776 protein-coding genes, 3 tRNA genes, 2 other RNA genes and 11 pseudogenes (1 of these 792 cut by a window edge) are annotated in these 881,876 nt (G+C 62.7%); 443 read left to right on the top strand and 349 right to left on the bottom strand.

Annotation, left to right across the window (positions count from 1 at the left end):
• Positions 1-421: 421 nt before the first annotated feature.
• The 10 genes from BGK68_RS27105 to araD1 all read right to left on the bottom strand — a co-directional run bounded on the left by BGK68_RS27105 (position 422) and on the right by araD1 (position 10,017).
• The gene (locus BGK68_RS27105) at positions 422-976 is read right to left on the bottom strand and encodes an acyloxyacyl hydrolase (RefSeq protein WP_075259626.1); all 555 of its coding nucleotides are present in this window, start codon (positions 974-976) and stop codon (positions 422-424) included.
• Between the two features lie 169 nt (positions 977-1,145).
• Entirely contained in the window at positions 1,146-2,054 is a 909-nt protein-coding gene (locus tag BGK68_RS27100) for an SMP-30/gluconolactonase/LRE family protein (protein WP_198937270.1), read from the bottom strand.
• A 141-nt stretch (positions 2,055-2,195) separates the two neighbouring features.
• Positions 2,196-2,960 carry an SDR family oxidoreductase gene (locus BGK68_RS27095; protein ID WP_013235816.1) on the bottom strand — a complete coding sequence of 255 codons (765 nt, stop codon included), beginning with the start codon at positions 2,958-2,960 and terminating at the stop codon, positions 2,196-2,198.
• A gap of 16 nt (positions 2,961-2,976) precedes the next feature.
• Positions 2,977-4,152: a fumarylacetoacetate hydrolase family protein gene (locus tag BGK68_RS27090; protein ID WP_075259625.1), complete on the bottom strand. Its 1,176-nt coding sequence runs from the start codon at positions 4,150-4,152 to the stop codon at positions 2,977-2,979.
• Positions 4,153-4,309: 157 nt separating this feature from the next.
• Complete coding sequence (locus BGK68_RS27085; protein ID WP_075259624.1) at positions 4,310-5,845, bottom strand: UxaA family hydrolase; 1,536 nt, start codon at positions 5,843-5,845, stop codon at positions 4,310-4,312.
• An 89-nt stretch (positions 5,846-5,934) separates the two neighbouring features.
• Entirely contained in the window at positions 5,935-6,741 is an 807-nt protein-coding gene (locus tag BGK68_RS27080; protein WP_075259623.1) for a transporter substrate-binding domain-containing protein, read from the bottom strand.
• 55 nt (positions 6,742-6,796) lie between these two features.
• Positions 6,797-7,531, bottom strand: coding sequence for an amino acid ABC transporter ATP-binding protein (locus BGK68_RS27075; protein WP_075259622.1), 735 nt, complete (start codon positions 7,529-7,531; stop codon positions 6,797-6,799).
• Entirely contained in the window at positions 7,515-8,165 is a 651-nt protein-coding gene (locus tag BGK68_RS27070) for an amino acid ABC transporter permease (RefSeq protein ID WP_075259621.1), read from the bottom strand. The genes BGK68_RS27075 and BGK68_RS27070 overlap by 17 nt, the downstream gene beginning before the upstream one ends.
• 9 nt (positions 8,166-8,174) lie before the next feature.
• The gene (locus BGK68_RS27065) at positions 8,175-8,858 is read right to left on the bottom strand and encodes an amino acid ABC transporter permease (RefSeq protein ID WP_075259620.1); all 684 of its coding nucleotides are present in this window, start codon (positions 8,856-8,858) and stop codon (positions 8,175-8,177) included.
• Positions 8,859-9,021: 163 nt separating this feature from the next.
• Positions 9,022-10,017 (bottom strand): AraD1 family protein, encoded by a 996-nt coding sequence (araD1, locus tag BGK68_RS27060; RefSeq protein ID WP_075259619.1) that lies wholly within the window; start codon positions 10,015-10,017, stop codon positions 9,022-9,024.
• A gap of 213 nt (positions 10,018-10,230) precedes the next feature.
• Here araD1 and BGK68_RS27055 point away from each other — a divergent pair, with 213 nt between their 5' ends.
• Together BGK68_RS27055 and BGK68_RS27050 are read left to right on the top strand one after the other, a co-directional pair.
• Entirely contained in the window at positions 10,231-11,205 is a 975-nt protein-coding gene (locus BGK68_RS27055) for a LysR family transcriptional regulator (protein WP_013235808.1), read from the top strand.
• 149 nt (positions 11,206-11,354) lie between these two features.
• Entirely contained in the window at positions 11,355-12,218 is an 864-nt protein-coding gene (locus BGK68_RS27050) for a DUF3047 domain-containing protein (protein WP_233149432.1), read from the top strand.
• A gap of 113 nt (positions 12,219-12,331) precedes the next feature.
• On the opposite strand, the gene BGK68_RS27045 is transcribed toward BGK68_RS27050, so the two are convergent.
• Positions 12,332-13,051, bottom strand: a complete 720-nt coding sequence (locus BGK68_RS27045; protein WP_075259618.1) for a DUF4088 domain-containing protein — start codon at positions 13,049-13,051, stop codon at positions 12,332-12,334.
• A 132-nt stretch (positions 13,052-13,183) separates the two neighbouring features.
• Positions 13,184-13,534 (bottom strand): DUF1304 domain-containing protein, encoded by a 351-nt coding sequence (locus tag BGK68_RS27040; protein ID WP_075259617.1) that lies wholly within the window; start codon positions 13,532-13,534, stop codon positions 13,184-13,186.
• 222 nt (positions 13,535-13,756) lie between these two features.
• Here BGK68_RS27040 and BGK68_RS27035 point away from each other — a divergent pair, with 222 nt between their 5' ends.
• Complete coding sequence (locus BGK68_RS27035) at positions 13,757-14,380, top strand: LysE family translocator (protein WP_075259616.1); 624 nt, start codon at positions 13,757-13,759, stop codon at positions 14,378-14,380.
• Positions 14,381-14,384: 4 nt separating this feature from the next.
• Here BGK68_RS27035 and BGK68_RS27030 read toward each other — a convergent pair whose 3' ends face one another.
• Positions 14,385-15,194 carry a helix-turn-helix transcriptional regulator gene (locus BGK68_RS27030; RefSeq protein ID WP_075259615.1) on the bottom strand — a complete coding sequence of 270 codons (810 nt, stop codon included), beginning with the start codon at positions 15,192-15,194 and terminating at the stop codon, positions 14,385-14,387.
• A 179-nt stretch (positions 15,195-15,373) separates the two neighbouring features.
• Here BGK68_RS27030 and BGK68_RS27025 point away from each other — a divergent pair, with 179 nt between their 5' ends.
• The 3 genes from BGK68_RS27025 to BGK68_RS27015 all read left to right on the top strand — a co-directional run bounded on the left by BGK68_RS27025 (position 15,374) and on the right by BGK68_RS27015 (position 20,577).
• Positions 15,374-17,476 carry a molybdopterin-containing oxidoreductase family protein gene (locus tag BGK68_RS27025; RefSeq protein ID WP_075259614.1) on the top strand — a complete coding sequence of 701 codons (2,103 nt, stop codon included), beginning with the start codon at positions 15,374-15,376 and terminating at the stop codon, positions 17,474-17,476.
• A 9-nt stretch (positions 17,477-17,485) separates the two neighbouring features.
• Positions 17,486-18,628, top strand: a complete 1,143-nt coding sequence (locus BGK68_RS27020; protein WP_075259613.1) for an aminopeptidase — start codon at positions 17,486-17,488, stop codon at positions 18,626-18,628.
• Positions 18,629-18,876: 248 nt separating this feature from the next.
• A complete protein-coding gene (locus tag BGK68_RS27015; protein WP_075259612.1) occupies positions 18,877-20,577 on the top strand; it encodes a long-chain-fatty-acid--CoA ligase in 1,701 nt (566 codons plus the stop codon).
• Between the two features lie 90 nt (positions 20,578-20,667).
• Here the strand turns inward: BGK68_RS27015 and BGK68_RS27010 are convergent, their stop codons facing one another.
• Positions 20,668-21,618 (bottom strand): 2-hydroxyacid dehydrogenase, encoded by a 951-nt coding sequence (locus tag BGK68_RS27010; protein WP_075259611.1) that lies wholly within the window; start codon positions 21,616-21,618, stop codon positions 20,668-20,670.
• A gap of 122 nt (positions 21,619-21,740) precedes the next feature.
• Positions 21,741-22,175 carry an acyl-CoA thioesterase gene (locus BGK68_RS27005; protein WP_075259610.1) on the bottom strand — a complete coding sequence of 145 codons (435 nt, stop codon included), beginning with the start codon at positions 22,173-22,175 and terminating at the stop codon, positions 21,741-21,743.
• Positions 22,176-22,327: 152 nt separating this feature from the next.
• Between BGK68_RS27005 and BGK68_RS27000 the strand changes: the two genes are divergently transcribed.
• The 9 genes from BGK68_RS27000 to coq7 all read left to right on the top strand — a co-directional run bounded on the left by BGK68_RS27000 (position 22,328) and on the right by coq7 (position 33,158).
• Positions 22,328-24,232, top strand: coding sequence for an ABCB family ABC transporter ATP-binding protein/permease (locus BGK68_RS27000; RefSeq protein WP_075259609.1), 1,905 nt, complete (start codon positions 22,328-22,330; stop codon positions 24,230-24,232).
• 75 nt (positions 24,233-24,307) lie between these two features.
• A complete protein-coding gene (locus BGK68_RS26995) occupies positions 24,308-25,303 on the top strand; it encodes a LysR family transcriptional regulator (protein WP_075259608.1) in 996 nt (331 codons plus the stop codon).
• 335 nt (positions 25,304-25,638) lie between these two features.
• Positions 25,639-26,931: a Glu/Leu/Phe/Val family dehydrogenase gene (locus BGK68_RS26990; RefSeq protein WP_075259607.1), complete on the top strand. Its 1,293-nt coding sequence runs from the start codon at positions 25,639-25,641 to the stop codon at positions 26,929-26,931.
• Between the two features lie 858 nt (positions 26,932-27,789).
• Positions 27,790-28,737, top strand: coding sequence for an amino acid ABC transporter substrate-binding protein (locus BGK68_RS26985; protein WP_075259606.1), 948 nt, complete (start codon positions 27,790-27,792; stop codon positions 28,735-28,737).
• Between the two features lie 193 nt (positions 28,738-28,930).
• A complete protein-coding gene (locus tag BGK68_RS26980; protein WP_075259605.1) occupies positions 28,931-29,680 on the top strand; it encodes an amino acid ABC transporter permease in 750 nt (249 codons plus the stop codon).
• 3 nt (positions 29,681-29,683) lie between these two features.
• Entirely contained in the window at positions 29,684-30,379 is a 696-nt protein-coding gene (locus BGK68_RS26975) for an amino acid ABC transporter permease (protein ID WP_075259604.1), read from the top strand.
• 72 nt (positions 30,380-30,451) lie between these two features.
• Positions 30,452-31,180 carry an amino acid ABC transporter ATP-binding protein gene (locus BGK68_RS26970; RefSeq protein ID WP_017452427.1) on the top strand — a complete coding sequence of 243 codons (729 nt, stop codon included), beginning with the start codon at positions 30,452-30,454 and terminating at the stop codon, positions 31,178-31,180.
• Positions 31,181-31,411: 231 nt separating this feature from the next.
• Positions 31,412-32,446, top strand: a complete 1,035-nt coding sequence (gene pyrC / locus BGK68_RS26965) for a dihydroorotase (RefSeq protein WP_075259603.1) — start codon at positions 31,412-31,414, stop codon at positions 32,444-32,446.
• Positions 32,447-32,531: 85 nt separating this feature from the next.
• Positions 32,532-33,158 (top strand): 2-polyprenyl-3-methyl-6-methoxy-1,4-benzoquinone monooxygenase, encoded by a 627-nt coding sequence (gene coq7 / locus BGK68_RS26960; protein WP_013235790.1) that lies wholly within the window; start codon positions 32,532-32,534, stop codon positions 33,156-33,158.
• Positions 33,159-33,222: 64 nt separating this feature from the next.
• On the opposite strand, the gene BGK68_RS26955 is transcribed toward coq7, so the two are convergent.
• Positions 33,223-33,681, bottom strand: coding sequence for an OsmC family protein (locus BGK68_RS26955; RefSeq protein ID WP_075259602.1), 459 nt, complete (start codon positions 33,679-33,681; stop codon positions 33,223-33,225).
• A gap of 309 nt (positions 33,682-33,990) precedes the next feature.
• Positions 33,991-34,314, bottom strand: a complete 324-nt coding sequence (locus BGK68_RS27760) for a hypothetical protein (RefSeq protein ID WP_143433180.1) — start codon at positions 34,312-34,314, stop codon at positions 33,991-33,993.
• On the opposite strand from BGK68_RS27760, the gene rplM reads away from it, so the two are divergent.
• From rplM to erpA, 6 genes are all read left to right on the top strand, one after another.
• Complete coding sequence (gene rplM / locus BGK68_RS26950) at positions 34,313-34,741, top strand: 50S ribosomal protein L13 (RefSeq protein WP_013235788.1); 429 nt, start codon at positions 34,313-34,315, stop codon at positions 34,739-34,741. The genes BGK68_RS27760 and rplM overlap by 2 nt on opposite strands.
• 9 nt (positions 34,742-34,750) lie before the next feature.
• Positions 34,751-35,143, top strand: a complete 393-nt coding sequence (gene rpsI, locus BGK68_RS26945) for a 30S ribosomal protein S9 (protein ID WP_006461968.1) — start codon at positions 34,751-34,753, stop codon at positions 35,141-35,143.
• Between the two features lie 257 nt (positions 35,144-35,400).
• Positions 35,401-36,438, top strand: coding sequence for an N-acetyl-gamma-glutamyl-phosphate reductase (gene argC, locus BGK68_RS26940; protein ID WP_075259601.1), 1,038 nt, complete (start codon positions 35,401-35,403; stop codon positions 36,436-36,438).
• A gap of 23 nt (positions 36,439-36,461) precedes the next feature.
• A complete protein-coding gene (locus tag BGK68_RS26935) occupies positions 36,462-37,172 on the top strand; it encodes a DUF6776 family protein (protein ID WP_075259600.1) in 711 nt (236 codons plus the stop codon).
• Positions 37,173-37,181: 9 nt separating this feature from the next.
• On the top strand, positions 37,182-37,577 hold the full coding sequence (locus BGK68_RS26930; RefSeq protein WP_013235785.1) for a bactofilin family protein: 396 nt from the start codon (positions 37,182-37,184) through the stop codon (positions 37,575-37,577).
• A 71-nt stretch (positions 37,578-37,648) separates the two neighbouring features.
• Positions 37,649-38,014: an iron-sulfur cluster insertion protein ErpA gene (gene erpA, locus BGK68_RS26925; protein WP_008331898.1), complete on the top strand. Its 366-nt coding sequence runs from the start codon at positions 37,649-37,651 to the stop codon at positions 38,012-38,014.
• A 128-nt stretch (positions 38,015-38,142) separates the two neighbouring features.
• Here the strand turns inward: erpA and hemL are convergent, their stop codons facing one another.
• Together hemL and thiD are read right to left on the bottom strand one after the other, a co-directional pair.
• Complete coding sequence (gene hemL / locus BGK68_RS26920) at positions 38,143-39,426, bottom strand: glutamate-1-semialdehyde 2,1-aminomutase (RefSeq protein WP_075259599.1); 1,284 nt, start codon at positions 39,424-39,426, stop codon at positions 38,143-38,145.
• Positions 39,427-39,456: 30 nt separating this feature from the next.
• Positions 39,457-40,305, bottom strand: a complete 849-nt coding sequence (gene thiD, locus BGK68_RS26915; protein WP_075259598.1) for a bifunctional hydroxymethylpyrimidine kinase/phosphomethylpyrimidine kinase — start codon at positions 40,303-40,305, stop codon at positions 39,457-39,459.
• Positions 40,306-40,400: 95 nt separating this feature from the next.
• Between thiD and BGK68_RS26910 the strand changes: the two genes are divergently transcribed.
• The 6 genes from BGK68_RS26910 to BGK68_RS26885 all read left to right on the top strand — a co-directional run bounded on the left by BGK68_RS26910 (position 40,401) and on the right by BGK68_RS26885 (position 48,205).
• The gene (locus tag BGK68_RS26910) at positions 40,401-40,553 is read left to right on the top strand and encodes a rubredoxin (RefSeq protein WP_034311797.1); all 153 of its coding nucleotides are present in this window, start codon (positions 40,401-40,403) and stop codon (positions 40,551-40,553) included.
• A gap of 481 nt (positions 40,554-41,034) precedes the next feature.
• Entirely contained in the window at positions 41,035-41,619 is a 585-nt protein-coding gene (locus BGK68_RS26905; protein WP_075259597.1) for a chemotaxis protein CheW, read from the top strand.
• 86 nt (positions 41,620-41,705) lie between these two features.
• A complete protein-coding gene (locus BGK68_RS26900) occupies positions 41,706-43,913 on the top strand; it encodes a methyl-accepting chemotaxis protein (RefSeq protein ID WP_075259596.1) in 2,208 nt (735 codons plus the stop codon).
• 28 nt (positions 43,914-43,941) lie between these two features.
• Positions 43,942-46,173 carry a chemotaxis protein CheA gene (locus BGK68_RS26895; protein WP_233149431.1) on the top strand — a complete coding sequence of 744 codons (2,232 nt, stop codon included), beginning with the start codon at positions 43,942-43,944 and terminating at the stop codon, positions 46,171-46,173.
• 33 nt (positions 46,174-46,206) lie between these two features.
• Positions 46,207-47,007 (top strand): ZIP family metal transporter, encoded by an 801-nt coding sequence (locus BGK68_RS26890; RefSeq protein WP_083657967.1) that lies wholly within the window; start codon positions 46,207-46,209, stop codon positions 47,005-47,007.
• Positions 47,008-47,281: 274 nt separating this feature from the next.
• Positions 47,282-48,205, top strand: coding sequence for a LysR family transcriptional regulator (locus BGK68_RS26885; protein WP_075259594.1), 924 nt, complete (start codon positions 47,282-47,284; stop codon positions 48,203-48,205).
• A 16-nt stretch (positions 48,206-48,221) separates the two neighbouring features.
• Here the strand turns inward: BGK68_RS26885 and BGK68_RS26880 are convergent, their stop codons facing one another.
• From BGK68_RS26880 to BGK68_RS26870, 3 genes are all read right to left on the bottom strand, one after another.
• Entirely contained in the window at positions 48,222-49,079 is an 858-nt protein-coding gene (locus BGK68_RS26880; protein ID WP_075259593.1) for a sulfurtransferase, read from the bottom strand.
• A 51-nt stretch (positions 49,080-49,130) separates the two neighbouring features.
• The gene (locus tag BGK68_RS26875) at positions 49,131-50,048 is read right to left on the bottom strand and encodes a DMT family transporter (RefSeq protein WP_075259592.1); all 918 of its coding nucleotides are present in this window, start codon (positions 50,046-50,048) and stop codon (positions 49,131-49,133) included.
• Positions 50,049-50,264: 216 nt separating this feature from the next.
• On the bottom strand, positions 50,265-51,389 hold the full coding sequence (locus tag BGK68_RS26870; RefSeq protein WP_075259591.1) for an aromatic ring-hydroxylating oxygenase subunit alpha: 1,125 nt from the start codon (positions 51,387-51,389) through the stop codon (positions 50,265-50,267).
• Positions 51,390-51,668: 279 nt separating this feature from the next.
• On the opposite strand from BGK68_RS26870, the gene BGK68_RS26865 reads away from it, so the two are divergent.
• The 5 genes from BGK68_RS26865 (at position 51,669) to BGK68_RS26845 (ending at position 59,776) form a co-directional block, all read left to right on the top strand.
• The gene (locus BGK68_RS26865; protein ID WP_075259590.1) at positions 51,669-51,947 is read left to right on the top strand and encodes an exodeoxyribonuclease VII small subunit; all 279 of its coding nucleotides are present in this window, start codon (positions 51,669-51,671) and stop codon (positions 51,945-51,947) included.
• Positions 51,944-52,891, top strand: a complete 948-nt coding sequence (locus BGK68_RS26860) for a polyprenyl synthetase family protein (RefSeq protein ID WP_075259589.1) — start codon at positions 51,944-51,946, stop codon at positions 52,889-52,891. Before BGK68_RS26865 ends, BGK68_RS26860 begins: the two co-directional genes overlap by 4 nt.
• 87 nt (positions 52,892-52,978) lie before the next feature.
• Positions 52,979-54,844, top strand: a complete 1,866-nt coding sequence (gene dxs, locus BGK68_RS26855; RefSeq protein ID WP_075259588.1) for a 1-deoxy-D-xylulose-5-phosphate synthase — start codon at positions 52,979-52,981, stop codon at positions 54,842-54,844.
• Positions 54,845-55,100: 256 nt separating this feature from the next.
• Positions 55,101-58,430 (top strand): DUF2339 domain-containing protein, encoded by a 3,330-nt coding sequence (locus tag BGK68_RS26850; RefSeq protein WP_075259587.1) that lies wholly within the window; start codon positions 55,101-55,103, stop codon positions 58,428-58,430.
• Positions 58,427-59,776, top strand: coding sequence for a DUF3999 domain-containing protein (locus tag BGK68_RS26845; protein ID WP_075259586.1), 1,350 nt, complete (start codon positions 58,427-58,429; stop codon positions 59,774-59,776). The genes BGK68_RS26850 and BGK68_RS26845 overlap by 4 nt, the downstream gene beginning before the upstream one ends.
• Here the strand turns inward: BGK68_RS26845 and BGK68_RS26840 are convergent.
• Positions 59,773-60,327 carry a cob(I)yrinic acid a,c-diamide adenosyltransferase gene (locus BGK68_RS26840; protein WP_075259585.1) on the bottom strand — a complete coding sequence of 185 codons (555 nt, stop codon included), beginning with the start codon at positions 60,325-60,327 and terminating at the stop codon, positions 59,773-59,775. The genes BGK68_RS26845 and BGK68_RS26840 overlap by 4 nt on opposite strands.
• Positions 60,328-60,630: 303 nt before the next feature.
• On the opposite strand from BGK68_RS26840, the gene BGK68_RS26835 reads away from it, so the two are divergent.
• The 6 genes from BGK68_RS26835 (at position 60,631) to BGK68_RS26810 (ending at position 68,914) form a co-directional block, all read left to right on the top strand.
• Complete coding sequence (locus BGK68_RS26835) at positions 60,631-62,046, top strand: FAD-binding oxidoreductase (RefSeq protein ID WP_075259584.1); 1,416 nt, start codon at positions 60,631-60,633, stop codon at positions 62,044-62,046.
• Between the two features lie 241 nt (positions 62,047-62,287).
• Positions 62,288-63,178, top strand: coding sequence for a LysR substrate-binding domain-containing protein (locus BGK68_RS26830; protein WP_075259583.1), 891 nt, complete (start codon positions 62,288-62,290; stop codon positions 63,176-63,178).
• A 245-nt stretch (positions 63,179-63,423) separates the two neighbouring features.
• Positions 63,424-64,911: an FAD-linked oxidase C-terminal domain-containing protein gene (locus BGK68_RS26825; RefSeq protein ID WP_075259582.1), complete on the top strand. Its 1,488-nt coding sequence runs from the start codon at positions 63,424-63,426 to the stop codon at positions 64,909-64,911.
• A gap of 2 nt (positions 64,912-64,913) precedes the next feature.
• The gene (glcE, locus tag BGK68_RS26820; RefSeq protein WP_075259581.1) at positions 64,914-65,987 is read left to right on the top strand and encodes a glycolate oxidase subunit GlcE; all 1,074 of its coding nucleotides are present in this window, start codon (positions 64,914-64,916) and stop codon (positions 65,985-65,987) included.
• A 25-nt stretch (positions 65,988-66,012) separates the two neighbouring features.
• Entirely contained in the window at positions 66,013-67,257 is a 1,245-nt protein-coding gene (gene glcF, locus BGK68_RS26815; RefSeq protein ID WP_075259580.1) for a glycolate oxidase subunit GlcF, read from the top strand.
• Between the two features lie 361 nt (positions 67,258-67,618).
• Positions 67,619-68,914 (top strand): dicarboxylate/amino acid:cation symporter, encoded by a 1,296-nt coding sequence (locus BGK68_RS26810; RefSeq protein ID WP_075259579.1) that lies wholly within the window; start codon positions 67,619-67,621, stop codon positions 68,912-68,914.
• An 82-nt stretch (positions 68,915-68,996) separates the two neighbouring features.
• On the opposite strand, the gene BGK68_RS26805 is transcribed toward BGK68_RS26810, so the two are convergent.
• From BGK68_RS26805 to BGK68_RS26790, 4 genes are all read right to left on the bottom strand, one after another.
• On the bottom strand, positions 68,997-69,449 hold the full coding sequence (locus tag BGK68_RS26805; RefSeq protein ID WP_233149430.1) for a PPC domain-containing DNA-binding protein: 453 nt from the start codon (positions 69,447-69,449) through the stop codon (positions 68,997-68,999).
• A 2-nt stretch (positions 69,450-69,451) separates the two neighbouring features.
• Positions 69,452-70,021, bottom strand: a complete 570-nt coding sequence (locus BGK68_RS26800) for a PPC domain-containing DNA-binding protein (RefSeq protein WP_075259577.1) — start codon at positions 70,019-70,021, stop codon at positions 69,452-69,454.
• Positions 70,018-71,634, bottom strand: coding sequence for an acyl-CoA synthetase (locus BGK68_RS26795; RefSeq protein ID WP_267889745.1), 1,617 nt, complete (start codon positions 71,632-71,634; stop codon positions 70,018-70,020). The genes BGK68_RS26800 and BGK68_RS26795 overlap by 4 nt, the downstream gene beginning before the upstream one ends.
• A gap of 138 nt (positions 71,635-71,772) precedes the next feature.
• Positions 71,773-72,954 (bottom strand): acetyl-CoA acetyltransferase, encoded by a 1,182-nt coding sequence (locus BGK68_RS26790; RefSeq protein ID WP_013235760.1) that lies wholly within the window; start codon positions 72,952-72,954, stop codon positions 71,773-71,775.
• Between the two features lie 753 nt (positions 72,955-73,707).
• Between BGK68_RS26790 and BGK68_RS26785 the strand changes: the two genes are divergently transcribed.
• The 4 genes from BGK68_RS26785 to BGK68_RS26770 all read left to right on the top strand — a co-directional run bounded on the left by BGK68_RS26785 (position 73,708) and on the right by BGK68_RS26770 (position 78,469).
• Entirely contained in the window at positions 73,708-74,742 is a 1,035-nt protein-coding gene (locus BGK68_RS26785) for a TRAP transporter substrate-binding protein (protein ID WP_075259576.1), read from the top strand.
• Positions 74,743-74,890: 148 nt separating this feature from the next.
• Complete coding sequence (locus tag BGK68_RS26780) at positions 74,891-76,774, top strand: TRAP transporter large permease (protein ID WP_075259575.1); 1,884 nt, start codon at positions 74,891-74,893, stop codon at positions 76,772-76,774.
• A gap of 113 nt (positions 76,775-76,887) precedes the next feature.
• Positions 76,888-77,658 carry an SDR family NAD(P)-dependent oxidoreductase gene (locus tag BGK68_RS26775; RefSeq protein ID WP_075259574.1) on the top strand — a complete coding sequence of 257 codons (771 nt, stop codon included), beginning with the start codon at positions 76,888-76,890 and terminating at the stop codon, positions 77,656-77,658.
• A 10-nt stretch (positions 77,659-77,668) separates the two neighbouring features.
• A complete protein-coding gene (locus BGK68_RS26770; protein ID WP_075259573.1) occupies positions 77,669-78,469 on the top strand; it encodes an SDR family NAD(P)-dependent oxidoreductase in 801 nt (266 codons plus the stop codon).
• Positions 78,470-78,578: 109 nt separating this feature from the next.
• Here the strand turns inward: BGK68_RS26770 and BGK68_RS26765 are convergent, their stop codons facing one another.
• Positions 78,579-79,487: a LysR family transcriptional regulator gene (locus BGK68_RS26765; protein WP_075259572.1), complete on the bottom strand. Its 909-nt coding sequence runs from the start codon at positions 79,485-79,487 to the stop codon at positions 78,579-78,581.
• 190 nt (positions 79,488-79,677) lie between these two features.
• Between BGK68_RS26765 and BGK68_RS26760 the strand changes: the two genes are divergently transcribed.
• The 4 genes from BGK68_RS26760 to BGK68_RS26745 all read left to right on the top strand — a co-directional run bounded on the left by BGK68_RS26760 (position 79,678) and on the right by BGK68_RS26745 (position 85,346).
• Positions 79,678-80,835 carry a sigma-54-dependent Fis family transcriptional regulator gene (locus BGK68_RS26760; protein WP_198937268.1) on the top strand — a complete coding sequence of 386 codons (1,158 nt, stop codon included), beginning with the start codon at positions 79,678-79,680 and terminating at the stop codon, positions 80,833-80,835.
• A 49-nt stretch (positions 80,836-80,884) separates the two neighbouring features.
• Positions 80,885-81,901, top strand: coding sequence for a ketol-acid reductoisomerase (gene ilvC / locus BGK68_RS26755; RefSeq protein WP_075259571.1), 1,017 nt, complete (start codon positions 80,885-80,887; stop codon positions 81,899-81,901).
• Positions 81,902-82,098: 197 nt separating this feature from the next.
• Positions 82,099-84,462 (top strand): bifunctional diguanylate cyclase/phosphodiesterase, encoded by a 2,364-nt coding sequence (locus BGK68_RS26750; RefSeq protein WP_233149429.1) that lies wholly within the window; start codon positions 82,099-82,101, stop codon positions 84,460-84,462.
• Complete coding sequence (locus BGK68_RS26745; protein WP_075259570.1) at positions 84,459-85,346, top strand: phosphate/phosphite/phosphonate ABC transporter substrate-binding protein; 888 nt, start codon at positions 84,459-84,461, stop codon at positions 85,344-85,346. Before BGK68_RS26750 ends, BGK68_RS26745 begins: the two co-directional genes overlap by 4 nt.
• Before the next feature lie 28 nt (positions 85,347-85,374).
• On the opposite strand, the gene BGK68_RS26740 is transcribed toward BGK68_RS26745, so the two are convergent.
• Both BGK68_RS26740 and BGK68_RS26735 read right to left on the bottom strand, forming a co-directional pair.
• Complete coding sequence (locus BGK68_RS26740; RefSeq protein WP_075259569.1) at positions 85,375-85,860, bottom strand: glutathione peroxidase; 486 nt, start codon at positions 85,858-85,860, stop codon at positions 85,375-85,377.
• Between the two features lie 48 nt (positions 85,861-85,908).
• A complete protein-coding gene (locus BGK68_RS26735; RefSeq protein ID WP_075259568.1) occupies positions 85,909-86,964 on the bottom strand; it encodes a type IV pilus twitching motility protein PilT in 1,056 nt (351 codons plus the stop codon).
• Between the two features lie 82 nt (positions 86,965-87,046).
• On the opposite strand from BGK68_RS26735, the gene BGK68_RS26730 reads away from it, so the two are divergent.
• The 6 genes from BGK68_RS26730 (at position 87,047) to BGK68_RS26705 (ending at position 90,621) form a co-directional block, all read left to right on the top strand.
• Positions 87,047-87,748 carry a YggS family pyridoxal phosphate-dependent enzyme gene (locus BGK68_RS26730; RefSeq protein WP_075259567.1) on the top strand — a complete coding sequence of 234 codons (702 nt, stop codon included), beginning with the start codon at positions 87,047-87,049 and terminating at the stop codon, positions 87,746-87,748.
• A gap of 47 nt (positions 87,749-87,795) precedes the next feature.
• Positions 87,796-88,608, top strand: coding sequence for a pyrroline-5-carboxylate reductase (gene proC / locus BGK68_RS26725; RefSeq protein ID WP_075259566.1), 813 nt, complete (start codon positions 87,796-87,798; stop codon positions 88,606-88,608).
• Positions 88,608-89,375, top strand: a complete 768-nt coding sequence (locus BGK68_RS26720; RefSeq protein WP_075259565.1) for a peptidoglycan DD-metalloendopeptidase family protein — start codon at positions 88,608-88,610, stop codon at positions 89,373-89,375. The genes proC and BGK68_RS26720 overlap by 1 nt, the downstream gene beginning before the upstream one ends.
• 44 nt (positions 89,376-89,419) lie before the next feature.
• A complete protein-coding gene (locus BGK68_RS26715) occupies positions 89,420-89,647 on the top strand; it encodes a hypothetical protein (protein WP_013235740.1) in 228 nt (75 codons plus the stop codon).
• A 283-nt stretch (positions 89,648-89,930) separates the two neighbouring features.
• On the top strand, positions 89,931-90,221 hold the full coding sequence (locus BGK68_RS26710; protein ID WP_013235739.1) for a BrnT family toxin: 291 nt from the start codon (positions 89,931-89,933) through the stop codon (positions 90,219-90,221).
• A gap of 37 nt (positions 90,222-90,258) precedes the next feature.
• Positions 90,259-90,621, top strand: a complete 363-nt coding sequence (locus tag BGK68_RS26705; protein ID WP_075259564.1) for a BrnA antitoxin family protein — start codon at positions 90,259-90,261, stop codon at positions 90,619-90,621.
• Between the two features lie 48 nt (positions 90,622-90,669).
• Here BGK68_RS26705 and BGK68_RS26700 read toward each other — a convergent pair whose 3' ends face one another.
• Complete coding sequence (locus BGK68_RS26700) at positions 90,670-91,329, bottom strand: thiopurine S-methyltransferase (RefSeq protein WP_075259563.1); 660 nt, start codon at positions 91,327-91,329, stop codon at positions 90,670-90,672.
• A 37-nt stretch (positions 91,330-91,366) separates the two neighbouring features.
• Positions 91,367-92,221 carry a 4-hydroxybenzoate octaprenyltransferase gene (ubiA, locus tag BGK68_RS26695; protein ID WP_075259562.1) on the bottom strand — a complete coding sequence of 285 codons (855 nt, stop codon included), beginning with the start codon at positions 92,219-92,221 and terminating at the stop codon, positions 91,367-91,369.
• Between the two features lie 273 nt (positions 92,222-92,494).
• Between ubiA and ugpB the strand changes: the two genes are divergently transcribed.
• The 6 genes from ugpB (at position 92,495) to BGK68_RS26665 (ending at position 97,656) form a co-directional block, all read left to right on the top strand.
• Positions 92,495-93,808 (top strand): sn-glycerol-3-phosphate ABC transporter substrate-binding protein UgpB, encoded by a 1,314-nt coding sequence (ugpB, locus tag BGK68_RS26690; RefSeq protein ID WP_075259561.1) that lies wholly within the window; start codon positions 92,495-92,497, stop codon positions 93,806-93,808.
• Between the two features lie 175 nt (positions 93,809-93,983).
• Positions 93,984-94,868, top strand: a complete 885-nt coding sequence (gene ugpA / locus BGK68_RS26685; protein ID WP_013235734.1) for a sn-glycerol-3-phosphate ABC transporter permease UgpA — start codon at positions 93,984-93,986, stop codon at positions 94,866-94,868.
• Between the two features lie 52 nt (positions 94,869-94,920).
• Positions 94,921-95,772 (top strand): sn-glycerol-3-phosphate ABC transporter permease UgpE, encoded by an 852-nt coding sequence (gene ugpE / locus BGK68_RS26680; RefSeq protein WP_075259560.1) that lies wholly within the window; start codon positions 94,921-94,923, stop codon positions 95,770-95,772.
• A gap of 34 nt (positions 95,773-95,806) precedes the next feature.
• The gene (locus BGK68_RS26675; RefSeq protein WP_075259559.1) at positions 95,807-96,901 is read left to right on the top strand and encodes a sn-glycerol-3-phosphate import ATP-binding protein UgpC; all 1,095 of its coding nucleotides are present in this window, start codon (positions 95,807-95,809) and stop codon (positions 96,899-96,901) included.
• A 93-nt stretch (positions 96,902-96,994) separates the two neighbouring features.
• Positions 96,995-97,285: a nucleotidyltransferase family protein gene (locus BGK68_RS26670; RefSeq protein WP_075259558.1), complete on the top strand. Its 291-nt coding sequence runs from the start codon at positions 96,995-96,997 to the stop codon at positions 97,283-97,285.
• Positions 97,282-97,656 carry a HepT-like ribonuclease domain-containing protein gene (locus BGK68_RS26665; RefSeq protein WP_075259557.1) on the top strand — a complete coding sequence of 125 codons (375 nt, stop codon included), beginning with the start codon at positions 97,282-97,284 and terminating at the stop codon, positions 97,654-97,656. Before BGK68_RS26670 ends, BGK68_RS26665 begins: the two co-directional genes overlap by 4 nt.
• A gap of 40 nt (positions 97,657-97,696) precedes the next feature.
• Here the strand turns inward: BGK68_RS26665 and BGK68_RS26660 are convergent, their stop codons facing one another.
• A complete protein-coding gene (locus BGK68_RS26660; RefSeq protein ID WP_075259556.1) occupies positions 97,697-98,644 on the bottom strand; it encodes a LysR substrate-binding domain-containing protein in 948 nt (315 codons plus the stop codon).
• A 243-nt stretch (positions 98,645-98,887) separates the two neighbouring features.
• On the opposite strand from BGK68_RS26660, the gene ppk2 reads away from it, so the two are divergent.
• Positions 98,888-99,799 carry a polyphosphate kinase 2 gene (gene ppk2 / locus BGK68_RS26655; RefSeq protein WP_075260026.1) on the top strand — a complete coding sequence of 304 codons (912 nt, stop codon included), beginning with the start codon at positions 98,888-98,890 and terminating at the stop codon, positions 99,797-99,799.
• A gap of 126 nt (positions 99,800-99,925) precedes the next feature.
• Here the strand turns inward: ppk2 and BGK68_RS26650 are convergent, their stop codons facing one another.
• Positions 99,926-100,468 carry a hypothetical protein gene (locus tag BGK68_RS26650; RefSeq protein ID WP_075259555.1) on the bottom strand — a complete coding sequence of 181 codons (543 nt, stop codon included), beginning with the start codon at positions 100,466-100,468 and terminating at the stop codon, positions 99,926-99,928.
• A 318-nt stretch (positions 100,469-100,786) separates the two neighbouring features.
• Between BGK68_RS26650 and BGK68_RS26645 the strand changes: the two genes are divergently transcribed.
• Entirely contained in the window at positions 100,787-101,944 is a 1,158-nt protein-coding gene (locus BGK68_RS26645) for a metallophosphoesterase (RefSeq protein WP_075259554.1), read from the top strand.
• On the opposite strand, the gene BGK68_RS26640 is transcribed toward BGK68_RS26645, so the two are convergent.
• Positions 101,916-102,908, bottom strand: coding sequence for a GlxA family transcriptional regulator (locus tag BGK68_RS26640; RefSeq protein WP_075259553.1), 993 nt, complete (start codon positions 102,906-102,908; stop codon positions 101,916-101,918). The two genes, BGK68_RS26645 and BGK68_RS26640, sit on opposite strands and share 29 nt — an antisense overlap.
• A 103-nt stretch (positions 102,909-103,011) precedes the next feature.
• On the opposite strand from BGK68_RS26640, the gene BGK68_RS26635 reads away from it, so the two are divergent.
• The 13 genes from BGK68_RS26635 (at position 103,012) to BGK68_RS26575 (ending at position 120,985) form a co-directional block, all read left to right on the top strand.
• Positions 103,012-104,250: an MFS transporter gene (locus tag BGK68_RS26635; protein WP_083657909.1), complete on the top strand. Its 1,239-nt coding sequence runs from the start codon at positions 103,012-103,014 to the stop codon at positions 104,248-104,250.
• Positions 104,251-104,326: 76 nt separating this feature from the next.
• Positions 104,327-104,932 (top strand): TetR/AcrR family transcriptional regulator, encoded by a 606-nt coding sequence (locus BGK68_RS26630; RefSeq protein WP_013235725.1) that lies wholly within the window; start codon positions 104,327-104,329, stop codon positions 104,930-104,932.
• Between the two features lie 66 nt (positions 104,933-104,998).
• The gene (locus BGK68_RS26625; protein ID WP_075259552.1) at positions 104,999-106,030 is read left to right on the top strand and encodes an NADP-dependent oxidoreductase; all 1,032 of its coding nucleotides are present in this window, start codon (positions 104,999-105,001) and stop codon (positions 106,028-106,030) included.
• Between the two features lie 77 nt (positions 106,031-106,107).
• Positions 106,108-107,118: an LLM class flavin-dependent oxidoreductase gene (locus BGK68_RS26620; protein WP_075259551.1), complete on the top strand. Its 1,011-nt coding sequence runs from the start codon at positions 106,108-106,110 to the stop codon at positions 107,116-107,118.
• Between the two features lie 161 nt (positions 107,119-107,279).
• Positions 107,280-107,825, top strand: a complete 546-nt coding sequence (locus BGK68_RS26615; protein WP_075259550.1) for a GNAT family N-acetyltransferase — start codon at positions 107,280-107,282, stop codon at positions 107,823-107,825.
• A 74-nt stretch (positions 107,826-107,899) separates the two neighbouring features.
• The gene (locus BGK68_RS26610; RefSeq protein WP_075259549.1) at positions 107,900-109,483 is read left to right on the top strand and encodes a gamma-glutamyltransferase family protein; all 1,584 of its coding nucleotides are present in this window, start codon (positions 107,900-107,902) and stop codon (positions 109,481-109,483) included.
• Positions 109,484-109,723: 240 nt separating this feature from the next.
• A complete protein-coding gene (locus BGK68_RS26605; RefSeq protein ID WP_075259548.1) occupies positions 109,724-111,940 on the top strand; it encodes a diguanylate cyclase domain-containing protein in 2,217 nt (738 codons plus the stop codon).
• A gap of 523 nt (positions 111,941-112,463) precedes the next feature.
• Positions 112,464-112,553: a K(+)-transporting ATPase subunit F gene (gene kdpF / locus BGK68_RS26600; RefSeq protein WP_075259547.1), complete on the top strand. Its 90-nt coding sequence runs from the start codon at positions 112,464-112,466 to the stop codon at positions 112,551-112,553.
• 1 nt (position 112,554) lies between these two features.
• Positions 112,555-114,336 carry a potassium-transporting ATPase subunit KdpA gene (gene kdpA, locus BGK68_RS26595; RefSeq protein WP_075259546.1) on the top strand — a complete coding sequence of 594 codons (1,782 nt, stop codon included), beginning with the start codon at positions 112,555-112,557 and terminating at the stop codon, positions 114,334-114,336.
• Between the two features lie 61 nt (positions 114,337-114,397).
• Positions 114,398-116,590, top strand: coding sequence for a potassium-transporting ATPase subunit KdpB (gene kdpB / locus BGK68_RS26590; protein ID WP_075259545.1), 2,193 nt, complete (start codon positions 114,398-114,400; stop codon positions 116,588-116,590).
• Between the two features lie 38 nt (positions 116,591-116,628).
• On the top strand, positions 116,629-117,240 hold the full coding sequence (gene kdpC, locus BGK68_RS26585; protein WP_075259544.1) for a potassium-transporting ATPase subunit KdpC: 612 nt from the start codon (positions 116,629-116,631) through the stop codon (positions 117,238-117,240).
• Between the two features lie 268 nt (positions 117,241-117,508).
• Positions 117,509-120,265, top strand: coding sequence for a sensor histidine kinase (locus tag BGK68_RS26580; RefSeq protein ID WP_075259543.1), 2,757 nt, complete (start codon positions 117,509-117,511; stop codon positions 120,263-120,265).
• Between the two features lie 9 nt (positions 120,266-120,274).
• On the top strand, positions 120,275-120,985 hold the full coding sequence (locus BGK68_RS26575; RefSeq protein WP_013235715.1) for a response regulator: 711 nt from the start codon (positions 120,275-120,277) through the stop codon (positions 120,983-120,985).
• An 18-nt stretch (positions 120,986-121,003) separates the two neighbouring features.
• Here the strand turns inward: BGK68_RS26575 and BGK68_RS26570 are convergent, their stop codons facing one another.
• From BGK68_RS26570 to BGK68_RS26560, 3 genes are all read right to left on the bottom strand, one after another.
• Positions 121,004-121,576: a hypothetical protein gene (locus BGK68_RS26570; protein WP_075259542.1), complete on the bottom strand. Its 573-nt coding sequence runs from the start codon at positions 121,574-121,576 to the stop codon at positions 121,004-121,006.
• Between the two features lie 193 nt (positions 121,577-121,769).
• On the bottom strand, positions 121,770-122,618 hold the full coding sequence (locus BGK68_RS26565) for a TorF family putative porin (RefSeq protein ID WP_075259541.1): 849 nt from the start codon (positions 122,616-122,618) through the stop codon (positions 121,770-121,772).
• A 107-nt stretch (positions 122,619-122,725) separates the two neighbouring features.
• Positions 122,726-123,508 (bottom strand): enoyl-CoA hydratase, encoded by a 783-nt coding sequence (locus BGK68_RS26560; protein ID WP_075259540.1) that lies wholly within the window; start codon positions 123,506-123,508, stop codon positions 122,726-122,728.
• A 1,103-nt stretch (positions 123,509-124,611) separates the two neighbouring features.
• On the opposite strand from BGK68_RS26560, the gene BGK68_RS26555 reads away from it, so the two are divergent.
• Together BGK68_RS26555 and BGK68_RS26550 are read left to right on the top strand one after the other, a co-directional pair.
• Positions 124,612-126,210 (top strand): methyl-accepting chemotaxis protein, encoded by a 1,599-nt coding sequence (locus tag BGK68_RS26555; RefSeq protein ID WP_075259539.1) that lies wholly within the window; start codon positions 124,612-124,614, stop codon positions 126,208-126,210.
• A gap of 268 nt (positions 126,211-126,478) precedes the next feature.
• Positions 126,479-127,447, top strand: coding sequence for a DMT family transporter (locus BGK68_RS26550; protein ID WP_075259538.1), 969 nt, complete (start codon positions 126,479-126,481; stop codon positions 127,445-127,447).
• 9 nt (positions 127,448-127,456) lie between these two features.
• On the opposite strand, the gene BGK68_RS26545 is transcribed toward BGK68_RS26550, so the two are convergent.
• On the bottom strand, positions 127,457-128,362 hold the full coding sequence (locus BGK68_RS26545) for a LysR family transcriptional regulator (protein WP_075259537.1): 906 nt from the start codon (positions 128,360-128,362) through the stop codon (positions 127,457-127,459).
• A 327-nt stretch (positions 128,363-128,689) separates the two neighbouring features.
• On the opposite strand from BGK68_RS26545, the gene nfsB reads away from it, so the two are divergent.
• Positions 128,690-129,343: an oxygen-insensitive NAD(P)H nitroreductase gene (gene nfsB / locus BGK68_RS26540; RefSeq protein ID WP_075259536.1), complete on the top strand. Its 654-nt coding sequence runs from the start codon at positions 128,690-128,692 to the stop codon at positions 129,341-129,343.
• A gap of 7 nt (positions 129,344-129,350) precedes the next feature.
• On the opposite strand, the gene BGK68_RS26535 is transcribed toward nfsB, so the two are convergent.
• Both BGK68_RS26535 and BGK68_RS26530 read right to left on the bottom strand, forming a co-directional pair.
• Positions 129,351-130,181, bottom strand: coding sequence for an IclR family transcriptional regulator domain-containing protein (locus tag BGK68_RS26535; RefSeq protein ID WP_083657908.1), 831 nt, complete (start codon positions 130,179-130,181; stop codon positions 129,351-129,353).
• Between the two features lie 16 nt (positions 130,182-130,197).
• A complete protein-coding gene (locus BGK68_RS26530; protein ID WP_013235708.1) occupies positions 130,198-130,980 on the bottom strand; it encodes an IclR family transcriptional regulator domain-containing protein in 783 nt (260 codons plus the stop codon).
• 129 nt (positions 130,981-131,109) lie between these two features.
• On the opposite strand from BGK68_RS26530, the gene BGK68_RS26525 reads away from it, so the two are divergent.
• From BGK68_RS26525 to BGK68_RS26505, 5 genes are all read left to right on the top strand, one after another.
• Positions 131,110-131,991: a 4-hydroxyphenylpyruvate dioxygenase gene (locus tag BGK68_RS26525; RefSeq protein ID WP_075259535.1), complete on the top strand. Its 882-nt coding sequence runs from the start codon at positions 131,110-131,112 to the stop codon at positions 131,989-131,991.
• Between the two features lie 4 nt (positions 131,992-131,995).
• Positions 131,996-132,841 carry a shikimate dehydrogenase family protein gene (locus BGK68_RS26520; RefSeq protein ID WP_075259534.1) on the top strand — a complete coding sequence of 282 codons (846 nt, stop codon included), beginning with the start codon at positions 131,996-131,998 and terminating at the stop codon, positions 132,839-132,841.
• Positions 132,838-133,710, top strand: coding sequence for a sugar phosphate isomerase/epimerase family protein (locus BGK68_RS26515; protein WP_013235705.1), 873 nt, complete (start codon positions 132,838-132,840; stop codon positions 133,708-133,710). Before BGK68_RS26520 ends, BGK68_RS26515 begins: the two co-directional genes overlap by 4 nt.
• Before the next feature lie 285 nt (positions 133,711-133,995).
• Positions 133,996-135,138, top strand: a complete 1,143-nt coding sequence (locus BGK68_RS26510) for a porin (protein ID WP_075259533.1) — start codon at positions 133,996-133,998, stop codon at positions 135,136-135,138.
• A gap of 76 nt (positions 135,139-135,214) precedes the next feature.
• Positions 135,215-136,612 carry an MFS transporter gene (locus tag BGK68_RS26505; RefSeq protein ID WP_075259532.1) on the top strand — a complete coding sequence of 466 codons (1,398 nt, stop codon included), beginning with the start codon at positions 135,215-135,217 and terminating at the stop codon, positions 136,610-136,612.
• A 140-nt stretch (positions 136,613-136,752) separates the two neighbouring features.
• Here BGK68_RS26505 and BGK68_RS26500 read toward each other — a convergent pair whose 3' ends face one another.
• The 5 genes from BGK68_RS26500 to BGK68_RS26475 form a co-directional block, all read right to left on the bottom strand.
• Entirely contained in the window at positions 136,753-137,136 is a 384-nt protein-coding gene (locus BGK68_RS26500; protein ID WP_075259531.1) for a type II toxin-antitoxin system death-on-curing family toxin, read from the bottom strand.
• A complete protein-coding gene (locus tag BGK68_RS26495) occupies positions 137,133-137,360 on the bottom strand; it encodes an AbrB/MazE/SpoVT family DNA-binding domain-containing protein (RefSeq protein ID WP_013235700.1) in 228 nt (75 codons plus the stop codon). Before BGK68_RS26495 ends, BGK68_RS26500 begins: the two co-directional genes overlap by 4 nt.
• Before the next feature lie 274 nt (positions 137,361-137,634).
• A complete protein-coding gene (locus tag BGK68_RS26485) occupies positions 137,635-139,152 on the bottom strand; it encodes a cytochrome c (RefSeq protein WP_075259529.1) in 1,518 nt (505 codons plus the stop codon).
• Between the two features lie 8 nt (positions 139,153-139,160).
• Positions 139,161-140,792: a GMC family oxidoreductase gene (locus BGK68_RS26480; protein WP_075259528.1), complete on the bottom strand. Its 1,632-nt coding sequence runs from the start codon at positions 140,790-140,792 to the stop codon at positions 139,161-139,163.
• A 26-nt stretch (positions 140,793-140,818) separates the two neighbouring features.
• Entirely contained in the window at positions 140,819-141,349 is a 531-nt protein-coding gene (locus BGK68_RS26475; protein WP_233149428.1) for a sorbitol dehydrogenase family protein, read from the bottom strand.
• A 359-nt stretch (positions 141,350-141,708) separates the two neighbouring features.
• Here BGK68_RS26475 and BGK68_RS26470 point away from each other — a divergent pair, with 359 nt between their 5' ends.
• Positions 141,709-143,259, top strand: coding sequence for a methyl-accepting chemotaxis protein (locus BGK68_RS26470; protein ID WP_075259526.1), 1,551 nt, complete (start codon positions 141,709-141,711; stop codon positions 143,257-143,259).
• Positions 143,260-143,269: 10 nt separating this feature from the next.
• Here BGK68_RS26470 and BGK68_RS26465 read toward each other — a convergent pair whose 3' ends face one another.
• A complete protein-coding gene (locus tag BGK68_RS26465; RefSeq protein WP_143433179.1) occupies positions 143,270-143,680 on the bottom strand; it encodes a hypothetical protein in 411 nt (136 codons plus the stop codon).
• 195 nt (positions 143,681-143,875) lie between these two features.
• Here BGK68_RS26465 and BGK68_RS26460 point away from each other — a divergent pair, with 195 nt between their 5' ends.
• The 7 genes from BGK68_RS26460 (at position 143,876) to BGK68_RS26430 (ending at position 152,871) form a co-directional block, all read left to right on the top strand.
• Positions 143,876-145,348, top strand: a complete 1,473-nt coding sequence (locus BGK68_RS26460) for an ATPase domain-containing protein (protein ID WP_075259524.1) — start codon at positions 143,876-143,878, stop codon at positions 145,346-145,348.
• 2 nt (positions 145,349-145,350) lie between these two features.
• Complete coding sequence (locus BGK68_RS26455; RefSeq protein WP_075259523.1) at positions 145,351-145,746, top strand: response regulator; 396 nt, start codon at positions 145,351-145,353, stop codon at positions 145,744-145,746.
• Positions 145,747-145,971: 225 nt separating this feature from the next.
• Positions 145,972-146,340: a response regulator gene (locus BGK68_RS26450; protein ID WP_075259522.1), complete on the top strand. Its 369-nt coding sequence runs from the start codon at positions 145,972-145,974 to the stop codon at positions 146,338-146,340.
• A 193-nt stretch (positions 146,341-146,533) separates the two neighbouring features.
• Positions 146,534-147,244 carry a response regulator transcription factor gene (locus BGK68_RS26445; RefSeq protein ID WP_075259521.1) on the top strand — a complete coding sequence of 237 codons (711 nt, stop codon included), beginning with the start codon at positions 146,534-146,536 and terminating at the stop codon, positions 147,242-147,244.
• A gap of 412 nt (positions 147,245-147,656) precedes the next feature.
• Positions 147,657-148,967 (top strand): MFS transporter, encoded by a 1,311-nt coding sequence (locus tag BGK68_RS26440; protein WP_075259520.1) that lies wholly within the window; start codon positions 147,657-147,659, stop codon positions 148,965-148,967.
• A gap of 128 nt (positions 148,968-149,095) precedes the next feature.
• Positions 149,096-150,379, top strand: coding sequence for a DUF3142 domain-containing protein (locus BGK68_RS26435; protein ID WP_233149427.1), 1,284 nt, complete (start codon positions 149,096-149,098; stop codon positions 150,377-150,379).
• Positions 150,379-152,871 carry a hypothetical protein gene (locus BGK68_RS26430; RefSeq protein ID WP_233149426.1) on the top strand — a complete coding sequence of 831 codons (2,493 nt, stop codon included), beginning with the start codon at positions 150,379-150,381 and terminating at the stop codon, positions 152,869-152,871. The genes BGK68_RS26435 and BGK68_RS26430 overlap by 1 nt, the downstream gene beginning before the upstream one ends.
• On the opposite strand, the gene BGK68_RS26425 is transcribed toward BGK68_RS26430, so the two are convergent.
• Complete coding sequence (locus BGK68_RS26425; protein WP_075259519.1) at positions 152,864-153,223, bottom strand: response regulator; 360 nt, start codon at positions 153,221-153,223, stop codon at positions 152,864-152,866. The genes BGK68_RS26430 and BGK68_RS26425 overlap by 8 nt on opposite strands.
• A 144-nt stretch (positions 153,224-153,367) precedes the next feature.
• Positions 153,368-154,228, bottom strand: coding sequence for an SDR family oxidoreductase (locus BGK68_RS26420; protein WP_075260022.1), 861 nt, complete (start codon positions 154,226-154,228; stop codon positions 153,368-153,370).
• Between the two features lie 386 nt (positions 154,229-154,614).
• On the opposite strand from BGK68_RS26420, the gene BGK68_RS26415 reads away from it, so the two are divergent.
• The 4 genes from BGK68_RS26415 to BGK68_RS26400 are packed head-to-tail and all read left to right on the top strand — an operon-like array spanning position 154,615 to position 157,597.
• Positions 154,615-155,883 (top strand): PP2C family protein-serine/threonine phosphatase, encoded by a 1,269-nt coding sequence (locus tag BGK68_RS26415; RefSeq protein ID WP_075259518.1) that lies wholly within the window; start codon positions 154,615-154,617, stop codon positions 155,881-155,883.
• On the top strand, positions 155,880-156,443 hold the full coding sequence (locus BGK68_RS26410; RefSeq protein WP_075259517.1) for a SiaB family protein kinase: 564 nt from the start codon (positions 155,880-155,882) through the stop codon (positions 156,441-156,443). The genes BGK68_RS26415 and BGK68_RS26410 overlap by 4 nt, the downstream gene beginning before the upstream one ends.
• A 42-nt stretch (positions 156,444-156,485) precedes the next feature.
• The gene (locus tag BGK68_RS26405; protein ID WP_013235679.1) at positions 156,486-156,878 is read left to right on the top strand and encodes a DUF1987 domain-containing protein; all 393 of its coding nucleotides are present in this window, start codon (positions 156,486-156,488) and stop codon (positions 156,876-156,878) included.
• Complete coding sequence (locus tag BGK68_RS26400) at positions 156,875-157,597, top strand: GGDEF domain-containing protein (protein ID WP_075259516.1); 723 nt, start codon at positions 156,875-156,877, stop codon at positions 157,595-157,597. The genes BGK68_RS26405 and BGK68_RS26400 overlap by 4 nt, the downstream gene beginning before the upstream one ends.
• Before the next feature lie 63 nt (positions 157,598-157,660).
• Here the strand turns inward: BGK68_RS26400 and BGK68_RS26395 are convergent, their stop codons facing one another.
• The 5 genes from BGK68_RS26395 to BGK68_RS26375 form a co-directional block, all read right to left on the bottom strand.
• A complete protein-coding gene (locus BGK68_RS26395; RefSeq protein ID WP_075259515.1) occupies positions 157,661-158,248 on the bottom strand; it encodes a response regulator transcription factor in 588 nt (195 codons plus the stop codon).
• A 424-nt stretch (positions 158,249-158,672) separates the two neighbouring features.
• Complete coding sequence (locus tag BGK68_RS26390) at positions 158,673-159,635, bottom strand: diguanylate cyclase (protein ID WP_075259514.1); 963 nt, start codon at positions 159,633-159,635, stop codon at positions 158,673-158,675.
• Entirely contained in the window at positions 159,632-164,143 is a 4,512-nt protein-coding gene (locus BGK68_RS26385; RefSeq protein WP_233149425.1) for a CHASE domain-containing protein, read from the bottom strand. Before BGK68_RS26385 ends, BGK68_RS26390 begins: the two co-directional genes overlap by 4 nt.
• 164 nt (positions 164,144-164,307) lie before the next feature.
• Entirely contained in the window at positions 164,308-165,654 is a 1,347-nt protein-coding gene (locus BGK68_RS26380) for an HD domain-containing phosphohydrolase (RefSeq protein ID WP_075259513.1), read from the bottom strand.
• On the bottom strand, positions 165,651-167,015 hold the full coding sequence (locus BGK68_RS26375; RefSeq protein ID WP_198937267.1) for an ATP-binding protein: 1,365 nt from the start codon (positions 167,013-167,015) through the stop codon (positions 165,651-165,653). Before BGK68_RS26375 ends, BGK68_RS26380 begins: the two co-directional genes overlap by 4 nt.
• Before the next feature lie 418 nt (positions 167,016-167,433).
• Between BGK68_RS26375 and BGK68_RS26370 the strand changes: the two genes are divergently transcribed.
• Positions 167,434-167,652, top strand: coding sequence for a hypothetical protein (locus BGK68_RS26370; RefSeq protein WP_075259512.1), 219 nt, complete (start codon positions 167,434-167,436; stop codon positions 167,650-167,652).
• Here BGK68_RS26370 and BGK68_RS26365 read toward each other — a convergent pair.
• From BGK68_RS26365 to BGK68_RS26310, 11 genes are all read right to left on the bottom strand, one after another.
• The gene (locus BGK68_RS26365) at positions 167,577-168,083 is read right to left on the bottom strand and encodes a bacteriohemerythrin (protein WP_083657907.1); all 507 of its coding nucleotides are present in this window, start codon (positions 168,081-168,083) and stop codon (positions 167,577-167,579) included. The two genes, BGK68_RS26370 and BGK68_RS26365, sit on opposite strands and share 76 nt — an antisense overlap.
• A 295-nt stretch (positions 168,084-168,378) precedes the next feature.
• Positions 168,379-169,341, bottom strand: coding sequence for a chemotaxis protein (locus tag BGK68_RS26355; protein ID WP_075259510.1), 963 nt, complete (start codon positions 169,339-169,341; stop codon positions 168,379-168,381).
• A 14-nt stretch (positions 169,342-169,355) separates the two neighbouring features.
• Positions 169,356-171,065: a methyl-accepting chemotaxis protein gene (locus tag BGK68_RS26350; RefSeq protein WP_075259509.1), complete on the bottom strand. Its 1,710-nt coding sequence runs from the start codon at positions 171,063-171,065 to the stop codon at positions 169,356-169,358.
• 130 nt (positions 171,066-171,195) lie between these two features.
• Positions 171,196-173,478 (bottom strand): hybrid sensor histidine kinase/response regulator, encoded by a 2,283-nt coding sequence (locus BGK68_RS26345; protein WP_143433177.1) that lies wholly within the window; start codon positions 173,476-173,478, stop codon positions 171,196-171,198.
• Between the two features lie 31 nt (positions 173,479-173,509).
• On the bottom strand, positions 173,510-173,884 hold the full coding sequence (locus tag BGK68_RS26340) for an Hpt domain-containing protein (RefSeq protein WP_075259507.1): 375 nt from the start codon (positions 173,882-173,884) through the stop codon (positions 173,510-173,512).
• A gap of 34 nt (positions 173,885-173,918) precedes the next feature.
• On the bottom strand, positions 173,919-175,589 hold the full coding sequence (locus tag BGK68_RS26335) for a sensor histidine kinase (protein ID WP_198937266.1): 1,671 nt from the start codon (positions 175,587-175,589) through the stop codon (positions 173,919-173,921).
• Between the two features lie 26 nt (positions 175,590-175,615).
• The gene (locus tag BGK68_RS26330; protein WP_075259506.1) at positions 175,616-176,251 is read right to left on the bottom strand and encodes a response regulator; all 636 of its coding nucleotides are present in this window, start codon (positions 176,249-176,251) and stop codon (positions 175,616-175,618) included.
• 235 nt (positions 176,252-176,486) lie between these two features.
• Positions 176,487-178,046, bottom strand: a complete 1,560-nt coding sequence (locus BGK68_RS26325; protein WP_075259505.1) for a cryptochrome/photolyase family protein — start codon at positions 178,044-178,046, stop codon at positions 176,487-176,489.
• Positions 178,043-179,290, bottom strand: coding sequence for an MFS transporter (locus BGK68_RS26320; protein ID WP_075259504.1), 1,248 nt, complete (start codon positions 179,288-179,290; stop codon positions 178,043-178,045). Before BGK68_RS26320 ends, BGK68_RS26325 begins: the two co-directional genes overlap by 4 nt.
• Complete coding sequence (locus BGK68_RS26315) at positions 179,287-179,874, bottom strand: chalcone isomerase family protein (protein ID WP_075259503.1); 588 nt, start codon at positions 179,872-179,874, stop codon at positions 179,287-179,289. Before BGK68_RS26315 ends, BGK68_RS26320 begins: the two co-directional genes overlap by 4 nt.
• Positions 179,875-179,985: 111 nt before the next feature.
• Positions 179,986-180,903 (bottom strand): LysR family transcriptional regulator, encoded by a 918-nt coding sequence (locus BGK68_RS26310; RefSeq protein ID WP_075259502.1) that lies wholly within the window; start codon positions 180,901-180,903, stop codon positions 179,986-179,988.
• A 374-nt stretch (positions 180,904-181,277) separates the two neighbouring features.
• On the opposite strand from BGK68_RS26310, the pseudogene BGK68_RS26305 reads away from it, so the two are divergent.
• The 3 genes and pseudogenes from BGK68_RS26305 to BGK68_RS26295 all read left to right on the top strand — a co-directional run bounded on the left by BGK68_RS26305 (position 181,278) and on the right by BGK68_RS26295 (position 185,167).
• Positions 181,278-182,143: pseudogene (locus BGK68_RS26305) on the top strand (intradiol ring-cleavage dioxygenase).
• Between the two features lie 9 nt (positions 182,144-182,152).
• Positions 182,153-183,223 carry a maleylacetate reductase gene (locus BGK68_RS26300; protein ID WP_075259501.1) on the top strand — a complete coding sequence of 357 codons (1,071 nt, stop codon included), beginning with the start codon at positions 182,153-182,155 and terminating at the stop codon, positions 183,221-183,223.
• A 306-nt stretch (positions 183,224-183,529) separates the two neighbouring features.
• Positions 183,530-185,167, top strand: a complete 1,638-nt coding sequence (locus BGK68_RS26295; protein WP_075259500.1) for a methyl-accepting chemotaxis protein — start codon at positions 183,530-183,532, stop codon at positions 185,165-185,167.
• A gap of 125 nt (positions 185,168-185,292) precedes the next feature.
• On the opposite strand, the gene BGK68_RS26290 is transcribed toward BGK68_RS26295, so the two are convergent.
• The 26 genes from BGK68_RS26290 to BGK68_RS27750 form a co-directional block, all read right to left on the bottom strand.
• Positions 185,293-186,051 (bottom strand): hypothetical protein, encoded by a 759-nt coding sequence (locus BGK68_RS26290; RefSeq protein WP_075259499.1) that lies wholly within the window; start codon positions 186,049-186,051, stop codon positions 185,293-185,295.
• A gap of 79 nt (positions 186,052-186,130) precedes the next feature.
• Positions 186,131-186,835, bottom strand: a complete 705-nt coding sequence (locus BGK68_RS26285; protein WP_075259498.1) for a 4'-phosphopantetheinyl transferase family protein — start codon at positions 186,833-186,835, stop codon at positions 186,131-186,133.
• A 7-nt stretch (positions 186,836-186,842) separates the two neighbouring features.
• Positions 186,843-187,286 carry an excinuclease ATPase subunit gene (locus BGK68_RS26280; RefSeq protein ID WP_075259497.1) on the bottom strand — a complete coding sequence of 148 codons (444 nt, stop codon included), beginning with the start codon at positions 187,284-187,286 and terminating at the stop codon, positions 186,843-186,845.
• A 55-nt stretch (positions 187,287-187,341) separates the two neighbouring features.
• Complete coding sequence (locus BGK68_RS26275) at positions 187,342-188,586, bottom strand: beta-ketoacyl-ACP synthase (protein ID WP_075259496.1); 1,245 nt, start codon at positions 188,584-188,586, stop codon at positions 187,342-187,344.
• Positions 188,583-189,320: a 3-oxoacyl-ACP reductase FabG gene (gene fabG, locus BGK68_RS26270; protein WP_075259495.1), complete on the bottom strand. Its 738-nt coding sequence runs from the start codon at positions 189,318-189,320 to the stop codon at positions 188,583-188,585. Before fabG ends, BGK68_RS26275 begins: the two co-directional genes overlap by 4 nt.
• Complete coding sequence (locus BGK68_RS26265) at positions 189,317-189,790, bottom strand: ApeP family dehydratase (RefSeq protein ID WP_075259494.1); 474 nt, start codon at positions 189,788-189,790, stop codon at positions 189,317-189,319. Before BGK68_RS26265 ends, fabG begins: the two co-directional genes overlap by 4 nt.
• Positions 189,787-190,986: a beta-ketoacyl-[acyl-carrier-protein] synthase family protein gene (locus tag BGK68_RS26260; RefSeq protein WP_075259493.1), complete on the bottom strand. Its 1,200-nt coding sequence runs from the start codon at positions 190,984-190,986 to the stop codon at positions 189,787-189,789. The genes BGK68_RS26265 and BGK68_RS26260 overlap by 4 nt, the downstream gene beginning before the upstream one ends.
• 13 nt (positions 190,987-190,999) lie before the next feature.
• A complete protein-coding gene (locus BGK68_RS26255; protein ID WP_075259492.1) occupies positions 191,000-191,569 on the bottom strand; it encodes a DUF3261 domain-containing protein in 570 nt (189 codons plus the stop codon).
• On the bottom strand, positions 191,566-193,989 hold the full coding sequence (locus BGK68_RS26250; RefSeq protein WP_075259491.1) for an MMPL family transporter: 2,424 nt from the start codon (positions 193,987-193,989) through the stop codon (positions 191,566-191,568). The genes BGK68_RS26255 and BGK68_RS26250 overlap by 4 nt, the downstream gene beginning before the upstream one ends.
• Positions 193,982-194,593, bottom strand: a complete 612-nt coding sequence (locus tag BGK68_RS26245; protein ID WP_075259490.1) for an outer membrane lipoprotein carrier protein LolA — start codon at positions 194,591-194,593, stop codon at positions 193,982-193,984. The genes BGK68_RS26250 and BGK68_RS26245 overlap by 8 nt, the downstream gene beginning before the upstream one ends.
• Positions 194,590-195,054, bottom strand: a complete 465-nt coding sequence (locus BGK68_RS26240; RefSeq protein WP_075259489.1) for an acyl-CoA thioesterase — start codon at positions 195,052-195,054, stop codon at positions 194,590-194,592. The genes BGK68_RS26245 and BGK68_RS26240 overlap by 4 nt, the downstream gene beginning before the upstream one ends.
• The gene (locus tag BGK68_RS26235; protein ID WP_075259488.1) at positions 195,047-196,627 is read right to left on the bottom strand and encodes an HAL/PAL/TAL family ammonia-lyase; all 1,581 of its coding nucleotides are present in this window, start codon (positions 196,625-196,627) and stop codon (positions 195,047-195,049) included. The genes BGK68_RS26240 and BGK68_RS26235 overlap by 8 nt, the downstream gene beginning before the upstream one ends.
• Complete coding sequence (locus BGK68_RS26230) at positions 196,614-197,576, bottom strand: LpxL/LpxP family acyltransferase (protein ID WP_075259487.1); 963 nt, start codon at positions 197,574-197,576, stop codon at positions 196,614-196,616. Before BGK68_RS26230 ends, BGK68_RS26235 begins: the two co-directional genes overlap by 14 nt.
• A complete protein-coding gene (locus BGK68_RS26225; protein ID WP_075259486.1) occupies positions 197,573-198,355 on the bottom strand; it encodes a glycosyltransferase family 2 protein in 783 nt (260 codons plus the stop codon). Before BGK68_RS26225 ends, BGK68_RS26230 begins: the two co-directional genes overlap by 4 nt.
• Positions 198,352-200,121: an AMP-binding protein gene (locus tag BGK68_RS26220; RefSeq protein ID WP_198937265.1), complete on the bottom strand. Its 1,770-nt coding sequence runs from the start codon at positions 200,119-200,121 to the stop codon at positions 198,352-198,354. The genes BGK68_RS26225 and BGK68_RS26220 overlap by 4 nt, the downstream gene beginning before the upstream one ends.
• 10 nt (positions 200,122-200,131) lie before the next feature.
• Positions 200,132-200,698 (bottom strand): COG4648 family protein, encoded by a 567-nt coding sequence (locus BGK68_RS26215; protein WP_013235645.1) that lies wholly within the window; start codon positions 200,696-200,698, stop codon positions 200,132-200,134.
• A 4-nt stretch (positions 200,699-200,702) separates the two neighbouring features.
• Entirely contained in the window at positions 200,703-200,981 is a 279-nt protein-coding gene (locus BGK68_RS26210) for an acyl carrier protein (protein ID WP_013235644.1), read from the bottom strand.
• Between the two features lie 60 nt (positions 200,982-201,041).
• On the bottom strand, positions 201,042-201,305 hold the full coding sequence (locus BGK68_RS26205) for a phosphopantetheine-binding protein (RefSeq protein ID WP_075259485.1): 264 nt from the start codon (positions 201,303-201,305) through the stop codon (positions 201,042-201,044).
• A 3-nt stretch (positions 201,306-201,308) separates the two neighbouring features.
• Complete coding sequence (locus BGK68_RS26200; protein ID WP_075259484.1) at positions 201,309-202,097, bottom strand: lysophospholipid acyltransferase family protein; 789 nt, start codon at positions 202,095-202,097, stop codon at positions 201,309-201,311.
• Positions 202,090-202,896, bottom strand: coding sequence for a beta-ketoacyl synthase chain length factor (locus BGK68_RS26195; RefSeq protein ID WP_233149424.1), 807 nt, complete (start codon positions 202,894-202,896; stop codon positions 202,090-202,092). The genes BGK68_RS26200 and BGK68_RS26195 overlap by 8 nt, the downstream gene beginning before the upstream one ends.
• A 516-nt stretch (positions 202,897-203,412) precedes the next feature.
• Positions 203,413-203,793: a transfer-messenger RNA gene (gene ssrA / locus BGK68_RS26190) on the bottom strand.
• Positions 203,794-203,946: 153 nt separating this feature from the next.
• Positions 203,947-207,333: a DUF748 domain-containing protein gene (locus BGK68_RS26185; protein ID WP_075259483.1), complete on the bottom strand. Its 3,387-nt coding sequence runs from the start codon at positions 207,331-207,333 to the stop codon at positions 203,947-203,949.
• Between the two features lie 213 nt (positions 207,334-207,546).
• Positions 207,547-208,203, bottom strand: a complete 657-nt coding sequence (locus tag BGK68_RS26180; RefSeq protein WP_075259482.1) for an HAD family hydrolase — start codon at positions 208,201-208,203, stop codon at positions 207,547-207,549.
• An 86-nt stretch (positions 208,204-208,289) separates the two neighbouring features.
• A complete protein-coding gene (gene ubiG, locus BGK68_RS26175; RefSeq protein WP_075259481.1) occupies positions 208,290-209,015 on the bottom strand; it encodes a bifunctional 2-polyprenyl-6-hydroxyphenol methylase/3-demethylubiquinol 3-O-methyltransferase UbiG in 726 nt (241 codons plus the stop codon).
• Positions 209,016-209,163: 148 nt separating this feature from the next.
• Positions 209,164-209,775, bottom strand: a complete 612-nt coding sequence (gene ompA / locus BGK68_RS26170) for an outer membrane protein OmpA (RefSeq protein ID WP_075259480.1) — start codon at positions 209,773-209,775, stop codon at positions 209,164-209,166.
• An 88-nt stretch (positions 209,776-209,863) separates the two neighbouring features.
• The gene (locus BGK68_RS27750) at positions 209,864-210,067 is read right to left on the bottom strand and encodes a hypothetical protein (protein WP_143433174.1); all 204 of its coding nucleotides are present in this window, start codon (positions 210,065-210,067) and stop codon (positions 209,864-209,866) included.
• Positions 210,068-210,493: 426 nt separating this feature from the next.
• On the opposite strand from BGK68_RS27750, the gene gyrA reads away from it, so the two are divergent.
• From gyrA to BGK68_RS26055, 23 genes are all read left to right on the top strand, one after another.
• A complete protein-coding gene (gyrA, locus tag BGK68_RS26165; protein WP_075259479.1) occupies positions 210,494-213,139 on the top strand; it encodes a DNA gyrase subunit A in 2,646 nt (881 codons plus the stop codon).
• Positions 213,140-213,197: 58 nt separating this feature from the next.
• The gene (serC, locus tag BGK68_RS26160; RefSeq protein WP_075259478.1) at positions 213,198-214,310 is read left to right on the top strand and encodes a 3-phosphoserine/phosphohydroxythreonine transaminase; all 1,113 of its coding nucleotides are present in this window, start codon (positions 213,198-213,200) and stop codon (positions 214,308-214,310) included.
• 136 nt (positions 214,311-214,446) lie between these two features.
• Positions 214,447-215,520 (top strand): prephenate dehydratase, encoded by a 1,074-nt coding sequence (pheA, locus tag BGK68_RS26155; protein WP_041311162.1) that lies wholly within the window; start codon positions 214,447-214,449, stop codon positions 215,518-215,520.
• A 39-nt stretch (positions 215,521-215,559) separates the two neighbouring features.
• Complete coding sequence (locus BGK68_RS26150) at positions 215,560-216,447, top strand: prephenate dehydrogenase (protein ID WP_075260016.1); 888 nt, start codon at positions 215,560-215,562, stop codon at positions 216,445-216,447.
• An 80-nt stretch (positions 216,448-216,527) separates the two neighbouring features.
• Positions 216,528-217,859, top strand: coding sequence for a 3-phosphoshikimate 1-carboxyvinyltransferase (gene aroA / locus BGK68_RS26145; RefSeq protein WP_075259477.1), 1,332 nt, complete (start codon positions 216,528-216,530; stop codon positions 217,857-217,859).
• A 58-nt stretch (positions 217,860-217,917) separates the two neighbouring features.
• Positions 217,918-218,586, top strand: a complete 669-nt coding sequence (cmk, locus tag BGK68_RS26140; RefSeq protein ID WP_013235630.1) for a (d)CMP kinase — start codon at positions 217,918-217,920, stop codon at positions 218,584-218,586.
• Positions 218,587-218,804: 218 nt separating this feature from the next.
• Positions 218,805-220,520, top strand: coding sequence for a 30S ribosomal protein S1 (gene rpsA, locus BGK68_RS26135; RefSeq protein ID WP_075259476.1), 1,716 nt, complete (start codon positions 218,805-218,807; stop codon positions 220,518-220,520).
• A 13-nt stretch (positions 220,521-220,533) separates the two neighbouring features.
• Positions 220,534-220,839, top strand: coding sequence for an integration host factor subunit beta (locus tag BGK68_RS26130; RefSeq protein ID WP_006462119.1), 306 nt, complete (start codon positions 220,534-220,536; stop codon positions 220,837-220,839).
• 300 nt (positions 220,840-221,139) lie between these two features.
• Entirely contained in the window at positions 221,140-221,466 is a 327-nt protein-coding gene (locus BGK68_RS26125; protein ID WP_013235628.1) for a LapA family protein, read from the top strand.
• 16 nt (positions 221,467-221,482) lie between these two features.
• The gene (gene lapB / locus BGK68_RS26120; protein WP_075259475.1) at positions 221,483-222,658 is read left to right on the top strand and encodes a lipopolysaccharide assembly protein LapB; all 1,176 of its coding nucleotides are present in this window, start codon (positions 221,483-221,485) and stop codon (positions 222,656-222,658) included.
• Between the two features lie 52 nt (positions 222,659-222,710).
• Complete coding sequence (locus tag BGK68_RS26115) at positions 222,711-224,090, top strand: UDP-glucose dehydrogenase family protein (protein WP_075259474.1); 1,380 nt, start codon at positions 222,711-222,713, stop codon at positions 224,088-224,090.
• Positions 224,053-225,024, top strand: coding sequence for a D-glycero-beta-D-manno-heptose-7-phosphate kinase (rfaE1, locus tag BGK68_RS26110; protein ID WP_407645722.1), 972 nt, complete (start codon positions 224,053-224,055; stop codon positions 225,022-225,024). Before BGK68_RS26115 ends, rfaE1 begins: the two co-directional genes overlap by 38 nt.
• A 134-nt stretch (positions 225,025-225,158) precedes the next feature.
• Positions 225,159-225,539: a ComEA family DNA-binding protein gene (locus BGK68_RS26105; protein ID WP_075259473.1), complete on the top strand. Its 381-nt coding sequence runs from the start codon at positions 225,159-225,161 to the stop codon at positions 225,537-225,539.
• A 217-nt stretch (positions 225,540-225,756) separates the two neighbouring features.
• Positions 225,757-226,731 (top strand): sensor domain-containing diguanylate cyclase, encoded by a 975-nt coding sequence (locus BGK68_RS26100; protein ID WP_075259472.1) that lies wholly within the window; start codon positions 225,757-225,759, stop codon positions 226,729-226,731.
• Positions 226,732-226,825: 94 nt separating this feature from the next.
• Positions 226,826-228,970, top strand: coding sequence for a DNA polymerase III subunit gamma/tau (locus BGK68_RS26095; RefSeq protein ID WP_075259471.1), 2,145 nt, complete (start codon positions 226,826-226,828; stop codon positions 228,968-228,970).
• A 60-nt stretch (positions 228,971-229,030) separates the two neighbouring features.
• A complete protein-coding gene (locus tag BGK68_RS26090) occupies positions 229,031-229,357 on the top strand; it encodes a YbaB/EbfC family nucleoid-associated protein (protein WP_008331542.1) in 327 nt (108 codons plus the stop codon).
• Between the two features lie 96 nt (positions 229,358-229,453).
• Positions 229,454-229,756 (top strand): YciI family protein, encoded by a 303-nt coding sequence (locus tag BGK68_RS26085; protein ID WP_075259470.1) that lies wholly within the window; start codon positions 229,454-229,456, stop codon positions 229,754-229,756.
• Positions 229,753-230,349, top strand: a complete 597-nt coding sequence (gene recR, locus BGK68_RS26080; RefSeq protein WP_075259469.1) for a recombination mediator RecR — start codon at positions 229,753-229,755, stop codon at positions 230,347-230,349. The genes BGK68_RS26085 and recR overlap by 4 nt, the downstream gene beginning before the upstream one ends.
• Before the next feature lie 317 nt (positions 230,350-230,666).
• The gene (locus BGK68_RS26075; RefSeq protein WP_075259468.1) at positions 230,667-231,914 is read left to right on the top strand and encodes a CaiB/BaiF CoA transferase family protein; all 1,248 of its coding nucleotides are present in this window, start codon (positions 230,667-230,669) and stop codon (positions 231,912-231,914) included.
• A gap of 94 nt (positions 231,915-232,008) precedes the next feature.
• Entirely contained in the window at positions 232,009-233,046 is a 1,038-nt protein-coding gene (locus tag BGK68_RS26070) for an ABC transporter substrate-binding protein (protein ID WP_075259467.1), read from the top strand.
• Between the two features lie 128 nt (positions 233,047-233,174).
• The gene (locus tag BGK68_RS26065) at positions 233,175-233,984 is read left to right on the top strand and encodes an ABC transporter ATP-binding protein (RefSeq protein WP_013235616.1); all 810 of its coding nucleotides are present in this window, start codon (positions 233,175-233,177) and stop codon (positions 233,982-233,984) included.
• Between the two features lie 48 nt (positions 233,985-234,032).
• Positions 234,033-234,884: an ABC transporter permease gene (locus BGK68_RS26060; RefSeq protein WP_075259466.1), complete on the top strand. Its 852-nt coding sequence runs from the start codon at positions 234,033-234,035 to the stop codon at positions 234,882-234,884.
• Positions 234,885-234,963: 79 nt separating this feature from the next.
• On the top strand, positions 234,964-235,866 hold the full coding sequence (locus tag BGK68_RS26055; RefSeq protein ID WP_075259465.1) for an NAD-dependent protein deacetylase: 903 nt from the start codon (positions 234,964-234,966) through the stop codon (positions 235,864-235,866).
• Here the strand turns inward: BGK68_RS26055 and BGK68_RS26050 are convergent.
• The gene (locus tag BGK68_RS26050) at positions 235,796-237,355 is read right to left on the bottom strand and encodes an MFS transporter (RefSeq protein WP_075259464.1); all 1,560 of its coding nucleotides are present in this window, start codon (positions 237,353-237,355) and stop codon (positions 235,796-235,798) included. The two genes, BGK68_RS26055 and BGK68_RS26050, sit on opposite strands and share 71 nt — an antisense overlap.
• Before the next feature lie 162 nt (positions 237,356-237,517).
• On the opposite strand from BGK68_RS26050, the gene BGK68_RS26045 reads away from it, so the two are divergent.
• Positions 237,518-238,420, top strand: a complete 903-nt coding sequence (locus BGK68_RS26045; protein WP_075259463.1) for a LysR family transcriptional regulator — start codon at positions 237,518-237,520, stop codon at positions 238,418-238,420.
• Between the two features lie 47 nt (positions 238,421-238,467).
• The gene (locus BGK68_RS26040) at positions 238,468-239,505 is read left to right on the top strand and encodes an Lnb N-terminal periplasmic domain-containing protein (protein ID WP_075259462.1); all 1,038 of its coding nucleotides are present in this window, start codon (positions 238,468-238,470) and stop codon (positions 239,503-239,505) included.
• A 68-nt stretch (positions 239,506-239,573) separates the two neighbouring features.
• Here BGK68_RS26040 and BGK68_RS26035 read toward each other — a convergent pair whose 3' ends face one another.
• Both BGK68_RS26035 and BGK68_RS26030 read right to left on the bottom strand, forming a co-directional pair.
• Complete coding sequence (locus BGK68_RS26035; RefSeq protein ID WP_075259461.1) at positions 239,574-240,863, bottom strand: O-acetylhomoserine aminocarboxypropyltransferase/cysteine synthase family protein; 1,290 nt, start codon at positions 240,861-240,863, stop codon at positions 239,574-239,576.
• A gap of 163 nt (positions 240,864-241,026) precedes the next feature.
• Complete coding sequence (locus tag BGK68_RS26030) at positions 241,027-242,442, bottom strand: fimbrial protein (RefSeq protein ID WP_233149423.1); 1,416 nt, start codon at positions 242,440-242,442, stop codon at positions 241,027-241,029.
• A 280-nt stretch (positions 242,443-242,722) separates the two neighbouring features.
• Between BGK68_RS26030 and BGK68_RS26025 the strand changes: the two genes are divergently transcribed.
• From BGK68_RS26025 to BGK68_RS25990, 8 genes are all read left to right on the top strand, one after another.
• A complete protein-coding gene (locus tag BGK68_RS26025) occupies positions 242,723-243,250 on the top strand; it encodes a fimbrial protein (protein ID WP_069375602.1) in 528 nt (175 codons plus the stop codon).
• A 175-nt stretch (positions 243,251-243,425) separates the two neighbouring features.
• Positions 243,426-244,115 carry a fimbrial biogenesis chaperone gene (locus tag BGK68_RS26020; protein WP_233149422.1) on the top strand — a complete coding sequence of 230 codons (690 nt, stop codon included), beginning with the start codon at positions 243,426-243,428 and terminating at the stop codon, positions 244,113-244,115.
• Between the two features lie 14 nt (positions 244,116-244,129).
• A complete protein-coding gene (locus BGK68_RS26015) occupies positions 244,130-246,736 on the top strand; it encodes a fimbria/pilus outer membrane usher protein (protein ID WP_075259459.1) in 2,607 nt (868 codons plus the stop codon).
• Positions 246,733-247,488, top strand: a complete 756-nt coding sequence (locus BGK68_RS26010) for a fimbrial biogenesis chaperone (RefSeq protein WP_075259458.1) — start codon at positions 246,733-246,735, stop codon at positions 247,486-247,488. Before BGK68_RS26015 ends, BGK68_RS26010 begins: the two co-directional genes overlap by 4 nt.
• Positions 247,489-247,499: 11 nt before the next feature.
• On the top strand, positions 247,500-248,384 hold the full coding sequence (locus BGK68_RS26005; protein ID WP_083657905.1) for an EAL domain-containing protein: 885 nt from the start codon (positions 247,500-247,502) through the stop codon (positions 248,382-248,384).
• Complete coding sequence (locus BGK68_RS26000; RefSeq protein ID WP_069374710.1) at positions 248,363-249,022, top strand: response regulator transcription factor; 660 nt, start codon at positions 248,363-248,365, stop codon at positions 249,020-249,022. The genes BGK68_RS26005 and BGK68_RS26000 overlap by 22 nt, the downstream gene beginning before the upstream one ends.
• 33 nt (positions 249,023-249,055) lie before the next feature.
• A complete protein-coding gene (locus BGK68_RS25995; RefSeq protein WP_075259457.1) occupies positions 249,056-252,331 on the top strand; it encodes a hybrid sensor histidine kinase/response regulator in 3,276 nt (1,091 codons plus the stop codon).
• A 91-nt stretch (positions 252,332-252,422) separates the two neighbouring features.
• A complete protein-coding gene (locus BGK68_RS25990; RefSeq protein ID WP_075259456.1) occupies positions 252,423-253,325 on the top strand; it encodes a LysR family transcriptional regulator in 903 nt (300 codons plus the stop codon).
• Positions 253,326-253,532: 207 nt separating this feature from the next.
• Here the strand turns inward: BGK68_RS25990 and catA are convergent, their stop codons facing one another.
• The 23 genes from catA to ypfJ all read right to left on the bottom strand — a co-directional run bounded on the left by catA (position 253,533) and on the right by ypfJ (position 277,163).
• Complete coding sequence (gene catA / locus BGK68_RS25985) at positions 253,533-254,444, bottom strand: catechol 1,2-dioxygenase (protein ID WP_075259455.1); 912 nt, start codon at positions 254,442-254,444, stop codon at positions 253,533-253,535.
• A 69-nt stretch (positions 254,445-254,513) separates the two neighbouring features.
• Positions 254,514-255,674, bottom strand: coding sequence for a muconate/chloromuconate family cycloisomerase (locus tag BGK68_RS25980; RefSeq protein ID WP_083657904.1), 1,161 nt, complete (start codon positions 255,672-255,674; stop codon positions 254,514-254,516).
• Positions 255,675-255,932: 258 nt separating this feature from the next.
• Entirely contained in the window at positions 255,933-256,553 is a 621-nt protein-coding gene (locus tag BGK68_RS25975) for a riboflavin synthase (RefSeq protein WP_075259454.1), read from the bottom strand.
• 47 nt (positions 256,554-256,600) lie between these two features.
• Positions 256,601-257,722, bottom strand: a complete 1,122-nt coding sequence (gene ribD / locus BGK68_RS25970) for a bifunctional diaminohydroxyphosphoribosylaminopyrimidine deaminase/5-amino-6-(5-phosphoribosylamino)uracil reductase RibD (RefSeq protein WP_075259453.1) — start codon at positions 257,720-257,722, stop codon at positions 256,601-256,603.
• Positions 257,723-257,801: 79 nt separating this feature from the next.
• Positions 257,802-258,299, bottom strand: a complete 498-nt coding sequence (locus BGK68_RS25965; RefSeq protein WP_231944365.1) for a GspH/FimT family pseudopilin — start codon at positions 258,297-258,299, stop codon at positions 257,802-257,804.
• The gene (locus BGK68_RS25960; RefSeq protein WP_075259452.1) at positions 258,280-258,762 is read right to left on the bottom strand and encodes a type IV pilin protein; all 483 of its coding nucleotides are present in this window, start codon (positions 258,760-258,762) and stop codon (positions 258,280-258,282) included. Before BGK68_RS25960 ends, BGK68_RS25965 begins: the two co-directional genes overlap by 20 nt.
• Positions 258,763-258,764: 2 nt before the next feature.
• Positions 258,765-259,379 (bottom strand): pilus assembly protein, encoded by a 615-nt coding sequence (locus BGK68_RS25955; protein WP_075259451.1) that lies wholly within the window; start codon positions 259,377-259,379, stop codon positions 258,765-258,767.
• Entirely contained in the window at positions 259,376-260,263 is an 888-nt protein-coding gene (locus tag BGK68_RS25950) for a PilW family protein (RefSeq protein ID WP_075259450.1), read from the bottom strand. Before BGK68_RS25950 ends, BGK68_RS25955 begins: the two co-directional genes overlap by 4 nt.
• Positions 260,263-260,775 carry a type IV pilus modification protein PilV gene (pilV, locus tag BGK68_RS25945; protein ID WP_075259449.1) on the bottom strand — a complete coding sequence of 171 codons (513 nt, stop codon included), beginning with the start codon at positions 260,773-260,775 and terminating at the stop codon, positions 260,263-260,265. The genes BGK68_RS25950 and pilV overlap by 1 nt, the downstream gene beginning before the upstream one ends.
• A gap of 91 nt (positions 260,776-260,866) precedes the next feature.
• Complete coding sequence (locus BGK68_RS25940; RefSeq protein WP_075259448.1) at positions 260,867-261,484, bottom strand: DUF924 family protein; 618 nt, start codon at positions 261,482-261,484, stop codon at positions 260,867-260,869.
• Positions 261,481-261,702 (bottom strand): RNA-binding S4 domain-containing protein, encoded by a 222-nt coding sequence (locus tag BGK68_RS25935; RefSeq protein ID WP_013235588.1) that lies wholly within the window; start codon positions 261,700-261,702, stop codon positions 261,481-261,483. Before BGK68_RS25935 ends, BGK68_RS25940 begins: the two co-directional genes overlap by 4 nt.
• Positions 261,703-261,762: 60 nt before the next feature.
• On the bottom strand, positions 261,763-262,422 hold the full coding sequence (locus BGK68_RS25930) for a response regulator (RefSeq protein WP_075259447.1): 660 nt from the start codon (positions 262,420-262,422) through the stop codon (positions 261,763-261,765).
• 31 nt (positions 262,423-262,453) lie between these two features.
• Positions 262,454-264,397: a HAMP domain-containing protein gene (locus BGK68_RS25925; RefSeq protein ID WP_075259446.1), complete on the bottom strand. Its 1,944-nt coding sequence runs from the start codon at positions 264,395-264,397 to the stop codon at positions 262,454-262,456.
• A 123-nt stretch (positions 264,398-264,520) separates the two neighbouring features.
• Positions 264,521-265,522 carry a GTP 3',8-cyclase MoaA gene (gene moaA / locus BGK68_RS25920; RefSeq protein WP_075259445.1) on the bottom strand — a complete coding sequence of 334 codons (1,002 nt, stop codon included), beginning with the start codon at positions 265,520-265,522 and terminating at the stop codon, positions 264,521-264,523.
• Between the two features lie 6 nt (positions 265,523-265,528).
• Positions 265,529-266,221 carry a respiratory nitrate reductase subunit gamma gene (gene narI, locus BGK68_RS25915; RefSeq protein WP_075259444.1) on the bottom strand — a complete coding sequence of 231 codons (693 nt, stop codon included), beginning with the start codon at positions 266,219-266,221 and terminating at the stop codon, positions 265,529-265,531.
• A complete protein-coding gene (gene narJ, locus BGK68_RS25910; RefSeq protein ID WP_143433172.1) occupies positions 266,218-266,910 on the bottom strand; it encodes a nitrate reductase molybdenum cofactor assembly chaperone in 693 nt (230 codons plus the stop codon). Before narJ ends, narI begins: the two co-directional genes overlap by 4 nt.
• Positions 266,911-266,933: 23 nt before the next feature.
• Positions 266,934-268,487 (bottom strand): nitrate reductase subunit beta, encoded by a 1,554-nt coding sequence (gene narH / locus BGK68_RS25905; protein WP_075259442.1) that lies wholly within the window; start codon positions 268,485-268,487, stop codon positions 266,934-266,936.
• A complete protein-coding gene (locus tag BGK68_RS25900) occupies positions 268,484-272,212 on the bottom strand; it encodes a nitrate reductase subunit alpha (RefSeq protein WP_075259441.1) in 3,729 nt (1,242 codons plus the stop codon). The genes narH and BGK68_RS25900 overlap by 4 nt, the downstream gene beginning before the upstream one ends.
• Positions 272,213-272,355: 143 nt before the next feature.
• Positions 272,356-273,741 (bottom strand): NarK family nitrate/nitrite MFS transporter, encoded by a 1,386-nt coding sequence (locus tag BGK68_RS25895; protein ID WP_324617644.1) that lies wholly within the window; start codon positions 273,739-273,741, stop codon positions 272,356-272,358.
• Positions 273,742-273,765: 24 nt separating this feature from the next.
• A complete protein-coding gene (locus BGK68_RS25890) occupies positions 273,766-275,031 on the bottom strand; it encodes an MFS transporter (protein WP_075259439.1) in 1,266 nt (421 codons plus the stop codon).
• A 511-nt stretch (positions 275,032-275,542) separates the two neighbouring features.
• Positions 275,543-275,827, bottom strand: coding sequence for a hypothetical protein (locus BGK68_RS25885; protein WP_075259438.1), 285 nt, complete (start codon positions 275,825-275,827; stop codon positions 275,543-275,545).
• Positions 275,828-275,841: 14 nt separating this feature from the next.
• Entirely contained in the window at positions 275,842-276,222 is a 381-nt protein-coding gene (locus tag BGK68_RS25880; protein WP_075259437.1) for an MAPEG family protein, read from the bottom strand.
• A gap of 47 nt (positions 276,223-276,269) precedes the next feature.
• The gene (ypfJ, locus tag BGK68_RS25875) at positions 276,270-277,163 is read right to left on the bottom strand and encodes a KPN_02809 family neutral zinc metallopeptidase (RefSeq protein WP_075259436.1); all 894 of its coding nucleotides are present in this window, start codon (positions 277,161-277,163) and stop codon (positions 276,270-276,272) included.
• Positions 277,164-277,383: 220 nt separating this feature from the next.
• Between ypfJ and BGK68_RS25870 the strand changes: the two genes are divergently transcribed.
• The 4 genes from BGK68_RS25870 (at position 277,384) to BGK68_RS25855 (ending at position 281,693) form a co-directional block, all read left to right on the top strand.
• Positions 277,384-279,858: an acyl-CoA dehydrogenase gene (locus BGK68_RS25870; protein WP_075259435.1), complete on the top strand. Its 2,475-nt coding sequence runs from the start codon at positions 277,384-277,386 to the stop codon at positions 279,856-279,858.
• 60 nt (positions 279,859-279,918) lie between these two features.
• The gene (locus BGK68_RS25865; protein ID WP_075259434.1) at positions 279,919-280,413 is read left to right on the top strand and encodes a nucleoside 2-deoxyribosyltransferase; all 495 of its coding nucleotides are present in this window, start codon (positions 279,919-279,921) and stop codon (positions 280,411-280,413) included.
• A gap of 290 nt (positions 280,414-280,703) precedes the next feature.
• On the top strand, positions 280,704-281,339 hold the full coding sequence (locus BGK68_RS25860; protein WP_075259433.1) for a PadR family transcriptional regulator: 636 nt from the start codon (positions 280,704-280,706) through the stop codon (positions 281,337-281,339).
• 51 nt (positions 281,340-281,390) lie between these two features.
• Complete coding sequence (locus tag BGK68_RS25855; RefSeq protein WP_075259432.1) at positions 281,391-281,693, top strand: DUF3861 domain-containing protein; 303 nt, start codon at positions 281,391-281,393, stop codon at positions 281,691-281,693.
• Positions 281,694-281,715: 22 nt separating this feature from the next.
• Here the strand turns inward: BGK68_RS25855 and sbcB are convergent, their stop codons facing one another.
• The 5 genes from sbcB to BGK68_RS25830 form a co-directional block, all read right to left on the bottom strand.
• Positions 281,716-283,152 (bottom strand): exodeoxyribonuclease I, encoded by a 1,437-nt coding sequence (sbcB, locus tag BGK68_RS25850; RefSeq protein WP_075259431.1) that lies wholly within the window; start codon positions 283,150-283,152, stop codon positions 281,716-281,718.
• 129 nt (positions 283,153-283,281) lie between these two features.
• A complete protein-coding gene (locus tag BGK68_RS25845) occupies positions 283,282-283,824 on the bottom strand; it encodes a hypothetical protein (protein ID WP_233149421.1) in 543 nt (180 codons plus the stop codon).
• A gap of 326 nt (positions 283,825-284,150) precedes the next feature.
• Positions 284,151-284,735: a DUF3828 domain-containing protein gene (locus BGK68_RS25840; RefSeq protein ID WP_075259429.1), complete on the bottom strand. Its 585-nt coding sequence runs from the start codon at positions 284,733-284,735 to the stop codon at positions 284,151-284,153.
• Positions 284,736-284,899: 164 nt separating this feature from the next.
• A complete protein-coding gene (locus tag BGK68_RS25835; RefSeq protein ID WP_013235567.1) occupies positions 284,900-285,202 on the bottom strand; it encodes an antibiotic biosynthesis monooxygenase family protein in 303 nt (100 codons plus the stop codon).
• Between the two features lie 134 nt (positions 285,203-285,336).
• Entirely contained in the window at positions 285,337-285,753 is a 417-nt protein-coding gene (locus BGK68_RS25830; protein ID WP_075260012.1) for a DUF2721 domain-containing protein, read from the bottom strand.
• A gap of 300 nt (positions 285,754-286,053) precedes the next feature.
• On the opposite strand from BGK68_RS25830, the gene BGK68_RS25825 reads away from it, so the two are divergent.
• The 3 genes from BGK68_RS25825 to BGK68_RS25815 all read left to right on the top strand — a co-directional run bounded on the left by BGK68_RS25825 (position 286,054) and on the right by BGK68_RS25815 (position 288,968).
• Positions 286,054-287,349, top strand: a complete 1,296-nt coding sequence (locus BGK68_RS25825; RefSeq protein WP_013235565.1) for a solute carrier family 23 protein — start codon at positions 286,054-286,056, stop codon at positions 287,347-287,349.
• Positions 287,350-287,616: 267 nt separating this feature from the next.
• Complete coding sequence (locus tag BGK68_RS25820; RefSeq protein WP_075259428.1) at positions 287,617-287,850, top strand: hypothetical protein; 234 nt, start codon at positions 287,617-287,619, stop codon at positions 287,848-287,850.
• Positions 287,851-287,954: 104 nt separating this feature from the next.
• The gene (locus BGK68_RS25815) at positions 287,955-288,968 is read left to right on the top strand and encodes a transporter (protein WP_075259427.1); all 1,014 of its coding nucleotides are present in this window, start codon (positions 287,955-287,957) and stop codon (positions 288,966-288,968) included.
• A 40-nt stretch (positions 288,969-289,008) separates the two neighbouring features.
• Here the strand turns inward: BGK68_RS25815 and BGK68_RS25810 are convergent, their stop codons facing one another.
• Complete coding sequence (locus BGK68_RS25810; RefSeq protein ID WP_041311147.1) at positions 289,009-289,371, bottom strand: hypothetical protein; 363 nt, start codon at positions 289,369-289,371, stop codon at positions 289,009-289,011.
• A gap of 146 nt (positions 289,372-289,517) precedes the next feature.
• The gene (locus tag BGK68_RS25805; protein WP_075259426.1) at positions 289,518-291,269 is read right to left on the bottom strand and encodes a glutamine--tRNA ligase/YqeY domain fusion protein; all 1,752 of its coding nucleotides are present in this window, start codon (positions 291,267-291,269) and stop codon (positions 289,518-289,520) included.
• A 244-nt stretch (positions 291,270-291,513) separates the two neighbouring features.
• Between BGK68_RS25805 and BGK68_RS28155 the strand changes: the two genes are divergently transcribed.
• Complete coding sequence (locus BGK68_RS28155) at positions 291,514-291,654, top strand: hypothetical protein (RefSeq protein WP_167578394.1); 141 nt, start codon at positions 291,514-291,516, stop codon at positions 291,652-291,654.
• An 11-nt stretch (positions 291,655-291,665) separates the two neighbouring features.
• Here the strand turns inward: BGK68_RS28155 and BGK68_RS25800 are convergent, their stop codons facing one another.
• From BGK68_RS25800 to BGK68_RS25790, 3 genes are read right to left on the bottom strand one after another with little or no spacing between them, the layout of a single operon-like run.
• A complete protein-coding gene (locus BGK68_RS25800; RefSeq protein WP_075259425.1) occupies positions 291,666-292,472 on the bottom strand; it encodes a LytR/AlgR family response regulator transcription factor in 807 nt (268 codons plus the stop codon).
• A 17-nt stretch (positions 292,473-292,489) separates the two neighbouring features.
• Complete coding sequence (locus BGK68_RS25795) at positions 292,490-293,632, bottom strand: sensor histidine kinase (RefSeq protein WP_075259424.1); 1,143 nt, start codon at positions 293,630-293,632, stop codon at positions 292,490-292,492.
• Between the two features lie 46 nt (positions 293,633-293,678).
• Entirely contained in the window at positions 293,679-294,002 is a 324-nt protein-coding gene (locus tag BGK68_RS25790) for a 2TM domain-containing protein (protein ID WP_233149420.1), read from the bottom strand.
• Positions 294,003-294,136: 134 nt separating this feature from the next.
• Between BGK68_RS25790 and ugpQ the strand changes: the two genes are divergently transcribed.
• The 5 genes from ugpQ to BGK68_RS25765 all read left to right on the top strand — a co-directional run bounded on the left by ugpQ (position 294,137) and on the right by BGK68_RS25765 (position 299,253).
• Positions 294,137-294,880, top strand: coding sequence for a glycerophosphodiester phosphodiesterase (gene ugpQ / locus BGK68_RS25785; protein WP_075259423.1), 744 nt, complete (start codon positions 294,137-294,139; stop codon positions 294,878-294,880).
• A 230-nt stretch (positions 294,881-295,110) separates the two neighbouring features.
• On the top strand, positions 295,111-295,326 hold the full coding sequence (locus BGK68_RS25780; protein WP_041311145.1) for a hypothetical protein: 216 nt from the start codon (positions 295,111-295,113) through the stop codon (positions 295,324-295,326).
• 319 nt (positions 295,327-295,645) lie between these two features.
• Positions 295,646-298,270, top strand: coding sequence for an alanine--tRNA ligase (gene alaS, locus BGK68_RS25775; protein WP_075259422.1), 2,625 nt, complete (start codon positions 295,646-295,648; stop codon positions 298,268-298,270).
• 29 nt (positions 298,271-298,299) lie between these two features.
• Positions 298,300-298,854: an NUDIX domain-containing protein gene (locus BGK68_RS25770; RefSeq protein WP_075259421.1), complete on the top strand. Its 555-nt coding sequence runs from the start codon at positions 298,300-298,302 to the stop codon at positions 298,852-298,854.
• A 162-nt stretch (positions 298,855-299,016) separates the two neighbouring features.
• Positions 299,017-299,253 carry a sulfurtransferase TusA family protein gene (locus BGK68_RS25765; RefSeq protein WP_006464319.1) on the top strand — a complete coding sequence of 79 codons (237 nt, stop codon included), beginning with the start codon at positions 299,017-299,019 and terminating at the stop codon, positions 299,251-299,253.
• A 92-nt stretch (positions 299,254-299,345) separates the two neighbouring features.
• Here BGK68_RS25765 and BGK68_RS25760 read toward each other — a convergent pair whose 3' ends face one another.
• Positions 299,346-300,941, bottom strand: coding sequence for an FMN-binding glutamate synthase family protein (locus tag BGK68_RS25760; protein ID WP_075259420.1), 1,596 nt, complete (start codon positions 300,939-300,941; stop codon positions 299,346-299,348).
• Positions 300,942-301,243: 302 nt separating this feature from the next.
• Between BGK68_RS25760 and BGK68_RS25755 the strand changes: the two genes are divergently transcribed.
• The 15 genes from BGK68_RS25755 to BGK68_RS25680 all read left to right on the top strand — a co-directional run bounded on the left by BGK68_RS25755 (position 301,244) and on the right by BGK68_RS25680 (position 322,941).
• A complete protein-coding gene (locus tag BGK68_RS25755; protein ID WP_075259419.1) occupies positions 301,244-303,409 on the top strand; it encodes a putative bifunctional diguanylate cyclase/phosphodiesterase in 2,166 nt (721 codons plus the stop codon).
• Positions 303,410-303,817: 408 nt separating this feature from the next.
• Entirely contained in the window at positions 303,818-304,858 is a 1,041-nt protein-coding gene (gene scpB, locus BGK68_RS25750) for an SMC-Scp complex subunit ScpB (RefSeq protein ID WP_075259418.1), read from the top strand.
• Positions 304,845-306,884, top strand: coding sequence for a 23S rRNA pseudouridine(2605) synthase RluB (gene rluB / locus BGK68_RS25745; protein WP_075259417.1), 2,040 nt, complete (start codon positions 304,845-304,847; stop codon positions 306,882-306,884). Before scpB ends, rluB begins: the two co-directional genes overlap by 14 nt.
• A 384-nt stretch (positions 306,885-307,268) precedes the next feature.
• Positions 307,269-307,763: a ribosome maturation factor RimP gene (gene rimP, locus BGK68_RS25740; protein ID WP_075259416.1), complete on the top strand. Its 495-nt coding sequence runs from the start codon at positions 307,269-307,271 to the stop codon at positions 307,761-307,763.
• On the top strand, positions 307,760-309,319 hold the full coding sequence (gene nusA / locus BGK68_RS25735; protein WP_075259415.1) for a transcription termination factor NusA: 1,560 nt from the start codon (positions 307,760-307,762) through the stop codon (positions 309,317-309,319). The genes rimP and nusA overlap by 4 nt, the downstream gene beginning before the upstream one ends.
• A 52-nt stretch (positions 309,320-309,371) precedes the next feature.
• On the top strand, positions 309,372-312,251 hold the full coding sequence (infB, locus tag BGK68_RS25730) for a translation initiation factor IF-2 (RefSeq protein ID WP_075259414.1): 2,880 nt from the start codon (positions 309,372-309,374) through the stop codon (positions 312,249-312,251).
• Positions 312,252-312,360: 109 nt separating this feature from the next.
• Positions 312,361-312,753 (top strand): 30S ribosome-binding factor RbfA, encoded by a 393-nt coding sequence (gene rbfA, locus BGK68_RS25725; protein ID WP_006464329.1) that lies wholly within the window; start codon positions 312,361-312,363, stop codon positions 312,751-312,753.
• Positions 312,754-312,871: 118 nt separating this feature from the next.
• The gene (truB, locus tag BGK68_RS25720) at positions 312,872-313,876 is read left to right on the top strand and encodes a tRNA pseudouridine(55) synthase TruB (RefSeq protein WP_075259413.1); all 1,005 of its coding nucleotides are present in this window, start codon (positions 312,872-312,874) and stop codon (positions 313,874-313,876) included.
• 155 nt (positions 313,877-314,031) lie between these two features.
• Entirely contained in the window at positions 314,032-315,873 is a 1,842-nt protein-coding gene (gene typA / locus BGK68_RS25715; protein ID WP_075259412.1) for a translational GTPase TypA, read from the top strand.
• An 857-nt stretch (positions 315,874-316,730) separates the two neighbouring features.
• Entirely contained in the window at positions 316,731-318,101 is a 1,371-nt protein-coding gene (ltrA, locus tag BGK68_RS25705) for a group II intron reverse transcriptase/maturase (RefSeq protein ID WP_075257535.1), read from the top strand.
• Between the two features lie 200 nt (positions 318,102-318,301).
• On the top strand, positions 318,302-319,315 hold the full coding sequence (gene dusA, locus BGK68_RS25700; RefSeq protein ID WP_075259410.1) for a tRNA dihydrouridine(20/20a) synthase DusA: 1,014 nt from the start codon (positions 318,302-318,304) through the stop codon (positions 319,313-319,315).
• A 75-nt stretch (positions 319,316-319,390) separates the two neighbouring features.
• Entirely contained in the window at positions 319,391-320,512 is a 1,122-nt protein-coding gene (gene ribBA / locus BGK68_RS25695) for a bifunctional 3,4-dihydroxy-2-butanone-4-phosphate synthase/GTP cyclohydrolase II (protein ID WP_075259409.1), read from the top strand.
• 57 nt (positions 320,513-320,569) lie between these two features.
• On the top strand, positions 320,570-321,055 hold the full coding sequence (ribH, locus tag BGK68_RS25690; RefSeq protein ID WP_075259408.1) for a 6,7-dimethyl-8-ribityllumazine synthase: 486 nt from the start codon (positions 320,570-320,572) through the stop codon (positions 321,053-321,055).
• Positions 321,056-321,172: 117 nt separating this feature from the next.
• Positions 321,173-321,643, top strand: coding sequence for a transcription antitermination factor NusB (gene nusB / locus BGK68_RS25685; RefSeq protein WP_075259407.1), 471 nt, complete (start codon positions 321,173-321,175; stop codon positions 321,641-321,643).
• Between the two features lie 116 nt (positions 321,644-321,759).
• Positions 321,760-322,941 carry a pyridoxal phosphate-dependent aminotransferase gene (locus BGK68_RS25680; RefSeq protein WP_075259406.1) on the top strand — a complete coding sequence of 394 codons (1,182 nt, stop codon included), beginning with the start codon at positions 321,760-321,762 and terminating at the stop codon, positions 322,939-322,941.
• A gap of 116 nt (positions 322,942-323,057) precedes the next feature.
• Here the strand turns inward: BGK68_RS25680 and BGK68_RS25675 are convergent, their stop codons facing one another.
• On the bottom strand, positions 323,058-324,041 hold the full coding sequence (locus BGK68_RS25675; RefSeq protein WP_075259405.1) for a transglycosylase SLT domain-containing protein: 984 nt from the start codon (positions 324,039-324,041) through the stop codon (positions 323,058-323,060).
• 464 nt (positions 324,042-324,505) lie between these two features.
• Between BGK68_RS25675 and ubiD the strand changes: the two genes are divergently transcribed.
• Positions 324,506-325,990: a 4-hydroxy-3-polyprenylbenzoate decarboxylase gene (gene ubiD / locus BGK68_RS25670; RefSeq protein ID WP_075259404.1), complete on the top strand. Its 1,485-nt coding sequence runs from the start codon at positions 324,506-324,508 to the stop codon at positions 325,988-325,990.
• A gap of 119 nt (positions 325,991-326,109) precedes the next feature.
• Positions 326,110-326,208: signal recognition particle sRNA small type (gene ffs, locus BGK68_RS25665), an RNA gene on the top strand.
• A 129-nt stretch (positions 326,209-326,337) separates the two neighbouring features.
• On the opposite strand, the gene BGK68_RS25660 is transcribed toward ffs, so the two are convergent.
• Together BGK68_RS25660 and BGK68_RS25655 are read right to left on the bottom strand one after the other, a co-directional pair.
• Complete coding sequence (locus BGK68_RS25660; RefSeq protein WP_075259403.1) at positions 326,338-327,339, bottom strand: glucokinase; 1,002 nt, start codon at positions 327,337-327,339, stop codon at positions 326,338-326,340.
• 137 nt (positions 327,340-327,476) lie between these two features.
• On the bottom strand, positions 327,477-329,288 hold the full coding sequence (locus tag BGK68_RS25655) for a tetratricopeptide repeat protein (protein WP_075259402.1): 1,812 nt from the start codon (positions 329,286-329,288) through the stop codon (positions 327,477-327,479).
• Positions 329,289-329,566: 278 nt separating this feature from the next.
• On the opposite strand from BGK68_RS25655, the gene BGK68_RS25650 reads away from it, so the two are divergent.
• Both BGK68_RS25650 and BGK68_RS25645 read left to right on the top strand, forming a co-directional pair.
• On the top strand, positions 329,567-330,250 hold the full coding sequence (locus BGK68_RS25650) for a fumarylacetoacetate hydrolase family protein (RefSeq protein ID WP_075259401.1): 684 nt from the start codon (positions 329,567-329,569) through the stop codon (positions 330,248-330,250).
• Positions 330,251-330,551: 301 nt separating this feature from the next.
• Complete coding sequence (locus BGK68_RS25645) at positions 330,552-332,015, top strand: DEAD/DEAH box helicase (RefSeq protein WP_075259400.1); 1,464 nt, start codon at positions 330,552-330,554, stop codon at positions 332,013-332,015.
• 9 nt (positions 332,016-332,024) lie between these two features.
• Here the strand turns inward: BGK68_RS25645 and gluQRS are convergent, their stop codons facing one another.
• Together gluQRS and BGK68_RS25635 are read right to left on the bottom strand one after the other, a co-directional pair.
• A complete protein-coding gene (gluQRS, locus tag BGK68_RS25640) occupies positions 332,025-332,909 on the bottom strand; it encodes a tRNA glutamyl-Q(34) synthetase GluQRS (RefSeq protein ID WP_075259399.1) in 885 nt (294 codons plus the stop codon).
• Positions 332,906-333,844: a LysR family transcriptional regulator gene (locus BGK68_RS25635; protein ID WP_075259398.1), complete on the bottom strand. Its 939-nt coding sequence runs from the start codon at positions 333,842-333,844 to the stop codon at positions 332,906-332,908. The genes gluQRS and BGK68_RS25635 overlap by 4 nt, the downstream gene beginning before the upstream one ends.
• A 148-nt stretch (positions 333,845-333,992) precedes the next feature.
• On the opposite strand from BGK68_RS25635, the gene BGK68_RS25630 reads away from it, so the two are divergent.
• Together BGK68_RS25630 and BGK68_RS25625 are read left to right on the top strand one after the other, a co-directional pair.
• Positions 333,993-334,694: a pirin family protein gene (locus tag BGK68_RS25630; RefSeq protein ID WP_075259397.1), complete on the top strand. Its 702-nt coding sequence runs from the start codon at positions 333,993-333,995 to the stop codon at positions 334,692-334,694.
• A gap of 124 nt (positions 334,695-334,818) precedes the next feature.
• Complete coding sequence (locus tag BGK68_RS25625) at positions 334,819-335,394, top strand: flavodoxin family protein (RefSeq protein WP_048348610.1); 576 nt, start codon at positions 334,819-334,821, stop codon at positions 335,392-335,394.
• Between the two features lie 87 nt (positions 335,395-335,481).
• Here BGK68_RS25625 and BGK68_RS25620 read toward each other — a convergent pair whose 3' ends face one another.
• Entirely contained in the window at positions 335,482-336,363 is an 882-nt protein-coding gene (locus tag BGK68_RS25620; RefSeq protein ID WP_075259396.1) for a sulfurtransferase, read from the bottom strand.
• Between the two features lie 241 nt (positions 336,364-336,604).
• Between BGK68_RS25620 and dnaE the strand changes: the two genes are divergently transcribed.
• Together dnaE and BGK68_RS25610 are read left to right on the top strand one after the other, a co-directional pair.
• The gene (gene dnaE / locus BGK68_RS25615; protein ID WP_075259395.1) at positions 336,605-340,063 is read left to right on the top strand and encodes a DNA polymerase III subunit alpha; all 3,459 of its coding nucleotides are present in this window, start codon (positions 336,605-336,607) and stop codon (positions 340,061-340,063) included.
• A 148-nt stretch (positions 340,064-340,211) separates the two neighbouring features.
• Positions 340,212-341,420, top strand: a complete 1,209-nt coding sequence (locus BGK68_RS25610) for an O-antigen ligase family protein (RefSeq protein WP_075259394.1) — start codon at positions 340,212-340,214, stop codon at positions 341,418-341,420.
• On the opposite strand, the gene BGK68_RS25605 is transcribed toward BGK68_RS25610, so the two are convergent.
• The 14 genes from BGK68_RS25605 to BGK68_RS25540 all read right to left on the bottom strand — a co-directional run bounded on the left by BGK68_RS25605 (position 341,421) and on the right by BGK68_RS25540 (position 355,796).
• A complete protein-coding gene (locus tag BGK68_RS25605) occupies positions 341,421-342,437 on the bottom strand; it encodes a glycosyltransferase family 8 protein (RefSeq protein ID WP_233149419.1) in 1,017 nt (338 codons plus the stop codon).
• 18 nt (positions 342,438-342,455) lie between these two features.
• Positions 342,456-343,442, bottom strand: a complete 987-nt coding sequence (locus BGK68_RS25600; protein WP_075259392.1) for a glycosyltransferase family 8 protein — start codon at positions 343,440-343,442, stop codon at positions 342,456-342,458.
• Positions 343,442-344,545 (bottom strand): glycosyltransferase family 9 protein, encoded by a 1,104-nt coding sequence (locus BGK68_RS25595; protein WP_075259391.1) that lies wholly within the window; start codon positions 344,543-344,545, stop codon positions 343,442-343,444. The genes BGK68_RS25600 and BGK68_RS25595 overlap by 1 nt, the downstream gene beginning before the upstream one ends.
• Before the next feature lie 2 nt (positions 344,546-344,547).
• On the bottom strand, positions 344,548-346,284 hold the full coding sequence (gene msbA, locus BGK68_RS25590; RefSeq protein ID WP_075259390.1) for a lipid A export permease/ATP-binding protein MsbA: 1,737 nt from the start codon (positions 346,282-346,284) through the stop codon (positions 344,548-344,550).
• Between the two features lie 46 nt (positions 346,285-346,330).
• Entirely contained in the window at positions 346,331-347,647 is a 1,317-nt protein-coding gene (locus BGK68_RS25585) for an O-antigen ligase family protein (protein ID WP_233149418.1), read from the bottom strand.
• A gap of 34 nt (positions 347,648-347,681) precedes the next feature.
• Positions 347,682-349,145, bottom strand: coding sequence for a ribonuclease G (gene rng / locus BGK68_RS25580; RefSeq protein ID WP_075259389.1), 1,464 nt, complete (start codon positions 349,143-349,145; stop codon positions 347,682-347,684).
• Positions 349,142-349,756: a Maf family protein gene (locus tag BGK68_RS25575; protein ID WP_075259388.1), complete on the bottom strand. Its 615-nt coding sequence runs from the start codon at positions 349,754-349,756 to the stop codon at positions 349,142-349,144. Before BGK68_RS25575 ends, rng begins: the two co-directional genes overlap by 4 nt.
• Positions 349,757-349,811: 55 nt before the next feature.
• Positions 349,812-350,282: a 23S rRNA (pseudouridine(1915)-N(3))-methyltransferase RlmH gene (gene rlmH, locus BGK68_RS25570; protein WP_006464668.1), complete on the bottom strand. Its 471-nt coding sequence runs from the start codon at positions 350,280-350,282 to the stop codon at positions 349,812-349,814.
• On the bottom strand, positions 350,282-351,037 hold the full coding sequence (gene rsfS / locus BGK68_RS25565; protein ID WP_075259387.1) for a ribosome silencing factor: 756 nt from the start codon (positions 351,035-351,037) through the stop codon (positions 350,282-350,284). Before rsfS ends, rlmH begins: the two co-directional genes overlap by 1 nt.
• Before the next feature lie 4 nt (positions 351,038-351,041).
• Positions 351,042-351,707: a nicotinate-nucleotide adenylyltransferase gene (locus tag BGK68_RS25560; protein ID WP_075259386.1), complete on the bottom strand. Its 666-nt coding sequence runs from the start codon at positions 351,705-351,707 to the stop codon at positions 351,042-351,044.
• A complete protein-coding gene (hemF, locus tag BGK68_RS25555) occupies positions 351,707-352,681 on the bottom strand; it encodes an oxygen-dependent coproporphyrinogen oxidase (RefSeq protein WP_407645721.1) in 975 nt (324 codons plus the stop codon). The genes BGK68_RS25560 and hemF overlap by 1 nt, the downstream gene beginning before the upstream one ends.
• 79 nt (positions 352,682-352,760) lie before the next feature.
• Positions 352,761-353,591: a mechanosensitive ion channel family protein gene (locus tag BGK68_RS25550; RefSeq protein WP_075259384.1), complete on the bottom strand. Its 831-nt coding sequence runs from the start codon at positions 353,589-353,591 to the stop codon at positions 352,761-352,763.
• A 165-nt stretch (positions 353,592-353,756) separates the two neighbouring features.
• Positions 353,757-355,025: a phosphoribosylamine--glycine ligase gene (gene purD, locus BGK68_RS25545; RefSeq protein ID WP_075259383.1), complete on the bottom strand. Its 1,269-nt coding sequence runs from the start codon at positions 355,023-355,025 to the stop codon at positions 353,757-353,759.
• A gap of 45 nt (positions 355,026-355,070) precedes the next feature.
• Positions 355,071-355,796, bottom strand: coding sequence for a YebC/PmpR family DNA-binding transcriptional regulator (locus BGK68_RS25540; protein WP_075259382.1), 726 nt, complete (start codon positions 355,794-355,796; stop codon positions 355,071-355,073).
• 222 nt (positions 355,797-356,018) lie between these two features.
• On the opposite strand from BGK68_RS25540, the gene BGK68_RS25535 reads away from it, so the two are divergent.
• From BGK68_RS25535 to BGK68_RS25520, 5 genes are all read left to right on the top strand, one after another.
• Positions 356,019-357,677: a helicase HerA-like C-terminal domain-containing protein gene (locus BGK68_RS25535; protein ID WP_075259381.1), complete on the top strand. Its 1,659-nt coding sequence runs from the start codon at positions 356,019-356,021 to the stop codon at positions 357,675-357,677.
• Between the two features lie 57 nt (positions 357,678-357,734).
• Entirely contained in the window at positions 357,735-358,649 is a 915-nt protein-coding gene (locus tag BGK68_RS25530; protein ID WP_180937622.1) for a DMT family transporter, read from the top strand.
• Between the two features lie 69 nt (positions 358,650-358,718).
• Positions 358,719-359,693, top strand: coding sequence for a quinone oxidoreductase family protein (locus BGK68_RS25525; protein ID WP_075259380.1), 975 nt, complete (start codon positions 358,719-358,721; stop codon positions 359,691-359,693).
• Between the two features lie 6 nt (positions 359,694-359,699).
• Positions 359,700-359,870: a hypothetical protein gene (locus tag BGK68_RS28150; RefSeq protein WP_167578393.1), complete on the top strand. Its 171-nt coding sequence runs from the start codon at positions 359,700-359,702 to the stop codon at positions 359,868-359,870.
• A gap of 175 nt (positions 359,871-360,045) precedes the next feature.
• On the top strand, positions 360,046-361,197 hold the full coding sequence (locus BGK68_RS25520) for an ABC transporter substrate-binding protein (protein ID WP_075259379.1): 1,152 nt from the start codon (positions 360,046-360,048) through the stop codon (positions 361,195-361,197).
• Positions 361,198-361,223: 26 nt separating this feature from the next.
• On the opposite strand, the gene BGK68_RS25515 is transcribed toward BGK68_RS25520, so the two are convergent.
• On the bottom strand, positions 361,224-361,877 hold the full coding sequence (locus BGK68_RS25515) for a DUF4136 domain-containing protein (RefSeq protein ID WP_075259378.1): 654 nt from the start codon (positions 361,875-361,877) through the stop codon (positions 361,224-361,226).
• A gap of 311 nt (positions 361,878-362,188) precedes the next feature.
• Here BGK68_RS25515 and pepN point away from each other — a divergent pair, with 311 nt between their 5' ends.
• Positions 362,189-364,885, top strand: coding sequence for an aminopeptidase N (gene pepN, locus BGK68_RS25510; RefSeq protein ID WP_075259377.1), 2,697 nt, complete (start codon positions 362,189-362,191; stop codon positions 364,883-364,885).
• A 59-nt stretch (positions 364,886-364,944) separates the two neighbouring features.
• The gene (locus BGK68_RS25505; RefSeq protein ID WP_075259376.1) at positions 364,945-365,946 is read left to right on the top strand and encodes a class 1 fructose-bisphosphatase; all 1,002 of its coding nucleotides are present in this window, start codon (positions 364,945-364,947) and stop codon (positions 365,944-365,946) included.
• Between the two features lie 16 nt (positions 365,947-365,962).
• Here BGK68_RS25505 and BGK68_RS25500 read toward each other — a convergent pair whose 3' ends face one another.
• On the bottom strand, positions 365,963-367,540 hold the full coding sequence (locus BGK68_RS25500; RefSeq protein WP_075259375.1) for a sensor domain-containing diguanylate cyclase: 1,578 nt from the start codon (positions 367,538-367,540) through the stop codon (positions 365,963-365,965).
• Positions 367,541-367,664: 124 nt separating this feature from the next.
• Positions 367,665-368,558, bottom strand: coding sequence for an EamA family transporter RarD (rarD, locus tag BGK68_RS25495; protein ID WP_075259374.1), 894 nt, complete (start codon positions 368,556-368,558; stop codon positions 367,665-367,667).
• A gap of 268 nt (positions 368,559-368,826) precedes the next feature.
• Between rarD and BGK68_RS25490 the strand changes: the two genes are divergently transcribed.
• The 3 genes from BGK68_RS25490 (at position 368,827) to BGK68_RS25480 (ending at position 372,818) form a co-directional block, all read left to right on the top strand.
• On the top strand, positions 368,827-369,633 hold the full coding sequence (locus BGK68_RS25490) for a substrate-binding periplasmic protein (RefSeq protein WP_075260009.1): 807 nt from the start codon (positions 368,827-368,829) through the stop codon (positions 369,631-369,633).
• Between the two features lie 320 nt (positions 369,634-369,953).
• Complete coding sequence (locus BGK68_RS25485) at positions 369,954-371,894, top strand: methyl-accepting chemotaxis protein (RefSeq protein WP_075259373.1); 1,941 nt, start codon at positions 369,954-369,956, stop codon at positions 371,892-371,894.
• 327 nt (positions 371,895-372,221) lie between these two features.
• Positions 372,222-372,818: a PEP-CTERM sorting domain-containing protein gene (locus tag BGK68_RS25480; RefSeq protein ID WP_075259372.1), complete on the top strand. Its 597-nt coding sequence runs from the start codon at positions 372,222-372,224 to the stop codon at positions 372,816-372,818.
• A 195-nt stretch (positions 372,819-373,013) separates the two neighbouring features.
• Here the strand turns inward: BGK68_RS25480 and BGK68_RS25475 are convergent, their stop codons facing one another.
• Positions 373,014-373,262, bottom strand: a complete 249-nt coding sequence (locus tag BGK68_RS25475) for a DUF3297 family protein (protein ID WP_075259371.1) — start codon at positions 373,260-373,262, stop codon at positions 373,014-373,016.
• A 208-nt stretch (positions 373,263-373,470) separates the two neighbouring features.
• Between BGK68_RS25475 and BGK68_RS25470 the strand changes: the two genes are divergently transcribed.
• From BGK68_RS25470 to BGK68_RS28145, 3 genes are all read left to right on the top strand, one after another.
• Positions 373,471-374,859, top strand: coding sequence for an iron-containing redox enzyme family protein (locus BGK68_RS25470; protein ID WP_075259370.1), 1,389 nt, complete (start codon positions 373,471-373,473; stop codon positions 374,857-374,859).
• 117 nt (positions 374,860-374,976) lie between these two features.
• Positions 374,977-375,099, top strand: coding sequence for a hypothetical protein (locus tag BGK68_RS28585; RefSeq protein ID WP_017452222.1), 123 nt, complete (start codon positions 374,977-374,979; stop codon positions 375,097-375,099).
• A gap of 259 nt (positions 375,100-375,358) precedes the next feature.
• Entirely contained in the window at positions 375,359-375,526 is a 168-nt protein-coding gene (locus BGK68_RS28145; RefSeq protein WP_167578392.1) for a hypothetical protein, read from the top strand.
• A gap of 147 nt (positions 375,527-375,673) precedes the next feature.
• Here BGK68_RS28145 and BGK68_RS25465 read toward each other — a convergent pair whose 3' ends face one another.
• A complete protein-coding gene (locus BGK68_RS25465) occupies positions 375,674-376,534 on the bottom strand; it encodes an alpha/beta fold hydrolase (RefSeq protein ID WP_075259369.1) in 861 nt (286 codons plus the stop codon).
• A 93-nt stretch (positions 376,535-376,627) separates the two neighbouring features.
• Here BGK68_RS25465 and BGK68_RS25460 point away from each other — a divergent pair, with 93 nt between their 5' ends.
• Entirely contained in the window at positions 376,628-377,479 is an 852-nt protein-coding gene (locus BGK68_RS25460; RefSeq protein ID WP_075259368.1) for a LysR substrate-binding domain-containing protein, read from the top strand.
• A 9-nt stretch (positions 377,480-377,488) separates the two neighbouring features.
• Here BGK68_RS25460 and BGK68_RS25455 read toward each other — a convergent pair whose 3' ends face one another.
• The 7 genes from BGK68_RS25455 to BGK68_RS25425 all read right to left on the bottom strand — a co-directional run bounded on the left by BGK68_RS25455 (position 377,489) and on the right by BGK68_RS25425 (position 386,854).
• Positions 377,489-378,208: a hypothetical protein gene (locus BGK68_RS25455; RefSeq protein ID WP_075259367.1), complete on the bottom strand. Its 720-nt coding sequence runs from the start codon at positions 378,206-378,208 to the stop codon at positions 377,489-377,491.
• An 11-nt stretch (positions 378,209-378,219) separates the two neighbouring features.
• Positions 378,220-379,482 (bottom strand): flagellar hook protein FlgE, encoded by a 1,263-nt coding sequence (gene flgE, locus BGK68_RS25450; RefSeq protein ID WP_075259366.1) that lies wholly within the window; start codon positions 379,480-379,482, stop codon positions 378,220-378,222.
• Positions 379,483-379,525: 43 nt separating this feature from the next.
• Positions 379,526-381,568 carry a flagellar filament capping protein FliD gene (fliD, locus tag BGK68_RS25445; RefSeq protein WP_075259365.1) on the bottom strand — a complete coding sequence of 681 codons (2,043 nt, stop codon included), beginning with the start codon at positions 381,566-381,568 and terminating at the stop codon, positions 379,526-379,528.
• A 19-nt stretch (positions 381,569-381,587) separates the two neighbouring features.
• A complete protein-coding gene (locus tag BGK68_RS25440; protein WP_075259364.1) occupies positions 381,588-382,715 on the bottom strand; it encodes a VirK/YbjX family protein in 1,128 nt (375 codons plus the stop codon).
• Positions 382,716-382,841: 126 nt separating this feature from the next.
• Positions 382,842-385,367, bottom strand: coding sequence for a TonB-dependent siderophore receptor (locus BGK68_RS25435; protein ID WP_075259363.1), 2,526 nt, complete (start codon positions 385,365-385,367; stop codon positions 382,842-382,844).
• Between the two features lie 27 nt (positions 385,368-385,394).
• Positions 385,395-386,345: a FecR domain-containing protein gene (locus BGK68_RS25430; RefSeq protein ID WP_075259362.1), complete on the bottom strand. Its 951-nt coding sequence runs from the start codon at positions 386,343-386,345 to the stop codon at positions 385,395-385,397.
• Positions 386,346-386,353: 8 nt separating this feature from the next.
• Complete coding sequence (locus BGK68_RS25425; protein ID WP_233149417.1) at positions 386,354-386,854, bottom strand: sigma-70 family RNA polymerase sigma factor; 501 nt, start codon at positions 386,852-386,854, stop codon at positions 386,354-386,356.
• A 554-nt stretch (positions 386,855-387,408) separates the two neighbouring features.
• Between BGK68_RS25425 and BGK68_RS25420 the strand changes: the two genes are divergently transcribed.
• On the top strand, positions 387,409-388,245 hold the full coding sequence (locus BGK68_RS25420; protein WP_075259360.1) for a hypothetical protein: 837 nt from the start codon (positions 387,409-387,411) through the stop codon (positions 388,243-388,245).
• A gap of 70 nt (positions 388,246-388,315) precedes the next feature.
• Here BGK68_RS25420 and BGK68_RS28140 read toward each other — a convergent pair whose 3' ends face one another.
• Positions 388,316-388,480 (bottom strand): hypothetical protein, encoded by a 165-nt coding sequence (locus BGK68_RS28140; protein WP_198937264.1) that lies wholly within the window; start codon positions 388,478-388,480, stop codon positions 388,316-388,318.
• 500 nt (positions 388,481-388,980) lie between these two features.
• On the opposite strand from BGK68_RS28140, the gene tynA reads away from it, so the two are divergent.
• Both tynA and BGK68_RS25410 read left to right on the top strand, forming a co-directional pair.
• Positions 388,981-391,272, top strand: coding sequence for a primary-amine oxidase (gene tynA / locus BGK68_RS25415; protein WP_075259359.1), 2,292 nt, complete (start codon positions 388,981-388,983; stop codon positions 391,270-391,272).
• 75 nt (positions 391,273-391,347) lie between these two features.
• The gene (locus BGK68_RS25410; protein ID WP_075259358.1) at positions 391,348-392,778 is read left to right on the top strand and encodes an aldehyde dehydrogenase family protein; all 1,431 of its coding nucleotides are present in this window, start codon (positions 391,348-391,350) and stop codon (positions 392,776-392,778) included.
• Between the two features lie 205 nt (positions 392,779-392,983).
• On the opposite strand, the gene BGK68_RS25405 is transcribed toward BGK68_RS25410, so the two are convergent.
• The 7 genes from BGK68_RS25405 to BGK68_RS25375 all read right to left on the bottom strand — a co-directional run bounded on the left by BGK68_RS25405 (position 392,984) and on the right by BGK68_RS25375 (position 403,039).
• A complete protein-coding gene (locus BGK68_RS25405) occupies positions 392,984-393,979 on the bottom strand; it encodes a WD40/YVTN/BNR-like repeat-containing protein (protein WP_075259357.1) in 996 nt (331 codons plus the stop codon).
• Positions 393,980-393,994: 15 nt separating this feature from the next.
• Positions 393,995-396,364, bottom strand: a complete 2,370-nt coding sequence (locus BGK68_RS25400; protein WP_075259356.1) for an efflux RND transporter permease subunit — start codon at positions 396,362-396,364, stop codon at positions 393,995-393,997.
• 100 nt (positions 396,365-396,464) lie between these two features.
• Positions 396,465-398,156 (bottom strand): DUF1302 domain-containing protein, encoded by a 1,692-nt coding sequence (locus tag BGK68_RS25395; protein WP_075259355.1) that lies wholly within the window; start codon positions 398,154-398,156, stop codon positions 396,465-396,467.
• Between the two features lie 40 nt (positions 398,157-398,196).
• Entirely contained in the window at positions 398,197-399,558 is a 1,362-nt protein-coding gene (locus BGK68_RS25390) for a DUF1329 domain-containing protein (RefSeq protein WP_075259354.1), read from the bottom strand.
• 732 nt (positions 399,559-400,290) lie between these two features.
• Positions 400,291-401,286, bottom strand: coding sequence for a helix-turn-helix domain-containing protein (locus BGK68_RS25385; protein WP_075259353.1), 996 nt, complete (start codon positions 401,284-401,286; stop codon positions 400,291-400,293).
• Positions 401,287-401,822: 536 nt separating this feature from the next.
• Positions 401,823-402,407: a PIN domain-containing protein gene (locus tag BGK68_RS25380; protein WP_075259352.1), complete on the bottom strand. Its 585-nt coding sequence runs from the start codon at positions 402,405-402,407 to the stop codon at positions 401,823-401,825.
• Positions 402,407-403,039, bottom strand: a complete 633-nt coding sequence (locus BGK68_RS25375; protein ID WP_143433171.1) for a helix-turn-helix domain-containing protein — start codon at positions 403,037-403,039, stop codon at positions 402,407-402,409. The genes BGK68_RS25380 and BGK68_RS25375 overlap by 1 nt, the downstream gene beginning before the upstream one ends.
• A gap of 206 nt (positions 403,040-403,245) precedes the next feature.
• Between BGK68_RS25375 and BGK68_RS25370 the strand changes: the two genes are divergently transcribed.
• The gene (locus BGK68_RS25370) at positions 403,246-403,563 is read left to right on the top strand and encodes a PadR family transcriptional regulator (RefSeq protein ID WP_374726423.1); all 318 of its coding nucleotides are present in this window, start codon (positions 403,246-403,248) and stop codon (positions 403,561-403,563) included.
• Positions 403,556-404,395 (top strand): GIN domain-containing protein, encoded by an 840-nt coding sequence (locus BGK68_RS25365; RefSeq protein WP_075259351.1) that lies wholly within the window; start codon positions 403,556-403,558, stop codon positions 404,393-404,395. The genes BGK68_RS25370 and BGK68_RS25365 overlap by 8 nt, the downstream gene beginning before the upstream one ends.
• 52 nt (positions 404,396-404,447) lie before the next feature.
• Here BGK68_RS25365 and BGK68_RS25360 read toward each other — a convergent pair whose 3' ends face one another.
• The 3 genes from BGK68_RS25360 to BGK68_RS25350 form a co-directional block, all read right to left on the bottom strand.
• Positions 404,448-405,665, bottom strand: coding sequence for a sensor histidine kinase (locus tag BGK68_RS25360; protein WP_075259350.1), 1,218 nt, complete (start codon positions 405,663-405,665; stop codon positions 404,448-404,450).
• 145 nt (positions 405,666-405,810) lie between these two features.
• Positions 405,811-406,188, bottom strand: a complete 378-nt coding sequence (locus BGK68_RS25355; protein ID WP_075259349.1) for a response regulator — start codon at positions 406,186-406,188, stop codon at positions 405,811-405,813.
• 249 nt (positions 406,189-406,437) lie between these two features.
• Positions 406,438-408,645, bottom strand: coding sequence for an OsmC domain/YcaO domain-containing protein (locus BGK68_RS25350; protein ID WP_075259348.1), 2,208 nt, complete (start codon positions 408,643-408,645; stop codon positions 406,438-406,440).
• 312 nt (positions 408,646-408,957) lie between these two features.
• Between BGK68_RS25350 and BGK68_RS25345 the strand changes: the two genes are divergently transcribed.
• The 6 genes from BGK68_RS25345 to BGK68_RS25320 all read left to right on the top strand — a co-directional run bounded on the left by BGK68_RS25345 (position 408,958) and on the right by BGK68_RS25320 (position 415,315).
• On the top strand, positions 408,958-409,848 hold the full coding sequence (locus BGK68_RS25345) for an alpha/beta fold hydrolase (protein ID WP_158035516.1): 891 nt from the start codon (positions 408,958-408,960) through the stop codon (positions 409,846-409,848).
• 274 nt (positions 409,849-410,122) lie between these two features.
• Positions 410,123-411,259, top strand: coding sequence for a porin (locus BGK68_RS25340; RefSeq protein ID WP_075259347.1), 1,137 nt, complete (start codon positions 410,123-410,125; stop codon positions 411,257-411,259).
• Positions 411,260-411,403: 144 nt separating this feature from the next.
• The gene (locus BGK68_RS25335) at positions 411,404-412,348 is read left to right on the top strand and encodes a helix-turn-helix transcriptional regulator (protein ID WP_075259346.1); all 945 of its coding nucleotides are present in this window, start codon (positions 411,404-411,406) and stop codon (positions 412,346-412,348) included.
• Positions 412,349-412,746: 398 nt separating this feature from the next.
• Positions 412,747-413,616, top strand: a complete 870-nt coding sequence (locus BGK68_RS25330; protein ID WP_075259345.1) for a PCC domain-containing protein — start codon at positions 412,747-412,749, stop codon at positions 413,614-413,616.
• A gap of 231 nt (positions 413,617-413,847) precedes the next feature.
• A complete protein-coding gene (locus BGK68_RS25325) occupies positions 413,848-414,291 on the top strand; it encodes an Rrf2 family transcriptional regulator (RefSeq protein ID WP_075259344.1) in 444 nt (147 codons plus the stop codon).
• Positions 414,292-414,418: 127 nt separating this feature from the next.
• Positions 414,419-415,315: an NAD(P)/FAD-dependent oxidoreductase gene (locus BGK68_RS25320; RefSeq protein ID WP_075259343.1), complete on the top strand. Its 897-nt coding sequence runs from the start codon at positions 414,419-414,421 to the stop codon at positions 415,313-415,315.
• Between the two features lie 70 nt (positions 415,316-415,385).
• On the opposite strand, the gene BGK68_RS25315 is transcribed toward BGK68_RS25320, so the two are convergent.
• Positions 415,386-416,393, bottom strand: coding sequence for a GlxA family transcriptional regulator (locus tag BGK68_RS25315; RefSeq protein WP_075259342.1), 1,008 nt, complete (start codon positions 416,391-416,393; stop codon positions 415,386-415,388).
• A gap of 145 nt (positions 416,394-416,538) precedes the next feature.
• Between BGK68_RS25315 and BGK68_RS25310 the strand changes: the two genes are divergently transcribed.
• Together BGK68_RS25310 and BGK68_RS25305 are read left to right on the top strand one after the other, a co-directional pair.
• Complete coding sequence (locus tag BGK68_RS25310; RefSeq protein ID WP_233149415.1) at positions 416,539-417,576, top strand: DJ-1/PfpI family protein; 1,038 nt, start codon at positions 416,539-416,541, stop codon at positions 417,574-417,576.
• A gap of 139 nt (positions 417,577-417,715) precedes the next feature.
• A complete protein-coding gene (locus BGK68_RS25305) occupies positions 417,716-418,792 on the top strand; it encodes an NAD(P)H-dependent flavin oxidoreductase (protein ID WP_075259340.1) in 1,077 nt (358 codons plus the stop codon).
• 76 nt (positions 418,793-418,868) lie between these two features.
• On the opposite strand, the gene BGK68_RS25300 is transcribed toward BGK68_RS25305, so the two are convergent.
• Positions 418,869-419,222 (bottom strand): hypothetical protein, encoded by a 354-nt coding sequence (locus BGK68_RS25300; protein ID WP_083657960.1) that lies wholly within the window; start codon positions 419,220-419,222, stop codon positions 418,869-418,871.
• 5 nt (positions 419,223-419,227) lie between these two features.
• Positions 419,228-420,256, bottom strand: a complete 1,029-nt coding sequence (locus BGK68_RS25295) for an NADP-dependent oxidoreductase (RefSeq protein WP_075259338.1) — start codon at positions 420,254-420,256, stop codon at positions 419,228-419,230.
• Between the two features lie 88 nt (positions 420,257-420,344).
• Here BGK68_RS25295 and BGK68_RS25290 point away from each other — a divergent pair, with 88 nt between their 5' ends.
• Positions 420,345-420,911: a TetR/AcrR family transcriptional regulator gene (locus BGK68_RS25290; RefSeq protein WP_075259337.1), complete on the top strand. Its 567-nt coding sequence runs from the start codon at positions 420,345-420,347 to the stop codon at positions 420,909-420,911.
• A 91-nt stretch (positions 420,912-421,002) separates the two neighbouring features.
• Here BGK68_RS25290 and BGK68_RS25285 read toward each other — a convergent pair whose 3' ends face one another.
• Positions 421,003-421,752, bottom strand: coding sequence for an SDR family NAD(P)-dependent oxidoreductase (locus tag BGK68_RS25285; protein WP_075260006.1), 750 nt, complete (start codon positions 421,750-421,752; stop codon positions 421,003-421,005).
• Between the two features lie 78 nt (positions 421,753-421,830).
• Here BGK68_RS25285 and BGK68_RS25280 point away from each other — a divergent pair, with 78 nt between their 5' ends.
• Positions 421,831-422,403 (top strand): TetR/AcrR family transcriptional regulator, encoded by a 573-nt coding sequence (locus BGK68_RS25280; RefSeq protein WP_075259336.1) that lies wholly within the window; start codon positions 421,831-421,833, stop codon positions 422,401-422,403.
• A gap of 41 nt (positions 422,404-422,444) precedes the next feature.
• Here the strand turns inward: BGK68_RS25280 and BGK68_RS25275 are convergent, their stop codons facing one another.
• Complete coding sequence (locus tag BGK68_RS25275; RefSeq protein ID WP_075259335.1) at positions 422,445-422,987, bottom strand: AAA family ATPase; 543 nt, start codon at positions 422,985-422,987, stop codon at positions 422,445-422,447.
• Positions 422,988-423,140: 153 nt separating this feature from the next.
• On the opposite strand from BGK68_RS25275, the gene BGK68_RS25270 reads away from it, so the two are divergent.
• Positions 423,141-423,632: a GrpB family protein gene (locus BGK68_RS25270; protein ID WP_143433170.1), complete on the top strand. Its 492-nt coding sequence runs from the start codon at positions 423,141-423,143 to the stop codon at positions 423,630-423,632.
• 242 nt (positions 423,633-423,874) lie between these two features.
• Here the strand turns inward: BGK68_RS25270 and BGK68_RS25265 are convergent, their stop codons facing one another.
• Entirely contained in the window at positions 423,875-424,558 is a 684-nt protein-coding gene (locus BGK68_RS25265) for a hypothetical protein (RefSeq protein ID WP_075259333.1), read from the bottom strand.
• A 195-nt stretch (positions 424,559-424,753) separates the two neighbouring features.
• Entirely contained in the window at positions 424,754-425,686 is a 933-nt protein-coding gene (locus tag BGK68_RS25260; protein ID WP_075259332.1) for an NAD-dependent epimerase/dehydratase family protein, read from the bottom strand.
• 108 nt (positions 425,687-425,794) lie between these two features.
• Between BGK68_RS25260 and BGK68_RS25255 the strand changes: the two genes are divergently transcribed.
• A complete protein-coding gene (locus BGK68_RS25255) occupies positions 425,795-426,688 on the top strand; it encodes a LysR family transcriptional regulator (protein ID WP_075259331.1) in 894 nt (297 codons plus the stop codon).
• Positions 426,689-426,755: 67 nt separating this feature from the next.
• On the opposite strand, the gene BGK68_RS25250 is transcribed toward BGK68_RS25255, so the two are convergent.
• Positions 426,756-427,103: a hypothetical protein gene (locus tag BGK68_RS25250; protein WP_075259330.1), complete on the bottom strand. Its 348-nt coding sequence runs from the start codon at positions 427,101-427,103 to the stop codon at positions 426,756-426,758.
• Positions 427,104-427,287: 184 nt separating this feature from the next.
• A complete protein-coding gene (locus BGK68_RS25245; RefSeq protein WP_075259329.1) occupies positions 427,288-428,910 on the bottom strand; it encodes a methyl-accepting chemotaxis protein in 1,623 nt (540 codons plus the stop codon).
• A gap of 665 nt (positions 428,911-429,575) precedes the next feature.
• Here BGK68_RS25245 and BGK68_RS25240 point away from each other — a divergent pair.
• Positions 429,576-430,112, top strand: a complete 537-nt coding sequence (locus BGK68_RS25240) for a hypothetical protein (RefSeq protein ID WP_143433169.1) — start codon at positions 429,576-429,578, stop codon at positions 430,110-430,112.
• 194 nt (positions 430,113-430,306) lie between these two features.
• Here BGK68_RS25240 and BGK68_RS25235 read toward each other — a convergent pair whose 3' ends face one another.
• Positions 430,307-431,188, bottom strand: coding sequence for a LysR family transcriptional regulator (locus BGK68_RS25235; protein WP_075259327.1), 882 nt, complete (start codon positions 431,186-431,188; stop codon positions 430,307-430,309).
• Positions 431,189-431,529: 341 nt separating this feature from the next.
• Between BGK68_RS25235 and BGK68_RS25230 the strand changes: the two genes are divergently transcribed.
• The 5 genes from BGK68_RS25230 (at position 431,530) to BGK68_RS25210 (ending at position 436,018) form a co-directional block, all read left to right on the top strand.
• Positions 431,530-432,303, top strand: a complete 774-nt coding sequence (locus BGK68_RS25230) for an SDR family oxidoreductase (protein ID WP_083657899.1) — start codon at positions 431,530-431,532, stop codon at positions 432,301-432,303.
• A gap of 209 nt (positions 432,304-432,512) precedes the next feature.
• The gene (locus BGK68_RS28135) at positions 432,513-432,782 is read left to right on the top strand and encodes a hypothetical protein (RefSeq protein WP_198937263.1); all 270 of its coding nucleotides are present in this window, start codon (positions 432,513-432,515) and stop codon (positions 432,780-432,782) included.
• Between the two features lie 193 nt (positions 432,783-432,975).
• Positions 432,976-434,055 (top strand): ABC transporter substrate-binding protein, encoded by a 1,080-nt coding sequence (locus BGK68_RS25220; protein ID WP_233149414.1) that lies wholly within the window; start codon positions 432,976-432,978, stop codon positions 434,053-434,055.
• The gene (locus tag BGK68_RS25215; RefSeq protein ID WP_075259323.1) at positions 434,052-435,146 is read left to right on the top strand and encodes a FecCD family ABC transporter permease; all 1,095 of its coding nucleotides are present in this window, start codon (positions 434,052-434,054) and stop codon (positions 435,144-435,146) included. Before BGK68_RS25220 ends, BGK68_RS25215 begins: the two co-directional genes overlap by 4 nt.
• Before the next feature lie 80 nt (positions 435,147-435,226).
• Positions 435,227-436,018, top strand: coding sequence for an ABC transporter ATP-binding protein (locus BGK68_RS25210; protein ID WP_075259322.1), 792 nt, complete (start codon positions 435,227-435,229; stop codon positions 436,016-436,018).
• Here the strand turns inward: BGK68_RS25210 and BGK68_RS25205 are convergent.
• Together BGK68_RS25205 and BGK68_RS25200 are read right to left on the bottom strand one after the other, a co-directional pair.
• Complete coding sequence (locus tag BGK68_RS25205) at positions 436,005-437,444, bottom strand: HAMP domain-containing histidine kinase (RefSeq protein ID WP_075259321.1); 1,440 nt, start codon at positions 437,442-437,444, stop codon at positions 436,005-436,007. The genes BGK68_RS25210 and BGK68_RS25205 overlap by 14 nt on opposite strands.
• Positions 437,441-438,163: a response regulator gene (locus BGK68_RS25200; RefSeq protein ID WP_075260005.1), complete on the bottom strand. Its 723-nt coding sequence runs from the start codon at positions 438,161-438,163 to the stop codon at positions 437,441-437,443. Before BGK68_RS25200 ends, BGK68_RS25205 begins: the two co-directional genes overlap by 4 nt.
• A gap of 248 nt (positions 438,164-438,411) precedes the next feature.
• Here BGK68_RS25200 and BGK68_RS25195 point away from each other — a divergent pair, with 248 nt between their 5' ends.
• Genes BGK68_RS25195 through BGK68_RS25185 form a run of 3 tightly spaced genes read left to right on the top strand, consistent with a single transcriptional unit; the run spans position 438,412 to position 442,249 of the window.
• On the top strand, positions 438,412-440,808 hold the full coding sequence (locus BGK68_RS25195) for a TonB-dependent receptor (protein ID WP_198937262.1): 2,397 nt from the start codon (positions 438,412-438,414) through the stop codon (positions 440,806-440,808).
• Positions 440,809-440,816: 8 nt separating this feature from the next.
• Complete coding sequence (locus BGK68_RS25190) at positions 440,817-441,569, top strand: tetratricopeptide repeat protein (RefSeq protein ID WP_075260003.1); 753 nt, start codon at positions 440,817-440,819, stop codon at positions 441,567-441,569.
• Positions 441,566-442,249, top strand: a complete 684-nt coding sequence (locus tag BGK68_RS25185; RefSeq protein ID WP_075259320.1) for a Fe2+-dependent dioxygenase — start codon at positions 441,566-441,568, stop codon at positions 442,247-442,249. Before BGK68_RS25190 ends, BGK68_RS25185 begins: the two co-directional genes overlap by 4 nt.
• A 261-nt stretch (positions 442,250-442,510) precedes the next feature.
• On the opposite strand, the pseudogene BGK68_RS25180 reads toward BGK68_RS25185, so the two are convergent.
• From BGK68_RS25180 to BGK68_RS25145, 9 genes and pseudogenes are all read right to left on the bottom strand, one after another.
• A pseudogene (locus BGK68_RS25180) lies at positions 442,511-442,858 on the bottom strand (DUF262 domain-containing protein); the annotation flags it as partial.
• A gap of 524 nt (positions 442,859-443,382) precedes the next feature.
• The gene (locus tag BGK68_RS25175; RefSeq protein WP_143433168.1) at positions 443,383-443,724 is read right to left on the bottom strand and encodes a hypothetical protein; all 342 of its coding nucleotides are present in this window, start codon (positions 443,722-443,724) and stop codon (positions 443,383-443,385) included.
• Between the two features lie 102 nt (positions 443,725-443,826).
• A complete protein-coding gene (locus tag BGK68_RS25170) occupies positions 443,827-444,030 on the bottom strand; it encodes a hypothetical protein (RefSeq protein ID WP_075259317.1) in 204 nt (67 codons plus the stop codon).
• Positions 444,031-444,094: 64 nt separating this feature from the next.
• Positions 444,095-445,639 (bottom strand): methyl-accepting chemotaxis protein, encoded by a 1,545-nt coding sequence (locus tag BGK68_RS25165; RefSeq protein ID WP_075259316.1) that lies wholly within the window; start codon positions 445,637-445,639, stop codon positions 444,095-444,097.
• Between the two features lie 563 nt (positions 445,640-446,202).
• Entirely contained in the window at positions 446,203-454,764 is an 8,562-nt protein-coding gene (locus BGK68_RS25160; RefSeq protein ID WP_075259315.1) for a GH36-type glycosyl hydrolase domain-containing protein, read from the bottom strand.
• A gap of 355 nt (positions 454,765-455,119) precedes the next feature.
• Positions 455,120-455,425, bottom strand: coding sequence for a hypothetical protein (locus BGK68_RS27740; protein WP_112067915.1), 306 nt, complete (start codon positions 455,423-455,425; stop codon positions 455,120-455,122).
• A gap of 497 nt (positions 455,426-455,922) precedes the next feature.
• Positions 455,923-456,120, bottom strand: a complete 198-nt coding sequence (locus tag BGK68_RS25155; protein WP_039874028.1) for a hypothetical protein — start codon at positions 456,118-456,120, stop codon at positions 455,923-455,925.
• Between the two features lie 485 nt (positions 456,121-456,605).
• Positions 456,606-456,866, bottom strand: a complete 261-nt coding sequence (locus BGK68_RS27735; RefSeq protein ID WP_143433167.1) for a hypothetical protein — start codon at positions 456,864-456,866, stop codon at positions 456,606-456,608.
• A 1,310-nt stretch (positions 456,867-458,176) separates the two neighbouring features.
• The gene (locus BGK68_RS25145) at positions 458,177-458,554 is read right to left on the bottom strand and encodes a response regulator (RefSeq protein WP_075259314.1); all 378 of its coding nucleotides are present in this window, start codon (positions 458,552-458,554) and stop codon (positions 458,177-458,179) included.
• 797 nt (positions 458,555-459,351) lie between these two features.
• Here BGK68_RS25145 and BGK68_RS25140 point away from each other — a divergent pair.
• Positions 459,352-459,675, top strand: coding sequence for a hypothetical protein (locus BGK68_RS25140; RefSeq protein ID WP_077236028.1), 324 nt, complete (start codon positions 459,352-459,354; stop codon positions 459,673-459,675).
• Positions 459,676-459,730: 55 nt separating this feature from the next.
• Here BGK68_RS25140 and BGK68_RS25135 read toward each other — a convergent pair.
• Positions 459,731-460,174, bottom strand: a pseudogene (locus tag BGK68_RS25135) (NAD(P)H-dependent oxidoreductase); the annotation flags it as partial.
• A 64-nt stretch (positions 460,175-460,238) separates the two neighbouring features.
• On the opposite strand from BGK68_RS25135, the gene BGK68_RS25130 reads away from it, so the two are divergent.
• The 6 genes and pseudogenes from BGK68_RS25130 (at position 460,239) to BGK68_RS25100 (ending at position 466,843) form a co-directional block, all read left to right on the top strand.
• A complete protein-coding gene (locus BGK68_RS25130) occupies positions 460,239-460,487 on the top strand; it encodes a DUF1272 domain-containing protein (RefSeq protein ID WP_075259313.1) in 249 nt (82 codons plus the stop codon).
• A gap of 208 nt (positions 460,488-460,695) precedes the next feature.
• Positions 460,696-460,794 (top strand): annotated as a pseudogene (locus tag BGK68_RS28130) (IS5/IS1182 family transposase); the annotation flags it as partial.
• 75 nt (positions 460,795-460,869) lie between these two features.
• Positions 460,870-462,235: pseudogene (locus tag BGK68_RS27725) on the top strand (IS3 family transposase).
• Between the two features lie 350 nt (positions 462,236-462,585).
• On the top strand, positions 462,586-463,092 hold the full coding sequence (locus BGK68_RS25110) for an RNA polymerase sigma factor (protein ID WP_075259311.1): 507 nt from the start codon (positions 462,586-462,588) through the stop codon (positions 463,090-463,092).
• A gap of 69 nt (positions 463,093-463,161) precedes the next feature.
• Entirely contained in the window at positions 463,162-464,253 is a 1,092-nt protein-coding gene (locus BGK68_RS25105) for a FecR family protein (protein WP_075259310.1), read from the top strand.
• 151 nt (positions 464,254-464,404) lie between these two features.
• Positions 464,405-466,843 (top strand): TonB-dependent receptor, encoded by a 2,439-nt coding sequence (locus tag BGK68_RS25100; RefSeq protein WP_075259309.1) that lies wholly within the window; start codon positions 464,405-464,407, stop codon positions 466,841-466,843.
• Positions 466,844-467,088: 245 nt separating this feature from the next.
• On the opposite strand, the gene BGK68_RS25095 is transcribed toward BGK68_RS25100, so the two are convergent.
• Positions 467,089-467,526 carry a helix-turn-helix domain-containing protein gene (locus tag BGK68_RS25095; RefSeq protein WP_233149413.1) on the bottom strand — a complete coding sequence of 146 codons (438 nt, stop codon included), beginning with the start codon at positions 467,524-467,526 and terminating at the stop codon, positions 467,089-467,091.
• An 89-nt stretch (positions 467,527-467,615) separates the two neighbouring features.
• Between BGK68_RS25095 and BGK68_RS25090 the strand changes: the two genes are divergently transcribed.
• The 15 genes and pseudogenes from BGK68_RS25090 (at position 467,616) to BGK68_RS25030 (ending at position 476,867) form a co-directional block, all read left to right on the top strand.
• Positions 467,616-467,816, top strand: coding sequence for a hypothetical protein (locus BGK68_RS25090; RefSeq protein WP_006461601.1), 201 nt, complete (start codon positions 467,616-467,618; stop codon positions 467,814-467,816).
• A 14-nt stretch (positions 467,817-467,830) separates the two neighbouring features.
• Complete coding sequence (locus tag BGK68_RS25085; RefSeq protein ID WP_006461600.1) at positions 467,831-468,073, top strand: hypothetical protein; 243 nt, start codon at positions 467,831-467,833, stop codon at positions 468,071-468,073.
• Entirely contained in the window at positions 468,066-468,266 is a 201-nt protein-coding gene (locus tag BGK68_RS25080; protein ID WP_058896480.1) for a hypothetical protein, read from the top strand. The genes BGK68_RS25085 and BGK68_RS25080 overlap by 8 nt, the downstream gene beginning before the upstream one ends.
• Entirely contained in the window at positions 468,257-468,502 is a 246-nt protein-coding gene (locus tag BGK68_RS25075; protein WP_075259307.1) for an ogr/Delta-like zinc finger family protein, read from the top strand. The genes BGK68_RS25080 and BGK68_RS25075 overlap by 10 nt, the downstream gene beginning before the upstream one ends.
• A gap of 102 nt (positions 468,503-468,604) precedes the next feature.
• Complete coding sequence (locus BGK68_RS25070) at positions 468,605-468,826, top strand: hypothetical protein (RefSeq protein ID WP_075259306.1); 222 nt, start codon at positions 468,605-468,607, stop codon at positions 468,824-468,826.
• Between the two features lie 88 nt (positions 468,827-468,914).
• Complete coding sequence (locus BGK68_RS28125; RefSeq protein ID WP_174616830.1) at positions 468,915-469,268, top strand: hypothetical protein; 354 nt, start codon at positions 468,915-468,917, stop codon at positions 469,266-469,268.
• Positions 469,258-471,308: pseudogene (locus BGK68_RS25060) on the top strand (replication endonuclease). The gene BGK68_RS28125 and the pseudogene BGK68_RS25060 overlap by 11 nt, the downstream one beginning before the upstream one ends.
• Entirely contained in the window at positions 471,305-471,451 is a 147-nt protein-coding gene (locus BGK68_RS28120; protein WP_198937261.1) for a hypothetical protein, read from the top strand. The pseudogene BGK68_RS25060 and the gene BGK68_RS28120 overlap by 4 nt, the downstream one beginning before the upstream one ends.
• A complete protein-coding gene (locus BGK68_RS25055; protein WP_233149409.1) occupies positions 471,448-471,855 on the top strand; it encodes a hypothetical protein in 408 nt (135 codons plus the stop codon). The genes BGK68_RS28120 and BGK68_RS25055 overlap by 4 nt, the downstream gene beginning before the upstream one ends.
• Positions 471,855-472,364: pseudogene (locus tag BGK68_RS28505) on the top strand (DNA cytosine methyltransferase); the annotation flags it as partial. The gene BGK68_RS25055 and the pseudogene BGK68_RS28505, both read left to right, overlap by 1 nt.
• 544 nt (positions 472,365-472,908) lie before the next feature.
• The gene (locus BGK68_RS28500; protein WP_233149480.1) at positions 472,909-473,394 is read left to right on the top strand and encodes an HNH endonuclease signature motif containing protein; all 486 of its coding nucleotides are present in this window, start codon (positions 472,909-472,911) and stop codon (positions 473,392-473,394) included.
• A gap of 27 nt (positions 473,395-473,421) precedes the next feature.
• A complete protein-coding gene (locus BGK68_RS25045) occupies positions 473,422-473,637 on the top strand; it encodes a DUF4224 domain-containing protein (protein WP_075259305.1) in 216 nt (71 codons plus the stop codon).
• Positions 473,630-474,700 carry a site-specific integrase gene (locus tag BGK68_RS25040; RefSeq protein ID WP_233149408.1) on the top strand — a complete coding sequence of 357 codons (1,071 nt, stop codon included), beginning with the start codon at positions 473,630-473,632 and terminating at the stop codon, positions 474,698-474,700. The genes BGK68_RS25045 and BGK68_RS25040 overlap by 8 nt, the downstream gene beginning before the upstream one ends.
• 357 nt (positions 474,701-475,057) lie before the next feature.
• Positions 475,058-475,636 carry a hypothetical protein gene (locus BGK68_RS25035; RefSeq protein WP_075259998.1) on the top strand — a complete coding sequence of 193 codons (579 nt, stop codon included), beginning with the start codon at positions 475,058-475,060 and terminating at the stop codon, positions 475,634-475,636.
• Between the two features lie 37 nt (positions 475,637-475,673).
• On the top strand, positions 475,674-476,867 hold the full coding sequence (locus tag BGK68_RS25030; RefSeq protein WP_143433166.1) for a hypothetical protein: 1,194 nt from the start codon (positions 475,674-475,676) through the stop codon (positions 476,865-476,867).
• Between the two features lie 153 nt (positions 476,868-477,020).
• On the opposite strand, the gene BGK68_RS25025 is transcribed toward BGK68_RS25030, so the two are convergent.
• Positions 477,021-477,566 (bottom strand): hypothetical protein, encoded by a 546-nt coding sequence (locus tag BGK68_RS25025; RefSeq protein WP_075259303.1) that lies wholly within the window; start codon positions 477,564-477,566, stop codon positions 477,021-477,023.
• Positions 477,567-478,036: 470 nt separating this feature from the next.
• Here BGK68_RS25025 and BGK68_RS25020 point away from each other — a divergent pair, with 470 nt between their 5' ends.
• The 4 genes from BGK68_RS25020 to BGK68_RS25005 all read left to right on the top strand — a co-directional run bounded on the left by BGK68_RS25020 (position 478,037) and on the right by BGK68_RS25005 (position 481,106).
• On the top strand, positions 478,037-478,372 hold the full coding sequence (locus BGK68_RS25020; protein WP_075259302.1) for an ArsR/SmtB family transcription factor: 336 nt from the start codon (positions 478,037-478,039) through the stop codon (positions 478,370-478,372).
• Between the two features lie 12 nt (positions 478,373-478,384).
• Positions 478,385-479,665 (top strand): arsenic transporter, encoded by a 1,281-nt coding sequence (locus tag BGK68_RS25015; RefSeq protein ID WP_075259301.1) that lies wholly within the window; start codon positions 478,385-478,387, stop codon positions 479,663-479,665.
• Positions 479,666-479,688: 23 nt separating this feature from the next.
• On the top strand, positions 479,689-480,117 hold the full coding sequence (arsC, locus tag BGK68_RS25010) for an arsenate reductase (glutaredoxin) (protein WP_075259300.1): 429 nt from the start codon (positions 479,689-479,691) through the stop codon (positions 480,115-480,117).
• A 764-nt stretch (positions 480,118-480,881) separates the two neighbouring features.
• On the top strand, positions 480,882-481,106 hold the full coding sequence (locus BGK68_RS25005; protein WP_075259299.1) for an MCP four helix bundle domain-containing protein: 225 nt from the start codon (positions 480,882-480,884) through the stop codon (positions 481,104-481,106).
• Positions 481,107-481,129: 23 nt separating this feature from the next.
• On the opposite strand, the gene BGK68_RS25000 is transcribed toward BGK68_RS25005, so the two are convergent.
• Entirely contained in the window at positions 481,130-481,906 is a 777-nt protein-coding gene (locus tag BGK68_RS25000; RefSeq protein WP_075255802.1) for an IS3 family transposase, read from the bottom strand.
• A gap of 41 nt (positions 481,907-481,947) precedes the next feature.
• Entirely contained in the window at positions 481,948-482,262 is a 315-nt protein-coding gene (locus BGK68_RS24995; RefSeq protein ID WP_017455550.1) for a transposase, read from the bottom strand.
• 53 nt (positions 482,263-482,315) lie between these two features.
• Here BGK68_RS24995 and BGK68_RS24990 point away from each other — a divergent pair, with 53 nt between their 5' ends.
• Together BGK68_RS24990 and BGK68_RS28735 are read left to right on the top strand one after the other, a co-directional pair.
• Positions 482,316-483,872, top strand: coding sequence for a methyl-accepting chemotaxis protein (locus tag BGK68_RS24990; RefSeq protein ID WP_267889731.1), 1,557 nt, complete (start codon positions 482,316-482,318; stop codon positions 483,870-483,872).
• Between the two features lie 103 nt (positions 483,873-483,975).
• A complete protein-coding gene (locus BGK68_RS28735) occupies positions 483,976-484,245 on the top strand; it encodes a hemagglutinin repeat-containing protein (protein ID WP_083657895.1) in 270 nt (89 codons plus the stop codon).
• On the opposite strand, the gene BGK68_RS24980 is transcribed toward BGK68_RS28735, so the two are convergent.
• Positions 484,239-484,856, bottom strand: coding sequence for an MSMEG_1061 family FMN-dependent PPOX-type flavoprotein (locus BGK68_RS24980; RefSeq protein ID WP_143433165.1), 618 nt, complete (start codon positions 484,854-484,856; stop codon positions 484,239-484,241). The two genes, BGK68_RS28735 and BGK68_RS24980, sit on opposite strands and share 7 nt — an antisense overlap.
• Before the next feature lie 92 nt (positions 484,857-484,948).
• On the opposite strand from BGK68_RS24980, the gene BGK68_RS24975 reads away from it, so the two are divergent.
• The 4 genes from BGK68_RS24975 (at position 484,949) to BGK68_RS24960 (ending at position 496,297) form a co-directional block, all read left to right on the top strand.
• The gene (locus BGK68_RS24975) at positions 484,949-485,758 is read left to right on the top strand and encodes an AraC family transcriptional regulator (RefSeq protein ID WP_233149407.1); all 810 of its coding nucleotides are present in this window, start codon (positions 484,949-484,951) and stop codon (positions 485,756-485,758) included.
• A 530-nt stretch (positions 485,759-486,288) separates the two neighbouring features.
• The gene (locus BGK68_RS24970) at positions 486,289-487,944 is read left to right on the top strand and encodes a ShlB/FhaC/HecB family hemolysin secretion/activation protein (protein WP_143433227.1); all 1,656 of its coding nucleotides are present in this window, start codon (positions 486,289-486,291) and stop codon (positions 487,942-487,944) included.
• Between the two features lie 43 nt (positions 487,945-487,987).
• Positions 487,988-495,871, top strand: coding sequence for a hemagglutinin repeat-containing protein (locus BGK68_RS24965; RefSeq protein ID WP_233149406.1), 7,884 nt, complete (start codon positions 487,988-487,990; stop codon positions 495,869-495,871).
• Between the two features lie 15 nt (positions 495,872-495,886).
• Positions 495,887-496,297, top strand: a complete 411-nt coding sequence (locus tag BGK68_RS24960; protein ID WP_075259293.1) for a hypothetical protein — start codon at positions 495,887-495,889, stop codon at positions 496,295-496,297.
• Between the two features lie 66 nt (positions 496,298-496,363).
• On the opposite strand, the pseudogene BGK68_RS28495 reads toward BGK68_RS24960, so the two are convergent.
• Positions 496,364-496,495: pseudogene (locus tag BGK68_RS28495) on the bottom strand (IS5/IS1182 family transposase); the annotation flags it as partial.
• A gap of 8 nt (positions 496,496-496,503) precedes the next feature.
• Here BGK68_RS28495 and BGK68_RS27715 point away from each other — a divergent pair.
• From BGK68_RS27715 to BGK68_RS24940, 4 genes are all read left to right on the top strand, one after another.
• Positions 496,504-496,737 (top strand): DUF4926 domain-containing protein, encoded by a 234-nt coding sequence (locus BGK68_RS27715; RefSeq protein WP_075259292.1) that lies wholly within the window; start codon positions 496,504-496,506, stop codon positions 496,735-496,737.
• A 193-nt stretch (positions 496,738-496,930) separates the two neighbouring features.
• Complete coding sequence (locus BGK68_RS24950; RefSeq protein WP_075259291.1) at positions 496,931-497,428, top strand: hemagglutinin repeat-containing protein; 498 nt, start codon at positions 496,931-496,933, stop codon at positions 497,426-497,428.
• Between the two features lie 104 nt (positions 497,429-497,532).
• Positions 497,533-497,868, top strand: coding sequence for a hypothetical protein (locus BGK68_RS24945; protein WP_075259290.1), 336 nt, complete (start codon positions 497,533-497,535; stop codon positions 497,866-497,868).
• 125 nt (positions 497,869-497,993) lie between these two features.
• Positions 497,994-498,782, top strand: coding sequence for a hypothetical protein (locus tag BGK68_RS24940; RefSeq protein ID WP_233149405.1), 789 nt, complete (start codon positions 497,994-497,996; stop codon positions 498,780-498,782).
• Between the two features lie 163 nt (positions 498,783-498,945).
• On the opposite strand, the gene BGK68_RS24935 is transcribed toward BGK68_RS24940, so the two are convergent.
• Together BGK68_RS24935 and BGK68_RS24930 are read right to left on the bottom strand one after the other, a co-directional pair.
• Positions 498,946-499,473 carry a hypothetical protein gene (locus BGK68_RS24935; protein ID WP_075259289.1) on the bottom strand — a complete coding sequence of 176 codons (528 nt, stop codon included), beginning with the start codon at positions 499,471-499,473 and terminating at the stop codon, positions 498,946-498,948.
• A gap of 88 nt (positions 499,474-499,561) precedes the next feature.
• The gene (locus BGK68_RS24930) at positions 499,562-500,005 is read right to left on the bottom strand and encodes a helix-turn-helix domain-containing protein (protein ID WP_075259288.1); all 444 of its coding nucleotides are present in this window, start codon (positions 500,003-500,005) and stop codon (positions 499,562-499,564) included.
• A gap of 84 nt (positions 500,006-500,089) precedes the next feature.
• On the opposite strand from BGK68_RS24930, the gene BGK68_RS24925 reads away from it, so the two are divergent.
• The 11 genes from BGK68_RS24925 (at position 500,090) to BGK68_RS24880 (ending at position 505,647) form a co-directional block, all read left to right on the top strand.
• Positions 500,090-500,290, top strand: a complete 201-nt coding sequence (locus BGK68_RS24925) for a hypothetical protein (protein WP_075259287.1) — start codon at positions 500,090-500,092, stop codon at positions 500,288-500,290.
• A gap of 15 nt (positions 500,291-500,305) precedes the next feature.
• The gene (locus BGK68_RS24920) at positions 500,306-500,548 is read left to right on the top strand and encodes a hypothetical protein (RefSeq protein ID WP_075259286.1); all 243 of its coding nucleotides are present in this window, start codon (positions 500,306-500,308) and stop codon (positions 500,546-500,548) included.
• On the top strand, positions 500,541-500,741 hold the full coding sequence (locus tag BGK68_RS24915; RefSeq protein WP_075259285.1) for a hypothetical protein: 201 nt from the start codon (positions 500,541-500,543) through the stop codon (positions 500,739-500,741). Before BGK68_RS24920 ends, BGK68_RS24915 begins: the two co-directional genes overlap by 8 nt.
• Positions 500,732-500,977, top strand: a complete 246-nt coding sequence (locus tag BGK68_RS24910) for an ogr/Delta-like zinc finger family protein (RefSeq protein WP_075259284.1) — start codon at positions 500,732-500,734, stop codon at positions 500,975-500,977. The genes BGK68_RS24915 and BGK68_RS24910 overlap by 10 nt, the downstream gene beginning before the upstream one ends.
• Before the next feature lie 104 nt (positions 500,978-501,081).
• The gene (locus tag BGK68_RS24905; RefSeq protein ID WP_075259283.1) at positions 501,082-501,303 is read left to right on the top strand and encodes a hypothetical protein; all 222 of its coding nucleotides are present in this window, start codon (positions 501,082-501,084) and stop codon (positions 501,301-501,303) included.
• 85 nt (positions 501,304-501,388) lie between these two features.
• Complete coding sequence (locus BGK68_RS28110; protein ID WP_233149404.1) at positions 501,389-501,745, top strand: hypothetical protein; 357 nt, start codon at positions 501,389-501,391, stop codon at positions 501,743-501,745.
• Positions 501,735-503,786 carry a replication endonuclease gene (locus BGK68_RS24895; RefSeq protein ID WP_075259282.1) on the top strand — a complete coding sequence of 684 codons (2,052 nt, stop codon included), beginning with the start codon at positions 501,735-501,737 and terminating at the stop codon, positions 503,784-503,786. The genes BGK68_RS28110 and BGK68_RS24895 overlap by 11 nt, the downstream gene beginning before the upstream one ends.
• Positions 503,783-503,929, top strand: a complete 147-nt coding sequence (locus BGK68_RS28105) for a hypothetical protein (protein ID WP_008331387.1) — start codon at positions 503,783-503,785, stop codon at positions 503,927-503,929. Before BGK68_RS24895 ends, BGK68_RS28105 begins: the two co-directional genes overlap by 4 nt.
• Complete coding sequence (locus BGK68_RS24890; RefSeq protein WP_233149403.1) at positions 503,926-504,324, top strand: hypothetical protein; 399 nt, start codon at positions 503,926-503,928, stop codon at positions 504,322-504,324. Before BGK68_RS28105 ends, BGK68_RS24890 begins: the two co-directional genes overlap by 4 nt.
• Positions 504,321-504,563 (top strand): DUF4224 domain-containing protein, encoded by a 243-nt coding sequence (locus BGK68_RS24885; protein ID WP_075259281.1) that lies wholly within the window; start codon positions 504,321-504,323, stop codon positions 504,561-504,563. The genes BGK68_RS24890 and BGK68_RS24885 overlap by 4 nt, the downstream gene beginning before the upstream one ends.
• 70 nt (positions 504,564-504,633) lie before the next feature.
• On the top strand, positions 504,634-505,647 hold the full coding sequence (locus tag BGK68_RS24880) for a tyrosine-type recombinase/integrase (RefSeq protein ID WP_233149402.1): 1,014 nt from the start codon (positions 504,634-504,636) through the stop codon (positions 505,645-505,647).
• Positions 505,648-505,709: 62 nt separating this feature from the next.
• Here the strand turns inward: BGK68_RS24880 and BGK68_RS24875 are convergent, their stop codons facing one another.
• Positions 505,710-507,206 (bottom strand): aminotransferase-like domain-containing protein, encoded by a 1,497-nt coding sequence (locus BGK68_RS24875; RefSeq protein WP_075259279.1) that lies wholly within the window; start codon positions 507,204-507,206, stop codon positions 505,710-505,712.
• A gap of 101 nt (positions 507,207-507,307) precedes the next feature.
• Between BGK68_RS24875 and BGK68_RS24870 the strand changes: the two genes are divergently transcribed.
• Positions 507,308-509,023 carry a M24 family metallopeptidase gene (locus tag BGK68_RS24870; RefSeq protein WP_075259278.1) on the top strand — a complete coding sequence of 572 codons (1,716 nt, stop codon included), beginning with the start codon at positions 507,308-507,310 and terminating at the stop codon, positions 509,021-509,023.
• A 431-nt stretch (positions 509,024-509,454) separates the two neighbouring features.
• Here BGK68_RS24870 and BGK68_RS24865 read toward each other — a convergent pair.
• Positions 509,455-509,530, bottom strand: a tRNA-Thr gene (locus tag BGK68_RS24865).
• 128 nt (positions 509,531-509,658) lie between these two features.
• Complete coding sequence (locus BGK68_RS24860; RefSeq protein WP_075259277.1) at positions 509,659-510,153, bottom strand: hypothetical protein; 495 nt, start codon at positions 510,151-510,153, stop codon at positions 509,659-509,661.
• A 271-nt stretch (positions 510,154-510,424) separates the two neighbouring features.
• Between BGK68_RS24860 and BGK68_RS24855 the strand changes: the two genes are divergently transcribed.
• Positions 510,425-510,751: a plasmid stabilization protein gene (locus tag BGK68_RS24855; RefSeq protein ID WP_075259276.1), complete on the top strand. Its 327-nt coding sequence runs from the start codon at positions 510,425-510,427 to the stop codon at positions 510,749-510,751.
• A 130-nt stretch (positions 510,752-510,881) separates the two neighbouring features.
• Here BGK68_RS24855 and BGK68_RS24850 read toward each other — a convergent pair whose 3' ends face one another.
• Entirely contained in the window at positions 510,882-512,024 is a 1,143-nt protein-coding gene (locus BGK68_RS24850; protein ID WP_075259275.1) for a branched-chain amino acid ABC transporter substrate-binding protein, read from the bottom strand.
• A gap of 206 nt (positions 512,025-512,230) precedes the next feature.
• On the opposite strand from BGK68_RS24850, the gene BGK68_RS24845 reads away from it, so the two are divergent.
• The 3 genes from BGK68_RS24845 (at position 512,231) to rpiA (ending at position 515,806) form a co-directional block, all read left to right on the top strand.
• Positions 512,231-512,743 carry an Lrp/AsnC family transcriptional regulator gene (locus BGK68_RS24845; protein WP_013235408.1) on the top strand — a complete coding sequence of 171 codons (513 nt, stop codon included), beginning with the start codon at positions 512,231-512,233 and terminating at the stop codon, positions 512,741-512,743.
• A gap of 523 nt (positions 512,744-513,266) precedes the next feature.
• Positions 513,267-515,030, top strand: coding sequence for a cation:proton antiporter (locus BGK68_RS24840; protein WP_075259274.1), 1,764 nt, complete (start codon positions 513,267-513,269; stop codon positions 515,028-515,030).
• A gap of 104 nt (positions 515,031-515,134) precedes the next feature.
• Entirely contained in the window at positions 515,135-515,806 is a 672-nt protein-coding gene (gene rpiA / locus BGK68_RS24835; RefSeq protein WP_075259273.1) for a ribose-5-phosphate isomerase RpiA, read from the top strand.
• Positions 515,807-516,022: 216 nt separating this feature from the next.
• On the opposite strand, the gene BGK68_RS24830 is transcribed toward rpiA, so the two are convergent.
• The 3 genes from BGK68_RS24830 to argA form a co-directional block, all read right to left on the bottom strand.
• On the bottom strand, positions 516,023-518,791 hold the full coding sequence (locus BGK68_RS24830; protein ID WP_075259272.1) for a M16 family metallopeptidase: 2,769 nt from the start codon (positions 518,789-518,791) through the stop codon (positions 516,023-516,025).
• A gap of 132 nt (positions 518,792-518,923) precedes the next feature.
• Positions 518,924-519,199 (bottom strand): oxidative damage protection protein, encoded by a 276-nt coding sequence (locus BGK68_RS24825; RefSeq protein WP_075259271.1) that lies wholly within the window; start codon positions 519,197-519,199, stop codon positions 518,924-518,926.
• 96 nt (positions 519,200-519,295) lie between these two features.
• Positions 519,296-520,609 (bottom strand): amino-acid N-acetyltransferase, encoded by a 1,314-nt coding sequence (argA, locus tag BGK68_RS24820; protein WP_198937257.1) that lies wholly within the window; start codon positions 520,607-520,609, stop codon positions 519,296-519,298.
• A 185-nt stretch (positions 520,610-520,794) separates the two neighbouring features.
• Between argA and hrpA the strand changes: the two genes are divergently transcribed.
• Complete coding sequence (gene hrpA / locus BGK68_RS24815; protein ID WP_075259270.1) at positions 520,795-524,865, top strand: ATP-dependent RNA helicase HrpA; 4,071 nt, start codon at positions 520,795-520,797, stop codon at positions 524,863-524,865.
• A 438-nt stretch (positions 524,866-525,303) separates the two neighbouring features.
• Here hrpA and BGK68_RS24810 read toward each other — a convergent pair whose 3' ends face one another.
• The 10 genes from BGK68_RS24810 to BGK68_RS24765 form a co-directional block, all read right to left on the bottom strand.
• On the bottom strand, positions 525,304-525,558 hold the full coding sequence (locus BGK68_RS24810) for a hypothetical protein (RefSeq protein WP_075259269.1): 255 nt from the start codon (positions 525,556-525,558) through the stop codon (positions 525,304-525,306).
• 297 nt (positions 525,559-525,855) lie between these two features.
• The gene (locus BGK68_RS24805; RefSeq protein ID WP_075259268.1) at positions 525,856-527,328 is read right to left on the bottom strand and encodes a TolC family protein; all 1,473 of its coding nucleotides are present in this window, start codon (positions 527,326-527,328) and stop codon (positions 525,856-525,858) included.
• Entirely contained in the window at positions 527,318-528,661 is a 1,344-nt protein-coding gene (locus tag BGK68_RS24800; RefSeq protein WP_075259267.1) for an HlyD family type I secretion periplasmic adaptor subunit, read from the bottom strand. The genes BGK68_RS24805 and BGK68_RS24800 overlap by 11 nt, the downstream gene beginning before the upstream one ends.
• A 4-nt stretch (positions 528,662-528,665) precedes the next feature.
• A complete protein-coding gene (locus BGK68_RS24795; protein ID WP_075259266.1) occupies positions 528,666-530,846 on the bottom strand; it encodes a type I secretion system permease/ATPase in 2,181 nt (726 codons plus the stop codon).
• 117 nt (positions 530,847-530,963) lie between these two features.
• Positions 530,964-533,645 carry a hypothetical protein gene (locus tag BGK68_RS24790; protein ID WP_143433163.1) on the bottom strand — a complete coding sequence of 894 codons (2,682 nt, stop codon included), beginning with the start codon at positions 533,643-533,645 and terminating at the stop codon, positions 530,964-530,966.
• An 18-nt stretch (positions 533,646-533,663) separates the two neighbouring features.
• Entirely contained in the window at positions 533,664-534,116 is a 453-nt protein-coding gene (locus tag BGK68_RS24785; protein WP_075259264.1) for a hypothetical protein, read from the bottom strand.
• A 308-nt stretch (positions 534,117-534,424) separates the two neighbouring features.
• Positions 534,425-534,913, bottom strand: a complete 489-nt coding sequence (locus BGK68_RS24780) for a hypothetical protein (protein ID WP_143433162.1) — start codon at positions 534,911-534,913, stop codon at positions 534,425-534,427.
• A gap of 48 nt (positions 534,914-534,961) precedes the next feature.
• Entirely contained in the window at positions 534,962-535,450 is a 489-nt protein-coding gene (locus BGK68_RS24775) for a hypothetical protein (protein ID WP_075259262.1), read from the bottom strand.
• A gap of 701 nt (positions 535,451-536,151) precedes the next feature.
• Entirely contained in the window at positions 536,152-539,457 is a 3,306-nt protein-coding gene (locus BGK68_RS28580) for a calcium-binding protein (RefSeq protein ID WP_143433161.1), read from the bottom strand.
• A 26-nt stretch (positions 539,458-539,483) separates the two neighbouring features.
• Positions 539,484-540,395, bottom strand: a complete 912-nt coding sequence (locus tag BGK68_RS24765) for a VgrG-related protein (RefSeq protein ID WP_143433160.1) — start codon at positions 540,393-540,395, stop codon at positions 539,484-539,486.
• Positions 540,396-540,660: 265 nt separating this feature from the next.
• Here BGK68_RS24765 and BGK68_RS27710 point away from each other — a divergent pair, with 265 nt between their 5' ends.
• The 3 genes from BGK68_RS27710 to dcd all read left to right on the top strand — a co-directional run bounded on the left by BGK68_RS27710 (position 540,661) and on the right by dcd (position 543,381).
• Positions 540,661-541,014 (top strand): hypothetical protein, encoded by a 354-nt coding sequence (locus BGK68_RS27710; protein ID WP_143433159.1) that lies wholly within the window; start codon positions 540,661-540,663, stop codon positions 541,012-541,014.
• A gap of 879 nt (positions 541,015-541,893) precedes the next feature.
• Positions 541,894-542,688, top strand: coding sequence for an enhanced serine sensitivity protein SseB C-terminal domain-containing protein (locus BGK68_RS24760; RefSeq protein WP_075259259.1), 795 nt, complete (start codon positions 541,894-541,896; stop codon positions 542,686-542,688).
• Positions 542,689-542,811: 123 nt separating this feature from the next.
• Complete coding sequence (gene dcd, locus BGK68_RS24755; RefSeq protein WP_013235399.1) at positions 542,812-543,381, top strand: dCTP deaminase; 570 nt, start codon at positions 542,812-542,814, stop codon at positions 543,379-543,381.
• Positions 543,382-543,538: 157 nt separating this feature from the next.
• Here the strand turns inward: dcd and BGK68_RS24750 are convergent, their stop codons facing one another.
• The 3 genes from BGK68_RS24750 to BGK68_RS24740 form a co-directional block, all read right to left on the bottom strand.
• Complete coding sequence (locus BGK68_RS24750; protein WP_143433158.1) at positions 543,539-544,012, bottom strand: DUF6973 domain-containing protein; 474 nt, start codon at positions 544,010-544,012, stop codon at positions 543,539-543,541.
• Entirely contained in the window at positions 544,009-544,503 is a 495-nt protein-coding gene (locus BGK68_RS24745) for a hypothetical protein (protein ID WP_075259257.1), read from the bottom strand. Before BGK68_RS24745 ends, BGK68_RS24750 begins: the two co-directional genes overlap by 4 nt.
• A gap of 129 nt (positions 544,504-544,632) precedes the next feature.
• Complete coding sequence (locus tag BGK68_RS24740) at positions 544,633-545,625, bottom strand: LysR family transcriptional regulator (protein WP_075259256.1); 993 nt, start codon at positions 545,623-545,625, stop codon at positions 544,633-544,635.
• Positions 545,626-545,725: 100 nt separating this feature from the next.
• On the opposite strand from BGK68_RS24740, the gene BGK68_RS24735 reads away from it, so the two are divergent.
• Positions 545,726-546,358 carry a chromate transporter gene (locus BGK68_RS24735; RefSeq protein ID WP_075259993.1) on the top strand — a complete coding sequence of 211 codons (633 nt, stop codon included), beginning with the start codon at positions 545,726-545,728 and terminating at the stop codon, positions 546,356-546,358.
• Positions 546,355-546,885: a chromate transporter gene (locus BGK68_RS24730; RefSeq protein WP_075259255.1), complete on the top strand. Its 531-nt coding sequence runs from the start codon at positions 546,355-546,357 to the stop codon at positions 546,883-546,885. Before BGK68_RS24735 ends, BGK68_RS24730 begins: the two co-directional genes overlap by 4 nt.
• Positions 546,886-546,953: 68 nt before the next feature.
• Here the strand turns inward: BGK68_RS24730 and BGK68_RS24725 are convergent, their stop codons facing one another.
• Entirely contained in the window at positions 546,954-549,206 is a 2,253-nt protein-coding gene (locus tag BGK68_RS24725; RefSeq protein ID WP_075259254.1) for an arginine/lysine/ornithine decarboxylase, read from the bottom strand.
• A 213-nt stretch (positions 549,207-549,419) separates the two neighbouring features.
• Positions 549,420-549,914, bottom strand: a complete 495-nt coding sequence (locus tag BGK68_RS24720; RefSeq protein ID WP_075259253.1) for a dihydrofolate reductase — start codon at positions 549,912-549,914, stop codon at positions 549,420-549,422.
• 326 nt (positions 549,915-550,240) lie between these two features.
• Here BGK68_RS24720 and BGK68_RS24715 point away from each other — a divergent pair, with 326 nt between their 5' ends.
• From BGK68_RS24715 to BGK68_RS24700, 4 genes are all read left to right on the top strand, one after another.
• Positions 550,241-551,866, top strand: coding sequence for a glucan biosynthesis protein G (locus BGK68_RS24715; RefSeq protein WP_075259252.1), 1,626 nt, complete (start codon positions 550,241-550,243; stop codon positions 551,864-551,866).
• Positions 551,839-554,487 (top strand): glucans biosynthesis glucosyltransferase MdoH, encoded by a 2,649-nt coding sequence (gene mdoH / locus BGK68_RS24710; RefSeq protein ID WP_075259251.1) that lies wholly within the window; start codon positions 551,839-551,841, stop codon positions 554,485-554,487. Before BGK68_RS24715 ends, mdoH begins: the two co-directional genes overlap by 28 nt.
• A 113-nt stretch (positions 554,488-554,600) precedes the next feature.
• Positions 554,601-555,809 (top strand): efflux RND transporter periplasmic adaptor subunit, encoded by a 1,209-nt coding sequence (locus BGK68_RS24705; RefSeq protein WP_198937256.1) that lies wholly within the window; start codon positions 554,601-554,603, stop codon positions 555,807-555,809.
• Positions 555,810-555,945: 136 nt separating this feature from the next.
• The gene (locus BGK68_RS24700; protein WP_075259250.1) at positions 555,946-557,385 is read left to right on the top strand and encodes an efflux transporter outer membrane subunit; all 1,440 of its coding nucleotides are present in this window, start codon (positions 555,946-555,948) and stop codon (positions 557,383-557,385) included.
• A 36-nt stretch (positions 557,386-557,421) separates the two neighbouring features.
• Here BGK68_RS24700 and BGK68_RS24695 read toward each other — a convergent pair whose 3' ends face one another.
• The 4 genes from BGK68_RS24695 to BGK68_RS24680 all read right to left on the bottom strand — a co-directional run bounded on the left by BGK68_RS24695 (position 557,422) and on the right by BGK68_RS24680 (position 561,485).
• Positions 557,422-558,492, bottom strand: a complete 1,071-nt coding sequence (locus BGK68_RS24695) for an NAD(P)H-dependent flavin oxidoreductase (RefSeq protein ID WP_075259249.1) — start codon at positions 558,490-558,492, stop codon at positions 557,422-557,424.
• 62 nt (positions 558,493-558,554) lie between these two features.
• Positions 558,555-559,526 carry a thymidylate synthase gene (locus BGK68_RS24690; protein ID WP_075259248.1) on the bottom strand — a complete coding sequence of 324 codons (972 nt, stop codon included), beginning with the start codon at positions 559,524-559,526 and terminating at the stop codon, positions 558,555-558,557.
• Between the two features lie 157 nt (positions 559,527-559,683).
• Positions 559,684-560,616 (bottom strand): BKACE family enzyme, encoded by a 933-nt coding sequence (locus tag BGK68_RS24685; RefSeq protein WP_075259247.1) that lies wholly within the window; start codon positions 560,614-560,616, stop codon positions 559,684-559,686.
• Between the two features lie 83 nt (positions 560,617-560,699).
• On the bottom strand, positions 560,700-561,485 hold the full coding sequence (locus tag BGK68_RS24680; RefSeq protein WP_075259246.1) for an SDR family oxidoreductase: 786 nt from the start codon (positions 561,483-561,485) through the stop codon (positions 560,700-560,702).
• Positions 561,486-561,824: 339 nt separating this feature from the next.
• On the opposite strand from BGK68_RS24680, the gene BGK68_RS24675 reads away from it, so the two are divergent.
• Entirely contained in the window at positions 561,825-562,529 is a 705-nt protein-coding gene (locus BGK68_RS24675) for a GntR family transcriptional regulator (RefSeq protein ID WP_075259245.1), read from the top strand.
• 24 nt (positions 562,530-562,553) lie between these two features.
• Here the strand turns inward: BGK68_RS24675 and BGK68_RS24670 are convergent, their stop codons facing one another.
• Positions 562,554-562,868, bottom strand: a complete 315-nt coding sequence (locus BGK68_RS24670; protein ID WP_075259244.1) for a hypothetical protein — start codon at positions 562,866-562,868, stop codon at positions 562,554-562,556.
• 283 nt (positions 562,869-563,151) lie between these two features.
• On the opposite strand from BGK68_RS24670, the gene BGK68_RS24665 reads away from it, so the two are divergent.
• Positions 563,152-563,793: a DedA family protein gene (locus BGK68_RS24665; protein WP_075259243.1), complete on the top strand. Its 642-nt coding sequence runs from the start codon at positions 563,152-563,154 to the stop codon at positions 563,791-563,793.
• A gap of 170 nt (positions 563,794-563,963) precedes the next feature.
• Here BGK68_RS24665 and BGK68_RS24660 read toward each other — a convergent pair whose 3' ends face one another.
• On the bottom strand, positions 563,964-565,082 hold the full coding sequence (locus BGK68_RS24660) for an NADH:flavin oxidoreductase/NADH oxidase (RefSeq protein ID WP_075259242.1): 1,119 nt from the start codon (positions 565,080-565,082) through the stop codon (positions 563,964-563,966).
• 76 nt (positions 565,083-565,158) lie between these two features.
• Positions 565,159-567,003 (bottom strand): ABC transporter transmembrane domain-containing protein, encoded by a 1,845-nt coding sequence (locus tag BGK68_RS24655; protein WP_143433156.1) that lies wholly within the window; start codon positions 567,001-567,003, stop codon positions 565,159-565,161.
• 347 nt (positions 567,004-567,350) lie between these two features.
• Between BGK68_RS24655 and egtD the strand changes: the two genes are divergently transcribed.
• Both egtD and egtB read left to right on the top strand, forming a co-directional pair.
• Positions 567,351-568,319, top strand: a complete 969-nt coding sequence (egtD, locus tag BGK68_RS24650; RefSeq protein WP_075259240.1) for an L-histidine N(alpha)-methyltransferase — start codon at positions 567,351-567,353, stop codon at positions 568,317-568,319.
• Positions 568,320-568,362: 43 nt separating this feature from the next.
• Positions 568,363-569,730 carry an ergothioneine biosynthesis protein EgtB gene (egtB, locus tag BGK68_RS24645; protein ID WP_083657891.1) on the top strand — a complete coding sequence of 456 codons (1,368 nt, stop codon included), beginning with the start codon at positions 568,363-568,365 and terminating at the stop codon, positions 569,728-569,730.
• A gap of 25 nt (positions 569,731-569,755) precedes the next feature.
• Here egtB and BGK68_RS24640 read toward each other — a convergent pair whose 3' ends face one another.
• From BGK68_RS24640 to leuA, 3 genes are all read right to left on the bottom strand, one after another.
• Complete coding sequence (locus BGK68_RS24640) at positions 569,756-571,489, bottom strand: methyl-accepting chemotaxis protein (protein WP_075259239.1); 1,734 nt, start codon at positions 571,487-571,489, stop codon at positions 569,756-569,758.
• Between the two features lie 221 nt (positions 571,490-571,710).
• A complete protein-coding gene (locus tag BGK68_RS28575; RefSeq protein ID WP_075259238.1) occupies positions 571,711-571,938 on the bottom strand; it encodes an NnrS family protein in 228 nt (75 codons plus the stop codon).
• Between the two features lie 130 nt (positions 571,939-572,068).
• A complete protein-coding gene (gene leuA, locus BGK68_RS24630) occupies positions 572,069-573,772 on the bottom strand; it encodes a 2-isopropylmalate synthase (RefSeq protein ID WP_075259237.1) in 1,704 nt (567 codons plus the stop codon).
• 743 nt (positions 573,773-574,515) lie between these two features.
• Between leuA and BGK68_RS24625 the strand changes: the two genes are divergently transcribed.
• The 5 genes from BGK68_RS24625 to BGK68_RS24605 all read left to right on the top strand — a co-directional run bounded on the left by BGK68_RS24625 (position 574,516) and on the right by BGK68_RS24605 (position 578,480).
• The gene (locus tag BGK68_RS24625; protein ID WP_075259236.1) at positions 574,516-575,145 is read left to right on the top strand and encodes a paraquat-inducible protein A; all 630 of its coding nucleotides are present in this window, start codon (positions 574,516-574,518) and stop codon (positions 575,143-575,145) included.
• The gene (locus tag BGK68_RS24620) at positions 575,142-575,852 is read left to right on the top strand and encodes a paraquat-inducible protein A (RefSeq protein WP_198937255.1); all 711 of its coding nucleotides are present in this window, start codon (positions 575,142-575,144) and stop codon (positions 575,850-575,852) included. Before BGK68_RS24625 ends, BGK68_RS24620 begins: the two co-directional genes overlap by 4 nt.
• A complete protein-coding gene (locus BGK68_RS24615; protein ID WP_075259235.1) occupies positions 575,849-577,477 on the top strand; it encodes a PqiB family protein in 1,629 nt (542 codons plus the stop codon). The genes BGK68_RS24620 and BGK68_RS24615 overlap by 4 nt, the downstream gene beginning before the upstream one ends.
• Positions 577,477-578,112, top strand: a complete 636-nt coding sequence (locus BGK68_RS24610) for a PqiC family protein (RefSeq protein WP_233149401.1) — start codon at positions 577,477-577,479, stop codon at positions 578,110-578,112. Before BGK68_RS24615 ends, BGK68_RS24610 begins: the two co-directional genes overlap by 1 nt.
• A gap of 128 nt (positions 578,113-578,240) precedes the next feature.
• Positions 578,241-578,480, top strand: a complete 240-nt coding sequence (locus tag BGK68_RS24605) for a DUF2442 domain-containing protein (RefSeq protein ID WP_233149400.1) — start codon at positions 578,241-578,243, stop codon at positions 578,478-578,480.
• 78 nt (positions 578,481-578,558) lie between these two features.
• Here BGK68_RS24605 and BGK68_RS24600 read toward each other — a convergent pair whose 3' ends face one another.
• Together BGK68_RS24600 and fabI are read right to left on the bottom strand one after the other, a co-directional pair.
• Positions 578,559-580,100, bottom strand: coding sequence for a DEAD/DEAH box helicase (locus BGK68_RS24600; RefSeq protein WP_075259232.1), 1,542 nt, complete (start codon positions 580,098-580,100; stop codon positions 578,559-578,561).
• Positions 580,101-580,503: 403 nt separating this feature from the next.
• Positions 580,504-581,286 carry an enoyl-ACP reductase FabI gene (gene fabI / locus BGK68_RS24595; protein ID WP_075259231.1) on the bottom strand — a complete coding sequence of 261 codons (783 nt, stop codon included), beginning with the start codon at positions 581,284-581,286 and terminating at the stop codon, positions 580,504-580,506.
• Between the two features lie 361 nt (positions 581,287-581,647).
• On the opposite strand from fabI, the gene BGK68_RS24590 reads away from it, so the two are divergent.
• From BGK68_RS24590 to BGK68_RS24575, 4 genes are all read left to right on the top strand, one after another.
• Entirely contained in the window at positions 581,648-583,480 is a 1,833-nt protein-coding gene (locus BGK68_RS24590; RefSeq protein WP_075259230.1) for an extracellular solute-binding protein, read from the top strand.
• A 76-nt stretch (positions 583,481-583,556) separates the two neighbouring features.
• Complete coding sequence (locus tag BGK68_RS24585) at positions 583,557-584,627, top strand: microcin C ABC transporter permease YejB (protein ID WP_013235366.1); 1,071 nt, start codon at positions 583,557-583,559, stop codon at positions 584,625-584,627.
• A complete protein-coding gene (locus BGK68_RS24580) occupies positions 584,624-585,670 on the top strand; it encodes an ABC transporter permease (RefSeq protein ID WP_075259229.1) in 1,047 nt (348 codons plus the stop codon). Before BGK68_RS24585 ends, BGK68_RS24580 begins: the two co-directional genes overlap by 4 nt.
• Positions 585,667-587,256 carry an ABC transporter ATP-binding protein gene (locus BGK68_RS24575; RefSeq protein ID WP_075259228.1) on the top strand — a complete coding sequence of 530 codons (1,590 nt, stop codon included), beginning with the start codon at positions 585,667-585,669 and terminating at the stop codon, positions 587,254-587,256. The genes BGK68_RS24580 and BGK68_RS24575 overlap by 4 nt, the downstream gene beginning before the upstream one ends.
• Before the next feature lie 163 nt (positions 587,257-587,419).
• Here BGK68_RS24575 and BGK68_RS24570 read toward each other — a convergent pair whose 3' ends face one another.
• Both BGK68_RS24570 and gloB read right to left on the bottom strand, forming a co-directional pair.
• On the bottom strand, positions 587,420-588,949 hold the full coding sequence (locus BGK68_RS24570) for a transglycosylase SLT domain-containing protein (protein WP_075259227.1): 1,530 nt from the start codon (positions 588,947-588,949) through the stop codon (positions 587,420-587,422).
• Positions 588,950-589,289: 340 nt separating this feature from the next.
• Complete coding sequence (gene gloB / locus BGK68_RS24565; RefSeq protein ID WP_075259226.1) at positions 589,290-590,084, bottom strand: hydroxyacylglutathione hydrolase; 795 nt, start codon at positions 590,082-590,084, stop codon at positions 589,290-589,292.
• Positions 590,085-590,146: 62 nt separating this feature from the next.
• Here gloB and BGK68_RS24560 point away from each other — a divergent pair, with 62 nt between their 5' ends.
• From BGK68_RS24560 to BGK68_RS24530, 7 genes are all read left to right on the top strand, one after another.
• On the top strand, positions 590,147-590,941 hold the full coding sequence (locus tag BGK68_RS24560; protein WP_075259225.1) for a class I SAM-dependent methyltransferase: 795 nt from the start codon (positions 590,147-590,149) through the stop codon (positions 590,939-590,941).
• Between the two features lie 100 nt (positions 590,942-591,041).
• Positions 591,042-591,473: a ribonuclease HI gene (rnhA, locus tag BGK68_RS24555; RefSeq protein WP_013235360.1), complete on the top strand. Its 432-nt coding sequence runs from the start codon at positions 591,042-591,044 to the stop codon at positions 591,471-591,473.
• Positions 591,474-591,545: 72 nt separating this feature from the next.
• Positions 591,546-592,280, top strand: coding sequence for a DNA polymerase III subunit epsilon (dnaQ, locus tag BGK68_RS24550; protein ID WP_075259224.1), 735 nt, complete (start codon positions 591,546-591,548; stop codon positions 592,278-592,280).
• A gap of 148 nt (positions 592,281-592,428) precedes the next feature.
• A tRNA-Val gene (locus BGK68_RS24545) sits at positions 592,429-592,503 on the top strand.
• 297 nt (positions 592,504-592,800) lie between these two features.
• Positions 592,801-593,055, top strand: coding sequence for an AbrB/MazE/SpoVT family DNA-binding domain-containing protein (locus tag BGK68_RS24540; protein ID WP_075259223.1), 255 nt, complete (start codon positions 592,801-592,803; stop codon positions 593,053-593,055).
• Entirely contained in the window at positions 593,049-593,369 is a 321-nt protein-coding gene (locus BGK68_RS24535; protein WP_075259222.1) for a type II toxin-antitoxin system PemK/MazF family toxin, read from the top strand. The genes BGK68_RS24540 and BGK68_RS24535 overlap by 7 nt, the downstream gene beginning before the upstream one ends.
• A gap of 157 nt (positions 593,370-593,526) precedes the next feature.
• A complete protein-coding gene (locus tag BGK68_RS24530; protein WP_075259221.1) occupies positions 593,527-594,936 on the top strand; it encodes a DUF2130 domain-containing protein in 1,410 nt (469 codons plus the stop codon).
• Between the two features lie 21 nt (positions 594,937-594,957).
• Here BGK68_RS24530 and xylB read toward each other — a convergent pair whose 3' ends face one another.
• The 9 genes from xylB to BGK68_RS24485 form a co-directional block, all read right to left on the bottom strand.
• A complete protein-coding gene (gene xylB / locus BGK68_RS24525; protein WP_075259220.1) occupies positions 594,958-596,439 on the bottom strand; it encodes a xylulokinase in 1,482 nt (493 codons plus the stop codon).
• A gap of 29 nt (positions 596,440-596,468) precedes the next feature.
• Positions 596,469-597,350 (bottom strand): AraC family transcriptional regulator, encoded by an 882-nt coding sequence (locus BGK68_RS24520; protein ID WP_075259219.1) that lies wholly within the window; start codon positions 597,348-597,350, stop codon positions 596,469-596,471.
• Positions 597,286-598,506 carry an ABC transporter ATP-binding protein gene (locus tag BGK68_RS24515; protein ID WP_075259218.1) on the bottom strand — a complete coding sequence of 407 codons (1,221 nt, stop codon included), beginning with the start codon at positions 598,504-598,506 and terminating at the stop codon, positions 597,286-597,288. Before BGK68_RS24515 ends, BGK68_RS24520 begins: the two co-directional genes overlap by 65 nt.
• A gap of 2 nt (positions 598,507-598,508) precedes the next feature.
• Positions 598,509-599,546: an NAD(P)-dependent alcohol dehydrogenase gene (locus tag BGK68_RS24510; protein ID WP_075259217.1), complete on the bottom strand. Its 1,038-nt coding sequence runs from the start codon at positions 599,544-599,546 to the stop codon at positions 598,509-598,511.
• Between the two features lie 9 nt (positions 599,547-599,555).
• Entirely contained in the window at positions 599,556-600,368 is an 813-nt protein-coding gene (locus BGK68_RS24505; RefSeq protein WP_075259216.1) for a carbohydrate ABC transporter permease, read from the bottom strand.
• Complete coding sequence (locus tag BGK68_RS24500) at positions 600,356-601,234, bottom strand: carbohydrate ABC transporter permease (RefSeq protein ID WP_069374503.1); 879 nt, start codon at positions 601,232-601,234, stop codon at positions 600,356-600,358. Before BGK68_RS24500 ends, BGK68_RS24505 begins: the two co-directional genes overlap by 13 nt.
• A 77-nt stretch (positions 601,235-601,311) precedes the next feature.
• Complete coding sequence (locus BGK68_RS24495) at positions 601,312-602,583, bottom strand: ABC transporter substrate-binding protein (protein ID WP_069374502.1); 1,272 nt, start codon at positions 602,581-602,583, stop codon at positions 601,312-601,314.
• Positions 602,584-602,923: 340 nt separating this feature from the next.
• Entirely contained in the window at positions 602,924-604,303 is a 1,380-nt protein-coding gene (locus BGK68_RS24490) for a sensor histidine kinase (RefSeq protein ID WP_075259215.1), read from the bottom strand.
• Entirely contained in the window at positions 604,304-604,972 is a 669-nt protein-coding gene (locus BGK68_RS24485; protein WP_075259214.1) for a response regulator, read from the bottom strand. It lies immediately after the preceding gene.
• A gap of 245 nt (positions 604,973-605,217) precedes the next feature.
• Between BGK68_RS24485 and BGK68_RS24480 the strand changes: the two genes are divergently transcribed.
• The 5 genes from BGK68_RS24480 to mdtD all read left to right on the top strand — a co-directional run bounded on the left by BGK68_RS24480 (position 605,218) and on the right by mdtD (position 610,751).
• Positions 605,218-606,270, top strand: coding sequence for an ABC transporter substrate-binding protein (locus tag BGK68_RS24480; protein WP_075259213.1), 1,053 nt, complete (start codon positions 605,218-605,220; stop codon positions 606,268-606,270).
• Between the two features lie 116 nt (positions 606,271-606,386).
• Positions 606,387-607,349: an ABC transporter substrate-binding protein gene (locus BGK68_RS24475; RefSeq protein ID WP_075259989.1), complete on the top strand. Its 963-nt coding sequence runs from the start codon at positions 606,387-606,389 to the stop codon at positions 607,347-607,349.
• A 125-nt stretch (positions 607,350-607,474) separates the two neighbouring features.
• The gene (locus tag BGK68_RS24470) at positions 607,475-608,302 is read left to right on the top strand and encodes an ABC transporter ATP-binding protein (RefSeq protein ID WP_075259212.1); all 828 of its coding nucleotides are present in this window, start codon (positions 607,475-607,477) and stop codon (positions 608,300-608,302) included.
• 29 nt (positions 608,303-608,331) lie between these two features.
• Positions 608,332-609,186 (top strand): ABC transporter permease, encoded by an 855-nt coding sequence (locus BGK68_RS24465; protein WP_075259211.1) that lies wholly within the window; start codon positions 608,332-608,334, stop codon positions 609,184-609,186.
• 131 nt (positions 609,187-609,317) lie between these two features.
• Entirely contained in the window at positions 609,318-610,751 is a 1,434-nt protein-coding gene (gene mdtD / locus BGK68_RS24460) for a multidrug transporter subunit MdtD (RefSeq protein WP_083657889.1), read from the top strand.
• A gap of 40 nt (positions 610,752-610,791) precedes the next feature.
• Here the strand turns inward: mdtD and BGK68_RS24455 are convergent, their stop codons facing one another.
• Positions 610,792-611,478: a Fe2+-dependent dioxygenase gene (locus BGK68_RS24455; RefSeq protein WP_075259210.1), complete on the bottom strand. Its 687-nt coding sequence runs from the start codon at positions 611,476-611,478 to the stop codon at positions 610,792-610,794.
• 17 nt (positions 611,479-611,495) lie between these two features.
• A complete protein-coding gene (locus BGK68_RS24450; protein ID WP_075259209.1) occupies positions 611,496-613,712 on the bottom strand; it encodes a TonB-dependent receptor in 2,217 nt (738 codons plus the stop codon).
• A 356-nt stretch (positions 613,713-614,068) separates the two neighbouring features.
• On the opposite strand from BGK68_RS24450, the gene BGK68_RS24445 reads away from it, so the two are divergent.
• The 8 genes from BGK68_RS24445 to BGK68_RS24410 all read left to right on the top strand — a co-directional run bounded on the left by BGK68_RS24445 (position 614,069) and on the right by BGK68_RS24410 (position 623,450).
• Positions 614,069-614,731, top strand: a complete 663-nt coding sequence (locus tag BGK68_RS24445) for a response regulator transcription factor (RefSeq protein WP_075259208.1) — start codon at positions 614,069-614,071, stop codon at positions 614,729-614,731.
• Between the two features lie 16 nt (positions 614,732-614,747).
• Entirely contained in the window at positions 614,748-616,127 is a 1,380-nt protein-coding gene (locus tag BGK68_RS24440) for a sensor histidine kinase (RefSeq protein WP_075259207.1), read from the top strand.
• 72 nt (positions 616,128-616,199) lie between these two features.
• Entirely contained in the window at positions 616,200-616,418 is a 219-nt protein-coding gene (locus tag BGK68_RS24435; protein WP_075259206.1) for a hypothetical protein, read from the top strand.
• A gap of 96 nt (positions 616,419-616,514) precedes the next feature.
• Positions 616,515-617,171: a DUF1345 domain-containing protein gene (locus BGK68_RS24430; RefSeq protein WP_075259205.1), complete on the top strand. Its 657-nt coding sequence runs from the start codon at positions 616,515-616,517 to the stop codon at positions 617,169-617,171.
• 213 nt (positions 617,172-617,384) lie between these two features.
• A complete protein-coding gene (locus BGK68_RS24425; protein ID WP_075259987.1) occupies positions 617,385-620,867 on the top strand; it encodes a response regulator in 3,483 nt (1,160 codons plus the stop codon).
• Entirely contained in the window at positions 620,852-621,703 is an 852-nt protein-coding gene (locus tag BGK68_RS24420; RefSeq protein WP_075259204.1) for a CheR family methyltransferase, read from the top strand. Before BGK68_RS24425 ends, BGK68_RS24420 begins: the two co-directional genes overlap by 16 nt.
• Entirely contained in the window at positions 621,700-622,335 is a 636-nt protein-coding gene (locus BGK68_RS24415) for a chemotaxis protein CheB (protein ID WP_075259203.1), read from the top strand. Before BGK68_RS24420 ends, BGK68_RS24415 begins: the two co-directional genes overlap by 4 nt.
• A complete protein-coding gene (locus tag BGK68_RS24410) occupies positions 622,332-623,450 on the top strand; it encodes a hybrid sensor histidine kinase/response regulator (RefSeq protein WP_075259202.1) in 1,119 nt (372 codons plus the stop codon). Before BGK68_RS24415 ends, BGK68_RS24410 begins: the two co-directional genes overlap by 4 nt.
• A gap of 41 nt (positions 623,451-623,491) precedes the next feature.
• Here BGK68_RS24410 and BGK68_RS24405 read toward each other — a convergent pair whose 3' ends face one another.
• Positions 623,492-623,956 (bottom strand): hypothetical protein, encoded by a 465-nt coding sequence (locus BGK68_RS24405; protein WP_075259201.1) that lies wholly within the window; start codon positions 623,954-623,956, stop codon positions 623,492-623,494.
• A 358-nt stretch (positions 623,957-624,314) separates the two neighbouring features.
• Between BGK68_RS24405 and BGK68_RS24400 the strand changes: the two genes are divergently transcribed.
• The 4 genes from BGK68_RS24400 to BGK68_RS24385 all read left to right on the top strand — a co-directional run bounded on the left by BGK68_RS24400 (position 624,315) and on the right by BGK68_RS24385 (position 627,171).
• Positions 624,315-624,785 carry a nuclear transport factor 2 family protein gene (locus tag BGK68_RS24400; protein WP_013235321.1) on the top strand — a complete coding sequence of 157 codons (471 nt, stop codon included), beginning with the start codon at positions 624,315-624,317 and terminating at the stop codon, positions 624,783-624,785.
• Positions 624,786-624,794: 9 nt separating this feature from the next.
• Positions 624,795-625,352 carry a TetR/AcrR family transcriptional regulator gene (locus BGK68_RS24395; protein WP_075259200.1) on the top strand — a complete coding sequence of 186 codons (558 nt, stop codon included), beginning with the start codon at positions 624,795-624,797 and terminating at the stop codon, positions 625,350-625,352.
• 138 nt (positions 625,353-625,490) lie between these two features.
• Positions 625,491-626,585, top strand: coding sequence for a suppressor of fused domain protein (locus BGK68_RS24390; protein WP_075259986.1), 1,095 nt, complete (start codon positions 625,491-625,493; stop codon positions 626,583-626,585).
• A gap of 166 nt (positions 626,586-626,751) precedes the next feature.
• Entirely contained in the window at positions 626,752-627,171 is a 420-nt protein-coding gene (locus BGK68_RS24385; protein ID WP_075259199.1) for a lysozyme inhibitor LprI family protein, read from the top strand.
• Positions 627,172-627,353: 182 nt separating this feature from the next.
• On the opposite strand, the gene mgtA is transcribed toward BGK68_RS24385, so the two are convergent.
• Positions 627,354-630,116, bottom strand: a complete 2,763-nt coding sequence (gene mgtA, locus BGK68_RS24380) for a magnesium-translocating P-type ATPase (RefSeq protein WP_075259198.1) — start codon at positions 630,114-630,116, stop codon at positions 627,354-627,356.
• 866 nt (positions 630,117-630,982) lie between these two features.
• Here mgtA and BGK68_RS24375 point away from each other — a divergent pair.
• A complete protein-coding gene (locus BGK68_RS24375) occupies positions 630,983-631,165 on the top strand; it encodes a hypothetical protein (RefSeq protein ID WP_041311042.1) in 183 nt (60 codons plus the stop codon).
• A 185-nt stretch (positions 631,166-631,350) separates the two neighbouring features.
• On the opposite strand, the gene BGK68_RS24370 is transcribed toward BGK68_RS24375, so the two are convergent.
• Positions 631,351-632,565: a diguanylate cyclase gene (locus BGK68_RS24370; RefSeq protein WP_083657887.1), complete on the bottom strand. Its 1,215-nt coding sequence runs from the start codon at positions 632,563-632,565 to the stop codon at positions 631,351-631,353.
• 201 nt (positions 632,566-632,766) lie between these two features.
• On the opposite strand from BGK68_RS24370, the gene dacB reads away from it, so the two are divergent.
• Positions 632,767-634,221, top strand: coding sequence for a D-alanyl-D-alanine carboxypeptidase/D-alanyl-D-alanine endopeptidase (gene dacB, locus BGK68_RS24365; protein WP_143433154.1), 1,455 nt, complete (start codon positions 632,767-632,769; stop codon positions 634,219-634,221).
• A 16-nt stretch (positions 634,222-634,237) separates the two neighbouring features.
• Here the strand turns inward: dacB and BGK68_RS28100 are convergent, their stop codons facing one another.
• The 4 genes from BGK68_RS28100 to BGK68_RS24345 are packed head-to-tail and all read right to left on the bottom strand — an operon-like array spanning position 634,238 to position 636,555.
• Positions 634,238-634,534, bottom strand: a complete 297-nt coding sequence (locus BGK68_RS28100) for a hypothetical protein (protein ID WP_198937254.1) — start codon at positions 634,532-634,534, stop codon at positions 634,238-634,240.
• A gap of 10 nt (positions 634,535-634,544) precedes the next feature.
• A complete protein-coding gene (locus BGK68_RS24355) occupies positions 634,545-635,078 on the bottom strand; it encodes a TPM domain-containing protein (protein WP_075259196.1) in 534 nt (177 codons plus the stop codon).
• 1 nt (position 635,079) lies between these two features.
• Positions 635,080-635,940: a TPM domain-containing protein gene (locus BGK68_RS24350; RefSeq protein ID WP_198937253.1), complete on the bottom strand. Its 861-nt coding sequence runs from the start codon at positions 635,938-635,940 to the stop codon at positions 635,080-635,082.
• A gap of 21 nt (positions 635,941-635,961) precedes the next feature.
• The gene (locus BGK68_RS24345) at positions 635,962-636,555 is read right to left on the bottom strand and encodes a LemA family protein (protein ID WP_075259194.1); all 594 of its coding nucleotides are present in this window, start codon (positions 636,553-636,555) and stop codon (positions 635,962-635,964) included.
• Positions 636,556-636,721: 166 nt separating this feature from the next.
• On the opposite strand from BGK68_RS24345, the gene pyrF reads away from it, so the two are divergent.
• The gene (pyrF, locus tag BGK68_RS24340; RefSeq protein ID WP_075259193.1) at positions 636,722-637,540 is read left to right on the top strand and encodes an orotidine-5'-phosphate decarboxylase; all 819 of its coding nucleotides are present in this window, start codon (positions 636,722-636,724) and stop codon (positions 637,538-637,540) included.
• 92 nt (positions 637,541-637,632) lie between these two features.
• Here pyrF and BGK68_RS24335 read toward each other — a convergent pair whose 3' ends face one another.
• From BGK68_RS24335 to thiL, 3 genes are all read right to left on the bottom strand, one after another.
• Positions 637,633-638,115: a CinA family protein gene (locus BGK68_RS24335; protein WP_075259192.1), complete on the bottom strand. Its 483-nt coding sequence runs from the start codon at positions 638,113-638,115 to the stop codon at positions 637,633-637,635.
• A gap of 141 nt (positions 638,116-638,256) precedes the next feature.
• Positions 638,257-638,799, bottom strand: a complete 543-nt coding sequence (locus tag BGK68_RS24330; RefSeq protein ID WP_075259191.1) for a phosphatidylglycerophosphatase A family protein — start codon at positions 638,797-638,799, stop codon at positions 638,257-638,259.
• On the bottom strand, positions 638,796-639,761 hold the full coding sequence (thiL, locus tag BGK68_RS24325) for a thiamine-phosphate kinase (protein WP_075259190.1): 966 nt from the start codon (positions 639,759-639,761) through the stop codon (positions 638,796-638,798). Before thiL ends, BGK68_RS24330 begins: the two co-directional genes overlap by 4 nt.
• A 376-nt stretch (positions 639,762-640,137) precedes the next feature.
• Here thiL and BGK68_RS24320 point away from each other — a divergent pair, with 376 nt between their 5' ends.
• From BGK68_RS24320 to BGK68_RS24305, 4 genes are all read left to right on the top strand, one after another.
• Entirely contained in the window at positions 640,138-642,450 is a 2,313-nt protein-coding gene (locus BGK68_RS24320; RefSeq protein ID WP_075259189.1) for an NADP-dependent malic enzyme, read from the top strand.
• Between the two features lie 445 nt (positions 642,451-642,895).
• Positions 642,896-644,269: an MFS family transporter gene (locus tag BGK68_RS24315; protein WP_075259188.1), complete on the top strand. Its 1,374-nt coding sequence runs from the start codon at positions 642,896-642,898 to the stop codon at positions 644,267-644,269.
• 106 nt (positions 644,270-644,375) lie between these two features.
• Entirely contained in the window at positions 644,376-646,187 is a 1,812-nt protein-coding gene (locus tag BGK68_RS24310) for an ATP-binding protein (protein ID WP_075259187.1), read from the top strand.
• Positions 646,187-647,524: a sigma-54-dependent transcriptional regulator gene (locus tag BGK68_RS24305; protein WP_075259186.1), complete on the top strand. Its 1,338-nt coding sequence runs from the start codon at positions 646,187-646,189 to the stop codon at positions 647,522-647,524. The genes BGK68_RS24310 and BGK68_RS24305 overlap by 1 nt, the downstream gene beginning before the upstream one ends.
• Before the next feature lie 106 nt (positions 647,525-647,630).
• Here the strand turns inward: BGK68_RS24305 and BGK68_RS24300 are convergent, their stop codons facing one another.
• The 3 genes from BGK68_RS24300 to BGK68_RS24290 are packed head-to-tail and all read right to left on the bottom strand — an operon-like array spanning position 647,631 to position 649,365.
• Positions 647,631-648,296: a DUF799 domain-containing protein gene (locus BGK68_RS24300; protein ID WP_075259185.1), complete on the bottom strand. Its 666-nt coding sequence runs from the start codon at positions 648,294-648,296 to the stop codon at positions 647,631-647,633.
• Positions 648,293-648,664, bottom strand: coding sequence for a DUF4810 domain-containing protein (locus BGK68_RS24295; protein ID WP_075259184.1), 372 nt, complete (start codon positions 648,662-648,664; stop codon positions 648,293-648,295). The genes BGK68_RS24300 and BGK68_RS24295 overlap by 4 nt, the downstream gene beginning before the upstream one ends.
• 32 nt (positions 648,665-648,696) lie before the next feature.
• Positions 648,697-649,365, bottom strand: coding sequence for a CsgG/HfaB family protein (locus tag BGK68_RS24290; protein ID WP_075259983.1), 669 nt, complete (start codon positions 649,363-649,365; stop codon positions 648,697-648,699).
• Between the two features lie 274 nt (positions 649,366-649,639).
• Here BGK68_RS24290 and BGK68_RS24285 point away from each other — a divergent pair, with 274 nt between their 5' ends.
• On the top strand, positions 649,640-650,278 hold the full coding sequence (locus tag BGK68_RS24285) for a carbonic anhydrase (protein WP_013235298.1): 639 nt from the start codon (positions 649,640-649,642) through the stop codon (positions 650,276-650,278).
• A 24-nt stretch (positions 650,279-650,302) separates the two neighbouring features.
• Here the strand turns inward: BGK68_RS24285 and BGK68_RS24280 are convergent, their stop codons facing one another.
• On the bottom strand, positions 650,303-651,334 hold the full coding sequence (locus BGK68_RS24280; RefSeq protein ID WP_075259183.1) for an aldo/keto reductase: 1,032 nt from the start codon (positions 651,332-651,334) through the stop codon (positions 650,303-650,305).
• On the bottom strand, positions 651,331-651,765 hold the full coding sequence (locus BGK68_RS24275; protein ID WP_075259182.1) for a MerR family transcriptional regulator: 435 nt from the start codon (positions 651,763-651,765) through the stop codon (positions 651,331-651,333). Before BGK68_RS24275 ends, BGK68_RS24280 begins: the two co-directional genes overlap by 4 nt.
• A gap of 173 nt (positions 651,766-651,938) precedes the next feature.
• Between BGK68_RS24275 and BGK68_RS24270 the strand changes: the two genes are divergently transcribed.
• On the top strand, positions 651,939-652,682 hold the full coding sequence (locus tag BGK68_RS24270) for a fumarylacetoacetate hydrolase family protein (RefSeq protein WP_075259181.1): 744 nt from the start codon (positions 651,939-651,941) through the stop codon (positions 652,680-652,682).
• A 15-nt stretch (positions 652,683-652,697) separates the two neighbouring features.
• On the opposite strand, the gene bla is transcribed toward BGK68_RS24270, so the two are convergent.
• Positions 652,698-653,597, bottom strand: coding sequence for a class A beta-lactamase (bla, locus tag BGK68_RS24265; protein ID WP_075259180.1), 900 nt, complete (start codon positions 653,595-653,597; stop codon positions 652,698-652,700).
• A 114-nt stretch (positions 653,598-653,711) separates the two neighbouring features.
• On the opposite strand from bla, the gene BGK68_RS24260 reads away from it, so the two are divergent.
• Together BGK68_RS24260 and BGK68_RS28095 are read left to right on the top strand one after the other, a co-directional pair.
• The gene (locus BGK68_RS24260; protein WP_075259179.1) at positions 653,712-654,575 is read left to right on the top strand and encodes a LysR family transcriptional regulator; all 864 of its coding nucleotides are present in this window, start codon (positions 653,712-653,714) and stop codon (positions 654,573-654,575) included.
• Between the two features lie 206 nt (positions 654,576-654,781).
• Positions 654,782-654,931, top strand: a complete 150-nt coding sequence (locus tag BGK68_RS28095; protein WP_198937252.1) for a hypothetical protein — start codon at positions 654,782-654,784, stop codon at positions 654,929-654,931.
• Positions 654,932-655,029: 98 nt separating this feature from the next.
• Here BGK68_RS28095 and BGK68_RS24255 read toward each other — a convergent pair whose 3' ends face one another.
• Positions 655,030-656,019: a M48 family metallopeptidase gene (locus BGK68_RS24255; protein ID WP_075259178.1), complete on the bottom strand. Its 990-nt coding sequence runs from the start codon at positions 656,017-656,019 to the stop codon at positions 655,030-655,032.
• 4 nt (positions 656,020-656,023) lie between these two features.
• On the bottom strand, positions 656,024-657,115 hold the full coding sequence (locus BGK68_RS24250) for a YjgN family protein (RefSeq protein WP_075259177.1): 1,092 nt from the start codon (positions 657,113-657,115) through the stop codon (positions 656,024-656,026).
• 333 nt (positions 657,116-657,448) lie between these two features.
• Between BGK68_RS24250 and BGK68_RS24245 the strand changes: the two genes are divergently transcribed.
• The 4 genes from BGK68_RS24245 (at position 657,449) to BGK68_RS24230 (ending at position 662,233) form a co-directional block, all read left to right on the top strand.
• Positions 657,449-658,216: a dienelactone hydrolase family protein gene (locus BGK68_RS24245; protein ID WP_075259176.1), complete on the top strand. Its 768-nt coding sequence runs from the start codon at positions 657,449-657,451 to the stop codon at positions 658,214-658,216.
• Between the two features lie 173 nt (positions 658,217-658,389).
• Positions 658,390-659,112 (top strand): gluconate 2-dehydrogenase subunit 3 family protein, encoded by a 723-nt coding sequence (locus tag BGK68_RS24240; RefSeq protein WP_075259175.1) that lies wholly within the window; start codon positions 658,390-658,392, stop codon positions 659,110-659,112.
• Between the two features lie 2 nt (positions 659,113-659,114).
• A complete protein-coding gene (locus BGK68_RS24235; protein ID WP_075259174.1) occupies positions 659,115-660,896 on the top strand; it encodes a GMC family oxidoreductase in 1,782 nt (593 codons plus the stop codon).
• An 11-nt stretch (positions 660,897-660,907) separates the two neighbouring features.
• Positions 660,908-662,233, top strand: a complete 1,326-nt coding sequence (locus tag BGK68_RS24230; protein ID WP_198937251.1) for a c-type cytochrome — start codon at positions 660,908-660,910, stop codon at positions 662,231-662,233.
• 91 nt (positions 662,234-662,324) lie between these two features.
• Here the strand turns inward: BGK68_RS24230 and BGK68_RS24225 are convergent, their stop codons facing one another.
• From BGK68_RS24225 to BGK68_RS27925, 7 genes are all read right to left on the bottom strand, one after another.
• Positions 662,325-663,206, bottom strand: a complete 882-nt coding sequence (locus tag BGK68_RS24225) for a carbohydrate ABC transporter permease (RefSeq protein WP_075259172.1) — start codon at positions 663,204-663,206, stop codon at positions 662,325-662,327.
• Entirely contained in the window at positions 663,206-664,105 is a 900-nt protein-coding gene (locus BGK68_RS24220) for a carbohydrate ABC transporter permease (RefSeq protein WP_013235284.1), read from the bottom strand. Before BGK68_RS24220 ends, BGK68_RS24225 begins: the two co-directional genes overlap by 1 nt.
• 170 nt (positions 664,106-664,275) lie before the next feature.
• Positions 664,276-665,607 carry an ABC transporter substrate-binding protein gene (locus tag BGK68_RS24215; protein WP_069374473.1) on the bottom strand — a complete coding sequence of 444 codons (1,332 nt, stop codon included), beginning with the start codon at positions 665,605-665,607 and terminating at the stop codon, positions 664,276-664,278.
• 124 nt (positions 665,608-665,731) lie between these two features.
• A complete protein-coding gene (locus tag BGK68_RS24210; protein WP_075259171.1) occupies positions 665,732-666,817 on the bottom strand; it encodes an ABC transporter ATP-binding protein in 1,086 nt (361 codons plus the stop codon).
• A 250-nt stretch (positions 666,818-667,067) separates the two neighbouring features.
• The gene (locus tag BGK68_RS24205; RefSeq protein WP_075259170.1) at positions 667,068-668,027 is read right to left on the bottom strand and encodes a C-terminal binding protein; all 960 of its coding nucleotides are present in this window, start codon (positions 668,025-668,027) and stop codon (positions 667,068-667,070) included.
• Between the two features lie 278 nt (positions 668,028-668,305).
• The gene (locus tag BGK68_RS24200) at positions 668,306-670,042 is read right to left on the bottom strand and encodes an IlvD/Edd family dehydratase (RefSeq protein WP_075259169.1); all 1,737 of its coding nucleotides are present in this window, start codon (positions 670,040-670,042) and stop codon (positions 668,306-668,308) included.
• Between the two features lie 129 nt (positions 670,043-670,171).
• A complete protein-coding gene (locus BGK68_RS27925) occupies positions 670,172-670,732 on the bottom strand; it encodes a hypothetical protein (protein ID WP_158035514.1) in 561 nt (186 codons plus the stop codon).
• A gap of 381 nt (positions 670,733-671,113) precedes the next feature.
• Here BGK68_RS27925 and BGK68_RS24195 point away from each other — a divergent pair, with 381 nt between their 5' ends.
• The 5 genes from BGK68_RS24195 to BGK68_RS24175 all read left to right on the top strand — a co-directional run bounded on the left by BGK68_RS24195 (position 671,114) and on the right by BGK68_RS24175 (position 676,081).
• Positions 671,114-672,061 (top strand): tripartite tricarboxylate transporter substrate binding protein, encoded by a 948-nt coding sequence (locus BGK68_RS24195; RefSeq protein ID WP_075259168.1) that lies wholly within the window; start codon positions 671,114-671,116, stop codon positions 672,059-672,061.
• A 91-nt stretch (positions 672,062-672,152) separates the two neighbouring features.
• Positions 672,153-672,683, top strand: a complete 531-nt coding sequence (locus BGK68_RS24190; RefSeq protein WP_075259167.1) for a tripartite tricarboxylate transporter TctB family protein — start codon at positions 672,153-672,155, stop codon at positions 672,681-672,683.
• A 9-nt stretch (positions 672,684-672,692) separates the two neighbouring features.
• A complete protein-coding gene (locus tag BGK68_RS24185; protein WP_075259166.1) occupies positions 672,693-674,189 on the top strand; it encodes a tripartite tricarboxylate transporter permease in 1,497 nt (498 codons plus the stop codon).
• A gap of 51 nt (positions 674,190-674,240) precedes the next feature.
• The gene (locus tag BGK68_RS24180) at positions 674,241-675,302 is read left to right on the top strand and encodes an Ldh family oxidoreductase (protein WP_171941720.1); all 1,062 of its coding nucleotides are present in this window, start codon (positions 674,241-674,243) and stop codon (positions 675,300-675,302) included.
• 8 nt (positions 675,303-675,310) lie between these two features.
• A complete protein-coding gene (locus tag BGK68_RS24175; RefSeq protein WP_075259165.1) occupies positions 675,311-676,081 on the top strand; it encodes a FadR/GntR family transcriptional regulator in 771 nt (256 codons plus the stop codon).
• Here the strand turns inward: BGK68_RS24175 and BGK68_RS24170 are convergent.
• The 3 genes from BGK68_RS24170 to BGK68_RS24160 form a co-directional block, all read right to left on the bottom strand.
• A complete protein-coding gene (locus tag BGK68_RS24170) occupies positions 676,069-676,605 on the bottom strand; it encodes a C40 family peptidase (RefSeq protein ID WP_233149473.1) in 537 nt (178 codons plus the stop codon). The two genes, BGK68_RS24175 and BGK68_RS24170, sit on opposite strands and share 13 nt — an antisense overlap.
• Before the next feature lie 36 nt (positions 676,606-676,641).
• Entirely contained in the window at positions 676,642-677,844 is a 1,203-nt protein-coding gene (locus BGK68_RS24165) for an acetylornithine transaminase (protein WP_075259163.1), read from the bottom strand.
• 420 nt (positions 677,845-678,264) lie between these two features.
• Positions 678,265-679,314 (bottom strand): CDP-6-deoxy-delta-3,4-glucoseen reductase, encoded by a 1,050-nt coding sequence (locus BGK68_RS24160; protein WP_075259162.1) that lies wholly within the window; start codon positions 679,312-679,314, stop codon positions 678,265-678,267.
• Positions 679,315-679,350: 36 nt separating this feature from the next.
• On the opposite strand from BGK68_RS24160, the gene BGK68_RS24155 reads away from it, so the two are divergent.
• From BGK68_RS24155 to BGK68_RS24130, 6 genes are all read left to right on the top strand, one after another.
• Positions 679,351-680,232: an SDR family oxidoreductase gene (locus BGK68_RS24155; RefSeq protein ID WP_075259982.1), complete on the top strand. Its 882-nt coding sequence runs from the start codon at positions 679,351-679,353 to the stop codon at positions 680,230-680,232.
• A gap of 206 nt (positions 680,233-680,438) precedes the next feature.
• Positions 680,439-681,212: an ABC transporter ATP-binding protein gene (locus BGK68_RS24150; RefSeq protein WP_075259161.1), complete on the top strand. Its 774-nt coding sequence runs from the start codon at positions 680,439-680,441 to the stop codon at positions 681,210-681,212.
• Positions 681,209-682,210, top strand: coding sequence for an ABC transporter substrate-binding protein (locus tag BGK68_RS24145; RefSeq protein ID WP_075259160.1), 1,002 nt, complete (start codon positions 681,209-681,211; stop codon positions 682,208-682,210). Before BGK68_RS24150 ends, BGK68_RS24145 begins: the two co-directional genes overlap by 4 nt.
• 131 nt (positions 682,211-682,341) lie before the next feature.
• Positions 682,342-683,115, top strand: a complete 774-nt coding sequence (locus BGK68_RS24140; protein WP_075259159.1) for an ABC transporter permease — start codon at positions 682,342-682,344, stop codon at positions 683,113-683,115.
• A gap of 13 nt (positions 683,116-683,128) precedes the next feature.
• Complete coding sequence (locus BGK68_RS24135) at positions 683,129-683,920, top strand: type 2 periplasmic-binding domain-containing protein (RefSeq protein WP_075259158.1); 792 nt, start codon at positions 683,129-683,131, stop codon at positions 683,918-683,920.
• Positions 683,921-684,152: 232 nt separating this feature from the next.
• Positions 684,153-684,422: a hypothetical protein gene (locus BGK68_RS24130; protein ID WP_075259157.1), complete on the top strand. Its 270-nt coding sequence runs from the start codon at positions 684,153-684,155 to the stop codon at positions 684,420-684,422.
• A 96-nt stretch (positions 684,423-684,518) separates the two neighbouring features.
• On the opposite strand, the gene BGK68_RS24125 is transcribed toward BGK68_RS24130, so the two are convergent.
• Positions 684,519-686,201 (bottom strand): Na+/H+ antiporter, encoded by a 1,683-nt coding sequence (locus tag BGK68_RS24125; protein ID WP_075259156.1) that lies wholly within the window; start codon positions 686,199-686,201, stop codon positions 684,519-684,521.
• Positions 686,202-686,284: 83 nt separating this feature from the next.
• On the opposite strand from BGK68_RS24125, the gene BGK68_RS28570 reads away from it, so the two are divergent.
• The 5 genes from BGK68_RS28570 (at position 686,285) to BGK68_RS24100 (ending at position 692,193) form a co-directional block, all read left to right on the top strand.
• A complete protein-coding gene (locus tag BGK68_RS28570; RefSeq protein ID WP_075259155.1) occupies positions 686,285-686,812 on the top strand; it encodes a LysR substrate-binding domain-containing protein in 528 nt (175 codons plus the stop codon).
• A 235-nt stretch (positions 686,813-687,047) separates the two neighbouring features.
• Entirely contained in the window at positions 687,048-687,866 is an 819-nt protein-coding gene (locus BGK68_RS24115) for a helix-turn-helix transcriptional regulator (protein WP_075259154.1), read from the top strand.
• 158 nt (positions 687,867-688,024) lie between these two features.
• Positions 688,025-689,479 carry an aldehyde dehydrogenase family protein gene (locus BGK68_RS24110; protein ID WP_075259153.1) on the top strand — a complete coding sequence of 485 codons (1,455 nt, stop codon included), beginning with the start codon at positions 688,025-688,027 and terminating at the stop codon, positions 689,477-689,479.
• Between the two features lie 135 nt (positions 689,480-689,614).
• A complete protein-coding gene (locus tag BGK68_RS24105; RefSeq protein WP_075259981.1) occupies positions 689,615-691,195 on the top strand; it encodes a GMC family oxidoreductase N-terminal domain-containing protein in 1,581 nt (526 codons plus the stop codon).
• A gap of 134 nt (positions 691,196-691,329) precedes the next feature.
• A complete protein-coding gene (locus tag BGK68_RS24100) occupies positions 691,330-692,193 on the top strand; it encodes a transporter (RefSeq protein WP_083657885.1) in 864 nt (287 codons plus the stop codon).
• A gap of 28 nt (positions 692,194-692,221) precedes the next feature.
• Here the strand turns inward: BGK68_RS24100 and BGK68_RS24095 are convergent, their stop codons facing one another.
• The 4 genes from BGK68_RS24095 to BGK68_RS24080 all read right to left on the bottom strand — a co-directional run bounded on the left by BGK68_RS24095 (position 692,222) and on the right by BGK68_RS24080 (position 696,556).
• Positions 692,222-693,466, bottom strand: a complete 1,245-nt coding sequence (locus BGK68_RS24095) for an MFS transporter (protein WP_075259152.1) — start codon at positions 693,464-693,466, stop codon at positions 692,222-692,224.
• Between the two features lie 104 nt (positions 693,467-693,570).
• Positions 693,571-694,425: a putative hydro-lyase gene (locus tag BGK68_RS24090; RefSeq protein ID WP_075259151.1), complete on the bottom strand. Its 855-nt coding sequence runs from the start codon at positions 694,423-694,425 to the stop codon at positions 693,571-693,573.
• A 138-nt stretch (positions 694,426-694,563) separates the two neighbouring features.
• Positions 694,564-695,469, bottom strand: a complete 906-nt coding sequence (locus tag BGK68_RS24085; protein WP_075259150.1) for a LysR family transcriptional regulator — start codon at positions 695,467-695,469, stop codon at positions 694,564-694,566.
• Between the two features lie 106 nt (positions 695,470-695,575).
• Complete coding sequence (locus tag BGK68_RS24080; protein WP_158035512.1) at positions 695,576-696,556, bottom strand: LysR family transcriptional regulator; 981 nt, start codon at positions 696,554-696,556, stop codon at positions 695,576-695,578.
• A gap of 359 nt (positions 696,557-696,915) precedes the next feature.
• On the opposite strand from BGK68_RS24080, the gene BGK68_RS24070 reads away from it, so the two are divergent.
• The 6 genes from BGK68_RS24070 (at position 696,916) to BGK68_RS24045 (ending at position 703,355) form a co-directional block, all read left to right on the top strand.
• Positions 696,916-698,118 carry a M20 aminoacylase family protein gene (locus tag BGK68_RS24070; protein WP_075259147.1) on the top strand — a complete coding sequence of 401 codons (1,203 nt, stop codon included), beginning with the start codon at positions 696,916-696,918 and terminating at the stop codon, positions 698,116-698,118.
• A gap of 91 nt (positions 698,119-698,209) precedes the next feature.
• Complete coding sequence (locus tag BGK68_RS24065) at positions 698,210-699,535, top strand: MFS transporter (RefSeq protein ID WP_075259146.1); 1,326 nt, start codon at positions 698,210-698,212, stop codon at positions 699,533-699,535.
• 278 nt (positions 699,536-699,813) lie between these two features.
• Complete coding sequence (locus BGK68_RS24060) at positions 699,814-700,533, top strand: FadR/GntR family transcriptional regulator (protein ID WP_075259145.1); 720 nt, start codon at positions 699,814-699,816, stop codon at positions 700,531-700,533.
• Between the two features lie 188 nt (positions 700,534-700,721).
• Positions 700,722-701,483: an SDR family NAD(P)-dependent oxidoreductase gene (locus BGK68_RS24055; RefSeq protein WP_075259144.1), complete on the top strand. Its 762-nt coding sequence runs from the start codon at positions 700,722-700,724 to the stop codon at positions 701,481-701,483.
• Between the two features lie 107 nt (positions 701,484-701,590).
• Positions 701,591-702,982 carry a TAXI family TRAP transporter solute-binding subunit gene (locus BGK68_RS24050; protein ID WP_075259143.1) on the top strand — a complete coding sequence of 464 codons (1,392 nt, stop codon included), beginning with the start codon at positions 701,591-701,593 and terminating at the stop codon, positions 702,980-702,982.
• A gap of 142 nt (positions 702,983-703,124) precedes the next feature.
• Complete coding sequence (locus BGK68_RS24045) at positions 703,125-703,355, top strand: hypothetical protein (protein ID WP_075259142.1); 231 nt, start codon at positions 703,125-703,127, stop codon at positions 703,353-703,355.
• A 58-nt stretch (positions 703,356-703,413) separates the two neighbouring features.
• Here BGK68_RS24045 and BGK68_RS24040 read toward each other — a convergent pair whose 3' ends face one another.
• Positions 703,414-704,637: an ABC transporter ATP-binding protein gene (locus BGK68_RS24040; protein ID WP_075259141.1), complete on the bottom strand. Its 1,224-nt coding sequence runs from the start codon at positions 704,635-704,637 to the stop codon at positions 703,414-703,416.
• A 108-nt stretch (positions 704,638-704,745) separates the two neighbouring features.
• On the opposite strand from BGK68_RS24040, the gene BGK68_RS24035 reads away from it, so the two are divergent.
• Together BGK68_RS24035 and gorA are read left to right on the top strand one after the other, a co-directional pair.
• A complete protein-coding gene (locus BGK68_RS24035) occupies positions 704,746-706,389 on the top strand; it encodes an ABC transporter permease (protein WP_075259140.1) in 1,644 nt (547 codons plus the stop codon).
• A 61-nt stretch (positions 706,390-706,450) separates the two neighbouring features.
• Entirely contained in the window at positions 706,451-707,818 is a 1,368-nt protein-coding gene (gorA, locus tag BGK68_RS24030; protein ID WP_075259979.1) for a glutathione-disulfide reductase, read from the top strand.
• Positions 707,819-707,888: 70 nt separating this feature from the next.
• Here the strand turns inward: gorA and BGK68_RS24025 are convergent, their stop codons facing one another.
• Positions 707,889-709,205 carry a phospholipase A gene (locus BGK68_RS24025; protein ID WP_198937249.1) on the bottom strand — a complete coding sequence of 439 codons (1,317 nt, stop codon included), beginning with the start codon at positions 709,203-709,205 and terminating at the stop codon, positions 707,889-707,891.
• 299 nt (positions 709,206-709,504) lie between these two features.
• Between BGK68_RS24025 and BGK68_RS24020 the strand changes: the two genes are divergently transcribed.
• Positions 709,505-711,592, top strand: a complete 2,088-nt coding sequence (locus tag BGK68_RS24020) for a putative bifunctional diguanylate cyclase/phosphodiesterase (RefSeq protein WP_075259139.1) — start codon at positions 709,505-709,507, stop codon at positions 711,590-711,592.
• A 204-nt stretch (positions 711,593-711,796) separates the two neighbouring features.
• On the opposite strand, the gene BGK68_RS24015 is transcribed toward BGK68_RS24020, so the two are convergent.
• From BGK68_RS24015 to wrbA, 4 genes are all read right to left on the bottom strand, one after another.
• Positions 711,797-712,225: a hypothetical protein gene (locus BGK68_RS24015; protein WP_075259138.1), complete on the bottom strand. Its 429-nt coding sequence runs from the start codon at positions 712,223-712,225 to the stop codon at positions 711,797-711,799.
• A gap of 122 nt (positions 712,226-712,347) precedes the next feature.
• Positions 712,348-713,754 carry an FAD-binding oxidoreductase gene (locus BGK68_RS24010; RefSeq protein ID WP_075259977.1) on the bottom strand — a complete coding sequence of 469 codons (1,407 nt, stop codon included), beginning with the start codon at positions 713,752-713,754 and terminating at the stop codon, positions 712,348-712,350.
• Between the two features lie 51 nt (positions 713,755-713,805).
• Entirely contained in the window at positions 713,806-714,198 is a 393-nt protein-coding gene (locus tag BGK68_RS24005) for a DUF2069 domain-containing protein (protein ID WP_013235252.1), read from the bottom strand.
• Positions 714,195-714,839 (bottom strand): NAD(P)H:quinone oxidoreductase, encoded by a 645-nt coding sequence (gene wrbA, locus BGK68_RS24000; protein ID WP_075259137.1) that lies wholly within the window; start codon positions 714,837-714,839, stop codon positions 714,195-714,197. The genes BGK68_RS24005 and wrbA overlap by 4 nt, the downstream gene beginning before the upstream one ends.
• Before the next feature lie 245 nt (positions 714,840-715,084).
• On the opposite strand from wrbA, the gene BGK68_RS23995 reads away from it, so the two are divergent.
• A complete protein-coding gene (locus tag BGK68_RS23995; RefSeq protein ID WP_083657883.1) occupies positions 715,085-716,497 on the top strand; it encodes a YihY family inner membrane protein in 1,413 nt (470 codons plus the stop codon).
• 20 nt (positions 716,498-716,517) lie between these two features.
• On the opposite strand, the gene BGK68_RS23990 is transcribed toward BGK68_RS23995, so the two are convergent.
• Positions 716,518-716,838 (bottom strand): DUF962 domain-containing protein, encoded by a 321-nt coding sequence (locus BGK68_RS23990; protein WP_075259135.1) that lies wholly within the window; start codon positions 716,836-716,838, stop codon positions 716,518-716,520.
• Between the two features lie 315 nt (positions 716,839-717,153).
• Between BGK68_RS23990 and BGK68_RS23985 the strand changes: the two genes are divergently transcribed.
• The 20 genes from BGK68_RS23985 to BGK68_RS23890 all read left to right on the top strand — a co-directional run bounded on the left by BGK68_RS23985 (position 717,154) and on the right by BGK68_RS23890 (position 741,098).
• Complete coding sequence (locus BGK68_RS23985) at positions 717,154-717,615, top strand: CBS domain-containing protein (RefSeq protein ID WP_013235248.1); 462 nt, start codon at positions 717,154-717,156, stop codon at positions 717,613-717,615.
• A gap of 155 nt (positions 717,616-717,770) precedes the next feature.
• A complete protein-coding gene (locus BGK68_RS23980) occupies positions 717,771-719,660 on the top strand; it encodes an MFS transporter (RefSeq protein WP_075259134.1) in 1,890 nt (629 codons plus the stop codon).
• An 89-nt stretch (positions 719,661-719,749) separates the two neighbouring features.
• Complete coding sequence (aroC, locus tag BGK68_RS23975) at positions 719,750-720,838, top strand: chorismate synthase (RefSeq protein WP_013235246.1); 1,089 nt, start codon at positions 719,750-719,752, stop codon at positions 720,836-720,838.
• 149 nt (positions 720,839-720,987) lie between these two features.
• Positions 720,988-721,809 (top strand): M48 family metallopeptidase, encoded by an 822-nt coding sequence (locus tag BGK68_RS23970; protein WP_075259133.1) that lies wholly within the window; start codon positions 720,988-720,990, stop codon positions 721,807-721,809.
• Positions 721,810-722,043: 234 nt separating this feature from the next.
• Positions 722,044-723,444, top strand: a complete 1,401-nt coding sequence (gene leuC, locus BGK68_RS23965; protein WP_075259132.1) for a 3-isopropylmalate dehydratase large subunit — start codon at positions 722,044-722,046, stop codon at positions 723,442-723,444.
• 36 nt (positions 723,445-723,480) lie between these two features.
• On the top strand, positions 723,481-723,612 hold the full coding sequence (locus BGK68_RS23960; RefSeq protein ID WP_008330868.1) for an entericidin A/B family lipoprotein: 132 nt from the start codon (positions 723,481-723,483) through the stop codon (positions 723,610-723,612).
• A gap of 107 nt (positions 723,613-723,719) precedes the next feature.
• Complete coding sequence (gene leuD, locus BGK68_RS23955) at positions 723,720-724,367, top strand: 3-isopropylmalate dehydratase small subunit (RefSeq protein WP_075259131.1); 648 nt, start codon at positions 723,720-723,722, stop codon at positions 724,365-724,367.
• A 124-nt stretch (positions 724,368-724,491) separates the two neighbouring features.
• Positions 724,492-725,562, top strand: coding sequence for a 3-isopropylmalate dehydrogenase (gene leuB / locus BGK68_RS23950; RefSeq protein WP_069374448.1), 1,071 nt, complete (start codon positions 724,492-724,494; stop codon positions 725,560-725,562).
• Positions 725,563-725,683: 121 nt separating this feature from the next.
• The gene (gene asd / locus BGK68_RS23945; protein ID WP_075259976.1) at positions 725,684-726,796 is read left to right on the top strand and encodes an aspartate-semialdehyde dehydrogenase; all 1,113 of its coding nucleotides are present in this window, start codon (positions 725,684-725,686) and stop codon (positions 726,794-726,796) included.
• 429 nt (positions 726,797-727,225) lie between these two features.
• Positions 727,226-729,925, top strand: coding sequence for a FimV/HubP family polar landmark protein (locus tag BGK68_RS23940; protein ID WP_075259130.1), 2,700 nt, complete (start codon positions 727,226-727,228; stop codon positions 729,923-729,925).
• 128 nt (positions 729,926-730,053) lie between these two features.
• Complete coding sequence (locus BGK68_RS23935) at positions 730,054-730,956, top strand: tRNA pseudouridine synthase A (protein WP_013235239.1); 903 nt, start codon at positions 730,054-730,056, stop codon at positions 730,954-730,956.
• Between the two features lie 27 nt (positions 730,957-730,983).
• Positions 730,984-731,652, top strand: a complete 669-nt coding sequence (locus tag BGK68_RS23930) for a phosphoribosylanthranilate isomerase (RefSeq protein ID WP_075259129.1) — start codon at positions 730,984-730,986, stop codon at positions 731,650-731,652.
• 28 nt (positions 731,653-731,680) lie between these two features.
• Positions 731,681-732,940, top strand: a complete 1,260-nt coding sequence (gene trpB / locus BGK68_RS23925) for a tryptophan synthase subunit beta (RefSeq protein ID WP_075259128.1) — start codon at positions 731,681-731,683, stop codon at positions 732,938-732,940.
• A 76-nt stretch (positions 732,941-733,016) separates the two neighbouring features.
• Complete coding sequence (gene trpA / locus BGK68_RS23920) at positions 733,017-733,814, top strand: tryptophan synthase subunit alpha (RefSeq protein ID WP_075259127.1); 798 nt, start codon at positions 733,017-733,019, stop codon at positions 733,812-733,814.
• A gap of 213 nt (positions 733,815-734,027) precedes the next feature.
• A complete protein-coding gene (gene accD, locus BGK68_RS23915) occupies positions 734,028-734,897 on the top strand; it encodes an acetyl-CoA carboxylase, carboxyltransferase subunit beta (RefSeq protein ID WP_008330851.1) in 870 nt (289 codons plus the stop codon).
• Positions 734,898-735,166: 269 nt separating this feature from the next.
• Positions 735,167-736,480, top strand: a complete 1,314-nt coding sequence (folC, locus tag BGK68_RS23910; protein WP_075259126.1) for a bifunctional tetrahydrofolate synthase/dihydrofolate synthase — start codon at positions 735,167-735,169, stop codon at positions 736,478-736,480.
• Positions 736,481-736,585: 105 nt separating this feature from the next.
• A complete protein-coding gene (locus BGK68_RS23905) occupies positions 736,586-737,563 on the top strand; it encodes an SPOR domain-containing protein (protein ID WP_075259125.1) in 978 nt (325 codons plus the stop codon).
• A gap of 34 nt (positions 737,564-737,597) precedes the next feature.
• The gene (locus tag BGK68_RS23900; RefSeq protein ID WP_075259124.1) at positions 737,598-738,098 is read left to right on the top strand and encodes a CvpA family protein; all 501 of its coding nucleotides are present in this window, start codon (positions 737,598-737,600) and stop codon (positions 738,096-738,098) included.
• Between the two features lie 81 nt (positions 738,099-738,179).
• A complete protein-coding gene (purF, locus tag BGK68_RS23895; RefSeq protein ID WP_013235231.1) occupies positions 738,180-739,700 on the top strand; it encodes an amidophosphoribosyltransferase in 1,521 nt (506 codons plus the stop codon).
• Positions 739,701-739,856: 156 nt separating this feature from the next.
• Positions 739,857-741,098, top strand: coding sequence for a cystathionine gamma-synthase family protein (locus BGK68_RS23890; protein ID WP_075259123.1), 1,242 nt, complete (start codon positions 739,857-739,859; stop codon positions 741,096-741,098).
• Between the two features lie 116 nt (positions 741,099-741,214).
• Here the strand turns inward: BGK68_RS23890 and BGK68_RS23885 are convergent, their stop codons facing one another.
• Positions 741,215-741,811, bottom strand: a complete 597-nt coding sequence (locus BGK68_RS23885) for an LOG family protein (protein ID WP_075259122.1) — start codon at positions 741,809-741,811, stop codon at positions 741,215-741,217.
• A 200-nt stretch (positions 741,812-742,011) separates the two neighbouring features.
• On the opposite strand from BGK68_RS23885, the gene BGK68_RS23880 reads away from it, so the two are divergent.
• The 10 genes from BGK68_RS23880 (at position 742,012) to BGK68_RS23835 (ending at position 751,707) form a co-directional block, all read left to right on the top strand.
• Positions 742,012-743,028 (top strand): patatin-like phospholipase family protein, encoded by a 1,017-nt coding sequence (locus tag BGK68_RS23880; RefSeq protein WP_075259121.1) that lies wholly within the window; start codon positions 742,012-742,014, stop codon positions 743,026-743,028.
• Positions 743,029-743,115: 87 nt separating this feature from the next.
• Positions 743,116-744,018, top strand: a complete 903-nt coding sequence (locus BGK68_RS23875) for an alpha/beta fold hydrolase (protein ID WP_075259120.1) — start codon at positions 743,116-743,118, stop codon at positions 744,016-744,018.
• Between the two features lie 104 nt (positions 744,019-744,122).
• Positions 744,123-744,965 carry a 3',5'-nucleoside bisphosphate phosphatase gene (locus tag BGK68_RS23870; RefSeq protein ID WP_075259119.1) on the top strand — a complete coding sequence of 281 codons (843 nt, stop codon included), beginning with the start codon at positions 744,123-744,125 and terminating at the stop codon, positions 744,963-744,965.
• Positions 744,966-745,032: 67 nt separating this feature from the next.
• Entirely contained in the window at positions 745,033-745,908 is an 876-nt protein-coding gene (htpX, locus tag BGK68_RS23865; protein ID WP_075259118.1) for a protease HtpX, read from the top strand.
• 96 nt (positions 745,909-746,004) lie between these two features.
• Entirely contained in the window at positions 746,005-746,640 is a 636-nt protein-coding gene (locus BGK68_RS23860; RefSeq protein ID WP_075259117.1) for an L-threonylcarbamoyladenylate synthase, read from the top strand.
• Positions 746,641-746,720: 80 nt separating this feature from the next.
• A complete protein-coding gene (locus BGK68_RS23855) occupies positions 746,721-747,383 on the top strand; it encodes a site-2 protease family protein (protein WP_013235223.1) in 663 nt (220 codons plus the stop codon).
• A gap of 42 nt (positions 747,384-747,425) precedes the next feature.
• The gene (locus BGK68_RS23850) at positions 747,426-748,625 is read left to right on the top strand and encodes a tryptophan--tRNA ligase (RefSeq protein ID WP_075259116.1); all 1,200 of its coding nucleotides are present in this window, start codon (positions 747,426-747,428) and stop codon (positions 748,623-748,625) included.
• A gap of 156 nt (positions 748,626-748,781) precedes the next feature.
• A complete protein-coding gene (dapA, locus tag BGK68_RS23845; protein ID WP_075259115.1) occupies positions 748,782-749,660 on the top strand; it encodes a 4-hydroxy-tetrahydrodipicolinate synthase in 879 nt (292 codons plus the stop codon).
• A 61-nt stretch (positions 749,661-749,721) separates the two neighbouring features.
• Positions 749,722-750,903, top strand: coding sequence for an outer membrane protein assembly factor BamC (gene bamC / locus BGK68_RS23840; protein ID WP_013235220.1), 1,182 nt, complete (start codon positions 749,722-749,724; stop codon positions 750,901-750,903).
• A gap of 18 nt (positions 750,904-750,921) precedes the next feature.
• Positions 750,922-751,707 (top strand): MBL fold metallo-hydrolase, encoded by a 786-nt coding sequence (locus BGK68_RS23835; protein ID WP_075259114.1) that lies wholly within the window; start codon positions 750,922-750,924, stop codon positions 751,705-751,707.
• Positions 751,708-752,061: 354 nt separating this feature from the next.
• Here the strand turns inward: BGK68_RS23835 and BGK68_RS23830 are convergent, their stop codons facing one another.
• Complete coding sequence (locus BGK68_RS23830) at positions 752,062-752,334, bottom strand: hypothetical protein (protein WP_075259113.1); 273 nt, start codon at positions 752,332-752,334, stop codon at positions 752,062-752,064.
• A 340-nt stretch (positions 752,335-752,674) separates the two neighbouring features.
• Positions 752,675-753,796, bottom strand: coding sequence for a cupin domain-containing protein (locus BGK68_RS23825; RefSeq protein WP_233149398.1), 1,122 nt, complete (start codon positions 753,794-753,796; stop codon positions 752,675-752,677).
• Between the two features lie 224 nt (positions 753,797-754,020).
• Between BGK68_RS23825 and BGK68_RS23820 the strand changes: the two genes are divergently transcribed.
• Positions 754,021-754,560, top strand: a complete 540-nt coding sequence (locus BGK68_RS23820; protein ID WP_075259111.1) for an FKBP-type peptidyl-prolyl cis-trans isomerase — start codon at positions 754,021-754,023, stop codon at positions 754,558-754,560.
• Between the two features lie 180 nt (positions 754,561-754,740).
• On the opposite strand, the gene BGK68_RS23815 is transcribed toward BGK68_RS23820, so the two are convergent.
• From BGK68_RS23815 to BGK68_RS23795, 5 genes are all read right to left on the bottom strand, one after another.
• Positions 754,741-755,670 (bottom strand): hypothetical protein, encoded by a 930-nt coding sequence (locus BGK68_RS23815; RefSeq protein WP_075259110.1) that lies wholly within the window; start codon positions 755,668-755,670, stop codon positions 754,741-754,743.
• A gap of 40 nt (positions 755,671-755,710) precedes the next feature.
• Entirely contained in the window at positions 755,711-758,395 is a 2,685-nt protein-coding gene (gene mutS / locus BGK68_RS23810) for a DNA mismatch repair protein MutS (RefSeq protein ID WP_075259109.1), read from the bottom strand.
• Positions 758,396-758,821: 426 nt separating this feature from the next.
• Complete coding sequence (locus BGK68_RS23805) at positions 758,822-760,399, bottom strand: DHA2 family efflux MFS transporter permease subunit (RefSeq protein ID WP_198937248.1); 1,578 nt, start codon at positions 760,397-760,399, stop codon at positions 758,822-758,824.
• A 33-nt stretch (positions 760,400-760,432) separates the two neighbouring features.
• Entirely contained in the window at positions 760,433-761,668 is a 1,236-nt protein-coding gene (locus BGK68_RS23800) for an HlyD family efflux transporter periplasmic adaptor subunit (RefSeq protein WP_198937247.1), read from the bottom strand.
• Positions 761,669-761,673: 5 nt separating this feature from the next.
• Complete coding sequence (locus BGK68_RS23795) at positions 761,674-763,221, bottom strand: efflux transporter outer membrane subunit (protein ID WP_143433153.1); 1,548 nt, start codon at positions 763,219-763,221, stop codon at positions 761,674-761,676.
• Positions 763,222-763,463: 242 nt separating this feature from the next.
• On the opposite strand from BGK68_RS23795, the gene BGK68_RS23790 reads away from it, so the two are divergent.
• Positions 763,464-764,066 (top strand): TetR/AcrR family transcriptional regulator, encoded by a 603-nt coding sequence (locus BGK68_RS23790; protein ID WP_075259107.1) that lies wholly within the window; start codon positions 763,464-763,466, stop codon positions 764,064-764,066.
• Positions 764,067-764,106: 40 nt separating this feature from the next.
• Here the strand turns inward: BGK68_RS23790 and guaD are convergent, their stop codons facing one another.
• The 11 genes from guaD to BGK68_RS23730 all read right to left on the bottom strand — a co-directional run bounded on the left by guaD (position 764,107) and on the right by BGK68_RS23730 (position 781,107).
• Positions 764,107-765,405 carry a guanine deaminase gene (gene guaD, locus BGK68_RS23785; RefSeq protein ID WP_075259106.1) on the bottom strand — a complete coding sequence of 433 codons (1,299 nt, stop codon included), beginning with the start codon at positions 765,403-765,405 and terminating at the stop codon, positions 764,107-764,109.
• A gap of 171 nt (positions 765,406-765,576) precedes the next feature.
• Positions 765,577-766,665, bottom strand: a complete 1,089-nt coding sequence (xdhC, locus tag BGK68_RS23780) for a xanthine dehydrogenase accessory protein XdhC (RefSeq protein WP_075259105.1) — start codon at positions 766,663-766,665, stop codon at positions 765,577-765,579.
• Between the two features lie 21 nt (positions 766,666-766,686).
• A complete protein-coding gene (gene xdhB / locus BGK68_RS23775; RefSeq protein ID WP_075259104.1) occupies positions 766,687-769,056 on the bottom strand; it encodes a xanthine dehydrogenase molybdopterin binding subunit in 2,370 nt (789 codons plus the stop codon).
• A gap of 43 nt (positions 769,057-769,099) precedes the next feature.
• A complete protein-coding gene (gene xdhA, locus BGK68_RS23770) occupies positions 769,100-770,584 on the bottom strand; it encodes a xanthine dehydrogenase small subunit (protein WP_075259103.1) in 1,485 nt (494 codons plus the stop codon).
• Positions 770,585-770,882: 298 nt separating this feature from the next.
• Complete coding sequence (locus BGK68_RS23765; RefSeq protein ID WP_075259102.1) at positions 770,883-772,181, bottom strand: NCS2 family permease; 1,299 nt, start codon at positions 772,179-772,181, stop codon at positions 770,883-770,885.
• A gap of 891 nt (positions 772,182-773,072) precedes the next feature.
• Complete coding sequence (locus BGK68_RS23755) at positions 773,073-773,615, bottom strand: hypothetical protein (RefSeq protein ID WP_143433152.1); 543 nt, start codon at positions 773,613-773,615, stop codon at positions 773,073-773,075.
• A 291-nt stretch (positions 773,616-773,906) separates the two neighbouring features.
• Positions 773,907-775,670, bottom strand: a complete 1,764-nt coding sequence (locus BGK68_RS23750; protein ID WP_075259099.1) for an allantoate amidohydrolase — start codon at positions 775,668-775,670, stop codon at positions 773,907-773,909.
• A 264-nt stretch (positions 775,671-775,934) separates the two neighbouring features.
• Positions 775,935-776,879 carry a LysR substrate-binding domain-containing protein gene (locus BGK68_RS23745; RefSeq protein WP_075259098.1) on the bottom strand — a complete coding sequence of 315 codons (945 nt, stop codon included), beginning with the start codon at positions 776,877-776,879 and terminating at the stop codon, positions 775,935-775,937.
• Between the two features lie 240 nt (positions 776,880-777,119).
• Entirely contained in the window at positions 777,120-777,749 is a 630-nt protein-coding gene (locus BGK68_RS23740) for an outer membrane protein (protein ID WP_075259097.1), read from the bottom strand.
• 231 nt (positions 777,750-777,980) lie between these two features.
• Positions 777,981-778,661, bottom strand: coding sequence for a Fe2+-dependent dioxygenase (locus BGK68_RS23735; protein WP_075259096.1), 681 nt, complete (start codon positions 778,659-778,661; stop codon positions 777,981-777,983).
• Between the two features lie 178 nt (positions 778,662-778,839).
• Positions 778,840-781,107, bottom strand: coding sequence for a catecholate siderophore receptor Fiu (locus BGK68_RS23730; RefSeq protein ID WP_075259095.1), 2,268 nt, complete (start codon positions 781,105-781,107; stop codon positions 778,840-778,842).
• A gap of 444 nt (positions 781,108-781,551) precedes the next feature.
• On the opposite strand from BGK68_RS23730, the gene uraH reads away from it, so the two are divergent.
• The 4 genes and pseudogenes from uraH to BGK68_RS27690 all read left to right on the top strand — a co-directional run bounded on the left by uraH (position 781,552) and on the right by BGK68_RS27690 (position 792,149).
• Positions 781,552-781,905, top strand: a complete 354-nt coding sequence (gene uraH, locus BGK68_RS23725) for a hydroxyisourate hydrolase (protein ID WP_075259094.1) — start codon at positions 781,552-781,554, stop codon at positions 781,903-781,905.
• A gap of 548 nt (positions 781,906-782,453) precedes the next feature.
• Positions 782,454-784,109, top strand: a complete 1,656-nt coding sequence (locus BGK68_RS23720) for a ShlB/FhaC/HecB family hemolysin secretion/activation protein (protein ID WP_143433222.1) — start codon at positions 782,454-782,456, stop codon at positions 784,107-784,109.
• A gap of 43 nt (positions 784,110-784,152) precedes the next feature.
• Positions 784,153-790,694: pseudogene (locus BGK68_RS23715) on the top strand (two-partner secretion domain-containing protein); the annotation flags it as partial.
• A 987-nt stretch (positions 790,695-791,681) separates the two neighbouring features.
• Positions 791,682-792,149, top strand: coding sequence for a hypothetical protein (locus tag BGK68_RS27690; RefSeq protein WP_143433151.1), 468 nt, complete (start codon positions 791,682-791,684; stop codon positions 792,147-792,149).
• Between the two features lie 248 nt (positions 792,150-792,397).
• Here BGK68_RS27690 and BGK68_RS28620 read toward each other — a convergent pair.
• Positions 792,398-792,529: pseudogene (locus BGK68_RS28620) on the bottom strand (transposase); the annotation flags it as partial.
• Between the two features lie 41 nt (positions 792,530-792,570).
• Here BGK68_RS28620 and BGK68_RS28730 point away from each other — a divergent pair.
• Genes BGK68_RS28730 through BGK68_RS28455 form a run of 3 tightly spaced genes read left to right on the top strand, consistent with a single transcriptional unit; the run spans position 792,571 to position 796,520 of the window.
• Positions 792,571-792,888 carry a DNA/RNA non-specific endonuclease gene (locus tag BGK68_RS28730; protein ID WP_075259092.1) on the top strand — a complete coding sequence of 106 codons (318 nt, stop codon included), beginning with the start codon at positions 792,571-792,573 and terminating at the stop codon, positions 792,886-792,888.
• 12 nt (positions 792,889-792,900) lie between these two features.
• The gene (locus tag BGK68_RS27685; protein ID WP_143433150.1) at positions 792,901-793,305 is read left to right on the top strand and encodes an antitoxin YezG family protein; all 405 of its coding nucleotides are present in this window, start codon (positions 792,901-792,903) and stop codon (positions 793,303-793,305) included.
• Between the two features lie 26 nt (positions 793,306-793,331).
• Positions 793,332-796,520 (top strand): hemagglutinin repeat-containing protein, encoded by a 3,189-nt coding sequence (locus tag BGK68_RS28455; protein ID WP_075259091.1) that lies wholly within the window; start codon positions 793,332-793,334, stop codon positions 796,518-796,520.
• A gap of 508 nt (positions 796,521-797,028) precedes the next feature.
• Here BGK68_RS28455 and BGK68_RS23695 read toward each other — a convergent pair.
• Entirely contained in the window at positions 797,029-797,589 is a 561-nt protein-coding gene (locus tag BGK68_RS23695) for a gamma carbonic anhydrase family protein (protein ID WP_013235195.1), read from the bottom strand.
• A 339-nt stretch (positions 797,590-797,928) separates the two neighbouring features.
• On the opposite strand from BGK68_RS23695, the gene BGK68_RS23690 reads away from it, so the two are divergent.
• The 5 genes from BGK68_RS23690 to BGK68_RS23670 all read left to right on the top strand — a co-directional run bounded on the left by BGK68_RS23690 (position 797,929) and on the right by BGK68_RS23670 (position 803,610).
• Entirely contained in the window at positions 797,929-798,648 is a 720-nt protein-coding gene (locus tag BGK68_RS23690) for a cobalt ABC transporter substrate-binding protein (protein ID WP_013235194.1), read from the top strand.
• Between the two features lie 53 nt (positions 798,649-798,701).
• The gene (locus tag BGK68_RS23685) at positions 798,702-799,007 is read left to right on the top strand and encodes a DUF3649 domain-containing protein (RefSeq protein WP_075259090.1); all 306 of its coding nucleotides are present in this window, start codon (positions 798,702-798,704) and stop codon (positions 799,005-799,007) included.
• Positions 799,004-800,644, top strand: coding sequence for a PepSY-associated TM helix domain-containing protein (locus BGK68_RS23680; RefSeq protein WP_075259089.1), 1,641 nt, complete (start codon positions 799,004-799,006; stop codon positions 800,642-800,644). The genes BGK68_RS23685 and BGK68_RS23680 overlap by 4 nt, the downstream gene beginning before the upstream one ends.
• Positions 800,641-801,003: a DUF3325 domain-containing protein gene (locus BGK68_RS23675; protein ID WP_075259088.1), complete on the top strand. Its 363-nt coding sequence runs from the start codon at positions 800,641-800,643 to the stop codon at positions 801,001-801,003. Before BGK68_RS23680 ends, BGK68_RS23675 begins: the two co-directional genes overlap by 4 nt.
• A 339-nt stretch (positions 801,004-801,342) precedes the next feature.
• Entirely contained in the window at positions 801,343-803,610 is a 2,268-nt protein-coding gene (locus BGK68_RS23670) for a TonB-dependent receptor (RefSeq protein WP_075259087.1), read from the top strand.
• A gap of 120 nt (positions 803,611-803,730) precedes the next feature.
• On the opposite strand, the gene BGK68_RS23665 is transcribed toward BGK68_RS23670, so the two are convergent.
• From BGK68_RS23665 to BGK68_RS23635, 7 genes are all read right to left on the bottom strand, one after another.
• Positions 803,731-803,919 (bottom strand): hypothetical protein, encoded by a 189-nt coding sequence (locus BGK68_RS23665; protein ID WP_075259086.1) that lies wholly within the window; start codon positions 803,917-803,919, stop codon positions 803,731-803,733.
• Between the two features lie 340 nt (positions 803,920-804,259).
• Positions 804,260-805,573 (bottom strand): tetratricopeptide repeat protein, encoded by a 1,314-nt coding sequence (locus tag BGK68_RS23660; RefSeq protein WP_075259085.1) that lies wholly within the window; start codon positions 805,571-805,573, stop codon positions 804,260-804,262.
• A gap of 41 nt (positions 805,574-805,614) precedes the next feature.
• Positions 805,615-807,243 carry a methyl-accepting chemotaxis protein gene (locus BGK68_RS23655; protein WP_075259084.1) on the bottom strand — a complete coding sequence of 543 codons (1,629 nt, stop codon included), beginning with the start codon at positions 807,241-807,243 and terminating at the stop codon, positions 805,615-805,617.
• 15 nt (positions 807,244-807,258) lie between these two features.
• Positions 807,259-807,729 (bottom strand): DoxX family protein, encoded by a 471-nt coding sequence (locus tag BGK68_RS23650; RefSeq protein WP_075259083.1) that lies wholly within the window; start codon positions 807,727-807,729, stop codon positions 807,259-807,261.
• Between the two features lie 12 nt (positions 807,730-807,741).
• Positions 807,742-808,497 carry an HvfC/BufC N-terminal domain-containing protein gene (locus tag BGK68_RS23645; RefSeq protein WP_075259082.1) on the bottom strand — a complete coding sequence of 252 codons (756 nt, stop codon included), beginning with the start codon at positions 808,495-808,497 and terminating at the stop codon, positions 807,742-807,744.
• Positions 808,494-809,345 carry an MNIO family bufferin maturase gene (gene bufB, locus BGK68_RS23640; RefSeq protein ID WP_075259081.1) on the bottom strand — a complete coding sequence of 284 codons (852 nt, stop codon included), beginning with the start codon at positions 809,343-809,345 and terminating at the stop codon, positions 808,494-808,496. The genes BGK68_RS23645 and bufB overlap by 4 nt, the downstream gene beginning before the upstream one ends.
• A 20-nt stretch (positions 809,346-809,365) precedes the next feature.
• Positions 809,366-809,644 carry a BufA1 family periplasmic bufferin-type metallophore gene (locus BGK68_RS23635; RefSeq protein ID WP_075259080.1) on the bottom strand — a complete coding sequence of 93 codons (279 nt, stop codon included), beginning with the start codon at positions 809,642-809,644 and terminating at the stop codon, positions 809,366-809,368.
• Positions 809,645-809,892: 248 nt separating this feature from the next.
• Here BGK68_RS23635 and BGK68_RS23630 point away from each other — a divergent pair, with 248 nt between their 5' ends.
• Genes BGK68_RS23630 through BGK68_RS23610 form a run of 5 tightly spaced genes read left to right on the top strand, consistent with a single transcriptional unit; the run spans position 809,893 to position 813,326 of the window.
• Positions 809,893-810,558, top strand: a complete 666-nt coding sequence (locus BGK68_RS23630) for a DUF1109 domain-containing protein (protein WP_075259079.1) — start codon at positions 809,893-809,895, stop codon at positions 810,556-810,558.
• Positions 810,559-810,573: 15 nt separating this feature from the next.
• Entirely contained in the window at positions 810,574-811,203 is a 630-nt protein-coding gene (locus tag BGK68_RS23625; RefSeq protein ID WP_075259078.1) for a sigma-70 family RNA polymerase sigma factor, read from the top strand.
• Positions 811,200-811,841: a DUF1109 domain-containing protein gene (locus BGK68_RS23620; RefSeq protein ID WP_075259077.1), complete on the top strand. Its 642-nt coding sequence runs from the start codon at positions 811,200-811,202 to the stop codon at positions 811,839-811,841. The genes BGK68_RS23625 and BGK68_RS23620 overlap by 4 nt, the downstream gene beginning before the upstream one ends.
• Positions 811,842-811,857: 16 nt before the next feature.
• Positions 811,858-812,442, top strand: a complete 585-nt coding sequence (locus BGK68_RS23615; RefSeq protein ID WP_075259076.1) for a chlorite dismutase family protein — start codon at positions 811,858-811,860, stop codon at positions 812,440-812,442.
• On the top strand, positions 812,439-813,326 hold the full coding sequence (locus tag BGK68_RS23610; protein ID WP_198937246.1) for an HD-GYP domain-containing protein: 888 nt from the start codon (positions 812,439-812,441) through the stop codon (positions 813,324-813,326). The genes BGK68_RS23615 and BGK68_RS23610 overlap by 4 nt, the downstream gene beginning before the upstream one ends.
• A gap of 68 nt (positions 813,327-813,394) precedes the next feature.
• On the opposite strand, the gene BGK68_RS23605 is transcribed toward BGK68_RS23610, so the two are convergent.
• Together BGK68_RS23605 and BGK68_RS23600 are read right to left on the bottom strand one after the other, a co-directional pair.
• Positions 813,395-815,227, bottom strand: coding sequence for a methyl-accepting chemotaxis protein (locus tag BGK68_RS23605; RefSeq protein WP_075259075.1), 1,833 nt, complete (start codon positions 815,225-815,227; stop codon positions 813,395-813,397).
• 228 nt (positions 815,228-815,455) lie between these two features.
• Positions 815,456-816,265: a YdcF family protein gene (locus BGK68_RS23600; protein ID WP_233149396.1), complete on the bottom strand. Its 810-nt coding sequence runs from the start codon at positions 816,263-816,265 to the stop codon at positions 815,456-815,458.
• A 75-nt stretch (positions 816,266-816,340) separates the two neighbouring features.
• Between BGK68_RS23600 and BGK68_RS23595 the strand changes: the two genes are divergently transcribed.
• Together BGK68_RS23595 and BGK68_RS23590 are read left to right on the top strand one after the other, a co-directional pair.
• Positions 816,341-817,792, top strand: a complete 1,452-nt coding sequence (locus BGK68_RS23595) for an HdeD family acid-resistance protein (RefSeq protein WP_083657881.1) — start codon at positions 816,341-816,343, stop codon at positions 817,790-817,792.
• Positions 817,789-818,637: an alpha/beta hydrolase gene (locus BGK68_RS23590; protein ID WP_075259074.1), complete on the top strand. Its 849-nt coding sequence runs from the start codon at positions 817,789-817,791 to the stop codon at positions 818,635-818,637. The genes BGK68_RS23595 and BGK68_RS23590 overlap by 4 nt, the downstream gene beginning before the upstream one ends.
• Before the next feature lie 916 nt (positions 818,638-819,553).
• Here the strand turns inward: BGK68_RS23590 and BGK68_RS23585 are convergent.
• Positions 819,554-819,982, bottom strand: a complete 429-nt coding sequence (locus tag BGK68_RS23585) for an NAD-GH domain containing protein (protein ID WP_233149395.1) — start codon at positions 819,980-819,982, stop codon at positions 819,554-819,556.
• Between the two features lie 34 nt (positions 819,983-820,016).
• A complete protein-coding gene (locus BGK68_RS23580) occupies positions 820,017-820,616 on the bottom strand; it encodes a gamma-glutamylcyclotransferase (protein ID WP_075259072.1) in 600 nt (199 codons plus the stop codon).
• A gap of 188 nt (positions 820,617-820,804) precedes the next feature.
• On the opposite strand from BGK68_RS23580, the gene BGK68_RS27920 reads away from it, so the two are divergent.
• Complete coding sequence (locus tag BGK68_RS27920; RefSeq protein ID WP_158035510.1) at positions 820,805-820,948, top strand: hypothetical protein; 144 nt, start codon at positions 820,805-820,807, stop codon at positions 820,946-820,948.
• 123 nt (positions 820,949-821,071) lie between these two features.
• Here BGK68_RS27920 and BGK68_RS23575 read toward each other — a convergent pair whose 3' ends face one another.
• From BGK68_RS23575 to BGK68_RS23560, 4 genes are all read right to left on the bottom strand, one after another.
• On the bottom strand, positions 821,072-822,136 hold the full coding sequence (locus tag BGK68_RS23575; protein WP_075259071.1) for a quinone-dependent dihydroorotate dehydrogenase: 1,065 nt from the start codon (positions 822,134-822,136) through the stop codon (positions 821,072-821,074).
• A gap of 127 nt (positions 822,137-822,263) precedes the next feature.
• Positions 822,264-822,992, bottom strand: a complete 729-nt coding sequence (locus BGK68_RS23570) for an arginyltransferase (RefSeq protein WP_075259070.1) — start codon at positions 822,990-822,992, stop codon at positions 822,264-822,266.
• Between the two features lie 136 nt (positions 822,993-823,128).
• Positions 823,129-823,872 (bottom strand): leucyl/phenylalanyl-tRNA--protein transferase, encoded by a 744-nt coding sequence (gene aat, locus BGK68_RS23565; protein ID WP_075259069.1) that lies wholly within the window; start codon positions 823,870-823,872, stop codon positions 823,129-823,131.
• 14 nt (positions 823,873-823,886) lie between these two features.
• On the bottom strand, positions 823,887-824,453 hold the full coding sequence (locus tag BGK68_RS23560; RefSeq protein WP_075259068.1) for an NUDIX hydrolase: 567 nt from the start codon (positions 824,451-824,453) through the stop codon (positions 823,887-823,889).
• 202 nt (positions 824,454-824,655) lie between these two features.
• Between BGK68_RS23560 and BGK68_RS23555 the strand changes: the two genes are divergently transcribed.
• Positions 824,656-824,732: transfer RNA gene (locus tag BGK68_RS23555), tRNA-Met, on the top strand.
• Between the two features lie 367 nt (positions 824,733-825,099).
• Entirely contained in the window at positions 825,100-825,471 is a 372-nt protein-coding gene (locus BGK68_RS28450) for a hypothetical protein (RefSeq protein WP_233149394.1), read from the top strand.
• Here the strand turns inward: BGK68_RS28450 and BGK68_RS28445 are convergent.
• The 15 genes and pseudogenes from BGK68_RS28445 to BGK68_RS23485 all read right to left on the bottom strand — a co-directional run.
• Positions 825,472-826,275 (bottom strand): annotated as a pseudogene (locus BGK68_RS28445) (recombinase family protein); the annotation flags it as partial.
• A gap of 168 nt (positions 826,276-826,443) precedes the next feature.
• A complete protein-coding gene (locus BGK68_RS23545) occupies positions 826,444-827,205 on the bottom strand; it encodes a PRTRC system ThiF family protein (protein WP_075259067.1) in 762 nt (253 codons plus the stop codon).
• A 1-nt stretch (position 827,206) separates the two neighbouring features.
• On the bottom strand, positions 827,207-827,959 hold the full coding sequence (locus BGK68_RS23540) for a PRTRC system protein A (RefSeq protein WP_075259066.1): 753 nt from the start codon (positions 827,957-827,959) through the stop codon (positions 827,207-827,209).
• Positions 827,956-828,714, bottom strand: a complete 759-nt coding sequence (locus BGK68_RS23535) for a PRTRC system protein B (protein WP_075259065.1) — start codon at positions 828,712-828,714, stop codon at positions 827,956-827,958. The genes BGK68_RS23540 and BGK68_RS23535 overlap by 4 nt, the downstream gene beginning before the upstream one ends.
• A complete protein-coding gene (locus tag BGK68_RS23530; RefSeq protein WP_083657880.1) occupies positions 828,711-829,739 on the bottom strand; it encodes a PRTRC system protein F in 1,029 nt (342 codons plus the stop codon). Before BGK68_RS23530 ends, BGK68_RS23535 begins: the two co-directional genes overlap by 4 nt.
• Positions 829,736-830,125 (bottom strand): PRTRC system protein C, encoded by a 390-nt coding sequence (locus tag BGK68_RS23525; RefSeq protein WP_075259063.1) that lies wholly within the window; start codon positions 830,123-830,125, stop codon positions 829,736-829,738. The genes BGK68_RS23530 and BGK68_RS23525 overlap by 4 nt, the downstream gene beginning before the upstream one ends.
• Positions 830,126-830,136: 11 nt before the next feature.
• Positions 830,137-830,814 (bottom strand): PRTRC system protein E, encoded by a 678-nt coding sequence (locus BGK68_RS23520; RefSeq protein ID WP_075259062.1) that lies wholly within the window; start codon positions 830,812-830,814, stop codon positions 830,137-830,139.
• Between the two features lie 30 nt (positions 830,815-830,844).
• Positions 830,845-831,345, bottom strand: a complete 501-nt coding sequence (locus BGK68_RS23515) for a hypothetical protein (RefSeq protein WP_143433149.1) — start codon at positions 831,343-831,345, stop codon at positions 830,845-830,847.
• Positions 831,332-831,541 (bottom strand): hypothetical protein, encoded by a 210-nt coding sequence (locus BGK68_RS23510; protein ID WP_075259060.1) that lies wholly within the window; start codon positions 831,539-831,541, stop codon positions 831,332-831,334. The genes BGK68_RS23515 and BGK68_RS23510 overlap by 14 nt, the downstream gene beginning before the upstream one ends.
• A gap of 2 nt (positions 831,542-831,543) precedes the next feature.
• The gene (locus BGK68_RS23505; RefSeq protein ID WP_075259059.1) at positions 831,544-831,795 is read right to left on the bottom strand and encodes a hypothetical protein; all 252 of its coding nucleotides are present in this window, start codon (positions 831,793-831,795) and stop codon (positions 831,544-831,546) included.
• A complete protein-coding gene (locus BGK68_RS27915) occupies positions 831,792-831,935 on the bottom strand; it encodes a hypothetical protein (RefSeq protein WP_158035508.1) in 144 nt (47 codons plus the stop codon). The genes BGK68_RS23505 and BGK68_RS27915 overlap by 4 nt, the downstream gene beginning before the upstream one ends.
• Positions 831,932-832,210: a hypothetical protein gene (locus BGK68_RS23500; RefSeq protein WP_075259058.1), complete on the bottom strand. Its 279-nt coding sequence runs from the start codon at positions 832,208-832,210 to the stop codon at positions 831,932-831,934. The genes BGK68_RS27915 and BGK68_RS23500 overlap by 4 nt, the downstream gene beginning before the upstream one ends.
• Positions 832,207-832,530: a hypothetical protein gene (locus tag BGK68_RS23495; protein ID WP_075259057.1), complete on the bottom strand. Its 324-nt coding sequence runs from the start codon at positions 832,528-832,530 to the stop codon at positions 832,207-832,209. Before BGK68_RS23495 ends, BGK68_RS23500 begins: the two co-directional genes overlap by 4 nt.
• A 146-nt stretch (positions 832,531-832,676) precedes the next feature.
• Complete coding sequence (locus BGK68_RS23490; protein WP_083657879.1) at positions 832,677-833,438, bottom strand: S24 family peptidase; 762 nt, start codon at positions 833,436-833,438, stop codon at positions 832,677-832,679.
• Positions 833,439-833,723: 285 nt separating this feature from the next.
• Entirely contained in the window at positions 833,724-834,026 is a 303-nt protein-coding gene (locus tag BGK68_RS23485; RefSeq protein WP_143433148.1) for a hypothetical protein, read from the bottom strand.
• An 84-nt stretch (positions 834,027-834,110) separates the two neighbouring features.
• Here BGK68_RS23485 and BGK68_RS23480 point away from each other — a divergent pair, with 84 nt between their 5' ends.
• Together BGK68_RS23480 and BGK68_RS23475 are read left to right on the top strand one after the other, a co-directional pair.
• Positions 834,111-834,635, top strand: a complete 525-nt coding sequence (locus BGK68_RS23480; protein WP_233149393.1) for a phage regulatory CII family protein — start codon at positions 834,111-834,113, stop codon at positions 834,633-834,635.
• The gene (locus BGK68_RS23475) at positions 834,635-834,862 is read left to right on the top strand and encodes a DUF7696 family protein (protein ID WP_075259053.1); all 228 of its coding nucleotides are present in this window, start codon (positions 834,635-834,637) and stop codon (positions 834,860-834,862) included. Before BGK68_RS23480 ends, BGK68_RS23475 begins: the two co-directional genes overlap by 1 nt.
• An 81-nt stretch (positions 834,863-834,943) precedes the next feature.
• Here the strand turns inward: BGK68_RS23475 and BGK68_RS23470 are convergent, their stop codons facing one another.
• Positions 834,944-835,177, bottom strand: a complete 234-nt coding sequence (locus tag BGK68_RS23470; protein ID WP_075259052.1) for a hypothetical protein — start codon at positions 835,175-835,177, stop codon at positions 834,944-834,946.
• Between the two features lie 62 nt (positions 835,178-835,239).
• Here BGK68_RS23470 and BGK68_RS23465 point away from each other — a divergent pair, with 62 nt between their 5' ends.
• The 30 genes from BGK68_RS23465 (at position 835,240) to BGK68_RS23325 (ending at position 861,162) form a co-directional block, all read left to right on the top strand.
• Positions 835,240-837,747 carry a VapE domain-containing protein gene (locus BGK68_RS23465; RefSeq protein WP_075259970.1) on the top strand — a complete coding sequence of 836 codons (2,508 nt, stop codon included), beginning with the start codon at positions 835,240-835,242 and terminating at the stop codon, positions 837,745-837,747.
• A gap of 530 nt (positions 837,748-838,277) precedes the next feature.
• Positions 838,278-838,724 carry a hypothetical protein gene (locus BGK68_RS27675; protein ID WP_143433147.1) on the top strand — a complete coding sequence of 149 codons (447 nt, stop codon included), beginning with the start codon at positions 838,278-838,280 and terminating at the stop codon, positions 838,722-838,724.
• A 193-nt stretch (positions 838,725-838,917) separates the two neighbouring features.
• The gene (locus BGK68_RS23460; protein WP_075259051.1) at positions 838,918-839,511 is read left to right on the top strand and encodes a phage tail protein; all 594 of its coding nucleotides are present in this window, start codon (positions 838,918-838,920) and stop codon (positions 839,509-839,511) included.
• A 91-nt stretch (positions 839,512-839,602) separates the two neighbouring features.
• Entirely contained in the window at positions 839,603-840,145 is a 543-nt protein-coding gene (locus tag BGK68_RS23455) for a MarR family transcriptional regulator (RefSeq protein WP_075259050.1), read from the top strand.
• The gene (locus BGK68_RS23450) at positions 840,048-842,045 is read left to right on the top strand and encodes a phage terminase large subunit family protein (RefSeq protein WP_324617643.1); all 1,998 of its coding nucleotides are present in this window, start codon (positions 840,048-840,050) and stop codon (positions 842,043-842,045) included. Before BGK68_RS23455 ends, BGK68_RS23450 begins: the two co-directional genes overlap by 98 nt.
• 2 nt (positions 842,046-842,047) lie before the next feature.
• Complete coding sequence (locus BGK68_RS23445; RefSeq protein WP_075259048.1) at positions 842,048-842,614, top strand: hypothetical protein; 567 nt, start codon at positions 842,048-842,050, stop codon at positions 842,612-842,614.
• Positions 842,611-844,218 (top strand): phage portal protein, encoded by a 1,608-nt coding sequence (locus BGK68_RS23440; RefSeq protein WP_075259047.1) that lies wholly within the window; start codon positions 842,611-842,613, stop codon positions 844,216-844,218. Before BGK68_RS23445 ends, BGK68_RS23440 begins: the two co-directional genes overlap by 4 nt.
• 157 nt (positions 844,219-844,375) lie before the next feature.
• Positions 844,376-846,274 (top strand): phage major capsid protein, encoded by a 1,899-nt coding sequence (locus BGK68_RS23435; RefSeq protein ID WP_158035506.1) that lies wholly within the window; start codon positions 844,376-844,378, stop codon positions 846,272-846,274.
• 91 nt (positions 846,275-846,365) lie between these two features.
• Positions 846,366-846,740, top strand: coding sequence for a hypothetical protein (locus BGK68_RS23430; RefSeq protein ID WP_075259045.1), 375 nt, complete (start codon positions 846,366-846,368; stop codon positions 846,738-846,740).
• Positions 846,740-847,042 (top strand): head-tail joining protein, encoded by a 303-nt coding sequence (locus BGK68_RS23425; protein ID WP_075259044.1) that lies wholly within the window; start codon positions 846,740-846,742, stop codon positions 847,040-847,042. Before BGK68_RS23430 ends, BGK68_RS23425 begins: the two co-directional genes overlap by 1 nt.
• A 2-nt stretch (positions 847,043-847,044) precedes the next feature.
• Entirely contained in the window at positions 847,045-847,584 is a 540-nt protein-coding gene (locus BGK68_RS23420; protein ID WP_075259043.1) for a hypothetical protein, read from the top strand.
• 10 nt (positions 847,585-847,594) lie between these two features.
• A complete protein-coding gene (locus tag BGK68_RS23415; protein WP_075259042.1) occupies positions 847,595-847,813 on the top strand; it encodes a DUF2635 domain-containing protein in 219 nt (72 codons plus the stop codon).
• On the top strand, positions 847,810-849,300 hold the full coding sequence (locus tag BGK68_RS23410) for a phage tail sheath C-terminal domain-containing protein (RefSeq protein ID WP_233149392.1): 1,491 nt from the start codon (positions 847,810-847,812) through the stop codon (positions 849,298-849,300). Before BGK68_RS23415 ends, BGK68_RS23410 begins: the two co-directional genes overlap by 4 nt.
• 12 nt (positions 849,301-849,312) lie before the next feature.
• Entirely contained in the window at positions 849,313-849,675 is a 363-nt protein-coding gene (locus BGK68_RS23405; protein WP_075259041.1) for a phage tail tube protein, read from the top strand.
• Complete coding sequence (locus BGK68_RS23400) at positions 849,672-850,100, top strand: phage tail assembly protein (RefSeq protein ID WP_075259040.1); 429 nt, start codon at positions 849,672-849,674, stop codon at positions 850,098-850,100. Before BGK68_RS23405 ends, BGK68_RS23400 begins: the two co-directional genes overlap by 4 nt.
• Before the next feature lie 155 nt (positions 850,101-850,255).
• Positions 850,256-850,441, top strand: coding sequence for a hypothetical protein (locus BGK68_RS23395; RefSeq protein WP_075259039.1), 186 nt, complete (start codon positions 850,256-850,258; stop codon positions 850,439-850,441).
• 68 nt (positions 850,442-850,509) lie between these two features.
• Complete coding sequence (locus BGK68_RS23390) at positions 850,510-852,108, top strand: phage tail tape measure protein (protein WP_143433145.1); 1,599 nt, start codon at positions 850,510-850,512, stop codon at positions 852,106-852,108.
• Positions 852,109-852,119: 11 nt separating this feature from the next.
• The gene (locus BGK68_RS23385; protein ID WP_075259037.1) at positions 852,120-853,319 is read left to right on the top strand and encodes a DNA circularization protein; all 1,200 of its coding nucleotides are present in this window, start codon (positions 852,120-852,122) and stop codon (positions 853,317-853,319) included.
• A 2-nt stretch (positions 853,320-853,321) separates the two neighbouring features.
• The gene (locus tag BGK68_RS23380; protein WP_075259036.1) at positions 853,322-854,494 is read left to right on the top strand and encodes a phage baseplate assembly protein; all 1,173 of its coding nucleotides are present in this window, start codon (positions 853,322-853,324) and stop codon (positions 854,492-854,494) included.
• On the top strand, positions 854,491-855,084 hold the full coding sequence (locus BGK68_RS23375; RefSeq protein WP_083657876.1) for a phage baseplate assembly protein V: 594 nt from the start codon (positions 854,491-854,493) through the stop codon (positions 855,082-855,084). The genes BGK68_RS23380 and BGK68_RS23375 overlap by 4 nt, the downstream gene beginning before the upstream one ends.
• On the top strand, positions 855,084-855,551 hold the full coding sequence (locus BGK68_RS23370) for a phage GP46 family protein (protein WP_075259035.1): 468 nt from the start codon (positions 855,084-855,086) through the stop codon (positions 855,549-855,551). Before BGK68_RS23375 ends, BGK68_RS23370 begins: the two co-directional genes overlap by 1 nt.
• On the top strand, positions 855,551-856,606 hold the full coding sequence (locus BGK68_RS23365) for a baseplate J/gp47 family protein (RefSeq protein ID WP_075259034.1): 1,056 nt from the start codon (positions 855,551-855,553) through the stop codon (positions 856,604-856,606). The genes BGK68_RS23370 and BGK68_RS23365 overlap by 1 nt, the downstream gene beginning before the upstream one ends.
• Positions 856,597-857,193: a YmfQ family protein gene (locus tag BGK68_RS23360; protein ID WP_075259033.1), complete on the top strand. Its 597-nt coding sequence runs from the start codon at positions 856,597-856,599 to the stop codon at positions 857,191-857,193. Before BGK68_RS23365 ends, BGK68_RS23360 begins: the two co-directional genes overlap by 10 nt.
• Complete coding sequence (locus BGK68_RS23355) at positions 857,190-858,335, top strand: gp53-like domain-containing protein (protein ID WP_143433144.1); 1,146 nt, start codon at positions 857,190-857,192, stop codon at positions 858,333-858,335. The genes BGK68_RS23360 and BGK68_RS23355 overlap by 4 nt, the downstream gene beginning before the upstream one ends.
• Positions 858,336-858,346: 11 nt before the next feature.
• The gene (locus BGK68_RS23350) at positions 858,347-858,844 is read left to right on the top strand and encodes a tail fiber assembly protein (protein WP_075259031.1); all 498 of its coding nucleotides are present in this window, start codon (positions 858,347-858,349) and stop codon (positions 858,842-858,844) included.
• An 85-nt stretch (positions 858,845-858,929) separates the two neighbouring features.
• The gene (locus BGK68_RS23345; protein ID WP_075259030.1) at positions 858,930-859,334 is read left to right on the top strand and encodes a restriction endonuclease; all 405 of its coding nucleotides are present in this window, start codon (positions 858,930-858,932) and stop codon (positions 859,332-859,334) included.
• Positions 859,331-859,630: a hypothetical protein gene (locus BGK68_RS23340; RefSeq protein ID WP_075259029.1), complete on the top strand. Its 300-nt coding sequence runs from the start codon at positions 859,331-859,333 to the stop codon at positions 859,628-859,630. The genes BGK68_RS23345 and BGK68_RS23340 overlap by 4 nt, the downstream gene beginning before the upstream one ends.
• Positions 859,627-860,202, top strand: coding sequence for a glycoside hydrolase family 19 protein (locus tag BGK68_RS23335; protein ID WP_075259028.1), 576 nt, complete (start codon positions 859,627-859,629; stop codon positions 860,200-860,202). Before BGK68_RS23340 ends, BGK68_RS23335 begins: the two co-directional genes overlap by 4 nt.
• Positions 860,199-860,714: a lysis system i-spanin subunit Rz gene (locus BGK68_RS23330; protein WP_075259027.1), complete on the top strand. Its 516-nt coding sequence runs from the start codon at positions 860,199-860,201 to the stop codon at positions 860,712-860,714. The genes BGK68_RS23335 and BGK68_RS23330 overlap by 4 nt, the downstream gene beginning before the upstream one ends.
• A 79-nt stretch (positions 860,715-860,793) precedes the next feature.
• Positions 860,794-861,162 carry a hypothetical protein gene (locus tag BGK68_RS23325; protein WP_075259026.1) on the top strand — a complete coding sequence of 123 codons (369 nt, stop codon included), beginning with the start codon at positions 860,794-860,796 and terminating at the stop codon, positions 861,160-861,162.
• A 405-nt stretch (positions 861,163-861,567) separates the two neighbouring features.
• Here BGK68_RS23325 and BGK68_RS23320 read toward each other — a convergent pair whose 3' ends face one another.
• The gene (locus BGK68_RS23320) at positions 861,568-862,188 is read right to left on the bottom strand and encodes an NADPH-dependent FMN reductase (protein WP_075259025.1); all 621 of its coding nucleotides are present in this window, start codon (positions 862,186-862,188) and stop codon (positions 861,568-861,570) included.
• A gap of 63 nt (positions 862,189-862,251) precedes the next feature.
• Here BGK68_RS23320 and BGK68_RS23315 point away from each other — a divergent pair, with 63 nt between their 5' ends.
• Positions 862,252-862,707 (top strand): MarR family winged helix-turn-helix transcriptional regulator, encoded by a 456-nt coding sequence (locus tag BGK68_RS23315; protein ID WP_075259024.1) that lies wholly within the window; start codon positions 862,252-862,254, stop codon positions 862,705-862,707.
• 194 nt (positions 862,708-862,901) lie between these two features.
• Positions 862,902-863,954, top strand: a complete 1,053-nt coding sequence (locus BGK68_RS27235) for an eCIS core domain-containing protein (protein WP_233149391.1) — start codon at positions 862,902-862,904, stop codon at positions 863,952-863,954.
• 254 nt (positions 863,955-864,208) lie between these two features.
• Here BGK68_RS27235 and BGK68_RS23305 read toward each other — a convergent pair whose 3' ends face one another.
• The 4 genes from BGK68_RS23305 to BGK68_RS23290 form a co-directional block, all read right to left on the bottom strand.
• Positions 864,209-865,456, bottom strand: coding sequence for a glycosyltransferase (locus BGK68_RS23305; RefSeq protein ID WP_075259023.1), 1,248 nt, complete (start codon positions 865,454-865,456; stop codon positions 864,209-864,211).
• Between the two features lie 139 nt (positions 865,457-865,595).
• Positions 865,596-865,871: a hypothetical protein gene (locus tag BGK68_RS23300; RefSeq protein ID WP_075259022.1), complete on the bottom strand. Its 276-nt coding sequence runs from the start codon at positions 865,869-865,871 to the stop codon at positions 865,596-865,598.
• Between the two features lie 623 nt (positions 865,872-866,494).
• The gene (locus tag BGK68_RS23295) at positions 866,495-867,286 is read right to left on the bottom strand and encodes a fibro-slime domain-containing protein (protein ID WP_075259021.1); all 792 of its coding nucleotides are present in this window, start codon (positions 867,284-867,286) and stop codon (positions 866,495-866,497) included.
• Positions 867,287-867,461: 175 nt separating this feature from the next.
• Positions 867,462-868,472: a GGDEF domain-containing protein gene (locus BGK68_RS23290; RefSeq protein ID WP_075259020.1), complete on the bottom strand. Its 1,011-nt coding sequence runs from the start codon at positions 868,470-868,472 to the stop codon at positions 867,462-867,464.
• 253 nt (positions 868,473-868,725) lie between these two features.
• Between BGK68_RS23290 and BGK68_RS23285 the strand changes: the two genes are divergently transcribed.
• Positions 868,726-869,010: a hypothetical protein gene (locus BGK68_RS23285; protein ID WP_233149390.1), complete on the top strand. Its 285-nt coding sequence runs from the start codon at positions 868,726-868,728 to the stop codon at positions 869,008-869,010.
• 66 nt (positions 869,011-869,076) lie between these two features.
• Here the strand turns inward: BGK68_RS23285 and BGK68_RS23280 are convergent, their stop codons facing one another.
• Entirely contained in the window at positions 869,077-869,541 is a 465-nt protein-coding gene (locus BGK68_RS23280) for a response regulator (RefSeq protein ID WP_075259018.1), read from the bottom strand.
• Positions 869,542-869,927: 386 nt separating this feature from the next.
• Here BGK68_RS23280 and argE point away from each other — a divergent pair, with 386 nt between their 5' ends.
• Positions 869,928-871,130: an acetylornithine deacetylase gene (gene argE, locus BGK68_RS23275; protein WP_075259017.1), complete on the top strand. Its 1,203-nt coding sequence runs from the start codon at positions 869,928-869,930 to the stop codon at positions 871,128-871,130.
• A 72-nt stretch (positions 871,131-871,202) separates the two neighbouring features.
• On the opposite strand, the gene BGK68_RS23270 is transcribed toward argE, so the two are convergent.
• Both BGK68_RS23270 and BGK68_RS23265 read right to left on the bottom strand, forming a co-directional pair.
• Complete coding sequence (locus tag BGK68_RS23270) at positions 871,203-872,360, bottom strand: MFS transporter (RefSeq protein ID WP_075259016.1); 1,158 nt, start codon at positions 872,358-872,360, stop codon at positions 871,203-871,205.
• A 93-nt stretch (positions 872,361-872,453) separates the two neighbouring features.
• Positions 872,454-873,110 (bottom strand): 7-cyano-7-deazaguanine/7-aminomethyl-7-deazaguanine transporter, encoded by a 657-nt coding sequence (locus BGK68_RS23265; RefSeq protein ID WP_075259015.1) that lies wholly within the window; start codon positions 873,108-873,110, stop codon positions 872,454-872,456.
• A gap of 158 nt (positions 873,111-873,268) precedes the next feature.
• Between BGK68_RS23265 and yddG the strand changes: the two genes are divergently transcribed.
• A complete protein-coding gene (yddG, locus tag BGK68_RS23260) occupies positions 873,269-874,192 on the top strand; it encodes an aromatic amino acid DMT transporter YddG (RefSeq protein ID WP_075259014.1) in 924 nt (307 codons plus the stop codon).
• Here yddG and BGK68_RS23255 read toward each other — a convergent pair.
• On the bottom strand, positions 874,180-874,731 hold the full coding sequence (locus BGK68_RS23255; RefSeq protein WP_075259967.1) for a hypothetical protein: 552 nt from the start codon (positions 874,729-874,731) through the stop codon (positions 874,180-874,182). The two genes, yddG and BGK68_RS23255, sit on opposite strands and share 13 nt — an antisense overlap.
• Before the next feature lie 453 nt (positions 874,732-875,184).
• Here BGK68_RS23255 and hemN point away from each other — a divergent pair, with 453 nt between their 5' ends.
• The 6 genes from hemN to ccoO all read left to right on the top strand — a co-directional run.
• Positions 875,185-876,636, top strand: a complete 1,452-nt coding sequence (gene hemN, locus BGK68_RS23250) for an oxygen-independent coproporphyrinogen III oxidase (protein ID WP_075259013.1) — start codon at positions 875,185-875,187, stop codon at positions 876,634-876,636.
• 12 nt (positions 876,637-876,648) lie between these two features.
• Positions 876,649-877,503, top strand: a complete 855-nt coding sequence (locus BGK68_RS23245) for a sulfite exporter TauE/SafE family protein (protein WP_075259012.1) — start codon at positions 876,649-876,651, stop codon at positions 877,501-877,503.
• Between the two features lie 2 nt (positions 877,504-877,505).
• On the top strand, positions 877,506-880,025 hold the full coding sequence (locus BGK68_RS23240) for a heavy metal translocating P-type ATPase (RefSeq protein ID WP_075259011.1): 2,520 nt from the start codon (positions 877,506-877,508) through the stop codon (positions 880,023-880,025).
• Positions 880,025-880,198, top strand: coding sequence for a cbb3-type cytochrome oxidase assembly protein CcoS (ccoS, locus tag BGK68_RS23235; RefSeq protein WP_013235150.1), 174 nt, complete (start codon positions 880,025-880,027; stop codon positions 880,196-880,198). The genes BGK68_RS23240 and ccoS overlap by 1 nt, the downstream gene beginning before the upstream one ends.
• A 144-nt stretch (positions 880,199-880,342) precedes the next feature.
• Complete coding sequence (ccoN, locus tag BGK68_RS23230; protein ID WP_075259010.1) at positions 880,343-881,770, top strand: cytochrome-c oxidase, cbb3-type subunit I; 1,428 nt, start codon at positions 880,343-880,345, stop codon at positions 881,768-881,770.
• 13 nt (positions 881,771-881,783) lie between these two features.
• Positions 881,784-881,876: the 5' portion of a cytochrome-c oxidase, cbb3-type subunit II gene (gene ccoO / locus BGK68_RS23225; protein WP_013235148.1), read on the top strand. 522 nt of this gene lie beyond the right edge of the window; 93 of the gene's 615 nt are visible here — the first part of the coding sequence; the start codon lies at positions 881,784-881,786; its stop codon lies beyond the right edge, outside the window.

Genomic DNA, 881,876 nt, shown 5'->3' with positions numbered 1-881,876 from the left:
CCTTTTCCGTTAAGGCACAGTTTGCCGAAAAACTCAATCCAGGTTCGGTCCGATTTCGTCGATGCAGATCAGCCGACATTTGCGTCTTTGTTTCCATCTCTGTGCATCGCTGGCATTTCACTGCCTTAGTTTACGCACAGGCGAGATTCCCACTGCGATTCGCCAAGCATGTCAGTGACTCGCATCGGTATTAGTGTTTTCGCATCGGATCGGCCGGAAACCCTTATCCCGAGGCGTCTCTAGAAGTCGAATAGTTAGACTTATACACAACCCCGAGACACGCCCACGCCAGCATTTAATTTATGCACAGGCGAAAATCCAATTCATCAAAGCGACCGGTCAGCTATGCCGCGGAAAATCCAGACAATAAAAAAGCCGGCAAAGCCGGCTTCTTCATTTTCGCTGCTTCAAGGTTCTGTCATCAGAACTTGTAGGCCACACGCGCCACAGCAAAGTTCACGCCGCCGTTAGGCTGCTTGATGCCGCCGTTGGAGAAGTGTTGCAGGCGGATGCCCAGGTCCAGGCCATTGCTGAACACATAGCCAGCACCGATGTGGTCGCCGAACTGGAAGGCGGTGGACAGCACCTTGTCGTTATTGCGGTAGAGCTTGGAGAAGAGGTGCACGCCGATGCCAGCTTCACCGTAGAAACCCTTGCCGTCATCGCGCTGGAAGCGCAGCACCGGGGTCAGGCCCAGGTCGACCAGGTTGCCGCTGTCATTGGTGTTGTTGTAGTGGTTCATGCGCCAGTTGGCCAGCGAGAGATCCCAGTAGCCGCCGATATGGGTGCCGTTGGATTGCCAGAAATTCCAGTTCGGACCCCAGTTGAACTGGGCGCCCAGACGGACCAGCTGGGTGCTGTTGCCAGTGCCGTACTCCAGCGACATGCCGTCGATGGCGTAGCTCGGGGATTGGATCGCAATGGCAGCCACACCAGCGAATGCGATCTTGGCGACCAGGCTCTTCAGTTTAGTCATGGATTGTCTTTCAACGCGTAAATAGTTTTGAAGGATATCTTTGCAGGGATTCCGTGCGAATCTTGATGTCCGCGATAGCGCGCTATTTTCTCACAATCGTACAGAATGCATACTCGCGTGTCCGATTTTGGCGTCATCGAAGTCATTGCCTGCAACAAGGTCCGGTCCGTTATGGGCGATAGCTGTATTCCAGCTGTCCCGGCACGTCCACCCGTACCGCCAGCAGGCACCCCGACTCGGGATACTGCGCCAGTTCGGCCGGGCTGCGGCCATTGCGACCGGTGGTGATGTAGAGCGTGCGCAAGTCATCACCGCCAAAGGCCACCATGGTCGGACAACGCGCCGGCAGCCGGATTTCCTGGAGGATCTCGCCCTGCACCGACAGCCGCAAGACCCGACCGCCCTCGAACATCGCACACCAGTACGCGCCTTCGCTGTCTACGGCAGCGCCATCGGGGCGACCGCCATAGTCGGGCGCACTCTTGTCACTGTCGAATTGGCGCAGCAGGCGGCAATTGCTGGTCGCGCCCGTGGCCAGGTCGTAATCGTAGAGGTTGATGCGGTGCGCCGGCGTATTGGCGTGATACATCAGCCGCTGGTCGGGGCTGAACGCCAAGCCGTTGGAGGTCACCACCGCATGATGGGCATCGCGCAAGGCATTGCGTTCGAAGCAATACAGCGTGCCGCCGTCGCGGTCACGCGGTTCGTAGATGGTCCCGCACCAGAAACGGCCCGAGGCATCGCAGCGCCCATCGTTGAAGCGGATGCGGCTGCTGTCGTAGGGGGCGGCCAGCAGCGGCGTGAGCGCGCCGGTATCGGTATTGAGATGGAACATCCCCGTGCGGATCGCTACCACCAGCCCGCCTTGGGCGTGGCGGACGATGCTGCCAGGTTCCTCCGGCAGATCCCAGCGCTTGTGCTGGCCGCTCTCGGGATGGAGCCGATGCACTGCCTTGCCGGGAATGTCGATCCAGTACAAGGCAGCCTCTTGCGCATGCCATAGCGGAGATTCGCCCAGCAGCATCGGTTCAGGGAAGGCGACGGTGACAGCGGCGGCAGAAGGGGAGGGAACGGACATGGGCAGCAACCTGGTCGGAAGGAAAGCACCTATTATGCCGCTCCCCCGTTGATTGATAAACCTGAGCAGCCTGTCGCAGATATATCGGCCAAACAAAGACGGCATGCCGAAGCATGCCGTCCACTGTGGCTGCCGATGAGCTTAGTTGGACCAGCCGCCGTCGATCATGTGGATGGAACCCGTGGTGAAGTTGGACTCGTCGGAGGCCAGGTAAAGCGCCAGCGCCGCCACTTCCTCGGCCTTGCCGATGCGCCCCATCGGTTGACGGCCGACGAAGGCGGCGCGCACTTCCTCTTCGCTCTTGCCGGTTTCCTTGGCCTGGGTGCTGATGCGCTGGTTCAGCGAGGGCGATTCGATGGTGCCCGGGCAGATGGCGTTGCAACGGATGCCTTGCGCCACGAAGTCCGCCGCCACCGATTTGGTCAGCCCGACCACCGCCGCCTTGGATGCGCCATAGGCAAAGCGATTGGCCACGCCCTTCACGCTCGAGGCCGCCGAAGCGATGTTGACGATGGAACCCGCCTTCTTGGCCAGCATGCCCGGCAGTACCGCGCGGATGGTGTGGAACATGGCCTTGGCATTGAGGTTGAAGGAAAAGTCCCAGGCCTTGTCGTCGCATTCCAGGATGTTGCCCGCTGCCACGTAGCCGGCGCAGTTGAACAGCACATCGATGGTCCCGATCTTGGCCACCAGCGCCTTGATGGCGGCGTCATCGGTGACGTCCAGCAGATGGGTTTCCACTCCGGCGATGCCAGCCAATTCGTCCAGGTGGGGCTTGCTGATGTCGGTAGCGATCACGCGCGCACCTTCGCGCGCAAACAGTTCGGTGGAGGCGCGGCCAATGCCTTGGGCCGCAGCGGTGATGAGGACAGTCTTGCCGGCGAGGCGGCCAGTGGATGCTGACATGCTTGTTCCTTTGCGGTTAAACGAGTTTGCGGTTGGCCAGATTCTTGAACAGCGCCGTGAGGCCGAAAGTCCACGGCGCCGTCTGATCGCTGAAGTTCACCGTGTTGACCAGCGCGCCCAGCTTGGGCGTGGAGATCGTGACAATGTCCGCCACCTGGTGGGTGAAGCCCTGGCCGGGACCGAAACGGTCCTGGGTCGGTGCGAACATGGTGCCCAGAAACAGCACCAGTCCATCCGGATACTGGTGGTTGGGCCCGATCGCATGTTCCACCAGTTGCAGCGGATCCCGGCTGATCATGGACATGGAGCTGCTGCCCTTGAGCGTGAAGCCTTCCGTACCATCGACCCGCATTGTAAGTTCGGCGCGGCGCACATCGTCAATTGAAAAGTTTGCGTCGAACAGGCGAATGAAAGGCCCGACGGCGCAGGACGCATTGTTGTCCTTGGCCTTGCCCAGCAGCAGGGCGCTGCGGCCTTCGAAGTCGCGCAGGTTGACGTCGTTGCCCAGCGTCGCGCCCACCACCTTGCCGCGGCTGTTGATGGCCAGCACGATTTCCGGTTCCGGATTGTTCCAGGCTGACTTCGGATGGATGCCGACTTCATCGCCCAGGCCCACCGAGGACATCGGTTGCGCCTTGGTAAAGATTTCCGCATCCGGGCCGATGCCCACTTCCAGGTATTGCGACCACACGCCCTGTTCCAGCAGCACTTCCTTCAGGCGCGCGGCCTCGGGCGAGCCTGGCACCACGCTGGAGAGGTTGTCGCCGATGACGGCGGTGATGGCCTTGCGCACCGACTCGGCCTTGGCGGCGTCGCCACGCGCCTGTTCCTCGATCACGCGTTCCAGCATGCTGGCCACGAAGGTCACGCCGCTGGCCTTGACCGCCTGCAGGTCGATAGGCGCCAGCAGCCAGGGGCGCGAGGTATCGCGGCGGACGGCGTCGGCATTGTCCAGCAGCTCTTGCAGCGTGGCAATGCGCGTCATGTTGGTGGCTGCGCGCACGGCGGCCGCAGGATTGTCCAGCTCCAGCAATTCGCTGGAGGTGGCGGCGATGAGGGTGAGGTCATAGGCGCCATCGGCATCGATCCTGACCAGCACCGGGCCCACGCCCGGTTGCCAGATGCGGCCGATCAGCGTGGCCTGGGCGTGGTCTTCAGGCAGATGCGCCTGGAGCGAAAAGGTATGTGCCATGTTCTAGATTCCTTATGTGGGAGGCGGCCCGGACTACACGGGAAGCGGGTATCGCCACGATGGTTCTGTTCTGCAGGGGGAAGACGGATAAGACGGATAAGGCGGATAAACAGTAGCCCAGCCGCAGCCGGGCCCCGATGATCTGGATCAGGTCAGCTCAGGTATAGACACCGATATGCCACGGCACGAACTCGTCCTGGCCATAGCCATGCAGTTCGCTCTTGGTCTTCTTGCCCGAGGCGGTGTCGAGGATCATCTGGAAGAAGCGTTCGCCGATCTCCTGCGGCGTGACGTTCCCGTCGGCAATTTCGCCGCAGTTGATGTCCATGTCTTCTTCCTGGCGTTGCCACAATGCCGTATTGGTCGCCAGCTTGAGCGAAGGCGCCGGTGCGCAGCCATAGGCCGAACCACGGCCAGTGGTGAAGCAGATCATGTTGGCGCCGCCCGCGACCTGGCCGGTGGCGGAGATCGGATCGTAGCCCGGGGTATCCATGAAGACGAAGCCGCGCGCAGTGACCGCCTCGGCATACTTGTAGACATCCACCAGGTTGGTCGTGCCGCCCTTGGCGACCGCACCCAGCGACTTTTCCAGGATGGTGGTCAAGCCACCAGCCTTGTTGCCGGCGGACGGGTTGTTGTTCATCTCGGCGTCGTTCTTGGCGCAATACTCTTCCCACCAGGCGATGCGCGCCAGCAGCTTCTCGCCCACTTCCGGCGAGACCGCGCGGCGGGTCAGCAGGTGTTCGGCGCCATAGATCTCGGGCGTCTCGGAAAGGATGGCCGTGCCGCCATGGCGCACCAGCAAGTCCACCGCCGCGCCCAGCGCCGGGTTGGCGGTGATGCCCGAATAGCCATCGGAACCGCCGCACTGCAGGCCCAGGGTCAGGTGCTTGGCCGATACCGGTTCGCGCTTGATGTCATTGGCCTTGGGCAGCATCTTCTTGATCTTTTCGATCCCCAGCGCCACGGTCTTGGCGGTGCCGCCGGTGCCCTGGATGGTGAAGGTGTGGAAGTATTCGCCTTCCTTCAGGTTGTGGCTTTCCATCAGGCCCGAGATCTGGTTGGTCTCGCAGCCCAGGCCCACCACCAGCACGGCGGCGAAGTTGGGATGGGTGGCGTAGCCGGCCAGGGTGCGGCGCAGGATCTGCAGCGGCTCGCCCTGCGAATCCGTCGCGCAGCCCTGGCCGTGGGTCAGCGCCACCACGCCGTCGATGTTGGGATAATCGGCCAGCACTTCCGGATGGATGTCACGACGGAAATAGTCGGCGATGGCGCGTGCGGCCGTGGCCGAGCAGTTCACCGAGGTCAGCACACCGATGTAGTTGCGCGTGGCCACGCGGCCATCCGGACGCACGATGCCCATGAAGGTGGCCGGCTGGGCGACGAAATCGACCGGCTTCACGTCCGCGCCGAAATGGTGTTCACGCGAGAACTCGGCCATGGCCAGGTTGTGCGTGTGGACGTGCTGGCCCGGCGCGATGTCCTGGCTGGCCGTGCCGATGATCTGGCCATAGCGCTTGACCGGCTCGCCAGCGGTGATGGCGCGGGTGGCCATCTTGTGGCCGGCGGGGATGAGGCCCTGGACCTTGAGGCCGCCTTCGTCCTGCAGCACGGTGCCGGAAATGAGCTGCTGGCGGGCGATGACGACATCATCGACCGGGTTCAGGCGGATGACGGGAGAGTGTGCTTTCATGTTGAGCTCGGTGAGAACGTGGGTGCTACGGGCTGGCCGCAGACGCGGCGGGCGCATGCCGCACCCGGTGGGGCGCGGCATGCCGGAAATTACTTGGCGGCGAACTGCGCCAGGTCAGGCATGGGGCTGCCGACCCATTGCTGGTAGATGCCGGGCAGCTTGCCGTTCTTCAGGTTGGCGGTGATCCATTCGTTGAGCCACTTCTCCAGTGCCGGCTCGCCCTTGCGCAGGCCGATGGCATAGGGAATGTCCTTGATGGCGAACTTGGTTTCCAGGTTCTTGGACGGGTTCTGCTTGGCAATGGCCGAGGCCAGCGAATTGGGTGTACACAATGCATCGACCTGGCCCGAGATGATGGCCGCGGTCACGGTGGCATCGTCATCGAAGCGCACGATGTTGGTTCCCTTGGGCGCGATCGGGGTCAGCAGGGAATCCTGCATGTTGCCGCGGACCACCGCGACGCGCTTGCCGACCAGGTCGTTGAGGCTCTTGATGTTTTCACCCTTGGGGGCGGCCACCACGAATTGCGATGCGCCATACGGCTGGGTGAAGGCCACCACCTTCTGGCGTTCCGGTGTGATCGAGAAGGACGAGATCACCATGTCGGCCTTGCCGGTCATCAGGAAGGGGATGCGGTTGGGGCCGGTGACCTGCACGATCTCCAGTTCCACGCCCAGGTCCTTGGCCAGCAGGCGCGCGGTTTCCACATCCGAGCCCTGCGGTTCCAGCTTGGCGTTGGTCATGCCGAAGGGCGGCGCGCCCAGGTCGATGGCGACCAGTACCTTCTTGCGCGCCTTGATGTCGGCCAGTGCATCGGCATGCGCGGCCTGGGCGAAACAAGCCAGGCCTAGCACGACAGCGGCGGCTTTTCTGGTGAAGCTGAGCAGTTTATTCATTGAAGTCTCCTGAGTGGTTGTGTGCTGCTGAAAACAAGTGACATGCGAACCGGATTCACAGATCGCTGGATACGAACTTCTGCAATTCGGCCGTCTTCGGATGACTGAACAGTTCATCCGGCGGCCCGATCTCCCACACCTGGCCCTGGTGCATGAACACCAGCACATCGGCCAGCTTGCGGGCAAAGGCCATCTCGTGCGTGACCAGCACCATGGTCATGCCGCCACGGGCCAGGTCTTCCATGACCTTCAGCACTTCGGCGGTCAGTTCCGGGTCCAGCGCCGAGGTCACTTCATCGAAGAGCATCAGTTCCGGCGCCATTGCCAGCGAACGGGCAATGGCCACGCGCTGCGCCTGGCCCCCCGACAGCTGCTCGGGATAGGCGTCCTTCTTGTTCTCCAGGCCGACCAGTTGCAAGACCTTGTGGGCGATGGTCTTGGCTTCCTCGCTCGACATCTTCTTGATGGTGGTCAGCGCCAGCGTGATGTTGCGTTCCACCGTCAGGTGCGGGAACAGGTTGTAGCTTTGGAAGACGATGCCGACCTGCTTACGCAATTCGCGCAGGTTCAGCTTGTCCGGATGATGGATGTCATGGCCGCATACATGGATGTTGCCGCCATCGACTTTCTCCAGACCGTTCAGGCAGCGCAGCAGCGTGCTCTTGCCCGAGCCGCTCTTGCCGATGATGGCCACCATCTGGCCCTTCTGCACATCCAGCGACACGCCGTTCAACACCTTGTTGCTGCCGAAGCTCTTGTGCAGATCCTTGATCTTAACGATGGCTGACATTCAATTTCCTTTCAAAGTGCTTGGACAGCGCCGACAGCGGGAAGCACAGGCAAAAATAGATGAGTGCGACACAGCCGAACACGGTGAACGGCTGGAAGGTCGAGTTGTTGATGATCTGGCCGGCGCGCGAGAGATCGACGAAGCCGATCACCGAGGCCAGCGAGGTGTTCTTGACGATCTGCACCATGAAACCCACGGTAGGCGGCGTGGCGATCTTGACCGCCTGCGGGAGGATCACCTTGGTGAGCTGCTCGAAGCGGTTGAAGCCCAGGCATTCCGAGGCTTCCCACTGGGTCTTGGGCACCGCCTGGATGCAGCCGCGCCAGATCTCGCCGAGGAAGGCGGCGCAGTAGATCGCAAAGGAAATGCCGGCCGCCACCAGCGGGGTGAGCTTGAAGCCGGCGATGGCCAGTCCGAAGTAGGCCACGAACAGGATCACCAGCAGCGGAATGCCCTGCACGACCTGGATATAGCCGCTGGCAATGCCGCGCAGCACGGCATTGGGCGAGACCCGCCACAAGGCGATCACGAAGCCGGCCACACCGCCGAAGACGAAGGCCACCAGCGACAGCACCGCGGTCCAGACGGCTGCTTGCAGCAGGTACTCCACATGCAGGAAACTGAATGCATTCATCGCGGCTCCTTACAGGTTGGTGCCAAGCTTGCGCTTGCGCACGAAGGCGATCTGGCTGATTGCCCAGAACGCGCCACGGAACAGGAAGGACAGCACCAGGTAGGCCACCGCGATGACGGCATACACCTCGAAGCTGCGGAAGGTTTCCGACTGCACCAGGTTGGCGGTGGCGGTCAGCTCTTCGGCAGAAATCTGCGAGGTGATGCTGGAGGCCAGCATGAGCAGGATGAACTGGCTGGTCAGCGAGGGATAGACGCGCTCCACCGCCGGCAGCAACACCACATGCCAGTAGACGTGGAAGCGCGACATGCCCAGGCATTCCGCCGCCTCGATCTGGCCGGGATGGATGGAGTTGATGCCGGCACGCATGATCTCGGTGGTATAGGCGCCGACGTTGACGGTCAGCGCAATGACCGCTGCGGTCTCTGCCGAAAGCTTCCAGCCGATGCTGGCCAGGCCGAAGAACACCAGGAACACCTGTACCAGCAGCGGCGTATTGCGGATGATCTCGACATAGGCCAGCACCAGGCCGCGCACCAGCGCCAGCCGGCTCTTGCCGGCAATCGCACAGAGCGTACCGACCACGAAGCCCAGCACGATGGACAGCGCCGAGAGCTGTATCGTCAGCCAGGCGCCCATCAGCAGGCGATCCCAGTTGGCGAACACGCTCATGAAATCGAAGGTGTAATTCATCGGCGCTCCGGTGATCCAGAGCAGGGGGAGGGGTGGTGCATCAGCATGAGGGTGGTCTCCTTTGCAGTTTTCCTGGGGGCGGCCTCTTGTTGAGCGACCGTGAGGTCAGGGCCTTGGCATGATTGCCTGGGTGGTGTGCGCCCTGCGGCGCGCCTGGGTCGGGTTACAGCGGCTTGACGCCACCCGGCCGGAATGCCGACTTCACATGCGCGATGCCATTGACCAGCGGCGCGCCGAAGTCGGGAATGCTGATCTCGATGCTGTCGCCATCCTCGGTGCGCACGCTGTAGGCGAAGGACAGGTTGGCCGCGCCCATGTAATGCACATGCACATCGCCGGCATGCAGCAGATGCGAATACTTGAAGTAGTGGTATTCGAGGTTCTCGATGCTGTGGCACATGTTGTCGGGACCGGTCAGGAATTCCTGTTCCCAGATCACGCGGCCATTGCGGCGGATACGGGTCATGCCCACCAGGTGCGCCGGCGGCAGGCCCACCAGCAGCTCCGGGCCGAAGGAACAGTGGCGCAGCTTGGAGTGGCCCTGGTAGAGGTAATTGCGGCGCTCCATGACGTGGTCCGAGAATTCGTTGCCGATGGCAAAACCGAGCCGGCGCGGACAGCCTTCGTCATCGATCAGGTAGAGCCCGACGATTTCCGGCTCCTCGCCGCCATCGAGCGCAAAGTCCGGACGCGGCAGGGCGGCGCCGGGGGCGACGATGCTGCTGCCATCCCCCTTGTAGAACCATTCCGGCTGCACGCCCGTCTCGCCCGCAGCGGGGCGGCCGCCGGCGATGCCCCATTCGATCATCAGTTGCGTATCGGTCTTGTCGAGCTCGTCGCCTTCGATCCGGCGATGCATCTTGTCGCGCGTGGTGGCGCTGTCCAGGTGGGTGGTGCCGGCGCCGGAGATGCGGCAATGGGCCGGATCGGGATGGTCCAGCGGCGCCAGGACGCGGCCCTCGGCCAGGATGGCGGCGTAGTCCTCGCAGCGGTCGGTGTTGAGTAGTTGCGCCTGGCGTTCCAGTCCAGTGCTGCGTTGCAATGCCAGCAGCGCCAGCTCGCGCATGGTGGACACCTGATCCAGCGCCTGGATCTGGCCGCCGTTGACGATGCCTACGCGGCGCTCTGCTGCGCGGTCGCGGTATTGAATCAGCCTCACCGGGTCTCCTTGTCAGTCCGCCATGTCGGTTCTGGTCAGCCAGGCAGGCGGGTAGCAGGCGATGGACATTCGCAGGCGGCAGGAATGCCGGTGCGCGCTTGTCATCGATCCTGCCAATGTCTCCTGAGCTTTTTTCACGCATCGCCTTGGCAGGTCGATAGATGCGCTAGCATTGTGGTTTTTCCGGACTGACTATAAGAGGCTAGTGCAGCGATGTCTAATGAGCTTAATTCATCGGGTGATAACCGACTCGGCGAGGGCGCCAGCGAGCTGCCTTCGGTGGGGTCCATCGTCAGCCGCCTGCGGTTTCGCCAGGTGGCCTTGCTGACGGCGCTCGATGAGCAGGGCTCGCTGCACAAGGCCGCCGAGGTCATGCACATGACCCAGCCGGCGGCCACCAAGGCCTTGCATGAAATGGAAGATGCGCTGGGGGTCACGCTGTTCGACCGCTCCCCGCGCGGGATCGAGGCCACCGAGCTGGGGCGCTGCGTGATCCGCTATGCGCGCCTGATCCAGAGCGACGTGGCCAACCTGCGCGATGAATTGCAGAACATGATCAGCGGTCGCGGTGGCCGTCTGGCCATTGGTACCATCATGGGAGCAGCGCCCTTCGTCACCCGCGCGCTCTCGCGCCTGCGCGAGATCCAGCCGGAAGTCTCCATCGAGATCAGCGAAGACACCAGCGCACGCCAGCTGCTGCTGCTGGACCAGGGCCGCATCGACCTGATGATAGGGCGTTCCTCGGTCAGCTCCCAGCCCAACCTCTATCATTACGAAATGCTGCGCGGCGAGCCCATGTGCATCGTCAGCGGCATCGACCATCCCCTGGCCACCGCCCAGAAGGTGCGCCTGCAGGAACTGGCCGAGGCCTCCTGGATCCTCTATTCGAGCAACATGCCCATGCGCATCTGGATCGAGCACGAGTTCAAGCTGGAGGGCGTGAAGGTGCCCGGCAACGTGATCGAGACCGCCTCCCCCTTCGTCACCATCACCCTGCTGGCGCAATCGAACATGGTGGCGGTCATGCCGCTGGACATCGCCCACTTCTTCGCAGCCAAGCAGATGCTGGGCATCCTGCCGGTGAACCTGAAGACCCGCATCGAGCACTACGGCATCGTCACCCGCAAGAACACCACGCTGTCTTCGCTGGCCAAGATGTTCATCCAGATCCTGCGCCAGCAAAACTGAGCGGGCCTTGCCTTGCATGGCCATGCGCTGAGCTGTTGCTTCCTGACGTTTTTTTGCAGTCTGGGGTTTTCCCCGATGTCGTAGCGCGGTGTTTTCCTGTTAGCCTTCGTCTGCGGTCGGGGTGGCCGCGCTATCTCCGATTGCTCTTCATGACTCTGCGTTTCCCGCGTGGCCTTGTGCGTCACGCTGCCTTGCCTGTTCCTGCTTTTCCCTTCTCGCGTCGCCTCCTCGGTGCGGCCTGCCTGGCCGGCGCAGCCTTGCTGGCGGGATGCTCGGCACAGCAGCCGGCGCCGCTGGATGCCAGCGCCAAGCAGGCCAAGCAGGCTAGGCTGGACCAGGCCTTGGCGCTGTTCTCCAGCAATCCCGCCGGGGGCCTGCCAGCGGGCTGGGAGCCGCTGACCTTCACGCGCAAGAAGATCCCCACCGAATACCAGTTGATCGACGACAATGGCCGCAGCGTCCTGCACGCCCGGGCGGATCGCGCCTCCTCGGGATTGCGTCATCCGGTCGATATCGACATCAACAAGAAACCCTGGCTGAGCTGGAGCTGGAAGACGGCCGGCCTGATCCCCACGGCCGACCTGCGTTATCGCGAGACCGATGATTCACCGGTACGCATCGTGCTGGCCTTCGATGGCGACCATGACAAGCTCTCGCTGATGGACACCATCCTCTTCGACACGGCCAAGCTGCTGACCGGCCATGAATTGCCCTATGCTACGCTGATGTATGTCTGGGACAGCAAGGCCGAGGTCGGCACCGTGATCGCCAATGGCCGCACCGGCCGCATCCAGATGATGGTGGCCGAAAGCGGCCCGGCCCATGTGGGACAGTGGCGACGCTACCAGCGCAACGTCGCCGAGGACTACGAACGCATCTTTGGCGAAAAGCCCGGCCGCCTCGTCGGCGTGGGCGTGCTCACCGATACCGACAACACCAGCCAGAAGATGGAAGCCTGGTATGGCGACATCCGCCTCATGCGCGACCCCGACCACAGCATGCCGGCACAGTGATGTCCGCCTGACAACGAAATAGCCACAGGCAAAAGCTGAAAGGCCTGCCGACAGCGTATGTCGGCAGGCCTTTGTTGTCTCGCAGTCATGCAGCCTTCGGTTGCGCCGAGCGATCAGACTCCGCGCCACCAGGCGGCCACATGGCCCCAGAAGCCCCTGGGACCTTCGTCGAAGAGCCAGGGTTTTTCGCGCTTGAGCTTTTCCATCATGTCCTGTTCGGCCTTTTCGGACACATTGCCGTAGGCCCGTCCCAGTTTGAGCAGGGTGCGCATCGCGCCCAGTTTCTCGCGCGCCACCATGCCCGAGGCGTGTTCGATGGCGATATGGGTCTCGCGCAGTTCCTGCACCATGGCGTGGGCCAGTTGCGAGGCCGGCGTCTTGAGGCGTTCCTGCACCACCGCGATGCTGGTGGCCGAGGCCTTGATCTGCGCGGCCAGCACATCGATCTGGCTTTCGTCCCCCTTGGCCTGCTTGATGATGGCCATGGCCCAGGCCTTTGAGGCGGCCACCAGCTCATCGTTGCCCCAGTCGTGACGCACTGCGATCCAGAAGCCGTAGTTGGCGGCCTGCTCGATGAGGATCTGAACCACGTCCGGAAAGTCCTTGTCCATGGCCCGGCGCGCCCAGGCATACTGGCCCGAGAGCATCAGGTGCTGCACGGCCTCTTCGGTGAGGAAATTGTTGTTCTCGGAAAGCTTGGCCAGCAGGTAGTTGTCGAAGGAGGGCTTCACGAAGCCCGAGTCGATCTTGGTGGAGAAGCGGACGAAGTTCTGGTAATCGCGCTCCAGCGAATCGTAGATTTCGTCCTTGAGGATGAGTTTGATCTGTTTCATGAGGCTTTCCCTCGGCCCGTAGCCGATGTTGTCGTTCCGGCATCGGATGGCCGGAATGCTGCTGTCTGGTCGATGCGTGATGCCATCGGGAAACTTGTTAACGGCGTGCGGACCGGGAAACTTTATGCCTGATCAGCTCGCCAGGACGGCCAGCAGCGCCAGCAGGGCGGGCAGGCCCTGGACATAGAGAATGGTGCGCTTGGCGGTGAGGCCGCCATAGATGCCGGCCACCAGCACGCAAGCGAGGAAGAACAACTGTACCGAACGGTCGCCGGTGCTCAGGCTCCAGAACAGCCCGGCGGCCAGGAAGCCGTTGTAGAGCCCCTGGTTGGCGGCCAGCACACGGCTGCTTTCGGCGGCTTGGCGTGATTGGCCGAAGGCCTTCAGGCCCAGGGGTTTGGTCCACAGGAACATTTCCAGGATCAGGATCCAGACGTGTTCCAGGGCTACTAGCAGGATCAGGAGGGTGGCGAGCGTGTGCAAGGTTTCTTCCTTTTTTGTCGTTGTGTATCGTCGTTGCGCACAGGGACCGGCGCCCCTTGCGCCGCAGTGCTCCCCGGATCATGCCCTAAAGCGCCAGCCGCGCCAATGGCGGCTTTACTTCGCGGCCCACTGCGCGCTGTGCAATTTCGTTCAATACAGCGTTCCTGTGCCTGTCTAGCATGCGCTTTTTTCACAGCGCACATCTGCACAGGAGGCCCCTCCATGTTTTCTTCCGAATTCCTGCTTCTTGCCAGCGCCCATCTGCTGGCGCTGGCCAGTCCTGGTCCCGATTTCCTGCTGCTGGTGCGCGGCGCGCTGCGCCATGGACGCGGCTATGGCCTGGCCGCCAGCGCTGGCATCGCTGCGGCCAACGGGCTGTATATCGCGCTGGCCATCGCCGGCTTCAGCCTGCTGCAGCACAGCCCGGCCCTGCTGGTGGCCATGCAATGGCTGGCCAGTCTCTATCTGGCCTGGCTGGGATGGATGTTCATGCGCGCCAGCCTCGAACCAGCGCCATGGCCCGGGTCGGCGGGGCGTCAGGCCGCAGCGGCCTGGCGTGGTGTCGGCGCGGGCTTCCTGTCGGCCTTGCTCAATCCCAAGAATGGCCTGTTCTATTTCGGCCTGTTCACGCTCATGGTGGAGGCCCATACCGGCCTCGCGCGCAAGCTCTTCTATGGGGTGTGGATGTTCGGCGCGGTGCTGGCCTGGGATGCGGGACTGGTCTGCCTGATGGCGCAGCCGCGGGTGGTGGCGCTGCTGGGGCGGGCTCTGCCGATGGTGGAGCGCGTGGCAGGGCTCCTGCTGATGGTGGCGGCAGCGGCGCTGGCCGTCACGCGCAGCGCCTGAATGCTCAACGGCGCGTGTATTGCAGCGGCGTGGCTGCGACCCGTGACTTGAAGGCGCGATGGAAATGGCTTTGATCGGCAAAGCCGGTGTCATAGGCGGCGTCGGCCGCACTGGCGCCCTGTTGCAAGAGGGTGCGGGCCTGACGGATCTTCATGTCCAATTGCAGGGCGTGCGGGGTCATGCCATAGCGGCGACGGAACTGGCGGATCAACTGGTAACGGCCCATGCCGGCCACCTCGGCCAGTTCGTCCAGGCTCACGCTGCGACGGCAATGCTGCTGCAGATGCGCGTAGGCGCGTCCGAGGCCGTGGGCGTCTTCGCTGAGGGGCGCGGCGTCGTGTGCGCAGGCTTCGGCGCACAAGAGCATGATTTCCTGCAGGCAGGTGATGACCTCGGCCACACGTTCGCTGGCCTTGTGATCCAGCGCCAGCGTCATGCGGTCGAGCAGTTGCACCGCCTGCGGCGAACGCAGTATCTGCGAGCGCATGCGTTCGGGCAGGCCGCGGGTGGCCGGGGTTTCGGCCAGCAGCGCGGACAGCCAGGCGTGGTCGATGTGGAACATGCGATAGCTCCAGCATTGCAGGTCGGCCGGGTTGCAGCAATGGACGTCGCCGGCGCGCACCAGCACCACGTCGCCGGGCGCGATGGGCTGGCTGTGCTCGGCCAGCGCAAAGATGCTGTGGCCGGCGTCGACGATGCCGATGGAAAAACTGTCATGCGTATGCGGGGCATAGCAGGACAGGCTGCCGGTGGCGCGGCGTCCTTCGAGAAAGGGCAGGGCGGGGTCGCGCCAGAAGTGCTGGAGGGCGGGCATGGTGTGGGTCTGCGCGGGAGTCGTGATGAGGCATTTTAAGATAAAGTAGCTGCTGTGCCGTTGTCGGCTTGTATCGCTGGTCCTCTGTACCTCCGACCTCCGGTCTTTTTGTCCTGTAGTCCTTTAGTTCTGTAGTCCTGCATTCCCGCATTCATCCTTTTCCTCTCGCCGATCCTGCCATGACCACCACCATCGTCCGCGCCGCTTGTCCTCACGATTGTCCCGATACCTGCGCCTTGCTGGTGACCGTCAAGGACGGCGTGGCCACCGAGGTGCGCGGCGATCCGGCGCACCCGCCCACTGCCGGCGTGCTCTGCACCAAGGTCTCGCGATACGCCGAACGTACTTACCACCCGGATCGCCTGCTGCACCCGATGCGTCGCGTGGGCAAGAAGGGCGAGGGCAAGTTCGAGCGCATCAGCTGGGACGAGGCCATCGCCACCATCGCCCAGCGCCTGGGCCAGATCGCACTGCGCGATCCGCAGGCCATCCTGCCCTACAGCTATGCCGGCACCATGGGCCAGGTGCAGGGCGAATCGATGGCCGGACGATTCTTCCACCGCCTCGGCGCCTCGCAGCTGGAACGCACCATCTGCGCCTCGGCCGGCGGCGCGGGCTATCGCTACACCATCGGCGCACGCATCGGGGCGGACCTGGAACAGGTCGATCATGCCAAGCTGATCCTGATCTGGGGTGGCAATCCTATCGCCTCCAACCTGCACTTCTGGACCCGCGTGCAAACCGCCAAGCGCAATGGCGCCCGCCTGATCGCCATCGATCCCTATCGCTCGTTGACCGCCGAGAAGTGCCATCAGCACATCGCCCTCTTGCCCGGCACCGATGCGGCGCTGGCGCTGGGGATGATGCATGTGCTCATCAGCGAAGACCTGCTGGACCATGACTACATCGTCCGCCATACCCTGGGCTTTGAGCAGTTGCGCGAGCGCGTGGCCGAGTGGACGCCGGCGCGCACCGCCGAGGTGTGCGGCATCAGCGCCGAGGAAGTGCTGAACCTGGCGCGTGAATATGGCCGAGTGGCGCTGGCCGGAGAGGGCGCCTTCATCCGCGCCAATTATGGATTGCAGCGCGTGCGTGGCGGCGGCATGGCCGCGCGCAATGTGGCTTGCCTGCCGGCGCTGGTGGGAGCGTGGCGCCATCCCGCAGGCGGTGTGCAGATGTCGGTGTCGGACAGTTTTCCCAAGGATGCGGCCGCATTGAGCCGGCCCGACCTTGCCGCCCGCCATGGCAAGCCCGCCCGCGTCATCAACATGAGCACCATCGGCGATGCCTTGCTCCATCCGGCGTCGGCGGAGTTCGGTCCCAAGGTGGAAGCGCTGATCGTCTATAACTCCAATCCGGTGGCGGTCGCGCCTGAATCGGCCAAGGTGGCCCAGGGCTTTGCCCGCGAGGATCTGTTCACGGTGGTGCTGGAACATTTCCAGACCGACACTGCCGACTATGCCGACATCCTGCTGCCGGCCACCACGCAGTTGGAACACATCGACGTGCATGCTTCCTATGGCCACGTCTACATGATGGCCAACAACGCAGCCATCGCCCCCATGGGCGAGGCCAAGCCCAATACTGAAATCTTCCGCTTGCTGGCGGCCGCTATGGGCTTTACCGAGGACTGTTTCAAGGACAGCGATGACCAACTGGCTGCCGTGGTCTTCAAGCGCGATGATCCGCGCAGCGCCGGCTACGACTGGGAACAGTTGAAGCAGAAGGGTTGGCAGCGCCTGGCCGTGCCGGTCGCGCCCTTTGCCGAAGGCGGGTTTGCCACGCCCTCGGGCAAGTGCGAGTTCTACTCCGAGCAGATGAAGGCGGCCGGACTGGACCCCTTGCCCGCCTACATCCCGCCTTACGAATCGGTGGCCAGCAATCCGCAGTTGGCGGCCAGGTATCCGCTGGCGATGATCTCGCCGCCGGCGCGCAACTTCCTCAATTCCTCCTTCGTCAATGTGCAGAGCCTGCGCGACACCGAAGGCGAACCGCATCTGGACATGCACCCGCAGGACGCCGCCGCACGCGGCATCGCACAGGGCGATATCGTGCGCATCTTCAACGACCGCGGCAGCATGCAGGCGCGCGTACGTGTGACCGACAAGGCGCGTGTGGGGCTGGTGGTGGGCCTGTCGATCTGGTGGAAGAAGTTCGCCGCCGACGGCAAGAACGCCAACGAAGTCACCAGCCAGCGCCTGACCGACATGGGCAACGCGCCGACCTTCTATGATGTGCTGGTGCAGGTGGAAAAACTGCAGCAGCCGGTCGCAGTGGCCTGAGGTCGTTGCATGCTGCGCCGTTGTGCGCGCATGGGCGCGAGCTTGGCCGCACTGGCGGTGCTGTGCACGCTGCCGGCCTGTTCGACCGTCTCGTATTACGCCCAGGCCGCGCACGGCCAGTTCACGTTGCTGGCCCAGGCGAAGCCCCTGGAGGACTGGCTCGATGATCCGGCCACCTCACCCGCACTCAAGACCAAGCTGCAGACCGTGCGCGAGATCCGTCGCTACGCCGTCACCGAGCTGGCCTTGCCCGACAATGGCAGCTACCGCAGCTATGCCCAGCTCGACCGGCCCTTCGTGCTCTGGAACGTGGTCGCGGCCCCCGCGCTTTCGCTCAAGCCCAGGCAATGGTGCTTCCCGATTGCGGGTTGTGTGGACTATCGTGGCTACTACCATCAGCAGGACGCCCTGGCCTATGCCGAGACGCTCAAGGAGCAAGGCTATGACGTGCAGGTGGCGGGCGTGCCGGCCTATTCCACCCTGGGCTGGTTCGATGATCCGGTGATCTCCACCTTCATCCGCTATCCCGATGGTGAGCTGGCGCGGCTGATCTTCCATGAGCTGGCGCACCAGACCGTCTATGCCCCGGGCGATACTTCTTTCAACGAAGGTTTCGCCGTGGCAGTGGAAGAACTGGGCGTGGAGCGCTGGCTGGCGGCCCGGCATGATGCGGCCATGGTCGAGGCCTATGACCGCTTTGCCGCGCGCAAGCGCGAATTCCTGGCCCTGCTGGACAAGTACCGCGCCCGTCTGAAGGACAACTACGACAGTTGCGACAGCGATGCCGACAAGCGCCAGCGCAAGGCCGACATCTTCGCCGCCCTGCGCGCCGAATATGCGCAGATCAAGGCCGACCGCTGGAATGGCTACGCTGGTTACGATCGCTGGTTCGCCATGCCCTTGTCCAACGCGCATCTGGCGCTGGTGGGGGCGTATCACGACCTGGTGCCGGCGTTCCGGCAATTGTTCGAGCGCAGCAGCGGCTTCCCCGATTTCTACGAGCAGGTGCGCCAGCTGGCGCGCATGGACCAGGCCGCGCGTCATGCTGCACTGGGCGATGCGCCCCTGAGCACCGACAAGGCGGGCGAAAACTTTCCCTCTTGCACGAATGGACAGCCCAAGGGCGGCGTCACGGCGTATCATTCCGGGTAATTCAGCTTGACCACACGATTTCCCCGACTTCGCCGTATCCGTACACAGGGCGTGGAATCGCGCCAGTGGCCGCCATTTTGCAAAAAATCTCAAGTTTGGGATGCAAAATGCTTGCCCCGCGCTCGAATGCTGGATAGCATCTGCGTTAAATAAAAAAACACTCGTGCTTTTTTTGCTGTGCGCGCCAAGCGGAGGCCTCGTTCCCCGCCCAGCCCCAGCGCACGTTATCCGGAGACTGAGGACACACTATGGAAAGATTCTGGCTTGCTTCCTATCCCGCAGGCGTTCCTGCCGAGATCGACCCTGGCCGCTATGGTTCACTGGTGCAGATGATCGACGAAGCCTTCGTCAAGCATGCCGACCGCCAGGCTTATGTCTGCATGGGCAAGTACCTCAGCTACCGTGAACTGGATACCCTCTCACGCGCACTGGGCGGCTGGCTGCAAGGCCTGGGCCTGCAGAAGGGCGCGCGTGTGGCCATCATGATGCCCAACGTGCTGCAGTATCCGATCGCCATTGCCGCCATCCTGCGCGCCGGTTACACCGTGGTCAACGTCAATCCGCTCTATACCGCGCGCGAGCTGGAACACCAGTTGAAGGACTCGGGCGCCGAAGCCATCTTCGTGCTGGAAAACTTTGCCTGCACCCTGCAGAAGGTGGTGGCGCACACCAACATCAAGCACATCGTCGTGGCCAGCATGGGCGAGCTGCTGGGCGCGCTCAAGGGAACGCTGGTGAACCTGGTGGTGCGCCACGTCAAGAAGCTGGTGCCGGCCTGGTCGCTGCCCAATGCCATCACCTTCAGCCAGGCGCTGTCGCAGGCGCGCGGCAAGACCCTGCAGCCGGTCGCGCTGACCCACGACGATATCGCCTTCCTGCAATACACCGGCGGCACCACGGGCGTGGCCAAGGGCGCGGTGCTGACCCATCGCAACCTGGTGGCCAACGTGCTGCAGGCCGAGGAATGGCTGACCCCGGCGCTGAAGGCCGGCAAGCCCATCGACCAGCTGGTGTTTGTCTGCGCGCTGCCGCTGTATCACATCTTCGCGCTGACGGTGTGCAACATGCTGGGCACGCGCGAAGGGGCGCTCAACCTGCTGATCCCCAATCCGCGCGACATCCCCGGCTTCGTCAAGGAACTGGCCAAGTACAAGGTCAACACCTTCCCGGCCGTCAACACGCTCTACAACGCGCTGCTCAACAATGCCGATTTCGCCCGGCTCGATTTTTCCGGCTACCGCTGCTGCGTGGGCGGCGGCATGGCGGTGCAGAAGAGCGTGGCCGACAAGTGGAAGAAGCTGACGGGCTGTCCCATCATCGAAGGCTACGGCCTGTCGGAGACCTCGCCCATCGCCAGCGCCAATCCCTGCACCATCGACGAGTACACCGGCACCATCGGCCTGCCGCTGCCCTCTACCGAATTCGCCATCCTCGACGATGATGGCCAGCCGGTGCCGCTGGGCCAACCCGGTGAGATCGCCATCCGCGGACCGCAGGTGATGCCGGGTTACTGGCAGCGTCCGGACGAGACCGCCAAGGTCATGACGCCGGACGGTTTCTTCAAGACCGGCGACATCGGCGTGATGGACGAGCGCGGCTATACCAAGATCGTGGATCGCAAGAAGGACATGATCCTGGTCTCTGGCTTCAACGTCTATCCCAATGAGGTCGAAGGCGTGGTGGCGCAGCACCCGGGCGTGCTGGAATGCGCCTGCGTGGGCGTGCCGGACGAGCACACCGGCGAAGCCGTCAAACTCTTCGTGGTGCGCAAGGACAAGACCCTGAGCGCCGCGCAGCTCATGGACTACTGCAAGGAGCAGTTCACCGGTTACAAGAAGCCCAAGTACATCGAGTTCCGCGATGAACTGCCCAAGACCAATGTGGGCAAGATCCTGCGGCGCGAACTGCGCGACGAGCCGGCCAAGGCGCAGCAGAAGCAGGCCGCCTGAACCTGAACCTGTACGTGGAATGACAAGGCCGCTGCCGGAGTGATCCGGCAGCGGCCTTTTTTATTGCTTTACGCGAGGGAAAACGAAGGCTCAGTCCGGCACTGGCGAGATCACGCCGGCGCCGCTGAAATGCGCCTGCAGGTTGTTGAAGGCCAGGTCCGCCATGGCCGTGCGCGTGACCAGGGTACCGCTGGCCATATGCGGGGTGAGTACGACGTTGTCCAGCGCCGCCAGTTCGGCCGGCACATTGGGCTCGTCGGCAAACACATCCAGCCCCGCGCCGGCGATGGCGCCGGTCTTGAGCGCGGCGATCAGGGCGGCTTCATCGACCACCGAGCCCCGCGCCACATTGATCAGGTAGCCCTTGGGCCCGAGCGCTTCCAGCACCTCGGCATTGACCAGCGCGCGCGTGCCTGCGCCGCCCGGGGTGATCATCACCAGGAAATCGACTTCCCGGGCCAGCGCCGTGATGCTGTCCACGTAGGTGTAGGGGACGTCCTTGCGCGAGCGGTTGTGATAGGAAATCTGCATGTCGAACGCCGCCGCGCGCTTGGCGATGGCCTGGCCGATGCGGCCCAGGCCGACGATGCCCAGGCGGGCCCCGCTGACCTTGGTGGTGAAGGGGAAGGGACCTTTCTTCCACTCGCCGCTGCGGGCGAAGCGGTCGGCGCGCACCACGTTGCGGGCGGTGGCCAGCATCAGCGCGATGGCCAGGTCCGCCACATCATCGTTGAGCACGTCAGGGGTGTGGGTGACGTGGATGCCGCGTTCGCGCGCGGCCGGCACATCCACGCCGTCATAGCCCACGCCGAACACGGAGACGATCTCCAGCGCCGGGAAGCGCGCCATGAACTCGCGGCTGACCTTGGCCTCGCCATTGGCGGCGATGCCGCGTATCTGCGGCGCGATGGCGGCCAGTTCGGCTTCGCTGTGGGGTTGCAGGATCAGGTTGTGGCAGGTGTAGTGCTGCTGCAGCAGGTCCAGCAGATGCTGCGGCAGGCGGGCGACGATGAGGACGTGGGGGCGGTTGTTGGTGGTCATGGTCAGATAAGGGAAACGGTGGCGGTGACTGAGCGGGATGGAACGATATGCCGCATATATGCCACGATACGCAGCACGCCCGCCCTGCGGGCTGAAAATTTTTCATCCCGCAGGCAGGCCCGTTACAGCACCGGGTTCAGCCCGGCTTCACGGCTGGGGTCCAGCGGCGGCAGCGGGCGCGGCTTGCGGTTTTCATCGGTGGCCACGTAGGTCAGCGTGGCTTCGGTGACCTTGACGATCTCGGTCTGCAGGCGATTGCGTTCGGCATAGACCTCGACATTGACGGTGATGGAGGTATTGCCCACCTTGACGATCTCGGCGTAGAAGGACAGCAGGTCGCCCACGAACACCGGATTCTTGAACAGGAAGGAATTGACTGCAATGGTCGCCACCCGGCCATTGGCGCGGCGCGTGGCCGGCAGCGAACCGGCAATGTCCACCTGCGCCATGATCCAGCCGCCGAAGACGTCGCCATAGACGTTGGCGTCGGAGGGCATGGGCATGACGCGCAGTTGCGGCGCCTTGCCCGGTGGAAGTTCGGGAACGGTGGATGACATGGAAGGCTCCTTCGTAGCTGAGCTCCGGCGGCGCGCCGGGATGGCTCTTATAATTCGGGTTTGCGCCCGCAGGCGCGGCAAGGGGCTAGTGTATCGGATGTTGCGCCCTTGCTGTCTTGCGATGCCTACCTTCCTTTCCAGTCATCCGCCCCATGCGCCGCTATCCGAATTCCTCGTCCTCGCCCCAAGCCCCCATCCAACGCCAGCGCGGCGACTGGGAAGTGGTCAGGACGCTGCTGCCCTATCTGTGGACCTACAAGTGGCGCGTGCTGCTGGCGCTGGCTTTCCTGGTCGGGGCCAAGCTGGCCAATGTGGGCGTGCCGCTGGTGTTGAAGCGGCTGGTCGACGCCATGACCATCACACCCACCCATCCGCAGGCGCTGCTGGTGCTGCCGCTGGGCCTGCTGGTGGCGTATGGCGCTTTGCGCCTGGCTACTGCGCTCTTCACCGAATTGCGCGAACTGATGTTTGCCCGGGTCACGCAACGCGCCGTGCGCACTATCGCGCTGCAGGTGTTTCGTCATCTGCACGCGCTGTCGCTGCGCTTCCACCTCAATCGCCAGACCGGCGGCATGACACGCGACATCGAGCGGGGCACGCGCGGTGTTTCTTCGCTGGTGTCGTACACGCTCTTTTCCATCCTGCCGACCTTGATCGAGATCACCCTGGTGCTGGTCTATCTGATCACGCATTACGATGTCTGGTTCTCCGTCATCACCGCTGGCGCGCTGGTGTGCTACATCCTCTTTACCATCACGGTCACCGAGTGGCGCACGCATTTCCGCCGCACCATGAACGAGCTGGATTCGCATGCCAATAGTCGCGCCATCGACTCCCTGCTCAACTACGAGACGGTCAAGTATTTCGGCAACGAGGAATTCGAGGCGCGTCGCTATGACGAAGGACTGCAGCGCTATGAACGCGCGGCGGTGAAGTCGCAGAGTTCGCTGTCACTGCTCAACACTGGCCAGTCGGCCATCATCGCCATCGCGGTCACGCTCATCCTGTGGCGCGCGACCGTGGGTGTCATCGATGGCAGCATGACCCTGGGCGACATGGTGCTGGTCAATGCCTTCATGATCCAGCTCTACATTCCGCTGAACTTCCTGGGCGTGCTCTATCGCGAGATCAAGCAGAGCCTGGCCGATATGGAGCGCCTGTTCTCGCTGCTGGAAGAACATCGCGAAGTGGCCGACAGCGCCGATGCAAAGCCCTTGAAGACGCAAGGAGCGCACTTGCATTTCGATCACGTGGATTTCAGTTATGAACGTAATCGCCAGATCCTCTTCGATGTCGATTTCACGGTGCAGGCCGGCACCACCACGGCGGTGGTGGGACATAGCGGTTCGGGCAAGTCCACGCTGTCGCGGCTGCTGTACCGTTTCTATGACGTGGATGCTGGTGCGATCCGCATCGACGGGCAAGACCTGCGCACGGTCACGCAGTCCTCGCTGCGTCAGGCCATCGGCATCGTGCCGCAGGATACGGTGCTCTTCAACGACACCATCGAATACAACATCGCCTATGGCAAGCCCGGTGCGACCCGCGAACAGATCGTCGCTGCGGCCAAGGCGGCCTATATCCACGACTTCATCGAATCGCTGCCGGACGGCTACGCCAGCATGGTCGGCGAGCGCGGCCTGAAGCTGTCCGGTGGCGAGAAGCAGCGCGTGGCCATCGCCCGCACGCTGCTCAAGGACCCGGCCATCCTGATCTTCGACGAGGCCACCTCGGCCCTGGATTCGCGCGCCGAGCAAGCCATCCAGCAACAGCTCGAAGAGATCGCGCGCGAGCGCACCACGCTGGTCATCGCTCACCGTCTCTCGACCATCGTCAATGCCCACCAGATCCTGGTACTGGACCATGGCCGCATCGTCGAGCGCGGCACCCATGCGGGGCTGTTGATGGCCGGCGGTTTGTACGCGCAGATGTGGCTGCGCCAACAGGCCGGTGCGGACGAGGAGGGGGGCTCCACTGCGCCGCAGCTGGAGGCGGCGGCAGCGCCAGTCGAGCCGGGCGCCGAACCCAGCGTCATGCTGCCTGCCCAGCAGCGCTGAACGCGGGCAGCTTGCGCCGGCGCGGGCGCAGCGGCACAATTCGCCATTCGACCTAGAACGGGAAGTGGGCGGGCAATGGAAAGCAAATGGCTTGAGGATTTCGTCTCCCTGGCGGAAACGCGCAGTTTCAGTCGCTCGGCGGAGCTGCGACATGTGACGCAACCGGCCTTTTCGCGACGCATCCAGTCGCTGGAGGCCTGGCTGGGCACCGACCTGATCGACCGCACCTCCTATCCCACCCGCCTGACGGCCGCCGGCGAAGTCTTCTACGAGCAGGCCGTGGCCATGCTCGGCCAGATCAACAACACGCGCGCGCTGTTGCGCGGCAAGCGTCCCACCGCGCAGACCACCATCGACTTTGCGGTGCCGCATACCCTGTCGCTGACCTACATGCCGAAGTGGTTGAGCGCGCTGGAATCCGGCTTTGGCTCCATCAATACGCGCCTGATCGCCTTGAACGTCCACGACGCCGTCATGACCATCGTCGAAGGCGGCTGCGACCTGCTGCTCTGCTACCACCACCCGCGCCAGCCGGTGCAGCTCGATGCCAGCCGCTATGACATGCTTACCATGGGTACGGAGACCCTGCGTCCCTATTCGCGCTGCGACCGCAACGGCAAGCCCGACTACGTTTTCCCGGGCAGCGCCAAGGCTCCTGTTCCCTTCCTCTCCTACACCAGCAACGCCTATCTGGGGCGCATGGTCGAGCTGATGATGGCCGATACCAAACGCCCGCTGCATCTGGACAAGCACTACGAGACCGACATGTCGGAGAGCCTCAAGATGATGGCGTTGGAGGGCCATGGGGTGGCCTTCCTGCCGGAATCCTCGGTGGTACGCGAAGTACGTAACCGCCAGTTGGCGCGCACCGATGTGCCCTCCGGGGAATGGGAAGTGGAAATGGAGATTCGCCTCTACCGCGAACGCCCCACTGCGCAGCGCGCTGGCAAGGCGCTGGTGGCGCGCTTGTGGGAGTATCTGGTGGAGCTCGATGCGCAGCGTCAGGAGGGGGGCAAAGGGAGTGCGCGCACCTCGGGTGGCAAGGCAGGGCGTGCCGCCGAAAAGGGCTGAATACGCCAAAAAAATCCTTGTTGATCATCCGTAATCCCTTATGGGAAAAGGGTTTTGCATGGTTATGCATAGCATGCATAGTTACATGCTCACAAAGCATTAGCCTAGGATTGGCCGGCTGGCTACGATGGCGGCGCTGAATCGGACAGGCACGAATTTCCAGCAGGCGCAGGAGGCGTCGGGCTGGCATGGCGCGCCTCCGTGCCATGCGCCGCCTTGCCTGAAGGCAGGATTTGCGCGCAGGTGATCACGGAGTAACATGCCCTGGCGAACGTCGGAATTTGGAAGCCTTATTTGTCCACCACAGCGCGGCAACCCAAAGGAGCGATTGCATCATGTCGAACGTACCTAATCACGAAGTGCCTTCCTATCTCGTCCCGCACGGCATTGGCCCGTGGGGCGTCTATCTCGAACAGATCGACCGCGTCACGCCCTACCTGGGCTCGCTGGCGCGCTGGGTCGAAACCCTGAAGCGTCCCAAGCGCATGCTGGTGGTCGATGTGCCCATCGAGCGCGACGACGGCACCATTGCCCACTTCGAGGGTTACCGTGTTCAGCACAACACCTCGCGCGGCCCCGGCAAGGGCGGCGTGCGTTTCCACCAGGACGTGACGCTGTCGGAAGTCATGGCGCTGTCGGCCTGGATGACCATCAAGAATGCAGCCGTGAACGTGCCCTATGGCGGCGCCAAGGGCGGCATCCGCGTCGATCCCAAGACCCTCTCCCGTGGTGAACTGCAGCGCGTCACGCGCCGCTACACCAGCGAGATCGGCATCATCATCGGCCCCAACAAGGACATCCCGGCGCCGGACGTGAACACCGATTCGCAGATCATGGCCTGGATGATGGATACCTACTCCATGAACCAGGGCAGCACCTCTTCCGGCGTGGTCACCGGCAAGCCCATTTCGCTGGGCGGCAGCCTGGGCCGTCATGAAGCCACCGGTCGCGGCGTCTTCGTGGTGGGCTGCGAAGCCGCCGCCAAGCGCGGCCTGGAGATCAAGGACGCCAAGGTGGCGGTGCAAGGTTTCGGCAACGTCGGCGGCATCGCTGCACGCCTGTTCGCCGAGGCCGGCTCCAAGGTGGTGGCGGTGCAGGACCACGTGACCACGGTGTTCAACGCCGGTGGCCTGGATGTGCCGGCGCTGCAGGCCTACGTCGCCAAGAACGGCAGCGTCAAGGGCTTCGCTGGCGCAGACGAGATCACTGATCGCGCCCAATTCTGGTCGGTCGATTGCGACATTCTGGTGCCTGCTGCACTGGAACAGCAAATCACCGAGGCCAACGCCAACCAGATCAAGGCCAAGATCATCCTGGAAGGCGCCAACGGCCCGACCACGCCGGCAGCCGACGACATCCTGCGCGACAAGGGCGTGCTGATCGTGCCGGACGTCATCGCCAATGCCGGCGGCGTGACTGTCAGTTACTTCGAGTGGGTGCAGGATTTCTCCAGCTTCTTCTGGACCGAAGACGAGATCAACCTGCGCCTGACCCGCATCATGCGCGAAGCCTTCGCCGCCGTCTGGCAACTGGCCGACGAGAAGAAGGTGTCGCTGCGCACCGCAGCCTTCATCGTGGCTTGCACCCGCGTACTGCAGGCGCGTGAGATGCGCGGCCTGTATCCGTAATTCCATCACGCAGCACCCCCGGGCGACCGGGGTGACCCGGCCCAAGACGATCCGATAGAAGATCGTCGGCCGATTGAGAAGGTCAAGGAGGAGACGTGGTTGCAGTGCATACGCGCACCGCAGGCCGGCTGGCCTTGCGGCGCACACTGATTCAGGACGGACCCGGCATGTGCATGCCGGGCGCTGCCGCATGTGCGTCTGGCGCATGCGAGCGGCCTGATCGCATGCGTCTTCCTGGTAGTGGTGTCCATCGCTGCCGATCGTTGTTCTTCAGCCTTCCATCCCGCATTACCGACCGCCTCGCCAGCCTGCGTGCAGTGCGGTTTTCCGGCAGTCCTGCCATTGACCCCGCATTTCTCCATCCGCTGCTTTGCTTGCGCATGTCCTGCTCGTCTGGCGCAGGCTGGTATGCGTTGCACGCATGCGTGGGGCGAGGGTGTTCTGGCATGGATATTGCTCGAAGGAATCCCGTTATCGCTGCCGGATGGCGATATTGTTTGTCTCGGCACGTGCGGGCCAAGGTGTCGATGAGGCGCGCGGCGACGCCTCATCCCGATGAGGGTTTTTGCGGATTGCATGACCCGGGGGCAGATGGCGTACAATGCGCCCGCCGAGTTGCGTATGAGTAATGTGTCAGCAGTGGCTTCGCCGTGGGGGTGGTTTTTAGCAAGAGGACGACCAGGGGCGGGCAGACAATGCTGGTAAAGCAGAGAGTTAAGGCAGAAAATAGGCATCACGGCAGAGAACAACAACAGGCTCGCCAATAGAGCCGGCGGCCTTGTCCACGGGCGGTTTGCGCTGTTTCGGGGAGAGGGCTTTTGATACACTACGTAAAAAATTTTTCCAGGAGGTCACACAATGAAGTTATTGAAGCTAGCAGGGGTGTTGGTCGGTGCAAGCGTGCTGATGAGCTCGGTTCACGCTGAAGAATTCACTGGTCGTCTGAAGAAGATCAAGGACTCCGGCACGCTGACGCTGGGCGTGCGCGATTCGTCGATTCCGTTCTCGTATCTGGATGACAAGCAGTCCTACCAGGGCTACTCGATCGACCTGTGCCTGAAGGCCGCCACTGCCATCCAGAAGAAGCTGGGCCTGACCTCGCTGAACATCAAGATGGTTCCGGTGACCTCGGCCACCCGTATCCCCCTGATCGCCAACGGCACCACCGATATCTCCTGCGACTCCGCGACCAACAACCAGGAGCGCTGGAACCAGGTGGCCTTCTCGGTGACCGAATTCGTGACCGCCAACAAGTTCCTGTCCAAGAAGGCAGCCAACCTGAAGACGCTGGAAGACCTGAAGGGCAAGACCGTGGTCTCGACCTCCGGCACCTCCAACCTCAAGCAGATCACTGCGCTGAACGCCGAACGCAACCTGGGCATGAACATCCTAGCTGCCAAGAATCACGCCGAAGCCTTCCTGATGGTGGAAACCGGCCGTGCCGCCGCCTTCGTGATGGACGACATCCTGCTGTCCTCGCTGGCGGCCAACTCCAAGGCCCCTGGCGACTACCAGGTGTCTTCGGAAGCCCTGTCGGTGGAGCCGTACGGCCTGATCCTGCCCAAGGGTGACAAGGAGTTCAAGACGGTCGTGGACGATGCGCTGACCGTGGTCTACAAGGGCGACGACATCAAGAAGATCTACGCCAAGTGGTTCCAGTCGCCGATCCCGCCCAAGGGTGTGAACCTGAACGTTCCGATGAGCCCGCAGCTGCAGGCCGTGCTGGCCAAGCCGACCGACTCCTATGATCCGGCTGCCTATGCTGTCGTGCCGGAAGCCCAGAAGAACATGGGCAAGAAGAAGTAATCGGCGTATTGCCTGGTGCAATCTGACGAAACGGGGGCCTGTCCCCCGTTTTGTTTAGCCAGCGCCGCTGCGCTTGCCTGGGGGCAAGATCGTCGGCGGCGCCTGGCGACCGAACACACAACAAGCGGCGCGGCATTTGCCTGGTGACCGCGCCCGACAGAACACAGACTTCGATACACAGACGAGGCCATTTATGCATTACAACTGGAATTGGGGGATCTTCTGGGAGATGTCTCCCGATGGTATCCCCTACATCGACACGCTGCTGGCGGGCCTGAAATGGACCCTGGCCACTGCGGCCTGCGCCTGGATCATGGCACTGATCCTTGGCACCATCTTCGGTACCCTGCGTACCACCACCAAGCCCTGGGTCGTGCGCATCGCCAATGGCTATGTGGAACTGTTCCGCAACATTCCGCTGCTGGTGCAGATGTTCCTCTGGTACTTCGTGATGCCCGAGCTGCTGCCTGCGGCCATGGGCGACTGGATCAAGAGCCTGCCCAACGCCTCCTTCGTGACGGCGACCCTGGCGCTGGGCTTCTTCACCTCTTCCCGCGTAGCGGTACAGGTGACCACTGGCATCCAGGCGCTGCCGCGCGGCCAGCGCATGGCCGGTGCCGCACTGGGCTTGACGCCGGTGCAGACCTATCGCTATGTGCTGCTGCCGATGGCCTTCCGCATCATCATCCCGGCGCTGACCAATGAATTCGCCGCCATCATCAAGAATAGCTCCGTGGCGCTGACCATCGGCTTGGTCGAGCTGACCGCTGCGACCTATTCGATGCGCGAGTTCACCTTCCAGACCTTCGAGGCCCTGACCGGCGCCACCATCATCTACGTGATCATTTCGGTCATCGCGCTGTTCATGGCGCGTCTGCTGGAAAAGGTCACCGCCGTACCGGGTTACATCACCGGCGGCAGCACCAGTGCAGGAGGGCATTGATCCATGTTCAGCAATTTCGATTTCGACGTCATCCAGCGTTCCTGGTTCTACCTGTTCACGACCGGTCTGAAGTTCACGCTGATCCTGACCTTCTCGGCCATGGCCGGCGGCATCATCCTGGGTACGCTGTTGGCGATGATGCGCCTGTCGTCCAACAAGCCGCTGTCCTTCATCGCGACGACCTACGTCAACCTGATCCGCTCCATTCCGCTGGTGCTGGTGATCTTCTGGTTCTACTTCCTGGTGCCCTTCATCGGCGCCTGGATGATTGGCGCCTCCGAACCTATCCAGGTCGGCGCCTTCGAATCGGCCCTGATCACCTTCATCCTGTTTGAAGCCGCGTATTACTGCGAGATCATGCGTTCGGGCATCCAGTCCATCCCGCGTGGCCAGGTGTTCGCCGGCTATGCGATCGGCATGAACTACTGGCAGATGATGGGCAACGTGGTGCTGCCGCAGGCCTTCCGCAACATGACCCCGATCCTCTTGACGCAGACCATCGTGCTGTTCCAGGACGTCTCGCTGGTCTACGTGCTGGGTTCGGTGCCGGACTTCGTCACCAGCGCCTCCAAGATCGCCCAGCGTGATGGCCGCCTGGTGGAAATGTACCTGTTCGTGGCCGTGGTCTACTTCATTCTCAGCTTCAGCTTGTCGCAGTTGGTCAAGCGCTTCCAGAAGAAGATCGCGATCATCCGCTAACGCCTTTGACCGCCGCCGCCGGTGAAGGCGAGCGGCCAGTGCATCCAGAATTCAGAAATCCAGGAGAATCAAATGATCGAACTCAACAATGTCAGCAAGTGGTACGGCAGCTTCCAGGTCCTGACCGACTGCTCGACCTCCGTCAAGAAGGGCGACGTGGTGGTCGTGTGCGGCCCGTCCGGTTCCGGCAAGTCCACGCTGATCAAGACCGTCAACGGCCTGGAGCCGTTCCAGAAAGGCACCATCACCGTCGATGGCGTCTCGGTCGGTGACCCCAAGACCAACCTGTCCAAGCTGCGCGCGCGCATCGGCATGGTGTTCCAGAACTTCGAGCTGTTCCCGCACCTCTCGATCCGCGAGAACCTGACCATCGGCCAGATCAAGGTGTTGGGCCGTTCCAAGGAAGAGGCCACCGAAAAGGGCCTGAAGTACCTGGACCGCGTGGGCCTGTTGGCGCACAAGGACAAGTTCCCCGGCCAGCTCTCCGGCGGCCAGCAGCAGCGTGTGGCCATTGCCCGTGCACTGTCGATGGACCCGATCGCCATGCTGTTCGACGAACCGACCTCGGCGCTGGACCCGGAAATGATCAATGAAGTGCTCGACGTCATGGTCGGCCTGGCGCAGGAAGGCATGACCATGATGGTCGTGACCCACGAAATGGGCTTTGCCCGCAAGGTCGCCAACCGCGTGGTCTTCATGGACAAGGGCGTGGTCGTCGAGGATTGCGCCAAGGACGAGTTCTTCGCTTCGCCGCGTTCGGAACGCGCACGCGACTTCCTTGCCAAGATCATCACGCACTGATCGCGCCAGCCTGTCCTGCCGCAAGGGCCGCTCCGGCAACGGGGCGGCCCTTGTCGTTTGGGCTATATCAAAAGGGCGGCAGGGCGGGCGTTCCGGGGTGCTTGACGGCTACGGTAGAATGTCGATCCTGAAGACATCGCGGCTGGCTCTCCACAGCCCGCATCCGCCGGGATGCCTCGCCTGATCCGTCATCCTCAGACCGACACCCACACCAAGACCGAAAGATCCGCAATGAGCAATGTACTGACCATCACCCGCCCGGACGACTGGCACCTGCACCTGCGCGACGGCGCCACCATGCAGGACGTGTTGCCGCACACCGCTCGCCAGTTCGCCCGCGCCATCGTCATGCCCAACCTGAAGCCGCCGGTGACCACCACCGCCCAGGCTGGCGCCTATCGCGAGCGCATCCTGGCCGCGCTGCCGCAAGGCATGTCCTTCGAGCCGCTGATGGTGCTGTACCTGACCGACAATACCCCGCCCGATGAGATCCGCCGCGCCAAGGACAGCGGCTTCGTCAAGGCGGTCAAGCTCTATCCGGCCGGCGCCACCACCAATTCGGATGCCGGCGTGACCGACCTTTCCAAGTGCTACAAGACCCTGGAAGTGCTGCAGGAGGTGGGCATGCCCTTCCTGGTCCACGGCGAAGTCACCGATCCCGAGATCGACCTGTTCGACCGCGAAGCCGTGTTCATCGAGCGCATCATGAAGCCGCTGCGCCAGGCCATGCCGGAACTGAAGGTGGTGTTCGAGCACATCACCACCAAGGAAGCGGCCGACTACGTGCTGGCCGGCGAAGGCCCTACCGCCGCCACGATCACTGCGCACCACCTGCTGTTCAACCGTAACGAGATCTTCAAGGGCGGCATCCGTCCGCACTATTACTGCCTGCCCGTGTTGAAGCGCGAGACCCACCGCAAGGCGCTGGTGGCTGCGGCCACCTCGGGCAACAACAAGTTCTTCCTCGGCACTGATTCGGCCCCGCACGCCAAGGGCGCCAAGGAACACGCCTGTGGCTGTGCCGGCTGCTATACCGCGCTGCATGCCCTGGAGCTCTACGCGCAAGCCTTCGACAGCGCGGGTGCGCTGGACAAGTTCGAAGCCTTCGCCAGCTTCAACGGCCCGGACTTCTACAACCTGCCGCGCAATACCGGCACGGTCACCTTGAAGCGCGAGACCTGGTCCATCCCGGCTGAACTGCCCATGGGCGAGGCAACCGTGGTGCCGCTGTCGGCCGGTGAACAGATGAACTGGAAGATGGTCTGAGCGCATAGGCGCATCGACCCTGTTCCTCCGTCCCCGGCGGCGAGCTGGCCGGGATGTCCTCACTAGCAAGAGAAAGGCGAGCTGTATGCAATTCGTCGATGAACTGATTAGCGATTTCGACAAGGCCCTGCGCGTGATCAACGGCGTGGTGTTCGAGAGTCGTCCCAATCCGGGACGCGGTCTGCCGGACGGTGTCATGAGCGAGGCCGAGAAGCGCCACGCGGCCGGGCTGATGCGGGTCAACAATGTCGGCGAGGTGTGCGCCCAGGCGCTGTACGACGCCCAGGGGCGTTTCGCGCAGAAGGCCGAGATCAAGAACGCCTTTGCCCGCGCCGGCATCGAGGAAGAGGATCACCTGGCCTGGACCGCTGAGCGCCTGCGCGAGCTGGGGTCGCACACCAGCCTGCTCAATCCGCTGTGGTATGGGGGGGCCTATGTGCTGGGCAGCATTGCCGCCCGTCTGGGCGATGCGCGCAACCTTGGCTTCGTCTCCGAGACCGAACGCCAGGTCGAGCACCATCTCATGGGCCATCTGGACAAGCTGCCGGCGCAGGACAACCGCTCCCGCGCCATTGTCGACCAGATGCGCATCGACGAGATCGAGCATGGCCAGGCCGCGCGCGACCTGGGCGCGGCCGAGATGCCGGCGCCCGTCAAGGGCTTGATGAAGGCCATGGCCAAGGTGATGACCACGGTGGCTTACCGCATCTGAGGCAGGGCCTGGTGGGACATGAAAAAAGCGGCCTCGGCCGCTTTTTTCGTGGGCGCTGCGCCGCTTACTGTTGTTGCGCGGCCGCCGAGGAAGTATCGGTGATGTCGTCGATGATCTCGAAGGAGTGCGTCATCTCGGCGGTCTTCTCCAGCATGATCGAGGCCGAGCAATACTTGTCATGGGACAGTTTGATGGCGCGCTCCACCACGTTGGGCTTGAGATTGCGGCCCCGCACGGTGAAGTGGAAGTGGATCTTGGTGAAGACCTTGGGGTCGGTGTCGGCCCGTTCGGACTTGAGGGTCACGTCGCAGCCGCGCACGTCCTGGCCGCTCTTGCGCAGGATCACCACCACGTCATAGGCGGTGCAGCCGCCCGTGCCGGCCAGCACCACTTCCATCGGACGCGGCGCCAGGTTGCGGCCGCCGCCGTCGGGTGCGCCATCCATGGTCAACAGGTGGCCCGAGCCCGTTTCAGCTGTGAAGGTCATGCCGGACAAGCCGGTCCAGCGCACTGTGCATTCCATCTGTATCGTCCCAATCGGTTGAGTGAAGGCCGGTATTGTAGCTTTTGATCGCCTGCGACGCAGCGGCGGCGGGCAGAGAAGGGCGGGCTGGCGTGGGTGATAACTTTTTGCGCTGCAGAAAAATTGTCTATTAGACATCCGTTTTTTGCTATGTTGTCATCAGCTAGGCCGTCTGTAACCCAAATGTGACGCCGCTTTCAGACAGTTACAATTTAGACGCTGCAATCTTATTGCAACGCACAAAGCGCTTTGCTATATTGAATTCAACGGAAGTTTTTGCAGCACGTAACGATGTCTCCTCCACCCTCCTCAATGGTGTGGATTAAACCCGGAACCACAGTGTCCGGGTTTTTTTTGTCCATTTTTCGGGTTCCTGGCGGCAAAATTGTCGTGCAGGAAACGAAAAGGTGGAAGCAATCGGCCCAGGCGCGCCCTTCCCGCCACAAATCCCGCGAAACCTTTTGACGCTAAGTCCTTGAAAAGGCTATACTTGCCGGCTTTCCCATGCGCTCGGGAAGATAAAAGGATGAGTCCGCGAAGCGAAACACCAAGGACAGCAGGCATCCGCCGGCTGGCCCGCATGAGCGGAACCGCCATTTGAGCGTTTATACATTGATAGAGAAAGTCAAACATGAAGACCTTTTCCGCTAAAGCCCATGAGGTTCAGCGCGAGTGGTTCGTGATTGACGCGACGGACTTGGTCCTCGGACGTGTTGCCAGCGAAGTGGCACTCCGACTGCGCGGCAAGCACAAACCCGAATTCACTCCGCACGTCGATACCGGTGACTTCATCGTCGTCGTCAACGCAGGCAAGCTGCGCGTGACCGGCACCAAGGCCACTGAAAAGACCTATTTCCGCCACAGCGGTTATCCGGGCGGCATCTACGAAACCAACTTCCTGAAGATGCAACAGCGTTTCCCCGGCCGTGCGCTGGAGAAGGCCGTCAAGGGCATGCTGCCCAAGGGTCCGCTGGGCTACGCCATGATCAAGAAGCTGAAGGTCTATGCAGATGGCAACCATCCGCACGCCGCGCAGCAACCGAAACCCCTCGCCCTCTAAGGAACAGACATGATCGGTAACTACAATTACGGAACCGGCCGTCGCAAGAGTGCAGTGGCGCGTGTTTTCATCAAGGCAGGTTCGGGCAACATCATCGTCAATGGCAAGCCCGCCGCTGAGTACTTCTCCCGCGAAACCGGCCTGATGGTGATCCGTCAGCCGCTGGAACTGACCGGCAACGTCGAACGTTTCGACATCAAGGTGAACGTCCACGGTGGCGGCGAATCCGGCCAGGCCGGCGCTGTTCGCCACGGCATCACCCGCGCCCTGATCGACTACGACGCTGGCCTGAAGTCGGCTCTGTCCAACGCAGGCTTCGTCACCCGTGACGCGCGTGAAGTCGAACGTAAGAAGGTTGGTCTGCGCAAGGCACGTCGCGCAAAGCAATTCTCGAAGCGTTAATCGTTTCTTGCATTACGGAAAGCCGTCGGCATCGATGCCGACGGCTTTTTGCTTTTCTCGCCGCATTGCTGCCGAGCTCGGCCCGGTGGCAATCGCTACGATAATTTCCACTTTTTACTGGAATAACTTCCTGGCGGGAAATCAGCGGGAAATATTCTCCTGCTAGAATTGAAAGCTTTCCAGTGTGTATTTTGCACGCGCGTCAGGCGCAGGCCGCCACGGCGTATTTTCTTCGCCATTTTTCGCAAGGACCAGACATGATCAAAGTAGGTATCGTTGGCGGAACCGGGTATACCGGCGTCGAATTGCTGCGTATTTTCGCTACCCACCCGGAAGCCCGGGTGCAGGCGGTGACCTCGCGCAAGGAAGACGGCATGCCGGTGGCCGAGATGTATCCGTCCCTGCGCGGCCGCGTGGACGTGGCCTTCTCCTCGCCTGACAAGGCCAAGCTGACCGAATGCGATGTGGTCTTCTTCGCCACACCGCACGGCGTGGCCATGGCGCAGGCCCCTGAGCTGGTGGCCGCGGGCGTGAAGGTGATCGACCTGGCTGCCGACTTCCGCATGCAGGACGTGGCCGCCTTCGAGAAGTGGTACAAGCTCCCGCACAGCTGCACCGATCTGTTGAAGGAAGCCGCCTACGGCCTGCCCGAGCTGAACCGCGAAGCCATCCGCAAGGCGCGCGTGGTGGGCAATCCGGGCTGCTACCCGACCACCATGCAACTGGGCTACGCCCCGCTGCTCAAGGCCGGCGTGATCGACGCCTCGCACCTGATCGCCGATTGCAAGTCGGGCGTCTCCGGGGCGGGCCGCAAGGCCGAGCTGAGCCTGCTGTTTTCGGAGGCTTCCGACAACTTCAAGGCCTACGGTGTCTCCGGCCACCGTCATTCGCCCGAAACCATCGAGCGCCTGTCGCACCTCACCAGCGACAAGGTCGGCCTGCTGTTCACGCCGCACCTGGTGCCGATGATCCGCGGCATGCATTCCACCCTGTACGCGCGCCTGACCAAGGAGATCGACAACGCCGCCCTGCAGGCGCTGTTCGAAGACGCCTACAAGGACGAACCCTTCGTCGACGTGCTGCCCTTCGGTGCGCACCCCGAGACCCGCACCACGCGCGCCTCCAACATGCTGCGCCTGGCCGTGCATCGTCCCGGCGACGGCGATACCGTGGTGGTGCTGGTGGTCCAGGACAATCTGGTCAAGGGCGCTTCCGGCCAGGCCGTGCAGTGCATGAACCTGATGTTCGGGCTGGATGAGACCACTGGCTTGCAGCAAGTCCCGGTTCTGCCGTGAAGTACCGCTTATTGCGTCGGCGCATGACGATCTCGGCGCCGAAGATGACCATCAAGCGGCATCTGCCCTGGCCGCTGATGGCCTTGCTGTGGGCCGTGGTAGTCGCCGTAGGCGCGGCGGCGGCGGTGTGGACCTACCAACTGGGCCGCAATCACTTGCCCGGCCTGCAACTGCAGGGCGACGCCAGTGAGCAGGTCGAGCAGCTGAGCGAGCAGGTCAAAAAGCTCAGCGCCGAAAATGAACGCTTGCAATCGGCCTCCAATGCGTCGCAGAATGAACTGAAGATCGCCCAGTCGGCCCAGGCCCAGCTGGCTACCCAGGTCAAGAACCTGGAAGCCGAGATCAACCGGCAGAAGGAAGACCTGGCCTTCTTCGACAGCCTGCTGCCCACCAACCTGGGCGCGCCCGGTATCACCATCCAGCGCTTCAAGGCCGAGCAGGCGGCTCCCAACCAGTTGCGTTACCGGGTGCTGGTGATGCAGGGTGGCGGCGGCACACAGCAATTTGCAGGAAACCTACAACTAAGTGTCAATATTGTGCAGGGCGGCAAGAGTGCTATCATCAACTTTCCTGAAAGTAATTCGACCGACCTCGCGCGTTATCGGCTCGTATTCAAGTATTACCAGAGGGTGGAAGGTTTGCTGAATATTCCTGAAGGGGCGACCATCAAGTCGGTTGCAGTTCGAGTTCTCGACCGAGGCCAGGTACGTGCCCAGCAGTCGGTAGATCTGTGAGGTGATTCCATGTTTACACGCAAGACCAAAAGCACGATCGACAGCCTGATTGGCATGTCCACATCCATCAAGGGCGACGTCGGTTTCAAGGGCGGCCTGCGCATCGATGGCCACATCAACGGCAATATCAACGCCGAGACCGGGCAACCCAGCGTGCTGGTCATTTCCGAGCATGCCAAGGTGGTCGGCCAGGTGCATGCGGCGCACCTGATCGTCAATGGCGAGATCATCGGCGACGTCCATTCCAGCGAACTGCTGGAGCTGCAACCCAAGGCTCGCATTACCGGCAATGTCTATTACAAGGCGCTGGAGATGCATGGCGGTGCGCTGGTGTCGGGCAAGCTCAGTCACGACCAGGCCGAGGAGGCCCCGGTACTGAAGCTGGCTGCATCGTCGGAAGCATGAAAATCCGCAAGGGCTTATAATGGCTTTATCGATCCCGTATTGATCCGCCTCAAGCCCAGCAGGAGTCCGAAATGAATGCCGTAGCCGAACTGCAACAAACCGACATGCCCGCCCCGATCAACTTCAGCGACAGCGCAGCCGCCAAGGTGGCCCAACTGATCGAGGAAGAAGGCAATCCCGACCTGAAACTGCGTGTGTTCGTGCAGGGCGGCGGTTGCTCGGGTTTCCAGTATGGTTTCACCTTCGATGAAATCGTCAACGAAGATGACACCACCATGAGCAAGAACGGCGTCCAGCTGTTGATCGACTCGATGAGCTACCAGTATCTGGTGGGCGCCGAGATCGACTACAAGGACGACCTGGAAGGCGCGCAATTCGTCATCAAGAACCCCAACGCCACGACCACTTGCGGTTGCGGTTCGTCGTTCTCGGTGTAAGCGCAGCCCCTTTCCGGCCCGATGCACAGGTAGGGGCCGGATGAAGAAAAAGGACGCCAGGGCGTCCTTTTTTCATGCCTGCGTCCCATAGAGCATGGGCCGCAGTGCCGCATTGCTCTCCCTGCAGGTCAGCCCAGCTCGCTGAAGGCGCGTGCTGCGGCAGCGACCGTTTCTTCGATGATGGCGTCGCTATGCTGCGCGGAGACGAAGCCGGCTTCGAAGGCCGAGGGCGCAAAGTACACGCCGGCGTCCAGCATCTTGTGGAAGAAGCGGTTGAAGCGCTCCTTGTCGCCCTGCATGACCTCGGCGTAGCTGGTCGGCACCTTGGCATCGAAGTACAGGCCGAACATGCCGCCGATGGCGTCGGCGGCAAACGTCACGCCAGCGGCCTGGGCGGCGGCGGCCAGGCCATCGGCCAGCTTGCGGGTCTGGGTGCTCAGGTTGGCGTAGAAGTCGGGTTGCTGGATGATCTTCAGGGTCGCCATCCCAGCGGCCACCGTGACCGGATTGCCAGACAGGGTACCGGCCTGATAAACCCCGCCCAGCGGCGCCAGATGCTTCATGACCTCGGCGCGGCCGCCAAAGGCCGCCACCGGCAGACCGCCACCGATGACCTTGCCCAGCGCCGTCAGGTCGGGGACGATGCCGTTCAATTCCTGCGCACCGCCGCGCGCCACGCGGAAGCCCGACATCACTTCATCGAAGATCAGGATGGTGCCATATTCGGTACACAGGCGGCGCATGGTGCGCAGGAACTCGTCCGAGGCGCGCACCAGGTTCATGTTGCCGGCCACCGGTTCCACGATCACGCAGGCGATCTCGTTGCCGGCGGTCTTGAAGGCTTCTTCCAGTTGCGCGGCGTCGTTGTAGTCCAACACCAGCGTGTGCTTGGCGAAATCTTCCGGCACGCCGGCCGAGGTTGGGTTGCCGAAGGTCAGCAGGCCGCTGCCGGCCTTCACCAGCAGGGAGTCGGCATGGCCGTGGTAGCAGCCTTCGAACTTAATGATCTTGTCGCGTCCGGTCGCGCCGCGGGCCAGGCGCAGCGCGCTCATGGTGGCCTCGGTACCGGAGGAGACCAAGCGGATCTGCTCGATGGAGGGCACCAGCTTGATGATTTCCTCGGCCATCTCGATTTCCGCCTCGGTCGGCGCGCCGAACGACAGCCCGCGTGCCGCGGCTTGCTGGACGGCCTTGATCACCTCCGGATGGGCGTGGCCGACGATGGCCGGGCCCCAGGAACCGATGTAGTCGATGTAGCGCTTGCCTTCGGCATCCCAGAACCAGGGGCCTTCGGCGCGCTCGATGAAGCGCGGCGTGCCGCCTACCGAACGGAAGGCGCGCACCGGGGAATTGACGCCGCCCGGCGTGCTCTGTTGGGCGCGGGCGAAGAGGGATGCATTGGTCTTGGTCATGAGCTTGCGGGAAACGGGTCCAGGTTCGGTTCAGTTGAGGGAAGGGGGCGCGTCCAGATCGGTGGGATCTTCGGATTCGCGCGCCCAGAAATAACGGTCGGGCACCAGCTTGCCCATGCCGATGCGCTGGGCGTTGGCCAGCGCGGCAAGCGTGAATTCCTGTGCTTCAGCCGCCGCCAGCGGCACTTCCAGCCCATTGGCCAGCATCGCCGCCATGGCCGCCGATAGCGTCGTGCCGGCGCCCACGAAGGAGCCTGGCAGGCGCTGCCAGGCGTCCTGGCGCACCAGCCCGGACTCGTCGAAGAGGGAATTGGCGATTTCCTGCAGGTCGGTCTGGGTATTGGTCACCAGCAGGTACTCGCAGCCCATCTCGATGATGCGCATGGCGTCGAGCATGAGCGCATCGCCCGGCACCGGCTCGCGCCAGGTCTCGGCCAGGCGGGTCAGCTCGCCGGCTGAGGCCACCATCAGGGTGGCCTGGGGGATGAGCAGTTCGCGGATGGCGATGAGGCGGTCATCCTCGTCTTCCTGGTTGGCCAGGGCGCTGGTGAACGGGTCCAGGATCAGCGGCACGTCCGGGTAGTCGGAGACGATCTCGGCAATCACCGAGATGTTCTCGATGCTGCCCACGTTGCCGACCTTGAAGGCCGCCACGGCCATGTCTTCCAGGATGACGCGGGCCTGGTCGGCGACCCAGTCCACTTCGACGACCTGTACGTCTTCGACGCGGGCGGTGTCACCGATGAGCAGGGAAGTGATCACCGACAGCCCGTGGCACCCCATGGCGGCATAGGTGGCAAGGTCAGCCTGTACGCCGGTGGCGCCGACCGGATCGGCAGCGCCGAAGCTCAGAATGAGGGGAGGAGTTTGGTTTTGCACGGCGACTAGATTAAGATAGCTGACTTAGCATTTTACTTGATTGATTTTAGGGATAGTCAGCCGTGACCAATAGCCAAACCGAATTCAAAACCTGGATGTGCCTGATCTGTGGTTGGATCTACGACGAAGAAGCAGGCCTGCCGGACGAAGGTATCGCCCCCGGTACGCGCTGGGACGACGTGCCCATCAACTGGACCTGCCCGGAATGCGGCGCCCGCAAGGAAGACTTCGAGATGGTGGCGATCTGACCGCCTGACTATACAGGCCCTGCCGGCGCTGCCTTCGCGGCCCCGGCAGCGGCCTGGAAGTGCCGTCCTTCGTGGTGTCTTCCTGCCTGATGGAACATCACACCTATCCCCTTTTTTCTTCAGTTATCGAATTTGATTTATATCAAATTTGAAACTCGTCGTTTTTTTTCATCATTTTTGATATTGGCAGGTATCAATCTCTTTGCTATGTAGCAAAGATGCGGGTGTTTCTGGGTAGAATCTCAACACGAGCAGCACAAGCTGGGCAGTGCCGGAACACAGACGCGGGGGCGTCTCCGATCCTCTCCCAGCTTGCCCCTATCGACACCGAGGCCTGCATTCCCGGGTGAGCCGTATCGCCACGTCGCGATCGCGCCATTCCGGTCGCATACGACGGGCCATGCATCCACAGTCCAAAGAAGCACTACGGTCCAGGCCGAAGTGGGGGGACTGGTTTGACTTACCGTTCCGAGAGGCGGGCATGCCCCATACCAAGGATTTCGTCATCAACACGCAGGCCGCTGCGTCGTCTCCATCCATGCGATCCCGCGAAAGCCTGCAGAGCTTCCAGGCTTCCCTGATCGAACGCATGCAAGCCTGCGACCACGAGAGCCAGAGCTCGCGCCGCCTGGCCGTGGCCATCGGGGCGCAAGCCTGCCTGATCCCCTTGTCGCACACCAGTGAAATCGTTCCCCTGGACAACCAGGCCCTGACCCCGGTGCCGGCCACACGGCCGTGGTTTCTTGGCCTGCTCAACCTGCGCGGTAACCTGGTCGGCATTGCCGACCTGGCGGCCCTGTCCGGTGCGCCGGCCCAGGCCACCGGCCCGGGCAGTCACGCTCTGGTGCTGGCGCCGGCCCTGGCGGCACAGTGCGGATTGCTGATTTCTGCGGTGCTGGGTTTGCGCGATATCTCAGAAATGACACCAATCTCGAAAAATGACGAGGGCCGAATCGAATTGCCAGCCGTTAACGGGCGTTATAAAGACAAGGGCGGCACCTGTTGGGATGAACTGGATCTGGCGGCACTGGCAAAGCATGAGGCATTTCTGCAAGTGGGGCGCTAGTGTTGCGCTCTCTGCAAGGCCGCGACCGAACAATGCCAGCATCGTCACCACAGCATCAGGAAACAAGAAGGATTGGAGCACCGGCCATGAAACTGATCTTGCCCACCCGATCGAAAGAGCGGGCTCCGGCCACCTCTCCCAGCTCGTCCAATTCTTCCAACGCCTCTGCCGGGCACGCCCGGATCGAGATCGGGCCGCGCATGCGCCTGCCTTACCTGCACCGCTTCGCGCTGCGCACCCAGACCCGCATCCTGCTTGGCATCCTGGCGTTGTCCTTGGCGGGTCTGTTCCTGTTCCTTTGGCTGGGTTCGCGCTTGTACATTCATGCCACCTTGCAGACCCACATCGCCTCTGACCTGGTGATGCACTCGCAGCGCCTTGGCAAGGCCGTGCCCAACGCCATCCAGGGCAATCCGGAGGCCTTCGTGCAACTGGCCCAGAGCCGGGTTGAGTTCAATCGCGGGCTGTTGCTGCTCACCAGCGGCGGCGCTTACCAAGGCAACACCATCGGACTGCCAGAGCCGGCCATGAAGCCGGCGCTGGAGAGCATCACGCGACTGTGGCGGCGCAGCGACCTGGCCGCCGAGAACATTCTTGCCCTGCAAAAGGAACTGACCGGCTTTGGCGCCACCCTCAAGCGGCTCAATCAATTGCTGCCGGTGATGCTGGACCTGAGCGAGCAGATTTCCATGCTGCAGTCGCAAAGCCGTCCCACGCCGCGCGAGATGAACGCGGCCAGCCAGCTGGTGATGCTGACCCTGCGCCTGGGCCGCAGCGCCAACGAATTCCTGACTTCCGACGGCGTCAATCCGGAGACGGCCTTCATGCTCGGCAAGGACATCACGGCCTTCGGCGACCAACTGACCAGCCTGCGCGATGGCAATGAGATGCTGCGCCTGCGTCCGGCCAGCGACCCCGATTTGCGCGAAAAACTCGACGAGCTTGAGCGCGTCTTCGCCCAATACCAGCCGCAGATCGCCGGCATCCTCGGCCATCTGCAGAACTTCATCGCCGCCAAGCAGGCCGAGCGCCTGGTCTTCGTCGAGAACGAGACCCTGAAGCGCCAGCTCACCGAGCTTCAGGATGCCTACCGGATTGCCCTCAAGTCGCGTTCCTGGACCTTCTGGGCCATGCTGGTCGCGATGGTCATGGCGCTGTTGAGCGCCATCGGCATCGCCCTGGTGCAATTGCAGAACAGCCGCAACAACGCCGCCGCCGCCGAGGCCCGGCGCCAGCAGGCCGAACTGCAGCGCCAGCTGGCCCAGCAGGAAGAAGAGAAGGCCATGCGCGCCAACCACCTGACCCAGACCGCGATCCTGCGCCTGATGACCGAACTGCAGAAGGTGGCCGACGGCGACCTCACCGTACGCACCACGGTCTCCGACGACGTCACCGGCGCCATTGCCGACTCGGTCAACCACACCGTGGAGGCGCTGCGCGCGCTGGTGGAGCAAGTCACCCAGATGGCCTCCAAGGTCTCGCAGAGCTCGGAGCAGGTACGCGGCACCACCACTGAACTGGGCGCCGCAGCCCGCGCCCAGGCGCGCCGCATCCAGCGCATCGCCCAGGCCATGCTGGAGATGTCGATGCAGATCACCGGCATTTCGGTGTCGGCTGACGAATCGGCCGACGTCGCCCGTCACGCGGTGCTGGCCGCGGAACGCGGCGAGCGGGCGGTGGAGAATGCAATCAAGGCCATGAACGGCATCCGTGAACAGATCCAGGAAACCTCGGGCCGCATCACCCGGCTGGGCGAGTCTTCGCAGATGATTGGCGAGATCACCGAACTGATCTCCGACATCACCGAGCGCACCAACGTGCTGGCGCTCAACGCCGCCATCCAGGCGGCCTCGGCTGGCGAGGCCGGTCGCGGCTTCTCGGTGGTGGCCGAGGAAGTGCAGCACCTGGCCGAGCGCTCCAGCGCCGCCACCCGCGAGATCGGCGCGCTGGTGCGCATGATCCAGGCCGACACCCGCGACGTCGTGGTGGCCATGGACAAGTCCACCACCGGCGTGACCGAAGGCGCCGTGCTCTCGGACGCGGCCGGCAGCGCCCTGGCCGATATCCGCAGCGTCTCCGAGAAGCTCGCCGAGCTCATCCAGGGCATGGCCGGATCGACCCGCGAACAGGCAGTCTCGGCCAACGGCGTGGCGCAGCAGATTCAGGGCATCCTGACCGAAAATGACATCATCGAGCAAAGCCGGGAGCAGGTATCGGCGCTGTATGAAGAGCTGTGGGGCGCCGCGCGCCAGCTGGAAAATTCGGTGTCGCGCTTCCGCGTGACGGTGTCCTGAGCTGCTGTTCTTGCCGATGCACTGCGCTTTGCCATCCGATCCGCCCCCCGATCTTCCCGCTGGCGACGCCTTGCAGGAGACCTTGCAGCCGCTGCTGAAGATCCTGCGCCAGCAGGGCAGCAGTTGGCGCGCCCGGGTCGACAGCGGCCTGGTCTGTCCCGCACCGCCGCTGTACCTGCGCACGCTCACCGCAGTGCGCGACTGCACCCGCAGCGCCGGCGCGGCTGACCTGGAAGCCTGCGCCAGCGCCATCCTGCGTGTGCTGGAGTGTTCGCAACCGCCCGGCCAGGGGCTGGACATCTCGGCGCTGGACATCATCGAGCGCGCGGTCGCTGGCCTGGGCCAGCGCGGCTGCCATAGCGTGGCGCAGGAAGAACTGGCCGCGCTGTTGCCGCCGCCGCGCATGCGCACCTCGCCATCCCCGGACATGACCCCGCCCGCCGCCCGCGATACCCCGCCGGCGCCATGGCTGGCGCCCCGTGAGCAGCAATGGGAGGGCTTGCAGGACGAGCTCGATCAGGCCCTGCTGCCGGTTTTCCTGGAAGAGGCGCAGGAATTGATGAGCAGCATCGGCGAGGGCCTGGAAGTCCTGCGCCAGGGCGTAGCCGATGCCGAACTGGCCGGGCTGGCGCGGCCGCTGCATACGCTCAAGGGTAGTGCGCGCATGGTCGGGGCGCGGCGTCTGAGCCATTGCCTGCACCAGATGGAGACGGCGCTGCGCAGCGTGCAGACCAGCATCGAAGGCGTTCCCGACCGCAGCGGCGCAGCGCTGGCCGCGCTGGAAACGCTGCTGGGGCTGCATGACCTTGCAATGGACCATTTCGCCGCGCTCACCCAGGCCGCATTGCTGCTCTCGGCCGATGGCGGCGCACGCGCGCCGGTGCTGCCCGCGCCCCTGATCCGCATCCGCACCACGGTGCTGGACAAGCTGCTCAACCAGGTCGGCGAGGTTTCCATCGCACGATCCCGCCTGGACAATGAGGTGGGCAGCCTGCAATCGGAAAGCAAGGCGCTGGGCGAGCAGCTCATGCGGCTGTCTGCCGAGGTGCGCCAATGGCTGCGCCAGAGCGGGGCGCAGGCGGAGGATTCCGATGCTCCCCTGGCCATCATGCAGGCGCTGGCGCACAGCGTTGCCGCGCGCCTGGAGCAGGCCAGCCAGCACCAGCGGCGGCTGCAGGACGGCGTCAGCAGTACCCGCGAGGGCTTGCGCCAGCAGGCCGCGCATACGCGCGAGCTGCAGCAGGAGCTGATGTATGCGCGCATGGTCAAGTTCAACAGCATGGAAGTGCGCATGCAGCACCTGGTGCGCCAGGTCGCCGCCGAGACCGGCAAGCCGCTGGCGCTGGACCTGTCCAATTGCCGCCTGCAGATCGACCGCGCCATCCTGGAACGGCTGATGGGGCCGCTCGAGCATCTCTTGCGCAACGCCGCCGTGCATGGCATCGAGAGCGCCGAGCAGCGGCTGGCCGAGGGCAAGCCTGCCGCGGGGCGGCTGACCGTACAGGCCACCCACGAAGGCAACGAGGCCGTCATCCGCGTCAGCGACGACGGACGCGGACTGGATCTGGAAGCGATCCGGCAGAAGGCCCTGGAACTGGGTGCTGCCGGCATCGCCGAGGCCAGCCAGGCGCGTCTGGCCGACCTGATCTTCCAGCCCGGCCTGAGCACCTCGCCGCAGGTCTCGGCACTGGCTGGTCGCGGCATCGGCATGGATGTGGTGCGTTCGGAAGTGGCTGCCCTGGGCGGCTGGATGCGGGTGCATTCGCAGCCCGGACAGGGCGTGCAGTTCACGCTCTACTTGCCGTTGTCGCTGGCGGTCCAGCATGTCTGCCTGCTGCGCCATGGGCAGCAGCATTTCGCCATTCCTTCCATGCTGGTCGACAGCATCGTACAACTGCGCGGCCCGCAGGCCCGCCAGGCGCTGGCGGAAAAATCACTGGAGCATCAGGGCGCCCGGCTGCCCCTGCATCCCTGGCATTGCCTGCTGGATGAAGCGCCTGAGCCCGCCGGGGAGGGCAGCGATTCGGCCTATGTCCTGCTCATCAAGCGCGATGATGGACTCATGGCCGTGCTGGCCGACCATGTCAGCGGCAATCGCGAAGTGGTGGTCAAGCCGGTCGGTCCGCAACTGGCCACCCTGGCCGGCGTGGTCGGCGCGACCGTGCTCGGCGATGGCCAGATCGTGCTGATCATCAATCCGCTCTTGCTGGCCGGCGCCGGCCGCACCGATGGCATGGCGGTAGCGCCGGGCGTACAATAGCGGGCTTTGGGCGCAGGCCGGCAGCGCCCGGCCATGACCGAGAGGCCTGTCATCGACTCCACACTCATTTCCATCCTGCTGGCCACGACCCTGGCCGGCGTGATCAGCATCACCGCGGCTGCGGTGTTTTCGTTCGCCCTGCTGTCGAAGATGGTGGAGCGGCTGGTCAGCCTGTCGGTGGGCATCATGCTGTCCACCTCGCTGCTGCATGCGCTGCCGGAAGCCTTCGAGTCCCAGGCCGAGCCCCATACCCTGTTCGCGGTGCTGCTGGGCGGCCTGCTGGCCTTCTTCCTGCTGGAAAAGACCGCCATCCTGCGCCACTCCCACCACCATGAAGATGACGGCCACGGCCATCATCACGGTCATGACAAGAAGGAAGCCGGCAAGGCCGGCTGGATGATCCTGGTGGGCGACGGCCTGCACAATTTCACCGACGGCATCCTGATCGCCGCTGCCTTCCTGGCCGATCCACACCTGGGCCTGGTGACCGGCCTGGCCATCATCGCCCACGAAATCCCGCAGGAGATCGGCGACTTCATCGTGCTGCTCAATGCCGGTTTCTCGCGCACCCGCGCCTACGTCTACAACCTCATCTGCAGCCTCATGGCCGTGGCCGGCGGCGTGCTGGGCTATTTCATGCTGGAGCGCGGGATGCAGTGGATTCCCTTCGTGCTGGTCTTTGCCTCGTCGGGCTTCATCTACATCGCCGTTTCCGATCTGATGCCGCAGATGCAACGCCGCGCCACGCTGCGCGAGACGATTCCCCAGGTGATCCTGATCGCCGCAGGCGTGCTGATCGTGCTGGCGCTGACGCACCAGGCGCACGCGCACTGAGCTCTTCCTGGCCGGTCCTGGTCGGTGTGCGGCGGCGCTCATCGACAGACTGGCGCAGCACCCAGCGCATGCCGATGCTGAACACGAAGCCAACAAGGCCAAGGAAGAGGACGAGGTCGTCGAGCACAGGCCATCCTTTCATCAGGGCGCACCCGGGATGGGCGCTGCGGATGGCTTTACTGTAGGCTGGCGCTGCGCCCGGGGCCAATATCAAATGGGGCGGCGCGCCATCTCAAAACGATATGGTCGAGAGCATCGACCAAGGAGGGCAGGCATGATTTCCATCCGGCAGTTACGCTATTTCGTCGAGATCGTCGAGGCGCGCGGCTATACCCGCGCCGCCGAGCGGCTCTTCGTGGCGCAATCGGCGCTGAGCCGGCAGATCAAGGAGCTGGAGGGAGATCTGGACGTAGTGCTGCTCAGACGCGAGGCCAAGGCCTTCGAGCTGACCCAGGCCGGCCAGGATTTCTATGAGCGCAGCCGCAAGATCCTGCTCGACCTGGATCGCGCCGTGGCCCAGGCCCGCACCATCGGCAAGGGCGAGCATGGCGCCCTGCGGCTGCTGCATTCCAGCTCGGTGCCGTTGACCGCGCCGCTGGGGCCGATGTTGAACGAAGCGCTCAAGGCCTTTCCTGGCATCTCACTGGAAATCTCGCAGGCCCCGTCCGAGTACCAGGCCCGCGAGATCGTCGAGGGCAGCGCCGATATCGGCCTGGCCCGGCTACCCATCCTGCGCGCCAATCCCAACCTGGAGAGCACGGTGCTCTATCGCGAGCGCCTGGTGGCGGCGGTGCCGGCCGGGCACAGGCTGGCGCAGCGGCAGGAAGTGGAGATCGCCGAATTGCGGGATGAATTCTTCGTGACGGTGCCGCATCGTGATCGCGGCGGTTTGAGCTACCTGGTGGCCGAGCGCTGTATCGCGCACGGCTTCTATCCCCGGGTGGCGCGCGCCACTTCGCGCAAGAATTCGCTGCTCAGCCTGGTCAACGCCGGCTTTGGCATCGCCGTGGTGCCGCAGAGCATGGCCAGCATTTCGCTGGCGGCCGGGGTCAGTTTCCCGGCCTTGAAGGATCCTGATTTCCATTCCGAAGTGGCCTTGCTGCGCCGGCGCGATGCGCCCGCCATGGTCGGCCAGTTCGTCGAGGCTTTCATGGCCCGCCTGCACGAGGCGGGTTTGTCCGCACCGGCCCCGGGCTGAGGCCGATGGGAGCCGATCAGCTTCCGGTGGCGACCGGACGCTGCGGATCAGAGCTCCATTCGCTCCACGAACCCGGATACAGGCGCGCACCGGCCAGTCCAGCCACTTCCAGCGCCAGCAGGTTGTGGCAAGCCGTCACGCCCGAGCCGCACTGCATCACTGCCGCCTGCGGATCGCCCAGCAGCGTCAGCCATTCCTCGCGCAGTTGCGCCGCCCCCTTGAAGCGGCCATCGGCTTGCAGGTTGTCCTTGAAGAAGCGGTTCTTCGCGCCCGGGATATGGCCGCCGACCGCATCGAGCGTCTCGTTCTCGCCGCGGAAACGATCCGGTGCGCGTGCATCGATCACCTGCAGTGCCTGGGTCTTGATGTTCTCCATCAGCGCCTGGGCATCGACGGTCTGCACCAGCGATGTGAGATCCTGGATCAGGCCTGGCGTGGCCGGCGCCGGTGTCTCGGCGCTGAGCGGTTCACCGATGGCCTGCCAGGCCGCCATGCCGCCGTCCAGCACGGCCACGTCGCTGTGGCCGATCCAGCGCAGCAGCCACCACAGGCGCGCGGCGAACATGCCGCCGTGGGCGTCATAGGCCACTACCTGGGTGTCGTTGTTGATACCCAGCGCGCGCATGGCCTGCACGAACTCCTGGCGGTCCGGCAACGGATGGCGGCCATGGAAGCGGCCAGCGGCGTCGGTCTTGGGACCGGAGAGCAGTTCATCCAGATGGGCAAAGCGCGCCTGCGGCAGATGGCCGGCGGCATAGGCCTGGCGGCCGAAGTCGGGGTTGGCCAGATCGTGGCGGCAATCGACGATCACCAGATTGATGTGGGCGGCACGCGCCTTCAGTTCGCTGGCGCTGATGAGGGTTTGGTAGATCATGTTTTCTCCTTGTCTTGGATGCGGCAATGGATGATGCAGGTCTGGCAGTTCCTATACCTCGGTGGCAATGGGATCGACCTTGGGCAGGTTGCGCGCGGCGATCTGGTTGCTGCGATGGTTGTGATAGGTCGCCAGCAGGCCGCTGGCCAGGATGACGCCCATGCCCAGCCAGCCGAGCCAGCCTGGTGCATCGTTCCAGACCAGCACACCAAAGAGGCTGGAAAACACGATGCCCGTATATTGCAGGTTGGCCGTGACCAGCGTATTGCCCAGCCGGTAGGCGCGGGTCATGGCGATCTGCGCCAGCGTGGCGGTCAAGCCTATCATGATCACCAGCGCCGCGCCCTGCCAGGAATGGCTGTGCCACAGCGGCACGCGGCCAGTGGCCACGCTGCCCACCAGGCCGGCCAGTACGCCGGTCAGTGAAAAGTAGAACACCACGCGGTATTCCGGTTCCCCCAGCAGCCCCAGCTTGCGCACCTGCAGGTACACCAGCGCCGAGAGCACGCCCGAGAACAGCGAGATCGCCCCGCCCAGCAACTGGTCGGCGTCCAGCGAGGGACGCATCAGCAGGGCCACGCCGATGAAGCTCAGCACCACGGTGGCCGCCAGGCCCCACTCGAATTTCTTGTTGCCCTGCCACCAGGCGGCCGCGAACAGCATCACCGCAATCCAGATCGAGGACATGTAGTTCAGCGTCGTGGCCGTGGCCACCGGCAGCAGGCTGAAGGAATAGAACCACAGCCACAGCGAGATCACGCCCACGCCGCCACGGATGAGGTGGTCGCGCGGGAAGGGTGTGCGGAAGGTGCCGCCGCGCACGCGCACCAGGGCGGCGATCACCGAGATGCCGATGATGCCCCGGCACAGCACGATTTCAGAAGTACTGTAGTAGTCGCTGGCGAGCTTGACGCACACGCCCATGATGGAAAACAGGAATGATGCGACAAGCATCCAGAGCGATTGCATGGTGTCCGATTCAGGAGAGTAGGGCAGGAGGAGGGAGACAGGCCGCAGCACAAGCGACAACGGCAGCAACGGAGTGAACCGTTGCTGCCGTCATTGTCCCGCTGCGGGCCGTGCCGGCCAGGGAGGCGTCGTGATGCTCTTGCAGGTTGCTTGCGTGATAGTTCTGCCGCCTTGCCTGCCTCTGCATCTGTTTTCCTCTGGTGGCCCGTGGCCTCTTTATGGTGTGGTGGCGGTGCCCGGCGGCACCTCCAGTTGCTTGCGGTACCACTCGTGGAAGTGCTGCATGCCGTCTTCCATGGGCGACTGGTAGGGCCCGACTTCACTGGTGCCGCGATCCATGAGTATACGACGGCCGGCATCCATGCGCAGGGCGATCTCGTCGTCTTCCACGCAGGTCTCCATGTAGGCGGCGCGCTCGGCTTCCACCAGTTCACGCTCGAAGAGGGCGATCTCTTCCGGATAGTAGAACTCCACCACATTGGTGGTCTTCTGCGGACCGGTCGGCCACAGCGTGGAGACCACCAGCACATGCGGATACCACTCCACCATGATGTTGGGATAGAGCGTGAGCCAGATCGCGCCGAATTTGGGCGGCTGGCCATTGGAGAACTGCAGCAGCTTCTCCTGCCACTTGGCATAGGTGGGCGAACCGGACTTGATCAGACCGTGGTTCACGCCCACGGTCTGCACGCTGTAGTCACGGCCGAACTCCCACTTCAGGTCGGAGCAGCTCACGAAATTGCCCAGCCCCGGATGGAAGGGGTCGACGTGGTAATCCTCCAGGTAGACCTCGATGAAGGTCTTCCAGTTGTAGTCGCACTCATGCACTTCGGTGTGGTCGTACAGATAGCCGGAGAAGTCCAGGTCGCGTGTCACGCCCAGGTTCTTGAGCTTGTCGGCGATGTTGACGCCATTGGCTTCGAACAGCAGGCCGTTCCAGCTCTGCAGCGGCGTCTTGGACAAGTTCATGCACGGTGTCTGGCCGAAATGCGGCGCACCGATCAGTTCACCCTTCAGATCATAGGTCCAGCGATGCAACGGACAGACGATGTTGCTGGCATGGCCGCGACCGTCCAGCATCTTGGCCTGGCGATGACGGCAGACATTGGAGACCAGCTCGATCCCCTGCGCATTGCGCACCAGCATGCGGCCTTCGTTTTCCCACGGCAAAGTGGAGTAGTCGCCCGCTTCGGGCACCATCAGCTCATGGCCGACGTAACGAGGTCCTTGCTGGAAGAGTTGTTTCAGTTCCCGCTGATGGAGCGGTTCGTCGAAGTAGACGTGGACTGGAAGTTGCGCGTTTGAACGCGCCAATTTGGCAAAAGTAGCAAGATCGGACATTTCCGCCCCCAAATTAATTTGCACCAACCTAAGGAAGAAAATCCGCAAAAACCTATGTTCAAATAATATGAAGAGGAAATTTTGGACAGAACCGAGGATTATGCCACAAAAACCCCATAAGGGGCCGGGTTTTGTGGCCAAAATGCCAGCATTTTGGCCGAATTTACGATCCGGGCCCGAAATGTTTCGTGCAATGCGGCGTCAAATCCACGCCCCCGATTGACTTGGGATTCCCCGGTTTGTTCTAAAATACCGGGTTAGATTTTTGAATGGGTCGATATGCCTAGAACCTCTGCCACCGCGTCCACCGCCTCCGCTGCTTCCGCCCCCCTGCCAGCCTCCTTCGAACAGGCCATGCAGGAGCTCGAACAGCTCGTGGCCCAGATGGAAGCCGGCGAACTGCCGCTGGAAGCCTCGGTGGCCGCCTACAAGCGCGGCTCGGAACTGGTCAAGTTCTGCGCTGCCCAACTGGACAAGGTCGATACCCAGGTCAAGCTGCTCGAAGGCGACATGCTCAAGCCCTTCCAGGCCGCCGATATGGATGGGGAAGAAGGATGAGCGCACCGATGGCTGCCCCCGGCGCCGTAGCGGCGCCGGCCTTCGCCCAGTGGATGGGCCAGGTGCAGAGCGGCATGGAAGAGGTGTTGAACCGTTTCCTGCCGTCCGCGTCGGTGGTGCCGGCGCGGCTGCATGAAGCCATGCGCTACACCGCCATGGACGGCGGCAAGCGCGTGCGCCCGCTGCTGGTGTATGCCGCCGGCGAGCTGTTCGATACGCCGCGTGCGCTGCTGGAGCGTGCCGCCGCTGCAGTCGAGATGATCCACGTCTATTCGCTGGTGCATGACGACATGCCCTGCATGGATGACGATGCGCTGCGCCGTGGCAAGCCCACCGTGCACATCAGATACGACGAGGCCACCGCACTGCTGGTCGGTGACGCCCTGCAGGCGCAGGCCTTCGACACCCTGGCCGCACCGCTGGAGACCGAACCGGGCAGCGCCGACGCCGGCCTGCCGGCACGCCAGCTGCGCATGGTCAAGCTGCTGGCCGAGGCGGCCGGCTCGGTGGGCATGTGCGGCGGTCAGGCCATCGACCTGGCCAGTGTGGGCATGACCCTGTCGCTGGCTGAACTGGAACAGATGCACCGCCTGAAGACCGGCGCCCTGTTGCGCGCCGCCGTGCTGCTGGGCGCGCTGGGCGGCAAGGCGCTGACGGCAGCCGAAAGCGCGGCGCTGGACGATTACGCCCGCGCCATCGGCCTGGCCTTCCAGGTGGTCGACGACATCCTCGACGCCACCGCCGACTCGGCCACGCTGGGCAAGACCGCCGGCAAGGACGCCGCCGACAACAAGCCGACCTATGTGTCCATCCTCGGCCTTGCTGAATCGCAGGCCCTGGCCGGCAGGCTGCAGGCCGATGCGCATGAGGCGCTGGCCCCATTCGGCGGGAAGGCGCGCCGCCTGCGCGAACTGGCCGACCTGATCGTACAAAGAAAGACTTAAGCGACGTAACCCCAGGCATGAAGACGGACCGCGCCCCATGCCAGCTTCCGGCAAGCGCGGCCTTCAGACCCCAACACGGTAACAAAGATGCTCCTCAACACCATCAACGACCCGGCCGACCTGCGCCGCCTGTCCCGCCACCAGCTCAAGCCCCTGGCTGAAGAGTTGCGCGGTTTCCTGCTGGACTCGGTGTCCAAGACCGGCGGCCACCTCTCGTCCAACCTGGGCACGGTGGAGCTGACCATCGCCCTGCATTACGTCTTCAACACCCCCGAGGATCGCGTGGTCTGGGACGTGGGTCACCAGACCTATCCGCACAAGATCCTTACCGGCCGGCGCGAGCGCATGGATACGCTGCGCCAGCAGGAAGGCATTTCCGGCTTCCCGCGCCGTATCGAGAGCCAGTACGACACCTTCGGCACCGCGCACTCCTCGACCTCGATCTCGGCCGCCCTGGGCATGGCCCTGGCGGCCCGTACGCAAGGCTCGGACCGCCACGCCATCGCTGTCATCGGCGACGGCGCCATGACCGCCGGCATGGCCTTCGAAGCGCTCAACAATGCGGGCGTGCATGAAGACGTCAAGCTGCTGGTGATCCTCAACGACAATGACATGTCGATCTCGCCGCCGGTGGGCGCGCTGAACCGTTACCTGGCGCGCCTGATGTCGGGCAAGTTCTACGCCCGTGCGCGCGACGTGGGCAAGTCGGTGCTGCCCGGTCCCGTGCTGGAGCTGGCCAAGCGACTGGAAGAGCATGCCAAGGGCATGGTGGTGCCGGCCACCATGTTCGAGGAATTCGGCTTCAACTACATCGGCCCCATCGACGGCCACGACCTCGACTCGCTGGTGCCGACGCTGCAGAACCTGAAGCACCTCAAGGGCCCGCAGTTCCTGCACGTGGTCACCAAGAAGGGCCAGGGCTACAAGCTGGCCGAGGCCGATCCGGTGCTCTACCACGGCCCCGGCAAGTTCAACCCCAGCGAAGGCATCAAGCCCAGCGCCGGTGGCAAGCTCACCTATACCAAGGTCTTCGGTGACTGGCTGTGCGACATGGCCGCCGCCGACGACAAGCTGGTCGGCATCACCCCGGCCATGCGCGAAGGCTCGGGGATGGTGGATTTCGAAAAGAAATTCCCGAATCGTTATTACGACGTCGGCATCGCCGAACAGCACGCCGTCACCTTCGCCGCCGGCATGGCCTGCGAGGGCATGAAGCCGGTGGTGGCGATCTACTCGACCTTCCTGCAACGCGCCTACGACCAGCTGATCCACGACGTGGCCCTGCAGAACCTGGACGTGACCTTCGCCCTGGACCGCGCCGGCCTGGTGGGCGCTGATGGCGCGACCCACGCCGGCAATTACGACCTGGCCTTCCTGCGCTGTATTCCCAACATGGTGGTGATGGCGGCCTCCGACGAGAACGAGTGCCGCAAGATGCTCTCTACCGCCTATCAATATCCGGGTCCGGCCTCGGTGCGCTATCCGCGCGGCGCGGGCGTCGGCGCAGTGGTGGACAAGACGCTGGAGACCCTGCCGCTGGGCCGTGGCGAGATCCGCCGCCAGGGCAAGGACGTCGCCATCCTGGCCTTCGGCAGCCTGCTGGCCCCGGCCCTGGGCGCGGGCGACAAGCTCAATGCCACGGTGGCCAACATGCGCTTCATCAAGCCGCTGGACGTGGAACTGGTCAAGCAGTTGGCTGCCTCGCACGATGCGCTGGTGACGGTGGAAGAGGGCTGCATCATGGGCGGCGCCGGTGCGGCCGTCTCCGAAGCGCTGGCTGCCGCCGGCATCAACAAGCCGATTCTGCATCTGGGCCTGCCGGACCGCTTCATCGACCACGGCGATGCGGCGCAACTGCTGGCCCAGTGCGGTCTGGATGCCAGTGGCATCGTCGACTCCATCGCGCAGCGGTTTGGCAAGGATCAGCCCAAGCTGGTGGTCAACAACGGCTGATTGCTCGGTCTTCCCCCTACGCATCCGGCCTGGCGGTCCCTGTCCATTAGGGCAGTGCCCGCTTGCGCGCGCCCTGCCAAGATGGCAGATGCCCTGTTCGTTTGAACATCTCGCCATCGACCCGGTCAAAGACCTCATCAATTAAAATATTTCTATTTGGAAATATTCTCAAAAGGGGGGTAATCGGCCGACTCATCCGGGCGCCCTCAAATCTTCCAACAAGAATTCAAATGAGGAGAGCCCCATGAGATGGGTGATGATGGTGACCGGTGGTCTATTTGGTATTGTGCTGGCATGGTTCAATGACTGGTGGGCCGGCCCTACCGCCGTCATTGTTGGGGGACTGGGCTTCTGGCTGGGCAATGTGCTTTCCGACTCTGACGGTCCCGATGCACAGCCGCAGCAGTCTGCTCTGGGTGAGACGCCGCAGACAAAGACGCTGGCCGAACGGGTCCGATATCTGGAAGTGCGGGTCGAGTCGCTCAGTGAAGAACTGGAGAGGCTCCGACAGCAATCTCCGAACTACCTCTCAGTCCTGGAAGCAGACACGGCGCCCGCTGCGTCCGCTGCGCCGGACCCAGAACCCTTGCGTAGCGCGGAAAGTGCCATCGCCGCAGCCACAGTTCCGGCTCCGCCCCAGGCGATCCTGCCCGAGGTGGTCCAGATTGATGCAATCCAGCCTGAACCTGCCCCCGTGCTTGCGTCTGTCCACCCCGAACCACCGGCATCGGTGGCTGCCGTGGAAAGCCAGCTGAACCAGTCCTCAGTTGCCGCCCAGCCGCAAACCCCCGACTTGCTGGACCGTGCTTTCAATGCCGCGCGCGACTGGCTCCTGGGTGGCAACACCGTGGTGCGCGTGGGCATCGTCGTGCTGTTCTTCGGCGTGGCCTTCCTGCTCAAGTACGCTGCCAGCAATAGCCTGCTGCCCATCGAGTTCCGCCTGGCGGGTACGGCGCTGGGCGCTGCTGCCTTGCTGGTCATTGGCTGGCGCTTGCGCGAGCGTCGCGCAGTCTATGGGCTGGTCTTGCAAGGGGGCGGGATAGGGGTGCTGTATCTCACCGTGTTTGCCGCCGTCAAGCTGTATGCGCTGATTCCATCGGCCATGGCCCTGCCCTTGATGGTGGTGATCTGCGCCTTGAGCGCCTTTCTGGCCATCCGCCAGGATGCCGCGCCGCTAGCCTTCATGGGCAGCGCAGGCGGTTTTCTTGCGCCGGTGCTGGTCAGCAGCGGCGGCGGCAGCCATGTTGCTCTCTTCGGCTATTACGCCTTGCTCAATGCCGGCATCTTTGCCATCGCCTGGTTCAAGGCCTGGCGTGCGCTCAACTTGCTGGGATTTTTCTTCACCTTCGTCATTGGCACGGTATGGGGCCTGACCTCTTATCGTCCGGAGCACTTTGCCAGTACCGAGGCGTTCCTGGTGCTGTTCTTCCTCATGTATGTGGGTATCGCGCTCCTGTACGCGGTGCAGCGCGAATTGGCGCTCAAGCATTACGTGGATGGTTCGCTGGTCTTCGGCACCCCCATCGCGGCCACGCTGTTGCAAGCGGCGCTGGTCAAGTCCATGCCCCTCGGCCTGGCCTGGAGCGCGGTGGCCTTGTCGGCCTTCTATCTGCTGGTGACGGCAGGTCTCGTCCGCTGGCGTGCGCGCCTGGGCCTGCTGTTCGATTCCATGCTGGCGCTGGGCGTGATCTTTGCCACGCTGGCCATCCCCTTCGCGTTCTCCGGGCAGACCACCGCGGCGGCCTGGGCACTGGAAGGAGCGGCCATCGTCTGGCTGTCCGTACGCCAGCGCCGGCTGGTGGCGCTGGTGTTTGGCCTGCTGATGCAGGGCGCAGCAGCAGTGGCCTTCCTGGCCTCTTGGGGCGAGCAAGGCAGTGCGCTTGCGCTGCCCGTGGTCAATGGTCAATTCCTTGCCATGCTGATGATTGCGCTGGCCGGCTTGTTCATCGGGTGGTGGCTGCAGGTGCGCAGCGATGCGCGTCACTGGCACGCGTGGCTGCCTGAGGTGGGCCTGGTGGCCGCCGTGTGGGGACTGTGCTGGTGGATTGCTGCGGGTGTACGTGAAATCCTGGGGCACGCCGCTTCTCTGGCGTCGGAGCAGGCGCTGTCCTTCGTCCTGCCCGCCTTGCTGCTGTTGGCCATCCTGACCACCTGGCTGGCCCATGCCGCCAGGCGCGGGCTGGCCTGGCCGCTGGCGCTGCGGGTGGAGCAGGCACTGGCGCCGGTACTGGCCTTGCTGACCCTGGGTCTTTTCGTGACGCAAGCTGCGCCGCTGAGCGGCTGGGGTATCGTGGCCTGGCCGCTGGCGCTGGCGTCGACGTTCGCCATCCTGTGGTATCTGCCGCCCGATCAGGATGCGGGCGAGCACAAGCCCATCTGGCCGCCCTATGCGCTCCAGCACATCTTGAGTTTCTGGATGACATGCGCCTTGCTGGCCTTCGAGGGCTACTGGCGCCTGCGGGAGTTCGTCCCCGAGGGCGCGTGGAGCTGGAGCGCCTGGGCCTACGGGCTGGGACTTTGCCTGCTGGGAATCTCCACCCTGGGCACCCGCCTGCGCTGGCCGGTGGCGGCGCATGTCTGGTCGTATCAGGTGTGGGGTGCGGCCCCGCTGGCCCTGTTGCTGTGGGGCTGGAGTGTCGCCAGTACCTTGCTCGATGGCGATGCGTCACCGCTGTTCTGGCTGCCTTTGTTCAATCCGCTGGATGTGGCGCAGTTGCTGGCCTTCATCGCCGTGGCTGCATGGCTGCGTCGTTTGCGCCAGGTGGGCGTAGCCCAAGCGCCTGTTGAAGTGAGTTATCTGGCCTTTGCCACGGTCTTCCTGTGGTTCAACGCCTTGCTGCTGCGTACCTTGCATCATTACTTCGACATTGCCTACGAACCCGGCGAAGTGCTGGCCTCTTTCCGCTGGCAACAGGTGTTCGTGCTGGGCTGGGGGGCCTTCGCCTTTGCTGCCTTGTGGGCGGTAAAGAACGAGCGCTTGAAGAAGCTCTGCGTGATGGCTTCCATGCCGCTGGTCGCGGTGCTCTGGCTGTGGACGCTCTATGCCAATCTTACGCAGGCCGGTGGTCAGTGGATGTGGCTGCCCCTGCTCAATCCGCTCGATGCCGTCTTGCTGGCCATCTATGCCCTGATTGCGTTCTGGTTTGTGCGCCTGAGCCGTTTGGGCGGCCTGGATGGGCAGATCGCGTCCTATCGCACGCCCTTGCTCTGGGCGACGGGCGCGACGGCTTTCCTCTGGCTCAACGCCATGTTGCTCAGAACCCTGCACCATTGGACCGATTTGCCCTACACCCTGGAAGACATCGCGTATTCCACCCTGGCCCAGGCCGCGCTCACTGTCTTCTGGGCAGTGTGTGCGCTGACCACGCAGGTCATTGCCACGCGTCGCGGCACGCGCCTGCTGTGGTTCGTCGGCGCTGCGCTGCTGGCGGTGACGGTGGTCAAGCTGTTCCTGTTTGACCTCTCGCGCATCCAGGGGCTGGAGCGGATCGTTTCCTTCATCGGGGTCGGCGTGCTGCTGTTGCTGGTGGGGTATTTCTCGCCCTTGCCGCCCAAGGCGGCTGTTGCGCAGGAGGCCGCGCAATGAAACGCTTGATGATGGCAGTCTGCACCGCCCTGGTCGCGCTCGTGGCACAAGCTGGCGATGCGCCTCCAGTGTCGGTGGCGCAATGGTATGCGCTCGATCTGAATGGCAGTGGCTCGTACTTCCGCTTGTCCTTGCCGCCCGAGGTGTATGCGGCCAGCCAGCGCAGCGATCTGGGCGATGTCCGCATCGTCAATGGCGCAAGAGAGCCGGTCCCGTTCTCGCTGGAAGTCACCACCGTCCCAGCGCCTGCGCGGCGCGTGGTACTGACCCCGGTGTCCTGGTTTTCCGTGCCGGCGGCGACAAAGGGCGGCGACAAGGCGCGTCTGGGCGTATCGCTGGATGCCGATGGCACCTTGCGCGCCGAGGTCGGCTCGCGGGCCGGAAACCAGCGCAAAGACGATACGGTACTGGTCGATCTCGGGCGCGAGGGTACGGTCGACGCCTTGCGGATCCGCCTGCGTGGCGAGCAGTATGTAGGTCGCGTCCACGTCGACGCCAGCGCTGACTTGACGCAGTGGCAAGAGGTGGCTGACGCCGCCCTGGTGAAGGCCGTCACGGAGGGCAAGCGCCTGGTTCAGGACCGTGTGGCGCTCGACGGCGTGCACCAGCGCTATCTCAGGCTGAGCTGGCCCGATGGCGTACCCGAGATCGGCGCCATCGAAGTGGAGACCAGTGTCTTGGAGCCCGTGGCCGAGACCGGCGCAGCCCCCTTGCTCTGGCGCGCAGCCGCGCAGGTGCAGGCCGGCGCGCAGGCCGGTGAGTACCAGTTCGACACGGGCGGCGTTTACCCCGTGGAAAGCCTGCGCATCGGTCTGCCGCAGGCCAATACCATCGCCAAAGTGACGCTGCAGAGCCGTGCGGATGTCAAGGCGCCCTGGCGGGATGTCGTCAGGGGGAGCGTGTTCCGGTTGCAAGGCAAGAGCGGCGAGGAACTCTCTGCGCCACTACGCTTCAACGCCACGCCTGAGCGTCACTGGAGGATATTGGTGGACATGCGCACGGGTGGCTTTGGCAATGGCATGCCGCAAGTGACGCTGGGGTGGCGGCCAGCGCTGCTGACCTTCGTCGCGCGGGGATCGGCGCCGTTCATGCTGGGGGTAGGCAATGCGACGCTGGTGCCGGTATCACAGCCCAGAGACGACCTGCTGCTGGGAGCGCAGCCGCAGATCGGGCAGGCCAGCCTCGGTGCGCGACTGGCTACTCCGGCAGACCAGCCAGCGGCTGCACCCACAGTCAGTTCGCGCAGCATCATCCTGTGGATGGCCTTGATCCTGGCCGTGGCTGCATTAGCGGTGATTGCCTGGCGCCTGGCGCGCAGCCAACCGGCTGGCGACAAGCAAGCCTAGCGCTCTCGTCCCTTCTGCCACAACACATCCTGCCCGCCCGCCTCACGGTTGAGCACCCGCGCCAGCACGAAGCACAGGTCCGAGAGCCGGTTCAGATATTGCCGCGCCGGTGCATTCACGCCGCCCTCGGTCTTCTCCAGCATCACCACGCTGCGTTCGGCACGGCGGCACACGGTGCGGCACACATGGGCCAGCGCCGCCGTACGCGAGCCGCCGGGGAGGATGAATTCCTTCAGCGGGGGCAGGGTGGCGTTGTACTTCTCCAGCAGGCCGTCGAGCCGCGCCAGGTGGGTATCGGCCAGCACCGTGTAACCGGGGATGCACAACTCCCCGCCCAGGTCGAAGAGGTCATGCTGGATCGAGACCAGCTCCTCGCGCAGCGCGGTCGGCAGGCTCTCGCACAACAGCAGGCCCAGTTGCGAATTGAGTTCGTCCACATCTCCCAGCGCCTGGATGCGCAGGTTGTCCTTGCCCACCCGGCTGCCATCGCCCAGGCCGGTGCTGCCATCGTCCCCGGTACGGGTGGCGATCTTGGAAAGTCGGTTGCCCATCATTGCTCCTTGTTGACCGGGGCAGCTTAAGGGCAAGCCCTATTCAAGGCAAGCGCTTCCCACCCGCTGCGAGCGTGACCGCATGGGACGGAAAATCGCGTAAACAATTCACTTGATTTGCCCAGCGAGCTGGCTTGGGCAGGGACATTTGCGCAAACTCTAGCCCGCAAGAGAGTAAAATTCATCGATTGGATCAGTGGTCAGTCCACTGGAGCGGCAGGGGATGCCGCTTCACCGGCCCTGCATCTGTCCACACAAGACCGAGAACAACGACCGAGACACGAGACACCTGAGAGAAACCGCATGAATCACCTAGTTGACGCCCGGAAACTGAAACGGCCCGTACCCCAGGCCCTGCTTGACGCACTCAAGGCCCTGTTCGGCGACCGTTGTTCCACCACCCTGGCCATGCGCGAGCACCATGGCCGCGACGAATCCTCCTACGATCCCATGCTGCCCGACGCCGTGGTCTTCGCCCACAGCACCGAGGAGGTGGCGGCCTTCGTCAAGCTGTGCAGCCAGTACGACACCCCCATCATCCCCTACGGCGCCGGCACCTCGCTGGAAGGCCATGTGCTGGCCCTGCAGGGCGGCGTGACGGTGGATCTGTCGCAGATGAACCAGGTGCTGGCGGTCAACGCCGAAGACTTGACTGCGACCGTCCAGGCGGGCGTGACCCGCAAGCAGTTGAATCAAGAGATCAAGGATACCGGCCTGTTCTTCCCCATCGATCCCGGCGCCGATGCCTCGCTGGGCGGCATGGCCTCCACCCGCGCCTCCGGCACCAATGCCGTACGCTACGGCACGATGAAGGAAAACACCCTGACCCTGACCGTGGTCACCGCGCAGGGCGAGATCATCAAGACCGGTACCCGCGCCAAGAAGTCCTCGGCCGGCTACGACCTGACCCGCGTCTACGTGGGTAGCGAAGGCACGCTGGGCATCATCACCGAAGTGACCGTGCGCCTGTATCCGCAGCCTGAAGCGATCTCGGCGGCGATCTGCTCTTTCCCGACCGTGGCCGATGCCGTCAACACCGTCATCCAGACCATCCAGATGGGCGTGCCGCTGGCGCGCGTGGAGCTGCTCGATGAAAACGGCGTGCGCGCCATCAATGCCCACGACAAGCTGAGCCTGCCGGTCAACCCGCTGCTGCTATTCGAATTCCACGGCAGCGAGAACGGCGTCAAGGAACAGGCCGAGCTGGTGCAGGACATCGCCAAGGAATTCCACGCCCTCGGTTTCGAATGGGCCACCCGCCCCGAAGACCGCACCCGTCTCTGGACCGCCCGTCACAACGCCTACTTCGCGCTGCTGCAATTGCGTCCCGGTGCGCGGGCGATCTCCACCGATTGCTGCGTGCCGATCTCGCGCCTGGCCGAATGTGTGCTGGCTACCAAGGCCGACTGCGAAGAGCAGGGCCTGACCCACGCCATCATCGGCCACGTCGGCGACGGCAACTTCCACGTGCAGATGATGGTGGACCCCAACGATCCCGCCGACATCGCCCGCGCCGAAGGCGTCAACCAACGCATGGTGGCGCGCGCCATCGGCATGGATGGCACCTGCACCGGCGAGCACGGCGTGGGCTTGCACAAGATGGACTTCCTGATCCAGGAGCATGGCGAGGGCGCCATCGCCGTCATGCGCGCCATCAAGCATGCACTTGATCCCAAGAACATCATGAATCCCGGCAAGATCTTGCGCTGGGAGCAGTAAGTGTTAGTGTTGGCCGAAGAGCGTGCTTGCCGTTGAGATCAATACTGCCCGTTCGGACTGAGTAGCGGCAAGGCCGCGTATCGAAGGCGCGCCGTCTGTGCGCCTTCGATACGGCCCGAAGGGGCCTACTCAGTCCGAACGGTCGCTCTTGTGTTCTGACGGAGCCTCTCCCGTTAAGCAGCACCCGTTTGTTAGTTTTCATCAGTTTGTTGGTTGAACAAGCAGCAGGAATCCACCACCCATGGCCACCCGCCTACCTCCCGTCCACGCCCTGTCCGCCTTCGAAGCGGCCGCCCGCCACAACTCCTTTGCGATTGCCGCCGAGGAGCTGTGCATCACCCCGTCGGCGCTGTCGCACCGCATCCGCCTGCTGGAAGAATTCGTCGGCGAGCGCCTGTTCTATCGCGATGGCCGCTCTATCGGCCTGTCCGAATTCGGTCGCCGCTATCTCGACGTGGTCCGTAGCGCCTTGCGCACGCTGACCGATTTCCCCATGCCGCACCGCAATGCCGCTGTGCAGCCCAAGATCAAGGTGATGCTGCCGCCGACCTTTGCGCGCCACCTGCTCATGCCGCGCATTGCCGACTTTACCCAGCGCCATCCGGAGATCGTGGTGGAGCTCTACCTCTCGGTGCCGCTGTATGACCTGTCCTTGTCGGAGAGCGATGTCGAGATCCGCTTCGGCGCCGGCAACTATCCCAACATCATCACCGAGAAGCTGTTCGAGGAACCTGCCTTCGCCGTGGCCAGCCCGGCCTACCTGAAGAGCCTCCCGCCGATGAAGTCGCCCGCCGACCTGAAGCAGGCCACCCTGCTGCGCTCGGCGCTGGAGCCCTGGCAGCCCTGGTTCGAGGCCGCCGGCCTCAAGGACTGGGTGGAACCCTCGGCAGGCTTGCGCGTGGATGACCTGGGCCTGTTGCTGGAAGCGGTGCGCCATGGCTATGGCGTGGGCCTGACCCGTCAGCATTTCGCCGAAGAACTGCTGGCGCGCGGCGAGATCGTGGAACTGTTCGACATCCGTCTGCGTACCCCGCCGCACGCCTATTACGTGGTCTACGAGCGCGCCGTGCGCGAGCGGCCCGAGGTCGACACCTTCATCAGCTGGATGCAGAACGCCTTCCGCAACATCTGACCCGGCTTTGCATCGCCCGTCCCGTCCGGCCGCCCTGAAAATAATTCACGGCGGCCGGCAATTCTTTTCAGTGGGCCGCCGGGCAACACGGCGCCGTGCAGGGCGGCAAAATTCGTTACACTTGTCGGACTGAAAAAGCCCGTCCCAGGCGGGCTGACAACAAACGAGACAGCGTGCGCCGTGTCACCGGATGCAAAGAGGGACGTCCACACCCACGCCTGCCTAGCCAACCGCCGAGGTCCAGCATGAATGCTCCAGTCCAACCGTCCTTCGCGCCGGCCCGCCAGCGCGAAGTCGTCGATGCCCTGCGCCGGGTCGTCCCCGCGCACTGCGTGCTGTTCGACGAGGAAGACACCCGTCCCTACGAATGCGACGGCCTGGCCGCCTACCGCCAGTTGCCCATGGTGGTGGTGCTGCCCGAGAACGAGGCGCAGGTCATCGCCATCATGAAGACCTGCCACGCATTGCAGGTGCAGATCGTGCCGCGCGGTGCCGGCACCGGCCTCTCGGGCGGGGCCATGCCCATTGCCGATGGCGTGGTGGTCTCCACCGCCAAGTTCAACCAGATCCTCAAGATGGACAAGTACTCGCGCACCGCCGTGGTCCAGCCCGGCGTGCGCAACCTGGCCATTTCCGAAGCGGCGGCCCCGCACGGCCTCTATTACGCGCCGGACCCCTCCTCGCAGATCGCCTGTTCCATCGGTGGCAACGTGGCCGAGAACTCGGGCGGCGTGCACTGCCTGAAATACGGCCTGACCGTGCATAACGTGCTGCGCGTACGCATGGTCACCATCGAAGGCGAGGTGGTGGAACTGGGCAGCGGCGCGCTCGATGCTCCAGGCCTGGACCTGCTGGCCGTCTTCATCGGCTCCGAGGGCATGCTGGGCGTGGTCACCGAAGTGACCGTCAAGCTCGTGCCCAAGCCGCAGGCCGCACGCGTGATCATGGCGTCCTTCGACGATGTGGTGAAGGGTGGCAATGCAGTGGCCAACGTGATCGCCGCCGGCATCATTCCCGCAGGCCTGGAGATGATGGACAAGACCAGCTCGCGCATGGTCGAGCCCTTCGTCAAGGCCGGCTACGACATCGACGCCGAAGCCATCCTGCTGTGCGAATCCGACGGCACCGTGGAAGAAGTGGAAGAAGAAATCGGCCGCATGACTGCCGTGCTCAATGCCAGCGGCGCCACCGCCATTGCCTGCTCGCAGTCGGAGGCCGAGCGCCTGCGCTTCTGGTCCGGCCGCAAGAACGCCTTCCCGGCGGCAGGCCGCATCTCGCCCGACTACTACTGCATGGATGGCACCATCCCGCGCAAGAAGTTGGCGCAGGTGCTGCTGGGCATCGCCGAGATGGAAAAGAAATACGGCCTGCGCTGCGCCAACGTCTTCCATGCCGGTGACGGCAACCTGCATCCACTGATCCTCTTCGATGCCAACATCGCCGACGAATTCCACCGCGCCGAACTGTTCGGTGCCGAGATCCTGGAACTGTGCGTGGAAGTGGGCGGCACCATCACCGGCGAGCATGGCGTGGGCATCGAGAAGATCAATTCCATGTGCGTGCAGTTTTCACCGGCCGAGCGCGAGACCTTCTTCAAGTTGAAGCGCGCCTTCGACCCGGCCTTCCTGCTCAACCCGGACAAGGCCATTCCCACCCTGCATCGCTGCGCCGAGTACGGCAAGATGCACGTGCAGCGCGGCCAGCTGCGCTTCCCCGACCTGCCGAGATTCTGACCATGCAAGCACAACAAGACATGGACGCCGTGCTGGCCTCCTTCCGCGAACGTATCCTGGCCGGGCGTCCCTTGCAGATCCGTGGCGGCGGCACCAAGGACTGGTATGGCCAGACGCCGTCCGGCGAGGTGCTGGATACGCGGGCTTACAGCGGCATCATCGATTACGAGCCGACCGAGCTGGTCATCACCGCCCGCTGCGGCACGACACTGGCCGAGATCGACGCTGCACTGGCTCAGCATAACCAGATGCTGGCCTGGGAGCCTCCGCGCTTTGGCGGCGCCGCCACGGTCGGTGGCATGGTCGCGGCAGGTCTCTCGGGTCCTTCGCGCGCCAGCGCTGGTGCGGTGCGCGACTTCGTGCTGGGCGCCGTGCTGATGGATGCGCAGGGCGAGCAACTGCACTTCGGCGGACAGGTCATGAAGAACGTCGCCGGCTACGACATCTCGCGTCTGCTGGCGGGATCGCTGGGTACGCTGGGACTGATCCTGCAGGTGTCGCTGAAGGTCTTGCCGCGCCCCATCGCCAGCAGCACCCGCGTCTTCGAGATCAACCAGGAAGGCGCACTGCGCCTGTTGAACCAGAGCGCCGGCCAGCCGCTGCCGCTGGTGGCCAGCGCCTGGGTCTGCAATGTACTGACGATCCGCCTGTCGGGCGCGCAGGCTGCCGTTGATTCAGCCATCGCAAAGCTGGGCGGCACCGAGTTAAGCAATCCTGACGATTACTGGACCGACCTGCGCGAGCAGACCCATCCCTTCTTCGCCGATGCAGAAGCGCCGTTGTGGCGTCTGTCGCTGCCCTCGGTGGCCGCGCCCATCGACTTGCCGGGCCGCCAGCTGATCGAGTGGGGCGGGGCGCAACGCTGGTTGCGGCCAGAGGGCAATGTGGACGCCGTCACTATTCGCGCCGCCGCGCTGGCCGTGGGCGGTCACGCCAGCCTGCATCGCGGCGGCGACAAGGCCATCGGCGTCTTCCATCCCTTGCAGCCTGCGGTGGAAACCATCCATCGCCGCCTCAAGCAGCAGTTCGACCCCCAGGGCATCTTCAATCCCGGCCGCCTGTACGCCAGCCTGTAAGCGCTTCCTCTAGCCAGCGATCATCATGCAGACCAACTTAGCCGATTTCATCCGCGACACCCAGGCCGGCCAGGAAGCCGACAGCATCCTGCGCTCCTGCGTGCATTGCGGCTTCTGTACCGCCACCTGTCCCACCTACCAGTTGCTGGGCGACGAGCTGGACGGACCGCGCGGCCGCATCTATCTCATCAAGCAGGTGCTGGAAGGCAAGCCCGCCACCGCCGCGACGCAATCGCACCTGGACCGCTGCCTGACCTGCCGCAACTGCGAATCCACTTGCCCCTCCGGCGTGCAGTATGGCCGTCTGGTCGATATCGGCCGCAAGGTGGTGGAAGAACAGGTGCCGCGACCGCTGTCGCAGCGCGTGATGCGCACGGCCTTGAAGGAGCTGGTGCCGCGCAAGTGGATCTTCCGCCCCGCCATGAAGGCCGGGCAGATGTTGCGTCCGCTGCTGCCCAAGTTGTTGCAGAACAAGGTGCCGCAGCCGCAGGACGCCGGCGTCTGGCCCGCGCGCACGCATGCGCGCCAGATGCTGTATCTGGAAGGCTGCGTGCAGCCCTCGATGTCCCCCAACATCAACAGCGCCACCGCGCGCGTGCTCGATGCGCTGGGCGTGCAATTGTTCGCTCCGCCCAAGGCCGGCTGCTGTGGTGCGATCCGCTATCACATGAATGACCAGGAGGGCGGGCTGGAAGACATGCGCCGCAATATCGACGCCTGGTGGCCCTACATCGAGGGACGCGATGGCATCCGCGCCGATACCATCGTCATGAATGCCTCCGGCTGTGGTGCCACCGTCAAGGAGTATGGCCATCTGCTGCAGCACGATCCGGTCTATGCCGAAAAGGCGCGCCGCATCTCGCACATGACCCGCGACATCAGCGAAATCCTGCCCGAGTTCGAAGAAGCGCTGAAGCACAAGCTCAAGGACTTCAACGGCAAGCGCGTGGCCTATCACCCGCCCTGCACCCTCCAGCACGGCCAGAAGATCCGCGGCAAGGTCGAGGGCATCCTGCGCGCGGCCGGCGTGGATGTGCAACTGTGCGCCGACAGCCACCTCTGCTGCGGGTCGGCCGGCACCTATTCGATCCTGCAACCGGAGCTGTCCTATCGCCTGCGCGACAACAAGATCAGCAAGCTGCAGGCCACCGATCCCGACATGATCGTCACCGGCAACATCGGTTGCGTAACTCATCTGCAATCTGGCACCGACACTCCCGTGCGGCACTGGATCGAATTGCTGGACGCCGCTCTGCAAGCGCCTTCCTGACGATTCGCTGACGATTTGCCGAGGCCGCATCCGGCTCCCGCCGGAGCGCCAAAGTTTCTCGCAACACAACACCAGCCCCGCTTTGCGGGGCTTTTTTGTGAGCATTTTGTTCACACTAGGGGCATTTTGACCCTATTTTTTCAAAGCGGCTTGACGGCAGGGGGCATAAGTCAATAAGCTTCGTGCTTTTTTCCGCTTGACGGGAAAAAACCGGTCCTGGTTTCTCATCGGAAACGGACCAATACCGATAATCCATAGCACCGGCGTCCCTGTCTTTTGCACCGGCCGACGCCATCCGCAAGCCACATCATCGTCCTCTCACCGGCGCATGCGCCGATGGCGAGCGAGGGCAGGAGAACACATGAAGAAACGCATTCCACAAGCCGCCTACATCTTTGCAGCCATGCTGCTGGGCATCCTGGTCGGTTATCTCATTTTCAGCCACAACGACAAGGCCCAGGCCAAGGAGCTGGCCGGCTACATCTCGATCGCCTCGGACCTGTTCCTGCGCCTCATCAAGATGGTCATCGCACCGCTGGTGTTCTCGACCCTGGTGGTCGGCATCGCCCACATGGGGGACGCCAAGTCGGTGGGCCGCATCTTCGGCAAGTCGCTGGCCTGGTTCTTCATCGCCTCGCTGGTCTCGCTGGCGCTGGGCATGATCATGGCCAACCTGCTGCAACCGGGTGCGGGCGTGGCGCTGCCCTCGCCGGACGCTGCCGGTGCGGGGCTGGCCACCAGCAAGTTCACGGTCAAGGAATTCTTCAACCACCTGGTGCCCAAGTCCATCGTCGAGGCCATGGCGCAGAATGAAGTGCTGCAGGTGGTGGTGTTCTCCATGTTCTTCGGCATCGCCCTGGCCTCGCTGGGCGAGCGCGGCAAGCACCTGCTGGCGGTCATCGATGACCTCTCGCACACCATGCTGAAGATCACCGTCTACGTCATGAAGTTTGCCCCGGTGGCGGTGTTCGCCGCGATGGCCGCGACGGTTGCGGTCAATGGCCTGGAGATCCTGGTCAGCTTCGCCGTGTTCATGCGCGACTTCTACTTCTCGCTGGTGCTGCTGTGGGTGATCCTGATCGCGGTGGGCTTCGTCTTCCTGAAGAAGCGCATCTTCCACCTGCTGGCCCTGATCAAGGAAGCCTTCCTGCTGGCCTTTGCGACGGCCAGCTCGGAAGCGGCCTATCCCAAGCTGCTCGATGCGCTGGACCGCTTTGGCGTCAAGCGCAAGATCTCCAGCTTCGTCATGCCGATGGGGTATTCCTTCAACCTCGACGGTTCGATGATCTACTGCACCTTCGCTACGCTGTTCATCGCGCAGGCCTATGGCATCCACATGCCCATCTCCACCCAGATCACCATGATGCTGGTGCTGATGCTGACCTCCAAGGGCATTGCCGGCGTGCCGCGCGCTTCCCTGGTGGTGATCGCCGCGACCCTGCACCAGTTCAACATTCCGGAAGCCGGTCTCCTGGTGATCCTGGGCATCGATACCTTCCTCGACATGGGCCGTTCGGCCACCAACGCGGTGGGCAACTCGATCGCTTCGGCCGTAGTGGCCAAGTGGGAAGGCGGCTTGCTGAGCGAAGAAGAAGCGGCTCGCGCCGAAGTCGAGATCGAACAGGAAGCCGAAGCCACGCTGCATACGGAAGCCTGATTCGATAGTTAGTTCAAGTATTGAACAATGCCGTCCGGTGATGAGCCGGGCGGCATTTTTCATTGGGAGAACGGAAAGTGCTTCAGGCCGGCAGCGCTTCGGGTTGCTTGACCGCAATCCATTCCTGCAAGGTGATCTCGATGGTGATGAAGGAGAGATTGGCCCCGCGCACGAAGCGCCCGGCAAAGATGCGGCCCTCGGTATCGGCCACCACGCCCTGCAGCGGATGGGCGCTGCCCGATCCATCCGCAAAACCGATTTCACCGAAGACGTTGAGGATTTCCACACCCGGTCCGTTGATCTCCATCGTACGCAGCCCGGCCGGCGTGGCGTATTGCAGATGGGCGTCGATGAGGCTGCCGATGGCGCCGCGCACGATGGCCTTGTCCATGCCGTGCTGGCGGCACAGTGCTTCCACGCTTTCGGTGAGGTCCTGGTTGGGTTTGAGCCGGGCCATCACCAGCTTGCCGAGCTGGCCCTGTTCTACGTGGATGTGGTCGTCGAGGAAATCGCTGTCATGGGCGGGGAGCGTCATCATCATTCCATGGGTGTCGGATGCAATAGACTGAAGTGCGTCTCTTCGTCGCTGTTGACGACGAAGGCGCTGCGGGAGAACAGGCACAGGCGCAGGATGAGCGGATCGTCGCCCACCTCCACCGTGTCGAGCAGCAGATGGCCGCCATGCAGCGTGCCATCGCCATCGATGAAACCTGAGTGGCAATGCAGTAATACTTTTCCATCGGCGTTCTGGCCGATGGTGATGGCGCCGGTCACGAAGCTGATGACGCCTTCCAGCACGTGCGGTGGTCCATAGTCATAGGGCCGGCTGGCGTCGCCGGTCTGTTCGATGCGGTGGTAATGCAGTCGCCGCGCAGTCCCGCCACACAAGCGCCCCACACCGCCGCGCTGGCCATAGCGCGCCAGTACCCGCCGCAAGGCCGGGCCGACCAGCGTGCCGGCTTGCAGCGTGATGCGCAATTCCTCGGCCGGATCGGCCTCCAGGTCCAGCGTGCGCGGATAGCTCGGCTGGCCTGCATGCAGGAATTTGCGCACCGCGAGGAAGCCGGCGCTGGCCATGGAGGGGCCTGGTTTGCTGGAGAGTTTCATAGGCGATATTCGCCTTGCTCTTCCAGCAGCGCCTTGATCTGTTTCTTGACGATCTTGCCGTAGCCCGACTTGGGCATGCTGTCCCAGTAGATGAAGCGGCGCGGCCACTTGTACTTGCCGATGCGTGACTCCAGATGCACCAGCAATGCCTCGCCATCGACCTGCTGACCGGCCTTGCAGACGATCACCGCCAGTCCGCTCTCGCCCCACTTGGGATCGGGCACGCCCAGCACCGCCACCTCCGACACCGCCGGGTGCGTCAGCAGGGCTTCCTCGATCTCGCGCGGATAGACGTTGGAGCCGCCCGAGATGTACATGTCCGAGGAACGTCCCGTGATGTAGAGGAAGCCATCCTGGTCCACATGCCCGAGGTCGCCGGTGTGGAACCAGTCATGCTTGAAGGCCTTGGCATTGGCCTCGGGATTGTTGTGATAACCCATGAACACCGCCGGTCCGCGCACGCAGATCTCACCGGTCTCGAAGGGCGCCAGTTCCTGGCCATCGTCGTTGAGGATGGCGATCTGCATGCCGGTGCGCGGCATGCCGCAAGTGCCCACGCGCGCCTGCGGATGGGCGTCATCCTCGAAGTGCAAGTAGGGCGGCAGGAAGGTGATGTTGCCGGTCACCTCGCCCAGGCCGTAGTACTGCACCAGCACCTTGCCCAGCTTCTTCAAGGCATACACCTGGTCGGCGCGATACATGGGCGCACCGGCGTAGATGACGTGTTTCAGCGAGCTGTGGTCGCAGCGATCCACCGAAGCATCCTCGACCAGGATCTTGACGATGGTGGGCACGGTGAACAGGTTGTCCACCCGGTATTTCTCGACCAGCTGCCAGGCTTCCTCCACCACCAGCCGCTCGGAAGAGAGCAGGATGCTGGCCGCGCCGCGCGCAGTGTTGATGACTGCATGCACGCCCGCGCCATGCGAGAGCGGCGCCACCACCAGCGAACGCGACTGATGCGTCAGGCCCGGCATCAGGTCGGCCAGGTGATTGGTGACCACGAAGGCCATCTGGCCGTGCGAGAGCATGCCCGCCTTGGGATGGCCGGTGGTGCCGGAGGTGTAGAAGAACCAGAGCGGATCGTCGTAATCGACTTCGGCTTCGCGGAAGGACGCGTCGCCGCCTTCGGTCACCAGCGCTTCGTAATCCAGTTCTCCGGCGCGCGCATCGGCCAGCGCCACCACATGTTCCAATGCGGGCGAAGCGGCCTTGACGGCATCGACATACTGCGCGAAACCACGGTCATACAGCATCACGCAAGCGCCGCTGGACTGGCCGAGATAGGCGGCCTCGGGCGGCGTGATGCGGAAATTGGTCGGCACCCAGACCACGCCCATCTTGAAGGCGGCCCAGGCGCTCTCGAAGATCTGCTGGTTGTTGCGCGAGTGGACCAGCATCTTGTCGCCCTTCTTCACGCCGCGCCGGGTCAGCGCGTGGGCCAGCGCATCGACGCGGGCATTGATCTCGCGCCAGGGGATCAGGCGGTCGCTGCCATCGGCAGCGCCTTGCGCCAGGATCAGTCCCGGCTCCTCCGGAAAGCGGCGCGCCACGTCCGAGAGCAGGCGGCCCAGGTTCATCACTTTGCTTAACATCGTCTCACTCGTCCCGATTTTTCTAATGGAAATTGGCGTGCTGCTTTATGTTTTTCTTATTGATCTTCTCAAGCCCGTTTGGACCGAGTAGACCTCTGCAAGGCCTACTCAGGTCGAACGGAAAGTAAGGCGCCAGCTTACTGAGCGCAGCGGCAATCAGTTCACCCGCTCCAGAATGCTCACATAGTTGGCCACCGCCGCGCCGCCCATGTTGAATACGCCCGCATAGCGCGCATTGGCGATCTGCATGTCGCCCGCATCATGGGCCGCCTGCATGGCCGCCATCACGTGCATCGACACGCCGGTGGCGCCCACCGGATGGCCCTTGGACTTGAGCCCGCCGGACGGATTGACCGGCAGCTTGCCATCCTTGGCGGTGATGCCTTCGGCGATCACACGCGCGCCCTGACCGTGCGGGGCCAGGCCCATGGCTTCGTATTCGAGCAACTCGGCCACGGTGAAGCAGTCATGGGTTTCCACCAGGGAGAGATCATTCAGGGTGAGGCTGGCGTCGCCCAGCGCTTTCTTCCAGGCCAGCTCGGCCGCTTCGAAGCGGGTCGGGTCGCGGCGCGACAGCGGCAGGAAATCATTGACGTGGACGGCTGCGCGGAACTGCACGGCGCGCGGCATCGCCTTGGCCACATCGGCAGCGCTGATGACCAGCGCGGCGGCGCCATCGGAGATGAGCGAACAGTCGGTACGCTTGAGCGGGCCGGCCACATAGGGATTCTTGTCGGAGACGTTACGGCAGAACTCGAAACCGAAATCCTTGCGCATGTGGGCATAGGGATTGACCATGCCGTTCTTGTGGTTCTTGGCCGCGATCATCGCCAGCGCATCGGACTGGTCACCGAAACGATCGAAGTAGCTCTGCGCGATCTTGCCGAACACACCCGCAAAGCCGCCCGGGATGCCCGCCTCTTCCTTGGCATAGCAGGCCTTGAGCAGCACCTCGCCCACTTGTGGCGTGGCCAGCTCCGTCATCTTTTCAAAGCCGATCACCAGTACGTGTTTCGACTCGCCGGCCTTGATCGCCTGCAAGCCCGAATGGATCGCCGCCGAACCGGTGGCGCAGGCATTCTCCAGCCGCGTGGCGGGCTTGAAGCGCAGCTGCGGCAAGGTGTTGAGCACCAGCGAAGAAGGGAAGTCCTGGTACAGGAAGCCGGCATTGAAGGTGCCGACGTGGACCGAATCGATGTCTTCCGGTTGCAGCCCGGCGTGTTCGATGGCGGCCTTGGCGACCTGGCCGATCAGCACTTCCGGATCGATGCCGTCGAGCTTGCCGAATTGGGAATGATGCCAGCCGGTGATGCAGGGTGAGGATGCAGAAGCAGTCATGGTGTGTCCTTGAGTCCTTGTGTCCGTCTTAGACGAGGTCGATGGAGCATGGTCGCTCCGTTTCACACAAGGGCAATATGCAAAATCGGTGCCACGCGCAGGACCTCGTTCACCACCCCATGCAGGGGGGCGTGTGGGTCCCTTGTCTTGGCATCGCGCAGCCGGAGATGGCGAAATCGCTGCCAAGCCCGGCCTGCATATTGCCCGTCTCCTGAGAGGGCCGGCGCAAAGCCGCGCCGGGTCTCGCTTTGTTGTTGATGTTGATGCGTGCTGATGTGATCGGTAGACGGCCCCGGCATGCAGGAAAAACCGGGAAAGGGCAGGGCGCGGCCACCGACGGCATGAAGATAGCACGTACTTTACGTTAACGTAAATCATTGCACCGCAACACGGTTTTGTTGCCGTCCATCATCCTTGGGCAGCGCAGACAGGTGTCGACATCTGCGACAGTGCGGCGACAGTCCATGCGACAGGTGTCGCAGCATGCCGGCACGCAAATAAATCCCCGCCATCCTCTTTGCGCGCTTGTACAGGCCTGCCCTTATCGCAGAGAATACAGGCGCAGTGCCGATAACGATGAGGGACATGACCATGCCGCCGGGGAGCTTCGGAGGCTTGGCATCCAAATTGCTCTATCGATGCACAGGCAGTGTTGACAACCCGGGACAGGGAGCTGCACGCCCGATCCAGCAAGCCCTGGCAGCGCCGGATTCAGCAACATCAAATACAAACAGATAAACAGGAGACAAGCAGATGGCACAATCCACTGGCAAGATCACGCGTCGCAATTTTCTGAAGACCGCCTCGGTAGCCTCGGCCGCTGCCGCGACCGGCCTGGTATCGACCTCGGCCCATGCGGCCGAGTTCACCTTCAAGTACGCCAACAATCTGCCGGTCACCCACCCGATGAATGCGCGCGCCAAGGAAATGGCCGCCGCCATCGCAGAACAATCCAAGGGCCGCATCGAGTTGCAGCTCTACCCCAACAACCAGCTGGGCACCGACACCGACATGCTCTCGCAGGTGCGCGCCGGCGCCATCGATTTCTTCACGCTCTCGCCGCTGATCCTGGGCACCCTTGTTCCGGCTGCGCAGATTTCCGGCATCGGCTTCGCCTTCAAGGATTACAGCCAGGTCTGGCCGGCCATGGATGGCGAACTCGGCGCGCACGTGCGCAAGCAGATCGAAGCCAAGTCCACCCTGTTCGCGTTTGAAAAGATCTGGGACAACGGCTATCGCCAGATCACCAACAGCACCAAGCCCATCAAGGTCGCCGAAGACCTCAAGGGCATGAAGCTGCGCGTACCGCCCAGCCCGCTGTGGACCTCGATGTTCAAGGCCTTCGATGCGGCGCCGACCTCGATCAACTTCGCCGAAGTCTATTCGGCCCTGCAGACCAGGATCGTGGAAGGCCAGGAAAACCCCATGGCCATCATCTCCACGGCCAAGCTCTACGAGGTGCAGAAGTACTGTTCCATCACCAATCACATGTGGGACGGCTTCTGGTTCCTGGGCAACAAGAAGTCCTTCGAGCGCCTGCCCAAGGACCTGCAAGAGCTGATGACCCGCATCATCAACGAAGCCGGCGTGAACCAGCGCGCCGACGTGCGCAAGCTCAACGATTCGCTGGTCGATGAAATGAAGGGCAAGGGTCTGGCCTTCAACAACGCCGATGCCGATTCCTTCCGCGCCAAGCTGCGCGCCGCCGGTTTCTATGCCGAGTGGAAGAAGAAGTTCGGTGACGAGCCTTGGGCGCTGCTGGAGAAGTACACCGGCAAGCTGGCCTGAGGGGCCTCTTTGCCGGGCCATGGTCCCATGCGTACACGATTGCATGTGTACATGAGTGCATGAGTCCATGAGCCAATGAGCGGGAGAGGTCGCCGCCGCATCGGTCGCCGGTGCTTCTCCCGCCCTGAATCCATTTCGCTGGAGCTTGATGATGGAAGCTGCAATGACTTACCGCGCCCCGGTCAACATGAACCCGGTTGCGCGCGCGCTGGTCGCATTCAATCGCATGGTGATGCACGTGGTCGGCGCCGTGGCGGCCGCCCTGGTGCTGGCCGAGACCGTGGTGCTGCTCACTGGTGTGATCTACCGCTACGCGCTGCACGATCCCCTGGTGTGGTCCGATGAACTGGCCTCCATCCTCTTCATCTGGCTCTCCATGCTGGGTGCGGTGCTGGCGCTGGATCGCGGCGAGCACATGCGGCTCACCGCCATCATCAACAAGTGTTCCGAGAAGGGGCGCATCTGGCTGGAAACGGTGGCGGCGCTGGTGGTCTGCATCTTCGTGCTGATGGTGATCCATCCCGCCGTGGATCATGCGGTGGAGCAGATGCCCATCACCACGCCCGCCCTGGAAATCCCCGATGGCCTGCGCGCCGCCGCCTTGCCGGTGGGCGCCATCCTGATGCTGCTGGCGGCGGTCTCGCGCATGGCCGCGATGACGACGATGCGCCTGCTGCTGTCGGCCCTCGCCGTGGTGGCCGTGATCGGCGGTGCGCTGTGGCTGGCCAAGCCCATGCTGCTGGGCATGGGCAACTACAACCTGATCGTCTTCTTCGTACTGCTCATCGGCGTGTGCGTGGCCGGCGGCATTCCCATCGCGTTTGCCTTCGGCACCGCCACCATGGCCTACCTGGCGTTGGCCACCACGGCGCCGCTGATGATCGTGGTCAGCCGCATGGATGAGGGCATGTCCAGCCTGATCCTGTTGTCGGTGCCGCTGTTCGTGCTGCTCGGTTCGCTGTTGGAGATGTCGGGTCTGGCCAAGACCCTGATCGACTTCATGGCCGCGCTGCTGGGCCACGTGCGCGGCGGTCTGCAATACGTGCTGCTGGGTGCGATGTTCCTGGTCTCGGGCATCTCCGGTTCCAAGGCGGCCGACATGGCGGCCATTGCCCCGGCGCTGTTTCCCGAGATGAAGAAGCGCGGCTCCAAGCCGGAAGAGCTGGTGGCGCTGCTGTCCTCTTCCGGCGCGATGACCGAGACCATTCCGCCCAGCCTGGTGTTGATCACTATCGGCGCAGTCTGCAGCGTCTCGATCACGGCCCTGTTCATCGGCGGGCTCATGCCGGCGGCCATCGCCACCATCGCCATTGCCGTGGTGTGCTGGATGCGCGCACGCCGCGAGCCGATGCCCGATGTCAAGCGCGCGCCGCTCTCGCTGATCGTGAAAACCCTGATCGCCGCCATTCCCGCGCTGGCGCTCCCCATGCTGATCCGCGTGGCGGTCATCGAAGGCGTCGCCACGGCCACCGAAGTGGCCACCATCGGCGTGGCCTATACGGTAGTGGTCGGGCTGATCATGCACCTGTTCATGCGGCACCTGAACTTCAAGCGTCTCTACCCCATGCTGATCGAATCGGCCGCCCTGTCGGGCGCGATCCTGCTCATCATCGGCATGGCCACCGCCATGGCCTGGGCGCTCACGCAGTCGGGCTTCTCGGCCAAACTGGTGGCGCTGATGCAGGGCGTGCCGGGCGGGGGTGTCGGTTTCCTCTTGATCACCATCGTCATCTTCATCGTGCTGGGCAGCTTGCTGGAAGGCATTCCCGCCATCGTGCTGTTCGGGCCGCTGCTGTTCCCGGTGGCGCGTTCGCTGGGCGTGCATGACGTGCACTATGCGATGGTGGTGATCCTGGCCATGGGCATCGGCCTGTTCGCACCGCCCTTTGGCGTGGGCTTCTATGCCGCCTGCGCCATCGGCAAGGTGTCGCCGGACGGTGTCTTCAACCGGGTCTGGGGCTATCTGGCGGCGCTGGTGGTGGCGCTCTTGGTGGTGGCCTTCGTGCCCTGGATTTCCATCGGTTTCCTCTGATCCTCTCACCAGTCTAGCGAGCGATCGGGAGCTTCCATGATTGACCTGCCAACGACGACTTAAAAACGGCGGCCCCACTTCCTGCCGGGGCCGCCCACATCCACGGAGACAATATGAATCGCAATGATAGCGGCGCCCGCGTGGCGCTCGTGACGGGCGGAGCCATGGGTATTGGCGCCAGCATTTCGCAGCAACTGGCCGCCAAAGGCCACACGGTCCTGGTGGCCGACATCAACCTGGACGCCGCCAGCAAGACCGCCGACGCCCTGGTGGCCGCCGGCCATCGCGCAGCGGCGCTGCAGATGGACCTGGGCAGCCCGGAGTCGATTGCCGCGGCCTTCGCCCACATCGAGAAGGACTATGGCCGCTGTGACGTGCTGGTCAACAATGCCGGCGTGGCGCGGACCTATGCCTTCCTCGACTATCCACTCGAGAACTGGCTGCAGACTATGAACGTGAACGTGACCGGCGTACTGCTGGCCGGCCAGCACGCGGCGCGGCTGATGGTGAAACAGCAGTGGGGACGCATCGTCAATATCTCTTCCATCTCGGGCATCCGCGCCGGCGCTGGGCGTACGGCCTATGGCACGTCCAAGGCAGCCGTCATTGGCCTGACACGGCAGATGGCCATCGAGCTGGCGCAGTACGGCATCACCGTCAACAGCGTCGCCCCCGGGCCGGTCGATACACCCATGACCCAGGCCATGCATTCGGAACAGACCCGCGAAAGCTACTATCGCCTGGTTCCCATGCGCCGTTACGGCACCACCGATGAGATCGCCTCGGCGGTCTGCTATCTGGCGGCGGAAGAATCGGCCTACATCACCGGCCATGTGATTCCGGTCGATGGCGGCTTCGTCGCCGGCGGCGTGCTGGAAATCTGAGAGGACATTCATGGACAAGCTCATGCAAGGCAAGGCCATCATCGTCACTGGCGCCGGTTCAGTGGGCGAGGGCTGGGGCAATGGCAAGGCCGCCGCCGTGCTGTACGCCCGCGAGGGCGGCCGGGTGCTGGCGGTGGACCGCAGCATCGAGGCCGCATTGCAGACCCAGGAAATCATCCGCAGCGAAGGCGGTGTCTGCGAAGTGCTGGCCGCCGACGTCTCGCGCAGCGCCGAGGTCAAGGCCATCGCTGAGGCCGCCATGGATCACTTCGGGCGCGTCGATGTCTTGCACAACAATGTCGGCATCGCCGATGTCGGTGGCCCGGTAGAGACCAGCGAAGAGAGCTGGAACAGGCTGGTGGCGGTGAACCAGACCAGTCTCTTCCTGACCCACAAGCACGTGCTGCCCATCATGGAAAAGCAGCGGAAGGGCGCCATCGTCAACATCTCCTCGCTGGCGGCGCTGCGCTGGATCGGTTTTCCCTACCTGGGCTATACCGCGACCAAGGCAGCCATCCTGGCCTTCACCAAGAACGTGGCGATGCAGTACGCGCCCATGGGCATCCGCGCCAATTGCGTCTTGCCCGGCATGATGGATACGCCGATGATCCGCGAGCCGCTGAAGGCTTCCTACGGCGGCGACATCGAACAGATGCGCGCCAAGCGCAATGCCCAATGTCCGATGGGTTTCATGGGCGATGCCTGGGATGTGGCGCATGCCTCGCTGTTCCTGGCCTCCGACCATGCGCGCTACATCACGGGGCTGGACATGATCGTCGATGGCGGTCTGTCGCTGCGCTGTGCGGGATGATGCCGCTGCATTGAAAGTTGTTTGTTGATCGCAGCCAGGCGGGCGTGGAAGCCGACCTGCTGCGGTTTGATGCCCGGGCGTCCAAGAGCGTCCGGGCTTTTTTTCGTGCTCACGCGGGTGCGGGCATAGGTTGCAACTTGCGCCAGACCTCCACCGCCGTATCGGCAAAGGTGCGGATGCAGGGATTGGTGTTGTCCTTGTTCCAGATCACCGCCACCTCCACCATCGGTGCGCCGATGAGGGGCTTGAACACCGTGGTGTCCAGGTGCATGGCCTGCATCGAGGTCGGCACCAGGGCCACGCCCAGGCCTTCGCCGACCAGGTTGACGATGGTCTGCTGGAGATTGGTTTCCAGCACGATGCGCGGACGGAATCCGTGCAGCTGGCAATGCTGCAGGATGAGGTCGAAGACCACTGGCGCAATCGTGCGCGGGATGCTGATGAAGGCGTCCTCGGCCAGTTCGGCGGCCGAGATGGATTGCCGGCCGGCCAGGCGGTGATCGCGCGGCAGCACGGCCAGCAGCGGTTCGGCATAGATGGTGTGGCTGTCCAGCCGCCGGCAGTCTTCGGGGCGATACATGATGCCCACATCGATCTTCTCGTCCTCGATGTCGGTGGCCAGCAGGTTGGGGACGTATTCGGTCAGGCGCATGTCCACTTCGGGATAGGCCGCCGAATAGTGGCGCGTCACCGAAGGCAGGATGTTATAGGCCGTGGACATCATGAATCCGACCTTGAGCGCACCGCTCTTGCCGGTACTCGACGAGGATACATTGCGTTTGGCCCGCTCCAGCGCCTTGAAAATTTCTGTGGTGTCGCGATAAAAATATTTGCCGGCTGCGGTCAGCTGGATGGCGCGTTTGCTGCGGTCGAACAATTGCGCGCCCAACTCCTTCTCCAGCGCCGCAATCTGGCGCGTCAGCGGCGGTTGCGAGATATGCAGCAGTTCCGCCGCGCGCCCGAAATGCAGGGTTTCTGCTACGGTGCGGAAATAGGTGAGGTGTCTCAACTCGATCATTTGATACCTTCAAGGTATTGATTCTGTCTGTACATTGTATTGGAAGTCATGGGATTGTCTGGCTATTCTTTGCCGCAGACGTGCCATTGCGACACGTCTCCGGGCCGCCCACAGCGCGATCCCGCGTATAAAGAGCCCGCCCCGAGGGAAGCCGGCTCGACAAAAGAGCAGTCCAAGACAGGAGACCATCATGCCGACCACCCCGGTAGAGCAGCCCTTGGCCGAGGCTGAGGCGGACAGTGACGTTCGCACCAGCACTGCTGCCCGTTCCGCTTCTTCCCGCAATACGCCGCGTTATCGCGACATCGACCAGCTCGCCGCTGGCGACGCGTGCATGCACGACCTGGTCGAGCGCGGCAAGCGCCTGATCGATCGGGGCATCCCCGTGCTGATCCTGGGGGAGACCGGGACCGGCAAGGAATATCTCTCGCGCGCCCTGCATGACTACAGCGCGCGCCGCCGGGCCAGCTGGATCGCCGTCAATTGCGCCTCCATTCCCGAGAGCCTGGCCGAGAGCGAACTGTTCGGCTACTGCAAGGGCGCGTTCTCGGGCGCGCTGCCCGGCGGCATGAAGGGCAAGGTGCAGCAGGCCGATGGCGGCACGCTCTTCCTCGACGAAATCGGCGACATGCCCTTGGCCTTGCAGACGCGCCTCTTGCGCGTACTGTCCGAGCGTGAAGTGATTCCGCTGGGCGCGCGGCATCCAGTGCCGGTGGATGTGCAACTGATCTGCGCCACCCACCAGGATCTCAAGACCCTGATCGCCGAAGGCCGCTTCCGCGAAGACCTCTACTACCGTGTCGCCGGCGGCGTGCTGCGTCTGCCGGCGCTGCGCGAACGCAGCGACCGCCGCCGCCTGGTGATGCAGATGATCACCGAGGAACTTGGCCGCCCGGCCGATGACAGCGTCATCGATGCGGCCGCGCTGCAACGGCTGCTGGCCTATCCCTGGCCGGGCAACCTGCGCCAGATGCATGCGGTGATCCGCTACAGCTGTGCGGTGATGAATGGCGGGCGCATCGAAGTGCGCGACCTGCCCGAGGAATTGATGCAGTTCCAGCCTGCTACGCTGGCCGAGGTGCATCCGATCACCCGCACAGCCCAGATCCGTCCCTTCGCGTCACGAGCCGAGGGGGAAGCAGGGCGCGAGCGTTCTTCCGGCGATCCATACCGGGATGAGCGTACACGCGTCATCGATGCCTTGAATGGCAGCCGCTGGAACATCTCCGCCGCCTCGCGGCAACTGGGGATGTGCCGCGCATCGCTGTACCGCAAGCTGCGGCAGCTGGATATCCCGCATGTGCGCGACCAGGCCATGCCTGCGTATCCGGCCTATGCCGTGGCCTGAGCATATTCAAATCGTATTAATCATATAAATTATTTATTCCAGGAAATTCATGAAAGTCTTCTACGACAAGGATGCCGATCTCTCGCTGATCAAGAACAAGAACGTGACCATCATCGGTTACGGTTCGCAAGGTCACGCCCACGCCCTGAACCTGAAGGATTCGGGCGTGAAGGTCACCGTCGGCCTGCGCAAGGGTGGCGCTTCTTGGAACAAGGCTGAAAAGGCCGGCCTGAAGGTCGCCGAAGTCAACGACGCGGTCAAGGATGCCGACGTCATCATGATCCTGCTACCGGACGAAAACATCGGCCAGGTCTATGCCGACAACGTCGCCCCGTTCGCCAAGCAAGGCGCCACCGTCGCTTTCGCCCACGGCTTCAACATCCACTATGGCCAAGTCGTGCCGCGCGCTGACCTGGACATCATCATGATCGCCCCCAAGGCCCCCGGCCACACCGTGCGTTCGACCTACAGCCAGGGTGGCGGCGTGCCGCACCTGATCGCCGTGCACCAGGACAAGTCCGGCAGCGCCCGTGACCTGGCCCTGTCGTACGCCACCGCCAACGGCGGCGGCCGTGCCGGCATCATCGAAACCAACTTCCGCGAAGAAACCGAAACCGACCTGTTCGGCGAACAGGCCGTGCTGTGTGGCGGTACCGTGGAACTGATCAAGGCCGGTTTCGAAACCCTGGTCGAAGCCGGCTACGCGCCGGAAATGGCCTACTTCGAGTGCCTGCACGAACTCAAGCTGATCGTGGACCTGATCTATGAAGGCGGCATCGCCAACATGAACTACTCGATCTCCAACAATGCCGAATACGGCGAGTACGTGACCGGCCCGCGCGTGATCAACGCCGAGAGCAAGGCCGCCATGAAGAAGGTGCTGGAAGACATCCAGACCGGCGAATACGCCAAGAGCTTCATCCTGGAAAACAAGGCCGGTGCACCGACTCTGATGTCGCGTCGTCGTATCAACGCCGAACACCAGATCGAAATCGTGGGCGAGAAGCTGCGCGCCATGATGCCCTGGATCAAGGCCAACAAGCTGGTCGATCAGAGCAAGAACTGATCAGGAGTTGAGCTGCAGGGAAGACGCCACGGAAATCATTTCCGTGGCGTTTTGCATTTCCTTGCCGCCTTGTCATTCTGTCACCCCCATCGGTGCTCTTGTCATCAACTTGACACATTGCCGCATTACCCTCACCGGACAACTACAGGGACAGTCTCAGCGCCGGCCTGACCGGCGCATCATCAAGCGGGTGAGGAGTGCGCAAGCCGTTATCGTTCGAGCCCAAGGGGCTGCTGACCAGGCTGCTGGCGGGCCGGGGCGTGTCAGCCGGGCTCGTGCTGCTGTCGCTGTGCGTGCTGGCCGTGGTGTGGTACTTCACGGTGATCCGCATCGACAACGAAAAGCAACTGGCCATCGAAGGCTCCATTGCCGACAGCCGCAATGTGGCCGCCATCGTCTCGGCCAATCTGGATGAGGTGCTGGGCAAGACCTTGCTGTATGCCCGCATCGGCCAGTCCATGCTCAATGGCGAGCAAGCCTCCAGCGCCTATTTCAATCCGCTCTTCAATGGTGATGCCGCCTATCTGCGCGTGGCGGTCTTCGACGCCCGTGCGCGGCTGGTCTATTCCTCGGCGCGGCAAAAGAGCGAACCCGAACTGAGCCGGCTCATCAATGCCGGCTACATGCAATCGCTCACAGGCCAGCCTGAACAGGCGGTCTCGATGATCATCAGCCCACCCAGCAATCGCGATGGCGGAAGCTGGCGTGTGCCGCTGCTGATTCCGCTGCAGGACGGCAAGGGTGAATTGCAGGGCTTCTTTGCGGCCATCCTCGACCTGGGCTATTTCCTGAAGACGTATCAGGAAGTCAGCGTGGCCGGGTCCAGCCGCATCGAGATCCTCAACGCCGCCGGGTTGCAACTGGCCGAACTGGCCGGCGGCATCCTCTCGGGCGGCTCCAACTATGCCGGCCAGCCCTATGCCACCTTCCTGCTGGCCGGCAAGGGCGACGGGCTGATCCACGCGCCCCGGCCTGGCGACCAGGTGGCGTTGGTGGGCGTGCAGCGCCGGCTGGCGCATTATCCGCTGGCCGTGGTGGTCAGCCGCGATCCGGAGGTATTGCTCGGCAAGCTTTGGCCGGCGCACCGGCAATACTATCTGCAGGCCATGCTGATCTCGCTGGTGGTCCTGCTGCTGGCGGGCGGCCTGATCAGCCTGGCGCATCGGCGCCGCTATCTCTACGATCAACTGCTGTTCTCCGAGCGGGAGAAGAGCGGCCTGATCCACCAGCTGGAACAGGAAAAGAGCCGCGCCTACCAGTTGGCCTCGCACGACTACCTCACCGGCATTCCCAACCGCATGCTGTTCTACGAACTGGCGGCCACCGAACTCTCGCGGGCGCGCCGCAGCCGCAACCTGTATGCGCTGTTCTTCCTGGACCTGGACAAGTTCAAGCTCATCAACGACACCCAGGGCCACGCCGTGGGCGACGCCTTGTTGCAGGAGGTGGCGCGCCGCCTGCGCGCTGCCGTGCGCGAATACGATCTGGTGGCGCGCCTGGGCGGCGATGAATTCGTGGTGCTGGTTTCCGAGATCCGCAGCGAGGAAGTCGTCGCCGAGATCGCCGACAAGCTCGTCGAGACGCTGCGCGCGCCGTATCCCGACCTGCTGGGCTGCCATGTCGAAACCGCCCCCAGCATCGGCATCGCCCTCTATCCGCGTGACGGGCAGGGCATCGACGCCCTGATGGCCAATGCCGACGCGGCCATGTACATGGCCAAGAGCGCCGGCACTGGGCTCTATCGCTTCTATGACGCTTCGCTCAATGCCATCGCCGTGCGCGGCCTGGAACTGCTGGGGCGCTTCCGCCAGGCGCTCAAGGACGATGAGTTCTGCCTGCATTACCAGCCCAAGGCGGCCTTGCAGGACTATCGGGTGGTGGGCATGGAGGCGCTGATCCGCTGGCAGCATCCGGAGCATGGCCTGATCTATCCCGGTGAATTCATCGGCCTGGCCGAGACCCATGATCTGGTGCAGCCGCTGTGCCACTGGATCATCGAGGCGGTCTGCCGGCAGCAGGCGCGTTGGCGTGAGCAGGGCGTGCCACTGGTGCCGGTGGCCATCAATGTGTCGGCCAAGCAGTTGAATGATGAGCGCCTCATCGCCACCGTGCGCGATGCCTTGCAGCGCTATCGACTCGACGCCGGCCTGCTGGAAATCGAAGTGACCGAAAGCTGTTTCATCGCCGATCTGGAACAGGCCCGCCAGACGCTGGAGAAACTGCGCGACGAGGGGCTGCGGATCTATCTCGACGATTACGGCACCGGTTACTCCAGCCTGAGCCACATCAAGGCGCTGCCGGTGTATGCGCTCAAGATAGACCGCTCCTTCATACGCGATATCCGCAACGACAATAGCGACGGCATGATCGTGGCCTCGACCGTGACGCTGGCGCGCAACCTGGGCTTGAAGGTGGTGGCCGAGGGCGTGGAGACAAGGGAACAGCTGATGCATCTCAAGCTGATGGGCTGCGATGAAGTGCAGGGCTTCTACGTGCAGCGTCCCGTGCCGGCGGCGCAGCTGGAAGCACTGCTGCAGAAAGGCAGGTTCGAGTTCGCATGAAGACTACAGCTGGCGCGGTACTGTTGATGGTGGTGGCCCTGTGCTGCACACCGCTGGCCTGGGCGGCGGGCAAGGGGCCCTGCGAGCGGCCGGAGCGGCTGCGCTTTTCCTTTGTGCCGCAGGGCAGTGACGGCGAGCAGCTCAGCGCCATGAATCCCTTGCTGGAAGAATTGCGGGCGCGCCTGAAGATGCCGGTGGACGTGGTCGCGCCGACTTCCTATGGCGCGGTCATCGAGGGCTTGCTGGCCGGGGCGGTGGATGTGGCGCGGCTGGGGCCGGCAGCCTATGTGACGGCGCGCAAGGGCGACACGCGGATCACGCCCTTCGCCACGCTGCAGCAGAGCGAGCCCAACTTCGCCGCGCAGGGCGGGGAGTCATCGGTGTATTACTCCTTGCTGGTGACGCGCCAGCAGGGGCCGTATGACAGCATCCCCAAGCTGGCCGGCAAGGTGCTGGCGCTGGCGGACCCGGACAGCACCTCGGCGGCGCTGATTCCCCGCCATCTGTTTGCGCGCCAGTACCAGTTGCAGCTGGAGCGTTATTTCTCCCGCATCGGCTACGCGGGCAACCATGAGCAATCGGTGCTGGCGGTGCTGAACCGTCATGCCGACGCCGCCTTCGTGGCCAGCACCAACCTCTCGCGCATGATCAGTGAGGGCAAGCTCGCCAAGCGCGATCTGCGGGTGCTGTGGCGCTCGCCGCCGATTCCCTTCGATCCCTTTGTCTATCGCGGGCAACTGTGCGCCGATATCCGCCATACCATCCGCGCGGTCTTCCTCGACCACGATGCGTTGCGCGTGAAGCTGACCCTGGCCAATCTGCGCGCCACCCGGTTCGTGCCGGCCTCCGACGCGGATTACCAGATCATCCGCGTGCTGCCCTGAACGGGCTTCTTGCGGACTTGTTACGGTCTTACTGGGCCAGCAGCGTTTCGATGTCGGCGACGATTTCTTCCGGGCGGGTCTGCGGCGCATAACGCTTGAAGACCTTGCCGTCCCGGCCCACCAGGAACTTGGTGAAATTCCACTTGATGGCCTTGCTGCCCAAGAGGCCCGGAGCTTCCTTCTTCAGGTACTGGAACAGGGGATCGGCCTGGTCGCCATTGACATCGATCTTGGCAAACAGCGGGAAGCTCACGCCATAGTTCTTTTCGCAGAAGGCGCCGATCTCCTCGGCATTGCCGGGTTCCTGCCCGCCGAACTGGTTGCAGGGGAAGGCCAGCACTTCCAGTCCGCGTGCATGGAACTGGCGATGGATGGCTTCGAGCCCGTTGTATTGCGGGGTGAAGCCGCACTTGCTGGCGGTATTGACGATGAGCAGCACCTTGCCGCGTAACTGTTCCAGCGGCAGCGCTTGTTCATTGGCCAGGCGGGGCTGGAAATCGTAGATGGTGGTCATGCGGAGTCCTCCTTGCTGTTCCGTAATGGAATCTGGATGGCCGCCATTCTAAACCGCCATGCCAGGGCCTGCTTGATGCTCCTGCCCCAGGTGCTGGCGCAGTGTCTGCGCGCTGATACGGCCTTGCTGATGCAGGCGCTGCAGCGCGGCTTCCAGCGTCTGCATGCCTTGCGCCGCGCCGGCCTGCATCAGCGACAGCAATTGCGCGCTGCGACCTTCGCGGATGAGATTGCGCACGGCCGGCGTGGCCACCAGCAGCTCATGCGCCGCCACCCGGGCGCGGCCATCGGCGGTAGGCAGCAGGGTTTGTGCGATCACCCCTTGCAGCGACTCGGCCAGCATGGCCCGCGCTGGCTCCTTCTCGCCCGCCGGGAAGACATCGAGCATGCGCTCCACGGTGCGTGCCGCCGAGGCGGCGTGCAGGGTTCCCAGCACCAGATGGCCGGTTTCGGCGGCGGTGAGCGCTAAGCGGATGGTGTCGGCGTCGCGCAGTTCGCCCACCAGCAATACGTCGGGATCGGCGCGCAAGGCGGCCCGTAGCGCGGCGGGCAGATCCGCGGTGTGGGTGCCCAGTTCGCGCTGGCTGATCAGGGCGCGTTGCGGCGTGTGGATGAACTCGATCGGGTCTTCGATGGTCAGGATGTGCAGGGCGCGGGTTTCATTGAGGTGGCGGATCATGGCCGCCAGCGTGCTGCTCTTGCCCGCGCCGGTCGGTCCGGTCACCAGCACCAGCCCGCGTGCGCGCTCGGCCAGCTCAGCGCAGAGGGGCGGTGCGCCCAGCTGCGCCAGTGTCGGCGGTTCGCGGCCCAGGTGGCGGATGGCGGCGGCAGGTCCACCCTGGCGCAGGAAGGCATGGACGCGAAAGCGCCCCAGCGCGGCCAGTTCGATGGCGAAGTCGCATTCACGCCCCTGGGCGTAGCGCGGATGCAGGGCCGCAGGCATGAGCGCCTGCAGCCATTGTTGCAGCTGCGGTCCCGTGGGGGCTTGCAGGTTGACCCGGCGCAGCACCCCGTGGACCCGCAGCAGGGGCGGCATGCCGGCGCATAGATGCAGGTCGGAGGCCTGATTTCTGACGGCAAATGCCAGTAGCACGGCAATGTCCATTTATAATCCTTGCGAGGATTACAGCGTCAATCATCGTCAATCTGTTTATTTCCCCGCAGGCTTGCCCTCCCGGCCCCGGATTATGTCGTCAATCGCACAGAACTTACAACACGTACAACAGCAGATCGCCGCCGCCGCCGAGCGCGCCGGACGGCCCGCTGGCGCGGTGCAGCTGCTGGCCGTCTCCAAGACCTTCGGCCCGCAGGCGGTGCTGGAGGCGGTGCGGGCAGGGCAGCACGCCTTTGGCGAGAACTACCTGCAGGAAGCGCTGGAGAAGATCGCGGCCCTGCCGCTGCTGGCGCCGGATGTGCCTCTGCAATGGCACTTCATCGGCCCCATCCAGAGCAACAAGACGCGGCCCATCGCCGAGCACTTCGACTGGGTGCATTCGGTGGATAGACTCAAGATCGCCCAGCGGCTCTCGGAGCAGCGGCCAGCGGCGCTGGGCGCGCTCAATGTCTGCCTGCAGGTCAACATCAGCGGCGAAGACAGCAAGAGCGGCCTCGATCCCGCAGAACTGCCCGCCGTGGCCGCCCAGGTGGCGCAATTGCCGGGCCTGAAGCTGCGCGGCCTCATGGCCATCCCCGCGCCCACCGAGGACGTGGCGCAGCAGCGCGCCGCCTTTGCCGCGGTGCGTAGCCTGTTGGCGCAATTGCAGGCCCAGGGGCTGGCGCTCGATACTCTTTCCATGGGCATGTCGGCCGATCTGGACGCGGCTGTGGCCGAAGGGGCCAGCATCGTGCGCATCGGCAGCGCCATCTTTGGCGCGCGGCACTACGCCTGAATTTTTCAATCACATAGCAGCAGCGCAAGCACACACAAGGAGCAGAAGTGAAGATAGCGTTTATCGGCGGCGGCAACATGGCAGCGGCCTTGATCGGCGGACTGGTCGGCAAGGTCGCGGCTGCGCAGGACATCCACGTGGTCGATCTCAATGCCCAGGCGCTGGCCTCGCTCAAGGACCGGTTCGGCGTCTCGGTGGCGCAAACCATGGATGGCGCGCTCGCCAGCGCCGACGTGGTGGTGCTGGCGGTCAAGCCGCAGCAGATGCGCGACGTGGTGGGCAGCCTCAAGCCCTTCATCGGCGCGCAACTGGTGGTGTCGATTGCCGCGGGCATCCGCATGGTCGACCTGTCGCGCTGGCTGGATGGCCATGAAGCCATCGTGCGCGCCATGCCCAACACCCCGGCCCTGATCGGCAAGGGCATCACCGGCCTGGTGCCGCATGAGAAGGTCTCGACCTTGCAGCGCGCGCAGGCCGATTCCATCCTCAAGGCGGTCGGCCAGACCCTGTGGCTGTCCGATGAAGCGCAGATCGATGCGGTGACGGCAGTCTCGGGCAGTGGTCCGGCCTATGTGTTCTACTTCCTGGAAGCGATGGAGCAGGCCGCTGCGCAGCTGGGCCTGTCGCCCGCCGAGGGCCTGGAACTGGCCAAGGCCACCTTCGAGGGCGCCACCGAACTGGCGCGCCGCTCCGAGGAATCGGTGGCGACCCTGCGCGAGCGCGTCACCTCCAAGGGCGGCACCACCTACGCGGCCCTCACCAGCCTGGAGCAATCGGGCGTGAAAGACGCCATCGTCAAGGCCTTGCAGGCAGCCGCCGTGCGCAGCAAGGAGCTGGGCGACGAATACGGCAAGGCCTGATGGGACAGTTCCACCGAACCACCGCGCTGGCAGCGGCGTTGCCGCTGGCCCTGGTCCTGTTGCTGGCGGGCTGTGCCTCCACCGCCGACAGCGATGGCTACTACACCGTCAAGCGCGGCGATACCCTCTACAGCATCGGCCGCGACTTCGATCAGAGCCCGGCCAACCTGCGCACCTGGAACCGCCTGCGCAATCCGGACGACCTGGAAGTCGGCCAGCGTATCCTGGTGCGCCCGCCGGTGGGTGTGGTGGCGCGCACCGGCGCGGGGCAGAGTCCGCGTCCGGCGGCGTCTTCCTCGCCATCGGCATCGGGCTCGGGGGCGCGCAAACCGGTGCCCAGCCGTCCGGCCGCCAAGCCGGCGGCCAAGCCCCAGGATGACGATGCGCCCGCCGGCGCCGAGGCCAAGGTGGACTGGAGCTGGCCGACCGCAGGCAAGTCCGCCCCGAGTGCGGACAGCTACAAGAAGGGCATCGACATCATCGGCAGCGAAGGACAGTCGGTGGTGGCTGCCGCTGCCGGCAAGGTGACGTACGCCGGCCATGGCATCCGTGGTTACGGCAACATGGTCATCATCAAGCACACACCGCAGCTGCTGTCGGTCTATGCGCACAACAAGACCATCCTGGTCAAGGAAGGCCAGACCGTCACCCGTGGCCAGCAGATCGCTACCATGGGCAACAGCGACACCAACAAGGTCAAGCTGTATTTCGAGATCCGCCGCAATGGCAAGCCGATCAACGTGATGGCCGTGCTGCCGGCGCGTTGAGGCTGGTGCTACCGGCGCAACAGAGAAGAGAGTCAGGACATCCGATGGCCAAGCTGGAAGACATCGTCAGGAAACAGAAGCCAGGCGCGACCTTCGTGATCAGCGCCCAGATGCTGCAGATGAGCCCGCGCGAGTTCGACGCACTGGCCCAGGTATGGGACGACGAAGGCGGCCCCGGCTTCAACGTCGCCGCCGTGCCGTTTCGTGTGGTGGTGGAGGATGAGTTCTTCATCAGCCGGGTGACGGTGGTGCGGACCACGGCTGAGGTCTAGGGCCTGTTCATCAACGCGGGCTCCAACGCATTTTTCTGAGCACATAGCCTGCCTGCTCACTCGATCCGATCCCGTTAAGCGATCTCACTGAGTTCATGCCTCGTATTCATGCGAGGCATTCGCCCTAGCTTCGTCCTTTTGGTCGGAAATTTTGTATATACAAATAGAATTCTGAACATCTTCTTTCCTCGCAAAATGGCATGAGGCATGGCTTTTAAGAGGGTTGAGTGAAATGGTCTTGATGTTCGAGCGATTGTTATGTATATACATGATGAGGTGAAAGATGGGGGCTTTGTCTATCTCCCTTGGGGTGCGCGCCAAGCTGAACAAGAAAGTGCCGCCGGTCAGCGAAGAGGAGATTGCTGAGTGCTTCGTCAACAAATGCGGCGTCAATCTTCTGGATGAGCGCGAAGATAATCAGACCGATCCGCCGACGCTGTGGTTTATTGCCGAGACGCACGCCGGTCGGCTGTTGAAGATCGTTTATGTGTTCAAGAATGGGACGCGTCACCTCAAGACGGCTTACGACCCAAACGAGATCGAAATTGCGATCTACGAGAAGTATGGAAAATGAGGCGCGTCGTTTGGCGTCGCTATTTGAGGAGAAGCGAATGACAGCTCCGAAGAAGATCAAAGGCAGTGTTGAAAACTGGGAATCTGGCGCCTTGGGCCGGGATGCACGCTACGTCAAGCGTGCATCGGCAGAGTTGGAGCGGGAAATTGATGAGGCCCAAGGCATGCAAGCGATCTCCATCCGCCTTGATCGCGACCTGATCGAGACCTTCAAGCAGATCGCCCGCATCCACAATATCGGTTACCAGCCGCTAATGCGCGAAGCCCTGCGGCGCTTCGCCGATGCGGAGATCAAGGCGATTCTGAGCGCCGTGGCCAATGCCAGCGACAAGAGCGTCCAGCAAGGCGGCAAGCACACGGTGGAAATCAAACTCGATGATCTGCAGCGTCACGTCGCATGAGCTCCCAATGGCCCTGGCAGCCTGGCTGATGCGCTGGCCGCCTTCGGTTCATTCCCGCCGCTGCAAGCGATAGACCACCGTCTCCAGGGCGCTCAATCCACGTTCCAGGAACTTGGGTTCCTTGTCCAGGATGTCGCGCCGGTCGATGGCCTCGGCTTCGCTGTGGGGGGCATACAGGCGCAGCACTTCTTCCTCGGTCACCGAAAACGGCGGGCCGTCCATCTTCTGCTGGTCGTACTCCAAGGTAATGAGCAGGCTGCGCGCCTGGGCGGGCAGCCTGCCATAGATCTCGGTCACGTAACGCGTACGCATGGCCGGGGGCAGGGCGATCAGGGCGGCGCGGTCGTAGGCGCCGGCGCAGGCGGCCAGGGTCGCATCTTCCAGCGCGAAGATGTCGCCGCAGATCAGTTCGATGTTGCCGGCCACGTAATGACGGCCTTGCGCGCTCTCATGCACCGCCGGGGTTAACTGGTGCTCGCTGAAGAACTGGGTGATGGCCAGTTCAGACAACTCCACACCCAGCACGCGATGGCCCTGTTCGGCCAGCCACAGCATGTCCAGCGACTTGCCGCACAGCGGGACCAGCACGGTGCTTGCGGCTGGCAGCGCCAGTTGCGGCCAATACTTCTGCAGCAGCGGCGTCACCCGCGACTGGTGAAAATGGGTGCGCCCGTCGCGCCAGCGTTCCAGCCAGAATTCCGCTTCCATCTCGTCTCCCGTATCCGTGCGTGTGAGCCTTAGCGTCTCAGCGCATCAGGTAATCCAGCGCGACGCCGGCGAAGATCGCCGCGCCCAGCCAGTTGTTGTTGTTGAAGGCCGCGAAGCAGCGCATGCGGTCGCGCTCGCGGATCAGGGTGTAGTGGTACACGGCAAAGCCGCAGGCCACCAGCATGCCGACCGAGAACCACAGTCCCAGCCCGTATTGCAGGCCGACCATCCAGATCAGCGCCAGCGCCACCGCATAGCACAGCATGACGGCGGCCACGTCGTAGCGGCCGAAGGTGATGGCGGAGGTCTTGATGCCGATCTTGAGGTCGTCGTCGCGGTCCACCATGGCGTACTCGGTGTCATAGGCCACCGCCCAGAAGATGTTGGCCACCAGCAGCACCCAGGCCGCCAGCGGTACCGTGCCGGTCACGCTGGCAAAGCCCATCGGGATGCCAAAGCCGAAGGCAATGCCCAGGTAGGCCTGGGGAATGGCGAAGAAGCGCTTGAAATACGGATAGGTGCCGGCAATGATGACGGCCGCCACCGACAGCTGCAAGGTGAGCGCATTGAGCGGCAGGATCAGCAGGAACGATACCAGCGCCAGCACACCCGCCACCATCAGGGCTTCCCACGACTTGATCTTGCCCGAGGTCAGGGGCCGCTGTTCGGTGCGCTTCACATGGCGGTCGAAGTCGCGGTCGGCATAGTCATTGATGGCGCAGCCGGCGGAACGCATCAGCACCGTACCTACGATGTAGATCACCAGGATGCGCCAGTCGGGTACGCCGCCTGTTGCCAGCCATAGCGCGATCAAGGTCGGCCACAGCAAGAGCAGGATGCCGATGGGTTTGTGGGCGCGCACTAGCAGCGCGTAGAGCCTGAGCCTGTCCATGGAATGTCCGCAAAATCGAAAGTCCGCATTATAATTCGCGTGACCGTTTTAGCACTGTCGTGCTTTTATTGGGCGCAAGACGGGATGAGCTGGTTTCAATCGACCGCTCTTATTCTTATAAAAGAAGTAATAAATTTTTTCGAGACATTCCCTGTTTGTGCTGCATTGCCGCGCGTAATTCCTTTGCCCTGGGCGGGCAGGGCGGCTAATGTAACGCGGCTGTCATGGAGCGTTGTTAGCATCAAAACCCCTTTTTTCGAGAGGTCCCCTCTGATGAACATGATGAAAACGCTGATCGCCACCGGTGTGCTGGCGACGATCACTTCCTCTGCCTTCGCTGCTACCGAGATCACTTGGTGGCATTCCATGACCGGCGCCCTGGGCGAGCGCGTCAATGCCCTGGCAGACGACTTCAACAAGACCCAAGGCGATTACAAGATCGTGCCGGTCTACAAGGGGACCTACGACGAATCGATGTCGGCGGCCATCGCCGCCTATCGCGCCGGCAATGCGCCCGCCATCCTGCAGGTGTTCGAAGTGGGCACGGCCACCATGATCTACGCCAAGGGCGCGGTCAAGCCGGTCTATGAAGTCATGCACCAGGCCGGCGAGAAGTTCGACCAGAACGCCTATGTGCCGGCGGTGGCGGGTTACTACTCGACCCCCAAGGGCATGATGTCCTTCCCCTTCAACAGCTCCACCACCATCATGTTCTACAACAAGGACATGTTCGCCAAGGCTGGCCTGGATCCGGAAAAGCCACCCGTGACCTGGCAGGAATTCGTCGGCATGGCCGCCAAGATCAAGGCCAGCGGTGCATCGTGCGCCTACACCACGACCTGGCAATCCTGGGTGCATCTGGAATCGTTTTCAACCTGGCATAACGTCGAGCTGGCGACCAAGAACAACGGCTTCGGCGGCCTGGACGCCCGCCTGAAGATGAACAGCCCCCTGCACGTGCGCCACATCGAGAACCTGTCGAACTGGGCCAAGCAAGGCTACTTCACCTACGCCGGTCGCAAGGACGAGGCCAACGCCAAGTTCAACGCGGGCGAATGCGCCATCATCACCGGTTCGTCCTCGGCCTATGCCGATATCCGCAAGAACGCCAAGTTCAAGTTCGGCGTGGCCACCCTGCCGTACTACAACGATGTGCAGGGCGCACCGCAGAACACCGTCATCGGCGGCGCCTCGCTGTGGGTGATGAACGGCAAGAAGGCCGACGAATACAAGGGCGTGGCCAAGTTCTTCAGCTACCTGTCCAAGCCGGAAGTGGCCGCCAAGTGGCACCAGGACACCGGCTACCTGCCGGTCACCAAGGCTGCCTACGAGCTGACCAAGAGCTCCGGCTTCTATGAGCGCAACCCGGGCACCGACGTCGCCGTCAAGCAGATGATCGTCAAGACCACCGAGAAGTCGCGCGGCCTGCGCCTGGGCAACTACGCCCAGGTCCGCACGGTCTTCGACGAGGAACTGGAAAACGTCTGGACCGGCAAGAAGACCGCCAAGGAAGCCCTAGACTCCGCCGTCAAGCGCGGCGACGAACTGCTGGCCCGCTTCGAGAAGGCCAACAAGGGCAATCAGTAAGTCTCATCAGCAACACCTCCCGTCTCGCCTGAACGCGGTGACGGGGCAGGAACCGGCGGTGTGCTCCACGATCCCGGAGGACACCGCCGGATTCCGTTTCGGGATGTCAGTGTACTGAGCTCCCGTTCCGATTCATTCAACTTCTGCGGCCAGGCGATCCCTGGCTGGAACGATCGTGGAAAAACGCGCGCGCTTCACCTCGAAGTGGTTGCCCTATCTGCTGGTGGCACCGCAGATCATCATCACTTTGCTGTTCTTCTTCTGGCCTGCGGTGCAGGCGCTGTATCAGTCGATGCTGTTGCAGGACGCCTTTGGCGGCTATTCCGAATTCGTCTGGTTCGACAACTTCAAGACCCTCTTCGGCGATCCGACCTATCTCGAATCCTTCCGCACCACGGCCATCTTCTCGGCGCTGGTGGCTTTCTTCGGACTGGCGCTGTCCTTGCTGCTGGCGGTCTTCGCTGACCGCGTGCGCCGCGGCGCTTCGATCTACAAGACCTTCCTGATCTGGCCCTATGCGGTCTCGCCGGTGGTGGTGGGGGTGCTGTGGATGTTCCTGCTCAGTCCCTCGCTGGGCATCCTCTCGCATGTGCTGAGCTGGCTGGGCCTGCCCTGGGACTACATGATCAATGGCACGCACGCCATGATCCTCATCGTCATCGCCGCCATCTGGAAGCAGATCAGCTACAACTTCCTGTTCTTCCTGGCCGGCCTGCAATCGATCCCCAAGTCGCTCATCGAAGCCGCCGCCATCGATGGGGCGGGGCCGGTCAAGCGCTTCTTCACCATCGTCTTCCCGTTGATCTCGCCGACTACCTTCTTCCTCTTCGTGGTCAACGTGGTCTATGCCTTCTTCGATACCTTCGTCATTGTCGACGCCACCACCCACGGCGGACCTGGCAAGGATACCGAGATCCTGGTCTACAAGGTCTTCTCGGATGGCTTCAAGGGCGGCGACCTGGGCGGCTCGGCGGCGCAATCGGTGGTGCTGATGGCGCTGGTGATTCTGCTGACCGTGGTGCAGTTCAAGTACGTTGAAAAGAAAGTGCAATACGCATGAAGGCCGACCACATGAACGATCTTTTCTTCTTCCCCAGTGCAGAGGTGAGCGCATGATCGAACGTCGTCCCATCCTCGATTTCCTCAGCCACGTGGTGCTGGTGCTGGGCGTGCTGATCGTGTTCTTCCCGCTCTATGTGGCTTTCGTGGCCAGCACGCAGACCGCTGAGCAATCGGCCCTGTCGCCGCTGTCGCTGGCGCCGGGCGGGGAATTCGTGAACAACTACAGTACCGTGCTCTTCAAGGGCGCAGCCGGCCAGGTCACCGCCCCGCCGGTGCTGCACATGCTGTGGGTGAGCCTGGCCACGGCGCTCATCATCGCCATCGGCAAGATCTCGATTTCCATGCTCTCGGCCTTTGCCATTGTCTACTTCCGTTTTCCCGGGCGTGGCCTGTTCTTCTGGATGATCTTCGTCACCCTGATGCTGCCGGTGGAAGTGCGCATCACACCGACCTACCAGGTGGTGTCCGACCTGGGCATGCTCAATAGCTATGCGGGCCTCAGCGTGCCGCTGATCGCCTCGGCCACGGCCACCTTCCTGTTCCGCCAGTTCTTCCTGACGGTGCCCGACGAGCTGGCCGAAGCGGCGCGCATCGATGGAGCAGGGCCGCTGCGCTTCCTCAAGGATGTGCTGTGGCCGCTGTCGCGCACCAATGTCATTGCGCTGTTCGTGATCATGTTCATCTATGGCTGGAACCAGTATCTGTGGCCGCTCATCATTGCCACCGACACCAGCATGTATCCCATCGGCATCGGCATCAAGACCCTGATTTCCGGGGGCGACTCGGCCGTCGAGTGGAACCTGGTGATGGCGACCATGATCCTGGCCATGCTCCCGCCCGGGCTGGTGGTGGTGGTGATGCAGAAATGGTTCGTCAAGGGCCTGGTCGATTCCGAGAAATAATTTATATCATTTATATAGTTAGAGACTGACAACCATGGCAGCAATCCATCTCAAGCAAGTCCGCAAGACCTATGGCGCCGGCGCCAAGGCGGTCGACGTGATCCATGGCATCGATGCCGAGATCGCCGATGGCGAATTCATCGTCATGGTCGGCCCTTCGGGCTGCGGCAAGTCCACGCTGCTGCGCATGGTGGCCGGTCTGGAGGAGATCAGCAGCGGCCAGATCGTCATCGGCGATCGCGTGGTCAATGATCTGGAACCCAAGGAGCGCGACATCGCCATGGTGTTCCAGAACTATGCGCTGTATCCGCACATGACGGTGTACCAGAACATGGCCTATGGCCTGAAGATCCAGGGACTCTCCAAGAGCGAGATAGACGCGCGCGTGCAGCGCGCCGCCGCCATCCTCGAACTGGGCGCGCTGCTGGAGCGCACGCCGCGCCAGCTCTCCGGCGGCCAGCGTCAGCGTGTAGCCATGGGGCGCGCCATCGTCCGCAAGCCCGCGGTGTTCCTCTTCGACGAACCGCTGTCGAACCTGGACGCCAAGCTACGCGTGCAGATGCGCCTGGAAATCCAGAAGCTGCATGCCAGCCTGCGCACCACCAGTCTCTACGTGACCCACGACCAGGTCGAAGCGATGACGCTGGGGCAGCGCATGATCGTGATGAACCGTGGCGTGGCCGAGCAGATCGGCACGCCCGCTGAGGTGTATGCGCGCCCGGCCACGACCTTCGTGGCCAGCTTCATCGGTTCACCCCCCATGAACCTGCTGCAGGGCAAGCTGACCGGCGATGGCGCCAGTTTCGAGGTCAGCAAGGGCAACGCGTCCGAGACCCTCCGCCTGCCCCAGCCGCTGGCCGCTGCGGCAGGCCAGGAGCGCATCCTGGGTGTGCGGCCGGAGCACCTGCTGCCCATCCTGGATGGCTCTGCGGCGCAACTGTCGCTGGAGGTGGAACTGGTCGAGGCGCTGGGCGCGGAACTGCTGGTGCATGCCCGCTGCGGCGAACAGGCCCTGGTGCTGCGTTGCCCGGCCAATGTGCAGGTCAGGACGGGGCAGCGCATCGGGGCGTCGTTCGGGGCGGGGGATGTGCATTGGTTTGATGTGAAGAGTACCAAGCGGCTGGGGTGATCCGGCCCGCATAGCTTACGGCGGCAGGGCAGGTTGCCTCTGCTCTGGTGTTCACCTATCATGAATGCCGACCTTACCGAGGGAGAACACTCCATGAAACCTTCTGAAGCGCTGGCCTCTCATCGCGCTGCCATCCGACAAGTGGTGGCGGCGCACCATGCGCGCAATGTCCGGGTATTCGGTTCAGTCGTGCATGGCGAGGACACCCCAGGTAGCGATCTCGACTTGCTCATCGATCCGACGCCAGAGACCACGCTCATGGACGTGGCAGCCATTCAAGTCGAATTGCAGCGCCTGCTGGGGGTGACGGTCGATGTGCTGACCCCGAAGGCGCTGCCCGAGGCCGCTCGCAGCCGAATCCTGGCGGAGGCCAGGCCGGTATGAACAAGGCCGGCCGCGTACCGGATTACCTCGATCACATCCTGATGGCCATCGACCGGATTGAACGCTACACGGACGAACTGGTAGAGGCGACTTTCCTTGCTAACGAGCTGGTCCAGGATGCCGTGATTCGCAATATCGAAATCATTGGCGAGGCTGCCAATAACGTCATGCGATCTGACCCTGGTTTCGCCGCGCGCTACGATCATATTCCCTGGATGGTCATGTACACGATGCGCAACCGCGTCGCGCATGGTTACGACAAGGTGGATCTCGGTATCATCTGGCAGACGATACAGCGCGATCTGCCCGAGCTGTATCGGGACGTCTTCGCGTTGAGGATGACGCTAACGGAATATCCTCGCAGCAGTTAATCCGTACGGCTGTTGTAGAACCTGCATTGTCGGATAAGGCTCAGTTAGTTTCAGCCGCTTGATCCACCAGCATCTGCACCCCATTGAGCTTGCAAGCCAACACCGCCTGATGCACCGCATCGATGGCGGCCTGACGGGTGAAGCTCTTGCGCCAGGCGATGACCACGCGACGCGATGGGGCCGGGGCGACGAAGGGGACGTAGCGCACCATGCCGTCGCGAGTATCGACGTCCGGAATGGAGGCGCGCGGCAGCACGGTCACGCCGATGCCTGACGACACCATGTGACGGATGGTTTCCAGCGAAGACCCCTCGAAGGTGCGCGCAATGCCATCGCCATTGGTGGAGAAGCGCGACATCTCGGGGCAGACTTCCAGCACCTGGTCGCGGAAGCAGTGGCCATTGCCCAGGAGCAGCATGGTCTCGCTCTTGAGTTCGCGGGCGTCGATTTCCTTGCGCTCGGCCCACTTGTGCTGGCGCGGCAGGGCGACCATGAATTCTTCATCGTACAGCGGCAGCACGTTGAGCCCATGCTCGGGGAAGGGCAGGGCCATGATGGCGGCGTCGAGTTCACCCTGGCGCAGCAGTTCGATCAGGCGCGTGGTGAAATTCTCCTGCAGGATCAGCGGCATCTGCGGCACGCGCTCTATCATGGTCTTGACCAATGACGGCAGCAGGTAGGGACCGATGGTATAGATGATGCCCAGGCGCAAGGGGCCCGAGAGCGGGTCCTTGTTCTGGTTGGCGATCTCCTTGATGGCGGCGGTCTGCTCCAGCACGCGCTCGGCCTGGGCCACGATCTGCGCGCCCAGCGGCGTGACCGACACCTCGGTGCCGCCGCGCTCGAAGATGACCACGCCCAGCTCATCTTCCAGTTTCTTGATGGCCACCGACAGCGTGGGCTGGGCGACGAAACAAGCTTCTGCTGCATGGCCGAAATGCTTTTCCCGGGCCACGGCCACGATGTATTTGAGTTCTGTAAGTGTCATGCTGTTATGCCGGAATCGTTTTTGGGACTATAGCGTATTTTCGTCCGCCAGGTTCTGTGCGGCATCATGGCGCTTTCCCGCCAGTTGGCGCAGGATGGCGGGACATGCACCTGTCGGGGCGGCCTTCGATTCCGATGTTAGCCGACTGTCATGTCTTGGTCACAATGGGCAGGTATGTTGTCACGCACTTTTCAGGCGAAGAGGAGTGCCGCGTTCGCCACTTTACTTGGATACGAGGACATGATGGATAAGGAAGAACTGGTCAAGCGCGTCCACCGTGAGCTGGCCGACAGCTATGACGAAGAAATGGAACTGGAACTGGAAGACCGCACCATAGATCCGGTCACCGGCGAATTCTCCAGCGCCCACGGCGAGGAAGAGAAGGAATATCGCCGTCTGTATTTCCGTGAGCTGTTCCGGCTGCAAGGCGAGCTGGTCAAGCTGCAGGACTGGGTGGTGCAGACCGGCCACAAGGTGGTGATCGTCTTCGAAGGGCGCGATGCGGCCGGCAAGGGGGGCGTGATCAAGCGCATCACCCAGCGCCTGAACCCGCGCGTGGCCCGCGTGGCGGCCTTGCCCGCACCCAACGACCGCGAGCGCACGCAGTGGTATTTCCAGCGCTACGTGTCGCACCTGCCGGCGGCCGGCGAGATCGTGCTGTTCGACCGCAGCTGGTACAACCGCGCCGGCGTGGAGCGCGTCATGGGCTTCTGCTCGGATGAACAGTACGAGGAGTTCTTCCGCTCCGTGCCCGAATTCGAACGCATGCTCACCCGGGCCGGCATCCAGGTCATCAAGTACTGGTTCTCCATCACCGATGAAGAGCAGCACCTGCGCTTCCTCTCGCGCATCCATGACCCGCTCAAGCAGTGGAAGCTGAGCCCCATGGACCTGGAATCGCGCCGCCGCTGGGAGGAATACACCAAGGCCAAGGAAGTGATGCTGGAACGCACCCACATCCCCGAAGCCCCCTGGTGGGTGGTGCAGGCGGTGGACAAGAAGAAGGCCCGCCTGAACTGCATCCAGCACCTGCTGCAGCAGATGCCCTATGCCGAGGTGCCGCACCCGCCGGTGCTGCTGCCGGAGCGCGAGCGCCATGAAGACTACGAGCGCCATCCGGTGCCAGACTCGATGATCGTTCCCGAGTTCTACTGAGGCCACACGCTGCCGGGGCTCACCAGCGCCCCAGGCAAAAAAAATGGCCGGAGATTTTTCTCCGGCCATTTTCGTTTGGCGTTTGACGCTTGGCGCTTGCCGTCAGGACAGGCCTGACCGCCCGGCTCAACCGAAATACTTGGAAATGACTTCGCCGAAAGCCTGTTCAGCCGACATGCCATTGAGCATGAGCTTGCTGATCTCATCGGAATGCTGGTTGATCTCATCGGGCAGCATGTGGCGGTTGGCCTTGAAGTAGGCGTACTTCTCGCTGTCCACCGCTTCGCGCGCGCGGGCGGCGGCGGTGGTCGGACGGGCCGTGCCGCCGGCGCTGCGGGCCGAGGCCGCGCGCGCCGAACGCGGGGTGCTGCGGGTGCCGCTGCCGCCGGTGGCGACGATGCGCTTGATCTGGTCCAGCGTGAAGATCGGCGTCACGTTGCCGGGGCCGAACTCGGTTTCCTCGGCGCGGTGCAGATGGTGATTGCCGTCGAAGGCCATCTTCTTGTCGAAGCTGTTGATTACTTCGTAGTGCGGCTTTTGGACCGAGCCGAACATGCTGAAGTGCACACGGTCGCCATAGGACGTCATCTGGGTGATCACGCCGTTGAGGAATTCGGCCTTGATCGCTTCCACGTTGCCATGCCAGCGCTTGGTTTTGCTTGAACTCAAAATAACTCTTCCAATGAAGCAGGCGCGTCCTGGTCCGAAACATCGGGGCAGTTGAGCTGCCAGGGGCGCGCAAATTAAAAACGGGGGGATCGAGGCAATATTATCCTCCTCTGAGCGTCTTCTTGCATGACCGATGCTGACTTTTTCTTCATTTGCCCTTGGTCTTACCGAAATTTGCTCTATTTTGGCGAGGGTTTACGGCTGTTTTCGAAGAAATTGCTTGAAAAGAGGGTAGCCTATCGCCATATATTTGCTTTATAGCAATTCCTCGTATTCTTTCGGTCCCCCCGTTTTTCCTTCCCTCGAAAAAGGCTGTCCATGCGTCGTAGCTATGTCGGAGTCGCTGTCTTCCTGGGCCTGCTGGCGGCCCTGCATGTCTGGATCGGCTGGCAACTGCTGCCGGCGCTGAGCACCCAGGCCGGCTGGATCGCCCTGGGCGTCGCCGTGCTGGCACTGTCCTTCCTGCTCATGCCCATCGCCCTGGTGGCACCCTACCTGAAGCGCCAGGGCTTGTCGGAGCGCTGGTCCGATCGCCTGTCCTGGGCCGGCATGCTGGCCATGGGCGCGTTTTCCTCGGCCTTGCTGGCTACGCTCTTGCGCGCCATCGCGCTGGCCTTGTTGCCGTGGCTGCCGCTGTCGCCCATCCAGCGCCACGAGATGATCGAGCTGACCGCCTGGCTGGCCCTGGCGCTGACCGCCGCTGCTACCGTGATCGGCTACCTCAATGCCCGTCGCACCGCCGCCGTGGTCGAGGTCAGCGTTCCCATCGCCAATCTGCCGGCGGCGCTGGAGGGCTTCAGCATCGTGCAGATCAGCGATATCCACGTCGGCCCGACCATCAAGGCTCCCTACCTGCAAGCCATCGTGGACAAGGTCAATGCCCTCTCCCCCGACGTGGTGGCCATCACCGGTGACCTGGTCGATGGCAGCGTGCGCCAGCTGGCTCCGCATACCGCGCCGCTGGCGCAACTGCGTGCGCGCCACGGCGCTTACTTCGTCACCGGCAATCACGAGTACTACTCCAACGCCCATGAGTGGATCGAGGAAGTGCGCCGCCTGGGCCTCACCGTGCTGATGAACGAACATGTGGTGCTGCGCCATGACGATGCTGGCCTGGTGCTGGCCGGCGTGACCGACTACACCGCGCATCACTTCGATCCAGCCCACCGCAGCGACCCACATGCGGCCATCGCCGATGCGCCGGACGGCCATCCGCGCATCCTGCTGGCGCACCAGCCGCGCAGCGCCCAGGCTGCCGCCGAAGCGGGATTCGATCTGCAGTTGTCAGGCCACACCCATGGCGGCCAGTTCTTCCCGTGGAATTTCTTCGTGCCGTTGCAGCAGCCCTATGTGGCAGGGCTGAAGCGGCTGCAAGGACTGTGGGTCTACGTCAGCCGCGGCACTGGCTATTGGGGCCCGCCCAAGCGCCTGCTGGCGCCTTCCGAAATCACGCTATTGCGCCTGACGGCGCGCTGAGCCTGTCCTGATCGTCTTCGGCGCGCGCCAGCCGGCGCATCGCCTGGGGCGGTTGGCCGAACAGGCGCAGGCAGGCGCGCCGCATGCGGTCGGCGTCGCCGAAGCCGGTGGCGCGGGCGATGCTCTCCAGCGTGTCCTGGGATTGCTCGATGCGCAACCGCGCCGCTTCGGCGCGCATCTGCTCGATGGCGCGCGCGGGCGTCTGGCCGGTCTCGGCGGCGAAGGCGCGGTCGAACTGGCGGCGGCTCAGGCAGGCCACCTCGGCCAGCAGGTCGACCGTGAGCGCCTGGTGCAGATGTTCACGCGCAAAACCGAGCGCGCGGCGTATGCGCTCCGATCCTCCATCCATGTCCTGCAAGGCCGAGAACTGCGATTGCCCGCCCGGGCGGCGATGATAGACCACCAGTTCGCGCGCCACCGAGCGCGCCAGTTCCACGCCGTGGTCGTCCTCGATCAAGGCCAGCGCCAGGTCGATGCCGGCCGAGATGCCCGCCGAAGTCCATACCGCGCCATCGCGTGAGTAGATCCGGTCGCTGTCCACCTTGACCGCCGGATGCATCTGTTGCAGCTTGGCGGCCATGCGCCAGTGCGTGGTGGCGCGCTTGCCATCGAGCAGGCCAGTGGCCGCCAGCACGAAGGCGCCGGTACAGATACCGGCGATGCGGCGCGAGCGCGCCGCCGCACGCAGCACGTGGCGGCGCAGCGCCGGGGAGACCAGGCCCTCGCGCGGCGCGCCGCCGCCGGCCACGATCAGGGTATCGAAGCTGGTGCGGCCAATGCGTTCGGTATGGATCAGCGCACCGGCGGAGCTGCGGATCATGCCGCCGGGTTCGGAGTACAGCGTGAGCCGGTACAGGGTCTTGCCCGCGAGCCGGTTGGCCGCGTCGAAGGCCGACAGCGGACCGGTGAAGTCCAGCATGCTGCAGTCGGCGAAGATGAGGAAGGCGGTCTCGCGCAGGGGCATGGTGCAGAAAACGTCAAATGGCCTGAATTGCTGGAATTATGACATTCAAGCCATCCCGCTGCACAGCACACTGCACGGCATGTCCCCCCCTCCGGAGTCCGCCATGCAAGTTGCCGCCCCTGTCCTCCCGCTCTCGTCGTCCTCGCCCCACCGCTGGAAAGTCCTGGCCGCCGGCGTGGCCGCCAATGCCAGCTTCTCGGCGGTGTTCTCGGGCATCCCGGTGACCTCGGTCGTCTTGCGCAGCGATTACCGGCTCAGCAATACCCAGCTGGGACTGGCGCTGGGTCTGCTCAGTCTGGGCGTGGCCCTGGGCGAGCTGCCCTGGGGTGTGCTCACGGACCGCTGGGGCGACCGCAAGGTCTTGCTGGCCGGCCTGCTGGGCGCCAGCGCCGCACTTGGCTTGTTGATGCTGTACGCCTTGCCTGGCCAGGGCGCGGCCAGCTTCGCCTGGTTATGTGCGGGCCTGATGCTGGCCGGTCTCCTGGGCGGCAGCGTCAACGGCGCCAGCGGACGCGCCATCATGGGCTGGTTTGGCGAAGGCGAGCGCGGGCTGGCCATGAGCATACGCCAGACCGCCGTGCCGCTGGGCGGCGGCCTGGGCGCATTGCTGCTGCCTACGCTGGCCGCGCATGCCGGCTTCGGTGCGGTCTTTGCGGCGCTGATGGCGGCTTGCCTGGCCAGCGTGGGCCTGGTCTTGCGCTGGTTGCGCGAAGCCCCGGTCACGCCTGCACACGTAGCAGCGTCGGTCGCCGCCGCCAGCACCGCCTTGCGCAGCAAGCTGGTTTGGCGCCTGGCCCTGGGGATAGGCTTGCTGTGCGCGCCGCAGGTGGCGCTCTTGAGCTTTGGCGGCATCTTCCTGCAGGAAAGCGCACAGGCCAGTGTGCTGGCCATCAGCGTGCTGCTGACCCTGGTCCAGCTGGGCGCGGCGGCAGCCCGTATCGCCAGCGGGCGCTGGACCGACCGGCGCGGCCAGCGGCGCGATTACCTGCGCGGCTGTGCGTTGGCCAGCGCCGCGCTGTTCGGCCTGCTGGGCGTGCTGGCGCTGTCGGGCCAGGCCAGTCGGCTGGCCTGGCTGGCGCCGCTGCTGGTGGTGGCCGGCGTGGTGGTGTCGGCCTGGCATGGCGTGGCCTATACCGAGCTGGCCGTCGTGGCCGGGGCAGGGCAGGTGGGCACTGCGCTGGGGCTGGGCAATAGCTGCGTGTTCCTGGTCTTCTTCCTGGCCGCCCAGGCGATTCCGCCCTTGCTGCACTGGCAGGGATGGCCGGCGGTCTGGCTTGCTACCGCGCTGGCAGCGTTGCTGGTGTGGCCCTTGTTTCCGCCCGTGGATCGCGCCAGGCTTTGATGGCGGGCGCAGGGCAGCGGAGGTGAAAAAGACCGGTCTTAGACGACCGGTCTAATTTTTCGTTAGAATAGTCGCCATGCGAGAACATTACGGCGAAAACAAACGCAACATCCTCATGGCCGGGCGCGCCTTGATCGCCCAGAAAGGCTACTCCAGCGTCGGCCTGTCCGAGATCCTGGCGGCGGCGGCCATTCCCAAGGGATCGTTCTATCACTACTTCGGTTCCAAGGAGCAATACGGACGCGAGCTCATCGAGCACTACGTGGCCGGCTACCTGGAGTCGCTGGAGCGTGTGCTGGGCGACCCCGCCCATGGCGCCAGCGCCCGCGAGCGCCTGCTGACCTACTGGGGCTACTGGCTGGAAAGCCAGTGCTGCCAGGAACTGGAGCAACGCTGCCTGGTGGTCAAGCTCTCCGCCGAGGTGGCCGACCTCTCCGAGGATATGCGCCAGGCCCTGCACCAGGGCACCCAGGCCTTCATCGAACGCATCGCCGCCTGCATCGCCCAAGGGATAGCAGAAGGCTCCCTGCATACCGTGCTGCATCCGCTGGCCACGGCCACCATGCTGTACCAGCAATGGCTGGGCGCGAGCCTGCTGTCGCGCCTGAGCCGCGACCGCGCTCCGATGGAGGCGGCCATGCTGGTCACCCGTCGGGTGCTGGTGCTGCCTGAGGCCGGATGAGGCTGGCTGAGCTTGGCTGAGCCGCGCCTACATCTTCCGACGAACTTCAACAGGAAAGGATTTCCCATGACAAAGACGACTGCCCAGACCAACCGCCGCATCGTGCTGGCCTCGCGCCCCACCGGCGCGCCCACGGCCGACAATTTCCGCCTCGAAGAAGTGGCCATTCCGGCGCTGGAAGAAGGGCAACTGCTGCTGCGCGGCCAGTGGCTGTCGCTGGACCCCTACATGCGCGGCCGCATGAGCGATGCGCCATCCTACGCACCGCCGGTGGAGATCGGCGGCGTCATGACCGGCGGCGTGGTCTCGCGGGTGCAAGCCTCGCGCCATCCTGAATTCAAGGAAGGCGACCTGGTGATGGCCTACACCGGCTGGCAGGAATACGCCGTCTCCGATGGCACGGGCGTCAACAAGCTGCCCGCCGGCTTCGCCCATCCCTCGCATGCGCTGGGCGTGCTGGGCATGCCCGGCTATACCGCCTATGCCGGCCTGATCGACATCGGCCAGCCGCGCCCTGGTGAAACAGTCGTCGTGGCTGCGGCCACCGGCGCGGTGGGGTCCCTGGTCGGCCAGATCGCCAAGCTGCGCGGCTGCCACGTAGTGGGTATTGCCGGTGGCGCGCAGAAGTGCGAAGCGGCGGTCAAGGAGCTGGGATTCGACGCCTGCATCGATCACCGTGCTGCCGACTTCCCCGAACAACTGAAGGCCGCCTGTCCGCGCGGCATCGATGTGTATTTCGAGAACGTCGGCGGCGCCGTGCTCGACGCCGTCTTCCCGCTGTTGAACATCCACGCCCGCGTGCCGGTGTGCGGCCTCATCGCGCACTACAACGGCGGCACGCTGGCCACCGACAGCGCCGCGATCCTGCGCCGCACGCTGACCCAGCGCATGCGCGTGCAGGGGTTCATCATCTTCGACTACTACGTCAACCGTCCCGACCTGCACGCCGCCTTCCAGCAGGAAGTGGGCAACTGGCTCAAGCAAGGCAAGCTGCACTATCGCGAAGACGTGGTGCAAGGGCTGGAGAATGCGCCCGAGGCCTTCATGGGTCTGCTGCAAGGCAAGAACTTCGGCAAGCTGGTGGTCAAGCTGGACTGAACGCCTGCCGCCTTCCGGGCCACCATCCCGGCAACCCGGCGCGGCGGTGATCCTGCCGCGCCCACAAGGACCCACTCATGATCCCGTTTTCCGTCCTCGATCTATCCCCGATCAACCAGGGCAGCACCGCCGCCCAGGCCTTCAACAACAGCAAGGAACTGGCGCAGCGCGCCGAAGCGCTCGGCTACCACCGCTACTGGCTGGCCGAGCATCACAACATGCCCGGCATCGCTAGCGCTGCCACCGCCCTGGTGATTTCGCATGTGGCCGCCAACACGCGCAGCATTCGCGTCGGTTCCGGCGGCATCATGCTGCCCAATCATTCGCCGCTGGTCATTGCCGAGCAGTTCGGCACGCTGGAGTCGCTCTATCCCGGCCGCATCGACCTGGGCCTGGGACGCGCTCCCGGGTCGGACCAGCGCACCGCGCGCGCCCTGCGCCGTCACATGGGCGGCGATACCGCCGACACCTTCCCCCAGGACGTGCAGGAACTGCAAGACTACTTTGACGATCCGGCCGATTACCAGACCCTGCGCGCCGTCCCCGGCGCCGGCCTGAAGGTGCCGATCTGGCTCCTGGGTTCCAGCATGTTCAGCGCCCAACTGGCTGCCGAACTGGGCCTGCCGTTTGCCTTCGCCTCGCACTTCGCACCGGGTTTCATGAAGTCGGCGGTGCAGATCTATCGTGAACGTTTCAAGCCCTCGGCCGCGCTCAAGAAGCCCTATGTGATGCTGGCCCTGAACGTCTTCGCCGCCGATACCCAGCGCGAGGCCGAGCGCCTGTTCACCTCGCTGCAGCAGCAGTTCATGAACCTGATCCGTGGCACGCCCGGCCAGTTGCGCCCGCCCGTGGACGATATCGACGCCTTGTGGCAGCCGGGCGAGCAGGCGCATGTGGCGCGTTCGCTGGCCTGCGCGGTGGTGGGGGATCGCCAGGCCGTCCAGGATGGGCTGCAAGCCTTCATGGACGAGCATGCGCCCGACGAGCTGATCATCACGGCGCAGATCTTCGATCACGCCGCGCGGCTGCATTCCTTCGAGATCGCCGCCGAAGCGCGCCAGGCCTTGCGCGAGCCGGTCACGATCTGAGGCCCGTCGCGCAGCCGCCACGCTGCCGTAGCAGCGTGGCGGCTGCGTCTTTTCTGCATCCAATCCCCATCAAGCGCCCACCTTATTCCCATCATTGGCGTCGATAATGACAGGCTCTGGTCCGCGCATGAGGCGCGGACAGCATCAACAGGAGCCTAAGTTTGGACGCACCGCACCACCCCGATCTCGTCACCCTGGAGCGCTTGCAGGAAAGCGACCTCGCCGAATTTGCCCGCGCCCTGCAAGAGGCCTTCACCGCAGGCGCGCAGGAAGCCTTTGGCCAGCCGCAAGACGAACTGATTCCCAGCCTGGAGGATGTCTACGCTTCCTGCCAGGCCGCCAATGCGGTTAGCTATCGCCTGCTGCGGCAAGGACAGCCGGTCGGCGGCGCGGTCCTGATCATCGACGACCAGAGCGGACACAACAGCCTGGACTTCTTTTTCATCTCCCCGCAGGCGCACGGGCGGGGCCTGGGCACGCAGGCCTGGCAGGCCATCGAGCGGGCCTATCCGCAGACGCGGGTCTGGGAGACCCACACCCCTTACTTCGAGAAACGCAACATCCATTTCTACCTCAACAAGTGCGGCTTCAAGATCGTGGAGTTCTATCACCACCAGCACCCCGGGCCGCATCGGGAAGAGCAGTCCGGCCCAGAGATGCTCGATGAGATGTTCCGTTTCGAAAAGCGCATGGATTGCCACGACTGAGCCGTTTTCCCGATACAGGTATCATCCAGGCCTTCGCAGCACAATAAAAATCACAAGAGCATCGGGAGGCAAGCATGTTGTACAGCAAGACCTGTCTGGGCGGGATGGTCAGCGCCCCGCATCACCTGGCCGCGCAGGCCGGCGCGCAGATATTGCGCCAGGGCGGCAATGCGGTGGAGGCCATGGTCGCCGCCGCTGCCACCATCGCGGTGGTCTATCCCCACATGAACGGCATCGGCGGCGACGGCTTCTGGCTCATCAGCGAGCCGGGCCGCGCACCGGTGGCCATCCGCGCCTGCGGACCTGCGGCGGCGCTGGCGAGCAAGGCCTTCTATGCCGAGCATGGCTACAAGGCCATGCCCACCCGCGGTCCGCATGCCGCCTTGACGGTGGCGGGCGCGGTCGCTGGCTGGGCCGCGGCGCTCGAGCACGCCCAGCGTTTTTCAAGCGGCTTGCCGCTGCCGGTGTTGCTGGCCGATGCCATCGACCATGCGCAGGTGGGCGTACCTGTCACCCGCTCGCAGCACGAACTCACGCGCGATAAATGGAGCGAGCTGAAAGACCAGCCAGGATTTGCCGCCACCTATGCCGCCGACGGCGTCCCGCTGCCGGGCAAGGTGCTGAAACAGTCAGCGCTGGCGGCCAGCCTGGCGCGCCTGGCCGAGGCCGGACTGGATGACTTCTATCGCGGCGACCTGGCGCAATCCCTTGCTGCTGGCCTGCAAGCGGCCGGCAGCCCGTTGCGCCGCAGCGATCTGGAAGCCTTCCGTGCGCAAGTGGTGCAGCCGCTGATGGTGCAGTTAAGGTCAGGTCGCGTCTACAACCTGCCGCCGCCGACACAGGGCGTCTCGGCGCTGATGATCATTGGCCTGTTCGACCGGCTCGGCATCACCCAGGCTGACGGCTTCGCGCATCTCCACGGTCTGGTGGAAGCCACCAAGCGCGCCTTCATCCTGCGCAACCAGCACGTCACCGATCCGGCCCACATGCGCGTGGATGCGGCGCAGTGGCTCCAGGCCGAAGCGCTGGACCAGGAAGTGCGCCACATCGACATGCAGCGCGCCGCACCCTGGCCACATCCGGCCCGCCCGGGCGACACCATCTGGATGGGCGCAGCCGATGCCCAGGGCCGGGTGGTCAGCTACATCCAGAGCATCTTCTGGGAATTCGGCAGCGGCGTAGTCGTGCCGCACACCGGCATCGTCTGGCAGAACCGCGGCGCCAGCTTCACCCTTGACGAGGGCGTCAACCAGCTGCAACCGGGCAAGCTGCCCTTCCATACGCTGAACCCCTCGCTGGCGCGGCTGGACGATGGCCGCACCCTGGCCTTCGGCACCATGGGCGGCGAAGGGCAGCCGCAGACCCAGGCCGCGGTCTTCACCCGTCACGTGCTGTTCGGCCAGAACCTGCAGGCCGCCGTCAGCGCGCCGCGTTGGCTGCTGGGGCGCACCTGGGGCGATGTCTCCACCAACCTCAAGGTCGAAGGCCGCATCCCCGAAGCGACGGTCCAGGCCTTGCGCCGCGCCGGGCATGAGGTGCAGGTGGTAGACGATTACACCGACATGATGGGCCATGCCGGTGCGGTCTGCGTGCATCCCGACGGCCTCATCGAGGGCGCGGCCGATCCGCGTGCCGACGGCGTCTGCGCCGGTCTTTGATCCTCCAGGCGGAGCGTTGTCTTTTTGCATTTCCCGCTCCGCGGGAAAAATGTCGGTATCCCTTTGTGCTGGCCGCTCCAGACATTTTGCGCGCTGATACCGGAGCAGAGGAGGGGTGATTTTTGCTTCTTGGTAAAAATTTCTCGTACTTTTTCTGGAAATGCGATGAAAAACCATAGGTGTTCTGGCAAGATGCCGAAATACCTAGAACGCATTTCATAAATAGGCGTGAGATGCGCGATGCGGTTCACAGGGGAGCCGTCATGCATTCAGCCGTATTGCTGCAGTTCGTACCAAGCGTATCAATTGAATAAGAAAAAAGCCCCATCTCCGCCTAACCTGTCGTCATTGATCACGCTGGGGGTGGTTGTCACCGTGCTCGTCACGACCGTGTCGGTGCTGATCCTGGTGGATCAGTTCACCCGCGGTTACGCGCGTTCGGAAGTGGAGACGCGCCTCAAGCAACTGGCCTGGCAGATGCAGGATGCGCTCGAGCGCGGCATGGCCGAGCGCGAGATCGATATTCGCCTGCTGGTGTCGCGCCCCTCCATCCGTCAGGCCCAGGACCCGGCGCGCATTCGTGGGGTGATCGAGGAGTTGCAGCGCAACGTGCCGCACTATGCCTGGATCGGCATGGCCAAGCCCGACGGCACCGTGCTGGCGGCCACCAAGGGCCTGCTCGAAGGCATGAGCGTGGCCGAGCGGCCATGGTTCCAGCAAGGCCAGCAGACCGAGTACGCCGCCGACTACCATCCGGCCTTGCTGCTGGAAAAGAAGCTGCCGCCCCAGTCCGACCCCTGGCGCTTTGTCGATATCTCCATGCCGGTGCTGAACATGCAAGGCCAGATGATCGGCGTGATGGGCATGCACCTGTCCTGGGGCTGGGCGCGCGAGATCGCCTCCAAGCTGCTCAATCCCACCAGCAGCCGTTATGACGTGGACGTGCTCATCGTGCGTTCCGATGGCACCGTCATCCTCGGTCCCAAGGACATGGAAGAGACCAAGATCGATACGGCCAGCTTCCGCGCCGCGCAGCAGTCCAGCACAGGCGGCTCGATCATCGAGACCTGGCCGGATGGCCGCCGCTATGTCATCGGCTATGCGCGCACCGGGCTGGGTGGCGAGATGAAACTGAAGTGGACCGTCATCGTGCGCCAGCCCGAAACGGTGGCCCTGGAAGCCTTCCGTGACCTGGAGCGGCGCGTCATCCTCGTGGGCGCAATGGCCGGCGCGGTGCTGGTCTTGCTGGCCTTTGCGCTGACCCGTCGTCTGGTGGCCCCCATCAATGCCTTGTCGGCGGCGCTGGAGCAGCGCGCTGCCGGTCTGCAGGAAGTCGAGATTCCACTGGTGACCAGCGTGCGCGAGCTGCAATTGCTGTCTTCCGCCCTGGGCACCATGGTCGAACGCGAAGAGCGCTACCTGCGCGAGATGCGTTCGCTCAACGAGAGCCTGGAAGAGCGCGTGGTCGAACGCACCAGCCGCCTGCACGAGACCGCGACCGCCCTGCAGCAGGCCCTGGACCAGCAGCAGACCAACCAGATCCAGCTGGAAGAAAGCGCCGCCGAGCTGCGCGCCATCCTGGAAAACGCCCAGGACGCCTTCATCGCCGCCGACGAACACGGTCACATCGTGGAATGGAACCGCCAGGCCGAGCTCTTGCTGGGCTGGCCGCGCGATACCGTCATGGGACGCAGCATGGCCGAGCTGATCATCCCCTCCGACATGCGGGCGGCGCACAACCACGGCATGGCGCAGTTCCTCAAGGACGGCACCAGCGTGGTCATCAACAACCGCATCGAACTGCAGGCCCTGCATCGCGATGGTCATGAGTTGCCCGTCGAGATCACGGTGGGCCATGTCAAGCGCCAGAGCGGCCATCTGTTCATCGCCTTCCTGCACGACATCACCGAGCGCCTGGCCTTCCGCGACCAGATGCGCGAGCTGGCGCTCACCGACGTGCTGACCAGCCTGCCCAACCGCCGCGCCTTCAGCGACCGCCTGCCCGAAGGCATGATGCGCGCGCGCCGCGCACACCAGTTGCTGGCCCTGTTCTTCATGGACCTAGATGGTTTCAAGGGCATCAATGACCGCTATGGCCATGAGGCTGGCGATGAACTGCTGGTGGAGTTTGCGCGCCGGCTGCAAGCCTCGGTGCGCGATGTCGATACGGTGGCGCGCCTGGCTGGCGACGAATTCGTGGTGATCCTGGAAAACCTCCAGAGCCAGCAGGACGCCATCATGGTGGCCGAGAAGATCCTGCATGCCATCCGCGAACCCTTCGAGCTGACCCATTCCACTGTCCACATCTCCAGCAGCATTGGCGTGGCCGTCTACCAGCCCGACCTGGACGGCGAGGTCGGCCCGGAAGAACTGCTCTCTATGGCCGACAAGGCCATGTACGCCGCCAAGCGCCTGGGCAAGAACCGCATCGAACTGGGGCGTGTCGGCGATTTCTGATTTGCCCGGCGTGTCGCTGCTGCTCACAACGCCGTCCCGGTACTCCTTCCGTTACGCTTTCTTGTTATTCCTCCTCGTTTCTCCTTCCCGTTCGGACTGAGTAGCCCCCGCAGGGGGCGTATCGAAGACGCGCCGTCTGTCCTTCCCATCCGTATTCCCTGGTGACGCCATCGCCGGCGTGCCTTCGATACGCCCCCTCGGGGCTACTCAGTCCGAACGGGAGGAGAGGCTTTTCATCAGCCCATGCGCTTCGTTCCTCTCTTGCGCTGGCGAGCCGCACCGTCTCATTTACGTTTTGTTTACGCTCCTGCGCGAAACATTTACCGGGATTTAATGCTGCTTTCCCTATCGTTCGACTGTCTCCGCTTCCGTCCCCGGAAGCGAGCGCAACAACGTCAACAATGGAGTGGGAAATGTGGCAAACCGATTTTCTCTACATAGGCATGCTGCTCGTCTGCGGCCTCTCGATGTGGGCCTTCATCGCCCTGTGCAGCCGTCTGGAACGGCAGGAAGGGGAGAAGAAATGAACCTCATGTATGCGCTGGGGCTGGCGGTTGCCGTCGCCCTGTTGCTGTACCTGGTCTACGCCCTGATCAAGCCGGAGGATTTCTGACATGGACAGCAACAACTATTACCAGCTCGGCCTCTACCTGGCCGTCCTGCTGCTGCTTTCCCTGCCGCTGGGCTGGTACATGGCCCGTGTGATGGAAGGCAAGTCACGCGTCAACCGCTTCTTCGGCGGCATCGAACGCGTCTTCTACCGCCTCTGCGGCATCAGCCGTGAACACGAGATGGACTGGAAGCAGTACGCCATCGCCGTCGTGCTGTTCAATTTCATCGGCGCCATCGTGGTCTACCTGTTGCAGCGCCTGCAGCAATGGCTGCCGCTGAACCCGGCAGCGCTGGCCAGTGTCAGCCCGGATTCGTCCTTCAATACGGCGCTGAGCTTCGTGACCAATACCAACTGGCAAGGCTACGCCGGTGAGTCCACCATGAGCTACCTGACCCAGATGGCTGCGCTGGCGGTGCAGAACTTCCTCTCGGCGGCCACTGGCATCGCCATTGCGTTCGCACTCATCCGCGGCTTTGCCCGCCACAGCAGCAAGGGCATCGGCAACTTCTGGGTGGACATGACCCGCAGCACGCTCTACGTGCTGCTGCCGCTGTCGGTGGTGTTGGCGCTGGTGCTGGTGCAGCAGGGCAGTATCCAGAACTTCCGTGCCTACCAGGACGTGAAGACCCTGGAAGTGACGCACTACACCGTGCCCAAGCTGGACGCCGCAGGACAGCCGCTCAAGGACGCCAAAGGCGAACCGGTGACCGAAGCCCAGAGCACCGACAAGCAGACCCTGCCCATGGGGCCGGTGGCCTCGCAGGAAGCCATCAAGATGATCGGCACCAATGGCGGCGGTTTCTTCAACGCCAACTCGGCCCACCCCTATGAGAACCCGACGCCGCTCTCCAACTTCCTGCAGATGCTCGCCATCCTCATCATTCCCGCAGCGCTGTGCACCAGCTTTGGCGTGCTGGTGGGCGACCGTCGCCAGGGCTGGGCCATCCTGGCGGCGATGACGCTGCTCTTCGTGGTCATGACGCTGGTGCTGATGTATGCCGAGTCGCAACCCAATCCCATGCTGGCCTCGCTGCACGCCACAGGCCCCGGCATGATGGAAGGCAAGGAAACCCGCTTCGGCATCCCGGCCTCGGCGCTGTTTGCTTCCATCACCACGGCCGCTTCCTGCGGTGCGGTCAATGCCATGCATGACTCGCTCTCGCCCTTGGGTGGACTGGTGCCGATGCTGCAGATGCAGCTGGGTGAAGTGGTGTTCGGCGGGGTCGGCTCGGGCTTGTACGGCATGCTGATCTTCGCGGTGCTGGCGGTGTTCATCGCCGGCCTGATGATCGGCCGCACGCCCGAATACCTGGGCAAGAAGATCGGCGTGTTCGACATGAAGATGATGTCCATCGCCATCCTCATGACCCCGGCCCTGGTGCTGATCTTCACGGCGCTCTCGGTGATGGTGGAGGCGGGCCTGGCCGGCATCGCCAATCCGGGGGCGCACGGTTTCTCCGAAATCCTCTACGCCTTCAGCTCGGCGGCCAACAACAACGGCAGCGCCTTTGCCGGGCTTTCGGCCAACACACCGTACTACAACATCACCACCGGCATCTGCACCTGGCTGGGCCGCTTCGGCATCATCGTGCCGGTGCTGGCCATGGCCGGTTCGCTGGCTGGCAAGAAGCGCCTGGCCGCCACCTCCGGCACCTTGCCCACGCATGGTCCGCTGTTCGTGGCGCTGCTGATCGGCGCGGTGATCCTGGTCGGTGCGCTGACCTATGTACCGGCGCTGGCGCTGGGGCCGGTGGTCGAGCACCTGCAGATGATGGCGATGTAAATGATTGGATGGATTGCGCCGGGCATGGCGCCCGACGCAGCAACCCGCAACGGATACCCTTATGACTACCCCTTCCAGCAATACCTCCGCCAGCGCAACGGTCACGCCTGAAGCCATCCCTTCGGCGGCCCAGACCGCGCGCTGGATGTTCGATCCCAAGATCGTCAAGCCGGCCCTGGCCGATTCCTTCCGCAAGCTCTCGCCGCGTGCGCAGTGGCGCAATCCGGTGATGTTCGTGGTCTACCTGGGCAGCATCCTGACCACGCTGCTGTTCATCCAGGCCCTTGTCGGCCAGGGTGAGGCGCCTGCTGGCTTCATCTTCGCCATCGCCGCCTGGCTGTGGTTCACGGTGCTCTTCGCCAACTTCGCTGAAGCTCTGGCGGAGGGCCGCAGCAAGGCCCAGGCCGCCGCCCTGCGCGGCGTCAAAAAGAGCGTGATGGCCAAGAAGCTGCGCCGCGCCGAGCATGTGCGTGGCGATGACATGCAAGTGCTGGCCAGCCAGTGCGAAGTGGTGGAAGGCGGCAGCCTGCGCAAGGGTGACCTGGTGCTCATCGAAGCGGGCGACACCGTGCCGGCCGACGCCGAAGTCATCGAAGGCGTGGCCACCGTCGATGAAAGCGCCATCACCGGCGAATCCGCACCGGTGATCCGCGAATCGGGCGGCGACTTCTCGGCCGTCACCGGTGGTACCCGCGTGTTGTCGGACTGGATCGTGGTGCGCGTCTCGGTCAATCCGGGCGAAGCCTTCCTGGACCGCATGATCGCCATGGTCGAAGGCGCACGCCGCCAGAAGACCCCCAATGAACTGGCGCTGACCCTGCTGTTGGTGGCGCTGACGCTGGTGTTCCTGCTGGTGACGGTGACCTTGCTGCCGTTCTCGATCTTCTCGGTCAATGCCGCCGGTTCGGGCTCGCCGGTGTCGGTGACGGCCCTGATCGCATTGCTGGTCTGCCTGATCCCCACCACCATCGGCGGTCTGCTCTCGGCCATCGGCGTGGCCGGCATGAGCCGCATGATGCAGGCCAACGTGATCGCCACCTCCGGCCGTGCGGTGGAAGCCGCCGGCGACGTCGATGTGCTGTTGCTGGACAAGACCGGCACCATCACCCTGGGCAACCGCCAGGCCGCAGCTTTCATGCCGGCGCCGGGCGTCACCGAGCGCGAGCTGGCCGATGTGGCGCAACTGGCCTCGCTGGCCGATGAAACCCCGGAAGGGCGCAGCATCGTGGTGCTGGCCAAGAATCGCTTCAACCTGCGCGAACGCGAGATGGCCAACCTGGGTGCGGAATTCATCCCGTTCTCGGCGCAGACCCGCGTCTCCGGCATCGACCTGGGCCACCGCCGCATCCGCAAGGGCGCCGCCGACGCCATCCGCAAGCTCACCCGCGCCGCCGACCAGCGCCTGCCGGCCCAGGTCGAGAGTGATATCGAATCCATCGCCCGCCGGGGCGGCACGCCCCTGGTGGTCATCGAATGGCATGCCGAGGCGGCCATGATCAACCAGGGCGCACCGATCCGCATCCTCGGTACTGTGGAGTTGAAGGACATCGTCAAGGGTGGCATCAAGGAGCGCTTTGGCGAACTGCGCCGCATGGGCATCAAGACCGTCATGATCACCGGCGACAACCGCCTGACCGCCGCCGCCATTGCCGCCGAGGCCGGGGTCGATGACTTCCTCGCCGAAGCCACGCCGGAACAGAAGCTGGCCCTGATCCGCCAGCACCAGGCCGAGGGCAAGCTGGTGGCCATGACCGGCGACGGCACCAATGACGCGCCCGCGCTGGCCCAGGCCGACGTGGCCGTAGCCATGAACAGCGGCACCCAGGCCGCCAAGGAAGCCGGCAACATGGTCGATCTGGATTCCAATCCGACCAAGCTGATCGAGATCGTCGAGATCGGCAAGCAGATGCTGATGACGCGCGGCAGCCTCACCACCTTCAGCATCGCCAATGACGTGGCCAAGTACTTCGCCATCATCCCGGCCATGTTCGTGGCCAACTATCCGCAGTTGGGCGCGCTCAACGTGATGCGTCTGACCAGCCCCGATTCGGCCATCATGTCGGCGGTGATCTTCAATGCGCTGGTGATCGTGGCCCTGATTCCGCTGGCCCTGCGCGGGGTGCGCTATCGCGCCCTGGGCGCAGCCGTGCTGCTGCGCCGCAACCTGCTGATCTATGGCGTGGGCGGCCTCCTGGTGCCTTTCGTGGGCATCAAGCTGATCGATCTGCTGCTGAGCGCCTTCGGCCTGGTCTGAACTTGATTTCCTGATACCCGTTTCTCAAGGATAGTCACATGAACACTTCCACACCCCATCCCCTGCGTCCCGCCATCACGCTCTTCATCCTGCTGGGCGTATTGCTGGGCGGCCTCTATCCCTTGCTGGTGACGGGCCTGGCGCAAGCCTTCTTCCCGCAGCAGGCCAATGGCAGCCTGATCGAACGCCAGGGCCAGGTGGTCGGCTCGGCACTGATCGGCCAGAACTTCACCAGCCCGGCCTATTTCTGGGGCCGGCCTTCGGCGGCCGGGACCTTCCCCGACAATGGCATGGCCTCCGGCGGCAGCAATCTGGGGCCGACCAATCCGGCCCTCAAGCAGGCCGCCGAAGAGCGCGCCAAGGCCCTGCACGAGGCCGATCCGCAGAACCGCCGCAACATTCCCATCGACCTGCTGACGGCCTCGGCCAGTGGCCTGGACCCGCACATCAGCCCGGCCGCCGCCGATTTCCAGGCCGCCCGCGTGGCCCGTGAGCGCGGCCTGAGCGTGGAGCAGGTGCGCGCGCTGATCCGCGTCAACAGCGAGGCGCCGCAATGGGGGCTGTTCGGTGAACCGCGCGTGAACGTGCTTAAGCTCAATCTGGCGCTGGATGCGGCAGCACCCATGCCCAAGACGGATGCCAAACAATAGGATCACCCTCCGACCCGTTCGCCCTGAGTAGACGCGCAGCGTCGTATCGAAGGGTACGCCGACTGCTCTGCATGAGCCGGTAGCGCAGCGCGCCCCCCCTTCGACAGGCTCAGGAGAGCCCTTCGACAGGCTCAGGAGCGTCTTCGATACGCGGCTGCGCCGCTACTCAGTCCGAACGGTAATGGAGAGGCTCGCCGCAGCCGGTGCTACGTCTAGTGCGTAGCACCGGCCTTTTGCCACTACAATGCTTCAACCCTGATACCCCGACATGACGACCCGCCCCGATCCCGACGACCTGCTCGAACGCGTGATGCGCGACGAAGAGCGCCAGGCGCGCGGTCGCCTGAAGATCTTCTTTGGCTTCTCGGCCGGCGTGGGCAAGACCTTCGCCATGCTGGAAGCGGCCCAGGCGCTGGCTGCGCAAGGGGGTGACGTAGTCGCCGGCGTGGTCGAGACCCATGGCCGCGCCGAGACCGAAGCGCAACTGGCTGGATTGGCGCGCCTGCCCATGCGCATGGTGGCCTACCGCGACCGGCAACTGCCGGAATTCGACCTGGACGCCGCCCTGGAGCGCAAGCCCGGCGTGATCCTTGTCGATGAGCTGGCCCACTCCAACGTACCCGGCTCGCGCCATGCCAAGCGCTGGCAGGACATCGACGAACTGCTGCGCGCTGGCATCGATGTCTACACCACCCTCAATGTGCAGCACATCGAGAGCCTCAACGATGTGGTCGGCCAGATCACCGGCATCCGCGTCTTCGAAACCGTCCCTGACCACGTCTTCGACGAAGCCGACGATGTCATGCTGGTCGATATCCCGCCCGACGAATTGCTGGCGCGCCTGCAGCAGGGCAAGGTCTACCTGCCCCAGCAGGCCGAGAAGGCCGGGCGCAATTTCTTCCGCAAGGGCAACCTGATCGCGCTGCGCGAGATCGCCCTGCGCCGCACCGCCGACCGGGTCGACGCCGACATGCGCCAGTATCGCGCCGACCGATCCATCGCCCAGCTGTGGCAGGCGCGTGAGCGCATCGTGGTGGCCATCGGCAGCGGCTCCGGTGAAGAACGGCTGATCCGCGAAGCCGCACGCCTGGCCGCCAAGCTGCAGGCCGAATGGCTGGCCGTGCATGTGGACCTGCCCGGCCAGCGCCAGGCCATGGAGGCGCGCGAACGGGTGGTGGCCTACCTCAAGCTGGCGCACTCCCTGGGCGCGGAAACGGCCAGCATCAGTGGCGAGGAACTGGCCGCGGCGCTGCTGCAATTTGCCCGCAGCCGCAATGCCGGCAAGCTGGTGATCGGCCAGGAAGAGGGCGGTCTGCGCCGCCTGCTGCGCTGGCCGCGCGGCACACTGGCCCAGCGCATCGCCCGCAGCGGCGGCGAAATCGATCTCTACACCATCGCCCGCAGCCGCACCCGGCATCAGCACGAACCCGCCAGTCCCGACAGCGCCGCCAGCGCCGCCGAAGCCCTGCTCACGCGCCGCCGCCGCACCCGCGGCACCCTGTGGGCGGTGGCCAGCTGCGCCATCACGACCACGCTGGCCTTCCTGCTCGATGGCAAGCTGCACCCGGCCAACGTCATCATGCTCTACCTGGTGGGCGTGATGCTGGTGGCGATGCGCTATGGCCGTGCGGCCTCGGCGCTGGTGTCGGTGCTGTCGGTGCTGTCCTTCGATTTCTTCTTCGTCGATCCGCGTTTCTCCATCTCGGTCTCGGACGCGCAATACCTGCTGACGCTGGCGGTGATGCTGGCGGTGTCGCTGTTCATCAGTTCGCTCACCGCGCGCCTGCGTCGCCAGGCCAGTGTGGCCATGCAGAGGGAAGGGCGGGCGGCCAATCTCTACATGCTGGGCAAGGAATTGTCGGCGCTGCTGACGCTGGACCAGATCCTGGAGATCGGCCGCCGTCACCTGGCCGCCGTGTTCGGTGCGCGCATTGCCTTCTTCCTGCCCGACAGCGCCGACCAGTTGCGCCTGGCCGAGCCCGAGCAGGACAGCGGCGCTGCGCATGTCTTCAGGAATGTCGATGCCGGCGTGGCGCAGTGGGTCTATGACAATGGCCAGGCCGCCGGCAAAGGCACCGCCACCTTGCCCTCGGCAGCGGCGCTCTATCTGCCGCTGACGGCCACCATGCGTACCCGCGGCGTGCTGGCCTTCGCCATTGACGCGCCCAGCGAGGAAGAGCGCCAGCTCGCCGCAGCGCAACTGGCGCTGCCCGAGAACCGCCAGATGCTGGAGATCTTCTGCTCGCAGATCGCCATGGCTATCGAACGGCTGCACTATGCCGAGGTGGCCCAGGATGCGCTGGTGACGATGGAGTCCGAACGCCTGCGCAATTCGCTGCTCTCGGCCATCTCGCATGACCTGCGCACGCCGCTGACGTCGCTGGTGGGCAGCGCCGACGTGCTGGCCGCCAACACCCGGCTGGACGACGACGCCCGCGCCATGGCCCGCACCATCAGCGAACAGTCGCAGAAGATGGTCGGCCTGATGAACAACCTGCTCGACATGGCGCGCCTGCAAGCCGGCGTGGTCACGCTCAATCGTCAATGGAATGCGCTGGAAGAACTGGCCGGCTCGGCCCTGCGCCTGCTGGCCAAGGCGCTTGAAGGGCGGCAGGTGGAGACCCGCATCGCGCCTGAGCTGCCCTTGCTGCGGGTGGACGCCGTGCTGCTGGAGCGCGTGCTGGCCAACCTGGTGGAAAACGCCATCAAGTATTCGCCGCCCGGTACGCCCATCGGCATCAGCGCCCACGTGGAGGACAGTGATGGCGCGCCCCAGGTCAAGGTCTGCGTGACGGACCAGGGACGCGGTTTTCCGCCGGCCATGACGCAGCACGCCTTTGAGAAATTCACACGGGGCGACAATGAATCGGCCACCCCCGGCGTCGGCCTGGGCCTGGCCATCTGTCGCGCCATCATCGAGGCGCATCAGGGTCGCATCTGGATCGCGCCGCAGGAAGCCGGGCAGGGCGCGACGGTCTGCTTCACGCTGCCGGTGGAAACCCAGCCGGCCCTGCCCGAGGAATAAGGACTCACCATGCAAGAACACGCAGGCAATATCGTCTTCATCGAGGATGATCCGCATATCCGCAAGCTGGTCAGAAGCGCCCTGGAACAGGAAGGCTTCGTCGTCCACGAAGCCAAGAGCGCGCGTGAGGGCGTCACCGAAGCCGGCACCCGCAAGCCCGACCTGATCATCCTCGACCTCGGCCTGCCCGATGGCGATGGCAAGCAGGTCATCAGCGAGATCCGCAACTGGAGCAGCGTACCCATCGTGATCCTGTCGGCGCGCACCCAGGAATCCGAAAAGGTGGAAGCGCTCGACGCCGGCGCCGACGACTACCTGGTCAAGCCCTTCGGCATGCCCGAGCTGCTGGCCCGCATGCGTGCCCAGTTGCGCCGTCATGCGCGCGCCTCCAGTGCCGGCCAGTCCAGTGGCCGCTACCGGCTCGGCGATGTGGTGGTGGATTTGCCGGCGCGCAGCGTGAGCCGTCATGGCGAGGCGCTGCATCTGACGCAGATCGAATATCGCTTGCTGTCCACGCTCCTGCGCGATGCCGGACGCGTCATTACGCACCGCCAGTTGCTGGTGGCCGGATGGGGGCCTTCGCATGCAGAAGACGGTCATTACTTGCGCATCTACATGCAGCGCCTGCGCCAGAAGCTGGAGCGCGACGCGGCCCAGCCGGTACACATCCTCACCGAGATCGGCGTCGGTTACCGGGTGGCCGATGTGGTGGCCGAATGAGGATGCCGCGGTAAGGCGTCAAGGCCAGTTCAGCAGCGGCAGCGCCAGCACCACCATCGCGATGCAGCCCAGGTTGAGCAGCAGGCGCTGGCGCTTGAGCACGAAGGAGAGCAGCCAGGCGCCGGCCAGGAAGACGATGAAATTGGCCAGGTATTGCTTGCCCGCAGCAGCCACCGGCAAGTCTGGCGCATCGGCCAGGCCCGAGAATTTCCAGGCGCAGACCAGCGCGGCCAGCACGGCGCAATTGAAATAGGTATTGACGGTGGGGAAGCTTTCTTCCAGGTGATCGGAGACGTCCACGCTCTCGCATTGTCCTTCGCGGTAGCGCGCCTCCAGCCAGTGCCGCTCACCGCGCCAGCGGTACAGCGTAGCGCCGTCTTCAACGCTCTGCTGGGCGTGGGGAGCGCCCAGGCGCGCGGTGAGGAAGTCCGGCGCGGTGTTGCGCCATTCGGCCGTCTGGGCGGCACGGAAGCGCTGCTCCAGCGCGCGCGCCTTGCGCCGCCGGCCCAGTTGCTTCAGGGCCAGCTGGGCCAGGGCCAGTGAATTGAACAGGTAGATCCATTGCAGGATGGTGGCGTAGTCGGCTTGCATGGGCAGCGTGTTTGAATGGACAGCGGTGAGGATGCCGCATCTTGCCGTCAGCGTCGCCGCTTGTCCAGCCCATGCGTGCCATCAGGCATGCACCCTGTGGCGCCCTGCCGCATCGTACGTCTCAGAGAGCTCTAGCGGGCAATGAACCTAAAGATCCCCCCAGAGATCGATCTGCCGCCGGATTGGTGCGCGCTCAGAAGCTCTTGTTGAGCGACGCCACCCACTGGTTGCGGCCGATGTTCTTGCCGCGAATGGTGTAGCCGGCGTCCGGCGCATTGCTGCCGGTATAGGCCAGCCCCAGCACATAGCCGGAGAAGTCGCGCGTGAGGCCGAGCTTCCAGTCGGTGTAGGAGAGGGTGGATGCATTGGGGCCGGTATAGCGCTGGCGGCCGATGTGGGCGATGCCGTTGATGCCGGCGGTCAATTCATGCGTCACCGAGAGATCGGCATAGGTGCTGCCGCGGGTGTCGGCGTTGCCGAAGGTATTGCCGGTGCTGTACGAATACTTGAAGGCAATCCATTTGGCATCTGCACCCAGGTAGACCTCGGTGGTGTCGGGCTGGGTCATGCCGGCCGGATAGCTGCCGGGATAGGCGTAGTGCAGCACGCCGATGTCGCCGCTGAGCCAGTCGGTGAGGGCTGGTTTCCAGCCGGCGTAGAGATCCGCTTCGATGCTGGCCGAGGCGGCCGGGTTGGTGTCGGAGATCCAGCTGATGTTGGACAGCCATGCGCCGGCGTAGAGGCCATTGTCGTGGGTGAGGTCGAAGCCGCCTTGCAGGGCCGGTTTTTCATTGGTCTGCGTGGTGCCGCGGAAGACGTATTGGCTGACGATGCCGAGGTTGCCGCTCAGGTGCAGCGGTGATGCGGTGGAGTTGGTTTCCTGCGCCTGGGCTGGTGCGATCACGGCGATGGCCAGCAGCGCGCCGGCGGCGGCCAGCGACGCCAGGCCCGCCAGTTGCGCGTTGCGCAGGCGGCGTTGGCCGAGCGGGGTGAGGTGTTCCTGTGCGGGGGAGGTGGCTTGTTGCTGGGTGCTGCGTTTCATGCTGGATGCTCCATGGGTTCAGGAGCATCCAGCTTAGTGAGTGAGGCATTTAATCCGGATAAAACTTTTGCGTGGGATCGTAAACATCACGTAAAGAGCGTGCTGGCTTATGCCCAGTTGGGTGCACGTTTTTCCAGAAACGCCTGTATTCCTTCCATCGCTTCGGGGTCCATGATGTTGCAGGCCATGACCTCGGCGGCATGGGCGTAGGCGTCCGGCAGGGCCATCGTCTGCTGGCGGTACACCATGGCCTTGCCGCGTGCGATCGAGATGGCGGGCTTGCTGCAGATCTCGCGCGCCAGCGCCTGGGTGGCGCTGTCGAGTTCCTGGTCTGGCACGGCGTGGTTGATGAGGCCCCAGGCGGCTGCGGTGGCGGCGTCGATGAATTTGCCGGTGACCAGCATTTCAAAGGCGCGCTTGATGGGGAGGTTGCGTGTGAGCGCCACTGCGGGCGTGGAGCAGAACAGGCCGACGTTGATGCCGGAGACGGCGAAGCGGGCGCTCTCTGCTGCAATGGCGAGGTCGCAGGTGGCGACCAGTTGGCAGCCTGCGGCGGTGGCCAGGCCTTGTACCTTGGCAATGACGGGGACGGGAAGTTCGCGCAGTGATTGCATCAGGTGGCTGCATCGATGGAACAGGGCTTGGTAATACGATTGTTGCGGTGTGGCTTGCATCTGGCGCAGGTCGTGGCCGGCGCAGAAGGCTTTGCCGTTGGCGGCCAGGATGACGCAGCGTACTGTGCTGTCACTCTTGATGTCGTCTAGCTGGGCTTGCAGGGCTGTGAGCATTTCTTCGGAGAGGGCGTTGAAATGCTGGGGGCGGTTTAGCGTCAGGGTGGTGATGCCTTGCTGGTCTTCTCTTTGCAGGATGTCGGGGTGGTGGTCTTTCATTTTTTTTGTCTCCTTGGTTTTTTGTGGGTGTTTTATTTTAGTCCTGGGTAGTCTGCACGGAATTTCTTCCTGCGCTCTAGCTTAATACTTATCTTTCTCCGGTCGGGAGGACGCGCCGGGGGCGGCCCGGCAGCCGCTCACTTTTCTTGTCTCGCCAAGAAAAGTAAGCAAAAGAAGGCGACCCCTAAGATCCAGCCCTCCTTCGGAGGGTCCCCGCCGCAGTGAAGCGAAAAGTGGGAAAAATAGAGTCGCTTCGCTCCGACTATTTTTCTGATCCACTTTTCGCTCCACTGCGGCGGCTGGCTCTAAGGGGAAAGGCCAGACGGGCTCGCCTTCGGCCTCGCACTTCTCCTACTCGCCTGCGGCTTTGGCTTGGGACGGGGCGCCTTCGATACGTCGCTGCGCGACTACTCAGTCCGAACGGGAGGAAATTATTTAGAAGAAAAACAAAAACAGGGAAGAGATGTAAAGAGAGAGAAAGAAGAAAGAGAAAGACGAAACTGAAAAGTACGGAAAGTATGTGATCGAAGAGAGTCGAAGCGCCAGCGAGCCCCCGGCGAAGCCGAAGGCGAGCCGGACCGGCCGTCCGCTTCTGACCCGCCGCGTCAGCGCGCATAAAAACGGATCAGAAAAATAGTCGGAGCGAAGCGACTCTATTTTTCCCGTTTTTATGTGCGCTGACGCGGGGACCCTCCGAAGGAGGGCGGGGCAGTAGCGGTCGCCTTCTTTTGCTTACTTTTCTTGGCGAGACAAGAAAAGTGAGCGGCTGCCGGGCCGCCCCCGGCGCGTCCTCCCGACCGGAGAAAGAAAATAATTAAGCTAGAGCGCAGGAAAGCATTCTGTGCAGACTACCCCAAACCGCCGAACCACAACCACAACCCGCCAATCCCTATCCCTAACACATACCTCCCACAAACCGAGAAAGAACAAATAATTTATCGACTATTTGTGACTTTGCCCTTTAGCCCCGATATTTGCCGACCGTAAACAAGGACGGGGGAAGGAACGCCACGCATTGCCTGGTGGAAATGTGAGAGCGAGTGCGGTCGTACCGTCCCACCCATTCCTATAACGGCCCCACAACGACCACGCTCAAATCCAAGATGAACAATCTCTCTCTGAAGAAAAAACTCTGGCTGCCCCTGGTGTTTTCATGGATGGCCTTGCTGTTCCTCTCCGTCTGGCATGCCTACCAGACCCGCGACCTGCAGATCGCCGAACGCGAGCGCGGTCTGCAGGATGTCACCGAAATGGCCTACACCACCATCGCCGGCTACGCCAAGCTGGAAAGCGACGGCAAGCTCAGTCGCGAAGAAGCGCAGAAAGCCGCCATCGCCCGCATACGCGACCAGCGCTATACCGGCGACGGCTACGTCACCCTGGTGGGCGCCGACTCCGTCATCGTCATGCACCCCATCAACGGCAAGCTCGATGGCCGCAACATGATCGACTTCAAAGACGCCAAGGGCAACGAACTCTACAAGATGATCGCCGCCACCGGCTCTTCCGGCGCGGCCAAGGGCTACCTCGAATACTGGTGGCCCCGCCCCGGCAGCGACCAGCCCAGCCCCAAGATGGGCTTCGTCAAACGTTTCAAGCCCTGGAATTGGGACCTGATCTGCAGCGTCTACTCCGATGACATCCAGGCCGACTTCCGCCGCGCGCTCATCCAGGCCGTGGTCGTGCTCATCGGCCTGGGCGTGCTGCTCTCGCTGATCGCCGGCATGGTCTCGCGCAATATCTTCCGCTCCATCGGCGGCGAACCCGGCGAGGCCGCCGAGATGGCCCGCAAGATCGCCGCGGGCGACCTCACCGGCGTCATCCATACCACCCAGGGCGATGAACACAGCCTGGTCGCCGCCGTCGCCTATACCCGCGACCGCCTGGTCGATACCGTGCACGGCATCAAGCAGGCCACCGAATCCATCAAGACCTCGGTCGATGAAATCGCCAGCGGCAACATGGACTTGTCCAACCGCACCGAACAGCAGGCCGGTTCGCTCGAAGAAACCGCCTCGACCATGGAAGAACTGACCGCCACCGTCAAGCAGAACGCCGCCAATGCCCAGCATGCCAACCAGCTGGCTTCGGGCGCGGCCCAGGTCGCCATCCAGGGTGGCGAGGTGGTCGGGCAGGTGGTGCAGACCATGGAATCGATCAATGCGTCTTCGCGCAAGATCGTCGATATCATCAGCGTCATCGATGGCATCGCCTTCCAGACCAATATCCTGGCCCTGAACGCAGCGGTGGAGGCAGCGCGCGCCGGCGAGCAGGGACGCGGCTTTGCGGTGGTGGCCTCGGAAGTGCGTTCGCTGGCCCAGCGCTCGGCAGCGGCGGCCAAGGAGATCAAGCAGCTCATCGATGACTCGGTGGGCAAGGTCGATGCCGGTACCCACCTGGTGCAGCGCGCCGGGCACACCATGCAGGAAGTGGTCTCCAGCATCCAGGGCGTTTCCACCGTGGTCAGCGAGATCGCCACGGCCAGCCATGAACAGAGCTCGGGCATCGAACAGGTCGGTGAGGCCATCACCCAGATGGATGAAACCACCCAGCAGAACGCCGCCCTGGTGGAACAGGCCGCCGCTGCCGCGCAGTCGCTGCAGGACCAGGCCGACAAGCTGGTGCGCCTGGTGGGGGTGTTCACGCTGGAGCGTGGCCGCGCCGCGCCTGCCGTCCCATCCGCCCAGCCTTTGCTGCAGTGAGTCGAGGAGACGATGGCCCGGAATGAGCGGGCCATCGCAGGGAGGCATGCTGCACAAAAAAGAATCAGCAGTATAAATATTTATAAAATTGATTTGAGGCAGTATTAAATGCCGCTGAAGACGGTTTTTACCCGTCAATACGGCAGCACTATTTGCCCTCTCTTCTCTACCATGAAGACCGTTTGGATGCGCTGCAACATGCATCGGAACGGCCTTTCTTCATGGCTGTTCCGGCTGTCGCGCTCCTGCCACTTTCCTGGAGTCCGAGATGTCCACCGCCGTCGCTACCCCCACCGCCCCTGCCTCTGCCGCCCGCCCTGCTGCGCCATCGCCTGCGCCGATGAGCCGCCTGTTCCTGGTGTGCGTGGTGCTGGCCATCTGTATCTGGGGCGGCAACTGGCCGGTGATGAAGTTCGGCAGCCAGTTCATCCCGCCGCTGTGGTTCGCGGCCAGCCGCTTCCTGTCGGCGGCGATTCTCAGTTTCGTGATCGCTGCAGTGCTGGGCAAGCTGCGCCTGCCGACCCGCCAGGAATGGCCGGTGGTGGTGGGGGTAGGGGTGTTGCAGATGGGTCTGTTCACGGCCCTGGTCACGGGCGCGCTGCATTTCGTCATGCCGGGCCGCGCCTCGCTGATCGCCTACGCTACCTCGATCTGGGTGGTGCCGGGCGCGGCGCTGGTGTTGAAGCAGAAGCTGAGCCCGCAACAATCGCTGGCCACCGTCTGCAGCTATGCCGGGATGGCCGTGATCGTGCTGCCGGCGCTGCTGCATGCAGACCTGCACAGCATGATCGGGTATCTGATGCTGGGCGTGGCTTCGCTGTCGTGGGCCATGAACATCCTGCAGATCAAGATGAGCCCGGGCGTGAAGCTGGACTTCGCGCTGCTGCCCTGGCAGACCCTGGTGGCGGCCTTGCCCTTGTCCCTGCTGGCCCTGGCCGTGGATGGCGCGCCCAGCTTCCTGGCCGATCCGCATGCCTGGGGCGTGATCGCCTACACCGGCCCGCTGGCCACGGCCCTGACTTTCCTGATCGTCTTGCAGATGACCCAGCGCTTGTCGCCGGTCACGGTGTCGGTGTGCATGCTGGGTGTGCCGGTGGTGGGGCTGACGCTGTCTGCGCTGGTGTTCGGCGAACGTCTCTCGTCCGATCTGGTGCTGGGCATGGGCTTGCTGTGCCTGGGCCTGGTGCTGCCGGCGCTGCCTTCGTTGGGCTTGCGCCGCCTGGCGGCCAAGGGATGAGCGTGGCCTCTAGCGGTCGTTGAGGTAGCGGGCGATGCGCTCGCCCAGCAATTCACGCAGGGCGCGCACGGTGGGTGAGAGGCACATGCGGTGCGTGCAGACCAGGTGCAGCGGTGAAGGCTCGCCCTCATAATCTTCCAGCAGCGCTTCCAGCCTGCCGTTGCGCAGGTCGGCCAGCACGTCCAGGCGCGACTTGTAGGCAATCCCCCGGCCATTGACGGCCCAGCGGCGCACCAGCTCGCCATCGTCGCAGGTGCGGTCGCCGCTGACCTGGACTTGCACCGGTTCGTCGTCCTTGAAGAAATTCCATTGCGAATGCAGGGTGTCCGAGAGCACATAGCGCAGGCAGTTGTGCTGGCGCAGGTCGGCCGGGCTGCGCGGTCGGCCGTGCCGGGCCAGGTAGTCGGGCGAGGCGCACAGTACGCGGCGATTGTCGGGGGCCAGCGGCAGCGCCACCAGGCTGGAGTCGTCGGGTGCGCTGTAACGGATGGCCACGTCCACCGGCTGGCGGTACATATCGGCGACGCGATCACTGACATGCACCTGCAGGCTCACCGCCGGATGCTGGGCCTGGAATTCATCGAGCCATTGACCGATCAGGTTGCGCCCGAAGTCCGACGGCGCCGACAGCGACAGGTTGCCGCCGATCACGCGCCGGCCATGGGCCACGGCGTCGCGTCCGGCATTGACCTCGGCCAGCACATTGCGGGCATGCTGCAGGTAACGCTCGCCGTCGGGCGTGAGCCGCAGGCTGCGGGTGGAGCGGGCCAGCAGGCGCGCGCCCAGTTCGCCTTCCAGGCGTTTCATGGCGGCGCTGGCCACGGCGGGGGTGACGTCGTGCTGGCGCGCAGCGGCGGAGAGGCTGCCGTTGTCGGCGGCGCAGACGAAGATGGCGAGGTCTTCCAGGCGGATCATGATAAGACTGGGTGGCAAGGTAGCGGATGGAAAAACCACCGTTCGGACTGAGTAGGTCCGCAGGACCGTATCGAAGGCGCAGGGCGCGTCGATTGAACGGAAGCAGCGCCTTCGATACGCGGCTGCGCCGCTACTCAGTCCGAACGGGAGGAGCAAGTCGCATGACTTTAGCTACGCTATTGTACTTTCGTACTTTCAATTATTTTTTGAAAATGTTTCCGCTGCACTGGGCTGTTTCGGCATGCTGTTGTGGCCGATGATGTCACTCGAGCCAACCGGCTGCACCTCTCTGCTCCGGTTCCCCATCATCGACCTCAAGGAATTACCATGAGCCTGCTCCAAGCCGCCCGCAAGCGCCACTCCACCAAGGCCTTCGACCCCTCCCGCAAGATCCCCGACCACCTCATCGCCGAACTGCGCGAACTGCTGCGCCTGTCGCCGTCGTCGGTGAATTCGCAGCCCTGGCATTTCGTGCTGGCCGCTAGCGAAACCGGCAAGGCCCGCATCGGCAAGGCCGCCGAGGCGGGCTATCCCTACAACCTGACCAAGATCCTCAATGCCTCGCATGTGCTGGTGCTGTGCGCCCGCACCGCCATCAGCGAATCGCACCTGGAAGCGCTGCTGGAGAAGGAAGAAGCCGATGGCCGTTTCGTCAATGCCGAAGCCAAGGCCGGCCAGCGTGGGTCGCGCCTGCTCTACAGCAACCTGCATCGCTATGACTTGAAGGATGCCCAGCACTGGATGGAAAAGCAGGTCTACCTGGCCCTGGGCACCCTGCTGCTGGGCGCGGCTGCGCTGGAGGTGGATGCGGTGCCGATGGAAGGCTTCAATGCCAAGGTGCTGGATGAAGAACTGGGCCTGCGCGAGCAGGGCTTGACCAGCGTGGTGCTGGTGGGCCTGGGCTACAGCGGCGCGGATGATTTCAATGCCAAGCTGCCCAAGTCGCGCCTGGCCGCAGAGACGGTCTTCACCGAACTCTGAGTCGGATCTAGACCAGGTTGATCAGCGCATTGGCGGCCTGCTGCAAGGCCGGCAGGATGCGCGCCAGCGTCTGCTCGCGCGCTTCGGCGGCCATCGGCAGGCTCAGGCTGAGTGCGCCGATCACCTTGGCATGGCGATTCTTCAGCGGCACCGCAATGCCGCGCACGCCGGTCTGCAACTGCTGTTCCACCACCGCATAGCCGAGCTGGCGGGCCTGGGCGATCAGCGCATAGAGCTGATCCGGATCGGTGATGGTGTGCGGCGTGAAGGGCGTCATGGCGCAGGTGGCCAGCCAGTCGCGCACCTGTTGCTCGGGCAGCGCGCTCAACATGACGATGCCGGGCGAGGCCAGTTGCGCCGGCACCCGCGCACCCAGCACGAAGCCGGTGGTCATCACGCGGGTGGCGCCATTGCGGGCGATGAAGACCAGGTCCCAGCCGTCGAGCACGCTGGCATAGACGGCCTCGCCGGTCTGTCCGGTGATCTGTTGCAGGAAGGGTTGCAGGATGCGCGGCAAGGGCGCCGAATCGAAATACGACCAGCCCACCTTGAGCACCCGTGGCGTCAATGCAAAGGTCTTGCCTTCGCTGTGCAGGTAGCCCAGGTGTTCCAGCGTCAACAGGTAACGCCGCGCCGCCGTGCGCGAGAGCCCGGTGCGCGCGGCGACCTGGGCCGAGGTCATGCGCTGGTTGTCGAAGTCGAAGGCTTCCAGGATCAGCAGGCCCTTCTCCAGGCCGGCGATCCAGTCGCGCCGCGACAGGCCGCCTTCGGTGGGCTCACCCACCTCGCCCACCTCGCTGCTCTCTTCGGCAGGGGCGTTCTTGTCCCGTTCGTTCATCCCTGATCCTTCGTCCTCATACCCACATCATCAATGTATTGGCCGTGGTCTGCAGCGCCGGCACGCCCCGTGCGATGGCTTCCTCGCGCGAGCAGGCGGCGATGTTGGAGGTCACGCTGAGCGCGCCGATGACGCGTCCATTGCGGTTCTTGACCGCAATGGCGATGCCGCGCATGCCCATCTCGAACTGGTTCTCGGTGATGCCATAGCCCTGCCTGCGCATGGTCAGGATCTCCTGGAACAGCGCGGCCTTGTCGGTCATGGCCATGTGGGTGTGCGGGATCAGGTTCACGCGCTCCAGATAGGCCTGGATTTCGGCATCCTCGCGCATGCCCAGCAGCACCCGGCCAGCGGTGGTGGTGTAGGCCGGCAGTCGGGTGCCGGGCTCGAAACCGGCATTGACCAGTTGCGCCGCCGTCACCCGCGTCACATAGACGATCTCGTCGCCATCGAGCAGGGAGAAGTTGGTCGATTCCTGCAATTGCTGCGTCAGCCGCTGCAGGAAGGGCACCACCGCGCGCGGCACCCGCGCCGACTCCAGGTAGGACTGGCCCAGGTTGAGCAGGCGCGGCATGAGCCAGAATTTCTTGCCATCGGAGGCGGCCATGCCGGTATGCACCAGCGTCAACAGGTAACGCCGCGCCGCGCTGCGGGTCAGGCCCACGCGCTCGGCGACTTCGCTGGCGCTCAGTTGGGGCGAGTCGCTGTCGAAGGCGGTGATGACGTCGAATCCCTTCATCAAGCCTTCGATCAGATCGCGCTTCTGGATGTCCAGGTCTACCGGGCTTTGGTCGATCATCGTAAAAAAAACCGAGAAATGAGTGATTGGCGAACAAGTTGCGCGATTATCGCACGTTTGGTCGATTTTCGGCCTTTTTGAGGGGGTGCGCCTTGGCTATACTCGCCACCGAGACAAATCATCGGGATCATGATGAACACCATAGAAAACAATCCTGTCCCCACCAATCCGCTGGGCATCGATGGCATCGAGTTCATCGAATACGCCACCACCGAGCCGCTGGCGCTGGGGGCGGTGCTGGAGCGCATGGGCTTCGAACAGGTCGGCCGCCACCGTTCACGCGAGGTGGTGCTCTACACCCAGGGCGAGATGAACGTGATCGTCAACGCCGACGCCACTGCCTGGGCCGGTTTCGACCATGAGGTGCAGGCCACCAGCCTGAGCGCCATCGCCCTGCGCGTGCGCGACGCCAACGAGGCCTACCGGCGCGTCACCGAGCTGGGCGCCTGGGCCATCCCGACCCGTGCGGGGGCGATGGAACTGAATATCCCCGGCGTGCATGGCTGTGGCGATTCCATCATCTATTTCGTCGATCGCTACCGCGACTTTTCCATCTACGACGTCGATTTCAAGCCGGCCAGCCAGGAGCGTCGCCAGACCACCGCGTTGGCCGGCCTGCATTTCTTCGGCCTGGTACAGGCGGTGCAGCCAGATCGCCTGCGCGAGTGGATCGACTTCTATTCGACCCTGATGGGTTTTTCGGTCCTGCCGGAAGGGCAGTTCTTCGGCATCCTGCCCAAGGGCAGCCTGCTGGTCTCGCCCTGCCGCCAGTTCTACATCCAGCTGGTGGAACCGCCCGCCGGCACCGAAGACATCCATTGGGAAGAAGAACTGCTGCGCCTGGGCCTGGGCACGCCTGATGTCTTGCAGGCCGTGCGGCAATTGCAGGAACGCGGCGTGGTCTTCGTCGATCGCGCTCCCACCCAGATCAGCGAGCGCGGTGCGCTCACCCAGCTCTACAAGGGCGGCGTCAGTTTCGAACTGGTGCGCAGCCAGAAAGAAAAGAAATAAGACCATGAAGGAAATCACTGGCACCACCCGCATCTTCCCCGTCATCGGCTGGCCGGTCGAACAGGTGAAGGCCCCGACCTTGTTCAATGCCTATTTCAAGCACCACGGCATCGACGCCCGCGTGATCCCGTTCAAGATCGAACCGGAGCGTTACTGCGAGGCGGTGCGCATGTTCATGAAGACCGAGAACGTGGGCGGCATCTTCGTCTCCATCCCGCATAAGCCGATGACGCTGGAGGCGGTCGAGCAATCCACCCTGCGCGCTCGCGTGGCCGGGGCCTGCAACGCGGTGTATCGGGATGCCGACGGCGTCATCTGGGGCGACCTGATCGACGGCGAGGGCTTTATCCGCGCCCTGGCGCGCACTGCCGCCGATCGTCCGCTGGTGTGGAACAAGACCCGTGCGCTGGTGGTCGGCACCGGGGGCGTGGGCTGCGCCATCGTGGCGTCGCTGGCGGCGCAGGGCGTGGCCGAGATCAGTGTCTTCGATACCAACCGCGCCGGTGCAGAAGCCCTGCTGGAGCGCACTGCGGCTGCCTTCCCGGCCACTCGCGTCAGTTTTGCCCGGCCCGATGCCAGCGGCTTTAGCCTGCTGGTCAACTGCACGCCGCTGGGCATGCATGTGGGTGACCCGATGCCCTTCGCGCTGGAAGGCGTGGGCCGCGACGCCATCGTGGCTGACTGCGGCATGAAGATCGAAATGAGCCAGCTGCTGGTGCAGGCGCAGGCGCTGGGCTGCCGTATCCAGAAGGGTAAGGAAATGCTCATCGAGCAGGCCCCGCTCTACCTCGAGCTGTTCGGCTGGCCGGGCGTGGCGGCGGACGACTTCCGTGCATTGGAGGCATTGTGAACCTCGACAATTTCGGCATGGATACCATCACCCTGCCGGGTGGGCTGGAATCCAAGTTGCAGGCCTCCCGGGCCGCCGGTTTTTCCCAGTTGATGCTGTGGTCCAAGGACCTGGTGGGCTATCCCGGCGGGCTGGAAGCGGCAGTGAAACTGGTGCGCGAGAGCGGCGTGCGCGTGACCGGCATCCAGGTCATGCGCGATTACGAAGGTCTGCAAGGCACCCTGCACGACTACAAGATCGATGTCGCCAAGAACCTCCTGCAGATCTGCAAGGCGGTCGGTGCGCCGCTGCTGCTGGTGTGTTCCTCGACCTCGCAGCATGCCAGCGGTGACACCGCCCACATCGCCCGCGACCTGCGCAAGCTGGCCAACCTGGCCGTGCCGCTGGGCATACGGGTGGGCTTCGAGGCGCTGTCATGGGGGCGCCACATCAACCAGTACATGCAATCCTGGGAAGTGGTGGAGATGGCCGATCACGCCAATCTGGGCGTGGTCATCGATTCCTTCCACATCCTGGCCAACCGGGGCACGCTGGAAGACCTGGACGCCATCCCTGGCCGCCGTATCGTGATGGTGCAGCTGTCGGACTTCATGTGGCGCGAGATCCGCAGCCCTGAGGAGAGGCTGGAAACGGCGCGCCACCTGCGCGTCTTCCCCGGCGAGGGCGAGCATTCGGCTGAACTCTCGGACATGGTGCGGCGCCTGCATCGCGGCGGTTATCGCGGCGACTACAGTTTCGAAGTCTTCAATGACGACTACCTGCAGATGTCGCCCGCCGTAGTGGCCGAGCGCGCCCGACGCTCGGCCAAGTGGGTCACCGACCAGGTGTTGCGGCGCGGCCTGCGCGTGCGCGAACCGGCGTTTGCCTAAAAGCAATCCGGAAAAATCCGGCAGGGACAATAACAAGAACCGTCGGCATGCATCAGCGCGCACTGCGCATGCGCATGACCGTGACTACGATCAACCTAGAGGAGACGACATGAGCACCTGGCCCCCATCCAGCTGATCGGCGCAGCGTAGAGCGCTGCCGCAGCGCCTTGCCCCTTTCCCTATCGCGTAACTCCGACCGCCAGGCCCGCGCTGGCCGGGAAGCGCTTGCGCTGGCAAAAGCAGAACGACAGAACAACAGAACAACACAACAGAGAAGACCGAGACATGACAAAGCGATCCATCCGCACCCCCGTGGCCATGGGCCTGCTGCTGGCCGCCAGCGGCAGCGCGCTGGCCCAGAGCGCCAGCAACGTGACCCTGTACGGCACCGTCGATCAATACCTGGGCTATATGCGCAGCAGCAGCGGCAAGAGCCTGTGGGCGCTCAATGACGGCGCCATCCTGCGCAGCCGCATTGGCCTCAAGGGATACGAAGACCTGGGCGGCGGCTACGCCACCACCTTCACGCTGGAAAACGGTTTTTCCGCCGATACCGGGGCCCAGGCCGACGGCACGCGCCTGTTCGACCGCCAGTCCTGGGTCGGCATCAAGACGCCTGCGGCCGGCGAGTTCCGCATCGGCCGCCAGAACAGCGTACCCTTCTTCATCGGCGGCGCCATCGACTATACCGAGCGCACCACCTACGGCTCCATCATCAATACCTTTGGCGTGCCCTCGCGCTTCGACAATGACCTGTCGTGGAAATCGCCGCGCTGGGCCGGCCTGCAGATCGACCTGCACTATGCGATGCCGGAGACCGCCGGCGAAGGCCTGGGCCGGCGCGGCGTCTACCAGCTCGGCCTCGATTACACCAACGGCCCCTACCGCGCGGGCTATGCCGGCCTGATGGCCAAGCCCAATGCCGGGGGGCTGTACGACAATGCGGTGCAATACCATAATGTCTACCTCAACTACGACTATGGGCCGGGCAAGGTGTATCTGGCCTATGTGCGTAGCAATAACACCACCGCCAACGCCAACGGCAACAATGCCGCCACGATACTCAACAATGTCAGTAATCCCAACAACTTCTTCGCCGGCAACGACGCCAACATCCAGCGCTTCTACAACGTCTACCAGATCTCGGCGGACTATCGCCTGACGCCGCAGCTGCGCATCGGCGCGCTCTATGGCGTCATGGTCGATACCTCCCACAAGGAGGGCGGCGCGCAGGGCGGCAACGTCGGCGCCTACTACGACCTGTCCAAGCGGACTACCCTGTACGGCTTTGCCAATTACATGAAGAACCAGGCCAATGCCGGTTGGCGTTTCAGCGGTTCGGCCGGTCCGGGCAGCAACTTGGCCGGGGCCGACATCAACGGCAAGAGCCTGGTCGGCCTGCAGATGGGCATCCTGCATCGCTTCTGACCTCATCCCCGCAAGCCGGCCCGCTCCACCCAGGGCGGCTTGCCCAGCATCACCGGAATCACCAGACGGAGACACCATGCAATCCACACAATCCAATGCACATCACCAGCAGAGCAAGAAGGCCGCCGCCAGCGGCTGGATCGGCTCGGCGCTGGAATACTATGACTTCTTCATCTACGCCACCGCGGCGTCGCTGATCTTCCCGCAACTGTTCTTCCCCAAGGGTGATCCCACCACGGCCATCATCGCCTCGCTGGCGACCTATGGGGTGGGCTATGTGGCGCGCCCCATCGGCGCGTTCGTGCTGGGTCACCTGGGCGACACCCATGGCCGCAAGAAGGTGCTGCTGTGGTGCATGTTCCTGATGGGTTTTTCCACCATCGGCGTTGGCCTCTTGCCGACCTATGACCAGGTCGGCCTGTGGGCGCCGGCGCTGCTGGTGATCATGCGCCTGGCGCAGGGCTTCGCCGTGGCCGGCGAGATTTCCGGGGCCAGCTCCATGATCCTGGAACACTCGCCGTTCGGACGGCGCGGCTATTTCTCCAGCTTCACCCTGCAGGGTGTGCAGGCCGGGCAGATCCTGGCCGCCGCCGTGTTCCTGCCGCTGGCGCACTACATGCCGGCCGAGCAGTTCAATGTCTGGGGCTGGCGCATTCCCTTCCTGCTCAGTTTCGTGGTCATCATCGCTGGCTGGGTGATCCGCCGCACCGTCGATGAGACGCCGGTCTTCAAGGCCGCCGACAAGGAAGAACTCAAGCGCCGCTCGCCGGTGGTCGATGCCTTCCGCGACTGCTCGCCCAATATGCTGCGCGTAGTCTGCATGGCGCTGATGAATGTCATCCCGGTGGTGGCCACCATCTTCGGCGCGGCCTATGCGGTGCAGCCGGCCTATGGCGTGGGCTTTGCCAAGGATGTCTACCTGTGGATTCCGGTGGTGGGCAACATCGTGGCCGTGCTGGTCATTCCCTATGTGGGCAAGCTGTCGGACCGCATCGGTCGTCGTCCGCCCATCATCGTGGGCTCGCTGCTGGCGGGCTTGTTCGCCTTTGCCTACCTGTACGCCATCAGCATCCGCAATGTCGAACTGGCCTTCGTGATGTCTATCCTGATGTGGGGCGTGGTCTACCAGGGTTATAACGCGGTCTTCCCCAGCTTCTATCCGGAGCTGTTCCCGGCCCGCGCCCGCGTCTCGGCCATGGCCATTGCGCAGAACGTGGGCACGGCCATCACGGCCATGCTGCCGGCGCTGTTTACCGCCGTGGCACCGCCGGGATCGAGCAATATCTGGCTCACCGTGGGCAGCATCGCCTTCGCCATCACGATCGTCTCGGCCCTGGCCGCGCTGTCGGCACGCGAGACCTACCGCATCCCGCTGGAGAAGCTGGGTGACCCCAACGCCCAGCCGCTGCCGCGCAACGAGTATGACCGTCTGCGCGCCGAGGCTGAAGTGGCGGGGCGCTACGCCAAGTCCTGATCCGCACAAGTCGTACCATCCGCACAAAGAAAAACCGCTGTTCCTTGCAAGGGGAACAGCGGTTTTCTTATCCTCCCAAAATTGCTCGCATTGAATCAGCATTACAAGCGCGCCCCACGTTCCCATCTGCAGGAAAACTGCTAACCCAGGTGGCGTCTCACCCAGTCTGCAACTTGGTTCTCTGACAGGTCACCCGCCGCAACGGACAACATGAAGTTGATCGCCTCGACCTGCTCAAACACAAGAGTTTGGTTGTTGAGCATAAGGAAAAGACGACCCATCACCCATGCGGTGCGCTTGTTGCCATCGCTGAACCCATGACTGGTAGCCAGACCGTAGATATAGGCCGCTGCGAGATCGGCAACGTCTGGCGGCGGTTTACCGTAAGAGTCGAGATTTCTCGCCCGATTAAGCGCCGACTCAACTGCGTTAAGGTCCCGAATCCCTGCCAAACCACCATGCACCGCAAGCTGCTTATCGTGGACCGCGAATATCGTTTCGCGTAGAACCCACTGCCAAGTCATTTAGCAAGCACGCGCAGTATCTCGCGGTCGTCATGCATGATCGACTCGGCCAGCGTCATCTGCCGCTCAAATTCGGGGTTGTACGGCGTAATACGCATTGCACCATCCGGAGCCTCGGTTAGGTATAAGGTGTCGCCTTTCTGAACGTTCAAAATGCGCTTGGCCTCTTTGTTCAGAATCAGCCCTTCCGATGCACCTACGGTTGTCACTTTGAATGTGAGCATGATGACCCCTCTTTCTATATAAGTTTTATTATATACCTGGAATTCGTGACGTCAAGCTTGTCTTCCTGTTCCCGGCCCGCGCCCGCGTCTCGGCCATGGCCATCGCGCAGAACCTGGGCACGGCCATCACGTCCATGCGACCTACCGCATCCCGCTGGAGAAGCTGGGTGACCCCAACGCCCAGCCGCTGCCGCGCAAGCCGTACCATCCGCACAAAGAAAAACCGCTGTTCCTTGCAAGGGGAACAGCGGTTTTCTTATCCACAGGGGAAACGCTATTTCCAGTCGTGTTCCGGATCAGGTCGTTTGCGCAAGGCCATCATCAGGCCCACCAGCAACAGCAGCACGAGCACCGCGACGGCCACGCCCATGCCGATGTGCGCCATCAGCAGCAGCGGCGAACGCGGCCCTCCCTGGCGGATCACTTCCACGTCCTCGGCCTTGACGGTGGCCGCAGGCTTGCCGTAGTACTTCAGCAGGTAGTTGGACAGGGCCGCCACGTCGGCATTGGAGAGCTTGTTGAGCGCATTGGGCTGGTCGCCGAAGGGGGGCATGAAGACATGGCCGCCTTGCGCCGTCTCGCGGTCCACACCGTAGAGGATGGTGGCGATGAGGTTGTTGGCATTCACGCCTGCGGTGGCGGAGTTACGGAACAGGCTGGGATAGTAGCCGTCGCGGCTGCCCTGGCCATTGTAGCCATGGCAGGAGGCGCAACTGGCCGAGAAAATGCGCGCGCCGCGGATCTCTTCCGGACTCTCGGCGGTGAGCGTGCGGCCACGGAACTGGGCCAGGGCGTTACCGGCCTTTCCCTGGTCGAAGCGGCTGCCTGTGCTTTGCGCATCGCCTGTTGCGATGGCGGGACGATCCTTGATGTACACGGCAATGGCGCGCAGGTCTTCCTCGGTCAGCCTGGAGAAACTGTGCGTGATCGCCTCGGCCATGCTGCCGGCGGCCTGGGCGCGGCCTTCCAGGCGGCCCGTGCGCAGGTAGGCGACCAGATCATCCCGGCTCCAGCTGCCGATGCCGGCGCTGGGATGGGAAGTGATATTGGGCGCGTACCAGGGGCCGACCTGGGCGCCGGCGAGCTGCAGGTCGGGCTTTTCCTGCATCAGCCAGCCGCGCGGCGTGTGGCAGGTGCTGCAATGCGCCGGACCTTCGGCCAGGTAGCGGCCACGCAGCCATTGCGCCGAAGCTTGCGGCGCGGGCGGCAGCGGCTGCTCCTTCAGGAAGAGCGCATTCCACGCCTTCATCGACCAGCGCAGGTTCATCGGGAAGGGCAGGTCGGTCGGGCGCGTGGCCACATCGACCGGGGCCACGCCCTTCATGAAGTAGGCATACAGCGCCTGCACGTCGGCCTCGCTCAGTGCCGCATAGGCGGTGTAGGGCATGGCCGGATACAGGTTGGCGCCATCGGCGCGCACGCCCCGGCGCAGGGCTGCGGCGAATTGTTCCTCGGTGTAGTTGCCGATGCCATGCGTCTTGGAGGGCGTGATGTTGGTGGCGATGATCTCGCCCACCGGCGAGGCAATGGCCAAGCCGCCGGCCATGGGTTTGCCGCGCGGCGCGGTGTGGCAGGCGATGCAGTCCGAAGCGATGGCCAGGTAATGGCCGCGCTCGATCAGGGCGGCCTCGGGGGAGACGGCGGAGACGGCGGAGACGGCCGGCGCGGGGGCTGGCGCAGCTGCGGATGCCGTTGCGTCGGCGCTCGGGGTGGTGTTGCCGTCGGTGGTTTGCGCCAGGGCAGAGCCGGCCACCAGCGCGGCCAGCAGGCCGGTCAAGAGAGTCTTGTGCATGTTCGGCCTCAGGCTTTCTGCAATTGACGCAGGATGGCGTCGGCCGCTTTGAGGCCCAGCGCCGCCATGCTGATGGTGCTGTTGCCGCAGGCCGTGCTGGGCATGGCGCCGCCACCGGGCAGGTACAGGTTGTCATGGTCGTGGGCGCGGCAGTCGGGATCGACCACCGAATTGGCCGGGTCCAGGCCCATGATGGTGCCGCCCATGATGTGCTTGCTCTGGGCGAACTTGGGGCTGACCTTGACGTCGGTGGCGCCCATGGCCTCGGCGATCTTGCGGCCGATCGGCAGCGAATAGCTTTCGGCCGACTTGCGGGTGTAGTCGCCCACGTCATAGTGGATGGCCGGACGCGGCAGGCCCAGCCAGTCCTTCTTGCTGGAGAGCGTCAAGCGGTTCTCGGCATCGGGCAGCACTTCGTGCGCCAGCACGATATCGGCGGTGCAGGCGGTCATGCGGCGGATTTCCTCATCCAGCGCCTGGCCCACCAGGCCCTTCTTGAGCGCGGCGAAGGTGACGAAGCGGTTGCGCGCGAAATTGTTGTAGCGGAAGTAGGCGCCGGCGTGTTCGGAGCGGAACGCGCCCTGCGAGGTTTCCATGATGCCGCTGTTGACCACCGGACCCACGCCCGACCAGTAGGGTTCGGACAGGGTCAGCGTCATGGTCAGCTGCGGGTGGTCCATCATGTTGCGGCCGACCTGGTCGGAACTGTTGGCCAGTCCGTGCGGGTTGCGGCTGTTGGCCGACATCAGCAGCAGCTTGGGCGTTTCGATGCCATTGCAGGCCAGCACGAAGACCTTGCCGGTGATGCGGTGGCTGACTTTGTTGGCGTCGAAATAGTTGACTGCCTCGACGCGGTTGCTGGCGTCGGTATCGACCCGGTAGACCACGGCGTCGGTGAGGATGGTAGCGCCCTTGGCTTCCAGGCGCGCCAGTGCAGTGGCGGCGTCGTACTTGGCGCCGACCGGGCAGACCGGCACGCAATTGTTGTTGGCGCAGCAGGCCGGACGGTCGTCGTAGGGCATGCCGCTGTTGCGCGCCTGCGCCGTGGGGATGTTGCGATAGCCCAGTGCCTGGACCACCTCGGTGAAGCGTTGCTCGCCGGGGCTGAAGGGCAGGGCTGGCATCGGGTAGGGAGCCGAGCGTTGCGGCGGCCATTGCAGTGCCGGGTCCGACGGGCCGCAGATGCCCAGCTGGTGTTCGACGCGGGTGTAGTAGGGCTCCAGCACGTCATAGCCGAAGGCCCAGTCGCGGCCCACGCCGTAGAGGCTGTGCAGGCGCATGTCTTCGGGCGTGAGGCGCCAGCAGGTGCCGGCCCAGTGCCAGGTGGAGCCGCCGGCATAGCGGATGAAGGTCTGGGCGTACTTGTCGGGGCCGGACAGTTCCAGGTAGTGATCGTCCGGGTTCTCGCTGGAGGGCATGGGATGCGGCGCCCAGGGACGCGGCGGATAGCAGGAGGACGGATCGCCCTTGAGCGCCAGCGGCAGGTTGCGGAAGTTCTCCACCACCTCGGCGCGCGCCACGCGCGGACCGGCTTCCAGCATCAGCACCGGGATGCCGGCGTCCAGCAGTTGTTCGGCGATCAGCACGCCGACCACGCCGGTGCCGACGATGACCACCTCGGCCTTGTTATTGCTGTTCATACGATGATTCTTCCAGGTTGCAGGGTTCAGAAGCGCGGCATGTCGGCCAGCGGCACGGTGCGCTGGGACCAGCGGTTGGGGCCGCTGAGGCCATAGGAGGGAATGGCCACCACGTCCAGCGTGGTCTGGTAGGTCAGCGCTTCTTCATAGGTAAAGACGGTGGCGTCGCGCTTGGCCGAGGAGCAGCCGGTGTACCAGGCGAAGATGATCCACTGGGCCAGCGCCTGTTGCGGTCCGGCCGGGATGTCGGCATAGAAGTCCTCGACCTTGCGCGCCTGCTTGCTCTCGGCCAGGGCCAGCAGGGCGTTCATCAGTGCGTCCAGGCCGGTGTGCTCGCGCGCAGCCACTTCCAGCATGCGCGCGCCGATGGCGGGATTGAGGCGGTGATTGACCAGCAGTCCGGACAGGCGCATGAAGGGCGCCAGCTGCGGGCTGTCGGCGGCAGGGATGGCCCAGGAGGGCAGGCTGGAGAGCGCGACATAGCTGCCCAGGATGCTGATGCCGGTCAGCATCAGGCTGCGTCGCGACATCGTCACGTTGTTGGAGAGTCGTTTCATTGGCGAGTCCTGCATGTGCTTGGCGCGGAAGTCAGCCTGGCGTGAGGGGCCTGCCGTAGCCAAGACGATGCGTCTTGTGGTCGGAAGAAAGAGGCGGCAAAAGCCTGGATCGGTGCGCATGCTAACAGGGTTTGCCCGAACTTTCAGGGGCTGTTGCAGATCGGCATCTGCGCCACGGCTGTGCTTGCTTGTCAGTGTGCGCCCTCATGCGGCATGGCTGGTTTGCTACGTAATTGGCCCTCTCTTCGGGCGATTGAACGCAAAAGACGCTGGGGATAATGTTTGCCCGAACGTCATGTCGACTCGCTGCCGATGCAGCAGCGGGGGCAAGCGGTCTTTCAATCAGGGGTGCAGCAATGATGGGATGGTTCAAGAATCTGAAGATTGCCAGAAAGTTGCAGCTGGCGTTTCTGGCTGTGCTGGTATTGATGGCGATCCTGGGGATCTTCTCCATCTCCCAGTTGGCCAAGGTGAAGAACGCCTCCTCGGAGATCTCCACCGACTGGATGCCGGCGCAGAAGAAGCTGGGCGACCTCAAGCTCTATTTCGTGCGCCTGCGCGGCACCGAATCGCAACTGGCCATCTATGACGGCGATGTCGAGGCCATGAATGGCCTGGTCTCGCGCAGCCAGGTCATCCTCACCGGCCTGGACAAGACCATGAAGGATTACGAAGCCAGCCTGGACAACGTCCCCGAGCGCGAGCTCTATACCAAGGTCGCGGGCCAGATCGCCGAGTTCCTGGTGGAGCACAAGAAGATCGTGGCGGCCTTCCTGGCGCGCGACAATCCCCAGGGGCGCGATCTCTTCCTGGGGTATTCCAACAAGCTCTATCCGCAGATCCTGGGCGACCTGGAAAAGCTCATCAAGATCAACCAGGACGGCGGCAATGCCGCCACCGCTGACGCCGACGACACCTTCGGCAAGTCGCGCGTGGGCGTGCTGGTGCTGCTGGCGGCGGCGCTGGCCATCGGCATGGGCCTGGCGCTGTACGTGGCGCGCATCATCGCCCGTCCCTTGCAGGACGCGGTGGATATCGCGCGGCGCGTGGCCGAGGGCGACCTGGGCGCGCAGATCCAGGTCCAGAGCAAGGATGAAACCGGCCAACTGATGCAGGCCCTGGACACCATGAACGAAGGCCTGCGCAAGGTGGTGGGCCAAGTGCGCAGCGGCACCGACAGCATCGCCACGGCCTCTACCGAAATCGCGACCGGCAACCTCGATCTCTCGCGCCGCACCGAGCAGCAGGCCACGGCCCTGGAAGAAACCGCCTCGGCGCTGGAAGAACTGACCTCCACCGTCAAGCAGAACACCGACAACGCCCGGCAGGCCAACCAGCTGGCCATGGCGGCCTCGGGCGTGGCCGCGCGCGGCGGCGGCGTGGTGGGGCAGGTGGTGGAGACCATGGAAGCCATCAACGAGGCCTCCAATCGCATCGTGGAAATCATCAGCGTCATCGATGGCATTGCCTTCCAGACCAATATCCTGGCCCTGAATGCGGCGGTGGAAGCGGCCCGCGCGGGGGAGCAGGGGCGCGGCTTTGCCGTGGTGGCCTCGGAAGTGCGGTCGCTGGCGCAGCGTTCGGCCTCGGCCGCCAAGGAAATCAAACAGCTCATCGATGATTCGGTCAGCAAGGTCGGTGCGGGCACGTCGCTGGTGCGTCAGGCCGGGTCCACCATGTCGGAGGTGGTGGAGAGCGTCAAGCGGGTCACCGACGTGGTCTCCGAGATCTCGGCGGCCAGCACCGAACAGAGCGTGGGTATCGACGAAATCAATCGTGCCGTCACGCAGATGGACGAAGTCACCCAGCAGAACGCCGCCCTGGTCGAAGAGGCCGCCGCGGCCGCGCAATCGATGCAGGAACAGGCAGCCCGCCTGGCTGCCACGGTCAGCGTATTCAAGCTGCGCTGAGGCGCCAGCCTCAGCCCGGCGTTGTCGGTGGCAGGTGGTCCCGCTGGCGTTGCAGGAACTGCTCGTCGGCGGCCTGCCGTTGCATGGGCGGCAATGCCGGCTTTTGCTGCAGCTGCGCGCGCAGCTTCTCGCGCAACTCACTGAAGACATCCATTTCCAGCAGGGCCGTGCGCTTCTGCAGCTTTTCCAACTGCTTGCGCTGGCTGGCCTGCATTTGCGCGGGCTGCCCCTGCCCATCAGGCAGGGCCGCCAGCACACTTTGCTGCAGGTCCTGAACGCTTTGCTGGCGCGCCTGTTCCGACAGGGTCACGATGCTGGAGGCATTGGGAGCCGGAGCACTTGCCGCGTCTGTGGCCAGGGGCGCAGCGCCGTCCTGGCCGATGGCCGGGACTGGGGAGGGAGGTAGGGAAGAAATATGCATGTCGGTGGCACCCATTGATGAGATTGCTATGCATATCGACGGCCTCCAGGGCCGACTTGAGCGATGTCAGGAAGTTTGTTTGGCGAGCGGATGCAACTTTCGGCCTGTATGACAACCATAGTCATCACAGGCGCGAACGTATAATCACATGAAAAGTCACCTCCTTCGCCACTACGAGAGCAGGCATCCATCCACATGAACGAGCAATCGCAGTCCCTTCCGCCAGCCCCGACGGGTGGGCGGCCCAGCCGCATTTCCCTGCTCAGCACGGGTATCGCCGGGTTCGATGAGATCCTCGGCGGCGGCTTGCCGGCCGGCAGCCTCTATCTGATCCAGGGCCTGGCCGGCAGCGGCAAGACCACGCTGGCCTCCCAGATCGGCTGGGCGCAGGCGCGCGGCGGCAACCAGGTGATGCTGCTCACGCTCATCGCCGAGTCGCATGCCAAGATGCTCAATCATGTGAGCAATTTCGACTTCTTCGACGAAAGCCTGGTCGGCGACCGCATGCAGATGCTGAGCGGCTATGCCGCGCTGGCCAGCGAGGGCCTGCGCGGTCTGCTGCGCATGATCAGCGTCGAACTGAGCCGGCACCGTCCGGCCATGCTGATCATCGACGGTTTCCGCTCGGTGCGCGATTCCGGGCCTTCGGACCTGAACCTGTCCGAATTCATGCATTCCCTCAATGCCCTGGTCTTCACCATGAATTGCACCACGCTGCTGCTCTCGCCGGTGGAAGGCAACCTGCCCGAGTCCGAGAACACCCTGGTCGATGGCGTCATCGAACTGAGCCAGTATGAGTCCGGCATGCAGCTGGTGCGCGAGATCAAGGTCTTCAAGCTGCGCGGGGCCAACCACCTGCTGGGCAAGCATGTCTTCGAGATCAACCAGAGCGGGGTCGAGATCTTCCCCCGCTTCGAGGCCATCGCCACCCGTGCCGGCAAGGTGCCGGGCACCTCCGACCGTTATGTCAGCGTGGGCATCCCCTCCTGGGACAAGTGCATCGGCGGCGGCGTGGTCAGCGGCTCGCTGACCTGCCTGTTGGGCAGCCCCGGCGTGGGCAAGACCCTGATGGGCCTGCATTTCATCGAGCAGGGGTTGAAGGATGACCAGCAATGCCTGATCCTGGGCTTCTATGAATCGCCCGAACGCCTGCTGGCCAAGGCGCGCAAGGCGGGCATGCAGCTCGACGCCCATATCGACAGCGGGGCCCTGCAGGTGATGTGGCAACTGCCGCTGGAAATGCTCTGCGACGACCTGGCCAAGCGCATGCTGGACGATATCGCCCGGCGCGGCGTGACCCGCCTGCTCATCGACGGTGTCGATGGCCTGCGCAGCATCGTGGTGCAGCCGCAGCGCATGCGTCCTTTCCTGGTGGCGCTGACCAATGAACTGCGCGCGCGCGGGGTGACCACCTTCATCACCGAGCAGTTGCCCTACTTCCGCGAATCGCGCCCGCAGGTCGATCCCAGTTCTTCGCAGCTCTATGAAAACATGATGCTGCTGGAATACGTGGTCAAGGACGACGTCAACCGCCGCCAGATTGCCGTGATGAAACTGCGCGAGAATGGTTATGACGGCGCCGCCCGCCTGATGAACATCTCCGACGCCGGCATCGAGATCGATGGCCTGGTGTCGCCCGCCAGTACTCCTCTGGTGGATGGACGCTGACCATGTCCACTGCGTCAGCGCTCCCGCAGGCGGCCTTGCCGCTGTTGTTGATCGTCGATGACGAGGTCGACATCACCGACACCTATTCCATGCTGCTGGAGCTGCACGGCTATCGCGTCATCACTGCCTGTCACGGCGCCGATGCGCTGGACAAGGCCCAGCAGCACTGGCCCGACCTGGTCATCTCCGACTGCATGATGCCGGTGATGAACGGGCTGGAGCTGTGCGCGGCGCTGCGCCGCCTGCCGGGCGGGGCGCAATTGCCGGTGATCCTGTGCAGCGGTGCGCCGGAGCGCCACGATCTGTCGCAATCCAGTCACAACCTGTTCCTGCGCAAGCCGGTGTTCTTCGATCGCTTGATCGACGAGATCCGACGGCTGCTGCCAGGGCGTCCGTGATCCTCTCTTCAGCGCTCTCCCTGAGCCCTTCTTCCCTGCATGACCCCGGCGCAGCGCGCCTTGGCTGTACGGCCCGAAACTGTTGTGATCGCGCAATGTTGTCAGTCCCGTCAGGAATTTCCTGATACCGCGATTGTTCGCCAACCATCACTATCCTCCACAAGAAGTCACCTGGTCCATAAGACCGGCGCTGAGCCCAGTACAACGTGCGGGAGGGGGAAGAAGATGTCCGGAAGCAAACAGAAAACCGTGCTGGTGGTGGAAGACCACCCAGACTCGCGCGACTTGTTGTGCGAGATCCTGGTGCACAAGGGCCTGTCGGTCATGGCCGCCAGCGATGGCGTGGAGGCCATCGCCCTGATGCAGTCGCAAGCCCCCTCGCTGGTCTTGACCGACCTGCGCATGCCGCGCATGGATGGCATGGAGCTGGCGCGCTACATCAAGTCCGATGAGCGCTTCGGCCATATTCCGGTGGCCCTGATCAGCGCCAACCTGCCGGCGGCCAATGCCCGCACGCCAGAAATCTCGGCCTTTCTGCTCAAGCCCTGTTCCGTGGATCACCTGTTGACCACGGTGACACAGTTGCTGCGCTGAAAGCCGCGGCAGACAAAGGTTTCAGTAGTAAGGGGTCTGCGAGGTTTTATGATTTTATGCGCAGATATTTTCTGTATAACGTTGTGATTATGAAAAGCATCTCCGTGTCAGCAGGCTGACCCAGATGCACGTACATCAGTACGGGGGGATGCTCCGGCAATCATAAGAACAGCTTCGTCCGGAACACTAAGTCATGAAAGTACTCATCGTTGAAAGCGATCTCGACTGGCGCAATTCGCTGAGCGCCCACATGGGGGACCTGGGTTACGAGACCTCGGTATGCGCGACCCTGGGTCAGGCCCGGGAAGTGCTCAGGGGTCGCCAGCCCGACATCCTCCTGACCGACGTCGGCTTGCCTGACGGCAGCCTGTTGCCGGAACTGGCCTCGCTGCGGCAGCACTTTCCGTCCATGGGCATCGTCGTCCTCACCGCCGCCCAGCGCATGGAAGAGCGTATCCGCTGCATGAGCGATGGCGCGGACTACTATCTGGCCCGGCCAGTGAAGCTCGAAGAAGTCTCGGCCACCCTGACCGCGCTGGCGCGGCGCATGAAGACCGTGCCGCACCAGAGCTCGCCGGAGTCCGAGAAGTGGGCCTTCAACCGCCGCTCCGGGCGGCTCTCCAGCAACGGTGCGACCGCCCTGCAGTTCACCGACAAGGAAAGCACGGCCCTGGCCGCGCTGCTGCAAAGTCCCAATTATCCGGTCTCGCATGGCCAGTTGTTCGACCTGTTGCGTTCCGGCGGCGAGGAATACGATGCCCACCGCATCGACGCCCTGATCTACCGCGTGCGCCAGAAACTGCGCTCCCTGGACGAGTCGCCTATGCAGATTCGCAACATCTATGGCGAAGGCTTCCTGATGCTGCGGCGCAATTCCTCGGTCGATATCGTATTGGAACCGTGAGCGCGCAGCGCTCGTGACAGGGTCTGCCCACCGGGCGAGCGCAGATGCTCGCCCGGCTTTGCTTTGTCCTGCGTAAGCTCGCATTGCACCGGCCCTGCCCTGGCCGATGAATGCCGATGGCCAGGCCGCCTGATCCCGCTGCTCCTCCCATGCTGCCCACGGCGACAAACGCCGCAAGAAATGCTGCAACGCGAAAGTTCTGCCGCTTTCAGGTATCATTTAGTCAGGTTTCGACGCTAAATCGTAGTTCTTCGCTTTACGTTTTCCGCTGATTCTGCCCTTCGCCGGCGCTTCGCCCGCGATCACCCGTCCCAGAAAAGATCAGGCAGGCCCTCCGGCCCGCTGCACCGCCTTGGCGTTCGCGCCCGGCCGGTGCGGGGCGGGATATTGCCTTTGCTTCGACTGAACCAACATGACCACTTCTGCTGAATTTACCGGGGCCTTGCACGAGTCCCAGCATCGTCCCCTCTCGTCCTCCGACTACAAGACCCTGGGCCTGTCGGCCCTGGGCGGCACGCTGGAGTTCTATGACTTCGTCATCTACGTCTTCTTTGCCGCCGTGGTCGGCAAGCTGTTCTTCCCGGCCGACATGCCGGAATGGCTGCGCATGCTGCAGACCTTCGGCATCTTCGCCGCCGGCTACCTGGCGCGCCCGGTGGGCGGCATCATCATTGCCCACTATGGTGATGTGATCGGACGCAAGCGCATGTTTACGCTCTCGATCTTCCTCATGGCCGTGCCCACGCTGGTGATCGGCCTCTTGCCGACCTATGCCAGCATCGGCGTGGCCGCGCCCATCCTGCTGCTGTTGATGCGCACCCTGCAGGGCGCGGCCATCGGCGGTGAAATGCCGGGCGCCTGGGTGTTCGTGGCCGAGCACGTGCCGGCCAACCGTTACAGCTTCGGCGTGGGCTCGCTGACTGCGGGCATCACCGGCGGCATCCTGCTGGGTTCCTTGATGGGCATCTTCATCAACAGCGCCTTCGAACCGGCCGAGGTGGCCGGCTATGCCTGGCGCATTCCCTTCATCCTGGGCGGCGTGTTCGGCCTGGTGTCGGTCTACCTGCGCCGCTACCTGGAAGAGACGCCGGTGTTCCGCGAACTGGCCGCCCGCCGCAAGGAAGCCAATGAACTGCCTCTGAAGACCGTGCTGCGCGAGCATCGCGCCGCCAGCGTGCTGACCGCCGGCATGACCTGGTGCCTGTCGGGCGCGGTGGTGGTGGTGATCCTGATGACGCCGTCCTACCTGCAGACCGTGCACCACCTGTCGCCCAAGCTGGTGATGCAGGCCAACTGCGCCGGCACCCTGATGCTGACCATCGGCTGCCTGGCCATCGGCTGGCTGTGCGACCGCATCGGCACCCGCGCCAGCATGATCATCGGCTGGGGCGGCCTGGGCCTGTCCACCTGGTGGTTCTATGGCCAACTGCCTGGCTCGCCGGAGTCGCTGGTGTGGGGCTATGCGCTGGTGGGCCTGTTCGTGGGCAGCATTTCGCTCACCCCCATCGTCTCCACCCGCGCCTTCCCGCCGCCGGTGCGCTTTACCGGCCTGTCCTTCGCCTACAACATGGCCTATGCCGTCTTCGGCGGCCTCACGCCGGTGCTGATCTCGCTGTGGATCAAGGCCGACCCGCAAGGTCCGGCGTTGTATGTGATCGGGCTGTCCATTCTGGGCGTGCTGCTGGCCTTCGTGCCGATGAGCAGCAAGGGCTACAAGGCCTGATCGCTCCTTCTGTTACAGGCTCAGTAGGGCCCGGTGACCGCAAGGCGCCGGGCCTTGTCTTTTTGTGTGGCCGGTCCGTACAATGCCGCCAATTCCGGGCGACCGCCGACACGATCACGACTTCCACCATGCCCTTCGCCTTTCTGCCCGAGCGTTCCTGCAGACGCATTTGCCGGGGCTTGTCCTGGATGCTGCTGGCCTTGCTGCTGGCAGCCTGTTCCCGCGCTCCCGCACCGGGAGCCAGCCTGCCCCAGGACGCCTACATCTGGCAACGCCAGTGGACGCCGGCGCTGCGCACCGCGCTGTCGGCTTCCAATGCGCATGTGGCGCGCTGGCACGTGCTGGCGGCGGAACTGGGCGCATCCGGGCGCTGGATCGACATCGATCCGGACGTCGAAGCGCTGGCCGCTACGGGCCGGCCCTTGCTGATGACGGTGCGCATCAACGGCCAACTGGCGCGCCTGGACGTGGCCGCCATCCAGGACCATCTGCTGGAACTGCTGTCGGCCTGGCGTCGGCGCGGTCTGCAGCCCGCCGCGCTGGAGATCGACTACGACTGCGCCACTGCGCGCCTGCCGGAATACATCGCCTTCCTGCGCAGTCTCAAGGCGCAGGTGACGCGCACGGCCCCGCTGGACCTGGCCGTGACCGCCTTGCCGACCTGGCTGTCCAGCCCGCAGCTGGCGTCCTTGCTGGCGGTGGCCGATGAATCGACCTTGCAGGTGCATGCCGTGCTGGACCCGCGCCTGGGCCTCTTCGACGCCCGTCTGGCCCAGGACTGGCTGCACCAGTACGCCCAGCGCACGCGCCGCCCCTGGCATGTGGCGCTGCCGGCCTATGGCGCGCGGGTCAGCTGGGATGCGCAAGGCCGCATCGCTGCGGTGGAGAGCGAGCGCCCGCTGCTGGCCGGTGGCCTGGGCAACGAACTGATGGTGGACCCGCAGGTGATGGCGCGCTTCGTGGCGCAACTGCGGGCGTCACCGCCGGCGGGCATGGCCGGCATCACCTGGTTCCGCCTGCCGACCGGCGATGATCGCCGCGCCTGGAGCCTCTCGACCTGGATCGCCGTGCTGCAAGGCCAGCCCCTCCAGCCAGGCCTGGAGGTGCAACTGGTCGCCGGGCAGGGAGGCAATACGCCCAGCGACATCCGCCTGAACAATGAGGGCAACGCTGATGCTCCCTTGCCCTTGCGTGTGCGGATCAACGTCGGAGCACACAATGCTGCGGCAGCGGGGAACGTCTGCAATGGCGACGGCATCAATGGCTACACGCTGGAAAACGATGCCCAGGGACGCTACCTGCGCCTGGGCCAGGCCGGCCTGCTACGCGCTGGCGCCAGCCGCACCATTGGCTGGCTGCGCTGCGCCGAGGGCGGGGCCGCGCCGGATATCACACTGGAAATGGGATCCTGATGAAACAGATGCAGCACTCGGCCAACAGCAGCATGGGCCGCATGAAGAAACTCGCCTATGCCGTCAGCGGCCTGCTGGTATTGGGCGCAGCCACGGTGGTGGCCTGCGGCCCGGATTTCCCGCTGCAGCTGCTGGACGACCGCGCCGGCGCCCTGCGCAACACGCCGGCCAATTCCTTCGCCTGGGAAGCCGCGCATCTGGTGAGCCCCGCAGACAAGCTGCAAGCCGATGAAGGCAGCGGCTACGAGCAAGCGGTGGGTCAGCCCGATGATCCGCGTTCGCTGCGCATGATCGAGAAGGGCCGGCTGGATGCGGCGCAGTGGACCGCGCTGCAGGCCATGCGCGCCGCCGCCGATGGCGAGAGCGCCTACGCGGCCGGCGCGGTCTTGCCGCCGGCCATCCGTCTCTACACCGCCGCCGCCCAGGATTTCCGCGCCAATGCGCTGGCCGCGGCGCGCCAGCGCTTCGAGGCCGTGCTGGCGCTGCCGCCGCAACAGGCCAGCGAACGCGCCGTGTGGGCGGCCTACATGCTGGGTCGCCTGCACGCCATCGAGGGCAGGCGCGAGCAGGCCGTCGCCAGCTTCACCAAGGCGCGCGCACTGGCGGTGGCCGGCGCTGCTGATCCCATGGGACTGGCCGTGGCCAGCTATGGTGAGCAGGCGCGGCTGATGCTGGTGGGGGAGGCGGGATCGTGCAACTGGTCCGATTTCAACGAGGGCCGCGATTGCGGCCAGAGCATCGCCCCGGCGGACTTCAAGCAAGCCATCCATCTCTACGCCGAGCAGGCCGCGCGCGGATCGGCCAGTGCGCAATCGTCGCTGGAAGCGCTGGCTGCGTGGAGCCTGGGCAATGCTGACAGAAGCGCAGCGCTCATCGATGACGCAGTGGCGCAGAGGCTGCTGGTGGCCTATGCCCTGGCGCGCCTGGGGGATGTCGGCGAGGGGCCTCAGGCCGGCGGCTACGACTACGATCCCACTGCGCCCACCAGCGGTTCTTCCGGGTACGCCGATGCGGCGCGCAGCGATACGCTCAAACCTAGCCCTATCCTGGTGAACCTGGTCGATGCGCTCAAGCGGCGCGGGCTGGAAAAGATCGACGGCGCTGATCGTGTGGCCGCACTGGCCTATCGCACCGGTCGCTATGAACTGGCGGCGTCGCTGGCGGGCCGTCAGGAAACGGCGCTGGCCTGGTGGGTGCGCGCCAAGCTGGCGCTGCGCCGGGGCGATAACGAGGCCGCCGTGCAAGCCTATGCCCGCGCCGTGCAGGCCTTCCCGCGCAGCGACGCCAGCCTGGAGCCGGGCAACGCCAATCTGCTCATGGGCGAACAGGGTGTGCTGACGCTCTCGCGCGGCCAGTACGTGGAGGCGCTGGCGCAGTTCCATCGCGCCGCCAGCGAGAGTGCGCGGCAGTCGGGCAATGGCTACTACGGCATGTATGGCGGTTACTACAATGACCTGGCCTATGTGGCCGAGCGCGTGCTCACGGTCGATGAACTGAAGACCTACGTGGACGCCCATGCACCCGCGTCTCCCATGCCCGCGCCCGAAGCCGTGGCCAAGGCGGCCCAGCAGCAGCAAGGCCGGCAGTCGCGGCGCTGGGCTGCGGTGGGCCTGTCGGCCATCACGGTGGAAGACAACCTGCGTCAGTTGCTGGCGCGGCGGCTGGTGCGCGAGGGCAGGGTGGAGGACGCGCTGGCCTACTTCCCGGATGAGCGCGACGAGCGCTTCGTGCAGAGCAGCTATGACGCCGAGGGCCGCGAAACCCCGGACGCCTGGCGCTTGCGCGCCAAGGCCCGCGGCTATGGCCGGGCGCTGGAGCGCGGCCAGCATGCCTGGCGCGCCAACAGCCGCGCCCAGGGCTGGTATGAAGCGGCCTTGATCGCGCGGCGCCAGGGCATGGAAATCATGGGTTACGAACAGGGACCGGATTTCGCCGTCTATGGCGGCAGCTATCCCGGCGGTGCCGGACGGGGCATGGGCATGTATGCAGACGAATCAAGACCCGTCCCGGACAACCCGCAAGCCCGCGCCCAGGCCGATCTGCCGGGACCCCTGGTGACGGACGGCGAGCGCCAGCGCTATGCCGCCAGCGAGGCCAAGCCCTACAAGCGCTTCCACTACCGTGACGTGGCGGCGGACTACGCCATGAAGGCGGCCGACGCCTTGCCGCCGCGTTCGCAGGCCTTTGCGGCGGTGCTGTGCCAGGGGGTGAATTTTGTCTACTACGATCAGCCGCGCGCGGAGCAACTTTATCGGCGCTACGTGAAGGAGGGGGCGGCAGTGCCGTTTTCGGCGGACTTCGGGCAGAACTGCGTGGAGCCCGATTTTGCCGCCGCAGCGCGTTTCCCGTATGTCCAGGCGTGGCGCGGCGCGCGGGGCTGGGTGGCGCGGCATCGCGCCGTCAGTGCAGCGCTTCTGCTGGCAGCGGTGGTGGGAGGTGGATTCGGCGTGGCGCAGTGGCGCCGCCGCCGACGTGTGAACAAGACTAGTTGACCAGCTCGCGCTTCAGTTCGGAAATCAGTGCGGGATGGAGCGGGCCGCCGCAGAGGAAGGCCGGCCACTGTCCCTTGACCAGGTCCATCTCGCGTTCGTCACGGCATAGCAGGATCACCGGCACGTCGGCCAGCTGCTTCTGCGCCTTGAGGTAATGGGCCAGCCGCAGGCCGCTCATGCCTTCCATGGCCAACTGGGCCAGCACCACGTCGGGCCGGTCCAAGGCGATGTGCTCGATGGCGTCGCTGCCGTTGCTGGCGATCTGGATGTCGATGTCGTTGATGGCCAGCCACTCGGTGAGGGCGCGGCTGACTTCGGGCTGGGCGGTGGCAATCAGGGCGGTCTTGTGCATGATGGACTCTCTGCAAGTCATAGGACAAGCTCATCATGCACCGGCGGCAACATGGCCGCCATCGGGGTTTTCCTGAGCCTGCCTACGCCATGCTGCGCATGGCTTCGCAGCCTTCGGCGCAGCGCGTCATGTCCGCCGGCATGCTCAGGTATTGACGATCTCCCCGCCATTGGGATGCAGCACCTGCCCGGTCATGTAGGACGCGCCCTCGGTGGCCAGGAAGACATAGGCCGGCGCCACCTCATCGGGTTGTCCCGGGCGGCCCAGCGGCACGTTCTTGCCGAAGCTGGCGACTTCTTCGGCGCTGAAGCTGGCTGGGATCAGCGGCGTCCAGATCGGCCCGGGCGCCACTGCATTGACGTGGATGCCCGCCGAGGCCAACTGCTGCGACAGCGAACGCGTGAAGGCGACAATGGCGCCCTTGGTGGCGGCATAGTCGACCAGATGCTTGCTGCCGCGATAGGCCGTCACCGAGGTGGTGTTGATGATGCGCGCGCCGCGCGTGAGGAAGGGCATGGCTTCCTTGACCATGTAGAACATCGAGAAGATGTTGGTGCGGAAGGTGTGTTCCAGCTGCGCCTGGGAAATCTCCTCGATGCTCTGGGCGGGGTACTGCTGGGCCGCATTGTTGACCAGCACATCCAGTCGCCCATAGGCATCCATCACGGCGCGCACGGCGCTGCGGCAGAACTCGGGCGAACCGACATCGCCGGGCAGCAGCAGGCAAGGGGAGTCCAGGGCCTGCACATCCTTCTGGGTCTGGCGCGCATCCTCTTCTTCATCCAGATAGACGATCGCCAGGCGCGCCCCTTCACGAGCGTAGGCCAGCGCCACGGCGCGGCCGATGCCGCTGTCGCCGCCGGTGATCAAGGCCACCTTGCCCGCCAGGCGCCGCCCTGGCTCGCCGGCCGGGGCGCTGTGCGGGCGCGGCTCCATCTGTTGCTCGCTGCCGGGCTGGTGGGATTGGTGCTGGGCTGGAAGGGCGTCGATTTCGGTTTTGCTCATGCTGTCCTCCATGTAGTGATCGTTCATGGTAGGAGCGGCGCGCGCCGGGGTCTGTAGTCCCGCACCCTGATGTGGGCGCAGTGGCTCACTGACGATGATGACGGAGAGGCTGAAGATGAGCCGGTGTGGTTGATCGGGCCTGAAAAGAAGACGGCCCACCGAGGTGGGCCGCGTTCCATATCATCTGTCCTGTGGGGGCGGCTGACGCCCGCGTGTCCACAAGCTCACCGAAAAATGGTAGCACACACACCTGCTGCTGGCGGCGTTGAATGAGACTGTGCGTCTCGTCTATCGTCCAGCTTTGTCGCTCAACAGCGTCACATTGCTGTCACAGGAATGAAATATGATCCGCCCTCTATCCAAAAATCACGACGCGGGCGAGCACTGTGGAAAGTCATTTCAGCCTGACTCCGGCGACAGGGAGCAAGTTGTTCCAACCGACAGCGGGGGCGCTGGCGGTGCAGGTGCCGGTCGTCCAGTTCGATCAGAACAATGCCGCTGTGCTGGAGATCTTCGACCAGCACAAGGAACTGGTCAGCCTGCCCGTGGTGGAACAGCAGCGTCCCATCGGGCTCATCAGTCGACATATCTTCATGTCGCAGATGTCCAAGCCCTACCATCGTGAACTCTATGAACGCAAGAGCTGCATCGCCTTCATGGACAAGGACCCCCTCATCGTCGACGCCGACACGCCCATCGAAACCCTGGGCGCGCTGGCCGTGGCCTCGGGCGACAAGACCCTGGCCGACGGTTTCATGATCGTCGAGCAGGGCCAGCTCAATGGGCTGGGCTCAGGCCTGGCCCTCATGCGCGAGCTGGTGGACCTGCAGGTGGAAAAGAATCGCCAGGTCATGCAGAGCATCGACTACGCCAGCGTGATCCAGCGCGCCATGCTCAGCGCCTCGCGCGCGGCCATGGGGGCGGCGCTGGAGGATGCCTGCCTGATCTGGGAGCCGCGTGACGTGGTCGGCGGCGATTTTTACCATTTCGAACAGCATGCGCAGGGCTGGTTCGCCGCCGTGGCCGATTGCACCGGTCATGGCGTGCCGGGTGCGTTCCTGACCCTGATCGCCTCCTCGGCGCTCAAGCAGGCGCTGGAGCTGCACGGCCCGCGCGATCCCGCGCGCCTGATGCAGGAAGTCAACCGCAGCATGAAACGCGTGCTGGGCCAGCATGGCGCGCAGGACAAGCCCTCGGAATCGGATGACGGCATGGACGCCTGTTTCTTCTGGTTCGACAGCGCCAGCCGCACGCTGACCTGCTCCAACGCCAAGATGGCCCTGTTCCTGCTGCCCGCAGCAGACGAGCAGGTGCAGACGGTCGACGGCAAGCGTGTCGGGCTGGGCTATGTCGATACGCCCGAGGACATGCAATGGAGCAACCATTGTCTGCCCGTGGCCGATGGCGACATGGTGTTCGTCTGCACCGATGGCATCATCGACCAGATCGGCGGCCCCAAGCACATCGCGTTTGGCAAGCAGAGGCTGCGCCGCACGCTGCTGGAATACCGCCGCCTGCCGCTGACCGAACTGGGCCGCACGCTCATGGATGTGCATCGCGACTACCAGGGCGCGCAGCGCCGCCGCGACGATATCAGCTTCTTCGGCGCCCGCATCGGCGGCGCCTTCTCCAGCCAGCATGAGGTACAGGCATGAACGGCATCCAGCAAGAGTGGACAGAACTGCACAGCTACGTAGCCCGGCGCGACATCATTTTTTACTATGTCGGCTATTTTTCCCAGACCATCATCGCCGCCATGGCCGAGGCCGTGAAGCTGCGCGCCGAGCACACTGGCGCAGTGGGTCAGACACGGCGCAAGCTGTTTTCCTCCTTCATCGAGATGGCGCAGAACATCGTCCATTATTCGGCCGACCTGCACGCGAAGGAAGGCAAGGTCACCGAGCCATCCATGCGCCACGGCGCGGTCTTCATCACCCAGACCGACGAACACTACTACCTGCACTGCGCCAACCCGGTCGATGCCGACATGGCCGAGAAGCTGCGCGCCAAGCTGGAGCATCTGCGTTCGCTGACCAATGAAGAGATCAAGTCGGCCTACAAGGAAATGCTGCGTGCCGAGACGCCCGTCGACAGCAAGGGCGCGGGCCTGGGTTTCCTGACGGTGGCGCGTGACGCCAGCGCGCCGCTGGACTTCGAATTCTCCGCCCCCCAGTCTGATGGCGCACAGACCTTCTACCTGCGGGCCACCATCTGAGGCAGCCTGCGCGACGGCCCAGCCTATTCCGGACACGACATCATGGACAATCTTTTCATCGCTGCCAGCGCCAGTTCACCCGAGGTGGATTTCCGCTTCGAGCAGCGCCAGCTTTCACTCAAGGGCGAATCCTATCCCGAGAATGCGGCCCAGTTCTGGGGCGAGATCATCGCCACGCTGCGCCGTTTCCTGGCCGATGACAGCGCCGACGCGCCGCTTACCGTCAATGTGGCGCTGGCCTACTTCAACAGTTCCAGCACCAAGATGCTGTTTTCCCTCTTCGACGCTCTCAACGAGAAGGCCGAGGCGGGCACCGAAGTGATCCTCAACTGGTACCACGACGAGGATGACGACACCATCTTCGAATTCGGCCAGGAACTGCAGGAAGATTTTCCTGCCCTGGTGTTCCACGATCACGCGGTATCGAACGGATGAGCAAGGTCGATCTCTTCGAACAGGAAGCACTGGCCCTGCAACGCGCCAACGACGTGCTGGCCATGGCTGAGCCGGATCCGAGCGCCTACCGCACGGCGCTGCAGGAACTGGTGCAGCACTACGGCCAGCTGATGCGCCAGAGCCGCCGTCTCATTTCGCGCAGCGACCGTACCGAGCGCGAGCTCAACCAGCTCAATGCGCGCTTGCAGCAACTGAGCGACGAGCTTGATTACAAGGCGCGTCATGACAATCTCACCGGCGCGCTCAATCGCGGCGCGGTGTTCGAGCGTGCACACCAGGTATTGCAGAAATCGGCGATGTCGCTGGTGGTGCTGGACATCGATTTCTTCAAGCGCATCAATGATGAATTTGGCCATCCCACCGGCGACGCGGTGATCCGCGAGCTGGTCGCCCGGTTGCGGACCACGCTGGATGACGTGGGCGTGATCGGGCGGGTCGGCGGCGAAGAGTTCACCATCCTGTTGCCCGGCATGGCGCTGGAGCCAGCGGTGGTGCTGGCCGGAAGGATAAGGCAGGCCATCGCCGGCGAGCGCTTCGGCTGCCTGCCGGCGCGGCCGGTGACCTCCAGCTTTGGCGTGGCCTGGGCCACCGCCGGCAGCGATTTCGAACAGGCCTATGCGCGCGCTGACCAGGCCCTGTATCAGGCCAAGCGCAGCGGGCGCAATCGGGTGGAGTCGGAGGAAACCGTCACCGGCTGACACGCCGGGACGGCAGAAGGATGGCCAGTGCAGCCAGGTCGAGCAGTACGGCCGGCACGGCGTTTAATAGCGCGTCATCGCCGCCACCAGTTCGGCCAGCGAACCAGCGTACATCTTGCGCATGACCTGCTGCCGATGCGCCTTCACGGTGCGTTCCGAGGTGCCCAGTTCAGCGGCGATCTGTTTGTTCAATCTCCCCTTGACCAGCAACATCAGCACTTCGCGCTCGCGCCGCGTCAGCGTCGCCAGGCGGGCCTGGTGCACCCGGCGCTGCTGCTGATGCGGGGCGCTTTCATCGTAGGGCATGAGCGCTTCGCGAAAGGCCGCCACCAGTTGCTGCGCGACTTCAGGTTCTTCATGTGCGCTGCTTTGCCCTAGCGGCGCCGCACCCGGCTGGCTGCCCGTGATGACGATGAGGGGAATGCCCTCTTTCTTTTCATCGAGCAGGCTGCGCAATTGCGGCGCATCCATGTTCTTCATGTTCACTGCCAGCACCAGCCCACCCGGTCCGGTGGCATTGGCATGTTCCAAAAACTGGTCGGCCGAGCGATGATGCGCGACGTGGAAACCAGCTTCTTCCAGAAGGCGCCCCAGCGGGCCGCCCAGGCTATCGTCGCCGCCGACAATATGGGCGAGATGTGCATTCGTCATGTGCTATTCCTTGACTAGACAATACATTCGAAGAGGGAGGCCTCATCCGCTAAGGCGAACCGGAGTTGCCTTTGCTCCGGCTAGGCGGAACATGCGGAAAGGCGGAATGAAGTGTCGCCGTGTCGTCGAAAATAGTCGATTGGTTAAGTAAATAACGCATGAAATCTCGAATGACTTCCAACTTTACCTAGAATAAATTCGATAAATGCGGCAAGACCGCCCCTGGGAACATGACCGTCGGGGCAGAAGGAGAAGAGGCGAGCAGAAGGGGAAGATCGGAGAGCAAAAGGGAAAGACGGGGGGCAGAAGGAAAAGACTGGGGATCAAAAGAAAAAGACGGGGGCAAAAGGGAAAGACCGGGGAGCAGAAGGGGAAGGACGGCCGCAAGAGTCAGTGCGGCCGTAAAGGGCAGGGAGGATGCGGCTCAGGCCGCATCAATGAGCAGCGGCAGGGTGTCGCCAAACACCTGCGCCCGGCCATTGGCCTTGGCGGCGTACAGGTTCTTGTCGGCCAGGGCCAAGAGGGCAACCGGGCTGGCGTTGTAATCGGCTGCAATCATGGTGGCCACGCCTATGCTCAGGCTCACCCACGCCGAAGCTTCCGAGCGGGCATGCGGCAGTTGCAGGCGGGCGACCGAATGGCAGACCTCCTGGGCCTGCTTGAGGGCCTGTTCGCGGCCCGTCATGGGCAGGATGCAGGCAAACTCTTCGCCGCCATAGCGCGCCACGCAGTCATAGCTGCGATGGAAATTGGCACGGATGGTGTGCGCCACTTCGGCCAGGCAGTGGTCGCCGGCCTGGTGGCCATAGTAGTCGTTGTATTTCTTGAAATGATCGATATCGATCAGCAGCAAGGACATGGGCTGGCCGGAGCGCTTGCACAGCTCCCACTTCTCGGTCAGCTCGCTGTCGAACTTGCGGCGGTTGAACAGGCCCGTGAGCGAGTCGGTCACGGCGATATTGAGGTAGAAATCCGACTGCAGTTTCAGCGTCACGTGGGTCAGCACGCGCGCCTTGAGCACGGTGCCGTTGATGGGTTTGCTGATGAAGTCCACGCCGCCCACCTCGAAGGCCTTGACCTCGTCTTCCTCGCTATTGAGCCCGGTCAGGAAGATCACGGGAATGCCCAGCGTGAGGGTGCTCTGCTTGAGCCGTGCGCAGGTGTCGTAGCCGTTCAGGCCGGGCATGTTGACATCCATCAGGATCAGGTCCGGCATCACCTTCTCGCTGAGCTCGATGGCCTGCAGGCCGCTGGTGGCCATGAAGACCTCATAGTCTCCCTTGAGCAGTGCGTTGACCAGGCGGATGTTGATGGGCTGGTCGTCGCACAGCAGGATCCTGGGGCGGTTGCCGCGCAGGGTGGAAAGTTCTTCCAGTATCCGTTTCAAGTTGCATCTCCAAAGTGGTGATCGAGACAGGCCAGTGCGGCCGCGAAATCCAGTTTCTCGATCAGCCTGTTCAGTTGCCGGTAGGGCTCCTGCTGCGTCAGCCCGTGCCGCTTGCCGAGGGTTTCGATCAGGTCGAGCGCCTCCAGATTGCTGGACAATAGCAACTCGCGCAGGCGCTGCCTATCAGGAAAATCGGAAGCGGCGATTGCCGCAGTCGCCGGCGCGGCACTAATGGCCGGCGGGTACAGCGCCTGCATGATCAGTTGTTGTCGCACCAGCATGGCGTCCTGCTGGCAGGCTTGCATGTCTGCGCGGCAGCGCTGCAGCAAGGCCAGGTCTGGCGTCTGCTCGGCAATGGCGTGGTGGCAGCGCTGCTCCAGCGCGCCGAAGTAGCCCGCCAGGCCGCGCGCGCCGATGGTGGCGGTCACGCCGCGCAGGGTGTGGCTGGCCTGGGCCAGCGCTGCCATCGCTTCCTTGGCCTGCTCCGGGGACATGGTCAGCGCGGCGCGGTAGTGCGCCAAGAGCCGCTCCAGCTCGGGACCGGCGGCATCCAGGATGGTGCGGTAGATATCGCTGGCCTGCTGGAAGCGGCGCAGGATGGAAGGATAGTCTTCGACGCTGAGGCGGTCGTCGGCCATGTCCTGCGGCGCTGCGCCCTGGAATGCGGTTTCGGGGGCCGGACCTTCATGGTGCAGATGGGCCAGCAGCGTCGGGATCAGGGTGTCGATGTCGATCGGCTTGGCAATGTGGCCGGTCATGCCGGCCTCGATGCAGCGTTGCTTGTCTTCGGGTGAGGCATTGGCGGTCATGGCCAGGATCGGCAGGCCGCGCAGTTCATACTGGCCACGGATGCGGTGGGTTGCCTCGACGCCGTCCATGTCGGGCATCTGCAGGTCCATCAGCACCAGGTCGAAGTGGCGCGCCGGATCGCAGGCCATGGCCACGCCCATGCTGCCATTGTCGGCGCAACTGACCTGCGCGCCCGCCAGCGCCAGCAGTTCGCTGGCGACCTGGCGGTTCACGGGATTGTCTTCCACCAGCAGGATCTGCACGCCCTGCAGGCGCTGCTCATCTGGCCCGGCTATCCCGGCTATCCCGGCTTCAGCAGGGCGGACATGGGCGTGGTGGTGGGGCGGGTGCTGCGGCTGCGGCTGCGCTCGGGCAGCGGCGGGCTGGCCCAGCGGGGTATCGTCGTCGATCGGCAATTGCAGGTCGAACCAGAAGCGGCTGCCGCGGCCCGGCTCGCTGCTGACCTGCAACTGGCCCCCCATGAGGCCGACCAGATGCTTGCTGATGGCCAGCCCCAGCCCGGTGCCGCCGTAGCGCCGGGTGGTGGAGGCTTCGGCCTGGGTGAAGGCGTCGAAGATGTCGGCGAGGCGGTCGGCGGCGATGCCGATGCCGGTGTCGGTGACTTCCACCCGCAACGCCACGGCAGGTGCGGGCAACGGCTCCAGGCGGGCAAAGCGCACGTCGATGCGGCCCTGGTGGGTGAACTTGAGAGCATTGCCAGCCAGGTTCACCAGCACCTGCTGCAAACGATGGACGTCGCCCACCAGGCGGCGCGGCAATTGCGGGTCGAGCGTGATGTGCAGGCTCACGCCCGGCTGCGGCGCACTGCCGGCCAGCACGGCGGCCAGGTCGTGGCCGAAGTGCTCCAGCTCGAAAGCCTGCAGGTCCAGCTGCAACTGCTGCGCATCCATCTTGGAAAAGTCCAGCAAGTCATTGAGCAGGTTCAGCAAGGACCTGGCCGAGATCGCGGCCTTGTCCAGGTAGTCCTGCTGCACCGGCAGCGGCTGGGTGCGCTGCAGCAGCTGGATCATGCCCAGTACGCCATTCATGGGCGTGCGGATCTCGTGGCTCACGCTGGCCAGGAACAGGCTCTTGGCCGAGTTGGCCTGTTCGGCCTTGAGACGGGCCTCGACCAGGTTGTTCTCGAATTCGATGCGTTGGGTGATGTCCAGATTGATGCAGATCACCCGCAGGGGCCTGCCCGCACCGTCGCGCTGTACGTGGGCGCGTGCCTGCACGTAGCGAATGCTGCCATCGTCGCGCACCACGCGAAACACCGGTTCATGTTCGCCATCGACGGCGAGGCCAGCCTGCACGGTTTTTTCGACATAATCCACGTCGTCCGGGTGAATCCGTCGGCGCCACTCGGCATAGGTGCTTACCCGCGGCGCACCGCCGCGATCGCCGATGCCATAGATTTCGGCGACCTGGGGGTTGTATTCCAGCATGTCGCTGTCCTTTTCCCACACCCATACGCCCAGCTTGGCCACTTCGGCGGCCAGCACCAACTGGTCGCGCGCAGCTGCCAGGGCGGAGGCCTGCTGGCGTTGCAGGCTCACGTCCAGGGCGATGTAGAGATAGCCCAGGTGGCGCTGGCGATGGTCGTATATCGAGGTCTGCTGGCGCGCCACGGGCAGGGTCGCGCCGTCATGGCGACGGTAGGGCAACTCGGTATGGCTGTCCTGGCCCGGGACTGCGGCTTCGGGCCGGGACGAGAAATGCGCTTCCCTGAGCTTGCCCACCACGTCCGCGGCGCGGTAGCCCAGCATCTGCTCGGCGCCGCTGTTGAACAGCGTCACCAGACCCTCTGTATCGGTGGCGATGATGGCCACGCCCTTGGCCGAACTGAGCACGTTGTTGAGCAGGGTGTTGGCGTCCTGCACCTGGTCCAGGAGCGACTGGTTCTGCGCCAGCGCCTCCGAGAGCTGGTTGCGGTTGTGGGTGATCTCGGTGACGTCATGGGCCACGACATAGAAACCGGTCACCTCATCCTCGTCGCCGATCTCGGGAATGTAGGTCATGAGCATGTGCCTGGAGCCCAGCAGCGGATCATCGAAGGTGCACTCGAAGATCTGCTGCTGGCCAGCCAGTACGCCCTTGATATGCGGCAGCGCCTTCTCGAACAGTGCCGGGCCCACCAGAGTGGGCATGTAGACCCCGTTGAGCTGACCGGCGCTGCGATGGAAGGCGCGCTCGTAGGCGGCGTTGGCGAAGTGGTTGATCAGGTGGCGGTCCCAGTAGGCCACCAGCGAAGGCATGACGTTGAGCACTGTCTGCAACATGGTCTTGGCCTGATGCACGGCCTGGGTGCGCTGCTGCACCGTCCATTCCAGTTCTTCGTTGATGCCCTGCAATTGGCGCTCGATGTTCTTTTCATGGGTGATGTCGCGCAGCATGAAGGCCTTGCCCACCGCGCGGCCGGCCCGGTCATGCAGCGCGAACACCTGCGCCGAGGCGTAGCGCACCGGCGCACCTTGCAGGCTGACGATATGGGGCGTGGCCTGGGTGCTAGCGTCGGACGCTGCACGCGCGTCCAGTTCGCGCAGGTCGGGGTGCTGCGCCAGGGGCGTGTAGAGCGCCTGCGCCGGGCTGGATTGCAGATAGTCGGCCGCGCCGCGGTTCCAGGAACTGATGCGGCCCTGGGCATCGGTGGTGACGATGGCGTCGGGGGAGCTGTCCACCACGGCGGCCAGCAGCGCCTGGGCTTGCTGCAGCTTTTCTTCGCGGCTGGAATAGATCTGGTAGGTCAGCGCAATGACCAGCGCCAGGACCAGCAGGCTGCCCCAGGAGAGCAGCATGGCGCGGTCGCTGACGAACTGGTGCGTCTGGCGGTATTGCGGCGAGGGACGCAGTTGCAGCTTCCAGGCCCGGCCATACAGCGAGAGGCCCGAATCCAGCCCGCTGTCGTGGGACAGCGCATCGAAACCAGCACTGCGGAACAGTTCGACGGCGTCCTCGTCCGAGGCCACGTCTTCGATCAGCACTTCCAGCGCGTGCGTCTGCCAGCGCCGGCTCAGTTCGGAAATGATGTCGTGCACTGACAACGGCGCATAAGCCCAGCCGATGATCTTCTCTTGACGCTCGTACATGGTCGGCGGCGTGACCGAGCCGGCATAGATGGGTAGCAAGAACAGATAGGCATTGGCCGATGCCTGGTCTTTCTGCACCAGCCGGATGGGATCGGTCAATTCGGCCCGGCCCGTCAGCATGGCGTGGTCGGCGGCGGAACGGCGCGCCTGCGAAGAGGCGATGTCCAGTCCCAACGCCTTGCGGTTGCTTTCCATGGGCTCGACGTATTCGATCACATACAGCTCGCCCCGATTCTCGGAGAGCTGGGTGATGGCCGGAAACAGCATGCGCCCCTGGCGCACCTGCTGCTCATAGGCGGCGCGCGCGGACAGGGGAACATGGCGGATGAAGCCGAAGCCGCCAGCCCAGGGGAATTCCGTGGCCAGGTCGCGGCTGTCCATGTAGCGCAACAGGCGCTCCCGCGTCAGAGCCTGTTCACCGATGGCCAGGATGGCCCCGCGCTCGCCGCGCAGGCCGTGTTCGTAGCGGCGCAGCAGGGATTGGATGTCGTCGCTGACCCAGCGGCTGTCCATGGCCAGGCTGTCATGCAGTTCGCGCTCGTTCAGGTAGCGTACGATGGCCGTGCCGATGAGCATGGACAGCAATGTGACGAGCAGGAAGACGATGGTGTTGCGGGTGACTCTGGTCATGATTGACGGGTATCTGTTCGGTCTGGGTTTTCTCATGCGTTCGCGTACCCCCAACGCGAGGATGGCCCTGCGGCCATGGGATGCGGCCACCAGCGCCGGCGGATCATCAGGGTATTCCCGAGCCTGTGCCTGGTAGCCAGGCCCGGGATTGCTGCGCACCTGGCTCAGTGCAAGACAATCCTCGCCTTGAGCGGCATTTCATCGAGCTGCTCGAAGCGCCGCAGCCGCGCCAGCAGCGCGTCGTCGAGCACGTGGTCCTTGTTGAGCAGCAATACGCCGGACTTGGTGCGCAGGTCTTCGGCCAGCTTCATGCCCACCCGCAGTTCCTGCGGGGCCAGCAGGCGGGTCTGCTGTTCCAGGGCCATCTGTTGCTCTTCCATCATGGCTATGAAGCTCTCCACAACCAGCGGGTCGTAGCGATGGCCGGCGTGCGCGCGCAGCATGGATAGGGCCTTTTCCGGCGAGGCATTGAGGCTGGTGATGCCGCCATTGCACAGGCCTTCGAAATCGCGCACCACCGCCACGATGCGCGCACCCAGCGGGATGGCGTCCCCCGACAGGCTTTCCGGCACACCGCGGCCGTCATAGCGCTCGTGCTGGTGGCGGATGATTTCGCTCGACTCCGCCAGGCTGGGGATGGGGGTCAGGAGCATCTGCCCCCTGACCGGGTGCCACAGGAAGCGCTGCACTTCATCGCTGTTCATCTTTTCGATGGGCTTGCGCACCAGTTCGTCGGGCAGCTCCAGCTTGCCGATGCCGTGCAGCATGCCGGCCATCATGGTGTCGCGCGCATGGTGCGTGGTCATGCCCATGCGCAGCGCCAGCTGTTCGCACCAGCGCGCCACCCGGCCGGACTGGCCCGTGGCCAGCCCGGCGCGCAGCTCGCTGATGTCGGAAAACACGCGCAGCATGGAGAGGAAGGACTTCTGCTCTTCTTCCTGCGCGCTCTCCAGGAACATCACGGTCTGGCGCAACTCCTCGGTGCGGGATTGCACCTGGCGTTCCAGCTGGCGGTTGAAGTCGGCCAGTTGCAGGTTCTGCTCGCGGACCTTGCGTTCCAGCGCCATCTTCTGCTTGCGCAGCTGCTGTTCTTCCAGGGCGTGGGCGACGATGAGCAGCAACTCGCGGTCATCCCAGGGCTTGGAGAGATAGTGGTTGATGCCGCCATCGTTGATGGCCGAGATGGTGCTGCCGATCTCGGAGTAGCCCGTCAGCAGGATGCGCATGGTGGACGGCCATTGCTGGCGCACCTTGGCCAGGAACTGGGCGCCGTTCATGCCGGGCATGCGCATGTCGGAGATCACCAGGTCGACCTCGCTGGCGGCCATCAGCTCCAGGGCCGCTTCGGCGCTGGTGGCCATGATCAGGCGGTAGCCCTGGGGCCGGAAGGTACGCTTCAAGGCCGAGAGGATGCTCTGTTCATCGTCCACCAGCAGCACGCAGGGCGGCGGCAGGGCAAAGGGATCGGCCTGTTGCAGGGTGTCGATTTCGTCACTGTGGATGGCACTCATGATGCTTCTCCTGTGGTTTCCATGGCGCTGGATTGCGCCAGGACGCTGGCTGGATCGATGGGCAACTCGATCGTGAAGGTGGTCCCGCAGCCTGGTGCGCTGCTGACTCTGATGTCACCGCCATGCTTCTTGACGATGCCGTAGGACAGCGACAGGCCCAGGCCGGTCCCGCTGCCCACGGGCTTGGTGGTGAAGAAGGGTTCGAAGATGCGATTGAGGTTTTCTGGCGCGATGCCATGGCCCGTATCACTGATGCTCACGCTGACCTTGTCCCCTTCGCGCGCGGTGCAGATGGTGACGGTGCCGCGTTCGCTGATGGCCTGGGCGGCGTTGACCAGCAGGTTCATGAAGACCTGGTTCAGTTCCGAGGCCAGGCACTTGATCAGGGGCAGGTCGCCATATTGCTTGACGATGCTGACCTTGTACTTCAGCTCGTTATTGGCAATGTTGAGGGTGCTGTCCAGGCCGCGATGCAGGTCCGTCATCTGCCAGTTGCTCTCGCCGATGCGCGAGAAGTCCTTGAGCGACTGCACGATATTGCGCACCCGTTGCAGCCCTTCATTGGATTCGGCCAGCAGCTCGGTCACGTCTTCGCTCAGGAAGACCAGGTCGGCGCGCTGTTCGAAACTGCGCAACTGTTCCTGGGCCATGGCCGCGGGCAGCGCGCCACCCTGCAGACACTGGTGCAGTTGGATGCCTTCCAGCAGCGTGGCCACGTAGTTGCCCAGGGTATTGAGGTTGGCGCTGACGAAGCCGATCGGATTGTTGATCTCGTGGGCCACGCCCGCAGCCAGCTGGCCGATGGAGGCCAGCTTTTCGGATTGCATCAGCTGCGCCTGCGCCATCTTCAGTTGTTCGATCAGCTTGCGCTGTTCTTCGGCCTGGCGTTGCAGGGTGTCTTCCATTTCCTTGCGGCCGGTGATGTCGGTCATCAGGCCGATCACCTCCTGGGGCGTGCCGTCAGGATCGCGGATCAGGCGCAGCGTATCGTGCATCCACAGGTAGCTGCCATCGCTGGTGCGGAAACGGTATTCATAGATCCTCTGGTCTTCCACGAAGAGCATGGCCAGGCTCGAGAAGATCTGCGCCGTGTCGTCGGGATGGATATGGTTGAACCAGAAGTTGGGATCATCGAGCATCTCCGACGGTTCGTAGCCCAGCACCCGCGAGGCGTTCTCGCTCACAAAGGTCAGCCGGAAGTCGCCCGAAGGCACGCTGCTGTAGATGATGGCCGGGGTATTGCCGATGATGTGGCGGTAACGGGCATTGGCCTTGATCAGCGCGCAGAAGTCGGGCGCCTCTTGCCTGGCTGCGGGCAGAGGACAGACTGGACTGACCTCGAATACGTCGCAATGTCCCATGATCGCTTCCCCTTGCTCTCTCGCTGACGGCTACGTTGGCCTTGCTTGGCTCATCCTCCCTATGGAAACCTTGAGCACTGGAATCATTAAAACACAAAATAACCAAATAAACCAAAAAAATGATTCCGCATGGATATAAATAGTTAATTCGTTGCGCCAGTCCAACTTGTTCTTGCATGGATGGCATCTCGCAAACTCCGCCTGGGAAGCGGATTTTCGTCTTTTTGACAGGATCAACGTGGCGTTTCGCCGGTCGTTCCGGGTCCGCGCGAGGCCATGGGGGATGGCTGTATAAATGTTTAAATTGATTTATTTGTTTGTGGCGGGTCTAATGATGAGTATCTGGCGAACCCATTCGCCTTGAACCTGCCCGTCCTGCGACCGTTCCGGTCGCCATCGGCAGCCATCGGAGGACGGGGTGAGCAACAAGAACGGGAGCGTGGCATGGACCATCGTTGCCACGGCCGTGGCGGCGGCGCTGGATGTCGCCCAGGGATGGCTGTTCTCCCTGCCCCTGCCGGTCGAGGAGTTCGTCGCGTGCTATTGCGCCGCGCTGGCCGATTATGGCAGCGGGCCGGAAATCATCCGCGGACCGCAGCCGGTATCGGCTGACAGCCCGGCAGAACTGGACGCCTGAGTCCCTTCAGCCACCGCAGCCACCTCAGCGCCCGCTGCTGCGTGTTCTTCCTGCTGGCGCAAGGCCAGCGCCAGTTCCTGATCCATCGCCGACATGTGGCGGATGAGCATGTGCGGGATCATCCCCATGACAATGTCGGCCAGCGGCGCATTGCCTTCTTCCAGGTAGGGACGCAGCCGGTGCAGCAGCGCCAGCAGTTCGGCATGGTCGCGCCGGTGCGCCTTGAGCGTGGGATAGTCGATCTCGTCCATCATCAGCTCTTCCTGTCGGAATCCTTCTTCAATCTCATCCACCAGCGCCCCATAGGCTGCGCCGAAGCGCTCCTGCGGCACCAGCATCAGCGCAGCCACGCCATCGAGCACGTGACGGTGTTCGGCATCCATGGCCGCCAGCAAGGCGGGAATACGGGGGGAAAGGTCGGCCTCTGACATGGTCTGGCTCCCGGAACAGGATGCGACCGCAACGCCGGTCGCCGGCGGAGACGCTCAGGAGGATGACCCGGCGCCTGGGCCGGGTGAAGGAACGTTCACTTCTGATTCTAGAAGCTTGAATTCGAAGGGGTTTGAGATAGCGCAAGCCAGTCAGCATTCCTTCATCCCGCGCGACCACGATAACGACAACTACAACGACAACGCCGCCAGCGAACTGGCGGCGTCGGGGCGGCCGACCGCTTGGTCGGCCCAGCGCTTGTAAAAAGCGCCGTCACTGGCTCTGCAGTAGGGGCTGTCAGGGGGGCAGCACCTGGCGCAGCATTGCTGCCAGTTCCGGCGGGGAAAACTTGGCCACATACCCATTGGCGCCCACCGAACGCACATGGTCTTCATTGGCGGAGCCGGTCAGCGATGAGTGAATCACCACCGGCAGTTGTTTGTATTGATCCGAAGCCTTGATCTTGCGGGTCAGCGTAAAGCCGTCCATCTCGGGCATTTCCAGGTCGGTCAGCACCATGGCCACCTTGTCGGTGAGCGGCTTGCCTTCCTGGGCGGCGGCCTGGGACAGCTGTTGCAGCTTCTTCCAGGCCTGCAGGCCATCGGTTTCCATGATGAAGGGCAGGTTGAGGTCCTTGAGGCATTGCTCGATCAGGGCGCGCGCCATGCGCGAGTCGTCAGCAGCCAGCACGACCGCACCCGGCTTGAGCTTCAGTTCGGCCGTGCCAGGCGGCGGGGCTTGCAGTTGTTCCTTCACCGGCGAGACCAGGTTGAGGATGTGTTCCACATCCAGCACCTGGACCAGCCGTCCGCCGTCGACTTCCGAATCCAGGCGGGCGATGCTGGTGACCAGGCTGCCCGGCGAGTGCGAATCGGCCGGCAGCACCTGGCTCCAGTCCAGGCGCACGATCTCTTCCACTGACTCCACCGCGAAGGCCTGGGTGTGACGGGCGAACTCGGTGATGAGCAGGATGTTGGTGCCGTGGCCGGCCTTGCAACCGGCCACCGCCGGCAGGTCCACCACCGACATCACCTGGCCGCGGATGTTGACCATCCCCATCATTGGCGAGCGCATGCCAGCGGCGGCGGTGATGTCCATCATCGGGACGATCTCGCGGATCTTGAACACGTTGATGCCATAAAGTTCGCCCGGCTTGTCAGTGGAACCGTCGGGCGTGCCCAGGCGGAACAGCAGCAGTTCGAACTTGTTGGTGGAGGTCAGGTTGGTGCGTTCGTCGATTTCTTTTTGGAAGGAGTCCATGGTTTTCTCTCTCTTCAGAATTGTTCCCAGTCGCCCTGCTCGGCGCTGGCGCGGGTGTTGCTGCGGTCGGTGCGGGTCATGACCTTGGTGCGGGCCAGGGCCGGGCGTGCCGGAGTGATATCGCGTTCAGGCTTGGCCGCAGCAGTGGTGCGGCTGGCCACCACCGGGACATGCTGGGCGTCCAGGCGGAAGACGCTGACCGTTTCGCTCAGGCGGCTGGCCTGCTCCTGCAAGGCCTTGGCGGCGGCGGCAGCCTGTTCCACCAGGGCGGCGTTCTGCTGGGTGTTTTCATCCATCTGCACTACGGCGTTGTTGATCTGCTCGATGCCCTGGGTCTGTTCGGCGCCGGCCGCGGTGATCTCGGCCACGATGTCGGAGACGCGCTTGACGCTGGCTACCACCTCATTCATGGTCTGGCCGGCCTCGTCGACCAGCTTGCTGCCGGTATCGACCTTGGCCACCGAGTCGTCGATGAGGGCCTTGATCTCATGGGCCGCCGCAGCGCTGCGCTGGGCCAGGGTGCGCACCTCGGAGGCCACCACGGCGAAGCCGCGTCCCTGTTCGCCGGCCCGGGCCGCTTCCACTGCGGCGTTCAAGGCCAGGATGTTGGTCTGGAAGGCGATGCCGTCGATGACGCCGATGATGTCCACGATCTTGCGTGAGGAATCATTGATGGCGCTCATCGTATCGACCACCTTGCCCACCACTGTGCCGCCGGCCTGGGCCACCTCGGAGGCGTTGACGGCCAACTGGTTGGCCTGGCGGGCGTTGTCGGAGTTCTGGCGCACGGTCGAGGTCAGCTCTTCCATCGCCGAGGCGGTTTCTTCCAGCGCGCCGGCCTGCTGTTCGGTGCGGGAAGACAGGTCCATATTGCCGGTGGCGATTTCGGCCGAGGCGGTGGTGATGGTGTCGGTGCCTTGACGCACTTCCCGCACGATCTTGAGCAGGTTGCCATTCATCTGCCGCAGCGCCTCCAGCAGCTGGCCGGTCTCGTCGCGGTGGGCGGTGGGGATGTCGGCCGTGAGGTCGCCGGCGGCCACTTGACGGGCGATGTCCACGGCATTGGCCAGCGGACGGGCGACCAGTCGGGCGATCCACCAGGACAGGGCCATGGCCAGCACCACGCAAGTGGTCACCAGCGCCAGGATCGCCATGTTGGCTTGACCGTAGATGCGGTCAGCCTCGGCGTCGGAGACGGCGGCGCCCTTGCTGTTGACCTCGCTCAACTCGCCGATCTGCTCCTGCAGCTTGCGGTACACCGGAGTCGAGGTGCTGTTCATCAGGGCGTGCGCGGCCTGTTTCTGATCCTGCTCGAACAGGGCGCTCATGCGCTCGTGGGCGTCCTTGTAGACGGCGATATTGCGTTCGATCTCGGGATACAGCTCTTTTTCCCGAGGTTCGGAGACCAGCTTGCCGTAGCGGGCGACTTCCTTGAGCAGGATGGCCATCTGCTTGTCAGCGCGTTCGCGCGAGGCTTTTTCTTCTTGTTTGTCGGCAGCCAGCAGTTGCTGCATGTCGAAGCTGCGCGAACGGGCCAGCGCCAGGCTGATCTTGGACAGGGCGTCAATACTGGGCAGCCAGTTACGCGCGATGTCGGTGGAGCTCTTGTTGACGGCGGCTAGCTGCAGGCTGGAAAAGCCACCCAGGCCGATGATGAAGACCAGCACCACCAGGAAGGCGGCATTGAGCTTGTGGGCAATTTTTAGATTGTAGAACCAGTTCATGATGATGACTCCCCCTGAGTCTTGCTGAAGGCATTTCTATGCCTGATGGAGTCATCATAATCACATGCGACAAATAAATCAAATAAAACAATTTAATCAGTTGTTTTATTTATTTGTGGAATTTACTTTTTTACGGTTTTTGTAGCCATTTTTCCACAACCTGCATCAGCCCGACCTGGGTGAAGGGCTTGCTCAGGTAGTCGTCCATGCCGGCGTCCAGGCAACGCTGGCGGTCGCCCTCGATGGCGCTGGCGGTGAGGGCGATGATAGGGGTGCGGGGCAATTGGCGCGCTGCTTCGAAGGTACGGACCTCGGCGGTGGCCTGGTAGCCGTCCATGATAGGCATCATGCAGTCCATCAGCACCAGGTCATAGTGGCCGGTGCGGATGGCTTCGACCGCCTGCAAGCCGTTTTCCACTTCCTGCAGGATGCAGCCCTTGCGGGCCAGCAGGATGCGCAACAGTTGCCGGTTGATTTCGGTGTCCTCGGCCATGAGGATGCGTGCTCCCGCCAGCACCGAGGGGGCTGATGCCGCCGGTGTAGCTGGCGGCGCGGGCGTGACCGCTGGCGGCTGGGGAGCGCTGCCGGAGGGGGTGAGCGCGAGCATCCCCGGTTCAGGGGCAGCCGCTGGCGCCTGCGGCGCTGTCGGTGCCACCATGTCGCTGGGTGCGGCCGTGCTGGCTTCGGCACAGCCGATATCGAAACTGAAGCGGGTCGATTCGCCCGGAATGCTCTGGCAGGCAATGGTCCCGCCCATCAGTTCGACCAGGTTCTTGCTGATGGCCAGACCCAGTCCGGTGCCGCCGAAGCGGCGCGAGATCGAGCTGTCGGCCTGGGCGAAGGGGCGGAACAGCTGTTGCAGCGCCTCCGGGGAGATGCCGATGCCGGTGTCGGTGATGGCGAAGAACAGCCGCCAGCGGCTCGGTCCGCGCTCATCCTGGTGCGCCAACATGCTCAGCTGGACTTGACCCGCCTGGGTGAACTTGATGGCGTTGCTGAGCAGATTGCCCAGCACCTGCTTGAGCCGCGCGGGGTCGCCCACCAGAGTCAGGTGGTCCGGGCAGTCCAGGCGCAGGTCGAATTGCACGTCCTTGCGCTGCAGCGAAGGACGGTAGAGGTCCGACAGTTCCTGCACCAGCCGTACTGGGTGGAAGGGCACCAGTTCCAGGTCCAGCTTGCCGGATTCGATCTTGGAGAAATCGAGGATATCGTTGATGATGCGCACCAGCCCGCCGGTAGCGCCATGGATGCTGTCGGCATAGTCGCGCTGCTTGCTGCTCAGGCCCGATTCCATCAACAGTTCGGACAGGCCCAGGATGCCGTTCATGGGCGTACGGATCTCATGGCTGACCATGGCCAGGAAATGCGACTTGGCCTCGTTGGCGTGGTCGGCCTCTTCCTTCAGCCGCGTGGCCAGCAGGGCGTCCTGTTCGCGCCGCCGCACCTGGCGCCAGGTCAGCACGAAACCGCCGATCAGTCCCACCACGCTGATGGCGGCCACCAGCATGAGCGGATACATGGATTCCATCCATTCGCCGAAATACACCTCGTCGGTGACGCCGATTTCCAGGTACAGCGGCCAGTTGCGCACCGGACGATGGATGCCCAGCCAGTGCGACTGCATGAACATGTGCGGCTGGCGGTCGTCATCGTTGAGCAGCATGTTGGGATGCAGCTGCGCCAGCGGCGTGATGCTGCGTCGCTGGCCCTGGTCCGGCAGCAGGTCGGTGGAGGTCAGCGTCTTGCCATCCTTGCGCGCCAGCACGATGGAGAAGGGCTTGTCGCGGGTGACATTGTCAAAGAAGTTCTCGAAGAAGGAGCAGGGCAGGCCAATGACGATGATGGCCAGGAGCCGGCCCTGGCGATCATTGACGCGGCGGCTCACGTAGAAGGTCGGCACCCCGCCCGCGCGCGAGAGCACGGTCTCGCCGACGAACTCGGCGGTGGAATCGGAGTTGCGATGGTGTCGGTAGTAGTCGCGGTCGGTGAGGTCGATCGGCGGGGCCGGATACACCCGCGACAGCGCCAGGATGCGTCCCTCGGCATTGGCCACGCCGATGCCGCTGATGAAGGGTAGGCCGCGGATCTTTTCGCGCATGATCTGCGAGAAATCGACGCTGCCCACATGCCGCTGCAACTGTTGCTGGTCGGCCGGATTGGCCTGTTCGATGTCGGCCTGGATGCTGTCGATCACCAGCCGCGCCGAAGACATGGTCTGGGCGGTGTTTTCGGCCAGTACGGTGGAGAGCGTGGAGAGATCGTTGCGCCAGTCATTGAGACTGGCGCGATAGAGCAGCGTGGCGGAAACGATGACCGTGGCCGTCAGCAGGACCAGCAGCAGTGCGCCCACCGTCAGGACGGAGACGCGCATGCGGGGCGTCTTGCGCTTGCCGGGGGGGATGGGAGTGCTCATGTCGTCAACGCACGCACAGCGCAGGGTGGGTTCAGGCGGAGCCTGCCGACTGCGCATAGCACCGGATCTCTTCCAGCGCCTGGTCGAAACAGGCCTGCAGCTGCGTCCATTGTTCCGGTGGCGGCAAGCTGCCGGCGCGCGCGGCAGCTTCCGTCTGCTGCAGCCGCTCGGTGAGCGCGCGGGCGTTGAACAGGGCGCTCATGCCCTTGAGCGCATGGCTCTCGTGGCGGGTCGCCTCAGGGTTGCCCGCGCGGGCGGCCTGCGCCAGCCGGGCGAAGATCGCGGGCGCGCTGTCGGCAAAGGTCCGGGCCAGCGATGCGACCGTGCGGGCGTCTCCCCCTACGGCTTGCAGCAGCGCGCTGGGATCGATGTGGCGATATTGGTGTGGGTCTTGGCCCGGCTGCACTATTTCTCCCTGCTCTTTTAGTTTTGGGTGACTGCTACTTCGGCTCTTGCAATGGCAGAGTGAAGCTAAATGTAGAACCTTGGTGCTGTTTCGACTGTAGCACGAGTTGACCGCCCATGAGCGTGACCAGACGCTGTGCGATGGTCAATCCCAGCCCTGCGCCTTCCTGGCTGCGCCGCGGGCTGTCGTCGGCCTGGGTGAATTTCTCGAATATGTCATTCTGCTGGCTGGCGGCAATGCCGATGCCGGTGTCCTTGATGCGCATGGTCAACTGCTGCGCGCCGCTGCGTTCGACCTCGACCGTGACGCGGCCCTGATCGGTATAGCGCACCGCATTGCTGATAAGGTTGTCCAGCACGCGCTGGATCTTGCGCTCATCACAGACCAGGATCTGCGGCACATCGTCGCTGATGCGGCACTCCAGTTGCAGGCCCTTGGCCTGGGCTGGCTGGTAATGACGGGCAATGGCCTGGCCGACCAGTTCGCGGATGTTGGCCGGCTCCAGGTGGACGGCGACCCGGCGGTCTTCCAGTTCGGTCACTTCGAGGATGGCGTTGACCAGGTCCAGCAGCCGGTTGCCGCTGTCATGGATGGCCGCGGCGTATTGCGCCAGGGGCGATTCGCCCAGCTCTTCGCGCAGGGCGTCGGAATAGCCGAGCACGCCGTTCAAGGGGGTGCGGAATTCATGCGACATGTTGGACAGGAAGCGCGACTTGGTCTGGCTGGCCTGCAGTGCTTCGCGCCGGCTGCGCACCAGTGAGCCGGCAAGCCAGAGCAGCACCGCATTGAAGACCAGTACCGCCACCGACAGCAGACCGGCCAGCATCAGGGTGCGCTCGCGCTCGCGGTAATACGGCGCCAGCCTTTCCTCCAGGTCAATGCCCACTGCGGCGAACAAGGGATAATCGCGCAGCTTCTGGAAGGCGTAGAGACGTTCGCGGCCATCGATCTTGCTGACGGCTTCGATGGTGCCGCTGCCCTGGGCCAGCATGGCCGCATAGACCTTGCCGCCGGCGACCTGTTCGCCCATGGCGTCCATGTCACCGGTACGGCGCACCCGCGCTACACCATCGGCCCCCACCAGGGTGATGACGCCGTGACGGCCGACGTCGATCTGGTGGTACAGCCGGGTGAAGTATTGCGGGTCCATCGACACCACGACCACGCCGCCAAAGCTGCCATCGGGGCGGTTGATGCGGCGCGTGATCTGCAGCGACCACTTCTTGGACACCCGGCCCAGCACGGGCTTGCTGATGAAGAGCTGGTCCTGGCCGCCTTGCATGTGGACTTGCACATGTTCGCGGTCGGCCAGGTTGACGGGGGTGAAGGGTTTGCTGGAGAGCACCACGTCGCCCTGGGCATCGACGATGGAAAAGAGGTTGTAGACATTGCGCGCCACCAGGCCGTTGTCGATCTCGGTGGCCAGGTCCAGGGCATTGCCGCGCTCGGCGTAGCGATAGCGCAGGTAGAGCGCGGCCTGATCGGCCGCCTCGATGGTGCGGTAGGCATGTTCCAGGAACAGGCGCGAGAGCGACTGGGCGTCGCGGCGTGCGTCGTCGAGGTAATTATCGCGGCTGTTCTGCAGTTCCTTGAAGGCGCCCAGCCACAGCCCGCAGATCAGCAACAGCGAAAACAGCGAGAGGGCTACGCGCAGATCGATGCGCGCAAACCGGAGCGGGAGAGAATGTTGTTTCCGGTCATCCATGAAGCACTCTGGCCTTTGCCTGTGGTTTATCGGGCTTCGCGCTCCCTGCGGGCACAGCAGGCACGCATGTAGCCGCGCAGTTCATCAAAATTGATCGGCTTGGGGAAGAACACCACCCCCGCCGGGATACCGCCGCGCTGCGCCATCTCGTCCTTGTCCAGGCTGCTGGCGATGGCGATGCTCACATCCCGCAACTGCGGATCGCTGAGGATGGTCTTGACGACTTCATAGCCGTCCATGCCTTCCATGACGATATCGGCCAGCACCACGTCGGGCTTGCTGCGCGCGATTTCCAGCAGCGCCTTGTAACCGTTCTCGCAATAGACCAGGTCCAGCGGCAGGTTCCACGAGGCCAGCGCCTTGGCGTACAGCTCGCGCTGCAACTGGTTGTCTTCGATCACCAGTACGGCAGTGCGGCCATTGCCGGCGCGCTGCGCCATGTGACTGCGGCCATGTTCACCGGCGTCTCCGGCGCTGCCCGGTGTAGCCTTGTAGGCGTGCACGGCGGTCAGCGGGATGCGGCGGTGGCCGCCCTTGGTCTTCCAGGCCTCGATGATGCCGGCTTCCACCAACTGCTGAACCGAGGACACCGAAATGCCGAGGATGTGGGCCGCTTCCTGCGTGGTGCACACCTCGGAGCTGCTAGTCTTTGCGGTTTTCATAGCTCTATTATCAGTATATTACACAAATAAATCAAATTCATTAGATAGAATTTAAATTCAATATAATCGTTTTTCTTCAAAAACAACAGCGTCGCGGCGAGATTTTCCGATGTGGAAACAACGCTTGTGCCAGACGGAACTTTTTCTGTGCATTATGCAGCGATTTCGTGCGACTTCGTCAGTTTTTGTTACTTTTCCAGCCGCTTTCATCGCTTCCGGCGAGGCCGCCGGCAGGTCAGAGCTGGTCCAGGCGCGCGCGCAGCTGGGTCGCCCGTTCGCGCAGGCGGCCCAGTTCCTGCGTATCCATCTTGCTTAGCTGCTGGTAGGCCCTGCCCATGCGGGCATTCTTGCCGAAGCGCTCCTGGTGGCGCAGGAAGAAGTCCCAGTAGAGGGCGTTGTAGGGACAGGCGTCCTCGCTATGCCTCTGCCTGGGATCATAGGCGCAGCCCTGGCAATAGTCGCTCATGCGTCCGATGTAGGCGGCGCTGCTGACATAGGGCTTGGTGGCGATGATGCCGCCGTCGGCCCACTGGCTCATGCCCAGGGTATTGGGCAGTTCCACCCATTCGAAGGCGTCGATATAGATGCCCAGGTACCACTGGTGCAGGGCCTTGGGATCGAGGCCGGCCAGCAGCGCGAAATTGCCGATCACCATCAGGCGCTGGATGTGATGGGCGTGGGCGCTCTGCAGGGACTGGCCGATGGCCTGCTGCAGGCAGCGCATGCGGGTCTGGCCGGTCCAGAACCAGGCCGGCAGTGGCAACGCATGGTCCAGCGCATTGTGGTCCTCATAGCCGGGCATCTGCGACCAGTAGATGCCGCGCACGTATTCGCGCCAGCCGATGATCTGGCGCACAAAGCCTTCCACTGCCGCCAGCGGCGCCTGCCCCTCGCGGTAGGCCTCTTCGGCGCGCCGCACCACTTCCAGCGGATGCAGCATCTTCACGTTCAGGGCGAACGACAGCAGCGAATGGAACAGCCGCTGGGCGCGGCTGCTCATGGCGTCTTCAAAATCGCCGAAGCAGGGCAGGGCGTGGGTGATGAAGTGTTCCAGGTGCGCCAGTGCTTCTTCCCGGTTCAGCGGCCAGCGCAACTGGCTGGCCTGGGGATCGCCGAAGGTCGGCACCGCGCTGGCCTGCAACATCTCCCACAGCGCCCCGTGATCATGCGGCTGGCGCCAGTCGGCCGGCTCGGCGGGCGTGCCGGGCCAGCGTTTGCGGTTGTCGTGGTCGAAATTCCACTGGCCGCCGGCCGGGCTGCCGTCGGCTTCCAGCAAGAGTTCGAAGCGCCGCCGCATCTGGCGGTAGAAATGTTCCATCAGCCACTGCTTGCGGCCGCTGAAGAGGCGCGGCAGTTCGTGGCGATCGGTGAGGAAATGCTCGCTATCGACCATGGAGGTCTCCAGCGGCTGTGCTTGCGCCCACTGCCGCAGCGCCTCATCGACGCGCCACTCGTCGGGGGCCTGCCATTGCACCTGGCTGGCCTGGTAGTGCCGCGCCAGGGCGCTCAGATTGTCCACCAGCGACTGGCGGTTGCTGGGGTCGTCGAGCCGGATGTAACGCACCCGGTGGCCGCCGGCCTTGAGATGTCCGGCGAAGTCGCGCATGGCGGCAAAGAGGGCCAGGATCTTTTGCGCGTGGTGCAGCACATAGTCGGTCTCGCTGCGCACTTCCATGAGTACGTAGACCACCCGGTCATCGCACTGGTCGAACCAGGAGTGCCGGGCGTTCAACTGGTCGCCCAGGATCAGGCGCAGCGTGGCGGCCCGGGGCGGGGCGGCGGGGGCCTTGCTCATGCCTGTCCGGAAGCAGGAAAGCGGCGGCCATAGTGGCCCAGCACCTGCCAGGCCAGCAGCTTGAGCAGGCAGGGCAGCACCGCATAGACCAGCGGCAGGCTCACGCTGGGACCCTGGCCCGGGCGGTAATCCAGCGCCGCCAGCAGCGGCAGTGCAATACCGGAGAGCGCCAGGGCCAGCTTGCCCAGCATGGTGAGGATGCCAAAGGCGACGCCCACGGCTTGCGCTTGCGGCACCGAGCGCGCCAGCAGCACCGGCGGCAGCAGCAGGTCGGCCCCCAGCGCGGCGCCAGTAGCCAGGCACACCGCCAGGAAGGCCAGGCGATCACCCGGCCCCAGCAGCGCTGCGCCGATGAAGCCGGCCACCGAGAGCAGCATCGCATAGCGCCAGCAGGCCACCGCGCCGACACGACGCGAGAGCGCCCCCCAGAGCGGCAAGCCCAGCGCCGCTGCGCCGAAGTAGGCCGCCAGGAACAGCCCGGCCAGCCGGCCCTGCTGCAATTGATCCTCGATGAAGAACAGCGCCAGCGTGGCCGCAATCGCGGCCGACAGGGCATTGAGCAGATAGGGCGGCAACAGGGTGCGGAAGGCGTGGGTCTCCCACAGGCCGCGCAGGGCGCTCTTCCAGTGATGGCCGTCGGCCTGCGGCTGGGGCGGCGGGTTCTGCCGCAGCAGCACCAGCAATGCCAGCCCCAGCAAGGCGGCAAAGCCGGCGCAGTAGAAGGTGATGCGCGCATCGATCCGGCTGGCTTCGGCCGCGAGGATGGCGGCCGGGATCACGCTGGCTACGATCACCCCGGCCAGTCCCGCTGCCTCGCGCCAGGCGACGGCGCGCAAGCCCTTCTCCGGCAGTCGCGACGCCCACGACAGGTAGGCGATGCTGAGCATGCTGTGCGCCCCGTAGGCCAGCACCAGCATGGCCACCAGCCACAGCATGGCGGCGTGCGGATCCTGCGGCGGCTTCCACAGGCAGACGAAGGCCACGGCCAGCACTGCGCCGGCCATGGCCATCCAGCGCTTCTGGCGGTGCGCCGAGCGATCCAGCAGGTGGCCGAACACCGGGTCTTGCAACATGTCCAGCAGGCGCGCGCCGAACAGCACCCAGCCCAGCGGCGCCAGCGCCAGGCCGACATGGCTGGCGTAGTAGGCCGGGATCTGCACGAATAGCGGCAAGGCCGCCATCGCCAGCGGTGCGCCCAGCAAGCCGTAGGCGGCGTCCTGGCCGCGCGGGGGGGCAGCACTCAAGGATTTTCCCCCAGCAGGCGGCGGCGCAGGCTCTCGTCGCGGCTGGGCTGGCCCAGCCAGATGTTGAAGAAGGCTTTCGCCAGCTCGGGGTCGGCGATCTCGGCCAGTTGCTTGTCGCGGTCGTAGAGACGCATGCCGCGCCCCGGCAGGTACAGGCCCACCAGTTCATCGCCATCGGCCACGTCGACGAAGGCGCGCGCCAGCTCTTCCTTCCAGCGCGCCAGCGTGGTGGCGGCGATGGGTGTGGGGCTCATGCGCTGGATTTCCTCGATGGAGGTGCTGGCCAACTTGTCGCGGCTGATCTTGACCTTGTAGTCCAACTGCAGGGCAAAGGGCTGGCCGGGGTCCAGCGGCCGCTGCCCCGCCCACAGGGTGGCCTGGTAGATGCGGAAACCCAGCCAGGTCATCGTGCCGCTGCCGATGGGCTGGGCCGCGGGCAAGGCCTCGCGCCAGGACGCCGCAGCGTGGCCGGGCAGCGCCGCCAGGGCGGTGGCCAGCAGCAGCACGCACGCGGCCAGGCGGGCGGGACGCAGTCGCAGAGGCAGGAAGACGGAGGGGCAAGCGGAGGGGCAAGCGATGGACATGGGAACGACTCCTAGTGAAATGGCAGCCATGCGCTAGCTTAACCTCAATCGCAAGGGTTTGCTACTGATCGGTATTATTATTTACCGAAAGGTATTTTTCGGCGTCGCAGCTCAGCGCGTCCATTTCCGCTCGTAGTCCATCTCTTCGAAATGCTGTACCAGGAAATCGATGAAGACCCTGACCCGCGCCGGCAGATGCTTGCGTCCCTGATAGGCGATGTTGATGCTCAGGCGGGGCAGGTCCCATTCGTCCAGGACCGGCACCAGGCGGCCCGCCACCACGTCGTCGTAGATGATGTAGTTGGGCTGGATCAGGATGCCCAATCCCTCCAGGGCGGCGGCGCGGATGATCTGGCCATCGTTCGACTGCATCAGGCTCTTGATCTCCAGCGTGCGCTGGCTGCCGTCGCGTCCGGTCAGGCGCAGGCGGTTGGGCTCCTTGGCGTGGCTGTAGACCAGCAGGTCATGCCGGGCCAGATCGTCCAGGGTACGCGGCGTGCCACGTGCGGCCAGGTAGCCTGGCGCGGCCGCCAGGATGTGGCGGGTCGTGGCCAGGCGGCGCACGGCGATGTTGGCGTCGGGTTCGAATTCGCGGGTGCGGATGGCCAGGTCGATATCGCTGTCGAGCAGGTCCATGTAGCGGTTGGCGGCGATGAGCTCGAGCGTGATGTCGGGATAGCGCTGGTGAAAGCGCGGCAGCAGCGGGCTGATGTGCTTCATGCAGAAGGACAGCGACGAGGTGATGCGCAACGTGCCGCTCGGCGCTGCGCTGGCGGCATTGACCTCTTGCTCGGCCTCCTTCATCTGCGTGAGCGCCGCCTTGCAGTGGCGGTAGAAGTCCTCGCCTGCGCGGCTCAGGCCCAGCCGGCGCGTGCTGCGCTCCACCAGGCGCGCGCCCAGGCGCTGTTCCAGGGCCGCCAGCGCCCGGCTGGCGGCGGCATTGGACAGGCCCAGCGCTTCGGCCGCGCGGGACAGGCTGCCCAGTTCGGCCACCTGGACGAACAGTTCGAATTGACTCCAGCGATCCACGCCAGCTCCTTAGGGTCTGTTCACACTTAATCTGCGAGATGCGTTGCCCCCAGAAGGCGCGCGTCAGGGCTGGTGGTGGTGCCACCAGCCCTGACGTGCAACGCGGCCAGCGCGCCTTCTGGGGGCAACCCTCCGGGAGAGGCCGCCAAGCGTCGCCTGCCGTTGTTGCAGCTCCTTGCCGTGGCGCCACCACGGCGCGTCGCCGCGCCTAGGCAGTCAACGCTTGGCGACCTCTCGCACTCGCAGATTAAGTGTGAACAGGCCCTAGGCCCAAAGTGGAAAACAGTTTTCCGATTGATGCATATATCCGGGCGCAACTGCCCTTTATATTACCGTGCACCGGAAAAATAATTCATCCTGCCAAGGAGGAGACCATGCTCAACCTGAACGAAGACACCATCACCCAGGCCGTCCTGGCCCGCCATGCCGGCCTGGCCGACGAACGCCTGCGCCAGATCATGACCAGCCTGGTTCAACATCTGCACGCCTTCGCCCGCGAGGTCAAGCTGACCGAGGAAGAATGGTTTGCCGGCATCCGTTTCCTGACCGAGACCGGGCAGCTCTGTTAGGACCAGCGCCAGGAGTTCATCCTGCTCTCCGACACCCTGGGCCTGTCCACCCTGGTCATGGCGCAGCAGAACCACAAGCCCGCCGATTGCACCGAGGCCACCGTGTTCGGTCCCTTCCACGTCGAGGATGCACCGCAGTACCCGCTGGGCGCGGACATCGCCAACGGCGCCAAGGGCGAGCCCTGCTTCGTCAGCGGCTGCGTGCGCGGGCGCGACGGCCAGCCGCTGGCCCAGGCCCGCATGGAAGTCTGGCAGGCCGATGAAGACGGCTTCTACGACGTGCAATATGCCGACCTGGATCAGCACGCGCACGCGGCACGCTCTTCACCGACGCCCAGGGGCGCTACCATTTCCGCTGCATCCTGGCCAATTCCTATCCGATTCCCCATGACGGTCCGGTGGGGCGGATGCTGGACAAGCTGGGTCGCCATCCCTGGCGACCGGCGCACCTGCATTTCCGCATCCAGGCCGAGGGCTATGAAACCTTGATTACCCACGTCTTCCGTCGTGGCGATGCCTATCTCGATTCGGACGCGGTCTTTGGCGTACGCTCCACGCTCATCGCCGACTGGCCGCGCCATCCCGCTGGCACGGCCCCCGACGGCACGCAGTGCGAGCAGCCTTTCTATACGCTGGACTATGATTTCGTCCTCAATCCTCTGCGCAACTGAGCCCCTACCATGCAAGCCTTCACCTATACCAGCGCCGCCGCCCGCGTGATCTTTGGCCACGGCAGCCTGCAGCACCTGGTGCGCGAGACCGAACTGCTGGGCGCGCAACGCGCCTTGGTGCTGTGTACGCCCGGCCAGCGCGCCGAGGCCGAACGCGTGGCCGCCCTCATCGGTGCGCGCTGCGCCGGCATCTTCGACCAGGCCGTGATGCATGTGCCGATAGAAACCGCCCGCCACGCCCGTGAGGTCGCCCGTGCGCTGGGCGCGGATTGCGCCATCGCCATCGGCGGCGGCTCCACCATGGGCCTGGGCAAGGCCATTGCGCTGGAGTCGGAGCTGCCTATCCTGGCCATCCCCACCACCTACGCTGGCAGCGAGATGACGCCGATCTATGGCCTCACCGAGGCGGGACGGAAGAAGACCGGGCGCGATGCCCGGGTGCTGCCGCGCACGGTCATCTACGATCCCGCGCTGAGCCTGGGGCTGCCGCTGGACCTGTCGGTCACCAGCGGCATCAACGCCATGGCGCACGCCGCCGAGGGTCTATATGCGCCCGACGCCAATCCCATCATGTCGCTGCTGGCCGAAGAAGGCCTGCGCGCCCTGGCCGAAGGTCTGCCGCAGATCGCCGCGCGCGCCGATGATATCGACGCCCGCAGCCGCTGCCTGTATGGCGCCTGGCTATGCGGCACGGTGCTGGGCAATGTGGGGATGTCGCTGCACCACAAGCTCTGCCATACGCTGGGCGGCAGCTACAACCTGCCGCATGCGCAGACACACACGGTGATCCTGCCGCATGCCCTGGCCTATAACGCCGCCGCAGCCCCGCAGGCGATGCAGCGCATTGCGCGCGCGCTCGGCGTCGAGGATGCCGCGCAGGGCGTCTATGCGCTGGCGCGTGCATTGCATGCCCCGCTGTCCCTGAAGGAACTGGGCATGCCCTATGAGGCCCTGGCGCAATGCACCGAGATCGCCTTGCAGAATGCCTATGCCAATCCGCGTCCCTTGCAGCGCGAAGCTCTGCATGCCCTGCTGGAGGATGCCTGGCATGGGCGCCCGCCAGCGGGTGGGCGCGACTGAGCCAGTCTCCAGCCTGGCGTGCGCCATGGCTCCTCAAGCTCGTTGGCCAGGGTTCCCATCGATATCCGTGCAGAGGGCGCTGGCCTGACAGGCCCGCCCTGCCTGCGCGAACGCGCTTCCTTTCCCTCTCCGGCACCGACAACTCGCATTGCTTGTTGTTATCGCGTCAAAGCTCGTCCTTATCAGGAAATCTCCTAAATCCTTGCGGAAGGGCTTCATCTATAGTCGGTTCCAACATAGGTTGATTCTCACTGAATTAACTTCTATCGAAGACTCGTATTAATGATTAATTCGGAGGGAATATCCATGAATGGGTTCAAGAACATGAAGATCGGCACCAAGCTGTCACTGGGGTTTGCTTTGCTACTGACGCTGACGATCATACTGGCCGGCATTTCGTTGTTCAGCATCAACAGGCTGACCGGCTCCATCAAGGCCGCAGACGACGTCCAGGTCGAGCGGCTCCTGCCACTTTATCTTGCGCGCGAAGCGCTCGATCAGACCGGTCTGGCAGCGCGTAATGCCTATGTATTCCGTACCGAGGCCGACGCGCAGAAAGAGCTGGCCATCGTCGATGAGCAGAAGCAGATCTACCTCAAGGCCCTCAAAGACATGGAGCCGCATTTCGTCGGCCACAAGGGATTTGATAAAGTGCGCACCGGCCTGCTGCAGATGGCCGAAGAACTGAAACGGCCGCGCATCTACCGCGAGAGCGGCAAGATGGAGGAGTTCCGCGACTTCCTGGTCAACGACTGCAGCCCGCTGCGTCGCCAGATCGTGCTGGATATCAACAAGGTCATCGACGAGGCCGATGCCGAAAACGCCAAGGCGCGTGAAACGACGATGGATATGGCCGCGATGGCTTCCTCGCTGGTGGCCGTGCTGACCGGCATCGTGGCTGTCATTTCCGTGCTTGTCGCATTTGTGATCACGCGCAGTCTGCTCAAGCAGCTTGGTGGCGAACCGGCGTATGCGGCTGACATCGCCCAGCAGATCGCCTCCGGGGATCTCACTGCGGATGTCGATGCCAAGCCGGGCGACACGACCAGTCTGTTGTTCGCCATCAAGAAGATGCGCGACAGCCTGGCCGACATCGTCGGGAAGGTGAGGGAAGGAACGCACACCATCGAGCAAGCCTCCGCTGAAATCGCGACCGGCAACATGGACCTGTCTTCCCGCACGGAACAGCAAGCCGGCGCGCTGGAAGAGACTGCCTCGGCCATGGAAGAACTGATGTCGACGGTGAAGCAGAATGCCGACAATGCCCGACAGGCCAGCCAGCTTGCGGTGTCGGCCTCGGAAGTCGCCAGCCAGGGCGGTCAGGTGGTGGGGCAGGTAGTCAGCACCATGGAAGGCATCAATGCTTCCTCGCGCAAGATCGTGGACATCATCAGCGTCATCGACGGCATTGCCTTCCAGACCAACATCCTGGCCTTGAATGCGGCGGTAGAAGCGGCACGCGCCGGGGAGCAAGGCCGCGGCTTTGCGGTGGTGGCCTCGGAGGTGCGCAGCCTGGCGCAAAGAAGCGCCACGGCAGCCAAGGAGATCACCGACCTGATCAATGATTCGGTCGGGCAGATCGCGCAGGGCAGCAGCCTGGTGGGGCAGGCCGGTGCGACCATGGAGAACGTGGTCACCAGCGTCAAGCGCGTCACCGATGTCGTGGCCGAGATCTCGCACGCCAGCCAGGAGCAGAGTCATGGCATCACGCAGGTCAATCTGGCCATCACGCACATGGATGAAGCCACCCAGCAGAATTCGGCCCTGGTCGAAGAAGCTGCTGCGGCAGCCAACTCGATGAAGACGCAAGCAGAGCAACTGGCGGGGCTGGTGTCCACCTTCAAGCTCGCTAATTCGCCGGCGCCGGTTGCGGTGTCAGCGGTGGTCGGCGCGATGGGCCGGCGTGCAAACCTGCCTGTCGGGCGGTCGCTGGCGCTGAAGTGACCTAGCAAGGAAGGCAGAAAGCAAGAACGGCCGCTGATGCGGCCGTTCTGCTTTTGCAGGGCATCCTGTGATGTGCAAGACGCGCGGGACCGCCGCAAGGCGGTTCCGCGCGTCTTCAGCAGGGATCAATCCACCTCGGGCCGCAATTCGTCCCGGAACTGGGCCACCTGCGATCCACGCACCGAGCAGCCGATGCGGCTGCCGGGGAAGGCGGAGTCGCGCGAGGGTTCGATGACCAGGGTGCGTTCGCCCAGCACATTGGCTTGGCCGCGGTAGTAATCAAAACGGGTAGTGCGGTGCCAGCCGCCGCGATCAAAGATTTCCATGCGCACGTAGTTGCCGTTCAGTTCGCGGCTGGTGCGCTTGAAGTTGGGAATGGCGGCGCCCAGGACCGTGGCCAGCTGTTCCGGCGTGGAGGGGCTGTAGAAGCCCCAGCTGATCTTCTGCGGCTGGCCGTTGATCTCGACGCTCTCGTCGTAGTAGGCGCTCAGGGTCTGACCATAAGCCAGGGCGCTGGCGGCAGCGGCGACGCGGTCGCGGCCAGGGATGCGGCGGTCAGGCACGTCGATGCTGCCGATCTTGCCCTTCCTGGTGACCACGAAGGCGGGCGACAAGGCTTCCGGGAACTGGCCCAGGGTGGCCGCAAAGCTGGCGTCGCAATTGGCCAGGGCCTTGAGGACATTTTCCAACGGAGCGCGCTGGTCGATCACCGCCGTGGCCTGCGCCTTGCTCGCGACCCCGTTACGCTGGGCCGCTTGCTGCGCCTTGATTTCCAGCCGCTGCTGCTTGATCTGCAGCTTGGCCATGCGCTCTTCCGGCGTGGAGCAGGCGGTGGTCAACAGGAGTGTGGCGGCTGCAAGCAGCCAGGTGCGTGATGCGGACATATGGTTTTCCCCTTGAAGTGTCAGCGTGGTTGTGTGTTCTTGTGTGCTGCTGCTGTATTGCTGCTGTATTGCTGCTGCGTTATGCGTTCTCCTGGCCCTCAGTCAATTCCAGCAATGCTTCCAACGCGATCTCTTCGCTACGGTGTTGCCCGGCTGGTGCGTGGCTGCAGACGCACAGGTGGTAATGCGCCTGTCGTTCGTGGTGCAGCGTCGGCAGGGTGCTGGTGGCTGCGAGCGCATTGTGCTCGCCGGCGTGGTGGCGGTATTTGTATTCGGCCTCCTTGGCGCACCACAGGCGATAGAAGGCATCTTCCCCGGCCTCGTCCTCGGTTTGCTGCGCTAGCCAGGACAACTCTGCCGGCGTGAACGCGTGTTCGGCCAGCGCCGCCAGATCGCGTCCAGCCAGTGGCGCTTCGATATCCACGCCGATGGCCGTGCCCATCCCGACGGCGCAGGCGATCCAGCCACGGCTGTGCGAGAGACTCACGGCGGGCAGTGCGACGCCGTCGGCCAGCGCCCCGGCGATCCGTATGACGGGCGCGTAGCCGGGCCGTTCTTGGACATCGATCTCTTCCAGACGGCAAGCGCTGGCCTGCATCAGCGCATGGCGCATCAGCAGCCGGCCGAGCAGGAATTCGCAGGCGCGTGGCGCGCGCTGGAAGCCCTGCAGGCGGCTGCGTTCGCTGGGCGACAGCAGTACTGCCAAGTGCGCCGGGATGGCTGCGCACTTGCCCGCCTGGAGCACGCGGCGGCCATCCACGATCCAGGCAAGGCTGGAGGGCATGGCCGGCTTACTTGCCCAGCTTGACGATGTCGCCCTTGAGTGCGACACCGGCCATGGTCGCCCCGGCATGGCATTCGAATTCGGTGGCGCTGGCCATCTCGTTCTTCTTGTAGTAGCTCACGATGTTGACCACGCCATTGCCGCCCAGCTCCTTGGCCTTCTTGTGCAACTGCACCAGGGCCGAGAGGAAGACCCATTTGCAGGCTTCTTCATCGCTCTTGCCGAAGGCATTGGTCTTCTGGTTGGTGACATCGGTAGAGATCTTTTCCAGCACCGCCGGGTGCGGCTGGCCGGCGAAATAGAACTTGACCGAGCCATCCAGGATGCCTTCTTTGTCCTTCATGCTGCTGGCGCTGTCCAGCGGCAGCAAGTGCTTGGTGTCGCGGGCCTGGGCCGGCAGGGCGGCGCTCAGCGCGAGGGTCAGAGCAAGGGCGAGGGAGGAGATCTTCATGGCTTTGTTTTCCTTGTGATGGGTGGAGACAGGGGGACTGCAAAGCAGGCCCGGTTCAGGGCCAGCGCTTGAAAATGAGCGAGGTGTTGATGCCGCCGAAGGCAAAGTTGTTCGACATCACGTACTCGCACTCCAGCGCCCGGCCATTGCCGGTGAGGTAATCCAGTTCGCCGCACTCGGGGTCGGGATGCTGCAGGTTGATGGTCGGGGCGAACCAGCCGTGGCGCATCATCTCGATGGACAGCCAGGCTTCCAGCGCCCCGCAGGCGCCCAGGGTGTGACCCATGTAGCTCTTGAGCGAGCTGATGGGCGTGGCCTTGCCGAACACGCGCGCGGTGGCCTGGGTTTCGGCCACGTCGCCCTGGCGCGTACCGGTGCCGTGGGCGTTGATATAGCCAATGGCCGAGGCGGGCAGGCCGGCGTCGTCCAGCGCCATCTGGATGGCGGCCTGCATGGTGGCCGCATTGGGATTGGTGACGTGAGCGCCGTCACTGTTGGTGCCAAAGCCGACGATTTCGGCATGGATGCGTGCGCCGCGCGCCTGGGCGTGTTCCAGGTCTTCCAGGATCAGGCTGCCGGCGCCTTCGCCCAGCACCAGGCCGTCGCGGTCGCGATCGAAGGGGCTGGGCGTGACCTGGGGCGTGTCGTTGCGCACGCTGGTGGCGTAGAGGGTGTCGAACACCGCTGCTTCGGTGGCGCACAGTTCTTCCGCGCCACCGGCCACCATGGCCAGTTGGCGGCCGCTGCGGATGGTCTCGTAGGCATAGCCGATGCCCTGGCTGCCCGAGGTGCAGGCGCTGGAAGTGGTGATGATGCGGCCGGTGATGCCGAAGAACACGCCCAGGTTGACCGGCGCGGTGTGGGCCATCATCTTGAGGTAGGTGTTGGCGTTGATGTCGCGGGTATTCTTTTCGGCGAACATCATGGCGAAGTCGGCAATCGCATTGGGGGTGCCAGCCGAGGAGCCATAGGCGATACCCAGTTGCCCGCTCTTGAGCAGGGGATCGTCCAGCAGCCCGGCGTCGGCCAGCGCCCACTCGCTGGCGCGGGTGGCCATCAGGGCGACCCGGCCCATGCTGCGGGTGGTCTTGCGGTTGTAGCGTTCGGTCAGCGAAAACTCCGCCGCCGGTGCGCCCAGGCGGGTGTGCAGGCCGACGTATTCATCCCATCCCGGCATGCGTTGCACGGCGTTGCTGCCGGACTTCAACTGCGCCAGCGCGCTGTTCCAGTCGGTGCCGATGGGACTGATGCCGGCCATGCCGGTGACCACCACCCGGCGCTCGATGCGGGGACGCGTCATGCCAGGCCTCCATTGACCGAGATCACCTGGCGCGTGATGTAGGCCGCATCCGGCGACATCAGGAAGGCCACGGCGGCGGCTACTTCCTCGGGCTTGCCAGCGCGGCGGGCGGGGATCAGCTTGAGGATCTCGTCAACCGGCGCGTCTTCGGTCATGTCGGTATCGATCAGGCCGGGGGCGACGCAATTGACGGTGATGTCGCGCTTGGCCAGTTCCAGCGCCAGCGCCTTGGTGGCGCCGATGACGCCGGCCTTGGCGGCGCTGTAGTTGACCTGGCCGCGATTGCCGATCAGTCCCGACACCGAGGCCAGGGTCACGATGCGCCCCGCTGCGCGTCGGCGCACCATGGGCATGACCAGCGGATTGAGCACGTTGTAGAAACCATCGAGGTTGGTGCGCAGCACGCTATCCCAGTCTTCGCCGGGCATGGCGGGGAAGGCATTGTCACGGGTGATGCCGGCATTGCAGACCACGCCGTAGTAGCAGCCGTGCTGTTCCACATCGGCCAGCAGGACTTGCGCGGCCTGCTCGCGATTGGCGACGTCGAATTGCAGCACGCGGACCTGGCGGCCTAGCGCGGTGATTTCGGCTGCAACCTGGTCGGCGGCGTCGCGCCGCGCATGGCAGTGCAGGACGATGTCATATCCCTGGCGCGCCAGGCGCAGCGCGATGGCGCGGCCAATGCCCCGGCTCGAGCCGGTGACGAAAATGCTGTGTTCTCCCGTTGTGGTCATGCCATGCCTTCTTGAAGATAGTGTGTTGCGTCGTGCGGTTGGAACACCGACACGGTGGCTTGCGCCAGTTCTTGTTGGGTTGCCAGGTCGGTGATGCGGCAGTCGAAGGAACCCAGTCCGTTCTCCGCCTGCAGCAGCAACTGCACCGACACGCCCAGCCGCAGGCGGGTGGCAAACTCCGGCACCGTACAACTGTAGCGGCGCGCGCCCAGCAGGAAGCCGATCTTGGCGCGACCGCCCTGGCGCAGTTCCTGGTAACCGGCCCAGGCAGCGATGCTCTGGGCCATGTATTCAATGCCCACCCACGCGCCCACGCCGCTGCCGTTGTGGAAGAGGCTGTCGGTACGGATTTCCAGCTCGGCCTGCAGCTGTTCTTCATTGACCGCCACCACGCGGTCGATGAGGATCATGGGCGCGGCGTGCGGCAGCAGTTGCTCGATCGGCGGGATGCCTTGTTGCAGCGTGCTCATGCTGCCTCCCCGCGCGAAAACACCAGGGCCACGTTGCTGCCGCCAAAGGCGAAGGAGTTCGACAGCACGTGCTGCAGCGGCCGCCCCAAGGCCTGTCCAACCTGGACTGGCCTCAGCGGCGGCAGCGCTGGATCAGCGATGCCATCCCACAGATGCGGCGGCAGCAGGCCTTCAGGGTTGTCATCCTGCATCAGCAGCCAGCACAGTCCGGCCTCGATGGCGCTGGCCGCGCCCAGGGTGTGGCCGGTGAAGGGCTTGGTCGAACTCACCGGCACCTCCAGGCCGAACAGCGCCTGCACCACCTTCGATTCCATGGCGTCGTTCTGCGGCGTGGCCGTGCCGTGCAGGTTGATGTAGTCGATCTGGCTCGCGGTGAGGCCGGCGCGGCGCAGGGCCTGGCCGATGGCCAGTTGCGCGCCCCGGCCTTCGGGGTCGGGCGCGGAGATGTGATAGGCGTCGGACGATTCGCCCCAGCCGCTCAGTTGCACCGCCGCCGGTTCACGCGTGAGCAGGAACAGGGCCGCGCCCTCGCCGATGTTGATGCCCTGGCGATGCAGTGAGAGCGGATTGCAGCGTTGCGTGCTCACCGATTCCAGCGCCGAGAAGCCGGCGATGGTGAATTCGCACAAGGTATCGACGCCGCCACAGAGGACTGCGTCGCACAACCCCATGTTGAGCAGGCGCGCGGCGCTGGCGATGGCCTTGCCGCTGGAGGCGCAGGCGCTCGATTGCACATAGGCTGGGCCCGTGGTGCCCAGCGTCAGTTGCAGCGCGGTGGCGGGCGAACCCAGCTCCTGCTGGCCGTAGTGATAGCCGGGTGGAAAGCTGCCGCTGGCTGCGCGTGCGGCAAAGGCGGCTTCGCCTTCGGCGATGCCGGAGGTGCTGGTGCCGAGCACGATGCCGATGCGCTCTGCGCCATAGCGCGCGATGGCGGCATCGACCTGCGTCCGGATGCGTTGCAGCGCGGCCAGCGCCAGGCGGTTGTTGCGGCTGCGTTCGCGCAGCGGCAAGTGGTCGTCCTCGGGAAGCACCGTGTCATCGGTCACGGCGCCCAGGGCCAAGGGCGCGCCATCGGCATCGCGGTAGCGCGCATCGGCGCGCAGGCCGCTCTCGCCGGCCAGCAGGCGCGCGCGGATGGCGTCATGCGCGCTGCCGAGCGGGCAGACCATGCCGAGGGCGTTCAGATAAAGGCTCATGCGTGTGGCGATGTCATTCAGAGGTCACCACCGACTGTATCGTCAGCTTGTAGTGGTAACGCAGATTGTTCAGGATCACTGTACCGCCCCAGCGTCGCTGGTCGGGATAGTCGATCACGGCAATCGTCTCGCCGTGGAGCAGGAGAGTACGTTGAGCCTGGGCTTCGCGCAACTCCCATCCCTCGGGAAGCGCCTGGCGGATGGCGTCGGCGGGCCACAGCGTCAGTTGCACATCCTGCAACACATCCTCGCCCTGCACCTGGCTGGGCAGCAGGGCATGTCGCCACACCTGCAGTTGCTGTCCGTCGAAGTGCAGCGACATGACACGCTGGCCGAATGCCAGGCCGACCAGGTCGAGATGCTCGGCATCGATTTCCAGGGCGGTGTCGAGTTCGTCGATGCGGCTGCCGCGCTCCACCTTCAGGTGCTGTTGCAGGCTGATGCTTTGTCCCAGGGCGGCCGGCGCCAGGCGCAGCGACAGGCGCGCCGAGGGCCGCGTATCGGGCGCGACCGGGCTGGCGCAGCCGCCCAGCAGCAGGATGACGGCGGCGCTGGCGGCGGCCAGCAGGAGGGTGGGCTTCATGCGGATTCCTTGTCCGGCTGTGCGTCTGGCGTAGCGTGCGCGACAGGGCCGGGGTGGGTGAACAGCGGGGCCAGCAGCCACACCAGCAGCATGCCGCACAGCATGGTGAGACCAAAGGCGTGCAGCGGCGGGCTGTGGCTCAAGGCCAGCAAGCCGAAGGACAGCAGCGCGCTGGCCGCCGACAGGCCGACGGTCAGCCAGGCATGGGCGCGCTGGTGCCGGGGCGATTCGAGCAGGAAGATGCCGTAATCCACGCCCAGTCCCAGCACCAGCAGTCCGGCCAGCACGTGGAACAGTTGCAGCGGCTGGCCCAGCCAGCCGAACAGGCCCAGCGTCAGCAGCGAGGCCAGCAGCGGCGGCGCCAGCGCGCGCCAGGCGCGGCGGCGGTAGCGCAGCGCCAGCAGGGCGAAGATGGCGGCGTAGGCGCACAGCAGCGCCCAGCCCATGTAGATCCGGTATTGGCGCAGCACCGATGAGATCTCGCCGACCTTGTCCACCCATTGCACCCCTGGCATCCCCTCGGCGACGGCGGCCAGCTGGCCGAGCTGGCGATAGTCGGTCAGCCCGCGCAGGGCGACGATGCTGGCGAACTGGCCATCCACCTGGCCCAGCCACAGGTGCCGCGAGGCCGCCCCGGCGGGGGTGGCGAGGAATTGCTCGGGCGTGATCGACTGGGCCTTGTCGAGCATGCGCTGGCGCAGCGCTTGCGCCCACTGCGGGCTCTCACCGATGGCTTGCGCGGTCAGCGTGACGGCGTCGGGCGATTCGCCCTGGGGCTCCAGCAGCGCTCGCCGCAGCAGGGCCAGGTTGTCCCGCTGGCGCTGTTGCGAGGGCGCCCAGTTGGACACTGCCTGCACGCCGCTGATGAGCTTGCGTTCTACCAATGGTTGCAGCTTCTCGCGCAAGGCCTCTTCCTGCTGCAGCACGGCCTCGGCCGATGCGCCGCGCACCAGGTAGAACTGCACCGGCGCGGCCAACTCCAGCAATTGGCTGATGCGCATCTGATCCTGCAGCAATTCGGGCGGACTCTTCTGCAGGGCGCGGATGTCGTCGCTGCTGTGCAGGCGGGCGACGCCGGCGATGGACAGCCCGATCAGCGCCACCGCAGCGGGCAGGACCAGGTGCCAGGCGAAGCCGCCCAGCAGGTCAGGCCAGCGCGCAATGCTCTGGCCGAAGCCTTGCGCACGCGGCGTTGCGCGCAGGGTCTGCGGGCCGATCAGTTGCGGGAACCAGCAGGCCACAGTCAGCCAGGCAAACACCAGTCCCAGCGCCGAGAACACGGCCATCTGCTGCAAGCCGGGGAAAGGCGTCAAGGCCATACCGAGATAGCCGATCAGCGCCGCCAGCAGCATCAGCGCCAGCCCCGGCAACAGACGTCGCAGCAGGGTGGCCGAGTCCTGCGTCGCCGGCGCGGCCAGACGCGCGCAGAGGAAGTAGATGCCATAGTCCTGGGCGATGCCGATCAGGCTGGCGCCGAAGACCAGGGTCAGCAGATGGATCTTGCCGAACACCAGCATGCTCACCGACAGCGCACCCAGACAGCCGACAGCGATGGACAGGGCGATGTAGAGGATAGGCTTGAGCGAACGGAAGGTCAGCCACATCAACAGCAGGATGCCCAGCAGCGAGCCCGCGCCGATGGTGGCGCTTTCGCTGCCGGCCTGGGCGCTGGCGGCGGCGGCATGCAAGACCACGCCGCCGCTGACGACTTCATCGGCCTGGGCGCGGGCGGCTTGCCGTGCCTGCGCCAGCAGCGGCACCACCTGCTCCTGCGCTTGCATCGAAAACGCTGGGGCCTTCAGTTCCAGCAGCAGCAAGGCGTAGCTCACGCCATCGCGTTCCACGAAGAGCATGCCATCGCGCGGCCGCACCGGCGTTTCCCTGGCGCGCTCCTGCACCCAGTCGCCGAAGAGTCCGAAGGGATCATCCTGCCAGGCGCCCAGGCGGGGACCGCCGAAGGCGCCGTACAGGCCGCCCAGGGCGCGCTGGCTCCACTGCTGCGCCGTAACGGTAGCCAACTGGGCGCGCTGGGCGTCGCCCAGCAGCAGGGTGCGGCTGCGGTCCAGGCTGTCCAGCCATTGGCTTTGCCATTGCGCGCTGTCGTCGCTGATGGGCGCGAACAGGTCGGCATGCGCATGCAGGACCGTGAGGTAAGCCCGTGCGCCGGCCTGGGCGCGCTTCCAGTCGCGGTCGCCGACCAGCACCACCAGCTTTTGCTGGGCCGAGTCGACCATGTGGGAGAAGGCCTGCTGGCGCACCGCGTCCTTGCTGCTGGCGGCGGGCAGCAGCGCCAGGATGTCGGTGTCGGGGCTGGCGCGCTGGCCCAGCCATAGCCAGGCATTGTGGCCGGCCACCAGCAGCACGGCCAGCAGCCAGGCCAGCGCCAATAGTCGCTGCAGGTGGCGGGCCGGCTTAGTCAAACAGCGCTCCTTCTTCTGCCGTCATCGCGCCGTCTCCGGTCTTGATGGCGGAAAAGCTGATGTCGGTGCGGTCGCCGCTGGCTTCCTTCATGCTGACCTTGTCCACATAGCTGGCGCCGGCCAGGCTGATGTCGCCGATGGCCTTGGCCAGCGCCGGTTGGCGTGCCTTGAGGGCGACCTGCCAGTGACCGTCGCGCAGGCTGCCGTCGAGTTCGAAGAGCTGGTCAAGCTGGCTCAGGTCACCGGCCAGCAGCGAAAACAGGACGCTGTTGATCATCTTCACCACCGGCTCCTGTTGCGCATCGAGCTTCATGGCCACGCGGCCATCCTGGATCTGCACGATGGCGTCGCGGGTGATACGCAGGGTGCTGGGAAACGGTTGCAGCGTCTGCCACAGGATGCCGCGGCCCTTGAGCACGCAGAAGCGGCCATAGGCTTGCAGCGGCTTCTTGATGCCGGTCAGCTGCTTGGTCTGGTCGAAGCGTCCGCACATCACGGCCGGCTTGGCCAGGGTGGCCTGGATCTGTTGCACGGGCGCTGCGGCGCGGGCGGTGGGCAGGAGGGCCAGCAATGCCAGCGAGCAGAGGAGGGAGCGTGCGTTCATGGGGCAGGAGGCGTCAGTCCGAGCTTGTGCCACAACACCGGCGGCGATACGAAGCACATCTCGTGGTTGATTGTTTGCACCGCCACCTGGACGGTGGAGGCGCGGGTCAGGCGGACACCGCTGGCGGCGTCGCTGATGAGGTAATCGATGCGCAGGCGGTTTTCCCATTCGACGATGGCCGCGCTCACGCGGATGCGCTGGCCGAAACGGGCCGGCGCGGCATAGCGCAGGTGCAGGTCGATCACCGGCCAGGCATAGCCGGATTGCTTCATGGCCGGATAGTTGTAGCCGATGCCGTCGAGCAGGGCGCAGCGCGCGGCTTCCATGTATTCGACATAACGGCCGTGCCAGACGATTTCCATCGGGTCCAGGTCATAGAACTGGATCTGCAATTCGATTTCGCCGCGCCAGGGCGAATTGGCCAGGGTGAGCTTGCCCGCAGGCAGGACGGTCTCAGTCATACAGGCTCCAGGCCTGGGCGCGGATGCGCTGCAGCAGCAGGCGCAGGTCGGGCTCCAGCATGCGGTCTTCGGCGACCTCGGCGATATCCTCGGACAGCGCCGCCTGCATCGCGGCCAGGCGTCCGGCCGGCAGATCCTGCAAGGGGGTGTCGCCGATCTGCTGGCGCTGGCTGCGCAGCCATACGCCCTGGCGCACCGTGATCAGCAGGGCGGCGGCGACCTGTTCGGTCAGCTCCAGCACACGCAGGCAGTCGCGCGCGGCAATGGTGCCCATGCTGACCTTGTCCTGATTGTGGCATTCGGTGGAGCGCGAGAACACCGAGGCCGGCATGGTCAGCTTGAGGGCTTCGGCGGTCCAGGCCGAGGCGCTGATCTGCAGCGCCTTCAGACCGTGGTTGATGGGCGCGCGCGCACCCTGCGCGCCGGACAGGTTGGCCGGCAGGCCATTGTTGTAGCGCTGGTCCACCATCAGGGCCATCTGGCGATCGAGCAGGTCGGCGATGTTGGCCACGGCGGTCTTCATGCTGTCCATGGCGAAGGCGATGTGGCCGCCATAGAAATGGCCGCCATGCAGCACGCGTTCGCCGTCCGGGTCGATCAGCGGGTTGTCGTTGGCGCTGTTGAGTTCGTTCTCGATGAACTGGCGCAGCGATGGCAGGGCGTCGTTGAGCACGCCGATCACGTGCGGCGCGCAGCGAACCGAGTAGCGATCCTGCAGGCGCTTTTCGTTGCGGTGCGCCTGGCCGCAGGGCAGGTCGCGCTGCAGCCAGGCCGCTACCTGCTGCTGGCCCGGATGCGGCTTGGCCGAGAACAGCGTGGCGTCGAAATGGTGGGCGTTGCCATCCAGCGTAAAGCTGCTCATGGCCGTGATGCGGGTGGCCAACTGGCACAGGTAGCGGGCGCGGTCGAAGGCCAGACAGGCCAGCGCGGTCATGACGGCGGTACCGTTCATGATGGCCAGGCCTTCCTTGGGACGCAGGCGCAGCGGCGTCATGCCGGCGGCGGCCAGCGCCTGGGCGGCGGGCACGGTGGCGCCCTCGCGCCAGACATCACGTTCACCGCACAGCACGGCGGCCAGGTAGGACAGCGGTGTGAGATCGCCGCTGGCACCCACCGAACCCTCGCAAGGAATCTGCGGCAGCAGGTCATGCTGCAGCAGGCCGGTGATCTGTTCCAGCAGCGCCACGCTCACACCCGAGAAACCCTGGCACAGGGAGTTCAGACGAGCGGCCAGGATGGCGCGCGCCTGCTCCGGCGTGAACAACGCGCCCAGGCCGCAGCCGTGGTAGGTGTAGAGGTGATGCGGTAGTTCCGGCACCAGCTCTGGCGGTACGGTGACCGTGCAGGAATCGCCATAGCCGGTGGTGACGCCATAGATGGTGCCATCCTCGCGCAGCAGGCGGTCCAGGAAATCGGCGCCGCGCGCAATGCGCGCGCGAAAGTCGGGGGTGTCGTGCAGTTGCGCGGCGCGCTCGCGCCGCGCCAGCGCCACCACATCCTCGATGGCAAGTGGCTGGGCACCGAAGCGGATGGGGGCGCTGCTGGCCGAAGAAGTCAGGTCAGTGTGAGGCATGGTGTTCGTCCAGGGCCGAATCGGCCCAGAAATCATAGAAATTGAACCACTGGTAGGGCGCTTGCAGGCAATGCGCTTCCAGTCGTGTTGCGTAGGCGGCGGCCAGTTCGGCCAGGACCTGGTCGCGCTGCTTGCGAGGCAGGGTGATCTGCTGGCCAAACGCCTCGAAGCTCACCTCCGCACCCTCGGCGCTGCGCCGCGAAAACATCAGATAGACCGGGCATTGCAGCAGCGCCGCCATGACATAGGGACCGATCGGGAACGGCGCGCTCCTGCCCATGAAGGAGGCATGCGCGACCCGTGGCTGGGGCGAGACCGGGACGCGGTCACCGGCAATGACCACGAACTCGCCCTGGGCCACTTTCTCGGCCAGCACGATGGCGGTGGCCGGCGACATCTCGGTGACTTGCATCAGGTTGAGCTGGCTGCCCGGATCGAGCTGGGCCAGCATCTGGTTGAAGGCCTGGGCATGGCGGGTGTGGACCAGCACCGTCAGCTTGAGCGCGGGATGCTGGCGGCCGATCACGCGGCACAGTTCGAGGTTGCCCAGATGGGTGCAGATGATGAGTCCGCCCCGTCCGGCGGCGATGGCGTCGGTGATGTGGTCGCTGCCATGCAACTGGACCCGGTCCACCGGGAACAGGCCGCCCCAGAGCAGCATCTTGTCGAGCAGGCTTTCACCGAATGCAGCGAAGTGACGCAAGACCCCGGTGATGCCGGTCCGCAGCGGCAAGTCCGGGTGATAGCGCCGGACCTGCTCGAGGAAATGGCGCGAGGCGCGGCGGGCCGGGCCATTGACGGCGATGTACCAGCACAGCACTGGATAGAGCATGAGGCGGAAGGGCAGCCGGCCCAGCAGGCGATAGACCGCAAACAGCAAGCGCATGCCGGCCACGAAGCTGACTTCGTTGATCTGCGCCCAGTGGCGTGTACGCGAGGGAGTGCTCATGGCTTGCGTCCACCCACGCCCAGGCGGCGCCAGCAGCTGCGCCCCAGCAACAGCGGCGCGCGCAGCAGCATGCCGAAGAACAGGCGGGCATGCATGCGCGAGATCAGCACGTTGTCCAGCCAGACCTGGAAGTGCGAGACACCGTCGGCCGGATAGCGCACCCGCGTGGCCAGGTTGTGCACGCGCAGGCCGCGCCAGTAGAGACGGACCAGGATCTCGGTGTCGAAATCCATGCGGCGACCGATGGCGGCACGGTCGATCAGTTGCAACGTCGGCGCCAGTGGATAAAGCCGGAAGCCGCACATCGAATCGACGATTTCCAGCGAGAGTGTATTGATCCACACCCACACGTGGGTCAGGTAACGGGCGTAGAGCCGTCCCTTGGGGACGCTCTCGTCATAGACCGGCCTGCCGTTGATGACGGCTTGCGGAGCCGCCTGCGAAGCGGCCAGGAAACGCGGGATATCGGCGCTGTCATGCTGGCCGTCGGCGTCGATCTGCAGGGCGTGCGTGTAGCCGGCGGCAGCAGCGTGGCGCAGGCCGGTCATGACAGCGCCGCCCTTGCCCTGGTTATGGGCATGGACCAGCAGGGTGGTCGCTTGCGGGTCGGCTGCAGCCAGTTGGCGCAGCACGGCGGCGCAGCCCGGACTGCAGCCATCGTCGATCAGGATGCAGGGCAGTCCATGGCCGCGCACGGCGGCCACGACCGCGCCGATGGCGTGTTCGTGGTCAAACACCGGGATCACCACCACGGTGTTGTGGGCGACGGATGCGTTCATGCCGCCCCCAGCAGGAAGCGTCCGCTGGCGTGCTGGCCACCCTCGGAATGCAGCCGGAAGGACAGCTGCGACTTGCCCGCCTCGAATTGCAGGTCCAGCAGCACGCGCATGCCGGGCGTGATGACGCGCTGGAACTTCAAGGCTTGCAGCCCCAGGAAGCGCGGCGGCAGGTCGAAGTAGCGCCGGCCCAGAGCAAGCGACCAGTCGGTCTGCACCACGCCCGGCAGGATGGGCGAGCCGGGGAAGTGGCCCCGGAAATAGAGCAGGTCGGCAGGAATATCCAGCGCCAGTTGCACATGTTCGCCGCTGCGTTCCAGTTCGCTTACCTGCGGCATGGTCGGAGCGCTGACTACGGGAACGGCAGCAGGGCTCTCCAGCAGCGCAGTCAGCGCCGCCAGCGTGACCTTGCCTTGCGGGTTCACCGGCAGCGCCGGCAGGTAGCGCCACAGGCGCGGCAGGGCGATGGATTCGATGGCGCCGGCCAATGCGGCCTTGAGGGCCGTATTGAGGGCCAGCTTGCCCTGCGCGGCGAGCATGGCCTGCGCTGGCGCACTCGGTACGACGAAGGCGGCGATGAACTGGCGCGCCCGGCGGCCCTGGTGAACGATCACGCGCACGTCGTCCACCAGCGCACTGGCATTGAGCAGTTGTTCGATGCGGGTCAGCGAGATGCGTTTTTCTTCCAGCTTGACGATGCGGTCGCTACGTCCACGCAGTTCGAACTGTCCCGTCTGGCCTGCCACCAGCGCGGCGCGGTCGGCCATGCTGAACCAGGCGCTATCGGGTAGGTGGGGCAGATGGGGCGAGCGTACCTCCAGCTCGCCCTCGGCGCCCAGGCGTACCTCCACCCCAGGCATGGCTTGCCAGTGTTCCTGACGCTGCAAGGGCTCGTTCTGCGGCTGACGCCAGGCGATGCCGCCGGTCTCGGAGCTGCCATAGATCTCCAGCGGGCGCTGGCCCAGCAGGCGCGCGGTATCGGCGGCGGCCTGGGCCGGCAGTGGACCGCCGGAGGAGAAGATGGCGCGCAGCTGGCGCGCATCCGGCTGGGTGCTCTGTTCGGGCAGGCGTTTCAGATGCGCCGGACTGGACAGCAGTATCCAAGGGCGCGCGCCGGCCATGCGCTGCAGGTCTTCCGGGAAGAAGGCGCTGCCCGCATGTACCGGCCGTCCCGCGCACAGCGCCCACAAGACCTTGAAGAGCAAGCCGTAGATATGCTGGTGCGAGACCGTGGCGATGACCTCGGCCTCGCCCACGATTGCGCCGAAGAGCGCCTCCAGCGTAGCCACTTCATTGGCCATCTGGCCCAGTTGCTTGGGAATGGCCTGGGCCAGGCCGGTGCTGCCGGAGGTATAGACCACCAGTCCGGCAAAGTCGGCGCGCAAGGCCGTCCAGGCGTCGGGTATATCGTCGCCCGCTGCATCGTCGGCAGGGTGCAAGGCCGGGCAATGCGCCCCGAACTCGCCGAGGAAGGCATCGACCTCGCCCTGCAGTTGACGGCAAGTGTCGGGCAGGGCATCGCTGGGCAGGTAGGCCGTCTTGCCGGCCAGCCAGATCGCGAACAGGGCCGCCGCGAACTGCAGGGTGTCGTGGTGGAACAGCGCCAGGCGCTGTCCCGGCGTGGCCTGCACGAGGTGCTGCCAGCGCCGCAGCTCGGCGCGCCAGCACGCGTGCGTGACCGCCACGCCATCACGCCAGCCGATCACGCGTTCGTCGGCAAAGGCCAGGAACGGCAGTTGCAGCAGGTCCAGCCGAGCAGGGGCGGTCATTGCGGACGCCTCACGCATGATGCTGTCGCCGAACATACAGGCGCACCAGGTATTCGCCGGCAAACAGCAGCCCCATGGCGATGTAGGAAATGACACCGGTGTACATCGACCATACCGCAGGCGAACACCACAGGGCCGTACCCAGGGCGATGCTGCCGTTGATGGCGAAGAATAGGCACCACACCTGGGTGACCCGGCGCGTATAGGCGATGACGAACAGCGGCAGGTCGGGCGAACCCAGGCGCGCCATGCGTTCGATCACGGTGGGCGGCTTGTAGAGGCTGTAGCCGAACAAGGCCAGCATGCCGGCGCTGATGGCGACCGGATAGAGCTTCAGCGGCAGCAGCGCATTCCAGTACACGGCCGGTGCGGCCAGCGCCAGCGCGGCTACGCCCATCCAGCGCAGGGGGCCGCCGGTGCGGGTGGCGAACAGGCGCACCACGGCGATGAGCACCAGGGACAAGGCCAGGGTGCGTGGCTCGAGCTTGCCGTGGGCATACCAGATCAACAGGGGATAGAGCAGGATCAACAGCGGGCCGGCCAGCGTGGCCAGCCTGGGCATCGCGGGAGGCTTCATGCGCTCACGCGTGCGCTTGTTCGCGCATCAGGGTCGCCAGGATCTCGACGACGTCCTGCACCGTGCGCACGCTGCGGAAGACGTCGGGCTGGATGCGCTTGCCGGTGGTCTGGTTGAGCTTGACCACGATGTCGACGGCGTCGATGCTGTCGATGTCGAGATCGGTGTAGAGGTTGGACTGGGGCGTGATGGCGGCTTTGTCGATCTCGAACATCTCGTGCAGCATATCGACGATCCACACGGTGATTTCGTCCTTGGTCATGTCAGGTGTCAGAGTGGTCATGATGTGCTTTTCTTGCAAATGGCTGGGAGGGGGTGTCAGGGTGCGCAGCGTGGAGGCTGCTCAGGCCGTGGCCTGGTGGCTGGCCACCAGGGCGGCCAGCGCCTGCACCGAGGCGAAATGCTTGCGGGTCTCTTCGGAATTGGCCGAGAGCTTGATGCCATAGCGCTTCTGCAGGCTCATGCCCAGCTCCAGCGCGTCGATGGAATCCAGGCCCAGGCCATCGCCGAAGAGGGACGCGGCGCTGTCGATGTCCTCGGGGGCCAGGTCTTCCAGGTCGAGGGCCTCGATGATGAGTTGCTTGATATCTTGTTCCAGGTCTTGCATCGCCTAGTTCTCTTTCATGAAGTACTGTTGCAGGTAGGTCGTCAGCTGCCGGGCGGCGAGCGTGGGATTGTCGGCAGGGTGCGGCTGGCCGGCGCCGATGATGTGGTCCAGGTGAAGGTCGTCGCCGATCTGCAGGTGGAAGTGCGCGCGCGTGGCCGGCACCTGCCACCATTTCTCGCCCTTGGAGAGGGTCACCGGGGTGCAGCGGATGCGCACCGGTGTGATGGCGCAGCCGCAGCGCACCGCCACGTTGGCGGCGCCGCGCTTGAGGCTGATCTGGCCGTCCGTGGGCGTGCGGGTGCCTTCGGGGAAGATGATGAGATTGCCGCCGCTGCGCAGGGAGCGGATGCAATCCTCGATCAGGTCCGGTCCCTGGTCATTGCTGATGTAGCCGGCGGCGCGGATGGGCCCGCGGGTAAATGGATTGCGCCACAGGGCGTTCTTGACGATGCAGTCGGCGTGGCGCACGAAGGCCATCAGCAGCACCGTGTCGATGAGCGTAGGGTGATTGGCCAGGATCAACTGGCCATTGCGGTTCAGGCGCTCCAGGCCCGAGATCTCATAGCGGATCACGCCGCAGATGCGCATCAGTTCGACGAAGGCGCGAAACGCCAGGCGGATGATATGGCGCGCCCACAGCACGCGCTGCTGCGCGTCGCGCACCAGCAACTGCAGGATAGGGAAGACCACCAGCCGCAACAGCAGGCCGCCCAGGCCGAAGAGCGCAAAGCACATGCCCGTGGCCAGGATGCGCCAGCCACGGTCGATCAGCGCGAAGACCCGATCAAGCATGCCGCATCCATTGCCAGCGGCGACCGTCGGCGTGGCGGTGCAGGGTGGAGGCGTCCGCATCGAGGAAGAAGCGCAGCACGGCGGCTGGGCCCGCAGCGGTGTTGTTGGCGTGGGGGGCAGCGTCGCCGACCGCGTGCGCCTGCTGCCATTGCAGCGAGAGCGTGGGCAAGGCCTCCTGTTCATCGGCCGCCTGGATCAGCCAGGACCAGCCGCAGGGTTCTTCGTGTTCATCGGCGAAATCGGCAAACATCGTCGGCAGCGGTGCATCGGCGACCACCAGCAGGACCTGTGGCGCGCCATCGGCCAGCAGGCCGCAGGCTTCGATGACGGCGTGTTCGACCGTGCTCTGGCCGGCGGCGATGGCCACCGTGTTGGCAGGGCTACCGCGGGCGATGGAAAAGAGGCCGGCGTTGGCGTTGTGGACCGACAGGCTGAAGGCGGTAGGCGACATCGGCGCGGCTTCGGCCAGGGCCATCTGCAACTCCACCGAGCGCGCGCATTCGCCATGGCGCGAGGCAAAGACGACCGGGATGTCGAGGTTCGAGGCGTTTGGACTGGTGTCGTGGGAGGGATGGGATGCCGCGGTGGTCAATGCGCCGTAGGCCGTTTCCAGCGCCAGCTTGCCGACCGGACTGGTACGCCGCCGCAGCATGGGCGGCATGGCCTTGACGGCTGGTTCCCCCGAACCGGCCGTCTGGCGATCACCCCTGATCCACTGTTGCCAATCGATGGCGGATTCGATACCCGGAACCCACTGCGCATGCGCGGCAACTGAAAAACTGACATCCCCTGAATACATATCTTCGAAAGCCCGAGGCTTCTTTCTGGCGGTGTTATCTACCGGATTGCCCTGCTGCCCGATGCATGACGTCGCACGGTACGGGCATCAGTGGACATGCCGTTTTCTTTTTTATTTACGGCATTTATCCGGGCGTCTTGAATGTTACATTTTGTAAGACCCGGCAATGGTACGACAAAACCCTCTTCAAAAAACACGAATTTTTCATTCGGAAACTCTGAAAGCCACGTCCAGGGGGCTTATGCGCTATGTAATCGTTGCCGATAGTTGACGTTTTCGCTGATTCGGGTGTGGGTGAGGGGGCTTTTGTGTGGGTGCCTGATTCTCTAACAAATTACATAAGCTCCGCATGAACGCATAGGCGGTGAATTTGAAACTTGTTCATTCGATAAGCTTGGGTGAACATTGAGCGCGGCGACTTGGCGCCGCCATCCCGGCAGGGCGGTGCCGGTGTCAGGCCAGAAAGACAAAACCATCAGGAACCCACATGGCGCAGGTTGCTGATGGTCGTGATGTTGGTGGAGCCGGCGGGAATTGAACCCGCGTCCAGAAGCACTCTACAGACAGTTCTACATGCGTAGTGCAGTCAATTGGTTTTAATCCTGGCGACGCGGACGCACACGCTTCGACAGGACGAGTTACCTTGGATTTAATGACGTATCAAGTAACCCGATACGCCACGATTCCCTGTAAATGACTCTACCGCTGTTGCCAGCACACCCCAGGGAAGAAGTGCTGTAGAGCTAGAAATTTCTTAGGTTTCTAGGTGCGATTTACGCTGCGAGAGCGTAAGATTCGTCGTTTGCATTTAAGCAGTTCCGGATGGATTAACGAGGTAACCAGTCCTCGGCATGCCCTGTTCCGCTTTGCAACCCCTGTCGAAACCAAGTCGGCCCCGTGGTGTTGAAGCTTCGCAAATCCCGCTGGGCGCATGAACTTGCGTATTACGCTTGCATCTCGAAAGATGCGCCCGCCAGTGCGGCGGGAGGTCAATTATAACCTACTCCCTATGGTATGGGCAGCGCCGGCCTTTTCAAGAGCCGGCGGCGCTCATTGTATCGTCAGGTCCACTCGCGCCTTGGGCTCCTTGTCGGGGATGCCCGCGCCGTCCAGCTTGGGGGCGATCAGGAAGATGCGCGCCGGTTCGATCACGCTTTGCTCCTGCAGGTAGTTGCGGACCTGGTCGGCGCGCCGCTGCGCCAGGCTGTACAGGTCGTCGGGACTGACCTGGGTGTGCTCCAGGATCAGCTTTTCCATCTCGACCGGCGGCAGCGAGCGGGCCAGGCCGATCATGTTGCGGGGCTTGTCGAACTTGGCTTCCTTGTAGGCGCGTTCCAGGTATTTGCTGCGCTCGGCATCGGTCAGGCGCACCGGGCCGGACGGCTGGCCTTCGCGGGCGATCAGCTCGGCCCGCTTGTAGCCGCGCATCTGGCGCTCCAGCGCTTCCTTGCGCAGGCCCTGGTCATCGACCTGGGGATCGACGCGACCCATGATGTCGAGCTTGATACCGGGACGCTCGTGCAGCACGTAGCCGAGCGCATCGAGCTTCTTGCGCACCTCGGCATCGATCTCGGCCGAGCCGGCGGGGAACTCGATGTAGCGCAACTCACCGATGTTCTCGTCGCTGCGGAACATGGAGCCGATCAGCGCAAAGGGCGAGGTCACGGCCTTGGCGATCAGGTTCACGAACACTCGCACGATGATGCCGCCCACCGAAAACTCGGGATCGGACAGCGAGCCCGAAATAGGCAGGTTCAGGTTGATGTTGCCGTTACGGTCCTTGAGCAGCGACACCGCCAGCATCACCGGCAGATTGGTGGCGTTGGGACTGTCGACCCGTTCGCCGAACGTCAGTTGCTCGATGCGCAGATCGTTCTGGGCGACCAGCTTGTCGTTCTCGATCTTGTACCGCACGTCCATGGACAGCTTGCCCTTGGTGATGGGATAACCGGCGTACTTGGCCGAGTAGGGCGTCAGGCGCGGCAGCTGCACGCCGTTGGCGCTGGCCTTCAGGTCCAGGTACATGGGCTTGAACAGCGGATTGAGTGCGCCCGAGATCTGCAGCGGCGCGTCGTTGTCGATCTTGCCGCTGATGTTCACGGGGGCGGGTTGCGGCTTTTCGGAAGAGATCTCGCCGATGCTGCCGGCAAGGCCCGTCATGTTGGCGGTGTAGTTGGGTTTGACGAAGTTGTCGGTGTAGTTGATGTTGCCGCCTTCGAGCACGACCTGGCCGACCCTGACGATGGGGGCGTCGGAGCGCGCTGCCGGGCTGGTGACCGGCGCGCTGGAGACGCTCTTGCGGCTGCTGTCGCGGCGGTTCTCCTTGTCGTCCTTCTTGCTGTCGTCGGTGATCGAGCCTTGCGGCTGGCCGTCGGCCACCAGGATGTCCTGCAGGTTCAGGCGTCCCTTCTCGGAGAGGATGGCGCGGGCGTAGAAACTGTTGAGGGTGACCTTCTCCAGCGCGATCTGTGCACGCCCGCCCAGCTTGGAGTTGATGCCGGCCAGGGTGAGGGTGCGCCAGCGCAGGAAGTCGGTCGAGGTGAGCTTGTCCTGCATGCGCAGGTTGGCGATGGCGGCGCTGCCTTTGTAGTCGAGGGCGAACTTCTGCTGTTGCAGCGGTAGCGTCAGCGCCAGCTTGCCCTTGGCGCTGAGCGCGCCATTGCTGATGCTCACGTTGAGGATATCGGTGAAGTAGCCCTGGAAGGGAGCGATGGGCAACTCGCGCAGGTCCAGGTCGAGATCGGCATTCTTGAGGTGCGGCGCGATCTGGCCGTTGATGTCGGCGCTGCCGTTCTTGTCCAGGCGTGCTTGCAGCGTCAGGCGCATGGCCTGGTCGAAGGTGTCGGTGACGTTCTGCACGCGCAGCTTGAGCGATTCGACGCTGATGGGCTGTGTGCTTTTGCCCTCGGGGGTGAGCTGCAGGCTGGCCAGCTCCACGGTGCTGTCGTCGAGCTTGAGGTGGCCGTCGCGCCATTGCAGGGTGCTGTTGCCCGAGAGCTTGCCGGCCAGGCCGCTCACTGGTGCGCGGTGCAGGTAGTTGCGATAGCCGGCCAGATCGATGCCGGCCAGCGTCAGCTTGCCGGCCACGGCTGGCTTGAGCGGCGCGACCTGACCTTCGAAACCCAGGCGGCCATGGCCATTCTCGATGGCCGTGACTTTCAGGGTGGCGGGCTGGGCGTTCGCTGCGGTGGACAGTTGCGCGGCGTCGATCTCGATGCCGCTCAGCTGCACATTCTGGGCTGGCGAGGCGTTGGCTTCGTCACGCCAGTTCACGCGCCCGTCGCGTACGTTCAACTGCTGCAACACGATGGCGGAGGGCTGCGTGGAGGGCGCTGCCGGGCTGGCCGGTGGCGCCGCCGCGGTGCGCTTTCCGGTGGCAGGAGCAGCCAGGGCGCGCACCCAGTTGATCTCTCCACGGCCGTTCATCGAGGCCCAGACCTGCGGTTGTTCCAGGGTCACCTGGCTGATCTGGCCGCTGGCGGCGAGCACGTCGAACTGGCCCAGCTTGACGGCCAGTTGCCGGGCTTTGAGCAGCGGCGCCTTGGCGCGGTCGGCCACGGCGATATCGTCCAGCACCACGTCGCCAGCCAGCGTGATGCTGGGTTTGTCTTGCTGGCGATTGAAGCCCAGGTCCAGGCGTGTGCTGAGATGGCCGCTCTGGAGCAGCACCGGCAGCTCCATCGGGACGAAGGGCAGATAGGACACCAGGTCCAGGCGCTCGATATCGATGGCGAAGGCCGATTCCAGCGTGCTGCTGAAGGGCTTGCTGCGGCCCTTGAGATGCAGGGGCGTGCCGTTGATGGTGGCCGACAGTTGCGGCTGGACGAAGCTGTCGATGTTGCCCGGCAGGTTGGAAATGAAGGGCAGGCCGACTTGCAGGGCGGCGATGTCGATGGTCTTGCCGGTGAGCTTGTCTTCAAAGCGGATCGCGCCATCCTGCAGCTGCACGTTGGCCAGCGAGAAGCGGGCCTGGCCTTCGCTCTTGGGCTGGGCGGCCAGGCGCTCGAGGATGTCGGAGAAATTGTAGTGGCCGCCCTGGTCGGCATCGAGGCGCTGCACCCGCAGTTGCGGCTTGCTCAGGCGCACTTCGTCCAGCACCGGCGCCAGGCGCAGCAGCGAGGCCGAAGAGGCGTCCACCAGCAGGGACTGGACGGCCAGGAAAGGGGTCTTGCCGTCAGCTTCGTAGAGGGTGATGTCCGAGACCTGCAGCGCCAGGCGGAAGGGATTGAAGCTCACGGCGCCGACGTCCAGCTTGCGCCCCAGTTGCGCTTGGGTCTGCTCGACGGCCAGCTTGCGCACCAGCGCGGGCAGGGCGGCCCAGCTCAGGGCGGCCAGCGCCAGCAGGATTGCCAGCATCCACGCCAGCCACTTCAGCGGGCGGCGCAGGCGTTGCCATGCGGGTTGCTTGGTCTGTGAGGCCAGGCTCGGCTTGCTCATGAGGTGTTTCCCTTGTCGATGCCGGCGCTGCTGCGCCCGGTTAAGGGTGGCTACGCCGTTCTGATCGTGATTGTTCTGGTTGCCGACGCGGTGTGACCGCAGCCGTCATTCTAATGCGATGACGCGCCCCTGTGAGGGCGGTGCGCCAGGAAGAGGACGGTACTCAGAGGAGGAGGCAGCGGCCGGGGTTCCCTGGCCGCGCGCGAGGAGGGGTCAGCCCAGCAGGGTCAGGATCTGCAATGGGTCATGCAATAGCGCATCGGCCTCCCATCCCGCAGGTTCGGTGTGGCCGCAGTAGCCCCAGGCGGCGGCGATGGTGGGCATGGCGGCGGCCTTGCCGGCCTGGATGTCGCGCAGGTCATCACCGACGTACCAGCAATCCTGGGGCGTCAGTTGCAGCCGGCGGGCGGCTTCCAGCAGCGGGGCGGGGTGCGGTTTGGAATGCGGCGTGGTATCGCCGGAGACGATGCAGCCGGCATGACCCAGGCCGATCTGCGGCGCCAGTACATCGGTGAAGCGGGCCGCCTTGTTGGTGACGATGCCCCAGGCGATGCTGCGCATTTCCAGCTGGACCAGCAATTCAGGGATGCCGTCGAAGAGGCGGCTGTGGGTGGTCATGTTGGCCTGGTAGCGATCCAGAAAGCGCACGCGCAGCTCCTCATACTCATCCTCGCCGGGATGGATGCCCAGGGCTGCGCCGATCAGTCCGCGCGCGCCGGCCGATGCGACCGGGCGCAACTGCTCGTAGGGAGCGTCTTCCAGGCCGCGTTGCTGGCGCAGGAAATTGGCGGCGGCGGCCAGGTCGGGGGCGGTATCGGCAAGCGTGCCGTCGAGGTCGAACAGGATGGCGCGCGGAGGGCGTAAGGGCATGGCGGAGACAATGAAAACGAGAGGGAGGGAGGGGCTCAGGACTGCCGCTCATGCAGAGCGGGCCATCCTGACGCTGGTCAGCCAGCTCAGGCCAGCTTGGTGCAGGCCACCAGGTAGTTGACGCTGGTATCGTCGTTGAGCGAATAGATCTTGGTCAGCGGGTTGTAGCCCATGCCCTTGAAGCCGTCGATCTGCAAGTCGGCCTGGCGGGTGTAGTGCGCCAGTTCGGCCGGGGTGATGAACTTGGCGTAGTCGTGGGTCCCCTTGGGCAGCAGGCGCAGCACGTATTCGGCGCCGATGATGGCCATCAGGTAGGACTTCATGTTGCGGTTGAGCGTGGAGAAGAACAGCTTGCCGCCCGGCTTGGCCAGGGTGGCGGCAGCGCGCACGATGGCCGCGGGATCGGGGACGTGCTCCAGCATTTCCATGCAGGTGACCACGTCGTACTGGCCGGCTTCGCGGGCGGCCATGTCTTCGGCGGCAATCTTTTCATAGCGCACCTGCACGCCCGATTCCATGCTGTGCAGGTCGGCCACTTTCAGGGCCTTTTCGGAGAGGTCGATGCCGGTGACATCGCCGCCCTTGAGGGCCATCGATTCGGCCAGGATGCCGCCGCCACAGCCGATGTCGATCACCTTCTTGCCGGCCAGCGGGGCGCGCGCATTGATCCATTCCAGGCGCAGCGGGTTGATTTCATGCAGGGGGCGGAATTCGGAACCCGGGTCCCACCAGCGATGGGCCAGTTCACTGAATTTCTGGATCTCTTGGGGATCGGCGTTTACGTTCGCCTGGGGTGCGGTGGTCGTATTCATAGGGACTAATGATAGCCCAAAGACGCCATCGAAGTTGGCCGAGCCAGATCAAGGCGGCTTCTGAAACCATCGTGAAGCGCAAACGAAACAGGAATAAAAAAACCCCGCCGAAGCGGGGTTTTCATCAGAGCCTTGTAGCGGCAATCGATTACTTGCGGGTACCCACAACTTCGATTTCCACGCGACGGTTCTTGGCGCGGCCAGCAGCGGTCTTGTTGTCAGCGACCGGTTGCGACTTGCCCTTGCCTTCGGTGTAGACGCGGTTGGCTTCGACGCCCTTGGAGACCAGGTAGGCCTTCACGGATTCAGCGCGGCGAACCGACAGCTTCTGGTTGTAGGCAACCGAACCGATCGAGTCGGTGTGGCCGACAGCGATGATGACTTCCAGGTTGATGGCCTTCAGGTTGCCAACCAGTTCGTCCAGCTTGGCCTTGCCAGCCGGCTTCAGGGTTGCCTTGTCGAAATCGAAGAACGCGTCAGCAGCGTAGGTGACCTTTTCCGAGGTCGGAGCAGCTGCAGCAGCCGGCTTGGCGGGAGCAGCAGCAGCAACCGGAGCCGGTGCGGGCGGTTCTTCGCACGGACCGTTTACGTAAGCGGTTTGCCAGCACAGACCGTAACCGCTGCGGGTAACGACGTCACGGCCATCTTGCAGGTACAGGCTGTTCGGACGAACCTTGATGTCCTTGGTTTCCTGAGCAGTTGCCGACAGAGCGATGGCTGCGGACGCAGCAGCGAAGACGAGTTTTGCTAATTTGTTCATGTTTCTCCTCTCGGGTGAGATATCCGCAGATAAACTGCGCTACAAGATTACGACATCAAAAAATGAATAATATCATGTGTTCAGGTCGTCACAGGCCCTTGTTCCATGGGGCTTGCAATGAACTTAGCCGCCATTCTGCCACACGGATTGCCCTTGAGCGATGCTTGCCAATTGGTCCAGACAACGTTTTTGGGACTGTGTTGTTTCTTCGCAACGGGATATTTTCGGGGCGTTTTTGTTCCATCAGGGCCCGAAAAACTTCGGTTTTTTCAAGAATATCCTTATTTTTCATACAGTTCGGCCATTTTCGTTGTGGCAAGTAGTTGCCTTTTTCTCCCGGGTATTGTCTCGCCTGTGGGTGGCCTCGCATGTCGCAATATTTCTTGATGAGGTTATCGGAAGTTAACGAGCGCGGCACTTTTCTTCCCGGTGTGGCTTGCCGATGGGCATCATATCCGCGTGGCAAGACGCTTGGTCGCTCGTGCAGGTCATCCTGATCCTTCTAATATATATAGGCGTTTTATGGCGGCAGCGCGGCCGCTCCCGCCGGCCGGGAGGGCTGTAGCACGGTCTGGGGCGCTGGCTTGAGGCGGCTGGCGGGCGCGCAAACGGGGTTTTGGGGGCGCTGGCGTGCTAGAATGCGCTGTTCTGATCATGTCCAAGGGCAAGGCCCGCTCGGTGTGATTTTTTTGACCGAGAAACATCTTTCGACTCTCCAATGGATCAATTCGCTAAAGAAACCATCCCCATTTCCCTCGAAGAAGAGATGCGCAAGAGTTACCTCGATTACGCCATGAGCGTGATCGTGGGTCGGGCACTGCCGGATGTGCGCGATGGCTTGAAGCCCGTACACCGCCGTGTCCTGTATGCGATGCACGAGATGAACAACGTCTGGAACCGCCCGTTCGTGAAGTGCGCGCGCGTGGTCGGCGAAGTCATGGGTAAGTACCACCCGCACGGCGACGCCTCCATCTATGACACCCTGGTGCGCATGGCCCAGGACTTCTCGCTGCGCTACACCCTGGTCGATGGCCAGGGCAACTTCGGTTCCATCGACGGCGACGGCGCTGCCGCGATGCGTTACACCGAGTGCCGCCTGGACAAGATCTCCAACGAATTGCTGGCCGATATCGAGAAGGAAACCGTCGATTTCGTGCCCAACTACGACGGCAAGGAAAAGGAACCCTCGGTCCTGCCGACCCGTATCCCCAACCTGCTGGTCAACGGCTCCTCCGGCATCGCCGTGGGCATGGCGACCAACATTCCGCCGCACAACATCACCGAAGTGATCAACGGCGCGCTGCACCTGCTGGCCAATGAACACTGCACCATCGATGAACTGATCGAACTGGTCCCGGCACCGGACTTCCCGACAGGCGGCATCATCTATGGTGTCTCGGGCGTGCGCGATGGTTATCGCACCGGCCGTGGCCGCGTGGTCATGCGCGCCAAGACCCACTTCGAAGAGTATGGCCGCGAAGGCCGCATCGCCATCATCGTCGATGAGCTGCCCTACCAGGTCAACAAGAAGGCGCTGCTCGAACGCATCGCCGAGCTGGTGCGCGACAAGAAGCTCGAAGGCATCTCCGACCTGCGCGACGAGTCCGACAAGTCGGGCATGCGCGTGGTCATCGAATTGAAGCGCGGCGAAGTGCCGGAAGTGGTGCTCAACAACCTCTACAAGCAGACTCAGCTGCAGGACACCTTCGGCATGAACATGGTGGCGCTGGTCGATGGCCAGCCGCGCCTCTTGAACCTGAAGCAGCTGCTGGAATGTTTCCTGTCGCACCGTCGCGAAGTGGTCACCCGCCGTACGGTGTTCGAACTGCGCAAGGCGCGCGAACGCGGCCACGTGCTGGAAGGCCTGGCCGTCGCGCTGGCCAACATCGATGACTTCATCGCCATCATCCGCGCCGCACCGACTCCGCCGATCGCCAAGGCCGAACTGATGAACCGCGCCTGGGATTCGTCCATGGTGCGCGAGATGCTGGCCCGCACCGGCGAAGGCAACCCAGGCGGCATCGAAGCCTTCCGTCCGGAAAGCCTGCCAGCCCATTACGGCATCCAGTCCGATGGCCTCTACAAGCTCTCCGACGAACAGGCCCAGGAAATCCTGCAGATGCGTCTGCAACGCCTGACCGGTCTGGAGCAGGACAAGATCGTCAATGAATACAAGGATGTGATGGCGCAGATCGCCGACCTGCTGGATATCCTCTCCAAGCCGGCCCGCGTGACCGCCATCATCACCGACGAACTCAATGCCGCCCGCAACGACTACGGCATCGGCGCCAAGGACGAGCGTCGCTCCACCATCGAGCACAACGCCACCGACCTGGCCACCGAAGACCTGATCACCCCGCAGGACATGGTGGTCACGCTCTCGCACACCGGCTATATGAAGTCGCAGCCGGTCTCCGAGTACCGCGCGCAGAAGCGCGGCGGTCGCGGCAAGCAAGCCATGGCAACCAAGGATGACGACTGGATCGACCAGCTCTTCATCGCCAACACGCACGACTACATCCTGTGCTTCTCCAACCGTGGCCGCCTGTACTGGCTGAAGGTGTGGGAAGTGCCGCAGGGTTCGCGCAATTCGCGCGGCAAGCCCATCGTCAACATGTTCCCGCTGCAGGATGGCGAGAAGATCACGGTGATCCTGCCGGTGTCGGGCGCCAATCGCAGCTTCCCGGATGACCGCTACGTCTTCATGGCGACCAGTCTCGGTACGGTCAAGAAGACCCCGCTGTCGGACTTCTCCAATCCCCGCAAGGCCGGCATCATCGCCGTGGACCTGGACGAAGGCGACTTCCTGATCGGCGCTGCGCTGACCGATGGTCAGCATGACGTGATGCTGTTCTCGGACGGCGGCAAGGCCGTGCGCTTCGATGAAAACGACGTGCGTCCGATGGGCCGTACCGCCCGTGGCGTGCGCGGCATGAACCTGGAAGAAACACAGCAGGTCATTGCCCTGCTGGTGGCCGAGAACGAACAGCAGTCCGTGCTCACCGCCACCGAAAACGGCTTCGGCAAGCGTACTCCCATCACCGAGTACACCCGTCACGGCCGTGGCACCAAGGGCATGATCGCCATCCAGACCAGCGAGCGCAACGGCAAGGTCGTGGCCGCCACGCTGGTCGATTCCAGCGATGAGATCATGCTGATTACCACCGGTGGCGTGCTGATCCGCACCCGTGTGTCGGAGATCCGCGAGATGGGCCGCGCGACCCAGGGTGTGACCCTGATCGCAGTGGAAGACGGCACCAAGCTGTCGGGCCTGCAGCGCGTGGTCGAGTCCGACGTGGAAGACGTGATCGAAGGCGAAGGCTCAGAGGCTGCCGGCGGCGAAACACCAGCCGCAGGCGAGTAAAGCAAGTCCAGGGCGGCGGGCCGTGTGCCTGCCGCCTTTTTTGATGGCGAACGCAGAAATGGTCTATAACTTTTCCGCCGGTCCGGCGGTATTGCCCAAGGAAGTGCTGCAACAGGCAGCCGACGAGATGCTGGATTGGCATGGCAGTGGCATGTCGGTCATGGAGATGAGCCATCGCGGCAAGGAATACATGTCCATCATCGAGGCCGCGCTGGCTGACGTGCGCGCGCTGATGAACATCCCGTCGAACTACAAGGTGCTGTTCCTGCAGGGCGGGGCCATTGCCGAAAACGCCATCATCCCGATGAACCTGGCGGCGCTGCGTTCGCCGGCGGGTAAGCACGAAACCGGCGTAGCCGACTACATCAACACCGGTTCCTGGTCGACCAAGTCGATCAAGGAAGCGGGCCGTTACTGCACCGTGAACGTGGCAGCCTCCTCGGCCGACCACAAGTTCTCCAGCATTCCGGCACGTGCCGACTGGAAGCTTTCGCGCAATGCCGCCTACGTGCACATCTGCAGCAACGAGACCATCGACGGCGTCGAATACCAATACACGCCGGAAGTCGCGGCTGACACCGACGGCGCGCCGCTGGTGGCCGACATGTCCTCGCACATCCTCTCGCGCGAGGTGGATGTGTCCCAATACGGCGTCATCTACGGTGGCGCCCAGAAGAACATCGGCCCGGCCGGCGTGACCATCGTCATCGTGCGCGAAGACCTGCTGGGTCACGCGCTGCCGTTCTGTCCCTCGGCCTTCGACTGGAAGATCGTGGCCGACAATGATTCCATGTACAACACCCCGCCGACCTACGCGATCTATATCGCCGGCCTGGTGTTCCAGTGGATCAAGCGCCAGGGCGGCGTGGCGGCGCTGGAAGCGCGCAACATCGCCAAGGCCCGCCTGCTCTACGGCTATCTGGACAGCACCGATTTCTACAGCAACCGGATCGCAGTGGACTGCCGTTCCCGCATGAACGTGCCGTTCTTCCTGCGTGACGATGCTCTCAATGACACATTTCTGGCCGGCGCCAAAGAGCGCGGCCTGCTGCAGCTGAAAGGCCACAAGTCGGTCGGCGGCATGCGTGCATCGATCTACAACGCGATGCCGATCGAGGGCGTACAGGCCCTGGTCGATTATCTGAAAGACTTCGAAAAGCAGCACGGCTGAGGCCTGCACCTCTGCGGGCGCACAGCCCGTGCGGTGCCGGCCATGGCCGTGCGCCAAGCCAACGCCATGCCACGCCATGCGCGCCGCAGGCCGGTCTTCGCGCCGGCGCGCGGCGAGCAGACTGAGAAAGACCAAGATGAGTGACGACAAGTTGCTGCCCCTGCGCCAGAAGATCGATGCCATCGATGCGCAGATCCTCGACCTGCTGAACCAGCGCGCCCGCGTCGCGCAGGAAGTGGGCCACGTCAAGGCCGAGACCAATGCCCCGGTGTTCCGCCCCGAGCGCGAAGCCCAGGTGCTGCGTCGCGCCGCCGACCGCAATCCCGGCCCCTTGCTGGGCGCCGATATCCAGACCATCTTCCGTGAAGTGATGTCGGCCTGCCGCGCGCTGGAAAAGCGCGTGGTGGTGGCCTACCTCGGCCCTGAAGGCACCTTCAGCGAACAGGCGGTATACCAGCAGTTCGGCCACGCCATCGAAGGCCTGTCCTGCGTCTCCATCGATGAAGTGTTCCGCGATGCCGAAGCCGGCACCGCCGATTTCGGCGTGGTGCCCATCGAGAACTCTTCCGAAGGTGTGATCAATCGCACCCTCGACCTGTTGTTGCAGACCACCCTGACCATCAGCGGCGAAGTGTCCATCCCCGTGCATCACAGCCTGATGACCGCCAGCGGCAAGATGGAGGGCATCACCCGCATCTGCGCCCACTCGCAGGCGCTGGCCCAGTGCAATGCCTGGCTGAACCAGAACTATCCGTCCATCGAACGCCAGGCTGTCGCCTCCAATGCCGAGGCTGCCCGCATGGCGGGTGAAGACCAGAGCGTGGCCGCCATTGCCGGCGAGATCGCTGGGCAGAAGTACAACCTGCAGACGGTCAACGCCCACATCCAGGACGATCCGCACAACCGCACCCGCTTTGCCGTGATCGGTCGGCTGCGGACTGCGCCCTCGGGCCGTGACCAGACTTCCATCGTGCTGTCGGTGCCCAACAAGGCCGGCGCGGTCTACAATCTGCTGGCCCCGCTGGCGCGTCACGGCGTGTCGATGACGCGCTTCGAGTCGCGCCCGGCGCGCATGGGGGCATGGGAATACTATTTCTATGTCGACCTGGAAGGTCACGAGCAGGATGAAAAGGTCGCCCAGGCGCTGGAAGAGCTGCGCCAGAACGCGGCCTTCTTCAAGCTGCTGGGTTCCTATCCGCTGGGCCTGTAAGTGCCGGCCATCCCGATCTCCATCCACCCAGAGTCCAACGTGTTCAAGAAAGTCGTCATCTTCGGCGTGGGCCTCATCGGCGGCTCCTTCGCCCTGGCCCTGCGCCGTGCTGGCCAGGCCGCACATATCGTCGGCGTGGGCCGCTCCCTGCAGAGCCTGGAACGCGCCCGCGCGCTGGGCATCATCGACGCCGTGGCCACCGATGCGGCCAGCGCCGTGCAGGGCGCCGACCTGATCCTGGTCGCCGCGCCGGTCGCGCAGACTGGTGCCATCCTGACTTCCATCGCCCCGCATCTGGAACCGCAGGCCATCGTCACCGATGCCGGCAGCACCAAGAGCGATGTGGTGGCGGCTGCACGCATGGCGCTGGGCGATCGTGTCGCCCAGTTCGTTCCGGCCCATCCGATTGCCGGACGCGAGAAGCATGGTCCGGAGGCCGCGCTGGCCGAGCTGTACGAGGGCAAGAAGGTGGTGATTACCGCCTTGCCCGAGAATGACGCGGCCGACGTGGAGATCGTCGCCGCCGCCTGGCGTGCTTGCGGCGCGGTCATCCACCGCCTCTCGCCGCAGGAACATGACGCTGTGTTCGCATCGGTGAGCCATCTGCCGCACGTGCTGGCCTTTGCGCTGGTGGACGACATCGCCGCCAAGCCGCATGCGGCCACGCTGTTCCAGTACGCAGCCAGCGGCTTCCGGGATTTCACGCGCATTGCGGCGTCCTCGCCCGAGATGTGGCGCGATATCACGCTGGCCAACCGCGATGCGCTGCTCACCGAAGTCGATGCCTATCTGCTGCAGTTGCAGAACATCCGCGCAATGATCGCCGCCAGCGATGGCCCCGGCATCGAGAAGATCTATGCCAGCGCCCAGCACGCCCGCCAGCAGTGGGCTGCGGCCATCGAAGCGGCGGAGCGCAAGGCCTCCTGAATTCCGCAGTCGCTGCAGCCCCTTAACGCTTATATGTTTGCCGCTTTAGCGGCCCGATTCATCCACAGAAAACCACGACGATGAAACAGCCTTCCTATCCCCGCCATATCGACCTGGCTCCGGTGCACCACGTGCAAGGCACGGTCAAGCTGCCCGGCTCCAAGAGCATCTCCAACCGCATCCTGCTGCTGGCGGCGCTCTCGGGCGGCACCACCCGCATCTTCGACCTGCTGGCCTCCGACGATACCCTGGTCATGCTGATGGCCCTGCAGACGCTGGGCGTGAAGTGGGAGCAGATCGAAGGCACCCAGGACTACATCGTCCACGGCGTCAACGGCGTGCTGCCGGTGCACCAGGCCGATCTTTTCATGGGCAACGCCGGCACCGCCATCCGTCCGCTCACGGCCGCCCTGGCCGTGCTGGGCGGCGACTACACGCTGCACGGCGTGCCGCGCATGCATGAGCGGCCCATTGGCGACCTGGTGGATGCCTTGAATGCCGTGGGCATGCGCATCGACTACACCGGCAATCCGGGCTATCCGCCGCTGCATATTCGCCGCGGCCAGCTGACTTCGTCGCGCATGAAGGTGCGCGGCAATGTCTCCAGCCAGTTCCTGACCGCACTGCTGATGGCCGCGCCGCTGATGGCGCGCGAAGAAGCGATGCAGATCGACGTGGTCGGCGAACTGATCTCCAAGCCCTACATCGAAATCACCCTGAACCTGATGCGCCGCTTTGGCGTGGAGGTCGAACGCGACGGCTGGCAACAGTTCATCATCCAGCCGGGCCAGCATTACCGCAGCCCCGGCAGTATCCACGTCGAGGGCGATGCCTCCTCGGCCTCCTACTTCCTGGCGGCTGGTGCGATCACCGGCGGACCGATTCGGGTGGAAGGCGTGGGCCGCGACAGCATCCAGGGCGACGTGCGCTTCGTCGAGGCGCTGGAGCTGATGGGCGCGACCATCACCATGGGCGAGAACTGGATCGAGGCGTCTTCCAATGGCCCGCTCAAGGCCGTCGATGCTGACTTCAACCACATCCCCGATGCCGCCATGACCATTGCCGTGGCTGCGCTGTATGCCGACGGTCCCAGCACCCTGCGCAATATCGCCAGCTGGCGCGTCAAGGAAACCGACCGCCTGGCCGCCATGGCCACCGAACTGCGCAAGCTGGGCGCGCAAGTGGAAGAGGGCGCCGACTACCTCACCGTGACGCCGCCGGCCGAGATCGGTACGGCCACCATCGACACCTACGATGATCACCGCATGGCCATGTGTTTCTCGCTGGCGTCGCTGGATGGCGCATTGCGTCGCGGCAACCGCGTGCGCATCAATGATCCCAAGTGCGTGGCCAAGACCTTCCCCGACTATTTCGACGTCTTCAAAAAGATTGCCGAGCAAACCTTGATCTGATACACCCTGTGCATTAGGCAAAAACTACTAAATTATTTGTTCATTCAGGGTTCAGGCCATGGAAAAACCAAAGATACCGGTCATCACCATCGATGGCCCCACCGCCTCGGGCAAAGGCACCGTGGCGCAGAAGGTGGCCCAGCAGTTGGGTTTCCACTATCTCGATTCGGGCGCGCTGTACCGCCTGACGGCCTTGTCGGTGCTGCGCCGGGGCATTGCGCTCAATGATGAGCACGCGCTGGCCAAGGCCGCCGAGCACCTGCATTGCCATTTCGACGGCGCCCACATCTTCCTTTCCAATGAAGACGTGACCCAGGCCATCCGCGCCGAGGAAGTCGGCAACACCGCCTCCAAGATCGCCGCCCTGATCACGGTGCGCCAGGCTTTGTACGGCCTGCAGTTGTCATTCAGGAAACCTCCCGGCTTGGTCGCCGATGGCCGCGACATGGGCACCGTCATCTTCCCTGGCGCCCGTCTGAAGGTATTTTTGACCGCTTCTGTGGAAGCGCGCGCCACAAGACGCTATAAGCAATTGATTGACAAGGGTTTTTCTGCTAATATCGAAGACCTCTCCAGAGATTTGAAGGAGCGCGACGAACGCGACATGAGTCGCTCGTCAGCCCCCTTGAAGCCTGCGGAGGGCGCATATCACCTGGATACATCCGACATGACCGCTGACGAAGCGGTGCAGCAGGTACTCAGCTGGTACGCTGCCCTGGGGCACTGAAAGCCGCCTGCAAAGGCGCTTTCCGGACCCGCAAGGGGCAAGTCCTTGTTGTACCCGTAGTTGTACCCGTAGTGCCATTGGTGCCCGGCAGATGCAAAGTCTGACGGGTGTTGATAAACCTAACCCAGTACCCATGTCGTCGGCGGAAACGAAGACGGCAGTGCAAGTCGGCATGATTGCATCACACGGATACCGGCCAATCTTTCTTACTTTCTTTTATGTCTACCACTACCGTTATCGCTGCAGGTGTTGATACCTCCAGCGAATTTGCTGCTCTGTTCGAAGAATCGCTGTCGCGTCAGGACATGCGTTCGGGTGAAGTCATCTCGGCAGAAGTCGTGCGCCTGGATCACAACTTCGTGATCGTCAACGCCGGCCTGAAGTCCGAAGCTTTCATCCCTGTTGAAGAATTCAAGAACGACAACGGCGAAGTCGAAGTCAACGTCGGCGACTTCATCTCCGTTGCGATCGAATCCCTGGAAAACGGTTTCGGCGACACCATCCTGTCGCGCGACAAGGCCAAGCGTCTGGCATCGTGGCTCTCGCTGGAAAAGGCGATGGAGTCTGGCGAGATCGTCACCGGCACCGTCAACGGCAAGGTCAAGGGCGGTCTGACCGTTCTGACCAACGGCATCCGCGCCTTCCTGCCGGGTTCGCTGGTGGACACCCGTCCGGTCAAGGACACCACCCCGTTCGAAGGCAAGACCCTGGAATTCAAGGTCATCAAGCTGGACCGCAAGCGCAACAACGTCGTTCTGTCGCGCCGTGCCGTGATCGAAGCCTCGATGGGCGAAGAGCGCGCCAAGCTGATGGAAACCCTGAAGGAAGGTACCGTCGTCACCGGTATCGTCAAGAACATCACCGACTACGGTGCGTTCGTTGACCTGGGTGGCATCGACGGCCTGCTGCACATCACCGACCTGGCATGGCGTCGCGTGCGTCACCCGTCGGAAGTGCTGTCGGTTGGCCAAGAGATCACCGCCAAGGTCCTCAAGTACGATCAAGAGAAGAACCGCGTCTCCCTGGGCGTGAAGCAACTGGGCGACGATCCGTGGACCGGTCTGTCGCGTCGCTACCCGCAAGGCACCCGCCTGTTCGGCAAGGTCACCAACCTGACCGACTACGGTGCATTCGTGGAAGTCGAACAAGGCATCGAAGGCCTGGTGCACGTCTCCGAAATGGACTGGACCAACAAGAACGTGGCCCCGAACAAGGTTGTCCAGCTGGGCGACGAAGTCGAAGTCATGGTTCTGGAAATCGACGAAGAACGTCGTCGTATCTCCCTGGGCATGAAGCAGTGCAAGCCGAACCCGTGGGACGACTTCGCCATGAGCCACAAGAAGGGCGACAAGGTCAAGGGTTCGATCAAGTCGATCACCGACTTCGGCGTCTTCATCGGCCTGCCGGGCAACATCGACGGTCTGGTGCACCTGTCCGACCTGTCCTGGACCGAAGCTGGCGAAGAAGCCGTGCGCAAGTTCAAGAAGGGCGACGAGCTGGAAGCCGTTGTGCTGGCCATCGACGTGGAACGCGAGCGCGTCTCCCTGGGCGTGAAGCAGCTGGAAGGCGACCCGTTCAACAACTTCGCCGCTCTGAACGACAAGGGCGCGATCGTCAACGGTACCGTCAAGTCGGTTGAGCCCAAGGGCGCCGTGATCCAGTTGAACGACGAAGTCGAAGGCTACCTGCGTGCTTCCGAAATCTCCCGCGACCGCGTGGAAGATGCCGGTACCCACCTGAAGGTTGGCGACGCCGTCGAAGCCCTGGTCATCAACATCGACCGCAAGGCACGCAGCATCCAGCTGTCGATCAAGGCCAAGGACAACGCCGAGACCCAGGAAGCCATGCAGAAGATGTCGGCTGACTCCAACGCTGCTTCGGGCACCACCAGCCTGGGCGCGCTGCTCAAGGCCAAGCTCGACAACAAGAACTGATCTTCCGCTCACGATGACAAAGTCGGAGCTGATCGCCCGTCTGGCTGAGCGTTATCCGCAACTTGTTGCCAAGGATGCGGATTACGCGGTCAAAACCATCCTCGATGCCATGGTCGACGCTCTTGCGACCGGCCAGCGCATCGAGATCCGTGGCTTTGGCAGCTTTGCGCTCAACCGCCGTCCGCCGCGTATCGGCCGCAATCCCAAGTCTGGCGACAAGGTGATGGTCCCCGAAAAACGGGTGCCCCACTTCAAGCCGGGCAAGGAATTGCGCGAGCGCGTGGATGCGATGGTCGGCCAGCCAATCCGTGAGGATTGAACCGGCTGGACCATCCGGGCAGTACAGTCTTGCAGTATCGGGCAGTCCTGGTTGACCGCCTCCGGCCGGCAAACCACTCGCGCAAGCGCGTGGCGAGCCGGTGTAAAGGCAGGTCAACAAAATGAACGGCATCTTTGGATGCCGTTTTTTTTCACGTACAATCCCGCTTTGACTCGGAAAAGCACGGGAAAATGGCCCAAATTCGCGGCCAACGCCTTGAACTTGCGCTTTCATCCCTACCGCGATGCGGTCGGACTTGCCTTCCGGGCCTCACAACGACCCGCCAGAAAGGATTACGCCATGAAAATTATTTCCCGATTGATCGCGGCCATCCTGTTCGTCTTTTTCTTCTTCTTCGCACTGCGCAACACCCAGGAAGTGACCCTGCATTTCTTCCTCGGCTATGAACGCACCGACCCGCTGGTGCTGGTGCTGCTGGCCTTCTTCGTCGTCGGCGCCGTGCTGGGCGTGCTGGCCATGGCTCCGCTGGTGCTGCGTCACCGCCGCGAAGCCGCGCGCTACAAGAAGGCGCTGTCGCAGATCCAGAAGCAGCAGGAAGAGATCGCCCAGGTGCAGGCCCAGCCGCCCCAGCCTGACAGCGTGATCACCGCGCAGCACATCCTCTAATCGTCCCCCTCTCCTTATGGAATTTGAATTTTGGTGGTTGCTCGGCATCCCGGTCTTCTTCGGCCTGGGGTGGATTGCCGCGCGTGTGGATATCAACCAGTTGCTCTCCGAGTCCCGCACGCTGCCGCGCGGCTACTTCAAGGGACTCAATTTCCTGCTCAATGAGCAACCCGACAAGGCCATCGACGCCTTCATCGAGATCGTCAAGCTGGACCCCGAGACGGTGGAGTTGCACTTTGCGCTAGGCAACCTGTTCCGCCGCCGTGGCGAGACCGAGCGCGCCATCCGCGTGCACCAGAACCTGCTGGCGCGTCCCGACCTGCCGGCTGAACATCATGGCCACGCCCTCTATGAGCTGGGCCAGGATTACCTGAAGGCGGGTCTGCTGGACCGCGCCGAAGAAAGCTTCAACAGGCTCATCGATACCCAGTACAGCGCCCAGGCCGGCCGCGCCCTGCTGGAAATCTACCAGCGCGAGAAGGAATGGGAGCGCGCCATCTCCGCCGCCGAGATCCTGCAAGCCACCGGCGCCGGTGGCCGCCAGCGCGAGATCGCCCAGTTCTATTGCGAGCTGGCCGCCGACGAGCTGGTGCGCACCAATACCGAAGCCGCCATGGCGCTGCTGGAAAAAGCTCTGGCCGCCGACCGCAAGAGCGTGCGCGCCACCATGTTGATGGGCGACGCCCTGCGCGCCCAGGGCGACATCGAAGGCGCGCTGGAAACCTGGCGCCGGGTGGAACACCAGAGCGTGCCGCATACCGCCCTGGTGGCGCAGCGCCTCATGGATGGCTATGTCGCCGTGGGTCGCGTGCAGGAAGGCATCAACCTGCTGCGCGCCTACCTGGCCGAAGCCCCCTCGATCGACTTGCTGGAAGTGGTCTTCAAGGCCGTGCTCGAAGTCGATGGCGTGGACGCGGCCAACCTGCTGGTGAGCGACGAGCTGCGCCGCACCCCCACGCTGCTGGCGCTGGACAAGTTCCTGGAGGCGCGCATGATGAACGCCCCCCAGAGCGCGCGCTCGGAACTGTCGGTGGTCAAGACGCTGGTGCATGGCTATACGCAGAAGCTGGCGCGCTACCAGTGCAGTCACTGCGGCTTCAAGGCGCGCCAGTTCTACTGGCAATGCCCTGGCTGCAGCCGCTGGGAAACCTATCCGCCGCGCCGCACCGAAGAACTCAATGTCATGAACTGAGGCTGCTGGCTGGCCTTACTGTATTGAATGTACTGAAGAACCTGGAAATACCATGAAAATCACTATCATCGGCACCGGCTATGTTGGCCTGGTGACTGGCGCCTGTCTGGCCGAACTGGGCAACGACGTGTTCTGTCTCGATGTCGATCAGCGCAAGGTCGACATCCTCAACAATGGCGGCATTCCCATCCACGAACCCGGCCTGGAAGAAGTGGTGGCGCGCAACCGCGCGGCCGGCCGCCTGCAGTTCTCCACCGATGTGGCCGCCAGCGTGGCGCATGGCGACATCCAGTTCATCGCCGTGGGCACCCCGCCTGACGAAGATGGTTCTGCCGACTTGCAATATGTGCTGGCCGCCGCCCGCAACATCGGCCGCCACATGGAAGGCTTCAAGGTCGTGGTGGACAAATCCACCGTGCCGGTGGGCACCGCCGACCGCGTCAAGGCCGCCATCGCCGACGAGCTGGCCCAGCGCGGCAAGACCGAGCCGAGCTTCTCGGTGGTCTCCAATCCTGAATTCCTCAAGGAAGGTGCAGCGGTGGAAGACTTCATGCGCCCCGACCGCATCGTCATCGGCCACGACCAGAGCCCCGAAGGCCTGCGCGCGCAGACCCTGATGAAGAAGCTCTACGCCCCCTTCAACCGCAACCACGAACGCACCTACTGGATGGACGTGCGCTCGGCCGAATTCACCAAGTATGCCGCCAACGCCATGCTGGCGACCCGCATCTCCTTCATGAATGAACTGGCCAACCTGGCCGACAAGGTCGGCGCCGATATCGAATCGGTGCGCCACGGCATCGGTTCGGATCCGCGCATCGGCCATAGTTTCCTGTATGCCGGCTGCGGCTACGGCGGTTCCTGCTTCCCCAAGGACGTGCAGGCGCTGGAACGTACCGCGCGCGACTATGACCAGTCGCTGCTGATCCTGCGCGCCGTCGAACAGGTCAATGACCTGCAGAAGCACGTGCTGGGCAAGAAGGTGGTGGCGCGCTTCGGCGAAGATCTCGCCGGCAAGCATTTCGCGCTGTGGGGCCTGGCCTTCAAGCCCAACACCGACGACATGCGCGAGGCTTCCTCGCGCGTGCTCATCGGCGAGCTGGTGCGTCGTGGCGCCACCGTGGCGGTCTATGACCCGGTGGCCATGCAGGAAGCTTCGCGCGTGCTGCAGCTGGACTTCGCCGATGACGCCGCGCTGCTGCAGCGTATCCGCTTCGGCGCCTCGCCCATGGATACGCTGCAAGGCGCCGACGCCCTGGCCATCGTCACCGAATGGAAGGCCTTCCGCAGCCCCGACTTCGAGCGCGTCAAGGCGACGCTGAAGAACCCGGTCATCTTCGATGGCCGCAATCTCTTCGATCCGCAGCTCATGGCCGACAGCGGCATCGAATACTATGGCATCGGCCGTTCGCTTCTCGCCCGTGGACAATGACGTGAATAAAGACCTCCTTTCTGCCTGGAGCAACGCCCGCATCCTGGTCGTGGGCGATGTGATGCTGGACCGCTACTGGTTCGGCGAAGTCAACCGCATCTCGCCTGAAGCCCCGGTCCCGGTGGTGCGGGTCGAACGCAAGGAAGAGCGGCTCGGTGGCGCGGCCAACGTGGCGCGCAACATCGCCAGCCTGGGCGCGCAGACGGCGCTGCTGGGCGTGACCGGTGACGACGAGCCGGCCCGCGTGATGGATGCCATGTTGCGCGAGATGGGCATTGCCAGCCATCTCAACCGCGATCCCAGCATCTCCACCATCGTCAAGCTGCGCGTGATCGGCCGCCAGCAACAGCTGGTGCGCATCGATTTCGAGGAAGCCCCCACCGATACCGTGCTGCGCGACAAGCTCACGCAGTTCAATACCTTGGTGGCGGACTACGGCGTCATCCTCTTCTCCGACTACGCCAAGGGCAGTCTGGTCAATGTGGCCGAGATGGTCGCCACCGCCCGGAAGCTGGGCAAGCGCATCCTTGTCGATCCCAAGGGCGATGATTTCCAGCGCTATGTGGGCGCATCGCTGCTGACCCCCAACAAGTCCGAACTGGTCCGCATCGTCGGCCAGTGGAAGAATGAGGACGATCTTACCGCCCGTGCCCAGAAGCTGCGCGCCGAGCTGCAGCTGGAAGCGCTGCTGCTGACCCGGTCGGAAGAGGGGATGAGCCTGTACCGCGATGGCGAGGTCACGCATTTCCCGACCATGGCGCGCGAGGTGTTCGATGTCTCCGGTGCGGGCGATACCGTCATCGGCACGCTGGCGGTGATGCTGGGGGCCGGCGCATCGCTGGTGGAGGCCGTGACCATGGCCAACCGCGCCGGCGGCATCGTGGTCGGCAAGCTGGGCACCGCCACCGTCACCCGCGAGGAATTGCTGGGCTGATTTGAAGCCGGTTTTCTAGCTGATTTACTGTCAACAGGCCGCCTGCGGCGTCGTTGAGCAAAGGCAGTGCATCCATCCTAGGGTGTACTGCCTTTTTGTTTTCCATCTCAACTGCATAGTCGAAAGGAAGCAGCATGTTCAGGAAATCCCTGTTGTTCATTCTCGGTTTCATTTTCAGCACCGGGCTGGCCATGGCCCAGGTCGATGTCAACAAGGCCGACCAGGCCGCTCTGGACGGGGTGCGCGGCATCGGGCCCTCCATGTCCAAACGTATCCTGGAGGAACGCCAGAAGGGCGGCGCCTTCAAGGACTGGGGCGACCTTGAAAAGCGCGTCAAGGGCATCAAGGACAAGAGCGCGACCAAGCTCTCGGGTTATGGCCTGACCGTCAATGGCCAGTCCAGGTCAGGCGCCGAGGCCGCAGCGGACAAGCCGGCCAAGCCGGCCAAGCCGGCCAAGAGCCCCGCCCGGGAAGCCAAGCCCATGGCCTCCGAGCCCGGCGGCAACGGCAAGTAAGTCCCAGGGGATAAGACCGGACAAGAGCGCCGGCAAGATGGCAGGGCGGGGCAAGGGAGACTGCCATCCCGATCAGGTTTTGTTGCGATGCGGTACCTGCCGCCGCGTGCCGCCTTCCTATCACAACAAATTCTTGTTTCTCAAAAAATTTAGGGTTAAAGTGGTCCGGCTGCAAGCCGTCAACAAGGGCAAATCTCTCCACTGTGCGCCTACGAATATGAGAATCGCCGAGCTACCCGCCAATGAAGCTGCCCGCATCGACGCCTTGCATTCGCTGCGCATCCTCGACACTCCCCGCGAAGAACGTTTCGACCGCCTCACACGCCTGGCCCGTCGCCTCTTCGACGTGCCCATGGCGGTGGTGACGATGATCGACGTCAACCGCCAGTGGTTCAAGTCCTGCGTCGGGCTGGGCGATGCCACCGAGACCTCGCGCGACGTGTCCTTCTGCTCCCACGCCATCCTGCACGAAGAGATGACCATCGTGCCCGATGCCACGCTCGACCCGCGTTTCTCCGGCAATCCGCAAGTCACCGGCGAGCCCTTCATCCGTTTCTATGCCGGCTGCCCCATCAGGAGCGAGAGCGGTTTCACGCTAGGCACGCTGTGCCTGGTCGATACCGTCCCGCGCAGCTTTGACGCCGATGAGCGCACCCTGCTCAAGGATCTGGCCACGATGGTGGAGCAGGAGCTCACCGCAGTCAGGATGGCGACCATCGACGAACTGACCGGCATTTCCAACCGGCGCGGCTTCGATGCACTGGCCCGGCATGCGCTGGCCAACAGCCGCCGCATGGGCTGGCCTGCCTGTATGCTGTACTTCGACCTGGACCAGTTCAAGCAGATCAACGACCGCTTCGGCCATGCCGAGGGCGATGCCGCGCTGGTCGACTTCGCCGCGCTGCTGTCCTCCGGCTTCCGCGAATCCGATGTGGTCGGTCGCCTGGGCGGTGACGAGTTTGCCGTCTTCCTGACCAATGCTGACCTGGCCGAATCCGATACCGTGCTGGCCCACTTCGCGCAGTCGGTGCGCGAATTCAATGTGCTGCGTCCGCGCCCCTACGCGCTGGCCTACAGCGTCGGTGTGGTGCAGTATGATGCGGCCCGCCATGCCGATCTGGCAGCCTTGCAGCACAGCGCCGATGCGCTCATGTACGAACGCAAGAAAGCCCGCCGCGCCCAGGCCGGATGAACGATGCAGGCGATGGCGGCAAGGCAAAGGCGATACGGGCGGCGAAATAGCTTAAAATGCCCCCCTGAGCCAAAAAGCCGACAGCAGCCACCTCATGTCCTATCAAGTTCTTGCCCGTAAATATCGTCCCCGCAGCTTCGACACCCTGGTAGGCCAGGAGCACGTCGTGCGCGCGCTGACGCACGCGCTGGAACAGCAGCGGCTGCACCACGCCTATCTCTTCACCGGTACCCGCGGCGTAGGCAAGACCACGCTCTCGCGCATCCTGGCCAAGTCGCTCAACTGCGTCGGCCCCGACGGGACGGGCGGCATCACCGCCGCCCCCTGTGGCGTGTGCGAAGCCTGCGTGGCCATCGATGCCGGGCGTTTCGTCGACTACATCGAGATGGACGCCGCCTCCAACCGCGGCGTGGACGAGATGGCGCAACTGCTGGAGCAGGCCATCTATGCCCCCTCCAACGCCCGCTTCAAGGTCTACATGATCGACGAAGTGCACATGCTCACCAACCACGCCTTCAACGCCATGCTGAAGACGCTGGAAGAACCGCCCGAGCACATCAAGTTCATCCTGGCCACCACCGACCCGCAAAAGATTCCCGTGACGGTGCTCTCGCGCTGCCTGCAGTTCAATCTGAAGCAGATGCCGCCCGGCCACATCATCGGCCATCTCGACAACATCCTGAACCAGGAAGGCATCGAGTTCGATGCGCCGGCGCTGCGCCTGTTGGCGCAGGGCGCTTCCGGTTCCATGCGCGATGCGCTCTCGCTGACCGACCAGGCCATCGCCTACGCCGCCGGCAAGGTCACGCTGGAAGCCGTGCAGGGCATGCTGGGCGCGCTCGACCAGTCCTACCTGATTCGCATCCTCGATGCGCTGGCGGTGCAGGATGGCGCAGCCCTCCTGGGCGTGGCCGACGACATGGCCACCCGCAGCCTGTCCTATAACGCCGCCCTGCAAGACCTGGGCACGCTGCTGCACCAGATCGCCCTGGCCCAGGCCGTGCCGGCCGCGCTGGCCGACGACCTGCCCAATCGCGAAGATATCCTGCGCCTGTCCGGCCAGTTCAGCCCGGAACATGTGCAATTGTTCTACCAGATCGCCGTGCATGGCCGCAACGAGCTGGGCCTGGCCCCGGATGAATACGCCGGTTTCAGCATGACGCTGTTGCGCATGCTGGCCTTCCGTCCGGTCAGCGCCAGCGCCACAGCGCCCATACCGGCCGCCTCGTCTGCACCGGCTCCCGCAGGTGGCCGACCGACCGCGCCGCGTCAGGCCGCGCCGCTGATGGCCCCGCAAGTGGCCGTGACCAGCGCTCCGGTCAGCCGTACCCCAGCCGCCACTGCGCCAGCGCCGGCCGCTCCTGCGGCAGCGGTTCCTGCCGCACCGGCTCCCGCTGCCGCACCGTCGGCGCCCGTCCAGGCAGCCGCTCCAGCCGCTCCAGCCGCACCCACTTCCGCCCGTGAAGCCGCCCTGATGGCGTTGCGTGGCGGCAAGGGTGGCAAGGCCCCCGCGCGGCCAGCGGCCCCGGCAGCCGCCACGCCAGCGCCTGCACCGGCGGCAGCCCCGGCCCAGTCCGCGCCGGCTGCACCCGCCGCCAGGGCCGAACGCGCTGCTGCGTCGATGCCGCCGGACATGCCCGAACCGCCGCCTTTCGATGCGATTCCCCCATGGGAAGAAGATACCGGTGCAGCGTCGTCCATGCCGCCGCCGATCCCCATGGCCGAGGTCGCTGAAAAAAAAACTGAGTCCGCCCCCGCCGCCGTAGCGCCGCCCGCAGCACCCGCGCCGCAGCGCCCGGCCGCCACGCCCGCGCAGAAGCAGGAAACCGCGCGCATCGCCGCCGAACTGGGCTGGGACGGCCACTGGCCGACCCTGGCCGCCAGCCTCGCCTCCCTGCGCGGCGTGGCGCACCAGATGGCCTTCCAGAGCGAACTGGTGCGTTGTGAGCCGCTCAACGGCGGCAATGTCTGCTTCCACCTGCGTATTCCGCTGGAAACCCTGCTTTCTTCCGGCAGTGTCGAGAAACTGACAGCGGCCCTCAGTGAACGCTTCGGCAAGGAAATCCGCGTCGAGACCGAGATCGGCGCCGTCGCCGACACCGCCAATGCGGTCGCCGAGGCCGAGCGCGCCGAACGCCAGCGTCAGGCCGAGCACAAGATGAAGAACGATCCTTTCGTGGTGACCATGATGCGCGAATTCGGCGCCTCCATCGTGCCAGGATCGATTCAGCCCCGTTGAGTCGCCGGCCTGCGGGCCAAACGCGATAGAATCCCGTGAATTGAAACAAGGAGCATGAGCATGATGAAAGGTCAACTGGCAGGTCTGATGAAGCAAGCACAGGCCATGCAGGACAACATGAAGAAGGCCCAGGAGCAACTGGCCAGCATCGAGGTCGAGGGCCAGTCCGGCGCCGGCCTGGTCAAGGTGGTGATGACCTGCAAGAATGATGTGAAGCGCGTCTCCATCGACCCGTCGCTGCTGGCTGACGACAAGGACATGCTGGAAGACCTGGTCGCCGCCGCCTTCAACGACGCCGTGCGCAAGGCCGAAGCCACCGCCCAGGAAAAGATGTCGGGCGTGACCGCCGGCATGCCGCTGCCGCCGGGCTTCAAGATGCCGTTCTGAGGCTTGCTGCACCCGCAGGCACTGCCCCCGGGTGCAGGCAAGACCGCGCAGGAGAGTGGGTTATGATGGAATGCAGGATTGCTTAGTGGAGGCTCCATGTTCATCGTCTCGATCACGTATACCAAGCCGGCAGGCGACATCGACGCCCTGTTGACCGCGCACAAGAAATTCCTCAACCAGCAATACGCCGACGGCGTGTTCCTGATGTCGGGCCGCAAGGTCCCGCGCACCGGCGGCATCATCATCGCCGACTGCGCCGATCGCGCCGAGATCGAAGCCATCGTGGAGTCCGATCCCTTCTTCATCGGCGGCGTGGCCGAATACGAGATCATCGAATTCGTTCCCTCCATGACCGCCGAGGCGCTGGAAGCCTTCCGCTATTCCGTAGACCGCAATTGAAAACCCCCTCCAGTCTCACCGTCCTGACCGACTCGCTGCGCCGGCTTCCCGGCATCGGCCCCAAGACCGCGCAGCGCATGGCCTACCACCTGCTGCAGCACGACCGCGACGCCGCCGCCGACCTGAGCCAGTCGCTGGCCAAGGCGCTGGACACCATCCGTCACTGCGCCCTGTGCAATACCTTCACCGAGCAGGTCGTCTGCGAGACCTGCCAGGACAGCCAGCGCGACCACACCCAGCTGTGCGTGGTGGAGTCGCCCTCGGACCAGGTCATGATCGAGCAGACCCTGACCTTCAAGGGCCTGTACTTCGTGCTCATGGGCCGGCTCTCGCCGCTGGACGGCATCGGCCCGCGTGACATCCACCTGGAAAAACTCATCACCCGCGCCACCGACGGCGTGGTCACCGAAGTGGTGCTGGCCACCAACTTCACCAACGAAGGCGAAGCCACCGCCCACTACATCAGCGAAACCCTCAAGGCCCGCGGCCTGAAGGTGAGCCGCCTGGCGCGCGGCGTGCCGGTGGGCGGCGAGCTGGAATACGTGGACGCCGGCACCATCGCCCGCGCCATGCTGGACCGTCGCACCACCTGAGTCTGGCCGGAATCGTTTTCAGATGAAAAACTTGCAGGCAAGCCGTCTGCAATGACGGGCAAAATGCGCGACATCAGGCGCATGCTGCAATAGAATGACGGCTGCCGGCTTGCACGTACGACGTCAGGCGATCCGGCGGCGCAAGCCCTGTCCACCGACCCGCGCCGCAGCATCGCCAGCCGTGCAGGGTGCAGATGCACCGACCCGCAGTCAATACACTGCAGGACACTGGCCTCCCTACCCACAAGAGCCAGGTCCCACACCATCGATCAACAGGAGAACACCGGAGCGCTCCCCAGGCCGCCGGTGCAAGCACGATGACCACAGGCACATCCAAGCCCGGCCCGCTGGCCGGCATCAAGGTACTGGAACTGGGCACGCTGATCGCAGGACCGTTCTGCTCGCGCATGCTGGCCGAATTCGGCGCTGACGTGATCAAGGTCGAAGCGCCCGGCAATGGCGATCCGCTGCGCCAGTGGCGGGTGCTGAAGGACGGCACCTCGCTATGGTGGTCGGTCCAGGCCCGCAACAAGAAGAGCATCACCCTGAACATGAAGGACGAGCGGGCCCAGGAGATCGCCCGCAAGCTCGCCCTGGAAGCCGACGTCATCATCGAGAACTACCGCCCCGGCGTGCTGGAGAAATGGAAGCTCGGCTATGAGGACTTAAAGCAGCTCAATCCCGCCACCATCATGGTGCGCCTGTCCGGCTACGGCCAGACCGGCCCGCTGCGCGACCTGCCGGGCTTTGGCGCCATCGGCGAGTCCATGGGCGGCATCCGTTACGTCTCTGGCCATCCCGACCGCCCGCCGGTGCGCATCGGCATTTCCATTGGCGACTCCATCGCCGCGCTGCACGGCGTGATCGGCGCCATGATGGCGCTGCGCCATCGCGACGTCACCGGCGGACGCTGGAACGGCAAGCAGGGCGCCGATTGCGTGGCAGGGCAGGGGCAGATGGTGGACGTGGCCTTGTACGAGGCCGTCTTCAACATGATGGAATCGATGGTTCCCGAATTCGACTTCGCCGGCGTGGTGCGCGAGCGCACCGGCGGCGCACTGCCGGGCATCGTGCCCTCCAACACCTACACCACCGGCGAGGGCATGAACATCGTCATCGCCGGCAATGGTGACGCCATCTTCAAGCGCCTCATGAGCGCCATTGGCCGCGAGGACATGGCCAATGATCCCGGCCTGGCGCGCAATGATGGCCGGGTGCCGCGCACGGAAGAGATCGACGCCGCCATCCAGCAGTGGTGCAGCACCCAGACCATCGACACGGCCCTGGCCACGCTGCAGGCCGCCGATGTCCCGGTGGGCAAGATCTATTCGGTCAAGGACATGATGAACGACGCCCAGTTCCTCGCGCGCGACATGTTCGAGCAGCACCAGTTTGCCGATGGCACCCCGGTCAAGCTGCCCGGCATTACGCCCAAGATGTCCGAGACCCCCGGCCAGACCAAATGGCTGGGCCCGGAACTGGGCGCGCACAGCGATGAAATCCTGCAATCGCTGGGGTATGATGAGGCCCACATCAAGATGCTGCGGGACCAGGGCGTGGTCTGAAGCAGCACAGCAAGGCGACGGTGATCTGCCCGGGGTCCCGTACGAGCATCATCACAACAGGCAGCACCCCCATCCACGACACGGAGGAGACATAATGAAATTGAGCTGGAAGCAATTGCTGATCGCCGCTGGCCTGTTCCTGGCCGGCTACTTTTCCTTCAACGGCAGCGCCGGCGCGCAGGCGCTGGAAAAACCCAAGGTCTCCATCGCCGTGGGGGGCAAGAACCTGTTCTACTACCTGCCGCTGACCATTGCCGAACAGCTCGGCTATTTCAAGGATGAAGGCCTGCAGGTCGAGATCTCCGACTTCGCCGGCGGCGCCAAGGCGCTGCAGGCCATGGTCGGCGGCAGCGCCGACGTGGTCTCGGGCGCCTATGAGCACACCATCAACATGCAGGCCAAGAACCAGCCCATCGTGGCCTTCGTGCTGCAGGGCCGCGCACCGCAGATCGTGCTGGCGGTCAACAACAAGACCATGCCCAACTACAAGACAGTGGCCGACCTGAAGGGCAAGAAGATCGGCGTCACCGCGCCGGGTTCCTCTACCAGCATCATGGCCAGCTATGTGCTGGCCAAGGCGGGCTTGAAGCCCAGCGATGTCTCCTTCATCGGCGTGGGCGCCGCAGCCGGCGCCATCTCGGCGATCCGCTCGGGTCAGATCGATGCGATCGCCAACCTCGATCCGGTGATCTCCATGCTGGAGCAGAGCAAGGAAATCAAGACCATCGCCGACACCCGCACCCTGAAGGACACCAATGACGTCTTCGGCGGCCCGATGCCGGCGGCCACGCTGTATGCCCCGGCTGCCTTCATCCAGAAGTATCCCAACACCACGCAGGCCCTGACCAACGCCATGGTGCGGGCGCTGAAGTGGATCCAGAAGGCCGGCCCTTCCGACATCATCAAGGCAGTGCCGGAGAGCTACCTGCTGGGCGACCGTTCGCTCTACATCGATGCCTTCATGAAGGTGCGCCAGGCCATCTCGCCGGACGGCTACTTCCCGCCGGGCGGCCCCGATACTGCGCTGCGCACCCTGAAGGCCTTCGAGCCTTCGCTGGCGGACAAGCAGATCGACCTGTCCAAGACCTTCACCAATTCCTTCGTCCAGAACGCCAACGCCAAGTACAAGTAAGCGCGGCGCTCCCCTCTGATGTGCAAGCATTGCAGCGACCGCAGATGCCCGGCAACGGGCATTTGCGCATCTGGGCGCTGCCATCCTCTTTCCGTTGATCCACCGTGGCCCCACCGGCCCGCATTGCCATGACGCCAGCCCTCCAGTTCGACAACATCACCTGCACCTTCGTCTCCAAGGACGACCGTTCCCAGCGCTACACCGCCGTGGCCAATACCGATCTTGCGATTGCGCCGGGCGAATTCGTTTCCGTGGTCGGCCCCACCGGCTGCGGCAAGTCCACGCTCCTGAACGTCGGCGCCGGCCTGCTGCAACCGTCCTCGGGCAGCGTCAAGGTCTTTGGCGAAGAACTCAAGGGCATCAACCGCCGCGCCGGCTACATGTTCCAGGCCGAAGCCCTGATGCCCTGGCGCAGCGCCCTGCAGAACGTGATCGCCGGCCTGCAGTATCGCGGCCATGAAGAAAAGGCCGCCGCAGAGCTGGGCGAGCAGTGGCTCGCGCGCGTGGGCCTGCAAGGCTTCGGCGACCGCTATCCGCACCAGCTCTCCGGCGGCATGCGCAAGCGCGTGGCGCTGGCGCAGACGCTGATCCTGGACCCCGACATCATCCTCATGGACGAGCCTTTTTCCGCCCTGGACATCCAGACCCGCCAACTGATGGAAAACGAAGTGCTGGACCTGTGGAATGCCAAGAAGAAGGCCGTCCTCTTCATCACCCACGACCTCGACGAAGCGATTGCCATGTCCGACCGCGTCATCGTTCTGGCCGCCGGCCCTGGCACCCATCCCATCGGCGAATTCAGGATCGACCTGCCGCGCCCGCGCGACGTGGCCGAGATCCGCATGCACCCGCGCTTCGTCGAACTGCACCAGCAGATCTGGGACGTGCTGCGCGATGAAGTGCTCAAGGGCTATCAACAACAAAAGCGCGCCGCCTAAGCCGTAGCGGAAAAAGCAGCGAAAAGATCAGGGAAGAGAACCAGCATCATGTGGAAATTATTTAAACCGAATCACAAGAACATCCGTTTCTGGCAGTTGATGGTGTTGGCCATCGTGCTGGTGGTGTGGCACGTCGCCACGCGCAACCCGCAGACCGCCTTCTTCTTCGGCGAACCGCTGAAGGTGGCGCAGCGCATCTGGGAATGGTTTACGGTGGGCAGCGGCTCGCTGGAAGTGGGCATCGGCGACACCACCTTCTTCACGCTCAGCTTCCCCGCTGAAATCTATTCACACCTCTTGATCACGCTGACCGAAACCGTGCTGGCCTTCATCATCGGCACCGTCTTCGGCCTGGCCATCGGCCTGTGGCTGGCGCTCTCGCCGACTGCCTCGGCCATCCTCGATCCCTATGTGAAGGCAGCCAACTCCATGCCGCGCGTGATCCTGGCGCCGATCTTTGCGATGTGGTTCGGCCTGGGCATCTGGTCCAAGGTGGCGCTGGCGGTGACGCTGGTGTTCTTCATCGTCTTCTTCAACGTCTACCAGGGCGTCAAGGAAGTCAGCCCGGTGGTGCTGGCCAATGCCCGCATGCTGGGCGCCAACGCGCGCCAGCTGCTGCGCACGGTCTACCTGCCCTCGGCCACCTCGTGGGTGTTTTCCAGCCTGCATACCTCCATCGGCCTGGCCTTCGTCGGTGCGGTGGTGGGCGAATACCTGGGCTCGGCGCGCGGCGTCGGCTACCTGATCCTGCAGGCCGAAGGGAGCTTCGATATCAACACCGTCTTTGCCGGCATCGTCGTGCTGACCATTTTTGCGCTGGTGCTGGACCTGGCCGTAGGCGTGATCGAAAAACGGCTGATGAAGTGGCAGCCCAAGAGTGGCGAGACCGAAAAGCTCTGAGCCGGGGCGATCCGTGGCGCGAGCAGCCGGCCGCCATTTCGCGTAGGCTCTGGGCTGTCATCGTCCAGCGAGTCCTCCCATGAGCCAGATCCTGACCGGGTCAGCATTGTCCACCGAGCCCATCGAGTCCACCGGGTCCACTGACCCCGCCGCCGCCCTGCCAGCGCTGGCGCAGCTCCTGCGCAGCCATCGCCAGGTGGTGGTGCTGACCGGGGCCGGCATCAGCACCGCCTCCGGCATTCCCGACTACCGTGACGACGCCGGCGTACGCCGTGGACGCCTGCCCATCCAGGGGGATGAATTCCGTCGCAGCGCTGCGGCGCGCCAGCGTTACTGGGCGCGCAGCATGCTGGGCTGGCCGCGCCTGGCGCAAGCCGCACCCAATGCCGCGCACCGGGCGCTGGCGCAACTGCAGCAGGCGGGCTATCTCGGCGCGATCGTGACCCAGAACGTCGATGGCCTGCACCAGCAGGCCGGCAGCGGCGAGGTCATCGAGCTGCATGGCAGCATCCATGCGGTGCGCTGCCTCTCCTGCGCCAGTGTCTATCCGCGCGCGCAGATCCAGCAGGAACTGGCCCGCTGCAATCCAGCCTTCACGCACCTCCAGGCCGCCCCCTTGCCCGATGGCGACGCCCAGCTTGAACCCGAGGCCGACGCCGCCTTCCATGTGCCGGATTGCCCGGCCTGTGGCGGTGTGCTGCAACCGGATGTGGTGTTCTTCGGCGATGGCGTGCCAGCGGCCCGCAGCGCCCAGGCCGAGGCCGCCGCACGCGCCTGTGACGCCATGCTGGTGGTGGGATCGTCATTGATGGTGTTGTCGGGCTTTCGGCTGCCGCGCATGGTGGCCGAGGCGGGCAAGCCGGTGGCGGCGATCAATCGCGGCGTGACCCGCGCCGACGCCTTGCTGTCCCTCAAGCTCCAGGAGGATGCCGAAGCCGTGCTGCCGCGTCTGGCCGCGCTGCTGGGCGCGCCGTCCGCCTGATCGACCACAGCACCAGCAAGGCCGTGGCCACGGCCAGCAGCGCCGCTGCCGCAAAGGCGTGGGCAAAGCCCTGGGCATAGGCCTGGCGCGCCAGCATCACGGCAGCCTGGCCGTGTTGCGGCAGCAGGGCTGCGGCCTGCGCCAGGTCACCGGCCATGGCGCGTTCCACGAAGGCCGCAGCGCTGGCTGAGGCATCCAGTGCTGCCAGGGCGTTCTGCATGGCGTGCCGCGCCGTGTCAGCCAGCACTGCCCCCAGTCCCGCAAAGCCCGCCAGCACGCCCGTGAAACGCGCCGTGGTGCTGATGCCCGAGGCCATGCCAGCCCGTTCACGCGGCACATTGCCCATGATGGCCTTCTGCGTCTGTCCATTCAACAAACCACCGCCACTGCCCAGCACCGCCATGCCCAGCACGGTCCAGGCAGTGCTGCCGGAGAGCGCCGCCTGGATCATCAGCAGGTTGCCCAGCGCCGTCACGCCCAGTCCCAGCGCCAGCATCTGCGGTGAGGATAGCCAGCGGGCCAGCCGGCTGCCCACCTGCGGCAACAGCAGCATGGCCAGCGCAAAGGGCAGCATCGCCAGTCCGGTCTGCCAGGCGCTCAGGCCGCGTGCGTTCTGCAGGAACAGTGGCAGCAGCGAGGCCATCACCTGGGCCGACGCGGCATAGGCGAACATGGCCGCGACCGCCGCCACGAAGCCGGCGTGACGGAACAGCGACAGCTCCAGCATCGGATGCGCAGCGCGACGCTGCCAGGCGATGAAGAGCGCCAATAAAAGAGCGCCACCCAGACCGCGGGCGACGCAAGCAACGCTGGTCCACCCGTGTTCCGGCCCGGTGATCAGGGCCCAGGTCAACAGGAAGACCGCGCTGGAGGAACTGAGGATGCCCAGCGGGTCCAGCGGACGCGGCAAGGGATTGCGCGACTCCGGCACATGCCGCCACACCGCCACGGCCAGCAGCAGGCAGGCCGGCAGATTCACGGCAAAGGCCCAGCGCCAGCCCAGCAGGGTATTGACCACGCCGCCGATGAGCGGGGCCAGCACCATGGTCAGGCCCATGATCCCGCCCCAGAGCGCCCAGGCGCGCTCGCGCTGGTCTTCCTCATGGAAGGCATGGCCGATCACCGCCAGCGCCGGCGCCAGCAGGAAGGCCGCGCCCACGCCCTGCAAGGCGCGCGCCCCGTACAGGGCCTGGGCGGAGGGGGCCAGCACGCAGGCCAGCGAGGTCAGCGCAAAGAGCGCGATGCCCCCCAGCAGCACGCGCCTGCGGCCATAGCGGTCGGCGGTGGCGCCGGCCGGCAGCAGCAGCGCGGCAAAGCAGAGCACGTAACTGCTGACCACCCATTCGATCTGGCTGAAGGACGCACCCAGGTCACGCGCCACTGTGGGCAGGATGATGCCGACCACGTTGGTGTCGAGCACCGTCATGGCGCAGCCGAATGATCCGGTCAGCAGGATACGGCCAGCGGAGGTGGTCAGGCGCAGGGACATGGCGGCAGGGTAAAGGCTAAAGGGCAAGAGGAATGGGCCTTCATTGAAACAAGATCCATGATTCGCTTCAATCATGGATTTCAAGCACTTGATTAGGTATAAGCTAATCAAGTCATTCCAAGTCCATTCCCTTTTGCCGCCAGCGCCCAGGAGCCCTATACGATGGAATTGCGACACCTGCGTTATTTCCTCACCGTTGCCGAGGAACTGCATTTCGCCCGCGCCGCCGAGGTCCTCGGCATCGCTCCGCCCACCCTGAGCGTGCAGATCCAGCAGCTGGAACGGCAATTGCAGGCCCAACTGTTCGTGCGCGGCAAGCGCGCCATCACGCTGACCTCGGCCGGCGAGGATTTCGTCGTCCAGGCGCGCGCCGTGCTGGCGCGCTTCGAACAGGCCATCGATGCGGGCCGTCGCGCCGGGCGCGGCGAGATGGGACGGGTGGAAGTGGGCTATGTCGGCTCGGCCGTGTTCGGCGGCATCCTGCAGCAGCAGCTCAGCGCCTTTCGCCAGCGTTGGCCGCAGGTGCTGGTGCATGCCCGCGAGTGGCCGATGCTGCAGCTGGGTGCGGCGCTGGAAGAGGGCAAGCTCGATATCGCCTTCGTGCGCCTGCCCGTGCCGCTGGGCCAGACGCTGCAATCGCATGTGCTGCTGCGCGACCGCTTCTGCCTGGCCCTGCCCACGGATCACGAGCTGGCCAGCAAGCCGGGCGCGATCCGTTCGCGCGCCCTGGCCGGTGAAGACTTCATCCTCCCTGAGCAGGAACTGGGCAGCCGCGAAGTGTGGCGGCGCGGCGGCTTTGCCCCGCGTAGCGTGAGCCGGCCCGGCGGGCTGTTGGCGGTGCTGGCCGAGGTGGCCGTGGGAGCGGGCGTGGCCGTGGTGCCGGGCGTGCTGACCACGGTGGTGAACCTGCCCAACGTCAGCTATCGGGCGCTGGCCGGCGCAGCGGTGGTGTCGGAGGTGGCGGCGGTCTATCGCCGCTTCGAACGCGCCCCGGCGGTGCGTAACATGATCGCCGCGCTGCGGGCCAGCAAGCCGGTGCAGGTGCAGGCCGCTACAATGGGCTGACCCGGCAGCGCCGGGATTTTTGATGACTCCGAGATGAAGATGTGCCGATGGCTTTTTTTCCGATAGCGCTGTTGATCGTGCTGGGCCTGCTCACGCTGGGGCTGGGCCTATGGGGCGGTTTTGCGCTGTGGTTCCAGCTGCCGGGGCCGGCCTGGGGGCGCATGCTGGCCAGCGGCCTGTGGGGCTGCATGGCCATGTCGGCGTTGGCCACGTTGGCGGGTGCGCCTGGCCAATGGCGCTGGGCACTGCCGGCCTTTGCGCTGGCGACCCTGGCAATGGGCGTATGGTGGCACGGCATCCGCCCCAGCCATGAGCGTGAATGGGCCGACGATGTGGCGCGCATGCTGGCGCCGCAGGTGCAGGGCGATATCGTGCAGCTGGATAACGTGCGCAACTTCGACTGGCGCTCCGAAACCGACTACGACATCCGCTGGGAATCGCGCCAGTACGATCTCGGCCAACTGGTCTCGGCGGACCTGCTGCTGTCCTACTGGATGGGGCCGGCCATTGCCCATACGCTGGTGTCGTTCGGGTTTGCCGATGGCCGGCGGCTGGTGTTCTCGCTGGAAATCCGCCGTGAACGCGGCGAAGCCTTCTCGGCCCTGGGTGGATTCTTCCGCAAGTTCGAAACCGTCATCGTCGCCGCCGATGAGCGCGACATCATCCGCACCCGTACCAATGCGCGTGGCGAAGATGTCTATCTCTACCGCCTGCAGTTACGTCACGACCAGTTACGCAAAGTCTTCCTCGGCTACCTGGAGCGGGCATCGCAGTTACGCCAGCATCCACGCTTCTACAACACCCTCACCAGCAATTGCACCACCATCGTCTTCGAACTGGCGCGTCGTCTCTCGCCCGCGCTGCCGCTGGATTACCGGCTGCTGCTGTCGGGCTACTTCGCCGATTACGTGTTCGACCATGGCGTGCTCACGCCGGGCTATTCCTTCGCGCAGTTGCGCCAGGCTGGGCGCATTACCGAGCGCGCCCTGGAGGGCAGTGCGCAGGACGACTACAGCCGCCTGATCCGCCAGGGCGTCCCCGGCGTCACGCCGCAGGAGCTGCGCCAAGACCCCGTGCAGCCCTGAAAAGACAATGGCTCCGTCATGCGGAGCCATTGTCCTGATGCAGCACGGCCGGTTCGGGCCGGCAGAGCTCAGGCCGATTGCAAGGCCTGCTCCAGATCGGCCAGCAAGTCATCGATATGCTCGATGCCGATGGACAGACGCACCGTATCCTCGGTTACGCCCGCCTTTTCCAGTTCGGTCGGCGAGAGCTGGCGGTGGGTGGTGGACGCCGGATGCGTGGCCAGCGACTTGGCGTCGCCGATGTTGACCAGGCGCGTGAACAATTGCAGCGCATCCTGGAAGCGCGCACCGCCCTCGCGGCCATTGGCCACGCCAAAGGTCAGCACGCCCGAAGCGCGGCCCTTGAAATACGTCTGCGCCAGCGCATGGTCGGGATGGTCTTCCAGCCCGGCATAGTTGACCCAGCGTACTTTCGGGTGACGCTTCAGGTACTGCGCCACGGCCAGGGTATTGGCAGTGATGCGATCCAGGCGCAGGCCCAGGGTCTCGATGCCTTGCAGGATCTGGAAGGCATTGAAGGGCGAGAGCGCCGCGCCCATGTTGCGCAACGGCACCACGCGTGCGCGGCCGATATAGGCCGCTTCGCCCAGCGCCTCGGTATAGACCACGCCGTGATAGCTGACATCCGGTTCATTCAGGCGCTTGAAGCGCTCCTTGTGCTTGGCCCAGGGGAACTTGCCCGAATCCACGATGGCCCCGCCCAGGGTGGTGCCATGGCCGCCCAGGTACTTGGTCAGCGAATGCACCACGATGTCGGCGCCGTGTTCGAAGGGACGCAGCAGGTAGGGCGTGGCGACCGTGTTATCGACGATGAGCGGCACGCCATGGCGATGTGCGATGGCGGCCACGGCGGCGATGTCGGTGATATTGCCCAGCGGATTGCCGATGGATTCGATATAGATGGCCTTGGTGCGATCATCGATCAGCGGTTCGAAGGAAGCCGGTTGGCGCGGGTCGGCAAAGCGGGTCTGGATGCCGTATTGTGGCAGGGTATGGGCGAACAGGTTGTAGGTGCCGCCATAGAGGGTGGAGGCGGAGACGATATTGTCGCCGGCCTCGGCAATGGTCTGGATCGCGTAGGTCACCGCCGCCTGGCCCGACGCCAGCGCCAGCGCACCGATACCGCCTTCGAGGGCGGCCAGGCGTTTTTCCAGCACGTCCTGGGTGGGGTTCATGATGCGCGAATAGATGTTGCCCTGGACCTTCAGGTCGAACAGGTCGGCGCCATGCTGGGTATCGTCGAAGGCAAAGGCCACGGTCTGGTAGATCGGCACGGCCACGGCGCGGGTGGTCGGATCGGGATCATAACCACCATGCACGGAGAGGGTTTCGAATTTCCATTGCGGGTTGTCTGCCATGTTGTCTCTTTCTTCTGGTTGAGTAATGGGTCGGGAGATGGTAACAGGCAGACGCTAGCGCGTGACACGCGCCGCGCCAAGAATTGTTTTGTCATATCGATATGAGAATAGCGCTGGCGCCGCGCCAGGGCGGCTGCGCGGCGGATAGGCGGCAATATCGCTGTCACTGCACCTTCACGATGACGTAGGCCGTCGAGAATATCCGACCCGAGGTGACGGTTTGCCCCGGCAGTTTCTGCAGCGTTGCGGTGAGCCGCTTTTCCACGGTGTACTGGTTCACAGCTGCGGGGATGGGCGGCGGGCAGCGCGACTGGTCTGGCGAGCTCAGGCGATACCAGCCTGCGCTGGATCCGGAGGGAAAGGATTGCCCCATCCATTGGCCGCTCAGTGAGCTGCTCAGGAACAGCATCTGTTGATGCGTCTGCGCATCGCTCAGGCTGATGCCCACGCCCGTGGCCACGGAGGGATCGAGACCATACTGATCCGACAGCAGATAGCGCACGCCCTCATTCGCGTTGACATAGCCCAGCATGCGCGCTGCCGCCAGCGCACCGGGAGAAACCTGGATGCCGAACGCAGTCTGGTTGTCCTCGGTGCCTGCCACCAGCGGCGGCAGGCTGCCGGTGCCTTCGTCACAGCGAAAGCTGAGCGTGAAGTCGGCCTGCCGTGTCTGGCCCTGGTTCAGTTCTTCTTCCGACACGGGCGGAAACACCACTTCGGGCGTGACGTTCTGCACCACGCAAGAGGGTATTGCACTCAGGCTGGCCCCCATACGCATGCCAAAGGCGATGCCATTCCAGGCGCCGAAGAAGCGATAGCGGTAGGCATGGTCTTCGCCGTCATCGTCGCCATGGTTGCTGGCGCGGTTATAGCCGGGGCCGCGCAGCATGATGTAGCCGTTGGGTTGTGTGCAGGTGTAGGGGACGCCCGTTCTGCGCCGCAGGTCGGGACGGCCGGGACACCAGTTGCTGGTGCCAGTGCCCGGTGACACGTCCGAAACGCGCGCCAGTTCGGCCTTGATGGGACTGAGATGGCGGGCGCGGATCAGGATCTTCTTGTTGGTTTCATCGACGTCGTAGGTCTCCAGCTTGCTGGACTGGTAATAGCGCGAGAGGACCTTGCCCGAACGCAGGTGCGTCAGGCGCAGCGCCACGCCAGGAAACCAGGTGCGATAGAAGCCCGAGAGTCCGTCCTGCGCGCCGATCTCGGCAAAGCCGCCGACCCGGTCATCGCCGTTGGTGGAAAACACTTCGTAGATCTCCCCGGCGTCGGCCAGATCGCAGCTCCACAGCAGCGTATCACCGTTGATGCCCGATGCCTCGGCGGCGCTCGCCACGGCGCTGCCCAGCATGGTGCCCACGGGCTGGATGGCGGTGCTGGCGAGGTTGATCCGGCCGAACCAGAACTGCGCCGAGCCGCCATCACTGAGTGGTGCAAACGGATATTGGGCGGCATTGTTGCGCGTGCAGACAGCCTGCGCTGCAGGCGCGCACAGCAGCCACAGTGTCAAGGCCAGCAAGGCCAGGCGCAAGACCGCAGGCGCGTCTTGCCGCGCGCGAAGGGGCGCTCGGGATGACAAGGACATTCTCCAGTCGGGATGGGAAAGCTGCCGATCTTGCCGTATCAGCACCACCTCTGGACATAGGGCCATCCTGCGATGCGCATGGGCGCATGCCCAATTCAAGCTCGGCCTGCGCATGGGATTTCGCCCATGTGCAATTCAGTCATCGCCATCCTCACGATGGGAGTGCGGCCATCTTCCTCGCCTCGGTGCTTGTCTATGATGCGTCTGGTGCAGTTCGCTCCGGTCGGCATCTGCCATTTTTTTTTGGAACGACCGAATCCTTATGGGGGTAATGATGAAAAAGCATCTCGCAGTCCTGTTGTTGCTGTCGCCGTCGCTGGTCCTGGCTGCCGGCAATACGATCACTTTCCGTGGCCAGGTCCACGCGCAGACCTGCCAGGTATCGGTCGATGGCTCGGCCAATCCCGTGGTCCTGCTGCCGACGGTGGCCACCGGTGACCTGGCGGCAGTGGGTAGCGCGGCGGGTGAGACGCCCTTCGTGGTCAGCGTCAGCGGTTGCACCGCCTCGGCCACGGATGCGCTGAAGATCAAGACCCAGTTCCTGGCCAGCGCTGCGACCAGTGGCAACAATATTCCCAACCTCGGCACGGCCAAGAACGTAGCCCTGCAATTGCGCAAGAGCGTTGGTGGTGATGCGATCAAGCTGGTGGGCGGCAGTTCAGTCTCTGTGGATGGGCTGGAGATGGCCGCCGGCGCTACCTCTGCTTCTCACACTTTTGCGGTGCGCTACATCTCCGAAAACGGCGTCGCCGGCGCAGGCTCGGTGATCGGCTCGGTGCAGTACGCGCTCGACTATCTCTGATCCCGGCACGCCTTCGGCCCAGGCCGCAAGGGCGCCGCCGTCCTGACGGCGTTGCCGTCTTCCCCGCAGATATTCCCATTACCGCCGCCAGGCCGTGTTCCTGGCGGCGCCTCTTGTATTTTCGGACATGAAAAGAACAAGCTTGCTCGCAGGGCTCATCATGGTGTTGGTTTTCATGGCGCGTACTGATGCGTGCGCCAGCGTGACGATGCTCGGCACACGCGTGATCTACCCGGCCGCGGCCAGCGAACAGGCGCTGCGTTTCAGCAATCCGGACGAGCATCCCAATCTGGTTCAGGTATGGCTCGATGATGGCCGCACCGGCAGCGACCACGCCAACGCCTCGTCTTTCCTGGTGCTGCCGCCGGTGTTCCGCATGGAGCCGCATAGCGGCCAGGTAGTGCGGCTTTCCTATGTCGGCGCGCCCTTGCCTGCGGACCGCGAATCCCTGTTCTTCCTCAACTTCCTGCAGGTGCCTGCGCTCAAGGCCGCCAGCGTGGATGACAACCAGCTGGTGCTGACCGTGCGCAGCCGCATGAAGCTGTTCTATCGTCCGCCCGGTCTGGACAACGAGGCCGATGCGGCGCGTGCGCCCGAGGCGCTGTCTTTCTCGGTCGATGCCAGCGCTGACGCGGCCAGTGTGGTGGCCCATAACGCCAGCGGCTATCACCTGGTCATCCAGCAGGCAGTCCTGATGCTGGGCGGGAAGAATCAGGAACTGGCCCGTGCCACCGTGATTGCGCCATTCCAGCAACTGCGCTGGCCGCTGGCGTACCGGCCAGCCGATCTCTCGGCGGTGCGCCTGCAGTTGCGCATCCTCAACGATGTCGGCGTGGAAGTGGTGCGCGACTATCCGCTGCGCTGAGAGGGCCGGCGCTCATGCGGCATCATCCACTACTACGGCGTCTGGCCGGTGCGGCCATCACGGCCGGTATGGCCTGGACGCTCACGCCAGCGGCTGCGGCGCAGCAGGAGCAGTACCTGTTCCTGGAGGCGCTGGAACTGGCCTCACCCATCAATAAGGGCAGCCTCGCTCGCTTCAACCGTCCCGGCACGATCGAACCTGGCCGCTACAGTGTGGATGTCTTCCTCAATGGCGTGTTCAGTCATCGCCGTTCGCTGCGCTTCGACCTGTTTGAAGGACAGGGCGTGGCGGCCTGCTTTACCGCACAGGATGCAGCGCTGCTGAACCTGCGGCCGGAGCTGCTGGGGCAACTGGGCCAGCGCGAATGCGCCCGTATCGAGGAACTGGCCAGCGGCGCCAGCGCCGTGTTCGAGATCGCGGACCTGCGCCTCAATGTCAGTGTGCCGCAGTCCCAGCTCAAGCAGGTGGCGCGCGGCTACGTCGATCCTGACCTCTATGATGCCGGGCAGTCCATCGGCTTCGTCAACTACAGCATCAGCCAGTACTATTCGCGGGTCGCGCAGTCCAGCAACAGCGCTACCTATGGCTTCACCAACAGTGGCGTCAACCTGGGCCTGTGGCGCTTGCGCCAGCAGGGCAGCATGCGCTACGACAGCCAGGCCGGACTGGCCTGGAACCCGGTGCGCACCTATGCCAAGCGCGCCCTGCCGGCCTGGCGCAGCGAGCTGACCGTGGGCGAGAACTTCACTACCGGCAAGCTGCTCTCAGGATTGGCCTATCAGGGTGTGGAGATCAGTTCGGACGACCGCATGCTGCCCGATTCCCTGCGTGGCTATGCGCCGGTCATCCGCGGCACAGCGCGCAGCAATGCCCTGGTCATCGTCAGCCAGAAGGGGCGTGAGATCTATCGCACCACCGTCGCGCCGGGCAGCTTCGTCATCGATGATCTGTATCCGACCAGCTACAACGGCGACCTCGACGTCACCGTCATCGAAGCCGATGGCAGCCGGGCGCAATTGAGCGTGCCATTTTCGGCGCTGCCCGAATCGATGCGGCCCGGAAGTTCGCGTTACAGCCTCACGCTGGGCCGCACCCGTGATACCGAGACAGCCGCACTGTTTCTCGACACGCTCTACCAGCGCGGCCTGAGCAATGCCCTCACCGGCAATGTCGGCCTCAGGCTGGCCTCTGGCTACCAGTCGGCGGTGCTGGGCAGCACCCTGGCGGGGAGGCTGGGTTCGCTGGGCCTGAACCTGAGCTATTCGCATGCCGACACCGGCCATGGCAACAGCGGTGGTTGGATGCTGGGACTGGCCTATTCGCGCAGCTTCGAAGACACCGGAACGCAGTTTTCCATCGCCAGCTATCGCTACTCGACGGCAGGCTACCGCGAGCTGGTCGACGTGCTCAGCGAGCGCCAGAGCAATCGCGCGGCAACGGCGTGGCTGGCATCGTCGAGCAGCTATCAGCAGCAGTCGCGCTTCGACATGTCGGTCAGCCAGCAACTGGGCAGCGCCGGTTCGCTGTACCTGTCCGGACTGACGCAGACCTTCTATCACAACCGCAGCCGCATCACCCAGATGCAGTTCGGCTATTCGACCATGTGGAGCAATGGCATGAGCATGAACCTGGCCTTCCAGCGACAGCAGATCAGTGCGTCTTCCTCATCTGCGCTGGAGCTGGCCGATGGCCGCCTGCCATCGACCAGCCGCCCTGGCTCGTCGGTGATGCTGTCGCTCTCCATTCCCCTGGGTAAAGCCGGTGCGGAGCGGCCCGTGATGAGCACTTCGCTGGTCAGGACCGCCGCGCAGGATGTACTGCAATCGCAGGTCTCGGGCATGCTGCCCGGACCCCACAGGCTCAGCTACAGCGTTGGGGCCAATCACGCCAGCGGCGGCCAGCAGGATAGTCTCAATGGCAATCTGGGCGCGCGCCTGTCCAAGGCCGATCTCAACTTCAACCTGGCGCGCGGGCGGGATTACTGGCAAGCCGCCGCCAATGCGCGCGGCGCGCTGGCAGTGCATGGCGACGGCATCACCTTCGGCCCTTACCTGGGCGATACCTTTGCCCTGATCGAAGCCCCTGGCGCCAAGGGCGCGCGCATCTTCAATGGCCAGGGAGCGGTGATCGATGGCAATGGCTTTGCCTTGCTGCCTTCGCTGTCTGCGTATCAGCGCAACGTGGTCGAACTGGCCAGTGCAGGGACCAACAGCAAGAGCGAGATCCTGGAGAGCCAGCGCATCGTGATTCCCTATGCCGGCGCTACCCTGAAGCTCCGTTTCAGGACACGCGCCGGCCACGCCCTGCTGGTCAGGCTGCTGCGTGACGAGGGGGCGCCCTTGCCCATGGGCGCCGATGTGCTCACCGAAGAGGGCGAGGTGGTCGGCATGGTCGGGCAGGGTAGCCAGGCCTACCTGCGCAGCGATTCCACGCGCGCGCGGCTGCTGGTGCGCTGGGGCGATGGCCAGCAGGAGCGCTGCACATTCCAGTACGATCTGCAGGGCCAGGACCTGGAGCAAGCACTGCTGCGTCTGGAGGCTGCCTGCGTGGCTGCGCCGCGGCGGGCCGAATTTCTTCCGGCAGAAGCCGCGCCCAGCGGCGCGCAGGGAGCACGGCAGTGATACGTTTCCTCCGGTGCGCTTTGCTGCTGGCGCTGTGTGCTCTGGTGCAGGCCCAGGCTGGCGTGATGCCTGAGCGTACCCGTCTGGTCCTCAGCCAGGGCGTCGGCGAAGTACGCCTGCGGGTGGCCAATACCAATGCCTATCCGGTCATGTTGCAGAGCTGGGTCGATCAGGGCGAGGGCAGCCAGGCTCCCGATACGGTGGTCTCGTCGATGTTTGCCATGCCGGGCGTGCAGCGGCTGCCGCCCCAGGCGATCAGCGCGGTCCGCCTGCTCTACACGGGCGATCCCTTGCCTGCCGGACGCGAGTCGGTGTTCTGGCTCAATCTCTACGAGATTCCCGTACTGCCCGCCGACGGGACTGCGCAGGGATCGCGCATGCTGCTGGGACTCAATACCCAGATCAAGGTGTTCTATCGTCCGCCCGGCTTGCCCGATCCGGACCCGCGCTGGTTCGAGGCGCTCCATTTCCGGCTTGAGCGCGAGGCCGGGCAGTGGGTGCTGGTCTGCCGCAATGACAGCGCCTACTATGCCTCGCTGGCCGGCTTGCAACTCAGCGACGGCCAGGCCCAGTACACGCCGCGCCAGGGGCCTGACATGATGGCCCCACCGTTTGGCGAGATGCGTTATCCATTGCCGCGCTCCAGCGTTGATCATGCCTGGCGTGAGGCCCATCTGCGTTATCAGCTCATCGACGACAGCGGGCTGGCCCATGAACAGCAGGTCACGCTGGCGTCCCCTATCCTTCCGTGAATGGAGTCCTGATGCCCTTTCCCACCGTTCCCACCGTTCCCACCGCACCGCCCATGGCGCGGGCGCAACTGCTGCAGGCCTTGCGTGAGCGCCAGTTCCATCCCTTCCTGCAACCTATCGTCTGCGCCGCGGGCCGCTGGCAGGGGGCCGAGATACTGATGCGCTGGCAGCATCCGCAGGCGGGGCTGCAGGTGCCTGGCGTGTTCATCGACCGGCTGGCCGAACAGGGTTTGCTGGCCGCCGCCACGCGCCAGATGCTGCAACAATTGTCCATGAGCTGGACGGGAGCCGGCCTGGCGCTGCGCCAGCCGTTCTTTCTCTCCTTCAATGCCTGCGCCGACCAATTGCGGGGCGACGCGCTGGTGTCTCAGTGCGAGGCGTTGTTGCATACCATGCAGCAGGCCAGGTTGCGGCTGATGATAGAGATGCCCGAGCGCGGCGGCGATATAGCCCCCGCGCATTGCCGCCGCCTGTTCTCCCAGTGTGAACAGGCCGACATTGCAGTGGCGCTGGATGATTTCGGCATCGGTGACGCGCGCCTGCACCAGCTCGCCAGCGGGCGCATCAGTTGCCTGAAGCTGGATCGTTCATTTGTTGCTGCCACGCCTGCCGATTCCCTGTACAGTCGCCTGGTCGAAAAGATCGTCGCCCTGGCCGCCGTCTTCAATGCCAGCGTGACCGCCGAGGGCGTGGAAACATTGGCGCAATGGCAATGGCTGCGCAGCATCGGCGTGCGGCGTTTCCAGGGATATTATTTCGCCAGGCCGCTGGCGGCGGCAGATTTCCTGGGGCAGATGGTGCAACGCCGTCTGGCCCGCAAAACTTGCCCCGTCCAGCGCACGAGAACCAGTGCCAGCAAAGAGGGAGCAGCATCATGGCGAGCAGGGAAACGATGATACGGGTAGGCATTGCCGATGATTATCCGGTTGTGCTGCGCGGGATAGAGGCGATCCTGTCCCCTTGCCCGGACATGCAACTGGCCTTTTCCGCCGAGAGCATCGCGCAGCTCATGACCTGCCTGGCGCAGACGCCCATCGATGTGCTCTTGTGCGACTATGCCTTCGACGATGACCCGCAGGCCGATGGCCTGGACTTGCTCAAGCGGCTGCGCCGCCATCATCCTGAGCTGAAGATCATCTTCCTCAGCGCCCATGCCCAGCCACAGATCATCTCCAGCGCGCTGGAACTGGGCGCAGCCGGATTCATCGGCAAGAACCGCACCGACTTCGTGAACCTGCCGCAAGCGATCTATTGCGTGCAGGCCGGGCAGGTGTATCTGCCGCAGTCCCTGTCGGCCTCGTTGCTGGGTAGCCTCTACAGCGTCCATTCGCGCCAGACCGGACTGGGACAGCTCTCCGAGCGCGAGCTGGTGGTGGCGCGCATGATCTGCCAGGGCATGTCCATCGCCGCCATTGCCGAGCGTCTCAAGCGCAGCCCCAAGACCATCAGTAACCAGAAGGTAGCGGCCATGAAGAAGCTGGGCGTGAGCAACGACGTCGAACTGAGCCGGGTGTTCCAGAGCCTGGGCCACTGAGCGACGCAATCCCCCGAGCCGCCCAGCCACCCCATGCCGCGCCAGATCCTCGCCTTGTCGGAGCGCTATTATCGCCGCCTGCTCTATGGCTGCGCCGGCCTGCTCTCGGTCGCCATCCTGTGCGCCATGCTGTTTCTTGGCTACAGCGCCTTTTCGCAGTTCCGCGAACGCCAGATCGGCACCTTCACCAGCAAGCGCGAGCAGATCAAGGCTGAGGTGGACCGACTCACCGCGCGGGTGAACCAGTTTGCCGAGATGTATGGCCGTCTGCAGCATTTGTACAAGAAGGAACTGCTGGCCCTGGATGCCTATACCGATCCCGTGGGCAGCGAGCAAATCAGCGACAGTCCGGCCAATCTGACGGTGGTGCCGTTTTCGCTGCTGGTGCGTCGTGAGGCGGCCGCCGACCGCATGCGCCTGGCCAGCCTGCTGCTGTTGCTGCGCCAGGCGTCGGCCTTGCCCATGTTCAATCCTGCGGAGCCTGGCGTGACCCTGGATGGCTTCATCTACACCGCTGATGCGGCCTTCCTGGCGGTGTCGCCGCCGCTGGAACAGGCCGAGCAGGCCGAGGTCCGGCAGCAGGGCGTCGCTGCCTTCATCAGCGCCATGAGCGCCCCCGTCAACGCTGCCTTTGCCGCCGAGCGTGAGCGCGCTGCCCGCGCCCAGGGCAGCAGCGGGCAGCGTTTCCTGTGGATGAGCCCGGCGCTGAGCGCGCCACTGGTGCGCCAGGCCGTGACCCGTCTGGCCGTGCGCATTGCCCTGGACAAGGGCGACGAGGCTACCGCCGTCTTCTCGGTGCCGGCCAGCCAGTTCCGGCAGTTCTTCATGAAGAACGAAGAGCTGCCCGGACTGTTCGTCTTTGAAGGGCAGGGCAGCGCCCGCCTGCTCAGCGAGCCAGACAGCCCCATCGATGCGACGCTCATGCGGCACATCCAGGAACATGTGCGGCGCGACATGGACCCGCACGACCATGCCGGCCACTTCCATGACGATGGCAGCTTCTTCATCGCCCAGACCATCGAAGGTCCGGACTGGGTGGTGGTCTATACCTTTACCTTGCGCGACGTGCTGGCCGGTCTGCGCGGCGACTTCACCACCGGCGCGTTCTGGGGACTGTTTGCCCTGCTCTTCGTCTGGGCCGCCACGCTCTATTTCGATCGGTGCGTGATCGGCCCCTTGCAGAAGAAGGCGCTGGCCATGGTGGAAAGCCGTCAGTTCAGCCAGACCATCATCGATACATTGCCAGTGGGTATCGCCGTCTATGCGCACGGTTCCGGCGAGGTGGTCTTGCGTAATACGGTGGCTGCGCAGATGCTGGAACAATCGGCATTGACCAGCAGCGGCTTCTATTCGCAGATCATCAAGGCGGTGCGGCTGGGCGACGATCTGCAGCAGGCCATGATCGAAGCCGAACTGCCCTTGCGCGAGGGCGGCGTCAGTCACCTGGGCGCGGTGTGGTCGCGCACCCGCTTTTCCGGCCAGGACGTGCTGCTGCTGGGAATGATCGACCTCAATATGCAAAAGGCCCACGAAGCCCTCATGCGCGAAGCCAAGAGCATGGCCGACCGCGCCAACCAGGCCAAGTCCATGTTCCTGGCCCAGGTCAGCCACGAGATCCGCACGCCCTTGCACGGCGCCATCGGCCATATGGAACTGCTGGCGCGCGAAGAGCTGTCGCCGCCGCAGCGGCAGCGTATCGAGCTGATCCGCCATGCCTTCGACATGCTCATGGGACTGGTCAACGATATTCTCGATATCACCAAGATCGAATCGCAGTCCATCAAGCTGGACTCGGAAGCCCTGCAGGCCAATGACCTGCTGGAGGAATGCGCGCAACTGTTCGCGCCGTTGGCGCTGGACAAGGGACTGGCGTTCCAGTGCCTGCCCTCGGCGGCGCTGGAGCAGGCCTTGCTTGGCGATCCGCGCCGGCTGATGCAGATCTTGCAGAACCTGGTGGGCAATGCCGTCAAGTTCACCGCGCAAGGCCGCATCACGCTCTCGACGCGGCTGCTGCGCCGCGAAGGCGCACGGCTGGTGGTACGGTTCGAAGTGAGTGATACCGGCATCGGCGTCTCGCCCAGCGCGCGTCAGCGCATCTTCAAGTCACTGCAACAGGCTGACGACAGCATCAGTCGCCGCTTTGGCGGCACCGGCCTGGGCCTGTCGCTGTGCCGTCGCCTGGCCGAGTTGATGGGGGGCGACATCACACTGGGCAGTGAATTGGGCCGGGGCAGCGTCTTCGGGGCGGAGATCGCATTGACGCCTGCCGTCGCCTCAGGCGCGGTGTCGCCGCAGCCTGAGCTGGCGGGCAGGAGCGTGGCGCTGCACTGCCGCGATGCCGCCATGGCGGCCATGCTGGGCGACTACCTGGCCTATTGGGGCGCCGAGCGGTGCGATCCGGCCATGCCGCATCCTCATGCCATCCATCTGGTTGCGCCGGACTGCGTGGACGAATTCATGGCCGCTGTGCAGGGTGACTCGGTGAAGGCGGTGCTGATCTGCCCCGATGTGGTCCGCCACAGCAGCACTGCGGGCCGCTGGCGGCAAGTCAGCGCATTCGACCGCAAGGCCTGGCTGCGCGCCTTGGCCGAGCAGGCCGAGATCGTGCGCACGACGCTTGATCCGGCGCCGGTGGAGGTGAGCGCCGGACTCGATGTGCTGGTGGTCGAGGATGACTATGTGAATCTGACATTGATCCAGCAACAGTTGCAGGCGCTGGGGTGCGCCTCGCCACGGCTGGCGCGCGACGGGCTGGATGCGCTGGCGCAATGGCAGGCGAGGCCCGCCGACTTGCTCATCACCGACCTCGGCATGCCGGGCCTGGACGGTGTCTCGCTGGCCACCCGCGTACGCCACCTGCAGCCTGATGCGCGTATCGTCGCCACCACGGCTGCCGGGCCAGGCAGCCTGGCGCATTTACCGCCCGGCCTGTTCGACGCCTTGCTGACCAAGCCGGGCTCGCTGCAACAGATGCAGGATGTGCTGGCCCGTTTCGGGGCGCATCGGCCGGCGTCCCCGCTTGTGCCGCCGCTTGTGCCGCCAGTAGTCGATCCCCTCGAGAAGATCCTGCTGGAGGCTTTCCGGCAGAGCTGGCCGGAAGAAAAGCGCAAGTTGCAGCAGGCCATCCAGGCCCGCGCAAGCGAGCGTGTGGTGCGCATCCTGCATCGTCTACAGGGTGGCTTGCAAGCCATGGGCCGCGATCAGCTCGCGGCGCGTTGCGTGCTGCTCCAGCAGGCAGTCGCGGCGGGGGATGCCGCGGCGTGGGCAGAAGGCCTGGAGTGGATGCGTGCGGTGGAGGCTGCGACCTGAGGGGACGAGCGTTGTCAGATGGCGGTTTCTAGGCGCCTGGTGGAAGAACGTACAATATCAGGTCCGCATCATGGTATGCCCCGGAGGTATAGTGGAACTGCGTCATCTCAAGTATTTCAATGCCGTCGCCAGTACGCTCAGCTTCAGCCGCGCAGCCGAGTTGCTGCACATCGCCCAGCCGCCCCTGAGCCGGCAGATCCGCCAGCTCGAGGAGATGCTGGGGGTAGAACTGATTGACCGCGCCTCGCGTCCGATTGCGTTGACCATGGCGGGCAAGTTCTTCTATGAACAGACCTTGCAGGTATTGTCCCGGCTGGAACAGATCGAGGAGGGCACGCGCGTGATCGCCCGTGGGCAGCAGCACTGGTTCAACATCGGCTTCGTGCCTTCGGCCCTGTATGGCCTGCTGCCGGAGATGATCAAGCGTTTCCGCACCGAGATGCCGGAGATCGAGATCGGTTTTTCGGAAATCGTGACCATGGAACAGGTCGAGGCGCTCAAGTCCGGACGCATCGACGTGGGCTTCGGGCGCTTGCCCATCAGCGATCCCGACATCATCTGCGAGACCATCGTCGAAGAGCCGCTGGTGGCGGTGTTTCCGCTGGGGCATCCGCTGCTGGCGCGCAGCAAGGTGACGCTGGCGCAGCTGGCAGCGCAACGTTTCATCCTCTATCCGGCGCGACCGCGTCCCAGCTATGCGGACCAGGTGCTGGACATCTTTTCCAGTCGCGCCTTGCGTCCGTCCATCGTCAAGGAAGCCAACGAGATGCAGACCGCCATTGGTCTCGTCGCAGCCGGCGTGGGCGTGACCCTGGTGCCGCGTTCGGTGCAGGGTTTGCATCGTTCGGATGTGGTGTACCGGCCTTTGTCCAACAAGGGCGTGCATTCGCCGGTGATCATGAATTTCCGCGCCAATGACCGGTCGGTGCTGCTGGAAAGATTGCGCGCCATGGCGGCGACGATTGCGCAGTTGCATGCGCAGGAATATACCTGAGCGATATGGCGTACTCCATGGTCTTTGGACCGCGGGCCTTTGCTCAGTCTTGCCTCACCTCACCCCGTTCGGACTGAGTAGCGGCGCAGCCGCGTATCGAAGGCGCTCCAAAGGTGGCGCGGAGGGTATAGGCATGCGCGCCTTCGATACGGCCCTGCGGGCCTACTCAGTCCGAACGGGAATCTTGTAGATCAACATCCGACCATCTCAAGCCGCCAATCGCGGCCGATTGATGTCAGCCTTGGGCAGGTCGGCCTGTTCCGGCAGCAGGTTGAAGTTGAACTCGATGGCGTAGAAGGGTGCATCGACTTCATGCTTGCGGATCTCGGCCGGATCGGTGACGTGCTTCAGTTCCGGCACCAGGCCTTCGCGGGTGGCGAAGGCGAAGTCATCCCACAGGTAGGGATCGCCCGCGATATTGATCTGCGTGGTCAGCTTGCGATAGCCCGGCACGGTGACGAAGAAGTGGATGTGCGCAGGGCGACTGCCATGACGGCCCAGCTTGGTCAGCAGGCGATCGGTCGCGCCGCCCGGCGGCACGCTGTAGCCGACCGGCACACGGCTGCGGAAGCGATAGCGGCCTTGCTCATCGGTACGGATGGAGCAGCGCAGGTTGAAGGGGCTCTGGTCCGGATCGAAGAAGGAATAGCGGCCCAGGTGGTTGGCGTGCCAGACTTCCACCAGCGCATTGGCCAGCGGCTTGCCGTGCTCGTCGAAGACCTGGCCCTGCATGAAGAGGGTGTCGCCCGGTTGCTCATCCTTGTCCATGCGCGCAAAGCCCTTCTGTTCGGGCGCGCCCGAGACGTACAGCGGACCTTCGATGGTGCGCGGGGTGCCGCCCTGCACGCCACGGCGCGCTTCGGCTTCATCCATGCGCAGGTCCAGGAAGTGCTCGAAACCCAGGCCGGCGGCGATCAGGCCGAACTCGCCCGACTTGCCCGCCGAGGTCAGATAATCCACGGCAGCCCAAAATTCTTCCGGCTGCACATCCAGTTCTTCAATCGTATAAAAAATATCGCGCACGAGGCGGTTGACCACGGTCTTGACACGCTGGTTGCCCTCCGCGAGTTCGGTGCTTTCGATTTTTTGCAGTACGGCGTCGATGGCTTTCTTGTCCACTTTGTCTCTCCTGTCTCTGGTTGGATATGTGTGGGGTGGGGCGGTCCGTCCGGTCTCGGGCTTGCGCCTTCAGGCCAGCGAGACCAGCGGGGTCTTGCGGTCGCGGCGCAGGGCGTTGACGCGATCCTCATCCAGGGTAATGCCCAGACCTGGACCGGTCGGCAATTCCAGGGCGAAGTCACGATAACGCAGCGGCGTGGCCAGGATTTCTTCGGTCAGCAGCAGCGGGCCGAACAGTTCGCTGCCCCAGGCCAGCGTGCCGAAGGTGGCAAACAGCTGGGCCGATGCCATGGTGCCGATGGCGCCTTCCAGCATGGTGCCGCCATACAGTTCGACCTGGGCGGCGCTGGCGATGGCGGCCACCTGCTGCGCACCGGCCAGTCCACCGGACTGGTTGATCTTCACGGCGAACACGTCAGCTGCACCGACGCGCGCCAGCTGGTAGGCGTCCTGCGGGCCGTGCAGGCTTTCATCGGCCATGATGGCGATGCGGTTCTTCTGGCGCAGGCGGCCCAGGCCATCGTGATTGCTGGCGGCGATGGGCTGTTCCACCAGGTCCACGCCGGCGTCGGCCAGCAGCTGCATGCCCAGCATGGCCTCGGTCTCGGTCCAGGCCTGGTTCACATCCACGCGCACGCTGCCGCGCTCGCCCAGGGCGCGCTTGATGGCGGCCACGTGGGCGCAATCCTGCTGCACCGTGCGCGCGCCGATCTTGAGCTTGAAGATGTTGTGACGGCGCTGGGCCAGCATCTTCTCGGCCTCGTCGATGTCGCGGGCAGTGTCGCCGCTGGCCAGGGTCCAGGCGATGGGCAGGCTGTCGCGTACGCGGCCACCGAAGAGCGTGGACAAGGGCACGCCCAGGCGGCGTGCCAGCGCATCCGAGAGCGCCGTCTCGATAGCGCACTTGGCGAAGCGGTTGCCTTGCACGTGTTCATCGATCTGATGCATGCGGGCGGCAACCTGGTTGGCATCGGCACCCAGCAGCAGCGGCGTGATGTAGGTGTCGATGTTGACCTTGATGCTTTCCGGGCTTTCTTCGCCATAGGCCAGGCCGCCGATGGTGGTCGCCTCGCCCCAGCCGGCCACGCCATCGTTGCCGGTGATGCGCACCAGCACCAGGGTCTGGCGGTGCATGGTGGTCATCGACAGGCGGTGCGGGCGGATGGTAGGAACGTCCAGCAGCAGGACCTCGACGGTTTCGATGGAGGTGGCGGGCAGGGTGGGATTCAAGATGCAGTCCGTGGAAAAGGGATGGCGAAAGCTGACAATGTCTGACCTGGGAGGGATGATAGAAACAAAGCGGCGCTCGTGTCCAAGACCGATTTGGGCATGCTGCATACCTTTGGGGTATAAAGCGCACGCCATGCAAGAACAGTCGGCGCTGGCCGATGCTGCCGAGGCGGTGTCAGGGAGAGGGAAGGGGAGGTGGGGGAGGAACGGCAGGCGCAGGCCGCCGTCAGCGCGGGGCCTGCGCGGGGAGACGAGGGATCAGGAAGCTTGCGAGGACGACAGCATGCGCTCCACATACCGCGCAATCAGATCGATCTCCAGATTGACCTTGCTACCCGCCTTCAGATGCTTGAGCGTGGTCACTTCCACCGTATGCGGAATCAGGTTGATGGAGAAGCGGCAGGCTTCAGCCAGGTCTTCCACGCGGTTGACCGTCAGCGACACCCCATTGACCACGATCGATCCCTTGTAGGCGAGGTACTTGCCCAGCGCCTTGGGAGCATCGACGATCAGCTCGCGCGATTCGCCCACCGGCTCGAAGGAATGCACCTGGCCCAAGCCATCGACGTGGCCGGAAACGAGGTGGCCGCCCAGGCGCTCGGCCAGGGTCAGGGCCTTTTCCAGGTTGACTTCGCCGGGGGCGTCCAGGCCTGCGGTCAGGCGCAGGCTTTCACGCGAGACGTCGACGGTGAAACCATTGGCGGTCTTCTCGACTACGGTCATGCAGGCGCCGTTCAGGGCAATCGAATCGCCCAGGCCCACATCGGCCATGGGCAGGCTGCCGGCGTCAATGGTCAGGCGCACGCCAGCGTCGGGGCCGGCGGCCAGAGGGGTGACGGAAGTGATGGTGCCGATGGCGGCGACGATTCCTGTAAACATGGTTCAGTCCTGAGACGAAAATCTAAAAAAGAAAAATCCAAACACGATCATTCGAAACGAGCAAGGATACGCAAATCCGCCCCGACCTGCTTGACCTCATGGAAACGGATGCCGATCTTGCCCGACAGGTCTTCCAGCGGCGGCAGCTCGAACATGTTGCGGCCATCGCCGATCAGGGACGGGGCCAGGTAGACCAGCAGTTCATCCACGCAGCCTTCGCGCAGCAATGCGCCATTGAGCCGGGCGCCGGCTTCCACGTGCAATTCATTGATCTGGCGCTGGCCCAGTTCGCGCATCAGGCCCGGCAGGTCGACCTTGCCCTGCTCATTGGCCAGCAGGATCACCTCGGCGCCCTCGGCTTCGAGGGCGGCGCGCTTGTCGCGGTCGTCGGTGGCGGTGAAGACCCAGGTGTTGCCGCCCTGGATCACTCGCGCCTCGGGTGAAACGATGAGCTTGCTGTCGATGACGATGCGGCGCGGCTGGCGCGGGGTCGCGATGGCGCGTACGGTCAGTTGCGCGTCGTCCTTCTGGATGGTGCCGATGCCGGCCATGATGGCGCAGGCGCGGGCGCGCCAGATGTGGCCGTCGTCACGGGCGGGCTGGCCGGTGATCCACTGGCTCACGCCATTGTGCAGGGCAGTCTTGCCGTCCAGGCTGGCGGCGCTCTTCATGCGCACCCAGGGGCGGCCGGTGCGCATGCGGTGCAGGAAGCCGATATTGATGTCGCGCGCCTCTTCTTCCAGCAGGCCGCAGCTGACCTCGATGCCGGCGGCCTGCAGGCGCGCCAGGCCCTGTCCGGCCACCATGGGGTTGGGGTCGGCGATGGCCGCGACCACCCGCGCCACGCCGGCTCGGATGAGGGCGTCGGCGCAGGGCGGGGTGCGGCCGAAGTGGCTGCAGGGTTCCAGGGTGACGTAGACGGTCGCGCCGCGCACCTCGTGGCCGCGCGCGGCGGCGTCGGCCATGGCCTGGATCTCGGCGTGGTTGCCGCCGGGCGGCTGGGTGAAGCCGGCGCCGATGATGCGCTGGTCCTTGACGATGACGCAGCCCACACGCGGATTGGGCGTGGTGTCGAGCATGCCGAAGCCGGCCTGGATCAGGGCCAGTGCCATGGCCTGCTGGTCGTTCTCGATGTCGAATTGGTAGAGCGGTTCGATGATGGAAGTCATGGGCGATAGAGAAAGCTGCCCAGGCGGGCCGGGCGATGCCCGCCAATATACACGCCTTTGGCCAGGCGGCAAGACCGGCTCAGTCAAGCTCGGCCTTGCTGCACTGGGTCTCCCTGGCGGGATTGCAGACCCGCGCACGGCCCAGGAAATTGATCACCACCACGCGACTGCGCCCGTCGCTGCTGAAGTGCCAGCTGCCGCGCGTGAGCGGTTGGCCGTTGGGCTGGTAGCCCAGCACTTCGCCGCCGGCGGTATGGGCCACGCTGATGCCGGCGGGCAGCGCCGGCTCGCGCCGCAGCACGCGCTGGCCGACCTCGATCTGCCATCCGCGCTCCCAATGCAAGCCGTCGCTGGGGCGCATCTCGGCGCGGCGGGCGTGGCGCAGCGCCTGCGCACGCGCCAGGCTCACGCCGTGAAAGAACTGGTTGGCGGCGGCGACCAGTCGCTGTTCGGCCGCGGCCTGCTGTAGCGCCGGCACGCCTGCGGCCAGCAGCAGGCTGGCGATGAGCAGCACCACCATCAGCTCGATGAGCGTGAAGCCGCGCGCGTCCATGCGCTCACCAGCAGTCCGGTCCATCGGCGCTGCGGCCGCCGCGACTGTCGGCGTGGAGCCGGCCGCAGGCGCTGTCGCTGAAACCGGCATGGACGCCGGGGCCGCCCGGGGTGGCCGTCACCAGCACGCAGCTGTCCAGCGCGGCGCCGTCGCAGGCGCGCGCTGAGAGGGCGTAGGCGCTGGTCTGGGGCGTGCCGCCGGAATACCATTTGAAGTCGTCGCTCTCTCTCGGCACGCCCTGGGCGGGCTCGAAGGCCTGGTAGCGCTGCTGGTAGGCGAACTGGCGCTCCTGTTGCAGCAGTACTTGCAGCAGGGCGGCGCGGCCTTCGGCGCGGCGCGCTTTCAGGACGGCGTGCTGGTAGCTGCTCCAGCTCAGTCCGCCCAGCACCATCACCACCACCAGGGCGGCCATCAGTTCGGTCAGGGTGAAGCCTGGCTGGCGGTGAAGCCGGCGGATCAAGAGGAAAGGGGGCGGGAAGGGTGTCATGCTCACTCCATGTCGGGAAGGAAAAGCGTGCGCCAGGCCAGGCTGCGGCAACTGGCAGGCGCTGCGTGCGGGTCGGGATGCCGCACCAGCGCCTGCAGCGCCACCTGCGCGCCATCACGGCCATTGCCGATGGCGTTGAGGCGGTACAGTGCACTGGTCGTGTTGGTCGTGTCGTCAGCACCGGTGGCGGCAGCGCCGTCGGTCAGCTGCTCGATCAGGTAGCGCGGTGGGCTTATACCCGGCAGAGCGGGGAAGCGCCGTCCGGTGAACTGGCCGTACTGCGCCGAGATGGCCTGTGCGCCATGCAACTGCGCACTTTGCCAGGCACTACGGTGCGCTCGTCCCCGGCACCAGCCTGCCCCTGCGGGGTCATGGCGGCAGCCCGTCTCCGGCGCGGCGGCATCCTTGCTGGGCGTACGCCCCTGGCGCAGGTCGAGGCAGGCATCGTCCAGCGCGGCCTGGGCGGCCAGATGGGCCTGGGCGTATTCGGCGTGATTGCGGGCGGCATGCTCGGAGAGCAACAGCAGCGAGGTCGCCGCTGCACCCAGCAACAGGATCAGGCTCAACAGGGTGAGCGCGATCATCAGCGTGGCGCCGCGCTGGCGCGTGGGTTTCATGGGCCTGCTCCAGGGGAGCGCAGGTTGCGCAGCAAGACCGTGGCGCGGAAGACGGCGCGCCGCCTGTCCTCGCCGGGGGCGGCGTTCACGGTCCAGCCGGGTGGGGCAGGCGTGGGCGCGGCCAGCAGTTCGTAGCGGCGCGGACTGGTGGTGGCGGCGCGCTGCCGCTGCCGCTCGCCGCGCACCAGCAGCGCAATCTGCACCAGCACCACCTGGGACCACTGCGCTGCCTGCATGGCGGAGGCATCGCGCCATTGATCGGGCGCGCCGTCGCTATCGCTGTCGATGGCGTAGCGCAACTGCATGGCTTCCACGCCACGGGCGATGGCGTCGGAAGTCCACACACCATGGCGGCCCTGGTAGCGGCAACGCAGTTCGGGTTCGCCGCTGGAACCGGCGGCGATGTAGTAGATCATCCAGTGACGCGCGGGCTCTTCCAGGGGACCGGTGGGGGCCGGCGCACCGCTGCAGTTGCCGACCTGGGCGCGGCTGGCAGGCGCTGCGCCGAACAGGCCCAGCATCAGCAGGTCGCTGTGATGCAGGCCATCGCCGGTGCTGCCGCCGAACTGGCCGGCTGCCGGATCGTGGAGTTCGGCCTGGCGGCTGTCGTCCACTCCGCGCAGGCCGGCGGCCAGCGCCGGTGACTGGCGGATGTCTTCCCAAGGCAGGTGGCCGGCCTGGCGCAGTGCTTGCTGCAGGTGATCCAGCACCAGGCGGCCGGTCTCGTTGACGCGGCTGGCGTCGTCGATGTCTTCGTAGCTTTCGCGGGCCTGTTGCAGCAACATCCCTGCGGCCAGCACCACCAGCAGGCCCACGGCCAGCGCCACCATCAATTCGACCAGCGTGAGGCCAGCCTGCTTTTGCGGAGACGATGGCCCGCGCATCAGTGGCCCAGCACCAGGGTCAGCATCGGCAGAGCGGCCGCGCTGGCCGTTCCGGGCCGCCGCCAGGAGAGCCTGAAGAGCACCGGAGCAGCGGCGTCGTGGTCGCAGGACCAGCCTTGTTGTGGCGTCGCGCTACCATCACGGCACACCGCCACCCGTGCAGCGGGAAACTCGCGCGCCAGGCGTGCGCTCCATTCGGCGATGGCTGCGCTGGCGAAGTCGGCGGCGCTGCATGGGGCGTCGCTGCAGGTGATGTGCGAGTTCGGAGCGCGATCACCGTCGAATGCAAACAGGGTGGGATCGGCCAGGCCCGGGCCGGGCGCCAGGGCGGCGCGCAGTTCGGCCAGTTCCTGCGCCATGAGGGTAGCGCGGGCGTGCAGGGCGCTGTCGTGGCTGCTGCGCAGGGCATGCAGTTGCAGCATGACCATGGCCAGCGCGCCGCTGCCCACGACCAGCATGGCCACCAGCACTTCGATCAGGGAAAAACCGGAGACAAGGGCAGGCGCACGCATGCGGCATTCCTCCATGGAAAGCCGCGAGTGTAGGCAAAAGCGCAAAGCGCCTCCAGCCGGAGGCGCTTTCAGTGGTCCGCTATCGAAAAGTTCAGAACGAGGAGCCGGGCTGCTTCAGGAATTCGCTTTCCTCGGCGCTGGAGGCGCGTCCCAGGATGCGGTTGCGGTGCGGGAAGCGGCCAAAGCGCTCGATGACGGCCAGGTGCCGCCGGGCATAGTCGGCATAGCCGTCGAAGGCTGGCTTGTCCTCGCCCTGGGCCGCCTTGGCCAGCGCGCCCATGAGCTGCACTACGTAGTGCTGGTCGTCGATGTCTTCGGAATGCTCCAGCGGCAGGTAGAGGAAGACGCGGGCGATGGCCGGCAGTTCCTGCTCCACGCCCATGGCCAGGGCCAGGTGGGTGCACTGGCGCGCCAGTTCGTCGAAGGCGAAGGCTTGCGGGGTGTCGCGGTAGATGTTGCGTGGCAACTGGTCCAGCAGCAGCACCAGGGCCAGCAGCGAACGTGGCGCATCGGCCCAGTCGGCGAGCCGGTTGGCGGCCGCGTCCTGCACCAGCGGCGCGAAGCGCGTGCGGCACAGGGCGTCGGTCTCGGGGTTCTTGCTCCACCACAGGGCTTTCTGGCGTTCGGCCACCTGGTGCGCCGGCAGGCGGTCCCAGTCGGGGCCGAACCAGAAGCTGAGCAGTTCCTCGGCCTGCGGCTGGTGGCTCATTGCGCCACGACCGTGATCTGCACGTCGCCCAGGCTGACCTTCTGGCCAGCGGTGATCTTGCAGGTCTTGCGGCTTTCGGGTTTGCCATCGACCCGCACATGCCCCTCGGCCACCAGTTGCTTGCCGGCGCCGCCGCTGTCGCACAGGCCGCAGAGCTTGAGTAGCTGGTTCAGTTCCACATAAGGGTGGTCTTGCAGGGGGAAGGTGATCTTTTGCATGGGCTTTCTATCCTGGACGGTGCCCGGGGCAGGCCCGGGCGGAGCGGTACGGTACGCCGGTCAGGACGATTTGTCCAGGCCGTGTTCCACAGCATACACCGCTATCTGCACCCGGCTGGAGAGCTGCAGCTTCCTGAGCAGGTTCTGCACATGGATCTTGACGGTGCTTTCGGCCACTTCCAGGCTGCGCGCGATTTCCTTGTTGCTCTGGCCGCGCGCTATGCAGACCATGGTCGCGCGTTCGCGTGCGGTGAGCTTGTCGGTGGGCTCGGCGGCGCTGCCGGCGGGGCCGCTGGCCCCAGCCCGCAGTTGCATCACCAGCTTGGCGGTCATGGATTCGGAGATCACCGGTTCGCCTGCGGCGGCGCGCTTGATGGATTGCACCAGGTAGTCGGCCTCGATGTTCTTGAGCAGGTAGCCGCGCGCGCCATTGTGCAGGGCCGTGGTGAGGTCGTCGGCTTCTTCCGAGACCGACAGCATCAGCACGGCGGTCTCGGGCAGGTCCTGCACGATCAGCTGCATGGCTTCCAGGCCCGACAGGCCGGGCATGTTCAGGTCCATCAGCACCACGTCGGGACGCAGCTGCAGGGCGCGCTTGACGCCGTCCAGCCCATCGACGGCCTCGCCCACCACGTCGATGTCGGGATGCCGTTGCAGCAGCAGGCGGATGCCGCTGCGAAAGAGGGTGTGGTCATCGACCAGCAGAATACGGATTGCCATCGTCTTTCCTGTCTGTGCGTGAGATTGCCGGCTAGGCCACCAGCCGTTCCTGGCGCAGCAGCGTCAGGGCGATGCGGGTACCGTGGCCGGGCTGGCTGTCGATTTCCAGGTTCGCCCCCAGCCGTTCGGCGCGCTCCTGCATGATGCGCAGGCCTACGTGTTCCTGCCCCTTGGCGCGGGCCGATTCGAGCTTGAAGCCGTGGCCGTCGTCGCTCACGGTCATGCGGAAGTCCTGGCGGTTGTCCACGCTGATCTGTACCTCTTGCGCACGCGCATGCTTGCGGATGTTGGACAAGGCTTCCTGCAGGATGAACAGCACCTGCAACTGCTGTTCCGGCGCCAGCGGCGGGCCGTCGCCGGTCAGCGTGATCTGGCCCTGCAAGCCGCTCTGGCGTTGCAGCTTGTCGAGCGCCTTGCGCATCTCGGAGTCGAGATTGCTGTCTTGCAGGCGGGTGCGGAAGTTCAGCAGCAGCTCGCGCACGTCTTCGTAATTCTCTTGCACGCCGGTGCGCAGCAGCGGCGCGATGTCGCGGATCTCGTCGAGGCGGTCGCGCGCCAGCGAATCCTCCAGCATCTGCACCTGCAGGTTGAGGAAGTTGAGGCCCTGGGCGATGCTGTCGTGCAGGCCCTGCGCCAGCAGGTTGCGTTCGTTGGCGATGGCGAATTCCTTTTCGCGGGCGATCAGGCGCTGGTTCTCGATGGCCGAGCCCAGGTGGCGGCCCAGGGTTTCCAGCAGGCGGCGTTCGTCAGCGTCGATCTCGCGTGGCTGCGAGAAGTGCAGCGAGAAGCTGCCGATGACCTGTTCGCGCACCAGGATCTGGAAGATGCCGATGGAGCGCGCTCCTTCTTCCTTGCAGCGGTAGCGGCGGCGCTCATCCAGTTCGCGGAAGTCGCGCACGATGATCACGCCTTGCTGCGTGGCCGAGCCGCACAGGCAGTCATCGACCTTGAGGCAGCGCTCGGCTTCGATGATGGCCTCGGACACCCCCTCATGCACGGTCAGGTGGAGATGGCCGCGTTCGTCGAGGATGCGCACCGTACCGCCATCGGCCTGCAAGCGCGCCATGATGCGTTGCAGGAAGCCGCCGCACAGCGCCTCGATGGCATGCGCGCCGGAAAGGAAGCCGGTGACCTCGTAGAGGGTGCTGACTTCGTCGTTCTGTTCCTGCAGCTGCGCGGTCTTCTCGGCCACGCGCTGTTCCAGGGTGCGATGCACGCTGCGCACGTGGTCGGCCATCTGGTTGAAGGCGCGCGCGAGCTGGCCGAATTCATCGGCCGATTCGATGGGCAGGCGCACGTCGAGGTCGTTCATGGACATGCGCGCAATGCCGGCCTGCATGCGCCGCACCGGCCCGACGATCCAGAGGTAGAGCAGGTAGAGCACGGCAATGCTGGCGGCCAGCGCCAGGAAGATCAGCGCGGTCTGGCACAGGCGCAGCCAGGTGGTCTTGCCGGCCAGGTCGGCTTCCACCAGGGCGACCAGCAGGTTGATGTCATCCACGAAGTCGGGCAATTCCTGCAGGTACAGCGTGACAGCCTGGCGGCGCAGCGTCGGATCAGCGGTATCGAGTGCAGCGCGTGCGTGGACCTGCATGCGATGCGTCCAGCCATCCTGCACGCGCAGCAACTGTTCGTGGATGGGACCACGCGGCGGCACGAAGCTGGGCTGGCCACCCTGGCCGCCTTGGCCGGTGTGCAGGCTACGCAGGATCTGGTCGAAACGTTCGATCTCCGGCAGCACCGCGCTGTCCCTCTGGTGCATTTCCAGCGCCAGTCCCAGTTGGTAGGAGCGCATGCGCAGGCTGCCCGCCTCGTTGATGACGGTGCCGCCGCCTTCCAGTTGCCAGGACAGCAGCAGGGTATAGCCGATGGCCGTCATGGTCAGGCCCAGGCCGACCAGGGTCATCAGCAGGATGCGGAAGGTCAGTCGCTTGTGCGGCGGCAGGGGCGCGAAGGGAGCGGCGGCAGGGTTCATGGGGTACTCGGGGCGGGAACGACAGGCAGTCTATGCCCATCGTTGCCAGCATGTATGGAAGCCAAGTCAATGTTTCTTTAAAAAGCAGCAGAAAGCTTGGGGATGCTGCAACAGGCAGTACGGCTAGCCACCCGTCTGTGACATGAAACGCACGATCTTCTGTGGCGCCTCGTTGAATTCATGGCGTTCCGGTTTCAGTTCGATCGCTGCGCGGATGGCGCTCTCCAGGCCAGCATCGTCGATCCCGGCGCGCAGCAGGGGGCGCAGTTCGAGCCGTTCTTCCTGCCCCAGGCAGAGGTAGAGCGTGCCATCCACGGACAGGCGCACGCGGTTGCAGGTGGCGCAGAAGTGCTGGCTGATGGGCGAGATGAAGCCTATCGTGCTGCGCCCATCGGGCGTGCTCCAGTAACGCGCCGGCCCGCCGCCCAGCTCGGCGGCCAGCGGACGCAGGCCGAAGCGCGCCACCAGAGCCTCGCGCAACGGACCCAGTTCCAGCGCCGGACTGCCGCGTCCGGTCGCGCCCATGGGCATGGCTTCGATCAGGCGCAGGATGAAGCCGTGCTCGAAGCAGAACTGCGCCATCTGCGGGACTTCCTGCTCGTTGACGCCGCGCAGCAGCACCATGTTGATCTTGATGGGCGCAAAGCCGGCCGCCTTGGCGGCCTGTAGCCCCGACATCACGCTGGCCAGGCTGTCGCGTCCGGTGATGCTTGCGCTGCAGGCGCGGTCCAGGCTGTCCAGACTGACGTTGATGCGCTGCACGCCCGCCGCCCGCAGGCTGGCGGCATGCTTGTGCAATTGGGTGGCGTTGGTGGACAGCGACAGTTCATCCACACCCGGCAAGGCCGACAGTTGCGCGGCCAGCGTCGCCAGGCCGCGTCGCAGCAGCGGTTCGCCGCCGGTCAGCCGCACTCGCCCCGCCCCCAGCCGGGCGAAGGCGGCGACGACGCGGCTGATCTCATCGAAGCGCAGCCAGTTCTGCGGTTCCTCGAAGCCGGTATGCCCCTTGGGCAGGCAATAACTGCAACGCAGGTCGCAACGGTCCGTCACCGACACCCGCAGGTAGCTGATGCGGCGGCCGAAGCGGTCTTGCAGCACGGCCGGCGGAGGCGTGGAGGCGGCCATGATGCCTCAGCGCGGACGCACCAGTTGCCAGGCGCGGCCGAGGTAGCCCAGCGTGGCAAAGCCGCTCCACACATGCACCAGCCGGGTGAAGGGGAAGATCACGAACAGCGTGAGCCCCATGAAGAGGTGCAGCTTGAACAGCAGCGGCGCACCGACGATGAAGCTGGCCGCATCGCCCCGGAAGGTGACGATGTGCTGCGCCCACGTCATCAGCAGCACCATCATGTGGCCATCGCGGTGCTGCGCCGATTCGACGATGGTGGACAGGCCCAGGGCCAGCGTCACCAGCAGCCACAGCAACAGCAGCTTGTCGCCGGGGCGGGTGACGGCGGCGATGCGGGCGTCGGTGAGGCGGCGGTGGAGCAGGATCAGCAAGCCCGCCAGGCAGAGCGCACCGAACAGGCCGCCAGCGGCCATGGCCACCAGTTGCTTGAAGCTGTGCGTCACGCCCAGCGCATCCCACACCATCACCGGCGTGAGCAGGCCCACCAGGTGACCGAAGAACAGTCCCAGCACGCCGACGTGGAAGAGGATATTGCCCAGCCGCAGACGGCCCGCGTGCAGCAGCTGGGAAGAATCACTTTTCCAGGTGTACTGCTCGCGCTCGAAGCGCACCAGGCTGCCCAGCAGGAACACCGCCAGGGCGATGTAGGGGTAGATGCCGTAGAGGAATTGATGCAGGTAGGTGGTGAAGTTCATGAGAGTCTCCCCGAGGTCTGGCCAGCGTGGAGCTCCACTGGCCTGGGATGGAAATGCAGCGGCTGCGCGCCGCTCATGTTCATGTTCGCCATGGCCGGCCGCAGCAGCGGCTCCACGCCATCGGCGCCGGGGCCGAAGACTTCCATGGCCTCGTCCATGTCGCGCACCGGTGGTTCATCCTGCTGGCGCGGCGCGACATCGGTGAAGCGGGTCAGCAGCAGCAGGGCGCTGGCATAGAGGCTGTCGCGCTGCTGCAGGCGCTGGCCGAGCGCGGCCAGCACGTGGATGGCTTCGCCCAGCAGCCTGTTGGCGGTGTCTGGTTCCAGCAGGCTCAGGAATTCCAGGAACAGCGGCACGTAGTCGGGCAATTCCGCGCTCACCGGTTCGAAGCCATGACGGCGGTATTCTTCCAGCAGGTCCACCATGGCCTGCCCACGGTCGCGGCTCTCGCCGTGGATGTGTTCGAACAGGTGCAGCGACAGGGCGTGGCTGCGGTCGAAGGTATCGACATAGCTTTCCTGCAGGCGCAGCAGCGGCGTCTGGCGCAGGTGTTCCAGCAAGTCTTGCAAGGCTGCCTGATGCGCCGGTTCGGCCTGCAGCGCCTGGCTGATCTCGGGCAGGGCGTCGATCAGCTCGGGCTGCGGATAGCTCAGCAGCGCCGAGAGGATGCGGTAGATGGGTTGCGGCATGATCGTGGTCCCTTGGTTCGGTGTCATTCGGTGAGCGGGGTTTTCTTGCGCGACTTGGGCATGTCCACGAAGATCACGCTGCCTTGCGGCTTCTTGCCGAACAGGCTGCCTTCAGAAGTGCCGCCGGAACAGCCATTGCCGAAACTGAAGCCGCAACTGCCTTTCTCGTTGAAGCTGTCTTCCACCATTTCCTTGTGCGAGGACGGCACCACGAAGCGGTCTTCGTAGTTGGCGATGGCCAGGGTCTGGTACATGTCTTCCACCTCGGCGGCAGTGAGTCCCACCTGTTGCAGCAGGGCTTCGTCACGCTGGCCGTGTATGGTCTCGGCGCGCTTGTAGGCGCGCATGGCCAGCAGTCGTTCCAGGGCGCTCAAGATTGGCGCTTCCTTGCCCGCCGTGAGCAGGTTGGCCAGGTAGCGCAGCGGGATGCGCAGCGACTTCACGTCCGGGATCATCCCTTGCATGCCCATCTGGCCCGATTCAGCGGCCTTCTGGATGGGCGACAGCGGCGGCACATACCAGACCATGGGCAGGGTGCGGTATTCCGGATGCAGCGGGAAGGCGATCTTCCATTGCATCGCCATCTTGTACACAGGCGACTTGCGGGCCGCCTCCAGCCAGCTCTCGGCGATCCCCTGGCGGCGCGCCTCGGCGATGACGGCAGGATCATGCGGATCGAGGAAGCAGGCCAGCTGGGCTTCGTAGAGATCCTGTTCGTTTTCCACGGCGGCAGCGGCTTCGATCTGGTCGGCGTCGTAGAGCATGACGCCCAGGTAGCGGATGCGGCCCACGCAGGTTTCCGAGCACACCGTCGGTTGGCCGGCTTCCAGGCGCGGGTAGCACAGGGTGCATTTCTCGGCCTTGCCCGAACTCCAGTTGAAGTAGATCTTCTTGTAGGGGCAGCCGGAGATGCACATGCGCCAGCCCCGGCACTTGTCCTGGTCCACCAGGACGATGCCGTCATCCTCGCGCTTGTAGACCGAGCCCGAGGGGCAGGAGGCTACGCAGGCCGGGTTCAGGCAGTGTTCGCACAGGCGCGGCAGGTACATCATGAAGGTCGATTCGAAGGTGCTGTGCATTTCCTTCTGCACGCCTTCGAAGAGCACGTCCTGGCTGCGCGCGCTGAATTCGCCGCCGAGGTCGTCTTCCCAGTTCGGGCCCCAGCTGATCTTGTCCATCTTCTTGCCGGTCAGCACCGAGACCGGGCGCGCCGTGGGCGGGGTCTGCATCAGCGGGGCTTTCTGCAGGTGCTCGTAGTCGTAGGTGAAGGGCTCGTAATAATCATCGATGGCCGGCAGGTTGGGATTGGCGAAGAGATTGGCCAGGATGCGCATCTTGCCGCCCTGGCGCGGTTCCAGCTTGCCCTCGGCGGTGCGCTGCCAGCCGCCTTGCCATTTCTCCTGGTTTTCCCATTGCTTCGGATAGCCGATGCCGGGCTTGGTCTCGACGTTGTTGAACCAGGCGTATTCGACGCCGTCGCGGCTGGTCCAGACGTTCTTGCAGCTGACCGAACAGGTGTGGCAGCCGATGCACTTGTCCAGGTTGAGCACCATGCCCACTTGTGCGCGTATCTTCATGATGCAGTCCTTTCTTCCAGAGAGCCTTGCAGCCAGTCCACCTTGTTCATCTTGCGCAGGACGATGAATTCATCGCGGTTGCTGCCCACCGTGCCGTAGTAGTTGAAGCCATAGGACAGCTGCGCGTAGCCGCCTATCATGTGGGTCGGCTTGAGCACGGCGCGCGTGACCGAGTTGTGGATGCCGCCGCGCTGGCCGCTCAGTTGCGCGCCGGGCGTGTTGACGATCTTTTCCTGGGCGTGATACATCAGGCACATCCCGCCCGGGATGCGCTGGCTGACCACCACCCGCGCTGTCAACGTGCCGTTGCTGTTGAAGACTTCGACCCAGTCGTTGTCCATCAGCCCGGCGCTCCTGGCATCGTCTTCCGAGATCCACACATGCGGTCCGCCACGGCTCAGGGTGAGCATGCGCAGGTTGTCCGAATAGGTGGAGTGGATGCCCCACTTCTGGTGCGGCGTGAGGAAGTTGAGCACGATCTCCTTCTCGCCATTGGGATGGCGGTTCAGCATGGGCGCGACCGTCTTGGTATCGATGGCCGGTTTGTAGACGCACAGGCCTTCGCCGAAGTCGAGCATCCAGCGGTGATCCTGGTAGAACTGCTGGCGTCCGGTCAGGGTGCGCCAGGGAATGTATTCATGCACATTGGTGTAGCCGGCGTTGTAGCTCACCTCTTCGGATTCCAGCCCGGACCAGGTCGGCGCCGAGATGATCTTGCGCGGTTGCGCCTGGACGTCGCGCAGGCGGATCTTGTCGTGCTCGCGCCCCACCGCCAGATGGGTGTGGTCGCGCCCGGTGATCTTGCCCAGGGCTTGCCAGGCCTTGACCGAGACGTGGCCATTGGTTTCCGGTGCGAAGGTGAGGATCATCTCGCAGGCATCGATGGCCGTGTCCAGGCGCGGACGACCCTGGCTCACGCCGGCTTCGGTGACGCGCTTGTTCAAGCCGGCCAGTTCGCCCACCTCATGTTCGGTATTCCAGTTGATGCCCTTGCCGCCGTTGCCCAGCTTGTCCAGCAGCGGACCCACCGAGGTGAACTTCTTGTAGATGTCGCGGTAGTTGCGTTCCACCACCACGAAGTTGGGCGCGGTCTTGCCGGGGATGAGATCGCATTCGCCCTTCTTCCAGTCCTTGGGTTCGAAGGGTTGGCCCAGTTCGGCGGGCGTGTCGTGCATTAGCGGTTGCAGGACGATGTCGCTGCGTGTGCCCAGATGCTCGCCGCCGATCTCGCTGAACTTCTTGGCCAGGCCCTTGTAGATTTCCCAGTCGGTCTTGCTTTCCCACAGCGGTTGTACGGCTTCGCTCAAGGGGTGGATGAAGGGATGCATGTCGGAGGTGTTGAGATCATCCTTTTCATACCAGGTCGCGGTGGGCAGCACGATGTCGGCGTACAGGCAGGTGGTGCTCATGCGGAAGTCCAGCGTCACCAGCAGGTCCAGCTTGCCCTCGGCGGCCTGCTCGCGGTACTTGACCTCGCTGGGGCGGATGGCCTCGGCGGCATCGTCGAAGAGGGCGTTCTGGGTGCCCAGCAGATACTTCAGGAAATACTCATGGCCCTTGCCCGAACTGCCCAGGATGTTGGAACGCCAGACGAACATGTTGCGCGGGAAGTTCTTCGGATTGTCGGGGTCGTCGCAGCTCATGTTGACCGCGCCGGACTTCAGCGCCACCTTCAGGTAGTCCTGCGGACTCTGGCCCGCCGCCTGGGCGGCGTCGCAGACATCCAGCGGATTGGTTTCCAGCTGCGGCGCCGAGGGCAGCCAGCCCATGCGTTCGGACTTGGCGTTCATGTCGATCATGCTCATGGCGGCCAGCTTGTCGTGGTCGGCGGTGGGCGCGACGATCTCGTCCAAGCCCAGCTTTTCATGCCGCCACTGGCTGGTATGGGCATAGAAGAAGCTGGTGCTGTTCATCTGCCGGGGCGGACGCACCCAGTCGGTGGCGAAGGCCAGCGGCGCCCAGCCGAACTGCGGACGCAGCTTTTCCTGGCCGACGTAGTGCGCCCAGCCGCCGCCGGACTTGCCGATGCAGCCGCACATCATCAACAGGTTGATGATGCCGCGATAGATCATGTCGTTGTGGTACCAGTGGTTCAGCGCCGCGCCCAGGATGACCATGCTGCGGCCCTCGGTATCGTGGGCGTTCTGGGCGAACTCGCGCGCGACCTGGATCACCAGCTCAGGCTTGACGCCCGTGTGCTTCTCTTGCCAGGCCGGGGTGTAGGGCAGGTCGTCGTCGTAGGAGCGGGGGACGTCGCCGCCCAGGCCCTGGTCCACGCCATAGTTGGCCATCATCAGGTCATGCACCGTGGCCACCCGTGCAGTGCTGCCATTGGCCAGGCGCACGTGACGCACTGGCACGCGGCGCTCCAGCAATTGCTCGGCGTCGTCGCCGCCGAAGTAGTTGAAGCTCACCGCCACCACCTCGTCATGCGCCTCGACCAGCGAAAGCAGCGGATCGATCTCGCGGCCGGAATGGCCGTCGCGGCTTTCCAGGTTCCAGCGGCCGACCTTGGCGCCGTCGTTGACCTGGCCTTCGCCCCAGCGATAGCCGATGGAGCCGTTGGGCGCGACGATCTCGCCGGTGGCGGCATCGATGGCCAGGGTCTTCCAGTCGGCATTGTTGGCTTCTTCCAGCTGGCCCGGCAGTTGCGAGGCGCGCAGCAGGTGTTCCGGCAGGTAGCGGCCATCGCGCTCGACCAGGCGCACCAGCATGGGCAGGTCGGTGTATTGCTTGACGTAGGAACGGAAGTAGGGAGAGGGACGTTCGAGATGGAATTCTTTGAGGACCACATGCCCCATGGCCATGGCCAGCGCCGCATCGGTGCCCTGGCGGGGGGCCAGCCAGATATCGCCGAACTTGACCATCTCGCCGAAGTCCGACGAGATCGCCACCGTCTTGGTCCCCTTGTAGCGCACCTCGGTGTAGAAGTGGGCGTCGGGCGTGCGGGTGAGTGGCACGTTGGAGCCCCACACCATCAGGTAGCCGGCGTTGTACCAGTCGGCCGATTCCGGCACGTCGGTCTGCTCGCCCCAGACCTGCGGACTGGCTGGCGGCAGGTCGCAATACCAGTCGTAGAAGGACAGCGGCACCCCGCCGATGAGGCTCAGGTAGCGCGCCCCGGCGGCGTAGGAGACCATGGACATGGCCGGGATGGGCGAGAAGCCGACCACCCGGTCCGGGCCATATTCTTTGATGGTATGGGCATTGGCGGCGGCGATGATCTCGTTGGCGGTCTCCCAGTCGGTCCGCACGAAGCCGCCCAGTCCGCGCACGGACTTGTAGTGCTGCGTCTTGGCGGCGTCGCCCGTGATGGCGGCCCAGGCCTGGACCGGTTCCATGGTCTTGCGGGCTTCCTGCCACAGCTCCATCAGGCGGCCCCGGATCATCGGATACTTCACCCGCTGCGCCGAATAGACGTACCAGCTGTAGGACGCGCCACGCGGGCAGCCGCGCGGCTCGTGGTTGGGCAGGTCGGGGCGGGTGCGCGGGTAATCGGTCTGCTGGGTTTCCCAGGTGATCAGGCCGTTCTTGACATAGACCTTCCAGGAACAGGAACCGGTGCAGTTCACCCCGTGCGTGGAGCGCACCACCTTGTCATGCTGCCAGCGGCTGCGGTAGGCGTTTTCCCATTGGCGGTCTTCATTGATCACCGCCCCATGGCCGTTGGCGAAGGTGGACTTCACCCGCGACATGAATTTCAATCGGTCCAGAAAATGACTCATCGTGAATCCTCGGTTGCGTGGGTGGAGCCCCACCTGCGTTGACTGATGAAAGTGTAGGTAAGCGGCGGCCTCGCGCCTATTCGCCGAGTTGGCGGCTAGCCCCTGCCAGCAGGAGGAGGCCGCCTAGTTCGAAAGAACTATGTTCAGCACGGCATGGGCGCGTTACGGCGCGCGTAGTACCACCAGGTGATGGCCATGCAGCTGGCGTAGAAGGCGATGAAGACATACATGGCCATGTCCGGCGCGCCGGTCATTTTGATGGAGGTGCCGAAGCTCTGCGGGATGAAGAAGCCGCCATAGGCCCCGATGGCGCCCGAGAAGCCCAGCACCGCGGCCGATTCCTTGCCTGCGTCCAGCCGCGCCTGCTGCTGCGCGGCCTCACCCTGGCCCTGGACGGCGCGCTCGCGCTCGGTCTGGAAGATCACGGGGATCATGCAGAAGGTGGAGCCATTGCCCAGGCCCGTGAGGATGAACATGCCGATGAAGGAAGCCAGGAAGAGCATGAACTGGTGCGTATGCAGCGCCGGCAGGATGCCCAGGAGGATGATCAGGCCCATGGCCAGGAACACCCAGAAGGTCACCCGCGCACCGCCTACGCGGTCCGAGATCATTCCGCCCAGCGGACGCGCCAGCGCGCCAGCCAAGGGACCCAGGAAGGCGTATTGCGCCACGGCGATCTCGGGGAACTCGGCCTTGATCAGCATGGCGAAGGCCGCCGAGAAACCGATGAAGGAGCCGAAGGTGCCGACGTACAGCCAGCACATCAGCCAGTTGTGCTTGCGCTTGAAGATCACCGCCTGGTCGGCCAGCGAGGCGTGTGCGGATGCGATGTCATTCATGCCGAACCAGGCTGCGAGGGTCGCGGCAATGATGAAGGGGACCCAGATGAAACCGGCATTGGCCAGCCAGAAGCTGCTCTCCAGGCCGCTCTTGGGATCATGGAAGAGGAAGCCCTGGCCCGACACCGCGCTGCCGAACATGGCCGAGGCAATCACCAGCGGCGTGACGAACTGCACCACCGACACACCCAGGTTGCCGATGCCGGCGTTCATGCCGGTGGCATAGCCCTTGCGCGTTTTGGGGAAGAAGAAGCTGATGTTGGCCATGCTGGAACTGAAGTTGCCGCCGCCCAGCCCGCACAGCAGCGCCAGGCCCAGCAGGGTGGAATAGCTGGTGCTGGGGTCCTGCAGCGCCAGGCCCATGCCGATGGCCGGGATCAGGAGGCTGGCGGTGGAGATGGCGGTCCATTTGCGGCCGCCAAAGACCGGCACGAGGAAGGAATAGAAGATGCGCAGCGTCGCCCCCGACAGCGCCGGCAGGGCGGTCAGGAAGAACAGCTGGTCCTTGCTGAAGTGAAAACCGGCCTTGTCGAGGTTGGCCGCCACCACGCTCCACAGCATCCAGACCGCGAAGGCCAGCATGAGGCAGGGGATGGAGATCCAGAGGTTGCGGCGGGCGATCTGCTCGCCCTCCTTGTGCCAGAAGTCCGGGTTTTCCGGCTCCCAGCGTTGCAGTACGTGGTTCATGATGGGTGTCCTTCAGAGAGAGGGAAGTCAGTCAGCGTTAGATGTGGCCGGCGTTGCCGAGGCCGCCGGTGATGTCTGCGGGTGCTCGCGGCGGAACTGGAAATGCATCCATACCAGCGAGATGCAGACCGTGCCGTAGAGCAGCATGAAGCAGGAGCTGCGTACGCCTGTCAGGTCCAGTGCGACGCCAAAGAGGATGGGCAGGATGAAGCCTCCCAATCCGCCGGCCAGGCCGACGATGCCGGAGACCGCGCCGATGTTGCTGCTGTAGTCGTCGGAGATGAACTTGAACACCGAGGCCTTGCCGATGGCCATGGCCACGCCCACCACGAACAGCAGGATTGTGAACAGCACCGGGTTCAGGCCGATGTGGAAGGCTTGCGGGCCGCCCACGGTCTGGATGACGAAATCGGTCTGTGGATAAGACAGCAGGAAGAAGGCCACCCAGCACACCCACATCACCCACCAGGTCACCTGATAGGCGCCGAAGCGGTCGGACAGCCAGCCCCCGAGAGCGCGCAGTACGCCGCCGGGCAGCGAGAAGCAGGCCGCCAGCAGGGCGGCGTGGCGGATGTCGAAGCCGTATTCGGTGACGTAGTACTTGACCATCCATAGGCTCAGGCCGACATAGCCGCCGAAGACCACCGAGTAGTACTGGCAATAGCGCCAGACGCGCGGATCGCGCAGCATGCGCACCTGGTCCATGAAGCGGGTGTCGGAACTGACCTGGTGGCTGGGATCGGTGGCCGAGCCTAGCCAGAAGATCAGGGCCGCGGCCAGCATCAGGCCAGCGTAGACCTGCGGCACCAGCGTCCAGCCGGCGCTGGCGATGAGCACCGGCGCGATGAACTTGTTGACCGCCGCCCCCGAGTTGCCGGCGCCGAACACACCCATGGCCAGCCCCTGGCGTTCCTTCTTGAACCAGCGCGCCACGTAGGGCGTACCGACCGAGAAGGAGCCACCGGCCAGGCCCACGAACAGGCCCAGCACCAGGAAGTGCCAGAAGGCATGGGCATAGGAGATCAGCCAGATCGGGATGACGGTGCTTAGCATGAGCAGGAAGAAGACGATGCGCCCGCCGTAGCGGTCGGTCCAGATGCCCAGCGGCACGCGGATGAGCGAGCCGGTCAGCACCGGCATGGCGGTGAGCAGGCCGAATTCGGTTTCGTTGAGATGCAGGGCGTTCTTGATCGGGATGCCGATCACGCCAAACATCATCCAGATGGTGAAGCAGACAGTGAAGGCCAGCGTACTGGACGCCAGCACCCCGTTGGCCTTGCGCGGGTCGGACATGGAGCCTCCTGCGGATGTTGATCAATGGCTTCAGCTTAGCGATCAGGGCAGGCGGGCCATATCGGTCCGTCGGTGAGGCAGGGGGAGGGAGAAGGAGGAGGGGAGCTGCCGGAAGGACTAGTTCTTTTGGCTAGGGAGCAGGTCGGGAGGAGCGCGCTGGTATTACCGTTCGGACTGAGTAGCGGCGTAGCCGCGTATCGAAGACGCACGGGAGTCACGCCTTCGATACGGCCCTTTGGGCCTACTCAGTCCGAACGGGAGGGACAAGAGCCACGAAATGGGCGAGCACTTCCAAGTCCGGCTTCATCGCGCTTTTCAGACGCTCGCTGGGGAGCAGGTCAGGAGGAGCGCGCTGGTATTACCGTTCGGACTGAGTAGCGGCGTAGCCGCGTATCGAAGACGCACGGGAGTCACGCCTTCGATACGGCCCTTTGGGCCTACTCAGTCCGAACGGGAGGGACAAGAGCAAGGAAATGGGGGAGCACTTTCAAGTCCGGCTTCATCGCGCTTTTCAGGCGCTCGCCAGCGTCTGCTGCGCCTTGTCCAGCCAGGTCGAGAGACTGTCGGTGAGATCCTTCTGGCTGAAGGAGCAGCTTTCTTCGGTAAAGAGGCTGCCTGCTTCCAGGCGTCCCAGCAGGTCTTCGGCGACCTGCTGGTAACGCGGCGGCAGGGCGTTCATCACGTCGCTGCGGGCGCGCCAGGCGCTGCACAGATCGGCGATGCTGGCGCGGCCGGTGCGCAGGTCGTCGAGCGCTGCGCGCATGGGGGCTAGTTGCGGGGCGGCGGGGTGGCTCACGATGGGCTCCCCGCTCAAGCGCGCGCGGCGATGACGAAGAGGGCGATCACGCTGAGATAGCCGATGATCCACACCGCCGAGCGCGCCGAGGGTTTGTCGGTCAGGTACAGCACCGTGTAGAGGATGCGCGCCGCAATGAAGACCAGTGCGGCGATGTCGATCTGTCCCTGGGGCGCGCCGACCTGCTGCGCCACCAGCACGGCGGCGGCAAAGAAGGGGAAGGCTTCGAAATGGTTGCGGTGGGCGTAGTCGGCACGGCGGCGCACCCCGGTCTGCTGGTCCAGCCAGGCGCGCGGTTCGGCATTGTCGAAATCGCGGCGACCATACTTGGCCACGGCAATGGTCAGCACCGGCATCAGGCCGGCGATCAGGATGCACCAGTAGGATAGGGTCATGCGTTGCGTCTCCTCGTTGTGATGGGGGATATCAGGTCATCAGAAAATCAGAGTTCCTTGGCGGCGAAGGTATTGCAGGCGCTGACCTTGCCTTCGCTGATGCCGCGCTTGAACCAGGTCATGCGCTGCGCCGAGCTGCCGTGGGTGAAGGAATCGGGCACGACCACGCCGCGCGCCTGCCGTTGCAGGGCGTCGTCGCCGATGGCGGAGGCCGCATGCAGGGCCGATTCGATATCGCCCTCTTCCAGGATGTGGCGGGCCTGGTTGGCATGAAAGGCCCAGACCCCGGCAAAGCAGTCGGCCTGCAGCTCCAGGCGCACCGACAGGGCATTGGCCTGCTTCTCGGTAGCGTTGCGGCGGGCCGCATCGACCTTGTCGGAAATGCCCATGAGGTGTTGCACGTGATGGCCCACTTCATGGGCGATCACATAGGCCTGGGCGAAATTGCCGGAGACCTTGAAGCGCTGCTTCATCAGTTCATAGAAGGACAGGTCGATGTAGACCTTCTGGTCGCCCGGGCAGTAGAAGGGGCCGGTGGCGCTCTGGCCGGTGCCGCAGGCCGTGGGCGTGCTGCCGGAGAAGAGCACCAGCTTGGGTCGCACGTATTGCTTGCCGTTGGCGGCGAAGATCTTGTCCCAGGTGTCTTCGGTATCGGCCAGCACGGTGGCGACGAAGCGCGCCATCTGGTCGTTGGGCGAGGGCTTGTGCGCCGGGGCCTGCTGCTGCACCGGGGCGGGGCTGCCGCCGGAGAGCAGGCTGAGCATGGTCAGCGGATTGACGCCCAGGAAATAGGACGCCACCAGGGCCACCGCCACCGTGCCCAGGCCGATCGAGCGGCCGCCGAAACCAAAGCCGCCGCCACCGCCACCGCCACCGCCGCCGCCGTCCTCGCCGCGCCGGTCTTCCACGTTGTCGCTTTCGCGATTGCCTTCCCATTTCATGATGTCTTCTCCGGTGCTGCTGTCCGTAATGCCGGGATTGTAATGGATGCCATGGGGCCGCGGCTTGTCAGGCGTTGTCTGACCGAGGCAGACTGCACTGTCCGATTCCACCGGCTGAGCTGGCCAGGTAGGCTGAGGCTGCATCCTGGCCGCTTGGCGCTGCCGGTATTGCGTGCCACACTCCCGAGAACCCAAGAACGACAACAGCACAGGAGGCGACATGATCATCTGGCTCATCCTTCTCATTGCCAGCGCGCTGGCCCTCATGATGATGCGCACCAGCGCCTGGGCCTGGCTGGCGGCCGAGGCGGTGCTGCTCTGGCTGGGTGCGCGCCTGGCCGAGATCGAATGGCCGGTGCTGGTGCTGCTGGCGATCCTGTTCTTCACGCCCACGCTGCTGGTGGCCATCAGGTCGGTGCGCCAGGCGCTGATGACGCGTCCGGCCCTGGATATCTTCCGCAAGATCATGCCTGCCATGTCGGCCACCGAGCGCGACGCCATCGAGGCCGGTACCGTCTGGTGGGATGCCGAACTGTTCTCCGGCAAGCCGGACTGGCCGCGCCTGTTCGAGTTGCCGGCGCCGCGCCTGACGCCTGAAGAACAGGCCTTCCTCGATAACGAGGTGGAGCAGTTGTGCGCCATGGTCAGCGACTGGGACGCCACCGTGAAGACCCAGGACCTGCCGCCCGAGGCCTGGCAATTCATCAAGGACAAGGGTTTCCTGGGCATGATCATCCCGCGCCAGTATGGCGGCAAGCAGTTCTCGGCCTACATGCATTCGCAGGTGGTGATGAAGCTGGCCTCGCGCAGTTCGGCGGCGGCCATTGCGGTGATGGTGCCCAATTCGCTGGGGCCGGCCGAACTGCTGTTGCACTACGGCACCGAAGTCCAGAAGAACCATTACCTGCCGCGCCTGGCCCAGGGACTGGAGATTCCCTGCTTTGCCCTGACCAGTCCCTATGCGGGCTCGGATGCGGCGGCCATTCCCGATATCGGCATCGTCTGCAAGGGCGTGCATGAGGGCCGCGAGACGCTGGGTTTCCGGGTCACCTGGAGCAAGCGCTACATCACCCTGGCGCCGATTGCCACCGTGCTGGGGCTGGCCTTCCGGGCCAGCGATCCGGACGGCCTGCTGGGCGGCGAGCGCGAAGCGGGCATCACCTGCGCCCTGATTCCCACCGATCATCCGGGCGTGGTCACGGGGCGCCGCCATTGGCCTCTCAATGCGGTCTTCCAGAACGGACCGACCGAGGGCAAGGATGTCTTCATTCCTATGGAATGGGTCATCGGTGGCGTGGCCCAGGTTGGGCGCGGCTGGCGCATGCTCATGGAATGCCTGGCGGCGGGGCGGGCCATTTCGTTGCCTTCTTCCAGCGTCGGCTTTTCCAAGATGGCCGTGCGCGGCACCAGCGGCTATGCCGCCATGCGCCGCCAGTTCAAGATCGAGATCGGCAAGTTCGAAGGCGTGCAGGAAGCGCTGGCGCGCATGGGCGGGCATCTGTACATGATGGACGCCACCCGGCGGCTGTCGGCGCTGGCCGTGGATGCGGGCGAAAAACCTTCGGTCATCTCGGCCATCTCCAAGTATCACGTCACCGAGCGCGGGCGCATGGTGGTCAATGACGGCATGGACGTGATCGGCGGCAAGGGCATCTGCATGGGGCCGGGCAACTTCCTGGCGCGGGTGTACCAGCAGATTCCGATTGCCATCACGGTCGAAGGCGCCAACATCCTCACGCGCTGCCTCATCATCTTCGGGCAGGGAGCGATCCGTTGCCATCCCTATGTGCTCAAGGAACTGGCCGCCGCCGCCGATGAAGACCGCGAGCGCGCCGTCCAGGAGTTCGATCGCCTGTTGTTCGGACACCTGTCCTTCGTGGCGGCCAATGCGGCGCGCAGCCTGGTGGGCGGGCTCAGCGGCGGCTGGCTGTTGGCGGCGCCGGCGCAGGCTGCGCATGCCACGCGTCGCTACTACCGCGCGGTGGTCCATCTGTCCTCAGCCTTCGCCTTGCTGACCGACGCCAGCATGGCGGTGCTGGGCGGCACGCTCAAGTTCCGCGAGCGCATCTCGGCGCGGCTGGGGGATGTGCTCTCCCAGCTCTACCTGGTCTCTGCGGTGTTGAAGCGCTATGAGGACGAGGGCCGGCAAGAGGCCGACCTGCCCTATGTGGACTGGTCGGTGCAGGATGCCTTGAACCGGGCGCAGGAAGCCATCGTGGAGGTCTTGCACAACTTCCCTAATCCCGTCATCGCGGTCGCGCTGCGGCTGGCGATCTTCCCGCTGGGCCTGCCTTACCGCAAGCCCGCCGATGTGCTGGGCACCCACGTGGCCAAGGCCATGCAGACCCCGGGCGAGAGCCGCGAGCGCCTGCTGGCCGATGCCTACCTGCCGCGCGCCGGCGATCCGCTGGCTTGCGGTGAACAGGCCTTTGCGCTCACGCCGGTGGTGCAGCAGCTGGAGCATCGCCTCAAGCCCGACATCCGCGAGGGCAAGCTGCCGCCCATGCCGCAGAGCCTGCTGGAGCTCACCGCCTGGAGCGCGCTGGCGCTGGAACGCGGGCTGTTGTCACCGCAGGAGAAGGAGGCGCTGGACGCTTTCGCTCTATATGGCCATCAGAGTGTCGCGGTGGATGATTTCGCCGCTGACTTCGACCGCGCCGACATCGTGGCGCAGGTCGCGGCGCAGTCCTCCTGATACCGGAGGCCGGGCGATGCGCTATCCTGCCGTTTTTCTGCATTACCCACAGGATCAAGCATGAGCGTGCAACCCCGCATCTATATGGCCGGCCCCGATGTCTTCCAGCCCGACTATGCCCAGCACAAGGCGCGCATCAAGCAGTGGTGCGCCGAACTGGGCCTGGTGGCGCTGTGCCCGGGCGATGATGAAGTCAGCGGCGAAGACAAGGCGGAGGTAGCCCGCCGCATCTACGAGATCAATATCGCCCTGATCGACTCGGCCGATTACGTGGTCGCCAATGTCTGCGACTTTCGCGGCCACGAGCCGGATTCCGGCACCGTCTTCGAGATCGGCTATGCGGTGGGACGGGGCAAGAAGGTCTGGGGCTACAACACGCCCGCGCAGGATCTGCTGAGCCAGGTGCCGCAGGGCGAACCCGGTTACTGCCGCCAGGGCATGCAGATCGAAGACTTCGGCCTGCCGCGCAATCTCATGCTGGTCCATGCCGCCGAACTGGTGCAGGGTGACCTGCGCGACTGCCTGCAACGGGTGGCGCGCCGGCATGCGGGCTGAGTGAGGCCTCCTGCCCCCTACCTCGTCCCAGCAGGGCCGGCGCGGCCCGAACGGCTGGTGCACGATGCCGGCCGGATGGCCTGAACTTTCTTCCCGAGACATTCCCTCTGTGGGCCTTGAACTGTTGGGCATGAAGCTTTTTGCTTCATATGGTTGCAATAAAGATAATAAAAAATATTATTAAGATATATCTTGAAATGCTTGGAATTAAGATATATCTTGGCTATATCGATCGACACGCAGCGTGCGTCAGTCGCTGCCTCAACCACCCGACAAGAAGGAAATACACCATGTTCAAGCATCTGTTTGGCCATCAGGGCCAGCCCGGCCACGGCCCCAAGCACCAGCGTGATGACCGCCCGCACCATGGCGGCGGCATGTTCGACGACGATGAGCAGCGCGGTCCGCGCGGTCATCACGGTCCCCACGGCCCCCGTGGCCGCGAGGGCGGCGGTCGCGGTGCGCGCATGTTCGAGCAGGGCGCATTGCGCATCGTCATGCTGCACCTGTTGCAGGAAAAGCCGCGCCACGGCTACGACATGATCAAGGCCATCGAGCAGCTCGTGGGCGGCGGCTACAGCCCCAGCCCGGGCGTGATCTATCCGACCCTGACCCTGCTGGAAGAAATGGGCTATGCCTCGGTGCAAGGCGAGGACGGCGGCAAGAAGCTCTACACCCTCAGCCCCGAGGGCCAGGCTCACCTGGAAGAGAAGGACAACGTGGAGGCGCTGCAGCAGGTGCTGCGCAAGTTCGAGCTGCGTCGCCAGGAGCGTCCGGATGCCGATTCGCCCGAGCTGCAGCGCGCCGTGCAGAACTTCCGCATGGCCCTGCATACACGCCTGGCCAAGGGCAAGCTGGCCCGGGAAGAACTGCATGCCATCATCGACATCATCGACCGCGCCGCCGTGGCGGTGGAACGCGTCTGAGCGCTGGTCCAGCGCGATCCAGGCAAGAGAAGGAAAAGGAAGGAAAAGAACATGAGAGAACACCGCTACCGCATCACCCTGGAACACCTGGCCACGGCCTCGGAAGGGCAGACGCTGCATGAGCCCATCCGCTTCGAGGCGGGCAATCATGATGACATCTTCGGCATCATCGCCCGGCTGCGCGGCAATGGCCAGTTCGACAGCGACACCAGCGCGCAGCTGGCGCTGGGCCTCAAGCTATTCAGTGAGGTGATGCTCAAGAACCGCCAGCATCCGCTGTTCGAAGAGATCCAGCCGGCCCTGCGCGCCTTCATCATGAAGCTCAAGTCGCAGGGCAAGCCGGCCGCGCAGTAGACGCGACCGGTGGGCGCCTGCCTTACTGATTGGCTGGCGCGATCATTTCCGCATAGTCATACAGCGCGCCCAGGATGTCCTGGGTGCGTTCGTCATCGGCCTCTTCCTGCAACTGGTCGATCTGCTCGAACAGTTGCGCAATCGTACGGGCTCCGCCGGCGCCGTCGAACAGGCGGGCGGCGCGATGGTCTTCCCAGTGCTGCGCTTCCTCGGGGCTCAAGGTCTCGGGGAAGTTGCGGGCGCGATAGCGGAACAGGATCTCATTGAGGCGGGCGTCATCGAAGGCCACGCTGGCCGTGGCCAGGGCTTGCGGCGACAGGGCGCGCAACTGGTTCAACTGGCGGCGGTCGCCGTTGCCGATGAAGCCGCCGTACAGGTCTTCATCCACATCCGCCGAGCCTTCGCTCTCGCGCTGGTAGACCTCGCTCCACAGCGGCGTCAGGTCGGGTAGGGCGGCGGCCTTGTCGGCGTGGCGCAGGGCGGCCTCGACATCGATGTCGAGTTCGGCGGCGCGCTCGGCGGAGAGGGTCTTGAGGCTGCCCACCACCATGGGGGACTTGTTCAGATGGATGCTCTTGACCGGCAGGCGCTCCACGCCCTCGGGCAACTGCTCGCGCTTGCTGAAGAGGCGTTCGCGCACGGTGGCCGCGTCCAGGGTGGCCAGTTCGCTGGGATCATGGCGCAGGTCCCAGGCGATGACTTCGTTCTTGTTGGTGGGATGCATGCCCAGCGGCCACATCAGCGCCAGGCAGCCATGCGCGACCGGGAACATGCCGGAGGCGTGCAGGAAGGGGCGCGCCACCGGCAGGCCGATCTCGGCGGCGGCCTTGTCCTTCTTGTACAGGGCCAGGGCGAAGTCGAACAGGCGCGGATTGTTCTGGCGGATCAGGCGCGCCAGGGCGATGGTGGCGCGCACGTCGGAGAGCGCATCGTGGGCCGCCTCATGGACCAGGCCATTGGCCTTGGACAGATGTTCCAGCTTGAAGCTAACGCTGCCGTCGTCCTTCTTCGGCCACTGTATGCCCTGCGGGCGCAGCGCATAGGTCAGCCGCACCACGTCCAGCAGGTCCCAGCGGCCGCAGCCGTTCTGCCATTCGCGGGCGTAGGGATCGATCAGGTTGCGCCAGAACATGAAGCGGGTGACTTCGTCATCGAAGCGGATGGTGTTGTAGCCCACGCCGATGGTGCCGGGTTCGCCCAGGGTCTGTTCGATCCGGGCCGCGAATTCATGCTCGGGCAGGCCGTGTTCCAGGCAGTGCTGGGGCGTGATGCCGGTGATCAGGCAGGACACCGGGTCGGGCAGGTAGTCCGGCGCGGGCTTGCAGTAGATCATGATGGGCTCGCCGATCTCGTTGAGTTCGGCATCGGTGCGCACGGCAGCGAACTGGGCGGGGCGGTCGCGGCGCGGCACCACGCCAAAGGTTTCGTAGTCGTGCCAGAGGAAGGTGTGATTGGACATCGCAGCGGGCTTCTATGGGAATCGCGCGATTATAGAGCCTAGCGGCGAGATCGCCCTTGTCGGCGGTAGCGCAGCAAGGATCAGCGGGGCATTTTTCGAAGGACTTGGACTCTCTGGAGGCCAGCCGACCTACTGCAATGGCGCGGCGTCGCGCTTGAGGACCTTGCGCATGGCGTCTTGCAGGGTGCCGCTGCGCATCGGTGCGGGGCCGCCAGCAAACTGGATATTGTCGATCACCCAGCCGCGCGCATCGCGCGCCAGCACGACCTTGTCGGTCCATTTGGCTGGCGATTGCAGCTTGGCGTCGCTGAAGATCAGTTCCACGGCGCAGCTGGCTTCGCGCTCCTGCGCTTCGCACTTGACGATGCGGAAGGTCGAGGCGCCGCTGGGGTTGGTGGTGAAGAGATCGCCCTGCACCAGCGCCGGCAGTGGGTCATCGTCCGGACGGGCCGCAGCCTGGGTCACGCGGGCTTCCTCGGCCACCGAGACATCCTTGAGGAGGTCGAACAGTGGCACCGACAGGAAGCGGCGGAAGGTGATCAGTTCCTTGAGCGTGAGCGCGCCGCTGGGGCGGGTGGAGGCATGGGTCTGGTAGAAGTCCTTGACCAGGTCCTTGGCCGCGCTCTCTTCATTGGACGAGCAGGCCGCCAGCAGCAGGCTGGTAGCGAGCACGAGTATCTTGCCGATCCGCTTCAATCCATCTCTCCCTGTGCCGTCCGCTGGAGCGGGCGGCTTGTCATCGGTTCTAGTGTTCTATCTGGCCGGGCTGCTTGCCACGACGCACGCGCAAATGGACGGTGCGGCAAACTGCCGCCCGTCCATCGCGCTGTCGGTAATGCCTGCCGGGCGCCTCTTCGCGCTGTCGGGCCCGCCGACCAGCATGTCAGATGCGATCTTACGCGTTGCACCTCATCCGGAAGCCCGAGAACACATCGCCAAAAAGCCGCCAATTCCGCTCTCGCCTGCCCGGGCAGGGCGAGCCAGGTCGTCTCGCCGCCTTACTGGACCTGGCTGATGGCGTCGGCCAGGGTGTCGGTCAGGTATTCGCGTTGGCTGGACTGGTCGTTGCCGATGAATTCGATGTCGTCGATGCGCCATTGCTGCTCTTCGCGTACCAGCAGGATCTTGTCCTTCCAGGATTCATCGGCGCCATCCTTCTGGTAACGGAAGGCCACCTCGCAGGTGGAGCGCTGGGCGTCGCTGTCGCAGGACTGCACCGCGAAAGAGGTTGCGCCCTCGTAGAGCGAGGTGAACAGGTCGCCTTCGACCAGGGGCGCTGCCTGCGGGCCGGCCACGGCATGGTAGCGCGCCTCGGCCGCCTCGGCCTGGGTCAGCAGGGCTTGCAGGGCGTGGCTGAGCAGCGGTTCGAATTGCTTGAGTTCGTCCGCCGAGGGCAGGCCCGGGGCGTGGTTGTGCAGGTGGATGCGGTAGAAATTGCCGATTACTTCGGCCTGGCGCTGTTCGTCGCTGCTCTCGCTGTTGCAGCCGGACAGCGCCAGCAGCACGCCCAGCGCACAGGCGAGGGCGCGCAGGGCGGCCAGGGCAGGGAGGGGGGAGCGGAGGGAGCGGGGCAGTGTGGTCATCCTGGTCATCCTGGCGCCCGGATGAACGGGCGCTCTTGTCGTGGCGGCGCGGGTCAGAAAACGTGCAACAGCAGTACACGTCCTGGGTACGCGCTTAGTCTGGGCGCCGCCACAAACGTTCCGCGGCGGCGTGCTGGGCCGCTGCGGGGAAGCGGTCAGGGGTCTTAGTCGGAGCCGCTCAGCAGGGCGAAGTGCTCGACCTGCGGGGCGCCGGCGAAGAAGGGGCCGACGATGCCGCGCCATTCGGTGAAGGCGGGCGATTCACGGAAGTCCACGGTGTGGTTTTCCAGGGTGGCCCAGCGCACCATGAGCAGGTAGCGCTCGGGCGATTCGACGCCTTTCTGGACCTGATGGCCGAGATAGCCCTTGGACTTGGCGATGGTTTGCGCGATGCCGCGCTGGATGGCTTCGTCGAATTCGGCCTGCTTGCCGGCTTGGATGCGGATGTCCGCCAGTTCCAGGATCATGTGGGTCTCCTTAGTCTTGAGAGGGCTCCCCGGCGCCGTGGTGCGCCGGTCGGGGCTGCCCGATTATCACATTTTCGGACGCAACCGGCGTTCAATAGAATTTGCGGCGCCGTGAAAAGGGTTCATTCAAGGCGTCATTCGGACACGATGGGCGCATGTTCGAGCTTGTGGGCCATGTCTTCCAGGGTGATTTCGATGGCGCGGGTGCTGATCATGATCTCCCACAGCGAGACCAGCAGCGACAGCACCAGCAGGAACAGGCTCAGGCCGAACAGTACTTCGGCTGCGCGGTTGCGATCCACGAAGATGAGGAACATGGAAATGGCGCACATGATGAAGCTCGACACCCCCAGCGCCTGCATGTAGCGGGTCAGCACGATGCGCTTGCGCAGGTTGAGGATCTGCCGGATCACCAGGCCGCGCTCGTCGTTCTGGCCCTGGTGCTGCAGATTGCGGATCAGTTGCGCCAGCACCAGGAAGCGGTTGGTGTAGGCCAGCAGCAGCAGCGAGGTGGCGGGAAAGAGCAGGGCGGGCGTGGTGAGGTTGATCATCGACATGGCGTAGCGAAGGCGGGAGCGAATTCTAACCTTTCCCGATGCGCAAGAAACATGCCTGTGAAGGAGGCGGCCCCGTTTGCGCAAACGCCTGTTCCGTTTTGGGGCAGGGGCCGGGTTTGCCGGGGGTTTTTGCACCGTGCGGCGGCAGCAGGAGGCGGGGCCGAATTGTTTTACGGATTTTTTTTGCGGCGGCGGGCGGCAGCAATTGTTATTTGTCCGTTCGCTCAATACACTAGCCCCCGTTTCGTCTCCACGTCCATCCATCAAAACAAATCCACAACGAAAGGGATCTCCATGTCGGGTTCGTATTTCCCCCAATGGCGGTTGCGCCAAAGCACCAACGACGGCCAGGGCGCCGTGATCGCCGCCGATGAGCGGCTGCCGGCCCCGCAGACCCTGGCTATGGGGGTGCAGCACGTGGTGGCCATGTTCGGCTCGACCGTGCTGGCGCCGCTGCTCATGGGCTTCGATCCCAACCTGGCGATCCTGATGTCGGGCGTGGGTACGCTGCTGTTCTTCCTGCTGGTGGGCGGACGGGTGCCGAGCTACCTGGGATCGAGCTTTTCCTTCATCGGCCTGGTCATCGCCGTGACCGGCTATGCCGGTTCCGGCCCCAACACCAACCTGGGCGTGGCGCTGGGCGGCATCATCGCCTGCGGCGCGGTCTATGCCGTGATCGGCCTGATCGTCGCCGGCGTGGGCACACGCTGGATCGAGTCGCTGATGCCGCCGGTGGTGACCGGCGCGGTGGTGGCGGTGATCGGCCTGAACCTGGCTCCCATTGCGGTCAAGGGTGTCTCCGGCAGCAGCTTCGACAGCTGGATGGCGCTGGCGACCATTCTCTGCGTGGGCGGGGTGGCAGTGTTCACCCGTGGCATGTTGCAACGCCTGCTGATCCTGGTCGGCCTGCTGCTGGCCTATGTACTGTATGCGGTGCTGACCAATGGCCTGGGCCTGGGCAAGCCGATTGATTTTTCCACCGTGGCCAATGCCGCCTGGTTCGGCGTGCCGCACTTTGCCGCACCGGTGTTCCACGCGGGCGCCATGGCGCTGCTGGCCCCGGTGGCCATCATCCTGGTGGCGGAGAACCTGGGCCATATCAAGGCGGTCTCGGCCATGACCGGCCAGAACCTGGATCGCTACATCGGCCGCGCCTTCGTCGGCGATGGCCTGGCCACCATGCTCTCGGGCAGCGTGGGCGGTACCGGCGTGACCACCTATGCCGAGAACATCGGCGTGATGGCCGTCACCAAGATCTATTCGACCCTGGTCTTCGTGGTGGCGGCGGTCATCGCCATCCTGCTGGGCTTCTCGCCCAAGTTTGGCGCCGTCATCCTGACCATTCCTGGCGCCGTGCTGGGGGGCGTGTCGATCGTGGTGTTCGGCCTCATCACCATCTCGGGTGCGCGCATCTGGGTGGAAAACAAGGTGGACTTCTCCAACAACACCAACCTGATCGTGGCTGCCGTGACCCTGGTGCTGGGTGCGGGCGACTTCACCTTGAAGCTGGGCGGCTTTGCGCTGGGCGGCATCGGGACCGCCACCTTTGGCGCCATCATCCTGCACGCTTTGCTCAAGCGTCGCGCTTGATGTTGCGACGGATTGTCGGGCTGATAACAGCCTGACGCCCGTCTGACACCCGGTGCAGGCCGGTCCTTCGGGGCCGGCCTTTTTACTGGATGAGAGGATGCTGACAGGGGAGAGATTTCCGTTGAGCAATCCCGATTTGCTGTCTATACTCTGCGGCGTCGCAGCGAAGCTTTTGAGTGAAATCGCGCCACAACGGCCCTGGGGAAGGAGCCGGGACGCGCCGCTGCCTTTCACCGGGCCTGGCCTGGTTTTCAGGGAAAACACCGCATGAACTCTGTCCTCCGCCTGCCAGCGCTGCTGTGCATTGCGATGCCTTTGCTGTCGGCCTGTCAGCCCGAGTCCGGCAAGAAGGATTACGCCTACTTCCGCGCCAATATCGAGGAGGCCAAGTCGGTCTCCGACCAATGCCAGTTGAATGGCACTTCCGGCATGAACGAGGCCCAGATCCGGGTCTGCGGCGCCGCCCGCGAAGCCTGGGGCAACCGCAACTTCAACTACTGATCCGGCTGGTGCGGTCAAGCGCCGTCATGGCGCTGTCACAAATATGTCAAAGACGGTCGTTAGAATGCCTCGTTCTTTACCGCCTCTCACCGACCTGGCCGCCCATGCACAATCCGCCGGACACCCCGCAAGCCCTGCACCTGCTCTATGAGCCGGCCGGATTCATCTGTGCATTCCGCTTCGAAGAGGGACGCGCGCGCCAGATGAACTGGAACGACCTGGTCGATTACCGGCCCGTCGAGCCCGCCTTCACCTGGCTGCATGTGAAGACCGCTGATGTGAAGATCCAGCACTGGATGCAAAATCACAGCGGCATTCCCGACTACATTACCGAATTCCTCCTCAGCAGCGATACCCATCCCGGCCTGCACGCGACGCCCGACGGCGTCTATGGCACGCTGACCGACATGAAGATGGAGATCGGCGACACCGGTACCGAGAAGGGCGCGCTGCATTTCTACCTGGACCGCACGCGCCTGCTGACGCTGCGCACCCAGCCGCTGTTGTCGACCAATATGCTGCGCCAGAAGGTGCTCGACGGCGGCGACTTCGACAATCCCATGGACCTGTTCGCCGAGCTGCTGCGCTGCCTGGCCGATGGCTTCAATGCGCGCCTGGACAAGCTCAATGACAAGGTCGATGACATCGAATTCTCGGTGCTCTCGGACCGCCGGGCGGAAGACCGCAGCGAGCTCTCCAGCATCCGCCGCCAACTGGCCGAGCTGCGCCGCTATATCGCGCCGGAGCGGCGCATCCTGGCGCAATTCCATCGCCTGCGTCCGTCCTGGGTGCCGCTGGCGGCGCTGGAAGACCTGACCCATGCGCTGGACGAACTCAATGAGTTGCACTCCACCGTGGAAGCGGTCTATGAACGCGCCAAGCTGTTGCAGGAAGAGATCGCCTCGCAGATGTCGGAGCAGATGAACCGCAACCTGATGGCGCTGTCGATCCTGACCGCATTGCTGATGCCGGCCACGCTGGTGTCGGGGATCTTCGGGATGAACGTGGCGGGGCTGCCGGGCCTGCATGACGAGGCCTCGTTCTGGATCGTGATGGGGGTCATGGGCGGCCTCGGTGTGGCGACCGTGGCCTTCCTGAGATGGATGAAGATCTTCTGACGCCGCTTGCGACCGGATCGGACTGGTCGATCTGGTCGAACTAGTCGCGTGTGGCCATGGCCTCTTCGCTCTCGCGAATGAGCTTGTCGATATCCAGGTTGTCCACCGCTTCCACCTTCAGCGACAGCGGGCGCCACAGTGAATACAGCCACAGGCCGATGCAGCACATGGTGCCCATGAAGAGCGTGATGAAGGCCGACAGGAACAGGCCGATGAAGGGCGAAGCGATCAGGCCGTCATAGCCGATCAGGTGCTTGCCATCCCAGGTGATGGTTTGTGCGCCGAACAGCGAGAGCACGCCCATCAGCGTCGAAAACGGCACCAGCGAAAACGTGGTACCCACGGCCAGCAGCTTGTAGATGGACGACATCGACAGGCGCTGGATCTTGATCTGCTCGAACATGAGCCTTCCCCTTGCTCTGCTGGCGGCGGCTGCCGCCCAGCTGCGCCTTCCCATGGCACGGACGGCTGGCGCGCTGCCGCCCGTGTGGCCCTGTGGCCGAATTCCCCTGGCCGGACCCTCCCGGGTCCGACTTTACCTGTTCGGGCTTACTTGCCCCAGCTGTCCTTGAGCGTCACGGCGCGGTTGAAGATCGGCTGGCCCGCGGTCGAATCGACGCGGTCGGCCACGAAGTAGCCGTGGCGTTCGAACTGGTAGATCTCGCCGGGCTGGGCGGTCTTGAGGGTCGGCTCCAGGTAGGCGGTGATGACTTCCTTGGAGTTCGGATTCAGGGCTGCCAGGAAGTCCTTGCCACCGGCGTCCGGATGCGGGTCCGAGAACAGGCGGTCGTACAGGCGCACTTCGGTGGCCAGGGCGTGTTCGGCGCTGACCCAGTGCAGGTTGCCCTTGACCTTGTAGTTGGAGCTGCCTTCGGTGCCGCTCTTGCTGTCTTCGAAGTAGTTGCAGTGCACGGCGATGACGTTGCCGTGTTCATCCTTGTCGCAGCCGGTGCATTCGACCACGTAGCCGTAGCGCAGGCGTACCTTGTTGCCGGGGAAGAGACGGAAGTAGCCCTTGGTCGGTTCTTCCATGAAGTCTTCGCGCTCGATCCACAGTTCCTTGGTAATCGGGAAGTGGCGGTGCGCGGTGTCGTGTTCCGGATGCGCGGGCGGATAGACCGGGGCGCTGCAATCGATAGACACGCCTTCCGGGAAGTTGTCGATGATCAGCTTCAGGGGACGCAGCACGGCCACCGCGCGCGGGGCCTTGGGGTCCAGGTCTTCACGCAGCGCGCCTTCGAGCACGCTGAAGTCGATCCAGCTGTTGTTCTTGGAGGCGCCGGTGCGGTCGCACATCAGGCGGATCGCTTCAGGCGTATAGCCACGGCGACGCAGGCCGACGATGGTGGGCATGCGCGGGTCGTCCCAACCGGAGACGATCTTTTCATCGACCAGCTGGCGCAGCTTGCGCTTGCTGGTGATGATGTAGGTCAGGTTCAGGCGGGCGAATTCATATTGATGCGGCAGCGGCTTCTTGAAGAAGCCTTCCTCGGCCAGCTGTTCCAGCAGCCAATCGTAGAACGGGCGCTGGTCTTCGAATTCCAGGGTGCAGATGGAGTGCGAGATGTTTTCCAGCGCGTCTTCGATGGGATGCGCGAAGGTGTACATCGGGTACACGCGCCACTTGTCGCCGGTGTTGTGGTGGGTGGCGTGGCGGATGCGGTAGATGGCCGGATCGCGCAGGTTCATGTTGGGGCTGGCCATGTCGATCTTGGCGCGCAGGATCATGGAGCCGTCCGGATGCTTGCCATCGCGCATTTCCTCGAACAGGCGCAGCGATTCGTCCACCGGGCGGTTGCGCCACGGGGAATCCTTGCCGGGTTCGGTCAGGGTGCCGCGGTTCTCGCGCATCTGCTCGGCGTTCTGCTCGTCCACGTAGGCCAGGCCCTTGCGGATCAAGGCCTGGGCGCAGGCGTACATGACGTCGAAATAGTTGCTGGCGTAGTACAGGTGCGACTTGCCTTCATGTTCCCAGGAGAAGCCCAGCCACTTGACCGAGTCCAGGATGGTATCGACGTATTCCTGTTCTTCCTTCTCGGGATTGGTGTCGTCGAAGCGCATGTGGCAGCGGCCGGCGTAGTCAGCGGCCAGGCCGAAGTTCAGGCAGATCGACTTGGCGTGGCCGATGTGCAGGTAGCCGTTGGGCTCGGGCGGAAAACGGGTCACCACCTGCGGCAGGGCTTCGCCTTCACGGTTGCTGCGCTGGGCGTAGACGCCCGAGACCAGGTCGGATTCGATGATGCCGCGCAGGAAATTGGTGGAGGGGGCAGGGGTATGTCCGTTTTTCAGTTCGTTGCTCATGAGATGAATCGGGGGAGGGGGCCTGTTTATTCAGATGGCCTGCATTTTACCTTACGCGCCCGGTTTCATCGGCCCGTGCGCCCGCTCCGGGCGCATTTTTTGCCGCCAGTGGCGCGCGGGCTGCCGTTTTCTTGTTACAGATGATACGGCTCTGCATGACATGTCATGGTCTTGCGCTGGCAACCTGCCTGCGTGGATGGGCGCTTTGCCTAGTCCCGTAATCAAATTGAATCTGGGAGAGATCATGAAATCGTGGCTCAAGCTCATCGTCGCCGCCGCTGTCGCAGCGGCCACCTTGTCGGCCTGCGTGGTGGTGCCGGCCGGGCCGCCGCAGCCACATTACTACCGTCCGTACTACGGGCCGGGCTACTACTATGGCCGTTGAGGTTGACGGTCTTACATCTGCCTGAACAGCGGGGCGAACAGCCGGCTCACGGCCAGCCTCTCGGGCCGGCCATGCAACTGCAGGGAGAGCTTGCCGGCCTCGTCGCGCACGGCGGCCTCCACCTTGCGCACCTGGACCACGGTGCCTCGGTGGATCTGCCAGAACTGGCCCGGGTCCAACTGCGGGATCAGTTCGCGCAGGCTGGTGCGGATGAGCGCCTGGCCATCGGCGGTGACGACGTTGACATACTTGTCGGTGGCTTCGAAGTAGATCACCTCTTCCACCGGGATCAGGCGGGTGCGGTTGCCGACGGCGGCGCGGATGATCTCCAGACGCGCTGGCGGCGTAGCGGGGACGGGGCTGTCGGCGCTGACCAGTTGGCGTAGCTGCGCCAGGGCCTGTTCCAGGTGCTGGTCCTGGCTGCGGGCGGCGCGTTGCGCCAGCAGTGCGCGCAGACGCTGCACGGTCTTGCCCAGGCGTTCCTCGTTGACCGGCTTGAGCAGGTAATCGACGGCGGCCCGCTCGAAGGCTTCCAGCGCATGCTCGTCATAGGCCGTCACAAAGACGATCAGCGGGAAGGGCTGTCGGTCAGGCCATTGCTCGGCCAGCTCGCGCGCCACCTCCAGGCCGTTGCGACCGGGCATGCGGATATCCAGGAAGAGCACGTCCGGCAGGCTTTCCAGCGCCATCTCCAGGGCCTGCAATCCATTTGCCGCCAAGCGCGGTGTTTCCAGTTCCGGCCAGCAATGTTGCAGGGTGTTCTGCAGGGCACGCGCCAGCAGGGGTTCGTCTTCGGCGATGAGGGCGGACACGGGCATGCTGGGTGCTCCAGGGCTTACAGCTCGGGCGAGCGGCCCGCTTTGCCGCTGCGGTGGGCGTTCTTGAGCGACTTGAGCGGGATGGTGATCTGCGCCATGGCACCGGCCGGGACGTTGTGGGTGATGATCAGCTCGGCCAGCGGGCCGTAGAGGGTGGACAGCCGCTCGCGGATGTTGTCCAGCCCGAAATGCATGCCGATGACCGGTTCCTTCTGCGCGGGCGGCTGGTTCAGGCTCACGCTGGTGGGCAGGCCCACGCCGGTGTCGAGCACGCTCAGCACCAGCATGTCATTGTGGACCGCCGCGCGTACGGTGCAGTTGCCGCCATCCACCTTGGGTTCCAGGCCATGCTTGATGGCGTTTTCCACCAGCGGTTGCAACAGCATCGGTGCCAGGCGCAGCCGGCCCAGGTGCGACGGCAGTTGCAGGGTATAGGACAGGCGCAGGCCCATGCGCAGCGACATCAGGCCCAGGTAGGCCTTGATCAGGTCGAATTCCTTCTGCAGCGAGGTGCTATCGGCGCGCGAGGCCGACAGGGTGGTGCGCAGGTATTGCACCAGCTGGTTGAGCATCAGCTCGGCCTGCAGCGGATCGGTGCTGATGAGCGATTGCAGGGTAGCCAGAGTGTTGAACAGCATGTGCGGTTCGATCTGCGCCTGCAGGGTCTGCAGCTGGGCCAGCACGGCATGCTTCTCGACTTCGCTGGCGTGGGCCTGGAGGGTGGCCATCTTCTGGCGATTCCAGAAGAACACGGTGGCGCCGAAGCAGACCAAGAAGGTCAGCACCATGACCGCAATGATGTTGTCGCTGTGCTCGGGCATCAGACTCACGACGGGCTGGCCCAGCAGCAGGGTGGCCAGCACCCGTCCCAGCAGCACCGCCAGCGGCGCCAGCACGGCCAGCAGCACGGCGAAGCCGAGCTTGTTGGGCTCATCGTCCCCCCAGATCAGCAGGCGCGCGCCATTGATCAGCAGCATCGCCACGAGGCCGATGCACATCGATATCTGCAGGTTTTCATAGAAGCCGTCGCCGATGCGCAGCAGGTAGGTCACGGCCAGCGCGCACATCAGGTTGATCAGCAGCGTGGGCAGCAGGGCGCGGGCCAGCTCGCGCAGCAGCAGGATGAGACGGGGCGGAACGGAAGTGTCTGGTGAACTCATGCGTGTGGTCTGGGAGTGCGGGCGGGCCGCCGAGGGTGCAGGCCCGTCAGCGGCGGCGCAGTTCGCGCGCGATCATCGCCTGCCTGATGCCGGCGGGAAAGCGTGCGAATACGCTCAAGGCGTGGAATAGTACCCCGATTCCCCAGCCAAGTAGAGGCCCCAGGCTCCACCAATGGTCTTGATGGTCCAGCAGATTGAGCAGGACCAGCCCGGCATTGACGGCCAGGTAGACCGCCAGGTGGCGCAGGAAGCCCAACTGCCGCGCCACACGGCGCTCGGCGCAGGCGTAGTCAGGATCGGTCGGGGCAGGGGTGGGGGCGATGTCGGGCATGATGATCTCGCTGAGCAGTGAAGGAATGGGGGCCAGCATGCCTTTGCGCGCCCGCCCGCGCCAGCGTGCTGCGACCAACGGTCGGCCTGGGGCGGTGGAATGCTTGTGGCCGGACGTGAACTGCTCTACCTTATGCGGCCATCGGACTTTCCTTCACCTGGACGGAGAACATCATGTGGCCCTATCCCAAGATCCTGGCCCATCGCGGCGGCGGCACCCTGGCCCCGGAAAATACCCTGGCCGGCTTTCGCGCCGGGCTTCAATACGGTTATCGGGCGGTCGAGTTCGACGTCATGCTCACCCGCGACGAAGTCCCCATCCTCATGCACGACCCGGAGCGCGGCCGCACGCTGCCGGGCAGCGGCAAGATCGCCGAGACCGACTGGGCCGTGCTGCGCGAACTCGAGGCGGGCGCCTGGCGCGATCCGGTCTTTGCCGGCGAGCGCCTCTGTACGCTGGGGCAGGCGCTGGACTTCTGTCAGGAGCACGGCATCTGGATGAACGTCGAGATCAAGCCGGCCATGCCAGAGGCCGCCCGCCGCACCGCCGAGCTGACCGCGCAGGCGGTGGCGCGGCGTTTCGCAGGGAGGACGGGCGCGGCGCTGCCGGTGCTGTCTTCGTTCTCCTTCGAGGCCCTGCTGGCGGCCCAGGAAACGGCGCCGCAACTGCCGCGCGGCTTCCTGGTGGATGTGATCCCGGATGACTGGCAGGCGCGGCTGGCGCAGTTGCAGGCCGTGGCGCTGCATACCAACCACAAGCACCTCACGCCGGCTCTGGCGGCCAGCGTCAAGGCCGCCGGCTACGGGCTGTTCTGCTATACCGTCAACGAGACGGCGCGTGCCGCCGAGATTGCTGGCTGGGGCGTGGACGCCTTCTGCACCGACCGTATCGATCTGATCCCGGCGGATCGCAACTGATCACTGGTGATCGTGCAGCTTGGAAATGAACCGGAAATGATGCTCTTACCGTGGGACTGAATCGCGGCGCGCTGGCTATGATTTGTCTACGGGGAGAACAACTGGAGGGCAGTCGACAGTTGTTGTCAACGTGGCGCAAAAAGTTTGCGTTAAGGATGCACAAGGCCGGCGCCCGTGAGCACGCCGGTGGACTTGTGGAAGCACACAACACTGAGAGATAGAGGAAAACGATGAAGATCAACAAACTGCTGGCTGCCGTACTCGTCGCCGCCTTCGCCATGCCGGTCATGGCCCAGCCCGCACCTGCCCCGGCTCCCGCCGCCGAAGCACCGGCCGCCAAGCCCGCGCCCAAGAAGCACAAGAAGCACGCCAAGAAGAAGCAGAAGAAGCACAAGAAGCACGCCAAGAAGGCCGCACCTTCGATGCCGATCAACAAGGGCGCCTGAGTCCGGGCATCCCTGCAAACCGGTTTACCGGAAGGGACGGCTGATACTGTTAAGGGATGCGCGCGCAGGGTATCGCGCAGCGCCATCAGCCGAACCTGTAACCCGTCGGGTCACCCCGGCGGGTTTTTTTTCGCCTGGGGCCCAGTGCCGGCCTGCGATACCGCCGGTATCGCCGAGATCGTCCGCGCTGGCGAAGGCGGCCTAACGGCGCGCGGATCACGTATAATCGTCGGTTCGCAATCGTTTTTTGCACCGACCATCATCCGGGTCCGGCTGGCGCTACCGTGGCGGCATCTGGCCCATTTATCCGTCTTCGAACATGAACTCAGCCGAAATTCGCGACAAGTTTCTGAAATTCTTTGAATCCAAAGAACACACCATCGTCCGCTCCTCCAGTCTGGTGCCGGGCAATGACCCGACCCTGCTGTTCACCAATTCGGGCATGGTTCAGTTCAAGGACGTGTTCCTGGGCACCGACAAGCGCAACTACGTGCGCGCGGCCTCCGTGCAGCGCTGCCTGCGCGCCGGCGGCAAGCACAACGACCTGGAAAACGTCGGCTACACCGCGCGTCACCATACCTTCTTCGAGATGCTGGGCAACTGGTCCTTCGGCGACTACTTCAAGCGCGAATCGCTGAAGTGGGCCTGGGAACTGCTGACCCAGGTCTATGGCCTGCCGGCTGACAAGCTGTGGGCCACCGTCTACCAGACCGACGACGAAGCCTACGACATCTGGACCAAGGAAATCGGCCTGCCGCCCGAGCGCGTGGTGCGCATCGGCGACAACAAGGGCGCACCCTACGCCTCCGACAACTTCTGGCAGATGGCCGAGACCGGCCCTTGCGGCCCCTGTTCCGAAATTTTCTACGACCACGGTCCGGACATCTGGGGCGGCCCCCCGGGCAGCCCCGACGCCGACGGCGACCGCTACATCGAGATCTGGAACAACGTGTTCATGCAGTTCGACCGCCAGCTCGACCCGGCCACCGGCGAATACACCCTGACCCCGCTGCCGGCCCCTTGCGTGGATACCGGCATGGGCCTGGAGCGCCTGGCCGCGATCCTGCAGCACGTGCACAGCAACTATGAGATCGACCTGTTCCAGGCGCTCATCAAGGCTGCTGCCCGCGAAACCGGCGAGACCGATCTCGCCAATGCCTCGCTGCGCGTGATCGCCGACCACATCCGCGCCACTTCCTTCCTGATCGTCGATGGCGTCATCCCCGGCAATGAAGGCCGTGGCTACGTCCTGCGCCGCATCATCCGTCGCGCGCTGCGTCATGGCCACAAGCTGGGCCAGACCAAGCCTTTCTTCCACAAGCTGGTCAAGGACCTGGTGGTGCAGATGGGCGCAGCCTATCCGGAACTGCCGGAAGCCGCCGAGCGCGTGGAGATGGTCCTGAAGCAGGAAGAAGAACGTTTCGGCGAAACGCTGGAACACGGCATGAAGATCCTGGAAGCCGCGCTGGCCGCCAACAGCAGCAAGCTCGATGGCGAAACTGCCTTCACGCTGTACGACACCTACGGCTTCCCGCTGGACCTGACCGCCGACATCTGCCGCGAACGCAATGTCGAGCTGGATGAGGCGGGCTTTACCGCCGCCATGGAACGCCAGAAGAGCACTGCCCGCGCCGCCGGCAAGTTCAAGATGGCCGCCGCCATCGAATACACCGGCGACAAGACCCGCTTCGTCGGCTACGAATCCCTGGCGCAGTCGGCCAAGGTGGTGGCCCTGTACGTGGCCGGCAGCCCGGTGCAGAAGATCGAAGCCGGCCAGGACGCCATCGTGGTGCTGGACACCACCCCCTTCTACGCCGAATCCGGCGGCCAGGCGGGTGACGCCGGCGCGCTGGAAGCAGCCAATGGCCTCTTCGCCGTGGCCGATACGCAAAAGATCCAGGCCGAGGTGTTCGGCCATCACGGCCAACTGATCAAGGGCAGCCTGGCCATCGGCGACGCCGTCGAAGCCAAGGTCGATGCCGATCAGCGTGCCCGCACCATGCGCAACCACTCGGCCACCCACCTGATGCACAAGGCCCTGCGTGAAGTGCTGGGTTCGCACGTGTCGCAGAAGGGTTCCCTGGTCGATGCCGACAAGACCCGTTTCGATTTCAGCCACAACGCCCCGATGACCGCTGAGGAAATCCGTCGTGTGGAAGAGATCGTCAACCGCGAAGTGCTGGCCAACGTCGCCACCGGCGCGCAGCTGATGGGTTACGACGATGCGATTGCCGCTGGCGCCATGGCGCTGTTCGGCGAGAAGTACGGCGACCAGGTGCGCGTGCTTTCCATCGGCACCTCCACCGAACTGTGCGGTGGTACCCACGTCACCCGTACCGGTGACATCGGCTTGTTCAAGATCGTCTCCGAAGGCGGTGTCGCTGCCGGTATCCGCCGCGTCGAAGCCGTCACCGGCGAAGGCGCGCTGGCGCTGGTGCAGTCGCTGTCGAGCCGCGTGGCCGAAGCCGCTGCGGCGCTCAAGACCCAGCCGGAAGAACTGCTGCCGCGCATCGGCCAGGTGCAGGACCAGGTCAAGGCGCTGGAAAAGGAACTGGCTTCGCTGAAGTCCAAGCTGGCGTCCAGCCAGGGCGACGAACTGGTCAGCCAGGCCGTGGACATCAACGGCATCAAGGTGCTGGCGGCGACGCTGGAAGGCGCCGATGTGGCGACCCTGCGCGAGACCATGGACAAGTTGAAGGACAAGCTCAAGACCGCCGCCATCGTGCTGGGCAGCGTCAAGGATGGCAAGGTCAGCCTGATCGCTGGCGTGACGGCCGACGCGACCTCCAAGGTCAAGGCGGGCGAACTGGTCAACTTCGTCGCCCAGCAGGTCGGCGGCAAGGGTGGCGGCCGTCCGGACATGGCCCAGGCTGGCGGCACCGAGCCGGCAGCCCTGCCGGGCGCGCTGCAAGGCGTGGCGGGCTGGGTCCAGTCCAAGCTGTAATCTTCATTGACCCTCGGTCCGGAGCGCGCATGAGTCAATTCAAGTTCTGCCCGGTCTGCGCAGCATCGCTGGAGCTGCGCGCCGATGAAGGCGAGGCCGGGAAAGTCCGGCTGGCCTGTCCCGATGGTCACTGGACGCATTGGGACAACCCCTTGCCGGTCTTGGCCGCGCTGGTGGAAATCGACGGCAAGATGCTCACTGCGCGCAACGCCGCCTGGGCCGAGGGGCGCTTTGCCCTGATCACCGGTTTCATGGAACGCGACGAGACGCCCGAACAGGGTATCGCCCGCGAACTGAAGGAAGAGACCGACCTGGACGCCCAGGAGATCGAGCTCATCGGCGTCTATGAATTCATGCGCAAGAACGAGCTGATCATTGCCTACTACGTCAAGGCGAGCGGCTCGATCAGGCTGTCGCCCGAACTGGTCGAATATCGGCTCACCGAGGCGGCCGACCTGCGTCCCTGGCCGGCCGGCACCGGTCATGCGGTGGCAGACTGGATGCGCCGGCGCGGGCTGGAAGTCCAGTATGTCGAGTTTGCCGGCTCAAGTAGCCCCATCGAAGCGCCGCAGGTGCTGAAGTAGGCAACAGGCATGGTGCAAGACGCTGCGTTCCGCCTAAGAGGGATATTTGATTGCTTTTGCACAAGCCTAGTGCGGCGAAAACAACATAACTTGTGCAATGCATCAAGTCGGCGCATTTTGCAGTAAAATCGTTTTCGTCGTGATCCATTTTGAGTCGATGTAATGACCATTCAATTTCACCGGGAACTCGATGCGCGCGGTCTGAACTGTCCGCTGCCCATCCTCAAGACCAAGAAGGCGCTGGCCGACATGGCCAGTGGACAGGTGCTCAGGGTGACCGCCACCGATACCGGGTCGGTGCGCGATTTCCAGGCCTTTGCCAAGCAGACCGGCAACGATCTGCTGGAGCAGTCGCAGAATGATGAGCACGAGTTTATCTTCTTCATGAAGCGCAAGTAATCCATTCCTGTTCCGTCCAACCGGGCCGGAGATGAAAAAACCCGCAGCTCGTCCGAACTGCGGGTTTTTTATCGTCCTGCGCCAGCCTGCGCTCAGAATTCCGGGTGGAAGCTCTCCGCCCGGGCGATGGGCCAGAACTTTTCATAGACCCGATAGCGGTAATTGCCGTCCAGCAAGTCATTGGGCTGCAGGTATTTCAGCACGTTGGACATGAGCTGGATTTCATGGTCGTTGATGCGCCGCACGATGTGATGCGGGCGCAGCGCCGAGGTATGCGGCAGGCCTGCCGCCTGCACCAGTTCCTGCAGCGCGTGCAGGGTGCTCTGGTGGAAACGGAAGACGCGCTCGGCCTTGTCCGGCACCACCAGGGCGCGGGCGCGGTCGGCGTTCTGGGTGGCCACGCCGGTGGGGCAGCGGTCGGTGTGGCAGCTCTGCGACTGGATGCAGCCCAGCGCGAACATGAAGCCGCGCGCCGAATTGCACCAGTCCGCCCCCAGCGCCAGCGTGCGCGCCACGTCGAAGGCGGTGATGATCTTGCCGCTGGCGCCGATCTTGACCTTGTCGCGCAGGCCAATCCCCACCAGCGTGTTATGCACCATCACCAGCCCCTCCTGCAGCGGCATGCCGACGTGGTCGACGAATTCCAGCGGGGCCGCGCCGGTGCCGCCTTCGGAGCCGTCCACGGTGATGAAGTCCGGCACGATGCCGGTCTTCAACATGGCCTTGGCGATGCCGAAGAATTCCCAGGGGTGGCCCACGCACAGCTTGATGCCGACCGGCTTGCCGCCGGACAGGCCGCGCAGCTTCTCGATGAATTCCAGCAGGCCGACGGGGGTGGAGAAGGACGAGTGCACGGCTGGCGAGATGCAGTCCACCCCCATGGGAATGCCGCGCGTGGCGGCGATTTCCGGGGTGATCTTGGCGGCCGGCAGCACCCCGCCGTGGCCGGGTTTGGCGCCTTGCGAGAGCTTCACCTCGATCATCTTGATCTGCGGCGATTGCGCTTGCGCCGTGAATTTCTCGTCGTTGAAACTGCCATCGGCATTGCGGCAGCCGAAGTAGCCCGAGGCGATCTGCCAGACCAGGTCGCCGCCGAATTCGCGGTGGTATTCGGAGACCGAGCCTTCGCCGGTGTCGTGGGCGAAGTTGCCTTTCTTGGCGCCCTGGTTGAGCGCCCGGATGGCGTTGGCCGAGAGCGAGCCAAAGCTCATCGCCGAGACATTGAAGACCGACATGGAGTAGGGCTGGGCCCGATCCGCCCCGACGATGACGCGGAAATCATGGCTGGCGATCTTGGTCGGCGACAGCGAATGGCCTATCCATTCATGGCCGGCCTGCTGCATGTCCAGTTCGGTGCCGAAAGGGCGGCTATCGACCTCGGCCTTGGCGCGCTGGTAGACGATGCTGCGCTTCTTGCGCGAGAAGGGGCGGCCATCCATCTCGTCTTCGAAGAAATACTGGCGCAGTTCGGGCCGGATGGCTTCGAACATGAAGCGGAAGTGGCCGATGAGGGGATAGTTGCGCAGTACCGCGTGGCGTTTCTGCAGCAGGTCATGCAGGCCCACGGCCGTGAGCGCCAGCGGGATCAGCGCCCAGCCCCAGCCCAGTTGGTGGCTGGCGGCCAGCGCCAGCAGTATTGCGGTCAGAACGAGTGCAGCCCAGAAGGCCAGATAGCGGTTTGCCCACATAAGAGAGTCCGATGGTTGTCATGGTCGAGCCGGCGCTGACGTGGTCACATGGTCACAGCCCTTGCGACAGCTCATCCGGATTCTAACGCCTCGGCCCGGAGGGCGCGCGCGTCGAACTGAGGGGTGTTTCCGGTCGATTTGCGGAGGGACTGAGGATGGGCGCGGTTTTTACCGCAGTGGCATCGTTATTGCTTCACTGAATCATCCACCCAGGCCGCCGCGGGGATTCGGCGTCCGGGTTCATCGACTTACAACCACACACTCCGCCTGCCGCCGGGCGGGGCGAGACATCACATGTCGTTATGAAAACAGCTGCCTCACCGGCTTCTTGCCGCCCGGACCCGGATCAGAACAGGGCCGTCGTGGCCATCCCGCGCTCGCCGCGGCTCTTGGAAACCCTGCTGGTCAACCTGGATGGCGTGGTCTACCGCTGCCGCGACGACGAACAATGGACCATGGAGTTCGTCAGCGAAGGCTGCCTGGCGCTGACCGGTTATCTGCCGGAAGACCTGTTGCTGAACCAGCGCCTGTCCTTCCTGGAGCTGACCCATCCCGAAGATCGCGCCATGGTGCGCGACCATATCGACGCCTGCATGCGCGAGCGTCACCGCATCGATATCGAATACCGCATCGTGCGCGCCGATGGGGGTGTGCGCTGGGTGTGGGAGCGCGGCGTGGGGATCTACAACGCCAGTGGGCGGGTGGAGGCGATAGAAGGCTTCCTGCAAGACGTGACCGAGCGCAAGGAGGCGGCCCAGGCCCTGCAGGAGGCCGAGCGGCGTTATCGCAGCATCTTCGAGAACGCCATCGAAGGGGTGTTCCAGACCACGCCCGACGGCACCTATATCGCGGTCAATCCGGCGCTGGCGCGCATCTATGGCTACCACTCGCCGGAAGACCTGATCGTGGGGCTGCGCGATATCAGCCATCAGCTCTACGTGGAACCGGAGCGCCGCCAGGAGTTCATGCGGCTGATGGAAGAGCAGGGCTCGGTGTCCAATTTCGAGTCGCGGGTCTATCGTCGCGACGGCGAGATCATCTGGATTTCCGAAAACGCCCGCGCGGTCTATGACGAGGCCGGCAAGCTGAGCTGCTACGAAGGGACGGTAGAGGCCATCACCGAGCGCAAGGCCCATGAGGCCGAGATGCGACACCAGGCCACCCATGATGCCCTGACCGGATTGCCCAACCGCAACATGTTGCACGAACACCTGCAGCGCGCCTTGTTGGTGGCGCGGCAGAAGGGGGCGCTGACGGCCGTGGCCTTCGTGGATCTGGACCAGTTCAAGTTCATCAACGACAGCCTGGGGCACCAGGTCGGCGATGAACTGCTCAAGACCGTGGCGCAGCGGCTGCAGGCTTGCCTGCGCGAGGCCGACATGGTGGCCCGCCAGGGCGGCGACGAATTCGTGCTGGTGTTGCAGAACCAGACCGAGGGCGAAGCGGGCATCGCCGAGGTGATGCAGCGCATCCTGGCGGCGGTGGCGCGTCCCTGGCAGGCCGGTGAGCGTGAGTTCCAGGTGACGGCCAGCATCGGCGTGAGCCGCTATCCGGCCGATGGCAAGGATGTGGAAAGCCTGCTCAAGCACGCCGATTCGGCCATGTACCGGGCCAAGGAGCAGGGGCGCAACAATTTCCAGTTCTTCGCGCCGTGGATGGACAGCCAGGTCAGCAATCGGCTGGAAATGCTGATCAACCTGCGCCGCGCACTCGACCAGGACGAGTTCAAGCTCTACTACCAGCCCAAGCTGAGCCTGCAGGATGGTCGCCTCGTCGGCGCCGAAGCCCTGATCCGCTGGGAGTCGCCGCAGCAGGGGATGGTGCCGCCGGACCGCTTCATTCCCTTTGCCGAAGAGGCCGGGCTGATCGTGCCCATCGGCGAATGGGTGCTGCGTACCGCCTGCCGGCAGAACAAGGCATGGCAGCAGGCTGGGCTGCCGCCCATCCCGGTGGCGGTGAACCTGTCGCCACGGCAGCTGAACCAGAGCCTGCCCGATTTCGTGGCCGGGGTGCTGGCGCAGAGCGGACTGGCGGCGTCCTGGCTGGAGCTGGAGATTACCGAAAACGTCGTCATGAAGGATGCCGAAAAGAGCGTCGCCACCCTGCATGCCTTGAAACGCCTGGGTTTGCAGATCTCGGTGGACGACTTTGGCACCGGTTATTCCAGTTTGTCTTATTTGCGCCGCTTCCCGGTCGATGCGCTCAAGATCGACAAGTCCTTCGTGCGCGACATCGTCCGCGACGCCGACAGCGCAGCCATCGTCAAGGCCATCATCTCGTTGGGGCATATCCTGAACCTGCGCGTCATTGCCGAGGGGGTGGAGGATGAGGAGCAGCATGCTTTCCTGAAGGAAAATGCCTGCGATGAAGTACAGGGTTATTACTTTGGCAAGCCCATGGAGGTCGCGGTATTTACCGCCTGGATGAGCGAGCAGGCGCAGGCAGGTCAGATCCTGTCATGCAAATAATTGTCCGCAGGCTGCAACAGGCTGCATCGCCGGATTTGTTTGTGCTACACTCCGCGCAGTACATTTTTAAGCCTTGCGCCCCACCGCCGCAGCCTGTGCGGCCAATAACGGAACCATGACGCAAGGCCGGTAGTTGAAAAGGTGCAGATCGGCCGTCCGCAACCCCGCGACAAGACGGCTTTGCGAAAGCGCGCTACCTCCGCGACGCCGATTTGCCCGGGTCTTAGATTCCAGCTCATTCAATCTCCAAATACCGGAAGGCAGCGCCGCTGCATCCAGCATTGCGCCAACACTGCGCCAGACTTGCCGTACCTGGCTTGTCCGAGGTGCAGTCGTCGCAGGCATGCCGGGCTGGAGCCAAGCTGCAAGCCGAACTTTTGTTAACAACAAGACGCACAAGAGTGGTACATGAATATTGCTGAGGCCAAGAAAGTCCTCGAAACTGCATTGCTGTGCACGCATGAGCCCCTGTCGATCAATGATCTGAAGAAGCTGTACGTCGATCCCGAGAGCGAGGAGAGCAGCGACATCAATGCCGAGATGATCCGGCAGATGCTCGACGAACTGCGCACCGAATGGGCCGACAAGGGCGTGGAAGTGGTCAGCCTCTCGACTGGCTGGCGCTTCCAGAGCCGCAAGGAAATGAAGGTCTACCTGGAGCGCCTCAACCCCGAGAAGCCGCCCAGGTACACCCGGGCCACGCTGGAAACCCTGGCCATCATTGCCTACCGCCAGCCGGTGACGCGCGGCGACATTGAAGACATCCGGGGCGTGGCGGTCAATTCGCAGACCATCAAGATGCTGGAAGAGCGGGGCTGGATCGAATCGATCGGCCACCGCGACGTGCCGGGACGGCCGGCCCTGTTCGCCACTACCCGCAAGTTCCTGGATGACCTGGGCCTGAGCGCGCTGGAAGAATTGCCGTCGCTGCACCAGGTCAGCGGCGAAGCGGCAGCCCAGGGCGCACTGCTGGAGCTGCAGGCGCTGGAAAGCGGCGTGGCCGCGCTGGCAGAGCAAGAGCAGGAGCAGGTTGCCGATGAGCAGTCCGTAGAGGACGATCAGTCAGCCCAGGCGCCCCAGATCGATGCGGAACTGCAAGACAGCGCCGCGACCCAGGCGACTGAATCGACAGAGGCGACTCCATCGCCTGAAACCGTTGACCAAGCCGCCGCCGAAGTGAGCACGGCAGAGCAAGAAGTCGCCGGGCAAGCCGAAGCAGCGGACGTCCAAGGGGATGAGGACGTCGCCGCAGCAGCAGCCAGCGATGCAGACGATTCTGCGCAAACGCATGAACCATTTGAGCAAGACCTTGCCGTAACAGGCACAGACGCCATCGAAGCCGCCGATGCAGAAGCGACAGGCGAGCATAACGACACCACCGAGCGGGCCGAAGAGCGGGAAGACGACGCACGTCCGCCACATCAAGATTCGAAGAATGAAGCCAACTAGTTCCAAAGACGACACCCAGGTCGAACTTGCTGCGGCCGACGCCGCTGCCGCCGATAAGCCGGTGAAAAAGCGCACCCGCAAGACTGCGGCCAGCGCCGATGCGCCTGCTGCTGCGCCCGCAGCGGCCGAAGCGGCCGATACCGCTGCACCTGCTCCCAAGAAGCGCGCCGTGCGCGCCAAGAAGCCGGCGGCCGACGAAACGGCGGTAGTGGCCGAGGCGGCTGCAGCTCCGGCGCCGGAGAAAAAGCCGCGCGCCACCAAGCCCCGCACCAAGAAGGCTGAAGAGCCGCAAGTGGCCGAGGCTGCCGCGCCTGCGCAAATGAGCCTGGACATGGATGCACCGGCCAAGGCCAAGCCGGCCAAGACCACCAAGCCGCGTGGCAAGGCCAAGCCGGTCGAGGCCGAGCAGATCGCTGCCCCGGCGCCGGCCGAGTTGCCCAAGGTGATCGTCACGGTCGGTGACGAAGTGGTGGCGCCGCCGGTGCTGCTGGACGCGCCCGCCGACCCCAATCGCAACAAGCCTGCCCGCCGTGGCGTGCGCGGTCCGCGTGCACTGCGCAACAACCGTGCCGCGCAACGCGCTGCCGCCAGCGCCGAGGGTGGCGTTCCCGGCAAGGCCGATAACGGCGCCGCACCCGAACAACAGCCGCGCGGCCAGTTTGGCAAGGGCCACGGCCAGGGCGGCCAGAATGCTCTGAACGGCCAGGGTCAGCAGGGCAAGAAGAATTTCGACAAGAACGGCAAGAAGCCCAAGGCGCCGCAACTGGGCCTGCGCGCCGCCGAGCCGGTGGACGACATCTTCTCCTACGTCACCTCCGAAGCCTATGACCGCGACGAAAACCCCAAGGGTGGCGCGCGTCAACCGCATCAGATGCGCGGCAAGAATGGTCGTCGCGACCTGACCGCCGAGGACGATGCTCCCAAACTGCACAAGGTGCTGGCTGACGCTGGTCTGGGTTCGCGCCGCGACATGGAAGAACTGATCGTGGCCGGCCGCGTGTCGGTCAATGGCGAGCCCGCCCACATCGGTCAGCGCATCCTGCCCACCGACGCCGTGCGCATCAACGGCAAGCTGATCCAGCGCAAGGTGAGCAAGCGCCCGCCGCGCGTGCTGGTCTATCACAAGCCTGCCGGCGAGATCGTCAGCCATGCCGATCCGGAAGGCCGCAATTCCGTCTTCGACCGCCTGCCGACCATGAAGGCCGGCAAGTGGCTGGCCGTGGGCCGCCTGGATTACAACACCGAAGGCCTGCTGCTGTTTACCACCTCCGGTGACCTGGCCAACCGCCTGATGCACCCGCGCTACAACATCGAGCGCGAATATGCCGTGCGCACGCTGGGCGAGCTGGAAGAAGGCATGCGCCAGAAGCTGTTGTCCGGCGTGGAGCTCGATGACGGCCCGGCGCAGTTCTCGCGTATCGCCGATGGCGGTGGTGAGGGTGTCAACAAGTGGTACCGCGTGACCATCGGCGAAGGCCGTAATCGCGAAGTGCGCCGCATGTTCGAGGCCGTCGGCCTGACCGTCTCGCGCCTGATCCGTACGCGCTACGGCGCCATGACCCTGCCGCAGACCCTGCGTCGCGGTCGCTGGGAAGAGCTGGAAGAAAACGCCGTGCGCAACCTGATGGCGGCCTGTGGCCTGGAAAAGCAGGCCGGCGAAGGCAAGTCCGGCAACGGCGGCCATGCTGGCAAGGCGCAGGGCCAGGCACAGGGCAACGGCAATGGTCCGCGCGGCAATGGTATGCAGAACAAGGGGCCGCAAAAGGGCCGTGGCGGCAATTACGGCAACCAGGGCGGCAACTACGGTAATCAAGGCGGCAACTATGGCAACCAGGGTGGTGGCTATGGTGGCGGCAACAAGGGCGGCCAGCCCAAGAGCCGCCAGCCCGATCCGCTGCAGACCGCGCTGGGATTCCCCGATGCCGGCCAGCGTCGCAACAACCGTCCGCAACGCGGCGGCAACAGCGCGCCCAACTTCATGCTCGGTGGTTTGCCGGGCATGAATCGCCGTCGCGGCGGCCGCTGAGTCTGCGGGACTGCGTTTGCCTGCACATTTCCGGCAGGCAAGTGTGGACCTGTTGCTTGCGCATGATTGGGGGGAGAGCCCACGTCGATGACGTTTTTTATGAACGTTTTTGACGTTTCGGGCTCATTCCGGAATTGCTGCCGATACCTGAATCGGTTATAATGTGTTAGTTAAACGCAACCTGCCGCGAATCGCATATGTGATAAATCATTGATAGATCCGCCTGCGCCATGAACGATGGAAGTACGGTGGTTCGCGTGATGTGTGATCTCGCGTTGCGTGAGATAACAAAAGATGGGCAGATGCCCATTTTTTTTTTGCTGATCAATTTTAGATGTCTGCTTGCCCCTGCTGGCAAACCGGCATCCTGATGGAGAAATAGTCTTGCAATTGCTGGAGCTGATCGAATCCACCCTCGCGGGCCTGGGCTACGAACTGGTCGAGTTCGAGAAGGCGCCGCGCGGTCTGGTGCGTGTCTTCATCGATTTCCCGTTCGACCCTGAAGCAGAAGAAGCGCGTTCGATCACCGTCGAGGATTGCGAGAAGGCGACGCATCAGTTGCTGCACGTCTTCACCGTTGAAAACGTGCTCTATGAACGTCTGGAAGTCTCCTCGCCCGGGCTGGACCGCCCCCTGAAGAAGTTCATTGACTTCGTGCGTTTCGTAGATTGCGAAGCCGTCGTCAAGTTGCGCGTGCCGCTGCCCGGTACGTCCAATCGCAAGACCTATGAAGGCGTGCTGCGCGAACCGGAAGGCGAGGAACTGGTATTGGAATTTGAAGCAAACGATGGGTCGGCTGCCGTGTTGAATTTCACGCTGGCCGATGTGGATAAGGCACACCTGGTGCCGCAGGTCGATTTTAGGAGTCGCAAAGGATGAGTCGCGAAATTTTGTTGTTGGTCGATGCGCTGGCGCGCGAAAAGAACGTCGATAAGGAAGTCGTCTTCGGCGCCCTGGAGCATGCGCTCGCGCAGGCTACCAAGAAGCGCTATGAAGGCGAGGTCGACATTCGCGTCTCGATCGACCGTGAAAGCGGCGAATTCGAATCCTTCCGCCGCTGGCACGTGGTGCCCGACGAAGCCGGCCTGCAACTGCCCGACCAGGAAGTGCTGCTGTTCGAAGCCAAGGAACAGTTCCCCGATATCGAAGTCGATGAGTACATCGAAGATCCGATCGAATCCGTCGAGTTCGGCCGCCGTTTCGCCCAGGACACCAAGCAGGTCGTCCTGCAGCGCATCCGCGACGCCGAGCGCGAGCAGATCCTGGCGGACTTCCTGGCCCGTGGCGACGCCCTGGTGACCGGCACCATCAAGCGCATGGAGCGCGGTGACGCCATCATCGAATCCGGCAAGATCGAAGCCCGCCTGCCGCGCGACCAGATGATCCCCAAGGAAAACCTGCGCATCGGCGACCGCGTCCGTGCCTACATCCTGCGCGTGGACCGTAGCGCCCGTGGCCCCCAGGTGATCCTGTCGCGCACCGCGCCGGAATTCATCATGAAGCTGTTCGAGCTGGAAGTGCCGGAAATCGAACAAGGCTCGCTGGAAATCAAGTCGGCTGCCCGTGACCCGGGCGTGCGCGCCAAGATCGCCGTCTACACCGCCGACAAGCGCATCGACCCCATCGGTACCTGCGTGGGCATGCGCGGTTCGCGCGTGCAGGCCGTCACCGGTGAGCTGGGCGGCGAGCGCGTGGACATCGTGCTGTGGTCGGAAGACCCGGCGCAGTTCGTCATCGGCGCGCTGGCCCCGGCCAACGTCACCTCGATCGTGGTCGATGAAGAAAAGCATGCCATGGATGTGGTGGTGGATGAAGAGAACCTCGCCATCGCCATCGGCCGCGGCGGCCAGAACGTGCGTCTGGCAGCCGAGCTGACCCGCTGGCAGATCAATATCATGACGGCCGAGGAATCGGCCGACAAGTCGGCGGCCGAGACCGCGCTGATCCGTACGCTGTTCATGGAAAAGCTCGATGTTGACCAGGAAGTGGCCGACATCCTGGTCGAGGAAGGTTTCTCGACCCTGGAAGAAATCGCCTACGTGCCGATCACCGAAATGCTGGAGATCGAATCGTTCGACGAAGAGACCGTCAATGAGCTGCGCAACCGCGCCCGCGACGCCCTGGTGACCGAAGCGATCGCCTCCGAAGAAGGCCTGGAAGGCATGGAAGAGGAACTGATCAACTTCGAAGGCCTGGACCGTGTGCTGGCCGGCAAGCTGGGCCTGGCAGGCGTGAAGACGCTGCCGGCCTTCGCCGGCCTGGCTTATGACGAATTCGGCGCGATCCTGGCCCTGCCTTCCGAGCGCGCGCGCCAACTGATTGAAAATGCATTTGAAGATGTGACCGACGATGAAATGAAGCTCATCGATTCCAAATACGATGAGCGCGCCAAGGCCCTGCAGGCCAAGGCATGGAGCGCAGTCGAAGGCCGCTGAGAAGCGGAGCGTCTCCACATCATCTGCCGAGCCACATAGAAAAGAGGACTGAATGGCGAGTAACAACGTTGCCCAATTTGCCACCGAGCTTAAGATGCCTGCTGACCTGCTGCTGACCCAGCTGCGTTCGGCCGGTGTCGAGAAGAGCTCTGCATCCGACTCCCTGTCGAAGGAAGACAAGGACCGCCTGCTTGAACACCTGCGCCGTTCGCGCGGAGCCGCGCCGGAAGGCGAGAAGAAGAAGATCACGCTGACCCGCAAGGAAACCACCGAGATCAAGCAGGCCGATGCAACCGGCAAATCGCGCACGATCCAGGTGGAAGTGCGCAAGAAGCGCACCTTCATCAAGCGTGACGAGCCCGGTGCCGATGAGTCCGCAGCGCGTGCTGCGGCCCCTCAGCGCGACCCGGCCGTCGAAGCGCAGGAACGTGAGCAGGAAGAGGCTCGCCGTCAGGCTGAACTGAAGGCCCAGCAAGAACGTCTGGCGCAACTGGAGGCCGAACGCGCCGCCCAGGCCAAGGCTGCCGAGCTGGAACAGCAACGCGCCCGCGAAGAAGCGGAAGCCGAAGCCAAGCGCCAGGCGGCTGAAGCCGCCGCTGCGGCGGCCGAAGCCGAGAAGGCCAAGGCGGCGGCTGCGAGCTCGAAGGCTCCTGCTGCGGCTGCTGCGGCCCAGGCACCTGCCGTCGATCCGGCTGTGGAAGAAAAGAAGCGCGCTGCTGCTGAAGAAGCGAAGAAAAAGGCAGAAGCTGCCGCCAAGGAAGCCGCTGACCGCGCTGCTGCCGCCGACCGTGCCCGCAAGGCCGTGGAAGACGAAGTGGCCCAGATCAAGGCCATGATGAATGCGCCGCGTCGCGTCATCAAGGCACCGGAACCTGCACCGGCCCCGGCCAAGACCTCGGAAGGCACGCTGCACAAGCCGGCCACCGCGGCCAAGCCGGGTGAGAAGAAGGATGACAAGAAGCCCGCCGTGGCCGCAGACAAGAAGTCGATCAAGTCGGCCAATGTCTCCTCCACCTGGCAGGATGATGCCAAGAAGCGTGGTGCCGGCGGCATGAAGTCGCGTGGCGCCACCGGTGGTGGTGGCCGTGATGGCTGGCGTGCCGGCCCCAAGGGCCGTCGTCACTCGCATGGCGATGACCAGCGTGAAAGCAACTTCCAGGTGCCCACCGAAGCCGTCGTGCACGATGTCTACGTGCCCGAAACCATCACCGTGGCCGAAGTGGCCCACAAGATGGCGGTCAAGGCCTCCGAAGTCATCAAGCACCTGATGAAGCTGGGCCAGATGGTCACCATCAACCAGGTGCTGGACCAGGAAACCGCGATGATCGTGGTGGAAGAAATGGGTCACCGCGCCCACGCCGCCAAGCTGGACGATCCCGAAGCCCTGCTGGTCGAAGGCGAAGAGCACGGCGACGCAGAAGCGCTGCCGCGCGCACCGGTGGTTACCGTCATGGGTCACGTCGACCACGGCAAGACCTCGCTGCTGGACTACATCCGTCGCACCAAGGTGGCTTCGGGTGAAGCTGGCGGCATTACCCAGCACATCGGCGCCTACCACGTGGAAACCCCGCGCGGCATGATCACCTTCCTGGATACCCCGGGCCACGAGGCGTTCACCGCCATGCGTGCCCGCGGTGCCAAGGCAACCGACATCGTGATTCTGGTGGTGGCCGCCGACGACGGCGTCATGCCCCAGACCAAGGAAGCGATTGCCCACGCCAAGGCCGGCGGTGTACCGCTGGTGGTGGCCATCAACAAGATCGACAAGCCGGGCGCCAACCCCGACCGCGTCAAGCAGGAACTGATCGCCGAAGAAGTGGTGCCGGAAGAATACGGTGGCGATGCCCCGTTCATCGCCGTCTCCGCCAAGACCGGCGAAGGCATCGACTCGCTGCTGGAAAACGTCCTGCTGCAAGCCGAAGTGCTGGAACTGAAGGCCCCGGTCGAAGTGCCGGCCCGTGGCCTGGTGATCGAAGCCAAGCTGGACAAGGGCCGCGGCCCGGTGGCAACGATCCTGGTGCAGTCCGGTACCCTGAAGCGCGGCGACGTCGTGCTGGCCGGTTCGGCCTACGGTCGTGTGCGTGCGATGCTGGACGAAAACGGCAAGAACATCGCCGAGGCAGGCCCGTCCCTGCCGGTGGAAATCCAGGGCCTGACCGAAGTGCCCTCCGCCGGTGAAGAAGTGGTGGTCATGACCGACGAGCGCAAGGCGCGCGAAATCGGCCTGTTCCGCCAGGGCAAGTTCCGCGACGTGAAGCTGGCCAAGCAGCAGGCCGCCAAGCTGGAAAACATGTTCGACCAGATGACCGAAGGCGAGGTCAAGAACCTGCCGATGATCATCAAGACCGACGTGCAAGGTTCCCAGGAAGCGCTGGTGCAGTCGCTGCAGAAGCTGTCGACCAACGAAGTCCGCGTCCAGGTGGTGCATGCCGCCGTGGGTGGCATCAGCGAAAACGACGTCAACCTGGCGGTCGCTTCGAAGGCCGTCATCATCGGCTTCAACACCCGTGCCGATGCGTCGGCTCGCAAGCTGGCCGAAGCCTCGGGCGTGGACATCCGCTACTACAACATCATCTATGATGCGGTGGACGAGGTGAAGGCCGCGATGTCGGGCATGCTGTCCCCGGAAAAGCGCGAACAGGCGCTGGGCCTGGTGGAAATCCGCCAGGTGTTCGTGGTCAGCAAGGTTGGCTCGATCGCCGGTTGCTACGTGCTCGAAGGCCTGGTCAAGCGTGGCTCGCAAGTACGCCTGCTGCGCAACAACGTGGTGGTGTGGACCGGCGAACTGGACTCGCTCAAGCGCTTCAAGGACGACGTCAAGGAAGTCAAGTCGGGCTTCGAGTGCGGTCTGTCGCTCAAGGGCTACAACGACATCGAAGTGGGCGATCAGCTCGAAATCTTCGAAGTCCAGGAAGTCGCCCGTACCCTGTAATGCAATACGCCGGCGTATCGTTCGCGATGCGCCGGCTTCACTGGCAAGATCCGTCGCAGCAACGCGGGAATCCTCCCGCCACGCCATCGGCGGATTGTTTTTTTAAAGCATGGCAAAACACAGCAAATCCATTCCCGGACGCGGCTTGCGCGTCGCCGACCAGATCCAGCGCGACCTGTCGGAATTGATCGCCTTCGAGCTGAAGGATCCGCGGGTGGGCATGATCACCATTACCGAAGTGCAGGTCACCCCGGACTACGCGCACGCCAAGGTCTTCTTCACCACGCTGGTGGACAACCCGGACGCGATCAAGAACACCCTGGCCGGCCTGCGCAAGGCGGGCGGTTACCTGCGCACCCAGCTGGGCCGCAGGCTGACCATCCACACCCTGCCGGAACTGCATTTCGTGCACGACAACTCGACGGCACGCGGCATTGAAATGTCGCGCCTGATTGACGAAGCCAACGCTACCCGCGCCAAGGATTCGGACGACGAGGCTTGACGCCCGGCCGCGCTATGCGGGCGGCGCTGGCTGCGTGCGCAGTCTTGCGGTTTTCTTCATTTTCTTCACACCGGTCTGCATCTTCCTTCATCGGAGCGTGAGGCCGTTCTTGCATTTCATGGCCGACGATACGACGGCGGACACCATGTCCGCTCCTCCTGATACTCCGCAGCCGCGCGCCAAGCGCGGCCAGCAGGCCCGCACGCCGCGTCCCCCGCGCGTGCCGGTGCATGGCGTGCTGTTGCTGGACAAGCCGGTCGGCTTGTCGTCCAACGACGCCCTGATCCGTGCCAAGCGCATGCTCAATGCGCCCAAGGCGGGCCATACCGGCACGCTGGACCCGTTTGCCACCGGCTTGTTGCCGCTGTGCTTCGGCGAAGCCACCAAGTTCTCGCAGGACTTGCTGGAAGCCGACAAGACCTACGAGGCAGTAGTCCACCTGGGCGTGCGCACCGATACCGGCGACACCGAAGGGCAGGTCATCAGCGAGCGCGCCGTCGAGGTCAGCATGGAGCAGATCGAAGCGGCCATGGCGCAATTCCGTGGCCCCATCAGCCAGGTGCCGCCCATGCACTCGGCCTTGAAGCGCGACGGCAAGCCCTTGTACGAATATGCGCGCGCCGGCATCACGCTGGAACGCGAAGCCCGCGACGTCACCATCCACGCGCTGGAACTGCTGGATTACCAGGCGCCGATGCTGCGCATTCGCGTCACCTGCAGCAAAGGCACCTACATCCGCGTGCTCGGTGAAGATATCGGCGAGGTGCTGGGCTGCGGTGCGCACCTCAATGCGCTGCGCCGTATTGGCGTGGGTCCGCTTACCCTGGACGGGGCAGTCACGCTGGAGGCCTTTGACGCCGCCGGTGAGCTCGACGCCCGCAAGGCCTTGCTGTTGCCGGTGGACGGACTGCTGCGCAGCTTCCCAGCGGTGCAACTGAGCGATGAGCTGGCGCGCCGCTTCCTGCACGGCCAGCGCTTGCCGCTGGGCAAGGAAGGCGTGGCTGTGCCGCAGCAGCCTGGCCGCGTACGCGTCTACCGCAGTTCCGATGCCGCCTTGCTGGGCACCGGACTGTTGCAGGAATACGCCATCCTGGCCCCCGAACGGCTGGTGTCCACCGCCTGAGGACAGATGGCGTCGAAGCGGCTTGCAGTGCGACTTCCGGGGCCGCCCCGAAGCAGCGGCAAGCCGTTGATAACACAGGTTTTTCCAAAGTTCATGCGTCGCAACATGCTATAATGCGCGCCTCCCGAGAATCGGCATTCCCAACCACATTCACCATGTCAAACAATATCCGCGCAATTCGCAACATCGCCATCATCGCCCACGTTGACCACGGCAAGACCACCCTGGTGGACCAGCTGCTGCGCCAGTCCGGCACCTTCCGCGACAACCAGCAAGTGGACAACCGCGTGATGGACTCCAACGACATCGAAAAGGAACGCGGCATCACCATCCTGTCGAAGAACTGCGCGGTGGAATACAAGGGCACCCACATCAACATCGTCGACACCCCAGGCCACGCCGACTTCGGCGGTGAAGTCGAGCGCGTGCTGTCGATGGTGGACTCGGTGCTGCTGCTGGTGGATGCCCAGGAAGGCCCGATGCCGCAGACCCGCTTCGTGACCCGCAAGGCGCTGGCCCTGGGCCTGAAGCCCATCGTCGTCCTGAACAAGATCGACCGTCCGGGCGCACGCGCCGAGTGGGCCATCAACGCCACCTTCGAACTGTTCGACAAGCTGGGCGCGACCGAAGAGCAGTTGGACTTCCCCGTGATCTACGCCTCGGGCCTGAACGGCTACGCCAGCCTGGATCCGGAAGCGCGCGACGGCAACATGGAGCCGCTGTTCGACGCCATCCTGAAGTACGTCCCGGCCCGCAAGGATGACCCGGACGCACCGCTGCAACTGCAGATCACCTCGCTGGAATACTCTTCCTACGTCGGCAAGATCGGCGTGGGCCGCATCCTGGCCGGCCGCGTCAAGGGCGGTCAGGACGTGGTGTGGATGAATGGTCCGGAAGACAAGCCGACCAAGGCCCGCATCAATCAGGTGCTGACCTTCAAGGGCCTGGAACGCGTGCTGGTCGATGAAGCCCTGGCTGGCGACATCGTGCTGATCAACGGTATCGAGGAAATCGGCATCGGCTCCACCATCTGTTCCCCGGACGCGCCCAACGGCCTGCCGATGCTGAAGGTGGATGAGCCGACCCTGACCATGAACTTCATGGTCAACACCTCGCCGCTGGCTGGCCGCGAAGGCAAGTTCGTCACCACCCGCCAGATCCGCGACCGCCTGGAAAAGGAACTGAAGTCCAACATGGCGCTGCGCGTGGTGCAGGCCGAGAACGACGACTCGACCTATGAAGTGTCGGGCCGTGGTGAATTGCACCTGACCATCCTGATCGAAAACATGCGCCGTGAAGGCTTCGAGCTGGCCGTCTCGCGTCCGCGCGTGGTGTTCCGCATGGTCAACGGCGTGCGCGAAGAGCCGTACGAGAACCTGACCGTCGACGTCGAAGAAACCCACCAGGGCGGCGTCATGGAAGAACTGGGCCGCCGCCGTGGCGACCTGCAGAACATGGAACCGGACGGCAAGGGCCGTGTGCGCCTGGAATACCACATCCCGGCCCGTGGCCTGATCGGCTTCCAGGGTGAATTCATGACCCTGACCCGCGGCACCGGCCTGATGAGCCACGTCTTCGACGACTACAAGCCGGTCGATACCACCAAGGGCGAACTGGCCGGCCGTCGCAACGGCGTGCTGATCTCCCAGGACGACGGCGCCGCCGTGGCCTACGCACTGTGGAAGCTGCAGGATCGCGGCCGCATGTTCGTCAGCCACAACGACCCGGTGTACGAAGGCATGATCATCGGCATCCACTCGCGCGACAACGACCTGGTGGTCAACCCGATCAAGGGCAAGCAGCTGACCAACGTGCGCGCTTCCGGTACCGACGAAGCGGTGCGCCTGGTGCCGCCGATCGAACTGTCGCTGGAATACGCAGTGGAATTCATTGAGGACGACGAGCTGGTCGAAGTCACCCCGAAGAGCATCCGCCTGCGCAAGCGTCACCTGAAGGAACATGAGCGCAAGAAGGCCTCGCGCGAAGAATCCGTTTGATTCGGTAGCAGGGAAGGGCAGTCCGTGGATGGACTGCCTGCAGTGGGGAGCGGGAAGTGGCAGGCGGGACTGGCTGTGATATCTGATTTGTGAATAACTGATATCAGCATAAAAAAGCAGACAGCCATGATGCACTGCCATATAGTTACACCTGTCTCCTCCAATTTCCTCCTAAAGAATTGGATTCAAGCCCGCAACTTCGGTTGTGGGCTTTTTTTTGCCGTTCTCCGGCAAGCCAGCGCGCTCCCGCCTGAGCGCCTGCCAGGCAGGTGGGACCTGGATCTCTTTGTTGCTTTTCATCTCTGCATGAGATGAACGTTTGTCCAAAATAGTTTGTGTTGCGCTGTTTTTGTGCATTGCGAAATGACGGCTGCCGGATTGTGGTGCAGAATCGAGTCCGCTGTACGAAAAATCCTATCTCGAAGAGGATAGAGGGGACACCAGCCCGCAACGCGCAAGCCTTGCGGGCTTTCTATTGTGCGCCCAGCATGGGCGCACTCCTGCGGGTGCAAGTCCCGCCATGAGCTGGTCACAGTGAATGAAGTGAAGCGCAACTGCATGAGGGCGACCAAGTGTGGGAAGGAAGCGTGGAGCGTAAATCGCGAGCCGATGAACAAGAATCGCATAGAAGGCGCTGCCGAGCAGGGCGAGCGGGCAAAGAACCGCGAAGCTCTTGTGACCAAGGCGAAGCGGCGTAAATGCGGCGGTTGTGCGATGAAGGAGTGCGTTCTTACCTGGGGAGACCTCGCCTCACGCCTGAAAGGGCGACGGTGTGAAACCGGAGCGAGGAGTCAGCAGAGGCCATAGTAGCCGCCATTTGGGGGTGAAGGGCCGAACGAGTAGGAGGACCGAAGGCCATGTTGCTCGGAGGTGCATTGCATCAGAAGCCTGCGCAAGCAGGGCGCGACGCGGTAAGGCGAGGTGAAGCCACGCCCGAAGGGTTGCGTGATGAAGCACAGACGGCGCATCAAGACACCGGAGGTCCGGGGCGAGCAGGCCTGCTGGAGCAGGTGCTCGCCAGAGCCAATCTGGTGAAGGCGTGGAAGCGCGTCAAAGCCAATGGCGGCAGTGCCGGGGTGGATGGGAAGTCGATCACTGAGACGGCGCAAGACCTCAAAACGCAATGGCCTAGGATACGGGAAGCGTTGCTGGATGGCAGTTACCGGCCGGAGCCGGTCAGACGAGTCCAAATCCCGAAACCTGAAGGTGGCCTGCGTGAATTGGGGATCCCGGCGGTCAGGGACAGGCTGATCCAACAAGCTCTGTTGCAAGTATTGCAGCCCATGATTGATCCGAGCTTCTCGGAACACAGTTACGGCTTTCGTCCGGGACGGCGGGCACGGGATGCGGTGCTGAAGGCACAGCAGCATGTGCAGGCTGGCTACCGGGTGGTGGTCGATGTGGATCTGGAGAAATTCTTTGATCGGGTCAACCACGACATACTGATGGAAAGGCTATCGAGGTGGATTGCGGACAAGGCCGTACTGCGGCTGGTACGTCGCTACCTGGAGGCTGGGATCATGGATGGCGGGGTGGTCAGCGAACGCTACGAAGGTACGCCGCAAGGCGGGCCGCTGTCGCCGCTGCTGGCCAATGTGGTGCTGGATGAGGTGGATCGAGCATTGGAGAGACGGGGACACCGCTTCGTGCGCTATGCCGACGACTGCAACGTGTATGTACGCAGTTTGAGCGCGGGTGTACGGGTGCTGGAAGGCCTGCGCAAGCTCTATGGGCGACTCCACCTGAAGGTCAACGAAGCCAAGACAGCGGTGGCGCGTGCGACTGGCCGCAAGTTCCTGGGATATGCCCTATGGCAAGGCCGGGACGGACAGATCAAATGCGCGGTGGCGGGCAAGGCGATGAAGACCTTCAAACAGCGTATCCGGGAGTTGACGCGTCGCACGTGCGGGCGCAGCCTGTCGGAGGTAGCGGAACGGCTGCGGACCTATATGCCGGGTTGGAAGGCATACTTCCAGCTGGCGCAGACGCCACGGGTGTTCCGTGAACTCGACGAGTGGATCAGGCACCGGCTACGCGCCTTGCAACTCAAGCACTGGCGTCGAGGGCCTACGATATACCGGAAATTGCGGGCGCTGGGCGCCTCGGAGGCGGACGCCGCCAAGGTGGCGGCCAATAGCTGTCGATGGTGGCGCAACAGCTACCATCGACTGAACCGAGCCATGCCCATCGCTTACTTCGACCGGCTCGGGGTGCCTCGGCTCTGTTGACCTCAACGACTCGAACCGCCCGGTGCGGACCCGCACGCCGGGTGGTGTGGGAGGGGATCGGCCAGGTTCTGGCTGCCCCTATCCCGATTGCCGCCACGGCTTGCGCCCGAACGCTTGCCCGTCTGCCTCGCAGCGCAGACCGTTGTGCCTGGCTCGCCCGCAGGCAACCAAGAACCTTGAATGAAGCATTTCGTCAGCTTATGAAGAAAGCCTTGCCTCCGCGCACGCTGTCTGTTGCGCCCATGATGGACTGGACCGACCGCCACTGCCGCGTCTTCCATCGCCAGATCACGCGCCACACCTGGCTCTACACCGAGATGGTCACCACCGGTGCGCTGCTGCATGGCGATGTACCGCGCCACCTGGATTTCGACGAGCAGGAGCATCCGGTCGCCCTGCAACTGGGCGGCAGCGAGCCCGCTGACCTGGCGCACAGCGCCAGGCTGGGCGAGCAGTGGGGCTATGACGAGATCAACCTGAACTGCGGCTGCCCCTCCGAGCGGGTCCAGAAGGGGGCCTTCGGTGCCTGCCTGATGGGCGAGCCCACGCTGGTGGCCGATTGCGTCAAGGCCATGCGCGATGCGGTCTCCATCGACGTGACCGTGAAACACCGTATCGGCATCGATGAGGTGGAGTCCTATGATTTCGTGCGCGATTTCGTCGGCCAGATCGCCGAGGCCGGCTGCAAGACCTTCATCGTGCATGCCCGCAATGCCATCCTCAAGGGCCTGAGCCCCAAGGAAAACCGCGAAATCCCGCCGCTGAAGTACCACTATGCCTACCAGTTGAAGAAGGATTTCCCTTCATTGGAAATCCTCATCAACGGCGGCATCAAGACCGTGCCGGAGATCGATGAGCACCTCAAGCATGTGGATGGCGTCATGCTGGGTCGCGAGGCCTATCACAACCCCTACCTGATGGCCGGCTTCGATGCCCGCTATTACGGTGCTCTCGACGGCGGCCTTCAACCCAGCCGGGCCGAGGTGATCGAGGCGATGTTGCCTTATATCAAACGCCAGCTGGAGTTGCATGGCGACAATGGCCGGGGCCTGCGCTTGAACAGCATCACCCGGCACATGCTGGGGCTCATGGCCGGCATGCCGGGTGCGCGCGCGTTCCGCCAGACCTTGTCGGATTCCAAGCGGCTGGCGCTGGGCGACCCGGCGTTGCTGCTGCAGGCGCTGCAACGTACCCAGGCTGCACAGGCAGCGTAATTGGTGCAATTGGCCAGCGGAGCAGGCCCGCAATCCTTTAGAATAGCGGGTTCCAATAGGGAAAAGAGCGTGAACATGCCACTTGCAACAACCGAAGAAATCGTCGCCGAACTCCGTGCCGGCCGCATGGTGATCCTGGTCGATGAAGAAGACCGCGAAAACGAGGGGGACCTGGTCCTGGCCACCGACTTCGTCACGCCCGAAGCCATCAATTTCATGGTCACGCACGCGCGCGGCCTGGTCTGCCTGACGCTGACCGAAGAACACGTGGACCAGCTCGACCTGCCGCTGATGGCCACCCGCAACGGCACGGCCTATGGCACCAACTTCACCGTCTCCATCGAGGCCGCTGAGGGCGTGACCACCGGCATCTCCGCCGCCGACCGCGCCCGTACCATCCAGGTGGCCGCCTCCAAGGGGGCCAAGCCTTCCGATCTGGTGCAGCCGGGCCACATCTTCCCGCTGCGCGCGCAGAAGGGCGGGGTGCTCATGCGCGCCGGCCACACCGAAGCCGGTTGCGACCTGACCGCCATGGCCGGCCTCACGCCTGCGTCGGTGATCTGCGAGATCCTGAAGGAAGACGGCACCATGGCACGTCTGCCGGACCTGCTGGAGTTTGCCGAGAAGCACAAGCTCAAGATCGGCACCATCGCCGACCTGATCCATTACCGCAGCCGTAACGAAAGCATCATCGAACGCGTGGCCGAGCGCGAGATGCAAACCGCCCACGGCAGCTTCAAGGCCATCGCCTATCGCGATACGCCCTCCGGCGGCGCGCACCTGGCGCTGGTGCGCGGCGACATCCAGCCCGGCCGTGAAACCCTGGTGCGGGTACACCAGCCGGTGTCCATCCTGGACCTGCTGGACGCCGGCGTGACCACCCATTCCTGGAACCTGGCCGCCGCCATGAAGGCCGTGCAGGAAGCCGAGTCCGGCGTGATCGTGCTGCTCAATTGCGAGGAGTCGGCCCAGCAGATGTTCGACCAGTTCGGCGCCCTGAACAAGGTCGGCACGCCCGATGCCGCCAAGCCCAGCCGCGCGGAGCGCATGGACCTGCGCACCTACGGCATCGGCGCCCAGATCCTCAAGGATCTCGGCGTGTGCAAGATGAAGCTCCTGGCCAGCCCGCGCAAGATGCCGTCGATGACCGGCTTCCAGCTGGAAGTGACCGGTTACCAGGCCCGTGAAGGCGCATGAGCGCTACAGCAAGAGATCAAGCAATTACGCAAGTCAACCTATCGAGAAGGAACAGCCATGACCATCGGAACCTATGACCCAGACTTCAATGGCGAGAGCTTGCGCATCGGCATCGTGCAGGCGCGCTTCAATGAAGACGTCTGCCACGGTCTGCTGGCCGCCTGCCTGGCCGAGCTCAAGCACCTGGGCGTGTCCGACGAAGACATCCTGCACGTGACCGTACCGGGCGCGCTGGAAATCCCGCTGGCCCTGCAGAAGATGGCTGAGACCGAACAGTTCGACGCCCTCATCGCGCTGGGTGCGGTCATCCGTGGCGAGACCTATCACTTCGAGCTGGTCTCCAACGAATCCGGCGCAGGCATCACCCGCATCGGCCTGGACTTTGGTGTACCCATCGCCAATGCCGTGCTGACCACCGAGAACGACGAGCAGGCCGAAGCCCGCATGGCCGAGAAGGGCGCTGACGCAGCCCGCGTGGCCGTGGAAATGGCCAACCTGGCCATCGTCCTGGAAGAACTCGGCCAGGTCACCGAAGAAGAGTAAGCCCCTTTGCGCTGCGTCCGGATGTCTGCTTCCGGACGCCGCCCGTTGCGGCCCGGGGCCGCAACGCGTAGTCATCAGTATCTGTCATAGTCATTCAAGGCTCCGGCCGCATTCATCATGTCGAACAAAACTCAACACGCCAATTCGAACAAGAACCGCACCCCGCGTCACCGCGCGCGCGAGTTCGCGTTGCAGGGCTTGTACCAGTGGTTGCTCAACCACGAGCACGCGGGCGCCATCGAGGCCCATATCCGCGAGGCGCACGGTTTCGACAAGGCCGACGCCGAGCATTTCGATACGCTGCTCACCGGTGCCATCCGCGATGCCGAGAAGCTGCGCGCCGGGCTGGCGCCGCTGATCGACCGTCCCATCAAGGAACTCTCGCCGGTGGAACACGCTGCCCTGCTGATCGGCGCCTACGAGCTGCAGAACCATATCGAGATTCCGTACAAGGTCGTCATCAACGAAGCCGTGGAGCTGACCAAGTCCTTTGGCGGCATCGATGGTCACAAGTATGTCAACGGCGTGCTGGACCGCTTCGCCGCACAGACCCGCGCTACCGAAGTGGAAGCGGCTGGCCGTCGCTGATCGATGCAGCCCGTCCTGCGGGACGGGCTGGCTGGTTGTTGCTGTGCCGTTGTACCGCGTTGTACCCGCGTCCCATTGTTCTCCCTGTTCTTCTCCCTGTTGTCCGGAATGAGTGCATGAACCTGAATCAACTGGCTGCACGCCTGCAGCACATCGCCCCCTTCCATGTCATGGAACTGTCCAAGAAGGCTGCCGTGCTGGAGCAGCATGGGCGTCACCTGATCCACATGGGTATCGGCGAGCCCGATTTCACCGCCCCGCCCGCGGTGGTCGAAGCGGCCACCCGCGCCATGACCGAGGGCAAGATGCAATACACCTCGGCCACCGGCCTGCCGCAATTGCGCGCGGCGATCTCGGATCACTATCGCAGTGTCTACGGCCTGGAGATCGCGCCGGAGCGCATCGTGGTCACCGCCGGCGCCTCGGCCGCCTTGTTGCTGGCCTGCGCGGCGCTGGTGGAGCGCGACAGCGAAGTGCTGATGCCGGACCCGAGCTACCCCTGCAACCGCCATTTCGTAGCGGCCTTCGAAGGCCGCGCCAAGCTCATCCCCAGCGGGCCGGAACATCGTTTCCAGCTGTCGGCGCAGATGGTGCGCGAGCATTGGGGCAGTGCCACCCGTGGCGTCCTGCTGGCCTCGCCTTCCAATCCTACCGGTACCTCCATCCTGCCCGACGAATTGCGCGCCATCGTGAGCGAAGTGCGCCAGCGTGGCGGCTTTGCCGTCGTCGATGAGATCTACCAGGGATTGTCGTATGAGGGCGCACCGTTCTCGGCGCTGTCGCTGGGCGATGACGTGGTGGTCATCAACAGCTTCTCCAAGTATTTCAACATGACCGGCTGGCGCCTGGGCTGGCTGGTGCTGCCGCCGGCGCTGGTGCCGCAGGTGGAGAAACTGGCGCAGAACCTGTTGATCTGCGCGTCCTCCATCGCCCAGCATGCGGCCGTGGCCTGCTTCACCCCGCAGACCCTGGCCCTGTATGAAGAGCGCAAGGCCGAGTTCAAGCGTCGTCGCGACTACATCGTGCCGGCGCTGGAAAGTCTGGGCTTCACCGTGCCGGTCATGCCGGATGGCGCTTTCTATGTCTATGCCGATTGCAGCGCGTTGGCCGATGATGCCGACCAGCTGAGCCTGGACATGCTCAACGAAGCGGGCGTGGTGCTGGTGCCGGGACTGGATTTCGGGCCCTTCACGGCGCGCCGCTATATCCGCCTGTCGTATGCGACCTCGATGGAGAACCTGCAAGAAGCCGTGGCGCGCCTGCGGGTATTCTTCGAGAAGCGCCGCAAGGCCGCCTGATCCGCGCTGGAGCACTAGTGCTCTTCTACATGTAAGCAGGTCAAAAAAAAAGGAGCCCGAGGGCTCCTTTTTCGCGTCCTGAATACCGGTAATATTCAAATCGCAACACGCTGCCCTTACAGGGCGGCGAGCTGTTCTTCTGCCTTGGGCTTGGCGGCCGCGGCCACGTTGTTGCTGGCCGGCTTGGGCTGCTCGGCGCTGGCCGACACGCCCGGCGCGGGCAGCTTCACTGTGGCAGTGGTGTAGATCGAGACGTTCTTGCCCATGGCGACCTGCTTGAGGTTCTGGTACTCCGAGAGCACCTTGATGCCATAGCCGCCGTCATTGGCCATGTCAGCCGCGCCGACGTAGCTCTTCAGGCCGGCTTCGACCGAGCCGCCACGGGTGACGTATTCCTTCAGGATCTGCGAACCGACGCGGATGTTGGCCACGGGGTTCAGCGCCGCCTTGATGCCGCCCAGTTCCTGGAACTTGTCATGGTGCACCTTGGACATCACCTGCATCAGGCCCTGCGCACCCATGGGGCTTTCAGCGAAGGGGTTGAAGCGCGATTCGATGGCGATCACCGACAGGATCAGCAGCGGATCGAGCTTGATGTCGCGGGCCGTCAGGTAGGCCGCCGACACCAGCATGTCAGCCGCGTCGGTGGCCACGCGGTAGCGCTTGGCCAGCCAGTTGGTGACCAGCTTCTGCTGACGCGGCGTGCCTAGCAACTGGCGTTGTTCGGCCGTGAGCTCCTGCGCCGCTACGGGCACGCTCTGGACCGAGCTGGTGGCGGCAGCACCGGCCAGCGCGCTGACGGTGGCCACCGGAGCGGTGGGTGCCATCAGGTCGGCCAGCGCCGGGGCGGCCGGCGCATCGGCTTCCTGCACCTCGTCGGTGCTGAAGGGCGACATGCTGATCAGGCGATCTGCCAGATCAGGGTTGAAGAACATCAGGCCCAGTACGAACAGGGCGGCGATACCCAGGATCGTCAGCAGACGATGGGCGATACCAAAGAAACGGGCAATACGCGCGTTGCCGGAGAGATTCCGGAGTGAGACGCGCTGAAGCATCTGCGAGGTGCCTGATAAAGGCGCCTCGGTGGCTTGGTTGGACATTGAACCTCCTGCGTTATTGCGGCAAAAACAGGGCGCGCCTGGCCAAGAAGTGGAGACCAAACGGCTGTGCTGTCGTCGCTGCAATCTATTCGTTACCGTCGCAAGGCGTTACGGCAAGGCCATCCGCGAGGCCTGCTGGCCCTGCCGTCGGATGGCAGTGTTTCGGGGAGTAGGGCTGACGCCCTGGATGACACTTCTTTGAGTTACTGGGACCCCGGTCCCTGGATACCTTGCTTGACTTGACTGTTTTACTGCAAGCCTCTACGAGCCCTCGGCTCTGCTCTTCGGTTAAGAGTGGGCGCATTGTAGAAGCCACTTTATATCGAGTCAATACTATAAAAATAGTTCTTTATAACTTTTGTGTCTCATATTGCGCGTGGCCTTTCTTCAAAAATCAATAGAATCAAGCGTTTGCCGGGGATAGCTAAGCCGGCTGTGATGCAAAAAGAAATTTGTTAAAAAGTATGAAATACACTGATCTACGCGATTTTATTTCTCAGTTGCAACAAAAAGGGGAGCTCAAGCGTGTTTCTCACCCTGTTTCCTCGCATCTGGAGATGACCGAGATCTGCGATCGCACCCTCCGGGCGGAAGGTCCGGCGCTTCTTTTTGAGCATGTCGATCAAAAAAATATCCCGGTCCTTGCCAATCTTTTCGGTACACCGCACCGTGTCGCGCTGGGAATGGGGGCCGACAATATCGGCGAGCTGCGCCGCATCGGCCACCTGCTGGCGCGGCTGAAGGAGCCTGAGCCGCCCAAGGGCATCAAGGACGTGCTCGATCTCGGTTCGCTGGTGAAGTCGCTGTGGGACATGGCGCCCAAGGAACGCGGCTCGGCGCCTTGCCAGGACGTGGTGTGGGAAGGTAAGGATGTGGACCTGTCGCGCCTGCCGATCCAGCATTGCTGGCCGGGCGACATTGCGCCGCTGATCACCTGGGGCCTGGTGGTCACCAAGGGACCGCACAAGAAACGCCAGAACCTGGGCATCTACCGCCAGCAGGTGCTGGGTCCGAACAAGGTCATCATGCGCTGGCTGGCCCACCGCGGCGGTGCGCTGGATTTTCGCGAGCACTGCATCGCCAATCCGGGCAAGCCCTATCCGGTCGTGGTGGCGCTGGGTGCCGACCCGGCCACTATATTAGGTGCGGTCACGCCGGTGCCGGACAACCTGTCCGAATACCAGTTCGCAGGCCTCCTGCGCGGCAGCCGCACCGAGCTGGTCAAGGCCATGGGCAGCGAGCTGCGCGTGCCGGCCTCGGCCGAGATCGTGCTGGAAGGGCATATCTATCCGGATGAAAAACATGCCTCCGGATTCGAGCATGCCTTGGAAGGTCCCTATGGCGACCACACCGGTTACTACAATGAGCAGGACTGGTTCCCGGTCTTCACCATCGACCGCATCACCATGCGGCGCGACGCCATCTATCACTCCACCTATACCGGCAAACCGCCCGATGAACCGGCCGTGCTGGGCGTGGCCTTGAACGAGGTGTTCGTGCCGCTGCTGCAGAAGCAGTTTGCCGAGATCACCGATTTCTATCTGCCTCCCGAAGGTTGCAGCTACCGCATGGCGGTGGTGCAGATGAAGAAATCCTATGCCGGGCACGCCAAGCGGGTGATGTTCGGGGTGTGGAGTTTCCTGCGCCAGTTCATGTATACCAAGTTCATCGTGGTGGTGGACGAGGATGTGAATATCCGCGACTGGAAGGAAGTGATCTGGGCCATCACCACGCGGGTCGATCCGGTGCGCGACACCGTCATGGTGGATAACACACCCATCGATTACCTCGATTTCGCCTCACCCATCAGCGGTCTGGGCAGCAAGATGGGGATCGACGCCACCAATAAATGGCCTGGTGAAACCAATCGCGAATGGGGGACGCCCATCGTCATGGACGAGGACGTCAAGAAGCGGGTGGACGCCATCTGGCAGGACCTGGGCATCTGATTTTGCCGGGTTGCGATGCTGCGTAAATTGTTTACGCATTTCGCGCGGCATCGCTGATTCTGCTTGCCCTGAATGAATTAGCTGGCCCGGTTAGTGTGATTTGGGATACAATTCAACCCGGCGGGCCCCTGCGCATTGTGGCATGGTCAACCTGGTCAGGTCGGGAACGAAGCAGCCACAGCCATTTCCCGCAAGTGCCGCAGACAAGGCTCGCCTCCTTTCGTTTTTCCCCTCGCAGTTCTCCCGCAGTACCTTTCCCGCTTATCAGCACGAACCCCAGCAATCGTTCCGGCAAACTGGCCGACGCGCATGGCAGCACATCGGCCCTTGCACTGAAGCGGCCAGGCTTACTGCAGTGCCGCCAGTCGGTCCGCGAGGATGGCCGAGACCCCGGTGAAGGCCGGATACTCCGCCGTGATCACATACGTGGGGATGGCCTTGGTGAGCACGGACATGCGTCCCTTGTTCTCGAAGCGTGCCCGGAAAGGTGAACGGGCGAAGTAGTCGCCCAGGTGCGGCACCACGCCGCCGCCGATGTAGATGCCGCCCAGCGCCCCCAGCGTGAGCGCCAGGTCGGCCGCCACGGTGCCCAGCATGCTGCAGAACAGCGCCAGCGTTTCCTGGCAGAGCGCATCTCCCTGCTGGCGTGCGCCTTCCACGATCTGCGCTGCGCTCAGCTCAGCAGCAGGGTGACCGTCAATAGCCAGCAAGGCGCGATGGATCAGCTCCAGTCCCGGACCCGAGACCAGCCGCTCGGCCGAGACATGTTCGTGGAATTGCCAGGCATAGGCCAGCACGGCGGCTTCGCGCGGATCAGCCGGAGCAAAGGCCGCATGGCCGCCCTCGCTGGCCAGCGGCAGCCAGTGGCCGTCGGCATGCAGCAGTCCACCCACACCCAGTCCGGTGCCGGCGCCCACCAGCCCGATCGGTGCACCCGGCTTGGGTGCGCCGCCGCCAATCTGTTGCAGCTCATCGGCGCGCAGTTGCGGCACGGCCATCGACAGGGCCGTGAAATCATTGACCACCAGCAGCAATTCGAATCCCAGCAACTGGCGCGCCGCTTCGATGGAGAAGGCCCAGTCGTGGTTGGTCATCTTGATCTGGTCGCCTTGCACCGGGTTGGCGATGGCCACCACCGCATGGCGCACCGGCGGGTGCCCGGCCAGCTTGAGGTAGGCCTGGACCGCATCGGTGAATTCGCGATAGTCAGCGCCGCGCAGGATCTGCACCTGCTCGATGCGGCCGGGGCCGGTCTCCAGCGCAAAGCGGGCATTGGTGCCGCCGATGTCGGCCAGCAGCCGGGGGCCGTCGGCGTGCAGTCCGGCAGGGGAGGAGGGGAGGTGTTGCATGTTGTTATCCTTTTGTTCTTGCGGCTGGCGCAGCAGTGCGCCCGGCCATCGTGATCGCCAGTGTGGTGGATGAGGAGATGAACTTCCCTTCAGGCTATGAGGGGAGGCGGCGCTTCAGGTTCCGGCGCCGGACCGCATCACGCCAGCTGTTGCTGCAAGGCGCTGCGTACGCGCGCGATGACCTCGTCCCATTGTCCGGCGGTGCGCTGGCCGAAGATGGTCATGCCGGCGTACCACGGGCTGTCCTCGCGCTCCACTTGCCAGCGCCAGCAGCCGTTGTGCCGGTTGAGCAGCCAGACCGGGCGGCCCAGCGCCCCGGCCAGGTGGCAGACCGAGGTATCGACCGTGATCAGCAGGTCCAGGTTGGCCAGCAGCGCGCCGGTTTCGGCAAAGTCGTGCAGTTCGGGCGAGCAGTCCCGCACCAGGCTTGCCAGCGGATGGGCATGCAGTTGCGCCACGGCGTCCTGGCCGACCTGCAGGGAATAGAACTCCAGTCCGGTATGCTCGCGCGCCAGCTCTACCAATGGCGCCAGCGTGGCGAAAGGCAGCGAGCGCTCGCCATCGATGCGCACCGCATCAGGATGGGTCTGGGCCGAACTGCCTGCCCATACCAGGCCCACGCGCAGGGCGCGGTTGCGCGGCAGGCGCTGGTGCCAGGCGGCCCAGCTGGAGGCCTCCGGCAGCAGGTAGGGCGCACGCGGAATGTCGGCCTCGCTGAAGCTCTTGCAGGCCAGCGGCAAGCTCATCAGCGGGCAATGGAAGTCGAAGGGCGGACGCATGAAATGATCGCTGCCGATGACCTGGGCCACGCCCGGCAGTCCTGCCAGCTGGCGCGTGAGCGCCGGCTGCACTTCGAGGATCACGCGCGCTCCGCGGGCCGCCAGCAGCGGCGCGTAGCGCACGAACTGCAGGGTGTCGCCAAAGCCTTGCTCGGCGTGCAGCAGGATGGTCTTGCCTTCCAGGGGCTGTTCGCCCAGCCACAGCGGTTGCATGAACTGACGCTGCTGGCCGCGCATCTGTTCGGTTTCCCAGCGCGATTCGAATCCCTTCCAGCCGTTGGCGAAGTCACCCTGGCGCAGTTGCATCAAGGCCTCGTTCCAGGTCGCCGAGCTGGCGTCGGGCTTGAGCGCCTTGGCGCGGCGGTAGCTTTCGCTGGCTTCCTCGAAGCGGTACAGTTGTTCCAGCGTCGAGCCGCGGTTGAACCACAGGTCCGGCGAGCTATCGTCAAGCGCCAGGGCGCCGTCGTATGCCTGCAGGGCTTCAGCCGGGCGTTGCATCTTGAAGAGCACGTAGCCACGGTTGGACATCGCCTCGAAGAAGTCCGGCTGCACTTCCAGGGCGCGGTCATAGGCGCGCAGGGCCTGGTCGAGCTGGTTGCCGTCCTTGCAGGCATTGCCCAGGTTGAACCAGGCCTCGATGAAGTCGGGGCGCAGGGCTACAGCGCGTTCGTAGCTTTCGCGGGCGTCGCCGTAGGCGTAGCTGTCGTGCAGCACGTTGCCGCGCTGGAACCAGGCGTCGGCATTGTCGGGCGCCAGCGCGGTGGCGCGTTCCAGATCGGCCAGCGCCTCGCGGTTGCGGCCCAGGCGGCGCAGCGCGGCGCCGCGCGCGAGCAAGGCCTCGACGAAGTCGGCGTTGACGGTCAGGACGAGGTCGTAGCGGGCCACGGCCTCTTCGTCGCGTCCCAGGTGGGCCAGCGCGCCGGCATGGTCGAAATAGGTGTCCAGGTGATCGGGATTGAGTTCAATGGCCTTGGCCAGCTGGGCTTCGGCGGTTTCCCAGTCTTCCTGGTGCAGCTTGAGCATGCCATACAGGTAGTTGGCTTCGAAGTGCCGGGGCAGCTTCACCAGCACCTTCTTGTAGAGTTCTTCGGCCGGGGCCAGTTGGCCTTTTTGATGCAGGGCGAGGGCTTTTTGCAGCAGGATCTGGTTAGCGTTGGCTTGCTGACGCATGGTGTTGTTCTGTTCTGGGTAAGAAGGCGGGTGGGCGGCAGGGCCGGCATGAAGCTGGTGCCAGTGTCCCAAATTCGCCCGTTTTTAGCCAGTGGATTACAGGCCGAATTGCCACCTATATCTGCGCTCGGTGCGCATGAGCCAGCCCGCAAGCGGGACGGTGACTTTTCTTTTACACTACGACGATGTCAGACAACTTGTTGTTCATCAATGTCCGACTGTACTGATTACTGCTATCAGCAACAAACAAACATTTTCGCCACGACGGAGTCTTCCTGATGAGCTTTGCCATTCCCGCCCCCGCCCAGGCCACGGTTGCCGTGGTCGGCGGTGCAGCTTTCCCGGTTCGCCGCATCTACTGCGTGGGGCGCAACTATGCTGCCCATGCCCGTGAAATGGGCCACGATCCGGACCGCGAGCCGCCGTTCTTCTTCATGAAGCCGGCCGACGCCGTCGTGCCCACCGACTCCGTGGTGCCGTATCCGGCCGCCACTTCCGATTATCACCACGAGATCGAACTGGTGGTGGCGCTGGCCAAGGGCGGTCGCCATATCCCGGTGGAACAGGCGCTGGAACTGGTGTTTGGTTATGCCGTGGGCCTGGACATGACCCGCCGCGACATCCAGGCCCAGGCCAAGAAGCTGGGCCGCCCCTGGGACATGGCCAAGGGTTTCGACCAGTCCGCCCCCTGCGCGCCCATCGTGCCGGTGGCGCAGGCTGGCCACCCCGACAAGGGCGCTGTCTGGCTCAAGGTCAACGGCGAAGTGCGCCAGCAGGGCGACCTGACGGACCTGATCTGGAGCGTGGCTGAGACCATTTCCTATCTGTCGGGCCTGGTCGAACTGTTCCCGGGCGACCTGATCTTTACGGGGACGCCCGAAGGCGTGGGGGCTGTCGTCAAGGGCGACAAGCTGCAAGGCCACGTTGACGGCTTGCCGGACATCAATATCACCATTGGCTGATCACACCATGAGCCCCGTGGCAGCGCCCTTTGCGGACGTTTTGCCACGGCTGGCCGGGCCTGGACACCAAACTGTCATGAAGTGCAAGGAGATGCGGCGTATAATACGCAGTTCCGGGCAATTGGCAGCAGCTGGCCCGGTCAGCATCTTTGCATCATCCGAAGCGCCCGGCCGAGCAGGTTTGGCCGGTTCGCCCGTAACACATCAACACAGAAAGCAATCAGAACCCGTGCGCATGCACCCCATGCACCGGAGCCGCCTGGCGGCTGCCGCGGCGCTGTCGCACCGTTCGCAATAAACCATGTCCGACACCACGTCCGCGTCCGCAGCACCGGCTGCACCCGCCGTCCGCTTTGAAGATTTCGGCCTTTCGCCCGATATCCTGAAGGCCCTGGCCGAACAAGGCTACGTCCACCCGACCCCTATCCAGGCCCAGGCCATTCCTGTGGTACTGCAAGGCCGGGACGTGATGGGCGCCGCCCAGACCGGCACCGGCAAGACCGCCGGCTTCTCGCTGCCCATCATCCAGCGCCTGCTGCAGCACGCCAGCCATAGCGCCTCGCCCGCCCGCCATCCGGTGCGCGCCCTGATCCTGACACCCACCCGCGAGCTGGCCGACCAGGTCGCCGACAACGTGGCCGCCTACTGCCGCTTCACCCCGCTGCGTTCCACCGTGGTCTTCGGCGGCGTGGACATGGCCCCGCAGACCGCGATCCTGCGCGCCGGTGTAGAGATCGTCATCGCCACGCCGGGCCGCCTGCTCGATCACGTGCAGCAAAAGACGGTGAACCTGTCGCAGACCCAGATCCTGGTCATGGACGAAGCCGACCGCATGCTGGACATGGGCTTCCTGCCGGACCTGCAGCGCATCATCAACCTGCTGCCCAAGCAGCGCCAGAATCTGCTGTTCTCGGCCACCTTCTCCCCGGAAATCAAGAAGCTGGCCGCCAGCTTCCAGAACAACCCGGTCACCATCGAAGTGGCGCGCAGCAATGCCACGGCCGAAAACGTCAGCCAGACCATCTACAAGGTGGAGGAAGCGGCCAAGGCCGATGCGGTCAGCTTCATCATCCGCCAGCGCGAACTGAAGCAGGTGATTGTCTTCTCCAATACCAAGATCGGCGCTTCCCGCCTGGCGCGCACCCTGGTCGCCGAAGGCGTGAAGGCGTCGGCCATTCACGGCGACAAGACCCAGTCCGAGCGCATGGCTGCGCTGGAAGCCTTCAAGCAAGGTCAGATCGAAGTGCTGGTGGCCACTGACGTGGCCGCGCGCGGTCTGGACATCGCCGAGCTGCCCTGCGTGATCAACTACGATCTGCCCTATAACGCCGAAGACTACGTCCACCGCATTGGGCGCACCGGCCGTGCCGGCGCATCGGGCGATGCGATCTCCCTGTTCTGCGACAAGGATGACCGCCTGCTGACCGATATCGAGAAGCTGATCAAGAAGAAGTTCGAGCGTGCCGAGCTGACGGGGTTTGCCCCGCGTGCCCGTCATGAGCGTGGTGACCGTGCCGAGCGAGGTGAACGAAGCGAGCGGGGTGAGCGTAGCGATCGCGGCGACCGTAGTGATCGTGGCGAACGCAGCCGCAGCAGCCGCGAAGGTGGCGCTGCGCCGATGCGCCGCGAGAAAGTCGATCCGTGGTTCCTCAAGCCCTACGAACCCAGCGCCGTCGAGACCGTCTCCACCAAGCCAGAGCTGGCCAAGAACAATCGTCCCAAGGCCAAGGTGGCGGCCCTGCTGGGTGGCATGCCCAAGCGCTGATCTTGCTTTTCAACGCGGGCCGAAACGCGCTTGCCAGCCGGTAAGCGCGAGGCTCCAGAATCCCTCCCGGTCGCGGGCGGCGCCCGTGTCCAACCCCAGGAAGGCGGCCGCCTGCTGCAGTGCTTGCAGCGGCTGGCTCAGGTCCAGCGCCTGAGCGCCGTTCTGCTTGGAAAACTTCTCTCCCGCTTCATTCGTCAGCAACGGCACGTGCAGGTAACGCGGCGTCGGATAGCCCAGCAGGCCTTGCAGGTAGATCTGCCGCGCTGTCGAATCCAGCAGGTCTGCTCCCCGCACGATGTCGGTCACGCCCTGCTCGGCGTCATCCACCACCACAGCCAGTTGATAGGCCCAGAAACCGTCGGCCCGCTGCAGCACGAAGTCGCCCACCTCGGCGGCCAGGTGCTGCGCTTGCGGACCCAGCCAGCGATCCTCGAATTGCACCAGTTCACCTGCCTGGCCCGGATCGGGCACGCGCAGGCGCAGTGTGCGCGCCTCTTTTCCTGGCGCCAGGCCATGGCGGCAGGTACCGGGATAGATGGCCGCGCCGTCGCTGGCGGTACCCACCCGTGAATCGGCAATTTCCTTGCGGCTGCAACCACAAGGGTAGGCCAGTGCGCCCAGCCGTTCGCGCGCCAGCTGGTAGCGCGCCTTGCGCTGGCTCTGCACCAGCACCGGGCCGTCCGAGCGCATGTCCAGCGCTGCCAGGGTGGCGATGATGTCCTGTGCAGCGCCTTGCACGGTGCGGGTTTCGTCGATGTCTTCGATCCGCAGCAGCCAGCGGCCAGCATGCACGCGCGCGTCCAGATAGCTGGCCAGCGCCGCCACCAGCGAGCCGGCATGCAGCGGGCCGGAAGGCGAGGGCGCAAAGCGACCTACATAGGCGTGGCCGCTCACGCTTGCTCCCGCATCGGCACTGGCCCGATCAGCGACTGGCGTACATGCGGCTGCGCCAGATGCTGGATGAACCATTTCAAGGATTTGCCCTGCTCGGCCTTGGGCCAGGCCACCATGAAGTTGTCGTTCGGCTTGGCGGCCAAGGTCTGCTTTTCCACCAATGCGCCCGAGGCCAGGTAGGGTTCGGCCCAGATGCGCGGCAGATGACCGCAGCCCAGGCCTGCCAGCTGAGCTTGCAGCTTGTCGGCCACGGTGGAGACAGTGAGCGTTTCCTGGCCCGACAGCAGGCCCATGGTCAGGGTGGGCAGCGACTGGCTGTTGTCGCCCACCGCGATGGCCCGATGGCTGCGTACCAGCTCGGCGGAAAGCGGTTCTTCGACACCGGCCAGGGGATGCTGCGGGGCCACCACAAACACCCAGTCCACTGCCCCCAGCTCCTGCATCTGGAAACGGCCGCTGGTGCGCACCACTTCGGGGCCGTCCAGCGTGACGCCGATGACCAGGTTGGCGCGGCCCTCGATGAGCTTTTCCCAGGCGCCGGTCAGCACTCCAGGAGTGAAGCGCAACCGTGTGCCCGACTGTTCGCGATCGAAGGCGGCGATGATGGGCAGCATCTTGTCGAAAGGAATCAGACTGTTGAGCACGATGTGCAATTCGGTCTCGCGACCGGTGGCAGTGCGCTTGACGCGCTGCTCCAGGTCATTGGCCGCCAGCAGCAGATGGCGACCTTCCTGCAACAACTGCAGGCCCGCCGGTGTCAACTGGGCGCGGTGGCCGCGGCGGTCGAACAGCAATACGTCGAGGTCGTCTTCCAGCTTGCGCACGCTATAGGTCAGCGCCGAGGGCACGCGGTCCAGCGCCACCGCAGCAGCGGCAAAGCTGCCTTTGCGGTCGATCATGTCCAGGATCAGCAGGGATTCGAGGGTCAGGTTCACGAGACTTCCACTTGTTTAATTTTTTTGAACGAATGCTACGGATTTTAGACCTTATCTACGAAAAAGATAGCAACTATAGTGACGCCATCGACAAACATTTTGTACAAGCCAATCCCGGTGCGTACCTACTGAAGAAAGAGGTGTTGACATGATGGAAATTCGCAAAGCGAACGATCGTGGCCACGCCAACCACGGTTGGCTGGATTCGTATCACAGCTTTTCATTCGCGGACTACTATGATCCCAGGCACATGGGTTTCGGCCCCTTGCGCGTGATCAACGAAGACCGCGTGGCCGCCGGCCAGGGCTTCGGTACGCACGGCCACCGCGACATGGAGATCATTTCCTACGTACTCGAAGGCGAGCTGGCCCACAAGGACAGCATGGGCAATGGCAGCGTGATCCGTCCCGGTGACGTGCAACGCATGAGTGCAGGCACGGGCGTGCGTCACTCGGAGTACAACCACTCCCAGGACGGCACCACGCACTTCCTGCAAATCTGGATCATGCCCGACCGCGCCGGCGCTGAACCGGGCTACCAGGAGGCGCATTTCTCGGCGGCGGACAAGGACGGCAAGCTGCGTCTGGTCGCCTCGGCCGATGGCCGCGACGGTTCGGTCAGCATGAACCAGGACGCCCAACTGTATGCAGGCCTCTTCGACGGCGCCCAAACCGCCGAGTACACCCTGCCGCAAGGCCGCCTGGGCTATGTGCATGTGGCCCGCGGCAAGGTCAGCGTCAATGGTCAAGCGCTGGAAGCCGGCGACGCCGTCAAGCTCAGTGCAGTCGAGCGCATCGAGATCGGCGGTGGTGAAAAGGCCGAAGTTTTGTTGTTCGACCTGCCGCGCTGAGACTTGGGCAAGCTCAGGCTGTAGTCTCACCGTCTCGTAGTCTTGTTGTTCCGCAGTCCCTTCCGCCGGCGCCGATCACGCTGGCGGCTCACTCTCCCACTCTCTAGAGAAAAGGAATTTCGCCATGACCAAAGTTGCCATCGTTTATCACTCCGGCTACGGCCACACCAAGAAGCAGGCTGAAGCTGTACAGGCGGGTGCTGCCGGCGTTGCCGGCGCCAATGTCGAACTGATCGCCATCAGCGCCGAAGGCACCATCACCGATGAACAATGGGCCAGCCTGGATGCGGCCGACGCCATCATCTTCGGTTCGCCGACCTACATGGGTACCGTGTCCTGGCAGTTCAAGAAATTTGCCGACGCCTCCTCCAAGCCCTGGTTCAGCCAGAAGTGGAAGGACAAGGTCGGCGCCGCCTTCACCAACTCGGCCACCATGAACGGCGACAAGCTCTCGACCCTGCACTACCTGTTCACGCTGGGCATGCAGCACAGCATGATCTGGGTCGGCACCGGCCTGATGCCTGCCAACAGCAAGGCCGCGCAACGCAACGACATCAACTTCGTCGGTTCCTTCTCGGGCCTGATGGCGCAAAGCCCGTCGGATTCCTCGCCGGAAGAAGGCCCGCTGCCGGGTGACCTGGAAACGGCCAAGCTGTTTGGCGCGCGTGTGGTGGAAACGGCTGCCCGGTTCAAGAAGTAATCTTCATTTGATAGATTGAGAAGTAGAGATGTAAAAAAGCCGACCTCACAAGGGTCGGCTTTTTCGTTGCCAGGGGCGGCGCGCCGCTCAGGCTGCGGCGGAGCTGGCTTCCTGCGCCGCATGCTGCTTGCCGGCGCAATGGGGGCAGGACTTGCCCGGGACGTAATCCGGCGACAACTGCTCGCGCGGGGTGACTACGGCGCGGCAGGCGAAGCATTGCGCGGTCTGGGTTTCCTTCAGTTCCGGGCTCAGCGCGGTGCGGTAGTCGAAGACGAAGCAATCGCCCTTGTAGTGGGCGCCGCCGACGTCCTCGAAATACTTCAGGATGCCGCCTTCCAGCTGGTAGACATGGTCATAGCCGATGTTCTGCATATGAATGGCCGCCTTTTCGCAGCGGATGCCGCCGGTGCAGAAGGTCACCACGGTCTTGCCTTCGAAATCGGCCTTGTGGTCTTCGATGACCTTGGGGAATTCGGTGAACTTGCTGATGCGGTAGTCCACCGTGTTGTCGAAGGTGCCGACATCGACTTCGAAGCCGTTGCGGGTATCCACCATCACCACCGGACGGCCCTCGTCATCATGACCCTGGTCCAGCCAGCGCTTGAGCTCCTTGGGCTCCACGAAGGGCGCGCGACCCAGTTCCGGCTTGATCAGCGGATGCTTCATGGTGATGATCTCGGCCTTGAGCTTGACCAGCATGCGGGTGAAGGGCTGCTTCTCGGAATAGCTTTCCTTGACGACCAGGTCGGCAAAGCGTGCATCGGCACGCAGCCAGGCCAGGAAGGCGTCGATGTCGGCGCGCAGGCCGGCCAGGAAGAGGTTGATGCCTTCCGGGCTCAGGATCACGGTGCCGCGCAGATTGTGCTGTTGGCAAAAGGCCAGGAATTGCGGACGCTTTTCAGCGGTGTCGTCGAAACTGACGAATTTGTAGGCGGCAATGTTGACGTAGGGTGTATCGGGGGACTGCATGGTTCGTTACTCAGCTCTAAGTCTTTGAATTGTCAGCATTATATACGGGCGGGCAGGGCGTTCGCAGCTATTTGGCGGGCTGCACACACCCGCTGTGGCGCTTCTCTGATGCAGATCAAGGCAGCTCCTCTCGATCCAGTAGCCGATTTTGCGTAAATCATTCACAACAAAGTCGAATTTCCTGACAAAAGCTGTCGTTGCGGAAGGGGACTTCGTGCTAGGTCCGGTAAAATGTCGCCCCATGACTACCCCGCAATTTGTACATCTCCGTATGCACTCGGAGTATTCCATCGTGGACGGCCTGGTGCGTATCGACGACATCGTCAAGGCCGCTGCCAAGGATGGCCAAGCCGCCCTGGCGGTAACCGACCTCGCCAACCTGTTCTGCATGGTGCGTTTCTACAAGGAAGCGCGCGGCAAGGGCGTCAAGCCCATCGCCGGCTGCGACCTGTGGATCACCAACGATGCCGACCGCGAAAAGCCCTTCCGCCTGCTGGTGCTGATCAAGAACCGTCACGGTTACCTGCAACTGTGCGAAGTATTGTCCCAAGCCTGGCTCAACAACCAGTACAAGGGCCGCGCCGAAGTGCGCATGGAATGGCTGGACGCACTGCGTCACCAGGAAGGCGGCAATGGCTTGATCGCCCTGTCCGGCGCCGCCATGGGCGACATCGGCCAGGCCATCGACAATGGCAACCTGGCCCAGGCCGAGGCCTGCGCCCGCCGCTGGGCCGAGATCTTCCCCGGTGCCTTCTACCTGGAATTGCAACGCGCCGGCCAGGCCAACATGGAAGTGCAGGTGCGCCAGAGCGTCGCCCTGGGCGCCAAGCTGGGTCTGCCGTGCGTGGCCACGCACCCGATCCAGTTCCAGAGCCCGGAAGAATTCATCGCCCACGAAGCCCGCACCTGTATCGCCGAAGGCGAGATCATGGCCAATGCGCGTCGCGTGCGCCGCTTCAACGAGCAGCAATACTTCAAGTCGCAGGCCGAGATGGCCGAGCTGTTCGCCGACCTGCCGGGCGCAGTGGCCAACACCGTGGAAATCGCCAAGCGCTGCAACCTGGTGCTGCAACTGGGCAAGCCGCAACTGCCCGACTTCCCCACACCGGACGGCATGACCATCGATGACTTCCTGGTGGCCCAGACCAAGGCCGGCCTGGAAGTGCGGCTCAAGGAACTGTTCCCCAACGAAGCCGAGCGCGAGGCGCAGCGTCCGCGCTATGAGGCGCGCCTGGAGTTCGAGAACAACACCATCATCAAGATGAAGTTCCCGGGCTACTTCCTGATCGTGGCGGACTTCATCCAGTGGGCCAAGAACAATGGTGTGCCCGTGGGCCCTGGCCGGGGTTCCGGCGCCGGCTCCCTGGTGGCGTATTGCCTGTTGATTACCGACCTGGACCCGCTGCGCTACAACCTGCTGTTCGAGCGTTTCCTGAACCCGGAACGCGTCTCGATGCCCGACTTCGACATCGACTTCTGCCAGGAGGGCCGTGACCGCGTGATCCAGTATGTGAAGGATCGCTACGGCAAGGAGGCGGTCTCGCAGATCGCCACCTTCGGCACCATGGCCGCCAAGGGTGCGGTGCGCGACGTGGGCCGCGTGCTGGACCTGGGCTACAACTTCTGCGACGGCATCTCCAAGCTGATCCCCTTCAAGCCGGGCAAGCTGGTCACCCTGGCCGACGCCATCGAGGAAGAGCCGCTCTTGAAGGAACGGCTGGAGAACGAGGAAGAGGTCAAGCAGCTGATGGGCCTGGCCCAGCAGGTCGAAGGTATCGCCCGCAACATCGGCATGCACGCCGGTGGCGTGCTGATCGCACCCGGCAAGCTGACCGATTTCTGCCCGCTCTACACCCAGGGCGGCGACTCCGGCGTGGTCTCGCAGTACGACAAGGACGACGTGGAAGCCGTCGGCCTGGTGAAATTCGACTTTCTGGGCCTGACCACGCTGACCATCCTCGACCGGGCGGTGCGCTACATCCGCATGCTCGATCCGGCCATGGCCGACTTCGATCTGGCCAAGCTGCCGCTGGACGACCGGCCCTCCTACGAACTGCTGACCAAGGCCAAGACGGTCGCCGTGTTCCAGCTTGAAAGCCGCGGCATGCAGGGCATGCTGAAGGATGCGCGTCCTGACCGCTTCGAGGACATCATCGCCCTGGTGGCGCTGTATCGTCCGGGCCCGATGGACCTGATCCCCGATTTCTGCAAGCGCAAGCACGGCGAAGCCTTCGACTATCCTGACCCGCGTACCAAGGACATCCTCTCCGAGACCTACGGCATCATGGTCTATCAGGAGCAGGTGATGCAGATGGCGCAGGTCATCGGCGGCTACTCGCTGGGTGGCGCCGACTTGCTGCGCCGGGCGATGGGCAAGAAGAAGGCCGAGGAAATGGCCAAGCACCGTGAACTGTTCCGCGAAGGCGCGGCCAAGAACGGGCTGGACCAGGCCAAGGCCGACGAGATCTTCGACTTGATGGAAAAGTTCGCCGGCTACGGCTTCAACAAGTCGCACGCGGCCGCCTATGCGCTGCTGTCCTACTACACCGCCTACCTGAAGGCCCATCACCCTGCCGCGTTCATGGCCGCCAACTTGTCGCTGGCCATGGAAGACACGGACAAGGTCAAGATCCTGATCGAGGATTCGATCGACATCTGCAAGCTGGCCATCCTGCCGCCGGACATCAACAAGTCCGACTACCGCTTCATGCCGGTGGGCGAGCCGGGCAAGAAGGCTACCCAGATCCGCTATGGCCTGGGCGCCGTCAAGGGGGCCGGGCAGAACGCCATCGAAGCCATTCTGGAAGCACGCAAGAGCGGTCCCTTCAAGGACCTGTTCGACTTCGCCAAGCGGGTGGACAAGAAGCAGATCAATCGCCGCACCATCGATTCGCTGATCCGCGCCGGTGCCTTCGACTGCTTCAAGGTCGACCGCGCCGTCCTGCAGGCCTCAGTCAACCTGGCCTGGGAAAGCGCCGAGCAGGCCGAGAAATCGGCCAACCAGGTCAGCCTCTTCGGCGGCGACGACAGCGACCTGGAAGCGCCGCTGGAATACGTGCAGGTGCCGCCCTGGAGCGACAAGCAGCGCCTGACCGAAGAGAAGGGCGCGCTGGGCTTCTATCTGTCCGGCCACCTGTTCTCGGCTTACGAAAAGGAAGTGCGCCGCTTCGTGCGCACCAAGATCGCCAGCCTGGAACCGTCCTGGGAGCCGCGCAGCCTGGCCGGCATCATCACCGGCGTGCGGGTGCAGATGACCCAGCGCGGCAAGCTGGTGATCTGTACGCTCGACGATGGCACGGGCGTGATCGAAGCCACGATCTACAACGAATTGTTCGAACCCTTCAAGCACCTCATCAAGGAAGATGAATTGCTGGTGGTGTCGGGCAAGGTGTCGGAAGATCGTTTCAATGGCGGCCTGCGGGTGGCCGCCGACAAGGTGATGGACCTGGGCGCGGCGCGCATCCAGTACGGTGTGCGCATGGTGGTGTCGATCAACAAGGCGATCGACCCCAACCACCTGCGCGACACCTTGTCCGCGCATCGGCAGGAGCAGGGGCTGCCCTTCGTGATGCGCTACCAGCAGGCCGACGCGGCCTGCGAGGTGGTACTGGGCGACGCCTGGCGGATCAATCCCAGCGACAGTTTGCAGTCGACGTTGGTGGCTTCGTTTGGCAAGGAAGCGGTGGTGGTCGAATATTGATTCACACTTGAAGTTCAAGAGCTGTGGCGCAGGACCTCTTACGGCAAGAGACCGGGGGAGGGGCCAGAGGTCCGGCGTGCGCAGCTGATCGGAACCAGCGAGGGAGCTTGCCCCTCGTCAATTCAAACTAAAACAGGATGTTACTTAGATGGGCAGCTTCACTTCGTTCTCGGTTTTTCTTTTTTCGGCCATTTCCCTGATTGTTCCCAGCGGCTTTTCGGTTGGATCAGTCCTGCTGGCGCTGGGCAGCATCACCTTGGTCAACAAGTCGGTGCGTACTACCTTGAGCCGGGAGGATAGGCTGATCCTCGCCGTGCTGCTGGCCTATTTCGCCGTCACCGTGGCCATGCTGCTGTTGCACCACGAAAGCGGCAAGGAATATGACCTGCCGCTGCGCTTCTTCCTGGCGGCAACCGCCTTGCTGCTGCTGCGCGCCTATCCACCGGCACCAGCAGCCTTCTGGTCGGGCCTGATCCTGGGCGGCATCGGCGCGGGCGTGTTCGCAGGCTGGCAGTATTTTGCCCACAACGTGCGCGCCACCGGCTACACCAATGCCATCCAGTACGGCGACATCAGCTTCATCATCGGCATCCTGTGCCTGACGGGCATCACCTGGGCGATGCAGCAACGCGCCGCGCGGGCCTGGGTGGCGCTGTTGATTGTGGGCGGCGTCATGGGCCTGATGGGTTCCCTCTTCACCGGCAGCCGCGGCAGCTGGGTGGCCTTGCCGATCTGCTTGCTCATCCTTTGCGTGTACTACAGCCGCTCCATTCCCGCCCGTTATGTCTGGGGCAGCCTGGCCGCCCTGGTGGCGGCCATCGCCATCGTCTTTACCGTCATGCCGAGCTCGGACTTCCGTGCGCGGGTATCGCAGGCCTTTGCCGAAGCGTCGACCTACATGCAGAAGAAAGATGCGGACAGCTCCATCGGCACGCGCATGGAAATGTGGCGTGCTGGCGCCATGGCGGCGGCTGAAGCGCCGATGCTGGGGATGGGTAAGGCAGGTTTCGTGCAGTGGGAGACCGGACAGATCGAAGCCGGCAAGATCAATGCCCTCATGTCGGGCAACAACCACGTCTACAACGAATGGCTGGACGCCCTGGTCAAGCGCGGCATCCCCGGTCTGCTGGTCCTGCTGGCCCTGTATTTCGTGCCGTTGAGGCTGTTCATCGCGCGCCTGAAGTCTGCGCCTGAGCAAGCCAAGCCCTATGCCCTGGGTGGCATCCTGCTCATCGTCAACTACATCGGTTTCGGTTTTTCCCAGGTGTTCCTGGCGCACAACTCGGGAGTGATGACCCTGGGCTTCACCATGGTCATCCTGTGGGGCATGCTGCGCGGGGAAGAGTCGCGCAGTTGATCAGCGGCGCAGCTTCCTGCGCAGCGCCGTCAGCAGGAAGCGGGCATTCCAGTACAGGCCGCAGGCATAGTTGCCGCGCTTGATCAGGAAGCGCGCATAGACGCGCATTTCCTTGTGGTTCAGCGGCGCCGCATCCAGAGGCAGGTCGGACCAGGCTGACAAGGTGTGGTAGCGCAGATAGAGTTCGCGCGCCGCATGGCCGCTCCAGTCTATCCACGGCTTGACCAGGCCGGCAAAGTGGATGATGCGCGCATCACCCACCGGGCTCATGGTTTGCCGGCCTTGCTTGAGGTCGGCGATCATGCTGTAGATGTAGTTCCACTTCACCGGGATATAGCGCGCCTGCCCGTCCAGGACGATGTTGAGCGCGTCCTGGTCATTGAAGGTCAGTTTTTCGGGGTTGGAGACCAGCGCCCGGATGGCGGCTTCGCTGACCTTGTTCTTTTCCCATTCGGGGATATTGATGTAGAGCATGCCGGCGTTGAAGTAGCGCGGATGCTTCAGCCCCAGCACCGAATAGCGGCCATCGCGACCGGTCGGCGTTTCCCAGCCCACATCATCGACCACCAGTGCATTGGTGCCGTCCAGATCCATACCCATCAGTTCTTCCAGGCTGCCCACGCAGAGCATGTCGGCGTCCACGTAGAGTACGCGGTCGGTGTGGTCCTTGAGCGTGGCTGGCACGATCAGGCGCGTGAAGGTCGACAGCGAATAATAGGACTTGGCGATCATCTCCCCGAACTCGGCGAAGGTCTCCTGCGCCACCAGATGCGGCACTACCTTGATGTTGGGGTTCTCTTCGACGCTGCGCATGCGGCGCGCATTGTCTTCCGAAATGGCGAAGGCGAAGACGTGGAACACGAAGCGACGGCCCGGGTTGTTGGCCACCATCGAGGCCAGCATGGCCCCCATCGCCCGGAAGTAATGGTTGTCGACGCAGAAGGCGATATGCCAGGCCGCATCGGCGGCGGTCGCGGAATGCGCTGGATTCTGGAGCATGGATGCGGACGAGGTCATGTTGCTGGTACGGCTTTCTTACTTGGCGGCGCGCTTGCCGAGATAGCGCAGATACCACTTCAGGCTCTCCAGTGGACGCCCCTGGCGATACATGAAGCGCGAATGCATGCGCAATTCCTTGGTATTGCGCGGCTCCTGGTCCAGCGCCATGTCAGCCCAGGGCGAGATATCCAGATAGCGCCGGAACAGCGTGCAGACCTCATGCCGGCTCCACGCCGCCCACGGCTTCACGGCGCCGGCGAAGTGCACGAAGATGGCCTTGCCCACCGGCTTGAGGGCGAACTTGTTGACGTTCAGGTCGTGGATCAGGTCGTACAGGTAGTTCCATTTCGGCGAGACATAGCGGGCGCGGCCATTGAGGACGATATTGAGCGCGTCCTGGTCATTGAAGCGCATGTCGGTCTTGCTGTTGAGCAGGGCGTCGAGCGTCTTGGGCGTGATGTCCTCGGCCAGCCACTTGGGGATGTTGATGAAGATGACGCCACCGTTGAAATACTCCTTGTGCGCCAGTCCCAGCGCGGCCACACGGCGTTGCAGCGTCACTGGCGCGTCCGGCACCACCACCGCGATGTCCTGCGAGATGTCCATGTCCACCAGCGCATCGAGTCGGTTGAAGCACAGGATGTCGGCGTCCAGGTAGAGCACGCGGTCGGTGACCTCGGCCAGCACCGTGGGGATCACCAGGCGCGTGAAGATCGACAGCGAATAATGGGAATGCCCCAGGAAGTGCGAGAACTGGGTGAAATCGTTCAGGTCCAGCAGGTGCAGCTCGGTCTTGACGCGATACATCGATTCCAGCTGCTTCAAGCGCCGCTGATGGTCTTCCGACACCTCGAAGGCCAGGACGTGGAAGGTGAAATGCTGGTCCGGATTGTTGGCCACGATGGAGGCGATGGTGCCGCCCATGGCGCGGAAATAATTGTTATCGACGCAGAACGCGATATGGAAGGAGGGCTTGCCGTTGCCGGGGTGCGCCTTGATTTCTTCTTGGGAGGGGACGTTCATCAGATGGCTTTCATGACTTGTTCGACAGAGACCGCCTTGACCCAGTCGCGGCGGCCCGGCGCGGTGATGACGGTGCTGTGGGCGCGATCGACCGGCACCCACTCTGGATTCTTCTGGCGCATCAGCGCGATGACCGGCACATGGACCGCATTGGCCAGGTGCATCACCGCCGTTTCCACCGAAATGATCAGGTCGCAGGCAGCCAGCATGGCCGGCAGCTGGAAGAAGTTTTCTTCGGCGCTGAACAGTTCAGTGCCTTGCAGGCCATAGCGGCCGATCACCTCACGGGCGTGGGCAAGCTCCTGGGGCACGGCATTGACGATAAAGCGGGCGTCCTGCCAGCCCTCACGCTGCTGCATGGCCTGGATCAGGTCAGCCACATGCTCCAGCGGCCAGCAGCGTTTCCTGGTCTTCGCATAGGGGTTGATGAAGACCAGTTTGCCGGTGCGCGGGGCGAACTGCCAGGCCGCCAGCTGGTCTAGCGCGTACTGACGCCATTGCGGTGGGACGTCTACGAAGGGGAAGCGCGCCTGGCCGGTGACTTCCAGCCCGCTCAGTTGCCGGAACCAGTGGGCATAGACGTCGCTGATGTGATGCTCCGGCTGACTGCTGCGATAAGGCGGCATGACCGCATCGAGCTTGCGGTAGGCCAGCAGGTGGTGCGGCTGCAGCAGCGAGACCTTCTTCTTCATGCCCACCACCCAGCCCTCGGGGCTGATCTCACGGGCCAGTCCGGCGTAGAGGTGCGGGCGCAGCGTGGCCAGCGAGACCACGATAGGGTAGTGCTCGGCGCGCGCCTCTTCGATGCTGTCGCGATACAGCGCCGGGCTGTAGGTGCGGGTATAGACCTTGGTGAAGAAGGGGCAGGCCGCCGTCCAGTCGTAGAGCGCGTACTTCTGCAGATGCGGCCACTGGCTGCTGTCGGCGGTGCGGCGTACTTCATCGACCCACAGGTGGACCTTGAGGTGAGGATGCTGCGCGGCGAAGGCCTTGAAGAAATTCTGCAGGTAGGTGAAATCGCCCAGGGCGAGGTGGGCGATGAAAAGGATCTTGTCCGACTGCTTCAGCAGGTCAGCGGGGATCAGGGTAGCTTGCGTGCTCATGTTCAGACCGAGGCTTGTTGGGAGAACTGCAGGCGGTACAGGTTGGCATAGACGCCTTCCTGTTCCAGCAGCGCCTGGTGGGTGCCGATCTCGGCGATCTGGCCATGGGCCAGCACCACGATACGGTCGGCGCGTTCGATGGTGGAGAGGCGGTGTGCGATCACGAAGGTGGTGCGGCCCTGCATCAGCCGATCCAGCGCGGCCTGCACGGCGCGTTCGGATTCGGTATCCAGCGCCGAGGTGGCCTCGTCCAGGATCAGGATGGGGGCATCCTTGTAGATCGCGCGCGCAATGGCCACGCGCTGGCGCTGGCCGCCCGAGAGGCGCGAACCATTGTCGCCCAGGCGGGTTTGCAGGCCTTCGGGCAGCCCGGCCACCACGTCGATGAGGTGGGCAGCTTCCACTGCAGCCTCCACCCGTGCCGGGTCCGGATTGGCATCGCCGTAGGCAATGTTGGCCGCCAGGGTGTCATCGAAGAGCACGGTATTCTGGTTGACCATGGCGATCTGCTGGCGCAGGCTTTGCAGCGAGATGGTCTCGATGTCGCGGCCATCCAGGCGGATCTCGCCACTGCTGCAGGAATAGAATCCCGGGATCAGGCTCACCAGCGTCGATTTGCCGCCGCCGGACATGCCCACGAAGGCGATGGTCTCGCCAGCCTCGACGTGCAGATTGACGTTCTTCAGGGCCAGTTGCTCGTGACCGGGATAGGCGAAGCCGACCTCGACGAAATCGAGCTGGCCGGTAGCACGCCCGGACAGGGCCTCGCCGCTAGTGCGCTCGGTGGTCTTGTCGATGAGCTTGTAGACTTCTTCGGCAGCGGCCATGCCGCGTTGCAGGGGACCGTTGATTTCAGCCAGCTGCTTCAAGGGTGTCAGCAGCATGAGCATGGCGGTGATGAAGGAGACGAAGCCACCTACCGTGATCTGGCCATTGCCCGACTGGATCAGGGCCATGACGATCACCACGGCCACGGCGGTAGCCGTCATCAACTGGGTGATCGGGACCGTGGAAGAGAAGGCCGCCGTCATGCGCATGGTGTAGCTGCGCAGGTTTTCGGCGCGGCGGTTGAAGCGTTCCTTTTCATAGTCCTGGCCGCCGAAGATCTTGATGACCTGCTGCGCGCGCGTGGTTTCCTCGATGACCTGGGTCATCTCGGCGTTGACCGCCAGCGAATCGCGGTTGAGTTTCTTCAAGCGCTTGCCGGTGGTGCGCACCACCAGGGTCACCAGCGGCAGCAGCACCAGGGTGACGATGGTCAGCACCCAGTTCAGGTACAGCAGCCAGGCCAGCAGGCCCAGCACGGTCAGTGCCGAGCGCAGGATGGAGGTGAACACCTTGGTGACCATGTCGATGATCTGCTGGACCTCGAACATCATGGAATTGATGACCTTGCCCACCGTATTGGTGGCATAGAAGTGCAGCGGCAGGTCCAGCATGCGGGCGAACATCTGGCGGCGCAGCTCATTGAGGATGCGGGTCGAGACCCAGGTCATCATGTAAGAGCTGGTAAAGGTGGCGATGCCGCGGATGAAGAAGATGCCGATCACCGCCACCGGCACCAGCCACAGCGAAAACGCCGGCTTGCCCACGAAGCCCTTGTCCAGCAATACCTGAAAGATATAGGGCACCACCGGTTCGGTGGCCGCAGTGACGATCATGGCAATGAACGCGACCGCCAGGCGCTTCTTGTAGGGCCAGTGCAGGGCGGCGAGGCGTTTCATGTTGTTGGACAGCATCCGGGAATCCTTGCTTGCAGGTAATGCGGGTGACGAAAAAGAGAGATTATGCCGTGTTCGCCGGGTGGTCGGGCTGTTCCTGGCACATGGCCCACAAGATTGAACACAGGAAGGCGTACAGCATCACGCCGTTGTTGTGTGTCAGGAACGCCTGCGTCAGGCCAAAGGCCAGATAGGACAGCACCAGCATGACCCCGGCGCTAGCGGCCAGGCGGGCTTCATACCCCGCGGCAAGGCGCCGCTGTCGGCGAAACAGCCACAGCGGCAGCAGATACAGAACCAGCAGGGCGGCCAGGCCGGGGATGCCGCGCTTGACCAGTGCATCCAGGTATTCGTTGTGCAGATGGGTATGATCATCCACCGAAGGCGAGGCGCGGCCCTGCACGACCATTTCGTGCTTGGCCTCTACCATGCCCTGCTTGCCCCAGCCCGCCAGCAGGTGCTGAGGGGCCAACTGCAGGCCTATGCGCCACATTTCCAGGCGGGCGCCTACCGAGGATTGGGCATCGGCCCGCTGCACATAGCCATCGGTTTCTGCCAGCGCCAGCCGCATGCGATCCGACAGCGGCGATTGCGGCAGCAAGACCAGACCGACCAGCACGGCCAGTGCAGCAGCGCCCAGTTGCCGCACCAGTCGTGTATATCCGGCGCGCACCAGCAGCCAGGCCGCCATGACGGCGCAGACCGGCAAGGCGAGCCAACTGCCACGGCTGCCGCTGAGCAGGGTGGCCATCAGTGCGGCGATCACGCCAGCCGCATACAGCAGCTTCCAGCGCAGCGCATGCTGCAGCCGGATCGCTCGCGCCAGCCCGCATGCCGCCAGGATAGCCAACAGCGCAGCGATGTTGCCGTACTGGATGGGATTGGTACTGCCGCCAGGCCGTTCGGCTCCCTCCGCCAGCCACTGCCAGAGGCTCAGCAAGCCCGCACCGAGCGCACCGACAGCGGCCCCGGTCCATAACGCAGCTGGACGCGGCGGATAGGTTCGCAACAGGTAAAGCGCCGGCAGCGCGATGACGAAGCGCAGCGGGGCATCGTATTCGCGCCCCGGTGCATGATGCGCCAAGTTCAGTGCAGCATTGACGAAAAAGTAACTGAGCAGCGCCAGCATCATGAGCCAGTCGTCGCGCCCGAGCCGTGTGTGTGGCCTGTTCCGGCGCAGCAGGACCACGGCGCCTAGCACCAGCATGAGGGCTCCCAGCGAGAATCCGCTAGGGACGACCAGTGAGATGGCCAGCAGCAGGAAAACGGCAAGAGCGCTGTAGAAGGACATGTAAGGCAAGGACGCGCGATCGGCTTGGGTGAGAAAGTGCGCATTGTAATGTATGCGCACCCTGGCAAAACGGCGTTTGCGGCCGGTCATGCCTGAATCCCGTGGTTCCTTGATGGCCCGCGTGTCACATCAGGATGATGTCGTACTGCTCCTGCTGATAATCACTCTGAACCTGCAAGGAAATCGGCTTGCCGATGAAATCGCCCAGCATGGCCAGATGTTGCGATTCCTCTTCCAGGAACATGTCCACCACCACCTGCGAGGCCAGGATGCGGAACTCGCGCGGGTTGAACTGCTTGGCCTCGCGCATGACCTCGCGCAGGATCTCGTAGCACACCGTGCGCGGGGTCTTGACCTGGCCACGGCCCTTGCAGGCCGGGCAGGTCTCGCAGAGGATGTGGGCCAGCGATTCGCGGGTGCGTTTGCGGGTCATTTCCACCAGTCCCAGCGTGGAGAAGCCCGACACCGAGATCTTGGTGCGGTCGCGCTGCAAGGCCTTGCCCAGCTCGGCCAGCACGGCCTGGCGGTGCTCCGTGCTCTCCATGTCGATGAAGTCCAGGATGATGATGCCGCCCAGGTTGCGCAGCCGCAGCTGGCGCGCGATCGCATGCGCGGCTTCCAGGTTGGTCTTGAAGATGGTGTCGTCGAAATTGCGGCCGTTGACGAAACTGCCGGTGTTCACGTCGATGGTAGTCATCGCCTCGGTCTGGTCGACGATCAGGTAGCCGCCCGACTTCAGATCGACCCGCCGCCCCAGGGCGCGTTCGATTTCCTCTTCCACGCCATACAGGTCGAACAGGGGACGCTCGCCCCGGTAGTGGGTCAGCTTGGTCAGCACCGAGGGGGTGTAGATGGCGCCGAACTCCTGCAGCATGTGGAAGTTCTCGCGCGAATCGACCTGGATGGTGGCGGTGTGGTCGCCCACGAAGTCGCGCAGCACCCGCTGCGCCAGCGACAGGTCCTGGTGCAGCAGCGTGGGCGCGGGGTTGGTCTTGCTCTGCTTGACGATGGTGGCCCAGGTCTTGCGCAGGTATTCCACGTCCATCTGCAGGTCGGCGTCGGAGGCGTCCTCGGCCATGGTGCGGATGATGAAGCCGCCTTTTTCTTCCGGCGGGAGCAGGGCCTGGACCTTGCTGCGCAAGAGTTCGCGTTCGGCTTCGTTCTCGATGCGTTGCGAAATGCCGATGTGCTTGTCCTGCGGCAGGTAGACCAGCATGCGCCCGGCAATGGAGATCTGCGTGGACAGCCGCGCACCCTTGGTGCCGATGGGGTCCTTGATCACCTGCACGGTGATGCTCTGGCCATCGTGCAGCAGTTTTTCGATGGGGATGGCGGGTGCGTTCTGGCCATCGTGCGGACGGGCTTCCCAGATGTCGGCCACGTGCAGGAAGGCAGCGCGTTCCAGGCCGATATCGATGAAGGCCGATTGCATGCCCGGCAGCACCCGCACCACCTTGCCCAGGTAGATGTTGCCGGCCAGGCCGCGCGAAAGCGTGCGCTCGATGTGCAGTTCCTGGACCGCGCCTTGCAGGATCAGCGCCACGCGCGTCTCCTGCGGAGTGATGTTGATGAGGATGTCTTCGCTCATAGGATTCGAACGCCCGCTTGTTGTAGTAGTTGAGCCGTCTCGAATAGCGGCAGCCCCATGATACCGGAATGGCTGCCCACGATATTGCTGATGAACACCGACGCCAGCCCCTGGATGCCGTAGGCGCCGGCCTTGTCATAAGGCTCGACGGTATTGCAATAGGCGGCGATGGCCTGCTCGCTGAGGGGCGCGAAGCTGACGTCGGATTGCTGCACGATCTGCCAGACCTGGGTTTCCACACCCATCGTCACGCCCACGGCCACGCTGGTCAAGACCTGGTGGGTGCGGCCGGAGAGCAGGGTGATCATGCGCACGGCCTCGTCGTGATCGGCGGGCTTGCCCAGGATCAGGTCATCGACCACCACGGTGGTATCGGCCGAGAGCAGCGGACGGTGCGGCAACTGGCGCAGGATCATGGTCTGCTGGGCGCTGTCGAGCTTGGCGCGGGTCACGCGGGCGACATAGTTCATTGGCGCTTCGCCGGGCAGTACGCTCTCGTCGACTTCCTTGTCCGAGAGCAGCAGTTCGAAGTCGATGCCGATCTGGCGCAACAGCTCGCGTCGGCGTGGGCTTTTCGAGGCGAGGTAGATTTTCTGATCCGCTGGTTTCATGGAGCCATCAAGTCAAAAGCCGGCGCATTGCACAGGGCGCCGGCGGTGGACGATTTCAGGCGCGGTGATACGGATGGTTCTGCGTAATCGACCACGCCCGGTACAGTTGCTCGGCCAGCATCACCCGCACCATGCCATGCGGCAGGGTCATGCTGGAGATGCGGATGAGCGTATCGGCGCCGGCCTTGAAGCCGGGATCGAGGCCATCGGCGCCGCCGATGACGAAGGCCACGTCGCGGCCATCCTGCTGCCACTGGACCAGCTGCTGCGACAACTGCACCGAGGTCCAGTCACGCCCGCGCTCGTCCAGCGCGATCACGCGCGCGCCCTTGGGCAGCGCGGCTTCGATCTTCTCGCGCTCCTGCGCCATCACGGTTTCGGCCGTGCGGCTGCCGGAGCGTTCGACAGGTTTGATTTCCTTGAGGATGATCCGGCATTCCGGTGGCATGCGCTTGGCATACTCCTGGAAGCCGGTTTCTATCCACGCCGGCATCTTGTGGCCGACGGCGGCGATGACCAGTTGCATCAAGCCTTGCTGGTGCGCTTGGCGGCCGGCTTCTTGGCGGTATCGCTCTTGGCGGGCGCTACGCGCACGGTCTTGCCGGTCGGGGTCTTGGGCGCAGCCGCCTTGCGGGTGGTGCCGGCCTTGGTGGTGGTGGTCTTGCTGCCGGCAGCCGTGCCACGGGTAGTGGTGGTCTTGGCGGCGGTGGTCTTGGTGCCGGTGGTGCGGGTGGTGCGGGTCGTGCCAGTGGCTGCGCGAGCGCCGGTGGTGGAGGTGGTAGTGCGCGGCTTGCGGGCCGGCTTCTTCGGTGCGTCCTCGTCGTCATCCAGGGCCTGGCTGGCTTCGACGGCTTCGGCCTGGGCGCGGGTGCGGCGGGTCTTGGGCGCCGGCGATTCGTCGGCGGCGCGCTTGGCGGCGGCCGAAGTACCGGTACGCTTGGCCGCGCCCAGCTTGACTTCCTTGTCGCCCCAGATTTCTTCCAGACGATAGTAGGTGCGGATGGCCGGCTGCATGATGTGCACGATCATGTCACCCAGGTCCACCAGCACCCATTCACCGGTGTCTTCGCCTTCGACGCTGACGACATTGCCGCCCTTGGCCTTGACCTTGTCGCGCACCGAGGCGGCCAGCGCCTTGGTCTGGCGGTTCGAGGTGCCGGAGGCGATCGCCACGCGGTCGAACAGGCTGGTCAGGTGGGTGGTGTCATAGATGCGGATTTCTTGCGCCTTGACGTCTTCCAGAGCGTCCACGACCAGGGTTTGCAGTTTTTTGATGTCCATTGGTTTAATTTCGGTACAGATGTTGTTGTTCGATATAGTCTAGCACCCTGCCCGGGATCAGCGAATCGGGTCGGATGCCGCGTTGCAGCTGGGCACGGATTTCAGTCGATGAGATATCGACCGCCAGCCCGAGGGCCAGGTAGCCGTATCCGTGCGTGGTGCTGCGGATCTCTTGCGGCGCAGCGTTGCGCCGCTTGAATTCTTCCCTCACGGCCGGCGGCACGTGGGCGTCGGCCAGCGCGAAGCCGGGCCGGGAGGCGGCGCACAGGTGCGCCAGGTCAAACAGTTCCTGCCAGTGTTGCCAGGTGTCCAGGTGCTGCAGCTGGTCCGCGCCCATCAGGAAAACGATGGAGACCTGCGGTCCCAGCTCGGCCCGCAGGGCGCGCAGGGTGTCGATGGTATAGGTCGCGCTGGCGCGACGGATTTCCTGCTCATCGATGACCACCGGCACCTGCTGGCGGTCGAAGGCGCGCCGCACCATCTCCACGCGGTCCGCCGGCCTGGCCTGCAGGCCATGCTTCTGCCAGGGATTACCGGTCGGAATGATGCGCAGCTCATCAGGTTGCAGCAATTGCACGAAATGCTCGGCCAGGCGCACATGGCCATTGTGCACCGGATCGAAACTCCCGCCCAGCACGGCAATGCAGCGCTGCGCCGCAGGCGGCGCCATTACAGCCATTCCTTGTGGACCAGGAAGTCCGAATACAGCGCGGCCTCGGGGCTGCCGGATTCGGGATGCCAGTCGTAGCGCCACTTCACCAGCGGCGGCATGGACATCAGGATGGACTCGGTGCGTCCCCCCGATTGCAGGCCGAACAGCGTGCCCCGGTCGAAGACCAGGTTGAATTCCACGTAACGTCCCCGGCGATAGGCCTGGAAGTCGCGTTCGCGCTCGCCATAGGGCGTATCGCGGCGCGCCGCCACGATGGGCAGGTAGGCGTCCAGGAAGGCGTCGCCCACGCTGCGCTGCATGGCAAAGGCCTGCTCGAAGGGCAGGGCGTTGAAATCGTCGAAGAAGATGCCGCCCACGCCGCGCGGCTCCTTGCGGTGCTTCAGGTAGAAATAGTCGTCGCACCATTTCTTGAAGCGCGGGTAGAGCTCATCCCCATAGGGCTGCAGCGCATCGCGGCAGGTGCGGTGGAAATGGCGGGCGTCTTCCTCCACGCCGTAGTAGGGCGTCAGGTCCATGCCGCCGCCGAACCACCAGACCGCTTCTTCGCCCTCGGCATGGGTGGTGAAGAAGCGCACGTTCATGTGCACCGTCGGCACGTAGGGATTGCGCGGATGCAGCACCAGCGATACGCCCATGGCTTCCCAGGCGCGCCCGGCCAGGTGCGGGCGGTTGGCCGCAGCCGAGGGCGGCAGGTTCTTGCCCATCACATGGGAGAAGCCCACGCCGCCGCGCTCCAGCAGATTCCCTTCTTCCAGCAGGCGCGAGGTGCCGCCGCCGCCTTCGGGGCGCTCCCAGGAGTCCGACAGGAAGGATTTGCCATCGGCGGCTTCCAGAGCCGCGACGATGCGCTGTTGCAGGTCCTGCAGGTAAGCCTTGACGGCTGCGGTGTGGGTGGAGGCGTTGGAATGGGTGGTCACGGACGGTCGCTCTGATGCACGGTTACTGGACGGAAATGCGTTCCAACCGGGCATTGTACCTTGCCAGCCCCTCGCTGGGGCGGCAAAAGCCGGTCCGAGGCCTCCTGCGGACCGGTGTTGTGGGGCCTTAGCCTCAGCTTTGCGGCGCTTGCGCCAGCGGCACGGCGATCTGGTAGGTGGCCGGGGCGGGCCAGCCTTCCTTGAGGCAGACCTCGGCGATGGCGTTCTGCACGTCGTTGTAGACCTGGCCGAAATTGGGCGTGGGCGCATGTACGCGCAGGGCGATCAGGGTGCCGGTGGCATTGAATTCCTGGATCACGATGCCGGGGGCGGGCGTTTGCAAGACGTTGGGAATGGCCTTGATACGTTCGGAAAGCTTGGCGATGGCCTGCTGCGGATCGACGCTGTAGGCAATCTGGCAACGCAGGTCGGTGCGACGGGTGGCGTTGACGTTGTAGTTGATGATGTTTTCCGAGAACAGCTTGTTGTTGCCGATGATCACGCGCAGGTTGTTGTCGGTGGTGATGATGGTGGTCACCAGGCCGATATCGGAGACGGTGCCGGTCTGGCCGGCGGCGGTGATGTAGTCGCCCACCTTGAAGGGGCGCAGCACCACCAGGAAGATACCGGCGGCGAAGTTCGACAGCAGGCCCGACCAGGCCACGCCCAGCGCTACGCCGACCGCGCCGATCATGGCGGCAAAGGAGGTGGTGGGGATGCCGCACACTTCCAGGATGCCCATCACCAGCAGCACGCGCAGGATCACGTGGATGGCCGAGCTGGCGTAGTTGATCAGGGTAGTCTCGAACTGGCGCGCAGTCAGGACGCGGCGCACGATCTTGGACAGGGTATTGATGAACATGCCACCGACGATCCAGATGACGATGGCGGCGATCACCTTCAGGCCGAAGGGGACCAGGTAGAGATTGATGAGGGTGTCGAAGTTGAGCAGATGGTCAGACATCGGGTTTCCTTTTCTTCTGTTGTTGCGGGTCGTTGCCAGTCGTGGCGGTCCGGTGCTGCTTAGTCCGCCGCCACGGCGTTTTGTTGCAGGGCGGCCCGGTTCCAAAACAAAGTCCCCCGCAACACGCGGGGCGTTGCGGGGGACCTCGTCGGCGTCTCGCCTGGCTTAGCGCTTCAGTGCGCGCCAGCCGATGTCGCGGCGCATCTGCGAACCGGCGAAGTGGATCAGGTCGGCGGCGTCATAGGCATGCTTCTGCGCGACCTTCACGCTGTCGCCCAGGCCCACCACGCACAGCACGCGGCCGCCCGAGGTGGTCAGCTTCTCGCCAGTGAGGGTGGTGCCCGCATGGAAGGTCACGCAATCGGCGGTTTCCGCCGGGATATCGGTGATCAGATCGCCCTTGCGCGGTTCTTCCGGATAGCCATGCGCGGCCATGACCACGCCCAGCGCGGTGCGGCGGTCCCATTCCAGCTCGATCTTGTCCAGCGTGCCGGTGACGGCATGTTCGAACACGGTCAGCAGATCGGTCTTCAGGCGCGCCATGATGGGCTGGGTTTCCGGATCGCCCATGCGGCAGTTGAATTCCAGCGTCTTGGGATTGCCCTCGGCATCGATCATCAGACCGGCATACAGGAAGCCGGAGAAGGGGATGCCATCCTTGGCCATGCCCTGCACGGTCGGGACGATGATCTCGCGCATCACCCGCGCATGCAGCGCCGGGGTCACGATGGGCGCGGGCGAGTAGGCGCCCATGCCGCCGGTGTTGGGGCCCTGGTCATTGTCCTGCAGGCGCTTGTGGTCCTGGCTGGTGGCCAGCGGCAGGATGTTCTTGCCGTCCACCATGACGATGAAGGACGCTTCTTCGCCGGCCAGGAATTCCTCGATCACCACGCGCGCGCCGGCGTCGCCCAGCTTGTTGTCGGAGAGCATCATGTCGACCGCCGAATGCGCTTCTTCCAGGGTCATGGCGACCACCACGCCCTTGCCCGCGGCCAGGCCGTCGGCCTTGATGACGATGGGCGCGCCCTTCCTGGCGATGTAGTCATGGGCGGCGACCACGTCCGAGAAGGTCTGGTATTCGGCCGTGGGGATCGCATGGCGCTGCATGAAGGCCTTGGCGAAGTCCTTGGAGCTTTCCAGCTGCGCCGCTTCCTTGGTGGGGCCGAAGATCTTCAGGCCCCGGGCGCGGAAGACGTTGACGATGCCAGCGGCCAGCGGGCCTTCCGGGCCGACCACGGTCAGCGCCACATGCTCCTGCTCGACGAAGTCGGCCAGGGCTGCGGGATCGGTGATGGCGATGTTCTGCAGGCGCTCGTCGAGCGCGGTGCCGCCATTGCCGGGAGCGACATAGACCGTCTGGATGCGCGGCGACTTGGCAATGGCCCAGGCCAGGGCATGTTCACGGCCACCAGAGCCGACAACTAGGATTTTCATGGGATTAGAGGAAGTAAGGGTGGCGAATGGTAAGAATGAGGTGAATTATTCTTCGATCACGGCATTGGTATAGAGCTCCTGGGTGTCATCCAGGTTCTCCAGCGCGTCGAGCAATTTCTGCATCCTGACGCCATCCTCGCCCGCAAACACGGTTTCGGTGGAGGGCTTCATGGTGATCTCGGCCACTTCCGCCTTGAAGCCGGCGGCTTCCATGGCGGTCTTCACGGCGGAGAAGTCGTTGGGGGCGGTCAGCACTTCGATGCCGCCTTCCTCATCGGTGATCACATCCTCGGCGCCGGCTTCCAGCGCAGCTTCCATGACCGCGTTCTCATCCGTGCCGGGGGCATACATGAGCTGGCCGCAGTGCTTGAACAGGAAGGCCACCGAACCCTCGGTCCCCATGTTGCCGCCGAACTTGGAAAAGGCGTGGCGCACTTCGGCGACGGTACGGACGCGGTTGTCGGTCATGCAATCGACGATGATGGCCGCGCCATTGATGCCGTAGCCTTCATAGCGCACTTCTTCATAGTTCACGCCATCCAGGGCGCCGGTGCCGCGCTGGATGGCGCGGGTCACGTTGTCCTTGGGCATGTTGGCGTCGGAGGCGCGGTCCACGGCCAGGCGCAGGCGCGGGTTGGTGTCCGGGTCGCCGCCGCCCATGCGGGCCGCGACGGTGATTTCCTTGATCAGGCGGGTCCAGACGCGACCGCGCTTTTCATCCTGACGGCCTTTGCGATGCTGAATATTGGCCCATTTGCTGTGTCCAGCCATGTTCAATCTTTCCTGCGAGGTAGTGGGGCAGAACCGTCCTGTTGCAGCGATCCGGGGCGTTCCGGCCAGGCCGGCGCGCGCAACCGAGGGATCGGCGCAGATCAGGGCCAGGCTCGGACAGGACCGATAATGCACTTCCTGCCGCCGGGTTCTGACTATAATCGGGCGGGCATTTTACCATACCGCCTCCCCGTGATTTTTTGCCTTCAAGGCCGAGTTGACATGATTCATCCTCTTCCCATCGCCACCCATTCCGGCGGGCAACTGTGCCTGCTGCCGCAACTGGCCAACCGCCATGGCTGCATCACCGGCGCCACCGGCACCGGCAAGACGGTCACCCTGCAGGTGCTGGCCCAGGCGCTCTCCGACATCGGCGTGCCGGTCTTCATGGCCGACGTCAAGGGCGATCTCTCCGGCCTGGGTAAGGCCGGCAGCGCCTCGCCCAAGACCGCCGCGCGCCTGGCCCAGTTGGGCCTGCCCGAACCCGCCTGGGCGGCGGCCCCGGTGGCCTTCTGGGATGTCTATGGCGAGCAGGGCCATCCGGTGCGCGCCACCGTCTCCGACATGGGGCCGCTGATGCTGGCGCGCATGCTCAACCTCAACGACACCCAACAGGGCGTGCTGCAACTGGTGTTCAAGATCGCCGACGACCATGGCCTCTTGCTGCTGGACACCAAGGACCTGCGCGCCATGCTGCAGCACGTGGGCGAGAACGCCCCCCAGTTCAAGACCGAATACGGCAACATCTCGGCGGCCAGCGTGGGTGCGATCCAGCGCGGCCTGATCGGCATCGACGAGCAGGGCGGCGACCGCTTCTTCGGCGAACCCATGTTGAACATCGAGGACTGGATGCAGACCGACGCCCAGGGCCGTGGCGTCATCAACATCCTCGCCGCCGACAAGCTGATGAACGCGCCGCGCCTGTATTCCACCTTCCTGCTGTGGATGTTGTCGGAACTGTTCGAGCACCTGCCCGAGGTGGGCGACCTGGACAAGCCCAAGATGGCCTTCTTCTTCGACGAAGCCCACCTGCTCTTCGACGAAGCCCCCAAGCCGCTGCTGCAGAAGATCGAGCAGGTGGTGCGCCTGATCCGCTCCAAGGGCGTGGGCATCTATTTCGTCACCCAGAATCCGCTGGATATTCCCGACACCGTCCTGGGCCAGCTCGGCAACCGTGTGCAGCACGCCCTGCGCGCCTACACCCCGCGCGACCAGAAGGCCGTGACGGCGGCCGCCGAAACCTTCCGCCCCAATCCCATGCTCAATACCGCCCAGGCCATCACGGAACTGGGCGTGGGCGAGGCGCTGGTGTCCTTCCTCGATGAGAAGGGCCGGCCCAACATGGTCGAGCGCGGCTACGTGCTCACGCCGGCCTCCCAGATCGGCCCGCTCAGCGAGCCCGAACGGCGCGCGCTGATCGCCTCCTCACTGGTGGCGGGCGTCTATGAACAGGCCATCGACCGCGAATCGGCCTATGAACGCCTGAAAGGGCGTGCCGTCCAGCAGCCTCCATCCGCGCCCCAGTCTGCGCCGCAGCCTGTGCCGCAACCCGCGCCTGCGCCAGCACCGGTGGATGACAATGCCTGGGGCGCTTCGGCTGGCCGCAGCGCCCCAGGCCCCGCCAGTCCCTCGCGCCCCAGCGGCGGCACGCGCATCCCGCCGCAGCAACCGCAGCCTCAGCCCATCCCCCAACAGGGCGAGGGCGGCGGACTGGGCGATCTGATCAAGGATGCCGCTGGCGGCATCTTCGGCAACGGCGGCAACCGCCGCAGCGATTCGCCCTTGCAGGCCATGGTCAAGTCGGCGGCGCGCAGTATTGGTTCGCAGGTGGGGCGCGAGCTCATCCGCGGCGTGCTGGGCTCGCTGATGAAGAAGCGTTGATGCGCTGCGCCCCGGTGGTCCGGGCGCAGCGCCGTGACAAGGTTTACAATCGCGGCCATGATTGCCGCCACTCCCCATCCCACCCCGCGCCAGGCCTTCCTGGGCGGGCTCCTGCTCGCCATCGTCGGCGCCGTCTTCTTTTCCGCCAAGGCCATCGTGGCCAAGCTGATGTATCGCTATCACGTCGATGCCGTCATGGTCATCACGCTGCGCATGGTGTTTTCCTTCCCCATGTTCGCCGCCGTGGCGCTGTGGAAGGCGCGCACCCAGCCGCCGCTGGGACGCGGCGATGGTTGGCGCATCGTGGTGCTGGGGCTGATGGGCTATTACCTGTCGAGCTTCCTCGATTTCCTCGGTCTGCAATACATCTCCGCCGGGCTGGAGCGGCTGATCCTGTTCCTCACGCCTTCCTTCGTGATGCTGATCGCCTTTTTCTTCTTCAAGCGCAAGGTCGGCTGGATCGAATGGGCGGCCTTGCTGGTGTCCTACTTCGGCACCGTGCTGGTGTTGCAACATGACCTGCATGTCGGCGGCAGCGATGTCATCCTCGGCAGCGCCCTGGTGCTGGGCTCGGCCTTCAGTTACTCGATCTACCTGATTTCCTCGGGCGAGCTGGTGCGGCGCGTGGGCGCGGTGCGGCTGGTGGCCTATGCCATGTGCGTCTCCAGCGTGGCCTGCGTGATCCAGTTCTTCGTGCTGCGCGCCCCGGCCGATCTGCTCACCCAGGTGGCGCCGGTGTACCAGCTGTCGCTCTTCAATGCGGTCTTCTGCACCGTGCTGCCGGTGTTCCTGACCATGGTGGCGGTGGCCCGCATCGGCGCGCCCACGGCGGCCCAGGCCGGGCTGGTGGGGCCGGTCTCCACGCTCTTCATGGGCGCGGTGCTGCTGGACGAGCCCATCACCGCCCTGCAGCTGGTGGGTACGGCGCTGGTGCTGGCGGGCATGTGGCTGCTGTCGCGCAAGAAGCGCTGAGGCGTTCTATACTGCCTCACCCAAAGTGAATTTCCAGGCTTGAAACTGACTGCGAACAAGGAGACCCAGATGGCAAAAGCAATCCGCATGAGCAAGACCGGCGGCCCCGAGGTAATGGAATATGTGGACGTCGAGGTGGGCGAGCCGGGTGCGGGTGAAGTGCGCATCCGTCACGCCGCCGTCGGCCTGAACTTCATCGATTGCTATTTCCGCGCTGGCGTGTATCCGCAACCCTTGCCCGCCGGCCTGGGCCAGGAGGCCGCCGGCACCATCGAGGCAGTCGGCCCCGGGGTGAGCGGCTTGAAGGTGGGAGACCGTGTCGCCTATGCCGGCCGTCCCAACGGCGCCTATGCCGAGGAGCGCGTGATGCCGGCTGACATCCTGGTCAAGCTGCCCGACGCGATCAGCTTCGACACCGCCGCCGCCATGATGCTGCAGGGCATGACCGTGCAATACCTGCTGCGCCAGACCTACGCGGTGCAGCCGGGCGACACCATCCTGTTCCACGCTGCCGCCGGCGGCATCGGCCTGATCGCCTGCCAGTGGGCGCGTGCGCTGGGGGTGAACCTGATCGGCACCGTCAGCAGCGATGAAAAGGCCGCCCTGGCCCTGCAGCACGGCGCGACCCATGTGATCAACTACAAGACCGAGAACTTCGTCGAGCGCGTCAAGGAGCTCACTGGCGGCCGTGGCGTGCAGGTGGTCTATGACTCCATCGGCAAGGATACCTTCCTGGGCTCGCTGGACTGCCTGCGTCCGCGCGGCTTGATGGTCAGCTTCGGCAATGCCTCCGGTCCGGTGGCGCCGTTCGGCGTGTCCGAGCTGGCCTCGCGCGGCTCGCTGTTCCTGACCCGTCCCTCGCTGGGCAACTACACTTCCACCCGCGCCGAACTGGATGCGACCGCCGGCGACCTGTTCGACATGGTCCTCGGCAACAAGATCAGCATCGAGATCAACCAGCGCTACGCCTTGAAGGATGTGGCCCAGGCCCATGCCGATCTGGAAGGCCGCAAGACCACCGGTTCCACCATCCTCATTCCCTGAGCGCGCATGGACCAGCCATCCCGCCCACCGGAGCGCGCCAATCCCATGGACCATCCCCCGGAGCAGCCCGCCGGGGCCGATGGGTCGCCCAAGTTCGGTCGCCTGCTGCTGGTGCTCATCAGCGCGGTGTTGCTGATCGTCGTCATCACTTTTGCCAGCGAAGCGTATTTTTCGTAGTCGTTTATCGAATTAGTTCGGCATGAATCTCGCAAGATATCGGGAATTCATGAAGACTATGCGCCATTAGCGCATTTTTACCGCTCCAGGCCGTCAAATGCCTCCTTGGCGTGGGCAGTGAACTGTTCTTTCACTGCACCACGCCCAGAGAGAACATTTTTGCCAGGAGAGGGAGATGGGATGGAACTGGTGCCACCGCCTGCGCGGTTGCCTGGGGCTTGCAATGTCGCTGCTGGCGGTGGGGGCCACCGCCGAAGACGGAGTCAGCGCGACCGAAGTGGTGCTGGGGCAGTCGGCGCCTTTCTCGGGACCGGCCAGCGATCTGGGCCGGGATTTCCTGGTCGGTGCGCAGAGCTATTTCGCCATGGTCAACGCCAAGGGCGGCGTGCATGGCCGACGCGTGCGGCTGTTGAGCCTGGACGATGGCTATGAGCCCGAGCGCACCGCCGCCAATACCCAGCAACTGATCTGGCGCGACAAGGTCTTCGCCTTGTTCGGCTATTCCGGCACGGCCACGACGCTGGCGGCGCTGCCCGCCATCCGCGAGGCCAACGTGCCGCTGTTTGCCCCGGTCTCCGGGGCGCTGGCCTTGCGCGAGCCCTTCAATCGCCTGATCTTCCATGTGCGCGCCAGCTATGCCCAGGAGACCGACTTCCTGCTGCGCCAGCTGCAAGGCACCGGGCGCCGCAAGGTGGCGGTGTTCTACCAGAACGACGAGCTGGGCAAGAGCATGCTGGAGCAGTTGCGCCTGCGCGCCCTGGTCTATGGGCTGACCCTGGTCGGCACCGCCGCCGTCGAGCGCAACAGCGACGCCGTGGAGGGCGCGGCCCAGGCCTTGCTGAAGGTCAAGCCGGACGTGGTGATCCAGGTAGTGTCCTATCGGCCGGCCGCAGCGCTCATTGCGCGCATGCGCCAGGCGGGCTATCTGGGCGGCTTTTCTCATTATTCCTTCGTCGGCAGCCAGTCGCTGTCGGCCCGGCTCAAGGAATGCGGCGTCGGCGCGGAGATCGCCCAGGTCGTGCCTTTCCCCAACAAGGCGCGCCTGCCGCTGGTCTATGAATACCGCAAGGCGGTGGCGCAGCATCCGGGCGCGGTGGACAACTTCCTCAGCCTGGAAGGCTATATCGCCGCCCGCACCCTGGTCGAAGGCCTGCGCCGTGCTGGCCGCGCCCTGACGCGAGAAGGCTTGATCCGGGCGCTGGAGACGATCACTCCGGCCAACTACGACGGCGGCGGATTCAGCCAGCACTTCAGCCGCACCGACCACAGCGGCTCGGACTTCGTCGATCTCACCGCCATCGGCAGCGGCGGGCGCTTCATCAACTAGCGGTGGCCTGCCGCAGGCCACCGCTATCAGTCCATCGGCTGGCCGTCCTTGTCTACCTTGATACGGACCTGGCGCGTCACCCCGCTGGGACCTGGAAAGTCATCGAAGGCGGCGCGCACCATGGCCGGCATGGCCGCTGCGAGCCCGGCGCGGCTGCCTTCACTGTCCACCACCACATCGAAGAGCTTCTTGCCCTCGCCGGCCTCGGAAATGCCGATCTGCAAGCGGCGCAGGAACACCGGATAGCTGGTGCTTTGCATCGGGCCGCCATACCAGAAGGGATCATAGAACGGTCCATAAGGGCCGTAGAAGCCGAACGGGCGCGGGCCGAAGCGCCCCCAGCCGGGCGCGGGACCGTAGAAGAAGGGATCATAGGCGGGCCGCGTGACCACCACCTGTTCGGTATTCATGCCATAGCTGAAACTGACCTGCAGCTGCGCCTGGCGCGCCTCCTTGGCCTCGGTGAAGCCCAGGAACTGCAGTTCCTGGCGGATCAGGCTGGCGTAGTTCTGGTATTCCAGGTTGTTTTCCTGTTCCTTGGTCGGCGCGAAGGCGTAGGGCTTGTCATTGTAGGACGGCGTCCAGGCGTGGAAGGAGGTGACATTGTTGTCGATCACCGTGGCGCAGCCCGAGAGCAGCATGGTGGCCAGCGCGAGCACAGGGTAAATCCAGCGTTTCATGAAGGAACTCCAATCGGAAAAGGCGGCGCTTGGCCGCAGTGCTAGGACCGCGCCACGGGCATTTCTATCCTGCCTGCCCCGGTCTGGTGCGCACCGTGGCCTCCATTGTAGTGCGGCAGCGTCCTGCGTGGTCGGGCGCGAACCATGGCCGCGCAGCCTGGTCTGTGACAGAGGCAGGGGCAAATCCATCCGCTCCCGGCGGGATGATTGGTAAAATCAGGTTTTTGCTGCACCTGAATTAGCTTGCGACTGCCGTCGCGTTCACTTTTCATCTCCATTTCCGTTTCTATTTCCCTTCCGGACAGGCCTCCATGCGCACCGATACGCCCCAGACGATCTACCGTAAAGACTACGCCGCCCCCCATTACCTGGCCGACACCGTCGAAATGGGTTTCGACCTCGATCCCTCCGACACCCGTGTGGCCACCCGCATCACCATGACCCGCAATCCGGCCGCCAAGGGCCGCGACCTGGTGCTCTTCGGCGAAGAGCTGGAACTGGTGGCCCTGCGCCTGAACGGCAAGCTGCTCACGCAGGCCAAGGGCGACTTCCGCATCGCCGCCGGCGTGCTGACCATCCCCGCCGCGCCGGCCAAGGTGGTGCTGGAGATCGAGACCCTGGTGCATCCTGACCGCAATACGTCCCTGATGGGCCTGTACGTGTCCAACGGCAATTTCTTCACCCAGTGCGAGGCCGAGGGCTTCCGCAAGATCACCTATTTCCCCGACCGCCCGGACGTGATGGCGAAATTCACCGTCATGCTGCGTGCCGACAAGTCGCGCTATCCGGTGCTGCTGTCCAACGGCAACCTGATCGAAGAGGGGGATCTGCCCGACGGCCGCCACTACGCCAAGTGGGAAGATCCATTCAAGAAGCCCTCCTACCTCTTCGCCCTGGTGGCCGGCAACCTGGTCTGCCAGGAAGAAACCGTGCGCCTGCATTCGGGCCGCGATGCACTGCTGCAGGTGTGGGTGGAAGAGGGCAACCTCGACAAGACCCAGCACGCCATGGATTCGCTCAAGAACAGCATCACCTGGGACGTGCAACGCTTCGGCCTGGACCTGGACCTGGACCGCTTCATGATCGTGGCGGTGGGCGACTTCAACATGGGCGCCATGGAAAACAAGGGCCTCAACATCTTCAACACCAAGTACGTGCTGGCCAATCCGCGCATCGCCACCGATGTCGACTTTGCCAACATCGAAGCCGTGGTCGGCCACGAATACTTCCACAACTGGACCGGCAACCGCGTCACCTGCCGTGACTGGTTCCAGCTCTCGTTGAAGGAAGGCCTGACCGTCTTCCGCGACCAGGAATTCTCGGCCGACATGATCGGCAGCGACAGCGGTCGCGCCGTCAAGCGCATCGATGACGTGCGCGTGCTGCGCCAGGTGCAGTTCCCGGAAGACGCCGGTCCGATGGCGCATTCCGTGCGTCCTGACTCCTACGTCGAGATCAACAATTTCTACACCGTCACCGTCTATGAAAAGGGCGCCGAAGTGGTGCGCATGTACCAGACCCTGCTGGGCCGCGACGGTTTCCGCAAGGGCATGGACCTGTACTTCGAGCGCCACGACGGCCAGGCCGTGACCTGCGACGATTTCCGCGCCGCCATGGCCGACGCCAATGGCCGCGACCTGTCGCAGTTCGAGCGCTGGTACAGCCAGGCCGGCACGCCTCAGGTGCAGGCCAGCGTGGACTACGACGCCAAGCGCAAGACCCTGACCCTGACGCTGGAGCAAAGCTGCCCGGCCACGCCCGGCCAGAAGAAGAAACAGCCCTTCCACATCCCGGTAGCCGTGGGCCTGCTGGACGCCCAGGGCCGCGACCTGGCGCTGACGATCGAGGGCGAGAAGAAGGCCGGTCCCACCACCCGCGTGCTGGAACTGACCAAGGCCAAGCAGAGCTTCCGCTTCATCAACGTCGAAGAAAAGCCGGTGCCTTCACTCTTGCGCGGCTTCTCCGCGCCGGTGCTGCTGCAATACGACTACAGCGATGCCGAGCTGGCCTTCCTGATGGCCCACGACAGCGACGCCTTCAATCGCTGGGAAGCCGGCCAACGCCTGGCCACCCGTCGTCTGCTGAACCTCACCGTGGCCGTGCAGGCCGCGCGCCAGTCCGGCCATGTGGTCTCGGTCGATACCGTGCTCAACAACCTGGAGCACGACGGCGCCCTGGCCAACGCCCTGCGTGCCACGCTGCGCGACGAAGCGCTGGACCCGGCCTTCCGCGAGCTGGTGCTCACGCTGCCCTCGGAAACCATGATCGCCGAGCAGATGGAGATCATCGACCCGCACGCCATCCATGTAGCACGCCAGTTCCTGCGCCGCTCGCTGGCGCGTGAACTGCAAGAGGACCTGCTGGCCGCCTATCACGCCAACCAGACCCCCGGCGATTACAGTCCGGACGCTGCCTCGGCTGGCCGGCGTGCGCTCAAGAACGTGGCCCTGTCCTACCTGGCCGAGCTGGATGATGAACAAGCCATGGGCCTGGCCCAGCAGCAGGACCAGCAGGCCAACAACATGACCGACCGCCTGGCCGCACTCTCGGCCATCTTGAACAGCGCCGCGCCCGGCAAGAGCGAGGCGCTGCAACGCTTCTACGCCGAGTTCGAGCAGGAGGCCCTGGTCATCGACAAGTGGTTCACCCTGCAGGCCACGGCCCGCAATGCGGATGTGAACACCGTACGCACCCTGGCCGAGCATCCCGCATTCACGCTGAAGAACCCGAACCGCGCGCGCAGCCTGATCTTCAGCTTCTGCAACGGCAATCCCTCGGCCTTCCATGCGCCGGACGGCAACGGCTACAGCTTCTGGGCCGAGCAGGTCATCGCCCTCAATGCCAGCAACCCGCAAGTGGCGGCGCGCCTGGCGCGCAGCCTGGACCGCTGGCGCAAGTACAGCCCGGCCCTGCAGGAAAAGATGCGCCTGGCGCTGCAACAGGTGGCCGCCGCTCCCAAGCTCTCGCGTGATGTGGCCGAAGTGGTCACCAAGGCGCTGGCCAACTGATCATCGATATTTTTTATATTGTTTATATTTTTACCATCCGATAGGCAAGGAAGACCATCATGAAACGCATCAGTCTTACGCAACACCTGATCGAGCAGCAGCGCTTGCACAACAAGATCCCGTCCGAACTGCGCCTCTTGATCGAAGTCGTGGGCCGTGCCTGCAAGTCGATCTCGCACGCCGTCGGCAAGGGCGCGCTGGGCGAGGTGCTGGGCAGTGCCGGCAGCGAGAACGTGCAGGGCGAAGTGCAGAAGAAGCTGGATGTGATCTCCAACGAGATCCTGCTGGAAGCCAACGAATGGGGTGGTCACCTGGCGGCCATGGCTTCCGAGGAAATGGAGACCATCCACCGCATTCCCAACCGTTATCCCAAGGGCGAATACCTGCTGATGTTCGATCCGCTGGATGGCTCCTCCAACATCGACGTCAACGTCTCCATCGGCACCATCTTCTCGGTGCTCAAGGCGCCCGAGGGCATGACCGAACCGACCGAGCAGGACTTCATGCAGCCCGGCACCCGGCAGGTCGCCGCCGGCTACGCCGTGTACGGCCCGCAGACTGTGCTGGTGCTGACCACCGGCGACGGCGTGCACTGCTTCACCCTGGATCGTGAAATGGGCGCCTGGGTGCTGACCCAGAAGGACATCAAGATTCCCGAAGACACCAAGGAATTCGCCATCAACGCCTCCAACCAGCGTCACTGGTTCCCGCCGGTCAAGCGCTATGTGGATGAAATGCTGGCCGGTTCCACCGGTGTGCGCGGCAAGGATTTCAACATGCGCTGGATCGCCTCCATGGTGACCGACGTGCATCGCATCCTCAACCGCGGCGGCATCTTCATGTACCCAGCCGACGCCCGCGAACCCAACAAGCCCGGCAAGCTGCGCCTGATGTATGAAGCCAACCCCATGGCCTTCATCGTCGAGCAGGCCGGCGGCGCGGCCACCGATGGCACTCAGCGCATCCTCGACATCCAGCCGGAAAAGCTGCACCAGCGCGTGGCGGTGTTCCTGGGTTCCAAGAATGAAGTGGACCTGGTGACTTCCTACCACCAGCAATAAGCTGCAATAAGCCGCCCTAGGACACGGCGCCCGAGGGCGCCGTTTTCATTGGCGCGGCCAGGCGGACCTGGTTGCGTCCCTCGTGCTTGGCTTGGTAGAGGGCGGCGTCGGCTGCGCCCAGCAAGGTCTGCACCGAGCGTGACGAGCTGGGCAGCAGTTCCAGCGCGCACACGCCCACGCTCACCGTCATCACCCCGACCGGATTGCCGCGATGGGGCAGTTCCAGCGCCTGGATAGCTGCGCGCAGTTTCTCGGCCATTGCGCAGGCGCCCTCGGCGTCCGTATCGGGCAGCAGCATCGCCATTTCCTCGCCACCATAGCGCGCCGCCAGATCACCGGGCCGGCGCTGGCGCTCCTTGAGCACGCTGGCGATGCGGCGCAGGCATTCATCGCCGGCCTGATGACCATAGAGATCGTTGTACTGCTTGAAGAAATCGACATCGATCATGATCAGCGCGAGCGCCGCGCCGCTGCGGTCGGCACGCTTGAACTCGGCCTCCAGAACGGTATCCAGATGACGCCGGTTGGCCAGCCCCGTCAGGCCATCCTGATGTGCCAGCATTTCCAGCCGATGGTTGGCTATCTGCAATTCGCCCATGGCCTGCAAGGCCCGGTCTTCGGCACAGAGGCGCAATTCGATCTGGCCGACCAGACGCCAGCCAAAGACCCCGATGATGACCAGCAACAGCAGCACGGCCGCGCCATAGACGAAGGTCTGCTGTTGCCAGTCGGCCAGCGCTTCCTCGCGCGCCAGCGTGACCACCAGCACCAGCGGATACTTGTCCACCGCCTGGTAGGACAGGTAGCGCTGCCGCCCATCCAATGGCGACGCTACCTCCAGGTAGCCGTGCGGACTGCGCGGCAAGCCTTCCAGGAACAGGCGTCCCTGGCTGAAATCGCGATTGATGTAGCCGGGATCGAAGGGCATCCGCGTCAGCAGCGTGCCATCACGCAGCAGCAGGGCGATGGAGCCGCCCTTGCCGATGTCCACGGTGCGGTACAACTGGTTGAAGTGGTTGATATCCAGCGTGGCCAGCAGCACGCCGGCGAAGCTGCCATCAGCATGATTGAGCCGGCGCGACATGGGGATGACCCAGCGTCCGGTGCTGCGGCTGAGCAAGGCTTTTCCCACGCGCGGGCCGGCATCGTCATGGTCGCGATGCCAGATGAAATAGTCGCGGTCGCTGTTGTTGGTTGCCGTCAGGGGCGGTGCGGAAGAGGTCAGCAAGCGCTTGCCCTGCTCGTCGAAGACATACAGCCCATCAAGCTGGGGCATCTCGGAGGAAATCCGGCGCAGCAGCGGCATCAGGTCCACCAGGCTGGCATGGGCAATGCCGACGCTGGCGATGCGGTCGCTCATGTCCAGCAGTAATCCGTCGGTGGCTTGCAGCACATCGTAGGCGTGGCGCGCCAGCGCCTTGGCCACATTGCCAGTGTAGATGCGGTTGTTTTCCAGCTGCACCACCCGCGCCGTCAAGCTTTGCCACAGCAGGCCGCCGGCGATGGCGGCACAGATCAGGACGACAAACAGCCGGGCCCGGCGCGCGACCGAATGACGCGCGTTCGGGCCCGCTTTTGCCAGTAGCGGACGCATATTGTTTTCTCCCCCTCCAGGTGACCGGTCTCCATCCCCACGGAGCCGCCTTGCAGTGAGTATAGGAAGAAGGGGAGGGCCTCAGCACCGCGAAGAGATCACGAAAAGCCGCCCTGTTTGGCGGCTAGCGCGGCGTTTGTCGCATCAACTTGGCACTGTGTATCGCAGTAAGCAGCACTGCCAACCAGATCGGCACATAGGTGCCTAACTGCGCCAGGGGCAGCGACTCTCCCAGCACGGCGATGGCGACCAGCACCAGCAAGATCGGCTCGACATAGCCCAGCACGCCGAAGAGCCCCATCGGCAAAAGCTTGCCGGCCCGCAGATAGCAGGCCAGCGCCACCATGCTCAGCAGCCCCAGACCAGGCAGCAGCAACAGCATGGAAGGGGTGCGCAGGGTAGCGGCCAGCGTATCCCCGAGCGCCACGGCGATCAGTGCCGGCAGCGCCAGGATCAGCAATTCGACCGCGAAGATCATCAGCGAGTCCAGTTGCAGGCGTCGGCGCAGGATGAAATAGGGCGGGTAGCCCAGCGCCACGGCCAGGGTCGGCCAGGAAAAGCTGCGCGTCATCCAGATCTCATGCGCCACGCCGATGCAGGCCAGTAGCACCGCCAGCTGCTGCAGCAGATTGAGCCGTTCGCCATAGAGGAGGCGGCCGACCAGCACCATCGACAGCGGCAACAGGAAATAACCCAGCGACACCTCCAGCGCCTGGCCATTGACCGAGCCCCACAGGAACAGCCATTGCTGGAAACCCAGCAGAGCCGCCATCAGCAGCAGCAGCAGACAGCGCGCCGGTGTACCCAGCAGCTCGGCGCAGGCCTCTCGCAGGCGCGGCAACTGGCCGCGCCAGGCGATCAGCGCCAGCACCGCCAAGGCGGTGGCGAGGATGCGCCAGCCGAAGATGTCATTGCCGTCCAGCGGCGCCAGCAGGCGGGTATAGCCGGAGAGCAGCGCGAACAGCGCCGAGGCCAGGACCGAGAGGCCGACGCCGCGGCCGATTTCGTGATGAGGCATTACGCAAAATCCAGTCTGTACGATTTGTCTACCCGGGGGCTTCCGCGCAGGCAAAAAGCGCCATTCTAGGGCAAGCGGGCCGAATGGGCCGGCCTGGCCTACGACGCAGCCCTGGGAAATCCTGTGGCGAAATGCATTGCATGCAGCAGGGAGATGGATATCCGGTTTGGCCTGGCGCGCCAAACAAGGTTATGCTTGGCGTCAAAACGACACTGATGAATTGCGGCCAGAACGCGATCGCAAGCAAGCCACCAAGGGGGGATGGACCATGTTCAAACTGCTGCCCGCTTACACACTGGCGCTGGCCATGTCAGCCATCTCGGCCACGCCTGCTGCCGGCGCGGCCGAATGCACCAAGCTGGTGGTGTCGGCCGATTCCGATTACGCGCCCTTGCACTGGTATGACGGCAAGCGACTCACCGGCGCCAGCATCGAGATCGCCACGCGCGTGCTGGGGGCCTTGAACATTCCCTTCGAGGTGCGCTACGTCGGTCCCTTCCACCGCGTGCTCAAGGCCGCCGAGAGTGGCGAAGTCGCCATGATCGCCTCGCTCAAGATGACGCACGAGCGCCAGCAATACCTGGCCTTTACCTCGGTGCCGCTGTTCGTCAATCCCATTGCCGTCTTCGTCGCCCGTGACCGGCGCTTCGCCTATGGCGGCTGGAAAGACCTGGTCGGCAAGCGTGGCGCCATCACGCTGGGCAACCAGTTCGGGGGTGGCTTCGATGAATTCATGCGCGACAACCTGAGCATCGAGACCGCGCAAAAGACTTACATGAATTTCACCAAGCTCGATTCGGGACGGATCGACTATCTCGTCACCGGCTATTACAGCGGCATGATCTACCTGAACCAGACGCAGCAGCAAGACCGCTTCATGCCCTTGCGCCCCTTCGTCAGCGAAACTGACAACTATCTTGCCCTGAGCAAGGCCAGTCCCTGCATCAAGCACCTGGCGCGCATCAACGCCCAGCTGGAAGCGATGCAAAAACGCGGCGAGCTGCGCGCCGTGTTGCAAAGCTTCGAGACCGATCTGCGCATCGAGTCCAACGACACCATGCCGCAGTCGCGTTAAGCACCTCGATCGGCGTGAGGTTTTGAGTGTTTTGTGCCATCGGGAAATTTAATTGGCGCGCCGGGGAACTAGCGTCCTGTCCACGTACTCTGTGAATACTCGTGTTTTTGCGGATGAGTTCCGCCGAGGCGAGACGGTCGGAATTAAACAACAACAAAGCGGCGTCACGAACGAAATCAGTTAGAAAAGAAGCGCGGCCTCATTAGAATTGCCGCTCTACAAGATCCGCAACAGCGCGGATCGCAGCGTAACGAAGCGCTTGCGGGCAAGCCATCTCCAAGGATCGATGACGATCCTCCACTCATTTAAAGAACAAGCCCATGCGCTCCCTGATCAATCATCTCAGATTCTCACGCAAGTTCGCCCTGATCGGCGCACTCGCTTTTCTCCTGTTCATCGTCCCGACCACCCTGCTGGTGCGCGGCAATCTGCAAGACCTGGCCACCGCCCAGCGCGAGCAATTAGCGGTGGAACCAGGGCGCGATCTGTTGCTGCTGCTCAAGCAGATGCAGCAGCATCGCGGCCTGTCCGCACTCTATCTTTCCGACGGCAACGCCGGCGCGGCTGATCGCGCCGAGCGCCAGAAGCAGGTGGAAGCCACGCTGGAACGCGTACGCACCGGCATCCTGCCGCTGCAGGACAAGGCCCTGATGGAATCGCTGGAACGCGTCTCTTCACAGTGGCGCGCACTGACACAGGCCGTCTCTTCCAAGGCCATCACCGGTGCCCAGAGCAACCTGCAGCACGCAGAACTGATCGCCCTCGAGCTCGACCTCATCGATCAACTGGCCAACAGCTCCGGCCTGGCGCTGGAGGCCGAAGCGGCGCTCTTCTACGTGCAGCGCGCCGTGATGAACGAACTGCCGCAACTGACCGAAGCACTGGGTCAGACCCGGGCGCGCGGTGCGGTCATGCTGGGTCGTGGCCAGGCCAGCGCGGAAGAGCGCGCCCGTCTGGAAAACCTGGCCGATCGCGCCCGCCGCAGTTATGAAAGCGCGCGCAAGTCGCTGACGCTGGCGGCTGGCCGGCATGCGTTGCCGGCCAATCTGGAGCGCGCCCGAGCCGAAGCCCTGAAGGCCGCCGAAGAAGGCTTCAAGCTGGCCGACAGCGCCATCATCCGCGCCGACAACCTGAGCATGCCGGCGCCTGAATGGGTGGCCACGATGACCCGCATCATCGATACCCAGTTCGTGCTGGTCAATGCCTCTTTCGACCTGATGCGCGATGAGTTGCAAGCCAAGATTCCGCGTCTGCGCAACGAACTGCTGCTGCTGTGCGGCCTGCTTGGCCTGCTGGCGGCTGCCGCCCTGTGGGTGATGGTCGCCGTCACGCGCGCCACCACGACAGCCATCAACGACGCCGTGCGTCTGGCCGAGGCGGTGTCGGCGGGTGACCTGACCCAGCACGTGCAGATCAATGGCAGCGATGAAGTGGCGCGCCTGCTCACCGCGATGCAGGCCATGACCTCCCAACTGAGCACGGTGGTCAGCAGTGTGCGCAGCAACTCCGAGAGCGTGGCCACGGCCAGCGCCCAGATTGCGCAAGGCAATGCCGATCTGAGCAAGCGCACCGAGGAACAGGCCAGCGCCCTGCAACAGACGGCAGCGTCGATGGAAGAACTGGGGTCGACCGTGGCGCAGAATGCCGATGGCGCCCGTCAGGCCGGTGACCTGGCGCGTGACGCCGCGCACGTGGCCGGTCAGGGTGGCCAGGTGGTGCAGCAGGTGGTGCAGACCATGCAGGGTCTGCACGCCAGTTCGGATCGCATCAGTGACATCATCGGCGTTATCGATGGCATCGCCTTCCAGACCAATATCCTGGCCCTCAATGCCGCCGTCGAAGCGGCGCGCGCGGGCGAGCAAGGACGCGGCTTCGCCGTGGTCGCCACCGAAGTGCGCAGCCTGGCCCAGCGTTCGGCCACCGCTGCGCGCGAGATCAAGGAACTGATCACCGCCAGCGTCGAGCAGGTGGGGCAGGGCACCCAACTGGCCGACCAGGCCGGCAAGACCATGGAAGAGATCGTGACCTCGATTCGCCGCGTCAGCGACATCATGGTCGCCATCAACGCCGCCACCGCCGAGCAGAACACTGGCATTGCTCAGGTCGGCCAGGCCGTCACGCAGATGGATACCACCACGCAGCAGAATGCCGCCCTGGTCGAAGAAAGCGCGGCAGCGGCCATCAGCTTGTCCAGCCAGGCGCGAGAGCTGGTGCAGGCCGTGGCTGTCTTCCGCGTGGGGCAGCGCGCGCTGATGATGTAGGAAGCCGGTGAGGCGCCTGGATCGTTGCAGAGGCGGCCAGGCGCCGCAGGTTTTTGCAGGATGATTTTTATAATAAAATCCAGTTTTGAAATATTCAATAAAAATAAGTCAATGGCGCAAAAGCGCTCCAGTAAAGGGTTTTGGAAGGTATCAAAAATTGGTAACGGATGTTACTGTCGGAAAAAGTTACATTTTCTACCGATAGAAGATGCGTTGAAAATCCAAGTGACTGATTTCCAAGAGAGTTGTTCGAATGGCATGTTTTGTGCATGGGTATATCCACTGCAACACCTCCATTCCTATCACTACTTCTCAAGGAGAATTTATATGTCATTGATCAAAAAGACTTTCGCCAGCCTGGCGTTTTTGCTTGCTTGCAGCACGTCGGCATCGGCGGCGATCGTTACGCAATCCGATGCGGTGGGCAGCTACAATGCCAACGCTAACACCCCGGATGAGCGCGTAGTCGGTTTCCGCATCGCCAAGGGGACCCGCGGCTTCACTGCCGTCACCGGACACTCCACTACCTATGATCAGGGCTGGGGCGCCAATGAGCCGTTGTTCAACTATCTTTACGTCAGCCTGAGGAGGGGGACGGATAATCTGTGGACCGATATCTTCGCAAGGGCAGTGCGTGCGCCTGATGTCCAGCCGCTTCAGCCCTACCAGGCGTCAGCCAACGCATTGAGCGCCCTCAATGCCGCACTGCGCAGCATTGACTGGTCGAAGAACCCCAATGTGGAGCTGCAGGTGCGCTCGCATCCAGCCCCTTTCCCCGGCCATGAATTGCACTCGGTCACCCCGGTGCTGGTCGCCAGTTCGCGCGAGGCCGAGGTTCCCGAACCTGCCTCGACCGCCATGCTGGGCATCGGACTGGTGGGCCTGATGCTGGCGCGCCGGCGCAAGGGCGGCGTGGCCCACTAAGATAGGCTGTGCTGGCAAGAAGACCCGCCTGGTGCGGGTCTTTTTGCGTGAGCGCAGGCCCGCGCTGGAAGGCGTACCGACCCATCTGTATTGCCATGTTGGCAGGACCCACGACTTCCCGGATAACAAGGCTGCCTGCAAAAGAAAAGGCCCGCATGCAAAGCGGGCCAGAGGGAGACGGTGCAGTAAAACGGATCAGCGGTAGAACGGTTCGACCTGGCCCTTGAGCTTGGTCATCATGGGATTGCCCTTGCGGTCCAGCGCGCGGCCGGCGGGAATCTTGATCCAGCCTTCGCTGATGCAGTATTCGCCGACGTTGTTGAATTCCTTGCCGTTGAGCTTGATGCCCACGTCGAATTCAAAGACGGCGGCGACGTAGTGCGGGCTGCGCGGATCGACCGAGAGGCGGTCGGGGAAGCTGGGGCGTTGTGCGGTATCGTTCATGGCCGCGATTATCGGATATCTGCCCGGCCAAGACAATCCTTTAGGCGCTGGCCGCACCTCTGACAGGCGCCGCCGCCCTGGCAGTGCCGTCTTCCTACCCGGATGGCGGCATCCTCCGACAGCAGCGCTGGCCCCTGGCTGATAGCGCTGCCGGCGCGAACATCGCATGCTGGGCGCAATGTCCCCATGTCCATTTGCGCGAGGAAGTATGCAAGCCACCCTGGAAGAAATGCAGGCAGCCGCTTCGGCTTCCCGCCGATATCATCCCCACAACAATTCCCGCAGCGCCGAGCTGTTGCCTGCGCGCATCTACGCTGAGCTGAACGTGGCCGAGCCCGGCGCGGCGGCGCTGGCGGACGCGCATCGGTACCTGATGACGCAACTGGAGGCGACCCAGGCGCTGCCCTGCGAGCTGCCCCCTGCGGGGCAAGACATGGCCGCCTGGATGCAGGCCCGCGCCGCCCAGGTTGGCCTGGCCTATGAAGCCTATCTGCAGGAACGCCGCGCGGGCGCGCCGCGCCAGTATTTCTCGGGACGCGCCCATGCGCTCAATTTCCTGCTGCGCGTGGCGCCCACCAAGCTGGTCGATGGCGCCTGGCTCTACAGTGCAGTGAAGCACTGGCGCGATCCGGTGTTTCGTCCCCTGATCCTGACCTATCTGGAAGAGCTGGGTGATGGCGAGGTGGCCATGAACCATGTGAGCCTCTATCGCAGCCTCTTGCAGGCCCATGGCTGTGAGCAGGCCGACTGGCTCTCGCAGGCGCATTATGTCCAGGGAGCGCTGCAACTGGCGCTGGGCTGGCATGGCGATGAATTCATTCCTGAGATGTTCGGTTTCAACCTGGGTTACGAGCAGTTGCCGCTGCACCTGCTGATCACCGCCTACGAACTCAACGAACTCGGCATCGATCCCTACTATTTCACGCTGCACGTGACCATCGATAACGCCGCCAGCGGCCACGCCCGCAAGGCCGTCGACGCGGTGCTGGAGGCAGCTGCGCAATGGCCGGACCGCGAGCAGTTCTTGCAGCGCATGCGGCGCGGCTACCTGCTCAATGAACTGGGGGCGAGCACGCTGGGCGTGATCGGCTCCTTCGACCTGGATCAGGAAGTGCAACGCGTTCTGGCCGACAAGGCCGCATTCGGCCGCATGATGCATTCGGATTATTGCCGCATTGGCGGCAAGACCGTCAATCAATGGCTGGAGCTCCCGGAGGGCATGCGCGACTTCCTGGCCGCGATGGAACAGGGCAAATGGATCCTGCGTGGCGAGCCGGCCGGACACAGCCGCTTCTGGCGACTCATCGATGCGCCTGGCGGCGAGATGTTCGGCGTCTTCAATGGCTATGAAAAGCAGGTCATCCGCGAGTGGATCGAGACCGGCTGGGACGACGCGCCCCGCCAGCCCAGCTTCCGCGCGCTGGCGCGCGGCCGCCAGCACGTGGCAGAGGAGCGGGAGCAGGAGACGCATTCCCGGCTGGACGTGGGACTGGATGCGCTGGTGGCGCAATTGAGTCCCGCTTGCCATCACCTGCCCCCGGGGCTGGAGGCGAGCCGTCTGTTCAGCCAGCACTATCGCACCCGCTGCGTAGTCTGAGAAGGCCGACGGGCCGGGCTCGGCTATAATGGCGCCTTCCCGGACGTGGGGGCGTTGCGCGCCTTGCCACGGCCTTGTCAGTGAAACCGCCAGCTACAGCTGGCCGCAGGAGAAACCATGAACAACCGCGCAAGAAAACGCCTGATCTACCGCCGTCATCGTATCGGCCTGCTGATCGCCGCCATCGAATCGTTGATGGCGCTGGAAGAATCGATGCTGCAAGCCAAACAGGCCGCCTGAGCCTGCTTTGCCTTGTCATCCCGAACCGGCCGCTGGCCGGTTTTTTCATGCCTGCGGCATCCTTGACAGGGAGCGAGTAAATCTGCCCTGTTGCGGCGCAATGATCTATACTCACGGAAGACCTTGTCGTCGCTCACCGGGCCCTATGCTGCACCGTGCCCCGGGAACACGATTGCGTTGAGTCCGGTCCGCCCGGACTGCTGCACATCCGTGGTACGTAGTTGAGTTTGAATCTCGATTGATTTAGCCAGGAGCAAGCATGCCGCAACGATATGACGAAAGTACGGCCGATCTGAAGGAATTGATGACGGCCACCCCCATCAGCCCGGAGGTCCACGCCGCCAACCGGCGCGCCAAGGTGGACCGGCGCCGGCTCATCGAAGATGTCCGGGAAGACGCCCGGCAAAAGGAAGAAGAACTGCTCTGATGTAACGCTGCCCCCAGCGCTGACACACTGGCGTTGCTGTCCTGCATTGAATCGGCTGCCGTTGCGCAAAGCAACGGCGGGCGCGATCCCACCTCTGTCACTTTCCCTTGATTGTTCTTGTAGCAACGTTGCTTGCGTCTACCTGGCTCAGGCCGCCTCGACGAAGGCCTGGACCGCGCGATTGAAAGCGGCCGGATGCGAGACGTTCATGCCGTGGGATGCCCCGGCGATGACGTGTTCTTCGGCCGTCAGGATCCATTGCGACAGCGCCGCGATGTTGTCGCGATACATGCGCGGGCTTTTCTCGCCGCCGATCAGCAGGGTCTTGCAGCGCAGGGCGGCGGCGTCTTCTTCGGTATAGGCTGGCAGCGCATCCTTGAATTGCAGCGGCAAGGTCGCGGCATTGGCGGAGGCCATGGCGCGAAAGCCTGCGGGGCTGCGGCTCCAGGCTCCCGCCACGCTGACCGAATCCACGAACATCTCCAGCCCTTGCTCGGTCTGGCCCGCCTCGATCAGCTCGGCCACCCGCGCGCGCAGGGCCTGGGTGGCCGGCGGCAAGGCGGCCTCGGCGGCGCTGTCCGATTGCAGCGGACCGCCCGGATCGGCCAGGGTCAGGGTGCGCACCAGATGCGGATGCAGGCGTGCCGCGTGGAAGGCGACGCAGGCGCCGCGCGAGTGCCCCACCAGATGCACCGGGCCCAGGCCCAGCGCGGCGACCAGGTCAGCGACCTCTTCGGCGTGCGCGGCCCACGAAAATTCCTTGGGTGCGCCCGCCTCATCCTGCAGCCCCGGCCAATAGTGGCTCAGGCTCAGGGAGATGCAGTGGAAATGGCGCGACAGCGCCGCCATCTGGCCCTTCCAGTAGCGGTAGTCGCACAGCGAGCCGTGGACGAAGACCAGCGGTTCGCCGCTGCCCTGGCTGAGCAAAGGGATGCGGCTGCCGCTGCGGGTGGTCAGCAGGCGCAGGTCAGGATCGGCAAAGAGGGTGGCGTCGGTACGTGCATTCATGGGGGAAAAATTCCTTTGAGCGCACTATGCCCGAGGATTTAATCCAAGAAAATCGCGTAATATTTATTGCTGCTATCAATTTTTCTGATACTCATGAAAACTCTCGACCTGGATGTGCTCGCCATGATCGTGGCCGTGGCCGACACCGGCAACTTCAGCCGGGCCGCCGAACTGGTGCATCGGACCCAGTCCGCGGTGAGCATGCAGATCAAGACGCTGGAGCTGGCGCTGGGCAAGCCGCTGTTCCTGCGCAAGCCGCGCAGCGTCGTTCCCACCCAGGACGGCGAGGTCTTGCTGACCTATGCGCGGCGCATGCTGACCCTGCGCGACGAGGCCTGGGCCGCCGTGGTGCGGCCCGATGTGACGGGGCGGGTGGTCATCGGCGTGCCGGATGACTATGCCTCGTCGCTGCTGCCCTCGATTCTCAAGAAATTCTCGGCGACCTATCCCAAGGTGGAAATCCAGGTGGTCGGCCTGCCCAGTTCGGCCCTGGCGCCCATGGTCAAGGAGGGCACGGTCGATCTGGTGTGCGCGACGCGGGTCAAGGGCATCTCGGGCGAATTCATCCGCTTCGAGCCGATGGTCTGGGCCACCGTCCCCAGCGCCAGCGATCTCTGGCGCGAGCGGCCTTTGCCCATCGCCGTGTTCCTGCCCGGCAGCGTGGCGCGCGAGAACGCCATCCGCAGTCTGGAAAAGGCCCGCATAGGCTATCGCACCTCCTATGAAAGTCCCAGCCTGATGGGCCTCTTGAGCATGGTCGAAGCCGGCCTGGCGATTGCGCCGCTGGCGCGCTGCGCGGTGCCGCCGCACTTCACCTTGCTTGATCATGCCCACGGCCTGCCCGATATCGCGCCGCTGGAAGTGGTGCTGGCGCGCAGCACCAAGTCCAAGCGCCCGCCCTGCGATTTCCTGGCCGAGAAGATCATGGCCGAATTGCGTCGCTGAGCGCGCAGCCTAGGCGCTGCGGGTGGTGTCGTGGCGCTCGAACAGCAAGACCTGCATCAGCGCATGCAGGACCTGCCCGGCCAGCCTGTCGAGCAGCGCCTGGTGATCGGCATCGTATTTCTTCAGCAGGCGCTGGCAATCCTTGTCCGCCCACATCCATGCACCATTGCGGCCATTGGCCGAGAGGTGCGCCCGCGCTTCCTGCGGCACCGGCGCGATCTGGTCCTGCCATTCCCACAGGTAGGAAGGCGGCTGCTCGCGCGTATAGGGCAAGGAAAACACCTCGGCCACCAGGCGGTCATGGCGCATCGTGAAATCGATGGTCTCGCGCCGCCGGCTGCCGTCGGGCATGGGATAGCAGGCTTCGATCCAGCAATGGTAATCCCTCAGGTCAGACAGCTTGCGCGCGCGCCGGCGCGCTTCTCGCCCCGGCTGCAACACCACGTACAGACCACTGCCACAATCGATGATCTCGCCGCCCGACATGGCCTCGTAGGGATGATCGAGCAGCACGCTCAAGACGCGCGCGCCGACCAGCGCGTAGTCGGCGCAGCGGCCCAGTGTGCCGCGGCTTAGGCCCGCCTCGGCGGCGGCCTGTTCCATGACGGTGTTGAGGGCGGTGTCAATCAGGTCGCGCATGTCCGGCGCGACCGGCACGCTCAGGACCGGCCGTTTGGGCTGCGACGAGCTGTCATTGCAGGCGGGAGGACGGGGAACCAGTTTTTCCATGACCGTCAGCCTCAGCGCAGGCTGACCAGGGTCTGCAAGACCGTGTCCTGCACCTTGATGGTCTGCGAATTGGCCTGGTAGACGCGCTGCGCCACGATCATGTTGACCAGCTCCGCCGTCAGGTCCACGTTGGACTGTTCTACCGCGCGTCCCTGCAGGGCGCCAAAGGTGCCGGTGGTGGGGCTGCCTAGCAATGCACTGCCGGCCGCCGCCGAGGCCTGGTAGAGGTTGTTGCCGATCGGCTGGAGACCGTGGGGATTGGCGAAGTTGGCCAGCACGATCTGTCCCATCACCCGGGTCTGTTGGTTGCTGTAGGCGCCGATGATGCTGCCGTCCTTGCCGATGCTGAAGCTGGAGAGCGTTCCCGGCGGCATGCCGTCCTGGCTCTGGGCCAGGTTGGCGAAGGCCGAACCGGTCTGGGTCGAGCCGGTATAGCCGAGTGCGATCGGGCCGGGGAAGGTCGCGCCGCCTTTGGCCAAGGTACTCAGGTTGAGCGACATGCCGGTGCTGGCGGTGAGCGCGCCGGTGGCGTCGAAGCGCAGCGTACCCAGCAATTGCGGGCCGGTGGCGGGCGGCGCATTGACGATGGTCTTGCCGTCCAGCGTGGCATAGACCGACCAGGTGGTGCTGGGCGGGGTGCCCGTGGCCGCCCCCTTGACGTAGAAGGTCTGCAGCGAATACGGATTGCCCAGGCTGTCATAGACCGTGGCGCCGGTGGAATTGCTGTAGCTGTTTGGATTGGCGGGATCGAATGGGTTCACGGTCGGTACGCTCTTGCGCGAGTCCAGGTTGACCTTGGTGCTCACGCGCGTGGTGGCGGTGGCCGGCAGGGTGGAGGTATCGATCTTCAGCGGCACCGGATCGCCGCCGCTGGTCCCGGCCGGATAGCCGGTGAGGTAGGCGCCATTCATGCTGGGATTGATCAGGTAGCCGTCCTTGTTCAACTGGAACTGGCCGTTGCGGCCATAGCGCGGCGACTGGTCGGTCAGGCTGGCGGCCATGCGGAAGAAGCCGTCGCCGTTGATGGCCACGTCCAGCGCATTGTTGGTGGTGGCGATATTGCCCTGGGTGAAGGCCTGGCTGACGTTGGCCACGGTCACGCCGATGCCCACCGGAGAGTTGCCGGAGCGGTTCATGGAATTGGCATAGGCGTCGGCAAACTGGACTTGCCCCTGCTTGAAGCCCACAGTGCTGGCGTTGGCCACGTTGTTGCCGATGACTTCGAGATGCTTGCTTGCGCCGTGCAGGCCGCTGAGCCCCTGTTGAAAACTCATGCTGGTTGCTCCGTTCTAGGATCGTGGTAGTGCCGCTGCCCGCTCAGGCTCTGCGCAGGCGGGCCAGTTGCTGGGTCAGGTAGTTCTGCGAGGCTTGCATCTTCGAGAGCGTCACATTGAGGCGATTGAACTGGTTGGTGTAGCTGTCGCGCAGGTTGGCCAGCCGCGCCCGGGCGGCGGCCTGCTGGTCGGACACGATCTTGAGGCTGCCCTGCAGGCCACGGGTCTTGCCGGCCAGCAGACCCTGCTCGCCCAGCACCTTGTCGAGCAGCGAGCGAGTGCGCGCCACCAGGCCTTCCTTGGCCGAGAACAACTGCGCCACCGCCTCGAAGTTGCGCTCGCCCGCCTTGGCCAGGCGTTCGCTGTCCAGGGCCAGGGTGCCGTCCTTCTTGAAGCCCACGCCGATGGCCGTGAGCGATCCCAAGGCATTGCCTGGCATGCTGGCCAGCACCGCGTTGCGCAGTTCTCCGGTGAGGGCGCGCACCATCGATTCGCTGGCCAGCGGACCTTGCTCGCCCGCCTGGCCACGGACTTTGGAGGGCGCTTGCCGGGTCATCTCGGCCATCGTCTTGGCCAGCGTGTTGAAGGCATTGACGAAGCTCTTGACGGCTGCGCCCACGCCGCTGCTGTCATTGCTGATGGCCAGGGTGAGCTTGTCGGAGGTGGAGGTGGTCTTGTTCAGGTTCAGGGTCACGCCGGAAATGGCGTCCTTGATCGTATTGCTGGTGGCAGTGATGGCCACGCCATCGATGCTCAGCCGCGCATCCTGGGGCTTTTGCAACTGCCCCATGGCGTTGGCGGCCAGCACGGCATAGTCGCCGCTGCCGCGCAGGCTGACCGGGTCGCTGCCGCTGGCGCTGAGCACCAGGCGTTCGACGGCCTTGTCGCCCTGGCCTTCGCGCTGCACGGTGGCGCTCACGCCGGCCTTGGCTTCATTGATGGCGCGGGCCACGTCAGCTATGCCTGGCGCGGCGCCGGCAGTGGCGCTGGCTGGCTTGAGGTTGATCGTTCGCGTTCCCACGCTCAGGTTCACCGTGCCCTGGCCAAAGCGCTTCTCGGGCGTGACCGAGGCCGTGCTGGCGTTGCCGGACGGGTCCGACGAAAACACCGCGAAATCGCCCGTGCCGGAGATGCGCAGCGCATTGTTCGCGCCGCTCTCCTTGGCTGTCAGCACCAGATGTTCCTGCTTGCCATCGCTGACGATGGAGGCGTTCACGCCGGCTGCGGCGGCGTTGATGGCGTCGCGCACGCCGGCCAGGGTATTGTTAGCCGGCCTGATGAGCGCGGTCGAACCGTTGCCAGCCTTGATGGCCAGCACGCCCAGGTCGAAGGTGCTGCCCGGCGCAATCCCGGCCGAGCTCAGCTTGTGCGATTGCGCCAGTTGCTCCACGCTGATGGCATAGCTGCCCGGCGCCGCGCTGGTGGCGTCGCGCGCGGCCTGGGTCTGGGTCATGGCGCCGGCGCGGTTCTGCTGTGGATCGAAGCTGATGGCCGAGAGGCTGTTGTTGGAGCGCACCTTGAGCAGGTTGGCCGTGCCGGCGGTATTGGATTCCAGCACCAGATGATCGCCGGCGTCATCACGCACCACGCTGGCCGTCACCCCGGCGCGGGCGGCATTGATCGCATCGCGCAGGCCGTTGATGGTGGCGTCGGCCTTGAGGGTGATGAAGCTGGGGCTGGCCTCGCCGATCTTGATGGCCAGGGAGTCGCCGGCCTTGAACAGATGGCCGTTGGCAAAGCCGGCCGACTTGATGATCTGGGCCTGGGCCTTGGTGGAGGCGTCGGTGTTGATGTCGGCGCTCACGGCGTCATTGCCGCTCTTGCTGTCGCTGCTGCGGCCGTTGTTGCTGACGGCTGCTTTCTGGGCGCTGAACTTGGCCGCCGTCAGTCCGGCCAGGGCGTTCTGGTAGGTCGTCAGGGCAGTGCCCAGGTTGCCGTAGGCCGAGATCAGCGCATTGAAACTGTCCGCCTTGCTGGCCAGGGGCGTCAGGCGCGACTTGCTCTCCACCGAGACGAGCTGGTTGACCAGGTTGGCCACATCCAGGGGGCCTGCCGAGGTCGAGATGGATCCGGTCGAAGTTGCCATGCTGCCTCCTTGGGGAGATTCAGTGGATCGGGCGCACCAGCGCGCAGCGCATCGCCAGGGCCGCCTGCTGTGTCAGCGCCAGGCGTTGACGGGCTTCAGCGCGCTTGCGCGAGGGTAGGGCGTTGATGTCGGTGACGGCCTCGTCACAGGGCAGCTCGTAGTCGCCGTCGCTGCGCCGGGCCGCACCCAGTTCCTGCCAGAAGGCGTCGTAATCGGCATGGACGTGTTCGCGCCGGCAGCGATGGCGCGCCACCCGGTGGGCATTGCTGACCAGCACCACGCGGGCGCAGCCATACGCCACGCCCAGCGCGCGCACCAGGCGGATCATCAGCGCCTTGGGACGCAGGCCGAACAGGTCGCGGGTGGCCTGACGCACCCGTTCGCGGGTGTGCTGGCCGCGCGGGCCTTGCAGGCAACCTACGCGTAGCTCCCAGCCGTCCTGTTGCGCGCAGATGGTGAAGGCGGTGGAGAACAGGTGCTGGTCGCCGTGATAGAGATGCAGGGCCAGTTCGCCCTCCAGCGTCAGGCTGTCGATGGCCGCCAGCCGCACCTCGTAGCGATCGCCCCACTTGCCCGCAAAGCAGGCCACCGGGACCGCCTTGCGCGCCGCCCGCAGCACCAGCGGGGCCAGCCCCTTGCGGATGACGAAGTCATAGTGGCTGGTGAGGAGGGCCAGCCGCTGGGTGCGGCTCAGTTGCAGCGACTGGTAGGGGCGATAGACCTTGTCCAGCAGGCGCGGCGCCGCCACGGCCAGGGCGCGATGGGTGGCGCTGAGGTTCCAGAAATCCAGCCAGCGTCGGGTCAGGCCAGGATGCCGCAGATAGCGGCTGGCCAGCTTCACCTGGCGCGCCAGCCTGGAGACCAGCGTGCGCGGATGATCGGGTGCACTCCACAGGTTGACTGGGCGTGCAGCGGACGCCCCTTCGCCCGGCGTGCGGGCAGGCTGGGCAGGCTGGATACGCTGGACAGGGGCGGCCAGCCAGCCGGCGCTCATGCGCAACTGCCGGTAGCACAGGGCGATGCCAGGCCAGACCAGGTAGAAGCCCACGGCGAACAGCAACAGGCTCAGGCAGGCCAGCAGGGGCTCCTGGGTATCCAGCAACAGCCCATAAGGGCCGGGATGATGAGGCAGACTGAGGGAAGTCATGATGGATCGTCTCCTTGCACGATGAACACAGAGAAATCGCTCTCTCTGTCTTGCTTGTGCAACGAGCCGGCCAAAATGACGGTCTGTTACAAATTTTTTCCGGATGGCCCTGGCAGGGCGAGCCCGTCAGAATTCGATGATGTGGGTCAGCGTGACCGTGCGCCCCGGTTCCACCCCGATCAGGTTGGTGGCGAAGTCGCTGAAGAGGCGGCGGTCGAACAGGTTGCGTACGCCCAGGGTGGTGCGGCTACCGGGCCGGCGGTAGTAGAGGCTGGCGTCGGTGCGGGTCTGGCCGCCGATGCGCACCTGAGTATCGGCGTCGCTGAAGGCGGAGTAGCCACTGCGCGCGGTCATGCCCAATCCGAATCCCCAGCCGCGCCATGCCTCGGACTGGAGGTCATAGGTGCTCCAGAGGCTGGCCCGATGATGGGGGAACTGTCCCAGCCGGCTGTTCTGTTCCGGGCCAGGGGCGGGACGAAACAGGCTGTAGCTGTAGCTGGCGATGAGGTTCCAGCCGCGCGCCAAGCGGCCCGACAGGTTCAGCTCCAGTCCCCGGCTCACCGCCGAGGGCAGCAGGACATAGCGGTTCAGGGGCGCGCTGGCGTCGGCAAAGACCGATTGCAGCACATTGGTATGGGTGGCCCGAAAGAGCGCCGCCGTGAAGACCGCACGCCGCTCCAGCAACTCCAGCTTCAGTCCGATCTCGGCCGACCTGCCCGTGGTGGCGGGGGCCGAGATGATGCCGGGCCGGCTGTCGTTGAGGCTGGAGTCCAGCAGCACCTGGCCGGGCGTAAAGCTGCGGAAGTAGTTGGCGTAGAGCGTGGCGTTCTGGCTGAAGCGATAGGCCAGCCCGAGGTTGTAGACCGGGACATTGCGTGGCGGCGAGGTATCGTGGACCACGCCATCGGCATCCTCATCCGAGGAAAAATTGTTGCGCTCCCGCTCGTAGCCGGCATTGATCAGCGCGTACCAGCGCTGCCAGGTGATCTGGTCCTGCAGGTAGAGGTTGGAGGTATAGATCGCGTCACCGCCCCCGGTCAGGCTGGGCTGGCCGCTCAGCGGCGGCAGTGCTGCCTGGGAGGGCGGCCAGGGGACAGTGACGGCAACGCTGTTGTCACCATCGCTGTAGCTGCGCAGCCGCGTGCGCGAGAAGCTGGCCCCGGCCATGATGCGGTGCTGCCATGGGCCGCTGACGATCTTGCGCGAGACATTGTTGTCCAGGCTGATGCTGTCCGTATGCAGCAGGGACTGGTCGGCCACGCACACGCCGGTACCGGCATCCAGGTCCACCGGAGCGCAATTGGTGTAACCCGCCGAATGGTAGCGCAGCCGGTTGATCCGGGCCCGGCTGGTGAGGCGCCAGTCCTCGCCCAGCGCCTGTTCCCAGTGGTAGAACAGCTCCGTCTTGGTGGCCAGGCTGCGGTCATCGGCCCGGCCCCAGGGGGCGCTGCGCAGGTCAGGGCCGGGGCCGTTCTCGCCCAGCAGCGCGCTCTGGTAGCCGCCGAAGGGGGTGCGCGTCACCTGATGGCTCAGGCCGGCCACCACCGAGGTGGTGGCGTCCTTGTAACCGATAGACGGGGCGAGATAGAACTCGCGCGCGCCGTCGTAGCCATCCAGGGTGCGCTTGTCGTGTACCACCGAGACGATGGTGCGATAGGTCCAGGCGCGGTCTTCCGACAGGCTGCCGCCGAGGTCGAGGGCGCTGCGGCGGTGGCCGCGCTGGTCCACCTCCAGTGTCAGCTCGCGCAGCGTCTCGGCCACCGGCTGCTTGGTCACGATGTTGACGGACCCGCCCGGTTCCATGGGACCACCCACGATGATGGAGTCGGCCCCGCCCAGCACTTCCACCCGCTCGATGGCGGCCGTGGGCACATCCAGCGAGGTGATGGCGCGCGAGCCCGAGACCCGGCCATTGGTCGCATTGACCAGCGAGACCAGGTCGCCCCAGCCATCGCGCATGACTGGCGCTACGAAGCTGCGCACATAGAGCGTGCCGGCCTGGTCCATGCCATCGCCGCGCCCATAGGCGACCGAACTGATGTTCTGCAGACTGCTCACCACCGACTGCGACTGCTGGCTCTCGATGAGGCCGCCCGTGATTTCCTGCAGCGATACCGGCAGCGAGGACAGCGGTACCTCATTGCGCGTGGCCAGCCGGCTCTCGGTGGCCAGAAAGCCGCTATCGGCATAGCCGTGGCTGGTGTCGCGCGGGTCGCGCTGGCCTGAGCGCAACACCGGCGGCAGCGGCGGATTGTAGTGTTCGGCAGTGGCGAGGTCGGCACTTTGGGCCGCGGGTGCGCTGGCACGCAGCACGCCAAAGGAGCCATCGGGATGGCTGACCAGTTCCAGCGGGCTGCCGGCCAGCGCTTGCCGCAGGGCCGCCTCCAGGGTGAGCTTGCCATGGACGCCAGCGCAGTTGAGCTTGGCCGCCGCAGCCGGATCGAACAGCACGATGCCCCCGGCCGAGCGCGCAATGGCTACCAGCGCCTGCTCCATCGTCCCCGCCGGAACCTGGAAATCGAACAGCGCCGCCTGCGGCTGGACCATGCCGGCCGCAGCGGCCTGGGCGGTGGGCGCGCAGGCCCCGGCCAGCAGCATCGGCGTCGCAGCCAGGCAGTGCGCCATCAGGCGGGCAAGGCGTCGCGCGGGCATGAGAGGGCTCGATGAAAGGATGAGAGGTCAGGAGCGGCTGCTGATGCTGACCCAGTAAGGGCTGACCCGGTTGACCGTGATGGGCAGCGCACTGGCCAGCGCCGACAGGGCGCGGTCGGTGTCGTCCAGCGGGAAGGCCCCGCTGATGCGCAACTGCGCCACCGCCGGATCGAGGCGCAGCAGCCCCTTGCGGTAAGGCCGCAGGGCCGCCACCACTTCCTCCAGCGAATTGTCGGAGGCGGTGTAATAGCCCTCCACCCAGGAATTCTCTGCGCCACCGGTGGCACGCGGCGCGCCGATCTCGTCCTGGTCGAACCAGGTGCGCTGGCCCGCCGCCAGGGTGGCATGCTGGCCGTTGCGGGTGCTCAGCAGCGCCGCCGCCTGCTGCGCTACGAGATCCGTGCGCAGCGGCTGCAAGCCCAGCATCAGCGTGCCCGCCGTCGCGCTCACGCTGCCATGGACCGTCTCGATGGAAAACGGCAGCGCATTGCCCGCCGCGATCTGGACCTGGATTTCGCCTTCCAGCAGACGTACCTGGCGCAGCGTGGGCGAGATCAGATGGTCGATGGCGCTGCGCGCATTGAGGGTGATGATGCTGCCATCGGCCAGCGTGGTGCGCTGGCGCTGGCCGGTGCCGGTGTGCAGGTCGGCGGTGAGCGCATCGACCGGGGTGATGCGGTCCAGCAGCGCAGCCGCGCCCACCGCCAGCCCGGCCAGCGCGGCGATTTGCTTGAGCGCCTTGCGGCGCTTGCTTTTCTGTTGCAGGGTGTTGCGCAGGATGACCGGCGCTGCGCCCACCTGGCGCGGTACGTCGAATTGCTGCACCGATTGGCTCAGGTTGGCATAGGCCATCGCATGGCGCGGATCGGCTGCCTTCCATCGTTCAAAGGCGGTGCGCTCGCCGGGCGGCAAGTCGCCTTGCTCCAGCTGCAGCATCCATTCGATGGCCTGCTCGACGATCTTTTCATCCTTGCCCATGCCGTGGTCTATTCCAGCGGCGCGAAGCCGGCGGCCTTGTAGCATTGCAGCAGGCCCTTGGCCACGTAGCGCCGCGCCACGCTGGGTGTGATGCGCAATTGCTCGCCGATGGCCTGGTAGGTCAGGCCATCGAGCTTGTAGAGCAGGAAGGCCGCGCATTCCTTGGCCGAGAGACCGGCCAGCGCCTGGTCCATGGCGCGCAGGGCCTGCAGCAGTTGCAGCTGGTCTTCCGGCGAGATCGCCTGGACATCACCGCTCACATGGGCCAGCGCCTGCAGGCAGGCTTCTTCCAGATCGCGGCGTCGCCATAGCTCATAGACGATGCGGCGCGAGATCGTCGTCAGCAAGGCCCGTGGTTCCCTCACTTCCTGCGGTGGCGGCGAGTGCAGCAACTGCGTGAAGGTCTCGGCCGCCACATCCTCGGCCGTGAAGGCATCGCCGACACTGCGCCGCAGGCGCGTGCGCAGCCAGCCATGATGCTCGATGAAAATGGCTTCGATCCTGCTCATGGCATGGAGGTGGTCGGATGTCGGATAGGAACTCATCTGGTGGCTTGCAAAAAAATGCGAGTCAAACTGGCCTGATGGCGTGTGTCCCATGAATCTGGTCTCATCACCAGCCCATGGCCCCTGCGCCACAGAGTACGTTGAGAATTATAAGAGAAATTCTCAACTGTAAAAATATTCCTGATCAACCGCGCGGGCAAGCGCAGGGGAAGGCATTTAAGCCAGGTGGGAAGCGGAAACTCGGGCGATCTGATGTCTTGTTGTGTGAGCAGGAATGCAAGGATTTTGCAGGGATAGTGTGGAGGGAGTGTGGAGGTGTCAGTGTTTTGTCAGTCATTCTGCGCGCCAGGAAGCGTTCGGGGCGCAGCGAAAACTACTCGTTGAATTGCGAGCAGAATGTGCTTTAGGTAAAGGTTTCTGCACGTTGTACACCGACCGCAAAGGAAATGCTAAGGCATTCTTGATGCTGGCAAAACTCTGTTCACGTGCGCGGTTTTTCATGTCGGACCTCCTAGAATCAAGCTGCCATTCGGGCATAAAAAAAACAGGAGGGGAGCTTGAAAGACCGATTCATCATCGTGGCCTGCGCGGCCGCCGTATTCTCCAGTAGCGCCTGCGAGGCGAACCAGGACATCCTGTCGGCCAATAACCAGATAGCACTCCAGTTCCTGTCCGGAAATCTCGATTACACCGAAAAGCGCGAAGGCAAGAACGACACCGTCCTCGATACGGAGAGCGGTACCGTGCCCGGCGCCGCCATCACGGCGGTGATCATGCGTGATCTTTGGCTGGGCAACGAGTACCTGCAGTTTTCCTATGCCCGCAAACGGGGCCATACCCACTACGTGGGCGCGTTGATGAGTGGTGGCAATTACGGCTCGGTCACAGCGACGTCCGGCGCGGTGCTGACCGATTACAACCTGCGCCTGGGCAAAGCTTTCACGCTGCACCCGAGCCTGCTGCTGACCCCGTTTGCCGATATCGGCCACCATGAATGGCAGCGCGGCGTCAATGCCGGCGAGACCTACCGACATGGTTCGTTTGGATTGGGCGCCATGCTCCAGGCCAACGTCATGAGCAAGATGGTGGTCAGCGCCACGGCCATCCTGGCGCGCACTGTGGATGCGCATATCGACGTGGCCAACAGCGACTCGGCCCAGGCCAGCAATGCCTTCTCCGCCAGCCTGGGCAATTCGCAGCTCTACAAGGCCGCACTGGCCATCGACTACGCGCTCAGTCCTGCATTGCACGCCAGCGCTGGCGTGGACTACTACGCCTTCAGGTACGGGCGCAGCGCCAACGTGCGTACCGCCAATGGACTTGCCTACTATGAGCCCAAGAGCGATTCGCGCTATCTCACCTTTGCCGTCGGGGTGGGTTACCGCTTCTTCTGAGGTGGATGTGCCGCTGTCTGCTCCCCGTGCTTGCTCAGGTGGCGGCTTCGTGGGGGCAGTTGACGGACTTCTATTTCGCGGCCGTCTGATCGTCATTCTGGCCGGCGCGGAACATGCGGCGCGCGGCATCAAGCGCATCTTGCTCGATGTACTTCCGGTTTTTCAGGAACATGGCTGCCACCCCTATGCAGCCAACGAGAGCCAAGATGGCAAATATCAGACAGACGATATACATGACGCTTTTCCCCCCGGATGGCGTTCAACGTTTCATACAGACTAGCGTCGGCGGAAATAAAGGAAAGCGGCAAATGGCGGCAATCTGATCTGGAGCAAGAAGACGTGGTACTTGCCGGGATATTTGCTGAGGTGAACTGGCGATTACGTGAAAATTTGATTGTATTGACGTGCTGATGCTGGGGCTTTCTCACATTTTCTCGCATTTTGCTTTCTCTTCGATCAAGTCTCAGCCTGATCACGTCGTCGATGCGCATCGGCTTGAACAAGCCTATCCAGAATCGGCAAATCAGCCCTGCCAGGCATCGCCCGTCGCGCTTGCAGAAGGCGATCGGCAGGGGTGATCACCAGGGTTTGCCGTGAAACACCGGCTGCGGGAGCAGGCAAGCCTGCATCTGGCCACCGGAGGAAGGCTGCAGGTTTGCCAAATCGGGCTACGTCCGTGCGGAAGGGGAACGCAATAATGCGTACACACCCTATCCTCACCGATACGTTCCGACCATGACCTCCAATCGCCTCCGTTCCCGCCCGCTGCTCAAGGCGGCGCTGACTACGCTCACCGCAGCCGGTCTGTCCACTGCCTTGCTGGCGCCGCTGCCGGCATCGGCCCACGGCGCGGCCGCCCACATGCTGCCCTTGAAGAAGACCATGGAAGACTTCGGCGCCACCGTGCGCTGGGATGCCTATGCGGGTCTGTGGACCATCCAGCGCAACAGCGTGACCGTGCGCGTCAAGCCGCGCGCCAATACGGCGCTGGTCAACGGCCAGAGCGTGAAACTGCCGGTGCCGCTGGTGATGAAGGGCGGCCAGCCCTATGTCTCGGACGAATTCATCAATACCGTCTTCGCGCCCAGCCTGGACAAGACCTTCCAGATCGAGGCCGTGCCGCATCCGCTCAATCCGCTCAGCGCTGACGAGATCAATGCCACGCTGCAGGTGTTGCAGGCCAGCGGACGCTGGCAGCCCAACTACCGCTTCACCGAGATCACCCTGGCCGAACCGCCCAAGGAGCAGGTCTGGAAGTTCGCCCTGGGCGAGCGTGGGCAGACCATTGCGCGGCGTGCTGATTTCACTCTGCTCGATGGCAGCAAGGTCATCGAAGGCACGGTGGATCTGGGGCAGCGCAACGTGACACGCTGGGAGCCCAAGGAGGGCGTGCATGGCATGGTGCTGGTGGATGATTTCGCGACCGTCCAGAACGCCATGGAGAGCAGCCCCGAATACGCCCAGGCCCTTGCCAAGCGCGGCATCACCGATATCAAGAAGGTAGTGGCCACACCCCTGACCGTGGGTTACTTCGGAGGCAAGGACGCCCTGCAGGAAGACGCCCGCCTGCTCAAGGTGGTCAGCTACCTGGACGTGGGCGATGGCAACTACTGGGGCCATCCCATCGAGAACCTGGTGGCGGTGGTCGACCTGGTGCAGAAGAAGGTTATCAAGATCGAAGACAATGGCGTCATCCCCGTGCCGATGAAGCCCACTGGCTATGACGGCAGCGGCCGCGCCCTGGTGCCGCCGCCCAAGCCGCTGGATATCAGCGAGCCCGAGGGCAAGAACTACACCATCACCGGCAATACCCTGCGCTGGCGTAACTGGGAGATGCACTTCAAGCTCGATTCGCGCGTGGGCCTGATGTTCTCCACCGTCACCTACAATGACCACGGCAAGAAGCGCCAGATCATGTATGAAGGTTCGCTGGGCGGCATGATCGTGCCTTACGGTGATCCGGATGTGGGCTGGTATTTCAAGGCCTATCTGGACTCAGGTGAATATGGCATGGGCACCCTGACCTCACCCATCGAACGCGGCAAGGACGCACCCGACAACGTCGTCCTGCTCGACGCCACCCTGGCCGACACCAGCGGCAAGCCGCGCACCATCCCGCGCGCCATCGGGGTATTCGAGCGCTATGCCGGTCCCGAATTCAAGCACCAGGAATACGGCCAGCCCAATCTCTCGGTGGAACGGCGCGAACTGGTGATCCGCTGGATCAGCACGGTGGGCAACTATGACTACATCTTCGACTGGGTCTTTGCCGAGAACGGCACCATCGGCATCAATGCCGGCGCCACGGGCATCGAGGCGGTCAAGGGCGTGAAGTCCTCCACCATGCGTGACGCCAGCGCCGCCGAGGATACCCGTTACGGTACGCTGATCGATCACAACATCGTCGGCACCACGCACCAGCACATCTACAACTTCCGCCTCGACCTGGACATTGATGGCCAAAACAATTCGCTCACCGAAGTCGATCCGGTGGTGCTGCCCAATACCCGCGGCGGCCCGCGCAGCAGCACCATGCAGACCGTGCAGCGCACCGCCGAGACCGAGCAGCAGGCCGCGCAGAAGTTCGATGCCTCGACCATCCGGCTGTTGAGCAATCCCAACAAGTTCAACAAGGTCGGCAACCCGGTGTCCTACCAGTTGATCCCCTATGCCGGCGGCACCCATCCGATCGCCAAGGGCGCCAACTTCTCGCCGGACGAATGGCTCAACAAGCGCCTGAGCTTCATGGACCGCCAGCTGTGGGTGACCCGCTATGACCCGCAACAGCGCTTCCCGGAAGGCAAGTATCCCAACCGCTCGCATGAAGACACCGGCCTGGGCGCCTTCGTCAAGGACAACCAGTCCATCGTCAACCAGGACGATGTGGTCTGGCTGACCACCGGCACCACCCACGTGGCGCGGGCCGAAGAGTGGCCCATCATGCCGACCGAATGGGTACACGTCCTCTTGAAGCCCTGGAACTTCTTCGACGAGACGCCCACCCTCGGACTGAACAAGAAGAAATAAGGCTTTCCCAAGCTTGTCATCATTGACCGCCTGCGCCCCGGCCCGGCGGTCTTTTTTTTGAAAAAAGGAGACTCCATGCACATCGCATCCAACATCATCGGCGGCCAGCTGCGCGCAGGCAGCCGCCAGCTCGATTCCTACAATCCCGCCAGTGGCGCGGTGATGGGTCGCTTCCCCCAGTCCGACGCCATCGAAGTGGCCGCCGCCGTGGCCGCCGCGCGCCAGGCGCAGCCGGCCTGGGCTGCGTTGAGCCTGGCGCAGCGGCGCGAATACCTCAATCGCGTGGCCGACGCCATTGCCGCCGATGCCGAGCGCCTGGCCACGCTGGTGACGCAGGAACAGGGTCGTCCTCTGGGCGGCGTCGGTCCGGACCAGGTACCGGGATCGCGCTTCGAACTGTGGGGCTGCGAAGCCTGGACGCGCGCCACTGCCAGCCTGGAACTGGCCCCGGAAGTGGTGTTCGAGGACGAGACCCGGCGCGATGAACTGCACCGCAAGCCCTATGGCGTGATCGCCGCCATCGCCCCCTGGAACTGGCCGCTGATGATTTCCATCTGGCAGGTAATTCCCGCCCTCTATGCCGGCAACACCGTGGTGCTCAAGCCTTCGGAATACACCAGCGTGTGCGGTCTGGAACTGGCCCGCGTGGTTGCCGAGGCCTTGCCGCCAGGCGTGCTCAATACCGTCAGCGGCGACGGCAGCGTGGGCGCGATGCTGGTGGAAGATGCCGACGTCAACAAGATCATGTTCACCGGCTCGGGAGCGACCGGTGCGCGCATTGTGGCCGCTGCTGCGCGCAACCTCACGCCGACCACCATGGAGCTGGGCGGCAATGATGCGGCCATCGTGCTGGATGATGCCGATCCCAAGGCGATTGCGCCGGGCCTGTTCTGGGGCGCTTTCCTGAACATGGGCCAGACCTGCGCCTGCGCCAAGCGGCTCTATGTGCCCGATGCACTGCATGACCAGATCGTCGATGAACTCAAGGCCATCATCGCCGCGCTGCCCATGGGCGATGGCCTGCAGCCGGGGATCGCCATGGGGCCGGTCCAGAATCCGATGCAGCTGAAGAAGGTCGTGGCGCTGGTGGAGAGCGCCCGCGAAGAAGGCGGCACCATTGTCTGCGGCGGCGTGCTGCCGGACGGCCCGGGCAATTTCTATCCGCTCACCCTGGTGACCGGACTGCGCGATGGCGCGCGCCTGGTGGACGAGGAACAGTTCGGCCCGGTGCTGCCCATCATCCGCTACAGCGATCTCGAGCAGGCCATCGCCAACGCCAACCGGCTCGATGTCGGCCTGGGGGCGTCGGTCTGGAGCGGCGACAGCCAGCGCGCAGCGCAGGTGGCCACGCGCTTGCAGGCCGGTACGGTGTGGGTCAACCAGCATGGCATGGTGCATCCCATGGTGCCCTTCGGCGGCAACAAGCGTTCGGGCTGGGGTGTGGAATTTGGCCAGGAAGGCTTGAAGGGCGTGACCCAGCCACAGGTGATCAGCCTGAAGAAGTAAACCGTACCGCTCAGTACGATAAAAAAAGAGGATATCCACGGATGTCCTCTTTTGCATTCATCTGATGCGGATGCCACGACTACCGTTCGTCCTGAGTAGGCCCAACGGGCCGTATCGAAGGCGCGCCTCAGTCCCCGCTTCGATACACGCCCCCCCACGACTCAGGAAAAACGGGCGACGATGCGCTCGCACCGCCCCGTGATCGCTAGCGAGATGCGCTGACCTCCAGCTTCGCCTGCCCACCCTTGCCATAGGCCAGTGGCCGCTCGGCCCGGCCATCCTGCAATTCCAGCGTGGTCAGTGCATCGCGCGCAGTGGCCTTGATGCGCCACTGGCGGCCGTCATCCTCGCTCACCAGCAATGCCCCCGAGAGCGAGCTGGCCATCACCTGATTGCCCTCGCTGCGCAAGGCGGTGATGGAGCCGCTGGTCGGCGAGGCGATCACCTGCCAATGCTGGCCACCGTCGTCGCTGCGCAGCAGCTTGCCGCCCAGGCCGCCGACCACGATGGCGCCGGAGGCTGTGGTCACGCCGCTCCACAGTGAGGCCTTGGTGCCGGTGGCAAGCGCTTCCCAATGCTGGCCGCCATCGCGGGAGCGATACAGCACCCCCTGTTCGGCCGCCACGAAGAGCGCGCCATCCCGGCCAGGGAAGATATGCAGCAGGTTCAGGTCTCCGCGTTGCTGGCCTGGCGCGGTGGGCAGCTTGACCTGCTGCCAGCTCTTGCCGCCATCCTGGGTGTGCAGCAGCAGTGACCATAATCCCGCTGCCCAGCCCTCATTGGCGTTGGCGAACCAGATCGAGAACAGCGGCTGGTCCACGCTGGTATCGCTGCGCTGCAAGGCCCAGGTCTTGCCGCCGTCGGCGGTGTGCAGGATCACGCCGCCATGGCCGGCCGCCCAGCCCTGTGTTGCATCGGCAAAGCTGACCGAGGTCAGCGTGGTATCGACCGGCACCTGGTCGGCCTGGCGATAGCTGGCGCCGCCATCGTCGGAGAGGATGATGTAGCCATACGCTCCCACGGCGACGATGCGGCTGCCAGCGCGGGCCGCGCCCAGCATCATGTTGTGCAGGGCGTGGGCGTCGGTGCGGGCTGCCGCCAGCGTAACGGGCGCGGCGGCCTGGGCGAACACGGCACCGGCGGCGCTGGCGGCCAGCAGGGCCAGGGACAGGGGAATGGCGGATGTCTTGAAGAAGGTCATGACTCGTCCTTGCGATCAGTGCGCCAGGGCGCTGTTGAGCTTGATGGGCGATTTGCGCGGGAACATCTTTTCCAGCACCACCGCGAAGGCGGGCAGGGCGGTCATCGCCATGACCAGGTTGACCAGGAACATGAAGGCCAGCAGCTTGCCCATGTCGGCCTGGAACTTGAGGTCGGAGAAGGACCAGGTCGCCACGCCGATGGCCAGCGTGATGGCCGTGAAGATGGTGGCGATGCCCACTTCCTGGATGGCGTTGTGCAAGGCCGCTTCGATGGCCAGGCCCGCCGCCAGGTGCAGTTGCAGGCGGTTGTAGATGTAGAAGGCATAGTCCACGCCGATGCCCACGGCCAGCACCATCACCGGCAGCGTGGCCACCGTCAGGCCGATCTGCAGCTGCTTCATGAAGGCGTAGCCGATGAAGGTAGCGACCGTCAGCGGCAGGCAGCAGGCGATGATGGCGCGCCAGTCGCGATAGACCGCAAACACCAGCAAGACGATCGCGCCATAGACGTAGAGCATCATGGGCAGTTCGGATTTTTCCACTTCATCGTTGACGGCGGCGATCACGCCGGCATTGCCGGCGGCCAGGCGGATTTCCAGTCCGTCCAGCTTGTGCTGGTCGCGGTAGCGCTTGACGGCCTGGATCACGCCATTGATGGTGGCGGCCTTGTGGTCGGCCAGGAACAGGTGGCTGGCCAGCATGTTGCAATCCTTGGACAGGAAGCCGCGCACGCGACCGATTTCCACGGCCAGCGCGGCATAGTTGCCAGCGTCCAGCGGCACCGTGAACATGGCCGGATTGCCTTCGTTATAGCCTTCGTTGTAGATCTTCATCTGGTCGGCGAAGGAGCTCACCGAGAGCACCCCCGGCACGTGGCGCATGACGGTATCGAACTGGTCCTGGTAGCGGCCAAAGCGCACCTGGTCGCAGGAGTTGGCGGGTGTGGCCAGGATCACCGTCAGCCAGTCCAGGCCATTGCCGTAGTTGTCCGCGATCCAGCGGGCGTCGCGGTTGTAGCGTGCGTCGGCGTGCAGCTCCGGTGCGCCCGGCTGGAGCGTGCCGACCAGGCGGTCATGGCTGTACCAGGCCGAGCCGGCCAGCACCAGCAGCGTGATCACCACGATGCTGCGCGCCACCCTCGGCTGGGCCGAGCGCGACAGCACCGCCAGCCAGCGGCCGCGCGCCTGCTGGGCGCGCATGGCGGCATCGGCATAGGTCTTGCCGACCTTGAGCAGGGAAGCCGCCAGCGGCAGCATGACCAGGTTGGTGATGATCTTGTAGCCCACGCCGATGGAGGCGGTGATGGCCAGCTCGCGCACCATGGGAATCGGAATCATCACCAGCGTGACAAAGGACACCAGAGCCGTGACCAGCGCCAGCACACCCGGAATGAGCAAGCCCTTGAAGCTGGCGCGGGCGGCGGCCTCGCAGGACTGTCCGCTGGCGATGCCGCGCACGATGGTGTTGATCTGCTGCACCCCATGCGACACGCCGATGGCAAACACCAGGAAGGGCACCAGCACGGCCAGCGGATCGAGTCCGTAGCCCAGCAGGCGCAAGGTGCCGAACTGCCACACCAGCGACACCAGAGAGCAGGCCACCGGCAACAGCGTGAAGGGCAGCGAACGGCAATACCAGTACACCGCGATGGCGGTCAGCAGCAAGGCCATGATGCAGAATTTCACTACGCCTTCGGCGCCATCGGCCACATCGCCGATCTGCTTGGCAAAGCCGATGATCTGGACTTCGAAATCGGCGTTCTCGTACTTGGCGCGCAAGTCATTCAAGAGCTTGTTGTAGGCGAGATAGTCGACTTTCTCGCCCTTGGCGTCGAACTCGTTGATCTCGGCCACGATCATGGCGCTGTCCTGGTTGCGCGAGATCAGGGTGCCGACGAAGCCGCCATTGATGGCGGTGTTGCGGATCTGCTCGATGGTCTCGGGCGTGAGCGCTGAGGGAATCACGGTGCCGGGGATGACCGGATCGGCGCGGAAGCCTTCCTCGGTGATCTCGTTGACGAAGGTATTGGGCGTCCACAGCGACTGCACGCCCAGGCGGCTGATGTTGGGCAGGAACATGACGGCCTGGGTCATCTCGGACAGGCGGGTCAGTCCTTCCTTGGTCCAGATGCTGCCATGCCGGGCGCGCAGCACGATGTTCAAGCGGTTCGCGCCGAGCACGTCGTCGCGGTATTGCTTGAAGGTGTCGATGTATTCGTGATGGGTCGGCATCTGCTTTTCAAAGCCGGCGTCCATGCGCAATTGCAGGGCGAAATAGGACAGCACGGCGGTGAAGGCCAGTAGCAGCGCCAGGATGGGGATACGCAGGCGGAACAGGCTGGCTTCGAGTCTATCCAGGCTGAACAGGGAAGGGGTGGCGGCCATGGTGCGGGTTCTCGGTCGTGGGTCTGGTGGAAATACAATTGCCGCCCGCAGGCGGCAGCAAGGGCAGCGCCCGATCCGTGGAGGGACCGGGCGCGGCAGCTCAGAAGTTGCGGCTGACGGTCATGCCGTAGAAGCTGCGATCACGCAGCGGTTGATCGAACACGCTGGCCCCGCCCCAGAACTTGGCGAAGTTCAGCGCCACCTGCCACTTGGCCGGGTTCTGCATGAAGGTGACGGTGAAGTTGGCCATCTTCGCGCCTTCCATGAAGGTGGCCGTGGCATTGGGCGTGCGGCCCTTCACAGCGTGGAAGAAGTAGACCTCCGGAATCACCTGCCAGCCCGGAATCACCGAACCATCGTAGACCCAGCTGAAGTCGAAGTTGTAGCCATACGACGTGGAACTGCCCACGCCAGCGGTGTTGCCGCCATTGGCCAGGGTGCTGTTGGCGTTGGCGGTGGTGTCGTAACCCCAGCCCCACAGGCCTGCGGCAACAGGAATGCCGCCATAGGAACTCTTCAGGTTGGGATACTTGATGGCCACCGCTTCGAGCATCAGCGTGGCCGTATCTGCTCCCAGCGCCTTGAGGAAAGTCCCGTGTTCGCTGGGACTCATGCTGAGCATGCCCGTCACGGCCAACTGGTACTTCTCGGTCTCGACATAGCACTTGCCATTGACCATGCACGCGCCGCCATTGGCGTTGGGTACCGAGGCATTGAGCGACACCGGATCCTTGGGCCGATACGACAGTTCAGTGCCGATGGCCCAGTTGCCCAGCGGGAAGTTGGCCGACAGGCCCACCATCTTGCGGTCTTCCAGGTAGGAATAGCCCAGTCCGCTGGCGGTCTTTGCGGTGGAGAGCACGGGCGACTTGTCGTGGTAGTTCATCACATACAGGCCGAAGTTCACGTCCGCACCCGGCGGCGTATAGCGCAGCGCCACGCCGTATTGGCCGGTGGAGCGCGGGCGGCTGGTGGTGGGCACGCCCAGCGCCTCGGCGCCGATGCCCACCGTGGCGGTGGACCAGTAGCTGCCTACCGGCGGGAAGTAGTTGCTCTCCCAGCCTTGCTGCACATAGGTTTCCACCGAGAAGCCACGGCCCAGGCCAGTGGCGAAGTTGACCATGGGGGCGGGCAGGATGGCTTCCTTCAACTGCGTGCCGGGATTGGACAGGCGCATGATGTCGATGGCGTTGGTCTGGTTGATGCCGCCAGCGATGAACAGACTCTCGCCCCAGTTCACCACCTGGTTACCGACACGGATGCGGGCGCGTTCCTCACCCAGGTCGAAGGACTTGCTGACCCACAGGTCCAGCAGCCGCACCTTGGAATGCAGCTCATTGGTGGCCTCATCCGAGAGCGAGCGCCCGGTAGCGTTGCCGCCGCTGATGTTGCCGGTATTGCGGGTGGCCGAGTAGTCACGCAGCCAGCTCACGCGGCCCAGGAATTTCACATCCTCCGGCATGTTCAGCAGCAGTTCATGTGTACCCTTGAGGTAGGTGGTGAAGCGGTCGCCGCGGTTGTAGTTCAGGTCGCCCTGGTCGTTGAGCGACGACAGCGCATCGGCGCAGCCGCCCGGTGCGCTGGGGCCGGTGGCAGCAGCTGCATTTCCGCCGCTGCTGCCGATCACCAGTCCGCAACCCTGTTTGCTGGCGCGCACGCCCACGCCGAAGGACACGGTGGAATCGAAGTTGCCGGACACCGTCTCACCCTCGAAGGTCATGGCCTGTGCACCGCCGCTGCACAGCGTCGCGGCTGCCAGGGCGATGATCTTGTAGTGGATTTGCTTGTTCATTGTTGTTCCTCTCCCGTTGCAGATGCCGTCTCAGGATCGCTCAGCGATCGCTGATGGCGCGCAGGTTGTCGGCGCTGTAGAAGCTGGCCTTGGCGCGGGGATTGCCTTTGCCATCGACTTCCCAGGCCATGTCCTTGCCGGTGCCAGCCGAATGCAGGTCGAACACGTAGCGGCCTTCGGCCAGGTTGTACTGGGTGAAGCCGGCCTGGTCGCAGCTGCCTGTTTCATAGACAGGAATGATGTAGGCCTCGCGGTGCTTCCACAGCTTGCCCTGGGCGTCGTAATCGTCGGCGGCCACCAGGTTCCAGCTGTCTTCATCCACGTAGAAGGTGCGCTTGGGCGCCAGGTGGCGCACGCCAGCCTTGACGGTGGCCTCTACCACCCAGACGCGGTGCAGCTCGTAGCGACGGGCGTTCTCGGCGATGTATTCGTCACCGGCCACATCTTCGAACTTGGCCTTGAAGTCGGTTGCACCGAAGCTGCCGTAGGGCACGTACATTTCCTTCTTGCCCACCAGCTTCCAGTCAAAGCGGTCGATGGTGCCGTTGAAGACCATGGGTTCATCCAGCGTGTACTGGTTTTCCATGCCGATCTGCGGCGAGTCATAGGCGTAGGAAGGCATGCGGCGCACGCGGCGCTGGCCGGGGAAGTAGTAGAAGGTTTCCCCGCCGGGCTGGTTGAGGAAGGTGGTCAGCGACAGTGCTTGCCCGGCCAGCGCGGTCGGCGAGTTGTAGGCGAAGTAGGTGTAGTACTCCACCGGCGGCAGCGTGGACAGGTTCACGCTGCCCTTGGCGCCCCAGGGGAAGAACATGGTCTGTTGCGAACCGGCCTTGATCCACTCGCTGCCGCCCTTGCGCGGCGACACGGCGGTGATGGTGGACTTCCATTCCAGGGCCACGCCGCGATAGCGCAGCTTGCTGTTGTACATGACTTCCTCGCCGCTCTTGGGCAGCGGGAAGGGAATGCCCGGCACCACAGCCTCGGCCAGGCTCCAGCCGTCCGCGCCGAGTTTGGCGGCGGTGTTCTTCTTGGTATTGTCCACCACGAAATCAGGGGCGCTGCAGTAGCGGTGGCTGGGGTAGACATCCATCTTGTAGCCCTTGATCTGCTTGATCAGGGCGATCTGTCCGGCGCTGAGCTTGCTGGCGTATTTGTCGACGTTGGAGGCGTCGATGGTCTCGCTCTTCTTGTCGTCCTTGTACTTGAAGAAGTCGCGCCGCAGCTTGCCATACGACCAGCCCGGCAGCGCCACGTTTTCATCCTTCCAGTCCGGCACGCCATTGCCGCCGGCCTTTTCGCCGCCCAGCGGCGTGAGGCTGGCGCCCAGGTCGGCCGGCGTGGCGGCGTGCGCGAACGCGGCGGCCAGTGCCAAGGCCGTGACGCTCATCTTGGTGATCTTCATTGCTGTTCTCCCTATTGGTGGTGCGAGTCGCGTAGTTCGGCTTGCGTGCTGGCCCGGGGCAGACGGCAACGCAGTCCGGATGGATGACCGATTCCCAAGACGCGTGGGGTCGTCCCTATCGCCTCACCCGGTCGGGTGGGGCCGCATTCGGCCAGGACTGCGCCGAAATGGGATATTGACTCGCTTATGGCGTTGTCCTTGATAGGTGTAGTTTTGGGAACAGTGGACGAAGAAGACTGTAGAAGGGACACCCTTGAAGCTGTTAGCCACTTTTAGCAATTCTCTGAAAACAACGGCAGCGGCGCTGAACGAAATTGGGGCAGCCTGTGAAAAAATTAATGCAGGAGCGGACTTTGGGGAGGTAGTTCGACTAGGGGAAAGCTTTAAATCGATCTGGTGTAACTCCCATGAACGATGCCGGCAGCGGAAGCCGATTTTTTTTCAGAGCACTGATTGTTGACGAAAATAAAATAAATCGACCAATTGGTCGATTTTATAGGTGCAAATACTCGCATTCATGTGAGCGTCCGGATGGACAACATATCCATGCAGCAACGGATCGTAGTGGAGGGGGGATGCTCCGGCAGGCACCTCAGTCCAGGACAGGGCAGGTTTGCCAAAATCGGCTAGGCCTCTGCCCCAACATTGCTCAAGCCGCGCAGGCAGCGCGGCTGGGAAGCGCGCCGTGCGCAGATGGTAACGGCCGATACCAATTTGCCCGAGCAGCCTGGCTCAAGAGTCGGAGACCGCGCGCAGCACCGTCTCCGAAGGCAGGACGCCGAACATCTTCTTGTATTCGGAGGCAAAGCGGCTGGGATGGTTGAAACCGCACAGCGCCGCCAGGTTGCCGATGGTGGCATGACGATCATGGGCGCGGTCCTCGCCGGTACGGCGCTTGATCTCGCGGTGGGCGGCATTGAGGCGCAGGGCCTTGAGGTATTGCAGGGGCGAGATGTCGAGCCGCTCCTCGAAGCAGTATTGCAGCGTGCGGCGGCTCACGTGGGTGGCGCGGCAGACATCGAGGATACCGATTTCCTCGCCTGCATGGGCGCGCATATAGTCGATGGCGTTCTGCACGATGCGTTCGCGCCGCTGGCGCGAGGGCAGCGTGGATTCGAGATCGTTGCTGCCGTGATTGAGCGAGAGCGCCAGGGCGACGTTGCTGATCACCGTGGAAGCCAGTGCGCGCGGGCTGATCGGGTGTGCCGTTTTGCCCTGCGCGGTGTTGAGCAGATCAAAGGCCAGCGAGAAGTAGTGCCGCAGCATCCCTGCCGTCGCCGCATCCAGCTGCAGCACCGACAGGTCCAGCCATTTGCGCACGCTGGCGTCATCCTGCTCATGCAATTGCGAGAGGAAGAGATCGCGCTGCATCGAGATCCCCATCAGTTCGATGGGACCGGTGGTACGGATGTGGTGGGCCCGGCTGCCGTCGAGCACGATCAGCTGGTCTTGCCCGAGCGGCCGGCCATTGAGCAGGTGGCCCTGCGCGCTGCTATTGCAGATGCCGATGACCATCTGTCCGGGCGGTGGCACCATGCGCTCATGCAGGGCGGTATTGGTGCGCTCGCGGATGAAACAGAAGTCCTCGGTCTGCACCATGCCCAGCGCGCCGTCGAAGCGGCCGCTTCCCAGTTGCTGATATTCCTGCTCCCATCCGGTGAGCATGCTGGCTTGTTCGTCCACGTCCGAAAACTGCACGGCATGGACAGAAAAATGATCGGAATGCATGGCGCGGCTCCTGTTGTTTTGTATAAGCGGATGCAAATTTCGTTCCAGCCTGGACAACATACGGAGACGGCAAGCAAGACGCGCATCGACGCCGCAGACCAGGGTCAGCGGGCGGCGAGGGGCAGGCAGGTGGTATTGCGCCTCCGTTGTCTCGGAGCACCTTCGAGGGTGGCTCTCGGACTTTTTACTTTTCGTCAATCTAGCAATCTAAGCTAACTGTTTGCAGCGTAAAGCATAAGGGCGGAATCGTCACATAGGGATTTAGGGGCATTGCGATAGGGATGCCATTCATGGTAGTCAGCATCGATATTGGCAAAGCAGCGGTATCACCAGCGGTATCTGTTCCCTGTGGGTAATGCGACTTTACAATGACGGACGTTCTTATTGATCAAGGACTGCCGATGTAGTGGGTCAACAAAAATATGAAATTATCGGTTACGTCCTGAATGGGCGAATGGGGTGGGGCGAATGGAGGGGGCGGTTAGGGGGATCGTTTGGCCGAAGGAATTGGTGTGCTGGTTTCTTTCGATGCCTGCTCAGATCAGTTCGGCGGCTTCCGCCATGCGGGCGGCAATCTGGGGAAGTCCCGCGACTGCAAAAGCCCTGGCAAGCTGCTCAGCCGTCAATGGCGGCTTTTTCATCAGTTCACGCATTTCTTTGACGGTGGTGAGAAAAGCGACCTGATTGAGATCATATTGAAAGATGAGGAAATCATCTGGATAAATCACCTCGATTCTATGCTCGCTCATGATTTTGGCAGCGGGGAAGTCAGCCAGATTGAATGTAACGATTGCATCTGCATGTCCCACGATGGCCGCGGCCAATACGTGGCGATCCTCTTGATCGGGTAGATCCAGGCGTTCGATCAGATATTCATAGCCGTCGATAACCGAATCGTCGATTGCCTCATTCATCTGACGAGCACTGCGGCGCAGCTTTTCTTCGGTAATGCCTTGCTTGCCTTTTCTAAGCAGGCTCCTGATCCATTCATTCTCAATATCTTGGGTCCAGCGAGCGTGAAAAGCCCCGCGTTCTGCCAGACTTAGCAGCAGGTTTCTCAGCTTGGTCGGGTAGAGCACGCAAGCATCAAGAACCACAGTGTATTTGGGGACCCCTGCCATTACAGCTGATCATCTTCATCAAGTTCTTGCCCTTCCTCGATGAGCGCGCGCAATGCAGCCTTCGATGTCTGAGAGCGTCTTTCCTTGTAGTCGAGGACATTCGAAAGATGAATTCGGCGATGCGATCCAACCATATGAAACGGAATTTTTTTTTCTTCCAGCAAGCGGATGAGATAGGGACGCGAAATATTCAGCATTTGTGCTGCCTGCTGGGTAGTGACGTCAATATCCTTGGGCATCAACGTGACCGCCTTTCCCTGGGCCAGATCGCCAAGCATATCGGCAAACAGGCGGAGGACACGGGGCGGCAGCTTCAACGTCGGCGCGCCTTCAATGCGCTCTACGCCCTCTTCAAGCAAGGCAATGCTGACAGCATTGGAATGATCCAATGCCTTGACGAGGCAGCGTTGAGCCGTCTTCGCCATTTCCAAGTCTTCCCTGCTTTCCAGTGCCTCAAGATCATGGGTGGACACGTTAATTCTCCTGTTGCTTGCGTGAAATACCGATGGGGCAGCAGCCTCATTTAAACGAATCATACGCAGCAAGCGAAATATCCGCAACATCATGCAGAGCACGTTCGCAAAGCAGCGCAGGCCGAAGCGCATCACAAATACGCTCATGGCCAGCGTCACACCGCTTCATTCCCGATATTTTTCAACCACCCGAAAGGCCAGGCTGGATAAGCTCTAGCGCCGATCTGCGCAGTTCCGCGAGCAGGACGTGGAGCCGCAGCGAAAGCTCTCCACAGCTCGATTTTCGGACATGCCTTGCAATACAAGGTAGCTTGCTATAAGCTATACCGCACTTGAACAGAAAAAAGCAGGCCATGGCCGATCACATCCCCAGCCAGTTGAAGAAAGGCGTGCTCGAGCTCTGCGTGCTGGCCTTGCTCGCCCAGGGTGACAGTTATGCCTATGACCTTGCGCGCAATCTTGCACAGGCGGTCGACATGGGGGAAGGGACGATCTACCCATTGATGCGCCGCCTGCAGACCGACGGCCTGGTCGACAGCTACCAGCAGGAGTCCGAGAGCGGGCCTTCGCGCAAGTACTACCGTCTCACCGAAGCAGGCTTGTTGTCGCTGACGGCCCAGAAACAGGATTGGCAGCGCTTCACTGCCTCCGTCAATTCCATCCTCGGAGTTACCCATGAATAAGGAAGAGTTCCTGCGGACCCTCTGCAACGCCTTGCAGGGCGCGGCGCCCAGTGAGATCGACGACATCCTTGCCGACTATCGCAACCATTTCGATGAATCCTCCGCCAATGGCCGCAGCGAGGAGGCCACGGCCGCAGCGCTGGGCGATCCCGTGTGGCTGGGCCGCGAACACCTCGCAGATCTGCGCGATGAAGCGGGCGGATGGCTGGGGGCGGTAAGACGTTTCTGGACGGGCATGAGGCAGCGCCGCCAGCGCGTGGGCGACAACATCGAGCGTGAACTCGCCTGGATACCCGGTTCACGCATGGCCATCCGCCTGCCTGCAGAAGTGTCCTGGCGACCTGCAGAACAGGCGCGGGCGGTGTTGCGTGGCCCCGCGTGGCTGATCGAACACGTGCATCTCGATAGCCAGCAATTGCGCGGCCGCTTCAAGTGGCGTCTGTTCCATAGCAATCACCTTCGTCTGGACCTGGAAGGCCCTGCAATCGAAAGCTGGTCAACTGTCGGCAGCGCCGATCTGCGGTTGCTCAACGTCTCTCAGGCTGCCTTGCGTCTGGAGCTTTGTGGCAGCGGAGACATCAGAGTCGCAGGACGCGCGCAACACGTGACGGCGAACGTGATGGGCTCCGGCGAGATCGACCTGAGCCTGCTCGAACACCTGCGCGCCACCGTGAAGGTGGTCGGTTCAGGGGAGGTCAAGCTTGGACCTAGCGAAGAAGCAGACCTGTCGCTTCAGGGAAGCGGGGATATCACCTTGCTGACCAGGCCGACGACTATCCGGACCCATGTTCTGGGCAGCGGCGATATCCGCATGGAGGGCGGGTGGCGTTAATCCAATGATGCGAACGGATGCGAAATGATGTGCGCCCGGCGGAGGCGTCAGCTCACTTGTTGTCCTCCCGGTGGCGGGCCTGCGGTGGGACCTGGTGGGCCGCCTGGCGCCGCGATGGATCGCGTGGCAGGCGGATCGTGAAGGTGGTGCCTTCCGCCTCTGAGGAGCTTGCCTCAATGGAGCCGCCGTGCGCGCTTGCTACCTCTCTGACGATATAGAGCCCAAGTCCCATGCTGCCGCCTTGCCCGGATCCTTCTCCGCCTCCTTCTCCGCCATTGGCGACGAGGCGCACGAGCGGGTCGAATATCGTATGCAGCTTTTCCTCGGGGATCAGGGGTCCTTTATTGTTGATGGCCACATTGACTTCACCCCGAGAGGCGGAAATTTCCACGCCGATCGCTTCGCCAGCGGCACCATGCTGCACGGCATTGCCGAGCAGATTGGAGATGGCCTGCGCAATCCGCTCCTTGTCCCATTCTCCATTGAGCTCGCCCGAGGTCTTTAAGGCGATGACTTTGTCGGGGTGTGAAGTGGAGATTTCGTCAATGACACGTTGGGCGATGTCACCCACGTTGGCGGAGCTGATGTCCAGTGGCAGTCCAGATCCCAGATGGGTCCGGGTATAGTCGAGCAGATCGGCGACCAGCTTGCTCATGCGTTGCCCGCTGTTGTAGATGCGCGCCGCTATCTTGCGGTGCCGATCGTCGATATCCTCTGCCAGCAGCATGATCTGCGCGCCGTGGATGGTCGCTCCCAGAGGGTTGCGCAGGTCGTGTCCCAATATGGCCAGGAAGAGGTTGCGCGACTGATCCAGCAACGTCGAATAGCGTGCCAGCGATTCCGCGAGGGCTTGATCAATCGCCTCGTTGAACCGGGTAATGTCATCCACGTTGGTTTCATATCCTTCTTTCCACTCCTTCGCCCAGAGCCGCAATACGCTGGAGCGTAGCGCCCGGTATTCGGAAGCCAGCTGTTCAACGCTGAACCCCGACAACAATCTGGCGATGGCGTGGGTCTCCGCAGCGGTGTCATCAGGATGGACTGGCGCCCGTCCTTCCGACTTCGCGATTTCCTGCTCCTCGCTCTGTGTCTTCTCCAGATCGTCGGCAATGGCTGCGAGCATCAGCGAGGCATGATTTCGCAAGGCTTTCGAATCCATCGTCAGAGCAGGGGGATGGATTGTCTTTGCAAATGCCTCCCAGGCTTCCAGGATGGGTTCCATGCGCGAACGAATGAAGTCGGACAATCGTAGAATCGGTCTTCCAGACATAGATTTTTCTCTTGTTAGTTATTGAATGTGCTGACCCATCTGTTCAAGGAGTAAATCGTGGAGGCGCTACTGCCGCACTTGGCAGCTGGCGACTTGATGGTGCGAGCTTGGCTCGTCCTGACATCTATTGCAAAACGAGCGCTGGCTAGAGCACGGCTTCGATAGTGGAAAGCAGCAGAGGCAACGGGCAGGGCTTGGTCAATAAAGCGGCAAAGTTCTTTCTTGCATGCCAGGAGTTCGTCATCGGGGTGGCGCTTAACAGCACCAGGGGTATTGCCGAAAATCGTCCATCAGCTTTTAGTATTTCAGCAAACTCCAGGCCATCCATCAAAGGCATCCGCAGGTCCGTCAAGATCACGTCTACGTCTGCAGCGTGATCAAGCAGGACGCTCAGGGCGAGTGTCCCATTTTCCGCCTCAAGCACTCGATATCCGTCGCTCCTGAGCACTTCAGAATAAAGCGCCCGGACTTCGCTATTGTCTTCGACAACCAGTACGGTAGAAGTGCCTGACGCTCCATTCATGTGCGAACCCACAATAAGCGGCCCGCGGAAATGGGACCCACAAGAGATTATGGAACGATGACATGGAGACCGGGATCAGGCGTTCCCCTAAAAACTGTGTTCAGAATCTCTGACAAGTCAGTAGGAGAAATGCCTGCTTGCGACCCGCAGCCAGGTCTGCGTGCAAGCCAAAGGAATAGAAGGGAGGAGAGAAGACTGCGGGGCTGCTTCTTCTTGCGAAGCAGGCCAGGCCCCGCCTGATTGTCCAAGTCAGGCCGCAGCAGCTTGCGCAAACCTGGCGCGCGCCTTGTGCAGCTTGCGATAGCTGTCGAGCAGGCGTTGATGGCGCTCCAGCCCTTCGAGTTTCATGCTGGTCGGCGTCAAGCCAAAGAAGCGCACGCTTCCGGTGATCGATCCGATGGCGGCATCCATGCGCTCATTGCCGAACATGCGGCGGAAGTTGGTCTCGTAGTCCTCCAGTTCCAGTTCCTCATCCAGTTCCACTTCCAGCACGACATTGAGGGCCTGGTAGAACAGACCGCGTTCGACCGAGTTGTCGTTGTACTGCAGGAAGGAGCCAACCAGTTCATGCGCCTCTTCGAACTGCTGTAGAGCCAGATGGATCAGCAGCTTCAGCTCAAGCACGGTGAGCTGGCCCCAGACGGTGTTTTCATCGAAGTCGATACCGATCAGGGTGGCAATATCGGAGTACTCATCCAGCTCGTTGTTTTCCAGGCGGTCGAGCAGGGCGGCCAGGGCCTCATCATCGAGGCGATGCAGGTTCAGAATATCGGCGCGGAACAGCAGCGCCTTGTTGGTGTTGTCCCAGATCAGGTCTTCCACCGGATACACCTCGGAATAGCCCGGCACCAGGATGCGGCAAGCCGTGGCGCCCAACTGGTCGTACACCGCGACATAGGCTTCTTTGCCCATGTCCTCGAGAATGCCGAACAGGGTAGCGGCCTCCTCGGCGTTGGCATTGTCGCCCTGGCTGGAGAAATCCCATTCCACGAATTCATAGTTCGGTTTGGCGCTGAAGAAGCGCCACGACACGATGCCGGACGAATCGATGAAATGCTCGACGAAGTTGTTAGGCTCGGTCACGGCATTGCTCTCGAAGGTCGGCTGGGGCAGATCGTTGAGGCCCTCGAAGCTGCGTCCTTGCAGCAGTTCAGTCAGGCTGCGCTCCAGCGCCACCTCAAAGCTTGGGTGTGCGCCGAAGGAGGCAAAGACGCCGCCTGTGCGCGGGTTCATCAAGGTCACGCACATCACCGGATAGACGCCGCCCAGCGAGGCATCCTTGACCAGCACCGGGAAACCCTGCTCCTCCAGGCCCTGGATGCCTGCGACGATGCCGGGGTATTTCGCCAGCACTTCCTGGGGGACATCGGGCAGGCAGATCTCACCTTCCAGGATTTCACGCTTGACCGCGCGCTCGAAGATCTCGGAGAGACACTGTACCTGCGCTTCGGGCAGGGTATTGCCGGCGCTCATGCCGTTGCTGACAAAGAGATTCTCGACCAGGTTCGACGGGAAATACACCACCTCGCCGTCCGATTGGCGTACATAGGGCAGCGAGCAGATACCGCGCTCTGCGTTACCCGAATTGGTATCGACCAGATGCGAAGCGCGCAGCTCGCCATCGGCGTTATAGTTCTCCAGGCAATACGCATCCAGGATTTCCTTGGGCAGCTTGTCCCCGCGCCCGGGTTTGAACCAGCGCTCATTGGGATAATGCACGAACTCGGCATTGGCGATTTCCTCGCCCCAGTAGGAACCAGCGTAGAAGTGGTTGTTGCTGATGCGTTCGATGTATTCGCCCAGGGCCGAGGCCAGCGCGCTTTCCTTGGTGGCGCCCTTGCCGTTGGTGAAGCACATGGGCGAGTGCGCGTCGCGGATGTGCAGCGACCATACATTGGGAATGATGTTGCGCCAGGAAGCGATCTCGATCTTGATGCCCAGTTCGGCCAGCAAGCCCGACATGTTGGCGATGGTCTGTTCCAGCGGCAGATCCTTGCCCAGGATGTGCGTGCTCACGCCGGCCTCGGGCTTGAGGGTCAGCAGGGATTGCGCATCGGCGTCCAGGCTTTCCACTTCCTCGATGACGAATTCCGGCCCTTGCTGGACCACCTTCTTGACGGTACAGCGTTCGATGGAGCGCAAGATGCCGCGGCGATCCGCCTCCTCGATGTCGGCCGGCAGTTCCACCTGGATCTTGAAGGTCTGCTGGTAGCGGTTTTCCGGATCGACGATATTGTTCTGGGACAGCCGGATGTTCTCGGTGGAAATGTTGCGCGTATTGCAGTACAGCTTCACGAAGTAGGCCGCGCACAGGGCCGATGACGCCAGGAAGTAATCGAAGGGGCCAGGTGCCGAGCCGTCTCCCTTGTAGCGGATGGGCTGGTCGGCGATGACGGTAAAGTCGTCGAACTTGGCTTCAAGACGCAGCTTGTCGAGGAAGTTGACTTTGATTTCCATGGCGTATTTCCAATGATGAGCCAGATGAGGCTGAAACGAGAGTGGGCGCTATTATCGCCCATCCGGGACTGGCCGCCATATTGCGCGTGCAGCTGTGATTGAAGTTCAGAGGATTTGCGACGAGGTCGGTATCGGAAGGGGAGGCCCCTATCCAGCGCTCTGACGTGGCACGCCAAGGCCAATTGGATGACACGCAACGGCTGATTGATGGCGTCAAAGGCATGTACAGTTTCTCCACGGGACCCGCTAATACCGACCTTTTCCATGGTCTTGGCGGCAACCCGATTCTTAAAAACAAAGACGGAGACACGCATGAACCAAGCCATCAAATCAGTGGCGCAATCGCGCCAGGATACAGCCGCCACATTGATCCAAAGAAAAACGGTCGTGGTTGACGGAAACATTTCTCTGAGTTATCTCGAAGCGGGTAGTGGGAAAACCATTGTGTTGATTCCTGGTTGGTCGCAGACAGCTGATCAATTCAGGTTTCAGATCGAAGGACTCTCGGCGCACTATCGTGTTATCGCACTCGATTTGCGCGGCCACGGGGACTCGGAAAAGCCTAGCCACGGATACCGGATACAGCGTCTGGCCAAAGACGTACATGAGGTATTGACCTCGCTGAATCTCAACGACGTCACCCTTCTCGGGCATTCCATGGGCTGCACCGTAATCTGGTGCTACTTTGACCTGTTCGGGCCAGACCGTATCGAGAAATTCGTCTTCTGCGACCAGGCCTCTTTCCTGACCTCGAACGAGCACTGGACCGAACAAGACATCGCTGATTACGGCGCCATCTTCACGCGTGATTCGGTGGATTCAACAGTTCAGGCTTTGTGCGCACCTGACGCCGTCGATGTCTCGATAGGTTTCCTTAAGACGATGGTCACCTCCAGGATGCCAGCGGACCAGTTCCAGTGGATCATCGATTCCAACCTGAAGATGCCGCGTTCCATTTCAGGACACCTCCTCTATAACCACTGCCATCAGGACTGGCGAGACGTGCTGCCACGCATCACCAAGCCCAGTCTTTTCATCGGCGGCAAGGCAAGCCTCGTTCCCGAGTCTTGCATCCGGTGGGAAGCGGCCCAGGTCAAGGGCGCGCAGCTTGAAATTTTCTCCGAGGACGAAGGCGGCTCGCACTTCATGTTCATCGAGAACCCCGAAAAATTCAATGCATTGCTGAAGAATTTCATGGGTTGAAAATTCACTTCTTCAGTTCATTTTCCACAATCCTGGTTCGCTCACCTGGCGTTGTTACCCACGCCCTGCTTAAGGGGCGCTGTGAAGGCTGGGTAATGTGGTCTGCGCAAGTAATCGCCACGCAAATAAGGGGCAGCGGACTCTCAGATAAATAGCCGCATGACGCGTATGCCATTTGCGCCCATGCATGGGTACGTCACGCCTGGAGCCACGCTATTTCACACGGGAGACGGGAAATTCTAGAAACACTATTAAAAATATTCGGAGACACGTCATGTTCAAGAAGACATTGGCAGCATGCACCATTCTGTTGCTCGGCAATACTGCGTGGGGGCAAAGTAACGTGACCTTGTACGGCATTATCGATGCCGGCATCGGGGTCATCAACAATCAGGCAGGGAAAAGCGTAGTTCAGGTGCAGAGCGGCTGGGTCTGGGGTAGTCGCCTGGGATTCAAGGGTGTCGAGGACCTCGGCGGAGGAAGCTCTGCGCTCTTCGTACTTGAAAACGGCTTCGATGTTGATACGGGAGCACTGTCCCAAGGGGGGCGGCTCTTTGGCAGACAGAGCTTTGTCGGTCTGTCGAACAAGGACTCTGGAACCATCACCATGGGCAAACAATATGATCCAGTGTTCGACACCCTGTCGGGAGCTGACATCACAGTGGGTGGCGGCGAGGCAGGACTGCTGTTTGCACATCCCTTCGATAATGACAATACCCTGGGGTCAATAACAGCGCAAAACTCGGTGAAGTACACCAGCCAGAAAATGGGCGGATTTACCTTCAATGGCATGTATGCGTTCGGAGAAACGGCCGGAGCGTTCGCCACCAATCGTCTCTTCGGTGGAGGTGTGAATTACAATGCCGGCCCACTTACCCTGGGCATGACATTCGAACGCATTTCCAAACCAGGCGCCAACATCTACGGAGCCGCGGCCAGCGACCAGTCATCCGTGGCTTCGGGGCAGGAAATCTGGGGTGTAGGTGCGAGGTATCTGGCTGGACCCTTATCCATGGGAGCCGCATACACAAGCTCGGTTCTCGATACTCCCGTCTCGTCTGCATATGCTGGAACACTCGCTGCGAATCTACAGCGATTGAAATTTCAGAACATCGAGATCAATGCCAAGTATCAGTTGACGCCTGCCTTCTCCGCGCTGGGAATGTATGCCGTGACATTGGGCAAGTTCAATACGGTGTCCGCTTCCGAGTCGCAAACGCGGCAGCAATTTGCTGTCATGCTGGATTACTTTTTGTCCAAGCGCACTGACCTCTACTTCCAAACTGCATATCAGTACGTATCTGGAAGCAATGGCGGTGGCATCCCAAGACAAGCGCAGATCGTCGGCGCCGCATTTTCCTCTGGCCCCAGCCAGGCGGTGTTGCGTATAGGTCTGAAGCACTCCTTCTAGCGCTTCTCGTTCTATCGAGTTTTGGAAGCTTATCTTCCAGAAAGAGACATCTGATGCGGGGGATAGGCTTTACAAAGAGGCGGCATTAGAATATCCGGGAAAAACAAGAATCCATGTGAAAGGCAGCGACTTTCAGGAGACGCCATGAGAGAGCTACAGCAGCGGTCGACCAATGACGTTGACCCCAGTCAACGAGTACGCTACTGGCGTGACGCACTTCATGAAGCGGTGGTTGAGATGGATTTGGCGCCATCTGCAAATACCGATTATTACGGTCAGATTGAACTCTGTCCGTTGAGTAATATCGTCCCCCATCATGCCCAAGGCTCGCGCCAGAAAATCAGTCGTGACCGCGTGGCAATTTCGCGCAGTGAAAAGCACGTTTATTACCTGGTTTCCCAACCCGGCTTTCCGTGGTGGTGTGTTCATGCTGGCCAGGAGCATCTCATCCAGAAGGGACAGACCGTCCTGCTTGATTCGAGCCGTCCCTATCTTTTTGATTTCGATAAAGGCTTCGAGTCTCTATCTGTCGAACTTCCAGTTGAGTGGGTTATCCGCTGGATACCTGAACCCGATAAGATCATTGGCCAGCCAATCCAGTGTGACAATGGATGGGGGCTGGCGCTACGCGGTGCCAAGGAAGCCCTGAGGCCTAGCAATCTCGTTTCGTTCCAGTTCCCCGATGAACTTATTGAGGACCAACTGGGAGCGCTTCTCGCCCTTGCTGCAGGGATTGGATTTCCCTCCTTACGGGAGAAAGATGCAATGTTTTCTTCTTGCGTGGAAGTCATACGATCGCGGCTTACCATTCCTGGGTTAGTTGCTTCGGAGGTTGCGCGCGAATGTGCCATCTCTCTTCGCACGCTTCATCGCATTTTTGCTGCGCAGGGAAAGACATTTGCAGGCTTCTTGATGGAAAAGCGCATTGAAGAAGCCGTCCGCATGCTCGCGGACCAGAGATTCCGGCACTTGACGATTGCCGAGATAGGACGCCGCTGCGGATTCCTTGACCAGTCCCATTTTGCACGGCAGTTCTATCGCCTGCGGCAACTTTCCCCAAGTAGTTATCGCAGCAGATTAGGAGGCTGATAGGCCTCAGTCACACTCTCTTGAGCCCGCCCATGCGGGCTCAATTTTTATCTCGGTCATCTTCTTCGAAGCTGTCATGGCGCGTCGCAATCCTCGGTAATTGAAATCAGGATTGCACCCGGAGAATGAGGCTATCGATCCACAATCGAAATCGTATCCACCTCCACTGTGGAATGAAATGGTTCGTCAATCTCAGGCCAGTTTCCTGGATCAGGAATTTAATTCCGAAGATTGAGTTCAGGCAGCCGAATATGCTTGGTGCAGCAATATTTGATGCGGCAATAAGCGACAAATTCTGAAGAGATTTCTATAAATTTGTGAAAGAAAAAGATTAAACGAGCGGACACAAGAAATGCCTGTCTCGCGTCATTCAATCAATCAAATTAGGAGACTTCTCGATGAATGAATTTGCACGCACTGTACGTCAACCTGGTCAGCCTGATCCCCAACGCATCGTCAGCTTGAGCGGCGATCCACTTCATTCAGTCGTGACACTGGAGCCTGGAATCTGCTTGCGAGATGCCATCAGCTTCCAGCTTTCAAAAGCTGGTATCAGGGGTGGCACCGTTAGGTTCGAGAACCTGGAGGTCAGTCGGCATCAGTTTGTCATGCCGGCCCCACCGATTGACGATACAACGGCTGCCCTTTATAGCGATACTCATTCGATTGAACATGGAACGGTCATCGAATATGGCGTCGCCACTTATGGCCAAAAGAACGGAGAGCCGTTTATACACTGCCACGCCGTCTGGCGTGATGGGGCCGGTAGACGCCAAGGTGGGCATGTGCTCGCGGATCAGACTGTCGTCGGCAAGCGATGCGAAGCTCAGGCATGGGGGTTGGGGAATGTCACGATGTCGGCAAACTATGACCCCGAAACAAACTTCACCTTGTTCTTCCCAACTCAACTGCAGGAGCCTGCGCATTCACACGTGCAAAAGAAAATTGTCATTGCACGCATACGGCCTGGCCAGGATTTGACTCTCGCCATTGAAGATGTCTGCCGGGAACATGAAATTGAAAATGCCGTAGTACGAGGTAGTGTCGGTAGTCTGGTCGGCTGCGACTTTGAGGACGGTCGCGTAGTCTCGAACCTGGAAACAGAGATTCTCGTCCGCGCTGGCGAGGTCAGTTCCGGTCCTGATGGTCTTCGCTGCCTTCTCGATATCGCATTAATTGACCCGACAGGAAAGGTCTATAGCGGTGTTCTGGCCCGTGGCAAAAACCCGGTACTCATCTGCTTTGAACTGGTGATCGAAGCAAGGTGATGGCTTTTCGCTGTTGCCGTTCATTGTCTAGACCTCGTGCAATTTTCTTTGCGCTGTTTCACCCTTTACCCTGTTATGTATCGGCCGGCTTGGCCTGATCTGCGTCGTTATTCCTGGACAGAACGCATTTCACGCCGATTGCCGATTGCCGATTGATGAAATGGGTTCTGGTTACGCAGTGATTCGACTGTCGATTTGACGCGGCGCTTATTACGTAATAATATTCGTTACATGAAACGCAGCGACCGCCTCTCCATTGCCCTGCACATCCTCTTGCACATGGGCCAACGCACCGACGCACCGATGACCTCGGAAGAGATCGCCGGCTGGGTCAACACCAATCCTGTCGTCATCCGCCGCACCTTTGCCGGGCTGCGCGAGGCGGGCATCGTCACGTCCACCAAGGGACACGGCGGCGGCTGGTCGCTGGCGCGGCCGATGGAAGAGATCAGCCTGCTCCAGGTCCAGCAGGCGCTGGGCGAGCGCCTGGTGACGCTGGGTGCGCGCGAGGAATCACCCGGTTGCCTGGTCGAGATCGCCGTCAACCGCGCCCTCGACGATGTGATGGAAGAAGCCAACCGCATCCTCGACCAGCGCCTGGCCGGCATCAGCCTGGCGGCGCTGGCCGAGGATGTCGGTCCGCATTTCCATACGTGGCAACCGCCGCCGCATTGACGGCAGCGGTCGCAATGGCCGCACTGGCGGCCACCACTTAGGTTTCCCGTTTCGTTTTCCCGCCTCCACGCCTGCCCCGCCAGCGCGTGAGGGGCGGCTCACGCCTGCACTCTTGAAAGGAGACTCCATGCAATACGATGTCATTGTCGTCGGCGCCAGCTTTGCCGGCGCATCGGCCGCCATGCAACTGGTACGCGCCCGCCGCACGGTCCTGATGATCGATGCCGGCCAGCCGCGAAATCGTTTCTCGGAGGCTTCCCACGGTTTTCTCGGCCAGGACGGCAGGCCGCCGCATGACATCATGGCCATCGCGGTGGAGCAATTGATGGCCTATCCCAGCTTCGAACTGGTCGTGGCCTACGCCGAACAGGCGAGCGCCGATACCGACGGCGCCAGCGTGACGCTGGAAGATGGTCGCCATTTCCGCGCGCGCCGCCTGATCCTCGCCACTGGCGTGCGTGATGAGCTGCCGGCCATTCCTGGCCTGCAGGAGCGCTGGGGGCAGACCGTGATCCACTGTCCCTATTGCCACGGTTACGAAGTCCGCGATCGCAAGCTGGGCGTGATCGCCACCTCACCGCACTCGGCCCACCAGGGCATCCTGCTGCCGGACTGGGGGCCGACCACCTATTTCACCCAGGGCCAGTTCGAACCGGACGAGGCGGAGCTGAAACAGATGCTCAAACGCGGCGTCGTCATCGAGCGCACACCCGTGGTCAGGATCCTCGGCAGCGCGCCCGAGATCGATGCGGTGGAACTGGCCGATGGTCGCACCCTGGCCATCGGTGCGGTCTTCGTGGGGCCGCGCGTCCACATGTCCAGTCCGCTGGCCATGCAGCTGGGCTGCGCCTTCGAGCAGGGGCCGATCGGACCCTACATCCGCACCGATGACATGCGCCAGACCTCGGTGGCCAATGTGTTCGCCGCCGGTGATGCGGCGCTGGTGTTCAGCAATGGCACCATGGCGTCGGCGTCGGGCGTGATGGCCGGGGTGAGCGTGCATCGCTCGTTGATCATGGAGTGAATGTGCGAGGCTGAGTCTGAGGTCGATAGAAGCGCGCAAGCTGGCGTGCTTCTTTACGAAAAAGTCTTGATTATTCTTCGGCCAGACGCGCCCTGTATTGCGCCGGCGTCATGCCCAGATGCTGGCGAAAGACCCGATGCAGGGTGTCGGCATTCTTCAAGCCGCTGCGCTCGGCGATACGCTCGATGCTCCAGCTGGTTTTTTCAAGATGGCGGCAGGCATGGTCGATGCGCAGTTCAAGCACATATTGTCCCGGCGGCTTGCCGACTTCGCGCAGGAATCGGCGGGCGAAATTGCGGGGGCTCATCGCTGCACGTTCGGCCAGTGCATTCACGCTCATGTCCTCCTGCGGATGATCGAGCATCCACACCAGCAGCGCCGAAAACAGGTCGCCCGCCGATTGCTGCGCCACCAGCGTAGCGCTGATCTGCTGCTGCCGCCCCGGGCGGTGCAGGAACAGGACAAGGTCGCGCGCGATGGCGCTGGCGATTTCCTGGCCCAGGTCATCCCGCACCAGGGCCAGCGCCAGGTCGATGCCGGTGGTGACGCCGGCCGAGGTGCAGATCGGGCCATCGATCCGGTAGATCGCATCGGGATCGACCTTGGCCTTGGGGAAGTATTGCTGCAACAGGTCCACGGCGGCCCAGTGCGTGGTGACATGCCGTCCATCCAGCAAGCCCGCCGCACCCAGCACGAAAGCGCCGGTACAGATGCTGCCGATGCGCCGCGCCTGCCGGCCGCGGCGGTTCAGCCACTCCACCAGGGCGACTTCTGTGGCGGCCTGGCGGATGGCTTGCTCATGGCCACCGGCCACCAGGACCGTGTCCAGACGTCCCTCGATGGACGCCAAGGGAACGATGCCGGCCAGGCTCAGCGGCGACCGGGTCCTGAGCAGGGCGCCGTCGACCGAGGCCACGCGCAAGTCGTAGCTGCCGGGTGCGATCTCTTCTGCGCGCGAGAACACACCGATCGGCCCCATCAGGTCCAGCGGCTCGGCGCCATCGAAGGCGATGAAAACAACCGTACGGGCTGCCACATGGCTTGGCCGATGTGGCAGGAAATCCGATATCTCTGTCATGGCGATGTATCCGTAACCGTCCTAAGATCCTCATCCCTTACAGTCTTACCGGAACGGTACGATGCACAGACGAGAATTCCTGGCCAGGATGACGGCGAAATTGGCAACGGCTGCCATTGTAGTGGTCTCTGCCGGTAGCCATGCAGTGAGCGCAAACGCGGACGTAGCGCCACCACGTCCGGCCAAACGCAAGCGCCCGCTGGTCGCCATCGTGGCCGACAATATCGGTACCGAGACCACCGACCTGATGATTCCCCATGCGATCCTGCAGCGCTCGGGCGTGGCTGACGTCGTCGTCGTCTCTCCGCTGGCGGGCAGCATTACGCTCATGCCCGCCCTGTCGATGAGGTCGCAACAGACGCTCGATGCGTTCGACGCGATGCACCCGGAGGGGGCCGACTACGTGATCGTTCCTGCCTTCCATGGTGACGGCGATGCGCGGATCATCGCATGGATCAAGAAGCAATTCGCCGGTGCTGCCTTCATTGCGGGTATTTGCGAAGGAGCCAAGGTCCTCGGAAAGGCCGGGCTTCTGGACGGACGCGACGCCACCACGCATTGGTATGCCATCGACGACCTGCGCAGCGCCTATCCGACCATGCGCTGGATACGCGATCGCCGGTACGTGGTAGACCGCAGCGTCATGACCACCACTGGCGTGACCGCCTCGATCCCAGCCTCGCTGGCCATCGTCGAAGCCATTGCCGGAGCGGCTGCCGCAAGGCGCTTGGCCGCACAGTTGGGGCTGGGCGGCTACGGCGCCCAGCATGAGAGCGCAGGCTTTCGTCTGGGCGCACGCCACCTCTGGCGCGTGATCGCCAATCGCGCCGCCTTCTATCTGCATGAAGAGGTCCGGATCCTGGTCGAGCCAGGCGTCGATGGGATCGCCTTGGCCTTGACCGCCGATCCCTGGTCGCGGACCTATCGCTCCCAGGCTGTGCTCATCGCACAACATTCCGAAGTGATGAGCAAAGATGGCCTGATGTTGTACGCCCAGCCGTTGGAGACAGACGCGGACAGGAACAGCAAGGCCAGCGGCCTGACCCTCACGCTGGCGGATGACATTTCCCCTGCGGCGCACCTGGAGCGCTCGCTCGAGGCGATCTCCCGGCGGTATGGACGTAGTACTGCGGACCTAGTGGCTCTGCAACTGGAATATGCCTGGGGGATGTTCAGGGGATAAGGTGATAATGGCTGATGCCGCAGGCCGGCATAGGCCATCCACCCACGCACTGCAAGAAGAAAAATGGCATTGGCCGAATGCCCCGATTACTTGAAGAATCAAGTCATCCGTTTTTCTTCCCCATCGAGAGATACCGCTGATGCCACGTTCACTGTCCACCCCGCTGACCCGCACGCTCGGAATCAATTTCCCTATCGTCCAGGGCCCCATGAATGGCGGTTCCACGCCCGAGATGGTCGCGGCGGTTTCCAATGCAGGCGGCATCGGCGCGCTTGCAGCAGCCAATTTCGATGTCCAGACGATGCGTGAGAAGGTCAACGCCATTCGTTCCCTGACCACCAAGCCTTTCTGCGTCAATCTTTTCGTCCTGCAAACACCCGCGCCGACGCCCGGTGAAATCCGCGATGCGCTGGACCGGCTGCAGCCTATACGGGCAGAGCTGGACCTGCCGCCGGCAGCTGCGCCTGAGCGATATTGCGAAGAATTCCGTGAGCAGCTTGACGCACTCATTGCGCTGAAGGCACCGGTGGCGAGTTTCACCTTCGGCCTGCTCGACGCAGCGTCGATCGAGCGCCTGCACGCCGCAGGCAGCCTGGTCATCGGAACCGCCACCAACGTGGCCGAGGCGCTTGCCTGGCAGGCCAACGGCGCCGATGCCATTTGCGCACAGGGGGCCGAGGCCGGCGGCCACCGGGGGACCTTCATCGGTCATCCCGACGCCAGCATGATCGGCACGCTGGCGCTCGTGCCGCAGATTGTCGATGCGGTCGCGCTTCCTGTCATCGCCGCAGGCGGCATCATGGATGGCCGCGGCATCGCAGCCGCATTGACGTTGGGCGCTCAGGCCGCGCAACTGGGAACGGCTTTCCTGATGACGGCGGAGTCGCCCATCCACGCGGCATGGCAGGAAAAAATCCGCCTGTCCACCGATACCTCCACGCGCACCACCCGGACATTTACCGGCCGCCCGGCGCGCGGCATCCTCAACGACTTCATGCTGCGCATGGCGCGATACGAGCAGGAGGTTCCTGCCTATCCGGTCCAGCACGCACTGACCACTGAAATCCGCAAAGCCGCTGGCCAGGCCAACCGCCCCGAGTTCATGTCGCTCTGGGCCGGGCAGGCCGCAGGGATGAGCCGTCGGCGTGCCGAAGCCATTCCGGCGGCTGAACTGGTGCGGGTGCTGGTTGAAGAGACCCAGGCGGCGTTGGGTTGATCAAGTTGATTGACACGCACTGACCGGGTGTGGACGAGTCCGATCAGCCTAGGGGAGGGGACTCGATGAGACAACGTCAAGCGCTGAGCGCCAGCGTAGTTTCCTCGATCTGATCGAATCGGCCATCCTCAGCGCGCCGCGCAAACACATACACCTCCTGGCGCAGCTGTTTGCCGTCGCGCTTTGACAGATCGATGAGATGGCGCTCGGCATAACGGCTGCCCTCCGACAATTCATCGAGCACCGTGACCTCGACGCGATCCACCGATGCCCGCAGTGAAACGATGGCAGCCAGGAAGCTGGCGCGATCGATCCAGCTTCCATTGACGCGTTGACTAAAGGTCGGCGCGAAGTGCCGATCCACGGCCTCCTCGGCAGTGAGCAGCGAATTATTGAAGAGATCTTCGATAGCGTCCTTGAGCGAGGCCATGGAGATCACCCTTGATCGATGACGGACAGGACGATCTTTCCACGGATATGCCCTTGTGCCGCGCGCTCATGCGCCTTGCCAGCATCCTGCAGGGCAAACGTACTGTCGATGGCGACGCGGACTACCCCGCTGTCGAGCAGGCCGGCAAGTTGCTGAAGTTGCGCGCCGCTTGAGCGGACCTGTGTCGTCGAGACATGGACACCCAGTCTCGCCGCTTCTTCTGCGCCCGAAAAGCCCAGCGGGAATATCGGAAACAGTGAACCACCTCGTTTGAGCGTGGGCAAGAAGCGCCCCGAGGCCGGTCCGCCGACTGCGTCGATGACAAGATCGACATCGCGCAGCACGTCTTCAGCGGCACTCTTGGTGTAATCGATGAACTCATCAGCACCCAGGTCGCGCAGGAACGCCTGATGCCCGCCCGAGCCAATGGCGATGACGCGCGCCCCTTTCCATTTCGCCAATTGCAGCGCGAAATGGCCCACGCCACCCGCCGCACCGTTGACGACGACGGTCTTGTCCTTCAGCGGTACGGGTTCATGCCGGTGTGCCTGGAGCGGATTCTGTATATCGTGCCCCAGCTCGATCATGAACTGCCATGTGGTCAGCAAGGACATCGGTGCCGCAGCGGCCTGAGCGTGGCTGATGCGCTGGGGCTTGAGCGCGATCTCGCTTGCCGCAACGCTGACGTATTGCGCATACGCCCGGCTGCCACCAGCCAGGCCGCTAGGGAAGCGCACCATCGAATACACCTCGTCGCCGACAGCAAAGTCCTTGACGTCGTCGGCCACAGCCTCGACTACCCCGGAAATATCGGTGCCAAGGATCAAGGGGAAGGCGACCGTCGGCTGCCATTCTGGCGGCAACATCTTGTAGCCTTCGCGCAAATACCAGTCAGGCGGATTGAGGCCAACCGCGTGCACGCGCACCAGCACCTCCCCAGGTTGCAGTTCGGGAACGGGGGCGTCTTCATAGCGCAGGACCTCGGGTCCGCCGAACGCATGCTGTTGGATGGCCTTCATGGTTGCTGGCGACATGGCTTTCTCCTTTTGACAAAATGGGGTATCGTGATCGGAACAGTGCTCCGAATATACGGAGCGGTGTTCCGTTTGTCAAGGGGCCCCTATGCGCGCAGATGCAAAAAAGAACTACGACCACCTGTTGAATGTTGCCAGGACGGTCTTCATGGAACAGGGAAGCGATGCTTCCTTGCGGGATATCGCCCGCCGCGCCGAGGTCGGCCTGGGCACGCTGTATCGTCATTTCCCGACCCGTGAAGCCCTGCTGGAGGCACTGCTGCGCTCGAGTTTCGAGGCCTTGGCCAAGCGGGCCGATGAGCTGCAGGCCGCGGACGATTCCGCTGCCGCGCTGATGGAGTGGTTGCAGGAAATCATTGCCTTCACGCACGAGCATCGCGGCGTGATTGCGCCCATGGTGAGCGCCATCGAAGATCATGAGTCCGCGTTGCACGCCTCATGCGTCAGCTTGCGCGCCGCAGGCGCCGCGCTGCTGTCTCGCGCGCAGGCCGATGGCAAGGCGCGCGCCGACCTGGACGGAGCAGAACTGTTCGACCTCATCGCAGCGCTGGCCTGGCTGCGCGAGCAGCCTTCCCATGCCTCGCGCGCAGATCGGATCTTCAGCATCATTTCCGGCGCGGTCCTCAACCCTGGGAAAGCGATTGCACGCCGTTGAGCTGGCATGAAGGAACCGCCTTCGTTCATTGAAGGCGGATTCACCGATTAGCGCGCAAGAGCGCTGAACACTTGCAGTAGGCTCTCTTGGCCTAGACAGCGACAGAGCCTCCATCCACGAACAACTCGACACCCGCGATGTAGCTGCTCTCGGCCGACGCCAGGAACAGCACCGCGCGCCCGATCTCATCCGGCTCGCCCAGACGCCCCAGGGGAACAACTTGCTTCAATACGTCTTCCATCCCCGGACGTGCTTCAAGGTAATCGCGCATCAGGCGCGTCTCGGTTCCACCGGGCGCCACCACGTTCACACGGATTCCCCGCTCCTTGAGATCCGCCGTCCAGCTGCGCGCGAACGAGCGCACCGCTGCCTTGCTGGCGTTGTACAGCGACTGGCCCGGAAATCCTTTGACGCCGGCGACGGAACCGTTGAGGACGATTGCGCCCCCATGCGACATCAAAGGCAGCGCCTTCTGCACGCTGAACAACAGTCCGCGCACATTCAGGTTGAAGAGCCCATCGAAGTCTTCTTCACCGATCATCCCCAACGGCTTGGCCTCGGTCGAGGCGGTGCCGGCATTGGCGAACAGCACATCGAGTCTTCCGTGGTCGGCCTGGACGCGAGCATAAAGACGATCCAGATCGTCCAGCTTGGCCGCGTCGCCAGGCACGCCGACGGCGCCATTGTTGATCTCCCGGACCGCCAGCTCGAGCTTGTCGGCCCTGCGCCCGCTCACATAGACCCGGGCGCCCTCGGCCGCAAATAGCTTGGCGGTCGCCAGCCCGATCCCCTCGCTGCCACCGGTGACCACGACCACCTTGTCTTCGAATCGCTTTGCCATGTTCATTCCTTTTGAAAGTGGAGAATTGCTCCACTTATTATGTGGAGATATCATCCACTTTTGCAAGCATCTTTGAAAATGACGAACAAACTCCCCCTGACGGAAGAGCCGACCCTGAGAGCCGATGCCGCCCGCAATCGCGAGCGCATCCTGGCTGCGGCCGAAGAGGTGTTCCTGGAACGCGGGGCTGACGCTTCTCTGGACGACATTGCCAAGCGCGCAAAAGTGGGGATCGGCACGCTGTATCGTCGCTTTCCGACAAGGGAGGCATTGCTTGCCGCGACCAACGACGAGCGCCTCATGGCCTTGACCGAGGCCAGCCGGAGGCGCGACGACAAGATCGACCCTGATGCTTCCGTGCGCGCCTTCATCAAGGATCTTGTGGCGCATGCCTGTCACTATCGCGGACTGGCTGCGGCCTTGGGGACGGTGCTCAAGAGCGGCACACCGGGGTGCCGCGCCAGCGGCGAGGAAGCCCGGCGCTTGCTCCTGCGCGCCCAGAAGGCGGGCGCCATTCGCAAGGACGTGTCGGTGGATGACCTCGTCTGCATGGTGACCGCGATTTCACTCAGCATCGAACAGGGCAGTACGACGAAATCGCGTATTGCGCATCTGACTGATCTGTTTCTGGATGGAGTGGGGGTACGATGAAGAGCTGGGTACAAGTGCAGTAGCGATCTTTACCGACCAATTTACTTGTTCAATCCATCCAGTTGACCAAGGATGAAATCCGCTCGTTGTGTGACCGCCAGTTTGGGAACAGTCCGAAGATCGTAGCCATAGGCCGGATATGCCTCCGTGAGCCGTTCGTACTCTGACAAGGCCTGCTTGAAGTCATGCCGCCGTTCGCTGTCCTGCACGTAAATTTCAGGCCAAGGTGGGATCATGAAAACGCATCGCTGATAAGCACGAGCTTTACTCACCCAGATCGCCTCTGGCTTTTTCTCGCCCAAAATCGATAAGGCGCTTAGAGCGTCGACGAGCCCTCTGTCGAAAAATACCAGCCCTGACGATGATTGCGCCGTGTTCAAATCATCGAGCGCCAGGCGAATGACCCTATGCAGGAAAGCGGACATGTCAATCCATGGCAGCGCCACGCCACCGTTCTTCATCTCTGTGGTAACCACCCTGCGACCTGGTTCCTCGACTACTATAAATCCACGCGCGCCCAGCTCGGCCAGCAATGTTGATTTACCTCCGCCCGAACATCCCGAAATAACAAATAATTGATTCATTAACGCCTCTCAGCGGCAATAATAGAAATTGATCTAAAGTCTGCATTCGACCGGAAGCGATGCTTTAATCCTTGACGATGTGTGGCGGAATGCGGCTCTCATCTTTATTGAGTTCTAAGCTGGAAGCTTCATTGATGGAGTGCAGATGACGTGGTGAATGATATCGACACCTTCAGAATCAATGCGCCCAACCAACGCATCATGCGACTGGAGCGCGTGCGTGTGGTCCGATTGCTCAGGGCACTGCTTCCCTATGCGCTCATCAATGAAGTCGGGAGTACGGCTGTCTCTGGAGTGATTGGCAAGCAGGATATGGATTTTTCCATCAAAGTGCATGTTGACCATTTCGAACAATCCAAGAAATCTCTTGATTCCTGTTTTTTGCGAAATGTCGACCAAATAGCTGATCACTGCATACAAGGGTACAAAGTCTCATCGAGCCTTGACGTTGCTTTGCAACTCATCGTTATCGAGAGCAAGTACGATGTCTTTGATGCATTTGTTTGTATGCTGAGGCGGGATGCTGAACTCAAGGCTGCATATAACCAACTCAAGATTCAGTGGGACGGTAAGCCGATGAAAGAGTATCGGCAGGCAAAGGATATTTTCATTTCGCAAGCACTTTTGAATGTTGAGCTTGAATGAAATGCGCAGTGGGATGCACTCTGATGTGAGACAGAATCGGTTTTTCCCATCGGCCAAGAGCGCAACTGTGACCGGCTAATTTCAGGTCTCCAATGTTGATCATCTTTGCCGGACTCCCAGGGGGCGACCAAGCCGCGATTGCGCGAGAGCTGGGGTGGGCGATTGCTGCTGTGCATATCTCCGCATTGATACCTTGGAGCTGCCTTTTTGAGCGGGCTTTTAGTCAGGCATTACAGCCGCTTCTACGAAGCCTTGGACTCCGACGTCGGCAATGACGCCGAACGCAAACGCCCGGCCGCTTCAATGGCCTCCGCGAAGATGTCATGAATGTTTCGCGCCGTGAAGGACGGGAGCATGGATTCCGGTGCTCCAGGGCCGCCCGAGCCACCGAGGCCGGGCTCAAAATTGGCATACCTGATTTCCACCTTTCCTTGGCCCTTCAAGGCTTGGGCGATCTCTTCCAGGCGCTCCTGGGGATTCAGGGTTGCGTCACTCAGCCCGGGAATGGAATTCTTTACGGAGGCATAACCGCCAGCATCATTGACTTCGGCAAATAGCTTGCCGTTGACCAGTACCTGCCCGACGGTCTGGTATTGGTGATCGCGTGCGTACTGCGAGCTGATCTGATTGCGTGCCGCCTCCTCTTTGCCGCGGACCTCCATTTCCTTGATCAAGGCATCCGGCATTTGATAAACGACGGGGTTCAAGGAACTTACCAGGGTGGCAGGGCCCGTCAAACGATACGGACTTGCAAGCTCATCAGTCTTTCCCTCAGCGTCGCTGGCTTTCTGCAAGGCCCTGGAGGAAATCGTAACCTTGGCCGAATCTTCTACCTGGCTGGTGTCTGGATCTGCTGCGGTCTGAGGCAAAGGGGAGCTCAGCTTGGCGGGCGCTTGCGTTGAAGCCTGGGTGCCGGAAATGATCATCGCATCGGTTCCTTGAGAGGTAATGCGTGCGTACACGCATTCAGGGGGGCATCTGCTACCGGCAGTATGAGAAAAGTCTCACTGTTTAAAGGAGGGAACAAACCTGAATTTCTCCCGCATTTCACCGGAACAGTTGTCTTGTCATCCCGACATCGTCGTCCTTGGCCGCCGCGCGACTCCGATGGCCAACTTGCTCTAGCCCATGAGCGCCTTCCGGATGCCATCAGCGTAGGAAGTCTTTTCTATCGGTCCGATCAACTGCTGAAGCGCCGAATCATCCATGATCACCGGCTGCGTCTGCAGATAATGCATCTCCACCAGTTCGCGCATCAACGGATTGAACATGCCGATGAGCCGCAGCATGGTTTTTCCCGCCACACGGGTTTTCAACTTGCGCCCGGTCTGGCGCTCCATTTCGGCAACCAGCGCTTTTTGCGTCGTCACGCCGGCGCCGGCCATGTGCCAGATCTTGCCGAATGCCGCAGGTGTGTCCACCAGCTTCGCCACGACCGGTCCGACATCAGGCACGAACACGAACTCGTGTGGACGATCCACTGGCCCGATCATGTCCGCCGTGCCGCCTTGCGCAGCCGCCTTGAGCGCACCATGCAACAGGCTGGCTTCGACGCCGGGTCCGTAGAAGTCCGGCAGGCGCAGCACGGCCGCGCGGATGCGCCCTTCGGTGTGCGCTTGCATCAGCAGATCTTCCTGTGCCTTGCGCATGCGTCCCTTGAAGGTATGCGGCGCGCGTGGGTGATCTTCACGCACCGGTGTGGTTTGCGGCAAACCGTAGGGGTACACCGTGCCGATCAGGAGAATCTGCCTGACACCGGCGCTGATGGCGCCGGCCAGGGTCTTGCGCATCAGCTCGGGATGCAGCTCGAACCGCGTGTAGTGGACGCCGACCAGGTAGATCATCGTGTCGATGCCGTGCGCGGCGGCTTCCACCGAAGCGGGCGAATCGGGATCCCAGCTGACGATCTCGGCGCGCGGATCTGATCCGAAGGTCTTGCGCAAGCTCGCCTCGCTGCGGCCTACAACGCGGTAATGCTGGCCTTGGGCGCTGATGGCGGAGGCGATGCTCCGACCGATGGCGCCAGCAGCACCGAACAGGGCAATCTTGGACATGGGGTTCTCCTTGGCTAGGGTGTGATTGGAAGAGACCCCATTATGCGAAATTGACGTATCAATGAAAATTGCATAAATTAGCCTAGCACCTATACATTAATTAATACCATGGCCGACATCGAACCTAATTGGGAGTGGTACCGTACCTTCCTCAAAGTCCTGGAGACCGGATCGCTGTCTGCGGCCGGACGCGAGATGGGCCTGACGCAGCCGACCGTGGGCCGCCATATCGAAAACCTGGAATCGACGCTGGGACTGAAACTCTTCGTGCGCTCCTTCGACGGTTTTTCGCCCACCGATGCCGCCCTGGAACTCAAGCCCTATGCGGCCGGGATTGCCGCCAACTCTGCCGCGTTGCGCCGAGCCGCCAGTAGCCACGGCAAAGAAGTACGCGGTACGGTCAGGCTGACCGCCAGCGAAGTCATCAGCGTGGAAGTGCTGCCGCCTATCCTGGCGGCGCTCAGGCATCGACATCCGGAGCTGCGCGTCGAACTGGCCCTGTCAAACAAGGTCGATGACTTGCTGCAGCGAGAGGCGGATATCGCCGTGCGCATGTTCCGGCCCCTGCAGGATGCGCTGGTCGCCAAGCGAGTGGGCAGCATCGAATTGGGGCTGCATGCCCACCAGTCCTACCTCGCGACCCACGGCGCACCGAGATCGGTTGACGCGCTGGCCGATCATACGCTCATCGGCTTCGACCAGGAAAGCGCCTATGTGCGCAACGTACTGAAGCAATTGCCCTGGCTGTCGCGCGCCGTCCTGGCCTTGCGCACCGACAGCGACCTGGCGCAACTGGCCGCCATTCGCGCCGGCTTCGGCATCGGCATCTGCCAGGTGGCGCTAGCGGCGAGGGACGATGCACTGGTGCGTCTTCTGCCCAGGCAATTTGCACTCAAGATGGAAACCTGGGTAGCCATGCATGAGGATTTGCGAGCAAGTCCACGCTGCGCTGTGACATTTGCGGCCTTGGTGGCAGGATTGGGCGCCTATATACGAAGTTGACAGTGCGGCGAGAATTTTCAGGCCCCAAGTTAGGAATTGCTGTGCCTGTCGAAAACACCGAAACCGCCTAATGAAAAGGGCCGAGGTCTTCGCCCTTTCCATTCGAGCGAGCACATGATTTGCGGTTTTCTTCGATGAAGAGCAGAAATTCGGCATGCGCTCTTGCAGCGGTCAGCAGCTGAAAAAATCTCGGCTCCGACACCGGGCAGGGTGCGCGGGCTTGAATTTCCAGGCTGCCAAAGATTGCGCGGATATCTTCCGGCTCCGCACCGGATGCATGCATCTCAATCAGACACTTCCTCACTTTCTTTCGTACCAGATCACCTACCAGTTCTCCCTGTTCCGCCTTATTTCCTAATGCGCGAATTTCCTGCACATAACGATCAACTATCTTTTCCCACACTGCCTCCAGCATGCCCCCTCCTTGTTTATCTCGCTCTTTATACACGGTAGAACCGATGAGCTATATCGGGAAGAACCTGATAGCCGAGCGGCTAGGGATGTCCCTACAGGGGCGCGCTGAGATAATTGCCTCGCTTCCTTGGCAGAACGCCCGCTTGGTGCGGGCGTTCGTTTATTCAATTCAAGGGCGCAGAATCCTAGTTAAGTAGGGGCAGATTTCCCGCCACGTGATGGGCATGAGCGGGCGCTTCGGAGTAGCCTGATTGGCGTGCTTGCTGGGCATCCAGCCGGAAGGTCGCGACCAGCCCCGACAATGCACCAGCCTGCTCCTTCATGGAATTGGCTGCTGCGGCGGCTTCCTCCACGAGTGCCGAATTTTGTTGCGTGGCCTCATCCATGTGAGTGATCGCGGTATTGACTTGGGTAATCCCGTGGCTCTGTTCCTGGCTGGCCAGCGATATTTCGGCAACCACGTCCGTCACCCGCTTGACGCTGCTGACTACGTTCTCCATGGTCTGCCCAGCTTGCTCCACCAGGCTGCTGCCACGCACGATCTGGCTGACTGAATCATTGATCAATTCGGTAATTTCCTTCGCCGCGGTCGCGCTACGCTGCGCCAGGCTGCGGACCTCCGATGCGACAACTGCAAAGCCCCGCCCTTGCTCCCCTGCGCGGGCGGCTTCCACCGCCGCATTGAGTGCAAGGATATTTGTCTGGAAGGCGATACCGTCGATGACACTGATGATGTCCACGATCTTTCGCGAAGACGCATTGATGCCATCCATCGTCGTCACCACCTGGGCCACCACTTCGCCTCCTTGACTGGCGACCTCTGAAGCAGAAACGGCAAGCTGACTTGCCTGTTTCGCGTTGTCAGCGTTTTGTTTGACGGTGGTCATCAGCTCTTCCATGGCGGAAGCAGTTTCTTCCAGCGAGCTGGCCTGTTGTTCGGTTCTCGACGAGAGATCAAGATTGCCTGAAGCGATTTCAGAGGAGGCCTGTTCGATAGTGAAAGTGCCTTGCCGAACCTGGGCAACAATCGACACCAGACTGTCACGCATGTTCTTGATGGCAAACAGGAGGGTGGAATTGTCCCCAGTTTTGGTCTGGACGTTTGCGGTCAGATCACCGTCGGCGATCTGCTGCGCGATTTGCGCCGCGTACGTCGGTTCTCCGCCGAGTTGTTTCAGCAAGCCGCGTGTAAGAAGGGCGGCGATGAGGATTGAAATGACGACCACAACGAGCGTCAGCACTGCAACGGTAAGAGCAGCCAGTTGGGCCATGTTGTCCGTCGCAGCTTGGGCTCTGTTATTTTCCGCTTCCACCTGAGCAAGGACAGTCCCAATATCCGCGACGATCTGGCGTCGCAAAGGGCTGCAGTCATTGACCAGGAAATCACGATACTCCTCGGATTTCCCGCTTTCGCGATAGAGCCGAGGACGCTTGAGTTCTTCCGCCATCTGCAACATCCCGGATCGCACTTTTTCAAATTCCTTGTTACCGGCGAACAGGGGCTCGAGATCTTTGATGGCCTTCAGATATAACTGCTTTTGCTCGTCCACGATCGCCAGCTCTTTTTGCGCGTCGGCGTCACTGTGGAAAACATAGGCATTACGAGCGGCGATGCCAGTCTGATCCAGGGCTTCCCGCGCAGCATACAAGGGTGTCAACTTTTGATCCTGTACAGCGAGAACGGCTTTGATCGAACTAGTCAGGGCGCGAATACTGCTTAACGATATGCCCGAGACGAGAATGGTGAGAACGACCAGCGCCCCGAAACCCAGCGCAAGCTTCGTGCCGATTTTCATGTGTTTGAACATGGAACCCCCTTATATGGTTGAAATTGAATGCGAGCTATTTGATCCACAACAGAAAGTCTGAGCGTTTTCCTTCCTGGCTCGCCCCTACAAGATCAGACCATATGGAGATTTCTGATTTTCCCTAAGAGCAAAAGGGTGTGTGTCATTCCTCAATAAAAACGAGTAATTAAACAAAAGGGCGCAGGTCGGTGTAGAGTTGGCAGCTTTTTAGAAAATTTCTTTAGCGCGCATCGGGTTTGACGTCATGATCGTTGGCTATGAAATTGGCGGCGGTTGGGGGATTGGCCGTAGCTGAAAAAAGGTAGAGCGGGGCGAATTGGTAAGGGATGCTGCGAACATCTCTCCTGACTTTGCTTTGCGAATCCGCTAGGATATTTATAAAAATCAATAGGTTAGGGCGGCTTTTTTGCTCCCGAATTCAGTAAATTAGCGGTCCACAAGGCCAAATAGGAGACGGATCGATTTTGAGTTGCGGAGCGGATTTTTTTGGGGCAAATGCGAATGTCGCGCGCGTTCCTGATACAGTCCCCATGTGCTCAATTGGCTCGGGAGTAGCCATTGCACGACACTGAGTTACCTCTTCATTTCAGCCTGCTGTTGGCAACTACCGACAGGAAAATGCATGCTGCGGCAAGCGACTTTAGCTAACCACGGGGGAGTCATCCATGAAAAAACTCATTACATTTGCAATTGGTTTGCTCTTTTTTTCGGTGAGCATTTGTTATGCCCACCCTCCTGAATGCGATCCAGGACCACATGGTTGCGACAACAAGCTTTTGAAACAGCCTTTTTTGCAGATTCACCAGTTCAAGTTGATGGATAAAACCGGCAAGGTTCATTTGCAGATGGATAAAAATGGGAAATTTGAAGTTGAAGGAAGCGCGGCCGGTACGATCGGCAACGATGGAAAAGTCGTCGACCTCAATGGAAAAGTGTTAGCCATTATGCGGGCAACGTCCGTTCTCGAGGATGCGTCAGGGACTCCGTTGGTTCGTATTTCCCAAGACGGGACCATTGACAATGGCTCGGGCGTCAACATCCGATGGACAAAGAATGGGACCCTCAAGCGGGGATCATCGCCTCTGGATGTCAAGCTCGTCCCGGCGTCGGTCGCTACGCGCCGTACAGCGTCAATCTTGTTTTTCCTAGCCAATGATATTCGCGGCCCACAGACTGAAGAGTTGCCTTCGGTCAATAAGTGAAACGCGAACGGTTCGCTATCGTCAATACAAGAAAAACGCCCGCGGATGAACTGCACCCCAAAAGTTGGACATCGATCCAAGCTTTGGGGTGTTTTTCATGGCGAAGTATGATTGATCGACAACCGACTCACTGTCTAACAGAACTGGCTACCAATTACCTCCGCAGATCGTGGGTTCTAGTCATATTGCAATTCCTAGATCCGCGCGGCGAGTTGTTCTGCGAAGAATTCCGTTACCACCCTCAGTCGTTCGGGGATAAATCTGCGTCTAGGCCAAACCAAGCTGATGTCTCGCGCTTCAGTAATGAAAGCCTCGAGGATGGGCATGATGTTCGGATGCCGCAGCTCGCCTACCAATGACGCGCTATTGAACATGCCGATACCCACGCCAGAGCGCACCCCCAAAAGGATCGCTTCCAGCGTATTGGAGGCCATATTTCCGCTCACCGGGACGCTGAACGGCCCCTGTGGTCCAGTGAACGGCCATTCGGTCATATTGTTATAGATCAAGCAGTTGTGATGGACCAGATCTCCCGGGCTTGTCGGAATGCCATGCAGCTCGAAGTAGCTGCGGGCACCCACGCACACCAATGAAGTGGTTGCCACGCGTTTGACTATGGCATCAGGATGTCGCGCCGGACTTATTCTGATCGCCAGATCAACGCCATCCGCCAGCAAGTCCCTTACCCCGTCAGTGAGATGGAGATCAAGCTGAAGCCGGGGATAGCGCGACAGCAAATCCGGAACAAGAGGAAGCACATGCAGCCGTCCGAAAGTTGACGACGTCGCAATCCTGACCAGGCCGGAAATTTCACGCGCGCTGTTCATCAGCTCTCCGTCTACTTGATCCATCTCTTCGAGCAGTGGCTTGGTGCGTTCATAGTATTTACGCCCATGGTCGGTCAACGATACGCTGCGTGTGCTCCGGTTGAACAAGCGAACGCCAAGGCGACTTTCCAGGGCCCCGACAGCCTTGCTCACCGACGATTGTGAATCGCCGATCCGGCGCGCAGCGGCAGAAAATCCCCCTGCTTCGACCACGGCGACGAATGCGCTCAGCTCCTGATATTTATCCATTTCCTCTCCTTTGGCGCCGTTCGACCTTCGTTCATTGGGCTTTGCCTGTGGCCTGGTCATCGTCCACAAGCAAGCAATTAATTCAAATTGGGAATAGATGTGATTCAAATTTAGACGATTATCGTCATATTCCTATTGAATTACCATTCATCAACTGCTGCCGTGTCGAAAAACTTCCCGGCCATGCTCAAAGGCGCGTTGAGTTATTTCCCCCGGCAGTCAGGCCCCCGCTCCCAGTTGCGCAGGCAGTACCGTGTCGACGTCGCATTTGCTCACGCGGTAACCGGTAATCAGCTGCCATGGCGAGGGATGCCCAACATCAGACAAAAGGACTTTGACTTATGAATGCAGCAAACCGTGATGCAGAAGCAATGCAGGCCCCTTCCTTGAACCTGGTCGGCAAAAAGGTGGTGATCGTCGGCGGGAAGACCGGTATCGGCCTGGGAATCGCACTAGGTGCGCAGGCTGCTGGCGCGACCGTAGTGGTGGCCAGCCGCCGCGTCGCCTCCGCCGAGAGCCGTCCCGATCTGGCCGGGTTCGAACAGGTGAGCCTGGATATGAGGGACGAGTCCACCGTGCGAAGCGCCTTCGAAGCGATCGGGCCATTCGATCATCTGGTCGTCACCGCGGCGCCGGATATTGGAACCTGGGGCGGCTTCATGGACGCCGACATGGCCGGGGTCCGCAGCTATATGGAAGGCAAGTTCCTGGGCACGTGGGCTTGTGCACGATATGCTGCCCCGAAGCTGCGCGCCAATGGCTCGATCACCTTCCTCAGCGGCGGCATGGCCACTCGCCCCAAACCAGGCTTCACCGCTGTCACATCGGCCTTTGCCGCCGTGGAGGCGTTGTCAGGCTCTCTTGCCATCGAATTGGCGCCGACACGCGTCAACACGATTCGCCCGGGTTTCATCGACACGGACATGTGGAGCTTCCTGCCCGAGGAAGCGCGGGCAGGCATGAAGAAGAAAGTGGAAGAATCGTTTCCCGCGCGACGAGCAGGCCAAGCGAAAGATATTGCTCACGCTGCCCTGTTCCTGATGACCAATCCCTACGTCACGGGCACTGTCCTCGAGGTGTCGGGCGGTGAAAATCTGGTGGCGAGTGTGTCTTGATCGACTCCGCATCGGCTTCGTAAAGTGCCAGGGCGGCAAGCGCCTGCAATTCGTAGCTGCCCTTCATCGGCGTCATCGATGACCGCTCAGGCGAGGACCGAAGAGATGGACCGGTCCCGTTTTGCGCAACGACTCGGCGTCCCGCTGCCTGCGGGCCATCCAGCTACCCATCTGTATGAGATGCTCACTTCTGGCCGGGCATGAGCGACATGGGCCAGGCCATCCGCCACGAGGTGCTGACCTGGGGCGGTGTGCCGGTCTGTGGGGGCATCGGTGCGACGAAGAAAAGCCACTGGACTTCGCGAAGAGAGCAATCTTCGAAGACCCTGGACGACCAGCACTCAGAGAGCCGGGTGCAGCGGAGGAGGTGGCGCATGGGTGGTGGCAAACATATCGTTCCATGGCGCGGCAGCTTTATCGTTCCCGCCTTATCTCGTCGTCGTTCGACTCAACGTCAAAACGGCTGCACTGAAATGTAATAGAAAGTTGAGTAATCGTTGTTACCGTACATTTCATTACTTTTTCGAGCGCCAATGAAATATTGAGACGGCATGACAGGCCTATAGTTGCTGCTCCAAATGCGACTCATTTCTGTTGAGGAAATGAGTCGCTTCGAAGAATCTGCGAGGGAGCATCGTGACTTTCAGGCGTTTTGTTTCCGGGCTGGCGATCGTGTCAGCCCTTTTGTTTTGTGCGCATGCCTCGGCCCGCGTGGTGACCGATCTGGCTGGTCGCCAAGTGGAGCTGCCCGATCATCCGCAGCGTGTGCTGCTGGGAGAGGGGCGCTTCGTCTTCGCCATGGCCTTGCTAGATAGGGAGAACCCCATCCAGCGCATCGTCGGCTGGCAAGGCGAACTCAAGGCCCAGGACCCGTATGCCTGGGGCCAGTTGCTCAAGCGTTTTCCGCAAGCCGGCCAGGTGCCGCTGATCGGCAAGAGTTCCGAGGCCAGCGTCAGTCCCGAGAAGATTGTCTCGTTGCGGCCCGACCTGGCTATCTTCGGCCTGACCGGCCACGGTCCTACCCGCAACAACCCCATGCTGCGGGCGCTGCATGAGGCGGGCATTCCGGTCATCTTCATCGACTTTCGCGACAAGCCTCTGCTGCATACGGTGCCGAGCATGAAGCTGCTGGGCCAGGCACTGGGCCGCGAAAAGGAAGCCGAGCAATACATCGAGTTCTACCAGTCGCATCTGGAACAGGTGCGACAGATCGTAGCGCCGGTCCCGCAGGCAGAGCGCCCACGCGTCTTCGTCGAGATGCTGGCAGGCGTGTGGCCGGCCTGCTGCCATACCACGGGCAACGGCAGCTATGGCGACATGGTGCAGGCGGCTGGGGGCGTGAACATCGTAGCGGGCCTGGTGCCGGGCGCGCTGGGCGATGTCAGCATGGAGTATCTGCTATCGCATCAGCCGGACATCTATATCGCCACCGGCAGCCGCTCCGAGCCGGGCCGCGACGGGCTGCTCATCGGGCCGGGCGCGACTGCGGCGCTGTCGGCATCGAGCTTGTCGGCATTGCTGGCGCGCCCCGGCATCCGCGAACTGGAGGCCGTGAAATCGCAGCGCGCCTTCGGCATCTGGCATGCCTTCTACAATTCGCCCTACAACGTGCTGGCGGTGGAGGCCCTGGCCAAATGGTTCTATCCCCAGCGCGCTGCGGCCCTCCATCCGGAAGCGACGCAGGCCGAGCTGTATCGGCGCTTCCTGAGCGTGGATGGCCAGGGGACCTACTGGACGGCGCCTGCCAAATGAGTCTCGCCAGTATCGAGATAGCCAAGGCCGGGCAGGCACAGGCCGACGACACCAAGGCTGATCCGGTGCGCGCCTACCGGCGTAGCATGCGCCGCCGCCTGCTCTTCACGGTTGTGTTGCTGGTGCTGATCATGGGGGCGGTGGTGCTGGATATCGCGACAGGTCCGGCAGGTATTGCCTTGCAGGACCTGTTGGCCACCCTGTTGCACGCCGATGCTGCGCCGGCCGGATTGCGGGTGGTGGTCTGGGAGTTCCGCCTGCCCACTGCGGTGATGGCATTGCTGGTCGGCATGTGTCTAGGCTTGGGCGGCGGGGAGATGCAGACGGTGCTGGACAATCCGCTGGCCAGCCCCTATACCCTCGGCATTTCAGCCGCCGCAGCTTTTGGAGCCGCGCTGGCGATCACCTTCAACTGGCGTTTCCCGGTGCTGCCTTCCGGCATGACCGTCTCGGCATGCGCCTGCGCTGCCGCACTCGCTTCGGTGCTGGTGCTGGAGCGGGTGGCGCGCTGGCGTGGCGGTTCCACATTGGGTGTGATCCTGTTCGGTATCGCCCTGGTCTATTCCTTTCAGGCGCTGATCATGCTGCTGCAATTCGTAGCCAGCGAAGAGGCCCTGCAAGGAATCGTTTTCTGGACGATGGGGAGTTTGGCGCGCGCCAGCTGGACCACGGTGGCGATCCTGGGGCTGGCGTTTGCGCTGGTGGCGCCCTTCTCGCTGCGCGACGCCTGGAAGCTCACGGCGCTGCGCTTAGGTGAAGAACGTGCCGCCAGCTTCGGCATCGACATGCCGCGCCTGCGCATGCTCAGCCTCTTGCGCATCAGCTTGCTGGCAGCGCTGTCGGTGTCCTTTGTCGGCACGATCGGGTTCGTCGGCCTGGTCGCGCCGCACATCGCGCGCCTGCTGCTGGGCGAAGACCATCGCTACTACCTGCCGGGCAGCGCCATGGCCGGCGGGCTGATCATCTCGCTGGCGTCGGTGGCCTCCAAGACACTGCTGCCGGGCGTGCTCATTCCGGTGGGCATCGTCACGTCGCTGGTCGGTATCCCGCTGTTTCTCATCATCGTGCTGCGCCGCCTGCGGCGCGAATGAATATCACCCTGAGCGATGGGCTTCATGAAAAATCTGTTGTTTCCCCTGAATGCGTCGTGCAAGAGCGGCCAGCCACAGCCATGAATACTGCATCACTGCGCGTGGCTGGCCTGAAGGTTGCCTATGGTCGCCACAGCGTTATCCCGGGACTGGACCTGCCAGAGTTGACGGCTGGCTCGGTAACCGCCTTGCTGGGACCCAATGGCAGCGGCAAGTCCACGCTGTTGCGTACGCTGGGCGGGCTCACTCGGGCGCAGGCAGGCAGCGTACGCCTTGGTACGGCCGAACTGGCCCAGGCGGATGCCGCCGCGCGGGCGCAGCACGTGGTCTATATGCCGCAGTCCCTGCCGCGGCCAGTGCATCTTTCCGTGTTTGAATCCGTGCTGGTAGCGGCCCAGGCGCTGCAACGCACGCGCCCTGATACGCAGGAGCTGGAGCGTGTGCAAGCGCTGCTGCAGCATCTTGGTATTGGCCATCTGGCACAGCGTCACCTGGATGAACTATCCGGTGGCCAGCGTCAGCTGGCGGCGCTGGCCCAGGCGCTGGTGCGGCGTCCCCGGGTGCTGCTGCTGGATGAACCGCTCTCTGCCCTGGACCTGAACTACCAGTATCTGGTGATGGATCTGCTGCGTCAGGAAACTCGCCTGCACGGCCTGGTGACGCTGGTGGTGCTGCATGATCTCAACACCGCCTTCCGCCATGTGGACCGCGCCTTGCTGTTGCACCAGGGCCGTTTATTGTGCGCCGGAGCAGCGCGGGAGGTGATCACTCCAGCCACCCTGGCGCAGGCCTATGGGGTCGACGGGCGAATCGAGTTCTGTTCACAGGGGTATGGGCAGGTGCAGATCGATGGCTTGCTCAGCGTGGAATAAGAATCTCCACGCGCAGGCCACCACCTGGTCGATTGACCAGTTTCATCTGGCCACGGTGGGCTTGCACTACCGTGGCGGCGATCGACAGGCCCAGCCCGAACCCACCGGTACCCGCATTGCGTGATCGCTCCAGGCGATAGAACGGTTCCTGCACCCTTTCCAGCAAGGCTTCCGGGATGCCGGGGCCGTCGTCGTCCACAAGGATGCACAACTGACCGGCATCATCCCGTAGCTGTACGCGCGCGCGCTGGCCATAGCGCACGGCATTTTCGACCAGGTTCTGCAGACAGCGCCTCAGGCTGCGCGGGTAGCCTTGCAATGGGGCGGCGTGGCCGCTGAGCGTGACTTCTCCGCCGACCTCGGCCTGGTCGGTGCGCAGGCTTTCGAGCAGGCTGTTCAGGTCAATCAATTGGGGGCGCTCCTGGACATCGATGTCTTGCACAACGTTCAGGGTGGCCGAGATCAGGGCATCCATCTCGTCCAGATCCTTGCGGAATTTTTCCTTGCCCTGTTCGTCGGGCAGCATCTCCGTTCGCAGTTTCATGCGAGTGATCGGTGAGCGCAGGTCGTGCGATACCGCTGCGAGAAAGCGCGTGCGCTCGGCAATACTGTCGATGATGCGGCGTTGCATGGCATTGAAGGCCTGGGCGGCGGTGCGCACTTCCAGTGGACCGTCAGTGGAAAGCGGCGCACTGCGGATGTTGCTGCCCAGCTTCTCGGCCGCCTCGGCCATCACCTGCAAGGGTTTCATGGCCAGCCGCACGGCCATCCAGGCGATCAACACCACGGCAAAGATGCGCAGGGCATAGATGCGCATGAAGTAATCGAAGGCGGCGCTATGCGGGGCGGTGCTCATGCCAGCCTGGCCTTCCTCGATGTCGGCCTGCAACCAGCTACCATCCTTGAGCGTCACCAGTACGCGAAAGCGGCCATGCGGGAATTCATCGCGCAGCAACGTCCACCAGGAACTCTCAGCGTTGGCATGCTGGTCGTCCAGCCCCAGCTGAAGCATCTTCCACTGGCGCGGCCCGGCATGCTGTTGCAGCACCGTGCCAAACAGATCGATCACACCCTGCTCGGCGTGCGCTGTCGGAGATGACGACGGGGCCAGTCCAGCCACAGCCAGGTCGGCGCGGTCGAGCGGGTCCGGCAGAGACAGCACGAACTGCGCCCGCGTCAACGATTGCGCCAGTGCCTGGCGCTGGTTTGCCGGAGCATCATCGAGAATCAGCACGGTATCGGCCAGGTGCGCCGCTGCCAGCCGGGTCGGCATTTCCATGGCGGTGCCATAGCGCATGTCGTACCAGATGGTGCCGGTCAGCATCTGCGCTGCCAGCATTCCCGCCACCAGGATCAGGGCCAGCCGGCCTGATAGCGTTTGCGGCCAGGGCCGCCAGGGGAGGGTGCGGCGTGTGGCCTGGCTCATGTGTCGTAGAGCACGTCGGCCATCAGCATATAGCCGGTGTTGCGTACCGTGCGGATCAGCGCGGGCTCGCGAGGATTGTCCCCGAGCTGCTGGCGCAGCCGGCTGATGCACACATCGATGGAGCGGTCGAAGGGCATGGCTTCCTTGCCGTACACCGTGTTGAGCAGGAAGTCGCGCGACAGCGCCCGCCGGGGATGTTCCAGCAGGGCGCGCAGGACCTGGTAATCGGACCCGCCCAGGGTAATGGTCACGCCGGACGGTGAAATGGCCTGGCGCGCCTGGGTATCCAGTTTCCACCCGGCGAAGTGGATGTGGGACACCCGATCGGCCTCCAGCTTTTCGGGGAAGCTGCGCGCGCGGCGCAGGATCACCTTGATGCGCGCCAGCAGTTCGCGCGGGTCGAAGGGCTTGGGCAGGTAGTCATCCGCCCCCACTTCCAGACCGACGATGCGGTCGATCAGGGTGCCGCGCGCAGTCAGCATGACCAGTGGCGTATTACGCTTCTTGCGCAGCTCCCGGCACAGCTCCAGACCGTCTTCGCCTGGCATCATGAGATCGAGGATGATGATGTCAATGCGTTCGTTGCCCAGGATGCGCCACATCTCCTGTCCGCCGGCGGCGGTGAAGGGGCGGTAGCTGGCGGCCTCAAGGTAGTCGGCCAGCAGATGGCGGATGTCGGGATCGTCGTCGACGATCAACACGTGATCTTGTTTTCCCATGAGCATGAGTTCTTGCATGTTGCCATTTTCCCGGTCCGTCTCCCGGCGACCGGCACGTATTTGTAATGCCAGGCAACGCAAGTGCTTGCCATTACATTGCATTACATTTGCTTCGGCTTTCAACACATTGGCGCTGCGTTGCCCGATATATATTCTTTATACAAATGAGAATCATTATAACTTGAGCTGCCTGCGTGCCGTGATCGTCATTGCGCGCGGCGGCTTTTCCTATCGGGGAATACTGAAACATGAAGCAAGGCAGTCAGCATGAAACGCGCGCGCGCCATGGCGCGCTGGATATCGAAACGCTGTTTTCCATCTACGGCAAGCTCTCCGCCACGGTCGGCCTGACCCTTGGCGCACTGGCCTCGGCCGCGCCGGCGCAGGCTGAAGACGCGGCAGCCGCACCGCCTGAAGACAAATCGGGACTCAAGGAAGTGGTCGTGACCGCACCGCGCGAAGCGCCTGAATACAAGGCGCAGGCGGTGTCCTCGCCCAAGTTCACGCAACCGCTGCTGGACTTGCCGCAAAGCATTACGGTAGTGCCCAAGGCAGTGCTGACCCAGCAGAACGCGCAGAATCTGCAGGACATCCTGAAGAACGTGCCGGGCATCACCTTCACCTCCGGCGAGGGCAACCTGGGTTGGGGCGACATGTTCACCATCCGGGGTTTTTCCTCGGAGCAGAGCCTGACGGTAGACGGTGTGCGCGACGCCGGCATGTCCAGCCGCAACGACACCTTCAACCTGGAGCAGGTGGAAGTGTTCAAGGGAACCGGCTCGATCGAGTCCGGCGTGTCGGCCATTGGCGGTTCGGTCAACCTGGTCAGCAAGGAAGCGCGCCTGGAAGACTTCTACAACAGTTCCTTTGGCGTGGGCAGCGCCGGCTATACGCGCTTCACCGCTGATCTCAACCACCAGCTCGGCGCCACCAGCGCGCTGCGCCTGAATCTGATGAAGCAGCAGAACCACGTTGCCGAGCGCGACGTGGTGAAGTACGACCGCCAGGGCATCGCAGCCTCGCTGGGACTCGGATTGGGGACGCGCACGCGGATGTTCTTCGATGTGTTTCATCAGGATGACGACAACATTCCCGACACCGGTCTGCCGATACAGCGCGGCACCGGTGGCAGCGTGATGCCTTACGTCAGCCGCAATGCCTGGTACGGCTCTACCACCTACACACAGCAGACCACGACCGATGCGCTGACGGCGCGGGTGGAGCATGATTTCAGCGATGCCGTGAAGATCCGCAACCAGACGCGCTGGGAACGCGCGGACAATCTGTCGGTCCTGTCGCCGGCTCGCTTCAATGCAGCCAATTCCGCCGGCGCGTCGTTGGGCACTTCGCTTGGCTATGCGGGCAGCGGTTCGCTCACCGCGGCCAGCGGCATCCTGTCCTACAGCGATTTCACCAATACTGCCAATCGTTACGGCGTCTTGCGCGGCAATGACTTTGGTACATCCAAGCGCTACACCATCCTCGACAACCAGAGCGACCTCTCCTTGAAGTTCGATACCGGCGCGATCCGGCACGAGCTGTCCACCGGCGTGGATCTGTATCGTGAAACCTATGGCGACCTGCCGCGCACGGTGGCAGCGCCCAGTGGCGCGTTGTGGTTCGACATGAGCAATCCGGCCGTTTCCTCCGCATCGGTGGCCACCTTGAAAGGTGGCGCAGGAGTGGAGTCGCGCGTGACCAACGCGGGACTGTACGTGGCCGACACCATGAAGTTCTCTCCCCAATGGCAAATCCTCACTGCCCTGCGGTATGACCGTTGGAAGGCGGTCACCTCGACCCGGGGCGCGACCACCGCCAGCAGCAGTGCCGGTGCGTTCAGCGGGCGTCTGGGACTGGTGTACAAGCCGCTGGAGAACGCCAGCCTGTATCTCACCTACGCGCGCGCGGCGCAGCCCTCGGCCCTGGGGGCGACGACCAATAACGCCATCTACGGCAGCGCCAGCGCTTCGGCCTATTCACCGGCCGTGGCCAAGACGCGTGAGCTGGGCGGCAAGTGGGATGTCCTGAACAAGCGTCTGGCGTTGACTGGCGCGGTGTTCCGCACCGAGGTAACCGATTCGTGGGAATACGGCGATGACGAGACCTCTCCCGTGCGCGCCTTGCCGGCCAAGCGGGTCGATGGCGTCGAGCTGGGCGTGCAGGGCAACCTGACCGATGCGTGGTCGGTCTTTGGCGGCCTCACGCGCCTGAAGAGCAAGCAGACCAAGGGCGCCAATGCCGGCAGCGAAGCCAAGAACGTGCCTGACTGGACGCTGAACCTTTGGACTTCCTACGAAGCCAAGCCAGGCCTGTTCTTCAGCTACGGCGCGCAGTACGTCGGCAAGCGCCGCTACAGCGACAACAAGTATGTCGGCGGCCTGAACAACTCCAGCAGCACCGTATCCGGCCCCTCCGGAACCCGTCCGGTGTATGTGCTCGACCAGGAGAAGGTCCCGGCCTACTGGCTGCATAGCCTGGCCGCGCGCTGGCGTGTGGACCGCCGTCTGGCGCTCAACTTCAATGTCGATAACCTGTTCAACAAGTTCTACTGGTCGCGTATCGGGTCTTCGCTGGATGGCTTCCAGCTCTACGGCGTGCCGGGGGCGGGGCGCACCTATACCCTCAGCGCTGACATCAGCTTCTGATGCGGGCCATGTCGCACACTGTCAGCGTGCGCCAGCTGGCGCAGGTAGAACCCGCCCGGCTGGCCGCCATCGTAGCCGAGCACTCACCCGAAGCGCTCGCCTGGTTGCGGGCGGCCGCCTCGCAAAGCGTGCCTCGCGCCCAGGCTATCCTGGGCCAGCGTCTGCTCTTCGGCGAGGGCTGCGCGGCCGATGCCGGCGAGGCCGTGCACTGGCTGGAACTGGCCGCCCAGGCCGACGACCTGCATGCCATCAATCTCATGGGGCGTTGTTGCGAGCATGGCTGGGGCCGCCAGCGCGACACGACGATGGCGGTGTATTGGTACCGGTTGGCAGCCTCGCGGGGACTGGACTGGGGCATGTACAACCTGGCCAACCTGATGATGAGCGGCGATGGCGTCGCCGTGGACCGTGCAGCTGCGCTGTCCTGGTACCGGCGCGCAGCGGACATGGGACACGCCAAGTCCATCAATGTGCTGGGCCGCTTCTTCGAGGAAGGCTGGGAGGTCGCGACGGATGCCGAACGGGCCTTCGCCCTCTACCGCGAGGCAGCGCGGGGCGGCGATTTTCGTGGCCAGTTCAATTACGCCCGGCTGCTATTGGAACGGGGCCAGCGGACGCTGGCACTGGAGTGGTTGCGGCGCATTCCCGATACCGCGACGCCGGCGTTCCGCCACAACGTACGAGCTTGGCTGCAACGCTCCAGTGACATCGTTCTGCGTGCGCTGGCTGATGAGGCAGTCTGGCAGGAGGCTGGTCAATGATGCTGCATCTGAAACAGGTATTGAGCACCGATGAAGTGATCCGCGCGCGGGCGTTGCTGGAACAGGCGCAATGGATAGACGGCCGCGTCACCTCGGGCAGCCTGCCAGGGACACTCAAGCAAAACCGCCAGTTGCCCGAGCAGTCGGCCAGTGCCGTCCCCTTGCAGCAGATGGTGCTGGCGGCCCTGCGGCGCAATACTCTGTTTTTCTCGGCGGCATTGCCGCGCCAGATCGTCACGCCCATGTTCAATCGCTATGGCGCGGGCGGCGATCATCTTGGCGACCATGTGGACGTGGCTGTGCGCTTCATGCCCGACGGGCGTCGGGTGCGGACCGACGTGTCGTGTACCTTGTTCTTGAGCGAGCCGGAAGAATACGAGGGCGGGGAGCTGGTGATCGCTGACCACTGGGAAGATCGCCGCATCAAGCTGCCGGCTGGCGACATGCTGCTCTACCCGGCCACCACCGTCCATCGCGTCGAACCGGTGCGTACCGGGATGCGCTATGCCAGTTTCTTCTGGACCGAAAGCATGGTCAGGGAAGGGGAGCGCCGACAACTGCTGTTTGATATGGACTGCCAACTCATGTCCTTGCGCAGCCGCCTGGCGGCTGATGATGCCGCCGTGGTGGGCCTGTCTGCCACCTATCATAATCTGCTGCGGATGTGGACGTGTGGATGAGTATCAGCCACGCTGATTTTTCCATGAATCATCCGCAACATGGAGACCGGGCCAGAGCAGCACTGGGCATAACCACGGCCTCGCGCAATATCTGATTATCGATAACGACATCCGAAAGCGCCCGGCGCCTTGATATGCCTGAAGTGGACGATGACGGCTCGCGCGCCATCATTGTGCGTGTCGTAGATCCGCGCTGGTGGTATCGGCAATTATCCGTTGCTGAAATTCAGTATCCAGACCTTTGAATCCTTGATTCGCTAATTCCTTGTTATGTGTTTTTTTGATTGTGAAGCTATCTTGCGTCGGACTGAAGTCTGGCAGTAATTCCGGTGCGACATAAGAAATGACAGTACGGATCCGTTGCTGTCCGTCAATGACCTCTCGCTGCGCTTGTAGCGTTTTTAAATTCGCTTTTTGATCGCGGAGAAAAATGATGGGCATGGGGAGGCCCCGCAAAATCGTATCTATCAAAAAAGACTTCGCGCCGGGTGTCCAGACAGACCGTCGTTGAAAGCTTGGGCTGAGTACCAGCGTTTGGGATCGCTGCCACCCGATAAAATCGGCAACAGTGTAAATAGTCCGAAGAACTTCCAAGCTTTTAGTAGCCATTGATGTTTTCCAAATGAAGAAAAGTTTCTTGCGGTTAATTTTTTGGGCAGGGGCCTCGCTATGGCGGCGGCCTATAGAGACAAAACTCAGCCAGTAGGATATCACCGCAAAAGGTGATGAATGCAAAGAAGGAAATATGCGAGTGCGAAAAGGGCAAACTCGACTAAGTGGATTTTTTGCGGAGCAGCGCATAAATTGCGGAGCATAAAAAAACGGCTCACATCGCTGTGAGCCGCTTCTGTTCTGGTGCTGATGGGCGGAATCGAACCGTCGACCTACTGATTACGAAATAGCAGCGCTACTGGCTAAAAATATATAAAAATCAGTGGGTTAGGGGAGGGTGGATGGGTTATTCAAGCCTTTAGTGAGCATCGGTAAGTGTCTGATTTCATTAGAATGGGTTTCGTCCAATAACCCATAAATAGGCAAGCCCTTATTGGGCCGTGCTCAAGAACTGCCAAGCGGAAAATCACGTGCGCAAAACGGGTACAAGGTGTACGCCGGAAATGCAGAAACCACCTAATCTAAAAGTCGCGGTCGCCGTCCTTGCCGTCCGAGCGAGCACATGATTTGCGATTTTCTTCGATGAAAAGCAGAAATTCGGCATGCGATCTAGCTGCGGTCAATAGCTGAAAAAATCTCGGGTCCGAAACTGGATAAAGCGCACGTGCTTGAATTTCTAAACAACTAAAGATCTCTCGAATGTCTTTCGCCTCCGCACCTGATGCATGCAATTCAATTAGACACTTTCTTATTTTTTTTCGCATCAAATCGCCTACCAGTTCACCCTGCTTCGCTGTATCTGCCAATGCGCGAATTTCCTGCAGATACCGATCAACTATTTCTCTCCAAACTACCTCCTGCATGATCCCCTCCCTGTTCATCTCGCTCTTCAAACACATTTTGAACCGATGATGATCTGTATCAGGAAGACCCTGATAGCAGCGAAGCTGGCGATGCCCACCGCGCTATTCTTTTGATCTGTTCCTGATTTTCTCGATAGCTTCGTAGACCTCTTGTTTAAACTTTGCAGCTTCGCCATCTTCCATTTCGAGCGCTGCTTGCTCTAAATTTTCAGACAGGAGTTGAAGTTCAGTAGTTAACCTTTTCATGGCGTGAAATAGAGCCTCCGCATCTTCCTGGGATAGCGGTTCTGCAGTTTTCTTATCCATTTTTTGCACCTCTGTTGAATGGCGACAGGTCAATATTTCCCCGCCGCCGTATGGCCGAGAGCACTCAGATTTTGAACGTTGAAACGATCTTGGAGAGTTCCGCTGATTCCCCTTGTAGAGATTTGGCTGCTGCAGCCGCTTGCTCAACCAATGCCGCGTTCTGCTGTGTGACGTTATCCATTTGGGTAATGGCGAGGTTCACTTGCGTAATGCCATCACTCTGCTCTCGGCTTGCGGCTGATATCTCAGATACGACCGAGCTGACGCGTTTGACACTCTCCACTACGTCACCGATCGTTTGCCCTGCTCGAGCGACTAACTGACTGCCGGTCTCTACCTTCTCAACAGAATCGCTAATCAGAACCTTAATTTCTTTTGCCGCTGCAGCACTACGCTGGGCCAAGCTACGGACTTCCGTGGCTACCACGGCGAATCCGCGCCCTTGCTCGCCTGCTCGTGCAGCTTCTACGGCCGCATTAAGGGCCAAGATGTTTGTTTGGAAGGCGATGCCATCAATGACGCTGATGATGTCAACAATCTTCTTCGATGAATCATTGATTTGACTCATCGTCTCAATCACCTGGTTGACTACCGCCCCTCCTTCACCTGCGACGCCAGACGCGGACACCGCCAGCTCGCTCGCCTGACGTGCATTCTCCGCATTTTGTTTCACTGTCGATGTCAACTCCTCCATTGCCGACGCCGTTTCTTCTAAGGAGCCTGCCTGTTCTTCGGTACGGCTGGAAAGGTCAAGATTGCCGGCTGCGATTTCGGTCGAAGCAGTTTCAATGTTGTTCGTGCCAGCCCGCACTCGCGTAACAATTGAAGCCAAGCTTTCCCTCATTGTCCGGATAGCGAACAATAGGCTCGTACCATCTCCTTGCTTGGTATCTACTTGGATGGAGAGATCTCCACTGGCAATCTTGGATGCGATCTCTGCAGCATAGCTGGGCTCGCCGCCAAGTTGGTTAAGGAGGCCTCGGGTGATGAGTAAGGCGATAATGGTGCTTGCAACCAGCGCAATAGCAGCCAATGAAATGATGACGACGCGAGATGTGTCTGCCGTTTTTCCTGCGTCCGTTCTTGCAGTGTCAGCCTCTTGCTTCACCGCGGCCAGGAGCAGGTCGATATCGGCCACAATTTGACGCCGCAACGGACTGCATTCATGAACCAGGAAGTCGCCATACTCTTGCATTTTCCCAGCTTCACGATATGCCCGCGGTCGACGAAGTTCGTCTGCCATTTTGAGTAGGCCCGCGCTGACTGGCCCGAACTCTTTCGTATTTCCCAAGGCAGGTTGTAGCTTTTTGAGAGCCGCCAAGTAGATGTTCTTTTGCTCATCGACGATATTGAGTTCTTTTTGGGCGTCGGTATCGGATTTAAAAATGTATCCGTTGCGAGCTGCGAGCCCGGTCTGCCCGAGCGCTTCCCGCATTACATAAATAGGGCCTAGCTTATCTACCTGAAGATCGTTGCCGTGCTCCATTGCTTTGGTGACTGAGTTCAAGCTTATCCAAGCAATAGCCGAAAGGGCCACCATTAGAACCAGCAGTGCGCCGAAACCGGCCCCCAGTTTTGCTCCGATCTTCATATTTGCGAACGCCTTCATGGCTCCTCCTTTCGTTGCTGAAGAATTAATGATTAAATTGATTTAATCGGTTTTTAATCATTTAATTCAGTATATTTGTTTTTATTGTTTTTTCAACCGGAAACAAGGATGCGCTTGCTGCATTTCGCCTTAAAGCGACTTCTATTTTCCTGATTGACAGGCTCGGACTAACGCGATAGCCGCTGTGGCTGCGTCAAATTGCGTCAAACGAAAACGGGATTGAGCGGTCCACCGCGTAGGCTGGGCGGGCTCCAGCGGTTGACGCAAACGTGAGTCAAAACCGACCTATGTAGCGGGCAGGCGCGGGGTGGGGGCAACTGCGCGCGCCGACTCCCATACTCTTTAAGATTGTTTTTTTAATAACCTTTTCCGCGCGTACGGGCTGCGATGACCTGGTGAGCAACAGATCTGACCTGGGCCCGCACCGACGAGTTTGTCGCATTTGGAAGGCTGGTCCGTTACTCGTCAGAGAAAAAATACATGGACACCCGAAGGCGGTGAAGAACAAGTCGAAGCCGCTTTCTGCTGGCTTTCATTGCCGGGTCAGTGGGACAAGCATACCTTCACACCGTAGCCACCAGCCGGTGCTCACCCGGTGTGACGGGCACTCGCAATGCGCCACCATCGCAGGTGAGTGGCATGCCGTCCAGTTCAGCTGCCGAGATACCGGCGCAGCGCATCCCCGGCGATTCGACCTGGATGATGAAGCGTGCCGCACCCAAGACGATTTTTGCCTCAAAGCCAGGCCATCCGGCTGGAATACACGGATCGAGGATTAACACCCCGCCTTCGCGGCGAATGCCTAGAATTCCCTCCATACCGGCACGGTGCATCCAGCCGGCGGCACCGGTGTACCAGGTCCAGCCGCCCCGGCCCTCATGCGGCGATACCGAATACACATCGGCAGCCACCACGTACGGCTCCACGCGGTAGCGCGCCGTCTGAGCAGGTGTCCGGGCATGGTTGATAGGATTGACCAGAGCGAACAGGGCATGGGCGTGCTCGCCCGCCTGCGGGTCGCCGCGTAACTGCGTGAACGCTAGGATGGCCCACATGGCCGCGTGGCTGTATTGACCTCCATTCTCACGTAAGCCCGGCGGGTAACCCAAGATGTAGCCAGGGTCGCTCTGTGTGTGGTCAAAAGGTGGGGTAAAGAGCAACGCCAGCCCCGCCTCTGGCAGCACCAGGTACGAGCGCAGCGAGTCCATCGCCATCTGTGCGTGGCCAGGATCGGCGACTCCTGACAGTACGGCCCAGGATTGGGCGATCGAATCGATGCGGCATTCTTCGCTGTGGCGGCTGCCCAGCCACGTGCCATCGTCGAATATGGCGCGCCGATACCAGGCGCCGTCCCAGGCCTCGCGCTCCAGCGAGGCCGTCACAGACTGGACATGGCTCCGCCAGCGCGCGGCACGAGTGGGGTCGCGTTCCTCTGCCAGAGGAGCGAATAGGATCAGTGTGCGTACCTGCAGCCAGCCGAGCCAAACGCTCTGCCCCCGGCCTTCCTGGCCCACACGATTCATGCCATCGTTCCAATCGCCGGTCCCCATCAGCGGCAGCCCTAATTCGCCAGTGAGGTCGATACTCTGGTCCAATGCGCGCGCGCAGTGCTCAAACAGCGTTGTAGAGGTGCCTGCGGGCATCGGTTGGAAAAAGGCATCATGTTCGCCTACCTGCAGCGCGCGGCCTTCCAGGAAGGTGATGGATTCGTCAAGTACCGCTGTATCGCCCGAGACGACCACATAGCTGGCCGCGGCGAAAGCCAGCCAGATGCGGTCGTCCGAGATTCGCGTGCGCACGCCTTGGCCCGAATGCGGCAGCCACCAATGTTGCACGTCACCTTCGAGGAACTGACGGCCTGCAGCGCGCAGCAAGTGTTGACGCGTTTCTTCAGGCCGCGCGAATGTGAGCGCCATGCCATCCTGCAGTTGGTCTCGAAAGCCGTAGGCACCGCTGGCCTGATAGAACGCCGAGCGGGCCCAGATGCGGCAGGCCAGCGTCTGGTAGAGAAGCCAACCGTTGAGCAGGATGTCCATCGCGCGGTCTGGCGTGCGCACTTGCACGGCACCGAGCAGCCCTTCCCAATGGTCACGCACCCGCTGCAGTTCGGCCTCCAGATCAGTCTCACGCCAGCGCGCCGCTAGTTCCAAACTTTCCTGCGCGCTGCCGCATTGCCCGAGTAGAGCGATGATGTCTACCGACTCGCCGGGCCGCAGCACTAGGCTGCACTGCAGCACAGCACAGGGATCCAGGCCCGCACCCACCGTACTGGATAGGGACGCCTGGCTCTGCAATGCAGCGGGTGCCGCCAGACTGCCGCGATGGCCAAGGAATTCCTTACGGTCAGCGGTCCAAGCGGTCTGCCGGCCCCCGAGATCGGCGAAAGCGACTCTACCCGGGAAGGCTGTGCTCCAGGGATTGCGCGCCAGCAGCACGCCGCTGGCTGCATCGATCTCGGTAAGGATGAAGGGTACGCAAACCGCACGCGAGGCGCCCAACACCCATTCTGCATAGGCCGTGACGGATAGGCGCCGCGTCTGTGGGCTGAGATTGCGTAAGGTGAGGCGCGACACCTTAATTGGGTCGTCCAGTGGCACGAACTGCAGCAGTTCAAGCGCGATACCGTGCGCCTCGTGCGTGAAGCGGCTATAGCCATGACCGTGGCGTGCAACGTAGGTACCGCCGTCGCGGATTGGCTGCGCTGTAGGGCTCCAGAGCTCGCCGCTCGACTCGTCTCGTACGAAGAACGCCTCGCCGGTCGGATCGATCACTGGATCGTTGGACCATGGGGTAAGTTGATTCTCACGGCTGTTACCAGCCCAAGTACTTGCGCTGCCATCGGCCGAGACTTGGAAGCCGAAGGCAGGGTTGGCGATGACGTTGATCCAGGGGGCGGGGGTGGTCTGTCCGTCGGTGAGTACGGTGACGTATTCGCGACCGTCCTGATCGAAGCCACCGAGTCCGTTGAAGAACTCCAGCCGCACCGTGTCTGTGCTCTGCCCCTGCCTCGTCAGGTTGGAAGATTGGGTATAGGTAGCTAATTCGAGCGCTGCACTCGCGTAGTACACCGTCTCCGGCAGGAGACCGATTTGCCGAGCGATGTCGCCCCGACGCGCTAGCAGCAGCACGCGAGCTGCTGAATGCAGTAAGGCCCGGGCTGACACATCCATCAGATCTGCGCGCAGTGTATGCACCGCCCCCTGGGCTATCGTCTCGCCGTGTGGTCGAAGGGGAGACTGGCTCCGGCGCACGGCCGTTTCGATAGCGGACTGCAGATCCTGCACATAAGAGGAAGCTCGCTCATTAACGATCACCAGATCGACGCTCAGCCCCTTCATTCGCCAGTACTCATGCGCACGAAGTAGTTGGCGCACCTGAGCAATATCCTCGATGTCATCGATTCGCAACACCACGATTGGCAAGTCGCCGGAGACCGAGTGCCGCCACAAGCCCGACTGCGGCCCTGCACCACGAGCGATCTCCTCAGCCGGTGGGCGGAAGCGTGTATCCGCATAGAGGATAGGTGCCGCCAGCCGCTGGAAGTCTGCGGCTTCGTCGGCTTCGACGCCGATGTGTCGCAACTGTACCTGGGCCTGGGTCCAGGCCAAGGTCCGAGCACGCTCGAAGGCGCTACGGTCATGGTGCTGGTCCACCAATTCCAGTAGCGCTTCGCGAGTAGGGGCCACCAGCGTCCAGAAGGCCAGGCGCGCCATACGACCGGGCGCGATACGCACGCGGTGTCGCACCGAGAAAACCGGATCGAGTACCGTACCGGCCGTACCAGACAGCATGGCTCCGTCCGCCATGGCTTGCGCCGTGGCGGATGTACGACCTCGGCCCAGGAACCGTGCCCGGTCGGATTCGTACTGCACGGGTGCCGTGACGATGCCTTCGACCACGGCGAAGTGTGCGGCCCAGATCCGCTGCTCGTGCGGCCCGCGAGGGCGTCGCGTAGCGATCAGGGCACCGAACTCTGGGAGATATTCAGTCTGCACGAACATCTTGGAGAAGGCCGGATGGGCATCATCACCCGCGGGCGACGCCAACACCACCTCAGAGTAGGAGGTGAGTTCGATTTCACGAGTCTTGCGGCCTGTATTGACGACTGTGACGCGGCGTACCTCGCCGTCAACTTCGGCGGACACCAGCACCTCCATTGTGGTCGTCAGGCTGCCGTCGTGCCGCGTAAAGGCGGCGTGGTCCTCGGCGAAGACTACCTCGTAGCTGTCGGGTGACACGGCCAGCGGCTGCGCCGCAGCGGACCATATCTGACCGGTATCCGTGTCCCGTAGATAGACGTAGGCGCCCCAGTCGTCGCGGGTCGCGTCTTCGCGCCAGCGCGTCACAGCCAACTCACGCCAGCGGCTGTAGCCAGCACCCGCTGCGGTGAGCATGACGGCATAACGCCCGTTGGACAGCAGGTGCGTAGCAGGGGCCGCCGTAACAGACGGGTCTATGTGCCGTACCGCATGTAAGTCACCATGTGGATTGGTTGCGCCAGACAGCACCTCTTCAGCGCGCGCACGCGCCACAGAGACGAGGCGCGGCATACGCTCGTGCAACAGCAATTCGCAGGCCTGGATCATCGGTTCACGATGGAAGCGTTCCCGCATGCGAGCGCCCTGGAGCGTATTGGCGATTGCGACAAGTGTCATGCCCTGGTGATGCGCCATAAAGCTGCGTACGATGGCGACCTGCGACCCGCCGGGCAGGCGGGCACGGGTGAAGTCCAGCGCCTCGTAAAAGCCATAGCGCCCGAGCGCACCAAGCGTCTGCAGGTACTCAAAGTTGCGTTGTGCGAGCGGTGCATCGACCATGGTAGCGAGACCGGTCGCGTAAGGCGCGATCACCAGATCCTGAGCCAGCCCCCGTTTTAGGCCCAGGCCTGGCACGCCAAAGTTGGAGTACTGGTAAGTAAATTCCAGGTCGCGAGCGTTGTACGCCGACTCGGAGATGCCCCACGGCACGCTCATCCGCCGACCGTAGGCCATCTGGTACTGCACGATCAGGCGATTGGTCTGCTCCAGTAGGCTACCTGCCGGTGCGCGCATCACCAGCGAGGGCATCAGATACTCGAACATCGATCCTGACCAAGATACCAGGGCCGATCCACGTCCTACGGGGATGGCTGTCCGATCCAAGCGGAACCAGTGGCGCGTGGATACGTCGCCCTTGGCGATTGAGAAGAGGCTGGCTAGTCGCGCCTCAGAGGCTAGTAGGTCGTAGCAGTTGGGATCGAGCACGTTCTCCACTGCGGCATAACCTATGGAAAGCAGTTTGCGTTCAGGATCCAACAAGAAGGCGAAGTCCATCCCTAGCGCTAGCGCACGCGCCTGTTGCGCCAACGCCTGCCAGCGGGCATCGATAGCATTCGCCGCGACGCCGAATGACTTAGCGTCGCGTGCCTGTTGCTCGATCCGCCCTTGCAGCGCATTGGTCCAGAATAGCAGGTCGTCACCTTCCGCTTGTATTGCTGGGACCAGCGCCTGCGCTTCTTCTGCCGCCTTATCGGCCAGGCGCTGAAATACCGGAAGTGACATGCTGGCAGGATCGTGGAACCCTGCCTCGATCTCGGCAAGGACGCTCAGCAGTCGCTGTCCCTGTGCCCCTTGGGTCGAAGGTTTAGCAGACGCCGACTCCCGGGCTAGCGCGAGTGCGTCGCTCGCACCCTCCGTCCAATCCGTCGACAGCGACGCACCCATCCATTCTTCGCAGGCATTAGCCAGTACGATCAAGTGGCCGGCGAGGTTACCGCTGTCCACAGACGACACATAGGCCGGTGCAAGCACCTGGTTCGTGCGCGTGTCATACCAGTTGTAGAAATGGCCTCGGAACCTTTCCAATGTCTGCAAGCTGACGAAAGCCGCTTCCAGGCGCTCGCAAGTCTGCAGGGCACCAGCCCAGCCAAAATCGCGGGCCGCCACCGTCGACAGCAAGTACAAGCCTATGTTGGTAGGCGAGGTGCGGTGAGCGATCACCGGCTTCGGATCTTCCTGAAAATTGTCCGGTGGAAGCATGTGCTCAGCCGGCGTCACGAAAGTTTCGAAAAAACGCCAAGTGCGACGTGCAGTAAGCCGCAGGGCCAAGGTATCTGTGAGTTCGGGCGCACCGGATGTCACAATCGGCGGCCGGCGGCTGACGCGCCAGGCCAAGACCGGCGCTGCGACCCAGAGCGCCGACAGCGGCAACGCAATTGCGCATGCTGCAGGAAAGAACACGCTAACGCCTATGGCGAATACTAGGGCCAACAGCACGCCACCGGCCATCTGGCCATAGAAGCCAGTTATACCGGGGCACGGGCGAGCGGCCGACTGGGCTGCGGTTGTCCATTCCAGCAGATGCCGATGGGTCGCGTAGAGTCTGATTAGGGTACGCGTGATAGCATCCATCGTGCGCCAGGTCTGATCCGGAAGCAGAGCTAGCGTCCAGAGTGTCTGCATTACGGCTAACCGAAGATCGCTGGCCAACCGGCGTAGTTGGCTACCCAGCCCGATGCCCGCGCGCGTTGGCGCTAGTCCGGAGATGTGGGGCAGAAAGAACGGCACTGCCAGTGCCAGTACCAGCAGCCCCATGGCTTGTAATAATTGAGGCCAGGGCAACCAAGCGCACAGCGCTAGAGCCAGTAGGCTCGTGGGCGCCAGCAGGGAGCGCCGCAAGTTGTCGATCATTTTCCAGCGGCCCACTGGCGGTAGGGTCGCACCTGAATGGCGTCGCCCGAGTATCCAGGGCAGGAGTTGCCAGTCGCCGCGCGTCCAGCGGTGTTGGCGCCTGGCTGCGACGTCGTAGCGAGCAGGGAATTCTTCGACCACTTCGACGTCCGAGGCGAGCCCCGCGCGAGCGAACACGCCTTCGAACAGGTCGTGGCTAAGCATCGTGTTCTCAGGAATACGCCCAGCAAGCGCTGCCTCGAAGGCATCGACGTCGTAGATGCCTTTACCGGTGTAGGATCCCTCACCGAAAAGGTCCTGGTAAACGTCAGACACGGCGGACGCGTAGGGGTCCATGCCACCCGAACCGGCCGAAATGCACTGATAGAGCGATCCCTCGCGGCCCAATGGCAGTGTTGGTGTCACGCGTGGCTGCAAGATGGCGTAACCGCCCACTACACGCTGTTCGGCATTGTTCCAGCGCACACAGTTCAAGGGGTGAGCCATCTTGCCGATCAGGCGCAGCGCTGCATCACGGGGCAGTCGGGTGTCGGCGTCCAACGTGATGACGTAGCGCACTCTGGCAAGGATCTCGGGTTGATGAGCTTTGTCGGCAGCACCACCCAGCGACATAAAACTGGTGTCAGTTGCGCCGCGCAATAATCGATTGAGTTCATGAAGCTTTCCACGCTTACGCTCCCATCCCATCCAGCGGTTTTCGCTTGCGTTGAATCGGCGCTGCCGGTGCAACAGGTAAAAGCGCTTACCACCTGGGGCTGGTCCATACCGTTGGTTAAGTGCGTCGATGGCATCCTGCGCAATGCCAATCAGGTAGGCGTCGCCGTCTAGCACTTCCGAATCTGCATCAAGGCCGTCCGATAGCAGAGCAAAAGATAGGTCACCACCGGCACCAGACAGATGGTGAACTTCAAGGCTCTCGATATGCCGGCGCAGTTCCGCCTCGCCGGAGAGCAGCGTGGGCACGACAACTAGTGTGCGCAAATGTGTTGGAACCCCGTCGGCCAGCGCCAAAGCCGGGAGCGTCACTGCGCCAGCGCGGGACGCAATTGCGCGCTGGACCAGCGCTGTGGCTACCTCGGTCGCGGGAATGAATGCGGCCATCGCGAGCACCACCAGCAGCCCTGTGGGAGCTATCGTCAAGCTGCCGATGCCAAACATGGCCCAGAAAGCGAGACCCAGCAGCATGGCCGCAAGCGCGAGGATGGCGGTCACGTATCCGCTAAGCCCGACGCGGACGCTGAAACGGTCGATGCGAAGAATCAGTGGCGGCCGGAATCCGATGGCATGCTCTAATTCGCTGCGTCCCTCGGCGATCAGGTAATGACCGGGATCTATCCTGCTGGAGTTCTGGACGAGAAGCTCGGGCGACTTCGGCGAAGCCGCCTGCGCCAACGCCAACGCTCGCTCAACAATAGCGAGTTCGGATAACGGTGATCCCCGAGCCAGTTGCTCGATCGCCGTACGGTAGCGATTGCGTGTGGGGAAATCCATCTCCGCGAAGGTGCTGCTAGCGCGCAGACGCGTGTCCACTAAGCTAGTGCTCTCGAACATATCTGCCCAGTCGATGTCAGACATCAGGCGCATGCTGGTGATGACGTTGCGCACCGAGACGTTGGAGGCACCCTGACGCTGCTGTGCATGCAGGATAGCCTGGTCAGCATCCGTGCCCTGGTCACGCAGCCGCTCATCCAGCCACTGCAGGGCAGGCGTGACGCGCGGGTCCTGGTCGCGCAGACGCTTGGCAAGCTGTGCCGCGAAAAGTTCGGACACAGGGCTGCTCGCGCGCGTGGCGATATCCTGGTTCAACGCGGCATAGGCTGCGCCCGGTTCCAGCAAGCGGTCGGCGAGCCTTTGGGCATCGGCGCGCGCCGCGCGTCCGACAGTGATCTGATCGGCCAATCGGCGCAAGTTCTCCACCAGCACGATACGTAGGGTGATCGCCACAGCCCATAGTTCGCTGATGTCCAGTGGTTGGACCTCCTGGTAGGCTGCAATAAAGCGGCGGAGGACGGCAGGATCGAAGTGGCTGTCGGTGTGGGCGACGAATGCCCACGCGATTCCGAAGACGCGTGGATAGCCCGCCAACGGACCATCTGCCAGCTTGGGCAACTGCTTATAGTAGCCGGGCGGTAGGTCAGTGCGAATCTCGCGCACCTGCGCTTCAACAACGTGATAGTTATCCAGCAGCCATTCAGCGGCCGGGACTACACGGCGTCCAGCAGCCACTTCTGCGGCACCTGCGCGATAGGCCAGCAGCAGATCAACGGCGTTTTCGCGCAACCGATTGTGCAACGACCGAACCCGAGGTGGATGGATACTAACTAACTGAGCCGTCGCGAGGCTGCGCGCGTGCTGCTCTAGGCGCTCGATGCCGAACAGTTCCTCGCGCACAGGTGCGGTATCGGCCCACGGATCTGGGGCGGAGCGTTGGGACGCAAATTGAAAAAATCGGCGCATGTTGGCCTTTCAGGGCACCGCGGGGAGAGACGCCCCGCGATAAACCCGCCGTGAAGAAGCTAGGCCGTATAGCCCCGGGGGCAAAGGCTAGGCGATGTGGCCCAGCGGTTGTCAGGATTTTTATGATTAAGAACCGTTTTCACTACAGTCCTTGGTGAGCGCGCTGCACCGGGACTGCTGGCACTGGTTTTTTCTTAGGTTTTTTCGGCTCTCGGTTGCCGCGCTTTTGCTCTTTTTCTGCCATGGGAAACTCCTACTATTGGGATATCGGCCCGTTATCACGGGCAAGGTGCACAACCATTCAACAAAAATTGCTGGCGTGTGCGTCAGGAAAGGGCCTGGATCAGCGATTCACTTACACATCGAGATGATCATCCAGCGGGGTTATCGCAAACAATTGTCCTTTCCACGGTTCAATCGATTCATCGAAAATTGAAATCGACATTTCCTTTGAGCCCGTAGATTCACGAATAAATTGAGCTATTGCTTTTCGACAGACGATAATCTGACCTTCTAGATTGATAGGTGCGTTTCGAATTTGAAACTCTGTTCGTGTACGGCTGCTTCCTAAACCACTAGTTACTTCAATAACCTCGATCTTCCCAATCCGCAGCCATACGAAGCCAGCCTCATGGCCTCTATCTTCGAAATGAAATCGCATGTCAATCTCCTCATTTAAAAAGGCCGCAACTGCGGCCCCTTTAATAAATTGGACTGCCTGCCCACATACAACATTACCGCGAGCGATCAGCCTTCTCGGTCTCTCTCATGTAGTTCCTTCGATAGATGTCACCCCCTTCATAGCGGCGTGGGCCAGCGTCACTTTGCTGATCAGCTTGCTCTTGCTTTCTCTTCTCGCCATCGCGTGAAGAATAGCGACCATCGTTAGATCTCGACGTCTTCTCCTTGTGCGGAGTAAATCCTTGCTGCTCCAGTCGATGAGAGCCTTGGGTCTTATTGAAGTTTGACACGATCATTCCTTCGTATCGCGGTCAGGTTAAGGATTCAATGGAACAGGCCGCGATGTCCGTTGTCGCGATATTTGATCGCAAAAATCATTCAATTAAAATGCTGTCCATCCATATGAATGAATGAAAAATGACGTGAAAGACAAGGGCAACAATTGAGGCTCTCTGTCCGGCGGATAACGGACGAGATCTAGTCCTCTTGAATCGCTAGTCCTTCCGACTCAGCTGCTAAGATTGCTTGTTGATCTCGAACAGCGTCCGCTCCGAAGATTTGGCTGGCAGCCAATTTCTCATCATTTCTCGTCGACAAGTCCGCCTCAACACCTTTTTCTGGTGAGGAAACAGTCTTTATGAAAGAAAACTCACGCCACCGGTTTACCTTGCTCATAACTTCTCCTACTAATAGGGATATCGCACTAGACTCAGGCGATACCATCAAAGGTTTCAAAGGCGCGTACAACTACTATGCATGCAAAAGCGGCTTCAGATTAAAACGAGTAATTACCGCTTCGCACATGTTGACGCCCTCTCAAGCAATACCGCTTCCGCGCGGTAAACGCCTGCGAGATTCTTCTTTGAAAAAATCTGATGATCGCGTCGTTGAATCGAAATGCCATTCATTTGCCACCCATCTGAGTGGTGCGAATATCTGAGCTCGTAGGAAAAGTTTCCGGAGCTGTCTACAGTTTGAAAAATGGACATAGGAATCCTGAGTTAGGGTGGCATTTCTGGCGATCTTTTCGGCGACCTGGGGTAGTATTTTTATTCGAATTACCCTGAAAGTTCGCAAGCCGATATTCGGCATCGATCAATTTTTTTCCATGCCTAACCCTTACTTAGTCCACGGATTATTTACATCAAACTTTTGCAAGATCAGTCGCGGGAACCTGCTTTTTTCACCAATGTAAGGTGGTCTTTATTAGGCTTTTCATATAGCCCTTTAGAGACTTCATGCTGCTGAGGTTGGGAACTATTACTTCCGACATCATTAGCCGGTTTACGAAGGCGATCCTCGCTCCCACCTACTTGCTCTTGATTCGGTTTATGCCCTTGATGCTGCTGCGGATGTCCGCGTGGCGACAAATTTTCTCGGTCTTCGTTTCTTTGATCCATGGGTAGTTTGGTATCTGACATATTCGTCCTTTGTGTATTGTCTATGTATAAGATTTTCAGGTCTGGGAAGATCCTCCGCATGGGCCGCCCATCAGTTCGGTGGCTCCCAAAAAATAGGGGGCAAAACCCGATATTTCATTTCAATTTCTCAGCTATTTTTTAATCTTTACTGACGTGACCCGTCGAAAGCTGTTTGGACTCATCGGCCACCCTAACTTCTTTTCACGAAAGCTCTGCGCCTTTGCACTAAGAGTTGTGGAGTCTTTGATCTCGTTATTTTCAAAATAACAGTCGCCGTGTTCTCGTCGATGCTTATCTATTGCTTCCACAATTTCGTCGCTGTTAAAGCGGCCATTAGAGTAATTTCGCATTTCTTCCTCCAGGCAGGAACAGGTGAATGAAATAAGACGATCAATGCCTTCGCTCAACTTCAAGAAAGTTTTGGCGAGAGCCAAACTTCTGGCCCCAAGCAAGGTGGCGGCACCAAATTCGGAATACTAAAACCGGTTTGCGGACGATGTATATGCGCACTTTCGCGCTCTAGTCCTCAGACGAAATGGGAGGCCTTGGGTTACAAAGGTCGTTTGTCTTTCCACGACTACGCGCGAGGTCCTCAAGAACTTGCTGAATGCATTCGATATCCGCAAGCTGCCCCGAATAGTCTACGTAGAGGGCACTTCCCGCAACCAGAAAATTCTGGCAAACGGGGACCGGTTCCGTCATTAGAAAGCGATTCATCTTGTTCATGTGATTCTCCAATGGGAAAGATAGCAAAGCATCTCAACGGAGGGACTCAATGAACGGAAGAGGCGGCAGAGTCGGGATGGGAAAACGAATCAAGCGAGTTGCTTCTTACCTGGGCCTTGATTCGCAAATGGATGCACAGACCTTACTCTCATTACTTCTCCAAAACGGAAATACACCTCATTTATTTTTCTATCGATGGAGTCACGGTGATAGCGTCGAGACATGGGGCCTGGCCAATTATTTTACCGCCGCAGTAAGGGTGGGGCGGGGAAATCGTGTTCAAATGGCACCTATCAACAGGAGATCTAATGAAGAAACGATTTAGCGAAAGCACTGCCAGCCTTAAAGAGCTAACAACAACTATGCCGATGAGCTCAACGGTTCACGCAGAAATTGTACGAAGGAGGGTTGTTATTAGACGGCTCATCGAAGATGCAAGAGAAGAAACGAAGCTAAGACGAAGTGACCTCGCGTAATTTTTAGGGCCGATCTTCGATTTTTTACGGTCGGGGCCCCTCGCGTGAAGCACCCGAGGACCTACGCAACGATAACAGAAACTAAAAGTGAGCTATATAGAATCCCTTCTACTGAACAGCTTCAACGGTCGAGACCACTTCATCGAAGAGGCAGGGTTTTACAAGCAACGCGTCAAAAACCTCCAATGCTCTCCAAGAGTTTTTCAAAGGGGTCGCACTCAGGAGAACAATCGGAATGGAAGAAAATCGCGGGTTATTTTTGAGTAAGGTCGCTAACTCTAACCCATCCATGATCGGCATTCGCAAATCTGTCAAAACAACGTTCACAGAATCATCAGACCACATCATTAGGTCATAGGCTTCTCGACCGTTTGTAGCTTCCAGAACGCGGTAACCCTCATTTTTAAACACCTCTGAAAAGATGGTTCGAACATCGACATTGTCCTCGACAAGTAATATTGTGCGCCCTCGAAACAATCCGTCCATGCCCCCTCCCAAATAGTGGCCATGGGTCCAGAGTCGGATATCAGAGGGCTACAAATAGTATGAGAAAAAATTTGCCTTATGAACATCAGGCAATTCGCTAAAACGGAGAATCTATCTCCGACAGACACGTAGGATTAATGGATGAAGCTCTGTGGGGAGCGCATCAAATAGCAATAACCTAGAAATGATGTCCCGTTAAAGGCGTGCGCAGAAGTAGTTGCGCTTTCGCAGGTCTAGAGGATTATCAGTTGCTACAACCTGAAAAGGATCGGAGCCACACGTAGTAATTCATCGCGGCAGCGTAAAAGCTCCCGGGCTTCGGCTATCGGCGTATGTCCGACTCACTAGCCTGGGCGATTCTCGATTGCGACGGCTCAGACAGCTCATAACCGGCTGCGACTTTTCCCGCCACATTAGCATCTGGTGACCGCGCTCAATTGCCCCTTGTTCGAGTGTTCTTCATTCTCGCCCGCTGCGTTTTCCTGGACGCACTCCTTGGTCGTGATCGTTATGTGCCATTTTTCTGCACTCATATGGCGGGCTGCGTCAGATGCTTTACTGTCTATGTAGCGCCCATTTCCAACAAGAAAAATAGTCACGAATACACAGCCAATAACCGATAATGAGGCAAACATTAAGCAAACGATATCTACCTCCAGGCATCGTTTGGTAGTCAAAAAACGGCCAGTCAGCTAGAAAATAGGACATGGGGAATCCGCCTTGGATTACCCATAGCGGCTTGGCATCGGAGGCTACGGCTTATCGCCCAGAAGCGGGCTATGTGACGAGGATATTAGATGAGCGCGAAATACATCAAACAAGAAATGGAGAGACAACTTGAGTCTGCACGAGATGCTGTGGTGGATGAAGTGAGTTTCATCAATTTTCTGAATGTACTCTCCGCAGACTGGTTCGCAGAAACTGAATTACACGCGGCTTTACTTCCATCACCATACTCTTCGGGTGTATTGGGCTGGAAGAACGGCAATATCGGTGCATTTCTAAATGCCTCCGTTCGTTGGGTGGAGAATTCAAGAAATGGTCCCCATTTCTATGAAGTTTCAATAAATCCCTGGCGTAAAGTTGCCGATATCCTGTTAATGGGGAAGACTTACGAATAGGATGGAATATCTTCTCCCAGCCAAGAGTAGGCATTCTGCAATGGTGAAACGCCAGCTAAAATTTTTCTTGGTTCATACGCTTTTCCAAATCTGTCGCAGCTTCCCTCCGTTCGCTATAGCGATCGGTCAGATAAGGTGAGATATACCTGGTCAGCAGGGTGAACTTGAAAAGTTCCTCCATTACGTCGACGACCCGCTCATAGTAGGGCGAAGCCTTCATCCTGCCGAAATCATCGAACTCTTCGTATGCTTTGGCGACCGACGACTGGTTTGGAATCGTCAGCATCCTCATCCAGCGTCCGAGCACGCGCATCTGATTGACCGCATTGAAAGACTGGGAGCCGCCCGATACTTCCATGACGGCGAGAGTCTTTCCCTGAGTGGGGCGAATCGCCCCTTGCGACAGCGGAATCCAGTCGATCTGGGCCTTCATGATGCCGGTCATGGCTCCGTGACGTTCGGGAGAGCACCAGACCATTCCCTCGGACCAGTTGGCCAAGATCTTCGTCTACGCTCTTGAGATATTCTATTCGGCCAAAAAGTTGTTCCGCAACGGAGAAAAAATGCTTGAATTACGACCCAGCTGTGAATGCTGCGATAAAGACCTCCCGCCAGAATCGACTGAGGCAAGGATTTGTTCCTTCGAATGCACCTTCTGTACTAATTGCACTATCGACATATTGAAAGGCAGTTGCCCTAATTGCGGCGGCGAACTGGTCGCACGTCCTCGAAGGCCCATGGAAAAGCTCGTGAATAGTCCAGCAACGACTGAGCGAGTGTTCAAGCAAGGCGGTTGTAAAGGGAGTGTTTAAAGGTACGCGACAAGCCGCTCTACGTAGATTCTGGACGGCTGTGACCGTTCCCATTACCGGCATTGTTGCCTGCGATGTCGGCAGGCGGTATCTCATTACGCTGTACGGCCCATCGGTATCGTACTGGCGACACCATCGCTCGATGACGACCAGAGCTTCTCGGCGGGTGTAGAAGATTTCTCTGTTGACTAGGGTCTGTTCACATTTTCACGACCGTCGCGTCTCAACTCGATACGACAAGCTCGCTGACAGCTACCTTGTGTTCTCCTCGCTTGCCCGCGCATTCGGGCCATTCGTGAAAATGTGAACAGGCCCTAGTGCTCCGCCAGAGTGAACTGCACCCCAAAAGTTGGACATCAATCCAACCTTTGGGGTGTTTTTCATGGCGAAGTATGATCAGGCAACACGTCGCAAAATTGTTGATGAGTATTTATCTGGTTCTGGCGGTTTCCGAGAGCTAGCCAAACGTTACGACATAGGCCGCTCGACGCTCAGACGCTGGGTGTCGGGCTACCGGATTCACGGTGACGCGGGATTGAGCAAGAAGAGTTCGCGCTACGACGCCGACTTCAAGCTGCATGTGTTGCAGTACATGCGTCGTAACGAATTATCCGGGCGGCAGGTCAGTGTTCTCTTTGACTTGCGTGACGCTGGTGCGATCGGGAAGTGGCAACGCCTGTATCATGAGGGCGGATACGAAGCCCTGAAGCCGCGCCCTAGGGGCCGGCGCCCGACCATGACCCGAGCCAAGCCCACTTCCTCAAAAGACCCCGTCCGACCAGCAGAAGAGCGCACTCACCAGGAGCTGCTCGACGAAAACGAATACCTGCGCGCGGAGGTGGCGTACCTAAAAAAGTTGCAGGAGCTGCGTCGCGAGAAGGCGCTCGCAGCAAAGCAGCCGAAGCCGCGCAAGTTGTGAGTGCGCTTCGATCGCATCACAGGCTGGAACCGCTGCTGAAGGCAGCAGGACTGGCGCGTAGTACGTTCTACTACCAAGCCAGGCTGGCTACGCAACCCACTGCAGATGAGCCGATCAGTGAGCGTATCCAGGAGATTTATACCCAGCATCGCGGATGCTACGGTTATCGCAGGATTACGGCAGAGCTGCGGCAGACGGGGCAGGTCATCAACCACAAGGCGGTGCAACGCTTGATGAACTCAATGGGCTTGAAGTCCGTGATTCGGCGCAAGAAATACCGTTCCTATCGCGGAGACGTCGGTCGTACGGCTGCCAATTTACTGAACCGTCAGTTTGCAGCCGACGCGCCTAACCAGAAGTGGGTGACGGACGTCACCGAATTTAGTGTTGGCAAGGACAAGCTGTACCTATCGCCAGTAATGGACTTGTACAACGGAGAAATCATTGCTTATGAGACCAGCCCCGTCCCGCATTTACCTTGGTCAGCAGCATGATTAAAAAAGCGATGCAGCGGCTATCGCCATCAGAGGCGCCTATGCTGCATTCGGATCAGGGCTGGCAATATCAACACGATCACTACCGACGGCTCCTCAACGAGCGTGGCTTGACGCAAAGCATGTCCAGAAAAGGAAACTGCCTCGATAACGCCGCGATGGAGAGTTTCTTCGGTACTTTGAAAGCCGAGTTCTTCCACCTCGGCCGCTTCAGTGACGTGGGCACATTGCAAGATGGGATTGATGACTACATCGATTATTACAACAACCAACGTATCAAACTGAAACTGAAAGGCCTGAGTCCAGTGCAATACCGGACTCAGGCCTTCAGGTAGTAAATTTACTGTCCAACTTTGTGGGGTCAGTTCAGAGAGGGCTTTCCGGCACGCTACTGTTGCCCAGCCGGTCGAGACCTGCCCGCTATTGGGCAATGACCTGTGGTAGCATCTTCAGTGCCTTAACTTTGCAACATGCTCAAAGGAATCTTCCTGCACAAATGCGGGAACCTTGAGAGTATGCCAGGCCGCCAGGTCTGGTCTGCGCTAGCCAGATAGCCACGTAGTACGCTCAGAGACGGCATCTCCCCTGACGACCTGACCAATCTCCATTGCTCCTTGCTGCGTGCGGTGCCAGGCGCTTGAGGCGTCGTCCCAGGGCCTGTTGTCTTATGGCTTGGACTGGAAACGTGATCACCCGCTATTACCGAGAGCTGTTGCACTTCTGCCTGCGCAAAGTCAAAAATCCCGAAACTGCTGCCGATCTGGTACACGATAGTTTTGTCCGGGTCCTGACAATGGAGCGCGCGGGCCACGCCATCCTCGATCCAAGCGCCCTACTGCGCCAGGTGGCCCTGCGTCTGAAAATCGACATGGACCGCCGTGCCGCGATTCGCCAGCACGAGGATATCGACAGCCTGCCGGACACCGACATGCCTGCCGTTCCTGCCCATCTGCAGCCAGAGCAGGCCTGCGCTGCGATCCAGTCCGCGCACGCTTACCTGGAAGCCATCGACAGCCTGCCGCCCCGTTGTCGCGAAGCCTTCCAGCTGTATGCGTTCGAGGGGCTGCCCAACAAGGAAATCGCTGAACGCATGGGTATCTCCCTGAGCATGGTCAACCAGTACATCAGCCGCGGCAAACTGGCCTGCGCAGCCTGCCGGGAGGCCCTGGAGGCAGCTCCGGCAGCCCGATGACCACGCTTGTGCTGCCCGTCCCCGCTGGCAGGTGCAGTTTCTCCAGTCTCATGCATCTATACAAATAAGATGAAGCCATCGACAGCCCCGACCGCGACCAGCGGTTACCCCTCCCCCGACCAGCCCGTCCAGCAGGAAATGGCAGCGCTCTTCGACACCGAAGACCCTGTCAGGGTCGAGGCGGCACGCTGGCATACCTGCCGCGAACAGGGCTGTTCACCCGAGCAAGAAGCGCAATTCCAGCAATGGTTGAGCGCTAGCACCGCCCATGGCGCCGCTTATGCGTGTATTGAAGCTGGCTTAGCGGGACTCAATGCGGCCACGCTGGCGCTACGGCGCAACGCGGCGTCAGCTGCTCCCACTCCCATCCAGGCGCGCGCCGCATCCGGGGGCAGTTGGTGGCAACGCCAAATGGGAGCCCGCTGGCGCCCCCGTTTCAATGTCTTGGCATTGTGTTGCGTGATGTTGCTGGGCTGCGGGCTGGCGACGCTGCATTGGCTCGGGCAGCGTAGCTTCCACCAATCCTTTGCCGTCCGGCAAGGCGAGCGCATGGACCTGACCCTGCCGGATGGCACCGAGTTGGCGCTGGATTCCGGCACCGCGCTGGAGGTGGCCCTGCTGCCGCAGCAACGCGAAGTACACCTCACCAGCGGCCAGGCGATGTTCCACGTGGCCCATGACAGCAGCCGGCCGTTTGTGGTGGAGATTGGCGCCACCCGGGTTACCGTGCTGGGTACGCGCTTTTCGGTACGCCGCGGCAATGCGGACGCGGTGGAAGTGGCCGTCGAGCAAGGCCATGTCATGGTGACCAGCACTGCCCCTGACCATCCGGCACAGGCCGACCTGTTCGCCGGGCAGACCGTGCAAGCTTCGTCTAGCGGGCTGCTGGGTGCCGTGCGCGAGATCGACCCGGCCAGCATCGCCCCATGGCGCCGAGGCCTGCTCCACTTCACCAGTACACCATTGGCGCAGGCCTTGCAGGAGTTCGAGCGATATGGCCCCAGCCACGTCTTCGTGCGAGATCCTGTGGTCGCCGCCATGCAGGTCGGCGGCAGTTACCGTCTGGACAGCCCGCAGGCTTTTGCCCAGACCATGCCGCGTATCCTGCCGGTACGGCTGGTACGAGCGCCCAATGGTGACATCGAGATCGTCCGGCGCTAGTAAGCTGCTCAGTCGGCAATCACACCCGGGCCGGGGCCCACAACGACATTGTGATTAAAGTTCACGACAAGAGGTGCACATTTGAGGCAGTCGAGCGTCTTAATGATAGTGAGACCCATTTTCATTAAACTATCATCGAGACCCTCTCCCAATGCACAAGCCTCCATTCCGCTTTGCGCCCACCCGCATTTCCCTGGCTGTCGTCCTTTTGCTGGCCCAGGCACCTGTCCTGTACGCCCAGACCGTCGATAACGACCGCACCGTCAGCATTTCCATTTCCGCCCAGCCTCTGGGCTCCGCGCTCAATGCACTCTCTGCAGCCACGGGTATCCCCATTGCCTTCCCGCCGGCCCTGGTGGCTGGCAAGAATGCTGCTGCTGTGCAGGGCAGTCTGACGCCGCGCGCAGCGTTGACGCACCTGTTGAACAACAGCGGGCTGGAGATGCAGCAGGTCAACGGCACTTTCGTCATCCGCACCGCCGGAACGGCTGAACAGTCGGCGGCACCGCTACCGCAGGTGGTGGTGAAGGCGGCCGCAGAGAATGGAGAAGACCTGCTGTCCACCTACGCCGGCGGCCAGGTGGCACGCGGCAGCCGCGCCGGGCTGTTGGGTAATACGAACATCATGGACACGCCCTTCAATACCACCAGCTATACCTCGACGCTGATGGAGAACCAGCAAGCCATCACGGTAGCCGATGTACTGGCCAACGACCCGTCGGTGCGCACGGTCTCCTATGGCCTGACCAATTCGGCGGCGGGTGGCGAAATCTTCATGATCCGTGGCCTGTCGGTGCAGGATTCAATCCTCTTTGACGGCGTGCCCGGCATCATGTCTGGCCGCGCCAGTTCAGCCGAGATCGCTGAACGTGTCGAATTGCTCAAGGGCCCCAATGCCCTGCTGAACGGAATGGCACCCGGCGCTGGCGGCGCCGTGGGCGGTGCCATCAACATCGTTCCCAAGCGCGCCGATGACGAACCGCTCACGCGTGTGACGACCACCTACATGTCCAACAGCAACCTGGCCGGCCACTTGGATCTGGGGCGTCGTTTCGGGGAAGACAAGCAATGGGGCATCCGCTTCAACGGCATTTATCGCAACGGCGATACGGCCACCTCCGATCAGTCAGTGGAGTTGGGTGCGGCCACGCTGGGTATCGATTATCGCGGCAGCCAGTTGCGTGCATCGCTGGATGTCGGGCACCAGACCATGAACAACACGTCCCCGCAGGGATCCGCCGGCTTCGGCATTGCCGATGGCGTCGAGGTACCCTCGCCGCCCAGCGCCACCGCACGCATCGCCCAGAGCTGGGAGAACACCAAGTCGCGCAGCAACTTTGTCCTGGCCAAAGCGGAGTACGAGCTCAGCCCGCAATGGATGATCTACGGTGCAGTGGGGGGCAGCGATACCCAGTCGCGCTATCTGTCCACCGACATCACCGTCAATGACAGCCAGGGCGACGGTACTGCCAATGTCTATTTCTGGCCGAACTGGACCCGCAACCAAGTATGGCAAGGTGGCTTACGCGGCACCGTCTTCACCGGCAGCGTGAAACACCGGTTGAATCTGAGCGCGACTTATCTCAAGAGCGATTCCGGCTACACCTCTTCCTACTATGGTTTCACCAGCTACGATACCAACATCTACCAGCCTGTCACCGTGGCCGCACCTTCGCTGGAGGGCTTCTCTTCCAACCCGCCCAAGACCAATTCGCTGCAACTGCCGTCGCTGGCCCTCTCCGATACCCTCTACTTCATGGATGAACGTATCGCACTGACGCTGGGTGGACGCTACCAGCGTGTCAAGAGCATCACCTACGACACCAGCGGGACCGGCACTGGAGATACGGTTTACCAGAAGCAGGCCGTCACTCCGGTATTGGCCGTGGTGTTCAAACTCATGCCCAATCTTTCGCTCTATGGCAACTACATCGAGGGACTGATCCAGGGCGATACTGCACCGGTGGGCACGACCAATGCGGGGCAGATGTTCCCGCCGGTCAAGGTGAAACAGCGCGAGATCGGCGCCAAGTATGACTTCGGCAGCTTCGGCACCAGCCTGAGCCTGTTCGAGATCCAGCGGCCCAGCGGTTTTTCGGTGTCCAATGCAGATGGCACCTCGACCTATCAGATCAGCGGCGAGCAGCGAAATCGTGGGGTCGAATTGAATCTCTTTGGCGAGTTGGCCCGCAACGCACGTCTGCTGGGCGGCCTGGCTTATACCGACGCCCGCCTGACCAAGACCGATAGCGGCACCTACGATGGCAACGTCGCGCCCAATGTCTCACGCTGGCAGCTTAATCTCGGCGGGGAATACGATGTTCCCGCCCTGGCCGGCCTGACACTGAGTACCCGAATGATTTCCACAAGCTCCCAGTACATCGAACAGTCCAATGTCCGTAGCATTCCCGGCTGGACCCGTTGGGACATTGGCATGCGCTACACGACCCGCGCCTTCGACAAACCGATGGTGCTGCGCGCCAGCGTGAACAACCTTTTCAATCGAAACTATTGGTCCAGCAGCAACGGCAACTGGGTATACTTGGGCCAGCCGCGTACGGTGATACTCTCGGCTAGCGTCGATTTTTAATCTGGCATAACGGCGGGTCTTGCTTCGCGCCAACTAGGCTGTTCTGTCTCCTCCCAGTTATCTCAGCGCCGGCCATTTCTAGGGCCTGTTCACATTAAATCTGCGAGTGTGCAGATTTAATGTGAACAGGCCCTAGTGCGTCGCGGAATTTCCCGTTGCAGGACTCGCGGCATCCGTACTCTCAAAAGCCTCCTGGCTCGATATACAGCGTCTTTGAAACGATCAATACAAGACGGCTGGCTCTCCTATTTCTTTTTGACGATCTTGTTCCCCATGACGACGCCTTTAATGGTGCCAAATACATCTCCGTGAATTTGGTGACCAACGTTACCTTTAGTGTTCATGGCTGGCGTCCGCGCTCCCGACGACGACTCAGAGCCGGAGGTCAATCCAAAAATCATTCCAAGCACGCCAGCTTTGCCTCGGATATCCAGGCTGCGAAATCCTTCAAGTAAATCGCTTTCATCTTTGGTTAGCGGAGCATTGCTCGACTCTCCCGTTAAGAGAAATAACACATCAATTCCCGCCACTGCCATAGCAGTGAGATAAGCCGAGTCGGGCTTTCGCGATCCGTTCTCATAGTTCATTTGCGTATCACGCGTAACGCCACCCAAGGCAGCAAACTTCTCTTGGCTCAGACCTAACCGCTTACGCTCCAACTTTAGACGCTCGTTAAATTCCATCATTTGACCGCAATATATTGTTTGACTTGCGGTCATATGACCGCTATATTCACGTCATTGCTAAGTGACGTGTACAACCATTATCCCATATGCCCACTCTCTCCAAGCCCGTATGCCGCCCCCACACCGATACCTCGGTGGCCGTTACCTTCCGCCTTGAAGCTGATGAAGAAGAACGACTGGCTGAGCTGGCCCGCCAGGATCTGCGCACACGCTCGTCCTTTGTGCGCCTGCTGATATTGCGCGGCATGGCCGCCTACGACAACGACGTTAAAGCCGAACGGGCTTGAGCACGGAGGCTGCTATGTACGACGATCCCCGCAAAATCCGTCATCGCCGCATCGTTGTGCGCGTCAACGACGACAACTACGACATCATGAAGGCCCTGGCACAGTACCAAGGTGAAAACCTGGCCACCTTGGCTCATGATCTGTTGATGCATCAGGCCATCGCCCTGGCGCAATCCTATTCGATGCCGATCTTATCCGAGCAGAACGTGCAAGCCAAGGCGCTCACGAGCCACTTTTCAGTGCCACGCAATGCCTGATATCGAATTGCCGTTCACTAATCCTGCGTTAGTCGAAGCCCTGGAAGTGATCATGATGCGAGAAGGCTTTGACACGATTGAACAGGCCGCTGAGTTCGCTCTAGCGCAATCTGTTCGAGAAGGTATCAAACGTGTTACTGGCAAGGGGCGTGCACTCTATGCCATCAAGGGAAAGAAAACAACATGCGTGTAATCAGCCTGCCGTGCCCTCATTGCCAAAGCCCAGTGCGTGCAGCCAAAAGCCGAACCATGTCTACGCTGATGAAGGAAATCACCTACCGATGCCAGAACGTCGATTGCGGCCATACCTTCGTGGCCACGCTGGAGATTTCTCGCACCGTTTCCCTGTCGGCCATGCCCAATCCCGAGGTGAGCCTTCCCATCTCGCCCCGTGCATACCTTGTCCCCCAAGGAACAGGTACTGCCTGACTTGCTGCTGACCGCCTAGCCGGTCGCTGAATCCCAAATAACTAAGACCTGTCGTGCGCCGTTTGGCGCACGCGGGATTCGCTCACCCTAAAGAAACCTCACATGGCTCTCGACCAGCAACAGACAACGCTTGCCCTCGCCTCGCTGCGGCTTCGCATGGGCGACGATATCAAAGAATTTCAGTGCGCCCAGCGCATGCTGCTGCGCAAAGCCGTGCTGCAAGACGAACTGCAGTGGAATGTGATCTGGCAGGGGAAATCTGCCATTGCACATCGCCTTGGCCAGCGTCTGCAGCGTCTCGGTGGCCTGATGGGGGCATGGTAATGCGTACTGTGATCGCTCATTGCATCGCTGCTCTGCTGTTGCTTGCACCATCTCTTCTTGCGGCTCTCGGGCTGGTGCGGGGGTAACGATGCGCGGTGCACGAATTAAGGACCATGCGTCATTCCGGCCGGCTGCGGACCTGCTGCGTGAGCGTGCGGCATGGGTTCCCACGCCCCCGGGAAATGAGGCTGCCAAGGCTGAGCTCAGTAAATCCATTTCGCTGTTGCGCAATCGCAGGCGGCCCGATCTCCAAACCGGCATTGCTTATTCCTGGGCAGCGATGCCCAAGCCAGTGCGTCGACACATCCTGGCCCTGGCGGGCTTCGCGGCGGATCGCTGGGAATCTCCTATTCACTCCTTTACTGAAGCGGAACGCCTGGCCATGCGCCATGCGGTGCTGCGTGCCATTACGACGTATGAAAGAGCCCTCAATGCAGTCTAGAACAGTCGATGCGAAAACACGGCGTCGCCATCGGGCTTTCGTCGAGTCGCACCAGTTTGCCGGGGAACTGGCACGTATTCCGCTGAAGTGGCGCGGACGTGTCGTAAGCCAGGCCCTGGAACTGATGTCGGTATGGCACTGGAACAAGATTTTTGAGCCGGTTGCGGTTCAGTTCGTCCGCGAATTCGCTGAGCAGTACGTGCCGGCCGGCGTGGATCTGTCGCAGGATGATGCCGATATCTGTGCTACGGCCGAGAAAGCAGCCGAGAACGTCAAGAAAGTCTTGTGGAAAGCCATTTCTGACACCCACGCACGCGACCTCATCGAGCAGGAGTGTAGCGACTACGGCATTGATATGCCTGAAGTGGATGATGACGACCTGCGCGCCATCATCGCGCGTGTGGTGGATCCGCGCTGGTGGCGTCGGCAACTGCGCAAGGTGGTCGGCCGCGCCTTTGAGGGCGGAAATATTCGCCTGGGCTATGTGCACTATCACGGCGAGCCCTATGCCAGTAATGACGCCGTACTGTCTCGCCTGGCACAGAACCGGAGAAATGCCGCTGCTCTGGAAGCGACCATTGTGCGCAATGAGGCTGGTCAGGAATTCAGTATTGCTGAACTAGCCGAAAAAACGACCGCTAACAAGACCATTCGTCGCGGCGAACTCATGCTGCGCATCAATGGTTTCGAGGTCATTGCAAAGGAGTGCAACGATCAGGGCCTGTTCCTCACATGGTCTTGCCCATCGCGCTTCCATGCGACGCTGCATACGGGCAAGCCAAATCCGAAGTATGACGGTTCGGACCCTCGCACGGCCAATCGACACCTGGGCAAGATGACTGCGCTGGCGCGTTCGGCGTTGGCCCGTCGCGGCATCGGCCTGTACGGCTTCCGTATCGCTGAGCCGCATCACGATGGTTGCCCGCACTGGCATATGCTGGTGTTTGTACGCGCGTTACCTGACTACACCACGCCACACGTCAAGGATGTGACCAGCCGCGCTATCCGCGTCATGAAGAGATATGCCTGGCGCGTGGACCGTGGCGAGCCGGGCGCATTCAAGCGCCGACTTGACGTTAAACGCATCGATTGGGCGAAAGGCAGTGCTGCGGGCTACATCGCCAAATATGTGGCCAAGAACATCGATGGGGTGGCGGACCACAAGACCAAGGAAGGCTATCTCATCACCACCGATATGGCGGGTGATCGTGAGCTGACGCCCTCGGCCCGCGTGGAAGCCTGGGCGGCCCGCTGGGGGATTCGTCAGTTCCAGCAATGGGGTGGAGCACCGGTAAGCGTCTGGCGCGAGCTGCGCCGCGTGCCGGCAGATATGGTCAAACAGGCGCCACCGGCCATGGCCGCCGCATGGGATGCCGTACAAAAAGTCGAGGGCGAGAAGCGCGCATGTTGGGCGAGCTATCTGCGTGCGCAGGGCGGCGCTCTGGTGAAGCGTGACGATCTGATGGTCACGCTGGCCAAGGAAACCAAGACTGTCACCGGGCGCTATGAAGAGTGCGAGCGCGTGATGCCCTATGGCGTCCAGTGCCGCGAGATGGTCGGTGTGGTTTTTAAATCCGTTCGTCAACATGGACGCCAGTTCAAGGGCACGATGCCCGCACATCGGCGGGTTCGAGGTTCCCTTGGACTCGTGTAAATAACTGTACGCAGCCCGCTGGGCCTGGCTTTGCGGCCGATGTGTCGTTCGTACCGAAGAGCGCGCCCATGCCGGTCATGTTCATGCCGGACCAGGCCAAGCAGATCGAGCATGCCTGGCTGGCCCTGGGCGCATGCGCCTGGCCACGGCCGGCAGTTGACGACAGGCCGGCGTGGCCAGCGCCTGACATGACGGCCGACGAGCAGCGCCGTGCGCTCGCCGGCTGGGACGCGATCAAGGCATGCCCCTGGCCGCGCATGGCCCCTGTGCCGGACAGCTCCCCGCGCCATGGCACGCCGCGCCAGGTCGCCGACTGGCGCGCCGGCCGGCTCGATGTGACCGAACTTCCGATTGATCCCAACCCAACGAAAGGGAACGCTCCATGACCGCGTTTCGTGTCGTCGTGCGCACTGCCAGCGCACGCCATTCCTACACCGCCATCGCAGCCCATAGCTGCGACGTGATCGCCGCCGCCGTCGATCGCTTTGGTGTGTGCTCTGTAACGGCCATTCAGGAGATCCACCAATGAACGCAATCACGAAGCCCACCGCCAACTTCCCTGGTGCTGAGGTCTATATCGCCAAATACCTGGCAAAGCGTCAACCGCAGCGGGACTTTGTGGAGCAGCCACCGCAGCCGTTGGACCGCATCACCTTCAACACGCCCGACGATGGCGTCCTGGCCGGTTATGTGTCGGTCATCCGTCAGCATCTTGGCAATGGCCAGCGATTCGCCTGGGTGGAGCTGGACAACGAATTGGCCGGCCAATTCCGGGGGGTGCCTCTGGCCGACATCATCAGTTGCGATGATGAAGGAACAGCGCGCCGCAATGCACCTTCTTGCGCCGAATCGCGCCGTCTTTGCTTGGCCGACTACAGCGGAATCCTTGATCGCGCAGTGCAGAGTCCCGATAGGGCCTTGACGGGGGTCTAATGCCGGGAGCCTATTACAACGAAATCGAGCCGTTCGCTGCGGCATGGCTGCGCGAGCTTATCAAGGGTGGCCACATCGCCGGCGGCGAAGTGGATACGAGGAGTATTGAGGATGTACGACCTGACGACTTGCGAGGATTCGACCAGTGCCACTTTTTCGCGGGGATCGGCGGATGGTCCCTCGCGCTTCGCCGCGCCGGTTGGCCAGATTGTCGACCTGTTTGGACTGGTTCCTGTCCGTGCCAACCTTTCTCCTCGGCAGGCCAAGGAGCTGGGTTTAATGACGAGCGGCACCTCTGGCCGTCCTTTCACTGGCTCATCCAAGAGTGCCGCCCTGCAGTCGTCGCTGGTGAGCAAGTTGCAAGCAAGGACGCAGATCCTTGGCTCGACCTTGTACAAGATGACCTGGAAGCCATGGGCTATGCCTTCGGGGCGGTTGCGTTCCCGTCTGCGAGCGTCGGTGCTCCGCACATCCGAGACCGCACGTACTGGGTGGCCTACGGCAGCCGCGCTCGATCATTCCGGGGGAGGCAGCTGGAAGATAGCGATGCAGAAGATCAACAACGAAAAGCGGCCGAGCGGCAATGGAGTGCATTCGGGATTGAAGGACTTCGCGCACCTAGCTGGATGGCCCAGCACCACGGCCACGGACGCGGTACGTCAGCCATCGCAGGAGTTCGCGACGCCGAACATTACGCTGAATCACGCGGCGGTGCTGGCAGGCTGGCCGACGACGGCGGCACGGGACTGGAAGAGCGGGAGCGACACTCCGGAAAACCGAGCCGCGCGCAAGGCAGGGGGAATGCTGATGCAAGAGGCCGTGCAGCTTTGCGCCGTCGGGAGCCCAACGAGCACGTCATCATTGACGCCGACACTGGCTTCGCAGCCGGCCCGACTAACGGCCTCTGGCGAGCTGCTGATTGGCTCCTCTGCCGGGATGGAAAGTGGCGGCCAGTTGAGGCCCGCTCACTCGCGCTGGTTGATGGGATATCCGATGTCCTGGGATGTTGCAGCAATGTCCGTCAAGTTATCAAAGAAATCGCGGGAGAAATAAGTGAGCGGTGCATCCAATCGGAAACCGGACCCAGAGAAGCGCTGCACTATCTGTGGTTGTCGCTTAGCGAGAAAACGCAATCAATCTGGACGCCTGGAAGACATGACGTCCTTCCTTCGTCGCAATTTTTGCTCGCTGTCCTGCGCCAACTCTCGGAGCAAGGGTGGTTTGTCGCGGAAGGCTTTTCATGCGCAGGCGCGCAAGCAGCGGAAGGAAAGCTGCGAGGCCTGCGGGACGAAGACCCGTCTGCATGTTCACCATTTGGACGAGGACTGGACCAACAACGATCCGAGCAACTTGCAGACCTTGTGCGTGTTCTGTCATCAGTATTGGCACGCCACTCACAGGAGGCTTGGCCTGAAGCCATCGCAGCCGATGCCGAAATTGGTTTTCCACTCGGGACCAACTGCATCAACAGAGTCGGTCGCCTACGAGGATTCGGCAATGCAATCAATGCCGAGCAAGCGGCGCTCTTCGTCGAAGTGATGCAAGAGCTGTATGAAGGAAGTTCACATGTTTCTGACTGATTCTGAAATCGAAAAGCTGACGAAGCGTAAGCGCTCTAAGGCGCAGCAACGCCAACTGAACGCAATGGGTATTCAGCACAAGGTCCGTGCCGACGGCTCGCTGGTGGTGCTGTCCGCGCATGTGGACAAGCTCCTGGGCGGCAACTCGGAGAGCAGTAAGCGTGCGCGTGAGCCGAAGTGGGAGGCACTGGCATATGCCTAAGGCGAGAAGTGCGCAGAATCGTGGCCTGCCAGCGCGCTGGGTGCTGCACCATGGCGCCTACTACTACCATGTTCCTGCTGGGCTTGAAGCACGGTGGGATGGAAAGAAGAAATTCCGTCTCGGCGGCACGCTGCCGGAAGCCTACAGGGCCTGGGCGGCGCGGCTGGAGAAATTGGACGCGGCGGAAACCGTGGCGCAGTTGCTGGACCGATACGCTCTGGAAGTTGTGCCGACCAAGGGGCCGAAACAGCAGCTCGACGACAGTCGATACGTGCGCCGGCTGCGCGGGGTCTTTGGCGAGCTGCTGCTCACTGACATGCGCCCGCAGCTCGTCTATCAGTTCATCGACAAGTCGCCGAAGAAGGTTGCCGCGCGCCGGGCGGTGGCATTGCTGTCGCACGCATTCACAAAAGCCGTGGAGTGGGGGTACATAGACCGACACCCGTTCATCGGGCAGATGCGCCTGGAAGGGCAGAAGGCCCGCGACCGCTATGTGGAGGATTGGGAAATTGTGGAGTGCCTGGCGCTCAAGCGCCAGTCCAATGGCGGCACGTCGGGCGTGCCGATCATCCAGGCCTACATGCGCATCAAGCTGCTGACCGGAATTTCGAAGGGCGACCTGCTGCGCCTGGTCCCATCGGAAGACTTCAAGGAAGACGGCATCCATGTGCAGCGCCGGAAGGTGAAGAAATCGACAGGGAAGCGGACGATTTATGCCTGGACGCCGGATCTTCGCGATGAGGTGTTCCACGCGATGGAAGTGCGGCCGAAAAAGGTCGATCTGTTGTTCTGCACCCGCAACGGGACCAGCTACTACGACGAAGAGAAGGACGACTTCAGTGGTTGGGATTCCATGTGGCAACGTTTCATGACGCGCGTATTGGCGGAAACAAAGGTGAAGCAGTCGTTCACCGATCACGACCTGCGCGCCAAGTGCGCGAGCGACGCCGATAGCCTGGAGCAAGCCCGCGCGTTGCTGGCGCATGCTGACGCCCGGACGACCAGGCGAATTTACCGGCGCAAGCCCGAGCTTGTACAGCCCCTCAAGGCGCGTTTCGAGTAGTGAAAAAAGACAAGAAAAAGCCCGCATGAGCGGGCTTTTTTGTTGGGCAATGGCGTGGCCGGAGGACCATTCTATTACCCAGTGTGGGGACTATTACCCAAAAGGAGGCCAAGCATAAGCCGGAACCCCTTATAAAATGGTGCTGATGGGCGGAATCGAACCGTCGACCTACTGATTACGAATCTGCGGGGAAAATCATAAAAATCAATAGGTTAAGGTTGTTTTTGCTCCGCAATTCAGAGAAATTGGCGGCCGCAACTGCAAACAGGACGCGGCTCGGCTTAATTTTGCGGAGCAGAATTTGGAAGTGGAAGAAGCGAATGCTAAGCTCCAGATCTCGATATGAAGGGGGGATATATGGGGAGTAAAAATTTCGCTGAGGAACTGCGGACGATTGTGGAGGGCTTGAAGGAGAAAGGGCAGGCTGTAATCGACTGCGACGCGTTAATTGCATATCTACGCCAGATCGAAAGCACGCCTGAATCAGAGCCTTCTGCGCTACAAATGGAACAGTTCAAAGCCCAATTACAGGAAAGGGCGGAGCGGGCCAGGCAACAACATGAAGGAACTTTGGAGGCGTTCCGGTCCGTTATTACCTCCGGGCAGGCGGCAATTAAGTCCGCCTTCTTGCTCAATGGTGGCGCTGCTGTCGCAATGTTGGCATTTATCGGCCACATGACCCAGGGAAATAAGCTCGGCATCGATATGCGTACGCTGGCGCTGGCCCTTGCTGTTTTTGCTGGTGGCGTCTTGACTACCGCAGTTCAATCCGGCTTCACATATCTCACGCAATGGTTTTCTATGCTTGGGCGCACCTGGGCGACCAGAGTTGCGTTGGGGTGCAACCTTCTGTCTATTGCGCTGGCGATCTTCAGTTATGGCTTTTTTGTCTGGGGCGTGTGTCGGGCCTATAAAGGTATTTTGACTTTGGGCTAACCTGTATCTTATGACAATAAAAATGGAGGAATCCTTGATGTCTGAACGTTCCGATGCCCTTTTGCTGCCTGCCGATGATGCCCCGTTTAACGCACAATTAAAAAAGAGCGTGCTTTTTTTTGATTCGGTCACTCTCGCAAACGTTGCCGATGCAGCGCTTATAAACCGTAACGACGTTATCGAGAAATTCCCCGAGGCGACGATTAGGTGGGCGGAGCGTAACGCCTTCCCACGAAACGAAGGCTATGTCGATTCGATGCAGAGGATCATCAGTGATACGTCGTCGTTAAGATCGAGAGGGATTCTCAGGCTTACCCCCGAAAAGCCGTTGCCAACTATGGATGCGGGAGTTAATTATTCGCTTTGGCACAGTGCTATTGCAGATCCTATTTTGGTGAACGCCGCAGCACCTGATCGCCATCGTGCTCAGAATCCTCCTGCGGACTATTTTTTCTACATGCGCGGCGGTGTCATGACGATCAACAACCATCGTTCGAAGTACGAAATTGCAGAGACACGCCCTGCATTTGAATTCTCCGACAGTTCTGAGCGATGGTCTATGTATGCTCATCTCCGGCTAGGACGGGCTTTAAAGTTTCTGCGCATATCCCACGCCATGGGCCTCATTCCACTTGCGTTCGATGATCCAAATCAGAAAATATTGGCTGCTACAGGCCAAATAGATGCCTTTGTAGAACAAAGGAATTTCTCTCATTCGGGAGACTTTTCGCCTATTCAATTTGATTTAGAAATATTCGATTCAGCAGAGTTGATTAGCGCTCTTGATGCAATGTCGTGGCAAGACGTGGCAAGCCTAAGAAAAGAAATTCTGCCTGGTATGAACAGGTTGCGAGCTCACATGAGAAAGGTTTCGATACTTCAGAATGGTGACCTCTCTCGGGAGGAAAACAATAAGAGGTTGCGCGAAATGATGCTTGACTTCACAAACGCAAAAGAGAACCTAATTGCGAGTTGGGAAAAGCTGAGAATCGCCGCATTGGCAAAATCTGGAGGCGCCATTGGGGGAGAATATTTGCTGCACGCGAGTGGACTTCTTGGCACGATTACAGGCCTGCCCTGGATCGATCTATTAGGGAAAATTTTTGCTGGAGGTTTAATCGGTGCCGGTGTCCTTCACTCTGAAATTCAGTCGTTAATTCCTGCCCGGCGAAAGGTGATCCAGCACAAACTCTACTTTACTGATCGGCTTCCAGGTGGTGAGCGCCCTTAACCGGGTCGAGCTGAGCAGGAAAATTTGAAGATGGGGTGGCGTGCATGGACGCATTCTTTTTGAAGTGGGGAGCTGTCATATCTCTTTTTCAGCGGGATGTGGCAATCCTTTCGACATGGCCGGCGATGATAAAGTGCTGCGAGTAGCCAACAACTACGGGATGGTCGGGTACGTTTTCAACACCAACAGAGCAGCACCGGTCAGGAAAAGTAATATGGAGGCCAAGCCCAAAAGCCAAGTCGCGACGATGCCGATCCACATGAGACGGGAAAACTTAAAAGTCCCAATTGGTGCGCCAGAATTCACAACCGCGTTAAACCGCTTGCCCATGCCATGCGTAATTTGAAGGCCGTTCACGTAAACAAGCAGCATTGTCATTATCGAAACAACCAGCCCACCAAAGAAATACGGAATCGCCAGCTTTGCCGGCTCAATTAATGCGCTAGCAATGGCCGTCGCTCCAGCAACACCAGCCGCATTGATTGCGACAAAGTGCTTGATGAGTTCGAAGCCGGCATCCATCGTGCGGTTAAAAATTACGTCCACCAGTTTCTGTCCGTGAGCCTTGAACTGCGCTTGTGCCTCTGGGGAAAATGTTGAAAGGGGGCGACTCCGTGGATCTCCACCTTCAATGCCTCCCGCTGCCCCTGACTCATCGGTCATAGCCTTTTCCCCCTCTATGGATAGCAAGAAGCTCATCTTATTAAAAAACGTCTCCTGAGTGCGTCAAAATGCGTCAGATTTGATATTCGTCGGGCGGGCCGCTGGGCCAGAATGGGCGGGCTTCGGCACCTGACGCAACTTTGAGTCAAAACCGACCTATTTAGCGGGCAGGCGCGGGGTGGGGGCAACCGCGCGCGCCGGCTCGAAATTCAATTAAAAATATCCTTAATGCAACTTTTTCGCGTGAAATATTTCATATTTGAAATATTTTTTAAGTAGTGGAGGATGGGCCGTGCGTGGGCATGCGGGGGGAGAGAGGCGCAGGAAGGCTACATCGGCGGCTTGGACGGCTGGCGGGGCCGTGCGCATGTATTGAGTGGTTCGGATGAGCTTAGCGCCGCTACTACGCATCACCTAAGTCCAGCGTACGCAGGAAAACAATTGCCTCTTGCCCGACCACTATATTTCAACAATAATTGAAATATTGAATTATTGAGATCGCGTGTATGGAAACCAAAGCTATCATCATCGCCCTGGCCGCACTGGCGCAGGAGTCTCGTCTATCCATCTTCCGACACCTGGTGCAGATCGGCCCGGAGGGCGCTGCCGCGAGCAAGATCGGCGAAGCGCTCGATATTGCGCCGTCATCGCTCTCATTTCACATGAAAGAGTTAGCTCACGCTGACCTGGTGACCTCTCGCCACGAAGGCAGATACGTCATCTATTCGGCCAACTTCACCGCCATGAACGATGTCATCGGATTCCTCACCGAGAACTGCTGCGGTGGGAATGTATGTTCACCGGTGAGTGTCTGCTGCTCTCCAACGGAAGCAACGACCTGACAGGACCGTATCGTGCTCGCTGCCTTCATCATCTTCCTGTTGACGCTGATCTTTGTCATCTGGCAGCCCAAAGGACTGGGCATCGGCTGGAGCGCCTGCGCCGGCGCCGCCGTGGCGCTGGCCAGCGGTGTCATCCACTGGACCGACATTCCTTTGGTATGGCATATCGTCTGGAATGCAACGGCCACCTTCATTGCCATCATCATCATCAGCCTGTTGCTGGACAAGGCCGGTTTCTTCGAATGGGCGGCGCTGCATGTCGCCCGTTGGGGCGGTGGCCGGGGGCGGCTGCTATTCGTGCTGTTGGTGCTGCTGGGCGCCGCCGTCTCGGGGATATTCGCCAATGACGGTGCCGCCCTGATCCTGACGCCCATCGTCATTGCCATGCTGCAGGCGCTGCGTTTCTCGCCACAAGCGACCCTGGCCTTCGTCATGGCGGCTGGATTCATTGCGGACACCGCCAGCTTGCCGCTGGTGGTCTCGAACCTGGTCAACATCGTCTCGGCGGATTATTTCAAACTGGGCTTTACCGGCTATGCCAGCGTCATGATCCCGGTCAATCTGGCATCGGTGAGCATGAGCTTGTTGGTGCTCTATGCCTTTTTCCGCAAAGATATTCCAGCGAAGTACGACTTCGCCCAGCTGGCTACACCCGCGACAGCGATACGGGATCGGGCAAGCTTTGTAGCGGGGTGGTGGGTGCTGGCTCTGCTACTTCTGGGTTTCTTCTGGCTGGAAGGGCTGGGCGTGCCGATCAGCGCTGTGGCCGCCGTTGGCGCAGCTATCTTGCTGACGGTCGCCGTCCGTGGTCGCGTCATCCCGACCCGGGAAGTCATCGCCGGCGCGCCGTGGCAGATCGTGTTCTTCTCCCTCGGCATGTACCTGGTGGTCTATGGTCTGCGCAACGCTGGCCTGACCGATATCCTGACTCGGACCCTGGACGGCCTGGCCGCGCACGGGGTGTGGGCCGCTGCCCTGGGTACGGGCGTATTGACGGCGATCCTGTCCTCGATCATGAATAACATGCCGACGGTCCTGGTGGGCGCGCTTGCCATCGATGCCACAACCGCGCACGGCATAGTACGGGAAGCCATGCTCTACGCGAACGTCATCGGCTGCGACCTGGGGCCCAAAATCACGCCAATCGGCAGCCTGGCGACCCTGCTGTGGCTGCATGTGCTGGACAAGAAGCAGATTCACATCTCTTGGGGCTACTACTTCCGTGTCGGCGCGATGCTCACGCTGCCGGTGCTGGTGGTCACCCTCGCAGCCCTGGCCATCCGGCTTCAATAACACCTTCACCGACGAGCAATGCCATGACCAAGATCTATCACAACCCCGCCTGCGGAACTTCACGCAATACACTCGCCTTGATCCGCAACAGCGGTGAAGAGCCCACGGTCATCGAGTATCTGCAACAGCCGCCCAGCCGGGAGGAACTGACCAAGATGATCCAGGACAGCGGTTTGAGCGTGCGCGAGGCGATCCGCCAGAAGGGTACGCCCTATGCCGAACTCGGTCTCGACAATGCCACGCTCAGCGACGACCAATTGCTCGACGCCATGATGGCGCACCCCATCCTCATCAACCGCCCCTTTGTCGTGACTGCCAAGGGCACACGTCTGTGCCGTCCGTCCGAACGGGTGCTGGACATCCTGGAGCAGCCCCAGCAAGGAGCTTTCATCAAGGAAGACGGCGAGGTCGTGATTAATGCGGAGGACCATCGCGTCCCACCAAGTCATTGAATGCCCAACGTCGATTTGGCACTGTACCAGGTGCCTACGACTGCCGACTTCGACACACCGGCCACGGTTTCTCCTGCCCTATTCGAGAAAGCTTTTCTGCCTGCTCCTGCATCGATTGAGCTGCAGTTCGGGCGCCCGGCAACATTGGTCTAGCGGTTGACCTAAATACCTCGCGCCGAAATGTTGCCACTCTGCAAGTGGTTTGATATTAATTCTGCAGGCTGCAGAACGTGGGTCAAGTCATCATATTTTATATATTTAGGCATGAAATTAAAATAAAAGTATAAAATTTGAAACATATATAAAATAAGAAGGTGCTTGAGATGGCATTGGGATCTTGGAGTTTCAGTTCTATTTCCCATTGGTATCATTATCTTCTACTTCACCTAGTCGGCGTCATTGAATGCAAATGTCAGGTTTCTAGGGTGACCATTATCCGAAGCTAAGACATTGACGTTATGGCCCGTACTACTCCATGTGGAGTTGCCGATAACGAGTCTCCAACACGAAAGTGAAACTTGAACGAATATGCGATGTGCTTAAGTCAAGCTCGACCGCAACAAGAGTATGAGGCAAGTAAGCACAGCATGATTGAGTAGAGGCCTAGGTCTGCATACCGACGATTGCGCGGTGCTCGCACATGCAGAAGTGTTTTTGATGCCCAAGTATTAAATGTGCTTGAAAGCAACGAGAAACCGATGTGTGCACATAAAGCACATGTATTTTAAAGACTATTTTCTGGCTAAAAAAAGAGGAGCTTCTGCGTGAAAATTGGCGATCTAAAAATTGGTGTGCGACTATCAGTTGCCTTTGGATTCCTTATAGCTCTACTTATGGGTGTGATAGCTATAGCCCTGACGAATATGGGCTACATGAATAACGCCACCAATGATATTACGGCGAACTGGATGCCTAGTATTGAGCAAACTAATAACATGAATGCTCGTGCTGGAGACCTACGCATTCTTGAGTTTCAGCACGTGCTGTAATGACCCAGCGAAACCTGCTCAAGTTATGCGGCTAAAGCAAACGCCTCAGCCGGTGTCTTCATGCCCAGCGCCTGATGCGGCCGGCGGTGGTTATAGAAGCCGATCCAGTCACCAATGATGCGACTGGCGTGCTGCAATGTTTCGAAGCGATGTCGATGAGCGCATTGCTCCTTTAGGGTTCTGATGACGCGTTCGACCATGCCATTCTGCTGTGGGCAATGCGGCGTGATGAACTCTTGCTGAAGCCCGTAACTGCGGACCAACGCGGTGTAACTACGGCTGGTGAACACCAAGCCGTTATCTGAGCGCAGCAAGAACGGCGCCGTCACGCGACCCAGTGAGCCATAACGCGCGATCAGCGCTTGCTCCAAGGCCGACTCTGCCGTCTTCGACTTGCCCGAACGCGACAGATGCCAGCCCAGTAATTCCCGCGTGTGGCAATCAATCACCAAGGCTAGCACCGCCCAGCCATCTCGCCCTGTCCAGATCCGACACAGATCGGTTGCCCAGCGCTGGTCTGGTCCTGTGGCTACCGACGGCAAGGCCTTCACCCTGGGCCGGAAACCAATAGGACGCTTCTTGACCTGCCAACCTTTGATCTGGAAGATCCTCTGCACCGTGTTCTTATTGAACCCGAGCAGGCCAGCCACCGTGCGATAGCCGAAGGACGGCTCTTCCAGGATCATCTTGCGAATGGGTTCGGCAAAGCGCTCCTGCACCTTGGGCTCAGCCTTCACCGGCTTGTAGTAAGCGCTGCGCCTGGCAATCCCAAACCACGCGCATATCTTGCTGACAGCCACATCGAAACCGTCTTGTTTGAGTCCCTGGCGGATGGTCTCGATTACTTGTCTTCCTCGCCCAACAGGGACGCCAATTTTTTTCTGGCGCGCAGCTCCAGCATGGCTTCTCCGTAGGCTTCCTGCAGCTCCTTGAGTTGCCGCTCGTACTGTTCTCTCACATCCAGCGGCTTGGCGCGCAGGGCGTTCTCCATCCCTTTGCGGCCTTCATCGACCCATTCTTCGATCTCGGATGGCGGGATATCAAACGACCGGCTAGCCTCGGCTACCGTCGTCTTTCCCTGGATGATTTCCATCACCAGCGCCGCTTTGCGCTTGGCTGTCCAACGTTTGAATTCTTCTTCCATGACCTTGCTCATTTTGATTCCCTTTTAGGATTATCTACTGAGCAGGTTTTTAGTGGGTCATTACAGTGCTGCACACCGATGGAAGAGAAATGGGAGCCATTGAGAAGGATATGGAGACTGCGCTTAAAGCTTTTGAGAAAGCCCACCAGATTTATATTCCTCTAATTAGTAGTCCAGATGAAAAAGCGATTTATGAAGCAATGGTTGCAGAGTGGAAGCAGTTTCTCCAACTGCATGAACAAGTGCTAGCCTACTCGCGCAAAAATGAAACCGATAGTGCCAAAGCCATACTTGAAGGAGATTCAAAAAACTTCTACGACAGTGCGACAGACAAGATTCAAAAGTTGGTAGATATGAACCAGAAGGGTGGCTACGACTCGGCTGCCGCATCAACTAAAACGTTTACTGACGCACGGTTGATTATGATCATCAGCGGACTTGTTTCTGTGCTCTTAGCTGTGATAGCTGCTTGGGTTTTGATTCGATCAATCACCGCACCTTTGAAAGAGGCTCTTGCTGTAGCAGATGCAGTGGCCGCCGGCAACTTGAAAGAGCTCATCGTAGTGCGTAGCAAAGATGAAACAGGTTCGCTCTTGGCTGCATTGCAGCGTATGCAAACCAGTTTGGCTTCGTCTGTGAAGAGCGTCAGACTGAGTGCGGATTCTGTAGCTAACGCCAGCGCAGAGATTGCCCGCGGTAATCAGGACCTATCAGCCCGAACCGAAAGCCAGGCGAGCGCCCTGGAAGAAACCGCTGCATCAATGGATCAGTTGAATTCACAGGTTAAGCACAATGCGGAGAACGCAAGGCGGGCCAACCAGTTCGCTGAAAGTGCATCGAGTGTGGCGGCGCGCGGTGGCCAAGTGGTTGGCCGTGTAGTAGAGACAATGAAAGAAATCAACGACTCCTCACGCAAAATCAGCGACATTATTAGCGTGATTGATGGAATTGCCTTTCAAACCAACATTCTGGCCCTCAATGCCGCGGTCGAAGCTGCCCGTGCGGGTGAGCAGGGCCGGGGCTTCGCTGTGGTTGCCGGTGAAGTGCGTTCGCTGGCAGGGCGAAGTGCGGAGGCTGCCAAAGAAATCAAGATACTCATCAATGCAAGTGTTGAACGTGTGGAACAGGGCACAACGCTGGTGGACGAAGCGGGAGCCACGATGACTGAAGTTGTCCACTCCATTCGCAAGGTCAGTGATCTGATGGGTGAAATCAGCTCTGCCAGCAATGAGCAAGCAGCCGGTGTGGCTCAGGTCGGCGAAGCAGTGGCTCAAATGGATCAGGCAACACAAGAAAATGCTGCGTTGGTGGAAGAAATAGCTGCTGCGGCGCTAAGCCTCAAGGGGCAAGCGGTTGATCTGGTCACAACCGTCTCGATATTCAAACTGGATACTGACCATGTAGTAGCTCGTTCTGACAGGAAATCAAGCGTCTCTGAGCTCGACCGCTTCAGAGGCAATAAGTGGAGTGCAACACCAGCCCCAAGCGCATCATTCAAGGATACGTCCGCAAAAGAACCAACGCTCATTACGGTTACAGGCGTTGGTAAGCAGATAGTTTCGCCAAACCAAACTCCATCCCGATTATCAGCGCGCAAAGAGGACGATTGGGAAACATTTTGAAGAAAGGTCGTTGCGTGACCGGCCAGAAACAACTGGCCTAGACTTAAAGTTAGTCTAGGCGGCAGGCTGCGGTGGTGCTGGGTTCTTGTCGGTACTGTAGCCTATCGGTTTCGCCACCTCCGATAGCTCTGACAATTCCAGTTACGTGCAGGCACTGGCCAGCACCATCCAGGATGGTGGCAAGGTTAGCTTGTCTAGTACCGCAAGTGACATCCGGGCCAGAGGGGCACAGATTGCCGCTGGTCACACGTTGACCTTGAATTCGGACACGCCCCCTCTTGAAAAGGCGATATACGCCAGACAGTATTCCGCCAGCCCTCGCGCGGAAGCCAGCCTGCCATTTTTTGTCGGGAACTGCCGGGTAACTCAATAGAGATAATTGCGCACGGAGGTGTAATAACCTGCATCCATTTTTTGTGCGGCAGCAGCGTCGGCTCCGGTGAGCGCTGCCTTCATTTGACCGGGTGATGGTACGCTGCGTGGATCAAGTCTTGAGGCATCGCCCCATAAGTTGGCACGATTGATTGCCTTGCCGCAGTGAAAAAGTACTTCGTCAATTCTCACCACAATGGCGCATTTAGGTAGGCGTGTACCTTCTGTCAGACGTTCCAGCAATGCAGCCTCGCGTGAAATGGCCGCGTGTCCGTTGATGCGCATGAAGATCTCCAGTCCGGGAAAAAGAAATAGCATTCCGACGCGGTCGTCCTCTGTCACATTGCGTAATGAAGCAATGCGGTTGTTGCCCGGCCAGTCGGCAAACGCAATGTGTTTGTCGTCCAGCGCCTGGACGAATCCTGCCGGTCCTCCGCGTGGTGACGCGTCAAGTCCTTCGGCGCCGCCTGTCGCCAAACAGAAAAACGTGGCAACTTGCAGGTAGGCATGGTGGAATGGCACCAGATGAGGCAAGACGCTCTTGACGATCATCTCTGATGGCGGTTCATACATCTCATTGAGATCAGTGGCGCAAAATGGCGAGCTGCTCATGTTCATCTTCCTTGAATGGGATGCAGCCAAGCATACGCATCGCCATATGGCAGTGATAGACTATTGCGGACATTCAATAACGCAACGACGCCATGCTTTCTCAGAAACGATTACAGCAAAAAATGGCGTACACCCGAGTCTTGGGTGAGCAAGATCAGCATCCGCCCTTGATTGCACTCGCTGGCAGACAAGACACCCCCCGCGAATCGGCGCCGCACCATCACGCTACGGGCCAACTCCTTGGCTTGTTTTCAGGTGTGATGAGCGTGCGTACTGAACTAGGAGTGTTGGTGCTGCCCAACAGCCGCGCCGTGTGGATTCCTCCTTCTCATATTCATTCGGCACAATCGCATGGCCCCTTTGACGGCTGGGCCGTCTATGTATCACCGCAAGCCTGCGCCACCCTGCCCGAGCAGCCACGCGTCTTTGAGGTCAGCGGGTTGTTGCGTGAATCCGTATTGCGGGCCGCGCAATGGGATGTGGGTCCACTTCAAGCCAGCCAGCAGCATCTGATCGATGTGATTCTCGATGAGATCAGGGAGAGTCGTGAGGACAGTTTCACATTGCCGATGCTCCGCGATCCCAGGCTGGTGCGCATCGCCAATGCATTGATTGATGACCCTGCCGATTCCCGTACGTTGAATCAGTGGGCCGAGTGGGCGCACGTCACCCCGCGCACCTTGAGTCGTCGCTTTGTCGTTGAAACGGGACTGACGTTCACGATCTGGCGCCAACGGGCCCGAATGTTCCGGGCATTGGAATTGCTGGCGGCAGGCGCAGCCGTGACCCATATTGCCTTAGAGCTTGGCTACGACAGCGCTAGTGCATTCATTGCATTGTTTCGCAGGACGTTCGGCACCACGCCAGGTCGCTATTTGACTACGAATCTCCCGCAGTTGTAAAAATCCAGGTTCGCACTAATACAGCATTCGCCGATAGCGAGACGCTTTTTCGGCCACAGTGATCAACAACGCGTCGTCGTTGGCCAGGCAAGCTCCCCCAAGTTGTTAGTTGGGAAATTGTTAGGTTTTATATTTAATACTTTTGCGCAGTTGATTGTTTTTTATTCCCCGATGACTTTTATATTTAACAGATATTGACTTTTTATTTCTTTGGTGTAACTTCCCCATGAGGGTGTAACAGAGCAACGAAGTTGGCCATATCGCCGCTGATCGAGCGCAACCTGTTACGTTCCTGTTCAATGAGATTGTAATTTTAGGTAAAATTGCTGCGCGGCACAATTTCTGTGCGGAAATTTTGCCGCAGCCAGGCAGCGGTACCGTCAAACGACGCCCCGCACCCACTTCAGTTTCACCACAACAAAAAGACAACAATGAGCCAGGATCCTCAGGGGAGCCTGCGCAGGCACGTGCGCCTGCGTGGGAAGGGCAGCTTTTTGCCCATCGTTTTGTGTCTGTGCCAGGCGGGCGTGATGTCCAGCGCCTGGGCGCAGGCCGATCTGTCGACGCAGCAATTCCAGCGCCAGCAAGAGCGCGAGCGCGAATTGCGCCGGCAGCAGGAGCGCGCTCCCGACGTGCGCCTGCCGGCGCAACCCGGTGCGGCCGCTGAGGCCGTCCCCGCCCAGGAATCGCCTTGCTTTGCGGTGCATCGCGTCGTGCTGGATGGGGCCGGCAGCGCGCGCTTCGACTGGCTGCTCGATCTGCCGGAAGCCAATCCCGGCGGGCGCTGCCTGGGCGTGCAGGGGATCAACGCCGTGATGTCGGCCTTGCAAAACGCCATCGTCGCCCGCGGCTACGTCACCACACGCATATTGGCCCAGCCGCAGGATATCGCCAGCGGCGAGCTGCGGCTGACCATCGTGCCGGGGAAGATCCGCGCGATCCGCTTTGCCGACAATGCCGATCCACGCGCCACCCAGTGGAATGCACTACCGGCGTCGCCCGGCGATCTCCTCAATCTGCGCGATATCGAGCAAGGACTGGAAAACCTCAAGCGCGTCCCCACCGCCGAGGCCGATATCCAGATCGCCCCCAGCGAAGGCAAGGATGCGGCCCCCGGCGACAGCGACCTGGTCATCAGCTACCAGCAGGGCATCCCCATTCGCCTGACCCTGTCGGTGGACGATAGCGGCACCAAGGCCACCGGCAAATACCAGGGCAGCGCCACCGTCTCGCTGGACAACTGGCTCACCCTCAACGATCTCTTCTACATCAGCTTCAGCCACGATCTGGGCGGCGGCGACCCCGGCGCGCGCGGCAGCCAGAGCCAGGTGGTGCATTACTCGCTGCCGCTGGGTTACTGGGCGCTGGCCTTCACCAACAGCAGCAATCGCTATCACCAGGCCGTGGCCGGCATCAACCAGACCTATCTCTACAGCGGCCAGAGCGAGACCAACGAATTGAAACTGAGCCGCCTGGTCTACCGCGACGCCGTGCGCAAGACCACGCTCTCGTTCAAGGGCTTCGTGCGCTCTTCCAGCAACTATGTCGATGACACCGAAGTGCAGGTGCAGCGCCGTCGAGTGGCCGGTTGGGAGATGGGGCTGGCGCATCGCGAATTCATCGGCGAGGGAACCCTGGATCTGGCCCTGGCCTACAAACGCGGCACCGGCGCCTTCGACGCCATGGCTGCGCCCGAGGAAGCCTTTGGCGAAGGCACTTCGCGCTTCCGTCTCATGACCGCCGACCTCAACCTGAACGCTCCCTTTGCCTTGCCCATGCCCTGGGGCCAACAGGCCATGCGCTACACCCTGGGCGCGCGTGCCCAATGGAACCGCACGCCCCTGACCCCGCAAGACAAGTTTTCGCTCGGCGGGCGCTACAGCGTGCGCGGCTTCGACGGCGAGAGCAACCTGCTGGCCGAGCGCGGCTGGTATGTGCGCAATGAACTGGCCGCCGCCCTGGGCGCGAGCAAGCAAGAGATCTATGCCGGCCTGGACTATGGCGAAGTCGGCGGTCCCTCCACGGAGCTGCTGGTCGGACGCCGCCTGGCCGGCGCAGTACTGGGCCTGCGCGGTGCGCTGGGCCGCACCAATTATGAAGTCTTCGCCGGTGTACCGATTTCCCAGCCAGACCGATTCAAGACCTCCCCCCTCACCGCCGGCATGAGTCTGATGTGGTCTTTCTGACCGGCCAGCCTACGCGCCTGAACGACAACAAGAAAGCAACATCATGAACCAGCTTTGCTATCGCATCATCTTCAACAAGACCCGTGGCCTGTTGATGGCCGTGGCCGAAACCACCCGCGCCTGCGCCGGCAAGCGCGCCGTGGGCAGCCGCCCAGGCGTGGCCCTCGGCGGCCTGCCCATGGCGCGCCTGAGCTGGATCGGACTGGCCGTGCTGCTGGCCACAGGCGCGCTCGTGACGACGATGCCGCGCGCCTATGCCCAGATCATCGCCGACCCCAACGCGCCGCGGGCGCAACAGCCGGTGGTGGTCAATACCGCCAATGGCATTCCTCAGGTCAACATCCAGACGCCGAGTGCAGCCGGCGTTTCGCGCAATACCTATAGCCAGTTCGACGTCAACCGCGCCGGCGCGATCCTCAACAATTCCCGCAGCGACGTGCAGACCCAGTTGGGTGGATGGGTCCAGCGCAACCCCAACCTCGCCAATGGCACGGCGCGGGTGATCCTCAACGAAGTCAATTCGAGCAATCCCAGCATGTTGCGCGGCTTCGTGGAAGTGGCAGGCGACCGCGCCCAGGTGATCATCGCCAATCCCTCGGGCGTGACCTGCGACGGCTGCGGTTTCATCAACGCCAGCCGCAGCACCCTCACCACCGGCACGCCCATCATCAACAATGGCAGCCTGGATGGTTATCTGGTGCGCGGTGGCGTGGTGAGCATCGAGGGCAATGGCCTCAATGACAGCCAGTCCAGTTTCACCGACCTCATCGCCCGCGCCGCCAAGATCAATGCCGGCATCTGGAGCAAGGAGCTGAAAGTCACCGTCGGCGCCAACCAAGTCAATGCCGACAACACCACAGTGACCGCCGTGAGCGCGGACCCCGCCAAGCCGCAATTCGGCATCGACGTCGCGCAACTGGGCGGGATGTACGCCAACAAGATCGTGCTGGTCGGCACCGAGGCCGGGGTCGGCGTGCGCAATGCCGGCGCCATTGGCGCCGCCGCTGGCGAGCTCACGCTGACAGCGGCGGGGCGTATCGAGAACAGCGGCTCCCTGGCCGCCACGGCGTCCTTGGGCGTCCGTGCAACGGGGCAGGGTGGCGATATCGTCAACAGCGGCAGCGTTGCGTCCTCGGCCGCCGCGGTCAAGCTCCAGGCAGATGGGGGCATCAACAACAGCAATACGATCAGCGCGCAGAGCGGGGTAACGCTCACCGCTGCCAGCTTGCAGAACAGCGGCACCATCGACGCGGCTACCGGCAATGTCGAGGTGGATACGCAGGGTTCGGTCAACAACAGCGGCAAGGTGCAGGCGGCGGGCGATATCTCGATCAGCGCAACCCAGCCTCAGGGCAACGCCGCCGCAGACATCAGCAATACCGGCAACATCGAGGCCGCTGGCCAGCTGGGTCTGACAGCCGATGGCATGTTGAGCAACGATGGCAGCATCACCGCGCAGTCCATCCGCGCCGGGGTACAAGGCTTGCGCAACAACGGCAGCATCGGCACGCGCAGCAACGCCGCCTTTACGCTGCAACAAGGATTGGTCCAGGGCGCCAACGGACGGCTCAGCGCAGTGAGTGACCTCAATCTCAACATGCAGGGCGACTACGACAACGCAGGTCGCGTGCAAGCCAATACCCTCACGCTGAACGCCGCCAATATCGGCAATCGCAGCGGCGCAGCATTGCAGGCGGCAGACATCACGCTCACCGCACTCAATCGCCTCGACAACGCCGGCGAGATCAGTGCGAACCGGCAACTCAACATCACCGCCGACAGCATCCTCAACAGCGCGACCATCCTTGGCAAGGATCTCGTGGTCAACGCCAGGACACTGGAAAACACCGGCGCCAACGCCCTGCTGGGAGCGGGCAACGGCATGTCGCTCTGGCTGACCGAGATGCTGGCCAACCGGGGTAAGGCCATCATCTACAGCAGCGCCGACATGGCCATCGCCGCCAATGGCGTGCGGGACGCCAATGGGCTGGTCAATAACACGGCGCAGATCGTCAACGAAGATTCGGTGGTCGAAGCGGGCGGCAATCTCGACATCGCGGCCACCAACATCATCAACCGCCGCAGCAATGTGTCAGTCAGTGGCGTGACGACAGTGGATGAGCGCCATACCTTGACGATTCCGTCGTGGTGGCATGCCGGGCCGAATCCTCCCTATTACGATCCCAACTCGTCAAACTACAGCGCTTACGAGTTCCATTACGTCAATCCCGCTGACGTCCTGGAAAACGGCACTTTCATCACGCCAGACGGTTACGTCATCGGTCGCGCTGTTATTCGCACCCATGCCAACGACACCATCCTGATGCGTGATACCGGGTCGGGCTGGGGCATCTTTGGCAGTCTTCGCCGACTGACAGCAACTGAAGGGACGCGCGTACTCTATTATTTGTCCCAGTCGAACGGCGTGAACAATCCCGATCAGGTACCTGGCGGCGACGATCTGCTCAGCACCAGCAATAATGTGCAATGGGTCTCATTGCCGACATATTCCAACCAATATGGCTCTTGCATTAGCGACTGCGTCAAGTTCCTGGTCCAATACACCTATACCGATCCTAATTCCACTCTGCTGAAACGCAACCAGAATGTCCTGGCTCCGGAACTGGACGCCTACGAACGCGTACGCTACGCCCACCACGTCGCCGTGGAAGACCAGCTCGCCCCCGGTGCGGGCGTGGCCGCAGAAATCCGCGCCGGCGGCAATGCCCGCATCAACCTGAGCCAGTCGCTGCAGAACCAGTTCAGCAATATCGTCGTCACCGGCGCGCTCACCCTGGGCGGCGCCGGGGCCGACATCACCAATACCGGCCAGACCTTGTACCGTCGTCACACCTTCGATGGGACTTACGTCACCACTGGCGGACTGACGGTTGGCTTTTCCAATCCCAGCATTTCCGAAGTGATCGGCACCACCCAAGGCGCCATCGTCGGCAAGCAAGGCGTCACCATCACCGCGCGCAATTTCAGCAATGCCGATATCGCCGCCGGCAGCGCCGCCAACATCCGTAGCGACGTCATCCTCACCACCGGCAGCGGCCAGTCAGTAGGCAGCGCGCTCAATGACGCCAGCGCGCGGCCTGGCGCAACGGCCCCCGACGCGCCTGTTCCGGTCCGACCCAACCCCATGTTCGTCCCCGCCACCAGCGGCAACTACCTGCTGGAGACACGCACGCAGTTCACCGACCGCCGCACCTGGCTCAGTAGCGACTACCTGCTCACCGCGCTCAATGTCGATCCCTCCACCACCCAGAAACGCCTGGGCGACGGCTTCTACGAGCAGCGCATGGTGCGCGAGCAGATGGCGCAACTGACGGGACGGCCCAGTGGCAGTTTTAACGACGACTCCCAATACCAGAAGCTGCTGAGCAATGCCGTGAGCGTGGCGCAAAGCTGGAACCTGCGTCCGGGCGTCGCCTTGACACCGGACCAGGTCAGTCACCTGACCAGCGACATTGTCTGGCTGGAAACGCAGAAGGTCGTCCTGCCCGATGGACGCACCGAAGAGGTCCTGGTGCCCAAGCTCTATCTCGCCCATGTTGACAAGGACGCCCTCAAGAACAGCGGCGCCCTGGTCAGCGGCGACAACATCACCATCCAGGCCGAGAACATCAGCAACAAGGGCGGCTTCATCGATGGCCGCGCCAGCGGCACAGGCCGCACCGTACTGGTGGCGTCCAACGATATCGCCAATTTGGGTGGCGGCATCAGTGGTGATGAGGTCGTGATCAGCGCCGGCCGGAACGTGCGCAACGAAACGCTCACCACCACCGAGAGCTATAACAACGGCCAGACCAGCGGCAGCTATACCTCCCTGTCGAACCAGGGCAGCATTGCCGCCGGCAAGAACCTGACCATCACCGCCGGCGCAGACATCACCAACCTCGGTGCCACGCTGTCCAGTGGCCGTTCTGGAGATGCCGCCACCGGCAAGCTCGCCATGAGCGCGGGCCGCGATATCAATCTCGGCACTGTCAAGACTGGCAGCACCTACGACGCCAACTTCAGCGGCTACCTTGGTCGCGCACAGAGTGTTACCAGCGTGGGATCGACCGTTAACGCGGGCGGCGACCTGACCATGGTGGCGCAGCGCGACCTGAGCTTGACTGCCGCGCAGGTGGCCATCGGTACCAATGGCAGCGGCAACGGCTCGCTGATGGCAGGGCGCGCCGTGAGCATCGGCGCAGCGCTGGACAAGGCCGAGTCCGAGATCAGCCACACGGCCTCCAAGTCCTACACCCAGGCGAATGACGAAAGCGTCACGGTGAGAGGCAGCAACATCAACGCCAGCGGTGGCGTGAGCATCAAGGCCGGCCTGACGGAGAAAGCTGACGTCAAGGTAGCCGCCAGCAACATCACCGCCGGCAAGGCGCTGGAGGTAGCGGCCAGCGGCGACATCAACGTCGTCTCCGAAGAGTCCTACCAAAGTCACAGCGAATACGCGAAAAGCACCTCACGCGGCCTGGCCTCCAGCACCACGCGCACCAGCTATGGCAAGCGCGCCTACACCACCGCCGTCGGTAGCACCCTGAGCGGAGACACGACAGTGCTGCAAGCGGGCAAGGACATGAGCATTGTCGGCAGCAACGTCGTATCGAGCGCCGGGACTTCATTGGCGGCAGGCAACAACATCACGGTTGCCTCCGCCAGTGACAAGTTCGAATCCGCCGAGGGCAGCAACAAGAAGAGCAGCGGTCTGTTGAGCGGAGGGGGATTGGGTTTCACCATCGGCACGCGCGAGCTGGATAACAAGAACACCAACGTCAGGACCACCGCCGTATCGTCCAATGTGGGCAGCATTGATGGCAATGTCTCGATCAAGGCGGGCAATGCCTATGCGCAGAGCGGCAGCAATGTGCTTGCGCCGAAGGGCGATATTGATGTGGTGGCCAAGCAGATCAGTATTCTGGCAGCGGCTGAGAGCGAGCGCAGCACGCAGGATATGGTCTTCAAGCAAAGCGGCCTGACGATACAGATCACCAGCCCGGTGTTGTCAGCGATTCAGACGGCGCAGCAGATGGCGCAGGCAGCAAAGAGCACCTCGGGCGGACGGATGCAATTGCTGGCAGCGGCCAATATCGGCTTTGCGGGCAAGAATGCAGTGGATGCTGTCCGGACCGGGCAAGGCTTTGCGGTCGATGGCAAAGACAATCCGCAAGTCCGCACCAATGCCCTCGACGAGAAAGGCAATGTCAAGCTCGGCGCCGACGGTAATCCCGAGACCCGCGACGCCACGGCAGCCGACAAGGCCGGCGGCATCAACCTCGCCATCAGCGTAGGTGGGAGCAAGAGCGAGAACCACACCCAGGCCAGCGCCAGCACCGCACGCGGCTCCACGCTCAATGCGGGCGGCAACATCAGCCTGGCAGCGCAGGGTGGCGGCGCCGACAGCAATCTCATCGTGCAGGGCAGCGACATCCGCTCCGGCGCCAACACGCTCCTGAAAGCGGACAACGAAGTGCGCCTGCTGGCAGCACAAAGCACGACCGAACAGAACAGCAGCAACAAGGCGATGTCGGGATCGGTGGGGATCTCGATTGGCACCGATGGCTTTCTTGTGAATGCAGGCTTGTCGGGGAGTCGGGGCCGTGGCGACGGAAGTGATGTTGCCCAGGTCAATACGCATGTTGATGCGGGCAACAAGCTTACTATCGCATCAGGTACGGATACCACGATCAAGGGAGCGGTGGCCAGCGGCAAGCAGGTGGTGATCGACGTCGGCACCAGCGGCAGCGGTAATCTCAATATCGAAAGCCTGCAGGACACGAGTACCTACAAGAGCCGCCAGCAAAGCGCAGGGGTGAGCGTATCGGTGGGGATGGGGCGGATGAGCGGCAGCCTCAACCTGGCGCGCAGCAGTGTGGATGGGAATTACGCCAGTGTGAATGAGCAATCTGGGGTCAAGGCTGGGGATGATGGATTCCAGATCAATGTGGCGGGCAATACGGACCTGAAGGGGGCGAAGATTGCCAGCACGGATAAGGCCGCTGCCGATGGGAAGAATAGCCTGACGACTGAGACGCTGACGCAATCGGATATCAAGAACCGGAGTGACTTCAAGGCTGAGAGCCAGAGCGTGGGGATCGGTACGAATCTGATGGGTACCGCGTTGGGACTTGCTGGCAGCGCGCTTGGGAGGGGGAATGTCAGCGGTAGTGATAGCAGCACGACCCGGAGCGGGATCAGTCAGGCTGATATCAAGATCACTGATGATGCTGCCCAGCAGGCCAAGACGGGGAAGACGGCTGAACAGACCATTGCGAGCATTAATGGTGATGTGAGCAGTGAGCGTGATACCAGCGGAAAAATTGCTAAGACGTGGAATGGTCAGGCCTTGCAAGCGGATGTTGAGGCGCGGGCGCAGATCATGGAGATGTTTGGGAAGAATGCGGCCAGGGAGATTGGCAACTATGCGACCAAGCAGGTTAATGAGCTTGACGACAAGATATCTGTAGCAAAAACCGACGAAGAGAAGGCCGCGCTGGCGGAGGAACGAACGAAGTGGGTAGAAGGAGGTCTTTATCGGGGCGCATTGCACGCAGCAGCGGGTCTCTTGTCCGGTGGGATTGAGGGTGCGATGGGAGCAGCGGCATCGTCGGTGGCAATGCCCCAATTGGTCAACCTGATCAATGGTACGAGCCTGCCGCTTGCTATTCGTCAAACGCTGGCCCAGGCGACTGCCGCAGCGCTTGGTGGAGTTGTAGGCGGTAATGCGGGATTGATCGCGGGGCTTAATGTCGAAGCCAATAACAGACAGTTGCATCAAACTGAATCAGAGAAGCTAACCGGATTGAAACAAGGAAAGTCGCCGGAAGAACAGCAGCGCCTGAATGCAGCAGCTTGTGCTTTGGTGAGATGTGCAGATGGGGTACCTCAAAGTGACCCGTATTATGGTTTGCTCAAGGGCTTGCAGGAGAAGGGCGCTACCTATCAAGATGAAATGACGGCCTTGCTCAAGACGGGTGAGTTCCTGTATCAGCCTTTTTGGGACGCCGCGCGTGATGCATTGACCAGGAACGGAGAGGTTACGCAGCGTGCTGGCGGAGCAACAGGGATGCTTGCCGGTGCGGTTGGCGTGGTCGGCGGAGGATCGCTAGCCGCTTCGGGGGCGGTGGGATGTGGGCCGACTGCGGGGGCTAGCTGTACCCTTGTTCCATTGGGGGCATACATCGCAGCAGTGTCGAATGATCAGTTGCACTCGGGCACGCAAGCGGCGTTTGGATCCTACAATTCCAAGGAAGGTAAGCGGGTTGTTGATTCGTTCGATATTGGTACCTATCCTGGAGAGCGCGACCCGCTGCTTGAGATTGGGATTGATGCGGGCAAGCTTGGGCTGACGTATCTATTGGGAAAATATATCCCGACCGGTCTAATCAAGGCTGAGGAAAAAGTCTTGGGGAAGGGAGCGTCCGGGACAGCAGATATATCCAAAACAGCCGAAGAGATTGAGGCGATCAGGAGGATGGCTGGCAATCCAAACGGCGTGGACTTGAGTAAGAAAGCGCCTAACACCGTCTTGAACGAGAAAGCTGTTCAAGATATTTCTATTGGTAAGTTACCTGGTACGCCGATTGATCCTCAGAAGCCATGGACTCCTCGTGAAATGCCGGAGAGCCCGAACCCTACAGCGACGGCAGAAGATTTTGCGCTACGAATTCTTGGGAGAAGTCCGACTGCCGACGAGTTGGCAAAAGGGAGTAGTATGAACAACGGAAATTGTCGAGGCTGCTGGTATGCGGAAAATGCGAGCGGAGTTACGGTTTCGTACCGGCCAGCAGGAACTGCCAGTAAGGACACACTTCCGTCAACAGCCACTGTAGAGTTGAATGGCCCTAAAACTATCAACCAGCTCAATATAGATGGGAACGGGAGACCAGCTCGAATCAAGTTGAAGTTCCCTTTGAAATAACGAGAGGTGGGAAAAATGAAAATGGAATATAAATGGGCATACGTAATTCAAGACAGAATGCAAACCATGTATATGGGGCCGGAAATTCTTTCGCCTAGTTACTTTATTGGTGGTGTAACGTCAGAAGAAAGTAGTTATCAGCATTGGAAAGAGGGGGCAGAGCTAATCTATAAGTTGACGAAGAGCGGACTTCTTTATTTGGATGGAACCGCTAGCCCCGAAGAGGACCTCTCATGGTTTTACACGGAACTTAGAAACAACGATCCATTCGGCGACGGAACTGGCTTGTGGATGGCACAAGAGCTCGGACTGACGTCGAGAGGCAAGGAGATCGTGGAGCGCTTTAAAGTCCATTTGGCAGAGGCGGCCGTGAATCCAGCGTTTATCGAGGAGGTCGAGAGGATATTTCAAGAGGAGGGCGTTTGAGGGAGCATAGCAATGCGACTGAAGGCCATATTGCTACTAGCACCCCTATTTATGCTGACTTTATACCTTCTGGCTGGCATAGGCGCTGCCTCCATACACACGTCGCTCCTTGCCATGCAGTAACGACGTCAACGCATGCTTGTCATGTGCCTTGGCCGACGTCACCACCGCACTGTGGGTCCATCCGCTTTGGCTAGCGATAGAAAATGAAAATTTATCGTGAAAATGAAGTGATTTTTCTTCGTCATTCGATATTGGCAGAGGTGGTTGGCGAGGCCCGATCTGTTGTCGTTCATGCAGGTGCCTGTGGGACGATTGTTTTGGTTCATGATAGTCCAGGAGCGCCTTTGGCCTACGAAGTGGAGTTTCAAATGAAAGAGCAAGACTGCTATGCGCTTGCGACGATAGAATTAGATGACATATCGACCTGCTCATTCTGATTCTTTTCGAGATCAGCATCTCAGGAAGCAATGTGGCGATGCCTAAGGAGATATTGATATCCTGTCCAAGAAGATCAATATCCTCAAGGCGGCGGACAGCTAGCGCAATACGCAGGACATGATCTTCAAGAAGGCGGGACTGATCTAGCAGATCACCAACTCGGTGTTGTCAGCGATTCAGACGGCGTAGCAGATGGCGCAGGCGGCCAAGAGCACCTCGGGCGGGCGGATGCAATTGCTGGCTGCGGCCAATATCGGCTTTGCGGTCCATGGCAAAGACAATCCGCAAGTCCGCACCAATGCCCTTGATGAAAACGGCGATCTCAAGCTCGGCGCCGACAAGAAGTCCGAGACCCGCGACGCCACGGCAGCCGACAAGGTCGGCGGTATCAACCTGGCCATCAGCGTAGGCGCGAGCAAGAGCGAGAGCCACAGCCAATCCAGCGCCAGCACTGCACACGGCTCCACGCTCAATGCAGGTGGCAACATCAGTCTGACGGCGCAAGGCGGTGGCGCTGACAGTAACCTCATCGTGCAGGGCTGCGACCTCCGCTCCGGCGCCAATACGCTCCTGAAAGCCGATAACGAAGTGCGCCTGCTGGCAGCACAAAGCACGACCGAACAGAGCAGCAGCGACAAGGCGATGTCGGGATCAGTGGTATCTCGACTGGCACCGATGGCTTTCTTGTAAATGCAGGCTTGTCTGGGGAATCAGGAGTTAACTTACTAAGGCTATAAAATCTCTCCCGCAGGAATTGCAGTCGAAGTTCATCTTGTTTAAATGAGGAGGCCTGGATGGGCGGATCGATATTTTTCTCTAATGGCGCACAGTTACCATTAAGTACGCAGGACTTTTACTACGTGGTCGAACGAGTACGCTCTCAGTTTAATTCGTCGGAAATGGGTGTTAAGGAAAAGGTCTACCTCCCTCTGGATGAGCAGGGAATGACATTCATCTCCGCAAAACCGCTGAACAAACAAGATTTTTCTTCCTTTTCGAAGGCTGTGCTTAATGCAAGAGCCGCTGCTCAGGCTGAAGAGTCTTTTTCAAGGTTTGAGGGAGTGTGGAATCTAGTGCTGGAAAGGTTGAAGCAGGATCCTCGTTTCGAATCTAGCGTTAAAAGATATTGACCTATCTCCAAGATTAGCAAAAAGTGAATCGCCTCGGGATTACTAGACACACCGCGATTAAGGTGCCGCAAAAGACTCGACAACAGTGAAATTCTGTGGTGGTTTACCGTGTTAAGGAATGGATAATGTTTGACCCTATAAAAACTCGAGTTAGTGGTTTTGAAAATGAAATGCTAAGGTGGTTTATCGACAGACAACATGACTCAAAAATGCTAATGGGGAATGTTGCGTCAAGCCAGCTTAGTACGGCAATTCAGGCGTGGCTCGTTGGTCTAGACAAAGAAATAGCGCCAGTGATACCTCGTGCGCTGCAATGGCTAGATAAAGCCATTGCAGAAGATGAGAAATTTGGTCCCGACCCCAACGCTCACCGCACGACTCTGCACTGGGCCAGGGCGATTGGTGGCTGGCTCGAAGATGGCTGGAATTATGAGGGAGAGTGGGATGCCGCCCGAGTCTTCGAAGAGGCCCGTTGGCGTTACGAAAAGCGTCCCTGGACCACGAGCGAAATTGTCAAATCTGGCCTGGATGATTACATGGCCTTCGCCTATCAAGGCGGTGAATATGACGAGGGCTTTGAGGCCGGGATAGAAATGTACGAACGCTGGACAGGAAAATCCGAGGTGTCGCTATCCAAAGCATTGAAGCCGCGTGACTTTGGCTACGCTTTGTGTCTGCACCGAACTGCCCGCCAGTCATTCGACGAAAAAGACTTGTTCAAAGCGGGCTGCAAAATGTTGAAAGCTAACTTGCAAGACAATTGGTTAGGTGGTGGACAGTTCATACGCGCCGCGACATGGCTCAAAATCGTTTACTGGCATAACGACAAAGCCTTGACACCTTTGCAAACCATTTTGAATGCATACGACAACATGCCCGAGGTGCCACGCCCGGATTTTGTGCCAGCGCCTTAACGTCTTTCTCTTAGCCTCCCTTTTCGCCAGCCCCGGAGGCTGGCGCAAGTATGCCAACGCAATATATATGAAGAAAAGCAGCCTGGCGGCGCCAATTAAAAGTCCCCAGTGATGGTTGCGAGAAAATGCCTTAAAACTAGATGCCGTAAGAGTATCGCCCAAGCTAAATTTGCGCTGGCATTTTGTAGAGTAGCCATCCACAGAACAAGGTGAGCGCGAAAATCAGAATTCGCTGTGTGAGCACCACCTTTTGAGCTCGGGCGAAAGATGCATCCTTTTCGATGCAAGCAGGACATCCAAGTTGATGTTGCGCTCTTACGCGCTGTACTGATTTCTCCACCGCTGGAATCGCAACCGGATCCACTTCAGTCGAGTCGGCCGAAATCCATCCCTCTAGTGTGTTTTTTATGGTCGAGTAATGCTCAATAGGAAGCTCGCGGAAATAACGTATTCCAAAGTCGTTCATAAAAATCTTATAGATTTCGACTTCCTTTTCACCGGAAATGGCAGACCATTCTTTCACTAATACGTTGATTCTTTTTCGCTGGAATTCAGTGATCCTTTGAGGGCTCTGAATGTCAATTACTTCACTCGAATTCCGGGTCTCAGTGGTCGTGGGTCCGGTTATACTATGCACATCCCCATTGATGAGCTGAGAAACATTCCCCCGAATATTTACTTTTCTTACCATTCCTACCCTACTTCCAAAAAACACTCTTTAATGCAGCCTTCCGCCGACATCGCAAAGGCACTGCTCTAATTCACGAGAAATTAGAAATCTATTTCTTCTTAGACGGGGCTTTGACCATCTGAGGACCAACGACCTTTTTAAAGGTCTCGCCGTGAATTTGTTGCCCGACTCCGCCGTGAATGGTGATGTTCGCTCGGCCTTTGGCCGCCGGCGCGGGTTTATCTGTATCGCTCGCTCCTTCGACCACGCCAAGGACGCGAGCCTTCGAACGAAGATCCAACTTCCGATATCCCACCAGAAGCTCCGATTCGTCTTCCGTCAACCCATCGGCAGACGGAACACCTAATAAAACATACTGGGTGTCGACACCAAGGGCTGCGACTGCAATCAGATAGTCCGCACCAGGAAAGCGTTTGTCTTGCTCATAATTAATTTGCGCCCCTTTTTCCACCCCACCGACTGCAGCAAACTCCGGTTGGGTAAGGCCTAGGCGCTTACGTTCATCTTTTAATCTTTGACCAAAGGTACTCATTACGCAAATATTTGTTTGACAGGTACGTTTTTGAGAACTAATATTCACGTCATTGCTAAGTGACGTGTACAACGATTATCCCATATGCCTACCTTCTCCAAGCACGTATGCCGCCCCCATACCGATACTTCGGTGGCCGTTACCTTCCGCCTTGAAGCTGACGAAGAACAACGACTAGCTGAGCTGGCACGCCAGGATTTGCGCACGCGCTCTTCGTTTGTGCGCCTGCTGATCTTGCGCGGCATGGCCGCCTACGACAAAGACGTCAAAGCCGGACGGGCTTGAGCATCGGAGACTGCCATGTACGACGATCCCCGCAAAATCCGTCACCGCCGCATCGTGGTGCGCGTCAACGACGACAACTACGACATCATGAAAGCACTGGCGCAGTATCAGGGCGAGAACCTGGCCACTCTCGCGCATGATCTGTTGATGCATCAGGCCATCGCCCTGGCGCAATCCTATTCGATGCCGATCTTAGCCGAGCAGAACGTACAAGCCAAGGCGCTCACGAGCCACTTTTCAGTGCCTCGCAATGCCTGATATCGAATTACCGTTCACCCATCCTGCGTTAGTCGAAGCCCTGGAAGTGATCATGAACCACGAAGGCTTCGATACGATTGAACAAGCGGCCGAGTTCGTCATGGCGCAATCTGTTCGAGAAGGTATCAAACGTGTTACTGGCAAGGGACGTGCACTCTATGCCATCAAGGGAAAGAAAACAACATGCGTGTAATCAGCCTGCCGTGCCCTCATTGCCAAAGCCCTGTGCGTGCAGCCAAAAGCCGGACCATGTCCACGCTGATGAAGGAAATCACCTATCGATGCCAGAACGTCGATTGTGGCCACACCTTTGTGGCCACGCTGGAGATTTCTCGTACCGTGTCGATGTCCGCGATGCCCAATCCTGAGGTGAGCCTTCCCATCTCGCCCCGCGCCTATCTGGCGCCGCAAGGAACAGGCACGGCCTGACCTGCTGTTGACCGCTTAGCCGGTCACTGCCCCCCAAATTGACTAAGACCTGTCGTGCGCCGTTTGGCGCACGCGGGATTCGCTCACCCTCAAGAAACCTCGCTATGGCTCTCGACCAGCAACAGACAACGCTTGCCCTCGCTTCGCTGCGGCTTCGCATGGGCGACGACATCAAGGAATTCCAATGCGCCCAGCGCATGCTGCTGCGCAAAGCCGTACTGCAGGACGAACTGCAGTGGAATGTGATCTGGCAAGGGAAGAACGCTATTTCCGCACGGCTTGTCCAGCGCTTGCAGCGCCTCGGTGGCCTGATGGGGGCGTGGTAATGCGTACTGTCATCGCTCATTGCATCGCTGGTTTCTTGCTGCTCGCGCCTGCCTTGCTGGCCGCCCTCGGCCTTGTAAAAGGGTAATGATGCGTGGAGCACGAATCAAGGACCATGCGTCATTCCGTCCGGCGGCGGACCTGCTGCGTGAGCGCGCGGCATGGGTGCCCACGCCTCCGGGTAACGAGGCGGCCAAGGCTGAGCTAAGTAAATCCATTTCGCTGCTGCGCAACCGGCGGCGGCCCAATGTCCAGACAGGTATTGCCTACTCCTGGGCGGCGATGCCCAAGCCAGTGCGTCGACACATCCTGGCTTTGGCGGGTCTCTCGGCGGATCGCTGGGAATGCCCTATTCACTCATTTACTGAAGCGGAACGCCTGGCCATGCGCCATGCGGTGCTGCGTGCCATCACAACGTATGAAAGAGCCCTCAATGCAGTCTAGAACAGTTGACGCGAAGACACGCCGTCGGCATCGGGCCTTTGTCGAGTCGCGGCAGTTTGCCGGAGAACTGGCGCGCATTCCGCTGAAGTGGCGTGGACGTGTCGTGAGCCAGGCGCTAGAACTGATGTCGGTATGGCACTGGAACAAGATCTTCGAGCCGGTCGCCGTGGAATTCGTGCGTGACTTCGCTGAGCAGTATGTGCCGGCTGGCGTCGATCTGTCGCAGGATGATGCCGATATCTGCGCCACGGCTGAGAAAGCCGCCGAGAACATCAAGAAGGTCTTGTGGAAAGCGATTTCTGACACCCACGCCCGCGACCTCATCGAGCAGGAGTGTAGTGACTACGGTATTGATATGCCGGAAGTGGACGATGACGACCTGCGCGCCATTATTGCGCGTGTCGTGGATCCGCGCTGGTGGCGGCGACAATTGCGCAAGGTAGTCGGTCGGGCCTTTGAGGGCGGCAATATCCGCCTGGGCTACGTTCACTACCATGGCGAGCCCTATGCCAGTAATGATGCCGTACTGTCTCGCCTGGCGCAGAACCGGAGAAATGTCGCCGCGCTGGAAGCGACCATGGTGCGCAATGAGGCTGGCCAGGAATTCAGCATTGCTGAGCTGGCCGAGAAGACAACCGCGAACAAGACCATTCGTCGCGGCGAACTCATGCTGCGCATCAATGGTTTCGAGGTCATTGCAAAGGAGTGCGACGATCAGGGGCTGTTTCTCACCTGGTCCTGCCCATCGCGCTTCCATGCGACGCTGCATACGGGCAAGCCGAATCCTAAGTATGACGGTTCGGATCCGCGCACAGCCAATCAATACCTGGGCAAGATGACTGCGCTCGCGCGTTCGGCGCTGGCCCGTCGCGGCATCGGTCTGTACGGCTTCCGTATTGCTGAACCACACCACGATGGATGCCCGCACTGGCACATGCTGGTGTTCGTGCGCGCATTGCCGGATTACACCACGCCCCACGTCAAGGACGTGGCCAGCCGCGCTATCCGCGTCATGAAACGATATGCCTGGCGGGTAGATCGTGGCGAACCGGGGGCGTTCAAGCGTCGCCTGGATGTGAAGCGCATCGACTGGGCAAAAGGCAGCGCCGCCGGCTATATCGCTAAGTATGTGGCTAAGAACATCGATGGCGTGGCGGACCACAAGACCAAAGAAGGCTACCTCATCACCACCGATATGGCGGGGGATCGGGAGCTGACACCCTCGGCCCGCGTGGAGGCCTGGGCCGCTCGCTGGGGTATTCGCCAGTTCCAGCAATGGGGTGGCGCACCGGTGAGCGTATGGCGCGAGCTGCGCCGCGTGCCAGCAGACATGCTCAAACAGGCTCCTCCGGCCATGGCCGCTGCCTGGGATGCCGTGCAAAAGGTCGAAGGTGAGAAGCGCGCGTGTTGGGCGAGTTACCTCCGTGCGCAAGGTGGCGCTCTGGTGAAGCGCGACGATCTGATGGTCACGCTGGCCAAGGAAACCAAGACTGTCACAGGCCGCTATGAAGAGTGCGAACGTGTGATGCCCTATGGCGTCCAGTGCCGTCAGATGGTCGGTGTGGTTTTTAAATCCGTTCGCCACACATGGACGCCAGTTCAAGGGCACGACGCCCGCACATCGGCGGGGTTGGGGTTCCCTTGGACTCGTGTAAATAACTGTACGCAGCCCGCCGGTCCTGACTTTGCGGCCGATGTGTCATTCGAGCCGAAGACAGCGCCAGCGCCGGTCAGGTTCAAGCCCGACCAGGCCGCGCAGATCGATCACGCCTGGCTCGCCCTGGGCGCATGCCCCTGGCCACGGCCGGTAGTTGACGACAGGCCGGCGTGGCCAGCGCCGGCCATGACGGCCGACGAACAGCGCCAAGCCCTGGCCTCATGGGACGCCATCAAGGCATGCCCCTGGCCGCGCATGGTGCCGCTGCCGGACAAGTCACCGCGTCACGGCACGCCGCGCCAGGTGGCTGACTGGCGCGCCGGCCGGCTCGATGTGACCGAACTTCCGATTGATCCCAACCCAACGAAAGGGAACGCCCCATGACCGCGTTTCGTGTCGTCGTGCGCACTGCCAGCGCACGCCATTCCTACACCGCCATCGCAGCCCATAGCTGCGACGTGATCGCCGCCGCCGTCGATCGCTTTGGCGTGTGCTCTGTTACGGCCATTCAGGAGAACCAGAAGTGAACGCAACCACAACCACCAATCCCGCCGTGTCTTACCGCGCCGAAGGCTACGCCGCCAAGTATTTCGCCAAGCAGCCGAAACAGCGTGATTTCGTCATGCTGCCACCGCAGGCCCTGGACCACATTACGTTCAATACACCGGATGACGGCGTGCTGGCAGGCTATGTGTCGGTTATCCGTCAGCACTTGGGCAACGGCCAGAAATTCGCGTGGGTGGAGCTGGATAAGGAGCTGGCGGGGCAATTCCGAGGAGTGCCGCTGGCGGACATTCTCACTTGCGATGATGCAGGAGGCCTGCGCCGTAATATGCCGAACCACCAAGCCAGACGTCTGTGCTTGGGCGACTACAGCGGCAATCTGGATATTGAAATGGGGAAGAGGGAACCACAGTCATGAGTGCTTTGTTTCTTGATGATGAGAGCTTGGATCGTCTCACAGGCATTCGGCGCGGTTCTACTCGCGCCGGCGTCAAGCAGACCAAGTATGAGATGCAGGCGGCATTCCTGCGCGAAATCGGGATTCCCTTTATCTCGAATGCGCGTGGCCAGCCGGTGGTCCTGCTGTCGGCGGTAGAATCGCGCCGTACGGCAGAGGCCCCGAAAAAGGGATGGAAACCAGCAGTGATTGGGGCATGACATGGGGCGCAGGCCGTCGAAAAATTCGAATCTTCCACGTGGCGTGCGTGCGCGTGAGCAACGGAGCGGGGTGATTTATTACTACTACGATGCCGGCGGCAAGCCGCGTCGTGAGATTCCGCTCGGCTCTAACTACGTCGAGGCCGTGCGGAAGTGGGCCGAATTGGAGGCGATGCCGCCTTCCACCGTGTCCAAGGTGGTGACCTTCCGCTATGCCTGCGAGGTGTATCAGCAGAAATACATGCTGGATAACAGCCCCAAGACCAGGCGCGAGAAGCTGCGGCAGTTCCCGTTCCTCTTCGAGTTTTTCGACAATCCACCGGCGCCGCTCGAAGAAATCAAGCCGATCCACGTCCGCCAGTACATGGCCTGGCGCAGCAAGAAGCGGCAGGATTTTTTGCGCGAAAAGGGGCTTGAGGTGAAGGGGGATGAAGGGCGCGTGGCGGCCAATCGTGATAAGGCGCTGATTTCGCACGTCTGGAATGCAGCGCGGGCCGAGGGGCTGACTGATCTGCCCAATCCATGCGCTGGCATCAAATCGTTCCGCGAGGAGGGGCGGGACGTCTATGTCTACGACGACATGTATTCCAAGGTATGGGAGAAGAGCGGCCAGGTGCTACGCGACGCCATGGATCTGGCATACCTGCTTGGCGGCCGAGTAGCCGACGTGCTCAAGGTGGACGAGAAGCACATCCGTGAGGGTGCCATCGAGGTGACGCAGAACAAGACCAACAGCAAGGTGCGCATCGAGATTACGGGGGAGCTGCAGGTTCTCGTCGACAAAATCCTGGCCAGGAAGAGAAGTATTATCGGAAAGGTAACTACAACCCGCCTGCTGGTGAATGAAGAGGGCCAGCCGCTCACCTATGAAACCTTGCGGAGCAGGTTCGACAAGGCGCGGGAAGATGCCGGTATTCCGTTTGCTGAGTTCCAGTTCCGAGACCTGCGCGCCAAGGCCGGAACGGACAAGACCGATTCCGAAGGGGTGAGGGCGGCGCAAGGGCAACTGGGCCACAAGAGCGTGACGACGACGGAAATTTACGTCCGAAAGCGGCGCGGCCAGAAGGTGACGCCGACCAAGTGAACAAGCCGCCTCCGGGCGGTTTTTTGCACCCGATTTCAGCACTTACTATGGCCAGTCCACATTTACAATTTGTCCGATGCGCGCTGTAGTCGCGCTACCGCACGTACCAGCTCATCGGGTGACATTGAGGCAAATCCCAAACGCAATCCATTGATGGACTCTCCCAGCGGCGAGAACTGGCTGCCGCTGCGCACGAACAATCCTTCGCTGATCGAACGAGAGGCCAGAGCGTCGACGTTCATGTCATCCGTGAAGGTCACCCACAGCGCCAGACCACCCTCGGGGACTTGAGTGGAGATGCGGTCTCCGAAGCTGCGCCGCAGACAGTCCAGCAATACTTCAAGGCGCTGCCGATAATGCTTGCTGCTGCGCTTGACGTGGCGGCGTAGTTCACCATTGACAATGAGTTCGGCCAGCATCTTCTGAAGGATGGCGTCACCGTGGGTGACCAGCAAACGCTGATTGCTCTCCAGGGTGGTGACCAGGTTCTCGGGGCCGACCACGAAGCCGCACCGAAAGCTCGGTCCAAGCAGCTTGGAGAGCGAACCGACGTAGATCACATGACGCTGCCACGGATCACTGGCCAGTGGCGCATGCGGACGACCTGTGAAGTGGTATTCATGGTCATAGTCTTCCTCGATGACGGAAAAACCATGACGGATCGCCAGGGCGAGCAACTTCTCGCGACGATCGGCTCGCAGGCTCACCGTGCTGGGGAATTGGTGGTGCGGTGTCAGGTAGATGAAACGAATAGGATTGCGCCGGCACAGGGCGTCGATCTGCTCTACCTTGCAACCGTGGGCATCAATATCCACCACCTCCACGCGTGCGCCCAACGCCCGGAAAATGGCCCAGGCCGGCGGATAGCTGAGCCGCTCCACCACCACCGTATCACCAGGTTGTATCAACGCTGCCGCTGCCAGGTGCAAGGCCATCTGCGTGCCCTGGGTCAGGCAAATGTTAGAGGGCGCAACCGGCAGCGCGCGGGTGGCACTCAGCATGTCGGCCAAGGCCTCGCGCAGTTGGCTGGCCGATTCCAGGTTACCGTAGCGCACCCGGCCATTGCGCAAGCCCTCACGTAGCGCGCGGCGATAGTGTCGGTGCAGGATGGCCTGGGGCAGCAGGCGATGATCCGGTGAACCGTTGTCGAAGTACATCATCCGCCGATCTCGCATCGCACCCTGCGGCGGCAATTCATCGAAATAACCGGGCAGCGACAACTTCTGGAAGGCTGGTGCAAACAGTCGCTCTTCCAGCGCGACTGCGCTGATGCTGGTGTGAACCGTAGCACGGTCAAAGGCGGTGCTGACGAATGTTCCGCTACGCTCGCGGCTGACCAGCCAGCCTTTGATGGCCGCTTCTTCATAGGCCACGATCACGGTCTTGCGATTGACGCGCAGCATGGCGGCCATCTCGCGGGTTCCTGGAAGTGCCGCGCCGGGGGGCAGGCGACCGTCACCGATGGCGCGTACCAGGCCGGCCACGATATCCCGATAGGAGATGGCTGCGCCGGCATGAGCGAGATCGAGCAGCAAGCGCCAGTTTCTGATCTGGACCATATGAAATTATCAAAACTGGAGGTATTAGAGGGTCCTATTCTAGTCGCACAATCGCTTCCTCGATGACAGGCCATTGCGGCACAGGGACAAGGGAGAATGACATGCAGGAGCACTACAGGATAACCATCGCCAATGATCCGCAAGAATTCACCTGCGGTGACGGATTGCTGCTCGACGCAGCACTGGAAAAAGGCATCTCGCTGCCCTTTTCCTGCCGGCGCGGCGAGTGCGGATGCTGTCGCGTGCGCGTGCTGGCAGGCCAGTATCGGCGCGAACCCTACCATGCCCTGGGCACCCCCTATCCACTTTCCGAGGATGAGATGCTGCTGTGTCAGAGCCATGCCTGCAGCGACATGCACATCGAAGTTCCGGGCTGGCCGCTACCGGCACAGGCCTTGCGCTTCGAAGCCGACGTGGTGGAGAAGCGTCCCTTGAGCGCCAGCGTGACCTGCCTGGTACTGCGCCCTTGCGACGGTCAGCAGCCGCCGGTGCGTCCGGGGCAGTACCTGCGCTTCTATCTCGATGATGGCAGCAGCCGTTGCTTCTCGGTGGCCAACCTGCCCGCTCTGGAAAAGGGCCTGCTTGAATTCCATATCAGGCAGGTACGGGATGGTCAATTTTCCGGGCGCATGCTGACGAACCTGCGGGCCGGTGACAGGCTGACACTGGAGGGCGGCTTCGGTGCCTGCACCTGGCAGGCTGCGGCCGCATCCGGTACCCGCGAGCTGGTGTTGCTGGCCACCGGCACCGGCTATGCCGGCATCAAGCCCATCCTACTGGCGGCGCTAGCCGATGCACAGGCTGCACCGGATCTGCGCGTGACCCTTTACTGGGGCAATGCCACAGCAGACGATTTCTATGATGAGGTCTTCCTCAATGCACTGGCGACGCGCGACTCGCGCTTTGGCTGGGTCGCCGCCAACGGCACCCTGGATGAACAGGTACAGGTGCTGGCTGGTACCGGTGACCACCAATGGTCCGCGACGCAACTGGTCGCCTGCGGCAATGCGGCCATGATCGCCGCCCTCCGCCAGGCCGGCCCGCACTGGGGCGTATCGCCTCGGCATTTATTGACGGAGGCCTTCGTCCCATCGGGGGCCAGCTTGGCGCCGCTGGCGCGCAGCAGCGTAGATCCAGTGTTCGAACGGGTGGGACCGCGTTATGCGCTAGAGGGCATGCTCACCGCGCGCGCCCAGTCCATCCGCGCCGTGGCGCAAATCGCCGGCAAGCTCAGGGTCGGCATGTCGACCGCCGACGCGGTGGAGATGGCGGACCGGCACCTGCGCGCAATGGGGGCCACCCACACCTGGCACCCGACCTACATCCGCTTCGGCGATGATACGGTGCGCACGCCGCGCCAAGGCGTGCAGCGCGAGCGAGTGCTGCGCCAGAGTGATATCGTGGTGGTCGATATCGGTCCGGTCTGGGATGGTTATGAGGGAGATTTCGGTGATACCTTCGTCTTCGGCAACGAGTTCTTGCACCACGCCTGCGCCCAGGCCGCACGCGACGTCTTCGATGCCACCCGGGCAAAATGGGAAACTGGCCTGAGCGGTCGTCAACTCTACGATTTTGCCCAGGCCGAGGCCTTGCGCGGAGGCTGGCTGCTGGAGCGTAACCTGGCGGGACATCGTGTCTCCGATTTCCCGCATGCCTTGTTCGGCCCGGCCAAGCTGGCCGAGATGGATATCACTCCGAGCCAGGCACTGTGGGTGCTGGAGATTCAACTGCGTCATCCTAGCTATCCGGTGGGCGCCTTTTATGAAGACCTCTTGATCGGGCTGCCGGGGCAGGCGGCTCGGGGCCATTTGTCCTGAGTCGTGGTGCGGCCGCGTATCGAAGGTGTGCTGGCCTGACAGGCTGATGAGCACTTTTGTTACGGCCCTGAAGGGGCTCGTTAATCCAAACGGTTACAAATAAGGCCTGTTCGCATTTTCACGAATGGCCCCAAGGCGCAGGCATACCGAAGGTCGGGCAAAGAAGATCAAGAGATGTGATTTCATCGCGAGTGGCCAAAAATGACCAAGTGCGCAGATATTGCACCATTTGAGGTATTTGATGGTCAACTGCGGACATCTGGCAAGCGCCACCACTTCTCCTGCTCAGATGTCACCGAGTGCCTTTAATGGTCACCTTATTAATGCGAGCTAATTTAAGGGAAGGGTGCCTAAGTGAGAAAATTGCGGAGCAAAGCCAGAATTGCGGAGCAAAAAAAAGCGGCCTGCATCGCTGCAAGCCGCTTCTGTTCTGGTGCTGATGGGCGGAATCGAACCGTCGACCTACTGATTACGAATCAGTTGCTCTACCAACTGAGCTACATCAGCAAAAGTCCGCGATTATAGCCGTTTCTTTTTCCTTCTTCCACTCCCCGCAGAAAAATTCCCTGCCGTCCCTCCCCAAGGTACAGCCCTGGCCACCTGCTGCGGGACGATACAGCGGAGACAAGCCCTGCTCAGCTATCGAGCTTCTTGTCCTCTTCCTTGGCCTCTTCCATAGCGTCCGGCTCCAGCTCCTCGGCCACGCGGTTGCAATAAATGAAATAGCCCCAGGCGGCCAGCAGCGCGCCGGTGCCGGCCAGCAGGGCGGCGGCATAGATCAGCTCTTCGGGCTCTTCATGCACGGCGCGGAAGGTCATCACCAGCGCCTCGATGGCCAGCGCGACCACCACCACCACGAAAAAGCGCGACAGGAAACGCCTTACCCGCGTCGGGGCGCTGATGTTGGCGTCGCGTACGACCTCTTCCTCGGTGATGGTCTCGGCAATCTGAAAGGCCACCACCGCCGCCGCCAGGATCCCGATGGCTTCGATCAGCGCCTGGGCCTGCGGCAGGCCCCATCCTTCCATCACCGCTTCAAATCCCATCCGCGCGGCAATCGCGATCAGCGCAAGCGCGCCCGCTGCAAACAGCACCGCAATCACCCCATGCACGAGGCCAAACATGCCCATGATCTTTTTCACTAAGTCCTCCCGCGTTCCTTGTTGTTGAAGCGTTTGGACTGGCCTGGTGGCGAAAGGTTGTACAGCTTTATCACGGTGATGATATTTCCAGGTGGAAAATCTGTGTCGTTGGGCATCGGTCGTAACAGGCGTCGCTGCCTCTCCTACAGTCATATCAGCGCCCGGAGGATGGCAGGGCAGGGTGCCAGTGACTAGGATGCAGACATGGGCGAGCGACATCCGCCGTCTTCATCATCTTCATCTTCATGAGGAGGTCATCATGCCCCAGGCTGCATGGAGCAATAAACGCGAACGCCAGTACGAACACATCAAGTCCGGCGCCCTCAAGCACGGGGCCGGGACCAAACGCGCCGAGGAAATCGCGGCGCGCACTGTCAACAAGGAACGCGCCCGCCATGGCGAATCCAAGACGGCCAGCAAGACTTCGACCGAGGATATGTCTTCTTCCCGCCGTGGAGGCTTGCGCTCGCATAGCGGCTCGGGTGGTCGTACCTATCAGCAGCTCTATGCTGAAGCGGCTTCCCGCAAGATCAAGGGCCGCTCGAGCATGAACAAGGCTGAGCTGGAGAAGGCGCTGCGCGCCTGAGGATGCCAGGAACCATATAAGCGCATAACCATATAAATCGTATAAACAAAAATGCCCCCGGCTCGCACCGGGGGCATTCCTTGGCATGTTGCCTGAGCCGGCCCAGGGGCCGGCCTGCTGTCGCAACCGATTACTTGGTCACGGCCAGCAGGGTGCGTTGGCCGCCCTTGTAGGTGTACAGGGTCAGCGAACCGTCCTTGATGTCGCCCTTGGCGTCGAAGGCGATGACGCCGGTTACGCCCTTGTGGCTGATCTTGGCCAGTTCGGGCAGGTACTTCTTGGGATCGGCGGAGCCGGCCTTGGCCATGGCGTCGGCCACGGTCATGGTGGCGTCATAGGCGTAGGCGGCGTTGTAGACCACGTCGATGCCGAACTTCTTCTTGTAGGCAGCGCGGAAGTCGTCCATGCCCTTCTTGCCTGCCTCGTCCACACCACCGGCTTCGGCGCAGATCACCTGGTCGTCGCCCAGGCCGTCACCGGCCAGGCCCGGCAGGGAACCGGTACAGATGCCGTCGCCACCCATGAACTTGGCGCTGATGCCCAACTGCTTCATCTGGCGCAGCATCGGGCCGCCCACGGCGTCCATGCCGCCGAAGAAGACCACGTCGGGCTTCTTGCCCTTGAGCGAGGTCAGGATGGCGTTGAAGTCGGTGGCTTTGTCGTTGGTGTACTGGGTGCCGACGATGGTGCCGCCGGCCGCCTTGGCGCCCTTGGCGAATTCGTCAGCCACACCCTGACCATAGGCGGTGCGGTCGTCGATGACGGCGATCTGCTTGGTGCCCAGCTTCTGCACGGCATACTTGCCCAGGGCTGCGCCCAGTTGCGCGTCGTTGGCCACCACGCGGAAGGCGGTCTTGAAGCCTTGCTGGGTGTACTTGGGGTTGGTCGCCGAAGGCGAGACCTGCGGGATGCCGGCGTCGCTGTAGATCTTGGAGGCCGGGATGGTGGTGCCCGAGTTCAGGTGGCCGATCACGGCGGCGACCTTCTGGTCGACCAGCTTGGTGGCCACGGCAGTAGCCTGCTTCGGATCGGATGCGTCATCTTCTCCAACCAGCTCGAACTTGACCTTCTTGCCGCCGATGGTGAATCCCTTGGCGTTGAGTTCGTCCACGGCCATGCGCGCACCGTTCTCGTTGTCCTTGCCCATGTGGGCGTTGGGGCCGGACAGCGGGCCGACGTGGGCGATCTTGACGACTTCCTGGGAATACGCGGCGCCTGCTAAGGCCAGGCCGATTGCAGCGGTTAATGGAATAATGGCGCTCTTGAGTTTCATAGAATTCCTCTGTAGATTGAATTGACCACTTTTAATTTGTCTCACTACTCAAGCTTTATTCAGATCCCTGTTGCGGGGGCTGGGCGTCCCGCTTTGCTTTCGTCCCCGACTTTCTGAATAATGCAGACGGTACAACATAAGAATCGGCTTCGCCAAGTTTTTTTTTAAGCGGCTTGCCCAAATAAAACCCTCCTGACTTTTGCCCCATGGCTGCCAAACATCACACGCTCGACAAGGTGGACCGCAAACTGCTCAACATGCTGCAGAAGGACAACCAGATTTCCACCCGCGTGCTGGCCGAAAAACTGCATATTTCGCAACCCACCTGCCTGCGCCGCATCCGTGACCTGCGCGAGGCCGGGATCATCAGCGCCGAGGTGGCCATGGTGGATCCCTTCGCGCTGGGCTATGGCATGCTGGCCTTCCTGGAGATCTCGCTGAACAACCAGTCCGACCAGCATATGCAGGACTTCGAGCAGCGCATGGCCAAGGAGGCCGAGGTCATGCAGTGCTACTTCGTCTCGGGCGAATACGACTACTTCCTGGCGGTGCACGTCATCGACATGGACGCCTACTACCAGTTCGTGCGGCGGGTCATTTCCGGGTCGGGCAATGTGCGCCATTTCCAGTCGCGCTTCCCGATGAAGCGCGCCAAGTTCACGACCCGCATCGCCTTCGACGAAAAGGCTGCCGAAGTGCTGGTGCGCGTGCCGGGGTGAGCCGGCAGTCCGCCTGGATGATCTCCCGCTGTGCGAGACTTTCGGTTTAGCAGGTTTCATGCCTGGCGGCACCATTACTGCTTTGTTAGTCCCTTGACCAGGACGCTGACGGAGATGCCCCAGGTTTACTAACTTTCCACGCGACAGGCCAGGTCGGCCGTGTCGTTTGCATTGCGGGCGGGTTGCCTCTTGTGTTATTTTCGGGGAATCCCGTGGCGAGGGCCATCCCTTGCGCCTTTGCCGCCGCGACCCTACGCACCAAGAGCGGACACAGATCAGCACCCAGCGCCGGCCGTTCGCCGGCCCGCCAGCAGCACCAGACATCCCTGACATCCAGCACCGCGCCACCTCTGCGCCAGCCTTCCTGGCCGCAGCAAAGCCTGTCGTGGTGCAAGGGCGCTGCAAAATGGCGCAGGCAGGGCCGCAGTGAGCACTGCCACCGGGCTGCGCTGCGTTCAAGACACGGTTGCCGCTGGACCCGTTCCATCCGCCGCCACCTCAACCAGAAAGGAATCCCCGTACGATGCACGAAGTCGAGTTATTCATCCAGGACATGGCGATCATCATGCTGATTGCCGGCATCGTCACCGTTGTCTTCAACAAGCTCAAGCAGCCAGTGGTGCTGGGCTATATCGTGGCGGGCGTGATCATCGGCCCGCACACTCCGCCTTACGACCTGATCCAGGATGAAAAGACCGTGCACATCCTCTCGGAGCTGGGCGTGATCTTCCTGCTGTTCTCGCTGGGGCTGGAATTCAGTCTCAAGAAACTGGCCAAGGTGGGGGCGACGGCCTTCATCGGCGCGGCCGCCGAGATCCTGCTGATGATCTGGATCGGCTACGAGATCGGCCTCTACTTCGGCTGGAAGCGGATGGACGCCATCTTCCTGGGCGCCATGCTGGCCGTGTCGTCCACCACCATCATCGTCAAGGCCTTGAATGAGCTGGGCATGAAGAACGAGAAGTTCGCCCAGATCATCTTCGGCATCCTCATCGTCGAGGACATCCTGGCCATCGGCATGATCGCGCTGCTCTCGGGCGTGGCCACCAGCGGCTCGGTGGATTCCACCGAAGTCTTTACCACGGTGGGCAAGCTGGTGCTGTTCATGACGGTCTCGCTGGTGGTGGGCATCCTGGCGGTGCCGCGGCTGCTCAGCTTCATCTCCCGCTTCAAGAGCAACGAGATGCTGCTGGTGGCGGTGCTGGGCGTGCTGTTCGGCTTCTGCCTGCTGGTGATGAAGCTGCAATACAGCGTGGCGCTGGGGGCCTTCCTGGTCGGCGCGGTGATGGCCGAGTCGCGCCACCTGCACCGCATCGAGCGTCTGGTCGAGCCGATCCGTGACATGTTCTCGGCCATCTTCTTCGTGGCCATCGGTCTGCTGTTCGATCCCAATGTGCTGGTCAAGTACTGGATGCCGATCACGGTCATCACCGTGGCGGTGGTCTTCGGCAAGCTCATCAGTTGCGGCCTGGGGACCTTCATTGCCGGGCAGGGCGGGCGCACGCCCATGCGCGTTGGCATGGGCCTGGCGCAGATCGGCGAGTTCTCCTTCATCATCGCGGCGCTCGGCCAGAGCCTCAAGGTCACCAGCGATTTCCTCTATCCCATCGTGGTGGCGGTCTCGGCAGTCACCGCCTTGCTGACGCCTTACCTCATCAAGGCCGCCGATCCGCTCTCGGCCAAGGCGGTGACGCTGGTGCCAGCGCGGGTCTCGGGCCTGATGGGCATGTATTCTCGCTGGCTGGAAAGCCTGCAGCCCACCGGCGACCGCGCCGAGCTCACGCGCATCATCCGCCGCATCCTGATGCAGGTGATGGTCAACCTGGCGCTGGTGATCGCGGTCTTCCTGGGCGGGGCCTTCTTCGTCGATGGGCTGTCGCGCCAGCTGTCGGGCTGGACGCCGGACCCTGATGTGCAGAAGGCCATCATCTGGGGCGGCGCGCTGGTGCTGTCGCTGCCCTTCCTGATCGCTACCTACCGCAAGCTGCAGGCGCTCTCGATGCTGCTGGCGGAGGTCAGCGTCAAGCCCGAGTTCGCGGGAGCGTATACTTCGGGGGTGCGCAAGATCGTCTCCGAGGTCTTGCCCATCATGTCCATCGTCGGCATCATGCTGCTCATTTTCGTGCTGAGCGCCAGCATCCTGCCGCCGCTGAACCTGCTGGCCTTCGTGCTGGCGGGCGCGGCAGGGCTGTTGTGGTTGCTGTGGAGCAAGCTGGTCAAGCTGCATTCGCGCTTGCAGATCGCGCTCTTCGAGACGCTGGATGAGCAACCTGACGATGCGCACTGAGATTTTTTCTCCCGCCTGTTAAGAATTAATGATTTGAGAATTCGTAAGTTCTACGGCGTGGGGAATCAAGTTTTTATTTACGTTCTATTAATTAATAAGAAATCATGACTCAAGACGAACTGAAGCAGGCCGTGGCCAAGGCCGCCATCGAATATGTGGTCGATGGCGAGATCATCGGGGTGGGAACGGGCTCTACTGCCAATTTCTTCATCGATGAACTGGGCAAGATCAAGGACCGCATCAAGGGCGCCGTGGCTTCCTCGGAAGCCACGGCAGAACGCCTGCGTTCGCACGGCATTACCGTCTTCGATCTCAACGAGGTCGAGACCATGCCGGTGTATATCGACGGGGCCGACGAGATCAATGGCGGCGGCGCCATGATCAAGGGTGGCGGCGCGGCGCTCACGCGCGAGAAGATCGTGGCCTCGGTGGCGCAGAAGTTCGTCTGCATCGCCGATGGCTCCAAGCTGGTGGAGGTGCTGGGCAAGTTCCCGCTGCCGGTGGAAGTGATCCCGATGTCGCATGCGGTGGTGGCGCGCAAGCTGGCAGCGCTGGGCGGCGAGCCGCGCCTGCGGGTCAAGGACGGCAAGCCGGTGGTGACCGATAACGGCTGCTACATCATCGATGTGCTGGGTTTGTCCATCACCGATCCGGCCGACGTGGAAGACAAGATCAACAACATCGTCGGCGTGGTCACCAATGGCCTGTTCGCGCGCCAGGGGGCCAATGTCTGCCTGCTGGGCACGGCTGACGGGGTGAAGAAGCTGGAATTTTGAGGGAGGTCCTGACCGCCGTTTTGACTTGTAATTCGCCTTGTAGTGATTGTTGGTACTGGCCTGGTTCAGTTGGGCATCGATAAATAGTCAACAAGAAATCAAACAAGCAGTCAAACCAGCAGTCAATGCAGGATAAAAAATGGCCGTGTCATCGCGACACGGCCATTTTGTTTTGGGCGCATTCATGAAGGGCGCGGCTGCGCCACCCTCATGCCATCAGGGCTTGCGGACCTTGGCCTCGTCGCGGGCGATGACGGTAGTCATGCGCGCCGGATCGACATACTTGCGCAAGGCCGCGTTGACCTGGGCCAGCGTCAGGCTGGCCAGCTTGTGGTCGAGCTCCTGTTGCCACAGGAAGCTGCGGTCCTGATTCATCAGCGAGGTCCATGCTGCGGCTACGCCATCGTTGCCGGCGCGTTGCTGATTGCGCTGTTGCAGGATGCCGGACTTGGCGCGCTGCAGTTCTTCCTCGCTGAAACCGTCCTTGAGCACGCGGGCGATCTCTTCACGCACGGCGGCATCGACCTTGTCCAGGTTCTGGGGCGCGGCGATGGCGTAGATGGTCAAGTGGCCGGCGTCGGTCAGGGCGGCGACCTGCAGACCGCTGTAGATGCCGTAGGACAGGCCGTCCTGCTGGCGCACGCGGTCGGCCAGGCGCGACTTCAGGCTGGAACCACCCAGCAGGAAGTTGGCCACGGCCAGGGCAGGGTAGTCGGGATCGGTGTCGCGCAGGCGGATGTTCTGGCGCGCGAAATAGACCCCGTTTTCCTTGTCGGGGGTATCGACGAGCAGGCGCTTGGCGGGGATATCGGCCCAGGTCTGCAGCACTCGTGCATAGGGCGCGGCGCTGGGCCAGCCGCCAAAGGCCTGGTCAATGGCGCTGCGCGCCTGGGCGGGGTCGAAGTCGCCCACGACCGCCAGCTCACCCTGGGATGCGCCGTAGAAGCGGCGATGGAAATCCTTCACCTGCTCCAGCGTCACAGCACGCACGGCGGCGATACGCTGCTCCAGCGTCTGCGCGGCACGCCAGTCGCCCGCCAGGTAATGGTCGAAGTGGACGGACAGCGCCTCTCCAGCACGGGTGTCAGGGTCCTTGCGACCGGCTTCCAGCCCGGCCACGGTCTCGTTCTTCAATTGCTCGAACTCGGCCGCATCCATGCGCGGATGACGGAACACCTCACCCACCAGGGCAATCGCCGCAACCAGATTCTCGCGGGTGGTCTGGAAACGGTAGAGGCTGCCATTGATCTTCAGGCGGGCGAATTCATCGGCCAGCTGGCGGCGGTCCAGCTTGTCGGTGCCGCGCATGAGCATGGCCTCGGTCAACTGGGCCACGTTGCGCTGGCCGAACAGGCTCTGGGCGTCGCCAAAGCGCAGGTGCAGGCTGACCGACACCGTCTGGCCGCGTGACTGCTTGGGCAGCAGCGCCAGGTCCAGGGCGGTATGGGGCGGCTGGCCGGGGGCGATGCGGGTAGTGCGCTGTTCGATATTGGCCGGGGCCGGATCGAAGGCTTCGCCCGAGGCAATGGCCGTGCGCGGCTGGTATTGCGACAGCAGGGTATCGATGCCCGGGGCGGTGGGGATCTCGGCGCGCTGGGGATGGTCGTCGGGAATATAGAGGCCGACGGTGCGGTTGTCGCGGCGGAAGTAGCGGCCCGCAGCAGCGGCGATATCGGCACTGGAGAGGCGCTGCATCCGGTCACGTTCGATGAAGAGCAAGCGCCAGTCACCGCGGGCGATGGCGTTGGACATCGCCACGGCCAGCTGTTGCGGATTGTTTTGCAGGGTCTCGAAGCTGTTGGCGGCTTCGCGATGCAGGCGCGCCACTTCCTCGGGTGTGGGCGGCTGGGTGCTGAAGGATTCGACGGCGCTGATCATGGCCTGGCGCACCGCGTCCAGATCACCGCCGACCTTGACCTTGGCCACCATCATCTGCAGGCCAGGGGCCATTCCTTCCAGCGGCATCGCATAGACCTCGGTGGCCATGCCGGTTTCCACCAGCGCCTTGTGCAGGCGGCCATTGGGCGTGTCGGTCAGGATGTCGGCGGCAAAGCCCAGGGCGGTGGCGTCGGGGTGCAGGGCGGAGGGCATCTTGTAGGCCAGTGCCACCAGTTGCTGGTCACCGCGACGGCGGATCACGAATTGCCGCTCGCCGTCCTGGGTCGGCTCGACCGTCCAGAACGCGGGCAGGGTGCGCTTGGGCTTGGGCAGGCGACCAAAGCTCTGGTCCACCCATTGCAGCACCTGGGCCGGATCGAACTTGCCGGCGATGAGCAGCACGGCGTTGTCGGGCTGGTAGTAGGTGCGGTAGAAGGCTTGCAGGTTCTCGATGCGCACGTTCTCGATATCGCTGCGCGCACCGATGGTGTTGCGGCCATAGGCGTGCCAGTCATAGGCCACGCTCTGCATGCGCTTCAACATCACGCGGGTGGGCGAGGTCTCCCCGGCTTCGAACTCGTTGCGCACCACGGTCATCTCGCTGTCGAGATCCTTGCGGGCAATCTTCGAGTTGAGCATGCGGTCGGCTTCCATGGCGATGGCCCAGCGCAGGTTGTCCGGGCTGGCCTGGAAGGTCTCGTAGTAGTTGGTGCGGTCCAGCCAGGTGGTGCCGTTGAAGTTCATGCCGCGCTTGCTGAAATCCTGCGCAATGCTGGGATGGCGCGGCGAGCCCTTGAACATCAGGTGTTCCAGCAGGTGCGCCATGCCGGTCTCGCCATAGTTCTCATGGCGCGAGCCGACCAGGTAGGTGATGTTGACCGTGACCGTGGGCTGGGAGTCGTCCGGCAGCAGGAGCAGCTTGAAGCCATTGGCGAAACGGTATTCGCTGATGCCCTCGGCGCTGGGGCCGGCGCTCACGCCCGCTGGCAGGGACTTGATGGCCGCCGGCGGCGCTGCTTCAGTAGCAGCGGCCTGCACAGCGGGGGCGGAAAGGAAGCAACCCAGGCTCAGGACCAGGATGGCAAGACGCGGACAACGCAAGGACAAAGTGGACTCCTGCATGAATCGGAAAAGGAATCCGCATTGTAGTGCTTGGCGCGGCTGGCGCGGGGGCAATAAAAACGCCGCCGTGGCGGACCAGGGCGGCGTTCCGGGTGGCGACCCCTGCCGGGCGCAGCCTTATTCGCTGGGCGGCGGCACGTAACCGGCGGCAGCGTCGGCGCCTTCGCCGAAGAAGTGCTTTTCCATCTGCGCAGCCAGATACTTGCGGGCGCGGGCGTCGGCCAGCATCAGGCGGTTTTCGTTGACCAGCATGGTCTGGTGCTTGAGCCAGGCGGCCCAGGCTTCCTTGGAGACGTTCTCGAAGATGCGCTTGCCCAGTTCGCCCGGGTAGGGGGGGAAGTCCAGCCCTTCGGCTTCCTTGTTCAGTTTGATGCAGTGGACCATGCGTGCCATGTCGATTCCTTGGTTCGTTAAGATGAAATGCCTGGGACGGGCGGGCCTGCGAGATGGGTGTCAGCGGTTGAGCCTGCTCACGTCCTGACGGAAAACTTAGTACAGGTTCTTGATCAGGACCTGTGACTTGCGTTGCCAGTTGTAGATCTGCTGGCGGTCCTGCGGCAGGTCGTTCACGCCTGCCAGCACGAAGCCGCGCTTCAAGAACCAGTGCGAGGTGCGCGTGGTCAGCACGAAGAGCTTGGTCAGGCCGGCTTCGCGGGCGCGGGTCTCGATGTGCTTCAAGATTCGGTCGCCATCGCCCTGGCCCTGCACTTCGGGGTTCACGGTCAGGCAGGCCATCTCGCCCATGCGCTCCTTGGGGAAGGGATAGAGGGCGGCGCAACCGAAGATGACGTTGTCGTGCTCGATGACCGAGAAGTAGTGGATTTCGCGCTCGATCAGCTCGCGGCCACGCTTGACCAGGGTGCCATCGGCTTCCAGCGGTTCGATCAGCTTGAGGATGCCGCCTACGTCTTCGATGGTGGCCTGGCGCAGGCTTTCCAGGTTTTCGTAGGTGACCATGGTGCCCACGCCATCGTGGGTGAACAGCTCCAGCAGCGCCGAGCCATCGGTGGCGAAGGGCACGATGTGGGCGCGCGAGACGCCGGCATTGCAGGCCTTGACCACGCTGGCCAGGTAGAAGGCCGCTTCCGGCGAGAGGAAGCCGGCCGACAGCACGGCCTCGGCCTGGTGCGAGGACAGCTCGCGGATTTCGGTGCCGGCAGCGTCGGTCATCATCGGCGTTTCCGACAGGAAGATCAGCTTTTCGGCGCGCAGCGCGATGGCCGCCGAGACGGCCACGTCTTCCATGGTCAGGTTGAAGGCTTCGCCGGTGGGCGAGAAGCCCAGCGGCGAGAGCAAGACGATGCCGCCCGCGTTCATGATGGGCTGGATGACGTCGGCGGCGATCTTGCGCACCACGCCGGTCAGTTGCAGGTCTACGCCATCGATGACGCCCATGGGGCGGGCCGTGACGAAGTTGCCCGAGATCACGCGGATGGCCGAATGGGCCATGGGCGTATTCGGCAGGCCCTGGCTGAAGGCGGCCTCGATGTCCAGGCGCAATTCGCCAGCGGCTTCCTTGGCGCATTCCAGGGCGGCGCTGTCAGTCACGCGCAGGCCATTGTGGAAGCGCGCCTCGACATTGCGCAGCGCCAGCTGCTCGGCCACCTGCGGGCGCGAGCCATGCACCACCACCACACGGATGCCCAGCGCATGCAGCAGGGAGAGATCCTGGGCCAGCACTTGCAGGTCGCCGGCCGTGACCAGCTCGCCCGGAAAGGCGACCACGAAGGTCTTGCCGCGGAAGGCGTGGACATAGGGTGCGACGGAGCGCAGCCAGTTGACGAATTCGGTCTGTTTTTCCATGACGCGCATTATAACCAGCGTCGCGCCCATCCGTTGGCCCATGGGCGTTTGCGACCGGATTTCAGTCCCGGCTGTTGCAATCCGGAAGCAATCTGCCGGGTATCGCCCCAAAGGACGAGCCCCATCGTCCCCACAGCCGCCTGCAGCCTGACCGGGCGGCCGGTGGCAGGTATAATGTCGGCCTCATGTCTGTTACCAAAGCCCCCACCCCAGCCCCGGCCGCCCAGCCGCAGAAGAACCCGCAGCAGGAGCGTGCGCGCGGCCAGCGCGACGCCCGCAGTCCACGCCGCACCGACTCTGCCGCCGAGGGCGCGCCCACGCCTGCGCCATTGCGCAATCCCTTGCCGCCGGTGACTTTCCCGGAAGAGCTGCCCGTCTCTGGCCGTCGCCACGAGATCACCGAGGCGCTACGGGCGCACCAGGTCATCATCGTCAGCGGCGAGACCGGTTCCGGCAAGACCACCCAATTGCCCAAGATATGCCTGGAGCTGGGCCGTGGCGAAAAGGGCCTGATCGGTCACACCCAGCCGCGCCGGATTGCCGCATCCTCCACGGCCAAACGGATCGCGCAGGAATTGAATTCCCCGCCGGGCGAGCTGGTCGGCTACAAGGTGCGCTTCAACGATACGCTGTCCAAGGGGGCGTGGATCAAGCTGATGACCGACGGCATCCTGCTGGCCGAGACGCAGACCGATCCGCTGCTGCGCCAGTACGACACTATCATCATCGACGAGGCCCATGAACGCAGCCTCAACATCGATTTCCTGCTGGGCTACCTGAAGCAGTTGCTGCCCAAGCGTCCCGACCTGAAGATCATCATTACCTCGGCCACCATCGATGCCGACCGCTTCGCTCGTCATTTCGGGCGCGAGGTGAAGGGCGAGATCGCGCCGGCACCGGTCATCGAGGTCTCGGGCCGGCTGTATCCGGTCGAGATCCGTTATCGTCCCATCGACAATGCCGACCGCAGCGGCGTCTCCACCGAGGTGGCGCAGGCGCGGGCGCGCGCCGAAGGTCGCGCCAGCCAGGCCCAGAAGGACCGCGAGCAACGCGACCTGATGGACGCCGTGGTCGATGCCGTGGATGAACTGGCCCGCATCGGCTCGGGCGATGTGCTGGTCTTCCTGCCCGGCGAGCGCGAAATCCGCGACGCCGCTGAAGCGCTGCGCAAGCATCATCCACCGCATGTGGAAATCCTGCCGCTGTTTGCGCGCCTGTCCGCGCAAGAGCAGGAACGCGTCTTCAAGATCAGCAATGCACGCCGCATCGTGCTGGCCACCAACGTGGCAGAGACCTCGTTGACCGTACCTGGCATCCGCTATGTGGTCGATGCCGGCCTGGCGCGGGTCAAGCGCTACAGCTACCGCAACAAGGTCGAGCAATTGCAGATCGAGCCGGTGGCGCAATCGGCGGCCAACCAGCGCGCCGGTCGTTGCGGCCGGGTGGCGGCGGGTGTGTGTATCCGTCTGTATGACGAACAGGATTTCCTGCAGCGTCCCAAGTTTACCGATCCCGAAATCCTGCGTTCGTCGCTGGCCTCGGTGATCCTGCGCATGAAGTCGCTGCATCTGACCGATGTGGAGAGCTTCCCCTTCATCGAGCCGCCTCTGGGCCGTGCCATTGCCGACGGCTATCAGCTCTTGCAGGAACTGGGTGCGGTGGAAGAACAGGGCGGCGTGAACCGCCTCACGCCGCTAGGCAAGCAGTTGGCGCGCCTGCCGCTGGACCCGCGCGTGGGCCGCATGATCCTGGCTGGCCGCGACAATGCCTGCCTGACCGAACTGCTGATCATCGCCGCCGCCGTGTCCGTGCAAGACCCGCGCGACCGGCCCATGGATGCGCAGAATGCGGCGGATAACGCCCACAAGAAATTCGCCGATGAAAAATCCGAATTCGCCAGCTACCTCAAGATCTGGAAGTGGTTCGAAGACGCCATCGCCCACAAGAAATCGAACCGCCAGCTGCAGGAGCATTGCCGCGAGAACTTCCTCTCGCAACTACGCCTGCGCGAGTGGCGCGATGTCCATTCGCAATTGCTGACCATCGTCAAGGAGCAGGGCTGGCGTCTCAATGAAGCCCCCGCCACCTATGACCAGCTGCATCTGGCGCTGCTGACCGGCCTGCTGGGCAACGTCGGTTTCAAGAGCGAGGACGATGCGCAATACCTGGGCGCGCGCGGCATCAAGTTCAACATCTGGCCCGGCGCGCATCTGACCAAGAAGCCGGGGCGCTGGGTGATGGCCGCCGAGCTGGTCGATACTGCCCGCCTTTATGCCCGCTGCGTGGCCAACATCCAGCCCGAATGGCTGGAAAAGCTGGGTGGTCACCTGTTGAAGAAATCCTGGGGCGAGCCGCGCTGGGAAAAGCGCGCCGCCCAGGTCACCGCCTCCGAACGCGCCACCCTGTATGGGCTGGTGGTGTACAGCCAGCGCCGCATCAACTACGGCAAGATCAATCCGGCTGAAGCACGCGAGATCTTCATCCGCGACGCCCTGGTCGGCGGCGACTTCGAGACCCGCGCCCCGTTCTTTGCGCACAACCAGAAGCTGGTGCGCGAGATCGAGAACCTGGAGCACAAGTCGCGCCGTCTGGATGTGCTGGTGGACGATGAGCTCATCATCGGTTTCTACGACAAGCTGATCCCGCATGACATCTGCAATGGCGTGGACTTCGAGAAGTGGCACAAGGAGGCCACTGCCGCCGATCCCAAGCTGCTGTACCTGAACCGTGACGACCTGATGCGTCACGAGGCCGCTGGCGTGACCACCGAGCTGTTCCCCAAGACCATGAACGTGGCAGGCATCGCCATGGCCTTGAGCTATCACTTCGAGCCCGGCGCTGCCCGTGATGGCGTCACGCTGACCGTGCCGCTGTATGCACTGAACCAGGTCTCGGCGGATCGCTGTGAATGGCTGGTGCCGGGCATGTTGAAGGAGAAGGTGCATCTGCTGCTGAAGTCCTTGCCGCAGAAGCTGCGTCGCCATTGCGTGCCGCTGCCCGGCTATGCCGCCCGCTTCTGCGAGCGCATGGAAGAGCGCAAGACCTTTGGTCGCGGCAACCTCATCGACGCCATCATTGCCGACATCCGCGAGCAGATCACCCTGCTGGTCAAGCCCAGCGATTTCAAGCAGGAGACGCTGTCGGCCCATCATGCGATGAACTTCAAGATCGTCGATGAGCATGGGCGCCAGCTGGAGATGGGCCGCAACCTCGCCGCCCTGCAGGCCGAGTTCGGCGGACAGGCGCGCCAGCAGTTCCAGAAGCTGGCCGAGCAGGTGGCCATTGCTCCCCGCGAGGACGAGGACAATGCCGCGCCGTCGCCCGCCGCCTCCACCGGCAAGGGCGGGACCAGCGCCGTGCCAGCGGCTCCTGCTGCGCCGGCTTCGGTAGGCGAATACAGCAACCTCACCAGCTGGAGTTTTGGTGAATTGCCTGAGTTGCTGGAGATTACACGCGGCAGCGGCAAGCAGGCGCAGACGCTGATCGGTTTCCCCGCGCTGGTGGATCGCAAGATGCATTGTGATCTGGAAGTCTTTGATGATCCGGCCGAGGCGGCGCGCTTCCACTATGCCGGGCTGCGTCGTCTGTTTGCCCTGCAGATGAAGGAGCAGCTCAAGTATCTGGAAAAGAATATTCCGGGACTGCAGCAGATGGGCATGCAATTCATGGCCCTGGGTTCGCAGGAAGAATTGCGCGAACAGATCCTCAATGCCGGCCTGGAGCGCGCCTTCCTGCAGGACCCGCTGCCGCGCAACGCCGACGAGTTCAATCGCCGCCGTGACGAAGGCAAGGCGCGCCTGGGTTTGCTGGTCAACGAGATTGCTCGCCTGTGCGGCCAGATTCTGGTCGAGTACCATGCCCTGCCCAAGAAACTGCAAGGCATCAAGGCGCACGCGCAGGCGGCGGCTGACATGCAGGCGCAGCTATCGCAACTGGTGGGCAAGCGTTTCGTGGCCGAGACCGATTACGGCAATCTGAGTCACTATCCGCGTTATCTGAAGGCCATCAACGTGCGGCTGGACAAGCTGCGCGCCGATCCGGCACGTGATACGCGATTGCTGGCGGAATGGAATTCGGTGGCGCTGCCGTATCAACGCGCCCTGAAGGACCGCGCCGGCAGGGCGGATCCGAAGATGACCGAGTTCCGCTGGATGCTGGAGGAGTTGCGCGTGTCCTTGTATGCACAGGAACTGAAGACGCCGATGCCGGTGTCGGTGAAGCGGCTGCAGAAGGTTTGGGAGAGTATGCAGCGGTGATTGCTGTTCGTCCTTCCTGTGGTTTATCTCAGCGGGTCTTATGGAAATACGCGGAATTTCAACTACTCAACTGCTTGCATAGTCTGCCGACGTGGAGTTCTTGAAAAGAAGTCGGCATCTGGTGATGCCTCACTGCTGAGCAAAGATTCCTCGGTGAGGGATTGTCCATAAAATCCATTGAGCAGGGTTGTCAAGGATGCTGCGCTACATGAGTAGTCGAAGTCTTGCTTGACGACTTCCGCATCGCGTAGGTTCTTCCTGCTCCGTATGGAGATGCTGATCTGGGCAGTATGCACGCTTAGCAGAAGAATGCTATCAGGCGGATTTTGCTTTCTGGAATAAGCGGGCAGGTCTTCAGAGAAAGCAGAGCTTGGGACAAAGAAGCTGGTCAGAGAAAAGATGCATGCAAGTGCGTCAGCTCTCAAAGTGGAGTGGCTCTTACTTCTTGGTTTTTTCATGTACATAGATGGCCAGTACAAAAAAAATGCCGAGACCTACCCCTAATATAGCTGCCCCTGAGATGGCCGAAAATACCCCTATTCCGTGTTCAAAAACAAGAAGATTGACCAAAGAAGCAGCGAAAAAAAAGGCGCTCGTCACAAAGAATATTTTGACCTTGCTCCATTTCTTTTGGATCGCATATTCTGCCAGTATGCCACCTAGCATCTCTGTCAATGTGCTTATCAAGCTCATAGCATCTCATAAAGGATGAGGTGAGTTCGCGCCTCATCTCGTCCTTTTAGTTAGCAACCAACGACGATATCGGCTGTATTGCGAGGCGCCAAAGTTGGACGCCAGCATATTGGGCCTCCAGGCGATCTGTCCGGCAAGGCCGCCGCCAGATGCACGTATTAGCGCACCACCCATTCCGCCGGTAAGCGCCTCCGTGCCGATTGAATACAAGGAACCTCGCCAGGTAATGGGTCGATTGTTGTAGTAGTTAGTTAAGGCATAGGAGCCAAAGCCGACAGCCCGCCAATGGGATGAGTTTTACTTGTCGTGCTCAGTAATACGCATACGCCCCAGCTCACCCGCGCTAGCTAACAACCGCAATCTGGCTGAACGCCACTCGGCCAGGGCCCGGATGCGCTCCTGGCTTGCATCGGCCAGCGCTGATTGCACGTTCAGGATGTCGATGATGTCACTTAACCCACGTTCATATTTGCGCTGGACGTCGTCCAAGGCCATCTTTGCGCTGTCCAGCAAGCGCTGTGAAGAGGTCAGGTTTCGCAGTGATGCCTGGTTGTCCGCGAAGGCATTGGTGAGTTCACCTATGACCTGCCCCTCCGTTTCCATGAGTTCGGCCTCGCGGATGTCGATCTGGGCCTGGGCGTTGCGTACCTTGTAAGTGTGGGAGAAACCGTCAAAGAGCGGAATGTTCAATGACAATCCCGTCACTGTTTCCCGTGTCTGTGTACCAGCGCTACCTTGGTTAGGGCGACCATTGGCGTAGTATCCGTGCGAAAGATCCAGACTGGGCATGCCCTCAGCACGGATCGCTGCCAGCTTCTGCTGCGACGATGACAACTGTGCCCTTGACGCCAATAACGCAGGATGGTGCTGCCGCGCGACAGTCAACCATTGCTCCAGGTCTTGCGATAGCTCACTGGATTGGATGACCAAGTCGGGAGGGTCGATGGGCACTTGCAGGCCAGCGCTCTGTCCTCGCAGTCCCAGTGAGATGGATAACACGACCAAGGCTTTTTCATGCTGCCCGATGGCGCGCGCATGCTCCAGCTCCGCTTTGGACAAGGATGTCTGGACCTGCAGCAGGTCAGACCTGGCAGCCATGCCTTTTGCTGCGCGCTTGTGGGTAGTGTCCATGATCTGGCGCGCTAACCGTTCGTTGACCTCCCTTGCCAAGCGATTGGCGCCAGTGGTTTGCACATCGTAATAGGCGGCAACCACGCTTGCCATGGTTTTTTGCAAGATCGCGTCATGGCTGGCCAGCGCCGCGTCGAGTGACGCATTGGCTGCACGCAGGTTGGCTGCTCTTCCGCCGAAGTCCAGCAGGCGCCATGTCAGGGTGTAGTACTGTGAGCGACTCCTGCGCTGGGTATCGAGCGGCAGTGGTGAGTCCGGCTGACGGACACGCTCTTGCTGATATCTCAGTCCGGCGTTGACCGTAGGTAAATACGCGCTCTGGGCTTCCCCCTTTTGCGCTGCTTGCATCTTGATGCGTGCCCATCCAGCTTTGACCTGGGCGTGGCGGCACAAACCGAGGTCGATTGCATCACCCAGGGCAAGCGGCGCCGTCGGAACGGCTGACCGTTCATCGCACGCCAGGATCTGAGAATCACCCGGCAGCAATTTTCCCTCGTCCAGTTCGGGCGGTCTTGCCAATAGGGGATCTTGCAATGGTGTCGAGGGCCAGTCACGCCATTCTCGTGTTTGAGCCGCCACGGTCAAGCATGACATCATCGCAGCAACTGTCAGGAATACTGATGTCAGTCTAACGCTCATTGAGTGACTCCCGCTGGTGGCGAATCAGAGGCGAGAGCACGTATTCAACGACCCGCCGGGTCCCTGTCCGGATCTCGGCCGTGACCGACATGCCTGGTGACAGTGCCACGGTGCGTCCATCGACCGCGAGGGTATTGCGTTCCAGAATGATCTTGCTGGAGTAGATCAAGCCCCGCTTTTCGTCTTCGATGGCATCGTGGGAGACATGTCTTACCTTTGCCCGGACCGTGCCATATTTGGTGTAGTCGAAGGCCTCTATCTTAACGTTGGCTTGCTGACCGATCTGTACGAAGCCAATATCCTTGTTCTCCAGAAAGGCTTCCACTTCGACCGTCGAGACCTGAGGAACGATCTGCATCAGTGGCTGGGCTGCCGGGACGACGCCGCTGATCGTATGGACTGTGAGTTGTTGCACGGTTCCGTCCACCGGGGCGACGAGTTTGAGCAACTTGCTGTACTGGCCGGCGCGCCGCTGATCTTGAAGGGCGGCTTCCATTCGCTTGCTGGCGTCGATACCCTCGTCGTGCGCTTCTCTCAAGGTTTGGGCAATCAGCGCTGAGCGCTGGTTGCGCGCGTCGGCCAGTTGTCCCTTGAGCTGGATTCTGGCCTGTTCCTTTTCCTGCCAGGCATGTCGTGAGACGGCGTTCTCGGTCAGTAACGATTGGTAGTCTTGCGCAAGCTGGCTGGCCAGGGGCAAGGCGGCACCGTAGCGCGCAATCTCGTCATCCAGACGATCCAGCTTGCTCTTGAAATCCCGATATTGGCTTTCCAGTTGTCGCTGCGCGGCTTGCCACTGTGCAGCAGATGTGGCCTGTACATGGGATAACTGCGGAAGCTGGCCGGTTGCAATAGCCTCGCGCAAAGCGTTTGCCCGTGCGAGCTGCAAACGTGCCTGGGCCGCTGCATCGGCTGCCTTGTCATGTTCAGCGTCGCTGCTGCTGGAATCGAGTTCGATCAGGAGATCACCTGCCTTGACCGTCTGACCCTCTGTCACATGCAAGGCCTTGACGCTGGCTACCTCAACCGAGGCGATGGTCTTGGTACGGGCTGAAGGAATGATCTTGCCGGTAGCATGAACGATGACGTCGATACGACCGAAGATTGCCCACAGAAGGAAGAAGCCGACCATACTCATCAGCACCCGTGCAGTCCATAGCAGGGTCGGCGAGGCCGGAGATTCTTGCAGGGCTAGTGCGGCTGGCAGGAACTGGGCTTCCTGCTGGTTGTAGTGGTCGGTGCGCAGGCTCTTGCGCAGTCGCCAGAAGTGCGAAAAGACGTCGTAGTAACGCCGCCACAGATCGCGCCAGGCGGCGAGCCAGTGAAGCAATTTCATGTGCTTATGCCGTTGAGGGGACGCCTGCAGCGCCTTGAATCATCTGCAGGCGATGCAGGTGCGTATAGATGCCAGCGGGATTACGCAGTAGCTCATCGTGCGAGCCGCTCTCCGCAATCTCCCCCCTGTCCATGACGATGATGCGATGGGCGTCGCGGACTGCCGAGAGTCGATGGGCGATGATCAATACGGTCCTTCCCGCACAGATCTGGCGCATATTGTCCTGAATGATTTTCTCGGACTCATAGTCGAGTGCGCTAGTGGCTTCGTCGAAGATGAGGATCGCCGGATTCGAGATCAGTGCGCGAGCGATGGCGATGCGCTGGCGCTGTCCACCAGACAGACCGGTTCCATGTTCCCCGACCAGGGTGTCATAGGCCTCCGGTAATTCGCAGATGAATTCATGGGCGCCTGCCAGCTTCGCGGCGGCGATGACGGTTTCGATGGGCAGGGACGGATCGGTGAGTGCGATGTTGTCGCGGATGGAGCGGGAGAACAGCGTATTTTCCTGTAACACCACGCCGATCTGCTGGCGTAGTGAGGCGGTGTCAATGATGGCAAGATCTTGCCCGTCGATCAGGATCCTGCCACGATCACAAACGTAGAGGCGCTGTACCAGTTTGGTAAGGGTACTTTTCCCTGAGCCGGAGCGGCCGACGATCCCAAGGACTTCGCCAGGCCGCACACTCAAGGACAGCGAGCGGATGACATCTGTGTTTTCCGGACGATACCGGAATGAAACCTGGTCGAAAGAGATCGCACCGGCTAACCTGGGCAGGCGGGATTTCTGACCCATTACCTCCGAGCGCGTGTCGAGTACATCTCCTAGCCGACTCATCGAAATCCCCACTTGCTGAAAATCGTTCCATAACTGGGCCAGCCTCAGAATGGGCGAGGCTACCTGCCCGGCAAGCATATTGAAGGCCACCAGCTCCCCGACTGTGAGCTGCTGTTCTATGACCAAGGTAGCACCCAGCCACATGATGGCGGCGGTGACCAGCTTGCTGATCAGGCTTACACCACCGCTGGCCAGCAGGCCGATGTTGGTTGTACTGAGACCCGCGCAGACATAGGCGGCCAGTTGCTTGTCCCACTTCTGCTGCCAGCGTGGTTCGACGGCCATGGCCTTGAGCGTATCCATGCCAGTGAGGGTTTCCACCAGAAACGCCTGGTTTTCCGCTCCCTTGTTGAATTTGTCGTCCAGCTTTGCGCGCAATATGGGCGTAAAGAGGAAGGATAGGGCGAGGTACAACGGAATTGATGCCAGGACAATCAGTGACAGGGTCACGCTGTACCACAGCATGACGCCGATGAAGACAAAGGAGAAGACGATATCCAGCAGCAAGGTCATGGCATTGCCGGTCAGGAAAGAGCGAATGTTCTCCAGCTCTCGGATGCGAGCGATCGAGTCCCCTGCACGGCGGGATTGGAAATAGGTAATGGGTAAGCTGAGCAGGTGCGCAAACAACTTCGATCCCAGCTCTACATCGATCTTGCTACTGGTATGCGCAAACAGCGCGGTACGGATTCCCCCAAGGATGGCTTCGAACAGGGTCGCCGCGACCAGACCCAAGGCGATTACATTGAGAGTCTTCATGGCGTGGTTGACCAATACCTTGTCCATCACCACCTGGAAAAAGAGCGGCGTACATAGCCCGATCAATTGCAGTACCAGCGAAATCAGCAAGACTTCGCCTAAGGTCTTGCGATACTTGACTACGGCGGGAATGAACCAAGTAAAGTCGAACTTTCCCATCGCGCGGGCAAAGCTCGCCCTGCTGGTCATGAGGATCAGTTGCCCGCTCCAGCATTGTTCAAAGTCTGGGTGTAGCATGACTTCCGGACGCTGGCCTGGCCGTTGCAGCAGGATGCGCCATATCTCCTGGCTTTTGTCGATCTTGCCCAGCAGGAAGAACTGGCCGCTCGTATCGATGGCGATGGCCGGCAGCGGTGTCCGATCCAGGCGATCACGATATTGTCTGATGCAGCGCGCGGTCAATCCCAGTTTTTTCGCGGCCAGCAGGATGGTCTCGATAGTGAAGGGTGCACGTCCGTATTCGTGTTGAAGCTGACGCGGATCGGCAGCGATACCATGCAGTTTGGCCATCATCAACAGACAGAGCAGGCCGGTATCGAGGCGTTCGTCTGCAGATGGTGGCGCGGTGCCCTGTTCTTCTTTAGTCACGCTAAGAGTCTCGTAGGAGGCGAGGGGTAATGAGACGGCCCATCGTGAGGATGGGCCGCGAATTCATCAATGCAGGGATCGGCGATTTCGGCTGATGCGAGACATCGCCGATGGCATTCAATGCGTTACGGTCAGCAAGATTTGACCATTGCTGTTCTGACTTCCGGTCCAGCGGGTCTGCGACGCAGTGGGTGCAGCGAAGGCCGCCATTGCCTGAACGAATTGCTCGATATCGCCCTCGTGCATCGTATATCCATCGGCAGTCCCGATTCGTTCGACGTGATTATCACTTCCGCGGCCTTTCTGGATTTCCCAGCCTTTTACGATGATCTGATCGGATGGTTGGGGGATGTTGATCTTCAGATTGTTTCCGCTGTACTTGAATCCGAGGTTCTGATGTTCAATGTCGAAGGGGCCGGGCCAGTCGATATCTTGATAGGTGTTGTCTCTATCGATGATGGTGTCAGCGCCATCATCCAGACTGAATCGATAGCTATCATTGTCAGCCTGGCCGAATAACTCGCCGTTACCTGCGCCGCCGTAGAGGGCATCATAGTCGTCGCCATCGGTGCCGATGAGACTGTTTCGGTTGTCGTCGCCAAAATAGATCTGATTGAGGCCGGATTGGAGGAACTGTACGGCATCGGTGTAATTCGTCATGGCGCCGGATTGGCGTAGGGAGTCGTAGTTGCTGATGAGTTGAGTCAAGGGCACGACGTCGCCCGTGTCCCAGGAGGGTGAATCGGGTGCTTGATCTTGCTGGGTTTCGCGGTCGATATCAAAGTTATCTAGTCTGTTTCGGTTGTTGCCGCCAAAATAGATCTGATTGAGGCCGGATTGGAGGAACTGTACGGCATCGGTGTAATTCGTCATGGCGCCGGATTGGCGTAGGGAGTCGTAGCTGCTGATGAGTTGAGCCACGGGCAGGCCGTCGCCCGTGTCCCAGGATGGTGAATCGGGTGCTTGATCTTGCTGGGTTTCGCGGTCGATATCAAAGTTATCTAGTCTGTTTCGGTTGTTGCCGCCAATATAGATCTGATTGATGCCGGATTGGAGGAACTGCACGGCATCGGTGTAATTCGTCATGGCGCCGGATTTGAGTAGGGAGCGGTAGCTGCTGATGAGTTGAGTCAAGGGCAGGGCATCGCCCGTGTCCCAGGATGGTGAAGCGGGTGCTCGTTCTTGCTGGATTTCGCGGTCGATATCAAAGTTACCTGGCTGCGGTGCCGTGGCTGAAAGTAGGACGCTCTTAAGGCGGCGCTGGATCTCCTGGGCAATGGATTCGGCGAACTCCGTTGCTGTTGATGTACTTTCGTAGAAGGTGCTGAGGGGGAGCTGGCTCGGTAGTGGGAAACTTGGGACGTATTGGATGCCCGGCGTGTAGGTGAACCGATTGTTTGCCAAGAAGTCGGTGGAGGCATTGACGACGTTTTCGAAGCCGGGCTTGTCCAGTTCGCCGTTGGCGAAGGCCGCCCAGGCCGCATGATCGGCCGAGTTGGCGGCGTTGATGTCATTGAATTGGTAACTGCGGTCATTCCACCGGACTCCGTTGTTGGAACGGTCGGTATAGGAGAAACCGTCGACGTCAATGTCGCCGATGTTGCTGCCGCTGCGGGTGATCTCTCCGGAGGCGGGGTCGTAGTGGAAGTTGCCGGAGGTGCCGTCAGCGAGGGTGCCGGTGCTGGCGTCGAGGGCAAATCGTCCCACGTATTTCTTGTTGTTGAGGACTTCAACTTGCCCGTCCGAATAGAAGGAGAGATTGCCGTTAGCAGCGGTATTGGCGTTTGATAGGCTGCCATCCGGGTTACGCAACTGATGGGAGACCACCCCTGTTTCCGTATGGGTGGTGGTGATGAGTTTGTGTCCGTTCAAGCCCGGTTCTGTAAAGGACTTGATGGAAACGATCTCGACGGGCTTGGGCGGCACCGGTTCGGTTTTTGGCGTTACCGACTCGGTCCTGTTTTCCATGGGCACCGTCTTGAAGGTGGTTTCACCTGTCGCCAGGTTTTGGAATGTGGTCGTGATTGTGCCCGTGTCAGGATTAGGCACGATCCAGGAGATCGTTCCATGGGCCGTATCGGAGATATACCGCACCCCATTGGTATATGTGCGCACGGTACCGTGCCGACCGAAGTGTTCTTCGGTGTAGGAAAGACCAGGGCCTCCCGTGTTGGGTAGCCAGTTGGCATAGGATGGATCATAAGTGTGAATGCCGTCCCACAATTTCTCGGTGTTCTTTTCGATCTTGGCCGAGTAGCTGCCGGCGGGTGCGGAATCTGGCTTGACCTGGTTGGTGTCTACGCCAGAGTATCGGCGGGTAACCTCTTGAGGGAGCATGGTGTCCGTGAGGGAGCTGTACGCGCTTGGGGAAATCTCACCTACGGTCAGTATATTCTTGACGAAGTCGGTACAGACATTGGACATGGGACCTGTCACGGCGCTGATCGGGAGGAGAAGAGGGATGGCGCCTCGGACGGCGTTGTAGTTGTCGGTGGTGTCGTTGGCAACTGAGGCTGCGTATTCGAGCATGTTGCTATATTGCCGTTCTGAGACTGAAAATGTCTTTGACCATCTTTCTAAGTGAGGAATTGGTTTTCCTGTTTTTGGGTCTGTACTGGTGATTGTGTCATCTCTTAGAGTGCCTGGGCCGGTGGAGCCGTGAACAACCGGGTAATAGCCGATCGTAATATCAGGTTTTCCAGGAGCTGAAAGGGTGACAAATGCGTGGCCTACTTGCGCTTTTAACCCTTCGAAACCGCCGGTGGGGTAAGTGCGTACGGTGACGCTATAGTTGATCATGGTTATTTCCTAAATGAATTAGCGCTTAAGGTAATCGCGAAGATATGTGAGTCGAAAGATGTTCTTTCCCGTTTTTCTGTCTACCACTAAGATCGCATAAGGTTCTGTACGGCCTGCGGTGTATGCGATATAAGCACCCAGGCACTCAGGGCGTTTTTTCAGAATTTCTGATCCGAAGATTGTCGTGTCATAGTTTTCTAGTTGAAACAACGACGCATCTTCTCTTCCCAGTGGTTCTATATTTGGCCGTCTGTCGATAAAAAAATCCCGACTCTCACCGTCGAAGCATTTGAGATGTTCCATCAGCGAACCTTCCGGGTAATAAGGCATGGGTATTTTATTTTCCAGCCAAAATATATTTAAAAAGTTGTAGATGTACATCACCAATATCGAAAAAATCATGCTCCACCAAACGATGCTAACGCGATTCTGGTGGTCTGCAAGCCATTGCCAATGTCGTTTGCTAAGCATGCTTCTATCCCCTTAATATTTCCGGAAGAGCTGACCGACATCCAAGTAGTAGATGTCTGGATTTCCAACGCAAGAATTTTCTGAAAATATTCCTGCTACATTGAATCCTTATTTAGATGCTAATTCCATCGAATATTTTCTGTAAATCAAAGATTGATTAGATGAAAATAGATACGATTGGAGTATTTATGAAAGACGGCAAAACTTATCGTTAGAAAAGTTGGAAATATATATTTTGGGGACTGTCTTTTCGTGGTTTTCGGGCCGCCTCAGTTACTGGGGATTAATCATGTATTTTGTTCCTTAAATTAACGCTCTAAACGCGTCTTAATTAACGCAATTCGATAGACATTCCGACCAGTGCTCCGGTTAACAATTCTCATGACAATAGGCTCCGGCCATGCTTGTTTGTCCGCGATAAATGCTCCAAGACAATCTGGGCGCTTCTCCAAGATTTCGGATCCCAAGCTTACGGTTCGGTATTTCTCAAAAAGAAAATATCTTGCATCGCCGCGGTCAAGCGGATCGGATGGGTAGTTGCTGTAATCGCCGTTTAGGGCGATCACCTTATTTTCCGAAGGGATGTACATCTCGTAGACATCAAACGTCCGACACCCAATTCGGGCGCTCCAGTGCGTCAAATTCTGGTACTGCAAAGGCAATTTGTTATTCCACCAAAACACCTTGAGAAAGTTGTAGGAGTAGACCAACAAGAACACCAAAAACAAATACAACAAAACCAGCTTGATCCCGAGTTCATGATCCGCACACCACTGCCATTGCCGTTTGCTTAGCATCGCCCACCTCGTCTTATCGAATATTGAAACCCAGTCCTCCATCCGGCGTTATCGCGTGAGATAGTCCTTGAGCAGCGCAATACGGAAAATGGTCGCGCCCGAATCCCGGTCAACGATGAGGATGGCATACGGCCCCGGATAGTCCTTCATGTCGGCAATGTAGGCGCCCAGGCAGGCGGGCGCATCGGTCAATATTTCAGAGCCGATCAAGGTGGTCGGATAATTCTCGAGCATCCAGAACCGGGCATCAGTGCGGTCCAGATTACTGGATTTGAAGGGGCTGAGATTCAACCGTGGAGGAAACACCTGATTGGTCGAAGGAATGAACATGGCCTTGACCTGCTCGGTCTCGCAATTCATTTTCTTCATCATCGAGTCTGCCGGGCGGTAGTCCAGCGGCCCAATGCCGTTCCAATAGAAGCGGATGAAAAACAGGATGAGGTAACGACTGATGAAAATGCCGATCAGGGTCCAGCACGCCATTCTGATCGGACGATGATGGTCTGCGCACCATTGAAATTGGCGCTTGCTGAGCATGTACTATTCCCTTCGGATGGATGGACGTTCGTGTTGAACATCGCGTTCTTCAATGCACGGCGGGTGTCTCTCGATTGACTGGATGTAGGCTCCGTTGAGCCACTTTATCGGTGTGGAAGAGAGGGATCCATTGAACCTCAAATCGCGCTGGAGATATACTGAATTTGTTCTGCATTCAGCAAAGACTTGATGATTTTCCGCTGATCAAAATCTTTGGTTGGCGCGGAAAAATTCTCATCGGTTTAGCCGCACGATCGGTGGGTTGCATCGCCGGGGCGATTGGCTCTAAGTGAGCTGGCGATGGTGGCCGGGCACTATTCAAATCTATGCTTGCTGAGAATATTTCTGGATCCTTTGGAGAGCTTACTGTCAACAGTTGCGTTCGTCATCCCACGGCGCGTGCCTCTGGAATGAGCTGCTGAAGACTCCTTTGAGTCGGCTGGTCGGAGCAGTAGAGCGAGACCCATTGGAGCCTAAATCGCGTTGATGGCATACCGATTTTGTTCTGTTTTCAGGTGACGTCTTGACGAATTTTTCGTTGATCAAGACGCGCAGCATACGCGGGAAATTCTGTCTTCCCTGGCGAGAAAGCGGATAAAAATCGCCTAATTGGTATTGGTCGCGAAAGGCCCGCAGTGAATGCGAGCCGTTCTCCGACCGTGGAGAGTGCAACATCTGCCAGCGCCGGATGTTCCTCTGTGTCAATGCGTCACTGTCAACAGCACGCGACCATTGTAGTGCTGGCCGTTATTCCAGCTGCTCTGTGATGCAGGCGGCGCTGAAAAGGCGGCCATGGCTTGCACGAAATGCTCCACATCGCTGTCGTTCATGGTGTACCCCTCGGCCGTCTTGATTAGTTCGAGGTGATTGGGGCCAGTCCAGTTGTTTTGTGAATACCACCCTTTGACGATGATCTGGTCGAATGATCCAAGGATATCGATCTGCAGATCATCGCCGATATGCTGGAACCAAAGGTTCTGCTGATTGATGTCGGTGAGCTCCAGTATATCGATGTTGCCCTGTGTGGCATCAGCGTCGATGACGGTGTCGACACCGTCCCCGCGGTTGAATCGGTAGACGTCATTACCATCGCCGCCGACGAGACGATCATTGCCCTTTCCACCGGAGAGGGAGTCACTGCCGGCACCACCATCGAGGTAGTCATTGCCATTGCCGCCGATGAGATTGTCGTTACCGGCATAGCCGGTCAGAGAGTCATTGCCGTCGCCGCCGTCGAGCGTATCCTCCAGTTGGCCGCCGTAGAGCTGATCATTACCGGCCAGACCGAACATGCGATTGCTCTGGTTGTCAAATCCCCACCAACTATCGTTACCGATGGTGCCAGTCTGGGTGAGCTTGGTAGTTATATCGGCATTAGCCCAGGTTGTGCCATCGGCAAAGACGATCTTCTCGATCTTGCAATATGCAGAGTAGAAGTAGTTCTGGAGGCTGACTGACTCCGATCCCCATGTCAGGGTGAGGTCGTTTCCAGAGCGAGCTAGCACGGTGTTGGCAGCAATGAGGCCGGCACCGAGCTGTAGCGTATCGATATTGCCGCTGGTGTAGTCTTCGTCGTTGATGGTGTCGTTGCCATCGCCCTGATTGAACAGATAGATATCGTTACCCGAGCCACCGATGAGACGATCATTGCCCTTTCCACCGGAGAGGGAGTCACTGCCGGCACCACCATCGAGGGAATCATTGCCATTGCCGCCGATGAGGGAGTCACTGCCGGCACCACCATCGAGGTAGTCATTGCCATTGCCACCGATAAGATTGTCGTTACCGGCATAGCCGGTCAGAGAGTCATTGCCGTCGCCGCCGTCGAGCGTGTCCTCCAGTTGGCCGCCGTAGAACTGATCATCACCGGCCAGACCGAACATGCGATTGCTCTGGTTGTCAAATCCCGACCAATTATCGTTACCGATGGTGCCGGTCTGGGTGAGCTTGGTAGCTATATCGGCATTAGCCCAGGTTGCACCATCGGCAAAGACGATCTTCTCGATCTTGTAATATGCAGAGTAGAAGTAGTTCTGGAGGCTGACTGAATCCGATCCCCATGTCAGGGAGAGGTCGTTTCCAGAGCGAGCTAGTACGGTGTTGGCAGCAATGAGGCTGGCACCGAGCCGTAGCGTATCGATATTGCCGCTGGTGTAGTCTTCGTCGTTGATGGTGTCGTTGCCATCGCCCTGATTGAACAGATAGATATCGTTGCCCGATCCACCGACGAGACGATCATTGCCCTTTCCACCGGAGAGGGAGTCACTGCCGGCACCACCATCGAGGGAGTCATTGCCATTGCCGCCGATGAGATTGTCGTTACCGGCATAGCCGGTCAGAGAGTCATTGCCGTCGCCGCCGTCGAGCGTGTCCTCCAGTTGGCCGCCGTAGAACTGATCATTACCGGCCAGACCGAACATGCGATTGCTCTGGTTGCCCAATCCCGACCAATTATCGTTACCGATGGTGCCGGTCTGGGTGAGCTTGGTAGCTATATCGGCATCAGCCCAGGTTGTGCCATCGGCAAAGACGATCTTCTCGATCTTGTAATATGCAGAGTAGAAGTAGTTCTGGAGGCTGACTGACTCCGATCCCCATGTCAGGGTGAGGTCGTTTCCAGAGCGAGCTAGTACGGTGTTGGCAGCATTGAGGCCGGCACCGAGCTGCAGCGTATCGATATCGCCGCTGGTGTAGTCTTCGTCGTTAATGGTGTCGTTGCCATCGCCCTGATTGAACAGATAGATGTCGCTACCCGATCCCCCGGCGAGGCTGTCATTGCCGTTATCGCCTGATAACATGTCCGCGCCAGCGCCTCCGCGTAACGTATCGTCGCCCGCGCCACCCCTAAGAAGATGAGATTTGTACATAAAATTGTTAACCTGCAATGTATCTGCTCCTTCTGTTCCTAATAGCAGAGCGCCACGACCAAGAAGAAGCCACGTTTCAAAGTCGCCGTCCTGCTGCTCTATTGCCTTTGAAATGGCATTCATTAGCGAGATACCATCGCTCCCTGTGCTGATCAAGGCGTCATCAAAACCTGCTAATCTGCTAGACGCCTCTCCCCGGTTAAATTGCGTTTTTAACACTTCGACCAACTTACTCACATCCCATTCAAAGCTGGCGGAAGCCTCGTCCCAGTGGAGTGCCAGGCTATTAACGAACGGCCGGAAATCACTCTGCCATTGCAGTCGTTCCTTGACTCGCTGTGCAAGTAAATCAAATGCCTTGAGCAAATGGGGCGTAGCCCGTCCATGTGGATTAGGGTCCAGTTCGCCCCAACACCAGACGCCCATATAGTTTTTTCCGAGTATTTTTTCCAATGTCGCAAGCTTGCGTGCGTCGCCAATGACGTTTCCGTAAATTTTCGTGGCAGCGCGACTCGTGGGATCGATATTCTGAACACCCGCCCAATGAAAAATCAGACTGGTCAACAGGGCGGGCCTCTCGGCCTCTCCGGCGGATATCCATTGCTGCACTAGTTTTGTGAGAGTGCCAGTGCTGTCTCGTGCCATGGCCTGATGCAGACTCGCTACGTTCCCCATGCCAAGAAGATCCGGTAGTGCATCAATCTGTTCACTGACGGCCAACAGGTTCATGTTCACGGTTCGCGCTGTATCAACCGAAAACCAGACATCATTCATCTTCTGTTGGCGACCGTCCCCCTTGGTGAAGCTGCCCAGTTGGCGGTGATGATTGCCTTCAGCATCTTTCTGATTGCCAGACGTATAACCGACATTCAAGTTGCGTACGTTGGCTTGTTCGAGCGTCTGCAACTCGCCGGCATCTGTGACGCCGTTACTATTGAGGTCGCGCCAGAGGCGTAGCGTTGTAAAGGCGCTGTCCTTGGCATCAATGACGCCGTCAACGTTACTGTCCAGGTCCTTGAGTGCCTCAAATCCATTGGCGGCCAACTGGCCATTTTTGAGAGCGGTGTAATTACCGAATAATTCACCGCCGTTTTGATCTTCCCATCGCCGTCGATATCGCGTGCCAATATGCCTGAGCAAGGCGAAGACTGTTGAATATGAGTTCGCTACCTGTGCCTGCGAACGCTTCTTGTCGGACTATGTATTTCTGAATCGTTGCTGTCGGTGTGGGCGACCGCGCTGGGATTGCTTTCAGGGCGAAGTTCCCGTGCTGAGATGTTAGAGAGCGCGTCCGCTTTCTCTTCATTGGAGATACTAGTTACGGTGCTTTCGTTTGTTGCGACAGCTTTTTCCGCTGCTTTTTCTGCTTGTTCCACGTCCTTCTCGTGCGGATCCGGGGCTATTTGGGGAGCAAGATTTTTCTTGGCGTCATCTTCGATCCCGAGCAAATTCAAAAGGCTCTGTTTTTCTGATGTTGCTCTTGCAAGGTTGCCTCGTCTTATCTCTTCAGATGAACTCCGGAACATTGCTTCGTTGTTTGCGATCTTGTGGTCCTGAACTGCGACGATGATCTCGGCATCTGATCGAGACTCCAGAGATAGATTAGGTCCGAATTTCTTATGGAGAGCATTGCTTATCAGTGAAGTGGATCCGCCAAAATGAACAGAGGTACTCCAGATCATGTCTTGAACCGCAACACCACGTCCGCTGAGATCTATTCCCGCAGCCTTGAGGCTGTTGAGTTGCACTTTGTAGTGCGTATCGTGTATGAACTGGTGTTGAGTCGAGGCGAAGTTCGGATCATTCTTTGCGAGTTCGCTCCACTTATCGTTAAATGCTTTTGTGCCTGGCACGAGGTCTGAAAAGTGTGTGCTGTAGTCTCCGTAGTTCGGGTCTTTCAGATATCGCTCGAGGGTTCCTTTTTTTGAGGAAAGCTGATACGCACCATATGATGCGCCGCCGTTATCTCCTCTTCCGGTACTGATGGTGTTGACGCCCCTTCCTCCGGTTTCATACTGCATTGACGTTGTTCCTAATCGCCATCCTGCAATAACTTCACTGGCCGGTTGCTGAGCCATTTTCATTCTCCTTTATGCTGATTTGAGTTGTGCTGAATCGGATATTTACTTTGGATATCTGCGAACTGGGGACAGATTGCATGAGCCCTTTGCTGTATTTGCGTCGGAACCTCCTTGCGCGATAGGAGGAGATGAACGAAGGTGTTCGTTGAGGGATCCTGCATGCCGGATGAGTTCTCATCTGCTTCTCCCGGATTGCTCAGGCAACTTATTCAGCTTGGCTGCCGAGCATGTCATTGATGTGCCGTGATTGAGCGAATGCGTCATGTTGCTGCCGGCGACGTTCGCTGTAGCTCAGCATGTTGTTCGTGCCGCCTACGGGGGCGATGCCGTTGTGTCCACTTGGCAGCTCAGCGATTCACGTGTGCTATTACAGCGCATCGTCCGGCGGACTTATATCGAATTCATTCCGCATTCTTGGAGGGTTTCATCCCACATGCGGCATGAAGATCTGGAGCTTCTTTCTTCGGGTATTCACGGTGCGTGGAATTTGCGAGATGTCTCGCCAATGAAGGTCGAGGTGGGCGCAGGCACTGAAGCAGTGTGCGGCGCCAGTTCAGCCAATTTCATCCGTCTTTCGCGTGGAGTGTCGGATTCCGAGAATCAGATGATTACGTAGATGAATACGTCGAACTTAATACTCACCAACTCAGCCGCATGAACCGGCCGGATGGCGGAGCAGGAAGGAATGACCGAACGTCAGGAGTGGGGATCGGTGCGTACGCCGGTCGCGAGATCAATGGGATGTCGGGGCCGAAGAGCCAAGCCTCGTTCGCTGATCATTTGTCCTGAAGGCTGTTTCTTTCAGGCTCAGGTTCAGTGAAAATAATTTTCCAAGAAGAGGCCGCAGCGAGAAAGAAACATCACGCCCTCGGAGAACACCTGCGTTCCGCATCGATATCCAGTCTCGAGTCTCCGACGCCCGAGTAACGCCCTCCAACTGCGCATGCCACGCCGGCGGCACGATACGCCGCAGTCGCCGCACCCCCTCCAACTGCGCCAGCAACTCGACATGCCAGCGTTGGGGATTCGTCCAGCCATGCCCAGGGTTGTCCAGCCACGGTGCCAGGGCGGCACGTAGCCGTTCGTCCTGATGCGGTTGGGCTGCTTGAGGCTATCGAGCAGCACGATGCAGGCCATCAAATCCCAAGGATGACGCGCGCAAAGTGACAAGGCGATCGTCTGATGGCCATGCTGGCGCAGCATGGCGGCGATGTCCGCAAAGCTGACATGGGCCCTAGTCCGCAAGCGCGCGCCCGTCCGGTGGCGGTAACTGGTCGCGGCTGCCTTCGCCAGCCGGAGGTGGGATCGGGCGGGTCCATTGTTTCAGCCATCGCACGTTAGATGCCAACATCGGGTTGCTTCTTGGAAAGGAAGCTGCATTGCCGCCCATCTCCCGCCCCCTGGGAACCTTCTTTGAGCGACCGGTTCGAAGAGTCGCCTTGCTCCGGTCCCGCTACCGGGGCGGCATGGTCCCCCAACAACCAGAAAGAGCGCCATGCAAGCCGAAACCTCCCCATCCCTGTCTCCCCTTGAAGAAGTCTTGCTCCGCGCCCAGGGCGACCCGGAAGCGCGGCCCGCCTTCTACCGCATGCTGCTGGATTCCACCGTCTTCGTGCGCGGCAACCCGCCGCCGGACGGCAACCGCGAGCAGGTCCAGATCATGCGCTGGCCCGGTGACGATGGGGCCATGATGCTGCCCATGTTCAGTTCCCTGCAGGAGATCGAGCAAGCCTTCGACAAAGACGCCTCCTGCGTGGGCATGACGGTGCGCGAGCTGTTCCGCATGTGCGGCGATGGGCGGACGATCTTCATCCTCTTTCCGGACAGCCCCCACGCCAAGTATTTCGTGCCCGGCGAAGTGGCTCATGTCCTGCAGGAGGATAACGGCGGCGTGCCCGTGGCGCGTGAGGTGGGCGGAGGCAGCAGCGTGCAGCTGGGCAGCCCGGCGCAGCCGCCGCAGGCCATGCTGGAGGCGCTGTCGGCGCTGTTCGCGCGCCATGACAAGGTCAAGGCCGCCTACCTGGCCATGATGCATGATCCTGCCCATGACCCGCAGCCTACGCTGGTGGTCGGCATTGACCTCCCCGCGAGCCACGTGGAACGGGTGATGCGCGAAGTCGGACCAGTGGTCGCACAACACGCGCCAGCCAATACGGCAGTGGACATGTTGCGCGTGGAGCCCGGCAACAGCATCGCCGACTACATGCTGGCCGAGACCAAGCCGTTCTATGAGCGCCAGCAGCGCGAGCGGGTGGGCTTCTTCAAGTCGCTGTTTGGCGGAGGGCGCTAGGCCGGGCCGGCCTGGCCTGTCGGGCTGCTGTGGCAGGTCATGCGGCGCCACGATGGCCCGGGATGGCCCAACCTGGGCCGGTTTTGGCGTAAAATGCCGGATTCTTTGGATACGTTGAACACCATGGCCATCAAGTCAGACAAGTGGATCCGCCGCATGGCGGAGCAGGAAGGAATGATCGAACCCTACGAGCCGGGGCAGGTACGCACGGCGGCTGACGGCAGCAAGATCGTTTCCTACGGCACCTCGTCCTATGGCTACGATATCCGCTGCGCCGACGAATTCAAGATCTTCACCAACATCAATTCCACCATCGTCGATCCCAAGAACTTCGATGAGAAGTCCTTCGTGGATTTCAAGGGCGATGTCTGCATCATCCCGCCGAACTCCTTCGCGCTGGCGCGTACCGTCGAATACTTCCGCATTCCGCGCAGCGTGTTGACGATCTGCCTGGGCAAGTCCACCTATGCGCGTTGCGGCATCATCGTCAACGTCACCCCCTTCGAGCCGGAGTGGGAAGGTTACGTGACCCTGGAGTTCTCCAACACCACGCCGCTGCCGGCCAAGATCTACGCCGGCGAAGGCTGCGCCCAGGTGCTGTTCTTCGAGAGCGATGAAGTCTGCGAGACTTCCTACAAGGATCGCGGCGGCAAGTACCAGGGGCAGCATGGGGTGACCTTGCCCAAGACCTGAGGTATTGGCTGCGCAAATAGTTGATAGAGAAGTCGCAAAAAAGACGCCATCCAGTGCTTGCTGGATGGCGTCATTTTTTGCGCATGCGCTCAGGTGAGGTATTTTAGGTGTCTCGTTACGTCGTTGACTTGGTCACGACCTTTCTTGTTTTCCGTCGCTACCTTCTCAAGCGAGCTTTGCTCTGTTGCTGGGGCGGTTCGGCGTTAGACTCATCAGGGTAGCTCGTCTGAACTGTTGGAGTTTTGCCCGGCGCTGTTATAAGCTCTCCGCGCTTGATCCCTTGATCAATCCTGTCAGCAAGCGCTTCAGGTGTTTTTGCAGTTTCTGCATATTCGATTCCCTTGGCATTATTCCAAAAGTCCATATGTCGCTCTGGCCCTTTGTTCCAATCGTCAAGCTCGTGATACGTACCCATCAGGAATGAGCTGTTTGGACCGTACTCTTGCGCGAATCTGCCGCTCACATAAGCGTGACGAAAGGCATCTATAGCGTCGTTGTGCCCGAAATTCGAAAGGTTTTTTTCAGCGGGAAACAAGGTGGGATATCTTTTTCTTAAGTATGCGTCGCCTTCTTGTGTAAATTTCTTTTTTTCATCTTCGAGAGTCTGAATAACACTGGGCTGCATGTTCATGCTCCATTTTTAAGCGTGATAACAATAATTTTCCGAACTTTCTTCGCCCACATCATTCCAGCGCCGCTCACGCAATCCGAGCCCTCGGTTGACGCATCGTCCCGCTTGTCATGCAAGAAGAAAAATTTTGAACGATACAGGGCGCTGACTTTGTCGCCGCGCAGCCCGATCAGCAACAGATTGTTGGAGCCGGAAGTGGTCTCGTTGACCTGTGCAAGCGCTTCTTCCGCGCTGGCTCGCTGCTTGGCCGTCAGTACCTGGGTAAATCTTGTGCTCGTGAAGCTGTCATAGGGACCGATTGCGCAAGCGATGTCGACTGGTCCGAGCAGGCTGGAAACCGGAGTGGGGCGTCCCAGAAGATAATTGCCGTAGAGCTTGAGCGAGTTGGATAGACTGGGTTCAATAGGAAGCGGCCACATATTGATCAGCCCGAAGAAGAGAAACAAGCCGCCAGCGGCGATGAGCACGATTCGTTTCTCGTCGATCTTCATACTGCCTCCATGAGCTGGGAATGCGCACCAGCGCCAGCCAACATGGCTGGCACCACGAGATCGGGAATATAGCCAATCAGAGGCTGCTTATTGTCCCCGGTGGTGATTCTGGTCTGCGATGTGGAAGTATTACGAAGGGATGGAGCGTTTCCTGGGATTGTCCTGGATGCGCGATGGTCCTTTGAGTACGCTCGTGCTCTGCCGCTTGCGCCCCGCGCTCAATTTCAATGCCTCTTCGCGCATCAGCCGCGCCGCACCGCTGATGCTGCCCGTCCGGTAAGCCAGGTGCAAGGGCGCTTTCAGGTCGGGTGCGCCGGTCAGCTTCAGATACACCACCCCCTCCGCATTGACCCGCGTCATCGACGCCGGGATCACGGTCACCCCTACGCCTGCGGCCACCAGCGAAAGCGTGGAGAGATTCTTGCGCGCCTCCTGGATCACCTGTGGCGAGAAGCCGGCGGCGTGGCAGGCGGCGATGATGGTGTCGTACAGGCCGGGGCCGTTGGGCCGGCGCGTCATGATGAAGGATTCCTCGGCCAGGGCGTGCAGGGCAATGCTCTTGCGCTTGCCGCCATCGACCAGGGGATGATCGATGGGGAGGGCGGCGACCATGTCTTCTTCCAGCATGGTCTCTATCGTCAGCCCGCCCGAGTCGCCCACGGGGGAACGCACGAAGGCCAGGTCCAGCCGCTTGCCGCGCAGCGCTTCGATCAGTTCGTTGGTGTTGCTCTCTTCGACGGTCATGGCCACGTCCGGCGCGTCAGCGCGAAAGGCGCGGATGACCGAGTGCACGAAGGGATGCAGCGAGGCCGATTCGGTGAAACCCACGGCGATGCGCCCCATCTTGCCCTGGGCGATGCGGCGTACGCTGGCGACCGTCGTATCGAGCTGCGCCAGCAGCGCGCGCGCATCGGTGAGCAGGGCGGCGCCGCTGTCGGTGAGCTCCATGCCGCGCGGCAGGCGGTTGAAGAGGGTCACGCCGAGTTCGCGCTCCAGCACCCGGATCTGCTGCGACAGCGGCGGCTGCTGGATGCCGATGCGCTCGGCCGCCTTGGTCAGGTGGCCCTCTTCGGCCACGGCGATGAAGTAGCGCAACAGGCGCAGGTCGATGGAAGGTGGCATATCGTAATAATATGGATAGGGCGTCTGACATATATTAGACAAAAACCCTCCCCAAGAGTAGCCTTTCATGCATGCGGCAATCACGCCGCGCCTGCACGAGATGATGATGAGCACTCCTGACCTCCTGGCCCCCGAGCGGCCTGTCCCTACTACCAGAGAATTGTTCCTGGGCTTTCTCGGCCTGGGCATGACCGCCTTCGGCGGCGCGCTGCCGCTGGCGCACCGCATGATCGTCGAGCGCCGCAAATGGCTGACTGATCCTGAATTCGTCGAGCTGCTGGGTCTGTGCCAGTTCCTGCCCGGGGGCAACATCATCAATCTGTCGGTCGCGCTGGGCATGAAGTTCCGCGGCTGGAAGGGCGCACTGGCCGGCATTACCGGCTTGATCGCCGTGCCTTCCATGGTGGTGATCCTCTTGGGGATGATCTACCAGCACTTCCAGCATGATCCCAACGTCAAGCATCTCTTTGCCGGCCTGGCGGCGGCGGCTGCGGGTCTGCTGATCCAGATGGCGGTGAAGATCGCGCTGCCCTTGCGCAAGAACCTGGTGCTGGCCGGTGTTGCGGTGATCTGTTTTATCGCCATCGCCTTGCTGCGCATCCCCTTGCTGTGGGTGATGCTGGTGATGACGCCCATCAGCGTGGTCCTCACCGCCCGCTACGGCGAGCGCTTTGCGGCCAAGCCGCAGAGTGTGCCCGTGCAGGATGAGGGCAAGAAGGAGGGCGCGCAATGAGCCAGACCCTGATCGCATTGGCCATCATCTTCACGCAGTTGTCGGTGTTGGCCTTCGGTGGCGGCAATACCATCCTGCCGGAGATGCAGCGCCAGGTGGTGGAAGTCCACCAGTGGATGAGCGCCGAGGATTTCAGTGCGCTGTTTGCGCTGGGCCAGGCTGCACCCGGTCCCAACCTGATGGTGGTCACGCTGGTGGGCTGGCATGTGGCGGGCTTCTGGGGAATGCTGGTGACCAGCCTGGCCAAGTTCGGGCCGTCTTCCATCATCACCATCATCATGTTGCACGTCTGGGAAAGGTTCAAGGACAAGCCCTGGCGGCGGCATGTGCAGGCTGGCCTGCTGCCGGTGACAGGCGGGCTGGTGGCGGCCTCGGCGCTCTTGATCACGCAGGCTTCCATCACCCATGGCTTCCTGGCGGCGATCACGGCGGCGACGGCCATCATCGCGTTGAAGACCAAGATTCATCCGCTGTGGTTGTTGTTCGGCGGGGCCTTGGCGGGATTCTTCTATCTCGGCACTTTCTGACGGCGCAAAAACAAAACAGCCGCTGCCCTCGCAGGCATCGGCTGTTTTTTTACATGCAGCGCTGAGGCTTACTGCTTGACGCAATCCACGAAGTAATCGCGGCGGCCGTTGACTTCACGCTTGACCAGGCCATGCACGTCGGTTTCGAAGCCGGGGAATTTCTCGTTGAAATCACGCGCAAACTTCAGGTAGTCGACGATGGTCTTGTTGAAGATCTCGCCCGGGATCAGCAGGGGAATGCCCGGCGGATAGGGGGTCAGCAGGATCGAGGTAACGCGGCCTTCCAGTTCGTCCAGGGGGACGCGCTCGATCTCGCGGTGCGCCATCTTGGAGAAGGCGTCCGAGGGCTTCATGGCCGGCTGCATGTCCGAGAGATACATCTCGGTGGTCAGGCGAGCCACGTCGTAGGCGCGGTAGGTCTCGTGGATCTGCTGGCACAGGTCGCGCAGGCCCAGGCGCTCGTAGCGCGGATTGCGCTGGGCGAACTCGGGCAGGATGCGCCAGATCGGCTGGTTCTTGTCGTAGTCGTCCTTGAACTGCTGCAGCGCCGTCACCAGGGTGTTCCAGCGGCCCTTGGTAATGCCGATGGTGAACATGATGAAGAAGGAATACAGGCCGCACTTCTCCACGATCACGCCGTGCTCGGCCAGGTACTTGGTCACGATGGAGGCCGGGATGCCGGTCTCGCCGAACTGGCCGTTGAGGGCCAGGCCGGGGTTGACGATGGTGGCCTTGATCGGGTCCAGCATGTTGAAGCCCGGGGCCAGATTGCCGAACCCGTGCCAGTCGTCCTCGGCCTTGATGACCCAGTCTTCGCGCTCACCGATGCCGTCGGCGGCAAAGCTGTTGGGGCCCCAGACCTGGAACCACCACTCATCGCCGAATTCCTGGTCGATCTTCTTCATGGCGCGACGGAAGTCCAGCGCCTCCAGGATGCTTTCTTCCACCAGCGCCGTGCCGCCCGGCGCTTCCATCATGGCGGCTGCGACGTCGCAGGAGGCGATGATGGAGTATTGCGGCGAGGTCGAGGTGTGCATCAGGAAGGCTTCGTTGAAGGCGTCCTCGTCCAGCTTCACGGTTTCCGATTCGCGCACCAGGATCTGCGAGGCCTGCGACAGGCCGGCCAGCAGCTTGTGGGTCGATTGGGTCGAGAAGATCAGCGACTTCTTGGCGCGCGGACGGTCCTTGCCGATGGCGTGCATGTCCTTGTAGAAGTCGTGGAAGGTGGCGTGCGGCAGCCAGGCTTCGTCGAAGTGCAGGGTCTCGATCTCGCCGTCGAGCATGTCCTTCAGGGTTTCGACGTTGTAGACCACGCCGTCGTAGGTCGACTGCGTGATGGTCAGGATGCGCGGCTTCTTGTTCTTGGCTTCGCGGGCGAAGGGGTTGGCTTCGATCTTTTTCTGGATGCTTTCCAGGGTGAACTCTTCCAGCGGGATCGGGCCGATGATGCCCAGATGGTTGCGCGTGGGCATCAGGAACACGGGGATCGCGCCGGTCATGATGATGGAGTGCAGGATGGACTTGTGGCAGTTGCGGTCCACCACGACGATGTCGCCGGGGGCGACTGTCGAGTGCCAGACCATCTTGTTGGAGGTCGAGGTGCCGTTGGTGACGAAGTAGCAGTGGTCGGCATTGAAGATGCGCGCCGCATTGCGTTCCGAGTTGGCCACCGGGCCGGTGTGGTCCAGCAGCTGGCCCAGTTCTTCCACGGCGTTGCAGACGTCGGCGCGCAGCATGCGTTCGCCGAAGAACTGGTGGAACATCTGGCCCACGGGCGACTTCAGGAAGGCCACGCCGCCGGAGTGGCCGGGGCAGTGCCAGGAATAGGAACCGTCCTGGGCGTAATCGACCAGGGCGCGGAAGAACGGCGGCGCCAGGCCGTCCAGGTAGGACTTGGCTTCGCGGATGATGTGGCGGGCCACGAACTCCGGGGTGTCTTCGAACATGTGGATGAAGCCGTGCAGTTCGCGCAGCACATCGTTGGGGATGTGGCGCGAGGTGCGGGTTTCACCGTAGAGGTAGATGGGGATGTCGGCGTTCTTGTGACGGATTTCGCGCACGAAGGCGCGCAGGGCCTTGAGGGCGTGGTCGGTCTCTTCGTCGGAACCCGCGCCCATTTCCTCGTCGTCGATGGAGAGGATGAAGGCCGAGGCGCGCGATTGCTGCTGGGCGAACTGGGCCAGGTCGCCGTAGCTGGTCACGCCCAGCACTTCCATGCCTTCGGCTTCGATGGCGTCGGCCAGGGCGCGGATGCCCAGGCCCGAGGTGTTTTCGGAGCGGAAGTCTTCGTCGATGATGACGATGGGGAATCGGAATTTCATGGAATTCTCCAGGCTTCGCGCGCGCTGGTGCCGGGTAGGCGGGCGCGCGCAGGGGGTGAAAAGAAAAGCGCCTGGGCTGGCAGTGCTTGCGCGCCGGAAAAATGAAAGCGGGATTGTCGCAGATATGCGCGCAACGTGCGCGCCAACTGCGCTAAAGAGGTGCGCAGTTTACGCAAAAACGGGAAAAAACAACAGCTTGCCCGCGACCTGCTTTCAACGTCTTTCGTATGTCACAAAAGCGTAGTCCAATCCGGAAGTTTCGGAGTGGTGTTCTTCGCGCGCGGTTTCCTGCCAGACCTGCTCGTCCAGCGCCGGGAAGAAGGCGTCGCAGTCGAAGGCCTGGGCAATGCGGGTAATGATGAGGCGATCGGCCAGGGGCAGCGCCTCGGCATAGATCTGCGCGCCGCCGATGATGAAGGCCGGCGCGCCGGCGCAGAGGGCGGCGGCGGCTTGCAAGGAGCCTGCCGTTTCCACTCCTTCATGTTGCCAGCCGGCATTGCGGGTGATGACGATGTTGCGACGGTTGGGCAGCGGACGGCCGATGGAATCGAAGGTCTTGCGCCCCATCAGGATGGCATGGCCCGAGGTGGTGCGCTTGAAGTGCGCCAGGTCTTCCGGCAGCCGCCAGGGCAGGGTGTTGTTGATGCCGATGCCGTTGTTGAGGTCGGTGGCGACGATGAGGGTGAGCTGGCCGGAGGAGGTGGTCATGCGGATGCTGTCTTGCCTGGGATGGGTCGGAGCCGGCCAGCGCAGGGGCCGGCGAGCGTGTCTTCAGGCGCATAATGTTACAGCAGCCATGCTGCGCCACGGAACTTTCTGCACCTGCGCCTGCCTTTATACCTGAAACCGTGCTCCTGCGAGCAGGCGGCACTTGGGTGGGCGAGGGTAGCTTGCTGACCATCAAGCTTGCACTTTGATGTGGAACCTCCCATCTATACGAACACTCCCCACGACATTTGGGTAAACTAGCGCCTGCTTTCCGGGCCGGCGCTGCAGCCTCTGCGCCAGCGGAAGGCACTCAACCAGAAAATTGCATGTCAGACAAAACAATAATGCTGCTTCACACCACCTCCAGGCCTGCCCACGCACCTTTGTGCGAGCGCAGCGCCGTACGATCATCCTGGTGGCGTCGGCTTGCCGTTCCGGCAACCCTTGCGGGCTTGCTGGCCCTGGCGCTGCCGCAGGCCGCCCTGGCGTTCGATTTCAATACAGTGGCCGCACGCGCCAAGGCGCTGGCCGGCAAATCCTACAAGAAACCCTCCGATGACTTGCCCAAGTCCCTCAAGGACCTGAGCTACGAACAGGCCAGCCAGATCTATTTCCGCGACGACAAGTCGTACTGGCGCGCCCAGAAGCTGCCCTTCGAGCTGTCCTTCATCCACCTCGGCGCCAGCTATACCGAGCCGATCAAGGTCAATGAAGTGGTCGGCGATGCGGTGCGCGAGATCCATTTCAATCCCGCACTGTTCGACTACAGCGCCACCCGCAGCGTCGATCCGCGCAGCCTGCGCAACCTCGGTTTTGCCGGTTTTCGGGTGCGTTTCCCGGTCAATTCGGCCAAGGTCAAGGATGATGTGCTGACCTTCCACGGCGCCAGCTACTTCCGCGCCCTCGGCAAGGGCCAAAGCTACGGCCTGTCGGCACGCGGCCTGGCCATCGATACCGCGCTCTATTCGGGCGAGGAATTCCCGCGCTTTACCGAATTCTGGCTGGAGCGTCCCTCCGCCGAATCGAAGGAACTGGTGATCTACGCGCTGCTGGATTCGCCACGCGCCACTGGGGCCTACCGCTTCGTGTTGAAGCCCGGCGCCGATACGGTCATGGACGTCAAGGCCCAGCTCTACCTGCGCAGCAACGTGACCAAGCTGGGCATCGCCCCGCTGACCAGCATGTTCCTCTTTGGCGAGAACCAGCCCGGTCCGGCCGATGACTTCCGTCCGGAAGTGCATGATTCGGATGGCCTGGCCATGCAGTCGGGCACGGGCGAATGGCTGTGGCGTCCGCTGGTGAACCCCAAGCGCCTGCTGGTGACCTCGTTCTCTTTCGACAATCCGCTGGGCTTTGGCCTGATGCAGCGTGATCGCAGCTTCTCGCACTACGAAGACCTGGACTACAACTACCAGGCCCGTCCCAGCGCCTGGGTCGAGCCCAAGGGCAAGTGGGGTTCGGGGCGCGTAGAGCTGGTGCAGATTCCCACGCCCGACGAGACCAACGACAATATCGTGGCCTACTGGATTCCCAATACGCTGCCCAAGCCGGGCCAGCCGTTCAACGTGGAATACCGGCTGTCGTGGCAGAAGGACAATGAAAAGCGTCCGCCCCTGGCCTATGTCACCCAGACCCTGTTCGGTCACGGCTACCGGCCCAAGCAGGAAGGCAAGGCCGATGATGTGCAGCAGCTGTCGATCGACTTCGACGGCGGCAACCTCAAGAAACTGCCCGCCAATGCGCGTGTGGAAGGGGTGGTCGAGGCCGATGCCAATGGCAAGCTGGCCAGCGTGACCACCCGCAAGAATGAAGCGACCGGCGGCTGGCGCGTAGAAGTCAAGCTGCGCCGGACTGAAGAAAACAAGCCTGTCGAGCTGCGCGGTTTCCTGCGCAACGCCAATGGCGGCACAACCTTGTCTGAAACGTGGAGCTACATATTACCCCCCAACTAAGGCAGACTTCGGCAGCTTCGCAGGCGCTCGACGACTATCTCGCGCGCTTGCCGCTGTCGCCTGAGCAACGCCAGGACCTGGCAGCGCGGGCGGGGGCGATCGGCTCCGGTGATCCGGTGGCCGATCTGCACCGCGTGCTGGCCGAGGCCGCTGGCCTTGGCGGTACCCAGGCCGGCCCCGCTGCGCAAGCCTCGGTCGATGCGCGCCTGCGCCTGCTCTATCCGGCTGCCACGCCCTCTGCCGTCCCCGCTGCGCAGGCTGCACTGACAGTGCAAGGCGCCCCCGTGCCACCGATCGGCCAGGAACGCGGCCAGCCGCGCATTCCGGTGGGGCCGCCCATGCATCGCAAGTCCATGGTGCCGCGTCCCTGGGGCGAGCTCAATCCGTTCTCGCGCTGGGTGGAAGAAGAAAACCGCCGCCTGGAACGCCGTCCCAGCCGCTGGCGGCGCGCCCGCAAGGGCCGCGCCAAGGTAGTGGAAGCGCCCCCGCCGGTGGACGACGAACCGCGCTACATCGAAGATCACCTGGAGCAGTCCGAGGCGCCCGATCCCAAGGGCCATTGGCAGCATACGGGCAATGTGCGCCGTATCACGCTGTTGATCCTGATGGTGCTGCAGACCTCCATGGCCACCTACTTCATGAGCGACGTGCTGCCGTATCACGGCACCAAGCCGCTGGAGATGGTGGTGCTGTTCCTGTTCGGGCTGCTGTTCCTGTGGGTGTCGGCGGGCTTCTGGACGGCCATGACCGGGTTCCTGGTCCTCATGCGGGGTGATGACAAATACCTGATCTCGCACGAGAAGGCCGGCAACACCGAGATCGCCCCCGAGGCGCGCACCGCCATCGTCATGCCTATCTGCAACGAGGATGTGGCGCGGGTCTTCGCGGGCCTGCGGGCGACCTACGAGTCGCTGGAACGCACCGGCCAGATCCAGCATTTCGACTTCTTCATCCTGAGCGACAGCGGCGAGGCCGACATCTGCGCAGCCGAAACCGCCGCGTGGAATCGCCTGTGCCGCGAGACCGGCGGCTTCGGGCGCATCTTCTATCGCCATCGCCGCCGTCGCGTCAAGCGCAAGAGCGGCAATCTGGATGACTTCTGCCGCCGCTGGGGCGCCGACTACCGCTACATGGTGGTGCTGGACGCCGACAGCGTCATGACCGGCGAATGCCTCACCAAGCTGACCCGCCTGATGGAAGCCCATCCGGGCGCCGGCATCATCCAGACCGCACCCCGCGCAGCGGGCCGGGATACGCTGTATGCCCGCATCCAGCAGTTCTCCACCCGCGTGTACGGTCCGCTGTTTACGGCCGGCCTGCACTACTGGCAACTGGGCGAGTCACACTTCTGGGGCCACAACGCCATCATCCGCCTGCAGCCCTTCATGAAGCACTGCGCCCTGGCGCCGCTGCCGGGCAAGGGCAACCTGTCGGGGCCCATCATGTCGCACGACTTCGTCGAGGCGTCACTGATGCGCCGCGCCGGCTGGTCGGTGTGGATCGCCTACGACCTCGACGGCAGCTATGAAGAGATGCCGCCCAACCTGCTCGACGAGTTGAGCCGCGACCGCCGCTGGTGCCAGGGCAACCTGATGAACTTCCGCCTGTTCCTGGCGCGCGGCATGCACGTCGTGCATCGCGCCGTGTTCGTCACCGGCGTGATGGCCTATGTGTCGGCGCCGTTGTGGGGGCTGTTCCTGATCCTCTCCACGGTGCTGCTGGCGGCCCATACGCTGATCGATCCGCAGTATTTCACCTCGCCGCGCCAGCTCTTCCCGATCTGGCCGGAATGGCATCCCGAAAAGGCCCTGGCGCTGGTGTCGGCCACGGCCACCATCCTCTTCCTGCCCAAGATCCTGGCCGTGCTGCTCTTTGCGGTGAAGGGCGCGCGTGGATTCGGCGGCGCGCTGGCGCTGTTCCTGAGCATGGTGATCGAACTGCTGTTCTCCATGGTGCTGGCGCCGGTGCGCATGCTCTTCCATACCCGCTTTGTGCTGGGTGCTTTCCTGGGCTGGAATGCCGGCTGGAAGTCGCCCCCGCGGGCCGACAACGAAACCGGTTGGGGCGAGGCCATGCGCCGCCATGGCTGGCATTCGCTGCTGGGCGTGGCCTGGGGCGCGCTGGTGTACTGGCTCAATCCTTCCTTCATCTGGTGGCTGATCCCCATCGCCGGTTCGCTGGCGGTGTCGGTACCGGTGTCGGTGCTGTCCTCGCGGGTGACGTATGGACGCGGCTTCCGCCGGGCCGGTCTGTTCAAGATCCCCGAAGAGACCTCGCCACCGTTCGAGCTGCGCGAGACCGTGCGCCTGTTGCAGGAAACGCCGCCGCTGCCGGGCTTCGTCGAGGCTGTGGTCGATCCCTCCTTCAATGCGCTGGTATGCGCCACCGCCCATGCCCATCCCCAGGCGCCGCAGTTCACCCAGCACCTGCGCGAGAAGCTGGTGCGCACCGCGCTCAAGGAAGGACCGGACGCACTCAGCGACAAGCAGAAGAACAGCATCCTGGAAGAACCGGGTTTGCTGTCCCAGCTGCACCAGGCGGTCTGGAGTGGTGCGCCGGAGATCCATCCGGACTGGCGCGCCGCGCTGGGCCAGCAAGTACCGCAAGCACTGGCCGCCTGAGGGGGCGGGCAATGCTGTGACGGCCGGGGACATCCGGCCGTCATCATTTTCTGGGATGATTTTTCGTATTCCGTGATTCGTACCGTTTTTTGTATCGTTTGCCGCGAGCCATCATGACCGAGCCGCACGACCCGCTTCCACATATCGTCCCCACCACGCATGCCCCGACCCGACAGAAGGCCTGGTGGAGCAGCGCGGCCTTGGTGATCGTGCTGGGCGGCGGTTACTGGCTGTATTCGCGGCAGCAACCGCCGCCGCCCGCGCCCAAGCCGATTCCGGTCAAGCTGGAGACGGTCACCGTGGAGCGCGCCGACTTGGAGCAGGTCGTCAACGCGACCGGCAATGTGGTGGCCCAGGATTATGTGGATGTGGGGTCCAAGGTGGCCGGGCAGATTTCCGACGTAGACGTGGTGGTGGGCGAAGCCGTCAAGGCAGGCAAGCTCCTGGCCACCGTCGCCCCGGCAGTGCAGAGCAGCCGCATCGAGAACAACCGCGCCACGCTGGCGCGCCTGAAGGCCGAGCTGGCCGGGCAGAATGCCCAGCTCGATTTCGCCCAGCTGCAATTCCAGCGCCAGACCCAGTTGAAGGCCGAGAACGCCACCCGCGAAGAATCCTATGAGTCCAGCCGCATGAACATGTATGCGGCAGCGGCCCGGGTCGACGCCACCAATGCCCAGATCCAGCAGACCGAGGCAGCCATCCGCGAGGACGAGGCGGTGCAGAAGCAGACCCGCATCGAAGCGCCGGTCAGCGGCACCATCGTGACCCTGAATGCGCGTCCCGGCCAGATGGTGGCCGCCAACCAGGAGGCCCTCATGCGCATCGCCGATCTGTCGCGCATGACCGTGCAGGTGCCGGTGGCCGAGGAAGACGTGACCCGCCTGCAGAAGGGCATGACCGCCTATTTCACCACCCCCGGCTATCCCGGCAAGCGCTGGAGCGGCAAGTTGCGCCAGATCATGCTGCTGCCCACCGACGACTCCGGCCGCCAGGGCAAGAAGGCCTTCTACACGGTGTTCTTCGATGTGGCCAATCCCAGCCGTGAACTGATGAGCGGCATGAGCGCCGATGTCTATTTCGTGCTGGCGCGCGCCGAGCATGTGCCGACCATTCCGCGCACGCTGGTGACCAAGCCGGGCATGGATGGCACCCAGACCGTGAAGGTAGTGCTCGCCGATGGCAAGCTGGAAACCCGCAAGATCAAGATCGGCATCCGCGATAACGAGCGCGCCCAGGTCTTGTCGGGTCTGAAGGAAGGCGAGCAGGTGCTGCTGCCGGCCAATCCGGCGGCCAGCACGGCTGCACCCGCTGCGCGCCAGTGAACGCCGTATCGGACCTTGCTTGATGTAGAGTAGAGGCCCTGCCGCCAGGGCGGCCTCCTGTCCCCTGTTTGGATGCACCAGCCCCATGAGATCGAGTCGTTCCCCCCATTGCCCCATTGGCCCCGTTAGTCCCATTATGTTGCCTGCGTTCACCCGCGTGGCGCTGGCGGCCGCGCTGGTGCTGGCCGTCGGCGGTTGCGCCATGCGCGAAGTGCAGACCGATCCCGTCCTGGAAATGCAGGTGCCCGACAAATGGGGCGGCGGCGCCTCGGCCGATGTCGCCCGCGCCGAACAGCTCTGGCCCGATACCGACTGGTGGAAGCAGTTTGGCAGCAATGAGCTGTCTGAACTGGTGGAAGAAGGGCAGCGCAACAACTACGAGATCGCCGCCGCCTATTCACGCGTGAAGCAAGCGGAAGCCCAGGCCCGCATCGCCGGTGCACCGCTCTTGCCCAGCGCCGGCATCAATGCTGGCGCTGCACGCGAGATTCCCATCTCTGGGGGCACGCCCACCAACACGGCCAACGCCAGCCTGCAGGTCAGCTACGAGATCGATTTCTGGGGCAAGAACCGGGCCGGCCTCGAAGCTGCCGAGGCCACCTTGCGCGCCAACCGTTACGACCGCGAGACGGTCGCCCTGACGGTCACCAGCGGCATTGTCTCCACCTACCTGCAGGTGCTGTCGCTGCGCGACCGTCTGGCGATTGCGCGCCAGAACGTCCAGAATGCCGAGCGCGTCTTGCGCCTGGTCGAGGCGCAAAGCCGCGCCGGTTCGGCTTCGCCGCTGGACCTGGCGCGGCAGCGGTCGGCCCTGGCCAACCAGCGCCAGCTCATCCCCGACCTGCAGCAGCAGGAACAGGACGCCCAGACGGCGCTGGCCATCCTGCTGGGCCGCCCGCCGCAGAATTTCAAGGTGGAAGAAAAAGGCCTGGCGCGCATCCAGATGCCGCGCATCTCCGCCGGCCTGCCCTCGGAACTGCTGACCCGCCGCCCGGATATCCGCCGCGCCGAAGCCAGCCTGGCGGCCGCCAATGCCAACGTGGCCGTGGCGCGTGCGGCGCTGTTTCCCAGCATCACTCTGACCGGTTCGACCGGCGCGCAGAGCAGTGCCTTGCTATCCCTGTTCGATGGCCCCAACCTGTTCGCCAACCTGGGCGCGGGATTGATCGCCCCCATCTTCGACGGCGGCAAGCTGCGCGGCCAGCGTGACCTGGCCATCGCGCAGAAGGAAGAGCTGGTGCAGGTCTACCGGCAGCGCGTCATCACCTCGCTGTCCGAAGTGGAAAAGGCGCTGGGTGCGATCCGCAGCCTGGAAGAGCGCTACCGCCTGAAGGTAGGTGAAGTGGACCAGGCCCGTTTCGCCTTCGAGCTGGCCGAGATCCGCTATCGCGCCGGAGCCGAGGACCTGCTGGTGGTGCTGGACACCCAGCGCAACCTGTCCGAAGCCCAGAACCAGTTGGGCCAGATCAAGCTGCAGCGTTTGCAGGCGACCGTCTCGCTGTACAAGGCGCTGGGCGGTGGCTGGCAGGATAATACCCAGGCGCCTAGCGATTCGGGCGTTAGCAGCGTTTCCTGACCAGGCGCCGCCTCAGGCTGCTCCTCAGGTTAATGCTCAGGCCTGCTGGGCTTGCCACTCCTGCACCAGCAGGTGCACCAGTTCCCCCACCGTATAGCCATCGCGGATGAGTGCCGCGCCCTGGCCGGCCCAGTGCGCGCCGAACTCATGCACGTCTCTGGCCGCAGCCAGCGCATGCAGTTGCTTGCCGGCGTCATAGGCGGCCGGATAGGCCGGGATAGGCGGCGCGGCGGGTGTATCGATTTCTTCCATGAAGCGGTTGACGATGCCGCGCGCGGGCCGGCCCGAGATGGCTGCGGTGACGCGCGTATGCTGCGCGCGCGGACTCTTGAGCAGGGCGCGGTAGGACGCATTGGCGTTTGATTCGCGCGTCAACAGGAAGGCCGTGCCCATCTGCACCGCCTGCGCACCCAGTTGCAGCGCGGCCGCAATGCCCTGGCCATCCATGATGCCGCCGGCCGCGATCACGGGCAGCCGGGTGTGCTGCACCAGCAGGCGCAGCAGCGCGAAAGTGCCGATCTGTTCATCCTTGTCTTGGTCGAAGATGCCGCGATGTCCGCCCGCCTCGAAGCCCTGGGCGACGATGGCGTCCAGCCCGGCAGCCTCGATCTGGCGCGCTTCGTCCAGATTGGTCGCGGTGGCCATGAGCAATATTCCAGCCTGCCTGAGCGAGGCGATCACGTCAGCAGGCGGCAGACCGAAGTGGAAGCTGACCACGGCAGGCCCATGCTCCAGCACCACCTGCTGCATCTGCGTGTCGGTGTTGAAGCTTTGGTAGATTTCCTTCAAGGGCGCGGCGATACGACCGCCGAACTCGTCCAGCAGCGGTTGCAGATGGGCCAGCCAGGCGCGGTCGCGCTCGCTGTCCAGCACGGCGGGCTGGTGACAGAAGACATTGACGTTGTAGGGTTTTTCGGTGAGCGCCTGCAACTGCGCCAGCGCCTCGCGGGCCTGCTCGGCGTTGGACGCGCCCAGCGCCAGCGAACCCAGTGCACCGGCATTGGAGGCGGCGGCGGCCATGACCACGGTGGAGCTGCCAGCCATCGGCGCCTGGATGATGGGATAGGCCAGGCCCAGTCGTTGCATCAGTGGGGTAGGGGTGTGCATGCATGTCTCCAGGGAGGCGCACAGGCCGGCTGGCGCGCGGCCAGCCTGGCTTGCACAGGGGCTCAGACCGCCATGGGCGCGGTCAGCGGTGCATGGTGCTGGTAGTTCACCAGCGAGAAGTCGGAAGGCTCGACCAGTTCCAGCCACTGCGGTTCGTAGCGCCCGGTGCGGGCGAATTCGGGCACGCGGTCGGCGATCTCCAGTTGCGGCAGCGGGTAGGGCGCGCGCGTCAACTGCTCCTTGACCATGTCGATATGGTTTTCGTAGATATGGGCGTCACCCACGAAGTAGCTGAACCAGCGCGGCTTGTAACCGGTCAGGCGCGCCACCAGATGCAGCAGCGCCGCGCCTTCGGCCAGGTTGAAGGGCGTGCCCAGGCCGATGTCATTGCTGCGCACGTACAGGCAGAGCGAGATCTCGCCGGTGCTCTGGTTGGGCAGGAACTGGTACAGCAGATGGCAGGCCGGCAGGGCGATCTCGTCGAGCACGGCGCAGTTCCAGCCATGGAAGAGGATGCGGCGGCTGCCGGGATTGTTGACGATGGTGTCCAGGCATTCGCGCAACTGGTCGACGGCCTTGTAGAGCAATACCTTCTCCACGCCCTCGTCCTGCAGCGAAGACACGATGGCAAAGCCCTTGCTGCGGGCAGCCTCGATCTGCGCAGTGTGGGCAGCGTCGATCAGTTTGTAGGCCGGCCATTGCCGCCATTGCACACCGTAGACCGGACCCAGGTCATCGGTGCCGCTGCGGAAGGGATTGGCCAGCCAGTCGGCGTTTTCATTGGCGTTCTGGTCCCAGACCTTGCAGCCCAGCGCGCGGAAGTCAGCCGCGCTGCGGGTGGCGCGCAGGAAGCCGCACAGCTCGCCCACCACCGACTTGAAGGCCAGGCGTTTGGTGGTCACTGCCGGAAAACCCTTCTGCAGGTCGAAGCGCATCATCGCGCCAGGGATGCTCAGGGTGCGGATGCCGGTGCGGTTGTCTTGCCAGGAGCCGTTCTCGAGCACGTCCTGGATCAGGTCTTGATATTGTTTCATTGCAATGTCTGGGAGGCTGGCCGGTAGGCCTGAAGATGGGGGATTGTAGCGTATCGGAACGCCAGGCACCCGATGGCCGGCCAGCTTGTCATTGCAGCAAGGAGGGGCAGCCAGCCGGAGACCCTTGCGGCTCCGGCGTGGCCAGGGCAGCGCCCGCTCAGAAACCGACCTGGTCGCCGCCCTTGAGTTTGAGCATGGCGCGGGCCTCGTCGGGGCTGGCCACGTCCAGCGAGAGCGCTTCGATCACGGTGCGGATGCGGCGCACCTGGTCGGCATTGCTCCTGGCCAGCTTGCCGGGGCCGTCCCAGAGCGAATCCTCCAGCCCCACGCGGGTATGGCCGCCCATGGCGGCGGCCATCGTGGCAATCGGAATCTGGCCGCGCCCGGCGCCCAGTACCGACCAGAAGTAGTCCTGGCCGAACAGGCGGTCGGCGGTGCGCTTCATGTGCATGACGTCTTCCACATCATTGCCGATGCCGCCGCGCAGGCCGAACACCGACTGGATCAGGAAGGGCGGCTTGATCAGCCCGCGATCGATGAAATGCGCCGCCGTGTAGAGATGGCCGATGTCGTAGCACTCGATCTCGAAGCGGGTCTGGTTGGCGCTGCAGGATTCCAGGATGTAGGCGATGTCCTTGAAGGTGTTGCGGAAGATGCGGTCGTCCGAGCCGGCCAGGTAGGGTTGTTCCCAGTCGTACTTGAAGTCCTTGAAGCGGTTGAGCATTTCATACAGCCCGAAGTTCATCGAGCCCATGTTCAGCGAGGCCACCTCGGGCTTCAACTGCAAGGCCGGCTGCAGTCGTTCTTCCACGCCCATGGTAGGGGCGCCGCCGGTGGTGAGATTGATCACCACGTTGGAGCGGGCCTTGATCTGCGGCAGGAATTTGCGGAATGCCTCGGGGTCCTGCGTAGGTTTGCCGTTGCCGGGATCACGTGCGTGCAGGTGGACGATGGCCGCGCCTGCTTCGGCGGCGGCCAGGGCTTCGTCGCGGATCTGCTCGGGCGTCACCGGCAGATAGGGGGACATCGAGGGCGTATGGATGGCGCCGGTGACGGCGCAGGTGATGATGACTTTTCGCGACTGGGCCATGCTGTGTGCTCCTTTGATATGGGTAGTTGTAGGGGGATGGGATGGGGTGTTGCGCTGGTTTTCCTGTTGGCCTGGACGGGCGATCAACCCAGCACTTCGACATTGCCGCACACCGACAGGCTTTGACCGCTGATGCTCGCGCCTGCAGGGGAACAGAGGAAGATGACCTGGTTGGCGATGTCCTCGGCCGTGACCATCTTGCGCAGCGAGACCCTGGACAGCAAGCGCTGGCGCATCTCTTCATGCCCGATGCCATAGGCGGCGGCCTTGGCGGCGACGATACGTTCCTGCCGCGCGCCCTCGACGATGCCCGGCAGCACGGCGTTGACGCGGATGTGGGACGGCCCCAGTTCGATGGCCCAGGTCTCGGTCAGCCCGATGACGCCATATTTGGAAGCCGAGTAGGGCGTGCGCAGCGCAAAGCCCAGCCGCCCAGCGACAGAGGAGATGTTGACGATGGCGCCGCCGCCGTTCTTCTTGAGCAGGGGCACGGCGCGGCGGGTGCAGAGGAAGGGGCCGGTGAGATTGACGGCAATGGTCTGGTCCCAGCCGGACAGTGCCACTTCTTCCACCGGCAAGGTAGGGCCGGCGATGCCGGCATTGTTGACCAGCACGTCCAGCCTGCCGCCCCAGCGCTGCGCCAGGTCGGCGAACATGGCGTCCACCTCGCGTTCGCTGCTGACGTCGGTGCGGCTGTAGCTGACCGGGGCGTGGCCGAAGCGTGCGCGCGCGCTGGCGAGGAAGTCCTCGCTGACGTCACAGATGTGGACGTGTGCGCCCGCCTCGACGAAGGCGGCCGTGATGGCCAGGCCGATACCTTGGGCGCCGGCGGTGACGATGACTTTCTGGTCTTTCAGATTCAGATCCATGATGAGATGTCCTTGCCTTGTGTGGTCGAGCGGGGGAACTGCGGCCAGGTGCAGCGCCGATCCCTTGGGGTCTGCGGATGTCGTTTGCATGTCATTTATTTGACATGTGATCAAATGTATTGAATAGAATCAGGAGCGTCAACTCGTCATTCCTGACCGCAGGGACAGTGGCATGCGGCGGGAAAGAGCCCGCCCAGGCCGGCTGCAGGCGGCTTTTGCGGCAAGGTCAGATAGTTTGGCTGGGCGGACGGCTGGTTGGGCGCAGTGCCCGGTCAGTGCTCCGCACGGTGCTCCGCGCAGTGGTTCGCTATAATCCGCAAAAAATTTTCACGCCTCACCATGGACCCAACCCTCATCGCCGACCTTTCCACCATGCGCAAGATCCAGCACGCCACGCTGTCCGAGCGGGTGTATCAGGACCTGTGCGAACTGATCCAGGCGGGGCAGGTGCGGCCCGGTCAGAAGCTCACGCTCAAGGGCCTGGCCGATGCACTGGGCACCAGTCCGATGCCGGTGCGCGAAGCAGTGCGCCAGCTGGCCGCCGAGGGCGCGCTGGAAATCCTGCCCAACCGCGCCATGCGGGTGCCGCTCATGACCAAGGGCAAGTTTCGCGAATTGCTGAAGATCCGATTGGCGCTGGAGGGTTTGGCCATCGAACATGCCGCCAGCCATATCGATGCGGCCGGGCTGGAGGAGGTGGCGCGTCTGCATGACACCCTGTCGGTTGAGATGAAGCGCAAGAGGCCTAATGTGGACGTGGTCATCCGGCTGAACAAGCAATTGCATTTTGCCGCCTATCAGGGGGCGGGCATGCCGACCCTGGTGGACTTGATTGCCGGACTGTGGCTGCAGGTCGGGCCGGTGATCAACCTCGACCTGCGTGCCGGTTCGCGGCGCCTGGCCGAAGCGCCGGCCCTGGTCCATCATGCGCGGCTGCTGGAGGGCTTGCGCGCGGGTTCGCCAAAAAAAGCCCGTGCCGGGCTGGAAGGCGACTTGCTCAGCGCTGCCGAGATGATCCTGGCCGGCGACGGCCTGCCCGACTGAGGCAGCGCCGCCGCAGGCGGGTTTTCAGGGACGTTCTTCCAGATCATAGGTGGCGCGCAGCAGGGCCTTGCGCCGCTCCACCTCGGCCTGGCGCGGCGAGCGCTGCCGGCGTGGGGCGCGCTGGCGGGGCGTGCGCATGCTCCAGCCGAAGGCCAGCAAGACCGTCGTCAGCGGCAGCAGCGCCACGGCGGCGGCCAGCATGTCGAGATCGGCCTGCAGCAGCAGATCCCGCATCACCCCCGAGAGGATGCAGGAGAGCAGCGTCACGCAGATGGCCGCAGCGGTCAGGGGGAGGGCGTCCAGGGTCTTGTCCAGCAGATGCAGCAGTGGGGTCTTCATCATGTTCTCCGGGTTGCGCTTGCGGCAGTGGATGGAAAGTTCGGTCGGCAGTGGCAAGCGCGCTGCGCTGCCTGTGACTGATATCGGAGCCCGTGGCGACAACTTGCGGGGAAGGGCTGGTAAAGAAATGCAAGACGGCGTCAGGTTCCGCTTTGCAAGTCTGACGGCCTACTGAAGAGCTTGCCCAGCAGGGCTGGCAGGCCGTATGGTGGTGTCGGGATTTTTTTGCGGGGAGCGACGTGAGCAGTTGGTACAATGCCGCTTTCTCTCATTTTCAGGCTTTATGGATATTCTTCTGTTCCTGGTCGATTTCATCGTCCATATCGACCGTCACCTGGCCGAGCTGGCCGTTTCCTATGGACCCTGGCTGTTCCTGATCCTGTTCCTGATCATCTTCTGCGAAACCGGCCTGGTGGTCACGCCCATCCTGCCCGGCGACTCGCTGCTGTTCGTCACCGGTGCGCTGGCCGCCACCGGCGCCTACGATATCAACCTCATGGTGCTGACCCTGATCGTGGCCGCCATCCTGGGCGACAGCACCAACTACCAGATCGGCAAGATGCTGGGCATCAAGGTCTTCGACAAGCCCAATTCGCGCATCTTCAAAAAGGAATACCTGGACAAGACCCATGCCTTCTTCGAGAAGCACGGCGGCAAGGCCATCATCATCGCCCGCTTCGCGCCCATTGTGCGCACCTTTGCGCCCTTCGTCGCCGGCGTGGGTGCGATGACCTATACGCGCTTCTTCCTCTACAACGTCGTCGGCGGTATCGCCTGGGTCGCCAGCTTCTCGTATGCTGGCTATTTCTTCGGCAACATGCCCATCGTGAAGAAGAACCTGAGCCTGTTGATCGTGGCCATCGTGATCCTGTCCATCCTGCCGGGCATCATCGAATACATCCGCCACAAGCGTCGTCCGGGCTGATTGCGCGGTCCGGCTTCAGGGCAAGAAAAATGCCGATCAGTTCACAGTGTAGAACTGATCGGCATTTTTTCATGAACGATCCATCGCATGCCGTTCGTCCTGAGTAGATCAGCCAGGATCGTATCGAAGGCGTGGCTACGCAGTCCGACTGGTCGCAGCGATGCAGCGTGTCATTGTTCCTTCAAACCGTATTGCACCTCCGGCCGCAACGGCGTCTTGCTGGACGCCGCCCTTACATATTGCGGCGGCCAGGCCACCTCTTCCCGCAATTGCTGCGCAGCATGCAAGGGCCAGTACGGATCGCGCAGCAGTTCGCGCGCCAGCAGCACCAGGTCGGCCTGGCCGGTGCGCAGGATGTGTTCGGCCTGGATGGCGTCGGTGATCATGCCCACTGCGCCGCTGGCAATGCCGGCCTCGGCCTTCACGCGGGCGGCAAAGCTGGTCTGGTAGCCGGGGCCGACCGGAATGACGGCCTTGGGGGCATTGCCGCCGCTGGAGACATCCACCAGGTCCACTCCCAACTCGCGCAGGCGCTGCGAGAGCATGACGGTTTCCTCGGGTGTCCAGCCGCCGTCAACCCAGTCGGTGGCCGACAGGCGCACCAGCAGTGGCAGTTCTTCAGGCCAGACCGCGCGCGCGGCGCGGGTGATCTCCAGGAGGAAGCGGATGCGGTTCTCGAAGCTGCCACCATACTGGTCGGTGCGCTGGTTGCTCAGCGGCGAGAGGAACTGGTGGCCCAGGTAGCCGTGCGCACCGTGCAGTTCGATCACCTTGAAGCCGGCGGCCAGCGCCCGCCGGGCGGCGTCGGCAAAGGCTTGCACCAAGGCGCCGATCTGTTCCACGCTCATCGCCTGCGGCGTGCTGTAGCCATCGTCGAAAGGCAGTGGCGATGGCGCTTGCGGCGTCCAGCCGCCGGCGGAGGGCGGGACGCTGCCGGCGGGGCCGTCCCAGGGGCGCAAGATGCTGGACTTGCGGCCGGCATGGGCCAGCTGGATGCCGGGCACCGCACCTTGCTGCGCGATGAAGCGGGTGATCCGGCGCAGCGGCGCGATGTGTTCATCCTTCCAGATGCCCAGGTCGGCGCTGCTGATGCGGCCCTCGGCGACCACCGCGGTGGCTTCCATGAGCACCAGCCCGGCGCCGCCCACGGCGCGGCTGCCCAGGTGCACCAGGTGCCAATCGTTGACGAAGCCGTCCTCGGCCGAATACTGGCACATCGGCGAGACGGCGATGCGGTTGGGCAGGGTCACCCCGCGCAGGGGCAGGGGCGAGAACAGGTAGCTACTCATGCAGGACTCCGGTCATGTCGTTGGCTGGCAAAAGCCGCAGTCTAGGCGATTTTGCGCGGACGCGTCGGCGCGGCCGTCACTGCGTCTGGAACTGCAGCGCCGCCAGTCCGGCATAGAGACCGTCGCGCGCCACCAGCTCGGCATGGGTGCCGCTCTCGACGATGCGGCCATGCTCCAGCACGATGATGCGATCAGCCCGCTGCACCGTGGCCAGCCGGTGCGCGATGACCAGGGTGGTGCGGCCCACCATGGCCGCTTCCAGGGCGCCTTGCACCAGTCGTTCGGATTCGGCGTCCAGGGCGCTGGTGGCTTCGTCCAGCAACAGCAGCGGCGGATTCTTCAACAATGCGCGGGCAATGGCGATGCGCTGGCGCTGGCCGCCGGAGAGGCGCACGCCGCGCTCGCCCAGGAAACATGCATAGCTGCCGGGCAGGCGGTCGATGAACTCGTGCGCGGCGGCCATCTGGGCGGCGGCAATGACCTCGGCGTCGCTGGCCTCGGGCCGGCCGAAGCGGATGTTTTCCATGGCATTGGCCGAGAAGATCACCGTGTCCTGCGGCACGATGCCGATGGCGCCGCGCAGCGCCTGCAAGTCCAGGTAGCGGATATCGACGCCATCGAGGAGGATCTGGCCCTGCTGCGGATCATAGAAGCGCAGCAGCAGCTGGAACAGCGTGGTCTTGCCCGCCCCGGAGGGTCCGACGATGGCGACCGTCTCACCGGGCTGCACTGTCAGCGACAGTTGCGTCAGCGAGGGATGGCCGGGGCGCGAGGGATAGTGGAAGTCCACTCCCTGCACCGTCAGCGCGGCGCCGTTGGCGGTACGCGGCGGCAGCTTTTCGGGCAGCAGTACCGACTGCACCGGCGAGTGCGCCGCCAGCAGATCGAGCAGGCGCTCGGTGGCGCCGGCTGCGCGCTGGGTATCGCCCATCACTTCCGAGAGCGCCCCCAGCGAGCCCGCCACCAGCGAGGCGTAGAGGATGAACTGGCCCAGTTCGCCGCCGCTCATGCTGCCTTCCATCACCGCGTGCGCGCCCAGCCAGAGCACGAAGACAATCGCGCCGAACACCAGCAGGATGGCCACCACCGTCAGCAGCGAGCGCGCGCGCACGCGTTCCATCGCTGTCGCGAAGGCGCGTTCGACCGACTGGGCGAAGCGGCGCGCCTCGATCTCTTCATGGGTGAAGGCTTGCACGGTGGGCATGGCGTTGAGGATCTCGCCGGCCATGGCCGAGGCGTCGGCCACGCGGTCCTGGGAAGCGCGCGAGAGCTTGCGCACGCGGCGGCCGTAGAAGACGATGGGCAGTACCACCGCGGCCAGCATGACGATGATGATCGAGGTCAGCCTGGCGCTGGTAAAGAAGAGCATGCTCATGCCGCCGATGAACAGCAGCGCATTGCGCAGGGCCATGGAAATGCTGGTGCCCACCAGGGTCTGGATGAGGGTGGTGTCGGTGGTCAGGCGCGAGAGCACTTCGCCGGTCTTGGTAGTCTCGAAGAACTCCGGGCTCTGCGTGACCACGTGCGCATAGACGGCGCTGCGCAGGTCGGCCGTGACGCGCTCGCCCAGCCACGACACCATGTAGAAGCGCAGCGCCGTGGCCACGCCCAGGATGCAGGCCACACCGAACAGCGCCAGGAAGTACAGGTTGATGTGGCTGGCGCTCTTGCTGCCGGCCGCGCCAAAGCCCAGGTCGATCATCTGCTTGAAGGCATAGGGAACGGCCAGCGTGGCGGCGGCCGCCACCACCAGGGCCAGGCCGGCCAGCAGGAACTGCTTCTTGTAGGGCACCAGGAAAGGCAGCAGGCCGCGCAGCGCCGCCAGAGCCGATTTGCGGGCGGTGGGGGAGTCGCTGGTAGGGTCGTCTGCAGGATGGCCTGCCTGGGAAGGCAAGGGGGAGGAACTGGGCGTGGAAGGCATAGGAATGAACTGGGTTGTCGGAAGGCAGGCAGCGTATTGTCAGTCAGTGGTCAGTGGTCAGTGGTCAGTGGACCAATGGACCATCACCTGCAGCGGAAAATCTTATTGCCGCGTTGAACCACCGCGGTATGCCTTAGTCGGAACAAGCATCGGTAAAGCCGGGCGGCGCAGCGCTTGCGCCGCCCATGCAGTGTAGCGCAATGTCGCAAAGTTGCCTGTCAGCCATTGCCTGGCGTGCTGCCGCTGCTAAAGTGGCGGGAGCTCCGGCCCCGCCTGGCAGCCTGGCGCGGCATCTCTGGCGCAACATCCCTTTCCCACCCAGCCTATGCATAGGCAAGGAGACACGCTTGGCCCAACCCGCTCTGATCCCCGCTGACCTGGACAGCCTGTCCGAAGACCGCCAGCGTCGCGCCGAACTGGTGACCGGCCTGACCGCGCCGGCCGCCTTCATTTCCCCCAAGTACTTCTACGATGCCCTGGGCAGCAAGCTCTTCGAAGCCATCTGCGCCTTGCCCGAGTATTACCCCACCCGCACCGAGGCCGCCATCTTCGCCGAGCACCGCGATGACATCGCCGCCGCCGTCGGTCAGGACGCCTGCCTGATCGACCTCGGGGCCGGCAATTGCGCCAAGGCCGCCAGCCTGTTTGCGGCCCTGCGGCCGCGCCAGTACGTGCCGGTCGATATCTCGGCGCACTTCCTGCAACAATCGGTAGAGGGTTTGCAGCGGCGCTTTCCGGATATTCCCATGTTGCCGCTGGGCATGGACTTTTCCAGCACGCTGGCGTTGCCGGCGCAGGTGCAGCGCGAGCGCCGCCTGTTCTTCTATCCCGGTTCTTCGCTGGGCAATTTCGATCGGGATGAGGCGCTGGCCTTCCTGCGCCGCCTGCGCGCGGCGCTGCCCGATGCCGCCGGCGGCGTCCTGCTGGGGCTGGATCTGGTCAAGCCCAGCGCGGTGCTGGAGGCGGCGTATGACGATGCCTTGGGTGTCACGGCAGCGTTCAACCTGAATGCGCTGAACCACATCAATGGCCTGCTGGGCGCAGACTTCAATGCGCGGGACTGGCGTCACCTGGCCTTCTACGACGAAGCCCTGCAACGAGTGGAAATGCACCTCGAAGCGCGCCGTGACCTGATCGTGCGCTGGCCGGGCGGTCGCCGCACCTTCCGCCAGGGCGAGCGCATCCATACCGAGAACAGCCACAAGTTCCGCGCCGACGAAATCGCCGACCTGCTGGCCCAGGCCGGTTTCGGCGACTGCCAGATGTGGTGCGATCCGCAGGGCTGGTTTGCGGTCTGCCATGCGCGGCCGCGCTGATCTTGCGCTGATCTCGCGCTGATTTTTTCTTGCAGGAGAACGGATGTCCCCACCCAGTACTGCGATCCCGACATCGTCCCCCCTCAGCGCCGACGGCCGGGCCGATCCGGCCACCTCGGCTGTCATCGATGCCGTCATCGACGCTGCCCTCCATCAGCTCAACCATCGCAGCCGCGAGAAGCTGGGCGACCGCTACCGGCGATTGCGACGGCAGTCGCTGGTGATCGCCGAGCCGCTCTCGCCCGAGGATTGCTGTGTCCAGGCCATGCCCGACGCCAGTCCGGTCAAATGGCATCTGGCCCATACCACCTGGTTCTTCGAGACCTTCTTGCTGGAGCGCTTCGAGAGCGGATTCAAGTCCTTCCATCCGCAATTCCGCATGCTGTTCAATTCCTACTACGAGGGCGTGGGCGAGCGTTTCCCGCGGCCTCAGCGGGGCATGCTCACGCGCCCTGCGCTGGCCGAGGTGCTGGCCTATCGCGAGCAGGTGGACCAGCGCATGCTGTTGCTGATCGATGCGCTTGAGGCCAATGGCAATAACGCCATGGCCACCGGCAGCGACAACGCCCAGGCGCAGTTGGCGCAGTTCCTCAGCTTGCTGGAACTGGGCATGCAGCATGAGCAGCAGCATCAGGAACTGATGCTCACCGACATCAAGATCCTGCTCTCGCTCAATCCGCTCCAGCCTGCCTACCAGCCGCTGCCGGAGAGCGTGCACCTCGACGATCCGGTCGAGCTGGCGCTGCAATGGCATCGCATCGAGGCCGGCGTGGTGGAGATCGGCCATACCGGGACGGGCTTCTGTTTCGATAACGAGACGCCGCGCCACCGCCAGTTCGTCGAGGCTTACCAGTGCGCTTCGCGGCTGGTCAACAATGCCGAATACCTGGACTTCATCCAGGCCGGCGGCTATCAGGACCCCAGCCTGTGGCTGGCCGAAGGATGGGACTGGAAGGAGCAGCTGGCGCTGCGCCATCCGCTGTACTGGCGCAGGGATGCGCAGGGACAGTGGAGCGAGTTCACCGAGTATGGCGTGCAGGCCTTGCAGCCGCATCGCGCGGCTGTGCATCTGTCGTATTACGAGGCCGATGCCTATGCCCGCTGGGCGGGGGCGCGTCTGCTGACCGAGGCGGAATGGGAGCATGCCGCTGCGCACCTGCAGGGCGGCGGGCGCGAGTTCTTCGGCGTGGCCTGGCAATGGACCAGCAGCAGCTACGCGCCTTACCCCGGCTTCGTCGCCGCGGCCGGTGCGGTGGGCGAATACAACGGCAAGTTCATGGTCAACCAGTACGTGTTGCGCGGCTCATCCTCAGCCACGCCCTTGAACCATGCGCGGCTGAGCTATCGCAATTTCTTCCCGGCGGCGGCGCGCTGGCAGGTCAGCGGCATCCGCCTGGCGCGCCAGGGCTAGCGCTAGCGCCCTGGCACGGCCGGGTTCAGAAGGTTTCCCACTCTTCCGATTTGTCTTCCCGCTTGCTGGCGGGCAGGGCCGGCGCTGCCGGTGTGTTGGTGACGGCGGGTGCGGCGGGCTTGGCCGGCAAGCTCTTGGTGGCGCGCGGGGCCGCAGCGCTGACCTTGCGCAATACTGGAGCGACCGGGCTGGGCGCCGGGCCATTGCTGCCCGCCTCATCCAGGCGGAATACGCCGACCAGGTCCAGCAGCCGTTGCGCCTGGTCTTGCAGGGCCTGGGCGGCGGCAGCGGCTTCTTCCACCAGCGCGGCATTCTGCTGGGTGGTGTTGTCCATCTGCATGATGGCCTGGTTGACCTGCTCGATCCCATCGCTCTGCTCGCGCGTGGCTGCCGAGATTTCCCCGACGATATGGCTGACCTGCTCGATGCTGTTGACCACGGCGTCCATGGTGCTGCCGGCCTGCGCCACCAGTTCGGTGCCGGAAGAGACCTGATTGACGGAGTCGTTGATGAGCTCCTTGATTTCCTTGGCGGCCGTGGCCGAGCGTTGCGCCAGGCCGCGCACTTCCGAGGCCACCACCGCAAAGCCGCGTCCCTGTTCGCCCGCGCGCGCCGCTTCCACAGCGGCGTTCAGGGCCAGGATATTGGTCTGGAAGGCGATGCCGTCGATGACGCTGATGATGTCGACGATCTTGTGGGAAGAATCGTTGATGGCGCCCATGGTCTGCACCACTTGCTTGACCGCCAGGCCGCCCTGGTTGGCGACCTGCGAGGCATTGGCCGCCAGCTCGCTGGACTTGCGGGTGTGATCGGCGTTCTGCTTGACGCTGGAGGTCAGTTCTTCCAGCGAAGAGGCGGTCTCTTCCAGGGCGCTGGCCTGCTCTTCGGTGCGTGAGGAAAGATCAAGGTTGCCGGTGGCGATCTGGGTCGAGGCGGTGACCATGGAATCGGTGCCGCGTCGCACCTCCAGCACGATGGCCTTGAGCTTCTGGTTCATGGCTGCCAGCGCCTGCAGCAGGCGGCCGGTTTCATCATTGGAGTGGGCAGCGATGACGGCGGTGAGGTCGCCAGCGGCCACCGTTTCGGCGACTTCGACGGCGCGGTTGAGCGGGCGGGTGATGCTGCGCGAGATGGTCCAGGCGATGAAGGCGGCGAACGCGGCCGCCAGCACCCCGGCAATGACCATGACCATGCGGGTCGCATCATAGGCGGCTTCGGCCTGATCGACGGACTGGTCCATCAGCTTCTGTTGGGTGTCGGAAAATTCGTCGAGCTGGCTGAAGTAGATCTTCTGCAGGGGCACCATTTCGCTGAGCATCAGCTTGATGGCGGCGTCCTTGTCCCCCGAGCTCTGCAGCTTGTCGATCTGCTTGCGCAAGGCGGCGTAGCTCTTGCGAGTTTCCGTGACTTTGTCCAGCTTGGCCTTGGCCTCGGGATTGACGACCAGGCGGGTCAGCTCGTCATAGAGTTTGGTGTTTTCGGCGGACAGCGTTTCGATGATCTTCTGCTCGGCCGCGATCTGCGCCGGATCGGTCATCAGCAACTGGTTGCGCAGGGAGATGGCGACATCGTCGACCTTGCCCGAGATGGTGTTGATGATGGCGATCTTCTTGTAGCGGTCATTGACGACCAGGTCGAGCGCTTTGTTGATGTCGGCCAAGCGGGTCAGGCCCAGTGCGACGATGCCGGCGATCACCAGGATCAGGATGCTGAACGCAATGGCCAGGCGTGTGGCAATACTCAGATTGTTGAAGCGCATTATTTTTCCCCCGAAAAATGAACAGCGACTTGTTGATGAACCCCCAGAAAAATTAATAATAAGCGAGTTACGTATTTTGAAAACTCACCAATTACGCAAATTTGCGTGACCTTGGTCAACTTCCGCGCACGTACTCTGCAATGGCTGAGCTTGCGCCATTACGTGGCCAAAAAAATCGCCCCGCAATCGGCGAGGCGGGGCGCAGGGCAAACGCAGTCTTTTCAGCGCAGGCGCGGGCGCAGCAGCCATGCGCCATAGCGCGCCACGAACAGCAGGAAGGCCAGCGCTGAGAGGTGGGACAGATAGGCATTGCTAAGCGACAACGTGGCAGCGACGCGACAGAAGGCCGCCACGCTGATGAGCAGGAAGATGATGCGCGTACCGCCATCGGCACTGAGGGTGCGACCCGTTGACCTCGGGAAAGACCGCCCAGCCCAGCAGAGCTGCAAGCAGGCGAGGGTGAGCTGTTGCGAAGTGCAAAACAAAATGAGAAAGGGAGGGCAGAACGAAACAACGCCGGCCTGTAGGCCGGCGTTGCGCTCAGGGAAGCATGCCGGGATCGCCGGCGATGTTCCGTTTTCAGGCAGCCTTGGCTTGCGAGGAGCCGGCCTGGTTGGCGCTCTCGTTGATGGCGATCTGACGGTTCACGGCAGACAGCACGGCCTTGAAGGATGCGGTAACGATGTTGGCGTCGATGCCCACGCCGAAACCGGTCGGCGCTTCGTTCAGGCGCAGCTCGATGTAGCTGGCGGCCTTGGCGTCGGCGCCGGCGCCGATGGCGTGTTCATGGAAGTCCATCAGTTTGATGTCCAGGCCCAGCGCATGCACGAAGGCATCGATGGGGCCGTTGCCGCTGCCGCGCACGGTCACCGGCTGGCCATTGCGCACGATGTCGACTTCGATGTTGATGGACTCGGCCTTGGAGCTGTCTTCCGACATGCGGTGCGCACGGTAGACATACGGCTCCACGCGCTCCAGGTATTCACGCTGGAAGATGGCGTGGATGTCGGAGGCGGCGATTTCCTTGCCGGTGGCGTCAGCCTCGCGCTGGATGGCGCGCGAGAACTCGATCTGCAGGCGGCGCGGCAGGGCCAGGCCGTATTCCTGTTCCAGCAGGTAGGCCATGCCGCCCTTGCCGGACTGGCTGTTGACGCGAATGACGGCGTCGTAGCTGCGGCCCAGGTCGGCCGGGTCGATCGGCAGGTAGGGCACTTCCCAGATGGCGTCGGGCTGCTGCTTGGCGAAGCCCTTCTTGATCGCATCCTGGTGCGAGCCGGAGAAGGCGGTGAAGACCAGGTCGCCCACATACGGATGGCGCGGGTGCACCGGGATCTGGTTGCATTCTTCCACCACCTGGCGCACCACGTCGATGTCGGAGAAGTCCAGGCCCGGGTTCACGCCCTGGGTGTACAGGTTCAGCGCCAGCGTGACCAGGTCGACGTTGCCGGTGCGCTCGCCGTTGCCGAACAGGCAGCCTTCGACGCGGTCGGCGCCGGCCATGACGGCCAGCTCGGCCGAGGCCACGGCGGTGCCGCGGTCATTGTGCGGGTGTACCGAGATGATGGTGCTGGCGCGATCCTTCAGGTTGCGGCACATCCATTCGATCTGGTCGGCATAGACGTTGGGCGTGGCGCATTCGACGGTGGAGGGCAGGTTCAGGATCACCTTGCGTTCCGGGCTGGCGCCCCAGGTTTCGCAGACGGCGTCGCAGATTTCCTTGGAGAAATCCAGTTCGGTGGTACTGAAGGATTCGGGGGAGTATTCGAAGCGCCATTCGGTGCCAGGACGCGCATCGGTCAGTTCCTTGACCAGGCGGGTGCCGGTGACGGCGATGTTCTTGATCTCTTCACGCGACATGTTGAAGACGATCTTGCGGAAGGCCGGGGCCACCGAGTTGTACAGGTGGACGATGGCCTTCTTGGCGCCTTCCAGCGATTCGATGGTGCGGCGGATCAGTTCGTCACGCGATTGGGTCAGCACGATGATGGTGACGTCATCGGGAATGCGGTTCTCGACGATGAGCTTGCGCACGAAATCGAAGTCGGTCTGCGAGGCCGAGGGGAAGCCCACTTCGATTTCCTTCAGGCCGGTCTTCAGCAGCAGTTCGAAGAAGCGCAGCTTGCGTTCGGCGTTCATCGGTTCGATCAGGGCCTGGTTGCCATCGCGCAGGTCGGTGCTCATCCAGATCGGCGGGGTGTTGATGACCTTGCTGGGCCAGGTGCGGTCGGGCAGGTCAATGGCCGGGAAGGGACGGTATTTGGCGGCGGGGTTGCTTAACATCATGATGGACCTCTTAGTCTTCGGATTTGCTGGGATGCTGGACTTGCTGCAATGCTTGAGTGCGTCAGATGTGGCGGATCGGGTTGCCTGGCTGCCACGGGCGCGTGGCCAGACAACCCGTCATAGAGCCAGAGGCGGCGTCTCCCGCCGCGCGCGGGCCAGCTGGCATGGCTGCCGGCGCGGAGTGCGGATTGTGCTGGTCTTCGAATGCATGATCGCTTCGCCTGAGAGGGCTGCGACGTCGGCTCGGTACGGCTGGCGCGTCACTGCCTGGTTTTACTGCCGGTGCTGCTGGATTTGATTGGGTTTGCCGGATCGCGTGGAATCAGCGGGTACGGCAGAAATACGGATTTTAGCGCGAGGCTAGTAGTAGCGACACCGGTAGCAACGCTAGCAGGGCGCTGGCGCTGTTGTGGCGTAGGGAGAATGTTGCTGCGGAAGTCATCTGTCCAATGTAGAAGATTGGCGGCGATCTTGTCAAGCGCTATCTGGCCGGGGGGAGAAAAAGCCAGGTAAAACTCTGCCAGAGTCCCGGCAATTTGTTGCTACAATCGCTGCTAATTAATAACCAGTGAGTCATTTATTTTGCGCCCGGCCGCCGCACGGCGCCTGTCGTGATGGAACGCCGGCCAGAGAATGCGCTCCAAGCGAAGCCCGGCAATGGCCGTTGCGGTCTTGCGGGTCATCACGACACAACATAAAACCACAGCGAACCACAGAGCGCCCTGCGCCAGCCATCCTCATCCATGCAGAAACGTCCGGACCTGATCGTTTGCGAAGAATGCGACGCCGTCTACCAGCGCCCCACCTTGGGCCAGCGCGAGGTGGCCCGCTGCCTGCGCTGCCACGCCGAACTGGAGCGCGACACCGGACGCAGGCTGGAGCATCTGCTGCCGCTGACCATCGGCGCGCTGATCCTGTTCGTGATCGCCAATGTGTTTCCCATCGTGACCATCGAGTTGCAGGGCCTGTCGGCCGATACCACGCTCATGGGCGCGGTGGTGGCGCTCACCCGCGACGGCATGTCGGAAGTGGCGCTGCTGGTGCTGGCCACGACCTTGCTGTTTCCCATGATCCAGCTCTTCGTGCTGCTCTATCTGCTCATGCCTGGCTCGCGCCGCCAGCGCCCGCCCGGCTTCGTGCTGTTGCTGCGGTTGATGCAGGCCGCGCGGCCCTGGGGCATGATCGAAGTCTTCATGCTGGGCATCCTGGTGGCGCTGATCAAGCTCTCCAATATCGCCGAGGTCATTCCCGGCCCGGCGCTGTGGTCCTTCGGTGGCCTGACAGTGCTGCTGACAGTGGTGGTGTCGTTCAACCCGCGCTATCTCTGGCATCTGTGGGAACAGCACCAAGGTGGCAGCGAGGTCCGTCGGTGAGCCGCCCTGCATCCACCTCCGCCACCACCTCCGCCGGCCTGGCCGAGGATGGCGAGCAAGACCTGCCGGTGCAGCAGGCCGCGTCCCTGGACGTGATCGGTTGCCATCACTGCGGCACGGTCTGGCAGGATGCGCAGGCTGGGGAGCGCTGCGGCGTCTGTCACGCGCCGCTGCACGTACGCAAGATCGACAGCCTGACCCGCACCTGGGCGCTGCTGATCGCGGCCTGCATCATGTACATCCCGGCCAACCTGATGCCGGTGATGGTCACGCGCACGCTCTTCGACGAGCAGCGCGACACCATCCTCTCCGGCGTCATCTATTTCTGGACCTCGGGCGAATGGGGCCTGGCGCTGGTGGTGTTCGTGGCCAGCTTCCTGGTGCCGCTGTTCAAGCTGGTGGCGCTGGGCATCCTGGTGTTCTCGGCGCGCCGCCGCAGCCGCTGGCAGCGCCTGCAACGCGCCAAGCTGTATCGCCTGGTCGAGGCCATCGGCCGCTGGTCCATGCTGGACGTCTTCGTGGTCTCGGTGCTGACCGGGCTGGTCAAGATCCATGGTTTTGCCAATATCCACGCCGGCATCGGCATCGCCGCCTTCGGTGCGGTGGTGGTGCTGACCATGCTGGCTTCGCTGGCCTTCGATCCACGCCTGATCTGGGACGATACCGACCCGACTCCCCCTGCCAACAAGAAACAGGAACCCGCATGACTCCACCTGACACCCCCGAGGACAAGCCGGCGCTGCTGCAGCCCCGCCGCACGCGCCAGCGCAACTGGTTGCCATCGCTGGTGTGGCTCATTCCCATCATCGCCGCCGTCGTCGGCCTCTCGCTGGTGGCCAAGATCCTGATCGATCGCGGCCCCATGGTCACGGTCACCTTCCGCTCCGCCGAAGGGCTGGAGGCGGGCAAGACCCGGGTCAAGTACAAGGATGTGGAAATCGGCCAGGTGCAGACCCTGAAACTCGCCCCGGACCGTTCGCACGTGCTGGTGGGCATCCAGCTCAACAAGGAAGCCACCGGCTTCGATGCCGAAGACACGCGCTACTGGGTGGTGCGTCCGCGCATCGCGGCCTCGGGCATTTCGGGACTGGGCACGCTACTGTCGGGCGCTTACATCGGCGCTGATCCGGGCGCCTCCGAACAGAGCAAGAAGAGCTTCGTCGGCCTGGAGCAGCCGCCCATCGTCACACGCGACGCTTCCGGCCGCCAGTTCGTGCTGCATACCGATGATCTGGGTTCGCTGGACATCGGCTCGCCCATCTTCTATCGCCGCATCAAGGTGGGCCAGGTGGTGGCCTACGACCTCGACGCTGATGGCCGTGGTGTGACCTTGCGCATCTTCGTCAATGCGCCCTATGACAAGTTCGTCACCCAGACCTCGCGCTTCTGGCATGCCAGCGGCTTCGACATGGAGCTCAACGCCAGCGGCTTCAAGCTGCACACCCAGGCGCTGGCGACGGTGGTGCTGGGCGGCATCGCCTTCCGCGACCGTGATGAGGACCGCGTGAGCGCACCCGCCAAGGAAGGCGCCGAGTATGCGCTGGTGGAAGATGAAAGCGCCGCCATGAAGGAGCCCGACGGCGTGCCGCAGACTGCGCTGCTGTATTTCGACCAGTCCCTGCGCGGCCTGCAGCCGGGCGCGACTGTGGACTTCCGCGGCGTGGTGCTGGGCGAGGTCAAGAGCATCGGTGTCGAATATGACAAGGCGCGCGGCGAATTCCGCATGCCGGTGGTGGTGCAGATCTATCCCGAGCGCCTGGGCCGCCGCTTCCAGGAAGAGACCGGCGAGCAACGTCGCTCCAATGCGCACATGCTGCGCACGCTGGTCAAGCGCGGCCTGCGCGCCCAACTGCGCAACGGCAACCTGCTGACCGGCCAGCTGTATGTGGCGATCGACTTCTTCCCCAAGGCCAAACCGGCCCAGATCGATCCAGACAAGACGCCGCTGGAACTGCCCACCATCCCGGGCAGCCTGGATGAATTGCAGCAGCAGCTCTCGGACATCGCTGGCAAGCTTTCCAAGGTGCCCTTCGACGAGATCGGTCGTGATCTGCAGACTACGCTGAAGACCTTGAACAAGACCCTGTCCACCGCAGAGCAGACCGCTGCGCGCATCAACAACGATATCGCGCCCGAGATGCAGGCGGCCATGAAGGATGCCCGCAAGACCCTCAATGCCGCCGAGCGCACGCTGTCGGACGACGCACCGCTGCAGCAGGACATCCGTCAGACCATGCAGGAACTGTCCAAGGCCGCGGCCTCGATCCGCATCCTCACCGATTACCTGCAACAGCATCCGGAATCGCTGATCCGGGGCAAACAGGAGCCATGATGCAAGCCATGAAGAGCCTTTCCCTCAAGACCCTGGGTGCAGCCGCGCTGGCTGCTGGACTGCTGGCCGCCTGCGGCAGCACCCCGCCCACGCAGTTCTACACCCTGGCCGCCCCCACCGACGCAGGCGCGACCGCACGCAGCGCCGCCCAGGGGCCGCAGACCTTCATCGAAGTCATGCCGGTGGCCGTGCCCGAGCGCCTGGCGCGGCCGCAACTGGTGGTGCGCAGCGATGCCACGCGGGTGGATGTACTGGAGCAGGAGCGCTGGTCCTCGCCCTTCAACAATGAGTTGCGCGATGCGCTGGCGGCAGGCGTGGCGGCCAGGCTGGGCGCCAACGATGTCTCGCGCGGCGGACGTCCGGCGGACCAGCCCAGCTATCGTATCAACGTCGAACTGCGTGATTTCGATGCCGTGCTCAATGGCCAGGTCCAGGCCAGCTTCGGCTGGACCATCACCCGCTCCGACGACCGCCGCAGCGCGGCTTGCCGCCTGACGGTGGTCGAGCGCGTGGCAGGCGGCGCCAATGCCGATGTAGTGGCCGCCACGCAGAAGGCGGTGAGGCAGGCGGTGCAGGCCATTGCCGATAACGTTCGAGCTTTGCAGGCGGGGCAGGGCGGGCAGTGTTCCGCTTGAGTTCGTTCTGCGGCTGGAGGGAATCGCAGTCGCTCCGCGATGCTTGTAAAATCGCCAGCGGGAGGGAATAAGCCAAATCGGATTGAACCGATTTACCTGAGGGGCATCCGCCGATGGAATCGGACGTAGTGGAAGTCAAACTTTGCGGCGAATATGCGTTGCAGGTTCGCTTCAGGGATGGGGTGGAAGGTCGGGTCAGCTTTCTCCCAAGCTTTTTTAGGGGAGTCTTTGCATCCTTGAAGGATCAGGCCCAGTTCAACCAGGTCCGCTTGATCGAAGGTGTAGTGACCTGGCCCGGCGAGTTGGATCTTGCACCCGACGCCATGCATGACGAAATCAAGCGCAATGGTCATTGGCTGCTGGCATGATCAGATGTCGATGATCCCGCCCAAGAAAAAGCCGCTTCCGAGGAAGCGGCTTTTCAACATCAGAACAACGTTAAACGATCAACGATCACCGTAGGAGCGACGCGGACCGTCGGCGCGGAAGCCGCCGCCATTGCCCTTGTAGCCGCCACCAGCGCCGCCTTCGCGACGCGGGCCGCTGCCCGCCGGCTTGGCGCCGCCGAAGCTGCGGCCTTCGCGGTTGCCGCCAAAGCCGCCTTCGCGATGGCCGCCTTCACGGTTACCACCGAAACCGCCTTCGCGATTGCCGCCGAAACCACCTTCGCGATGACCGCCGCCTTCACGGTTGCCGGCGCCGAAGCGCGGGCCGTTGTTGCTGCGGCCATCACCCGGACGCCAGCCGCCCGGCTTGCGCGGGCTGCGCGGAGCAGCCGACTTCTTCGGCTCGAAACCTTCGACCACATCGACCGGAATGGTCTGCTTGGTGAAGCGTTCGATGCGCTTGACCTGCATGCCTTCAGCATGGTTCACCAGCGAGATCGCCACGCCATTGCGACCGGCACGGCCGGTACGGCCGATGCGGTGGACGTAGTCTTCAGCAAACTTGGGCAGATCGTAGTTGAACACGTGGGTGATGCCCGGCACGTCGATGCCGCGGGCGGCCACGTCGGTAGCCACCAGCATGCGGACCTGGCCGCGGCGCAGGCTGTTGAGCGTGCGGTTGCGGGCGCCCTGGTGCATGTCGCCATGCAGTGCGGCAGCGGCGAAACCGGCGATGTTCAGACGATCGGCGATGGTGTCGGCGTCACGCTTGGTGGCGGTGAAGATCACGGCCTGGTCGATGCTGGTGTCGCGCAGCAGATGATCGAGCAGGCGATTCTTGTGCGACAGGTCATCCACGAAGTGCACGCGCTGCATGATGTTTTCATGACGGGTCGACGAGCTGGCGATCTGGATGGTGGCCGGGTTGTTGGTGATGCGCTTGGCCATGTTGCCAACGACGCCGTCCAGCGTGGCCGAGAACAGCATGGTCTGGCGGGTGGCCGGGGTTGCAGCGACGATCTTTTCGATGTCGTCGATGAAGCCCATGTCCAGCATGCGGTCAGCTTCGTCCAGCACCAGGATCTGCAGTTGCGAGAAGTCGATCTTGCCCGATTCCATATGGTCGATCAGACGGCCCGGGGTCGCCACCAGGATTTCCGGGTTGCGCGACAGCAGTTGCATCTGCTTCGGATAAGGCATGCCGCCAAGGATGGACACCACGCGCACGCGGCGCATGTAGGCGCCGTACTTGTCGGTGGCGGTGGTCACTTGCAGGGCCAGTTCGCGGGTCGGGGTCAGCACCAGCATCTTCGGCTGGGCCGGCTGGTAACGCGGACGCTCGCCACGGGCGCGGGTGGCCTGGCGTTCCTGGTTGGGGGTACGGGCTGCTTGCGGCGCCTGCGGCAGGTCTGCCAGCTGGTGCAGCGAGGGCAGCATGAAGGCGGCGGTCTTGCCCGAGCCGGTCTGCGAGGACACCAGCAGATCCTGGCCGCTGATGGCGGCGGGGATGGCTTTTTCCTGGACCGGGGTCGGGGAGGTATAGCCTGCTTCGGTCAGGGCTTTGATGATCGAAGGGTTCAGGCCGAGTGCTTCAAAAGTCATAATCTCTTTCGTGAAAGTGAACGCCAGGCACGAGACGGGCGCACGCAAGCGCGCCGGGCATCGAGTGCCTGAACGAAAAAAAGCAACGCCAACCGACGAAATGACTATGAAAAATACAAAGAAATTTCGGCACAAAAGCTTTGCGCCGGGACGGCATCATCAAGGGATGCCAGGGGCGGGGGGCTTTTACTGGGAACTTGTCGTTATGACAGGTAAGGCTTGCGAAGCTGCTTGGGCGAATGCCGCCGGAAACTCTGCAGGGCTGATTTCACGCCCATGTTTCAAACTTTAATTCGCCTGTGCACCGTTTATTGCGATGCACAAGGCGAATCATACAGTAAAAGCGCGAAATTAGCATCAAGCTATTTCGACATACTGTCTCTTATTTGTGGGCAATGCTTGCTTATTCAGCCATTCCGCCCACGACGCGGGAGAAGCCACCATCCACATAGGTGATTTCGCCGGTGATGCCCGAGGCCAGGTCGGAGAGCAGGAAGGCCGAGGCATTGCCGACGTCTTCGATGGTCACGTTACGGCGCAGCGGGGCGGTGGCGGCCACGGCGCCCAGGATCTTGCCGAACCCCTTGATGCCGCTGGCGGCCAGGGTCTTGATGGGGCCGGCCGAGACGCCATTGACGCGCACGCCCTTGGGGCCCAGCGATTCGGCCAGGTAGCGCACCGAAGCTTCCAGCGAGGCCTTGGCCAGGCCCATGGTGTTGTAGTTGGGGACCACGCGTTCCGAACCCAGGTAGGTCAGGGTCAGCAGGGCGGCGTTGGACGACAGCAGCGGCAGGGCCGCCTTGGCCATGGCCGGGAAGCTGTAGGCGGAGATGTCGTGCGCGATCTTGAAACCTTCGCGCGAGAAGCCTTCCAGGAAGTCGCCGGCAATCGCTTCCGCAGGAGCAAAGCCGATGGCGTGGACCAGACCGTCGAGCTGGCTCCAGGACTTGCCCAGGTCGGCGAACAGGGCATTGATCTGCTCATCGCTGCCGACGTCGCAGTCGAAGACCAGCTTGCTGTCGAATTCTTCGGCAAACTTGGTGATGCGGTCCTTGAAGCGCTCACCCACATAGGTGAAGGCCAGTTCGGCGCCTTCGCGCTTGCACGCCTGGGCGATGCCGTAGGCGATGGAACGGTTGGACAGCAAGCCGGTGATCAGGATTTTTTTGCCTTGCAGAAATGCCATGTTGACTCCGTGTGGTCCGCCGCGTAATGCGCTTCTCTGCGGGGCAGAAGCAGGCGCGGCGCGGCCGGTGATGTTAGCGGCGCCGCGCAGGGGCGGTCGCCGGGCTGGGACAGACCCGGATTGTAGGGGCTTGCGGCAGGCGCGGCAACCTTTGCCGCCCTGCCAGGCAGGGCAGGAGGCTGTTTGGGCCGTGCCGTCGCTGGGGTTCTCTCGCTCTTTTATCGTCCTGACATAGACGTTTTAATTGCTTCCCTGTAATCGTTCCACTCTTTACAATGCGCCGATCGGATTGGTTTCCGCTGGCAGGCATGGCTTTGCCTGCCCCATGACATCAACGCTTTGAGCGCAGACAGACAAACGCATGGTCAAGCCCCTGAAGAAGCACAAGTTTCTCCTTTCCTGCCTGCTGGCCACGGTGCTGGCCCACGCCGCCCCAGCCCCCGCTCGCGCCGAGCACGCCTTTTCCCTGTACGACACGCCTCGCTACGGTCCCGGCTTCAGCCATTTCGACTACGTCAACCCCGACGCGCCCCGGCGCGGCACGCTCTACCTGGCCAATCCCGACCGCCGCACCAGTTTCGACAAGTTCAATCCCATGTCGATGAAGGGCGTCGCAGCGGCCGGCCTGGACCAGCTGATGTTCGAGACCCTGGCCGTGTCCTCCGGCGACGAGGTGGCGACCGTCTATGGCTTGCTGGCCGACGACATGCAACTGGCCCCGGATCGCATGTCCATGACCTTCCACCTCAACCCCAAGGCGCGCTTCAACAATGGCGACAAGGTCAGCGCCGCTGACGTGAAGTATTCCTTCGACACCCTGATGGCCAAGGGCGCGCCGCAGTACAAGTCGGTCTTTGCCGACGTCAAGGGCTGCGTGGTGGTGGATGCGTCCACGGTGCGTTTCGACTTCGCCAGCAGCAACCATGAGCTGCCGCTGATCGTCGCCAGCGTCCCGGTGTTTTCGCGCAAGTGGGCGCAGGGCACGCCCTTCGACCAGATCCAGCTGACCCCGCCCATCAGCACCGGTCCCTATCTGATCGAACGCTACGATACCGGCCGCAGCATCACCTACAAGCGCAATCCTGATTACTGGGGCAAGGACGTGCCGGCGCGACGCGGCATGTTCAACTTCGAGCGCATCGTCTACCGCTTCTACAAGGATGACCTGGCGCGGCTGGAAGCCTTCAAGGCCGGCGAGTTCGACGTGGTGGTGGAATACAGCGCCAAGAACTGGGCGCGCAGTTATACCGGCCCGCAATTCCGCGACGGCCGCATCATCAAGAAGGAATTCAAGCACTCCAACGGCGCCGGCATGCAGGGCTTCGTGATGAACCTGCGGCGCGACCAGTTCAAGGATGTGCGTGTGCGCCAGGCCATCGGGCTGGCGCTGGATTACGAATGGATGAACCGCCAGCTGTTCTATGGCCAGTACACCCGCATCTATTCCTTCTTCAACAACAGCGACCTGGCCGCCACGGGCGAACCGCAGGGCGATGAGCTGGCCCTGCTGAAGTCCCTGCTGGCCAAGGGCCTCAAGATCGATCCGGCGGTATTCGGTCCGGCGCCGGTGCCACCGTCGACCAATCCCCCGTCGTCGCTGCGCGCCAACCTGCGCCAGGCGCGCGAACTGCTGGCGCAGGCAGGCTGGGTCTATCGAGATGGCGCGGTACGCAACGCCCAGGGCGTGCCGCTGTCCTTTGAAATCCTCGATGACCAGAGTTCGATGTCGCGCGTCATCAGCGTGTTCGCCCGCAACCTGCGCACGCTGGGCATCGACGTGGTCCAGCGCAGCGCCGATTACGCGCTGGTGGCCAAGCGCATGGAGGATTTCGATTTCGACATGACCTCGATCCGCTTTCCCGATACCAGCAGTCCCGGCAATGAGCTGCTGGACATGTTCGGCTCCCGCGCCGCCGATGAAAAAGGCTCCAACAACGCCTGGGGCCTGAAGGACCCGGTGGTGGACCAACTGGTGCAGACCGTGATTGCGGCCGACACCCGCGTCAAGCTGACGGCCGCCGCGCGCGCCCTGGACCGGGTGCTGCTGCACAAGTACATCGTGGTGCCGCACTGGTATTCCTCCACCCACCGCATCGCCTACCAGAACCGCTTCGGCATTCCCAAGGTGGCGCCGCTGTATTACCAGGCTGATCCCTACGTGATCAGCACCTGGTGGGAGGAGAAGGGACGATGACGACGAGCTGCAATACAAGGGCAAAGGCAGCAGCAAGGGCCGGCAGCGCCGGGGTTGAACGAGGATGGTGGCAGGCATGAATATCTGGTCCTACATAGTGAAGCGGGTGCTGTTGATGATCCCCACGCTCTTTGGCGTGGTGGCCATCACCTTTGCGGTGATCCAGTTCGTGCCGGGCGGCCCGGTGGAACAGGCCATGCTGGAGATGAAAGGGCGTGGCGGCGGTGGTGAAGCCTCCGGTGGCGGCGCCGCCAGCGGGGCCTCGGCCTATCGCGGCAGGCAGGGCATCGACGAGCAGCGCATCGCCGAGATCAAGCAGCTCTACGGCTTCGACAAGCCGCCGGTGGAGCGCTTCTGGACGATGTTGAAGGGCTTCCTCACCTTCGATCTGGGCAAGAGCTTCTATCATCATGGCGATGTCTGGACGCTGGTCAAATCCAAGCTGCCCGTCTCCATCAGCATCGGGCTGTGGACTTTCCTGCTGAGCTACCTGATCTCGGTGCCGCTGGGCATCGCCAAGGCGGTGCGCGAGGGTACGCGCTTCGATACCGCGACCACCGGGCTGGTGCTGGTCGGTTACTCGATTCCCGGCTTCGTGCTGGGCGTGTTCCTGCTGGTGCTGTTTGCCGGCGGCAGCTTCGTGCAGTGGTTCCCCTTGCGCGGGCTGACCTCGGACAACTGGGAGAGCCTCTCGCTGATGGGCAAGATCACCGATTACCTGTGGCACATCACACTGCCGGTGACGGCCTCCGTGATCGGGTCCTTCGCCGTCATCACCATGCTCACCCGCAATACCTTCCTCGAGGAAATCCGCAAGCAGTACGTGCTGACCGCGCGCGCCAAGGGACTTTCCGAGCGCAGGGTGTTGTACAAGCACGTGTTCCGCAATGCCCTCATTCCCCTGGTGACCGGCTTTCCCTCGGCCTTCATCGCGTCCTTCTTCGCCGGCAGCCTGTTGATCGAGACCCTGTTCTCGCTGGACGGCATGGGCCTCTTGGCCTATGAATCGGCGATCCGGCGCGACTACCCGGTGGTCATGGGCACTCTCTACCTGTTCACCCTCATCGGCCTGGTGGTCAAGCTGGTGGGGGATCTTTGCTATGTGTGGGCCGATCCACGCGTCCAATTCGAAAGCCTGGCCAAATGAGCACGACCACTTCCCCGGCCCCCTCGATCTCGCCCGGCCGCCGCATCTGGCTGCGCTTTTGCGCTGACCGTGCCGGTTACTGGAGTCTGCTGCTGTTTTCGCTGCTGTTCGTGCTGAGCCTGGGCGCGGAACTGATTTCCAATGACAGGCCGCTAGTGGCGCGCTACCAGGGCAAGCTCATCTTCCCCATCGTCCAGGATTATTCCGACAAGAGCTTCGGCGGCGATTTCGATTCGCCGGCGGACTACCTCGACCCCTTCATCCAGGCGCAACTGCGCAAGGACGGCAACTGGGTTCTCTATCCGCCCAATCGCTACGGCTACAACACCCTCAACTACTTCGCCAGGCAGCCCAACCCGGCCGCGCCCTCCAGCGAGAACTGGCTGGGCACCGATGACCGCGGCCGCGATGTGTTTGCGCGCCTGCTCTATGGCTTCCGCGTCTCGGTGCTGTTCGGTATGGCGCTGACCTTCATCGGCGTGGTGCTGGGCGTGGCCGCCGGGGCGGTGCAGGGCTACTTCGCCGGGCGTACCGATCTCTTCACCCAGCGGCTGCTGGAGATCTGGGGTTCCATGCCGGAGCTGTACCTGCTGATTATTTTCTCGTCGATCTTCCAGCCCAGCCTGGGGCTGCTGCTGGTGTTGCTGTCGCTGTTCGGCTGGATGAGCCTGTCGGATTACGTGCGCGCCGATTTCCTGCGCAACCGCAACCTGGAATACATCCAGGCGGCCCGCGCCATGGGCTTGCCGGATCGCCTCATCATCTGGCGTCACGTCCTGCCCAACAGCATGACCACGGTGGTGACCTTCCTGCCATTCCGCATGAGCGCCGCCATCCTGGCGCTGACCAGCCTGGACTTCCTCGGCCTGGGCGTGCCTCCGTCCACGCCCAGCCTCGGTGAGCTGCTGGCGCAGGGCAAGAACAACCTCGATGCCTGGTGGATCGCCTTGTCCACCTTCGTGGTCCTCACCGTGACCCTGCTGCTGCTGACCAATATCGGCAATGCCCTGCGCAATGCCCTGGATGTACGGAGGAAGGCATGAGCGCCCCGCTGCTGGAAGTCAATAACCTGACGGTACGCTTCGGCGATACCGTGGTGGTGGACCGCGTGAGTTTTGCGATAGCGCCCGGGGAGAAGTTCGCCCTGGTGGGCGAATCCGGCTCAGGCAAGACCGTGTCTTCGCTGGCCGTGATGCAGCTCAACCAGGATGCCCGCTATGAAGGCCGCATTCTGCTGGATGGCCAGGACGTGCTGGCCAAGAGTGAGCGGCAGATGCAGCAGGTGCGCGGCAACGACGTGGCGATGATCTTCCAGGAACCGATGACGGCGCTCAACCCGCTCTTCACCATCGGCAACCAGATCGCCGAAGTGCTGATGCATCACGAAGGTCTCAACGCCCGCGACGCCGCCCTGCGCACAGTGGCGCTGCTGGAAAAGACCGGCATCCCCGAGCCGGCGCGCCGCGCGCTGTCCTATCCACATGAACTCTCGGGCGGCCAGCGCCAGCGCGCCATGATCGCCATGGCCCTGGCCTGCAAGCCCAAGCTGCTCATCGCCGATGAACCGACCACGGCCCTGGACGTGACCATCCAGGTGCAGATCCTGGCGCTGCTGAACCAGTTGCAGCGAGAAGAAAACATGGCCGTGCTCATCATCTCGCACGACCTGAACCTGGTGCGTCACTTCGCCGACCGCGTCGGCGTGATGGAAAAGGGCAAGCTGGTAGAAAGCGCCAGCGTGGCCGAACTGTTCGCCAATCCGCAGCAGCCCTACACGCGCAAGCTGTTGCAGAGCCGCCCGCAGCGCAATGCGGCCGACGTGGCAGCCGATGCGCCCGTGGTCTTGCTGGCTGAAAGACTGCGCTGCACCTATCACATCAAGCAGGGCTGGTTCGCCAAGCGCGCCTTCCATGCCGTCGATGGCGTCGACCTGCAATTGCGCCGGGGCGAAACCCTCGGCATCGTCGGTGAATCCGGTTCCGGCAAGTCCACCCTGGGCATGGCCTTGCTGCGGCTGTCCGCGGCCAGCGTGGCGGGCAGCATCCGCTTCGACGGCGTGCCCATTTCCGAGCGCGGGCAGCGCGAGCTGCGGCCTTTGCGCTCGCGCATGCAGGTGGTGTTCCAGGACCCGTTCGCCTCGCTCTCGCCGCGCCGTACGGTCGAGCAGATCGTCGGCGAAGGCTTGGCCCTGCATCATCCCGACAGAAGCGCCGAGCAGCAGCGCCAGGCCATCGTCGCCGCGCTGGAAGAGGTCGGCTTGAGCGCCGCCGTGCTGGAACGTTATCCCCATGAATTCTCCGGCGGCCAGCGCCAGCGCATTGCCATCGCCCGTGCGCTGGTGCTGCAACCCGAGCTGCTGCTGCTGGATGAGCCCACCTCGGCGCTGGATGTGACTGTGCAGCAGCAGGTGCTGCAACTGCTGGCTGAATTGCAGCGCCGGCATGGACTGGCCTATCTCTTCATCACCCACGACCTGGCCGTGGTGCAGGCCATGGCGCACCAGGTGATCGTGATGAAGGACGGCAAGGTGGTCGAGAGCGGCGCCACCGCCCAGGTGCTGCAGCAACCGCAGCAGGAATACACGCGCCGGCTGGTGGCCGCTGCCACCTACGCCGAAGCGGCCCACTGAACCGCCCCCAGGCCGCAGGACAAAAAGAAAACCCGAAGTCCGGATCAGCTCCGGTGCTTCGGGTCCATGCAGACTGCAATCGTTGTTCTTGTTTCCGTGCTCAAGGCGCGTCTTCTTGTGGTGGGCGGCCAGGCCGCCCGGGTCTCCTCCGGTTTCCTCCGGATTATTGCTTGCGTGCGTCGTTGCCCGAGGCCAGCGTCAAGGGCTTGCCGGCGACCTTGCGGGCCGGTGCTGGCGCGGCCTTGCGCACCGGCGCCTTGGCAGAGGCGACCTGGCGGCGCGCCGGGGCTGCATGGTGATGGGAGGCTACCCGCGTAGTGGCATGGCCGGCGACATTGGGGACCTGCAATTGCAGGCTCTGGCCAGCAGCCAGGGTGTCGCGCTTGAGTCCATTCCATTCCTTGATCTGCGCCACCGTCACGCGATAGCGGCTGGCGATGCCGGCCAGGGTGTCGCGCTTGCCGGCCTTCACATAGATGCGGCGGGTTTCCGGCACGTCCGGGGCGATGGCCAGGCGGGCGTTGTCAGCGATTTCGGGCGTCAGGTCGGTATCGAGCGCGGCGGTCTCTTCCGTCTTGGGCACTAGGATGGTGGAGCCGGCCTTCAAGACCATGCGCGGCGGGATCTGGTTGACGCTGCGGATCACTTCCGGGGTGGTGCCGAACTTGCTGGCGATGGTCTCGATGCGCTCGCGGGCGCTGGAGACGGTGTGTGCGGTCCAGGTCGAGAAGGCCTGTGTCCACTTGGACATGTTGGCCTTGAATTTCTCGGCATTGCTTTCCGGCAGCAGGATCTTGGTGTCTTCGCCGCCGATGATGACGGGGCGGTTGAATTGCGGGTTCAGCGCCTTGAATTCATCCAGCGACAGCTCGGCCAGTTGCGCCGCGACCTTCACGTCGATGTTACGGGTCTTGCCGATGGTGACGAAGTAGGGCTGGTTGTCCACCTTGGGCAGGGCGATGTCGAAGGCGGCCGGGTTGGCGATGATGTTCTTGACCGCCTGCAGCTTGGGCACGTAGTTGCGCGTCTCGTTGGGCATCTGCGCCGACAGCGTATTGAAGTCGATCGGCAGGCCGGCCGCGAGGTTGCGGTTGACGGCGCGCTGCACCGAGCCTTCGCCCCAGTTGTAGGCGGCCAGCGCCAGCTGCCAGTCGCCGAACATGCCGTAGAGCTTCTGCAGGTAGGTCAGCGCCGCGTCCGTCGAGGCCAGCACATCGCGGCGCTCGTCGGTGAACATGTTCTGCTTGAGGTTGTAGTCACGCCCGGTGGAAGGGATGAACTGCCACATGCCGGCTGCCTTGGCGGTGGACAGCGCTTCCGGATTGAAGGCCGACTCGATGAAGGGCAGCAGCGCCAGTTCGGTGGGCATGCCGCGCTTTTCCAGTTCCTGCACGACGTGGAACAGGTAGCGCGAGGCGCGCACCGTGGTGCGCTGGATGTAGTCAGGGCGGGAGCTGTACCACTGGGTCTGGCTCTCCACCAGCGAATTGTCCAGATCCGGAATCCCGAAGCCCTTGCGGATGCGCGTCCAGATGTCGATGTCATTCATCCCCGGCAGGGCATTGCCAGCCAGTTCGGGATTGATCGCATTGAAGGGGGCGGGGTAGATCGAGATATCGTTGGCGTAGGAGAGCAGCGGGGCGCCAGCGCAGAACAGGGCGGCAATGGCGAGTTGTTTCAAAGTACGCTGCATGTGGGCGATATCCTGTGCCAGAGGCAAAAGTTAGCGTGCGGCGCTTCCGTGGCAGAGCTGTGATGAAGCTCGTCACCTCTTGCCTGCGACAGACCGAAAGTACGGTCGCGGGCGCGTACAGGTTGAGGCTGATGCAAGGACGGAAGCAGCGGGTTTCCCCGGCGTGGCGCGTGGAGGGTGCCAGTTCGTAAAAAAACGTAAAACCACTGGCGCCCGATTTGGGGAATTGGGGGAGTGTACGGAAGACCCTTTTCCTCAGTCAAGTAGAAATTGGTCGCTGTTACAAAGGCAAGTCCTTGATTTGGCAGGGAATTGGGCCTAAATCGCGCATAACATCGGCTTATTTGTAGCTATTCTTCCATTCGCGCAGCGCGGCGAAGCTGCTAACTTCGTCCAACTCCTTCAAACGCCCTGCCTTTTGCAGTGAATTGAGAATTTCTTTTTCCGTGGCGCGCAGGAAGGGATTGGTCTGGCGCTCCAGCGCGATGCTGGTCGGCACAGTAGGTTCTCCGCGTTCACGGCGCGCGCGCTCCCGGGTGATCCGCGCGCGCAGCTCGGCATTGCCGGGCTCCACCTCAGCAGCAAATTTCAGGTTGGAGAGCGTGTATTCATGCGCACAGTAGACCTCGGTGTGACCCGGCAGGCTGGTCAGCCGGCTCAGCGAATCCACCATCTGCTGCGGCGTTCCTTCGAAGAGCCGTCCGCATCCGCCGGCAAAGAGGGTGTCGCCACAGAAGAGCATGGCCTGCTCGGGCGCGTGGTAGGCGATATGGCCCAGCGTGTGGCCGGGCACCTCGATGACCTCCAGGTGCAGGCCCAGCGCGGCAATATCCACCTGGTCATTCCCGTGCAGCGGGACCGTCATCCCCTTGATGCGGGATTGCTCGCGTGCAGGTCCGTAGACCGGGATGACGGGGAATGCATCGCTGGCGGCCTGTCTTGCCAGTTCGACCACGCCGCCGACGTGGTCAGCGTGATGATGAGTCAGTAGAATAGCGGCCAGTGTCAGGCCCTCGGCCTGCAATGCGGCCAGTACAGGCACGGCGTCACCGGGATCGACCACGGCGGCGTAGCGTCCGTCGTGGATGATCCACAGGTAGTTGTCGTCGAACGCCGGTACGGCCAGGACGTCCAATGAAGTTTTCTGATCCGGTTGGGCTGGCTTGGCTGGCTGGGTCATGAGGCGCGAAAGAAGAGATGGCTGACAAGGCTGAACTTGCTGAAAACACTAGCAACGCGGAAATTATAGACCTCGCGGCTTGGTTGCAGACGCCCACCGGCAATTACCTGCGCCAATGGGAGCAGCGCCACCTCAATGCGCTCACCGCCGACATCTTCGGTTTCAACGCCGTGCAGATCGGTTCGCCCCAGATCCACGCCCTGCAGGCCAATCGCATGCCCTACCGCTGGCTGGCCGACAAGGGCATGCCTGAAGAGGGGCAGTCCGAGCTGGAGATCCCGCAGGTGGTGATTCCCGACTTTGGCGAATTGCCCTTTGCCACCCAGAGCCTGGACCTGGTGGTGCTGCCGCACGTGCTGGAGTTTGCCGCCGAGCCGCACCAGGTGCTGCGCGAGGTCGAGCGCGTGCTGATACCGGAAGGGCAGGTCATCATCTGCGGCTTCAATCCCAGCAGCCTGTGGGGCATACGCCAGGTCGCCGGCCGCCTGACCGGCGCGCACTTCCTGCCGCAGGATGGCGAATTCATCCGCCTGCCGCGCCTGAAGGACTGGTTGAAGCTGCTGAACATGGAAGTCAATCGCGGCCACTTCGGCTGCTATGCGCCGCCCTGCGAAACCACGCAATGGCTGGACCGTTTCGGCTTCATGGAAAAGGCCGGCGACCGCTGGTGGCCCTATCTGGGCGCGGTCTACATCGTGCAGGCCATCAAGCGCGTGCCCGGCATGCGCCTGATCGGCCCGGCCCTGCAGCGCCAGAAACTGAAGGCGCCGCGTGGCGTGCCGGTGACCAACCGCATCCACAGGACCGACTGAAGATCGACTGAACAAACCGGGAGCAGGGCGGCGCGATCAGGTATCATCGCGGCCCGGCCATCCGAGCCTGTAAGCAAATAGTGCAGATAGATTGAAGAGCATGGACAAAGTAGAGATTTATTCCGATGGCGCCTGCAAGGGCAACCCAGGCCGTGGCGGCTGGGGTGCATTGCTGGTCGCCGGCGGCAAGGAAAAGGAAATCTTCGGCGGCGAGCCCAACACCACCAACAACCGCATGGAACTGATGGCGGTGATTCAGGCCCTCAATGCCCTCAAGCGCCCCTGCGAAGTGGTGGTGCATACCGACAGCCAGTATGTGCAGAAGGGCATCAGCGAGTGGATCCACGGCTGGAAGGCGCGTGGCTGGAAGACCGCCAGCAAGGAGCCGGTCAAGAACGCCGACCTATGGCAGGCGCTGGACGCCGCCCAGCAGCAGCATCAGGTAGAGTGGCGCTGGGTGCGCGGTCACAACGGCCACGCCGGCAACGAGCGCGCCGACCAGTTGGCTAATCGCGGCGTGGAAAGTATTTAACGCCCGTCGTTCCATCCGCAGCACTACCCCGTATCAGCACAAGCAACAACATCAGCATCAGCAGGAGCAAACATGCGTCAGATCATCCTCGATACCGAAACCACGGGCCTTTCGCCACGCAACGGCAACCGCATCCTGGAAATCGGTTGCGTGGAAGTGCTCAACCGCCAGTTGTCGGGCAAGAACCTGCACTTCTACATCAACCCCGAGCGTGACTCCGAAGAAGGCGCGCTGGCCGTCCACGGCCTGACCACCGAATTCCTGGCCGACAAGCCCACCTTCAAGCAGATCGCCGCCGAGTTCCTCGACTATGTACGCGGGGCGCAGATCATCATCCACAACGCCCCCTTCGACATCGGCTTCCTTGATGCCGAACTGGCCTTGCTGGGCCTGCCGCCCTTCAAGGAGCACGTGATCGACGTGGTGGACTCGCTGCAGATGGCCAAGGAACTGCACCCTGGCCGCCGCAATTCGCTCGATGCGCTGTGCGACCGCTATGGCATTTCCAACGCCCACCGCGTCTTGCACGGCGCGCTGCTGGATGCGGAGTTGCTGGCCGAAGTCTATCTCTCCATGACCCGTGGTCAGAATTCCCTGACCATGGATCTGGGCGCGGAGGAAGAGGTCAGTGAAGGCGAGGGCAAGCTGGAGCTGGCCCCGCTGGCCGAGGTGATCGTGGTGGCGGCCAGCGAGGAAGAGCTGGGTCTGCATGAGGACGTGCTGAACCAGCTCGACAAGGAAGCGCGTGGCAGCTGCGTGTGGCGCTTTGAACCGCCGCCGCCGGAAGCGGCTGCAGAGGCAGCGTGAAACGGCGCAGCGCTGGGGTCTTTGTCGTCGTACGGCAGCGCTTTCGATAAAAAATGAAGAATTATTTACGAAGCACTTGCGCAGGTCGAAAAACGTTGGCATAATCTCGCTTCTCGATTGGCGCTGCAGCAAAAAAGCCAGTCAGTATGGAAGGTTAGCTCAGTGGTAGAGCACTGCATTCACACTGCAGGGGTCGCAAGTTCAAACCTTGCACTTTCCACCAAAATTCAGAAAAGCCCGCCTTGTGCGGGCTTTTTGCATTCGCGCTAAGGATCTCCCCCCTGCGCCTCCCCGCCTTCCATCGCTGGCTGAAGCAACCCTCGGTTGCACGGCTCTTCATAGCCCACGCTCTCAGCGCCAGGAGCACCTGATCATGGTTATGATGGCTCACTCGATTCAAAGACTTTACGAGATATGCTTACTGATGTATTTCAGCGATAGATGTTTCACGGACGTTGTAATAACATTGTATGGACGTGGCTGTTTGACGTAACAACATTGTATTGACTCGGTGAGACCAATGAAGACATCAATCCGCAAAATGGGTAACTCGCAAGGTGTCCTGATTCCCAAGCCATTTCTGGCCAAGATCGGAATGCTTGTCGATGAGGATATCGATATTGACGTTGAAGACGATAAAATCGTGATTCGCAAGTTGGAAAAGCGCCCGCGAGAAGGTTGGGCTCAAGCGAGTCAGAAAATTGCGTCTGCGCATGACGACGGGCTTGTCTGGCCTGAGTTTGCAAACGATGGCGACAAGGAACTGAAATGGTAAGGCGCGGAGAAATCTGGTTGGCCGCGCTTGATCCAACAGTGGGTAGCGAAATCAATAAAACCAGGCCATGCGTTGTTGTCTCGCCGGCAGAGATGCATGATTATCTGCGCACGGTGATTGTTGTTCCGATGACCACAGGCAGTAAGCCCGCACCGTATCGAGTTCCGATCACGTTTGAGAAGAAAAAAGGGCTCATCGTGGTGGACCAGATGCGCACGCTCGATAAAGAGCGGTTGGTGAAGAAACTCGGTCGCGTAACAGACAAGACCCTCGCGCATACGTTGGAAGCGCTGCAAGAAGTCTTCGCACCATAGTGAATGAGCCAACATGGTTGCTGAATCGACGATCGGATGAAAGAAGTGCGATGCAGTCTGGTCGCATGCCTGTTTTCGATCCCATTTTCCGCTGACCGCATTGGTTGTCATTCTTTTAGCCAGCACCGCTCACCCGCCCATCAGGATTCGACTACTCATGCACGACATCATCTGCCCCCACTGCAACAAAGCCTTCAAGATCGATGAAGCCGGTTACGCCGACATCCTCGCGCAAGTCCGCGACAGCGCCTTCGAGCAGCAATTGCACGAGCGCCTGGAACTGGCCGAGCAGGACAAGCGCAATGCCATCGCGCTAGCAAGTGCGAAGGCCGAGGCGGAATTGCAGAAGGCCGCGGCAGCGCGCGATGCAGAGATCCAGGAATTGAAGGCAAGGCTGGAAGCCGGTGAAATGGCGCAGAAGATGGCCGTGGCCGAAGCCATGGCCAATGTCGAGCGTGAGCGCGACAAGCTGGCCAATGAACTCGAACAGGCCAGAAAAGAAAAGCTCTCCGACCAGCAACTGGCCGAGGCTCGCCTCGCCCAGCAATTGCAGCAGACCGTCAGTGAGAAGGATGCCGAGATCCAGGCATTGAAAGCGAAGATGGATTCCATCGCACTGTCCCAGAAGCTGGCCGTCAACGAAGCCGTCGGTGCGGTGGAGAAGGAGCGCGACGAACTCAAGAGCAGCCTGATGCGCAGCGAACTGGAAAAGCAGCTGGCCGAGCAATCCCTGAAGGACAAGTACGAAACCCAGTTGAAGGACCGCGAAGACATGATCGAGCGCCTGCGCGACATGAAGGCGCGGCTCTCCACCAAGATGGTCGGTGAGACCCTGGAACAGCACTGCGAGACCGAATTCAACCGCATCCGCGCCACCGCCTTCCCGCGCGCCTACTTCGAGAAGGACAACGACGCCCGCAGCGGCAGCAAGGGCGACTACATCTTCCGCGATACGGATGAAGGCGGCACCGAGATCGTCTCCATCATGTTCGAGATGAAGAACGAGAGCGATCGCACCGCCACCAAGAACCGCAACGAAGATTTCCTCAAGGAGCTGGACAAGGACCGCCAGGAAAAGGGCTGTGAATACGCCGTCCTGGTCTCGATGCTGGAGCCCGACAGCGAGCTCTACAACACGGGAATCGTCGATGTCTTCCATCGCTATCCCAAGATGTACGTGGTGCGCCCGCAGTTCTTCATTCCCATCATCACGCTGCTGAGAAATGCCGCGCTCAATTCCCTGAAATACAAGAACGAACTGGCGCTGGTGAAGGCGCAGAACATCGACATCACCAACTTCGAATCCGAGCTGGACACGTTCAAGGCGGCCTTCGCCAAGAACTACGACCTGGCCTCGCGCCGCTTCCAGACCGCCATTGACGAGATCGACAAGTCCATCGACCACCTGCAGAAGACCAAGGAAGCCCTGCTGGGCACCGACCGCAACCTGCGCCTGGCCAATGACAAGGCACAGGATGTGACCATCAAGCGCTTGACGCGGGGCAATCCGACCATGGCGGCCAAGTTCGCCGAGCTCAAGAAGGAGCAGGCTGACGGCACAGACTGAGCCGGGCCTGCAACGCCGCTGTCAAAGCGGGGTGAACGCGGCGAATTCGGGACGCAGTGCGCCGTACAGGCTGCGATAACGCGCCAGCCTGTGTGCGATCTGCGTCTGCCGATGCGTGTCGGGAAGATAGGTCTCGTCAATGGGAGGAGGCAGGCAGACGCTGACGGCATCCTCCGCGGTATGCGCCAACCGGCCCAGCCTGGCCGCCCCCAACGCCGCCCCCACTTCCGCCCCCGCATGCCGACGCAGCGGAATGCCCAGCGCCGTGGCGCACAAGGTCCCCCAGAAGGCGCTGCGCGACCCGCCTCCCACAAAGGCCGCACTCTCCAGCGTCGTGCCCGCTGCCTGCAAGGCGGCATAGCCATCGGCCATCGCAAAGGCCACGCCCTCCATCACGGCATAGGCCAGATGGGCGCTCTCATGCGCGGGCGTCATGCCGAAGAGCACGCCCTTGGCCGTAGCATCGTTGTGTGGCGTGCGTTCTCCATTCAGGTAGGGCAGGAACAATGGCGCTTGCGCCTGCTGGGCGGCGCTGAGTCGCTCCGCGCCAGCGACCAGTTCGGCCACCGGCCGCGCCGTCACGCCCGACAGCCAATGCAGGCTGGCCGCCGCCGACAGGATCACGCTCATCTGATGCCATTGCCCGGGCAGGCAGTGGCAGAAGGCATGAACACCCTGCTGCGCATTGGGGGCATGATGGGCCGTGGCGGCAAACAGCACGCCTGAACTGCCCAGCGAGAGAAAGGCATCCCCGGCGCGGATCACGCCGATGCCGACCGCACTGGCAGCATTGTCGCCCGCACCGCCTGCCACCACGACCGGGCCGCTGATGCCCCATTCGCGGCGCAACTCATCACGCAGCTGGCCGGCCACGGCGCTGCCTTCGACCAGCCGGGGCATGTGGCTGCGGTCCAGGCCGGTGGCGGCCAGCATGCGCTCGGACCAGTCGCGCCGCGCCACATCCAGCCACAGCGTGCCGGCCGCGTCCGACATCTCGGAGACGAATTCGCCCGTCAGCTTCCAGCCCAGGAAATCCTTGGGCAGCAAGACCTTGTCGATGGCGCGATAGACCGCCGGCTCGTACTTCGACAGCCACAGCAGCTTGGGTGCGGTAAAGCCGGGCATGGCGCGATTGCCGGTGATGGCGACCGCATCCGGCACCAGCGCTTCCAGCTCCACGCATTCGGCATGGGCGCGCATGTCGTTCCACAGGATGGCCGGGCGCAGTACGTTGCCGTTGCGGTCCAGCAAGGTGGCTCCATGCATCTGGCCGGACAGGCCGATGCCGCGCAGCGCCTGGAAGGCCTGGGGCGCCTGCGTGCGCAGGGCGGCGATGGCGTCCAGCGTGGCGTTCCACCACGACTGCGGGGCCTGCTCGGACCATAGCGGATGCGGATTGTCCACGCGCAGCCTGGCGCTGGTGCTGGCGATGACGTTGGAGTCCTCGTCGGTCAGGACGAGCTTGACTTCGGAGGTGCCGAGGTCGATGCCCAGATAGCTCAAATCGATTTCCTTTGCATGCGATGAAGGGATCAGGCCACTGCCCGGACATCGTCATTGAGCCGGTGCAGCGAACGGAAACGCGAGGGCGGCATGCCCTTGCTGGCCAGGAACTGGCGGTTGAAATTGGAGAGATTGTTGAAGCCCACCCGATAGCACACCTCGGTGACGCTCAATTCGGTACACATCAGCAACTCGCAGGCTTCGTTCAGGCGCAGGCCGTTCTGGTACTGGATGAAGGTGCAGCCGGTATGGCGCTTGAAGAAGCGCGTGAAGCTGCTCACGCTCATGCCGGCCAGCTCGGCCAGATCGGTCTCGCGCAGGTTGCCGCCAAGATTCTGGCGGATGCACGAGAGCACCTGGTTCAGCGTGGAAGACATGTGGCGCTGCGCATTGAGATCATAGCCGGGGCCGGCCAGCGGCTTGCGCTCGGGGCAGGAGGCCAGCCTTTCCAGCACCGACATCATCAGCACCACGCGACGCGCGCCGCTGGCTTGCGCCAGTTCTTGCATCAATGGCGTGATTGATGCACCCAATGCATCAGGGAACTGCAAGCCCCGCGCCGCGCCGTCGAGCATCTCCTGCAGCGGCGACAGTTCCGGGATCGCGCCCACCACGCGCTCGGCAAAGGGACGCGAGAACTGCAACACCAGGTCGCGCGCCGGCACCTGCTGGTGCGCGCCGAGATTGCTGACCCAGTTGTGCGGCAGGTTGGGGCCGGTCAGCACCAGGTTGCCGGGACCGAAGTCGCCGATGAAATCGCCCACGAAGAACTTGCCGCTGGACGCGGCGATGACGTGGACTTCGTACTCAGGGTGGAAGTGCCATTTGGCCACCGTATGCGGGTAGTCATGCACCCAGGCCCTGAACGATTGGTCCTGGCGGGTATGGACCAGCTCCAGATCCGGACTCATGCTTTGTCTCCTTGCCATGCGGGCCGTCGTCCGACCCGGGCGCAGTCAAGGCCGCGTCCGGCAGCGACAGGTTTTCTCCGCTTTCTACATCGAACACATGCAGCTCATGCTGATCCAATGCCAGGGTCAGCGTCGCGCCCGGTTGCGGCAGGCGGTCGGCTGGCACCAGGGCGGTCAGCGTCTGGTCGCCGCAGCGGGTGGTCAGGAGCGCATCGGCTCCGAGGATCTCGACCAGCTCCACGCTGACCGGGCAGGTCAGGCTGGCGGCAGGCTCCCGCTCGCCGGCGATGCGGACGTGGTCGGGACGCACCGCCAACTTTACCGCCATTGCGTGGCGCAGGCGTGAAAACCTTTCACCTGTGAGCGCCCAGCGCTGGTGGGCGGTCTCGATGAAGAGCTGGCCGTCCTGACGCTGCACCGTGCCGCTCAAGAAATTCATGGCGGGCGTGCCGATGAAACCGGCGGCAAAGAGATTGCGCGGATAACGGTAGAGCTCGGCGGGACTGCCGGCTTGCACGATGCGGCCGTCCTGCATCAGGATCACGCGGTCGGCCAGGGTCATCGCTTCGAGCTGGTCGTGGGTGACATAGACGGTGGTGGTGCGCAGGCGCTGGTGCAGGCGCTTGATGTCGCCGCGCAACTGGGCGCGCAGCTTGGCGTCGAGATTGGAGAGCGGTTCATCGAACAGGAATACCGAGGGCGTCTTGATGATGGCGCGGGCAATCGCGGCGCGCTGCTGCTGGCCGCCGGACATGGCGCGCGGCTTGCGCTCCAGCAAGGCCTCCAGGTTCAGCAGGGCGGCCACCTCGCGCACGCGCCGGTCGATCTCGGCGGCGGGGCGCTTGAGGCGGCGCAGGCCGAAGGCGATGTTGTCATAGACGTTCATGTGCGGATACAGCGCATAGTTCTGGAACACCATGGCGACATTGCGCTCCCTGGCCGGCAAGTCATTGACCACCGTGCCGCCGATGCGTAGCGTACCGCCGGAGATATCTTCCAGCCCGGCGATCATGCGCAGCATGGTGGACTTGCCGCAGCCCGAGGGGCCCAGCAGGACCACGAACTCGCCGTCGCCGATATGCAGGTCCAAGGGATGCAAGACCGGCGGGCCCCCGGGGTAGTGCTTGGCCAGTCCCTGGCAGTGGATGTCAGCCATGGTCAGCCTTCCATCTCGATCTGGATCTTGACGTCCTGCGGACGTCCGCTGGCGGCTTCCTCGAAGGCGCGGATGCTTTGCGAGAAGGGGAACTTGCGCGAGATGAAGGGCTTGACGTCGATCATTCCCGAGCTGATCAGGGCCAGTGCGCGCGGGAAGATGTTGGCATAGCGGAACACCGATTCCAGCCGCACTTCCTTGGTCTGCATGGCCACCACATCCAGCGCCACCGGCGCCGGCGGCATGCCCACCAGCACCGCACATCCGCCCGGGCAGACCAGGTCCAGCAGGGTCTGGTAGACGCCCGCATGCCCCGAGGCTTCGAACACCACGTCCGCACCCCAGCCATCGGTGGCCTCGCGCACCACGTCGTTCAGCGCCTGCCGCGTCACGTCCACGGTGATCACCGCCGGGTGATTGGCAAAGTGCGCCAGCTTCTCGGCCACCACATCGGCCAGGATCACACGTGCCGCACCACCGGCCAGGGCCGCCAGGGCAGTCATCGCGCCGATGGTCCCGGCGCCGATGACCACGGCGGTGTCGCCCGGCTTCATGCGCGCCTTGGTGGCGGCTTGCAGGCCGATGGACAAGGGTTCGACGATGGCCCCTTCGGCAAAGCTGACGTTGTCCGGCAGGCGGTAGGTGAAGGCCGCCGGATGCACCACGCTGCCGGTCAGGCAGCCATGGATGGGAGGCGTGGCCCAGAAACGCACCGCAGGGTCGAGGTTGTACATGCCGCGCAGCGTGGCCGGCGAATCCAGGCGTGGGATGCCCGGTTCCATGCAGACGCGGTCGCCGACCTTGAGGTGGCCGACTGTGCTGCCCACTTCGATGACGGTGCCCGAGGCCTCATGGCCCAGCACCATCGGCGCTTCCACCTTGAAGGGGCCGATGCTGCCATGGGTGTAGTAGTGCAGGTCGCTGCCGCAGATGCCCACGGTGTGGATGCGGATGCGCACATCCTGCGCGCCCATCTGTTGCGGCAGGTCGATCTCGCGCAGCTGGAGTTCGCGGGTGGCTTCGAGTACGAGGGCTTGCATGGGATCTCCTTATTTTCCTTTGAGCATGGAATTCAACAGTCGGCTGAGCACGCCCACGAAGATCAGGGGCGGCAGCGCCAGCAACACGGTGGAGGCGTTGATGACGCCCCAGGGCACTTCCTGGCCCATGGAGGTAAAGGCCGAGGCCACCACCGGCAGGGTGGCGCTGTTGGACGAGGTCAGCGCCAGGGCGATCATCAGCTCGTTCCAGACCAGCACGAAGCTGAAGATGATCCCGCCCAGCAGCGTCGTGGCGCAGTTGGGCAGGGCGATCTTCCAGAACACCGCATAGGGACCGTAGCCGTCCAGGGTGGCCGCTTCCTCGATCTCGCGCGGCATGCGCTGGAATACGGGGATCGACAGCCAGGTGATAGTCGAGAGCGTGGTCAGCAGGTAGGTCACGATCATGGAGAAGCGCGTGTCATACAGCCCCAGGTCCACCCAGATGGCGATCAATGGAATGGCCACCGCTACCGGCGGCAGGAAGCGCAGCGAGAGCAGGAAGAACTGGATATCGCGCTTGCCCGGCACGTGATAGCGCGCAATCACATAGGCCGCAGGCACACCCATGCAGGTCCCCAGCAGCACGGCGCTGCCGACGATGACGGCGCTGTTGGTCAGTCCCACCAGCACTTCCGGACTGCCGATGACCTGGCGGTAGTTCTCCAGGGTAGGCGTGAAGAGAAAGCGCGGCGTGGGCGTGACGATATCCAGCAAGGTCTTGACCGAATTGAGCAGCGCCCACAACAGCGGAAACACCGCCACCAGCACCAGCAGGATGCCCACGCCCCAGACGGCGCAGCGTGCGATCAGTCTTCCCATTTGCTCACCCGTTTCCAGATCAGGGTAAAGATCAGCGTGGTGGCGATCATCATCAGCACCGCCATGGTCGAGGCGTACGAGACCTTACCCGACAGCCCGATACCCTGGGCGTAGGCATACATGTCCAGCGTCTCGGTGGCCACACCGGGACCGCCCTTGGTCATCACGTAGATCAGGTCGAAGGAGCGCAGCGACTCCACCATCTTGATGAAGACCAGGCTGATCAGCGGCCCCTTGAGCATGGGCAGGGCGATGTAGGCGTAGACCTGCCAGGTCCGTGCATAGTCCAGCCGGGCCGCCTCCAGCGGTTCGGGCGGCAGCGTCTCCAGCAACTTCAGCACGATCACCGCGAAGAACAGGCCCCACTGCCAGATGTCGACCAGCGCCACCGCATACAGCGCCAGGGCCGGGTCGGACAGGAAGGCCGTGTCATGGATGCCGACCAGTCCCAGCAGCCAGCCCAGGATGCCGGTCAGCGGCGAATACATGAACTTCCAGATGAAGGCTGCCGAGACGCGCGGCAGCAGCACCGGCGTGATCAGCAGCACGCACATGGCTTGCCGCCATTTGCCATGGACGTTCTCGAACAGGTAGACGGCGATGGCGATGCCGACCATGACTGCACCCAGCACCGTCACCACTTCCCAGACCGCCGAGACTTCGATGGCATTGAGAAAGCGCCGGTCCGACATCAGCCGTTCCAGATTGCGCAGCCACACATAGTCGCTGTCGGGGTAGCGCAGCACGCGGTTCTTCAGCGCCAGGTTGATCGCCGCCACGGTCGGCACCAGGCCCAGCACCAGCATCACCAGAAGTGACGGTCCCAGGAACAGGTAGGGCAGCGAGGTCTTTCCACGATTGAACATGCAGGACTCCGGAGACCGCCGTGGTCCGTGACGGGACCAGGGCGGCTACATCGTGTAGAGCGAATGTGGGAAGGAAATTATTTACGCGCGTGTTCCATGGCGTCCTGCGCATATTGCGCAGCCTCGTCCAGGGCGCGGGGAATATCCTTCTGCGTGCCGGTAAACACCTCTTCCAGCGCTACGCCCAGGTTGTCGCCGATGTCCGGCCATTGCGGGCTGGGCCAGATGGTCAGCTTGGACACGGGGGTGGTGTCCTTCAGGCCGGCCAGGATCTGCGGCTTGACGTTCTTCTGGAAGTAATCGCTCTGGATGGTGCTGCTGCGGTTGTAGTCGCTGAAGACCTTCTCGCGCAGGCGGGCCTGCTCCTGCTCCTTGCCGGTGGCAAAGGCGATGAACTTGCCCGCGGCCTGGCGTGTGCATTCATCCTTGGCGCCCACCGCCGAGATGGCCAGGCCGTGGCCATAGGCCGCCGAAGGCAGCGGGGCGGGTGGACGGGCGTAACCGACCTTGTCGGCCACGCTGGACTTGCTGCTGTCTTCCATCCAGTCGGCAAAGGGCGTGGACTCGATCATGAAGGCTACCTTGCCCGAGCGGAAGGCTTCCAGCGCATTGCTCCAGTCATAGGTGGCCGCGCCCGGGGGCGCGTACTTGAACAGGTCTGCATAGAGCTGCGTGGCCTTGACTGCCGCCGGCGAATTGAAGGCCGGCTGGTTGTTCTTGTCGGTCCATTGGCCGCCCTGGGCCAGCATGAACGGCGCCCAGCGCCAGACATTCATGCCCGAGCCGCGCTGGCCGCGCGCCACCCATCCATACACGCTGGGCGGCGAATGCAGTTTCTTGATGTCGGCCACCAGTTCGTCCAGCGTGCGCGGCACGGGCAGGCCGGCCTTTTCCAGCAGGTCGCGGCGATAGAAGAGGAAGTCGGACCCGCCGATCAGCGGGGCAAAGTAGGCCACGTCCTTGTAGCTGGCGACGGCCCGGCGACCCGGCAGGAAGTCGTCGTAATCGGCCTCCTTGGGGAAATACTTCAGCAGCGGCACGATCCATCCCGCCGAGGCGAACTCGGCCACATTGGCCTCATCGACGTAGTAGACCTGGTAGGAACCGGCCTTGGTGGCGGCGTCCAGGCGCGACTTGGCGCGGCGGTCGTTCTCGCCGAAGTAGCTGATCTCGATGCGGGTGCCGCTGCGCTTCTGGTAATCGGCCAGTGATTTTTCCATCACGGTCAGGCCCAGGCTCTTCTGCGCCAGCACCTTGAGCACGGGGACATTGCAGGACTGCGCCGATGCCACCAAGGGCAGGGCAGCGCCAAGGACGGCGCACGCGGCGCCCAAGCAGATCTTGTTCACGGTTTGTCTCCTGATGTTTTTATCGATCACGCCTGGCGCTTGCGCTGCGGGGGGCAGGACAGCATTCAGGTCGGCCGGTTGGACGGCAGGAGCAAGAGTACGAGGGCAGGGCGCGGCGCTCCACGCCAAAAGCGCGTAGCGGGCTGATACTTTTTGATCGGTTCTTGTGGGGGGTGTGCGTTTTTGTATCGCTGCGCTCTCAAGCGCTGAGATCAGTGCGATGCTATTGACGGACCGTTCGCACTGGGTAGCGGCGCTCCTGCTTCTGCCGGAGATCCTTCGATACGGCCCCAAGGGGCCTACTCAGGCCGAACGGCCGCGCCCTATCCAAGATGAGGGATCAGCTCTGCAATGCCGGCAGGCTCACCGTGGCCACCAGTCCGCTCCCCTGTGCCGGGGCATCCAGCCGTATCGATCCCTGCGAAGCCTGCACGATCTCGCGCACGATGGCCAGGCCCAGTCCGGAGCCGGGTTGGTCCGGCGCGGCATTGCGATAGAAGCGCTCGAACACGCGCTCGCGCACCTCGGCCGGAATGCCCGGGCCATTGTCGCTCACGGTGATGATGATCTGGTTGCGCTTCTTCTCCAGCCCCACGGTGACCTTGCCGCCCTCGGGCGTATAGCGCAGGGCATTGTCGATCAGGTTCATCAGCATGCCCATCAACTGGGCTTCGTTGCCGTTGACCATGGCGCTCTCCAGCGTGGTTTCCAGGCCGAGGTCAATGCCCTTCTTCAAGGCCAGCCCGGCCAGTTCTTCCAGCACCATCGCCGACACCGCCACCAGGTCCACCGGCGCGCGCGGGAAGGCGCTGCTGTCGGAGGCTTCGGCCTGCGACAGCAGGAGCAGCTTGTTGGTCAGGTCGGTCATGCTGCGGCTGCCTTCCTGCAATGACGCCAGCACCTGCGCCACCCGGGCCGGATCGTCGAGCTGGCGGGCAAACTGGATCTGCGAATCGATCACCGCCAGGGGTGTACGCAACTGGTGGGCGGCATCGGCCACGAAGCGCTTCTGCACGGTCACCTGGGCGTTGAGGCGGAAGATGTATTGGTTGATCGCCTCCACGATGGGGCGCAGTTCCTGCTGCAGGCCGTCGGCGCGCAGCGGCGTGAGCGAATCCGGCCGGCGCGTGGCCAGCTCATCCTTGAGCGCCAGCAGCGGCCGCAATTCCATGGTCAGGCCCAGCACCACCAGGCTGATGGCCAGCAGCAGCAAGACGATCTGGCGGCGCAGCGAGGCGTGCCACTGGTCATCGATCATTTCCTGGCGGCCTTGCATGGTCTGGCCGACCGACACCGCCACCATGCGCAGGGTGCCCTCGTCGAACAAGGCGCGGATGTAGCTGACCACGCGCAGCGGCTTGCCATTGAAGCTGGTCGTGCTGTAGACCGGGTAGAGCGCCGCGAAATCAGGCGCGGCGGGGAAGTCGGGACGGCCGGCCAGGAGCGTGTCGTCGTCCATCAGCACTTGGTAGTAGACCGCATCCTGGGCCGGCGAGGCGAACAGTTCCAGCGCCGCCGGCGGCACCGAGACCACCGGCGCGCCATCGTTCCAGCCGACCTGGCCAGCGATCATCCGGGCTGAGGCCAGCAGAGCCCGGTCCTGCACCAGGGTGGCGCTGGAGACGGCGTTGTCGTAGGCGTCGCTGGTGGACAGGCCCACATAGACCGCCATCGGGATCAGCAGCCACCACAGCAGCCGCAGGCGCAGGCTGTCGATCATTCAGTCTTTCTGGCGCAGCAGATAACCCAGGCCGCGCAGGGTCATGATGGCCGCGCCGGAACGGTCCAGTTTCTTGCGCAGGCGCGAGATATAGATTTCGATGGCGTCCGCGCTGGGTTCTTCCGAGAGGCTGAAGACGCCCTTCATCAGCGCGGTCTTGGAAACGGTCTTGCCTTGCCGCAGGATCAGCACTTCCAGCACGTCATGCTCCCGCGCCGGGAGCGCCAGGGGCACGCCGGCCACGGCGAACTGGCGCGTATTGCTGTCATAGACCAGGTCGCCGCAGTGGATCTCGGCGGCCTTGTCGGGGGTCTGGCGGCGCACCAGCACCTTGATGCGGGCCACCAGTTCGCGGATCTCGAAGGGCTTGACCAGGTAGTCATCGGCCCCGGCGCCCAGGCATTCGATTTTCTCATCGATGGAGCCGCTGGCGGTCAGGATCATGACCGGCACGCCATTGTGACGTTCGCGCAGGCGGCGCAGCACATTCTTGCCGTGCAGCTTGGGCAGCATCAGGTCCAGCAGCACGACGTCGTAGGTCTCGTCGCGCAGCACCTGGTCGGCGATCTCGCCATCGGCGGCGATATCGACCTTGAACTTGTGTTCCTTGAGGATCTGCTCCAGCCAGTGGGCAAGCTGGGGATTGTCTTCGATCAGGAGCAATTTCATGCGCTAGTCTCGTTTTTCTTGAGGTTCTTTAAGATTCTTTTAAGGTTCATCTAAGGTTTTTTTGAGCTCGTTCCGAGCAGGTTCCGGACTTCTGTTGAACTGCCCTTTTGTTGCGTTGCAAAGCAAAAAGCCGTTTTTTGGAAAGCTGGATGAAGGTTTCGGCTTCTTAGAATAGGTCCGCAAGTCTACAAGAACTGAAGATGGCAACCGACCATCCTAGTCAAAATATTCAGGAGACAATCATAATGTGTGACGATTTTTACGTCTTGCCCGCCCCCAACGGCCGCCTGCGCCGTACGCTCCTCGCCCTGGGCGCCACCGCCATCACCGCCTGCGCGCTCGGCCTGGCGGCCCCGCAGGCCCGTGCAGCCGACAAGATCATCATCATGGTCGGTGGCATCAACAAGCTCATCTACCTGCCGCCCAAGCTGGCCGAAAGCCTGGGTTACTTCAAGGAAGAAGGCCTGGACGTGGAGCTGCAGTCGCAGCCGGCCGGGGTGGACGCCGAAAATGAATTGCTGGCCGGGGCCGTGCAGGCCGTGGTGGGCTACTACGACCACTCCATCGACCTGCAGAGCAAGGGCAAGGAAGTCACCTCCATCGCCCAGTTGCTGCTGGTGCCGGGCGGCATGGAAATGGTGCGCGCCGACCTGGCCGACAGCGTCCGCAGCATGGCCGATCTCAAGGGCAAGACCCTGGGCGTGACCGGGCTGGGTTCGTCTTCCAGCTTCATCGCCCAATACCTGGCCAATCGGGCCGGCCTGAAGGCGGGCGACTATTCGATCCTGCCGGTGGGCGCGGGCAATACCCTGATCGCCGCCATGAAGCAAAAGCGCGTCGACGTGGCCTGGACCACCGAGCCGACCACCTCCATCCTGCTGGCCTCGGGCGCGGCCAAGGTGCTGGTCGACATGAGCAGCGTCGATGGCACCAAGGCGGCGCTGGGCGGGCTCTATCCGGCCTCCAGCCTCTATGTGCATCGCTCCTGGATGAACAGCCACAAGGCCGAGTCGCAGAAGCTGGCGCGCGTCTTCGTCAAGACCCTGCGCTACATCCAGACCCATTCGGCCGAAGACATCGCCGACAAGATGCCCAAGGACTACTACGGCGGCAACAAGGCCATCTATGTGCAGGCGCTCAAGGCGTCCCTGCCCATGTATTCGCCCGACGGCAAGATGCCCGCCGGCGGGCCCGAACAGGTCCTGAAGGTGATGGCCGGTTTCAATCCCAATATCAAGGGCAAGAACATCGACTTGTCCAAGACCTATACCAACGAGTTCGTGGACCAGGTGAAGTGATTGCTGCGGCGTGCATGAAGAGACCTTAGAATCCGCAGGCTTTCGCATCGATTCCAGGAGGTAACGTGAACAAGCACATCCGCCAGGGCCTGCTGTCCCTGGCCATCGCCAGCACCATGCTGGCCGGCGCGCCGGCTCCGGCCTGGGCTGCGGCCAAGATCACCATCATGGTCGGCGGCATCAACAAGATGGTCTACCTGCCGGCCAAGCTGGCCGAGCAGTTGGGCTACTTCAAGGAAGAAGGCCTGGACGTGGAGCTGCAATCGCAGCCGGCCGGCGTGGACGCCGAGAACGAACTGCTGGCCGGTGCGGTGCAGGCGGTGGTCGGCTTCTATGACCACGCCATCGACCTGCAGACCAAGGGCAAGGAAGTCACCGCCATCGTCATCCTGGGCCAGGTGCCGGGCGAGGTGGAGCTGGTGTCCACCAAGGCCGCATCGCACTTCCAGAGCATGGCCGACGCCAAGGGCAAGACCCTGGGCGTGACCGGACTGGGCTCGTCCACCAACTTCCTGACCCAATACCTGGCTTCGCGCCACGGCATCACCTCCAAGCAGTTCTCGGTGCTGCCGGTGGGGGCGGACAATACCTTCATCGCCGCCATGAAGCAGGGCCGCATCGATGCCGGCATGACCACCGAGCCGACCGCCTCGCAATTGCTCAAGACCGGCGACGCCCAGGTGCTGGTGGACATGCGCACCGTGGAGGGGACCGTCAAGGCGCTGGGCGGACTCTATCCGGCTTCCAGCGTGTATGTACAGCGCAGCTGGCTCAACAGCCACAAGGAAGACGCCCAGAAGCTGGCGCGCGCCTTCGTCAAGACGCTCAGGTTCATCCAGACGCACACGGCCGAGCAGATCGCCGACAAGATGCCCAAGGACTACTACGGCAACAACAAGCCGCTGTATATACAGGCGCTGAGCAATTCGCTGCCCATGTATTCGCAGGACGGCAAGATGCCCAAGGGTGGGCCGGAAACCGTGCTGGCTGTGCTGTCGGGTTTCAATCCCAACGTCAAGGGCAAGCATGTGGACTTGTCCAAGACCTATACGGATGAATTCGTCAACGCCATGAAATGAGGAGAGGACTGGCCGATGGCCAGTCTTCCCGAAAATTATATAAACGATATACGCCATGATGCGCGCCGACGCGTCAGGGGCGCGCTCAACCCGAATCCAATCTCCAGCCACGAAAGAGCCCCACGATGAACGCCATCAACCAGCAGGCCTTCACTCCCGCCGGCCAGGCCGCCCAGGTCACGCCGGCCATCGAATTGCGCAACGTGAGCTGCCGCTTCATCACGGCCGATGGCCGTGCGACGGTGGCCCTGCGCGATTTTTCCATGAGCGTGGCGCGTGGCGAATTCGTCGCCGTGGTCGGTCCCACCGGTTGCGGCAAATCGACCACACTGTCGCTGATCACGGGATTGCTCAAGCCCACCCTGGGCGAGGTGCGCGTGATGGGGCAGCCGGTCAACGGCATCGATCCGCGCATCGGTTTCGTATTCCAGAATGATGCGGTCTTTCCGTGGCGCAGCGTGCGCGACAACGTGGCCGCCGGTCCGATGTTCCGTGGCCAGTCCAAACAGCAGGCGCACGCGCTGGCCGATGAGTGGATACGCCGCGTGGGCCTGGACAAGTTCGGCGACCACTATCCCCACCAGCTCTCCGGCGGCATGCGCAAGCGCGTGGCGCTGGCCCAGACCTTCATCAACAGCCCCGAGATCTTGCTCATGGATGAACCCTTCTCGGCACTGGACATGCAGACCCGCACCCTGATGCAGGATGAACTGCTGCGCCTGTGGTCGGCCCATTCGGGCTCGGTGGTGTTCGTCACCCACGACCTGGAAGAAGCCATTGCCCTGGCCGACAAGGTCTATGTGCTCACGGCCCGTCCGGCGACCTTGAAGAGCGTCTATCCCATCGACCTGCCGCGTCCGCGGGTGATGGAAGAGGTGCGCTACGAACAGCGCTTCATCGATATCTCGCGCAGGATCTGGGCTGACCTGCGTGAAGAAGTCCATATCGCGTGATTCATCATTTTGAAATACAGGGGAGTCTCATGACACAAGCACAAGCCAGCCAATCCGCCGCGACGATGGACATCGCCGCCGTCGAAGCCGAGGCCCAGCGCAAGATCCGCGCACGAAAACAACTGGTGATCGGCCTGCGCATCGCCATCCTGGTGATCGTGCTGGGCGGCTGGGAAGTCTGCGCGCGCATCGGCTGGATCGATCCTTTCTTCTTCTCGCAGCCTTCGCTGATCGTGGCGCAGATCTACGAATGGATGGTCGAAGGCACCTCGCAGGGCCCGCTCTGGACCCAGGTGCTGGTGACGCTGGAAGAAACCGTGCTCGGCTTCCTGATCGGTTCGGTGGCCGGTGTCATTGCCGGCATCGTCCTGGGCCGCAACAAGCTGCTCTCGGATGTCTTCAGCCTCTATATCCAGATCGCCAACTCGATTCCACGCGTGGTGCTGGGCTCCATCTTTGTCATCGCCTTCGGCCTGGGCATGGCGTCCAAGGTGGCGCTGGCAGTGGTGATGGTGTTCTTTGTGGTCTTTGCCAATGCCTTCCAGGGCGTGCGCGAGGCCGACCGCTACATGATCGCCAATGCCCAGATCCTGGGCGCCTCGCGTCGTCAGGTCACCATGGCCGTGGTGATCCCCTCGGCGCTGTCGTGGATCCTGGCCAGCCTGCATGTGAGTTTCGGCTTTGCGCTGGTGGGTGCGGTGGTGGGTGAATTCCTCGGGTCCAAGCAGGGCATCGGCCTGCTGATCTCCACCGCTCAGGGCGCATTCAACGCCAGCGGCGTGTTCGCGGCCATGATCGTGCTGGCCGTGGTGGCGCTGGCGGCGGACTGGCTCTTGCATGCGCTGGAACGGCGTCTGCTGAAGTGGCGTCCGCAGGCCTTCTGATGGGAAACGCCCAAGGGCGTAGAATGTCGCGGTAGTGCGCGGGGATACGACGAGCTTGTCTGCGCCGTCTCCCTGCCTTGCCTGCTTTGCCCACTTTGTTTTGTCGGCACGTTCCCCATTCTTCCTTCGCCATGTCTGCCAACCAGCCGCCCCGTCTGCGCGACACCCCGTCCTCTGCTTCTACCTCTGCCTCTGCCTCCATCAATGATCCGGTCACCCAGCGTGCGTTGCTGTGGATAGTCGCGTCCGGCTTCTTCATGCAGACGCTGGACACTACCATCGTCAATACCGCCTTGCCCGCCATGGCGCGCAGCCTGGGCGAGCCGGTGCTGAACATGCACCCGGTGGTGGTGGCCTACACCCTCACCATGGCCTCGCTCACTCCGGCCTCGGGTTGGCTGGCTGACCGTTTCGGCACACGCCGCATGTATTTCGCGGCGATCCTGCTGTTTTCGCTGGGTTCGCTGCTGTGCGCCATGGCGTCCAGCCTGCCCATGCTGCTGGCGGCCCGCGTGGTGCAGGGGCTGGGCGGTTCCATGCTCTTGCCGGTGGGGCGGCTGGCGGTGTTGCGGGCGGTGCCGGGGGCGCAGTACATCGCTGCGCTGGCGTCGATCTCCATTGCCGGGCAGCTCGGCCCGGTGGTGGGGCCGGTGCTGGGCGGGTGGCTGGTGGAGAGCCTGTCGTGGCACTGGATCTTCCTGATCAACCTGCCTGTTGGCGTACTGGGCATGGGCGCTGTGCTGTATTTCCTCCCCGATGACAGCCTTGCCGGCACGCCGCGCTTCGATCTGCTGGGGTGTATCTTGCTCTCGGCCTGCATGGTGGCCTTTTCGCTGGCGCTGGATGTGCCGTTTGACAGCCACCGCACCGGCTGGAGCATCGCCCTGTTCGTCGTGGCGGCGCTCACGGTACTGGGCTATTGGCGGCATGCCTCGGTTCATCCGCGGCCATTGTTCCGGCTGGGTCTGTTTGGCGAGCCCAATTTCAGCGTCGGGCTGGCTGGCAACCTGGTCTGCCGTATCGGTTCTTCGGCGGTGCCTTTCCTGCTGCCACTGCTGTTGCAGGTGCGGCTGGGCTATTCGCCTCTGCATGCCGGCATGGTGTTGCTGCCGGCGGCCATCGCCGGCACGATTGCCAAGCCCTGGATCGCGCCGCTGGTCAAGCGCTACGGCTATGACCGTTTCCTGCTGGTCAATACGGCCATCGTCGGCGCGGCCATCATGTCCTTTGCGCTGATCACGCCGGACTGGCCGTTGACGGCGGCCATCGTGCAACTGGCCATCTTCGGCGCATCGAACTCGATGCAGTTCGCGGCCATGAACAGCGTCACCCTCAAGGGCTTGGACAAGAGCGACGCTGGCAGTGGCAACAGCCTCTTTTCCATGGTGCAGATGCTGGCCATCGGCCTGGGCGTGACCATCGGCGGGACCATGGTCAATCTCTTCAAGAGCGACGCCGGCACAGCCACCAACGCCAGTTTCCAGATCACCTTTGCCATCGTCGGCGCGATCACCCTGGCGTCGGCCTGGGTGTTCCGCAAGATGGACCCGCGTTACTTCAAGTAAACGTAAAACGATATAAATGATTTGAGGGAGGGTGGGGCGATCAGGTATCGCTCCACTGCCGCAGCAGGTTGTGATAGCAGCCCACCAGGGTACGCCGGGCCAGCGCATCGGCCTCGGTCTGGTTCAGGCGCTGGATGGCGTTGTCCATGTCGAACAGCAACTGACGCTGGCCGTCGTCGCGCACCAGGCTTTGCACCCAGAAGAAGCAGGCCAGGCGCACCCCGCGCGTGACCGGTGTGACCGTGTGCAGGCTGGTGGCCGGATAGAGCACCATGTCTCCCGCCGCCAGCTTGACGCTGTGCGCGCCATAGCTGTCATCGATCTGCAGATCGCCGCCATCGTAATCGCCCGGGTCGGCCAGGAACAGCGTGGCCGAGACATCGGTACGCAGCTTGCGGCCATTGTGCGGATGGATGCGCACACTGCCATCGACGTGCGCGCCGAAGTTCATGCCCTCGCCGTAGCGGTTGAACATGGGCGGGTAGATCAGGTTGGGTAGCGCCGCGCTGATGAAGCGCGGGTGCCGCTCCAGCGCCGACACGATGATGCGCTGGCATTGCAGGGCGACCTCCGAATGCTCGTCGATCTGCTGGTTGAACTTGACCGGCGCACCCTGATAGCCAGCGGTGACGCGCCCATCCACCCAGGCCTCGCCGGCCTGCTCCAGCAGGCTGCGTACGGTCTGCAGGGCTTGGGTATCGAGCAGTTGGGGAATGGTGATGAGCATGGGCGCGTTTTCTTTTTTTACATGCGATAGGTCAGCGACAGCAGGGCAGTGCGGCCCGAACCCGGCACCGAGCGGCCGCCGTCGGATTGGATCAGCGCGTCGTAATACATCTTGTTGCTCAGGTTGTAGAGGTTCAGGCGGATGTCATAGGCCTTGGTGGTGTAGGCCAGCATGGCGTCATACCGGGTATAGCCGCCCACCTGCACGGTGTTGGGCGCATCGGCATAGCGCTGCGACATATAGCTGGCGCCGCCGCCGATCTGCCAGTGCGGGGCCAGGTCGTAGGTGGTCCAGCTGGTCAGGGTGTGCTTGGGCGTGTTGACCGGGATCTTGCCGACCGAGTTGTCGCCCGCTGCGCCCTCCAGCACCTTGGCGCCCAGGTAGGTGTAGTTGGCTGCGACCTGCCACTCGCGCGTGATGTGGCCGGTGGCGCCGGCACGGGCGCCATTGACGCGCACCTTGCCCGCCAGTGCGTAGACGCCGGTGGCGACCTGGCTGCGGGCGTTGTCCTTGGTGATCTGGAACGCGGCGGCCGTCAGGGCCAGGCCATTGGCCAGATCCCACTTGCCGCCCAGTTCATAGGAACGATTCTTTTCCGGGTCCAGATTCTGCTGGCCCTGGGTGCCGGTCAGCTGTTCCAGCGAGGGATTGAACGAGGTGCCATACGAGACGTAGTAAGCCTGGGCCGAGGTCGGCTGCCAGATCGCGCCCGAGCGCACGCTCAGGAAATTGACGGTCTGGTCGGCCGAAGCTGGCGTTCTGGTGCTGGCGATGGAGTTGGTGATGCTGGCGATGTAGCGGTCATAACGCAGCCCGCCGACCAGCTTGAATTGCGGCGCCAGTTCGATGGTGTCGCCCACGTAGGCCGCCAGGGTGTTGGCGCTGCCACCGGCCCGGTTGCCTACGGTGGAGGCCACGCTGCTGCCAGCAGCGCTGTAGCTGGGGTTGACCAGCGGCACGCAATCCACATAGCCGGTCGTGGCGCCGTTGGCGTTGAGCGCCGTGCCGTTGCAGCTGCCGTTGCGATAGTAGTTCTGGTTGTCGTAACCGTCATGCCCCACTTCCACGCCAAGCACCGCATCGTGCTTGATGCTGCCGGTGGCGAACTTGGCGCTCAGTTCGGTCTGGTTGAAGATGGAATAGTCGGTGATGACGCGGTCATGGCTCTGTCCACGCACGAACAGGCTCGATAGCGGCAGGTTGCTGGAGGCATTGGCGAGCTGCGTGAAGCCAGCATCCGAGACGGTGCCGATGGTATTGGGCGCCGTCTCCACCGCATCGGTGTGGACGTAGTTGAACTGGGTCTGGTTGCGCAGCGTGACGTCGGGTGCGATCTTGTGCTTGATGCCAGCATTGAATGAGGCCACGTCCTGGATGGTGCGGTCACTGTTCAAGCCATAGGCGGTGTTGCGGTCGACGTTGACGGGATGGCCGTTCAGGGCCGGCAGGCCGTAGTCGGGCTGGTCCTGGTTGTGTTGCAGCAGCGCCGAGAGGGTGATTTCGGTGGAGGTGCCGATGCCCCAGACATAGGAGCCGGCCAGGCCGAAGTCTTGCACATCGGTCTGCTTGCGCGTGCTGGCCGCGCCGTTCTGGGCCATGGCTTCGATGCGCAGGGCCGAGGTGTCCGACAGCGGGCGGTTGACGTCGACCGTGCTGCGCACCAGGCCATTGGTAGTGACCGAGCCAGAGATCTCGGTGGCCGCCTTCAGGTTGGCCTTCTTGCTGACCTGGTTGATGATGCCGCCGGTCGAGCCGCGTCCGAAGAGCATCGAGGAGGGGCCCATCAGGACTTCCACTTCATCGATGGCGAAGGTGTCGCGATAGTATTGCCCACGGTCGCGGAAGCCATCGAGGTAGATGTCGGTGCGCGCCGAGAAGCCATTGAGGTTGATGTTGTTGCCGATCTGGCCGCCCTCGGCGCCGCCCAGCGTGATGCCGGAGACGTTGCGCAGCGCATCGGACAGCGAACTCGCCCCTTGCGATTGCATCTGCGCCTTGTTGACCACGGTCACCGATTGCGGCACGTCGTGCAGGTCGGCTGGCAGTTTGGTGAGGGCGGTGCCGGTGCTGGCGAAATCGTCGCGCTGGCCTTGCACCGTCACCGGAGCGAGCTGGCCGTCGGCAGCAGGCTTGCCGGCGCTGGTGGTCGTCGGGGAAACCTGCTGTGCGTGCAGGGTCAGAGGGGCGGCGAAGCTGGCCACCAAGGCGGCGGCGATCGGTGTGAGACGGTTCATGTTTTTCTTGTGGCGAAGTGGAGGCGGAAACAACGAACCGATCCCGCTCGCGCAGGACCGGCTCGAATGGCTGGCTACTCCGTGCTTCCACAAGGAAGACCGTTTGGCTGGCTGATGACCAGTATTGTTATGTATGCAAATGAGTTGGATTCTCATTCGCATGGGCGGCAAGAATAATGGTGGAGTCTGACAAATTCCTGTCATCAGGCTGACGTGGTCCTGAATGTGACAAAAAAGTAACACCCATCGCCGCCGCCAAGCCATATCAGGGGACGCCTGATTTGCAGCATCGCCGCGGCTGCAATACGATGCACCGGTTACGCAGAGGTTTTGCGCCTTTTTTTGACAACGTCCCTATGAATGTTTTGCTGGTCGAAGACGACCCGGTCCTCACCGACGGCCTCTCGCGCGTGCTCAATTCGCACGGCTTTACCGTGCATACGGTCAACAATGGCAACGATGCCCTCTCGCAGCGGTTCAATGCCGCTGTGCTGGTGCTGGACATCGGCCTGCCCGGCATCGATGGCTTCGAGGTGCTGCGGCGCATGCGCGCGGCCGGCAACAATACGCCGGTGCTGCTGCTGACCGCGCGCGACACCATTCCCGACCGCGTGCATGGCCTGGAGCTGGGCGCCGATGATTACCTGGTCAAGCCCTTCGCCACCCCTGAACTGGTGGCGCGCATCAAGGCGCTGATCCGCCGTAGCGCCCCGCAGCCGGCGCAACTGACCGTGGGCGGCCTGTCGCTGGACAATGCCACCAAGCGCGCCGAGATCGATGGCCGCAAGATCGAACTGTCGCTGCGCGAATGGACAGTGCTGGAATACCTGATGCAGCACGCCTCGCGCGTGGTCTCCAAGCAGCAGATCATCGACGCCGTGCTGCCCTGGGGCGAGGATTTCACCATCAATGCGGTGGAAGTCTATGTCTCGCGCATCCGCCTGAAGATCGCTGATTCGGGCGTGGCCATCCGCACCATCCGCGGCTTCGGCTACATGCTCGAAAAGAGCGAGGCCTAAGCCCGCCGCAGACCGCATGACCGCAACGCATTCCAGCATCCGGCGCGACCTGCTCAAGTGGCTGATCGCACCGCTCTTGCTGGTCAATCTGATCGGCGCAGGCCTGACCTACTGGCTGGCCTGGCTGCCGGCCCAGCACGCCTTCGACCAGAACCTGATGGATTCCACCTGGGGCCTGTACGCCCAGGTGCGTCACCGCCAGGAGCGCACCACCGCCGAACTGACCCAGCAGGCCGAACAGATCCTGCGCAGCAACCATTCCGACACCACCTTCTTCGCCGTGCGCAATTCCGAGGGCCAGATCGTGGTGGGCGACAAGGGTTTCCCGCGTCTGCCCGAGAGCGATGTCTTCGACCGTCCCATCAATTACGATGGCGAGATGCGCGGTGAGCCGGTGCGTATCGCCGCCATGCAGGTGCGGGTCAAGAACGGTGTGATCTCGGTCGCCGTGGCCGAGACCATCCGCAAGCGCGACCGCGCCCACTACACCATCCTGCTATCCTTCCTGGTGCTGGACGGGGCGTTGACCTTTGCCTCCATCTTCGTGGTGCTGGTGGCCGTGCGCCGCGGCCTGCGCCCCTTGAAGAGCCTGCAGCGCAACCTGGAGCAGCGCGACCACGGCAAGCTGGGCGCCATCGATGGACTGGGGGCGCCGGTGGAACTGCAGCCACTGATCGTGGCGATGAACGAGCTCATGGCGCGCATCAACAAGGGCGAGCAGGCCCAGCAGAATTTCATGGCCGATGTGGCGCACCAGTTGCGCACCCCGCTCACGGGCCTGAAGCTGCAGCTGGAACTGCTGCACGACAAGCACCAGGACCAGCCCGATACCGCCCGTTCCCTGGCGATGATGAATTCCTCGGTGGAGCGCATGATCCGCCAGAGCCGCCAACTGCTGGCGCTGGCGCGCTCCGAACCAGGCCTGTTCGAAAGCCGCAAGCTGGAAGACCTGTCGCTGGACAAGCTGGTGGAAGAGTCGGTCCAGCACTTCATCGAAGAGGCCGACAAGAAGCGCATCGACCTGGGCTTCGACCTGCAGCCGGCGCGCCTGCGCGGCGACCGCTTCCTGCTGAGCGACCTGATCGACAACCTCATCGACAATGCGGTGCGCTATTCGCCGCCGCATGGCACGGTCACCGTGCGCTGCCTGGAAGAGCAGGACGCCACCGTGCTCTCCGTAGAGGATTCGGGACCGGGTATTGCGCCCGAACACCGCGAGCTGATCTTCGATCGTTTCTACCGCGCCAACGACAAGGTGGCCGGCAGCGGCCTGGGCCTGGCCATCGTGCGCGAGATCGCCCACGACCATGGCGGCGTGATCAGCGTGGATTGCAAGCAGCAAGGGCAGGGCACCATCTTCACCGTGCGCTTCCCGTTGCCGCCGCGAGCAAGCTGAGCGGAGGCGATCCCGAACCTCGGGCGCAAGGTCCTGTCCAACCGGCTCCATCTTGATGAACCAGGAGGCAACATGAGTGACAAGGTCCTGCAAAGCGGTACCCACATCGCCCGCTATGATGCGGTCGAGAAACCCGACCATGCCTTTGAAGCGCAAGTCTTCGTGCGCCTGACGCGGGAGCCGGAACTGGCGGAAACCTATATCCCCGTGGGCATCTTCCCCACCGAAGAAGAAGCCCTGGCCAGCGCCCGCGAACGCGCCGAGCGCGCCCTCAAGGAGCATGAGTTCTGAGGTTCTGACGCCGTTGACCATCCAGCTTTACGGCGCGGCCTGCTGACGCCGCGCCCATGACCGCCCCTGATGGGCTAGCCCTTACAGAAAAAGAATATGTCCGTTGCCCGCCAGATCGTCCAGGTCCACCCCCGTCTGCTCATCGGCTTGGCCGTCGGGATCGTCGCCGCCGTGTTCTTGCCAGCCACCACCTGGACCGGGCGTTGCCTGGTCGGCTGGAACGCCGGGGTCTGGTTCTATCTGCTGAGCCTGTGGCTGATGATGCTGCGGGCCGACGCCGATGCCGTGCGCCGCCTGGCCGAGACCGAGGACGAGAGCGCCCAGGTGGTGCTGGTGATGGTCTGCGTGGCGGCCGTGGCCAGCCTCCTGGCGATCCTGCTGGAGCTGGCCGGCAATAGCCATGGTGATCGCAGCAAGCTGTTGCGCTATGCGTTTACGGCCTCGACCGTCTTCGGGGCCTGGCTGCTGATCGGCACCATCTTCACGCTGCACTATGCGCGCCTGTTCTATGCCGAGGATGACGATCCCCAGGCCTTGCCGCTGCGCTTTCCCGATGGCCAGCGCCAGCCCGACTACTGGGATTTCCTCTATTTCTCCTTCACCATCAGCGTAGCCGTGCAGACCTCCGATGTCGGCGTGGCCACGCGTGCGCTGCGCAAGACGGTGCTGGCGCATTCGTTGATCTGCTTCGTCTTCAACGCCGCCATCATCGGCCTGTCCATCAATATTGCCGCCGGCCTGGCGGGGAATTGAACCGAATCTGTCCGCGCCTGTCCTAGCGGGGTTTGGAAACCGGAGCCGCCACGCCAGGTTTCTGTGCAAGTCCAGGACCGGACGTATAATCCCGGCTTTCCTGGCAGCAATACAAGGGGAGGGGGACGCAGAGCCCCCGCAGCTCGACTAACGATTCGAACAATGGAGCGCGCCGTGCGGGTTTATTCCAGCCAAGCAGAAGAACGTATTGCCATGTTGAAGCGCCAGGGCAAGGGCGCATTTTCCGGTCCACCGCTGCCGCTGGGGCCGCTGATCGGGTTTGGCGTCGCCATCCTGGCGGTGGTCCTCATCGCCCTGTTTACCTATGAAGCCTCGGTCAGCCGGGGCCTGGCCGCCAATGCCGTGTCCCATACCATGAAGGTGCGCGAGCAGTTGCAATCCCTGGTGTCCACCCTCAAGGATGCCGAGACCAGCCAGCGCGGCTATCTGCTGACCGCTACCGAGAGCTATCTGTCTCCCTATAACCAGGCGCGCGCGGCGCTGCCCGGCGAGATCGCCCGTCTGCGCGCACTGCTGGCCGACAATCCGGACCAGTTGCAGCGCCTGTCGCAGATCGAAGGCATCACCAACGACAAGCTGCAGGAACTCGCCGAGACCATCGACCTGCGTCGCAAGGGCGATGCCGCCGCCGCCCTGGCGGTGGTGCAGTCCGATCGCGGCAAGATGTCCATGGACCGCGTGCGCACCCTGGCGCGCGAGATGGAAGGGGAAGAACGCGACCTGCTGGCCGCCCGTCAGTCCGACTGGCGCGATGCGGTGAGTTTTTCTACGGCGGTCGCCTGGGGCGGATCGGGTCTGTTGCTGGTGCTCATCGTGACCGCAGCGATGACCACCTCGCGCGACTACCGCCAGCGTGAAAAACAGGCCTGGATAAGGGCCGGCCAGATGGGCCTGGCCGAGCGCCTGCAAGGCGAGCAACGGCTCGACGCCCTGGGCGACAATACCCTGTCCTTCTTGACGGCCTATCTCAACGCCCAGGTCGGTGCGATCTACCTGCGCAGCGATGGCGGCGACTTCGAGCGCTTTGCCAGTCATGCCCTGGACGATACCGACGGCCCGCGCACCCTGCACAGCGGCCAGGGCCTGCTGGGCCAGGCCGCCAAGCTCAACCGCGCCATGCACATCAAGGATGTGCCCGCTGATTACCTCACCATCTCGTCGGCCGTGGGCCGCCGCCAGCCGCGTGAGCTCATGGTGGTGCCGGCCAGCGCCGACGGCATGGTTCAGGCGGTGTTCGAGCTGGGCTTCCTGCGCCAGGTGCGACCGGAAGAAGAGGAACTGCTGGCGCGCCTGTCGGACCAGATCGCCATCGCCGTGCGTTCCTCCAAGGACCGCACCCGCCTGGAAGAACTGCTGGAAGAAACCCAGCGCCAGTCCGAGGAATTGCAGGCCCAGCAGGAAGAGCTGCGCGTAAACAACGAAGAGCTGGAAGAGCAGGGCCAGGCGCTGAAGGCCTCGCAACTGCGCCTGGAAACCCAGCAGGCCGAGCTGGAAGAAACCAATGCCCAGCTGGAAGAACAGACGCAACTGCTGGAACTGCAGAAGGACGACCTGGCCAAGACCCAGGTGGTGCTGGTGGAAAAGGCCACCGAACTGGAGCGCGCCAACCAGTACAAGAGCGAATTCCTGGCCAACATGAGCCATGAACTGCGCACACCGCTGAACTCCACCCTGATCCTGGCCAAGCTCCTGGCCGACAACAAGCAGGGCAACCTTTCTGATGAGCAGGTGCGCTTCGCCCAGACCATTTCTTCGGCGGGTAACGACCTGCTGGCGCTGATCAACGATATCCTGGACCTCTCCAAGATGGAGGCCGGCAAGCTGGACATCGTCCCCGAATCCTTCACGCTCACCAAGCTGGCCGACGAGCTCAGCGCCAGCTTCGCCATCACGGCCCAGCAGAAGGGCCTGGGCTTCAAGGTGGAGGTGGAGCCGGGCGTGCCGCAGCGCATGGAAACCGACATCCAGCGCCTGGGCCAGATCCTCAAGAACCTGCTCTCCAACGCCATCAAGTTTACCGAGAAGGGGGAAGTGAGCCTGCGCATCTATCCCGATGCGGGCGGGCGCATCGCCTTCGCGGTGCGCGACACCGGCATCGGCATCGGCGAAGACCAGCACCAGTTCATTTTCGAAGCCTTCCGCCAGGCCGATGGCAGCACCCATCGCAAATACGGCGGCACCGGCCTGGGCCTGTCGATCTCGCGCGACCTGGCCCATCTGCTGGGCGGCGACATCCGCGTCACCAGCCGCCCGGGCGAGGGCAGCATCTTCACCCTGTCCCTGCCGCCGGTCTACCGCAGCGAGCAGGCCGTCAGCAACATCGCCCCGCAGCCCACGCCCGCAGCCGCAGCGGCGGCCTCGACCCTGCAGGCCGCTCACGTGGCCACCGCCCCCGACGTACGCATCAACCGCACCCCGGCTGCCGCCGCGCCGCCGCGCCTGCAAGAGATCTCCATCGATGATGACCGCGACCGCATCGAGACCTCCTCGCGCCTGATCCTGGTGATCGAGGATGATGCCGCCTTTGCCATGATCCTGCGCGACCTGGCCCGCGAGATGGGCTTCCAGTGCGTAGTCACGCATTCGGCCAACGAGGGCGTGGCCGCCGCCGAGATGTACCGCCCCAGCGCCATCCTGATGGACATGAACTTGCCCGACTTCTCCGGCCTGGGCGTGCTGGACCAGATCAAGCGCAATCCCAAGACCCGCCACATCCCGGTGCACGTGGTCTCGGTGGCCGACTATTCGCATGAAGCCATGGAGCGCGGCGCCATCGGCTATGCCTTGAAGCCGGTGCAGCGCGAAGAATTGATCGGCGCGATCCGCAAGCTCGAAGCCAAGTTCCTGCAAGGCTTGCGCCATGTGCTGGTGGTCGAGGACGACGCCCGCCAGCTCGACAGCATCCGCCAACTGCTGGCCGGCGAGAACATCAACCTGGTCGGCGTGCGCACCGCCACCGACGCGCTGGCCCGGCTGCGCCAGAACACCTTCGATTGCATGGTGATGGACCTGAACCTGCCCGACCTGTCCGGCTACCAGTTGCTGGAAAAGATGGCCGAGCAGGAGCACGTGGCCTTCCCGCCGGTGATCGTCTATACCGGCCGCTCGCTGTCGGCCGAGGAAGAGCAGAACCTGCGCCGCTTCTCGCGCTCCATCATCATCAAGGATGCGCGCTCGCCCGAGCGCCTGCTCGACGAGGTCACGCTGTTCCTGCACCAGGTCGAGACCACGCTGCCGGCCGAGAGCCAGCGCATGCTCAAGGTCGCGCGCGACCGCGAGACGGTCTTCGAAGGCCGCCGCATCCTGGTGGTGGAAGACGATGTGCGCAATATCTTTGCGCTCTCCTCGGTGCTCGAGCCCAAGGGCATGAAGGTCGAGATCGCCCGCAATGGCCGCGAGGCGCTGCAAGCCCTGCAACGCAGCCAGGACAAGCCCGACGCGCCCATCGACCTGGTGCTCATGGATATCATGATGCCGGAGATGGATGGCCTGACCGCCATGCGCGAGATCCGCAAGCAAGCCGTGTGGAAGCGCCTGCCCATCATCGCCCTGACCGCCAAGGCGATGAAGGACGACCAGGAGAAATGCCTGGCCGCCGGCGCCAATGACTATATCGCCAAGCCCCTGGATGTGGAAAAACTGTTGTCGCTGGTACGTGTATGGATGCCCAAATAAACCAGGCCCTGGCCAACCGGCATTTCGATATCGAGATGCAGTTGCTGCTGGACGCCATCTATCTGAAGTATCACTGTGATTTCCGTGGCTATGCCGGTGCTTCCTTGAAGCGCCGCCTGGCCACGGCCATGATCCGCTTCGACTGCCAGACCCTGTCGCAGCTGCAGGACCGCGTGCTGCATGACGCCGCGGTATTCCCGCTGCTCATGGAATACCTGACGGTGCAGGTCAGCGAGATGTTCCGCGATCCCAGCTACTTCCTGGCGCTGCGCGAGAAGGTGGTGCCGCTGCTGCGCACCTATCCATCGCTCAAGATCTGGGTGGCCGGCTGCAGCAGCGGCGAGGAAGTCTATTCCCTGGCCATCCTGCTGCGTGAAGAGGGGCTGCTGGAGCGCAGCATCATCTACGCTACCGACATCAACCAGAGTGCATTGAAGAAGGCCGAGGCCGGAGTCTATGACCTGGAGCGTATTGCTGGCTTTACCAATAATCACCAGAAATCAGGGGCAAGAACGTCACTTTCGGATTACTATACGGCCGCTTATGGTGCCGTCGTGTTTGACAAATCCCTGCGCAAGAACGTGGTGTTCTCCGATCACAGCCTGGCCACCGATAGCGTCTTCGCCGAAATGCACCTGGTATCCTGCCGCAATGTGCTGATCTATTTCAACCGGCAGTTGCAGGAGCGCGCGCTGGGCCTGTTTCGCGAGTCGCTGGTGCGCAAGGGCTTTCTGGGACTGGGTTCCAAGGAGTCGCTGCGTTTTTCCAGTCACGCCGTGGCCTTTGATGAAGTGGTGCGGGAAGACCGCATCTTCCAGAAGAAGGGGGACCTGTGAGCGAGCTGCCTCTGCCCGAGCTGGCTGCGCGCCCCATCGAGGCCATCGTCATCGGCGCCTCGGCCGGCGGCGTGGAAGCCTTGTCGGAGATCCTGCCGGCGCTGCGGCGCGGCGCCGCAGTGGCGACCATGGTGGTGCTGCATCTGCCGCGCGAGCGGCCCAGCCTCTTGGCGCAGATCTTTGCCGACCGCTGCCGCCAGCCGGTGGTGGAAGCCCAGGACAAGGAGCCGGCCCAGGCCGGAGTGATCCATTTCGCGCCGCCCGACTATCATCTGCTGATTGACCGCAGTGAGGACGGGCCCATCCTGGCCATGTCCAATGACGAACTGGTCAACTACTCGCGCCCGGCCATCGATGTACTGTTCGAGTCGGCTGCCGATGTCTATGGACCGCGCCTGTTGGGCATCCTGCTCACCGGCGGCAACCATGATGGCGCAGCCGGCATGCAGGCCATCGCCCGCGCCGGTGGCGTGACGGTGGTGCAGAGTCCGCAGCAGGCGCAGGTGCCGTACATGCCGGCGCAGGCGCTGGCCATGGGAAACATCGATTACGTGCTCACGCTGCAGCAGATCGCCGATCTGCTGCGCACCCTGGGCACAAGCGGGCTTGCCCAAGAAAAGGAACGCAGGTGACAGAACAACATAAGGACAGAGACCTGCCACGGGTGAAATTCCTGCTGGTCGATGATCTCGACGAAAATTTGCTGGCCCTGTCGGCGCTGCTGCAACGCGACGATGTCGAACTGCTGCTGGCCCGCTCGGGCCTGGAAGCGCTGGAACTGTTGCTGGTGCACGAGGTGGCGCTAGCCTTCATCGACGTGCAGATGCCCGACATGGACGGCTTCGAACTGGCCGAGCTGATTCGTGGCAGCGAGCGCACCCGCAACGTGCCACTGATCTTCGTCACTGCTGGCGTGCGCGACGAGCGCCGCCTGTTCAAGGGCTACGAGAGCGGGGCGGTGGATTTCCTCTACAAGCCCATCGAGCCGCACATCCTGCGCAACAAGGCCGAGGTCTTCTTCCAGCTGTATCGCCAGAAGCAGCAACTGGCGCTGGAGTTGCGCGAACGCACCGAGACGCTGCGTCTGAACGAAATGTTCGTCGCCATCCTCGGCCACGACCTGCGCAACCCCTTGAGCGCCGTAGTGATGGCCGCCACGCTGCTGCAGCGGACCTACAAGGAAGAAGTGGCGCAGAAAGCCTCGCAACAGATCCTCAATGGCGGCAAGCGCATGGCCAAGCTGATCGAGAACATGCTCGACCTGGCCCGCGCCCGCCTGGCCGGCGGCATTCCACTGGCGCGCGCCAGCGCCTGCCTGGGCGAGATCACCGAACGGGTGGTGCAGGAATACCAGGCCACCTATCCCGGCAGCGTCATCGAGCGTCACATCGAAGGCGACGACAACGGCTACTGGGACGGCGACCGCCTGGCCCAGGTCGCCGCCAACCTGCTGGGCAACGCTTTGCAACACGGCGAGCCGGGGCATCCGATCTGCATCGGCATCGATGGCCGCAGCGAGCATGAGGTCGTGATGGTCATCGCCAACCGGGGCGTGATTCCGGCGGATCTGTTGCCGGTGATCTTCGATCCCTTCCGTGGCGGCGAGCGCGAGGCTGGCCGCAAGGAAGGGCTGGGACTGGGGCTGTTCATCGCGCAACAGATCGTCAAGGCGCATGGCGGCAGTATCAGCATGAGCTCTGACGATCAGTTGCAGACGATGGTGACGGTGAGGTTGCCGCGGCGCTAGCCGGCCCTCGCCTGACATCGCCGCCCATGCAAGCGCCAGACCTAGTGGCGGGCGCCTAGATGATCCTGCTGGCGCAGACGGGCCAGATTCATTCCCGCAGCGACCAGGATGGCGGAAGCGGACCAGCACCAGAATGCCGGGTACTGGCTGAATTCCTTCGCGAATAGCGGGGCAAAGAAGGTGTCCAGCGCCGCCAGCGTGAAGAAGAGGGAGCATCCCGGATGGCTGATCAGGCGTCCCTTCCTGGTCATGAAGAGGGAGGCGATCAGCCCTGTGTTGACCAGCGCGTAACTGGCCATCCAGATCAGTTGGGGGTCCGGTCGATCGATGATGGACGTCAGAAAGACGAATGAATAGAGCAAGGCCACGTATCCCAGATCATTGTTCTGCAAAGGCAGAACCAGCGAGATCATGAACAGCACCCATCCCGCCACGATGAGATAGCGCGCCTTGGCCAGGTGTGGCGTAGCGGCAGGGCTGTCGGGAACGACGTTGAGGGTGGACATCGGTGGCTCCTGATCAAAGAGGGGAAAGCACTTGCATGCTTGACTTTCCAAAGACCGATAGCAAACCGTAAGGTTCTCCACCGTCCTGGTTTCCCTGGTCCGCAGGTCGCGTTGACCTTTTCCTGTCCATCCCTTGTATAGATTTCCCCCCCCCCCTGAAAGCCTGCTCCCTGGAGCGGGCTTTTTGCATTGGAGCCAGCCCTATCCCTCGCTGTTGCAGCCCCGATCAGCCCTCCCGATGAGTGATGCGGATAGGACATGTCTCCATAAATAGCTTGCCAAGCCAAGGTGACCGGTCTATATTGTCTGTACCGAACAGTACATTGTGTGTTGTTCAGTACATTCAAGGAGAAAAACCATGTCGATCCGTCCACCACTTCCGCCGTTCACACGTGAAACCGCCATCGAAAAAGTCCGTCTTGCCGAGAATGGCTGGAATACGCGCGATGCCGAAAAAGTCGCACTTGCCTATACCGAAGACAGCTGGTGGCGCAATCGCGCCGAGTTCGCCCAGGGCCGCGAAGCCATCACCGCCTTGCTCAAGCGCAAATGGACGCGCGAGCTGGATTACCGCCTGGTCAAGGAGCTGTGGGCCTTTGACGGCGCGCGCATCGCCGTACGTTTCGCCTATGAATACCATGATGATTCCGGCCAGTGGTACCGCGCCTATGGCAACGAGAACTGGGAATTCGACGAGCAGGGCCTGATGCATCACCGTCACGCCTGCATCAACGAGCATCCGATCAAGCCGGAAGAACGCAAATTCCTGTGGGACAATAGCGGCCCACGCCCAGCCGATCATCCGGGGTTGAGCGATTTCGGTATCTAAGGAAGAGGAATGGCTAGAGTCATTGCGGAAAAGGACGATGTGATCCCCTTGCTGGCGGAGGTGTTTCGCACCTATGGTTTCGAGGGCGCGAGTCTGGCGCGCATCAGCGAAGGAACCAGGCTGGGCCGGGGCAGCATCTATCACTTTTTCCCTGGCGGCAAAGAGGAAATGGCGCAGGCCGTGCTGGGCCACGTGGATGCGTGGTTCCGGCGGCATGTGTTCGAGTCGCTCACTGAGCATGAGGATGCCGAGGCAGGGATCAAGGCCATGTTCGACGATGTGAGCCGCTATTTTCTCTCTGGGCAGCGGGTTTGCCTGGTGGGTGTATTCGCGCTGGGCAACGAGCGCGATCGATTTGCCGTGATGGTCCGCGATTACTTTACCGCCTGGATCGACGCGCTCGCGTCCGCACTGGTGCGGACGGGGCGCAAACCGAAGGAAGCCAGGATGCTGGCCGAGGAAGTCGTGGGAGGGATTCAGGGGGCTCTGGTGCTGGCTCGGGCTCTGGATCAGACCGATGTTTTTGCTGATGCGATGAAGCGTTTTCAGAAGCGGCTTTTGGGGTGATGGGTAGAAACCGAGGCCTGCGTTAGCACGATTGGAAAGATCCGAAGTTATGTTTACCTGTCCATGCTGTGGCTATGCGGTGTTTTCCTCGCCGCTGCCCAGAGAATTTTTGCAGACCGGCAATCGAATGGAGTGACTGTGACAGATCAGAAAACTAACTCTTCCAATTCGCAAGATGATGTCGATGTCGATGCCGTGGGCTGGTCGGCTATCGATGCCAGTCTTGCAGCGCTCTATGGGGACCAGGTTCCCCTGCACATGGGCACGCTGATCAAGCATCGCCTAGGCGGGCCGGATCCCCTGGATGGCATCAGCGTCTATTACCGTTCCCATCCGGTGCCGCATTGGCACTACGTGACCTACGGTTTCTCCGCGCTATATGATAAAGAGCGGGAAAATCAGGAAGAGAGCGGCTACGGCTTTGAGCTGACTTTCCGCTTGCAGGCAACCCCGGGAAGCACAGAGCCGCCGAGGTGGGTGTTTTCGTTGCTGCAGAATCTGGCGCGCTATGTCTTCAGCACGGGCAATGTCTTCCGGTCAGGTCAATGGATGTCCGCCAACGGCCCGATTGCACTCGACACGGACACCCGAATCTGCTCCATGGCGATGACCAGTGATCCGGAACTGCCAGCGCTGGACACGGCCAATGGCCACCTGCGATTTATCCAGGTAGTCGGCCTCACCCTGGAAGAAGAGCACGCAGCAAAACAATGGTCGCCGCAAGATCTCCTGGATGCGCTGCTGCCCCATATGCCATTGTGGATTACGGACCTTGATCGTAGCTCATTGCTGGATGATCCGGCGTTGGCCAGCCAGGTGCGCGCGGGCATGGAGCGTGACGGCTCCGGTAGCGGATTCATGTACACGGATGTCTTGGGCATCGCGCAGCGCAGGCGCCTGCTGCGTTCGGCTCTCACTGAGGTGACCCTGGGCGCTCGCCAGGCAGGTGAACTGTGCAAGCTGCTGCCGCTGCGGATTCCTTTCGGAAGACCCTTTACGCTGGCAGGACGCGATTGGCGGCTCCAGTTCGAGCCTGGAGAGACGTGTGGGGTGGCCACCTACGATCAACGTGTGGTGATCACAATGACCTCTGCGTGCGCGCAAGACTTCGCGCACACACTGCTTGCGCGGGCGGGCAGCTATCAGTTGGCTCAACTGCCCAATGTTTCCTGGCTTGTGCAGAAGACGTTTATCCGTGACGCCAGTGGTAATGTCGTCAACACCATCGGATGACGTTCGTGATTGATTGAGCGCGGATACTGCCGCCGTTAGGGGAGACAGGCGATCCGGTGTGTGCCAGCCTGATGGACGAAGTGCAGGCTGCTTCTTTCCCCACTCAGGGCATTCCGGCGTTCCTTGTGGAGCCGCTGAATTTGCGCTCGTATTGATAGGAATAGATATGTTTGAAGTGATGAAGAAGTTTTCGATTTTGCTTCTGTTTTCAGTGTGTGCGACAAGTTTTGCGCAAGAGAAAGCGCATCCAATTGATATCTGGCTCCAGCGTGCTATCGAAAAGGATTCTTCTACAGCCGGCATGAGAGAGGCCACGAATCAGGCGAGACAGATGTGGGACAAGGAATTGAATAAGTCATACCAGCATCTGATGAGCCGGCTACCGGCTGCGCAGCAGGAAGTCCTGCGTGCTTCTCAAAGAGCATGGATCAAATTCAGAGATGCCGATGGTGAGGTCATCTCTAGAATCGTCGCTGCACAGCAGGGAACGATGTTTCAACTGACCGCAACTTCGTATTGGATGGAGTTGACCAAGGCGCGTGCTTTGCAACTGGATGGTTACGATAGATCCTTTGAAGGTGAATAGAAACGTACTTAAGTACTTAATGGATAGCATTGCAGTCAGTCCTGGCTCCTGCCTCACAAGGATCGCGCGACGAATGGCACAAGTAAAAAATGCCTGCTCCAAAGAGCAGGCATTTTCATTTCTGACTTGATCAGCTTGACTAAGCTGATTGACTTGCGGGGCTTGGACGCTATCGCTAACGCTCACTGCCACCCATACCGCCTGGCATACCACCCCTTCATCCCCTGAATGAGCACCGCATACGCCACCAGAATCCCCACCAGCCATGGGAAGTAGGACAGCGGCAGCGCCTCCAGCTTGAAGTAATGCGCCAGCGGCGTCATCGGGATCGCAATGCCGATGGCCATGATGACCAGCGTCATTCCCATCAGCGGCCACGAGGCGCGGCTCTGGAAGAAGGGGATGCGACGGGTGCGGATCATGTGCACGATCAGCGTCTGCGACAGCAGCCCTTCGATGAACCAGCCGGACTGGAACAGGGTTTGATGTTCCGGCGAGCTGGCGCCAAAGACATACCACATCAGCGCAAAGGTCGTGATGTCGAAGATCGAGCTGATCGGACCGAAGAAGACCATGAAGCGGCCGATGTCGCCGGCATCCCAGCGCTGCGGCTTTTCCAGGAATTCCTTGTCGACGTTGTCGAAGGGAATCGAGATCTGCGAGACGTCATACAGCAGGTTCTGCACCAGCAGATGCAAGGGCAGCATCGGCAGGAAGGGCAGGAAGGCGCTGGCGATCAGCACCGAGAAGACATTGCCGAAGTTGGAGCTGGCCGTCATCTTGATGTATTTCAGCATGTTGGCGAAGGTCTTGCGGCCTTCCAGCACGCCTTCTTCCAGCACCATCAGGCTCTTCTCCAGCAGGATCAGGTCGGCGGCTTCCTTGGCGATATCCACCGCGGTATCGACCGAGATGCCGATGTCGGCGGCGCGCAGGGCCGGGGCGTCGTTGATGCCGTCGCCCATGAAGCCGACCACGTGGCCACGGTCATGCAGCACGCGCACGATACGTTCCTTGTGGGCCGGCGAGAGCTTGGCGAAGACGGTCACGGTTTCCACCGCTTCCGACAGTTCGGCGTCGCTCATCTTCTCGACATACGAACCCAGCAGCATGCCCTTGACCTCCAGCCCGACTTCGCGGCAGATCTTGGCGGTGACCAGTTCATTGTCGCCGGTCAGGATCTTGACCTTCACGCCATGTGCGCGCAGCGCGGCCAGGGCGGGGGCGGTCGATTCCTTGGGAGGATCGAGGAAGGCGATGTAACCGATCAGCACGAGATCCGATTCATCGGCCAGGCTGTAGACCTCCTTGGTCGGCGGCAGGTCCTTGGCGGCCACGCCGACCACGCGCAGGCCTTCGGCATTGAGGCTGCCGGTGGTGGCGCGGATTTCTTCCAGCAGGGCTGGCGTCATCGGCACCACTTCGCCATTGACGCGGGCGCGCGAGCAGACCGAGACGATCTCTTCCACTGCGCCCTTGCAGATCAGTTCGTGGTGATCTTCGCGCTCGGACACCACCACCGACATGCGGCGGCGCTGGAAGTCGAAGGGGATCTCATCGACCTTGCGATAGACCGAGGCGATGGACATCTCGCGCTGCAGTTCGGCGTGCTCCAGCACGGCCACGTCCAGCAGGTTCTTCAGGCCGGTCTGGTAGTAGCTGTTGAGGTAGGCGTATTGCAGCACTTCGTCGTCGGGCTCGCCGTGGATGTCGGTATGGCGCTCCAGGAAGATCTTGTCCTGGGTGAGCGTGCCGGTCTTGTCGGTGCACAGCACGTCCATGGCGCCGAAGTTCTGGATGGCGTCCAGCCGCTTGACGATCACCTTCTTGCGCGAGAGCGCCACCGCACCCTTGGCCAGGGTCGAGGTCACGATCATGGGCAGCATCTCGGGCGTGAGGCCCACGGCCACCGAGAGGCCGAACAGGAAGGCCTCGACCCAGTCGCCCTTGGTGAACCCGTTGATGAAGAACACCACCGGCGTCATCACCAGCATGAAGCGGATCAGCAGCCAACTGACCTTGTTCACGCCGGCCTGGAAGGCAGTGGGGGTGCGGTCAGTGGCGGTGACGCGCTCGGCCAGGGCGCCGAAGTAGGTGCGCTTGCCGGTGGTCAGCACCACGCCCGTGGCCGAGCCGCTGACCACGTTGGTGCCCATGAAGCAGAGGTTGTCCAGCTCCAGCGGGCTGCTGGTATTGAGGTTGCTGGGGGTGACGAATTTCTCCACCGGCAGCGATTCGCCGGTCATCGCGGCCTGGCTTACGAACAGGTCCTTGGCGGCCAACAGGCGCAGGTCGGCGGGGATCATGTCGCCCGCGGAGAGCAGCACGATGTCGCCCGGCACCAGCTTGTGGATGGGCACCTCGACGCGGCGCGCGCCCTTGGGATGCAGGGTGACGTCGAAGTAGCGCTGGGCTTCGGCGGCGATCTCTTCGACCTGGTCGTGACGCATCACGGTCGCGGTATTGCTGACCATGGCCTTGAGCTTGTCGGCGGCGGTGTTGGAGCGGGCTTCCTGCACGAAGCGCAGCAAGGTCGAGACCACCACCATGGTGCCGATGACGATGGCGGCCTTCATGTCCTCGGTATAGAAGGACACGGCGGCCAGCAGGGTCAGCAGCAGGTTGAAGGGGTTCTTGTAGCAGTGCCACAGGTGGACGTACCAGGTCAGCGGCTTCTCGTGCTCGACTTCGTTGGGGCCGCTGTGTGCGCGGATGGCGTCGGCTTCCGATTCGGTCAGGCCGTCGGGGCGCGAATGCAGACGCTGCAGCAGGGCCTGGGCTTGGCTGCGGGAGGCTTCGCTCAGCTGCTCGGCCAGGGTTTGCGGGACTTCCTTGGTGACCGGGGCGCTGCGGAACATGTCCATGCCCAGACGGCGGAAGTGACGGTCCATACCGCGTGCGCGGATGAAGCTGACAAAGGTTTCTTTCAGCAGGTTCAGATTCATGGCGTGCTTCTTTTCTTGTTGGGCTTCGTCCCGGGGACGAAGCGGTTTGCATCGCGCCGGCCTGCAGGGTGCAGGTCGGCATCGGGGTCAGCGCCGTGGCCGGCCCCCGCTAACAACGGGCGGCCGGATGCGGCGCGCTGGGTCTTCGCGTGTTCATGATGGATATGTCTGTCGCATTGCAGCCTCCGCCTGGTTGAGCGGAGCCCCTGTCATCGGCGCCTGATGGCGCAGGCAGACGTGCTGCCGCATGGCGGCTGGCCATGCGGAAAGTGCTGCGCCAATACGCCAGCCGGCATCGGACGATCGGCTGCCGGCGCGAAGGCGGGCAGGGCGGTCGTGATGCAGCATGCGTGCTGACGCCGTGTCTGCGGCGGTCGATCGTCGATCTGTCGTTGTGAGGGAATATCGTTGTCAGCGGCGCTGCTGATGCATGATCGCGGCCATGAAAAGGCCGTGCGCTGCCGACATGAGATGCCGTCATCTGCCTTGCGCAAGATGACGACAGGAAGAAGTCCTGCTGAAATCCTTGCCGAGGCTTAACCGGTAATTAACCGGCAACAACTGTCACCCGAACAAGTGCCCATGAGAGGGACTCCAAAAAATGAGAACGGGCGAATTCTACGCCCGGGCGGAAAACAGGGTCAAGGCAATTCACCACAGGATGCTGAAAATTTGTGCATCTGCAACAAGCGCTGATCTGACGCCTTATGCTTCATCCGGGCGCGCGGCCCGCCTCCACGCTGCTGTGCAGCACCGAATCTGGGAGTGTTGCTCTTGTCTTCTATGGTGTGCAGCCTATACTCAAGTCGAGGCAAGCCCCGCAAGAGTCTGGTCAGCATCATAAAAACTCGATAAGGAGACGCATCATGCCCAACCTCATCATGAACAATCTGATGTTCTTCCTTCCCATGGCGCTGGCGGGCCTGTTGCTCTGTGGTGAGGTGCCGGTGGCGTCGCGGCTGGTACGCACCAGTTTGAGGGCAGTCGGCGCGGTGTTTGGCGCGCTGCTCGCGCTTTTAGTACTGGAGGCACTGCCAGTACTAATCTAGCGGGCTTTTCGCAGCCCGCTTTGCCGCTCGTTGCGGCAGTGGCCGGGCATCGGCACAGGCATTTTTCTCAGGAACCTAGCCTATTGGTCTGCCGATCGCCCCGCCCTTGATTTCCCTAGGCCGATGTCTTCACAGTGGTCTCGTGGCGGCCCCGAAGACATCGGTCTTTTTTGTGTCTGCAAGATTCAGCATACCGTTGCCGGCTCGGCTTTGCGCACCAGCGTAGCTTCCCATACCACCAGCCGGTCGCGGCCGTTTTCCTTGGCGCAGTACATTGCATGATCGGCGCGCTGCAGCCAGACGAAATGCGCCTCCATGTCAGAGGTGAAGGGGACCAGTCCGGCGCTGACGGTGCAACCGTATAAATTATTGACGCCTTCCTTGCCGGCGCGCGCCCGCTCGACCAGGCGCTGCGATAGATGCAGTGCGTCGGCATGGGTGATGTTGCGCAGGATGACCACGAATTCCTCGCCGCCATAACGCCCGATCAGGTCTTCTTCCCGCAGATGGGTACGCAGCAATTGGGCAAAGTTGCGCAGCACTTCATCGCCCACCAGGTGGCCAAGGGTATCGTTGATGCGCTTGAAGTGGTCCAGGTCGAGCAGCAGCAGGAAGGCTTCTTTCTGCTGGGCGCCGGGCGCCTTGCGGCGCTGGCCGAACTCCTCGATGAGCAGGCTCTCCCAGTAGCGCCGGTTGAACAGGCGGGTCAGGCCATCCACCTGGCTGACGATCTCGAACTGGCGCGAGCGCTCGGCCAGTTTCTTGGACATATCGTAGGTGGATTTGCCCAGCGCCAGCGGATAGAGCGCCATCATCGGCAGGCAGGCCAGGATGGTGGGCAGGTCCGATTGCGGCGCCCAGTGCGCATCCAGCAGCCACCAGCCCAGCGCGCAGGCGGCGATGCTGGCATACAGGCCGCGCATGAAGAGCCGCATGCCACCGGCGGCGATATTGTCCATCGACAACATGGAGAGGATGACGGCGCTGGGCACCAGATTGCCGTGCATGGCGGCGATCCAGAAGCCGCCGAATGCGGCGTCGATCACCAGGTTGCGGCGCTCGGCGCGGTAGGGGATGAGGCTGTTGAGCGCCCACGCGCGCGCCACTTGCGGCCACAGAAAGCCATGGAAGATCAGCAGCGCCCACAGCGGCCAGGCCACTGGCTGCTGCACGAAAGCTGCCGCCACGCAGAGGAAGCCCACGCCCAGCCCGATGGTGCGCAACAGGTAGATGCGTTTGACGAAACGCACGCCCTTGCCGATGAGCGCCTCCGGTGGGGGATCGTCGGGGTGGCCGCGACGCTGGCTGAACAGCGCCAGCGGATTGAGCAGCTCGCGCCAGACCGCCAGCCGCTCACGCAGCGGTGCGGTCTTGTGCGACGGAGGGGAACTGGAGGGCATGGTGGTATTTTTCTTGGGTCCTGTTCGCCGTCGGGGTGGTGCCTCCCTGACAGTAGGCGAAGATTGTCGCATATTGCCGTGACATGCTCATGTCAGCAAGTTGACCATTCCTGACCTAACGCAAGTGGCCCGCGTCGCGCTCCCCGGGCAAGGCACAGCCGGCTTCCCCTATAATGATGGGCCCTCATTCCAGGTTCCATCATGCTTCGTCCTGTGCTGCGCCTCCCTGTTCGTCTTCCTTGTTCCCGTCTGTCTTGCCTGCCCCTGCTGGCGGCTTTGCTGTTGCCCATGGGCCATGCCTTCGCCCAGAGCCTGCCGCCTGCGGTGGTCGGCGCGCTGCGCGTGGCGCATATCCCGCAACAGAATACCGGCGTGCTGGTGATCGACACCGAGGGCAGCAAGCGCGTGTTGGTCTCCAATAACATCGGCCAGCCTTTCAATCCGGCCTCGGTGATGAAGCTGGTGACCACCGATGCCGCCCTCGAAATGCTGGGGCCGACCTTTACCTGGAAGACCCAGGCCTATATCGACGGGACCTTGGCCGGGGGCGTGCTCAATGGCGACCTGATCCTCAAGGGCGGCGGCGATCCCAAACTGGTGCTGGAGAATTTCTGGCTGCTGCTGCGCCAGTTGCGTGCACGCGGTATCCAGGATATCCGTGGCAACCTGGTGCTGGACCGCAGCTATTTTGCGCCGGCCAGCTATGATCCGGCGCAGTTCGACGGCGATCCGCAAAAGCCCTATAACGCCGGCCCCGACGCACTGTTGCTGAACTATCGCACCCAGGCCTTCCGCTTCGAGCCGGATGCGGCCAGTGGTACGGTCTCGGTGAGCATGGATCCGCCCATGGCCGGTTTCACCATCACCCCGCCGCGCCTGTCGCAGGAGCCTTGCGGCGACTGGCAGGGAAAGCTCATGCTCAATAACGACGTCAGCGGCGCGACCTTCAGCGGCAGTTATTCCGCCGATTGCGGCGCGCGCGTGTGGTACGTGCATCCCTATCGCATGAGCAATGTGCAGTATGTGGGGGCGAGCTTTGCACAGATGTGGGCCGATCTCGGCGGCCGCTTTGCGGGCCGTGTGCTCGATGGGCAGGTCACGCCATCGGCGCGGATGATGGTGGAGGTGCAATCACCCGCGCTGCCCGAGGTGATCCGCGACATCAACAAGTACAGCAACAACGTGATGGCGCGCCAGGTCTTGCTCACCCTGGGCGCGGAGATGACCGGCCAGCCTGGCGACCCGGTCAATGCCGCGCGCGCGGTGCGTGGCTGGCTCGGCGACAAGGGCATCGATACCAATGGCCTGGCCATCGAGAACGGCGCTGGGCTGTCGCGCATCGAGCGCGTCACGCCCGGCCTGCTGGCCAATGTGCTGCTGCAGGCCTGGCGCTCGCCGCTGATGCCGGAATTCGTTTCCTCGCTGCCGCTGGTCGGCTATGACGGCACCATGCGCCGCCGCCTGAAGACCCAGGGCGTGGCCGGGCAGGCGCACATCAAGACCGGCACGCTCAATGACGTGCGCTCCATCGCAGGCTATGTGCAGGCGGCCTCGGGCAAGACTTATGTGGTGGTGTTCCTGATCAATCATCCGGCTGCGCCCAATGGGCAGAAGGCGCAGGATGCCTTGTTGCAGTGGGTCTACGAGAACGGTTGATCAGCAGGCCGGCGCTTCAATCGCAGCCGCCGCCACCGCCGTCGCCGCCACCGCCACCGCCTCCATCCCCGCCGCCGCAGTCTCCACTGCTGCCACCATCGGCAGCGCTGTCGGAGCCGTTGCTGGCATCTCCGGCCCAGGCGGCGCCATTGCCGCCGGCTACACCGGGGCTGGAGTACCTGACGCTGTTGTAGTAGGAGGGCGGGCGATAACGGGCCGGCAGCAGGGCGTGCTGCTGCGGCCGCGTCGAGCGGCGCAGGATCAGTCGCAGGATGAAGAACAGCGCGACCAGCGCCAACAGCCAGAAGAGCATCTTCATCGCGTCAGAGCAGCAAGGGTTTGTCGGAGAGTTCGTTGGGCATATCGCCGGTGGCATCCGGTTCCCGCGGCAGGACCTTCCCCAGGATCTCGTGCAGGCTCGCCAGCGCCTGCAGCGTGCTGGCTTCATATTCACCCTGGGCATAGCCGGCCGTCATCGCCCGGCAGACCTGCTGCCATTGCTCCCGCGTGACACGGGCATTGACCCCGCGATCCGCCACGATCTCCACCTTGCGGTCCGCCAGGTTGATGTAGACCAGGACGCCGCAGTTTTCTTCGGTATCCCAGATGCGGTAATGCGAAAACAATTCATGCGCGCGCTGCCGGGCGCTGTCGCCGCGTCGCACGGCGCCCAGTGACAGCGCCGCTTCGACGATCACGCGCACCTGGGCGCGATGCTCCCGCTCGCCTGCGCCGATGCTGGCCTGGATGGCTTTGAGCGTGGTGGACGGAAACGCCCGTCGCGCTGCCGCCCGGGTCATGCGCAGGTGGCGCAGCAGGCGCGTAGGCATTGAGGGTGAGGTATGGTTGTGAGGCATGTCACCAGTCTCCCGAGGCGCCGCCGCCGTCAAAGCTGCCGCCACCGCCGGAAAACCCGCCTCCCGAGGAGCCGCCAAAGCCACCGCCGCCACCGCTGCCACCCGAGCGCGGCCAGCCGCGTCCGGAGCTGGCCTGGCGGGCGGCTTCATCCAGGATGCTGCCGATGATGACGCCTGCGGTGGTGCTGCGGCCGCGTCCCCAGTCATTGTCGTTGAGATTGTTGCGGCTGCCGCGTCGGGACTTGAGCAGCACGCTGAAGAACACCACCAGGAACAGCCCGATCACCAGCAAGGTGATCCAGCCACCGCCATCGCTGGTCTGCACCGTGCCGGCCTGGCGCTTGGCCGGTGGCAGTTTTTCCTGCTCCAGCAGAGTGGTGATGGCGGTCACGCCGGCGGCCAGGCCGCCATAGAAGTCGTTCTGCCGGAAATGCGGGGCGATCACGTCTTCCAGGATGCGCTTGGATTGCGCGTCCGTCAGGCTGCCCTGCACGCCGCGTCCGGCTTCGATGCGCAGGCGGCGCAGCGACTTGGGATTGTCCTTGGCGACGATCAGGATCACGCCGTCATCGATGCCCTTGCGGCCCAGCTTCCAGGCGTCGGCCACGCGGATGCTGTATTGCTCGATGGCTTCGGGGGCGGTGGAGGACATCAGCAGCACGCCGATCTGGCTGCCGGTGCGCTGCTCGATCTCGGTGAGCACGCCTTCGAGCGCCTGGCGCTGCTGTGCTTGCAGCAGGTGGATCTGGTCGATCACATGCCCCGACAGCGGCGGCACCGGCACCAGGCCGTCATCGGCGCGGGCCGGGCCGGCCAGGGCCAGCCACGCCAGCAGCCAGCAGCTCAGGAGCAACTTGCGCATGGCCAAGTCCGAACTCCCGGCTTACTTGCCGAAGTTGACCGTGGGGGCGGTCGAGATGGCTTTTTCGTTTTCCACCGTGAAGGAAGGCTTCACTTCATAGTTGAACAGCTTGGCCGTGAGATTGGTGGGGAAGCTGCGTGCCAGGATGTTGTAGTCCCGGACGGCGGCGATGTAGCGCTGGCGGGCCACGGTGATGCGGTTCTCGGTGCCTTCCAGCTGCGATTGCAGGTCGCGGAAGCTGGTGTCGGCCTTCAACTGCGGATAGTTCTCGGAGACGGCCATCAGGCGCGACAGCGCCGAGGACAACTGGCCCTGCACTTCCTGGAATTTGGCGAAGGCCTTGGGGTCGTTGAGCACTTCCGGGGTGATCTGGAAGCTGGTGGCCGCTGCCCGGGCGCGGGTGACGGCTTCCAGGGTGTCCTTCTCGTGGGCGGCATAGCCCTTGACGGTGTTGACCAGATTGGGGATCAGGTCGGCGCGGCGCTGGTACTGGTTGACCACTTCGCCCCAGGCGGCCTTGGTGGCTTCATCCTTGGCCTGGAAGTCGTTGTAGCCGCAGCCGGAGAGGGTGAGGGCCGTGAGGGCGATGGCCAGCCAGGCGAAGAGTTTTTTCATTTTGTCATTCCTCGTAGCAAAAAGTGAAGCAAAGGGAGCGCGTAAGACCAGAATATCCGCATGAAGTGCCCGATGTTCTGTGAAAACCGCGGAACATCAGTCAAAAAACGAGATTGGGGCAGGCCGGCGCGCTACAATAGCGCATCTTTCAGTTAAAGGCACCACCGTGACATTCATCGAGAAACTCAACGCTGCGTGGACTTCGCGCAATTCCCTGTTGTGCGTCGGCCTGGACCCCGACCTCAAGAAATTCCCGGCCGAGCTGCAGGGCAAGCCTGATGCGATCTTCGAATTCTGCCGCGCCATCATCGATGCCACCGCCGAAGCGGCCTGCGCCTTCAAGCCGCAGATCGCCTATTTCGCCGCGCTGGGCGCGGAAGAGCAACTGGAACGTATCTGCGCCTATCTGCGCACCAACTACCCTGACATCCCCCTGGTGCTGGACGCCAAGCGCGGCGACATCGGCGCCACCGCCGAGCAATATGCCCGCGAAGCCTTCGAGCGCTACGACGCCGACGTCGTCACCGTCAGCCCCTACATGGGCTGGGATTCGGTCTCGCCCTACCTGGAATGGAAGGATCGTGGCGTGATCGTGCTGTGCCGCACCTCCAACGCCGGCGGCTCCGACCTGCAATTCCTGGAAGTCGATGGCAAGCCGCTGTACCAGCACGTGGCGCGCCTGGTGGCCGAGAAGTGGAATACCAACGGTCAATGTGGTCTGGTGGTCGGCGCCACCTTCCCGCAGGAGCTGGCCCAGGTGCGCGCCATCATCGGTGACATGCCGCTGCTGGTGCCAGGTGTGGGTGCGCAGGGTGGGGATGTGCAAGCCACCGTGACCGCTGGCAAGACCGCCGCCGGCACCGGCATGATGATCAATTCCTCGCGCGCCATCCTCTACGCCACGCCGCAGGCCGGCGAGGACTTCGCCGCGGCGGCGCGCCGCGTGGCCATCGAGACGCGCGACGCCATCAACCGCTTCCGCTGATCTGCATCCGAATCGGCCTGCGCATGCGGGCATGAAAAAGGCGGCGTCTCCTCGCGGAGCGCCGCCTTTGTCTTGGGCGGGGCGATTCAGGTTCAGTCGGCCAGCAGCTTGAGCAGGCCCTTGAGGCTGTGCTCCACCGTCTGGGCGCGCACCTGCTGGCGGTCGCCCTTGAAGACCAGCCGTTCGGTATAGGTCTTGTCACCCACGCGCCAGCCGAAGCAGACGGTGCCGACTGGTTTGCCCGGCACCGCGCCGCCGGGGCCGGCGATGCCGGTGGTCGATACGGCCACGTCCGAACTGCTGTTGGCAATGGCGCCTTCGGCCATGGCGCCGGCGATCTCTTCGCTGACCGCGCCGTGCTGGGCGATCAGGGCTTCGGAGATGTCCAGCAATTCATTCTTGGAAGCATTCGAATAGGTCACGAAACCGCAGTCGAACCATTCCGACGATCCGGCGATTTCGGTGATGGCGTGGGCGATGCCGCCGCCGGTGCAGGATTCGGCAGTGGCCAGGAGCAGGCCTTTGGCTTTGAGCGTCTGGCCGACGCGGGTGGCTAGGTCTAAGGTGCTGTCCATGAGTCTCATCCTCAGCTGTGCCGCGATCCCGGTATCTGCAGCGGGCCGGGTCGCGGTCGGTTGATCAACGACTTGCGGGCCCTAGCATACTCCCTTGTCAGGATTTGTTGTATCGGACAGAGGAGGATTGTTCACTTCACATCACCAATAAGTGCGCCAGAACGCAAACACCAGCAGGGTATAGAAGGCCGCCACGATGTCATCCCACATCACGCCGAAGCCGCCCTTGAAGCGGCGGTCGAACCAGGCGATCGGCGGCGGCTTGACCATGTCGAAGAAGCGGAACACCACGAAGGCGGCGAACTGCGTCTTCAGGCTGGCCGGCATGACCAGCACCAGTACCAGCCAGAAGGCGATGATCTCGTCCCAGACCATGCTGCCGTCGTCGGGCGAGTTCAGCGCCTGCCCGGTGCGCTGGCAGGCCCAGATGCCGATGATGAAGCCGGCGGCAATGATGACCAGCCAGTTGGCGGCGGTGAACACCTGCGGCCAGCGGGTGCTGAGCACGGCATAGGAGAGCCAGGCGAAGAGCGTGCCGGCGGTGCCGGGCATGATGGGCGAGAGGCCGCTGCCAAAGCCCTGGGCGATCCAGTGGGCCGGATGGGCCAGCATGAAATGCGGGGTGGGCTTGCGTTTTCTGGGGGCGGCGGGCGGCGGCGGGAAGGGCGAGGAAGCTTGGTTCATGAACGGAAATGGTCGAAGGAATCCGGCGTCTCCTGCAGGGCTTCGCCGGAGGCGTCCAGCAGGCGCAGCCCGGGGGCGGCGTCGATGCTGCCGATGCGGGTGACGGCGGTGCCGGCGGCCTGGGCGGCCTTGTAGACGGCGTCGCGCTGGCGCACCGGGGCGCTGAAGCAGAGTTCATAGTCGTCGCCGCCGGAGAGCGTGAAGCGGCGGCGCAGGTGCAGGTCGCGCTGTTGCAGCGCCGCGCCGGCGGGCAGTGCGTCCACGTCCAGCGTGGCGCCGACGTGCGAGCGCTGCAGGAGATGGCCGAGGTCGCCGGCCAGGCCGTCGGAAATGTCGATGGCGGCGTGGGCTATGCCGCGCAGGGCCAGGCCCAGCGCCACCCGCGGGGTGGGCGCATGCATGCGCGGCGCGGCCAGCGCCAATTCGTCGGCGTTGAGCGCGCATTCCTGGCGATAGGCGGCCAGGGCCAGGCGCGCATCGCCCAACGTGCCTGAGACCCAGAGGTCATCGCCGGCGCGCGCCGCATCGCGGCGCAGTGACTGTTGCGGGGGGACTTCGCCGAAGACGGTGATGCTGATGGTCAGCGGCCCCTTGGTGGTGTCGCCGCCGATCAGTTCGCAGCCATGCGCATCGGCCAGCGCCAGCATGCCGCGCGAAAAGGGTTCCAGCCAGTCGGCCCGGGCTTCCGGCAGCGCCAGCGCCAGCGTGAAGGCGATCGGCTGCGCGCCCATGGCGGCCAGGTCCGAGAGATTGACGGCCAGGCACTTGTGGCCCAGCGTGAAAGGATCGGCATCGGGGAAGAAATGGCGACCGCAGACCAGCATGTCGCTGGAGATGGCCAATTGCATCCCCGGCGCCGGCGTCATCAGCGCGCAGTCGTCCCCCACGCCAAGCGCAGTGCGGCTGTCGGGAGCGGTCGGTCGGCTGAAATAGCGCGCGATGAGTTCGAATTCGGAAAGCATGCGGGGATTGTAACCAATCCGTCATGGCTTCTGGAGCACAATATCGCGCATCTGCGCCGATGTTGCGCTGCGCACAGGCTTGGTTGCGCTGCATCAGCGCGCTAGGGGTTTTCCCCAATACCGCCGCTGGAGAGGGACTGGCAGCCTGTGGGATGGGAAATGAAGCTGCGCGCAATTGCGCGTATCACACGACAACCGGACGTCATCTGGCCCTTGAAAGCGCATGTTCGCGAACATCATGGGCTTCGCCTGACAGGCCGCAAAGCCAGTCCCGAAAAGGCTTTGCGCGGGGCAGCATGAGTCCGTCGGCCTATGATTGGGGGCCGACCTCTGCTAGAATCATTCCTCTTCGCAAGTCAACTAGAGAATACAGAGTATGGATTCGATGATCAGTAAGAAAGAAGAAGTGCGTCAGCAACTTCGTCAGGCAGCGCTGGACTACCATGAGTTTCCGACCCCGGGCAAGATCGCTGTCACGCCCACCAAGCTGCTGACCAACCAGCGTGATCTCTCCCTCGCGTATTCTCCCGGCGTGGCCGCGGCCTGCGAAGAAATCGTGGCCGACCCGCTCAACGCCTTCCGCTACACCGCCCGTGGCAACCTGGTGGCCGTGATCACCAACGGCACCGCCGTGCTGGGACTGGGCAACATCGGTGCGCTGGCTTCTAAGCCGGTCATGGAAGGCAAGGGCGTGCTGTTCAAGAAGTTCGCTGGCATCGACGTCTTCGACATTGAAATCAATGAAACCGACCCGGACAAGCTGATCGACGTCATCGCGGCCCTGGAGCCGACCTTCGGCGGCATCAACCTGGAAGACATCAAGGCGCCGGAATGCTTCTACATCGAGCGCAAGCTGCGCGAGAAGATGAAGATCCCGGTCTTCCACGATGACCAGCACGGCACCGCCATCATCGTCGGCGCGGCCATCCTCAACGGCCTGAAGGTCGTGGGCAAGGACATCAAGAACGTCAAGCTGGTGGTCTCCGGCGCCGGCGCGGCTGCGCTCGCCTGCCTGGACCTGATCGTCGACCTGGGCTTCCCCATCGAGAACATCTACGTCACCGACCTGGCCGGCGTGGTCTACAAGGGCCGCAAGGAACTGATGGACCCGGACAAGGAACGTTTCGCCCGCGAAACCGAGGCCCGCACCCTGGCCGAGGTGATTCCGGACGCCGACATCTTCCTGGGCCTGTCCGCCGCCGGCGTGTTGAAGCCCGAGATGGTCAAGCAGATGGCGGCGCGTCCGCTGGTGCTGGCGCTGGCCAACCCGACCCCGGAAATCCTGCCGGAAGAGGTCAAGGCCGTGCGTGACGACGCCATCATCGCCACCGGCCGTTCGGATTATCCGAACCAGGTCAACAATGTGCTGTGCTTCCCGTACATCTTCCGTGGTGCGCTCGACTCGGGCGCCACCACCATCACCCGCGAGATGGAAATCGCCACGGTGCATGCTATCGCCGAGCTGGCCCAGGCTGAGCAGTCCGATATCGTGGCTTCGACCTATGGCATTTCCAACCTGTCCTTCGGCCCGGAATACATCATTCCCAAGCCCTTCGACCCGCGCCTGATGATCAAGATCGCGCCGGCCGTGGCGCGTGCTGCCGAAAGCTCGGGTGTGGCCGCTCGTCCCATCCAGGACATGGACGCCTACATCGAGAAGCTGGAGCAGTTCGTCTACCACAGCGGTACCTTCATGCGCCCGATCTTCCAGGTCGCCAAGAAGGCCGCCGAGGCCAAGAAGCGCATCGTCTACGCCGAGGGTGAAGAAGAGCGCGTGCTGCGTGCGGTGCAGGTGATCGTCGATGAAAACCTGGCCAAGCCCATCCTGGTGGGCCGTCCGGAAGTGCTGGAACAGCGCATCCAGAAGTTCGGCCTGCGCCTGCGCGCCGGCACCGACTTCGAGGTCATCAACCCCAACTTCGACAACCGCTACCGCGACTACTGGCAGACCTTCCTGGAGATGTCGCGCCGCAAGGGCGTCACCGAGCAGTACGCCAAGCTGGAAATGCGCCGCCGCCATACCCTGATCGGCTCCATGGCCATCCACAAGGGTGACGCCGACGGCATGATCTGCGGCACCTACGGCACCACCCAGCTGCACCTGCACTACATCGACCAGGTGCTGGGCAAGCGCGAAGGCGTCAATGTCTATGCGGCGATGAACGCGGTGATCCTGCCCAATCGCCAGTTGGTGATGGTGGACACCCACGTCAACGAGAACCCCAACGCCCGCGAGCTGGCCGAGATCACCATGCTGGCCGCTGAAGAAATGCGGCGCTTCGGCCTGCATCCGCGCGCCGCGCTGCTGTCGCACTCGAACTTCGGTTCCAGCAACAGCGAATCGGCCCGCAAGATGCGCGACGCCCTGGCCATCCTGCGCGAAATCGCGCCGGAGCTGGAAGTGGACGGCGAAATGCACGGCGACACCGCGCTGGATTCCAAGCTGTTGAATGCAGTGATTCCGGATTCGCCGTTGAAGGGCGACGCCAACCTGCTGGTCATGCCCAACATCGATGCCGCCAACATCGCCTACAACCTGCTCAAGACGGCGTCGGGCAATGGCGTGGCGATTGGCCCCATCCTGCTGGGTTGCGCCAAGCCGGTGCATATCCTGACCCCGTCGGCCACCGTGCGCCGCATCATCAACATGACCGCCTTGTGCGTCATGGATGCGCTGTCGGAGCGTTGATCGCAGGCTAGGTTGATAGGTTGATGAGTTGCAGGCTCGGCCTGCTTCCCTTCAGACCATGAAAGCGGCGCATGTCGAAAGGCATGCGCCGCTTTTTCATGGGCGCAGCGGTTGGGGAATGGATGGATTCCCGGACAGTCGGCAAGGCAGGATTCCGGGAATCCGCATTGCTCGCATTCGGCCCAAGCGCTGGGTCCTGGATATTTCCTGTTGAATCAATGACTTGGCGTTCTGTCGTGCGTCACCTTGTGCTGGCACGAAGCCTGCAATAAGCGAACAAAACAAAAGCAAGCACGGAGACAGACCCCCTGATGCGGGCCAGCATCGTTGCTACATGGACAGCTTCATGTCGCGTCTCCGCCTGCCTTGTTCCTACCCAAGAAAAGCAAGACGACCCGCTGCCCCATCCACTGCGGACGAGGTGCGGCCCACACAGGAGATTTCCATGAGCGACACCACGCAAGCGAGCACCCCCTTGAGCGCGGCCGAATACCGCAAGCGCATCTTCGCCATCCTTGGCGCTTCGTCAGGCAACCTGGTCGAATGGTTCGACTTCTATGTCTATTCCTTCTGCGCGATCTACTTCGCGCCGGCCTTCTTTCCCAAGGGCGACGCGACCAGCCAGTTGTTGAATACCGCTGGCGTGTTCGCTGCTGGTTTCCTGATGCGTCCTATCGGCGGCTGGCTGTTTGGCCGCATCGCCGACAAGCATGGCCGCAAGACCTCCATGCTGATCTCGGTGCTGATGATGTGCGGCGGTTCCCTGGCCGTGGCCGTCATGCCGACCTACGCCACCATCGGCGCCTGGGCGCCGGCGCTGCTGTTGCTGGCGCGCCTGTTCCAGGGCCTGTCGGTGGGCGGTGAATATGGCACCTCGGCGACCTACATGAGCGAAGTGGCGCCCAATGGCCGTCGTGGCTTCTTCGCCTCCTTCCAGTATGTGACCCTGATCGGCGGCCAACTGCTGGCGGTGCTGGTGCTGTTCGGCATGCAGCAGTGGCTGACCAAGGCCGAGCTGATGGCCTGGGGCTGGCGCGTACCCTTCGTCCTGGGGGCGGTCGGTGCACTGGTGGCCATGTATCTGCGTAGCTCGCTGGCCGAGACCTCTTCGGCAGGCGCGCGCAAGAAGAAGGACGCCGGCACGCTCAAGGGCTTGCTGCAGCACAAGCGCGCCTTCCTGAACGTGGTGGGCTTCACCGCCGGTGGTTCGCTGATGTTCTACACCTTCACCACCTACATGCAGAAGTATCTGGTCAACACCGCCGGCATGGACCCGAAAGTGGCCAACGGCGTCATGACCGGCGCGCTGTTCGTCTACATGATCCTGCAGCCTATCTTCGGCGCCATTTCCGACAAGATCGGCCGCCGCAATTCCATGCTCTGCTTCGCTTTCTTCGGCATGGTCGGCACCTTCCCCATCCTGCATTTCCTCAAGGATGTCAGCAGCCCCGGCGTGGCCATGGCGCTGGCCATCCTGGCCCTGACCATCGTCAGCTTCTACACCTCCATCAGCGGCCTGATCAAGGCCGAGATGTTCCCGCCGGAAGTGCGGGCCCTGGGCGTGGGGCTGTCGTATGCGGTCGGCAACGCCATCTTCGGCGGCTCGGCCGAGTTCGTGGCGCTGTCGCTGAAGTCGGCGGGCGTGGAATCTGCCTTCTATTGGTACGTGAGTGCGCTGTGCCTGGTGGCCCTGATTATCAGCCTGCGCATGCCTGATCCGCAACGCGACGGCCACCTCAAGGGCGATGTCGCCATGAACCCGGACGAGCATCAGGGCGAGGCCGATGCCGCTGCCGGCAAGCTGCACAAGCCGGCTTGACCGGTCGGGGCAAGCGCCGCTGCGTCCGATGGCGCAGGGCGCGTTATCATGACGCCTTCAACGCGGCGCCCTGCGGGGCGCCGCGCTGCTTTCGACCTTTCTCTTCATGCGCGCCCGACGAAACCTGCTCATCCTGACCTTGTTCCTGGTCGCCACCCTGCTGGTGTGCGGGACCACCTATCGTCTGGCGCTGCGCAAGGCCGAGGTGGACCAGAAGACCCAGGGCGCGGCGCAATTGCAGATCGCTGCCCTGGACCTGGAGTCCATCTTGCAGAAATACGAGGCCTTGCCCTTCGCCCTGGGTTTCCAGGCCGATGTGCGGCAGGTCTTGCAGCATCCGGACGATGCGCTGGCGGTAGATCGTCTCAATCGCGCCTTCAAGACCATCCAGCAGCAATCGCAGGCAGTCAGCATCTTCATGCTCGACCGGCGCGGGCTGACCCTGGCTTCCAGCAACTGGGACGATGAATTCAGCTTCGTGGGCCGCGACTTCGGTTTCCGCCCTTATTTCAGCGAGGCCGTGCAGGGGCGGGCAGGGCGCTTCTATGGCATCGGCAATATCTCCAGCGAGCCGGGCTATTTCATCGCCCAGCCCATCTATCGCCGCCAGGACCAGGCCGAAGGCGACCTGCCCATCGGCGTCATGGTGGTGAAGGTGGACCTGGCCGAGTTCGAGCACACCTGGCGCAGCAGCGCCGATCCGATCACCCTCACCGATGCCGGCGGCGTGGTGTTCCTGAGCAACCGGCCCGAGTGGAAATACCACAGCCTGCAGGCCCTGAGCCCGCCTATGCAGCAGGCGCTGGCTGGCACGCACCAGTATGCCGACCTGCCCATCACGCCGGTGTCGGCGCTGCCGCCGGCCTTGCAGAGCGGCTTTGGCAGCCATGTCTCGCGCCCGGTGGGGCGGCTGGGGTGGCAGTTGATGCTATTCCCCTCGCAGGCGCGCATGCAGCGTACGGCCATGCTCTGGGCCATGGCCTGTGCGCTGTTGATGGTGGCGCTGGCCATTTCCTTGCTGGCCTGGTACCAGCATCGCCGCCGTCTGGAAGAGAGGATGGCTTCCCGCGATGCCTTGCGCCGCGCCGCCGCCGAGCTGGAGCAGCGCATTGCCGAGCGCACCGGCCAGCTGACGGCAGCGAACCAGGCGCTGGAAGCCCGCTACGAGAAACTGCAGCAGACCGAGACGCTGTTGCGCAGCACCCAGAATGAACTGGTGCAGGCCGGCAAGCTGGCCATGCTGGGGCAGATGGCTGCTGGCGTCACGCATGAGCTGAACCAGCCATTGACGGCCATTCGCGCCTTTGCCGACAATGCGGTGAAATTCCTGGCGCGCGGGCAAAGCGCCCAGGCCGTTGAGAACCTGGAATACATCAGCAGCGCCAGCGCCACCATGGGCAAGATCATCGCCCAGTTGAAGGGATTTGCGCGCAAGAGCGGCGAGGCCGTGGCCTGTGTCGATCTCAGCCAGGCCATCGAGGCGTCCAGCCTGCTGCTGGCCAGCGAATGCCAGAAGCTGGGTGCGACGATCAGCATCGACATCCGCGCCGCCGCCTGCGTGACCGGCGACGTGGTCCGCACGGAGCAAGTGCTCATCAATCTGCTGCGCAATGCGCTGGATGCGGTGGAAGAGGCCGAGCACAAACGCATTGCGGTAGTGCTGGAGGTCGAGGGCGGGCATGCGCTGGTGCGCATCCGCGACTCGGGCGGCGGCATCGCTGACGAGGTCGCGCCGCATCTGTTCGAGCCCTTCTTTACCACCAAGTCCTCCAGCAAGGGGCTGGGTCTGGGATTGGCCATTTCATCGTCCATCGTGCAGGCGATGAATGGACAGTTGAGCGCCCATAATCATGAAGAGGGCGGCGCCGAGTTCGTGGTGCGGCTGCCGCTGTTGTCGCTGTTGAAGATGGAGACCTGATGGACAAGCCAGGCGGCGCAGCCAGCGCCTTATTGATCGAGGACGAACAGGCCGTGCGCCGTGCCACTGCGCAGGCACTGGAGCTGGGCGGCTTTGCCGTGACCGCCTGCGGCAGTGCCGAAGAGGCGCTGCCGCTGATCACGCGCGACTTCGCCGGTGTGGTGGTGAGCGATGTCCGCCTGCCGGCTTTGTCCGGACTGGATGTGCTGGCGCGGGTGGTGGCCATCGACAGCGACCTGCCGGTGATCGTGGTGACCGGACACGGCGACGTGGGCATGGCGGTCGAGGCCATGCGCGCTGGCGCCTATGACTTCGTCGAGAAGCCCTTCAGCTCCGATACCTTGCTGGAAATCGCCCTGCGCGCCCAGGAAAAGCGCAACCTGGTGCTGGAAAACCGCCGCCTGCGCGAAGCCTGGGCGCACGATCCGGAATTGCCGCCGCTGGTGGGGCAATCGCCTGCCATCGAGCGTGTGCGCACCCTCATCCGCAGCCTCGGGCCGGCCGATGTGGATGTGCTCATCAATGGCCAGACCGGCACTGGCAAGGAAGTGGTGGCGCGCCAGCTGCATGCCGCCAGTGGCCGCAAGGGGCCGTTCGTGGCGCTCAATTGCGGGGCCTTGCCGGAGACCGTGTTCGAGAGCGAGATCTTTGGCCACGAGCCCGGCGCATTTACTGGTGCGCAGAAGCGCCGCATCGGCAAGCTGGAATATGCCAACGGCGGCACCTTGTTCCTGGATGAAATCGAGAGCATGCCGCTGGCGCTACAGGTCAAGCTCTTGCGGGTATTGCAGGAGCGCCGGCTGGAGCGCCTGGGCGGCAATGAGTCGGTGGCCATCGATTGCCGCGTGGTGGCCGCCAGCAAGGCCGATCTGCTCAAGCTGGCCGCCGAAGGCCAGTTCCGCGAAGACCTGTATTACCGCATCGGCGTGGTGGCGATCGACTTGCCCGCGCTGAACCAGCGCCGTGAAGATATCGCGTTGTTGCTGGCCCATTTCTGCCAGGCGGCTGCGGTGCGCTATCGACGCGAACTGCCCGCCTGGAGCGCCGCCCAGATGCAGCAATGGCAGCAGCGCGACTGGCCCGGCAATGTGCGCGAACTGCGCAATTTCGCCGACCGCTGGGTGCTGGGGGTGGAGCAAATGGCGGGTAGCGCGGTCTGGTCGGCCACGCCTGTCCTGTCGAGCTTGCCCGAGCAGGTCGAGCAGTTCGAGGCCGGGCTGATCGCCGCTGCGCTCAAGGAGAGCGAGGGCAGTGTGGCCGTGGCTGCCGAACGACTGGGCATTCCGAAAAAGACGCTCTACGACAAGATCCGCAAATACCAGTTGGCTGGCAACTGACCCTTTCCGGACGGCCGGGCAGTCTATGCCAGATCCATGACCAAGCGCCGCTGCGATCATCTCGCAGCGGCGCTTTGGGTTTGCAGCGGCTTTGGGCCGGGCGTGCTCAGTCCTTCTGGTATTGCGGCGAACGCGGCCCATGCAGCAGGCCGTTGGGATTGCCAGCGCGCAGCAGGCGATGGCTGGCGATGCCGGCCATCTTGTAGCTGGCGTCGCTGGTGGTGTTGACGATCTGGTTGATCACCGCCGAGACCAGCATGCCGATGAGGCCGTTGGAGTTATGCTGTTGCTGTTCCAGGCTGGACGCACGCGCCGAACCTTCCCACAACAGCTTGCCCGAGCGCAGATCGACCAGCCTGGCCTCGGCGGCCACCAGCGTTTCACTCTGCACCACCTGGTAGGAGGTGCCATAGCGGATGATCTTGATGTACAGCGCCGCGTCGGCGCCGAAGATCTCGCGTAGCTTGGGGGCGGGCAGTTCATGGATCTCGTCGGGATTGCTCAGTCCGTTCTGCCGGAAGGTCGCCGCTGCCAGCGAGACCGGGATCACGTAGTAGCCGGATTCCGCCAGCGGCTCGGTGGCCTGCGCCAGCACGCCATAGGGGGCGATCACTTCGGCAGACGTGTTCACCGGCGGCAGCACCAGGATGGAGGCCGGACGAGCCGCCTTGAACTCGGCATAGTCGTAGGGTTTCTGCGGCTGGGTGGCGCAGCCGGTGGCCAGCAGCACCAGCACAGCGGCGGCCAGCGCCTTGCATTTTCCGGCGATCATTTGGTCGCTCCCTTCCTGTAGTTGTTCATCAGGAAATCCATGTAGGCCGTCGATTCCGGAAACAGCGCCTTCTCGGTCTGCAAGGCCTGGATCAGCTGGTCATCCTTGCCGGCGGCGGCGTACAGCATGCCCAGATGGGCGTGATAGCCGGGCGGAACGGCCTCGTCGCGGGCGCGCATCTTCTGCAGGTTTTCTTCCAGCGCGGCGATCTCGGCTTCATGGCCGTTGCCTTCGTTCTTGAAGTGGCTGTACAACTGGTCCTGGTAGTTGCCCCAGCCGTAGAGGGTCTTCGGCTTCTGGCTGGCGCAACCGGAGAGGGTCAGCACCAGGCCGAGGGCGAACCCGGCAGCGAGCTTCTTGTTCATCATGGTCAGTCTCTTGCGTGCGTGGATGGGTGGGGTCAGGGCTTCCATGCGCCGGAATCGATGCCGGTCACCAGGTTCTGGACGGCTTCGCGAATGGCCAGGTCGAGCACCTTGCCATTGAGCGTGGAGTCATAGCTGGCGGTGCCGCCGAAGCCGATGATCTCGCGGTTGTCCAGGCTGTACTCACCCGCACCCTGGGCCGAATAGACCACTTGTGAGGTGTTCACGTCCACGATGTTCAGGCTGACCTTGGCGTAGGCCACCTGCGACTTGCCGCGACCGAGGATGCCGAAGAGCTGGCGGTCGCCCGTTTCCTTGCGGCCGAACTCGCTGACGTCGCCGGTGACCACGTAGTTGGCACCCTTGATGGCCTGCGTCTGCTGGTTCAGCTTGGCTTCCTGGGCCAGTTCGCCCATGTTGTCGCGGTCCATCACCGAGAAGCGGTTGCTTTGCTGCAGATGGGTGATCAGCACGGTCTTGGCCTGGTTGCCAAGGCGGTCGACGCCATCGGAGAAGATGCCGCGCAGGTAGCTGGAACGGTTTTCGAACTTGCCCACGGCGATCGGGCTGCGCGCCCCCTGGTAAGCCTGGCCGGCGCTGGCGACCTTGACCACTGCGACGCTGCGCGAGCCCTCCGAGGCGCATCCCGCGAGCGCCGAGACCATGACCACTGCCGCCACGGTCGTGACATACCTGCTGATTATCAATTTGTTCCCCCGATGTGGTGATTAAGCTGTCCGCCGCACGGCGCACAGACTGATGCGGCACCTGTGTGCATGGCACCCACGGGCGCATCGAGCGGGCAAGACTATCAAAGGGAAATGTGGGCGGTCTCTAGAAGAAATTCGATATTTGTGTATAAAGCAGACCGGCGGACCGTGCCGCGGCAGCCTTCTCCTTGCTGTAAAGACGGGCGGTGCCGGCTTCGCCTAAATCCGCGTCATAATGTCGCTTTTAAGAACGAAGGCAACGCCAACCATGCGCGACATCATCAACGGTTTCCTGCGCTTCCAGCAAGAAGTCTTCCCGAGCCGCAAGGAATTGTTCAAGACCCTGGCCACCGGGCAGACCCCCAAGGCGCTGTTCATTTCCTGTTCCGACAGCCGCATGGTGCCGGAGCTGGTGACCCAGCGCGAGCCGGGCGACCTGTTCGTCATCCGCAACGCCGGCAACATCGTGCCTTCCTTCGGACCGGAGCCGGGCGGGGTGAGTGCAACGGTGGAATATGCGGTGGCCCAGTTGAAGGTGTCCGATATCGTCATCTGCGGCCATTCCGACTGCGGCGCGATGACTGCCGTGGCCACCTGCGCCTGCCTGGACCACATGCCGGCCGTGCGCAACTGGCTGCACCACACCGATGCGGCGCGCATGATCAACGAGTCGCGCCCGCATGCCACCGAAAAGGACCGCATCGACGGCATGGTGCGCGAGAACGTGATTGCCCAGCTCAACAACATCCGCACCCATCCGTCGGTAGCCGTGGCGCTGGCGCAGGGACGGCTGGCCTTGCATGGCTGGGTCTATGACATCGAATCCGGCTCCATCCTGGCCCTGGATGCGGCCAGCAACCGTTTCGTGCCACTGGCCCAGCACCCGGCGGCCAGCAGCGAGGACTGAGCGGCCCGATGTCGGGCTGCGGCCTCAGCCATTGAGCATCTTCATGCTGGCGTCGGTATAGCGTTCCCCGGCCGCCGCCCCGCGCGGGAAGATCGCATCCAGCGCCTGCAGGTCCTCGGGCGCCAGCCGCACGCCAACAGCGCCGGTATTGTCTTCCAGATAGCGGCGGCGCTTGGTGCCGGGGATGGGGACGATGTGTGGATCCTGCGCCATCACCCAGGCCAGGGCCAACTGGCTGGGCGTGCAGCCATGTTGCCCGGCCATTTCCTTCACTTTTTCCGCCAGTTGCAGGTTGCGCGCGAAGTTCTCGCCCTGGAAGCGTGGATTGCTGCGGCGGAAGTCATCCTCGGCCAGGTCCTCGAAGCGCTGGATGGCGCCGGTCAGGAAGCCGCGTCCCAGCGGGCTGTAGGCCACGAAGCCGATGCCCAGCGTGCGGCAGGCCGCCAGCACGTCGGCCTCCGGGTCGCGTGTCCACAGGGAATATTCACTTTGCAAGGCCGTCACCGGATGCACCCGGTGCGCCCGCTCCAGCGTCGCAGCCGAGGCTTCGGACAGACCGATGTAGCGGATCTTGCCCGCCTGCACCAGGTCGGCCAGCACGCCCATGGTGACTTCGATGGGCGTGGCCGGATCGATGCGGTGCTGGTAGTAGAGGTCGATGGTCTCCACGCCCAGGCGCTTGAGGCTGCCTTCCACGGCCTGGCGGATGTAGGCCGGGCTGCCATCCACACCGCGTGCGCCGGGATCGGAGGGATCGCGCCGGATGCCGAACTTGGTGGCGATGAAGAACTTGTCGCGGCGGCCCTTGATGGCGCGGCCCAGCAGTTCTTCATTGGTGTAGGGGCCGTACATGTCGGCCGTATCGAGCAGGTTGATGCCCAGTTCGAGGGCGCGGTCGATGGTGGCCAGGGATTCGGCGTCGTCGCGCTGGGCGTAGAAGTCGCTCATGCCCATGCAGCCCAGGCCGATGGCCGAGACCAGCGGGCCATTGCTGCCCAGGCGGCGGGTGCCGACGGGGGAGTGTGCTTGCAGGTGCGAGGTGAGGGGTTCGCTCATGATGCCATCCTTTCAGGTTGAGAAGTGCTGGCTGCAGTGTCGCGGCCTGCCGCGCCGGCCTGCTGCTCCAGCTCTTCATAGAGGACCAGCTTGTGCTGCAATACCGCCAGGTTGTCCTGCAGCTCGGCCAGGGTGTGTTGTACGCAAAGCGTATGCGCCTGCAGCAAGGCCTTGCGCTGGCTGACGCTTTCCATGGTATTGCCGGCCCGGCGCAGCTCGGCATAGCGCAGCATGGCGCGCACCGGCAGGCCGGTGGCCTTGAGCTTCTTCAGGAAGGCGATCCAGTCCAGGTCTTCCTGGGTGTAGCGGCGATGGTGGTTGTCGCGCCGCTCCACCGGATCGAGCAGGCCGATGCGTTCGTAATAACGCAGGGTATGCACCGACAGGCCGGTAGCCTGGGCCGCCTGGGCAATGGTCAGGGAAGTCGTCATGGCAAGCAGTCTAGAAGTTGGAGTGCGCTCGAAGTCAAGCGCCCACTGCCATTATCGGCATCTCGGTCCGAGTGCGCTGGCGGCGGCGAGTTCATTGCCGCGCTGCAAGTGGGCGCGGGCGCTGCCAGCCAGTACAATGCGCTGCATTCATTTTTGCCCCGGAGACTTCGCGCATGCACATCGACGCCGCTACCCAACTTCTGCTCGACGCCCGCCACAGCGGCCTGGCCCTGGACTGGCGCCGGTTGGCCGTGGGCGATGTCGAGACGGCCTATGCCGTGCAGGATGCGCAATTGCTGCGCCTGGGGCCGATCGGCGGATGGAAGGTCGGCAGCAAGGGCGATGGCGGCACGCCCGGCTGCGCGCCCTTGCCGCTCTCGGGCGTACTGCCTTCCGGGACCACGCTGGCCGGGCCGCAATGGCGCATGCGCGGGCTGGAAGTGGAATTGGCCTTGCGGGTGGGGCGCGACTACGATCCGGGCGAGCAACTGCCCGACGAGGCAGAGCTGCGCACGGTCTTCGATGCCATCCTGCCCGCCATCGAGGTGGTGGAGACCCGCCTGGGGCATCCTCCCTGTACCAATCCCTGGGCTGGCATGGCCGACCTGCAAAGCCATGGCGCACTGGTGACCGGCGCGCCGCAAGCACTGCCAGACGTACTGTCGCTGCGCCAGATCGAGGCCAGTCTGAGCATCGATGGCCAGCCGGTCGCCCATACCACCGGCGGCAATCCCGCTGACCTGTGGCCGCTGCTGGGCTGGCTGGCGCTGCATTGCGCCCGCCGTGGCCAGCCCTGGCGGGCCGGGCAGATCATCACCACGGGGTCTTGCACCGGCCTGCAGATGGCGCGCGGCGGGCGGCGGGTGGAGGCCGCACTGCACGACATCGGCGCGGTGTGGCTGGACTTTGCCGGCTGAGCGCCTTCTTCCGACCTAGCTCATCAACTGGCCGATCAGTCGGCCTACTTCGGCATGCACGGCGTCGCGCCCTGCATCGGTGGCTGCATTTTCCGTGAGATAGACCGCAAAGAGTAGCGGTGCGCCCTGCGTCGTCCACACCACGCCGATGTCATTGGCCGTACCCAGGCGTCCGGTGCCGGTCTTGTCGCCCACTTTCCAGCTGGCGGGCAGGCCGGCGCGCACGCGCTTGTCGCCGGTCTGGTTGGCGATCAGCCATTGCGTGAGCTGCTGGCGCGAGGCCGGTGTGAGCGCATTGCCCAGCACCAGCTGGCGCAGGTCGGCGGTCATGGCCGCCGGGGTGGTGGTGTCGCGCGGATCGTCGGGGACGGCTTCGTTGAGGGTCGGTTCATTGCGATCCAGCCGGGTCAGTTCGTCACCCAGCGTGCGCACGAAGCGGGTCAGTCCCGCCGGTCCGCCCATGCTCGCCAGCATCAGGTTGGCGGCGGTATTGTCGGAGAGGGTCATGGCCGCTTCGCACAGTTGCGCCATCGACAGGCCCGCGCCGCCGGTGTGCTTGCCGGTGGTGGGGGAGTAGGGCACCAGGTCTTGCTTTTGATAGACGACGCGGCGCGTCAGCTGCTCCTGGCCTTGATCCACCCGGCGCAACACTGCAGCGGCCGCCAGGAACTTGAAGGTGCTGCACATGGGGAAGCGCTCGTCGGCGCGATAGCCCCAATGACGACCGCTGGCCGTGTCCAGCAGCGACACGCCCAGGCGACCGGCGATATCGGCTTCCAGCCGCGACAAGCGCGCTGTGAGCGCGTCGGAGTCCTCAGTTTTAATTGTGCTTTTGGCGTCAGCGGCCCAGCTGCGGCTGATCAGGCCAGCGCCAGCGAGCGCTGCAAGAGAAAGGAAATGGCGTCTTCCGGACATGAATTCTCCTCGATGAATGATGGCGATAGGGCCGCATCATAGGCAGTGGCGGCAAGTCTCACAATTCATGATAATTGGGTGCAGACCAAAGAAAAACTGATGTCTGGAGTCGCCATGTACCTCCCCCTGAATGCCTTGCGCGCCTTTGAAGTCTCGGCCCGCCATCTCTCCTTCACTCGCGCCGCCGAGGAACTGAGCGTGACCCAGACGGCCGTGAGCATGCAGGTCAAGAACCTGGAGCAGCGCCTGGGCGTGGCCCTGTTCCGGCGTCTGCCGCGCGGATTGGCCCTGACTGATGAGGGGCTGGCGCTGCTGCCGGTGGTGGCGCAATCCTTTGGCCGCATTGCCGATATGCTGGCCCAGTTCGAAGATGGCCGGCGGCGCGAGGTGCTCACCGTCGGCGTGGTCGGCACCTTCGCCGTGGGGTGGCTGATGCCGCGGCTGCGCCAGTTCCAGCAACAGCATCCCTTTGTCGACCTGCGCCTGCTGACCAACAACAATCGCGTCGACCTGGCCGGTGAGGGACTCGATTACGCGATCCGTTTTGGCGATGGTGCATGGCATGGCACACAGGCTGAACGTCTGTTCGAAGCGCCGCTGGCGCCCATGTGTGCGCCCGCCATCGCGGCGCGCCTGCGCTCGCCGGCCGACCTGGGCGCGGAGACGCTGCTGCGCTCCTATTGCAGCGATGAATGGGGGCGCTGGTTCGCGGCGGCGGGTGCAGCTTGTCCGCCCTTGCGCGGCTTCGTGTTCGACTCCTCGCTGGCCCTGGCCGAAGCGGCTGCCCAGGAGGCCGGTGTGGCGTTGCTGCCGGTGCTGATGTTCGAGCGCGAACTGCAACAGGGCCGATTGGTCTGCCCTTTCGGACAGCGCATCGTGCTGGGCGCTTATTGGCTCACGAGCTTGAAGTCGCGCCCGCAGACCGCTGCCATGGCGGCTTTCCGGCAGTGGCTGCAGTTCCACGCAGGGACCATGTAGGTCAATTGGAAGCGATGGTTACACGCAACACCTGCACCTTTGTCCGGAATTTCCCGATAGACGTCAGCTCTGCATGCACATAGAATAAATGATATAAACAATTTATACGGTTCGTGCCGGCCGTATGAGTGTAGACCATGGGCTCACCGGCACTGGCAGACAGGCTTGTCGTGCTGCCATCAGAAAACAGTGAAAGGGGGTAAGTCATGAACTACTTCGCAAAACTCTATCGCAAGCTGGTCGATTTTCTCAACGACTCCAGCGAACTCGACACCGGCTCGCACCGCGGTGCGCCGCATTGCTGCAGCCTCTATTCGGGCTTGTCGACCATGTCGCAGGAAGAGCAGCGTCGATGAATCGCTGAATCGACGATTCAGTCATCCAGCCTCATCTGCCAACCCGGGCCGCATCAGCGCCCCGGGTTTTTCATTTTCGTCAGGATCGGTCAGTTTGCTCAGCGTGCGCCGAGGATGTGGGCAATGCGTTCGTCGTTGGCCGGATGGCTGGACAGGTAGGGCGAGACCGGGCCGTCCTTGCCGGCGCTTTCCAGCTTCTCGAAGACCAGCGCCAGCTTCTGGCGCGGCAGGCCATTGGCCTTGAACATGGCGATGGCGTAGTCGTCCGCCTCGCGCTCGATATCGCGCGAGTACTTCAGATCCAGCAATACCGTCGGGATGTTGGCCAGTACCGCCGAAACATCACCGAAGAGCACCGTGGCGGTGGCCGCAATGGCTGAACTCTGGATCAGCCGCCGCATCAGGTGGCGTCGATGCACATGGCCCAGCTCGTGGGCCAGCACGCCCATGAGGGCGTCATCATCGTCCAGCAGCCGCACGATCTCGTCGGTCACCACGATCTGCCCAGAGGGCAGGGCGAAGGCATTGGGTCCGATACGGCTCTTACGGAACACGATCTGGTAATCCGGCGCATCCGGCAGCGGCGCCGTCAAGGCCTGGAAGCGCGCCGTGATGGCCTGGGTGCGCCGCGCATCGAGCTGGCTGGGGGCCAGCACGTGCTGGTCGAGGAATTCCAGCGTGCCCTGGCCGATCTGGCGATCCACTGCCACTGGCAGCATGGCGGCGATGCCTTGTGCAGCCAGCGGCAACAGGTAGACGTAGCTCAGCACCACCACCGCGACCAGGATGGCGCAGGCCGCCAGCGCATGACGCCAGCTTTGCTGCAGGCGTACCACCAGGGAATCCTGGTGGCCGGTTTCCTGCAGCAACTCACCGAAGGCCGCGCCGTCGATGATCTCGAGATAGGCCCCATCAGGAAAGCTGACCTTGCGTGCAGCGCGGGCGAAACGTTCAGAGACCCGCAACTGCCCGATCGGGCAATCCCGTTCGATCTCTCCGCGCACCTGCGCCACGCCCGCGACGACCTCCAGGGTCACTTGGTGCCGTCGGGAGGTCCTGCCGTCGTAATAGGAGGCGAGCACTGACATGGGCTTACATCGAGAGGTCGAAGTCGAGCAGGTCGCCCAGGCCTTCGCCGGTGGCCGAGCCATGCGCTTCGCTGGACGCCACGAAGTCATCCAGGCTGCTGGCCGGCAGCAGTGTGAGCGACTCGATGCGATAGCGCATCATGCGGATCTGTGCATAGGGCGTGAACAGGCCCAGCGTGAAGACCACACCCAGCACGTTGGTGAAGACGATGAAGGCGGTACGGCCCCAGCGCATATTGCTCTGGAAGCGGTGCTCACCCAGGCGGGTATTGTTCCAGACCAGGTTCTGCAGCAGCGTCATCCATAGCGGCATGGCCAGGAAGGTCCACGCATACAGCGCCAGCACCATCAGCACCAGGCTCAACACTGCGGTTGCACCTACCTGGACCATCTGGATCAGGGTGATGCCGCCGAAGCCGAGGAAGATCACGATGATGCCGCCCAGCCACAGTCCCAGTCCGATCAGGAAGGTCTTGTAGAACGCCCCTACCGAACCGTGGAAGGAGAAGTGGGTCGCGCCGAAGCGCGCCTCACTGTGCTGGTAGCGCTTGAAGCGCTGGTAGGCCAACGGCGCCAGCAGTCCCAGGGAGATGCTGGCCAGCATGGGCCACATCAGGAAGTTGCGGGCCGCCCCGCCCAGGCTGCCGCGAAAGCCGAAGCGGATGCCGCGATAGCTGGTGTTGTAGAGCTTGAATTGCAGGCTGCGCCAGAGCAGCCATGGTCCGGCCAGCACCAGCAGCAGTGCGGCTGCCAGGCCCAGCAGCGGCCCGCCTGCGCCGGCCAGGTTGTAGACTGCCAGCAGCACCACCGCAATGATGCGCCCCTTGAGGATGGCGATCGGATTGCCGTGATAGTCGAAGCTGCCGCCGGCGACGGAGGTGTTGTCGTAGAAATAGCGCAGCCGCCGCACCTTGGCCCAGGCCGAGTAGATGCCCAGGGTGACGATGGACAGCAGCAGGTTGACGATCCAGATGCGGAAGTACTCGCCACCGCGGCCACTGAAGGAAAAGGCTTCAGGCTTGACCGGTGCTGCAGTGTTGAGGACAGTGGAGAAGGGGGGCGTTGCCTGGCTGGGCAGGTCGGAATGTTCGTTCATGGACGCTCGCTGATGTTGGATTTATAGGATGAGTCTGCCGATGGGTGGGGCAAGAATCTATTGCTCGCAGTAAAAAGTCAAGCTGAGACCAATCCTGTGCGTCTTGTAGGGGCATTGTATGGATGAGCCTCGCATTTTGACGAGATCCAGTGGTCTGACCTTCTGCAGGAATGCACCATTTGTGCGAACATGGCCGACTTGTTGAGGTCTGCGTCCGGACAAGGGTCGGCTCATCCCGGCCCGGTCGCGGTCCGACCTCAGCGTCGCGCCAAAGCATAAAAGTTTCCTCAATGCCGGTCTCCACGCCGGCATTGGTCATCCAAAGGAGCCCTCATGTCCACACCCTGGAATACCGCCGCCATCGCCGACAAGCTCGGCATTTCCGCTACCGATCTCGGCATCGAGACCATCGCCCACAACGCCGATGGCATCACCTACGAAAGCGTGCTGCTCTACAACAAGGCCCAGCCGCCGGTCTCGGGCGTGGTGACCGTGCCCAACTACTTCGGCCTGCGCCAGCAGGCGCTGGAGATTGCCGCCACCACCATCGGTGCGGGCCATGCCATCCTGGTGGCCGATGTGTTCGGCAAGACCCTGCGTCCGGCCAATCCGGACGAAGCCCTGGCCGCGATCATCCCGCTCAAGAAGGACCGCGCCGAACTGCGCAAGCGCATGCATGGCGTGTTGAAGGTCTTGCGCGAGCAGAGCTTCGTCAAGCTCGATGCCGCCAGGCTGGGCGCCTGCGGCTTCTGCTTCGGTGGCACGGCTGCGCTGGAACTGGCGCGGGACGGTGCCGACGTGCGCGGCACCGTATCCCTGCACGGCGCGCTCGATACCCCAGCGCCTGCCCAGAGCAAGGTCAAGGGCGCGGTCCTGGTGCTGCATGGCGTACAGGACCCCTCGGTGCCGCGCGAGCAGGTCAATGGCTTCATCGACGAGATGAGCGCACTCAATATCGATTGGCAATTGGTCAACTATGGCCAGGCCGCTCACTCCTTTACCGACCCCGACGCCAACAGCCCCGGCTTCTTCTACCACCGCCAGACCGCCCAGCGTGCGGCGGTGGCGTTGCAGGCCTTCTTCGGCGAAGTGCTGGCCTGAGCTTCCCTGTTTTCCCCCTTGTCCGGCCGCGCCCGTAGCGGTGGGGCAGGGGCGCATCACCCGCAATAACAAGAGACCGCCTCCATCCGTCACGCAAGGGATTTTCCTTCTGTGCGCGCCGGGTCGTGCCACGGTCCAGGTACCTCTCGTCCATTCCAGCCCAAAGGATAGTCATGTCACAAGATAAAGAGCCCAGGCGGCGCTTTCTGCGCCAGGTGTTGGCCATCGTCCCAGCCGCAAGTACGCTAGGTGGCGCCACTACCGTCGCAGTCAGCCAGGCCGCCATGGCCGACAGCAGCGAGCCGGGCAAGGCCCGCGCCTATACCCCCACCTACTTCACGGCAGCCGAATGGGCCTTCCTCAACGCCGCCGTCGATCACCTCATTCCCTCGGACCAGTATGGCGCCGGTGCGCTGGAAACCGGCGTGCCCGAATTCATCGACCGCCAGATGGAAACCCCGTATGGGGCCGGCAAGCTGTGGTACATGCAAGGTCCCTTCCATCCGGACAGCGTGCCTGAACTGGGTTACCAGCTCTCGCTGGTGCCGCGCGACATCTATCGCCAGGGCATCGCCGCCTGCAACGACTGGTGCAGCAAGAACCACGGCAAGGTCTTCGCCGAACTCGACAAGGCCAAGCAGCTGGACGTGCTCAAGATGATGGACGGCGGCAAGATCAGCTTCGAGACCGTGCCGGCCAAGACCTTCTTCAACTTCATGCTGGGCAATACCAAGGAAGGCTATTTCGCCGACCCGATGTATGGCGGCAACCAGAAGATGGGGGGCTGGAAGATGGTCGGTTTCCCCGGGGCGCGTGCCGATTACGCCGACTGGGTCGATCAATACAACGTCAAGTATCCATACGGCCCTGTGTCGATTCTGGGAGAGAAGGGCTGATCATGGCTATCAAAAAAGACAAAGTGGATGTAGTGATGGTGGGCCTGGGCTGGACCGGCTCCATCATGGGCATGGAGCTCACCGAAGCCGGCCTGAGCGTGCTGGCTCTGGAACGCGGCGACATGCGTGACACCAATACCGACACGCCTTATCCGAAGGCGGTCGATGAACTGAAATACTCCGTGCGCGGTGCGCTGTTCCAGGACCTCTCGCGCGAGACCGTGACCATTCGTCACACCCTCTCCGACGTGGCCGTACCGTACCGCCAGCATGGCTCCTTCCTGCTGGGCGATGGCGTGGGCGGCGCCGGTTTCCACTGGAACGGCATGATGTACCGCAACCTGCCCGAAGAGCTGGAAATGCGCACCCACCACGAGCAGAAGTACGGCAAGAAATTCATCCCCGAGGACATGACCATCCAGGATCATGGCGTGACCTACAAGGAGCTGGAGCCCTTCTACGATTTCTCCGAAAAGGTCATGGCCGTCTCCGGCAAGGCCGGCAATCTCAAGGGCCAGATCGTCCCCGGCGGCAATCCGCTGGAAGGCGAGCGCAGCGATGAATTCCCGACCCCGCCGCTGCAATACCAGTACAGCGCCTCGCTGGTCGAAAAGGCCATGCGCGATGTCGGTTACCACCCTTATCCGGCCCCGGCGGCCAATGCCTCGCAACCCTTCACCAATCCGTACGGCGTGCGCATCGGCCCCTGCAACTACTGCGGCTTCTGCGAAAACTACGGCTGCTACATGTATTCCAAGGCCTCGCCACAGACCACCATCCTGCCGGTGCTGTTGAAGCGCAAGAACTTCGAGGTGCGCACCAAGGCCCAGGTGATCAAGGTCAACCTGGACGCCTCCGGCAAGCGCGCCACTGGCGTCACCTATATCGATGCGCAAGGACGCGAGGTCGAGCAACCCGCCGACCTGGTGCTGTTGACCGCCTTCCAGACCCACAACGTGCGCCTGCTGCTGCTCTCGGGCATCGGCAAGCCGTATGACCCGGTGACCGGCGAAGGCGTGGTCGGCAAGAACTTCGCCTACCAGTACAACGGCGGCATCAACGTGGTCATGCCCAAGGGCACGCAATTCAATCCCTTCATCGGCACTGGCGCCGGTGGCGTGGGCATGGACGACCTCAACGCCGACCAGTTCGACCACGGTCCGCTGGGCTTCATCGGCGGCGCCTCGATCCGTCACGTGCGCTATGGCGGCCGTCCCATCAAGCAGGCCGGCACCATGCCGGGCGAGAAGCTGCCCAGTTGGGGTTCCGAATGGAAGGCCAGTGTGCAGGATGCCTACCAGCGCACCCTGACCATCGGCATGTCCGGTTCGGTGATGGCCTATCGCGATTGCTACCTGTCGCTGGACCCGACCTACAAGGACGCCAACGGCCAGCCGCTGTTGCGCATGACCCTGAACTGGAAGGAGAACGAAGGCAAGATGCTGACCTACATCGCCGGTGAGATGGAAAAGGTCGGCCAGGCCATGAATCCGGAAAAGGTCGTCAAGGCCGTGCGCAAGACCGGTTCGTCCTGGGATACGCGGGTCTATCAATCGACCCACCTGACCGGGGGCGCCATCATGGGCACGACGCCCAAGAACAGCGTGGTCAACAAGTACCTGCAAAGCTGGGATGTGCCCAATGTGTTCGTCTACGGCGCCTGCGCCTTCCCGCAGAACATGGGTTACAACCCGACCGGGCTGGTCACGGCGCTGGCGTATCACTCTGCCAAGGCGATCCGCGAGCAGTATCTGAAAAACCCCGGCCCGCTGGTGCAGGCATAAGGATGACGACCATGATCAAGCATTATTTCATCGCCGCCTGCGCGGCCGTCATGTCGCTGTCCGCGTTGACCGCCGCAGCGCAGAGCAATCCGGCTGCGCCCTCGGCCGACCAGCAGCTGGTGCAGCGTGGCGAATACCTGGCCAAGGCCGGTGACTGCGTGGCCTGCCACACCGCCAAGGGCGGCAAGCCCTTTGCAGGCGGCTTGGCCATCGCCACGCCTATCGGCACGGTGTATTCCTCCAACATCACGCCGGACAAGGAAAACGGCATCGGCAACTACAGCGAAGAGGATTTCGACCGCGCCCTGCGTCACGGCATCCGCAAGGATGGCGCCTCGCTCTATCCGGCCATGCCGTATCCGTCCTACGCCAAGGTCAAGCCGGCTGACGTGAAGGCGCTGTATGCCTACTTCATGCATGGCGTGCAGGCGGATCCTGCACCCAATCGCGGGGTGGACATCACCTGGCCCTTGTCGATGCGCTGGCCCTTGTCGATCTGGCGCAAGGTGTTCGCACCGGCGGTGGCGGTCGAGGGTCCTGAGGACAACAGTCCCCTGGTCCGTGGCCAATACCTGGTCGAAGGCCTGGGTCACTGCGGAGCCTGCCACACTCCGCGCGGCGTGGGCATGCAGGAGAAGGCGCTGTCCAATGACAGCAGCCAGTTCCTCTCCGGCGGCGTCATCGATGGCTACCTGGCCAACAACCTGCGCGGCGACGCCCGCGATGGCCTGGGCAACTGGAGCGAGGCCGATATCGTGGCCTTCCTCAAGACCGGCCGCAACAGCCATTCCGCAGCCTTTGGCGGCATGGCCGATGTGGTTGCCCAGAGTACCCAGTACATGACCGAGGAAGATCTCTCGGCCATGGCCAAGTACTTGAAGTCGCTCAAGCCGGTCAAGGACGGCACGCCGGCCCTGGCCTATGACGACAAGACCCACCAGGCCTTGCGCAAGGGGAGCGACCAGAGTCCGGGGGCGATGGCCTTCCTGAACAACTGCGCGGCCTGCCACCGCAGCAGCGGCAAGGGCTATGACGAGACCTTCCCGAGCCTGGCCCTGTCGCCGACGGTCAATGCCGAGAACCCGGCCTCGCTGATCCGCATCGTTCTGGAAGGCGCCGAAATGCCCTGGACCCACAAGGCCCCGACGCAATTCGCCATGCCCGCCTTCGGCAGCCGCCTGTCGGACCAGGAAGTGGCGGAGGTGGTGACCTTCATCCGCAGCAGCTGGGGCAACCAGGCTTCCTCGGTGAGTGCATCGGATGTGGCCAAGGTGCGCAAGCAACTGCCGGAAAAGAAGACGGTGGAGGCGGGTAGTGCGCCTGTGGCAAAGCAGTAAGTACTGCTTAGTCTGCTGACACCCGCAGCAAAAAGCCCGGCGTTCTTGCGAACGCCGGGCTTTCTCTTTGCAGGGCTGGATCGGCGGGCGACTACTCCTTCACCGCCCCCGTCATCCCCGACACGTAATACTCCACGAAGAACGAATACACCACCGCCACCGGCAGCGAGCCCAGCAGCGCACCCGCCATCAGCGCACCCCAGTGATACACGTCGCCTTCCACCAGTTCGGTGACGATCCCCACCGGCACCGTCTTCACCTCGGAGGAGGAGATGAAGGTCAGCGCATAGATGAACTCATTCCACGACAGCGTGAAGGCAAAGATGCCCGCCGAGATCAGCCCAGGAACAGCCAGCGGCAGGATGATCTTGACCAGGATCTCCCAGCGGGTGGCGCCGTCGATCAAGGCACACTCTTCCAGCTCATAGGGAATCGAGCGGAAGTAACCCATCAGCAACCAGGTGCAGAACGGGATCAGGAAGGTTGGGTAGGTCAGGATCAGCGCCCAGCGCGTGTCGAACAGGCCCAGCTTGAACACGATCGCCGCCAGCGGGATGAACAGGATCGAAGGCGGGATCAGGTAGGCCAGGAAGATGCCCAGCCCGACCTGCTTGGACCCCTGGAAGCGCAGCCGTTCGATCGCATAGGCGGCAAAGACGCTGGCCGCCAGCGAGGCGAAGGTGGAGACCACCGAGACGATCACGGTGTTCAACAGCCAGGCCGGATACTGGGTATCGAACAGCAGCTTCTTGAAGTGCGCCAGCGTCGGGGCGATCACCCAGAACGGGTTGCCCGACTGCGAGAGCAATTCATTGTCGGGCTTGAAGGCCGTGATCACCATCCAGTAGAACGGGAACAGCAGCACGAACAGGAAGATCAGCAGCGGGATATAGATCGTCACCCACTTGCGCGGGGTCGATTGCAGGAAATCCATGCCCTGGGGTTCCTGCTGGTCGTCTTTCTTCTTGGCCATTATTTGTCACCTCCTTGTTGCCAGCCGCGACGTTGCAGGCCGAAGTACGAGAACATGATCGCTGCCAGCAGGAAGGGAATCATGTAGGTTGCCAGCGCCGCGCCTTCACCCAGCGCTCCGCCGGGAATGGCGCGCTGGAACGAGAGCGTGGCCATCAGGTGCGTCGCATTGAGCGGGCCGCCACGGGTGAGCACATAGATCAGCTGGAAATCGGTGAAGGTGAACAGCACCGAGAAGGTCATCACCACCGCGATGATGGGCGTCAACAGCGGCAGCGTCACATGGCGGAACTGCTGCCAGGGCGTGGCGCCGTCGATGGCTGCGGCTTCATAGAGCGACGGCGAGATCGTCTGCAGGCCCGCCAGCAGCGAGATCGCCACGAAGGGAATGCCGCGCCAGACGTTGGCAAAGACGGTGGACCAGCGCGCATTCCACGGGTCGCCCAGGAAATCGATGTAGCGGTCGATCAGCCCCATCTTGTGCAGCGCCCAACTGATGACGGAGAACTGCGCGTCATACAGCCACCAAAAGGCCAGCGCAGACAGCGCGGTCGGGACGATCCAGGGCAGCAGCACGATGGCGCGGAAGAAGGTCTTCAGCGGCACGTTCTTGTTGAGCAGGATGGCCAGCCACAGGCCCAGCATGAACTTGAGGATGCTGGCGCTGACCGTGTAGAACACGGTATTGAACAGCGACAGCTGGGCCAGCGAATCGCCGGCCAGATAGGTGAAGTTGTCCAGGCCGATGAAGCTGCCTTCGCCGCCGATCTTGGTATCGGTGAAGCCCAGCCAGATGCCCAGGCCCAGCGGGTAGGTCAGGAACACCACCAACAGGATCACGGCCGGGGCCATGAACAGCATGCCCAGTACGTTACGGTTGTTCAGGAATCGGGATAGCATGATGTGCCTCGATGAAAGGGCCGCAGGGCAGTCCTGCGGCCGGTACTGTTGTGACGTGTCGCCTTGCGTCAGCGCTGCGGCGCCGGGTCGGCAGGCCCTGACAACCTGCCCCTTTGCCCGCTGTCCCGAGGGAACCCGGCGCCTTGTCCTTCACGCTGACGGCGCTGGCCTCAAGCCTTGTAGTAGCGCTTGGCGCGATCGGCTGCGCGGTCGATGGCCTGCTGCACGGTCTTGGCGCCCGAAGCTGCCTCGGCCACCATGTCCACCACCACGTAGTCGGCCATGCAGGCTGCCGAGGCTTGTCCCAGCGGGCCTTCGTGGCCATGGTCCAGCATCAGCGAGGCCGAGTCGCGGTAGACCGTGGCCTTGGGGTCTTCGGTCCAGATCGGGTTCTTCTCATAGGCTTTCAGCGACTGGCTGACGTAGCCGATGGAGGCCTTCATCCACGGGTTGTACTGATCCGGCTCGAACATGAACTGCACGAAGGCCTTGGCCGCATTGGGATACTTGGTGTGCTTGAAGACCATCATCTGGGTGATCTGCATGAGCTCCGAAGGCTTGCCCACCGGACCGATGGGGAAGTGCGCATGCAGGGTGTCCTTGCCGATCTCTTGCAGCTTGGGGTCCGGCGAGTTCTTGGCGGCGTAGTAGACCGAGATGCCGTTGGCGGTCATGCTGATCTGGCCGTCCAGGTAAGCCTTGTTGTTGGACGGATCTTGCCAGGACAGGGTGCCGGGCACGAAGGTGGCGTAGAGCTGCTTGGCGTATTCCAGCGCTGCGCGGGTCTCGGGCGAATTGATGGCGACCTTGCCGCTCTTGTCCACCAGCTTGCCGCCGTGCGACCACAACAGCCAGTGCGCCCAGTTGTTGGCGTCGCCCACGGCCTTGCCCAGGGCGAAGCCGACCGGCGTGTCCTTGGCCTTGAGGGCCTGGCACAGCTTGAGGAAGCCGGCCGTGTCCTTGGGAATGGCGTCGAAGCCGGCCGCCTTGATCTGGCTTTCGCGATAGACCAGGGCATTGCCGATCACGCCCAGCGGCAGGGCGATCCACTTGCCGTCCTTGGTGCCGTACTTGCGGCAGACGTCGTACCAGCCGCCATAGCGCTTGCCCAGCGAATCGGCCAGGTCGGTCATGTCCACCAGCTTGGTGGGATATTGCTGCGGGTCGTCGAACCAGCCCAGCACGATGTCCGGACCACTGCCCACGTTGGCCGCCACGGCCGACTTGGGACGCACGTCTTCCCAGCCTTCGCTGTCGGTGCGCACGGCCACGCCGGTCAGTTCGGTGAACTTCTTGACGTTGGCGTTCCACAGGTCTTCATCGCCCTGGACGAAACGCTTCCAGCGCAGCACGCGCAGGGTGGCACCCTGCTCGATGGGGTACTTGATGCTGTCGGCGCCAGCCGCGCCCGGTCCTGCGGCAAAGGCGTTCGCGCCCATGCCGGTAGCCGCGGCGGCGGCGGCGCTGGTCACCAGGAATTCGCGTCGTGTCAGCTTGCTCATGTCTCCTACTCCTTCGGTTGAAAGTCGAATTGGACCGCGCCTGGACTGCGCTGGCGCGGATGGACTCTTGTTCTTCTGATGCTGCGCTACGGTGTTGCCGGTACTGCGGTGCTGCTTGCTCGAATCAGCGTCCTGCCAGCGACTTGCCCGATTCGGCATCGAACAGGTGCGTGCGGCTGTGGTCGGGGACCAGGTGGATCACGTCGCCTGCGCCGAAGTCATGGCGCTCGCGGAAGATGGAGGTGAGGCTGGTGTCGCCGAAGCGCGAGAACACTTCGGTATCCGCGCCGGTGGGTTCCACCACGATGACCTTGGTGGCGATGCCTTGCCCGGCTGCGCCGATGGAAAGGTGTTCGGGACGCACGCCATAGGTCACCTTCTGGCCGTCATTGCCCTGCAGGGCAGCGCCATAGGGAGCGGGCACGCGGGTGCCATCGGCGAACTCGACCTCGGCCCCGGTGGCGCTGCGGCGCAGGGTGGCGGGGATGAAGTTCATCGCCGGCGAACCGATGAAGCCGGCCACGAACAGGTTGGCCGGATAGTCGTACAGGTCCAGCGGACGGCCGCGCTGCTCGACCAGGCCATCGCGCATGACCACGATCTGGTCGGCCATGGTCATGGCTTCGATCTGGTCGTGGGTCACATAGATGGAGGTGGTCTTCAAGCGCTGGTGCAGTTCCTTGATCTCGGTGCGCATCTGCACGCGCAGCTTGGCGTCGAGGTTGGAGAGCGGTTCATCGAAGAGGAACACCTGCGGATCGCGCACGATGGCGCGGCCCATCGCCACGCGCTGGCGCTGGCCGCCGGAGAGCTGGCGCGGATAGCGGTCCAGCAGCTGGTTCAGGCCCAGGATGTCGGCGGCCTTCTTGACGCGCTCTTCCACGAAGGCCTTGTCCTTCTTGGCCAGCGTGAGCGAAAAGGCCATGTTGTCGCGCACCGTCATGTGCGGGTAGAGCGCGTAGTTCTGGAACACCATGGCGATGTCGCGGTCCTTGGGCTGGACGTTGTTGACCACGGTGCCGCCGATGAGGATCTCGCCTCCGGTGATTTCTTCCAGTCCCGCCAGCATGCGCAAGAGCGTTGACTTGCCGCAGCCGGAAGGGCCCACCAGGACGGTGAATTCGCCATCGGCGATATCGATGTCGACGCCCCGGATGATCTGGGTGCTGCCGAACTGTTTCTTGACTGCGCGGATCTGTACTGATGCCATCAAATGCTCCTCGTGTCTATCCTCGTATCGACGCTGCGGAACCGGTTCCAGACGGAGGCGGCCGCAACGCACTTTGTTCAGGCATGCCCGTTGGGGGCATGTGGGGGATCTCCGGGGTCCCCTTTTTTCTGTTTTCTACACTGATGCCTCGCCGGCTGGCCGCAGGCGAGGGTGCTGCATTGGCGCCCCGTTGCCGGGGTTGATGATTATTTGTGCTTATCTGTTACTTGTTTTTTACTTGTTTTTTTACTTATTTGTTCTTGCCCTGGACGACCACATAGGAAGGCCGGCCGGTGCGGTCCCAGTCGATCAGGTTCTGGGCCGCCTTGCGTCGCAGTTCGCGCGCCGCGACATCCGAGAAGAAGGCCGCGTGCGGCGACAATAGCACACGCGGATGCTGGACGATAGCCGAAGCCGTCTGCGGCGGCTCCACCGGCAACACATCCAGCGCCGCCCCCTTGAGCTTGCCGTTTTCCAGCGCCGCCAGCAGGTCGTCGATCTTGACCAGGCCGCCGCGGGCGGAATTGACCAGGTAGCTCTGCGCTTGCAGCAGATCGAGCAGGGAGGCGTCGATCATGTTGCGGGTCTCGTCGTTGAGCGGCGTGTGCAGCGAGACCACATGGGCCTGGCGGAACAGTTCCTCGCGACCGACGCGCTCCACATAGGCGGGGAAGTCGCCATCGATGATGTAGGGATCATAGGCAATGACGCGCTTGAAGAGATTGCGCGAGATATGCGCCATGCGCTTGCCGATGCGGCCTAGACCGATGATACCGATGGTGAGATCAGAGGCGCGCGGGATGATGCCGGCGGTGGTGTAGTGCCATTCACCGGCCTTCACGGCGCGGTCGTAGACGGTGATGTTGCGGATCAGGTCCAGCGCCATCGCCAGCGCATGGGTGGCGACTTCGCCTACGCCGTAGTCGGGCGAGTTGGCCACCCACACGCCATGGGCGGCGGCGTCGGCGGTGTTGATGGTATCGAAGCCGGCGCCATAGCGGCTGGCGATGCGGATTTCGGGGCGGGCCGCAAAGACCTTGGCGTTCACCGGTGCGTATTGCACCAGCAGGCCCTGGCATCCTGCGGAGGCAGCGATGACCTCCTCTTCCGTGCGGCATTGTGCGGTCACCACTTCCACACCGGCTTCCTTGTAGAGCGCAAGCTCCAGGTCGACGTCGGGGAAATCGTAGTCCGTGATCAGTACTTTCATTGCTCGTCTCCGTGATGGTTGTCTTGGTCCACCTGATGCAACTACTTCCTGGAACACGGTCGCCGCTTGTGTGGCTGTACCGTGGTCCCGGGGTACGACGGATGCTGGTATCAAGATAAATTTAATGCTGTTTGAATGACCCTTAACTTTTTCTTAATGCTGTTTTTTGAAGCCTGTGATGCCTGATGCGTTGCTGCAGGTGGAATTCGGTCAAGCCGTTTGGCTTTAAAAATTCTTGCTGCCCTCGCCGCCGTTGCAAGCGGCAAGGGCAGGCTGGTTCAGTGATTGTCCTTGGGCACGTAAGGCCCGCTCTTGCCGACCAGGAAGTCAAGGTCGGCACCCTGGTTGGCCTGCTGCACGTGATCCACATAGAGCTTGACCCAGCCGCGCTGCATCTGCGGCGGCAGCTCGGGCTTTTGCCATTGCGCACGGCGGCGCGCCAGTTCTTCATCCGACACATCCAGATGCAGCTTGCGCGCCTCCACGTCCAGCTCGATGAAGTCGCCGTTCTGCACCAGCGCCAGCGGACCGCCTGCCGCCGCTTCCGGCGAGACATGCAAGACCACGGTGCCATAGGCGGTGCCGCTCATGCGCGCATCCGACACGCGCACCATGTCCGTGATGCCCTTGCGCAAAATCTTGGGCGGCAGCGGCATGTTGCCCGCTTCGGCCATGCCGGGGTAACCCTTGGGGCCGCAGTTCTTCAGCACCAGCACGCAGGTTTCATCGACGTCCAGGTTCTCGTCATCGATGCGCTTGTGCAGGTCGTCGCTGTTCTCGAAGACCACGGCGCGACCGCGATGCTTGAGCAGGGCAGGGGTGGCCGCCGAGGGCTTGATGACCGCACCGTCCGGCGCCAGGTTGCCCTTGAGGATGGCGATGCCGGCGGCTTCCTTGAACGGCTTGTCGAAAGAGCGGATGACTTCCTCATTCCAGTTCGGCGCGTCCTGGCAGTTCTCCCACAGGGTCTTGCCGTTGGCGGTCAGGGCGGTCTTGTCGATCACGCTTTCCAGCTGGCGGATCACCGCCGGCAGGCCGCCAGCGTAATAGAAATCTTCCATCAGGAATTTGCCCGACGGCTGCAGGTCCAGCAGGCAGGGCAGTTGCTGGCCGATGTCGTCCCAGTCCTTCAGGTCCAGCTTGATGCCGATGCGCCCGGCGATGGCCAGCAGGTGGATCACCGCATTGGTGGAGCCGCCGATGGCGGCGTTGACGCGAATGGCGTTCTCGAAGGCCTGGCGCGTGAGGATCTTGGAGAGCACCAGGTCTTCTTCCACCATCTGCACGATGCGCCGGCCGGCATTGCGGGCCAGCACATTGCGGCGCGCATCCACGGCGGGGATGGCGGCGTTGTGCGGCAGGCCCACGCCCAGCGCCTCGACCATGCTGGCCATGGTGGAAGCGGTGCCCATGGTCATGCAGTGACCGTGCGAGCGGTGCATGCAGCTTTCGGCTTCGAAGAATTCTTCCTGCGTCATCTTGCCGGCGCGCACGTCTTCCGACATCTGCCACACGCCCGTGCCGGAACCCAGTTCACGGCCACGATATTTGCCCGACAGCATCGGGCCGCCCGACACGCCGATGGTCGGCACATCCACCGAAGCCGCGCCCATCAGGAGGGCCGGGGTGGTCTTGTCGCAGCCCATCAACAGCACCACGCCATCGAGCGGGTTGGCGCGGATCGACTCTTCCACATCCATGCTGGCCAGGTTGCGGTAGAGCATGGCGGTGGGGCGCAGCAGCGTCTCGCCCAGCGACATCACGGGGAATTCCAGCGGGAAGCCGCCGGCTTCCCAGATGCCGATCTTGACCTGTTCGGCCAGGGCGCGGAAGTGCGAATTGCAGGGGGTCAGTTCGGAATAGGTATTGCAGATGCCGATCACCGGACGGCCATCGAACTGGTCGTGCGGGACGCCGCGGTTCTTGACCCAGGAGCGGTAGATGAAACCATCGCGGTCCTGGCGGCCGAACCAGGCCTGGCTGCGGCGGGTGGATTTCTTGGTATCGTCAGTCATTGTCTTTCCCTGGCGCGGCCTGCCTGTGCAGGCTGCGCATGAATCCATGAGCTGCAGGCCGGATAGGCCTGCAGAGCGGTTCTGTGCTGCCGGGGCGCGTCTGGCCTGGTGAAGCTGAATGCTTCAGGTTCAGGCGGGGACGCGCGCGGGGACAGGATGACTGTCGCCCTGGTCAAAGAAATAGCGGGAAAAATCGATCAGCAGGAAGGCCAGCAGGGATCCGAAGGAAGAGGCGCGATGCAAGGCGCGGCGGGCCCGCACGCTGCCAGCCGCCATGGCGGCGGCGTTGCGCGCCCAGCCAAGCGGTGTCCTGCGGTTCGCACTCGTCGCTGCATAGGTCAAAGCGATGTCTCCGTTGCCTGAGGCCGCTGGCATGGTCTGTCGCGGCCGGGTCTGTGCCGTCCCGTTCTGCCCTGCAGCCTGCCCCGTCCCCGACGGTAGCAAAGCACGCTGATGCGACGTGACTTGTATGATTGGCTGCGAGTCTATTGCAGTCAGATTTGTTTGGTCAAGTGGTAATACCAGAAGGCGGGAAAGCTTTTTCGAGGTGCCGCCGCTGTGGTGTTGCGATGCGCCTGTGCAGCATGACAGAATCGCGGCCTCTCTGCTGTAATCCAGGCGGGGCAAGGGTTTGCGGTCGGCGGATTTTGTTGCGTGGCAGCGAAGATGAATTATTTTGATGCGTACCATTCATCCTTGACACTACCGGGAGGATGTGAAATTCTAGGTCCCGCTGGTCAGACCACATTACCTGTTGGCTCTTGAGCATGGCGCTAGTCGCATCCTCGATGGGCTGGTCAGGCGATGTCGGGAACATAAGTCCGGGACGCTACGGACACCAAGAAAAAAGCAGCAAGGCATCCGCACCTGCGCTGGACACGAGACCAACAAAGCCGGCCCGACCGGCGCTCTCACGCAGGTACCCCTGGTGGAAACGACAAGCCCTTTGCCAAGCGTTTCCCCCGCCTGACAACGGAGGAGAGACACATGCCCTTTATCGGCAAAAGCAGCAGCAAAAGCACCCGCAAAAGCACCTGCAAAAGCAACCGCAGAACCGTATTGAAATCCCTCATGGCCAGCGCCGTGGCGTTATCTGTCCTGGCCGCGCCTGCCGCCTTCGCTGCCTGGCCCGAGCGCCCGGTCACGCTGGTGGTGCCCTGGGGCGCCGGCGGCGGCACCGACGCCACCGCGCGCATCATCGGCGCGCTCTTGGAAAAGGACCTGGGCCAGCCCGTCAACGTGGTCAACCGCACCGGCGGCAATGGCGCGGTGGGCCATCAGGCCATCGCCAGCGCCGCACCGGACGGCTACACCATCGGCATCGCCACGGTGGAAATCTCGATGATGCACCACCAGGGCCTGACCAAGCTCACGCCGCGCGACTTCACGCCGCTGGCGCTGATGAACTTCGACCCGGCTGCGCTGACGGTGAGCCACGATTCGCCCTACAAGAACTTCGATGACCTGCTCAAGGCCATCAAGGCCAATCCGGGCAAGCTCAAGGCCTCCGGTACCGGGCAGGGCGGTATCTGGCACCTGGGCCTGGCGGGCATGTTGAATGATCTCAAGGTGGCGCCCAATGCGGTGCGCTTCGTCCCCTCCAATGGCGCAGCGCCAGCCATGGTGGACCTGGCCGCCGGTGGCGTGGACATCGTCGCAGCCTCGCTGCCGGAAGCGCGTTCGCTGATCGACGCCGGCAAGGCCGTGCCGCTGGTGGTGATGGCCAACGAGCCGGCCGCGCTCTATCCCAAGGTGCCGACCTTGAAGAGCCTGACCGGCAGCAGCTGGACCAATGGCGCCTGGCGCGGCATCGTTGCGCCCAAGGGCTTGCCGGCGGAGGTGCAGACGCGGCTCTCGGCCAGCCTGAAGAAGATCTACGAGAGCAAGGACTACAAGGACTTCATGAGCGGGCGCGGCTTCGGCGTGATGTATGCCGACTCGGCCGAGTTCGGCAAGTTCATGGACAAGAGCGACGCCGACATGGGCGCCATTCTCAAGACCCTGGGCATGGCCAGGTAATGTCCTGAACGCGTGCGCCCGGCTGAATCTGCTGCGTGGCGCACGCGTGCTGTCTGCTGTCGTCTCTCTTTCAGGATTCAGGATCGCTGCCATGAAAATCAATGATGCCTTGTCCGGGCTGGTGGTCGCGCTGTTTGCGGTCGTGCTCTGGATTGCTTCTTCCCGCCTGCCTGCGATGGGGCAGGATATCGGCCCCAACGTCTTTCCGCAGGCGCTGGCGGTGGGTCTGCTGATTTGCGCCGTGCTGCTGGTCTTGCGCGGCCTGCGCGGCTTGCGCAAGACAAAGGCGCGCTCGGCGCATGTCTCCACCTTTTCCACCACCGGCGCAGCGGACCAGGATGCGCACTGGTTCACGCTGCCCGAATGGATCGGCAATGGCCATGCGGTGCTGGCCTTCCTGCTGGTGCCGGCCTCGCTGCTGTTCTACATCTGGGTCTCGGAGCCGCTGGGCTTCCTGCCGACCGCCTTCGTGCTGCTGCTGGTGCTGTTCGTGACCTTCCGCACCCGCCTGCTGGTCGCCGTGCCGACGGCCCTGGCCTGCGCCCTGATCATCCACACCATCTTCTACAAGCTGCTCAAGGTGCCGCTGCCCTGGGGCATCCTCACGCCCCTGGCCTGGTAAGGAGACGACATGTTCGCCAATATCTATGCGGCCTTCGGGATGGTCTTTGATCCCTACGTGCTGGCGGTGATCCTCGGGTCATCCATCTTCGGCCTCTTCATGGGCGCGGTGCCCGGCCTGTCGGCCACCATGGCGGTGGCCTTGCTGGTGCCGGTGACCTTCTTCATGCCGCCGGTGCCGGCCATTGCCGCGATGGTGTCGGCCACCGCCATGGCGATCTTCTCGGGCGATATCCCGGGCTGCCTGTTGCGTATTCCCGGCACACCCTCGTCGGCGGCCTATACCGATGAAGCCTATGCGATGACGATGAAAGGGCAGGGCGAGATCGCACTGGGCGCTAGCCTGGTGTTCTCGGTCATCGGCGGGCTGTTCGGTACCCTGGTGTTGATCCTGGCGGCGCCCGCACTGGCCGAGCTGGCGTTGAAGTTCTCTTCCTTCGAGTATTTCTGGCTGGTCTTGCTGGGACTGACCTGCGCCATCTTCATCGCCTCCGACAATCCGCTCAAAGGCTTCGTGTCGCTCTTCCTCGGCATGTTCATTGCCTCCATCGGCATGGGCAATCCGGCCGGGGCGCCGCGCTTTACCTTCGATCAGCCCGACCTGCTGGGCGGGGTCTCGCTGGTGCCGCTGATGGTGGGCATGTTCGCCATGTCGGAGGTGCTGCGCTTTGCGGTCTCGCGCGACTTCAGCATGAAGGTGGCCGAGAGCCGGGTGGGCAATGTCTTCAAGGGCATGTGGGGCCTGATGCTCAAGTATCCCAAGTCGGTATTGCGCGGCAGCGTCCTGGGCACGCTGGTGGGCGCGCTGCCCGGCGCGGGGGCGGACATTGCGGCCTGGATGTCGTATGCGATGAGCAAGAAGCTGTCCAAAGAGCCGGAAAAATTCGGCACCGGCCACCCGGAAGGCATCGTCGAATCAGGCGCAGCCAACAACTCGGCGCTGGCTGGGGCCTGGATTCCGGCGCTGGTCTTTGGCATTCCGGGCGACTCCATCACGGCCATCGTCATCGGGGTGCTTTACATGAAGAACCTCAACCCGGGGCCGATGATCTTCGTGGAAAACCCGGTGTCGATGTATGCCATCTTCATCGTCTTCATCCTCGCCAATCTGTTGATGCTGCCGCTGGGCTTCTGGTGCATCAAGATGGCCAAGCGTATCCTGTCCATTCCGCGTGGCATCCTGATGCCCCTGATCCTGCTCTTCTGCATCGTCGGCTCCTACGCCACCAACAACAGCGTGACCGATGTGGGCATCATGCTGGTGTTTGGTCTCTTGGCCTATGTGATGGAAGAAAACGGCTTCCCGGTGGCGCCAGCGGTGCTGGGCGTGGTGCTGGGCGGGATGCTGGAAGAACATTTCGTGACCTCGATGATCAAGGCCGACGGACAGTTCCTGGCCTTCTTCGAGCGCCCCATTGCCGGCACGCTGGGCGTGATCACGCTGCTGCTGTGGCTGCTGCCGCTGGCATTGAAGCTGGTGCGCAGGAAGACCCTGGCCACGGCGTGAGGCAAACCGGTTTCTCTCGTGAAGACAAGCAAGGAAAGGATGGTTGTTGCAATGGCTGCACCCGAACGTTTTTCCGCTGATGCGCTGCGTCAGTTCGCGACCACCCTGCTGCAGAAGGCCGGGCTGGAAGCCGACAAGGCCGACAGCGTCGCCGCCACCCTGGTCGATGGCGATCTGCTGGGCCATGATACCCACGGCCTGGCGCTGCTGGCCCCCTATGTGAAGGAGCTGGAAAAAGGCGCGATGGCCAAGTCCGGCCAGCCCGAGGTGCTCTCCGAACGGGCTGCCGCGCTGGCCTGGGATGGCCGCCGCCTGCCGGGTCCCTGGCTGGTGCACCAGGGCATCGATGCCCTGATCCCCAAGGCGCGCGACTATGGTACGGCCTCGCTGACCATCCACCACAGCCATCACATCGCCTGCCTGGCGGCCTACCTGCTGCGCGCCACCCAGGAGGGCTTCATGATGATCCTGGCCAGTTCCGATCCGGCGGTGCAGAGCGTGGCGCCGTTCGGGGGCACCCAGGCGGTGTTTACGCCCAATCCCATTGCGGCCGGCATTCCCACCTCCGGCACGCCCTTCCTGGTCGATATCTCGGCCTCCATCACCACCAATGGCATGAGCAATCGCCTGCACAAGGCCGGCAAGCAGTTCGAGGAAGAATGGCTCATCGACGGCGCCGGCCATCCCAGCCGTGACCCGGCCGTGCTCTCGGCCACGCCGCCGGGCACCATCCTGCCGCTGGGCGGGCTGTCGGCGGGGCACAAGGGTTTCGGGCTGGCGGTGCTGATCGAGGCGCTCACCGGCGGCCTGTCCGGCTTTGGCCGGGCCGATCCGGCGGCGGGCTGGGGGGCGACGGTGTTCATGTCGCTCTATGACCCGTCGGCCTTTGGCGGCGAGCAGGACTTCAAGCGCCAGATGGATCATATCGCCCAGGCCTGCCGCGCCAATCCGCCACGCCCTGGCGTCGGCCAGGTGCGCATGCCGGGTGACCGCGGCATGCAGCGTCGCGCCGAGCAACTGGCGCAGGGCGTGACCCTGCATCCGACCATTGCGCCCATGCTGCGCGAGGCCGGCGCGGCCTATGATCTGGAGTTCCCTGCCACCCTGAACTGAAGGCCATCATGCCCATCGAAGCGATCGAACCGCAGCGGCTGTACCGGCAGATCAGCGACCAGTTGCGCAAGCTGATCGTGGAGGGCGAATTCGCCGTGGGTTCGCGCCTGCCTTCGGAGCGCGATCTGGCCCTGCAACTGGGCGTGAGCCGGCCTTCGCTGCGCGAGGCGCTCATCGCCCTGGAGGTGGAGGGGCATATCGAGGTCAGGATGGGCTCGGGCATCTATGTCTGCCCGCCGGTGCAGCGCGAGCGGCGCATCGATCTCTCCAGCGAGGAAGGCCCGCTGGAGCTGATCCGGGCGCGCGAGATGATCGAGGGGGAGGTCGCCTATGCCGCCGCCCAGCATGGCAGCAAGCAGCAGATCGCGGCGGTGGAGGAGGTCTATGCGCTGATGATCTCCAACGCCCAGGCCGGCATCGATCCGCTCGAGGCCGACCGGCTGTTCCATATCCGCCTGGCCGAAGCCACGGGCAACAGCGTGCTGGTGGGGCTGGTGACGCAGCTCTTCGATGCCCGCCTGGGGCCGCTGTTCAAGCGCCTTCACAGCCATTTCGACGGCACCCGCGTGTGGCAGGAGGCCATCGACGAGCATGGCCTGGTGATGGAAGCGCTACGCCAGCGCAATCCCGAACAGGCGCGCGCGGCCATGCGCCGGCACATGGATATTGCCTTTACGCGCTACAGCGCCAACCTGATCCGCGAGTATGGTGACCGGGCGCAGCAGCAGGAGCGGCCGCGCAAACGCGCGGTCCGCAAGAGCGACACTCAGTTGAAGTAGGTGCGCGCCATTTCAAAGCGGCGCGAGAAATAGGGATTGTCCATGCGCGTGATATGCACCTTGCCATTGGTGGAGGGCGCATGCACGAAGCGGCCATCGCCGAGGTAGATGCCCACGTGCGAGAAGGGACGGTTCATGGTGTTGAAGAACACCAGGTCGCCTGCGCGCAACTGCGAAGGGTCGATCTGGCGGCCCTGGCGGGCGATGTCGGCGGCGCTGCCGCTGATGCGGTAGTTGGCGGCCTGGCCGAAGATGTAGCTGACCATGCCGCTGCAATCCAGGCCGGCGGAGGGGTTCTTGCCGCCGAAGCGGTAGCCGGTGTCGATCAGGGAGAGGGCGTAGAGCGCCACCTCGTTGCCATTCTCGGTGGCCGGCAGCGCCGGCGCCTGCGATTGCGGGGCGCCGGGCAGCCGTTCGATGGGGGGCGCGGTCGGTGTGGTGCTGCAAGCGGCCAGCACCAGCGCCGCACAGACTGCCGTGCAACGCGCCGCGAGGGTGGACAGGCCGGATGGCGCAGTCGCCATCCGCATCGAAGCAATCCGCACACGCCCCGTCATCGCTTACTTCCCGATCTTGGCCAGGACGTCTTCCAGCATGGAGAACATCTGGTCGATTTCTTCCTTGGTCACGTTCAGGGCCGGCATGAAGCGCAGCAGGTTGGGGCGCGGCGAGTTCAGCAGCAGGCCCACCGGCTCCAGGTTGCGGGCGGCTTCGACGATCTGCGGGCCGATGTCGCGACCCAGTTGCAGGGCGCGCAGCAGGCCTTCGCCACGCTCGCCTTCAAAGCCGTACTTCTCGGAGATTTCCAGCGAACGCTGGCGCAGGTACTGGCCGCGCTCGCGCACCGATTCCATGAAGCCGGGCTTCAACAGTTCCTTGATCACGGCCACGCCCACGGCGGTCATCAGCGGGTTGCCGTTGTAGGTGCCGCCTTGTTCGCCGGCTTCGAAGCAGGCGATTTCCTCACGCGCCAGCAGCGCGGCCAGCGGCACGCCGCCGCCGATGCCCTTGGCCAGGGTCATGATGTCCGGTTCGATGCCGGAGTGCTGGTAGGCGAACAGCTGGCCGGTACGGCCCATACCGCTTTGCACTTCATCGACGATCAGGAGCAGGTTCTTTTCCTTGGTCAGGCTGCGCAGGCCCTGCATGAATTCCTTGGAGGCGGGGATGACGCCGCCTTCGCCCTGCACCGGCTCCAGCATCACGGCCACGGTGTGCTCGCCGATGAGCGCCTTGACGCTGTCCAGGTCATTGAGCACGGCCTTGGGGAAGCCCGGCACCTGCGGGGCGAACATGGTGTCCCAGCCGTCCTTGCCGCTGGCCGACATGGTGGCCAGGGTGCGGCCGTGGAAGCTGTGCTTGAAGGTGATGATCTCGAAGCGCGCCGAACCGTCGGCTGCCGGGTTCTTCTTGCCCCACTTGCGGGCCAGCTTGATGGCGCCTTCGTTGGCTTCGCCGCCGCTGTTGGCGAAGAAGACGCGGTCGAACACCGAGTTGGCCGTCAGCAGCTTGGCCAGTTCGATGGAAGGCTCATTGTAGAAGGCCGGCGAGGGGTTGATCAGCTTCTTGCTCTGCGCGGCCAGGGCGTCGGCGATGCACTGCGGGGCATGGCCCAGGGTGTTGACCGCCCAGCCTTGCAGGTAGTCGAGATAGCGCTTGCCGTTATGGTCGGTCAGCCACATGCCATGGCCTTCGGTAAAGACCAGCTCGGGGCGGTTGGTGACGTACATCAGCTTGTTGGCGTCGGACTGGCTGTATTGCATCGATAGGCTCCTGCAAGAATAGGGTGGTTGGGAGGGTGGTGCAGACCGTTGCTGACACATGAGCACTAAGCGCTAGGCGGCAGGCGCACGACAGACCCAAAATGGCGAATAAAAAAAAGCCACAGGGTTTGCCTGTGGCTTCGCGATTCGTTTCACTTCACGCGCGCAGCAGCAAACCTTTCTCAGGTTGGCTGCGGCGTCGTAAGAATGTGGCGTTGGCGATCATGCGGTGAAGTTTAGGACGTTTTGCGCAGAGCGTCAAAAAGAAATTTCCCGCCGGAGCCGCTTGCAGGCGCATCGGGCGGGTTACCGTTGCAATTTCAGCGCATCTCGCCGGGCCGCACGGCATCAGGCTTGCGCGGCATCTTCGCAAATGCGCGTGACGCCGGCATGACAGCATCGGCCCCCGCAGCCGGCCCGTCAGGCGGCCGGGCTGTCCGACACTGCCTTGGCCAGGTCGGCTTCGGAAGTGAAGGAATCGGCATAGAACTCGTCTTCCGGCAGGCCGCACTGGGCGCTGAAGTCGCGCTGTGCCGATTCCACCACGATGGGTGCGCCACAGGCATAGACCTGGTGGCCCGACAGGTCGGGGAAGTCTTCCATCACGGCGCGGTGGACGAAGCCGGTGCGGCCGCTCCAGTTGTCCTCGGCCTGGGCGTTGGAGACCACCGGCACGTACTTGAAGTCGGGCAGGTCCTGTTCCCATTGCTGGCACAGGGCGTTCATGTACAGGTCCTGCGGGCGGCGACCGCCCCAGTACAGGGTCACCGGACGCTTGGAGCCCGCATGTTCCAGCTGCTCGACAATGGCCTTGATGGGCGCAAAGCCGGTGCCGGAAGCCAGGAGGATGATTGGCTTGTCCGAATCCTCGCGCAGGAAGAAAGTACCCAGCGGGCCTTCGATGCGCAGGATGTCGCGTTCCTTCAGGGTGGTGAAGACCTGGTCGGTGAACAGCCCTCCGGGCAGGTGGCGGATGTGCAGGCTCATGTGCTCATCTTTGTGCGGGGCGGTGGCCATGCTGTAGCTGCGACGCTTGCCGTCGCGCAGCAGGAATTCCACGTACTGGCCGGCCTTGTATTGCAGGCGGTCATTGGCCGGCAGTTGCAGCGAAAGGATGATGACGTCGTCGGCCACCTTGTCCAGCTTGGCCACGCGCACCGGCAGCTTGCGCACCGGGATATCGCCCGCGCCGGCCACCTCGCGCGCTTCGATCGTGACATCGCTCTGCGGCTTGGCCACGCAGAACAGGGCCATCCCCAGCTGCTGCTCGTGCGCCGACAGGGCGCGCTCCTGGTGCGGGCCGTGCTCGACCTGGCCGGACACCAGCTTGCCCTTGCAGGAGCTGCAGGCGCCGTTCTTGCAGCCGTAGGGCAGGCCCACACCGGCGCGGATGGCGGCGGTGAGGATGGATTCGTCGGCGTCGCAGGTGAATTGGCGACCGCTAGGCTGGACTGTGACTTGGAAACTCATACAATTCTGCTTCTGGATAAATTTGGATTGAATACCGTGAAAAAACTGGGCCTGCCCCGCGTACTGATCCTGGGCTGCGGCGATGTCGGCCTGCGGCTGCTGCCGCTGCTGCTGCCGCGCTACCGCGTGCTGGCCGTGACCAGCCACCCCGAGCGCTGCGCCGAACTGCGCGCCGCCGGGGCCGTCCCCATCGTAGCCGACCTGGACGCCCCGTTGACGCTGGGCCGCCTGGCGCGCTTGGCGCCGACCATCGTGCACCTGGCGCCGCCGCAGTCCGAGGGCCGCATCGACCGCCGTACCCGCAATTTGGCCGCCATTTTACCCGAGGGCGCGCGCCTGGTTTATATCAGCACCACGGGCGTGTACGGAGATTGCGCTGGCGCAAGCTTCGACGAGACGCGCCGGGTCAATCCACAGAACACCCGCGCCGTGCGCCGGGTCGATGCCGAAACGGTGCTGCGGGCCTGGGCGCGGCGGCGTCACGGCAAGCTTTCCATCCTGCGCGTGCCGGGCATCTATGCGGCCGACCGCCTGCCGCTGGAGCGCCTGCACAAGGGCCTGCCCGCCCTGCTGGCGCAGGAAGACGTACATACCAACCACATCCACGCCGATGACCTGGCCCGCGTCAGCCTGGCCGCTCTGCGCCTGGGCGCGCCCAATCGCCTCTACCACGCGGTGGACGATACCGAGCTGAAGATGGGCGACTACTTCGACGCCGTGGCCGATGCCGCCGGCCTGGCGCGCCCGCCCCGGCTGCCGCGTGCCGAGCTGGAACGCAGCGTCTCGCCTATGATGCTGTCGTTCATGTCGGAGTCGCGCCGGCTGCATAACCGCCGCATCAAGGAAGAACTGGGCGTGCGCCTGCGCTATCCGGACGTGCAGAGCTTGTTGTCGGAGTGGAAACTGACGAAAGCCTGACGGCCTTATGCAATTTCGGCTGCTTTCTTATTCGAAATACGAATAAGCATACGATTATTAAGTAGTTGTTTTGCATAGCGGGCAACAGTACAGTGCATGCCTGAATAAAAGGGGGAGACCGCAGCGGCCCATCGTGGCGCCCGTGCAGCGGGCTGGCGCTCCTTCCCGTTCCACCCATCCCTGGCGCGGATCATCCGCAGGACCACATGAAGCTATCTTTCAATAATGTCGCCAAGCATTTCGGCGACCTGCACGTGATCGAGGAATTCACCCGCGAGATCGCATCGGGTGAGCTGGTCGCGCTGGTCGGCCCCTCTGGCTGCGGCAAGTCCACCCTGCTGCACATGGCCGCAGGCCTGGAAAAGCCCAGCAGCGGCAGCGTCGCCGGTGACGGTCAGGCCATCCGCGGCCCCCATCCCGAGCACACCCTGATGTTCCAGGAGAACGCGCTCTATCCCTGGCTGACCCTGCAGCAGAACGTGGCGCTGGCGCTGGAATTCCAGAGCGTGGACAAGAAGAAGGCCGCCGAGCAGGCCCGCGTCTGGCTGGAAAACGTCAAGCTCAAGGGTTTCGAACACTATTACCCGCACCAGGTCTCCGGCGGCATGCGCCAGCGCGCCGCCCTGGCGCGCGCCTTCATCTCGCAGCCCAAAGCGCTGCTGCTGGACGAACCCTTTGGCGCCCTCGATGCGCTTACCCGCATGACCCTGCAGGACGCCCTGCGCGACCTGATCCGCCAGCAAGGCCCGACCGTGGTGCTGGTGACCCACGATGTGGATGAGGCGCTGTTCCTGGCCGACCGCATCTTCGTGTTCAGCCCGCGTCCGGCCAAGGTCTTGAAGGAATTCAATCTCGTGCATCACGAAAAGACGCACGACCTGTCCGAATTTGCGGCCATCCGCCGCGAAATCCTCTGCCTGCTGGGCATCCACGCCGAGCAGGACGAATTTGCCAAAAACCTTGAAGGGGTAGGAGTATGAAACTCGCACGCATCCTGGCGCCAGCCATCACCGCCGCCGCCCTGGCATTTTCCGGCAACGCCTTGGCCCTGGAAAAATTCAAGATCGGCTACCTGCGCGTCATGGACGATGCGCAAGCCATGGCCGCCTATGAAGCGGGTCTCTACAAGAAGTACGGCCTGGACGTGGAACTGATCGAGTTCAAGTCCGGCACGGACCTGGTCAAGGCCATCGTCGGCGGCCAGCTCGACAGCGGTGTGTTCGGTTTCTCCAATGCCGTGGCCTGGGCCTCCAAGGGCGCGGACCTGAAGGTGGTCGGCGGCGCCCAACTGGGCTATCACGCCCTGGTGGCGCGTGAAGACTCCGGCATTAACAAAGTGGCTGACTTGAAGGGCAAGACCCTGGCTTCGCAGGCCGAGGGCAGCACCGCCGACACCGTGCTCAAGGGCGTGGTGCTGCGCGACGCCGGCATCAAGGCCGATGACGTCAATGTGATGGGCGTCTCGCCCCAGGTGGCGGTGCAGTCGCTGGTGGGCAAGCGCGTCGATGCCGCCTTCCTGTTCGAACCGCAGGCGCGCATCGCGCAACTGATCGCGCCGGTCAAGCAGGTCTATGAAATCGGCGAAGTCTGGCCCTTCCCCTGCATGGTGGTCATCACTTCCGGCGAAACCCTGAAGAAGAAGCGCGAGGCCGTCTGGAAGTCGCTCGACGCCCAGCGCGACGCCATCACCCTGCTGCAGAAAAAGCCCGCCGAAGCCTCCAAGCTGATCGCCGGTTACTTCATCGCCGAACCTACACTGAAGACCCTGAAGCATGGCGAGATGCTGCGCGAAGACGTGATCCGCGACGCCATCAAGAGCCAGACCTTTACGCCCAAGATCAGCAAGAAGGACCAGGACCGCATGCAGGAGATCGCCGATATCCTGCAATCGCAAGGTTCGCTCAAGACCCGTGACGGCAAGCCCTTTGACGTGAACTCCATCACCGACCTGTCGTGGCAGAACGCGCGCAAGCTGTGAGCGCCGGAGCGTCTTCGATAAGGCCCTCTCGGGCCTACTCAGTCCGAACGGTTTGGGATGTTGTGCCGAAGTAGTTTTTGTGTTTTTTTAATCTGGCCGGACCGTGTCCGGCCATTGTCTTTCCTGTCCTTATGAGCTCTCAGCGTCGCGTTACCGGTATCCGCAAGAAGCTGGCCATGGTGCTGGCCATCGTCTTCATCCTCCTGATGTGGCAGATCGCGGCGTGGTCGCTGCCGTCCTTCCTGATGCCGGGCGTGCCTTCGGTGGCGGCGCGGCTGTGGGAAGAGGTGCAGTCCAGCAATTTCCGCGCAGCGCTCTTCGGCAGCCTCTATCGCCTGGGCATGGGCTATGGTTCGGCGCTGGTGCTGGGCATCGGCTTCGGGCTGATCGGTGCGGTGCTGTTCTTCTTCCGTGAAGTGCTGAAGTCGGCCATCGTGATCCTGCAATCGATTCCCTCGATTGCCTGGGTGCCGTTGTTTCTGATCCTGATGGGCTTTGGCAATCTGCCCATCGTGGTGGTGGTGGCCATCGCCGCCTTCTTCCCGGCGGCGCTGTCGGTGATGAACGCCACCGAGAGCGTGCAGCAGGTCCACGTCTCGGCGGCCCGCGTGATGGGCGCCTCGCGCCTGTCCATGCTGCGCCGGGTCTACCTGCCGGCGGTGATGCCGGAACTGATCACCGGCGCCCAGCTGGCCTTCGGCAACGCCTGGCGCGCGCTGATCTCGGCGGAAATGCTGGTGGGCTTCGGCAAGGGCCTGGGCCGCACGCTGGCCTATTCGGGCGAGACTGCCGACATGGTCGGCGTGATGGCCAATATTCTGACCATCGCCATCCTGGCCGCACTGATCGACCAGGTGATCCTGGAAAACCTCAAGCATCGTCTGCTGAAGTACCAGTACGTCTAAGGCTAGCCCATCCATGCGCGCCCTTTACCGCTACACGCTGCTCACGTCGGTCTGCCTGCTGATCGGAGCCGCCCAGGCAGGCGTGCTCGATGACGCGAGCCGCAGCGAGCCATTGCGCATCGGGCTGGACCACGTACCGCCGGTCTACAAGGGCGGCATGAAATTCCGCACACCGGAGAACATCGCCACCGTGCTGGCCGAGGATCTTGCCGCGCAATGGAAGCGCAAGGCTGATCTGCAGCCCAACGCGACCGACCGCGCCGCGCTCAAGGGGGTGCGTCCCGATGTCGTGCTCACGCGCGTGGACCCGGCCCAGGCCAGCGCCGCCGACGCCACCCTCATCCCGACCGGCTACAGCGCCGGCGGCATGGCCATCATGCGCAGCGATACCACCATCCGCAAATGGGATGACCTCAAGGGCCGCACCGTCTGTGTCTCCAGCGGTTCTCCCTATGTCGGCACCCTCAGCGCGCGCTACGGCGCCATCGAAAAAGTGATGCCGGCCCCGGCCGATTCGCTGCTGGCCGTGCGCATCGGCCAGTGTGACGCCGCCGTACACGACGACGCCCTCCTGAAAGTCTTGCTCAAGCTGCCCGAGTGGAAGAAATTCTCCGCCCAGCTGGCCCCGGTGAGCCGCCAGGTTCTGGTGTTGCAAATGCGCGGCAATGACCCCGCCGACCTCACAGCAGCCCGCCAGGCAGCGGCCAGATGGAACGATGCGTTCTGGCTCAATGCCATCCGGAAGTGGGTCAATAACGTCGCCTTCGAGGTCTACCTCGACCAGAACGTGCCGGATTGCCACTGAACCGTCGTGCCGTCCTGATAAGGAAGTTTCCAGGCTGATATCGACCCTCCGTGATTTCTTGCCACGCAGGCAAGAATGAAGGTGGCGTCAGCGCAAAAAATGGGCGATGTCAGGTTTTTCCTGTGGCAGAGCGCGGCAATGGGCGTAAGATAGGGGACATTCACACCACTGGACGGCACATCTTGTCGCCACCAGCACTCATTTCTCGTCCTTCGTATCAAAGGAGCCCATCATGGCCATGGACATCGCCTCCGCCGTCAACGCCGTCGTCTCCGACCCCAATGGGAATGCGCCCACCACGGGCAAGGCCAATGATCCGGTCGCCGTGCGCCGCGCCGAAGAGGCTGCTGCAGCGGTCAAGGCCGAGCAGCGCCGCCTGGAAGAAATCCAGGGCGATGAAACCCGCGCCGAAAACGCCCGCCAGGAGCGCAGCCGCCGCGAGCAGGCTTCGCGCAATGCGACTGGCGATATCATCGGCACGACCGTCAATTCGGTCGCCTGAATCCCCTTCATCTGCGACCAAGCCCGCATCGCCATGAGCAGTGGCGATGCGGGCTTTGTGCTTGCTTGCCTTGGTTTTCCGAAGCGCCCAGTGCGCTCAGTGATGTTGGCCGGGGGCGTTGAGCGAGCCCAATAGCCAGGTCTCGGCCATGTCGATCTGGTTGATCAGCATCAGGAAGGTCTCGTCATTGATGCGCTGCTCGGCGCGCAGGTAGTGCACTTCCAGCCGCTCGGCGCGGATCGCCTCCAGACGCAGTTCGCGCTCGAACTGCTTGAATCGGTTGGCGGCGCGCTGGGTTTCTTCCGAATCGCTTTCGGCATTCATCCGCATCCGGTAGGTCGCCAGGAGGCTGCCGCTGACTTCGGTGAGCAGGGCCAGGTCGTTCTCGTCGAGGTTCATGCCGATGCGTTCCTGGGCCGTCTCGATGCTGCGCACGGCCGCCTCCGACAGGCGCAGCCGGGCCATCATCTCTTCGGCGCGGCGGCGCTTGACCTCGGCATCCAGTTGCAGGTCCTTGAGCATCCATGGCAGCAGCAGGCTGCCCAGCAGCAGCGAGCAGACGATTACCCCGGTGGCCAGGAAGATCAACAGGTCGCGCGCCGGGAAGGGCGTATGTTCCTTGAGCAGCAGCGGAATCGACATCACGCCGGCCAGCGTGATCGCCCCGCGCACCCCGGAGAGCGCCGTGATGCTGATGAGGCGCAGGTCGAACTTGCGATTGCGCCCGCTCTGGCCGCGCAGCGCCGAGGCAAAGCGGCGCATGCGCAGGTTGATCCAGACCCAGACGAAACGCAGTACCACCAGCGCCAGCGTGATGGCGACGATATAGACGAACAGGTGCCACACCGGCACATTGCCGGCCATCTGCGCATCCACATGGGCCAGGCTGACGATGCCCGGCAATTGCAGGCCCAGTAGCAGGAAGGACATGCCGTTGAAGACGAATTCCAGCATCGTCATGATGCTGCGCCCCTGCAGCCGGGTAGCGGCCGACTCGCCGCCGGCGGTTTCCAGATAGGGCATCAGCATACCCGCCGCGACCGCGCCGAGAATGCCCGAGAGGCCGAAGTGTTCGGCGAAGATGTAGGCCGTGAAAGGGATGAGCAGCAGCAAGACCACCTGGATGCCCGGTTCATCGCCGGCCCATTCGATGATCTTGCGGCGGATCAGCCCGAAGCCCCAGGCCACGATCAGGCCCACCGCCACGCCGCCGGCGGCGATCAGCACGAAGGAAATGCTGGCGTCCAGCAGCGAGAAGGTACCGGTGATGACTGCCGCAATGGCGAACTTGAAGGCCACCAGGCCCGAGGCATCGTTCATCAGCGCCTCACCCTCGAGCACATGTTGCATCGAGGCCGGCAAGCGCCCCTTGCCGACGATGGAGGAGACCGCCACGGCATCGGTGGGCGAGAGCACGGCGGCCAGCGCAAAGGCCGAGGGCAGCGAGATGACCGGGATCATCCAGTGGATGAAATAGCCCACCCCGACCACGGTAAACATGACCAGGCCCAGCGCCAGCGCCAGGATGGGGCGCGCCAGCCGGAAGAACTCGCGCTTGGGCATGCGCCAGCCGTCGGTGAACAGCAGCGGCGGGATGAACAGCAGCAGGAACAATTCAGGATCGAAGCTGATGCGCAGCCCGAACATGGGCAGGGCCAGCACCGCTCCCAGCGCGATCTGGAACAGCGGCAGGGGCAGCTTGAAGGGCGCCAGCCGGGCTACGACGCCGGAGACGGCTACGGCCAGCAGCAGGATCAAAACGGTGAAGACGATTTCCATGAGAGGCAGCAGGTGATTATTCTTGTGACGGGGCGCGGGTGGGTCAGACCAGCAGGACTGCGGCGAGTTGCAGGAGGTTTGCAATGGCTTGCAAGATGTTTGCAAGTATACGGCAGGAGGAAGATAGCAGTGTGGCAGCAGAGCCTGCCAGCAGGCGGGTGCAGTCAGAGGAGAGGGCGGTAGCAGGCGGGAGCATGCCGGGCAGGAGGAAAGAGGCCGGCATTGCACCGGCCTGTTGCGAGGAAATAGCGGGCGGGCTAGGGGGCAGTAGCTCGCTGCTGGCGGAGCGTCGACAGTCTGGCCACCAGCGCCGCCATGCCGCCAGTAAGCCAGCAGTACGCCAGCATGTGGAGGGTCGCATCATCCCCGGCCAGGCCGAAGCGCAGGTGACGGCGGTGCAGGCGGGACTAGGCATCGCCCAGCTGGCGACCTGGGTGGTGGAACAGCAATTGCACCAAGGCAGTCTGGTGATCGTTCCTCCGGCCCAGGTGACCCCGGGTTTGCCTCTGCATATCGTATGGCAGCGCAGCCGGGAGCATTCGGCCAAGGTGCGGGCGGCGGTGGGGCATTTCGAAAAGACTCTGGGCATTGGCGCCGTGATCGGGAGGTAATCGTGCTTCACTGTCTTCTAGGGCCTGTTCACATTCAATCTGTGAGTCACAGATTGAATGTGAACAGGCCCTAGTGTCATCGCTGTGCAACGCAATCTACACTTGTCTGCGCGGCAGAGGCCGGCTCTTGTGCCGGACGCATCGAAGAGGCACAATCGCTGACCATCGGCCATCATGACAAAAACAATCGGTCCGATACCGGATCGATGCTCATGAATGGCAAGGAGACACCAGCATGGACAGCAACGCCATCATTGAAGCGCAGCGCAGTTTGCGCCAGCGCATTGATGATCATCGCAAGTACGACGCTCTCACCGGCGCATCCGATCTTGCCGCCCATCTTTTGCTCTACCTGGACGATGCCCGGCACTGCTGGCAGCTGACATTGCAGTGGCTACGCCAGAGGGTGGATGCCGACCGCGTCGATGGCGGGTTTACCCGGCAATATGGCGCGGATGCCGTCTACCAGCCAGAGGTCGAAGCCTTGCGCGGCGACCTTCCCATCGTCAGTTCAGTGGGCGTCGCCATTGACGCATCGGCCCCGGCGGTGCGGGCTGTGCTGGATTCGCGCCAGCCCGTCCTCTATGGGAGCATCACCGAAGACCGGCGCTTTTCCGATCCCCTCCGGCAACAGTTGCTGGCGCTGGATACCAAGGCCAAGCTGGCTGTCGCCCTGCACGATGATCGCGGCGCCATTGCGCTCATCTGCTGTGACTGGACCAAGGAACGCAAGCGTTGGCAGGCCACCCAGTGCGAGCAGATCGGGCATTTCGCCAACGATGTCCTCAGCCCCATTTTCAACACCGCCCGTCAGCTTGATGAGTCCTCCATTGCCTTGGTCGCACCAGCGCCGGTACGGCTGACCGCCGCCGAGTTGCGGGTGGCGCGCCTGGTGGTGCAGGGATTGAGCTATAAGGAAATCGCGCGCCAGCTCGATCGTTCCTTCTCTACCGTGGACCACAGCCTGCGCAGCATCCGTGACAAGCTGGGGGCGCGCTCCACGGCCCGCATGATGGGCATGCTGGGCGAGCTGCTGCGCAAGCACTATTCCTGACCGGGCCTTCCCCGCCATCCTCCGTAGTACTCGGCGCCGTCTGATGCGTGGCCGCGTCCCCGCACATACCATATACGCGAATCTTCGCAATATCCGTTTTTGGCAGTTACGCTAATACTGTTCTCATCCGTATTTCATAACAAGGATGAGACAAGCCCATGGCAAGCAAGGACTACCTGCATTTCATCGACGGCTGCGCCGTCGCGGCCTCGGATGGCCAGACCCTTCCCCTGATCGATCCCGTGAGCGAATCCCTGGCTGGATCCCTGGCTGCGGGGACTGCCGAGGATGTCGATCGTGCCGTGCGGGCGGCGCGGCGTGAACTCGATGGTGGCGCTTGGAGCCGGCTGTCGGGCGCGGCGCGGGGCCAACTGATTCAACGGCTGGCTGATCTGGTGGAACGTGATGCCGGGCTGATCGCTGCCATGGATGCGCAGGCCATCGGCCGTCCAGGCATCGAACCCACACTGCTGGATCTGCCCAATGCACTGGGCACACTGCGCACCTCCGCCGGCTGGGCCGACAAGATCGAAGGCCGTACCATCCCCACCGATGGCTATATGGGAATGGCAACGCTGTCCTACACCAGGCGTGAGCCGGTGGGCGTGGTCGCCGCCATCGTTCCCTGGAATACCCCCTTCATGATCACTTGCTGGAAAGTTGGTCCCTTGCTGGCCGCCGGCTGTACGGTCGTGATCAAGCCGGCCGAGGAGACTCCGGCATCGGCCTTGCACCTGGCGCTCCTGTGCCGCGAAGCCGGTATCCCCGACGGCGTGGTCAATGTAGTCACTGGTCGCGGCAATGTAGTTGGCGCCACCTTGTGCGAACACCCAGGCGTGGACAAGGTCACGTTCACCGGAAGTCCTGCTGTCGGCCGCCAGATCCAGCAGTTGGCCGGTGCTCATTTCAAGCGCGTATCACTGGAGCTGGGCGGCAAGAGCCCGCAGATCATCTTCGCCGACGCCGACCTGGAACGCGCGGTGCAGGGCTGCGCGATGGGCTTGTTTTTCAATCAGGGACAGGTCTGTGCCGCCGGTTCGCGCATTCTTGTTCATCGCGAGGTGGCGCAGCAGGTCGCCCAGGCGCTGGCTGCGATTGCCGATGCGATCAAGGTCGGCGACCCCAGCCAGCAAGGCGTGCAAATGGGGGCGGTGGCGAAGCGCCAGCAATTCGACAGCATTAACGCCCATATCCGGCGCGGCATCGAAGAAGGAGCGCAGCTGCTGGCCGGCGGTCCCAGCGAGGCGGGCGCTGGCTTGTTCGTGCGGCCCACCATCTTCAGTGGCGCGCGCAACGACATGAGCATCGCGCGGGAAGAAATCTTTGGCCCCGTCGGCACCATCATCGCCTTCGATACACAGGAAGAGGCGATCAGTCTGGCCAACGACAGCCGCTACGGTCTGGGGGCCACTGTCTGGACCCGCGATGTGGCGCGCGCCCACGAGATCGCGCACGCCGTCAAGGCAGGGGCGGTGGGCATCAATTGCTGGGCGCCCATCGATCCGCATTTGCCCTGGGGTGGTGTGAAGTCCAGCGGGATTGGCCGGGAATGCGGGCTGGCGGGCGTGCTGGCCTATACGGAAGAGAAGGTCATCACGGTCCTCATGGCCTGATGCAGGCGTGGCAGCAAGGCAGTACATCGACAACAAAACCAAGTATTTGGAGACAACATGAACGACAAGAAAAAGAGCAGTGGACCATCGCGCCGTCGCTTCCTTAAGACCCTCGGGATTGCCAGCGGCACGCTGATGGTGGCAGGCTTGCCTGGCGCGCGAGTCAATGCAGCGGATGATCTGAACGGAAGTTTTGATTACGTCATCGTGGGTGCAGGATCGGCCGGATGCGTACTGGCCAATCGCCTCACCGAAGATCCCAAGGTGCGCGTGCTGCTGCTGGAAGCGGGCGGGCCGGATGATTCGGAAGCGATCTCCACCCCCCTACGCCTGATCGAATTGTGGAAGAGCCAATACGACTGGGCCTACGATACCGTGCCGCAACGGCATGCCCAGGGGCGCCGCCTGTTCTGGCCGCGTGGCAAGACACTAGGCGGCAGCAGCTCGCTCAATGGCATGATTTACGTGCGCGGGCATGCCTCGGTCTATGACGCCTGGGAAAAGCTGGGCAATCCGGGATGGTCCTACAAGAGCGTGCTGCCGTATTTCAAGAAGTCCGAGGACTATGAACTGGGCGCCAACGACTTCCACGGCGTGGGCGGGCCGCTTCATGTCACCGTCAACTACAAGCCCCATGTGGTGACCAAGGCAATGGTCGATGCGGCGGTCGAGGCCGGCCATCCGTTCAATGGCGACCACAACGGTGCCGAGATCCTGGGCGTGGGATTCAATCATCTGAACATCAAGAACGGCAAGCGTGACAGTACCGCAGTGGCCTTCCTGCGCCCCGCGCTGGAGCGTCCGAATCTGTCCCTCATCACGCATGCACGGGTGCGCAAGCTGATTCTTTCGGGCAAGCGCGTCACCGGCGTCGAATACGAACAGCAAGGGCGGATGCGCAAGGTCGGTGTGCGGCGCGAGGCCTTGCTCAGTGGCGGCACCATCGAGTCGCCGCGCATCCTGATGCTCTCCGGCGTGGGAGAAGAGCAGCAGCTGCGTCAATTCAATATCCCCGTTCTGCACAAGCTGCCCGGGGTGGGCAAGAACCTGCATGACCATATGCTGGTCCCGGTCATCTACGAGGGCAAGCAAGCGATACCGGCTCCCGATGACCCGTCGATCACGGTCTTGCATGCGCAGTTGTTTGCCAAGAGCGATCCTTCCCTGCCGGGGCCGGACATGCAACCGCTGTTCTTCAACGTGCCGTATTACACGCCAGAGCAGAAGGGGCCGGCCAACGCGTTTACTCTGTGTGCGGCCTGCGTGATGCCGACCAGTCGCGGCGAACTGCGACTGACCGGAGCCGGTGTCAATGATCCGCTCTCCCTCGACCCCAACGTGCTGGCAACGGATTACGACGTGCAGACGCTGGTGGCCAGCATCAAGCAGATGCGCGAGATCGCTCGTCAACCTGCGCTGGCGCAGTGGCGCGGCAAGGAAGTCTTTCCGGGCGAGGACAAAAAGAGCGATGCGCAACTGGCCGATTACGTTCGCAGCGCGGTCGTCTCCTACCACCATCAGGTCGGCACCTGCGCCATGGGCAAGGGGCCGATGGCCGTGGTGGATCATGAACTGAAAGTGCATGGTCTCAAGGGAGTACGCGTGGTCGATGCATCGATCATGCCCATGGTGACCTCGGGAAATACCAACGCTCCCACCATCATGATTGCAGAAAAGGCTGCCGACATGATCAAGGCCAGCGCCCGTAGCGCCTGATCCTCCTTTTTCCGTGCGTTCGCCTGCGGCAGCGCACGGTCTTTTTCACCGCATCACTTCATCAAACCAGACAGGCCACCGCGCCGGGACGACGCTCGTCCGTGCTGCGCGAGTCCTGCACAGAGGGAGACGTCATGAATATCAGCAAGCCATTGATGGCCAGCATGCTGCTGGCTGCCTTCACCATCGGTCAGGGCGCCGCCGTCCAGGCCGCCTCCACGCCCGACCCCGGCGACTATACGGCGCTGCCGGCGGGAACAGATCTGACGATGCTTTACTTGCAGAACTTGCGCGCTGACAGCACCTATGCCAACGGCAACAAGGTCGGCTTGCCGCGTGATCTGGATCTGAACCTGCGCCTTGGCCTGTTGCGGCACGTGCATTTCATGAAGCTGGGTGGCTATACCATTGATCCACAGATCATCATCCCGTTCGCCCGCCAGACCGTGGGCCTGGATGGGAGCAGCGCGTCCGGTATCGGCGATATCGTCGTGGGCGGTACGTTGTGGACCATTGCCGACCTCGCCGGTGGCGAGCATCTGGGATACAGCATCTTCATCACCGCACCCACGGGCGCCGACAAGAACAAGGGCTTTGCCATCAGCGATGATCGCTGGGCTGCCGACCTGCAGGTGGGCTACATCCGCCGCCTGGCGCCTAACTGGACGGTGGACCTGATTGGCCAGACCGAGTTCTACCAGGACCGCCGCGATACGGGCGCGCGCAAGGACCCGCTGGGCCGCGCCTTCCTCCATCTGCGTTATCACATCAGCCAAGCCACGCATATCGCAGGATCCCTGCGCTATGCGGTCGGCGCGAAGGAAACGCTGGCAGGCACTACCCTGGCTGGTAGCAAGCGCGATACCAACATCACACTGACCTGGGCATCCTTCGTGACCAAACAGGTTCAGGTGCAAGCCCAGTATAGCCAGGATCTGCAGGTGCAAAACGGTCCCAGGCTCAACATGCTTGGTGTGCGGCTGCTCTACGCGTATTGAAACTGAATAGAGCAGGCCTGGAGGCGGATCAACTGATGGCCGCCACCGCCTCCAGCTCCTTGCCCCGTGTCTCCGGCAGGATCAGGCAAGCCACGATGACCAGTCCGTAACATCCGGCCGCAATCCAGCCTATGGTCTGTCCCAGCGGCAGGCTGTTGCTGAGATAGCCCACCAGGGCCGGACAGATCGCCCCGACCGCACGTCCGAAGTTGTAGCAGAACCCTTGTCCCGAACCGCGCACATCGCTGGGGAAAAGTTCAGACAGATAAGCCCCCATCCCCGAGAAAATCCCCGACAGGAAGAAGCCCAGCACAAAGCCCAGCGCCAGCATCCAGGCATCGGTGATGATCAACTGCGTATAGCTCAAGACCAGCACGATTCCCATGGCCGCAAACAGCATGAAGCAGCGGCGGCGACCGATGGTGTCGGACAGCCAGGCCGAGGTCAGGTAGCCGCAGAAGGAGCCGCCAATGAGCACCAGCAGATAGGTGCTGGTGCCCAGCACCGACAGGTGACGTTCGGTCTTGAGGAAGGTCGGCAGCCAGGTGGTCACCGAGTAATACGCGCCCTGCATGCCAGTGGCCAGCAGGCTCGCCAGCAAGGTGGTGCGCAGCAGGTCGCGATGGAAGATGCGCAGGAAATTGCCGCGCTGGCCACTCTCGCGCAGCCGGGCCTGGGTGGCCAGGTACACGGCGGGCTCGCTGATGGCGCGGCGGATGTAGAGCGTCAGCAGGGCTGGCAGCACGCCGATCCAGAACAGTACCTTCCATGCGGTCTCCGGCGGCAGCACCGCATAGACACCCCAGAACGCCAGCGCAGAAGCGGCCCAGCCGACCGCCCAACTGCTCTGCACCAGCCCCGAGGCCTTGCCACGATGGCGTGCCGAGATGGTCTCGGCAATGAGCACCGAACCGACCGCCCATTCACCCCCCATGCCGAAACCCTGCATGGCGCGGGTGAAGAACAATTGGCCGAAGGACGTGGTGAAGCCGGAGAGGAAGGTAAAGAACGCAAACCACAGCACCGTCCATTGCAGCACCCGCACCCGGCCATAGCGGTCGGCCAGCACGCCTGCGGCCCAGCCGCCGATGGCCGAGGTCAGCAGGGCGCCGGTGGCGATGTAGCCGGCTTCGGCCTTGCTCATGCTCCACGCGGCCAGGAGCGTGGGAATGAGGAAGGTGTAGATCATGTAATCAAAACCATCCACCGCATAGCCGGTGAAGGTCGCCGTGAGCGTGCGCCGCTCGGATGTCGTTGTTTCTTGCAGCCACATGATGATCCCCCGTAATCAAAGTATGTAAATCACTGACGTGCGGCATCAGCCGGCCAGGCGAAGCAAGCGCAGCCGGTGATGGAAAACGATAGGTCGCGCAGGCGCTAGGCCTGCGCTTCGAGCAGCAGTTCGCTATTGAGCTTGTCGGTCACCAGCATGTAACCGGGTGCGTGGGTGATGCAGAATTCGGGCCGGGCGGCGACGATGGCGGCCTGGGGCGTGACCCCGCAAGCCCAGAACACCGGCAGCTCATCGGCGCGGATATCCACCGCCTCGCCATAATCGGGATGGTCGATATCGGCAATGCCGATCAGGGCCGGGTCGCCGATATGGATTGGTGCACCATGCACCTGCGGGGTGCGCGCGGTGATCTGGATGGCGCGGATGGCGTCGGCCGCCTTCAATGGACGCATCGAGACCACCGTCGGTCCCTGGAACACGCCCACCGGCTGGGTCGGGATGTTGGTACGGTACATGGCCACGTTGCGGCCTTCGCTCACGTGACGCAGCGGAATGCCGGCGGCCAGCAGCGCATGTTCGAAGGAGAAGGAGCAGCCCAGTGCGAATGTGACCAGGTCATCGCGCCACACTTCGCGCAGGTCGCTCACCTCGGCCACGCGTTCGCCATGGCGCCACAGGTGATAGCGCGGCACATCGCTGCGCACGTCCAGGTCCAGGCCCAGCGCGGGCAGGGCCGGGGAGCCGGGTTCCGAGACGGCCAGCAGAGGACAGGGAATGGGATTGCGTTCGCAGAAGGCGAGAAAGTCATCGGCCAGCGCAGCAGGCAGGATCGCCAGGTTGACCTGCACATGGGCGCTGGCCACGCCGCTGGTGTGGCCGGTAAACGCGCCGCTGCGGGCGGCCAGGCGCACTTCCAGCGCGGTGGATGCGGACGACAGGACGGGCGGTGGGGCAGGCTGATGCGGTGCGGTGGACAAGGCAGTGGCAGTCTCTGGCATGGCGGTCTCCTTATTGGAATGGAGCCGATGTTAGGAGCGTACCGGGAGAGCGTCCAACAAAAAATTTATATCTTTTGTTATCGATTTATTCGATGAGGACAGTGGAAAAATCACTATAGCGATTTCCATGCCAGGGTGTCATTTTTCTGCGGTACGGCCTTTGGATTGTGCGCGCCGGGCATGTTCCAGCGCCGAATCGAGCACCAGTTCAGCCAGGCTGGAGCTGGGATCTTCGCGATAGCTGGCGTGGATCTGCAAGGCGGGCAGTTGCGCCTGGCAGCGCAGGATGCGCAGCGGCAGGCGGCGCGTGAGTTCGCGCACCGAGGCGCGCGGCAGGGTGGCCACGCCAAAGCCGCCTTCGACCAGCTGCACCATGGCCGAGATGGAGGAAATGGCGTGGATGCGTGGATTGGCCACGCCCCATTCCTGGCACAGCTGCAGCAGTCCCTGGTGCGGTTGCGAGCCACGCTGGAAGGTGATGAGGTCGTGCGCAGCCAGCTCTTCCAGCGTATGGGCGCGGGTGCCGAAGCGCTCACGGTGGCCGACGAAGACCATCTCCATCGGCGTCATCAGGCGCGAGCGCACGGCGGTATCGCTGCCGACCGTGGAGGTGAAGACCAGGTCCTGGGCGCCGCGCCGGATCTGTTCGGTCAGGACCGGCGAGGTTTCCACGGTGAGTTCCAGGGCGAAGTCGGGATAGCGGCTGCGGATTTCCTGCAGCCATGCGGGCAGCCAGCTATGCACCACCGACTCGATGCTGCCGATGCGCAGCACCAGCGGCCCGGCGCTGTGGCCGCCCAGTTCCTGGCGGATCTGGCGTTGCATGTCCAGCAGCTTGACGGCCAGGCGCTGGAAGCGCTGGCCGGCCACGGTGAGGCGGAACTGTTTTTCGCGGCGGTCCAGCAGCACCACGCCCAGTTCTTCTTCCAGCGAGGCGATGCGGCTGGACATGGTCGACTGCGTGATGTGCAGTTTCTCGGCGGCGCGGGTGATGCTCTTGAGCGAGGCGGCCCAGTGGAAGGCCTCGACGAAACGCAGGTTCATAGTGCTCGGCGATGAGGTGGGTGGCTGACGACGTATCGCGGCTAGGCTACCAGATGCATGGACGCGCCGGCTAGAACGCAGCTCACGCCGATTGATGAAATGGGTTCTAGCGTGGTGCGATCACGTCCAGCGAACGCAACACGCGCGGATGCAGGAAGCGGCTGCGGGTGGCCTCGTCGGTGAGCACGTGCATCATGGCTGCGACGAAATCGCTGACGCAGCCCTGGATGGGGGTGTTCTTGCGGGTGACGTAGCAGGCGATGCTGGCCGGTATCTTTTCCTTGAGGGTGAGAGCGTCTAGCGGATGGTGCTGGCGACCGGACTCGATGACCGGCCAGGGGACGACGGTGAGCAGGTCGCTGTTGCAGATCAGTTCCAACATTTGCAGTGACCGGTACTGGTGCAACTGCCCGCCGTTGAGGGGCGCACCTTCGCCGTAATAGGTCTGGAAGAAGTCGCGCAGGGGTGGGGTGTATTGGGTGATCTCATGGGTGAGCAGCCACGACTGGCCCGCCAGTTCTTCCAGATGGCGCGCCTGCTGCAACGGATGGCCACGGCGACAGGCAATCGCATGCTCGTAGGAAAACAGCGGTCGCGCGGCCAGTTCGCCGCTGCCTTGTTCAAGCGGAGCCAGGCCGATAGCCAGGTCCATGCTGCCGTCTCGCAGAGCGGCATAGTCCGAACCGAAGATGTCGCTCAGACTCAGGCTCACGTCCGGCCGCATCTGCGCAAAGCGCAGCAGGGTCGGCGTAAGCAGGGTCAGCGAGATCCACGGCGCGACCCCGACGGTGAAACGGATGCGGCTGCTGGCGCGCGCGGCGCTGAGCTCCTGCATGGCCTGGTCGAGTTCGCACTGGATCAGGCGTGCACGGGTGAGCAGCTTGCGGCCCGCAGCGGTCAGTTGCAAGCCCTGGGCCTGGCGCTGCATCAGCCGCGTACCGGCGGTGTTCTCAAGCTCCTGCAGGCCTTTGCTGACGGCGGCCGCTGTCACGTTGAGCGCCTGGGCAGCGGGGCGCAGGCCGCCATGCTCGGCGATGGCGATCAGGTATTGCAACTGCTGCAGCTTGAGTTCGGGAGGGCGCACCATGGGATCACTGTCCTCGCGGGCAACGTTGGGAGGCTGGGGGGCATCGAAAAGGGTTGCGGCGAGGATAAACGCTGCACCGGATTCGCGCATCTTTTTTTCCATTCAACCGGATCTTTACATGTCAACGAGCCGTTGACGCGACGCCGCCGCGCAATGCCTGCACACTTGCCGGACCAGGAAGGGCGCTGTGTTGCGGGCATTGGCGTAAATCATTTCCGTACCGCCCACGCCGTATCGTCCCACCTGTTCCGCCTGTCGGGAACGCTTTTGGTACGCATGCTGCATGGCAAGACCGACCATGCCAGTGCCTGCGCCAGGGCTTGCCGGCAGGGCCGTATCCCACTACCCAGAGACTCGCCATGACCAAGCATCCGACCACTTCCGCGCTCGTGCCAGGCATCCTGCACCACCTGCAGGAAAGCGTGGCCCTGCGCCATCACATTCACGCCCACCCTGAACTGGCCTTCGAGGAACACGCCACCAGCGAGCTGGTGGCCGGCAAGCTGGCCGAGTGGGGCTATGCAGTCCATCGCGGCCTGGGCGGCACCGGCGTGGTCGGCACCCTGAAAAAGGGCAATGGCCCGCGCCGCCTCGGTCTGCGTGCCGACATGGACGCCCTGCCGATCCACGAAGAGACCGGGCTGCCCTATGCCAGCCAGCATGGCGGAACCATGCATGCCTGCGGCCACGATGGACACACCGCCAGCCTGTTGGCGGCCGCCCGCGAACTCAAGGACAGCGATTTCGACGGCACCCTGCACCTGATCTTCCAGCCTGCCGAAGAAGGTCTGGGCGGCGCGCGCAAGATGGTCGAGGATGGATTGTTCGAGCGCTTCCCCTGCGACGGGGTGTTCGCCTTCCACAACATGCCCGGCTATCCGGTGGGCAAGTTTGGCACCTTGCCGGGGGCTTTCATGGCCTCGTCGGATACGATCATCATCAAGATCATCGGCCACGGTGGCCATGGCTCCATGCCGCATATCACGGTCGACGCCACCCTGGTGGCGTCCTACCTGGTGGTGGCCTTGCAGAGCGTGGTGGCGCGCAATGTCGATCCGCGCCAGATGGCGGTGGTCACGGTGGGGGCCCTGCACGCCGGCAACGCTCCCAACGTGATTGCCGAGACCGCCGAACTGCGCCTGTCGGTACGCGCCTATTCGCCCGAGGTGCGCGCTCTGCTGCGCCAGCGCATCATCGAACTGGCGCAGACCCAGGCCCAGGCCATGGGCGCGCGTGCGGAGGTGGATTACCAGTGGCGCTATCCTCCGCTGCAGAACGATCCGGGCATGACCGCCTTCGCCGAAGGCGTGGTGCGCGACTGGCTGGGGCCGGAGGCGTTCATCGAGAATGTCCAGCCGTTGACCGGCAGCGAGGATTTCTCCTTCATGCTGGAGCAATGCCCGGGCTGCTACCTCATCATCGGCAACGGCGAAGGAGAGAGCGGTGGCTGCATGGTGCACAACCCGCGCTACGACTTCAATGACGGCATCTTGCCGCTGGCGGCCAGCTACTGGGTCAAGCTGACGCAGCGCTTCCTGTCGGACGCGCCGCTGGAGGTCTGATCCGCCAGAGAGGAGACCGGCGTGCTGCGGTTCGACGCCGCAGCGCGCTGCCAACGAACAACAAACTCATCACAGCAGAGCCGCCCACACCATGAACAGCCACAGCCCCTCCGCCGCCGCCAGCGCCGCTGTCACCCCGGCCCCGGTTTCCAAGACCAGGAAGATCGCCGCCATCACCATCGGCAATGGCCTGGAGTTCTTCGACTTTTCGATCTATACCTACTTCGCTGCGATCATTGGTCGCCAGTTTTTCCCCAGCACGTCGGAATGGGGCTCGCTGATGATGTCGCTGGCCACCTTTGGCGTGGGCTTCCTGATGCGTCCGCTGGGCGGCGTGATCATGGGCCAGTTCGCCGACCGGCGTGGCCGCAAGCCGGCCATGACGCTGAGCCTGTGGCTCATGGCAGTGGGCTCGGCCATTTTCATCGTGGTCCCGACCTATGCCCAGATCGGCCTGGCGGCGCCGCTGCTGATGATCGCGGGACGCATGATCCAGGGTTTTGCGGTGGGTGGCGAAGTGGGGGCCTCTACCTCCATGCTGCTGGAATACGCGGACGACAAGACGCGCGGTTTCTACAGCAGCTGGCAATTGTTCAGCCAGGCCTTGAGCACGCTGGTCGGCTCCGGCGTGGGCCTGCTGCTGACCTATGCGCTGAGCACCGAACAACTGGAAAGCTGGGGCTGGCGCCTGCCGTTCGTGGTCGGCCTGCTGCTGGTGCCCATCGGCAGTTACATCCGCCGCTTCCTCGACGAGACCGCCGAGGTGGAACATGCCCCGGCGCCAGGCCAGCAGGGCAAGCGCACCCCGGGCGCCCTGAGCGAGATCCTGCAGATGCATCGCAAGCCGCTGTTGCTGGGCACGGCCATCGTCATCGGCGGCACCTCGGCCAACTACATCGTGATGCATTACATCACCACCTATGCCAAGGCCGTGCTGCAGATGCCGTTCTCGCTGGCGCTGTGGGCCTCGTGGCTGGCCGGCCTGCTGCAGTTGCTGCTGTGCGCCCTGGCCGGCATCCTGACCGACCGCCTCGGTCGCAAGCCGGTGGCCACCTGGTCGCGCCTGGCGCTGATCGTGCTGGTGTTCCCGGCCTTCATGCTGATGAACCATCTGCGCAGCGGCATAGGGCTGTTCACGGCGGTGACGATGATGACCATTCCGATGGTGTTTACCTCCGTCTCCAGCGTGGTCATGATGACCGAACTGTTCCCCCGACGCGTGCGAGCGACCGGACTGGCGCTGTGCTACGGACTGGGTGTGTCGATCTTTGGCGGCTTCTCGCAGCTCATCGCCACCTGGCTGGTCAAGGCGACTGGCTCCAACCTGGGACCGGCCTGGTATGTGATCGGGACCGGGCTCATTTCGCTGGTGGCCATTGCCATGGTGAAGGAGACGGCGGGCAAGAAACTGGATTGAGCGGACTCGCTGCAAAGGGCAGCCAGCGGTCATGCATGCGGGTGTGCTGCGCTCTTGCCATCGTCCCCATTTGGCGCGGCGTCCCGTCCCGGGCGACGCTCGCCAGTTTCTTGCGCGCTGCACCAAAATTCCCACCGCTTGACACATTCCTTCCCCATACCTATCCTCACCTCCCAATTGGTCTTACCTTACGCCGCCCGCAAACGCCGGGCGGGCGGGGCAGGACCACATTGCCGAGACGGCAGTGATTCACCCCTACAGGCAGGTATCCAGAGAGCATGTCCTTCGACCCCATCGTCCAGAAATCCATTTCCGAACAGGTTGCCCAGCGGCTGCTGACCATGATCCGCAGCGGCCTGTTGAAGCCCGACCAGCAGCTGCCGCCCGAGCGCGAGCTGGCGGCCATGCTGGGTGTGGGCCGGCCTGCGGTGCGCGAGGCCATTCGCGGGCTGGCGCTGCTGGGGCTGCTGCGCATCCGCCAAGGCGAGGGCACCTTCGTCAGTTCGCTGGAGACGCGCGAGCTGCTGGAGCCGCTGGAGATGATCATCGATCTCAACCCGGGCACGCTGGAGTCGCTCTTCGATGCCCGTCTCATCATCGAGACCGGTGTGGCTGCGCTGGCCGCCACCCATATCGAGGACGCCGAACTGGACCGCCTGGCGCGCAATGTCGAGGACGAGGCGCGTCTGCTGTCGGATCCCGCTGCCTTCGCGGCTGCCGATGTGGAATTCCACGAAGCCATCATCGAGGCCTGCAACAATCCCTTCCTGCAAAGCATCGCCGGCAGCCTCTACATGCTGGGCAAGAAAAGCCGTTCCATCACCTCGCGCATCCCGGCTACGCTGGAGCGCAGCCTGCAGGACCACCGCCAGATCCTGGACGCCCTCAAGGCGCGTGATCCGCAGAAGGCCTCCGAGGCCATGCGCCATCATCTGATGCGCGTGCGCGATGCCTACCGCAGTGCTGGCCGCAATCGCAACGAATCGGTCTACGACTGAACGCAGCAAGCGCCACCGTTGCCGCCAGCCTGGCCTGTGCGGCATTCCACAACGGCGGCGTGGCAGTACGGCCGCAGCACCTGGCGCGCGGCGTCCCTCACAAGACCCGATACCGGCAGGCGCTAAAGGGCCGCCCCATGACAAGCCGGAGCATGAGTGATCAACCGTTTCTTTGACAGGAGAACAGCATGCTGGATCTGGCAGGAAAAGTCGTCTTCATCAGCGGCGCAAGCACCGGTATCGGCGCGGCCGCCGCCAGGGCCTTTGCGGCCCGGGGTTCCCATGTGGTGGTGCACTACAACAGCTCGGAAAAGGAAGCCGAGGCCGTCGCCGCCGAGGTGCGCGCCGCGGGCAGCAAGGCCATCACCATCGGCGCCGACGTGCGCGATACGTCGGCCATCACCGCGGCAGTGACCAAGGCGGTGGCGCAGATGGGCCGCATCGATGTGCTCATCAACAACGCCGGGGCGCTGGTCAAGCGTGCGCCGCTGGAAGCGGTCACCGATGAACTCTTCGACGACATCATCAACATCAACGCCCGCTCGGTGGTGGCCTTCACCCGCGCGGTGATCCCGGTCATGCGCGCCCAGGGTGGCGGCAACATCATCAATGTCACTTCCGTGGCGGCGCGTCATGGGGGCGGTCCTGGTGCGCTGATCTATGCGGCCTCCAAGGGCTTTGTCAGCACTATCACGCGGGGGATGGCCAAGGAATTGCTGGCCGACAAGATCCGCGTCAATGCGGTGGCGCCGGGTGTGATCATGACGCCGTTTCAGGAACGCTTTACTACGCCGGAACAGCTGGAGGGCTTCCGCAAGACCATTCCCATGGGACGCATCGGCGAGCCGGATGAATGCAGCGGGGCTTTCCTCTACCTGGCGTCGGAGCAGATGTCGGGTTACGTGACCGGGCAGATCATCGATGTCAACGGCGGACAGTACATGCCCTGATGCGCTGACGCCCTGATGCCTGCTGGCCGGGTGTCGCTCGCCCGGCCCTGACATGGTGTTACAAGCTCGTGCGGTCAAAGCAGGCAGGCGCGGCTAGAATAGCGCGCATGCTCAAAGACAAGAAACTCTCTGCCTATGCGCCGTCGGCCACCCGGATACGGGCGCGCTTCGTGGCCATCTCCTGGCGCGACCTGGCTGTCAGCTTCGGCCCCATCATCCTGCTGATCCTGGTGGGTGCGTGGCTGGTGATCTGGCTGATCCGGCCCGCGCCGCCATCGTCCATCACCATCGCCGCCGGTCCCAAGGACAGCAACTTCTGGCGCGTGGCGGAGCGCTACAAGACCATCCTGGCGCGCGATGGCATCAAGCTCGATATCGTCGAGACCGGCGGTTCCCTGGACAACCTGAAACGCCTGGCCGATAGCGACCAGGACATCGATGTCGGTTTCGTCCAGGGTGGCCTGGCCGGCGCGGTGTCGGCCGATGCGATGAGCTCGCTGGTGTCGCTGGGCAGCATTTCCTATGTGCCGGTGTCGGTCTATTACCGCAGTGCGTCCGTCAATGCGGAGGGCAAGCCGATACCGCCGCTGCGTCAACTGTCCGAGCTGGCCGGCAAACGTATCGCCATCGGTGGCCAGGGCAGCGGCTCCAGCGTGCTGGCCGCCACGCTGCTCAAGGCCAATGGCGTGGAAGCCGGCGGCGCTACCCAACTGCTCAACATCGGCGGCGACGAGGCTGCGCAGGCGCTGACCAGCGGCAAGATCGATGCGGCCTTCCTGATGGGGGACTCGGTCTCGGTGGCGACCATGGGCAAGCTGCTGCGCGCGCCCGGTATCCGTCTGCTGGATTTCTCGCAGGCGGAGGCCTATGTGCGACGCTTCCGCTACCTCAATACGCTGAAGATGCCCATGGGCGTCTTTGACCTGGCGCGCAACCTGCCGGCGCGCGATACCCAGTTGATCGCACCCACCGCCGAACTGGTGGCGCGTGAAGACCTGCATCCGGCGCTCTCGGACCTGCTCATCGAGGCCGCCCACGAAGTCCACGGCAAGGCCAATGTGATGCAGAAGGCCGGCGAGTTTCCGGCCCCGCTGGAACATGAATACCGCATCAGCGACGATGCGGCGCGCTACTACAAGTCAGGCAAGACCTTCTTCTACCGCACCTTGCCATTCTGGCTGGCCAGCCTGCTGGACCGGGCGGTGGTGATCGTGCTGCCGGTGATCCTGCTGCTCATTCCGGGGATACGGCTGGTGCCCATGCTCTATGGCTGGCGGGTGCGCTCGCGCATCTATCGCTGGTATGGCGAGCTCATCGCGCTGGAACGTGGCATCTCGCGTGACTCGCCGCAGGAGCAGGCCGATATCCTCAAGCGTCTGGACGAGATCGAGATGGCCGTGAACCGCATGAAGATGCCGCTGGCCTTTGCCGACCAGTTCTATGTCCTGCGCGAGCATATCGGCTTCGTGCGGGCGCGCCTGGCAGCGGGCGTGGCCTAGACGCGACAGCCGGCGGGCAGGGTGGGGCGGGTTGTTGTATGCTCGCCATGGCAGCAACACTACTGTATAAAAAATACTGTGTATGCATACAGTGTTTGTGCTAAAGTGAAGCCTCTTACAGACCAGAAGAGGAATCGCTGCCATGACCCACTTTGATCTTGCTTCCGACGCTCGCTTCGCTGTTTCTTCATCCAGCCCGTCTTCGCTCAGCATCCGCCTGGGCCGCCGGGAAATCTTCATCTGCCGCGACACCTACGTGCGCCGCTACCGGGTCAACCCGCTCATCGAGTGCAGCGCCGGCATCGAGCCGGGCCATCTGGAAATCCTGCTGCTGCGTCGCTGGCTGCTGGTCCTGTCGAAGGCGCGCGCCTGATGCGGCGCGCCCTTGACTGGCTGGTCGTTGACGCGCTGGGCCGCCCGGCCCGCGTGGATCAGCGGCCCACACCTTCGTGTGCCAGGTCGGCTGCGTTGGCAGCCATGGGCGCGGGTACCGCAGGTACTGCAAGCACGCCTGCCGGAGTCGACTCGGTCCTGGCGAAGGTCACCAGATGCGTCACTTCCAGCCTGATGCCTATCCATTCGCCCACGGCGTGATCGTGATGCGAGGGCGCCAGCGACAATAGCGTCTGGCCATTCTCCAGCGCCAGCGTGTAGAGGAATTCCGCCCCTCGGAAGGACTTGCGCACCACTCTTGCCCGGAAGGGGGAGGCGTCGTCGTGGATCACATCATCGGCGCGCAACAGCACGTCGACCTCGCTGGTCTGGGCTGCTTGCTGGCCATGCAGCGCATGCAGCGGCACGCCGCGCAGCAATCCGGCGGCGGTCTCTACTTCGATTTCTTCCTGTTCGCCCACTTGGTGATGGCTGGTTGCTGGCCGGCTCGCAAGCGCTTGCGCGTTTGCATCCCGCCCGCGCAACTGCCCTTGCAGCAGCACGCCATGGCCGATGAAATCAGCGGCAAAGCGGGTGGCCGGACGGTGATAGAGCGCATACGGCGTATCCCATTGCTCCAGTTGCCCCTGGCGCATCACGCCGACCACATCGGCGACGGCAAAGGCTTCCATCTGGTCGTGCGTCACCATCAACGCGGTGGTGTGGGTGCGCTTGAGGATGTCGCGCACATCGTGCGCCAGGCGTTCGCGCAATTCCACATCCAGGCTGGAGAAGGGCTCGTCCAGCAGCAACAGGCGCGGCTGCGGGGCCAGCGCGCGCGCCAGCGCAATGCGCTGCTGCTGGCCGCCCGAGAGCTGGTGCGGAAACCTGGCGCCGGCCTCGGGCAGGCCCACCAGCGCCAGCATCTCGGCCACGATCGCACTGCGCTCGCTCTTGTGGCGGCCACGCAGGCCGAAGGCGATGTTGTCGGCCACGTTCAGGTGCGGGAACAGGGCGAAATCCTGGAACACCATGCCGATGCGCCGCTGCTCGGCAGGCACGCGCACGCCGCCGCCTTCGAGCAACTGGCCATCGAGGCGGATCAGCCCCGCCTGGGCCGGCTCCAGGCCAGCCACTGCGCGCAGCAGGCTGGTCTTGCCGCTGCCGGAAGGGCCGATCAGCGCGCCCAGTTCGCCCGGCGCCAGGCGCAGCGTGACGGCGTCTACGGCCGGGGCAGGGGTGCGGGGATAGCGGATGCTGAGGTGTTCGACTTCCAGAAACATGGGCATGCTCAATGAAATGGTTACAATTCGCGTTTGCGAACGATTTTGCGCAGTGTAGCGCATGCGCCCGCGTCTTCCTTCATTCTGTCCTCACGGATCTGGTTCCCTATGCATTTCATCGGTTTGCTCGCTGTCCTGATCGCCTTGCCCATCCTTGCCATCCTCTGCGCCTGGTTCGGGCTGGACGCCCAGGGCCTGGACGCCTTGCGCCAGCAGGCAGAAACGGTGCTGCCGGGCTACCTCGCGACCTCGGGATGGCTGGCGCTGATGGTGACACTGGGGGTGGTGATGGTGGGCGGCGCCACGGCAGTGACGGTGAGCCTCTTCGAATTTCGCGGGCGGCGCTGGTTTTCCTGGGCCTTGCTGTTGCCCATGGCCATGCCGGCCTATGTGTCGGCCTACGCCTATACCGATTTCCTGCAGTACGCTGGCGTGGTGCAGAGCACCTTGCGCAGCTGGTTCCCCGGCTTTCGAATGGAAGTGCGCGGCTTGCCGGGGGCGATCTGCATGTTCGTGCTCACCCTCTATCCCTATGCCTACCTGCTGGCCCGCAATGCCTTGAGCGAGCGCGGCACCCACCTGATGGAAGCGGCCCGCATGCTGGGCGCACCGCTGTCCGAGCGCATCGTGCGCGTGGCCCTGCCGCTGGCGCGCCCGGCCCTGGCCGCCGGGGCGGCGCTGGCGCTGATGGAGACGCTGGCCGACTACGGGGTCTCGGCCTACTTCGGCCTGACCACCTTCACCACCGGCATCTACAAGGCCTGGGTGGTGCTGGATGATCGCCTGGCTGCGGCCCAGTACGCGTCGCTGCTGCTGCTGTTCGTGACCGTGCTGCTGTGGCTGGAGCGGCGTGAACAAGGCCGCATGCGCTTTGCCGCCACGCGCGGCGGACGCGGCCATGATGGCGCCGAGGCGCGCCTGCCCGCGCTCTCGCGCGCCCAGACCGCACTGGCCTGGCTGGTGTGCGGCCTGCCGGTGGTACTGGGCTTTGTGCTGCCGGTGGCGATCCTGCTGCGCCTGTGGTGGAGCGAGGCTGCGCAGGCGGTGGGGTTCGATGTCGGCCGGTATGCCGGCTGGGTGTGGAACAGTTTCCGATTCGGCGGCATGGCCGCGCTGGCGGCCATCGTGCTGGCCCTGGCCTTGTGCTTTGCGCTGCGCAGCGGCGGCCTGCCGCGTCTGCAGGCAGCATTGCTGCGGCTGACGGCGCGGCTGGCCGGCATGGGGTACGCCATCCCTGGCTCGGTCATCGCGGTGGGCATCCTGTTGCCGGTGGCCTGGCTGCAATCGCTGTGGCCGGGGGCGGGCCTGGGCGTCTTGCTCACGGCCAGCTCGCTGGGCGTGATCTATGCGTATCTGGTACGCTTCACGGCGGTGGCGGTGCAGTCGGTGGAATCCGGTTACACCCGCATCCCCGCCAGCCTGGATGAAGCGGCGCGCACCCTGGGGAGTTCGCGCGCCGTCATTGCCTGGCGCGTGCATATGCCCTTGCTGTGGCGTTCGCTGGCGGTGGCGGCCCTGATGGTGTTCGTGGATGTGGTCAAGGAACTGCCGGCCACTTTGCTGTTGCGACCCTTCGATACCGATACCCTGGCCGTGATCGCCCACAACCTGGCGCGCGATGAGCGCCTGGGCGAGGCGGCCTTGCCGGCCTTGTCCATCGTGCTGGTCGGACTGGCGCCGGTGCTGCTGGTCATGCGCGCGCTCGATGGCAAGCGCAGCCAGCCCTTGCAAAACGCTGCGCCGCCCGCATAACCCCTGCACGACCGAACCGATGAACCTGCCAGCGCGCCTGGCGCAGATCCCTGGAGCCACCATGAGCCAATACGACTATGACCTTTTCACCATCGGCGGCGGCTCCGGCGGCGTGCGCGCGGCGCGTTTCGCCAGCCAGGCCGGTGCGCGCGTGGGCCTGGCCGAGAAGGGCGACCTGGGCGGCACTTGCGTGAACCTGGGTTGCATCCCCAAGAAGCTGATGTCCTACAGCGCCCATTACCACGAGGAGTTCGCCGACGCGGCTGGCTATGGCTGGACGCTCAACGGCCAGCTCAGTTTCGACTGGAGCGCGCTCATGGCCAACAAGGACCGCGAGATCGCCCACCTCAACGACATCTACCTGCGCCTGCTCGATAACGCCAAGGTCAGCCTGCACCGCGGCTTTGCCAAGGTGGAGGATGCCCACACCGTCAATGTCGATGGCCAGCGCTTCACCGCCCGCCACATCCTGGTGGCCACCGGCGGACGTCCCGACAAGCCGGCCATCCCTGGCGCCGATCTGGGCATCACCTCCGACGATTTCTTCCATCTCAAGGCGCTGCCGCAGCGCGCCGTGGTACTGGGCGGCGGCTATATCGCCGTCGAACTGGCCTCCATCCTCAATGGCCTGGGCTGCGAGGTGACCCTGGTGTATCGGCGCGAGCGTCTGCTGCGCAATATGGACGCCGATCTCGGCATCCACCTGGCCGACGAGATGGCCAAGAAGGGCATCCGTATCATCTTCAACGCCAGCATCGAGGCCATCGAGGCGGAGCAGGCGGGCGAGGCAAGCGTCAAGACGGTGCGGCTCACCAATGGCGAGGCGCTGTCGGCGCAGTGCGTGCTGTTCGCCACCGGCCGCACGGCCAACACCGCCGGCCTGGGGCTGCAAGAGGCAGGCGTGAAGCTCAAGGCCAATGGGGCGATCGAAGTCAACCAGGACTTCGAAAGCAGTGTCCCTTCCATCCTGGCCGTGGGCGATGTGATCGACCGCGTCGCACTCACGCCGGTGGCGCTGGCCGAAGCCATGGCCGTGGTCTCGCGCCTGTTCGGCAAGGGCGAGCGCGGCATGTCCTATGCCAACATTCCCACGGCGGTGTTCAGCCATCCCAATGTGGGTACGGTGGGCTTGTCGGAGGAAGAGGCGCGCCAGCAGTTCGGCGAGCTGAAGATCTTCAAGACTGATTTCAAGCCGCTCAAGAACACGCTTTCGCGCAATACCGAACGCACCTTCATGAAGCTGGTGGTCGATGCCCGTACTGATCGCGTACTGGGCGTGCACATGGTCGGCGGCGACGCTGGCGAGGTCATCCAGGGCTTTGCGGTGGCCCTGCAATGCGGAGCGACCAAGGCCCAGTTCGATACCACCATTGGCATCCATCCGACTTCCGCCGAGGAATTCGTCACCCTGCGGACACCTGTGGCCTGATCCGCAGTGCAGGTTCGCCAGCAAGAACGGGGATGCCAGGCATCCCCGTTTTGTCATCCATGACCGTGTTTCAGCGCCACAGCGCGTAGCCGATGCGGAACTGTGCGCGATCCTTCTGGTTGTAGGTCAGCAGGCTCTCGCCATAGCCGTGGAAATAACTGGCCATCAGGTAGCCGGCCGTCCCCGGCAACAGGCGCGAGAGCGGGTAGGAGACCTGGGTCTGGCTGGTCAGCGTGCCGCCCAGCCGGCCCTTGCGCAGCATGGTGGCTACTTCCAGCCCATCCGGTTTGCCATAGGACAGCTTCAGGTCCATGTGGCCGCGGTAGTCGCCGATGTCGGGATTGTCGCGGGTGGGGCCGAGATAGGCATAGACCTTGGGCGCGACCTTGAAGTGGTAGTCGTTGAGGTTGCCGAAGTTGAAGCTGGGTTCGATGAAGTAGGTGTTGATGCTGCGCGACTGCGCACCGTCGCGGCCATTGGACTCATGCTCCAGGCCGGTGGCAATGCCGATGCGGCTGAACACGCGGTTCTGGATGCCCACGTCCGGCAGGTAGTAGAACAGGCTGGGCCGGTAGCTGGTGTCGCGGAAGGGCGCCGACGGGGCCGACAGGTCCCACAGCGAGAACTGGGTGTAGCCCAGGTAGAGATTGTCCAGCGGGCCGCGCGAGCGCGGATCGTCCGGCACGAACAGGCGGAACTTGAAGCTGAGCTGGAAGCGCGCATTGGTATCGCCGCCGCTGTTGCCCACCGTGAAGTACATCGGTTCATTGAAGGACAGGCGGCGGTTGTTGGAGAGGATGTCTTCGGCCGCCGGGGCGCTGTCCAGCGGCGAGGCGTCGGCCCCGGGCGTGAAGACCGTGGCCGAGGGCGCCACTGGCGCTACCGTGCTGGAGGAGTCGGCCAGGGGCGTGTTGATCAGGTCAGGCGACTCCGGCAGCGCGCCCAGCGCGGCATCGGGGCGTACCACGGCTACCAGCACCGGTGCGGCATCCATGCCGATGGGCTCGATGCGGACCATGCCGCGCAACCGTTCTGGCAGCATGCCGCGATAGCGCAGCTTGCGGAACTGGCCTTGCCTGAGGGTGATGCTGCCCTCGCTATCGACCCGTTGCAAGCTGATCTGCTGGGGCGGGATCATGTCGGCCGAGGCGGCCACCAGGAGGGTAGGCGGCAGCGTGTAGGTGCGTTCGGCCTGGTCTTCCTCGCTGACCAGCAGGGTCAGTTCCAGGGGCTTGCTGGCATCGATGCGCTTGGGCGGTTGTACCAGCGTGATGCCGGCGTGGGCCGGCATGCCGATGAGCAACGTGCCGCCGAGGGCGCACAGGGCCAGGGCGACGGATCGCAAGGGGAGGGGGAGACGGGGCAGGCAATGGCGTGGGCTGAACATGGTGTCCTTGTTTTATTCGCATATTGTTGTTCTGGCGCTGGGCAATCGCACCGGCAATGGCAGCGACGCGCTTGGCATTACAGATCGGTTGGCGCGGAGAAAGTTGCCAGAGGTGACGTAATGCCTCACTTCGGGGTCGAAGATGTCTGTCTGATAACGGGTATTTCCTGATTGTGTGACAATACTGCCGCCTCTAAGCTGACGTCCACTGCCCCCATGGGCGGCGCTGGCCGGTCCGGCCCGTGGAGCCCCCCCCTCAACCGCAGTCCCGATAGTCTCGATACGTCGCACCCTTCGCCATGCTCATTGCCACCTACGACAAGCTGCTGGTTGTCGTCTCATTGCTGGTCGCCATCCTGGCCTCCTATACGGCGCTGGACATGGCCGAACGCATCAATACCACGGCCAGCCAGCATGGACGGGCGGCGCGCTGGTGGCTGGCCGGCGGCGCCGTGGCCATGGGGCTGGGCATCTGGTCCATGCATTTCATCGGCATGCTGGCCTTCCGCCTGCCCATTGCCTTGGGGTATGACGCCGGGATCACGGCGCTGTCGCTGGTGATCGCCATCGCCGTCTCCGGCTTCGCCCTGTGGATCGTCACCCGTCCCGAACTGCCGACCCGACGCCTCTTGGGCAGCGCCCTGTTCATGGGGATCGGCATTGCGTGCATGCACTATACCGGCATGGCCGCTCTGCGCATGCAGCCGGGCATCGCCTACGATCTGTTCCTGTTCCTGGCCTCGGTGGCCATTGCCATCGCCGCGTCGGCAGCCGCCTTGTGGATCGCCTTCAGCCTGCGCAGGAACACCCCGCACGTCAAGGCGGCCCGTGGCGGGGCCTCGATAGTGATGGGCCTCGCCATCTTCGGCATGCATTACACCGGCATGGGTGCGGCCAGCTTCAGCCGCGACTCTATCTGTCTGTCGGCGCAGGAGGGGCTGGCGCCGGGCTGGCTGGCCGTGCTCATCATCGTGGTGACGCTGGCGGCGCTGACCATCGCCTTGCTGACTTCGGTGCTGGACGCTCGTCTTGAGTCGCGCACTGCCAAGCTGGCGCGTTCGCTGGCCGCAGCCAATGAAGAGCTGACCCAGATGGTGCTGCACGACCAGCTCACCCGTCTGCCCAACCGCACCCTGCTGGAAGACCGCCTGAACCAGGCCATCAACAAGGCCGCCCGCGAGCAGGGGCATTTTGCGCTGATGTTCATGGACCTGGATGGTTTCAAGGCCATCAATGATTCGCTGGGCCACCATGTGGGCGACCGCCTGCTGGTGGAAGTGGCGCAGCGCCTGACCAGCAGTTCCCGCGCCAATGACACGGTGGCGCGCCTGGGCGGCGATGAATTCGTCATCCTGGTGGACTTGAACACCCCGGAAGACGCCATGGGCGTCGCCGAGAAGCTGGTGGAGGCGGTCAACCAGCCTTTCAAGGTGAACCAGCACGAACTGCGCGTCTCGGCCAGCGTAGGCATCGCCATCTATCCGGAGGACGGCGCGACCCGCCATGACCTGGTCATCAATGCCGATGCCGCCATGTATCACACCAAGCGCAGCGGCCGTAACGGCTACCACTTCTTCGAACCGTCCATGAACGCCAACGCCCAGCAGCAACTGCAATGGCTGCAGGACCTGCGGGTGGCGCTGGAGCGCGGCCAGTTCCGCCTGGTGTATCAACCCAAGTTCAGCCTGCCCGATGGTCCGGTGCTGGGGGCCGAGGCCTTGCTGCGCTGGGAGCATCCGGTGCATGGGCTGGTGGCCCCGGACCAGTTCATCGGCCTGGCCGAGCGCTCCGGATTGATCCTGCCCATCGGCGCCTGGGTGCTGGACGAGGCCTGCCGCCAGATGCGCGAGTGGTTCGCACTGGGCTATGTGGACTGGACCATGTCAGTGAACCTGTCGGCGCTACAGTTCGCCGATCCGCACTTGCTGGAGGTGGTGCGCACGACCCTGGAACGCCATCAGTTGCCACCGCAATGCCTGACCCTGGAAGTCACCGAATCCACCGCCATGCATGACACTGAAGCCAGCCTGCAGACCTTGCGCCAGATTGCCGACCTGGGGGTGGAAATCTCCATCGACGATTTCGGCACCGGCTACTCCAGCCTGCTCTATCTCAAGCGCCTGCCCGCCAACGAGTTGAAGATCGATCGCGGCTTCGTGCGCGAGCTCAAGCAGGGAGGTGAAGACGCCGCCATCGTCTCGGCCATCGTGGCGCTGGGCCGTACGCTGAACCTGCGCATCGTGGCTGAGGGCGTGGAAACGGTGGAGCAGCAGGAGTTCCTGGCCGCGGCCGGTTGCGATGCCTTGCAGGGCTACCTGATGGGGCGGCCCATGACGCCGGAACTGTTCCTGCAGACCATGCGCGAGCGGCACAAGAGCGCCGCCTGAAGGTCGGCGCAGGGCGGTCGCATTGCTATCCCGCAAATTGGCGGCGGCATCGCCGCTTATTCTTCGGATTGCTCTTCCGGGCTTGATGCAAAGATGCAGTCATAGGAAGCGCTGCGCCACAAGGCCGGCGTTTCCGGCAGGCTCCTGAGGGGGAGGTTGGGACGGACGGCCCGGTTGGCGTCCGTCCCTTTTTGTTGTCCGGACTCAGGGGGGCGGGCATTGCAGGCGCAAGCGTTGCTCCAGCCGCTGCAGCTTGCGCTGGGCCTGCTCGACTTTGCCTGAACCGGGCGGCTGCGCCAGGCTGCGCGCGGCTTGCAAGTCTTCCTGCGCCCAGCGGTGCTGTTGCGCCAGCAGGCCGCAGCGCTGCCGGTGGGCGGTGGTGGCGCTACGCGCGCCAGCGGCCCTTGGCAAGCGGGGCGGCGTCGAAGGGGATGGCGGCGCTGGTGCGGCCTTGAAGGCAGGGACAGTAGGCAAGGGGGGAGTGGACAGCGTGCCGGCCTGCTGGCACAGATGGTCGCTATAGGTCGTGAGCCCGTCGTACTGGCATTTGTAGACGGCGGCCTGGCTGGACGCATTCAGGCACAGTGCCAGGAGCAACGCCAGACCTTGGCGCGGCAGGGGAGAAAGATGCATGGTGACCTCGCCGATGAGAGGGTGCAAAGCAGACACGCCGTCCCCGGCGCGCTACCCTCCCTGGGAACATGTCACTGCCGTCGGTCTGCGCCGGCTGGCTTCATCCGTTCATGCTGCGGGCCTCAGAGAACTTTGCCCGGATTCATCAGCTGTTGCGGATCCAGCGCCAGTTTAATGGCGCGCATCAGTTGCAGTTCCACCGGCGATTTATATCGCGTGATTTCCTCGCGTTTCAACGCCCCCAGGCCGTGCTCGGCCGAGATCGAGCCGCCGAAGCGGTCCACGCTGTCATGCACCACCCGGTTGATGGCCGCCTGGCGGGCGATGAAGTCGCTGTCGGCCACGCCTTCGGGCGGCGAGACGTTGTAATGCAGGTTGCCGTCGCCCAGGTGGCCGAAGGTGACCATGCGGCAGCCGGGCGCAGCCTGCTGGACCAGCACGTCGGTGGCAGCGATGAATTCGGCGATGCGCGAGATCGGCACCGAGATGTCGTGCTTGATGTTCTTGCCCTCGTGCGCCTGTGCGCTGGAGATGCTTTCGCGCAGCCGCCACAGCGCGCGGGACTGGGCCAGCGAAGCGGCGATGACGGCGTCGTCGACGAGGCCCTGTTCCAGGGCTGTGCCGATGAGACCTTCGAAGAGGGTGCGGGCGTGTTCCTCCGATTCGCTGTCCGACAGTTCCAGCAGCACGTACTGCGGATGGGGCCGGTCGAAGGGCAGGCGCTGCTCGGGGAAGTGCTTGCGCACCAGTTGCAGGCAGAAGTCCGACATCAATTCGAAGCCGCTCAGCGCCGGGCCGCAATGCGCCTGCGCCAGCTGCAGCAGCTGCAGCGCCTGCGCCGGGCTTGGCAGCGCCGCCAGCGCAGTGACCTGGGCGCGCGGTTGCGGGAAGAGCTTCATCACCGCTGCGGTGATCACGCCCAGGGTGCCTTCGGCGCCGATGAAGAGATCGCGCAGGTCATAGCCGGTGTTGTCCTTGCGCAGGCCCTTGAGGCTGCTCATGATCTCGCCCTGCGCCGTCACCACTTCCAGCCCCAGGCACAGCTCGCGGGTATTGCCGTAGCGCAGCACGCCGGTGCCGCCGGCATTGGTGGAGAGATTGCCGCCGATGGTGCAACTGCCTTCGGCCGCCAGCGAGAGCGGAAACAGCCGGCCTGCGGCGGCGGCCTGTTCCTGCAGGTGTTGCAGCACGCAGCCGGATTCGACGGTGATGGTGTTGTTGAGGGCGTCAATGGCGCGGATGCGGTTGAGCCGGCGCAGCGACAGCACCACGGCATTGCCTTGCTGATCCGGCACGCTGCCCAGCACCAGTCCGGTATTACCTCCCTGCGGCACCAGCGGCACCGCGAACTGGGCGCACAGCCTGACCACCGCCGCCACCTCGGCGCTATCGGCCGGGCGCAGTACGGCCAGGGCGCGTCCGGTATAGCGGCCGCGCTGGTCGGTCAGGTAGCCGGCGGTGTCGTGGGCGTCGGTGAGCACATGGGTCGCGCCGATGGCGGCCCGGCAGGCTTGCAGGAATTCATTCATGGCAGCGGCGCAGGCGCGCATGCGAACGCGCCTGGGAGAGGGATTTAGGATTTACTGGGAAGCCTTCTGAATCGCCTGGCGGGCGATTTCCTTGGCGGCCTTCTTGAAGGGGTGCAGGTAGAGCAGGGCGCACAGGAAGTACAGCAGGCTCAGCGCCACCTCCACCCAGCCCAGTTGCATCGACAGGTGGACGGCGTCGCTGGTGGCGCGCACCAGGCCTTCGGCCAGGTAGACCAGGATCAGCATGGACGACCATTGCAGCGTGTAGACATCGCGCTTGAGCACGCCGCGCAACGGCAGCAGCAGCGGCAAGACCTTGAGCACCATCCAGGAGCCGCCCGGGCGCAAGGGCGCCAGCACCAGTTCCCACGCCAGACCCAGCAGGATCAGGGCGATCAGGCTGGAACAGGCTCCCAGGTGGAAATAGCGCGCGCGGCTGTTCATGATGGTCTCCGTAGTTTGATAGCGTTTTCCGCCAGCCGTTTGCCTAGGGCAATGGCCAGGGTGCGCGAGTCGTCCGACAGCGGCTGGTTGCCGTTGACGCCCGCCCAGTGGCTGGCGCCGTAGGGCGTGCCGCCACTGTGGGTATTCATCAGTTCCGGGTGGGAGTAGGGCAATCCCACCAGCAGCATGCCGTGGTGCAGCAGCGGAATCATCATGCTCAGCAGGGTGGCTTCCTGACCGCCGTGCAGGCTGCCGGTGGAGGTGAACACGCAGGCCGGCTTGCCAGTGAGCGCACCGGAGAGCCATTGCGGCGCGGTGCCATCCCAGAAATACTTCATGGCCGCAGCCATGTTGCCAAAGCGCGTGGGCGAACCCAGCGCCAGGCCGTCGCACTCTTCCAGGTCGGACGCTTCCACATAGGGCGCGCCGGAGGCGGGCACGTCCGGCTCGACCGCCTCGGCCACGGTGGACACCGCCGGCACGGTGCGCAGACGGGCATCGCAGCCGGGCACGCTTTCCACGCCCTGGGCGATCAGTTCGGCCAGCTTGCGGGTGGCGCCATGGCGCGAGTAGTACAGCACCAGGATGGTGGCGTTGGAGGCAGTGTTCACAGCGGTGGAAGAGGTGGCGGAGGTCGTCATGCGGACTATTATATTTCCGTTTATTTGTGCAGAGGCATCAGGAAAAGGGGCAGATATTCAGCCTTTTGCTACATGTCATGTCTGCTATGGGTGAAACTTTCGCGCATCCTGCGCTTTTTGCGGACATTTGCCGCCAGCTTGGGCGATAATCGCCAACGTTGCCCTCGGCGAGCCCGCCGTTGCGGCTGGAACCATGGTGTGGCGGGAACGGTCTTCCTGCGCTGTTGCCGAGAGAAGTCAAACCGATGTCCCCTGTGCGTATTTCCCTGTCCCGTATGCGTGGCCTGACCCGAGAGCAGTTGAGCGACCTGTTGCGCTTCGCCGGCCGGCGGCTGCGCGAGGACCGCCTGCCGCAAGTGGCGGGCAGCCTGACCTTCACCACCATCCTGTCGCTGGTGCCGATGCTGACCATCGCGCTGGCGCTGTTTACGGCCTTCCCGCTGTTCTCGACCTTCCGCGCCTCACTGGAAGCCTACTTCGTCGAGAACCTCATGCCCAAGGGCGTGGCCAACACCATCCTGGGCTATCTGAATCAGTTCGCCGCCAAGTCGGCGCGCATCTCGGCCGTGGGCGGGGTGGTGCTGATCCTGACCTCGGTGCTGACCATGTCCACCATCGAGAGCGTGTTCAACCAGATCTGGCGCGTCAAGAAGTCGCGTCCGCTGGTGCAGCGCGTGCTGGTGTACTGGGCCATCATCACGCTGGGGCCGCTCTTGATCGGGGTCTCCATCAGCGTGACCTCCTATCTCTCCACCGCCACCGGCGGCGCAGTCAAGAGCCTGCCCTGGCTGGGGGCCAGTTTCTATACGCTGGTCTCGCTGATGTTCTCGACGCTGGCCTATACGCTGCTCTACAGCACCGTCCCCAACCAGACCGTGGACTGGCGCGATGCGCTGGCCGGCGGTCTGCTGGCGGGCATCGGACTGGAAATCGCCAAGCGTCTCTTCGCCGTCTACATCCTCAAGTTCCCGACCTACACCATGGTCTATGGCACGGTGGCGGTGCTGCCGATCTTCCTGGTGTGGATCTACATGATGTGGATGATCACGCTCTTCGGTGCGCTGCTGACAGCGGCGCTGCCGGTGGTGCGCTACGAGCGCTGGTGGCATGTGGCCTCGCCCGGGGCGGAGTTCATCGATGCGATCAAGGTCCTGCGCTTCCTGCATGCGGCGCGGGTCGGCGTGGAGTCGGCCGTGGTCAGCATGGACGAGGTGCGCCGCGCCACCCGGCTGGGCCTGGGAGAGCTGCAGCAATTGCTGGCCAGGATGAGCGAAGAGGGCTGGGTAGCCTCGGTCAAGCCCGGCAACAGCCGCCGCAGCAGCTGGAACCGCCGCATCACCGATGACATGGACCGCTGGACCCTGGTGGCCAATCCCAGCACGATCCAGTTGGCGCGAGTGTACCGCCTGTTCGTGTTCGATCCGGCGGTGCTGGCCCAGGCGGGCGAAGAAGAGGGCCTGGTCCATCGGGTAGAGGGCGCCATCGACGCCGTGCTGGCGCAATCGCTGGAGGATTACTGCAGCGCCGATGCCGCCCGGCGCGCCGAGCTGGAACAGGCCGCAGTGGCGGCTGCCGCGTCTGCTCCCGCCGCCACGCCCTACACTGCGGCGCCGCTGGCCGAGCGCGGTCGCATCTGGGAGCGCCAGGCGTCGGAGTGAGCCGGGCCGTGGCCGGCCATTCAGAAGGAGACTTGACCGGTCAGCATCTGCCAGTACATCACCCAGTCGCCCATGAAGGAATAGAGCGGGTGGCGCAGGGTGGCCGGCTGGTTCTTCTCCACCAGGAAATGCCCGGCCCAGGCAAAGCCATAGCCGCACAGCAGGGCCACACCCAGCCACCACCACTGGTGCGTGAGCAGCAACAGCAACAGGCTCAGCAGGGCCAGCGTGGACCCCAGGAAATGCAGCTGCCGGTTGACCCGGTGCGCATGCTCCCCCAGATAGATCGGGTAGAACTCGCTGAAGCTGGCGTAGTGGCGTTCGGGCAGGGTGGCGGACATGGGCTTCTCCGGAGGGTCCTGACCTTTCCAGCTTAGTCAGCGGGGCGGCCAGATTCAATCCTCCAATCCTTCATTTCTTCATTTCCACTGCACTGTCGGTGATGATGCAGGGCAATACTGCACCGCCATGTATGCAGCGGTTGCCCAAATGCGCTGCTTGCCCGTACCATGTGCAGTGCATCCCTGCATGGGTGCGGGTTTGGCGGCTCGCCAGCGGCTGCATACAGGATCAGTTATCCTGTTGCCCCCATGAATTGGATTTTCCCGGCGTCATCGCCTACAGTCAAAACAGCTTCATACAACTAGGACGACATCATGAAAGTCTCTGAAATCCTCAAGGTCAAGGGCAACATCCTCTTCACCGTCACGCCGGACACCCCGATCCAGGAGGCTGTGGCTGCGATGGCCGAAAAAGACATCGGTTCGCTGGTGGTCATGGAATACGGCGACCTGGTCGGCATGCTGACCTTCCGCGAAGTCCTGCTGACCCTGCACAAGAATGGCGGCGAACTGGGCGGCTCGACCGTGCGCAAGCACATGAACGACGCACCCATCACCGTCACGCCCGATACCGACCTCAACGAAGTGCGCCGCATCATGCTGGAAAAGCACGCCCGCTACGTGCCGGTGATGGAAGCGCGCACCGTGCTGGGCGTGATGTCCTTCTACGACGTGGCCAAGGCGGTGCTGGACGCCCAGGGCTTCGAGAACAAGATGCTCAAGGCCTACATCCGCGACTGGCCGGCCGAGGAGGAAGAGCGCGAAGGCAACGCCTGAGCGCATCTGCCCGCGCCATCGCCGCCGCCCTTGTCGGGCTGGCGGCGTCGCCATGACCGTTCCTTCTGGAGCGGTTTTTTATTGCCCTTTGGTGTCGTTGTCATTCCGGCACAGCCTGCTAGGCTGCGCACTTTGCTTCCCTGACCTGATTGCCCATGCAAAAGAACAGCCAGTTCACGCTTTTCACCCAGCGGCGTTTCGCCCCCTTCTTCTGGACCCAGTTCCTCGGCGCACTCAATGACAACGTCTTCAAGACGGCGCTGCTGACCATCCTCACCTATGACGCGCTGTCGTGGACGGACATGGATCCGGGGCTGCTCAATAACCTCATCCCGGGCTTGTTCATCCTGCCGTTCTTCCTGTTCTCGGCCACCTCCGGCCAACTGGCCGACAAGCTGGAAAAGGGCCGGGTGGCGCGGTTCGTGAAGCTGCTGGAAATCGCCATCATGGGCATCGCCGCCTATGGCTGGATGACGCACCACCTGTGGCTGCTGGTGGCCGCCGTGATTGGCATGGGGATCCATTCCACCCTGTTCGGACCGGTCAAGTACGCCTACCTGCCCCAGCAACTGCGGCGCGAAGAGCTCATCGGCGGCAATGGTCTCATCGAGATGGGGACCTTCGTGGGCATCCTGCTGGGCGAAATCCTCGGGGCGGTGCTGGTGGTCCACAAGCCCTGGGGCCTGCATCTGGTGGCCGGCATGACCATTGGCATTGCCGTGCTGGGTTGGCTGGCCAGCCTGCGCATCCCGCTCTCGCCAGCGCCGGTGCCTGAGTTGAAGGTGAACTGGAATCCCTTCACCGAGACCGTGCGCAACCTCGCTTACTCGCGTCGCAATCGGCCGGTGTTCCTGTCGTTGCTGGGCAATTCCTGGTTCTGGTTCTATGGCGCGATCATGCTGGCGCAGTTTCCCGTCTATGCGAAGAACTACCTGCATGGCGATCACAGCGTCTTCGTGCTGCTGCTGGCGGTGTTCTCGGTGGGCATCGGCGCGGGTTCGCTGCTGTGCGAACGGCTCTCCGGCCACAAGGTGGAGATCGGCCTGGTGCCGTTCGGCTCCATCGGGCTGTCGGTGTTCGGGCTGGAGCTGTACTTCGCCAGCCAGGCCTATGTGACGCCGACGGCGATGCTGGACCTGGGCGGCTTCCTGGCCCAGGGTGGCAGCTGGCGCATCCTCCTCGACTGCCTGGGCATCGGCGTGTTCGGCGGGCTCTACATCGTGCCGCTGTTCGCCCTCATCCAGACCCGTTGCGATCCGGCCCACGTCTCCCGCACCATCGCCGGGATGAACATCATGAACGCGCTCTTCATGGTGGTCTCGGCCCTGGTGGCCATGGTGCTGTTGAAGGCCGGGCTGAGCATCCCGCAGATCTTCCTGGCCACGGCCATCATGAACGGCGTGGTGGCGGCCTACATCTTCTCGCTGGTGCCGGAATTCCTGATTCGCTTCCTGGCCTGGATCCTGATCCATACCTTCTATCGGGTACGCATCATCAATGGCCAAGCGATTCCCGATCAGGGGCCGGCGGTGCTGGTGTGCAACCATGTCAGCTATGTCGACGCCATCGCCATCATGGCGGCCAGTCCGCGTCCGGTGCGCTTCGTGATGGATCATCAGATCTTCAGGATTCCAGTGATGTCGTGGCTGTTCCGTAACGTGCGCGCCATTCCGATTGCACCGGTCAAGGAAGACCCGTGGCTGACCGAGAAGGCCTTTGTCGATATCGCCCAGGCGCTGCATGAGGGCGAGCTGGTGTGCATCTTCCCTGAGGGAAAACTCACCCGCGACGGCGAACTCAATCCCTTCAAGGGCGGCGTGCAGAAGATCATCGCCCGCAGCCCCGTGCCGGTGTTGCCGATGGCCTTGCGCGGCCTGTGGGGCAGCCTGTTCTCGCGCGACCCCAGCAATCCGGTGGCGCGCACCTTCAAGCGCGGCCTGTTCTCGCGGCTGGAACTGGCGGTGGGCGAAGCGATCCCGCCCGAGCAGGTCAGTCCCGAGCTGTTGCAGGAAAAGGTGCGCGAACTGCGCGGCCACTGGAAGTAGCGGCCCTATGGGGAAGGGCGCTGCGGCTCGTCGGCAGCGCCCGGGACTGGTAAAATCGCGACTTTCCCCACTTTTGCGCGAATCCCACCATGTCCGGCAATACCTTCGGCAAGCTCTTCACCGTCACCACCTTCGGCGAATCCCACGGCCCGGCCATCGGCTGCGTGATCGATGGCTGCCCGCCGGGCATGACGCTGTCGGAGGCCGACATCCAGCCGGAACTGGACCGCCGCCGTCCCGGCACCTCCCGTCACGTCACCCAGCGCCAGGAGCCCGATACCGTCGAAATCCTCTCCGGCACCTATGAAGGCAAGACCACCGGCACCCCCATCGCGCTGCTGATCCGCAATCAGGACCAGCGCAGCAAGGACTACGGCAACATCCTCGACACTTTCCGTCCCGGCCATGCCGACTACACCTACTGGCACAAGTACGGCATCCGCGACCCGCGCGGCGGCGGCCGTTCCTCGGCCCGCCTGACCGCGCCGGTGGTGGGCGCGGCGGCCGTTGCCAAGAAGTGGCTGTTCGAGCAATACGGCACCACCTTCAAGGGCTGCATGAGCCAGCTGGGCGAGATCGCCATTCCCTTCGAGTCGTGGGAACACGTGCCCAACAACCCCTTCTTCGCCGCCAACGCCAGCATCATCGAGCGCCTGGAAGCGTACATGGACGCCTTGCGCAAGGACGGTGACTCCATCGGCGCACGTATCGACGTGGTGGCGCAGAACGTGCCGGTGGGCCTGGGCGAGCCCCTGTATGACAAGCTCGATGCCGAGATCGCCTTTGCCCTCATGGGCATCAATGCCGTCAAGGGCGTGGAGATCGGCGCAGGTTTCCGCTCGGTGGCGCAGAAGGGTTCCGAACATGGCGATGCGCTGACCCCGGAGGGCTTCGTCGGCAACAACGCTGGCGGCGTTCTGGGCGGCATCTCGACCGGGCAGGACATCACGGCCTCGATCGCCATCAAGCCCACTTCCAGCATCCGCACGCCGCGTCCGTCCATCGACAAGAGCGGCCAGCCGATCGCGGTGGAGACCTTCGGCCGCCACGACCCCTGCGTGGGCATCCGCGCCACGCCCATCGCCGAGGCCATGCTGGCGCTGGTGCTGATGGACCATGCCTTGCGCCATCGCGCCCAGTGCGGCGATGTCAAGGTCGATACGCCGGTACTGCGCTGAACCAGGCCGCTGGCCGCCCGGCTACTGGCGGCTGAACCGAATTGCTGCGGGCCGGGTCGAAGCGGCTCAAGGCTGGCTGACCTGCGGCGCACCGCCGCACGGCAGGCCGATACCTGACTCAAGATCAATTATTCAAAAGGAGTGCGGGCATGGTGCTCAAACCTATCATCAAGAACAGTCTGTTGGCCCTCGCCCTGGCAGGGCTGGTGGCCTGCGAAACCGTCCAGACCACCCAAGGCGGCGCGGTCGGCATCGACCGCAAGCAGCAGATGCTGGTTTCCTCGGCCGAAATGGATGCGGCTTCCAGCAAGGAATACGCCCAGGTGCTGGCCGAGGCCAAGTCCAAGGGGCTGCTCAACCGCAATGCCGCGCAGGTGCAGCGCGTGCGCAATATCGCCAATCGCCTGATCCCGCAGACCGGCGTGTTCCGTCCGGATGCGCTGAAATGGAACTGGGAAGTCAATGTGCTCAGTTCCGACGAAACCAATGCCTGGTGCATGCCCGGCGGCAAGATCGCCGTCTATACCGGTCTGATCGAGAAACTCAAGATCAGCGACGATGAACTGGCCGCCGTGATGGGGCACGAAATCGCCCACGCCCTGCGCGAGCACGCCCGTGAGCGCGCTTCCCAGCAAGTGGTGGCCAATTCGGCCATTTCCATCGGCGCGGCCCTGCTGGGGCTGGGCGATGTGGGCAAGCAGGGCGGGCAATACCTGTATATGGGCCTGATGGGCTTGCCCAATTCGCGCGCCAATGAAACCGAGGCCGATCGCATCGGCGTGGAACTGGCCGCCCGTGGCGGCTACGATCCCAAGGCGGCCGTGACGCTCTGGCAGAAGATGGCCAGCCTGGGCGGCGAAGAGCCGATGAAGTTCATGTCCACCCACCCCTCCAGCAGCGAGCGCATCGCCGACCTGACGGTCTATGCGCAGCGCGTCGAACCGCTCTATCAGCAGACCCGCAGGCGCTGACCCGAGCGCGGCGCAGGCGGCACGCATCCGGCATTTCTCCCGCAGGTGGGAAAGATGCCGGATTTTTTGCTTTTGCCGCAGCGCCTGCGCTTTTTTCGAGACCTTGCAGCATTATTCACTGTTGTTGCCGCGCGGCGGAAAACACGGCAGGGAGGTCAGACCTATCACTTTATGGCATAATCAGCTGCTATTTTTCCTGACCAGCATCCCTTTTCAGTTTAGCCAGGCCGCAACATGCTCAAGACGCTCTACGACAAACTCTGGGAGTCGCACGTCGTTCATACGGAAGATGACGGTACCGCCATCCTGTATATCGACCGCCACCTGCTCCATGAAGTGACCAGCCCGCAAGCCTTCGAAGGCCTCAAGCTAGCCGGTCGCCAACCCTGGCGCAATTCCGCCAACCTGATGGTGGCCGACCACAACGTCCCCACCACGGATCGCGCCCACGGCATCGCCGATCCCATCTCGCGCCTGCAGGTGGAGACGCTGGATGGCAACGCAAAAGAATTCAGCCTGACCTACTTCGGCATGAACGACAAGCGTCAAGGCATCGTTCACGTGATCGGCCCTGAACAGGGTGCTACCCTGCCGGGCATGACGGTGGTCTGCGGCGATTCGCACACTTCCACGCACGGCGCCTTCGCCGCGCTGGCCCATGGCATCGGCACCTCCGAAGTGGAACACGTGCTGGCCACGCAGACGCTGCTGGCGCGCAAGTCCAAGGCCATGCTGGTGCAGGTCGACGGTGCGCTGCCGGCCGGCGTCACCGCCAAGGACATCGTGCTGGCCGTGATCGGCAAGATCGGCACCGCCGGCGGTACCGGCTATGCCATCGAATTCGCTGGTTCGACCATCCGCTCGCTGTCCATGGAAGGCCGCATGACGGTCTGCAACATGGCCATCGAAGCGGGTGCGCGCGCCGGCATGGTGGCCTTCGACGACACCACGCTGGAATACCTGAAGGGCCGTCCCTTCTCGCCCTCCGGCCCGCACTGGGAGCGTGCCGTGTCCTACTGGCGCACGCTGCATTCCGACCCGGGCGCCAAGTTCGACATGGTCGTGACCCTGAACGCCGCCGAGATCAAGCCGCAAGTCACCTGGGGCACCTCGCCCGAGATGGTGGTGGCGGTGGACGCCCGCGTTCCCGATCCCGACAAGGAAAAGGACCCGACCAAGCGCGACGGCATGGAAAAGGCCCTGGCCTACATGGCCCTGAAGCCCAACACCCCGATCGAAGACATCCGCATCGACAAGGTCTTCATTGGCTCCTGCACCAACTCCCGCATCGAAGACCTGCGCGAAGCCGCCAAGGTGGTGCGCGGCAAGTTCCGCGCCTCCAACGTCAAGCTGGCGATGGTGGTGCCGGGTTCCGGTCTGGTGAAGGAGCAGGCAGAACGCGAAGGCCTGGACAAGATCTTCCGCGACGCCGGCTTCGAATGGCGTGAGCCGGGCTGTTCCATGTGCCTGGCCATGAATGCCGACCGCCTGGAGCCGGGCGAGCGCTGCGCCTCGACCTCGAACCGCAACTTCGAAGGTCGCCAGGGCGCCGGTGGCCGTACCCACCTGGTGAGCCCGGCCATGGCCGCCGCTGCGGGTATTGCCGGCCACTTCGTGGACGTGCGCTCGCTGTAAGCACCTGCTTGTGAATCTTTTCGAGAGAAGACAACCATGAAAAAAATCTCCGCTCTGGTTCTGCTGGCCGTCACCCTGGGGGCGCTGGCTGGTTGCAACACCGTCAACGGCTTCGGCAAGGATGTCGAAAAGGTCGGCGAGAAGATGCAGGACGCCAGCAAGAAGTAAGCAGGAAAGTGCAACAGGCTGCGGCCAGCGTGCCGCAGCTTCGGTTTTTGAACAGAAAACAGGAAGGGCAGGGCAGAACAGGCGCCCCGCCCACCGAGGTCAAGCTCATGAATAAATTTATCGTGCATGAAGGACTGGTGGCGCCGCTGGACCGCGCCAACGTCGATACCGATGCGATCATCCCCAAGCAGTTCCTGAAGTCGATCAAGCGCAGCGGCTTCGGCCCCAACCTGTTCGACGAATGGCGCTATCTGGACCACGGCGAGCCTGGCATGGACAACAGCAAGCGCCCGCTGAACCCGGACTTCGTGCTCAACCAGGAGCGCTATCAAGGTGCGTCCATCCTGCTCTCGCGCAAGAACTTCGGCTGCGGCTCCTCGCGTGAGCACGCGCCCTGGGCGCTGGACCAGTTTGGCTTTCGCGCCGTGATCGCCCCCAGCTTCGCCGACATCTTCTTCAACAACTGCTACAAGAACGGCCTGCTGCCCATCGTGCTGACCGAGCAACAGGTCGATCACCTGTTCAATGAAGTCAAGGCCTTCCCCGGCTACCGCCTGGTCATCGATCTGGAAAAGCAGATCGTCAGCACCACCAATGGCAGCCAGACCTATCCGTTCGAGATCAGCGAGTTCCGCAAGTATTGCCTGTTGAACGGTTTCGACGATATCGGTCTGACCCTACGCAAAGCCGACACCATTCGTGCCTACGAAGAGAAACACCTGCACGAACAGCCCTGGCTGAGCAACACGATCTGAGAGGATCGCTGAGACAACAGCAAAGGGCGGTCAGATGGCCGCCCTTGTCGTTACTGTCCTTACAGTCCTTACCTATTCCAAGAACGTCTTCCAGCGCGGCTGGAAACACAGAGAAAGAGAAGCCATGAAGATTGCTATCCTGCCGGGTGACGGCATCGGTCCCGAAATCGTCAATGAGGCTGTGCGCGTGCTCAACGCGCTGGACGAGAAGTTCGAGATGGAAACCGCCCCGGTCGGCGGCGCCGGCTACGAAGCCCACGGCCACCCGCTGCCGGACGGCACCCTGAAGCTGGCCAAGGAAGCCGATGCGATTCTCTTCGGTGCGGTCGGCGACTGGAAGTACGACAAGCTGGAACGCGCCCTGCGCCCCGAGCAAGCCATCCTGGGCCTGCGCAAGCACCTGCAGTTGTTCGCCAACTTCCGTCCCGCGATCTGCTATCCGGAACTGACCGGTGCTTCGTCGTTGAAACCCGAGCTGGTGGCCAACCTGGACATCCTGATCGTGCGCGAACTGAACGGCGACATCTATTTCGGCCAGCCGCGCGGCATGCGCGAAGCGCCGGACGGTCCCTTCAAGGGCGCACGCGAAGGATTTGATACCATGCGTTATTCGGAACCGGAAATCCGCCGCATCGCCCACGTCGCCTTCCAGGCCGCCGCCAAGCGCGGCAAGCGCCTGTGCAGCGTGGACAAGGCCAACGTGCTGGAAACCTTCCAGTTCTGGAAGGACATCGTCACCGAAGTGGGCAAGGAATACCCGGACGTGGAACTGTCGCACATGTACGTGGACAACGCCGCCATGCAACTGGTGAAGGCGCCGAAGAACTTCGACGTCATCGTCACCGGCAACATGTTCGGCGACATCCTCTCGGACGCGGCGGCCATGCTGACCGGTTCGATCGGCATGCTGCCCTCGGCCTCGCTGGATGCCAACAACAAGGGCCTGTATGAACCTTCGCACGGTTCGGCCCCCGACATCGCCGGCAAGGGCATTGCCAATCCGCTGGCGACCATCCTGTCGGCGGCGATGATGCTGCGCTTCTCGCTGAACAAGGCCGAGCAGGCCGACCGCATCGAGAACGCAGTGAAGAAAGTGCTTGCGCAAGGTCTGCGCACCGCCGATATTTATGAAGAAGGCTGCACCAAGGTCAACACCCAGCAGATGGGTGAAGCCGTGGTCAAGGCCCTCGCCTGAAATCAACGTCGCCTGGCCGCGCCCCAACCGGTGCGGCCAGGCGCTTGAAATGCCGGATGGTCCGGCGCAAATGTGTTCAATCTGATTTGTTCACCATGGAAATTCTAAATAGGGAAAGATGATGAAACTGGTTGGTTTGGTTGGCTGGCGTGGAATGGTGGGTTCGGTCCTGATGCAACGCATGCAGGACGAGGGTGATTTCGATCACATCGAACCGGTGTTTTTCTCGACTTCGAATGCGGGCGGCAAGGCGCCGTCGTTTGCCAAAAAGGAAACGACGCTGAAAGACGCCAACAGCATTGACGAGCTGAAGAAATGCGACATCATCATCACCGCACAAGGCGGCGACTACACCAATGAGATCTTCCCCAAGCTGCGCGCTGCCGGCTGGGACGGCTACTGGATCGACGCCGCGTCCTCGCTGCGGATGAAGGATGACGCCGTCATCGTGCTGGACCCGGTCAACAACAACGTCATCAAGGATGCGCTGGCCAAGGGTGTGAAGAACTACATCGGCGGCAATTGCACCAACTCCATCCTGTTGATGGGCGTGGGCGGTCTGTTCAAGGAAGGTCTGGTCGAGTGGGTCAGCTCCATGACCTACCAGGCAGCCTCGGGCGGCGGTGCCAACCACATGCGCGAACTGTTGAAGGGCATGGGCGTCATCAACGCCGCCGTGGCTGAAGAGCTGGCGACCCCGTCCTCGGCCATCCTGGACATCGACCGCAAGGTCGCCAAGACCATCCGTGAAGACGTGCCGACCGAATTCTTCGGCGCGCCCCTGGCCGGCGGCCTGATCCCCTGGATCGACGCCCAGCTGGAAAACGGCCAGTCCAAGGAAGAGTGGAAGGGCCAGGCCGAGGTCAACAAGATCCTCGGCAACGAGCAGATCATCCCGGTGGACGGTCTGTGCGTGCGCATCGGCGCCATGCGCTGCCATAGCCTGGCGCTGACCATCAAGCTCAAGCGCGACCTGCCCCTGGCCGAGATCGAGTCCATCATCCGCGCCGGCAACCAGTGGGTGAAGTGGGTGCCCAATGACCGCGCCATCACGGTCAAGGAGCTGACCCCGGCGTCCATCACCGGCGGCCTGGAAATCGGCGTGGGCCGCGTGCGCAAGCTCAACCAGGGGCCGGAATACATCTCGGCCTTCGTTATCGGCGACCAACTGCTGTGGGGCGCAGCCGAACCGCTGCGCCGCATGCTGCGCATCATCCTGGGCAACCTGGCGTAATTTGCGTGACAACTTGAGCAGGCTGGATGTGGTTTGAACGCGATAGCACTTGCCTATCCCGTTGTCAGTCTGCAACAATAGCCCGCCGCTTTTCCCGCAAGGGAGGGGCGGCGGGTTTTTCTCATCTTGAGAAGTTAAGTACACTTGCGGGTGTAAGTACTTGATGATAATTTGAAAAGCCCATTCATTTCATGAAAACCAACATGCGAGTACGGTAGTGGTCGCAGCGCTGCTGGATTTGATGAAATGGATTTGTGCTGCCCCCTTGATCCTGCTCATTCGCCCAGGCGAATCGCCTGGAGCAAGGTGTGGAAGTGGCGCCGGCCGGCATGCCAGGCCGCGCAACACCAGCCCCATTCACGGCTTCCACCGAGTCCAATGCGAGCGTGACGGGTTTCCAGCGGAACGTTTCTCTAAGCCAATTAAAACATGCCTCTGAATACCAACAAGAAGCCGCACCTGTCCCAGATCAAGACCCTCAGCGCCGCCGTGGCCCTGGCGCTGGCCGTCCCGCTGGGCGCACAGGCGGCCGCCTTGGGCAAGCTGACCGTGCTCTCCGCGCTGGGGCAGCCGCTGCGCGCGGAGATCGAAGTGACGGCCGTCAGCGCCGAAGAGGCCGGCAAGCTCTCGGCCAAACTGGCCCCCGCCGAAGCCTTCCGGCGCGCCAACGTGGACTACAACCCGGTGCTTGGTTCGCTGTCCTTCGCGGTGGAGCAGCGCCAGGGCCGCCATTTCATCCGCATCAGTTCGTCCCAGCCGGTCAGCGATCCCTTCGTGGATCTGCTGCTGGAGTTGAGCGCGGGGGATTCCCGCCTGATCCGTGAATACACCTTCCTGCTTGACCCGGCCGACAGCAAGTCGCCCCGCAATGCTCAGGTCGCGCCCCTGACGCCGAGCAATGCCGTGGGCCCCGCCGCCAAGGGCGAGGCCGCTGCTGCACCGGCAGCGCCCGCCGCGGCAACAGCCCCGGCTGCGGCGGCTCCAGTAGCTCCGGCAGCCCCGACAGCTCCGGCGGCCGCACCCGAACCTGCGGCGGCGGCTCCAGCCCCTGCTCAGGCAGCGCCTGCTACTGCAGCTCCTGCCGCGCCGGTGAACAGCGCGCCGATCCCTGTGAGCAGCGAAGAGCCCGCCAGCAATATCGTCCAGCGGCCCGCACCGTCGGCGCTGGCCGAAGAATTGATCCGTCGCCAGCAGGCTGCACCCGAAAGCACGCCGGCATCCGCCAGCCCCTCTGCCGCAGCTGCTGCCGCGCCGGCGCAGGGCGCCACCGGTCAGGCTGCTGCCGCGCCGGCTGGCAAGACGGGGGATTACCGCGTCAAGCCGGGCGACACGCTGGCTGGCATCGCTGCCCGCAACCAGCAGGCCAACGTCTCGCTGGACCAGATGCTCATTGCCCTGTATCGCGCCAATCCGGACGCCTTCATGGGCAACAACATCAACCGCCTGCGCGCCGGCAAGATCTTGTCCATCCCCGACCAGCCCACCGCTGCCGCCGTGGATCAGACCGAAGCGCGTGGCATGGTGGTGGCCCAGGCCCAGGATTTCAACGCCTACCGCAACAAGCTCGCGGGCCAGGTCGCCAGTGCGCCGGCCGGCAAGCCCGGCGCCAGCCGCCAGAGCGGAGGCGGCAAGATCACCACGCGGGTGGAAGAACGTTCGGGCGCACAGGAAGCGCGCGACCGGCTGGAGCTCTCGCGCGCCAACAAGGGCCGTGGCAAGACCGGTAACGCCGGCGCTGCCGCCGCCGAGGAAAAGGCCGCAGCCGAACGCGCCCTGGCCGAAGCCAACGACCGCGTCAAGGATCTCGAAAAGAACGTCGACAACCTGCAGAAGCTGCTGGAGCTGAAGAACAAGACCATTGCCGACCTGAGCGCGCAACAGAAGGAGGCCAAGCCCGAATCGCCTGCGGCGGCAGCCCCGGCGGCCAACGCCGAGGCCAAGCCAGCCGAGGGCGCGACGCCTGCTGCTGATGCGCCTGCGGCTCCGACACCGGCTCCGGCTCCGGCTCCGGCACCTGCTGCCGCGCCCCCGATGGCCGCCAAGCCGGTGGAGAAGTCCGGCGGCAGCTTTATCGACAAGATCAAGGAAAACCCCTACGTGCTGGCTGGCGCGGGCGTGCTGGTAGCGCTGCTGGCCGGTGGCGGCGGGGTGCTGGCCATGCGTCGGCGCAAGAAAAAGGATGAAGCGGCGGCCGCCGAGCCCGCCGTCGAACCTGAGCCTGCCCGCGTACCCGAGCCTGAGCCGGTCGCGGCCGCCGTCGCGGCTGAACCCGAGCCGCCGGTCAACGCTGAGCCTGCTGTCGAGGCTGCGGCCGAACCGGTAGCAGTGGCCGAAACGGTCGCCGAAGAAGCCCCGGTCGATCCCATCACCGAAGCTGACATGTACATCGCCTACGGCCGCGACGAGCAGGCCGAGGACATCCTCAAGCTGGCCCTGCAGACCCAGCCGGAGCGCCAGGCCCTGCACGCCAAGCTGCTGGAGATCTACGCCAAGCGCAACGACGTGGCGGCCTTCAACCGGGTGGCCCTGAACCTGCACGCGCTCAGCGGCGGTCTCAACGAAACCTGGGTCAAGGCGGCTGCGCTGGGCCTGGAGATCGATCCGACCAATCCGCTCTATGGCGGCCAGCCCGAACCGGAGCCCGAGCCGCAGCCCGAAGAGGCCGGCATGGAGTTCGATCTCGACGACTTCAAGAGTGCCGAGATCCGGGCCGATGCCACGCCCGCACCCGCACCGATGGATCTGGGCAAGGATATCGACTTCGACCTCGACCTGGAGAACGGCGCCAAGCCCGACGCCGACGAGCCCTTGCTGCCGGCTTCCACCGCAGCCGCCTCGGCCTCGACGCTGCTGGACAGCCTGGATGACCAGCCCCAGGCCAGCAGCCTCTCCGACCTGGACCTGAGCCTGCCCGATGAAAGCAGCGCGCCGCCGTCGGCCACCAACCTGCTGGAAGAGGACGAGGAATCGGCCTTCGAGGCGGAAATGACGACCAAGCTGGACCTGGCCGCCGCCTACGAGGAAATCGGCGACAAGGAAGGCGCGCGCGAATTGCTGGAAGAAGTCATGCGCGGCGGCAACGACGCCCAGGTGGCGCGGGCCAAGCAAATGATGGCCGGCCTGGGCTGAAGCCTTAGCCCTGAGCGATTACAATAGCGTCATCTCGCGGGCAGCTCGCATGAGCTGCCCGTTTGTTTTCATCGAGCCGACCGCCGCACCCCGGACACGGAGTGCGCGCCGCCGGCCAGCCAGATTCCATGACAGAACTCGACCCCCAAGCCGAAGGCCTGCGCCGTGTGGTGCTGGGCGTGCAATACGACGGCGCTTCGTGGCAGGGCTGGCAGACCCAGCCACACCGGCAGACCGTACAGGATCAGCTGGAAGCGGCGCTGCAGCGCTTCAGCACCCAGCCCATCGCCACCACCTGTGCCGGCCGCACCGACTCCGGCGTGCATGCGCTGGAGCAGATCGTCCATTTCGATACCCCCATCGCCCGCGACAGCTTTTCCTGGGTGCGCGGCACCAATGCCTTCCTGCCGCCCACCATTGCGGTGCGCTGGGCCTGCGAGCTGCCCTATGTGGATGACGCCGCCATCGCCAGCGCGGCCAGCCAGGCCGCTGAGCTGCATGGGGCCGATCGCGCGGGTGCGGACAGCCTGTCGCAGTTCGGCTTCCATGCGCGCTTTTCGGCCATTGCCCGCACCTATCACTACGTGCTCTACAACCACGCCGTGCGCACCCCGCTCTTGGCCGGCAAGGCCGGCTGGACCTTCCGCCCGCTGGATGCCGACCGCATGCACCGCGCCGCCCAGCACCTGATCGGCGAGCACGACTTCACGAGCTTTCGCGCCGTCGAATGCCAGGCCAAGTCGCCGGTGCGCAAGATGGAAAGCATTGCGGTGCGCCGCCATGGCGACATGATCGTCTTTACCCTCAAGGCCAATGCCTTCCTGCATCACATGGTGCGCAATATCGTCGGCTCGCTGGTGGTGGTCGGCAGCGGCAAGCAGGAGCCTGACTGGATGGGCCAGGTGCTGGCCCTGCGCGACCGCAGCCGCGCCGCGCCGACCTTCATGCCCGACGGGCTTTACCTGGCGCGGGTAGACTATCCCGATGCCTGGGCGCTGCCCCAGGAGAGCCGCGCCTGGCCCTGGCTGTAATCCACGTATTTGCAAAGAGGCAAGTCCATGACGCACCGTACCCGCATCAAGATCTGCGGCCTGACCCGTGAAGAGGATGTCCGCGCCACCGTGGCCGCTGGCGCCGACGCGCTGGGCCTGGTGTTCTATCCCAAGAGCCCGCGCTACGTCACCCCCGAGCGCGCGGGCGAACTGGCGCGCGTCGTGCCGCCGTTCGTGAGCATCGTCGGCCTGTTCGTCAATCCCACCCTGGAGGAGGTGCAGCAGGTGCTGGCCCAGGCGCCGCTGACCGTGCTGCAGTTCCATGGCGACGAGACGCCCGAGCAGTGCGCGGCGATTGCCCGCGCCGTTGTCAGGCCCTTCATGCGCGCCGCCAGAATAGGAAGTGCGACGCAGCCCGCGGATTTGTTAGAATATGAACAGGCATATCGCTCTGCCAGTCCGTTTTTCACCGGACTGCTGCTCGACACCCTGGTCGAGGAGTATGGCGGCAGCGGAAAGGTTTTCGATTGGTCTCTCATTCCAAAAGAACTCGCGCCTCGGGCCGTTTTGAGTGGTGGCTTGAGCGTACACAACGTCACTGAGGCGGTCGCAGGCGTTCGTCCCTACGCGGTCGACATCAGCAGTGGTGTCGAGGCCGCCAAGGGCATCAAGGACGCCGCCAGGATCGAAGCCTTCATCCAGGCTGTGCGTCTGGCCGATGCTACCCCGGCGTAGCCCCCTTAAAGAGTTTCAGAGGAACACCATGAAAGAATTGAATCCCCTCGGCGGTTTCGCCGAGCGTCAAGCCATTCCCACCGCCGCCCTGCACCAGACGGCCCACTACAACCTGCCCGATTCCCGCGGCCATTTCGGCCCCTACGGCGGCAGCTTCGTGTCCGAAACGCTGACCCTGGCCTTGAACGAGCTGCGCGAAGCCTATGCGCGTTACCAGCACGATGAGCAGTTCCTGGCCGAATTCCATACCGAACTGAAGCATTTCGTCGGTCGTCCCAGCCCGGTGTACCACGCCAAGCGCTGGTCCGAGCTGGCCGGCGGCGCGCAGATCTACTTCAAGCGCGAAGACCTGAACCACACCGGCGCCCACAAGATCAACAACGTGATCGGCCAGGCGCTCTTGGCCAAGCGCATGGGCAAGAAGCGCATCATCGCCGAGACCGGCGCCGGCCAGCACGGCGTGGCCACGGCTACCATCTGCGCGCGCTTCGGCATGGAATGCATCGTCTACATGGGTAGCGAAGACGTGAAGCGCCAATTGCAGAACGTCTACCGCATGAACCTCTTGGGCGCCAAGGTGGTGCCGGTGGAGTCCGGTTCCAAGACCCTGAAGGACGCGCTCAACGAAGCCATGCGCGACTGGGTCACCAATGTCGAGACCACCTTCTACATCATCGGCACCGTGGCCGGTCCGCACCCCTATCCGATGATGGTGCGCGACTTCCAGTCGGTGATCGGCAACGAGTGCATCCAGCAGATGCCCGAAATCGCCGCGCGCCAGCCCGACTACGTGGTGGCGGCGGTGGGTGGTGGTTCCAATGCCATGGGCATCTTCTATCCCTACATCGACTACCCGGACGTCAAGCTGGTCGGCGTGGAAGCCGCCGGCGATGGCCTGGACACCGGCCGTCACTCGGCCTCGCTGACCCTGGGCTCGCCCGGCGTGCTGCACGGCAACCGTACCTACCTGCTGCAGGACGCCAACGGCCAGATCATCGAGACCCACTCGGTCTCGGCCGGCCTGGACTATCCGGGCGTGGGCCCGGAACACGCCTGGCTCAAGGACAGCGGTCGCGCCAGCTATGCTTGCATCACCGATGACGAGGCGCTGGACGCCTTCAATACCTGCTGCCGCATCGAAGGCATCATCCCGGCGCTGGAGTCCAGCCATGCCCTGGCCCATGCGGCCAAGCTGGCGGCCACCTTGCCCCGGGACCAGATCGTGCTGGTCAACCTGTCCGGCCGTGGGGACAAGGACATGCATACCGTGCAACAGCGCCAGGGTTGATCCCCTGCCTGGCCCGCACGTGCCGGCCGGTCCTTGTGGGCCTGCCGGCTGGTTCGACAAAAAACTTCACAACATCATGTCCAGAATCCAGACCACCTTTTCCCAACTGGCCGAGCAAAAGCGCAAGGCCCTGATCACTTTCATCACCGCCGGCGACCCGGCCCCCGAGCTGACCGTGCCGCTGCTGCACGCGCTGGTGGCCGGTGGTGTGGATATCCTCGAGCTGGGCGTGCCGTTCTCCGACCCCATGGCCGAAGGCCCGGTGATCCAGCGCGCCTGCGAGCGCGCCCTCAAATTCGGCGTCAGCACCCATGACGTGCTGGGCTACGTGCGCGAATTCCGCAAGACCAATACCCACACCCCCATCGTGCTGATGGGCTATGCCAATCCGATCGAGCGCTTTGGCGTGGACGCCTTCATCGCGGCGGCCAGCGAAGCGGGCGTGGATGGCACCATCGTGGTGGACTATCCGCCCGAGGAATGTGAAGAATTCGCCCAGAAGATGCAGGCCAAGGGCATGGACCCGATCTTCCTGCTGGCGCCGACCTCCTCGGAAGAACGCATCCGCCAGGTGGCGGCCGTCAGCAGCGGCTTCTGCTACTACGTCTCGCTCAAGGGCGTCACCGGCGCCGGCCACATCGATACGGCTGAAGTGGCCGAGCGCATCGCCGCCATCCGCCAGCATGTGAAGCTGCCCATTGCGGTGGGCTTCGGCATTCGTGACGGCGCCACTGCGCGCACCGTGGGCAGCGTGGCCGATGCGGTCGTCATCGGCAGCCGCATCATCGCCGAACTGGAAAATACCCCGCAGGACAAGGCCTGTGACGCGGTGCAAGCCTTCGTCACCGATATCCGCCAGGCGCTGGACGCCTGAAGGGGGGGACCTCGGCCCACCAGGGCAGGGGGGGAAGGAAGTGACAAGCCTCCGGTGGCTGCTGGAGGCTTTGTTTTTTGACAAGGCGTCCGTAGCCGCTGCCATCAGGAGCAGGAGATTTTCTTGCCTGCCGGAAAGCATGACCGTGCTTTACATCCGCCCCCGGTGGGCTCTGGTACAATGCGCGCCACCGGAAAAATCTATGAGGTCTCTATGAGCTGGCTCGAGAAGTTATTGCCACCCCAGATTCAACGCGGCTCCACCAGCCGCAAAGCCATCCCGGAAGGTTTGTGGGTCAAGTGCCCCTCCTGCGAAGCGGTGCTGTACCGTACCGACCTGGAATCGAACCTGCATGTCTGCCCCAAGTGCAGCCACCACATGCGCATCCGCGCCCGCGCTCGTCTCGATGCCCTGCTCGACGAAGGCGGCCGCTATGAGATCGGCCAGGAAGCCCTGCCGGTCGACACCCTGAAGTTCAAGGACAGCAAGAAGTACCCCGATCGTCTCAAGGACGCCATGGAATCCACCGGCGAAACCGACGCCATGGTGGTCATGGGCGGCGCCATCATGACCCTGCCGGTCGTGGTGGCCTGCTTCGAGTTCGAATTCATGGGTGGTTCCATGGGCTCGGTGGTCGGCGAGCGCTTTGTGCGTGGCGCCCAGGCGGCGCTGGAGCAGAAGGTGCCCTTCATCTGCATCACCGCCACGGGCGGTGCGCGCATGCAGGAAGGCCTGCTGTCGCTGATGCAGATGGCCAAGACCACCGCCATGCTGACCAAGCTGTCGGAAAAGAAACTGCCCTTCATCAGCGTGCTGACCGACCCCACCATGGGCGGCGTGTCGGCCTCGTTTGCCTTCATGGGCGACGTGGTGATGGCCGAACCCCGTGCCCTGATCGGCTTTGCCGGCCCGCGCGTGATCGAGAACACGGTGCGCGAGAAGCTGCCTGAAGGCTTCCAGCGTGCTGAATTCCTGGTCACCAAGGGCGCCATCGACATGATCGTCGACCGCCGCAAGATGCGCGAGGAAATCGCCCATCTGCTGGCGCTGCTGCAAAACCAGGCCGCCGAAACGGTTTCCTGATAAGCCGCTATACTTCAGGCCCGGATTTGCAGATGTGCAAATCCGGGCTTTGTTTTTTTCATGCTGGTTCCGCATTGCCAGGCTACCTACCGTTCGACCTGAGTAGGCCCGTCCAGGGCCGTATCGAAGGCGCGCGGACGGAGCGCCTTCGATACGCGGCCATGCCGCTACTCAGGACGAACGGCAATTTGTAGCGTATTCGTTTCGAAACAGCTTTCCAGTAATCCGTTTTTCGTTTTGTGCAGTAGCTTCACCCACCGAGACGCGCCATGACTTCCCAAGCCTCCCCGACGCCCACCACCCTCAACGAATGGCTGGCCCTGCTGGAACAACGCCACTTCAAGCAGATCGACATGGGCCTGGAGCGCGTCATGCAGGTCAAGCAAAAGCTCGATATCCGCTTCGATTGCCCGGTCATCATGGTGGCCGGCACCAATGGCAAGGGCTCCACCTGCGCCATGCTGGAATCCATCCTGCTGCGCGCTGGCTACCGTGTGGGCCTGTACATGAAGCCGCATTTCCTGCACTTCAACGAGCGCGCGCGCCTGTCCGGCGACATGGCCAGCGACGCCCAGTTGATTGCCGCCTTCGAGACGGTGGAGGCGCAGCGCGGCGATATCTCCCTGACCTATTTCGAATTCACCACCCTGGCCATCATGAAGCTGCTGGCCGATGCCCGGCAGGACGTGGTGATCCTCGAAGTCGGCCTGGGCGGCCGCCTGGATGCGGTCAATGTGATCGATGCCGATGTGGCCATCGTCACCAGCATCGATATCGACCATACCGAATACCTGGGCGAGACGCGTGAAGAGATCGGCTTCGAGAAGGCCGGCATCTTCCGTCCCGGCAAAGTGGCCGTGTGCGGCGATCCGCTGCCGCCCAAGTCGCTGATCGCACACGCCGAGAAGATCGGTGCCGACCTGTGGCTCATGGGTCGTGACTTCAACTACCAGGGCGACAAACAGCAATGGGCCTACGGCGGGCGCGGCATGCGCCGCAATTCACTGGCCTATCCCAGCCTGCGCGGCGCCAACCAGCTCCTGAACGCCTCGGCGGCGCTGGCCGCGCTCGAAGCGCTGCGCGAAGTGCTGCCCGTGGGGGCCCAGGAAGTGCGTACCGGCCTGGCCACGGTGGAGTTGCCGGGCCGCTTCCAGGTCCTGCCGGGCCAGCCGCTGGTGATCCTCGACGTGGCGCACAATCCCCATGCCGCTGCCACGCTGGCGCAGAATCTGGACAACATGGGCTTCCATCCCTATACCTACGCGGTCTTCGGCTCCATGCTGGACAAGGACATCGAAGGCGTGATCGGCCACCTGAAGGACAAGATCGACCACTGGTGCGTGACCGACCTGCCGCTGCCGCGCGCGGCGAGCGCGCAACAGCTCAAGGACGCCCTGCTGGGGGCCGGTGTGCAGCCGGAATTCAGGCGGGACGCGGCGCGCAGCATCGAAACCTTCACGACGCCTGCCGATGCCTATGCAAATGCATTAAGCAGAGCAGGGGAGAATGATAGAATTGTGGTTTTCGGGTCATTCCTGACCGTGGCCGGTGTGATGCAAGCGCGCCGTCCGGGTCTTCACTGATTCCGAACCCGATTTCCGGAGCCGGCCGCCACGCCCGGCGGTGCCAGGACCTGACTGGCCGGGCAGCCTTTCCAAGTTATTCAGATCAATTCAAGACGACTCCGCATGGGCTTGTTCTCGTTTTTCCGTAAAAACAAGCAGGACGCTGCTTCCGACCAAGGCGCTTTCCGTTCGCGTTCCGAAGAGCAGTCTTCCGTCATCCGCAGCCGCAGCAGCCGTAGCACCACGGCCAATAGCTCCGGCCGCGCCACCGGTACGCGGGCCAAGGCCGGCAAGGATGGCGGCGCCGATCCGCTGTTGCCGGAAAAGAAACGCGCCCGCCGCCGCCTGATCGGTGCGGTCGCGCTGGCGCTGGCGGTGGTGATCGTGTTGCCGATGATCCTCGATTCCGAGCCCAAGCCGCTCAACGACGATATCGCCATCCAGATTCCTTCCAAGGACCAGCCGGCCTCGGGGGCGGCCCAGCCGGCTGCCAACGCTGCCAAGCAGGCGTCTCTGGACCAGAAGGAAGAGATTGTCGAGCCCGCCAGCATCGCCCCTGAGCCCGCTACCGCACCAGCCACTGCGGCGGCTCCGGCCCAGCCGGCAGCAGCGCCGGTGGAGGCGGTAGCCCCGAAGGTCGTAGAGAAGCCGGTGGAAAAACCCGCTGAAAAGCCGGTCGACAAGCCCGTACCCAAGATCGAGGAAAAGAAGCCCGTCGTCGTCGAGCACCGGGAAGAGCCCAAGAAGGAAGCGGCCAAGCCCAAGGCGTCCGCACCTTCGGCGCATGACGATTCGGCGCGCGCCCTGGCGATCCTGGAAGGCAAGAGCGGCGCTGCAGCGGCTCCGGCGGAGAAGAAACCGGCCGCTTCAGGCGGCAAGTTCGTCATCCAGGTCGCCGCGCTGGCGACCCAGGACAAGGTCAATGAATTACGCAACAAGCTCAGCGCCGCAGGCATTCACTCCTATACGCAAAAGATCGCCACCCAGGCTGGTGACCGTACGCGCATCCGCGTCGGTCCCTTCAGCAGCCGCGAGGAAGCGGAGCGCATGGGAGGCCGAATCAAGAAGCTGGGCCTGAATGCCACCATTGTTCCGGCTTGAATTTGGCTGCATATAGCCGCATATTGTTGTCATCGTGACGATATTTGACTACTTGGTGCTGCTGATCCTGGGGTGTTCCGTGATCATTGGCACGCTGCGTGGGCTGGTGCGCGAGGTGTTGTCGCTGGCGGGCTGGGTGGTCGCCCTGGTGGTGGCCAATACCTACGGCGAGGCGCTGGCGACCATGCTGCCCGAGATGGTGCCGGGCGAGCTGACGCGACTGATCGTGGCCTTCATCGCCCTGTTCATCGGGACGCGGCTGTTGGTGGCGCTGGTGGCGCGCACCTTGAGCGAACTGGTCAAGGCCACTGGCCTGACACTGCTGGACCGCACCCTGGGCAGTTTCTTCGGGGTGGCGCGCGGTGTCCTGCTGGTGGTGGTGGCGGCGCTCCTGTGCGGCACCACGGCCATTCCGCAGCAGGCCTTCTGGAAGGAAGCCCGCTTCAGTCCCTGGGTTGAGCAGGCCGCCGAAGCGGTATTGCCCTACCTGCCGGGCAAGCTGGCCGAACATGTGAGTTTCGCCACCCCTGTGTGATGGCAGCCCCGTGGCGGGGTGGCTCGGGCGGGGAGGGCAACGCGGTTCTTTTTCGTTTTCGTTTTTCGTTAGGAGTCCACCATGTGTGGCATCGTCGGTATCGTCTCTCATAGTCCCGTCAACCAGATGCTGTATGACGCACTGCTGCTGTTGCAGCATCGCGGCCAGGATGCGGCGGGGATCGCAACCAACCACAGCAACGGTTTTTCGATGCACAAGGCCAATGGCCTGGTGCGCGACGTGTTCCGCACCCGCAACATGCGCTCGCTGCCCGGCAACACCGGCATCGGCCAGGTACGTTACCCGACCGCAGGCAGCTCTTCCTCGGAAGAAGAAGCGCAGCCGTTCTACGTCAATGCCCCCTTCGGCATCATCCTGGCGCACAACGGCAACCTGACCAATGCGGAACAGTTGAAGATCGAGATGTTCAAGAACGATCGCCGCCACATCAACACCGATTCCGATACCGAAGTGCTGTTGAACGTGCTGGCCCACGAGATCCAGCAAGCCACCACCGGCTATTCGCTGGACCCGGCGGCGCTGTTCAAGGCCGTGGCCATGGTCCACAAGCGCGTGCGGGGCTCCTACGCCGTGGTGGCGCAGATCGCCGGCTATGGCCTGTTGGGCTTCCGCGATCCGTACGGCATCCGTCCGATGTGCCTGGGCTTCAATGAAAGCGACAAGGGCGTCGAATACATGATGGCCAGCGAGTCGGTGGCCCTGGAAGGCATGGGCTTCCGCTTCTTGCGCGACGTCAATCCGGGCGAAGCGATCTTCATCGACAACGACGGCAAGCTGTACAACCAGCAATGCGCCGAGAACCCGTCGCTGAACCCCTGCGCCTTCGAATACGTCTACCTGGCCCGTCCGGACTCCATCATCGATGGCGCCTCGGTCTACGCCACCCGCCTGAAGATGGGCGAATTCCTGGCCGACAAGATCCGCAGCCAGTTCAAGCACGGCGAGATCGACGTGGTCATGCCGATCCCCGATTCCTCACGTCCGGCTGCCATGGAACTGGCGCTGAAGCTGGGCATCGAGTATCGCGAAGGCTTCATCAAGAACCGCTACATCGGCCGCACCTTCATCATGCCGGGCCAGGCGCTGCGCAAGAAGTCGGTGCGCCAGAAGCTCAACGCCATCGGCAGCGAATTCAAGGGCAAGAACGTGTTGCTGGTGGACGACTCCATCGTGCGCGGCACCACCAGCCGGGAAATCGTGCAGATGGCCCGCGAGTCGGGCGCCAAGAACGTGATCTTCGCGTCGGCTGCGCCGCCGGTGAAGTTCCCCAACGTCTATGGCATTGACATGCCGACCCGTGACGAGCTCATCGCCTTCGGCCGCAGCGAAGAGGAAGTGTGCCGCGAAATCACCGCCGACGCCCTGGTCTACCAGGACGTGGAAGCCCTGAAGCGCGCCATCTCCGACGCCAACCCGGCCTTGAAGCAGTTTGAAGCCTCCTGCTTCGATGGTCACTACATCACCGGCGACATCACCCAGGAATACCTGGACCGCATCGAATACGCCCGCAAGAATCCCAAGCCGGCGCTGGAAGATGCAGTGCGTTCGCAGCTGAACCTGAACCTGGCCCGCGTGGATTGATCTGCGCCCGTCCCGGGACTTGAACAGCACGCCGGTGGCCGTTTATGCGGCGCCGGCGTTTCTTATTGGCGCACCTGTCCTGGCGTTCTGGCTTATCATTTTGCCTTCGGCGCTGCGCTTGCCGGCGCTGCTTATCCAGCCTTTCCGATTTCCGCGATGAACGATAAAAAGACCTACGGCTTCACCACCACCATCCTCCACAGCGATCGCCAGAAGGGCATCGAGCACGGTTCGCTGCACAAGCCCATCCACACTTCCGTCACCTTTGGCTACGAAGACGCCCGTCAACTGGCTGAAGTGTTCCAGGGCAAGCAGCCCGGCTACCGCTATGGCCGCCAGGGCAACCCGACGGTGGCGGCGCTGGAAGACAAGATCACCAAGATGGAAGACGGCAAGTCCACCATCTGCTTTGCCACCGGCATGGCGGCCATCGGCGCCATCGTCCAGGGCTTGCTGCGCGAGGGCGATCATGTGGTGTCGTCGGCTTTCCTGTTCGGCAATACCAATAGCCTGTGGACGACGGTAGGGGCGCAGGGCGCCAAGGTATCGATGGTCGATGCGACGGACGTGAAGAACGTGGAAGCAGCCATTACCCCCAACACCCGCCTGGTGTTCGTGGAAACCATCGCCAACCCGCGCACCCAGGTGGCGGACCTGAAGCGCATCGGCGAGCTGTGCCGCGAACGCGGCATCCTCTACGTGGTGGACAACACCATGACCTCGCCCTACCTGTTCCGTCCCAAGACGGTGGGTGCGGGCCTGGTGGTCAATTCGCTGACCAAGTCCATCGGCGGCCACGGCAATGCCCTGGGCGGCGCGCTGACCGATACGGGTGAATACGACTGGACCCGCTATCCCCACATCGCCGAGAACTACAAGAAGAACCCGGCCCCGCAGTGGGGCATGGCGCAGATCCGGGCCAAGGCGCTGCGTGACTTTGGCGGTTCGCTGGGGCCAGAAGCCGCGCACCATATCGCCGTCGGCGCCGAGACCATCGCCCTGCGCCAGGAACGTGAATGCAAGAACGCCCTGGCCCTGGCGCAGATGCTGCAAGCCGATGAGCGGGTGGCGGCCGTGTATTACCCGGGGCTGGAGTCGCATCCCCAGCACGCCTTGTCCAAGGCGCTGTTCCGCTCCTTCGGCAGCCTGATGTCCTTCGAACTGAAGGACGGCATCGACTGCTTCGATTACCTCAACCGCCTGCGACTGGCGATCCCCACCAGCAACCTGGGCGACACCCGCACGCTGGTGATTCCGGTGGCGCACACCATCTTCTACGAGATGGGCGCCGAGCGCCGCGCCAGCATGGGCATTGCCGAGTCGCTCATCCGCGTCTCGGTGGGTCTGGAAGACACCGATGATCTGGTGGCCGACTTCCGCCAGGCGCTTGACGCCTGATCCGCTGCGCACAACCCTGATGCGACAACGCCCGTCAGCTCGCAAGAGCGACGGGCGTTGTGCTTGTTGTGCTTGTTGTGCTTGTTGTGCTTGTTGTTGCTGCTGATGCCGCAGCCTCAGGGCAACAGGTTGGCCACCGCCTCGCGATCGGCCCACTTGGTCTTGTAGGTCGGCTTGAAGGTCTGGAAGCGCTGGATCAGCCTGGCCGGATCGGCCTCATGCATCATCAGGCCGGACTGGTCGCTGCTGACGAAGCGCTGCGAGACCAGGTGGTCGACGAAGGCGATCAGGTTGTCGTAGAAGCCTTCCACGTTGTACAGGCAGATCGGCTTGTAGTGGAAGCCCAGTTGCGCCCAGGTCAGCACTTCGAACAGTTCTTCCAGCGTCCCCATGCCGCCCGGCATGGCCACGAAGCCGTCGGAGAGCTCGGCCATCATGGCCTTGCGTTCATGCATGTCCTTGACGATGTGCAGGCGGGTCAGACCGTGATGGCCCAGTTCCTTGTCCAGCAAGGCCTTGGGAATGACACCCGTGGCTTCGCCGCCCAGTTGCATGACCTCGCTGGCGATGATGCCCATCAGGCCGACATTGCCGCCGCCATAGACCAGGGCGATGTTGTTGTTCACCATTTCCCGCGCCAGCTTGCGCGCCGCCTCGGCATAGGCCGGGGACGCGCCGGGAGAAGAGCCGCAATATACGCAAATCGATTTCATGTGTCCTCTGCAGTGTCCGTCGTTACGTCGATACCTCGTTACAATAGCTGAGCTGAAGGGCATGCTTGCCTGAATGTTGTCTAAAAGCAGCACTTTCTCCAGCCGTGTTCCTGTTATACCATGATCGTGCAGTGCAGCATAAGCTTAAGTGCTGACGTGGGCGTGACAGCGCCTGTGATGTGGTCGAGGAAAAGGACATCATGTCGAACAAGATCATCAGTCTGGCCCTGCAAGGTGGCGGCTCGCACGGCGCTTTCACCTGGGGCGTGCTGGATCGCCTGCTGGAAGATGGTCGCCTGGGGTTCGAAGGCATCAGCGGCGCTTCCGCCGGGGCCATGAATGCGGTGGTGCTGGCCCAGGGCTATGTGCAGGATGGCCGCGAGGGTGCGCGCGCGGCGCTGGAGCGCTTCTGGACGGCGCTCTCCACGGGCGCGCCGCTGGACTATATCAACGCCGAAGGCGCGCCGGTGATCGCCAATCCGACGCCCATGCCAGGCATGCAGGCGCTGCTGGCGATGACGCGTTTCTTTTCGCCCACCCAGCTCAATCCGCTGGACATCAACCCGCTGCGCGACATCCTGCTGGAACAGGTGGACTTCGACAGGCTGCGCCGGCAACGGGAATTGAAACTCTTCATCGCCGCCACCCAGGTCAGCACCGGCACCCTGAAGATCTTCCGCAATGCCGACCTGTCGGTGGAGGCGCTGCTGGCCTCGGCCTGTCTGCCGTCGCTGCACCGGCCCATCGAGATCGAGGGAGAAGCCTACTGGGATGGCGGCCTGACCGCCAATCCGCCGATCTTCCCGCTGCTACATGCCTGCGCCGCACGCGATGTGATGGTGGTGCTGCTGCATCCCAGCCGCCGCGCCGGCACGCCGACCTCCAGTCACGATATCGGTCAGCGCCTGTCCGAAATCAGCTTCAGTTCGGCCTTCTTCACCGAACTGAGCGCGCTGGCGCTGGCCAAGCGCGAGGCCGAGAACTCGACCCTGGCCTTCGGTTCGCTGGAACGGCGTCTGCGCCAGCTGAACATGCACATGATCGATGCCAATGAGCTCATGGAGCAGCTCACCAACCTCTCCAAGCTCAATACCCAGGCCAGTTTCATCGGCAGCCTGTTCCAGCAGGGCAGGGAGCGTGCAGCGGAATGGCTGGAGCAGAACTTTGCCCAGGTCGGCCATACGTCCACCTTTGACCTCGGCCGCTTTTTGCCTTGAATCGGCAGGTCTGACGCACGATCGTTCTCTTTTGTCTATACTTTGCGGCTTGATCTTACGCCGCCAGACCATAACAAAGAGAACGCCATGCGCCCCACTATCGCCAAGACATCTTCCTGCTCCGAATTCCTGACCATCCGCGGTCTGCGCTACCACGTGCGCCACTGGGGCGACCCAGAGGCGCCCAAGATCTTCATGCTGCACGGCTGGATGGATATGTCCGCGTCCTTCCAGTTCATGGTCGACGCCCTGCAGGGGCAATGGCATGTGATCGCGCCCGACTGGCGCGGCTTCGGTCTGACCGAGCGCAGCCAGGCCGACTCCTACTGGTTCCCGGATTACCTGGCCGATCTGGACGCCATCATCGACCACTACGCCGGATCGGAAGCCATCAACCTGCTGGGCCACAGCATGGGCGGCAACGTCGTCACGCTCTATGCCGGTGTGCGGCCGCAGCGCATCAAGCGCCTGATCAACCTGGAAGGACTGGGTCTGCCCGCGACCCAGCCGGAGCAGGCGCCCGGACGTTTTGCGCAGTGGATGGACGAGGTGCGCAATCGTCCTGTCCTGCGCGGCTACGATACCCTGGAAGAAGTGGCCCAGCGCCTGCAGAAGAACAATGCGCGCCTGTCCGACGAACGTGCTGCCTTCCTGGCCCAGCACTGGGCGCAGCAGGACGACAGCGGCCTGTGGCAGATCCTGGGCGATCCGGCGCACAAGCAGGTCAGCCCCATCCTGTATCGCGCCGACGAGATGATGGCCTGCTGGCGTCGCATCACCGCGCCGGTGCTGTGGATAGAGGCCATCGACAGCGACATCTGGCGCTTCTTCGGCCCGGCCTCGCTCAAGCGCGAAGAGATCGACCGGCGCATCGCCTGCATCCCGCGGGTGCAGGTCGAGATGATCGCCGATGCCGGTCACATGCTGCACCACGACCAGCCCGAGCGCCTGGCGCAACTGATCGAAGCCTTCCTGCAACAACCGGTCTGAGCGGGGGCGGGGGGAAGGGCGTAAAATAGACCTATTCCAACCCTACTGCATCCCCTGATCGGCGGCAGCCACAAGCGACCGGCCCGTGTCATCGCGCATTGTCTATGTCTGAGCTCAAGTTCGATCTGCATTGCCATTCCAACGTCTCCGACGGCCTGTTGCCGCCCGAGCAGGTGGCCGCACGCGCCAAGGCCAATGGCGTGGGGGTGTGGGCCTTGACCGACCACGATGAAATCGATGGCGTGGCGCGCGCCCGTGTCGCGGCCCAGGCTCTGGGCATGGTGCATGTGGGCGGCGTAGAGATTTCGGTGACCTGGGCTGGTCATACCGTGCATATCGTGGGTCTGCAGATCGACGAAACCAATCCCGCGCTGGTGCAGGGCCTGGCCGCCACCCGCAACGGCCGCGAACGGCGCGCCCGCGAGATCGCCGCGCAGCTGGAGCAGCATGGCGTGGCCGGGGCCTATGAAGGCGCGCTCAAGCATGTGGGCAACCCGGATCTGATCTCGCGCACCCATTTCGCCCGCTTCATGGTCGAGTGCGGTCGCTGCTGCGATACCCGGGAAGTCTTTGCCAACTATCTCACCGAAGGCAAGCCCGGCTACGTGCCGCACCGCTGGGCCACGCTGGAAGAAGCCGTGCGCTGGATCCGCGGGGCCGGCGGAGTGGCGGTGATCGCCCACCCGGGCCGCTACAAATACACCGAGACCCAGTTCGGCGCCTTCTTCGACGAGTTCAGGCAGCTCGGCGGCGCAGCCATCGAGGTCAATACCGGCAGCCACACGCCGGAGCAGTACCAGCAATACGCCCAGGTGGCGCGCCACTATGGCTTTTTGGCGTCGATGGGGTCGGACTTCCACGGTCCGGGCGAATCGCGGGTGGACCTGGGCGGGTTGCCGCCCTTACCTCAAGGTGTCAAGCCGGTCTGGCACGACTGGGCGCTGTAAGCTCTGCACTTGAATTCCGGGGCGGGACTCCTATCTAATAACCACTTTCTTGATAGGAGTTTTCCCCATGAAACGCATCTTGCTGTTTATCGCGACCAATATTGCCGTGCTGGTCGTGATGAGCGTCATCTTGTCGCTGTTGGGCGTAGACCGCTTCCTGACCCGCTCCGGCCTGAACCTGCCGATGCTGCTGGTGTTCTCGCTGGTGGTCGGCTTTACCGGCTCCATCATTTCCTTGCTGATGAGCAAGACCATGGCCAAGTGGTCCACCGGCGCCCGCGTGATCCAGACGCCGATGAACGGCACCGAGGCCTGGCTGCTGCAGACCGTGGGCAAGCTGGCCCAGCGCGCTGGCATCGGCATGCCCGAAGTGGCGGTCTATGACGGCGAGCCCAACGCCTTCGCCACCGGCGCGTTCCGGGACTCGGCGCTGGTCGCGGTCTCGACCGGACTGCTGCAGGGCATGACACAGGACGAAGTGGAAGCGGTGCTGGGCCACGAGGTGGCGCACATCGCCAATGGCGACATGGTCACCATGACGCTGATCCAGGGTGTGGTGAACACCTTCGTGGTCTTCCTGTCGCGGGTGGTGGGTTTCTTCGTCGACTCGGCCCTGCGCCGCAACAGCGATGATTCCGGTCCCGGCATTGGGTATACCGTCACGGTGCTGGTCTGCCAGATCGTCTTTGGCATCGGCGCCTCGATGATCGTGGCCTGGTTCTCGCGCCACCGCGAGTTCCGCGCTGACGCCGGCGCCGCCCGCCTGCTGGGCACGCCCCAGCCGATGATCAATGCACTGGCGCGCCTGGGCGGTTTCTCGCCCGAGGGCCTGCCGCAGAACCTGGCCGCCCTGGGTATCAGCGACAAGCCTGGCGTGATGGAGCTGTTCTCGACGCACCCGCCGCTGGAACAGCGTATTGCCGCCCTGCGCGGTCAACGCTGAGTCCTGCGGACAGCGACAACGGCGGTGGCGACACCGCCGTTGTGCTTTTTACGAATCGGAATTTTTGAATTTGAATTTGGAATTGGAAACCGCCTCATGAGCCAGTTTTTCGAGATTCACCCCGACAACCCCCAGCTGCGCCTGATCAAGCAGGCCGCGCAGATCATCCACAAGGGCGGCCTGGTAGCCTTGCCCACCGATTCCTGCTACGCCCTGGTCTGCCAGCTGGACAACAAGGACGCCGTGGAGCGCGTACGCCGCATCCGTGGTGTGGATGATAAGCACCACCTGACCCTGCTGTGCCGCGACCTCTCCGAAATCGCCCAGTACGCCAAGGTGGACAACCGCCAGTACCGCCTGCTCAAGGCCGCCACGCCGGGCGCCTATACCTTCATCCTGGAAGCCACCAAGGAAGTGCCGCGTCGGCTTTCCCATCCTTCGCGCAAGACCATCGGCCTGCGCGTGCCGGAAAACCGCATCGCCCACATGCTGCTGGAAGAGCTGGGCCAGCCGCTGCTGGGAACTACGCTGATCCTGCCCGACGACGAATTGCCGCTGACCAGTGCGGAAGATATCCGCAGCCACCTCGAAAAGCAGATCGACCTGGTCATCGACAGCGGTGCGTGCAGCCTGGAGCCTACCACCGTCATCGACCTCACCGACGACGAGCAGCCGGTGTTGGTGCGGCAGGGCAGGGGGGATGCTGGAATATTCGGGTTGCAGGCTGCCTAAGTGATTTATTCTTGTCTGCGCGGACCGGAAAACCGCCAATTCCCGGCCCCCGTATTGTCCCTCTGATAAAATCCCGCCCCATGAACGATCTCATCCAGACTGTCGCGGTCTACGCGCTGCCCGTGCTCTTTGCCATCACCCTGCACGAGGCCGCGCACGCGTACGCCGCCAAGTTCTTTGGCGACAATACGGCCTATTCGATGGGCCGCATGAGCCTGAACCCGATCAAGCACATCGATCCCTTCGGCACCATCCTCATTCCTATCCTGCTGTACTTCGCCACCAGTGGCGCTTTCCTGTTCGGTTATGCCAAGCCGGTGCCGATCAACTTCGGCCACCTGCGCAAGCCCAAGCGCGACATGGCCTGGGTCTCGCTGGCCGGCCCGGCGGCTAACTTCTTCATGGCGCTGCTGTGGACGCTGACCATCTATGCGCTGGCGCTGGGCGGGGTGCAGGAAGAATTCTTCATGCTCATGGCCAAGGCCGGGGTGCTGACCAACCTGGTCATGTTCGCCTTCAACCTGTTCCCGATCCCGCCGCTGGACGGTGGCCGCATCCTCACCAGCCTGCTGCCCAACCGCTACGCCTACAAGTTTGCCCAGATCGAGCCCTACGGATTCTTTATCGTCATGGCGCTGGTGCTGGCCAAGGTCATCTACACCTGGTGGATGGCACCGGTGATGTACGGGGCCAGCCTGCTGCTGCAATTGATCACTTATCCCATTACCCTGCTGTTCCAATGATGCATCCAGCCTCAACCGACTACCGACCACGAGCCAACCGCCATGTATCCTGACCGCGTCGTCTCCGGCATGCGCCCCACGGGCGCGCTGCACCTGGGCCACTATCACGGTGCCCTCAAGAACTGGGTCAAGCTGCAATCCGAATTGCCCTGCCTGTTCTTCGTGGCCGACTGGCATGCGCTGACCACCCACTACGACGATCCTTCGGTGATCGAGACCAGCACCTGGGAGATGGTCATCGACTGGCTTGCCGCCGGTGTCGATCCTTCGCAGTCCACGCTGTTCATCCAGTCGCGCGTGCCCGAGCATGCCGAACTGCACTTGCTGCTGTCCATGGCCACGCCGCTGGGCTGGCTGGAGCGCGTGCCGACCTACAAGGACCAGCAGGAAAAGCTGGCCGATCGCGACCTGGCCACCTATGGCTTCCTCGGCTATCCGCTCTTGCAGGCGGCCGACGTGCTGATCTACCGCGCCAGCCAGGTGCCGGTGGGCGAGGACCAGGTGCCGCACATCGAGATCATGCGCGAGATCGCGCGCCGCTTTAACCACCTCTACGGTAAGGAAAAGGGCTTCGAGGAAAAGGCCCTGGCCGCCACCAAGAAGCTGGGCAGCAAGCGCGCCCGGCTGTACCTGGAGCTGCGCACGCAATTCCAGGAAAAGGGCGACGACGAGGCGCTGGAGCAGGCCAAGGCCATGCTCGATGATGCCCAGAACCTGTCGATGATTGACCGTGAACGCCTGTTCGGCTACCTGGAGGGCAGCCGCAAGCTGATCCTCACCGAGCCCCAGGCCATGCTGACCGAGGCGTCGCGCCTGCCGGGGCTGGACGGCGCCAAGATGTCCAAGAGCTACGGCAATGCCATTGCCCTGCGGGAAGACAAGGAATCGGTGACCAAGAAGGTCAAGACCATGCCCACCGACCCCCAGCGCGTGCGCCGCAGCGATCCGGGCGATCCCGACAAATGCCCGGTCTGGCAATTCCACCAGGTCTATTCGTCGGCGGAGGTCAAAGAATGGGCCGCCAAGGGCTGCCGTTCGGCCGGGATTGGTTGCCTGGAATGCAAGCAGCCCGTCATCGACGCCATCCTGCAAGAGCAGCAGCCCATGCTGGAACGCGCCCAACCCTACCTGGACGATCCTTCGCTGGTGCGCGCCATCGTTGCCGATGGCTGCGACAAAGCCCGCAAGCTGGCCCAGGAAACCATGCGCGACGTGCGCGAGGCCATGGGGCTGGGCTATTGAATCGGGGCGTGCGCGAGCCGCTCTGAGGCGGCTGCAGGGGGACGGACACTCTTTTTTACGTCCGGTTTCATCTCAGTCAGCCCCAAATTGACCTGTTGAGGCGTCTATCCGCTACAATCAGGCCTTTATTTTGACCATCACCAAAATACGTACATCATGATCAAGGGCAGCATTGTTGCAATCGTCACTCCCATGCATCAGGACGGCAGCCTCGACTACGACGGCCTGCGCAAGCTGATCGACTGGCATATCGCCGAGGGAACGGACAGCATCGTCATCGTCGGCACAACCGGCGAATCCCCCACCGTCTCGATGGAAGAGCACTGCGAACTGATCAAGGTCGCAGTCGAGCACACCGCCAAACGCATCCCCATCATCGCCGGCACCGGCGGCAATTCCACCTCCGAGGCGATCGAACTGACCGAATTCGCCAAGAAGGTCGGCGCCGATGCCTCGCTGCAAGTGGTGCCGTACTACAACCGTCCTACCCAGGAAGGCATGTACCTGCACTTCAAGAAGATCGCCGAGTCGGTCGATCTTCCCGTGATCCTGTACAACGTGCCCGGCCGCACGGTTGCTGACATGAGCAACGAGACCATCCTGCGCCTGGCGCAGGTCAAGGGCATCGTCGGTGTGAAGGACGCCACCGGCAACATCGCCCGCGGCACCGACCTGATCCGCCTGGCACCCAAGAACTTCGCCGTCTATTCGGGCGACGACGCCACCGCCATCGCGCTGATGCTGTACGGCGGCGCCGGCAATATCTCGGTGACGGCCAACGTGGCCCCGCGTGACATGCACGAGCTGTGCGTGGCCGCCATGAGCGGCAACATCGCCCGCGCCGTGGAACTGAACAACAAGCTCTTGCCGCTGCACAACAAGCTCTTCGTCGAACCCAATCCGGTGCCGCTGAAGTGGGCCATGCAGGAAATGGGGCTGATCCCGTCGGGCATGCGCCTGCCGCTGGCGCCGCTGGGGGCGGCTTACCACGACACCGTGCGCGCGGCATTGCGCGAGTCGGGTGTATTAAAATAAACGGCTTGGCCGCTCCGGCGCAGGTCTCCTGAAATTCGATTCCGCTTTCAATAGTAACGATATGACTAATAGCAAGAACGTTCGTCCGGTTGTCCGCTCGGCGGCCACACTTACCCAACGCAGCATTGTCGTCGCACTGGCGCTGGCCGGCCTGGCAGGATGCTCGTCCGTCGGCAACCTGCTCGACGGCGACCGTATCGATTACAAGAGTGCGGAAAAAGCCCGCGGCCCGCGTCTGGAAGTGCCGCCCGACCTGACCCAGCTGCAGCGCGACAACCGCTACGCCATTCCGGAAGCCAACAAGGGCGTGGCGACCGCGTCGGGCTATCAGCTGGAACAGCAGACCCGTCCGGCCAACGAAATCACCTCGGTGGCCCCGGCCGCCAAGGGCGACGAGATCCGCATCGAACGCGATGGCTCGCAGCGCTGGCTGGTGGTCAAGCAGACTCCCGAGCAGCTGTGGCCGCAGATCAAGGATTTCTGGCAGGACAGCGGTTTCCTGATCAACATCGAATCGCCCGACACCGGCGTGATGGAAACCGACTGGGCCGAGAACCGCGCCAAGATCCCCCAGGACTTCGTGCGCAATACGCTGGGCAAGGTGTTCGATTCGCTGTACTCCACCGGCGAGCGTGACAAGTTCCGCACCCGCCTGGAGCGCGGCCCCAACGGCACCACCGAGATCTTCATCAGCCATCGCGGCGCCGAAGAAGTGCTGACCGGTTCGGCCAAGGAAACCTCGGTGTGGACCGCGCGTCCTTCCGACCCCGGCCTGGAAGCCGAATTCCTGTCGCGCCTGATGGTGCGCCTGGGCGCCGAGGAAACCAAGGCCAAGGCCGCCGTGGCCAATGCGCCCTCGCTGCAGGCCCGTTCGCGCCTGCAGAAGACCGCTGCCGGTACCAGCGTGCAAGTGGATGAAGGCTTCGAACGCGCATGGCGTCGCGTCGGCCTGGCGTTGGATCGCGTCGGCTTCACCGTCGAAGACCGCGACCGCAGCCAGGGCATCTACTACGTGCGCTACGTGGACCAGAACCAGGACGCCAAGGACAAGAAGGACGAGGGCTTCTTCTCGCGCATCTTCAGCTCCAAGGACAAGGACAAGAAGGCCGCCAAGTACCGCATCGTGGTCAAGGGCGCCGGCAGTGACAGCAGCAATATCGTCGTGCAGAACGGCGAGGGCGGTCCGGATACCTCGGGCATCTCCGACAAGATCCTGGGTCTGCTCAACGAGCAGCTGAAGTAAGCAGGACCCGGGGCTCAGATGAAGTTCGCGAGCCTCGGTAGCGGCAGCGAAGGCAATGCGCTGCTGATCTCGGCCGCAGCCGGCGACCAGCGTCCCTCTTCCGGGACCACGGTCATGCTGGACTGCGGCTTTACTTTGCGCGAAGCGGAAAGGCGCATGCTGCGCCTGGGGCTGGATCCCTCGGACGTGTCGGCCATCGTCGTCACCCACGAACATTCGGACCACGTCAGCGGCGTCTTCAAGTTCGCCCGCCGCTATCGCATCCCGGTCTGGCTCAGCTATGGCACCTGGCAGGCCGTGGCCGACCAGGCGACCGATGTCGATGTGCAATTCTGCGCCGATGGCCAGAAGCTGGCCATCGGTGACCTCGAACTCTCCCCCTATACCGTGCCGCATGACGCGCGCGAACCCATCCAGTATGTGGCTGGCGATGGCGACCGCCGTCTGGGCGTGCTCACCGATGCCGGCCAGCCGACTGCCCATCTGGTGCAAGCCCTGGGCGCCTGCGACGCCTTGCTGCTGGAATGCAATCACGACCGCGACATGCTGGATCGCTCACCTTATCCGGCTTTCCTGAAGCGTCGCATCGGTGGCGACTACGGGCACCTGGCCAATGACGCCAGCGCAGAAATCTTGCGCATGCTCGACAAGCGCCGCTTAAAGCGCGTCATCGGGGCGCACCTGAGCCAGCAGAACAATACGCCCGAACTGGCCCGCGCCGCGCTGGAAGGGGTGCTCGGCACGACCTTCGGCGACATTGGCATTGCCTGCCAGGCCGAGGGCTTTGGCTGGCTGGACGTCTGAAAAAAAGCGAGCTGGTCAGCCTCTTGTCAGGCCGCAGTGCGCCGCAGCAGAAACATTTTGTTTCCTTTTGCTTTCCTCCTGCATGCCTACGTTGTCGTATCTGCGGCGATATCGCTTGTTCGTCACAGCAGGCGGCTGGTGCTTGTCAGCACCTTGTAAGTAGTCGGGTCAGCTAGCTCGTGCGAAATGCGCCTGTAGGAGCAACTGACGCGTTCTGGGGGGTGTTGGGAGGGGAGGTGAGTGCACACGCAAAACGTTGCTGGCGTGTATCGGGAGAGTGGGATTGTCCGCACAAACGTGCGGACGAAAAAAAACCGGCCCTGCGGCCGGTTTTTTCCGAAAATAATCCGAAGATTACTTGGCGGGAGCGGCTTCAGCCGGCTTGGCATCAGCAGCCGGAGCGGCAGCGTCAGCAGGCTTCGCGTCGGCAGCCGGAGCAGCGGCGTCAGCCGGCTTGGCAGCGTCAGCAGCAGGAGCGGCGTCAGCCGGCTTTGCATCAGCAGCCGGAGCAGCGGCGGCCGGAGCTTCAGCAGCAGGAGCAGCAGCAGGTGCCGGAGCTTCTTCCTTCTTGCCGCAAGCAGCCAGGGCAACAGCCAACAACGAAGCGATCAACAGAGTCTTTTTCATGAATATTCCTTCAGTATTTAAAAATTGTGCGATGAATAATTACCGGTAATTATCGCTCTACTAGGAGGCTTTCGCCGCAGGGTATGACCTTACGGTCGTGCTTCGGTTCTTGCTTCTTTTTACTGCCGAAACTTCTCCGGACAACGAAAACTTTCCAGCCCATCATTATAGCTATTTTTTTCCGAAATCACACCGCAATCATTCTAATTCGTAAGAATTTGTAAGTTCTTACATTTTTGACCATGCGCCCGGAAGGCCTTTGTTGGCGCAGCTTTCCGGAGCTTTCTCAAGTGATTTCTAGATTGCTCAAGCTTGGTTTTGCATTAATCTCAAACAAATCTCAAACAAATTCTATCCAGCCACTTTCATGCCATTGATGCAGGGCTTCGAGCAGGTCTTCGGAGGCCAGGTCGAAGTCGTTTTTCTCCAGCATGCGGTGATCTGCGAGCCTGGCCAGGATGGCTTTGTCCTGGCGGGATACCTGGAAGGATTCCCCGTTGATGAAGACGTGCGAGCCGCGATAGAGCATGCGCGTCTTGCGATGCAGCACCAGACCGCGTTTCTTGGCCCCCTGGAAAAAGCGAGCAAAGGACAGTTCCTGGGCCGGCGCTTCGAAGAACACCGAAGGTTTGGGTTCGGAAAGATGCTGGCCGAGGAAGATGGTGATGTCGTCGTCGGTGAAGCGGATCTTGTTGAGCTCATCGCGGATGCGCGCGATCATGTCGGCCTGCAGCTCGGCCGGGCGGGCGCTGGTCTTGAGGTCGGGATCGGCATAGCGGCCGGGCAGGTCGATGGTGTCCATCATGAACTCCAGGAAGGACTCGCCCAGTTCCTGGTAGGTCGGCGCGCGGAAGCCAATGGAGTAGGTCATGCACTCTCCGACGGCCACGCCGTCGTGGGCGTAATGCGGTGGCAGATAGAGCATGTCGCCGGGTTCCAGCACGAACTCTTCTTCAGCCTGGAAGTGGCTCAGGATCTTCAGCGGCACGCCTTCTTCCAGCGTCAGGTCGTCCTGGGCGCTGATGCGCCAGCGCCGCTGGCCGTGGGCCTGCAGCAGGAACACGTCATAGGAATCGAAGTGCGGACCGACGCCGCCGCCGTCGCTGGCATAGCTGATCATCAGGTCGTCCAGGCGTGCATCCGGTACGAAGCGGAACTGGCGCAGCAGGGCGTCGGCCGCCGGATGATGCAGGTTCACGCCCTGTACTAGCAGGGTCCAGGCTTTCTGCTTCAAGGGAGGCAGCTTGCTGAAGGGGCCGTGCTGCATGTCCCAGCCGTCTTCGCGGTGGGTGATCAGGCGCGATTCGACATCGTCGCGGCGGGCCAGGTCGAACAGCTCCTGGCGCGGCAGCGGTGCGGAAAAGCCGGGAATGGCGTTGCGGATCAGGAGCGGCTTCTTGTGCCAGTAGTCACGCAGGAATTGGGCGGGTGTGATGCCGCCGAGCAGATCGAGTTTTTTCATGCCCGCCATTATAGGCGGGCTGGCACAGCAGCAAGCCATTGGCAGCCACCAAGTTTGATGCAGGTATAATCACGGAGTCGAGAAACCGTTTTGAAAGAGTCCTTGCCTTGCGGGAATGGCAGGGGGATGGTTCTTAGGCCCCAACCCGGGTGGCAGGCGTGTCGCGCGACCAGACCGCAGCGCCTGCCGCTCCCGCACCACTATCGATACAAAGGACCCTTACGATGAAGATCGCGAAGAATACCGTCGTTTCTGTCAACTACAAGCTGTCGGACGCCCAGAACAACCTGATCGAGCAAAGCAGCGAGCCGATGGTCTATCTGCACGGCGGCTACCACAACACCCTGCCCAAGATCGAGGAAGCGCTGGACGGCAAGGAAGCCGGCTACAGCACCACCATCCAGGTCGAGCCTGAAGACGCCTTCGGCGAATACGATTCCGAACTGGTCAAGATCGAGCCGGTCGAGCGCCTGCCGCAACCGCTGGAAGTGGGCATGCAGTTCGAAGGCTCGCCCGATGATGACAACGAAGAATCGGTCATCTTCACCGTCACCGAAGTGGCCGACGGCAAGGCCGTGCTGGATGGCAACCATCCGCTGGCCGGCATCGCCCTGCGTTTCGAACTGGCGGTGACCGAAGTGCGCGCCGCCTCCGAGGAAGAAGTGTCCCACGGCCACGTGCATGGTCCGCACGGCCATCACCACCATTATGACGAAGATGAAGGCGAAGCCGGCGACCACTTCCGCAGCCAGCCGCTGAACTGATCGCATCGCTGGATCGGCCACCGCCTGGCGAACCAGGCGGCCACAGCAAGATGAAGCAAGATGAAGCAAGATAAGCAACAACGCCCGCCGGGTCATCCGGCGGGCGTTTTTGTTTGGTACCAGGGTTCGGGTGGTCTAGCTCAACTTGGTCCAACCTGGCTCAATTTGAATCAATTTGAATCAACGCCGCTCACCGTCCGCATCCGCCACGGCAAACAGTTGTGGCAGGTGGTCGTCCACCACGATCTTGAGCCAGCGCTCGCCCACGGCGACATTGCCTAGCTTGCCCGTCCAGAGGATATGGCTGGGCGTCTTCGGCTTGGGCGACTGGCCATGGACCACCAGGACACGCCCGGCAAAGTTGCCCGACAGGTCGGAAAACAGTCGTCGCGTCTCCGCAAAACCGTCGCGCTGGGTGCGGAAGAAGGAGCGTTTTGGCGGCGGACCGAAGGGATTGCCATCGCTGAAGAAGACGATGGCGGCGCTTTTCTTCAGCGCGGCGAAGGCAAACAGGTGTTGCAGCCAGTTGCGGTTGGCGATGAGCCGGTCTTCGAATTCATTGTTGCGTCCGCCATCGAGCAGGAAGTGGTTATTGCCCGCCGGCAGGTTGACCGTGGCAAAGATCACGTTGCCCACTTCCCAGCGGGTATTCTCGGCATAGCTGCGGAACTTGGGGGTGAGCGATTGCCGCAGCATCGGCAGACGTGTCGCCCCCAGGGAGAATTCGCCGGAATAGAAGATCTCGCGCATGCGCGCCAGCCGTTCGATCGCGTCCGAGCGGTTTTCACGGTCGCGGCAGGTGATCCAGTCACTGCCGGCCAAGGACAGGAAGACGCCGTTCTGGGCCTGCGAGAGCAGCTCGTGGCGGGCGTTGTAGAGCGTATCGTCGCAGCTTTCCGAGGGCGACTTGATGCCGTTGACGACGACGAAGGCCAGATTGTCCGCATCGGTCTCGGCCAGCGCCTGGCGCAGCGTTTGCTCGCTCTTGCCGCCGGCGGCGGCATGATTGATGACGCCGAAGGAAAAATCCAGCGGCGCCGCCACCGCCGCACCCGCCGCCAACAAGGCACAGGCCAGCAGGGTGCGAGGCAGGAGACGGCGTAAGCTCATGCGGGTTTCCTGGAAAAGAGTCGGGTCGACGGCTTGCGCTTCACTGCGGCGGCTGCAAGGCCTTCAACTGATACAAGGCCTCCAGCGCCTGGCGTGGTGTAAGCGCATCGGGGTCGATCTGCGCCAGCGTCTGCAGCAGCGCCTGCGCCAGCGGATCGGGTTCGACCGCAGCGGGCGCGCTGCGTTCATCGCCTGGGTCCGTGTCATCCTGTGTCCCGGGTGTTGCGAATGCCGGGGCGCTGAACAGGTCGAACTGCGGCGTGGCTTGCATGGACTGGCTTTCCAGCGCCGAGAGATGCTTGCGCGCGGCGCGGATGACTGGCGCCGGTACGCCCGCCAGCTGCGCCACCTGCAGGCCATAGCTCTGCGAGGCCGGGCCGCTCTGCACGGCGTGCAGGAAGACGATGCTGTCCTTGTGCTCCACCGCTGAGAGATGCACATTGGCCGCCGTAGGATGGATCTCGGGCAACTGCGTCAGTTCGAAGTAGTGGGTGGCAAAGAGCGTGAAGCTGCGCGTGACGTCGATCAGATGCTTGGCAATCGCCCAGGCCAGCGCCAGCCCGTCGAAGGTGGAGGTGCCGCGCCCGACCTCATCCATCAGCACCAGCGACTGCTCGGTGGCATTGTTGAGGATGGCGGCCGATTCGGTCATCTCCACCATGAAGGTCGAGCGCCCGCCGGCCAGGTCGTCGGCCGCGCCGATGCGGGTGAAGATGCGATCCACCGGGCCGATCACGGCGCTGGTGGCCGGCACGAAGCTGCCCACATAGGCTAGCAGCGTGATCAGCGCCACCTGGCGCATGAAGGTCGATTTACCCCCCATGTTGGGGCCGGTGATGAGCAGCAGGCGGCGCTCGGCGGCCAACTGGCAATCGTTGGCGATGAAACGCTCGATCTGGTTTTCCACCACCGGGTGGCGACCCTGTTCGATCTGGATGCAGGGTTCATCGACCAGTTGCGGCGCGCACCAGTTGTTGCGTACGGCGTGGTCGGCCAGCGCCACCAGGGTGTCGAGCTGGGCTAGTGCATGGGCGATGGCTTGCAGGCGCACGATGTGCGCGCCCATGTCGCCCAGCAGCTGTTCATAGAGGAACTTCTCGCGCGACAGCGAGCGCTCCTGGGCCGACAGCGCCTTGTCCTCGAAGGCCTTGAGCTCGGGGATGATGTAGCGCTCGGCATTCTTGAGGGTCTGGCGGCGGCGGTAATCTTCCGGCACCTTGTCGGTCTGGCCGTGCGTGACCTCGATATAGAAGCCATGCACCTTGTTGTATTCCACCCGCAGGTTGGCGATGCCGGTGCGCTCGCGTTCGCGCGCTTCCAGGTCCAGCAGGTACTGGCCGGCGTTCTCGGACAGGCCGCGCAGTTCGTCGAGCTCGGCGTCGAAGCCGCGCGCGATCACGCCGCCGTCGCGCACCATCGCCGCCGGTTCCAGCATGATGGCGCGTTCCAGCAGGTCCAGGCATTCCACGGGCGTGGCCAGGTCGTCGTGCAGCTGCGTCAGCAGCGCTGCGTCGGCGTCGCGCCCGCACATCTCCACGTAGGCGCGCAGCGAGCCCAGTTGCTGCAGGCCGGCGCGCAGGCCCGCCAGGTCGCGCGGACGCGCCGACAGCAGGGCGATGCGGGTGGTGATGCGTTCGATATCCGGCACCGCCGCCAGCGTGGCCGACAGGCCCGAGCAGGCATCGGTGCGCATCAGGGCGTTGATGGCGGCATGACGGGCGCGCGCCACCTGCTGGTCGCGCAGCGCGTGGTGCAGCCAGTGGCGCAGCAGGCGCGAGCCCATGGCGGTGCGGCAATGGTCCAGCGTGGAGAAGAGGGTGGGAGCCAGCGCATTGGCGTCCTGCGAGCGGATGGTCTCGGTCAGCTCCAGGTTGCGGCGGGTGGCGGCGTCCAGGCCGATGAATTCGTTCTCGGATTCGACCGTCAGGGTGCGCACGTGCTGCAGGCCGCGTCCCTGGGTCGATTGCGCATAGCGCAGCAGGGCGCCGGCTGCGCAGATGGCCGGTCCCAGGCCGTCGGCGCCAAAGCCGTGCAGGGTGGCCACGCCCAACTGGTCGAGCAGGGCCTTTTCACTGCTGGGCTGGTCGAAATGCCAGTCCGGCACGGTCACGGCGCGGTTGGGCAAAAGCGGTTCGCACAATTCCAGCTGGCCGTCGGCCACCAGCACCTCGGCCGCCGAGATGCGCTCCAGTTCCTGCTTCACGCGGCCATCCAGCAGCGCCGCCTCGACCGTGAATTCCATCATCTTCAGCGCACCGCTGGCCATGGACAGCCAGGACAGTCCCACCTGCATCTGCTTGCGCGACTTCGACGGCACCAGTTGCATGGCCAGCAGGCAACGCTCGGCCTTTTCCGGCAGCAGGTCGGAATCGGTCAGCGTGCCCGGCGTGACTACCCGCACCACCTTGCGCTCCACCGGCCCCTTGCTGGTGGCGGGGTCGCCGATCTGCTCGCAGATGGCCACCGATTCGCCCAGCTTGATCAGGCGCGCCAGGTATTGCTCCACCGAGTGGAAGGGCACGCCGGCCATCTTGATCGGATTGCCGTTGGAGGAACCGCGCTGGGTGAGCGTGACGCCCATCAGGCGCGAGGCCTTCTCGGCGTCTTCGAAGAACAGTTCATAGAAATCGCCCATGCGGTAGAACACCAGCGTGTTGGGGTGGTCCGCTTTGATGCGTAGATACTGCTGCATCATCGGAGTATGGGCGGCAAGGTCTTTGGTCATTGGTCACTCATGGCGATGCGTGGATCGCGTCTTGCAAGTTCGGGGATGCGAGGCCGCGCGTGCTGGTCCGGAGGGCGGATCATCGATCCGCGTCCCGGCCCTGGCTGGCGGCGGGAAGTCTGCCTGGCGTCCCGGCAGGCGGGGCACCATAAATCAAAAATGCGGACCGTGGTCCGCATGCTCGAGCGAGGATTGTACGCGCATTGGGCGGGTGCAGCCAAGCCTGGCCCCAGGCTGCGGGTCGAATTCGGTCGAAGGCCGTACCGATCTTGTTCGCCGATGCAGTTTGTCAGTGCAGGCCAGCACAGGCCAACACAGTGGCGCTACGCTTGGCAGGCAAAAAAAACAGGCGGCCACGGGAGCGGTCGCCTGCCCAGTCCGCAGGGGGAGGACGGACTGTAGGGGAACGGTAAGGGCCAGCCTGGTTCAGTGCGCCGCCGAGGTGTCAGCCACCCGGTTCGGCTTGGGGGCCAGCCATACGGCCAGGGCCGCCAGCGAGAACGACACCGCCGCCATCATGAAGATGTGATTGGTCGACAGCATCACGGCCTGGTTCTGGACCGTCTGCGCCAGCGAGGCGGTGGCCTGTTCGGCGCTCATGCCCGAGGCCATCATGGTATTGACGGCATCGCCACCGCGATCGACCAGGCCGGACAACTCGGCGTGGAAGTAGGTGGCATCGTTTTCCCAACTAGTGTTGACGATGGAGGTGGCAATGGCGCCGGCCATGGTGCGGCAGAAACTCATGAGGCCCGCCGCCGAGGCGGTTTCGTCCTCGTTCACGCTGGACAGGGCCAGCCCGGTCAGCGGCACGAAGAACAGCGGCAGCCCGATGCCCTGCAGGAACAACGGCCAGCCGATCTGGAAGAAGGACATGTCGGTCGTGTTGAAGGCCCGCAGGAAGGTGATGAAGCCCAGCCAGGTCACGCCGATGCAGACCAGCTTGCGGGCATCGATGGTGGTGGACATCTTGGCCACCATCGGGGCAGTCATCACGGCCAGGATGCCGGTCAACGCCGAGATGCAGCCCGACCAGGTGGCGGTATAGCCCATGTAGCCCTGCAGCCAGAGCGGCGTCAACACCACCGAGCCGAAGAAGGCGCCGAAGGCCAGGCAGATGGTGGTCACGCTGGCGGTGAAGCCGCGGTGGCGGAATACCCGCAGATCGACGATGGGATTGCGCTCGGTCAGCTCCCAGATCAGGAAGGCGACGAAGAACACCACGGCCGTCACCGCCAGCAGCACGATCTCGGTGGAGGCGAACCAGTCCTTTTCCTTGCCTTCATCGAGCATCAACTGCAGCGCGGCCACCCAGACCACCATCAGGATCAGGCCGACCCGGTCGATGGGCAGCTTGGACATCTTGGTTTCATACCGCTTGAGCATGCGCCAGCCGATATAGCCACAGATCAGCGCCACCGGCACATTGATCCAGAAGATGTAGGGCCAGCTGTACTGGTCGCACAGCACCCCGCCCAGGATCGGGCCGGCAATGGGCGCCACCAGCGTGGTCATGGCCCACAGGCCCACGGCGGCCGGTGCTTTTTCCTTGGGGAAGATGCGCAGCAGCAGCGTCTGCGAGAGCGGCATCAGGGGACCGCCGGCCAGGCCCTGCAGGACCCGGAAGGCAATCAGCATGCCCAGCGAATTGGCCATGCCGCACAGCGCCGAGAACAGCCCGAACATCACCATCGACAGGATGAACACCCGCACCGTGCCGAAGCGGTTGGCCAGCCAGCCGGTCAAGGGCACCGTGATGGCCTCGGCCACGGCATAGGAGGTGATGACGTAGGTGCCCTGGCTGGTGGAAGCCCCCAGCGCCCCGGCAATGGTGGAGACCGAGACGTTGGCGATGGTGGTGTCGAGCACGGCGATGAAGTTGGCTGCCGCCAGCAGGATGCCGGCGCCGACCAGCTGGCCGCCGCTCAAGGGTGCTTCGAATGGCGCTGGTTGCGGCGCCGGGGCGGGCAGGCCGCCAGCGTCAGCGCTCAGTGTGGATGACATGGGAAACCTCTTCTGATGGAGCGTGGGCCTGGCTTACAGCGCGGCAGCCTGAGCGCCGTCGTGGCGGGCGCTCTTGGGCTGGGCGTCACCGGCCTGGATCTGGCCGCGCGTATCGATCTCCACTACCATCGACAGCCCCACCGACAGCGGACGTTGCGCCAGTTCCTTGGGGTCCAGCGAGATGCGCACCGGCAGGCGCTGCACCACCTTGATCCAATTGCCGGTGGCGTTCTGCGCCGGGATCACCGCAAAGGCCGATCCAGTGCCGCCGGACAGGCCGGTGACCACGCCGTGGTATTGCACCGAACCGCCATAGAGGTCCGCCTTCATGGTCACTGGCTGGCCGATGCGCACCTTGGTCAGTTGGCCTTCCTTGAAATTGGCGTCCACGTGCATCTGCTGCAGCGGCACTACCGACAGCAGGGTGGCGCCGCTCTGCACGCGCTGGCCGACCTGCACCTGGCGGCGGGCGATGACGCCATCGACCGGGGCGCGCAGCACCGTGCGTTCCAGGTCCAGCTTGGCCTGTTCCAGCTTGGCGCGGGCCAGCACCACTTCCGGGTTGTCCTCCACGGTGGTGTTGGCGGTCAGTACGGTGCTGGCCTTCTGCGCGCCCTGGGTAGCCTTGATGTTGGCGCGCGATTGTACTTCTGCCGCTTCGGCCGCCTTCAGGTTGGCCTGGGCCGTCAACAGCGCGGTGCGGGCGTTGCTCAGTTCTTCGCCGGAGACCGAGCCCGACTTGGCCAGCGCTTCGCGGCGCTGCAGGTCGATCTCTGCGCGCTTGAGGTCGGCCTGGGCCGACAGCAACTGGGCGCTGGCGCGCTTCTGCTCGGCTTCGCGCGCCAGCACCTGGGCTGCCAGTCCGGCATCGTTGGCGAAGAAGCTCTTGACCTTGCGTTCGGTGCGATCCAGGTCGGCAGCGGCCTGGTCCACCGCCAGGCGGGCATCGGCGTCGTCGATGCGCACCAGTACGTCGCCCTTCTTGACGGCCTGGGTATCGACCACATCGACGGCGGCCACGATGCCATTGATGGCCGGGGTGACGGTGGCGATCTCGGTGGCGGTGTAGGCATTGTCGGTCTCCACGTAGCGCGAGCCGATCAGGTACCAGTAGGCGCCATAGCCGATGGCGGCAATGGCGACCACACCACCAAAGAGGGAAAAGAGCTTCTTGCGCTTTTGCGCAGCCGCAGCGACGCTGGCGGCTTCATTGCGTTGCTTGGCCTCTTCGGCCAGGGTGTGGGCGGCTTGGGAATCGCTGTGGGACATGATGGTCAACCTTTTGCTTGCGTGTCGTGGAGGGGCGCGTTGGCGCTGTTCTGGCTGCTGCTGTCGTCGGCGGCGCGGTAGCCGCCACCCAGGGCGCGCACCAGCGCCACATCCAGGGTGAACATGCGCGAGCGCAGATCGGAAAGCTGGCGCAGGTTGCTGATGAGCGTGTCCTGCGCATTGAGTACGTCGAGGTAGGTGGCCAGGCCGCCGTTGTAGCGGTTGCTGACGATGCGATAGGTCTCTTCGGCGGCGTCCGCTGCGGCTTGCACGTCGGCCAGGCGGCCGGCCAGGGCTTTTTCGCTCACGCCGACGTCGGCCACGTCCTGCAGCGCCTGGGTGACGGCCTGGTCATAGTTGGCCACGGCCTCGTCATAGCTGGCGCTGGCCGAGCGGAACTGCCCACGCAGACGACCGCCATTGAAGATCGGCAGCGAGATGGCCGGGCCGATGCTGCCGATATCGGAGCCAGCACGGGTGAGCATGTCGATGCCCAGCGACTGGAAGCCGAAATAGGCCGTCAGGTTGACGTTGGGATAGAAGGCCGCGCGCGCCACCTTGATCTGCTTGCCAGCCGCCTCGGCGCGCAGGCGCGCGGCGACGATGTCGGGGCGGCGGCCCAGCAGTTCCACCGGCAATTGCGCCGGCAGGGCGAAGGGGCGGGACAGGTCGATCTGCGGGCGCGTCAGCTGCAGTCCCCGATCCGGACCCGCGCCCAGCAGGGCGGCCAGCTTGTTGCGTTGCAGGCCGATGGATTCGTCGGTGGCTTTCAGGTCGGCCTGGGCGATGGCGCGGCGCGCTTCCATCTGCTTGACCGAACCGCGCGTTTCCAGACCGTTGGTGAAGCGCTGGTTGAACAGATCCAGGCTTTCCACTCGCACCTTGAGGGCGGCTTCGTTGGTATCGCGCTGGGCGTAGAGCTGGGCCAGCTCGGCATAGGCCGTGGCGATCGAGGTGGCCAGCGTGATGCGGGCCTGGGCGGCGTCGGCGCGGCTGGCTTCCAGTTCCGAGGTGGCGGCGGCCAGCGCTGCGCGGTTCTTGCCCCAGAAGTCGATCTCGTAGCTGAAGTCCAGGGTGGCGCGGGTGGCATTGTTGTAGTCCTTGGGGACGAAGGCAGGCGGCGTGCCATTGTTATAGGACTGCTTCATCCGGTCCAGCGAGGCGTTGGCGCTCACTTGCGGATAGAGCGCCGCGCCTTGCTGCTGGGCCGCACCCTCAGCCTTCATCAGACGCGCCTTGGCTACCGCCATGGAGGGCGCGCTTTGCAGGGCTTCATCGATGAGGGCGTTCAACTGGGCATCACCATAGACCCGCCACCATTGGTCGCTCGGCCAGGCGGCCTGCACGGCGCTGGCGGCCAGGCTTTGCTGGCTCTGGTACTGGTCGATCGGCTTGGGCTGGGCGCGCTCGCCGAGGTCGGTGAAGGAGGCGCAGCCAGCCATGAGCGTGGCGGCCAGCACGGCTGCCGAGACCGACACCGCGCGCGGCCAGGCGCGGCCGGGGCGCTGGGGCGGCAGTATCGGCAGGTCCAGGGTTGATGAATTGTTATTCATGATGGTGGAGTGTGAGGTGAACTAATAAAGCAGAATCGCCGTCTTTCATAACCGTACAGTTCAGTATAGTATTTGGTTTTATGAATAGTCAAGGCAGTTGCGAGAAATTGCTCGTCTTTATGCGGCAAAGCGCCAACACAGGTTTTTTGCCTGCATTTGAGGTGAATCTGGCGGCTTTGGGTGGTAACTCCGCCTATAATCTGTAACCGGCCGCTCGTGCGGCCCGCATCACAGGAAAATTCATGCGCAAGAAGAGTGAAGAACGCCGGCAAGCGATGATCGACATCGCCGCTGAGGTGTTCAACGAAATCGGTTTCGAAGCGGCTTCCATGGCGGAGATATCAGCCCGCATCGGCGGCTCCAAGGCCACGCTGTACAACTATTTCAACTCCAAGGAAGAGATCTTCGTGGAGGTGATGATCAAGCAGGTGGGGTGCCAGTTTGAAGAACTGTTCATGGCCCTGCGCAATGAAGACGATGTGAAGGGCGGTTTATTGCGTCTGGCGCGACATTATTTGCGGGTGGTGTTCCGGCCGGAGATCGTCGCAGTCAAGCGGCTCGGAATCTACTATGCCGGCAAGTCCAATCTTGGCCCGTTGCTCTACGAGCGCGGCCCCAAGCGCGGCTGGATGCGCATTGCCGAATTCCTCAAGGCCAAGATGGACGAGGGCAAGCTGCACCGCGCCGATCCCTGGCTGGCCGCCATGCAGTATCGCGGCCTGATCGAGGCCGAATGGATGGAAGTGCGCATGCTCAACGTGGTCACCGGCATCGCCGAGGACCAGCTGGACGCCTCGGCACAGCGGGCGGTGGAGGCTTTCCTGTATCTGTACCAGCCGCGTTGAGCGGCTCAGAAACGTAATGCCGCCGCGTGGGTGTAATCGATCAGCGCTGATGCACCCGCACCCCCGCCGAATAGGTCGCCGCAACAGCCCGGTCATCCCCCAGGATGGCCAGCGCGAAGAGTTGTTCTTCCAGGCTCTCGGTGGTGGCGCTACGACGCGCCAGCAAGGGCGTGGCCTGGGGATCGAGGACGATGAAGTCGGCGTCGCAGCCGGGCGTGAAGCTGCCGATGGTGCCTTCCAGCTGCAGGGCGCGGGCGCCGCCCAGCGTGGCCAGGTAGAACATGCGCTGGGCCGGCAGGTAGGTGCCGCCCATGCGCGCCACCTTGTACAGCTCGTTCATGGTCTGCAGCATCGAGAAGCTGGTGCCGCCGCCCACGTCAGTGGCCAATGACAAGGGCAGGCGCGCCGCATCGGCGCGGGCGAAGTCGAACAGGCCGCTGCCCAGGAACAGATTGGAGGTCGGGCACAGCGTGGCCGCCGATTGCGTGGCGGCCATGCGGGCGCGGTCCTGGTCATCCAGCCAGATGCAGTGGGCATACAGCGCCCGCTGGCGCATGAGGCCGTAGCCGTCGTAGACATCCAGGTAGCTGCGCGCATCCGGATACAGCTCCTTGACCCACTTCACTTCATCGGTATTCTCGGCCACATGGGTCTGGATATAGGTATCCGGATACTGCGCGGCCAATTCACCAGCCAGCTTCATCTGTTCATGCGTGGAGGTGGGGGCGAATCGCACCGTGATCGCATAGTGCTGACGACCCTTGTTGTGCCAGCGGCCGATCAGCGCTTCGCTCTCGCGCACGCCCGATTCGGCCGTGTCGCGCAGGAAGTCGGGGGCGTTGCGATCCATCAGGCATTTGCCGGCCACCATGCGCAGGTTGCGGGCATGGCTGGCCGCGAAGAAGGCGTCCACCGATTGCGGGTGTACGGTGCAATACACCGCTGCGCTGGTGGTGCCATTGCGTAGCAGTTCGGCCAGGAAGAAGTCGGCCACCTCGGCGGCATGCTCAGGCTGCTGGAAGCGGCGTTCTGCGGGGAAGGTGTAGTTCTCCAGCCAGGGCAGGAGGCCGGGAGCGGGCGAGCCGATGATGTCGGTCTGCGGATAGTGGACGTGGGTGTCGATGAAGCCGGGGCAGAGGATCTTGCCACGCAGGTCTTCGATGATGGCGTCAGGCGGCAGGTTTGCCGACAGCTCGTCATAGTCGCCCGCGGCGCGGATCTTGCCGTCCTGCACCAGCAGCAGGCCATCGCTATGCCAGCGGGTGGCGTGCTCGTCGAAGGCAGGGTCATTGGTGAAGTACAGCAGGCTGGCGCGGTAGGCGTGCAGGGTTGTGTTCATGGCGGTTCCTCAAGGCGGACGGGCGCAGGCGCGCAGGCCGTTCATTCAGTGGTCATCATACTGGAAGGCGCACGGCGGGCGGCGCTTTCCGGGGGAAGGGGAGAATCGCAGTGGAAACGCGTCTGTCGTTGTCAGGACGTGGGTTTCCGAGGGTGACGGCAGGGTGTTCCTTCAGCCTCTGCCGTCCAGAGCGTGTGTGGCCAGGGCCGATGGTGAGGGTTGCGGCTCGGGTGCAGCCTGGCGCTTTTCCCATAGTTGCAGCAGTTGCGCCACCACGGCGATGGCAATGCTGGTCGGCTCCTTGCCATCGATGCCGTCGATGCCGATGGGGCAGGTGATGCGCTCCAGCTGGGCGGCGCTGAAGCCGCGCTCGGCCAGCCTGTGCTCGAACTGGCGACGCTTGGTGAGCGAGCCGATCAGTCCGAACCATGCCACGTCCTGGCGCTTGAGGATGCGTTCGCTCAATTGCTGGTCCAGCGCATGACTGTGGGTCATCACCAGAAAATACGCGCCGGGATCGGCCATGTCGACCGCCGCATTGGGCACATCGGTGGCCTCGGTGCGGATCTGCGGCGGCAGTCCGGGCGGGAACATCTCTTCCCGCGCATCGACCCACAGCACGCGGCAGGGCAGCGTGGACAAGACCGTCACGATGGCCTGGCCGACATGGCCGGCGCCGAACAGCACCACCTGGGGCCGGGAGGCGTGGCACCAGTCCAGCAGCCAGCGTCGGCCTTGTGCATCGCGCAGCAGGCAGGTCTGCCGCCGTTGCGCCAGGGTGTCCGGCGGCAGGCCATGCGCGTGCGCATCGGGTGGCAGGTCTTCAGCGTTCCCTTCGATCAGCAACTGCGCGCCAGCATGATCCAGGGGCAGGGCGCGCCAGAGGTCGGTTCCGCTGGACCACGACTGCTCCAGCGCCTGCCAGGTGCGCATCGCCTGATCATCGGCAGTGATGCGTTCGAAGCAGAGAAACACCACGCCGCCACAGCACTGCCCCAGACTGGGACCGAGTGCGATACGCTCCAGCCGGCGCTGCCCCTCCAGCTGGCTGGCCGGGGCCTGCAGTATGGCGCGGGCAATCTGCGCGGCACGCCATTCCAGATGGCCGCCGCCGATGGTGTCGAACTGGGTATCGGCGGTATAGAGCATGCGCGCGCCCGGCGCACGAGGCGTCGAACCCTGTATCTGCGCCACCGTCACCAGCACTGCCGGTGTGGCGTTGAACTGCATCCTGCGCAGGGCGGTTAGCCATGTCCTCATGATCGTTCTCCGTAGACCGGATCAGCGCGAGGCCGTGGCGGCCCGCACCGCATCGACGGCATCCAGGATGGCTTCGCTGGTGGCCGGCGCGCGCAGCGGCGGATTGACACGATGGTCGCCCACCGCCGAGACCGCGTCGCGGATGGCCAGGAACACCGAGAACGGCAACAGCAGCGGCGGCTCGCCCACTGCCTTGGAACGGTGGACGGTGTCGGCCACATTGCTGTTCTGGTACAGCTCGGTGCGCAGCCGGGCCGGGCAATCGGAGATGGCTGGAATCTTGTAGGTGGAGGGGGCGTGCGTCATCAGCTTGCCGTCCTTGTTCCACCACAGTTCTTCAGTGGTCAGCCAGCCCATGCCCTGGATGAAGCCGCCTTCGACCTGGCCGATGTCCAGCGCCGGGTTCAGGCTCTGGCCGGCGTCGTAGAGCAGGTCGGCCTGCAACAGCTTCCATTCGCCGGTCAGGGCGTCGATCACCACTTCCGACACCGCCGCCGCATAGGCGAAGTAGAAGAAGGGATGGCCGTGCATGCGCTTGGCGTCCCAATGTACCTTGGGGGTGGAATAGAAGCCGTCGGACCAGAGCTGCACCCGTTGCAGGTAGGCCTTCATCACTACCTCTGCAAACGCCATCGATTGCGCGCCGGCCATCACCCGTCCGTCGGCAAAGCGCACCGCCGCCGGCTCCACGCCCAACAGTGTGGCGGCGACCTGCGCCAGCCGGGTGCGGATCTGCAAGGCCGCATCCTGTGCCGCCTTGCCGTTCAGATCGCTGCCGGTGGAGGCGGCGGTGGCGGAGGTGTTGGCGACCTTGCTGGTGTCGGTGGCGCTGCAGCGCACCCGTTCCAGCGGCACGCCCAGGGTGTGCGCCACCACTTGCGCCACCTTGGTATTGAGCCCTTGTCCCATCTCGGTGCCGCCGTGATTGACCAGCACCGAGCCATCGGTATAGACATGCACCAGCGCACCGGCCTGGTTCAGGTGCGGCACGTTGAAGGAAATGCCGAACTTCACCGGCGTGAGCGCCAGGCCTTTCTTGAGCACCGTGCTGCCGGCATTGAATGCGGCCACGGCCTGGCGGCGCTCCTGGTAGCGGCTGCTGCGTTCGAGCTGGTCCACCAGTGCAGGGATGATGTTGTCTTCGACCTTCTGGCCGTAGTGGGTGACGTTGCGGGCTTGCGGTCCTTCCTCGTCGCTGGGGCCGTAGAAGTTGTTGCGGCGGATCTCCAGCGGATCGCGTCCGAGATGGCGGGCGATATCGTCGATGATGTATTCGATGGCCAGCGCCCCCTGCGGCCCGCCAAAGCCGCGGAAGGCGGTGTTGGACTGGGTGTTGGTCTTGCCGCACATGGCCTGGATGTCCACGTCTGAGAGGTAGTAGGCATTGTCGAAATGGCAGACCGCCCGCGTGGCCACCGGGCCGGAGAGGTCGGCGGAAAATCCCGCCCGCGAAATCATCTCGATCTTCGCGGCCACGATGCGGCCATTGTCGTCATAGCCGATCTCGTAGTCATAGGCGAAGCAATGGCGCTTGCCGGTGACCATCATGTCATCGTCGCGATCGGCGCGAAGCTTGACCGGACGCTGCAACCGCGCCGCCGCCACCGCCGCCGCGCAGGCCCACAGCGCCGATTGCGATTCCTTGCCGCCGAAGCCGCCGCCCATGCGCCGGCATTCCACCAGCACATCGTGCGAGGCCAGGCCCAGCACGGTGGCCACGTGGTGCTGCATCTCGCTGGGATGCTGCGTGGAGCAATACACATGCATGCCGCGCCCCTCCTTGGGGATGGCATAGGAAATCTGGCCTTCGAGATAGAACTGCTCCTGGCCGCCCACATCGAACTGCCCGCGCAGCCGGTGCGGCGCCAGCGCCAGTGCAATGGCCGGTTCGCCGCGTGACAGGTGCATGGGCGGCAGCACATAGGACTGCGCGGCATGGGCCTGGCGCGGGGTAAGGATGGGGGGCAGTTCTTCGTAGTCGATCACCGCCAGGCGCGCAGCGCGGCGGGCCAGTTCATGGCTGTCGGCCACCACGATGAACAGGGGCTGGCCCACGTATTGCACCAGGCCGTCGGCCAGCACCGGGTCATCATGGAGGATCGCGCCGCATTCATTGTCGCCGGGGATATCGGCGGCGGTAAAGACGGCCTTCACGCCCGGCGCGGCCTTCACTTTTTCCAGGTCGATGGCGCGCAAGCGGGCATGGGCTTTCTGCGACAGGCCCAGCGCGGCATGCAGGGTGCCGCGCAGTTCGGGGATGTCGTCCGTATAGACGGCCTCGCCGGTGACGTGCAGCCGCGCCGATTCGTGCGGATGCGGCTTGCCCACGGCGGCCCAGTCATGGCTCGGCTGGGCCAGCGGGGCGAGGAAGGCTTCGGTATGTTGGTTCATGGCGTTCTCCTGCGGATTCTGGGACGGCGCTTGATGGGACGCTTCATGCCGCGTCAACGGCGAAGGCCCGTACCTCCTGGCGCGCCAGCGGCGCGTCGCTGCGGGTTTCCAGCCAGTAGCGATAGAGCAGGTTCTGCGCCGTGCGCAGACGATAGGCGGCGCTGGCGCGCATATCCGACAGGGGCGCGTAATCCTGCGCCAGTGCGGCCATGGCCGCCTGTGCCTGGGCTTCGCTCCAGGGGCCGCCCTGCAGCACGGCCTCGGCCTGGGCGGCGCGCTTGGGCGTGGCCGCCATGCCGCCATAGGCGATGCGTGCCTGGACGATGGTATCGCCCTGCATCTGCAAGGCGAAGGCGGCGCAGACCGCCGAGATATCCTGGTCGAACCGCTTGGAGAGCTTGTAGACGCGGAAGCGCACCTCCTTGCGTGGCAGCGGGATGCGCACCGCCTGCACCACTTCATCCGCCTGCAGGGCCGACTTCTGGTAGGCCAGATAGAAATCCTCCAGCGGCATGACGCGCTGGCCGCGCACGCTGTAGAGCACGATCTGCGCGCCCAGCGCGATCAGCCAGGGCATGGAATCGCCGATGGGCGAGCCATTGGCGAGGTTGCCGCCCAAGGTGCCGGCATTGCGCACCGGCAGCGAGGCGAAGCGCTGCCACAGTTCCGACAGTTCTTCCGGATAGTGACGGGCAGCCTCGGCATAGGCCTCTTCCAGGCAGACGCCCGCGCCGATCTCCAGCATCTCGTCCTGCACCTGCATGGCGCGCAGTTCTTCCACACGGCCAATGTAGAGGAGATCGCCCAGCTCGCGCATCTGCTTGGTCACCCACAGGCCCACATCGGTGGAGCCCGCCAGGATGCGCGCCTGCGGCAGGTCCGCGCGCAGCTGCGCCAGTTGCGCCAGCGTGCGCGGCGCGTGGAAGGTCTGGCCGGCATGCGTGAGCGCGAGCGGCTGCTGCTGATCGATGCTGCGCAGCGCCGCCTTGATGGCTTCGCGGTCGAACTCCACCTTGGGCAATTCGCCCATGCGGCGCGCCGCATCGATGATGGGACGATAGCCGGTGCAACGGCAGAGATTGCCGGAAAGGGCGTCGTCGATTTCGCGCTTGCTGGGCGTCACGCCGTCCTGCTCGTGCCGCAGATACAGGCCCCACAGCGACATCACGAAGCCCGGCGTGCAGAAGCCGCATTGCGAGCCATGGCATTCCACCATGGCCTGCTGCACCGGATGCAGGCTGCCATCGGCCTGCTTGAGGTCTTCCACGGTGAAGAGCGCACGCCCGTCCAGCGTGGGCAGGAACTGGATGCAGGCGTTCACGGTCTTGAGCGCCAGCTGCTCGCCCTGCAGTTCGCCGACTACCACCGTGCAAGCGCCGCAATCCCCCTCGGCGCAACCTTCTTTGGTGCCGGTGCAGTGCAGGTCTTCGCGCAGATGCTGCAGAACGGTGCGGGTAGGAGAATGTCCGGCCACGCTATGGGTCTGGCCGCGGAAATAGAACTGGATGGAACTGTGCGTTTCTGACATGGCTGTACTCTGGTGAATTGTCTACAAAACAGACTGCTTTATGGCGCGCTCCAGGGCGTATCGTGGGGCGTGCTTCTTATTATTGGATCTGCTTTCAGGCAGGCCGTGCGTCTGCAGCGGGCTTGCCTGTGGTGTCTCCCGTGGCCAGATGGCATTCAAGAAACGTGCCGGGGTTGTCAAAAGAGGAAACGGATTGTCCGCACAGGATTGTTGCAGACGATGGTGGTGTTTTCTCTTTTCACAATCCCGACGGGCCGGCCCGTTGCTGAGCCCAGGGCCGCCCCGACGGTAGGGCGTCTTACTCGCCCAGATAGATCAGCTTGAACAGGAAGATCGCGGCGATGACCCAGATTACCACCGACACGTCCCTGGCGCGTCCGGTCAGGAGCTTGAGCGCGGCATAGCTGATGAAGCCCAGCGCCAGGCCGTTGGCAATGGAATAGGTGAAGGGCATCACCAGCGCCGTGATCACGGCCGGTACACACTCGGTGGTGTCTTCCCAGTCGATATGCACCAGCTCGCGCAGCATCAGGCAGGCCACGAAGAACAGCGCCGGTGCGGTTGCATAGGCCGGTACCACGCCGGCCAGCGGCGCAATGAACAGGCACAGCAGGAACAGCACGGCAATGGCCACTGCCGTCAGGCCGGTGCGACCGCCTGCCTGCACGCCGGCGGCGCTTTCGATATAGGCCGTGGTGGAGGAGGTGCCCAGCAGGGAGCCGGCGACGATGGCGGTGCTATCGGCCATGAGGGCCTTGTTCAGGCGCTCCATCTTGCCTTCCTTCATCAGCCCGGCGCGGGTGGCTACACCCATCAGGGTGCCGGTGGCGTCGAACAGTTCGACCAGGAAGAACACCAGCACCACATTGAGCAGGCCCATGGACAGCGCGCCCTTGATATCCAGTTGCAGCAGGGTCGGGGCGATCGAGGGCGGGGCGGCGAAGATGCCGGAGAAGTGGTTGCCGCCAAAGACGAAGGACAGCACCGTCACCAGCAGGATGCCGATGAGCAGCGCGCCGCGCACCTTCAAGCGGTCCAGCGCCACGATCACCAGGAAGCCGATGATGGCCATCACCGCCGGCGGCTGGTGCAGGTCGCCCAGGGTGACGAAGGTGGCGGGATTGGCGGCGATGATGCCGGCGCTCTTGAGCGATATGATCCCCAGGAACAGGCCGATGCCGGCGGGAATAGCCGTGCGCAGCGAGCGCGGGATGCTGCTGATGATGAGCTCGCGCACCCGCAGCACGCTCACCAGCAGGAACAGGCAGCCCGAGATCAGCACCGCGCCCAGCGCGGCCTGCCAGGGGAAGCCCATGCCCTTGACCACGGCATAGGCGAAGTAGGCGTTCAAGCCCATGCCGGGCGCCAGGCCGATGGGGTAGTTGGCGTACAGGCCCATGATCAGGGTGCCGACGGCGGCGGCAATGCAGGTGGCGACGAAGACGGCGTCCTTGGGCATGCCGGCGTCACCGAGGATGGAGGGGTTGACGAAGATGATGTAGGCCATCGTCAGGAAGGTGGTCAGGCCGGCCAGCAGTTCGGTGCGGATGGTGGTGCCGTTTTCTTCCAGTCGGAAGAATCTGTTGAGGGCGTTCATTTTGACTGGTCTCCGTGTGTCTCGTTTTTATGCGCCGGGAAACTGGGCTGCGGTGTGCACAGGCGGGGCTGTGCGGGCAGGCAATGCAATGGCGTTGCTGTCGGCGTTTTGTTGGCAGCGTTGGTAATGTCGTTCAATTTCATGTGGGGGATGTAAGGGCTGGGGAATAGCCGTTATTAACCGGGGGTTATAACTGGATTGTGCGCTGGAAATTGGCTGTGGTGCTGGGGGATTCTTTTGCAAGGGCAAGATTTTGCCAGTTTTGCGGGGGGAAAGCTTTTGTTGGCTGTTTTGTTGCTATTGAGCATTTTTATTGAGTCTGCACGGGATGCTTTCCTGCGCTCTAGCTTAATGCCTATCTTTCTCCGGTCGGGAGGACGCGCCGGGGGCGGCCCGGCAGCCGCTCACTTTTCTTGTCTCGCTAAGAAAAGTAAGCAAAAGAAGGCGACCCCTAAGATCCAGCCCTCCTTCGGAGGGTCCCCGCCGCAGTGGCGCAAAAAGTGGGAAAAATAGAGTCGCTTCGCTCCGACTATTTTTCTGATCCACTTTTTGCGCCACTGCGGCGGCTGGCTCTAAGGGGACAGGCCAGACGGGCTCGCCTTCGGCCTCGCACTTCTCCGACTCGCCTTCGGCTTTGTCTTGGCTCGCCTGCGGCATCGGATTTTTCTTCGATCAGTCTGTCGCCGGCCTTTATCTTTCCTGATCATCTACAGTCCGTTCGGACTGAGTAGCGGCTATGCCGCGTATCGAAGGTGCGCCGCGCTGCGGGCTCGGCAGCACCGATAGCAACAGACATCGTCATCCTTGAGCGGCACGCACTTGCTGGCGCACAGCATAAGGACATCTTTCACAGGTGCTGGTGGCTGGCGCAGCAAGTCCGCGGCGCGGTCTTCATTTATCGAAGAATCCCAGTTCAGCAGACCCGTTGACTTCGATCTTGCTGCCTACCAGGGCGCTGCTCGCCTCTTCTTCGATCCACACGGCGCTGTAGGCTGGCCCCAGCTTGCCACGCACGACGTAGTTCTTGCCCGGCTCGGGAGTGAAATCGACCTCGCCCTTGACTTGGTAAACTGCGCTTGTCATGGCCATGATGGGCATGGCATAGACCGTCCTCGCCACAAGCTGCACCTTGACCGGCGTTGCTGGAATACGGCGCTCCACCTTCTGCAGCAGCATCAGCGGACCGCGTCCCTCGCTCGCGCTTCGGGTGGCGAAGCGGACGTTGTCAACTTCGACGCCATTGATGCTGGATGCATAGTACATGTCAGCCTTGCTCATGCTGAACATCGCGGCCGAGTCCTTGAGGACAGCGGTCGGTCCGGCATAGTCGGCGGGCAGCAAGGGTGTGCGTGTGGCACAGGCCGTCAGCGCCAATGCGATGGCAACCGGCGCGCACGCACGGATGCCGCTGGTGATAGCAGTTCGAACTTTCATTATTTCCCCTGATTGATTTTTTATAGCCAAGCGTGGCGAACATGACGCCGCTCGCCATCCGTCGCGCATATTACCGCATGTGATTGTGTATTGCGTGGCACTTCCGCTGCGTCGCTTAGCAACTGGTGTCATCGCAGTCCAAGACCCGGGCGCGGCCCAGGGTAGCGGCGTTCAGTGCCTGGCGCACGGCCATCGCGTCGGGGCCGAAACCCACGCGTTGCAGCATGGCCTGACGATGCCGGAGGCCAGCTGCGTATCGAAGATGAAGCTACCTGTAAATGATATAAATAATTAGCTTTTTTCCTTGAAGCTGCGCAGGAAGTCCAACAGGATCAGCCCCGATACCTCGGCATCGTCCGCTGTCATCGTCTCCAGCGGATTATGGCTGATGCCGCCATTGCCGCAGCGGGTAAACAGCATGCATACGTCCGTCAGCTTGACCATGGCCATGGCGTCATGCCCGGCGCCGGAGGCCAGTTCGAACGGCGGTACGCCTGCACGTTGCGTGGCGGCGCTCAATTGCGCCATCAACCACGGCGCACACGGGGCAGCGGGGGCGCTCAGGGTTTCTTCCAGCTTGAGGTCGATGCTGCGGCGTGTACAGATCTCTTCTATCTTCGCCAGGATGTCCTTGACGGCGGCCAGGCGGACCTCGTCGGTGGCGGCGCGAATGTCCAGCGAGAGCTGGCATGCGCCAGGGATCACGTTGGTGGAACCGCGCGGTACCTGCAACTGGCCGACCGTGCCCACCAGTGCGGCATGCTGGTCCTGCGAGCAGCGCTGTTCCACATACAGGATGATCTCCGCCGCCGCTGCTGCGGCGTCCTTGCGCATGTCCATCGGTGTCGTGCCGGCATGGCTGGCCACGCCTTTGAGATCCACCAGATAGCGCGAGCTGCCGGCAATGGAGGTGACGATGCCCACCGGCAAATCGCGCTTGAGCAGCACCGGACCTTGTTCGATATGCACTTCCACATAAGCCAGGATCTCAGCCGGATCACGCGCGAGCAGGGGGATGGCGGCCACGTCGTGACCCGCCTGGATGATGAGCTCGCGCATGGTGACGCCATCCTTGTCCTGCAGGTCGAGCAGCGCCATATCGAAATGACCGGTGACGGCGTTGCTGCCCAGGAAGGTGCTCTTGAAACGCACGCCTTCTTCTTCCGAGAAACCGATCACTTCAAGATGGAAGGGCAGGGTCTCGCCACGTTCATGCAGATACTTGACCACGGCGATCGGCAACAGGATGCCTTCGCGGCCATCGTACTTGCCGCCGTTGCGCACGGTGTCGTAGTGGGAGCCAGTCAGCAGGGTCTTGGCCTGCGGATGCGGGGACAGATAGCGGCCCACCACGTTGCCCACCGCATCGATGTGGACCTGCATGCCGGCCTCGCGCATCCATTGCGCGATCTGGGCGGCGGTGCGCTGGTGCGTCTCGGTCAGGTAGGTGCAGGTCAGCGCGCCTTCTTCTTCAGACAGGGCGCCGATCTCTTCGGCCCATTGCATCACGGTCGCGCCCAGCGTGGGCTGATGGCCCAGCAGTTCGTTGAGGCGGATCTCGGCGATGCGGCCGATCTGGCGCAGCGATTCGCGCAGTTCGTCTGCCACCTGGTTGCGCAGGCGACGGGTGAAGGTGGCGATGATCTGCTGGCGCGTCAGGCCCGCGCCGGTCGGGCCTTTGACGGCCAGGATGAAGGGGAAGCCAAACCTGGCGTTGTAGTCGGCATTGAGCTGTTGCAGCCGGGCAAACTCTTCGGGGCTGCACAGGTGCAGGCCGGCCTTGGCTTGCTCTCCGGTGGACTCGGCAGTCAGTTCGCCGGCGATGGCGGCGCGGCCGGCCAGTTCGGGGTGGGCGCGGATCAGTCCCAGCTGTTCGTCACGGCTGGCCTGCGTGACCACGTTCTGCAGGGCCAGCTTGAGCGCCGTGATGGTGCTGAAGGGGCGCTGCTGGGCGGCGCGCTCGGCGATCCAGGGTGAGTGCTCATAGATGCCGTGCAGGGCGGCGGTGAAGTCAGAGGCGCTGGCCTGGTTCAGGTCTTGCAGTGTGATCGTCATGTGCTTGCCGGCCGGCGTATCGCCGGCTCCCTCGCTGGTTCGTGGTTGGTGCTGCCGGAAACGGCGCGGCTCATCTGCCGTTGCGGATTGTCGCTGCCGATTGTTGCTTTTCATTGTCCTCGTGGACGCTACGCCCAGGCCCGCCCGGTGGGCGCTTCGACGCAGATGAGACTTTAAAACATCTTGGCCGGGATGGCATCAGCGCTTTCTTCTGGCGGTTATGGGGCTGGGCATATCACGGTGGTGCTGCGGCCAGGTCCGCAGTCAGCGCCGGGGCTGGGCCAGCAGCTTGGCCGCCGCGCCGACCTGGGCGCGCAGCCATTTATGTTCGGTGGCCTGGTGGCTGCGCTCATGCCAGAGCTGGTAGAAGCGCAGCGGCGGAAACTTGATCGGGACGGTATAGCTTTTCAGCGACAGCAGCTTTTCATAGAAACTGGCGAACTGCTGTCCGGCCGTGAGCACCAGGTCGGTCTGCGCCACCATGTAGGGCAGCATGCGGAAGTGGGCGGACTCCACCACGACATTGCGGCGCAGGTTCTGCTTTTCCAGGAAGCTGTCGATGCTGCCGTGGTAGCCCGGCAGGATCTGCGAGGGCGCGGCATGAGGCAGGCTCAGATAGTCTTCCACGCTCATGGCATCCCGCGCGGTGCGCCTGGCGTAGGCGCAGTCGGCCCGCATCAGGCAGACGATGGGGTCGTCGAACAGCTTGGAGAGATGCAGATGCGCGGGCGGGGCGTCCCAGTTGGCGATGACCAGGTCCAGTTCGCCGTCCGAGAGCAAGCGCACATAGTCGGTATCCGGCCCGAGCGCATGGATGACGATGCGGCTGCGCGGCGATTCGCGCCGCAGGCGGGCAATCACCTCGGTGAAGAAGGGCGTGTTCATGTAGTCGGGCGCGGCGATGTGGAAGGTGCGCTCTTCTTCCTGCGGCACGAATTCGGTCTTGGGAATGAACAGGCGCTCGGTCTCGTCGAGGATGCGCTTGGCCGGCTTCAACAGGCTCTCACCATGCTGGGTCGGCACCATCCCGCGTGCGCCGCGCACCAGCAGCGGATCGCCGGTCAGCTCGCGGAGCTTGCGCAGCGAGGCCGAAATCGAGGGTTGCGGCTGGTTCAGCTTCAGGGCCACGCGCGACACATTCTTCTCGCACAGCAGGAGATAGAGGATGCGGATGAGGTGGATGTCGAGATGGTCGGGTAGCCTGGACATGGAGATGTCTCCGGGGTCTTGTGCGGGCGGTGGGCAGGTGACGGTTTTTCGTTCACTCTGGCTGGCCTGCGGGAAGGCATTTTTGTATATCAGTATCGATATGTCAAATATACCTTGCTGAGCATGTCTGGGCGACGCCACGTCTATCCGTGCGTGCCATCGGTTTCGCAGTGGGGAATGAAAAACGCCATCCGGCTCATGCGGATGGCGCTTCGTTTTGCTCGATACCGAACGCTGACATCAGAAGCGATAGGCGGCCCTGAACGCCAGATCAGTGGTCTGTGGCTTGCCCGATGAGGCAAAGCCCATCTCGCGGCTGTAGCGCACCTGCTGCACTTCTACTCCCAGGAGCACATTGCGCGAGAATGCATAGTTCACGCCCACGCCATAACCGAAACCGCCATGCTTGGTGGTGCCGGACGGTGACAGGGAGTCGTTGTATTCGCCTTCCAGGTGGTGGTAGGCCAGCTTGCCGTAGACCTGCCAGTCTTTCTGCAAGACATAGCCGGGGGCCAGATAGACCGAGTAGTGATTCTTGGTCTTGATCTGCAACCGGCCGGTGCGGTTGCCGTCTGCGTATTGCAGGGTGCCGGCGTCGGTCTTGCTGAGGTCATAGGTCAGGCCCAGGTCCAGTGTCCAGGCCGGGGCCAGGGCAAAACCATAGGCCAGGTCGAGCTGCAAGACGGTGTCGTTGTCGGTGACTGACTGGTTCAGGAAACCTTGCAGGTCTACCTTGGTGTGACGCCAGGCAAGATTGCCACCCAGCTTCAAGCCGGTGAAGGCTGCGGCCTGTTGGGCCATGGCCGGCGCTGCGGCCAGTGCCAATACGCCCAGCGTGAGCGCCAAAGCGCCCTTGATGATTGGTTGCATGCAGTGGTTCCTTTGCGGGTCCCTGTTGATCGGGACTTGAGATTGCGGATGAAGCGGCAACGGCTTGACTCGCGGCACGCACCCGCTGCCTTCCCTGATGCGCGCCCTTTACATGTGTAAAGGTCAGGAATATTTATACATGGAAACAATCTCATCAGGCAAGAAATAAGTGACCTCTTGTCCGCTGCAGGCATCTCGGATGACTGTCGTATCACCAGCGCCGCACCGCCTTCATACCTCGGCCCACTGCCGCAGCAGATTGTGATAATGCCCCGTCAGGCCCAGCACTTCCTCGGTATCGCCGATCTTTTCACGCAGGCCGAAGATGTTGCGGTCCAGTTCGAAGAGCATGCTGCGCTTCCAGTCGTCGCGCACCATGCTCTGGGTCCAGAAGAAGGAACACACCCGCGCGCCGAGCGTGACCGGCTCGACCCGGTGCAGGCTGGTGGAGGGATAGACGATCAGGTCACCCGCCGGCAGCTTGACCTCGTGGGTGCCATAGGTATCGACCACCACCAGTTCGCCGCCATCGTATTGCTCCGGATCGGAGAGGAAGAGCGTGGATGACACGTCGGTGCGGATGCTGCCGACAGCATTGGGCAGCTTGCGCACGGAGCCGTCCACATGCAGGCCATAGTGTTCGCCTCCTTCGTAGCTGTTGAAGAGCGGCGGGATGGTCTTCTTGGGGAGGGCCGCAGCGAAGAACAAGGGATTCTTGCGCAAGGCTTCCAGGATGATTTCGCCCAGCTTGAAGCCTAGCGGCGAATGTTCCGGCAACTGGCGATTGCGCTTGACGCGCGCGCCCTGGTCGCCCACGGTGGCGCGGCCGTCCACCCAGTCGGCGCGCGCCAGCTCGGCGCGGATGTGGCGCACCTGCTCGGCGCTGAGGACCTCGGGGATGTGCAGCATCATGATGGGATTGTCCTGTGGCGAATGTTAAAGCTCCACCAGCGAGCCCCTCCAGCGAGGAGGGGCCGGCGTGGTCTTGCCATGAAGCGCAGGCCTGGGCGCCACGGTAGAACGCATCTCAGGCCTATTGATGAGATGCGTTCTAGAGAAGGGCAGTGGCACGGGTCTGAGTCTGATCAAATCAGAAGTGGAAATTGCCGGTCAGGGAAATGTTGCGCGCATCGCCGGGCAGGTAGCGATAGCCGCTCTTGTTGATCGACCTGACGTAACTTTTGTTGAAGAGATTGTTCACGTTCAGCTGGATCTCGGCATGCTGGTGGATGACATAGCTGGCCATGACGTCGGCCACCCAATAAGAGCCAGTGTTCCTGGGTGTGCCGATCGCGTTGGTATCGCGGCCACGCAGCAGTCCGCCCGAGTAGCGCAGCCCGCCACCCAGGGTGAAGCCCTGCGGCAAGCGCCAGCTGGCCCAGGAGGTGAAGGAACGACGCGGGGCGTAGGCCAGGAAATTCTCACCCGTGGCCGACACCAGGGCGCCGCGCGAGACCTGGCTCTGCATGTGGCTGTAACCGGCCGTGAGCGAGACCGTCGGGCTGAGATCGCCGGTCACGCCCAGTTCCAGTCCCTGGGTGATCTTCTTGCCGGTCTGGAAGTAGGTGTTGGTCAGGCTATCCAGTTCCACCTCATTGTTGACCTCGGTGCGGTAGAGGGCGGCGGTGGCGATGAGCTTGCGATCCAGCAGTTCCCACTTGGTGCCGATCTCGCCGGTGTCGGTCTTCTGCGGGGCGTAGTCGTTATGCGAGGCGTTGCTGCGGCTGGCGCTGAGGTTGAAGTTGGCGCCGCCGGGCGGCTGCTGTGCGCTGGCGTACAGGGCGTAGAGGCTGCTGTTGCTGGTGGGTTTGAAGACGACGGCCACCTTGGCATTGAAGAGTCCGCCCGATTTGTGCAGCGGGGCGTCGGCCTTTGGCTTGGTGTCTTCAAAGGAGGTGCGGTAGAAGTCTTCGCGCAGGCCCAGGCTGAGGGACCAGCGCTCGTTGAACTTGAGGGTGTCCAGCGCATAGAGCGAGACGGTATCGGTCTGGCCCTTGTTGCGCCCGTTCACGCTGAGGAGGGTGCTGGAGTCGTCGAATTCCGGATTGGGCTGGTAGAGGTTGGCCCGGGGGCGTTTGGAGGCCCCGGTGAAGGAGAGCGCATGTTGCCGCTCGCGGGTCAGTTCCAGTCCGCCCACCAGCGTGTGCTGCAGGGCGCCGCTCTGGAACGAGGCCGTGAGATGGGTCTGGTTGCTCAGGATCTCGTTGCTCTGGTCGCGCCGGGTGTTGATGTTGCGCGACACTTCCCAGGTGGAGCGGTCCTCGGGCGAGGGTGTGAACAGGCTGATCGAGGAGCGGTCCGTCTTCACCCCGATCGCAACGAAGGAGCTGAGGCGATAGTCTTGATCAGTGCGCGCATAGCGGGAGGTGTTCTGCAGTTTCAGGTCGGGCGAGAAGTCGTGCTCCACGCGCAGCGTGGTCATGTCGGTGTTGACCCGGTTGTAGTCCTTGACGTGGCCGTAGAAGTTGCTGGTGCTGACCTTGGGCGCGTTGCTGATATAGGCGCGGTTTGGATCGGGCGTCGAGTAGCCCGGCAGGCCGATGGTGCTCACGCCGCCGTCGGGGACGTTGTCCTGCTGGATGTGCAGGTAGTTGAACAGGATACGCGTCGGGGTGTTCAGCCCGAAGGCCAGCGAGGGCGCGAACCCGTCGCGGGCGTTATGGACGACGTGCCGGCCTGGCACGCCGCTGTGCTGCTTCATCAGGTTCAGCCGTAGCGCCAGGCCGCGGTCAGCGTCCAGGATGCGGTTCCAGTCCAGCGTTGCGCGCTTCTGGTTCCAGCTGCCGTAGGTGGCTGAGACACTGACCGCATCGACCAGCTCGGGCTGCTTGGTGACCAGGTTGATCGAACCGGTCGGCGAGCCCCGGCCATTGTCGGTGCCGGCCTGGCCCTTGAGCACTTCCACCTGTTCGATATTGAAGACGTCACGCGAGATCGCGCCCAGGTCGCGCACATTGTCCACGAAGATCACCCCGCTGGCGTCGAAGCCGCGCATGTAGATGGTGTCGCCGGTGCTGGTGCTGCCATTCTCGCCGAGGAAGAAGGCGCCCACGCCCGGGGTATTGCGCAGCACGTCGGACAGCGACGTGGCCGCCTGCTGCTCCATCAGCGGACGTCGCAGGATCTGTAGCGTCTGCGGCGTATCCACCAACGGCTCGGTGTATTTGGGTGAGGCCGAATAATCACTTTTGTAGGCTGATTCACGGGCGGCATCGACCCGGGTGGGCGGCAAGCCGCTGCCGGAGGTCTGGGCATGTGCGCCCAGGACGGGCAGCAGTAGAGCGCCAGCAACGGCCAGCGAAGGAATGCGTGCGGTTTGGGGCGGCGACGCGTGTTTGCGACTCTTGATGAAGCTCATGACAGGTTCCGAGAGAAAGGGTTGAGGAATCTCTTGGCTGGCGATGAGCGCGCATCACAGATTGCGCGAGGGTCGGAAAGGGCCGACAGGGTTGGCTGGCGAACAGATTGAGGGCGGTATCCGGCATCGATGGGTAGCGGCGGATATCGTTACCTCCATGTCGGATCTGGGCGAGTATAGGTAGCCGATATATGGCTGTGACCGCTAAAAATTCGATTTATGGAGCGAGAATTCAGGCCGTCGCAGAGCGTGAGAATTGGCCGCGACGGCGCGACTGAAAACGCTGAAGGAGGTGGCCCGCGTGACCCACTGCCACGATGGCGGATATAAGCAGGCGCGTATAGGCAGTCTGGCGAGGCCGTATATGATCGCGGTTGGACATCAAGCCAAGCATCCAACGATCCAACCATTCAATCATTCAACCATCAGGGAAAGGAAGACATCATGGGCAAACTGAGCACGCACGTGCTGGACATCACCAAGGGCAAGCCGGGGGCGGGCGTGAAGCTGGCCTTGTATGCCGTCGGGCCGGGCGGCAAGACCCTGCTCAAGCAGGCCGTCACCAACAGCGATGGCCGTTGCGACGAACCGCTGCTGGCCGGTGAGGCGCTGCAGGTGGGCAAGTACGAACTGGTGTTTGCCGCGGGCGATTACTTCGCCGCCCAGGGCGAGCAATTGCCGGAACCGCGTTTCGTCGATGAGGTGGTGATTGCCTTCGGCATTGCCGACGCGTCCCAGAATTACCACGTGCCGCTGGTCGTGTCGCCGTGGGCCTATTCCACTTATCGCGGTAGTTGAGTGCGCGAGTGCCGGCGAGTTGCTGCCGATGCGCGTTCGGGACCGGCAAGGGGTCAGTGAGTTGATCCGGCCACAGTGACCAACAATGCCTTGTCGTTGGCCACGCAAGATCCGCCGAAGTTGCTAATTGAGAAATTTTTGAGTTTTATATTTAATACTTTTGCGCGGCTGATTGTTTTTTATTCTCTGTTTACTTTTATATTTAACATATATTGACTTTTTATTTCTTTGGTGTAACTTCCCCATCAGGGTGTGACAGAGCAACGAAGTTGGCGATATCGCAAACCATCGAACGCAACCTGTTACGTTCCTGTTCAACGAGATTGTAATTTTAGGTAAAATTGCTGCCCGGCATAATTTCCGTGTGGAAATTCCGTCGTGGCCAGGCAGCGGGACCGTCAAACGACGACCCGCACCCACTTCAGTTTCACCACAACAACAAGACAACAATGAGCCAGGATCCTCAGGGGAGCCTGCGCAGGCACGTGCGCCTGCGTGGGAGGGGCAGCTTTTTGCCCATCGTTTTGTGTCTGTGCCTGGCGGGCGTGATGTCCAGCGCCTGGGCGCAGGCCGATCTGTCGACGCAGCAGTTCCAGCGCCAGCAAGAGCGCGAGCGCGAACTGCGCCGCCAGCAGGAGCGCGCTCCCGACGTGCGCCTGCCGGCGCAACCCGGTGCGGCCGCTGAGGCCGTCCCCGCCCAGGAATCACCTTGCTTTGCGGTGCATCGCGTCGTGCTGGATGGCCCCGGCAGCGCGCGCTTCGACTGGCTGCTCGATCTGCCAGAAGCCAATCCCGGCGGGCGCTGCCTGGGCGTGCAGGGGATCAACGCCGTGATGTCGGTCTTGCAAAACGCCATCGTCGCGCGCGGCTACGTCACCACACGCATACTGGCCCAGCCGCAGGATATCGCCAGCGGCGAGCTGCGGCTGACCATCGTGCCGGGGAAGATCCGTGCGATCCGCTTCGCCGACAATGCCGATCCACGCGCCACCCAGTGGAACGCGCTGCCGACATCGCCCGGCGATCTCCTCAATCTGCGCGACATCGAACAAGGACTGGAAAACCTCAAGCGCGTCCCCACCGCCGAGGCCGACATCCAGATCGCCCCCAGCGAAGGCAAGGATGCGGCCCCCGGCGACAGCGACCTGATCATCAGCTACCAGCAGGGTATTCCCATTCGCCTGACCCTGTCGGTGGACGACAGCGGCACCAAGGCCACTGGCAAATACCAGGGCAGCGCCACCGTCTCGCTGGACAACTGGCTCACCCTCAACGATCTCTTCTACATCAGCTTCAGCCACGATCTGGGCGGCGGTGACCCCGGCGCGCGCGGCAGCCAGAGCCAGGTGGTGCATTACTCGCTGCCGCTGGGTTACTGGGCGCTGTCCTTCACCAACAGCAGCAATCGCTATCACCAGGCCGTGGCCGGCATCAACCAGACCTATCTCTACAGCGGCCAGAGCGAGACCAACGAATTGAAACTGAGCCGCCTGGTCTACCGCGACGCCGTGCGCAAGACCACGCTCTCGGTCAAGGGCTTCGTGCGCTCTTCCAGCAACTATGTCGATGACACCGAAGTGCAGGTGCAGCGCCGTCGCGTGGCCGGTTGGGAGATGGGGCTGGCGCATCGCGAATTCATCGGCGAGGGAACCCTGGATCTGGCCCTGGCCTACAAACGCGGCACCGGCGCCTTCGACGCCATGGCTGCGCCCGAGGAAGCCTTTGGCGAGGGTACTTCGCGCTTCCGTCTCATGACCGCCGACCTCAACCTCAACGCCCCCTTTGCCTTGCCCATGCCCTGGGGCCAACAGGCCATGCGCTACACCCTGGGCGCGCGCGCCCAATGGAACCGCACGCCCCTGACCCCGCAAGACAAGTTTTCGCTCGGCGGGCGCTACACCGTGCGCGGCTTAGATGGCGAGAACAACCTGCTGGCCGAGCGCGGCTGGTATGTGCGCAATGAACTGGCCGCCGCCCTGGGCGCGAGCAAGCAAGAGATCTATGCCGGCCTGGACTATGGCGAAGTCGGCGGTCCCTCCACGGAGCTGCTGGTCGGACGCCGCCTGGCCGGCGCAGTACTGGGCCTGCGCGGTGCGCTGGGTCGCACCAATTACGAAGTCTTCGCCGGCGTACCGATTTCCCAGCCAGACCGATTCAAGACCTCCCCCCTCACCGCCGGCATGAGTCTGATGTGGTCTTTCTGACCGGCCAGCCCCCGCGCCTGAACGACAACAAGAAAGCAAAATCATGAACCAGCTTTGCTATCGCATCATCTTCAACAAGACCCGTGGCCTGTTGATGGCCGTGGCCGAAACCACCCGCGCCTGCGCCGGCAAGCGCGCCGTGGGCAGCCGCCCAGGCGTGGCCCCCGGCGGCCTGCCCATGGCGCGCCTGAGCTGGATCGGACTGGCCGTGCTGCTGGCCACAGGCGCGCTCGTGACGACGATGCCGCGCGCCTATGCCCAGATCATCGCCGACCCCAACGCGCCGCGCGCGCAACAGCCGGTGGTGGTCAATACCGCCAATGGCATTCCCCAGGTCAACATCCAGACGCCCAGCGCGGCGGGCGTTTCGCGCAATACCTATAGCCAGTTCGACGTCAACCGCGCCGGCGCGATCCTCAACAATTCCCGCAGCGACATGCAGACCCAGCTGGGTGGATGGGTCCAGCGCAATCCCAACCTCGCCAACGGCACGGCGCGGGTGATCCTCAACGAAGTCAATTCCAGCAATCCCAGCATGTTGCGCGGTTTTGTGGAAGTGGCGGGTGACCGCGCCCAGGTGATCATCGCCAATCCCTCGGGCGTGACCTGCGACGGCTGCGGTTTCATCAACGCCAGCCGCAGCACCCTCACCACCGGCACGCCCATCATCAACAATGGCAGCCTGGACGGTTATCTGGTGCGCGGTGGCGTGGTGAGCATCGAGGGCAATGGCCTCAATGACAGCCAGTCCAATTTCACCGACCTCATCGCCCGCGCCGCCAAGATCAATGCCGGCATCTGGAGCAAGGAGCTGAAAGTCACCGTCGGCGCCAACCAGGTCAATGCCGACAACACCACAGTGACCGCCGTGAGCGCGGACCAAGCCAAGCCGCAATTCGGCATCGACGTCGCGCAGCTGGGCGGGATGTACGCCAACAAGATCGTGCTGGTCGGCACCGAGGCCGGGGTCGGCGTGCGCAATGCCGGCACCATCGGCGCAGCCGCTGGCGAGCTCACGCTGACAGCAGCGGGTCGGATCGAGAACAGCGGCTCCCTGGCCGCCACGGCGTCCCTGGGCGTACGTGCAACGGGGCAGGGCGCCGATATCGTCAACAGCGGCAGCGTTTCTTCCTCGGCCGCCGCGGTCAAGCTGCAGGCAGATGGGGACATCAACAGCAGCAATGCGATCAACGCACAGAGCGGGGTGACGCTCACCGCCGCCAGCCTGCAGAACAGCGGCGCCATCGGCGCGGCTACCGGCAATGTCGCGGTGGATACGCATGGCGCGATCAACAACAGCGGCAAGGTGCAGGCGGCGGGCGATATCTCGATCAGCGCAACCCAGCCTCAGGGCAACGCCGCCGCAGACATCAGCAATACCGGCAACATCGAGGCCGCTGGCCAGTTGGCGCTGACAGCCGATGGCATGTTACGTAACGATGGCAGCATCACCGCGCAGTCCATCCGTGCCGGGGTACAGGGGCTGCGCAACAACGGCAGCATCGGCACGCGCAGCAACGCCGCCTTTACGCTGCAACAAGGATTGGTCCAAGGCGCCAACGGGCGGCTCAGCGCAGTGAGTGACCTCAATCTCAACATGCAGGGCGACTACGACAACGCAGGTCGCGTGCAAGCCAATACCCTCACGCTGAGCGCCGCCAATATCGGCAATCGCAGCGGCGCAGCATTGCAGGCGGCAGACGTCACGCTCACCGCACTCAATCGCCTCGACAACGCCGGCGAGATCAGTGCGAACCGGCAACTCAACATTACCGCCGACAGCATCCTCAACAGCGCGACCATCCTTGGCAAGGATGTCGTGGTCAATGCCAGGACGCTGGAAAACACCGGCGCCAACGCCCTGCTGGGAGCGGGCAACGGCATGTCGCTCTGGCTGACCGAGATGCTGGCCAACCGGGGCAAGGCCATCATCTACAGCAGCGCCGACATGGCCATCGCCGCCAACGGCGTGCGGGACGCCAATGGGCTGGTCAACAACACGGCGCAGATCGTCAACGAAGATTCGGTGGTCGAAGCTGGCGGCAATCTCGACATTGCGGCCACCAACATCATCAACCGCCGAAGCAACGTCTCGGTCAATGGCGTGACGACAGTGGATGAGCGCCATACCTTGACGATTCCGTCGTGGTGGCATGCCGGGCCGAATCCTCCCTATTACGATCCCAACTCGTCGAACTACAGTGCCTATGAGTTCCATTACGTCAATCCCGCCGACGTTCTGGAAAACGGTACTTTCATTACGCCCGACGGTTACGTCATCGGTCGCGCTGTCATTCGTACCCATGCCAACGACACCGTCCTGATGCGTGATACCGGGGCGGGTTGGGGCGCATTTGGCAGCATTCGTCGCCTCACTGCAACGGAAGGTACGCGGGTACTCTATTACTTGACTCAGTCGGACGGTATTGGTAATCCCGATAAGGTGGCTGGTGGCGACGATCTGCGCAATACCGGCGGCGTCAGTGTGCAATGGAATTCATTGCCAAGCTATTCCAATCAATATGGCTCATGTACCACCGATTGCATCAGGTTTAAGGTCGAGTACACCTATACGGATCCCAACACGACCTTGCTGAGAAGTCGTCAAAATGTTCTTGCGCCGGAACTGACCGCCTACGAACGCGTACGCTACGCCCACCACGTCGCCGTAGAAGACCAGCTCGCCCCCGGTGCGGGCGTGGCTGCAGAAATCCGCGCCGGCGGCAATGCCCGCATCAACCTGGGCCAATCCCTGCAGAACCAGTTCAGCAATATCGTCGTCACCGGCGCGCTCACGCTGGGCGGCGCCGGGGCCGACATCACCAACACCGGCCAGACCTTGTACCGTCGCCACACCTTCGACGGGACTTACGTCACCACAGGCGGACTGACGCTCGGCTTTTCCAATCCCAGCATTTCCGAAGTGATCGGCACCACCCAAGGCGCCATCGTCGGCAAGCAAGGCGTCACCATCACCGCGCGCAATTTCAGCAATGCCGACATCGCCGCCGGTAGCGCCGCCAACATCCGTAGCGACGTCATCCTCACCACCGGCAGCGGCCAGTCAGTAGGCAGCGCGCTCAATGACGCCAGCGCGCGCCCTGGCGCAACGGCTCCCGACGCGCCTGTTCCTGTCCGACCCAACCCCATGTTCGTCCCCGCCACCAGCGGCAACTACCTGCTGGAGACACGCACGCAGTTCACCGACCGCCGCACCTGGCTCAGTAGCGACTACCTGCTCACCGCGCTCAATGTCGATCCCTCCACCACCCAGAAACGCCTGGGCGACGGCTTCTACGAGCAGCGCATGGTGCGCGAGCAGATGGCGCAACTGACAGGACGGCCCAGTGGCAGCTTTAACGACGACTCCCAATACCAGAAGCTGCTGAGCAGTGCCGTAAGCGTGGCGCAAAGCTGGAACCTGCGTCCGGGCGTCGCCTTGACGCCGGACCAGGTCAGCCACCTGACCAGCGACATCGTCTGGCTGGAAACGCAGAAGGTCGTCCTGCCCGATGGACGCACCGAAGAGGTCCTGGTACCCAAGCTCTATCTGGCCCATATTGACAAGGACGCCCTCAAGAACAGCGGCGCCCTGGTCAGCGGCGACAACATCACCATCCAGGCCGAGAACATCACCAACAAGGGCGGCTTCATCGATGGTCGCGCCAGTGGCACAGGCCGCACCGTACTGGTGGCGTCCAACGATATCGCCAATCTGGGTGGCGGCATCAGCGGTGATGAGGTCGTGATCAGCGCCGGCCGGAACGTGCGCAACGAAACGCTCACCACCACCGAGAGCTATAACAACGGCCAGACCAGGGGCAGCTATACCTCCCTGTCGAACCAGGGCAGCATTGCCGCCGGCAAGAACCTGACCATCACCGCTGGCGCAGACATCACCAACCTCGGCGCGACGCTGGCCAGTGGCCGTTCCGGAGACGCCGCCGCCGGCAAGCTCTCCATGAGCGCGGGCCGCGATATCAATCTCGGCACTGTCAAGACTGGCAGCAGCTACGACGCCAACTTCAGCGGCTACCTTGGCCGCGCACAGAGTGTTACCAGCGTGGGATCGACTGTCAACGCGGGCGGCGACCTGACCATGGTGGCGCAGCGCGACCTGAGCTTGACTGCCGCGCAGGTGGCCATCGGTACGAATGGCAGCGGCAACGGCTCGCTGATGGCAGGGCGCGCCGTGAGCATCGGCGCAGCGCTGGACAAGGCCGAGTCCGAGATCAGCCACACCGCCTCCAAGTCCTACACCCAGGCGAATGACGAAAGCGTTACGGTGAGAGGCAGCAACATCAACGCCAGCGGTGGCGTGAGCATCAAGGCCGGCCTGACGGAGAAAGCCGATGTGAAGGTGGCCGCTAGCAGTATCACTGCTGGAAAGGCGCTGGAGGTCGCGGCCACTGGCGACATCAACGTCATCTCCGAAGAGTCGTACCAAAGCCACAGCGAATACGCAAAAAGCACCTCACGCGGCCTGCTCTCCAGCACCACGCGCACCAGCTATGGCAAGCGCGCCTACACCAACGCCGTCGGCAGCACCCTGAGCGGCGACACGACCGTGCTGCAAGCGGGCAAGGACATGAGCATTGTCGGCAGCAACGTCGTATCGAGCGCCGGGACTTCGCTGGTGGCGGCCAACAACATCACAGTCGCCTCCGCCAGTGACAAGTTCGAATCCGCCGAGGGCAGCAACAAGAAGAGCAGCGGTCTGTTGAGCGGAGGGGGATTGGGTTTCACCATCGGCACGCGCGAGCTGGATAACAAGAACACCAACGTCAGGACCACCGCTGTATCGTCCAATGTGGGCAGCATTGATGGCAATGTCTCGATCAAGGCGGGCAATGCCTATACGCAAAGTGGCAGCAATGTGCTTGCGCCGAAGGGCGATATTGATGTGGTGGCCAAGCAGATCAGTATTCTGGCCGCGGCTGAGAGCGAGCGCAGCACGCAGGATATGGTCTTCAAGCAAAGCGGCCTGACGATACAGATCACCAGCCCGGTGTTGTCAGCAATTCAGACGGCGCAGCAGATGGCGCAGGCGGCCAAGAGCACCTCGGGCGGACGGATGCAGTTGCTGGCAGCGGCCAATATCGGCTTTGCGGGCAAGAATGCAGTGGATGCTGTCCGGACTGGCCAAGGATTTGCGGTCGATGGCAAAGACAATCCGCAAGTCCGCACCAATGCCCTCGATGAAAAAGGTAATCTCAAACTCGGCGCCGACGGCAACCCCGAGACCCGCGACGCCACAGCAGCCGACAAGGCTGGCGGTATCAACCTGGCCATCAGCGTAGGCGCGAGCAAGAGCGAGAACCACAGCCAATCCAGCGCCAGCACCGCACGCGGCTCCACGCTCAATGCGGGCGGCAACATCAGCCTGGCAGCGCAGGGTGAGCATCTCGGCGGGGATGGGGCGGATGAGCGGCAGCCTCAACCTGGCGCGCAGCAGTGTGGATGGGAATTACGCCAGTGTGAATGAGCAATCCGGGGTCAAGGCTGGGGACGATGGATTCCAGATCAATGTGGCGGGCAATACGGACCTGAAGGGGGCGAAGATTGCTAGCACTGATAAGGCTGCTGCTGATGGGAAGAATAGCCTGACGACTGAGACGCTGACGCAATCCGATATCAAGAACCGCAGCGACTTCAAGGCTGAGAGCCAGAGCATGGGTGTTGGTACGAATCTGATGGGTACCGCGCTGGGACTTGCTGGAAGCGCGCTTGGGATGGGGAATGTCAGCGGTAGCGATAGCAGCACGACCCGGAGCGGGATCAGTCAGGCTGATATCAAGATCACTGATGATGCGGCCCAGCAGGCCAAGACAGGGAAGACTGCTGAACAGACCATTGCGAGCATCAATGCTGATGTGAGCAGTGAGCGTGATACCAGTGGAAAGATAGCTAAGACGTGGAATGGTCAGGCCTTGCAGGCTGATGTTGAGGCGCAGGCGCAGATTACGCAGGCGTTTGGGCAGCAGGCTTCGAAGCTGATTGGCGACTATGCTAAGGAGCAAGAGAATAGGGCGGTAGATTTACGCGCGCAGGCAAAAGCCGCGACTGATCCCGAGGTTGCAAAGGGGCTGAATGATCAGGCCAGCGCCATCGAAAGTAATTGGGGGCCGAATGGAACGATGCGTGTGCTGGCGCACAGCGTTGTTGGTGGACTGACAGGAGGGATCTCAGGTGCGGCAGGGGCTGCTGCTGGTACCTTGACGGCGCCCGCAGTGAGCGATGCCTTGAAAGCTGCGGGCATTGATGGCGCTTTGGCGAAGGCGTTGACGGGGTTGTCGAGCACCTTGGTGGGAACGGCTGTTGGCGGTACTGCGGGTGGGGCGGCGGCCTATAACGAAGTCAATAACAATTATTTGAGACACGTCGAATCGGAACGCATTAGAGCACTGGCAAAAAAGAAGGAGCTGGGTGAATGTGATGCGAATTGCGAACAAGAGATGTCTGATCTTAGAGCACTTGATGTTGCTCGCGACCGCACTCTGGCCAACTGCGTGGGAGTAAGTAGCGCTGAATGTGATAAGGCTCGTAATCTCGTTCGTATCGCAGCGGCTGAGTATATTCGTAACGGTGAAATATTAAATACACGCGGGTCCTACTACGGATTGCAATATTCCAAGACCACCGAGCTCGCTTATGACACTATCGATGGAAAAGCGACGGGCATGTGGCAATCGGTGAAGGACATGTTTGTTGGGCTCTATGATTTCATGGCTCTTGGCTATAACGCGAAGAATGGTGATCCAGAGGCTATCAGGCAACTCGTCGCGAACAGTAAGGCCATCACAGAGTTCCTGAGCGATGCTAACAATCTTCCATATTTGATCGGCTTCATGACTCCCGCACAGAGGGAGGTCTTTGCGAAGGCAGTTGAAAATAACGATGGGAAAACCGTCGGTAAGATGCTGACAGATCAGACGGTGGCGTTTGTCGGAACGTTATCTACTGTAGGAGATGTGGCTAAGCTTGCTACGCTTGGCGGAACTGCGCTTAGAGATGCAATGATCAGCGCCAGGAATTCTAGGGCAGGGGTTGCAGCAAGTGTGAATGAATTGGCTCAGAATGGGCAAGGCTTATTTTCTAATGTGTCGCGCACACCTTATACGCCAAAAGATCAATTGCTTGGGCAGGCATACGATTTCTCATGTGTGGCGGCCAGCTGCATAATGGCGGCGAACCTTGCCAATACCCCTGAAGCATATGTTCGCCAGGCGATACTGACTGATACAGGTGGAACGCTACTTTCAAATATTCCGAATGGGCTCAATCAACTGGGGTTCACTGGAACGGCTAAATATTCAACGCTGCTTACAGCACAGTCAATTTCTGAGGCAACAAGTAATGGCGCTTCAGTGATAATTAATGTAAAAACAGAATCAGGAGGCATTCACGCTATTGTTGTGGATTCCATCAAGAATGGTGTGGCAAATATTCGTGATCCTTGGCCAATAGGAACTGGATCAAGCTACGGCGTGCCAGTTGATTCTTTGGGTTCTGTTCTTACGGGAACGGGCGTTATTATTCATCCTTGATCTAATAGTTAGCAGTGGAGTTTCTATGCAGCAAAAATGTGATTTGTACCTATGTGATCCTACACAATCGGATCGGCTTAAATTCATCACGCTGTTTGATAATAACTTTCTTTTCGAAAGCGAGAGAGCTTACGTTGGCTATTTAGGTATCAGTGTCGATAGAGTCAAGCTTGTATCTGTTGTAACTGATCTGAGAAAGAATGGAATTGCCTGTTTTAGTGCACCAGTCATTTATAGGCAGCAAGGAAAATTGTCTCAAGAATCTGCTGCCGCGTTGGCACGCGAATTTTGTAAATCTCTTGGGGGCTCTGTTGTGCCCTTGGGACGGAAATCGGCAACTTGCCCACCCGTATATTGGGTTTTTGACTTGATATACGAGGACATTGAGGAAGAAAAAGCAGGCGGTATCATGATGATTGACCGGATCGATGGCCATTTGTGGACTCAGTCTGAAAACGAGGTGTACATGTATGACTTTAACAATGTGCTGTAATAGCGTCGAAGTGTGATAGATGTTTAGTAAATACTGAAGGCGTGAACAATCCCGGTATGAAAATATGCCTAAAAGTCCCGCGCCCAAGTTTCATCCCAGAGGGGATATAAATCGGTAAAGCTTTATGGCTGCAATAAGCCATTCTGAAGAAGTTCGCTGCCACCAAGCTCTCCATGAGCGCAGGCCGCGACATCAATCTGGGCACTGTCAAGACCGGCAGCACCTATGACGCCAACTTCAGTGGTTAATTTGTTTCTCCAGCGGTAAAAGGTCTGCTCCGTAATGTTGTGGCGCTTGCACAGATCTACCGTCGCAATCTCTTTGCTCTCTGCTTCTCGCAAGATGCTGATGATCTGTTCGTCCGTAAATCGCTTCTTCATTGAGTTCTCCTTGGCGTTAGCATAAAGAACTCACTTATCCGGTGGCTACAAAATTCGTCTCAGGCCACTACCAGCAACTTTGTGCAGGAAAAAGCGGGTGTCTTGGGGATGATGGTGTACATCTGATTGCGACCAGTCTCGGCGGTGCCGGAGATCGAATCAATCTTGTTCCACAAGCTTCAACTTTGAATCGAGGCGATTGGAGAGCAATGGAAAACTATCTTAGGAGTGAACTTCAGGCGGGAAAGAGTGTGAGTGTTAGCATTGGTGTGGCATATGGTGATGGAGTAAGGCCTAGTGCATTTCTTGTTGAAGCAAAAGTAGATGGGGTTGTTAAGAAATTCCCCTTTAAGCAATAAAAGGAAAATGCCATGAAGGGAAATTTTCATATTGATAATGAAAAAATCTACAAAGAAATTTTTAATATTCTCGCTGAGCTAGCAGTAGAGCCTTGGGACTATATTAAATTAAGTGGGGTTTTGCTTAATGAGAATATAAGTGGAGTTTCTACTATTCAAGAATGTCATTCTGGAGAGAGCGAAAATATATCGACTGAATGGAGGATTTTTGAAATACAAGACCTATTAATACGCCTGAGGGAAAATTTTTTAAGAGAAACTGGACATCGTATTTGGGGTTTTAAATTTGATTTTTCTCGCGATGGTAAATTTGATGTCAAGCTTGACTATGACAAACCTGTCGGCTTTGATGATTCAAGTAACATGATTGGAGGCGATGAAATTAATCAGTCGCTACATGGATTGAAGGCTAAATAGCCAGCGCGTAGGTACCTCAAAAAAACGTGAGGGCCAACAACATCACGGTCGCCTCCGCCAGTGACAAGGTCGAATCCGCCGAGGGCAGCAACAAGAAGAGCAGCGGTCTGTTGAGTAGAGGGGGATTGGGTTTCACCATCGGCACGCGCGAGCTGGATAACAAGAACACCAACGTCAGGACCACCGCCGTATCGTCCAATGTGGGCAGCATTGATGGCAATGTCTCGATCAAGGCGGGCAATGCCTATGCGCAGAGCGGCAGCAATGTGCTTGCGCCGAAGGGCGATATTGATGTGGTGGCCAAGCAGATCAGTATTCTGGCAGCGGCTGAGAGCGAGCGCAGCACGCAGGATATGGTCTTCAAGCAAAGCGGCCTGACGATACAGATCACCAGCCCGGTGTTGTCAGCGATTCAGACGGCGCAGCAGATGGCGCAGGCGGCCAAGAGCACCTCGGGCGGACGGATGCAATTGCTGGCGGCGGCCAATATCGGGTTTGCGGGCAAGAATGCAGTGGATGCTGTCCGGACTGGCCAAGGCTTTGCGGTCGATGGCAAAGACAATCCGCAAGTCCGCACCAATGCCCTCGATGAAAAAGGTAATCTCAAACTCGGCGCCGACGGCAACCCCGAGACCCGCGACGCCACGGCAGCCGACAAGGCCGGCGGCATTAACCTCGCCATCAGCGTAGGTGGGAGCAAGAGCGAGAACCACACCCAGGCCAGCGCCAGCACCGCACGCGGCTCCACGCTCAATGCGGGCGGCAACATCAGCCTGGCAGCGCAGGGTGGCGGCGCCGACAGCAATCTCATCGTGCAGGGCAGCGACATCCGCTCCGGCGCCAACACGCTCCTGAAAGCCGACAACGAAGTGCGCCTGCTGGCAGCACAAAGCACGACCGAACAGAACAGCAGCAACAAGGCGATGTCGGGATCGGTGGGGATATCGATAGGCACCGATGGCTTTCTTGTGAATGCAGGCTTGTCGGGGAGTCGGGGCCGTGGTGACGGAAGTGATGTTGCCCAGGTCAATACGCATGTTGATGCGGGCGACAAGCTCACTATCGCATCAGGTACGGATACCACGATCAAGGGAGCCGTGGCCAGCGGCAAGCAGGTGGTGATCGACGTCGGCACCAGCGGCAGCGGTAATCTCAATATCGAAAGCCTGCAGGACACGAGCACCTACAAGAGCCGCCAGCAAAGCGCAGGGGTGAGCATCTCGGCGGGGATGGGGCGGATGAGCGGCAGCCTCAACCTGGCGCGCAGCAGTGTGGATGGGAATTACGCCAGTGTGAATGAGCAATCTGGGGTCAAGGCTGGGGATGATGGATTCCAGATCAATGTGGCGGGCAATACGGACCTGAAGGGGGCGAAGATTGCTAGCACGGATAAGGCCGCTGCTGATGGGAAGAACAGTCTCACCACCCAAACGCTGACGCAATCGGATATCAAGAACCGCAGCGACTTCAAGGCTGAGAGCCAGAGCGTGGGAGTCGGTACGAATCTGATGGGTACCGCGTTGGGACTTGCTGGCAGCGCGCTTGGGATGGGGAATGTCAGCGGTAGTGATAGCAGCACGACCCGGAGCGGGATCAGCCAGGCCGATATCAAGATTACCGATGATGCGGCCCAGCAGACCAAGACAGGGAAGACGGCTGAACAGACCATTGCGAGCATCAATGCTGATGTGAGCAGTGAGCGTGATACCAGCGGAAAAATTGCTAAGACGTGGAATGGTCAGGCCTTGCAAGCGGATGTTGAGGCGCGGGCGCAGATCATGGAGATGTTTGGGAAGAATGCGGCCAGGGAGATTGGCAACTATGCGACCAAGCAGGTTAATGAGCTTGACGACAAGATATCTGTAGCAAAAACCGACGAAGAGAAGGCCGCGCTGGCGGAGGAACGAACGAAGTGGGTAGAAGGAGGTCTTTATCGGGGCGCATTGCACGCAGCAGCGGGTCTCTTGTCCGGTGGGATTGAGGGTGCGATGGGAGCAGCGGCATCGTCGGTGGCAATGCCCCAATTGGTCAACCTGATCAATGGTACGAGCCTGCCGCTTGCTATTCGTCAAACGCTGGCCCAGGCGACTGCCGCAGCGCTTGGTGGAGTTGTAGGCGGTAATGCGGGATTGATCGCGGGGCTTAATGTCGAAGCCAATAACAGACAGTTGCATCAAACTGAATCAGAGAAGCTAACCGGATTGAAACAAGGAAAGTCGCCGGAAGAACAGCAGCGCCTGAATGCAGCAGCTTGTGCTTTGGTGAGATGTGCAGATGGGGTACCTCAAAGTGACCCGTATTATGGTTTGCTCAAGGGCTTGCAGGAGAAGGGCGCTACCTATCAAGATGAAATGACGGCCTTGCTCAAGACGGGTGAGTTCCTGTATCAGCCTTTTTGGGACGCCGCGCGTGATGCATTGACCAGGAACGGAGAGGTTACGCAGCGTGCTGGCGGAGCAACAGGGATGCTTGCCGGTGCGGTTGGCGTGGTCGGCGGAGGATCGCTAGCCGCTTCGGGGGCGGTGGGATGTGGGCCCACTGCGGGGGCTAGCTGTACCCTTGTTCCATTGGGGGCGTACATCGCAGCAGTGTCGAATGATCAGTTGCACTCGGGCACGCAAGCGGCGTTTGGATCCTACAATTCCAAGGAAGGTAAGCGGGTTGTTGATTCGTTCGATATTGCTACCTATCCTGGAGAGCGCGACCCGCTGATTGAGATTGGGATTGATGCGGGCAAGCTTGGGCTGACGTATCTGCTTGGAAAGTATTTGCCTTCGGCAATGGTTAAGGCGGAGGAGAAGCTAATAACAGCTTCACTTCAAAAGCCAAGCTCTTCAAAATTGGTAATAGACTCAGATAAATTTAAATACATTTTTGGAGAAGTTGACAGTAATCAGCATAATCTGAGCCGGTCAGAGCAAATAATGACCCAGATGAAGCGACTCGGGATCAACAATGATCAGAACGGAAGAAATCAATTAATCGAGCATTTAGAGAAAGTAGTTGCAGCAGAAGGTAATATTGCACGTACCTTCTCAAATCAGTACGGCACATTTGAAGTCCGAGATTCACTATTTATCGGACCATCCGGTCAGGCTGCCAAATTTGAGACAACTTTCCGCGTATTGGACGATGGGACGAGACAGTTTTCAACCTTGATACCCAAAGGCGGGTTACCTAATAACGGAATGGAAAGAAATCCAAGGCAATTCTGATATGAAAAACCATACCTCTATTAAAGATTTAGAGCTGTTTTTTGATCAACCTGTTAGTGAAGTCTTACCTGAAGATGCGACTTGTATTTTTGTTCTAAGACGAAGGGGGATGCAAATAAGAATCGCGGTTAATGAAGCGACTCCCTCATTCAGTACAGTCATGCAGTCGGAGAGTGGCGAAGAGATACGAATGGAGTTTGAGGGCTTAGAGGAACTGTGCATACTGGGTGACAGAGTTGGTCCGTATTTACTCGCACGCTTCTCTTTTGCAGAGGCCGCGCAGTGCATTGTACGAGTCTATCCGAGTATCTCAGTACGCTGGAGTTTTCTGAGATAGGCGTACTACGAAGGTGTAATGACCCAGTCAAACCTGCTTACTCTAAGTACGGACCTGCTCAGGTCTTCTAATCCTCTGCAGATCTGAAAACTTAGTAGATACCCAAAAACCAACAAAAATCCGGTCTTCCCCAGAAGCCGGATTTTTCATTCCTAAACCACCCCCACAACCTCAAAACTCATTCTGCAATTTCTTATACCCCAACACCAACTCATTATTAGTCCGCGCCACATCTTCAGAAAACTCCGACGCCGCCACCGTCACCCGCGGAATGGTCGACAGATCAGTCTTGGCCCCGATACGCTCGGTAGAGGGAACATAGAACCCCGGCGGCAGGTCGCAACCATCCACCACGGCATTGTGACGCACCACGCAGCCGGCGCCGATGCTGCAATTGAACAGCACGCTGTTGAAACCGATGAAGGCATCGTCGCCCACGGTGCAGGGGCCGTGCACGATGGCGCGGTGGGCGATGGAGGTGCGCTCGCCGATGGTCACGGCGGCGCCTGACTTGGAGTGGATCACCACGCCATCCTGGATGTTGGAATGGGCGCCGATAATGATGGGCTCCATCTCGCCATGCTCATCGACTTCGTCGGCGCGGATCACCGCATAGGGACCGATGAAGACGTTCTCGTGGACGATCACCTTGCCGCACAGGATGGCGGTGTGGTCGACATAGGCGGATTCGTGGACTTGGGGCCGGTGGCCGGATGGGTTGCGGCGAAGCATGGGGGACAATCTCTCCTGGTAGTGCAATGGGGCGCGGGCCGGGCCGCCGGGCGGAAATGCGCCCAGCGCGGCGGGCGCGTTCAAACGGGTAGCGATCATACCTTGTTTGCACCCGCCCGGAACAGTGGTCCTTGAGGTTCGGGGATGCTTGTCGATACCTATAATTCACAATATAATTGATAATCATTCTCAAATAATATCGATTCCCGAAGGGATCGCAGCATGGCCGCGCCAAGCGTCGGGGCAGGCCGCCATGGGCTTGCTTCATGACGTGCCGCCTTGCATCCACGCTCCTGCACAATCAATAAACCTGTTCCCCCATTCGAAAGGAATCCGTCTATGAAGCGTCTGGCGATTGTCTCTGGCTTGTTCACCTCCCTCCTGCTGGCGCTGCCGGCATCGGCGCACCAGATCTGGCTGCAGCAGGATGGCAAGGAAGCGAAACTGTATTTCGGCGAATTCGGTGACAACCTGCGCGAAGTCTCGCCCGGCCTGCTGGACAAGTTCGTCTCGCCCAGCGCCGTGCTCATCAGCGCCCAGGGCGATCGTACGCTGGCGTTGAGCAAGCAGTCCGATGCCTTCAGCTTGTCGGCCAAGGCGGGGCAGGGCGAATCCCTGGTGGCGGAGGATGCGCACTATCCGGTCTTCGAGAACAAGCACGCGGCCACGCCCACCCGCACCGCCTGGACCCCGGCGGCGCGTCTGGTGACCTCGGCGGCGGCCCAGGAGCCGCGCCTGACGCTGGACCTGCTGCCCACCGGCAAGCCGGGCCAGTTCAAGGTGACCTACAAGAACGCGGCGTTGCCCAAGGCCAAGGTCGGCCTGGTGACGCCGTCGGGCTGGATGAAGGAAGCCCATTCCGACGAACAGGGCCTGGTGCAGTTCGATCTGCCCTGGCAGGGCGTCTATGTGGCGGAGGTCCACCACACCGACAAGACGGCCGGCGAGCGTGACGGCAAGCCCTATGACACGGCCAGCTTCGTGACCACGCTTTCTCTGGTCCAGGCCAAGGGCATGAAGGCGCTGCCGGCAGCGCCGGCGGCCAAGCCCAACAAGTAAGCGGTCCGGCCATTGATCCAGCCTTGATGCCACCTTGATCCCGCATTGATCCCATGTCCAGCCTGAAACCTGTCTGCAGCCCGACCCTGGCCTACCGCCTGGCCGTGCTCTCCCGCGTGGTGGCCGCCGTGGCCGGTGGCTATCTGCTCACGGCGCTCTGTACCGTGGTGGCGGCGCGCTACCTGCCCATGAGCCGCGCTGACGCGGTGATGACGGCGACCATGCTGTCCTTCGCCATCTTTACCTGCGCGGTGATCTGGGTCTTCGCGGCCCGCAGCGCCTGGCGCGCCTGGGCCGGGCTGGCGGCACCGGCCCTGGTGTTGGCGCTGGCGGCCTGGATGGGGAGAGTGGCGGCATGAAGGAGGGATTGCGGCAGTCCATGGCGTGGCTGCATACCTGGAGCGGCCTGCTGGTCTGCTGGCTGTTGCTGCTGGTGTTTGCCGGTGGCTCGGCCAGCTACTTCAAGGACGAGATCAGTTTCTGGATGATGCCTGAGCTGCATGCCACCCAGCGTCAGCCGGTGCCGCAGCCGCTGGCGGTGGAGCGCGCCATCGCGCACTTGCAGCAGCAGGCGCCGCAGGCCGAACGCTGGTTCATCAGCCTGCCGTCCTCGCGCAGCGTGGCCATGCGGGTGGGCTGGATCGCGCCGCCGCCCAAGGATGGCCCGGCGGGCAGCGCGCGCAGCCGTTTTACCAGTGAGCTGGTCGATGTCTCGACCGGCCAGAAGATGGCCGCCGTGCGCGAAACGCGGGGCGGTGAGTTTCTCTATCGCCTGCACTTCGACCTGCACTACATGCCGGTGCAGTGGGCGCGCTGGATCGTGAGCATCGGTGCGCTCTTCATGCTGGTGGCCATTGTCAGCGGGGTGATCACCCATAAGCGCATCTTCAAGGATTTCTTCACCTTCCGCGCCAACAAGGGACAACGTTCCTGGCTCGATGCCCATAACGCTGCGGCGGTGCTGGCGCTGCCGTTCCATCTGATGATCACCTATACCGGGCTGGTCACGCTGATGTTCATGATCATGCCCTGGGGCGTGCAGACGGCCTATCCGGGCAAGGGTGGCGAGAGCGCCTTCTTCGAGGAGGTCTTTCCCAACGTTGCGGGGCGCGGCAAGGCTGCCGGACAGGCCGCGCCGCTCACGGCCATCGGGCCGCTGGTCACGCAGGCGCAGCAGCACTGGCAGGGCGCGCCGCTGGCGCTGGTGACGATCAATCACCCGGGTGACGCCAAGGCCACCGTGGTGCTCACGCGCCAGAAGGCGGCCACCTTGTCCTATCTGCAACCGGCGCTGGTCTTCGATGGCGTGAGCGGCGTGCAGAAGGCCAGCGTGGGGGAACAGCCCAGCAATACGGGCGTAACTCGTGCGGTGCTGTATGGCTTGCACCTGGGGCATTTTGCGGACCCCTGGCTGCGCTGGCTGTTCTTCCTGTGCGGGCTGTCGGGCTATCTGATGGTGGCCAGCGGCGCCCTGCTGTGGGCGGTGAAGACGCGCCAGAAACAGGCCAAGGCCATCGCCCAGGGGGCGCGTCCTGGCTGGGGCCTGCGTCTGGTGGATGCACTCAATATCGGCGCCATCGCCGGCCTGCCGATCGCCTTTGCCAGCTACTTCTGGGCCAACCGCTTGCTGCCGCTGGAGATGGCGCAGCGACCCCAGGCGGAGATCAATGCCTTCTTCATCGCCTGGGCGGTGGCGGCGGTACTGGCGCAGCTGCGGCCGGGCCTGTCGATGTGGCGGGCGCAATTGGGGGCGGGGGCGCTGCTGTTTGCGGGCGTTGTGGTGCTCAACATCTTCACTACGCATTCCCATCTCGGCGTGACCTTGCTGCTGGGACGTGGCCCCTGGCCCGTGGCCGGTTTCGATCTGACCATGCTGGCGCTGGGGGCGTCGCTGGGGCTGGCCGAGCGCGTCCTGGCGCGTCGCCAGCGCAGGCAGCGCGCCGTAGCGGCGGTGCAGCCGGGGGCGCAGGGCGCCTTGATCAAGGAGGCGGCATGACGCTGTCGGGTTTCCTGTTGGCGCTGGGTCTGGCCTATTGCGCCTGGAGCGCGCTGGCGCTGGCCATGGACCGCCACTACGCCGATGTGCATGGACGCGGCGCCGAGCCTGCACCGGCGCTGCGGCAGCGCTTGCGCTGGCTGGGGGCGCTGGCGCTGCTGGCCAGCCTGGCGGTGGCCATTGGCATGCAGGGCTGGACCATTGGCGTGGTGGGTGGCATTGGCGTGCTGACGTTGGCCGGCATCCTGCAGGTGCTGTCGCTCAGTTACTGGCCGGTGCGCACGCCCTGGCTGGCGCGGCGCATTCTTTGCGGCCTGCCGCTGCTGTTGCTGTTGTGGTGGCTGGAGCGTTCCTTGTGAAGGGCGGTCCGACTTGCATCGGTGCGCGTCAGGTTTGATTTGGATTAAGGGGCGGGGCGGCGAATTGGAGTCCAATCACTACTCCTCTCTGTTGTATTTCCGGGCTGCGGCAATATGTCGCAGCCCTTTTTTTATCCTGCTTGTCGCGGCTAAATCCTTGTGGCGCAAGGAGATTTTCTCCGGGTAGGCGTTTGCCTGCCGGATGGCGGCATGGCCAGCGCATTCGCAGCGATGCGCCTGCATGCTAGATTGCGCGGACAAAAAACGGGGAGTGCGACGCCTACGGCAGTCGCGGGTGCGATTGCGCGCATTGCCCGACAAGATCAGGTTTCCTTCGCCATGAATCCATTCCCCCTGCGCAGGCACAGGCTGATGCTGTCTGTCCTGTCGGCCTGGAGCAGCGCTGCGCTGGCCCAGCAGAGCGCCGTCGATGCCAGTGATGCGGCGGCCTTGCCCACCATCGAGGTGCGCGGTGCGGCCGCGGCGCCGCAGCGCACGCAATTGCCGCAGACCAGCGCCAGCGTCACGGCCGATACCGCCGCCGATACCATCAACGTCACCGATAGCGCCGATGCGCTCAAGTACCTGCCCAGCCTGTCGGTGCGCAAGCGCTACATCGGCGACACGCAGTCGCCGTTGGCCACCCGCACCACTGGCGTCAATGCCAGCGCACGCAGCCTGGTGTACGCCGACGGCATCCTGCTCTCGGCGCTGGTGAACAACAACAACGGCAATGGTTCGCCGCGCTGGTTCATGGTGGCGCCGGAAGAGATCGCCCGTATCGATGTCATGTACGGGCCCTTCGCGGCCGAGTATCCGGGCAATTCCTACGGCGCAGTCACCGAGATCACCACCCGCATGCCCGAGCGTTTCGAGGCCAGCATCAAGACCCAGTATGCGCAGCAGGATTTCAGCCAGTATGGCGTCTCCGGTACCTATCGCGCCCAGGAGGTCAACGTCGGCCTGGGCAATCGCAGCGGGGCGCTGGCCTGGCGTTTTTCCGTCAATCACCTGGACAGCTATTCCCCTCCGGTCACCTACGTTACCGCCACCAGCGCGCCTGCCGGCAGCACAGGGGCGGTCGCCACGCAGGACCGGCTGGGTCGCAACATCCAGGTGCTGGGGGCGGGCAACCTGACCCACACAGTGCAGGACACGGCGCGCCTGAAGCTGTCCTATGACTTCACACCCACGCTCACGGCCACCTATACGCTGGGCTTCTGGCAGAACCAGGCCAACGCCAACCCGCAGACCTTCCTTCGCAATGCGGCGGGTGCGCCGGTCTATACCAGCGGCTTCAACAGCAATACGGTGGAGCAGCAGCAGTGGATGCAGGGGCTGGAAGTGCGCAGCCATACCGATGGCGTCTGGGACTGGCAAGTAGCGGCATCGGCGATCTCATCCTCACGCGACCTCACACGCACCTCGACCACTACCTTGCCGGCAGGGCTGGCCGGGGCCGGCACCATTGCCGACGCCAGCGGCACCGGCTGGAGCACGCTCGACGCCAAGGGTATCTGGCGACCGCAGGGGAGCGCCCAGGTCATCAGTTTCGGTGCGCATTACGACCGCTATACCCTGGCCAACCCCACCTGGAACACCAGCAACTGGAGCAGCGGCAGCGCTGGCGCGCTCAACGCCGATTCACGCGGCAAGACCACCACCTCGGCGTTGTGGGCACAGGATGCCTGGCGTTTCTCCCCTGGCTGGAAAGCCACGCTGGGCGCGCGTTACGAATGGTGGCGTGCCTTTGGTGGATTCAATTATTCGACCAATGGCAGTGGTGTGGGCTTCCCCGTGACGCAGCCCGAGGTCAGTCACAGCGGTTTGTCGCCCAAGGCCACGCTGGCATGGGCGCTGGCCGAGGACTGGCTGGCCACGCTCTCCACCGGGCGCGCACTGCGCTTTCCGACGGTGGGCGAGCTGTACCAGAATGTGTCGGTGGGCAGTGTCTTCCTGCAAGCCAATCCCAATCTCAAGCCCGAGAAGGTCTGGTCCACTGAACTGGCGATCGAAAGGCAATTGAAGGAAGGGCAGGGCAAGTGGCGCCTGTCGCTGTTCGAGGAACGCGTGAGCGATGCCCTCATCTCGCAATCCTCCACCATCGGCAGTAGCGTGGCCTCGTTCACCCAGAACGTGGACCGTACCCGTCAGCGCGGCATCGAGGCCGCCTTCGAGCGCAATGATGTGCTGGTGCGCGGGTTTTCCCTCAACGGCAGCGTGACCTGGGTGGATGCCCGCATCCTCGAGAACAAGGGCTATGTGCCCACCGTCGCCGGCGCCTCTTCGGTGGGGCGGCGTACGCCCTACGTGCCAGAGTGGCGCGCTACGCTGGTGGCCAGCTACCAGCCTGACGAACACTGGACCTATACGCTGGCCGGGCGCTACAGCGGACGGGTCTATGCAACGGTGGACAATACCGATATCAACACCCACACCTACCAGGGCTTCGATGGCTATACCGTCTTTGATGCGCGGCTGCGCTATCGTTTCGATCAGCACTGGAGTGCTGCGTTGGGCGTGGACAACCTGGGGAACCGGTCCTACTTCCTGTTCCATCCTTTCCCGCAGCGCACGGTGTTGGCTGAACTGAAGTACGACTTCTGAGCAGGGAGAATGAGGTTTTGTGAGGCGCCGGCGCATCCCCGTGCGGGGGCGCGCCGGCTGTCGGCGGCAGGATGAGGCGAGCTAGCCAGGGCGATACATACAATGCCGATCAGTCTGGCTTCAGCTGCTGCGCGCCTTCTCGATGGTTTCCCGGGCGGCTTCCAGCATGGCGGCCGGTTCCGGGGCATTCGATTCCAGGTAGGAGTTTTCCAGCGTGACGGAAAGATTGCTCATCTTCTCGGACAATTCCGCCAGCGCCACGCTGAGTTCACACATCAGCGCCGACATGTTTTTAGGTGACTGCGTCATTACGTTTTCCTCTTCAGATGGCGCACCGTGGGCGCCTGCAGGCAACGAAGAGCGGGGATTCACCGCGCCGCAGGCCGGTACGTACTAATCGATTACGTCGTGAGCTGTGGCTATTCTAAGCCATGCCAGATGTCGGTACGACTGTACCTTGGTCGAAAAGTGCGAGAAAAAAACGAAACTTCTTGCAGTCATGTTGTGCTGCGGACATATCTACTGCTGCTGCGTTGCCGTTCTGGCATGCAGATGGCAGCAGGCATGCCGAATCGGGCCGATACCTGTGCGCGATTGCGCGACATGTTGCTGTCCATGCATCGGGCCAGCGCGGGGTCCGCGCCAGTGTTCAGCGTCTTGCCAGGACTACCAGCCCCGGCACGGCCTGTTGCATTTCCACGCGCAGGCTTTCCTCACGCAACGTCACGACATGCATGCCAGCGGTGTGCAGGCAGTCTTCGATGTAGGCGCGCTGGTGGCGGAAGCGGCCGCTGGCGTGCAGATAGTAGGAATCGGTGCGTTCTTCGCCGGCCAGCTCAACCGTGAAGACAAGATGGCCACCTTCCTGCAAGGCCAGACGAGCCGCTGTGAAGAACGACGCCAACTGCCCGCAATAGATCAGCACATCGCAGGCGGCGATCAGCGCGTAGCGGGACGGATGCGCCGTCATCCATTCCACCACATCGGCTTGCGCCAGCGTGCTGTAGCGGCCATGCTGCGCGGCATGGCGCAACATGTTGGAAGAAAGGTCGACGCCTTCCAGTGAGAGTGCGTAAGGCGCCAGTACCGGGGCGCACAGGCCGGTGCCGCAACCGGCGTCGAGCACGGTCATGCCTGCGTTGGCGGGCAAGCTGGCCTGCAGCACCGCGCTCAGCACTTGCGGTCCACGGTAGTCGAGGTGCGTGACCAGATTGCTGTCGAAGTGATCGGCATAGTCATCGAAGCGCCGCACGATGTAATCGCGTGGCACAGCGTGGCTGGGCAGGCCGGCGTAGGCGGCATGCATGTGGCTGGCGATAGGGTGGCCGGGTTCTTCCAGCAACCATTGCCGGCACACCTCGGCCGCTTCGGCCACGCGCCCCAGGAAATAGAACGAGATCGCCAGCAGCTCGCGCGACTTGCCGTCGTGTGGCGGCAGCACGAAGGCCATGCACTGGTAGCGCGAGCTCTGCATGCGGTCACCCAACTGGGCGTAGAGCTCTGCCAGCTGATGCAGGGCGGCCAGGCAGTGCGGATCGCACAGCAAGGCCTGCTCGCAGGCGGCGACGGCGGCGTCGGTCTGGCCTTGGGCGCGCCGCGCTGCGGCCAGGTTGGTCCATAGTTGCGCATCGGCCGGACGCAAGGCCAAGGCTTGTTCGTAGGCCGGCACCGCCTCGTCGAAACGTCCGCATCCGAACAGGATATTGCCCAGGTCATTGCACCAGTCAGCATCGGGCGGGACGGTCCGTGCGGCCTCGTGTATCAGCGCCAGACCTTCCTCGTGGCGGCCGCGCTGATGCAGCAGCACCCCTAGGTAATGCTGGGCCGGGGCGTGATGCTCCTCCATGGCGAGGATGAGGCGGTAGTCTTCCTCGGCCGCGTCGAGGCTGCCCGCTGCGTGGTGGCTGAAGGCCGAAGTGAAGCTTTCTTCAATCAGATCTTCCAGGGCGCCATTAGACGTCATGGGTGTTCTCCTTGGGATGTCATCGTCAGCACGATGTGATTTCACTGGCTCAACGTGGCCATCTGAGTCAGCGGCACGGCGTGCGCGCCGGTCCTGTTTGCGCCGGTCATGGCAGCGGGGCCAGCCAGGGTGAATACGGCCACCGACGCTGTGAGTGTGGCCGCCTGTTCGGTCAGGGCGTCGGCGGCTGCCGCAGTCTGTTCGACCAAGGCAGCGTTCTGCCGCGTCGCACGGTCCATGTCGGCCAGGCTGAGACTGACCTGGGAGATGCCTTCGGCCTGTTCCCGTGTTGCTGTGGCGATCTCGTTGACGGTGGTCATGACATTGCTGAAGGACTGCACGATCTGGACGATGGCCTGGTCGGCTTCCTTGACCTGTTCAGCGGCCCGGTCGACCGAGCCGATCGAGGTAGCGATCAGGTCCTTGACCTCGCGTGCGGCTTCCGCACTGCGCAGCGCCAGCGAGCGCACCTCCGACGCCACGACGGCGAAACCTCGGCCCTGGCTGCCGGCGCGAGCGGCTTCCACGGAGGCATTCAAGGCAAGGATATTGGTCTGGAAGGCGATGCCGTCGATCACGCTGACGATGTCGGAGATACGTCCGGCGCCTGCCGTGACCTCGGCCATTGCACCGGCGATGCCGCCCATGACCTGGCCGCCGCGCTCGGCGTCGCGGGCGGCGGCTGCCGCCAGTGCATTGGTATGCTCGGCGTTCTGGGCATTGTTGCGTACGGCGCCGGAGAGCCTTTCCAGGGTGGCGGCAGTGGTCTCTAGTGTATTGGCTTGTGCCTGCGTACGTTGCGCCAGTTCGCCGTTGCCCTGGGCGATATCGGTGGCGCCGTGATGCAGGTCGCGGGTGGCCTCGCGGATGTCGCCGACGGTTCGGGCAACGCCGCGTTGCATGCGCTGCAATGCGGCCAGGAGCACACCGATTTCATTGCCGGAAATGCCTTGCACCGGTCGACTCAGGTCGCCATCGGCGATGCGGTCGAAATGTTCGGCCGCGCGCTTGAGCGGTCGCAGCAGCAGGCGGTCGAACAGCAGCCAGCAGATGCCGATGAGCAGGATGGACGCCGCCAGCATGGCCGCGGCCAGCAGCGAGGCCTGGGCCGAGCGGCGCTCGGAGGCCTGGCGCAGACTGTCCTTGACCTGTTCCGCACGCTCGATCACGGCGCGCAGGGTGGCGGAAAATTCGCGGTCGGCGGCTTCTGCGCTGACCGTGGCGGCGGCATAGTCGTCCAGCGAGACGTCGTATAGCGCCACCTCGCGCAGGTTCAACACCTTGATGTAACTGTCATAGGCCGCCGAGACACGCAGCGCCTCGGGCTCGGCCAGCGCCTGCGGCGTGAGGCCCTGGCGGTAGCCGTCGAAGGCCTTGCGCGCTTCTTGCAGGGCGGCCGAGGCGCGTCGGCTGTAGTCATTGGACTTGATTTCATCGCCCTTGACCAGATTGATGTAGGCGTTGTCCATGTTGATCAGAGTGTTCAGGAACAGGCGCTCGGTGTCATGCAAGGGCTGGATGTGGCGGTCCGACAGCTCGATGAGCGCATCGGTGGTGCGACTTGCCGAGCGCGCGCCCTGCCACGCCATGGCCACCGCCAGCCACAGCGCCAGGGTCAGCAGGCCCAGCACCAGCAGCAGAGCAGTACGCAGTTTCATTCTGGTCAGCATGATGGTCTCCGTTGATCAATGCAGGCCGAGGCGCCGGTCCAGCGACCAGGCGCCACCCCCGCGCGCCACCAGAAGCAGCAGCAGTCCGGCCCAGGAGAGATGGGTCGGCCAGGCATCGGGATAGACGAAGATCTCGATGACCGTCGTCATCCCCAGCAGCGCCAGCGCGGCGCCGCGCGTGAACAGGCCGAGGATGAGCAGTAGCGGGAAGAAGTGTTCGGCATAGGTGGCCAGGTGCGCTGCCAGCTCGGGCGGCAGCAGTGGCAGGCGGTATTCTTCCTGGAACAGGATGTAGGTGCTGTCCTTGATGTCCAGGAAACCACTGACCTTGGTGCGGCCAGAAAGGAAGAAGATCGCCGCCACCGCCACGCGCGCCACCAGGGTCAGCAAGTTGTCGCTGATGAGGCGCGTGGCGAGATCGGCGGCGCGGTTCCAGAGGCTCGACGGAGGCGTAACGGTCGCGGGCAGGGAGGTGGGCTGGTTCATGGAGTTCTCCGTTCAGTAAAACGAGGTGAAGGCATCGGCCTGGATCAGCAGGCCGAGCATGGCCGCGATATCCAGATCCGGTTCGTGCTCCAGCGCCCGGCCAGCGGCGCGGGCAATGCTGAAGCCGTCGCGGCAGGCGTCAAGAAAACGGCTAGCGCCCAGACTCAGCGGCTGCCATTGCACCTGCGCTTGTGCACGTGTGAGCAAGGCGCCTTCGCCCTGCCATTCAGGGGCCAGTTCGGCATGGCCGTCTTCACGGCGGTTGGCGCTCCAGATGGTGTAGACCGGATGCTGGGCATCGTGATGCCAGCGGCTGGCCGCGTGCGGTACCAGCGTCACATCCTGGCCAGCCTCCAGTGCGGTGTGCAGGGCCGCTACCGCCAGCACGGGCTGGTCGGCAGCGAGGTGGGATTCGGTCCAGCAACGGTCCAGTGCGGCGACGCCCGGCAGGTAGGGCAGTTCGCGCACGGCCTCCACTGTGCAGAGGAATTCGGCAAAGCCCTCGCCATAGGCAATCAGGCTGGCTTGACGGGGCAGGTGGTGACGGGCGAACTGCAGCGCGGCCGATTCCATCCAGGCGCTGCCTACCAGCCTGTGCACGGTGGGATAGTTGGCGACCAGGGCATCGACACAGCCCTTGAAGATGGTATTGCGATAGACCGCGAAAGCCGGTTGCGCCAGCAGCGCGGCGACCGCGTCGTCATTGCTGTGGCCTTCCAGGATCGCTTGCAGGAAGGCGTCGTAATAGCGGGCGTCGGGGGCGTTCATACGGTCTGCTCCTGGGGCGCGGCAGCAGTCTCCTGCAACAGCGTAGTGGCGGTCCCGCGCTCTGCCATCAGTTCCTCGAAAGCGGGGACATTGCCATCGCGTTCGATCAGCGTGGGACGCGCACCGGTGCGCGCCAGCAGATGCTGGTACAGCGCCCAGACCGGCGCGGCAATCGGGGCATCGTGTGAATCGATCAGCAGGCCGGGCAGGCTGGCGTCGGCGCTGTGCCCGGCGAGATGGATTTCGAGAATGTCATCGACGGGCAACTGGTCCAGATACTGGCGGGCATCGATGCCCAGGTTGCAGGCGCTGACGTGGACATTGTTGACATCGACCAGCAAGCCGCAGCCAGTGCGACGCACCAGCTCGTGGAGGAATTCTGGCTCGCTCCAGCTGTGCTGGTCCATGCGCAGGTAGTGGGAAGGATTTTCCAGGGCGATGCGACGCTTGAGCACATCCTGGGTACGGCTGATGTTGGCGGCCAGCCGCGCCAGGGTCGCGGCGGTGCGCGGCACGGGCAGCAGGTCGGGCAGGTAATGTCCGCCTGCGCGCGACCAGGCCAGATGTTCGGACACCAGCACCGGTTCAATGCGCTCGGCCAACTGCGCCAGCTGGCGCAGGTGAACCGGATCGGGCGCGTCGGGCCCGGCCAATGACAGCGACACCCCGTGCAAGGCCACCGGATGATGTTCCCGGATGGCTTGCAGCCAGGCCAGGCGGGGGCCGCCGTCCATCAGGTAGTTCTCCGGATGGACTTCGAACCACAGACCCGGTGCGCTGCAGTCCAGCGCCGCGTCGAAGTGTTGCGGCTTCAGGCCCAGGCCGGCGCTGAGGAGATGTGCTGTCATGGCCACGGTCTCCAGTCGGATCAGACCGGCTTGAGCGAACCCATGCCGCGCGGCGTCTTGATGGAGGTGCAGGTGCCGGCCGGCACGTTCTTCCAGGCATTGCCCTGGTAATCCATCTTGGCGGTGCCGGCGCAGGTGGTACCTTCGCCAGCCTTGCAGTCGTTCTGGCCAGCCATGGAAACGCCGTAGCACTTCTCGACGGCGGTCTTGTTCATCGGTTGCTTGTCTTGCGCCATGACCACGCCCGAGGCGAGGGTGGCGAGGGTCAGGGCGGCGGTGGCGACGAGGTGCTTGTTCATGCTGTGCTCCTTGAGTAGGGATGATGTGGAAGATGACTCTGACCGGTACCAGCCCATGTGCTGCAACTGCATCCAGGCGGCCGATCTGTTGGTTAATTCGCAGGGACAGGCTGGCCGGTTACAGCGCACCGACAATTTTTCGAAAGAATATTTTTCACCTCTGCTGTAACCAGAATCCCTTGAGAAACGAATACACAGGAGAGCGCGCCGTTGCGCAGTCCGCCCGCCGGGCGATACAGGGGAAGTGAATGAAAACGATGGAACTGGTCAACATGCTGGCCACCGGTACGGGCGACCGCTCCGGCCCGGGGCAGCCCGGCCTGGTGCGCAATGCAACCGCCCGTATGGCGGTGGCACTGGCCCTGGGTCTGATGGGGGCAGCCCTGCTGCTGGCCTTGCTCTATGGTGTGCGCAGTGATCTGCGTACATTGCTGCAGCAACCGCTGTTCTGGATGAAGGTGTCATTCCCGCTGGCGGCGTTGCTGGCCGGGCAAATGGCCGCATCCCGTCTGGCCAGGCCGGGTATGCGTATCGGCCTGGGACCGGCGGCCGCGCTGTTGTTGCCGCCATGCGTGCTGTGGCTGGCTGGTGCTACCTGGCTGGCGCTGGCGCCGCCCTCGCAACGGCTGGATCTGCTGCTGGGCAGCAGCTGGGAGGTCTGTTCGGCCAATGTATCCTTGCTGTCACTGCCTACGCTGGCGACCATGCTGTGGTTCCTGCGGGGCCTGGCGCCCACGCAACTGCGGGCAGCTGGCGCCGTGGCCGGGCTGGTGGCGGGCGCGCAGGGCGTGCTAGTCTATTCACTTTATTGCGTGGAGATGGCGCCGCCGTTCTGGGGCGTCTGGTATGTACTGGGGGTGGCGCTGCCGACGATGGCCGGCGCCTGGTGCGGCCCGTGGCTGCTTCGTTGGTGATCTGGCGGCGTTCCCATGACTGAGAGTCCTTTCCTGTTGGCCACTGGCGGCCCGGCCTTGCCGGACGACCTGGCGGGTCTGCCCGGCAAGCCCTCGCACCCTAGCGAAGAGCGCTTGCGCACGTTGCTGCTGGCCGGTCTGGACGGCGACGCAGTGGCCTACCGCAATTTCCTTTCCGAACTGAGCGGCCGGCTGCGTGCTTTTTTGCGCAAGCGCCTGGTCCATCTGCAAGATGACGTCGAGGATGTGGTGCAGGAAACCCTGCTGGCCATCCACAACGCGCGTCATACCTATCGTCACGACCAGCCGCTGACGGCCTGGGTGCATGCCATTGCACGCTACAAGCTGATGGACTTCCTGCGCGCCCGTTCGCGCCGCGAAGCCTTCCATGATCCGCTCGATGAAGAGCATGACCTGCTGGCCATCTGCGACGATGAACCAGCGCAGGCGCGGCGCGATGTCGGCGCGCTGCTGGAGGAACTGCCCGACAAGCAGCGCCTGCCGATCGTGCATGTCAAGCTGGAGGGCATGTCGGTGGCGGAAACAGCGCAACTGACGGGGATGTCGGAGTCGGCTGTCAAGGTGGGCATCCATCGTGGCCTCAAGGCCCTGGCCCTGAAGATCCGGGAGAAACTGCAAGCATGAAGACTGAAGACCTCATTTCCATGATGGCCAGCGGCGTGACGCCGGTGGACCGTCGCCTGCCCGTCAAGCAGATGGCCCAGGCACTGCTCCTGGGCGGCCTGGGCACGCTGCTGCTGATGCTGAAGATCTATGGGCTGCGTCCCGACCTGGGGCTGATGCTGGGCGTGCCGCTGTTCTGGATCAAGCTGGCCTTTCCCACGGCGCTGGCGGTGGGCGCGATGCTGGTGCTGCGTCGCCTGGTGCGTCCGGGCCTGCGCGTAGGCGTGCGCTGGGCAGGTATCGCCTTGCCGAGCCTGGCGGTCTGGGCCGGCGGCGCGCTGGTGCTGCTCAGTGCGCCGGTGGCCCAGCGCTTGCCGCTGCTGATGGGCATCAGCTGGCGCAGTTGCCCCTTCAATATCGCATTGCTGTCCATTCCGCTGTTCATCGGCATCTTCTGGGCCGTGCGCGGCATGGCCCCGACCCGGTTGCGCCTGACCGGCGCCATCGCCGGACTGTTGGCGGGCGCTACGGCGACCATGGTGTATTGCCTGCATTGCCCGGAGATGGGCGTTCCCTTCTGGGGCGTCTGGTACTTCCTGGGCATCCTCATTCCGGCAACGGCGGGCCTGTTGCTGGGGCCGCGCCTGTTGCGCTGGTAACGACTGGAGAGTGGACATGAGCGTGATCCATACGGCCTTCGTAGCCGGTGCCAGCGGGGCGTGGCGCATCGAGCACATGACTGCCGTGGCGGGCCCGCCGCTTGCCCTGGCCGGCAGGCTCGCGGTGCTCGAGCCGGCTGAGGCGCCCTCCCTGGAAGCTGCCGGTGTGCAATGGCGACTGGACGGCGCCATCGGCCATCAGCGCTACACCACGCGAGCGGAACTCGATACCCTGGTGGCCGTTCAGCAGGGCCTGGGCAGGCCGCAGGCGCGTTGTGCGGCGCTCATCCCGATTCGCAAGAGCGCGGCCTGGTGGGCCCTGGCCCAGGATGAACGCCGCGCCATCCTTGAGGAACAGTCGCACCACATCACCATCGGCCTGGAATACCTTCCCCCCATCGCACGCCGTCTCTATCACGCGCGTGAGCTGGGGCAGCCCTTCGATTTCCTGACCTGGTTCGAATACGCACCGGAACACGCCGATGCATTCGAAGAGCTTGTCGCGCGCCTGCGTCAGAGCGTTGAGTGGCATTTCGTTGAACGGGAGGTCGATATCCGCCTGGTCCGCGATGATGATTCTCGACAAGGAGTGTCTGGATGAGTCTGCTTTCCCTGTGGCGACGGGCCACGCGCAGCAATGCCACGCGCCAGGCTGCGCGGGATGAACAGCTGCTGATGAGCCTGTTCCTGCTGGCCTGGGCGGTGGAGGCGCGCGATCCCTATACGGGCGGACATCTGTGGCGGGTGGCGCGCCTGTCGCGGCTGCTGGCCGAGTCCGCCGGACTGGAACCGCAGCAGGTGGCGCGCATCACCATCGGCGCCTTCCTGCATGACCTGGGCAAGATCGGCATCCCCGACGCCGTGCTGGGCAAGAAATCACGCTTGGATGAGGCGGAATATGCCGTCATCAAGACCCACCCCGAGATTGGCCATCGCATGCTGGCCGGCCACCCGCTGGCGGCCCTGGCCGCAGATGCGGTGCTGCTTCATCACGAAACGCCGGATGGCCGCGGCTATCCCTTTGGCCGACGTGGCGAGGAGATCCCGCTGGCTGCACGCATCGTGGGCATCTGCGACGCCTTCGACGCCATGACCAGCACGCGCCCTTATCGCAGCGGCATGCCCATTGCCCGCGCCATGGAAATCATCGGGTCTGAGCTAGGACGGCAGTTCGATGCGACATGGGGCCGGCTCTTCATCGGCTTGCAGCAACATGCGGAGCTGGCCCACATCGTGGGCCACAGCGATGAGGGCATCCCCATGCAGCGTTGTCTCTCCTGTGGCCCGGTGGTGGTACGGCCGCGCCATGCCGTCGCGGGCGATACGTTGTATTGCCCGGCCTGCCATAGCGAATACACCCTGGCGCCCGATGACCAGGGCCTCATTGCCACCGGCAAGCAGGATACGGCGCGCGCCCTGGCGGTGGCGCCGGATAGCGGCCTGATCGGCCGCCTGGTGGGTGAAAGCCTGGCAGCGCTGGCCTGACCTGCCGACCGTCCCGACCAAGAAAAAAGCCCGCACGAGGCGGGCTGGACGTGGCGGCAAGGAAAGCCTCAGAAGGTTTCCCAATCGCCTTCATCTTCCCCGGCGGGCAAGCGCGAAGGCGATTTGCCGGTGGGCTTGGCAGCAGGGGCCTCGGCCTTGGCAGACTGGGCAGCAGCGGGTTTGGGAGCCGCTTTGGGAGCGGCGGCCTTGGACGCTGCCAGTGCTGGACGGGCCGGCTGGGTCGCGACCGGCTTGCGCAGGGCGGGCGCCGGTGTGGTGGGTGTGGTCGTTGGAGCGGGGCGGGAGGCGGGCTTGGCCGCATGTGGCGTCGTCTGGGCGATGCTCGCGGCGCTGCCATCGACCTGGAAGCGACCGACCAGTCCCGCCAGCGTGGCCGCCTGGTCTTGCAGTGATTGCGCCGCGGCGGCAGCCTGTTCCACCAGCGCCGCGTTTTGCTGCGTGCCTTCATCCATCTGCGTGATGGCGCGGCCGACTTCGGCGATGCCAGCGCTCTGCTCCTGGCTGGCCGAGCTGATCTCGCCGACGATGTCGGTGACCCGACGCACACTGGCCACCACTTCGGTCATGGTGGCGCCAGCCTGTTCGACCAGCTTGCTGCCGGTATCGACCTTGGTCACCGAGTCGTCGATGAGGGTCTTGATTTCCTTGGCCGCCGAGGCCGAACGCTGGGCCAGCGAGCGCACTTCCGAGGCCACCACCGCAAAGCCGCGGCCCTGTTCGCCAGCGCGGGCGGCTTCCACCGCCGCGTTCAGCGCCAGGATATTGGTCTGGAAGGCGATGCCATCGATGACGCCAATGATGTCGGCAATCTTGCGCGAGCTGTCGGTGATGCCCTCCATGGTCTGCACCACCTGGCTGACCACGCTGCCGCCCTGGATCGCCACTTCCGAGGCGGATTCGGCCAGCTGGTTGGCCTGGCGCGCATTGTCGGCGTTCTGCTTCACGGTGGCCGTCAGTTCTTCCATGGCCGAGGCGGTTTCCTCGAGAGAACCGGCATGCTGTTCGGTACGGCCCGACAGGTCCAGGTTGCCGCTGGCGATTTCCTGCGAGGCCGAGGCGATGGTGCCGGCGGAGGCCTTGATGTTGGTGATGGTCGAGAGCAGCGAATCACGCATGCTGCGCACCGCGTAGAGCAGGCTGCTGCTGTCACCGGGGGCGGTCTCGATGTTGGGGGTGAGGTCACCCTGGGCGATGCGGTTGGCGACCTCGGCCGCCTTGGCCGGATCACCACCGATGGTGCGCAGGATGCCGCGGTTGATGACGATCACCAGCGCCACCAGCGCCGCCGACACGGCGGCAAAGAGCAGCGCCATCTGCCACAGGCTGCGCAGGAAGGCGGCGTTGATGTCATCCATATAGGCGCCGGTGGTGAGGTTCCAGTCCCACGGCTTGTAGGCGATCACGAAGGAGGTCTTGGGGACCGGTTCGGCGGCGCCTACCTTGGGCCACAGGTAATGGACGAAGCTGCCTTCGGGCTTGCTGCCGGCCTTGGTGATCTCGACGAAGAGATTGTTGCCGGCGGGGTCCTTGAAGTTGGTCAGGTCCTTGCCATCCAGCTCGGTCTTGATCGGGTGCATCACGATGATCTGGCCCGAGGTGGAAATGGAGAAGTAGCCGTCAGTGCCGTAGCGCAGGCTCTTGATGGCCTGCTTGGCCAGTTTCTGCGCGTCTTCCTTGGACAGTGCGCCGCTGTCGGCCAGTGCGCCATAGCCCTTGACCAGCGAGAGGGCGGTCTGGCCGATATTGGTGAGGTCGGCCTTGCGTTCTTCCAGCCGGATATTGCGGACCATCACTGCACTGAAGATCGAGATTGCCAGCAGTGCGATGAGGCTGAGGACGAGCGGCAGCCAAAGTTTCTTGTTGAAGGACAGCTGGCCCATGATGAAGTCTCCCTAGATTGTCGGTTGCCCGTTGGCGTCCTTGCGCCGGTGCAATGGCAGAGGTGCCCTCTGCATTGCCTTGTGCGGGGCGGGTTGAAGCGATAACAGCTTGAACAGCGCCCGGATGCAAACCCCGGCGACTTTAGCACTTTACCTTCGCACCACGCCGGTGAAGAGGGGAAAAGGGGGCGGAAGCCCGGTTACTTGCGCGCTTAGGATGCTTGCGCGCTATTGCCGGACCCGGTACCACAGCTGGCCTATCCACTCGCGCAGGGCGTAGCTGGCCAGTTGCAGGCTGCCCGCATTGGGCAGGTAGTCGGTCACGCGTGTGCGCGCCTGGCCGGCAAAGACGGTGGGAGCGGCCTGCACCTGCAGGCCGGTCGTGGCGAAGACCTGCATGGCGCGCGGCATGTGCAGGCTGTCCGTGACCAGCAGGATGCGCGAGATGCCCGCTTCCTTGAGCATGGCCGCAGAGAAGGCGGCGTTGTCATAGGTGGTGTTGGAGCGTCCCTCCTGCCAGCGCACCGGCACGGCGAAATCGCGTTCCAGGGTGCGCGCCATCACGGCCGCCTCGCTCTCGGGCGATCCGTCCGGATTGCCGCCCGTCACCAGGATCGGCAGGCCGCTCTGGCGATGCAGGTAGGCGCCGTATTGCAGGCGCTTCATGCCGATGGCGTTGGCGTCGTCGAGGCCGCCATATTCCGGCGCGCGGTCGATGCGGCCCGAACCGAGGATGACAATGGCCTGGGCCTGGCCCGGACTGCGCAGCACGGGATAGCTGTTTTCCAGCGGCGCGACCAGCAGCAGCGAACCCGCCCGCGTGCTCAGCACCAGCAGCGTGACCACCCCCAGCACGATGAGCAACAGACCGAAGCGCCGCCAGCGTGGCGCATAACGGTGCAGGAGCACCCCCGCCAGGGCCAGCAGCAGCGGGGAAACAGGGGGCAGCAGCAGGGTGCTGGCCAGGGCGGAGATGAGGACCGACAGGGGCATGGGCGGGCAGACAGGAAAGTCGACAATGCCGGCATTGTCGGCCATTGGTCCAGTTTCATCTACTGCCGCCACGCCATGGCGTAGCGGGATGATTTGCCTCCTGCCACGGAATCCCCCAAAATGCCGGATCGCAAAGGGAAGGGCGCAGGCCCGGGGAAAACCGTGATACGTCTTGTCTTGTTGTTGCTGGGCGCGGACTTCATCCGTCGCAATTGGCATGTGCTGGCCCTGGCCGGCCTGAGCTGGGGCGCCATCGGCGTGTCCCTGGCCATCGACGCGCTGGACGGCGTGCTCAACTTCCCCCTCACCCTGTTCGGCTACCTGCTGCTGCTGGAAAGCCTGGTCACGCTGTGGGTGGCCAACAGCGGCATCGGCGCGCAGAAGACGCTGCGCTACGTCAAAGGCGCGCTGTTCCTGCTCATTGCGGTGCTGGTCATCACCCAGCACCAGGCCAGCAATATGGTCCTGGCCATGCTCTTCGGCATTGCCTTCGCCATCGGCGGCGCCTTGCAGATCACCTCGGCGCTGGTGGTGCGCTTTCCGCGCTGGCGCACGGCGCTGGTGGGCGGCGGCGTGCAGATCCTGCTGGCGATCTTCTTCTTCCAACCTTATCCCACCCATTACAAGGGAACGGTGCCGTTCTGCCTGGCGCTGGCCCTGATCTTCGGCGGCTGGAACATGATCTGGCTGGCCTTGCGCACCCGCATGCTGCCGACCGATGTCTCGGTGGACGTGCTGGCCGCCCGCAATAGCGGCGATGATCGCCCCTTCGACGCCGGCGTGCATCGCGACGACGCAAGCCTGGAGGAAATGCTGCAGCCGCCGGCCACGCCTGCGGCTGCAGCCAGTGCGGCGCAGCCGTTGACTGTCCACGTATGGACGCCCGCCGGCAGCGCGCGCGGACCGGCGCGCCGGCAACCGGTGATCGACCGCTACATCGCCGCAGTCGATACCAATGGCGTCATCTCCACCGGCCACGCCGCCCTGGAAATACCGCCGGACCTCTACATCAGCCTGTATCCAGCCGAGGAGATCGACCGCTCGCCCGACCAGTTCGCCCGGCTCCTGCGCGCCACCGCCGACAACGACGTCAGGGGCCGCTATCTGAGCGACTATCCCAGCGAGGCCGCCTCCTGGTGTGAATCCACCGAGAAGATCGTCTTCCGCGACTATTGCCGCGCGCGCCTGGACCGTTTCTGGCAGCGTTACCGCCAGATCGAGATCTACAATCTGACCAACCGCAACTGCTCCAGCACCGTGGCCAACGCCCTGGAATCTGCGCTGGAAGGCGTGATCGGCGGGCGCAACCAGCATTGGAGCAATGCCTTGCGGATGATCTTTACGCCTGAGATCTGGGTGGCCAGCCACATCCGCAAGCGCGCCGTCACCATGGCCTGGACCCCGGGCATGGTGCTCGACTATGCCCGCGCCCTGCGCGCCGTGGTGCATCCCCGCCCCTTGTCCTGGGCCGCCTCGCTGCACCTGGCGCTGCGCCAGAGCCGCCGCCTGCGCAAGGGCTGGCGCGCGCGCCGCCGTTACGCCCAACAGCATCCACCGATCGGAGACCTATGATCCCCCTCATTGCCCCCCAGGAACACTGGATCGACGCCGACGATGGCACCCGCCTGTTCTGCCGCGACTGGCTCTTGTCCGGCGCGACCGCGGCGGTGCAGATGGTGCATGGGCTGGGCGAGCATGGCGGGCGCTATTTTTCGCTGGCCCGGCTGTTCAACGAGGCCGGCTTGTCGGTGCGCATCTGTGACCAGCGCGGTCATGGCAATTCCGGCGGCGTCCAGGGCAGCCTGATCCGGCCGGATGACCTGTTGCGCGACCTCAAGCTGAGTTTCGACGATTTCAGCCGGCGTACCGAATGTGTGCCCGTGCTGTTCGGGCACAGCATGGGCGGACTGGTGGCGGCGCGCTTTGCTACCGGCGGCTACAGCCCGGTGCGGGCGTTGGCCTTGTCCTCGCCCGCGCTGGCGCTGGACATGAAGGGCTGGCAAAAGCTGCTGCTGGCGGTATCCACGGCCATCGCGCCAGGATTGGCGCTGCCCACCGCCTTGCCGGCCAGCCGCATTTCCCATGATCCGCATGAAGTGCGCGCCTATCGCAAGGATCCGCTGAATCACGGCAAGATCGCCCCGCGCATGCTGCATTTCATGCTCGATGCAATGCGGCAGGTGGAACGCGAGGCCGGCCAGTTCACCCGGCCAGTGCTGCTGCAGGTGGCCGGCGATGACGCCTTCGTCGCGCCGCGCGGCAGCCGCGCCTTTTTCGACGCCTTGCCGTCCGGGCGCAAGACGCTGCACTGGTACGAGCACGCCTATCACGAAATCTTCAATGAAGAAGCCAGCCTGCGGGCGCAGGCCATGCAGGATCTGCGCAATTGGCTGGCGCAATTGCCCGCGCAGCCCTGAAGAAGTAGCTGGGTGAGTTCGGGAATTAACCTGGAATTACGCTTGTAAAGTCGTCCAAAGGAGGATTTTGGGGGCGGGTGACAACACTTTCCGGTTCAAGGTTGCCCGCTGGGGATATTGCTGAACTGGCAACGACTGTCGAATCCAACGAAACCAGGGGCGCAGGCACAGCCTTGCAGGGCCAGTAGCAGGCCGGTGGCGGCGAGGATGGAGGCAAGACGCTTCATGCGGTGACTTTCGGTCCAGTTTGCAAACGCTCAAGTGTAATGAGCCGTCAGCGCTTTGCAAGCCGGGTGGCCGGGGTTATCTTTTCATGTTTCCCGAAGACAGCGATATGGCGGGTGCACATATCTGATATCACTCATGGTGATGTTAGGGGGAATGTCCCGTGACCAAGCGGAAAAAAGAGGCGAGATACCCAAACAAAAAGCGGTGATTGTCGCCATTGCAATGCGACAATCACCGCTTTTCGGGTTCTGCCCAGGTCATCTTGCCGCCGCTTGAAAGCGAGGGCAGGATGCCAGGCCAGGGAAGCTGCTTACTTGACCGAAATCAGGTAGCGCGCGACCATGGCGCCGATGAGCAGGGTGTACGGCAGGATGTCGGCGACGATGTTCATGGTGAGCTCCGTGAGAAAAATTGATCTGTTGCATTGCAATATATTCGTATCGCCGCCACGTCGCCAATTTTGAATGACAATACCAGTTATCGAATTCGTGAATAACTTTGGCCCTGCTGTTTTTGTTCGATGTTCTGGATAAATTAATTCCTTTTAAATCAAATACTTATAGTCGTTCTCGTGACGCCGCGCGTCTCTGCTGGTCCCTGCAAAACAATGCCCCTGCGGCACGGTGTGTCATCCGTGCGACAGGGGCATGGTGTGTTGCCCGGCGCAAGCCGGCGCGGAAGGATCGGATCAGGGGGTGGGTGTACCTGTTCTTATCTTCACGCCGCCCAGGTCGGTGCCGACCTGCAATTGATAGGAGGCCCCAGGACGCACCTGCAGGGTCAGCTTGTCTTCCGAGGTGGACGAAGAGTTGGAGAGCGTATGGACGCGTTTGGCGCCCAGGTCGTAGCTGCCGGGCTTGAGCCAGATCGTCAGGTGTTCACCGCCGATGATCTGGGCCAGCGTCACGTCATTGATGGTCAATTCCAGCATGTCGTTGTTGAGCAGGCCGCCCGGGCGCTGGAACTGCACCCGCGACAGGCCCTCGGCCTGCTCGGTCATGCTCTTGATGTAGACCCGTGCAGGCGGGATATCGCCGCTGGCCGTGCGCTGTACCGGAGTGGCGCAGGCAGCCAGGGCGAGGGCGACGGTGATGCTGGCGGCAAGAGCTTTGATCATGTTCCTCATCCTTGTGTTGTTGAAATCAGGGGTATCAGCGGGTATCGATTGATGCAGGCAGGGCGGCGCCAGGATCCAGTTGCAGCAGGTGATGCTCGATCTCGAATACGTGGCGGTCTTGCGCGCCCAGCTCGCGCAGCGCCTGCGCCAGCTTGAGCAGGTATTCGCTGTTGCGTCCGCTGGGGCCGGCGGCGCGGGCAATCTGCCGGGCGATCTCCAGTTCGCTCGCCGGGCCGGCAAAGGCCTCGTTCTCTTCCGAGGCAATGTAGATCAGCCCTTCAGCGCTCTGGCCCGACTCAAAGAGGATGGGCGTGACCAGGCGCAGATAGCCGTTCTTTTCACGGTGATCGAGGTGGGCAAAGACTTCCGGCGTGATCAGATAGGCCATGCCCGCGCAAATCGCATCCTCCTGCGCAACCAGGGTGACGACTCGCCCCGGCGCTTCGGCCGTGCCACGGTGATCGTGCGAGCCCTGCCAGAAGCGCCGCGCCCAGCCCTTGATATGCGCCGCACGGCGTTCCAGGTAAGGAAAGTCCGCCTTGAAGATGATGGAGCCATAGCCGAACAGCCAGACACTGGCATGGTCGTCGAAGTGGCGCATCTGGCGGTTGAAATCGATGGTGTTGACGGACATGGGATGCAAATCGGGATGACGGCCTTGGCCATCGCAAGCCTGTCATTATAGAGGTGAAATCTTTCCTGATAGACTTGTCGCACCCCCGTCTTTTGCGCATAAAATGGCGCCTGCCGACAGGTGGTGTGGCGACGGCAGGGGCCGTTTGCCAGTCCGGTGGCCGCCATCCGATTTTTCAGGGGAATATCATGCGTTTCGTCGTCATGCTGCTGACGCTGGTCGTCGGCGTGGTACTGGCCGGTTGCGAAAAGACCGATTTCGAGAAGAAGGCCGAATCCGACGCCAACGCGCGACGGGCCTTCAACCTCAAGCAAGATTCTTCCAAGGATTGAGGCGCGATCATGCATGCCCACCATGGGCAAGGATGAAAAAACAGCAGACCCGGTGATGCGGCCTGCTGTTTTTGTTTGTGCAGCGAGTTGCTTGCGCGCTGAAGCTATTGGCTATCTATTGCTTCAGTGATGCGAGCTGGCCAGAACCGGCATGCGCAGCGCTTCGGCGCATTCCCTGACCAGGGCCGGTCCTTGATAGATGAGGCCGGTGTAGAGCTGCACCAGCGAGGCGCCGGCATCGATCTTGGCCCGCGCATCGGCGCCGCTGAAGATGCCGCCCACGCCGATGATGGGCAGGGCATCGCCGACTTCGGCCTTCAGGCCACGGATCACCTGGTTGGACAGCTCCAGCACCGGTTTTCCCGACAGCCCGCCGGCTTCTTCCCCATGCGGCATGCCCTTGACCGCATCGCGCGTGATGGTGGTGTTGGTGGCGATGACGCCATCGATCTGATGGCGCAGCAGCGCATCGGCGACGTTCTTGACCTGTTCCATGTCCATGTCCGGCGCGATCTTCAGCGCCACCGGCACATAACGGCCATGAAGGTCAGCCAGCCGGCGCTGGGCCGACTTCAGCTGCGACAGCAGGGCATCCAGCTCGGATGCGCCCTGCAACTGACGCAGGTTCTTGGTGTTGGGCGAGGAAATATTGACCGTCACATAGCTGGCATAGGGATAGACCTTCTCCAGGCAATGCACGTAATCCTCGGCGGCGCGCTCGATGGGCGTGTCGGCATTCTTGCCGATGTTCAGGCCCAGCACGCCCTGGCGTTCCTGATAGAAGCGCGACGACTGCACATTGGCCACGAAGGCATCGACCCCACCATTGTTGAAGCCCATGCGGTTGATCACCGCGCTGGCGGTTGGCAGGCGGAACATGCGCGGCAGCGGGTTGCCCGGCTGGGCGCGCGGCGTCACGGTGCCGACCTCGATGAAGCCAAAGCCCAGCGCCGCCAGACCGTCGATGTAGGCGCCATCCTTGTCCAGGCCTGCCGCCATGCCCACCGGATTGGGGAAGGTGATGCCCATCACGGTACGTGGATCGGCCGCCGGCCGCCGACCCAGGAAGTCGGTCAGGCTGTAACGGGCCGCGCAGCGCAGCGCCGGCAGCACCAGGTGGTGGGCCGTTTCAGGTTCGAGGGAGAACAGCAGGGGACGCGCAAGTGCGTAGAGGAATTTGTCGGACACGATGGTAAAGGCGGATGGCGATAAAAAGTGCCGCTATTCTACGCGAGCCGCCGCCTGTTTCCGTCAATTTGGCCCGCCCAGGCGGCATTTGCGGCACCATCTGCGGGCGATGCGCCACAGTGGCGAACTAGCCTTCCAGCGGCGACCATTCGCCGTCATAGAGCGCTTCCAGCGGCTGGAAGTTGGTCTTGTAGGCCATCTTCTGGCTTTCCTTGATCCAGTAGCCCAGGTAGACATAGGGCATGTCCAGCTGGCGCGCCTGCTCGATTTGCCACAGGATGTTGTAGGTGCCGAAGGAAGCCGTCGGCAGGTCCGGATCGAAGAAGGTATAGACCGAGGACAGGCCGTCATTGAGCACATCGATGATGCTGACCATGCGCAGCGTACCGTCGGCCTCGCGGAACTCGACCAGGCGGGTATTGACCTTGCTCTGCAGGAGGAACTGCGCGTACTGGTCGCGGCTGTCCTGGTCCATGCCGCCGCCGGCGTGGCGGGCGCACTGGTAGCGCAGGTAGAGCTCGTAATGTTCGTGGGCGTAGGTCAGGTTGGTGACCAGCGTCTGCAGGCCGCGATTGCGGTCCCAGGCGCGGCGCTGGCTGCGGTTGCGCTGGAAGTCCGCCACGCGGATGCGCACCGGCGTGCAGGCATGGCAGCCATCGCAGTAGGGCCGATAGGTGAAGATGCCGCTGCGGCGGAAACCTGTCTTGACCAGTTCCGAATAGACATCGGCATTGATGAGGTGCGAAGGCGTGGCCACTTGCGAACGGGCCTGCTGGTCATCCAGATAACTGCACGGATAAGGCGCAGTTGCATAGAACTGCAACGTGGAGAACGGCAAGTCTTTGAGATGCGTCATGTGCCTCCTGTCCTGTCTTGCGGGAAGCCAGCGGCGCGCTTGAGGGCCGGCCGGTCCGTGGGTCAGGTTCCAATTTACACCATTTTGTCAGCTCCGGTGAACCGGGATGGCGCAGACAGCTGCGCTGGATCATGGCTCAGGGACGCCGCACCAGCGGGATACCCGCCTCCAGCAGGTCCAGCGGCGCCCACCCACGGATCTGCGGCCACTGGATGGCAGCGCGCAGATGGCGCAGGAAATCGCTACGGGCAATGGGACGTGCGCCCAGCGATGCGAGGTGGGCCGTTTCCTGCTGGCAGTCGATCATTTCCACGCCATGGCTGCGCAGGAAGAACACCAGATGCGCCAGCGCCACCTTGGAGGCATCGCTGACCCGGGCAAACATCGATTCGCCATAGAACATGCGCCCGATCGAGACCCCATAGGCCCCACCCACCAGTTCGCCGTTGAGCCAGACCTCGGCAGAGTGCGCATAGCCGGCCAGGTGCAAGCCCAGGTAGCCCTGCATGATCTCGGGCGAGATCCAGGTACCATGCTCATGCCGGCGCGGCCCGGCGCAGCCCTGCATGACTTGTTCGAAGGCGGTATCGAAGCTGACCTGCCAGAGGCCGTCGCCTTGACGGCTACGCTCGATGCGGCGCAGGGTTTTCTTGAGGCTGTCGGAGACGACGAACTGGTCGGTGCGCAGGACCATGCGCGGATCGGTGCTCCACCAGAGGATAGGCTGGCCTTCGGAGAACCAGGGGAAGATGCCATGGCGATAGGCCTCCAGCAGCCGCGCCGGCGACAGGTCGGCCCCGGCCGCCAGCAGCCCCGGCGGATCTTTCAATGCGCGCGAGACATCGGGGAAGGGAGTGTCCAGGTCCAGCCAGGCGATCATCCTCAGTCCTGCGTTCAGATCATGCGGCGGCGGATATCTTCGGTGTGCAGCGTGAAGCTGCCTTCACCGCTGCGGACCTTCTTGAGGTCCGCGAAGAAAGCGCGCAGGGTGAACTCCACCGTCGGGAAGGCGATGTCCTGCCAGGGGATCTGTTCTTCGGTATAGAGATCGACTTCCAGGCTTTCGATGCCGGCATGGTAATCCAGGTCGAGCAGGGTCGCCCGATAGAACAGGTGGACCTGATGCACATGCGGCACATTGACCAGCGAGAAAAGCTCATGGAGCTGCACGCGGGCGCCGGCTTCCTCATCGGTTTCGCGGCGGGCGGCGTCTTCGGTGGTCTCGTCGTTTTCCATGAAACCGGCCGGCAGGGTCCAGTAACCCAGGCGTGGCTCGATGGCGCGCTTGCAGAGCAGGACTTTGGTCTGGCCGTTTTCTTCCCAGATCGGAATCGATCCGACCACCATCTTGGGATTCTGATAATGGATGGCCCCGCAGTTGCCGCAGACATAGCGCAGGCGCGTGTCATCGGGAGGAATCTGCTGTGATACCGTCTGACCGCACTCGGAACAGAATTTCATAGGGGCTCGGATCTGTCTGTCTATATATAGGTATGTGATCGGCTAACCGGGCCGTTTGCAGCGTTCTTTCGTGCCCTCTCTATATAAGAGGGTAAAACAGGGCGCTGGAACCGTCCGGGAGGGTAGAAGTGTATCACTGTAAAAAGATTGCAGAAAATGTTTGCATTCCGATTTTAGCTGTCCTATAATTGTGTTCTTCAGACGCGGGGTGGAGCAGTCTGGCAGCTCGTCGGGCTCATAACCCGAAGGTCGTAGGTTCAAATCCTGCCCCCGCAACCACCGATATAGACGGCCCGGCTACTTGCTTAAGTAGTCGGGCCGTTGCCATTCTGGCCCATACCTGGTTATCTTCCCGAACCTCAAGCTGGATCGAGCCGAAGATATCGCCAAGGATCTTCCTGGCCATCAGCGGATTCTCCCGAAGCGCATCAGTCAGGTTCATCAGGATCTCGTTGAAGATGCTGGCGACATTAGGCGTGCGTGCTGCCTCACTGGCAGCTTTCAAGGCAAGTCTGCGCTGCAGCGCGCTACGATCATTCTCTAAGGCCTTCAACTTGGCCGCCAGCGCTTCCGAGGCGCCCACCATAGTGATGGCGTCGATCACCCGACCGATCTCGGCAGTCAGCTGGGTGATGCGTTTGGTGGCTTGGGCGACATCCTCGGTCGAGCCAGTGTTTTCTATAAGCATCTCGTCAAAAGCCCTTTCGAACTCGGCGGCAGCCATCGGCGACAGCAGCTCTGCGCGGATGATCGAAATCAGGCGCTTCTCAACCAGGTCTCTTGGAATCGAGAAGCCTTTGCATACGGCCGGGCCTCTGTCCTTCGCGGCCGCGCAACCGTAACGATCCGCGTTGATCGCCACCACGGCGCCGCCGCAGTGCGGGCAAAGCATCATTCCCCCAAAGAGGGTCGTCGCCGGTCGAACCTGGCGCTTGCGCCCATGCTCGTCCCGTCCGGCATCAATGCGTTCGCGCACGCGGCGCCAGAGTTCGTCATCAATGATGCGCAGCTCTGGTAGGCTGGCCATCTGCCATTCCTCCCGGGGGCGCTCTGTTCTTTGACGGCGGCCGGTATCCGGGTCTTTAATCCATTGAGATCTGTTCCAGACGTACTGCCCCACATACATCGAGTTATTCAAGATGCCCGAGCCCTTCACCGGGCTGCCATAGATCGCGGACACGGCCCACGTGCTATCGCGCGGCGATGGTACGCCTTGGTTATTCAGTTCATGGGCGATCCGCTGCACGCTGTTTCCTGCGGCATATTGCTCGAAAATCCAAACGACCCAGCGTGCCTGGCTTTCATTGATCCTGTACGTGCTCCCGCCATCCGACTTCACGATGTCATACCCGTACGACTTCCCGCCCGCGATGTATCCCCGCTCCACTTGGCCGGCCTGGCCGCGATGCGTCTTGCTGCGTAGGTCGTCCAAGTAGAGATCGTTGATCAGCCCTCGGACGCCACGCATTATCTTGCGACCGCTGTGCCGCGAGTCGTAGCCATCTGAAACGCCAATGATCCGGATGCCACGATGCTCCAGGCGACGGACAATCTGCTCTTGCTCGACCTGGTCGCGCGCAAGGCGGTCCAGGCCTTCCACCAGTAGCAGATCAAAGCGGCCGGCGAGCGCGTCAGCCAGCATCGCGTTGCCGGCAGGACGGGTACCTACAGCGGTCGAGCCAGAGATGGCAGCATCGCAGCGCTCGAATTCGACCGTTGCGCCCTCCCGGTCAGCCCGGGCGCGGCACACACGTAACTGATCGTCGAGGGAGGTCTCGCTCTGTTTGTCGCTGCTATACCGTGCGTAGATCGTTGCCTTCATTACCATTGTGTGTCGTTGATGTTGCTGTGTTGGGCTGGTTGCCGGCCAGCCAGCTTTTCACGGCTTGGGCGGCAAGCAAGCGGATCAAGGGCCGCATGCTTGATGTGTTTTGAAGCATATCAGCTGCCACAAAGGGCGAGTCGGGTCGCCTTCCTTGTCCGCCTTTTCTCATGATGAGGTCTCCTGGGGGCCCTTCACTGCCATTGGCACCATGCGGCCAGCCTTCAAATTCATAAATGCACCGTGCCAGTTCACCTGGCCATGACGAAACATTTCCCAGAGAAGCTGGAGCGCTGGCGTCACCACGGATTGGTTGACGAACAGCTCTTGCTTTTCCAATGCTTCGGCCAGGCCGCAACTCGGGGTGTCGTCTTCCGGGATCGCGACATTGATCAGCTCTGGAAGAATGTCATATGGATAGGGCAGGCGAACGTGCCCTGCAGGAGTGCGCTCGCCAGCGGTGATATGTGTTCTCGGCTGGCCGAGAATGACCTGGCCATCAGATGCTCGGTTGCCGAGGTCCATCACATAGTGAGGCTCTCGACTCCAGCTGTTGATCTGCTGATCAATCTCATGGCGCGCCGCTATGCTGTCTACGCATACGATCACCATGGCGGCATTCCCATGTCCAGAATAGCGATCAGGATAGGCCTTCCAGTTCAATCCGAAAAAAGCGTTGATGCGATGTGTCAGCACGATGGCCTTGGATTGTCCGACGTCGGCGCGCGTGAAAAGCTGGCGTGCCAGGTTGGCTTCGCTCACCGTGTCAGGGTCCCAACTGCGGACCATCAAGCCGGGATGCCCAAGCGCCTGCAGTGCATGGTCCAGCCTGGCCAGGCCAGTGAGCATCTGCGAGCCGTTTCCCCCGCAGCCGATCAGATCAATCTCTACCACCTTCTCCAACAGATGGGGATGAGTGAAATGCGGCATCTCACCCTCCAAACAGCTTTTCCGCTGGCACGGTGATAGGAGCATAGAGTCCCAGCATGCACAGGCGGAAGGATACGGTAGGGGAGTCGCTATCCAGGTTGCCGATGACCCCTGCAAACTTTACGCTGCCGGCGTCGTCCAGATTGTCCTGGTCACTGAAGAATGCAGGCATCGTGCCGTGGCTATGGATATCGATCGCCAATGACTGGTGGGCCGGCAATGTGTCGGTGCGATAGCGGACCGAGCCAGGGGTGGCATCCTCGATTTGCAGTTGGACAGGCACCAGCTGACCAACATCGCTATCCCATGCGATGTGGCAGATATCCTCGTTGGGGAGTCTGCTCATGGCTTGTTTGGCGAAGGAGCGCATCAAATCAATGGCGCAACTGAGGCGACCGAAGGATAGCTGGTTGCGGGGAGCGATCTCGCCGAACGGCATGGCCACGGTCCGTTGCTCGCTCAGGCGGACGATTGAGTGGAGCCAGGGGCGGCGGACCTCCAGATAGAGGCCGTCGCGCGCCAGCAGGAAACGGTGCTTGTTCTCTTCGATGGGAACGAACATGCCGTGTTGGGGTACCACCGCCACCGGTGCTGCCAAGAAGCTGGCTTGATCGAGCGAGGCAGCTGGATCATCGCCGGCAGCGGCGATGGGGTAGAGCGAATGGAGAGAGCTGGCCGCCCGGCGCAGAACTGCAATCTCCTCGCTTGCAGTGTTGATCGTCTTCTGCAGGTTGTCAAAGGCAATGGCGTTCATTTGATCAGTTCCTTAATTTTTTGAGAAAGATTGGTTTTGCACGGGACCAGCCATTTTGCCCAGTCCCATGGTGTGGCCGGGTTGTCCAGCAAGTGTTTCCACATCGGGATGGCGCCACCCTGGCAGCTGACCAGGTCGGGATCATTCGGATGGGTGAATCGGCTGCCATAGAAGGCGCGCTCGTAGTCCTTGATTGCCTCGGCGTCCATTGACTTCGGCATGGCCACGTTTCCGGTGCAGACCTCACCGGTCTTCCAGACGTTGAAATAGGGCGCTTTGTACAGCAGGGTTTCCGGTTGCGGACGTTCCTCACCTACTGTCGAGAACGCGTACAGACGGCCGGAACTCACAATAAAGATCACGCCCGGTTGTCTGATGGTTGCGCTCGCCTCTCCGATCACGTCATCTTGCGTTTTGAACCAAAGGTGACGCTGCTGAGGAGGGCACCACCACGCGATCAAGCGAGGTGCCATATACAGCAGGTGCTCGGGGATGAAGCCTGAAAACGCGGCGGCCGCAGAGATCTTCTCGCCCAGTTGCGCAAGTACCTTTTTGCTGGGTGCGCTGCCCGGACCGAGCAATGGAACGTCCGGTGCGTCTTCGGCATAGATCACCTGGTGATTGCTGGCGTATACCGACCGACCGTCGCCTGATGAGTACAGCAGGAAGGCACCAATCAGATCCATTTCCTTTGACTCCTCGGCCTCGACGATACCGAAGCTGGCCGCCTGGCTGCGCAGTTGAACTCTGCTCATGTGCGCGCCCCTATCAGGAGGATCAGTTCTTCTACCCGACGCGCCAGACCCAGCATTTCCTCCATGGCGGCGAGACGCTTCTTCACGGAACGTACATCGAGTGACAGTTCGCTGGCTGTGACCATTTCTGTCGATTCCCCTTGCATGAACATGCTGAAGGCATCGTCGATAACGCGTGTCGTGGCATCGTCATCGCTCCAGGCCAGTGCCATCGTGGCGCTGATGGGGTCGACCAAGGCATCAATACGGCAAGCGCCGATGTCAGCGCGCCGAACGAATTCAGGGCGCTGGCCCCATGCGCTAATACTGTCGCAGGCCGCAATAACTTCCCGAGTCAGCGAAGTCTCTGCGGCATGCAACGCCTGCTTCCGCGAACACACTCGCTTGGGCGTGACCAGCCAATCGGGAATATTCCTGAAGAAGTCGGCCCTCCTGAATACCTCGTAATCTGCAAGAAACTGCTCCACCGATGAGGCGCCACTCTCTTCATACTCGAACGAGATATTGGCGAATGCAACTTCATCAGCCTCACCTTGCCAGTAGTGATACTGGGCCAGCCCGAAGACGGTGTTGGGGCTGAGCGTATACGGGAGGTAGGCCAGCGCATCGTAGAGGAGGGCAAGCACCGTTTGACCGAGCCCGTGCCGCTCCTCCTCCAAGTGGCTGATCGCACGCTCCATCGTCAGCAGGGGGAATCGATCTTCGATGTCCAGGCAGAACGCGGCGTCGGCCGTGCTGCCGTAATGCCCGATGTCCCGAGTTGTCTGAATGGACGGCTGTAGTCGGAAGAGGTTAAGGCCGTGCGCATGTTCATTCCACCAGCGAGAGAGGGCCACCTTGCAGAGTTCGGTCTCATCTCGCGCCGTCTGGAGGTCCGCCTCGTCGACCAGATCAGTCTGCAAGAGGCAAATAGCGAGATCGCGCGCAATCGGTCGTTCACCCGCACCGGCCGGCCAGATGGCGGTCGGGATTGCCGTGCTGAGTCGCGGCAAGATCCAAGGGGTAGTCCGAGCATCCAATTTCATGGCAGCACCGACATGGAGTGGCTGGAGGGGGTGAATGCGTCGCCGCGTAGCGGTGCCCGGAGTACCTCCTGCAGCGCCAGCGCGATAAGGGTATTCGGTCGGGCAGAGGTGACCACAGAATTAGAAGTGGCACCGGCCAGCGTGCCTTTTTCTTGCAGGAGGCGCAGGGCTTTATGCTTGTCGAGCCCCTTTGTGCCGACTGCGCGCCGGAATGTGTAGATCTGGCGATTGCCCGTCATTTCAGGCCCTTCGATGTCTGCATTGAGCAACTCGGGATAGTGGTTCGCGTAGAACTCACGCACCTGGGTGAGCGAAAAGGATGAGCTCGGATCAGCCAGCTTGACGCTGCCGTACTTGAATTCGCGGATCAGTTCTTCGGTTTGCATGGTGATGGCTTTCAGAATTCAATGTCGGAGAAAGCCCCGCCGGACTGCGCAGCGGGAGTTGGGGTAGAAGCGGCTTTGCCAGCCTCGCTGTCGGACACTGGAGGCGGTTGATTGCTGGCAGGCGTGGTCTGCCAGTCCTTATCGAGCGCAGCTGCTGGAATGGTCTCGCTGGCACCTTTGGAGGTGGTCGCCGGCCCTGGGGAGGATGCTGCAGCGTCCTCGGTCTCGATCGCGGGGGCCGAGGTCTGGCTAGCCTGCTCTTGGGGTTTCGCCGCGCCATCAGCGCTTTGAGGTTCTCCGGTGTGATCGGGCTTGGCCGCCGACGAAGGCTCGGGGCTCTTGTTTTGCTGTCTTCCAGTCTTGGGCGCGCCTTTCCCCGGCTTGCTTTCCTTGCCGCCAGCTTTGCTGCCGGTGCTGGTCGCCGCGCTGTCTTCCGCGTCCTCTTGTTCTGCGGCGGCGGCAACTTGGTCTAGGAGGGAGCGGCGGGGTGCGCTCCACATCTGCATGGCTTGGGCGAAGTCGCGGTCAAGTTCGTCCGCGCTGGCCAGGAGCGAAAGCGGCCGCAGTGCCGGCGTGGTGTTCGGATCCTTGCTGACTGGAGTAATGTTGACGCGCATGAGGTCGCCCTCGGGCGCGATGGAAATGAGGAGCGTCGATTTACTGGCGAGCTCCTGCAGGGCTTTGAACATATCAATCCTTTCGGTTTATGCGCGCCAGGTTTAGGCGGCGCGGTAGATGTAGCGGTGGCGCGTGCCGCGACGGTAGATGCGGTGCTCGTCGGCCATTTGTTCGAGCACAGGAGAAACCTTGGAAATTTGCATGCGGAGCGCATGCGCGACGGAGGCGCAGTCCATTTCGCCGCCGGCGCCGAGCAGGGCGGCGATGCGCCCCTGCAGCACTACGTCGCCAAACATCGGCGTTTCAGAGTTGGGAGCATGATGCGCGGCGCGAACGGGAATCGCAGCATGGCGCCGCTGGTGCATGCGGCAGTCTTCCTCACTGGGGCTGCTGATCTGGTGCCCGATCACTGTCCCCTCGTGGAGGATGTAGTAGTTCGTGTAGAGAGTGCCACGTAGCGGGACGCGGCGGATCACGAACTCGCCAATGGCGAACGGGCGGAAGTCGCGCGGTGATGTCGGGTCGTAGCGCTCAATGTCGCTATATACGCTCAGGCTTGAGGCGGTGGTGGGCAAGTCGAAAAAGTATTCAGTCATGGTCATTGGCTTGTGCCAGCTTTCTATCGTTGGCGCGCAGCTGCTGTAGGCGTGCTTCTTCTCGCCAGTTTTTGCGCGCGACTAGCCTGATCAGTGCCGCGAAGGGCGGCAGCTGCATGGCTTCTTCAAATGGTTGGGGTATGCGGCATTCGCGGTGCGCGCGGCGGAGCTGTTCGTCCGGCCAGTCGGGCGCTCCGGACATGCTTAGTCCTTGGCGCAGGCGCGCTGCCTTGCGAGGGCGTGCCTATCGTCGTCAGGCCATGCCGCCGCGCAGAGTGCGTCAAGTTGCTCCTGAATGGGCGGCGTCAGCACAATTGCAGGTTCGTCGTCCGTAGCGGCTGGCGGCCTACCATCGGCGCCAGCAATCGCATAGGCAGCGAGCAGAGCGGCGGCTGCAGCCGCGCCAGCGAGAAGATGCTTGATGCCCGCGAGCACAGTTTTAATGATGGTCATCATGCTGGCCTCGCTTCAATTTTCTTGTAGGGCCAGAAGTCCAGGATGTGCTGTTCGATAGCGCCAGCGGCGCTGTCGGCGATGGTATGCATCCGAATCGGAGTGCCGACGAAGGGAGTGACAATAAGTAGGAATGCCATCATGCTGCTCCTCCATCTGCCTGCTCGGCAGGTGAAACTTGGGCTATGACCTGACGTTCGAAGTTGATGTCTCTGCCTTGGAAGTGGTAGAGGGCAGGGGGCGTGCATGCCAGGAAACGTCGGATGATCTCGCGACCGATCGTCTCTGTGGTCTCGCAGGCTTCCTTGTCACCAAAGGGCTTGCTCTGCGCCTGCGCGGCATGCCAAAGAGCGGCGAGAAACTCATCGGTGTAGTTGTGGAGGTTTTCCCGGTCGAACTCAAGCGTAATGGTCATCATGCCTGGCCTCGCGAGGTCAGCTTTGCCTTGATATCGGCGTAGGAGATCGCACCCGTCACGCGGCAATTCGTGAGGGCAATGGCATTGCTCGGGATGCGCTGGCCGGGGCGCCAGTCCTCAATGATCCGGTCCTTCTTGAAGTAGGTCAGTAGTTCTTTGGCGCGCCGGGCCTTGCCGCAGCCTTGTGGACCATAGATAACGATCGCGCCTGCGGGTGCGCTGGCCTTCGCATCGAAGCGCTGCTCCTCTAGGATGTGGCGGGCTTCGTTGCGGCCGCGATTTGCTAAGAAGTTGAAGTGTTGGAATGCCTTGCTGGTCATGGTGGCCTCTCCGTTTATTAGCGTTGCTGATGAACGGATTATTAGCTGCGCTCTTTTATATGTCAAGAGCATTGCTAATAAAGTGGCCGAAAAAAACACCGCTGTACGCGGTGTTGATGTTGCAAGAGAGATACCTTAGACCGGCTCTATAGGACAGAGCTCTGTCTAAAGACCACTCGACCAATGATTATGCAGAGGGTGCCTCGGCAGATTTTTCGAGGATATCGGCTCTGATCGGGATTATCCGAGACCATCCACCATTCCCCGTTATCGCGAACAAGCCGCTTAATCACCGCCTCGCCCTCGTAGTTGAAGGAAAAAATTTTGTTGTCTGCCGGTTTTGTGTCTGCCAGGTTTGTGACTGCGATGTCGCCCTCGAAGAGGGTTCTTTCCATGCTGGCCCCTTTTACTTTTGTGGCCACAAGGAAGCGCGGGTCCAGGCCCTCGGCCCGTATAACCTCCGCTGGCATAAAGATGGGCGGCCCGTCTTCCGTGCATTCCTCCACCGGTACGCCGTTCACTCCAGCTCGCAAATTGAGCTTGAGAGTGCGGACACGCACCAGGCGGCTGTCTGCTTCAGCTTCATCAGCACTCAGCACTTTCCCGAGTTTGGGTGTTTCTTCGTTCTGATCCATTTGCACCACTCCTTCGAGGGCAGCGGTAAGGCGCGGACTGATCTTTTTCGGATCTGCCCCGATCACCTTGCAGAGTGCAAGTAAGGCGGTCAGGTTCAGCGGAATGATTCCCCGCATGTATTGGCTCACCACGCCTTGGGTTCCAAGTCCCGATTCTGCCGCAAACCATGTTTGTGTCGCCCCTGGGTGGGTCGTCTTATACAAGGTCCAGGCCGTGCGCAAGCGTCCGGCTTCTAGGGTTTCTTCGGGTGTGAGGGATCTGCGTTGTGTCATACCTAGATTTTATTAGTAAGCCTAATCGTCAGCGAATCGGCTTGAAAAGCAGTGCTTATAATGTAAAATAAGAGCTGTGCTTATAAATGGTGCTGAAAATGAGACTGGATTCTTACCTCAAGGAAAACAAGCTATCGCAGCGCGAGTTTGGGCAGCGGCTTGTCCCGGCCGTAACTCAGGGGCTTATGAGCCAATGGATAAAGGGGAAAACCCGCATCACGTTGGACTACGCTCTTCAAATCAACGATCTGAGTTCGGGAAGAGTGACTCCGCGTGACTGTGCCCTTATGTACGGCGCCGCTGAGGTCGCTCAGTCGCCAAAGACTTCAGAGCATCTCGCGTCAGGATCTGACGTTCTGCGTCCACGCTTGGGCGGCCCGTTGGTATCTGAAGGCTCTGCAGTGTCGTCGCAATGAGTGGTGCAAGAGTCTCGTCATGGCTCGCGAATGCCACCGCAAGTGCAGCAATCACCTCGCTCATTGCCGCCCGCTGTGTGTTAATCACGTCAGCAAAGTGGCGCGACCGCTTCAGTAATTTCTCGAACAGCTTCTGCGCTTCATCGTGCTGGGCTTCTTCTTTCGATTGCATTTTTGTTCCCCGCGTCATTGGTATGGCCCGCAGGTTAACAGCGGTCCTATTCCGTGGCGACGGTAAAAAAAGGAGATGTTTACCGTGACCCATCGTCATCTTGAAATGAATCAGCACGATGCCCTTTACCGGATGGCGCGCGCCTATCCCGGTGGCATCGAGGCGCTGGCGGCCCGTATGGGTAAGTCGCCTAACACTCTTCGCAACAAGCTGCGTCCTGAAATCGTTACCCATGCAATGAGTTTCGAGGAGGTCAGCGAGGTTCTTGAGCTCTGCGAAGGGGCCAAGGTCAAAGATGCGCTCCAGCCGTTGCAGGCCTTTAACGCCCGCCACGGCATGGCGGCATTCCGCATGCCGGAGGTCAATGACCAGGATGATGAGCAATTGCTCGATACCGTCTATCGCGTCATGAAGGAGATCGGCCAGGTGGCCGAGACCGTCTCCGTTGCGCTGGAAGATGGGCGCATCACGGCGCAGGAACTGGATCTCATCGAGAAGAAGTTCGCCCAAGGCATCTCTGCCTTGGGTGAGTGGCGCGAGCGTGTGCGCCAGCGCGCGGAGCGTGATGGTGCGGTGCATCCGCAGAAGAAAGCGGCAAAGGGGCGCTGATGGTCAGCGATACCAGTTCGCTGGATTGGCAGCTGGACTGCCTGGCGCGACACATCCTCGACATGCCCACCAAAGCTGCTCGTATCGAGTTCCTGGAGCGCATGCGTGCGAATAGGGCAAAGGGGGCAGGGCCGGATGCAGCAGCCGATGCGGATAGGTTCGTGGACGATCTGCGCCGGCGGATTTTGAGACAACACGAGCTGCGTAAGGCAGCGCGCAACAATTAGGAGGAACTGTGATTCTAATGCAAAACGTTGAGGATGCTTTTACCCAATGCGAGACTGTCGCTGCTAGAGCTTTCCTGATTTTTAGCGAAGCGCGGCACCCAGCGACACAAAAATGCGCGTCATCGTCTCATCAGCAACTGGATTCAAGCCACCTGTCTCCTGATGGGTCGCACGGTATTCCTCCAGATCAGAAATAAGTTGCAAAGGGTCGATGCCTTGGCGGGAAAGGCAGCAGATCAACGCATTGAAAACTTGCGTGGTGCTCTCTGCAACAGCCCTTGCATCCTGGTCTTTGAGCATTTGGAAGGTGGCCATGCGGTTCTCCTTTTGTTGTGGTTGAGACCCACATTATCCTTCATTACCTCAGGGGTGAGAGTTTGACAACGTTAGATCAAGCGGTGCAGCAGATGCGCGCCGCAGGCCTTCCCGCCCTGCCGGATGGCCATCCACGCACGGACGGTCGAATCTGGCGGTTCGGTCCAGGGAAGAAGAGTTGGTATGTTCTGCACGAAGTCCGGCGAGCGAACGGCAGTTGGTCGGTGCATGGAGCCTACGGCACCTGGCAGGGCACCAACAATTATTCGACCAAAATCGAGGCTGATTGGACCGGTGTGTCGGATGCTGAGCGAGCGGATTTGGAACGCCGCCAGCGCGAGAAGGATGCGCGGGAGCGTGACAAGCAGCAGGAGCGGGCAAAAAACGCTGCTAACCGTGCGCGGCAGCAGTGGGCAGAAGCCTCGGCCGCTGGCGAGTCGCTCTATGCGCTACGCAAGCAAATCACCACGCCGGGCCTAAAATTCATGGATGACGGTACGCTGCTGGTGCCGATGCTGAAGCACACAGCTGATGGGCTGGAGCTGGTCGGCCTGCAGAAGATCGCTGAAGATGGTTCCAAGGCCTTCAATAAAGGCATGGCCAAGGCCGGCGCATTCTGCCCGATTGGTAAGGCTGGCCCTGACGAGAAAATTTTGTTCTCTGCCGAAGGCTACGCAACGGCGCGCACTATCCGCATGGCGCTCCAGGACACTGTGGCCGGTTTTGTGACGTTCGACGCCGGGAATATCCTGCAGGTCTTGCTGGGCGTGCGTGCTCGCTACCCTGATGCTCATGTCCTCATTTGCGCGGATGATGACCATGCATTCGAGCCGCGCGTAGCCCGCGACCTGGCCCAGCAGTATGGCATCGAGGGCGTGGCCATCGACGGCCAGCAGCGTAGGCATCCGGGTAAGGATGGCGAATACTCCGTCACGGCCAGTTGGTGCGAGGGCATCGCTAGCCTCAGATTTATCGAGGTGCGCATCGTCGGCGAGGGATTCAGCCGAACCCTGCGATATGAGAACACCGGCCTGGTGAAAGCGCATGAAGCCGCGCAGGCGATCGGGAATGCCTCGGTGGTGGTGCCGGAGTTTGCGGAGCGAGGTGGGGACAAGTGGACCGATTGGAACGACCTGCATTGTGTCGAAGGCCTGGATGTCTGCGCGCAGCAGCTTTCTTCCGCGGTCTTGAAGGCCCTCACGCCGCCTATGGTCAAGGCCGCCCAGGCGGAGAAGGATCTTGCCGGCGAGATTGGAGCGCCGTCGGCGAATCCCGCTGGCGCTGAGAAGATTGTTCGCGCGGAGACGGCGCCTATGGAGGCGGAGCGCGAAAATTCCGAGTTGACGTGGGAGGCGCGGCTTGTTCGGAACGACAAAGGCCAGATTCTGCCGGTCCTGAGCAATGTGGTGGATGTGCTGCTCAATTCACCTGAGTGGGAAGGTGTGATTGTGTATGACGAATTCAGTGGCCAGGTTGTCAAAGCCAAGGTGCCGCCGTTTCCGCGCGGTGAGATCGGGGAGTGGACCGATAAGGACGATCTGCGCGCGACCCTTTGGATCCAGCGGAAGTATTCATTCCATCCTCGCGAGGATGTGGTGATGAAGGGTGTGCTGCTGGCCGCCGATGCACAGTCGCGGCATGTGGTGCGCGATTATCTTGATCCGCTTGTGTGGGACGGTACGGACCGCCTCTCCATGTGGATGATCGATTTCCTGGGCGCCGAGGATATGGAGTATGTGCGACGTGTATCGCGCAAGTTCATGATCGGGGCTGTGGCTCGAATTTATAGGCCGGGCTGCAAGATGGACAACGTACTGATCCTCGAGGGAACCCAGGGCCTCAAGAAATCTACCGCGCTCAAGACGTTAGCTGGCGAGTGGTTCACAGATGCGCCCCTTCGATTCGAGAATAAGGACACCTATTCGATCATGCGCGGGAAGTGGTTCATTGAGCTGGCCGAGCTGGACTCCTTCAACAAGGCTGACTCTGAGGCCGCGAAGCAGTTCTTTGGCCAATATGTTGACCGGTACCGAGATTTTTACGGCAAGCGAGCCAGCGACGTGCCGCGCCAGCAGGTTTTCGCGGGCAGTACCAACAAATACGTCTACCTGAAGGACGAAACCGGCAATCGTCGTTACTGGCCGGTTCGGGCTATAGAGATCAATCTTGATGGGCTTGCTGCTGCCAGGGATCAACTATGGGCAGAAGCCGTGGTAGCATTCCGGGCCGGTGAGCCGTATTGGGAAACACCCGATGATGTGCCGTTGTTCCGTGAGCAGCAAGAAGCGCGCTTCGTCAGCGATGCGTACACCGAGGTGATTGCTGGTGGCCTGATCGGAAAGAAGCAAACCAGCGTCACCGACGTACTGCAGAATATCCTCAAGCTGGATACCTCGAAGTGGACCATGCCCGAGCAACAGCGGGTCGGCCGCAGTTTGGGGCAGCTGGGGTGGGTGCGGAAAAAGGGCCCAGTCAAAGCAGGCCACCGAGAATGGATCTATGTGCGAGGTGAGCCTGAGGGAGCCTCCGAAGCTGATGCACATGAGGAGGCTGACGATGCTCCTATCTGATTCCATTATGCAATCTTTTCGCGCTCTGTCCCAGTCTCCCGGTTCACTGGGACAAACCTGGGACAGGCCCGTAAATGCTGGGCTGTCCCAGTCTTTTGATTCACTGGGACAAACCTGGGACAGGCCCATAAATGCTGGGCTGTCCCAGTCTTTTGATTCACTGGGACAAACCTGGGACAGGCCCATAAATGCTTGGCTGTCCCAGTCTTTTGATTCACTGGGACAAACCTGGGACAGGCCCGTAAATGCTGGGCTGTCCCAGTCTTTCGATTCACTGGGACAAACCTGGGACAGTGTGCCCAAATCTGTCCCAGTGTCCCAGTCGGGGGCGATGACTGGGACAGCGGAAACCCGCATGCCGCTGCGGGTTGTCCCAGCTGTCCCAGTTGTCCCAGTGGTCTGCCTCGTGTGTGTGTGCGTGCGCACATGTGCGAGGGCGCGTGCCCGCGCGTATACGCGTGCGCGCGTCCCTTGCTTTTTCACTGGGACAACTGGGACAACTGGGACAGTAAGCAAGATGGGAGGTCGTCATGGCTGATGATCTCCGCAATTTCCATCAACCAGTGGAAAACCTGGCCGACGACTTAGACGGTAGTGATCCGGAGCTTTTCTCCCGGCTGCAAAACTGGCGAGAGTATCTTCGGGCCAGTGGCCGATCTGCTGGCGGCGATGGACCGGGATGGGTTGGCCACTACATCGCGCTTAGGAATACCGACCAGAATATCGGCGCCACGTCTCTTGCTCGTCTCGCTGGCCGGCGTGCAGACACGAAGGACGGTTGGCTGGTTGAGCGTGCAGTGGCTTCGTTGGGCAGTGAGCACGAGCGTGAGCTATTGCGGGCTTGGTATGTGTGGCGCTTGCCGCCATCTGTTATCCGCCGCCGCGCCCGTGTTCGAGGGCCCCATCTTCGTGAGGTCAGGTTGCGAGCTGAAAAAAATTTACAGCTGGCTCTTGTCAAACTGGAGGCGCGGGACTAAAGTTACATCCAACAAATTTACGTCGCCGCCGTTTTGCGTGCCTTGAAGTGTCTGCCATATGGCAGGCATTTTGGCGACCACGTTAAGAAAAGCCCCGCCCAGTAATGGTTCGGGGCTTTTTGCTTTGGACTTCACAGAAGGGAGGCTAGGGGCTATCGGCCACCGCTACCTTCTCAACGATGCTGGAGATCGAATGCTTCGCTTTGATGTCCGGACCGATATTGGCAAGGCCGCCGCGCAGATGACCAAGCTGGCCTCGGGCGTGCGCGACAAGGCCACTACCCGTGCGATCAATAAGGTCGCGGCTCAGGGTAAGACTGTTGCAGCTCGGGAGATCAAGGATCAATACCAGATCAGTTCCCGTGTGATCAGCAAGAGCATCTCGATCCGCCGTGCTGGTCGGGGATCGCTGCAGGCGGTCGTCACAGCAGAAGGTAAGCCGCTGCCGATGATCGCCTTCAATGCCCGCCAGTCCAAGGCCGGTGTCACGGTCAGGATCAAAGGAAAGACCATCACCGTCCCTCATGCCTTTATCCGGTCAATGCGATCCGGCCACCGTGGTGTGTTCGCCCGTGGGGGTTACAAGGGTTCGTTCCAGCAGACCGGGCAGGCGTTCGGTCGGTTCAAGTTCGGTCGTGGTCGCCTGCCCATCGGCGAGCTCTTCACGGTCAGCGTGCCCAAGGGCTTCAGCAACAAGACCGTCCAGGACAAGGTGATGGCCAGGGTGCAGGAGCAGTTCCCCAAGGTCTTGGCGCAGGAGATCAACTACCTGTTGCTCAAGAAATAAACGGCCGGGTCCTCCCTGCGACCCGCGCGTACGGGCGTATGCATCGCGATTTTTCTCTACTTTTGGCCCGGCTAAGGGGGTCATATTTTCCATGCCTACACAGCAACAAATTGCCGACCATCTGGATCTGGATCAGTCGGCCGTAAGCCGCATGCTCGAAAAACTGGGCGTGGCCTGGCAGACGGCCAACATGGATGAGATCCGCAAGGCGTACATCCGCCAGCTGCGCGCCCAGGCCTCCGGCCACAAGTCCGAAGACGGCCTCGACCTAGTGCGCGAGCGCGTGCTGACCGAGCGGGTGGACCGCGAACTGAAGCAGCTGCAGGTCGCCGAGAAGCGCGGCCAGCTGATCAATGTCGAGCAGTTGGAGGGGCAGTTGATGAACATGGTCGGGGCATTCCGCTCCGAGCTGCTGGCGCGCGACGACAAGCTGGCGTCCGAGCTGTCCACCTTGTATGAAGTGAATGTCGATGTCTCTCTCCTCAATGAACACACGTATGCTGCCCTCGGCCAGCTCGCCCGATACGATCCAGGCGGTGGAAGCTTTGCTGCGCCGCCTGGTGGCGACGCTGGTGCCGCCGGAGAAGCTGACGACGACCGAGTGGGCGCGGCGCCATCGGGGCCTGTCGGCTAAGGCGTCGGCCAAGCCCGGCCGGTACAACCCGGACATCACGCCGTGGGTGCATGGCATTCATGAGGCGCTGGACGATCCGACCGTCTTCAAGGTGGTCGCACAGAAGTCGTCGCAGATTGCCTGGACGGATGGGGTGCTCAACAACTACCTGGGCAAGCGGATCGATATCGACCCGTGCCCGATCATCGTTATGTTCTCGAAGGACAAGGCGGTGAAGGAATACAACGACGAAAAGTTCGTGCCCATGGTCGAGGCCACGCCTCGGCTGATGGACAAGATCCCGGTCTCGAAGAAGCGGGATAAGGAAAATCGGGTGGACTTCAAGCAGTTCCCCGGTGGCTTCCTGAAGTTCGTCGGGTCGAACTCGCCCGCCTCGGTGAAGTCGACGCCCGCACCCGTGGTTGCGGTGGAAGAGCCAGACGACTGTAACGACAACGTGAAGGAGCAGGGCGATACGATCTCTTCCCTGGAGGAGCGGACCAAGACCTTCGCGCGCCGCAAGATCATTTTCGGCGGCACGCCAACGATTGCTGGCGTCAGCAAGATCGAGCAGGCATACCTGCTGTCGGACCAGCGCAAGTTTTTCATCCCCTGCCACGAGTGTGGCGAGGCCCATGTCCTGGATTGGGAAAACGTCGTCTGGCTGGACAACCCCGAGGTCCACCATGAGGTCTTCGGCCATGCCGTCCCATCGTCGGCCCGGTACCGCTGCCCGCATTGTGGTGCCTTGTGGACCGATGCCGAGAAAAACCGCAACGTGCGCAAGGGCACGTGGCGGGCCACGGCCACCTTCCACGGCGTGGCCGGCTTCTGGCTGAACGAGGTGTATTCCCCGTTCCCAGGATCGACCATGCCGCACCTGGTGGAGAAGTACCTGTCGGCCAAGCACGCACTGGCGCAGGGCGACGACACGAAGATGCGTGTCTTCCGCAACAACACCGAGGGCAAGTCGTATGAGTACGCCAGCGAACTGCCAGATCTGGATGCGCTGAAGGACCGGGCCGAAGACTACGAGGAGCTGGTTGTCCCATGGGGCGGCCTGGTGGTGACCGCTGGTTGCGACGTGCAGCACGACCGGATCGCGGTGGTGATCCGAGTATGGGGGCGCGGGGAAGAAAGCTGGCTGCTCTACTGGGGCGAGATCCACGGCAAGACCTTGATCGCCAATGAGGGGGCGTGGGTTGACCTCGATCAGTTGCTTTCCAAGCCGATCCCACATGAAGGCGGTAGCCAGTTATCGATCCGTGCAGTGTCTATCGACTCCTCGGACGGCCAGACCTCGGACGCGGTGTATGCGTTCGTGCGGGATCGGTTGAGCCGTGGCTATCTGGCGGTGAAGGGGGCCTCATCCGATGACGGGCGCGAGATCTTCGCGCCGCCGCGCCCGTCCATCGATACGAACCGCCAGAACAAGGCGGCCAAGTTCGGTGTGAAGCCGTTCATGGTCGGCACTGAGCGAGCGAAGGATCTGCTGCTGGGCCAGGATTCTGGCGCCGGGCGGATTCGGTTGCAGGGCAAGGGGCCGGGGCGTATGCACTGGTACAAGGCCGTTCGCCCGGACTATTACGAGCAGATCACCAGCGAGGTCAAGGCGCCTCACCGGACGCTGCGTAATAAGAAGGTGTGGCAGAAGAAGTCGGGCGTGCGCAACGAGGCGCTGGATTGCGAGGTGTACGCCCTGCACGCCGCCAGGTCGCTCAAGATTCATCTGTACAAGGAATCGCATTGGGCGATGTTGGAGGATGCCGTCCGGCAGAAGGACATCTTCGAAGGCGCGGCTGCAGCGCCGGCGGCGCAGCCCGCTGCCGCGTCGGACCAGGTGAAGCCGCAGGCGAGCAAGAAGCCTCGGTCATTTAATCTTCCCCGCCCTGGTGGTGGGTTCAAAGCATCGAGCTGGTAATCATGAATATTCCAACCGAACTCACGGCCGGCGACTCCCTCCATTGGACGGAGCCGCCGTTGACCGTGCGCGGCGCCGACTACAGCAGCGCCGCCTGGACGCTGCAGTTTGCGCTGCGCGGGCCGACCAAGCTGGATCTGCCAGGCACGGCAGACGGATCAGGTGGCTGGACATTCGCGCTTACATCTGCTGCCAGCCAGGACCTGCAGGCCGGGCCGTACTGGTGGCAGGCCGTGCTGACAAAAGATACGGAGCGAGTGACGGTCGGCAGCGGCCAACTGCAGGTGCTGGCCAACCTGGCCGCGATCACGGCGGAAGGCTTTGACGGGCGCAGCCTGGCGCAGCGCGCACTGGCCGATGCTGAGAAGGCGCTTGCGGACCTGACGGCCAGCGGCCAGAAGACGAAGAAGTATGCAATCGGGCCACGTAACGCTGAGTATTTCACTGCCGCCGAGCTGATCGAGGCGGTGAACTACTGGCGAGGCCGGATCTTGCGGGAGAAGGAAGAGAAGGCCGCCGCTACTGGTGGCCCGAACCCGAGAAACTACTACGTAAGGTTCACGTCATGACCTCGACCAGCTGGTACAACGAAGAGCGCGTGGCGCAGAAGGGTTCGGTGGTATTGCGCCAATGGACGGCCGAGCGTGAAGCCCAGCGTAAGCGCGCGGCTGCCGTGGCTGAAGCCCAGCGGATGTATGCCGGCGCTCAGTTCAATCGCCTGACATCGGATTGGACGGCCTTGAACACCACGGCTGACTCCGAGATCCTGACCAGCCTGCGCTTGCTACGCGCTCGCTCCCGTGAGCTGGTGCGCGATAACGGCCACGCCAAGAACGCAATCCGGATCATCCAGAACAACGTAGTAGGCACGGGCGTGGGCTTCCAAGCCCAGGTGGCGGATTCTCGGGGCAAGCTGCTTACCTCGCTGAATGACGCGATTGAGGAAGAATATGCAGAGTGGTGCGATGGGAAGATCTGTCACACCGGCGGCATTCTTCATATGCCCGATATGCTGCGTTTTGTCATCGGACGTATTGCCGAGGATGGGGAGGTGCTGGTGCGCAAAGTACGCCAGCCATTCGGTGGCGGTAAGGCGCCCCTGGCATTAGAGGTGCTGGAGGCTGACCGGCTCCTGGACAACTGGCAGACTGCGATGGCTCCCAATGGCAATGCCATTCGCATGGGGGTCGAGGTGGACCAGTGGGGTAGGCCTGCGGCCTACTGGCTGTACCCCTCTCATCCTGGTGATTTTCAATTCCGGACGTTCCAGGCCAGCAATTACATCCGGGTGCCAGCTGACGAAATCATTCACCTCTACCTGGTGGATCGCTGGCCGCAGACGCGGGGCGTACCCTGGATGCATACGGTCCTGCGTCGCCTCAACGACATGAAGGGCTATGGGGAAGCGGAGATTGTCGCGGCTCGCGCTTCGGCAAATATCGTCGGCTTCATCAAGGCACCGGACGGTCCGGTACCGGATGGGATCGTTGGTAACCGCCAGGTCATGGATGCGGAGCCGGGAACGTTCCGTTACCTGGCACAGGGTGAGGACTTCGTCGGCTTCAATCCGTCCCGTCCGAATGCAGCGCTGGAACCCTTCATGCGGTTCATGCTGCGTGAGATCGCGGCAGGCATCGGGGTGAGCTATGAATCGCTCTCCCGCGACTACTCGCAGAGCAACTACAGCAGCTCGCGCTTGTCGCTTCTGGATGACCGAGATTTATGGCGGTTGCTGCAGGGCTGGCTGATTCGCAACCTCTGCAGCCCGATCAAGCGCGAGTGGCTCAACGCAGCGGTACTGGCCGGGCAGGTGAACATCCCTGACTTCTATAGCAAGCAGCGCAAGTATCAACGCGAGCGGTGGAAGCCGCGCGGCTGGAGCTGGATTGACCCGACGAAGGAAGTGTCGGCGTACAAGATGGCGGTGCGCTCGGGCTTCATGTCGGCTAGCGATGTGATCGCGCAGACGAACGGCGGTGCCGACATCGAGGATACCTACCGTGCCCGCCGCTCTGAGCTGGACATGGCCGCCGACATGGATCTGGTCTTTGATACTGATCCGGCCAAGGTCGACGAGAAGGACAAGGCCGTGGCCGGCGCCGACGACCCGCCCCCCGATCCTCCGGCAGAAGCTGGGGCAGAGGGGGACGAGCCGACCGCCGGCGAAGACTGACCGTCAGCATCAGCAAACAACAACCCGTCCAGGGCTACCTGGGCGGGTTTTTCTTTTTGGAGTCGTGATGGGAACGAAAACGAGAAAACCGCCCGTGGTCGGTGCGCCGCAGCTGCGGCTGCTGACTTTGCGGGCAGATGGACCCTTGGCAGTGGACATGGAAGCGCGGACCGTGCGCTTCCCCTTCAGCTCGGAGGAGCCCTGCGACATGTGGTACGGCACCGAGATCTTGAGCCACGCCCCCGGCGCCATGCGCACCGGCGTGCGCCAGGGCAGCATGCCGCTCCTCTTCAACCACAACCGCGATGACCTGCTGGGTATCGTCGAATCGCTCGAGCTGGGCGCGGACCGTCGTGGCTATGTGACGGTCCGCTTCGGCAAGGATGAGCGTGGCGACTGGGCTCTTAACCAGTGCGACGACGGCATCCTGGTCAATGCCTCCTTTCAATACCGCGTCTTCAAATTCGAGGATGACGTGGAGAACGAAATCTATACGGCGACCGACTGGGAGCCGTATGAGATCTCGCTGGTAACGGTGCCGGCCGACCCGACTGTGGGTGTCGGTCGCAGCCTCGATGCCAGTGATCCCCGGGCTGCAGCGCAGGCCCATCAATCCCAACCGGCCCCGGCCGACAACATGGAGCAACAAGATATGTACAAGCACCGTCACTCCCCGCGCGTTCTGCGCAACCAGGCGGACGATGGCGCGACCGGCGGAGGTGCCGGTGGCGTTGGCGTCGTCAACACGGCCGACCAGACTGCACTGCGCAGTCAGGGCGCCGAAGAAGAGCGCAAGCGCATCGACGAGATCGATAGCATGTGCCGTCAGCACGGCGTGCCCGATGACGTGCGTGCCGGCCTGATTCGCAAGGGCGCGTCGATTTCCGAAGCGCGTGGCGCAGTGCTGGATCTGCAGCTGCAGCGCAAGGCCAACCCGGTCGCCAACATGGGCGATGGCTACTCGCCCGACCTGTCTGAAAAGGAAAAGGCCGGCTACTCGATGCTGCGCGCAATCAACGCCGTCCTGTCGAACGACTGGAAAAAGGCTGGCTTTGAGCTGGAAATCTCCAACGACATCGGCAAGCGCATGGGCAAGACCACTAGCGGCTTCTTCATGCCGACCAACGTTCCCTTCGCGCAGCGCGCTCAGTATGCAACTGGCGCTGCCGCTACCGGCGGCGTCATGGTCGCCACCAATCTGCTGGCTGGCAGCTTCATCGACATTCTGCGCAACCGTGCCCGTGTCTTCCAGCTCGGCGCCACCATCCTGTCCGGCCTGGTGGGCAACGTCGATATTCCGCGCCAGAATGGCGCTTCCAGCACCTTCTGGGTGACTGAAGGCGGCAACCTGACCGAGTCCGAAGCGACCTTCGACAAGGTGAGCCTCACCCTGAAGAGCCTGGGTACCTATTCGGCGATCACGCGTCAGATGCTGATGCAGGCCACGCCGGACATCGAGATGCTGGCCCGCGCCGACCTGATCGCGCAGATGGCGCTGGGTATCGACCTGGCTGCGCTCTCCGGCACTGGCACCGGCGGTATGCCGCTGGGCATTGCCAACATGTCGGGCATCGGCTCGGTCGTGGGTGGTACCAACGGCGCTCAGTTGACCATTGATCACCTGATCGATCTGGAAACCGCCGTGGCCACTGCCAATGCCGATGTCGACTCGATGTCCTATCTGGCCAACGCCAAGTCGGTCGGCTGGCTGAAGAAGCTGAAGGCGACTACCGGCCAGTATCTGTGGACGAACAGTCCGGGTGGCCAACGCTCTGGCACTCCGGGCGAGATCAACGGTTACCCCGTGGCCCGCTCCAACCAGGCGCGGTCTACCCTGACCAAGGGCTCCTCGGCCGGGGTGTGCTCCGAAGTCTTCTTCGGTAACTGGTCCGAGCTGCTGATCGGCGAGTGGGGCGCATTGGAAATCACGCCTAACCCGTATGACAGCACCGCCTTCAAACAGGGTGGTGTGCTGCTGCGTGCCATGCAATCCGTGGACATCGCTGCACGTCATGCCGCGAGCTTCGCCGTCATGTCCGACGCGTTGACCGCATAAGCCACGAACTGATTGCCGCCGCGTCCAGGGTCGGGCCGGTGGCTGCTGTGCAGACGTCTGCACATTCGAGAATCTCTGAAAGGAAAGCCAAATGGCAACCAAACGTTATATCGTCCGCGAGGGCTTCATCTATCGCACTGTGGACGGCAAGGGAAGTGAAAAGGTCTACAGCGAAGGCGACATCATCACGCTGGAGCAGGAGATCGGCGATGCTGCGCACCAGCTGGAGTATGCCGAGGACAAGGACCGTGCTGCAGCTGCGAAGGCTGAAGAGGCGCGCAGCCGCGCGCTGAAGGTCGAGCTGCCGGCCGCTGCGACCGGCTCGGTGGTGCTGGACCATGAAGCATTGGCCGGCGCCATCGCGCAAGGCATCGCCGCCGCATTCCAGGCCCAGCAGGAGGAGGTCCAGCAGGATGCGACCGCCTCGGCCGCTGGTGGATCGGCCTCTGGTGGCACGGCCAGCTGATGAAGCTGGTTGAAGACCTGGATGTGTTCTTTCGGGACTTCGGCGACCTCGCGCACTGGCAACCGTCAGCAGGCGGCCCGGCACTAGACGTTCTGGTGATCTTCGATAACCCGGACGACTTGGTGCTGGGCGACGCGCTGCTCGTTCAGAACACCTCGACCATCATGTACAAGACCGGCTCATTGCCGGGCTTGGGAGAAGACGAGGTACTGACGATCAACGGTAGCCAGTGGCGCGTGCAACAACCGCCGAAGGCAATCGAGGACGGCAAGCTCACCAGCGCACAGATCATCGAGGCCTGACCATGCACATCCGTAAGCAAATCCGCGAGAAGATTTATCAGCTCCTGGAGCCGCATCCCACCCTGGCCAATCTCTTCGAGGCCAGAACGAAGCCGCTCTCGAACCGCAAGCTGCCTTTTGCCAATGTGATCAACGGCGGCGAGACGGCCGAGGATTTGAGCGACCAGTGGCAGGAGCTGCGCACGGTGATGGTCATGGTGCAGGTTTACGTCCAGGACGGCCATGATGTGGTTGACCGGCTGGACGAACTGGCGGCGCCCATCGAGGAGCTGCTGGCGGTCGATCAGCGCTTGGGTGGATTGACGGTGGCCTTCCGCTATAAAGGAAGCGATCCGGACTACACCGGCGCGGCTTCCAGCGAGGCGGCGCTGCTGACCATGAACTATGAGGCCAAATACATCTGGCAGCCGCAGCCGGCCGCAGATGACCTGCAGGTGGTCTCAGTGCAGATCGATATGTCCTCGCCTCGCAACGATCCGCCGCTGCCGGCCACGCCGGACGGCCAGATCGACGCATCCGCAAAAATCATCCTTCCTCAATAGGAGCAAAGAAATGAAATTGATCTATCCCGTAGAAGGGAGGATCGTGCGCGACCCCGTGACCGGCCGTGAATTGACCAAGGCCGGTGTCACCGTGGACGAGAACGATTCTTTCTGGCTGCGTCGCTTGGCCGATGGCGACGTGACCGAAGAAGAACCGGCGGAAGAAGATGCTGAAGAAGTGGCCGAGCAGAACCAGGCCTCGGCTCAGCATGAAGAGGGAGGTGCATGATGGCCGCTGCAGCTTCGATTTCCTTCAATCAGATCCCGGTCAACTTGTTGACCCCTGGCCAGTATGTCGAATTCGACAACAGTAAGGCCATCAACGCGCCCGTCAACATGCCGCAGCGCGTCCTGCTGATCGCGCCATCGCTGGCTAGTGGCACTGCCCCCGCCAACGCGCCGTATCAGATCAGCTCCAAGGATGGCGGTGTTGCCGCTTTCGGACGCGGCTCCATCGGCGCATCGATGGTGGGCAGCATCTTCGACGTGACCGATACCATCGAGACCTGGGTGGTGGCAGTGCCCGACAACGGTGCTGGTACTGCAGCGGCTGGCACGATCACCATCACCGGCGCGGCTACGCAGGGCGGCACGCTGAATCTGTACATTGGCGAAGACGCTGTGCAGGTCGCGGTGTCCACTACGGACACGCCGACAACCATTGCGACGGCCCTGGCTGCGGCGATCAACGCCATGCCGGATCTGGTCGTGACCGCCTCCAGCAATGTCGGGGTGGTGACTGTCACGGCTCGCCACAAGGGCACGCTGACAAACGACCTGATGATGCAGCTCAACTACTATCCGCTGATTCAGCAGACGCCGGCCGGTCTGGGGGTGGCGCTGGTGCAGCTCTCGGGTGGTACGGCGGACCCCAGCATTGCGACGGCGCTGTCCAACATCGGCGCCACGCAGTACAACAACATCATCATGGCCTTCAACGATGCCCCCAACATGGCACTGATGGAGACCGAGCTGAATAACCGCTGGGGGCCGCTGCTGCAGAACGACGGCCAGTGCCATAACGCCTTGCGCGGCACGGTCGGTTTGCTCAATGCGGCCTTGAGCGCGCGCAACAACTCGCACATCGCCACCTGGACCTGCGAGACCGGTGGAGAACCGGGCCCAGTGTGGGAAAAGGCCGCGTTGTGCGGTGCCATCGCTGCGTATTACCTGGGCATCGACCCGGCCCGTCCGCTGCAGACCCTGGCGTTGCCGAGTCGGCTGCCGGCGCCGGCGAACAAGCGCTTCACCCGCGCCGAGCGCAACAACATCTTGTCGTATGGCGGTGCCACCACGGTGGTCGACAACGGCGGCAACGTGGTGATCGAGCGCGCGGTGACGAATTACAAGACCAATTCGGCCGGCCTGGTTGATCCAAGCTATCGCGACGTAGAGACGATGTACACCTTGTCGCTGATGCGCTATCAGGTGCGGGCGCGGATCGCGCAGCGCTTCCCGCGCTACAAACTGGCCAACGACGGGACGCAGGCGGCGCCGGGCCAGGCGCAGGTCACGCCGCAGGACATCCGTGCCGAGCTGATCGCTCTGGCGCTGGATTGGGTGGACGCTGGACTGATGGAGGACATCGATCAGTTCAAGTCTGACCTGCTGGTGGCCCGCAACGCGACCGACGTGAATCGTGTCGACGTGCGCCTGCCGCCCAACCTGGTCAATCAGTTCCGCATCTTCGCGGCGCAGATCCAGTTCCGTCTGTAACAGGAGAGAAACATGGCAGAAATGTATTTTGGACGCGCTTTCATCCGCGTCAATGGCGAGAGCATCGCCAGTCTGCCGGGCACCGCGAAGATCAACCCCGGAGGGGTTGAGCGTACTGCGGTGGTCGGTGACTTCGGTTTTCTCGGTTGGACTGAGAAGCCGGTGCATAGCGAGATCGAATTCGATATCGCGGTGAGCGGTAGCACCAATATCGGTGCCATCAACGCCATCCAGAATGGCACGGTGGTCTTCAAATGCGATTCCGGGCAGCAGTACATTCAGCGTGGCGCCAGCCTCGCCGCGCCGATTGGCCCGCAAGCCGGTGACGGCAAGGCATCGCTCAAATTCATTGGCGCACCTGCGGAGCAAGCATGAGCTACGATCAACTTTACCCCGAGCTGGCATCGGAAACCGCCCCGGCAGTGCAGACGCCTGCACAAGTGCCTTCGCCAACGCTGCCGCCGCCCGTTGCGGCTCCGGTGGGCGATGGCGCCGCTCCTCTGCCGTTGGATGGGCTGAAGGTGGATGCTGTTACCTACCAGCTGAAGGTGCCGATCCTGGCGGAGGATGGTTTCGAGATCAAGACCCTGAAGCTGCGGCGCCTGAAGGGCCGCGAGATGAAGGGACTCAACCCGAGTCCGGCGGAAGGTCGCGTTGGCCTGCAGCTGCAGATGATCGCAGCGATGAACGGCCTCCCGCATGAGGTGCTGGATGAACTTGACGCCGTCGATGTGATTGCGCTTCTGGGGGAGTCTGCGCCTTTTTTGGTCGGTGTCACTGGCGCGACGCCGTCGGCCTGATCGCCTACGTCTACCGCTTTCCTCCGAGTGAGATCTGGGAAATGGATACCTGGGAACTTGATTTCTGGGTCGAGGAAGCGGAAAAGGTGATCGAAGCGCAACGGAGAATGCAAGGGGCGTCTTGACGGTCGGGGTGTTCTTGTTAGAATGGGCTCATGGACAAACCTGCTCAATCTAAGAAGGAAGCGCCCGATCTCAAGACCGGTCTGATTGGCCTGTCGATGTTCGGCATCGGTCTGATCGGCCTGATACCGGCCTTAATTGGCCTGTTCATTCTTGGGGGTATCGTCTGGTATGGCGTGCCGTTCATGATAAAGCTCTTCGGCATTCTCTTCTCTTAAAGCAACAGCAGTTTGAAAAGCCCCGCTCGGGAAACCTGGCGGGGCTTTTCTTTTGCCCCGAGATTTGTATGGGAACTCAACAGACAAAATCCGAGCTGGTGATCTCGGCCATCGACAAGGCCTCGGCCACGTTGAATGAGATCGGCACCAAGCTCGAAGGCTTGATCAAGCCGGCCGGCGATCTGCACGCCTCGCTCGGCAAGCTCTATGACGCCACCGGCCTGGGCAAGGTGAAGTCAGCGGTCGGCGCCCTGTCGAAGTCCCTGGTCGGCCTGGCTGTGGCGACGGTCGGGATTGGCGGCGTATACGCCGGCACGGTAGGGGAGATTCTGCACTTCGGGATCGCTGCGGCCGAGGCCGCTGACAGCGTCGGCGACCTGGCCGAGAAATACCAGATCAACGCCCAGCGGCTACAGGTGTTCGGCGAGCTGGTGAAGGAAGACGGCGGCACGATGGAGGATGCCGCCGCCGCCATGGGTAAGCTGAAGAAGGCCATGGGCCTGGCGCTGTCTGGCGGGAAAGAGCAGCAGCAGGCATTCGCGGGCGTCGGGATTTCGATGGCCCAGCTGAAGGGCATGAAACCCGAGGAAGTGATCGAGCGCATGGCGGATGCCTTCAAGGGCTCCAACAAAGACCTGGCCAAACAGGCCGTGCTGTTGGAGCTGATGGGCAAGAGCGGCGAGATCATGATGGGCACCATGAACCGCGGTGCCGATGGCATCCGCGAGAAGTATGAGCAGATGACGGCCGATGGCCGGATCTTCACCGACGACCAGCTCCAGCAAGCTGACTCTTTTGACAAGATGTGGAAGCGCCTGCAGGGCACTTTCGAGGGTATCAAGAACTTCCTCGGCTTGAAGCTGGCCGAGAAGATTCAGCCGATGTTCGAGAACATCCAGAAATGGACGGTCGCCAACCGTGGTCTGATCGAGAGCAAATTCGATGCCTTCCTCGAGAAGCTGCCGGCGATTATCGATATCGGCGTACAGGTGTTCCAAGGGCTCTGGCAAGTGGCGCAGAAGGTCGGTTCCGTCTTCAAGGCCATGAATAGCGCCTTCGGCCCCACGGTGTCCACGCTCATGATGTTGAGCGGGCTGATGTCGCCGGTTCTGCTGGCATTCGGGCAGCTGGGATGGGCGCTCGGTGTGGCGGCCGTGAAGCTGAGTGTTTTCGCCTGGACCATGTTGCCGGCGGCGATGACTGGGCTGCAGGCACTATGGGGCGTGATGCTGGCCAATCCCATCGGCCTGCTCATCGCAGGTGTGGTGGCCTTCGGCGTGATCATCTACAAGAACTGGGACAACATCGTTTCCTACGTCAGCGGTGCCTGGGATCGGATCAAGGGTGTATTCAATGTCGGCTTCTTTGACGGTCTGATCCAGGTCTGGCTGGAGAGCTGGCAGGCCCTTGCCAACGGCATCCTGGGAATTATCAAGACAATCCTTCCGGACAGGCTGATGCCGGACGCGATGAAGGATTTCAAATTCTCATTTGCCACCGACCGGGCCAACAACCTCACAGCAGCCAAAGCCGCCGGCGCCGGGAAGACTGAGGTAGGCGGGACGCTGAAGATCCAGGTGGAGGGAGCCGGGGCGAAGGTGACTGAGCTAACGCGCGCTGGCAATGCTATGGACATTGATGTCACGGCCGGCCTGGCCATGATGTAAAGGAGAAGCGCATGGCATGGCGAGACAACCTGCGCCAGGCGAGCTTCCGTGGCGTGAAGTTCAACGTTGACGGTTCGAGCCTGAGCGCTGGCCGCCGCATTGCGCGGCACGAATACCCGCAACGCGACATTCCTTATGCGGAGGACATGGGGCGGCGGGCGCGGGAATATAAGGTCGAGGCATTCGTACTGGGAGATCCGGGCGGCGACAACGACTACATGGTGCCGCGCGATGCACTGATTGAGGCCATCGAGAAGGCTGGCCCAGGCCAACTGGTACATCCGTACTACGGTACGGTTTCTGTGACAGTGTTCGGTGAAGTTCAGGTGTCCGAATCCACCCGTGAGGGTGGCATGGCCAAGTTTGCGATCACCTTCCTGGAGGCCGGCAAGCAGGAGGAGCCCAAGACATCGGACGATACCGAAGCGAAGCTGTCTGACCAGGTAAGCGTTTGCGATGCCTCTTTTAGCAAGGACTTCGCGGACAACTTCTCGGTGGATGGCCTGCCGGACTTTGCGGTCGATGATGCGCTCAGCCAGGTCGATGACGTCATGGCGTTGCCGGATGTCGACCTTGCGTCGCTGGATTGGATCAGGGCCGATCCCACCTCGGTGCTTACGGCGCTGCTGCCGGAAAACCTGCGTAGCAGCCTGAATGCGCCGCTGACCTTGGCGCCGGGCGTGCTTGGGCTGATTAGCGGCGCACAGAAGTGGCTATCGTTCTTCAACTTCGCGGATGGACTGGCCAACTCTGCCTCGGCCGTCACTGCCACCACTGCGTCGCGCGTGGCGGTGGTGAGGAATCAGACGGCCTTTAGCGACCTGGTGCGCGGCGGTGCCACGTCCAGTCGCATCTATGAACTGGCCACCACGAAGCCGGCGACCACAGTGGAAGCCCAGGCGTTGCGCGCTGAGATTGTCCAGCGGACGGATGCCATCCTCTTTTCGGACAAGGTCAGCCAAGCCACCAGCCAGGCGGTGGTGCAGTTGCGTACGGTCGCCCTCCAGCACCTGGCCAGCAATACGGTGGCGCTGCCGAGTCTGGTGTCGGTGACGCAGCAGCAGGTTCGACCGGCCGTGGTGCTGGCGCATGATTTTTACGGGGATAGCTGGTACGCGCAAGGGCGCGCGGATGACCTAGTGAGCCGCAATTCAGTGGCGCATCCCGGCTTCGTACCAGCTGGCCAGCCTCTTCAATTTGTTTCGGAGTGACGATGGCGGATTCCAATTTGCTGACCCTGCGGGTCGGCGGGCAGATCTACGGCGGTTGGAAGGGCATCAGCGTACGGACCAGCATCGAGCAATTGGCCGGCAACTTCGAGCTGGCGCTCACTGAGCGCTGGCCCGAACAGCGGGTGGACTGGGTCATCGCGCCCGGAGAGCTCTGCGAGATACTGATCGGGGACGACGTGGTGATCACCGGGTATGTCGACGTGGTGTCGGTGACCTATGACCAGAACAGTCATGAGATCAAGGTGAGCGGCCGCGATAAGGCTGGCGATCTGGTGGACTGCTCGGCCCCTACCACGTCATTCGCTGGACAGACGCTGGAGCAGATCGCCGTGGCGCTTTGTGCGCCCTTCGGCATTACCGTCTTCGATGAAACCGTAAACGGGAAGAAGCTGAGCACCAAGCAGAAGAAGGCCGGGAAGAAAGGCACGCCACCGAAGAAGACCCGCGTTAGCGGCAAGGTGCCGCGCCAGGCCTGTCAGGCTGGTGAGACGGTCTTCCGCACGCTCGACAAGTTGGCCAGGGGGGAGGGCGTACTGTTCGTATCTGACCGCGAAGGTGGCCTGGTCATCACGCGGGCAGGTCTGGGGGGCGACTGTGAGACGGTCCTGCAGCACGGAAAGAACATCCTGCAGGCGTCCTTCGAGAACAGCCATGCGGCGCTCTTCAGCGAGATCACTGTCCAGGGACAGGCCGGCGCACCCGGTGCTGATCGCTTCGACCTGGTGCATTCGGCGCCGAAGGGAACTATCAAGCGGGCGCCATCTAGCAAGACAGGAAACAGCCAGATTGGCCGCTATCGACCGCTGATCATCGTGGCCGAGACGCAGGCCGATGCAGCGCGGTGCCAGAAGCGAGCCGAGTGGGAGGCGTCCAACCGAGAGGCGAAGGCCCGCAAGGTAACGGTGACAGTACAGGGATGGCGCGAGGAGGCCACGGGCGAGCTGTGGGAGATCAATAAGATGGTCCGGATTCGCTGTCCCTGGATGCGCCTGGATGACTGGTGGCTGATCTCATCGGCTAGTTTCAAGCTGGATGAGGGTGGCGCCACGACAGTGCTGCAGCTCGTATCGCGCAAGGCCTTTGATCAGTTGCCTGAGATTCCGGAGCCCTCCGGTGTTGCCGGCACTGGTCGATTCAACGTGTTGGGGAAATGATGGACATCTTCGCTGCAATCAGAGAGGCAACTGCTGACATGAAGGGAAAGATCAACCTCATGCTAGGCCGGGGCATCGTCAGCAAGGTCAGCGACGCGGGCGCAATTCAGCTCATTCGCGGCAAGCTGATGGAAGGTGAGGATTACGACCAGATGGAGCGTGTGCAGCAGTATGGGTTCACCTCGGTACCGAAGGCAGGTGCAGAGCTGCTTGCCACCTTCATCGGTGGTAATCGGGATCATGCGGTGATCGTTGCGGTGGATGATCGGCGGTACCGCCTGCGTGGGCTGCAGGATGGCGAGATGGCGATCTACGACGATCAAGGCCAGAAGGTTCATCTCACGCGCGCTGGCATCGTGATCGATGGCTGCGGAAAGCCGATCACCATCCAGAACACTCCAGAGATCGATATGGATACCCCGCTGGTCAAGGTGGCCGGCGATCTCAAGGTGACCGGCGATATCACAGCGGGCGGCGATGTCAGCGACCACGGGAACAAGAAGATGTCCGCCATGCGCGCCGTTTACAACGACCACGACCACAGCAACCCAGAAGGCGGGCGGGTCGGGAAGGATCAGGGAAAGATGTAATGGACATCGAGATCTTTTGGGATGCCGCCAATCGTCGCGGCGATATCGCTGTGTTCAACGGCGATCTGGCGATGGATCACGACATCAAGACCGCAATCTTGATTTCGCTCTTCAGCGACCGCCGCGCAGAGGATGACGACCCGCTGCCAGATGCCAGCTCTTCGAAGCGTGGCTGGTGGGGCGACGCCCTTGGTGGTGCTGGCGAGGGCCGGCGGATTGGCTCTCGACTGTGGTTGTTGGCCCGGGAAAAGCAGTTGCCAGAAGTGGTGGCGAAGGCGAAAGAGTTCGCGCAAGAGGCGCTGCTCTGGCTGGTCCAGGACGGCGTTGTTGACTCGGTCCAGGTCGACGCGCAGATCGTGCGCCAAGGCTGGCTCGGGCTCGGTGTCACGGTGACGCGGCCGAAGACGGCGCCCGCCAAATATCGCTTCGATTTCGCCTGGTCGAATATCAATCAAGGGAGGATGTAATGGCATTTGACAGGCCAACTCTTAAAGAGCTGGTGTCGCGAGCGCTCGCCGATATCAATGGCCGGCTCACCGGCGCCGAAGCACGGCTCTCGGTGGCCACGCTCAACGTGCTGGCTGTGGTGCAATCCGGTGCCGTTGATGGACTGCATGGGCATCTTGACTGGCTCGCAGATCAACTGATGATTGATCGTTGCGATGAGGATCACTTGGCGCGCTACGCCAGTATCTGGAAGGTGCCGAGAAAGGGTGCGGGACCTTCCGCCGGCTTCGCCTCGGTGAATGCCTTCTCAGCATTGACGGTCGATGCTGGGACGCTGATTCAACGTCAGGACGGTGTGCAGTATAAGACCACGGCCTCGACAAACCTAGCTGTGGGCGCCGGAGCGCTCCCCCTTGTTGCCGTGGTGGCCGGGAAGGCCGGTAATGCTCCGGCTGGCGTCGCGCTCAACTTGGTTACACCCATCGATGGCCTGGACAGCAGCATGACTGTGGGGCCAGGAGGAATCACTGACGGAACGGAGCAGGAGACCGTCGATGCCTGGCGTGCCCGGATTCTGGAGCGCATTCAGTCGCCACCGAACGGCGGCACCAAATCAGACTATGAGGCCTGGGCGCTTGAGGTACAGGGCGTTACGCGGGCATGGGTCTACCCGAACGAGATGGGTGCAGGCACGGTGACAGTCCGCTTCATGCGGGACAACGATGCAGTGCCGATCCCTGATGCTGCGGCAGTGGCAGCGGTGAAGGCACATCTCGAAACGAAAAAGCCGGTTACGGCGGAGCTGTATGTGGTAGCGCCGGTCCCCGCACCGATCAATTTCCAGTTCACTCAACTGAGTCCGGACACGCCCGCCACACGGGCAGCGATCCAGGCTGAGCTGTCTGATCTCTTGCGGCGTGAGGCAATTCCTGGCGGAACTATCAAGCTTTCGCATATGCGGGCGGCGATTAGCTCCGCCGCCGGAGAGGACGACTACGTACTCGCGGCGCCGGCTGCGAATGTTATCAACCCGGTCGGCAGCATTAGCACAGTAGGGGAGTTTTCATGGCCTTGACCGCTGAAAACTACCAGGCGCAGCTCCTGGAGCTGTTGCCGCCTGGCTCGGTGTGGTCGCGCGATCTGGATACTGACCTGGCCAAGCTGTTCTTGGCCAAGGCCGATGAGTTGGCCAGGGTGGACGCGCGGGGTGATCAATTGATTGAGGAAGCAGATCCACGCACCACCTCGGAGATGCTTTCTGACTGGGAGCGCGTCGCTGGATTGCCAGATGAGTGCATGGATCTAGCACCCACGCCCGAGGAGCGGCGTCAGCGTTTGCACCAGAAGCTGGCGTGGCAGGGTGGGCAGTCCGTCGCCTTCTTCATCAACCTGCTTGAGGTGCTGGGATATTCGGGTTGCAGCATCACTGAGTTTCGACCGTTTCGGGCGAACTCCAAGTGCAACGCGGCCCTGAATCAGGGGGGGTGGCGCTATGCCTGGCGGATCAATGTGCCGGGCAGCGTGGTCATCCGAACCATGAACGCGACCAGCCCTTGCAATGCGCCGATTCGTCGGTGGGGTGATTCGCCACTGGCCTGCATTTTGGCGCGCTATCGGCCGGCGCACACCGTCTTATATATTTCTTATGGAGCTGCTGCATGAAAAGAATCTCTACGTCAACGCGCATGGTAGATAAGTTCGGGCCAGGGAAGTCCGGTTTTACGAACGGGAATGCTGTTACGGGGGTGGCGGCGACCGACCTCGAGGCGGCTTGGTTCGACCAAGTGCAAGAGTCAATCGTGCGCACGATTGAAGAAGCTGGGCTTGAGCTTTCCGATGTCGATATGGATCAGTTCGTGACATCTCTGAAAGTCGTCATCGAGAAGAAGATCATTACTCCAATCATCGCCGGCGGTACCGCAAATGCACTAACCTGCACGATAGATAGTGTCCGTACCGCACTCGTCGATGGAGAGCCTTTGACCGTCATCGCCAAGGCTGCAAATACCGGTGCAGTTACAGCGACGCTGACCATCGGTGGCGTGGCCCTGGCAGCACTGCCGGTCGTCAAAGGCGCTAACACAGCCCTTTCACCCGGGGATATTGCCTCCGCCGGCTACCCGATGCGGTTGTGTTACAGCGCCGGGATCGGTGCGCTGATCTTGCTCAATCCGGCGAATGGCTTGGGTAGCGGCGGTTTGCTGGCATCGTCCGTCGCGACGATCAGTTCGTCCGGAACGCTTTCATCAAGCGTGGTGGGCGGCACTGTCCTGGTGAACGCCGGCGCAAGCAACACGCAGACGCTACCTTCTGCCGCAGCCGTTGGCGTTGGGCGCCGTATTGAGTTTTTGAATATCGGTGCGGGCGCAGCCACAGTGGCTCGAGCAGGTGCAGATGGAATCGTCACCGGAAGTGCATCCGTCAACAGCTTGCTGTTGGGTACAGGTGACTCACTTACGCTGGAGAGCAATGGGGTGAGCACTTGGTACGCGGTTGGCGGCTCTGCGCAACTGAAGTCGGCGGCCGCCTTCCGCTCGCTGTTGTCCGGTAACGGCTATGCGCAGCTGCCCAGCGGCATCATCATCCAGGCAGGCGCGGCATCCGTCACCGCTGGCTCTTATACCGACGTCACTTTCCCGATCGCCTTCCCGACTGCTTGCATGTCGGTAATTGCTAATCCAGGCTTGGCTGGATCGGCTCAGTCTCAATACTCAGGCGCTGGTAACGTCACTTTGACAGGGTTTCAAATCGCAATGAACCAAGGCACCGGTGTGACGAATCGCTGGTTCGCAATGGGCTACTAATAGGAGGCTACGTGTTTTATTCCCCATCAACGAAAGGCTTCTACGATGAAGCGATCCACGGCGTGCGGAAATTGCTGATTCTCGACCAGAACTGGTCTGGCGAGGAGGGCGCTGAAGAGCGTAACACCCTCATTGACAATCCTGATTGTCTGATTCCCGTGGATGCGGTCAACATTTCCGACGAAGAGTATCTGGCCTTGTTGTCGGGCCAGGCCGCCGGGAAAGTGATCGTTCCTGGGCTCGACGGAGCGCCCGTGCTGGCCGACCGAGCACCTCCCACGCCAGAGCAAAAGGCCGCAGCAGCGCTTGCTGATGTGGATGCTTTGTTGGGTGAGGCAACGAAGAAAATTGCACCTTTGCAGGACGCTGTAGATCTTGAGATCGCCACGCCTGATGAGAAGGCCGCACTGGCCGCCTGGAAACGCTATCGCGTCTTATTGAGCCGCATTGCTCAGCAACCCGGCTATCCGGATGTAATCGAATGGCCAGCGCGCCCAGCTGCGAGCTGATGGATTGACGAAGGCCCGTGAATGTGCGGGCCTTTCTTTTGCAGACGTCTACACACCGCTTTGGCGGATTTATCAGGGGATATGAATGCCAGAACCAACAACAGGAGCAGTGATCGGGGCCGGATCGGGGGCATTTGCCGTCGGCACCATCACCATTACAGGGTCATTCCTGGGACTGCAGTATGAGATGCTGCTGGCGGGGCTGGCCGGGGGTATGGCCATGCTCTCCAACCTGCCGCCGGTGTCTCGCCCTCGCGCCGTCATGATCCTGATCACCAGCGCGCTCATGGGCGGCTATGTCGGTCCCATGCTCCACGCTTGGCTTATCCAGTCCGACGTGTTCGCCTGGTCTAGCAAGTATTCGGAGGCCACCCGGCTCTTTAGCGGCTTTGTGATCGGGGCGAGTTCCCAGACGGCCATTCCGCTGGGGCTGGGCTGGGTCCGGACCAAATTCGGAGGGGGCAACATCAACCAGGAGCCGTCCAAATGATCAAGTCTCTTCTCTCCACCGACTACCTCCTGGCGGTCAATCTTGCCGCCAGTCTGATGCTCTTCCTTCATTGCGCCTTTGCGCTCAATCGCATGGATCATCGCAGCAACCATGTCGTGCGGGCCTGGTACGTGATTACCGGCCTGGGAAGCTTCGGCGTCCTGGTCGGGCCGCTGTACGGATACCTTCATCCCCAGCCAATGGAAGTCATCTCGAACGTGGGCGTTACAGGCCTCATGGCGGGCGGCTGGCTGTATCGCAATCGCCGCGCCACAGATAGAAGGGGATCGGAATGAATCTCACACTACAGCAGCTCCAACTCATCATGCCCGCCGCCACGCGGGCATCGTTGTTTCTGGAGCCTCTCAATGCAGCCATGCAGGAGTTCGGCATTGATACGCGCTTGCGCATGGCCGCGTTCTTGTCGCAGATCGGCCACGAATCGGGCCAGTTCCGATTCATGGAGGAGCTGGCCAGCGGCTCCGCCTATGACAACCGCGCCGATCTGGGCAACACCAATCCGGAGGCGATCCGTATCGCGGCCGCCCACGGCAGCACGCCAGGCCGTTTCTGGAAAGGTCATGGCCCGATCCAGATCACCGGCTACCTCAACCACCTGGCCGCCATGATGGCACTGGAGCTGGATTGCGTGGAGCAGCCACGCCTGCTGTGCGAGCCGGTCCACGGCTGCCGCGCTGCCGGCTGGTTCTGGAAGGTCAACGGCCTGGCCAAGTGGGCGGACGCGGGCGACATCGATGGCGTGAGCGATGTGGTCAATCGGGGAAAGAAAACGGCCGCCATCGGCGACTCGAACGGCTTTGCTGAGCGCAAGGCCATCTATGACCGTGCCCTGAAGGTGATCCCATGAACCGGCTTCAGACCATAGCGATAGCCCTGGGCTGCGTCGCGCTGGCCTTCTGCCTGGGCCTGATCGGCGGCTTCCTATGGGGCGGCCATCGGCAGGCGCAGATCGATGAGGGTGAGGCGGCGAAGGTCAGCGAAGAGCATGCCGTGGCCATGGCCAATGCCACCGAGCGATATCGAGAAGCCGAACGCAATGGCCAGCGCGCCGCCGCCAGTATCGAGGCCGTCCGTCAACAGGAGAAAGAGAATGCAACGAAGCAAATGGAAGTTCTGCGCGGTCAGCTGCGCACTGGTGCTGAGCGGCTGTCAGTCGCCATCGACGCGGCTAGTGCAGCCGCCGCTGCCGCAACTGCCGGCGCTGGGGATCGAGAAGCGCGAGCCAACCTTCTGCCAGCGGCTGCTGAGCGAATTCTCGATTTCGCCAGAGAAGGCGGCGACATCGTGCGGGATCTCAATGCCTGCATCGACAAGTACCATCGTGCAGAGCAAATGATTAATGAGGCTGGAAGTAACTGAGGGGTAAATAGGGGTGGCCATTCCCATTGTTTGAAAATAATGATACATTTCTCAAATACAACGTTTCTTTGGGGGAAGTATGGAGGATGATCAGGGCGGGGCATTTTTGGGCGGGGTGGCTACCCTTATTGTTGCTTTTGGAGCGGCTTATCTCTTGGGCTTCGAGTTTAAGTCCTACTTGGCGATGGTCTCTCCACAAGCATTAGGAATATTGCTTATTGTTGCTGGAGTCAATTGGTGGTTGGGGCTCAACAGGGCGTGGCCGGTAATTTTGCCAGGAGCACAGCTAATTTTGATCCCAGGAATCCAAAAGCATTTCGTTATCGTCCCGCAACTGTTTGATGATAAATTGCCATTTTTTGCCGACTCGCCATTCCAATACGGGGTGTTTTTGATATTGTCCGGTGCAGTTGCCTTCTATATTTGGCGGCAGAGTCGGTATTATTGATATTCCCAACCAACCTTCTGCCGGGGTGGGCTGTATTTGTGTGCTTACTTAATTCTGAACGGTAGATAACGGACAAATCCCGCCCCCGCAACCAGATATCGAGAAACCGTTACTAGCTTTGGCTGGTAGCGGTTTTTTGCTTTTCGGTGTGTGATCGTCCAGTGAGTCCGGTGATCCATCGCCGCTAGAGTGGGCGCGGCTCGCCGGGAGGCATCAGCTATCGATCCGAAAAGCGAGGGAGTAAATCCTGATCGGCAAGGCGAATCGCAATAGCATTTGCCGCCTTGATATGCTCCTTGTTTTTTTGCAGAGAACGTTTCGTTCGGAACGCCGACGACGATTATTCCTTTCTGCTTCTGGTCTTTTTCCAAGAGATAGATTCCGCTGGCTTCATCGATTCTCTGATTAAAACGCACTCAATAAGCGCCTCGCCTCTCCCAGCAGCCTCTTGGCTGGATGTTCTCGACCATGCACCTTGTCCGCGAGCTCGCGCAGCGCTGACTGGATCTTGGGCTTGTATTGCAAAAACTCCCTATCGGGAATAAACGGTGCGTTCTCCCTGATGACGGCATCGGACAATGTGATCGTTGGCGAAGTGCTTACCACGCTCATTTTCAGTGACGCCGCGACCTGCCTTAACTGTTTCGCACAGCGGGTTCCTCCATGACCGCCATAGGTGACGATGGCAGTGGGCTTGTCGCGCCATTCGTGATACAGGTGGTCCAGTGAGTTCTTCAAGACGGCGGGATATCCCCAGTTGTATTGCGGTGTAACGAACACCACTGCTGCCGCGCTCGCTACTTTCCCGCTCCACGCACGCGTATGTTCTCTTCGATAGGGAGTACGCAAGGCTGGTAGCCCGTCCTCATCATCCATGGGCAAGTGCCAGTTACACAAGTCGATGATTTCATAAGAAAGATCGGTGCACCCTTTGCCAATTTCTGCAACCCAGCTGGTTATTGCAGGGCAATTTCGCCCCATACGTGTGCTTCCCATGATCAAAAATACATCTTTACTCTGTTGCATCTCTTGCTCCATTATCCGTGTAGAATACATGAATGTTAGTTTGGCAGCGAGGAAAAGTAAAGCATGTATGATGCACGTGATGTTGACACCATCGCATCCGCGATGATTGAGCTAACCGGATTCCTGAACAGCCCCCGACAGGATGAGGTGCTACTGCGCAAAGCGGGTGTCGCTCTTGATCGCGCCCTCTTTCCTGTGTTAGTTCGTTTGCATGCAGGTGGAACGATGGGTGTTGCCCAGTTGGCGGAGCACGTTGGGCGCGATCCATCCACGATCAGTCGCCAATTAGCAAAGCTGGAGCAGATGGGGTTGGTTGACCGTCCTGTGAGTGAAAACGACATGCGTGTGCGTGCTGCTCGGGTAACGATAGCTGGCGCCCGCACCATCGAGGCCATCTCTAAGGCGAGAAGAGAAGTTCTGGGTGAATTGATTCAGGGATGGTCGACAGCGGAGCGACGGCTGTTCCCGGAACTCCTGCAACGGCTTGCGGCTTCACTCAAAAAGCTTCAACAGGGATGATATGTTGCAAGCAAATTCAGCATGGATTGATACAGTAATGTTCCTGTATCAGCGATCCGGACTGGATTTGATCGGAAAGTAATGTGCTAAAGTAACTCCGCTTAATCGTCTTCGCATGCCAGTCACCGCAGATCTGGCGGGCGGGCCTGGTTCGCATGAGAACTCTTGTGTCTTTCACTGTTGGGGAAGTGATCATGAATCAGCAGGCAGAAAAAAAGTTCGAAAACGCCTCGCAGCGAACCGACGACCAAAGAGGGCGCGAGAGCGGATTTGTGCCATCGACACCATCGTTCACGGACAATCGCCCAACTGCCGCACTCCAGCGAATGCTCCAGAACACTGTCCATACTGGCCTCCGTTCGCAACACACGGCACAACGTCAATCCGTTATTCAAAAGAAAGAAAACAAGACGGGTTTGCCGGACAACCTCAAGTCCGGCATTGAGTCCCTATCTGGCATGAGCATGGATCATGTCAAAGTTCACTACAACTCCGATAGGCCGGCGCAATTGCAGGCGCATGCGTATGCTCAAGGAAGTGATATTCACGTCGCTCCTGGGCAAGAACAACATCTTCCTCACGAAGCGTGGCACGTGGTGCAGCAAGCCCAGGGAAGGGTAAGGCAAACTGCGCAATTGAAAAGCGGAGTGGCTATTAATGATGATCTGGGTCTAGAGCATGAAGCTGATCTGATGGGGCAGCTTGCTACTAAAATAAATGGCGGCGTTATTGTGCAGCAGTATCAATCTAGCCACCCGTATATTGGTGGCACGGTTCAATGTATGTTGATTCGGCGACAGGATCCATTTCCTGCTGTGAGTACTAATTTTACTCCGGGGAATTCGGTATTTCCTTCTCCGCCACATGCGTACATTAATGCGGAGGTTCCTATAGATGAAGAGGAAAAGAACGATATCAATCTTTATCTTGGGCAAAACTATCTGAATGACCAGCTTTCTATGGCCTATTACAATGGCGGAGCCATACGTAGCGAAAAGGCGCGTATTGCCTGGGATGGTGATGGAACAGAAGCCCAAATTATCGATGGGCATCACAGGTTGGTCTGGGGTTTGTATCGCGGAAACGATGTTGAATTTCAGCGTGTAGAGGCAAGCGTCAATGGCGTCCCTTTGGCGGAGGTTAAGTATCAAGGAACGCCTGTTGTAAAACCCGTCGGTGAGGAGAAAAAAGAGGATGCCGCTACTACCTTAAGTACGGTACCCGGGAAAGTGGGTGAAGTGGACTAACGTGGTGACCTGCCTCAGGCGTTAGCTACGCCAAGCAGTAGAATCCGTTAATAACCCTGTTGTGCAGCAAGCTCTGCTGGCGTTGCGCGGACGCTTAACGTAGAGGTGTTTAGGTCGTACACATGCACTTGCAGCAACTTGTCCCGTTCATGCGCATGCTTCCAGCCGTTGTGATTACCCGCGCATTTGCTACCCACATGAAGCAGGAAAGGTAATCATGACAAACGAGGCAAAAGGAAGGCGCCTCCGATGCCTCACAAAAACGCCTGCCGCAACATCTGCTCGAACTGCTGATGGGAATGTGCAACCGTTTGCCGCCTTACGCAATGGAACATATTTCGCATCGCCATTGCACGCAAAAGATCAGGATTCAGGTGATCTGAAATCTGTTGTTCGAGTTGCTCCACCATCGCAGGCAGGATGGCCTGCCTGAACCCCCGGTAATCATCACTGACCCATCCTTCCGGATGGTCACAATACACGGACTCTCGGACTCCAAATATCCTCATTACGCTGTCTTCTTCCGGCGCCAGATATTCCTCATAGCCGAGCGCGTCCGATATGATGGGAACGCAGCCGCTAGCCATGGCGCGCAGAATGCTGAATGAATGCAGACCCGCAGAAGGGAGTGCAAACATGTGGTGGGAGAAGTAAAGCTGGCGTAGTTCATCATCACTGACACGGTGATTGATCCAGCGTACCCCATCCAGGTCTCCTTGCTGGAACCACTTGCCGAGGTCCTGGGGAACGCTTGAGAGAATGGTCAAGTGCAAGTTCGGATGCCGCCGTCGCAAGGTGCTGAATGCCCTTAACAGATGATGTCCTCCGCGAAGATAAAAGGAGCCGGGATCCTGGTGCAATGAGTTGGTGAACAGGATATGCAGGCTGCTCGATGTATCGAATTTGCGTAAGGCTTCGGTCGGTGATTCGATGTTGATTCCCAGGGGAACGTAGTGAAGCTTTCGCCTGATGACGTCACTATCGAACACGCGTTGCATCACTTCAATGCTGGATTTCATATGCGAGAAAATTGCGCGGCATTGCGCAGACAAAAAGGCATTTTCGATGCCCTTGAAGTATCCCTTTTCCTTCAGATGCAGGTCACGCGTCGCTCCCGTATTAATGAACGGAAAGAAAATGCTGGGGAAGCTCTCGAAGTGAAAAATCCACGGCTTGGCGCCTGCATAGAGAGGAGCTGTGTGGAGGAAAAGCGCATCATACGAATCCCCCTGTCCTTCAATACATATTTGATCCAGCAGATGCAGGCGCTCTATATATTTTGTCTGATCGGCTTTACCGTCGATGCTGCCGCAATGCTGTGCCAACGCTGTACCCACAGCGACGCCGATCGAGTTCTGCGGATTAAAAGTCCGGGTGATCTCGTAGGATCGTATCGCTTCGTTGTTCTCCAGAAAGGACTGGACCAGCGGATGGGGTCCATTCAACGCGCGATAGAAGGGGAGCGACCAAGGAAGTCCGAGAGTGGGCAGAGTGCTGCTCATAGGAAAGATGAGAATTGATTGGGTGGATGCTTCGCCAAGAACGGTACACAACCCGACAGCGACGAGCCGAGTGATTAAACTTTTTCGTTGTCCCTTGGGTTGCTCGCTTGAACATTCAATCAGCTAGATGCCCGCGCGCTCATGCCGTGAACAATGTCGCCTTGCTGGTCGTAGGGAATTGCTTGAGCTTGAGGAAAATATCAACGTAATTGAGTTCAGGGCTTTCTTTGAAGTGACTGAAGTGACTTAAAGGAAACGAGTCTGGGTGCTCAATGAGATCGAGACATTCATCCACGAAAGTCCTGCGTGGTTTGGCAAAATAGACGTACTCATCAAGGTCGGTCTGCTCTGACACCTGTTCGAATATATGGGCGTGCCGATTGGCCAATACGTAATAAGCGCGCCATTTCGACAAGAGGTGGTTTCCGGCCCAGCCATGATTTTTTGTGATTATGTTTATCATAGGTATTTTTGTGGCGTGAAGTAGTAATTAGTCAGAGGGCTTATTTCCCTCGGAAGAAACTAATTCCAAAACATTGGGGTTATTTTTTTCACTCTAATATATGGCCTCTATCCCTGCGAAATTTATTTTTTGAATGGGGGCGTTTTTGTTGCAATCAGGTTGATTGGAATCTGCCAACGCGCGGCATTCAAACGCTTATTTGCGCTAAATCAATTCGGTATCATTTCTATTGTGGAATGTGGTCCTTGGGCAAGACGACTCTAAAGAGTGGAGGCAGACCGGAAAAAGGAAATGATTAGATCTCTTGATCGCATAACTTATATTTCTTCATTGTTTCCGTGAGGCATTTTCTAATTAATTGGTTTAATTAATCTTCAATAAAAAAATGACTCTTCTGCACAAGCGATCGTGAATGCAACCAATGCAGCATGTCGTATTGCCACAAGCGTCGCAGGTCAATCCCTCAGCAACAATGCTGCCCGATCTCCCATAAAAAAGCGGCTCACCGAAGTGAACCGCTTGAATGTCCAGCCACAGCCAGGACACCGACCAGCGGCGTCCAGCTCAAGCCGAAGTCAGGCGCGACGACGACGACGCGCTGCCACCAGGCCAAACAGGCCCAGTCCCATCAGACCCAGGGTGGCCGGTTCGGGAACGTTGCTCGGGGCCAGGGCCAGCGAGGTGGTCATGGTGAAGTTGGAACCGGAGGTGTGACGCTCGGCCTGGAAGATGTCCAGGCGATAGGTGCCGCCATTGTTCATGCCGGCGCCGGCAGCGAAGCTGTTCAGGTCCACGCTGGCGCTCTCTTCGCCGTGCACGCCGCCCAGGTCGATGGCCAGCTTGCCGTTGATGAAGACCCACACGTCGTCATCACCCTTGAAGGTGAAGTTGGAATTGGCGGCGCTGTTGTAGGTGAACTGGGTGTGCCATTCGGTGGTGAAACCGAAGTTGTGACCCATGGTGGTCTGGGCCAGCAGCTGGTTGTCGATGGGGAAGAAGGCGTTGCTGCTGTACTGGTACAGGTTTGGACCAATCTGGTTCAGGTTGATCGACACGGAGCCGGTGCGGTTCACCGAAGCGTCGTCGTGGTACCACTGGTAGAACGAGGCGGCGCTGCTCACGGTCGGGTTGTAGTCGGCCGAGTTGTAGACCGGCTTGCCGTCTGCACCCAGGGTGCTCTTGACGATGCCGCGATCATCGCTCACGTGGGACTCGAAGTCGGGATGGCCGGCTACGCCGTTGTGGGTGGTGCCGTACGAGTTGAAGTCACGTACGGTACCGGTCAGGGTGATGGTGTTGGCGTGGGCGGTGGACAGGCTCATCAGGCCTGCCAGCAGGGCTCCGCCGAGAAGGGATTTGGCGCGCATCGGATTCTCCATGTTGGTCTGAAAACAACCTGGTCAGCAAAATCCGTTCCAGTTTTTCAGGTGGCAGGAAAATCCTTTTTAATCAGATGCTTAGCGTTTTCTTTGTGCGCGCTGTCAGTCATGGGTGTAAAGAATCCTGACATATTCTGACGGAACTGGCAGGCGCGTTTTTCCTTCAGGCGCTGACGACGTAGCGGTCCTTGCCGGCGCGCTTGGCCTGGTACAGGGCCTGGTCGGCTGCACTGAGCACTTTGGAGACGGAGCTATGGTCGGCGGCACGGGCGATGCCAATGCTCACCGTCAGCGGGCGCGCATGGATATGGATCTGGCGCACCTCCTGCAGCAGTTTGGCGGCGACTTCCTCCGCATGGACCAGGCCGCCGCGGCTCAGGGCAATGCCGAATTCTTCGCCGCCCATGCGTCCCAGCGCACCCTCGCTGAGGGCAGTCTGCATGGCGCGCGCGGTGAGGATCAGGGCTTCGTCGCCGCTGGCGTGGCCGAAGTCGTCGTTGATCTTCTTGAAGTTGTCGATGTCGATCATCAGGAAGCAGGCGTCACTCGCTTGTCCTGCCTGCAGGATGATGGGTAGTTGCTGCATGAAGCGGCGACGGTTGTCGATGCCGGTGAGCGGATCCTTGAAGGCGATGAATTCCAGTTCCTTGCGCAGTCGCAGGCTTTCGACGTGCTGCCGCTTGACGGTCAGGTTGACGAAGTTGCCCAGGCCCAGCACGGTCAGGGTGAGCATCAGCATCCAGCGCTCGTCGCCGACGACCTCGGCATCGATGAAGCTGCCCCGGCCCAGGATCAGGTACACGCCGCAGACGGCCAGCATGTAATGCCGCGTACGCGCAAACATGGGAGCGCTGACCAGCGCGAAGGTGATGCCCAGGGCGCAGGTAAACAAGGCCCGGTTGGGACTGGGTTGCGCCAGCATCGCGAAGCCTTCGGCAAGCAGCCAGATCATCAGGAACGAGGCGGGCACCAGCCAGCCTGGCCGGCTCACCAGGTACAGCAGGAATAGGCCGCCTGCGGTCAGCGCCACGCCTTCCCACCATGGGTAGACGTAGCTCGGGGCGGCCAGCGCCCACCCTGTCAGAAAGAGGATGAAGCCCGTTGCTTGCAGGCCGATCGACAAAGGGCGGATCAGGCCGTGGAATTCATCAATTCGCTGCTGGGTCAGTGGCATGTCAAATCACATTCAATATCCGGCGGGGCATCCCTCATGCCCACGGAGGCTGCCCGCTGGTCACGGAGCGCTCCACTCGGGTTGCCGTCACTATAACAGCGTGGTCGTGCTCAACAGAAGTAAGTTTCATCTGGCGTCGCTATAACTGCATCAAACTTCGCTGCGCCTTCGCTTGCCGAGGGGAAATCTGCGACTATCTTCGTGTTAGCATCGCCTGGAGTTCAATTTCATTCACCACCAAAGAGAGATGCCCATGTCGGAACAAGACCAGGAACAGCCGCAGCAAGCGCAGGAGCAGCCACCGCAGGATCCCTGGATCGAGCGCGCCGAGGAGTTGAAGTCGCAGATGGAGGAGCTCCTGGTGGCGCAGCTGGAAGAGTACGAGCTGATGACGTCCAAGCTGGAACAGTGGAAGCAGAACCCCGGCAATTCCTGGCTGACCGAGGAGGATTACCGTCCCTGGCAGGAAGCGCTCAAGAAGCTCGAAGCGGCCCAGCGCGAATTCGATTCCCACATCAGCAGCCGGGTCAAGAAGTGATCCTGGCCTCTGCGTTGTGGGCGGCAGGACGTCGTCAGGCCTGAGCGCTGGCGTCGTTCCTGCCCCTCATTCGGAGGCGGCCGGCTTGCGACGCGTGGCGCCGGATCCGCTGCGCCGCCGTCGTGGTCGCGCCCAGCGTTGGGCGCATTCCACCACCGCCTGCATGTATTGCGGAGCGGTCTCGGGCTTGAGCAGGTAGGCACTGGCACCGGCCTCGAGCAAGTCGGGCATCTCTGGTGGATAGTCACTGTCGGGAAAGACCACCACGGGGATCGAACGGGTATCTCGTCCAGCCTTCATGGCGAGGATGAAATCGGCGCCGTTGTTTTCCATCATGCCGGGATCGAGCAGGATCAGGTCCGGCAGGCGTGCGTCGTCCAGGCGGTGCCGATGCAGCAGGCCGTCGATGGCGGCGTCGGCCTCGTCGTACCATTGCAGCACGCAATGGAAATTGCTTCGCCACAGCGCAAAGCGCGCCAATTCTACTGCTTCGCCGTTCGATTCAATCATCAGGATGATCGGCGGTCTCATGTTGTGATTCCTCTAGCGTGTTGCCCTGAGCCTGATTCCTGTGCGATAGGAGTGGTCTTGTGCCGCCGTGGCGGTTCTCTCTACACGAAGTCTCAGCGCTAGTCTGACAAAGTTGCGGGGCCGCTCCTATCATGATTTTCCTGATGACTGGGTAGCCTGCGCGCACGATGGGGCAGGGCGGTGTAACCTAGGCGAGTTGCAGGAGGCAGGTCTCCGTCTGGCATGGTTCCCATCTTGCGAGAGTGCGGGGAATCGGTATTGCCGGCATGCCGCGTAGTGCGGCTGATGGCACGGGGCTTGCTGAGGAAGTTGCCGGAACGTGCGTTGCATGCTGCATCCGCGCAGCCTAGCACCATGTTCCTGAATCGAACAGGCAAAACATCATCATGAATGCATCACTGAACACTGCGGCGTCGCAACCGACCCGCCAGACGCTGGACATCCTCACCACCCTCATCGGCTTCAATACCGTCAGCCGCGAATCCAATCTGGGTCTCATCGAATGGGTGCGCGATCACCTGGAGCGCCATGGCGCGGTCACCCGCCTGACCTATGACGCCGAGCGGCGCAAGGCCAATCTCTTTGCGACGCTGGGCGATGCCGGGCCGGGGCGCTTTGGGACGGTCTTTTCGGGTCATACCGATGTGGTCCCGGTGACCGGCCAGAAATGGGATACCGATCCCTTCGTGGCGCATGTCGCCGATGGCAAGTTGTTTGGCCGTGGCGCCTGCGACATGAAGGGGTTCATCGCCATCTGCATGGCGCGCCTGCCCGCCATCGACCTGGGGCGGCTGCATACGCCGCTGCATTTCTCGTTCTCCTATGACGAGGAGGTGGGCTGCCTGGGCGTGCGCGAGCTGCTGGCCGACCTGCAGCAGAACGACATCCGGCCCACCGGTGTGATCATTGGCGAACCGACCATGATGCAGCCGGTCATCGCGCACAAGGGCAAGCGCTCCTATCGCTGTTCGGTGCACGGCCATGCGGCGCATTCGTCCTGCCCGCACCTCGGCATCAACAGTATCGACTTCGCCGCCATGATGCAGTTGAAGATCCGCGAGATCGCCTTGCGGGTGCGGCATTCGGGGGTGCAGGATGATGACTTCGACGTGCCGTATTCATCCATTGCCACCACGCTCACCAGCGGCGGCAATGCGCCCAACATCATTCCGGACAAGGCCGAGTTCGTCTTTGAGCACCGCTTCCTGCCCGGCATCGATCCGGCCGAGGTGTTCGAGGAAGTGAAGGCCTATGCGGAGCAGGAAATCCTGCCGCAGATGCGCATCGATGGCGTACAGGGGCGCATCGAGTTCGAGACGCTGACCTCCTATCCCGGCATGTGTACGCCCGCCGATGATCCGTTGGTGACGTCGGCCCTGCGCATCCTGGGTAGCGAGCGTGCGCGCAAGGTGGGGTTTGGCACCGAGGGCGGTCTCTTTGGCCAGGCCGGGATGCCGGCGGTGATCTGCGGGCCGGCTGACATTGCGCATGCGCACAAGCCCAATGAGTTCGTCACGCTGGAACAGCTGGCGCGCTGCGAGCGCTTCTTCGACAACTTCATCGCCTCGGCCCATCTGAGGCCAGCCTGATCCGGCGCGGGCAACGAAAAAAGGCGCTTGTCCTGCGCGGGACAAGCGCCTTTGTCTTTGTACGAGGACGAATCAGGCCGGGGCGCGCACGCGCTTGTCCAGCGAGGCCGAGAAGGCCACGGTGGCCAGTCCCAGCAGGGCGAAGAAGGAGCCGATCAGCGGCAGGTCGGTCAGCGGCAGTCCGGCCGAAATGGCCAGGCCGCCCACCCACGCGCCGGTGGCATTGCCCAGGTTGAAGGCGCCCTGGTTCAACGTGGAGGCCAGGTTGGGCGCGCCGCGCGCGGTATCGAGTACGCGGATCTGCGCGCCCGGCACCACCGCAAAAGCAAATGCACCCCAGGCAAACATGGTCGCCAGCGTCGGCCACTTGTAGTGGCTGGTAATGGAGAACAGCCCCAGCACCACGGCGATGCAGAGGAACACGCCGCACATCACCGGCATGAGCTTCCAGTCGGCCAGCTTGCCACCCACCAGTCCGCCCACGGTAATGCCGGCGCCAAAGAGCAGCAGCACCCAGCTTTCCTGCTGGGTGGTGAAACCGGTCACGTCCAGCAGGATGTAGGCGATATAGGTGATGACGCTGAACATGCTGATCGAGGCCAGGGTCGAGGTCAGCAGCGAGAGTTGCACGCGGGTGTCGATGATGGAGCGGAATTCCTGGAAGATATTGCCTGCCTGCATGGGGATCTTCTTGGGCAGCATGGTCCACAGCATGATCGCGGCCAGCACGCCGATGGCGGTCACCGCTCCGAAGGTGGAGCGCCAGCCGGCGGCATGGCCGAAGGCGGTGCCCAGCGGCACGCCCAGGATATTGGCCACGGTCAGGCCGGTAAACATCAGCGCCACGGCCTGGGCGCGCTTCTGCGGGGCGACCAGTTCGGCCGCCACCACCGAGCCGATGCCGAAGAAGGCCGCATGGCAGAAGGCCGTCACCACCCGCGCCACCATCAGGAAGACATAGTTGGGCGCCAGGGCGCACAGCACATTGCCCAGGATGAAGAGGCACATCAATCCCACCAGCGCCTGCTTGCGCGGCCACTTGGCGGTCAGGATGGCGAGGATGGGCGCACCCGCGGCCACGCCCAGGGCATAGCCCGAGACCAGCATGCCGGCTGCCGGAGCCGTTACGTCCAGATCGCGGGCGACATCGGGCAAGAGGCCCATGATGACGAATTCGGTGGTGCCGATGCCAAAGGCGGCAACGGCAAGGGCAAACAGGGGCCAGTTCATGCGCAGTCCAGGTGGAGGGTGGAGGAGGAGGGGCGCGGCGGACAGGCCGCACAAAGCCGCAAGTTTACCGTTGGATGCAAATCGTTGCAGGACTCAGGCCGGATCGGCCGCGGGAGGGCGGGCAAACCAGCTCTTCAGGCATGACATCAGCGCGCCATAGGCCGGCAGGAAGAACAGCAGGCTGATGGCGATCTTGAAGCCGTAGTCGACCAGCGCGATCTCGATCCAGTGCTCGGCCATGAAGGGATCACTGCTGCGCCAGAAGGCGATGGAGAAGAAGGCGATGGTGTCGCTCGCATTGCCGAAGATCATCGACACCGACGGCGCCAGCCACCAATGGCGCGAAGCGCGCAGGCGGTTGAAGACCTGCACGTCCAGCACCTGTCCCAGCACATAGGCCATGAAGCTGGCCGCCGCGATGCGCGCCACGAACACGTTGAAATGCGCCAGCGCGCCGAAGCCCTGCCACTGCCCCATGTAGAACAGCGCCGAGACGCCATAGGAAATGAACAGCGCCGGCAGCATCACCGCAAAGATGATGCGACGGGCCAGCGGCGCGCCGAAGAAGCGCACGGTCAGGTCAGTGGCCAGGAAGATGAAGGGGAAGCTGAACGCCCCCCAGGTGGTATGCAGGCCGAACAGGGCGACGGGCAGTTGCACCAGGTAATTGCTGGACGTGATCACCAGCAGGTGGAACAGGGAAAGCCAGGTCAGCAGCGCGGCGTGGCGGCGCAGGTCGAGAGTCGTCATATGGACCTTTTTGATGAATGGGGGCGAGGGAACCCATGGCAACAAGCCTTTGCCGGCGGCAAAAGGCGAAGCCAGCCATTATAGTCCATTGCGCCGCCCGGCCTGCCTGGACGGCCCGTTCGGGGTACACTGCTGCGTTTTTCCGGCAGGAACATCTCATGAACAGCAAGAAGGCAACCCTGGTCGGCCTGACCGCCGTGGTCCTCTGGAGCGCCATCGTCGGCCTGATCCGGGGCGTCAGCGAACACCTGGGCGCCACCGGCGGCGCGGCGGCGATCTATACGGTGGCCTCGGCGATCCTGCTGGTGACGGTGGGCATGCCCCGGCTGCGCAGCTTCCCGGGCCGCTATCTGTTCTGGGGCAGCGTGCTCTTCGTGAGCTATGAGCTGTGCCTGTCGCTGTCCATCGGCTATGCCAATACGGCGCGCCAGGCCATCGAGGTCGGCATGGTCAATTATCTGTGGCCGACCTTCACGCTGACTGCCGCCATCCTGTTCGGCAAGCAACGCGCCACGTGGCTGATGGCGCCGGGATTCGTCCTCTCCATGCTGGGTATCTGCTGGGTGCTGGGCGGTGACCAGGGGCTGGATGTGGCCGACATGCTGGAGAACATCCGCGACAATCCCTTGAGCTATGGCCTGGCCTTTGCGGGCGCGCTGATCTGGGCGGCCTACTGCACCGTCACCACCCGCATCGCTGCCGGCATGAATGGCGTGACGCCCTTCTTCATGATGGTGGCCGTGGTGCTGTGGCTCAAGGTGCTGGCCGGCGGCCATCTGGCCGAGCTCAGCATGAGCCTGCCGGCGCTGGTCTATCTGCTGCTGGCCGCAGCGGCCATGGGGCTGGGCTATGCGGCCTGGAATGTGGGTATCCTGCACGGCAATGTCACGGTGCTGGCGGGGGCATCCTATTTCATTCCGGTGTTTTCCTCGGCGCTGTCGGCGCTGCTCTTGCGCTCGCCCTTGCCAGGCTCGTTCTGGATCGGGGCCGGGCTGGTCTGCGCCGGCTCCATCCTGTGCTGGATAGCTACTCGCAAGGCGGCGCCGAGGCCTACCAGGGCCGATGCAGTTCAGAACCTGTAGCTCACGCCCACCCGCACCACCGGATAGAGATTGTAGCCATGCACCTTGTCATTGAGTTCTGCATTCTCGGCCGCCACGTCATTGGCCAGGCGCGCGCAGATCAACGCGGAGGCAGTACAACCCGAACTGCTCAGCGAGCTTGAGCCATTACCCTGGAACATCACGCCGGCATCGGCGGTAAAGCCCCAGCCCTGGTCGGGTGCGACCGCATTGCCGTAACCCACGCCCAGGTAGGGGGCGAACTTCTTGAAGTCGATGCGACCATCCACCTGCCCGGCCTGGGACGCCAGGTAGGTATTGCCGTTGAGGGTGTAGGTGCCGTTGTTCCTGGGGCGTCCGGTGGCGTCGATCTTGTTGCCGTTGTAGATCACGCCGGTCGAGAGGCGCAAGCCATTGGAAAACGGGAACCAGTCCAGCAGGGCGTCGAAGGTGCGCAGCTTGGCCTTGGCGTCATAATTGACGCTGTTGGTGCTGGAACTGAAGGAATAGTCGAAGTAGTTCACCCCGAAGCGGGCATTCCATTGCGGCGCCAGCGGCACGCTGAGGTGGACGCCCACCCCGGTCGTGCCCAGCTCGCCCGAGAGGCCAAGGCCGGCGGCGTGGACTGGCAAGGTGGTGATGGCCAGGGCGGCGCCGAGGCAGGGCAAGGTGGTGCGCAAAAAGCTCATGGTGATTCCCCCGTGGTCTTAACATTGATGATCTTGGGCTCATCTGCTTGCAACTCATCAGTAACGGCGATCAGTTTGCATGCAGGGCCGGTTCAGATCAGAGGCTAAGGAGTTGCCTGGGGGAAGTAAAGCGCGACAGGCGCAAAAAAGTAGCGGGATGCTGCATTCCTGCCACGTCCGGCCTTTTGATGCACATCAAGGTGTTTTTGCGGTGAGGTCGATATCCTGCAAGCTCCAGTTAATACCAGCTCGCCCGGTGGGCTCGCGGCCCAGCGCATGTGCGCGCCGCGTCAGTCCGGCGTGGCAGCCGGCCAGGAGCATCGCATGCAAGTCGCCCATCCGTCCACCCTGCAGTCTTCCGCCAGTCTCGCCGGCATGAACAAGAGCGTGCTGCGCAGAATGGACCAGCGTGGTCCGCGCTACACGTCCTATCCCACTGCAGACCGTTTCACCAGTGACTTTGCCGTCACCGACTACCTCCATGCGGTGTCCGACCGTCGCAGCATGAGCGCCTGGCGCGCCTTGTCGCTGTATCTGCACATTCCGTTCTGCGACACCATCTGCTATTACTGCGCCTGCAACAAGATCGTCACCAAGAACCGTGCCAAGGCCGCACTCTACCTGAGCTATCTCAAGCGCGAGATCAGCATGCAGGGCTCGCTTTTTTCGGGAATGAACCAGGTCGAGCAACTGCACTTCGGCGGCGGCACCCCGACCTACCTTTCGGATGAGCAGATGTCGGACCTGATGGACCACATCCGCCACTGCTTCACGCTCGCACCTGACCACGTCGGCGAATACTCCATCGAGATCGATCCCCGTACGGTGTCGGTGGAACGTGTCCACAAGCTGCGCCAGCAGGGCTTCAACCGCATCAGCCTGGGCGTGCAGGATTTCGATCCCGAGGTGCAGCTGGCCGTGAACCGTGTCCAGTCGGAAGAGCAGACGCTGGAGATCATCCGCGCCGCCCGCGATGCCGGTTTCCGCTCGGTCAGCATCGACTTGATCTATGGCTTGCCCAAGCAGAACGTGATGTCCATGTCGCGCACGCTGGCCAAGGTGATCGCCGCCAGCCCGGATCGCATCGCCGTCTACAACTATGCGCACATGCCGCAGCTGTTCAAGACCCAGCGCCAGATCAAGGAAGAAGACCTGCCCAGCGCCGACAGCAAGCTCGACATGCTCTCGCTGTGCATCCGCCAGCTGACCTCGGCGGGCTACGTCTATATCGGCATGGATCACTTCGCCAAGCCCACTGACGACCTGGCCATCGCCCAGCAGCAGGGGCGTCTGCACCGCAACTTCCAGGGATACTCCACCCATTCGGAGACCGACCTCGTGGCCTGCGGCGTATCGGCCATCAGCGCGGTGGGCGGCAGCTACAGCCAGAACGAAAAGACCCTCGACGACTACTACGCCCGCCTGGAAAATTCCACGCTGCCCATCGCCCGTGGCATCCAGCTGGGCATGGATGATGTCTTGCGCCGCCTGATCATTCAGCGCCTGATGTGCAATTTCGAGTTGTCGATCAACTCGCTGGAAATCGCCTATCCCATCGTCTTTCGCGAATACTTCGCCAACGAGATGGAAAAGCTGAAGCAGCTGGAAGAAGACGGCCTCATCAAGATCGAACCGGAGTGGATCACCGTCGAGCCCAAGGGGCGGCTGCTGATTCGCAACATCTGCATGGTCTTCGATCGCTACCTGAACCAGGAGCGCGAGAAGGCCGCCAGCCAGAACAAGGATGCCCCGCAGCGATATTCACAGACGGTCTGAGCGGGAGCGGGAGTGAATCTGCTGCCGATCTTCCTGGTAGGCCTGATGGGGAGCGTCCATTGCATAGGCATGTGTGGCGGCATCGTCGGCGCGCTCAGTTCGGCGGCGCCCGTTCGTCCGACGCCCGCGCCGGCTGCGCCCCTGCTGTCGGTGGCCGCGCCCGGTCGCAATGACGGCGCGCGCCTGCTGCGCATCATTCCCATTCATCCCGCAGGCGGCATCCAGGTCCAGGCCGTGGCCCAGGATCTGGGGCGCGTGCTCTGCTACAACCTGGGCCGCCTGTCCAGCTATGCGCTGGCCGGCGCATTGGCTGGCGGTATCGCAGCGGGTTTGCTGCGCGGCGCCGATGTGCTCGGCTGGCTGGCGCCGGCGCAGCGGGTGGCTTACCTGATCACCAATATCGTGCTGGTCCTGCTGGGTCTGTACCTGACCCAATGGTGGCCGGCGCTGGCGCGTCTGGAACAGTTGGGCAGCGCCTTGTGGGCGCGTGTACGCCCGCTGGCCGCGCGCCTGGTGCCGGTGGATACGCCGGCCAAGGCCCTGCTGCTGGGCAGCCTCTGGGGCTGGCTACCCTGCGGGATGGTCTACAGCGCCTTGTTGACGGCCTTGATGGCCGGCAGCGCCATGCAGGGGGCGTTGACCATGCTGGCCTTTGGCGCCGGCACCTTGCCGATGTTGCTGGCGGCCGGCCTGTCCGGTGCGCGCCTGCGCCAGCTGGCGCAGCGTCCGGCGGTGCGTCTGGCTGCCGGTGTGGTCGTGCTGGCTTTCGGAATAGTGGGTTTGCTGCGTGGCGCCGAGATCGGTGGCATGGGCATTGCACGCGGCTGGATCGATGTGTTCTGCATCAGTCCGGCGCATGGGGGATGACGATGAGCGGTGAAGGGAGCGGGGACGGGAGCGGCGAGGGGACACTGTGTTTCCATTGCGGCCAGCCGGTGCCGGCCGGGCAGGCGTGGACGCTGGAGATCGGCGGGGCGCGGCGTGAGCTGTGCTGTGTCGGTTGCCAGAGCGTGGCGCGACTGATCGTCGACAGCGGCTGCGCAGACTTCTACCTGCGCCGCACGGCGCCTTCGGCCCGGGTCGATCCCGAACAACTGCTTCCACCCGAACTGGCCTTGCTGGAGCAGCCGCAGCAGGCGCAGGATCAGCCTCATGCCGCCGACGCCAGCGCGGAGCTGGTCCTGTCCATCGATGGCTTGCGTTGCTCGGCCTGCGTCTGGCTGATCGAAAAATACCTGGTGCGCCTGCCCGGCATGCAGATGGCCGAGATGAACGTGGCCACCTCGCGGCTGCACCTGCGCCGCGATCCCGCCTTGTGTTCCACCGCCACCATCCTGCGCGGCCTGCGCGGGCTGGGTTATACCGCCTATCCCTTCGATCCCCTGCGCCAGGGTGAACAGGCGCGCCGTGCCTCGCGCCGCCTGTTCCGCCAGTTGTTCATCGCCGGCCTGTCGATGATGCAGGTGATGATGTATGCCGTGCCGGTCTACATGACCCATGAGGGCATCGATCCCGACATGATGTCGCTCATGCGCTGGGCCAGCCTGTTCCTGACCATTCCTGCCGTGTTCTATTCGGCCTTGCCGTTCTTCACCGGCGCCTGGGCCGGCCTGCGCGCCCGTGCACCGGGGATGGACTTGCCGGTGGCCATCGGCATCGCAGCAGCCTTCCTGGCCAGCGCCATCGCCACCTGGCGCGGCGAGGGTGAGATCTGGTTCGACAGTGTGAGCATGTTCATCTTCCTGCTGCTGGGCAGTCGCTACCTGGAGGCGGCCGCGCGCCGCAAATCCGCCTCGGCACTGGAGCGCATGCAGCAGGCCTTCCCGGCCTCGGCGCTGCTGGCGCCAGGCTATCCGCAGCAGCGCGAGACCACCCTGGTGGCCGCAGCGCAATTGCGCGAGGGGGATGTGATCCTGGCGCGTCCAGGCGATACCATCGCGGCCGACGCCTGCCTGCTGGAGGGTGTGGGCGAGTTCGACCTGGCCCTGCTCTCGGGCGAAAGCCGTCCCCAGTCTTTCCAGATCGGCCAGGAAGCGCCCGGCGGCGCAGTCAACCTGAGCCAGCCGGTGTTCCTGCGGGTGGTGCGCGCCACCGGCGAAAGCACGCTGGCCGCGTTGACCCGGCTGGCCGAGCAGGCCGGACAGGGCAAGCCGGCGCTGGCCCAGTGGGCCGACATCGTCGCCTCGCGCTTCGTGGTGGCGCTGCTGCTGCTGGCCGGGGCTACTTTCCTGGCCTGGCAATTGATCGATCCGACGCGTGCCTGGTCCACCGCCATCGCGGTGCTGGTGGTGTCTTGCCCCTGCGCCTTGTCGCTGGCGACACCCTCGGCATTGGCGGCTGCCACCGATCGTCTGTTGCGGACCGGTACGCTGGTAGTGCGGGGCAATGTGCTGGAAACCCTGCAACGCGCCGACACCATCGTCTTCGACAAGACCGGCACGCTTACCCAGGGACGTCCGCAGCTGACCGCCTTGTGGTCGGATGTGGACTGCCAGCGATCGCTGGCGATCGCCACTGCCATGGAGCGCGGCAGCCTGCATCCGCTGGCCAAGGCGCTGGTGGAGGAGGGCGCGCGCCGGCAGGTGGACGCCCTCGAGGTGGAACAACTGACTTCGGTGACGGGGGCGGGCATGCAGGGCATGATCGAGGGTGACCTCTATCGCATCGGCTCGCGCAGTTTTGTCGCTGGGCTGGCGGGCACTGTATTGCCGCCGGTCCTGTTGCAGTCGGCTGCCAGCGGGGCGGGCAGCGTCTATCTGGGTAGCAGCGACGGTTGGCTGGCGCGCTTCGACCTGGCCGATGCCTTGCGCACGGATGCGGTCGCGACCGTGGCGGCTTTCCGCGCACTGGGCCTGCGCACCATCCTGCTCAGCGGCGACCAGCCGGAGGTCTGTACCGAGGTGGCCGCCGCAGCCGGCATCAGCGAGGTGCAGGCAGCCTGCACGCCACAGGGCAAGCTGGACTATGTGCGCAATCTGCAGCGGGATGGGGCGGTGGTGGCCATCGTTGGCGATGGCATCAACGACGCGGCCATGCTGCGCGCCGGCGATGTCTCCTTCGCCATGGGCAAGGGCGCGGCGCTGGCGCAGGTCAGTGCCGATGCCGTCATCATGAGTGACCGCCTGCAGGCCGTGGCCGATTGCGCGGCGATGGCGCAGCGGACCATGCAGATCGTGCGCCAGAACCTGGTGTGGGCTGCGACCTACAACTTCCTGGCCATTCCGGCGGCAGCCTTCGGCCTGCTCGATCCCTGGATGTCGGCGGTGGGCATGTCGCTCAGTTCGCTGCTGGTGGTGGGCAATGCACTACGCCTGAGTCGCCGGCAGGCGCGCTCTGCTGCAGAAGCACAGCCGGCGGCGGTGCGCCCGGCGCTGGCGGGAGCGGCCTGATGGAAGCGCTCTATCTCCTCATTCCCCTGAGCACCCTGCTGGTCTTCCTGGCGATCTGGGTGTTCTTCCGCGCCTCCGACAGCGGGCAGTTCGATGACCTCGAAGGGCCTGCCATGCGCATCCTCCACGACGACGATGCCGCCGTCCCGCAGGAGCCGTCCGGCGGCGCGTGATTGTGTGCGCTGCGGTTGACGCAGACCATTGTTTCCCCGTCTTTGTTCCCGCGCTTCTCCCCATTTTGATACACGTCAAGGCTGCCGGAAGCTGCGCCCCGTAAGCTCGCATTGACCAGTACTCAACATAGTGGGGAGAGTTTCGTGAGCAAAGAAAATAGCTACAACTACACGGTTGTGCGCCAATTCACCGTGGCGACCATCCTGTGGGGCGTAGTCGGTATGTTGGTCGGCGTGATCATCGCCGCCCAACTGGCATGGCCTGAACTGAACATGGGGATACCCTGGCTGAGCTTCGGCCGGCTGCGGCCCCTGCATACCAACGCGGTGATCTTCGCCTTCGGCGGCTGTGCGCTGATGGCCACCTCGTATTACGTCGTCCAGCGCACCTGCCAGGTGCGCCTGTTTTCCGACTTCCTGGCCGCCTTCACCTTCTGGGGTTGGCAGCTGGTGATCGTCGGCGCCGCCATCTCGTTGCCGCTGGGTCTGACCCGGGGCAAGGAATACGCCGAACTGGAATGGCCCCTGACCATCCTGATCGCCGTCGTCTGGGTGGCCTACGCAGTGGTGTTCTTCGGCACCCTGATCAAGCGCAAGGTGCAGCATATCTATGTGGCCAACTGGTTCTACGGCGCCTTCATCATCGCCGTGGCCATCCTGCACATCGTCAACGGTATGACCATGCCGGCTACGCTGACCAAGTCCTACTCCATGTACAGCGGCGCGCAGGATGCGATGATCCAGTGGTGGTACGGCCACAACGCCGTGGGCTTCTTCCTGACCGCTGGCTTCCTGGGCATGATGTACTACTTCATTCCCAAGCAGGTCAATCGTCCGGTGTATTCCTACCGCCTGTCGATCGTGCACTTCTGGGCGCTGATCTTCACCTACATGTGGGCCGGCCCGCACCATCTGCACTACACCGCACTGCCTGACTGGACCCAGTCGCTGGGCATGGTGTTCTCGCTGATCCTGCTGGCACCGTCCTGGGGCGGCATGATCAACGGCATGATGACCCTGTCGGGCGCCTGGCACCAGTTGCGCACCGACCCCATCCTGAAGTTCCTGGTGGTGTCGCTGTCCTTCTACGGCATGTCCACCTTCGAAGGTCCGATGATGGCCATCAAGACCGTCAACGCCTTGTCCCACTACACCGACTGGACCATCGGTCACGTCCACTCGGGCGCTCTGGGCTGGGTCGGCTTCGTCACCATGGGGGCGATGTACTACCTGATTCCGCGTCTGTCGGGCAAGACCCAGATGTGGAGCAAGGATCTGATCGAAATCCACTTCTGGGTCGCTACCATCGGCATCGTGCTCTACATCGCCGCGATGTGGATCGCCGGTGTGATGCAAGGCCTGATGTGGCGCGCGGTCAATGCCGACGGCACCCTGACCTACACCTTCGTGGAAAGCGTCAAGGCAACCTATCCGTACTACGTGATCCGTCTGATGGGCGGCCTGATGTACCTGTCCGGCATGCTGGTGATGGCCTACAACACCTGGCGCACCATGCGCGGCACCGAACTGGCTGTCGCACCGATTCCTGCCGTGACCAACGCTGCGCACTGATTTGGGGGAAATGATGAAGTTTTCGCATGAATGGATCGAGAAGAACCCCTGGCTGCTGATCGGCCTGGTGCTGCTGGTGGTGAGCATCGGTGGCCTGGCCGAGATC

This window comes from Herbaspirillum camelliae, from assembly GCF_001929405.1.
GTDB classification, from domain to species: Bacteria; Pseudomonadota; Gammaproteobacteria; order Burkholderiales; family Burkholderiaceae_D; genus Herbaspirillum; species Herbaspirillum seropedicae.
The sequence above is the reverse complement of the archived record's forward strand: the minus strand, read 5'-3'. Positions and strand labels throughout refer to the sequence as shown.

Bases quoted from the DNA above. Each gene is read 5' to 3' on its own strand.
- BGK68_RS27105 (WP_075259626.1), bottom strand. From the start codon at position 976: ATGACTAAACTGAAGAGCCTGGTCGCCAAGATCGCATTCGCTGGTGTG.
- BGK68_RS27100 (WP_198937270.1), bottom strand. From the start codon at position 2,054: ATGTCCGTTCCCTCCCCTTCTGCCGCCGCTGTCACCGTCGCCTTCCCT.
- BGK68_RS27095 (WP_013235816.1), bottom strand. From the start codon at position 2,960: ATGTCAGCATCCACTGGCCGCCTCGCCGGCAAGACTGTCCTCATCACC.
- BGK68_RS27090 (WP_075259625.1), bottom strand. From the start codon at position 4,152: ATGGCACATACCTTTTCGCTCCAGGCGCATCTGCCTGAAGACCACGCC.
- BGK68_RS27085 (WP_075259624.1), bottom strand. From the start codon at position 5,845: ATGAAAGCACACTCTCCCGTCATCCGCCTGAACCCGGTCGATGATGTC.
- BGK68_RS27080 (WP_075259623.1), bottom strand. From the start codon at position 6,741: ATGAATAAACTGCTCAGCTTCACCAGAAAAGCCGCCGCTGTCGTGCTA.
- BGK68_RS27075 (WP_075259622.1), bottom strand. From the start codon at position 7,531: ATGTCAGCCATCGTTAAGATCAAGGATCTGCACAAGAGCTTCGGCAGC.
- BGK68_RS27070 (WP_075259621.1), bottom strand. From the start codon at position 8,165: ATGAATGCATTCAGTTTCCTGCATGTGGAGTACCTGCTGCAAGCAGCC.
- BGK68_RS27065 (WP_075259620.1), bottom strand. From the start codon at position 8,858: ATGAATTACACCTTCGATTTCATGAGCGTGTTCGCCAACTGGGATCGC.
- BGK68_RS27055 (WP_013235808.1), top strand. From the start codon at position 10,231: ATGTCTAATGAGCTTAATTCATCGGGTGATAACCGACTCGGCGAGGGC.
- BGK68_RS27050 (WP_233149432.1), top strand. From the start codon at position 11,355: ATGACTCTGCGTTTCCCGCGTGGCCTTGTGCGTCACGCTGCCTTGCCT.
- BGK68_RS27045 (WP_075259618.1), bottom strand. From the start codon at position 13,051: ATGAAACAGATCAAACTCATCCTCAAGGACGAAATCTACGATTCGCTG.
- BGK68_RS27035 (WP_075259616.1), top strand. From the start codon at position 13,757: ATGTTTTCTTCCGAATTCCTGCTTCTTGCCAGCGCCCATCTGCTGGCG.
- BGK68_RS27030 (WP_075259615.1), bottom strand. From the start codon at position 15,194: ATGCCCGCCCTCCAGCACTTCTGGCGCGACCCCGCCCTGCCCTTTCTC.
- BGK68_RS27025 (WP_075259614.1), top strand. From the start codon at position 15,374: ATGACCACCACCATCGTCCGCGCCGCTTGTCCTCACGATTGTCCCGAT.
- BGK68_RS27020 (WP_075259613.1), top strand. From the start codon at position 17,486: ATGCTGCGCCGTTGTGCGCGCATGGGCGCGAGCTTGGCCGCACTGGCG.
- BGK68_RS27015 (WP_075259612.1), top strand. From the start codon at position 18,877: ATGGAAAGATTCTGGCTTGCTTCCTATCCCGCAGGCGTTCCTGCCGAG.
- BGK68_RS27010 (WP_075259611.1), bottom strand. From the start codon at position 21,618: ATGACCACCAACAACCGCCCCCACGTCCTCATCGTCGCCCGCCTGCCG.
- BGK68_RS27005 (WP_075259610.1), bottom strand. From the start codon at position 22,175: ATGTCATCCACCGTTCCCGAACTTCCACCGGGCAAGGCGCCGCAACTG.
- BGK68_RS27000 (WP_075259609.1), top strand. From the start codon at position 22,328: ATGCGCCGCTATCCGAATTCCTCGTCCTCGCCCCAAGCCCCCATCCAA.
- BGK68_RS26995 (WP_075259608.1), top strand. From the start codon at position 24,308: ATGGAAAGCAAATGGCTTGAGGATTTCGTCTCCCTGGCGGAAACGCGC.
- BGK68_RS26990 (WP_075259607.1), top strand. From the start codon at position 25,639: ATGTCGAACGTACCTAATCACGAAGTGCCTTCCTATCTCGTCCCGCAC.
- BGK68_RS26985 (WP_075259606.1), top strand. From the start codon at position 27,790: ATGAAGTTATTGAAGCTAGCAGGGGTGTTGGTCGGTGCAAGCGTGCTG.
- BGK68_RS26980 (WP_075259605.1), top strand. From the start codon at position 28,931: ATGCATTACAACTGGAATTGGGGGATCTTCTGGGAGATGTCTCCCGAT.
- BGK68_RS26975 (WP_075259604.1), top strand. From the start codon at position 29,684: ATGTTCAGCAATTTCGATTTCGACGTCATCCAGCGTTCCTGGTTCTAC.
- BGK68_RS26970 (WP_017452427.1), top strand. From the start codon at position 30,452: ATGATCGAACTCAACAATGTCAGCAAGTGGTACGGCAGCTTCCAGGTC.
- pyrC (WP_075259603.1), top strand. From the start codon at position 31,412: ATGAGCAATGTACTGACCATCACCCGCCCGGACGACTGGCACCTGCAC.
- coq7 (WP_013235790.1), top strand. From the start codon at position 32,532: ATGCAATTCGTCGATGAACTGATTAGCGATTTCGACAAGGCCCTGCGC.
- BGK68_RS26955 (WP_075259602.1), bottom strand. From the start codon at position 33,681: ATGGAATGCACAGTGCGCTGGACCGGCTTGTCCGGCATGACCTTCACA.
- rplM (WP_013235788.1), top strand. From the start codon at position 34,313: ATGAAGACCTTTTCCGCTAAAGCCCATGAGGTTCAGCGCGAGTGGTTC.
- BGK68_RS27760 (WP_143433180.1), bottom strand. From the start codon at position 34,314: ATGTTTGACTTTCTCTATCAATGTATAAACGCTCAAATGGCGGTTCCG.
- rpsI (WP_006461968.1), top strand. From the start codon at position 34,751: ATGATCGGTAACTACAATTACGGAACCGGCCGTCGCAAGAGTGCAGTG.
- argC (WP_075259601.1), top strand. From the start codon at position 35,401: ATGATCAAAGTAGGTATCGTTGGCGGAACCGGGTATACCGGCGTCGAA.
- BGK68_RS26935 (WP_075259600.1), top strand. From the start codon at position 36,462: ATGACGATCTCGGCGCCGAAGATGACCATCAAGCGGCATCTGCCCTGG.
- BGK68_RS26930 (WP_013235785.1), top strand. From the start codon at position 37,182: ATGTTTACACGCAAGACCAAAAGCACGATCGACAGCCTGATTGGCATG.
- erpA (WP_008331898.1), top strand. From the start codon at position 37,649: ATGAATGCCGTAGCCGAACTGCAACAAACCGACATGCCCGCCCCGATC.
- hemL (WP_075259599.1), bottom strand. From the start codon at position 39,426: ATGACCAAGACCAATGCATCCCTCTTCGCCCGCGCCCAACAGAGCACG.
- BGK68_RS26910 (WP_034311797.1), top strand. From the start codon at position 40,401: ATGTGCCTGATCTGTGGTTGGATCTACGACGAAGAAGCAGGCCTGCCG.
- BGK68_RS26905 (WP_075259597.1), top strand. From the start codon at position 41,035: ATGCCCCATACCAAGGATTTCGTCATCAACACGCAGGCCGCTGCGTCG.
- BGK68_RS26900 (WP_075259596.1), top strand. From the start codon at position 41,706: ATGAAACTGATCTTGCCCACCCGATCGAAAGAGCGGGCTCCGGCCACC.
- BGK68_RS26890 (WP_083657967.1), top strand. From the start codon at position 46,207: ATGACCGAGAGGCCTGTCATCGACTCCACACTCATTTCCATCCTGCTG.
- BGK68_RS26885 (WP_075259594.1), top strand. From the start codon at position 47,282: ATGATTTCCATCCGGCAGTTACGCTATTTCGTCGAGATCGTCGAGGCG.
- BGK68_RS26880 (WP_075259593.1), bottom strand. From the start codon at position 49,079: ATGATCTACCAAACCCTCATCAGCGCCAGCGAACTGAAGGCGCGTGCC.
- BGK68_RS26875 (WP_075259592.1), bottom strand. From the start codon at position 50,048: ATGCAATCGCTCTGGATGCTTGTCGCATCATTCCTGTTTTCCATCATG.
- BGK68_RS26870 (WP_075259591.1), bottom strand. From the start codon at position 51,389: ATGTCCGATCTTGCTACTTTTGCCAAATTGGCGCGTTCAAACGCGCAA.
- BGK68_RS26865 (WP_075259590.1), top strand. From the start codon at position 51,669: ATGCCTAGAACCTCTGCCACCGCGTCCACCGCCTCCGCTGCTTCCGCC.
- BGK68_RS26860 (WP_075259589.1), top strand. From the start codon at position 51,944: ATGAGCGCACCGATGGCTGCCCCCGGCGCCGTAGCGGCGCCGGCCTTC.
- dxs (WP_075259588.1), top strand. From the start codon at position 52,979: ATGCTCCTCAACACCATCAACGACCCGGCCGACCTGCGCCGCCTGTCC.
- BGK68_RS26850 (WP_075259587.1), top strand. From the start codon at position 55,101: ATGATGGTGACCGGTGGTCTATTTGGTATTGTGCTGGCATGGTTCAAT.
- BGK68_RS26845 (WP_075259586.1), top strand. From the start codon at position 58,427: ATGAAACGCTTGATGATGGCAGTCTGCACCGCCCTGGTCGCGCTCGTG.
- BGK68_RS26840 (WP_075259585.1), bottom strand. From the start codon at position 60,327: ATGGGCAACCGACTTTCCAAGATCGCCACCCGTACCGGGGACGATGGC.
- BGK68_RS26835 (WP_075259584.1), top strand. From the start codon at position 60,631: ATGAATCACCTAGTTGACGCCCGGAAACTGAAACGGCCCGTACCCCAG.
- BGK68_RS26830 (WP_075259583.1), top strand. From the start codon at position 62,288: ATGGCCACCCGCCTACCTCCCGTCCACGCCCTGTCCGCCTTCGAAGCG.
- BGK68_RS26825 (WP_075259582.1), top strand. From the start codon at position 63,424: ATGAATGCTCCAGTCCAACCGTCCTTCGCGCCGGCCCGCCAGCGCGAA.
- glcE (WP_075259581.1), top strand. From the start codon at position 64,914: ATGCAAGCACAACAAGACATGGACGCCGTGCTGGCCTCCTTCCGCGAA.
- glcF (WP_075259580.1), top strand. From the start codon at position 66,013: ATGCAGACCAACTTAGCCGATTTCATCCGCGACACCCAGGCCGGCCAG.
- BGK68_RS26810 (WP_075259579.1), top strand. From the start codon at position 67,619: ATGAAGAAACGCATTCCACAAGCCGCCTACATCTTTGCAGCCATGCTG.
- BGK68_RS26805 (WP_233149430.1), bottom strand. From the start codon at position 69,449: ATGACGCTCCCCGCCCATGACAGCGATTTCCTCGACGACCACATCCAC.
- BGK68_RS26800 (WP_075259577.1), bottom strand. From the start codon at position 70,021: ATGAAACTCTCCAGCAAACCAGGCCCCTCCATGGCCAGCGCCGGCTTC.
- BGK68_RS26790 (WP_013235760.1), bottom strand. From the start codon at position 72,954: ATGACTGCTTCTGCATCCTCACCCTGCATCACCGGCTGGCATCATTCC.
- BGK68_RS26785 (WP_075259576.1), top strand. From the start codon at position 73,708: ATGGCACAATCCACTGGCAAGATCACGCGTCGCAATTTTCTGAAGACC.
- BGK68_RS26780 (WP_075259575.1), top strand. From the start codon at position 74,891: ATGATGGAAGCTGCAATGACTTACCGCGCCCCGGTCAACATGAACCCG.
- BGK68_RS26775 (WP_075259574.1), top strand. From the start codon at position 76,888: ATGAATCGCAATGATAGCGGCGCCCGCGTGGCGCTCGTGACGGGCGGA.
- BGK68_RS26770 (WP_075259573.1), top strand. From the start codon at position 77,669: ATGGACAAGCTCATGCAAGGCAAGGCCATCATCGTCACTGGCGCCGGT.
- BGK68_RS26765 (WP_075259572.1), bottom strand. From the start codon at position 79,487: ATGATCGAGTTGAGACACCTCACCTATTTCCGCACCGTAGCAGAAACC.
- BGK68_RS26760 (WP_198937268.1), top strand. From the start codon at position 79,678: ATGCCGACCACCCCGGTAGAGCAGCCCTTGGCCGAGGCTGAGGCGGAC.
- ilvC (WP_075259571.1), top strand. From the start codon at position 80,885: ATGAAAGTCTTCTACGACAAGGATGCCGATCTCTCGCTGATCAAGAAC.
- BGK68_RS26745 (WP_075259570.1), top strand. From the start codon at position 84,459: ATGAAGACTACAGCTGGCGCGGTACTGTTGATGGTGGTGGCCCTGTGC.
- BGK68_RS26740 (WP_075259569.1), bottom strand. From the start codon at position 85,860: ATGACCACCATCTACGATTTCCAGCCCCGCCTGGCCAATGAACAAGCG.
- BGK68_RS26735 (WP_075259568.1), bottom strand. From the start codon at position 86,964: ATGGACATTGCCGTGCTACTGGCATTTGCCGTCAGAAATCAGGCCTCC.
- BGK68_RS26730 (WP_075259567.1), top strand. From the start codon at position 87,047: ATGTCGTCAATCGCACAGAACTTACAACACGTACAACAGCAGATCGCC.
- BGK68_RS26720 (WP_075259565.1), top strand. From the start codon at position 88,608: ATGGGACAGTTCCACCGAACCACCGCGCTGGCAGCGGCGTTGCCGCTG.
- BGK68_RS26715 (WP_013235740.1), top strand. From the start codon at position 89,420: ATGGCCAAGCTGGAAGACATCGTCAGGAAACAGAAGCCAGGCGCGACC.
- BGK68_RS26710 (WP_013235739.1), top strand. From the start codon at position 89,931: ATGGGGGCTTTGTCTATCTCCCTTGGGGTGCGCGCCAAGCTGAACAAG.
- BGK68_RS26705 (WP_075259564.1), top strand. From the start codon at position 90,259: ATGACAGCTCCGAAGAAGATCAAAGGCAGTGTTGAAAACTGGGAATCT.
- BGK68_RS26700 (WP_075259563.1), bottom strand. From the start codon at position 91,329: ATGGAAGCGGAATTCTGGCTGGAACGCTGGCGCGACGGGCGCACCCAT.
- ubiA (WP_075259562.1), bottom strand. From the start codon at position 92,221: ATGGACAGGCTCAGGCTCTACGCGCTGCTAGTGCGCGCCCACAAACCC.
- ugpB (WP_075259561.1), top strand. From the start codon at position 92,495: ATGAACATGATGAAAACGCTGATCGCCACCGGTGTGCTGGCGACGATC.
- ugpE (WP_075259560.1), top strand. From the start codon at position 94,921: ATGATCGAACGTCGTCCCATCCTCGATTTCCTCAGCCACGTGGTGCTG.
- BGK68_RS26675 (WP_075259559.1), top strand. From the start codon at position 95,807: ATGGCAGCAATCCATCTCAAGCAAGTCCGCAAGACCTATGGCGCCGGC.
- BGK68_RS26670 (WP_075259558.1), top strand. From the start codon at position 96,995: ATGAAACCTTCTGAAGCGCTGGCCTCTCATCGCGCTGCCATCCGACAA.
- BGK68_RS26665 (WP_075259557.1), top strand. From the start codon at position 97,282: ATGAACAAGGCCGGCCGCGTACCGGATTACCTCGATCACATCCTGATG.
- BGK68_RS26660 (WP_075259556.1), bottom strand. From the start codon at position 98,644: ATGACACTTACAGAACTCAAATACATCGTGGCCGTGGCCCGGGAAAAG.
- ppk2 (WP_075260026.1), top strand. From the start codon at position 98,888: ATGGATAAGGAAGAACTGGTCAAGCGCGTCCACCGTGAGCTGGCCGAC.
- BGK68_RS26645 (WP_075259554.1), top strand. From the start codon at position 100,787: ATGCGTCGTAGCTATGTCGGAGTCGCTGTCTTCCTGGGCCTGCTGGCG.
- BGK68_RS26640 (WP_075259553.1), bottom strand. From the start codon at position 102,908: ATGCCCCTGCGCGAGACCGCCTTCCTCATCTTCGCCGACTGCAGCATG.
- BGK68_RS26635 (WP_083657909.1), top strand. From the start codon at position 103,012: ATGCAAGTTGCCGCCCCTGTCCTCCCGCTCTCGTCGTCCTCGCCCCAC.
- BGK68_RS26630 (WP_013235725.1), top strand. From the start codon at position 104,327: ATGCGAGAACATTACGGCGAAAACAAACGCAACATCCTCATGGCCGGG.
- BGK68_RS26625 (WP_075259552.1), top strand. From the start codon at position 104,999: ATGACAAAGACGACTGCCCAGACCAACCGCCGCATCGTGCTGGCCTCG.
- BGK68_RS26620 (WP_075259551.1), top strand. From the start codon at position 106,108: ATGATCCCGTTTTCCGTCCTCGATCTATCCCCGATCAACCAGGGCAGC.
- BGK68_RS26610 (WP_075259549.1), top strand. From the start codon at position 107,900: ATGTTGTACAGCAAGACCTGTCTGGGCGGGATGGTCAGCGCCCCGCAT.
- BGK68_RS26605 (WP_075259548.1), top strand. From the start codon at position 109,724: ATGCGGTTCACAGGGGAGCCGTCATGCATTCAGCCGTATTGCTGCAGT.
- kdpF (WP_075259547.1), top strand. From the start codon at position 112,464: ATGAACCTCATGTATGCGCTGGGGCTGGCGGTTGCCGTCGCCCTGTTG.
- kdpA (WP_075259546.1), top strand. From the start codon at position 112,555: ATGGACAGCAACAACTATTACCAGCTCGGCCTCTACCTGGCCGTCCTG.
- kdpB (WP_075259545.1), top strand. From the start codon at position 114,398: ATGACTACCCCTTCCAGCAATACCTCCGCCAGCGCAACGGTCACGCCT.
- kdpC (WP_075259544.1), top strand. From the start codon at position 116,629: ATGAACACTTCCACACCCCATCCCCTGCGTCCCGCCATCACGCTCTTC.
- BGK68_RS26580 (WP_075259543.1), top strand. From the start codon at position 117,509: ATGACGACCCGCCCCGATCCCGACGACCTGCTCGAACGCGTGATGCGC.
- BGK68_RS26575 (WP_013235715.1), top strand. From the start codon at position 120,275: ATGCAAGAACACGCAGGCAATATCGTCTTCATCGAGGATGATCCGCAT.
- BGK68_RS26570 (WP_075259542.1), bottom strand. From the start codon at position 121,576: ATGCAAGCCGACTACGCCACCATCCTGCAATGGATCTACCTGTTCAAT.
- BGK68_RS26565 (WP_075259541.1), bottom strand. From the start codon at position 122,618: ATGAAACGCAGCACCCAGCAACAAGCCACCTCCCCCGCACAGGAACAC.
- BGK68_RS26560 (WP_075259540.1), bottom strand. From the start codon at position 123,508: ATGAAAGACCACCACCCCGACATCCTGCAAAGAGAAGACCAGCAAGGC.
- BGK68_RS26555 (WP_075259539.1), top strand. From the start codon at position 124,612: ATGAACAATCTCTCTCTGAAGAAAAAACTCTGGCTGCCCCTGGTGTTT.
- BGK68_RS26550 (WP_075259538.1), top strand. From the start codon at position 126,479: ATGTCCACCGCCGTCGCTACCCCCACCGCCCCTGCCTCTGCCGCCCGC.
- BGK68_RS26545 (WP_075259537.1), bottom strand. From the start codon at position 128,362: ATGATCCGCCTGGAAGACCTCGCCATCTTCGTCTGCGCCGCCGACAAC.
- nfsB (WP_075259536.1), top strand. From the start codon at position 128,690: ATGAGCCTGCTCCAAGCCGCCCGCAAGCGCCACTCCACCAAGGCCTTC.
- BGK68_RS26535 (WP_083657908.1), bottom strand. From the start codon at position 130,181: ATGAACGAACGGGACAAGAACGCCCCTGCCGAAGAGAGCAGCGAGGTG.
- BGK68_RS26530 (WP_013235708.1), bottom strand. From the start codon at position 130,980: ATGATCGACCAAAGCCCGGTAGACCTGGACATCCAGAAGCGCGATCTG.
- BGK68_RS26525 (WP_075259535.1), top strand. From the start codon at position 131,110: ATGATGAACACCATAGAAAACAATCCTGTCCCCACCAATCCGCTGGGC.
- BGK68_RS26520 (WP_075259534.1), top strand. From the start codon at position 131,996: ATGAAGGAAATCACTGGCACCACCCGCATCTTCCCCGTCATCGGCTGG.
- BGK68_RS26510 (WP_075259533.1), top strand. From the start codon at position 133,996: ATGACAAAGCGATCCATCCGCACCCCCGTGGCCATGGGCCTGCTGCTG.
- BGK68_RS26505 (WP_075259532.1), top strand. From the start codon at position 135,215: ATGCAATCCACACAATCCAATGCACATCACCAGCAGAGCAAGAAGGCC.
- BGK68_RS26500 (WP_075259531.1), bottom strand. From the start codon at position 137,136: ATGACTTGGCAGTGGGTTCTACGCGAAACGATATTCGCGGTCCACGAT.
- BGK68_RS26495 (WP_013235700.1), bottom strand. From the start codon at position 137,360: ATGCTCACATTCAAAGTGACAACCGTAGGTGCATCGGAAGGGCTGATT.
- BGK68_RS26485 (WP_075259529.1), bottom strand. From the start codon at position 139,152: ATGCACAAGACTCTCTTGACCGGCCTGCTGGCCGCGCTGGTGGCCGGC.
- BGK68_RS26480 (WP_075259528.1), bottom strand. From the start codon at position 140,792: ATGAACAGCAATAACAAGGCCGAGGTGGTCATCGTCGGCACCGGCGTG.
- BGK68_RS26475 (WP_233149428.1), bottom strand. From the start codon at position 141,349: ATGAAACGACTCTCCAACAACGTGACGATGTCGCGACGCAGCCTGATG.
- BGK68_RS26470 (WP_075259526.1), top strand. From the start codon at position 141,709: ATGGGATGGTTCAAGAATCTGAAGATTGCCAGAAAGTTGCAGCTGGCG.
- BGK68_RS26465 (WP_143433179.1), bottom strand. From the start codon at position 143,680: ATGCATATTTCTTCCCTACCTCCCTCCCCAGTCCCGGCCATCGGCCAG.
- BGK68_RS26460 (WP_075259524.1), top strand. From the start codon at position 143,876: ATGAACGAGCAATCGCAGTCCCTTCCGCCAGCCCCGACGGGTGGGCGG.
- BGK68_RS26455 (WP_075259523.1), top strand. From the start codon at position 145,351: ATGTCCACTGCGTCAGCGCTCCCGCAGGCGGCCTTGCCGCTGTTGTTG.
- BGK68_RS26450 (WP_075259522.1), top strand. From the start codon at position 145,972: ATGTCCGGAAGCAAACAGAAAACCGTGCTGGTGGTGGAAGACCACCCA.
- BGK68_RS26445 (WP_075259521.1), top strand. From the start codon at position 146,534: ATGAAAGTACTCATCGTTGAAAGCGATCTCGACTGGCGCAATTCGCTG.
- BGK68_RS26440 (WP_075259520.1), top strand. From the start codon at position 147,657: ATGACCACTTCTGCTGAATTTACCGGGGCCTTGCACGAGTCCCAGCAT.
- BGK68_RS26435 (WP_233149427.1), top strand. From the start codon at position 149,096: ATGCCCTTCGCCTTTCTGCCCGAGCGTTCCTGCAGACGCATTTGCCGG.
- BGK68_RS26430 (WP_233149426.1), top strand. From the start codon at position 150,379: ATGAAACAGATGCAGCACTCGGCCAACAGCAGCATGGGCCGCATGAAG.
- BGK68_RS26425 (WP_075259519.1), bottom strand. From the start codon at position 153,223: ATGCACAAGACCGCCCTGATTGCCACCGCCCAGCCCGAAGTCAGCCGC.
- BGK68_RS26420 (WP_075260022.1), bottom strand. From the start codon at position 154,228: ATGAGCAAAACCGAAATCGACGCCCTTCCAGCCCAGCACCAATCCCAC.
- BGK68_RS26410 (WP_075259517.1), top strand. From the start codon at position 155,880: ATGAACGGCATCCAGCAAGAGTGGACAGAACTGCACAGCTACGTAGCC.
- BGK68_RS26405 (WP_013235679.1), top strand. From the start codon at position 156,486: ATGGACAATCTTTTCATCGCTGCCAGCGCCAGTTCACCCGAGGTGGAT.
- BGK68_RS26400 (WP_075259516.1), top strand. From the start codon at position 156,875: ATGAGCAAGGTCGATCTCTTCGAACAGGAAGCACTGGCCCTGCAACGC.
- BGK68_RS26395 (WP_075259515.1), bottom strand. From the start codon at position 158,248: ATGACGAATGCACATCTCGCCCATATTGTCGGCGGCGACGATAGCCTG.
- BGK68_RS26385 (WP_233149425.1), bottom strand. From the start codon at position 164,143: ATGACCAGAGTCACCCGCAACACCATCGTCTTCCTGCTCGTCACATTG.
- BGK68_RS26380 (WP_075259513.1), bottom strand. From the start codon at position 165,654: ATGAGTGCCATCCACAGTGACGAAATCGACACCCTGCAACAGGCCGAT.
- BGK68_RS26375 (WP_198937267.1), bottom strand. From the start codon at position 167,015: ATGGGACATTGCGACGTATTCGAGGTCAGTCCAGTCTGTCCTCTGCCC.
- BGK68_RS26365 (WP_083657907.1), bottom strand. From the start codon at position 168,083: ATGTCAGAGGCCGACCTTTCCCCCCGTATTCCCGCCTTGCTGGCGGCC.
- BGK68_RS26355 (WP_075259510.1), bottom strand. From the start codon at position 169,341: ATGGACTCCTTCCAAAAAGAAATCGACGAACGCACCAACCTGACCTCC.
- BGK68_RS26350 (WP_075259509.1), bottom strand. From the start codon at position 171,065: ATGAACTGGTTCTACAATCTAAAAATTGCCCACAAGCTCAATGCCGCC.
- BGK68_RS26345 (WP_143433177.1), bottom strand. From the start codon at position 173,478: ATGAGCACTCCCATCCCCCCCGGCAAGCGCAAGACGCCCCGCATGCGC.
- BGK68_RS26335 (WP_198937266.1), bottom strand. From the start codon at position 175,589: ATGGATGACCGGAAACAACATTCTCTCCCGCTCCGGTTTGCGCGCATC.
- BGK68_RS26330 (WP_075259506.1), bottom strand. From the start codon at position 176,251: ATGAAAACCGCAAAGACTAGCAGCTCCGAGGTGTGCACCACGCAGGAA.
- BGK68_RS26325 (WP_075259505.1), bottom strand. From the start codon at position 178,046: ATGAGCAAGGCCCCCGCCGCCCCGCCCCGGGCCGCCACGCTGCGCCTG.
- BGK68_RS26315 (WP_075259503.1), bottom strand. From the start codon at position 179,874: ATGTCCATCGCTTGCCCCTCCGCTTGCCCCTCCGTCTTCCTGCCTCTG.
- BGK68_RS26300 (WP_075259501.1), top strand. From the start codon at position 182,153: ATGCAAGCCTTCACCTATACCAGCGCCGCCGCCCGCGTGATCTTTGGC.
- BGK68_RS26295 (WP_075259500.1), top strand. From the start codon at position 183,530: ATGAATGGGTTCAAGAACATGAAGATCGGCACCAAGCTGTCACTGGGG.
- BGK68_RS26290 (WP_075259499.1), bottom strand. From the start codon at position 186,051: ATGTCCGCATCACGCACCTGGCTGCTTGCAGCCGCCACACTCCTGTTG.
- BGK68_RS26285 (WP_075259498.1), bottom strand. From the start codon at position 186,835: ATGCCCTCCAGCCTTGCCTGGATCGTGGATGGCCGCCGCGTGCTCCAG.
- BGK68_RS26280 (WP_075259497.1), bottom strand. From the start codon at position 187,286: ATGAAGATCTCCTCCCTCGCCCTTGCTCTGACCCTCGCGCTGAGCGCC.
- BGK68_RS26275 (WP_075259496.1), bottom strand. From the start codon at position 188,586: ATGACGCGTCCCCGCATCGAGCGCCGGGTGGTGGTCACCGGCATGGCC.
- fabG (WP_075259495.1), bottom strand. From the start codon at position 189,320: ATGACCACAACGGGAGAACACAGCATTTTCGTCACCGGCTCGAGCCGG.
- BGK68_RS26265 (WP_075259494.1), bottom strand. From the start codon at position 189,790: ATGAGCACGCTGCAACAAGGCATCCCGCCGATCGAGCAACTGCTGCCG.
- BGK68_RS26260 (WP_075259493.1), bottom strand. From the start codon at position 190,986: ATGAGCCTTTATCTGAACGCCCTCGGCATGGTCTGCCCGCTCGGCAGC.
- BGK68_RS26255 (WP_075259492.1), bottom strand. From the start codon at position 191,569: ATGAAGCCCACCCTCCTGCTGGCCGCCGCCAGCGCCGCCGTCATCCTG.
- BGK68_RS26245 (WP_075259490.1), bottom strand. From the start codon at position 194,593: ATGAACGCACGCTCCCTCCTCTGCTCGCTGGCATTGCTGGCCCTCCTG.
- BGK68_RS26240 (WP_075259489.1), bottom strand. From the start codon at position 195,054: ATGACTGAGACCGTCCTGCCTGCGGGCAAGCTCACCCTGGCCAATTCG.
- BGK68_RS26235 (WP_075259488.1), bottom strand. From the start codon at position 196,627: ATGCCTCACACTGACCTGACTTCTTCGGCCAGCAGCGCCCCCATCCGC.
- BGK68_RS26230 (WP_075259487.1), bottom strand. From the start codon at position 197,576: ATGAGCACTCCCTCGCGTACACGCCACTGGGCGCAGATCAACGAAGTC.
- BGK68_RS26225 (WP_075259486.1), bottom strand. From the start codon at position 198,355: ATGAACGCATCCGTCGCCCACAACACCGTGGTGGTGATCCCGGTGTTT.
- BGK68_RS26220 (WP_198937265.1), bottom strand. From the start codon at position 200,121: ATGACCGCCCCTGCTCGGCTGGACCTGCTGCAACTGCCGTTCCTGGCC.
- BGK68_RS26215 (WP_013235645.1), bottom strand. From the start codon at position 200,698: ATGAAGCCTCCCGCGATGCCCAGGCTGGCCACGCTGGCCGGCCCGCTG.
- BGK68_RS26210 (WP_013235644.1), bottom strand. From the start codon at position 200,981: ATGACCACTCTGACACCTGACATGACCAAGGACGAAATCACCGTGTGG.
- BGK68_RS26205 (WP_075259485.1), bottom strand. From the start codon at position 201,305: ATGCAAGACCTGGAACAAGATATCAAGCAACTCATCATCGAGGCCCTC.
- BGK68_RS26200 (WP_075259484.1), bottom strand. From the start codon at position 202,097: ATGCTTGATCGGGTCTTCGCGCTGATCGACCGTGGCTGGCGCATCCTG.
- BGK68_RS26195 (WP_233149424.1), bottom strand. From the start codon at position 202,896: ATGTATTCAGGGGATGTCAGTTTTTCAGTTGCCGCGCATGCGCAGTGG.
- BGK68_RS26185 (WP_075259483.1), bottom strand. From the start codon at position 207,333: ATGAGCAAGCCGAGCCTGGCCTCACAGACCAAGCAACCCGCATGGCAA.
- BGK68_RS26180 (WP_075259482.1), bottom strand. From the start codon at position 208,203: ATGCCCTTACGCCCTCCGCGCGCCATCCTGTTCGACCTCGACGGCACG.
- ubiG (WP_075259481.1), bottom strand. From the start codon at position 209,015: ATGAATACGACCACCGCACCCCAGGCGAACGTAAACGCCGATCCCCAA.
- ompA (WP_075259480.1), bottom strand. From the start codon at position 209,775: ATGAACAAATTAGCAAAACTCGTCTTCGCTGCTGCGTCCGCAGCCATC.
- BGK68_RS27750 (WP_143433174.1), bottom strand. From the start codon at position 210,067: ATGAAAAATAAGGATATTCTTGAAAAAACCGAAGTTTTTCGGGCCCTG.
- gyrA (WP_075259479.1), top strand. From the start codon at position 210,494: ATGGATCAATTCGCTAAAGAAACCATCCCCATTTCCCTCGAAGAAGAG.
- serC (WP_075259478.1), top strand. From the start codon at position 213,198: ATGGTCTATAACTTTTCCGCCGGTCCGGCGGTATTGCCCAAGGAAGTG.
- pheA (WP_041311162.1), top strand. From the start codon at position 214,447: ATGAGTGACGACAAGTTGCTGCCCCTGCGCCAGAAGATCGATGCCATC.
- aroA (WP_075259477.1), top strand. From the start codon at position 216,528: ATGAAACAGCCTTCCTATCCCCGCCATATCGACCTGGCTCCGGTGCAC.
- cmk (WP_013235630.1), top strand. From the start codon at position 217,918: ATGGAAAAACCAAAGATACCGGTCATCACCATCGATGGCCCCACCGCC.
- rpsA (WP_075259476.1), top strand. From the start codon at position 218,805: ATGTCTACCACTACCGTTATCGCTGCAGGTGTTGATACCTCCAGCGAA.
- BGK68_RS26130 (WP_006462119.1), top strand. From the start codon at position 220,534: ATGACAAAGTCGGAGCTGATCGCCCGTCTGGCTGAGCGTTATCCGCAA.
- BGK68_RS26125 (WP_013235628.1), top strand. From the start codon at position 221,140: ATGAAAATTATTTCCCGATTGATCGCGGCCATCCTGTTCGTCTTTTTC.
- lapB (WP_075259475.1), top strand. From the start codon at position 221,483: ATGGAATTTGAATTTTGGTGGTTGCTCGGCATCCCGGTCTTCTTCGGC.
- BGK68_RS26115 (WP_075259474.1), top strand. From the start codon at position 222,711: ATGAAAATCACTATCATCGGCACCGGCTATGTTGGCCTGGTGACTGGC.
- rfaE1 (WP_407645722.1), top strand. From the start codon at position 224,053: ATGGCATCGGCCGTTCGCTTCTCGCCCGTGGACAATGACGTGAATAAA.
- BGK68_RS26105 (WP_075259473.1), top strand. From the start codon at position 225,159: ATGTTCAGGAAATCCCTGTTGTTCATTCTCGGTTTCATTTTCAGCACC.
- BGK68_RS26100 (WP_075259472.1), top strand. From the start codon at position 225,757: ATGAGAATCGCCGAGCTACCCGCCAATGAAGCTGCCCGCATCGACGCC.
- BGK68_RS26095 (WP_075259471.1), top strand. From the start codon at position 226,826: ATGTCCTATCAAGTTCTTGCCCGTAAATATCGTCCCCGCAGCTTCGAC.
- BGK68_RS26090 (WP_008331542.1), top strand. From the start codon at position 229,031: ATGATGAAAGGTCAACTGGCAGGTCTGATGAAGCAAGCACAGGCCATG.
- BGK68_RS26085 (WP_075259470.1), top strand. From the start codon at position 229,454: ATGTTCATCGTCTCGATCACGTATACCAAGCCGGCAGGCGACATCGAC.
- BGK68_RS26075 (WP_075259468.1), top strand. From the start codon at position 230,667: ATGACCACAGGCACATCCAAGCCCGGCCCGCTGGCCGGCATCAAGGTA.
- BGK68_RS26070 (WP_075259467.1), top strand. From the start codon at position 232,009: ATGAAATTGAGCTGGAAGCAATTGCTGATCGCCGCTGGCCTGTTCCTG.
- BGK68_RS26065 (WP_013235616.1), top strand. From the start codon at position 233,175: ATGACGCCAGCCCTCCAGTTCGACAACATCACCTGCACCTTCGTCTCC.
- BGK68_RS26060 (WP_075259466.1), top strand. From the start codon at position 234,033: ATGTGGAAATTATTTAAACCGAATCACAAGAACATCCGTTTCTGGCAG.
- BGK68_RS26055 (WP_075259465.1), top strand. From the start codon at position 234,964: ATGAGCCAGATCCTGACCGGGTCAGCATTGTCCACCGAGCCCATCGAG.
- BGK68_RS26050 (WP_075259464.1), bottom strand. From the start codon at position 237,355: ATGTCCCTGCGCCTGACCACCTCCGCTGGCCGTATCCTGCTGACCGGA.
- BGK68_RS26045 (WP_075259463.1), top strand. From the start codon at position 237,518: ATGGAATTGCGACACCTGCGTTATTTCCTCACCGTTGCCGAGGAACTG.
- BGK68_RS26040 (WP_075259462.1), top strand. From the start codon at position 238,468: ATGGCTTTTTTTCCGATAGCGCTGTTGATCGTGCTGGGCCTGCTCACG.
- BGK68_RS26035 (WP_075259461.1), bottom strand. From the start codon at position 240,863: ATGGCAGACAACCCGCAATGGAAATTCGAAACCCTCTCCGTGCATGGT.
- BGK68_RS26025 (WP_069375602.1), top strand. From the start codon at position 242,723: ATGAAAAAGCATCTCGCAGTCCTGTTGTTGCTGTCGCCGTCGCTGGTC.
- BGK68_RS26020 (WP_233149422.1), top strand. From the start codon at position 243,426: ATGGCGCGTACTGATGCGTGCGCCAGCGTGACGATGCTCGGCACACGC.
- BGK68_RS26015 (WP_075259459.1), top strand. From the start codon at position 244,130: ATGCGGCATCATCCACTACTACGGCGTCTGGCCGGTGCGGCCATCACG.
- BGK68_RS26005 (WP_083657905.1), top strand. From the start codon at position 247,500: ATGCCCTTTCCCACCGTTCCCACCGTTCCCACCGCACCGCCCATGGCG.
- BGK68_RS26000 (WP_069374710.1), top strand. From the start codon at position 248,363: ATGGCGAGCAGGGAAACGATGATACGGGTAGGCATTGCCGATGATTAT.
- BGK68_RS25995 (WP_075259457.1), top strand. From the start codon at position 249,056: ATGCCGCGCCAGATCCTCGCCTTGTCGGAGCGCTATTATCGCCGCCTG.
- BGK68_RS25975 (WP_075259454.1), bottom strand. From the start codon at position 256,553: ATGTTTACAGGAATCGTCGCCGCCATCGGCACCATCACTTCCGTCACC.
- ribD (WP_075259453.1), bottom strand. From the start codon at position 257,722: ATGACTTCCATCATCGAACCGCTCTACCAATTCGACATCGAGAACGAC.
- BGK68_RS25965 (WP_231944365.1), bottom strand. From the start codon at position 258,299: ATGGACCGGACTGCTGGTGAGCGCATGGACGCGCGCGGCTTCACGCTC.
- BGK68_RS25960 (WP_075259452.1), bottom strand. From the start codon at position 258,762: ATGACACCCTTCCCGCCCCCTTTCCTCTTGATCCGCCGGCTTCACCGC.
- BGK68_RS25955 (WP_075259451.1), bottom strand. From the start codon at position 259,379: ATGAAACCCACGCGCCAGCGCGGCGCCACGCTGATGATCGCGCTCACC.
- BGK68_RS25950 (WP_075259450.1), bottom strand. From the start codon at position 260,263: ATGCGCGGGCCATCGTCTCCGCAAAAGCAGGCTGGCCTCACGCTGGTC.
- pilV (WP_075259449.1), bottom strand. From the start codon at position 260,775: ATGCGTGCGCCTGCCCTTGTCTCCGGTTTTTCCCTGATCGAAGTGCTG.
- BGK68_RS25940 (WP_075259448.1), bottom strand. From the start codon at position 261,484: ATGAGCCACCAGCCGCAGGCCGAGGAACTGCTCAGCTTCTGGTTCGGC.
- BGK68_RS25935 (WP_013235588.1), bottom strand. From the start codon at position 261,702: ATGCAAAAGATCACCTTCCCCCTGCAAGACCACCCTTATGTGGAACTG.
- BGK68_RS25930 (WP_075259447.1), bottom strand. From the start codon at position 262,422: ATGGCAATCCGTATTCTGCTGGTCGATGACCACACCCTCTTTCGCAGC.
- BGK68_RS25925 (WP_075259446.1), bottom strand. From the start codon at position 264,397: ATGAACCCTGCCGCCGCTCCCTTCGCGCCCCTGCCGCCGCACAAGCGA.
- moaA (WP_075259445.1), bottom strand. From the start codon at position 265,522: ATGGCCGCCTCCACGCCTCCGCCGGCCGTGCTGCAAGACCGCTTCGGC.
- narI (WP_075259444.1), bottom strand. From the start codon at position 266,221: ATGAACTTCACCACCTACCTGCATCAATTCCTCTACGGCATCTACCCC.
- narJ (WP_143433172.1), bottom strand. From the start codon at position 266,910: ATGCCGCAACCCATCTACCGCATCCTCTCGGCGCTGCTGAGCTATCCG.
- narH (WP_075259442.1), bottom strand. From the start codon at position 268,487: ATGAAGATACGCGCACAAGTGGGCATGGTGCTCAACCTGGACAAGTGC.
- BGK68_RS25900 (WP_075259441.1), bottom strand. From the start codon at position 272,212: ATGAGTCATTTTCTGGACCGATTGAAATTCATGTCGCGGGTGAAGTCC.
- BGK68_RS25890 (WP_075259439.1), bottom strand. From the start codon at position 275,031: ATGTCCGACCCGCGCAAGGCCAACGGGGTGCTGGCGTCCAGTACGCTG.
- BGK68_RS25880 (WP_075259437.1), bottom strand. From the start codon at position 276,222: ATGACCCTATCCTACTGGTGCATCCTGATCGCCGGCCTGATGCCGGTG.
- ypfJ (WP_075259436.1), bottom strand. From the start codon at position 277,163: ATGAAATGGGAAGGCAATCGCGAAAGCGACAACGTGGAAGACCGGCGC.
- BGK68_RS25870 (WP_075259435.1), top strand. From the start codon at position 277,384: ATGATCATCTGGCTCATCCTTCTCATTGCCAGCGCGCTGGCCCTCATG.
- BGK68_RS25865 (WP_075259434.1), top strand. From the start codon at position 279,919: ATGAGCGTGCAACCCCGCATCTATATGGCCGGCCCCGATGTCTTCCAG.
- BGK68_RS25860 (WP_075259433.1), top strand. From the start codon at position 280,704: ATGTTCAAGCATCTGTTTGGCCATCAGGGCCAGCCCGGCCACGGCCCC.
- BGK68_RS25855 (WP_075259432.1), top strand. From the start codon at position 281,391: ATGAGAGAACACCGCTACCGCATCACCCTGGAACACCTGGCCACGGCC.
- sbcB (WP_075259431.1), bottom strand. From the start codon at position 283,152: ATGTCCAATCACACCTTCCTCTGGCACGACTACGAAACCTTTGGCGTG.
- BGK68_RS25840 (WP_075259429.1), bottom strand. From the start codon at position 284,735: ATGACCACACTGCCCCGCTCCCTCCGCTCCCCCCTCCCTGCCCTGGCC.
- BGK68_RS25835 (WP_013235567.1), bottom strand. From the start codon at position 285,202: ATGATCCTGGAACTGGCGGACATCCGCATCCAAGCCGGCAAGCAGGCC.
- BGK68_RS25830 (WP_075260012.1), bottom strand. From the start codon at position 285,753: ATGATCAACCTCACCACGCCCGCCCTGCTCTTTCCCGCCACCTCGCTG.
- BGK68_RS25825 (WP_013235565.1), top strand. From the start codon at position 286,054: ATGTCGGGTTCGTATTTCCCCCAATGGCGGTTGCGCCAAAGCACCAAC.
- BGK68_RS25820 (WP_075259428.1), top strand. From the start codon at position 287,617: ATGAACTCTGTCCTCCGCCTGCCAGCGCTGCTGTGCATTGCGATGCCT.
- BGK68_RS25815 (WP_075259427.1), top strand. From the start codon at position 287,955: ATGCACAATCCGCCGGACACCCCGCAAGCCCTGCACCTGCTCTATGAG.
- BGK68_RS25810 (WP_041311147.1), bottom strand. From the start codon at position 289,371: ATGTTCGAGCAGATCAAGATCCAGCGCCTGTCGATGTCGTCCATCTAC.
- BGK68_RS25805 (WP_075259426.1), bottom strand. From the start codon at position 291,269: ATGAGCAACGAACTGAAAAACGGACATACCCCTGCCCCCTCCACCAAT.
- BGK68_RS28155 (WP_167578394.1), top strand. From the start codon at position 291,514: ATGAAATCGTGGCTCAAGCTCATCGTCGCCGCCGCTGTCGCAGCGGCC.
- BGK68_RS25800 (WP_075259425.1), bottom strand. From the start codon at position 292,472: ATGCCCGTGTCCGCCCTCATCGCCGAAGACGAACCCCTGCTGGCGCGT.
- BGK68_RS25795 (WP_075259424.1), bottom strand. From the start codon at position 293,632: ATGAGTTCACCAGACACTTCCGTTCCGCCCCGTCTCATCCTGCTGCTG.
- BGK68_RS25790 (WP_233149420.1), bottom strand. From the start codon at position 294,002: ATGCTGGCCCCCATTCCTTCACTGCTCAGCGAGATCATCATGCCCGAC.
- ugpQ (WP_075259423.1), top strand. From the start codon at position 294,137: ATGTGGCCCTATCCCAAGATCCTGGCCCATCGCGGCGGCGGCACCCTG.
- BGK68_RS25780 (WP_041311145.1), top strand. From the start codon at position 295,111: ATGAAGATCAACAAACTGCTGGCTGCCGTACTCGTCGCCGCCTTCGCC.
- alaS (WP_075259422.1), top strand. From the start codon at position 295,646: ATGAACTCAGCCGAAATTCGCGACAAGTTTCTGAAATTCTTTGAATCC.
- BGK68_RS25770 (WP_075259421.1), top strand. From the start codon at position 298,300: ATGAGTCAATTCAAGTTCTGCCCGGTCTGCGCAGCATCGCTGGAGCTG.
- BGK68_RS25765 (WP_006464319.1), top strand. From the start codon at position 299,017: ATGACCATTCAATTTCACCGGGAACTCGATGCGCGCGGTCTGAACTGT.
- BGK68_RS25760 (WP_075259420.1), bottom strand. From the start codon at position 300,941: ATGTGGGCAAACCGCTATCTGGCCTTCTGGGCTGCACTCGTTCTGACC.
- BGK68_RS25755 (WP_075259419.1), top strand. From the start codon at position 301,244: ATGAAAACAGCTGCCTCACCGGCTTCTTGCCGCCCGGACCCGGATCAG.
- scpB (WP_075259418.1), top strand. From the start codon at position 303,818: ATGAATATTGCTGAGGCCAAGAAAGTCCTCGAAACTGCATTGCTGTGC.
- rluB (WP_075259417.1), top strand. From the start codon at position 304,845: ATGAAGCCAACTAGTTCCAAAGACGACACCCAGGTCGAACTTGCTGCG.
- nusA (WP_075259415.1), top strand. From the start codon at position 307,760: ATGAGTCGCGAAATTTTGTTGTTGGTCGATGCGCTGGCGCGCGAAAAG.
- infB (WP_075259414.1), top strand. From the start codon at position 309,372: ATGGCGAGTAACAACGTTGCCCAATTTGCCACCGAGCTTAAGATGCCT.
- rbfA (WP_006464329.1), top strand. From the start codon at position 312,361: ATGGCAAAACACAGCAAATCCATTCCCGGACGCGGCTTGCGCGTCGCC.
- truB (WP_075259413.1), top strand. From the start codon at position 312,872: ATGGCCGACGATACGACGGCGGACACCATGTCCGCTCCTCCTGATACT.
- typA (WP_075259412.1), top strand. From the start codon at position 314,032: ATGTCAAACAATATCCGCGCAATTCGCAACATCGCCATCATCGCCCAC.
- ltrA (WP_075257535.1), top strand. From the start codon at position 316,731: ATGTTGCTCGGAGGTGCATTGCATCAGAAGCCTGCGCAAGCAGGGCGC.
- dusA (WP_075259410.1), top strand. From the start codon at position 318,302: ATGAAGAAAGCCTTGCCTCCGCGCACGCTGTCTGTTGCGCCCATGATG.
- ribBA (WP_075259409.1), top strand. From the start codon at position 319,391: ATGCCACTTGCAACAACCGAAGAAATCGTCGCCGAACTCCGTGCCGGC.
- ribH (WP_075259408.1), top strand. From the start codon at position 320,570: ATGACCATCGGAACCTATGACCCAGACTTCAATGGCGAGAGCTTGCGC.
- nusB (WP_075259407.1), top strand. From the start codon at position 321,173: ATGTCGAACAAAACTCAACACGCCAATTCGAACAAGAACCGCACCCCG.
- BGK68_RS25680 (WP_075259406.1), top strand. From the start codon at position 321,760: ATGAACCTGAATCAACTGGCTGCACGCCTGCAGCACATCGCCCCCTTC.
- BGK68_RS25675 (WP_075259405.1), bottom strand. From the start codon at position 324,041: ATGTCCAACCAAGCCACCGAGGCGCCTTTATCAGGCACCTCGCAGATG.
- ubiD (WP_075259404.1), top strand. From the start codon at position 324,506: ATGAAATACACTGATCTACGCGATTTTATTTCTCAGTTGCAACAAAAA.
- BGK68_RS25660 (WP_075259403.1), bottom strand. From the start codon at position 327,339: ATGCAACACCTCCCCTCCTCCCCTGCCGGACTGCACGCCGACGGCCCC.
- BGK68_RS25655 (WP_075259402.1), bottom strand. From the start codon at position 329,288: ATGCGTCAGCAAGCCAACGCTAACCAGATCCTGCTGCAAAAAGCCCTC.
- BGK68_RS25650 (WP_075259401.1), top strand. From the start codon at position 329,567: ATGAGCTTTGCCATTCCCGCCCCCGCCCAGGCCACGGTTGCCGTGGTC.
- BGK68_RS25645 (WP_075259400.1), top strand. From the start codon at position 330,552: ATGTCCGACACCACGTCCGCGTCCGCAGCACCGGCTGCACCCGCCGTC.
- BGK68_RS25630 (WP_075259397.1), top strand. From the start codon at position 333,993: ATGATGGAAATTCGCAAAGCGAACGATCGTGGCCACGCCAACCACGGT.
- BGK68_RS25625 (WP_048348610.1), top strand. From the start codon at position 334,819: ATGACCAAAGTTGCCATCGTTTATCACTCCGGCTACGGCCACACCAAG.
- BGK68_RS25620 (WP_075259396.1), bottom strand. From the start codon at position 336,363: ATGCAGTCCCCCGATACACCCTACGTCAACATTGCCGCCTACAAATTC.
- dnaE (WP_075259395.1), top strand. From the start codon at position 336,605: ATGACTACCCCGCAATTTGTACATCTCCGTATGCACTCGGAGTATTCC.
- BGK68_RS25610 (WP_075259394.1), top strand. From the start codon at position 340,212: ATGGGCAGCTTCACTTCGTTCTCGGTTTTTCTTTTTTCGGCCATTTCC.
- BGK68_RS25605 (WP_233149419.1), bottom strand. From the start codon at position 342,437: ATGACCTCGTCCGCATCCATGCTCCAGAATCCAGCGCATTCCGCGACC.
- BGK68_RS25600 (WP_075259392.1), bottom strand. From the start codon at position 343,442: ATGAACGTCCCCTCCCAAGAAGAAATCAAGGCGCACCCCGGCAACGGC.
- BGK68_RS25595 (WP_075259391.1), bottom strand. From the start codon at position 344,545: ATGAGCACGCAAGCTACCCTGATCCCCGCTGACCTGCTGAAGCAGTCG.
- msbA (WP_075259390.1), bottom strand. From the start codon at position 346,284: ATGCTGTCCAACAACATGAAACGCCTCGCCGCCCTGCACTGGCCCTAC.
- BGK68_RS25585 (WP_233149418.1), bottom strand. From the start codon at position 347,647: ATGACCGGCCGCAAACGCCGTTTTGCCAGGGTGCGCATACATTACAAT.
- rng (WP_075259389.1), bottom strand. From the start codon at position 349,145: ATGAGCGAAGACATCCTCATCAACATCACTCCGCAGGAGACGCGCGTG.
- BGK68_RS25575 (WP_075259388.1), bottom strand. From the start codon at position 349,756: ATGAAACCAGCGGATCAGAAAATCTACCTCGCCTCGAAAAGCCCACGC.
- rlmH (WP_006464668.1), bottom strand. From the start codon at position 350,282: ATGCAACTGGTCATCGCCGCCGTCGGCCACAAGATGCCGGCGTGGATA.
- rsfS (WP_075259387.1), bottom strand. From the start codon at position 351,037: ATGGACATCAAAAAACTGCAAACCCTGGTCGTGGACGCTCTGGAAGAC.
- BGK68_RS25560 (WP_075259386.1), bottom strand. From the start codon at position 351,707: ATGGCGCCGCCTGCGGCGCAGCGCTGCATTGCCGTGCTGGGCGGGAGT.
- hemF (WP_407645721.1), bottom strand. From the start codon at position 352,681: ATGCCCGGTTGGAACGCATTTCCGTCCAGTAACCGTGCATCAGAGCGA.
- BGK68_RS25550 (WP_075259384.1), bottom strand. From the start codon at position 353,591: ATGTCTGACCATCTGCTCAACTTCGACACCCTCATCAATCTCTACCTG.
- purD (WP_075259383.1), bottom strand. From the start codon at position 355,025: ATGAAAATCCTAGTTGTCGGCTCTGGTGGCCGTGAACATGCCCTGGCC.
- BGK68_RS25540 (WP_075259382.1), bottom strand. From the start codon at position 355,796: ATGGCTGGACACAGCAAATGGGCCAATATTCAGCATCGCAAAGGCCGT.
- BGK68_RS25535 (WP_075259381.1), top strand. From the start codon at position 356,019: ATGATTCATCCTCTTCCCATCGCCACCCATTCCGGCGGGCAACTGTGC.
- BGK68_RS25530 (WP_180937622.1), top strand. From the start codon at position 357,735: ATGATTGCCGCCACTCCCCATCCCACCCCGCGCCAGGCCTTCCTGGGC.
- BGK68_RS25525 (WP_075259380.1), top strand. From the start codon at position 358,719: ATGGCAAAAGCAATCCGCATGAGCAAGACCGGCGGCCCCGAGGTAATG.
- BGK68_RS28150 (WP_167578393.1), top strand. From the start codon at position 359,700: ATGGACCAGCCATCCCGCCCACCGGAGCGCGCCAATCCCATGGACCAT.
- BGK68_RS25520 (WP_075259379.1), top strand. From the start codon at position 360,046: ATGGGATGGAACTGGTGCCACCGCCTGCGCGGTTGCCTGGGGCTTGCA.
- BGK68_RS25515 (WP_075259378.1), bottom strand. From the start codon at position 361,877: ATGAAACGCTGGATTTACCCTGTGCTCGCGCTGGCCACCATGCTGCTC.
- pepN (WP_075259377.1), top strand. From the start codon at position 362,189: ATGCGCACCGATACGCCCCAGACGATCTACCGTAAAGACTACGCCGCC.
- BGK68_RS25505 (WP_075259376.1), top strand. From the start codon at position 364,945: ATGAAACGCATCAGTCTTACGCAACACCTGATCGAGCAGCAGCGCTTG.
- BGK68_RS25500 (WP_075259375.1), bottom strand. From the start codon at position 367,540: ATGCGTCCGCTACTGGCAAAAGCGGGCCCGAACGCGCGTCATTCGGTC.
- rarD (WP_075259374.1), bottom strand. From the start codon at position 368,558: ATGCCTCATCACGAAATCGGCCGCGGCGTCGGCCTCTCGGTCCTGGCC.
- BGK68_RS25490 (WP_075260009.1), top strand. From the start codon at position 368,827: ATGTTCAAACTGCTGCCCGCTTACACACTGGCGCTGGCCATGTCAGCC.
- BGK68_RS25485 (WP_075259373.1), top strand. From the start codon at position 369,954: ATGCGCTCCCTGATCAATCATCTCAGATTCTCACGCAAGTTCGCCCTG.
- BGK68_RS25480 (WP_075259372.1), top strand. From the start codon at position 372,222: ATGTCATTGATCAAAAAGACTTTCGCCAGCCTGGCGTTTTTGCTTGCT.
- BGK68_RS25475 (WP_075259371.1), bottom strand. From the start codon at position 373,262: ATGAACGATACCGCACAACGCCCCAGCTTCCCCGACCGCCTCTCGGTC.
- BGK68_RS25470 (WP_075259370.1), top strand. From the start codon at position 373,471: ATGCAAGCCACCCTGGAAGAAATGCAGGCAGCCGCTTCGGCTTCCCGC.
- BGK68_RS28585 (WP_017452222.1), top strand. From the start codon at position 374,977: ATGAACAACCGCGCAAGAAAACGCCTGATCTACCGCCGTCATCGTATC.
- BGK68_RS28145 (WP_167578392.1), top strand. From the start codon at position 375,359: ATGCCGCAACGATATGACGAAAGTACGGCCGATCTGAAGGAATTGATG.
- BGK68_RS25465 (WP_075259369.1), bottom strand. From the start codon at position 376,534: ATGAATGCACGTACCGACGCCACCCTCTTTGCCGATCCTGACCTGCGC.
- BGK68_RS25460 (WP_075259368.1), top strand. From the start codon at position 376,628: ATGAAAACTCTCGACCTGGATGTGCTCGCCATGATCGTGGCCGTGGCC.
- BGK68_RS25455 (WP_075259367.1), bottom strand. From the start codon at position 378,208: ATGGAAAAACTGGTTCCCCGTCCTCCCGCCTGCAATGACAGCTCGTCG.
- flgE (WP_075259366.1), bottom strand. From the start codon at position 379,482: ATGAGTTTTCAACAGGGGCTCAGCGGCCTGCACGGCGCAAGCAAGCAT.
- fliD (WP_075259365.1), bottom strand. From the start codon at position 381,568: ATGGCAACTTCGACCGGATCCATCTCGACCTCGGCAGGCCCCCTGGAT.
- BGK68_RS25440 (WP_075259364.1), bottom strand. From the start codon at position 382,715: ATGACTTCCCTCAGTCTGCCTCATCATCCCGGCCCTTATGGGCTGTTG.
- BGK68_RS25435 (WP_075259363.1), bottom strand. From the start codon at position 385,367: ATGCCCGCGCGACGCCTTGCCCGCCTGATGGCGCACTGCCTGGCTGCG.
- BGK68_RS25430 (WP_075259362.1), bottom strand. From the start codon at position 386,345: ATGGGCAAGGATGAAAAGATCGTCGAGCAGGCCATCGAATGGATGCTG.
- BGK68_RS25425 (WP_233149417.1), bottom strand. From the start codon at position 386,854: ATGAGCAGGATCGAAGCCATTTTCATCGAGCATCATGGCTGGCTGCGC.
- BGK68_RS28140 (WP_198937264.1), bottom strand. From the start codon at position 388,480: ATGTATATCGTCTGTCTGATATTTGCCATCTTGGCTCTCGTTGGCTGC.
- tynA (WP_075259359.1), top strand. From the start codon at position 388,981: ATGACCTCCAATCGCCTCCGTTCCCGCCCGCTGCTCAAGGCGGCGCTG.
- BGK68_RS25410 (WP_075259358.1), top strand. From the start codon at position 391,348: ATGCACATCGCATCCAACATCATCGGCGGCCAGCTGCGCGCAGGCAGC.
- BGK68_RS25405 (WP_075259357.1), bottom strand. From the start codon at position 393,979: ATGACCTTCTTCAAGACATCCGCCATTCCCCTGTCCCTGGCCCTGCTG.
- BGK68_RS25400 (WP_075259356.1), bottom strand. From the start codon at position 396,364: ATGGCCGCCACCCCTTCCCTGTTCAGCCTGGATAGACTCGAAGCCAGC.
- BGK68_RS25395 (WP_075259355.1), bottom strand. From the start codon at position 398,156: ATGAACAAGCAAATCCACTACAAGATCATCGCCCTGGCAGCCGCGACG.
- BGK68_RS25390 (WP_075259354.1), bottom strand. From the start codon at position 399,558: ATGAAGATCACCAAGATGAGCGTCACGGCCTTGGCACTGGCCGCCGCG.
- BGK68_RS25385 (WP_075259353.1), bottom strand. From the start codon at position 401,286: ATGCATTCCGATCATTTTTCTGTCCATGCCGTGCAGTTTTCGGACGTG.
- BGK68_RS25380 (WP_075259352.1), bottom strand. From the start codon at position 402,407: ATGGCAGGGGTCCCCAAATACACTGTGGTTCTTGATGCTTGCGTGCTC.
- BGK68_RS25365 (WP_075259351.1), top strand. From the start codon at position 403,556: ATGAATAAGGAAGAGTTCCTGCGGACCCTCTGCAACGCCTTGCAGGGC.
- BGK68_RS25360 (WP_075259350.1), bottom strand. From the start codon at position 405,665: ATGTCTGGAAGACCGATTCTACGATTGTCCGACTTCATTCGTTCGCGC.
- BGK68_RS25355 (WP_075259349.1), bottom strand. From the start codon at position 406,188: ATGAATGGAGCGTCAGGCACTTCTACCGTACTGGTTGTCGAAGACAAT.
- BGK68_RS25350 (WP_075259348.1), bottom strand. From the start codon at position 408,645: ATGGAAATCAAAGTCAACTTCCTCGACAAGCTGCGTCTTGAAGCCAAG.
- BGK68_RS25345 (WP_158035516.1), top strand. From the start codon at position 408,958: ATGAACCAAGCCATCAAATCAGTGGCGCAATCGCGCCAGGATACAGCC.
- BGK68_RS25340 (WP_075259347.1), top strand. From the start codon at position 410,123: ATGTTCAAGAAGACATTGGCAGCATGCACCATTCTGTTGCTCGGCAAT.
- BGK68_RS25335 (WP_075259346.1), top strand. From the start codon at position 411,404: ATGAGAGAGCTACAGCAGCGGTCGACCAATGACGTTGACCCCAGTCAA.
- BGK68_RS25330 (WP_075259345.1), top strand. From the start codon at position 412,747: ATGAATGAATTTGCACGCACTGTACGTCAACCTGGTCAGCCTGATCCC.
- BGK68_RS25325 (WP_075259344.1), top strand. From the start codon at position 413,848: ATGAAACGCAGCGACCGCCTCTCCATTGCCCTGCACATCCTCTTGCAC.
- BGK68_RS25320 (WP_075259343.1), top strand. From the start codon at position 414,419: ATGCAATACGATGTCATTGTCGTCGGCGCCAGCTTTGCCGGCGCATCG.
- BGK68_RS25315 (WP_075259342.1), bottom strand. From the start codon at position 416,393: ATGACAGAGATATCGGATTTCCTGCCACATCGGCCAAGCCATGTGGCA.
- BGK68_RS25305 (WP_075259340.1), top strand. From the start codon at position 417,716: ATGCCACGTTCACTGTCCACCCCGCTGACCCGCACGCTCGGAATCAAT.
- BGK68_RS25300 (WP_083657960.1), bottom strand. From the start codon at position 419,222: ATGGCCTCGCTCAAGGACGCTATCGAAGATCTCTTCAATAATTCGCTG.
- BGK68_RS25295 (WP_075259338.1), bottom strand. From the start codon at position 420,256: ATGTCGCCAGCAACCATGAAGGCCATCCAACAGCATGCGTTCGGCGGA.
- BGK68_RS25290 (WP_075259337.1), top strand. From the start codon at position 420,345: ATGCGCGCAGATGCAAAAAAGAACTACGACCACCTGTTGAATGTTGCC.
- BGK68_RS25285 (WP_075260006.1), bottom strand. From the start codon at position 421,752: ATGGCAAAGCGATTCGAAGACAAGGTGGTCGTGGTCACCGGTGGCAGC.
- BGK68_RS25280 (WP_075259336.1), top strand. From the start codon at position 421,831: ATGACGAACAAACTCCCCCTGACGGAAGAGCCGACCCTGAGAGCCGAT.
- BGK68_RS25275 (WP_075259335.1), bottom strand. From the start codon at position 422,987: ATGAATCAATTATTTGTTATTTCGGGATGTTCGGGCGGAGGTAAATCA.
- BGK68_RS25265 (WP_075259333.1), bottom strand. From the start codon at position 424,558: ATGATCATTTCCGGCACCCAGGCTTCAACGCAAGCGCCCGCCAAGCTG.
- BGK68_RS25260 (WP_075259332.1), bottom strand. From the start codon at position 425,686: ATGTCCAAGATTGCCCTGTTCGGTGCTGCTGGCGCCATCGGTCGGAGC.
- BGK68_RS25255 (WP_075259331.1), top strand. From the start codon at position 425,795: ATGGCCGACATCGAACCTAATTGGGAGTGGTACCGTACCTTCCTCAAA.
- BGK68_RS25250 (WP_075259330.1), bottom strand. From the start codon at position 427,103: ATGCTGGAGGCAGTGTGGGAAAAGATAGTTGATCGTTATGTGCAGGAA.
- BGK68_RS25245 (WP_075259329.1), bottom strand. From the start codon at position 428,910: ATGTTCAAACACATGAAAATCGGCACGAAGCTTGCGCTGGGTTTCGGG.
- BGK68_RS25240 (WP_143433169.1), top strand. From the start codon at position 429,576: ATGAAAAAACTCATTACATTTGCAATTGGTTTGCTCTTTTTTTCGGTG.
- BGK68_RS25235 (WP_075259327.1), bottom strand. From the start codon at position 431,188: ATGGATAAATATCAGGAGCTGAGCGCATTCGTCGCCGTGGTCGAAGCA.
- BGK68_RS25230 (WP_083657899.1), top strand. From the start codon at position 431,530: ATGAATGCAGCAAACCGTGATGCAGAAGCAATGCAGGCCCCTTCCTTG.
- BGK68_RS28135 (WP_198937263.1), top strand. From the start codon at position 432,513: ATGGGCCAGGCCATCCGCCACGAGGTGCTGACCTGGGGCGGTGTGCCG.
- BGK68_RS25215 (WP_075259323.1), top strand. From the start codon at position 434,052: ATGAGTCTCGCCAGTATCGAGATAGCCAAGGCCGGGCAGGCACAGGCC.
- BGK68_RS25210 (WP_075259322.1), top strand. From the start codon at position 435,227: ATGAATACTGCATCACTGCGCGTGGCTGGCCTGAAGGTTGCCTATGGT.
- BGK68_RS25205 (WP_075259321.1), bottom strand. From the start codon at position 437,444: ATGAGCCAGGCCACACGCCGCACCCTCCCCTGGCGGCCCTGGCCGCAA.
- BGK68_RS25200 (WP_075260005.1), bottom strand. From the start codon at position 438,163: ATGGGAAAACAAGATCACGTGTTGATCGTCGACGACGATCCCGACATC.
- BGK68_RS25195 (WP_198937262.1), top strand. From the start codon at position 438,412: ATGAAGCAAGGCAGTCAGCATGAAACGCGCGCGCGCCATGGCGCGCTG.
- BGK68_RS25190 (WP_075260003.1), top strand. From the start codon at position 440,817: ATGTCGCACACTGTCAGCGTGCGCCAGCTGGCGCAGGTAGAACCCGCC.
- BGK68_RS25185 (WP_075259320.1), top strand. From the start codon at position 441,566: ATGATGCTGCATCTGAAACAGGTATTGAGCACCGATGAAGTGATCCGC.
- BGK68_RS25175 (WP_143433168.1), bottom strand. From the start codon at position 443,724: ATGCAGGAGGTAGTTTGGAGAGAAATAGTTGATCGGTATCTGCAGGAA.
- BGK68_RS25170 (WP_075259317.1), bottom strand. From the start codon at position 444,030: ATGGATAAGAAAACTGCAGAACCGCTATCCCAGGAAGATGCGGAGGCT.
- BGK68_RS25165 (WP_075259316.1), bottom strand. From the start codon at position 445,639: ATGAAGGCGTTCGCAAATATGAAGATCGGAGCAAAACTGGGGGCCGGT.
- BGK68_RS25160 (WP_075259315.1), bottom strand. From the start codon at position 454,764: ATGCGCCGATTTTTTCAATTTGCGTCCCAACGCTCCGCCCCAGATCCG.
- BGK68_RS27740 (WP_112067915.1), bottom strand. From the start codon at position 455,425: ATGCGATTTCATTTCGAAGATAGAGGCCATGAGGCTGGCTTCGTATGG.
- BGK68_RS25155 (WP_039874028.1), bottom strand. From the start codon at position 456,120: ATGAGCAAGGTAAACCGGTGGCGTGAGTTTTCTTTCATAAAGACTGTT.
- BGK68_RS27735 (WP_143433167.1), bottom strand. From the start codon at position 456,866: ATGTCAGATACCAAACTACCCATGGATCAAAGAAACGAAGACCGAGAA.
- BGK68_RS25145 (WP_075259314.1), bottom strand. From the start codon at position 458,554: ATGGACGGATTGTTTCGAGGGCGCACAATATTACTTGTCGAGGACAAT.
- BGK68_RS25140 (WP_077236028.1), top strand. From the start codon at position 459,352: ATGAGCGCGAAATACATCAAACAAGAAATGGAGAGACAACTTGAGTCT.
- BGK68_RS25130 (WP_075259313.1), top strand. From the start codon at position 460,239: ATGCTTGAATTACGACCCAGCTGTGAATGCTGCGATAAAGACCTCCCG.
- BGK68_RS25105 (WP_075259310.1), top strand. From the start codon at position 463,162: ATGAAGCCATCGACAGCCCCGACCGCGACCAGCGGTTACCCCTCCCCC.
- BGK68_RS25100 (WP_075259309.1), top strand. From the start codon at position 464,405: ATGCACAAGCCTCCATTCCGCTTTGCGCCCACCCGCATTTCCCTGGCT.
- BGK68_RS25095 (WP_233149413.1), bottom strand. From the start codon at position 467,526: ATGGAATTTAACGAGCGTCTAAAGTTGGAGCGTAAGCGGTTAGGTCTG.
- BGK68_RS25090 (WP_006461601.1), top strand. From the start codon at position 467,616: ATGCCCACTCTCTCCAAGCCCGTATGCCGCCCCCACACCGATACCTCG.
- BGK68_RS25085 (WP_006461600.1), top strand. From the start codon at position 467,831: ATGTACGACGATCCCCGCAAAATCCGTCATCGCCGCATCGTTGTGCGC.
- BGK68_RS25080 (WP_058896480.1), top strand. From the start codon at position 468,066: ATGCCTGATATCGAATTGCCGTTCACTAATCCTGCGTTAGTCGAAGCC.
- BGK68_RS25075 (WP_075259307.1), top strand. From the start codon at position 468,257: ATGCGTGTAATCAGCCTGCCGTGCCCTCATTGCCAAAGCCCAGTGCGT.
- BGK68_RS25070 (WP_075259306.1), top strand. From the start codon at position 468,605: ATGGCTCTCGACCAGCAACAGACAACGCTTGCCCTCGCCTCGCTGCGG.
- BGK68_RS28125 (WP_174616830.1), top strand. From the start codon at position 468,915: ATGCGCGGTGCACGAATTAAGGACCATGCGTCATTCCGGCCGGCTGCG.
- BGK68_RS28120 (WP_198937261.1), top strand. From the start codon at position 471,305: ATGACCGCGTTTCGTGTCGTCGTGCGCACTGCCAGCGCACGCCATTCC.
- BGK68_RS25055 (WP_233149409.1), top strand. From the start codon at position 471,448: ATGAACGCAATCACGAAGCCCACCGCCAACTTCCCTGGTGCTGAGGTC.
- BGK68_RS25045 (WP_075259305.1), top strand. From the start codon at position 473,422: ATGTTTCTGACTGATTCTGAAATCGAAAAGCTGACGAAGCGTAAGCGC.
- BGK68_RS25040 (WP_233149408.1), top strand. From the start codon at position 473,630: ATGCCTAAGGCGAGAAGTGCGCAGAATCGTGGCCTGCCAGCGCGCTGG.
- BGK68_RS25035 (WP_075259998.1), top strand. From the start codon at position 475,058: ATGGGGAGTAAAAATTTCGCTGAGGAACTGCGGACGATTGTGGAGGGC.
- BGK68_RS25030 (WP_143433166.1), top strand. From the start codon at position 475,674: ATGTCTGAACGTTCCGATGCCCTTTTGCTGCCTGCCGATGATGCCCCG.
- BGK68_RS25025 (WP_075259303.1), bottom strand. From the start codon at position 477,566: ATGAGCTTCTTGCTATCCATAGAGGGGGAAAAGGCTATGACCGATGAG.
- BGK68_RS25020 (WP_075259302.1), top strand. From the start codon at position 478,037: ATGGAAACCAAAGCTATCATCATCGCCCTGGCCGCACTGGCGCAGGAG.
- arsC (WP_075259300.1), top strand. From the start codon at position 479,689: ATGACCAAGATCTATCACAACCCCGCCTGCGGAACTTCACGCAATACA.
- BGK68_RS24995 (WP_017455550.1), bottom strand. From the start codon at position 482,262: ATGAGCAAGGTCATGGAAGAAGAATTCAAACGTTGGACAGCCAAGCGC.
- BGK68_RS24980 (WP_143433165.1), bottom strand. From the start codon at position 484,856: ATGAGCAGCTCGCCATTTTGCGCCACTGATCTCAATGAGATGTATGAA.
- BGK68_RS24975 (WP_233149407.1), top strand. From the start codon at position 484,949: ATGCTTTCTCAGAAACGATTACAGCAAAAAATGGCGTACACCCGAGTC.
- BGK68_RS24970 (WP_143433227.1), top strand. From the start codon at position 486,289: ATGTCCAGCGCCTGGGCGCAGGCCGATCTGTCGACGCAGCAATTCCAG.
- BGK68_RS24965 (WP_233149406.1), top strand. From the start codon at position 487,988: ATGAACCAGCTTTGCTATCGCATCATCTTCAACAAGACCCGTGGCCTG.
- BGK68_RS24960 (WP_075259293.1), top strand. From the start codon at position 495,887: ATGAAAATGGAATATAAATGGGCATACGTAATTCAAGACAGAATGCAA.
- BGK68_RS27715 (WP_075259292.1), top strand. From the start codon at position 496,504: ATGAAAATTTATCGTGAAAATGAAGTGATTTTTCTTCGTCATTCGATA.
- BGK68_RS24950 (WP_075259291.1), top strand. From the start codon at position 496,931: ATGGCGCAGGCGGCCAAGAGCACCTCGGGCGGGCGGATGCAATTGCTG.
- BGK68_RS24945 (WP_075259290.1), top strand. From the start codon at position 497,533: ATGGGCGGATCGATATTTTTCTCTAATGGCGCACAGTTACCATTAAGT.
- BGK68_RS24940 (WP_233149405.1), top strand. From the start codon at position 497,994: ATGTTTGACCCTATAAAAACTCGAGTTAGTGGTTTTGAAAATGAAATG.
- BGK68_RS24935 (WP_075259289.1), bottom strand. From the start codon at position 499,473: ATGGTAAGAAAAGTAAATATTCGGGGGAATGTTTCTCAGCTCATCAAT.
- BGK68_RS24930 (WP_075259288.1), bottom strand. From the start codon at position 500,005: ATGAGTACCTTTGGTCAAAGATTAAAAGATGAACGTAAGCGCCTAGGC.
- BGK68_RS24925 (WP_075259287.1), top strand. From the start codon at position 500,090: ATGCCTACCTTCTCCAAGCACGTATGCCGCCCCCATACCGATACTTCG.
- BGK68_RS24920 (WP_075259286.1), top strand. From the start codon at position 500,306: ATGTACGACGATCCCCGCAAAATCCGTCACCGCCGCATCGTGGTGCGC.
- BGK68_RS24915 (WP_075259285.1), top strand. From the start codon at position 500,541: ATGCCTGATATCGAATTACCGTTCACCCATCCTGCGTTAGTCGAAGCC.
- BGK68_RS24910 (WP_075259284.1), top strand. From the start codon at position 500,732: ATGCGTGTAATCAGCCTGCCGTGCCCTCATTGCCAAAGCCCTGTGCGT.
- BGK68_RS24905 (WP_075259283.1), top strand. From the start codon at position 501,082: ATGGCTCTCGACCAGCAACAGACAACGCTTGCCCTCGCTTCGCTGCGG.
- BGK68_RS28110 (WP_233149404.1), top strand. From the start codon at position 501,389: ATGATGCGTGGAGCACGAATCAAGGACCATGCGTCATTCCGTCCGGCG.
- BGK68_RS24895 (WP_075259282.1), top strand. From the start codon at position 501,735: ATGCAGTCTAGAACAGTTGACGCGAAGACACGCCGTCGGCATCGGGCC.
- BGK68_RS28105 (WP_008331387.1), top strand. From the start codon at position 503,783: ATGACCGCGTTTCGTGTCGTCGTGCGCACTGCCAGCGCACGCCATTCC.
- BGK68_RS24885 (WP_075259281.1), top strand. From the start codon at position 504,321: ATGAGTGCTTTGTTTCTTGATGATGAGAGCTTGGATCGTCTCACAGGC.
- BGK68_RS24875 (WP_075259279.1), bottom strand. From the start codon at position 507,206: ATGGTCCAGATCAGAAACTGGCGCTTGCTGCTCGATCTCGCTCATGCC.
- BGK68_RS24870 (WP_075259278.1), top strand. From the start codon at position 507,308: ATGCAGGAGCACTACAGGATAACCATCGCCAATGATCCGCAAGAATTC.
- BGK68_RS24860 (WP_075259277.1), bottom strand. From the start codon at position 510,153: ATGGGCATGTTTGGCCTCGTGCATGGGGTGATTGCGGTGCTGTTTGCA.
- BGK68_RS24855 (WP_075259276.1), top strand. From the start codon at position 510,425: ATGCCCCAGGCTGCATGGAGCAATAAACGCGAACGCCAGTACGAACAC.
- BGK68_RS24850 (WP_075259275.1), bottom strand. From the start codon at position 512,024: ATGAAACTCAAGAGCGCCATTATTCCATTAACCGCTGCAATCGGCCTG.
- BGK68_RS24845 (WP_013235408.1), top strand. From the start codon at position 512,231: ATGGCTGCCAAACATCACACGCTCGACAAGGTGGACCGCAAACTGCTC.
- BGK68_RS24840 (WP_075259274.1), top strand. From the start codon at position 513,267: ATGCACGAAGTCGAGTTATTCATCCAGGACATGGCGATCATCATGCTG.
- rpiA (WP_075259273.1), top strand. From the start codon at position 515,135: ATGACTCAAGACGAACTGAAGCAGGCCGTGGCCAAGGCCGCCATCGAA.
- BGK68_RS24825 (WP_075259271.1), bottom strand. From the start codon at position 519,199: ATGGCACGCATGGTCCACTGCATCAAACTGAACAAGGAAGCCGAAGGG.
- argA (WP_198937257.1), bottom strand. From the start codon at position 520,609: ATGGAAAAACAGACCGAATTCGTCAACTGGCTGCGCTCCGTCGCACCC.
- hrpA (WP_075259270.1), top strand. From the start codon at position 520,795: ATGTCTGTTACCAAAGCCCCCACCCCAGCCCCGGCCGCCCAGCCGCAG.
- BGK68_RS24810 (WP_075259269.1), bottom strand. From the start codon at position 525,558: ATGAGCTTGATAAGCACATTGACAGAGATGCTAGGTGGCATACTGGCA.
- BGK68_RS24805 (WP_075259268.1), bottom strand. From the start codon at position 527,328: ATGAGCGTTAGACTGACATCAGTATTCCTGACAGTTGCTGCGATGATG.
- BGK68_RS24800 (WP_075259267.1), bottom strand. From the start codon at position 528,661: ATGAAATTGCTTCACTGGCTCGCCGCCTGGCGCGATCTGTGGCGGCGT.
- BGK68_RS24790 (WP_143433163.1), bottom strand. From the start codon at position 533,645: ATGATCAACTATAGCGTCACCGTACGCACTTACCCCACCGGCGGTTTC.
- BGK68_RS24785 (WP_075259264.1), bottom strand. From the start codon at position 534,116: ATGCTTAGCAAACGACATTGGCAATGGCTTGCAGACCACCAGAATCGC.
- BGK68_RS24780 (WP_143433162.1), bottom strand. From the start codon at position 534,913: ATGCTAAGCAAACGGCAATGGCAGTGGTGTGCGGATCATGAACTCGGG.
- BGK68_RS24775 (WP_075259262.1), bottom strand. From the start codon at position 535,450: ATGCTCAGCAAGCGCCAATTTCAATGGTGCGCAGACCATCATCGTCCG.
- BGK68_RS24765 (WP_143433160.1), bottom strand. From the start codon at position 540,395: ATGGCTCAGCAACCGGCCAGTGAAGTTATTGCAGGATGGCGATTAGGA.
- BGK68_RS27710 (WP_143433159.1), top strand. From the start codon at position 540,661: ATGTTGCTGCCGGCGACGTTCGCTGTAGCTCAGCATGTTGTTCGTGCC.
- BGK68_RS24760 (WP_075259259.1), top strand. From the start codon at position 541,894: ATGCAAGCCGAAACCTCCCCATCCCTGTCTCCCCTTGAAGAAGTCTTG.
- dcd (WP_013235399.1), top strand. From the start codon at position 542,812: ATGGCCATCAAGTCAGACAAGTGGATCCGCCGCATGGCGGAGCAGGAA.
- BGK68_RS24750 (WP_143433158.1), bottom strand. From the start codon at position 544,012: ATGAACATGCAGCCCAGTGTTATTCAGACTCTCGAAGATGAAAAAAAG.
- BGK68_RS24745 (WP_075259257.1), bottom strand. From the start codon at position 544,503: ATGAAGATCGACGAGAAACGAATCGTGCTCATCGCCGCTGGCGGCTTG.
- BGK68_RS24740 (WP_075259256.1), bottom strand. From the start codon at position 545,625: ATGCCACCTTCCATCGACCTGCGCCTGTTGCGCTACTTCATCGCCGTG.
- BGK68_RS24735 (WP_075259993.1), top strand. From the start codon at position 545,726: ATGATGATGAGCACTCCTGACCTCCTGGCCCCCGAGCGGCCTGTCCCT.
- BGK68_RS24730 (WP_075259255.1), top strand. From the start codon at position 546,355: ATGAGCCAGACCCTGATCGCATTGGCCATCATCTTCACGCAGTTGTCG.
- BGK68_RS24725 (WP_075259254.1), bottom strand. From the start codon at position 549,206: ATGAAATTCCGATTCCCCATCGTCATCATCGACGAAGACTTCCGCTCC.
- BGK68_RS24720 (WP_075259253.1), bottom strand. From the start codon at position 549,914: ATGACCACCTCCTCCGGCCAGCTCACCCTCATCGTCGCCACCGACCTC.
- BGK68_RS24715 (WP_075259252.1), top strand. From the start codon at position 550,241: ATGTCAGACAAAACAATAATGCTGCTTCACACCACCTCCAGGCCTGCC.
- BGK68_RS24705 (WP_198937256.1), top strand. From the start codon at position 554,601: ATGACCGAGCCGCACGACCCGCTTCCACATATCGTCCCCACCACGCAT.
- BGK68_RS24700 (WP_075259250.1), top strand. From the start codon at position 555,946: ATGTTGCCTGCGTTCACCCGCGTGGCGCTGGCGGCCGCGCTGGTGCTG.
- BGK68_RS24695 (WP_075259249.1), bottom strand. From the start codon at position 558,492: ATGCACACCCCTACCCCACTGATGCAACGACTGGGCCTGGCCTATCCC.
- BGK68_RS24690 (WP_075259248.1), bottom strand. From the start codon at position 559,526: ATGAAACAATATCAAGACCTGATCCAGGACGTGCTCGAGAACGGCTCC.
- BGK68_RS24685 (WP_075259247.1), bottom strand. From the start codon at position 560,616: ATGGCCCAGTCGCGAAAAGTCATCATCACCTGCGCCGTCACCGGCGCC.
- BGK68_RS24680 (WP_075259246.1), bottom strand. From the start codon at position 561,485: ATGGATCTGAATCTGAAAGACCAGAAAGTCATCGTCACCGCCGGCGCC.
- BGK68_RS24675 (WP_075259245.1), top strand. From the start codon at position 561,825: ATGGACCCAACCCTCATCGCCGACCTTTCCACCATGCGCAAGATCCAG.
- BGK68_RS24670 (WP_075259244.1), bottom strand. From the start codon at position 562,868: ATGAAGACCCCACTGCTGCATCTGCTGGACAAGACCCTGGACGCCCTC.
- BGK68_RS24665 (WP_075259243.1), top strand. From the start codon at position 563,152: ATGGATATTCTTCTGTTCCTGGTCGATTTCATCGTCCATATCGACCGT.
- BGK68_RS24660 (WP_075259242.1), bottom strand. From the start codon at position 565,082: ATGAGTAGCTACCTGTTCTCGCCCCTGCCCCTGCGCGGGGTGACCCTG.
- BGK68_RS24655 (WP_143433156.1), bottom strand. From the start codon at position 567,003: ATGCCTTCCACGCCCAGTTCCTCCCCCTTGCCTTCCCAGGCAGGCCAT.
- egtB (WP_083657891.1), top strand. From the start codon at position 568,363: ATGTCCCCACCCAGTACTGCGATCCCGACATCGTCCCCCCTCAGCGCC.
- BGK68_RS24640 (WP_075259239.1), bottom strand. From the start codon at position 571,489: ATGCGCTTCAACAATCTGAGTATTGCCACACGCCTGGCCATTGCGTTC.
- leuA (WP_075259237.1), bottom strand. From the start codon at position 573,772: ATGATGTTAAGCAACCCCGCCGCCAAATACCGTCCCTTCCCGGCCATT.
- BGK68_RS24625 (WP_075259236.1), top strand. From the start codon at position 574,516: ATGCAGAAACGTCCGGACCTGATCGTTTGCGAAGAATGCGACGCCGTC.
- BGK68_RS24615 (WP_075259235.1), top strand. From the start codon at position 575,849: ATGACTCCACCTGACACCCCCGAGGACAAGCCGGCGCTGCTGCAGCCC.
- BGK68_RS24610 (WP_233149401.1), top strand. From the start codon at position 577,477: ATGCAAGCCATGAAGAGCCTTTCCCTCAAGACCCTGGGTGCAGCCGCG.
- BGK68_RS24600 (WP_075259232.1), bottom strand. From the start codon at position 580,100: ATGACTTTTGAAGCACTCGGCCTGAACCCTTCGATCATCAAAGCCCTG.
- fabI (WP_075259231.1), bottom strand. From the start codon at position 581,286: ATGGCATTTCTGCAAGGCAAAAAAATCCTGATCACCGGCTTGCTGTCC.
- BGK68_RS24590 (WP_075259230.1), top strand. From the start codon at position 581,648: ATGGTCAAGCCCCTGAAGAAGCACAAGTTTCTCCTTTCCTGCCTGCTG.
- BGK68_RS24585 (WP_013235366.1), top strand. From the start codon at position 583,557: ATGAATATCTGGTCCTACATAGTGAAGCGGGTGCTGTTGATGATCCCC.
- BGK68_RS24580 (WP_075259229.1), top strand. From the start codon at position 584,624: ATGAGCACGACCACTTCCCCGGCCCCCTCGATCTCGCCCGGCCGCCGC.
- BGK68_RS24575 (WP_075259228.1), top strand. From the start codon at position 585,667: ATGAGCGCCCCGCTGCTGGAAGTCAATAACCTGACGGTACGCTTCGGC.
- BGK68_RS24570 (WP_075259227.1), bottom strand. From the start codon at position 588,949: ATGCAGCGTACTTTGAAACAACTCGCCATTGCCGCCCTGTTCTGCGCT.
- BGK68_RS24560 (WP_075259225.1), top strand. From the start codon at position 590,147: ATGGCTGACAAGGCTGAACTTGCTGAAAACACTAGCAACGCGGAAATT.
- rnhA (WP_013235360.1), top strand. From the start codon at position 591,042: ATGGACAAAGTAGAGATTTATTCCGATGGCGCCTGCAAGGGCAACCCA.
- dnaQ (WP_075259224.1), top strand. From the start codon at position 591,546: ATGCGTCAGATCATCCTCGATACCGAAACCACGGGCCTTTCGCCACGC.
- BGK68_RS24540 (WP_075259223.1), top strand. From the start codon at position 592,801: ATGAAGACATCAATCCGCAAAATGGGTAACTCGCAAGGTGTCCTGATT.
- BGK68_RS24535 (WP_075259222.1), top strand. From the start codon at position 593,049: ATGGTAAGGCGCGGAGAAATCTGGTTGGCCGCGCTTGATCCAACAGTG.
- BGK68_RS24530 (WP_075259221.1), top strand. From the start codon at position 593,527: ATGCACGACATCATCTGCCCCCACTGCAACAAAGCCTTCAAGATCGAT.
- BGK68_RS24520 (WP_075259219.1), bottom strand. From the start codon at position 597,350: ATGAGTCCGGATCTGGAGCTGGTCCATACCCGCCAGGACCAATCGTTC.
- BGK68_RS24515 (WP_075259218.1), bottom strand. From the start codon at position 598,506: ATGGCTGACATCCACTGCCAGGGACTGGCCAAGCACTACCCCGGGGGC.
- BGK68_RS24510 (WP_075259217.1), bottom strand. From the start codon at position 599,546: ATGCAAGCCCTCGTACTCGAAGCCACCCGCGAACTCCAGCTGCGCGAG.
- BGK68_RS24505 (WP_075259216.1), bottom strand. From the start codon at position 600,368: ATGGGAAGACTGATCGCACGCTGCGCCGTCTGGGGCGTGGGCATCCTG.
- BGK68_RS24500 (WP_069374503.1), bottom strand. From the start codon at position 601,234: ATGTTCAATCGTGGAAAGACCTCGCTGCCCTACCTGTTCCTGGGACCG.
- BGK68_RS24490 (WP_075259215.1), bottom strand. From the start codon at position 604,303: ATGATCGACAGCCTGCGCCTGCGGCTGCTGTGGTGGCTGCTGATCCCG.
- BGK68_RS24485 (WP_075259214.1), bottom strand. From the start codon at position 604,972: ATGAAATTGCTCCTGATCGAAGACAATCCCCAGCTTGCCCACTGGCTG.
- BGK68_RS24480 (WP_075259213.1), top strand. From the start codon at position 605,218: ATGTGTGACGATTTTTACGTCTTGCCCGCCCCCAACGGCCGCCTGCGC.
- BGK68_RS24475 (WP_075259989.1), top strand. From the start codon at position 606,387: ATGCTGGCCGGCGCGCCGGCTCCGGCCTGGGCTGCGGCCAAGATCACC.
- BGK68_RS24470 (WP_075259212.1), top strand. From the start codon at position 607,475: ATGAACGCCATCAACCAGCAGGCCTTCACTCCCGCCGGCCAGGCCGCC.
- BGK68_RS24465 (WP_075259211.1), top strand. From the start codon at position 608,332: ATGACACAAGCACAAGCCAGCCAATCCGCCGCGACGATGGACATCGCC.
- mdtD (WP_083657889.1), top strand. From the start codon at position 609,318: ATGTCTGCCAACCAGCCGCCCCGTCTGCGCGACACCCCGTCCTCTGCT.
- BGK68_RS24455 (WP_075259210.1), bottom strand. From the start codon at position 611,478: ATGCTCATCACCATTCCCCAACTGCTCGATACCCAAGCCCTGCAGACC.
- BGK68_RS24450 (WP_075259209.1), bottom strand. From the start codon at position 613,712: ATGAACCGTCTCACACCGATCGCCGCCGCCTTGGTGGCCAGCTTCGCC.
- BGK68_RS24445 (WP_075259208.1), top strand. From the start codon at position 614,069: ATGAATGTTTTGCTGGTCGAAGACGACCCGGTCCTCACCGACGGCCTC.
- BGK68_RS24440 (WP_075259207.1), top strand. From the start codon at position 614,748: ATGACCGCAACGCATTCCAGCATCCGGCGCGACCTGCTCAAGTGGCTG.
- BGK68_RS24435 (WP_075259206.1), top strand. From the start codon at position 616,200: ATGAGTGACAAGGTCCTGCAAAGCGGTACCCACATCGCCCGCTATGAT.
- BGK68_RS24430 (WP_075259205.1), top strand. From the start codon at position 616,515: ATGTCCGTTGCCCGCCAGATCGTCCAGGTCCACCCCCGTCTGCTCATC.
- BGK68_RS24425 (WP_075259987.1), top strand. From the start codon at position 617,385: ATGTTGAAGCGCCAGGGCAAGGGCGCATTTTCCGGTCCACCGCTGCCG.
- BGK68_RS24420 (WP_075259204.1), top strand. From the start codon at position 620,852: ATGGATGCCCAAATAAACCAGGCCCTGGCCAACCGGCATTTCGATATC.
- BGK68_RS24405 (WP_075259201.1), bottom strand. From the start codon at position 623,956: ATGTCCACCCTCAACGTCGTTCCCGACAGCCCTGCCGCTACGCCACAC.
- BGK68_RS24400 (WP_013235321.1), top strand. From the start codon at position 624,315: ATGTCGATCCGTCCACCACTTCCGCCGTTCACACGTGAAACCGCCATC.
- BGK68_RS24395 (WP_075259200.1), top strand. From the start codon at position 624,795: ATGGCTAGAGTCATTGCGGAAAAGGACGATGTGATCCCCTTGCTGGCG.
- BGK68_RS24385 (WP_075259199.1), top strand. From the start codon at position 626,752: ATGTTTGAAGTGATGAAGAAGTTTTCGATTTTGCTTCTGTTTTCAGTG.
- mgtA (WP_075259198.1), bottom strand. From the start codon at position 630,116: ATGAATCTGAACCTGCTGAAAGAAACCTTTGTCAGCTTCATCCGCGCA.
- BGK68_RS24375 (WP_041311042.1), top strand. From the start codon at position 630,983: ATGCCCAACCTCATCATGAACAATCTGATGTTCTTCCTTCCCATGGCG.
- BGK68_RS24370 (WP_083657887.1), bottom strand. From the start codon at position 632,565: ATGCCCTCCAGTTCCCCTCCGTCGCACAAGACCGCACCGCTGCGTGAG.
- dacB (WP_143433154.1), top strand. From the start codon at position 632,767: ATGCTTCGTCCTGTGCTGCGCCTCCCTGTTCGTCTTCCTTGTTCCCGT.
- BGK68_RS28100 (WP_198937254.1), bottom strand. From the start codon at position 634,534: ATGCTCTTCTGGCTGTTGGCGCTGGTCGCGCTGTTCTTCATCCTGCGA.
- BGK68_RS24355 (WP_075259196.1), bottom strand. From the start codon at position 635,078: ATGCCTCACAACCATACCTCACCCTCAATGCCTACGCGCCTGCTGCGC.
- BGK68_RS24350 (WP_198937253.1), bottom strand. From the start codon at position 635,940: ATGCGCAAGTTGCTCCTGAGCTGCTGGCTGCTGGCGTGGCTGGCCCTG.
- BGK68_RS24345 (WP_075259194.1), bottom strand. From the start codon at position 636,555: ATGAAAAAACTCTTCGCCTGGCTGGCCATCGCCCTCACGGCCCTCACC.
- BGK68_RS24335 (WP_075259192.1), bottom strand. From the start codon at position 638,115: ATGGACAGCACCTTAGACCTAGCCACCCGCGTCGGCCAGACGCTCAAA.
- BGK68_RS24330 (WP_075259191.1), bottom strand. From the start codon at position 638,799: ATGAACCAAGCTTCCTCGCCCTTCCCGCCGCCGCCCGCCGCCCCCAGA.
- thiL (WP_075259190.1), bottom strand. From the start codon at position 639,761: ATGCTTTCCGAATTCGAACTCATCGCGCGCTATTTCAGCCGACCGACC.
- BGK68_RS24320 (WP_075259189.1), top strand. From the start codon at position 640,138: ATGGATTCGATGATCAGTAAGAAAGAAGAAGTGCGTCAGCAACTTCGT.
- BGK68_RS24315 (WP_075259188.1), top strand. From the start codon at position 642,896: ATGAGCGACACCACGCAAGCGAGCACCCCCTTGAGCGCGGCCGAATAC.
- BGK68_RS24310 (WP_075259187.1), top strand. From the start codon at position 644,376: ATGCGCGCCCGACGAAACCTGCTCATCCTGACCTTGTTCCTGGTCGCC.
- BGK68_RS24305 (WP_075259186.1), top strand. From the start codon at position 646,187: ATGGACAAGCCAGGCGGCGCAGCCAGCGCCTTATTGATCGAGGACGAA.
- BGK68_RS24300 (WP_075259185.1), bottom strand. From the start codon at position 648,296: ATGATCGCCGGAAAATGCAAGGCGCTGGCCGCCGCTGTGCTGGTGCTG.
- BGK68_RS24295 (WP_075259184.1), bottom strand. From the start codon at position 648,664: ATGATGAACAAGAAGCTCGCTGCCGGGTTCGCCCTCGGCCTGGTGCTG.
- BGK68_RS24285 (WP_013235298.1), top strand. From the start codon at position 649,640: ATGCGCGACATCATCAACGGTTTCCTGCGCTTCCAGCAAGAAGTCTTC.
- BGK68_RS24280 (WP_075259183.1), bottom strand. From the start codon at position 651,334: ATGAGCGAACCCCTCACCTCGCACCTGCAAGCACACTCCCCCGTCGGC.
- BGK68_RS24275 (WP_075259182.1), bottom strand. From the start codon at position 651,765: ATGACGACTTCCCTGACCATTGCCCAGGCGGCCCAGGCTACCGGCCTG.
- BGK68_RS24270 (WP_075259181.1), top strand. From the start codon at position 651,939: ATGCACATCGACGCCGCTACCCAACTTCTGCTCGACGCCCGCCACAGC.
- bla (WP_075259180.1), bottom strand. From the start codon at position 653,597: ATGTCCGGAAGACGCCATTTCCTTTCTCTTGCAGCGCTCGCTGGCGCT.
- BGK68_RS24260 (WP_075259179.1), top strand. From the start codon at position 653,712: ATGTACCTCCCCCTGAATGCCTTGCGCGCCTTTGAAGTCTCGGCCCGC.
- BGK68_RS28095 (WP_198937252.1), top strand. From the start codon at position 654,782: ATGAACTACTTCGCAAAACTCTATCGCAAGCTGGTCGATTTTCTCAAC.
- BGK68_RS24255 (WP_075259178.1), bottom strand. From the start codon at position 656,019: ATGTCAGTGCTCGCCTCCTATTACGACGGCAGGACCTCCCGACGGCAC.
- BGK68_RS24250 (WP_075259177.1), bottom strand. From the start codon at position 657,115: ATGAACGAACATTCCGACCTGCCCAGCCAGGCAACGCCCCCCTTCTCC.
- BGK68_RS24245 (WP_075259176.1), top strand. From the start codon at position 657,449: ATGTCCACACCCTGGAATACCGCCGCCATCGCCGACAAGCTCGGCATT.
- BGK68_RS24240 (WP_075259175.1), top strand. From the start codon at position 658,390: ATGTCACAAGATAAAGAGCCCAGGCGGCGCTTTCTGCGCCAGGTGTTG.
- BGK68_RS24235 (WP_075259174.1), top strand. From the start codon at position 659,115: ATGGCTATCAAAAAAGACAAAGTGGATGTAGTGATGGTGGGCCTGGGC.
- BGK68_RS24230 (WP_198937251.1), top strand. From the start codon at position 660,908: ATGATCAAGCATTATTTCATCGCCGCCTGCGCGGCCGTCATGTCGCTG.
- BGK68_RS24225 (WP_075259172.1), bottom strand. From the start codon at position 663,206: ATGGCCAAGAAGAAAGACGACCAGCAGGAACCCCAGGGCATGGATTTC.
- BGK68_RS24220 (WP_013235284.1), bottom strand. From the start codon at position 664,105: ATGCTATCCCGATTCCTGAACAACCGTAACGTACTGGGCATGCTGTTC.
- BGK68_RS24215 (WP_069374473.1), bottom strand. From the start codon at position 665,607: ATGAGCAAGCTGACACGACGCGAATTCCTGGTGACCAGCGCCGCCGCC.
- BGK68_RS24210 (WP_075259171.1), bottom strand. From the start codon at position 666,817: ATGGCATCAGTACAGATCCGCGCAGTCAAGAAACAGTTCGGCAGCACC.
- BGK68_RS24205 (WP_075259170.1), bottom strand. From the start codon at position 668,027: ATGAAAGTACTGATCACGGACTACGATTTCCCCGACGTCGACCTGGAG.
- BGK68_RS24200 (WP_075259169.1), bottom strand. From the start codon at position 670,042: ATGACTGACGATACCAAGAAATCCACCCGCCGCAGCCAGGCCTGGTTC.
- BGK68_RS27925 (WP_158035514.1), bottom strand. From the start codon at position 670,732: ATGGTACGCATCAAAATAATTCATCTTCGCTGCCACGCAACAAAATCC.
- BGK68_RS24195 (WP_075259168.1), top strand. From the start codon at position 671,114: ATGGCCAGCGCCGTGGCGTTATCTGTCCTGGCCGCGCCTGCCGCCTTC.
- BGK68_RS24190 (WP_075259167.1), top strand. From the start codon at position 672,153: ATGAAAATCAATGATGCCTTGTCCGGGCTGGTGGTCGCGCTGTTTGCG.
- BGK68_RS24185 (WP_075259166.1), top strand. From the start codon at position 672,693: ATGTTCGCCAATATCTATGCGGCCTTCGGGATGGTCTTTGATCCCTAC.
- BGK68_RS24180 (WP_171941720.1), top strand. From the start codon at position 674,241: ATGGCTGCACCCGAACGTTTTTCCGCTGATGCGCTGCGTCAGTTCGCG.
- BGK68_RS24175 (WP_075259165.1), top strand. From the start codon at position 675,311: ATGCCCATCGAAGCGATCGAACCGCAGCGGCTGTACCGGCAGATCAGC.
- BGK68_RS24170 (WP_233149473.1), bottom strand. From the start codon at position 676,605: ATGGCGACTGCGCCATCCGGCCTGTCCACCCTCGCGGCGCGTTGCACG.
- BGK68_RS24165 (WP_075259163.1), bottom strand. From the start codon at position 677,844: ATGCAATACAGCCAGTCCGACGCCAACAAGCTGATGTACGTCACCAAC.
- BGK68_RS24160 (WP_075259162.1), bottom strand. From the start codon at position 679,314: ATGAGTTTCCAAGTCACAGTCCAGCCTAGCGGTCGCCAATTCACCTGC.
- BGK68_RS24150 (WP_075259161.1), top strand. From the start codon at position 680,439: ATGAAGCTATCTTTCAATAATGTCGCCAAGCATTTCGGCGACCTGCAC.
- BGK68_RS24145 (WP_075259160.1), top strand. From the start codon at position 681,209: ATGAAACTCGCACGCATCCTGGCGCCAGCCATCACCGCCGCCGCCCTG.
- BGK68_RS24140 (WP_075259159.1), top strand. From the start codon at position 682,342: ATGAGCTCTCAGCGTCGCGTTACCGGTATCCGCAAGAAGCTGGCCATG.
- BGK68_RS24135 (WP_075259158.1), top strand. From the start codon at position 683,129: ATGCGCGCCCTTTACCGCTACACGCTGCTCACGTCGGTCTGCCTGCTG.
- BGK68_RS24130 (WP_075259157.1), top strand. From the start codon at position 684,153: ATGGCCATGGACATCGCCTCCGCCGTCAACGCCGTCGTCTCCGACCCC.
- BGK68_RS24125 (WP_075259156.1), bottom strand. From the start codon at position 686,201: ATGGAAATCGTCTTCACCGTTTTGATCCTGCTGCTGGCCGTAGCCGTC.
- BGK68_RS28570 (WP_075259155.1), top strand. From the start codon at position 686,285: ATGGCTTGCAAGATGTTTGCAAGTATACGGCAGGAGGAAGATAGCAGT.
- BGK68_RS24115 (WP_075259154.1), top strand. From the start codon at position 687,048: ATGGACAGCAACGCCATCATTGAAGCGCAGCGCAGTTTGCGCCAGCGC.
- BGK68_RS24110 (WP_075259153.1), top strand. From the start codon at position 688,025: ATGGCAAGCAAGGACTACCTGCATTTCATCGACGGCTGCGCCGTCGCG.
- BGK68_RS24105 (WP_075259981.1), top strand. From the start codon at position 689,615: ATGGTGGCAGGCTTGCCTGGCGCGCGAGTCAATGCAGCGGATGATCTG.
- BGK68_RS24100 (WP_083657885.1), top strand. From the start codon at position 691,330: ATGAATATCAGCAAGCCATTGATGGCCAGCATGCTGCTGGCTGCCTTC.
- BGK68_RS24095 (WP_075259152.1), bottom strand. From the start codon at position 693,466: ATGTGGCTGCAAGAAACAACGACATCCGAGCGGCGCACGCTCACGGCG.
- BGK68_RS24090 (WP_075259151.1), bottom strand. From the start codon at position 694,425: ATGCCAGAGACTGCCACTGCCTTGTCCACCGCACCGCATCAGCCTGCC.
- BGK68_RS24085 (WP_075259150.1), bottom strand. From the start codon at position 695,469: ATGAACCTGCGTTTCGTCGAGGCCTTCCACTGGGCCGCCTCGCTCAAG.
- BGK68_RS24080 (WP_158035512.1), bottom strand. From the start codon at position 696,556: ATGGTGCGCCCTCCCGAACTCAAGCTGCAGCAGTTGCAATACCTGATC.
- BGK68_RS24070 (WP_075259147.1), top strand. From the start codon at position 696,916: ATGACCAAGCATCCGACCACTTCCGCGCTCGTGCCAGGCATCCTGCAC.
- BGK68_RS24065 (WP_075259146.1), top strand. From the start codon at position 698,210: ATGAACAGCCACAGCCCCTCCGCCGCCGCCAGCGCCGCTGTCACCCCG.
- BGK68_RS24060 (WP_075259145.1), top strand. From the start codon at position 699,814: ATGTCCTTCGACCCCATCGTCCAGAAATCCATTTCCGAACAGGTTGCC.
- BGK68_RS24055 (WP_075259144.1), top strand. From the start codon at position 700,722: ATGCTGGATCTGGCAGGAAAAGTCGTCTTCATCAGCGGCGCAAGCACC.
- BGK68_RS24050 (WP_075259143.1), top strand. From the start codon at position 701,591: ATGCTCAAAGACAAGAAACTCTCTGCCTATGCGCCGTCGGCCACCCGG.
- BGK68_RS24045 (WP_075259142.1), top strand. From the start codon at position 703,125: ATGACCCACTTTGATCTTGCTTCCGACGCTCGCTTCGCTGTTTCTTCA.
- BGK68_RS24040 (WP_075259141.1), bottom strand. From the start codon at position 704,637: ATGTTTCTGGAAGTCGAACACCTCAGCATCCGCTATCCCCGCACCCCT.
- BGK68_RS24035 (WP_075259140.1), top strand. From the start codon at position 704,746: ATGCATTTCATCGGTTTGCTCGCTGTCCTGATCGCCTTGCCCATCCTT.
- gorA (WP_075259979.1), top strand. From the start codon at position 706,451: ATGAGCCAATACGACTATGACCTTTTCACCATCGGCGGCGGCTCCGGC.
- BGK68_RS24025 (WP_198937249.1), bottom strand. From the start codon at position 709,205: ATGTTCAGCCCACGCCATTGCCTGCCCCGTCTCCCCCTCCCCTTGCGA.
- BGK68_RS24020 (WP_075259139.1), top strand. From the start codon at position 709,505: ATGCTCATTGCCACCTACGACAAGCTGCTGGTTGTCGTCTCATTGCTG.
- BGK68_RS24015 (WP_075259138.1), bottom strand. From the start codon at position 712,225: ATGCATCTTTCTCCCCTGCCGCGCCAAGGTCTGGCGTTGCTCCTGGCA.
- BGK68_RS24010 (WP_075259977.1), bottom strand. From the start codon at position 713,754: ATGAATGAATTCCTGCAAGCCTGCCGGGCCGCCATCGGCGCGACCCAT.
- BGK68_RS24005 (WP_013235252.1), bottom strand. From the start codon at position 714,198: ATGAACAGCCGCGCGCGCTATTTCCACCTGGGAGCCTGTTCCAGCCTG.
- wrbA (WP_075259137.1), bottom strand. From the start codon at position 714,839: ATGACGACCTCCGCCACCTCTTCCACCGCTGTGAACACTGCCTCCAAC.
- BGK68_RS23995 (WP_083657883.1), top strand. From the start codon at position 715,085: ATGTCCCCTGTGCGTATTTCCCTGTCCCGTATGCGTGGCCTGACCCGA.
- BGK68_RS23990 (WP_075259135.1), bottom strand. From the start codon at position 716,838: ATGTCCGCCACCCTGCCCGAACGCCACTACGCCAGCTTCAGCGAGTTC.
- BGK68_RS23985 (WP_013235248.1), top strand. From the start codon at position 717,154: ATGAAAGTCTCTGAAATCCTCAAGGTCAAGGGCAACATCCTCTTCACC.
- BGK68_RS23980 (WP_075259134.1), top strand. From the start codon at position 717,771: ATGCAAAAGAACAGCCAGTTCACGCTTTTCACCCAGCGGCGTTTCGCC.
- aroC (WP_013235246.1), top strand. From the start codon at position 719,750: ATGTCCGGCAATACCTTCGGCAAGCTCTTCACCGTCACCACCTTCGGC.
- BGK68_RS23970 (WP_075259133.1), top strand. From the start codon at position 720,988: ATGGTGCTCAAACCTATCATCAAGAACAGTCTGTTGGCCCTCGCCCTG.
- leuC (WP_075259132.1), top strand. From the start codon at position 722,044: ATGCTCAAGACGCTCTACGACAAACTCTGGGAGTCGCACGTCGTTCAT.
- BGK68_RS23960 (WP_008330868.1), top strand. From the start codon at position 723,481: ATGAAAAAAATCTCCGCTCTGGTTCTGCTGGCCGTCACCCTGGGGGCG.
- leuD (WP_075259131.1), top strand. From the start codon at position 723,720: ATGAATAAATTTATCGTGCATGAAGGACTGGTGGCGCCGCTGGACCGC.
- leuB (WP_069374448.1), top strand. From the start codon at position 724,492: ATGAAGATTGCTATCCTGCCGGGTGACGGCATCGGTCCCGAAATCGTC.
- asd (WP_075259976.1), top strand. From the start codon at position 725,684: ATGAAACTGGTTGGTTTGGTTGGCTGGCGTGGAATGGTGGGTTCGGTC.
- BGK68_RS23940 (WP_075259130.1), top strand. From the start codon at position 727,226: ATGCCTCTGAATACCAACAAGAAGCCGCACCTGTCCCAGATCAAGACC.
- BGK68_RS23935 (WP_013235239.1), top strand. From the start codon at position 730,054: ATGACAGAACTCGACCCCCAAGCCGAAGGCCTGCGCCGTGTGGTGCTG.
- BGK68_RS23930 (WP_075259129.1), top strand. From the start codon at position 730,984: ATGACGCACCGTACCCGCATCAAGATCTGCGGCCTGACCCGTGAAGAG.
- trpB (WP_075259128.1), top strand. From the start codon at position 731,681: ATGAAAGAATTGAATCCCCTCGGCGGTTTCGCCGAGCGTCAAGCCATT.
- trpA (WP_075259127.1), top strand. From the start codon at position 733,017: ATGTCCAGAATCCAGACCACCTTTTCCCAACTGGCCGAGCAAAAGCGC.
- accD (WP_008330851.1), top strand. From the start codon at position 734,028: ATGAGCTGGCTCGAGAAGTTATTGCCACCCCAGATTCAACGCGGCTCC.
- folC (WP_075259126.1), top strand. From the start codon at position 735,167: ATGACTTCCCAAGCCTCCCCGACGCCCACCACCCTCAACGAATGGCTG.
- BGK68_RS23905 (WP_075259125.1), top strand. From the start codon at position 736,586: ATGGGCTTGTTCTCGTTTTTCCGTAAAAACAAGCAGGACGCTGCTTCC.
- purF (WP_013235231.1), top strand. From the start codon at position 738,180: ATGTGTGGCATCGTCGGTATCGTCTCTCATAGTCCCGTCAACCAGATG.
- BGK68_RS23890 (WP_075259123.1), top strand. From the start codon at position 739,857: ATGAACGATAAAAAGACCTACGGCTTCACCACCACCATCCTCCACAGC.
- BGK68_RS23885 (WP_075259122.1), bottom strand. From the start codon at position 741,811: ATGAAATCGATTTGCGTATATTGCGGCTCTTCTCCCGGCGCGTCCCCG.
- BGK68_RS23880 (WP_075259121.1), top strand. From the start codon at position 742,012: ATGTCGAACAAGATCATCAGTCTGGCCCTGCAAGGTGGCGGCTCGCAC.
- BGK68_RS23875 (WP_075259120.1), top strand. From the start codon at position 743,116: ATGCGCCCCACTATCGCCAAGACATCTTCCTGCTCCGAATTCCTGACC.
- BGK68_RS23870 (WP_075259119.1), top strand. From the start codon at position 744,123: ATGTCTGAGCTCAAGTTCGATCTGCATTGCCATTCCAACGTCTCCGAC.
- htpX (WP_075259118.1), top strand. From the start codon at position 745,033: ATGAAACGCATCTTGCTGTTTATCGCGACCAATATTGCCGTGCTGGTC.
- BGK68_RS23860 (WP_075259117.1), top strand. From the start codon at position 746,005: ATGAGCCAGTTTTTCGAGATTCACCCCGACAACCCCCAGCTGCGCCTG.
- BGK68_RS23855 (WP_013235223.1), top strand. From the start codon at position 746,721: ATGAACGATCTCATCCAGACTGTCGCGGTCTACGCGCTGCCCGTGCTC.
- BGK68_RS23850 (WP_075259116.1), top strand. From the start codon at position 747,426: ATGTATCCTGACCGCGTCGTCTCCGGCATGCGCCCCACGGGCGCGCTG.
- dapA (WP_075259115.1), top strand. From the start codon at position 748,782: ATGATCAAGGGCAGCATTGTTGCAATCGTCACTCCCATGCATCAGGAC.
- bamC (WP_013235220.1), top strand. From the start codon at position 749,722: ATGACTAATAGCAAGAACGTTCGTCCGGTTGTCCGCTCGGCGGCCACA.
- BGK68_RS23835 (WP_075259114.1), top strand. From the start codon at position 750,922: ATGAAGTTCGCGAGCCTCGGTAGCGGCAGCGAAGGCAATGCGCTGCTG.
- BGK68_RS23830 (WP_075259113.1), bottom strand. From the start codon at position 752,334: ATGAAAAAGACTCTGTTGATCGCTTCGTTGTTGGCTGTTGCCCTGGCT.
- BGK68_RS23825 (WP_233149398.1), bottom strand. From the start codon at position 753,796: ATGAAAAAACTCGATCTGCTCGGCGGCATCACACCCGCCCAATTCCTG.
- BGK68_RS23820 (WP_075259111.1), top strand. From the start codon at position 754,021: ATGAAGATCGCGAAGAATACCGTCGTTTCTGTCAACTACAAGCTGTCG.
- BGK68_RS23815 (WP_075259110.1), bottom strand. From the start codon at position 755,670: ATGAGCTTACGCCGTCTCCTGCCTCGCACCCTGCTGGCCTGTGCCTTG.
- mutS (WP_075259109.1), bottom strand. From the start codon at position 758,395: ATGACCAAAGACCTTGCCGCCCATACTCCGATGATGCAGCAGTATCTA.
- BGK68_RS23805 (WP_198937248.1), bottom strand. From the start codon at position 760,399: ATGTCATCCACACTGAGCGCTGACGCTGGCGGCCTGCCCGCCCCGGCG.
- BGK68_RS23800 (WP_198937247.1), bottom strand. From the start codon at position 761,668: ATGTCCCACAGCGATTCCCAAGCCGCCCACACCCTGGCCGAAGAGGCC.
- BGK68_RS23795 (WP_143433153.1), bottom strand. From the start codon at position 763,221: ATGAATAACAATTCATCAACCCTGGACCTGCCGATACTGCCGCCCCAG.
- BGK68_RS23790 (WP_075259107.1), top strand. From the start codon at position 763,464: ATGCGCAAGAAGAGTGAAGAACGCCGGCAAGCGATGATCGACATCGCC.
- guaD (WP_075259106.1), bottom strand. From the start codon at position 765,405: ATGAACACAACCCTGCACGCCTACCGCGCCAGCCTGCTGTACTTCACC.
- xdhC (WP_075259105.1), bottom strand. From the start codon at position 766,665: ATGAGGACATGGCTAACCGCCCTGCGCAGGATGCAGTTCAACGCCACA.
- xdhB (WP_075259104.1), bottom strand. From the start codon at position 769,056: ATGAACCAACATACCGAAGCCTTCCTCGCCCCGCTGGCCCAGCCGAGC.
- xdhA (WP_075259103.1), bottom strand. From the start codon at position 770,584: ATGTCAGAAACGCACAGTTCCATCCAGTTCTATTTCCGCGGCCAGACC.
- BGK68_RS23765 (WP_075259102.1), bottom strand. From the start codon at position 772,181: ATGAACGCCCTCAACAGATTCTTCCGACTGGAAGAAAACGGCACCACC.
- BGK68_RS23755 (WP_143433152.1), bottom strand. From the start codon at position 773,615: ATGAAAGTTCGAACTGCTATCACCAGCGGCATCCGTGCGTGCGCGCCG.
- BGK68_RS23750 (WP_075259099.1), bottom strand. From the start codon at position 775,670: ATGACGATCACACTGCAAGACCTGAACCAGGCCAGCGCCTCTGACTTC.
- BGK68_RS23745 (WP_075259098.1), bottom strand. From the start codon at position 776,879: ATGTCCAGGCTACCCGACCATCTCGACATCCACCTCATCCGCATCCTC.
- BGK68_RS23740 (WP_075259097.1), bottom strand. From the start codon at position 777,749: ATGCAACCAATCATCAAGGGCGCTTTGGCGCTCACGCTGGGCGTATTG.
- BGK68_RS23735 (WP_075259096.1), bottom strand. From the start codon at position 778,661: ATGATGCTGCACATCCCCGAGGTCCTCAGCGCCGAGCAGGTGCGCCAC.
- BGK68_RS23730 (WP_075259095.1), bottom strand. From the start codon at position 781,107: ATGAGCTTCATCAAGAGTCGCAAACACGCGTCGCCGCCCCAAACCGCA.
- uraH (WP_075259094.1), top strand. From the start codon at position 781,552: ATGGGCAAACTGAGCACGCACGTGCTGGACATCACCAAGGGCAAGCCG.
- BGK68_RS23720 (WP_143433222.1), top strand. From the start codon at position 782,454: ATGTCCAGCGCCTGGGCGCAGGCCGATCTGTCGACGCAGCAGTTCCAG.
- BGK68_RS27690 (WP_143433151.1), top strand. From the start codon at position 791,682: ATGCAGCAAAAATGTGATTTGTACCTATGTGATCCTACACAATCGGAT.
- BGK68_RS27685 (WP_143433150.1), top strand. From the start codon at position 792,901: ATGAAGGGAAATTTTCATATTGATAATGAAAAAATCTACAAAGAAATT.
- BGK68_RS23695 (WP_013235195.1), bottom strand. From the start codon at position 797,589: ATGCTTCGCCGCAACCCATCCGGCCACCGGCCCCAAGTCCACGAATCC.
- BGK68_RS23690 (WP_013235194.1), top strand. From the start codon at position 797,929: ATGAAGCGTCTGGCGATTGTCTCTGGCTTGTTCACCTCCCTCCTGCTG.
- BGK68_RS23685 (WP_075259090.1), top strand. From the start codon at position 798,702: ATGTCCAGCCTGAAACCTGTCTGCAGCCCGACCCTGGCCTACCGCCTG.
- BGK68_RS23680 (WP_075259089.1), top strand. From the start codon at position 799,004: ATGAAGGAGGGATTGCGGCAGTCCATGGCGTGGCTGCATACCTGGAGC.
- BGK68_RS23675 (WP_075259088.1), top strand. From the start codon at position 800,641: ATGACGCTGTCGGGTTTCCTGTTGGCGCTGGGTCTGGCCTATTGCGCC.
- BGK68_RS23670 (WP_075259087.1), top strand. From the start codon at position 801,343: ATGAATCCATTCCCCCTGCGCAGGCACAGGCTGATGCTGTCTGTCCTG.
- BGK68_RS23665 (WP_075259086.1), bottom strand. From the start codon at position 803,919: ATGACGCAGTCACCTAAAAACATGTCGGCGCTGATGTGTGAACTCAGC.
- BGK68_RS23660 (WP_075259085.1), bottom strand. From the start codon at position 805,573: ATGACGTCTAATGGCGCCCTGGAAGATCTGATTGAAGAAAGCTTCACT.
- BGK68_RS23655 (WP_075259084.1), bottom strand. From the start codon at position 807,243: ATGCTGACCAGAATGAAACTGCGTACTGCTCTGCTGCTGGTGCTGGGC.
- BGK68_RS23650 (WP_075259083.1), bottom strand. From the start codon at position 807,729: ATGAACCAGCCCACCTCCCTGCCCGCGACCGTTACGCCTCCGTCGAGC.
- BGK68_RS23645 (WP_075259082.1), bottom strand. From the start codon at position 808,497: ATGAACGCCCCCGACGCCCGCTATTACGACGCCTTCCTGCAAGCGATC.
- bufB (WP_075259081.1), bottom strand. From the start codon at position 809,345: ATGACAGCACATCTCCTCAGCGCCGGCCTGGGCCTGAAGCCGCAACAC.
- BGK68_RS23635 (WP_075259080.1), bottom strand. From the start codon at position 809,644: ATGAACAAGCACCTCGTCGCCACCGCCGCCCTGACCCTCGCCACCCTC.
- BGK68_RS23630 (WP_075259079.1), top strand. From the start codon at position 809,893: ATGAAAACGATGGAACTGGTCAACATGCTGGCCACCGGTACGGGCGAC.
- BGK68_RS23625 (WP_075259078.1), top strand. From the start codon at position 810,574: ATGACTGAGAGTCCTTTCCTGTTGGCCACTGGCGGCCCGGCCTTGCCG.
- BGK68_RS23620 (WP_075259077.1), top strand. From the start codon at position 811,200: ATGAAGACTGAAGACCTCATTTCCATGATGGCCAGCGGCGTGACGCCG.
- BGK68_RS23615 (WP_075259076.1), top strand. From the start codon at position 811,858: ATGAGCGTGATCCATACGGCCTTCGTAGCCGGTGCCAGCGGGGCGTGG.
- BGK68_RS23610 (WP_198937246.1), top strand. From the start codon at position 812,439: ATGAGTCTGCTTTCCCTGTGGCGACGGGCCACGCGCAGCAATGCCACG.
- BGK68_RS23605 (WP_075259075.1), bottom strand. From the start codon at position 815,227: ATGGGCCAGCTGTCCTTCAACAAGAAACTTTGGCTGCCGCTCGTCCTC.
- BGK68_RS23600 (WP_233149396.1), bottom strand. From the start codon at position 816,265: ATGGCCGACAATGCCGGCATTGTCGACTTTCCTGTCTGCCCGCCCATG.
- BGK68_RS23595 (WP_083657881.1), top strand. From the start codon at position 816,341: ATGCCGGATCGCAAAGGGAAGGGCGCAGGCCCGGGGAAAACCGTGATA.
- BGK68_RS23590 (WP_075259074.1), top strand. From the start codon at position 817,789: ATGATCCCCCTCATTGCCCCCCAGGAACACTGGATCGACGCCGACGAT.
- BGK68_RS23585 (WP_233149395.1), bottom strand. From the start codon at position 819,982: ATGATCAAAGCTCTTGCCGCCAGCATCACCGTCGCCCTCGCCCTGGCT.
- BGK68_RS23580 (WP_075259072.1), bottom strand. From the start codon at position 820,616: ATGTCCGTCAACACCATCGATTTCAACCGCCAGATGCGCCACTTCGAC.
- BGK68_RS27920 (WP_158035510.1), top strand. From the start codon at position 820,805: ATGCGTTTCGTCGTCATGCTGCTGACGCTGGTCGTCGGCGTGGTACTG.
- BGK68_RS23570 (WP_075259070.1), bottom strand. From the start codon at position 822,992: ATGACGCATCTCAAAGACTTGCCGTTCTCCACGTTGCAGTTCTATGCA.
- aat (WP_075259069.1), bottom strand. From the start codon at position 823,872: ATGATCGCCTGGCTGGACCTGGACACTCCCTTCCCCGATGTCTCGCGC.
- BGK68_RS23560 (WP_075259068.1), bottom strand. From the start codon at position 824,453: ATGAAATTCTGTTCCGAGTGCGGTCAGACGGTATCACAGCAGATTCCT.
- BGK68_RS23545 (WP_075259067.1), bottom strand. From the start codon at position 827,205: ATGCCGCATTTCACTCATCCCCATCTGTTGGAGAAGGTGGTAGAGATT.
- BGK68_RS23540 (WP_075259066.1), bottom strand. From the start codon at position 827,959: ATGAACGCCATTGCCTTTGACAACCTGCAGAAGACGATCAACACTGCA.
- BGK68_RS23535 (WP_075259065.1), bottom strand. From the start codon at position 828,714: ATGAGCAGAGTTCAACTGCGCAGCCAGGCGGCCAGCTTCGGTATCGTC.
- BGK68_RS23530 (WP_083657880.1), bottom strand. From the start codon at position 829,739: ATGAAATTGGATGCTCGGACTACCCCTTGGATCTTGCCGCGACTCAGC.
- BGK68_RS23525 (WP_075259063.1), bottom strand. From the start codon at position 830,125: ATGCAAACCGAAGAACTGATCCGCGAATTCAAGTACGGCAGCGTCAAG.
- BGK68_RS23520 (WP_075259062.1), bottom strand. From the start codon at position 830,814: ATGTTCAAAGCCCTGCAGGAGCTCGCCAGTAAATCGACGCTCCTCATT.
- BGK68_RS23515 (WP_143433149.1), bottom strand. From the start codon at position 831,345: ATGACCATGACTGAATACTTTTTCGACTTGCCCACCACCGCCTCAAGC.
- BGK68_RS23510 (WP_075259060.1), bottom strand. From the start codon at position 831,541: ATGTCCGGAGCGCCCGACTGGCCGGACGAACAGCTCCGCCGCGCGCAC.
- BGK68_RS23505 (WP_075259059.1), bottom strand. From the start codon at position 831,795: ATGATGACCATCATTAAAACTGTGCTCGCGGGCATCAAGCATCTTCTC.
- BGK68_RS27915 (WP_158035508.1), bottom strand. From the start codon at position 831,935: ATGATGGCATTCCTACTTATTGTCACTCCCTTCGTCGGCACTCCGATT.
- BGK68_RS23500 (WP_075259058.1), bottom strand. From the start codon at position 832,210: ATGATGACCATTACGCTTGAGTTCGACCGGGAAAACCTCCACAACTAC.
- BGK68_RS23495 (WP_075259057.1), bottom strand. From the start codon at position 832,530: ATGACCAGCAAGGCATTCCAACACTTCAACTTCTTAGCAAATCGCGGC.
- BGK68_RS23490 (WP_083657879.1), bottom strand. From the start codon at position 833,438: ATGACACAACGCAGATCCCTCACACCCGAAGAAACCCTAGAAGCCGGA.
- BGK68_RS23485 (WP_143433148.1), bottom strand. From the start codon at position 834,026: ATGCAATCGAAAGAAGAAGCCCAGCACGATGAAGCGCAGAAGCTGTTC.
- BGK68_RS23475 (WP_075259053.1), top strand. From the start codon at position 834,635: ATGGTCAGCGATACCAGTTCGCTGGATTGGCAGCTGGACTGCCTGGCG.
- BGK68_RS23470 (WP_075259052.1), bottom strand. From the start codon at position 835,177: ATGGCCACCTTCCAAATGCTCAAAGACCAGGATGCAAGGGCTGTTGCA.
- BGK68_RS27675 (WP_143433147.1), top strand. From the start codon at position 838,278: ATGGCTGATGATCTCCGCAATTTCCATCAACCAGTGGAAAACCTGGCC.
- BGK68_RS23460 (WP_075259051.1), top strand. From the start codon at position 838,918: ATGCTTCGCTTTGATGTCCGGACCGATATTGGCAAGGCCGCCGCGCAG.
- BGK68_RS23455 (WP_075259050.1), top strand. From the start codon at position 839,603: ATGCCTACACAGCAACAAATTGCCGACCATCTGGATCTGGATCAGTCG.
- BGK68_RS23445 (WP_075259048.1), top strand. From the start codon at position 842,048: ATGAATATTCCAACCGAACTCACGGCCGGCGACTCCCTCCATTGGACG.
- BGK68_RS23440 (WP_075259047.1), top strand. From the start codon at position 842,611: ATGACCTCGACCAGCTGGTACAACGAAGAGCGCGTGGCGCAGAAGGGT.
- BGK68_RS23435 (WP_158035506.1), top strand. From the start codon at position 844,376: ATGGAAGCGCGGACCGTGCGCTTCCCCTTCAGCTCGGAGGAGCCCTGC.
- BGK68_RS23430 (WP_075259045.1), top strand. From the start codon at position 846,366: ATGGCAACCAAACGTTATATCGTCCGCGAGGGCTTCATCTATCGCACT.
- BGK68_RS23425 (WP_075259044.1), top strand. From the start codon at position 846,740: ATGAAGCTGGTTGAAGACCTGGATGTGTTCTTTCGGGACTTCGGCGAC.
- BGK68_RS23420 (WP_075259043.1), top strand. From the start codon at position 847,045: ATGCACATCCGTAAGCAAATCCGCGAGAAGATTTATCAGCTCCTGGAG.
- BGK68_RS23415 (WP_075259042.1), top strand. From the start codon at position 847,595: ATGAAATTGATCTATCCCGTAGAAGGGAGGATCGTGCGCGACCCCGTG.
- BGK68_RS23410 (WP_233149392.1), top strand. From the start codon at position 847,810: ATGATGGCCGCTGCAGCTTCGATTTCCTTCAATCAGATCCCGGTCAAC.
- BGK68_RS23405 (WP_075259041.1), top strand. From the start codon at position 849,313: ATGGCAGAAATGTATTTTGGACGCGCTTTCATCCGCGTCAATGGCGAG.
- BGK68_RS23400 (WP_075259040.1), top strand. From the start codon at position 849,672: ATGAGCTACGATCAACTTTACCCCGAGCTGGCATCGGAAACCGCCCCG.
- BGK68_RS23395 (WP_075259039.1), top strand. From the start codon at position 850,256: ATGGACAAACCTGCTCAATCTAAGAAGGAAGCGCCCGATCTCAAGACC.
- BGK68_RS23390 (WP_143433145.1), top strand. From the start codon at position 850,510: ATGGGAACTCAACAGACAAAATCCGAGCTGGTGATCTCGGCCATCGAC.
- BGK68_RS23385 (WP_075259037.1), top strand. From the start codon at position 852,120: ATGGCATGGCGAGACAACCTGCGCCAGGCGAGCTTCCGTGGCGTGAAG.
- BGK68_RS23380 (WP_075259036.1), top strand. From the start codon at position 853,322: ATGGCGGATTCCAATTTGCTGACCCTGCGGGTCGGCGGGCAGATCTAC.
- BGK68_RS23375 (WP_083657876.1), top strand. From the start codon at position 854,491: ATGATGGACATCTTCGCTGCAATCAGAGAGGCAACTGCTGACATGAAG.
- BGK68_RS23370 (WP_075259035.1), top strand. From the start codon at position 855,084: ATGGACATCGAGATCTTTTGGGATGCCGCCAATCGTCGCGGCGATATC.
- BGK68_RS23365 (WP_075259034.1), top strand. From the start codon at position 855,551: ATGGCATTTGACAGGCCAACTCTTAAAGAGCTGGTGTCGCGAGCGCTC.
- BGK68_RS23360 (WP_075259033.1), top strand. From the start codon at position 856,597: ATGGCCTTGACCGCTGAAAACTACCAGGCGCAGCTCCTGGAGCTGTTG.
- BGK68_RS23355 (WP_143433144.1), top strand. From the start codon at position 857,190: ATGAAAAGAATCTCTACGTCAACGCGCATGGTAGATAAGTTCGGGCCA.
- BGK68_RS23345 (WP_075259030.1), top strand. From the start codon at position 858,930: ATGCCAGAACCAACAACAGGAGCAGTGATCGGGGCCGGATCGGGGGCA.
- BGK68_RS23340 (WP_075259029.1), top strand. From the start codon at position 859,331: ATGATCAAGTCTCTTCTCTCCACCGACTACCTCCTGGCGGTCAATCTT.
- BGK68_RS23335 (WP_075259028.1), top strand. From the start codon at position 859,627: ATGAATCTCACACTACAGCAGCTCCAACTCATCATGCCCGCCGCCACG.
- BGK68_RS23330 (WP_075259027.1), top strand. From the start codon at position 860,199: ATGAACCGGCTTCAGACCATAGCGATAGCCCTGGGCTGCGTCGCGCTG.
- BGK68_RS23325 (WP_075259026.1), top strand. From the start codon at position 860,794: ATGGAGGATGATCAGGGCGGGGCATTTTTGGGCGGGGTGGCTACCCTT.
- BGK68_RS23320 (WP_075259025.1), bottom strand. From the start codon at position 862,188: ATGCAACAGAGTAAAGATGTATTTTTGATCATGGGAAGCACACGTATG.
- BGK68_RS23315 (WP_075259024.1), top strand. From the start codon at position 862,252: ATGTATGATGCACGTGATGTTGACACCATCGCATCCGCGATGATTGAG.
- BGK68_RS27235 (WP_233149391.1), top strand. From the start codon at position 862,902: ATGAATCAGCAGGCAGAAAAAAAGTTCGAAAACGCCTCGCAGCGAACC.
- BGK68_RS23305 (WP_075259023.1), bottom strand. From the start codon at position 865,456: ATGAGCAGCACTCTGCCCACTCTCGGACTTCCTTGGTCGCTCCCCTTC.
- BGK68_RS23295 (WP_075259021.1), bottom strand. From the start codon at position 867,286: ATGCGCGCCAAATCCCTTCTCGGCGGAGCCCTGCTGGCAGGCCTGATG.
- BGK68_RS23290 (WP_075259020.1), bottom strand. From the start codon at position 868,472: ATGCCACTGACCCAGCAGCGAATTGATGAATTCCACGGCCTGATCCGC.
- BGK68_RS23285 (WP_233149390.1), top strand. From the start codon at position 868,726: ATGTCGGAACAAGACCAGGAACAGCCGCAGCAAGCGCAGGAGCAGCCA.
- BGK68_RS23280 (WP_075259018.1), bottom strand. From the start codon at position 869,541: ATGAGACCGCCGATCATCCTGATGATTGAATCGAACGGCGAAGCAGTA.
- argE (WP_075259017.1), top strand. From the start codon at position 869,928: ATGAATGCATCACTGAACACTGCGGCGTCGCAACCGACCCGCCAGACG.
- BGK68_RS23270 (WP_075259016.1), bottom strand. From the start codon at position 872,360: ATGAACTGGCCCCTGTTTGCCCTTGCCGTTGCCGCCTTTGGCATCGGC.
- BGK68_RS23265 (WP_075259015.1), bottom strand. From the start codon at position 873,110: ATGACGACTCTCGACCTGCGCCGCCACGCCGCGCTGCTGACCTGGCTT.
- yddG (WP_075259014.1), top strand. From the start codon at position 873,269: ATGAACAGCAAGAAGGCAACCCTGGTCGGCCTGACCGCCGTGGTCCTC.
- hemN (WP_075259013.1), top strand. From the start codon at position 875,185: ATGCAAGTCGCCCATCCGTCCACCCTGCAGTCTTCCGCCAGTCTCGCC.
- BGK68_RS23240 (WP_075259011.1), top strand. From the start codon at position 877,506: ATGAGCGGTGAAGGGAGCGGGGACGGGAGCGGCGAGGGGACACTGTGT.
- ccoS (WP_013235150.1), top strand. From the start codon at position 880,025: ATGGAAGCGCTCTATCTCCTCATTCCCCTGAGCACCCTGCTGGTCTTC.